The following is a 922,746-nucleotide window of genomic DNA, read 5'->3' on the forward strand; positions in this document are numbered from 1 at the left end:
GCTGCGCTTGATCGTCATCAGGCTCTCGTCATCCGGCGCGGTGACGCTCACGCCCGCCCGCCTCTGCGCCTCCTGAATGCTGGCGTCATCGTGGTAGCCCTTCTTCGCCATCAGAGTGTGGTTAAGCTTCATAAACTGCCCCGGATCCTGACGCCAGAGCGTTAACGCATCCCGCGCGGCGGTTAGCGAACTTTCCGAGCGGAAAGGTAAAAACTTAAAGACTACCGCCACGTCCGGGTGTTTTTCGACGATCTTCTCCAGGTACGGATCGAATTTTTTACAGTACGGACAGTTGTAGTCGGTAAACACCACCAGGGTGAGTTTGGGGTTTTTCGCGCCGATGCGCGGAGAGTTTGGATCGTTAAACAGGAAATCAGCGATGATCTTCTGCGCCCGCTGCTCCTGGTCCGGCGTCAGCGGCTGGGCAGCGAACACCTGAACCGGCGCCAGCAGGAGCAGAAGCGTAATAAGGAATTTTTTCATAACACAGTTAGCCTTTTGCGTTGTTCAGGGTGGTGATGAGGGTGCGCTTGTCCAGCAGCGGCGAGAGGATTTCGCCCTCAGGCAGGCCGGGGCCATACGCCGCGTTAAACGGAATGGCGTAACGGTTTCGCTTCGCCAGAAAATCCGCGATAAACGCGGACGGCTGGCTCCAGTCTCCGCGCAGGGCCACCACGTCCGGCTGGCGCAGCGCGGCAATAACGTCCGGCTGATTCAGCACCCGATGCTCGTTAACTTTGCAGGTCACGCACCAGTCCGCCGAGATATCCACGAACACGCGTTTTCCCTGCGCCAGCGCCTGCTGGATGGCCTCCTCGCTGAGCGGTTGCCACGGGATGGTCTGAGCAGCATTTTGTGCCGGAGCGGCAGGCGGCGCGTTAAGCAGCCCGCGCGCCTGATACCCACCAAACGCCGACAGCGCGATCACCACGAGCCAGAACAGCGGTGAGGATTTTTGCCCCTTCAGCGCGAACAGCGCCAGCGCGACGGCGATAAGCACCAGCATCACAATCTGGCTGACCGCCTCGCCCAGATGCACGCTCAACAATGTTGCCAGCCAGAGGCTGGAGGCGAGCATCATCAGGCCCAGAACGACTTTTAGCGTGTTCATCCAGCGGCCGGGTTTCGGCAGCAGCATGGCCGTTTTCGGCACCAGGGCGACAAACAGCCACGGCAGGCTCATGCCCACGCCGAGCATCAGGAAGATCAGCCACAGAGAGTGCAGCGGCGCGCCAAGGGCAAAGGCGACCGCCGTACCGAGGAACGGCGCGGAGCACGGCGTCGCCAGCAGCGTGGCGAACATCCCTTCGCAGAAGCTGCCGCCAATCCCGGATCCTCCTGCCGTCGCCAGCCGTCCCGTGGCGGCGGAAGGCAGCAGCATCTCAAACGCGCCAAACAGGTTCAGCGCAAACAGGAAGGTGACGGCGACCATCAGGCCAATAAACCACGGGTTCTGGAACTGAATGCCCCACCCCAGCGACGCCCCGGCCAGCTTCAGCGCCGTCACCATCCCCGCCAGCAGCATAAAGGAGGTGAGGATCCCGGCGCTGGTAGCGAGGAAGCGCAGCCTGATAGCGCGCCTGTCCGATCCCGCCTGCAGGATGCTGTTAAGCTTCATGCCCATGACCGGCAGCACGCAGGGCATCAGGTTGAGGATAAGCCCGCCCAGCAGCGCAAAGAGCACCATTTTGCCAATACCTTCAGACGAGGAGGGCGCTGCGGGCGTCGCGCCAACGGTCATGGTGGTTTGCTGCGCGTGACCGCCATTGGTCAGCACAAACGACAGCCTCTTGCCCTTCAGCGAGGCGGGCTTGTCTCCCCATTCGTCGGTCACGGGTACCGTCACCCGAAGCGTATTGCCGTCGTGTTTGATGACCGGCTCGCCGGGAAGAATGTCACCTTCCAGCGGGTCAAAGTAGATCCCCGGATTATCCCACTTCCCGTCCGACGTGCCGGTAATCACCAGCTTGTCGCCAGCGAGCCACGCGGAGAGATCCCTGGATACGCCTGACGTACCGGGCACGGCGCGCATCGCCTGCTCGAACTCGCTACGGAAGCCCTCATCCACCGGCTGGGTAAAATCGAGGCGTAGCGGGTAGTCCGTCAGCAGGCAGACGTTACTGCACGTCGAGAGCGTGAGCGTCCCGTCGAGCGTGTCGCCCTTCACTCCGTTGAGCGTAATCGGGATCGTGACCTTATCGTGATAGCCCTGCGTGGTCATGCCGGAGATATCGAAGCGCGACGGGACCGGCCAGGACCAGCTATCCGTTACGCCTTCCGGCCAGCCGATTTTTGGCGCGACGCCGCCCTCGCCCGGCGATCGCCAGTAGGTTTTCCAGCCGTGCTTTAGCTCAACGGTGAGCAGGCCTTTAACGTGCGTTTGTTCCCTTTCCGCCTGAAAGCGGATGCGGGCGTGATCGTTTTGTTGGGAAACCTGCCAGCCGGTGTCTGCCGCATGGACAATGCCGATGCAGGACAGCCACAGGAAGACGAATCCCCTGAAGAGGTTAACCATGTTTTACTCCGTGAACAGTGAAAATTATCGTGAGAGGACGATGATTTTCATTCACGGAAAACGCAGTTTTTAAGGTGTATTCGGGGAGGCGGTGCCTGAACGGGCTGTTCTGCGGGAGCCAATGCCCGCCCTTGCATAAACAGCTGCAGCAGCGCGAAGAAGATAATAATGGCCGGCAGCGCGCCGTCGAAGAACAGCGGCTGGGCGCAAAGCAGCGAGTGTGCGCCCAGCTGACAGGGCGACGGGCCGGGCTGTTCAGTATTGCCGCTTTGAGCCGGGGCATCTGCACTCAGTGAAATCTGCGGATCCAGTCCCTGTAAAAAATGGTTAAGCATCACCGTACGCTGCACGAGGCAAAGCGCCATCGCGAGACAGGTGACGATCAAAAGCCATTTTCCGAGGAGCTGACGGTTGCGCATAACGTTCCAGAGTGACGAGACGCCCCGATCATAAACGATAGTGATGAATCTACAAGTGCCGGAAGTGTAAGGTTTTGTCTGTCGCCGCTATTCGCCCGTCAGCGCGTCATAGACGTCCCGCAGCCGCGTGCGCAGAAACAGCACCGCCTTGTGCTTGCGGGATAACAGCGCCTGCTCGCTGGCGCCCGTCTCCTCTGCCAGCATTTTAATGCTGTAGCCGTGGAGTTCGGTCTTTTCAAACACCTCGCGCTGCGGCGGCGGCAGTTCAGACAGCGCCTGCCCCAGTTCTTCCCACAGCAGCGTTTTGAGATACTCCTCTTCCGGCGTGTGCGGTACGCCGAACAGGGTTTCGGCCAGCTCGTCCTCCGGGAACCCCTCTTCGTCTTCTCCCGTAAAATAGCCAGAGAGCGACACCTCGCGCTTTTTACGCGCCCGGTCGGTCATCTCGTTACGCGCCGCGCGGAACAGCCAGGCGGCGACGTTTTCGACCGGCTGCTCCACTTTCATCAGCTGATAGGTGACTTCCTGCAAAATGTCGTCGGCATCATCGCGAACGGAGGTCCGTCCGCGAATGAAGGCTGTCAGCCGGGCGCGGCAGGCATTGAGCGCCGACATCAGCATGGATCCGCCCGCCTCCCCGGCTTTCATTTCGCTCACTCTGCTTCCGGCGCTTTTGGCGTGGCGTCTTCGCGCTTATCGTCACGATGACCGTGCCAGCCGCAGTGGCCGCGACCGTGGCGACCAAACCCTTCGCGACGCTGCTGAATAAACGCCTCGCGCTGTTCGGGCGTCATGTTCATCCAGCGCTCGTGCATCCGGCGGTGCGCGCCAAACATCCCCGGACGGAAACCCAGCCCGCCAAACAGAATGCGGCTCAGCACCAGAATGCCCAGCGCCTGCCAGAAGCCAATGGCCTTCACGCCGAGGATGGCCGGGAGCAAGGCGTTCCACAGGGTCATCACCAGCAGGCCGAGCACGATGAAAATCACCGCGCCGATGACTAAGCCCTTGCCCATACGGTGGCGACCGAATCCGCGCCCATGACCTCTGTCGTGCATATCAAAATCTCTCATGGTGTTTACCTCGTTTACAGTAACTGATTATGGCTTGTGATGAGGTAGACGGATGAGGGAGGGAAATATTGCTGGGGGAATAAAAATTTTTGGGCTGACGATTTTGGACTCATAGCGATAACGGCTGGCGGGCGCTATGAGTCGCTTGCAGGCAAATCATCTCGTACGAAGAATTCGCTTAGCCAGTGCGATAGCAATAACGGCCAGTATGATTGACACCAGTGCCAGGAAGATGAGCAAGGATAATAGTGGATTTAACAAGCCACCTAAACTGGTGAAGTCGCTGATACGGCCAAGTTGCTCGGACGTGCATACACGCAAAATGATCTCAGGAATAATAAGCAAAAATATAATGATGGTCAGGACATAAACCAAAGCACTCTTGCGCTTTCCCATTTTCGATGTTGCCCCTTTCTCAAACATGATCAATGATAATAAGATAATGATACTGCAAGGTTATATAAAATGGCACAAAACTATTTGCAACTAAAAATGCAGTCGAATAAACGGTTAGCTATTGCACTAACAAACTCGCTTCGAGACATGCATGAAGACCATATGGCAACTCTGGAAAAGGTGAAACAGGGAACGCAGCGCCTGGTTAGCTACGGTGCATGCCTGATGCCAGACGAGTATTATCGTAACGCTTGCCGTGATACGTGGCGCGAAGATAAACGCTTAGTCCTTGCCTTAGGTGAAATTTACAACAGAAAAGATGTCACTTTGGACATGGTTGAAATTTATTTTAGGAAAACTCTTAATAGGCTGGGCGAACAAAAGAGTAAAGACCTGATTACTAATATCCATAACTTATTGGGTAAAGCTGCCGAGCATGCCTCTGCTAAAGCCAGCAAGTTAGCCCTCTCCTTTACCCTTGCGAATCTGATCATCAACAGCAGGGATTTTAAGCAAAATCATATCAGGCTTGTGAACTCATTCTCGACTTGGTTCGTTAATGGTGCAACACTTTACTCAAAGGCTCAGGTAGCGGCATCTGCGGCTAATCGACTCAAATTCCAGGATCCTCAGTACTACCAGGCACTTTATAAAGAAAATATTGAGATGTTATATTTCTTAATCGAGCCGCAAATGTCTGAAATTATCTACCAGGTAAACTCCGGAGATAATAACGAGCAAGTGATAGGTGACGCTTTGTACGAGATACTGCGAAAATGAAGCAAGCAATCTTATGGCTTTTGAAGTCGTTTTTTTACCTGGTGCCAGCGTTACTTATTGTACTTGGGATATATTTTTTTATCCGGTTTATACCGGACTATGCTGCTTTACTCAGCGTCGTTTGGGTGATTGCTATTTCTTTTATTTATGTGAAATATAATAAATGGTATTAAAACAGTCCTATTAGGTCTACAGGCTGACCTCATGGGAAAGCAACTTGGAAAGTTTCGCACATTAAGTAGATAAAAGGCTCCCTGCGGAGCCCCCCTCATACAATCAAGCCTGCACCGGCAAACTAAAACTCGAAATACTCCGCGAAAGCTGCTGCGCCTGCTCTTCCAGCGAGGCCGCTGCCGCAGCGGACTGCTGCACCAGCGCGGCGTTCTGCTGGGTCACGCCATCCATCTCGGTCACCGCCTGGCCGACCTGGCTGATCCCGCGGCTCTGCTCTTCGGAGGCGACGGAGATCTGCTCCATCAGCGTATTCACTTTATTCACCGACGAAATAATCGAGTCAATCACCTCGCCCGAGCGGCTCACCAGCTCAGCACCGTTTTTCACGCTGGAGACCGACTGCGCAATCAGGCTTTCGATGTCCTTAGCCGCCACCGCGCTTTTCTGCGCCAGGGTGCGCACTTCGCTGGCCACGACCGCAAAGCCGCGGCCCTGCGTTCCCGCGCGCGCCGCTTCTACCGCCGCGTTCAGCGCCAGGATGTTGGTCTGGAAGGCGATGCTGTTAATCACGCTGGTAATGTCTTCGATACGCTTCGAGTTCGCCGCGATGGTGTTCATCGTGTCGATCACTTCACGGGTCACCGCTTCACCGGTGTGGGCATTTTTCACCGCGTCCTGCACCAGTTTCCCGGCCTGGTAAACGTTGTCGGTATTGTTCGCCACCGTCGCGCTCAGCTCTTCCATGCTCGCTGCCGTCTGGGTTAACGCCGAAGCCTGCTGCTCGGTACGTGACGCCAGGTCGATATTCCCGGAGGCAATCTCCTGCGCCGCGTGCGTTACGGTATGGCTCGCATCGCGCACCTGGGCGATGGTCGCCAGCAGCGCCTGACGCATCTGCTCCATTGAGCTCATGAGATGATCGATTTCGTTATGTGCGCTCCCCTTGACCGGTACCGGAACGTCCAGCTTGCCCGCCGCAATCTGGCTGCAGTGCTCGCGCGCCAGGTTAACCGGCGCAAAGACAAAGCGCTTCATCAGCATGCTGACGGCGACAATCACCACCACAAACAGGCTGGCAATAGCGGCAATGATCGCCAGGCCAGAGACGAAATTGCTGCTCGCATTCTCGTTCAGGCTTTTGGCATATTTCTGGTGGACGGAAAGGACCTGGTCGAGAACGATCTCGTACTGGCGGTCGAGGCGGGAGACTTCCGGGATCAGGGCGTTAAATTTGGCCACATCGTGCGCCTCGGCGGCATCGATCAGCGGCGCCAGCCCCTGGTTGCGGTAGTTTTGCCAGGCATCCTGATAGGCAGTCACCAGCGGCGCTTCATCCGTCAGACGCGGCGAAGCCATAAAGGCCGCAAAGGCGTGGTCCGCTTTGGTCAGCGCCTCCTTCACGGCGGTTAGCTTTGCAGCTCCGTCTGCCGAGTTGCCCGCTTCCACCATCTTCACATACTCCATCACCCGCACGCGCAGCGTACGGCTATGGTTGATGGGGTCAATAATGGACAGCACAACCTGGATCTCTTTGTTGACGTTATCCAGGGAATTATTACTTTTAATGATGAGGCCAACGCTGGTCACAGTGCTGACAACAAAGAAGAAAAGCAGCGAGAACAGGACGATCAGGGACGACTTTTTCAACGACATAAACCAATACCTCAAGGAGAATTATTCCTTATGGTTATCGGCCATTCCAAAACTTAAATTAATTAAAGTTATTGAAGTATCGAACCGGGCTATTTCGCTGGCTTATAGCGTCGCTGCAGGGTGGCATTGAGCTTGCGCTGCAACGGCTGCGGCGTCTCCCCTTCGATCAATTTGCTAATCAAATCAAAGCAGTGCCACGCCAGCTGGCGGTTATCCTGACGAATGGTATCCACCGGGATCGTCAGCGAATCGTAGAGATAATGATCGTCAAAACTGGCTAACCTGATATCACTTTGCAACAGGTTGTGCTGGCCCATATAGCGCAGCACCCCTTCCAGCAGCCCGCAGGCGGCGGCGAACAGCGCTTTCGGCGGACGCCCCAGACGGGCGCAGAGTTCAGCAAACATCTCGTAACCGGAGCTCGGGTGATAGTTGCCGTGAATGATCCACTCGGGGCGCAGCTCCACGCCGGCCTCTCGCAGACCTTGCTTAAACCCTTCCAGGCGGTCGCGCGTCGGAGAAAGGCGCGGCTGGCCGCCGAGGAAGTAGAATTCATCAGGATGCTGGCGCGCAATGTCGGCCACCAGTTCCGCCGTCGGGGTAATGGAATCGGTGATCACCAGCGGCAGCGCGCTGTCGTTGATGTGGCGGTCAAACAGGACAACGGGCAGCTGTTCGCTCAGCTTGTGGTAGTCCGCATCGTTAAGCATGCTGGAGGCCACAATCAGCCCGTCAACCTGACGCGCCACCATGTTGTTCACCACCACCGTCTCCTGGCCCGGGTTTTCATCGCTGCAGGAGATCAGCAGCTGAACGCCCGCCTCGCGGCATAGCGTTTCCAGCTCGTGAGAAAACACGGCAAAACCGTAGTTTGTGATCTCCGGAACCACCAGACCAATGGTGTGGCTGCGGTTATCGCGCAGCGACCGGGCGTGAATGCTGGGCTGATAGTGGTGCTCTTTTGCAATCGCCAGCACGCGCTCGCGCGTCTCTTCCGCCACGCGAAGCTCTTTGCTGCGCCCGTTCAGGACCAGGCTGGCGGTGGCTTTTGACACACCCGCCAGCTCCGCGATGTCTTTAATGGTGACGCGTTTTGTTTTTCTCACAACGACTTAGATCCGGCTGCCAAAACCCTCATTCTATCATGCAGGCGCGCAGCGACCAGTAGCGTAATGTGATATCGGACGCACCTTCGAATCGCACCCGGGCCGGATGGTCAGGAAAATAGCGGCTGCTCATCACCCCTTCACCGTGATTGATGAAGATTTCAACGCTGGAGCGGTCGCAGAGAACGCGTAAATGAGTGACGTCGCCCTGCCAGTAGCGGGTCAGCGTTTCACCGGTTTTCAGGCTCGCGCGTTCAAGACGTATGCCCTGCTCATCGACCGTAAGACGCAGCGCGCCGCCAAAATCGACATTCACCTGCGATGCGCCCAGCTCAAACTCCAGGCGCGTCGCGTCCAGGTCCGGCGCCTCGCTGGCGCGCCCCTGCCAGCGCTGCTCATCTTCACGCAGCGCCGCCAGCTCGCGCGCCGGGGTCTGCCAGAGCCTGCCGTCGCGATAGCGTAATTCGCGCGGGCAGGTCATCTGATGCATCCAGCCGTGCGCCCGGGTTGGCTGAAGCATCTCTTCCCCGTCCGGTACGCCCATCCAGCCGATCAGAATGCGTCGGCCGTCTTCCGCCAGCGTCGTTTGCGGAGCGTAAAACTCAAAGCCCGCGTCCAGCTCGTGCAGGTCGCCGTGATCGAACGCGGCGTTTGCATAGTCAAACGCCCCGCTCATCCAGGTCGCCGGATAGGTGTTGAGATAGCGATGCGGCTCGCGCGCCAGCCCCTGCGGACAGCTGATTAAGATGTGCGTTCCGTCGAGCGCGAACAGGTCCGGACACTCCCACATATAACCCGCGTCCGTCAGGCCGTTAACCCCGTGACCGGCGATCTCACCGCAGGACGCCCAGGCGTGCAAATCGGCTGACTTAAACAGCAGCACCTTGCCGCGCTTTTGCAGATCCTGCGCGCCGAGCACCATGTACCACATCCCGTCGTGCTGCCACACCTTCGGGTCGCGCACGTGGCCGGTATAGCCTTCCGGCAGCGCCAGCACCGGCCCCAGCTTCGTAAAGGTCCCGTCCGGCTGTTCCACTGCGAGGCACTGCCAGGCGGTGCGGCTGCCGTCATCGAACTTGACGTTGCCGGTATAGCACAGTGTTAAAACGCCATCGTTATCCACGGCGCTACCGGAGTAGCAGCCGTTGCGGTCATACTCTTCATCCGGCATCAGCGCCAGCGGCTCGTGCTGCCAGTGCACCAGGTCCGCAGAGCTCCAGTGCCCCCAGCATTTAAACCGATGCTCGCAGTCCAGCGGGTTCCACTGATAGAACAGGTGGTAGCGGCCGGCAAACCAGATAAACCCGTTGGGATCGTTCATCAGCCCCGTCACCGGCGCGGGGTGCCACTGCGGATAGTGGCTATCCGCAAGCGCCCGCGGCTGACCTTTCATAACGGCCTGCAGGATCGCAGGCCAGCGGGAAGGTAACGTCATTATTCAGAGTCCGTTTTATATTTCAGCAGCAGTGAGACGGTAAACGCCACGCCGAAGGCAATCACCATACCGATAATATAGTTGAGCAGCGAGCTGGCCTGCACGATGGCCATGCCCGGAATAGCGGTCAAACCAACGGCGGTCATGTACACATGGACTGAGACTACCCAGGCCCCGCCCACCGCGCCGCCAATCAGCGCGGCGATAAACGGCTTAACAAAGCGCAGGTTGATACCAAAAATGGCCGCTTCGGTGATGCCCAGCATCGCAGAGAACGCCGACGGTAAGGTAATGGCTTTGATTTTGGCATCTTTGGTTTTGAACCACACCGCCAGACAGGCGCCGCCCTGCGCCACGTTCGCCATGGCCCAGATCGGCAGCAGGAAGTTCACGCCAATCGACGGGTTGCCCAGCAGCCCGGCTTCAATCGCGTGGAAGCTGTGGTGAATACCGGTGATCACAATCACCGAGTAAAGCCCGCCGAACAGCAGCCCGGCCAGCCAGCCCGCGTGTTCAATTAACGTGCTCAGGATAAAGGAGATGCCGTCGCCCAGCGCGCGCCCCGCCGGGCCGATAATCAGCAAGGCGATAAAGCCGGAGATAACGACGGTGAGGAACGGCGTCAGGATCAGGTCTAACGCGTCCGGGATAGCGCGGCGCAGGTTTTTCTCCACGATGCTCATAAACCAGACGGCCAGCAGCACCGGGAACACCGTGCCCTGATAGCCAATCATCGCAATCTCAAGGCCGAAGAAGTTCATGGTGTGGAAGCCGGACGCCACGCCCCAGGCGTTGGTCAGCGCCGGGTGGGTCAGAATGCCGCCCAGCGTCGCGCCGAGATACGGGTTACCGCCAAATTCCCGCGCGGCGGTAAAGCCGATCAGAATAGGCAGAATGATAAACGCCGCGGAGCTGCACATGTCCAGCATGATGTAGATGGCGTTATCCGCATTGACCCAGCCGTAGGTTTTCACCATGCCGAGCAGGCCCATCAGCAGGCCGGATGCCACAATCGCGGGAATGATCGGCACAAAGATATTTGAGAGCAGACGGGCAATGCGCTGGAACGGGTTCAGCTTGCGCGCCGCCAGGTCCGCGGCCTCAGACTTGCTGGATTCGCTAATCCCCGCCGCCTGAATAAACGCGGCGTAGACCTTGTTGACCACGCCCGTGCCAAAAATCACCTGCATCTGTCCGGCGTTACGAAAACAGCCTTTTACGCCGTCGACCTTGCCGATCGCCTGCTGATCGGCAAGCGCGTCATCAACCAGCACCAGACGAAGACGCGTTGCGCAGTGCGCCGCGCTGGCGATATTTTCCTTGCCACCGAGCAGCGGAATAAGCTCGCGGGCGATTTGATTAAAATCCATAGATACCTCTGCCTGACTTCTTTTTATGATGTGCGAAACGCTCCCGCCGGGCGGGAGCGTGATGGGTTAAAACCAGGTTTCCATCTGGACCCCAAAGTTCCATTCCCCGCCGGCGTTGAAGCCGCTGCTGCCAAAGGCATCATCGCTGGCGTAATGATCCAGTTTGCTGCTCCAGTCCATCCAGGTGGCAAACAGGCGCAGCTCCGGACGGCTGAAGAAATCGCCGATTTTGCTCGCTTTTAACGTCGGCGCAAAGGTCAGCTTGTAGAAACTGCCGTTGACGGCGTTGCGGTCCTTATAGCCTTCCGGATTTAAATCCATGTACTGATAGCTTCCCTCAAACGCCAGGGCGAAGTTCTGCGTCACTTCTTTAATCAGGCGGGTGTTAAGCGTCACCCACTCATAGCTATCGCCCCTGACGTAGCGATCTTTACTGCTCTGCGCCAGTACGGCGGGCGCAACGCTCCAGCCGCCGCCGACTGGCGTGACACCGTAACTTGCGAAGCGCCAGGTATCCGCCTCAGACAGCAGCGCGCCGTCGGAACCGATGCTTTTCACTTCCGCACCCAGCCCGTGACCGTACAGCAGCGCCGTTTTGGCTGTCCCTTCCCGCAGGCCGTAGAAGCTCTCGTTGTGCAACCCGACCAGTGCATGAACGCCGGTATTGGCGGCGTCGGTTTTGATGAGATCGCCGTTGGTGTCTTTACGGTCGTCGTTATCCTTCGCCCGCAGGCCGCTCACCATCAGCTGGAACGGTCCGGCGAAGTGGTTCATGCTGAGGATATAGTTCTGAACGTTATTGTCGGTCTGCTCCACGCTGCCGAAGTTGCGGCCGTAGATGGAGAAGTTGCTGCGCAGCGACTCGTTCCATTTCACGTCGTAGACGCCGCCGCCGGTACCGGCCAGGAACACCACGTCGGAGTCCAGCCAGTGAATATCAAAGTTGTCGCGGTCGAAGCGTTTACCCGCCCAGAAGGTGCTGCCCTTCAGCGCGCCGGTAAAATCAGGCAGGTTGCCCAGCTCCGCGAAGGCCTGGCGAATATTAAGATCGCTGGTATCGGCTGACCAGTCGTTATAGGTCCGCTGACCGTCGGCCAGCATCGCTTTAAAGCGCGTGGTGGCGCCATTATCCAGAGTTTGCTTGTGCTCCAGGTTCAGCTCGACGTAGGTGTCGGCTTCGTTACCCAGACGCCCTACCGCGCCGCCGGTTTCTCCGGCCGGGGTCAGATAAGGACCGCTTTTGCTGCTGGAGGCCGCATCGTTCATCAGCAGACCCGAACGGGCGTAGCCGTGGAACTCAAATCCGCTGCTTTGATCCGCCTTCTTCTCCAGTGCGGTGGTGCGCTGCGCCACCGCCTGGGCTGTCGTTTGCGTCTGCTGCTGCGCGGCCACCAGCTGCTGCGTTTTTTGTTCCGCATCCGTGGCGCGTTTCTCAGCCACCTGCGCACGCGTTTCCGCAGCCTGGAGGCGCTGCTCCATCGCGGCAAGACGCGCTTCGATACTTGTCATATCCGACTGGGCAAAAACAGAGGTACTTCCGGCCAGCATGCCTATCATCACGGCAAGTCTGCGTTTTTTATACATTTTGTCGCATCCCTAAAAGAAGTCATTAAACGTGCTAAATTGCTAAACCGGTTTAGGCTGCTGATACTAAACCTCTGAATTTTGGATCGGCAATCTTTTTTGCTAAACCGTTTTAGTAAGTGTGATCGAGGCGACAATTCAGGCCGCCGGATGGCGGCCAGTGAAGGAAGGAATTACAAATCGTGCTGCCACGGCAATGCGGTCATTGCCCCTTTGGCCGTGGTGGCTAATGCGCCGCAGCGCTGGGCTAAGGCGATGACCGGCGTCAGGTCCTGCCCGGCGGCCAGTCCGAAGAGCAGTCCGGCGACGAAGGCATCGCCCGCGCCGGTGGTATCGACACACTCGACGGGCGTTGCCGGATAGTGCTTCACGGTGCCATCATGCCAGGCGATCACCCCCTCTTTTCCCTGGGTGACCAGCACCAGACGCGCCGGACAGCGCGCCATCAGCGCGTCCAGACCGACGTTTACCTCGACATTTCCGGTTAAAAACGCCAGCTCTTCGACGGAGAGTTTCACCACGTCGGCGCTCTGCAGGGCCTGTTCCAGGCAGCGACGCAGCGCGTTCTCATCCGGCCAGAGATCCGGGCGAATATTGGGGTCGAAGCTGACGTAACCGCCCGCCTCGCGGATGGTGGCCATCGCCTCAAACGTCGCAGAACGGCTCGGCTCTGCGCTTAATGCGATGGAACAGACGTGCAGCCACTCCCCGGCGCTGAACGTCGGCAGATCGGCGGATTCGAGAAACAGATCGGCGCTCGGGCGCACCATAAAGGTAAACGAGCGTTCGCCCTGGTCATCCAGATCGACCACCACCGTTGAGGTGCGGTGCGCCGGATCAAGGCGCATAGACTTCACGTCAACCTTTTCGTCAGCGAGAGTTTTCGCCATAAAGCGCCCGAAGGGATCGTCGCCAACCCTGCCGATAAAGGCGCTCTGGCCGCCCAGCCGGGCAATACCGACCGCAACGTTTGCCGGTGCGCCGCCGGGACACTGCAGCAATCTGCCTTCTCCATCGGGCAGCAAATCCACCACCGCATCGCCAAGTACCCAGATTTTTTTCATGTGATCCTCGTAGCTAAACCATGTTAAACCGTTTTAGCTATTTAAGCACAGGCAGGGCGAAGGGGAAATAACGCGGGAGGAAAATTGGCTAACGCACCAGATGCGGCCAGTAAATATCACCGACGCCATTAAGCTGCGGGCGGGCAAACAGAAAGCCCTGGAAGCGGCGGATCCCGGCAGACTCGAGCCAGCACCACTCCTCTATCTTCTCGATTCCTTCGGCCACCAGGGTAATTTCGAGATCGGAGCAACAGCTGACGATGGAGCGCACAATCGCCTGGTTCGGGCCGCTGAGGTGGATATCGCTGACTATCTCCCGGTCAATCTTAATTTTATCCGGCTGGAAGCGGGTCAGCAGCGAAAGACCAGCATAGCCGGAACCGAAATCATCGATCGCCAGGCCAATCCCCTCACCGCGAAGCTGCTTGATGGCGCTATTAAACTGGTTGAAGCCGGAGATCATCTCGTTTTCCGTCACTTCAATGACTACCTGCTCCGGCTGAAGGCCATGTTTTTTTATCTCGCTGACCAGAAATTCCACGGCGTTGGGGACATTCACCAGCGACATCGGCAGCAGGTTTACCGCAATCTTATGGCTGCCAATGCCCAGCTTTTCCGCGAGAGCAAAGGCATACGCTTTCGTCTGGAGATCGACTTCGTAGATTTTGTCCGGGTCGAGGGCGCTGAAGAAATGCTCCGGGCTGCCGCCTTCGTTGCCGCGAATAAGGGCTTCAAGCGAACTGATCTTCCCTTCCGAGGGCTCAACAATGGGCTGGAGCGCAAACTGACAGGTTTGGTTGGCCATCAGCCCCAGGTGTTCGCCAAAGGGCAACACCTCGGGTGAAAGCGTCCATTTTTCAGGTACGTAGCGTGCACCCGACAGGGCCGGACGTTTACCCGTGATAAACGTCTGGATAAATTTGAACACCCGGTCATCGGATGTGAGATAGCTGTCCAGCTTGCTGTAATTCAGAACCGACTGCAGCACCTCTTTCGGTGACTGCGTCTGCAGATCGAACAGCAGCATACCGACGTTTTCAAAGCGCCTGCGCGGGCCATAGTCCCGCATCAGCTCTACCACTCCACTGTGCCGCTTGTCGTCACGGATTTTATGGAACAGCTTAAGCACGCTCTCTTCCGACCCTTCGAGTATTTGCAGCACGTCGCTGCCTTTTGCGAGCAGAACCCCGGTGATATTCAGACTGGCATTGCGGATCCGGGCGCGCTCCACCAGTTCCCGCAGCTCGGTGGAGGGGCGGGATAAATTCAACTGGCTTCGGTAAATCAGAGTCGTCAGCACAAAAATGGGTTCCGATGAGAAAGAGAGGTGCCTTGAAGCTACTATTTAACATACTTAATCAATGCGACCTAACATATTCACACCGCAGGGGAACGTTACTTTTCCCCGCTGCCAATTCGGCTGTCTATCCGCCCCTGCATGTAGTCGTAAAACGGATTCGAGGTGACCCGCATAAGCGCCTCTTTCCCGACGCTCAACACGGAGGTTTCGCCCCAGAGCGCAATCGTCCCCAGGCTGATACCGTAGCGGTTTTTCACCCGAGGCTCACGGCCATAGAGATCGTCATCCGGCGGGAACGGCACCGCAACGTGCGACAGGGAATAGACATCCTGCGGCCAGGACTGCGCAAGCGGCACGACCGTCTCCCGGGTGCTGCCTGCCGGAGTGATTTTCGCCACCGTCGAGAAGCTGTGTGCGTCCGCATTGGTAATAATGGTGACACCGTAACGCCTCTTCGCAACCTGCAGCAGCGCCGAGGTTGCCGTCCACGACGACGGTTTGAACAGCGGGCGGAAGCTCGCCGCCTGGTTGATGTCAAACACCACCAGCTCGCTGCCGTTTGCCGAAAGCTGGTCAAACAGGCCGGTCACCACCGCGCGGGTGCTGACCGTGGAATCCATGACCGACTGGAACGCCAGGATCGGCGGCAAATTTGCCAGCCTGTTCTCCCGCGCCTCGCGGCCGATTTGCTCCTGCAGGGCCTTCGTCAAAAGCCATGACTGGCGGGCGGCGTTCACCGGGAACGAGTTATATTTGTACGGGTTATATTCCGGAGAGATATTCAGCCACGCCGCTTTGGCAAACGCCGGCAGCAGCGCCGGTAACCCGGCGAAACCGGCAAAGCGCGCAAAGGCCGTCACGCCGATCATCGGTGAGAGCAGTATCACCTGCTGCGGTTTACGCAGCGCAGGCGCGTCCAGCGCATCGAGGGCATATTTCATCGCCAGCGCCCCGCCGTTGGAGTAACCCACCAGATGCAAAGGCGCAGCCTCGCCCGCCAGACGCGTGGCTTCCCGCACCGCAAGACGCGTCGCCGCGAGCCACATCTCCCAGTCAACGTCCGTCAGCGCGCCGGGCGCGGTACCGTGCCCGGGCAGGCGCGGGACCACGGCCACAAAGCCGTGCTGTTGATAGTTCACGGCAAGCCGCCGGACGCTGTAAGGCGAGTCCGTCAGACCGTGCAGCAGCACCACCGCGCCGCGCGGCTTTCCGGCAGGCATCAGCACAAAGGAGCGGTTGGCATCGGGCGTAAACTGTCCCGGCCATACCAGGCTCTGGCGATAATAGCGGTTTAACGGCGTGCGTTCCTCGCCCTCTGTTTTCGCCGTCACCGCATTATCAAGATCGGCGAAAATGGCGTTTTCCCGGGCGATATACCGGGCAAAATCGGCGTTATCCATCTCGCGCACGGACATCTCATCGGCCCGCCAGGTATGCCACAGGTGCAGTTCCGGTCCCTTCTGCGAGAGATAGACCCGAACCGCCAGCAGGACGACCAGCACGATCCCTACGACCATCCCTATTTTCTTTGCAAGCGCCATCAGGCGCACGCTGACTCGCCAGGGCAGATTTGCCATGCCGGGATCCCTTTTATATTCACAGTACATCTATCTTATCAAAAATGTGAACGGACTGACGTATTCACCAAATTCATACCTGCCGCGTCAGACAGTGCACCAAAAGTGAACTACGCTGCACAAATGTTGATCATTGGTTAAGCGAATATTGCATGAAGTTTACTGCACAGCGGGTTTCACCCGCCCTGTGAACATGGCACGCGTCATGCATTGTTAACCAGGTAACAAAAATTTGGCCATTGACAGCCTGTTAACAGCGAGGCGGTATGACGACGAAACCCGAGATGTTGAGCCGTATCGAAGCGACGTTCAGCCAGCTCACGCCCAGCGAAAAGCGGGTCGGAAGCTGGCTGCTGGCGCACGCTGCGCAAATCCCGTTTGAAACGGCAGAGAGCATCGGTCAGGCGAGCGGGACCAGCGGAATTACCGTCGGACGCTTCCTGCGCAAGCTGGGGTATCGCAACCTGGAAGATGCCAAAAAGAGCCTGCGCGATCCGTATCAGCCCTGGGGTATGAACGAGCGGCTGGACTCCTGGCAGCAGCAGCGCCCCCTTTCCAGCCGCCTTCAGCATGCCCTGTCGCTGGAAGTGGATGCCATCACGCAGGTGTACCAACTGGCGCAAACGGACGCCTTCCGTCAGGTGGTGCACAACCTCGCCCACGCCGACGCGGTGTTCGTGCTGGGGATCCAGTCCACGCGCGGGATTGCCAACGCCTTCTTCAGCCACCTCGAGTACCTCCGCCCGCGCGTGAGCTATTCGGAGGGCGCTTCCGGCAGCTGGGTGGAATCCCTCAACTCGGGGTTTTCGCACCCGTACGTCGTGCTGACCGACACGCGCACCTACTCCGCGATGGCCCGCCAGTACTGCCGCGTCGCCAGCGAAAAAGGCATTCCGCTGGCCTTGATCACCGACATCTGGTGCCCGTGGGCGCGGGATTACCCGATGGATTTACTGCAGGTGAAAACCGATACCGGTCACTTCTGGGATTCACTTGCCCCCGTGAGCTGTCTGTTCAACCTGCTGCTGTCGGGCGTGGTGGAGGCGCTGGGTGAGGCGCTCCCGGCGCGTCTGGCGGTAAACCGGCAATTACAACAAGAGTTTGGTCAATTCGAACGCTAAAGGAGCGGAGCTATGCCCGAAGAGAGTGAACTGATTGATGTGGCGAAGACGTTTCCCACGCTGCATATCGATCTGAAATACGCCACCGCCGACAATATCACCGGCCGTCCGATCTATCAGGAGGCGCTGTGCCTGCTGCATACCGACGCGGCCACCGCGCTGGCAAAAGCCATCAGCATTGCCTCGCTGGCCGGGCTGAAGCTGGTGGTGTACGACGCCTATCGGCCGCAGCAGGCACAGGCCCAGCTGTGGGATGCCTGCCCGAATCCGGAATACGTGGTCGACGTGGCGATTGGCTCCAATCACAGCCGCGGTACGGCCATCGACGTCACCCTGATGGATGAACATAACGCCGTGCTGGATATGGGGGCCGGTTTTGACGAAATGCACGACCGCTCGCATCCGTATCACCCCTCCGTGCCGCCGCACGCCCAGCGCAACCGTCTGCTGTTGAACGCCATCATGTTCGGCGGTGGTTTTGTGGGTATCAGCAGCGAATGGTGGCACTTCGAACTGCCGAACGCCGCCAGCTATCCGCTGCTTGACGACCGTTTTGCCTGTTTTCCCCTGACGCACACTTCTCTCTAAACCTGGAGCACTGCCATGAAAACATCGCTTCTCTCGACGCTGATCGCCGCCACGCTGGCCCTGAGCGCACCGCTGGCGCTGGGTGCCGTCCCGAAAGATATGCTGGCGATCGGTAAAGCCGCCGACCCGCAAACGCTCGATCCTGCCATCACCATTGATAACAACGACTGGACCGTCACCTATCCGTCCTACCAGCGTCTGGTCAAGTACAAGCCAGGCTCTACCGAGGTGGAAGGCGATCTGTCGACGGGCTGGAAGGCGTCTGACGACCAGAAAGAGTGGACCTTTACCCTGGCGGATAACGCGAAATTCTCCGACGGCACGCCGGTCACCGCCGAGGCGGTAAAACTCTCCTTTGAGCGCCTGCTGAAGCTCGGCCAGGGGCCGTCTGAAGCCTTCCCGAAAGACCTGAAAATTGATGCCGTCGATGACCATACGGTGAAGTTCACCCTCAGCCAGCCCTTCGCGCCTTTCCTCTACACGCTGGCAAACGACGGGGCGTCCATCATTAACCCGGCGGTGCTGAAGGCCAACGCGGCGGACGATGCGCGCGGTTTTCTGGCGCAAAACACCGCCGGTTCCGGGCCGTTTATGCTGAAAAGCTGGCAGAAAGGCCAGCAGCTGATCCTGGTGCCTAACCCCCACTGGCAGGGTGAAAAGCCGCACTTTAAGCGCGTATCGGTGAAAATTATCGGTGAGAGCGCCTCGCGCCGACTGCAGCTTTCCCGCGGCGATCTGGACATTGCCGACTCCCTGCCGGTCGATCAGCTTGCGGCCCTGAAGCAGGAAGGTAAAGTCGCCGTCGCAGAATACCCGTCCCTGCGCGTGACTTACCTCTATCTCAACAACAGCAAAGCGCCGCTCAATCAGGTGGATTTACGCCGGGCCATCTCCTGGGCTACGGATTACCAGGGGATGGTGAAAGGTATTCTGAGCGGCAACGGCAAGCAGATGCGCGGCCCGATCCCGGAAGGCATGTGGGGCTTTGACGCCACGGCAATGCAGTACAGCTTTGACGAGGCCAAAGCTAAAGCCGCGCTGGAGAAGGTCAAAGACAAACCCGCCAGCCTGACCTTCCTCTATTCGGACAACGATCCGAACTGGGAGCCTATCGCCCTCTCCACTCAGGCCAGCCTCGGCAAGATCGGCATTAGCGTAAAGCTGGAAAAACTGGCCAACGCCACCATGCGCGACCGCGTCTGAAAAGGCGATTACGACATTGCCATCGGCAACTGGAGCCCGGACTTTGCCGACCCGTACATGTTCATGAACTACTGGTTCGAATCGGACAAAAAAGGGCTACCGGGCAACCGCTCGTTCTATGAGAACAAAGAGGTTGATTCGCTCCTGCAGGCCGCGCTGAAAACCACCGACCAGGCGGAACGCACCAAAGATTACCAGCAGGCGCAAAAGGTGGTTATCGACGAGGCGGCCTACGTTTATCTGTTCCAGAAAAATTACCAGCTGGCGATGAACAAAGAGGTCAAAGGCTTCACCTTTAATCCGATGCTCGAGCAGGTGTTCAACATCGCCACCATGAGCAAATAACGGTTCTCGCCGGGGGAAAGCGTATGACGTTCTGGAGCATAGTGCGCCAGCGCTGCTGGGGGTTAATCCTGGTGGTGGCCGGTGTCTGTATTATCACCTTTATTATTTCACACCTGATCCCCGGCGATCCGGCCCGTCTGCTGGCCGGCGACCGCGCCAGCGACGAAATCGTGCAGAACATTCGCCAGCAGCTAGGGCTGGACCAGCCCCTGTATGTGCAGTTTGGCCGCTACGTGGACGCTCTGGCCCACGGTGATTTAGGCACGTCCATCCGCACCGGACGCCCGGTCGCGGAAGACCTGAAGGCCTTTTTCCCCGCCACGCTGGAGCTGGCCTTTTGTTCTCTGCTGCTGGCGCTGGTCATCGGCGTGCCGCTGGGTATTTTGTCGGCGGTGTACCGCAACCGCTGGCTGGATCAACTGGTGCGTTTAATGGCGATGACCGGGATCTCCACGCCGGCCTTCTGGCTTGGGCTGGGCGTCATCGTGCTGTTCTACGGGCGCCTGCAGATCCTGCCGGGCGGCGGCAGGCTGGACGACTGGCTCGATCCCCCGACGCACGTCACCGGATTTTATCTGCTGGACGCGCTGCTGGAGGGCAACGGTGAGGTGTTCTTCAACGCGCTTCAGCACCTGATTTTACCCTCGCTGACGCTGGCGTTTGTTCACCTGGGGATCGTGGCGCGCCAGGTTCGCTCGGCGATGCTGGAGCAGCTTAGCGAGGATTACATCCGCACCGCGCGCGCCAGCGGCCTGCCCGGCTGGTACATCGTCCTGCGCTACGCCCTGCCCAATGCGATGATCCCGTCCATTACCGTGCTCGGGCTAGCGCTGGGCGATCTGCTTTACGGCGCCGTGCTGACCGAAACCGTCTTTGCCTGGCCGGGCATGGGCGCCTGGGTGGTGACATCCATTCAGGCGCTCGATTTCCCTGCCGTAATGGGGTTTGCCGTCGTCGTTTCGCTGGCCTACGTGCTGGTTAATCTGGTGGTCGATCTGCTTTACCTGTGGATTGACCCGCGAATCGGGCGCGGAGGTGCCGAATGATGTTAACGCAGGAAACGCCCGTCCCGGCTAAAACCGCCGGACAACGCATCAACTGGGCAAAGCTGTTCTGGATGCTGCGTCAAAGCCCGCTCACGATCGTTGGCGGCGTCATTATGATTGCGATGCTCTTCCTGATGGTGGCTTCGCCGTGGATCGTTCCGCATGACCCGAACGCGCTGGATTTGACCGCCCGCCTGCAGGCGCCGTCTGCGCAACACTGGTTTGGTACCGATGAGGTGGGACGCGACCTGTTTAGCCGCGTGCTGACGGGCAGCCAGCAGTCGATTACCGCCGGGCTGGCGGTCGTGGTGATTGCGGGCGGTATTGGCTCGCTGCTGGGCTGTTTGTCCGGCGTGCTGGGCGGGCGCGGCGACGCCATCATCATGCGGGTGATGGACATTATGCTCTCCATTCCCTCCCTGGTGCTGACTATGGCGCTGGCCGCCGCGCTCGGTCCGAGCCTGTTTAACGCCATGCTGGCGATTGCGATTGTCCGCATCCCGTTTTACGTCCGCCTGGCGCGCGGGCAAACCCTGGTGGTGCGCCAGTTTACCTACGTCCAGGCCGCCCGCACCTTTGGCGCGTCCCGCTGGCATTTGATCCGCTGGCATATCCTGCGCAACGCCCTGCCGCCGCTGATTGTGCAGGCTTCGCTGGATATCGGCAGCGCCATTCTGATGGCCGCCACGCTGGGGTTTATTGGCCTGGGCGCGCAGCAGCCCACCGCCGAATGGGGGGCGATGGTGGCCGTTGGCCGTAACTACGTCCTGGACCAGTGGTGGTACTGCGCCTTTCCCGGTGCGGCGATTTTAATTACCGCCGTGGGCTTTAACCTGTTTGGCGACGGTATCCGCGATCTGCTGGATCCGAAGTCGGGAGGAAAACAGTAATGACCGAACCGGTATTACGTATTGAGGACCTGCATCTGAGCTTCCCGGTTTTTCGCGGTGAGGTCCACGCGCTGAACCACGTCTCGCTGGAGATCGGCAGGGGCGAAATTGTCGGCGTGGTGGGTGAGTCGGGGTCGGGTAAATCCGTGACCGCCATGCTCGCCATGCGGCTGCTGCCGGAAGGGAGCTACCGCATTCATCACGGTCAGGTGAAGTTACTCGGCGAAAACGTCCTGACGGCGTCCGAGAAGCAGCTTCGCCAGTGGCGCGGTGCACGAGTGGCGATGATTTTTCAGGAGCCCATGACCGCCCTCAACCCGACGCGGCGGATTGGCAAACAGATGGTGGAGGTGATCCGCCAGCATCAGCCGCTTTCGCGGCGCGAGGCGCAGCAGAAGGCGATTACCCTGCTGGAAGAGATGCAAATCCCGGACGCGAAGCAGGTCATGGAGCGTTATCCGTTTGAACTCTCCGGCGGCATGCGCCAGCGGGTGATGATCGCCCTTGCCTTCTCCTGCGAGCCGGAGCTGATCATTGCCGACGAACCGACCACCGCGCTGGACGTTACCGTCCAGCTCCAGGTGCTGCGCCTGCTGAAGCATAAGGCGCGGGCCAGCGGGACCTCGGTGCTGTTTATCAGCCATGATATGGCCGTGGTGTCGCAGCTTTGCGACAGAATGTACGTGATGTATGCCGGGAGCGTGATCGAGAGCGGTGCCACGCAAACGCTGATCCACCGACCCGTGCATCCCTACTCCATCGGCCTGCTGCGGTGCGCCCCGGAAAACGGCCAGCCGCGCGACCTGCTTCCCGCCATCCCCGGCACGGTGCCCAACCTCAGCAAGCTTCCGCAGGGTTGCGCCTTCCGCGAGCGCTGCTTTGCCGCCGGGGCGAAATGCAGCGAAACGCCGCGCTTACAGCTCAATGGCGCAGAAGGCCAACAGGCCGCCTGCTGGTATCCGCAACGGGAGAAACACCATGTCTGATGTACTGCTGGAACTGGATAGCGTGCACGTGAACTTTGCGGCGCGCAAAAACTGGCTGGGCCGCGTGACGGAACAGGTCCATGCCCTCAACGGGCTCGATCTGCAGATCCGTCGCGGGGAAACGCTGGGCATTGTCGGTGAGTCCGGCTGCGGAAAAAGCACGCTGGCCCAGCTGCTGATGGGCATGCTTAAGCCCAGCACCGGCGCGTGTCAGCGGGCGCACCACGCGGGCGGCATGCAGATGGTGTTTCAGGATCCGCTCTCCTCCCTCGACCCGCGATTGCCGGTCTGGCGCATCATCACCGAGCCGGTGTGGGTGCAAAAACGCAGCAGCGAGCGCGAGCGCCGCCAGCTGGCAGAAAACCTGGCGCTGCAGGTGGGCATTCGCCCGGAATATCTCGACAGGCTTCCGCACGCCTTCTCCGGCGGGCAGCGCCAGCGCATCGCCATCGCAAGGGCGCTCTCATCCGACCCCGATATTATCGTGCTTGATGAACCCACCAGCGCGCTGGATATCTCCGTGCAGGCGCAAATCCTCAACCTGCTGGTGAACCTGCAACAGCAGCGTAATCTGACCTACGTGTTAATCACGCATAACGTCTCGGTGGTCAGACACATGAGCGACCGCGTGGCGGTGATGTACCTCGGGCAGATTGTGGAGCTGGGCAGCGCCGCGCAGGTGCTTGGCGAGCCGCGCCATCCCTACACCCGTCTGCTGCTCGACTCAGTTCCCCGCACCGGTGAACCGCTGGATGAAAATCTGGCGTTACGCAAAACGGAGCTTCCCGGCAATCGTCATCTGCCCGAAGGCTGTTTTTTCCGTGACCGTTGTCCGATGGCAGCGCAGGGGTGCGAACGTCCCCAGCCGCTACAGCCGTCACGCGAGGGCCGTAACGTGCGCTGCTGGCGCAGTCTGGGTTAGATTTGCGCCATCCCGCCGTCCACAAACAGCTCGGTGGCGTTAATAAAGCTGGCCGCGTCGGAGGCCAGAAACGCCACCGCTTTCCCCACCTCACCCGGCGCGCCTAAGCGGCCGAGCGGTACCTGAGCGGCCAGCGCGTCGTACAGCCCCTGACGATGTTCTTCCGGCACCAGATCGCCGAGACCTGGCGTTTTGATCGGGCCCGGGCTCACCACGTTGACGCGGATCCCGCGGCCCTGCAAATCCAGCGCCCAGGAGCGGGCAAAGTTGCGCACGGCGGCCTTGCTGGCGCTGTAGACGCTGAAGTTGGCCGTCCCTTTAATGGACACCGTCGATCCGGTCAGAATAATCGACGATCCGGCGGACAGCAGCGGCAGCGCCTTCTGCACCGTGAACAGCACTCCGCGCACGTTGGTGCCAAAAATCCGGTCAAACTGCTCTTCGGTGATCGCGCCCAGCGGCAGCATATCGCCGCCACCGGCATTGGCGAACAGGATATCAAGACGGCCTTCTTCTTTGGCTATCCGGGCATAAACCTCATCCAGATCGGCAAGCTTTGAGGCGTCCGCGCGAATGCCCACTGCGGTTGAAGCAATTTCCGCCACCGCCGCGTCCAGCTCGGCCTGACGACGACCGGTGATGTAGACCTTCGCGCCCTGCGCCGCCAGCTCCTGCGCTGTGGCAAGACCAATGCCGGTGCTGCCGCCGGTGACCAGTGCAATTTTTCCTGAAAGAGTCGTGTTCATGTCATTTACCTTTTGTTGGGTTTGCGTTGGACAAACTTTAGCCCTTGCGGCATTAGTGAAAAACGGGCAAAAATGAAAATGACTATTCACAAACAGAAATAATCCGAGGTCATCATGGACCAGCTCATGGCGATGCGCGCCTTTACGCGGGTCGTGGAGTCCGGCAGCTTTACCCGCGCGGCGGACTCGCTGAATATGCCGATCGCCACGCTGAGCAAGCTGGTCAAATCGCTTGAGTCGCACCTGGAGATACGCCTTCTGCACCGGACCACTCGCCGGGTGGTCGCGACGCCTGAAGGGATGGAATACTATGAAAAAGCGCTCAGGGTGCTGATTGATATCGAAGATATCGACACCTCGTTTCGCGTTTCCCGCGCGACGCCAAAAGGGCATTTGCGGGTTGACGTGGGCGGCTCCACCGCCCGGGACGTGCTCATCCCTCTGCTTCCGGAATTTATGCAGCGCTACCCTGAGATCCGCATCGACCTTGGCGTGGCCGACCGGCCGGTCGATCTCATCAGCGGTAACGTAGACTGCGTGATCCGCGGCGGGCCGCTGGACGACTCAACCCTCATCGCCCGTCATCTCGGTAACGCCGAAATGGTCACCTGCGCGACGCCGGGTTACCTGAAAAATCACGGCGTCCCGGCCTATCCGCAGGAGCTGCGCAACGGCCACAAGCTGATTAGCTATCTCTCGCCCGTCACCGGACGGCCCTTTCCGTTTCGCTTCCGGCAGAACGGCGAGGCGCTGGAAATCAACATTCCGCACTATCTCGGCGTCAATGAAAGTAATGCCCATCTGGCGGCTGCCGCGGCGGGGCTGGGGATCGTTCAGACCTTTGAGTATTCGGCAAAGGCGTATTTGCAGACGGGCACGCTGGCGGCGATCCTGGGCGACTGGCGCCCTGCCGCGTATCCGTTTCATGTGGTTTACCCGCAGAACCGGCATTTGACGCACAGACTGAAGGTGTTTATTGCCTGGCTGGCGGAGGTGTTCCCCGCCGCGCTGAAGGGATAGCCGGGCGCAAACCCGGCTGTGGCTTAATTGAGCTTATAGTCCAGCGTAATCTCAGCTTTCAGGAGCTGCGAGACCGGACATCCCGCTTTTGCTTTCTGAATAATGCCGTCGAACTGCTGTGGAGCGATGCCGGGAACGGTCACCTTGCTTTTCAGGGCAACTTTAGTGATGGCAAAGCCGCCGTCGGTTTTATCCAGAGAGACGTCCGCGGTGGTATCAATGGAATCGGCGGTATAGCCCGCTTCGCCGAGCATCAGCGACAGCGCCATTGAGAAGCAGGCCGCATGTGCCGCGCCAATCAGCTCTTCGGGGTTGGTCCCCTTTTCGCCCTCAAAGCGGGTATTGAAACCATAAGGCTGCTGATTGAGAACGCCGCTCTCGGTGGAAACCGTTCCTTTTCCGCGCTTAATGTCGCCAGACCAGTGTGCCGAACCGTGCTTATGAATAGTCATTCTTGCTCTCCTTTTGGCTTACAAAGGGTTAAGTATAGACTACGCATCTGACCCACCCTGGAACACAGACAATTCCAGGACTTTCACCTGCTGTACCGACAAAAAGGATAAAGATTATGGCCCTAAAAATCAGGATGGCCGTTGCCGTCACCACGCTGGCTCTGTCGCTCTCTTCACTGGCGAAAACGCCGGAGAACTTTATCTATACCAGCTCGGGCGATCTCGACGCGGCGTTTCCGCTTGTTGCGCGAAGCGATATCGGCGGCGTGCAGATCGTTTACAACTGGCGCCTGCTGGAACCCGAGAAGGACAGCTATGACTTCTCGCGGATTGAGCAGGATCTGGCGCGCGTTAAGGCCGCCGGAAAAAAACTCTTTATTCAAATCCAGGATCGTTTCTTTGAGCCGGACGCCCGCTACGTTCCGGACTATCTGATGCGCGACACGCAGTACGGTGGCGGGATTGCGCCGCAGTTCGATAACCCCGGCGAAGGCAAGCCGGTCGGTTCAGGATGGGTGGCGCGTCAGTGGGATCCCGCCGTGCGCCAGCGCTACCAGGCACTGCTGGCCGCCCTCGCGAAACGCTTTGATGGCGAGGTGTATGGGGTAAACCTGCCCGAAACCGCCATTGATCTCGACGAAAAAAATCCGCCCGTCGGGTTTACCTGCGACGGCTATTTCGCGGGTGAAATGGAAAACCTGGCCTTTGCGCGAAAGGCTTTTCAGAAATCTCACGTGGTGCAGTACGTGAACTTCTGGCCGTGCGAATGGGATAACGACCACAACTACATGGGGCGTCTGTTTGCGTATGCCAGCGCCAACAACATCGGCCTGGGTGGGCCGGACATTGTTCCCAACAGCAAGGCACACATGAAGAATGCCTATCCCTTCTTCCATAAAAATAAACAGACGCTGCCGCTCATCGCCATGGCGGTTCAGGAGCCGACCCTGACCTATAAGGATCCTCAGACCGGAAAACCGTTCACCAAAGCGGAATTTGTCCGCTTCGGCGAAAGTTATCTCGGTGCCGATATTATTTTCTGGAGCACGACGTCTCCCTGGCTAAAGGCGAAGTAATCCTTTCTTATGCCAGGTAGCGCGACAGTTCGTCAAGGAACACGCGCAGCGCGGCAGGCTGGTATTCCCGGGACTGATAAATGCCATGGATGGCAAGCGGTTTCGGCTCAAGCGCCTCCAGTACCGGCACCAGCAATCCCTGTTCCAGCGCGGCAGACGCTTCGCGCTCCGGCAGCATGGCGATACCGCAGTGCTTAATCGCCGCGTCCATCAACAGCGAAGAGATGCTGGCGCTCAGGTTGCCGCTGACGGCCACGCTCAGGCTTTCCCCTTCCGGCGTTAGAAAGTGCCAGGACTGCCCGGCAAAAAAGCTGTAGTGCAGACAGTTGTGCTGCGCTAATTCTTCAGGGCTGACGGGGATACCGTGCTGTGCCAGATACGCCGGCGAGGCGCAAAGCACCGAGCGACACTCCCCCAGCCGGCGGGCAATCATGCCGGGTTCGGGGTTGTCGGTAATGCGCACGGCGACATCAATGCGCTCTCCCACCAGGCTGACCGGGTGGTTATTCACGTCCAGCTCGATGCGCAGCTGCGGGTAGCTCAAGAGCAGCTCAGGCAGGACCGGCGCAATCAGGTGCATGGCGGTAAAATGGGCGCAGGCCACCCGCAGCGTGCCGGACGGCAGATCTTTCTCAGACTGGCCCTCGATTTCCTGCGAAATCTGCGAGAGCGTCCGCGTTTTTTGCAGCACCTTTTCCCCTGCCGCGGTCAGCGTCAGCTTGCGCGTGGAGCGGTTTACCAGCCGCGTTCCCGCCCACTTCTCCATTTGTTCAAGGTAGCGGCTCACCATCGGTCGGGAAATGCCCAACGCGCGGGCCGCCGCGCTCAAACTGCCCAGCTCGCATATCCGGTTGTAGACCTGAGCGGCGATAACGCGATCCATATAAGCTCCATTTGCTCGATTTATGAAACTAAGCATGTCTTGTTTCAGGAATTCTGGCAAATGCGAATATCCGTACAATAGAGACATTCCTGAACAACAGAGACAACAGCATGAAATTCACTCACCTTGCCCTGCTTTCCACCCTTTTCACTCCTGCGGTTTTTGCCGCGCCGTTGACCATTGATACCTATAACCCGCAGGAAAAAGGCATTTTCCCGGTCTCCTCCACGCTGGTTTCCGGCCCGAAAGAGGCGGTGCTGTTTGACGCGCAGTTCAGCGTGAAGGATGGCGAAGCGCTGGTAGAGAAAATTCGCCGCAGCGGTAAAACCCTGAATAAGATTGTGATCACCTCCGGCGATCCGGATTTCTATTTTGGCCTGCAGCCGCTGGTCAAAGCCTTCCCGAACGCTAAAGTAGTGGCCACGCAGCATGTGGTTGACCATATTAAAGCCACCAAAGACGCCAAGCTCGCTTTCTGGGGGCCGCAGATGAAGGACGGCGCGCCAACGGAGCTGGTCCTCCCGCAGGTGCTTGCCTCCACCACGTTCATGGTTGACGGGGAAAAGGTCGACATCGAACAGCCAGACAGCTATGCGGCCTATGTGTGGATCCCGTCGGCAAAAACGATCCTCGGCGGCACCGGGGTAGCTTGGGGTATTCACGTCTGGACGGCAGACACCCAGACGCCGGAAAGCCGCAAGCAGTGGCAGGAAACGCTTGAGAATATGGCCGCGCACAAACCTGAGCGCGTGATCCCGGGCCACTATCTGGGCACCCCACCAGCGGGCACTGGCGCGATTGAGTTTACCCGCGACTATCTGCAGCGCTTTGAAAAGGCTTTAGCCGCGCATAAAGATTCCGCAGGCGTTATCAATACCCTGAAAAAACAATATCCGGGCCTGGCTGATGAAAGCTCGCTGGAATTAAGCGCCAAAGTGAATACTGGCGAAATGAAGTGGTAATTTAAAAACGGATCCTGCTATATTTCCGCGATAGCAGGAGCCCCGCCAAAATATCCCCGCCGTTACCCGTCGATATAGCCACACCTTTTAAAAGTGCATAAAAGCATGCACTTATGTCATTTTTATTTCTAAGATGAATCTGAACCACAACCGGGAAAATATTTGCCATTCTGTTTATGAATTAAATTTTTTGCGAGCCGTACCATTAAACAGACAACGACACGGAGGCAGCATGTTTACTTATTACCCGGCTAATACTGCAGCAGCACAACCTGAACTCGTTAACGCGATTGCGCAGGGTCTTCACGCCGAGCACGGTGCTGTGACTGAAGATGACATTTTGATGGAACTGACCAAGTGGGTGGAATCCACGGATAATGACATCCTCAGTGACATCTACCAGCAGACTATTAACTACGTCGTCAGCGGGCAAAACGCACCCTTGTAAAAACCTGCTAAGCTGGATCTGCAACCTAAGGGGTTACATTTCGTTTGCGTGAGCAAACTGGTCCTTAAAACTATCAACAGGATTGAGGAGTTAACATGAAATCGAACCGTCAGGCACGCCATATTCTGGGACTGAATTACAAGCTTTCAAATCAGCGTAAAGTGGTGATTGAAGGCGACCACGAAACGCAGGTCACTCACGCCACCGGCAGAAAACGCCACGCCGGCAAGTAAGTTCCAGACTGAGATCCAGAACACCATCGGTAATCCCGATGGTGTTTTTGTTTATGTGTTGCGGTAATTAATATTTAGCTCCTTTATAATACCGCCTGACCGCACCCCATCGCACAGGCCAGAAAGATGACAAACAGCAGTGTCAGGGACGGATCTTCATAAAAAGAGTGAGTGACATGGACAACAAACTGAAAAAACATCGTTCCTTATACATCCCATACGCCGGACCGGTTTTACTCGAATTCCCCCTGCTCAACAAAGGCAGCGCCTTCAGCATGGAAGAGCGCAGCAGCTTTAATCTGCTGGGTTTACTGCCCGAAGTGGTTGAAACCATTGAAGAACAGGCGGAGCGCGCGTGGATCCAGTATCAGGGTTTCAAAACCGAAATCGACAAGCACATCTACCTGCGCAACATTCAGGACACCAATGAAACCCTCTTCTATCGCCTGGTGCAGAACCATCTCGAAGAGATGATGCCGGTGATCTACACCCCGACGGTGGGTGCGGCCTGCGAGCGTTTCTCAGAGATCTACCGTCGTTCACGCGGGGTTTTCATCTCCTATCAGAACCGCCACAACATGGACGATATTCTGCAGAACGTGCCGAACCACAATATCAAAGTGATTGTGGTGACCGACGGCGAACGTATTCTCGGCCTCGGCGACCAGGGCATTGGCGGGATGGGGATCCCTATCGGTAAACTCTCTCTCTACACCGCCTGCGGCGGCATCAGCCCGGCGTATACCCTGCCGGTGGTGCTGGACGTCGGGACCAACAACCAGCAGTTGCTCAACGATCCGCTCTATATGGGCTGGCGCCATCCGCGCATTACCGACGACGAGTACTATCAGTTTGTCGACGATTTCATTCAGGCCGTGAAGCACCGCTGGCCGGACGTTCTGCTGCAGTTTGAAGACTTCGCGCAGAAAAACGCGATGCCGCTGCTGAACCGCTATCGCGATGAGATCTGCTCCTTTAACGACGACATCCAGGGCACCGCGGCCGTGACCGTGGGTACGCTTATCGCTGCCAGCCGCGCAGCCGGCAGCCAGCTGAGCTACCAGAAAATCGTCTTCCTGGGCGCTGGCTCTGCGGGCTGTGGTATCGCCGAGCAGATCATCGCCCAGACGCAGCGCGAAGGCTTAAGCGAAGAGCTGGCCCGCTCCCGCGTCTTTATGGTTGACCGTTTCGGCCTGCTGACCGACGCTATGCCGAACCTGCTGCCGTTCCAGAACAAGCTGGTGCAGAAGCGCGAGAACCTGAAAAACTGGGATACCGACAACGAAGTCCTTTCCCTGCTGGACGTGGTGCGCAACGTGAAGCCGGATATTCTGATCGGCGTTTCCGGGCAAACCGGTCTCTTCACCGAAGAGATCATTCGCGAGATGCACAAGCACTGCGAACGCCCTATCGTAATGCCGCTTTCCAACCCGACCTCCCGAGTGGAAGCGACCCCGCAGGACATCATCGCCTGGACCGAAGGTAACGCGCTGGTCGCGACCGGCAGCCCGTTCGACCCGGTGGTGTGGAAGGATAAAACCTATCCGATCGCCCAGTGCAACAACTCTTACATCTTCCCGGGCATTGGGCTGGGCGTGATCGCGTCCGGCGCGTCCCGCATTACCGACGAAATGCTGATGTCGGCGAGCGAAACCCTCGCGGGCTACTCGCCGCTGGTCAACAACGGTGAAGGGCTGGTGCTGCCGGAGCTGAAAGACATTCACAAGGTGTCGCGCGCTATCGCGTTTGCGGTAGGTAAAATGGCGCAGCAGCAGGGCGTGGCGGTGAAAACCTCTGCCGACGCGCTGCAGCAGGCCATCGACGACAACTTCTGGAAACCTGAATACCGCAGCTATCGTCGTACCTCGATTTAATCCGCTCAGACCGGTCCCTCTCCCTTCGGGAGAGGGACTTTCAATAAATTCATTAACCAGTAGCGATTCAGATTCTCGAAGCGAAATGATTAACTTGCAGCCACGCCCTGGTCCGGCTGTAAATCGCCGAGGCGTTTCCTGCAGGCCGGGGCGAGGCGCAGGGATGCGCCGAGAGGGCGGGCTTTACAGGGATGTTACCTCCGCCCATCCCCGATAAGCCGGAAGGAATAAGCCGAGGGCACCGCGAAGCGGCGATTTACCGCCGGGAGCCCGGGTCGCCAGGGTGGTGGCGACTGAGCCACCCTGGCACGTTCACAGGTCATGTCGTTACAGAGTAGCAAGGAACATAAAGTGAACGGAATGACCACTACAGCCGTATGTTCCCCTCACCCTAACCCTCTCCCAAAGGGAGAGGGAATTAGATTCGCCCCCCACTAGCCAAACTCCTTTTCCCCCGCTACACTCCCTTCATCCATTAACCTACTGAATATATAAGGAGGCCAATTATGCTGTACTGTGAAATTTTCAATGTTTCACATACATTTGGTGATCGCACCAGCTCAAGCGTTATCGGTATCGTGCTGCGATAACTTCTGCTTGAGCGAAGACACCAACCCCTGAAATCCCTTCTCTCGGGCTTACTGAGTTATCGTCAGCGATGTTTGACGAGGCATAAACATGCCTGTAACTCTTGGGTAAGCAACAATGAGCACTTTACTCACTGCACAATCTTTACGCGTTGATACGGCGTTTGGCACGCTCTTCGACTCACTCTCCTTTACGCTGAAAAAAGGCGACCGCATTGGCCTGCTGGGCGACAACGGCTGCGGCAAAAGCACGCTGCTGAAGGTGCTGGACGGCACTGACTCCCCCGCCGCCGGAACGGTCGCGCTGGCCGGGCACTGCCTGATGGCGCGCGTGGAGCAACATCTCCCGGACGCCATTTTCCCGTTGACCATGCTGGATGCCGTACTCGCACAGCTGCCTTTAGCCGAGCGCGATAGCCTGCGCTGGAAAGCCGAAACGCTGCTGGCAGGCATGGGCTTCACGCCGCAGGATATGGCGCTGCAATCCGCCACGCTGAGCGGCGGGCAGCACACGCGCCTGCTGCTGGCGCGGGCCCTGATTCACGAGCCGGATCTGCTCCTGCTCGATGAACCCAGCAACCACCTTGATTTGCCGACCATGCTCTGGCTGGAACACTTCCTACAGAACTGGTCAGGCAGCTTCGTGCTGGTCTCGCACGACCGACAGCTGCTGGATGCCGTCACTAACGGCAGCTGGATCCTGCGCGATAAAACGCTGCACTACTTCGCCCTTCCCTGCACGGCAGCCCGCAAGGCGCTTGAAGCAAAGGATGAAAGCGACGCGCAGCGCCACAAGGCGGAGCAAAAGGAGATCGACCGCGTGACCGCCAGCGCGAAGCGGCTGGCGACCTGGGGCAAGGTTTACGACAACGAAGATCTTGCCCGCAAAGCCAAACAGATGGAAAAACAGGTCGAACGGCTGAAGGAGAGCCAGACGGCGCTCACGGCAGGCAGCCCGTGGACGTTAACCCTGCGCGGCGACGCGCTGCGGGCCGACCGTTTGCTGGAAATGGAGAATCACGACGTTCCTCCTGCACCTGGCCTGCCGGCGTTATTCAGCATCGAAATGGCGCGGCTAAAAAGCGGCGATCGCGTGGCGATTGTCGGTCGTAACGGCTGCGGCAAATCGTCGCTGATGAGGCTTATCTGGCAACAGTTTGCCGATGAGTCCGCAAACAGCGGGTTGAAAATCCATCCGCGCGTGTCGCCAGGCTATTACGACCAGACGCTTCACCAGCTTGCGGACAACGCCACGCTGCTCGACGCGCTGGAGCCTTTCGCACCGGATCCGCAGAACCGCAAAATGGCGCTGATAAGCGCGGGTTTCCCGTGGTCGCGTCACGGGCAAACGGTCAGCACGCTCAGCGGCGGCGAGCGCTCGCGCCTGCTGTTCGTTGGCCTGACGCTTGCCCGCTACAGCCTGCTGATGCTGGATGAGCCGACCAACCACCTCGACATGGAAGGCAAAGAGGCGCTGGCGCAAACCCTTCAGCAGTTTGAAGGCGGCGTCCTGCTGGTCAGCCATGATCGTCAGCTAATTAGCCAAAGCTGCAACCGTTTCTGGCTGATTGAAGAGGGAAAGCTGAGCGAGTGGCACGATGCAGAAGCGGTGTTTGAGCGCCTGCGTGAAAGCGCGGGGCTGGCGACATCCACCGCGCCCGCCATCGACGCTGCGACGGTTCAACCCTCGCCGTATGACGATCTGCTCGAACGGCTGGTCGCGCTGGAAGCGCTGCTGGAAGACGATCTGGCGCGTAAGCCGAAGCATCAAAAGCCGCAGCTGCAGGCGCAATGGCGTAAAGAGATTGAGGAGATAGAGGCACAGCTGTAAGTCTGCGCCCGGCGAGTCTCTCGTCGGGCCAGTATTTTCCCCCTAAATTATTAGAGGAACGCCGTATTCTTATTCTGAAAATGGATTAAATAATGACATTATGTTGCCGTTGCCTTGCATTACAGCGCCAAACCACTAATCCTTGAGGAGTATTACACCTGCTATGCAGATACTCATCATGAACAAGGAGATACACATGAAGGCTGCTGTTGTCACTCAGGATCATCAGGTCAATATCACCGAAAAAACCTTACGCCCGCTAAAGCACGGGGAAGCCCTGCTGAAGATGGAATGCTGTGGCGTATGCCATACCGATCTCCACGTGAAGAACGGTGATTTCGGCGATAAAACCGGGGTTATCCTGGGCCACGAAGGGATTGGTATCGTAAAAGAAGTCGGCCCCGGCGTGAAGTCGCTGAAAGTCGGCGACCGCGCAAGCGTGGCCTGGTTTTTTGAAGGCTGTGGCCACTGCGAATACTGTAATACCGGCAACGAAACCCTGTGCCGCGACGTGAAAAATGCCGGTTACTCCGTTGACGGCGGCATGGCGGAAGAGTGCATCGTCACCGCGGATTACGCGGTAAAAGTGCCGGACGGTCTGGAATCCGCTGCGGCCAGCAGCATCACCTGCGCTGGCGTCACTACCTACAAAGCGGTGAAGGTCTCGGGTATCAAACCGGGCCAGTGGATTGCAATTTATGGTCTGGGCGGTCTGGGCAACCTTGCGCTGCAGTACGCCAAAAACGTCTTTAACGCCAAAGTCATCGCTCTCGACGTTAACGACGAACAGCTGAAGCTGGCGGCCAGCATGGGTGCGGATTTAACCATCAACTCCCGCAGCGAAGACGCCGCGAAAATTGTGCAGGAGAAAACCGGCGGCGCGCATGCCGCAGTCGTTACTGCCGTCGCAAAAGCCGCATTCAACTCAGCCGTTGACGCCGTGCGTGCCGGTGGCCGCGTGGTCGCGGTTGGCCTGCCGCCGGAAGCGATGAGCCTCGACATTCCGCGTCTGGTGCTGGACGGCATCCAGGTGGTGGGTTCGCTGGTCGGCACCCGTCAGGATCTGCAGGAAGCCTTCCAGTTCGCCGCTGAAGGTAAGGTGGTGCCGAAAGTCACGATGCGTCCAATCGAGGACATCAACGCCATCTTTAAAGAGATGGAACAGGGCCAGATCCGCGGCCGTATGGTGATCGACCTACGTTCATAATCGTTCATCTTTCATTACCGCTCCTCGCTGGGGCGGTTTTTTTATAGCCATTTTCCGGCAATCCTTATCTTAATTCCTTTGTTCCCTTGTTTTCCCCCGCGCCCGATGATGAATCCGACGCTAACAAGAAGATAACAAAGGAATTCACCATGCAAACCCCATTTCGTCTGCCGCTGCTGACGGCGCTGATTCTGGCGACAACCGCAGCCTGGGCCGCAGATGCGCCCGTCAAAGGCGGCACGCTGATTTATCTGGAGCAACAGGCGCACACCAACCTCTATCCGCCTGCCGGTGGCTTTTACCCGAACGGCGGCATTCTGAATCAAATCACCGACAAACTGACGTGGCAGAACCCAAAAACGCTGCAGGTGGAACCCTGGGTGGCCGAAAGCTGGACCACCAACGCCGATAAAACCGAATACACCTTTAAGCTTCGTCCCGGCATCACCTTCTCCGACGGCACGCCGCTGGACGCCAACGCCGTGGCGAAAAACTTTGATACCTACGGTTTAGGCAATAAGGCGCAGCGCCTGCCGGTGTCAGAAGTGATCAATAACTACGATCGCAGCGAAGTCATCGACCCGCTGACCGTGAAGTTCTACTTCAAAAAACCGTCGCCGGGGTTCCTGCAGGGCACCGCCACCATTGGCTCGGGTCTGGTCTCGCTCAGCACGCTGAAGCGCAACTTCGAAGAGCTGGGAGATGCCCGCCACATCATTGGTTCCGGCCCGTTTGTGGTGAAGGACGAGAAGCTGGGTCGTGAAGTGACGCTCGAAGCCCGCAAAGACTACCAGTGGGGACCGAAAAACCTGGCGCAACAGGGGCCAGCCAATCTCGATGGCATCAAGTTTATCGTGACCCAGGAAGACAGCGTGCGCGTGGGCGCCCTGCTGGCCGGTCAGGCCGACTTTATTCGCCAGGTGCAGGCGTATGACGAAAAGCAGGCGACCGATCAGGGCTATAAGATCTACGCCGCCCCGACGCGCGGGGTGAACGACAGCATCAGCTTCCGCCCGGATAACCCGCTGGTCTCCGATATTCGCGTTCGCCAGGCGCTGCTGCATGCCACCAATGCAAAACAGGTGGTCGAGACCCTCTTCTCGGCCAACTATCCGCAGGCGAAATCCGTGATTGCCGGTTCCGCCGCAGGCTTTGTCGATCTCAGCGACAAATTGACCTTTGACCCGGCAAAAGCCAACCAGCTGCTGGACGAGGCGGGCTGGAAAGCAGGCGGCGACGGGATCCGCGCCAAAGACGGCCAACGTCTGGCGCTGACGGTGTATGAATCCCTGCCGCAGCCGCAAAACAAAGAGGTGCTGCAGCTGGTTGCCCAGCAGTGGCGCCAGGTGGGCGTGGCGCTGAGCGTCAAAGCCGGAGACGCAGGCAGCCGCACGCTGGATAACCTTGACCCGCTGAAAACCCCGTTAACCGTCTCCGAAGTGGGCCGCGCCGATCCGGACGTGGTGAAAAGCATGTTCTACCCGGCTAACCGCGACGCGCTGCTGCAAAAAGGCGGATCCAGCGACAAGGTCAAAAACTTCCGTGACGACAGGCTGAATGCGCTGCTGGTGAACATTTCGGCTGAGGTCGACCCGCAAAAACGCCTGCAGTTGGCGGGGGACGCCCAGCGCTACCTGCTGGATAACGCCTACGTCATTCCGATTTTCGAAGAGCCGCAGGTCTTTGCCGGTGCGCCGTGGCTGAAAGGCGTCAATTTTGAAGCGGTAGGCCGCCCGTCGTTCTACGGCGCGTGGATTGAGAAACACTGAGGAGCTGACGATGCGCCACGCACTTCTTCAACGCTTTGGGCACGGGCTGCTGGTACTGTGGGCCGCCTTTACCCTCTCGTTCGTGTTGCTCCAGGTGCTGCCGGGCGACGCGGTGCTGATTAAATTTCAGAACCCGGACCTGGGCTTAAGCCCGGCGCAAATCGAGGAGATGCGCGTGGCCTACGGCGCGGACAGCCCGCTGTGGCAGCAATACGGCCACACGCTGCTGGCAATGCTGCGCGGGGATTTCGGCTATTCGCTACAGGCAGGCGTGCCGGTCAGCGAGCTGATTGCCAGCAATCTGCCGGATACCCTGAGCCTCGCCCTGCCCGCGTTTGTACTCGCGGTCCTGCTGGCCTTTGCGCTGGCCTTTGCATCGCGTCTGCCGGGTCTGCGCTGGCTGAGCAATACCCTTCAGTCTCTGCCGGTCCTGTTTATCTCCTTACCGACGTTCTGGCTGGGGATTGCCCTCATCCAGCTCTTTTCTTTTCAACTGCGGCTGATCCCGGTGATTAACCCGACGCCGCTGCAGGGGCTGATCCTGCCGATCGTGACCGTCGCGATCCCGATCTCCGCCCCGCTGGCGCAAATTCTGATGCGCAGTCTGGACCAGGTGGCGACGCAGCCGTTTGTCGCCGTCGCCCGTGCCAAAGGGCTGAGTGAAACCGCCGTCCTGTGGCGTCACGTGACCGGCAACGCCCTGCTGCCGGTCCTGAACATTGCCGGGCTGCTGCTGGGCGAGCTGATTGCCGGGGCGCTGATCACCGAAACCGTTTTTGGCCGCAGCGGGCTCGGGCAGCTGACCCAGCAGGCGGTGAATAATCAGGATATCGCCGTGCTTCAGGCGGTAGTGATGATTTCCGCCCTCGGTTTTGTCCTGATCAATCTGCTGGTGGATCTGCTGATGCCGCTGCTGGATCCCCGTCTGCAAACCGTTACCGGAGGTGCATCATGAGTCTGGTCGATTACGCGGCCGCCGCGCGAAAACGCGTTCCTGCCTGGCAGGGAGTGGAATGGCAGCCGGGACTGTGGCTGGCATGGGGGGTGATTATTCTCGCCGCTTTTGCCGCCGTAGCGCCCGGCCTGTTAACCCACTACAGCCCGATTGAGGGCATCGCCGGGGCACAGCGCCTGGCACCGCAGGCCGGTCAGTGGCTCGGGACCGATCAGCTTGGCCGCGATGTTTACACGCGTATCGTTTATGGCGCGTCACACTCCCTGAGCGCGGCGCTGGCCGCCGTGACGATGGGTCTGGTGGTCGGTACCGGCTTAGGGGTGATTGCCGGAGCGTTCGCCGGACGCGTCGAGTCTCTGCTGATGCGCTTCGTCGACGTGTTGCTCTCCATCCCGTCTCTGCTGCTCTCGCTGACGGTGATTATTCTGCTCGGATTTGGCACCGTTAACGCCGCGATTGCCGTCGGCGTTGCCTCCATTGCCAGCTTCGCCCGCCTCGCGCGCGGTGAAGTCGTGCGTATCCGCCATACGGATTATGTCGAAGCGGCGTTTGGCAGCGGCGGGACGTTTTTCGCCGTGCTGTGGCGACACATCCTGCCCAACGCGTTAACCGCCGTCCTCGCCTTTGCCACGCTGCAGTTTGGTCAGGCCATCCTGGCGCTCTCCACGCTGAGCTTTCTCGGCTACGGCACCCCGCCGCCGGTGCCGGAATGGGGCTTACTGATTGCCGAAGGTCGTAACTATCTCTCTACCGCCTGGTGGCTCACCACCTTCCCCGGCGTGGTCGTCATCGCCGTGGTGCTGGCCACCAACCGTATCAGCCAACAGTTCAGCGGAGGTCGCTAATGACCGTTCTCTCAGTGGAAAATTTGACGATTAGCTACCGTTCCGCTCGCCAGTGGCGAGAGGTGGTGCATAACGTCAGCTTCACGCTCGGACGAGGGGAAATGCTGGCGTTCGTCGGCGAATCCGGATCCGGCAAGACGACCACGGCGCAGGCGATCATTGGCCTGCTGGCCGATAACGCCCGGCGCGATGCGGGAAAAATATCGCTCAACGGCGAGGAGATTAGCCGATGGTCCGCGAAGCGCCTCGATACCCTTCGCGGCGCGCGAATTAGCCTGGTACCGCAGGATCCGGGTAATTCGCTCAACCCGGTGAAGACCATCGGGGCGCAGGTCGGAGAGATCGTTCAGCTCCACCAGAAGGTGACCCGCGCCGAGCGCGACGAGCAGGTGCTCGCCCTGCTGACAAAGGTCGGCCTGAGCCACCCCGAACAGCGCATGACGCAGTATCCCCATCAGCTCTCCGGCGGGATGAAACAGCGCGTGCTGATTGCCATCGCGATAGCGCTGCGCCCGGACGTGATCGTTGCCGATGAGCCCACCAGCGCGCTGGATGTGACGGTGCAAAAACGTATTCTCGATCTGCTGGATATCCTGCGCCGGGAGTCGGGTACCGCCGTTCTGTTTGTCACCCACGATCTGGCGCTGGCCGCACAGCGCGCGGACAGGCTGCTGGTGTTTCGCGATGGCGAGGTTCAGGAACAGGGGAACACCGGCGATATCGTCCGCACGCCGCAGCACGCCTATACCCGCCAGCTGTTGAGCGATCTCCAGGGACAGCGCCTGACCATCGCCCCGGTGGCCGGTCGGCCGCTCGCGTCCCCGGCCATTCGCGCCCGCGCCATCAGCAAGCAATTCTCCCTGGGCAAAGGTCATCAGCTTCAGGCGCTGGATCGGGTAACGTTTGACGTCAGGCGCGGCAGCACGCATGCGCTGGTCGGTGAATCCGGCTCCGGGAAAACCACCCTCGCCCGTATTTTGCTGGGGTTTGAACAGGCCGACAGCGGACAGGTCATCATTGATGATATTGATGCCACCGCGCTCAGCCGCGAGGCCCGTCGTCAGCTGCGCCAGAAGATCCAGTTCGTCTACCAGAACCCGTTTGCCTCTCTCGACCCGCGACAGACGCTGTTCGAGATCATCGAGGAGCCCCTGAAGAACTTTTCTCGACTCAGTAAGGCGCAGCGAAAGCTCCGGGTGGAGACGGTGGCGCAGCGGGTTGCCCTGCCCGTCGAACTCCTGACCCGCACCGCCCGGGAGCTTTCGGGCGGACAGCGCCAGCGCGTTGCCATTGCCCGGGCGCTGATCCTGGAGCCGACCATTCTGGTGCTGGACGAAGCCACCTCCGCGCTGGACGTCACCGTGCAGGCGCAGATCCTGGCTCTGCTTCAGCAGCTGCAGCAGCAGCTGGGATTGACCTACCTCTTTATCACGCACGATCTGTCAACCGTCCGCCGGATCGCCCACAGCGTCACGGTGCTTCGCGGCGGTCAGGTGGTCGAACAGGGCGACGTCGGAACCTTATTCGCGTCGCCGCAGAACGACTATACCCGCGAGCTGATTGACGCCATTCCCCATTTTTCACCCGCTACGGAGGAGTTCGCATGACGCGAAAACGCCTGGGATTTTTCACCCGCCTGCTCGACGACGCTGCGCCGAAGGAGCGCTATCGTCTGGCAACTGAACAGATCCGCCACGCCGAACGCCACGGTTTTGACAGCGCCTGGATTGCCCAGCACCACTTCCACGAAAGTGAAGGCGGCCTGCCGTCGCCGCTGCTGTTTCTGGCGCACGTAGCCGCGCATACCGAAACCATCCGGCTGGGCACGGCCATCATCACCCTGCCGATGGAAAACCCGCTGCGCGTCGCCGAAGATGCCGCCGTGCTCGATTTACTCGCCGATGGTCGTCTTGAGGTCGGTTTTGGTTCGGGCGGCACACCGACCTCATTTCTGCCGTTCGGCCTGACGTTCGAGGAGCGCGGCGCGGCGTTTGCTGACCATTTGCATGTTATCCAAAGCGCCTGGCGCGGGGATTCGCTGACCCATCCGGATAACCACCTTTACCCGCCTGCGCCACAGCTTGCCGACCGTATCTGGATTGCCACCTTCTCTGTTGACGGAGCCGTTCGCGCCGCCCGGGCCGGACACGGTTTAATGCTCTCCCGCACGCAGCCGCGCCCGGCAGATCGGCTGGATTTAACGCTCGACGAGATCCAGAACCCGATTGTGGATGCCTACCTTGAGGCGCTGCCTGCGGGCATCGCACCGCGCATTCTGGCCTCCCGTACGGCGTTCGTCGCCGACAGCGACGACTATGCGCTCAGGGTCGCAACGCCGGGCCTCACGAAACAGGCCCAGCAGCATCGCGCTGCCGGGCACGTGGTTAAAGGTGACAACGTCACCGATTATCGCCGCCAGTTTGACGCCCATATTGGTTCGCCCGATACGGTGCTGCATTCGCTGAATGCCGACTCCATTCTCAGGCGCGCCACGGATATCTCATTCCAGGTCCATTCGGTCGAACCCTCGCATCGCGACACGCTGCGGTCCATCGAACTGATCGCCGAACGTATTGCCCCCCACATTCTTTGAGGAGACACCTATGTCGTTAAGTCAGGACATTCTCGCCGAGCTGGCGGAAATTAAACCCGGTTCCCCTCTGGCAGAGGCGCGCGCCACGCGTGATGCCGCCACGCGCCACGCGCAGGGCAGCTACGAAATTCTCTTTAGCCAGCAGAATGCTGATTTTGCACTCGACGAGCGCTTCGCCGTGGCGGCAAAAGTCGCCAGGTGGCACAGCGCGGAGGCGCTGGCCGCGCACTATGCGGGGTTTGGCCTGGCCGATCCCACCTCAGAACGCCTGACCCCGGCGCTGAACTTCGCGCGCCTGCTGACGTTCTCCCCCGTCGAAGCCACGCCCGCAGCGTTAAAGGCGCTGACCCAGGCGGGATGGAGCAAGGAAGGCATTGTTACCCTGGCGCAGCTTATTGCGTTTGTGAGCTTCCAGAGCCGACTCATCACCGGGCTGCGGCTGCTGAATGACAGGCCCGTCGCCAAAAGCGATGCGCCGGTGGCGGCAGGCATCTGGCACACGACCGCAACAACGGTCACCGGAAAGGCGGCCCCCGTCGCGTTCACCCAGCAGGAGCTGGGATGGGAACCGTGGATAGCGGCCAAACCGCTGGCGGATTTCAGTGACGATGAGGTTGCCATCCTGGCGAAATTTGGCCATACCGATTCCGAGTACTTCCGCCTGCTGGCGCGCAACCTGCCGGTGCTTGAACAGCGCACGTTAACGGATAAAGGCATTTTTTATACATCGGGGGGATTGCCGCGCGCCGAGCGCGAGCTGGCCGCAACGGTAGCCAGTAAAATCAACGGCTGCATTTACTGCGCATCTGTCCATGCGCGTAAAGCCAGCCAGCTGTCAAAGGATGACGCGGCGGTAGAAGCCCTGCTGGCCGTGAGGCCGGGGCAGTCCCTGAGCGAGGGGCAATCCGCACGCTGGCAGGCGGAAATCGATTTTGCGGCGGCGCTGTCGGTCACGCCGCCTGCCGCCACGCCGCTGCACCTTGCCGCGCTGGAAAAAGAGGGGCTGGATACCTTAGCGCAGCTCGATCTGGTGCAATCCGCCGCGTTCTTCGCCTGGGCCAACCGCCTGATGCTGACCCTGGGTGAGCCCTGGCTTGCCTGAAGCCTGTCAGGCTAGCGCGCGAGCGTTAGCCTGAGCCCGTCTGGCCCGCAGGTGACCGTAGATCAGCAGTGCACTCATGGCTGAGAAAGAGAGTATTGCCGCCGGCAGCGTGACGTAACGCCAGCTAAAGCCGAGGACAATCATCATTCCGCCAAAGTACGCGCCAATCGCACTGCCGAGATTAAACGCCATCTGTCCCCCTGCCGCCCCCAGCATCTCACCGCCCTTCGCATTTTGCAGAAGCAGAATTTGTAGCGGCGCAGAGAGCGCGAACAGCCCGGCACAGCAGATAAAGCCCATGATCAGCGAGGCCGTTTTCAGTTCACCAAAGGCGAAAAGCAGCAGCAGCGAGGCGACAATCACCATGTCGGTGGTGGCCGCAATGCGCAGCGGGCTAAAACGCCCCGAGAGCTTACCGCTCAACAGATTGCCCAACACCATGCCAAGCCCCATCAGCATCATGATGGCCGTCATCATCCCTTCTGAATAACCGGAGACGTTGACCATAAACGGCTTAACGAAGCTGAACCACGCGAACACCCCGGCGTTGCCAAACATGGTGGCGGCAAAGATCAGCCAGGGTTCTGGTTTTTTCAGAAAGTGGAACTGCTCGGTTAATTTGATTTCTGATGTGTCGCGGATGTCCGGCACCCAGAGCAGAACCGAAAGGATCACCAGCGCATCGAACACGGCAATCAGAAAAAAGGTATAGCGCCAGCTAAACTGGTGCCCGAGCCAGGTCCCCAGCGGAACGCCCATCAGGTTGGCCACGGTCATACCGGCGATCATCCCAGCCACCGCGACCGTCACCTTACCCGGAGGCGCAATTTTAGACAGGATAATCGCCCCGACGCCAAAAATAGCCCCGTGCGGAAAGCCGGAAATCAGCCGCCCCACCGCCAGCCAGAAATAGGACGTGGAAAACGTAAACAGGGCATTGCCGACAGCGGACATCGCCACCAGAAACAGCAGCGTGGTCTTTAACGAAAACTTGCCTGAGAACAGCGCCACAATCGGGGCGCCAATCACCACGCCGAACGCATAAAACGAGATCATATTCCCGGCGGAGGGAATCGAAATACCGGTGTCATGTGCCAGCTCGGTTAACACGCCCATAATGCCAAATTCGGCCATTCCCAGGCCAAATGTGCCAAGCGCCAACGAAAAAATTGTCTTTTTCATACTTCAACCACTGGTTAATCACACGCGACGGACATTATTGAATAATCTTGTATGGTGAGCCAGTTCAAATCCGTTGGCTGGCAGGTTAATCCATTAATTCAGGTGGATTACACTTCATAGTGCGGCCTCGCTTTTTTCCGCGCCGGACAATCTGAGGATGACCATCATGGGAAGCAAAAAGAAAACCAGTGTCGCTGTTGATGTCGTAAAGAATGCTCCGTTAAAGACCAAAGAGTATGAACAAGAGCTACGTCGCCTCCACGTTGAACTGGTTAAGCTCCAGCAGTGGGTCGTCGCCAAAGGGCTAAAGGTGTGTATTGTTTTTGAAGGACGCGACGGAGCGGGTAAAGGCGGCACCATTAAAGCGATCACCGAGCGCGTCAGCCCTCGCGTGTTTCGCGTTGTTGCCCTCCCTGCACCCACCGAGAAAGAGAAAACCCAGCTCTATTTTCAGCGTTATGTTCCCCATCTACCTGCCGCCGGGGAGATCGTCATTTTCGACCGCAGCTGGTACAACCGCGCGGGCGTCGAGCGGGTAATGGGATTCTGCACCCCCGAGCAGGTTGAAAAGTTTCTAGATGGTGCGCCGGTGATGGAAAAAGCGATGGTGGATGCCGGGATTATCCTGCTGAAGTACTGGCTGGAGGTCACGCCTAAAGAGCAGGAGCGCCGCCTGCGCGACCGTATTAACGATGGTCGTAAAATCTGGAAGCTATCGCCGATGGATATTCAATCCTTTAACCTGTGGGACGAGTATACCCTCGCGCGCGACGCCATGTTTGAAGCGACAGATACCGCCTGGGCGCCGTGGTTTGTAGCGCGTTCAGAAGATAAAAAACGCGTGCGTCTGAATATTATTTCTCACCTGCTCACCCAAATTCCCTATAAAGAAATTCACGTCGAAAAGGTGGATTTACCGAAACGTAAAATCGGCAAAGTCAAACCCACAAAATATCCGTTCCGGTATGTGGAGGAGCGGTTCTGAAATTACTGGAATACGCCTCGCAGAATGTAGATTACCAGGGGATACGGTATTGTTTTTTGTTGGCTGCGGTTGATAATGACCGCACCAACAAAGGAGATACTGATGACATACCCAGCAGAGCACACCCCCACCCAACGCATAAAATCGGCAAAACCGTCGAGCAACACCGCACCAGACTCCGCTGACCCGCGTCAGCCATCAGAAGCGGATCGTTCATTTATTCGCTCTATGAATGAGTTTGTCGAAAAACATGGAACCATTACTGATGATGAGTTTTTCAGGGTGCTTTAATGCTGAGACAATTTAATGTTTTCCGAAATACATCTGCGGCCACCCGGGATAAGCTTCCCTATTATATGCTCATTCAGGATGATTGTTATGATGATCTTGCCACGCGCGTCATTGTGCCGCTCGCGAGAAATAATAAATTACCGTTATGGCAGAGCCATCTGGCTCCAGGCGTAAATATCGATTTTGAAACATTTCTGATTTATTCGCCAATGATAACCAACCTTAACAATAACAAAATAAATCCTAAAGACTTTGTTTGTAACTTACGCAACGCACGTCATGACGTTATAGCGGCAGTTGATCGTTTATTGACTAATACATGACGCCAGCCGGTCAGGCATTTGCCCTGTCTGCGCAAGCGCAGCGCCGCCGGGCAAAGCCGACGGCGCAGGTCTTACTTCATTCCTTCCGTGCTTTCCTGTTTCGCTTCCAGTCGTTCCACATCACGATACCAGCGCGGGTGGTGTTTCTGCGCCCAGCGGCGGCTCACCTTCCCTTCAATCATCCCTTTAATCGATCCCTTTACCCAGAACGCCATATACATATGGATCAGGATGGCGTGGATCAGAATGATGGCCGAGGTGGCGTGGATCAGCAGCGCGTAGCGAATCACCTGAATCGGGAAATAGTGCGCAAAATACGGACGCCAGATAATCACGCCGGTCACCAGCAGCACAAAAATCATGCTCATGATGGTCCAGAACATCATCTTCTGCCCGGCGTTGTATTTCCCCACCTTCGCGACCTTATGCTCGTTGCCCTTCAGGACTTCGACGATCCCTTTCACCCACGGGATATCCTGCCTGTCCGGGATGTTGTGGTGGACAAAGCGCACGAACATAAACATCAGCACCACGAAAATCAGCACGCCAAAGAACGGATGCAGAATGCGCCCCATCTGCGGCGTGCCGAAGGTTTCGGTCAGCCACTGCAGCGTCGGGAAGAAGAACGAAATCCCCGATACCGCCACCAGGAAGAAGCAAATCACGACCGTCCAGTGACAGGCGCGGTCAACAAACTTCGTGCGCACGATCGTTTTCGACTTACTCATGATGCTCCTCCTCGTCCTCATCCACCTCTTTGTTTGGCCCGATACCGATGTAGTGATAAATCAGCCCGGCAAAGGTGGCGATAAAGCCCGCCGCCGAGAGCGGCTTAAGCGCCCCTTTCCACAGGTTGATGGAGGTATCGATCGCCGGATCCTTCGGCAGGTTGTGGTACAGCTCCGGCTGGTCGTTATGGTGCAGCACATACATCACGTGCGTACCGCCCACGCCCTGCGGGTTATAAATGCCCGCATTCTCGTAGCCGCGCGCTTTCAGCTTGTCCACGCGTTGTTGCGCCACGTCCAGCATCTCTTTTTTGGTGCCGAAGTGGATCGCCCCGGTCGGACAGGTTTTCACGCACGCAGGCTCCTGCCCGACGCTGACGCGGTCCACGCACAGGGTGCATTTATATACCCGGTTATCCTCTTTATTGAGGCGCGGGATATTAAACGGACAGCCCGCGATGCAGTATCCGCAGCCGATACAGTTGTCCTGCTGGAAGTCGACGATCCCGTTGGCGTACTGGATAATTGCGCCGGCAGACGGGCACGCCTTCAGGCAGCCCGGATCTTCACAGTGCATACAGCCGTCTTTACGGATGAGCCATTCCAGCCTGCCGTTCTGCTCGGTTTCGCTAAAGCGCATCACCGTCCAGGATTTGGCGCTCAGATCCGCCGGATTGTCGTAGACCCCCACGCAGTGCCCCACCTCGTCGCGGATATCGTTCCACTCCGAGCAGGCCACCTGGCAGGCCTTACAGCCCACGCAGGAGGAGACGTCAATAAGCTTGGCGACCTCTGCCTTGTAGTCCCGCGCGCGGGGCGCGGGGGTAATCGGGTTGGTCGCGGAGCGTTTGATAACGTCTTGTGTTTCCATCGCCATTGAATCGCTCCTTACGCTTTCTCGATGTTGACCAGAAACGCCTTGTACTCCGGCGTTTGCGAGTTGGAATCGCCGACGTTTGGCGTCAGGGTATTGGCGATGTAGCCTTTCTGCGCCACGCCCTCAAAGCCCCAGTGCAGTGGGATCCCGACGGTTTCCACCTGCTGGCCGTGCACGTTCAGGCATTGAAGACGACGGGTCACCACCGCCACCGCGCGAATAAAGCCGCGCTTACTGCTTACCTTCACGCGGTCGCCGTTGGCGATGCCTTTCGCCTTCGCCAGCGTCTCGCTGATCTCCACAAACTGTTCCGGCTGCGCGATGGCGTTAAGCCGCGCGTGCTTGGTCCAGGTGTGGAAATGCTCGGTCAGGCGATAGGTCGTCCCTACGTACGGGAACTTGTCCTTTTTGCCTAAGCGCAGGACGTCGTCTTCGTAAATACGCACTACCGGGCTGGAGATCACGTTTGGATGCAGCGGGTTGGTGCCCAGCGGCGTTTCCATCGGCTCGTAGTGTTCCGGGAACGGCCCTTCCGCCAGCTTGTTGAGGGCAAACAGGCGTCCCAGCCCTTCCGGCTGCATGATGAATGGCCCGGTGTTGCTGCCCGGCGCGGCGGTGTTGTAGTCCGGGATATCGTTCCCCGCCCACTTCGCCCCGTTCCACTGGATCAGCATGCGTTTCGGATCCCACGGCCTGCCGTTTACGTCTGCAGACGCGCGGTTGTACAGCACGCGACGGTTCAGCGGCCACGCCCATGCCCAGCCCAGCGTATTGCCCAGCCCGGACGGGTCGGCGTTGTCGCGGTTGGCCATCTGGTTGCCCTGCTCCGTCCAGCTACCGGTGTAGATCCAGCATGACGACGCCGTCGTGCCGTCATCGCGCAGCAGCGCGAAGCTGTTCAGCAGCTGGCCTTTCTTCGCCACCAGGTTGCCGCTGGCGTCATAGAGATCCGCCAGCGCCACGCCGTTGTTCTCTTTGGCGACTTCCTCTGACTCAGGATGGTCAGGCTGCCTGTAGCTCCAGCCCATCTTCAGCAGCGGCTCAGCGCCCTTGCCGCCTTCGATGCGGTACATTTCGCGCAGGCGATGGTAAATCCCGGCCAGGATCTCGCCGTCGTTACGCGCTTCGCCCGGCGCATCCTGGCCTTTCCAGTGCCACTGCAGCCAGCGGCCGGAGTTGGCAATAGAACCGTCCTCTTCCGCAAAGCAGGTGGACGGCAGGCGGAACACTTCGGTCTGAATCGACGCCGGATCGACATCGTTCGATTCCCCATGGTTCTGCCAGAAGGTGGACGTTTCGGTCACCAGCGGATCGATAACCACCATGTACTTCAGCTTGCTCAGGCTGCGAACGACTTTATTTTTGTCCGGGAAGGAGGCCACCGGGTTAAAGCCCTGGCAGATATACCCCGTGACGTCGCCCTTATCCATCATGTTGAAATACTTGATGACGTCGTAAGCCTGGTCCCACTTCGGCAGCCACTCAAAGCCCCAGTCGTTCTCCTTCTGCGCCGCGTCGCCGTAGAAGGATTTCATCAGGCTGACGTAGAACTTCGGATAGTTGCTCCAGTAGTTCACCTGGTCCGGCAGCGTCGCTTTCGGCGTATTGGCCTCAAGATACGTTTGCAGGTCGGCCTGCTTTTCCGACGGCAGCGTCAGGTAGCCCGGCAGGCTGGTGGAGAGCAGACCGAGGTCGGTCAGCCCCTGAATGTTGGAGTGCCCGCGCAGCGCGTTTACGCCGCCCCCCGCCATGCCCATGTTGCCGAGCAGCAGCTGGATCATCGCCATGGTGCGGATGTTCTGCGCGCCGACGGTGTGCTGCGTCCAGCCCAGCGCGTACAGGAACGTCGTGGTTCTGTCGGCGGCGCTGGTGGAGGCCAGCACTTCACACACCTTCAGGAAGTCCGCTTTCGGCGTGCCGCAGATGTTTTCCACCACCTCCGGCGTATAGCGAGAAACGTGCTGTTTCAGCAGGTTCCACACGCAGCGCGGGTGCGTCAGGGTTTCATCACGCAGCGCATAGCCGTTTTCATCGAACTGATAGTTCCAGGACGTTTTATCGTACTGGCGTTTTTCGGCGTCATAGCCGCTAAACAGCCCGTCATCGAAGGCAAAATCATCCCGCACCAGCAGGTTCGCGTTGGTGTAGTGCTTAACGTATTCCGCGTTAATTTTGTTGTTTTCGATCAGGTACAGCAGCACGCCGGACAGGAACGTAATGTCCGTACCGGAGCGGATTGGCGCATAGATATCGGCCACCGATGCCGTACGCGTAAAGCGCGGATCGACGACGATAAGCGTCGCATCGTTGTTGTTTTTCGCTTCCATCGCCCAGCGGAACCCCACCGGATGGGCTTCCGCGGCGTTACCGCCCATCACCACCACGACGTTAGCGTTTTTGATATCAACCCAGTGGTTGGTCATCGCACCGCGACCAAATGTTGGAGCAAGACTTGCTACCGTTGGTCCGTGTCAGACGCGCGCCTGGTTGTCTACCGCCAGCATGCCGAGAGAGCGCACAAATTTTTGCGTCAGCATGCCGGTTTCATTACTCGCCGCAGACGCGCACAGCATCCCGGTGGAAAGCCAGCGGTTAACCGTTACGCCCTGGGCGTTCTTTTCAATAAAGTTGGCGTCGCGGTCGGCTTTCATTAATTTGGCAATACGGGAGAAGGCCTCATCCCAGGAAATACGCTGCCACTTGTCGGAACCCGGCGCGCGGTATTCCGGGTAGCGCAGGCGGTTTTCGCTGTGAACGTAGTCCAGCAGCCCCGCCCCTTTCGGGCAAAGCGCTCCGCGGCTCACCGGATGATCCGGATCCCCTTCAATATGGTAAATCGCTTCTCTGGCGTTCTTCGCGCCATCGCCCAGGCTATACATTAAAAGCCCACAACCTACGGAGCAGTATGTGCAGGTGTTACGGATCTCTTTTGCGCGCAGCAGCTTATAGTTGCGTGCCTGAGCCAGCGCCATTTTGGGAGCAAATCCCAGCATGGCTGCCGTTGTTCCGGCCATACCGCCCGCGCAGATTTTAAAAAATTGTCTGCGGCTGACGTCCATTGTTGTCCTCGTTTTCATATAAGACTTCGCGCCGCAAACTAACAGCAAAGCCCCTGTTTTTTTTGCGTCAAATCAAGGTCATCTGCCTTCACCCCTTAATAGTCACCCCCGGAACCTTTAAATACTCCTTTTTGATTAACGGTTTAAGAGAATAATTGGCGACAGCGTCAGGATGAATGCGATACATTTTTCCTCTGATTTTTATTGCAATGGCGAAGTAATGGACAGAAAGAGAGCAACGCTTATTGGGCTGGCGGCAATACTGTTATGGAGCACCATGGTCGGCCTTATTCGCAGCGTGAGTGAGGGACTCGGCCCGGTAGGCGGTGCGGCAATGATCTACACGCTGAGCGGATTACTGTGTCTGGTGACGGTAGGATTTCCTGATATCAGGCGGTTTTCACCCCGCTATCTTATTGCCGGCAGCGTTTTATTTGTCAGCTACGAAATATGCCTGGCGCTGTCGCTGGGTTATGCCGCCACGCGATCGCAGGCTATTGAAGTGGGCATGGTCAATTACCTTTGGCCAAGCCTGACCATTGTGTTTGCCATCTTGTTCAACGGGCAGAAATCGACCCTGTGGGTGATCCCCGGCTTAGCCGTCTCATTGCTGGGCGTATGCTGGGTATTGGGCGGTGAACAGGGTTTACATCTCGATGAAATAACCCGCAATATCGTCTCCAGCCCGCTGAGCTACGCGCTGGCGTTTGCCGGGGCATTTATCTGGGCCGCCTACTGCACGGTCACCAGCAAATTTGCGAAAGGACAAAACGGCATTACCCTGTTTGTTTTACTGACCGCGCTGAGCCTGTGGGTGAAATATTTCCTGAGCGATCAGCCCGAGATGGTGTTCACGCTTCCGGTGGTCGTGAAACTGGTCATGTGCGGTATTGCGCTTGGATTTGGTTACGCCGCATGGAATATTGGCATCCTTCACGGTAACGTCACGGTACTCGCTGCCGTATCCTATTTTACCCCTGTCCTCTCCGCCGCGCTTGCCGCCGCAGTGCTGAGTTCGCCCCTCTCATTCTCGTTCTGGCAAGGCGCGCTGATGGTCTGCGCCGGGTCGTTGCTCTGCTGGTACGCAACAAGAAAATAATGCTTCTCTAACGGCCGGGCGAATTTCAGCCCGGCAACATAATTAACATAAATTTAAAGTGTGATCGCTCCTCGCAATATTTATCATAATTATCGCATTTCCGTTTAAATTCGGTTTATATTTACCGTCTTCTGTAAACGGCCGAAAAGATAATTGACACAAACTGACAACACCATGAAATTAATTAACTGCGAATATTAACGTCATGGATAGCATTAAATGCAATAATTCATTTCTGACGTGTTCATGGCAATATTCGCAATATACGTCGTGATTTACCCCTAACCTACTGTTCTTAAGTCAAAACAATAATAATAACCCCCTCAAAGCATCGACAATACCGAAATCTAACGCAATAGACTAAAACACGCAGAAATTATAGCGATAGCAATAGTCCCGCAGAATACACAATTATCAATCGTATGAAATTCGGTCGCATTGTTTGAATAATCGCCTTTTTGCACGATCGAGATCACACTAATTGAAATTATCTCTAATATTTTGAAACTTATTATTGAAATAAGACTACGAGATTTTTAAAAATAGCATGCCATTGACGAACAGCCTCGTTTAGAAATCGTTTACAGTGGTTCAGGAAATACTCAAAAAAAATTATAAGGAACATTTAAGATGAAACTTAAATTAGTTGCAGTGGCAGTCACTTCCATGCTGGCAGCAGGCGTTGTTAACGCTGCCGAAATTTACAACAAAGACGGTAACAAGCTGGATCTGTACGGTAAAGTAACAGGTCTGCACTATTTCTCTGATGACGCTGGCGCAGATGGCGATAAAACCTACATGCGTATCGGCTTCAAGGGCGAAACCCAGGTTAACGACCAGCTGTCCGGCTACGGCCAGTGGGAATACCAGATTCAGGGTAACAAAGACGAAGGCGACAACCAGTCCTGGACCCGTGTGGCGTTTGCAGGTCTGAAGTTTGCTGAAGCAGGCTCCTTTGATTACGGTCGTAACTACGGCGTAATTTACGACGTGACCTCCTGGACCGACGTCCTGCCAGAATTCGGCGGCGACACCTACGGTGCCGACAACTTCCTGCAGTCTCGTGCAAACGGCGTTGCGACCTACCGTAACCAGGACTTCTTTGGTCTGGTTGACGGCCTGAACTTTGCTCTGCAGTATCAGGGCAAAAACGGCAGCGTAAGCGGTGAAAACACCAGCGGTCGCAGCCTGCTGAACCAGAACGGCGACGGCTACGGCGCGTCCCTGACTTACGATCTGGGTGAAGGCTTCAGCGTGGGTGGCGCAATGTCCTCTTCACGTCGTACCGCTGACCAGAATGCGGCTGGCGTATACGGTGAAGGCGACCGCGCTGAAGTGTACAGCGGTGGTGTGAAATACGACGCAAACAACATTTACCTTGCTGCACAGTACTCTCAGACCTATAACGCAACCCGCTTCGGTACCTCTAACGGTAATCGCAGCGACATCTACGGTTTTGCAAACAAGGCGCAAAACTTCGAAGTTGTGGCTCAGTATCAGTTCGACTTTGGCCTGCGCCCATCCATCGCTTACCTGCAGTCCAAAGGTAAAGACATCGAAAACTTCGGCGACCAGGATCTGGTTAAATACATCGATGTTGGCACGACCTACTATTTTAACAAAAACATGTCCACCTATGTGGATTACAAAATCAACCTGCTCGACGACAACCAGTTCACTCGCCAGGCAGGCATCGGTACCGACAACATCGTTGCGCTGGGTCTGACCTACCAGTTCTAAATCTTGTCTGTACAAAAGCCAGCTGAATAAGCTGGCTTTTTTTTATCCGTCACTTTTACCCGGCTGACGGCTCCCCGCTCGCCGCCCGGCGCAGCCAGTTTTGCAGCAGCTTACCGTCCTCGGTCATCTCCGAATCCGAACGCACGCAGAGGTGATAGTCGCGCCCGTCATCGATGGGTAAGTCAAATATCTTCACCAGCTCGCCGCTCTCAAGATAAGGCGCGATCAGCGCGCAGCCCAGCCCGGCCTGCACGCCCGCCAGCGTTAACAGCCCGTCTTCAAACAGGGGGCCGCTGCGCCGCAGAGCTCGTTTTACCCCCTGCAGCAGAAACCACTGCGGCCACGTGGTGCGCTCCTCATCATGCAGCAGCGGCATTTGCAGCAGTTGCTCAGGCGTGTCGATATGGCCATGAATGCGCAAAAACGCGCGGCTGCACACCGGCACCATCTGTCCGGAAATCAGCTTTTCGCTCTGATAGCCCGCCCACTGGCCGTTACCAAAACGAATCGACATATCCGACGCATCGCTCAGATAGTTACGGTGGTTGGCATACACTACGTTGATCTCGGTCTGCGGATTAGCACGCATAAAATCAGGCAGACGCGGGATAAACCACCCCATGCCAAAAAGCGGGATCAGGCTGATGGTGACCTGACGCGTTTGCGCCTGCCCGGCCAGATGCTCCGTTGCCTGGCGCAGCACGTTAAATGCCGCACGGATCGAACGGTAATATTCCCGTCCGTGCTGGCTCAGCACCAGCCTGCGCCCCTGACGTTCCGTCAGCGGCATTTGCAGATACCCTTCGAGAACCTTGAGCTGATGGCTGACCGCCGACGGTGAAATATCCAGCTCCTGCGCGGCAAGCGTGACGCTGCCCAGCCGGGCGATGGCCTCAAAGGCACGGACGGCCCGAAGCGGCGGATCGTTTGCCAGGCGACTGTCTGCATACGCAGGCAAACCCGCCGATTGTTCTGTTTTATTCATATGTTGATTTCTTTAGGCTTTTCACCAGAGAACGCGATTACATTATCTTTATATAAATCATTAAGATAAAACAATAGCGGTTTATCATAAGAAATAATATATGTGTATTTTACAATTAAATTCATTTATCGGATGGTAGCCGCAGAAAGAAGACTTTGCGGGAACAGACGTTGGATACACTCATACAACAACTGATCAACGGTGTGATGCTGGGCAGCATTTACGCGCTGATCGCGCTGGGCTATACCATGGTGTATGGCATCTTGCGCATTATTAACTTTGCTCACGGCGATATTCTGATGGTCGGTGCGCTCACCACCCTTTCCGCCATTAACGCCCTGAACGCCACCTTTCCTCACATGCCGCTGCTGTTGCAGCTTGGCGTTGCCCTGGCGATTGCCATGGCCGTTTGCGCCCTGCTGGCAATGGCCGTGGAGCGCTTTGCCTACCGTCGACTGCGCAACGCCCCGCGCCTGGCACCGCTTATCTCAGGTATCGGCGTCTCGGTCCTGCTGCAAACCGTGGCGATGATTATCTGGACGCGCAATCCGCTGATGTTCCCGCAGATCCTGCCCATGGAACCGATCGCCGTAACGTCGGGAAGTGAAATGCATCCCCCCGCCATTGTGACCGTCACCGGCATTGTTACCGTAGCGCTGGCGCTTGCGGTGATGACGGGGCTATGGCTGCTGGTGGAATACACCCGCCTGGGGCGCGGCATGCGCGCCGTGGCGGAAAACCCGCGCGTTGCCACGCTGATGGGGGTTAACCCCAATGCCATTATTACCCTGACGTTCGCCATTGGCGGCGTGTTCGCCGCGCTGGCAGGCGTCATGATGGCCAGCAACTACGGCAACGCCAGCTTCTCGATGGGCTTTTTGCCCGGGATAAAAGCCTTTACCGCCGCCGTGCTAGGGGGCATTGGCAACATTCGTGGCGCAATGATTGGCGGGATCCTGCTCGGCATTATCGAAGCGCTGGGCGCAGGTTACCTGGGTGAACTGACCCACGGCGTCTTTGGCAGCAACTATCAGGACGTTTTTGCCTTCATGGTCCTGATTCTGGTGCTGGTCTTCCGTCCGGCAGGCCTGCTGGGCGAGCGCGTAGCGCACAGGGCGTGAGGGAAACAATGACAACGCTTCAACTACAAACCCCGGCGGCGACGCGCAAATTCTGGTCAGGCATGGTCCTGTTCTGCCTCGCGCTGCTGATTGCGCCCGTGGTGGCCACGCAGCTTGGCGGCAACTACTGGGTGCGCGTTATCGACTTCGCCCTGCTCTACATCATGCTGGCGCTGGGGCTCAATATTGTGGTCGGCTATACCGGCCTGCTGGATATGGGGTTTATCGCCTTTTACGCGGTCGGCGCCTATCTCGCCGCGCTGATGGCCTCGCCACACCTGCTGGAGGTTTTCCCGATCCTCAACGTCTGGTTCCCGGACGGGCTGCACACCTCATATCTGCTGATTATTCCGCTGGCGGCGCTCGTCGCTGCGGTCTGCGGCATTTTACTGGGTGCTCCCACGCTGAAGCTGCGCGGGGACTACCTGGCGATAGTGACCCTCGGCTTTGGCGAAATCATCCGCATCCTGATGCGCAACCTTGACCGTCCGGTGAACATCACCAACGGTGCGAAGGGCATTACCGGGGTGGATACGCTGAATCTGTTCGGCCTGAAGTTTAGCGGCGTATACCACTGGTTAGGTTTCAAAGTGCCCCCGCTGTGGCTGTGGTACTACCTGCTGATGCTGGTGATTGTGGCGATTATTTTTGTCTGCCTGCGCCTGCAGCATTCCCGTATTGGCCGCGCCTGGCACGCCATCCGTGAAGATGAGGATGTGGCCCGCGCGATGGGCATCAACGTGCGTAACTATAAGCTGCTGGCCTTTGCGATGGGTGCCTCTTTTGGCGGCGTGGCGGGTGCCCTGTTCGGCGCGTTCCAGGGCTTTGTCTCCCCGGAATCCTTCACGTTACAGGAATCCATTGCCGTGCTGGCGATGGTGGTGCTGGGCGGGATGGGACACATTCCGGGCGTGATCCTCGGCGCGATACTGCTCACCGCCCTGCCGGAACTGCTGCGCAGTCAGGCAGCTCCGGTTCAGCAGGCGCTGTTCGGTACGGTACTGATTGACCCGGAAGTGCTGCGTCAGCTGTTCTACGGCCTGGCGCTGGTGCTGGTCATGCTGGTGCGTCCTGCCGGGATCTGGCCGGTACGCCACAAGGAGGTGAATACATGAGTCTGTTAACCGTACGCAACATGTCCAAACGCTTCGGCGGGCTTACCGCCGTGGATGACGTTTCGATCGCCGTGAACAAGGGCGAGATCTACGGCCTGATTGGTCCTAACGGGGCGGGAAAAACCACCTGTTTTAACCTGATCACCGGGCTTTATCCGGCGGACAGCGGTGAATTTTCCATTGCCGATAAGCCCTATTTCCCAAAGCACATTGAGAAAGTCACCGCCGCCGGGATCGCGCGTACCTTCCAGAACGTGCGCCTCTTTAACGACATGTCGGTGCTGGAAAACGTGATGGTGGGCCGCCACGTGCGCACCCGCAACGGCCTGTGGGCCGCGCTGAGCCGCCACAAACGCGCTCGCGAAGAAGAGAAACAGACCCGGGAACTGGCCTGGCACTGGCTGGAGTACACCGGCATTGCGAAGTTCGCCCACTACCGCGCCTGCGATCTGGCGTATGGCCATCAGCGACGTCTGGAGATTGCCCGCGCGCTGGCAACGGATCCGCTGCTGCTGGCGCTGGACGAACCCGCCGCCGGGATGAACGCTGCTGAAAAAGTGGCGCTCGGCGAGCTGCTTATCCGCCTTCGCGATGACGGCAAAACCCTGCTGATGATTGAACATGACGTCAAGCTGGTGATGGGCATCTGCGATCGCCTGACGGTGCTTGATTACGGCAAAACGCTCGCCAGCGGCACGCCGGAGAGCGTGCGTCGCGACCCGGCGGTGATCGCCGCCTGGCTTGGAGGCAACGCCCATGTCTGAATTACTGAAGGTGGAACGCGTGGACGTGCATTACGGCGGCATTCAGGCCGTACGCGATGTCTCTTTTACCCTGCACGAGGGCGAACAGGCTACGCTGATCGGTGCTAACGGCGCGGGGAAAAGCTCCACGGTGCGCGCGATTACCGGGCTGGAAAGCTTTAGCGGCCGTATTGAATTCAACGGTAAAGCGGTGCGTAAGAACAGGCCCGAAATCCTGCTCCGTGACGGTCTGGTGATGGTCCCGGAAGGCCGGGGGATCTTCTCCCGAATGACGGTGCTGGAAAACCTGCAGATGGGCGCCTGGCTCAGGCGTGACACTGTCACCGTTAAGCGCGAGATGAACGAGATCTTCGAGCGCTTCCCGCGCCTGGGCGAACGCCAGCATCAGCTCGCCGGCCTGCTGTCCGGCGGAGAACAACAGCTGCTGGCCCTTAACCGCGCCCTGCTCAGCCACCCGCGCCTGCTGATCCTCGACGAACCCTCGATGGGCCTCGCCCCGAAGATGGTAGAAAACATTTTTGCCGTCATTGCCGGCCTGCGCGAGCGCGGCGTTGCCCTGCTGCTCATCGAACAAAACGCCCGTCTCGCGCTGGAGGTGACCGACAGCGCGTGGGTGATGGACAGCGGCAGCATTGTTCATCATGGCGAATCGAAAGCGCTGCTCAATGACGACCAGATTGCACAGATTTATTTGGGCGAAATGCCCGTTTAACAACACCAGCCAACATCAGGGAAATACAATGAAAACAGTAAAAATCAGTGCGCTTAGCGCCGCTATCCTCCTCGGCAGCTTTGCCTCTACCGGAGCCTGGGCCGCCGACGGCGAAACCGTGGTTATCGGTCTGGCAGGCCCGCTCACCGGCCCGTCTGCCCGTATCGGTAAGGATCTGGAGAACGGCGCGCAGCTGGCCATTGACGACATTAACAAGCAGCACCCGACCATCGGTGGCAAAGCGGTGACCTTCAAACTGCAGTCCGAAGACGATCAGTCCGACCCGCGCACCGCCGTGGCCGTGGCGCAGCGTCTGGTGGATAGCGGCGTGGCGGGCGTTGTCGGTCACTGGAACACCGGTACTAGCATTCCTGCCGCACGTATCTATCACGATGCGGGCATCGCACAGGTGGCACCGGTCGCGACCGGTCACGCCTATACCAGGCAGGGTTTTGATACCAGCTTCCGCGTGATGGGCCACGACGACGACGGCGGTCAGCTAGCCGGTCAGTACGCGGTCAATACGCTGAAAGCCAAACGCATTGCGGTGATCGACGACCGTACCGCCTTTGGTCAGGGACTGGCGGACCAGTTTATTAAATCCCTTGAAGCGCAGGGCGTGAAGGTTGTCGATCGTCAGTACGTTGATGACAAAACGGTGGATTTCAGCGCTGTGCTGACCGCCATCCGGAGTAAAAACGCCGATCTGATCTTCTTCGGCGGCGTCGACAGCCAGGCCGCACCGCTGGCGCGTCGTATCAAACAGCTGGGCATGAACGCCACCCTGATGGGCGCAGGCGGATTTGTCAGCCAGACGTTCCTGCAGCTGGCGCAGAAAGAAGGCGAAGGCGTGGTGGCGCTGGAGCCGGGTCTGCCCGTTGACCAGATGCCGGGTGGAAAGGCATTCGAACAGGCCTATCAGTCCCGCTACCACACCCATATCGAACTGCACGCCCCGTTCGCCTATGACGCCACCCGCGTGCTGATTGCGGCGATGGAAAAAGCAGACTCCGTTGAGCCATCCGACTATCTGCCCGCCCTGCGCGCCATCAGCTACTCCGGCGTCACCGGCCAGATCGCGTTTGATAAAGAAGGTAACCTGAAATCGCCGTCCTTCACCGTTTACAAAGTTGTCGACGGCAAATGGCAGCCGCAGACCGTGCTGGGTGGCGCAAAAGCGAAGCAACGCAGCGAGGGCAATGTGATGAGTGATAATAACGAGCTGGGCATTCTCGCCCGCCGCAAAATTGAAGCAGAAATTATAAAGCCAATTTATGAAATCCTGGTGCGCGAGATAGGGAAAACCCGCGCCCAGGCGGTCATTGGCGAGGCCATTGAGCAGGCCGCGATTGACGCTGGCAAAGCGTTTGCCAGCAAAGAACCCAACGGCGCGGACGTAAAGAGCTTCATCGCCCTGCAGTATCTGTGGGAGAAAGATAACGCCCTGGACGTGAAGGTGATTGACGCCGACGACCAGCAGTACAACTACAACGTGACCCGCTGTCGTTACGCGGAGATGTATCACGAAATGGGGCTGGGCGAGATTGGTCATCTGCTCTCCTGCGCGCGCGATGAAAAATTCATCGTTGGCTATGCGCCTGACGTGAAGCTGACCCGCACGACCACCATCATGCAGGGCGGTTCGTGCTGTGATTTCCGCTACCGCAGCAGTAAGGACAAAACATGATCCGCGTCAACGCCGCACGGCTGTGGTCAACGCTTGAGATGATGGCGCAGATCGGCGGCACGCCCGCCGGAGGCGTGACCCGTCTGGCGCTGAGCGAGGAAGATCGTATTGCGCGTAACCTGCTGCGCGACTGGGCGCTGGACGCAGGTTTCACCTGCGACGTCGACAGCATGGGCAATATGTTTATCCGTCGCGCGGGGAAAAACCCGCAGCTTGCCCCGGTCATGACGGGTTCACATGTGGATACCCAGCCGCTGGGCGGTAACTACGACGGTGTTTACGGCGTGCTGGCCGGGCTGGAGCTGCTGCGCACCCTTAACGATCATAACGTTGAGACCGAGCGTGACGTTGTGCTGGTGAACTGGACTAACGAAGAGGGCGCGCGCTTTGCGCCGGCCATGCTCTCTTCAGGGGTCTGGACGGGACAGTTTAGCGAAGCGTACGCCCATGCCCGCGCGGATAACGATGGTATCACCGTGGGCGAAGCGCTGGATAGCATTGGCTACCGGGGTGAAGCCCCTGCCCGCGCGTTTCAGGTTCACGCCTGCTACGAACTGCACATCGAACAGGGCCCGATCCTGGAAGATGAAGCCATTGATATCGGGTTAGTCCGCGCGGCAATGGGCCAGCGCTGGTTTACCCTGACGCTGAACGGATTCGCCGCCCACGCGGGCACGACGCCGATGCACAGCCGCCGCGACGCGCTGACCGCCTTCGCAGAGCTGGCGCTGAAGGTGGAAGAGATTGGCTACCGGCATGCGCCGGACGGACGCGCGACGATCGGTATGGCGAAGGTTACGCCAAACTCGCGCAACGTTGTGCCGTCTCGCGTGGAATGCAGCGTTGAGTTTCGCCATCCTATGCAGCAGGCGCTGGAAGCCATGGAAGCGGCGCTGCATAAGGTGGCTGAAAGCCTCAGCCTGCGCGGCGTCGCGGCTGCCGTTGAGCGTATTTTTGACTACGCGCCCATCGCGTTTGACGCCGAATGCCTGGCGCGTTCGGAGAAGGCCGTGGCGGAATTGGGTTATTCGTCGAAACCGATGGTCTCCGGTGCGGGACATGACGCCTGCTATGTCAGCAAAATGGCGCCCGCCAGCATGATCTTTATCCCCTGCGTGAAAGGCATCAGCCATAACGAAGCGGAAAGGATCCTGCCAGAGTGGGCGGAGAAAGGGGCGAACGTGTTATTGCATAGCGTCCTGTCCGCGTCCCTTGAGAGATAGAACGGTGCGAAAGCAGAGGACCTCTGCTTTCGCCAGAATCTACACGGCAACGCGTCGGCTGATTTCGACAACCCGATCGCTGGGAAGGTGATAGTGGTTGATGACGTGCGTGCAGTTGCGCTTCATGAACGCAAAGATGTGCCGTTGCCAGGCCGCCATCCCTGCCTCACCCTCGCCTGCCACAATGGTTTCATGCCCGACATACCAGGTAACGTCATCCGTGGCGAAAAGCGCGTTAATCTCGCTGACACCCTGCAGCAAACGCGGGATGTCCGGATGTTCCATAAAGCCATACTGGGCCACGCCGTGCCAGTAGCCCGGCGCGCGCTGCTCTACCCTGATGCGTTGTTCTTCCCCCACGTAGGGCACATTCAGAATATCAATGGTAAGCGACAACACATCCTGCTGGAGCGCCCGGTTTCGCGCGACGTGCCAGCGCATGACCGGCGGGATATTGTTCTGTGTCCGGGTCAAAAAGACGGCGGAGCCCGCCACTCTGGGCACCGTTTTTTGCTGAAGCTGGGCAAAGAACGCATCCACGCTGACGCCCTTCTCGCCCACCGATGCGGATACCGCCTTAACGCCGCGGTGCCAGATCAGCATCACCGTACAAATAGCGGCGGCCATCAGCAGCGGAATATAGCCGCCCTCCAGGACCTTAATCAGATTGGCAAACAAGAAGGTGGCATCAATCACCAGAAAACAGAGGGCAATCACCGCGCTGCTGGCGAGGCTCCAGCGCCACACTTCGCGCATTGCCACAAACAGCAGCCCCGTGGTCATCAGCATGGTTAACGACACGGCAATGCCGTACGCGGCGGCGAGCTTATCGGAGGATTTAAAGAACACCACCAGCCCGATGGTCACCCCCATCAGCAGCCAGTTGATTATCCCGATATAAATCTGGCCGTAGCTTTCCGCCGCCGTCTGCTTGATGCGCAATCGGGGTAACCAGCCAAGCTGTATGGCCTGGCGCGTCATGGAAAAAGCGCCGGTAATAATCGCCTGACTGGCGATGACCGTCGCCAGCGCGGCAAGAATGATGAGCGGAACCTGCAGCACCGGCGGACAGAGCGTATAGAAAAGGTTTTGTTTGCTGTCGGCACCGGCCAGAATCAGCGCTGACTGGCCGGCATAGTTGAGCAGCAGCGAAGGAAAGACGATGCCGTACCAGGCAAGCCAGATGGGCTTTTTGCCAAAATGCCCCATGTCTGCATACAGGGCCTCGGCCCCCGTCACGCAGAGAAAAACGCCGCCCAGGACCAGGAAACTGGTGTACCCGTTCGAAAACAAAAACGCGATGCCGTACGCAGGGTTGAGGGCCAGCAATACCGAGGGGTGTTGTACGATCCCCCGCACGCCCAGGGCAGCAATCGCCAAAAACCAAACCGCCATGACCGGGCCAAATATTTTCCCTATTCGCGCAGTGCCAAAAGGCTGAAGAAGAAACAGCCCCAGCAGAACCGCCACCGTCAGGGGTAATATGTACGGCTGAGATTCAGGAATGACCATCTCCAGCCCTTCAAGGGCAGAAAGCACGGAGATAGCCGGGGTTATCGCGCCGTCACCGTAAATTAAAGCGGCGCCGATAAGGGCGGAAAAAATAACCCAGCGCCCGCCTTTGCCTTTCTCCACCAGAAGCGACATTAAGGCCATGATGCCCCCCTCGCCATGATTATCAATTCGCATGGCAAAGGCGGCATATTTTATGGACGTTACCAGGATGAGTGTCCAGGTAATCAGGGAGAGCAGGCCCAGTATGACGCCGGGCGTAGGGTCATGCTCAGAGAGCGAAAGCACCGTGCGGAAGGTATAGAGCGGGCTGGTGCCGATATCACCAAAAACGACGCCCAGCGCGCCCCCTGCAAGCAGGGTTAACCGGGAGAGCGGTTGGGACGGTTCACTGCTGTGGCGAGGGCTCATATTTTCCAGCAAGAGTCAGATAATCCTTTAAAAAACATAGCCCATCTGCCCCACCCGCGCCAACCGCGCGCCCTGTATTACTGCGGCCTGGCCTTCGCCAGGCTGAACCAGATCCCCACTGCCAGCAACAGCAGCATTCCGCCCGCGCTGCCCAGCGCCACGCTGTGCGAGGTGATAAACGCGCTTTTCGCCGCCTCAATCACCGACTCCGCCAGCGTCGGGGTCAGATCCTGCGCCACCTTCATCGCCTCACCAATGGATGACGAGGCTTTATCTGCGAGCGAGGCGTTCAGCCCCTGCGGCAGGTCAATCGACGCCGAGAAGCTGCGGGTCAACAGCAGACCAAAGATGGCGATCCCCAGCCCGGCGCCCAGTTCATAGGACATGGTTTCAATGGCCCCCGCGGCGGCGGCTTTCTCTTTCGGCGCAGCGGCCATAATCGCCGAGGTCGAGGCCAGCAGCGCGCTGGCAGCGCTAAAGCCGAGCAGAACCATCAGGGCAGAAGCCAGCAGCTGCTGCGTGCTGAAATCAAGCATCGACAGGCCGATAAAGCTAACGGCGCTGAGCCCCATTCCGCCAGCCGCGACGATGCGTAGCCCTAATCGCCCCACCAGCACACCCGCGATCGGGCCGCTAAACCCGCTCGCCACCATCAGCGGCAGCATGAACATTCCCGCTTCAAACGGCGTAAAGCCATGAACAAACTGCAGCTCCTGGGCCATCAGCAGCTCAAACCCGACCAGGGCAATCATGGCGGTCATCGCCATCACCACGCCGCTCAAAATGATGCGATGGCAGAACAGACGCATGTCGATCATCGGCACGCGGGCGCGGAGCTGAATACGCACGAAGATAAACAGCAGCACCGAGCCGGTAACCAGCGCGGACGCGACCACCCACGGCGACAGTGCGCCTTTGAGGGCTGTTTTTGCGCTGTAGACCAGCAGCAAAATCGCCACTATCAGCATAATGGCATGGCTGATATTCAGCGGCTGCTCCGGGCGTCCCTGCTGAGGAGGCACAAAACGCGCGGCCAGCGAAACCACCACCAGCACGATCGGTACGTTGATTAAAAACACCGAGCCCCAGTAGAAATGCTCGAGCAGCATACCGCCAATCAGCGGGCCAAACGCCGCGCCACCGGACCCCACCGCGGCCCAGACGCCGAGCGCAATATTACGATCCCGCGCGTCGATAAACAGCGTACGGATCCCAGCCAGCGTGGCCGGAATAATCATCGCCGCGCCGATTGCCAGCGAGGCGCGCGCCGCAATCAGCCACCCTGCTGACGGGGCAAACGCTGCCGCCAGCGACGACAGGCCAAACAGCGTGCTGCCGATCATGAGCAGTCGTTTAAAGCCAATGCGGTCACCCAGGGCGCCCATCGGCAGCACCATTCCCGCCATCACCAGCGAGTAAATATCGATGATCCACAGCAATTCATTGCCGCTGGCGCCCAGCGTCATGCTCAATGTCGGCGCCGCCACGTGCAGCACCGTCGCGTCGATCGCCACCGGGATATACACCAGCACGATAATCACTAACGCTAACCACTGACGAAACATAAATTTCCTTTTCTTTTAAAACATGGACACATGTCCAGGATGCGATCCTACGTAAAGTTGAACGCATGTCCAGCTTTTTGTTACACTCGTTTCATTCCCATTGAGAGTGAGTAAACATGCGATATCTGAGCAAGGATGAACGGCGGGAAGCCATCTTACAGGCCGCCATGCGCGTGGCGCTGGCTGAAGGACTGGCGGCAATGACGGTACGCCGTATTGCTGCCGAGGCCGGAGTCGCCACCGGCCAGGTGCATCATCATTTTACGTCCGGCGGCGAGCTAAAATCGCTGGCCTTCGTACGGCTAATTCGCGAGCTGCTGGATGCGGATGTCGCGGGTAGACAGGCCGGCTGGCGGGAACAGCTTCATGCCATGCTCGGCAGCGATGACGGGAGGTTTGAGCCCTATATTCGCCTGTGGCGTGAGGCGCAGATCCTCGCCAGCCGCGATGCCGATATCAAGGGCGCGTATGTGATGACCATGGAGATGTGGCACCAGGAAACGGTGGCGCTTATCAAAGCGGGAACGGAGGCCGGGGCATTAAAACCGGGCGATCGAGCGGAAAATATTGCCTGGCGCTTGATTGGTCTGGTGTGCGGTCTTGACGGAATGTATATCTTAAACATGCCCGAAATGGACGAAGCCGCCTTTAATAACCATCTTGATAAATTAATCACGCTCGAGTTGTTTAATACGCCGTCTAAGCAGTGATGTTGCCGGGTAGCGGCGACGCCTTACCCGGCCTGCGTATTATTTCCCGGCCTGAGGATGTGTATCAAAGCCCGCCATTACCGCCGTCAGCTCCGCCAGTGTAAAGCCGTGCTTCGGATCGTCAACCCCCAGCCCAAAGCGTTCCTGCATCAGCTGGTAAAGCGCCTCAGCATCCGGCAGATGGATCTGCTCTTCTACGTGACCGTTCTGCCAGTGGGTAAAGTTGAAGTTGGTTAGCGTCAGCTTGCCGCCGTCCGGCAGATGGCGACACATCAACAGATGATGACGGAAATGCGACTGCGGCCAGTGCGCCGACCAGAAATTCCCCATCACGTAATCGCTGAAATACTGCGTCGTCAGGTCAAACTGGTACATCGACTGCCAGTGCTCGTGGTGACGGAACTGCAGCACCCAGTCGTTCCCCTCGCTCAGCAGACGATACAGCCCGTGCGGCGTCTCCTGTTCTTCATTAGCGAGCAGTCGAATCGGCGCCGTCAGCGTCTGGCCGCCAAACCCCACATCGGCAATCCAGCGCTCACCGTTAAGCTCAACCAGCAGCAGACGGTGCGTGCGCGGAGGCATTTGCGGCGGATTCGCTAATACCACGCGCCCCAGCACGCTACGCACCGTAAACCCGACTTCACGCAATACGCGCTCGAACAGGCCGTTTTGCTCAAAGCAGTACCCTCCTCGATGTGCGGTGACCAGCTTGTCGACCAGACACCGATCGTCAAGCTGGATTTCGCGCGGTAGAACAACATCAATATTCTCAAAAGGGATCGCACAGTTGTGATGTAAATGCAGCGCGCGCAGGGTATCGATATCCACCCGCGTCGGTTGCGCCCAGCCGATGCGGGCAAAATAGGCGGTCAGAAATGGGGACATGCATCAGTTTCCTTTGATTGAGATGTTCTGTTTATAAACTAATTTTACGCACCCACTTTGATTTACGTGCTTTTTCGTCATACTCATCGGTGTAGATGAGGAGATCCTATGAGCCACTTTCGCCCCGTTGAATTACGTCATGCCAGCCGTCTGCTGAACCACGGCCCTACTGTGCTTATCACCAGTCGGGATGAAAGCCTCGACAGACGCAACGTGATGGCCGCCGCATGGTCAATGCCCGTTGAGTTTGAACCGCCGCGCATCGCGATAGTCGTGGATAAAAGTACCTGGTCACGCGAGCTGATTGAGCGCAGCGGGAAGTTTGGCATCGTCATCCCCGGCGTGGCGGCCGCCAACTGGACATACGCGGTCGGTAGCGTCAGCGGGCGCGATGAGGACAAATTTAACTGCTACGGGATCCCGGTCGTGAACGGTCCTGAACTTGGCCTGCCGGTGATAGAAGAAAAATGTCTGGCGTGGATGGAGTGTCGGTTATTACCCGTCACCTCAGCGGCAGAAAAATACGATACGCTGTTTGGTGAAGTGGTTTCAGCGGCAGCCGATGAACGCGCGTTTGTCGCCGGACGCTGGCAGTTTGACGGGGATAAGCTGAATACCCTGCATCATCTTGGGGCCGGAACGTTTGTCGCGAGCGGGAAGATGGTGAAGGCGCTGGATTGAGAAAACCCTCCCCCTATTGGGAGAGGGTGACCTTACTACTTCGCACGTCGTGAAATAATCTCATCCGCAACATTCCGCGGGGCTTCCGCAAAATGATGGAACTCCATCGTATACGTCGCGCGTCCCTGGGACATCGAGCGCAATGTCGTGGCATAACCAAACATCTCTGCCAGCGGCACGTCAGCGCGAATAATCTGGCTTCCGTACTGCTCTGCCATCCCCTGCACCATGCCGCGGCGGGAGGAGAGATCGCCCATAATGTTACCGGCGTACTCTTCCGGCGTTTCCACCTCCACGTGCATGATCGGCTCGAGAATCACCGGATCCGCCCTGCGGGCGCCCTCTTTGAAGCCGAGGATCGCCGCCATGCGGAACGCCATCTCAGACGAGTCGACGTCGTGATACGAGCCAAACGTCAGCGTCGCTTTGACATCAACGACCGGATAGCCCGCCAGCACGCCGCTGTTCATCGCTTCCCGCAGCCCTTTCTCAACGGACGGGATATACTCGCGCGGCACCACGCCGCCCTTGGTGGCATCTTCAAATTTAAAGCCACTCCCGGGCTCCAGCGGCTCCAGGCTCAGCACCACATGGCCGTACTGCCCTTTACCGCCGGACTGACGAACAAATTTGCCTTCGATATCCTTCACCGTTTTACGCAGTGTTTCACGGTAGGTTACCTGTGGGCGGCCAATGTTCGCCTCGACGCCAAACTCGCGCTTCATGCGGTCGACGATGATCTCAAGGTGTAGTTCACCCATCCCGGAGATAATGGTCTGGCCGGACTCTTCGTCAGTATGCAGGCGGAAAGACGGATCTTCCGCCGCGAGACGCTGCAGCGCGATCCCCATTTTCTCCTGATCGCCTTTGGTTTTCGGCTCGATCGCCAGCGAGATAACCGGATCCGGGAACTCCATGCGTTCAAGCGTGATCACGGCGTTCGGATCGGTGAGCGTGTCGCCGGTGGTCACATCCTTCAGACCCACGCAGGCCGCGATGTCTCCGGCGCGCAGTTCGTCCACCTCGTGGCGATCGTTGGCATGCATCAGCACGATACGCCCGATGCGCTCTTTCTTCCCTTTCACCGGGTTGTACACCGCGTCGCCTTTGCGCAGCACGCCAGAGTACACGCGGATAAAGGTCAGTTGACCGACGTACGGGTCGCTCATCAGCTTGAACGCCAGGGCCGAGAACGGCTCATCATCGCTTGGATGACGCTCCGCGTGCTGCCCTTTTTCATCCACGCCATCAATGGCAGGCACGTCCAGCGGCGATGGCATGAGCTCAATGACCGCATCGAGCATGCGCTGCACGCCTTTATTTTTGAACGCGCTGCCGCACAGCATCGGCTGAATTTCACCCGAGATGGTGCGAATACGCAGCCCTTTGATAATTTCCGCTTCCGTCAGGTCGCCGGTTTCCAGGTATTTGTCCATCAGCTCGTCGCTGGCTTCCGCCGCCGCAGAGACCATTTTTTCCCGCCATTCCTGGGCGGTACTGACCAAATCGTCCGGCACGGGCGCATAGGTGAACACCATGCCCTGCGTCGCGTCGTCCCACAGAATGGTGCGCATCTTGATGAGATCCACCACGCCGGTGAAATGATCTTCTGCACCCACCGGGATGACAATCGGCACCGGATTGGCCTTCAGGCGCTCCTGCATCATCCGTACGACGCGGAAGAAATCGGCACCCGGACGGTCCATTTTGTTGACGAAGGCCAGACGCGGAACGTGATATTTATTGGCCTGACGCCAGACGGTTTCCGACTGCGGCTGCACGCCGCCCACGGAGTCATACACCATCACGGCGCCGTCGAGCACGCGCATAGAACGTTCCACCTCAATGGTGAAATCCACGTGCCCCGGGGTGTCAATGATGTTGATCCGGTGCGGCTCATAGCCTCTGTCCATACCCGGCCAGAAGCAGCTGACGGCCGCGGAGGTAATCGTGATCCCGCGCTCTTGCTCCTGCGCCATCCAGTCAGTGGTTGCCGCGCCATCGTGTACTTCACCCAGCTTGTGGCTCATCCCGGTGTAAAACAGGATGCGCTCAGTGGTGGTGGTTTTACCGGCATCGATATGCGCGGAGATACCGATGTTGCGATAACGTTCGAGAGGGATGGGTCGGGGCATGATATTTCCTTAGTCACTATGACTTGTCTGTGACGACCAGGATGGTCGTGCATTCGTTCGTTTGCTATAATAGTCCTATTGTACGAGTATTATCGAACTATTTTTTAACGGTTGACCTATTGTTGATATAGCTCAATCTGACGCCAAACGCAGGAAAACGATGATCCCAAACCACCCTGAAACTGAACAAATACTGCTGGAAAATGTGCTGTTTGCCCTCGGCAACCCGCTCCGGCTTGCGATAATTCGCCGTCTGGCCGATGGCAGCGAACTCAGCTGTAACGCGCTGCGCCCGGAGGATGTGGTGAAATCGACAATGACCCACCACTGGCGCGTACTGCGCGACAGCGGCGTTATCTGGCAGCGCCCGCAGGGGCGGGAGAACATGATTTCGTTGCGAAGAGAGGATCTGGATGCCCGTTTTCCAGGGCTGATGGAGATACTTTTACAGGCTAAATCATAAGGATATACCTGTTATCCCCTGAAAAATGCCCCGTAAAGATGTAAGGGGCATAATTTCAGCAGAGGGGTTTATCTTACGTGCATACGATATTCAATCATTCCACTTTTCTTCGCAATCCAGTCGTACAATCGTTGCCCGCGATAGTTGGCTTCATGCGTATGCCAGTAAAGGTGACTGGCATGATGTTTTCTCGCTTCTCTCTGAACATATTCTATTAACTGTTTGCCAATGTGTTTGCCCCTTACGGCTTCGCAGACGTATAAATCTTCGAGGTAGCAGTAATCGCTCTCAGCCCATGTCGAACGGTGAAAAAGATAATGCGCAAAACCCACTACGTCTCCATTACATCGTGCCACCACGCAGAATAGCGGCTCAACGGGGCTGAAAAATCGTTGCCAGGTTCGTTCAGTAATTGCCCCGGACAGATCGACGTTGTAAAACGCCTGATATTTTCCCCATAGCGGCATCCAGCTTTCAAAATCACGTTCTTTAACTGCCTCAATTATCACGCTCGTATTATTCATATTGCCTCTTTGCTTATCCGTTTATTCGTTTCAGGAAGAGTGTATTCGCTGAATGGCACGTTTTGCCCCGCCAATTCTCGCCATCAAGGCAGACCAATTTTTCATCCTGCTGCGTGCACTATTGCTTTAGAATCAAGAGATACAGAGGGAAAGTGGACAACGTAATGTTTAAGCACGCGCAGCTAGAAACGGTTAAGACATGGATTATCGACCCCGCTAACGGATCGCTACCGCTTCATGAAAGGATCCAGAGAGCAATACGGACGCTGATACTGGAAGGAGTGCTATCTCACGGTAAGGCCCTTCCTGCTTCACGCGCGCTGGCGGCTTCTCTCTGCGTTTCACGGGACACAATTGAAGCGGCCTACTCCAGCCTGCATGCCGAAGGTTTTATTGAGAGACAAACAGGCAGAGGGAGCTTCGTCTCTTCCAGCGCGCGTTTTTTAAAACCCCGTCCTCGACAGCATCAGCCAACCGCTGAGATACGAAAAGCAAAACTCAGCGTCCGGGGAAAGACCGTTTATGAAAGCGGCGGGATCCGCGAGTTTTCTTCACCTCGCCCCCTTGCGCCCGGCATTCCTGAAACCCGCATGTTTCCCCTTCCGATCTGGGAGCGTCTTCAGCGACAGGTACTGAAGGAGTTTCAGCACCAGGCGTTAGAGCAAAGTCCACCCCAGGGTATAGAACGCCTGCGACGGGCAATTGCGGAATATGTCAACCTTGAGCGCGGAACGCGTGCGAGGGCAGAACAGGTCATCGTTCTGACAAGTTCTCAACAGGCGCTTGCGCTCTGTTCCCACGTGCTGATGGACGCCGGGGATGGCATTGTCATTGAAGATCCCTCCTATCAAGGGGCACACAAAGCGTTCAACGCTGCAGGGCTTCGCTGTATTCCGGTTCCTCTTGATGAAAAAGGCATCTCGGTTGACGGGCTTAATTCTCTGACCGAGCCTGCCAGGGCGATCTACCTTACGCCTTCTCATCAGTACCCCACCGGGGTGACGCTCTCTCTTGACCGACGACTGGCAGTTGTTAAATGGGCAAACCGTTACGGAGCCTGGATTATTGAGGATGACTATGACAGCGAGTTTCACTACGAAGGTAAGCCTATGGCCAGTCTTCAGGGGCTTGATACGTATAACCGGACAATTTATATCGGCACGTTCACCAAGTCTCTGTTCCCTGGGCTACGTATTGCCTACATGATCGTTCCCTCAGAATTGACAGAGCCCTTTACCATGGCGAGGACGTTAATGGATGGTCACACCGCCTCAATAACCCAGCTGACGCTGGCTAAATTTCTGGAGGGAGGCCATTTTGGCGCCTATGTTCGTAAGATGCGGAGTATTTATGTTGCTCGTCGCGACACGCTGGCAAGCATGATGGACGAATATCTCTCCGAATATGTTACCTGTGAAACGCCTGCGGGGGGAATGCAAATGCCTTGTCACCTGAAGCACGGCATATCCGAGAAAGAAATAGCCACCGCCGCCCGACGCGCGGGTGTTGATATACTTGGTCTTACCAATTTATATGCAGGTCCCCACGCGTCCACCGGTTTTTTGATGGGATTTGCTGCTTACACGGAAAGGGAAATAGAAGACGCTGTAAAAAAACTGGCCGCAATTTTCCGTCATGTTTGATGCCGTCGACCGGTCAGCGGCGAATACTCATTCCGGGCGAGCAAGGCTATAAACAGGGATCCGCCGGGTTGTTTTGGTGAGCGTATCAAACACCTCGGCGTCGGACGTCACGATCCTCATCCCCGTTTTGCGTAATCTCTGCACATCGGCCGCGATGCGCTGAATGCCAAACCAGAAAAGCCCGTCGAGTGCCGTCACCGACAGCCCGTTTTCCAGCGCCAGCCTGAGGCGTTCCTTCGGGGCTTTAACCTGCTGGGCAATTTGCCGGTAAGGCAGTTCATTGCATCCTGTCGCGTCACTGCGCTGGATACGCGTTTTCAGCTGATAGGTAAATTCGTCAGGTATTCCGTCGAGATCTCTTTTAAGGCTATAGACGCAGCCAAAGCGCTTGCCGTTAAACAGAACATTTTTCTGACTGAGCTGAAGCTCTTTTCTGACAACGTCTATCAGCTGGGGCGCACGGGTAAGGAGCAGCCTGAAGGGCAGCTCGAAGCTGGTGACGTAATCCACATTAAGCAACGCGAGGCGCAGCCGCTCCTCTGCACCGGACTGTTGCTCACGACACTCCTCCATCACCTCTGCCCACTGGCGCGTCAGGCGCTCCGGCTCGGCGGCTTCGGTAAGGAGATATTTTTCAATCTGATAATCAACTCTTCCGGTCATCGTGTGGTATCCCGTCGCTGTGGGTGCGGTAATTCTATACAGCGCGGTGAGTTTTATAAAGGACTGAACCGCAGCGGCACCCTGAAAATGTCGTTGCGATTCAGCATCCTGACGTTTCGGATCAGTGCGCCATAATCCAGCCCATCAGCAGCGTGGCGAAAATCACCGTCGACGCGCCGCCGATGCGGGTGGCGATCTGCGCGAACGGCATGAGCGACATCCGGTTAGACGCGGACAAAATGGCCACGTCCCCCGTTCCGCCCAGCCCGCTGTGGCAGCAGGTCACAATGGCCGCTTCCACAGGATACATATTCAGACGCGACGCGATAAAGTAGCCGCTCAGCGCCATCGCAATCACGACCGAACCGCATACCACCACGTATCCCACCGAGAAGACCGACACCACGCTTTCAAGCGGCACGTATAACATCCCGAGGCCGATCATCAGCGGCCAGACCAGCGCAGCAGAGACGAATTTATAGCAACTGTGCGCGCCCTGCTCCATTGAGGCCGGGATAACCCTGAAGTATTTACACAGGACGGCAATCAGGATCATCAGCACCGGGCCGGGAATGTGTACCAGTTTTTCAAACAATCCGCCGACGATGAAAAACGCGCACACCATCAGCAATCCACCCCCCATCAGATGAAAATCCGTCTGCTGTGTGCTTTGCGCCCCGGCAAACAGGCTGGCGTCGTCTTTACTCCGCGTAAGCATGCCATTTCCCGAAAGCGCAGGACGTTTCGCGCCGAGACGCGCCAGCGATCCCGCACAAATAATGGCGAAGATATTCCCGACGACTGCAGCGGGTGCCAGCTGCGCAACGTAGATGTCCGGCGTCTGCCCCAGTATTGCCGAATAGGCCAGGGACAGCGGCAAAATCCCCTCGCCAATCCCGCCGCCGATGATGGGCACAATGATGAAGAAGAAGGTGTGGTAAGGCGTATAACCAAACAGTGAGCCCACAATGAGGCCGCTCAGCACGGCCATGCATGTTCCGGCCACCAGCGGAACAAACATGCGCATCATCCCCTGGATCAGCAGCACCCGGTTCATCCCCAGAATGCTGCCGACCACCAGGCAGGCGATGACGAAATAGAGCAGATTCGCCTCTTTCATCAGCAGATGCACGGTATCAAGGGTATGTTTCCCGAATACGCCAAAATAGACCAGCACGGAGGGGACCATCAGGCACAGGATCGCCGGGCCGCCGATATCTTTCAGCACCGGGATTTGACGCCCTACTTTGGCAAACGCGAAGCCGAGGGTCATGATGACCGCGAGTCCACCAATCATATTTTTTGGCAGCAGCCCTGCCCAGGCGGACGTCGCCACAATCGCGGCAATCCCGACGAACAGCATCAACGGGACCGTGCCCACCTCGGTATTGTTGAGCCCAAAGGCAAAACGCGAGGTCGACAGTTCAGAAGTCGGTACAGGATTATCTTTCATATAATCACCTGAATTTGTGTTCGGATAAACAGAGAAAGGAATAACTGAAACTATTCCTGATACGAATAAATGTTCTTAAATATAAATAAAGACTTAGATGGCCTTTTCTAAAAACAGGCTCAACATGAAATTAGCACGGGCCTGCCGGGAGAAATGTGAACAGTTCGGCTCTTTGCTTTTAAATAACTTAATTCAGTATTAAGTAACTAAAGTTATTTATGGCGGCCATTGTCGCTTTCTTGCGTCTTATCAATATTTGACGAAAGTATTAGTTATCCAACTAATGCAATCTTTTTGAAATTAATAAAACCAGAGAGAGTGTGACCCTTGTCACTCCTGCCCTGCTTTCTAAGCGCTAGATTAGCGCTGCAATAAAACACATAAAATACCCTACAGGAAATACTATGCCTTCATTACTATTACAGTCACTGTTTCCGCTCGTCTTTATAATGTTACTTGGATGGCTAAGTGGAAAGCTGGGATATTCCCGGCGAGAAGATGCAAACGTCATGGCAACCGTGGTGATTCGTTTCGCCCTTCCTTTCCATCTTTTTATCGGTGCACTGCATACCGACCCGAATAAAATTAAGAACCTGACCTTTATGGCCGTTTTAGTTGTCGGTTTAATGGGGTCGTATTTACTGACGCTATTTATTTCGCGCTACGTTTTCCGCCACGATATCAAAACCAGCGCCATTCAGTCTCTGGTTTGCGCCTTTCCTGATATGGCCTACTTTGGCGCACCGGTCCTGGCGGTCTTGATTGGGCCGGAAGGATTTATCGGCGTGCTGATTGGCAATATTATTACCAGCGTTATCATGATCCCTCTGACTATCGTCCTGATTCGTATGGGTGATAAAAACGGTCAAGATGGCCTGGAGGCGCTGCACCCGGGCGCGATGATCGTACAAAACCTCATCAAGGCGGCGCGCAATCCTATCGTCTGGATCCCGGTCTCCGGCGTATTGCTCAGTCTGGCAGGCGTGCAAATTCCTTCTATTCTCAGCATGCCTATTGAGATGGTTGGAAAGGTTTCAGGCGGGCTGTCCCTGTTTGCCCTCGGCCTGTTGTTTTACGGTGAACGTCCAAAACTGAACGTGCAGACGTTTACCAACATCAGTATTAAAAACCTTATTCAGCCGGCAATGATGGCCGCCGCGGGGATCGCCTTTGGCCTGAGCCATACCTTACTGCAGCAGGTCGTCATTATTGGCGCAACGCCTTCCGCGATTGCCGCGGGGATGTTTGCCTTACGCAGCGATACCTATATTGATACCGCATCCTCTTCCATATTAATTGGCACCGCCGTCGGGGTCGTGACCGAAGGCATTATGATCTATTTTATTTCTTAATCTGCTTTATATAAAAAATTCAGGAGTTAACCATGTCCCGGAAAGAAGTTCTGTACACCCCCTATAACGGGGCCGTATTGCTGGAAAATCCGCTGCTAAATAAAGGACTCGCATTCATTAAAGAAGAGCGTGACAATTTTAATCTGCACGGGTTATTGCCGCACAACGTTGAAACCATTGAAGAACAAACCGAGCGCGCCTGGGTGCAATTTTGTCATTTTAAAAGCGATATTTCGCGTCATGTTTACCTGCGAAATATTCAGGACACCAATGAAACGCTCTTTTATAACCTCCTGCGTTCGCATCTCAAAGAGACGTTACCGATTATCTATACCCCGACGGTCGGTGAAGCCTGCGAGCATTTCTCCACGATTTATCGACGCGCGCGCGGCCTGTTTATTTCATGGCCGAATCGCCATCGTATTGATGAGATGCTGCAAAGCTTTTCGCGCAACGACGTTCGCGTGATTGTGGTGACGGACGGGGAACGTATTTTAGGGCTTGGCGATCAGGGTATCGGCGGAATGGGTATCCCAATTGGTAAGCTGTCGCTGTATACCGCCTGCGGAGGGATCCATCCGGCTTCTACCCTGCCGATTATGCTGGATGTCGGCACCAATAATCAGCAGCACCTCGACGACCCGATGTACATGGGCTGGCGCCACCCGCGCATCAGCGACGACCAGTACGCTGAGTTTATGGATATGTTTGTCAGCACCGTTAAAGCGCGCTGGCCCAATGTGCTCCTGCAGTTTGAAGACTTTGCGCAGAAAAACGCCACCAGGCTGCTCCAGCGCTACCGCGACCAGCTGTGCTGCTTCAATGATGATATCCAGGGCACGGCCGCCGTCACCGCCGGTACGCTGATGGCGGCGGCCCATGCCGCGGGCACGCGCATTCGCGACCAGCGCGTGGTCTTCCTGGGCAGCGGCTCTGCCGGATGCGGAATAGCTGAAAAAATTGTGGCGCTGATGGTGGATGACGGCCTGACCGAGCCGGAAGCGCGCAGCCGGATCTTTATGGTCGATCGCTTCGGCCTGCTGACCGACGACATGACCAACCTGCTCGATTTCCAGAAAAACCTGCTTACCGCGCGCGACGCCGTTTGCAGCTGGCAGGTAGACTCGCAAAATATTTCCCTGCTGGACGTGGTGAAAAACGCGCATCCCACGGTGATGATCGGCGTTTCGGGCCAGCCGGGGCTGTTCAGCGAAGAGATTGTCAAAGAGATGCATCGCCACTGTCCGCGCCCGATCATCATGCCGCTCTCGAACCCGACCTCGCGGGCGGAAGCCCAGCCGCAGGATCTTATCGCCTGGACCCAGGGTGCCGCGCTGGTGGCCACCGGCAGCCCGTTCGCCCCGGTATTCTGGGAGAATGAACACTACGAGATCGCCCAGTGTAACAACGCCTATATTTTCCCGGGCCTGGGGCTGGGCGTACTGGCCTGCAACGCGCGCCGGGTGACGGAAGAGATGCTGATGGCAGCAAGCCGCAGCCTGGCCGCGCAGTCTCCGCTGGTCACCACGGAAAAAGGCGGATTGCTGCCGCCGGTAGATCAGATTGAAACGGTTTCACGCCAGATTGCCGTTGCCGTCGCCCGGGCCGCGATTGAACAGGGCGTGGCTCCGGCGATAGATGATGAGACGCTGATGGCGCGTATTGAGAAGACCTGGTGGCAGGCGGACTATGCGCCATACCGCAGGTCTGCGCTGTAAGCCTCGATCCTGCCCTCACTGCACGGTGAGGGCAGAATCGCTGCCTCAGTGCTGGACGCCCGACCGGTCGGAAAGATCGGCAGCGGACAGGATATCAGCCCGTGGTGCCACGCTCTTGCGGCGGGCATACCGGTCAGGCTGACCTTCAGGACGCGTTTTGAAGCGCCGGTGCAGCCACATATACTGTTCTGGCGCCATCCGTACCGCCTGCTCAATCGCCCTGTTCATCTGCGTCGCAACAGATTCTTTATCGCCCCCCTGCAGCGCCTCGCTGATATCCTCCAGAATAATCAGTTCGTAGCCGGTACCGTCCGCCCGGCGGCGCGGCACAAAGGGAATGACGGCAGGCTTAGCGCTTTTGACCAGCATATAGCTTCCAGCGGTCGTGGCGGCATCCGCAACCGCAAAGAACGGCACAAAGACGCTATTGGTTTTGCCATAGTCATGGTCCGGGGCGTACCACAAAATTTCATTCTGCTTCAGCGAGCGGATCATGCCCTTTAAATCATGACGATCGAGCATGGTTTTATTGGAGCGCAGGCGCCCGCGCGTCTGAAGCCAGTCCAGCAGCGCGTTATTATTCGGACGATACACCCCAATGCCGGGGTTGAGCATGCCAAAGATCCGCGCGCCCAGCTCAAGGGTGAGAAAATGCATGCCAACGAGCACCACGCCATTTCCCTTTGCCCGCGCCTTTTCCATGTGCTCATAACCCGTCACGGTAAAGCATTTCTTCACCCGCCACGCAGGCCAGAACCATGCCATCCCGGTTTCGATTACCCCCATTCCTACCGATTCAAAATTACGCTGCAGCAGTGACTCTCGCTCCGCCTTTTTCATCTCCGGAAAACAGAGTTCCAGGTTGCGGCGGGCAATCTCAACCCGGCGCGGAAGCAGGCGCATCGCCAGCCGTCCAAGACTGTGGCCGATTCGGAACAGCAGCGGATAAGGGAGCAGCATGATGAGCCACAGCGCGGCGATGCCAGCCCAGCTTAGCCAGTAACGAGGGTGAAGAAAGGCGAGTGAAAAACGGGGTAATTTTGTCATGAGAAAATTATCCTTTAGCGTGTCTGTCCTTAACTGATTCTGTTTGAGATCTTTCCTAAGGATTGATGGGCTGTCAGCCAGAAACGTAAAGTGTAACGGATAAGATAAAACGCATTTTTATCGATTTTTGCGAAAAAGCGGGAAGACGAGGCGGGGAAAAACCGGGGAGAAGAGTTCCCCCCGGCAATTGCGCTTACATTGAATAGCCTGGCTTTTTGATTAATTCGTCCAGCTTCGGTCCTATTTCGGTATCCCAGACCTGCGCTTTCCAGTCCTCCTGGTTCACCTGATTCAACGCAACGGACACCGAGCTGTCTTTGCTGTTGAAATGGCGAATAATGACCTCAGCAATATCCTCGGCCAGTGCGGTTTTTTGTTCGTCGTTCAAATCGCGGGGAAAACATTTGATATCTACGTGTGGCATATGCAGGCTTCCAGTTGTGAGTCAGGGCTCCACGTTATCAGATAATACCGTTGGCCTTTAACACCTTGTGCAGTTCCGGCAGCTGACATACGGTATCTGCGATGGCCGTCAGTTTCGGCGTATTGGCCGCAAACCAGTCATGGCGTGGCCCCCAGGTTCGCGCCACCGCGATATACACATCCAGCAGCGTCAGCCGTTCACCCAGCGCAAACGGGGCGGCCTTGAGCTGAGTTTCGAACCACAAATAGAGGGACTTCCGGTATTCGATGCAGTTTTTCTGCAGCTGTTCAGGCGCATCCGGCGCCCAGCGTTCGGGATAGTCCGCATACGTAAACGTGGGATAGACGTTGGCCACAAACCAGATCAGCAAGCGCTGAAACTGCTGGCGTTCGGCCTGCCCCACGGGCGGCGCAAGATCGGGACATCTGTCGAGCACCATCAGGGCAATCGCCGCCGTTTCGGTCATGATGGCGCCATTTTCCAGCTCCAGCGTGGGCACCTGACACAGCGGGTTGAGCTTTTGCAGCAGCTCGCGCTGCGGGCCGGGCTGGTCAAACCCGTCCACGTTGATAAATTGATAAGGGATATCGGCCAGGGTTAGCATCACTTCACCGATCGCCGAGCCCCAGCCGGGTACGCCATAGAGTTTAATCATGTTGCCTCCGCAGGGATGAAAACCCTAAGTGTATACCCGTCATACTTCAAGTTGCAGGTGCGTTGGCTGCACTCACTCACCCCAGTCACGTACTTGTGTACGCTCCCGGGGATTCGTTCCCTTGCCGCCTTCCTGCAACTCGAATTATTTTGGGTATAGAGCACCATTAGTAGGTTATCCCAGGTGGGTTGACCTCCGACTGCGCCACCGCTTCGCCCTGCTCGCCCCAGCGCGCCAGCACCTTCTGGTAATCTCCGCGCTTAATCGCGCCGTCCAGCGCGGCCTGCAGCGCGTACACCAGCTCATTGCCCTTTTTGGTGGTGGTCGCGACATAGGCTTTTTTCGGCCCTAAACCGACCACGCGGGTTTTGCCCGTGAGCGCAGCCTTATAAGCCGATACCGACTGCGGGCCGAAGAACACGTCAGCCCTGCCGGACTGAATATAGAGATTGCCCGAGGCATCGTCGTGGAGATAGACCGGCAGCGCAGGCGCCCTTCCCGCCTTTTTGTTCTCTTCGTTCCAGCCCAGCAGGATGCGTTCCTGATTCGTACCAGAGCCGACGATCACCTTTTTCCCGGCCAGATCTTCCGCGCTTTTGATTGACTGAATCTCGCTGGTGGATTTCACCGAAAACGCCAGCGAATCGACGCGGTAGGTCGCAAAATCAAATTTCTCTTTACGCTGTTCGGTCACCGCAATGTTCACCAGCGCCACGTCGTAGCGCCCGGAGGCGATCCCGAGCGGCCAGTCTTCCCACGCCGTCGGCACCAGCTTCAGCTTTAGCCCCAGGCTGCCCGCCAGCAGGCGGGCGATATCCGGGTCGCTGCCAATGCGCGTGCGGTTATCGCTGGCCAGCAGCGCCAGCGGCGGAGAATTCAGCGCCGAAACGGCGACCGTCAGCGTACCCGGCTCAACGAATTTGTAATTGGCGGGGATCTTCGCCACGGCCTGCCTATCCACCGTCACCGGCAGCGGCTGCTCGTTGGCTTTCAAATCAATGCTGGCGTGGCTCGCCGTCGTGAAGACCAGCCCCGCCAGAAGTCCATATTTCATTGACACTCCTTACAAGACTTTGGAGAGAAACTGGCGCGTTCGCGCATGTGACGGACGGTTTAATACCTCGTCACTGCTTCCCTGCTCGATGATTTTTCCGTCGACCATAAACACCACCTGATCCGCCACCTCCCGGGCAAAGCCGATCTCGTGGGTCACTACCACCAGCGTGGTGCCGGACCGGGCCAGCTTTTTGATCACGTCTAACACTTCCCCCACCAGCTCCGGATCGAGCGCCGAGGTGGGCTCATCAAACAGCATCACGCGAGGACGCAGCGCCAGCGCGCGGGCAATGGCAATACGCTGCTGCTGCCCGCCGGAGAGATGACGAGACCAGGCATCGGCTTTATCCCGCAGCCCGACCACGTCCAGCAGGCTGTACGCCCTTTCCACCGCCTCTTTTTTGCTGAGCTTTTTATGCGCGATGGGCGCCTCAATCAGGTTTTCCAGCACCGTGAGGTGCGGAAAGAGATTGAAGTTCTGAAACACGTAGCCCACGTTGACGCGCTGCTTGAGGATCTCCTTCTCCTTCAGCTCATACAGCCTGTCGCCCTGACGACGGTAGCCAATGTAGTCTCCGTCGATCTGAATAAAACCTTCATCGACGCGCTCCAGGTGATTAATGGTGCGCAGCAGCGTCGATTTGCCGGAGCCGGACGGCCCGAGGATCACCGTCACGGACCAGGGCGGGATCTCCAGCGAAACGTTGTCGAGCGCCTTATGGCGACCGAAATACTTGCTGACGCCGGTAATCGAAATATGTCCTTCAGGAGAGGCTTGCATGGACGGGCTCCTGTGCTGGCGTGGTGGTGACAGAACGGGTGCGACGACCGGCACGGTTCTGGTTAACGGCAGAGCGGCGTTCGCTGCGGGCAAGCGCGCGCTCGACGCCATACTGGATAGCGGACAGGACGGTGGTGATCGCCAGATACCAGGCGGCACCGACTATCAGCAGCGGGATCACCTCCTGCGTGCGGTTGTAGATCATCTGGATGGTATAGAACAGCTCCGGCATCGCCAGGACGTATACCATCGCCGTACCCTTGGCGAGGCTGATGATTTCATTGAACCCCGACGGCAGAATGGTGCGCAGCGCCTGAGGCAAAATGATGCGCACCGTGCGTCGCCAGGCCGGCAGACCGAGCGCGGCGGCGGCCTCATACTGGCCGTGATCGACCCCGAGGAATCCGCCGCGAACGATCTCGGCGGTATAGGCGCTCTGCACCAGGGTGAGCCCCACCACGGCGGTAGAAAACTGACCCAGCACGTTGATGGTTTCAAAGCTGCCCCAGGTGATGCCGGTGAACGGCACGCCGAGCGAAAGCGTGTCGTAGAGATAGGAAAAGTTGTAGAGAATGATCAGCACCACGATCAGCGGCAGCGACCGAAACAGCCAGATGTAGGCCCACGCCAGGCTGCTCAGCAGCCAGGATGAAGAGAGTCGCGCCAGCGCCAGCATGCCGCCAAGCACCACGCTCAGCGCGGTGCCGATCAGCGTCAGCAGCAGGGTCTGCCCGACGCCTTCGAGGATCACCGGGTCAAAGAACCAGCGGGCAAACACCGCCCACTCCCAGCGCGGGTTAAAGGCCACGGACTGAATCACGACCGCCAGGACAAACAGCGCCACCGCGGCGCCGACGGCCCGCAGCGGATAACGCGCCGGGACCACCTTAATGGTTTCAACGTTGCTCATCGTCGTTCCTCATGCGGTTTTACTGAACGCTTCGCGTACCAGCGTTTTGGTGAAGCGCAGCCGGCCGTCAAACGGCGGCTGGCTGTACTCTTCCGGATCGCGGTTCAGATCGAACTGCGCCTGATAGCCCTGGCTGAGATAGAGCCGTACCGCTTCCGGCTGGCGAAAGCCGGTTGTCAGGTAAATTTGGCTGTATCCTGCCAGCACCGCCCTGCGCTCAAGCTCCTGCACCACGCGCCCGGCAAGCCCCTGCTGACGCAGGGTTTTGTCCGTCCAGATGCGTTTGATTTCTGCGGTGCGTTCGTCGAAAGGTTTGTACGCGCCGGTGGCGATAATCTTCCCGTCGCGCTCCAGTACGATAAACAGCCCCTGCGGCGCTAAATACCACTCGGTGAGCTCAACCTCCGCGTCTTTGGAGAAGTAGTCCCCGTAGCGGGCGGCATATTCACCGAACAGCCCCTCGATAATGGGCTGAAGCTCGGCGTCTTCCGGTGAAACATCACGAAATCGTTCGCTCATCACGCCTCCTTAATCACCCAGGCCAGCCGGGTTCACTTCTGACTGAGGAATACGCTCAACGCCTTCCCCCCAGCGGTTCAGCACTTTGTCGTAGTCGCCGTTGTTGATCACGCCGTTCAGCGCGGTTTGCACCGGCTCAACCAGCCCGCTGCCTTTCTTCAGCGTAACCGCAATGTGCGCCGCCTTCGGCCAGCCGCCGTCGACGCTACCCACCAGTTTGGTTTTCCCGTTCAGCGCCGCTTTCCAGGCGCCAATCACGTTCGGGCCAAAGTAGGCATCCGCGCGCCCGGACTGCAGGGCCAGCGTTTGTGCCGCATCGTCTTTGGTGTAGATCGGGGTAAAGGGCTTCAGCCCCTTCTTGAGGTTTTCGGCATTCCAGGCCAGCAGGATGGCCTCCTGGTTGGTGCCGGAGCCGACGATAATCCGCAGCCCGGCGATGTCCTCAGCCTTTTGCAACGACTTGATCGGGCTGGTTGATTTCACGTAGAACCCGAGGGAATCTTTGCGGTAGGTGGCAAAGTCAAACTTCTCTTTACGCTCTTTGGTGACGGTGATGTTGCTGATAGCGGCATCATATTTCCCGGAAGCCACGCCCAGCGGCCAGTCTTCCCAGGAGGTTGGCACCACGTTTAGCTCCAGCCCGAGGCTGTCAGCGACCAGACGGGCGACGTCAACCTCGCTTCCCAGCAGCGTTTTGTTGTCGTCGGAAAACACCGTCAGCGGCGGTTGATTGAGGCCCGCCACCGCCACGGTAAATTTCCCCGGCACGGCAAAGCGATAGTCTTTCGGCAGCTGTGCCACCGCCTCGCTGTTTTTGACGGTATTAACCGGCGTTTTATTGGCCTCGATGCTCACGCCGGTGCCGTTAATATTCACATTCTCTGCCCAGACGGCAGGGGTAAAGGCCAGCGCGAGCGCCAGAATAAGCGTTGTTTTCTGCATAGCGGGGTTCTCTTTTATTGTTGTGTGTATTGGTTTTTAGGTTCGTCTAAGCCGAGGCTTTCGCGCAGCGTGGTGCCCGGGTAGTCGGTACGGAACAGGCCGCGCGCCTGTAAAACAGGCACCACCTGGTCAACAAAGCGCGGGAAGGTGTCCGGCGTGCCGCCCTGAATGATGAAGCCGTCTGCGGCATAGCCTTCAAACCAGGCCTGCAGACCGTCGGCCACCTCTTCCGGCGTACCGGAAAAGCGCGGTCGCGGCGAGGCGGCTTCCAGCGCCACCTGACGCAGGGTTAAGCTGCGCTCGCGGGCGTTACGCTTGATTTCATCGGTGGTGCTGCGGAAGCTGTTTTTGCCTAAGTCGCCGATATCCGGGAACGGTTCGTCGAGCGGGTACTGGCTGAAATCGTGATGTTCGAAATAGCGTCCGAGGTAGTTGAGGGCATCGTTAATCGACACTAGCGCCGCCGTGGTTTGATACTGGTTTTCCACGTCGTCGGCGTCTTTACCCACAATCACGCTGACGCCCTGGAAAATATGTAAATCTGACGCGCGGCGTCCGTTACTTTCCAGCTGCTGCTTCACGTCGCGATAAAACGCTTTTGCCTCATCGAGGGTCTCTTGATGGGTAAAAATGGCGTCGGCATGTTTCGCCGCCAGCTTTTTCCCGTCGTCCGACGCGCCCGCCTGAAAGACAATCGGCCGCCCCTGCGGCGTTCGACCAATATTCAGCGGCCCGGCGATCTGGAAGAAATCACCGTGGTGGTCCAGGGTATGCAATTTGGCCGGGTCAAAAAACTGACCGCTCTCTTTGTTGCGCACAAAGGCATCACCTTCCCAGGAATCCCATAGCCCTTTCACCACGTCGAGATATTCATCCGCAATGCGATAGCGCAGCGCGTGCTCGGGATGTTTTTCACGGGAAAAGTTCTTCGCTGACCCTTCCAGCGGCGAAGTCACCACGTTCCAGCCCGCGCGACCGTTGCTGAGGTGGTCGAGGCTGGCGAACTGGCGCGCCGTGGTGAAGGGCTCGCTGTAGGAGGTGGATAAGGTTCCCACCAGCCCCAGGCGCGAGGTGATGCTGGCGAGAGCGGATAACACCGTCAGCGGTTCAAAGCGATTTAAAAAATGCGGGATCGATTTCTCGTTGATATAGAGACCGTCGGCAACGAATAAAAAATCGAGTTTGCCCTCCTCCGCCTTTAACGCCGTCGCTTTGACGAAATCAAAATTGATGCTTGCATCGGCGACGGCCTCAGGGTGACGCCAGGCGGACATATTTCCCGATGCACCATGCAAAATGGTCCCGAGCCGCAGTTGACGATGTGCAGACATATTCACCTCTTCAGAATTAAACGTGTTGCAGGGCTTTTTCCGCAAGCTTTGCAAAATAGCGGGCAGCGGGCTCAATTAATGCCTCATCCGGGTTGAATGCCGGATGATGTAAACCATACGGGCTGTTGCTGCCGATGCTGACAAACGCCCCCGGGATCTGCTGCAGATAGACCGCGAAATCTTCCCCGCCCATATGCAGCTCGGCGTGCCGGGTTTCGTAGCCTGCTTCTCTGGCGACCGAGGTGGCGAAATCGGCCCAGCGCTCGTCGTTCACCAGCGCGGTGGGCCCGGCATACCAGGTGATATCAATCTGCGCGCTAAAGGCGCTGGCAAACCCGGCGGCAATTTCGCCCACGCGGGCTTTCACGTTCTGCTGCACTTCCGTGCGGTGGGTGCGCAGCGTGCCTTCCAGCTCGACGCTTTCCGGCAGCACGTTCCAGGTGTTACCGCCTGCAATGCGCGTCACGCTCAGCACCACCGAATCCAGCGTATTGACGTTGCGGCTGGCGACGCTTTGCAGCGCCGTCACCAGCTGGCTCGCCAGCACGATGGCGTCATTACCTTCGTGCGGACGTGCGGCGTGCGCGCCCTTACCGGTAATGCGGATCACGAAGCGATCGACGTTGGCATAAAACGGCCCGCCGCGGGTAGCGAACTCACCGACCGGCAGGCCGGGCTCGTTGTGCATGCCGAAGATGGCGCTGACGTCGCGCAGGGCACCGGCCCGCACCATGCTCTTCGCACCGCCAAAGTTCTCTTCGGCAGGCTGAAACAGGATCCGCACCCGGCCGTTAAGCGACGCTTCCCGCTCTTTCAGCTTTAACGCGGCGCCGAGGATCACGCTGGTGTGGATATCGTGTCCGCAGGCATGCATTACGCCTGCACGCTGGGAGCTAAACGGCACGCCGCTGCGCTCTTCAATCGGCAGGGCATCAATATCTGCGCGCAGCGCAATCAGTTTGTTGCCCGAGCCGATTTCCGCCACCAGCCCGGTCGACAGGTCGTAAGGCTGCGGGGTGATCCCGGCATTCGTCAGCCACTGGCGCAGACGCGTTGTGGTTTCCACTTCCTGGCCGGAGAGCTCCGGGTTCTGGTGCAGCTCGCGACGCCAGGCAATCAGCTGTTCGCCAAAGCTCATACGGTGACCTCCTTGTTAAGACGCGCCTCGGCAAGCAGGCGCAGCGACGCGACGCGCGTTGCCCCCTCCGCTACCGGCGTGTCGATGATAAATTCGTCAATGCCCCACTTTTCATGCAGGGCGTTAAGCTGTTCGAGCACCGACTCAGCCGTACCCGCCAGCAGCGACTGCGCCCGACGTGCAATGCGCACCGGCTCGCTGCCCGCCTGGCGCGCAAAGGCGTAGGCCTGCTCTTCGCTGGCCACGGTGACACGCTGGCCGTTTGCCAGCTCAACGCCCCACACTTCGACCTTCTGCGCCAGGGCTTCCGCTTCGGCCTGCGTCGGCGCAACAATCGCCTGTACCGCCACAATCACGTCCCGCGCGCTGTTCTTACGCCAGGTCGAAACCACCTCGCGCAGCAGGTCCGGGTCACCGTTCAGATGCGCGGCAAAGACAAAGTGCCAGCCGAGCCCGGCGGCCAGCAGCGCGCTATCGATACTCGCGCCCAGCAGGAAACCCTCAGCAGGCAGCGGCGGCAGCGGCGTGGCGCGAACGGCCTCTTCATGAGACTGATGCTCAGGACGGATCCAGCGATCGAGCTGGGCCAGTTGTTCGGCGAAGCTGCCCTTTTCCTCTTGATTCAGACCCTGCTGCAGCGCGCGGGTTGAGAGCGGCAGCCCGCCGGGGGCTTTTCCGACGCCGAGATCCACGCGGCCGGGCGCCAGCGCGGCCAGCACGTTGAAATTCTCGGCGACTTTATAAGGGCTGTAGTGCTGAAGCATCACGCCGCCGGATCCGACGCGGATGCGCGTGGTTTGCCCGAGGATCCAGGCAATCAGCAGCTCCGGCGAAGGGCTGGCAAGGTGGGGAGTATTGTGGTGTTCGGCAATCCAGAAGCGGTGATAGCCCAGATTTTCTGCCTGCTGCGCCAGCGCCAGGGTCCGCGCCAGCGCATCGGCAGCCGTTTCGTTTTCAGCGACGGGGCTTTTATCCAGAATGCTGATTCGCCATGACATGTTGCGTTCTCGTTTGACTTAACATGTCGACATTATTAAAGGCGCATTTCACCACTGAGAAACAATTAATTTACATTTAGTTTGCCGGAAATCAGATATATAAAACCATACTAAGAATAAGACTTTAAGTCGGCAATCAGCATTTCCACCTGCCCGCGCCGGGTAATGCGGACGAAGCGAATATGCCCATACTGCGGGTTTTGCAGATCGGCTTCATAACGCGTGCGGTTGTTACGCCAGGTTTTCATCGTCCAGATGAGAATGGACTCTCTGCTGAAGAACGCGCGCCGGAAACTCTCTTTGTTCCCGGTGCCGGGCCAGAGCTCGTGCTTATGCCAGGCGCGTTTGACTGCCCTGATGACGGCCTGCCAGAGGGTGCGGGCAAAGCCATAATCCACCCACACCACAACGTCAACATTACGCCATTTCACCGGCCGCGTGCGGTTATAGTTGCCGTCAAGCACCCAGTCTGGCGAAGCCTGTAGCGCCTGCTCCAGCTTTTCCTGAAACACATCGTCCGGCGTTCCCTGCCAGTCAGGTCGCCAGTAGAGTCTGTCCATCTCGATATAGGGAATAGCCAGTTCGGTCGCAATCTGCTTCGCCAGCGTGCTTTTTCCGCTCCCGCTGGTCCCGATGACGTTAATTTTCACCTCAGCCTCACTGTGTTATCGAAAAATGACCAAATGATAGCGTTTTCATCCTGTTAACGAAACGCTATTTCAGCATGGCAATTTTTCCAGAGAGACGATCTCCCTCTTTCAGTTTGGGTTATGTCATTTATTTGCAGCGACTCCAGAATATGCCCCTGAAAATATTTTCATTTTTATTACATTCGAGAACATTAGCAGATTAAAAATAATGAACAATGGGTATTTCAGGCAGTCATAATTTCAGAGAGAATATGCAGCAGAGCGTTATATAAAAATAAACACATTAATCTTGCCGGAGCATTTTCCGGGCATTTTTTATTCTTGCACATCATCATGGAGTTACTCATGAGGCGTAACAGTCCCGTTACACAAAACGAGTATTTACTTAACGATGGTTCGACGTTAATGTCGACCACCGATACCAAAAGCCATATTACCTATGCTAATTCCGCTTTTATTGAAGCCAGCGGATATAAAGAAGAACATCTTCTGGGTGAGCCGCATAACCTCATCCGCCATCCCGACATGCCTGCCGAAGCGTTTGGCGACATGTGGTATACCCTGCAGCAGGGTGAGACCTGGACGGGGCTGGTGAAGAACCGTCGTCATAATGGCGACCACTACTGGGTGCGGGCAAACGTAACGCCTGTCTGGCAGGGTGGATCCCTGACGGGGTATATTTCCGTGCGAAATATACCCGCACGGGAAGAGATTGCGGCCAGTGAAAAACTGTATGCAAAAGTGCGTAATAACGAATTAAAACATCACCGCTTTTATAAAGGGTTACTGGTTCGGCGCGGTTTATTTTCGTTTATGTCGCTCTTTAAATGTCTCAGCACCAGTAAACGTATCCATCTGGGTATTGCGACGACGGCGTTACTCTCCTGCCTGGCGGTGTATTTATTCCCTGATAAACTTGTGCAGTCCGGAAGTCTGGCACTGCTGTTTATTGCCCTGACCTATTATCTTCATGCGCAGATCGCCCGCCCGGTAAAATCTATTGTGCAACAGATGCAGCGCGTGGTTTCAGGACGTAAAACAGACTATTACCATTTTGACAGGATCGACGACATCGGGCTAATGATGCGTCTGGTAAATCAATCAGGCTTGAACCTCAATTCGCTGGTTGACGACGTCGGGGCGCAAATCAGCGGGATTGGCACCATCAGCCAGCAGGTCGCGAAAGAAGGTGCGGCGCTGCAGACGCGTTCAGAAGAGACCGCAGACTTCCTGCAGCAAACCGCGTCCGCGGTGGAAGAGATCGCCAGCGCGGTGGAGCAGACGGCAGAAACAGCGAAAGAAGCCACGGAGATGGCGGATCGCACCCGCGACAGCGCCCACCGCGGTGAAGCGATGATGAAAGAGACCATCGGTATGATGCAATCCGTGTCGCAGGATAACAGCCAGATCGTCGATATTATCAGCGTTATCGATCGTATCGCCTTCCAGACCAATATTCTTGCGCTGAATGCTGCCGTGGAAGCGGCGCGTGCAGGTGAAGCCGGGCGCGGTTTTGCCGTGGTGGCGGCCGAGGTGCGCAATCTTGCGCAGCACTCCGCGACGGCGGCGAAAGAGATCAAAGCGCTGATTGAGAAAAACGTCGCCAGCGTCAACGCTGGCGTGGAGAAGGTAGAACAAACCGAAACGCAGCTGACGGTTATGATCGACAACGTGCTGCGGGTCTCCTCCCTGATTAAGGAGATCGGCCACGCCACGCAGGAGCAAACCCAGGCGCTGACGCTCATCAACGCCTCCATCTCCCGTATCGGCGCAATGACCCACAACAATACGGGGATGGTGGATAACGTCACTCACGCGGCGAATCACCTGACGCAGCGCACCACGCGCCTGCAGCAGGCGATTGCCGTTTTTGGCGGTTAGCCGCTGGGGTTTTGAAGTCTGAGGCCATTTTTGTGCGTTATCGCAGAGCCGTCGTCAGCCTGTTACCGCTTTCAGGTTACAGGCGGATGCTCTGCAACAGTTAAAATCTTTACCACCTGGTAATAATTAAGAGATTCTGATGATTAAATAATCAACCCGCCAAATGTTTTGTCTAAAAACTCATCACGATTCAGCGTGTTGTGATCGCCGTCTGCTCTGACCACACGATTTCCTTCGACGCGCATCACTTTCGGCACGGTTATATTTTGCGTCGCTTATGAATTGCAGGTAGGATGCCTCGCCATGTTTCGCCTTATCCATACGCAGAATGACTGGGAAGGCGACATGTGTTTGCGCAGAAGCAATCGTTTGTATTGCGCTCTGCCAGGCAGGACTATCACGATAATGGTTCAGACAGGCAAACAGGTAACTCAATGAAAACAAGCAATAAAAGCGCAGCCGATCATCATGCTGCTAAACGTCGCTGGTTGAACTCCCACGAAGAGGGCTACCACAAAGCGATGGGCAACCGTCAGGTTCAAATGATCGCCATCGGCGGCGCTATCGGAACGGGTCTGTTTTTAGGTGCGGGTGCGCGTCTGCAAATGGCTGGCCCGGCTCTCGCCCTGGTCTATCTGGTGTGCGGGATCTTCTCTTTCTTCATTCTACGTGCGCTGGGCGAACTGGTACTGCATCGCCCTTCCAGCGGAAGCTTCGTCTCTTACGCCCGTGAATTCCTCGGTGAAAAAGCGGCCTACGTTGCGGGCTGGATGTACTTCGTCAACTGGGCGATGACCGGTATTGTCGATATCACCGCCGTTGCGCTGTATATGCACTACTGGGGCGCGTTTGGCGATGTGCCGCAGTGGGTCTTTGCGCTTGGCGCGCTGGCGATTGTCGGCACCATGAACATGATCGGCGTGAAGTGGTTCGCGGAGATGGAGTTCTGGTTTGCGCTGGTAAAAGTGCTGGCCATCGTGGTGTTCCTGGTCGTGGGTACCGTCTTCCTCGGCAGCGGCAAGCCGCTGGACGGCAATGCCACCGGCTTCCATCTGATAACCGATAACGGCGGATTCTTCCCGCACGGTCTGCTGCCTGCGCTGGTCCTGGTTCAGGGCGTGGTGTTCGCCTTCGCCTCCATCGAACTGGTGGGTACCGCAGCAGGTGAATGTAAAGATCCGCAGACCATGGTGCCAAAAGCCATTAACAGCGTGATCTGGCGTATCGGTCTGTTCTACGTCGGTTCCGTGGTGCTGCTGGTTCTGCTGCTCCCGTGGACTGCCTATCAGGCAGGTCAGAGTCCGTTTGTGACCTTCTTCTCTAAGCTCGGCGTGCCTTACGTTGGCAGCATCATGAACATCGTGGTCCTGACGGCGGCGCTCTCCAGCCTGAACTCCGGTCTTTACTCTACCGGTCGTATCCTGCGCTCCATGTCGATGGGCGGTTCTGCGCCGAAGTTCATGTCGAAGATGAGCAAGCAGCAGGTTCCCTATGCGGGGATTCTGGCAACGCTGGTGGTTTACGTTTTTGGCGTGTTCCTGAACTATCTTGTGCCGTCCCGCGTATTTGAGATCGTTCTGAACGTGGCTGCACTGGGGATTATCGCCTCCTGGGCCTTTATTGTGGTCTGCCAGATGCGTCTGCGCAAAGCGATCAAAGAAGGCAAAGCGGCTGATGTGAGCTTCAAGATGCCGGGCGCACCGGTGACCTCCTGGCTCACCCTGCTGTTCCTGTTCAGCGTGCTGGTGCTGATGGCGTTTGACTACCCGAACGGTACTTACACCATTGCGACCATTCCGCTGCTGGCGGTACTGCTGATTGCCGGCTGGTTTGGCGTGCGTAAGCGCGTACACGAAATTCACAGCACCGCGCCGGTTCATCACGACGATGAAAAACACGACGCACCGCTGGTAGAAGAAACCTCGCGTTAAGCGTCCGTAAGCATCAAAAAGGGAAGGCAAATGCCTTCCCTTTTTTATTTACAGCGCGATACGAATGACGTCGTCAGGCTGGGTGGCTTCCTGCTGGCGAGTCGATTTTTGTTTCACCGTCACGTACAGGGTTTTGCCATCCGCAGAGAGCGCCAGGCTGTTCGGGTAGACCGGCGTGTCGAAGGTTTTTGTGACCTTATACGTTTTCGCGTCAATCACGCTCACCTTACCGGCTTCGCGGTGCGTCACATAGGCTTCATTGCTGGCCGGGTTAAACAGGACGGCCAGTGATTCAGGTGCGGCGATTTTCTCGATCACGCTGCCGTCTTTCAGGTTCACCACCAGCACTTCCGGCTGTTTTGAATCGGTCAGGAACGCGCGCTGGCCGGCGGTATCGAGGCTGAGGTTCAGGTAGAAGTGCTCTTTACCGTCATCCTGCACCTTTTTGCGGCTCAGGATTGTATTGGTGGCCGTATCAATGGTTACCAGCTCGCCGTCCGCATTCGTGGTGTACAGACGTTTTGCCTGCGCATCCAGCGCCAGACCGGTGCTGTACGTACCGGTATTGGCAATGGTCTCTTTCAGCTTCAGCGTGGCGCCATCCACCACCCAAATCACGCTCTCTTTGCCGACACCGGTGATGTAAATCGTGTTGCTCGCATCATCCGCCACCAGCTGGCGCGGCTGCAACGGTTTCACGGTTTCACTGCGCTGGCGATTATCAAGCACCAGACGCCCTTTCACGTCGCCCGTTTTCGCATCGATGGCCGTCACAGCGCCGTTGATGGTGTTGCCAAACCACAGGGTTTGCGTCGCGCCGTCGAGCGTGGCGCCAAAGGGTTTGAGATCGCTGTGAATCGCCTGCGTCACGTCCAGCGTGACCGGATCAAGGCGATAGATAACTCCGCCCTTATCGGTTTTGCGGCTTTGCGAGGTCGCCACCCACAGCGCATTCTCCTGCTGGCTAACCGCCATTTCATACGCCCCTTTGCCCACCGCTTTACGCAGCACCTCTTCGGCGGCATGCACCTGGAACGTCCCGGCAAGCAGTAAAGTGGCAGACAGCAGTGACAGGCTCAGGCGCGGCGAGCACAGATGACGTAAAGACATAACAATTCCTTTTCTGAAAAGAGGGGTTTCCGCTGACATCACTTCCGGCAGACAACGTCATGGCATTGTCTTTTGATAATGAGAATAGTAATCATTAATGGTCTGAATGTGGAGTTTTTCTTTCGCGTTTCGCCTTTCATTAACGCAATGTGCGGTTATAGTTTTCAAAACATTTACAAAACCTTTAACATGTATGGACATGTTCCATTTGGTTCGTTTATACACCACAACCGGTTTTATTCATGAAAATCATTTCTGCCCGTAAGGCTTCTCTCCCGCTGCTGCTGGTTCCCGTTATTTTCGCGCCGCTAACCGCAATGAGCGCGGAGGAACAGACCATGATCGTCAGCGCCACGCCGCAAACCGTATCGGAACTGGATACCCCGGCCGCGGTCAGCGTCGTCAATGGCGATGACATGCGCCACGCCGCGCCGCGCATCAACCTGTCTGAATCTCTTGGCAGCGTCCCGGGACTGCAAATTCAGAACCGCCAGAACTATGCCCAGGATCTCCAGCTTTCAATGCGTGGGTTTGGTGCCCGCTCAACGTTTGGCGTGCGCGGTATCCGTATGTATGTCGACGGTATCCCTGCCACCATGCCGGACGGACAGGGCCAGACCTCTAACATCGATCTCTCCAGCGTGGAGAGCGTTGAAGTGCTGCGCGGCCCCTTCTCTGCCCTTTACGGCAACGCCTCCGGCGGCGTGATTAACATCAACACCCAGACCGGGCAGCAGCCGCCGACCATTGAAGCCAGCAGCTATTACGGCAGCTACGGTACCTGGCGCTACGGCATGAAAGCCACCGGCGCGATGGGTGACGGCACCCACGCGGGCGATGTGGATTACACCGTTTCCACCACCCGCTTCACCACCAAAGGCTACCGCGACCACAGCGGCGCGCGCAAAAACCTCGCTAACGCCAAACTGGGCGTGCGCATTGATGACGTCAGTAAGCTGACGCTGATTTTTAACAGCGTGGACATGAAGGCCAACGATCCGGGCGGGCTGAGCTATCAGGAATGGCAGAACAATCCGCGTCAGTCTCCGCGCGGCGATCAGTACAACACCCGCAAGACCATCAAGCAGACCCAGGCCGGTCTGCGCTACGATCGTCAGCTTAGCACCCAGGACGATCTCAGCGTGATGATGTACGCCGGCGAGCGTGAAATGACGCAGTACCAGTCGATTCCGTATCAGCCGCAGCTGAAAGCCTCCCACTCCGGCGGCGTGATCGATATGCAGCGACACTATCAGGGCGTGGATACCCGCTGGACGCACCGCGGCGAGCTGCTGGTGCCGGTAACATTTACCACCGGCCTGAACTACGAAAACCTGAGCGAAGATCGTCGCGGATACGAGAACTTCGTGATGAACAACGGCGTGCCGGATTACGGCGTGAAGGGTGATAAGCGTCGAAACGAACGTAACCTGATGTGGAACGTTGACCCTTACCTGCAAACCAGCTGGCAGCTGACGAAGAAACTCTCGGTGGATGCGGGAGTGCGCTACAGCTCGGTCTGGTTTGATTCCAACGACCATTACGTTACGCCGGGCAACGGCGATGACAGCGGTGACGCGAGCTATCACAAGTGGCTTCCGGCCGGTTCCGTGAAGTATGCGGTGACGGACGCATGGAACCTCTACGCTGCCGCAGGGCGTGGATTCGAAACGCCAACCATCAACGAGCTTTCCTATCGTGCCGATAACCAGGGCGGCCTGAACATCGACCTGCAGCCGTCCACCAACAACACGTATGAAGTGGGCAGCAAAACCCGCATCGGCAATGGCCTGCTGACCGCGGCGCTGTTCCGCACCGATACGGATGATGAGATCGTGGTGGATGCCAGCTCTGGCGGGCGTACCAGCTATAAAAATGCCGGTAAAACCCGTCGTCAGGGGGTGGAAGTCTCCCTCGACCAGCAGTTTGCCGAGAACTGGAAGCTGAAGATGGCATGGACTTACCTGGATGCCACCTACCGGACTAACGTCTGCAGCGATGCAGACTGTAACGGTAACCGTATGCCGGGCATTGCCCGCAACATGGGTTACGCCTCGTTTGGCTGGCAGCCGGAGGAAGGCTGGTACGCGGGTTCAGACGTGCGCTACATGAGCGATATCATGGCCGACGACGAGAATACGGCGAAAGCGCCGTCGTATACGGTGGTCGGGCTGAACACCGGGTATAAATTCAACTACGGCAGCTGGGGCATGGACGTCTTTGGCCGCGTCGATAACCTGTTCGATAAAGAGTACGCGGGCTCGGTTATTGTCAACGAGTCTAACGGTCGTTATTACGAGCCTGCACCAGGCCGTAACTACGGGGTCGGGCTGTCGGTCTCTTATCGCTTCGAGTAAGCGATAAGAAAAGTTTATTTAATTAATGAAATAACGCTCCTGATGGCAATAAACCATCAGGAGTTATTCACCAGATAAATAATTAGGGGCGAAATATAGTCGCTCTGCTAAATAATCTCTTAGTTAAAATATTGTCGCTGTAAAAGCAAATTCGCTTCATCAATCACCTTATCAATCGCCTTCTGGCAGGCAACAACATCTCTTCGCTCCAGGGCGGAAAGCAGTTCGTCATAGTGATACGTCGAGGCTTTGATGTCGTTAAGCTCCTGATGCAGATAGTTCATACAGGGCCCGATGCGCACCCACAGCTGCTCAATTAATGCATTAAGCGTAGGCATTTCCGCATACTGATAAAGCGTAAACCGGAAGACGCGATTCGCATGCAATGCCTGCTGGACGTTCCCGTTGCGCATGGCCTCATGAAAGGCATCCGACAATTTGCGCAACGCCTCCAGTTTGCTATCAGACATATTCTGACAGGCCGCGGCGACCGCCATCGGCTCAAGCTGCTTGCGGATAGCGTTAATCTCGTTATAGCGCTCCAGCGTGACCTCCGGAACCAGAAATGCCTGCGCCGGCGTGGCGTGTAACGCCCCTGATGACACCAGGCGCAAAAGCGCCTCGCGAACAGGGGTAATACTGGTTCCTAATTTATCGGCAATCTCTTTCGTAATCAGTCGTGCCCCAGGTTTGAGTGAGCCTGTAATTAACGCTCCTTTCAAACTGTGTTCAACTTGCATGGTAAGACTGACCCTTTGGGCTTTTTCTAAGTGGTCCAAATCAAGCATGTTCAATTCCTGTAGCTAAAACTTAATGCTATTTTTAAACGCCAGTTTTAATAAAACGACGCTGGTCCGATATATCCTGTATCGTCATGCCTGGTGGTGGGAAGTACGTAAAAACATCAAAAAAGCAAAGTTTGTTTTTTTTATTGGTTTCGGGCCCGTCCGGGATGCGGGCGCGAAATGCCATGTCCATTAATTAAAGACAATATATCGTATCTTCACAAATAAATATGGCGGGAAACCCCGCCATAGTGCTGTTTATTTATTGTCACTCGCGACGCGAATCACGACTTTGCCGAAGTTACGCCCTTCGAGCAGGCCAATCAGCGCCTCGGGCGCGTTCTCCAGCCCGTCCGTTATCTGTTCACGATAGTGAATTTTGCCCTCCTGCACCCAGCGTCCCATTGCTTCCTGGAACTCCTTAATGCGGTGACCGTAATCCTGGCCGATGATAAAGCCCTGCATACGAATGCGTTTCTTCAGGATGGTCGCCATCAGGAGCGGCAGGCGATCCGGCCCCTCGGGCAGGCCCGTCGCATTGTAGCCGCTCACCAGGCCGCACACCGGCACGCGCGCGGAGGTATTCAGTAACGGCAGCACGGCGTCAAATACTTTCCCGCCGACGTTTTCATAATAGACGTCAATCCCGTTCGGGCAGGCGCGTTTCAGCTGTTCGGCAAAGTCGGCCGCGTGATGATCCAGACACAGGTCAAACCCGAGGACCTCAACGGCATGGCGGCATTTTTCAGCCCCGCCGGCGACGCCGACCACCCGGCAACCTTTGATTTTACCGATCTGCCCGACGGTCGCGCCAACCGGGCCTGTCGCCGCGGCGACCACCAGCGTTTCGCCCGCTTTTGGCTGCCCGATATCCAGCAATCCCATATAGGCGGTAAAGCCCGGCATACCCAGAATACCCAGCGCCCAGGAAGGATGTGACGGATTTTCGCCCAGCTTCACCAGGCCGCTGCCGTCCGAGAGTTCATATTCCTGCCAGCCGCTGTAGCCCAGCACCCACTCCCCGGCTTTGAAGTCGGGATGATTCGACTGCTCAACGCGGCTGACCGTTCCCCCCACCATCACCGCGCCCAGCTCAACCGGTGGTGAATAGGATGGTGCATCGCTCATGCGCCCCCGCATGTACGGGTCCAGCGACAGCCAGACGGTGCGCAGCAAAAGCTGTCCCTCAGCCGGGGCGGGAACAGGCTGCGCTTCGAGACGAAAATTTTCCGCCACCGGCGCACCCTGAGGACGGGAGGCCAGTACCCAGCGGCGATTTTGCGAAACAGGTTGATTCATCGGGATCTCCTTCTGGTACAAATGTCATTACAGCCTGGCTCACGATCGGCGTTATCGCATTAGCATTACGAGGCAGACTGGTTAAGCCGTACGACCAGATAGATGCAGGTTTCATTCGTTTCGTTGATGAACCGGCAGTCATTTGGCGGCCCCAGCTCGAGACAGTCTCCGGCGTGCATTTCGTGGCGCGTATCGCCCTCCTGAAACACCAGCTCGCCGGACTGAAGCCAGATAAGCTGACGTGCCAGCGCGTAAGAAGAGGCAGGCATCGGAACATCGCTGCCCGCGGGCAATTCAACCTGAACAAGGTCGATGGGCAGATCGGTGCGGGGAGAAACATGGCGGCGGAGGTAGTGCGTCTGTGGGTCGCGCCAGACGGGCTGGTTGGCAAGGCGCAGCAGCTTGCCCTCCTGCATTTCGGCCCGGGCAATGAGCGTGGACATGCTGATACCAAACGCGCCGGACAGACGGGCCAGCAAGGTGGCTGTCGGGCTGCTGTCTCCGCGTTCTATCTTGTGGATCATCGCGCGCGAGACCCCGGCCCGGTCAGCAAGCTCGCTCAGGGACCATCCGCGAGACTCGCGTTCAAGGCGAATTCTTGCGCTAATCCGTTGATTCATTGTGTCTGTTATGGTGTTCATGACGTCATACTATAGTGTATGAACGGCATTTCAATGGGCTTTTGATAACAAAAAAATATGGCTTATGCCGTAGCGATCGGGAGATACGATTGTGTAATATCGTAGGAATAACGTAATACTATAGTAAACAACACACAGAGGGTTAATCATGATCGTTCGTCATGCCTGCAAGGAAGACTGCGTCGCGATAGGAAAAATCTACAACCACGCGGTGCTGCATACTGCCGCGATCTGGAACGATAAAACCGTCGATACCGATAACCGAATCGCCTGGTTTGAGGCGCGCACGCTCGCGGGTTACCCGGTTCTGGTGAGTGAGGAAGACGGCGTTATCACCGGTTACGCCTCTTTCGGTGACTGGCGCGCCTTCGACGGTTTCCGTCATACGGTTGAGCATTCGGTCTACGTCCACCCGGACCATCAGGGAAAAGGCATTGGCCGCACGCTGATGATCGCGCTGATTAACGAGGCCCGCGCCATCGGCAAACACGTGATGGTGGCCGGTATTGAAGCGCAAAACCATGCCTCGATTCATCTCCACGAAACGCTTGGTTTTGTCACCACGGGGCAGATGCCGCAGGTGGGAACCAAGTTTGGCCGCTGGCTGGACTTAACCTTTATGCAGCTGCAGCTGGACGAGCGCAGCGATCCGGACGCCATCCCATGAATCAATCACTGACGCTGGCGTTTCTGGTGGCGGCGGGAATTGGTCTGGTGGTGCAAAATACCTTAATGGTGCGTATCACCCAGTCCTCCTCCACGATCCTTATCGCGATGCTGCTGAACTCCCTGGTCGGCATTGTGCTGTTTGTCAGCATTCTGCTGCTGAAACAGGGCGTCGCCGGATTCAGCGAGCTGGCCGCAACGGTACGCTGGTGGACGCTTATCCCGGGACTGCTGGGGTCGTTTTTCGTGTTTGCCAGCATCAGCGGGTATCAGAACGTTGGCGCGGCGACGACTATCGCCGTGCTGGTAGCAAGCCAGCTGATTGGCGGACTGGTGATGGACGTGCTGAGGAGCAACGGCATTCCGCTGCGCGCCCTGATTGGCCCGGTGTGCGGCGCGGTGATGCTGGTCGTCGGGGCCTGGCTGGTGGCGCGACGCCAGTTTTGAACGTTACAGTATGGTGCCGCCTTTGGTCAGCTGTTCCTCACGCGCGTCCAACTCCTCTTTATGCTGCTTACCGTGGTGCGAAATCGCGGTACGCAGACGCTGCTGCTGGGTGTAACGTTCTTCACGGCTGAGCTCTGCATCATCGCTTAATTCGATCAGCAGTTCATTCATATGGGTGATGACGCCCTCTTCAATGGCGGCATCCACTCGGGCGGTAACTTCGCTTAAATGTGACATTGTCACTCCTTGTTATGTGCCCGGTGGCGGCTACGCCTTACCGGGCAATAAAACGCTTAGTTCAGCTTCGCCTTAGAGAAATCGCTGCCCATCAGGCTCACGCTGTATCCGGTCACGTTGCTGCGGGTCGCATAGAACGTTTTCCCGTTTGCCAGTGCGATCCACGGCGCCTGCTGGTAGAAGATCTCCTGCGCCTGGCCGTAGAGTTTCGCGCGCTCCGCCGGGCTGCTGGTCAGCTTCGCTTTTTGCACCAGATCATCATAACTCTTATCACACCAGCGCGCGGCGTTTGATCCGGTTTTAATGCTGTTGCAGCCCAGCAGCACGTCGGCAAAGTTGTCCGGGTCGCCGTTATCGGACATCCAGCCAAACAGCGCGGAGTCATGTTCGCCTTTACGCATTCCGGAGAGATATTCGCCCCACTCGTAAGAGACAATTTTGGCCTTCACGCCGACTTTCGCCCAGTCGCTCTGGATCATCTCCGCGATACGGCGCGAGTTCGGGTTATACGGACGCTGAACCGGCATTGACCACAGCGTGACTTCCGCCCCCTTCTCCAGCCCCGCCTGCTTCAGCAGCGCTTTCGCTTTTTCAGGATCGTAGCTGTAGTCCTTCAGGTCTTTATTAAAGCCCAGCATATTTGGCGGGATCGGCGATTTTGCCACCGTACCGGAACCCATAAAGACCGCATTGACGATAGCCTTCTTGTCGGTCGCGTAGTTAAGCGCCTGGCGCACCAGCACGTTATCAAACGGTTTTTTCTCGGTGTTAAACGCCAGATAGCCGACGTTTAGCGCATCGACCGAGTGCAGCGTCAGTTCTTTGTTGTTCTTGATGGCGTCAAACTGAACCGGGGACGGTGCAGGAATGATCTGGCACTCGTTGGTCTGCAGCTTCGCCAGGCGGGTTTCCACGTTTGGCGTGATGGAGAAGATGAGATGTTTCGTCGGTACGTTGCCTTCCCAGTAGTTCGGGTTAGCAACATAGCGGATCAGCGAATCCACCTTGTACTGCTGCAGGACATAAGGCCCGGTACCAATCGGCCAGGTGTCTACGTTTTCAGGCGTGCCTTTTTTCAGCATCGCGTCGGCGTATTCGGCGGAGAGAATCGAGGCGAAATCCATCCCCCAGTCGGCCAGAAACGCGGCGTTAGGCTCGCTGAGGGTGAACTGAACGTGATAGTCGTCGACCTTTTTCACGTCCTGAATCAGCTTATCGAGCCCGACGTCGTTAAAATATTCGTAGTTGCCCTGCGACACGTTGTGATACGCGTGTTTAGGGTCTTTCTGACGCAGAACCGAGAAAATAACGTCATCGGCGTTAAAGTCGCGCGTCGGTTTGAAGTATTTATTGCTGTTGAACTTCACCCCTTTGCGCAGGGCAAAGGTATAGGTCTTGCCGTCCGGCGAAATCGTCCAGGACTCCGCCAGCGACGGGACCGGGGTGTTTTTCACCGGGTCAAAATTGATCAGGCGATTGTACAGTACCTGAGAGCTGGCCACAAAAGACGGGCCAGAGCTGGCGATTTGCGGGTTGAAGGACTCGGGGGACGCTTCAGAGCAGTAAATAAGGGTGTCGTTGTTCGCCGCCCATGCGGCACCGGCTGGTAACAGCGCGCTCAGCGCAAGAGCGAGCAGTGTTTTCCCTGTAGACATGGTTATAACCCTGACAGTTTTATTATATAAGACAGTAATAACAGCACAGGCGATATGACCTGGCAAATAACGAAACACTATCAGGTTATTCTAAAGCCGCGTTTTTTGCTGTTTTAACAGCCAGCGCCCGAAAAGGTGATTTGCCTTAAGGGCCATTATTCGTCAAGCACAACCGTCACTTTCTATGCCGCAAGAAATCGGTCCTTTTAGCGTCTCTTCCCCCGTTTGGTTGCTTCCTCGTTTCGTTAAAGTAACGGTGTGAAGAAGTATATGGGATCAAATCGTGGCAAAAACTCTTTTACGCAGCGGTAACCTGGATGACTTTCAGGCCGTTGGCGGCGGCGGACAAGCCGTTTTTGAATCAGCGTTACAAATCCGGGAAGCGCTCCGGTTGCGCAAACAACAGGCCATCGTCGACTGTCTGGCTATTCCGCAGGTCAACGACAGCGGTGACCGCGTGGACTGGTATTCCCCCGTTGAAGGGAGCGTAACCAGCTGGAAAGCGGCCGATGAAGATGACCGTTATCGCGCCCTGCGCTATCTGGAAAACACGCTAGCCAGCGTTGAGTCGTTAAGCAAGAAATGCCTCCAGTCGCCCAAAACCGCGCAGCAGCTTTTTGGGTCTCTGCTGTCAAAGGCGTTTCAGTTCCCGGGTGAAAACTTCCTCTTCCTGGTGGACGAAAAGCCGGTCATCAGCTTCTGGGGGTTCGTCAACCTGAACGAAAATGCGCGCGACGATGTTCTCGACTGCCTGCGTGAATCGCTGGTCCCTGAGCCCGCCCCCGTTGTGATTGAAGATCCTGAACCCGAGCCTGAGCCAGAACCGGTGGTGGCCTTTGAACACGCCGACGAGCCGCTGATCGCCCCTTCCACGGTGGTGCGCATCACGCCGGAAGATCTGTATGAGCCTGAGCCGGCCCCGGCCGCTGCGCAACCCGTTCAGGAACCGGCTGTGCCGATCGTCGCGAAAAAGCGCCGCGTTCCCCTGTGGACGCTGCCGGTTGCCGTCGCGATCGTTGCCGCCATTGCCGCACCGCTGCTGTGGCCAAAACAGTCGCCTTCCGCTGAACCCGCCCCGGTGCCCGCACCCCAGCCCGTAGAGATTGCGCCAAAGCCGATCAAAGCGGTTGAGCCGCTGGCCATGAAATTACCGCTGCATCAGGCAGAGGTCCTGGCAAGCAAAGAAAAAGAGCCTGCTCTGGCGCCTGCGCCACAGCCTGCCCCGGTGGTGATTGTCGCCATCCCGAAAGATGCCATGGTGATGGAAGCGAATCAGGTGAAAGCGGGATCGACGCGTTTCCTGAACGGCACCTGGCGTGCGGTTCTGGACGTGAAAGATCCAGTCACCGGCAAGCCGCCGTCAATGCGCTATCAGATCCAGAACAATAAGGGCTTCGCCCGGGTTGTCCATGGCGACAACGTTGTCTGCCGCGCGGAAGTGTTCTCCGGCCTGCACAGCAACGGCGAGCTGATGATTAAAAGTCGCGGTACTGCCCGCTGCACCGACGGCTCCCGCTACCCGATGCCGGAGGTTGCCTGTAAAGCAGGCGCCAGCGATATCGCAGAATGTCGCGCCCGTTATGATGCCAATACCGTCGTTCCCCTGACGTTCAAGAAAGCAGGTGCCTGATCCTATGCTGGTTAATCTTTGCGACTATAAACAAAGCGTCACGCTTATTGCCAACAGCGGCGTGCAGTTCCTTGATTTCGGTCTGACGCCGCAGGACACCGCCAGCAACGGGCGCTTCGTACGTAAAACCGCGAACGGCCCGCTTCTGCGGCTCGATTTCGACCTGGTTAACGGGCGCTATACCGTGCCGGGAACGAACGGCGGGCAGCCTGAAGTGGTTAAGCCGGAAACCACCATCCCGCTGCATCAGTCCCTGGCGGTGCTGGACGGCGTCTGGCTTCCGGTTCCGTTCCTGCGCTTCAACCCGCCGCGAACCTTTGTTGAGGGGCCGGATAACTGGGCCCGCGTTCAGGTGCGCAGGCTGGATACACCCGATACGGCAGGCAATACGCACCGCGTCACGCTCGCCCTTGACAGCCAGATTGCAGAACACGCCACGTCCGCCCTGTCCCCGGTTGAAAACGATATTCTGAACGGGACCCGATTCGCGCTGGCCTGGCGAGACAATGAGGTAGAAAGTTTCCTCGACCAGACCTGGATTGACGGCTGGCTGCGCGAGGCCTTTACCCAGTATGCCGACGGCGTTGAAAACCGCTCAGAACGCGATCTCCAGCAGGCGATGCGCGGGTTTGAATATCAGGCCCACTGGCTTAACCTGCTGACCATGCTCGGTGAACAGCTTACCGTGCCGGAAGTGAAATTTGTTACCCATACGCTCAGCACGCCTGCCATTCCGGTCGACCTGATCCTCGACGTGGGCAATACCCACACCTGCGGCGTCATTATCGAAGACCACGGCGATGCGAACGATGGCCTGCGCCAGACCGCCGAGCTGCAGGTACGCTCATTAAGCGAGCCGCAATTCCTGAATGCGCCGCTGTTCACCAGCCGTCTCGAGTTTTCGGAAGCGCGCTTTGGCAAACAGCACTTCTCGGTAGAGAGCGGTCGCGAAGATGCCTTTGTCTGGCCGTCGATTGTTCGCGTGGGCGATGAAGCCCGCAAGCTGGCGATGCAGCGTCTGGGGACCGAAGGCAACAGCGGCATCTCCAGCCCGCGTCGCTACCTGTGGGATGAAACGCCGGTCGTGCAGGACTGGCGCTTTAGCCAGATGAACAGCAAAACCCAGCGTGAGCCGCTTGCCACCGCGTTTCCGCTGATGAACCTGATGAACGATGACGGCGAACCGCTCTTCACGCTGCCGCAGGACGAGCGGCTGCCGGTCTTCTCGCCGCAGTACAGCCGCAGCACGCTGATGACGCACATGCTGTGCGAGCTGCTGGCGCAGGCGCTGGGGCAGATCAACAGCGTCGCCACGCGCCTGCGTCTGGGCTTCCCGGCATCGCCGCGCCAGCTGCGCACCCTGATCCTGACCCTGCCCTCGGCCATGCCAAAGCAGGAGCGCGAGATTTTCCGTCGCCGCATGTTTGAAGCCATCGCCATCGTCTGGAAAGCGATGGGCTGGCACCCGCAGGATGAGGATTTTGTCACCCGCAAACAGCAGGATAAAAGCGTGGTGCCGGTTCCTGAAATCCAGATGGAGTGGGATGAAGCCAGCTGCGGTCAGCTGGTCTGGCTGTATAACGAAGCGATCTCCCGCTTTGGCGGTCAGACCGAAGCCTTCTTCGCCTCCCTGGCCCGCCCGGACCGTGAGCCTGAGCCGGGTAGCCAGCCGGGCCGCGCGCTGCGCGTCGCGTCAATCGACATCGGCGGCGGCACAACGGATATGGCGATCACCCATTATCAGCTGGATGACGGTTCCGGCAATAACGTCAAAATCACCCCGCAGCTGCTGTTCCGTGAAGGCTTTAAGGTCGCGGGCGACGATACGCTTCTGGACGTGATTCAGCGCTACGTGTTGCCCGCGCTGCAAACGCAGCTGCAGAAATCCGGTATCGCGGACGCCTCGCTGCTGATGGCGTCGCTGTTCGGCGACTCCGGGCGCATCGATACCCAGGCGGTACTCCGTCAGCAAACGGCACTTCAGCTCTTTATGCCGATTGGCCACGCCATTCTTGCCGCGTGGGAATCGAGCGACGTTGACGATCCGCTGGCCGGTCTGCATGCCACCTTTGGCGATCTCCTGCCGCAGAAACCGACCCGCAACGTCATGAATTATCTGCAGCAGGCGATCGACCATGCCCTGCCTGCGGGTTCAGACGCTTTTGACCTGTTCGCGGTGCCGCTGCACGTGAATTTCCGCGAAATGCAGGATGCGATGCTGGCCGGGCAGTTTACGCTGGCCTCGCCGCTTCACGCGGTGTGCGAGGCGATATCCCATTACAGCTGCGATATTCTGCTGATCACCGGACGCCCCGGCTGCCTGCCTGGCGTTCAGGCGCTGATTCGTCATCTGCAGCCGGTGCCGGTCAACCGCATCGTCTGGCTGGATAAATACCAGGTGCACGAGTGGTATCCGTTCAGCCAGCAGGGGCGCATTGGCAACCCTAAATCGACAGCCGCGGTGGGAGCCATGCTCTGCAGCCTGGCGCTCGACCTGCGTCTGCCGCGCTTCAACTTTAAAGCCGCGGACATTGGCGCGTATTCAACCGTGCGGTATCTCGGCGTGCTGGATAACACCGTCAATACCCTGCGCGAGGAGAACGTCTGGTATCAGGATATCGATCTTGATAAACCCGGCGCGAAGCTCGACGCGCGTCTGCACTTCCCGCTGCGCGGTAACGTTACCCTCGGCTTCCGCCAGCTGGCGAACGCGCGCTGGCCCGCCACGCCGCTCTACACGCTCAGCATCAACTCGGCTGAACTGGCGAAAGCAATCGCCGGTGACGGCGTGCTGAACGTGCGGCTGAAGCTCTGCGGCGGCAGCAAGCAGGAAGGCCCTGAGGCCTTCGAGCTGAGCGATGCCTGGCTGCAGGACGGCACGCCGGTTGCCCCTGACGCATTAACCTTCAAACTGAATACCTTGGCCGATCGCCGACACAGCGGTAGCCACTACTGGATCGACAGCGGGAGCGTATACCTGAAATGACAGCGACGACGACCACCACTCAGGCCTTAATCGGGTGGATTAATGAGACGCGCCTGAACGCCCCTGTGCTGGATAACGATGCTGACGCCCTGCTTGCTCGCATCAACGCGGCGCAGGCGCGGGAGCAGGCCATTGAACGCGCCATGACCCGCCAGAGCAGCATTGGGCTTTACGGTCATTCGCAGAGCGCGAAAGCCCATCTGCTGTTATCCCTGTGCGGCAGCGGTAATGGACGCCTGAACGTGACGCCGGGCCAGCGCACCTTTGACTATTTTTCGCATATCAATCCGGGACATGCCCTCACCAACATGGCCGTCCGCTTCACGCCGGAAAGCCCGGAGGTGGCGGATGAGGCGTTCCCGCTGCGTCTGAGCCTGGTCACCGAGGCCGAGCTGGTACAGCTGTTTATTGCCCGCACGACGCTGCATCCGCAGATGCGCGCGGTGGATAAGGCGGTCATTGAGAAACGTCTGGAGAAATGGCGCGGGCTGCGCCAGCCGCAGGGCGTGCCCGGCATAACGGCTCAGGAAGTGGGTGCGATTGCCCGCTTCTGGCAAAGCACCGTACCCGCCGCTAAGCAGCAAATTGATGATGCCCTGTGGCATGAGTTCGCCCGGCTGGTGCCTTCTCTCGATCTCAGCACGCGGGCCAGCGTCTGGTCGCTGCTGTGGGGCGAGCAGCAGGAGTTGACCCAGCAGTGGTTAAAACTGGCCCATGTGCTGCACCAGACCAGCCATGCCGGCGAGCTTGCTGCCCCGCTTAGCCTGCTGGTGGACAGCTTTGGCCTGCCGGGTGAAGGGTTCCTGACGCACGACGGCACGTTAGATCTTCAGGACGCGCAGGAGACGCTGCTTCATCCGCTAAATAGCGGTGAAATGCTTAACGCCATCAGCATCCCCGTCGACGTGCTGGCCTTCCTGACCCGCGAGCTGGTGCTGCCGGTTGAGAACGGCGCGCTGGATAACGTCGATATTATTGATATTCCTGTTTTTGAAGATAACCGTGCCGACCCGCTACGCCAGGCGAAGTCCCAGTGGCTGCTCGAGCATTACCGTCAACAGCTTCAGCCGGATGTGCTGGTGATTTGCAATGCGACGGCGCAGCACGAACAGACGGCCAAAAAAGCAAAAGTGCTGATGAACTGGGTCAAGGAGACGCAGCCTGCTGAAGAATCTGCCCTGCCGGGGCTGGTATGGGCGATTACGCCACACGACGCCCGCTTTACCACCCGACAGAATCTCGATGAAGCCGTACAGCATCTGCTCGGAAAGCCGGGTTTACGCTGGGGCACGCTGCAGGCGCTGGACAGCCACAGCATGCAGCGCGTCATCGAATGGCTGTCTCAGGCCACGCTGCCCGCCCAGCGACAGAAGCGTCTCGGCACGCTGAAAGGCTTGCTGCGACAGGAGCTCTCATCGCTGATGCAGAGCTATCTGGCACCGCTGGTTGAAGAGCCGGGGACAAGACGCGCTCAGGCCGAAAGCATGGTGCGCACGCTGCAAAGCAGCGCTGCCCGCCACGGCGAACTGCTTGAAGGCCTCCTGCCGCCGCTGAAAGCCTATGAAACGCTGCTCGCCGTTCAGCAGCCGCGCGAGGAGCAGGTGAACGGGCTGTTTACGGACACTATTGACCTGTTTGCCGAGAACGCGCAGGAAAGCACCGGTCTGTTCCAGACAAAAGACAAAGCGCGTCTGGCGCACAGAGTCTGGATAAATCATCTGCGTCAGTGGAGCCGCAATGAGGCCACGGCCGCGCGCCTCGGGCTGGAGCCTGCGGTATTACAGCAAATCGCGGATGTGCTGGTGGTCACCAGCTACCGGCTTAATCTGCCTCAACAGCTTCAGCGTATCGTCGAAGCGGATAAAAGCAGCGCGGCACAGCTGCATGCCGTGATGGGCAATTTCATTGGCTGGCTGGGTTATGACCAGACGCCCGTGGCTACACGTCCGGCAAGCCGCATCCGCAAGGGGCAGGCAATCTTCGTTACGCCGGTGGTCAGCAGCGCGGAGCCTCGATTGACGCGCCTGGGGGAACAGCCTGTGCATGCGGCCACCGCATACGTTTACGACTGGCTGGTCGCCCTCTATAGCCGCGCGATAGAGAACATTGATTACCAGCATCCGCATGATGTTCAGCCTGACGCACGTCAGGCACTACGGGCTTTGATAAAGTAGCCGCCTTTGTTGCCGGGTGGCGCTGCGCTTACCCGGCCTACATTTCGCAACGATGATAAATTGCACAATAATCACATCGTCATACACCCGGCTAACGTCTGTGCCAGCGCAGACGGATTCTCCCACGACATCGAATGCCCCGCCGCAGGGATAATTTTTACCTCAACGCCCTTTTGCTTCAGATTGTCCACATCGTCATCCGGCAGAGACAGCTCGCCGAAAATCAACGTTACCGGGCAAGGAAGTGACAGGAACTGCGCTTCCCATTCGGGCTCAACGCCCGCCACCAGGCTCGATGCGCCCCGCCAGACGGCATACGGCGCATTACTCTGCAGACACCCTGCCCACGCCGTTTTTTCCGCACTGAGCATGGCGTCATAGCCCTGCGTCAGAAACTGCTGCTCGGTTTGCGCTGCAATAGACCGGCTGAACATCCCCCCACCCGAATGAAAATTGGGCTCTGACACCATCAGCCCCTTCACGCGCGTTGCAAGCAGCCCCGCCGTTTCGATAGCAATGCTGCCGCCCATACTGTGGCCGTATAACCAGAAGGCATCCAGCTTAAGGTGGTCAATCAGCTCCGCCACAACGTGGGCCTGGTCGGTGGTTTTATAGCTGTAGCGTTCAGGCTTGTCGCTGTAGCCGCTGCCGGGCAAATCGATGAGGATCGCTCTGCGCGCGCCAAACAGCGGGTCATGAACGACACGGGGATATTCATAGGAAGAGGCGCAGCCCAGCCCGTGAATGAACACCACGGGATCGCCGGTGCCGGACAGGTCATGCCAGCGCACCGTACAGCCGGCCTGCTGCGAGTAAAAACTGTTCATAAGCACTCCTTTTACGATGAACTGTGTATTTATACAGTTACCGTATCGAGAATGCCATATTCATCTTTTAAAAATGGAAGCGTGCTTCAGAAAAGCGAGACCAGCAGCGCAACGGGAAAGCTCATTGGCCAGGTTGACCCCACCAGAAAAGCGCTGAGCAGGCGGATACGTTTGCGGTCTTTAGAGAGGAACCAGGTAATTAATGCGCAGATGGAAGCCATGATTGCGTAAAAAACCAACATCTTTTGATACAACGTCATTCTGTATACCAGAGCCGAAAAAATAACCGCACGCAATATGCGTCATATGTTGATACAGATCAAGTTTTTTCGTTACAGAATAACCACTTAAAGATTACGGATAATAACAACTGAGTATCTTGCGTAACACTCATGGCGGGCGCGGGAAACGCCTGGCCGCGCATGCGGCCAGGCAGGGCGGACTTAGTGTTTGATCATGACATGCCGCACAACCGTATAATCCTCAAGCCCGTAGACCGACATATCTTTGCCGTAGCCGGATAATTTCATGCCCCCGTGCGGCATTTCGCTCACCAGCATAAAATGGGTATTCACCCAGGTGCAGCCGTACTGCAGGCGCGCGCTCAGGCGATGGGCGCGGCCCACGTCTTTGGTCCAGACCGATGACGCCAGGCCATACTGCGAATCGTTCGCCCAGGCCAGCACCTGCGCCTCGTCATCAAACTCGGTGACGCTCACCACCGGGCCAAACACCTCGCGCTGAACGATGGCGTCGTCCTGCTTTGCCCCCGCCAGCAGGGTTGGCTGGAAGTAGTAGCCCGCCCCCTCTTTTTTGCTCCCGCCGGTGACAACGCGGATATGACCGAGCGCTTTCGCCTCATCGACGGCCTGACAGACGCGTGAAAGATGGGCCGCCGAGCTGAGCGGGCCCAGTTCGGTCGAGGCATCCTCCGGCGCACCCATATTAAGGCTGGCGACCGCTGCGCCCAGCTTTTCCACCAGCGCGGCATAAATGCCCTTCTGGGCATAAATCCGGCAGGCCGCCGTACAGTCCTGTCCGGCATTGTAGAAACCAAACGTCCGCACCCCTTCGACAACCGCATCCAGGTCGGCATCATCAAAGACGATAACCGGCGCTTTACCGCCCAGCTCCATGTGGGTGCGTTTAATGGATGACGCGGTATGGCCGATGATATGTTCCCCGGTAGCAATCGAACCGGTCAGCGAGACCATACGGACCTTTTCATGCCCGGTAAGCGGGTCACCGACCGTTTTACCCCGGCCAAACAGGACGTTCAGAACGCCTGCCGGGAAGATATCTTTTGCCAGCTCCCCCAGCTTCAGCGCGGTCAGGGGCGTGATCTCTGAGGGCTTAATCACCACGCAGTTCCCAGCCGCCAGCGCGGGTGCCAGCTTCCAGGCCGCCATCATCAGCGGATAGTTCCAGGGGGCAATAGAGGCAACCACGCCCACCGGATCGCGGCGGATCATCGACGTGTGACCGTCAAGGTACTCCCCGGCGGCCAGCCCGTTCAGACAGCGGGCGGCCCCGGCAAAGAAACGGAAAACGTCGACCACCGCCGGAATTTCATCGCCCAGAGCACAGTGCAGCGGCTTGCCGCAGTTGAGGGATTCGAGCCGGGCAAAGTCCTCCCCATGCGCTTCAATCGCATCCGCCAGCTTCAGCAGGCACTCGGCGCGCGTCTTCGGCGTGGTTTGCCCCCACTCCGCAAAAGCACGGTCGGCCGCCTGAACCGCCGCGTCGACCTGAGCCGCTGACGCCTCGGCAATCTCCAGCAGGAGTTCTCCAGTGGCCGGGTTATAGACCGGCTGTTTTTCTCCCTCTCCGGTTACCAGTTTTCCCTCTATCAGCAGTTGTGTTTGCATAGCATTTTCCTGTTGAATTCACTGTTATTTCCCGCTGCCGGCGATGTTCTCGCCGTCGCGGGTTAGCCACCAGGCTCCCAGAATGGGGATAGTTGTCACCAGCATCACCAGCAGTGCAACGACGTTGGTGACCGGCACGTCGCGCGGACGGCCGAGCTGATTGAGCAACCACAGCGGTAACGTGCGCTCGTGTCCCGCCGTAAACGTTGTGACGATTATCTCGTCAAACGACAGGGCAAACGCCAGCATTCCCCCGGCCAGCAGCGCGGAACCCAGATTGGGCAGCACCACATAGCGGAAGGTTTGCCATCCGTCGGCCCCGAGATCCATCGACGCTTCCACCAGGCTCCAGGAGGTGCGTCTGAACCGGGCAATCACGTTGTTAAACACCACCACCACGCAAAAGGTGGCGTGTCCCACCACGATGGTGAAAAAACCCGGCTCAAGGTCAATCGTTTTGAATGCCGTCAGCAGCGCCAGACCGGTGATGATCCCCGGTAACGCAATCGGCAACAGCAGCAACAGCGAGATCGCATTCTTGCCAAAAAACTCGCTTCGCCACAGCGCCGCTGCAGCAAGCGTGCCAAGCACAAGGGCAATCGCGGTGGAGAGCGCGGCAATCTGAAGTGACAACGTCACGGATTCAATAATATCGCCGCGCCCCGCCGCCACGCTGAACCACTTCAGCGTCAGCCCCTGCGGCGGAAAGCTGAAGGCCGCGTCTTCGGTATTAAAGGCATAGGTCGCGATAATCAGCAGCGGGAAGTGCAGGAAGATGACGCCTCCCCAGGCTGCCACTTTCAGGAACAGCGGTGCGCGTTCAGAGTGCATCGAATGCTCCCAGACGTTTCACGAACGCCAGATAGAGTGAAATCAGCACGATGGGCACCAGCGTGAACGCGGCGGCCATAGGCATATTGCCAATGGCACCCTGCTGCGAGTAGACCATGTTACCGATGAAGTAACCCGGCGGCCCCACCAGCTGTGGAACGATGAAATCCCCCAGCGTCAGGGAAAAGGTGAATATTGAGCCCGCGGCAATACCCGGGATCGCCAGCGGCAGAACGACGTAGCGAAAGGTCTGACGAGGGCGCGCGCCGAGGTCGGCTGAGGCCTGCAGTAGCGAGGCAGGCAGGCGTTCCAGCGCCGCCTGGACGGGCAGGATCATAAACGGCAGCCAGATGTAGACGAAGACCAGAAACCGTCCCAGCCCGGAGGTGGACAAGGTGTTGCCGCCAATCGCCGGGAGCGTAAGGAGTGAGGTCAGGATCGGCTCCAGCCCCATGTGGTTGAGAAACCACTGCGCCACCCCGTCCTTCGCCAGCAGCAGCGTCCAGGCGTAGGCTTTGACGATGTAGCTCGCCCACATTGGCAGCATCACAGCAATATAGAAAAATGCTTTCCACTTGCCTCGGGTGTATCGCGCCATGTACCAGGCCATCGGGAATGCCAGGATGGCGCTGGCTATCGTCACCGCAATCGCCATGGTTAACGTGCGCAGGATGATGTCGTAGTTTGCCGGGTTGAAAAGCGCCCGAATGTTCGCCAGGGTCAGATCCGGCGTGACGGCCATAGTGAAATCGTCAAAGGTGTAAAAACCTTGCCACAGCAGGGTCAGAAGCGATCCTAAATAGACGATGCCAAACCACATGAGCGGCGCGAGCAGAAGCAGGAACAGGCCGAGCGACGGTTTACGCCAGAACAGCGCCGTCATGCGGCTTAAGCGCCCATGCGAGGCGGGAGGATGCGCGACACTCATAGACATTTCACCTCTCCTCGTGCAGGCGAATCATCGCCTCGCGTGACCACGACGCCATCACCGCCTGCCCCGGCGCAATGCCGCTCAGCGACGAGGTTTCACTGAGATTGGCCTGGCTCACCAGCAGTTTGGCGCCATCGGCGAGCTTCAGCTCCAGCCGCGTGGCCGCTCCCTGATACTGAACGGCCTGCACGATGCCCTGAACCTGAACGTCTCCGCCCTCATTAAGGCGAATATGTTCCGGGCGCAGGGAATAGCTGCCTTCCATACCGCAAATTTTCTGCGCAAGGCCCGCATCAAAGACGTTGGACGTGCCGACAAAACCGGCGACAAACGGCGTGCGCGGACGCATGTAGAGATCGCGCGGGGTATCCACCTGCTCGATGCGCCCGTTATTGAACACCGCCACCCGGTCTGACATGGAAAGGGCCTCGCCCTGATCGTGGGTGACAAAAATAAAGGTGATGCCGAGTTCCTGCTGAAGCTTCTTCAGCTCGAACTGCATCTGTTCACGCAGTTTGAGATCGAGCGCACCTAAGGGCTCATCCAGCAGCAGGACGCGCGGCTCATTGACCAGCGCCCGGGCGATGGCGACACGCTGTCGCTGGCCGCCGGAAAGTTGCGAGGGTTTGCGGGCAACGGCAAAGCTCAGGCCCACTTTTTCCAGGGCATCACGGGCCTGCGCATGGCGTTTTTTCTTGTCGATGCCTTTGACCATCAGCCCGTAGGCAATATTGTCGAGAATCGACATATGCGGGAACAGCGCGTAGTCCTGAAAGACGGTGTTCACATCCCGCTCCCAGGGAGGCAGTTCGCTCGCCTCTTTGCCGAAGATAGAAATCGTGCCGCCTGACAGCTGCTCAAAACCCGCGATCAGACGCAGGCAGGTGGTTTTGCCGGAGCCCGAAGGCCCCAGCATGGAGAAAAACTCTCCGTCACGAATAGCAATGGTGACCCCATCCACCGCCCGTACGTCGCCGTACAGACGGGAAACGTTGTTAAACTCTACCGCGTACGTCATGTTCTGCTCCCGGGCAATTAACGACCGCCCATGATGGCGATGTAATCCTGCGTCCAGCGGCTGTAAGGGACAAATTTGCCGCCTTCGGCGATGGGGGTTTTCCAGAACATGATTTTGTCGAACTCGTTATAACCGTTTGTTTCGCAGCCTTTATCACCCAGCAGCGTGCTGGCCTTACACCCTTCTGCAACCACGGGCAGGGAGCCAAACCAGGCCGCTAGATCGCCCTGCACTTTAGGCGTCAGCGACCAGTTCATCCACTTATAGGCACACATCGGGTGTTTTGCCTGCGCATGCAGCATGGTGGTATCCGCCCAGCCGGTCACCCCCTCTTTCGGGAAGACGGTGGCAACGGGCTGGTTCTCAGCCTTCAGGGCATTCGCCTGATACGGCCAGGCGCTGGATGCCACGACGCCTTCATTTTTAAAGTCGCTCATCTGAACGGTGGTGTCATGCCAGTAACGGTGGATCAGCGCGTGCTGGTCGCGAAGCACCTTGAGCACGGCGGCATACTGTTTTTCGGTGAGCTGGTACGGGTCCTGGATACCCAGCTGCGGCTGAGTGGCTTTGACGAACAGCGCGGCATCGGCGATATAAATCGGGCCGTCATACGCCTGCACGCGTCCCTGATTGGTTTTACCGTCCGGCAGATCCTGTTTGGTAAAGACCACGCTCCAGCTGTCCGGCGGCGTCGGGAAGGTTTTGGTGTTGTACATCAGCAGGTTTGGCCCCCACTGATATGGCGTGCCGTAGACTTTCCCGCCGACGTTAAACCATTCCCCTTTTACAATCCGCGCGTCGAGCGTTTTCCAGTTGGGGATGAGGTCCGGGTTAATGGGCTGAACGCGTTTACCCATGATCAGGCGCAGGGAGGCGTCACCCGAGGCGGTGACCAGGTCATAGCCCCCTTTCGCCATCAGGCTGACCATTTCATCCGACGTGGCCGCCGTTTTGACGTTGACCGCACACCCGGTCTCTTTTTCAAACTGGGTGACCCAGTCATAATTTTTATCCGTCTGTCCGCGTTCGATGTATCCCGGCCAGGCGATAATATCCAGCCGACCTTCCCCGTCGCCGATGGCCTTTGGTGGTTCTGCGGCTTGCGCTGTCATGATTGTCATGCCGAGCGCGCACAGGCTGCTGCGGGCAAAATGTTTGCTCATAAGAGTTACTCCTGTCGCAATGAAATTTAGCGGCAGCCGTGCCGTAAAAATATCTCCCTTATTAAACGTAGACCGCACAAATGCGCCGCACCGTACGGCTTCAGGAAATTTCATCAAGGTGTGACCGAGGGCGCATTCCCCGTTAACTGGATTATAGACAAGGAGTTAGCCGCGAGAGACGGTATGCAGATTTCCTATGACAGGGCACCGCGAAATATTCGCAGCGCCGTCATCAGGATAAGAATTGATTATTTAAATAACGGAGAAAAGTTTATTCCAGCATCGTGCTAATTAATTTTCCTAACTGAATGACCGCCTGCTCTTCTCGCTCTCCCCAGGCCCAGGAGGTATTAAACCGGAAGAACGGTGTCCACGCGTCGGAGGTGGAAAACATCTTTCCGGGCGCAATGCTGATGTGGTGCGTTAAGGCTTTTTCGCTGAGCAGACCCGCATCCAGCTGCGCCGGAAGCTCCAGCCATAAAAAGTAGCCGCTGTCGTTATGGTGAATTTTGACGCCGGCAGGCATATGGCGCAAAAGAGACTGCCAGGCCTGCTGTTTTCGCTCGGCGAGGGTACGCCGCAGGCGGCGCAGATGGGCGTCGTAGCGTTTCGTCGCCAGGTAATCCACCAGCGCCAGCTGCACGGGTGAGCTGGTTGAGAGCGTGCTCATCAGCTGCAGCTGCTGAATGCGTCTCGCGTGTTTTCCTGCCGCAACCCAGCCGATGCGAAAACCGGCCACCAGGCATTTTGAAAAGGACGAGCAGTGCAGCGTCATGTCCTGGCGATCCCATGCTTTCGCCGGGAGCGGCTTTTCGCGGCCAAAATAGAGCTCGCTGTAGACATCGTCTTCAATCAGGGGGACGTTGTGCTGCGTTAACAGCGCGACAAGCTGCGCTTTTTTCTCCGCGCTCAGCGTGAAGCCAAGCGGGTTTTGACTGTTGGTCATGATCCAGCAGGCTTTAACCGGGTACTCCTTCAGCGCCTGTTCAAGGGCATTCAGATCAATCCCCTCGCGGACATCCGTCGCAATCGACAACGCTTTGAGCTTCAGGCGTTCCAGCGCCTGCAGCGCGCCGTAGAAACACGGGTTTTCGACTATCACCCAGTCGCCCGGCTCGGTTACCGCCTGCAGGCTGAGATTGAGCGCTTCAAGCGCGCCTGCGGTGATCACAATCTCTTCCGGGGAGATGTTCATCCCCTGCTGCGCGTAGCGACGGGCAATGGCGTGGCGGAGATCGACGTTACCCGGCGGCAGGTTCTCAATCACGCTCATCGCCGTCGCGGTTTTGCTGACGTTCGCCAGCGAGCGGTTGAGCTGCTGCAGCGGGAAAAGTCGGGGATCGGGAAACGCGGAGGCAAAAGGAACAACGGACGGGTCGCGGCTGGCCTGTAAGACGTCGAAGATGTAGGTATTAATATCCACCACTTCGTCACGCATCACCTGGGCAGGTGGAGCAGGCTGATGTGCGGTCGGGCGCGAGGCAACGTAATAGCCCGACTGCGGTCTGGCGACAATGCGCCCCTGACTTTCCAGCATCTGATACGCGTGGCCAACGGTCATAAAACTCATGCCGCTGCTCGCCACCTGCTCTCGCAGCGAAGGCAGCTTATCGCCCGGCAGCCATACGCCAAGCTCAATCTGCGAGATAATTTGTTGCGCCAGACGCTGGTATTTTTTCATCAAATTCTCCTTGTGACCGACAGTGTATATCAGCAGGAGAAAAAGAGAAGATTTAGCTAACTGTTATAGTTCGTGAAACGAATTACTTACGGTACTCGGTAACGTGGCTTTGCGCCTGACGCGCGGCGGCCAGGTGATCGAGCGTAATCATCGACGATTTGCAAAAGATGCATTTCGCGCCGAGTGGGTTTTTCTCAGACATATCAAAGACTGAGGTACGGTACTGCGAGCCATGACAGCATGGGCAGCGGAAATGAATATAAGAAGTCATAGGATTCTCCTGTGAACGTAAAAACGTAAATTACTAATGGGCCGATTGGGCAATAATGGTTTTAAACAAAACGAATCGGAAAGTAGATAAAGACCCAAGAGAGGCTGCGGAGAGGCACAACGTGATGAGAACTGCTTTATAAAACTACGTCAGATATTTATTTGGACTCAAAACCAGAGGGTCATTAACGCACGGCGCAGACGACAAGGCAAGCAGTTTTATGCGTAAAATTCATAAAAAGACGGTTTTTATTCCTCATGCGAGGTATATCAGATGACTAAAGCATGAGTTTTAAGTCAACTGTTATGGTTAAAAATCACTTTTCTGCGTCTGATAGTCCGAACCTTGCCCCTATACCATAACAGCACACCGTTTGACATTGAGGCTGTGCATGTTTGGTTTAGATGCTTTTCACCTTGCACGGATACAGTTTGCCTTTACCGTATCCTTTCACATTATTTTCCCGGCGATCACCATCGGCCTGGCAAGCTATCTTGCCGTACTCGAAGGGCTGTGGCTGAAAACCAAAAATCCGGTCTGGCGCTCGCTGTACCATTTCTGGTCGAAGATTTTTGCCGTCAACTTTGGCATGGGCGTGGTCTCCGGGCTGGTGATGGCCTACCAGTTCGGCACCAACTGGAGCGGATTTTCACAGTTTGCGGGCAGCATTACCGGCCCGCTGCTGACCTATGAAGTGCTGACCGCCTTCTTCCTCGAAGCCGGGTTCCTCGGCGTGATGCTGTTCGGCTGGAACAAAGTCGGGCCGGGTCTGCACTTCTTCTCCACCTGCATGGTGGCGTTGGGCACTATTATTTCTACCTTCTGGATCCTCTCGTCGAACAGTTGGATGCAGACCCCGCAGGGCTATGAGATCGTCAACGGTCAGGTCGTGCCGGTGGACTGGTTCGCCGTGGTGTTTAACCCCTCCTTCCCTTACCGCCTGCTGCATATGTCGATAGCCGCATTCCTGAGCAGCGCCCTGTTTGTGGCCGCATCCGCGGCATGGCATCTGCTGCGCGGCAATAATACCCCTGCCATACGGGCAATGTTTTCGATGGCGCTGTGGATGACGCTGATTGTCGCCCCCATCCAGGCCATGGTTGGCGATATGCACGGTCTGAACACCTTAAAGCACCAGCCCGCCAAGATTGCCGCCATTGAAGGCCACTGGGAAAATCCACCGGGTGAGCCTACCCCGCTGCTGCTGTTTGGCTGGCCGGATATGGAACAGGAGCGCACCCGCTTTGGGCTGGAGATCCCAGCGCTGGGGAGTCTTATCCTGACGCACAGTCTGGATAAACAGGTTCCGGCTCTCAAAGAGTTCCCGAAGGAAGACCGTCCGAATTCCACCATCGTGTTCTGGTCATTCCGCATCATGGCGGGCCTGGGCATGCTGATGCTGCTGCTCGGGGTGATGGCTCTCTGGCTGCGCTACAAAAAACGCGTGTATTCGTCTCGCCCCTTCCTGTGGTTTGCGCTGCTGATGGGGCCAACCGGGCTGATTGCCATCCTGGCCGGGTGGATCACCACCGAAGTGGGCCGCCAGCCGTGGGTGGTCTACGGACTCCAGCGAACGAAGGATGCGGTTTCTGCCCACGGTGACCTGCATATGAGCGTAAGCCTGCTGGCCTTCTTCGTCGTCTATACCTCGGTATTCGGCGTGGGTTACAGCTATATGGTGCGCCTCATCCGAAAAGGCCCGCAGCCGCATGAAACTTTCGCCACCGAGTCCGACGGACGTCCGGCGCGCCCGCTTTCTGCCGTCACAACTGAACATAAGGAGCAGCCATAATGGGTATCGACCTTTCCATTATTTGGTTTGTGATCATCGTCTTCGCCACGCTGATGTATATTGTGATGGACGGTTTTGATCTGGGGATTGGCATTCTGTTCCCGGCCACGCAGAACGCCGACGATCGCGACGTGATGGTCAACAGCGTCGCGCCGGTCTGGGACGGAAATGAAACCTGGCTGGTGCTTGGCGGTGCCGCCCTGTTCGGCGCATTCCCGCTGGCCTATGCGGTGATCGTTGATGCCCTGACCATTCCGCTAACATTAATGCTGATCGGACTTATTTTCCGTGGAGTGGCATTTGAGTTTCGCTTTAAAGCCACGCCGGCCCACCGCCCCTTCTGGGATAAGGCGTTTATTGGCGGTTCAATTCTGGCAACGTTCACCCAGGGCGTGACGGTAGGCGCCGTCATTAACGGCTTTACCGTCACCGGCCGGGCCTATACCGGCGGCCCCTTTGACTGGTTTACCGCGTTTAACCTGTTTTGCGGCGCGGGGCTGGTGGTGGCTTATGCGCTGTTAGGCTCTACCTGGCTGGTGATGAAAAGCGAAAACGCGCTGCAGGAGCGGATGCGTGAGGTGTCGAAAACGCTGTTAATCGTGCTGCTGGCGTTTATTGCGGCGATCAGCCTCTGGACGCCGCTGGCGCAACCGGCCATCGCTGCGCGCTGGTTCACGCTACCGAATCTGTTTTATCTGCTGCCGGTCCCTGCTCTGGTGGTGATTTTTAGCCTGTACCAGTGGCGCTGCCTGAATAATCCCGCCAGCCATAGCCGTCCGTTTATTCTGACGCTGGGGCTGATATTCCTCGGCTTTAGCGGGCTTGGGATCAGCATCTGGCCGCATATTATTCCACCGTCGATCACCCTGTGGCAGGCCGCCGCCCCGACGCAAAGCCAGGGCTTTATGCTGGTGGGCGCGCTGTTGATCATTCCCGTTATTCTGGTCTACACCTTCTGGAGCTACTACGTGTTTCGCGGCAAAGTTCAGCATGGGGAGGGTTATCACTGATGCAACAACCGGTCTGGAAAAGATTACTGTGGCTGGCCATTATCTGGGGCGGCAGCGTACTGGCGCTGGCTGCTGTCAGTATGCTCTTCCGTATGCTGATGACGGCGGCAGGGTTTAAATCGCATTAACGTCATTCCGGGCAACCGCTGCGTTGCCCGGCTCCTCCCAGCACTTTCAGATAAACCCCATTAACGCACGGCAGAGTATCGTTACACTGGAAAAAGATTCACGGTATTTATAGTTTGAGAAGAAAAATGAAAAAGCTCATTGCGTTAAGCGTTATTAGTCTTGTCCTTTCCGGCTGCGTTAATCCGGGCAAAGCCTCCGTACAGCCGGAGCAACTTAAAAACCACCGCTTTGTGCTGGAAAACGTCAACGGTAAGGCCGTGAAGACCGCGACAACGCAACCTGAGCTCAGCTTTGGCGCGCTGCCAGATATCAGCCTGGTGAATAACATCAGCGTTTCTGGTCAGATGTGTAACCGCTTCAACGGACAGGGGAAATTGTCCGAAGGCGAGCTGAAGGTTAAAACGCTGGCCATGACCCGTAAGCTCTGTACTGAGCCGCAGCTGAATGAGCTGGATCAGACCATCGGCGACATGCTGCGCAAAGGGGCGCAGGTCGACCTGACTGAGGACCAGTTAACGCTGGCGACAGCCGATAAAACGCTGATGTTTAAGCGTGTAGAATAATCAGTAGTTACCGCAGCTTCCAACGGCAAGCGACTGTTCGCTACAGCGTTTGCCGTTTGGCAAGGCGCACATCCCAATAGCAGAACCATCAAGCTGGCGGGCGACAGACAGCGAACCGCCAATCATCGCGCAGTTGGCCTGACCTGAACTTGACATCGCCGCTTTCATTCCCGGCGCCACGTGGGCTGCCGTTGCCTGCTGGACTGGCTCACTGCTACATGCCGACAACAATAACGCGGCACACCCTACCCAAAATGCTGAACGCATGCTCTCTCCCCCATGAATAATGCGAAACCTATGCATAATAGGCATCACATCCCGTGTCGTCGAGAGCGGAAGTGCGTATTTATGCGCTTCAGAAACAATTTCTCGCAATTTTTTCGCCAAAAGTTTGATCTACTCATTGATGGCAGGAATACCAAGGACACAAAAGCGAAAATCGTAAAATCCCCCGTTTGCTAGAATACACAGATAATATTCAGGGTTTGTTGCCGTAATACAGACCCCTATTTTTTGCGCAATGTAAGGGTGTTGTCCTATGCAAACTATTGACGGTAATGGTGCAGTTGCCTCAGTCGCGTTTCGCACCAGTGAAGTTATCGCCATCTACCCGATTACGCCAAGTTCTACCATGGCCGAGCAGGCGGACGCATGGGCGGGTAACGGGTTAAAAAACGTCTGGGGCGATGTCCCGAGAGTGGTTGAGATGCAGTCTGAAGCCGGTGCGATTGCCACGGTACACGGTGCGCTTCAGACCGGCGCGCTTTCCACGTCGTTTACCTCCTCACAGGGATTGCTGTTAATGATCCCTACGCTTTACAAACTCGCCGGTCAGCTGACCCCCTTCGTTCTGCACGTTGCCGCGCGTACCGTTGCCACCCACGCGCTCTCTATCTTTGGCGACCACTCCGACGTGATGGCCGTGCGCCAGACCGGCTGCGCGATGCTATGCGCCAGCAGCGTTCACGAAGCGCAGGACTTTGCCTTAATTTCGCATATCGCCACGCTCAAAAGCCGCGTGCCGTTTATTCACTTCTTTGATGGTTTCCGCACCTCTCACGAAATCAACAAAATCGTCCCGCTGGCCGACGACACTATCCTGAATCTGCTGCCGCAGGCGGAAATCGACGCGCATCGCGCCCGGGCTCTTAATCCTGAACACCCGGTTATTCGCGGAACATCGGCGAACCCGGATACCTATTTCCAGTCCCGCGAGGCCACGAACCCCTGGTACAACGCGGTTTACGACCATGTTGAACAGGCAATGAATGACTTTGCCGCCGCAACCGGCCGGCAGTACAAACCGTTTGAGTACTACGGCCATCCGCAGGCGGAACGGGTAATTGTGCTGATGGGGTCAGCCATTGGGACCTGTGAAGAGGTGGTTGACGAGCTGCTGACGCGCGGTGAAAAAGTTGGCGTGCTTAAGGTGCGTCTCTATCGCCCGTTCTCGGCCAAACATCTGCTTTCGGCTCTGCCTGAAAGCGCGCGCGCTGTGGCGGTGCTCGACCGTACCAAAGAGCCGGGCGCGCAGGCGGAACCCCTCTATCTGGATGTGATGACCGCCCTGGCAGAAGCCTTTAATCAGGGCGAACGTGAAACGCTGCCGCGCGTGATTGGCGGTCGCTATGGCTTGTCCTCCAAGGAGTTTGGGCCGGACTGCGTGCTGGCGGTATTCAACGAGTTAAGCGAAGCGAAACCCAAACCGCGCTTTACCGTCGGCATTTATGATGATGTGACGAATCTTTCCCTGTCGTTGCCGGAAAACACCCTGCCCTCGACCGCCAAACTTGAGGCGCTGTTCTACGGTCTGGGCAGCGACGGCAGCGTCTCCGCGACCAAAAACAACATCAAAATCATCGGTAACTCCACGCCGTGGTACGCCCAGGGGTACTTCGTCTACGACTCCAAAAAAGCAGGCGGCCTGACCGTTTCCCACCTGCGCGTGAGCGAGCAGCCCATCCGCTCCGCGTATCTTATTTCTCAGGCCGATTTTGTTGGCTGCCACCAGCTGCAGTTTATCGATAAATACCAGATGGCCGAGCGCCTGAAGCCCGGCGGCATTTTCCTCCTCAATACGCCGTACAGCGCGGACGAAGTCTGGGCGCGGCTGCCGCAGGAAGTTCAGGCGGTGCTGAACCAGAAAAAAGCCCGTTTCTACGTGGTCAACGCCGCAAAAATTGCCCGCGAATGTGGCCTGGCTGCGCGTATTAATACCGTTATGCAGATGGCCTTCTTCCATCTGACCAATATTCTCCCGGGCGACAGCGCGCTGGTGGAACTGCAGGGTGCGATTGCCAAAAGCTACAGCAGCAAGGGTCAGGAACTGGTCGAACGAAACTGGCAGGCGCTGGCGCTGGCACGCGAATCGCTGTTTGAGGTACCGCTGCAGCCGGTGAATGCCGCAAGCCCGAACCGCCCTCCGGTGGTGTCCGATGCGGCACCCGATTTCGTGAAGACCGTGACGGCGGCGATGCTGGCCGGCCTGGGCGATGCCCTTCCCGTCTCCGCGCTACCGCCGGATGGCACCTGGCCGATGGGCACCACGCGCTGGGAAAAACGTAACATTGCCGAAGCGATCCCCATCTGGAAAGAAGAGCTGTGTACCCAGTGCAACCACTGCGTTGCGGCCTGCCCGCACTCTGCTATTCGTGCCAAAGTGGTTTCACCGGAAGATATGGAAGCCGCGCCTGCCAGCCTGCATTCGCTGGATGTGAAATCTCGCGATATGCGCGGACAGAAATACGTTCTGCAGGTCGCGCCGGAAGATTGCACCGGCTGTAACCTGTGCGTCGAGGTCTGTCCGGCGAAAGACAGGCAGGATCCGGAGATCAAAGCCATCAATATGATGTCGCGTCTGGAGCACGTTGAAGAGGAGAAGGTCAACTATGACTTCTTCCTGAATCTGCCGGAAATCGATCGCAGCAAACTGGAACGTATTGATATTCGTACCTCACAGCTGATTACGCCGCTGTTTGAGTACTCTGGCGCCTGCTCCGGCTGCGGTGAGACGCCGTATATCAAGCTGCTTACCCAGCTGTACGGTGACCGGATGTTGATTGCCAACGCAACCGGCTGTTCATCCATCTACGGGGGCAATTTGCCTTCTACGCCGTACACCACCGACGCGAATGGGCGCGGTCCGGCGTGGGCAAACTCGCTATTCGAGGACAACGCCGAATTCGGCCTGGGCTTCCGCCTGACCGTCGACCAGCACCGCGCGCGCGTGATGCGCCTGCTGGAGCAGTTTGCCGGGCAGATCCCCGCTGAGCTCAATGACGCGCTTCATGCGGACGCGACGCCAGAAGAACGTCGTGAGCAGGTTGCTGAGCTGCGCCGCGCGCTACAGGGCGTTGCGGGGGCTGAACAGCTGCTGACCGACGCTGACGCTCTGGTCGAAAAATCAATCTGGCTGATTGGCGGTGACGGCTGGGCTTACGATATCGGCTTTGGCGGGCTGGATCACGTGTTGAGCCTGACCGAAAACGTCAACATCCTGGTTCTGGATACGCAGTGTTATTCCAATACCGGCGGCCAGGCGTCGAAAGCCACGCCGTTAGGCGCGGTAACGAAATTCGGCGAACACGGTAAACGCAAGGCGCGCAAAGATCTCGGGGTGAGCATGATGATGTACGGTCATGTTTACGTCGCGCAAATCTCGCTGGGAGCCCAGCTTAACCAGACGGTGAAAGCGATTCAGGAAGCGGAAGCGTATCCTGGCCCGTCGCTGATCATTGCCTACAGCCCTTGCGAAGAGCATGGCTACGATCTGGCCCTCAGCCACGACCAGATGCGTCAGCTGACAGCGACCGGCTTCTGGCCGCTGTACCGGTTCGACCCGCGTCGTGCTGACGAGGGTAAATTACCGCTGGCGCTGGATTCGCGTCCGCCGTCGGATGCCCTGGCCGAGACGTTAATGCAGGAACAGCGCTTCCGTCGCCTTAACGCCCAGCAGCCGGAAGTGGCCGGGCAGCTCTGGAAAGATGCCGCTGCTGACCTGCAAAAACGCTATGACTTCCTGGCGCAGATGGCGGGTAAAGCCGAAAAACCAACCAGCGACTAGTTCCCCTGCCCGGCTTGTCCGGGCATTTTTTTGCCATAAAAAAAGCCCGGCGTATTCACACCGGGCGAATCCAGATAATCATTGAATATCTATTTAGTTTCCTTAATAGCATTCACGTTAATTATGGATGAATCATCTTACAGGCATATAACGCCGGCCAGATTACCTTAATTAACGCCTGATTAATAATTTCAATTTAATATAGTTACTTTTAAATCATTCATCAAACCAATGATCATTTCCGCCGATTTATTCGGTTTAGATTTTACTTAGTTCGTAACAATTATATTTTATTACTCTTACGCGGGAGTGATTTAGCATGAGACAACTTTCTCATTCTGAAAGTTCAACAGGTAATTAAATAAAAACAACTGCAAAGGAATATCACAATGCAAAGAAAAATACTGGCTCTGATCATTCCGGCTCTGTTAATAGCTGGTTCTGCTCAAGCAGCAGAAATTTATAATAAAGACGGTAACAAATTAGATCTGTACGGAAAAGTAGATGGTCTGCACTACTTTTCCGATAACAAAGGTGCTGACGGCGATCAAACCTATATGCGTCTGGGTTTCAAGGGTGAAACGCAGATCAACAACACGATGACCGGCTATGCGCAGTGGGAATACAACATTCAGGCCAATAACACGGAAGGGTCTGATAATCAGTCCTGGACGCGTCTGGCCTTCGCCGGTGTAAAAGTGGGTGACTACGGCTCCTTCGATTACGGTCGTAACTACGGTGTCCTGTACGACGTGGAAGGCTGGACCGATATGCTGCCTGAGTTCGGTGGCGACTCCTACACCAAAGCCGACAACTTCATGACCGGCCGCGCAAACGGCGTGGCAACCTACCGTAACACCGACTTCTACGGTCTGGTGCAGGGCCTGAACTTTGCGCTGCAGTATCAGGGCAAAAATGAAGACGCCAGCAACAACCAGGAAGGTACCAACAACGGTCGCGACACGCGTCACGAGAACGGTGACGGCTTCGGTATCTCTACCACCTATGACTTCGGCATGGGGATTACTGCGGGTGCCGCGTATACCTCTTCTGACCGAACCAACGAGCAGGTCATGAACACCACTGCGGGTGGAGACAAAGCGGATGCCTGGACGGCGGGCCTGAAGTATGACGCCAATAACATCTATCTGGCGGCGATGTATTCTGAAACCCGCAATATGACACCGTATGGTGATAACACCGACGCCGTGGCGAACAAAACCCAGAACTTCGAAGTGACCGCGCAGTACCAGTTTGAGTTCGGCCTGCGTCCGTCCCTTTCCTACCTGCAGTCGAAAGGTAAGGATCTGGGCAACGGCCAGGGCGACCAGGATCTGGTTAAATACGCTGACGTAGGGGTCACCTATTACTTCAACAAAAACATGTCCACCTACGTTGATTACAAAATCAACCTGCTGGATGAAGATGACAGCTTCTACAAAGACAACGGCATCAGCACCGATGATGTTGTAGCGTTAGGCCTGGTTTACCAGTTCTGATTGTCAGGGCCCGCATAATCATGCGGGCTCGCTTGTTTTTTGAAGTTCGTCACATAAGACAGTTTAAGAAAGGGGTTGGTTGAGGGAAAGTTGAAAGTAAGCTGGTTAAACTGCGGTGATAGCCCTTTCTTCACTAAGGATAACAGCGTTGTTTGGTCGTGTATCCCTTGCCTTACTTACCCTTTTAGCATTGCTGTGGATGGCGTTAATTTTTGATTTTGGTGATATCGTCGGGCATCTCGGGGCGCTATTAAACCATCTGGATGGCAGTTAACTATTGTCCCTGGAAATAAAAAGCCACCAGCAGTGCCGGTGGCGGGTAAACGCGTATGTCGCGTTATTTTTTCACAGGTTGAGGCTTTTTATCACCTGATTCAGGGGCCTCACGCGGATCGTCTTTTTCAACACAGAGCATAGTTTCTCCTGTTTCAGTTACCCACTGCCTACTATAGCCGGAGGAGTAAAAGAGTGGCCAGGCGGCAATCATGCCTGATCTTCCCCTTTCTCGCGAAAAGAGAGATAACCTAATACCCCACTATCCCCATCCATGGGATGGTTAACGCCGTCCATCACCTTCACCTCTGGAAAATCAAAAGGTGAAACGTTTTCAAAACAGGCGACATTAACGCCATATTCGTTTGGGTTAGAACGCCGCTGATGGAACGTGTAGATCCCGCATACCGAGCAGAAGAAATGCCGTGCCGTTCCCGTGTTAAAGCGGTACTCGGTGAGCTTATCTTCACCTTTGGTCACCTTAATGCCTGACAACGGCGCTGAAACGACGACCGCGCCCCGCATACGACAAAAGGAACAGCTGCAGCGCCGCGCGGTGTTCAGGCCATCGGTAAGCTCAACGGTGAACGACACCGCGCCGCAATGGCACTTCGCATTACGTCTTTCAGCCATGAGCTATACCCCTTTTCTCACCAGCTCGGCGGCCTTCACGAAAACCTCATCTTCTACGCCATCGCCTTTTTGCCTGCCGAGCCTGACCAGTTCATCAACAATGCTGTTGCGATGGATCGGTTTCTGCGCTGAAACTAGCCCAATAACGGCGGCCCCAATCGCCAGCCCCACTAATCCGGTTTGTTCATCTTTGTTCATCATGCTTACGCTCCTGGTCCAACCAACAAGCTTAGCAGGAATACGGTAAAACGGAATGACGGACAAGTTCAGACAGGTATGACTTCTAAAATCGACAGATAGGAACCGGTATCTATTATTTTGTTCAGCTTCAAATTGGTCTGTTCAAACAAGACCTGATACTCAGGCTCTGTTCTTGCCCGCCCGCCATCAAAGCTTGTTAACAGAAGAAGGTCAATTTCAAATCGTCCCTGCTGATTATTTTCTTTTTTAATAAGCGGTTCAAAAATTAATAATCGGGAGTTATCTTTCATTGCATTTCTGCAGCACTGAAGTATCTGAATCGCCTTCTCATCAGGCCAGTCCATCAAAATATATTTAAGTAAAAAAATGTCCGCTGCAGGACAGGCTTCAAAAAAGCTGCCCTCTACGGTCTTCCATCGGCGATTATCATTCAATAGTGAAAGTCTGTTCCGCTCAAGCACGTCTTTTTGATCAAACAAGATCCCTGTCAAGGTCGGATTTCGACGTAAAATTGCCAGCAATAAATTACCCAGCCCACCGGCGATATCGGCAACGACAGCGTTTTCAGGGAATGAATAGCTACCAGTAATAGTTTCATTTTCTACGGATGACATAGAGGCCATACCAGCATGAAAAATGTTGCTTCCCGTCACCGTGTCATCATGCTGCCAGTAATCGTAAAAAGGCTTGCCAAACAATGAATTAAAAACAGGTTTGCCTTGCAATATTTCATCCATTCTAGCCGCTGGCTGCCAGAATGTTTGGTCTGTCAACATAAGAACTGCCGCCCGTAAGGAAAATTCATGATCGGAACGCAGGAATTGAGCTGAATGGCTAAGACCGTATTCCGTTTCGGATAATTCGTTGAACACCCCACGCGAAGACAATAAGCGCATGATTCGATGAAGATAGTCGCCATCGACATTAAGCTCCTTCGCCAGCTGCTTAACGGATTTCTTTCCTTCAACCAGAAGATCTGCAACGCCTAATACCGCGACAGCCCGAAGTGCTGCCTGCCAGACAAAACCCATGCTTTGCTCTAACAAACACATTCCTTCTTTACGGCTTAGCAAATCCAGACTATTACGTTGTGACATTTTCTGCTCCTTACCAGTAAAGATGCGCTGAACAACTTAAATTCGCTAGCAAGCGTAAGTCTGGTAGTGAGCTTTATCCATAATTTCAGAAAGGATTATTTATGCGGTTTCGTACCGTTTAGCATACAATCTCTTTAAATATGTAAAAAAACAGGGCCACTTACTCTTTATTTTGATTAGTAACATAGTGACACTATTATTGTGTAAATAATTGCTTTGATGAGAAAAATGCCTGCCATGAGAAATGACATTTCATATTTAAAATCTCGGCGTCAGTCCAAACTTTGGCGTTTTGATGTTTGCAGCCCAAATCTTGATATCGTTTTGCAGGAGGATCGTGAAATCGGATTTTAAATGCGTCACCATGCTATTGACGCTGTCCGCATCAACCACTGAAAAATGTTCAATTCTGTTTTGTCCTACCTGAACACAATAATATTTGGCGGGCAGTACTTTACCATTCACATTTAGCGGCAGGTTTTTCTCACCGCAACGGCCTTCAGTAATATAGGACACCAGTAAATTAGCGGATTTTCTTCCTGGCTGGGAGACACTCACCATGACCGGGAAACCTTCCGAGGTCTGTGTCATATCATAAAGAACCGCATTTTTTATATACCAGGTATTATATTCCCGCTCCTGAAAAGCAGACCAGGAAGGCGCAGAAAAGAGCACCAGCACTGCCAGAATAAGAGATTCTATTTTCATGGGATGTTGTCGTCCGTGTTGTTGCACGTATTATTCAGATTGTGCAAAAAACAGCAACCACTTAAGAATAGTCCTACTACTATTGGCAGTGACGGAGGAGTAAATTAAAGATATGCCTTACCGTCAGCAGTCCCTGCCAACGCTCATAAAAGAGAATAAGAAGAAAAATGATAAACGGCCGCCATCATGGCGATGCTGACGACGACGCTGATGAAAAAGTAGCTTTTGAAGGGCTGCTTTTGGGTTTTATGGCGAAAGAGTTGTTGGCCGACAATGGCGCCAGGCCAGCCACCTGTCACGCCAAATACCAGCAATGTCGCTTCCGGAACCCTGCGCATCCCCTTCCGCGCCGCCATTTTATCGGCGCCATACATGAACAACGTCATCACGTTGATCGCCAGAAACCACATGACCAGAGGATGGGTAGTAAGAAGGCTGCCGATCGCAGCGATAATCAGGAGTAAATAACAAAAGCGATTAAGGGTCATAGCACGAGCCACGGAGTGTTTAGCGGTTTTGGATGACGCATTATACGCTAACTGACGAAAATCTCAGAGTGAGACGTCTATTCTAAAAACAAACTCAGCCCCTGGCCTTTACTGGTTAATATTTAAACTGCGGTAATAAGTAAGCATTATTTCATTATGCTATGGCAGCGAGCATTTTTTCTTAAAAAATTAACCTGAAACAACTTACGTCGAAAACACAGCGTAAGCGCATTGTTTTAACAAAACAATAATCATTACATCCATCAATCTAAAGAGGGCGCGACAATGTTGATTAAAGTCAAATTAACCGTTAGGCAGCTAATATTCCAAATCACCCATTTGCTTAAGAATCCCAAAGAGAATGTTGAAAACAATTAATTTGACCATCCGGTCAATACATAACAAAATATTACCGTGGTTAAAGCAATAATGGTCTGCATTTTTGGGGGATGATGTCCCCCCTTTTTATTTTCTCAGAAACAACCGAATAAACATTATTCCACCCTGATCTTAACTTTTGGCTTCGACAAGAGAACTTTGACCAGTTCCTTGAAAGGAAGAGGTTTGTAAAAGAAAAAACCCTGTAAAAACCGGATATGATTGCGTGTGAGGTAATCGAGCTGCTCTTCAGTTTCAACGCCTTCCGCCACGATGCTAATTGAGAGTTTTTTGGCCAACTCCAGTACCGAATCAAGGATTAGCGTTGAGTCCTCATTCGCGTTAACCCTGGCAACAAAGCTCTGGTCGATTTTAATGTAATCAATATGCAGATCCTGCAGATAGGACAGACCGGAATAACCCGTACCAAAGTCATCCAGCGCAATGGCAAATCCGTTGTTATGTAGCTCATTCAATGTATTAACAAGATGTTCATCAATGTCGAGCGGTTCACGCTCCGTCACCTCAACGACGAGGTTAAGATCCTGTTGAGTGAAGCTGCGCTTGTAGTGGAGACACTCTTCAACAAAGGTGGGCGCAACGATATGAGAAGCGCTGAAGTTAATCCCTACGTGAAACCCTTCCGGCAGCAATGTCGCAATAGCATTCATGTGTATTGCAACCTGCCTCATTAAGCTCTGAGTCAAAGGAATAATTAAACCGGATTTCTCCGCAAGAGGAATGAAGGACGCGGGGGAAATAAATCCTGATTGAGGATGCTTCCATCTGGCCAGCACCTCCACACCCCGTAAGGTTCCCTCTTTGCCGCTCACAACGGGTTGGTAATACGGAATAATTTCATTTTTGTAAATGGCGATGCGCAGCGACTCTTCGGGTGAAACATCCTTAGAAATATAGCGTTGAAGAATATAAGCAGAGAGAGACGATATTATCAGCAGGAATAACACCACGCCTCCGGCTCGATTGAATAATCTCTTAAGGCTAAAAAGAGGTGGAGAGGTGAATTGTACCGAGAATGGATAAGTAGAGGCTTTTACCGTTAATACCTCTTTATTCGTAGGGTCTGCCGTCGTCACATCGCCTGTCAGACCTAAAAGCGTATTGCCTACTCTCAGGGAATATTCAACGCCATTTAATGGCATATCCAGTGCATCACGGATATGGCTATCGCTGATGCTAACGATGATTCGGCTTCCGGCATGAATTGTCTGATATAAGAGAACCGGAAGACCGTTGACGGTACTGGCCGAAGGGACGAGGAGCAATGATGACTCAGGCAGCACTGAGCTGTTGACCAACAATACGCGGTTTCCCGGTAACGAGGAGCACCAGACCGCATCATTTTTCAGAATAACGATCGTTCTCAGGTGAGGCTGTAATGCCGCCTCGGTGCCCAGCCGATATTGCCCTTCAGCATCACACTCATTCTCGGCAAGTTGCATTGCCATCTCAGTCGCATGACGAGCTTCTTTAAGAATAACATTCATGTTCCGCACGACGTAATGCGCCTCTGCCAGGCTATCGGCCCGTGCAGAATACCAAACCTGTAAATTAATGATAAAAACGCCTAGCAAAAACATTGTCGTGGCTGCAGCTACGGGGATAGATGCATGGCGCATTTAGGGTTCTCGATTTAAGTGAAGTAGCCGCTTCAACGACGGTGAAGTGATTGAATTGTCATTGTCTTAAGCATGGTCGATAACGTAATAAATGCCAGGCGTCAGAAAAGTTCTCGTAAACCAGATTCAGGGGAAACAAAAGGCCGCCGAACGGCAGCCCTGGTGGATAAGTGTCTATTAATATCGCTTTATTGTATTGATCGGGGTTCTTTCTGACCAGTCTGGCCGCTCGCCGGCCATGATTGCACGCTGTTGCGTTGGCGTCACAGACTGAGTTATTTCAGGCATTGACTTGTATTCGGGTTGTTTAGGTGGACTGAGAACCAGATCGGAGCTACAGCCTGACAGCAGGAAAATGGCCAGTAGAGATGAAATAAGCTTGAACACGTTAAACCCTTCCAATGGGATAAAATTTTAAGAAAAAGCGTGGTGCTGGTTGCATCCAGGTGACTCGTTACTGATATTCAAAGCCACGCGCCTGGCTGCAGACAGCAGATTCACCACACAGATAACCTCGTAAGGATATATTTACCAGGGCAATACGCGCAACGCTTTGTTTTCCTTCCCACCCGAACTAAAAATGCAAGGAAAGGCGACTATGCTTCTACAGTCGAGGGGGTTTATGCTAAAACCGCTATTCCGATTCTTTTGGTTAAGAGTTAAGAAGGGATTTGAATGGTTCAGGTTGAAGAATTAAAAATGAAGTACCCAGACGCAGTGGCCTGGCAAATGGGTGACGGCCCGGAACTGGCGAGCGTGCTTGCGGACCTGATTAAAAAAGGAATCAAAACGGCCACCTGCGGATCTTTTGCCTCGTACGCGCAGGATGTGTCTGCTCCGCGGATGGGGAGCTACAACATAATTCTTGATGGCCAGAATGTCCCGGTCTGTGTGATCCGGCTGGTTTCAATGCGGCTGGTGCGTTTTTGCGATGTAAATGAAGAATTCGCTCGCAAAGAGGGTGAAGGCGATTTAAGCCTTGAATACTGGCAGAAAGAGCATCAGCGATTTTTCTTCCGCGAAGGCCATTTTTCTGAAGATATGGAACTGATCGCGGAAGAATTTGAATTGGTTGAGGTGCTGTAAGCTGAGATAAAAGTGATACTTATCCCAGCGAGCCTGCACCCTTCTGATGCCCTCCCAGGTTTGTCAGGCTTTTTAAAGCTACCCTTGTCGATATAACGCATCACCCCGGCATCACTAGCCATTACCCTTAAGCCTGCATGATGTGAATCATTATAGGGCTCCAGATTTAACGCAGCTGTAAAACGTGCTGGTATTCGCCGCCGGAATCCGTACCATACGCGGCATACAATGTTTGCCCCTGCTGGCTCCGAAGGTAGTACTAAATGCAAGAGAATCAAGAGATTAACAAAAAAGAGCAATACAACCTGAATAAACTGCAAAAGCGACTGCGCCGTAACGTGGGCGAAGCCATTGCAGACTTCAACATGATTGAAGAAGGTGACCGCATCATGGTCTGCCTGTCAGGGGGTAAAGACAGCTATACCATGCTGGAGATCCTGCGTAATCTTCAGCAAAGCGCACCGGTGAAATTTTCCCTGGTAGCGGTCAACCTTGATCAGAAACAGCCGGGCTTCCCGGAGCACATTCTGCCGGAATACCTCGAGAAGCTGGGCGTTGAGTACAAAATCGTCGAAGAAAACACCTACGGCATTGTGAAAGAGAAAATCCCGGAGGGGAAAACCACCTGCTCACTCTGCTCTCGCCTGCGCCGCGGCATTCTGTATCGTACCGCGACGGAGCTGGGCGCGACCAAAATTGCGCTGGGCCATCACCGCGACGATATCCTGCAAACGCTGTTCCTCAATATGTTCTACGGCGGCAAGATGAAAGGCATGCCGCCTAAGCTGATGAGCGATGACGGCAAGCACATTGTGATCCGCCCTCTCGCCTACTGCCGCGAAAAAGACATTGAGCGTTTTTCTCAGGCTAAAGGTTTCCCGATCATTCCATGTAACCTGTGCGGCTCTCAGCCGAACCTGCAGCGTCAGGTAATTGGCGACATGCTGCGCGACTGGGATAAGCGTTATCCAGGGCGTATCGAAACCATGTTCAGCGCGATGCAGAACGTCGTCCCTTCCCATCTCGCGGACGTGGAGCTGTTCGACTTTAAAGGCATAAACCACGAGTCAGAAGTTGTGAACGGCGGAGACCTGGCGTTTGATCGGGAAGATATTCCCATGCAGCCAGCGGGCTGGCAGCCGGAAGAAGATGACAATCAGTTTGAAGAGCTGCGTCTCAACGTGCTTGAAGTGAAGTAAGCGATTAGCGTCTCAGAAACACCTTCTGAGACGCTTCATTCTTTATTTCAGCAGACGTACGCGACAGGTTTTACCCTTAATTTTCCCGTTTTGCAGCTGCTTCCATGCCTTATGGGCAACCGCCTGGCGAACCGCTACGTAGACATGCGCCGGATGGACCGCAATCTTGCCGATATCCGCCCCGTCCAGACCCACATCCCCGGTCAGCGCCCCTAATACGTCACCTGGACGCATCTTGGCTTTTTTACCGCCATCAATGCACAGCGTCGCCATTTCAGCCTCCAGCGGCACAATGCTGGCGCTGGCCGGTGCATTCATCCAGTTCAGCTTAATCTGCAGCATCTCAGAGAGAATGTTGGCGCGCTGCGCCTCTTCCGGCGCGCAGAAGCTGATCGCCAGACCGCTGTTTCCCGCGCGCGCGGTACGGCCAATACGGTGCACGTGCACTTCAGGATCCCACGCCAGCTCAAAGTTCACCACCAGCTCCAGGGATTTAATATCCAGACCGCGCGCAGCAACGTCGGTTGCAACAAGAACGCGGGCGCTGCCGTTAGCGAAGCGGACCAGCGTCTGATCGCGATCGCGCTGTTCCAGATCGCCATGCAGCGACAATGCGCTCTGGCCGGCGGCATTCAGGGCATCACAGACCGACTGACAGTCTTTTTTGGTATTACAGAACACCACGCAGGACGCAGGCTGATGCTGGCTCAGCAATTTCTGCAGGAGCGAAATTTTCCCCTGCTGCGAAGTTTCAAAGAACTGCTGCTCGATGGCGGGCAGCGCATCTACGCTGTCGATTTCAATTGTGAGCGGATTTTTCTGCACGCGCCCGCTGATGGCGGCGATGGCCTCCGGCCAGGTCGCGGAGAACAGCAGCGTCTGACGATCGGCCGGGGCGAAACGGATCACCTCGTCAATCGCATCGCTGAAGCCCATATCCAGCATCCTGTCTGCCTCATCCATTACCAGCGTTTGTAACGCATCCAGCGAGACGGTGCCTTTTTGCAGGTGATCCAGCAGGCGACCGGGCGTTGCGACAATGATGTGCGGCGCATGCTGGAGTGAATCACGCTGCGCCCCGAACGGCTGTCCGCCGCAGAGGGTTAAAATCTTGGTGTTTGGCAGGAAACGCGCCAGGCGACGCAGTTCACCCGCGACCTGGTCTGCCAGTTCGCGGGTTGGGCACAGCACCAGAGACTGGGTCTGAAAAAGCGCCGCATCGATGTGCTGCAACAGGCCAATGCCAAATGCCGCCGTTTTCCCGCTGCCCGTTTTCGCCTGCACGCGCACGTCACGGCCCTCAAGGATGGCGGGCAACGCGGCCGCCTGAACAGGCGTCATCGTGAGGTAACCCAACTCGTTGAGGTTATCGAGCTGGGCGGCGGGCAGAACATTCAGGGTAGAAAAAGCGGTCACAGTAGTCTCTCGTGGTCATCTTTGCGGTCAGATGGCGCGTATCCTCGCAGATCTCGCGGTTCGATGCGACAATTTAATCGGTTCTTGATCTGGCGGCGGGTCGGGCATCGGCTGCGGACGCGGGATGGGATCGGGCATTGGCACCGGATCGGTGGGGACGGGATCGGATTGACGCGATTGTTGCAGTAGCAGAGCGTTCAGGATGCTCATCATTCCCTCCAGAATTTGCTGTCGTCCCTTTTAGGGTAGACGCTGAGAATCAGGAGGCAAAAAAAAGCCGACTATGAAGTCGGCGTCGTACGAATCAATTGTGCTATGCAGTAATTCAAAAAAGGAAGTAAGACAATATGGAGCGCAACGCCCATCGCTTGACGTTGCATTCACCTGCGGGAGTAATATTGCACCTTACGGGGTAGATGTTTATTGACTTCGCTCAATTAAAAGAGCGTTTTGATCCCGTTGAAAGCTGAAAAAAGCGTAAATTTACAGCCATTTACTACGATGCAACCACCATGCAACACCACCAATCAAAACAACTAACATCACGCAAAAGGCGGTAAAGCCGTAGCGATAGGCGCCACCCGGAATTCCACCCAGATTCACGCCAAACAGCCCGGTAAGAAACGTGCTGGGTAAAAACACCATCGCCATCAGGGACATCGTATAGGTTCTTCTCGACAGCGACTCCTGCATCACCTGCGCGATTTCGTCCGCCATCACCGCCGTTCTGGCAATACAGGAATCAATCTCGTCCAGCCCGCGCCCCAGCCTGTCGGCAATATCCTGCATTCTGCGTCGCTGATCGTCATTCATCCAGGCGAGCCTTTCGCTGGCAAGACGCGCATACACGTCGCGCTGCGGCGTCATGTAGCGGCGCATCACAATCAACTGCTTACGCAATAAGGCCAGAAAACCGCGCGGCGGGATCTGCTGATCGAGCAGGTTATCTTCCAGGTCGATGATTTTGTCGTGCAGCTCTTCAATAAATTCACTCGCATGATCGGTAAGGGCGTCGCAGACGTCCACCAGCCAGCTGCCGCAGTCGACCGGCCCGGTGCCCTCTTTCAGATCGTTGACGATGTCATCCAGCGCCAGAACTTTTCGCTGGCGGGTCGACACAATGAGCCCATCGTCCATGTAGACACGCATCGCAACCAGCTGATCCGGGCGTTCATCCGTGCTGCCGTTAATGCAGCGCAGGGTGATCAGCGTCCCGTCACCCATTCGACTCACGCGGGGCCGCAGGCTTTCACCCGCCAGCGCATCGCGCACGTTATTGGGCAAGAGCGGCGTCGAGGCCAGCCAGTCAGCGCTGTCCGGGTGGGTGTAGTTCAGATGTAGCCAGCAGGGATGCGCACTATCGATCACATCATTATCTTCCAGCGGTCGCGCACCGCCGCGACCATCCAGCACCCACGCAAAAACTGCGTCTGGAACGTTAAGTTCAGATCCTTTAATGCTTTCCACAGCGCCTCCACCTTTTTAGCTCTTCGGTGTCAGTCTAGCTTTCATCAGGGGTTAAGCAACAAGTATGTATCCCATCGCGCTGAAATCGCTCAGGAATTATACATTCTGGCCAGAGGCGTAAAAAAAAGCCTGGCATGCCAGGCTTTGAGGAGCTGTCAGAGAGAGTGCTCTGGCCGCTGGAGGAAGGATGGCGAACCGCCAGGTGATGAGGACAAGGATGACTGATCGAGCCTGAAATTACGCGTTCGGGTCTGCAGCTCAATCACCTGATTACGCAGTACATCAGACGAACCGTTGAGTTCCTCTGCCATTGCCACGTTACTTTGCGTAACCCGCTCCAGCTCCGATAGCGCCAGGGTAATCTGAGAAATGCCTTTCTCCTGCTCTGAGGTTGACGCGGAAATGTCGTCCATTAAGCGGCTGACATTCCCCGAGCCGGTCACGATTTCATGCATGTTTTTCTCTGCCTGTGACACAACGCTGGCTCCCTGCGTGACGTTACTGCTGGTGACTTCAATCAGCGTTTTGATATTCTTCGCGGCCTCCGCGCTGCGGTGTGCCAGGTTTCTTACCTCTTCCGCGACGACAGAAAAACCCTTGCCATGATCGCCCGCCCTTGCCGCCTCAACGGCCGCGTTGAGCGCCAGGATGTTCGTCTGGAACGCAATACCGTCAATGAGCGAAATAATCTCCGTCATCTGCTGCGCGCATTCGGTAATGGACTGCATATTGCTGGCGACCTGCCCCATCAGCTCGCCGCCCTTGCGCGCCTGTAACGTCGCCACATTTGCCTGCTCGCTCGCCAGGCGGGTGTTATCGGCATTGTTTTTGGTGCTCGCGGCCATTTGCTCCATGCTGGCTGCGGTTTGCACCAAAGACGCGGACTGCTGCTCGGTTTTCACCGATAGCTGAGCGCTACGTGCCGAGAGTTGATCCGATAAGGTCATGGCGGTTTGCGATGACGCTCTGATCTCACGCACCAGCGTCGCAATATTGCCGGAAAGGCTGTTTATGCCTGGGATGAGTCGGCCCGCACAGTTATTGCCAAATTCAGGGATAGATACGCCGGTAATGACTCCAACTTATTGATAGTGTTTTATGTTCAGATAATGCCCGATGACTTTGTCATGCAGCTCCACCGATTTTGAGAACGACAGCGACTTCCGTCCCAGCCGTGCCAGGTGCTGCCTCAGATTCAGGTTATGCCGCTCAATTCGCTGCGTATATCGCTTGCTGATTACGTGCAGCTTTCCCTTCAGGCGGGATTCATACAGCGGCCAGCCATCCGTCATCCATATCACCACGTCAAAGGGTGACAGCAGGCTCATAAGACGCCCCAGCGTCGCCATAGTGCGTTCACCGAATACGTGCGCAACAACCGTCTTCCGGAGCCTGTCATACGCGTAAAACAGCCAGCGCTGGCGCGATTTAGCCCCGACGTATCCCCACTGTTCGTCCATTTCCGCGCAGACGATGACGTCACTGCCCGGCTGTATGCGCGAGGTTACCAACTGCGGCCTGAGTTTTTTAAATGGCGGAAAATCGTGTTGAGGCCAACGCCCATAATGCGGGCGGTTGCCCGGCATCCAACGCCATTCATGGCCATATCAATGATTTTCTGGTGCGTACCGGGTTGAGAAGCGGTGTAAGTGAACTGCAGTTGCCATGTTTTACGGCAGTGAGAGCAGAGATAGCGCTGATGTCCGGCAGTGCTTTTGCCGTTACGCACCACCCCGTCAGTAGCTGAACAGGAGGGACAGCTGATAGAAACAGAAGCCACTGGAGCACCTCAAAAACACCATCATACACTAAATCAGTAAGTTGGCAGCATCACCGACCTCTGGTTAACCCTTGCGTCACTGGGCGTCGCGGTGGTTGCATCGGCCACGGCACTTAATATTGCCGTCGCGGGCAAAAAACTTTCTCCCTTTCGACTGATCTTTGCCACGGCGATCCTGAGCGCTGGCGTGGTGTCGATGCACTACATCGGTATGGCGGCCCTGATGCTGGATGGCAGCATCATCTGGGATCGCCGCCTCGTGGGGTTGTCCGTGGTTATTGCGGTTGTTGCCTCCGGCACGGCGCTGTGGCTGGCTTTCCGCCTGCGGGATAAACACAAAGGCGTCTTTATCAATCGCATTCTCGCGGCCTTCATCATGGGTGCCGCCATTTGTGCGATGCACTATACCGGCATGAGTGCCGCGCAGTTTCAGGAAATGGCGCATACCCTCCCGGGCGGGATCGGCGAGCTGGGGTTATCCATCTGGGTTTCGGTCACCACGCTCTGCCTGCTCGGCGTGATGTTAATCATTTCACTGATCGATTCCCACCGGCGCACCAGCAGACTGACGGATAATCTGCATCAGCTCAACCGCCAGCTTGAGCTACAGGCGCGTTTTGACGCGCTCACCGGGCTCGCAAACCGCCACCAGATGGATCTCCGCATGCAGGATTGTCTGCGCAGCGCGCTGCTGAGCAAGAAGCCATTTGCGGTTATTTTCCTGAACGTCGATCACTTCAAACGCGTTAACGATACGTGGGGTCACAGCGTCGGTGATGAGCTATTGATCGCGGTCGCGCAGCGCATCACGGCCCGGCTCACGCGCGAGATGACCCTGGCAAGGCTGGGAGGCGACGCCTTTATCCTGCTGGTGCCGGAATGTGACGACGACAGGCTCAACGCGCTGGTCACCGCGCTGCTTGAAGATGTGCGACGCCCTCTGTCCGTCTGCGGACATACGTTACGCACAACGATCAGCGCGGGCGTAAGCCTCTATCCTCAGGATGGCGAAACGCTGCACGAGCTAAAGCTCAAGGCGGATGCAGCCCTACATCGCGTCAAGGAAGATGGCCGCAACGGCTGGGCGATTTATCGGGCCGAGATGTCAACGGCGATCCCGGCAAAACCCGGTTTCCTGCAGGAGCTTTCGCAGGCGCTTGAGCGCGATCAGTTTGAACTGTGGTACCAGCCAACCTGGCATGCGGGAGAGAAAACCATTCACGGTTTTGAAGCCCTTCTGCGCTGGCGGCATCCTGAGCAAGGGGTTGTGCTGCCTAATCTGTTTATCCCTTCTCTGGAGCAAACGGGCTTAATTATTCCGGTAGGTAACTGGGCCATTGAAGCGGCATGCCGACAGCTTCATTTCTGGACTGAGCAAGGTTTCAGCCAGTGGACGCTGTCTCTCAACCTATCCCCCATCCAGTTTGAACAGCCGGATATTTTCCAGATCGTCTCGTCGATGCTGGAAAAATATAACTTGTCTCCGTCCCGGCTGATTCTGGAGGTAACGGAAAGCACCGCGCTTAAAAATCTGGACCGCAGCATTGAGTTGCTCAATGCGTTTAATCACGCGGGGATCGTTGTCTCGATTGATGATTTTGGGACGGGCTATTCCAACCTTCTGATGCTGAGCGTGCTTCCGGCCAAAGAACTCAAGATCGACAGAAGCTTTGTCACGTCGATGCTGGAAAATGAAAAAAGCTACAAGCTGGTTGAAACCATTATCAGTATCGCCCGGACCATGGAGATGAATGTGGTGGCAGAAGGGATCGAGACGGAAGAACAGCAGGCTGTTCTCACCCGACTCGGCTGCGATTACCTGCAGGGATATCTTTTCTCCCGCCCCTTACCTGCCGAACAGGTACCGTGGCTACTGCTGCAGATAAACTCAGACAAACAGATTATACCCATTAATAAAATTCAAACGGACCCCGCATTTATTTCTCAAAAAAATCATGCCTGACGGGGTTAAGTGGAGTATGTTTCAAGGGAGTACACGCGAGTCAATTCTGTCATGATTGTCAGGCACATGTTGTCGATGAACAGGAAACGCCTATGTCGCAACCTTGTTTTGATGCGTTGAATGTAATTAAAACACCCGTGTGGCTCGTTTCACCCGTGTTGGAAAAGATCATTTTTGCGAATGTGGCCGCAACGCAGATCATGGGAGATAAAACACTTGATGACCTGCGCAAAGGGATCTATTCAGCCAGTGCGCAAACCGTCCTGTCGATGTATGTATCTGAACTGAAAACAGAGCAGGAGATCGTCGAAATCTGGACAACGAACCGGGATGGACAGGATACGCCGTTAAGCTGTCGCCTCTCGCTTGCCCACTACGCGCCCTGGGGCGATGTGATTGTTTTCGAGGGCATCTCCCAACAAATACTCTCAGGATTGAAGGCCAGCCGTTCCGCTACCTACCGGCGGAAAAAACAGGGTTTTTATGCGCGCTTTTTTCTGACCAACAGCGCCCCGATGCTGTTAATCGATCCGGCCCGCGACGGCCAAATCGTCGATGCAAATCTGGCCGCACTCAATTTTTATGGTTATTCACATGATGACATGTGCAGTAAGCATACCTGGGAAATCAATACGCTGGGGCGAGATGTGATGCCCATTATGACTGCGATTGCCGCGCTGCCCGGTGGTCACAAGCCGCTCAATTTTGTTCACCGCCTTGCCGATGGATCCACCCGCCACGTTCAGACGTATGCCGGGCCCATTGAGATCTACGGTGACAAGCTGATGCTGTGCATCATCCACGATATCACCGAGCAAAAAAGGCTGGAGCAGGAGCTGGAACATGCGGCGTTACGTGACTCCATGACGGGGTTACTCAACCGGCGCCAGTTCTACGCGATTACCGATCAAAGCAATCTGAATAAACTTCCCTCGCAGCAGCAATTTAGCCTGCTGCTGGTGGATACCGACCATTTCAAAAACATTAATGACCTGTTCGGCCATCTGATGGCGATGAGGTGCTTATCGCCCTTTCCCGGACGCTGGAAGACTGTAGTCGGGAGGGCGATATGGTGTTCCGCTGGGGTGGCGAAGAGTTCGTTATCCTGCTGCCGCGCACCTCTCTCGACACTGCGATGCAGATTGCCGAGTCAGTCCGTGCAGCCGTTGCCCGCATTACGATTCCAGGCTTGCCGCGGTTTACCGTCAGCATCGGCGTAGCGCGGCACAATCAGGGAGAGAGTATTGACGAGCTGTTTAAGCGTGTGGACGATGCGCTGTATCGCGCTAAAAATGACGGACGCAATAAAGTCCTTGCGGCATGAAACTGGAGTATCCGGAAAAGCCCCGCTACAATGCCCACCTCGAAACAATTAGCGTCAGGTGGGTAAAAGCCGCAATGGGAAAAACAGAAATAATACTCACCTTAATTATTTTACTCCTTATTATATTTGGCTTCTGGTTTATTTTTAGCGGTGAGATCTGGTATCTCGTCGAGTTTCTGGAAAATAGCCTTTACCCGACCTTCGACGCACCGTAACGCACGTTTAATCACTTGTTTCACCTACCGAATATGTCAGGTATCTGCTTCCCTTACAGCCGCGTAAAATACGCGGCGTTATCCTCCAACAACGTTGATAACGAATCACTTATTCATTTGCTTATGTTGCCCGTGCTCTGACGGGCTTTTTTATTTCCGGCAATTCAGCCACTCCAGGCTATATCTTAATCATCTTTATTGATAGAGGTGAGGAAAGATGAGCAAGAAGATCCTGATGCTGGTTGGCGATTACGCCGAAGATTACGAAACCATGGTGCCTTTTCAGGCGTTGCAGATGATTGGTCATCAGGTGGATGCGGTCTGCCCCGACAAACCGAAGGGCGACTACATCATGACGGCAATCCATGACTTTGACGGCGCCCAGACCTACAGCGAAAAGCCCGGTCACCGCTTTACCCTCAACGCCGATTTTTCAGCCGTAAAGGAGCAGGACTACGACGCGCTGCTCATCCCCGGCGGGAGAGCGCCCGAGTATCTGCGGTTAAATGAGGACGTCTTAAAGCTGGTACAGGCATTTGACGCCGCGCGTAAGCCGATTGCCGCAGTGTGCCACGGCCCACAGCTGCTTGCTGCCGCGGGCATTCTGAAAGGACGAACCTGTAGCGCCTACCCGGCCTGCGCGCCTGAAGTCCGTCTCAGCGGCGGACACTACGCCGCTATCGGCATCGATCAGGCCCATGTAGACGGTAACCTGGTGACGGCTCCCGCCTGGCCCGCGCATCCGCAGTGGCTGGCGAAGTTTAATGCGCTGTTAGAATAACAGAGACCCGGTATCGGGCCACGCATAGCGAATGAAGCGGTACCGCGAATTGCAGGCCTGGCGCGAGAATGCGCCAGGCCTCATAAAACATCAGTGCTTCTCGATATACATCGTCCGGCTATACGCCACGTCTTCCGGGTTATTGATGGGGTAGCCTTTCACCCAGGGCTTAATCAGGCGACCATTGGTGTACTGGTAAATGGGCGCGATGGGCGCTTTCTCCAGGAGGATTTTCTCCGCCATGTTGTAGTCCGTATTACGCGCTTTCGCCGTGGTTTCCAGCGTCGCCTGGTGGATAATTTTATCGTAGGCCGGCTCATTGAAACGCGAGATATTGCCGCTGTGGGTGGAGGTCAGCAGGGACAGGAAGGTCGACGGCTCATTGTAATCGCCTACCCATGACGCGCGGATCACATCAAAATTGCCGGTATTACGGCTGTCGATATAGGTTTTCCACTCCTGGTTTTGCAGTTTGACGTCCACACCGAGATTTTTCTTCCACATGGACGCCACCGCAATGGCGATTTTCTGGTGGTTTTCCGAGGTGTTGTACAGCAGGGTCAACTTCAGCGGACGCTGCGGGCCGTAACCTGCGGCCTGGAGCAAGGTTTTCGCCTGAGCGTTCAGCTCCTGCTGGGACATCTGCTCGAACGGTGAAGGCTCAGGGGTGAACCCCGCCGTCACGTCAGGGGTGAAATGCCAGGCCGGCTTCTCGCCTGTACCTAATACCTTTTCCGCCATAATGCGGCGATCGATAGTCATGCTCAGCGCAAGACGCACCCGGGCATCGGCCGTCGGGCCCTTTTGCGTGTTAAATGCGTAGTAATAGGTCCCGAGCTGAGGCGGCGTATACACCTGTCCCGGAATGTCCTTCAGGAGCTTCTGATACATGTTTTTCGGGAACGATTCAGTGATATCAATATCCCCCGCCAGATAGCGCTTAGTGGCGGAGGATTCCTGATTAATCGGAATGAAGGTCACTTTTTGCAGGACAGTTTTCGCGTTGTCCCAGTAGTGCGTATTCGGCACGACAACCAGTTTTTCATTCACCACCCGGTCGTTCAGGACGTACGCGCCGTTACCCACCAGAGCGCCCGGACGCGTCCACTCTTTCCCGCTTTCAACGTTCGCTTTTTGCACCGGATAGAAGGCAAAGTTCGCCGTCAGGTTGCTAAACCACGGGAGCGGTTTGTCCAGCTGGACGCGTAAGGTTCTGGCATCCACCGCCGTCACGCCCAGGGTATCTGGCGCCGCTTTGCCATCGATAATGGCCTGCGCGTTGTTGATGCCTGCCAGCGCCGCAAACCAGGCAAACGGAGACGTGGTTTTCGGGTCAACCAGACGCTGCCAGCTGTAGACAAAATCCTGCGCGGTAACGGGCGTACCGTCAGACCATTTCGCGTTATCGCGCAGGATGAACGTCCAGATACGGTTATCGTTGCTCTGCCAGCGCGTCGCCACGCCGGGGGTCAGCTCCCCTTTCTCGTTCTGATTCACCAGCCCTTCGAAAAGATCGCGAATTACCTGAATCTCGGGTAATCCCACCGCTTTTGCCGGATCGAGCGAAGCCGGCTCGTCTTTAATATGCCTGACCAGCTCCTGTTTTTGCGCCAGTACCGTGCCCTGGGGCACATCAGCAGCGTACGAGAGTGTAGAGAGTCCGCACAGGTACAGTGCAGCGCAGAGACGCGAAACAGGATGCTTCATAAGATCCCCTTTGATGAATTCAGGTAACAAGCAGATGCGTAATTATTTGTTTCGAAACAGAGAAATGCAAATACCTTACGCCTGAATAGTGATTTAAGGCAATTCTCAAGCGTTACGGAAACTATTTGATTAACAGCGGGTTTTGCACAACACTGCCAGTAGAGACTTCTTTATCAGGATTTCGTATGGCAATCACCCGACCACGAGCGGAGCGCGGGGCCTTTCCGCCGGGCGCTGAGCAATATGGCCGCTCATTTTTAGGCGCATCGCTGATCTGGTTCCCGGCGCCCGATGCCGATCGCAGCAGCGGTTTGATCATTGCCGGCACGCACGGAGACGAGAACTCGTCCATCGTCACGCTTTCCTGCGCGCTGCGGACGCTGACGCCTTCATTGCGCCGTCACCACGTGATTCTTGCCGTCAATCCGGACGGCTGTCAGCTTGGATTACGGGCGAATGCGAGGGGCGTTGACCTGAACCGTAATTTCCCGGCGGCAAACTGGCGCGCCGGAGAAACGGTTTATCGCTGGAACAGCTCCGCCGAGGAGCGGGACGTGGTGCTGCTGACGGGAGACAAGCCCGGCTCGGAGCCGGAAACGCAGGCGCTGTGCCAGCTTATCCATAAGATCCACCCCGCCTGGGTTGTCTCCTTCCACGATCCGCTGGCCTGCATTGAAGATCCGCGTCACTCCGACCTGGGCGCGTGGCTGGCGCAGGCTTTCGCCCTGCCGCTCGTCACCAGCGTGGGCTATGAAACACCCGGATCGTTCGGTAGCTGGTGCGCCGATTTGAGCCTGCCCTGCATCACCGCTGAATTCCCGCCAATTTCCTCCGACGAAGCCAGCGAAAAATACTTAAACGCGATGATGGAGCTACTGCGCTGGCAGCCTCAAAGATGAAGCACGCCGCTGGTAAAATTAAGCGCCGGTGAAACGTCAACCGCCAGCCACGTCGGGCCGTCCAGATCGGCGAAACGGACCTGATTGACCAGCGGCAGCGCCGCGCCGATCGCCCGGGATGTGCAGAGCATGCACCCCAGCATCAGGGAAAAGCCCTGCGCCTGCGCTTCCGCCGCCAGGGCCAGCGCTTCTGTCAGCCCGCCGGTCTTGTCGAGCTTGATATTGACCATCTCATAGCTGCCCTTAAGCGCGCTCAAATTCTCGCGGGTATGACAGCTTTCATCCGCACAGACGGGCAGCGGATGGATAAAATTCTTCAGCGCCGCATCATCCTTCGCTGGCAGAGGCTGTTCCAGCATCGCTACGCCCAGGTCAGCCAGCAGCTGGCATCGCGCGGCAAGCCCCTCGGGATGCCACGACTCGTTGGCGTCAACAATCAGCGTGGCCGAGGGAACCGCCGAGCGAATGGCGACCATCCGCTCGCTGATCAGGCGATCGTCGAGCTTCACTTTTAACAGCGTGGCCCCGGCGTCAAAGAGCGCTTTTGCGCTGGCAGCCATCTGCTCCGGCTCACCAATCACGACCGTTTGCGCCGTCACGACGGACTCCGGCAGCGATACCCCCAGCAAGGACGTCAGCGATTGTTCCTGCCTGGCGGCCTCAAGGCTCCAGAGCGCACAGTCGATGGCGTTGCGCGCTGCCCCGGCGGGTAAACGCTGCTGTAACGCCTCGCGCGTGAGCCCTTTTTGCAGGTCAGGCACCAGGGTCATAATATGCGCCATCACCAACGCAGGACTTTCTCCATAGCGCGGGTAAGGCGTACATTCCCCAACGCCTTTAACCCCCTCTTCTTCAATTTCAACCACGACCACGCTGGCTTCACTTCGACTGCCGCGGGAGATCACAAACGGGGTATGCAATGGCCAGGCTTCTTCATAGACCTTAACGCTTCTCATCACTGACTCCTTGCGGTCCGGAAAGGCGAAAAATTTGGTTTGCCGTGTTATCCGCTGATGGCATACACTAGCCCCGACGTTAACTATATGTAAACAGGAAGATATCTATGTCACAACTCGTTCATTTCCAGGGCAACCCGGTTGCTGTTGCAGGTTCCATTCCGCAGGCTGGCAGCAAAGCGCAGGCTTTTACTCTGGTGGCTAAAGATCTGTCTGACGTCACACTGGCTCAGTTTGCGGGTAAACGCAAAGTACTGAACATTTTCCCAAGCATTGATACCGGCGTTTGTGCCGCGTCCGTGCGTAAATTCAACCAGCTGGCGACTGAAATGGACAACACCGTTGTGCTGTGCATTTCCGCTGACCTGCCGTTTGCCCAGTCCCGTTTCTGCGGTGCCGAAGGCCTGAGCAACGTTATTACCCTCTCCACCCTGCGCAGCGCAGATTTCCTCGAGAAATACGGCGTCAGCATCGCGGAAGGCCCACTGAAAGGTCTGGCAGCACGTGCCGTACTGGTTCTGGATGAAAACGACACCGTTGTCTTCAGCGAACTGGTTAACGAAATCACCACCGAGCCGGACTACACTGCCGCGCTGGACGTGCTGAAAGCATAATAAGTACTTAGCATTCTATACAACTTATTCTCAACCTCGCCGCGGCGAGGTTTTTTATTATATTAAAGCTGAATCGTTAAAGCACAAATGTTCACAAATCACATTAATCATGCAATAAAAACGTCGACGAGTAACATTAACGTGATCGATAACGCATAATAATCGTTAAAATTCCTTATTTTCATCCCCAGTGAAGCACATCACATTTCCCTTTTTGCCTAAACATTAGATTTGCTTACGAAAGAAAATAATCGTTTCAGCAAAAAGGATAAAATATGAAGATTAAATTCGCTTTTACGCTCCTTGCGGTACTGATTTCTGGCCATGCAGCGGCCAAAACCTGGGTGCTGACAAGCGCTGAAAGCAGCGTAGAGAAAGGAAACTGGAAGATTTCCAGCGATGAGCTGAAAGTTAAAGACCGGACGTTCAGCATTGAGCAAAAAGTCTTACACGGTGGTAAACAGGAAGGCAGCAAAGTCATCATAATCAGCAGTAAAGACGGCCTGACGATTACCCTGAGCCCGACCCGCGGGATGAATCTTCTGCACGTAGAAGGGTTTGGCACCCGACTGGGGTGGAATTCGCCCGTTAAAGAGGTCGTTAATCCGGCATATATCAATCTTGAGAGCCGCAACGGTCTCGGCTGGCTGGATGGTTTCAACGAGATGATGGTGCGCTGTGGCTATGAGTGGACAGGACATCCGGTCACCGCTGACGGGCAAATTTACACCCTGCACGGCAGGGCCGGTAATACCCCCGTTTCGCAGGTCGAGGTTGAAATCGCCGATGCCGCCCCGCATGAGATCCGCGTTCGGGGTTTGATCAAAGAGAGCACGTTTAAAAAATCGGATCTGCAAACCATGACCGAACTGCGCTACGTTCCCGGAACCAACCAGTTCAGTCTGCATGATGTTCTGACCAACCATGCGGATTACCCTCATGATTACCAAATCATCTATCACAGCAACTTCGGCACGCCGATCCTCGAAGAAGGCGCCCGTTTCCTTGCGCCGGCGGCGAGCGTGAGCCCGTTCAATGACTACGCCAAGGCGGGCGTTAACGACTGGCAAACCTATGCCGGGCCGACAAAAGGCTTTGATGAGATGGTCTTTAACATTAAACCGCTCTCGGACAATAACCACGAAACGCTTGCGGCGGTGGTCAATAAAGCCGGAGATAAAGGCGCGTCAATCCAGTTTGATACCCGCCAGCTGCCCGTGCTGACCTTATGGAAGAACACCGATACCCTGAAACAGGGCTACGTCACGGGCATTGAGCCGGGCACCAGCTACGCCTACCCCGTTACGATTGAACGCGAGCAGAAGCGGGTTAAGCAGCTGCAGCCCGGTGCCAGCGCGCAGTTTGACCTGACCTATACCCTGCTGCACAGCCCGCAGCAGGTGAAAGAGGTCGAAAACAGGATTGCATCGATTCAGGGAGAGACAAAAACAGACATCGTTAACACGCCGATGGCGAAGGAATAAACGCAAAGTAAAAAGCCTCTTTACAGAGGCTTTTTGTTATTCGTCGCCTTTCTTATGATTCAACCCATACTCACGCAGCTTGTTCGCGATCGCGGTATGCGAGACGCCAAGGCGTTTTGCCAGCTTGCGGGTGCTGGGATAGCTGCGGTACAGCTGCGTCAGCACTGAACGCTCAAAACGGCTGGTAATATCGTCCAGCGAACCTTCCATCGCCTCTTCGCCAACCGATACCGTCCCCGCGTCGTAATCAGGCAACAGAATATCCTGCGGACGCAGTTCATAGCCTTCCAGCTGGGTCAGCGCACGATAAACGGCGTTTTTAAGCTGGCGAATGTTGCCCGGCCAGCCGTAGCGCATGAGCACCGTGCCGAGATCGGCAGACAGCTTCGGACGCGGCACCCCCTGCTCGTCGGCAAAGCGGGCGACGAACAGCTCCGTGAGCGGCATGATGTCCTGCGGGCAATCGCGCAGCGGGGGAATATTCAGCGTCAGGACGTTGAGGCGGTAATAGAGATCCTCGCGGAAGATCCCCTTTTGCACCAGTTCCACCAGGTTTTTCTGGGTGGCGCAAATGACGCGCACGTCCACATGCACTTCGTGATCCTCACCGACGCGGCGGAAGGTTCCGTCGTTCAGGAAACGCAGCAGCTTAGCCTGCATGCGCGGCGACATTTCGCCGATTTCGTCCAGCAGCACGGAGCCGCCGTTAGCCTGCTCGAAGAACCCTTTCTTGCCTTCCGGCGCGTGGCCAAACAGCTCGCTTTCAACGGCGTCTTCCGGAATAGAGGCGCAGTTAAGTGCCAGATAAGGCTTAGCCGCACGCGGGCTCGCCAGATGCACGGCGTGAGCCAGCAGGTCTTTCCCGGTGCCGGTATCCCCGGTAATCAGCAGCGGCGCGGTCAGGCTTGCAAGCTTGCGCGCCTGGTCAACCACATGGCGCATTTTCGGGCTGACGGCAATAATCTGGCTGAACGCGCCAACATCCTGGCTGGAAATGTTCTGAAGCTGGCGACCCATGCGTAACGTCGAGCGCAGCATGATCACCGCCCCGGTCAACACGCGGGTATTCCCTTCCCCTTTCAGATAGACCGGCGTGATCTCCATCAGGAAATTCTGCCCGTTAATCACCACATGCTCGCTAAGCGTGTTCTGCGGATTGCTGTCCAGCCAGCGCTGGAAGTTAAAGCCGGGGATCAGCTGCGCGGCGTTATGATTGCTGAGCTTCTCCTGGCTCTGCGCGAAAAGCTGGCAGCTCGCGTGGTTAACGCGCTCAACTTTGCTTTTCAAATCCAGGGAGAGGAACGGCTCAGGCATCGCTTCCAGCAGCGCGCTCAGCGCCAGGTGCTCACGCTCAGAGGGCATCCAGGGAATGGTGCGTACATCCGTAACGCCAGCGATACGGCGGATTTCCGCCATCAGGCTGCTGAAGGTATTAAATTCAATTTCGGCAAAATTGAGGTAAATTCGCCCGACAGGATCGATCTCAATGCCACGTAAATCAATGCTACGTAAAACAAGAAGATCGAGTAACTCGCGGGTCAGACCGAGACGGTCTTCACAGAAGACTTCAAGACGCATGGGAAATTCACCGTTTTAAGCCAATAACAATAAAATGATATGCCAGAACACGGTGATCGGGAAGATGGCTGTCAACAAATATTGACAGCCAGCACGATAAGTGAACAAAACCTCACGGAGCCGGTTTTTTATTGAGCGTCTCTTTGAGCTGGCCGATCAGCTCGCGCCTGAAATCCCCCAGCCGGGGCTTATCGCCATCAATCCACGGCAGCGGACGGCAGACTTCCATCGCTTTAATCCCCAAACGCGCGGTCAATAATCCCGCGCCGATACCCTGCGCGGCACGAGCGGAAAGACGCGCCGCCAGATCCTGCGACATCCAGTCCATTCCGACTTCGCGCACCAGTTCACTCGCCCCGGCAAACGCGATATTGAGCAGGACCAGCTTGAACAGCCGGAGTCGACTGTAGTAACCCAGCTCTATGCCGTAAAGGTTCGCGATACGGTTGATCAGGCGCAGGTTACGCCAGGCGATAAAGGCCATATCGACCAGCGCCAGCGGGCTGACGGCAATCATCAGGGTGGATTCCGCCGCAGAACGGCTGATCTCGCGTCGCGCCTGGGCATCCAGCACCGGCTGAACCATATGGGAGTAGAGCGTCACCACTTCCCGGTCATTCTGGGTTTCATGGATGGCGGCATACCAGCGCTGAAGCGCCGGATGCGACTGATCGATTCCGGCCTGGCTGGCCAGCTTTTCACAGAACGCGCGGCCTTTGCCGGTGCCGTGGCTGTGGAGCAGATCCCGCGCCTCATCACGCTCGTGCGCGCGCTGGCGCAAACGCCAGAGCCGCCGCCACTCGGTGGCAACCGACCCGATACCCGCTCCCACAATCAGCGCGCCCGCGGCACATCCGCCCAGCGCGACCCAGTCCTGAGTTTGCCAGGCATTCATCGTCCACTGCGCGCCCTGCCCAACCACGCTTACGCCAAACAGCGCCAGACCGGCGGTGACCATCCTGCGCCACAGGCTGCGTTTTGGACGCAGGGCGGCTTCCACAACGGCCTCAGCAGGACCTTCCTCGACGCCGGGCTCCTCGGTCAGGGCCGGGGCAAAGTTATCAGCCTGCGTGCCGCTGAACGTCTGCGCGGTTTTAAACGCCTCCTGAGGATCCTGCTCAAGCGTTCCGGTAAAGTCTATGCGCGGTTTTAACGGTTCCGTCATCGCAATTTATCTCCAATCAAAAACTCCAGCGCCGCATCCAGACGGATGTGTGGTAATGGCCGATCGACGCTCATTGCCTGCGGGCGGAAGGCTTCAAACTGGAAGCCCTGATTCTGCCAGAAGGCCTGGCCCGGCAGCCGCGCAGGCACTTCGCCCGGATACACGGTAAGCGGTTCACCGTCGCTGAGCCGGTTCCCGCGTAATGCCGGTATTTTCTCGCCGTTAAGATCAATCAGCCCGCTTTGCGTTGCCTGTACGGACGCAAGCCCAAGGCAATCCATGCCGATCCCTTCGAAGGCGGCGTTTTGCCAGGCGTCCTGCACCAGCTGCTGCAGAAGCGATACCATATTGGCATGCTGGTCGACCGTGACGTGATCGGCCTTGGTGGCCGCAAAGAGCAGTTTATCGATCACCGGTGAGAACAGACGGCGAAACAGCGTCCGCTGCCCGTAGTGAAAACTTTGCATCAGCTGCGTCAGCGCCAGGCGCATATCGTTGAAGGCCTGCGGCCCGCTGTTGAGCGGCTGCAGACAATCCACCAGCACAATCTGGCGGTCAAATCGCAAGAAATGGTTTTTATAGAATCCCTTGACCACTTTTTCACAGTAGTAATTGTAACGCTCGCGCAGCATCCCGGCGTTAGTGTGCCTGTCGGCCTGCGCCAGCTTCGACTCGCCCACCCCGTCCACGTCCGGCCAGGGGAAGAACTGAAGCGCAGGCGCGCCCGCTAAATCACCCGGCAGGACAAAGCGACCCGGCTGAATGAAGTGCAACCCTTCCTGCTTGCACTGGTGCAGATACGCCGTCCAGGCTTCGGCAATGGCCGCCAGACGGTTTTCATCGGCCGGCGCAAGCGGGTCCAGGCCTTCGCACAGCTGTCGCCATTTGGCCGACCACCCGGCGCGCTGCCCCTGCAACAAGCCCGTCATCTGGCGGGACCAGCTGAGGTAATCCTGCGCCAGCATCGGCAGGTCGAGCAACCATTCACCGGGGTAATCGACGATTTCAAGGTACAGCGTAGAAGTATCCTTGAAGTGGCGCATCAGGGATTCATTCGAGCGAAAGCGGAGCGCGAGGCGAATTTCACTCACCCCTCGCGTCGGCGTCGGCCACGTGGGCGGATCGCCATAGAGCTGCGCCAGCCCTTCGTCATAGGTAAAACGTGGAATCCCAAAATCACGCTGAGGAACGCGCTTCACGCCCAGCAGGCGTTCTTCCCGCACCGCGCTGAGCAGCGGAAGACGCGCCCCGGCGTGCAGGTTCAGGAGCTGGTTTACCATCGCGGTGATAAACGCCGTCTTACCGCTGCGGCTCAGCCCCGTCACGGCCAGACGCAGATGACGGTCAACGCCGCGGTTCACCAGTGAATTAATTTCGTTTTTAAGTCGCTTCATCGCCGTCCTTCGTTGCCTGGAAGCCTTGAATGCATGGCTTCAGAATACAATAAATGGGGGCAGATCGTTGATTATCAATTCTTATTTATTGCTATTGCCGTTTTCTCTCCAGTAAGATGAACGGCATTGCTGTCAGTCCGGAGTGAGTAAGGTGTATGTCACCCACCATCTATGATATCGCACGGGTTGCGGGCGTATCGAAATCAACCGTTTCCCGCGTTCTGAATAAACAAACGAATATTTCTCCCGAAGCGCGTGAAAAAGTGCTGAAGGCGATTGACGAATTAAATTATCAGCCCAACAAACTGGCCCGTGCCCTGACCTCTTCAGGCTTCGATGCCATTATGGTTATTTCAACCCGATCAACCAAAACCACTGCCGGAAATCCTTTTTTCTCCGATGTCCTTCATGCCATTACGGCAAAAGCGGAAGAAGAAGGATTTGACGTTATTTTACAAACGTCAAAAAGCAGCGAAGACGATCTGCTGAAATGCGTGAGTAAAATAAAACAGAAGATGATCAAAGGGATCATTATGCTGAGCTCACCGGCAAATGAATCCTTTTTCACCACGCTGGATGCGTATGGCGTACCGGTGGTGGTTATCGGTAAAGTGGAAGGTGAGTATCAAAATATCTATTCCGTCGACACGGATAATTTCCATGACAGCGCCACGCTGACCGAAACCTTTATTAAAAACGGACGCCGTAAAATTGCCTGTCTGCATGCCCCGCTTGATTATCATGTTTCGATCGATCGCCTTGCGGGCTATAAAGCCAGTCTGGAAAAACACCATATTGCCCTTAACCCGGTCTGGATCAGGGATGGCGGTTATACTCATGAGAGTGCGCTTACGGCAGCGCTGGAATTGTTGTCTTCACCCACGCCGCCTGATGCAGTATTCGCTACCGACAGCATGAAGTTACTTAGCCTCTATCGCGCGGCGGATGAGTTGAACCTGATGCTCCCGGAGCAGGTGGTGATAGCCGGATACAGTGACCCGATGCTGTCTCTCATTTTAACGCCCGCACCTGGCGGCTTTGATATCCCCACCCGAAAGCTGGGGGAAGAGAGCTGCGATCTTCTTTTCAGGCGTATTGCGGGTCAGCCCGCCCCGCAAAAAGTGCTGGTTGATACCCACTTTTTGTTGGCTGCTTCCCTTCGCTAAAACCAGGGGCGTATTGCCCCTGGCGTGCAGTCGGTCAGAACGCGTAGTTTACGCCAACCCCCGCATAGTGGAAGCGGTCGCTCTCGCCTTCATCGTGGTTTTCCCACTCATAGGCGTATTCCAGCGTCATGGATAAACCATTATTGAAATCGTAAGCGTAGAGGAGACCGAGTCGGTTGAAATCGTGTCCTTCACGCTCAGGATCGTCCTGCCAGTCCCAGTTCGACCAGCGATCGAGCCCCAGGCGGGTATAAGGCGTTAAGGTGGTCTGGCCTAACGAAATGGGCAGATAGGCACGAATTTCCTGAGTAGAAAACTCGCCGTTATTACGGGAACTGTCCATATTGAAGCCGCGCTCTAAATAATAATTCACTTTAGCCGCAAAGGTTTCGTTAATGGTCCAGGTAAAGCCCGTTTCGGTTTCAACGCGGCTGTCAGCATAGCCGGTTTTTTGCAGATCGTTAGCAAACTGATACATGGCAAACCAGCCGCCAAAACGCCAGTCGTCGGTTAATTTAATATCCCAGTCAGGCTGAACTTTGTAGCGCTGCATATTAGCGCTGCCGTCTTTGGCACCGTGCTCATCTTTAAAGTGATAACCATAATTACGGAAACCGCCGGTCAGACCGAAGGTGAAATTATCGGTTCCGATAAAGCGATAGCGTAATTGAAATTCAGGACGATCGAAATAGGTTCCACGGGTCATACTGCTGTAATCAACCGGCCCCTCCTGATACATTGCCAGCGAAATAGTCCACGCATCCCAGGTTGCATTAAACCATACGGAAGCTTCATATAATCCATCTTTATCGTCGCCCTGCCCCTCAACGTTTTCGATTTCATACATTGCGCCAATATTAAATTCCCACTGTTTAGCTGCTTCTGATGCTTGTGCACAGCTAACTCCTGCGCACAGAACGAGCGCAGCACTTCTTAGTAGAGTACTCATTTAATTTTCCCTTTATAAGTAACAAACAAAAAAACCGGAAATTTTCATTTCCGGCGAACACCTTTCTTATCTAATAGCCGCTTCGGTTTCAGCGTCGAAGAAATGGCACTTATTCATATCGAACTGGATATTGATATTATCCCCTGCGGCATAATCATTCGCCGCGCCAGCGCGAACCACCAGCTCATGACCGCCAACGGTGGCGTAAAGCATGAATTCCGCGCCGGTCAGTTCGGCTACGCTGACTTTCGCCGCGATATTATTACCACTGCTCTGCAAAGTGAGAATATCTTCCGGGCGGATCCCAAATACCACCGCTTTGCGCTGATACCCTGCGGCATTCAGTGAAGCGAGTTTGTCTTCCGGGATCGCCAGACGCAGCGTTTCCGTGACGAAATAGCGATCGTCGATAGCGCCGCGAATAAAGTTCATGGCTGGCGATCCAATAAACCCAGCAACAAACATGTTTGCCGGTTCGTTGTATACCTGCTTCGGAGCGCCGACCTGCTGAATAATGCCGTCTTTTAAGATCACGATGCGGGTCGCCATCGTCATGGCTTCCGTCTGGTCGTGGGTCACGTAAATCATCGTGGTGTTGAGCTTCTGGTGCAGCTTGCTGATTTCAGCCCGCATCTGCACGCGAAGCTTGGCATCAAGGTTGGAGAGCGGTTCATCCATCAGGAACACACCCGCTTCGCGCACGATCGCCCTGCCCAACGCCACGCGCTGTCGCTGACCGCCGGACAGCGCGCCCGGTTTACGCTTGAGGTACTCGCGTAATCCGAGGATCTGTGCCGCCCAGTTAACGCGCTCGTCGATAACCACAGGCGCAATTTTTTGCATCTTGAGGCCGAACGCCATGTTGTCGTAGACCGTCATATGCGGATAAAGCGCATAGTTCTGGAACACCATCGCGATATCGCGAGACTTGGCGGGCACGTCATTCATGCACACCCCGTCAATAATCAGTTCACCCGCGCTGATCTCCTCCAGACCGGCAATCATGCGCAGCGTCGTGGATTTCCCGCAGCCCGAAGGCCCGACGAAGACGATGAACTCCTTGTCTTCGATTTCGAGACTGAAATCCTTAACCACGTGGACCTGGTTATCATAGATTTTCTGAATGTGTTTCAGGGACAGTTGAGCCATTGTTAATTCCTTATCAATACGTCCGGGATGCCCAAAACTCGGTCAGGCATTTCCAGGTCAGTTCCCGCGTTGAATGAAGTTGTAAACCCGCATGGTTCAGGCCAGATCCAATCCCAACCGATAGCATTCCCGCCGCGTTGATCGCCTCAACGCCTGCAGGTGCATCTTCGATACCTATAGCCGCGTCAGGACGCACATTCAGGCCTGCACAGGCAGCAAGGAAGATCTCCGGGTCTGGCTTTGAACGGCGAATACGGGAAGCATCGGCACAAAAATCGAAGGCCTGATGAATGCCCAGCGCGTGCAGGATCCCCGGGGCATTCAGGGAAACGGAGGCGAGCCCAATTTTGACCTTCGCCGCACGGATATCCGCCAGCACGTCGCGAATACCGGGAAGCAGTGAATCCTCCGTCAGCGACGCCAGAGACTGGACATAGAGCGCGTTCTTTTTCGTCGCCAGCGCGAGGCACTGCTCATGGCTGAACATCTCCTCTTTCCCGCCATGCTTCAGGATGCGCTGCAGGGAATCCATGCGGCTAATGCCCTTCAGCTGTTCGTTAAATACTTCGTCGAAGGTGATGCCGATTTCATCCGCCACTGCACGCCAGGCCAGAAAATGGAGGTGTGCGGTATCGGTGATCACACCGTCCAGATCGAATACAACCGCCTTAAGCGTCATGGCGCCTCTCCTTGGTAGCGGTCCCATTAACAGGTGCAAGAAAATCCTTATAAGCGCAAACTGTCCGCCCCGATACGTGTAGCGTCTTGTCTCACAGCGTCAGCATGGAAGGTGCCGAAGCTTCAATGGTTAACACCTCGTTTTCACAGGTGAAGTGCAGCGTTGCATTTCGCCAGCGCAGCGGGAATGCCAGTCTTCGCCAGTGGGCCGGCAACCTGGGGGAAAGATGCAGCTCCCCATCCACTATCTGCATACCGGCAAAGCCCTGAATGACGCCGGACCAGATAGCGCCGGTCGCAGCGGCGTGAATTCCGTCATCGCAGCTGTGCGGGTCGTCCCCAAGATCGATGGCGACGCCATCGCGCCAGAAGGCGTAGGCACCTTCGACGTCACCACAGCGGGCAGTCACAATGCCGTGAATGGCCTTGCTCAGCGAAGAGTCATGGATCGTGCGGGGCTCATAGAACGCCAGATTGGCGGCACACTGCTGCGGGGTAAACCGCTCCGGCAACAGGTAGGTAAGCATCACCACATCAGCCTGCTTAAGGATCTGCATGTCGTTGACTTCCGCGCGGGAATAATCGAGCAGAATGGTCTGCTTACCCGCTTTGGCTTTGTAGCAGCTGAGATCGATGGCCGGTTTGGCCATGAAGGTATCATCCTGCGGGATCACACCGTCTGAATTGGCCTCCGGCAGCCATAAGCACGTCAGGAACCGTGTCGCTTTCTGCGTAAAACCTTCATCCTCGCGCCCAAACATCGCCATAAACTGGCGAGCGCAGGCGACGTTGTGCCAGGCCAGATAGTTGGTATACGCGTTGTTGTTCACATGCTCGGTGTATTCGTCCGGTCCGATAACGTCATGGATTTCGAGACGACCATTAATTTCCGTCGCGCGGCCCATCCAGAACGCGGCGGTTTCCATCAGCAGCGTCAGACCTTCGTTTCGCATAAAGGCATCATCGTGCGTCGCCTGCCAGTAAGCGACGACGGCCCAGGCAATGTCCGCCACGATGTGGTGTTCCGCCAGCGCGGAGGCCACCTTCTGGCGCGTACCGGTTCGGATGTTGATAGCCGCGAACTCCGGCGTCTCTTCCAGCCCGCTGGCGGCGCTTTCCCATGGGAACAACGCGCCGGGCCAGCCGTTGCGACGGGCTTTTTCCCGCGCCCCGGCCAGGTTGAGCCAACGATAGCGCAGCAGGCTACGGGCGATTTGGGGCCGGGTGAAGAGATGGAAAGGCAGCAGGAAAATTTCGGTATCCCAGAAGACGTGGCCTTTATACCCCTCACCCGTCAGCCCTTTGGCGGCGATACTGCTTCGCTCATCATGGGCTGGCGTCATGGTCGTCAAATGCCAGACGGCGTAATCCAGCGCCATCTGATCCTGATGTTCCGTAGAGTCCACCTCCACCCGAGCGTTACGCCAGACCTCTTGCCAGGCACACGCCGAACTCTCAAGCAACGCGTCGTAGCCTCTTGCCGCACAGACCTTAAGATCGGCCAGCGCGTTGCGGGCAAAAGACGCCTGCGACAGTGCTTTATCGCTGCGATGTGCCACCCAGACGATTTTTTCAAGCGTGACAGTGTCACCCTTAGCGATCGTCAGCGAATGATGAACGCTGAGACGACGATTTTTGGCGGTGAAACAGCTGTCGCTCTTCGCTGAGAGCTGACAATACGCTGAAACAACAATCTCAGACGCGCGGTCCTGCGTTTCATATACGCCCTGCATATATTGCTGGTCGAACACTCTGACCGACACTTCATCCAGATGCTGTCTGCCGCTGTTCGTTTGCGTTGCGTCAATGCCGGTTTGCACCACGGCCTGCGTGGCGGCATCGAGCGGTGTAATCGAAAGCTGCATGGCCACTAAGGGCAACTGGTCTAGCGACACAAAGCGACGGCTCTCCAGACGATAGCGTTTCCCGTCAGGCGAGCGCCAGACGACGCTGCGACGAAGCTCGCCATTAGCAAACGCCAGCTCGCGCCGCCACTCGAGGATTTCGCCTGACAGGAGCGTGAAATTGACGCTATCCAGCTCAACATCAATACCGATGATATCCGGCAGATTGATTAGCTCAGTGGTCTCGTTGCGACCAGCACGATGATAGAGGCCCGCAAGATACATGCCTCTGGTTTGCTGGGTGTAATCTTCTTCGTGCGCAGCCCGGATCCCCATGTAGCCATTACCGCAGGCCATGATGGAGGCGTATTTATTCAGGCTGTGTGGACAAAAGTCCGGGTCGGTTAATACAGACACGTTTAGCATAACGTCACGCTTTCCCCTGTTTCTGCTGATTCATACAGCGCGGCGACGAGCTGCTGGATAACCAGCCCCTGCTCCGCATCAGCGATCATGACGGGTTCTCCCTGCACATGCCGTACGAAGGCATCCATACTGCGCATATGACGCCGATCGTCAGCCTCTTCACGCTGCGTGAGGGTGACTAAAGTACCGGCTTCGTCGTTGTAGATGTGCGCCGGGAACAGCATGGCGCCAGCCTTTTCGCCGCAGAATGCGACGTTCATGATGGATTGTTCACGGATATTGAGCGCAAACGACGTGTCCAGACGCAGAATGCCGCCGTTGCAAAATTCAATGGTGCCAAACAGGGCATCTTCAACGGTAAACTGCGTGGGATCCCACTCGCCAAACTGGCCGCTGCTTTTACGATTTCCCAGCCTCTGGAAGCTGTGTGCCGTCACCTTTTTTACCGCCGGGAACCCCAGCACGTACATCGCGGCATCGAGCATATGGATGCCGATATCAATCAGCGGCCCACCGCCCTGAAGCGTTTTGTTGGTAAAGACGCCCCAGCCGGGAACCCCGCAGCGGCGTAACGCCTGCGCCGTGGTGTAATAAATTTCTCCCAGCGCCCCCTTCATCACAGCTTCACGCAGCAGTTGCGTATCGAGAGCAAAACGATGGTGAAAATCATACGCCAGCACTTTTCCCGCCTTGCGCGCGGCCATGCGCATCCGATCGGCTTCCTGCGGCGTCATAGCTGGCGGTTTTTCACACATCACGTGGCAGCCTGCTTCCAGCGCGGCCATGACGTGCCCGAAATGGAACCGGTTAGGCGAACAGACGCTTACCACATCCGGCTTAACCGCCTCGAGCATCTCTCGCGCATCCTGCCATACCGAGGGAATACCATGACGTTCCGCAAACGCCCGAGCCTGTTCAGGATGGCTGTCCATGACAGCCACCATCTGAACATCACTGCGCGTGGCGTAATACGAGGCATGCACTTTATCCGCGACCTGTCCGGCACCAATGATGGCGACGCGCAGAGGCGAAGGTGTAGAAGCACTCATCACGCTCGACATCCTTAGCATTTACGCAAGTAAGTGAGCGAGTCCCGGTATGCCTGAGCCGGATCCTCGGCGCGAACACGGCACTCATACACCACGTAACCCCGGTAGTTATCCGCACGCAGCTGAGCGAACAGGCTGGCAAAATCGAGGCTGCCGCTGCCCGGCTGGTAGCGGTGGTTATCTGCGATGTGCACATGGCCCAGCAGATCGCGGTGCTGATGCAGCGCATCCGTCAGCGAGTCTTCTTCGATGTTCATATGATAGAAATCGCCGATGATCTGCACGTGCTTCAGGCCGTTCTCTTCGATATAGCGGCGCGCGTCAGCCAGGGTGTTGATCATGTGATCCTGATAGCGGTTCAGCGGCTCCAGATAGACGGTCGTTCCGGTGCGCGCCGCCACCTCATCCAGACAGCGCAGGGAGGCGCTTACGGCTTTGCGGTCACCGTCCAGGCTGCGTGGGGAGGTCATTGGCGGCAGACGGAAGGTAAACATCCCCCAGGCAGCAGGCACGATAATGCCCTTGCCGCCCACTTCCGCCAGCGCTTCCAGGATACGTTCAATCTGCTTTAACCCGTTCAGACGACGTTCTTCGATGAAGTCGCCAATCCAGCCATCGTATCCGCCGCAGGCCGTCGTCACCGGCAGACCGGTGGCCTTAATCGCCGCTTTTACCTCGGCGAGGTTTTCCACCAGCAGCTTGCCGTCAATTTCGTAGCCATCAAAACCCATCGCTTTGATGTACTGAAATTTCTCCATGATACTGACCGGGAAAAAGGCCTGATTTTGTGTTGCGATTTTCATGTTTTGCTTTCCTTAGCTTAAAAAGTGACGCCCATTTTGATGCTCAGTTCCGGGTGCTGATCGACATACTTCATGTAGCTTTCCGGGCTGGTGGTGAAGGTGACGACCGGGTCGATGAGATCTTCACAATTTAGATAGCCGTTCATCAGCAGTTCCCAGCAGGTCTCTTCAATACGTTTACGGTTCCAGCGCGGGTAATCCGGGTTGGGTTCGCTACAGGCGCGGGAGAAGACAATCTTCGCGTTATTGAAATGCGCTTCGCGGCCGAGGTTAAAGCCTTCCGCGAACGGTTTCGCGAAGGCTACGTAGGAGATAGTGCCGCCATAGGCGAGCCCGCGCAGCGCGGACTGCAGCGCATCTGCAAAGCCGCTGGTTTCGATGATCGCGTCCGCGCCCTGCTTCCCGGTCAGCTTTTTGATTTCCAGACCGACATCGGTGCCGATTGGGTTCAGACAGTGGTCTGCCCCATGACGGCGGGCAATCTCACAGCGGTGTTCGATAGGGTCGACGCCGATGACGATTGACGCACCGGCTTTTTTCGCCAGCTGGATCGCAATTTGCCCAATGGCTCCCAGACCGACCACGACAACAAAGTCGCCCACGCGGACGTTGGCATCACGCACGCCGCTCATGGCGAACTGCGCCGGATCGTAGCAAACGGCGTTTTTCCAGGAGGCGCCCTGCGGCATTTTGCGCAGCTTATAGTTATTCACCGCGTTAACGATCACCGTTTCCTGCAGCGGTGCGTAGCAGCAGACGCTGTCGCCGATCTGGTATTCCGTGACGTCAGCACCGCATTCGATAATCTCGCCAACAATCATATTGCCCAGCTGGAACTTACCGAATTCGATCCCGCGGGCCGCCCCCTCTTCACGCGGGGTAAACATCTGCCACTCCGCATTGAACTCTTCATCGATAAACGGACTGGCGGCGCGGAAATCCACCACTTCGGTACCGTGTTTCGGCGCGCCAAAGCGGGCGCGAATTTTCACTTCATGGACGGCAACCGGACGATCTTCATATTCCACCAGCGCCGCTACACGAGGCGCTGTCGCAACTAATTTTTTCATGACTGACTCCTTGTTAAAATTGGCCGCCTCAGCCCTTCACGCCACCGGCGGTCAAACCACTTTTAATAAAACGTTCAGACAGGGCGTACATGATGACAACCGGAAGCGCCGTCACCAGCGATGCCGCCATCATGCGACCCCAGATATAATCTGGCGTGCTAAAGAGCGTGTTCAGCCCAACCGGCAAGGTGAAATGGCTGGCGCTGGACAGGAAAATGGACGCAAACAGATAGTCGTTCCACGCCACCATGAAGCAGTAGACAAACACCGACACGAGCCCGGAAATCGCCAGCGGCACGGTGATGCGAAAGATGATTTGCAGGCGGTTAAGGCCGTCCATCATCGCGGCTTCTTCGATTTCGTCCGGGATGGTGTCGAAATAGCTGCGCAGCATGAACACCGCTGTCGGTAACGTTTGGGTCACCATGGTGATAATCAGCGCCAGCTCGGTGTCGTAGATCCCAAGGGCAGTGATGATTTTGAACAGCGGCACCACCAGCAATATCCCGGAGAACATGTAGACGGTGTAGAAACTCGCATTGATCGTCGTGCGGCCCTTAAAACGCAGTTTGGACAAGGCGTAAGCCCCCAGCGTGCCGAGAAATACGGCAATCACCGAGGAGGTCAGCGACACCATCATGCTGTTTTTGAAATAGTCCACGAACGGGAAAATCAGCGGATTAAAGATGTCGACGTAATGCTGCAGCGTCCACGCCTGCGGCAAAATGGTCGGGTTAAGCGATATCGCCTCTTTCGCACTCTTAAACGACGTCATCAGCATCACGAAGAACGGGAATAGCGTGATGACCAGAAACACCGCCAGCCCGAGATAAAAACCAATACGGCTCAGTGCGCGTTTATTTGTTGCCATTGAGGTTTACCCTTTTTCTGGTCAGCAGAATCACCGCGAAGATGATCACGAACAGCACGACAGAGATCGCCGCTGCCTTACCCAAATCATTGAAAGCGAATGCGGTTTTGTAGAGATAGACGCCCAAAATATCGACCTTGGTCGTCAACAGGTAGACATCCGCAAACATGTAGAACATCCAGATAGTGCGAAGCGTCACCACCGTTGCCAGCACCGGCATAATCGCGGGCAGCGTAACGATTCGAAAACGCTGCCAGGCATTCGCGCCGTCCATTTCCGCCGCTTCATACAGCGACTTATCAATGGTCTGCAAAATCGCGAGGAACGAAATGAACGCGTACGGGAAGTAGCGCCAGATGGCGAACAGCACCACCAGCACAAAGCTGCTGCCAGGATTGTCGAACCACAGGGGTGCCTGGTCATACAGATGCAGCAGGTCAACGCCCAGATAGTTCACAATGCCGTAGCCGTTGTTGAACATGTATTTCCATGCAAACACCAGCGAAATGGACGGGGTGACGTAGGACAAAATCACCAGTGAACGTGCCGTTTTCCGCAGACGGAATTCACGGTTAAAGAAGATCGCCACCGCCAGCCCCAACCCCGTGCTGCCGATCACCACCAGCGCGGTATACCAGAACGTCATCCACAGCGAGTGCCAGAATGCTGCATCACTGAGAATGCGAATGTAATTATCCAGCCCGACAAACACAGCGCTAATGCGCGGGTTAAGCGGCAGACGTAAGAAACTGATTTCAATATTGGAAATCATTGGCCAGGCCACCAGGCCCCCCAGCAAAATCAGGCTGGGGGCCAACAGCAGCATGGCGAAAGGCATATCTGAACGACCAGAAAACAACGTCTTCATAATTTCCTTCCGCAGAGCGCTCCTATCGTTGTGAAATCAGATCGGTCAGACGCTTCTGGCTGTTACTAAGCGTGTTGCTGAGATCTTTTTTCCCCACCGTGACGTTATGCACCATGGAACTGATGATGCCGGACCCGGTAACATCGCCCATGCGTGTGAAGTTTTTGTCCCCCACCGCGCCAAACACCTGCACATTCGGGAACTGCGCAATCAGTTCGTAAGGCAGTTGTCCAAACGCTTTGATCACATCGTTGTTTTTCCAGGTATCGGTACCCACCACCAGCTTGTTCACCGGCAGTGCCGCGCCGGGCGACATCATGACCCAGTCGGTTGCGTTTTGAGCCTGCTCCATCCAGGTCACAAACTTTTCAGCCGCCTGAGTCTCATCTTCGGTTTGACCGGTGGTGATCGTCAGCGACGTGACCATGCCGTAAACGGCAGAAGAGGTTTCTGTTGGGACGACGAAGCCCAGGTTGGCAGGGTTTCCGTCCTGGAATACCGCCGGAAGGATGTAGGTGGAGTAAACCGCCATCGGCGCAGAACCGTTCATGAAGGCATCTTTGATCTCCATGACGTCGTTTGAACCCGGCATGGTGGTCGCGGCCAGATCTTTATAAAACTCCAGGGCTTTTGCCATTTCAGGGGTATCGATGTTGACGTTCCCTTTGGCATCAAAAACGTTCGCGCCGCCGGAAAGCGCAAACTGGGAGAATGCCTGCTCCGTCATCACGCTTTCGGCGGTGGGCAGCGCAATGCCGTAATGTTTTTTGGCCGGGTCGTTAAGGCTCTGGCTGGCTTTCAGCAGCTGCGCCCAGTTATGCGGCTCCTGGATACCCGCCGCAGCCAGTGCATCTTTGTGATACCAGACGCCGGATAGCCAGGCACTGACTGGCACACCCGTCCAGGCAGAACCGTCTTCCGTACGAACAACACGCAAGATGCCGTCATAGAAGGTGTCCTCGCCTACCGCTTTAATGGCTTCGCCGATAGCTTTGCGATCCAGCAGCTGTTCCTTGTCCATGACTTTCGCGTAGTCATGGCTGACTTCAATCACCTCTGGCAGCGCGCCCGTTCTGGCGAGCGTAATAACCTTGGTGTTGTAGGCATCCTCTTCGACCGGCACCTGTTTCACCGTGATGCCGGGGTTCTCTTTCTCGAACTTTTCGATAAGCTTCGTGATAACCGCCTGGCGCTCCTGCTCGACTGACGAGTGCATAAACTCAATGGTGACAGCAGACTTTTTGTCGTCCTTGCATCCTGATAACAAGGCGCACGAAACCAGTGCTGAAATCAGCACAATTCTGGGCATTTTCATTTTTAAGGTCCTTTTTAGTTTTCTTTAATCCACAACACCTGCCATGGATATAGGGTCAGCGTTTTATCTGTAATATCTTTCCCGGAAATCAACTCCGTTCCGGAATGAATATCGGATTCCACCGTTTGAATGCCATCACTGAAATTAAACAGCGCCGTTACTTTCTCACCACAATCCGCCACGCGAACGATTTTTAAAACATGTTTACCTGACGCACTGAAATAAGCTTCACTGTCAGGATGGAATGCTTTCTCCGCCCGACGCAGCGTGATTAACTGGCTTAACGAGCAATAGACCTGAGAACGCAGGCTATTTTTATCTTCAAGCAGGCTATCAATTTGCCCTGCCGTGTATTTCTCACGATTAATCGCACGGTTGTATCCCAGGCGTTCAACACCTGCATAATCATTACGGGAACCGAGAATGCTCTGGATATAAACCGCAGGCACGCCGGGGAAGCTTAAAAGGACGGCATGCGCCAGAATAAACCGGGCAATCCGTTGGCTATCAAGACTGTCACGCGTACTTAAAGCATCCAGATAGGTCACATTAATTTCATAAGGACTGCGTGTACCATCCGGGTTATTTTTCCAGTTAACCAACGCCCCTTCAGCCTGAAGTTTTTCCACAAGCGAGAGGATTTCCGACTCGGGTAAAATTCCGCGTAACGGATTCAGACCAATCCCGTCATGCGAGGCCAGGAAGTTAAACCAGGTGGTTTTCGTGGAAGGCAACGTCAGCGACGCTGCCCACTGGCTCAGCGTCCCGACGTCCTGAGAATGCACCGCATGCAGCACCAGCGGGGGCAAAGAGAACTGATAAACCATCTGCGCTTCATTTTCGCCGTCACCGAAGTAAGCAACGTTATCTTTATGCGGAACGTTCGTCTCGGTAATAATCACCGTTCCAGGGGCGACAGCCTCGGTAATCGCGCGGAAAAGCTGGATGAGCTGGTGGGTTTGCTCAAGGTGGATGCAGTTTGTTCCGGGTATTTTCCACATGAATCCCACCGCATCCAGACGAATGTATCGCGCCCCTTCAATCAGGTAATGCAGCAGCACGTCGACCATCGCGATCAGCACCTGCGGAGAGGCGAAATTGAGATCGACCTGGTCCTCGCTGAAGGTGGTCCACAGGTGTCGCACGCTGCCGTCATGCAGCGTGAAAGGTGTAAGAAGCGGTAAGGCACGCGGACGCGTCACCGCGGATAAGTCTGTTTCAGGATCGACAGAAATAAAGAAATCTTCATATCCTGGCATTTTCTTCAGGTAATTAGCGAACCATTTGCTTTTGGCTGACATATGGTTGCATACGAAATCGAACATTAAACTGGCTGACTGTTTTAATTCAGCAACGTCTCGCCACGTTCCGGTTTCCAGTGCAACCTCGTGATAATCGATAACAGAAAAACCGTCGTCCGAAGACCATGGATAAAAAGGCAAGAGATGAACATGAGAAAAAGAACGAGAAAGCCACCTGTTATAAAAACGTGTAAACACCGGTAGCGCCTTCTCCCCTTTCGCTGAAAACTGATCGGCATAGGTAATCAGGACAACGTCTTTTTCATCCCAACCCGTTTTACGTTTTTCCGTAATAACAGAAGCGGCATTTCCAATATTTTCCAGCAGCACATTAAGATGGGCATCAGAAAACGTTTCCCCGTAAACAAGATTAATGAGTTCTTTAATTTTTGTATTCATTTCATTTTCCATGGTAGCGGTCCCACGGAGTGGCAATCTACTCCCATGAAAAATATCTGTCAACGGACCAGAAAGGAGAAAAAGGTGATTGCAAAGCAGCTCAGCGCAATATTGTGAGCTGCCGCAAAGAAAGAACCCGGAAAAGAGGAAATGCGGTTAACCGTCGCCAGTCCCTCCCCCGTCAGGGAAAGGGCTAACGCCAGCAGGAATTATTGGGATAAGTAACGGCGAGAAAGCCGTTTTGCCACCTTTTGCAGCAGTGGTTCGAGCGCCACGGCCAGCACCATTCTGACCGGTTTGCGGGCAACGGATTTGATCGCCCAACCCGCCACGCCTGCCGGGCCGAACCGTAACGCGGTCAGCAGGACCAGTTTACCTGCGATTTTCAGGCCGGGTTTTACCTTCTGACCGGCCTGTTGCCAGTGTTGTTTCATCTCATCTCTCTCTTAAAGCTGACGAAAGCGACTTCTCAGCGTAAAGGTATCCGACGTGACATAGCGTTCCATTTCCCGTAGCCGCTTCTCACCGGCGGCGAGTTGCTCATCAACGGCATTGAGAAGATCGCTGCTGGTCGGGGCTCCCTCCGCAGCCAGTTCTACTTCCGGCATCGGGTCAAGAACAAACGACAGGACGATGTATGCCACCAGGGTAATAAACGCCAGGCCAAAGAAGATCGATAGCACCGCGACCACGCGGACCAGCTTGACCGGGACATCAAGATAGTGAGCCAGCCCGGCACAAACGCCGCGCACCATGCCCTGCTGTGGAATACGCCACAGCTTTTTGTTCAGATTCAGTCCAGACATTAACGGTCCCTCCAGTTTGGATGCTCAGCATCCAGGATGGCTTCCAGCGCCTGAATGCGTTCGCGCATTTTGTTCGCCTCGTCGGAGAGCTGTACCAGACGCTGTTGTTCACTCTGGGAGAGTTCGCCCCGAGAAGAACGGTTGCTGTAGTGCAGCCATAGCCAAATCGGCAAAACGAACAGCACGAAAATTGTCAGGGGAATGGCCAGAAAAAGCGCGCTCATGTGTACTCCTTGTCTTATGAGGCGGCACGCTCAGGTGCCGCAGGAATTATTATTGGTTGTCTTGCTTCATTTTGGCTTTAAGTGCCGCCAGCTGCTCGCTGATTTCATCATCAGCCTTCAGATCGGCGAACTGTTGATCCAGCGACTTCTGCTTGCCGATGCCGTGGCTTTCGGCTTCCGCTTCCATGTGGTCGATACGACGTTCAAACGATTCAAAACGCGCCATCGCTTCATCAAGCTTACCGCTGTCCAGCTGACGACGCACGTCGCGGGAAGAGCTTGCCGCCTGGTGACGCAGGGTCAGCGCCTGCTGACGCGCGCGGGTTTCGCTCAGTTTGTTTTCAAGCTCACCAATCTCTTTCTTCATACGGGTGAGCGTGTCGTCCACCAGCGTGACTTCATGCTCGAGCGTCGCGACCATATCAGCCAGCTTCTGTTTTTCGATCAGCGCCGCACGGGCCAGATCCTCTTTGTCTTTACGCAGCGCCAGCTCCGCTTTTTCCTGCCATTCGTTCAGCTGAGCGGTTGCCTGATCAATACGACGCGTAAGCTGTTTTTTCTCCGCCAGCGCGCGGGCAGAGGTTGAACGCACTTCAACCAGCGTGTCTTCCATCTCCTGAATCATCAGACGTACCAGCTTCTGCGGATCTTCCGCTTTCTCAAGCAGTGAGTTGATGTTGGCGTTCACGATGTCGGCAAAACGAGAAAAAATACCCATAATCAAATCCTCATAGTTCTGTTATCGGGCGATGCCCTGCTGTACGGATAATACAAACATCATGCCAGGTTTTTATCTTATTGATTTTTCAGAGTCTGATTGATTTTTGCGCAGCAACAGACTATTCTTCCCTGGTGAATATCGCTAAGGAGTGGTTAATTTCATCATGCCCGGATACAAAGACAATTTACTCGGCGAAGCAAACAGCTTTCTCGAAGTGCTGGAACAGGTCTCTCGCCTGGCGCCGCTCAATAAACCGGTGCTGATCGTCGGTGAACGCGGAACGGGGAAAGAGCTGATAGCCAACCGTCTGCATTACCTCTCCGGGCGCTGGGATGGCCCCTTCATTTCCCTTAACTGCGCGGCGCTGAATGAAAACCTGCTCGACACCGAGCTCTTCGGCCATGAAGCGGGGGCGTTTACCGGCGCCCAGAAACGCCATCCCGGACGCTTTGAGCGCGCCGACGGCGGTACGCTGTTTCTGGATGAGCTGGCCACCGCGCCCATGCTGGTGCAGGAAAAACTGCTGCGCGTGATTGAGTACGGCGAGCTGGAGCGCGTCGGCGGCAGCCAGCCGCTGCAGGTTAACGTACGCCTGGTGTGCGCCACGAACGCCAACCTGCCGGAGATGGTGGCGGAGGAGAAATTCCGTGCCGACCTGCTTGACCGCCTGGCCTTTGACGTCGTTCAGCTTCCACCCCTGCGCGAGCGCAGAAGCGACATCATGCTGCTGGCAGACCAGTTTGCGATTCAGATGTGCCGAGAGCTCGGACTGCCGCTGTTCCCCGGCTTCAGCGATTATGCGCAAGAGACGCTGCTGGCTTACCACTGGCCGGGAAATATCCGTGAACTGAAAAACGTCGTGGAGCGCTCCGTCTATCGTCACGGCAGCAGCGAGACGGAGCTGGACAATATCATTATCGATCCTTTTCAGCGCAGCGCAGCGCCGCTACCCACACCAGCGTCTTCAGGCGGTCTCCCTACTCTCCCCCTTGATTTACGCCAGTTCCAGAACGATCAGGAGAAACAGCTGCTGGAGCAAAGCCTGAAGACGGCGAAATATAACCAGAAACGGGCGGCTGAACTGCTGGGTCTGACCTACCATCAGTTAAGGGCATTGCTCAAAAAGCATCAAATGCGCTGACAATATCAGCACTTACCTGCAGACATTTTTACGAAGCAGGCGTAAGTGCGATACACTTTGCAGATCGAACCTAAAAACCTTAAAAATTATGCGTCTGGTTTTATCGTCCTTTTTAGCACTCGGTCTGTTTAGCAGCCTGGCCTTTGCCGCGCCCGGGCAAACTCCCCAGCCTGACATTCGTGACAGCGGCTTTGTCTATTGCGTAAGCGGCCAGGTGGATACCTTCAACCCGCAAAAAGCGGGCAGCGGCCTGATCGTGGATACCCTGGCCGCGCAGCTTTACGACCGTCTGCTTGATGTTGACCCATACACCTACCGTCTGGTGCCTGAGCTGGCGGAAAGCTGGGAAGTGCTGGATAACGGCGCAACCTACCGTTTTCACCTGCGCGATGACGTCGCGTTTCAGCGCACGCCTTGGTTTACCCCCACGCGCAGGCTGAACGCAGATGACGTGGTCTTCACCTTCCAGCGTATCTTTAACCGCAACCACCCGTGGCATAACGTTAACGGGGATAATTTCCCCTATTTCGACAGCCTGCAGTTTGCTGACACCGTCAAAAGCGTGCGCAAGCTGGACAATCGGACGGTTGAATTTACGCTGACGCGCCCGGATGCCTCCTTCCTCTGGCATCTGGCGACCCACTATGCGTCAGTCATGTCTGCTGAATACGCGGCGACCCTGACGAAAAAAGATCGTCAGGAGTTACTCGATCGTCAGCCGGTCGGCACCGGTCCGTTCCAGCTCGCTGAATACCGCGCCGGGCAGTATATTCGTCTGCAGCGTCATGAGCATTTCTGGCGCGGCACCCCGCTGATGCCGCAGGTGGTGGTCGATCTCGGTTCAGGTGGAACGGGACGTCTGTCGAAACTGCTCACCGGGGAGTGCGACGTGCTCGCCTGGCCCGCGGCCAGCCAGCTCACGATTTTGCGTGACGATCCGCGCCTGCGCCTGACGTTACGCCCCGGCATGAATATCGCTTATCTGGCCTTTAACACGGATAAGCCGCCGTTGAATAACCCTGCCGTACGCCACGCTCTGGCGCTGGCGATTAACAACCAGCGTTTGATGCAGTCGATCTACTACGGCACGGCGGAAACCGCCGCCTCAATTTTACCGCGCGCCTCGTGGGCCTATGACGGTGAAGCTAAAATTACGGAATACAATCCGGCAAAAGCGCGTGAACAGCTGAAGGCGCTGGGGGCGGAAAACCTCACTTTGCAGCTTTGGGTGCCAACCAGCTCCCAGGCGTGGAACCCGAGCCCGCTCAAGACCGCCGAACTGCTGCAGGCAGATATGGCGCAGGTGGGCGTTAAGGTGATCATCGTACCGGTTGAGGGCCGTTTCCAGGAGGCGCGCCTGATGGACATGAATCATGATTTAACCCTGACCGGCTGGGCGACCGACAGTAACGATCCGGACAGTTTCTTCCGGCCGCTGCTGAGCTGTGCGGCGATAAATTCGCAGACCAACTACGCCCACTGGTGTAACCGGGAGTTTGACGCCGTGCTGCAAAAAGCGCTGGCTTCCCAGCAGCTGGCCTCACGCATCGACGCCTATGATGAAGCGCAGAAGATCCTTGCCCAGGAGCTGCCGGTGCTGCCGCTGGCCTCTTCCCTGCGTCTTCAGGCCTATCGTTACGATATTAAAGGCCTGGTGCTGAGTCCGTTCGGCAACGCCTCGTTCGCCGGCGTGTCGCGTGAAAAAGAACAAGAGGTGAAAAAACCATGATTATTTTTACCTTACGTCGGCTCCTTTTGCTGCTGGTGACGCTCTTTTTCCTGAACTTTGTCGGCTTCAGCCTGAGCTATTTCACGCCCCACGCCCCGCTCCAGGGGTCGTCGCTGTGGGATGCCTGGCTGTTCTGGTTTAACGGGCTGCTGCACTGGGATTTCGGCGTGTCCAGCATTAACGGACAGCTGATTTCCCAGCAGTTGAAAGAGGTTTTCCCGGCCACGATGGAGCTGTGCATTCTGGCCTTCGGCTTTGCCCTGATGGTCGGGATCCCCGTGGGTATGCTGGCCGGGATCTATCGCAACAAATGGCAGGATAAGTTTATCAGCGCCCTCGCCCTGTTCGGCTTTTCCATCCCGGTATTCTGGCTGGCGCTGCTGCTGACGCTGTTCTTCTCGCTGACGATGGGCTGGCTGCCGGTTTCGGGTCGTTTTGACCTACTCTATACGGTGAAAACGGTGACGGGTTTTGCCATCATTGACGCATGGCTGTCCGATTCGGTGTGGCGCCATGAGATGATCGTCAGCGCCGTGCGCCATATGGTATTGCCGGTGCTGACGCTGGCGGTTGCGCCAACAACCGAAGTGATCCGCCTGATGCGCCTGAGCACTATCGAGGTGTTTGACCAGAACTACGTCAAAGCCGCGGCCACGCGCGGGTTGTCACGCCTGACCATACTGCGCCGCAACGTCCTGCACAACGCGCTGCCGCCGGTAATTCCGCGTCTGGGATTACAGTTTTCCACCATGCTAACGCTGGCGATGATTACCGAGATGGTCTTTAGCTGGCCAGGCCTGGGGCGATGGCTGATTAACGCCATCCGCCAGCAGGACTATGCCGCTATTTCTGCGGGCGTGATGGTGATTGGTTCGCTGGTGATTATTGTTAACGTGTTGTCCGATATTCTGGGTGCCATGGCTAACCCATTGAAGCATAAGGAATGGTATGCCTTACGATAGCGTATACAGTGAAAAGCGCACGCCCGGCGTGCTGCGTACCGTGTGGCGTAAATTCTATGGTGACACCACGGCGATGATCGGCCTTTACGGCTGCGCCGGCCTGGTGTTGCTTTGCGTCTTTGGCTCGTGGTTTGCGCCGTACGGCATCGACCAGCAGTTCCTTGGCTATCAGCTGCTGCCACCGTCCTGGTCGCGCTACGGTGAAGTCTCTTTCTTCCTGGGAACGGACGACCTCGGACGTGACGTGTTGAGCCGCCTGTTGAGCGGTGCAGCCCCGACGGTCGGCGGCGCATTTGTGGTGACGCTCGCGGCTACGATCTGCGGGCTGGCGCTCGGTATTTTTGCGGGATCCACCCATGGCCTGCGTTCGGCGGTCCTTAACCACATTCTGGATACGCTGCTGTCGATTCCATCCCTGCTGCTGGCAATCATTGTTGTTGCCTTTGCCGGTCCGCATCTGTCGCATGCCATGTTCGCCGTCTGGCTGGCTATCCTGCCCCGCATCGTGCGCTCGGTTTACAGCATGGTGCATGATGAGCTGGAAAAAGAGTACGTCGTCGCCGCGCGTCTGGACGGCGCGACGACCTTCAACATTCTGTGGTTTGCCGTGCTGCCCAACATCGCCGCCGGGCTGGTCACTGAGATCACCCGCGCCCTGTCGATGGCGATCCTGGACATCGCGGCGCTCGGCTTTCTCGACCTCGGTGCACAGCTGCCGTCGCCCGAATGGGGTGCGATGCTCGGCGACGCGCTGGAGTTGATCTACGTGGCACCGTGGACGGTCATGCTGCCGGGTGCGGCCATTATGGTGAGCGTGCTGCTTATCAACCTGCTGGGCGACGGTATTCGCCGTGCCATTAACGCGGGGGTGCAATAATGCCGCTTCTTGATATTCGCAACCTCACTATCGAATTCAAAACCGGTGAAGGCTGGGTTAAAGCCGTCGATCGCATCAGCATCACCCTTGCGGAGGGTGAAATTCGCGGGCTGGTGGGGGAATCCGGCTCGGGAAAAAGCCTGATTGCCAAGGCTATCTGCGGCGTGGCGAAAGACAACTGGCGCGTGACGGCAGACCGTATGCGTTTTGACGATATCGATCTGCTGCGTCTCTCCCCCCGCGAGCGGAGAAAGCTTGTCGGGCATAACGTCTCGATGATTTTCCAGGAGCCGCAGTCCTGTCTCGACCCGTCCGAACGCGTGGGTAAACAGCTCATGCAGAACATTCCCGGCTGGACCTATAAAGGCCGCTGGTGGCAACGCGTTGGCTGGCGCAAGCGCCGCGCCATCGAGCTTTTACACCGCGTTGGGATCAAAGATCACAAAGATGCGATGCGCAGCTTCCCCTATGAGCTGACCGACGGCGAATGTCAGAAAGTGATGATTGCCATCGCGCTGGCAAATCAGCCGCGTTTGCTGATTGCGGATGAGCCCACCAACGCGATGGAACCCACCACGCAGGCGCAAATTTTCCGCCTGCTGTCGCGTCTCAACCAGAATAACAACACCACCATTTTGCTGATCAGCCATGACCTGCAAATGCTCAGCAAATGGGCGGATAAAATTGACGTCATGTACTGCGGGCAAACGGTCGAAACCGCGCCGAGTGAAGATCTGATCGGCGCGCCGCATCATCCGTATACGCAGGCGCTTATCCGCGCCATTCCGGATTTTGGCAGCGCGATGCCGCATAAGAGCCGCCTAAATACCCTGCCGGGGGCGATTCCGCTGCTGGAATCCCTGCCGATAGGCTGTCGTCTGGGGCCAAGGTGCCCCTATGCTCAGCGTAAATGTATCGAGACGCCACGCCTGACCGGGGCCAAGAATCATCTGTACGCCTGTCATTTCCCGCTGAACATGGAGAGAGAGTGAAATGGTCGAAACCTTACTGGAAGTTCGCAACCTGAGTAAGACCTTTCGCTACCGTACGGGGCTGTTTCATCGTCAAACTGTCGACGCGGTGAAGCCGCTGAGCTTTACGCTGCGTGAAAAACAGACCCTGGCGATCATCGGCGAGAACGGTTCCGGGAAATCCACCCTGGCGAAAATGCTCGCCGGCATGGTTGAACCCACTGCAGGCGAAGTGTTGATTGACGATCATCCTCTGACGTTCGGCGATTACTCTTTTCGCAGCCAGCGCATCCGCATGATTTTCCAGGATCCCTCAACCTCGCTTAACCCGCGCCAGCGCATCTCTCAGATCCTCGATTTTCCGCTGCGCCTGAACACCGACCTGGAGCCAGAGGCGCGCCGTAAGCGCGTATTTGAAACCCTGCGTATGGTTGGGCTGTTGCCGGATCACGAAAGCTACTACCCGCATATGCTGGCCCCCGGCCAGAAACAGCGCCTGGGCCTGGCGCGTGCGTTGATTTTGCGGCCAAAAGTGATCATTGCGGATGAAGCGCTTGCCTCGCTGGATATGTCGATGCGCTCGCAGCTGATTAACCTGATGCTGGAATTGCAGGAAAAACAGGGGATCTCGTATATCTACGTCACCCAGCATCTGGGAATGATGAAGCACATCAGCGATCAGGTGATGGTCATGCACCAGGGGGAAGTCGTCGAGCGCGGCAGCACGGCGGATGTGATGGCCTCCCCGCTTCATGAGCTGACAAAACGGCTGATTGCCGGTCATTTTGGTGAAGCATTAACCGCCGATGCGTGGAGAAAGGACCGCTAAGCGCGACGCTCAACACAAATTGCCCCACTAAATTAAGGATTAAATAGCCTGCGTGCGCTATTTAATCCTTTAATTTTTCGTCTCCATCCCTGCTCCATATTTTAAGCAATATCAATCAACAGTTCTTCTCCAGAATATCCGGACATTACGGAGGAGAAGAAATGAACACCGCCACTTACATTTTAAAATACACAGAGTATCTCATCAGAAAATGCCGCTCATTTTTAATGACGGACCTGCATTTTCATACCGTGAGGCTTAAGAAAACAACCGGGGAAACCCCTGACATTAACTCGCCCACGACGTTGAGTGAAAAAATATGTCATCGTCTGGTCTATGACCATAATAACTTCTACACGATGCTTGCCGATAAACTCGCCGTTCGGGCATACGTTTCCTCCAGAACAACGCGCGTGAAAACGGTGCCATTAATCGGCGTTTATACCAGGCCGTCGCAGATTGATTTTTCAGTTCTTCCTGACAAATTCGTCCTTAAGTGCAACCATGACAGCGGCAGCACAATAATATGTACAAACAAAGCGCAATTTAATGAAAAAGAAGCGTGTAAAAAGCTGAGCCTCGCGTTAAAGAAAAATCTTTACTACACCACGCGCGAATGGCAGTACAAAAACATTACGCCGAGTATACTTTGCGAGCCGTTTGTCGATCTCTTCGACGATGCTGACAGGAACACAACGCCCGAAATGCTGAGGATCCATTGTTTTCACGGCGTTGCCCACTATGTAGAAGCGGATTTTACGGATGATAACGGCAAAGGGTTTATCAACGTTTATGACAGGTACTGGAACTTACAACCCTTCCGGATGGAATATCCAAATACTTCAGCAGAACCAGGCGAACCGCTCTTATTCCGCCAGGCTTTGTTGGCCTCCCAGGAGCTGGCGGATGGAATTGACTACTGCCGCGTTGACCTTATGCTAAAAAAAGATGAAATCTATTTCAGCGAAATAACCTTAAGCCCGAGACGCGGTAAGCTGACGATTACCCCGCAGGAGTGGGATGCTAAGTTAGGAAAAATATGGCATTTATCGCCGGCAGGCACATTTGACCTGCCGCTGAAGCTCACGAGTCGGGCCAGGTGAGTTTAAATATCGAGTGGTTTTGCGTCGATAAGGTATAGGTAACATCGCCACCATGAGCCAGCATGATGGCTTTTACCACCGACAAGCCCAAACCACAGCCTTCCGGGTTCACATGTCTGGCGCCATTATCGCGCTGAAAGGGCTGAAACAGGAAATCATGAAACTCTCTGGGGATGCCCGGTCCCCCGTCCTGAATAAGGATAAAATTGCCTTTATCAGAAACGCCATTTTTCACGATGAGCGTGCGCGAGGTTGAATAGTGTAAGGCATTATCAAATAAAACGGTCAAACACTGATTGATGCGTAATGGATCGAATACGCACTGCTGCTCCCTCAGGTCTGTATTGACGGTAAACGCCTTACGGCTGAACTCGGGCATGAACGTATCGAGTGCGTTCTGTATTGTCCCTTTTAGATCCGTTCTTGACTGGCATAACGTGTATCCCGCCCCGCCATCCGAACTGATAACCCGGAGATCTTCAATCAGGCGGGTTAACCCTTCCGTCTGTTTGAGAAGATTATTAAACAGCACCGGATCCGGGGTAAAAACGCCGTCAACCAACCCCTGAAGCCGTCCGCGTAAGATCGTGACAGGGGTTCTCAGCTCATGCGCAATAGCGGCATTCCAGGATTTCCTCTGAATATCCAGCGTCTGTAGTTTTTCCGCCATTTCATTGAAATCCGTCACCAGGTGATTGATCTCACCCAGCCGGGAACTGGCGCAGAATGCCCGGGCGTCCAGATCGCCCTGAGAAATCTTTTTCAGGCTGGACGCTACCGCGTTTAGCGGGGTGAGGATCCGCGATGACAGTTTGACCGTGAAAAAGAGGGCAATAATCATACTGATCGTAGTCGCGGTCCCAATCCATACCCAGTCCCACATCGTCATCTGCTCGTCATCGCCCGCAGCAGGGCCGCCCGGGAGGTGATCCAGAATAAAGGAGTAAAAAAACCAGGAGCCGAGTATGGCGATGGCAATGATCGTAAACGTCAGCAACAGCATATACGTTAAGATCTGACGGCTCAGAACAGACTCTTTGTTCATTTCTTTTCCCCAAGCCGGTAGCCCATGCCTCTGATGCTCTCGGGAACACCATAGAGGCCGGCAAGCTCCAGTTTTTTACGCAACTTGCTCATATGGCTGTCGACCGTTCTGTCGAGCGTATCCCCTTCCGGCAGACACGCGTTGAGCAGCTCTTCGCGGGAGCAGACCTTTCGCGGATATCTCACCAGGTATGTGAGCAATTTAAATTCGGTCGTCGTTAATACCGGGGAGACAACCTCTGCGCCCACGGTGACTTCCACGTAGAAGTCATCCGGATAGACCGTAATAAATGGCGTTCTGAGCGGCTGGGAACCCGCCTGCTGAAGCGCGGGTTTTGTCCTGCGCAGCACCGCCTCAACCCGGGCGACAACTTCAGAAGGGTTGAAGGGTTTGATCACGTAATCATCCGCGCCCAGCCTCAGCCCCATGAGCTTATCGACATCCTGATCGAGAGCGGAAACCATAATGACGGGGACAGCGCTTTCCTGACGAAGCGTGGTAAGTACGCTCCAGCCGTCACATACGGGCAGGTGAATGTCCAGCAATATGAGATCCGGTTTATGGAGGCGATTGAGCGCTATGGCCTGTTCGCCCTGCCTGGCTCGGAGCGTTTTCATTCCCGAACGATCCAGGTAGCTCATCAGTATATCGGCAATTTCGTCTTCATCTTCAACAACAAGGATCAGCGTATTTTTGTGCATTTTATCTCCGCGGGTGAAATCCCTTTGAGCTCGCTATCAGATATCTTTAGCACAATAAGACACAGCCTACGGGAAAAAGTGCCGTAGCTAAGAAAATTTCCCGGCTGATTTACCTGCCCGGTTATTTCTCCATACAGCCTACACATTCCGTCAATAATGACTCGACAATGCCCGTTCAAAATCGCTATTGAGACAAAACTCTTTTTACATTTAGCGTTGCACATTATCCCTGTTACTTAAAGACTTTATGAAGTTGGCTGAAATAATGAACATGGAACTTTCTAAATATTTCTCCCCTAAAAAGCTGGGCATATATTCCCTGTTCCTGCTGCTGTCCTGGGGATTACTTTATACCTGGCTGATGCTGGTACACAAAATGGATGAAAAAGTCGCCTCTACGCTGCTCTCTTCACCCATTATCTATGGCTTCATCGCATTATCGGTTGTCTCTCTGATAATCCAGAATAAAGCCGGCGCGTTGACTGAGCTACTCGTCGTCGCCTTCTGGCTGTTGGTGATTTTTGTTTATCTCATTATTACGTTCACCGTGCTGTTAAACGCGATGCCCGATATCGAGGATCTGGTCTTTTACTACGAGTGTTATTTGATCATTTTTTTTGGTGGAGCCCCGCTGTACCTTATTATGAGAATGATTTGAGCCGTTGCTCCACATAGCCTCCACAAACCGCCCATTTCCGCTAAACAGGCGCGCGGTAGACTCTCCCTCACGCTATTTTGCACAAAAATAACTCACCTAAGAATCTGATAAAACTTATCCATAATGATGAACCGTAATAATCTTCGTTCTTCTGAACCTGCCGGAGTGATGCACTCGCTAAAAAAACTCGCGATACGGCACCGGAAAAAACTGGTTGTCACTTTTTTCCTGGTGGTGGCCGAAAACGTGACGTTTTTACTTTATCCCGTTCTGGCTGGCATCGCGATAAATGCCATCCTCGCCGGTGAAACGCTTAACGCCGCGCTGTATGGCCTGATGGTGCTTTGCATGTGGTTCATCGGTGCGGCCAGACGAAGCGTAGACACGCGCACGTTTGCACGCATTTATGCCGGACTCGCGGTTTCCGTCGTCCTGGCACAGCGCAAATATCAGCTTAACCATTCGGCGATCGCCGCCAGGGTAACGCTCTCGCGCGAATATGTGGATTTCTTTGAAATGCACCTTCCCCTGCTTATTACCTCGCTGAGCTCACTTTTTGGTGCCGCAATCATGTTGCTGTTTATTGAATTTTGGGCCGGCGTCATGTGCTTTGCGATTGTATTTATCCTGCTCGGATTTGTCTCAGGATATGCCCGTAAAAATGAATGGCTGTTCATGCGCCTGAATAATCGGCTGGAAAAAGAAGTGGATTATGTCCATAAGGCGGGCACGGCTACCCTTCACCGCCATTACTCCACGCTGGCGCGTTTGCGTATCGCATTATCTGACCGCGAGGCGTGGGGTTATTTGTGGGTCGGCGTGCTTGTTGCCGCGCTTTTTACGCTGACCATCGTCTGGATGACGCGCTCAACCGGCATCACCGCCGGACATATTTACTCGGTGATGACCTACATGTGGATGTTCGCGACGAGCCTCGATGACGCGCCGCAGCTTCTTGAGAAATTTTCACAGCTCAGGGATATCGGCAAGCGCGTATCCACTGATGATGAAATTCACGTAACCGGACGTTAATTTAATGCCGCATTTTTTTATCGAACGCCCCGTTTTCGCCTGGGTAGTGGCGCTTTTTATCGTTCTGGCAGGGCTCCTGTCTATTCCCCGTTTGCCGGTTGCGCAGTATCCGGCGGTGGCGCCGCCTGGAATCATTATTTCCGTCAGTTACCCGGGGGCCAGCCCCGATATCATGAACACGTCGGTGGTATCGTTAATCGAGCGCGAAATCTCCGGCGTAGATAATTTGCTCTACTTTGAATCATCCAGTGACACAACCGGTTCGGCATCGATTACCGTCACCTTTAAACCGGGCACGGACATCAAGCTGGCGCAGATGGATCTGCAGAATCAGATTAAGATCGTCGAGCCTCGTCTGCCTCAGGCGGTAAGGCAAAACGGCATCAACGTCGAGGCCGCTAACTCTGGCTTTTTAATGATGGTGGGGCTGAAGTCGGCGACGGGTCAATTTGAGGAAGCCGATTTAAGCGACTATTTTGCCAGAAACGTCAGTGACGAGCTTCGTCGCGTGCCCGGCGTAGGGAAAGTTCAGCTGTTTGGCGGCGAAAAAGCGCTGCGCATCTGGCTGGATCCCATGAAGCTCCACGGCTACGGGCTTTCGGTAAGCGATGTTCTTACCGCCGTTGGCCAGCAAAATGCCCTGGTTTCGCCCGGCAAAACGGGAGATGAGCCAGCCTCTGCAGGACAAGGGGTGACGTATCCCATCACCGTGAAGGGACAGCTCTCCTCGGTTGAGGCGTTCAGGAATATCACCCTGAAATCTGACGCATCCGGTGCCCGCCTGAAACTGTCCGACATTGCGCGGATTGAATCTGGCCTGCAAAGCTACGCCTTTGGTATCCGTGAAAATGGCGTGCCCGCAACGGCGGCAGCAATCCAGCTCTCGCCTGGCGCGAATGCGATGAGCACGGCTTCCGGCGTACGGGCGCGCATCGACGAACTTTCCCGGGTGTTACCCGAAGGAATGGCGTTTACGATCCCCTTCGACACCGCGCCGTTCGTGAAACTTTCTATCATGAAGGTTGTTCAGACATTTGTAGAAGCGATGGTCCTCGTCTTCCTGGTTATGCTGCTGTTTCTGCACAAGATACGCTGTACGCTTATCCCGGCGATTGTTGCTCCCGTCGCACTTCTTGGCACATTCACCGTGATGCTATTGAGCGGCTACTCCATCAATATTCTGACGATGTTCGGCATGGTGCTGGCGATAGGGATTATCGTTGATGATGCCATCGTGGTCGTGGAGAACGTTGAACGACTGATGGAGGAAAAAAGCCTGTCCCCGCGTGACGCCACGCGGCAAGCCATGAAGGAAATCACCCCGGCGATTATTGGCATCACGCTGGTGCTGACCGCCGTCTTTATCCCCATGGGGTTTGCGGAAGGATCCGTCGGGATTATCTACCGACAATTTTGTATTTCCATGGCGGTTTCCATACTGCTGTCCGCGTTTCTTGCCCTGACGCTGACGCCTGCCCTGTGCGCAACGTTACTCAAGCCGCATAAGCCAGGAAAGAGAGGCGGAAGGTTCGCGGTCGGGTTTAACGCGCGCTTTCGTTCGCTCACCGCCAGTTACGAAGCCGGGCTGGGTGCCGTTCTGAAGCGAACCGGGCGAATGCTGCTCCTGTACGCTGCGCTTTGTGCTGCGCTGTTTCTGGGATTGTCTTCGCTACCGTCGTCCTTTCTGCCGGATGAAGATCAGGGCTACTTTATGTCCTCAATCCAGCTGCCTTCTGATGCCACGATGCAGCGTACCCTCAACGTGGTTAAAAAATTTGAAGAGGAAATCGCGGCCCGGCCGGATATTGAAAGCAACATTATGATCCTGGGGTTTGGATTTTCAGGTTCAGGACCAAACTCGGCTATGGCCTTCACCACGCTGAAGGACTGGAAAAATCGGCAGGGTTCGACGGCTCAGGGTGAAGCCGACCATATACAGGCCAGCATGGCAAACGTCTCTGATGCCGTCACGATGAGCCTGCTCCCGCCGGCCATTTCGGATATGGGCACCTCGTCGGGCTTCACCTGGTACGTACAGGACAGAGCGGGACTGGGCTACGAGGCGTTAAAGCGCGCTGCCGACGCGCTAGTCCTGCAGGCCAACCAGCGCCCTGAACTGAGTGACGTGTATATAGACGGTCTGCCGGAAGGAACAAGCCTCGCGCTCCAGGTGGACAGAGAAAAGGCGGAAGCGATGGGCGTCGCATTTGATGAAATCAACCAGACGCTCTCCGTCACCCTGGGCTCAAATTACGTCAATGACTATACGAACAACGGCCGCGTCCAGCAGGTGATTATTCAGGCCGATGCGCCCTACCGAATGCAGCCTGAGCAGATACTGACATTATCAGTGAAAAACCGGATGGGGCAGATGGTGCCGGTATCGACGTTTGCCACGCTTTCCTGGAACGTTGCGCCCCAGCAGTTGACGCGTTATCAGGGATATTCGGCTATTCGCATTACCGGAAATGCGGCGCCGGGAGAGTCCAGCGGCACCGCAATGAAGGTTATGGAGAGTTTGTCCAGAGATTTACCTCAGGGCATGGCTGGCGAGTGGGCAGGCAGTTCATTGCAGGAGAGAAAATCGGAATCTCAGCTTCCGGGCCTTATCGTCCTGTCGATACTGGTCGTGTTTATAGTTCTGGCCGCCCTGTATGAGAGCTGGTCTATTCCATTTGCGGTCATGCTGGTCGTTCCGCTGGGTCTTATCGGCGCGGTGATCGCGGTGTCCGTTGCCGGCATGACGAATGACGTTTTCTTCAAGGTCGGCCTGATTACGCTTATCGGCCTGTCGGCCAAGAACGCCATTCTGATTGTTGAATTTGCGAGGCAGCTCCATCGCCAGGGGCAGCCCCTGCTGGCGGCAACCATTCATGCCGCCGGCCAGCGTCTGCGCCCTATTCTGATGACGTCGTTAGCCTTCACCTTAGGGGTTGTTCCGTTGATGCTGGCCAATGGTGCGAGCGACAGTACGCAGCATGCCATCGGTACCGGCGTATTTGGCGGCATGATTAGCGGTACGCTTCTCGCCATTTTCTTCGTACCGGTTTTCTTTATCGTCATCGCGCGCTTCATCGACAATCTCAGGAAAGCGTGAATACCCTCGCGGGATCGCGCTTCCTCGCTGGTTGGATGAGGTGAACCTGTTGCCGGGTGATATACTGGACGAATGCTGAAATTTTGAGCCCCCGCGAGTCCGCGGCGCATTCTTCGGGACAGGCGTCTTCGGAGAACAGCGAGAAATATCGTGACACAAGGGGCTGTGAGTGGGCTATAATTTCGAGCTAATTTCGAATGATTTTGAAATACTGCCTGTAACGCTATGAATTACAAGGCAAAATTAGCAATGAATATAAGGATTAAAGCTATGGGTTTTCTTTCCGGTAAGCGCATTCTGGTGACTGGCGTTGCCAGCAAACTGTCCATCGCATACGGCATCGCACAGGCAATGCATCGCGAAGGCGCTGAGCTGGCGTTCACCTACCAGAACGACAAGCTGAAAGGCCGTGTTGAAGAGTTTGCCGCGCAGCTGGGTTCCAGCATCGTTCTGGAATGTGACGTTGCACAAGACGAAAGCATCGACGGCATGTTTGCTGAACTGGCAAAAGCATGGCCGAAATTCGACGGTTTCGTTCACTCCATTGGCTTCGCTCCTGGCGACCAGCTGGACGGCGACTACGTGAACGCGGTTACCCGTGATGGCTTCAAAATCGCTCATGACATCAGCTCCTACAGCTTCGTTGCGATGGCGAAATCCTGCCGCGCGATGCTGAACCCGGGCGCAGCCCTGCTGACCCTGTCCTATCTGGGCGCTGAGCGTGCTATCCCTAACTACAACGTTATGGGCCTGGCGAAAGCCTCTCTGGAAGCCAACGTACGCTACATGGCGAACGCAATGGGTCCTGAAGGCGTGCGCGTTAACGCCATCTCTGCAGGTCCTATCCGCACCCTGGCAGCTTCCGGTATTAAAGATTTCCGTAAAATGCTGGCACACTGCGAAGCGGTTACCCCGATTCGTCGTACCGTTACCATTGAAGATGTGGGTAACTCTGCAGCATTCCTGTGCTCTGACCTTTCCGCTGGTATCTCCGGCGAAGTGGTTCACGTTGACGGCGGCTTCAACATCGCTGCAATGAACGAGCTGGAAATTAAATAAGCTGTGACTCTCTTCCCTCCCGGGAAGAGAGTTTTCCCCCCGCATCACCCCTTCGTTATTCCGTTCTGCTATTTGTTATCACCTAACAATATTTTTCCCTTTATCTGCCTTACGCCAGGATATTGATCGCCATTTTGAGATCAAGGAACGCACATGGAACAACGCCGTTTTTCCGGCAAAGGCCACTGGTATCACGAGACCCAGTCGAACCACGCGCAGACAGATGTTCTGCCTCTGGTGCCCGAAGCCGCTAACGTCGACGATCGTTTTTTGCTCGATTTAGCCCTGCCTGATGAGATTGTCACCGCCTGTTCAGGCTGGCTTACCCCTGCCAGAGCCTTGTGCCACCAGCTGTTTCCGCTCTCGATTCCCGTGAACCGCCTGCATACGCTCAGCGCCTACGATCGGCTCAGCACCGCGCTAACGGTCGCCCAGGCCTGTGGGGTTCAGCGGCTTTGTAACCATTACGCCGCCCTCCTCGCCCCGCTTCCCGGCCCGGACTCCTCGCGCGAAAGCAACCGACGTCTGGCGCAAATTACGCAGTACGCCCGCCAGCTCGCCAGCTCTCCTGATGTGATTGATGATAAAGCGCAAAACCAGCTTGATGAGGTTGGCCTGTCAATATATGACATTGTGGTGATTAACCAGATTATCGGGTTTATCGGTTTTCAGGCGCGCGTGGTCGCGGTTTTTCAGGCGCTGTTAGGACACCCCGTTCGCTGGTTGCCAGGCCATCATATTCAGCCGCACACGCTGCCCGCGAGCCACGCCGCCTGGGTGCCGCTATTGCCCGTCGTCGAGCTGCGCTATGCGAGTGCGCATCAGCTTGAGTCGCTGTCCCGCTGGCAGGCAGAACCCGCGCTGGAGGCGCTGACGCCGGTCCTTTGCCATGAGCCTTCGCTGCTCGACCTGACCGGAGAAATCCTGTTAAACACCCGCGAAGCGATCCCGCTGACGTCCCCCGCACTTTCGGCGGCGGTCGAACTGCTGACGCGCTCTCCGGACCGCTTCAGCGCCGCGCAGTTTACCCCGCTCACGGATCAGGGACTCCCCGGCGAACATGCCATCACGCTGCTTACCCGCAGCGCGTTTGATGGCTGGCTCAATCGTCTGAAAGTCGCGTTTGGTAAAGAGGAATAACCATACTAATTACCCAAAGAGCGCTTGCTGAGACAGTGAGAATCGCGTAAAACTGTCAGCCGCTCAATGGCTACGAAAATAGAACATTATGTTTCAGGACAACCCGCTGCTAGCGCAGCTTAAACAGCAACTGCATTCCCAGACGCCGCGTGCAGAAGGGGTCGTAAAAGCCACGGAAAAGGGCTTTGGCTTCCTTGAGGTTGACGCGCAGAAAAGCTACTTCATTCCGCCTCCGCAGATGAAGAAAGTGATGCATGGCGATCGCGTCATGGCCGTCATTCATACCGAGAAGGACCGCGAGTCTGCCGAGCCGGAAGAACTGATCGAACCGTTCCTGACCCGTTTTGTGGGCAAGGTGCAGAGAAAAGACGATCGTCTTGCTATCGTGCCGGATCATCCCCTGCTGAAAGATGCCATTCCCTGCCGCGCCGCCCGTGGCGTTGAGCATGATTTTAAAGATGGTGACTGGGCCGTAGCAGAAATGCGCCGTCATCCTCTGAAAGGCGATCGCGGTTTTTATGCTGAGCTGACCCAGTTCATCACCTTTGGCGCCGACCATTTCGTGCCATGGTGGGTCACGCTGGCACGCCACAATCTTGAAAAAGAAGCGCCGAACGGCGTAGCGACCGAGATGCAGGACGAAGGTCTGACGCGCCGCGATCTCACCGCGCTGGAGTTTGTCACCATCGACAGCGCCAGCACGGAAGATATGGATGACGCGCTGTACGCTGAAGAGAGCGCCGATGGCAAACTGCATCTGACCGTCGCCATTGCCGATCCAACCGCCTGGATTTCCGAAGGCAGCAAGCTGGATGACGCGGCGAAAATCCGTGCGTTCACCAACTACCTGCCGGGCTTCAATATTCCGATGCTGCCGCGCGAATTGTCAGACGATCTCTGCTCGCTGCGTCCAAATGAAGTGCGCCCGGTCCTTGCCTGCCGCATGACTATCGCCGCAGATGGCGCGATTGAAGACGATATCGAGTTCTTTGCCGCCACCATCGAATCGAAAGCCAAGCTGGCCTACGATAACGTCTCCGACTGGCTTGAAAATACCGGTAGCTGGAAACCTGAATCAGACGCCATTGCCGCGCAAATCCGTCTGCTGCATCGCATCTGCCTGAACCGCGGCGAGTGGCGTAAAACCCACGCGCTGGTGTTCAAAGACCGCCCGGATTATCGCTTTGTTCTGGGCGAGAAAGGCGAAGTGCTGGACATCGTGGCCGAACCGCGACGCATTGCGAACCGCATCGTTGAAGAGGCGATGATTTCCGCCAACATCTGTGCCGCACGCGTGCTGCGCGACAGGCTGGGCTTTGGCATTTACAACGTCCACACTGGGTTTGATCCGGCGAATACCGAAGCGCTGGCGGCCCTGCTGAAAAATCACGATGTGCACGTTGATCCGGAAGAAGTGCTGACGCTGCCGGGCTTCTGCAAGCTTCGCCGCGAGCTGGACGCGCAGCCGTCGGGCTTCCTGGACAGCCGCATTCGTCGCTTCCAGTCCTTCGCTGAAATCAGCACCGAGCCTGGCCCGCACTTTGGCCTTGGCCTCGAAGCTTACGCCACCTGGACATCGCCGATCCGTAAGTATGGCGATATGGTTAACCACCGCCTGCTGAAAGCGATTATCAAAGGTGAAACCATTGCCCGTCCTCAGGAGGACACCACGCTGCAGATGGCCGATCGTCGCCGTCTGAACCGCATGGCCGAGCGTGACGTTGGTGACTGGCTGTACGCACGCTTCCTGCAGGATAAAGCCGGTACGGATACCCGTTTCGCCGCAGAGATCATCGATATCAGCCGCGGGGGCATGCGCGTCCGTCTGGTCGATAACGGTGCTGTCGCGTTTATTCCTGCGCCGTTCCTGCATGCGGTTCGTGACGAAATGGTCTGTAGCCAGGAAAACGGTACCGTGCAAATTAAAGGTGAAACAGTTTACAAAGTCACCGACGTGATTGACGTTACTATCGCCGAAGTTCGCATGGAAACCCGCAGTATTATCGCGCGCCCTGTCGCCTGATAACCGGTTCAATTGTCGGCCGTTTCCTTTCCGGAAGGGCCGACAATTTTTCTTTTTATCCCCGCCACAAAATCATTATTTTTCCTTACTATTTTCAGTATCCCTTCGCCCAAAACCGCCATAATTATCTACAGTAAAAGAGTGTTGTTATATTCGGTTACGTGAATTTCTATACGCTCAGTATCCTTTTTAACCTGACTCGTTTTATTATAATAAAGCAGGGAAAAACAACAGGTTAACTTCGGTTTTGCCGCTGTTTCTCAACGGAAAAGTCGACAGCAAATGAATAATTTGTGCGCTAATGAACAGCTGCGGGAGAAAACATGATGGACGATCTGGAGCAGAATTTGCTGTTTCGCTACATGGGGACTCACAGCCCGTGGTGGCGCCTGTCAGCTGACAGCAACGCTCTGCACCTTTCCACCAGCGAAAATGCCGATGTCACTCAGGTCGTGGCGCTGGACGATGAACAGGCCGATCTCATCCGTCATTTAACCGTTATTACCTCCAGCATTTCCATGTCGCTCTCCCTGTACGGGGAAGATGTCCCGGTTCATCTTGTGGGACGTAAAATTACCCGCAACGAGTGGGCAGGCACCGCTTCCGCCTGGAACGATACGCCCTCCGTGGCGCGCGATCTGGCTCAGGGGCTCTCTTTCGCGGAGCAGGTTGTCTCTGAGGCCAACTCCGTCATTGTTATTCTCGATCAGCACGGCAATATTCAGCGTTTTAACCGGCTTAGCGAAGAGTACACCGGCCTGAAAGAGCAAGAAGTCATTGGTCAGAACGTATTTAAGCTGTTTATGAGCCGCAGCGAAGCGGCAGCCTCAAAGCGCAATATTACCGGTTTTTTTCGCAACGGCAGTTCCTACGAAGTCGAACGCTGGATCAAAACGCGTAAAGGGCAGCGCCTGTTTCTGTTCAGAAACAAATTCGTGCACAGCGGCAGCGGTAAAAATGAAATTTTCCTTATCTGTTCCGGGACAGATATTACCGAGGAGCGCCGCGCTCAGGAGCGGCTGCGCGTGCTGGCCAATACCGATACCATCACCGGCCTGCCAAACCGCAATGCGATCCACGATCTGATTTCTGACGCCATCGATAACCGCGGCGACACGCAAGTGGGCGTGGTGTATCTCGATCTGGATAACTTTAAAAAGGTCAACGACGCTTACGGGCATATGTTTGGCGATCAGCTGTTGCAGGCTGTCGCCCTCGCCATTTTGAGCTGTCTGGATGAAGAACAGGTGCTGGCGCGTCTTGGCGGCGATGAGTTTATCGTCATGGCTACCAATACCTCTCAGGGCTCTCTGGAGGCGATGGCGTCGCGCATTTTAACCCGCCTGCGCCAGCCGTTCCGAATCGGTCTGATTGAGATTTATACCGGCTGCTCTCTGGGTATTGCCCTCGCCCCGCAGCACGGAAACGACCGGGAAAGCGTTATTCGCAACGCCGATACCGCCATGTACACTGCCAAAGAGAACGGCCGGGGCAAGTTCTGCGTCTTCTCACCCGAGATGAACCAGCGCGTGTTTGAGTATCTCTGGCTGGATACCAACCTGCGCAAGGCACTGGATAACGATCAGCTTCTGATCCACTATCAGCCGAAAATAACCTGGCGTGGAGAAGTCAGAAGCCTTGAAGCGCTGGTCCGCTGGCAATCGCCAGAACGCGGCCTGATCCCGCCGCTGGAGTTTATCTCTTATGCCGAAGAGTCGGGGTTGATTGTGCCGCTGGGCCGTTGGGTGATGCTCGATGTGGTTCGCCAGGTGGCAAAATGGCGCGATAAGGGAATAAACCTGCGCGTGGCGGTGAACGTCTCTGCACGCCAGCTGGCCGACCAGACCATCTTCAGCGACTTAAAGCAGGCGCTGAAGGATCTGAATTTTGAATACTGCCCGGTCGACGTTGAGTTGACCGAAAGCTGTCTTATCGAAAATGAAGAGCTGGCGCTGTCCGTGATCCAGCAGTTCAGCCGACTCGGGGCGCAAATTCATCTGGATGATTTTGGCACCGGCTACTCTTCCCTTTCTCAGCTGGCCCGCTTCCCTATCGACGCCATTAAGCTCGATCAATCTTTCGTCAGGGATATTCATAAGCAGTCTATTTCCCAGTCACTGGTGCGCGCTATCGTCGCGGTGGCGCAGGCGTTAAATCTGCAGGTGATTGCCGAGGGTGTGGAGAATGCAAAAGAAGACGCCTTTCTGACCAAGAACGGCGTCAACGAACGGCAGGGTTTTCTGTTTGCTAAGCCGATGCCCGCTGCCGCATTCGAGCGATGGCTAAAACGATATCAAGCGCGAAATCAACGTTAACTGGCTTTACGCAGGCCCGCCGCGTGATGGCGGTTTTGCAGCGTGACCAGACGCTCCATGTAGGCGATATCTTTCGGCTCCAGGCAGAAAGCGGCATCAACCCAGTCTTCCGTGATGTCCATCAGTTCACTGCGAGGCAATTGCAGAACGCGCGTACGGGCGCGCAGCATCGCCCTTACGCCATTCAGTTTTGGCCGCAGCGTGTCGATGAAGGTTCGGGTAGAGACATAGCTTTGTGCCGGTTCAAACAGGACATCCACCAGCCCGTGCTGTTCGTACCATTCAGCCGTATGGGATTCCCCTTTGTAGATAAGTTCCTCCGCCAGCTTCATGCCTGCACGGCGTGCAACGAGGGAATATCCACCCATACCCGGAAACAGGTTGAAGGCTATCTCCGGGAAACCTAAACGGGCATCGCGCTGAGCCAGGACGAAATGGTGCGCCAGAGCGGCCTCAAACCCGCCCCCTAACGCACTGCCTTCTACCATTGCCAGAGTGATGGCTCCCGTATCAAACCCCCGTGAGGCCGCATGGACGCAATCAACGCAGGCGCGAGCGTACGCCCGTAACGCTTCCCGACGTCCGTTCTGAATGCACCCGACGAAGAACTGTAAATCACCGCCCGTATTGTACATCTCGGGAACCAGCGATCCGGTTACCCAAAAATCAACCGCAAACCCAGACTGGCGAACCAGCCATGAAAAGTTCATGATCTCCTCTATTAACGCATGGTTAAAGCAAGGACGTGGCTGAGCCCGCAGCATCATCCAGACCGTGTGACGCTCCGCCTCGTAATACCCTGACAGCTGCGTGAACCGTTCAGTATCGGTAAACAGTGTGCAGGTAGGCTGATTGATAACTGTCATAGTCTAATTCCTCTTATAAAAAAGCGCCTTGCGCGCAGTTTTAGACTAATCCAGTCATTAAGCCTGCTGCATGAGGGGGAATAAATTTATCACTTACGTTTATGTAATTTAGTTATTGCATTTTTTCCCTTCTCTTTTGAACCTATTTTCTGCATCATTGAAAATATTAACTTTTCGCGCCTGGGGTGAGATTATGTCGACTATTGACGCACAAGCTGTAGCACAACGAATTGATACCGTGCTGGATATCCTGGTGGCGGGCGATTATCACTCTGCTATCCGTAATCTCGAGATCCTGAAGTCTGAACTTCTTGCTCAGAATGGTGCTGACAACGCGCCTGAAAACAGACAGCCAAAAGCGCCGTGGGAAGTTTAATCCCACCGTCTCCGACCTCGTTTCGCTTTATTAAATGGATGCTATGAATTCCCGACAACAACTCATTTTGCAGATGGTCATCGATCAGGGACGCGTAAGCGTAGTCGATCTCGCTAAAACCACCGGCGTTTCTGAAGTCACCATCCGTCAGGATCTTAATCTGCTGGAAAAACAGAGCTACCTGCGTCGCGCTCACGGATATGCTGTCCCGCTGGACAGTGATGACGTCGAGACGCGCATGATGAATAACTACGCGCTCAAACGTGAACTGGCGGAATTTGCCGCGTCCCTGGTGAACAACGGCGAGACCGTCTTTATTGAAAACGGCAGCAGCAATGCCCTTCTGGCGCGCACGCTTGCCGATCAAAAAGACGTTACCATCATCACCGTCAGCAGCTATATCGCGCACTTGCTCAAAGAGACGCGCTGTGAGGTGATTCTGCTCGGCGGTATTTACCAGAAAAAAAGTGAAAGCATGGTAGGCCCGCTGACCCGTCAGTATGTCCAGCAGGTACATTTCAGCAAGGCCTTTATCGGGATTGACGGCTGGCAACCGGAGACAGGTTTTACCGGCCGGGATATGATGCGCTCCGACGTGGTGAATGCCGTGCTGGAAAAAGAGTGTGAAGCCATTGTGCTGACCGACAGTTCTAAATTTGGCGCCGTTCACCCTTACACGATGGGCCCCGTGTTACGCTTTAGCCGCGTGATTACCGATGAACGGTTGAGCGATGCGCACCGTAATAAACTGGAAGATGACGGGCTGATCGTCAATATTATTAAAACGACCGCCTGAGTTTCCCTCCGCGCCCGAATTTCGGGCGCATACGCCCCTTCTTTCTCTGAGATGATTCCTGGTACTTCTTTAAGAGTTTTTACCTGTTTAACCTGCATTAAAGTCGTAAAATTAATGTAGCGATATAACAGGAAGTGACTATCACCTGCGTGATTACGTAACGCCTGCGCGACCAGCTTTCACGGAGAACAGAATTAAGTATTCGATTCGTCTATACTTAACGTGTACATCTTTCCGTGAATCGATAATTCAGGAGAAAGTATTATGACCTTAACCAGCAAAAAATTAGCCGCCGCTGTTCTGGCAATCACTGTAGCAATGTCCCTGAGCGCGTGCTCTAACTGGTCTAAACGTGACCGTAACACCGCTATTGGTGCCGGTGCCGGTGCTCTCGGTGGTGCAGTATTAACGGATGGTAGTACGCTGGGTACATTAGGTGGCGCTGCTGTCGGTGGTATTATCGGTCACCAGGTTGGCAAATAATTATTATCTAAGCCTTCCCCGGTATTGCGATATTTGAACGCATTTCAGGTCTGACATACGCACGTATATAACACGAGCCACGGCATTTACCGTGGCTCATTTATTTTAACCGCCTGCCAGTTTGACTTTCATACCTTTGGCTTCCAGCAGAGATTTTATTAAATCGCGCTTATCTCCCTGGATTTCAATAATGCCGTCTTTCACGGCGCCGCCGCAGCCACATTTTTTTTTCAACTCGGCCGCCAGCTTTGCCAGTTCAGCATCATCCAGGTCAATGCCGGAGATTAGGCAAACCCCTTTCCCTTTTCGTCCACTGGTCTGGCGCTGGATCCGAACGATGCCGTCCCCCTTTGGACGTTCCACTTTCGCTTTCGGCTCGTCTATACGCCCGCTATCGGTTGAATAGACCAGACGGCTGTTGGAATCGGTCATTAGGCCCCCTTTTTCAGCGATGCGTTGATAGCCTTAAGCGTCTCAGCCGGGTTGGCAGACTGCGTTACCGGACGCCCGATGACCATGTAGTCAACGCCAGCAGCCAGCGCCTGCTCAGGCGTCATAATGCGGCGCTGATCGCCCACTTCGCTGCCTGCAGGACGGATACCCGGCGTTACCAGTTTAAAATCCTGGCCCAGCGCTGATTTGAAACGTACCGCTTCCTGCGCGGAGCAGACGACGCCATCCAGGCCGCAATGCTGCGTCAGACGCGCGAGACGTTCGGCATGCTCGGCGGGTGACAACGTCACGCCCAGGTCGCGAAGATCGTTTTCGTCCATACTGGTCAGCACCGTGACCGCAATCAGCAACGGTGCATCTTTACCGAACGGCAGGAGCGCCTCACGGGCGGCCGTCATCATTCTTGCCCCACCCGATGCGTGGACGTTGACCATCCATACGCCCAGCTCTGCGGCTGCGGCAACGGCATGCGCCGTGGTATTCGGGATATCGTGGAATTTCAGATCGAGGAAAACGTCAAAGCCGCGCTGCTGCAGATCGCGAACGATTTGCGGTCCAAACAGCGTGAACATCTCTTTGCCAACTTTCAGACGGCAGTCGCGAGGGTCGATGCCGTCGACAAACGCCAGTGCAGCGTCACGCTTATTGTAATCAAGCGCAACAACAACAGGAGAATCCGTAATTACGCGGGAAGTGGAGGATGTAACAGACGTCATGACCAGCCCTTTTCGTCTATGGGCGCGCAGCGGCGCGGAACAGATAAACGGCCAGCATTCTACCTGCCGACGCCGCAAATTGACAGGATCCATTTACGCGCCTGCCTGGCCGGCAAACCGCACGGAGTTCAGGACAGGGGAAAAACCATCAGTATGTTGTAACTAAAATACGGCGTTTTAAAAAATTACTGCCCGTCCAGGCCGCGGATTGGCTTGATGGTGGACCAGGCGCGGCAGGAAGGACAGTGCCAGTAGAGCGTATACGCGGTAAAACCACACTTCTGGCAGCGATAGCGCGGCTTGCTGCGCACCTGTTCGCCAACCATGTCGCGCAGCACCATCAGGCTCTCTTTGGCGCGCCCTTCTTCTGCGTCGTTCAGGTGGTAATCCATCAGCTTATGGAATACCCGCATGGTCGGATGACGCTGCAGCTGACGCGTAATATAAACCTGCGCGGTGTCGCTTCCCTCATACTGCTCAACAACGTCAGAGAGCATCAGTTCAGCGGTGGCGCCGGTATTTTCTTCCACGCAGCGACGCAGGAAAGCTACCCACTCTTCCTGCTTGTCGAGCTGTTGATAGCAGGTTTGCAGCATTTCCAGCGTTTCACTGACCAGTTCTTTGTCCTGGTCGATAACCCGCAGCAGGCTTTCAACGGCTTTGGCGTAGTCGCCATTCGCCATAAAGACGCGCCCCATCATGATGGAGATGCGCGCGCTGTTGCGGTCCGCGGCGGCGCCTTTCTTCAGCAGCGCCATGGCTTTATCCATGTCGTCGTTGCCCATCTGCTGAAGAGCGAGCTCACAGTAGAAATGGGCGATCTCAACGCGCTGCTTATCTTTACCCAGCTTCACCAGACGTTCAGCGGTATCAATGGCTTTCTGCCAGTCGCTGGTGGCCTGATAAATCTGCAGGAGTTGCTGCAACGCGCCGATGCGGAAATCTGTTTCATCCACCAGCTGCACGAACATATCTTCAGCGCGATCGTACAACCCCGCGGCCATGTAATCCCGCCCCAGCTGTTGCACCGCAAGGAGACGTTGATCGTAGGTCAGCGAGGCGCTTTCCATCAGGGTCTGGTGAATACGAATGGCGCGATCGACCTCGCCGCGCGAGCGGAACAGGTTGCCCAGGGTGAGATGCGCTTCAACCGTCCCCGTATCCTCTTTCAGCATATCGAGGAACAGATCTACCGCTTTGTCCTGCTGATTGCTCAGGAGGAAGTTCACCCCCGCAACGTAGTCGCGGGAGAGCCGGTTGGCCTCATCCTGTTTTGTTTGTTGCGCACTTCTGCGGCCCATATACCAGCCATAGGCTGCGGCTACAGGCAAAAGCAGAAACAACAACTCCAGCATAGTCGATTATTCCTTCACGACCGGCACACCAGAGCTTTCCGGGATGTCAGACGCAGGGGCAATGTTATTTTCGAGTCGCTTAATTTTACGTTCAGCGCGCGCAAGAGAAACACGGACTTTCAGCCAGAACAGACCGCAAACCAGCCAGCCAATGGCAAAGCCGGCAGCAAATAAGACCGCCAGCAGGCTCGAGACGCGATACTCACCCTGAGCCAGCAGATAGTTAAACGTCACCTGCTGATCGTTTTGTGCACCCAACGTGACTGAAATGACAAAAATCGCCAATACCAGTAAGAAAATGAGTAAATATTTCACATTACTTCCCGTTATGTGGTTCAAGCGAATAAAGTGTGTTCAATTCACCGCAATCAGCCTTATAAACTACCATTTTAGCGACGAGCGCGAAACGGAAAAAGTGACGCGCAGGTCATGGATCTATGGGCAAAATGCGGAATATCAACCGTCAGGCGTCTGTCTGGTCCCTTTCGGCTATTTCTTCTTTCTCTTCTGGCGGTGGCGTCAGCGGGCCGCAGAATCGTTCAGTGAGCCAGGTCGCCAGCACGATCAGCATCCATGAGATGAGCGTGGCGACGACCAGGTCGCGCGGCCAGTGCATCCCCAGCAGCAGGCGGCTTCCCATAACCCCCGTCGCCCAGACCAGTAAAATCACGATAGTAATCGTTCGACGCCTTGGCCAAAGCAGCCCAACCCCCAGCAACGCCCAGCTGGCCGCAAACATGGTGTGACCGGAAGGAAACGCGAACCCGGTCTCTTTCTGCCAGTGTTTACGCAAGAATTTAGGGATATCCTGCTGTTCCGCAAGCTGTTCTTTCACCAGCGCGCCGCGATCTTTACGCTTTAAATTGTAGAACTCATCTACCGGAACATGATGCGTTTTTTCCAGCCAGACGACAAAAGGACGCGGCTCCTGAACGCGATCTTTAACCCAGGACTTCACGCCCTGACCGACAAGGATAGCGCCCCCGAGGATCGCAAAGAGCACCAGCGCCGCGCGCAAACGAAAGCGCAGGCACCACAGAAACCAGACGCAGAGGAGTACGTGGGTAATAATCCCCCACGGCTGGGTGACCGTTTCCGTTATCCAGTATAACGTTTTCAGCCACGTGGCGTTCTGCCCGGGCTGCCACATCCAGCCTGAAAGCCATACGGCCAGAGGCATAATCAGTAAAATGGCCGCACCTGCTGCCGTACGTCTGGCGATTGAAAGCATGTCTTCTCCTTTTTCGCTAAGCGTCACAATCATAACTGAAATTAATCATCCTGGTGGATATGTCGGATCGTGCGTTTAACGTTCATATAGCATGGTGCCCATTAGGCGAACCTGCTGAGCTTGTGGCAAAATGAACTGATACAGAAAGCAAAACAGGGCAAAGGCACGAAACGTGTCAGCCTACTCTGGAGAATCACATGCAGCTTAAACGTGTGGCAGAAGCCAAACTGCCAACCCCATGGGGCGATTTCCTGATGGTGGGTTTTGAAGAACTGGCAACCGGACAGGATCATGTCGCGCTGGTGTATGGCGACATTTCAGGGCAGACGCCGGTTCTGTCCCGCGTCCATTCAGAGTGTCTTACCGGCGACGCGCTGTTCAGCCTGCGCTGTGATTGTGGTTTCCAGCTGGAAGCCGCCCTGTCTCATATTGCAGAAGAAGGTCGCGGTGTGTTGCTTTATCACCGTCAGGAAGGTCGTAATATTGGTCTGCTGAATAAAATCCGCGCTTACGCACTTCAGGACCAGGGCTACGATACGGTTGAAGCAAACCATCAGCTCGGCTTTGCCGCTGACGAACGCGACTTCACCTTGTGCGCCGATATGTTCAAGCTGCTGGGTGTGGACGAAGTTCGCCTGCTGACCAATAATCCGAAAAAAGTGGAGATCCTGACCGAAGCGGGGATCAACATCGTCGAGCGCGTACCGCTGATTGTCGGCCGAAACCCGAAAAACGCCCACTACCTGGATACCAAAGCCGCCAAAATGGGCCATCTGCTGAAAGAGTGATGCTAAAAAGCCCGGCACGGGTGCCGGGCTCGTTTCATCAGTCCAGCATCTTACGAATCACATAATGTAAAATGCCGTCGTTCTGGTAATAGGTCAGCTCGGTTGCCGTATCAATACGGCACCGGCAATCCAGCACCTCGGTTTTCCCGTCTGCCCGCGTTAACTTCACCGGCACCGTTTTCCCCGGCTGCAGGTTTTGCAGACCGCTAATCTCAATCTGCTCTTCCCCGGTCAGCCCCAGCGTTTTACGCGTCACGCCCTGCGGGAACTCAAGCGGCAGGATCCCCATACCGATCAGATTCGAACGGTGAATACGTTCGAACGATTCAGCGATGACCACTCGAACGCCAAGCAGACGCGGACCTTTCGCCGCCCAGTCGCGGCTGGAGCCGGAACCGTACTCTTTCCCGGCGATCACCGCCAGCGGCGTACCTTCCTGTTGATATTTGACCGCCGCATCATAAATCGAAACCACTTCCGTCCCCGGCAGATGGCGCGTCATGCCCCCTTCCACGCCCGGGACCATTTCGTTACGAATGCGGATGTTGGCAAACGTTCCGCGCATCATGACTTCATGGTTGCCGCGACGCGAACCGTAGGAGTTAAAATCGCGGCGTTCGACGCCCCGGCTCTGCAGATAACGGCCTGCCGGGCTATCGGCTTTGATACTCCCCGCCGGAGAGATATGGTCGGTCGTGACGGAATCTCCCAGCATCGCCAGTATGCGCGCGCCGTGGATATCCTTAAGCGGTGCCGGCTCGGCCAGCATCTCATCAAAGAACGGCGACAGACGAATATAGGTCGAGTCATCCTGCCAGTCGTAGGTATCTGAGCCCACGACGTTGATGGTTTTCCACTCCGGCGTGCCTTCAAAGACCTCCGCATACTCTTTGCGGAACATCTCGGTTGAGACCTTTTCAACGGCCAGCGCGATTTCACGCGAAGATGGCCAGATATCTTTCAGGTAGACAGGATCGTTCTTGCGATCGTGACCAATCGGATCGGTCGCCAGGTTGATATTCATGTTCCCTGCAAGGGCATACGCCACAACCAGCGGCGGTGAGGCGAGCCAGTTGGTTTTCACCAGCGGGTGAATACGCCCTTCAAAGTTTCGGTTACCGGACAGGACCGCGCCTACCGTCAGGTCACCCTGCTTGATCGCCGTTTCAATGGGTTCAGGCAGCGGGCCGGAGTTACCAATACAGGTCGTACAGCCGTAGCCCACGAGGTTGAAGCCCAGTTCGTCAAGGTACGGCGTCAGTTTGGCCTGCGCCAGGTAATCCGATACCACTTTGGAACCCGGTGCCAGCGAGGCCTTGACCCATGGCTGAGGTTTTAGCCCAAGCTCTACCGCCTTTTTCGCCAGCAGACCGGCCGCCATTAATACGCTGGGGTTCGAGGTGTTGGTGCAGGAGGTAATGGCCGCAATCACAACCGCGCCATCCGGGAGCTGATACTGATGTCCGTTCAGAACATAGTCGACCGGACGGTGATCTTTCTGCGCCACGTTCACTTCAAGGGCATTGCTGGCGGCAAAGGCTTTTGGCACGTCACTCAACGCAACCCGATCCTGCGGACGTTTCGGTCCGGCGAGGCTCGCCTCAACGCTTCCCATATCGAGTTCAAGCGTGCTGGTGAAGACCGGTTCATCGCCCGGGTTTCGCCACATGCCCTGCGCTTTGGTATAGGCCTCCACCAGCGCGACCTGCTCTTCGCTGCGCCCGCTAAGGCGCATGTATTCCAGCGTGACGTCATCGATGGGGAAAAAGCCGCAGGTTGCACCGTATTCCGGCGCCATATTGGCAATTGTGGCGCGGTCGGCCAGCGGCAGCGAATCCAGACCATCCCCGTAGAATTCTACAAACTTGCCCACCACACCATGCTTACGTAGCATCTGGGTGACGGTGAGCACCAGATCGGTGGCGGTAATGCCTTCAGACAGCTTGCCGGTGAGCTTGAAGCCCACCACGTCAGGGATAAGCATGGACACCGGCTGGCCGAGCATGGCCGCTTCCGCTTCGATACCCCCGACGCCCCAGCCCAGCACGCCCAGACCGTTGATCATGGTGGTATGGGAGTCCGTGCCCACCAGCGTGTCCGGATAGGCGACCCACTCTTTATCCTGCAATTCACTCCAGACGGCTTTACCCAGATATTCAAGGTTAACCTGGTGACAAATACCGGTACCCGGCGGGACCACGCTAAACCGGCTGAACGCCTGCTGCCCCCACTTCAGGAATACGTAGCGCTCGTGGTTGCGCTCCATCTCCAGACGCACGTTCTCGCCAAAGGCGTCGTCATCACCAAAGCGGTCAACGGTTACGGAGTGGTCAATGACGAGGTCAACGGGGGAAAGCGGATTCACTTTTGCCGTATCTCCGCCGAGACGCTTAACGGCCTCGCGCATCGCGGCTAAATCAACGACGGCAGGAACACCGGTAAAGTCCTGCATCAGCACCCTGGCGGGGCGGTAGGCGATTTCTCTGTCGGCATGGGCATTTTCCAGCCACCCTGCCAGCGCCTGGATATCATCGAGGGTGACAGAGTCACCGTCCTGCCAGCGCAATAGATTTTCCAGTAAAACTTTCAATGACTTGGGTAAACGCGAAATGTCCCCAAGCGTTCTGGCAGCCAGCGGCAGGCTGTAGTAATGCCAGGTTTTATTTTCTGCCTGTAACGTATCCTTACTGGCTTCGCGTAGGGTTAACGACATAAGCTCCTCCTTAATCACAGAGATGCCCCGACAATCATCAGGGCCGTAATTAAAGATAACACAAAGATGTCGTAACGTTTTGATAACAACCCAAATTGATAAATTTAGGATTGGTCCAGAAAGGGAAAACAAAAAACCCCGCCGTAGCGAGGTTTTACAATTTAGTGGAGGGCCAACCAGATGAGCTGACTCCAGAACAGAATCGACACGGTAAAAACGCCGATCCATGACCAGTATTTGTGAGACGTCATGTTATTCATCATAGGGACACCAGGCATTATTTATTAAAAGTTCCGAGGTAAGTCCTCAGTGCTATATTGCTGATGTGTATTTATTAAAGAGTACGAAAGTGCAGAGTCGATATTCAGACTATTTGCATCATTACGCAATTAACTAAATTATTGTTTTTTGGGTTCGTCTTCTGCGAACACATCAATAAACGCTTGCTGCTGCGGCGTCAGTTTCCAGGACGCGGGTACAACAGTCGCAGGTGCTTTACGCCCTCTGTGGCCGTTGTCACGATGCTGACACATCTGTTTTACCGTTTCTGTACGTACCGTCACTGCCATATTTAACCCCAATATTTCCAGGCCAGGAGAGCAACCACCACCCAAAACAGGGTAGAGACGAGAAAGACCGCCAGCCAGGCTTTACGCTTGAGCGCAGGATCCCTTTGCGGTTCTTCACTTCCTGAAGGCATTGCTAACCTCATACAATCGACATCGCTTATCATTTAGGACCAAACAATTGGTACAATTAATCATCTGTTGAGATAAATCCTAAAGAAACTTTAGCCGAAAAGCCAGTGAATTTACGCACCGGAAGGTATGAAATATTCAATCTTTTGACCAGAAATAAATAATTGAAAAGAAAAATTTGCGAAGGCGTAAATTAGTTTCTACTTTTGTCGCCAATTCACGACATTATAACCTTACGAATTAAATGGATAATGACATTATATGACAGGGGATACGCAGATGATGATAATTCTAATTTAGCTTTGAGGCGTTATTTCGGTATCTTTCCCTTAGGGAAGGTGCGAATAAGCAGGTCATTTCTTCCCAAGCTGACTCGCTGATTAAAATTTCGCGGATCTGGGCCGATTTTTTTCCCGCAAACACATCGAATCAGCCTATTTAGGCTATTTTTTCCACCATTTCTGGCGTTATTTCCGGTTTTTACTGAGATCTCTCCCACTGACGTATCATTTGGTCCACCCGAAACAGGTTGGCCAGGGTGAATAACATCGCCAGTTGGTTATCGTTTTTCAGCAGCCCCTTGTATCTGGCTTTCACGAAGCCGAACTGCCGCTTGATGATGCGAAACGGGTGCTCCACCCTGGCACGGATGCTGGCTTTCATGTATTCGATGTTGATGGCCGTTTTGTTCTTGCGCGGATGCTGCTTCAAGGTTTTTACCCTGCCGGGACGCTCGGCGATCAGCCAGTCCACATCCACCTCGGCCAGCTCCTCGCGCTGTGGCGCTCCCTGGTAGCCGGCATCGGCTGAGACAAATTGCTCCTCTCCATGAAGCAGATTACCCAGCTGATTGAGGTCATGCTCGTTGGCCGCGGTGGTGACCAGGCTGTGGGTCAGGCCACTCTTGGCATCGACACCAATGTGGGCCTTCATGCCAAAGTGCCACTGATTGCCTTTCTTGGTCTGATGCATCTCCGGATCGCGTTGCTGCTCTTTGTTCCTGGTCGAGCTGGGTGCCTCAATGATGGTGGCATCCACCAAAGTGCCTTGGGTCATCATGACGCCTGCTTCGGCCAGCCAGCGATTGATGGTCTTGAACAATTGACGGGCCAGTTGATGCTGCTCGAGCAGGTGGCGGAAATTCATGATGGTGGTGCGATCCGGCAGGGCGCTATCCAGGGATAATCGGGCAAACAGGCGCATGGAGGCGATTTCGTACAGGGCATCTTCCATGGCACCGTCGCTCAGGTTGTACCAATGCTGCATGCAGTGAATACGCAGCATGGTCTCCAGCGGATAGGGCCGTCGGCCATTGCCCGCCTTGGGATAAAACGGCTCGATGACAGCGGTCATATTCTGCCATGGCAGAATCTGCTCCATGCGGGAGAGGAAAATCTCTTTTCGGGTCTGACGGCGCTTAGTGCTGAATTCACTATCGGCGAAGGTGAGTTGATGGCTCATGATGTCCCTCTGGGATGCGCTCCGGATGAATATGATGATCTCATATCAGGAACTTGTTCGCACCTTCCTTAGGGAAAGATACCGGGTGTGATTATTTTTCGGGGAGTTTGATGTCTTTAAACATCTCTTCAATATCTTCATTTGAGCGTAATGCAACGGCGGTATCAACCACGTCACGCGTTAAATGAGGTGCAAAGCGCTGAATAAAATCATACATATAGCTGCGCAGGAAGGTGCTGCGACGGAAGCCAATCTTTGTGGTGCTATGACTGAAAACATCATGCGCATCAAGACGCACCAGGTCAGGGTCTGACACCGGATCCACCGCCATGCTGGCAATAACGCCCACCCCCAGACCAAGCCGCACATAGGTTTTAATCACGTCGGCGTCCGTCGCGGTGAAGACAATGCGCGGCGTTAACCCTGCCCGGTTAAAGGCCGTATCAAGCTCGGACCGTCCGGTAAAGCCAAACGTATACGTTACCAGCGGATATTGCGCCAGCTCTTCGATAGAGACCGACCCTTTGCCCGCCAGGGGGTGATCGGGGGTCACCACGATAGAACGGTTCCAGTGATAGCATGGAAGCATCACCAGATCGTCATACAGGTGAAGCGCTTCGGTGGCGATGGCAAAATCTGCATTCCCCTTGGAAACGGCTTCAGCAATTTGCGTTGGCGAGCCCTGATGCATATGCAAAGAGACGCGAGGATAACGCTCGATAAAGCCTTTGATAACGCCGGGTAGCGCATAGCGCGCCTGGGTATGCGTCGTGGCAATATACAGCGAACCTTTATCCGGCCAGGTGTGTTCTCCCGCCACAGACTTAATCGCATCGACTTTGGAGAGGACTTCACGCGCAATGCGGATGATTTCCTGCCCCGCAGGCGTCACCTGGGTGAGATGCTTACCGCTGCGGGCAAATATCTGGATACCTAACTCGTCCTCCAGCATACGAACTTGTTTGCTGATGCCCGGTTGCGAGGTATACAACCCCTCGGCGGTAGAAGAGACGTTAAGGTTATGATTCACCACCTCAACGATATAACGAAGCTGCTGTAATTTCATGCCAGACCATCCGATTTAGCGCATGCGGTCAATCGCTTAAGACGATTTAATAATAAGAAACAGGTTAACTATAACCACTATATCATTTATAGCCTGACTGTATAGTACGGAACAAAAAATAATAACAAGGCAATAAAAAAGGGCCGGAAATCCGGCCCTTTTACAGGTAAGTTACGGTAAGGGAAGATTATTTCTTGCCTTCAACCCATTTGCCATCGACAAAGAAGGCAGACCATCCGGTCGCTTTACCCTCTTTCTCGGCCGCAACATACTGCTGCTTAGTTTTACGGCTAAACCGTACCACGGTTTTGTTGCCTTCCGGATCCTGCTGTGGCGCATCGGCCAGATAACGCAGTTTCTCAGGCAGACGATCGCGGAAGCGATGCAACTCTTCCACCAGCGGCGCGCGCGTTTCACGCGATTTCGGGAAGGTGTTGGCGGCCAGGAAGACACCTGCGGCACCATCACGCAGCACGAAGTACGCGTCGGATTTCTCGCACGGCAGTTCTGGCAGCGGAACCGGATCTTCCTTCGGAGGAGCCACTTCGCCGTTACGCAGAATTTTGCGCGTGTTTTTACACTCGTCGTTGGTACAGGCCATGTACTTACCGAAACGCCCCATTTTCAGGTGCATTTCAGAGCCGCACTTCTCGCATTCCACAATCGGGCCGTCATAGCCTTTAATGCGGAACTCGCCCTCTTCGATCTCATACCCGTCACACGTTGGGTTATTACCGCAGACGTGCAGCTTACGTTTTGGATCGATCAGGTAGCTGTCCATTGCCGTGCCGCATTTCTTGCAGCGGCGTTTGGCACGCAGAGCGTTAGTTTCCGCATCGTCACCCTCCAGCACGTTGAGAACTTCGTTCTCAGGCACCAGGTTGATGGTGGTTTTGCAGCGCTCTTTTGGTGACAGCGCATAGCCGGAGCAGCCAAGGAATACGCCCGTGGTTGCGGTGCGGATCCCCATCTTGCGGCCGCAGGTTGGACAGTCGATGCTGGTCAGAACCATCTGGTTAGGCAGCATGCCGCCCTCTTCAGGATCTTTCTCCGCTTTTTCAAGCTGGTCGGTAAAGTCGCTGAAGAAGCTGTCGAGTACCTTTTTCCATTCCGCCTGATGGCTGGCAACCTGGTCGAGGCTGTCTTCCATTTGCGCGGTGAAATCGTAGTTCATCAACTCGCGGAAGTTTGCCTCCAGACGGTCAGTGACGATCTCACCCATTTTTTCCGCATAGAAACGGCGGTTTTCAACGCGTACGTAGCCACGGTCCTGGATCGTCGAGATGATGGACGCGTAGGTCGACGGACGACCAATACCGCGTTTTTCCAGCTCTTTCACCAGGGACGCTTCACTGAAGCGCGCAGGCGGCTTGGTGAAGTGCTGGGCTGGCACGAGGTCAACCAGCGAGAGCTCATCCCCTTTATTTACCGCCGGTAGCGTTCGGTCTTCATCACCTTTACGCAGCGCTGGCATCACCTTCGTCCAGCCGTCGAAACGCAGGATACGACCGCGCGCTTTGAGACGGAACTCACCCGCGCCAACGGTCAGCGTGGTGGAGTCGTACTGCGCTGGCGTCATCTGGCACGCCACGAACTGGCGCCAGATCAGCTGATACAGCTTCTGCGCGTCGGCTTCCATATCTTTCAGTGATTCCGCTAACACCGAGACGTCAGAAGGACGAATCGCTTCGTGCGCTTCCTGAGAGTTCTCTTTGCTGGCGAACTGGTTAGCGCTTTCCGGCAGGTATTTCTTACCGAAATTGTCACTGATGTAGCCGCGGACCATGCTGACCGCGTCCTGGCTCAGGTTGGTTGAGTCGGTACGCATGTAGGTGATGTAGCCCGCTTCATACAGGCGCTGCGCCATCATCATGGTCTTCTTCACGCCATAACCCAGACGCGTGCTTGCAGCCTGTTGCAGCGTGGAGGTAATAAACGGTGCCCCCGGCTTGCTGCTGGTCGGTTTGTCTTCACGTTCCAGCACCTGATAGCGTGCTTTTTCCAGCAGCGCTACGGCGGCCATGGTCTGGTCGCGGTTTTCTGGACGGAAAGGCTTGTCGTTGTGATGGCTCACCTGCAGCGGCAGAGCGTCACCGCCCGGCGTGGTCACATTGGCATCGACTTCCCAGAACTCTTCCGGCACGAAGGCTTTAATTTCGCGCTCACGCTCAACGACCAGACGCACGGCGACGGATTGCACACGCCCTGCGGACAGGCCACGGGCAATCTTCTTCCACAGCAGTGGAGAGACCATGTAGCCCACAACGCGGTCCATAAAGCGACGAGCCTGCTGTGCGTTTACGCGGTCGATATTCAGTTCGCCCGGCTTCTCAAACGCCTGACGAATCGCATTCTTCGTAATTTCGTTAAACACTACACGGCTGTAGCGTTTGTCATCACCACCGATCACTTCCCGCAGGTGCCACGCAATGGCTTCCCCTTCGCGGTCAAGGTCGGTTGCGAGATAGATGTGGTCTGCTTTTTCAGCAAGCTGCTTCAGCTCGTTAACGACTTTTTCTTTCCCGGGCAGCACTTCATATTGTGCATCCCAGTTATGCCATGGGTTAACACCCATGCGGTTGACAAGCGCGCTACGTTCATCCTTTTTAGGCTTTTTAGCCCCTTTGGTGGAGGTAGAGTCTGCGCTCTTTTTGCTGGCTGAGCCACTGGTCGGCAAATCGCGGATATGACCGACGCTGGACTTAACCACGTAGTCATTACCCAGATACTTATTGATCGTTTTGGCTTTTGCCGGGGACTCAACGATGACGAGAGCTTTACCCATATTCACCTTTACCTAATTTAATTCTTCCAGGAATACGCCGCACGTTGATTTCCCTTCCGCTGACGACGAGCCAATGATATTGCGACTGCGTCAGGAGATATCAACCCCTTTGACTTACCGGACGTTAATGAGAAGACGCCCAGGTGATTGAGTTTTCGGGTATTTTTCTCACATCTCGTGTAATTCGTGACGAATTCCCGGTTGAATGTCAAGCAATTCTGTTGCCAGAATGACGAAAGCGCACACTCTACCTGATAAAATTCGTTACGCAACTTTATTAGCATGCAAAAGCAGATCCCGCCAGCCAGGACCCTGCACCTTATCCCCTCACATTACAGGGAAAATTTGCCCCCAAAGCGCCCTCGGCGTAGACTATTGTCACTGTTTAAGGAGTGGATTATGCAGAATACGACCCAACCTATTGACCGAGCCTCTCTGCTTATCGAAGCAAACAAGCTTATCCGTGACCATGAAGATACGCTGGCGGGCATTGAAGCCACCGGCGTAGAGCAGCGTAATGGCGTGCTGATTTTCAGCGGCGAATACTTCCTTGACGAACAGGGTTTACCGACCCCGAAAAGCACCGCCGTTTTTAACATGTTCAAATACCTGGCGCATACGCTTTCAGAGAAATATCACCTGGTCGATTAACGCAAAACGCGAGGCATATGCCTCGCGTTTTTGTTTACAGCAGCGGTTTTTGTCCGCGCTGTAGCCAGCGCAGCAGCAGACGGTCCGCGCTTTCTGCCGCACTGTTGGTAAAGCGGTCAAGGAGTCGCTTACGCTGGGTAAAGCGCACGCCCACCAGTTCCCGGCCTTCCATCAGATTGAGCAGCAGATCGTCGCTGGTTCCGACTTCATCCACCAGCCCTTTCTCCTGCGCCTGGACGCCGTACCAGTGCTCGCCCGTCGCGACCTGTTCAATATCGAGCGTTGGGCGCATACGGTGTACAAAATCTTTAAAGAGATGATGCGTTTCGTTGAGATCTTCGCGGAATTTTTGACGCCCTTCTTCCGTGTTTTCCCCCAGCAGCGTCAGGGTACGTTTGTATTGACCCGCCGTGTGAAGTTCGATATCAATCTCTTTATTTTTCAGGAAGCGGTTAAAGTTCGGAATTTGCGCGACCACGCCGATCGAGCCAATAATGGAGAACGGCGCGGCAACAATTTTGTCCGCCACGCAGGCCATCATGTAGCCACCGCTCGCGGCCACTTTATCCACGGCAACGGTCAGCGGGATCTGTTTTTCACGCAGGCGCTGCAGCTGTGAGGCGGCCAGTCCGTAACCGTGAACCACCCCGCCCGGGCTTTCAAGACGCACGACAACCTGATCCTGCGGTGTCGCCACGGCCAGAACGGCAGTCACTTCTTCCCGCAGAGAAGACACTTCATGCGCATCCATACTGCCTTTAAAATCGAGCACATAGACGCGCGGCGTGGCCTTATCCTGCGGCGCATTGAGCTTTGCTTTTGCCTTTGCCGCTTTGGCTTCCTGTTTATGCTTTTTCTTCTGCGCTTTCAGCCAGAGTTTCTGTTGATGACTATCAAGCAGCGCCAGAGACATCTCTTCCTGCATCTCTTTATACTGCTCGCTCAGGCGGGTGATGCGTAACTCCCCACGCTGACGCTTGCGCTGCGTCAGGTTGGCAATCAGAACGGCTACCACCGCAATGGCAACCACCACCGTCGCGATTTTGGCCAAAAACAACCCATATTGAGAAAGTAATTCCACGCGTTCCACCTTGATTTAACCACGAATCTTTCACGGCAGTGTACAACAGCCCTGCCCATGCGTCTCGCTCGTGACATTACCTCTGCGAGCCGCCTTCAGGAATCCCCGGACTGGAGTTTAAATATTTGCAAATTGTTAATTTTACAGTAATGCGTCCTGTAGACTGATTGAATTATTAGGCTAATTCGGGCATAAAGCCGAAAAGTCATTATAAAGGCGCCATTGCATCACCGGTCGCCTGAGGAGTCACCGTGCATTATCAACCGCAAAAAAATCTGCTGCAAAACCGGATTATTCTTGTCACCGGTGCCAGCGACGGGATTGGCCGCGAGGCAGCCCTGACATACGCCGAATATGGCGCCAACGTCATTCTGATCGGGCGCAACGAAGAAAAACTGAAAAACGTCGCCCAGGAGATTGAGGCCGTATGCGGCACGCCGGCCCCGTGGTATACGCTCGATTTACTGACCTGCACGCCTGCGGTGTGCCGGGAATTAGCCCAGCGCATCAGCGCTCATTATCCGAGACTCGACGGCGTGCTGCATAACGCCGGTTTGCTAGGTGAAGTGCGTCCGATGGATGAACAGGATCCAGATATCTGGCAGCAGGTGATGCAGGTCAACGTCAACGGCACGTTTTTCCTCACACAGGCATTGCTTCCTTTATTACTCAAATCCGAGTCCGGGTCCCTGGTCTTTACCTCGTCCAGCGTTGGCCGTGAAGGACGCGCAAACTGGGGAGCCTATGCCGTATCAAAATTCGCGACCGAAGGCATGATGCAGGTGCTGGCGGAGGAGTACCAGAACCGCCATCTGCGCGTAAACTGCATTAACCCGGGCGGTACGCGCACCAAAATGCGCGCCAGCGCGTTCCCGAGCGAAGATCCGCAGAAGCTGAAAACCCCGGCAGACATTATGCCGCTCTATCTCTGGCTGATGGGCGACGACAGCCGCCGCAAAACCGGGATGACCTTTGACGCCCAGCCGGGACGTAAACCAGGAATTTCGCAATGAGTGAAGAACGTCATCAGCAGCGCCAGCAGCGTCTGAAAGAACAGGTCGATGCGCGCGTCGCGGCAGCCCAGGACGAACGTGGGATCGTCATCGTTTTTACCGGCAACGGAAAAGGGAAAACCACCGCCGCATTCGGCACGGCGACACGCGCCGTCGGACACGGGCAAAAAGTGGGCGTGATCCAGTTTATCAAAGGCGAATGGCCCAACGGTGAGCGGAATTTACTTGAGCCTCACGGCGTTGAGTTTCAGGTGATGGCGACCGGGTTTACGTGGGATACCCAGAACCGGGAAACCGACACCGCCGCCTGTCTCGCCGTCTGGGAGCATGCAAAGAGAATGCTGGCCGATCCCTCGCTGAATATGGTTCTGCTGGATGAGATCACCTATATGGTCGCCTACGACTACCTGCCGCTGGAAGACGTGCTGGATGCTCTGAAGAATCGTCCTGTACACCAGACGGTTATCGTCACGGGGCGCGGATGTCATCGGGATATTCTGGAGATGGCCGATACCGTCAGCGAGCTGCGTCCGGTCAAACATGCGTTTGATGCAGGCATCAAAGCGCAAATTGGAATTGATTACTAAAGAAAAAAGCCCGGTTCGTTGACCGGGCTTTTATATTAACCGTTGTTGTTACGGCTGCCGGAGCGGCGGCTGCTGCTCACCTGGCTGTGTCGCTTCACTGCGCGACGGATCTGATTCGCCTTCATGCGACGACGATCTTTTTCCACCGCCACTTTTGAGGTGGTTTCCGGCGTCAGGCCGACCAGCTCGCGCAGGTAGTTGGTTTGGGTCAGATCCAGTTCGGTATACCCACCGCGCGGCAGACCTTTCGGCAGCAGAATGTCGCCGTAACGGACGCGGATCAGGCGGCTAACCTGCACGCCTACCGCTTCCCAGAGACGACGCACCTCGCGGTTACGGCCTTCGGTCAGGGTCACGTTGTACCACTGGTTAATGCCTTCACCACCGGTAAACTTGATGGTTTTGAACGCCGCAGGACCGTCTTCCAGCTGAACACCACGCGACAGATCGCGCAGTTTATTTTCATCAACCTGGCCAAATACGCGCACCGCGTATTCACGTTCCACTTCACGGCTTGGGTGCATCAGACGGTTTGCCAGTTCACCATCGGTGGTAAACAGCAGCAGACCGCAGGTGTTCACGTCCAGACGGCCGACGGCAATCCAGCGAGCGCCACGCAGTTTAGGCAGACGGTCAAACACCGTCGGACGACCTTCCGGGTCGTTGCGGGTGCACAGCTCGCCTTCCGGCTTGTAGTAAGCCAGTACGCGGCAGATCTGTTCAGCGGACTCTTTAACGGAGATAAGATGACCGTCGATGCGGATCTTCAGCCCCGGTACGATTTCTACGCGGTCACCCAGCGTGGCGATTTTACCGTCCACACTCACGCGGCCCGCTTCAATAATGGCTTCGATTTCACGGCGTGAACCGTGGCCGGCACGCGCCAGCACTTTCTGTAACTTCTCGCTCATTGAGCTTCCTCAGGTGTCGCCTTCACAGGCGTCGAATCAGGTCAAAAGAGGGCTGAGCCCTGCTTTGATGGCCGCGTAGTATATCTGCTTATACCTTTACAAGAAAGGCTTTACGTCACCCACGCCTTCACGAATCACTTCCGGTGCATCTTCGGTTAAGTCGACCACGGTGGTCGGCTGCTGGCCGAGATAGCCGCCGTGAATAATCAGCTCGACCACCTTCTCCAGACGATCTTTGATCTCTTCCGGATCGGACTCGGTAAACTCGCTTCCGGGCAGCATCAGCGAGGTTGAGAGCATCGGTTCACCGAGGGTTTCCAGCAGCGCCTGCGCAATCGGGTTCGACGGCACGCGCATGCCGATGGTTTTGCGTTTCTCCTGCAGCAGACGACGCGGTACTTCCTTCGTGCCCTTCAGGATGAAGGTGTAGTTGCCCGGCGTGTTGTTCTTAATCAGGCGAAACGCCACGTTATCAACATACGCATAGGTCGACAGCTCAGAGAGATCGCGGCACATCAGGGTAAAGTTATGGCCGTCCGGCAGCTGGCGAATACGGCAAATGCGCTCCATTGCCCCTTTATCTTCGATTTTGCAGCCCAGCGCGTAGCCTGAATCGGTCGGGTAGACAATCACGCCGCCTTTGCGGACGATCTCCACGGCCTGGTTGATCAGACGTGGCTGCGGGTTATCCGGATGGATATAGAAAAACTGACTCATACTTCCCTCTCTTCAATTTGCTGCGGCTGTTCCCAGAGCTGCCAGACCGGCTCAACGCCAGCGGGCAACCAGAGCTTGCGCCCCAGTTCGATCCACGCGCAGGGCTGATGGAAATCAGAGCCCTGTGACCCAAGCAGGCCGAACTGGCGGGCATAGGTCGCGAGCTGCGCGCGCTCGTTGGGCGCCTGCTGACACTGGGCGACTTCCATCGCCTCGCCACCGCATTCGGCAAAGTGTGCCAGCAGCCTTTTCAGCCATTTAGCAGAAAGATTATACCGCCCAGGATGGGCCAGCACGGCCTTACCGCCAGAATGATGAATCACATCAATAGCTTGTTTTATTGTACACCACTGTGGCGGAACGTATCCGGTTTTACCGCGCGCCAGATACTTTTTAAAGACGTCCGCCATAGTCGTCGCTTTGCCCGCGTCGACCAGAAAACGGGCGAAATGACCGCGGGTGACCGCCCCGCCGTTCGCCATCTTTTGCGCGCCTTCCAGCGCGCCCGGAATATGCGCCTTTTCCAGACGCTCGCCGATCATCTCTGCGCGCTGATTGCGGCGCGTTTTTTGTTCTTGCAAAAATGCCGTAAGTGCCGGATGGTCTATATCGATATTCAGGCCAACAATATGAATCTCATGGTTTTCCCAGACGGTCGAGATCTCGACGCCGGACACCAGATTCAGCGCCAGCCCGCTGCGGGCGATCTCGGCGCGCGCCGCCGGAATGGCATCTGTCGTATCGTGATCGGTTATCGCCAGCGTGCCGACACGCATTTCAACGGCGCGATGAACCAGGGCTTCGGGTGTCAGCAGGCCATCAGAGGCCTGAGTATGGCTGTGTAAATCATAAATAATGGCGTAGGTGGTATCGCTCAAAGCACTTCCCATAACAGGTTGGAGACATCCGAAAACACCATGATACCGACTTAACGTGAAATTCTGAAATCAAGGGTTGACAACTCGCCATCGAACTAGTTAACTAGTACGCAAGTTCACACGAGAAAGGTATCTGAAAATGACAGCACATTTCACTCTGCACGGCTGGTGGCGCACTTCCTGATCTTCGGGCAGTGTCACGCGTCTGCGAAATGCAAACAGATACCCGCCCGCTACCCAGCGGGCTTTTTTTTGAACAAAATATGAGAACAACAACATGCAAACAGCCAAACCTCATCTCGAACTGCTGACCTGCGAGGCGGCCTATCGCCACAACCCGACCGCGCTGTTTCATCAGGTGTGCGGGGCACGTCCGGCAACGCTGCTGCTGGAATCGGCGGATATCGACAGCAAGGACGATCTCAAAAGCCTGCTGCTGGTCGATAGCGCGCTGCGCATTACCGCTTTAGGTGACACTGTCACCATCAAGGCATTATCAGACAATGGCGCATCGCTGCTGCCGCTGCTGGATGCCGCCCTGCCTTCAGGCATTGAAAACGAACATCATCCAGAAATGCGCATTCTGCATTTCCCGCCGGTGAGCCAGCTGCTGGACGAAGACGCGCGCCTCTGCTCCCTGTCCGTTTTCGATGCCTTCCGCCTGCTGCAGAATCTGGTCACCGTGCCGGAAGACGAGCGTGAAGCGATGTTCTTCGGCGGGCTGTTTGCTTACGACCTGGTTGCCGGTTTTGAAGATTTGCCGGAAACCGAGCAGGGTAATCGCTGCCCGGATTATTGCTTCTATCTGGCTGAAACTCTGCTGGTGATCGATCACCAGAAGCAATACACCCGCATCCAGGCAAGCCTGTTCACGCCGTCTGCCGCTGAGAAAAAACGTCTCGAATACCGCATCGCTCAGCTGCAGCAGCAGATGACGGAAGCACCGCCCGCGCTGCCGGTGCAGCGCGTGGAAAAAATGACCTGCGACGTTAACCAGACTGACGATCAGTACGGCGCCGTGGTTCGCCAGATGCAAAAGGCGATTCGCGCCGGGGAAATTTTCCAGGTCGTGCCGTCCCGTCGCTTCTCGCTGCCCTGCCCGTCGCCGCTCGCAGCCTACGACGTGCTGAAAAAGAGTAACCCAAGCCCGTACATGTTCTTCATGCAGGACAACGAATTCACGCTGTTCGGCGCCTCGCCGGAAAGCTCGCTGAAATACGACGCCACCAGCCGTCAGATTGAGATCTACCCGATTGCCGGTACCCGTCCACGCGGGCGTCGCGCCGATGGCTCGCTGGACCGCGATCTGGACAGCCGCATCGAACTCGAAATGCGTACCGACCACAAAGAACTCTCCGAGCACCTGATGCTGGTTGACCTAGCGCGTAACGATCTGGCTCGCATTTGCACCCCAGGCAGCCGCTACGTGGCGGACCTGACCAAAGTCGACCGCTATTCGTTCGTGATGCACCTGGTCTCCCGCGTGGTCGGCGAGCTGCGCCACGATCTCGACGTGCTGCACGCCTACCGCGCCTGCATGAACATGGGCACCCTGAGCGGCGCGCCGAAAGTCCGCGCCATGCAGCTGATTGCCGCCGCCGAAGGACGCCGTCGCGGCAGCTACGGCGGCGCGGTGGGTTACTTCACCGCGCACGGCGATCTCGACACCTGCATCGTAATCCGCTCCGCCTATGTCGAAGACGGTATCGCCACCGTCCAGGCGGGTGCCGGGATTGTTCTTGATTCTGTTCCGCAGTCTGAAGCTGACGAAACGCGCAGTAAAGCCCGTGCGGTCCTTCGCGCCATTGCTACCGCACACCATGCACAGGAGATTTTCTGATGGCTGACATTCTGCTGCTCGATAATATCGACTCCTTTACCTATAACCTGGCAGATCAGCTGCGTGCGAATGGCCACAACGTCGTTATCTACCGCAACCACGTTCCGGCCCAGACCCTGATTGACCGTCTGGCCACCATGCAAAACCCGGTGCTGATGCTCTCCCCGGGGCCAGGCGCACCGAGCGAAGCCGGCTGTATGCCGGAGCTGCTGACCCGTATGCGCGGCAAACTGCCGATCGTCGGCATCTGCCTCGGCCATCAGGCGATTGTTGAAGCCTATGGCGGCTACGTCGGCCAGGCGGGTGAGATCCTGCACGGTAAAGCGTCCAGCATTGAACATGACGGCCAGGCGATGTTTGCCGGGCTGCCGAACCCGCTCCCGGTCGCGCGCTATCACTCGCTGGTTGGCAGCAATATTCCCGCCGGGCTGACGATCAACGCCTCGTTTGAAGGCATGGTGATGGCGGTGCGCCACGATGCGGACCGCGTCTGCGGCCTGCAGTTCCACCCGGAATCGATCCTGACCTCCCACGGCGCCCGCCTGCTGGAGCAGACGCTGGACTGGGCGTTACAGAAGCTGGAGCAGACCAATACCCTGCAGCCGATTCTGGAAAAACTGTATCAGGCGCAGACCCTGAGCCAGCAGGAGAGCCATCAGCTTTTCTCCGCCGTGGTTCGCGGCGAGCTGAAGCCTGAACAGCTGGCAGCCGCGCTGGTGAGCATGAAGGTGCGCGGCGAAAGCCCGCAGGAGATCGCCGGTGCCGCTACGGCCCTGCTGGAAAATGCCGCCCCGTTCCCGCGCCCGGACTATCAGTTTGCGGATATCGTCGGTACCGGCGGTGACGGCAGTAACAGCATCAATATCTCCACCGCCAGCGCCTTCGTGGCGGCGGCGTGCGGTTTGAAGGTCGCGAAGCACGGTAACCGCAGCGTTTCCAGCCGGTCAGGTTCTTCCGATCTGCTCGCCGCATTCGGTATTAACCTCGATATGAACGCCGAGCGTTCCCGTGAAGCGCTGGATGACCTGGGCGTCTGCTTCCTGTTTGCGCCGAAGTACCACACCGGTTTCCGCCACGCGATGCCGGTTCGTCAGCAGCTCAAAACCCGCACGCTGTTTAACGTGCTCGGCCCGCTGATCAACCCGGCCCACCCGCCGCTGGCGCTGATTGGCGTTTACAGCCCTGAGCTGGTTCTGCCGATTGCCGAGACGCTGCGCGTGCTGGGCTATCAGCGTGCCGCCGTGGTGCACAGCGGCGGTATGGATGAGGTTTCTCTTCATGCGCCAACGCTGGTGGCCGAACTGCGCGACGGCGAAATCCTGAGCTATCAGCTGGACGCTGCCGACTTCGGCCTTGCGCCATACCATCAGGAAGCGCTGGCAGGCGGTACGCCGGAAGAAAACCGTGACATTCTCACGCGCTTATTACAAGGTAAAGGAGAGGTTGCCCATGAGGCCGCCGTTGCTGCCAACGTCGCCATGCTGATGCGTTTGCACGGTGAGGAAGACCTGAAGGCCAACGTTCAAAAAGTTCTGGATGTACTGCGCTCCGGTGCAGCTTACGATCGCGTTACCGCACTTGCGGCAAGAGGGTAAAGAATGCAGACCGTTTTAGCGAAAATCGTTGCCGATAAGGCCATCTGGGTGGAAGCCCGCAAGCAACAGCAGCCGCTTGCCAGTTTCCAGAATGACGTCGTCCCGAGCAGCCGTCGTTTCTATGACGCCCTGCGGGGGACGCGCACCGCGTTTATTCTTGAGTGCAAAAAAGCGTCCCCGTCCAAAGGCGTTATTCGTGACGATTTCGACCCGGCGCGTATTGCCGGCATTTATAAGCATCACGCGTCAGCCATCTCCGTGCTGACGGATGAGAAATATTTTCAGGGCAGCTTCGATTTTCTGCCGATCGTCAGCGGCATCGCGCCGCAGCCGATCCTGTGCAAAGACTTTATTATCGACCCGTATCAGATCTGGCTGGCGCGTTTTTACCAGGCCGACGCCTGCCTGCTGATGCTCTCAGTGCTCGACGACGAGCAGTATCGCCAGCTTTCCGCCGTGGCGCACAGCCTGAACATGGGCGTGCTGACCGAAGTGAGCAATGAAGAGGAGCTGGAGCGCGCGATTGCGCTGGAAGCCAAAGTGGTCGGCATTAACAACCGCGATCTGCGCGACCTGTCCATTGACCTTAACCGTACGCGTCAGCTGGCGCCGCGTCTGGGGTCTGGCGTCACGGTGATCAGCGAATCCGGCATTAACAGCTACGCCCAGGTGCGCGAGCTGAGCCACTTCGCCAACGGATTCCTGATTGGCTCCGCCATGATGGAACATGACGATCTCAATGCGGCGGTACGTCGCGTGCTGCTGGGTGAAAACAAAGTCTGCGGCTTAACCCGCGAACAGGATGCCCAGGCCGCGTATGAAGCCGGAGCGATTTATGGCGGGCTGATCTTTGTGGACTCCTCTCCTCGCGCGGTCAGTGAAGAGCAGGCGCGTAAGGTCATCGCAGCGGCTCCGCTCGGCTACGTGGGCGTTTTCCGCAACGCAGATATTGCAGACGTTGCGGCAAAAGCCGACGCGCTATCCCTGAGCGCGGTGCAGCTCCACGGCAGTGAAGACCAGCGCTACATTGATACCCTGCGCGCCGCGCTGCCACCACAGGTGCAGATCTGGAAAGCACAAAGCGTTGGCGATACGTTGCCCTCGCGTAACCTGAACCATGTGGACAGATACGTCCTCGATAACGGCCAGGGCGGCACCGGCCAGCGTTTTGACTGGTCGCTGCTGAACGGCGAAAAGCTAGACAACGTCCTGCTGGCGGGCGGATTAAGCACGGATAACTGCGTAGAAGCCGCTAAAACCGGCTGCGCAGGCCTCGATTTCAATTCAGGCGTAGAGTCCCAACCGGGTATCAAAGATGCCAGCAAGCTGGCCTCGGTATTTAAAACTCTGCGTGCATATTAAGGAAGAGAAGATGACGACATTACTTAACCCGTATTTTGGTGAGTTCGGCGGGATGTACGTCCCGCAAATCCTGATGCCCGCGCTGCGCCAGCTGGAAGAAGCGTTTGTCAGCGCGCAGAAAGATCCGGCGTTTCAGGCGGAATTTACCGACCTGCTGAAAAATTACGCCGGTCGTCCGACCGCGCTGACCAAATGCCGCAACCTGACGGAAGGCACCAAAACCACGCTGTATCTGAAGCGTGAAGACCTGCTGCACGGCGGCGCGCATAAAACTAACCAGGTGCTGGGCCAGGCGCTGCTCGCGAAACGTATGGGCAAAACCGAAATCATCGCCGAAACCGGTGCAGGTCAGCACGGCGTGGCCTCTGCGCTTGCCAGCGCCCTGCTCGGCCTGAAATGCCGCATCTATATGGGAGCGAAAGACGTTGAGCGTCAGTCTCCGAACGTCTTCCGTATGCGTCTGATGGGAGCGGAAGTGATCCCGGTGCACAGCGGCTCCGCGACGCTGAAAGACGCCTGTAACGAAGCGCTTCGCGACTGGTCTGGCAGCTATGAAACCGCGCACTATATGCTCGGTACCGCGGCGGGCCCGCACCCGTTCCCGACTATCGTGCGCGAATTCCAGCGCATGATCGGTGAAGAGACCAAAGCGCAGATCCTCGAAAAAGAGGGGCGTCTGCCGGATGCGGTGATCGCCTGCGTTGGCGGCGGATCTAACGCCATCGGCATGTTCGCAGACTTTATCGACGACACCAGCGTGGGTCTGATTGGCGTAGAGCCTGCCGGGCACGGCATTGAATCGGGTGAACACGGCGCGCCGCTGAAGCATGGCCGTGTGGGGATCTACTTCGGGATGAAATCCCCGATGATGCAAACCGATGAGGGCCAGATTGAAGAGTCTTACTCTATTTCTGCCGGCCTCGACTTCCCGTCCGTCGGGCCGCAGCATGCGTTCCTGAACAGTACCGGCCGCGCGGACTATGTCTCCATTACCGATGACGAAGCGCTGGAAGCCTTTAAAACGCTGTGCCGCAGCGAAGGGATCATCCCGGCGCTGGAGTCTTCACACGCCCTGGCGCACGCGCTGAAAATGATGAAAGAAAACCCGGAAAAAGAACAGCTGCTGGTGGTAAACCTTTCCGGCCGCGGTGACAAAGATATCTTCACCGTTCACGATATTCTGAAAGCACGAGGGGAAATCTGATGGAACGCTACGATAACGTATTTGCAGAGCTGAAATCCCGCCAGGAAGGCGCTTTCGTTCCCTTCGTCACCCTGGGCGATCCGGGCCCGGAACAGTCGCTGAAGATCATCGACACCCTGATTGAGGCCGGTGCCGACGCGCTGGAGCTGGGTATTCCGTTCTCCGATCCGCTGGCGGATGGCCCGACCATCCAGAATGCGACGCTGCGCGCATTCGCCTCCGGGGTGACGCCGACCCAGTGCTTCGAGATGCTGGCGGCGATTCGCCAGAAGCACCCGACCATTCCGATCGGCCTGCTGATGTACGCCAACCTGGTGTTCAACCGCGGTATCGATGAGTTTTACGCCGAGTGCGCACGCGTGGGCGTCGACTCCGTTCTGGTGGCAGACGTGCCGGTCGAGGAATCTGCGCCATTCCGTCAGGCGGCCATGCGCCATAACGTCGCCCCGATTTTCATCTGCCCGCCGAACGCCGATGACGCCCTGCTGCGCCAGATTGCCTCTTACGGACGCGGCTATACCTACCTGCTCTCCCGCGCGGGCGTGACCGGTGCCGAGAATAAAGCCGCACTGCCGCTGCATCATCTGGTGGAGAAGCTGGCCGAGTACCATGCCGCGCCTCCGCTGCAGGGGTTCGGGATTTCCTCCCCGGATCAGGTCAGCGCAGCGATTGACGCGAAGGCGGCAGGTGCCATCTCCGGCTCCGCAATTGTGAAGATCATCGAGAAGAACGTGGACAAGCCAGAGCAGATGCTGGCCGAGCTGAAAGCGTTTGTGACCGCAATGAAAGCGGCGACGCGTAAAGCATAACCCTTCCACCGTCTGGCTTCCTGCCAGACGGTTACCCTTCCTTCCCCACCTTCTACAACGGATTACCTCAAAATTGATCCCGTCGATATTTTCGGCGTGAATGGCTTTCCATTCTGGCGTGCAAGCGTATGATCTGGACTCTTTTTTATCTTTAATCCTTCTGAGTTCAGAGGCTTATTCATGTCATGGCACGCCTTCAAACAGACTTACCTGGTTAAGTTCTGGTCACCTGTCCCGGCCGTTATCGCGGCAGGCATTCTCTCTACCTACTATTTCGGCATCACCGGCACCTTCTGGGCCGTGACCGGCGAGTTCACCCGCTGGGGTGGTCAGTTGCTACAGCTCGCTGGCGTGCATGCCGAAGAGTGGGGGTACTTTAAACTCATTCATCTGGACGGCACGCCGCTTACCCGCATCGACGGGATGATGATCGTCGGCATGTTCGGCGGCTGTTTCGCGGCGGCGCTGTGGGCAAACAACGTTAAGTTGCGGATGCCCAAAAGCCGTATTCGCATAATGCAGGCGGTGGTCGGCGGTATCATTGCCGGGTTTGGCGCCCGTCTGGCGATGGGCTGTAACCTGGCCGCTTTCTTTACGGGTATTCCTCAGTTTTCGCTTCACGCCTGGTTCTTTGCAGTCGCCACGGCCATCGGCTCTTACTTCGGTGCCAAATTTACCCTGCTGCCGCTGTTCCGCATTCCGGTGAAAATGACAAAAGTCAGCGCAGCGTCTCCGTTAACCCAGAAGCCGGACCAGGCGCGTCGCCGTTTCCGCCTCGGTATGCTGGTCTTTTTGGCTATGGTCGCCTGGGCGCTTTGCACTGCGATGAATCAGCCCAAACTCGGCCTGGCGATGCTGTTCGGCGTGGGTTTTGGTCTGCTCATTGAACGCGCGCAGATCTGCTTTACCTCCGCGTTTCGCGATATGTGGATCACCGGCCGCACGATGATGGCAAAGGCGATTATCGCCGGGATGGCGGTCAGCGCCATCGGTATCTTCAGCTATGTTCAGCTGGGCGTTGAACCGAAAATCATGTGGGCCGGTCCTAACGCGGTCATTGGCGGCCTGCTGTTTGGCTTCGGGATCGTGCTGGCTGGCGGATGCGAAACCGGCTGGATGTACCGCGCCGTTGAAGGTCAGGTGCATTACTGGTGGGTGGGCCTGGGAAATGTTATCGGCTCGACGATCCTGGCGTACTTCTGGGACGATCTGTCCCCGGCGCTTGCCACGAGCTGGGACAAGGTCAATCTGCTGAGCACCTTCGGCCCTCTCGGCGGCCTGCTGGTCACCTATGCCCTGCTGCTGGTCGCTTTTTTACTGGTTGTCGCGCAGGAGAAACGCTTCTTCCGTCGCGCGAGTGTTAAAACAGAAACCCAGGAGAATGCTGCATGAAAGAGATCGTGCCCGATTACCGTCTGGATATGGTCGGTGAACCCTGCCCTTATCCGGCTGTTGCCACGCTTGAAGCCCTACCGCAGCTCAAAAAAGGGGAAATTCTGGAAGTGGTCAGCGACTGTCCGCAGTCCATCAACAACATTCCGCTGGATGCGAAAAACCACGGCTACACGGTGCTGGATATCCAGCAGGATGGCCCGACCATTCGCTATTTGATTCAAAAATGATCGCTAAGGGCCTCGCGAGGGGCCTTTATAGCATTGAATTATAAGACATCTTGATCCACGGCAAAAACGCGATCTTTGACTTAAGTAAAATCTCACTTCCCTTTTGAAGGAGGTTTTCGCGGTTTGATGTATTTACGAGCTTTACTGGTTTTCGCCTTATTAATTCCCTTCCATGCGCTGCCCCTGAATTTCTCTTCTACCTTCCTGCGCCTTAATTGTCCGCAAAGAGGACTTGTCGAGGTCATTCTGCACGTTTATGACCATACCCAGGAGCGATGGCACGGTCATTTTGAAACCGGTGCGGGACATAAACGTGCGGGAGATACCGAAATCATCCCGTTTGCCAACGGCGATATTCTTTTTCATTCCCTGTCCAGCGACGCTTTCAGCTATTTATATGATGGGGAAAATATCCTGAGGCACTGCGTAAAGCTTGATGAGCGGCCGGTTTATCCGTCGTTTTGAAGTGAGCAAAGCAAACTGGCCACCCTGTGGCCAGTTTGACGGGGGATCAGAAACGATAACCCGCAGAGAACATAAACACCCATGGATCCAGGCGAGTATTGATACTTTGCTGCTGACCGCCCGCCTTGAAGCGTACGTCCGTATCAATATCCATGTACCAGACCGAGGCGTTAATCAACCAGTCGCGGTTAATCAGATAGTCCAGACCGACCTGCCCCGCCATGCCCCAGGAATCTTTCAGGCTGAGGTCAGTCAGACCGGCCTCTTTACCGGTATCGTTAAACTTCTCGTCAAAGAAGGTGGTGTAGTTCACACCGGCGCCAATATAAGGACGCACCTTGCTGCTGGCATCGCCAAAGTACCATTGCGCCATCAGCGTTGGCGGTAAATGGTGAACCGTAGCGATATCACCGGTTGCGCCCAGACCCACGCGATGACGGAACGGCGTTGCAGCCAGAAGCTCAACACCAACGTTTTCCGTCGCCATATAGGTGAACGTTAACCCTAACTGGGTGTTATTACTGACGTTAAAACCGCCCATACCCAGCACGTTATCCGATCCTTCAGTTGGGCGAACCGTAGCCGAACCGGCACGAATAAAGAATTCGCCTGCTTCATGCGCATACGCGCCGCCAGAGAGACTGCTTAATACAAGGGCTGCCACCGCTAATTTTTTCATATCCGCTCCATCGTTGTGGTTTTAATCGCGGATGAGAATATACTCACAAATGAGTAATAAGTGATCTGCTACAGATCACATTAAAACCAGTAACTTAACATTCATTGATCTGGATTAATTTTTTGTTACACATCCAAAAGCGATAAGTTGTTTCCATGTCAATTTTTGGCATTTCACGGTTACAAAATTTTCCCTTTTCCCCCTCTTGCTCTTCCTCTGACGGCTGGATAATTTATCGCTCTCACAAGTTGATTTGATGCGTTCTTCTTTTGCAGGTGTGCCATGAGTGACATTAACCCGTGCATGACGTGCGGAGCCTGTTGTGCGTATTTTCGAGTCTCTTTCTACTGGGCCGAAGCCAGCGATGGCGGCGGTACCGTTCCGGTTCATCTTACTGAGCCGTTAACGCCCTTTCTGCGCTGCATGAGCGGCACAAACCAAAAGCAGGCCCGCTGCGTAGCGCTACAGGGTGAGCCAGGGGTCTCTACCCGATGTTCCATTTATGAGGATCGGCCCAGCCCGTGCCGGGAATTTGCCATGTCGAGGGAAGATGGGCAGGTCAACGAAGCCTGCAATCGCGCCCGGGCGCGCGTTGGATTACCGCCGCTTTACAAAGATATGCTTTTCCATACAAGCCTTGATGCTGCCACAGCAGGTGCATCCGGTGTACAATTGCCGGCTAATTAACACCTGCAATACTCAAGGAGAGTGCATGTCTATCACGGCGAAGTCTGTCTACCGTGACACGGGAAACTTTTTCCGCAATCAGTTCATAACCTTTTTACTGATCGCGTTGCTATGTGCCTTTATCACGGTGGTGCTGGGCCATGCCTTCTCACCGAGTGATGAACAGATTGCCAGCCTGAGCCAGGGCGACCATCTTGCCGGAAGCGTGGGGCTATTTGAACTGGTGCAAAACATGACGCCGGAACAGCAGCAAATTCTGCTGCGGGCGTCTGCCGCGTCCACGTTCTCAGGCCTGATTGGTAATGCGGTTCTGGCGGGCGGCGTTTTGCTGATGATTCAGCTGGTATCGGCGGGTCACCGGGTCAGCGCCTTACGGGCGATTGGTGCCAGTGCGCCAGTCTTACCTAAGCTGTTTATCCTGATCTTTTTAACCACCCTGCTGGTGCAAATGGGGATTATGCTGGTCGTGGTGCCGGGCGTATTACTGGCTATCGTGCTCTCATTTGCGCCTGTGATGGTCGTGCAAGATAAGATGGGGATTTTTACCGCGATGCGCAGCAGCATCAGACTGGCATGGGCGAATATGCGTCTGGTGGCTCCCGCCGTGATCGGCTGGCTGCTCGCCAAAACGCTCCTGCTGTTGTTTGCACCGAATTTTGCGGTATTAACGCCGAACGTTGGCGCGGTAGTGGCGAATACGCTGAGCAACCTGATTTCAGCGGTACTGCTGGTCTATCTGTTCCGCCTGTATATGTTAATTCGTCAGTAATCCTGAGGCGGGCGGCATCGCTGCCTCCCGCCCCGCTCAGAAGATGGAATCACAGAATGAAGCAGTTTCTTGATTTTTTACCGCTCGTGGTCTTTTTTGCTTTTTATAAGCTGTACGATATTTATGCCGCGACCACTGCGCTGATCGTTGCGACCGCTGTTGTACTCATCTACAGCTGGGTTCGCTATCGTAAAGTCGAAAAAATGGCGCTGGTTACCTTCGTCCTGGTCGCCGTATTCGGCGGGCTGACTCTGTTCTTCCACAATGATGAATTTATTAAGTGGAAAGTGACCGTTATTTACGCGCTGTTTGCGGGCGCATTGTTAATTAGCCAGTGGGTCATGAAAAAGCCGCTGATCCAGCGCATGCTGGGCAAAGAGCTGACGCTGCCTCAGGAAGTCTGGTCCCGTCTAAATATCGCCTGGGCGGTCTTCTTTATTCTCTGTGGTCTTGCCAATATCTATATTGCCTTCTGGCTGCCGCAGAATATCTGGGTCAACTTTAAGGTCTTCGGCCTGACCGCGCTGACGCTTATCTTCACGCTGTTAAGCGGCGTATACATCTATCGCCACATGCCGCAGGACGACAAGCACTGATTAATGACTGACCAGAACGTCTACGACAGGCGTTCTGGTCTATTCTCTCCGCTGTGAAATCATAGTAGCATCCCGCCTGAAGTCTTCCGTTACGAGTTAAAACAATGACAACAACTAACGCCCCGCAGGGCGAACTGGTTTTACGCACACTGGCAATGCCCGCTGACACCAATGCCAATGGCGATATTTTTGGCGGCTGGCTGATGTCGCAGATGGATATGGGCGGCGCAATTCTGGCTAAAGAGATTGCCCACGGGCGCGTGGTGACTGTGCGAGTGGACGGCATGACCTTCCTGCGCCCGGTTGCGGTGGGAGATGTGGTTTGCTGCTACGCGCGCTGCGTCAAACGCGGCAACACCTCTATTTCAATCAACATCGAAGTGTGGGTTAAGAAAGTCTCTTCTGAACCCATTGGACAGCGTTATAAGGCCACTGAAGCGCTGTTTATTTATGTTGCAGTCGATAGCGAGGGAAAACCTCGTCAACTTCCGCAGGCCTGATCGACAGGCAAAAAAAAGCCTCCATCAGGAGGCTTTTTTTATTCCATCTGCGCCCCGCCGTTCAGGCGGAAAACAATATTCACAATCAGTCCGCTGCCCGGTTTTCCGGCTTCATAGCGCCATCTGCGCATCGCCGATTTCACTTCGCGCTCAAACATATTGGAAGGCTGAGCGGACAAGATTTCCACGTTATCCACGCGGCCATCGGCAGTGACGTCAAATTTAACCCGTACGCGGCCTTCAATACGTAAGGCCTGCGCCCGCGCCGGATACTGAGGCTGGTTGCGACTCAGTGCGCGCGGGCCCGCGGGGGCACTGACTGTCGGCTTAGGCGCGGTTGCGGTGTTATTCATCACCGGACGCGAAGGCGCCGCATTCTCGACCGTCTGGGTCGCACGTGGTTCAACCGGACGTTCCTCGCGTTTCGGACGCTCCTCGACCTTCTTCACCGGTTTTGGCTTCGGCTTAGGTTTTGGCTTCGGTTCAGGCTTGTGGATCACCACCGGCGCTTCCTTCGGTGGCGGCGGAACAGGCTCGGGCTCTGGCTCAGGTTCAGCCACCGGCTGCGGTGGCGGAGGTGCAGCCTGCGGCGGTTCGAGATCCGCTGGCGATACCATCGTCACCGAAATCGGCTGCGCGGGCGCGGGCATTTCAATAACCTGATGAACCGAGGTATACAGCAAACCCGCCACAACAGCACCGTGAATCACGACAGAAAGCAGCGTCGGCCAGGGGAAGCGGCGAGGTAAATCAAGGGTCATCGAAGTCATAATCATCAACGTTAAAAAACCGAACACTGATTTTAAATGCAAATAGCAATCATATTCAATAAGACACTTTGTTCTGGCGCAACTTTAGCGCATGAGAGGCCAAAAAAGGCGCATTCAGATCAGGGTATTAACATTGTTTTTATTTTACATTGCAGTCGTTTGCCCTTTCACATAACGTAACTGACACTTTTACCGGTTAAGGAGCTTCGCCGTGTTTTACGTGATTTACTCTGAAGATGTTGCTGATTCGCTCGAAAAACGCCAGGCTGTGCGCCCTGCGCATCTGGCACGTTTGCAGCTGCTCCAGGATGAAGGCCGTTTACTGACCGCCGGCCCAATGCCTGCAGTAGACAGCAACGATCCGGGCGCCGCCGGTTTTGCCGGTTCCACAGTGATTGCTGAGTTTGAATCTCAGGAAAGCGCTCAGGCATGGGCTGACGCAGATCCGTATGTTGCCGCAGGTGTGTATGCGAAAGTGACGGTTCGACCGTATAAGAAAGTGTTCTGAAACCAAAGCGGCTCCGAAAGGAGCCTTTTTTATGGTGGAAGTTACGCGTCTCTGCGCCGGGTAAACTGCTGCTCCGTTATAAGGGTTCCCCACTGATCGCCCTCCCACTCTTTAACGAGCGTAAATCCAAACGATTCGTATAAACGTCGTGCGGCGGTCAGCTTATTGAATGTCCAGAGATGCACGGCAGAGAAACCTACGCTGTCGCAAAAGCGCATCGCTTCGGTCAGCAGTTTTTTCCCCACCCCGTGTCCCCGGCAGCCATCGTCGAGAATAAACCAGCGCAGATGGGCTTCACCCGGGGCTAAATCCTCGCCATCTATCGCCACTGACCCCACTATCCTGCCGTTCATCACCGCCAGCCAGATCTGGTTGCATGGCTTATCCAGGCGGTCACTAAATTCCGCAACTCCCGTAGCCACTTTGGCCTCAAAAAAACGGCCAAAATGATGCTCGCGCGCGTAATAGACCCCGTGTATCTCCGCGACACGGCCAATCATGCCGGGAATATATCCCTGCACTATCGTGAGCTCGTCGGGGCGCGTGTCGCTGCCTGTCTCACGGCACGCCAGCAGCGCGTTGGCATAAAGGGAGAGTCCTTCAGAAATGGTCTGCTGCTGCGCAGGAGCCAGACTCTTTATTGCTGAGACCACGCGATCATTGCTAAAGGTATTAATTTTACTGACCGTCTCATGGCCTTTCGCGGTCAGCCTGAGGCTCTTCGCTCTCGCATCTTCAGGTGAAGTCACTTCCTCGAGTTCGCCCGCAGCAATCAGGCGAGCCAGCATCCGGCTGACGCTGGATTTATCCAGGCCCAGCAGCTGCACCAGCTGACTCGCCGTCATCTCTTTGCGTAGGGCTATTTCGACCAGGGTATGGACGGTGGACGGTGAGTAATTCGTTGAGGCCAGGGTCGAGGCCATAAAACCTAACTCTCGCACCATCAGGCGCGAGGAACGTCGAATAACACTGACTACCGGGGTTTCGCTGTGCATGTTGTGCCCTCATCATTTAGTTGCACTATACAACTAACCAATGAGGGGCTGTCAAACATAATAAAAAAGCTCCCTCAGGAGCCTTTCAAACCATCAATGCAGCGACGCTAGCCTCGCCGCAAACCCGACAAACAGCAGCCCTATCAGCCCGTTCCCCAGCTTTGCCAGTTTCTTTTTCGTTTTCAGATAACGCGTGACAAACGCGCCTGAGAAGATCAGGAAGCTCATGTACATAAAGCTTATCAACTCCAGCGTCGTCGCGAGGATCATGAAAGAAGTTCCAGTGCTCTGTGCATTCACGTCAATGAACTGAACGAAGAACGATACGTAGAACAGAATCGCTTTGGGATTGGTCAGGCTTAATACCAGCGAACGTTTCATGATCATACTGGCCGGTTCGGGGCCGCTCTCATTCGCGTTTTTCTGGCGGTTCACCACCGACCAGAGCATTTTGCCGCCCAGCCAGAGCAGATAGAAAGCCCCGAGATAGCGCACGATATTAAACAATACCGGCGTGGTCTGGATTAATGCCGCGACGCCCGCCCAGGCCAGAAACATCAGCACCGCATCGCCGATAAATACGCCCGTGGCGGCAAGATACCCTTTTTTAACGCCGTGACCGATCCCGGTTTTGAGCACAAACAGGGTATTCGGCCCTGGCACCAGCACGATAAAAAACGCGCCGACAACATACGTCCAGAAATTCAGTACGCCAAACTCCGCAAACACTTCTCCCTCCTTTTGCTAAACACAACAGGAATATCGCTGCAAATACGCTATTCCTAAAAAATCAGACGCTATAAAATCAGCGGGCACCCGTTACGGTGCCCTCATGGTTTCAGATATCCTGGACTGCGAACAGCAACGCATTGCGGTGTCTGGTCAATCCACATTTTCTGATGGCGTGAATACGCATATTGCGGCGGGATTGTGCTTCCAGCCAACGAGCCTTGCGACGACTCACCTGTCGCAACATGCGCCAGCGCCCTACTTCTGTTCTACTGCGCTTCATGTCTACAACTCTTTAACTTACAGAGTCGCCATTATAAACCCAACCCGGCAGCAAACCAGCGCTTTTACCTGGCGTTTTTATTTGCCAGATGAATCCTGATGCGTACACTCATAACAATACGCTTTCAAAAGGATTTTTTTACCTATGACAACCTTCTACACCGTGGTGAGTTGGCTGGTCATTTTGGGATACTGGCTGTTAATCGCGGGTGTGACATTACGCATCCTGATGAAGCGCAGAGCCGTACCCTCTGCCATGGCCTGGCTTCTGATCATTTATATCCTCCCGCTGGTGGGAATTATTGCCTATCTCTCTTTCGGTGAGCTTCATCTGGGTAAACGCCGCGCCGAGCGCGCCCGTGCCATGTGGCCCTCCACCGCGAAGTGGCTTAACGACCTTAAAGCCTGCAAACATATCTTTGCCGAGGAGAACAGCAGCGTCGCCTCCTCACTGTTTAAGCTGTGCGAGCGCCGTCAGGGGATTGGCGGCGTTAAGGGCAATCAACTGCAGCTGCTGACCTCGTCCGACGACGTCATGCAGGCGTTAATCCGCGATATTCAGCTGGCTCGTCATAATATCGAGATGGTTTTTTATATCTGGCAGCCCGGCGGGATGGCTGACCAGGTCGCTGAATCGCTGATGGCCGCCGCGCGGCGCGGCATTCACTGCCGCCTGATGCTTGACTCCGCGGGTAGCGTGGCATTTTTCCGTAGCCCCTGGGCGGGCATGATGCGTAATGCCGGGATCGAAGTGGTTGAAGCGCTGAAGGTAAATCTCCTGCGCGTGTTTCTGCGCAGGATGGATCTCCGTCAGCATCGCAAAATGATCATGATCGATAACTATATTGCCTACACCGGCAGCATGAATATGGTTGACCCGCGCTTCTTCAAACAGGACTCGGGCGTAGGTCAATGGGTTGATTTGATGGCGCGAATGGAGGGGCCGATTGCCACCTCGATGGGCATCGTTTATTCCTGCGACTGGGAAATAGAAACCGGCAAGCGTATCCTGCCGCCACCGCCGGACGGCAATATTATGCCGTTTGAAGAGGCGAGCGGTCACACTATTCATACCATTGCTTCCGGGCCAGGCTTCCCGGAGGACTTAATCCATCAGGCACTGCTGACGGCAACCTACTCGGCGCGTGAATATCTGATCATGACGACGCCCTACTTTGTCCCCAGCGACGACCTCCTGCACGCGATCTGTACCGCCGCGCAGCGCGGTGTCGATGTGAGCATCATTTTGCCACGCAAAAATGACTCCCTACTGGTGGGCTGGGCCAGCCGGGCATTCTTCAGCGAACTGCTGGCCGCAGGGGTAAAAATTTATCAGTTTGAAGGCGGATTGCTCCACACCAAGAGCGTTCTTGTCGACGGTGAGCTGAGCCTGGTGGGCACGGTCAACCTGGATATGCGCAGCCTGTGGCTTAACTTTGAAATCACGCTGGTCATTGATGATGCCGGCTTTGGCGGCGACCTTGCGGCGGTGCAGGATGATTATATCTCCCGCTCGCGGCTGCTGGATGCCAGACTGTGGGTAAAACGTCCGATGTGGCAGAGAATTGCCGAACGACTGTTTTACTTCTTTAGTCCGTTGCTGTAAAACGTGCCCAACGATGTTAAACAGGTAGTCATCATGGAAATGGATCTGAACAATCGCCTGACCGAAGACGAAACGCTCGAGCAGGCCTATGACATTTTTCTCGAACTGGCGGTTGATAATCTCGATCCCGCAGACGTGATCCTCTTCAATCTGCAGTTCGAAGAGCGCGGCGGCGCTGAATTGTTCGACCCTTCAGAAGACTGGGCTGAGCATGTGGATTTCGACCTGAATCCTGACTTCTTTGCCGAAGTGGTGATTGGGCTGGCCGATGAAGACGGCGGCGAAATTAACGATATTTTCGCCCGCGTCCTGCTCTGTCGCGAGAAAGACCACAAGCTGTGCCATATTCTCTGGCGCGAATAATAAAAAAGGCTGCGATTGCAGCCTTTTTTATTTACTCCGGCAATTCACTGCCGCAGCGGTAACAAAACCGCGCGCTGTGTTCATGTTCGCCCTGCTGGCAATGAGGACACTTACGCTGCTGCTTGCGGCTCTGAAACGCGCTGCTCATGTGTGTGGTAATAAGTCCCGTCGGGATCGCAATCACTGAATAGCCAATCAAAATCAGCACGGACGCCACGATGCGCCCAAGTGGTGTATGGGGCGTAATATCTCCGTAGCCCACGGTGGTGACGGTCACAATGGCCCAGTAGACGGACGCATTGAGCGTCGTAAAGCCATATTTAGGCCCTTCTATTAAATACATCAGCGCGCCAAAAACAATCATGACGATGGCAATAAACGAGTAGAACAAAATAAGCTGATGCCGGGCGCTGACGATCGCACTCCAGAACACGCGTAATGACGGCATAAAACGCAGCAATTTCAGAATACGTAATACCCGAATCACGCGCATCGCTCGCCAGGCAAAGACATAACTCAGGCTGATCTCCGGCCACAGCCACATGACATAGAGCGGCAGGATGGTGGCTAAATCGATAAATCCCCAGAAGCTGAAAACATATCTGGCCGGATTGGGCCAGGCTATTACCCGGAGGAGATATTCAGCGGTAAAAACCAGGGTAATCGCCAGCTCAAGCCAGACAAAGATATGCCATTCGTCAAACGTCAGGTGGTATTGCGTCCCGGCACCCGATTCAATAAAGATGACAACCACGCTGAGGAGCGCAAATAAACCGCACAGACCTTCGAAGCGTCGCCCGGAAACCGTTTCAGGATCGAATAAAAAATGATATAGCCGCCGACGGGCTGACGTGAATAAACGCGACACAGTTACCTCGCAAAAAATAAGGGCTGACATGATGTCAGCCCTTGCGATTATAACGGGTCTACTTTCAGGCAGGAAACCGCATGTCGGAAACTGCCTTCCAGAACCGGTCGCGTTTTAGCACATTCCGGCCCGGCCATCGGGCAGCGCGTGCGGAAGACGCAGCCTGACGGTGGGTTAATCGGCGAGGGTAATTCCCCTTCCAGAAGCTGGATGGTTTTATTCTTTTCCAGATCCGGATCGGGGATCGGCACCGCGGACATTAGCGCTCTGGTGTAAGGATGCAATGGATTGTGGTACACCTCGTCATAGGTGCCCAGCTCCACGGCATGCCCCAGATACATCACCAGCACGCGGTCAGAGATGTGTTTCACCACGGCCAGGTCATGCGCGATGAAGATCAGCGACAGCCCCATTTCGCGCTGCAGCTTCTGCAGCAGGTTAACCACCTGCGCCTGAATGGACACGTCCAGCGCGGAAACCGGCTCATCGCAGATAATCAGCTTCGGTTCGAGGATCAGCGCACGGGCAATACCAATACGCTGGCACTGACCGCCGGAGAACTCATGCGGATAGCGGTTGATGAGGTTTGGCAACAGGCCGACTTTCATCATCATCGCCTTCACGCGGTCGCGCACTTCCTGACGAGACATCTTCGGATGATAGGTGCGCAGCGGCTCGGCAATAATCTCACCGATGGTCATGCGCGGGTTTAATGATGCCAGCGGATCCTGGAAAATCATCTGGATATCGCTGCGCACCTCGCGCCACTCGTCGGGCTTCATGCCCAGCAGATCTTTACCCAGCCAGGCCACTTTACCGTCGGTGGCTTTGACCAGACCGATAATGGCTCGCGCAAAGGTCGATTTACCGCAGCCGGACTCTCCCACCACGCCCAGGGTTTCCCCTTCGTACAGGCGCAGCGTGACGCCGTCCACCGCTTTCAGGGTCTTCGGCGGCTGCCAGAACCACTGTTTGCCGTCTTTGATGTCGAAATGCACTTTAAGATCGGCAATTTCGAGCAGCACGTTGCGTTTTTCATCTAATGCATTCATACCAGCTCCTCCTGCGGCTTAAAGCAGGCGCGCAGACGGCCTGGTGCAAACTCTTCCAGCGGCGGAGCGCTGTTGCAGATTTCCATCGCGTGCGGGCAGCGCGGCTGGAACGGACAGCCTTTCGGCAGACGCAGCAGGTTTGGCGGGTTGCCCGGAATGGTGAGCAGGGATTCCCCTTCCGCATCAAGACGCGGCACCGCGTTCAGCAGACCAATCGAGTACGGATGGGCTGGCTGATAGAAGACATCGCGCGCTTTGCCGTATTCCATGGTACGACCGGCGTACATCACCAGCACTTTGTCACAGATGCCCGCCACTACGCCCAGGTCGTGGGTGATCATGATAATCGCCGTGTTGAACTCGCGCTTCAGCTCGTTTAACAGGGTCATGATCTGCGCCTGTACGGTAACGTCCAGCGCGGTGGTAGGTTCATCGGCAATCAGCAGCTTTGGCCGGCACAGCAGCGCCATCGCGATCATCACGCGCTGACGCATACCGCCAGAAAACTCGTGCGGGAACATGCGCATACGCTTGCGCGCTTCCGGCATTTTCACCGCATCCAGCATTTTGACCGACTCTTCAAAGGCCTCCGCTTTGCCCAGGCCTTTGTGCAGCATCAGGACTTCCATCAGCTGCTCGCCTACGCGCATATACGGATTCAGCGAGGTCATGGGATCCTGGAAAATCATCGAGATCTGCTCAGCGCGCAGCTTGTTCAGCTCGTGTTCCGGCAGGTTGAGGATTTCACGACCGTTGAATTTAGCGGAGCCGCCAATCACGCCGTTAGCAGCCAGCAGGCCCATCAGCGCAAAAGCGGTCTGGGATTTTCCGGAACCGGATTCCCCCACGATCCCCAGCGTTTCACCCGCGCGCAGGTTGAAGTTGAGATCGTTGACGGCGGTAACATCCCCGTCCGGCGTTTTAAAGGTCACGCGGAGATCTTTCACATCCAGCAGAAGGTTATTCTGCTGTTGCGCCTGTGGCGCAGTGGCCGTTTCAATAATTGTCATGACGGCGCTCCTTAACGGTCTTTCGGGTCGAGGGCATCACGCAGGCCATCGCCGATAAAGTTAAAACAAAACAGGGTAACGACCAGGAAACCCGCCGGATAAAGCAGCAGCCACGGTGAAACTTCCATCGAGTTTGCGCCATCGCTCAGCAGCGCGCCCCAGCTGCTCAGTGGCTCTTGTGTACCCAGACCCAGGAAGCTCAGGAAAGATTCGAACAGAATCATGCTCGGTACCAGCAGCGACGCGTAGACCACGACCACGCCCAACACGTTAGGAACGATATGGCGAACCACGATATTCCCGGTGGACACACCGCCTACCTGCGCCGCTTCAATAAACTCTTTGCGTTTGAGGCTCAGCGTCTGGCCGCGAACAATACGCGCCATATCCAGCCAGGACACCATCCCGATGGCCACGAAGATCAGCAGGATATTCTGGCCGAAGAAGGTCACCAGCAGGATGACGAAGAACATAAACGGGAAGGAGTTCAGGATTTCCAGCAGACGCATCATTACCGAGTCTATTTTGCCGCCGAGGTAGCCGGAAAGTGAACCGTAGAGCGTACCCACGATCACCGCCACCAGCGCGGCAGCAATACCGACCATCAGCGAGATACGGCCACCGATAGCGACACGCACCAGCAGATCGCGTCCCGAGGAGTCCGTGCCAAAATAGTGGCCTGATTCCATATCCGGCGCGCTGGACATCATGCCCCAGTCGGTGTCGAAATAGGTAAATTGCGACAACATCGGCGCCAGGGTCACAAACAGCGCGATGATCACCAGAACAACCAGACTGGCAACCGCTGCACGGTTGTGCATAAAGCGACGGCGCGCGTCCTGCCAGAGGCTACGACCTTCTACTTCCAGTTTTTCACTGAAGTTTTCCAGCGCCTCGCTGTTTTTCTTACTCAACATCATGGCGTGCTCCAGCGTTAGTAACGAATTTTCGGATCGATGACGGCATACAGCACATCGACGATAGCGTTAAAGAGAATGGTCAGCGCACCGACGAGAATGGTCAGGCTCAGCACCAGCGAATAGTCGCGGTTGAGCGCGCCGTTAACGAACAGCTGACCAATGCCGGGCAGGCCGTAGATTGTTTCGATAACCATAGAGCCAGTGATGATCCCGACGAATGCCGGTCCCATGTAGGAAAGCACGGGCAACAGCGCCGGTTTGAGCGCGTGGCGGAAGATAATCCGACGCATCGGCAGCCCTTTAGCGCGCGCGGTACGAATGAAGTTCGAGTGCAGCACTTCGATCATTGAACCACGGGTGATACGCGCGATACTGGCGATGTACGCCAGAGATAATGCCACCATCGGCAAAATCATGAACTTCAGTGCCCCGCCGTTCCAGCCGCCTCCAGGCAGCCACTTCAGCGTGATGGCAAATATCATCACCAGTAATGGCGCGACAACGAAGCTGGGTATCACTACCCCGGTCATTGCCACCCCCATTACGGCATAATCCCATTTGGTATTTTGTCTGAGCGCGGCGATGACGCCCGCGGTGACCCCGAAAACGATGGCCAGAATGAATGCCGCAGCACCCAACTTAGCCGAAACCGGGAAGCTGGACGCGACCAGGTCGTTAACGGAATAGTCTTTATATTTAAATGACGGTCCAAAATCGCCGTGGGCCAGCTGCTTCAGGTAATTGAAGTACTGGGTGGAGATAGGATCGTTCAAGTGGTATTTCGCTTCGATATTCGCCATAACTTCAGGCGGTAGCGTACGCTCACCGGTAAATGGACTGCCCGGCGCAAGACGCATCATGAAGAAGGAAATCGTGATGAGAATAAATAGCGTTGGAATCGCTTCAAGACAGCGACGTAGGATAAATTTCAACATTGCCCGTACCTTCTGGCGTGTGCCTATATTATGTGACGTTGGTTAGACACCGTGGGGCGAGCATGCCCGCCCCACTCATTGCCATTAATGCTTGATAATATACAAGTTTTTAACGTAGATATTATCCATCGGGTCTTTACCGGTATATCCACCTACCCACGGTTTCACCAGACGGGCGTTAACGTAGTAGTAAACCGGAACGATCGCGGAATCTTTATCCAGCTGCTGCTCGGCTTTAGAGTACAGTTCTGTACGCTGCGCTTCGTCAGTGGTTTTCAGCGTGTCGCCAATCAGCTTGTCGAACGCCGGGCTCTTATAGTGCGCGGTGTTGTTCGAGCTGTCGCTCAGCATGGTGTTCAGGAAGGAGGTCGGTTCGTTATAGTCCGCACACCAGCCAGCACGAGCCACATCAAAGGTGCCCTGATGACGGCTGTCGAGGAAGGTTTTCCACTCCTGGTTTTCCAGCTTCACGTTCGCGCCCAGGTTCTTTTTCCAGATTGAGGCAACGGCGATAGCCAGTTTTTTGTGCAGATCGGAAGTGTTGTAAAGCAGGCTGAAGGTCAGCGGCTTATCTGCGGTGTAACCCGCTTCGGCCAGCAGTTTCTTCGCTTCTGCGTTACGCTGTTCCTGAGTCTGTTTGAACCACTCTGGCTCGGTCAGTTTTGCGCCATCGGTGTATGGAGGGGTATAGCTGTACGCCGGCAGATCGCCCTGGTTTTTCACTTTGTTCACGATGATATCGCGATCCAGTGCCAGCTTCAGAGCGGTACGAACACGTACGTCGGTAAACGGTGCTTTCTGGTTGTTAATTTCGTAGTAATAGGTGCACAGGTACGGATCGACGTGAACTTCTTTAGGGATCTCTTTTTTCAGTTTCTGGAACAGTTCAATCGGCATGTTGTTATAGGTCATGTCGATTTCACCGCTGCGATAGCGGTTAACGTCAGTCACTTCGGACGAAATTGGCAGGTAGGTCACCTGGTCAATAACGGTTTTCGCGTTATCCCAATACTGCGGGTTACGGTCAAGCACCATACGTTCGTTGACCACCCAGTCTTTCAGCTTATAGGCACCGTTGGTCACGATATTGGCAGGCTGCGTCCATTTCTCACCAAATTTTTCCACGGCAGATTTTGGTACCGGAGAAACGGACGGGTGAACCAGCAGCTTATAGAAGTACGGAACAGGTTCGCTCAACGTCACTTCAAAGGTATTTGCATCGATCGCTTTTACGCCCAGGTCGGTAACAGGTTTTTTGCCCGCGATGATGTCATCAATATTGGCGATGTGGCCATATTGCAGGTAGCTCGCATACGGAGAGGCGGTGGTTGGATTCGCCAGACGCTGCCAGCTATAAACGAAATCTTCGGCCGTGACCGGTGTACCGTCGGACCATTTCGCATCTTTACGCAGATGGAAGGTCCAGACTTTGAAATCTTTGTTTTCCCATTTTTCTGCAACACCCGGCGCCGGGTGGCCGTCTACGTCTGTCACCAGCAGGCCTTCGAACAGGTCGCGGTTAACGTTAGACTCAGGAACACCTTCAATTTTGTGCGGGTCAAGAGACTGAACTTCCGCACCGTTGTTACGCACAAGCGTCTGTTTCTCCGCCAGTTGAACACCTGCAGGAACGTCCGCAGCCATTGCAGCGTTGCCCGCGATTAGCGCAGTTAAAATCCCCGCCGCTACCAGATTTTTTTTTGTGATGATGGACATTGTGTTGGTACTCCACTCATTATAATGACTGGCCTTCGCCAGCTGTGTAATCCCCTTTTGGGGCCTGTACAGCGCAGGAGTTTTTTTTGCTGCTGTCAGGTTCTTCTTTTACTGCTTGCTATCACCGACTTTTTTATTACTGACCGCTCGTATGGCCGTCTTGCGTCGATTCTTTACAGGCCTCCCCTGTTTGAGAACTGCGCTGGATATCTGAGAAGAGAACTATATGAAAATAATTCTCATCTGCTTGTTTTATGCTGCAAAATATTAGGCCGGAAAGTATCAAATGGCGTAAACGCGCGCCAATACATTTTGCAAATTTGTTAAGCAATTCTCTTTTACGGTGAGTACCGCATCGTTGAGGGCAGCCCTGCCGGACATCGAACACCACTTAAAAATCATGATATTCAATAAGATAGAGAAAACCTTCTCTACACGCGCGTCTCTGCGCTATCATCGAGTGATTTTGTACAAAAATTTAACAACTGGTTATTATTTAGCACATTCATCTAGGGGAATGTTGAATTTACTAATATCATTTCGGTTATCTCTCAGCAAGCCCCAGAGTATCATGTGAGTAAAATAACAGATCGATCGAAGGTTTTCTGCGCAGGCGAGTTTGGCGGGAATTAATAACTCATTGAAATACAAGCAATGAACATTATTAGTAGAATTTATTATGATATGTGAGCATTTCAACTTTAGTTATAGGATTTACTGATAATGACGTAAAAAAACGGAGCCGTGGCTCCGTTCTTTCATACGAAATATCAGTGCAGCAAACCGGGGAAAATGCTTTTAATTCCTGTAACGATGAATTCTATCCCTAACGCCATCAACAGCAGCCCCATAATACGCGTTATGACGTTAATGCCCGTCTGCCCCAGCAGGCGCACCAGCCAGGGCGCCATGCGGAATACTCCCCAACAGCAGAGTGCGAAAAGCGCAATGGCAACGGAAAAGCCAATCAGGTGCATCAGGCTATGGTAACGCGTGCCCCAGACAATGGTTGAACTGATGGCGCCAGGGCCAGCCATGAGCGGTAAGGCCAGCGGCACCACGCCAATACTCTCGCGGATAGCTGTTTCTGACTTCTCCTGCTTGTTCTGTTTATCCTCGCCCAGCTTACCGCTGATCATGGACATGGCGATGGTCACGACCAGAATCCCACCCGCTATGCGGAAAGAGTCAATCGAAATGCCGAAGAGCTGGAGAATGGCGTCCCCAAGAAAAAGGGAGGTGAGCAATATGATAGCCACTGACAGGTTAGCGGTGAGGTTGGTCTTATTCCTCGCCGCCGCCGTCTGGTAACTCGTCATACTAATAAAGACAGGAATGATCCCCACCGGGTTGACCAGGGCAAACAAACCAATAAAAAATTTAAAATACGTTGGAAAATCAAAGAGCGTTTGGATCACGTTTTGCTCCGCTTATACACATGCCCGGGACTGACACTTTGTCATGAGAAATCGCGCTGAAGATACCCTTTTTATTAGCATACTTCACTCGAAATCTGTGGCAAAACGTTATCATTTCAGGATGTTAAACATATGTATAATCAGTGATAGCGCCGCTTCCATTACTTACGTAATTATTTAACACTTGAAAAATCTCAACGAAATAACCCTGCTGAAAGGTATCAGCTTGGGGGAAAATTGACGCAGATCATGATTTCCGTACTCAGAAGTGAGTAATCTTGGTTACGCCCCCAGGGAGATCACCTGACAAAAAGGGATGATGCTAAGGTAAGGCTCTTTTAGTAAATTAGTGTGCTGACGCAGAAAGTAACTCTTTGTTTTACTTTGTGTTACGCAAGTCGTATCGGCTCTGTCTATACTGTGTGACGTATCGAGCGCTGGTTTACTAAAAGAGTTTAAACATTATCAGGAGAGCATTATGGCTGTTACTAATATCGCTGAACTGAACGCCCTCGTCGAGCGCGTTAAAAAAGCCCAGCGTGAATATGCCAATTTCACCCAAGAACAGGTTGATAAAATCTTCCGCGCGGCCGCACTGGCTGCTGCAGATGCTCGAATCCCTCTCGCTAAAATGGCCGTTGCCGAATCCGGCATGGGTATCGTGGAAGATAAAGTGATCAAAAACCACTTTGCTTCCGAGTATATCTACAACGCCTATAAAGATGAGAAAACCTGTGGCGTGCTGTCCGAAGACGACACCTTCGGTACCATCACCATCGCTGAACCTATCGGCATCATCTGCGGTATTGTTCCGACAACTAACCCGACGTCTACAGCTATCTTCAAATCACTGATTAGCCTGAAGACCCGTAACGCAATCATCTTCTCTCCACACCCACGTGCAAAAGACGCGACTAACAAAGCGGCAGATATTGTCCTGCAGGCGGCGATCGCTGCTGGCGCACCAAAAGATCTGATTGGCTGGATCGACCAACCTTCCGTTGAGCTCTCCAATGCGCTGATGCATCACCCGGACATTAACCTGATCCTGGCGACCGGTGGTCCTGGCATGGTTAAAGCCGCATACAGCTCCGGTAAACCAGCGATCGGTGTGGGCGCCGGTAACACCCCTGTTGTTATCGACGAAACTGCTGACATCAAACGTGCCGTTGCGTCTGTACTGATGTCTAAAACCTTCGATAACGGCGTGATCTGCGCATCTGAACAGTCTGTTGTTGTTGTTGATTCCGTGTACGACGCTGTTCGTGAACGTTTCGCCAGCCACGGCGGCTACCTGCTGCAGGGCAAAGAGCTGAAAGCCGTTCAGGACATTATCCTGAAAAATGGCGCACTGAACGCCGCTATCGTGGGTCAGCCAGCGTACAAAATTGCTGAACTCGCAGGCTTTACCGTTCCGGCAACAACCAAAATCCTGATCGGTGAAGTGAAAGTTGTCGACGAAAGCGAGCCGTTTGCACATGAAAAACTGTCTCCAACGCTTGCCATGTACCGTGCGAAAGATTTCGAAGACGCGGTAGAGAAAGCCGAGAAACTGGTTGCTATGGGCGGTATCGGTCACACGTCTTGTCTGTACACCGACCAGGACAACCAGCCAGAACGCGTTGCCCACTTCGGTCAGATGATGAAAACTGCACGTATCCTGATTAACACCCCTGCTTCTCAGGGTGGTATCGGTGACCTATACAACTTTAAACTCGCACCTTCCCTGACTCTGGGTTGTGGTTCCTGGGGTGGTAACTCCATCTCTGAAAACGTTGGTCCAAAACACCTGATCAACAAGAAAACCGTTGCTAAGCGAGCTGAAAACATGTTGTGGCACAAACTTCCGAAATCTATCTACTTCCGCCGTGGCTCTCTGCCAATCGCGCTGGATGAAGTGATTACTGATGGCCACAAACGTGCGCTCATCGTGACTGACCGTTTCCTGTTCAACAACGGCTACGCTGACCAGATCACCTCTGTACTGAAAGCGGCTGGCGTTGAAACTGAAGTGTTCTTTGAAGTTGAAGCTGACCCTACCCTGAGCGTTGTGCGTAAAGGTGCTGAACTGGCTAACTCCTTCAAACCAGATGTGATTATCGCTCTGGGCGGCGGTTCCCCAATGGACGCCGCGAAAATCATGTGGGTCATGTACGAGCATCCTGAAACCCACTTCGAAGAACTGGCGCTGCGCTTTATGGACATCCGTAAACGTATCTACAAGTTCCCGAAAATGGGCGTAAAAGCGAAAATGATCGCAGTAACCACCACTTCCGGTACCGGTTCAGAAGTTACGCCATTCGCAGTAGTAACGGACGATGCAACAGGTCAGAAATACCCACTGGCTGACTATGCACTGACCCCAGATATGGCTATCGTTGATGCGAACCTGGTCATGGAGATGCCGAAATCACTGTGTGCGTTCGGTGGTCTGGATGCGGTAACTCACGCCCTGGAAGCTTACGTTTCTGTGCTGGCATCTGAGTTCTCTGACGGTCAGGCTCTGCAGGCGCTGAAACTGCTGAAGGAAAACCTGCCAGCGTCCTACAACGAAGGGTCTAAAAACCCGGTAGCACGTGAACGCGTTCACAGTGCAGCAACCATCGCCGGTATCGCGTTTGCGAACGCCTTCCTGGGTGTTTGTCACTCTATGGCGCACAAGCTGGGCTCTCAGTTCCACATTCCTCACGGTCTGGCGAACGCCCTGTTGATCAGCAACGTTATCCGTTATAACGCTAACGACAACCCAACCAAGCAGACTGCTTTCAGCCAGTACGACCGTCCGCAAGCGCGCCGTCGTTACGCTGAAATCGCAGACCACCTTGGTCTGAGCGCACCGGGTGACCGCACTGCTGCGAAGATTGAGAAACTGCTGGCATGGCTGGAAAGCCTGAAAGCTGAGCTGGGTATTCCAAAATCTATCCGTGAAGCAGGCGTTCAGGAAGCTGACTTCCTCGCTCACGTAGATAAGCTGTCTGAAGATGCATTCGATGACCAGTGTACTGGTGCTAACCCGCGCTACCCACTGATCTCCGAGCTGAAACAGATTCTGCTGGATACCTTCTACGGTCGTGAGTTCAAAGAAGGTGACGTTGCCGCTGTGAAAACAGAAGTTCCTGTCATCAAAGCTGACAAGAAAGCGAAGAAAAGCGCTTAATTGAAAGCAGAAGAAAAAACCCGCCTTTATGGCGGGTTTTTTTATGTCTGTATAACAAGGCTGGCGTTATTTCCTGTTGTCGTGTTGAATCGCCGTCAGCGAGCCTACAGACAACGCTTCTTTATAATGCTTACGACAGACTGAAACATAGCGTTCATTACCGCCTATAACCACCTGCTCGCCATCTGCATAAGGCTTCCCGGCCTGGTCAAGACGAAGCACCATGCTGGCTTTGCGACCGCAGAAGCAGATTGTTTTCAATTCGACAAGCTTATCCGACCAGGCAAGCAAATACTGGCTACCGGCAAAGAGCTCACCGCGGAAATCCGTACGCAGGCCGTAACACAGCACGGGAATATCGAGCTCATCGACCACCTCTGAAAGGGCATGAACCTGTTCACGCGTCAGAAACTGGCTCTCATCTACCAGAACACAGTGAATGGGCTGCAAAGCATGTTCTGTACGAATGTCCTCAAACAGATCGGTTTTCGGGTTAAACAGTCTGGCAGGCGACGAGAGCCCTATTCTGGAACTCACCTTCCCTGCGCCAAAGCGATCGTCAATTTCAGCCGTATAAACAACGGTACGCATCCCGCGCTCCTGGTAATTGTACGAGGATTGCAGCAACGCGGTGGATTTCCCGGCATTCATTGCCGAATAGTAGAAATAAAGTTGTGCCATTGGCTGTAAAACCCTAATCAATGTGTAATATTCCCGATGATTCATTGTACCATAATTTGTCTGGTCATCAGCGATGTAGCACACAGAGGAAGCGTTTCAGCACGGAGTTCACAACCTTCTTTTCATGAAAATAACCCGCTAAAACATGAAGTAAACGCCTTCAGCCTGGCCAATATGTTATATGTTTAGCCAAACATAACACTGCATTTTATAGTGGAATCGCCGTTCATTAAAATTCACTATTTATTAACTATTTCAGTCTTAACATCACGGAGGGGAACTAATACAAAAGGCTGATATTTCTCCGCCGCAACTATAATTCCTGCAGTAAATGTCACAAAAAAAAGAGGCAATCGACCGGGTCCAGCCGGGTTAGCTGATAACAAACGAGACTGTTGGGTGATGAAATTTAAGTTAGCGTAATTAATAATAGCGGCATTATTTAGTATTTTTTGAATTCCTTACATTCCTGGCTATTGCACAACTGAATTTATGGCTCTATTATTAGGTCAACAAACCACCCCCCATTATAAGTTTGAGATTACTACAATGAGCGAAGCACTTAAAATTCTGAACAACATCCGTACTCTTCGTGCGCAGGCAAGAGAATGCACCCTCGAAACGCTTGAAGAAATGCTGGAAAAATTAGAAGTTGTAGTTAATGAACGTCGTGAAGAAGAAAGCGCAGCTGCTGCTGAAATCGAAGAACGTACTCGTAAACTGCAGCAATATCGTGAAATGCTGATTGCTGATGGTATCGATCCAAATGAATTGCTGAACAGCATGGCTGCAGCTAAAACTGGTACTAAAGCCAAGCGTGCTGCTCGTCCTGCTAAATATAGCTACGTTGACGAGAACGGCGAAACTAAAACCTGGACTGGCCAGGGCCGCACTCCTGCTGTTATCAAGAAAGCCATGGACGAACAAGGTAAACAGCTGGACGACTTCCTGATCAAGGATTAATCCAGCCGTATTCAGAAAAATCCCGCGTAATGCGGGATTTTTTTTAACCTAAATTTGTCGCAAACATCCCCTTACACTCTGTCATAAAGCATTATTTGGCAATTTTAATAACTGTACTTTGAGACAGGTTTTGGAAGTGTTTAGGGCATAAAAAAACCGGTGGGCAGCGCCTCACCGGTTTCGGACATATCTAACCGTGGCTTATTTCTTAATACCTACGCTCTCTTTGAGCCAGGTTTTAAATTCTTCACCAAGAGTATTGTGGCGAATACCATATTCTACGAACGCCTGCATATAACCAAGCTTATTACCGCAGTCATGGCTCTTACCTTTCATATGGTAAGCCTCAACGGTCTCTTTCTCGATCAGCATATCAATGGCATCCGTCAGCTGAATCTCATCACCCGCTCCTGGAGGCGTTTTCGCCAGCAGAGGCCAGATTTCAGCGCTCAGGACATAGCGACCTACAACGGCCAGGTTTGAAGGCGCTACGTCGGCTTTAGGCTTCTCTACCACGCCAACCATTGGCACGCTTTCGCCCGGCTCAAGGTTAACGCCTTTGCAGTCAACCACACCGTATGCCGTCACGTCGTCAACAGGCTCAACCATAATCTGGCTGCTACCGGTTTCGTCGAAACGTTTGATCATCTCTGCCAGGTTATCCTGAGAAAGATCGGATTCGTATTCGTCCAGAATTACGTCAGGCAGAATTACCGCTACAGGCTCATCACCTACAACAGGATGTGCACACATCACAGCGTGGCCCAGACCTTTAGCCAGGCCCTGACGAACCTGCATAATGGTAACGTGTGGCGGGCAAATAGACTGAACTTCTTCTAACAGCTGACGCTTAACACGTTTTTCCAGCATGGCTTCAAGTTCAAAGCTTGTATCGAAATGGTTTTCGATAGAGTTTTTTGATGAATGCGTAACCAGCACAATTTCAGTGATGCCGGCTGCGATACATTCATTAACGACATACTGGATTAATGGCTTATCAACCAGAGGCAGCATCTCTTTAGGAATTGCCTTAGTTGCTGGTAACATCCTGGTCCCCAATCCCGCTACCGGGATGACGGCCTTTCTGACTTTCGAATTTAGGGCAGCCATTCAAATTCTCCTGAGCTGTTCAAGTTTTGAACTTTTATGCAATAAATAACGCGTTGAGTATATCAGCCTCGCCCCGCAGTCCGGGTCTGAAAAGAACGCGTTGCCGATCAATTAGGACAAATACGCATGAATCTGGGCAGCGATAGTAGCACTCCCCGTAAAACACAGGTAAAGCAATCTTAAAATTAAGATCCAATTGCTTATTCCGTGGACAACATTAAGCGTAGCCGTCCCCCGGCGCCCCAAATTTGGCACTGCCATGAGGAACAGCGGTGGCTAATTTGATTAAGATATGCCGTACCCAATGTCCCAAGCGGAACACCGTTACTCACCTGAATATGATGTTCACCGGTATTCAGTGAAGCGTTGAGACCTGCTGAAACGAGGATCAGATTCTTTAAACCGCTGTGGTAATAGCCGACCAGCAGCGGGAACTGTCCAGGCAAATTAGCCTGGCGAAAAAGCTGGTTTACCTGTTTGAGCAAACTGCCTAACTCCGGCAGCCGTTGTCCCTGATGCGATAACTGTTCCTGCAGCAAACCATTAAAAAGCGCGCGAAGAAGTAACGCGGCTAATACGCCATTATCCCCCGCACGGGTGACATCCAGAGAATAAAACGCAAGGTCGGAATCAGATAAAGGTGCGATATCCAGTACCAGTCCCGGCTGATCAGCCGCCACCAGCTGACGATAATTTACGCGGCAGTGTGAAATAGTTTGCTGTACGGGCGGCTGAAGTTCTTGCAACAGTTTCGCCGCAGCAGGAGGATCGCTCACCAGGGCATCCCAGTCCTGGAAAAGACGCTCCTCTTCCTCTACCCGGGAATTAAACATATTCGGATACAGGCACGCTAAGACCGTTTCTCGCAGCCGGTTCAGATCCTTGACCGGTTTAAGCAGAATATCCTGGACACCGAGCCGCAATGCTTTGGCGATATCCGCCATATTCTCTGTGGCAGAGATCACCAGAATCGGCGTCTGGTTGCCTTCGTTACGCAGATGTTCAACCAGCTTCAGCCCATTCATGCGCGGCATCTCAATGTCGCAAATCATTAAATCGGGCGTAATGCTGATCATTTTTTCCAGGGCGTCGATACCATCTTCAGCCAGTGAAGTGATTGCTCCCAGCGAGGATAACCACGAATCCAGTAGCGATCGGAAAACGGGCTCGTCTTCAACAATCAAAATGTGTTTTCCGGCCAATGGCTGCGTCATGGTTCCTCCCCTGGCTGACAGTAACTAAATAGTGGCATGCGATCGGCACTATCGCCTGTCAGATTTTGCTGAAGTAGTCAAAAAAAGGTGCTTAACGTGCTGTTTGCACAAAAGGCAACAATTCGTCCATTTTCTTTTCGACGGCTAACGAGCCCGCTGCGATGGCGGCCTCAGCCCGATGGAAATCAAGAGTAGAGATTTGCGGACAGTAAGGCTGAATAAGAATATCTGGCGGGTCGCCTGCCATACGATTGCGCTTAAGGCGATTCTCCAGTACCTGGATTGACGTGGTCATGATTTCTATCGCCGTCGGCGCGGCAACCGAGCGTCGCGCGGCCATGCGCCCGATTCTGCCGCGCAGGCGCTCATGCCAGGCCAGTTTCTCGCCCTCGGCATCTTCGCTCTGGAGATTGACCGGCATGAGGTCCTGTTGCATCAGGTGGGCGTCGTGCTGCAGGTCGACGGCAATCACGATATCCGCCCCCATTGCACGGGTCAGAGAGATGGGAACCGGGTTTACAACGCCACCGTCGACAAGCCAGTAACCGTTGTGTGGGACAGGCGCCATAAGCCCCGGCATGCTGCAGGAGGCGCGCACGGCAAGATGGATATCCCCTTCGGTTAACCAGAGTTCGCGTCCCGTGCTGAGGTTCGTCGCGACGGCGCCAAAGGGCATCTGACAATCAGTGAAGTCTTCGAGAGGCATAACCTGGCGGAACTGGTTAAAGACGCGTTCGCCGCGCAACAGCCCACCACGCTGCCACGAGAGGTCCATCAGACGCAGGACGTCCCAGTAACTGAAGGAACGCACCCAGGTCTCGAGTTCCGGAAGCTTCCCGCACGCGTAGGCGGAGCCGACAAGCGATCCTATTGAACAACCTGCGACAATATCTACGTTAATGCCCATCTTGTTTAAGGCATTAATCACGCCGATGTGTGACCATCCCCGGGCTGCACCTGAGCCCAGCGCCAGTCCAATTTTAACCTTTCTCATTAGCCCTGTTTTACTTCCCCTGGATTCCTGACATAGCGTCAACGCAACAGCTCAGTTAACATAGTGCTACCCGAAGCGTTTTACGCCTTTATTATTTGTTCCAGGAAGAGAATCGTGTCTCAACTCTGCCCTTGTGGTAGCGCTCTGGAGTATAGCCTATGTTGCCAGCGATATCTGTCTGGCGATCAGGTTGCACCAGACCCGTCACACCTCATGCGTTCACGTTACACTGCTTTTGTGATCAAAGACGCAGACTACCTGATTAAAACCTGGCATCCCTCCTGCCACGCTGCCGAATTCAGACAGGACATCGAAGCCGGCTTCGCGAACACGCAGTGGCTCGGCCTTACCGTCTATGAATCCTCAACGGGCAGTCATGTGGATGAAGGTTACGTCAGCTTTGTCGCTCGTTTTACCGAGAATAATAAACCTGGTGCCATTATCGAGCGTTCCCGGTTCTTAAAGGAAAGCGGGCAGTGGTATTATATTGACGGAACGCGCCCACAGTTTGGTCGTAACGATCCCTGCCCGTGTGGTTCAGGTAAAAAATTTAAAAAGTGTTGCGGGCAGTAATGCCTGACAACCCAGACTTCGCAAATACAAACAGGATTTCCCGGCGATGCAATCATTACAACGAAAAGTTCTGCGCACCATCTGTCCCGATCAAAAAGGACTGATCGCACGAATTACCAACATTTGCTACAAACATGAACTGAATATCGTGCAGAACAACGAGTTCGTTGACCACCGTACCGGCCGCTTCTTTATGCGTACCGAACTCGAAGGTATTTTCAACGACACCACCCTGCTTGCCGATCTCGACAGCGCGCTTCCGGAAGGTTCCGTGCGCGAACTAACCCCAGCCGGTCGACGCCGCATCGTGATCCTGGTGACCAAAGAAGCACACTGTCTGGGCGACCTGCTGATGAAAGCAAACTACGGCGGTCTGGACGTGGAAATAGCTGCCGTTATTGGCAACCATGAGACGCTGCGCACGCTGGTCGAGCGTTTTGATATTCCGTTCGAGCTGGTGAGCCACGAAGGCCATACCCGTGAAGAACACGACGATCTGATGGCGCAGGCCATTGAAGCGCATAACCCGGACTACGTGGTGCTGGCGAAATACATGCGCGTGTTAACGCCATCCTTCGTGGCGCGTTTCCCGAACAAGATCATCAACATTCACCACTCGTTCCTGCCGGCCTTTATTGGCGCGCGTCCCTACCACCAGGCCTACGAGCGCGGCGTGAAGATCATCGGTGCGACCGCGCACTATGTGAATGACAACCTGGACGAAGGTCCAATCATCATGCAGGACGTGATTCACGTGGACCACACCTACACGGCCGAGGACATGATGCGTGCAGGGCGTGACGTTGAGAAGAACGTGCTCAGTCGTGCGCTGTATCAGGTGCTGGCGCAGCGTGTCTTTGTCTACGGCAACAGAACCATCATTCTTTAATCTTTCGGAAAATGAATTGATTAGCTTTGCACCTTTACGGATAAAAAGCAGGCAAACAGCTTCATTTACCTAAAGGAATGCTTTACAGGGGCGCCTCATTTGATATGATGCGCCCCGCTTCCAGCAGAAGCAGGTAAGTCAAAAAGCATTACCCCGTGGTGGGGTTCCCGAGCGGCCAAAGGGAGCAGACTGTAAATCTGCCGTCATCGACTTCGAAGGTTCGAATCCTTCCCCCACCACCATCTCTCAGCACGACATCAAAATTTGAATTACCCCTGGTGGGGTTCCCGAGCGGCCAAAGGGAGCAGACTGTAAATCTGCCGTCATCGACTTCGAAGGTTCGAATCCTTCCCCCACCACCATCACTTCCAAATAACTCTGAATCTCCTTTTTGCACCAGGCATCATGCATTTCCGTAACGGGGAAGGATGAGAAGCTTCGACTAAGGTTCGATTCGAGCGTAGCGAGAAAGCGTTGCCGCAGGCAACGACCCGAAGGGCGAGGCGCAACGCGCCGAGTAATCCTTCCCCCACCACCATCACTTTCAAATAACTCCAAACCTCCTTTTTGCACCAGGCATCATGCATTTCCGTAACGGGGAAGCCTTCGCAGGCGCAGCCGCCACCTGGCGACAGAAGCCAGAAGCCTACATCGGCGGCAAACGACGCGTCACCGGCGAACTCTTCACAATCGACGTATTGCACTGGGCATGCTCCGCCAGGCCGTCCAGCAGCACATCCAGCTGCTCTATCGATCGCACCACCAGCCTAATCACAAAGCAATCTTCCCCGGTGACTTTGTCGCTCTCTATACACTCCGGCATCGCCTGAATGTATTTATCCACCTTATGCAACAACCCCGGCAAAGGACGCACGCGCACCAGCGCCTGCAGCGTATACCCCAGCGCCGCCAGATTCACCCGTGCGCCATACCCCTGAATCACACCGCGCTCTTCCAGCCTCTTCAGGCGTTCTGCCGTGCTGGGGGAAGTCAGACCGATGCGTCCGCTGAGCACCTTCAAAGACATGCGCGCATCTTCGACCAGACAGGCTAAAATTTGACGGTCGATATCATCGAGAAGGTATTCCATCGTTTTCACCTAATTTTAAAAAGCCATCACTGCATTTCACCTTATCTCATCCCTGTAAAACCCGACAGCGATTTTCGACAATAGTGACATACAATCAGGAGGTGGATGATGCGTGATTTCCATAAAGGCGTCTGGCAAATGAGCCTGGCGATGTTAATTTCCGGCTCTATCGGTGCGTTTGTATTACTCAGCGGTCTGCCGGTGACGGAAGTGGTGTTCTGGCGCTGTCTTATCGGGGCAATAGCGCTTTTTATTTTTATCCGGGCAAGTCAAAAGCCCTTCAGTCCCCTCACCCGCACCACGCTGCTGCTGGCCATTCTCGGCGGCGTAGCGCTCGTGGTGAACTGGCTGCTGCTCTTCGCGGCCTATGAACGGATCTCGATTGGTCTTTCTACCGTGGTCTATAACACCCAGCCGTTTATGCTGGTCTTAATGGGGATGTTTTTAGGTGAGCGCGTTAGCCTGGTGAAATGGGGCTGGCTGTTCCTCGCCTTCGGCGGCGTGGTGATCTTGCTCTCCAGCGAGCTGACCGGCGCGCACGGCAGTGAATGGCTCGCCGGAATCGGCCTGGCGATGGCCGCGGCTTTCTTCTATGCGGTCACGGCCATTATTGCCCGCAAGCTCAGATCCGTTGCGCCGCAGCATATTGCCTTTATCCAGGTGCTGACGGGCGTCGTGATGCTTTTGCCGTTTGCCAGCATGCCGTCATTTTCCGGTGATTTTCCCTGGCCGATCCTGCTGACGCTGGGCATCGTCCATACCGGCATTATGTACCAGCTGCTCTACAGCGCGATCCAGAAGCTGCCTACGCCCATTACCGGCTCCCTGTCGTTTATCTATCCGGTGGTGGCGATCGTTGTCGATAATCTGGTGTTCGGACACTCGCTGAACCTGACGCAGCTGGCGGGCGGCGCGCTGATCCTGTTTGCTGCCGCGGGCAATAACCTGGGCTGGGGCGAAAAAAAACCCCGCGAATGCGGGGTTGGTATCAAAACGGCGAATTAGCGACGGGCACGCACAATCTGGTATTTGCGCGTCAGGTACTCCACCGGCGCGCTCCAGATATGCACCAGACGTGAGAACGGGAACAGCACAAACAGCGTCATCCCCAGCACCAGGTGAACGCGGAAGATAAACGCTACGCCGTCCAGGTGCGCGGAGGCTCCGCCGTGGAAGGTCACCACGGACTGCGCCCAGCCGACGAGCTTCATCATTTCGCTCCCGTCCATATGCTGCGCCGAGAACGGAATGGTCAGCAGGCCCAGCGCGCACTGCACCATCAGCAGGGAGAGGATCAGAATATCCGCTGCGGTCGTGGTCGCACGCACGCGCGGGCTGAACAGACGACGTTTCAGCAGCAGCAGGCCCCCCACCAGAGTCATCACGCCGCAGGCACCGCCGGCGATCATCGCCATCTTCTGCTTCACCTCGATCGGTAGCCACGCTTCATACATCCAGTGCGGCGTCAGCATCCCCAGGAAGTGACCGGCAAAAATCCCCAGAATACCGATGTGAAACAGGTTAGAGCCCACATGCATCCCTTTACGATCCAGCATCTGGCTGGAGGCGGCACGCCAGGTGTACTGGCCGTAGTCGTAACGCAGCCAGCTTCCCACCAGGAACACGGTGCCCGCGATATACGGGTAAATGTCAAAGAAGAACATATTCAGGAAGTGCATTAGTGCCGTCCTCCGTTAGAGATATTCAAATATTGCGGGGCAACCGCGCCGGCAAAGCGACGCTGGTGAGCGGAGATTTCAGACTCGCCGCAGTTCTGGTCAGCAAAGAATTTCACCTGCTCTTCTTCCCAGACGGCATCCAGCGCCTGTGGGGTATCGTCGCGGGCTTCATCCGCAATTTTCTCCGCCACTTTTTCACTGTCGACCGAGGCGTTGGCCAGCTTCACCAGCAGATCGAACAGAACAGCATAGCGGCTCTCGCGCTGCTGAAGACGCGCGCCGAGCAGCGCCAGGATCGGCGCGATATCCTGCAGACCGCCCAGCGCCTCCTCTTTCGGCAGCTGCGCCAGGTACTCCAGATACAGCGGGAGATGATCCGGCAGCTCGCGGCTGTCGAGCTGCAGGCCGTGCTGTTCGTACTGGGCCATCAGGTCCACCATCGCCTGACCGCGGTCACGGGACTCACCGTGAACGTGTTCAAACAGCAGCAGCGAGGTCGCACGACCACGGTCAAACAGCTGGCTGTAGTCCGACTGGGCATCCAGAAGGTCGCGCGCCAGCAGATCGCGGAGGAAAACACCCAGCGTCTGGGCATCGTCTTTATCCAGGTTTTCAGATGACGCGAGTGCATCAAAGAGTTCCTGCTGATGCTGCGCAAGCGCAGCATCCGGGTACTCGAGCAGACGCGAAACAATGACGAGTTCAATCATTGGTGCGGCTCCGTTTTGCTGGTCACATCCATGGCATCGATGCGGCGGCTGTTGAACAGGTTGAATTTGCTGTCTGACCCGTGGCAACCGTCGCCAAAGGTAAAGCCACAGCCATTTTTTTCCGGGAAGGCTTCACGCGCCAGCTCGCGGTGGCTGCTCGGCACCACGAAACGGTCTTCGTAGTTGGCAATCGCCAGATAGCGGTACATCTCCTGCGCCTGCGCTTCGGTCAGACCGACTTCTTCCAGCGCGCGGGTATCGGTCACACCGTCTACGGTTTCCGCGCGTTTGAAGTGACGCATCGCCAGCATACGCTTCAGCGCGAGCAGAACCGGCTGGGTATCCCCGGCGGTCAACAGGTTCGCCAGGTACTGAACCGGAATACGCAGGCTTTCTACGTCCGGCAGGATGCCGTTACTGCCCAGTTCGCCCGCGTCAGCCGCGGACTGAATCGGCGACAGCGGCGGCACGTACCAGACCATCGGCAGGGTGCGGTATTCCGGGTGCAGCGGCAGCGCGAGCTTCCAGTCCATTGCCATTTTGTACACCGGTGACTGCTGCGCCGCGTCAATCACGCTCTGCGGCACGCCGTCCTTCAGCGCCTGCTCAATCACCTTCGGATCGTTCGGATCGAGGAAGACGTCCAGCTGACGCTGATACAGATCTTTCTCGTGCTCGGTGCTCGCGGCATTTTCAATCGCGTCCGCGTCATACAGCAGCACGCCGAGGTAGCGAATACGGCCTACGCAGCTTTCTGAGCAGACGGTCGGCATTCCGGCTTCGATACGCGGATAGCAGAAGATGCACTTCTCAGATTTACCGCTCTTCCAGTTGAAGTAGATTTTTTTGTACGGGCAGCCGGTGATGCACATACGCCAGCCGCGGCACTTGTCCTGGTCGATCAGCACGATGCCATCTTCTTCACGCTTGTAGATAGCGCCGCTCGGGCAGGTCGCCACGCACGCCGGGTTGAGGCAGTGCTCGCACAGGCGCGGCAGATACATCATGAAGGTATTTTCGAACTGGCCGTACATCGCCTTCTGCATGTTCTCGAAGTTCTGGTCTTTGGCGCGCTTCTCGAACTCGCCGCCCAGAATCTCCTCCCAGTTTGGACCGCTGGTGATCTTGTCCATGCGCTGACCGGTGATCAGCGAGCGCGGACGGGCGATCGGCTGGTGCTTGCTTTCCGGCGCGTTGTGCAGGTTCTGGTAGTCGTAGTCAAACGGCTCGTAGTAATCGTCGATGCCCGGCAGGTGCGGGTTAGCGAAGATTTTACCCAGCAGCATCGCGCGGTTACCCATGCGCGGCTGCAGCTTGCCGTTGATTTTACGGATCCAGCCGCCCTTCCACTTCTCCTGGTTTTCCCAGTCGGTCGGGAAGCCGGTGCCCGGCTTGCTTTCCACGTTGTTGAACCAGGCGTACTCCATACCTTCACGGCTGGTCCAGACGTTTTTACAGGTGACCGAGCAGGTATGACAGCCGATGCATTTATCCAGATTCAGCACCATGCCGACTTGTGAACGAATTTTCATTTTACGCTCTCCTGTACCTGGTCATTACCTTCGCCGTCTAACCAGTTAATATTCTTCATCTTACGTACCACCACGAACTCATCGCGGTTCGATCCTACGGTGCCGTAGTAGTTAAAGCCGTAGGCCAACTGCGCATAGCCACCGATCATGTGGGTCGGCTTCGGCGTAATACGGGTCACGGAGTTGTGGATCCCGCCGCGCTGCTCGGTAATTTCTGACCCCGGCAGGTTAACGATACGTTCCTGCGCGTGGTACATCATGGTCATCCCGGCCGGTACGCGCTGGCTCACCACCGCACGCGCCGTCAGGGCACCGTTGCTGTTGAACACTTCGATCCAGTCGTTATCTTCGATACCCAGATCTTTGGCGTCCGTTTCGCTCATCCAGACAATCGGACCGCCGCGCGACAGGGTCAGCATCAGCAGGTTGTCGCTGTAGGTGGAGTGGATACCCCACTTCTGGTGCGGCGTCAGGAAGTTCAGCGCCTTCTCAGGGTTACCGTTCGATTTCGCGCCCATCACCGCTTTCACGGAGCGGGTGTCGATTGGCGGACGGTAGACCAGCAGGCTTTCACCGAAGTCGCGCATCCACTGGTGATCCTGATACAGCGACTGACGGCCTGACAGGGTGCGCCATGGGATCAGCTCGTGAACGTTGGTGTAGCCCGCGTTATAGGACACGTGCTCATCTTCCAGGCCAGACCAGGTCGGGCTGGAGATAATCTTGCGCGGCTGCGCCTGAATATCGCGGAAGCGGATTTTCTCTTCCTCTTTATTCGTCGCCAGGTGCGTATGGTCGCGACCGGTGAACTCGCTCAGCGCCGCCCAGGCTTTGACGGCAACGTGGCCGTTGGTTTCCGGGGCCAGGGTCAGGATCATCTCTGCCGCATCAATCGCCGTGTTCAGCATAGGCTGGCCTTTCGCCGGGCCGTCCGCTTTGGTGTAGTTGAGCTTGCGCAGCAGATCCATTTCGCTCTGGGTATTCCAGGCGATCCCCTTCCCGCCGTTACCGATTTTCTCCATCAGCGGGCCGATAGAGGTAAAGCGCTCGTAGGTTGCCGGATAGTCGCGCTCAACCGGAATAATGTGCGGCGCGGTCACGCCCGGGATCAGGTCGCATTCGCCTTTTTTCCAGTCCTTCACGTCCAGCGGCTGCGCCAGTTCGGCGGCGGAGTCGTGCTGGATTGGCAGCGTCACCACGTCGGTCTCTTTGCCGAGGTGCCCAACGCAGACTTCGGAGAATTTCTTGGCGATGTCTTTGTAGATATCCCAGTCGCTTTTCGATTCCCACGCCGGGTCAACGGCCGCAGACAGCGGATGAATAAACGGATGCATATCCGAGGTATTCATGTCGTCTTTTTCGTACCAGGTCGCGGTTGGCAGCACGATGTCGGAGTACAGGCAGGTGCTGGACAGACGGAAGTCAAGCGTCACCACCAGATCCAGTTTGCCGTCGAGGCCATTATCTTTCCACTCCACCTCTTCCGGCTTGACGCCGCCCTGCTTGCCGAGATCTTTCCCCTGAATACCGTTTTCGGTACCGAGCAGGTATTTCAGCATGTACTCGTGGCCTTTACCGGACGAGCCCAGCAGGTTGGAGCGCCAGATGAACAGGTTGCGCGGGTGGTTTTTACCGTTCTCCGGCTGTTCCGCCGCGAAGCGGATTGAGCCATCCTTCAGGGATTTCACGGTGTAATCCACCGGTGACATGCCCGCCTTCTTCGCCGCTTCCGCAATGCGCAGCGGGTTAGTGCCCAGCTGCGGCGCCGACGGCAGCCAGCCCATGCGTTCAGCACGCACGTTGAAGTCAATCAGGTGGCCGCTGTAGCGGGATTTATCCGCCATCGGCGACAGCAGCTCCTGCGCGGTGACCGTCTCGTAGCGCCACTGGCTGGAGTGGTTATAGAAGTAGGAGGTGCTGTTCATATGGCGTGCCGGACGCTGCCAGTCGAGGGCAAACGCCAGCGGCTGCCAGCCGGTCTGCGGACGCAGTTTTTCCTGGCCGACGTAGTGTGCCCAGCCGCCGCCGCTCTGACCGACGCAGCCGCAGAAGATCAGCATGTTGATCAGACCGCGATAGTTCATATCGAGGTGATACCAGTGGTTCAGACCCGCGCCGACGATGATCATCGAACGGCCGTGCGTTTTGTCCGCGTTTTCTGCAAACTCACGTGCGATACGGGTAATGTGCGCGCGAGGCACGCCGGTAATCTGTTCCGCCCAGGCCGGGGTGTAGGCCTTCATGTCGTCATAGCCGGTTGCGCAGTTTTCATCGCCCAGACCGCGCTCCAGACCGTAGTTCGCCATGGTCAGGTCATAAACGGTGGTGACCAGCGCGGTAGAACCGTCGGCCAGCTGCAGGCGCTTAACCGGCAGTTTGTGCATCAGAACGTTTTTCAGTTCAACCTTGTTGAAGTGCTCTGAACCTTCACCGCCGAAGTACGGGAACCCGACTTCAGCGATCTCGTCCTGGCTGCCCAGCATGCTCAGGCGCAGCTCCGTCTCTTCACCGGTCGTACCGTTGCGTTGCTCAAGGTTCCACTTGCCCTTCTCGCCCCAGCGGAAGCCGATTGAGCCGTTTGGCGCCACCAGCTCGCCGTTGCTGTTATACGCAACGGTTTTCCACTCAGGGTTGTTTTCCTGGCCCAGCGAATCCACCAGATCGGCGGCGCGCAGCGTGCGGCCAGCGGCATAATAGCCCTCACGCTCTTCCAGCATGACCAGCATCGGCATGTCGGTGTAGCGGCGAACGTAGTCGGTGAAGTACTGGCTTGGCTTATCAAGATGGAATTCACGCAGCATGACGTGGCCCATCGCCATCGCCATCGCCGCGTCGGTACCCTGTTTCGGCGCCAGCCACAGATCGCAAAGTTTGGCGATTTCCGCGTAGTCAGGGGTAACCGCCACGGTTTTGGTGCCTTTGTAACGGACTTCGGTAAAGAAGTGCGCGTCCGGCGTACGGGTCTGAGGAACGTTAGAGCCCCAGGCGATGATGTAGCTGGAGTTGTACCAGTCCGCGGACTCCGGCACGTCGGTCTGCTCGCCCCAGGTCTGCGGAGACGCAGGCGGCAGGTCGCAGTACCAGTCGTAGAAGCTCAGGCAGGTACCGCCGATCAGCGACAGATAGCGCGCGCCGGAGGCGTAAGAGACCATCGACATCGCCGGAATTGGCGAGAAGCCCGCCACGCGGTCAGGACCGTAGGTTTTAACGGTGTAGACGTTGGAGGCGGCAATCAGCTCGTTTACCTCTTTCCATGAGGAGCGAACGAAACCGCCGCGACCGCGAGCCTGCTTGAAGCTTTTTGCTTTGTCAGCGTCTTCGATGATGGACGCCCAGGCATCCACCGGATCGCTGTGCTGTACTTTCGCCTCACGCCACATTTTCATCAGGCGCTTGCGCATCAGCGGATATTTCAGACGGTTGGCGCTGTAGAGATACCAGGAGTAGCTGGCACCGCGCGGGCAGCCGCGCGGTTCGTGGTTTGGCATATCCGGGCGGGTGCGCGGATAGTCGGTCTGCTGCATTTCCCAGGTCACCAGACCGTTTTTAACGAAAATCTTCCAGCTGCATGAGCCGGTACAGTTCACGCCGTGGGTCGAACGGACGACTTTGTCATGCTGCCAGCGCTGGCGGTAACCGTCTTCCCAGTCCCGGTTGGTATCCAGAACCTGGCCGTGCCCATCGGCAAAAGTTTCACCCTTCTGTTTGAAGTAGCGAAACCGGTCCAAAAATTTGCTCATCGGGTATCTCCTGTGTGGAGCCTGTGGCTCTCTAAATCGACATTGCTGATTTGCAGCGAAGGTAACGCCCTGAAAGAGGGGGAGAATTGATAACGATCAAGACGAGGAGGGACTTTCAGGCGAGGGGTTACACCAAATACCACCAAAGCGGTATCTTCAAAAATTTCATATCATCATGAAATATAGAGTTATTTTTATTTTATCGTACAAAAAGCCAGTCAACATTTAACATCTCAGGTATTAAGGGGTAGAGCCACCTGCGAAGCGATGGCGATCACAGTGTCACCGCAGGCGTCTGCCGTAAAAGCCGTAAGTATGTTGTAACTATTATGCTGGCAAAAAAAACGCGGCCCGAAGGCCGCGTAAACGGATAATCACACTTACTTATTTTTCTTGGTATTTCGGCCATATACCAGCCACGTAATCACAACGCAGGCGATATAGAAGACGAGGAAGACTTTCATGGCACCGACCGGAGAGCCGGTCAGGTCCAGAGAGATACCGAACGCTTTCGGGATAAAGAAGCCGCCAATCGCGCCGATGGCAGAGATAAAGCCCAGCGCCGCAGCCGTATCCGTCGCCGCTTCGCGCATGGCCTGCTCTTCGCTCCCGCCCTGCGCCTTCACCCGATCCATCGTCAGCTTACGGAAGATCACGGAGATCATCTGGAAGGTAGACGCGCTCCCCAGCCCGGCCGTCAGGAACAGCACCATAAACACGCCGAAGAAGGCGATGAAGTTACCGCCCTGCCCGTCGACGGGTAGAGTGAGGAACAGCAGCGCGCAGAAGACCGCCATCACGACGAAGTTCACCAGCGTCACGCGGGTACCGCCGAGACGGTCAGAGACCATGCCGCCCAGCGAACGCGCCAGGGCACCGATAAACGGTCCGAAGAAGGCAAAGTGCAGGATCTGAATCTCCGGGAACTGCGTTTTCGACAGCATCGCGAAGCCCGCAGAGAAGCCGATAAACGAACCGAAGGTGGCCAGATACAGCAGCGCCATCACCCAGAGGTGTCCACGCTTCAGCACCGGCAGCTGTTCGCTCAGCGACGCCTTCGACGCGGACAGGTCATTCATAAAGAACCAGGCTGCGAGGGTGAAGACCACCAGGAAAGGCACCCAGATCCACGCGGCGTTCTGCAGATAGAGGGAAGAACCATCCGCCTGCTCAACGCCACCGCCGCCAAAGGCCGCGAAAATAGAAACAGAGATCGCCAGCGGGGCAATCAGCTGCATCACGCTGACGCCCATATTCCCCAGGCCGCCGTTAATGCCCAGCGCACCGCCCTGCTTCGCTTTCGGGAAGAAGAAGCTGATGTTCGCCATGCTGGAGGCGAAGTTCGCACCCGCAAAACCGCACAGCAGGGAAATAATCACGAACACGCTGAACGGCGTAGAGGTATCCTGCACCGCGAAGCCGAGCCAGACGCAGGGGACGATCATGATGCCCGTACTGAACGCCGTCCAGCGACGACCGCCAAACACCGGCACCATAAACGCGTAAGGCACACGCAGCAGCGCGCCTGACAGCGACGGCAGCGCGGTCAGCATAAACAGCTGATCGGTCGTAAACGTAAACCCGACTTTGGGCAGGTTGACCGCCACCGCGCTAAACAACATCCATACGCAAAACGCTAATAACAAACACGGCACGGAAATCCACAGATTCCGGCTGGCTACACGATGGCCGCGCTGTTGCCAGAACGCCGGATCCTCTGGACGCCAGTCTGTAATAACGGCACCATTTTCCCTTTCGGGAGCGGATGAGTGACTCATAGACACCTCTGATTCTCGAATGATGCTGCAAACATTAGGGTTTTAGGGCGGCGGTAAGTTGATATAAATCAAAGGAAAAGTGGGAGGATTTGCGGCGTAAAATAAGGCCTCACCCTTAGTGAGTAGGCTAATTCGGTAAAAAAGACGTGGTTTTTCACGGCACTGACGGTTCCAGACTACCCCCACCTCCTTCCCCCTACTCCGTTGGCAATTTAGGGGTAATCCTTTATTGGTATGGGTATACTCCAGGGTATGCACCAGAATAGCGCCATTCCTGCAAGCAGGCCACGTCAGGAGCACGCCACCTCTATGTTAAAAAGATGTTTATCTCCGCTGACGCTCGTGAATCAGCTCGCTCTGATTGTTTTGCTGTCCACCGCCATCGGCGTGACCGGCATGGCGATCTCCGGCTGGCTGGTACAGGGCGTACAGGGTAATGCGCATGCCATCAACGAGGCAGGCTCGCTACGCATGCAGAGTTATCGCCTGCTGGCGTCGGTTCCCCTGACGCAGGACGATCGGCCCCTGATTGATGAAATGGAGCGCACGGTCTTCAGCCCCGAACTGGAAAACGCCGCCATCCGCGCCGGTCAGCAATATCAGCTTAAAGCCCTTCAGGGCTACTGGCACACCCAGCTGGAGCCCGGGCTGAAACAGGCGCGCAGCACCGAAACCGTTGCGCAGGACGTGGCCGGGTTCGTCTCACGCATTGATGCGCTGGTCTCCTCTTTCGACCAAACCACCGAATTACGCATCGACCGGGTGGTGATGGTGCACCGCGCCATGGCGCTGTTTATGGGGCTGCTGCTGATCTTCACCATCGTCTGGCTCCGCGCGCGGCTGCTGAACCCGTGGAAACAGCTGCTGGCAATGGCCCGCGCGGTGACCGCACGCGATTTTACCCAGCGCACGCACATCAGCGGGCGCAACGAGATGGCCATGCTCGGCCAGGCGCTCAACACCATGTCGGCAGAGCTCTCCGAGAGCTACGCGGTGCTGGAACAGCGCGTTCAGGAAAAAACGGCCGGACTGGAGCAGAAAAACGAGATCCTCTCCTTCCTGTGGCAGGCCAACCGTCGCCTGCACATGCAGGTACCGCTATGCGAACGCCTCTCGCCGGTGCTGAACGGCCTGCAAAATCTGACCCTCCTTCACGACCTTGAGCTGCGCGTCTACGACGTGGAAGACGAAGATAACCATCAGGAATTTACCTGTCAGTCGGATATGTCCTGCGATGACAAAGGCTGCCATCTTTGCCCTCGCGGCCTGCCGCCGCTGACGTCCGGCGGCACCACCCTGAAGTGGCGCCTGACCGACAGCCACACCCAGTACGGTATTCTGCTGGCAACGCTGCCAGCCGGGCGTCACCTGAGCCACGACCAGCAGCAGCTGGTCGATACGCTGGTCGAACAGCTAACGGCCACGCTGGCGCTCGACAGGCATCAGGAAAAGCAGCAGCAGCTGATCGTCATGGAAGAGCGCGCGACCATCGCCCGCGAGCTTCACGACTCTATCGCCCAGTCGCTTTCCTGTATGAAAATGCAGGTGAGCTGCCTGCAGATGCAGGATGCGGAGATGCCCGAAAGCAACAAGCAGCTGCTCAGCCAGATCCGCAACGAGCTGAACACCTCCTGGATACAGCTTCGCGAGCTGCTGACTACCTTCCGTCTGCAGCTGACCGAGCCGGGCCTGCGTCCGGCGCTGGAGGCCAGCTGTCACGAATTTAGCGCCCGGCTGGGGTTCCCGGTGAAGCTGGACTACCAGCTGCCGCCGCGGTTTGTCCCCTCCCACCAGGCCATACATGTACTGCAAATCGCCCGTGAAGCACTGAGCAACGTGCTCAAGCATTCCGGCGCGACGGCGGTAACGGTCACCGTCAGCCAGCACAGCAATCAGGTGAAGCTCACGGTTCACGACAACGGCCGCGGCGTGCCGGAAAATGCCGAACGCACTAACCACTATGGTTTAATTATTATGCGAGACCGCGCCCAAAGCCTGCGCGGTGATTGCCAGGTTCGCCGGAGAGAGACGGGTGGCACGGAAGTCGTGGTCACCTTTATTCCCGAGAAACCGCTTACAACTGCTCAAGGAGAAACCCATGACTAATCAGGAACCGGCATCCATCCTGTTGATCGACGACCATCCGATGCTGCGTACTGGCGTGAAACAGCTGGTCAGCATGGCGCCCGATATCACCGTGGTTGGCGAAGCCAGCAACGGTGAACAGGGCATTGAGCTTGCCGAATCCCTCGATCCCGATCTGATCCTGCTCGATCTGAATATGCCCGGCATGAACGGTCTGGAAACCCTCGACAAGCTGCGGGAAAAATCGCTTTCCGGGCGCATCGTCGTCTTTAGCGTGTCGAACCATGAAGAGGATGTGGTCACGGCGCTGAAGCGCGGGGCGGATGGTTATCTGCTCAAGGATATGGAGCCGGAAGACTTGCTTAAGGCGCTGCAGCAGGCCGCGGCGGGCGAGATGGTTCTCAGCGAAGCCTTAACGCCGGTGCTGGCTGCCAGCCTGCGCGCCAATCGCGCCACCTCTGACCGTGACGTCAGCCAGTTAACCCCGCGCGAGCGCGATATTCTCAAACTCATTGCCCAGGGGCTGCCGAACAAAATGATCGCCCGCCGCCTGGACATCACCGAAAGCACGGTCAAGGTGCACGTGAAGCATATGCTGAAGAAAATGAAGCTCAAATCCCGCGTTGAAGCCGCGGTGTGGGTGCATCAGGAACGCATTTTTTAAGGATTACTCCTCCGGCAGAAGCTTCCAGCGCGGGTCGTTGTCCGGCAATGCGACCAGCGGCTGCACGACGGTCAGCACGATCTCATTGGACGAGACGCGCTGGCCTTTCTCATCTTCCACCACCGCCGACAGGTGCCAGCGGTTTGTCGCCCCTTCACTGTCATCCCAGGCAGGCATAATTACACTCCAGCCGTCGCTGCTGTTGCTTTTGGACGGCGACGTCAGGCTCAGCGCCTGCGTATCCCCCTGCCAGTGGATCTCACGAATGCCGTGCGCGCTGCGAACCTGAAGCTTCAGCATAACGGTCTCGCCCCCTTTCAGATCCCACGGCGGCGTCGCCAGCCAGACGGACAGCGTTTTACGTTGGCGGAACTCCATCACCGGCAGGCTATTGCGCTCCGGCGAGTCGTAGCGGCTTCCGCGCAGGGAGCGCGTGGCGGCGACTTCACCGGCGGAAAGCTGCTTCACCAGCGGCACGCCAAAGCGATAGTTGAGCTTCAGCCCGAGGTTATTCTGGCTCGCGCCACTTTCGCCCTGCTTGTGCGCGGCGGTCAGGGTGACCAGCGGAACGGGGGTATAGTTAAGCCCCAGATTCACCGCTACGGGATTGTGATAGCCGGTTCCGCTGTTGAAGAGGTCGACGTTATCGCCGAAGTATTGCTCGAAGCTCACGCTGGTATTGAGATGATGGAACCACGGCAGCCAGGCTTTAGCGGTGACGTCATAGCCGCGCGCCATGCGCTGCTCCTGGACGTCAGAGCGATCGCGCCAGCCAGCAAAGGGCTGATAATAGTTGGCTGACAGGCGCAGATTTTCCCCCCACGCTTCCGCGCCCAGCCCGGCACGCTGCAGGTTTTCGTCCAGCAGGTTATCGTAAAATGTGTTGTAACCCAGCAGCCATTTCCCGGCGACCCAGCGCTGGCCTATTCCGGCGTTACTGACCAGGCCATCCGCCTGCTGGGTCAGGCCAAGCTGGCTCCAGCTCAGGTAACGGTTATTATCGTTCCAGGGGATAAACCAGCTCCCGCTGCTGCCGTTAAATTTGCCGTCGTTATCCACCAGCAAGTTCACGCTGGCGTTCCCCCAGGGCAAAAGCCAGGATTCAATCTGCTGGTTCACTTCGCCGCTCACCGCGTCGCGCACCTGGCCAAACGCAAACTGACGCGCCTGCTCGCCCGTTGTCAGGCCGTTGTCGGTCATGCTGGCTTCACCGAAGGCTTTCGCCATTTCGGCCAGGTGTTTTTCCCCCTCGCCCGTTGGCGCCGCCATGCCGAGGTCGGGCAAACTATCCCCGTTATTATCAAAGGGATTTTGCGCCTGCTGGATAAAGGAATTCGGCGCACCGTGAACGGCTCCGACCGTAACAAGGGAGAGTAATAACAGCAAACGAATGCGGGACGATACAGCCATCAACGTCGTAAATAAGAACCTGTGTTTATGAATAAACTCCTATTATGTTAACGCGATAAGCCTTGAAATGCAGTTCTGGCGGACATTTCAGGATTATCCTGAAACAGCCCTTTCAGCTCCGGCACGCAGGAGCCACAGTTCGTACCGCAGCGCAGCGTCGCCCCCAGCGCGGTGACGGAATCACACCCGCCGACGATCGCCTCCCGTATCGCATTCTCCCCGACGCTGAAACAGCTGCAGATGATGCGTCCCGGATCCGCCGCCTCCCCGACGCTCTGCCCGTTCAACAAGGCGTGGCGTTCTGCGAGAAGCACGGGTGGGGATTGAAAAGCGGCTTCAATCACCGCATGCGCCAGCGCCGGTAACGCGGTGCCCTCCCAGAAGCCCAGCATCAGCTGGCCTTCATGCCAGGCCAGCACGCTGCTGCGTTCGCCGGTTTGCGCAACCTGCAGCTGCCAGCCACGAGCGCTGGCGTATTCCATTACCCACGGCAGCAGCGGTTGATCGCCCGCCACCGTCAGGCGTGAGGCTTTACGCCACCAGTAAGCCGAAGAGGGCATTTCCGGCCATTCCCGGGCATAGAGTTCCCCCTGCCAGACGGGCTGCCAGGGCAGGATCCTGACGGCGGTTTGTTTACTCTCCGGCTGGCCCGAAACCGGATCGCAGCGCCCTTCCACCAGCGCATTCACCTTTCCCTGGCGGGCAAACCCGGCGTTCCAGTGCATCGGGGCAAACGCCTCGCCTTCCCGTATCCCGTCGCTGATTCGCACTCTTGCCACCATCACGCCGCGCGGCGAGCTGATGCGCGCCAGTTGGCCGTCGCACAGGGAAAACCGAACGGCGTCTGCCGGGCCAACCTCAACAAACGGTTCGGCGATATGCTGCATCAGCCTCGCCACGTATCCCGTTCGGGTCATGGTATGCCACTGATCGCGGATGCGCCCCGAGTTGAGAATCAGCGGGTATAACGCGCTGACCGTCGCGCCGTGCGACAGAGGGTTAACGGGAACGATGTTTCGGCGCGGAAAACTCCCCGTCGGCCACTGATAAGGCTCAAGCTGATCCCACTCCTCGCGGGTTAGCGCAGCCAGTTCATGAAGACTCAATGCCCGCGCGCCGTCATTTTCAAAGGCCGTCAGCGCCGCATGTTCGCAAAAAATCTCTTGCGGATGTTGCCAGGCAAAGGCCTCGCCGTAGCCCAGCCGTTTCGCCATCTGCGCGACGATCCACCAGTCCGGCTTCGCCTCGCCCGGCGCGGGCAGAAACGCGCGCTGGCGCGAAATGCGGCGTTCCGAGTTTGTCACCGTCCCGTCCTTCTCCCCCCAGCCCAGCGCCGGAAAACGGATATGGGCGAACCGGCTGGTATCGGTATCCTTCATCACCTCAGAGATCATCACCAGCGGGCAGTTCGCCAGCGCCTGACACACCGCGTGGCTGTCCGGAAGCGACACGGCGGGGTTAGTGCCCATGATCCACACCGCCTTCACCTCGCCGCGGGCAATGGCGTCAAACAGCTCCACCGCCATCAGGCCCGGGGTTTGCGCCAGCCGTTCCGTTCCCCAGAAACGCGCCACCCGCGAGAGATCGTCCGGCTCAAAGTTCATGTGCGCCGCCAGCTGGTTCGCCAGCCCGCCCACTTCCCTTCCCCCCATCGCGTTTGGCTGTCCGGTCAGCGAAAACGGGCCGCAGCCCGGACGGTTGAACTTCCCGCTGGCAAGATGAACGTTAATGATGGCGTTACACTTGTCGCTGCCGCTGGCGGACTGGTTGATCCCCATGGTGTAGAGCGTGATGGCCCGGGGCGCCGTCATAAACCAGTCATAAAAGGTGCCTATATCCTGCGGCGAGAGGCCGCAAAACGCCGCCACGCGCTCAACGGGCCACTCATCCGTTCCCTGAATCACATTAAGCAGACCGACAAACAGCCCGGCGTCGCTGCCGGGGGCGAGCGCCAGATGCAGATCGGCAATATCACAGGTGGCGGTTCTGCGGGGATCGATCACCACCACCTTCATCCGCGGGTTGTCGTGCTTCGCCTGCACCAGCCGCTGGTAGAGCACCGGATGCGTCCAGGCAGCGTTCGAGCCAGCCAGCACCACCAGATCGCTGTTTTCCACATCCTCGTAGCCGCACGGCACCACGTCTTCGCCAAAGGCGCGCTTGTAGCCCACCACCGCCGAGGACATGCAGAGCCGGGAGTTGGTATCGATGTTTGCCGCGCCGATAAATCCTTTCATCAGCTTGTTGGCGGCATAGTAATCCTCGGTCAACAGCTGGCCGGAGGCGTAAAACGCCACCGCCTGCGGCCCCCATTTATCGATAATCTCCCGCAGGCGCTCTCCTGCCGCGCTCAGCGCCTGCGCCCAGTCCACCTCAAGGCCGTCAACGACCGGGCGCAAAAGCCGCCCCTGTAAGCCCGTGGTCTCCCCCAGAGCCGATCCTTTCACGCACAGGCGCCCCAGGTTCGCAGGATGGGTTTCATCTCCCCGAACGCTGACCGCTTCACCTTGCACGCGGACGATCACGCCGCAGCCCACCCCGCAGTAGGGGCACGTTGTCCGGGTTTCCGTCATGAGGCCTCCGCACGCATTACCAGGGCGTCGCTGCCAACCCACACCTTGCCGTTTTCAATTTTCACCGGCCAGGCGCGCACCGCGGGTTCGCCGCTCTCCACCTGACAGCCGTCGCGCAGGCGAATGCGCTGCTTGTAGAGCGGTGAAATTACTACCGGCTCGCCCGCCGCATCGCCAAGAATGCCGCGTGAAAGCACGTTCGCATCGCCGCCCGGCTCCCGATCGTCGAGGGCGTAAACGGTTTTGCCAAAGCGGAACAGCGCAATCGGCTTACGTCCAAGCCGCGCGCCGATGCCCGCCTGCTCGGGGATATCGTCGATGCCGCAAATTTCCTGCCAGCGCTTGCTTTCATCCGGCGCAGTCTCGTTCACCGTCGTGCGGAACAGCGCCAGGCGGCTGGGATCACTGAGCGTGGTTTGCCATTCGCACTGGTAGGCTTCCACCACCCGGGCCATCTCCTGCTCCAGCTCGTGGGCGATGCCGAGGCTGTCGGTGATGATCACCTCCCGCAGATAGTCGAGGCCGCCTTCCAGGTTGTCCATCCAGGTGCTGGTGCGCTGCAGGCGATCCGCCGTGCGGATGTAAAACATCAGGAAACGGTCGACGGTGCGGATCAGCGTTTCGTCGTCCAGATCGCTGGCGAAGAGATCCGCGTGGCGCGGCTTCATCCCGCCGTTGCCGCACAGATAGAGGTTCCAGCCCTTATCGGTGGCAATCACCCCTACGTCTTTGCTCTGCGCCTCCGCGCACTCGCGGGTGCAGCCTGAGACCGCCATTTTGATTTTGTGCGGCGCGCGCAGGCCCTTGTAGCGGTGCTCCAGCCGGACCGCGAGGCCGGTGGAGTCCTGCACGCCGTAGCGGCACCAGGTCGAGCCGACGCAGGATTTCACCGTGCGCAGGGATTTACCGTAGGCGTGTCCGGTTTCAAACCCAGCTTCCACCAGCGCCTGCCAGATCGCCGGCAGCTGTTCCAGGGTGGCGCCGAAAAGATCGATACGCTGTCCGCCGGTGATTTTGCTGTACAGGCTGTAGCGTTTCGCAATCTGCCCGATGGCAATCAGCCCGTCGGCGGTCACTTCCCCTGCGGGCATGCGCGGCACGATGGAGTATGTGCCGTCCTTCTGGATGTTGGCGAAGTAGCGGTCGTTGGTATCCTGCAGCGGCAGGTGCGCCGGTTTCAGCAGATACTCGTTCCAGCAGGAGGCGAGCACCGATCCCACCAGCGGCTTGCAGATCTCGCATCCGTGCCCCTGTCCGTAGCGGCTGATAAGCTGGTCAAAGGTGCGGATATGGTTGACGCGCACGAGGTGGTAAATCTCCTGGCGCGAGTACGGGAAGTGCTCGCAGATGTCCTTTTTCACCTCCACGCCCTGCTCCGCCAGCTGGAACTCCATCACCTGCTTCACCAGTGCACTACATCCGCCGCAGCCGGTCGCCGCTTTGGTGCACTGCTTAACGGCGCCGATATCCGCCGCGCCCGCGCTCACCGCCCGGCAAATATCGCCTTTACTGACGTTATGACACGAACAGATCTGCGCGCTTTCCGGCAGCGCCGCCACGCCGAGCGCTTTTGGCGCGCTGCCTGACGACGCGGGTAAAATGAGCGTTTCCGGCTCTTTCGGCAGGCTGATGCCGTTAAGCATCATCTGCACCAGCGTGGCGTATTCGCTGGCATCGCCCACCAGCACGCCGCCGAGCAGCGTTTTGCCGTCGTGGCTGACCACGATTTTCTTGTAGATTTGCTGTGGGCCGTGCGTCCACTGGTAGCTCAGCGCCCCCGGGGTGCGCCCGTGGGCGTCGCCGAACGAGGCCACGTCCACGCCGAGCAGCTTGAGCTTAGTGCTCATATCCGCGCCGGTGAAGGTTTTATCCTCTCCCGCCAGCGCGGCGGCGGCCACGCGCGCCATCTGATAGCCGGGCGCGACCAGACCGAAGATTTTCCCCTCCCACAGGGCGCATTCGCCGATGGCCAGCACGTCCGGATCGGAGGTCTGGCAGCCGTCGTCAATGCAGATCCCGCCGCGTTCGCCGATAGCCAGCCCGCTGCTGCGCGCCAGTGCGTCCTGCGGACGGATGCCCGCCGAAAAGACCACCATGTCCGTTTCCAGCTGTTCGCCATCGGCAAAGCGCAGCACCAGCCCGCCGTCCGCGGTGGCGATCTCCGTCGTGGCTTTACTGGTGTGAACGCCGACGCCCAGCGCCTCGATTTTCTTGCGCAGCATCGCTGCGCCGTCGTTGTCGAGCTGGACCGCCATCAGGTTGGGCGCAAACTCCACCACGTGGGTTTCCAGCCCGAGCTGCTTCAGGGCATTCGCCGCCTCCAGTCCGAGCAGGCCGCCGCCAATCACCACGCCGCGGCGCGAGCCAGCCGCATGTGCAGCAATGTTGTCCAGGTCGTCAAGGGTGCGGTAGACAAAACAGCCCGGCAAATCGTTGCCCGGCACGGGCGGAACGAACGGGTATGAGCCGGTCGCCAGCACCAGCTTGTCCCAGTGGGTCTCATGCCCGCTGGCGGTACGCACCACGCGCGCGTCGCGGTCGATGCCGACGATCTGCTGCGACAGGCGCAGCTCAATGCCGCTGTCGGCAAAGAAATCCCCCTCCACCAGCGAGAGCGACGCCGCGCTGCGGCCGCCAAAATATTCCGACAAATGCACGCGGTCGTAGGCGGCATAGCGCTCCTCGCCAAAGACGACGATCTGATACTGCTGATGCAGATTGCGCTTAACGCAGTCTTCGAGGAAATGATGGCCGACCATACCGTGCCCAACCACCACCAGAGTAGGTTTTGTCATAGCATTCTGTCCTGCAACCTGCGGTTGCGTAGTGAAACGATCGAACAGCCAGTCCGCGTGGGCGGGCGTGGCCGTTGCCAGTAAATCGGTAAACGTTGCCGCGCTGCGGCAGTCGCCCATCAGCAGCGCGCCAGCCAGCGCCCCCTGATGGATCAATAAACGACGATAGTGACGGGTCAGCGGATCCCATGCGCTCCAGACCACGTCGCCCTCCTGCTCCGCCGCACGGCCGAGGCTGAACAGCTCCACGCCCGTCACCTTGAGACGCATCCCGCTGTCGGTCAGGGTAAACGGCGCGGTAGCGTCCCCGGCCAGCCGCGCGGCCAGGATTTCCGCCTGCGCCAGGCAGGGGGCGACCAGGCCAAACGTCTGCCCGTCAATTTCGCAGCACTCGCCGATGGCGTAGACGTTCGGTTCGGAGGTTTGCATCTGGTGATCCACCACGATGCCGCGCACGCAGCGAATGCCGCTGGCCTGCGCCAGCGCGACGCTGGGCTGCACGCCGGTCGCCAGCACCACGCGTGAGGCGGCGACGCGGCGCCCGTTGAGCAGCGTCACGCTATTTCCGCCCACCGCTGCGATGCCCGAGGCGAGCTCACAGCGCACGCCCCGCGCCGCCAGCGCCTCTTCCAGCAGCATTCCCGCCTGCCGATCCAGCTGCTGCTCCATCAGCCACGGGCCGCGATGAACCAGCGTGACGTTGTCACCTGAGCGTGCCAGCGCTGCCGCCGTCTCAACCCCGAGCACGCCGCCGCCCAGCACCACCGCCGGACCGGCGATCGTCCGAATGGCCCGCGTATCCTCCAGGGTGCGGAACGTGAACACATGCGGCGCATCGCAGCCGGGGATTGGCGGAATAAAGGGCGTTGATCCGGTGGCAAACACCAGCGCATCCCAGCCCAGCGTGCGGGCGGTGGTTTGCACTTCCCGCGCGTCCACGTTCACGGCGATCGCCTTTTCGCCCCGCAGCACCGTCACGCAGCGCGACTGGTACCAGTCGTCATCCTGCAGACAGATGTCTGCAGCCTGCTTTTCACCGCCCAGCACCGGCGAAAGCTGGATGCGGTTATAGGCATGCTCCGGCTCGTCACCGATGACGGTGATAGCGAAACGACCGGCAGCACGCCCGGTGAGCGAGGCAATCAGCCGCGTGGCCGCCATGCCATTTCCGATAATGACCAGTCGCATCAAAGCCCCCTCGTTACGCCGCTTTCGGCTGCTTTTCATAGAGGAAATGGAGGATCTGCTGGCGCATGTGGTGATAGCGGCTGTCGTCGGCCAGCTGCACCCGGTTGCGCGGGCGCGGCAGGTCCACGCGCAGGATCTCCCCGACGGTGGCCGCCGGGCCGTTGGTCATCATCAGCACGCGATCGGAGAGCAGCACCGCCTCGTCCACGTCGTGGGTAATGAGCACGATGGTGGTGTTCAGCGCCTGCTGGATCTGCATCACCGAGTCCTGCAGATGCGCGCGCGTCAGCGCATCGAGGGCGCCGAAGGGTTCATCCATCAGCAGGACTTTCGGCTTCATCGCCAGCGCGCGGGCAATACCGACGCGCTGCTTCATGCCGCCGGAGATCTCCCCCGGTCGTTTGTGCAGGGCGTGCCCCATCTGCACGCGGTCGAGGTTGTGCTCGATCCACTCCCTGCGCTCCGCCTTGCTCATGCTGTGGCGAAACACGTGATCGACCGCCAGGGCCACGTTGTCGAAGCAGGTGAGCCACGGCAGCAGCGAATGGTTCTGGAAGACCACCGCACGTTCCGGACCCGGCCCGGCGATTTCACGGTTGTCGCAGATCAGCCCGCCTTCCGTCGGCAGGGTAATACCGGCGATGAGGTTCAGCAGCGTCGATTTGCCGCAGCCGGAGTGCCCGATCAGGCTGACGGTTTCGCCCTCGTGGATATCAAAAGAGACGTTTTGCAGCGCCACAAACTCGCCGCTGGCGGTGGAAAAACGCTGGCTCACGGCCTGGACCTGAATTAATGGTTTCATGTTCGCTCCTTATTTTTCCTGCCAGCTAAAGCGACGGGCGATCAGCATCAGCCCCTGCTCCAGCAGCAGCCCGACCACGCCAATGATGACGATGGCGATGAGAATGTTTTCAACGTTGAGGTTGTTCCACTCGTTCCAGATCCAGAAGCCGATCCCTAAACCTCCGGTGAGCATCTCGGCGGCGACGATCACCAGCCAGGCGATGCCGATGGAGAGACGCACCCCGGTCAGCACCGCGGGCAGCACCGCCGGGAAGAGAATGCGGCGCATGATGGTCCACTCGGAAAGCTGCAGCACCCGGGCCACGTTGAGGTAGTCCTGCGGAATGCGGCGTACGCCTTCGGCGGTGTTGATCACCATCGGCCAGATGGAGCAGATGAAAATGGTCCAGCTCGACGCGGGCTCCGCTTTCTGGAACAGCAGCAGGCCGATGGGCAGCCAGGCCAGCGGGCTAACCGGGCGTAACAGCGAGATCAGCGGGCCGAACATGCGAGAGAAAAAGGTGAAGCGACCAATCAGGAAGCCGAGCGGGATCCCGGTGAGCGCGGCCAGGCCAAAGCCCACCGCCACGCGCTGTAATGAGGCGAGCACGTTCCAGCCGATGCCCATATCGTTAGGCCCGTCGCGATAGAACGGATCGGCAAACAGGGTGATGGCGGAATCGAGCGTGCTGAGCGGCGTCGGGAAACCTTTGCTGTTAATCGCCGCCAGCTGCCAGAGCACCACCAGCAGTCCCAGACCGAGTAACGCCGGGATGATGCGCTGGAGGATCGCGTTAATCCGACGCGCAAACGTCGGTGTACGGCGGCGAACCTGCACCGGAGGCAGGACAATCACCTCCCCACTCTCCGGCGTCTCGTGTGAATTCGTCTTTTGCAGATGCTGCATAATCAGGCCCCTTTACGGTGAATGGCGAAACGGCTGGCGTATCCTTCCGGATCGGTACCGTTCCAGACGGTGCCGTCCATCAATGTGCTGCTGCGTAATGGTGAAGTCGGTGTGCTGATGCCCCCCACCGCCGTGGCGGCATCCTGCCAGACCGCGGTCTGGTTAATGCGCTGCGCGATGCCCGCGTAGTCCGGCGCGGATTTGAGCAAGCCCCAGCGGCGGAACTGGGTTAAGAACCACATGCCGTCGGAGAGATACGGGTAGCTGACGGCCCCCTCGTTGAAGAAGCGGATCGGGTGCGCGTCCTGCCAGCGCTGGCCCAGGCCGTTGTCGTACTCGCCGAGCATGCGTCCGGTGAGATACTGTTCTTTGCAGTTGAGCCACGCCCGGCGGGAGAGGATCTGCGCGGTCTCGCGTTTGTTTTCCGGGGAGGCTTCGATCCAGCGCGCCGCCTCCAGTACCGCGCTCACCAGCGCCCGCGCGGTGTGCGGGTTTTTCTCCACCCAGTCGCGGCGCGTACCGAGGATTTTTTCCGGATGATCGGCCCAGATAGACTGCGACGTGGCGGCGGTAAAACCGATGCGGTCGTTGATGGCCCGGGCGTTCCACGGCTCGCCGACGCAAAAGCCGACCATGTTGCCAATGCGCATGTTCATCACCATCTGCGGCGGCGGCACCACCACCGTGCGCACGTCGTCAAAGGGGTTAATGCCCGCGCTGGCCAGCCAGTAGTAGAGCCACATGGCGTGCGTCCCGGTCGGGAAGGTGTGCGCGAAGGTGTAGGTGCCGGGCGCCTGCTGCCCAATGAGCTTTTTCAGCCCGTCAAGGTCTCGTACGCCCTTCTCCGCCAGATCGCTGGAAAGCGTAATCGCCTGGCCGTTCTGATTGAGCGTCATTAGGTTCGCCATCTGCTGCGGCTTGCCGGCGATGCCCAGCTCCAGGCCGTACAGCAGGCCGTAGAGAATGTGCGCGGCATCGAGTTCGCCCGCCACTAGCTTGTCGCGCACCGCCGCCCAGCTCGCCTCTTTGGTGGGCACGATGGTAATACCGTATTTTTTATCAAAGCCTTTCAGCGCCGCGATAACCACCGGGGCGCAGTCGGTCAGCGGGATAAACCCGATGCGCACCGTTTCCTGCTCCGGTTTATCCGAGCCTGCCGCCCATGCGGCCTGCATGATACCCGGTAACAGCATTGCGCCACTCGCCAGCACGCTGGCCTGCAAAAAACGCCGTCTCGACAAATCCGCCATGACCACTCCTGAAAAAAAACCAAAAAAAAGCGCCCACGATGCCGAAGCACCAGTGGACGCCTTTATCCCGAAGACGCATGCGCCGCCGTTGGCGCATCGTCAAAAATGGTTAATCCGATAATGCAAAGTGAATGCCAGGTTTTAACCCGCAGTTTCCAGGGCGCTAACCGAACTCCCCTCGCCTGCACGCACCTTAATCAGGCAAAAAATGCCCGCTGACCGTGCAGCTACTCCTTTGGTGTTACCTGCCATAAATTCTTCACCATCAGCAGCGCGCGGGCGATATCCACCATCCTTTGGTTCTTGTCCATCGCCATTTTGCGCAGCGCCGTCCAGGCCTGTTCCTCACTCATATTCTGGTGGGTCATCAGCACGCTTTTCGCTTTATCAATGACTTTGCGCTCTTCAAGCGTATCGCGCAGCGATGCTAGCTGGCGCGAGAGCTGTTCTATCTCGCGTGCCTGCTGGCGCACCAGGGTGAGCAACGGTTTTTCCGGATACTGTATCAGCGGGTCGTCCTGCTCATCGGCGGGAGGCACGTACTCATCGTTACGGTAAATACGCTCGTCCACCGCCGTCATCAGATCGGCGATGAGCGTCTCCTCCAGCGTGCGCAAATGCTCAAGGCGCGCGGTTTGCAGAGCAAACCAGGCCAGAGCGGTAAGGCCATCATCTGCGGCAGGCTGGCGGGTACAGGCCACGCGCCGGAGTTGCTCCGTTTCACGATCGGGCTGGCAGTGCAGGGAAAAGGTGGTCTGGACGTCAGCGGAGCTGTGCGAGAGAAAGATCTCAAAGCAGGCCTGCTGACCGTCGATGCGGTCAACCAGCCTCTGGCGAGTCACATCATCGAAAAAACCCTGCGTGAAGCCAATCGCCCCCAGGGCCCGTTCCTGTCCCGCCAGCTCTTTCCCCTGCATCAGGCTATAAAGGGCAACAAAACGCCCGGCGATTTGCGGATCGTCAATGCTGTCATTGAGCTGCGGCACGATACTGAGCAGATGGCGAAGCATGCGGGAGTAGTGTTCCATCGCCTGCGGCGCCGTTACCGTTTGCTGAATAACACCGTCGCGCAGCGCGGGAAGCATATCAAGGCTCTGAAGCGCGCCGCCGATGCGTTCACAGACCGTACTTCCCGGGATCGGCGACTGTTTTTCAAGAATGTCATAAAGTGCAGCGAGGTTTTCATCCACCATCGCCCGGCTGGCTTTGCATTCGAGGGCGTAAAGTTTGCCCTGTGAACAGAGCCAGACGTTGGACGCCCCACGCTCGCACTGTAACATGTGCACCAGTTGGCTAATGCCGTGCACAAGCACGCCAAGCTGTGCCAGCTTGCTGAACTGTTCCCGACGCATCATCCTTGCGCGCTCGAGCCATTCGGCAGCGCCTGGCGAAATGCCAGCCATTAATGTCATGCTTACTCTCCAGAACAGCGAAACTCGGGAAAGCTAAGCAATATTCGTGCCTTTATAAGAACAGGAGTCAACATGCAGAAGATTGTGATCGTCGCCAACGGTGCGGCTTACGGCAGCGAATCCCTTTTCAACAGCCTGCGCCTGGCGATTGCGCTGCGTGAAAAAGAGAGCGACCTGGCGTTACGACTCTTTTTAATGTCGGACGCGGTCACCGCGGGGCTGAAGGGTCAAAAACCGGCAGAAGGCTATAACATTCAGCAGATGCTGGAGATCCTCACCGCGCAAAACGTGCCGGTGAAGCTGTGCAAGACCTGCACCGACGGCCGCGGCATTACCGGTCTGCCGCTGATTGATGGCGTAGAGATTGGTACGCTGGTGGAGCTGGCCGAGTGGACGCTGTCCGCCGATAAAGTATTAACTTTTTAATAATAAACCCGTAAAAATATTATTTTCTTATGGACGCGGTTTCAGCATCAAGTTTACCTGCGGGGTTGCCGATAGGCATGGAAACAACACAGCAGGTATTTCACTTATGTTCAGATCGATTCGTGCACGCATCATCGTGGCGACGGCAGGCTGTCTGGTCGTCGCCCTTCTCCTTAATACCGTCATTAACTTCCAGGTCACGCGCCAGGATAACCAGCAGTCCCAGCGCGATATCCTGACCAGCACCAGCGCCAGCCATAACATGGCGATTGCCGACTGGGTAAAAAGCAAGATGACGGTGATCGCCTCCGCGCAGACCGTTGCGCTGAATGACGACCCGGTTCCGGTGTTTAAACAGCTTGCGCAGGCGGGTGGATTCACCAACGTCTATGTTGGCTACGCCAGCAAAACGGCGAAATTCTCTGAACCGGCGGGCGTTCCGGCGGACTATGACCCGACTATTCGCCCGTGGTATCAGCAGGTGATCAGCACGGACGGTCCGGTTGTCACCGCGCCCTACGTTGACGCGGGGACCGGTAAACTGGTGGTAACCTTTGCGGTGCCGGTGAAAGAAAATGGCACGCTCAAAGCGGTCGTGGCGGGCGATGTGGCCATGGATAGCGTGGTGGCAAACGTGCGCGGGATCCATCCAACTCCGGCCAGCAGCGGGTTGCTTCTGAACAGCGACGGCAGCGTGATTGCCGCTAACGATCCGGCTCTGACGCTGAAACCGTTTGGTGAGACGATCAAGGGCATTGATTTTGCTGCGCTGAAAAGCGGTAACCCCGTCGACGGAACGCTGAACGACGCGGAAAAAACCTTCGTGGCGACAGCCGTGCCGGGCACAAACTGGCTGTTAGTCATCGCGCTCGACAGCGGTGACGCCACCTCCGGCATGCGTTCCCTGCTTAAAGCCTCGGGGATTTCGCTGGTGATCCTCGCACTCCTGAGCGCGGCGATTGTGCATTTCCTGATTGCCCGCCTGCTCAAGCGCTTGTCCGACATTCGCGACGCGATGCACAACATTGCTAACGGCACTAACGATCTGTCCCAGCGCCTGCCGGATAACGGCGAGGACGAGGTCGCGCAGATTGCCCAGGCCTTTAACGCCTTCAGCGATAAGCTGTCGGTGGTGATGGTGCAGCTCCGTGACGCCAGCGAATCGGTGAAAAACGCCGCGCAGGAGATTGCCGCAGGAAACCAGGATCTTTCCGGACGTACCGAGCAGGCGGCATCCAGCCTGCGCGAGACGGCCAGCGCCGTGGAGCAGATCACCGCCTCCGTGACGCAGTCGAATGAATCGGCGGCAGAAGCGAACGACCAGGCGAGCAAGGCCTCAGCGGCCGCGGCGCGCGGCGGCGAGGTGGTATCGCAGGCGATCAGCACCATGCAGTCCATTGAAGTCGCGTCGGCAAAAATTGGCGATATCACCAGCGTGATTGACGGCATTGCTTTCCAGACCAACATTCTGGCGCTGAACGCCTCCGTCGAGGCGGCGCGTGCGGGTGAGCAGGGACGCGGGTTTGCCGTCGTAGCAGGTGAAGTGCGTAACCTGGCAAGTCGTAGCGCTCAGGCGGCGAAAGAGATCAAATCTCTGATTGACTCCACCACCGACAGCGTGGCAACCGGCTCCCGCTACGTGCATCTGGCGGGGGAAAGCATGGATGAGATCCGCTCCAGCATCGGCAGCGTCTCTGGCATCATGCGCGAAATCTCCATCGCCACCAGCGAGCAGATGAAAGGGATTCATGAGATCAACCACGCGGTGACCCATCTCGACAGAATGGTTCAGCAGAACGCCGAGCTGGTGGTGGAATCCGCCGCCGCCGCGGGAGCCCTGCAGAGCCAGGCGGGCGACCTTGCTGAAACAGCCGGGCATTTCCGCATTTAATCTTCTTCCGGCGCGCGTTTAGCGGGTAAAACGCGCGCTAGCCTAAATTTTGAGGAATTTTGTCATTTTTGTTTAATCGTTATGCCATTTTTTGATCAAAATCAGCATCCCGCCCCCTCCCCTTTGGTGTTATGCCATGAGTGAATTGTGAACAACATCACGCTCGGATATGGCAGCAGGGAGAGCGTTGTTTAAGACTACGGGGTAAAAAATGGCACTGGTAAAAACAAGTTTGAAACTGTTTGGTGGGGATACGGTAGTGGTGCGTTGCTCAGAACGCTGTCGTATTCATCTGATGAGTTCGAAAGCACAAAAACAGTCCCAGGCGGATATTCTCACCGTACAGGACGATAAGGCCTGGCTTACCGTGCCGTATACCGGCACGTGGGATGTGCTGATTGATAGCCACAGCCAGTCGCTGGAGCATTCCGTCAGCTACGTGGCAGCATAAGTTTAAACGCCCGGCAAGCCGGGCGTATTGTCAGGCAAAACCCGGTCGCAGCGCGCTGTTGAGCGGGTTCCCTTCCAGCAGCGCCTTCACCTTCACCACCAGCTCATTCAGACAATCGTCCTTCATGCCGAGGCGGGTCAGCTCCTGATCGAGGGAGAACAGATACTGCGCGTTGGTGCCCAGAGGCCCGCTCGCGGCGGCAATCAACGGGGCAATCACCTGCGTGCGGGTATCCGCTTCATACAGCGGATGGCGCGGATCCATAATAAACACCAGCGCATTGACGGTGCGTCCGTCGTCCAGTTCCAGCTTGCACCAGCTCGGCATATAGCAGCCGGTGATCATCTCGCGCTTCCAGAGCAGCGTGAGCTCCTCTTCCAGCGTGGCATCCGGCAGGCGATACGCCACGCCCGTGGTGCGTCCGCCCTCTTTCAGTGCAAGCATGCGCCCGGGCTGGCACGCGCTGCCGCGTCCGGCCGTCAGGCGCAGGCAAAATGCGCGATGCCAGCCAGGCAGCGTTCCCGTTGCCGATTCGACAAATTCCAGAGCCGGGTTCCACATCAGGGAGCCGTAGCCAAAAATCCATACCGGGCCATCATCCGGGCGGCAGACAAGCGTGGCAGCGAGTGACGCCGCACGTTGTTCAGCTGACCAGAGAAGCGATTCCTCAATAGCACCAAATGCCGTCTTACAATCTGCCTTCATTAAGAAATCACGCGTTAACACTTTCCACCTCCGCCACTGCATGCTTCCTTGCGACATCTGTAATTCGCCTTCCCGGCATTTTATGCTGGTCATTTTGCCAGCAGTCGAATAACGATAAGCAATTAGCGGACCAGTTGCAATACAACGGAAGTTCAACCGCCTGAAAAGTCAAAATGAAGGCAGCGAATCATTTCATGGCTATTTCTTTTTATGCCATTTATCGTCGTCTCCTTTCTCATATTCATGTTTTACTGCGGCCCAGGCGACTTTGTGGGCCGTCTCTTCACGACTGGCATCATCCCGGCGATCGTCCTTGTCTTTGTACTGATCCCAGGCGCTGTTAAACGCCTCTTTGTAGATATCCTGCGCGTGAGCGGGCAGCACGTTTTGTACGTTATCCGGTAATTCGCGTTTCGCTTTATAGGGCATCACTAACCTCTCTTTTGGTTAAAGAGATAAGTGTGGACGACGATACGCCATGGTGCCACTCGGCAATAATTTATGAATAAATTACATTTTTAATTAATTGTTATTTAATGAGTAATCAACAAAGAATCTGCATTATACCCATCATCAATGAAAATAATAACAAAGTGTAAAATTAAGTAAAAAATAAAGGGTATTTAACAGAGATCTGTTAATTTAATGACCTCAAAAATCTATCTATAATTACAAGCACCTGCATTGATGGAGAAGCACATGACAGCAACACACGAGGCGGTAAAGACCCGCCACAAGGAGACGTCACTCATTTTCCCGGTTCTGGCACTGGCTGTGCTGCTCTTCTGGGGAAGCAGTCAGTCACTGCCAGTGGTGGTTGGTATCAATATTCTTGCCCTGGTCGGCATCTTAACCAGCGCATTTAGCGTTGTTCGCCATGCGGACGTCCTGGCCCACCGTCTGGGCGAGCCGTACGGATCGTTAATTCTCAGCCTTTCCGTTGTTATTCTCGAAGTCAGCCTGATTTCCGCGCTTATGGCGACCGGCGATGCCGCGCCGACGCTGATGCGCGACACGCTCTATTCGATCATTATGATTGTGACGGGCGGCCTGGTAGGCTTCTCTCTGCTGCTGGGCGGGCGCAAATTTGCGACCCAGTATATGAACCTGTTCGGCATTAAACAGTATCTTATCGCCCTCTTCCCGCTGGCGATTATCGTGCTGGTCTTCCCGATGGCGCTGCCGGGTGCAAACTTTTCCACCGGGCAGGCGCTGCTGGTCGCACTGATTTCCGCCGCCATGTACGGCGTGTTTCTGTTGATTCAGACCAAAACGCACCAGAGTCTTTTTGTGTACGAGCATGAAGACGACGGCGACGATGATGACCCGCACCACGGCAAGCCGTCGGCCCACAGCAGCGCGTGGCATACGGTTTGGCTGATCGTGCATCTGATTGCGGTGATTGCCGTCACCAAGATGAACGCTAACCCGCTGGAGACGCTGTTAACCGAGCTGAACGCGCCGGTGGCGTTTACCGGCTTCCTGGTGGCGCTGCTGATCCTGTCCCCTGAAGGGCTAGGCGCGCTGAAAGCGGTGTTGAATAATCAGGTACAGCGCGCAATGAACCTGTTCTTCGGTTCCGTACTGGCGACGATTTCACTTACCGTACCGGTGGTGACGCTGATTGCCTTTATGACGGGCAACGAGCTGCAGTTTGCGCTGGGCGCGCCGGAGATGATTGTGATGGTCGCCTCGTTGCTGCTGTGCCAGATTTCGTTCTCAACCGGGCGCACCAACGTGCTGAACGGCGCGGCGCATATGGCCTTGTTTATTGCGTATCTGATGACGATATTTGCGTAATTTTATGCGGCGCGGGCTGATGCCCTCATCCGAACCCTCTCCCACAGGGAGAGGGAGAACAAAAAACCCGCCGAAGCGGGTTTTTTTATTAGTTGCTGGTGTCCAGCTCGTCGAAGCTCTTCACCAGATCGTCAATCGCTTTGATCTGCTTCAGGAACGGCTCCAGCTTGTCCAGCGGCAGCGCGGATGGGCCGTCGCATTTCGCGTTAGCCGGATCCGGGTGCGCTTCAATGAACAGGCCGGCCAGACCGGTCGCCATGCCGGCGCGCGCCAGCTCGGTCACCTGAGCGCGACGGCCGCCGGACGCGGCGCCAAACGGGTCGCGGCACTGCAGGGCGTGGGTCACGTCGAAAATCACCGGAGACTGACCGGAGACATTTTTCATTACGCTGAAGCCCAGCATGTCGACAACCAGGTTGTCGTAGCCGAAGTTTGCGCCACGGTCGCACAGGATGACCTGATCGTTGCCGCCTTCGATAAATTTATCGACGATGTTGCCCATCTGACCAGGGCTGACGAACTGTGGTTTCTTCACGTTGATAACGGCACCGGTTTTCGCCATCGCCGCAACCAGGTCAGTCTGACGCGCCAGGAACGCCGGAAGCTGAATCACGTCCACCACGTCTGCCACCGGCTGCGCCTGTGAGGCTTCATGCACGTCGGTGATCACTTTCACGCCAAAGGTCTGCTTCAGCTCCTGGAAAATTTTCATTCCCTCTTCCAGGCCCGGGCCACGGTAAGAGTTGATAGAGGAGCGGTTGGCTTTGTCAAAAGAGGCCTTAAACACGTACGGGATGCCCAGCTTCTGGGTCACGGTCACGTAGTGTTCGCAGATACGCATGGCGAGATCGCGGGATTCCAGCACGTTCATGCCGCCAAACAGTACGAACGGCAGGTCGTTTGCTACCTTGATATCACCAATGCTAACCACTTTTTGTTTCATAGGATCGCCTTATTCAGGTGTGAATCGGAATTAAGATTAATGCAGTGTAATTTGTTTGTGCGAGATCGCGTTGATCTGCGCACGAATCATTTCGCTAATGGGATCTTCCGGACACTGCTCAACGAAATAATTCAAATCATTCAGCGCCACGTGCTCACAGTCGAGCTGCGCGTAGATCAGCCCACGATCGCGAATTTCGTACGGGTCTTCCGGGTTGAACTGCAGCAGCACTTCGCTGGCGCGCAACGCCAGCTCCATCTGACGCTCTTCCATTAACGCAGACTTCAGCGTATCCAGCAGCTTGCGAATGACCTCGGCGTTATCTGCCTCGTCGAGATCTTCGTTGAAGAGCTCAGCCACCGGGCTGATATTGCCTTTCAGCCACACGTCCAGCGTATGTTCATCCAGCGTGTCGCCGTTGAAAGGATTAATGAGCCACATTTCGCCGTCCAGCCACTCAGCACGCAGGATCATCTGCGTCGGGAAAATGACCGGGACCAGCGGAATATCCAGACGGTGCGCGACCCACAGCAAAATAGAGCCCAGCGCCACGGCGCTGCCCTGACGATTTTTTAAGACCTGGTCCAGCCATAACGCGTCAGACAGGCGATACACGCCCCGCGTGTCGCAGAAACCCCATTCGCCGTAGAAAAGCTCCAGCAGCTTCTCTAATTGCCAGTCTTGCGGGCGAGCCTGATTAATCTCTTCACGCGCCAGGCTGACCAGATTCTCCAGCTCATCGTAGACAAACTGCGACGTAAAATCGTCGCGAATCATCTCGGAAATCAGGATCATGCCATCGCAAAGCGGCACTTTATTAAATTCGAAATCGGCTAAGGACCTCATGACTTACCCCAGTAACGGTATTCTTGTGGTGGCGAGTTTAATGATGATGTACAGCACCACCAGACCCAGCAGAAAGGCGATAAACCCGACCTGCTGGCTGCGCGGACGACGACGCCCAAGCGCGATAAAACCCAAAACGATGTAGATGATAACGCCAAACAGCTTTTCAGTCAGCCATGCACCTTTATCAGTAAATGGCAGATAGCCGGTCTTCCACATGAGCCCGGCACCGGAAAGGAGCAATAGCGTGTCGATGCAGTGCGGTGCGATACGCACCCAGCGGGCATCCATCAGCGGATTGTTGCTGTAGCGCCACCAGTAACGGACGATGAAAAAGCTGATGGTCAGCGCAACGGAAATGAGGTGGACAGTAATGAGCACGGTAAACAGGCTCATAGCCACTGCCCCAGCGTCAGGCGTTCGTTGCCGCCGTAGTCGCGGCAGGTTTCGACAGCGGCGTAGCCAGCTTGCGTAAACAGTGCCCGAACGGCTTCTCCCTGCGTCCAGCCATGCTCCACCAGCAGCCAGCCGCCGGGAAGCAAATGTTCCCGTGACGTTGTCACAATGTGTTCGAGATCGGCTAATCCCGCGTTGGCGGCCACGAGCGCCGTCAGCGGTTCGAAGCGCACGTCTCCCTGCGAAAGGTGCGGGTCATGTTCGTCGATGTAGGGAGGATTGCTGACAATCATCGCAAATGAGCGATTCTCCAGCGCGGCAAACCAGCTGCTTTGCAGCACCGTCACGTTGCGAAGCCCGAGACGTTCCACGTTACGCTGCGCCAGCGCCACCGCGTCGGGCATCACATCCACCGCCGTCACCGCGCAGTCGGGCCGCTCGGTAGCGAGCGCCAGCGCGATAGCCCCGGTGCCGGTACCGAGATCGAGAATGCTGCAGGCCGCCGCAGGTAAACGCGCCAGCGCCTGCTCCACCAGACACTCGGTGTCCGGACGCGGGATCAGCGTCGCCGCCGAGACGTACAGCGGTAACGACCAGAACTCACGCTCACCGACAAGGTGCGCCACCGGCTCGCCGGTTTTACGGCGGGCAAGCAGCGCGCCGAGCTGCGCTTCCTGTTCCGCGGTCAGTTCGGTTTCGCCAAAAGCCAGCAGATACGTGCGGGCTTTACCCGTCACATGCTCAAGCAAAATTTCGGCGTCGCGTTTCGGGCTTTCGCTTTCTGAAAGCTCACCGGCCGCCTCACGTAACCAGCGCTGAAAATCCATTATTCCTGCTCGGACAGCGCCGCCAGCTGGTCGGCCTGGTATTCCTGCACGATAGGCTCGATCAGCATATCCAGCTTCCCTTCCATCACCTCGTCCAGACGGTACAGCGTCAGGTTGATGCGGTGATCGGTTACGCGCCCCTGCGGGAAGTTGTAGGTGCGGTTACGGTCGCTGCGATCGCCGCTGCCCAGCAGGTTACGGCGCGTAGACGCTTCCGCCTGCTGGCGTTTCGCCATTTCAGCTGCGTGGATACGCGCGCCCAGCACGGACAACGCTTTGGCTTTGTTTTTGTGCTGCGAACGCTCGTCCTGACATTCAACGACGATGCCGGTCGGCAGGTGGGTAATACGGATAGCGGAATCGGTGGTGTTAACGTGCTGACCGCCCGCGCCAGAGGAGCGGAACGTATCAATACGCAGGTCTGCAGGATTGATGTCCGGCAGTTCAGCTTCCGGCAGCTCCGGCATCACCGCAACCGTACAGGCGGAGGTGTGAATGCGGCCCTGAGATTCGGTGGCCGGCACGCGCTGCACGCGGTGACCGCCGGATTCAAACTTGAGACGACCGTACACGCCGTCGCCGCTGATCTTGGCGATAACCTCTTTGTAGCCACCATGTTCGCCTTCGTTGGCGCTCATGATCTCCACGCGCCAGCGACGCGATTCGGCATAGCGGCTGTACATGCGGAACAGATCCCCGGCAAACAGCGCCGCTTCGTCACCGCCGGTACCGGCACGCACTTCCACAAACGCGTTACGCTCGTCGTCCGGATCTTTCGGCAGCAGAAGCACCTGAAGCTGCTGCTCCATCTCTTCAGAACGCGCTTTCGCATCCTGCAACTCTTCCTGCGCCATCTCGCGCATTTCAGGATCGTCGAGCATCATCTGCGCGGTTTCGATATCTTCCTGAACCTGTCGCCAGTCGGTAAAGCATTTAGAAACATCACTTAACTGCGCGTATTCACGCGAGAGCGCGCGAAAACGTTCCTGGTCCGCAATGGTCCCGGCATCCCCGAGCAGCGCCTGTACTTCTTCATGGCGCTCGTGCAGAGCTTCCAGTTTAGCGACGATAGAAGGCTTCATAGGCGTAAGTGCACCTTGTCTTAGAAAATGGGTATAGGGCGCTATTCCAGCCCGAGGCTGTTGCGCAGAATAGTCAGGCGTTCATCATCCCCGTCACGGGCAGCCTGCTGAAGAGATTTGGTTGGTGCATGGATCAGGCGGTTGGTCAGTTTCCACGCCAGATCCTGCATAATCGCATTTGCGTCGCCGCCCTGTTCAAGGGCTGCTAACGCTTTGGCAGTCAGGTCATCACGCACCTGCTCCGCCTGCCCGCGGTACTCGCGGATGGTCTCGCTGACGCTTTGCGCGCGCAGCCAGGCCATAAACTCACTGGTTTCCTGCTCAACGATGGTTTCCGCCTGAACCGCCGCCGCTTTACGCTGGGCAAGGTTGTGCGAAATGATGCTTTGCAGGTCATCCACGCTGTAGAGATAGGCGTTAGGCAGCTTGCCCACTTCCGGCTCAACATCGCGCGGGACGGCGATATCCACCAGCAGCATCGGCTGATTACGGCGGGACTTCAGCGCACGCTCCACCATCCCTTTTCCGATAATCGGCAGCGGGCTGGCGGTTGAGCTGATAATAATGTCAGCCTCTTTCAGGCGTTCATCGATGTCGCTCAGGGCAACCACCTCTGCACCCACTTCATCCGCCAGCACCTGCGCGCGTTCGCGGGTGCGGTTAGCGATAATCATCTTTTTCACTTTATGCTCGCGCAGATGGCGCGCCACAAGTTCGATGGTTTCGCCCGCCCCCACCAGCATCACGGTGACGGTAGAAAGGGATTCAAAGATTTGGCGTGCAAGGGTGCAGGCCGCGAAAGCAACAGAAACCGCACTGGCACCAATGTCGGTTTCTGTTCGCACACGCTTCGCCACGGAGAACGACTTCTGGAACATGCGCTCCAGCTCGCTGGCCTTCAGATGCCCTTTTTGCGAATCCGCAAAGGCTTTTTTCACCTGACCCAGAATTTGCGGCTCGCCCAGCACCAGCGAATCCAGCCCGCTGGCGACGCGCATCAGATGGCTGACGGCATCGTTGTCCTGATGCCAGTACAGGCTGTTGCGCAGCTCGTCTTCATTGAGGTTGTGGTAGTCGCATAGCCAGCGGATCAGCGCTTCGTGCAGGTTGTCCTGCTCTTCCACGCTTAAATACAGCTCGGTACGGTTGCACGTCGAGAGCACCACGCCACCCTGCACCATAGGCTGTGCAAGCAGGCTGTCAAGCGCCAGGTCAAGCGTATCCGGCGAAAACGTCACGCGTTCTCGCAGCGAAACCGGAGCCGTTTTGTGGTTGATGCCGAGTGCTAATAGGGTCATGTTGAGCGGGAGTAGTACCAGCGTTAATAAGGTTAGCAGAACGCATCATACAGGATGCGCGAGATCAATAAAAGGGACTGCCCCCTTTCGGAGTAATAGGTTACACAACCCTTTGAGATAATTTGAACGTAGACGGTAGCCCCCTTCGACGCTAGCATTAACAGTTATAACTGCAACGTATCTCAAGGATTTGTCCTCATTATGACCCGACTGATTCGCCTGCTGCCGCTGGCAGCACTGGTTCTGACCGCGTGTACCGTCACCCAACCAAAAGGCCCGGGCAAAAGCCCTGATTCACCGCAGTGGCGTCAGCACCAGCAGGACGTCCGTAATTTGAACCAGTACCAGACCCGCGGCGCTTTCGCTTATCTCTCTGACGAGCAAAAGGTTTATGCCCGCTTCTTCTGGCAGCAGACGGGGCAGGACAACTACCGCCTGCTGCTGCTGAACCCGCTGGGCAGCACCGAGCTGGAGCTTATCGCCAAACCGGGCGAAGCGCAGATCACCGATAACAAAGGCCAGCACTATACCGCGACCGATGCCGAAGAGATGATTGGCAAGCTGACCGGGATGCCTATCCCGCTCAACAGCCTGCGCCAGTGGATCCTTGGCCTGCCGGGTGAGGCAACGGACTACACCCTTGACGACCAGTACCGTCTGAGCCAGGTGAACTACACCCAGAACGGCAAAACCTGGAAAGTGGTGTACAGCGCCTATGACAGCAAGAGTAAACCGTCGCTGCCATCAAACATGGAGCTGACCCAGGGCAGCCAGCGTATCAAGCTGAAAATGGACAACTGGATCGTTAAATGATGACCCACTGGCCCTCTCCGGCAAAGCTGAACCTATTTTTATACATTACCGGCCAGCGTGCTGACGGTTATCACACCCTCCAGACGCTGTTTCAGTTTATTGACTATGGCGACACGATCTCTATTGAACTGCGCCAGGACGGGCAGATTTGCCTGCTAACGCCGGTCGAAGGCGTGGCGCATGAGGACAACCTGATCGTGCGCGCCGCGCGTCTGCTGATGAAAGCCGCGGCGGAATCGGGCCGTCTGACCGCGGGAAGCGGTGCGGATATCCGTATCGAGAAACGCCTGCCGATGGGCGGCGGTCTGGGCGGTGGATCATCCAACGCCGCCACCGTGCTGGTTGCGCTGAACCACCTCTGGGGCTGCGGGCTGTCGAAGGACGAACTGGCAGCCCTGGGCCTGACGCTGGGGGCGGATGTCCCGGTGTTTGTGCGCGGTCATGCGGCCTTTGCTGAAGGCGTGGGTGAGATCCTCTCCCCGGCTGAACCGCTGGAGAAGTGGTATCTGGTTGCCCATCCTGGCGTGAGCATTCCGACCCCGGTCATCTTTAAAGATCCTGACCTGAAAAGGAATACCCCGGTTCGGTCAATAGAAACGTTATTAAATTGTGAATTCAGCAACGATTGCGAGGATATCGCAAGAAAACGTTTTCGCGAGGTTGATGCGGTGCTTTCCTGGCTGTTAGAATACGCGCCGTCGCGCCTGACTGGTACAGGAGCCTGTGTCTTTGCTGAATTTGACACCGAATCCGCCGCTCGTCAGGTGCTTGAGCAAGCGCCGGTTTGGCTGCATGGTTTTGTAGCTCGCGGGATGAACACCTCCCCCCTACAGCAGACCATTCTGGCGCAGACTGAGTTTCGGTGACAACGTCACCCTGTTCCAGACGTTGCATCGCGCTCTTTAATACACCGCCTGGATAGCCTTCGCCTGGCCCGCACAGTTTGCGGCGAACGCTATCCACCACTGGACGCATGCCTGAGGTTCTTCTCGTGCCTGATATGAAGCTTTTTGCTGGTAACGCCACCCCGGAACTAGCACAACGTATTGCCAACCGCCTGTACACTTCCCTCGGCGACGCCGCCGTAGGTCGCTTTAGCGACGGCGAAGTCAGCGTACAAATTAACGAAAATGTACGCGGTGGTGATATTTTCATCATCCAGTCCACCTGTGCTCCAACAAACGACAACCTGATGGAATTGGTTGTTATGGTCGACGCCCTGCGTCGCGCTTCCGCAGGCCGTATCACTGCTGTAATCCCTTACTTCGGCTATGCCCGTCAGGACCGTCGCGTCCGTTCCGCACGTGTGCCAATCACCGCTAAAGTTGTCGCTGACTTCCTGTCCAGCGTCGGCGTTGACCGCGTACTGACCGTTGACCTGCACGCAGAGCAGATCCAGGGCTTCTTCGACGTCCCGGTTGATAACGTATTCGGCAGCCCAATCCTGCTGGAAGACATGCTGCAGCTGAACCTGGATAACCCAATCGTGGTTTCTCCGGACATCGGCGGCGTGGTACGTGCCCGTGCTATCGCTAAGCTGCTGAACGATACCGACATGGCGATCATCGACAAACGCCGTCCGCGCGCTAACGTTTCTCAGGTGATGCACATCATCGGTGATGTTGCTGGCCGTGACTGCGTGCTGGTTGACGACATGATCGATACCGGCGGCACGCTGTGTAAAGCAGCTGAAGCGCTGAAAGAGCGTGGTGCCAAGCGCGTATTCGCTTACGCGACTCACCCGATCTTCTCCGGTAACGCAGTAAACAACCTGCGCAACTCCGTCATTGACGAAGTTGTGGTATGCGATACCATCCCACTGAGCGACGAGATCAAAGCACTGCCAAACGTGCGTACGTTGACCCTGTCCGGGATGCTGGCCGAAGCGATTCGTCGTATCAGCAACGAAGAATCCATCTCAGCAATGTTCGAACACTAATCGAACACGGCCGAAAAACCCGCTGCGGCGGGTTTTTTTGTCTCCGGGTTTTATTTGTATGATTAATGCCTCCTTCACCTGCCATTCATATGACAGATGATGCGCATACGGATGATAGATAATTGTGAAAAACGTAGCCTCCTCACATGTTCTGCCCTTTCGCGCCCTCATCGACGCCTGCTGGAAAGAGAAGTACACCTTGTCACGCTTTGTCCGTGACCTGATTGCCGGGATCACCGTCGGCATTATCGCCATCCCGCTGGCGATGGCGCTGGCGATTGGCAGCGGCGTTGCGCCGCAGTACGGTCTGTACACCTCGGCCGTTGCCGGGATCGTCATTGCCCTGACGGGCGGCTCGCGCTTTAGCGTTTCCGGCCCGACCGCCGCCTTCGTGGTGATCCTCTACCCGGTTTCACAGCAGTTTGGTCTGGCAGGCCTGCTGGTCGCCACCCTGATGTCCGGCGTCTTTTTGATTCTGTTTGGTCTGGCCCGCTTTGGTCGCCTGATTGAATATATTCCCCTTTCCGTAACGCTGGGATTCACATCGGGGATTGGTATCACCATCGGAACCATGCAGATCAAGGATTTCCTCGGCCTGCAGATGCCCCACGTACCGGAGCACTACCTGCAAAAAGTGGGGGCGCTGTTTATGGCGCTGCCGACGGCCAACCTGGGCGACGCCGCCATCGGGATTGTGACGCTGGGCACGCTGATCGTCTGGCCTCGCCTCGGTATTCGTCTGCCGGGCCATCTGCCCGCGCTGCTGCTGGGCTGCGCGGTGATGGCGATCGTCAATATGTTCGGTGGTCACGTCGCGACTATCGGCTCGCAGTTCCACTATGTTCTGGCGGACGGTTCACAGGGTAGCGGCATTCCGCAACTGCTACCGCAGCTGGTGCTGCCGTGGGACATGCCCGGCTCCAGCTTCACCCTAAGCTGGGATTCCCTGCGAGCCCTGCTTCCCGCCGCGTTCTCTATGGCAATGCTGGGGGCGATTGAATCCCTGCTCTGTGCCGTCGTTCTGGACGGGATGACCGGCACCAAGCACAAAGCCAACAGCGAACTGGTCGGTCAGGGATTAGGCAACCTCGTCGCGCCGTTCTTCGGCGGTATTACCGCAACGGCAGCCATCGCCCGTTCTGCGGCCAACGTGCGCGCGGGTGCAACCTCACCGGTTTCGGCGGTTATCCACTCCGTGCTGGTGATCCTCGCCCTGCTGATCCTCGCCCCGCTGCTCTCCTGGCTACCGCTTTCCGCCATGGCCGCCCTGCTGCTGATGGTGGCCTGGAACATGAGCGAGGCGCACAAGGTGGTGAACCTGCTTCGTCGCGCGCCGAAAGACGACATCATCGTGATGCTGATCTGCATGTCGCTGACCGTGCTGTTCGATATGGTTATCGCCATCAGCGTCGGGATCGTGCTGGCTTCCCTGCTGTTTATGCGCCGTATCGCGCAGATGACGCGCCTTTCCCCGGTTAACGTCGAGGTGCCTGACGATGTGCTGGTGCTGCGCGTGATTGGTCCGCTGTTCTTCGCCGCGGCGGAAGGTCTGTTCAGCGATCTGGAGTCCCGCATCGCGGGCAAACGAGTTGTGGTGCTGAAATGGGATGCCGTACCGGTGCTCGATGCAGGCGGCCTGGATGCCTTCCAGCGCTTTGTGAAACGTCTGCCGGAAGGCTGCGAGCTGCGGGTGAGTAACCTGGAGTTTCAGCCGCTGCGCACCATGGCGCGCGCGGGTGTACAGCCGATCCCTGGCCGACTCTCCTTCTACCCTAACCGTGAAACCGCGTTAGCGGATCTGTGAGTTACCTGATGCAGAGAAACGTCTCTGCATCATCACCCCGATCGCCTGCTGGAGCCATGCAAGCACGGCAGGCGTCATCCAGGTTCCTTTCATCAGGTGCGGCTCCTGCTGCATGGCAGTACGAAACTTTTGCTGAGTTTCCGGGTTCTTGCCCGCGTAAGACTGGAACAATGCCAGCCAGTTTTCAGCCAGCTTTTGCGCCTCCTCACAGGCAGGATCGATATTTTCCCGCTGCGCCTGATGCAGTTTCGCCACCAGCGGCGGCCACTCCATCATGCGGTCAAAGTAGTGTGCCCGGGTAAAGGCCATCTCTTCGGCAGTGAGATACTTCTCCCATATGAAGAGCTTAGACTCAGCAAACGCGCGCGTGATGTAATCCGTCATCTCCGGCGTGATGCCGGTCTGCGCCTGCATCTGCGGTTCAACGCTGTGCATCTCGTTCAGCCGGGTGAGAAACTCCGGCTTGCCCGCCGTGTCCTGCTCAAGGCGCTCCATCCAGCGCGTCGCCAGATCCATCGCCCGGGCGTCAGTAGCGGGTATATGGTGCTCCAGCAGCGTGTTGGCCTCTGCAACCAGCCCTGACCAGATAGCCGCCAGCGCATCCTTCTGCACCGCAAACGGCAGCTGCTGTAACTCTTCTTTGCTAAACCAGCGATCGTACATATTCATTAACTCCAGAGTCTGTAGCCAGGATTCCAGATCCGGCGTCGCATCGTCGAGAAGCCCGGTTCGCAGCTCCACCAGCCGGTCGCGCAGCGTATGTATGCTGCGCAGCTGTTTATCCAGCAGCGTGATTTGCGCATCGAGTAACTCGGTTAACGACAGCGACTCCTGTTCCAGGAAATCCCTGATTTCAGCAAGTTCCAGCCCCGCTTTTGCCAGCGCCTGGATCATATGCAGACGCTGGACATCCGCCAGGTTGTAAAGCCGGTAACCTGCCGCGCTTCTGGCAGAAGGCAGCAACAACCCTGTTTGCTCATAGTGGTGCAATGTCCGCACGGTGATACCGGCGCGTTTCGCCAGTTCACCCACCTGAATCAACATAACTGCTCCTTTTTCTTTGCCAGTGGCGCCACTCTGGAGCCTTACGTTACGTGAGGGTCAACCCTTGATGCAAAAAAAAACGACTCCCGCGGGAGCCGTTTCGGCGTTCTTTATCGTAGCACTAGCTGTGCTTATGCTGATCGCGACGACAGCGTTTGTCGTAGTGGCGCACCCACCAGTATTTATCGCAGACTTCCTCATGGCCGCTCACGCGCGCCCCTGCAAGCCACAATACCGCACCAACGAAGATGCTCAATATCGCGCCGTGCGCGAAGTATTGCGGGAGGTCAATCTGAGGTAACTGGTTTAAAATGGAATAACCCACGCCGGCTACCATCACGAACAGCCCCAATCCCATCAGTACGTTACCGAGTAACGAAGCGTTTTTGCGTTTCATGTGTCACCTCCGGAACTTTGGGTTGTCAGGGGAAAAGCCCCTAATCCTTGTGTGTAAAGTATAGACAACGCCCCTTTTATGAGTTGCGTGAATGATCACAATTACAGATAAGTCCCAAACAAAAGTTTACAAATAAGGCTTTGAACAGCTTGAAATTCTAATGGTTCAAATCAGAAATTATTCGTATTTCGCTGGGAAGATCGCAGAATTTTGTCAAGCGGCGCGCCAGACAGTAAACTACGCGCCAGATCTGGAACCCATTAGGAATTGAATCGTGACGATTAAACTGATTGTCGGCCTCGCCAACCCCGGCGCAGAGTATGCGGCCACCCGCCACAACGCCGGGGCATGGTACGTCGATCTGCTGGCCGAGCGGTTACGTGCTCCCCTGCGTGAAGAACCTAAATTCTTCGGGTATACCTCACGTATCATCCTTGCTGGCGCGGATGTTCGTTTACTGGTGCCCACCACCTTTATGAACCTGAGTGGTAAAGCGGTGGCGGCAATGGCAACGTTTTATCGCATCAATCCGGATGAAATCCTGGTCGCACACGATGAGCTGGATCTCCCGCCCGGCGTGGCAAAATTCAAGCTGGGCGGCGGGCACGGCGGCCACAACGGCCTCAAAGACATCATCAGCAAGCTGGGCAATAACCCGAATTTCCACCGTTTGCGCGTTGGAATCGGCCATCCGGGCGATAAAAACAAAGTTGTCGGTTTCGTACTCGGTAAGCCCCCGGTTTCTGAGCAGAAACTGATTGACGAGGCGGTAGACGAAGCGGCGCGCTGCACTGAAATCTGGCTGAAAGATGGGTTAACCAAAGCGACAAACCGCTTACACGCTTTCAAAGCGCAATAATCCGCCCGATTCGGCTTTTTTACCGCGCGTCATGCGGGTTACGTGTATAATAGGCGTAGTTATTTACTTTTCATCAATCGGTTATCGTTAACGGATTGATTATCAAGATATTAAGGTGATTTAGAAATGGGATTCAAATGCGGTATCGTCGGTCTGCCAAACGTGGGCAAATCCACCCTGTTTAACGCGCTTACCAAAGCGGGTATCGAAGCGGCGAACTTCCCGTTCTGTACCATCGAACCTAACACCGGCGTTGTGCCAATGCCGGACCCGCGTCTGGACCAGCTCGCGGAAATCGTTAAGCCGCAGCGCATTCTGCCAACCACCATGGAATTCGTGGACATCGCGGGCCTGGTAAAAGGCGCGTCCAAAGGTGAAGGCCTGGGTAACCAGTTCCTGACCAACATTCGTGAAACCGAAGCGATCGGCCACGTTGTGCGCTGCTTCGAGAACGACAACATCATCCACGTTAACAACAAAGTGGATCCGGCTGACGACATCGACGTCATCAACACCGAGCTGGCGCTCTCTGACCTCGACACCTGCGAACGCGCTATTCACCGCGTGCAGAAGAAAGCCAAAGGCGGCGACAAGGACGCGAAAGCGGAACTGGCTGCGCTGGAAAAATGTCTGCCACAGCTTGAAAACGCGGGCATGCTGCGCGCGCTGAAAAACCTGACTGAAGAAGACAAGGCGGCGATCAAATACCTGAGCTTCCTGACCCTGAAGCCAACCATGTACATCGCCAACGTTAACGAAGACGGTTTTGAGAACAACCCGTACCTCGACAAAGTGCGTGAAATCGCGGCGGCTGAAGGTTCTGTGGTTGTGGCGGTTTGCGCTGCAGTTGAATCCGACATCGCTGAGCTGGACGACGCCGACCGTGAAGAGTTCATGGCCGAGCTGGGTCTGGAAGAGCCGGGCCTGAACCGCGTGATCCGCGCGGGCTATGAGCTGCTGAACCTTCAGACCTACTTCACCGCTGGCGTGAAAGAAGTGCGTGCGTGGACGATCCCTGTGGGTGCGACAGCTCCTCAGGCGGCCGGTAAGATCCACACCGACTTCGAGAAAGGCTTTATTCGTGCGCAGACTATCGCGTTTGAAGACTTCATCACCTACAAGGGTGAGCAAGGCGCGAAAGAAGCAGGCAAGATGCGTGCGGAAGGGAAAGACTACATCGTTAAAGATGGCGATGTGATGAACTTCTTGTTTAACGTTTGAGTTGTTTTGAATGAAAAAAATCCACGCTTTGGCGTGGATTTTTATTCCGAGATAAATTCCCCGGTTAATACTAAATTTAAAAAATCCCTTCTTTGAGAGGATAATCTTTTATTCCTCCCCAAGGGTCATCTAGCAAAAACTTAGCAGCAATAGCTTCTTTTGCCGGCACAAGAGTGAAATTATAATAAATTTCATCTCCTTCACAAATCTCATAAAAGAGTGAATAAACTTCATCGTTCACATCTATATTTAAATCGAATTTCTCAGTTGCAGAAGCGATTTGCAGCTTATCTTTATCCGTAATGAAAAATGGCACAACAATACAGCGCTGAGCATTTTCATCCGATTTGAAAGCATTCTCTATTTTGATATTGACGTTTGCTCCAAACGCGTCCTCTGGTAATGGATCGAATATAACATAATCCTTGTGTAGAACAGCCCCTTGAGAAACATTGCCTTTTCCCCACTGACTCAGCTTTTCGTCATAGTCTCGGGATCGTAACAATATTTGATTATGCGAAATTAGTAGATCTACTTTTTGCATGCTCTTATCACTCATAATATTACATCGTATTTTATTTTTGTTGTATCTGGCAGTTCTGAAAAAATAATCTATATTTGAACTATTTTTTTAAAAAAATGCACGATTTGGCGTGGGTTTTCCAAAATACTGAACTAAGCGTTTAATAAAAGCAAAACTATAACATAAATATACTATTACTTTCTTTATCAATTTCCAGGCTTCCTAATGCTCCAAGATCTAAAGAATAAATATCATCAGTACCCTTGCACAGATTCAAAAAATACCCAAGATCACCATCTTGACCAATCAATAAAAGGTCAGGCTCAACCTCTTGGATTGCATATGCATTATTTCTTTCAAGCAAATCAAAACAATTGAAAACATAAAGCTGGTCACCATTTGCTCGTTGAATTTCATAAAAGTCAGCGTACTTGACATTCTCAATTATAAAGCATTTATATTCAGATGGTAAAGAAATGTGCATAAGCTTTTCAATTTCATTTAGCTGATCAATTAAATTTTGTTTTTCCATACCAACTTGCCTTTAAGCTAATAAGTCATATATAAAATAAACATTATTACTATTAAACTATTTCTATTGGTCAAAATATTTATACGAATCCCTAAGCGATTTTCTTCCCTGCTGTTTTAGAACACATGCATCAATCATTTCTTTGTAACTGATATGAAACTATTGTTTCAACGTTGCATACTAATCTCCAGGCTAAGCTCTACGGGTTCGTTGAGTAGAACCTATATTAGCATATAGACTGCCTGATGCGGATTTAAGTAACTTGATTGTTGCGAACCCGCGGCTGTCTGATGACTTCCGTCAGGCGGTTGTACGTGACCTTCTCTGCAGATCCTTCGAGCAGGCAACCGTCCCGCTCTTCCCTTACCAGGTTGCGGTAGTCGTAATCCCAGCGGCGCGGCGACGATGGGCATTGCCGGTAAAGAAGACCCGACGATGCAGTCGACCAAGGTGGTAGTACTCGCGGCGGGTGGTAAGCAGCTACGGGGGACTATTCTCAGGGTGGAGTTGTTCGTTGCGAGTATAACGACCGCTTATTAAGGGTAACGGTAAGCAAGGCGCGAAAAAAAAATAAGCAAGACACCTGCAAAAGGAAAAAAGACTATTGTTATAAATGGCTACATAATGAACTAATTGTTTAACATTTTTTGGGATGAAAAAATCCACGCCAGGGCGTGGATTTGCATTCAGAGATAAACTCCCTCTTCTAATGAGTTTCCAGTAATCGTTGCTTTTGTAAAGGAAACTAGAACATCTGAACCTTGCTTTTTATATTTAACTTCGTAACTACCAGGGTCTAAAGAAATGAACTCACCTGAAATAGCATCTGAGTCATCAGGCTCAAGATCTCCGCCTGTGACATCTTCTCCCGCCCCAATGAAAACCTTTCCAGAAGGTACGCTTAAAAATAGTGACCCGGTATATTCATCAACATCATTTTTAATATGAACTTTATAGGCACCATCATCTCCAAGATTGAGAAATAATAGATTCCCTTTATTTATTTCTTCAACTTCATCTTCTGGAAGACTCCACCAATCTGCATCATCATTAATTCTATGCTTTAATGACATCAAATCATAAATAACTAATGTGGCAGTATCTGTTTGTATGCTTATGATTTTTCTCATGCCGTAAGTAAAAGGCCGGAAATATCTCCCCGGCCTAGTCTATTAGTTAACAAAGCTTTCTATAGATTTTATAACGCTTTTATAGAATTGAATCGACTCTTCACCGATTGGTATATTCTCAGTTGGTGAGTCAATTGTTACGCCATGCTCATCATATATTTTATTTCTGACAGGGTTTTTAAAATAATGTTGTGGTAAGATATCCACTTCGCTCGTTTCGATAGTTTTAAATGTTACGAAGTAACCGTTTTTCCAGCATGAATTATCAGTAATGATTGGCGGCAATAGCAAATTATCTTTTGCCAATACAGCATCTTCTTGAAGCGAAGATGTAAAATAGTCATATATATATATAACTATAGCATTTTTGAATGGACCGACATCTATTTTACCCAAGGAGACCATACCATAGCCTAATCGACCATCATTTAACTGAAAGTAAAAAAAATCACCTTGTTTAGGCCATTTTTTTTGCCTTTCATTTCCTGACACTACTGTTAATCTGTCGGCCATTTTACATTAATCCCATTATTTTTAAGCCAATTTTCGCCCCACGAAACAGCATCTGAGTATAACTTCCTTGTCGGACTTATGCTATTTATAGAGTTCTCAAAATGAGGGTTGTTGTGAATAACTGCTTGTTCTATGCTCCGCGCATGACCGCGATTTAACGGTTCTTCAGTAATTCTAACTAATTTGTCGAACCTTTCACCATGCTGCACAGCACGGATATCTACATCCTTACTGATACCTACATAGACAGGTTTACCGTCTCTATATCCTAAATAAACATGGGTGTTATTCCCACCTTTTGCCTTTCTTTTAATCCAGTCAGCAAAAGACATGTTTCTCACTGACCGTTTAGGACTCCCATTTTTGCAAGCGGTTAAACCTATAGGATCCACCCACCCCAGCGCATTCGGCGCATACTGGTAAAGGTTTATCCCCCCCGCCAGCCCTATCGGGTCCTGCTGCGTAAACCGCCCGCAGTCCGGGTCATAATACCGGAACAGATTGTAGTGCAGCCCTGTCTCACGGTCCAGGTATTGCCCCTGCATGCGCAGGTTCTGAGAATATCCTGATACCTGCGTCTCGCTTTCCCGCAGCAGCTTGCCCCAGGCGCTGTTCACCCCTTCCCAGCGCACCTGCCCTTCGATATCCGTCATCCGCTCCGGCGTGCCGTTGGGCTGGCAGTGGAACCAGAAGATCTCCGGAGCATTAACGCCATCAATACGCGCCAGCGGATCGTAGCTGTCCTGATCGCTGTAGACGTAGGTGAGCGGCACATCCCCGTGCACCTCCTGCAGCAGGCGGAACCCTTCCCAGACAAACCGGGTTGTGACCGGCTTGCCGGTTGGCTGTCCGCCCAGTATCTGGCGTCGCGTTTTGCTGATGCGTCGCCCGAGCGGATCGTAGCGGAAGCTGACCTGCGTCTGCGGCTTGTTGCGGTCCCGCGGCTGGCTGATGACTTCCGTCAGACGATGCTCACCGTCGTAGCGGTAGTGCCAGCGGGTCTGGCCGTTATCTTTTTCCACGGTGCGGCCGTGGATGTCATAGCGCCAGCGAATGCCGTTCAGCTGCGTCAGGCGGTTGTGCGTGACCTTCTCAGCGGAACCTTCGAGCGGGTTACCGGCAGCGTCCCAGCGCCACTGCTCCTGTCCGGGCAGCGTGCCGTCCTGAACTAGCAGGCGCCCGGCGCTGTCGTACTGCCAGCGGTACCAGCTGAACGGGTTATCGTCCCGCTCTTCACGCACCAGGTTATTTCGGTAGTCGTAATCCCAGCGTCGGGACCAGCGGCGCGGCGACGGGCGCTGCGCATTGCCGGTAAAGACGTCCCGGCGATGCAGTCGCCCAAGACGATCGTATTCGCTGCGGGTGGTCAGCAGCCCCTGAGTGCGGCTGGTCTCCCGGTGGAGTTCGTCGCGGGTAAAGTCGGAGACCGACAGCTTATCGAGAGCAATGCTCAACAGATGCCCGCTGCCGTAGTAAAACTGCTTCAGCTCGCGACCATCGGGCAGCGTGACGGAGGTGCGGTTGCCCAGCGCGTCATATTCCCACGCCAGCTCGCCGTGCTCGCCCGCCTCGCGCGTCACGCGACCAAGCGCGTCATACTCAAAGGCCAGCTCCTGCTCTGCCGCGGTGGTCCACGCGTCGGCTGCAAGCGCAGGATGCAGCCCAATCCGGCTTAACAGCCCGGACGACGTGTAGTGATAGCGTGTCTGCCCCTCCGGCGTGGTGCGGGCGACCAGCTGGCCGCTCGCGCTCCAGGCGAAGGCATGGGTGATGGCCTCAGGATGACCGGCGGCAAACGTGCGTGCTATCGTGCGTCCGCAGGCGTCATAGCGATACTGCGAGGCTACGCCATCGAGCCCCACCTCTTCCAGCAGCAGCGAGTCCGCGCCCCAGCGGAACTGATACGCTTCGCCGTTTTCGTTTTCCAGGGCAATCAGACGCCCGCGGCTGTCCCAGCGGCGACGGACCTCTTCACCCTGGGTATTACGCGTTGCGGTTAAGCGCCCTGCCTCATCGTATCTGAACTCACTTTCCTTACCGTCGGCGCCCGCATGCTTCACCGGCAGGCCACGTTCGTTCCATTTGAGCGATTCCGTCCAGCCTTCCGGGCGATCGAGCTGCACCGGACGCCCTGCGGCGTCGTAGCGATATCGCGTCTCTTCCCCGTCGGCGCCAGTCTCGGCCACCAGCCAGCCCAGCGGGTGATAGCGGTAGCGGGTAATACGCCCGGAACAGTCCGTCGAACGAACGATCTGCCCGGCCTCGTTGTACTCCTGGTAGCGGCTGTTTCCGGCGGCATCAACCTCTTCAATGACCTGGCCGAACTCGTCCCGGCGCAGCTGCGTGGTCTGCCCCATCGGGTCCACCACGCGCTTAAGCCCGTGATGTTCGTCGTACCAGAACCGGGTGGCGCTGCCGTCGGCTTCAATAATGGCCGCAGGAAGCGCGCGGTGTTCCAGCCAGGCGGTGGTGCGGGTATTGCCGTCGGCGTCGATCTCCTGAACCCGGTTGCCCATTTCGTCGTAGACGAAGGTAACGGCATTGCCGAGCGGATCGATGCGTCGCGTCAGAAGCTCGTTCTCGTTCCACTCGTAGCGCCAGTTTTCACCGCGCTCGTCAACGTAGCGGACAATCAGATTCTGCGCGTTCCAGTAGTGGCGGCGCGTCTGGCCGTCGTAGTGCTCGACGGTCGTCAGCCCGACGGCTAAATCGTAGCTAAAGCGGCAGCCGTCGCCGGTGCTGGTGCGGTTTTCCACCACGCGCCAGTGATCGAATTTTTTCCAGCGGTATTCGCTCTCCAGACCGCCCGGCATCCGGTGCCAGACCATCAGCCCGTGCTCGTTATAGCGGTACTCACGCGTCACCACGCCGGAGGCATCCGTCGCGCTCGCCAGCTGGCCGCGCGCGTCGTAGCCCCACTGCATCAGCGGCCAGGCCTGGCTGCCGTCAAAATGGCTGGCAGCGGTAACGCGCTGCGGGAAACGTTCATCGTCATAGCGCAGGGTGACGTCTATCGCCCGCGGCTCGTCGTGAAGGCCGACCAGCCTGCCGTGCTCGTCCCACTCCGTCAGCAGCGCGTTGCCGTATTCGTCGCTGAGGGAGGCCAGACGCAGGATAGATGGATTCGCCCGGGTCGGTTTATACAGACGCCACACCGCGCCGTCATCGTCGGCAATCGCCACGTCGCCGCTCTCATTGCGGCGGATAATGATGCCTTCGCTGATGCTGTAAAACGCGCGGTCGACAGGCGGCAGCTCGAAGCTCAGCTCGCGCCCGGTTTCGTCGAACCAGGTGGCGTTGTTGTCTTCCAGCGCCAGATAGCTGTCAAAGGTGGTTGCCCAGCCCAGACCGAACAGCCCTTCCCGGGTGGTCAGGCTGTTGTAGCTGCGCTGCCAGCGAAGCGGAAAGCGCCCCGGCAGCGAGAAGTCGAGCTCGTCGTCGTCATTCAGCACCTTCACGCCGGTGGCGGCGTGAACCGGGTGCGAGGAGCCAAACACCGCATTCACCGCCATATCGGCCAGCATCCCGCCGCCGGCCGCCGCCAGCGCGCAGGGCATGTTTTTCAGGATCTTACCCGGACGCCCGCGCAGCAGCGAGAGCGCAATCATCCCCAGCGCCAGACCCGGCGTTTTACCGCTTTTGATATCGCGGACCGTGAGCGTGTCGCCGCCGATGATCACGTTCGGGGAGACGTCGTCGGAAACGGTGCCTTCGCAGGTGGTGCGATCTTTGGCACGCACCGCGGGCTGCCCGTTGATGAAGACGCTTTTAGAGCCTTCCGCCAGATACTGCGGCCCGGAGTGCTTTTCGCACGCCACCTTGTCCTCTTCCAGCGGCGAGGTTCCCGCGGCGGCAGAGGCCACGCTCGGCTGCCACATTTCGCTGCCAAACTGACCGGCGGCGGATAGCAGCATGCCCGCGTAATCGGCAAAGCTGCCCGGCGACTGCGGCTCGGGGGACGGTGTATCGGCGGGCGTCAGCGTGCCTGCCGCGCGCGCGGCGGGGATTGCGTTGGTGAGAACGTTACTGGAACCGGTAGTGATTTTACCCGCAGGCGACGGCGGGAAAAGCGCATTACCTAACCCCTCAGCGGCGTTGCTGATATCGTCGGTGATCCCCGCGACGTTCGCCAGCACGCCACCGATAATTCCGCTTAACAGACAGCTGGATCCAATTGCCGCCACGCCCGCTGCGGCCGCCCCTGCGCCCAGCAATGGCGCCGCTACGGTTGCAGCTGCGCCTACCGCCGCGCCGATCACCGCATAGGCGGCACCCTCCGCCACAATGCTGGTGATGTCAGCAAAAATGCTGGAGTGAATAATCTCGTCGCCCTTACGGGCCGCCTTGTTATCGCTCATGCCTTACACATTCCGGTTGTCGTTTAGCGTCAGACTCTGCTTAAGCGCGCTCCAGCGCACCTCGTCCTCTTCGGTGAATGCCCTGAGTGCCGAGAGGGTAAAAATCATCAATACCGGTTTGCCCGGCGTCTGCACGGCCAGCTGTTTTTGCCACAGGCGCTGCCCGTTACGGTCAAAGGTGGTCTCAACTTCCAGCCCGTTAATTTTTCCGTCAGGCCCGGCTTTTACGTTCCGGAATTCGCTCTGGGCAATTTCGCCCATCTGCGGACGCAGCACATCCCACTGGCGATGGAACTCGTGTTCATAGTCGCTGCCATCGGGGATAACGCCGCGGCTGACCACCACGGACAGCCCGCTTTCGTCATCGCGAATAATGTTCATGCTGTTATCCTGCCAGGCAGCAGGAAAAAGGGAAAACGAACCTTCCTGGAGGGTGTATTTCATAAGTGAACTCGGGATGATTAATATTGTGAAAAACAAAAAGGCCAATCCATGCTGGCCCTCTGGCTGGCTGTTTTATTATTTACGCCATTGACCTGACTGTTCGACTAAAACATGGCCGCCTTTGCTGACAACCAATTTCGCAGGTGCATAATCTTGATTAGTTGTTCGTTGCAAAATGCATCGCATCAAATCTGGCAGCCCACTGCTGAATATCGGCATTAATAACCGGGCTATTATCTGAAGACTGGTAATGAATAACGTCCGACTCCGGAACCACCCAGGCCGCAAAGATTTTGCCGTCAGGATCGATAACCAGCGCTGACGCGTTCTCCAGATAGAGATCTTTTAGCCAGCCTTCAACAAACAATCCGCCACCTGCGGTGGTATGCGGTTCACCGAAGACATCAAAGTTATCAATAAAGGTCTGGTAATGATTTCCAAGCAACGTCCTGAGACTGTCTGTTACTTCTCTGTCGTTAACGATGCGGCTAACCGTATCGAGCTTATTGTATTGCGATAATTCAAGCGCCGATGACGTTTCAACAACGCCAGCCAATAAAGCCGTGAACAATACGGCTGCCAGATATTTTTTGGTCATAAATCACTCTGAAGAACCATTTTCGTAATTCATGGTTATTTTCACAACCTTACTGTCTTTAACCTCAAAAGAGAGCAATTTCTTACCCAATTCATAGGAAATCCACTGCTCCCCGGAATCATTTTCAACCTGGCCATCGCCGTATGCATTGTTCAGTGCTCTGATTGTTGAACCCACATGAACTCCACGCGGCGTTAAAATATCTGAGGCAGTCAGCGTAATCTGGGAGACGATATAATCATCAACGCTTCTTTCTGCTTTATCCCACCAGAGATTGGAAGTGAATATTTCTAAACCAGCCTTTTGATGCTGGAAGAACTTATATTGGGTTCCGTCAAAAGGAACCTCACCGACAAAATGGCCTTCAAGCGGCACGTCAATTTTACGGGCAATATCAGGAGTCCATCTGTCGCCTAATGCGACAGGCTGGCCTTTGACCTTGACGGAAAGATCCTGTTTTGTCAGAACGGGCGGCATAGCTTCTGCCAAAACCGCATTGCTGCTCAGACAGGTAAACATCAGGGCAGAACAAAGAAATGTCGGAGTGTGTTTTTTCACATTAGTTATCATTCAATGAATATTTATTGCGCTTCTCACCACTGGAAACATCGCCAGGACATGGAAGCAGCGTTTCTTATTCGGCGCTTATGACGACTGAACCCAGACAGTCAGGATTTTTCACGGTGAAACTGAAGCTCACCTTTTGTCCATTCATATCTTTTGGCGCTGTATAGCTGGTCACTTCGTTCTCAGAGCGGCCTCGTGGATAATCAGTTAGCGTCAGCTGCGGATAATGCTTTTTAACGGTATCGAGAGTGATGCACTGGCCGGACGGTGAAAAATTCAGTAACGGTGCCATACCGTCACTTTCTTTACTTAAACGTAAATCAATTGCAGTAATGTTCGTTCCATCCGCCAGTTTGATATCGTCGGCATTGTAGAAATTGATATATTCATTCTGTTTTGTCAGCCTGAATGACAACGGAGCGTTATCCAGACTGTTAACGGACAACGTTTTGAGTGATGCGCTCATTTGTGCAATGAACTGCCAAAGATCCTGTTTCTGCATGTTACCTCCTGCCATTCCCGTCGTTAATAAAGCCGCAAGCACCGCACCCGTTTTTAGACTATGGATAATTTTTATCATACCAACCGCCATAATAATCTTCGTAATATTGCCCTGTGGTAGACGTTTGTTCGCCTTTGCCAAAGATACGGCCTATCTGCGTACGCGCTTCACTTTCCTTTATAGCCCCCCGTTCGAGGGAATCATAAATACGATTATATTGTGTCTGATTTGCCGGATTGCCCGCAATACCGATATCCCCACCCTTGTTGGCTATGATTTCGCGCTGGACCCGGATATTGTTCAACGTTGCAGCGCCTTCATCACTGAGTGTGCTGTTGAGATAGGCGTCGCGCGAAGAAAAATCAATGTTGGGTTCATATAAAGCGTGGCCACTTTCATGTGACAAAGACTGAACAACCGCATTCGGATTACCGAGCTCGTTTTTATCAACGGTAATAACTCGCTTTTGACGATTGGCAAACGTCCCCTTACCTGCCTCACCTTCTTCAAATGTCCAGCCTCGTTTCTTTAACGTAGCTATGTCATTTTTCATGGTCGGTGATTTATCGACAAGACTATCTACATCCTTGCCATATCCGCTTGAAGGCACACCTGATGATGGGGGTGTTGCAGTTTTAGAGGTTTCGGCAGGCGCGCTTGCAGCCGCACCTGCCTTATTCTCCTTTCCCGGCGTAAATTTCGCCTGCACCGCCGCATCAATATCCCCTTTATGCCCCGATCCCGGTGCCGTTGTGCCCGGCTTGGTGCCAGAGGTATTCAGATGCAGCTTACCGCCCGTGGTGATATACCCATCCCCTTCCACGAAGAAGTTAAACTCTTTGCCGATCAGGTTAATCTTGCCGTTAGCGTTCAGCTCAATGGCGCTCTCACCGGAGACCAGCCGCAGCTTCGTCCCGGAAGCAATAACGTACTCTTCCACCGCAGCATCCAGCTTGCCTTTCCCCGTCAGGATCTCGGTTCCGCCCTTCACGGCCTGGGTTTGGTTCGCTTCCACGCGATGTAGTTCATTTTTCTTCACGTAATGGCTGCGCGCCCCGCCGACGCTGTGCGTTTCATCGTTTTTAACGCTGGTGTCCATGTTGCGCTCGGCCTGGATCCACACCTGCTCTGCGCCCGCCTTGTCCTCAAACCGCAGGGCGTTGGCATTGTCGACGGAACCGTCTTTCGTGCGGCTCATAAAGCCCATCTGCGTCGCCGCGGCAGGCAGCGCCCACGGCGGCATGCTCGCGTCGTTGTACACGCGCCCGGTAATAATCGGACGATCCGGATCGCCGTTGATAAAGTCCACCACCACCTCATCGCCGACGCGCGGAATTTGCACCCCGCCGTAGCCCTGGCCCGCCCACGCGCTCGACACGCGCACCCAGCAGGAGCTGGTGTCATCGCCCTTCGCCAGGCGGTCCCAGTGGAACTTCACCTTCACGCGACCGTATTTGTCCGTCCAGATACTCTCGCCCTTCGGCCCCACAACCTTCGCGGTCTGCGGGCCGTAGGTGCGCGGCCACGCCGTGTTCTGCGCCGGACGGTACACCACCGCCGACGGGATGACCGTAAAATCGGTGCGGTGAATGGTTTCACCCTCGCCGCTCGCGTAGCGGTTCTCTTCGAAGTGGTAACCCGCCGCCGTCACCAGATACTCGCCGTTGTCGCTGAAGAACGGCGCGTTGGTTAACGTGAAGGTGTGGCCCGGCGCAATCCCCGCCGCCGTGGCGGTGGCCTGAATCTGCTGATGCTCAACCTGCCAGCGTTCCTGACGAATACGGGCATAAAACTCCCCGTGGCCTTTGTCCACAAAGCGACCCGGCCAGTCGTACACGTCGATGCTGCCCGGCTTCGGCGACGCCGGGTTCTGCTGGGCCTGGAACAGCCACGCGTTCGGCTTGCGGAAGTCATAGTCGTCAAGGCTGTAAATCCCCGGCGTCACGCTGTCCTCCAGCGCCCACTGGCTGATGCCCTCTTCGTCCGTACTGCCGCCGGACGGCGTCTGGTGGTAAGGAATGACCTCATAGCCGCTGAACGGCTGATGCTGCGTGGCGGCGTCGGTGAGCACCAGGGTGTGTTTGTCCGCCTCGTGGCTGAAGTGATAGGCAATCCCCTCCAGCTCCATCAGGCGGCTGATGAAGTCCAGGCTCGACTCCTGATACTGCACGCAGTAGTCCCACACCCGGTAGCTGCCGGTGAGCTTATCCTCAACGTTGACCTGATGCTCGCCAAGCAGGGTTTTGACAATCTGCGGCACCGTCTGCCCCTGGAAGATACGCAGGTTACGGTCGCGCTTCATCGGCCACAGGTCCGGCTCAACCGTCAGCTGGTACACCGCATAGCGGGTGCCCGTCAGTTCGACGGCGCTGACCGCCACGCGGGTAATCTTGCCGTTAACATAGCGGGACGTCAGCAGGTTCTGCGTCGGGATGGTCACCGTGACCGGCTGGCCCAGCAGCTTGCTGCGGTCAATGCGCGCGTCCGTGCCGAGTACGGTCAGCGTCAGCGCGAACGACTCGGACATCGCCTCGCGGCCCGTCAGTTTCCAGAACAGAAGCCCCTCCACCGGGAGCTGAACGGTAATTCGGTTGAGCATAATCTTTATTCCATCTAGCTTATGCGATTCAGAAAAGAGGTTCGCATCTGTGACTGAGCGTAATTCTAAGGGTTCACCAGCCAGGTGCCCGGCTTGGTGATATCCAGCGTCTGGCCACGCGTTCTTCCGTTGCCCTGGAGTTCAATCTTCACCTCACCGGCCGGCAGCTTGAGCGATGCATAGCCGTTGGTCGCCGGACGCAGCGCTTTTGGCTCGCCGTTCACTTTCAGCGTTTCGCCGTCGAGGATGCGGATATAGACCAGCGCAACCGGGCTCTCCACAGGCGGCGGCGTCTGCTGTGGCGTCGCCTGCTCGTTAACCTTCGCCGTTTCCGGCTTCACGTCTGGGACGTTCGCGGCGGTTTCGGTTGGACGCGTCTCTGCGGGTGCCTGTGCAGCCTGCCCGGGAGCATCGTTACCGCCGCTGAACAGCATCGCCCCGGCGACAATACCCACCAGCACGCCTGCGGCAACCATGCCCGGGATCTTGTAGCGGCGCCAGTCGAGCAGCGAAGCCGGTTTTTCGTCTTCGACCGGAACCAGCATCGTGCCGGGCTTTTTCGCCGTCAGCACGTCGTTGATCCCTGCGACTGGCATCTCAATCAGCGCGGCGAACTCGTCGATGGACTGCGGACGGTCCTCCATGTGCAGCGCCAGCGCCCGGTCGATGGCCTGCAGCAGCGGAATGGAATAGCCCTGCGGCATGATCTCCACCAGCGGTTTGCAGGTATCCTGAATCGAGCGCACCACGCTGACCGGCGGCGGAGACCCCACAATCAGGGTACGCAGCACCGCGCCGAGGGCGTAAATATCCGTCCACGGGCCCTGCTCGCTTTCGTTGTCGTCGGTGTACTGCTCGATCGGCGCAAAGCCCGGGCGCAGCATGGTTTCCGTTTCATCGGAAAGGTTACCGATGGTGCGGCGCGCGGAGCCGAAATCAAGCAGCACCGGCAGGCCGTTATCCTGGATCTGAATGTTATCCAGCGAGATGTCGCGGTGCAGATAGCCTTCGTTGTGGATGGTCTTGATCGCACCGAACAGCATCGGCAGCGTGCGGCGGATCCAGGCCTCGTTGATCAGCTCCGGCTTTTCCTCGCGCAGGCGCGAAAGCGTGGTGCCGCTGTAAAACAGCGTCCCCATGTAGGCCGTGTCGTTTTGCACCCAGAAACGCAGAACGTGCAGCAGGTTCGGGTGGTTAAAGCGCGCCAGCAGACGCGCCTCCTGAATAAAGCTGTTCAGGCCTGCGGAAAACGCTTTGCCAAAGCGCTCGCTGCGCAGCACCAGGGTCATGTCGTCGCCGCGCACGGCGAGCGAGGAAGGCATAAATTCTTTGATAGCGATAGTGCGTTCGAGCTGGTGATCCCACGCGCGATAGACGATGCCAAAACCGCCGCCGCCGATCACCTCTTTGATTTCAAACTCGTTGAAGCGGTACCCGACCGGGAGCGCGTTTGGGACAGTCCGATTGTTATCATTATCCGTCATCTTTTACAGTTCTCTTGATGATTATTACGCGGCAAACTGACAGTGAAACTCGCCCTGCTCGCAGGTGACGTGCAGACGTCGGTACTGCTCGTCGCTGCGGCTGGCGGTAAGTAAGATCTGGCTCATCTGAGGCAGCAAGGTGTTGGTCAGAATAGCATCCACCATGCGGCCACCGGACTCCACCTCGGTACAGCGCTGAACAATCTGTTCCACCACGCTGTCGTCAAACTCAGAAATAATGCTGTGATTCTCTTCCAGACGACGCTCAATGCGCTTGAGCTGCAGGCGAACAATCTGCCCCAGCATCTCGTCGCTGAGCGGGTAGTACGGCACCACCAGCAGGCGGCCCAGCAGCGCCGGTGGGAAGACCTCCAGCAGCGGCTGGCGCAGGGCGCCGCTTAACGCGTCAGGCTCCGGCATCAGCTCCGGATCGGCGCACATGGCGCTAATCAGATCGGTGCCGACGTTGGAGGTCAGAATAATGATGGTGTTACGGAAATCGATGTGGCGCCCCTCGCCGTCTTCCATCCAGCCTTTATCAAAGACCTGGAAGAAGATCTCGTGGACGTCCGGGTGCGCTTTTTCAATTTCGTCCAGCAGCACCACGCTGTACGGGCGGCGGCGCACGGCCTCGGTCAACACGCCGCCTTCACCATACCCTACGTACCCCGGAGGCGCACCTTTTAAGGTGGAAACGGTATGCGCTTCCTGGAACTCACTCATGTTGATGGTGATAACGTTCTGCTCGCCGCCGTACAGGGATTCCGCGAGCGCCAGCGCGGTTTCGGTTTTACCGACCCCGGACGGACCGCACAGCATAAAGACGCCCACCGGTTTGTTGGGATCGTCCAGCTTCGCCCGCGAGGTTTTCACGCGGCGGGCAATGAGATCAAGGCCGTGACGCTGGCCGATAACGCGCTGGTTCAGCGTGTCGGCGAGGTTGAGCACCGCGTCGATCTCGTTTTTCACCATCCGGCCCAGCGGGATCCCGGTCCAGTCAGAGACCACCGCGGCAACCACGTTTTCATCCACCGCCGCAAACAGCAGCGGTTCATCACCCTGTAGGGCGTTCAGCGCCTGCTGCTGTTCCGCCAGCTGGCCGCGCAGCTCGGCGCTATCGTCATCGCCCGCCGCGAACAGCGCCGCGCGCAGGCGGATAATCTCCTGCACCAGGCCGCGTTCTTCTTCCCAGCGCCGGGCCAGGGCTTCGCGTTTTGTTTCATACGCGTCGCGTTCGGCGAGTAAAGCGGTCACGCGATCGGCGTCGCCGGCTCCCACGCGCGCTTCGCGCTCAGCAATCTCAATCTCCACGTCCAGCGCGGCAAGGTGGCGCAGGCAGTCTTCCAGCTGCGCGGGCGGCGCGCTCTGGCTGACCGCAACGCGGGCGCAGGCGGTGTCGAGCAGCGCAACGGCTTTATCCGGCAGCTGACGCGCCGGGATGTAACGATGCGACAGCTTCACCGCCGCGCTGACCGCTTCGTCGAGCAGCAGCACCTGGTGGTGCGTCTCCAGCGGCGACACGGTGCTGCGCAGCATCAGAATGGCTTTCGCTTCGTCCGGCTCGTGGACCTGCACCGTCTGGAAACGGCGGGTCAGCGCCGGGTCTTTCTCGATGTATTTTTTGTATTCCGCCCAGGTGGTGGCGCCGATGGTGCGCAGCTGACCGCGCGCCAGGGCAGGCTTCAGCAGGTTCGCCGCATCGCCGGTCCCCTGCTGGCCGCCAGCGCCAATCAGGGTGTGGATCTCATCGATAAACAGAATGATTGGCGTGGCGCTGGACTGGACTTCGTTAATGAGCGCCTGCAGACGAGCTTCAAACTCGCCTTTCATGCCTGCGCCAGCCTGCAGCATGCCGATATCCAGCAGCCACAGCTGAATATTTTGCAGCGGCTCCGGGACGTCGCCGTCGGCGATACGCAGCGCCAGCCCTTCCACTACCGCCGTTTTCCCGACCCCGGCTTCCCCGGTCAGCAGCGGGTTGTTCTGGCGGCGACGCATCAGGATATCCACCATCTGGCGGATCTCCTCGTCGCGCCCGACAACCGGATCAATCTTCCCTTCGCGGGCGCGGGCGGTCAGATCCTGGCCGTACTGGGCCAGCGTCCCCTGCGCCGCCGGTACCGTACCCGCCGGTGCGTCTGCGGCGGCAGCGGCCTGCTGCGTCTCTTTGCTGTTTGCGCAAATCGCGTCGAACTGCTCAATCAGCACCTCGACGTTAAGGCGGGTGAACTGCGACGAAATGCTTTTCAGCACGTTAGCCAGGTTCCAGGTTTTAAGCATGCCGATCAGCAAATGGCCGCCGCGAATACGGCTGACGCCAAACTTCAGCGAGCCGAAGACCCAGGCGCGCTCCACGGCGCTGTCAATGTGTTCGGAGAGATCGGAAACGGAACTGGCGCCACGCGGAAGGACATCCAGCGCGGCCACGATATCGCGCGTCAGCTGCTGTTCATCGAGGGCAAAGTGGCGGATGACCTGCTGCAGATCGCCATCCTGCTGCTGCATCAGCTGATGCAGCCAGTGCACCAGCTCAACGTACGGGTTGCCGCGCAGCTTGCAGAACGCAGTGGCGCTTTCCAGAGAGGTAAATAACAGCGTATCCAGTTTGCCGAAAAGCACGGCACGGCTAATTTCTGACATGTTAGTTTCCATTAACAATGATTCGGTATACGGAAGGATTACCGCTCTGCGCGATACAGCAGATCGCCACGCGGGACAGGCTGCGGCTGAAGGCCCAGCCAGGTGTTATAGCCTAATCGCCCATTGCTGCCGAGCGTGGTGCCCTGCACCGCGTCTTCACGCAGGATCACCCGCGTTTCCCATTCAAACTCCACCCCGGCGTACTGACGCACCCAGTCGCGCAGCTCGGTGACCCAAGCTTCACCCGGCAGAAAACGGTTGTACTCCTCCGCGCTCAGCGGGCCAATTTCGATGCGAAACTTGTGCTGCACGTCGCGGACGGCAACGCCGAGAAAGGCGGATTCCCCCATGCGCGGCATGCGGCGCCCTGCGCCAAGCTGCGCCTGCTCGCGCGTGGAAAGCGGCATCCACTGCGGCACGTTGCTGACCAGCTTAACCGGCGCGTTAAAATAGTTGCGCAGGATCTTCTCCAGCCCCTCCGGATCCCGCCCGTGACGGGTCAGGTGCCCGGCGTGGGTAAAGCGAGCATGCGAGCTCAGGCTGCCTTTGTTCATCTGTCCCGGCTGGCCCATGCCAATCAGCGACGCCAGGTAGCCCTCAAAGCGCCTGTTATCAGCGCGATCGAGGGAGACGGTGGGTTGCGCATCCGCCCAGGCGCGGTAAAACAGCAGCGCCAGGCGATGATGGAACAGGTCGGCAAACGCGCTGAGGCTGGTGTCCTGATGATGATAAATTCGCTCGCGGGCGTATTCGGTCATATGGACCGGCAGCGGGCCGTTCGGGCCAAACAGGCCGAAACTGAGGATAGACACCTCGTGCAGCCCGCTTTCCTCCCGCTGGCGGACCTGAGCCAGCGTCGACGGCGCAAAACTCATCGACGGCTGCTGGCCGATGCGCAGCGGCTCAAACTTCGGCAGCGGCGCGCGTCCCAGCGGGTAGCGCTCGCCGCCCTGGGCATCAATGCGCCTTAACAGCTGAAACAGGTCGTAGCGCCAGGGCGTCTCGCGAACCCCTTGCCAGAACGCGTCCGGCAGACGGGTCAGGCGATGCACGCGCAGCGGTGCAGTGGCAGCGTCACTCATATCAGCGCCCTTTTACCCATGCGCGGCGCCCAGTAGCCAATCTCGCCGCGCTGCTGACTTTTCAGGGTGAACTCCGTAAAGCTGTTGATGGACACCAGGCGGGCAAAGAGACGTTCCATCACGCTGCCAAAGAGCCACGGGCTGGCGCCGGAAAAGGCACGCTCATCGACCGTCAGGGTAATGCCGATCCCGCGGGCGAAAACGACCGGGCCGGGTTCAGGCACGCGGCGGTGAACCGGCTCCAGCACGCAGTGGCGTACCCCCTCCACCTGACGCGCAACGGGCGTTTCTGCCAGGTTGGCGTACAGCCCTAACAGCTGGCGCAGCGCGGCCGCGCCGTCTTCGTTTTCGCTGTCCATCAGGCTGAGGTAGTTCATCTGCAGCTGGCTGATGAGCCGCCAGGTGCTGAACCCTTCCGCCAGCGCCGGACGCGGCGGCGTTGGGCCTTTGCGCAGGGTCAGGGATTTCACCGGCATGGAGTCGGCCATAATGAACTGCCCGAGCTCCTGCTGCAGCATCAGCGGCAGATCGCGGCTGGTGCAGAGCACCTCGGCAGAGATATAGCGCAGGTTTTCCTGCCACGGCGCGTGCTGTTCATCCACCAGCGAAACAAACACCTCCGAGCCGATATAGCCGGTGCGCGTGCCGTAGCGCAGGGCGTGCTCGGACAGCACGCGCTGTTCGCGGCGCAGGGAAAAATAGGCCCCGTAGTTGCCCGCATCGCCGCTCCAGGTGCTCCAGAATGGACGAAACGTCTGGTCATCGCGCTGGCCGTCCGCGCTGCCATAGATTTTTTTGACCGCGTAAATTTCATAATCCAGCGGACGAATGTTATCCACCACCAGATGGTATTCATGCTGGCCTTCATTCAGCTTCTGACGCGCCGCGACCTTTGGGAAAAGGTTGATGACCGGGGTACAGTGCAGCGCCAGATGGCTGGCATCAACCACGCGCTCCAGCTGTTCATCCGATTTATCCAGCAGAATGAAGATGTCGAAGGCTTTTTCGCCTTCACAGCGCTCGATAAGCTTGCCCAGACCGCTCAGGCTAATGAAGCGGAAACGGGCCGGAAACGCGAAATACTCCTGCAGCAGGCGATAGCCGTCAAAGTTGCGCAGATCGTCCGGAAGCAGGGCCTGGTCAGGCTCAAAGCCTTCCTGGCGCAGCGCGTCAGACGCCAGCAGCTGCCGCTGCGGCTGCGGGCTGACCGTCTGACAGACGATCCCGGCGTGATGCTCCATCACCAGCTCCAGCAGCTTCAGCGCTTCAATGTCCGGACCGCCGAGGAAAAATTCCAGACGGTCGAAATCCAGGTGCCCGAGGTTTTGCGGGCCGTCGCAGGCGATGCGGATCCGCAAGGCGCTGCCGATCCCCCGCTGGCTCAGCCCCAGCTGCGCGAGCGGCAGATCGGCGGGCACGCCGCCCAGCTCGACCTTGTCGATTTTCAGCGGCAGCAGGTTGACCTCGTGCGCCGTGGTATAGCTGCAGGTCACGCCGGTTTTTTTTAGCGCCAGGCTGTCCATCATGGTACCGCGCGGCACGATAAAGCCCTTGCTCAGGTCGCCCCGGCTGCTGTCGGGCTCAATCTCCGCAATCGCCATCGACGGCGTGGGCGCGAGATAGTTAGGCGCAATCATCTCCAGCAGACGCTGGGAGAAGCGCGGAAACTCCGCGTCCATTTTCATCTGCACGCGGGAGGTCAGGAAGGCGAAGCCCTCCATCAGACGTTCGGTATACGGGTCCGCCACTTCGATGCCGCGCATGCCCAGCCGTCCGGCGACCTTAGGATAGCGTTCGGCAAACTCGGCCCCCATTTCGCGCAGGTAGGCCAGCTCGCGGTTGTAATATTCGAGCAGTTTACTTTCCATGATTACCCCGCATCTTTCAGTTCAAAATGGCCGTTTTCCAGATCGACATCGGTACGAAACAGAAACTCCAGCGGGTACGGCACACACCATAAACGCCCTTTGATCTCGATGGAGAGCACGTTGTGCAGATCCAGCGAGGAGGTATCCGACACGCAGCGGACCTGCAGCCCCTGCGGCAAAATGCGCGGTTCAAAATTGATGATGGCCTCGGTGAGCTTGCGCTGAATGTCGTGCCATTCGATATCCGACATTCTTTTCCCGGCCAGCGGCGCGACGCCGAAATTGACCACCGATCGCTTCACGTGCGGCAAGGCGCTCAAATCGCCGGAGGCATCGTGGTTGATGGTGTTAAACAGCCACTGCAGATCGCGCAGGACGTTGCGGCGCAGGGCGGCGTGGGTGATCAGATTGCTGTTGGCCGACTCGCGTTTTTTTTCCGGCTCATTATCGGTGAGACGATCCAGCAGCGAGGGCTGCATTTTGTCGCGCGCCCCCACCTTCTCCTGCTTGCTGCGGGCTTGCCAGCCGCTGCGCAGCAGATCGCCTTCGCCAGCGGGATTACTCATCGGCTCCATCCGTCGCAAACGTCACGAGGCTTAAGGAGAGCAGCGGGTATTCGCTTTGATCGCTCAGCCAGGCCTTCTGGCCCCTGCCTTCGTAAAGAGTGCCGTCTTCGTCGAGCGGCTGCCATTCGGTGGTGCGGCCCAGCCTGACCGCATCGGTGGCATCGGCAGCAAACGGGTAACGCGCCGGGATCTGACACACCTGCTCCGTACCGTCGGTCAGGCGCACCAGCGCGTGACGCCAGACCAGATCGGTCACGCTGGCGGGCGCCTGGAAACGGATCTCCGCGATGGCGCTGAACGGCAGCCAGAAATAACGGCCGTTCACGATGGTTTCGCAGACCGGGCCGAGACGGGCATCGCCGTCCATCAGCCAGTCAAACGCCTGCGTCTCCTCGTTTTCGAGGATAATCTGGCCGGGGATGGCTTCAGCCCGATCGAGGCCGTCAAGACGCAGCGCCCGGGCGCGCTCGCCCTCCTCGCTCAGCGCCGCGGCCAGGATCGTCAGCCACGGCCACTGGGTTTCAGGCATAGCCGGACGCGCCTGTCCCGCCATCACCTGCGCGCGCTGCAGCTCACCCTGAATGGATTGCTCCAGCAGCGTGACGGTGGGCTTCGCCTGAGGCTTCAGCGCCAGCCAGCTTTTCAGCTGGGTCAGCGCGCGCGTCCAGTTGCCGCTGAGGGTTAAAAACTGCACGAACGCGGCGCGGAGGTCGGCATCCGCCGGACGGGCTTTGATTTCAGCTTCAAGGCGCGCCAGCGCGTCGCTGAGCGACTCGCCCGCCAGGTGTTGATAGAGCGTATTCATAGCCACTCCTTAATTCGCCGCGCGCCATGCGCCGACCGCCGGATCGCGCAGCTGAGGACGCAGGGTGTCAATCAGGACGATATTCAGCGGCGTGCCGGGTGCGACCCAGGCGCTCCAGGTTTTTTTCACCGCCGCAATACGCGCCTGCAGTTTTGCATCGTCGCTGGCGATTTCACGGGAAATCTCCACCGCTACGGTGCCGTTGCTTTTCCAGCTGTTCAGGGCGCTATCGTAAGGCAGGATCATCCAGCTCTGGTCGCTGTTTGGGGTGCTGAATACCATGCGCTCTTTGTTGACGGAGGTGATCAGCGCGTTTTCAGGATCGGCGCTTTGATTCAGACCCGTCACCGGGAAGCCGTGGATATACGTCACCGCCATCTCTTTCTGTCCGCCGTTGCGGGACTGTGAAACCACGGTGTGTCCACTCAGCCAGCTGCCGTTACCGCAGCGGGTGGTGTCAGAATCCGGAATAAAGAGCGCCGGAGCGGAAGCGCCCCCTTCCCAGAAGGTGCGCAGGTGGCAGCCGTCCTGCAGGGTGAATTCCTGCCACGGCGTACGGTCAGCCGCGACGGTGCGGGAAGCCACGTTCTGGTCCGGCGGCAGCAGCGCGCCGCTGGTTGGGGTTGCGGTCACGGTCGCAGCAGGCGCGGCCTGGTCCTGTTTCACCACCAGCGCCCAGTCCTGCGCTTTGCCTGCCGTACCCTGCGCCAGCGTGGTACCCGCCGGATCGTTGAGCGTCCAGCTAAGCTTATTCACTTTGCTGCACTGGTGTTCCAGCAGGGAGCCAAGGCGCGGCACAAAGTTCTCCAGCACGGAGACGTCCTTCTTGCCGTTCGCCACAATGCGCAGCGCCACCTCAGGCTTACACCAGCTCTGCGGCGTGTTGTCTTTAATGTTGTCGATCCAGATATCCAGCTTCTGCGCAGGAGACTGCACGATGCGGAAATTCTCAGCCTGCGCGGTGGAGGTGACCGCCAGAAGTGCCAAACCCGATAGCCAAAGTTTCATATCGTTCCTTGTGTGTCTAATCAGTTCCGCAGGGAAGAAATTGTGCTGCGTCAGAGAGGGTGTGCAGCAAAGTGGTGTCCTGAGGGTTGCCCATCCATACCGCCAGGGCAGTATAGTTATCCTGAGCATTCCCCTCCTGTTCGCCATTCTTTTGAATGATTTGGTTCATTAAGGTCAGCCACTCCTGCGGCGTATTGACCATATGCAGCGACTGCTTCATTTGCTCTTCGCTAACGCCGTGCCAGAACCCGTCGGTGCAGAGTAAGAATGCATCGCCGTCTTCAACCTGCACCACGTCGCTGTAGCTCGCTTCCGGCCCGCCGTTTTCAATTCCCAGCGCCAGATAGAGCAGGTTGCTGTTCAGGTTGTCGGTCTGGTGCCCGGCGTCTTTCATCTGCTGCACCAGGCTGTGGTCGGTGGTCACATGCCACAGCCATCCCCGGCGAAACAGGTACAGGCGGCTGTCTCCGGCGTGCGCCCAGTAGGCCAGGCCGTAATCGCGGTCAATGAACAGGCTGACCAGCGTCGTGCCCATCCGGCGATAGTCCTGAACGGCCTGCTGTTCGCTGAGGATGGTGCGGTTAGCCGTCTGCACGTAGTCGCGGATATGCTGCGCATTAAGATGTTTGTCGCCATCGAAGCGGGAGATAATGCTGTTGCGGGCCAGCTCTGCAGCCACTTCACCGCCCGGCAGGCCCGCGATGCCGTCGCAGACGACAAAGCAGGCTGAACGTTCCCCTATGGTTTCTCCCGTCTGATCCTGGTTGCTGGCGCGCGTCCCCTGGCGGGAGAGAGAAGCCGTTGCGATATTCATTTGTCTTCCGATCCGCTCTGTGAGTCTTTGTACTGATTCACCTCCATGTCGTACGCATGAAGGAAGGCCTCGCCGAACAGGGTGTGGAAATCATCCTCAATCTCGCCAGCCGTTTCGCCATAGCTGCGCACAAAATAGTCCCACAGGGCGGCTTTGCGGCTGCCCGGCAGCGCCAGACGCGAGGTCATCCCGTTCTGCTTCGCCTGCTCTTCCAGCTGTTCCGGGTTAAAGGACTGCAGCATCGCGGCAATGATGGCGCGGATACCGGAGATCATGCCCAGCTGGTGCGCCTGCAGGTCGATCAGCGCGTCGCGCACGGATTTGGTCGGCGGCATAAAGCCCGGCATCGGGGTGCCGAACATCTGGATCAGCACGGTTTTGCCGGTCGGCAACAGCTTGAACGGGTTGTTGGCATCGTCCAGCACCATGGTCATATCGGCCTTCACGCCACGCTTGAGGATGGAGCGCGAGGAGAGCAGCGCCACGGTTCCCTGAGAGAACATGCCGAGGATCTGCCCCAGCTGACGCATATTTTCCCGATCAAACTGCGGGACGGGCTGCATTTCGCTCAGCCCCATTCCCTCCAGCAGCGCCTCCAGCAGCTCGCCCTGCAGCACTTCGCCCTTCTCACCGCTGTTTGCCGTGGCGGTTGGGGCGGCAGCGTTATTGACCGGGTCAATGCGCAGACGGCCCTTCGGCGCCTGAGCGCTGCTGCGCGCAACGGCCTGCGGCGTTGGCATGGTGAAGCCCGCGTAATCCGGCCGCGCGGGCTCTTCTTCAGCACGCGGTTCTTCCTGCGGCTCAGGGGCGAATAGCGGAGAATCGGCCAGCACGTCCTCTTCCTGCTCGGGTTCCGGCACTGGCGCAGGCTTTTCGGCAATAATGTCATCCGGATGGGTCAATGGCGCGCCGCCCATCAGTCCGAGCGGGTCGTCATTACGCGCGGCTGGCGCGCTGGCCTTACCGCCAAACAGGGCCAGCGGATCGAGCTCATCCGTCGCCTCGTCTTCTGGCTTCACGGGGCTATTCTCGCCCGGCGGCACCAGCGTTGACGGGGTGACGTCGTCAAAAATACTCTCTTTTTTGAACAACGCTTCGTCGCTGAACAGCGTGTCCGGGTCGACATTCTTACGCTCGAGCTTTGGATCGCTGTCGTTAAACATCGCCAGCGGATCTTCCGCGTTACGCACCGGGGCCGCAGGCTGGGAGAACGGATCGTGCGATGCAGCAGGCTGCGGTTTTGTACGGTTGCTGGAGATGCTGTCGGAAATGGAGAACTCCTGCATCAGGCTATCCCAGATCTCCGTTGGCACGGCGGTTGGCTCGGCCTTCCCGCGCGGTGCGGCACTCGCCGGCATCGGTTGCGCAGCGGGCGCGGGTGCGGCTGCCGGACGCGCCTGCTGATGCATACTGGCCGCCATACGGCTTACGGGTTGCGTATCGTGGATCAGTTCGGTCACTTCGATACGGTAGTCATCAATACCGAGAATGTCGCCATCCTGCAGCTCAACCTGACGCCCTCGCTCCAGCGGAATGTCATTTAATACCACGCGGGTGACGCTGCCACGGTTGGTCACGCGGCATTCGCCCTGGGCGTCAACGTGAACAATGGCCTGCAGACGAGAGATGGTGCGGTCATTATCCGGCAACACCAGATTGTTATCCGTACCGCGCCCAATGGTGCCGCCCGGGGCGTAAAAATCACAGCTGCTTTGCGGCGGCTGATGACCGGGTTTCGTAGAAATAATCGTGAATCGCATGACGTATTCCTGCTGGTATGATTAGCGCTCAAACGCTGCCGCTCTCGGGGCGAGAACGGCGGCGTTTGAGAAATTGAATATCAAAAACTATTTAATGAAGGTGATAAAATATAATCCAACAATGAGCCATAGAGTGAATATTAACGCCTGTAACTTATAACGGCGATGTAATTTTAGCATCCAACCAATTCTTTCTTCAGGTAACGACTGTACATATTTATAAGCATCTTCCTGAACAAGCCTTTCACGCGTGAATTTCATTTCAACGCCTTTATAAAGGCGAACAAACCAGATTATTTTTTGATAATTGGCCAGCGAACAAAAAAAGAAGCATAGTTGGTTACAAGATCCAGATCATATCCCTTGCGCCGATAGTCTGAAAGTAACCGATTATAATCAGCCTCGTGTTTTTTGAAATAACGAGAACTGAACAAATCCATCATTACAACAACCATTAACAAAACCACAACAAAAAACAAAAACAAGTCATCCATATTTACCTTAACTAGCACCAGGCAGATAACATTACATATATCCGGAGCGTCAGCGCGAGCACTAGCCCAAAAAAATATTTAAATCTTCAATGTATAATTAAATTTCATTAACGCCCGCAAGTATTAAAAGCAGTACAAACAAAGCCGTGGCAACTTTAACTTTTCTGTTATATGAATTAATCCAGGATAATTCGAAGCCAGATAAAACATTGTTGCAAGATTGAGGCTCAAGCCAACGTGATTCCGTCAACTTTATACGCTTGCCCTTCACAAGCCTTGATAAAATTGTAGTGCGAAAACCAAACCCCCAAAAACCAAGATTTTTCCAAGTTTGATAATCCTCTTCCTTGAGAAAATTCTTTTGAATTAGCAACTCATAGATTTTATCAACCTGACCGGAATGTTTCCGGTAATCAACATAGAACGTTAGCATAAGGATTATAAAAATGGCAAAAACACAGATAATAAAAGCAGAGTACATGTTATCAATAATCACGCTATTCTCCGCTAAATATTAAATTATCATTTGTTCTCCTACAAATCCTCACGTGAATTACCAAACAGTTGTCTTGCCTTGAAATCCAGCGTACCCGGTTGCTGTACCACACAGTAACCCGGAGCAACGTTTGACTGATTTGCCATGGAAAACTCCTTATGTCTAACGCATAAATAAAGGGTGAAATGCTATTTTAGGGCATTCAGCGGACGAATCGCATCGCTATTGGCGATTAAGCTGCACTTCAAAACCTGATAATGCCCCGGCTGAGTGCCACCCACTTTCTCTTTCAGTAGAGAAGCAATCACCTTGTCTGCTTTTTCAAAATTTTCAGCAGGCAAATTGCTAGCTTCGAGCCATGCGGCGGCACTAGCCTCGGCATCAGCTTTCAGGGCTTTGCTGTCCGCAATCTTACCGATACACCGGTTTTGCACCCAGTTTTCAAAGATTTGTTGCTGAGAAAAAGCGCTGATATCAGGCAGCGTTTGGGCATAAACAGCAGAGGCATTTAATGCCAACACGAGCAGCAGTAAACGTTTCATTTCATGCTCCAGAACGTTGCGTTGGTAGGTGCCCGGTAAACAGTAGTCATCAATATCGATAATATCGGCATCCGCCCGGGCGTGAGCCGCGGCGTTTGGGGTTAACACATTCTATTCAGTCTGCGTAAGCTTAAACTGGCCCGAAGGACTTTCCTGTAAGGTGAAACGAGCAGCATAGCGAATAGAATCGTTTTTCCCTGACACTTTCAGAGCAACATCATATTCTCCGGCTTGCCACGCTATCCCCTTCCACTGGTGACACTGTTGGGTCGTTAACGTCACCTCAGGGCTAAACGTTGACGGCGGCGATACCGCTTTCCATTCATTTCCCGCGCGTTTCATTATGGTGGGCGAATGGCTGGTGACAGGCGCGTCTAACCCGGAGTTAGCGGGAATAGCAAAGCAGGGTTCGTTGTCCTTTAGCGTAACCGAAAGCGACTTATATTGTGCAGGATGAGATACACAGGCACTCACCGTTAATGCGATTGCTACAACACTGAGTAACTGTTTCATAACCATACCCGCCGGTCTTTAGGATTTTGAATAAACAACGATAATACCTGCAGATATTTATCCTTCAGGTCGGGTCCGATAATTCCCTCAAAACCGGCAATGTTTCGGAAATCACCCAGACCGTAATTTACCAAATAATAAAAATCTGAAATGATAGAAGCCTGCTGCTCCATACCAAAGTCCGATAATTTTTTATCGGGGGGCAGAGAATAATTATAACTTGCTGCCCAACTGAATGCGCCTCGGGTTCGAACATTCATTCCAATCTGATGCTGCAATACATGCACCATTTCGTGAATAAACCAGTGTTTATATCGCGGAACCTCTATCGAGAAGTCATCCCTATAATGCGGCTCGCGAAAATAGAGCTCACCATTGGGAGTCATCGCGACATCTGTCGACTGCATATTAAATGGCAAATAGCTTTTATTATGGACTTTCACTTCTGAGTACTTTATTGCGTCACCAAAAACCGAGCGCGCCAGTGCTATTTCGCCAATGGTGAGAGGACGGGCGCCTCCTTCCTGCAAACTTGCCATGCTATCTTCCTTCCCGGTTGATAATGACCGGGGAAAACTCCCCGGCCACATACGCAATTACGCTTCTTTGTTTTCTTTGATGTTCCAGCCAGCGCTGCTTTCAGCACCTTTACCACCAGACGTGGTCTGCTCCCAGTACTGCTGTTTCACTTTCGCAGCCTGGAATGCATAGGTCACACCAACGGTATCGCCGTTGTCAGCACCGGTGTACTGAACAGAGGTGACCAGCACATCTTCCAGCGTGATGCGGGAGTATTCCACCTGCTGGCCACCGGCTTTACAGACGGACAGCTCAACTTTGGTCAGGTGTTTGCCGCTGGCGCAGTGTTTCAGGATAGCGGTGGTGGATTTGTCGATCAGCGCGTTAACGTGCAGGTCGTTGAAGTTAACTTTACCGGCACCGCCGCCACCGCCAACGCTCATATTACCTGGCTGGGAAGCGCCCCAGGAGAAGGAGGTAATATCAGTCCAGCCGGTGTGGTTAGAATCTTTAGATTCGCCCGTAACACCCTCGACCTTCAGAAACATATCAATAGCCATAATATCTACTCTTCGTGGATGAACAATATTGCTTTCGAAAAAGCACTTATATGGCAAACAGGAAAGCATGGGGCTGAATAAAACCGTCCATATTTTACCTCTGCCTCATATCAAATGACCCGTGTCATTTGACAGTCTTACATTCCCCCTGAATGAACGGAAAGAATGTGAAGCCTTTACTACCGGGCGTTATTCTGGAACCGAATAAGCCCGGCATTACCGGGGATTAATTTTTTTGAATTCTTACGGACCGTGACGTTTGAGGAAAAATGAATAACCACCGCAGCGGTATTTTCCCCTTACCCCCGCCCTCTCCCTCAAGGGAGAGGGGGCGTCCGTGTCTTCATCACGCGTCTTTCGTCTTCAGCGACGGCAGTTTAGAAACCAGACGCAGGGAAACGGTCAGACCTTCCAGCTGGTAGTGTGGACGCAGGAAGAACTTCGCGGCGTAGTAGCCCGGGTTGTCTTCAATCTCCTGCACCTGCACTTCCGCAGCCGCCAGCGGTTTACGGGACTTGGTCTCCTGAGAGGAGTTCGCCGGGTCACCGTCGACGTAGTTCATGACCCAGTCGTTCAGCCAGCGCTCCATCTCTTCGCGCTCGCGGAAGGAGCCGATTTTGTCGCGCACGATGCACTTCAGGTAGTGCGCAAAGCGGCAGCAGGCGAACAGGTACGGCAGACGAGAGGCCAGACGCGCGTTGGCGGTGGCATCCGGGTCATGGTACTCGGCCGGTTTCTGCAGCGACTGCGCGCCGATGAAGGCGGCAAAGTCAGAGTTTTTGCGGTGAACCAGCGGCATAAAGCCGTTTTTCGCCAGCTCAGCTTCACGACGATCGCTGATGGCGATCTCGGTTGGGCACTTCATGTCCACGCCGCCGTCATCGCTCGGGAAGGTATGGCACGGCAGGTTTTCCACCGCCCCGCCGGACTCCACGCCGCGAATCGAGGTGCACCAGCCGTACTCTTTGAAGGAGCGGTTGATGTTGGCGGCCATCGCATACGCGGCGTTCGCCCACGAGTAGCTGTTGTGGTTCGCGCCGTCGGTCTGCTCTTCAAAGTCAAAGCTGTCGACCGGGTTGGTGCGAATGCCGTACGGCAGGCGCGACAGGAAGCGCGGCATCACCAGGCCCAGATAGCGGGCATCTTCGGATTCACGCAGCGAACGCCAGGCCGCGTATTCGGTGTTCTGGAAGATCTTGGTCAGGTCGCGCGGATTAGCCAGCTCCTGCCAGGACTCCATCTGCATCACGCCCGGCGCGGTACCGGTAATAAACGGACAGTGCGCCGCAGAGCCGATGCGCGCCATTTCGCCCAGCAGCTCAACGTCCTGCGGGCTGTGGTCGAAGTAGTAGTCGCCCACGATGCAGCCAAACGGCTCGCCGCCGAACTGACCGTACTCCTGCTCGTAGATTTTCTTGAAGATCGGGCTCTGGTCCCAGCCCACGCCCTTGAAGCGCTTCAGGGTGCGGCCCAGCTCCTGCTTGGAGATGCTCATAAAGCGGATCTTCAGCATCTCGTCAGTTTCAGTGTTGTTCACCAGGTAGCTCAGACCGCGCCAGGCGCTCTCCAGCTTCTGAAACTCTTCGTGGTGAATGATCTGGTTTACCTGCTGCGACAGCTGCTCGTCGATACCGGCGATCAGGTTCTGAATGGTGCGGTAGGTGTCGTTGGAGAAAGTGACGGTATTTTCCAGCGCCTGCTGCGCCAGCGTTTTGACCGCGCTTTCGACGGCTGAACGGGCCTGATCGGTTTTCGGGCGGAACTCTTTGTTCAGCAGCGCGCTGAATTCATCCTGGCTGAACGCCTGACCCGCCTGCTGCTCGTGTTGTTGAGTCTGGTTGCTCATCGATTATTCCTCGCTACCTTTCGCGCTTTCGTCATTTTTCGGCAACTGGCTCAGGGATTTGAGCAGCGTCGGATCCTGCAGAATTTTAGCGATCAGCTCTTCCGCACCGTTTTTGCCGTCCATATAGGTCAGCAGGTTGGAGAGCTGGGTACGCGCTTCCAGCAGCTTGTTCAGCGGCTCGACCTTGCGGGCCACCGCATCCGGCAGGAAGTCGTCCATGCTGTCGAAGGTCAGATCCACGTTGAGCTTGCCTTCGCCGGTCAGGGTGTTATCCACCTGGAACGCCACGCGCGGCTTCAGCGCCTTCATGCGTTCGTCAAAGTTGTCGATGTCGATTTCGAGGAATTTACGCTCGTCGACGGCCGGCAGATTTTCAACCGGTTTGCCGACCAGATCGGCCATGACGCCCATCACAAACGGCAGCTGAATCTTACGTTCTGCACCGTAGATCTCTACGTCATACTCGATCTGCACGCGGGGGGCACGGTTACGTGCGATGAATTTCTGCCCACTGTTACTCATTGCCATGATGTTCTCCATCAAAGATGCGCGGTGAAGGTGAAACGGCAGGCTCCATGCCTGTCGTCATAATGCCTGGACGCGTTATTCGCGGCGCCCAAAGATGTTTTCAAGTTGGTTAACGCCGTCTGGCGCAAGGTCGCGAATAATGTCCATAAAGTTAAGTTCTGACAGCCGCTGCACCCGTTCAATCATCAGCGGTGCGGGGTGGCTCGGTTCGTACTGCGCAAAATACTGCTTCGCTTTTTCCAGCATCAGCTGCGCGTCGGCGCGGCTGGTGATCTGCACGCTGCGCCAGTCGGTGACCGGCTGAACGGGCTGCGCTGCCGTCGACTGCTGCTCGGCCTGGGGTTCTGCCTGCGCCTCACGGTTCGGCAGCAGCTTGCTGATGTCGGTTACCTGACACGCGCTGGCGACCAGTCCGACAGTTTTCAGCAGCTGTTCCATCTCGGGCACGCCGCTTTCACCGAGATGCCCGGTGAGAAGCTCGCGAATCGCCAGCAGACGTTCGTTAATGACGATAACCGCGGCGGTGCCGGTCTGGTCGCCGCGGGCCAGCTCGTCAATCAGCCGTGGACGGCCGCCGGGATAGTCCGGGCATTCCGTCTTGCTGCCGTCCAGCAGGGCCTGGGCATCCCGGAGCGAAATTTCATCGCCGTTTGAACGCAGAAGCGAGGCGTTTCGCACGGCGACGGTGAGGTCGGATTTATCGCTCAGCCCTGCCAGGGCGTTAATGCGATAGAACGGATCGGTTTCGCCATACTCTTCCAGCAGCGGATAGAGCGTCTCCCAGTAACGGGCGATCGCCTCCTGCACCAGCAATAATCCGTCCGCGTAGCCCGCTAGCCCGCGGCGGCGCGTCCAGGCATGGGTTAACGCCAGCAGTACGCGAAGATCTTTGGTGCGAGTCAGCAGGCTGGTGGCGTATTTTTCCACCGTGTTCCAGTCAGCGGGCTCTGCCGGGATAATGGTGTCGCCAAACTGCTGTTCCGCTTTTCCAAGACTTGCCTGATTCATGATCTGGAAGTCGGCGTCGTACTCCAGGTTTTCGCCGCAGGGTTTTTCGGGACTGATTGGCGCGAGAAATTCTTCGATATTCATGAGATCCCTGCTTATTCAAACATGGGCGGATAGAGACCGTGGCGCCCCGGACGGGCGCCCCCTGCCGGGTCGAACAGCAGGGTGAAAAGCTGCCCGGTAAAGTTACCGCTGTGCACGTGGGTGTACAGCGGGTAGCCGTCGCAGCGGTTGGTCCACCAGTAGCTGGTCTGACGCAGCGGATCAAAACACTCGGCCGCCTGAGGCCAGCCCAGCGTGCTCTGCCCGTCCTCGTCATAGCCAATCACATCAAGGATGTCGGAACGCTTTTGCGGCTCGACGGGCTGCGGCGCCGGAATGGTCATCAGCATCTCATCCAGCTGTGAGGCGGAAAAACTGTTGCGCACCGCGTGCAGCCCCAGGCGCCCAATCTGCTGGTACCAGCTTTCGGCCTGGCTGAGCAGGCTGGTCGACCACTCTGACGGGGCGAAGCTCAGCTGCAGGCAAACCGGATACTGTCGGCCAACGCTGTCGCGGCCGGGCAGCAGACAGCCCATCTGGATCATCTGGCTGCCCAGCATGGGCGGTACCACAAAATTCCAGACTGGCGCTTTGTGAAACTGGCGCTCGCCGCTGCGCTGCTCTTCCTGCTGCCAGGCCAGCAGGCCGACCTGGAACCAGTGTGACCACTGGCGCTGTAAAGTGTCAGGAAAGCGACGCTGCAAAAAATCTCCGGCGCTGGGTAATTTGCCATACCAGCTGTAGCGGTTCATCGCAGGGGTATTCGTCATACGGCTGTCCTTGCGGTTATGGGCATGAGAAACGGGGAAGCTGGAACGGGTTACGAATGCTGTTTGGCGCAAACTCCAGCGTGACCTGATGTCCGTCGACGTTGAAGGTGGCCTGACGGCTCAGGCTACCCGCGCCCGGGCTGGTGCTCGCTTTATCGAAGAAGCGGTTGAGCGCCCAGGCACCGTTGGTGACCAGCGTCGCCGTGCTGCCGTTCGCCAGCCCCAGCTGCATGCGTACCTGGTTAGTGCCGCCCGGCCCCGGCCAGTTCATGATCTGTACGGCCTGCGGACCGTGGCTGTAGCGCAGCAGCTGGCCGTCGACGTCCAGCGTCAGGTTCAGAATGGAGTTATCCATTCGCACGGTGCGAACCGTCACCTTGAAGGACGGCGTCGTGGCGCCATTAGCAAAGAAGGCGTCGCGAATCGACTGGGCCTGCTGGAACGGTCTCAGCAGCCCTTCGCTTCCCGGCAGCGTTTTCCCGTCGATGCCCGGCATAAAGCGCCAGTTTGCCTGCGTGGTATCCACTTTATTGGTCAGATTGTCGCGGAAGAAAGCGTCCATCAGCCCGGTTCCCGGCGCAAACATGCGCGCGAGATCGTCAGGGGTGACCTCGGTGCTGGCGCTGCGCACCAGCGGGTAACGGCCGGCGATTGCCTGACGGCAGAATCCGCCCACCTCAACGTTAATCCGCTTCCGCACGTTTTCGAGGTCGCGGCGCTGGGTATCGCTGCTGGCGCCCACCGCCATATTGCTGAACATGGTTTGCAGCCCGCCCGGCAGGCGACCGGCGCTGGCCTGCAGGCGGCTGATCGCCTCGCCGCCCGGTGCCGGCATACCGCTGTTGGCCGCGTCCTGGACGGCGGTCAGGTAGCGATAGAGCTCATCCACCTGCTTGAGAAAATCATCAAACACGATGGTCTTCCCGCCCTTTTCCAGCGGCTGCGCCAGCTCAATCATCGGCGCGTAGTGGTCGGTGACCAGCTGTTCCGGCGCCTGGGTGACCACGGCGGCCTGGGTCGGCGCAGCGTCATTGTTGCTGAACAGCGCTTCCAGCGTGCGGGTGGCGCGGCTGCTCTGCGCCTGCGCTTTATCCGCATTTTCCGGCGCTGGCGCATTGCGTGACAGCGTCAGGACCTGGCTCAGGTTCTGCACCAGACGGCGCAGAGGCGAGTTTGCGCCGGAGAGCAGGCGCGCGGTGTTGATGCGCTGGGAGAGATCGGCGCTGTTATTGAGCTGAATGTCGGCGAGGAAGCGATCCCAGTTCGCGATAAAGTCGCGCATGTAGAGCTGGCGCACGGCGTTATCGATCTGCTGTTTATCCTCCTGCGCCGTCGCGGCCCCCAGCACCCAGGCGTCGTCCTCGTGCAGGGCGGTGGTGACGCTGTCAATCTGACCGTTAAAGCTTTTCCAGTAACCGTCCGGCGTATAAAGACCCGGCACGCCTTCGCTCACCGGCTTGCCGCTTTTGCGTGAAAACACCAGCTCGCTCTGCGGTCCGCCCAGGTCGGAAAGGGAGACCGGCTTGAGGTTGTCGTCATGTTCAAGCAGGCGTTTAAGACGACCGTATACGCGCGTGGAGAGCGGCTGCTGATTGATCATCGCTCTTTCGCGGGCCACCAGAGATTCATCCTGCGCGTACGGCGAGGCCTGGATTTTCGGTTCCAGCAGCTGCGTCAGGTGCCATTCAAGCTGCTGCAGCTGCGCCTTCGTGACGTTCTGCGGCAGATTTCGCTGCAGGTTGAGCATCACCCACGAATGCAGGAATTTACCGTCGTAGTGCTTCGGCTGATACAGCATCTGATAGGCTTTCAGCGCTTCATAGCTGTATTCCACGTCGCTGCCGTTGTCGTTGCGCAGCCAGGTGGTGATGTGCATAGCGACGGCAGGCAACAGCATCTGATCCAGCGCTTTCTGGTACAGAGACTGCGAGGCATCGCTGACGTCATCTCCGCGGTAGAGCCCCATACGGCGGGATAGGGGCGGATCGTTTACATCAAACGCGTCGCTTTTCGGCAGGTCAACCAGACCGTTAAGCAGCGGCAGCAGATCGAACAGGTCACGCTGGGTCTGGTTCTGCAGCGCTTTGCTCTGCTGGTCCAGCAGCGGCACCTTCGCATCCACCTCTTCCAGATAGGCCTTGTTTTTGGCATAGCTGGTCAGCCACAGACCGCCGAGGATGACCAGCAGGGCCAGCAGCGCCGCGTAGCCAGACCAGATCACCGCCCGGTTGCGCAGCTCCCACCAGCGGTTTTCGCCCGCGATCCCGGCTTCCTGGAAGATGACGTTTTGCAGCAGGTTCTTAATGAAGAAACTCTGACCTTTTGCCCCCGGGATAGGCGCTTCTTTGCTGACCGAATCCCAGTTATCCGCCTCTCCCCCTTCCGGCAGCGACAGCGCGCGGTTCAGTTCGCCCATCACGCGGTCGAACGGCATACCTTCCTGCGTCCCGCTGGCGAAGTAGATCCCGCGCGGGGAGAACTCGGTTTCGAAGTTGGAGCGGGCGAAGACCGTGCTCAGGTAGTCCGCCAGCAGCGGACGCAGCGCGGCGAACTCCTGCGGGAAGAGATACGCTTCAGCGCGGGTTTTCGCGTCATGCTCTTTCAGCATGGTTTCCGGCAGCCCGGCATCAAGGCGCTGCTGGAGCAGAGAAAACTCCTGCTGGAAGTTGCCCATCAGGTCGTAATCGGCGTGTTTGGTTTGCTCCCACGGCAGCGTAAAGCCCCAGATCTGGTCGCGCTGCGCTTTGTCGTAGTCGGCAAACCAGGCGCGGAAGCCTTTAAGCAGGTCGGCCTTGGTCACCATCACGTACACCGGGAAGCGAATACCCAGCTGTTCATGCAGCTCGGACAGACGCTGGCGCAGGTTCACCGCCTGCTGGCGGGACGCCTCGGCGGACTGGGTGAGCAGGTCAGAAATGCTGATGGTGATGATAACGCCGTTGATCGGCTGGCGGCGGCGATACTTGCGCAGTAACCCCATGAACTCCAGCCATTCGCCGGCATCCTGCACCTGCTCGCTCTCCTGGGTGGTGTAGCGGCCCGCCGTGTCCAGCAGCACCGCTTCATTGGTAAACCACCAGTCGCAGTTACGCGTGCCGCCAATGCCCCGCAGCGCGGTTTTACCGAAGCGATCGGCCAGCGGGAACTGCAGCCCGGAGTTAACCAGCGCCGTGGTTTTACCGGAACCCGGCGCGCCGATAATGACGTACCATGGCAGCTGATAGAGATATTGCGTGCTGAAGCGCTGCGTCCACTGGGCGCCCTGGCCCGCTTTGCTGAAGTGCGCTTTTTTAAGCATCTGCGCGGCTTCATCAAAGCGGCTGGCGAGGATCTGCTCCTCGCTGTTCAGCCGCTTCTGCGGATCCGCCGCTTCCGGGCTGGCGGTGTTCTCCTTGAGCTTGTCCATCAGCTTGCGGTTCAGCCAGGCATTGTACAGGCGCGGCAAAATGTGGCCCTGCGCCCAGAGCAGATAGACCACGGCAATGCTGATAATGCGGTTCTGCTCAGACTCAAGCGGTCGGGTGTCCACGATGGACAACAGGGGACCAATCATCCAGATCACCGCCGCAAGCGCCGTTACGCCGAGGAAGCTCCACAGAATGCGGTTGGTCAAAATGGAAAGAAGTGTAGTCAGCATCCTTAGTTTCCTTGCGGCAATCCGTTCAGCTCAGCCTGAGTGTTTTCAGGCGACACCAGCAGAGTAATTTCCACACGGCGGTTACGGGCGCGGTTTTCAGGCGTCGTGTTCGGCGCCACCGGGTTAATCTCGCCCCGCCCTTCCGCTTTCACGCGGCCAGGCTGAGAGAGGCTTCCCTGCAGCATTTTCTGTACCGAGCGGGCGCGTTCCAGAGAGAGTTCATAGTTCGAGGCAAAGCGCGCGCTGCGGATCGGCACGTTGTCGCTGTAGCCCACCACCAGAATTTTGCCGCTGACGTTATTCATCGCCTGCGCAATGCGGTTGATGACCGGTTCATAGCGGTCACGCACGACGGTAGAGGCAGAGGCAAACAGCCCGTCGCCCTTCAGGATAACGACGCTGCGATCCGCTTCGTCTTTCACCGCGACCAGGCCCGCCTCGATTTCAGGCTTCAGGAAGCCTCGCAGGTTCAGCACCGCCGGAAGCTGACGGGCCGGTTGCTGAATAGTGGTTTCCGGCAGCTGGGACTGGTAAATCTTCGCCAGCACCGGGTTGGTGTTATCGCCAAGGCGCCAGTTAAGCACGATATAAAACAGGCAGGCGATAAACCCGGCCAGCGCCACGCAGGCCCACAGAGGAACCATCGGCCGCCAGAGCTTGCGCAGTACCGGACGATCTTCCGGATGGGGAGAAAGCGGCGGCGGATAGCTGCCGCGCACGCCGCGGATCATCTGCCACAGCCGCTGCTTGATGGTTTCAAGCTGCGTGCGGCCATTATCCAGCACCCGATAGCGTCCTTCGAAGCCCAGCAGCAGGCAGTAGTTGATCATCTCCAGCAGCAGGATATGCTCGCGCGGGTTCTGCGACAGGCGCGCCAGCAGCTGGAAGAACTTCTCGCCGCCCCAGGTTTCGTTGTGGAAGGTCACCAGCAGACCGTTGCTTGACCAGACGCCGCTGCTGCCCCAGGGGGTGAGCGCGGCGGCCTCATCGAGCGCCGTACACAGGCAGTAACGTGCCCCGACGATCACTTCGTAGGGCAGCCCCGCCTGCTGACAGCGGACTTCGAAACGGCGAATCTCATCGATCAGACGCTGGCGTAACGCCACCTGATCGTCATGGGAGACCGAATGACGGATCTGCGGAATCGCGTTGAGCAGCGGATTGGCGGCCGCCACCAGCTGGTTGTTGCTACTGGCTCCGGTAAACCCGGCATTACTGCCGGTGTCCTGTCGTTCCTGCATATTAAGCGCTCGCTTTATTATTCTGTCGGGCTACGGATGGCCCAAAACTCCATATCCAGCCCCGGGAACTCCCCTGCAAGATGCAGGGCGAATGCGCCGGACTTATCCATCTCGTGCCACAGCTCGCTGCCCTTCTCCAGTTCAAAGTAGCTGTAGCCGGCATGCCACGGGATCTGCGGCGGCGCGACCGGCATGGCGCGCAGCATAATGCCCGGCAGCTGAAGCTGAACCAGATCGCGGATTTTCGAGACCGGCGCAACCTTCATCTGCGCCGGGAAATGGGTTTGCAGGTGTTCGCCTGGCACATTGGCTTTAACCGCTAGCACGAAGCCGAACTCGCGCACCATGCTGGTTTCAGGCACCGTGGCGATGTTCAGGCCGTGAGAGCGTTCGTTAAGCGGCAGCTGAATTGCGTGGTCTTCCATCACCAGCGACAGCCCCTGACGCAGCATCAGCATCAGTTTGCTGAAGCAGTTAGCCAGATCGTCATGATCGTAAATCGGCAGCACGCTTTCGGCGGTACGCTGCGACGTCCAGGTGGCGAGCTCGGTCGCAAACGGCAGCCAGCTGCGCCAGAGCGTTTCCGGATGCAGCAGCGGGAGGGTTTTTAAATGAGAAACCTCGCCCAGATGACGGTTAACCAGCGACAGCAGCGTGAACTCAATCAGTTCGGAGGTGTTAAAGCGGCCAGGCTGGCGCAGACGACCGCCAATTTGCTGGCTGCGCTGCACCAGCAGACCGTGCAGATCGTTGATCATGCTGTAGATCTGCGGGCTGTTGTTGGCGTTGAGCATCGGCGGGATGTAGCTGTTATCGAGCCGCACGTGGTTGTCGTTACGTTTCTCCGTCACAAACGCCACGCCGATGGCGGTCCATTCCGCCGTGAGGTCTTTTTCCAGCATCAGGGTCAGACGCAGACGGCCAAACTGGACGGTGGCATCCCCCACCGACATGGCGTTGTCGTCTTCCACCTCTTGCTCGAAAGCGATGAAGCGCGCCAGCGAGGCCGGCTCTTCGCTAAAAATCACCTCTTCTCTCTCGCCACGACGAACCGGCAGCGCGAGCACCACCTTTTCGTTGGTGAGATTGTCAGGAATTTTCAGCGGCGCAGGGCCGTTGCGCCCGTTACGCACCTGGAAAAAGGTGCCGTCCGGCAGCAAGCCGCTGCAGTAGCTCAGGGCAATGCATCCCTGACGAAGCATCGCTTCATCCAGTTCCACGTCAAGAAAGCCCCAGAGATACGATCGCTGTAGCGCGCCCCATTCACGAACATGGTTGAGCAGATAGCTTTCAGTCCGCTGAAAATGGTGTGGACGCAGGAACATGCCTTCGGTCCAGACGACCTTTTCTGCTTTCGTCATGATGATGTGTTTCCTGTGTTGAAGCGCGTTACTGGCTGATGACCCGAATGCCGTTCACGTCGAGAAAAACGTTGGCCTGAAGTTCATCCGCGGACCATTTCCAGAACTGGTAGATATGATTTTCGCCAGGCACAGGCAGAGGGAGTGAAACGCGCCATTTTTTGCCATCCAGCATCTGATACTCCGCCATCACGCCGATGTAGCGGGCCTCCGGAGAGCTTTGCCCGCTGAGGGTTTTGGACAGCTGTCCCGGCATCAGGAAGAACACGTCGCTGTTCAGCTGATTCGCGCCAAGCGTGGCTGACGCGTTGTTCTGCAGGGAGTAGAAGTCGCTGGACATGAAATCCGCATCGGATTTCAGCAACAACACCCGGACCTTAAGCGGCGCAGATTCGTTGATTTGTGGATGAGCCTGAAACTGCAGATTGTAGCGGGAGGGGTCGCTGTGTGAAGACGACGTACAACCACTGACCAGGGCGAAAATCACCGCGTAAAAGAATAACCACAGCTTATGAAAATTTTTATTATTCATAAAAATGCGCTCATGCAAGCCGTTTAGTTTAGGATCCAGGTACCGTTAGCGCTGTCTTTGCAGGCTTTGCTGTTGCCATCGACGTCGACACAGGTCGCTTTTTTACGCGCCTTCGGACGAATGGCCTGTTTACGCACGGCGGCGTCGTACAGGTCGGCCTTGATCACGGCGCGCATCGGGACGTAACCAATCAGCTGATCGTTGCCTTCATCGGCAAGCGCCATCCAGTAATGTTCAACCTGACCCAGCACCACGTAGGTTTTTCCGGTGTCGAGAGTGCGGATAACTTTGCCGCCGAAGTCAGGACGGCTCATCAGGGAGGCTGGATACATGGCGCGATACGGTTCGTTGACCGGGTTGAACTCCGCCGGCGGCGTCACAGCGTGACGGTGGGTTAAGGTCACGCCGTTGACCTGGCTGGTCTCGATCGTATCGTCGTTGATCACAGGTTTCTGCGGCGCTTTACAGCCCGCCACCGCCATTACAAACAGAAGTGAAAACAGTACGCGCATTTTCATATGCTTTTCCGTAGCGATATTTCGATGATGAAGATAAGGGAGTGAAGTTTGACTTAGGTGCTATTGTTAAAATAGCCAGGATATTTTCGGGGCGTTACTATTTTAAGGGCATAGCTACCGCACGAGCCCTTCAGAATAAGGCCCAGTGTCTTCCTGACATATTTTGACAAACGGTAAACAAGTTTACATGAGCTTCGTCTCAATTCAATATTTACCGGTACGTAACTGTTGGTAAATGAAGCAGTCGGAAAATTATAGGATTAATCCTATGAAAAAAACCGATATGACCTACGCCCTTTTATTTCTTAGCCACACAACATTGCAATCATTTGTTTTATATACAAAAAATACAAAAGATGACCACTTTCATTAACGCAATATGGCTATTATCACCACTACCATAATTAGTAGAATTCGCGTATTGGTGAGGTCAGCAGAATATATGAAAGATGAATTATTTGTTGCACTAACAGGGTAACTTTAATATTGAATGCACGCGTTAACGTGAATGTGACTATTTCACTTATGTTGCACGACGTTAATTTTACGCCTCAAAATAACTTTATATTTCGCGTTGCGACAATTATCCGGCCAGGCCTGAATTTTATCCTTTAATCATTAAGCCTGAGTTAACCATCCTGACATTATCGCCGCCAAAAAATGCTCGCAATGGCCCGCCAGCTGCGACCCGTGTTTATTGCTGCCGCCCGCAGCCTTCATTCGAAATTTTATTGTTGCTACATCCTCTCCTGCTCGCCCCATCTATCTTGCCTACCGTGTGATAGATAAGATTTATTATTAAAATGATAAAATTTCGTTATAATTTCTTTAAATATTTAAACATCAGATCTGATAAATCGCTGTAATAAAACGAATTTAAGATAAAGCATTTTTCTACACCGCATGCGCATAGCCATCCGGTCGTCATTGCTTTCACTTATTGTCCTTTGCAGCGTTTTTATGGGTTCAGACGTTGTGTGACCGAAGAAATCAGGAGTGGGTATGAATAAGAAAAGACGCTCGGTGCCGGGTATCAGACACTATGACGGTCCTGCCGGAGGATGGGGCGCGTTAAAAGCGACGGCCATCGCGGTACGTACCCAAATGGATACCCTGGATGCTCCCGCCACGCTGCTGCGCACCAACCAGCCTGACGGTTTCGACTGCCCGGGCTGCGCGTGGCCGGATAAAGAACACAAGTCGACGTTCCAGTTCTGCGAGAACGGCGCCAAAGCCGTGACCTGGGAAGCGACCAGCAAACGCGTTACCCCCGCGTTTCTGGCCGAAAACAGCGTCTCCTCGCTGCTGGCAAAATCGGACTTTGAACTGGAAGGCTACGGTCGACTGACGCATCCCCTGCGCTATGACCGGGCAAGCGATACCTTCCGGCCCGTCGACTGGGACGAGGCGTTTCAACGCATCGGCGAAGTATTGCGCGGGCTCGAACCGGACCAGGTCGAGTTCTATACCTCCGGACGCGCCTCTAACGAAGCGGCGTATCTGTTCCAGCTGTTCGCTCGCGAATACGGCACCAATAACTTCCCCGACTGCTCGAATATGTGCCACGAGGCCACCAGCGTCGGTTTGCCGCGTTCGATTGGCATCGGGAAAGGCACCGTCTCGCTGGACGACTTCGATAAGACCGAGCTGGTGATCTCCATCGGCCACAACCCCGGCACCAACCATCCGCGAATGATGGGGACTCTCCACGAGCTGGCACGGCGCAACGTGCCGATTATCGTCTTTAACCCGCTGCGCGAGCGCGCCCTCGAACGCTTCGCCGACCCGCAAAGCGTGATTGAAATGGCGACCTACGGCTCAACGGATATCGCCTCGACCTATTTCCAGGTGAAGGCCGGGGGCGATGCCGCCGCGCTGAAAGGCATTGCCAAACATCTACTGGAAATGGAGGCCGAACGCGGTGACGTGCTGGATCATGCGTTTATTGCCGAACACACCCAGGGCATTGAGGACTTCGCCGCCGATATCGCGCAAACCCGCTGGGACGAGATCGAGCGCGAGTCTGGGCTGAGCCAGGCGGCGCTCAAAAAGGTGGCCGACGCCTATGCGAAATCAAATGCCACCATCATTACCTACGGAATGGGCATTACCCAGCACAATAAAGGTACGGCGAACGTCCGCCTGATCGCCGACCTGCTGCTGCTGCGCGGGAATATCGGCAAGCCCGGCGCGGGTATCTGCCCCCTGCGCGGCCACTCTAACGTTCAGGGGAACCGCACCGTCGGGATCAGCGAGAAGCCTACCCCGGCCTTCCTGAACCGTCTGAAGGACGTTTTCGGCTTTGAGCCGCCGTCTCACCACGGACACGATGCGGTGCAGGCCACGCAGGCGATGATCGACGGCCGCGCGAAGGCGCTCATCTGCCTCGGGGGTAATTTTGCCGTCGCGATGCCCGATCACGAGCGGGGTTTTCCGGCGATGGGTAACCTGGATTTGAGCGTGCACGTCGGGACCAAGCTCAACCGTACCCATCTGCTGGTGGGCAAAGAGACCTTTATCTTTCCGTGCCTCGGCCGCACCGAGCTGGATCTCCAGGCCACCGGCCGTCAGTCCATTACCGTCGAAGACTCCATGTCGATGGTGCATGCCTCATCCGGCAAGCTGAAGCCCGCCTCGCCGTTGCTCCGTTCGGAACCCGCTATCGTCGCCGGCATGGCGAAAGCCACGCTGCCGGAAACCCGCGTTGACTGGCTGACGCTGGTAGAAGATTACGACCGGATCCGCGATCTGATCGAGCAGACCATTCCGGGCTTTGAGAATTACAACGCGCGGATCCGCGTTCCCGGCGGCTTCCGCATGCCGCTGCCGCCGACGCAACGCATCTGGCCAACGGCGACGGGGAAAGCGATGTTCTCGGTGTTCGACGGCGTTCACGAGAACGCCAGCGGCGAAGGTGAGCACGTTCTGCGCCTGATCACGCTGCGCAGCCACGACCAGTACAACACCACCATTTACGCGCTGGACGACCGCTACCGCGGCGTGTTTGGCCGCCGCGACGTGCTGTTTATGAACGAAGACGATATGGCGCAGTCAGGCCTGGAACACGGCGACCGCGTGGATATCGAAACCGCCCTCCCCGGCAGCGTTCAGCGTCTGAAAGACATTACCGTGGTGGCGTACAACATCGCGCCGGGCACCGTCGGCGCCTATTACCCGGAGGCCAACGTGCTGGTGCCGCTTGATTATCTGGATAAGGACAGCGGTACGCCGTCGTATAAATCCGTTCCGGTTCGCATCACCCTGCGCTCGAAAGAGATCCGCATGCTGTAAGGCTGCCCGCGCAGAGAGAATGATGGATATTAAACAGTTAAAATATTTAATCGCGCTCGACGAAACCCGCCACTTTGGTAAAGCGGCCTCGCAGTGCAACGTCACCCAGCCGACCCTTTCCATGCGCATCCGCAGCCTGGAAGAGGAGCTGGGGCTGGTGCTGATCGTGCGCGGGCAGCGCTTTGAAGGGTTTACGCCTGAGGGGGAACGCATCCTCGCCTGGGCCCGCGCCCTGCTTGCCGCGCACGACGGGCTACAGGCGGAAGCCGCGCTGTGTAAAGGCCAGGTGGTGGGCGAATTACGTCTGGGGATGGTGCCGCTGGCGAGCGTGGATCCGATGATCTTTATTCGCCAGCTAACGCAAAAATACCCGGAGCTGACCTACAGCCTCTATTCCATGTCCTCAGCGCAGATCGCCGACGGCGTCAGCCGCAATCAGCTTGAGCTGGGAATTTGCTACCTCAACAGCATCGACACCAGCCTGTTTGACGTTATCCAGCTGCCAAAAACGAAGATGGGCCTGCTGCACGACACTCGCCATTTCCAGCTCGGCCAGGCAGCGCTGACGTGGCACGACCTGACGGATTTTCCGCTGGGGTTCCTGACTAAAGGGATGCACTACCGGGCGCATATGGAGGCCAGCTTTAAATCTGCAGGCATCGAACCGACGTCCGTTTTCGAAAGCGACTCGACGTTCCAGATCATTCAGGCGGTTCAGAGCGGCGTGTGCTGCGCCGTCATGCCGCTGAACAACGGGCTGGAGGCACTGAACAGCAACTTCAGGATTGTCCCCATCGCCGACGCGAACATTGAGGCTCCCGTCGGCCTGATTATGCGCAGGCAGAAGCCGGTCTCCTCGCTGGCGCTGCGCTGCTTTACCGACGCGCAGGAGATTTATCACGCGGACAATGAGGCGTAGGCCTCGCGCGTCACCACGCTAAAACCGCCGAACAGCACCGCGTCGCGCACCTCCCGGTATTCCGGCGCATCCACCAGCTCGTGAAGTGCATCACGAATGGCGTTAAGCGTTTCAGGCGAGGTGTCATGCGAGGTGATCAGCGGCAGGCCCGGCGTCAGCGGGGTGCGGCCAATGACCGCCAGCCCCGCAAGGCGTTCCGGCTCATGGCGCTGCAGCAGTGCCCAGGTCACGCAGTCGATGGCTGCAATATCCCCCGCCCCGCGTTTCACATCAATCAGCGACTGGCGATGGCTGCCGCTGAAGGACGTTTGCGCGAAAAAGGGACCGCCGCTCGCCAGGGGAGCCACTATTTTTCGCAGCGCATTGTAGCCGGACTGGGAATCCGGGGCATTACAGACCGCCCGACGTCCGCGAAAACCCGCCAGCGTCAGGTGCCGATCCTCTTCGCGCACCGCCAGAAAGCTGCGGTACTGGATCCCTTCGCAGCCCGGTGCCGCGTAGTGAAAACAGCCGACCACCTGCACGTCCGGGAGCTGCGTGACCAGCGGATAACCGCAGGTCTGGCTGAGGATAAGCGCTGGCTGTTGCCAGTGGGTCAGAAGGTCAGACTCCGGCCAGCCGGGGTCACGATCGACGGACACACCGCGCGCGGCCAGCAGCCTCTTTACCGCCAGCCAGAGCGCGCGGGTGTCGGCGCGATCCACGGCATACATGGGAAACGCCAGCAGGTTACTCATACCCTTCCCCCTGTTGTTTTGCGGGATGAACGGTGACGTCGACGGGCCTGGCCCAGAACTGACGCAACCATTCACCATAGCCCCTGACGAGAAAACCGTGGTTTCGCTGCTGGTACGCCTCCCGGTTTTGCTGGTAGATCGCCTTCAGCCCGTACCAGGGAACGCCCGGCAGATCGTGATGCACTGAATGGTAGTTGAGATTCAAAAACAGTACCCGCCAGAATAACCCGGCCTCGTTAATGACGGAGCGCGCCAGCGGGTCGTCCGCCGCGCGATGTTCGAAAAACGATCTGACCGTGGTCAGCGCCAGCGCCGGATAGCTGACGGCCAGCACGAACCAGACGGGTGAAAAACCGGTATGCGTCATCCAGGCGAAGAGCGCCACCAGCAGCAAAACGTGAACCAGCCACATCGCCATAGCCCGCAGCTGAAGGTGACGAAACGCCGCCGCGGCGCTGCCCAGCGTCTGCAGGATATCCAGCAGCGGCGCCAGCATCAGCCGCCCGGCGAAGGTATTCCGGGCGCGGATCGCGCGTTTCTGCCACGGAGAAAAGCGCGCCCAGCTCTCGTCGGTAAAATAGTACGACTCCGGATCATCCACCGGATGGGTCAGGCTATGGTGCCGATGATGGGCAAGATGGGAGTCCCGGTACAGGCCATACGGATACCAGACCGCCAGCGGGAGCGTGCCAAACAGCTGGTTGAGCCAGGCAAAACGCGTGGGGTGTCCGTGGATCAGCTCATGCTGAAGGGACATGTACCAGGCGGTAAACCCGATGAGCAGCAGCGTGGCGGGCAGCAGGCCGAGCGTTTGCCAGAACGCCAGCGTGGCAAACCAGCCTGCATAAATCGTGATAATCAACAGCCACGTGGGCAGTTCGCTGCGCCATAAAAAACCCGATGCAAGGTGGCTGATTTGTTCGCGTTGTTGCGGATGTAAATAGAGGGAGCTTCGTTGACTCATTCCTTCAGACGCCGTTTCGCCAGAGATAATTCTCTGACGATCGGGGATAACGCCTGAAATAACAAAGAACTTAAATCGCATTGCTTTGCCAGAAACGTGGGGCGCACGCGCTGCTTGACTTATTCTGTGATAAAGGTACTTTTCAGGACATGAAGAAGATCCTGATCATTGTTCCCGACGGCGGCATGCTGTTTGAAGCCGCCGGTATCGCCGACATTCTGATGCAGGCCAACCGGCTGCATCCGGAAGGTCTTGCGCAGCCCCGCTACCGGATTATCATCGCCACCACTCAGCCTCACCAGGTGATCCACGGCCAGTCCGGCCTGAATCTGCTGGCGGACTATCGCCTGCCGGAGCTGGACCCGCGTGAACCGCTGGACACGATTATCATCACCGGACGCGGCATGAACGAGCAGGAGAGCACGGCGGTGGTGGACTGGCTGCACCTCGCTGCGCCGCACGCCCGGCGGGTGGCCTCTATCTGCGGCGGCGCGATGCTGCTGGCCCAGACCGGCCTGCTGGACGGTCGCCGCGCGACCACCCACTGGCGGCTGCTGGAGACGATGCAAGCCCAGTATCCGGCTATCCACGTCGAAGGCGGTCCGCTGTATATTCAGGATGGCCCCATCTGGACCTCCGGCGGCGTGAGTTCCGGGTTCGATCTGACCCTGGCGCTGGTGGAAGACGACTACGGATTTACCCTCGCCCGCGACGTGGCGCAGGACATGGTGATGTACCTGCGCCGTCCCGGCGGCCAGCTGCAGTTCAGCCGTTACAGCCTGCAGCAGCCCGGCACATCGGGCCCGATAAGCGAACTGCAAGCCTGGATCCTGCAGAACCTCACCGCCGACCTGTGCGTGGAAAATCTGGCCGAGAAAGCGGCGATGAGCCCGCGTAATTTCACCCGCGTGTTTACCCGCGACGCGGGAGTTTCTCCGGCCCGCTACGTAACCGAAGCGCGTCTGGCCGCGGCCCGCCAGCTGCTTGAGCAGACCCATGACTCCCTTGAGCGCGTTGCCGAGCAAAGCGGGTTTGGCACCAGCATTAACCTGCGCCGCATCTTTGAGAAACAGCTCCACCTCACGCCCGGCGAGTACCGCCAGCGCTTCCACTGCCGCAAAATGGCGTAATCTGATCCTTTTTTGTCATTTACGCCAACCGGCCCGACGCCTACAGTGACTCCAGACAACAGAGATAAGGAGTGCACCATGGTTAAGGTCGGTATTAACGGTTTCGGCCGTATCGGACGTAATTTCCTGCGCGCGGCGCTGGGTAACCCGGATCTGCAGATTGTGGCCATTAACGATCTGACGGACAGTAAAACCCTCGCCCACCTGCTGAAACATGATTCCCTTCTGGGCACGCTTCCCGCCCCGGTTGAAGCGGCAGACGGCGCGCTGCAGGTAGACGGGCAGCGGATCGCCGTATTTAGCGAACGCGATCCGGCGAATATCCCGTGGCGTGACGTCAGCGTTGACGTGGTGATTGAGGCCACCGGCTTCTTTACCGAGCGGGAAAAAGCGGCGGTGCATATCACTCACGGCGGCGCTAAGCGCGTCATCATTTCCGCCCCCGGGAAGAACGACGACCTGACGATTGTGATGGGGGTTAATCACGAGCAGTACGATCCCGCCCGTCACGCGGTGGTGAGTAACGGGAGCTGCACCACGAACGGCCTGGCGCCGGCCGCTCAGGTTCTGCATCAGCAGTTCGGGATTGAGCATGGCCTGATGAATACCACGCATGCCTACACCAACAGCCAGGCGCTGCACGATCAGCCGGAGAAAGATCTGCGCGGCGCGCGCGCGGCGGCGCTGTCGATTGTGCCTTACTCCAGCGGCGCGGCAAAAGCGCTGGGGAAAGTGATCCCCTCCCTGGACGGCAAACTGACCGGGTACTCCCTGCGCGTGCCGGTGCCGGTGGTGTCGATTGTAGATTTAACGGTAACGCTGAGCCGAAACGTGACCGCCGAAGAGGTGAATGACGCGTTCCGCAACGCGGCCGCCAGCGGGCCTCTGAAAGGCATTCTGGGCTATAGCGATGAACCGCTGGTCTCCAGCGATTACCAGGGCGACCCACGCTCCTCGATTATCGACGGGCTTTCCACGCTGGTGATTGGCGGGAACATGGTGAAGATCCTGGCGTGGTACGACAACGAGTGGGGCTTCTCAAACCGTCTGGTGGATCTGGCGGTGTGGATGGATAAGAAAGGGCTGTAAGTCTTACCGTAATGCCGGGTGGCGCATGCGCTTACCCGGCAAATAATTCACTCCGCCTTCACCTTTACTCCCATAAACACAATCACCATCGCCGTTACCAGCAAAAGACCGCTGCCCGCGAATACACCGCTGGCGCCGTTGAGGTCAAATACCGCACCGCCCCCGGCCGCACCGGCACTTATCGCCAGTTGAATTGAGGCCACCAGCAGCCCGCCTGCACTTTCGGCTTCATCCGGAACGGTAGTGGCAAGCCAGGTTGACCAGCCCACCGGAACCAGACCAAATGCAAAGCCCCACAGCGCGACCAGGAACCCGTCCAGCATCGCCAGATGACCAAACGCCACCATCGTGAGCGCAAGAACGCCCATTGCGAACGGCACCAGCGCCAGCGTCAGGCGCAGATTACGCGCCAGCAGATGCCCGGCAACCGAGGTGCCGACAAAGTTGGCCAGCCCAAAGCCCAGCAGGATCAGCGAAATGGTCTCCACGCTCGCCTGCCCCACCGTTTCCAGGAACGGGCGCAGGTAGGTAAAGAAGGCGAAATGACCGCTGAAAATCAGGATGGTCGCCAGCATGCCGCCGATCATCCCCGGACGACGCAGCACGCGGAACAGCGTACTCAGGCTGCCGCTGCTCTCCGGCTTCATGGACGGCAGGACCCAGAGCTGCCACAGCAGCGCCAGCATGCTCGGTAGAATGCAGAGCACAAAGACGTTGCGCCAGCCGATCAGGCTGCCCAGATAGCTGCCGAGCGGCGCCGCGACCACCGTGGCTATCGATACACTGGAGAAGATCACCGCCAGCGCCTTCGGCACTTTATCTGCCGGAACCAGACGCATCGTGGTCGCCGTCGACATCGCCCAGAATCCCCCGATGGCGATCCCCAGCAGCAGGCGCCCCATCAGCAGGACGTGCAGGTTGGGCGCAAAGGCCACCAGCAGGCTGGAGATAATTTGCAGCACCGAGAAAAACATCAGCACCCAGCGGCGGTCAATGCTTTTGGTCGCCGGCGTAATCAGCAGTCCGGTTACCAGCGCCACCAGCGCGGTGGCGGTGACGGCCTGTCCGGCCATTCCTTCACTCACGCCCAGGCTCGCGGCCATCGGCGTTAACAGACTGGCGGGCAGAAATTCTGCCGTAATCAAACCAAACACCCCCAGCCCCAGTGAATAGACGGCCCGCCAGGCGGGTTTTGCAGGCGCTACCGCCTCGCTCGCCGCGACACATGAATTCATCTGTTTTTCTCCCGTTATAAAAATGTGACAACTGTCGCAAAAGCATAGAAGGTTCACCCTGGACGATCTATGACATATAATCTCCACTTATTGATTATTCGTCCGGAGTTGCGCCATGACCGTACAGTCACCCGATCTGATCAGCGAACTTTTACGCGGCATGCGTCTGTCAGGTGTGAAATACCGGCGGATCCAGGCCAGCGCGCCGTTTGGCGTCGCCTTCCATCAGGCGCCCGGTAGGGCGCAGTTTCATTTTGTGAGCCACGGTAGCGCCCTGCTGCGAATGGAAAGCGGTGCGACGTTCGAACTGAGCAGCGGCGATGCCCTCTTTATTCCTTGCGGTAATTCTCATGCCCTGCTCTCTGACGAGCGGGCAACCATTACGCCCGTCAATGCCTTTCCCAGCGAGCCCATCTGCAGCTCGGTGTGTGCCATCACCTGCGAACCCTGCCCGGAAAGCGAGAACACCATCATCTTTAGCGGGTGCATGGATTTTGAGCTGGGCGGGATGCAGCCGCTGATCAAGGCGATGCCGGAAGTGATGATGGTCAGCCGGCTGATGTCCACCTGGCCGGAGATCCACCCGCTGCTGGCGGCGATGGAGCGGGAATCCGTTTCGCGTCAGGCCGGGTACGCCGGGATCCTTGCGCGTCTGGCCGACGTGGTGGCCGCGTTAATCGTGCGTGGCTGGGTTGAAGGCGGATGTGGTAAAGCCACCGGCTGGGTGCAGGTTCTGCGCGACCCGCGCCTGAGCCGGGCCATTTACGCCATGCACCAGCAGCCCGGCCTGAACTGGAGCGTGGCGGATCTGGCAAAAGAAGCGGGCACGTCCCGTTCCGTGTTCGCCGAACGATTCCTGGCCGCGACGGGAACCACCCCGGCAAAATATCTCAGCGAGCTGAGGATGCGGCTGGCCATCCAGTACATTCGCCACGAAAATCAGCCGATTGAAACCGTCGCGCTGCGGCTGGGATACGGCTCTCTGGCGGCATTTAGCCGGGCATTTAAGCGCATCATTGGACATGCGCCGGGCACGCTGCGGGAAGCCAGCCAGACGCCGGAAGAGGTCTGACGGGCAGGCAATTATTAACGCGAAGCGGGCAATATTCGTCTAAGGTTTTCAGGTGATTGACAACAGCGGTCACGCTGTTTAGTGAAGACAGGAGACGAACTGATGATAAGACCTCGTACACTACGCCCCGCGTTCTTGCCCCTTGCGTTAGGAGGCGCGCTGCTCGGCGTCACGACTTGCGGTTATGCCGATGATAGCCCCGCAGCCCAGACAACCTCACCCGATATTTTGCTGGGCCCTCTGTTTAACGATGTGCAAAGCGCCAAACTGTTTCCCGATCAGAAAACCTTCGCGGATGCCGTCCCCAAAAGCGACCCGCTGATGATTCTGGCGGATTACCGGATGCAGCACGCGCAGTCCAGCTTTGACTTACGCCACTTTGTCGAGATGAACTTTACGCTCCCTGCGGAAGGGGAAAAATATGTTCCGCCTGCTGGACAAAGTTTACGTGAGCACATCGACGATCTCTGGCCCGTGCTGACGCGCACCACGGATAAAGCCAGCAACAAATGGGATTCCCTGCTGCCGTTACCCAAACCTTACGTTGTGCCCGGCGGACGTTTCCGCGAGGTCTACTACTGGGACAGCTATTTCACCATGCTGGGCCTGGCAGAGAGCGATCACTGGGACAAAATCAGAGACATGGTGGATAACTTTGCGTATGAGATTGATACCTTCGGCCACATTCCCAACGGCAACCGCAGCTATTACCTGAGCCGCTCCCAGCCGCCGTTTTTCTCAATGATGGTTGAACTGCTGGCGACCCACGACAGCGATGCGCTGAAGAAGTACCGTCCGCAGATGGAGAAAGAGTATGCCTACTGGATGGACGGCGTCGACGCCCTTCAGCCGGGGCAGGCTAACAAACGCGTGGTGAAGCTGGACGACGGCGTTATCCTCAACCGCTACTGGGACGACCGCGATACCCCGCGCCCGGAGTCCTGGCTTGACGACGTGAATACCGCCAAAAGTAACCCTAACCGGCCTGCGACCGAGATCTACCGTGATTTGCGTTCCGCTGCGGCCTCGGGCTGGGACTTTAGCTCCCGCTGGATGGACGATCCGCAAAAGCTCGGCACCATCCGGACCACCAGCATTGTCCCCGTGGACCTGAACGCCCTGATGTTCAAGATGGAAAAACTGCTGGCGCGGGCAAGCCAGGAGAGTGGCGACGCCGCCAGCGCAAGTAAATACGAGGCGCTGGCAACGGCGCGTCAGAAAGCCATCGAGAGCCACCTGTGGAATGATAAAGAGGGCTGGTACGCGGATTACGATCTCAAGAGCAAGAAGGTACGCAATCAGCTCACGGCGGCAGCCCTGTTCCCGCTTTACGTGAAGGCGGCGGCGCAGGACCGGGCCGATAAAGTCGCCGCGGCAACCTCGGCGCGCCTGTTGAAACCGGGCGGTATTGCGACCACCACCGTCAATAGCGGCCAGCAGTGGGATGCGCCAAACGGCTGGGCCCCGCTGCAGTGGGTGGCCGCGGAAGGGCTGCAGAATTACGGACAGGAGAAGGTCTCTATGGACGTGACCTGGCGCTTCCTGAAGAACGTTCAGCATACTTACGACCGCGAAAAGAAACTGGTCGAGAAGTATGACGTGTCGACAACCGGTACGGGTGGCGGCGGCGGCGAGTATCCGCTGCAGGACGGCTTCGGCTGGAGTAACGGCGTAACGCTGAAAATGCTGGATCGGGTCTGCCCGAAAGCAAAACCGTGCGACAGCGTGCCGGAGAATCAGCCTGCGGCAAATGAGGAGGCTGAGCCGGTGAAAGCTGCGGCGCAGTAAGGGTATTGCCGGGTGGCGGCTACGCCTTACCCGGCCTGCGCGTGCTGGCTCTAATCCTCACAAATTAATGCGAGTAGCGAACAATCCCCTCGCCCCTTTGGGGAGAGGGTTAGGGTGAGGGGAACATACGGCTGCGGTGGTCATTCCGTTCACTTTATGTTCCTTGCTATTCTGTAACGACATGGCCTGTGAACGTGCCAGGGTGGCTCAATCGCCACCACCCTGGCGACCCGGGCTCCCGGCGGTAAATCGCCGCTTCGCGGTGCCCTCGTCTTATTCCTTCCGGCTTATCGGGGACGGGCGGAGGTAACGTCCCTGTAAAGCCCGCCCTCTCGGCGCATCCATGCGCCTCGCCCCGGCCTTCAGGAAACGCCTCAGCGATTTACAGCCGGACCATGGCATCGCTGCGAATAAATCGTTTCACTTTAAAAACCAGAATCGCTACTGGTTAAAAATTTACTGGAGATCCCTCAGCACCGGGAATGGGAAACGATCGTCAGAAACTATAACTCGCCCCTAGCTGATACGTCCTGTCACGCCCAATCCAGCAGTTGGTCGCGTCGTAGCAGGTCAGCGTCTCTTTATTAGTGATATTCTGCGCGCTGGCTTTAAGCGTTAGCCCTGCCAGCGAGGGCAGGATTTCACCCATCCGGTAGGAAGCCGCCAGATCGTACTGCGTGGTGCCGCCCAGCTTACCCGCATCGTTTGCCGGAGAGATTTCCATCGGCCCGGTGTAGCGTGCGCCAGCCCCCAGCATCAGTCCTTTCAACGGCGTGTTGTCAAAGGTGTAATCCCCCCAGAGGTTGAAGGCATTCTCCGGTACCTGCGTTGGACGTTTGCCTTTGTACTTGTCATCTTCCCGGTTGATCGCGTGGGTGTACGCATAGTTGGCAATCAGCGTCAGGTTGTCCGTCGGACGGCTGATGGCGGAGAGCTCTGCCCCTTTGGATTCCACTTCCCCGGTCTGACGATAGTTCAGGAAGCCCGGATCGGAGGTGACGACATTTTTCTGCCGGATGTTAAACACCGAGGCGGTAAAGGTGGTGGCGTAGTCGGCCAGCAGATATTTCACCCCGCCTTCCACCTGCTTGCTGGTAGTCGGTTTGACGTCTTTCGCCACGAGCGTACCCTGCGGTGACACCGGCGCGAAACCTTCTGAATAGCTGATAAACGGCGAAATCCCGTTATCGAAGGCGTAAAGCGCGCCCAGGCGTTTGGTGACGCGATCCTGCGATACCCAGGCTTTATCACCGTTTTGCAGGTAGTTGGTGGTAACGGAGCGGTAATCGTCGTAGCGCAGGCTGCCCAGCAGGTTGAGGCCGCCAAACTCTACCTGATCCTGTAAGTAATAGCCGTTCTGCTGATAGCTGAGACGGTTTTTCTGGGCGGTATAGAGCCCCAGCGCGCTTTCCTGGATCTGCGAATAGTCAGGATGCCGCATATCGATGCCCGGCGTGGCCGACGCGTAGCGATAATGGAAATGGGAATTCAGCTTCTGATAGTCAAACCCGGCCAGCAGGTGGTGTTTCCAGTCGCCAAGGGCAACGGTTTTGGTCACCTGGTTGTCGATGTTGAAGCTCTTAAGGTCTTCATCGGTGGTGTAGGCAAAGCGGTTGAGCTGATACGCCTCGCTTCCCGTCCCTGTCGCGTAGACGCTGCGCTGGTGGGTATCGACGTCGAAATAGCGCGCTTTCTGATTAAAGCCCCAGCCGCTGTCAAACTCATGTTCAAAGCTGTAGCCCAGCATCCACTGACGCTGCTTAAACCCGCTCCACTCATCTCCGGCGTAATCGCGCTTGCCCGCATATTTCGAGCGCAGGTAGGCGAGCGGCAGCGGATTAGACGGCGTCAGGCTCGGGGTGTTTTGCGCCAGCGCGTCCAGGGTGAGGCGGGTTTTGCTGTCGGGCTGCCAGGTGACGGACGGCGCAACCAGGTAGTTTTCATACCGGGTAGTGTGCGGCTGATCGTCGTTTTCCGTGGCTTTGCCCAGCAGACGGTAGTTCCAGTCGCTGTCGGCAATCTGCCCGGTTGAATCGAGGTATCCCTCTTTCAGATTACGGTTTCCGGTGTTAACGCCGATTTCGGTTCGGGCTTCCCGCTGCGGTTTTTTACTTTGAATATTCACCAGCCCGCCCGGCGAACCGCCGCCGTAAAGGACCGATGAGGGGCCTTTCAGGATATCAACGCTGTCGATCAGCAGCGGATCGATGCGCGCTTTGGTATTGCCGGTGACGTTATAGGGCAGCTGCAGCCCGTTGTAGAACTCCTGGTCGACGGTAAAGCCACGAATTTTATATTCGCTCATGTAGGAGGTATTCCCCCGCACCTCGGTTGAGACGCCCGGGGCATAGCGCAGGATTTCATTCACCGAATTCGCATGACGCTTTTCAATTTCCGGCGCAGAGAGGGTCGTGATGACCTGCGGCGTTTTACTTTCGGCAACGGCCGATTTCGTGGCGCTGTTCGTCCAGGCCGGCAGCGCGCTGCCCTGCTCTGAGCCCGTGACGACGATGGTGGATTCTTCGGCAAACGCCGGGACCTGCAATGCCAGCGTGACGGCCCCTGCCAGAGCGCAAAGCGTAAAACGTGAGGTATTCATAATGTCGTCTTGTTGTTAGATGCAATACGGAACGACAATTATTATCATTTAGATTAACAAATCAATACTCAGGCAAAAAAAACGGCCCTCCGCAGAGAGCCGTTTACGTCAATTTATGCTCGTCGCAGTAACCTGAATATGCCCAGCACCACAATGGCACCCACGACAGCGACCAGAAAACTGTGCAGGTCGAAACCACTTATGTTGCCTCCAAAGCCAAACATCGTCGCCAGCCAGCCGCCCACAACCGCACCAACGACCCCGAGTACACAGGTCAAAATAAAGCCGCCGCCATCGTTTCCCGGCATGATCAGTTTAGCGATAGCGCCAGCAATAAGACCAAAGATAATCCAGGCGATGATACCCATAGCGATGCCCTCTTGCAGGTTTAACGCGTGCGCAGAAAACCTTCTGCACAGCTAACTTAAGTATAGGTCATCGCCGGAAAACCATTTTCATCTCACCGACTTATCTTTGGTTAAACAGGCAAAAAAAACTCACCGGTTTGTATTAAGTTTCATTGCAGATTGCCGATAACGCTAAGACAGTCTGTCATCTATCAAGGAGCCATCCGGCGTGAGTCATTACAGTGAGCAGTTCCTCAAGCAAAATCCGCTGGCTGTATTAGGGGTATTACGCGACCTGCAAAAAGGTGAAGTGCCGCTGCGCATCAGCTGGTCGAATAATCAGTTCATCAGCAAGATCCTTGACGCCTCGCAGGATCGGCTGGTGATTGATTTAGGCAGTCAGGAGTATGAAAACCGCGCGGCGCTGAAAGCGGAGAATATCGCGGTGATGGCCGAAACGCAGGGCGCCAAAGTGGAGTTTGTCCTGTCGCGGCTGGAACTGAGCGAATACCAGGGACTGCCGGCTTTTGTTACCCCGCTTCCGACCAATCTCTGGTTTGTTCAGCGTCGTGAATATTTCCGCATCAGCGCCCCGCTTCACCCCGCCTATTTTTGTAAGGCCAAAATGCCGGACAAAAAAGAGATCCGCTTCCGCCTCTTCGATCTGTCGCTGGGCGGCATGGGCGCGCTGATGGACACGCCGAAACCGGACGGGCTGGTAGAGGGCATGCGGTTTACGCAAATCGAACTGGATATGGGGGGCTGGGGTCGCTTTTATTTCGATGCACAGCTGATTGCCATCAGCGACCGCACCGTCGTGGACAGCAAAAATGAAACCATTACCACGCCGCGTCTGAGCTTTCGTTTCCTCAACGTCGGGCCTGGAGCAGAGCGTGAGCTTCAGCGTATTATCTATTCCCTGGAGCGAGAGGCGCGGGAACGCGCAAATAAGGTTCTGTGAATAAATCGGGCAGCGTGACCGCCGCCCGTCTGCGGCATTACATGGCATCCATCGCTTTCTGTACTTTCCAGATATAACGAGGCGCCTGTGGTGCCGGGTGATTTTTCGCCACATGTTCAAAGAACTCGTCTTTGTCCATGTCGTTAATCTCTTCTATCGCCTCTTTGCGGTCAGAGGAGAAGGTTCTGAGCAACGCGCCGGCACCGTTAACGTAAGACACCACCAGCGCGTACTGCATCACCTCTGGATCCTTAATCCCCTTCAGCACGCCATGCTCCATAATGCTCAGATAGGCCGTGCCCATTGAAATGTTACGTTCCGGGTTCTTCAGCTCGCTGGTCGACGGCTGGCCGTTCCAGCCCATGTAGCGGTAAACCTCTCTCCCGGCCGTTGACGCTTTAAGCTGCATCAGCCCCACCGCGTTGGATTTGCTGACAAGCGTGGGATTACCGCCGGACTCCACCGCAATGATCGCCGTGATGAGACGCGGGCTGACGCCCCAGGCCTTCCCGGCTTGCTCACTGATCGGCATCCACTGCATGGCCCGTTTCACCGGCACTTCCGGGTTCCAGGGCGGGTTTTGATAATCATGTTTTGAACTACAGCCAGCGAGCAACACAATCAAAAAAGCAAACCATCTCAATTTCACGTCATCTATCCTTATAGCCGGTCATCGCGGTGCGCCGCCTCTTGAAGCAGGCAGCGTATAAGCGGCATGATATAGACAATTAGTTTCTCATTCAGCAAGGAATTGCCATGTCTCAGTTTCATCTCATCGCGCCGTCGGGCTACTGCATTAATCAGGACGCGGCGCAGCGGGGCGTTCAGCGTTTGCTGGAATCTGGCCATCAGGTAGAAAATCAGACGATTATCCCCCGCCGCCAGCAGCGTTTTGCCGGTACCGAAGCGCAGAGGCTGAATGATATCAATAGTCTGGTGAACCTGACGGGCGAAAACCGGATTGTGCTTGCAGTGCGCGGCGGATATGGCGCGAGCCGGCTGCTGGAGAGCATTGACTGGCAGGGGCTGGCACTGCGCCAGCAGCAGGATCCGCTGCTGATCTGCGGCCACAGCGATTTCACCGTCATCCAGCTTGGGCTGCTGGCCCTGCATAACGTCATCACCTTCAGCGGTCCGATGCTGGCCGGTAACTTCGGCGCACCGGAGCTGGATGCGTTTACCGTGGAACATTTCTGGCGCGCGCTGCGCAATTCTACCTACAGCGTGGAGTGGCAAGGCAATGGACCGCACTGGGAATGTGAAGGCCAGCTCTGGGGCGGCAACCTGGCGATGCTGGTCTCGCTCATCGGCACGCCGTGGATGCCGCAAATCGAGGACGGCATTCTGGTGCTGGAAGATATCAACGAACATCCGTTCCGCGTCGAACGCATGCTATTGCAGCTTTATCATGCCGGTATTCTTGAACGCCAGTCCGCGATTGTGCTGGGCAGCTTCAGCGGCTCTGCTCCGAATGACTATGACGCGGGTTACTCCCTGGAGACCATGGTCGACTTCGTTCGCTCGCGGCTGGATATTCCGGTCATCACCGGTCTGGGTTTCGGCCATGAGCAGCAAACCGTCACCCTGGCGCTGGGGGCGCATGCCTCCCTGATCCACAACGATTCCGGCACTCGGCTGACCATCAGCGGCCATCCTGTCATAAAGGCATAAAAAAGCCGTTATACCCCCTTAATAAAACGCTGTTGCCGTTGTTAATATGTTAGGGTTTTAGTAACAGCGTTAACATTGAGGTGGGAGTAAGAGAACATTGGATGCCGCAGCGATAATCAGCCTTTTCATTTTGGGTTCCGTCCTTGTAACCAGCAGTATTTTATTAAGTTCATTTTCATCGCGTCTCGGCATACCTATTCTTGTCATTTTCCTCGCCATCGGCATGCTGGCCGGCATTGATGGCATTGGCGGTATCCCATTCGATAACTACCCCTTCGCCTATATGGTGAGTAACCTCGCGCTGGCGGTGATCCTGCTGGACGGCGGGATGCGCACCCAGGCGAGCTCCTTCCGCGTGGCCTTAGGGCCTGCGCTGTCGCTCGCCACGGTCGGCGTGTTGATTACCTCTGGCCTCACCGGGATGATGGCCGCGTGGCTTTTCCATCTCAATATCATGGAAGGTTTGCTGATTGGCGCCATCGTGGGCTCAACCGATGCGGCAGCCGTGTTTTCCCTGCTCGGCGGAAAAGGGCTTAACGAACGCGTTGGCTCCACGCTTGAGATTGAATCCGGCAGTAACGATCCGATGGCGGTATTTCTCACCATTACGCTTATCGAGATGATTCAGCAGCATGAAAGCGGGCTGAGCTGGATGTTTGCGTTACATATCCTGCAGCAGTTCGGTCTGGGGATTGTTATCGGACTGGCGGGGGGCTATCTGCTACAGCAGACGATCAACCGCATCTCGCTGCCCGCGGGGCTTTACCCCCTGCTGGCGCTGAGCGGCGGCATTCTTATTTTTGCCGTCACCACCGCAGTGGACGGCAGCGGTATTCTCGCGGTCTATCTCTGCGGGTTCCTGATGGGCAACCGCCCTATTCGCAACCGGCATGCCATTTTGCAGAACTTTGACGGCCTGGCGTGGCTGGCGCAAATCGGCATGTTCCTGGTGCTGGGCCTGCTGGTTACGCCATCGGACCTGCTGCCGATCGCCGTTCCGGCGCTGCTGCTTTCCGCGTGGATGATCTTCTTCGCCCGTCCGCTGTCGGTATTTGCAGGCCTGCTGCCGTTTCGCGGCTTCAACCTGCGCGAGCGGGTCTTTATCAGCTGGGTGGGGCTGCGCGGCGCGGTGCCGATTATCCTTGCGGTGTTCCCGATGATGGCCGGTCTGGATAACGCGCGGCTGTTCTTTAACGTGGCGTTCTTCGTGGTGCTGATTTCCCTGCTGTTCCAGGGAACCTCGCTCGGGTGGGCGGCGAAAAAAGCCAAAGTGGTGGTCCCGCCCGTGGGCTGGCCGGTCTCCCGCGTGGGGCTCGATATTCATCCGGAGAACCCGTGGGAACAGTTCGTCTATCAGCTAAGCGCCGACAAATGGTGCGTGGGGGCCTCGCTGCGCGATTTGCACATGCCGACCGAAACGCGCATTGCCGCCCTGTTCCGCGATAATGTCCTGCTGCACCCTACCGGCAGCACCCGCCTGCGCGAGGGGGATATTCTCTGCGTGATTGGTCGCGAGCGCGACCTGCCCGCGCTGGGCAAGCTGTTCAGCCAGTCGCCTCCGGTGGCCCTGGACCAGCGCTTCTTCGGCGATTTTATTCTGGAAGCCAGCGCTAAATTTGCGGATGTGGCGCTGATTTACGGTCTGGATGAAGGTGCTGAAGACGGTGATAACCCGCAAACGCTGGGCGAAATCATCCAGCAGCGGCTTGGCGCTGCCCCGGTCGTGGGGGATCAGGTAGAGTTTGCCGGGATGATCTGGACCGTTGCCGAAAAAGAAGATAACGCGGTGCGGAAAGTCGGTTTAAGGCCGATGGAAGAGGAAGCGGAGTAGTTTTTTGCCGGGTGGCGGTTTCGCCTTACCCGGCCTACAAAACCCTCTAACGTAGGCCGGGTAAGCGTTAGCGCCACCCGGCGAACGTAGGTTACACCGTCACAACCGGCACTCGAGGGGCCAGCGCGCACATCAATTCATACCCCACCGTGCCCGCCGCGGCAGCAACGTCATCAATCTTAACTTCGTTACCCCACAGTTCGACGGGTGAGCCAATGCCCGCCTGCGGGCATGGCGTCAGATCAACGGCCAGCATATCCATAGATACGGTGCCCACCGTTCCCGTGCGAACCCCATCGACCCAGACCGGCGTGCCGGTCGGCGCGATGCGCGGGTAGCCGTCGGCATAACCGCCCGCCACGATGCCAATCCGCTGCTCGCCCTTTGCCCGGTAGCGGCTGCCGTAGCCCACCGTGTCCCCGGCCTTCAGCGTCTGCACGCCAATGATTTCACTGCGCAGGGTCATGACCGGCTTAAGGCCGCTGTTGGCGATATCCTGCCACTCACCGGAGGGAGACGCGCCGTAGAGAACGATCCCCGGGCGCACCCAGTTATAGTGCGCCTCGGGATGCCACAGCGTGGCCGCCGAGTTCGACAGCGAGCGCGGGCAATCCAGCCCTTCTGCCGCCTGCTCAATGCGGACCATGGCATCGGCAATACCGTCGGGTTTTTCCGCGTCGGCAAAATGCGCCATCAGCGTCATTTCGCCCACGTTTTTCATGGCGCGCAGCTGCTGCCAGACCGTATGCACCCGCTCAGGCTGAAAGCCCAGGCGGTTCATGCCGCTGTTCACCTTGAGATAGATATCCAGCGGAGCATGGAGCTTCGCATCCTGGATCGCCTTAATCTGCCAGTTGCTGTGAACGCTGGTGGTCAGCCGGTACTTATCCAGCAGCGGCAGATCGTCCGCATGGAAGAACCCTTCCAGCAGTAGAATCGGCCCTTTCCAGCCGCGCTCGCGCAGCAGAATGGCCTCTTCCAGATTCAGTAGCGCAAAACCGTCGGTCGCGCTCAGCGCGCTCCAGATACGATCGATACCGTGGCCGTAGGCATTCGCTTTCACCACCGACCAGACGCGCGAACCCGGTGCCGCCCGACGAACAATTTGCAGATTATCCTTCAGGGCCTGCAGGTTCAGCTGGGCCAGAACAGGACGGGACATGACAACTCCTTAGCTATGCGCGCCGTGCAGGTGCTGTGGACGCGAAGGCGTAAACCCCGATTGATAGCGCGCGGCGCTTAAATCGTCAAACGGAATTGCCGGCGTGCGCCCGGAAATCAGGTCGCTCAGCAGCTGGCCCGATCCGCAGGCCATTGTCCAGCCGAGCGTGCCGTGTCCGGTATTGGTCCACAGGTTTTTAAACGGCGTGCGCCCTACGATCGGCGTGCCGTCAGGGGTCATCGGACGCAGGCCGGTCCAGAACGTCGCCTGCTCAACAAAACCGCCGCGCGGGAAGAGATCGCCCACGACCATCTCCAGCGTTTCACGACGCGGCTGCAGCAGTTCGGTGTTGAAGCCAACAATTTCCGCCATGCCGCCCACACGAATGCGGTTGTCGAAGCGGGTAATGGCGATTTTGTAGGTTTCGTCCAGAATGGTCGACACCGGGGCGCCGCTCTCTTCTTTCACCGGAATGGTCAGCGAGTAGCCCTTCAGCGGATAGACCGGAATGTCGAGAATGCCTTTCAGCATGGCGGTGGAGTACGAACCAAACGCCATCACGTAGGCATCGGCTTTGATTACCTCGTCGCCGCACTTCACGCCGTAAATTTTTTCGCCTTCCGACAGCAGCTTGTCGACGGAGGTGTTAAAGCGGAACTTCACCCCCGCCTGCTCGCACATTTGCGCAAGACGTTGCGTAAAGAGCTGGCAGTCGCCGGTTTCGTCATTTGGCAGGCGCAGGCCGCCGGTCAGCTTGTGCGCCACTTCCGCCAGCGCCGGTTCAACCTGGCCAAGCTGGCTGGCTTCCAGCAGCTGGTACGGTACGCCGGCATCTTCCAGCACGGCGATATCGCGAGTGGCATTTTCGTACTGTTGCTCGGTGCGGAACAGCTGCAGCGTGCCGCCCTGGCGGCCTTCATACTCAATCCCCGTCGACGCGCGCAGCGCTTTCAGACAGTCGCGGCTGTATTCCGCCAGGCGCACCATGCGCCCTTTGTTCTCCATGTAGTGGCGGGTGTCGCAGTTGCGCAGCATCTGCCACATCCACTTCAGCTGGAACTGCGTGCCGTCAAGGCTGATGGCCAGCGGCGCATGGCGCTGGAACATCCATTTAATCGCTTTCAGCGGAACGCCCGGCGCAGCCCACGGCGCCGCATACCCCGGAGAGATTTGCCCGGCGTTCGCCGCGCTGGTTTCAAGCGCCGGACCGGATTCACGATCGATAACGGTTACGTCATGTCCCGCCTGACTTAAATACCAGGCGCTGGTTACCCCAACGACACCACTTCCCAGTATGACAACACGCATAGCCACTCCATTATGTGCAAAAGAACAATCTTCTAATTACAGATTGATAACCTAGTTGAAAATATTATTCAACATACGACTTTTTTATGGTGACTTACCTCACACATCCCCCAGCATCAGGGGATAGTGCTAATTTGGGATCTCCTGCTGCGCGTTATTTTTAACCAGCATAATATTCTGAGACATGCCGTTTTTTTGCCGTATCAAAAACGCGAAATCGCAAAGAAAAAATTTCTGCCCCAGCACGCTTTTTAACACGTTGATCTATGCTTGAAAGGAGGCTCTCCAGACAGAGAGAGCACCCACAACGAGGGCGCGCTAATGGCTACTATTGATTCCCTGAACAAGGACAACACACGTCTGAGCGATGGACCCGACTGGACCTTCGAGCTGCTGGATGTTTACCTCGCCGAAATCGACCGGGTCGCAAAGCTGTATCGCCTGGATACCTATCCCCATCAGATTGAAGTCATTACGTCCGAACAGATGATGGACGCCTACTCCAGCGTCGGGATGCCGATTAACTATCCGCACTGGTCGTTTGGTAAAAAATTTATTGAAACGGAACGGCTGTATAAGCACGGCCAGCAGGGGCTGGCGTATGAGATTGTGATTAACTCCAATCCGTGTATTGCCTATTTAATGGAAGAGAACACCATTACCATGCAGGCGCTGGTGATGGCGCACGCCTGCTACGGGCACAACTCCTTTTTCAAGAATAACTATCTGTTCCGCAGCTGGACGGACGCCAGTTCCATCGTCGATTACCTGATCTTCGCCCGTAAATACATTACCGACTGCGAAGAGCGCTACGGCGTGGACGAAGTGGAAAAACTGCTCGACTCCTGCCACGCGCTGATGAACTACGGCGTGGACCGCTACAAACGTCCGCAGAAAATCTCCCTGCAGGAGGAGAAAGCCCGGCAGAAGAGCCGCGAAGAGTACCTGCAAAGCCAGGTGAACATGCTGTGGCGTACCCTGCCGAAGCGTGAGGAGGAAAAAACGATCGCCGAAGCGCGTCGCTATCCGTCCGAGCCGCAGGAAAACCTGCTCTATTTTATGGAGAAGAACGCCCCGCTGCTGGAGCCGTGGCAGCGTGAGATCCTGCGCATCGTGCGCAAGGTGAGCCAGTATTTTTACCCGCAAAAGCAGACGCAGGTCATGAACGAAGGCTGGGCGACCTTCTGGCACTACACCATTCTTAACCATCTGTACGACGAGGGAAAAGTGACCGAGCGGTTCATGATGGAATTCCTCCATAGCCATACCAACGTGGTGTTCCAGCCGCCCTACAACAGCCCGTGGTACAGCGGAATAAACCCGTATGCGCTTGGCTTCGCCATGTTCCAGGACATTAAGCGTATCTGCCAGTCGCCGACGGAAGAAGACAAGTACTGGTTCCCGGATATCGCCGGTTCTGACTGGCTGGAAACGCTGCACTTTGCGATGCGCGACTTTAAGGACGAGAGCTTCATCAGCCAGTTTATGTCGCCGAAGATCATGCGTGATTTCCGCTTCTTCACCGTGCTGGACGATGACCGCAACAACTATCTGGAGATCTCCGCAATCCATAACGAAGAGGGATACCGTGAGATCCGCTCTCGCCTCTCTTCCCAGTACAACCTGAGCAACCTTGAGCCGAATATTCAGGTATGGAACGTCGATTTGCGCGGTGACCGCTCCCTGACGCTGCGCTATATCCCGCACAATCGCGCGCCGCTGGATAAAGGGCGTAAAGAAGTGCTGAAGCACGTTCATCGCCTGTGGGGCTTTGACGTGCAGCTGGAGCAGCAGAATGAAGACGGGAGCGTCGAGCTGCTGGAACGTTGCCCGGCGCGGTTGAATACGCTGTAGTGACGCTTTTGCCCGGTGGCGCTACGCTTACCGGGCCTATAAACCCCGTAGGTCGGGTAAGGCGTAGCCGCCACCCGACGAAAAAAAACCTCTCATACGAGAGGTTTTTTCTTTTAGCGGGTCTGAATCGCTAAATCACCCGGCAGCGTTTTCTGCATACGGTGCCAGATTTCACCGGAATCGTGACCGTAGCGGCGCACCGTCTCATAAACCTGATCGTGCAGACCTTCGGTACAGAGCTTGCTCAGCTTGTGGTAGAAGCCCAGCGCCAGGCTACGCGCTTCCGGATTGGCAAAGTAGTGGCGGCCAATGCGGGTGTAAAGCCCTTTCATACCGTTGAGGATCAGGCCATACACCGGGTTGCCGGAGGCAAACGCCAGGCCGCGGAACACGTTGTAATCGAGGGTGGCAAAAGCATCGGCGTGATCTTCCACCTCGTTCGCGCTGGCCAGCACCGCAAGGGCGTCTTCCGGATGCTGACGGAAAGCGGTACGAATAAAGATCGTCGCGATGTTGGTGCGAACGGAGAGCAGATTATCAATAAGCTGCGGCACGCTTTCATGGTCAAGACGCGCCAGCGTTTCAAGAATGTTCAGCCCGGACGTTTCCCAGAAATTGTTCACTTTCGTAGGCTTACCGTGCTGGATCGTCAACCAGCCATCGCGCGCCAGCCGCTGAAGCACTTCACGCAGCGTGGTGCGAGTGACGCCAATCAGTTCAGAGAGTTCGCGTTCAGCCGGAAGAATGGACCCCGCAGGGAAACGATTATTCCAGATGCTTTCAATGATGTACTCTTCCGCGAAACCCGCCGGGCTCTGCGCCTTAATGACCATAGTGAGATTTCCATTACACAGCTTTAGCAAATTGGACTCATCATACCAGAGGCACGCAGTGGCAGGTAGCGCGGCAAAGAGAGAAAAGAGGGATCGCCGTTTCATTTTTGTGAAATTTACAATGCAGCCTTATCCGCCTCCAGGCCGCGATTTTTGCGTATACTGATGTTTTGTCTTACTTGACGGGAAGGACGTCTGTTGTGGAAATTTCTTTTGGGCGCGCGCTATGGCGCAATTTTTTAGGCCAGTCTCCTGACTGGTATAAACTGATACTGCTGGTTTTCCTGGTCGTTAATCCCATCATTTTTAGCGTGAATCCCTTTATCGCCGGCTGGCTGCTGGTGGCGGAGTTTATCTTCACCCTGGCCATGGCGCTGAAATGTTATCCCCTTCTGCCGGGCGGATTGCTGGCGTTTGAAGCCGTCGTCGTCGGTATGACCAGCGCCGGGCATGTCAAAGCAGAGCTGGCGTCTAATCTCGAAGTGCTTCTGCTGCTGATCTTTATGGTGGCCGGCATCTACTTTATGAAACAGCTGCTGCTGTTCATCTTCACGCGCCTGCTGCTCAGCATTCCGTCGAAAATGTTCCTCTCGCTGGCGTTTTGCCTTGCCGCCGCCTTCCTGTCGGCGTTCCTGGATGCGCTGACGGTCGTTGCGGTAGTGATCAGCGTCGCGGTTGGGTTTTACGGAATTTATCAACGCGTGGCCTCCTCTCGCCCAAATGAGGACCTGCAGGATGACAGCCACGTTGAGGCGCATAACCGTGACGTGCTGGAACAATTCCGCGCGTTTCTGCGCAGCCTGATGATGCATGCCGGCGTGGGTACCGCGCTGGGCGGCGTGATGACCATGGTCGGCGAGCCGCAAAACCTGATCATTGCCAAAGCGGCGGGCTGGCACTTCGGTGATTTCTTCCTGAGAATGGCCCCGGTGAGCGTACCGGTGCTGATCTGCGGGCTGGCGACCTGTCTGCTGGTGGAGAAGTTTCGCCTCTTTGGGTACGGGGCGCAGCTCCCGGAGCCGGTTCGTCAGGAGCTGCATAAATTCGATGTGCAGAGCCGAAGCCAGCGGACGCGCCAGGAGACGCTACGACTGATTGCTCAGGGGATCATCGGCGTCTGGCTTATCGCGGCGCTGGCGTTCCATCTTGCCGAAGTGGGGCTGATTGGCCTGTCAGTCATTATTCTCGCCACCACCTTTACCGGCGTGACGGACGAACATGCCATCGGCAAGGCGTTTACCGAAGCCCTGCCGTTTACCGCACTGCTGGCGGTGTTCTTTGCCGTCGTGGCGGTGATTATCGACCAGCACCTGTTCGCGCCGATTATTGCCTTTGTATTACAGGCCTCACCGGATGCTCAGCTCTCGCTGTTTTACCTTTTTAACGGCCTGCTCTCGTCGATCTCAGATAACGTCTTCGTCGGGACGGTCTACATCAACGAGGCTAAAGCGGCCATGGAGCAAGGCGTTATCAGCGCCGGACAGTTTGAGCTGCTGGCCGTGGCGATCAACACCGGTACCAACCTGCCTTCGGTAGCGACGCCAAATGGCCAGGCCGCCTTCCTGTTCCTGCTGACCTCCGCCCTCGCGCCGCTCATACGTCTTTCTTATGGCAGGATGGTATGGATGGCGCTGCCCTATACGCTGGTGCTCACGATCGTGGGATTGCTTTGCGTCAAAATTACCCTCATTCCCTGTACGCAATGGCTGGTACAAGCGGGTATACTTGCGGCGCAGTAAACTATGCATCTCGGGCAGTTCGCTGCCCGTTTGCCTTTTCGCACGATAAACATCCAATTACGTTTTATTTCGCCAGGTACAGGTGGCGCGAAAAACGAATTCGTTTACACTGCGCTTTCTAAGCATGTTCCAGGGAAATGATTATGTTGAGATTTTTAAACCAGTGCTCCCGCGGTCGCGGAGCGTGGTTGTTAATGGCCCTGACCGCCTTCGCGCTGGAAATGGTCGCGCTGTGGTTCCAGCATGTAATGGGACTGAAACCTTGCGTACTGTGTATTTACGAACGCAGCGCGCTGTTCGGCATTATGGGTGCGGGCCTGGTGGGTGCGATTGCCCCAAAATCGCCGCTTCGCTATGCCGGTATTGCCATCTGGATCTACAGCGCCTGGAAAGGAATTGAACTCTCCTGGCAGCACACCATGATGCAATTGCATCCGTCACCGTTTATGACCTGTGATTTTGCCGCCCGCTTCCCGAGCTGGCTGCCGCTGGACAAATGGCTGCCGCAGGTGTTTGTCGCATCCGGTGACTGCTCCGTTCGCCAGTGGGAATTCCTGACGCTGGAGATGCCGCAGTGGCTGGTGGGCATTTTTGCCGCCTACTTCGTCGTGGCGCTGCTGGTGCTGATTGCCCAGCCTTTCAAACCGAAGAAACGCGATTTGTTCGGAAGGTAAACGCAAAACGGCAACCAAGGTTGCCGTTTTTAGCGTTTGCGCCCTCTCCCGTGGACGAGGGTTGGGGTGAGGGCATCAGGGCGCACAAGCACAAAAAAACCCGCCTCGGCGGGTTTTTTAATCTCAACGGGTCGGGTGGTTCATGATGTGGTCTTCCCAGTCCTGCACCTCGGACTCTTTCACCGCAATGTGGCGCACAGAAATACGTTCACCGTGCATCGCCGCTTTTGAACCGGTTAACAGCGGATGCCAGTCAGGCAGACCTTTCCCTTCCGCCAGCAGGCGATACGCGCAGGTATGCGGCAGCCATTCAAATGTCGGCAGATTATCCCGGGTTAACTTGATGCAGTCAGGCTCAAATTCAAACCGGCGCTCATAGTTGCGGCACTGGCAGGTTTTAATGTTTAACTGCTTGCAGGCAACGTTGGTGAAGTAGATTTCATCCGTATCTTCATCCATCAGCTTGTGCAGGCAGCACTGCCCGCAGCCGTCGCACAATGATTCCCATTCCGCGTCAGTCATGTCGTCGAGAGTTTTGCTTTGCCAGAAAGGGATGTCGTTCATCAGGATGTCCACACGTCAAAAGAAAGCGCACCTTATAACGAGTCTGGCACGTTGTTGCAAGTTTTGCCGCCCTCTTCAGGCGGCAAGATGGGGTTACAGCACGCGGGTTTTCAGCGACAGGCCGTTGAAACCGACCTCAAGCTCGTCACCGCTGAGTAGCGGGCCAACGCCTTCTGGGGTTCCGGTCAGGATCACATCGCCCGGCTTCAGGGTAAAGAAGCGACTCATGTAGGCGATCAGCGGCACAATCTTATGGATCATGTCTGCCGTGGTGCCCTGCTGGCGGATCTCACCGTTAACCTTGAGGCTGAGCGGCGTGTCCTGCGGATCGCCGGTAAATTCGCTCACCGGCACAAACGCCGAAATTGGGCAGGAATTATCAAACCCTTTGGCTTTTTCCCACGGCTGCCCTGCTTTCTTCATTTTGCCTTGAACGTCACGCAGGGTCAGATCCAGCGCCACGCCGTATCCGGCAATCGCTTTTTTAACATGTTCTTCTGAGGCCTGGCGCAGCGTCGCGCCGATCAGCACGGCAAGTTCAACTTCGTGATGCACCGAGCCCAGCCCCTGCGGCAGCGCCAGCGGCTGGCGGATATCGCACAGCGCCGTTTCAGGCTTAATAAACAGGACCGGTTCTTCTGGCGTCGCGCTGCCCATCTCCTGAATATGTTTTGCGTAGTTGCTGCCCACGCAAACCACTTTGCTGACGGGATAATCCAGTAATGCACCTTGCCAGTTATGATGTTGATACATGGTCGACCCCTAAACGGTTGATGTGTTGTACCCAAAAACAGTTGAGACTATTTTTTACCGTTCGCCTCAAGATGCTGTTTTAATAAATTCTCGGGTTGCGGTGGAAGCTGTAAATAATAGCCTTGCTCGGCTAAGGCCGTTTTCACTTTATCCAGATCGGCGTTAATCAGTTTCTTACGACCATCGAGCGGCAGCAGCATCGCCAGCTGTGGTCGGCCAAAGTTCTTCATTAATTCTTCAGGCACGCGTGAAAAATCGTCTTTCTTTTCGACATAAAGATAGGTCTGGTCACGGCTTGTACTTCTGTAGATCACACAAAACATGTTTTTACTCTGAATTAATGGGTGGTTGCTTGCCTCAATATACTCCTGACTATAACATGCCTGATACTCTTCGGAATATCGCAGCGAGTGGTTGCGGTTAATAGCAAATTGAGTAAGGCCAGGATGTCAAACACGCCCATCGAGCTTAAAGGCAGTAGCTTCACCTTATCAGTGGTACATTTGCATGATGCAAAACCCGAGGTTATTCGTCAGGCGTTAGAAGACAAAATCGCCCAGGCTCCCGCCTTTCTGAAGCACGCCCCTGTTGTTATCAACGTCAGCGGTCTTGAGGCTCCGGTTAACTGGAAACTTCTCCAGCAGGCCGTCTCCTCGACCGGACTACGTATCGTGGGCATCAGCGGCTGCAAAGATACTGAGCTGAAAGCGGAAATTGAGCGTGCGGGGCTGCCCCTTCTGAATGAGGGCAAAGAAAAAGCCTCGCGAGCGGCACCCGTTGCCGTGCAAACGCCCCCTCCTGCGGTGCAAAACGTTACTACCGTCACAAAAACGCGAATGATTGATGTGCCGGTTCGTTCCGGTCAGCGCATTTATGCACCAAACTGTGATCTGATTGTTACAAGCCACGTCAGTGCTGGCGCTGAGCTGATTGCAGATGGCAATATTCACGTATACGGTATGATGCGTGGACGTGCGCTCGCAGGTGCAAGTGGCGATCGAGATGCGCAAATATTTTGTACTCACCTGACGGCGGAACTTGTGTCCATCGCAGGTGAATATTGGCTGAGCGACAAGATCCCAGCCGAATTTTATGGCAAAGCGGCTCGCCTGCTTCTGGCAGACGACGCGTTGACCGTTCAACCGTTGAATTGATCCCTTTTTAACAAGGAATTTCTATGGCACGCATTATTGTTGTTACTTCGGGTAAAGGAGGCGTTGGCAAGACCACCTCCAGCGCGGCCATCGCTACTGGTTTGGCCCAGAAGGGAAAGAAAACCATCGTTATCGACTTCGATATCGGTCTGCGTAACCTCGACCTCATCATGGGATGTGAGCGTCGCGTCGTGTATGACTTCGTAAACGTCATTCAGGGCGATGCCACGCTTAACCAGGCGATGATCAAAGACAAGCGCACCGAGAACCTCTACATTCTCCCGGCTTCTCAGACGCGTGACAAAGACGCCCTGACCCGTGAAGGCGTGGAAAAGGTGCTCGACGATCTGAAAAAAATGGATTTCGACTTCATTGTCTGCGACTCCCCTGCCGGCATCGAAACCGGTGCCCTGATGGCGCTCTACTTCGCTGATGAAGCGATCATCACCACTAACCCTGAAGTTTCATCCGTGCGTGACTCAGACCGCATTCTGGGCATCCTCGCCTCTAAATCCCGTCGTGCGGAAAATGGCGAAGACCCGATTAAAGAACACCTGCTGCTCACTCGCTACAATCCGGGCCGCGTGAACAAAGGTGACATGCTGAGCATGGAAGACGTGCTGGAGATCCTGCGCATTAAGCTGGTGGGCGTTATCCCGGAAGATCAGTCCGTGTTACGCGCCTCTAACCAGGGCGAGCCAGTGATCCTTGATACATTGGCAGATGCAGGTAAAGCTTACGCCGATACCGTTGACCGTCTGCTGGGAGAAGAACGTCCTTTCCGCTTCATTGAAGAAGAGAAGAAAGGTTTCCTCAAACGCCTGTTCGGAGGATAAGTTATGGCATTACTGGACTTTTTTCTCTCGCGGAAAAAGAACACCGCCAACATCGCAAAAGAACGTCTGCAAATTATCGTTGCGGAGCGTCGTCGTAGCGACGCCGAGCCTCACTACCTGCCGCAGCTGCGCAAGGACATTCTGGAAGTGATCTGTAAGTATGTGCAGATTGACCCGGAGATGGTCACGGTGCAGCTGGAACAAAAAGACGGGGATATTTCGATTCTGGAGCTGAACGTTACGCTCCCGGAAGCGGAAGAGTCGCGTCCGTAGGTTTGTGTTTTCGCCGCCCCGGTAAGCGCAGCGCCACCGGGGAAATATGCCGGGTATATCGCCCGGCATATTTTTTTATCGCGGGTAACCGTCCAGCAGCGTATTCAGGCGATCGGCCATCAATTCCCCGCGCCATCCCGCCATCATCTCCGGCACGCCATTCTGCGGCTTCAGCTTCCAGTGCCAGTTCAGCAGCTGGTTAATCTGACGACGTGAGGCGAGCAGTTCCGCGCTCAGCTTGCTTTCCGTTGCAACCGCCTGCACCAGCGCTTTGATATCCTTAAACGCTTTGCGATAGCCCGGCATGTCCATCAGGTTCAGCAGCGGTTCCGGCAGCGCATCTTCCGGCAGCTCCTGCGCTTTGGCGACCAGCGCCAGCAGGGTTTTACCATGGAAGCGGATCTCGCTGCCCGAAAGCCCAATGCTGTCCAGCTCGCCCAGGCTGCCAGGCATATAGCGCGCGACTGCCCAGAGATGCTCTTCGCGAACAACAAAGTTAACGGCCAGATCGCGCTCCCGCGCTTTACGCAAGCGCCAGTCTGCCAGCAGCTGCAGGCATGCCAGCTGACGCGTGCGCAACTGCCAGGCGTTACTGATATCGCGCCAGGCCTCTTTCGGGTCAACCACTTCCTGACGACGCTGCTGGGTCATACGGCACTCGTCCAGCGCAGCAGCGAGCCAACCGGAGGCTTCCGCCTCTTTCATCAGCTGTCCCGCAATCGGCAGCAGGTAAAACACGTCTGCCGCCGCATACTCCAGCTGACGCTCTGTAAGCGGGCGCGCCAGCCAGTCGGTACGGGATTCGCTTTTATCCAGCGTCAGGCCCGTATACTCCTCCACCATGGCAGCAAAGCCCCAGGAGAGCGGACGATTGCTGAATGCCGCGAGGATCTGCGTGTCAATCAGCGGCTGGGGCATGATGCCAAAGGTGTTCAGAAAGACTTCCAGATCCTCACTGCCTGCGTGCAGGTATTTCGTCACGGCGGTATCGAGCAGCAAGTTACGCATCGGCGTCCAGTCGGTAATGCCGAGAGGGTCAATCAGCGACACGTGTTTACCGTCGTACATCTGAATCAAACCCAGCTGCGGATAATAGGTCCGGGTACGGACAAACTCGGTATCCAGGGCAATGGCAGGAAAGTCGCGCGTCACTTCGCACAGCGAAGCCAGCTCGTCGTTGGTCGTGATCATCTGGTAATTCAAAACGGGTTCTCTTTTGTTTGCGCCCATAAAAAACGCCGGCTTAACCGGCGTCTGGGCGATTAGCGTGAAGCTCAGGCCTTATTGTCTACTTTGCCACGGGCTTCGTCACGTAATTCTCGTCGTAATATCTTTCCGACGTTGGATTTCGGCAGCTCATCGCGGAATTCAACCAGCTTCGGCACCTTGTAGCCCGTCAGCTGACGACGGCAAAACGTTACCAGCGCCTCCTCCGTCAGGGAAGGATCTTTTTTGACCACAAATATCTTCACCGCTTCACCGCTGCTGCCGGAAGGGACGCCGACCGCCGCCACCTCGAGTACGCCGCTGTGCTGCATAACCACGTCTTCGATCTCATTCGGATAGACGTTGAAGCCGGAGACCAGGATCATGTCTTTCTTGCGATCGACGATGCGCAGGAAGCCCTCGTCATCCATTACCGCAATATCACCGGTGTGCAGCCAGCCGTCTTTGATGATTTCGTCGGTCGCATCGGGACGCTGCCAGTAACCCAGCATCACCTGCGGACCTCTGACGCAAAGCTCACCCGGCTCGCCCGGCGCGACTTCGTTATCGTTATCATCGACCAGTTTGGCCTCGGTGGAAGGAACCGGCAGACCAATGCTTCCACTGTGATAGTCGATATCGTGTGGGTTCACGCTGACCAGCGGAGCACATTCCGTCAGCCCATAGCCTTCCAGCAAATACTGACCGGTGAGCTTCACCCAGCGCTCGGCGACCGCCTGTTGAACCGGCATGCCGCCGCCCGCAGAGAGATGCAGCGTGGAGAAATCCAGCTGCTGGAACTCTTTGTTATTAAGCAGCGCGTTAAACAGGGTGTTCACCCCCGTCATGGCGGTGAACGGGTATTTCGCCAGCTCTTTCACCAGACCCGGGATATCGCGCGGGTTGGTGATGAGGATGTTCTGACCACCCAGTTCAATAAACAGCAGGCAGTTCATGGTCAGCGCAAAGATGTGATACAGCGGAAGCGCGGTGATCACCACTTCTTTGCCCGGATGCAGAAGCGGCCCGTAGGTGGCGTTCACCTGTTCAAGGTTTGCCAGCATATTGCGGTGGGTAAGCATGGCCCCTTTGGCGACGCCGGTGGTCCCGCCCGTGTATTGCAGAAACGCAAGATCTTCCGCGACCACTTCGGGTTTCACATACTGCATACGGTAGCCCGCATGCAGCGCGCGGCGGAAGGAGATGGCGTCCGGCAGGTGGTATTTTGGCACCAGGCGCTTGACGTATTTAACGACAAAGTTAACCAGCGTGCCTTTGGCGGTCGAGAGTTGATCCCCCATGCGCGTCAGGATGACGTGTTTAACCTGGGTTTTGTCGACCACTTTTTCCAGCGTATGGGCGAAGTTGGACACAATGACAATCGCGGCCGCGCCGCTGTCGTTCAGCTGATGCTCCAGCTCGCGCGGGGTATACAAGGGGTTAACGTTGACGACAATCATCCCGGCTCGCAGGATACCGAACAACGCCACCGGGTATTGCAGCAGGTTCGGCATCATCAGCGCGACGCGGTCCCCTTTTTGCAGCCCCAGCCCTTCCTGCAGATACGCCGCAAACGCGCGGCTACGCTCCTCAAGCTTACGGAACGTCATGACCTCGCCCATATTCACGAATGCGGGCTGGTCCGCGTAGCGCCTTACCGAGTGTTCAAATAATTCCACCAGGGATTGATAACGGTCAGGATTGATCTCAGCAGGAACATCTGCGGGATAACGGTTAAGCCAAACCTTCTTCAATGCATCACCTCTGAAATGAGTGTTCGTCGTCATCACAACCCCGATAATAAACAGTTTGTTAACATTATATTAACTCAGCGTACCAGTTTATTAATTGTTCAGATTTAAGGTTGCGAAGCGCGTCACTCTTTTTTTTCGTTTTATCCGTAAAAAAACAGAGACAGCGGCTGAGCCGCTGTCTCTTTTCTAACAATAACAGTAAGTTACTCAGTAACGATCGTCTGAACCTGTGCAGGACCCGGGTTATACCAGCCCCAGCCCGGGTAGCCGTAACGATAAGGATGTGGACCCCACATCCACGGATCCATCGGCTGAGGCGGCATGATCACCTGCTGTGCCAGCCGCCAGCGTTTATACCCGTTGACCTGCATGGTCATAAATTTATACGGCGTGCTGCCGATTTTGCCCTGCACGGCGCCGGTAATCGGCCCGACGACGGTCACCAGCTGCCCGCGAAAATCGACCGGATCGAGGAAACCGCTGACGTCCGCATAGATACGTCCGCGAGAGGCCTCACCCAGTACCGGCCGCGCGCCGCTGTCCAGCGGAACGGTCGCGATCTCGAGGCGGGTTTTCCCCTGCTGGTTTTGTACGTCTATGACCTTACCGCCAAAGCGCGCTTCCTGGCCGACGTAAAGCTCAGGCGCATTCATCACCCGAACCAGATCCTGCTGTGGCGTCGGGCTGCTGCCCTTAATCGCATCAGGAACGGAAACGCATCCGCTCAGTGCTATGGCAACTGCGCCTGCCATAATAAGGCGTACTACTTTAGTTCGAACCGCCATGATGCGACTCCTTTTTCTCAGTTCCTGTTACTGAGATTCACTCGCGGCCCGGAAGTTTCTTCCACGCAACGGTGTTTCGCAAATAAACCGGCTCCGCGTGTTCAACGGCAACGGTTTTTCCTGCCGCGAGCAGCTGGCAGGCAATCGGAAGCATATCTTCCGCAGCCGGCAGCAGCATGTTGCCGTCCACCAGCGTCACCCCGGTGTCGTTTGCCATGTCAGGCCACGCCGGCCAGCCGGTGCCGACGGTTGCCCACTCGCCGGAGAGCTGCTGCAGCCGCTCAGTGACCGCTTCCGGCTTGAGCACGGCTTCCGTCTCTTCGCCGTGCCACACGCCCTGCTCGTCGCGGGTGTATTCGGCCCAGTAAACCTCGCCCATGCGGGCATCAATCGCGGCCAGCACGCACGTTGCCCCGGTCATGCGCCATGCGCCCTGGGCCATAGTGGCGAGGGTAGAGACGCCGATCATCGGCAGTTCGGCGCCCAGCGCCAGCCCCTGCGCAATACCAATCCCGATACGTACGCCCGTAAAGCTGCCGGGGCCACGGCCAAAGGCCAGCGCGTCGAGGTCGGTTAAGGAGGTGTTGCCCTGGGTTAAAATGGCTTTTACCAGGGGCAGAATGCGTTGGGTGTGTTCCCGTGGGCACTCTTCGAAATGAGCAGAAACAGCACCGTCGTTCAACAGAGCGACAGAGCAAGCCTCTGTCGCGGTATCAATAGCCAGAATTCGCATCAGTCGTCGCGCTCTCGCAAGGGTCAGTCACAAAATGGCGCGCATCTTAGCACACTCCGGGGTAAATTACTCCGCCGTTGGGTTTGCCAGGAAACGCACCGCGCGTTTTATGTCCCGCGTCCGCGGCGCGGGCGGCAGGCTTGCAAGGAAGGTCGCTCCGTAAGGGCGCATCACCAGCCGGTTATCGCAAATGACCAGCACTCCGCGATCGGTGACGTCGCGGATTAATCGCCCTACCCCCTGCTTGAGGGTAATCACCGCATCCGGCAGCTGTACCTCATCGAAAGGATCGCCCCCGCGCAGACGGCAGTCTTCCATCCGCGCCTTCAGCAGCGGGTCGTCCGGAGAGGTAAACGGCAGCTTATCAATAATTACCAGCGAGAGCGTATCGCCGCGCACGTCCACCCCTTCCCAGAAGCTGCTGGTTGCTACCAGCAGGGCATTTCCGGCGCTGACAAACTGCTGTAACAGCTGGCCTTTACTGGTTTCACCCTGCAGCAGCACCGGCAGCGTCATGGTGGCGCGGAACTGCTCGGCGAGGTCACGCATCATGGCGTGAGAGGTACAGAGCATAAAGCAGCGGCCGTTGTTGGCCTCGATCATCGGTTTTAACATCGCGGCCAGATGGCGCGCCGCACCCGGCTGGTTCGGCAGCGGCAGATTACGAGGCACGCAGAGCAGCGCCTGTTTTTCGTAATCGAACGGGCTCGGCAGGAGCAGCGATTCCGCATCCTCAATGCCAAGACGTTCCGTGAAGTGATGCAGATCGTCATTCACCGACAGGGTTGCCGAGGTGAAGATCCAGCTTCCCGGTTTTTGCGCCATCACCTCTTTAAATTTATCCGCTACCGTCAGCGGCGTGAGCGCCAGGGTGAAATGCCGCGAGGTGCACTCATACCAGTAGCTGAACCCCGGCTGGTTAATCTCTTTCAGCCGTTTGAGCCGCCCGCGATAGAGCGTGGCGCGTTCGAAGGCCGCGTCCAGCAGCGCGGAACGGCCAAGCGACAGTTTTGCCACGTCGTAGCAGAGTTCGAGGGCATCATCGAGCAGCAACAGCGCGCGCTGGATGTTTTTGTCCGCCAGCAGCTCGCGCAGGTTACCGCGATAGCCCGGCTCGCCAAGCTGTAAGCGGAAATCCTGCGCGCTTTGGGCCAGACGGTCGGCGCACTTCTGCAGCTGCTGGGTATCTTTGAGTTCGGTCCGGTAAGCAATGGTGAAATCTTTCGCCAGATCCTGAAGCTGGCGGCTGGAAAGCGACTGGCCGAAATACTGGCTGGCGATGTCCGGAAGCTGGTGGGCTTCGTCGAAGATCATCACGTCCGCCTCCGGGATCAGCTCGCCGAAACCGCTGTCCTTGACGACCATATCCGCGAGGAACAGATGGTGGTTCACCACCACCACATCCGCGTCCATCGCCGTTTTGCGCGCTTTCACCACAAAGCAGTCTTTATACAGCGGGCAGTCGCTGCCGAGGCAGTTGTCGTTGGTGCTGGTCACCAGCGGCCAGGCAGGCGAGTCTTCCGGCACGCTCGCGCAGGTGCTGATATCACCCTCTTCGGTCTGGTTCGCCCAGGCGCGAAGGATAATGACGTCGCTGAGGGTTTGCACCGGCAGGTCGCCGCCCGCCAGCGCCTGCTGCTCAAGACGTTCCAGGCAGAGATAGTTGGAGCGTCCCTTCAGCAGGGCCAGACGCCCCTTGTATTTCAGCGCTTTCGCCACCGTGGGCAAATCGCGGCTGTAGAGCTGATCCTGCAGCGCCTTCGAACCGGTGGAAATAATCACCTTCTTCTTCGCGCGCAGCGCCGGAGCAAGGTAAGCATACGTTTTACCCGTACCGGTTCCGGCCTCGACCACCAGCGGCTGAGCCTTATCGATGGCGCGTGCAACGGCGTGCGCCATCTGGCGCTGAGGCTCACGGGGCTTGAAGCCGGGAATAGCCTGCGCTAATTGACCTTCAGGGGAAAAATCGTCTGCCACGGTGCTCTCTCACTGTATTTTTGCACAGGGATTATGTCAGCCCATCCTCTCCTGTGCCACCCCAAATAGTGACGACACGAGAACAATATGGCAGTCTTGCCGCCTGACGACGAAAAATAACGAGGAAACGTTTATGACAATTGTGCGCATTGATGCCGAAGCCCGCTGGTCTGATGTGGTGATCCATAACCAGACGCTCTACTACACCGGCGTACCGGCTAACCTGGACGCGGATGCGTTCGAGCAGACGGCTAATACCCTGGCGCAGATTGATGCGGTGCTGGAAAAACAGGGCAGCGACAAATCCCGCATTCTGGATGCGACGATTTTCCTGGCAAACAAAGACGATTTCGCGGCGATGAACAAAGCCTGGGATGCATGGGTGGTGGCGGGTCACGCGCCTGAACGCTGTACCGTACAGGCCACGCTGATGAAGCCGGAATATAAGGTAGAGATTAAGATTATCGCGGCGGTGTAAGCCCGATTACTCTTCTGGATCTTCCTCTTCGAATCGCGCCACGATCCGCTCGCCGGAATGACTGGCGCGAATCTCCTCGGCGACAACCGTAATCGCCTGTCCGCTGCTCATCCCCTGGGACATCAGTTCCTGAATTCGCTCAACCGCTTTCTGCTGCTGTTCATGGCTCAGAGAAGGTAAACCTGCAAACATCGTCAACTCCTGCTAAATTATTCGCGCTAATTATTTCACGCTGCCCGGTAGTATGCCACACATGAACATGCGCTTCCCCACTGTTATTACCTTGCCCTGGCGTGCAGACGCCGCTGAATTCTGGTTTGCCCGCCTGAGCCATCTTCCGTTTGCGATGCTGCTGCATTCTGGCCATGCGGACCATCCCTATAGCCGCTTCGATATTCTGGTGGCCGATCCGCTAAAGACGCTGACAACCGATGACCTGTCGTTAACGGACGATCCCCTGAAGCAGCTGCAGCAGGCCATTAACGCGCTGGGCTTATCTGCCGCGCCGAACCCGGACCTCCCTTTTCAGGGGGGCGCGCTGGGTCTGTTTGGCTACGATCTGGGTCGCCGTTTCGAAACGCTGCCGGAGCATGCGCAGGCTGATATTTCCCTGCCAGACATGGCCGTGGGGCTGTATGACTGGGCGTTAATTGTCGATCATCAGAAAAAAACGGTTTCCCTGCTGAGCCATCATGACGTGCAGGCGCGTCTGGCGTGGCTGGAGGCGCAACGGCCTGCCCCGGCAGAGACGTTTACCCTTACCTCTGGCTGGCGCTCGAACATGACCGCAGCGGAGTATGCCGAAAAATTCGCGCGCGTTCAGGCGTACCTGCAAAGCGGTGACTGCTACCAGGTTAACCTCGCCCAGCGCTTCCAGTCGACATACCGGGGAGATGAGTGGCAGGCGTTTACCCGTCTTAACGCCAGCAACAAGGCGCCGTTCAGCGCGTTTGTCCGTCTGGAACAGGGGGCCATACTCAGCCTGTCACCCGAGCGCTTTATCCATCTGGCCGAGGGTACGATTCAAACCCGTCCGATTAAAGGCACGTTACCGCGTCTTGCGGACCCCGATGCCGATCGCCAGCAGGCGGAAAAGCTCGCCGCCTCGCCGAAAGACCACGCCGAGAACCTGATGATTGTCGATCTGATGCGTAACGACATTGGCCGCGTCGCTGAACCTGGCAGCGTGCGCGTGCCGGAACTGTTTGTCGTCGAGCCTTTCCCGGCGGTACATCATCTGGTCAGTACCATTACCGCGCGTCTACCCGCCTCTCGCACCGCCTGCGATCTGCTCCGCGCCGCGTTTCCGGGCGGCTCCATCACCGGCGCGCCAAAGGTACGGGCGATGGAGATCATTGACGAGCTGGAGCCGCACCGCCGCAACGCCTGGTGCGGCAGCATCGGCTATATCAGCCTGTGCGGCACCATGGATACCAGCATTACCATTCGCACGCTGACGGCCTGCGACGGAAACCTTTACTGCTCGGCCGGGGGCGGCATTGTTGCCGATAGCCAGGTCGATGCGGAATATCAGGAAACCTTTGATAAAGTTAACCGTATCCTGAAACAACTGGAGTAATCACGGGTGGAAAAAGAGAACCTGACGCTGGACGATTTTTTATCTCGTTTTCAGCTTTTACGACCGCAGGTCAACCGCGAAGCGCTCAATCAGCGTCAGGCGGCCGTGCTGATCCCGGTCGTGCGTCGCGCGCAGCCGGGCCTGCTGCTCACCCAGCGTTCTCCCCATTTACGTAAGCACGCGGGTCAGGTCGCCTTTCCGGGTGGCGCAGTGGACAGCTCCGACGCCTCGCTGATTGCCGCCGCGCTGCGGGAAGCGCAGGAAGAGGTTGCCATTCCGCCGGAGGCCGTTGAGATCATTGGCGTGCTGCCGCCCGTCGACAGCGTTACCGGTTTTCAGGTCACGCCGGTGGTCGGCATTATCCCGCCTGGCCTGCAGTATCATGCCAGCGTCGATGAAGTTTCAGCGGTGTTTGAAATGCCGCTCGAAGAGGCGCTCCGGCTCAGCCGCTATCATCCGCTCGATATCCATCGACGGGGGCATGACCATCGGGTCTGGTTGTCCTGGTATCAGCATTATTTTGTCTGGGGCATGACGGCGGGCATCATTCGTGAACTGGCGCTGCAAATCGGCCTGAAACCTTGACTATACTTTACATTCCACCCTTTTTCGCAGGTTTGCGATCCGCGTCGCGCTATTAGCAAAACCCATCGTTAACCATTAGTTTAATTCATGTGAATAGTTAAGCCGAGGTCGGTGTTCCCTCTTACACTATGCGCAGTTATAACATCGTTACTGGAACCCCGGTAACCCTGTCAGGAGTGTGAAAGTGATTAGTATATTCGACATGTTCAAAGTGGGAATTGGCCCTTCGTCTTCCCATACTGTTGGCCCGATGAAGGCCGGTAAACAGTTCGTCGATGATCTGGTCGAAAAAGGATTACTGGAAAGCGTTACCCGTGTCGCCGTGGATGTTTACGGCTCGCTGTCATTAACGGGTAAAGGCCACCACACCGATATCGCCATTATTATGGGTCTGGCAGGCAATATGCCGGATACCGTAGATATTGATGCCATCCCGGCATTCATCCGCGACGTGGAAACACGCGGCCGCCTGCTGCTGGCAAACGGTCAGCAGGAAGTCGATTTCCCGCAGGATGACGGCATGCGTTTCCGTAGCGACAACCTGCCGCTGCATGAAAACGGCATGACCATTCACGCTTACAGCGGTGAAAAAGAGATTTACAGCAAAACGTACTACTCCATCGGCGGTGGCTTCATCGTGGATGAAGAGCATTTTGGCAAAGACAGCGTCGGCGACGTCAGCGTACCGTACCCGTTCAAATCGGCTACAGAAATGCTGGGCTACTGCAAAGAGACCGGTCTTTCACTGTCCGGCATGGTGATGCAGAACGAACTGGCCCTGCACAGCAAAAAAGAGATTGAAGACTATTTTGCGAACGTCTGGCAAACCATGCGCGCCTGTATCGACCGCGGGATGAACACCGAAGGCGTTCTGCCGGGTCCACTGCGCGTACCGCGTCGTGCCTCTGCCCTGCGCCGTATGCTGGTGACCACGGACAAGTTCTCCAACGACCCGATGAACGTGGTCGACTGGGTAAACATGTTTGCCCTGGCGGTTAACGAAGAGAACGCCGCAGGTGGACGCGTCGTGACGGCGCCAACCAACGGCGCCTGCGGTATCGTTCCGGCAGTGCTGGCGTATTACGATCACTTTATTGAGCCCGTAACGCCGGACATCTACATCCGCTATTTCCTGGCGGCAGGTGCCATCGGTGCGCTGTACAAAATGAACGCCTCCATCTCCGGTGCGGAAGTGGGCTGTCAGGGTGAAGTGGGCGTTGCCTGCTCCATGGCGGCGGCAGGTCTGGCAGAGCTGCTGGGCGCAAGCCCTGAGCAGGTCTGCGTGGCGGCGGAAATCGGTATGGAACATAACCTCGGTCTGACCTGTGACCCGGTCGCGGGCCAGGTGCAGGTGCCGTGCATCGAGCGTAACGCGATTGCCTCTGTGAAAGCCATCAACGCCTCACGTATGGCGATGCGCCGTACCAGCGAACCTCGCGTATCGCTGGATAAGGTGATTGAAACCATGTACGAAACCGGCAAGGACATGAACGCGAAATACCGCGAGACGTCCCGCGGTGGCCTGGCCATTAAGGTGCAGTGCGACTAATACTGCCTTTCGCCCATCTGCAACGGATGGGCGAATTTCCCTCTTCTTTCTCGTCTCCTTCTGCTTTCCCCACTACACTTTTACTGTTGCGTCCGGCTTTTGTGGCTGGTGGCTTATCAGGCGACCGTTCATGCAAACTGCACAAACGATCATTAAAAACTATCGCCGAAAACGCGTTATCGTCTGTGTCACGGTTGCGCTCCTCACGCTCATCCTGACGTTAGGCATTCGCTTTATTTCACAGCGCAATGTTAACCAACAGCGGATCCTCGATTTTACCAGCCATACCGTTCGCGCCCTTGATAACGTCCTGCTTTCTTTAGAGAACCGCCGCAGCGTGCTGCAGCCCCTGGTAGGGCAGCCCTGCCCGCAGGCGCACCTGGCGCTGCGAAAGCAGGCCGCCATTTTGCAGACGGTACGCTCCATCGCCCTGATTAACGAGGGTATCCTGTATTGCTCAAGTATTTTCGGGAGCCGCAATGTGCCCGTTCGCGACTTCCTGAAAGAACTCCCAGCCAGCACGGCGAAGCTGATTTTATCGAGCGACCAGTGGCTGCTTAAGGGTAGCCCGATATTGATCCAGTGGTATCCCGTCTCACAGGACGGTGAAGCTGGCGTTATCGAAATCATCAATATCGATCTGATCGCCAAAATGATCCTCGAGCCCCAGCGCCCGCTCATCACTGACGTGGCGCTGACCGTAGGCGATCGCTTTTTGCGCTATGGACAACGCGTCAGCGACAGCCTGACGTTTGATGAGGAGGGCTCTCTTTTCCGGCAATCATCAACCCGAAATCCTTTCACCATTACGGTCAGCGGGCCAGGCCCTGGAGAGTTAGCCTTAAAAAGCCTGCCAGCCCAGCTGCCGCTGGGGGTGATGCTCAGCCTGCTGCTGGGCTATCTCGCCTGGCTGGCAACGGCAAACCGGATGAGCTTTACGTGGGAGATCGATATGGGCATTGCGGCGCGGGAATTTGAGCTTTTCTGCCAGCCGCTGGTGAATGCCCGTACCCAGGCGTGCACCGGCGTGGAGATCCTGCTGCGCTGGAATAATCCCCGTCAGGGTTGGATCACCCCGGAGGTGTTTATCCCTCTGGCAGAAGAGCATAACCAGATTGTCCCCCTGACCCGCTATGTCATCGCCGAAACGGTGCGCCAGATAGGCTACTTCCCTTCCAGCGCCGGTTTTCACATTGGTATTAACGTCGCCGCCAGCCATTTTCGTCACGCGGCATTGATACAGGACCTGAACCGCCTCTGGTTCAGCGCCGGTCCGCGCCAGCAGCTGGTGATTGAACTCACGGAACGGGATGCGCTGCTGGATGCGGATTATCGCATCGTGCGCGAACTGCATCGCAAAGGGGTGAAGCTCGCCATCGACGATTTTGGTACCGGGAACAGCTCCCTCTCCTGGCTTGAAAAGCTGCACCCGGACGTGCTGAAAATCGACCAGTCGTTTACCACCGCCATCGGTACCGACGCCGTGAACTCGACGGTGACGGATATGATTATTGCGCTGGGACAGCGGTTGAATATTGAACTGGTGGCTGAAGGGGTCGAGACGGAGGAGCAGGCGCGCTACTTGCGCCGCCATGGCGTGCCTGTCCTGCAGGGTTTTTTCTATGCGCGGCCCATGCCGCTACGGGATTTTCCGAAGTGGCTGGCGGGAAGTTCATCCCCGCCAGCGCATCATAACGGGCACATCGTGCCCTTAATGCCGCTGCGCTAAGCCGGCTTACTCATCTTCGTCGTGGGCAGATTGTTCTTTAACAATGCGAACCATATCAACGCGATAGTCGTTGGCTTCAACGATCGTAATGTGCAGCGGCGCCAGCTCGATCACATCGCCGACGCGCGGGATCTGTCCATTAACGGCGATAACCAGACCGGCAACGGTCGCGATGTCTTCTTCATCGTTGATCACGTTTTCCAGCCCCAGCGTGTGCGAGAGCGCGTGCAGGTCGGTGGTACCTTTAACCAGCCAGCCTTCACCGTCGGCAACGATCTCTGGCGTTTCGTCGGCATCCGGGAATTCACCGGCAATCGCTTCCAGCACGTCCAGCGGCGTAACCAGCCCCTGCACCACGCCAAACTCGTTGGTGACGATAACAAAGCTACCGCGAGCGCGGCGCAGCACTCCGAGCAGGTTGATAGGATCCAGCGTTTCCGGCACGACAATCGCAGGCGACGCAGCGGCAACGGCTTCCACGTTGACGCCCTCTTCCAGGGCCACCAGCATCTCTTTTGCCCGCACCACGCCGATGATCTCATCCAGCTCTCCGCGACACACCGGGAACAGGCTGTGCGGAGAAGAGAGCAGCTGCTGGCGAATTTCATCGACGCTCAGGTTAGCATCAACCCAGCTGATCTCCCCGCGCGGCGTCATGATGCCGCGCAGCGAACGGGAGGCCAGGGAGAGCACGCCGTTAATCATGTAGCGCTCTTGTTCCACAAACGCCCCTTCCGGGACCGGAACCGGGTTATGGTTTTCGGAATCAGACTGGACGTTCACCTGACGACGACCGCCCATCAGGCGCAGAATCGCGTCTGCGGTACGGGCGCGCAGCGGCTGATTCGACTGCTGCTTAATAAAGTTACGGCGCGCAATCTGGTTGAACAGCTCGATCAGAATCGAGAAGCCAATCGCGGCGTACAGGTAGCCTTTCGGAATATGGAAGCCAAAACCTTCCGCCACCAGGCTCAGACCAATCATCAGCAGGAAGCTCAGACACAGCACGACCACCGTCGGATGCTGGTTGACGAAGCGCGTCAGCGGCTTCGAGGCCAGCAGCATGACCGCCATCGCAATGACAACAGCCGCCATCATTACCGGCAGATGATTCACCATGCCGACCGCCGTGATCACCGCATCCAGCGAGAAGACTGCATCAAGCACCACAATCTGCAGCACCACCACCCAGAAGCTGGCATAGCCTTTACCGTGCCCATCATCGTGCTGACGGTTTTCCAGCCGCTCGTGTAGCTCCGTCGTCGCTTTGAAAAGCAGGAATATTCCCCCGATCAGCATGATTAAATCACGCCCGGAGAAGGTGTAATCCATGACGGAGAACAGCGGTTTGGTCAGTGTGACCATCCAGGAGATGACGGAGAGCAGCCCCAGTCGCATAACCAGCGCCAGCGAGAGACCAATCAGACGCGCTTTATCACGCTGTTTTGGCGGCAGTTTGTCCGCAAGGATGGCGATAAACACCAGGTTATCAATGCCGAGAACAATCTCCAGCACCACCAGCGTGAGCAATCCCACCCAGATTGACGGGTCCATTAAGAATTCCATGACAAGCTCCTGCTAAAGGAATGACGAAACGGTGCCCCACTCAACGTGGGCAAAACAGAGGTAAACAGAGTCGATACGTGGCGAGGATCGCCGGTGAATAAGGCGCGAAATGGCCTGGTTGATGACTGACGTCGGTGACGGTCCATATAGTGGGCTGTAACCCTATACTCCTGAACGATTAAACGGAGGCTAAACATATCAGAGACACTGTGTTTTTAGCAAAGATTTACGTTCCTTTGCAAAGTTCTGTAACACAGCGGCTTTACGCTACAGATAAATCTGTAACGCGTGGCTAAATTACGGATCTTCATCACATAAATTATTTTTTCACTATCTAAAATAATTCGCGGAAGTCTTAGTTTTTTTGAACTCTAACCCTTATCTGAATCGATTCGGTTCGCCAATACGATTCTCAGTACGGCTGCCTGGCAGGCGTATTAATGATAATAAAAGGAGGTAGCAAGTGACCATTGCTATTGTCATAGGCACACATGGTTGGGCTGCTGAGCAGCTACTCAAAACGGCAGAGATGCTGTTGGGCGAGCAGGAAAACGTCGGCTGGATCGATTTCGTTCCCGGTGAAAACGCCGAGACGCTGATAGAGAAGTACAACGCTCAACTCGCGAAGCTGGATACCAGCAAAGGCGTGCTGTTTCTCGTTGATACATGGGGCGGCAGCCCGTTCAATGCCGCCAGCCGCATTGTCGTCGATAAAGAGCACTATGAAGTTGTCGCCGGGGTTAATATTCCCATGCTGGTGGAAACCTTCATGGCGCGCGACGACAATCCGGCGTTCGATGAGCTGGTGGCGCTGGCCGTTGAAACCGGTCGCGAAGGGGTAAAAGCCCTGAAAGCGCAGCCGGTTGAAAAACCTGCCCCTGCACCTGCAGCGGCACCAAAAGCGGCAGCACCTGCAAAACCGATGGGTCCGAACGATTACATGGTCATCGGCCTTGCGCGTATTGATGACCGCTTAATCCACGGCCAGGTCGCCACGCGCTGGACCAAAGAGACCAACGTTCGACGCATTATCGTGGTCAGCGACGAAGTGGCCGCCGATACCGTACGTAAAACCCTTCTGACTCAGGTTGCTCCTCCTGGCGTTACCGCGCACGTCGTGGATGTCGCCAAGATGATCCGCGTTTACAACAACCCGAAATACGCGGGTGAACGCGTAATGCTCCTGTTCACTAACCCGACAGACGTTGAGCGCATTGTTGAAGGCGGCGTGAAAATCACCTCCGTGAACATCGGTGGTATGGCATTCCGTCAGGGCAAAACGCAGGTCAACAACGCCATTTCAGTCGATGCGAAAGATATCGAGGCATTCAACAAGCTGAATGCGCGCGGTATTGAACTGGAAGCCCGTAAGGTTTCTACGGATCAAAAACTGAAAATGATGGATTTGATCGGCAAAGTTGGGAAATAAGCCCGCGCCGGTTCTCATATAAAGTTTATGTAATAGGAGAAGTGCAATGGAGATTACCACTCTTCAGATTGTGCTGGTGTTCGTCGTCGCATGTATTGCGGGTATGGAATCCGTACTTGATGAATTTCAGTTCCACCGCCCTCTGGTGGCCTGTACGCTGATTGGGGCCGTTCTGGGTGACATGAAAACCGGTATCATCATCGGTGGTACCCTGGAAATGATCGCCCTGGGCTGGATGAACATCGGCGCAGCGGTTGCGCCCGATGCGGCGCTGGCCTCTATCATTTCGACCGTTCTGGTTATTGCTGGTCACCAGAGTATTGGTGCCGGTATCGCCCTGGCGATCCCGCTGGCTGCAGCAGGCCAGGTTCTGACCATCATCGTTCGTACTATCACCGTTGCCTTCCAGCACGCGGCGGATAAGGCGGCCGAAAACGGCAACCTCACGGCACTGTCGTGGATCCACGTTTCATCCCTGTTCCTGCAGGCGATGCGTATCGCGATCCCGGCGGTTATCGTGGCGATCTCTGTTGGTACCAGTGAAGTGCAGAGCATGCTGAACGCCATTCCAGAAGTGGTCACCGGCGGTCTGAACATCGCGGGCGGCATGATCGTGGTCGTCGGTTATGCGATGGTCATCAACATGATGCGCGCAGGCTATCTGATGCCGTTCTTCTACCTCGGCTTCGTGACCGCTGCCTTCACCAACTTCAACCTGGTTGCACTGGGTGTGATTGGTGCGGTAATGGCGATTCTCTACATCCAGCTCAGCCCGAAATATAACCGCGTCGCGGGTGCCCCAGCGCAGGCTGCTGGTAACAACGATCTCGATAACGAACTGGACTAGCAGGTGAGCGAAATGGTTGATATGACAAAAACTACCACCGAGAAAAAACTCACTCCGGGTGATATTCGTGGCGTGTTCATCCGTTCTAACCTGTTTCAGGGTTCATGGAACTTCGAACGTATGCAGGCGCTGGGCTTCTGCTTCTCCATGGTGCCGGCGATCAAGCGCCTGTACCCGGAAAACAACGAAGCACGCCGTCAGGCGATCAAGCGTCACCTGGAATTCTTTAACACCCATCCTTACGTAGCGGCTCCGGTTCTGGGCGTAACGCTGGCGATGGAAGAACAGCGTGCGAACGGCGCAGAGATTGACGACGGTGCTATCAACGGTATCAAAGTCGGCCTGATGGGTCCGCTGGCCGGTGTCGGTGACCCAATCTTCTGGGGTACCGTGCGTCCGGTCTTCGCGGCGCTGGGTGCCGGTATCGCGATGAGCGGCAGCCTGCTTGGCCCGCTGCTGTTCTTCATCCTGTTCAACGCCGTGCGCCTGCTGACCCGTTACTACGGTGTGGCCTACGGCTACCGTAAAGGGGTGGACATCGTTAAGGACATGGGCGGCGGCTTCCTGCAGAAACTGACTGAGGGGGCGTCAATCCTCGGCCTGTTTGTCATGGGGGCGCTGGTTAACAAGTGGACGCACGTGAACATCCCGCTGGTGGTATCGACCATCACCGGGCAGGATGGTCAGACGCGCGTCACCACTGTACAAACGATTCTGGACCAGCTGATGCCGGGCCTGGTACCGCTGCTGTTGACCTTCGCCTGCATGTGGCTGCTGCGTAAGAAAGTAAACCCGCTGTGGATTATCGTTGGCTTCTTCGTCATCGGTATCGCGGGCTACGCAGTCGGCCTGCTGGGTCTGTAAGTTTCAATGCTATAGGCCGGGGGCTTGCCCCCGGTTTTTTTATCTGGAGGATGAATGGCTGTCACGGACATCGTACTGGTTTTATTTATTGCTGCCCTTCTGGCTTACGCGATCTATGACGAGTTCATCATGCCCCGCCGTCACGGCGAGACGCTGCTCTCCCTTCCCCTTCTGCGACGCGGGCGCGTAGATGCGTTTATCTTCGCGGGTCTCATCGTTATTCTTATTTACAATAACGTCACCAGTCATGGTGCAATATTAACCACATGGTTATTATGTGCGCTGGCATTAATGGCGGTTTATCTGTTCTGGATCCGCACGCCGAAAATCATTTTTAAATCCCGCGGATTTTTCTTCGCCAATGTGTGGATAGAATATAACCGTATTAAAGAGATGAATTTATCCGAAGACGGTGTGCTGGTGATGCAATTAGAACAACGCCGCCTGCTTATTCGGGTGAAGAATATTGACGACCTGGAAAAAATATACAACTTACTTCTTAAAACTCAATGATTTGCATATATAGCAATGGCTATATTCTGTGTTTATCTTGCGCAAGAAATATAGCCTAAGCTATATCCTTTTCGTTAATTTTCTCTCTATTTTTTAACGATAACTTCACGCTTAAAGACAAATGAAAATCGTTATCAACAAGCATTTTAAATAATGCTTCTCCATTGTTGTTTTATATTCTCAAAATATGTTAAGGTTGCGCCCGTCGTTGGGGAGTAGCCGATTTCCTGCTCGCAGGAAATGTACGTGTCAACATACTCGTTGAAAAACGTGGCGCGTACGGATCGCTGACAGCACATCTTATGTGCGGTGCGATCAGGCGAGACCATAGATACATCAACTGCTGTTCACTGGGGGCAGTGATGTGTCATATGGATATCCCCGGTCTGGACGCTGTTATGAATATCTCCGCTACGATCCTCCTCGCTTTTGGCATGTCCATGGACGCTTTTGCGGCTTCCATCGGAAAAGGCGCCACGCTCCACAAACCTAAGTTCTCAGAAGCCCTGCGTACCGGCCTCATTTTTGGCGCTATCGAAACGCTGACGCCGCTTATCGGCTGGGGTCTTGGCATGCTCGCCAGCCAGTTCGTGCTGGAGTGGAACCACTGGATTGCCTTCGTACTGCTGGTGTTTCTCGGTGGCCGAATGGTGATTGAAGGTTTTCGCGGCGGTGATGATGAAGACGAAGAGCCGCAGCACCGTCACGGGTTCTGGCTGCTGGTCACCACGGCAATTGCCACCAGCCTTGATGCGATGGCCGTCGGTGTCGGTCTGGCATTCCTGCAGGTCAATATTATCGCCACCGCGCTGGCCATCGGCTGCGCAACGCTGATTATGTCCACGCTGGGCATGATGGTTGGACGGTTTATCGGCCCGCTGCTGGGTAAACGCGCCGAGATCCTGGGTGGAATTGTGCTGATTGGCATTGGTGCCCAGATCCTCTGGGCACACTTCGCCGGTTAATCTTCGCGCTGCCAGACGTGGATACTGAAATCCGTCTGGCAGTTAAATATTGATTGTACAGCTAACGCTTCCCACACTTCCGGTTTTGCCCGCCACGCGAACGGCGTCATCTGCAGCAACGCGGTTGCTTCTTCCCCTTTCAGCGTCATTTCATACGCTACGGTTTGCTCCTGCTTCAGGGTAAAACCGGCCAGCTGTTCAGAATGAGGTGCATGCAGTCGCACTTCGTCGTAGATCAGCCCTTTCAGCTCCATCAGATGACGCGGGCCCGGCGTTACGGTGACTACCCATCCGCCCGGTTTCACCACGCGAGCCAGCTCTTCCGCCTTGCAGGGCGCGTAAATGCGGATAACCGCATCCATGCTGGCATCGTCAAACGGCAGCCGGTGGCTGGATGCCACGCAGAACGTCACGTCAGCGTAACGCTTTGCCGCCGCGCGAATGGCCACTTTCGACACGTCCAGACCGAATGTCAACGCGCCCTTCTCACGTGCGATCTGGGCAAACCGTGCGGTGTAGTAGCCTTCCCCGCAGCCGACATCGAGCATGGCGGTGGCTGAACCCGGCAGGATGTCATTCAGCATCTGCGCGACGGTCTCCCGCAGCGGCAGATAGTGCCCGGCATCCAGAAACGCACGACGCGCCTGCATCATCTCTGCACTGTCGCCTGGATCGCGGGAGCGCTTATGCTGCACGGGCAGAAGATTCACGTAGCCTTCTTTTGCCATATCAAACTGATGCCCCTGCGGACAGGTATAGCTTTTATCTGAGTGCGTCAGGGGGGCGTGGCAAAGGGGACAGCTGAAGGACATGGTGACTCCGGAGCATAATCAAAGGGCGAAGTGTACCGCTATTCGCCCTGGTTATAAACGCCCGGTTAACGCATAACGATAAGGTGATCGGAACCCGCCGGTAACCCGTCAGGTTTCACATTCTCCAGACGCAGCACGTTACCCATAATCTCGCTGAATACAGGTGCGGAAACGGCACCGCCGTAGTAGGCGCCATTTTGCGGATCGTTAATGACCACCACCAGAGCAAAGCGCGGATCGCTGGCAGGCGCAACGCCGGCCGTATAGGCGACGTATTTATCGACGTACTTCCCGCTGTCGTCAATTTTCTTCGCCGTACCGGTTTTCACCGCCACCCGGTAATCACGAACGGCGGCCTTAACGCCCCCGCCGCCGGGCAGCGCAACGCTCTCCATCATGTGTTCCACCTCGTGTGCGATCTCTTCCGGCATGACGCGGTGCCCGATAACGGGTGGATCGATACGCGTAATCGAGAGAGGTCGCTCGAGCCCGAAGCCGCCGATCGTGGCGTAGACGTGCGCCAGCTGGAGCGGCGTCACCATCAGCCCGTAGCCGAAGGCAAAGGTCGCACGATCGAGCTGGCTCCAGTATTTACGATTTGGCAACAGCCCCGCGCTCTCGCCCGTTAAGCCAAGCCCCGTATTCGTGCCAAACCCAAAGTTTCGATAGGTATCAATAAGATGCTGGACAGGCATTGCCAGGGACAGTCGGGACACGCCGGTGTCGCTCGATTTTTGCAGGATCCCGGTCATCGTCAGTTCAGGATAATAGCCCACGTCGCGGATACGATGCCCGTCAAGGGTATACGGGTGAGTATCAATCACGCTGTCTGGCTGGACCAGGCCCTGCTGCAGGGCCGTCATCAGCACCAGCGGCTTGACTGTCGAACCGGGCTCGAACGTATCGCTGATGGCGCGATTGCGGAAATCGTTTATCGTCGCGCCTTCCCGATTATTGGGGTTGAAATCCGGATAGCTCGCCATGGCGAGTATTTCCCCGGTTGGAATATTAATTAGCACCGATGCACCAGACTCGGCCTTGTTCCAGGCCACGGCATTATCGAGCGCATCTTCGGTGATGGTTTGCAGCCGCTCGTCGATACTTAACTGGATGTTATGCGCCGGTGCAGGCGCCATTTCCGTCAGGTTTTCAACCACGCGACCGTATCGGTCTTCCCTTACCTGCCGCACACCCGGCTTACCGGTCAGCTGAGCGTTAAAGCTTTTTTCCACGCCTTCAATGCCCTGCCCGTCAATATTGGTGAAGCCAATCAGGTTCGCTGCCACATGGCCGGCAGGATAAAAACGGCGTGACTCGTCGCGTAAATTGATGCCGGGCAGATTCAGCCTATCGATCCACTTCGCCTGTGCGGGATCGACCTGACGGGCAAGATAAATAAAACGCCCCTGCGGGTTGGCGTTGATTCGCGCCGAAAGTGTGCCCAGGGAGAGATGCAGCGCATTTGCCAACGCCTGCCAGCGTTCATCAACGCCAACGCCCCCTTTTGCCAGCACCGTTTTAGGGTCGGCCCAGACGGCCCGGACGGGCACGCTCACCGCCAGGGGGCGACCTTCGCGATCCATTATCATGCCCCGTGGCGCATCAATCGCCAGCTGGCGGAGGGAACGCATATCTTCCTGCTTCACCAGGTTGTCAGGCTTGATGATTTGCAGCCAGGCAACGCGGCCCAGCAAAAAAGCCAGACTACAAAAAATAGCTAAACAGAGCAGCACAAAACGCGCCGGCGTGAAATTGCCAGCGGTCGTTATCAATTTCTTCTTCACCTGAACCCCAGGACTGTTAAACAACGCCCTGATTTAACGGGAAAAGATGGGGTTAAGGTGGCAAAACAGTGCTACTAACCTCGCAGCTTTGCAACAAGTTACTAACAAGACCGCAAATGGTAATATTTTGAAAGATAAAGGACATAAAAAAGCCCCGCGTTATGCGAGGCTTTATGTCTGAGATTGAAGTGCTAAGCGCTTCAGTCAGCAGCGGTTCGATCAGATAGCAGTTACGTTAACTGCAGCTGGGCCTTTCTGGCCGTCCTGAATTTCGAACTCAACGTTCTGGCCTTCAGCCAGAGTTTTGAAGCCGTTACCCTGGATTGCAGAGAAGTGTACGAACACGTCTTTGCTGCCGTCAGCAGGAGTAATGAAACCAAAACCTTTAGACTCGTTGAACCACTTAACTTGACCTTTAATCTTTGCCATTTTGCAAAATTCCTTAGAGTGTTTTCTTAGCCCGCAGGCATTAACTGAGATAAAACTGAGACATTACTGCATGAGGCACTAATATAAGGTTCGGCAGAGAAGCGGTATTCAACGACAACGTGTTTACTCAGGACTTCTTTACTGAAAATGCCACACATAAACAGAACTGTACCTCGTTTGACCCAAAACGTGTTATCACACACTATGTTTAATATGGCAAGCCATTTTTAAACATGTCTCGATCCGCCGCACAAATTCGAACAGTGCCTGTCAGGTTTTGCACAATTATGCGCATCACTTACAGACAGCTCGGCTGCGTAACAAAGACCCAGCGTTGCTTTCACAAGCGCTGTAATCTAAGACTTTTTTAACATAGCTCAATCATTACGAAGCGTCCAGCAACCGGGAAAAGAAATCTTACGTCCTGATTGAGTTAGAACAATTTGTGAAAACTTATGCTTAAATCATTGTAACGCGACCAAATTGTTTCAGAGAAAAAACACTGTTAATAACCCGCGCCGACCTGTATTAAAATGCACCAACTAATAAACAGTGTTATGCACCAAAATAATGAAATTTTTATGACTCTGCATCAAAAGAAGGCAAGCAAAACGTTTCGATAAAAATAAAACATTCCTGAACGCTTTTACAGACAGAATATATGCACTACGTTATCGCTTCGTTTATAAGGATAAATATTCACCAACTTTCAGTATCCTGAAAGAATGATTAACTGGTGCTAAATTATCTAGCGCGTCAGTTAACTCCCGCACAGGTTCATCCAGGGATTCATCTGCCAGTTCAAACACGCCCCAGTGAATGGGAAACGCCAGAGGGCAGCCCAGCTGCTGCCACAATGCCACCGCAGATTGCGGATCCATATGATGGACAGCCATGAACCAGCGTGGGGCATAGGCTCCAATCGGTAACGCGGCAGCATCTATATGGCCCAGACGTTCAGGTATCAACAGCAGCTCGGGCGAATACCCCGTATCTCCGCTGAACCAGAAACGATGATGTCGACCTTCCATAACCCAGCCGCACCATAATGAGCGATTGCGGTTCCATGGCGTGCGCATACTCCAGTGCTGTGCCGGTACGGCGGTTAGCGTCATCCCCTGCCAGGTGAAGCTCTGCCACCAGTCGAGCTCAACCACGCGTTTTCCCCCCCGGCGGCGAAACCAGCCGGCCAGGCCCAGCGGAACAAAAAAACTGACCTCGGGGAAGCGTTTGAGAATACGGCGAATGGTCGCGTCATCAAGATGATCGTAATGATTATGGGAGATGACGACCGCATCAAGCTGATGGAGTTGATCGACTGACAGAGCGGGAGGCGTTTTGCGCTGTGGTCCCAGGAAAGGGAGTGGAGAAGCGCGCCGTGAAAAAACCGGATCGGTAAGGATGATATTGCCGTCCAGCTGCAGCATCACGCTGGCGTGTCCCAGCCACCATACCCCATCTTCATGAGGTTGCGTAAGCTCAACCGGTTGCCACCACTGTTGGATAAAGTCTTCATAACCCAGCGCGGGTGGCTTCGGTAAACCGGCCTCTTTACGCGCTTTGCGCCAACGGTCAAGGTCGCCGGGTTGATGTCCGACAGGATCGGTATTACGAAAACCGTTCGGAGTGTGATGTTTCAGGGAGGGGTCATACCAGGGATTTTTCCAGACCACAGCCACCTCCCGGACAAAAGATTAACGCTCAGCCACCAGGCGGATAAAGTCGTCTTCGTCTTTGTTATCTTCAGCGACCGCGTCTTTCGGCGCGTCTTTCTCTTCCGGTTCGTTAGCCTCACACAGACGGCGCAGCAGCGCATTCTGACGTTTTTGCTGATCGAGCAGCGCTTCCAGCAGTTCAATCTGCTCGTTAGTACGGGAACTGGCGCGGTTCACGAAAAACCAGATGACCAGGCCCACAAGCAGAACAACCAAATAAATCATCAGGGATGCCATATTCAGCAGCCCTGAATTCAGTAACTCACCCATTTCACCACCTCAATAAAAACGTCTATTTTACCACTGGCGCGAAGGAAGGAAATCACCTTGAGAAAAAATGCGTATTACCACGGAATAAACTTATTGATTGCGCAAACGCCGCTAAAAAACTGTACATCCTGATCGCACATCACATTGATCGTCTGCGTCCATAACACCACGCACGCTATCAGCACGATAATCAGAATTACCCAGCGTATTTTTTTCACTCCACACTCCGTCTAAAAACCTGATGTAACGAGGTTATCACGCTTATCTTAAACAAGGACTAACTGTACCGCCATCGCGCTTTTTTTCAGAATCCTGCACTTGTTTCATCGTGTAAACCGTTTACGCTAGCTTTATGATAACAACGACAAAAGAGGTTAATGATGCGCTTCATCATTCGAACAATTATTGCGCTGGCCATCGTCTGGATTGGCCTTCTGCTCACGGGTTACGGTGTGCTCGTGGGAAGCACCGAGAACGCAGCCGGGTTAGGGATTCAATGTAAATATTTAACAGCACAGGGCGTGAGCACTGCGCAGTATCTTCATACGGACAGCGGGATCGTTGGCTTGACCCACTGTCCGGTCCTGCGTAAGACATCCTGACCTGCTCCCCGTTGATTAGTACACCCCGATGTTAGTAATGTCTTCATAAGCCACATGAGGACATCCCCATGAAGAAGCGTTTTTCCGACGAACAGATCATCAGTATTCTCCGCGAAGCCGAAGCTGGGGTACCCGCCCGTGAACTCTGCCGCAAGCATGCCATTTCCGATGCCACGTTTTACACCTGGCGTAAGAAGTATGGCGGTATGGAGGTGCCTGAAGTTAAGCGCCTGAAGTCGCTTGAGGAAGAGAACGCCAGACTCAAGAAGCTGCTTGCCGAAGCCATGCTGGATAAAGAGGCGCTTCAGGTGGCTCTTGGGCGAAAGTACTGACGACAGACCAGAAGCGGGAAGCCGTGATGTTGATGTGTGATGCGACCGGTCTGTCGCAACGTCGTGCCTGCAGGCTTACAGGTTTATCCCTGTCGACCTGCCGCTATGAGGCTCACCGTCCGGCTGCTGATGCGCATTTATCAGGGCGCATCACTGAGCTGGCACTGGAGCGCAGGCGTTTTGGCTACCGTCGTATTTGGCAGTTGCTGCGCCGTGAAGGGCTTCATGTTAATCATAAGCGCGTGTACCGGCTTTATCACCTCAGTGGCCTGGGCGTAAAACGCAGAAGACGTCGTAAAGGGCTGGCAACAGAACGTCTGCCGCTGCTCCGTCCGGCGGCGCCCAATCTGACCTGGTCGATGGATTTCGTCATGGACGCACTTTCCACCGGTCGCAGGATCAAGTGTCTTACCTGCGTCGATGATTTCACAAAGGAATGCCTGACGGTCACTGTTGCCTTTGGGATTTCAGGCGTTCAGGTCACGCGTATTCTGGACAGCATTGCACTGTTTCGAGGCTATCCGGCGACGATAAGAACTGACCAGGGGCCGGAGTTCACTTGCCGTGCACTGGATCAATGGGCCTTTGAGCATGGTGTTGAGTTGCGCTTAATCCAGCCGGGCAAGCCAACGCAGAACGGATTTATTGAGAGCTTTAACGGACGATTTCGCGATGAATGTTTGAATGAGCACTGGTTCAGCGATATCGTTCATGCCAGGAAAATTATTAATGACTGGCGGCAGGATTATAACGAATGCCGCCCGCACTCCACGCTGAATTATCAGACACCGTCTGAATTTGCAGCGGGCTGGAGAAAGGGTCATTCTGAGAATGAAGATTCCGACGTTACTAACTGAGTGTTGTATCTAATCGTGGGGGCAGGTCAGATTGATAATGGCTAATCGGCCGGTGAAATGACTGGCAAAAAAAACGCCGCAACAGAGCGGCGTTTTTTTATACGAGCAGAGGTTAAAACGGGTAGTCGTGGTAACCCATCTGTTCAGAAATCTTACGTGCGGCAGTGTGCAGAATAGCCACATATTCATGCAGGCGCTCTTCGGAGAAGCGTAAGGTCGGGAAGGAGATACTCAAGCCCGCGATTACTACGCCAAAGCGGTCAAACACCGGAACGCCGATGCAGCGCAGCCCTTCTTCCTGCTCTTCGTTATCTTCGCCATAGCCCTGCTCGCGTACGCGATCGAGCACCGTTAACAGCGCGTCCGTGCTGGTAATGGTTCGGGAAGTACTTTGCTTGTATTCCACGCCTTCGAGGATCTGCTTCACTTCCTCACGATCGCGCCACGCCAGCAGAACCTTACCAATCGCGGTACTGTAGAGCGGGTTGCGACGACCAATGCGCGAATACATGCGCAGATTGTACATGGAGTCGATTTTATGGATGTAAACAATGCTGTCTTCATCCAGCGCGCCGAGATGGATGGTCTCTTTGGTCAGGCGAGAGATTTCACGCATCTGGATATCAGCGCTGCGGATCAGGTCAACATTTTGTAGCGCACGGGCGCCCAGCTCAAACAGCTTCAGCGTCAGAGAGTATTTTTCAGATTCACCTTCCTGGGCTACGTAGCCCAGCGACTTCATGGTTTGCAAAAAGCGATATACGGTGCTTTTAGACATCATCACGCGCTGCGACAACTCTGTAATACCTATTTCACGCTCTTCCCCCAGCGCCTGTAAGATGCCAAAAACCTTCAGCACGGAAGAAACAGAATCTGGCTGTTTATCCAAATCCGCAATAGCCATTTACCACCTCATAGAGAGTGTTTTATAAAAATCAGAACCGGTTTTTATTATAAGTTCCCGTCATGTCACCTGCAATCAATCCGCGTTTACTTCGTTACAAATCTGCGACATATCGCGGCTGTAACAATGCTAAAATAGTTACCCTGAGAATAATTTCACGCTGAGCTTTTTTAATCCTAATGGAAAAGACCCTTTCCGATGGCCTGCCTTTACCCCAGCGGTATGGCGCTATAGCGACCATCATTATTGGTATCTCAATGGCCGTCCTTGACGGCGCAATCGCGAACGTTGCCCTGCCAACCATCGCCAGCGACCTGCACGCCTCTCCCGCCAGTTCGATATGGATCGTTAACGCCTATCAGATTGCGATTGTGGTTTCCCTGCTCTCGTTCTCTTTCCTGGGCGATATGTTCGGTTATCGTCGGGTGTATCAGTGCGGTCTGGTGGTCTTCACCTTCACGTCGTTGTTATGCGCCCTTTCAGATTCACTGCATACCCTGACGCTTGCCCGCATTGCGCAGGGTTTTGGCGGCGCGGCGCTCATGAGCGTAAACACGGCGTTAATCCGCTTAATTTATCCGCAGCGTCATCTGGGGCGCGGCATGGGGATAAACTCGTTTATTGTCGCCGTCTCTTCCGCCGCCGGGCCAACCATAGCGGCGGCGATCCTTTCCGTTGCGTCATGGCAATGGCTGTTTGCTATTAACGTGCCGCTGGGCATTGTCGCTATATTCTTTGCCCTGCGCTTTCTTCCCGCTAACGGTCCCAAAAGCACCATGCCGCGCTTCGATGTGGCGAGTGCGGTGATGAATGCCCTGACCTTTGGCCTGCTGATTACGGCGCTGAGCGGCTTTGCGCAGGGACAGTCCCTGATGCTTACCGGCGCGGAGCTCATCGCCCTGCTGGCGATCGGCTTCTTCTTTGTTCGCCGCCAGCTCACTCTCCCCGTGCCTTTGCTGCCGGTCGATCTGCTGCGTATTCCCCTCTTTTCCCTCTCCATTTGCACGTCCGTCTGCTCGTTCTGCGCCCAGATGCTGGCCCTGGTTTCTCTGCCCTTCTTTCTGCAGAGCGTGGTCGGCCGTTCAGAAGTGGAGACCGGCCTACTGTTAACGCCCTGGCCGCTGGCGACCATGGTGATGGCGCCGCTGGCAGGTTACTTAATTGAACGCGTCCATGCCGGTTTATTGGGAGCGTTGGGGCTGGCGGTGATGGCGACAGGCCTATTCGCGCTGGCTCTGCTACCGTCATCGCCAACCGATCTGGACATCATCTGGCGCATGATTCTGTGCGGCGCAGGGTTTGGCCTGTTCCAGTCCCCTAACAATCACACCATTATCACCTCCGCGCCGCGCCATCGCAGCGGTGGTGCCAGCGGCATGCTGGGGACCGCGCGCCTTCTGGGGCAAAGCACAGGTGCGGCACTGCTTGCCCTGATGTTTAACCTCGCCGGGCAAAACGGCAACCATGTCGCGCTTCTCACCGCGGGAGCCCTTGCTTCCCTCGCGGCGGTCGTCAGCGGCCTGCGGGTGACCCAGCCCAAAGTTCAGGCATAAAAAAAGCCGGGCGGAGTGTTCTCCTGCCCGGCTTATTAGGGTTCTAAGCGTTACTTCAGATATTCCCCACTGCGCAGCGCTTCGATACGTTTATCCAGCGGTGGGTGAGACATAAACAGCTCGCTCAGCGATTTGGACTTACCGTTAATGCAGAAGGCCATCATGCTGTTCGCTTCCTGCGGCTCGTAGCTGGTTTTCAGACGCTGCAGCGCGGCAATCATCTTCTCACGACCAACCAGCTTCGCCGAGCCGGCATCCGCGTGGAATTCACGGTGGCGGGAGAACCACATGGTGATGATGCTGGCCAGAATACCGAATACCAGTTCCAGAACCATCGAAACGGCGAAGTAGATCAGCGGGTTGCCGTTGCTCTCTTCACCTTCGTCACGGTTGCCGCCCATAAAGCCTGCCGCGATCTGCGCCAGAATACGGGAGATGAAGATCACGAAGGTGTTCACCACGCCCTGAATCAGGGTCATGGTCACCATGTCACCGTTGGCGATATGGCTGATTTCGTGGGCAATAACCGCTTCGGCTTCGTCACGGCTCATGTTCTGCAGCAATCCGGTGCTGACGGCAACCAGTGACGCATCGCGACGGGCGCCCGTGGCGAAAGCGTTGATGTCCGGGGCATGGTAAATCGCCACCTGCGGCATGGCGATCCCGGCCTGACGGGATTGCTGAGCCACCGTATTCATCAGCCACTGTTCCATATCGTTACGCGGCTGTTCAATAACCTCACCACCTACCGATTTCAGTGCCATCCACTTCGACATCAGCAGGGAGATGAACGAGCCACCAAAACCAAACAGCAGCGCCATAATCAACAGACCCTGAACGCTGCTCGACTGAATTCCTGTCAGGCTTAGCACGAGCCCGAAAACCACCATGACCGCCAGGTTGGTGAGCAGGAAGAGCGCGATTCGCATCATAATTTTCTTTTTACCTCAGTTTAACAAAACGCACTATGCGATTACCCACATCGTATGGGTATTGCGGCTATTTTCAAGCATCCGGCGGGCGTAAGTCACCAGAAAGACACAACTTTACACAATTGGAAATCTGGCTGACGGAAGGATGAAGAACAAAAAGAAACAGGCACAATTTCTTGTGCCTGTTGGGTGATTATTTTGCCGGAGCGGGCTGTACGGCAGGTTTCTCTTTTTCCTGATTCGCCAGGTCGAGAGCGATATGCACCGTCTCGTCCAGATACGGATCCGGCTCCTGGTAATCTTTTGGCAGATCGTCCAGTTTTTTGAGCAGAGGCTTACCTTCGCGCTTGAAGCGATCGTTGATACGCGCCAGGCGGGTTGCATCGTCTTCGTTATTCTCTTTCTCACGCTGTGCGTAGTTCAGAGAAACGATATTCCGCTTATCTTTCAGGGCATTGAATCGTGCAATGTCCTTCATGATGTACTGGAACTCCGGATCTTTCGCGATGCGGTCGTTATGCGCTTTCAGCAGTTCAGGGCCAAATTGCGTCATATCACCCGCTTTCACGTAGGTCGCGGCATTGATGCTGTCCCACGGCAAGGCGTTATCTTCAAACTTCTCGCCGGTTTCCGTCTCTTCCGTGCCTGTCGGCATCATGATGTCCGGCGTTACGCCCTTACGCTGCGTACTGCCGCCGTTCACGCGGTAGAATTTCTGAATGGTGTACTGAACCGAGCCCAGCGCAGGCCATTCCGGACGCAGCATCTGATCGTAAATACGATTCAGAGAGCGATACTGCTGAACGGTGCCTTTCCCGAAGGTTGGCTCACCGACGATCAGCGCGCGGCCATAGTCCTGCATTGCAGCGGCAAAGATTTCAGACGCGGAAGCACTGAAGCGGTCAACCAGGACCACCAGCGGGCCTTTGTAGTAGACCACACCGTCGTTGTCGGCATCTTCACGCACTTTACCGTTGTTATCGCGCACCTGAACCACCGGACCAGATGGAATGAACAGACCGGAGAGTGAAACCGCTTCCGTCAGCGCCCCGCCGCCGTTACTGCGCAGGTCGATGATAATGCTGCTGACGTTCTGCTTTTCAAGCTTCTGCAGCTGAACCTTCACATCGTCAGTCAGGCCCACGTAGAAGCCAGGAATATCCAGAACACCCACCTTCTCTTTACCCACAGTTTTCACCGACATTTTCACCGCGCGGTCTTCCAGACGGATACGCTCGCGGGTCAGGGTAACGATACGGGTTTTGGTGCCTTTACCGGCAGGCAGAATTTCCAGACGAACCTTGCTGCCTTTCGGACCTTTGATCAGCGCAACCACGTCATCGAGACGCCAGCCGATCACGTCGACCATGTTCTGGCCTGTTTGTCCTACACCCACAATGCGATCGCCTACGCTAATCGCTTTGCTTTTGGATGCCGGGCCACCCGCGACCATGGAATTGATCACCGTGTAATCATCATCCATCTGCAGCACCGCGCCGATACCTTCCAGAGACAGGCTCATCTCGGTATTGAACTGTTCGGTGTTGCGTGGAGAGAGATAGTTGGTGTGCGGATCGATTTCGTGCGCAAAGGCGGTCATCGCGAGTGAGAAAACATCCTCACTGTTGGTCTGCGCCAGACGACGAATGGCGAATTTGTAACGACGCGTCAGCGTGTCACGGATCTCTTTTTCGTCTTTGCCGGTCAGCTTAAGACTCAGTTCGTCGTATTTAACTTTACCGTCCCACAGCGCATTCAACTCGGCTTCATCTTTCGGCCAGGGTGCTTTACTGCGATCCAGATTAAAGGTGTCAGTACCGGTAAAGTCCATCGGACGTTCCAGCACTTTCAGCGCGTACTGATAGCGTTCAAAGCGGCGCTTTTGCGACAGGTTGTAGAGATCGTAGAACAGATCCAGCTTGCCAGAACGCAACTCGTCACCCACCTCGGATTTGCGCTTAGCGAACTGCTCGACATCGCTGGCGAGCAAAACGTTATGGCTGTAATCCAGCAAGTTCAGATAGCGGTCAAAGATTTTGGCCGAAAAGGCCTGATCGAGATCGAACTGACGATAGTGCGAGCGGGTAAAACGTGAGGTCACGCGCTCGCTCACCGTCGCGTGCTGCGTCTCTTCCTTGAGAACCGGAATTTGATCAACACGCGTGATATCGTCCACTGCAAAAGCGTGACCTGTTATGGCAAACAGGCCCGCCAGCGCGGTGAGCTTAAAAAAAGTGTTCATGCCAGGCTTGGCCTCCGTTTCAGAACAACAAGTGTTCTGCGCGTACAATCATTGACATACCAGAAGTCAGCTGTACACGAACGCCATCTTTGGTGATTTCCAGTACGGTGGCGTCCATAGCATTGTTACCCGCTTTTACCTTCAGCGCCTGACCTACGCTCAGGGCGTTAATGTCAGAAACCGGCGTATGGCGCGGCTCTTCACGAGGGGCACGCGGGGCTTTTGCTGCTGGTTTGTCTGCACGCGGTTTGCGATCGTTATTATCGTGACGGCGCGGCGCAGGGCGTGGTTTACGCTCACGACGAGGCGCTTCTTCCTGGCCGTTTGCCGCTGCGGCTTCACGTTTTTTCGCCTGCTGTTCTGCACGTTGTGCCTGAACGCGTGCTTTGGCTTCTTCAAGCTGCTTACGCGCGTGCTCAACGTGCTGCTCGTCCAGTTCACCACACGGGTTGCCGTCGAGATCCACGCGGGTCGCGCCAGGTTTGATACCGTACAGGTAGCGCCAGCTCGAAGTATAAAGACGTAAGGCGGAACGCAGCTGAGTTTTGCTGAGGTTCATTTCCCCTTCAACACGCGCCACCAGATCCTGAAAAATACCGACTTTCAGGGGACGAGCTTCACCTTCCGCGCTGAAGCACTGCGGGAAACGCTCGGCCAGAAATGCGATAACTTCTTTACTGCTATTCAACTTAGGTTGATTTTCCATGAAATTTCCTGATTACAACGGACGTTGCCAACAAGCGCAGGCATGAACAGGCGTCATTATAATGACGCTATCAGTAAATGCTACGTTATCCGTTGATTATCCTGCGACGCTCGCAAAGAATTTTTGATAATCGGTTGCGGCGAGTACGTTTTCCAGATTCGCCACCAGCTCGCGCAGCCCCTGTTCGTCCTCGGTTGTAAAGCGACTGAAGACCGTACTGTCGATATCCAGAACGCCAATAATCTGATTTTTGACCACCAGCGGCAGAACGATTTCAGAATTACTGGCGGCGTCACAGGCAATGTGCCCGTCAAACGCATGAACGTCTTCCACACGCTGGACCTGATTTTCGGCCACCGCCGTGCCGCATACGCCACGCCCTACCGGAATACGCACGCAGGCCAGTTTGCCCTGGAACGGACCGAGCACCAGCGTTTCACCTTCCAGGAGGTAAAAGCCGGCCCAGTTCACGTCAGAGAGACGTTCAAACAGCAATGCGCTAGTATTTGCCAGAGTGGCTAAGAAGCTGGTCTCACCCGCCATCAATGCCTTAAAATCGCGGTTCAGATCCGCGTAGAATTCTGTTTTGTTCATTATTCAATCACTTAGTTGTCTTACAAATTTACCGCATAGCCTATTAAAATAAGCATTAAATGCGCTCATGCTCAAGATGAATCCGTTCATGAGTTATTATAACTTTCAACAATACTTATTTGTGCGCAGCTGATGGCCTTAAAAACAACCAAAATTACGCCGACAAGAAAGATAACTGTCCATACGGTGAGCGAAGCTTTGCCACGTGCACATTATCAGCGTTGCCCCCAGTGCGATACGCTTTTTATGTTGCCGAAGATGAAATCGCACCAAAGTGCCTTTTGTCCCCGCTGCGACGCCAAAATTCGCGACGGCCGCGACTGGTCGCTCACCCGCCTCGCCGCCATGGCCGTCACCATGCTGCTGCTAATGCCCTTCGCCTGGAGCGAACCGCTGCTGAAACTCTACCTGCTTGGCGTGCGCATTGACGCCAACGTGCTGCAGGGTATCTGGCAGATGACCCGTCAGGGGGATCCCATCACCGCTGCCATGGTGCTGTTCTGCACCGTTGGTGCGCCGCTGGTGCTGGTCGCCGCCATTGCCTATCTGTGGTTTGGCAATATTCTCGGCATGAACCTTCGCCCGGTGCTGCTGATGCTGGATAAGCTCAAAGAGTGGGTGATGCTGGATATTTATCTGGTGGGCGTGGGCGTTGCGTCAATAAAGGTACAGGACTACGCCTTTTTGCAGCCCGGCATCGGACTCTTTGCTTTCATCAGCCTGGTATTGCTGAGCATCCTGACGCTGATCCACCTGAACGTTGAACAGCTCTGGGAGCGATTTTATCCTCAGCGCCCCGCCACGCGTCCTGATGAAAATCTGCGCGTCTGTCTGGGATGCCACTATACCGGCTTGCCCGACGCGCGTGGGCGCTGCCCGCGGTGTCACATTCCGTTGAGACTGCGGCGCAACAACAGCCTGCAAAAATGCTGGGCCGCGCTGATCGCCTCCCTGGTGTTTCTGATCCCAGCCAATATGCTGCCGATTTCCATCATTTACGTGAATGGCGGGCGTCAGGAGGATACTATCCTCTCCGGGATTATCTCCCTTGCGCACAGCAACGTCGGGGTGGCGGCGATCGTTTTTATTGCCAGTATCCTGGTTCCCTTTACCAAAGTGGTGGTGATGTTTACCCTGCTCATCAGCATTCACTTTAAATGTGAACAAGGCTTACGGCCCCGCATTCTGCTGCTGCGGTTCGTCACCTGGATTGGCCGCTGGTCAATGTTAGATCTGTTCGTGATTTCGCTGATGATGTCGCTCATCAATCGCGACCAGCTACTTGCTTTTACAATGGGACCCGCGGCTTTTTATTTCGGCTCTGCGGTGATATTGACTATTCTTGCTGTGGAATGGCTGGATAGCCGCTTACTTTGGGATGCACATGAGTCAGGAAACCCCCGCTTCGCCGACTGAAGCGAGAATTAAAACAAAACGCCGCATTTCGCCATTCTGGTTGCTGCCCGTCATCGCCCTGATGATTGCAGGCTGGCTGATCTGGACGAGCTATGAAGATCGCGGGAGTACCGTCACCATTGATTTCCAGACCGCCGACGGCATCGTCGCCGGGCGAACGCCCGTTCGCTTCCAGGGGGTTGAAGTGGGTACGGTTCAGGACATCTCCCTTGGAAAAGGGCTGAACAAGATTCAGGTGCGGGTCAGTATTAAATCTGACATGCAGGATGCCCTGCGCAGCGAAACGCAGTTCTGGCTGGTCACGCCAAAAGCGTCTCTGGCGGGCGTGTCAGGGCTGGATGCGCTCGTGGGCGGTAACTATATCGGCATGATGCCGGGTAAAGGAGAGCCGCAGGATCACTTTGTTGCCCTGGATACACAGCCCAAGTACCGCCTTAACAACGGCGATTTAATGATTCATCTGCAGGCGCCGGATCTCGGTTCTCTGAACAGCGGTTCGCTGGTCTATTTCCGCAAAATCCCGGTTGGCCGCGTGTACGATTACGCGATCAACCCGAATAAACAGGGCGTCACCATCGACGTGCTGATCGAGCGTCGCTTCACCAATCTGGTGAAAAAAGGCAGCCGCTTCTGGAACGTCTCCGGCGTGGATGCGGACCTCAGCCTGAGCGGTGCGAAAGTGAAGCTGGAGAGTCTGGCCGCGCTGGTGAATGGTGCCATTGCCTTTGACTCCCCGGAAAACTCAAGCCCTGCCACCGCGGATGACTCGTTTGGATTGTACGCTGACCTGGCGCACAGCCAGCGCGGCGTGATCGTCAAACTCGCCCTGCCCGATGCTAAGGGGCTAAAAGCGGGTTCAACGCCGCTGATGTATCAGGGGTTGCAGGTTGGTCAGCTCACCAAAATGACGCTCAACCCGGGCGGCTCGGTCACAGGAGAAATGACTGTCGATCCGAGCGTGGTCGACCTCCTGCGCGAGAAAACGCGTATCGAAATGCGCAGTCCAAAGCTCTCCCTGAACGATGCCAGCCTCAGCACGCTGTTGACCGGCAATACGTTTGAGCTCATCCCCGGTGAAGGTGAGCCCAGCAATAGCTTCGTGATTGCCCCGGCGGATAAATCCCTGCTGCAAAAGCCGGGCGTAGTGACCGTCACGCTGAATGCGCCAGAAAGTTACGGAATCGAAGCCGGCCAGCCGTTAATTTTACACGGCGTGCAGGTCGGCCAGGTGCTGGAGCGTAAGCTCTCCGCGAATGGCGTGACCTTCTCGGTCGCCATCGATCCGCAGTACAGCGACCTGGTGCACGGTGACAGCAAATTCGTGGTGAACAGTCGCGTCGATGTGAAGGTGGGACTGGACGGCGTGGAATTCCTCGGCGCCAGCGCCAGCGAATGGGTTAACGGCGGCATCCGCATTCTGCCCGGTGATAAAGGCCCCGTTCGCGACAGCTATCCGCTGTATGCCAACCTGGAGAAAGCGGTTGAAAACAGCCTGAGCGATCTCCCTACCACCACGCTGACATTAAGCGCCGAGACGCTGCCGGACGTACAGGCAGGATCCGTGGTGCTGTATCGCAAGTTTGAAGTTGGGGAAGTGATCGCCGTTCGCCCGCGTGCGGACGCGTTTGATATCGAACTGCATATCAAGCCGGAGTACCGCAAGCTGCTGACGCCAAACAGCGTCTTCTGGGCCGAAGGCGGCGCGAAAGTTCAGCTTAACGGTAACGGGCTGACCGTGCAGGCCTCCCCGCTCTCACGCGCGCTGCGCGGCGCGATAAGCTTCGATAATCTCAGCGGCGCGGGGGCGAATCTGCGTAAAGGCGATAAGCGTATTCTCTTCCCGTCCGAAACCGCCGCGCGCGCCGTGGGTGGACAGATTACCCTGCACGCGTTTGATGCCGGTAAGCTGGCGGAAGGCATGCCAATCCGCTATCTGGGCATTGATATTGGACAAATCCAGAAGCTGACGCTGATTACCTCGCGCAACGAGGTGCAGGCCACCGCCGTGCTGTACCCGGAATATGTGCAGACCTTCGCCCGCACGGGTTCGCGCTTCTCGGTGGTGACGCCGCAGATCTCGGCCGCGGGCGTTGAGCATCTCGACACCATTTTGCAGCCGTACATCAACGTTGAGCCGGGCCAGGGCAATGCCCGTCGTGATTTCGAGCTTCAGGAAGCCACGATCACCGACTCGCGCTATCTTGGCGGCCTGAGCATCGTGGTGGAAGTGCCGGAAGCGGGCTCGCTGAGCATCGGCACCCCGGTTCTGTTCCGCGGCATTGAAGTGGGTACGGTCACGGGCCTGACGCTCGGTACGCTCTCCGACCGCGTGATGGTGGCGTTACGCATCAGCGAACGCTACCAGCACCTGGTCCGTAATAACTCGGTATTCTGGCTGGCATCCGGCTATTCGCTGGACTTTGGCCTGACGGGAGGCGTGGTGAAAACCGGCACCTTCAACCAGTTCATTCGCGGCGGTATCGCGTTTGCCACGCCGCCGGGCACGCCGCTGGCGCCGAAAGCGCAGCCGGGTAAACACTTCCTGCTGCTCGAAAGCGAACCGAAAGAATGGCGCGAATGGGGAACCGCCCTGCCGCGTTAATCTGAAAGGCTCCGGTGTCAACGCACCGGAGCCTTTATGTTACACTGCGCGCCTGAACTTTTCCCTGTGGTGTGCCCGTGGCTCAAAACTCCGTATTTCTTCCTGAACAATTCCTGGCGCAGATGCGCGAGGCGCTTCCTTCTCACCTGTCGTTAGATGATTTTATCGCCGCCTGCCAGCGTCCGTTACGCCGAAGTATTCGCGTCAACACGCTGAAAATCAGCGTCGAGGATTTTCTGGCGCTGGTCTCGCCGTACGGCTGGCAGCTTACGCCGGTACCTTGGTGCGCCGAGGGGTTCTGGATCGAACGCGATGACGAAGCCTCGCTGCCGCTGGGCAGTACCGCTGAACATCTGAGCGGCCTGTTCTATATTCAGGAAGCCAGCTCGATGCTGCCGGTGGCCGCCCTGTTCGCCGATGGCAATGCGCCTGAACGCGTGATGGATGTTGCCGCCGCTCCTGGCTCAAAAACCACGCAAATTGCCGCCCGAATGGGTAACCACGGGGCGATCCTCGCCAACGAGTTTTCCGCCAGCCGCGTGAAGGTGCTGCATGCCAACATCAGCCGCTGCGGTATTCATAATGTTGCCCTGACGCACTTTGACGGACGCGTGTTTGGCGCCGCTTTACCGGAAGCCTTCGATGCCATTCTGCTGGACGCGCCCTGCTCCGGCGAAGGGGTGGTGCGTAAAGATCCCGACGCGTTAAAGAACTGGTCAGTTGAGAGCAACCTTGAGATCGCCGCCACGCAGCGCGAGCTGATCGAGAGCGCATTCCATGCCCTGCGTCCAGGCGGCACGCTGGTCTATTCAACGTGCACCTTAAACCGCGATGAAAACGAAAACGTCTGCCTGTGGCTGAAAGCGAACTACCCGGATGCCGTGGAGTTTCTGCCGCTTAACGATCTGTTCGCCTCGGCACAGGAGGCGGTCACGCCGGAGGGTTTCCTTCACGTGTTCCCGCAGATTTACGACTGCGAAGGGTTCTTTGTGGCGCGTCTGCGTAAAACGCAGGCGGTTGCTCCCCTGCCCGCGCCTAAATTTAAGGTCGGCAACTTCCCGTTTTCCCCTCTTAAAGGCCGCGATGCAGCACAGCTTGAAGCCGCCGCCAAAAAGGTCGGACTGGTCTGGGATGAGAGCCTGCACCCCTGGATGCGTGATAAAGAGATATGGCTGTTCCCGGCACAGATCGAGCCGCTCATCGGAAAGGTCCGTTTTTCGCGAATCGGGATCCGCCTGGCGGAAGTGCATAATAAAGGGTATCGCTGGCAGCATGAGGCCGTTATCGCCCTTGCCGGACGCGAGAATACCTTTGCCCTGACGCATCAGGAAGCCGAAGAGTGGTACCGTGGCCGCGATGTCTATCCGGACAGCACGCCATCAGGCGATGAAGTGATAGTGACGTATCAGGGATATCCGCTGGGGCTGGCAAAAAAGGTCGGCTCAAGGCTGAAAAACAGCTATCCGCGCGAGCTGGTTCGGGACGGCCGTCTGTTTACCGGTAACGATCGCACAGCCTGAAAAAAAGCGCATTTTTTTACTGGCGATTTTGCTCTCCTTGTCTACGATCAAAAATGGGTGATCGCACTGGTCATACCAGATTTTGACAACCGACCCGGAGAGCACTATGACGAAAACCAGCGTGCGTATTGGCGCTTTTGAGATCGACGACGCAGAGCTGCGCGGCGAAGCACAAGGCGATCGAACGTTAAGTATTCCCTGCAAATCCGACCCGGATTTGTGCATGCAGCTTGATGCATGGGATGCAGACACCAGCGTCCCGGCAATACTTGATGGCGAACATTCTGTTCTTTACCGCGAGCATTACGATAGTAAAACCGATGCCTGGGTCATGCGTCTTGCCTGACCTAAAGAGAACCCGCCCGAAGGCGGGTTATTTATTACTGCAGCTGCGCCAGCGTGAAGTAACCGTCGAAAACAGCCCCCGTATCAATGTAGTGAAGATTATTAAAATCATACCTTCTGTCGAGAGGCGTATGTCCAAACCAGAAATGATCCGCGCCGCTGATGCCCTCTCCTTTGCCCACCATAAATCCCATCAGCCTGTCGCGGTTCCATAAGACGCGCTGGGCGCTAACCGGTTTTTGCCATCGGTATTCCGCGGCCGGATAATCCGCATGGGCAATCACATTCAGACCGTTCGCACAGGTTATCTCGATGATATGCGGTAAATCGCGACAGGCATCGAGCAACGACAGGGCCAGCTGTTGCTGGTCGCGTTCAAGATGCGAAAACCATATTCCGCCATTCATCGTCCAGAGTGAAAAATCGTTATTATCCAGACTGTCGAGAGCCATTTGCTCATGGTTTCCCCGCACGGCACGAAACCATTTTTCATGAATTAACTGCAGGCATTTAACACTATCAGGGCCACGATCGATCACATCCCCGACCGAAATAAGTAAATCCTCATACGGGTTAAAGTGACGGAGTTTAAGCTCATCCATAAGCCACTGGTAACAACCGTGTATATCGCTGACAACCCAGACGTGACGCCACATCCCACCTTCAATTCGCTGATACATAGAACCTCCTTTAAACAGTATAGCCGCCGCAGAAAAGGCGACAGACCGGCGCGGTCGTCACGAAGTGAAACAAACGGTAAACCAAACAGAAATAAAGATCCTCGCGCTATTAATCCCTTTTTATTGGCTCTTTAGAATAAGGGTATAAAAAAAGAGGGGTCTTCACGTGTCTAATACGCACCTGCATAACGATGTTTTCTATCCGCATCGCACAAACATTATTTCCGAGCTGGTGAACGGCAAACGCGTGCCGGGCCCAATCTGGCGTAAACGCGAATATCGCCTGAAGTTCCTTTTACGCTCGCTTCTGTTCTGGTCTTCTACCCATCGCATGCTGGAAGCCCTTTCGGGTCGCGACGATTTCGACAGGCTGCTGGCCTCTCAAATTACGTTGCCCAGCAAGACCCACCGACAGTATCTGATGCGCGGCCTGACGGCTAACGATCGCGCCGACGCTATCGTCAACCATTACTACTGGATTGATAGCCTGAAAGAGAGCGGTCTCGCTCAGGCCCTGAGCAGCCCGCAGGAGCAAACCGTTGTGCAGTTCCACGCCAAAGACGGCGTAACCTATACGGTCAATGCCTCCTCTGCGGGGAAAGCCGAGCGCGAAGGCGAAAGCACGCTGTGGCTACGCGACAACGAGGATACGCTGCTGGCCAGCCTGACCTTTAGCGTCGCGCGCAGTAACGGCCAGCAAGTCATGGTCATCGGCGGGCTTCAGGGGCCCCGCCGCAGCGTATCGCGAGATGTCATTAAGCAGGCCACCCGCGCCTGTCACGGCCTGTTCCCTAAGCGCGTGTTAATGGAAGTTCTTTTTCAGCTGGCTGCACAGTCATCTGTCCGGGCGATTTTTGCCGTCAGCGATGAAGGGCACGTTTTCCGCGCGTTGCGATATCGCCTGAGCAAAGGCCGCCATTTCCACGCCAGCTACGATGAATTTTGGGCGTCTCTGGACGGTAAAAAACTTTCAAGCTTCTGCTGGCAACTGCCGCTGCAGATGGAGCGTAAATCCCTTGAAGAAATTGCCAGTAAAAAACGCGCCGAATACCGCCGTCGCTTTGAGCTGCTCGATGAAATAGAGGCATCCGTTAAGTCCCACTTTTAAGCCTGGCTGGCGTCTTCGCTCACTGCATAGCGGATGCATTCCGTTTAAAAAAGAATGATAAAGCAGCGCACTATTGCACAGGGCGAGGGCGCTCAGTTAGCATTGCGCGAAATGAAACCGGCGAATGCGTTGGGAAGAGCGCAATGTGGGCGCAAAAATGAGGGACTTCGGTAATGATCTATGACTGCTTCTTATATTACGATGAAGATATGCTTCTCGAAATCAGGCTAAACACGCTCGCGGGCGTTGTCGATCGCTTCGTTATCGTTGAGTCAACGTATACCTTTACCGGTAAAAAGAGGCCGCTGCATTTTGACATTAATAAATACAGCCAGTTTAAAGATAAAATTATCTACGTTGTTCATGATAAAGAGCCGATTACGAAAGCCGCTGAAGAATCACACCCTGCTCGGGAGGTGATTCCGGGTCTGCCAGAGGGGATGGTGGTGGATGCGTGGGCAAATGAAGCCGCGCAGAGGAATGCCATCATGCAGGGTTTGACGCATGCCAACGATAATGATTTGATTTTAGTTTCCGATGTCGATGAGATATTTTCACCACAGGTGGTGGCATCGATAAATCCCAAAAAGCTCTGCACCACTATTTATCAGAATTTCTATAATTATCAGTTCAACCTGCAGATTTTTAATACTGACAACACGCCAAGAAAATGTAAATTACCGCGAGCCACACAATATAAAAATCTCGTTAGTTTCTTTGGCGGCGAACCTGAATCATTCAGGAATCTTAAACGCACCCGAAGCGTTAAAAACTGGTCCTGGCTAAAGTGGAACTGGTTCAAGATTAACAACAGCATTATTGACAATGGTGGCTGGCACTTCTCGTGGGTAATGACACCCGAGCGCATCTCAGAAAAAATGTCGACCATATCCCATACTGAATACGATCTTCCTGAGTTTAACAACCCGGAACACATCATGAAGGTCATTAAAAATGCGGAAGATATCTGGGGGCGCGACAGGACGTTAATCAAGCAAGAGCTAACGGTTGAAAACTTCCCGGAGTACATTGTCCGCCACAAAGACAAATTCAGCGCGTTCATTATTTAACTTAGGGCTGCCCTTTTGCTCGCCAGAGGGCGTTTGCTCAGCGGTCGCTCGGCCACAAAATTTTAACAAAGATCCCAAAAAACCCTGGACGCACGCGGTCCGGAGTATGTTATGGTTTAGACAGGATATGGAATGTTCGAGAAAGTTTCGGGTGATTTAGAGTCAACACCGAACAATGCTTTGAAAAACATACAGATAAAAAGAGACCGAATACGATTCCTGTATTCGGTCCAGGGAAATGGCTCTTGGGAGAGAGCCGTGCGCTAAAAGTTGGCATTAATGCAGGCTAAGTCGCCTTGCCTTTTAAGAATAGATGACGACGCCAGGTTTTCCAGTCCACAGCAAAAGCGGTCGGAAAAAAAGCGCCAGAGCATCATTAAAAGTGAAAAACCGCAGTGCTTTCGCAAGCATCTGCGGTTTTTTATTGGAAACCCGAACGTTAGCAGAGCTTGTCGGCGCGCTCGATAAACGGCGCCAGACTCATTTTTTGTCCCGGATGCGCCGGGTCATCGATCTGAATAATGCTAATCGGCTGGCCGCTGCTCTTGCCGCTGGCTACCTGCTGCTCTGCGGTATCATTCAGCGGGTATTGCACCAGCGTACTCGGGTTGATCGCATACAGCGCATGGCCTGGACGGCAGGTCAGCATCACCTCTTCGCGATTGAACGCCCATTTGTCCTTACCCACTTCAAAACGACTCACGGTGATAACCTGCGGTGCGGCAAGGGCGCTCCCCGTACAGGCCAGCAATAAGAGAGAAAGTACTGTCTTTTTCATATGATATTTAACCTTGTCAGAAGGGTTCCCAGGTGGCGAACAGACTGACCGTTGCCAGCACCAGCGCTCCCAGCACCACTTCTGCCTGTGTCATCCTGATAAAAATCTGTTGTGCTCGCCCGCTCTCCGGACGAAACCGTGGCACCAGAAAATACCGATTTGCCAGCGCAATTACCACCATCAACGCCACCAGCGCACATTTGAACAACAAAAACCGCACGTAGCCAGCCTGCCAGGGAATATCGAGGCCCAGTATCATGAGCGCATTTATCACCCCGGAGAGCAGGACGCCCGCAACGGCGTAATGCCCCACGCGCGAGAAGCGCATCATGGTAAAGATGGCGGCATTCTGCCAGCGCCCTTTCGCCAGACGCATGCAGAACAGCAGGGGCAGTAATCCGCCAAGCCAGGTGGCGGCACATATCAGGTGAAAAGCATAATTAAGACGCTGCAGCGCCCCCGTCGGACCGTCGTTCATCGCCGCATGCCCTACCCCAGCCAGCAGGATAAGCTGGCCCATTGCGAGCAGCAGCAGCCGCGAACCTTTCAGCGGCGCAAGCCATGCCGCACCGACCGTCAGCGCAGCGAGGATTATTTGCCACAGCCAGACACCGCCAAACCGGGTTCCCATCACGCTGAACCAGATCTGTGGCGCAAACACATCTCCCCAGCCGTTGCCCATCAATCCGCCCTGCAGCATAAACATCAGGACCGCTGCCGCAAGGCTCACTAAGGCCGCCACTTTCTGCTGCGACTGGAATCGCCGGGACAGCAGACGGTGGAGAGAGGAAGGCGTAAACCAGACGCTGTAAAGCGCATTGCCAAACACCAGCATCAGCGCCCCAAAATGGATAAAGCGTAGCCCGATATAACACAGCGCCAGCATGCTATTTCACGCTAAAGTGATAGCTGCCTTTGGTTTTATGGCCATCCACGGAGACCACATGCCAGTCCACCTGGTAAGTCCCTGACGCCAGCGTTTGTTCCAGCGGCACGGTAAGCTGAGCTTTGTTCTTTTCGTCGCGCGTAGCGGTTCCCGTTTTGATGACCTGCTTTTGCGCATCCGTTACCACCACACCGCTAAATCCAGGTTCGATACCTTCTGAAAAATTCAGCTTAAGTGCCTGCGGTGCGGTCACGACGCTGTCTGCTGCCGGGATCTGCTGTTTAAGATGTGCATGTGCCAGCACGGAAGGCGTCATCATTGTCGAGGCCACAAAAACCAGTGCGCAGAACGCGCGGGAAGCGGAGAAACCCATCCTATCATTCCTTTTTGTTATGTCTGTATGCTAAAGAATAACGCTGTATAATAAACGAGTCGAGGATCATCCTGCCTCCGCTTGTCATCGTCGTGCAATCGCGGTAACGTTGCCGCCGCATAAAAAGGAGAAGGTAATGAAGATCAATCTGGCCGCCCTTCCGCAGGACGAGATGGATAAAGTGAATGTCGATCTCGCTGCCGCTGGCGTCGCGTTCAAAGAGCGTTACAACATGCCCATCGTGGCTGAAGTCGTGGAACGGGAACAGCCCGCCCATCTGCGCGACTGGTTTCGCGAAAGACTCATCGCCCACCGCCTCGCCTCGGTCAACCTCTCCCGTTTACCGTACGAGCCTAAAGTTAAATAAGCTTAACGAGTCGTTACATTTCCTTACGCGGAATCTGGCAGGATAAGAAAACCCTGATTATTTTAGGTGTATTCTTAAATCTCTGCGACTCAGTGTATAAGGAAGTCACGATGTCACATTGGAATATAGCGGCAGCCCAGTATGGCGGGCTGCATCAGACTGTAGATGACCATGTTACGCACCACCTGCGCTTCATCGCCGAAGCAGCACGGCAGCGGTGCGATCTGCTGGTTTTCCCTGAACTCTCATTAACGGGCTCTGGCTCGCCGACGTTACCTCCCCCGCCCGATGACGCGCAGCTGGAGCCGCTGCTCAACGCGGCACATCAACACCAGATCACCGTTATTGCCGGGCTCCCCCTGGAACAGAATGGCCAGCGCCAGAAAGGCCTTGTGCTGTTTTCGCCCGCTCGCCATCGCATTTTGCGCTATCCGCAAGGGGGCGGTGCCAGCCTCGTGCCGGGGGATAAACACCTTACCATCCTTGATGCACATCCCGATTCGCCCAATCTCGATCCCCGGGCAACGCTTGTTACCAGCTGCCAGTCGGTGGGGGATAATCGCTGGCGGCAGTCCATCAGTAACCTGCAGCGCTTCGCGCATAAATATGCCATTGCGGTGCTGATGGCGAACGCCTGCGGCGGCAGCGCGCTGTGGGATGAAAAAGGCCAGCTGATCGTGCGCGCGGATAAGGGCGAGCTTCTGGTGACCGGCACGCTCGGCGGAGAGGGTTGGCAAGGCGATATCATTCCTTTAGGCTAGGCGTTTTAAGCTCAGGAGTTTTCAATGCTGCGCGTCATCGATACCGAAACTTGCGATCTTCAGGGCGGAATAGTGGAAGTGGCCTCTGTCGACGTGGTTGATGGTAAAATCGTCAACCCAATGAGCCATCTGGTGCGTCCCGATCGCCCCATCAGCCCTCAGGCGATGGCTATCCATCGCATTACCGAATCGATGGTGGCGGATAAGCCGTGGATCGAAGAGATTATTCCGCACTACTACGGTAGCCCGTGGTACGTCGCGCATAACGCCAGCTTTGACCGCCGGGTGTTGCCTGAAATGCCGGGGGAATGGATTTGCACCATGAAGCTGGCGCGTCGCCTCTGGCCGGGGATTAAATACAGCAACATGGCGCTGTACAAGTCCCGCAAGCTGAGCGTCCGTACCCCTGAGGGGCTTCACCATCACCGCGCCCTGTATGACTGCTATATCACCGCCGCGTTGCTGATTGATATTATGAATATCTCTGGCTGGACGCCGGATGACATGGCGACGATCACAGGACGTCCCGCGCTGCTGACCACGTTTACCTTTGGTAAATATCGCGGGAAGCCGGTGTCCGAGGTGGCGGATAAAGACCCGGGCTATTTGCGCTGGCTGTATAACAACCTCGACAGAATGAGCCCGGAGCTGCGCTTAACGCTGAAACATTATCTGGGCGACGCTTAACGCTCCGCACGGCCTGGCAGCGTGTCCTGCGCCAGGCCTATTAAAAAGGCATATTCCAGCGCAACCCCTTCGTACGATTTAAATCGCCCCGATTTCCCCCCGTGTCCGGAATCCATATCGGTACACAGCAGCAGCAGATTGTCATCGGTTTTCAGCTCACGCAGTTTTGCCACCCATTTTGCCGGCTCCCAGTATTGCACCTGAGAATCATGCAAACCGGTGGTGACCAGCATATGCGGGTAGGCTTTCGCCTCCACGTTATCGTACGGGCTGTACTCTTTCATATAGCGGTAGTACATCTCATCCTGCGGATTCCCCCACTCCTCAAATTCCCCGGTAGTAAGGGGAATGGATTCATCGAGCATGGTCGTGACCACATCGACAAACGGAACCTGCGCGACAATCCCCTTAAAGCGGTCGGGACGCTGGTTGATCGCTGCCCCCATCAGCATACCGCCCGCGCTGCCCCCCATCCCAAAGCAGAGCTGCGGATCGCCGTAGCCCTGCTCAATCAGCGCATCGCAGACGTCGAGATAGTCATTGAAGGTGTTTTTCTTCTTCAGGAATTTCCCGTCTTCATACCAGTGCTGGCCCAGCTCACCGCCGCCGCGAATATGGGCGATGGCGAAAACAAAACCGCGATCGAGCAGGCTTAACCGGCTGCTGCTGAAATCGGCGTCCATGCTTGAGCCATACGAGCCGTAGCCGTACACCAGGATAGGGTTTTTGCCTTTCTGGAAATGCGCCCGATGGTAAACAAGAGAGACCGGCACCTCCACGCCATCACGGGCGATGACCCACAGGTGCTCGCTGCGGTAGTTTTCGGACTCAAACCCTTTTACCTCGGTCTGTTTAATCACCTGGCGCTGCCCGGTATCCATATCCAGCTCAAACAGGGTGTCCGGCGTGGTCATGGAGGAGTAGCCGTAGCGCAACCGCGACGATTCGGGTTCAGGGTTGAACCCAATCCACGTCACGTAGGCCGGGTCATCGAACGCAATCCCCACCACTTCCCGGGTTTTTCGGTTGATTTGTCGGATACTGGTCAGCCCGCGCTGACGCTCTTCCACCACCAGCCAGTCGGTAAAGAGGGTGAACCCTTCCAGCATCACCTGATCCCGCGCGGGGATAAGCACCTCCCACTTGCGCTCATCGCGCACTTTGGTTTTATAGAGACCAAAGTTTTTGCCCTCGCGATTGGAGCGCAAATAAAAGCTGTGCTGGAAGTGGTCCAGGCTGTACTCGTGATCCTTGCGGCGCGGCAGGAAACAGAGCGGCTGGGCGTCCGGCAGTTCGGCATCCAGCAGCAGGACTTCCGACGTCGTCGCGCTGGCAAGGAAGATAATCACATAGTGGCGTGAGGAGGTTTTATGCAGGCTGACATAGAAGGTTTCGTCTTTCTCTTCATAAACCAGCTCGTCGTCAGCGGAGTCCGTTCCCACGGTATGTCGCCACACCTGGTAAGGCAGCAGCGTCGACGCGTGCTTTTTGACGTAGTAAACCGTCTCGGAATCATTCGCCCAGACAAAATCCGGGGAGACGTTTTCCAGCATTTCCGGATACCAGTTGCCGGTGTCCAGATTGCGAAACCGCAGGCCGTACTGGCGGCGGGAGAGATAATCCTCCGCCAGCGCCATCACCGCGTTGTCAGGGGAAATGGACATGCCGCCCAGGGTATAAAACTCGCTGTGGGCGGCGCGCTGGTTGGCATCCAGCAGAATATCCCACTCATCCCATTCGGCGCTTAACACCGACTGACGCTGGTAGATGGGATACTCATTGCCGGGCTCGTAAATATGGCGATAGCGATAGCCGTTTTTGGTCCAGGGCGCGGAGATATCGCGCTGAGGAATACGCTGCACCATTTCATTCAGGAGCTGGTCCTGAAGCGTCTGCTGGCTGGACATGACCTTGCGGCCATAGTCGTTTTCCTCGTGCAGGTAGTCGAGTACCTCTGGCCGGGAGCGAGAATCGTCCCGCAGCCAGTAATAGTTGTCTATACGCGTATCGCCATGCGTGGTGATCGCATAAGGAGTACGTCGGGCTTTCGGTGGCATGTCATCATTCTTTTAAGTTTTACACCCTATAAGGTTGGCAAAACCCACGCATGATGCAAGCGAAACAGCGTCGCGACGGCGACGACTATCCCTGTAACGCCTGTTTTTGCTCCCGGATATCCCGCTCAATGCCCTCGCGCACGTCCTGAGGGATCTTTAACGCATCGCCCAGGGCGTTAAGGTAGCTCCGCTCCATAAAATGATCGATATCGATGGCTGCGCAGCTGAGGAAATAGAGCTCCAGCGCCTCTTCCTCATTTTTCACACTTTGCGCAAGACGCTGCGGCTCGAGCGGCTGTTCTATCGCCTGCGCCACCAGCACTCTTCCCTTCTCTTCAACACCGGCTTCGCGCAGCTGCTGCTCGATCGCCGCTCGTTCCTTATCGTCAATATGCCCGTCGCTTTTCGCGGCAAAAACCAGCGCAAGAATGAGCCGTTCGGTACGCAGATCCAGCGGCGAGGTGTGCTCGCCGTAATGCGGTTCATCGCTGTGCGCGGTCCGTATTCTGTCCTTGTATTTATTCCACAGCACGGAGCCCGCGATGGCGCCGCCGCCGGCCAGCAGCGCGCCTGTACCATACTTTGCCAGCAGCTTGCGTGAGGATTTATTCGCGACCAGCAGGCCTGCCAGCCCGCCGAGCGCTCCGGGTACCAGCAATTTGCTGAGGTCCCGCTCGCCAGACGATGTTTTCTGCCCTAACAGGGATTGCAATTGATTTAACCAGCCAGACATGGTTTACCTCACTTAACGGTGAACATGTTTCACAGCGTAAGCGAGCAGGCGTCAGGAAATGTCTGGTCGGGCTAAAGAAGCGCAAATTTCTGTCCCCTCGTTTAGCCGTGCACAAGACAGACGCAAACGTTTTCGTTTATACTGCGCGCAACTTTTTCAGGGGGATTGTTATGATTCGTTTAGGAACTGCGCTGCGGCCTGCGGCGACGCGAGTGATGCTGTTGGGATCGGGCGAGCTGGGGAAAGAGGTCGCCATTGAGTGCCAGCGTTTAGGTGTGGAAGTCATTGCCGTAGACCGTTACGCCGACGCACCCGCCATGCACGTCGCCCATCGTTCTTATGTGATTAACATGCTGGATGGCGATGCCCTTCGCGAGCTGATTACGCGCGAAAAACCCGATTTTGTCGTGCCGGAAATTGAGGCCATCGCCACCGATACGCTGATCGCCCTGGAGCAGGAAGGCCAGCGCGTGGTGCCCTGTGCGAAAGCCGCAAAGCTGACCATGAACCGCGAAGGCATTCGTCGCCTGGCGGCGGAAGAGCTGGGATTGCCCACCTCGAGCTACCGTTTTGCTGGCGATAAGGCCGCGTTCCTGCAGGCCGTCGAGGAAATTGGTTACCCGTGCATCGTTAAGCCGGTGATGAGCTCCTCCGGAAAAGGACAGAGCTTTATTCGCGACAGCGGTACCCTGGATAACGCGTGGGATTATGCCCAGCAGGGCGGTCGTGCCGGAGCCGGTCGCGTAATCGTCGAAGGCGTCGTGAAGTTTGATTTCGAAATCACCCTGCTGACCGTCAGCGCCGTTGACGGCGTCCATTTCTGCGACCCGATTGGTCACCGTCAGGAAGATGGCGATTACCGCGAATCCTGGCAGCCGCAGCAGATGAGCGCCCTGGCGCTGGAGCGTGCTCAGGAGATCGCCCGTAAAACCGTCCTGGCGCTGGGCGGCTATGGCCTGTTCGGCGTGGAGCTGTTTGTATGCGGTGATGAGGTGATTTTCAGCGAAGTCTCCCCTCGCCCGCATGACACCGGCATGGTCACGCTGATTTCGCAGGATCTCTCCGAGTTCGCCCTGCACGTGCGCGCCTTCCTCGGCCTGCCCGTCGGCGGTGTTCGTCAGTATGGCCCTGCCGCCTCGGCGGTGATCCTGCCGCAGTTAACCAGCCAGAACGTCACGTTTGATAACGTCGACGGGGCGGTGGGCGCAGGATTGCAGGTACGCCTGTTCGGCAAGCCGGAGATCGACGGAACCCGCCGTCTTGGCGTGGCGTTAGCCACCGGGGATAACGTTGACGACGCCGTGGCGAGAGCGAAAGCGGCCGCTGCGAGCGTCAAGGTAGCAGGATAAAAAAACGGGCCAGAAGGCCCGTTTTTCATATGGCGAATGGCTTACTGCTTCGCGCCTTCAACCGCTTCACGAGCCAGTTTGGTGATGCGATCCCAGTCGCCCGCTTCCAGCGCATCCGCCGGAACCAGCCATGAACCGCCGATGCACAGCACGCTTTTCAGCGCCAGGTAGTCACGGTAGTTGGCAGGAGAGATACCGCCCGTCGGACAGAAGCGTACCTGAGAGAAAGGACCCGCAATCGCCTGCAGCGCTTTGGTGCCGCCGTTCGCTTCAGCCGGGAAGAATTTGAATTCTTTCAGACCGTAGTCCATGCCCAGCATCAGTTCAGAGACGGTGCTGATGCCAGGGATCAGCGGAATAGTACCTTCGGTGGCTGCTTTCAGCAGCGGCTCGGTCAGGCCAGGGCTGATGGCGAACTGCGCGCCCGCTTCGGTCACTTCCGCCAGCTGCTGCGCGTTGAGAACGGTACCCGCACCGATGATGGCGTCCGGCACTTCTTTGGCGATAGCGCGGATAGCGTCCATCGCGCAGGCGGTGCGCAGGGTCACTTCCAGAACGCGAACGCCGCCCGCAACCAGCGCTTTCGCCATCGGTACAGCGTGCTCCAGCTTGTTTACCACGATAACCGGCACGACAGGGCCAGTGGTCAGGATTGCTTCTGCACTTGTTTTCCAGTTTTTCATCAGAGTTTTCTCTCGCCAGATCGTTAAAATCAAGTCGTCTTAAAACGTAATACAGGTTGCGCCCTGCTCCGCACCGGAGAGTTTCTCACGCAGCGCGCTGAACATTTCGCGTCCGGTTCCCACGCGCGATGCGCTCAGGTCAGGAATATGAGGCTGACGTGCCGCCAGCTCGGCTTCATCCACCAGCAGGGTTAACTCGCCCGTCTGGCCGTTCACGCGGATCATGTCACCGTCGCGTACTTTCGCCAGTAAACCGCCGTCGTAGGCTTCCGGCGTCACGTGGATGGCTGAAGGCACTTTACCGGATGCCCCGGAGAGGCGTCCATCGGTGACTAGCGCAATTTTGAAACGGCGGTCCAATAATACACCAAGTGGTGGCATAAGTTTATGTAATTCTGGCATCCCGTTGGCTTTAGGCCCCTGGTGACGCACCACCACCACGCAGTCTTTATCGAGCAGACCGGCGTCAAAGGCGGGTAACACGTCATGCTGGCTTTCAAATACCACCGCCGGCGCTTCGATAACCTGGTTCTCTTCCGGTACGGCAGAGGTCTTCATTACCGCACGACCAAGGTTGCCGCTCAGCACTTTGGTGCCGCCGTGAGGAGAGAACGGTTTGTCGATAGTGGCAATCACCTGCGCATCAAGAGACGCGCTCGCCCCTTCACGCCAGTCCAGCTCGCCGTTGTTCAGCCACGGCTCCTGGGTGTAGCGCTGAAGGCCAAAGCCCGCCACGGTATTCACGTCTTCATGCAGCAGTCCGCCTTTCAGCAGCTCGCGCATCAGCAGCGGTACGCCGCCTGCGGCCTGGAAGTGGTTGATATCCGCCGGACCGTTCGGGTACAGACGCGCCATCAGCGGCACCACGGAAGAGATCTCGGAGAAGTCATCCCAGTTAATCAGAACGCCCGCCGCACGCGCCATGGCCACCAGGTGCATGGTGTGGTTGGTTGACCCCCCGGTTGCCAGCAGCGCGACAATCCCGTTGACGATGACTTTTTCGTCGACCATTTTGCCCATCGGCATCCATTCGTTGCCGTTGCCGGTCAGACGCGTGACCTGACGGGCCGCGGCCTCGGTCAGCGCCTTGCGCAGCGGCGCATCTGGCTGGATAAAGGACGAGCCCGGAAGCTGCATTCCCATAAATTCCACGACCATCTGGTTAGTGTTAGCCGTACCGTAGAACGTACAGGTCCCCGGCGCATGATAGGACGCGGCTTCCGCCTCCAGCAGCGCCTGACGGTCTGCTTTCCCTTCCGCGTACAGCTGGCGGATACGCACTTTTTCTTTGTTCGGCAGACCGCTCGCCATTGGGCCGGACGGGACGAAGATCGCAGGCAGATGCCCAAACGACAGCGCCGCCATCACCAGGCCTGGGACAATCTTGTCGCACACGCCGAGGTACAGCGCGCCATCAAACATGTTGTGTGACAGGCCCACCGCGGCAGACATCGCAATCACTTCGCGGCTCAGCAGGGACAGCTCCATACCGTCCTGCCCCTGCGTCACGCCGTCGCACATGGCAGGTACGCCGCCCGCCACCTGGCCCACCGCATTTACGCTGTGCAGCGCGTTGCGGATGATAGTGGGATAGACCTCATACGGCTGGTGGGCGGAAAGCATATCGTTATAGGAGGTAATGATAGCGATATTGTTACGCAACATGCTTTTCAGCGACGCTTTATCATCAGGCTGGCAGGCGGCGAAGCCGTGCGCCAGGTTCCCGCAGGCCAGCTGAGATCGGTGGACGGTGCTGCTCTTTGCCTGTTCAATCCGGGCGAGGTAGGCCGAACGGGTCTCTTTCGAGCGCTCGATAATGCGTTGTGTTACGCGTAACAATGTCGGATTCATAAAAGCTCCTCTAAATTATCTGTCCGGCTCGGGAGTTTACAAAGTCGCTGGCAGTTGTTAACAACGCTGAAACGCTTGCTGTCCGGAGCTCAGGGGCAAAATCACTTCCGGCAGTGTAATAAAAAAAGCTCCGCGGGTGAATCCACGCGGAGCTTAAAAGTTGAAAATTGTGCCACTAGCTGTGTTAGATCATGTTACCGGTAAAATAACACTTTCGAGCTAGAGGATTATCTTACTCAAACTCGTTCCAGGAGCGGCCATCGCGGGTGATCATCGCCACCGACGCGACAGGTCCCCATGTACCCGCCTGATACGGTTTTGGCGCATCCTGATCGGCCGCCCAGGCTTCGGTGATGGAGTCGACCCATTTCCACGCCTCTTCCACTTCATCGCGGCGCACGAACAGCGCCTGGATACCGCGCATGGTTTCCAGCAGCAGACGCTCGTAAGCATCGGCCAGGTGCGTCTGGTTGAAGGTTTCGGAGTAGCTCAGATCCAGCTTGGTGGTCTGCAGGTTGTGTTTATGATCCAGCCCCGGCACTTTGTTCAGGATCTGGATATCCACGCCCTCGTCCGGCTGCAGACGAATAGTCAGCTTGTTCTGCGGCAGTTCCTGCCAGGACTCTTTGAACAGGTTCAGTTCCGGGTTTTTGAAGTAAACCACCACTTCGGAACATTTGGCTGGCAGACGTTTACCGGTGCGCAGGTAGAACGGAACGCCCGCCCAACGCCAGTCGTCGATATCCACGCGGATCGCCACGAACGTCTCGGTGTTGCTGGACTTGTTCGCGCCCTCTTCTTCCAGGTAGCCCGGCACTTTTTTGCCTTGCGCAAACCCGGCGGTGTACTGGCCGCGGACGGTCTTCTCACGCACGTTGGAGCGATCGATGCGGCGCAGTGACTTCAGCACTTTCACTTTTGCATCACGGATGCTGTCAGCCGTCAGGTCAGACGGTGGAGACATGGCAATCATGCACAGAATTTGCAGCAGGTGGTTCTGGATCATGTCGCGCATCTGACCGGCCTGGTCAAAGTAGCCCCAGCGACCTTCAATCCCCACCTCTTCCGCCACGGTGATTTCAACGTGGTCGATAGTGCGGTTGTCCCAGTTATTCACAAACAGGGAGTTAGCGAAACGCAGCGCCAGCAGGTTCAGTACCGTCTCTTTACCGAGATAGTGGTCGATACGGTAGACCTGGCACTCTTCAAAGAACTCGCCCACCTGGTCGTTGATTTCACGCGAGGTTGCCAGCGACGTCCCCAGCGGCTTTTCCATCACGACGCGAGCCGGTTTGGCGTTCAGTTTGGCTTCGCCCAGACCTTTGCAGATGGCGCCGAAGGTGCTTGGCGGCATGGCGAAATAGTTAATGGTGACACGGTTTTTCTGATCCAGCATCGCGCCTAAGCGGGTAAACGCGCTGACGTCGTTGACGTCCAGGTTGCAGAAATCGAGGCGTCCACTCAGGGTATCCCACAAACTTTCATCAATTTTTTCCTTCATGAAAGTTTCGAGCGCCTCGCGGACGACTTTGGTATAAGCGTCCTTATCCCAGTCGGCGCGCCCGACACCCAGGATACGGGTATCCGGATGAATTTGGCCCGCTTTCTCCAGTTGATACAGGGAAGGCAGCAATTTTCGGCGTGCAAGATCGCCTTTCGCGCCGAAAATGACCAGGTCACATGCCTGGGCTGTTTGCGTTACCGCCATGTCATTCTCCTCAGTTGGATCACCTGGTACTTCTGCCAGGTATCGTTGTAATTTTATTACAATGCACTGTACTGCTTTTACGTCATTCCCGAAACCATTAGCGCTTATCGTCGCGTGCGATAACGCGATTTTTCCCCCTTTGGAGGATTACGACGGCGCAATGACGCAACAACCGTCGTTTCTTTGCGCAACGGGGTCACAGCAAAACCCGACACCGATCAAGTAATGAAAAAAAACAACAACATTATCTTGTCGATTGTTACCCTTAATGGAAGCCACAAGGGTAATATCGGTTAAATCGAATCACGATTTCATCAATTTATGAAATCGTTTACACCCATGAGCGTCCTGTTAACATGAACATGCTGGAAAAAATCCAGTTTCAACTGGAACACCTTAGCAAATCCGAGCGAAAAGTGGCCGAGGTCATTCTCGCCTCCCCCGCTCAGGCGATTCATTCAAGCATCGCCGCTCTGGCACAGGAAGCGGGTGTTAGCGAACCGACGGTCAATCGCTTTTGCCGCAGCCTCGAAACGCGCGGCTTCCCTGATTTTAAACTGCATCTGGCACAAAGTCTGGCTAACGGCACCCCATATGTTAATCGTAATGTGGATGAAGACGACAGCGTTGATGCCTATACCGCGAAAATTTTTGAATCGGCTATGGCTTCGCTTGACCACGTCCGCCAGTCTCTGGACATGAGTTCCGTGAATCGCGCGGTGGATTTGCTCACCCAGGCCAAGCGGATTGCGTTCTTTGGTCTCGGGTCGTCTGCCGCAGTGGCGCATGACGCCATGAACAAATTTTTCCGCTTTAACGTCCCGGTTATTTATTCCGATGACATTGTGCTGCAACGCATGAGCTGTATGAATTGCAGTGAAGATGACGTCGTGGTACTGATTTCGCACACCGGGCGCACCAAGAGTCAGGTAGAGCTGGCGCAGCTGGCCCGTGAAAACGATGCCATGGTGATTGCCCTCACCACGGCAGGCACGCCGCTGGCGCGTGAAGCGACGCTGGCGATCACCCTCGACGTGCCGGAAGACACCGACATTTATATGCCGATGGTTTCCCGACTGGCGCAGCTCACCGTGATTGACGTGCTGGCAACCGGTTTTACCTTACGTCGGGGCGCAAAATTCCGGGATAACTTGAAGCGGGTCAAGGAAGCGCTGAAGGAATCGCGTTTTGATAAAGAATTGCTTATAAAGAGCGATGTTCCCTGATAGTTGATAACGAAGACGTAACCAATAATTACGATGTAACGATTTACGGCATTCGGTCCACTCTCCGCTGCCTTGCAGCAGATGAAGGCCGATTCAATGTTCACGCAACACCAAAGTTGTTTCAGTCAACGGAGTATTACATGTCCAGAAGGCTTCGCAGAACCAAGATCGTAACCACCTTAGGCCCGGCCACCGATCGCGATAATAATCTTGAGAAAATTATCGCCGCCGGCGCCAACGTGGTGCGTATGAACTTCTCTCACGGTACGCCAGAAGACCATAAATTACGTGCCGATAAAGTGCGTGAAATCGCAGCCAAACTGGGCCGCCACGTTGCTATCCTCGGCGATTTGCAGGGTCCAAAAATTCGTGTATCGACCTTTAAAGAGGGTAAGGTTTTCCTCAATATCGGCGACAAATTCCTGCTTGATGCCAACCTGGGCAAAGGCGAAGGCGATAAAGAGAAAGTCGGTATCGACTATAAAGGCCTGCCGGCTGACGTGGTGCCAGGCGATATCCTGCTGCTCGACGACGGTCGCGTACAGCTGAAGGTGCTGGAAGTTCAGGGCATGAAAGTGTTCACCGAAGTCACCGTCGGCGGCCCGCTCTCCAACAATAAAGGCATCAACAAACTGGGCGGCGGCCTCTCTGCAGAAGCGCTTACCGATAAAGACAAAGCGGACATCGTGACGGCTGCGCTGATCGGCGTTGACTACCTGGCGGTCTCCTTCCCGCGCTGCGGTGAAGATCTGAACTATGCGCGTCGTCTGGCGCGTGATGCAGGCTGCGATGCTAAAATCGTCGCGAAAGTTGAACGCGCGGAAGCCGTTTGCGATCAGGATGCCATGGACGATGTGATCCTCGCGTCTGACGTGGTGATGGTTGCGCGTGGTGACCTGGGCGTGGAGATTGGCGACCCTGAGCTGGTAGGGATCCAGAAAGCGCTGATTCGTCGCGCACGTCAGCTGAACCGCGCGGTGATCACCGCCACTCAGATGATGGAATCGATGATCACCAACCCAATGCCAACCCGTGCAGAAGTCATGGACGTGGCGAACGCCGTGCTGGATGGTACCGATGCGGTGATGCTCTCTGCGGAAACCGCTGCGGGCCAGTATCCGGCAGAAACCGTGGCCGCTATGGCGCGCGTCTGCCTGGGCGCTGAAAAGATCCCAAGCATCAACGTTTCTAAACACCGTCTGGACGTGCAGTTTGACAACGTGGAAGAAGCGATTGCGATGTCTGCGATGTATGCGGCAAACCATCTGAAGGGCGTTACCGCGATCATCACCATGACCGAATCTGGCCGCACCGCGCTGATGACCTCTCGTATCAGCTCTGGTCTGCCGATCTTCGCCATGTCCCGTCACGAACGTACCCTGAACCTGACGGCGCTGTACCGCGGCGTGACGCCAGTTCACTTCGACAGCACCAATGACGGCGTAGCTGCGGCGCACGATGCCGTAAACCTGCTGCGCGACAAAGGCTATCTGGTGTCCGGTGATATCGTCATTGTGACCCAGGGCGACGTGATGAGCACCATCGGCTCAACCAACACCACGCGCGTTATGACCGTCGAGTAATAATGTCTGTGTTAAAAAGCCCTCTCCAGATGGAGAGGGCTTTTTTTATTTCCGCGGATAAAGCTCTTTGCGTTTATAGGGCTCAGTTTCACCCGGCTTACGCGTTTTAAGCAGCTTCAGGATCCACGTGTACTGTTCGGCATGCGGCCCCACCAGAATTTCCACCTCTTCGTTCATTCGACGCGCAATGGTGTGGTCGTCCGCGGTCAGCAGATCATCCATCGGCGGACGGACCTCAATACTCAGGCGATGCGTTTTGCCGTCATAGACCGGGAACAGCGGGATCACGCGGGCACGACAGACTTTCATCAGGCGACCAATCGCGGGGAGCGTCGCTTTATAGGTCGCAAAGAAATCGACAAACTCGCTGTGCTCTGGGCCGTGGTCCTGATCCGGCAGATAGTAGCCCCAGTACCCCTGACGCACCGACTGAATGAAGGGCTTAATGCCATCGTTACGCGCATGCAAACGTCCGCCAAAACGACGACGCACCGTATTCCAGACAAAATCGTAGATTTTATTTCCCTGGTTATGGAACATCGCCGCCATTTTCTGGCCCTGAGACGCCATCAGCATCGCCGGAATATCAACGCCCCAGCCGTGGGGAACAAGGAAAATGACTTTCTCGTCATTGCGGCGCATCTCCTCGATGATGTCCAGCCCTTTCCAGTCAACGCGATCGACGATTTTATCCGGCCCTTTCAGCGCCAGTTCCGCCATCATCGCCATTGCCTGCGGCGCGGTGGTATACATCTCATCAATGATTGCCTCGCGCTCGGCGTCGCTTTTCTCAGGAAAACAGTAGTAGAGGTTGATCTGCGCGCGGCGGCGGGCGCTCTTGCCTAAACGCCCGGCCAGACGGCCAATTTTCCCCAGAACGGGATCGCGTACGGAAGCAGGCAGCATCGCCATCCCCGCAAAAGTGTAAACACCAAGCCAGGCGCCCCAGTTGCGCGGATGGCGGAAGGATTTTTCAAACTCAGGAATGTATTCAATATTGTTTTTTTTGGTTTCCATGCTGGATCCAGGGTCTGATGACGCAAAATTTTATTCAGATAGTGTAGCGAGGCAGTCGTCCACGCACAAAAGAAAAAGCCGGCGTCAGTGTGCGCCGGCTTTTTTAACAAAAACAGAGGGCTTAGTTTAAGCTCAGCTGCGGCATCACCTCTTTCACCTGCGCCAGATAATCAGTACGATCTTTACCTGTCAGGCCTTCGGTGCGCGGCAGTTTCGCCGTCAGCGGGTTCACGGCCTGCTGGTTGATCCACACTTCATAGTGCAGGTGCGGGCCGGTAGAGCGTCCGGTATTGCCGGAGATCGCGATACGGTCACCACGCTTCACCTTCTGGCCCGGCTTCACCAGCAGCTTACGCAGGTGCATATAGCGGGTCGTATAAGTACGACCATGACGTACCGCGACATAATATCCGGCGGCACCGCTACGCTTGGCCACCACCACTTCACCATCGCCAACCGCCAGTACCGGCGTGCCCTGCGGCATGGCAAAGTCAACGCCACGGTGCGGCGCCACGCGCCCGGTTACCGGGTTCAGACGACGCGGGTTAAAGTTAGAGGAGACGCGGAACTGTTTTGCCGTCGGGAAGCGCAGGAAGCCTTTCGCAAGGCCCGTACCGGTGCGGTCATAGAACTTACCGTCTTCGGCACGAATCGCGTAGTAATCTTTGCCCTCGGAGCGCAGACGTACGCCCAGCAGCTGGCTTTGCTCACGCTTACCGTCCAGCATTTCGCGGGACATCAGGACGGAGAACTCATCGCCCTTCTTCAGCTTGCGAAAATCCATCTGCCACTGCATGGCTTTGATCACCGAGCTGATTTCAGCGCTGGTCAGGCCTGCATCTCGCGCGCTGGAGACAAAGCTCGCGCCCACGGTACCTTTCAGAACGCTGTTAACCCAGTCGCCCTTCTGCATTTCGCTGGTCATTTTGAAACCGTTTGCAGTGCGATCGTAGGTGCGGGTTTCGCGGCGGGACATTTCCCAGGTCAGACGCTGGAGATCGCCATCCGCCGTTAAAGTCCAGGAGAGCTGTTGTCCGATTTTCAGGTTACGAAGATCTTTATCCGCAGCCGCCAGCTGGCTGATATTGCCCATGTCGATGCCGTACTGGTTCAGCACGCTGCTCAGCGTATCCCCGGTAGAGACAACATATTCGTGGATACCCGCCTCGTTCTCGGTTTTATCGTCCAGCTCATCCTGCGGGATAGCTTCATCTTCCTGAGCCGCCTGGTCGATAGGCTCACTGGCTTCAGGCAGCAAAGAACGGATTTCGCTCTTTTCAAGCTCAATGGTTTTAATGATAGGGGCAGAACTCGGGTGGTAAACATAGGGCCGCCAGACGGCGACCGCTAAGGTGAGAACTGTAAGCGACCCCAGCATAACGCGGTGGGGTCGTGGCAGATTGTTAAATGCCAGGGCGACAGAGCGGGCTATCTGTTGCACGTATTCACTTCCTCGTTAATCTCCTTTCAGGCAGCTCGCATACTGGTTCGCCAGTTGGCTGAGGAACTGCGTATAGCTCGCTTTGCTCAACTGGATATTCGTACCTAGCGGGTCAAGGGTTCCCATGCGCACGGATGTTCCCCTGGCCACGGCTTCTACGACCGCTGGCCTGAACTGTGGCTCAGCAAAAACGCATGTCGCTTTTTGCTCAACCAACTGTGTTCTGATTTCATGTAAACGCTGCGCACCAGGCTGAATTTCAGGGTTGACGGTGAAGTGGCCCAGTGGGGTCAAACCGTAGTGTTTTTCGTAATAGCCGTAGGCGTCATGAAAAACGAAATACCCTTTACCTTTCAACGGTGCGAGCTCATTACCAACCTGCTTATCGGTTGCGGCTAATTGTGCCTCAAAATCCTTCAGGTTGGCGTCTAGTTTGGCTCGACTTTGCGGCATAAGTTCCACTAATTTGTCGTGGATTGCAACCGCTGAAAGCCGCGCTATCTCTGGGGATAACCAAAGATGCATGTTGTACTCGCCGTGATGGTGATCTCCATCACCTTTTTCGCCGTCTGCGGCATGATGGTCATGTGCGTCGCCGTCGTCATCCGCCCCTTTCATGAGCAACGGTTTCACGCCGGAGAGTTCGGCAATCGCGACCTGTTTTTCACCAGCAATCTGTTTTGCTGACTTTTGCATAAACGCTTCCATTTCAGGACCAATCCAGACGACTAAGTCCGCGTTTTGTAAGCGTTTTACATCTGACGGGCGCAGGGAATAGTCATGCTCAGATGCACCATCAGGGAGCAGAGCCTGGGTTTCCGTTACCCCGTCTGCAATGGCAGACGCGATGAATCCGAGTGGTTTAAGCGAAGCGACAACCGCAGCGTTAACATCTTGTGCGGTTGTACCCCAAAGGGCAGCGGATAATGCTGCGAAAAGAAGCGTATTTTTATGTAACATAATGCGACTAATCATCGTAGTGAATGCGTGGAATGTGATATTATAACATTCGTTGACTTCTTCAAGCTTAAAATGACATGACGACATTGGTTTCTCTTGAAAATATTTCGGTCTCATTCGGGCAGCGCCGCGTCCTCTCTGACGTGTCGCTCGATCTGAAGCCCGGCAAAATTCTGACGCTGCTCGGCCCCAATGGCGCAGGCAAATCCACCCTGGTGCGCGTGGTGCTGGGTCTGGTCGCACCCGATGAAGGCGTGATTAAGCGCGAGGAAAAATTGCGTATTGGCTATGTGCCGCAAAAACTTCACCTCGACGCCACGCTGCCGCTGACGGTCAGCCGTTTCCTGCGTCTGCGCCCCGGCACCCGAAAAGCCGATATTCTCCCGGCGCTGAAACGCGTGCAGGCGGGCCATCTTGTCGATGCGCCGCTGCAAAAACTGTCCGGCGGTGAAACTCAGCGTGTTTTACTTGCCCGCGCGCTGCTGAGCAGCCCGCAGCTGCTGGTACTGGATGAGCCAACTCAGGGTGTGGATGTGAATGGTCAGGTTGCGCTTTATGATTTGATCGACCAGCTACGTCGGGAGCTTGATTGCGCCGTGCTGATGGTGTCTCACGACCTGCATCTGGTAATGGCAAAAACCGACGAAGTGCTGTGTCTTAACCACCATATCTGCTGCTCCGGTACGCCTGAAGTGGTGTCAATGCACCCGGAGTTTATCTCCATGTTCGGCCCACGCGGCGCGGAACAGCTGGGTATTTACCGTCATCATCATAATCATCGCCATGATTTACAGGGACGAATCGTACTGCGTCGGGGAAATGGACACTCATGATTGAACTGTTACTGCCCGGCTGGCTGGCCGGGATTATGCTTGCCTGCGCCGCGGGCCCGCTCGGCTCGTTTGTTGTCTGGCGCAGAATGTCCTATTTTGGCGATACCCTGGCGCATGCGTCTCTGCTGGGCGTTGCCTTTGGTCTGCTGCTGGATGTGAACCCCTTCTACGCGGTGATTGTGGTCACGCTGCTGCTGGCCGCCGGTCTGGTCTGGCTGGAAAAACGCCCTCACCTCGCCATTGATACGCTGCTTGGCATTATGGCGCACAGTGCCCTGTCTCTGGGACTGGTGGTGGTCAGCCTGATGTCGAACATCCGCGTGGATCTGATGGCCTACCTCTTCGGCGACCTGCTGGCCGTGACGCCGGAAGATCTCATCGCTATCGCCGTTGGCGTGGTGGTGGTGCTCGCTATTCTGCTCTGGCAGTGGCGGAATTTACTGGCCATGACCGTCAGTCCGGATCTGGCATTTGTCGACGGCGTGAAGCTGCAGCGCGTGAAACTGCTGCTGATGCTGGTGACGGCGTTAACGATTGGTGTCGCAATGAAGTTTGTCGGCGCGCTGATTATTACGTCGCTGCTGATCATCCCGGCCGCCACGGCGCGTCGTTTTGCCCGTACGCCGGAGCAGATGGCTGGCGTAGCCGTGATTATCGGGATGATTGCGGTAACGGGTGGGTTAACGTTCTCGGCGTTCTATGACACGCCTGCGGGGCCGTCAGTGGTGCTAAGTGCGGCGGTGATGTTTATCTTCAGTATGATGAAAAAGACCGCGAATTAACATGGAGGGCGCTGAAGTCCTCACCTGGCCCTCTCCCTGAGGGAGAGGGAACACAACATTACGGCATTGCCGGTGGCGTAATGCCGAAATGATTCCACGCCCGCACCGTTGCCATACGTCCACGCGGGGTGCGTTGCAGGAAGCCCTGCTGGATCAGATACGGCTCCAGCACATCTTCAATCGTCTCACGCTCTTCACCGATTGCCGCCGCCAGGTTATCCAGCCCGACAGGGCCGCCAAAGAACTTATCCAGCACCGCCAGCAGCAGTTTACGGTCCATGTAGTCAAAGCCTTCGGCATCGACGTTCAGCATATCCAGCGCCTGAGCGGCGATCTCGGCGGAAATCGAGCCATCGTGCTTCACCTCGGCAAAGTCACGCACGCGGCGCAGCAGGCGGTTGGCGATACGCGGCGTACCGCGGGAACGTTTCGCCACTTCAAACGCGCCCTCTTCGCTCATTTCAAGCCCCATATAGCGGGCGCTACGGCCAACGATGTGCTGGAGATCCGCCACCTGGTAAAACTCGAGACGCTGCACGATGCCGAAACGGTCGCGCAGCGGAGAGGTCAACGACCCGGCGCGGGTGGTGGCGCCAATCAGGGTAAACGGCGGCAGATCGATTTTGATGGAGCGCGCGGCCGGGCCTTCACCGATCATGATATCCAGCTGGTAATCTTCCATCGCCGGATAGAGCACTTCCTCCACCACCGGCGACAGGCGGTGGATCTCATCGATAAACAGCACGTCATGCGGTTCGAGGTTGGTCAACATCGCCGCGAGATCGCCCGCCTTCTCCAGCACAGGACCGGAGGTGGTGCGCAGGTTGACGCCCATTTCATTGGCAACGATATTCGCCAGCGTGGTTTTGCCTAAACCCGGAGGGCCAAAAATAAGCAGGTGATCGAGCGCATCGCCGCGCAGCTTTGCCGCCTGGATGAAAATCTCCATCTGGGAACGAACCTGCGGCTGGCCGATATACTCATCAAGCAGTTTTGGGCGGATCGCGCGATCCACCACGTCATCTGCCTGAATAGTGCCTGCCGACACCAGGCGGTCTGCTTCAATCATCCTTTACCTCACAATGCAGCGCGCAGCGCTTCACGAATCAGGGTTTCACTGCTGGCGTCCGGTTTGGCAATTTTGCTCACCATTCGGCTGGCCTCCTGAGGTTTATAGCCCAGCGCCACCAGCGCGGCAACCGCTTCCTGCTCGGCATCATCATCCGTTGCAGGGCCGCCAGGAGAGGTCAGTACCAAATCGGCAGCCGGAGTGAACAGATCGCCATGCAGACCTTTAAAGCGGTCTTTCATTTCGACAATCAGGCGCTCGGCGGTTTTCTTACCAATGCCCGGGAGCTTAATCAGCGCCGCAGGATCTTCGCGCTCAACGGCATTCACGAACTGTGGTGCCGACATGCCGGACAAAATCGCCAGCGCCAGCTTCGGACCGACGCCGTTGGTTTTAATCAGCTCGCGGAACAGGGTGCGTTCCTGCTTGTTATTGAATCCGTACAGCAGCTGGGCATCTTCACGCACCACAAACTGGGTAAAGACAATCGCCTCTTTGCCCGCGTCCGGCAGCTCGTAGAAGCAGGTCATCGGCATATGGACTTCATAGCCCACGCCACCTACTTCCAGCAGCACTAACGGGGGTTGTTTTTCAATGATGATGCCTCTGAGTCTGCCTATCACGTGACGCTCCTGCGTTCTGGGAGAAATTAACTGCCGACATAATAAAAAAAGGCTGGATGTTTATCCAGCCTGATTTCTGATTATCGTAACCTGCCTCGCGCCAGATTGAGCCGCGACTCGCTCATTTGCATCGCGTTCTGGCTGACGTGACAGTGGGTAATCGCAATCGCCAGCGCATCCGCGGCGTCGGCCTGCGGGTTCGCGGGAAGCTTCAGCAGGGTACGCACCATATGCTGCACCTGGCTTTTCTCCGCGCTCCCAATGCCCACCACCGTCTGCTTGACCTGACGCGCCGCATATTCGAATACCGGCAAATCCTGGTTCACGGCAGCGACGATGGCAACACCGCGCGCCTGACCGAGCTTTAGCGCCGAATCGGCGTTTTTCGCCATAAAGACCTGCTCGATGGCGAAATAGTCCGGCTGAAACTGGGTGATGATCTCCGACACGCCCGCATAAATGAGCTTCAGGCGCGAAGGAAGATCGTCCACTTTGGTGCGAATACAGCCGCTGCCCAGGTAGGTTAACTGGCGTCCCACCTGACGGATAACGCCATAACCGGTGACGCGTGAGCCTGGGTCAATCCCGAGAATAATCGACATCACGCGTCTCCTGTAACGGGTTTAAACGCTCTCATCAGAGAGTCGCTGCAACCTCATCAGAGATTTCACCGTTGTGGTACACTTCCTGCACGTCGTCGCAGTCTTCGAGCATGTCGATCAGACGCAGCAGTTTCGGTGCCGTTTCCGCATCCATGTCCGCTTTAGTGGACGGGATCATGGACACTTCAGCGTTGTCCGCTTTCAGGCCAGCCGCTTCCAGCGCGTCGCGCACGGCACCCATCTCTTCCCACGCGGTATAAACGTCGATAGCACCGTCATCGAAGGTCACCACGTCTTCCGCACCGGCTTCCAGCGCCGCTTCCATGATCGCATCTTCGTCGCCTTTCTCGAAGGAGATGACGCCTTTTTTGCTGAACAGGTAAGCAACGGAACCGTCAGTGCCCAGGTTGCCACCGGTTTTGGTGAACGCGTGGCGCACTTCCGCAACGGTACGGTTACGGTTGTCGGACAGACACTCAACCATCACCGCAGTACCGCCGGGGCCGTAACCTTCATAAATGATGGTTTCCATGTTCGCGTCTTCATCACCGCCCACGCCACGTGCGATTGCACGGTTCAGGGTGTCACGCGTCATGTTGTTTGACAGCGCTTTATCTACCGCCGCGCGCAGACGCGGGTTAGATGCCGGGTCGCCGCCGCCCAGACGCGCTGCTGTCACCAGCTCGCGAATGATTTTGGTAAAGATCTTACCGCGCTTGGCATCCTGTGCCGCTTTGCGGTGTTTGGTGTTGGCCCACTTACTATGACCTGCCATAAAAAGTTCTCCAAAAATCGCGCCTTCTCAGGCTGCGTTAATTACAAATTCTTCAATCGCCTGCCGGTTGCTCCACGACTTGGTCAGTGCGGCGGCATCCGCCGCATTCACCCAGCGGTAGGTCAGGTGTTCGGTAAACACGATCTCCCGTTCATGGGGGAGCGCGAGACAGAACCACGACTCCGTATTGCGCTCGGTACCCGGCGCGTAGCGATGACGTAAATGGCTAAAAATTTCAAACTCCACCGTGCGCTGGCAGTCCTTCAGGGTCAGTTGCTCGCGGGCAACGTCAATGGTGACCTCTTCCTTTACTTCGCGCGCGGCGGCCTGCGACGCGGTTTCCCCCTCTTCCAGACTGCCGGTAACCGACTGCCAGAAATCAGGGTCATCGCGCCGCTGCAACATCAGCACCCGCTTCGTGTCTTCTGCATAAATGACCACCAGGACCGAAACGGGAAGCTTATATGCCATATCAGTTTTTCTCTTCCTTCTTCACCACTTCAATGCCCAGCTCGGCCAGAGAGGCCGGGTTGGCAAAGCTTGGCGCTTCGGTCATCAGACACGCTGCGGCAGTGGTTTTCGGGAAGGCAATAACATCACGAATGTTATCGGTGCCGGTCAGCAGCATGGTCAGTCGGTCAAGACCGAAGGCCAGGCCCGCGTGCGGGGGCGTACCGTATTTCAGGGCGTCCAGCAGGAAGCCAAACTTCTCGCGCTGCTCCTGCTCGTTGATGCCCAGAATGCCGAACACGGTCTGCTGCATTTCACCGCTGTGAATACGCACGGAACCGCCGCCCACTTCGTAGCCGTTGATCACCATGTCATAAGCGTTCGCGACCGCATCTTCCGGTGCCGCTTTCAGCTCTGCCGCCGTCATGTCTTTTGGCGAGGTGAACGGGTGGTGCATTGCGGTCAGGCCGCCTTCACCGTCGTCTTCAAACATTGGGAAGTCGATAACCCACAGCGGCGCCCATTTGTTTTCGTCGGTCAGGCTCAGGTCTTTGCCAAGCTTCAGACGCAGCGCGCCCATCGCATCCGCCACGACTTTCTTGTTGTCTGCGCCGAAGAAGATCATGTCGCCGTCCTGCGCGCCGGTGCGCTCAAGGATCGCTTCCACGATGTCCGCGTTCAGGAATTTCGCTACCGGGCTGGTGATGCCTTCCAGACCTTTCGCACGCTCGGTCACTTTAATATAGGCCAGACCTTTCGCGCCGTAGATCTTGATGAAGTTGCCGTAGTCGTCGATCTGCTTGCGGCTCAGTGCCGCACCGCCCGGTACACGCAGCGCTGCTACGCGGCCTTTAGGATCGTTAGCCGGGCCAGCGAAGACGGCAAACTCAACGCCTTTCACCAGGTCTGCTACGTCCACCAGCTCCATCGGGTTACGCAGGTCTGGTTTGTCAGAGCCGTAACGACGCTCGGCTTCAGCGAAGGTCATGATAGGGAAATCGCCCAGCTCAACGCCTTTCACGTCGTTCCACAGGCTACGCACCAGGGCTTCCATAACTTCACGCACCTGCTCGGCGGTCATGAAGGAGGTTTCCACATCGATCTGGGTAAATTCTGGCTGGCGGTCAGCGCGCAGGTCTTCGTCACGGAAGCATTTCACGATCTGATAGTAGCGATCGAAGCCGGACATCATCAGCAGCTGTTTGAACAGCTGTGGAGACTGCGGCAGCGCGTAGAATTTGCCTTTATGAACGCGGGATGGGACCAGGTAATCGCGCGCGCCTTCCGGCGTGGCTTTGGTCAGCATTGGGGTTTCGATGTCGAGGAAACCGTGGTCATCCATAAAGCGACGCACCAGGCTGGTGATTTTCGCACGGGTTTTCAGGCGCTGAGCCATTTCCGGACGACGCAGATCCAGGTAGCGGTATTTCAGACGCGCTTCTTCAGTGTTGACGTGGTTGGAGTCCAGCGGCAGCGCTTCTGCACGGTTGATGATCACCAGATCGGACGCCAGCACTTCGATGGCGCCCGTTGCCATGTCGACGTTGACGTTTTTCTCGTCACGCGCGCGCACGGTGCCGGTAACCTGAATGCAGAACTCATTACGCAGCTCAGAGGCCAGCTTCAACGCATCTGCGCGATCCGGGTCGAAGAACACCTGGACGATACCTTCGCGGTCGCGCATATCGATGAAGATAAGGCTACCAAGATCACGACGACGATTGACCCAACCACACAGGGTGACCTGCTGTCCGACGTGGGACTGACGCAGCTGCCCGCAATATTCTGTACGCATGAGATATCCCTTAATTAGCCGCAGGCTAAATGTCGCCTGGTATGCAGGCTACTATGTCGCAGCTTTCTGTATGTCACAACTGGATGAAAAAAGGCGGCTATTATACTGGAAATTCCGCCGGACGATAAGAGCGAACCACGGCCAGGCGGTCGTTTGCTGCACTCTTATTGCGCATTCTCACAAAAATTAACAAAATTATCCGCCCAGGAACAGGCCATCACGTCGTATGGTGTCTGGAAGTGATTCATTTAACGGGAGTAACGATGTTAACACTTGATGCCAGTAAAACCGCACTTGTCGTGATTGATTTACAGGAAGGCATTCTGCCCTTCGCCGGTGGCCCGCATACCGCGGATGATGTGGTCAGCCGCGCAGCTCGCCTGGCGGAAACATGTCGTGCCAGCGGTGCGCCTGTTGTCATGGTGCGCGTCGGCTGGTCTGCGGATTACGCTGAAGCGTTAAAACAGCCCGTTGATGCAAAGGCTTCAGCACGCGCCCTGCCTGAAAACTGGTGGACGTACCCGGCCGCACTCGGCAAACGCGACAGCGACATCGAAGTGACCAAACGCCAGTGGGGCGCATTTTACGGTACCGATCTCGAGCTGCAGCTCCGCCGTCGCGGCATCGACACCATCATCCTGTGCGGCATTTCCACCAACATCGGCGTGGAGTCTACCGCCCGCAACGCGTGGGAGCTGGGCTTTAACCTGGTGATTGCCGAAGATGCCTGCAGCGCGGCCTCCGCTGAACAGCACCAGGGCAGCATGACCCATATCTTCCCGCGCATCGGCCGCGTGCGCAGCACGGATGAGATTGTCAGCGCGCTATGATGTACGTGGGCCTGCCCCAGTGGTCGCACCCGAAATGGGTGCGCCTTGGCATCACCAGCCTTGAGGAATATGCCCGGCACTTCAACTGCGTCGAGGGTAACACCACCCTGTATGCGCTCCCTAAAGCCGAGATTGTTACGCGCTGGCGGGAACAAACGACCGACGACTTCCGCTTCTGCTTTAAGTTTCCGGCCACCATTTCCCACCAGGCCGCGCTGCGCAACTGCGGGGATTTGACCGAAGAGTTTTTTACGCGCATGTCGCCGCTGGCGAACCGCATCGGTCAGTACTGGATCCAGCTGCCCGCCACGTTTGGCCCGCGCGATTTACCTGCGCTCTGGCAGTTCCTGGATGCCCTGCCCCGTGAATTCGCCTACGGCGTTGAAGTCAGGCATCCTGAATTTTTTGCGAAGGGCGAAGCAGAAAAAGCGCTCAATCGCGGCCTGCTTGAGCGTTCCGTTAACCGGGTGATCCTCGATAGCCGGCCGGTGCACAGCGCTGTCCCCCATAGCGAAGCCATCGTTGAAGCTCAGCGTAAAAAACCGAAAGTGCCGGTCCATGCCATCGTGACCGCGCATAACCCAATGGTCAGGTATATCGGCAGCGATAACATGCAGCAAAATCAGGCGATGTTCGCCGTCTGGCTGCAAACGTTAGCGAAGTGGGAACACACCACCACGCCGTATCTCTTTTTGCACACGCCGGATATCGCCCAGGCGCCCGAACTGGTCGATGCTCTGTGGCAGGCCTTGCAGGCTGCGGTGCCGTCCGTGGGCAGAGCCCCTTCCATCCCACAACAATCTTCTCTTTTCTGATATCACCCCCTATCATAGTGAAGTGCCATCTGCCAAAAACAGGGAGTTTGTATGGTCAGCGCGCTGTATGCGGTGTTAGGTGCATTACTGCTGATTAAGTTTTCATTTGATGTTGTGCGCCTCAGAACGCTGTACCGCGTCTCTTACGGTGACGGCGGGTTTTCCGAGCTACAAAGCGCTATCCGCATTCATGGCAACGCGGTCGAATACATCCCCGCAGCCTTAATCCTGCTGCTTTTTATGGAGATGAATGGCGCAGAAACCTGGATGGTGCACATCTGTGGCCTGCTTCTTATTGCTGGCCGCCTGATGCACTATTACGGTTTTCACCACCGCTTGATCCGCTGGCGTCGTTCCGGCATGAGTGCGACCTGGTGTTCGCTTTTGCTGATGGTGCTGGCTAACCTGTGGTATATGCCGTGGGAGTTGGTTTTCTCCCTCCATTAGCGCACAATACGCCACTTTATTTTTCCCGGATTTTTACGTTATGTCAGATCGCGACACGCTTTTTTCCGCGCCTATCGCCAGCCTGGGCGACTGGACCTTCGATGAACGGGTAGCCGAAGTCTTCCCGGATATGATCCAGCGCTCTGTTCCCGGTTATTCCAATATTATCTCTATGATCGGCATGCTGGCTGAGCGCTTCGTTCAACCCGGCACGCAGGTCTATGACCTGGGCTGCTCGCTCGGCGCGGCAACGCTGTCGGTTCGTCGTAACATTCACCACGAAGGCTGCCGAATCATTGCCGTCGATAACTCCCCGGCGATGGTTGAGCGCTGCCGTCGCCACATTGACGCGTATAAAGCCCCTGTTCCGGTAGACGTGGTGGAAGGCGATATCCGCGAGATCGAGATCCATAACGCGTCGATGGTGGTGCTGAATTTCACCCTGCAGTTCCTGGTTCCAGAAGACCGCCAGCTGCTGCTGGACAAAATTTATCAGGGGCTGAATCCCGGCGGCGCGCTGGTGCTCTCGGAGAAATTCAGCTTCGAAGATGCCGAGGTTGGCGAACTGCTGTTCAATATGCACCACGATTTCAAACGGGCGAACGGCTACAGCGAGCTGGAGATCAGCCAGAAGCGCAGCATGCTCGAAAACGTGATGCTGACGGATTCCGTAGAAACCCACAAAGCGCGCCTGCGCAAAGCCGGATTTGAGCACAGCGAACTGTGGTTCCAGTGCTTTAACTTCGGCTCTCTGGTGGCGTTGAAAGCGGGAGAATCCGCATGATCGAATTCAGCAACTTCTATCAGCTGATTGCCAAAAACCAGCTCTCCCACTGGCTGGAAACCTTGCCCGCGCAGATTGCCGCCTGGCAGCGCGATCAGCAGCACGGCCTGTTAAAGCAGTGGTCAAATGCGGTGGAGTTTCTGCCCGAACTGACCCCGCATCGTCTGGATCTTCTCCACAGCGTAACCGCCGAGAGCGAAGAGCAGCTTCCGGCCGGACAGATCAACCGCATCGAAACGCTGATGCGTAACCTGATGCCGTGGCGCAAAGGGCCGTTTTCACTTTACGGCGTGAACATCAATACCGAATGGCGCTCGGACTGGAAATGGGATCGCGTTCTGCCCCACCTTTCCGACCTGACCGGACGTACCATACTGGACGTGGGCTGCGGCAGTGGTTACCACATGTGGCGCATGATTGGCGCGGGGGCGCATCTGGCGGTCGGTATTGACCCGATGCAGCTGTTCCTGTGCCAGTTTGAAGCGGTGCGCAAGCTGCTGGGTAACGACCAGCGCGCGCACCTGCTGCCGTTGGGCATTGAACAGCTCCCTGCCCTGAAAGCCTTTGATACCGTCTTCTCCATGGGCGTGCTGTACCACCGTCGTTCCCCGCTTGAACACCTGTGGCAGCTGAAGGATCAGCTGGTCAGCGGCGGCGAGCTGGTGCTGGAAACGCTGGTGATTGAAGGCGATGAACATGCCGTTCTGGTGCCGGGCGATCGCTACGCGCAGATGCGCAACGTTTACTTCATCCCTTCCGCGCTGGCGCTGAAGAACTGGCTGGAGAAGTGCGGGTTTGTGGATGTGCGAATTGCCGACGTCAGCTTGACCTCAATTGAGGAACAGCGCCGCACCGACTGGATGATCACCGAATCGCTGGAGCAGTTCCTCGACCCGGCCGACCACAGCAAAACCATCGAAGGCTATCCAGCCCCGATGCGTGCGGTGTTGATTGCGACCAAGCCGTAGTTTTCCCCTCACCCCGGCCCTCTCCCCATAGGGGCGAGGGAGAAAAACCGCACCGAGCCGTCCCCTCTCCCCTATGGGGAGAGGGTTAGGGTGAGGGGATAAAAAAAGGCCCCTGTTGAAATTGCAGGGGCCTGGTACAAGCAAGCATCATATTGGGCGACATGATGCGCGGTAAAAATCGGTACGTTGCTACACGTGATGGCGCTCAATCAGCGACTTCATTTCCGCAACCGACTCTCCCTCTACGCCATAGCGTGAATACTCATCCGCTTCAGCATCCGTCGACATTGACAATCCTGTATTGCGATAACGCATGGGCGAAGGTATCCATTTACCCGCGGAGCTGTGCAGCTCTTCTACCCCTGCGTTTAAAAACCGTTCCAGATTGCTGGCGCGGACTCCCGCACCCGCCATTATTATTGGAACACCGGAATGTGCTTTTAGTTCCGTAATTAATTGCAGTCCTTTTTCAGCTGACGCCTGCTGACCCGATGTCAGGATGCGCGCCACGCCAAGTTCTCCAAGCGTTTCAAAGGCCTGAAGCGGATCTTTACACATATCAAATGCGCGATGAAAAGTGACGGCCAGCCCCTGCGCGGCGCTCATAATCTGACGCATGCGCGGTATATCGATGTTGCCGTCTTCATTCAGCAGGCCGGTCACCAGCCCCGGAAACCCCAGGTCCCGAACGAGTGCGATATCATCAAGCATGGCACTGAACTCGCCCGCCGTGTAACAAAAATCACCGCCGCGCGGACGAATAATCGGGTGAACGGGAATGGTGACGGCCTGACGGGCAGACCTCAACACGCCATAAGACGGCGTCAGCCCGCCCTCTTTGGGTGCCGCACACAGTTCAATGCGGTCAGCCCCGTGCTTTTGCGCGGTCACGGCACACTCCACGCTGTAACAACAAATCTCCAGCAGCGCCATTTAATCCTCCTGAAATTCCACTAAACGAAACATCATGACACACCGTCCGTTTTCAGTCCCGGCGTGAATTCACATCTCTTACGCTTCGCTGGCAACGATCTGCTCAATGGTCCACGGATGAAACTTCACCGTGACCTGTCCGTCAGTGACGGCCAGCGTCGGGTTAGGTAACCGCTCGCGCTCGCCTTTGGGTGAACTCGTCTTCACAAAAATCCCCGGCTTGCTTAAGCCTTCGTCGGAAAGGAGGGCCAGCGCGCGCGCGTTCAACGTTTCCGGCTCACCCGGCAGGACTATTTCGATATGCTCCCAGCCTTCGTGCGGATAGCGTTTCTCGCCCGGCCACGGCAGCTCAACCACGCTGAATTGCCAGTGCGCCACGTTCACCGGTTCATGCAGTTTGAACAGGCAAATGGGGCGACCATTGATGATGTTCTCGGAGAGCAACTCGCCGCACCGTTCGAACCCGCGACGCCAGCGCTCGGCCGTGGCATTCTGATGACAGCGCAAAGAGATGTGATCGGCCTCAAGCGGCGCGATATCCAGACCAAGACGGGTGGCAAGTTCTGTGAACGCCTGGGTGAAGCGCGGTAAATCTGCGGAAATATCATGCAGTTCGTCAATGGATTGCCAGTTCGCCATAAGTCACTCTCTTTTCATGTCGCAAAGCCGCTAATTTACTCTGTTGCCCTGTTTTGACCAACCGCAGAATCCGGCTTTTTGCGACTGCATGATTATGCACACCTTCACCGCCTGGATTCTGAGCAATCTTCAGGCCCCGCAATGCTGACGCCAGAGGGCATTTGCAGTATACTCCCGCCCTAAATTCTTTAACTGGCGCGGGCGGTTGTAAGCCCGCATCAAAAACGTAAGGTATCCAGGTGAATATTCAGGCTCTTCTCTCCGAAAAAGTCAGTCAGGCACTGATTGCCGCAGGCGCACCTGCGGATTGCGAACCGCAGGTTCGTCAGTCAGCAAAAGTACAGTTTGGCGACTATCAGGCTAATGGCGTGATGGCAGTGGCTAAAAAACTGGGCATGCCGCCGCGACAGCTCGCTGAGCAGGTACTGACGCATCTGGATCTTTCCGGCATTGCCAGCAAAACCGAAATCGCCGGTCCGGGCTTTATCAACATCTTCCTTGAGCCTGCATTCCTGGCAAGCCACGTTGACGCGGCGCTGAAATCTGACCGTCTGGGCGTTTCCCAGCCGGAGGCGCAGACCGTCGTGATCGACTACTCTGCGCCGAACGTGGCGAAAGAGATGCACGTTGGCCACCTGCGCTCCACTATCATCGGTGATGCCGCGGTGCGCACGCTCGAGTTCCTCGGTCACAAGGTGATCCGCGCGAACCACGTGGGCGACTGGGGTACCCAGTTCGGCATGCTGATTGCTTACCTGGAAAAACAGCAGCAGGAAAATGCGGGTGAAATGGCGCTGGCGGACCTGGAAGGGTTCTACCGCGAAGCCAAAAAACACTACGACGAAGACGAAGCCTTTGCCGAGCGCGCGCGCAGCTATGTGGTAAAACTGCAGGGCGGCGACCAATACTTCCTCGAGATGTGGCGCAAGCTGGTCGACATCACCATGTCTCAGAACCAGCTGACCTATAACCGTCTGAACGTCACCCTGACCCGTGACGACGTGATGGGTGAAAGCCTCTATAACCCAATGCTGCCCGGCATTGTGGCTGACCTGAAAGCCAAAAACCTGGCGGTAGAGAGCGAAGGCGCAACGGTGGTGTTCCTTGATGAGTATAAAAACAAGGAAGGCGAACCGATGGGCGTGATCATCCAGAAAAAGGATGGCGGCTACCTCTACACCACCACTGACATCGCCTGTGCGAAATACCGTTACGAGACGCTGCATGCTGACCGCGTGCTGTACTACATCGACTCCCGTCAGCACCAGCACCTGATGCAGGCGTGGACCATCGTGCGTAAAGCCGGTTACGTGCCGGATTGCGTGCCGCTGGAACACCACATGTTCGGCATGATGCTGGGTAAAGACGGCAAGCCGTTCAAAACCCGTGCGGGCGGTACCGTGAAGCTGTCCGACCTGCTGGACGAAGCGCTGGAACGCGCCCGCCGTCTGGTGGCCGAAAAGAACCCGGACATGTCTGCCGATGAGCTGGAAAAACTGGCCAACGCCGTGGGTATCGGTGCGGTGAAATACGCGGATCTCTCCAAGAACCGTACCACCGACTATATCTTCGACTGGGATAACATGCTGGCGTTTGAAGGCAACACGGCGCCTTACATGCAGTATGCCTACACCCGCGTGCTCTCGGTGTTCCGTAAGGCGAACATTGATGAAAACGTACTGGCGAATGCGACAGTGACCATCACGGAAGATCGTGAAGCACAGCTGGCGGCGCGCCTGCTGCAGTTTGAAGAGACGCTGACGGTTGTCGCGCGTGACGGCACGCCTCACGTGATGTGTGCTTACCTGTACGATCTGGCGGGTCTTTTCTCCGGCTTCTACGAACACTGCCCTATTCTGTCTGCGGAAAACGAATCGGTCCGCAACAGCCGCCTGAAGCTGGCGCAGCTCACGGCGAAGACCCTGAAGCTGGGTCTGGATACCCTGGGTATCGAAACCGTAGAACGCATGTAATACAAAAAACCCGGCAAGCGCCGGGTTTTTTCTTATCAGAAATACTTCCGCAAATATTCCGTTAAACAGAGAATCGCCATCGCCTGTCCGTACGGCATTGACGTCAGCGGGATCTGGCGATAAAACTCAAGATCGCTGCCCATGCCCGTGCCGAACGACGTTTGCAACAGCTCGCCTTCCGGCGAAATATTTTTGACGATACCGCGAATCGCTTTTTCTGCCACTCCGGCATACTCCGCGCCAACGTAGCGCTTGCGCACGGCTTTCAGAATGCCGTAGGCAAACCCTGCCGTCGCGGACGCCTCAAGATAAGAATGTGGATCGTCGAGCAGCGTATGCCATAGCCCGCTGTCGTCCTGATATTTCGCCAGCGCGGCAATCTGCGCATTCAATACCTGCACCAGGTAGCGGCGCACGGCGCTGTTTTCCGGCAGATCCACAAGCTCAAGGAAGTCCGGGATCGCGATGGTGAGCCAGCTGTTGCCGCGCGCCCAGCGGGCACGGGCGAAGTTATGGTTGCCGTCGTAGCTCCAGCCGTGGAACCACAGCCCGGTCTCCCGGTCCATCAGGTTCTGCACGTGCAGCAGGAACTGATACACCGTCTCTTCAACGTATTCCGGTTTGTTGAGCAGCTTGCCGATTTTCGCCAGCGGCAGCACCGTCATCATCAGCGTGTCATCCCACATCTGTTGATGGTTTTCTTCCGCCAGAGTGATGTGCTGCATCCCGCCGTGTTCCGTACGCGGCATCTCGGCCATCGCCCATTCCGCCCAGCTTTCCAGCCACGGCCGCCAGGCCTGATTTTTGGTCTCTTCGTAGCGATAAGCCAGCGTCAGGAACGGCGACATGGTATTCACGTTTTTGGTGGTCGCGCCTTCCGCAAAGCGGTCGGCAAACCAGCTGTCGATGATGTCTCGCATACCTTCATCGCCGGTCTGGCAGTAATATTGCCAGATACCGTACAGGCCAACGCCGTGCGTCCACTCCCATCCGGCCCAGCCTTTAGTGTCGATCACGCGCCCGTCGTCCAGCCGCAGCAAAAATTCACCCGTTTTGTCGTGGATATTGACCAGGCTATGCGTCACCTTTTGAATCAGCGATTTCAGTTCGTCCCGGGCGATAAAGCGCTCGGGCTGACGTAATAACGGGCTATGTTTGACAGGCCAAACTTTCATCATCTTAACCTCTGTTGTATGTCGAATTCAGTACCGCGCGATCCTTCAGCGAGGGTGCCGCTGGCTTATTGCGATTCAGATAACCGATGTTGTTATTGCCCCACAGTGACTCATAAGGCATACCGGCCAGCATCTCGACGGTGGCGCGGGCGTGTGGCGTCGCTGACTCAGGCATCGCATGACCACACTCACGCATTTTCGCGGTCTCCTCGCGCAGCGTGCTGTGGGTCTGCAAATTGAGCCTGAAGCGCAGGGAAACGAGGAAGCCGCAGAACAGCACCAGGATCGTGCCCACGCTCAGGATCGTCAAAATGGTGTGGCTCACTTCCGCAGGCTGTACTTTCTGACCGCTGACAAAGCCGGACATCTGCATCACGATACCCACCAGCATCACCGCACCGGCCTGTGACGCCTTACGGGTCAGGGTCATGATGCCCGCGAAGATCCCTTCGCGGCGCTGGCCGGTGATCGCTTCATCCACGTCAGCAATGTAGGTATAGGTGTTCCACGGCACGTAGTTGATACCGCCGCGACCGAGACCGGCAACCGCTGAGATCAGCAACAGCAGAGCGTAGACGTCACTCAGGCCCGCGTAATAGAGCATGGCGTAAGAGAGAGACGCCAGACCAAACAGCACCACGACCATGCGGTAGGACGGTGCAGGCCCGAAACGGATGCACAGCGGGATCATGGCGATAACCGCAAAGAACTGGAAAATAGCCATCGTGCCCAGCAGATTGGACGCCATTGACGCTTCCTGCATCAGCACAAACACCACGTAGTAGGTGAATACCGCATTAAACACGTCCTGCGCGATATAGCCGCCAAGGTACATGCCCAGATGCTGACGGAAAATCTTGATGCGCAGCGTGGAGCTTAACTCAACGATCAGGCGGTTGAGGCTCTGCCCCAGCGTCAGCTTCTTCTTCTCTTCTTCAGCACGCAGCGCCGCTTCTGACCACTCTTCGCGCGGGCGTTCCCAGGTAAAGAACCAGACGAAGGTTAGCATCAGGGCGCAGAGCAAGGAGAAGACCAGGCTTGCGTAGAAGAAGGAGATCGCGTTTTCTTTCCCGAAGTGGGTTAACAGGATCCCCGGCAGGAAGGAGGCCAGAATGGCGGACATCTGCGCCATTGAGATACGCGCCCCGGAGAACTTGGTTTTCTGTTTAAAGTCATCGGTCATTTCCGGTACCAGCGTTTCGTACGGCACCAGAATCATGGTGTAGACAATATCAAACACCAGATAGGTCAGCAGGTAGTACCAGAAGCTCATGTCCCCAACCCACATCAGCGAGTAGCTGAACACGCACGGAATCCCCAGCAGGATAAAAAACTTACGACGGCCGAAGCGCTTACCGAGCCAGGTTGTCCCAAAGTTATCGGTTAAAAAGCCCATTAACGGGCTAACGACGGCATCCAGCACCCTTGCAGCGGCAAAGATAAACGTTGCTTCGATCGGTGAGAGCCCGCAGAAGGTGGTATAAAAATATAAAAGCCAGGCCGCCGTCAGGGCGGTGGTACCCGCCCCGAGGAAATCGCCTGACCCGTAAGCGAGATAATTTGCGAGCCCAATTTTACGTGTTCTCATTGCCGTCACCCCTAATCAGTTTTGGGAGACTCCCTGCAAGCAAGCATCTTCCGGGAGCTTTTAGACGGCTACAGTAAATGCATCGACCGGTTGATACCTTTCTGTTTCTGCCATCCCTAAGAGGGTCAATGGCAATAATGCAAAGAGTACCGTCACGCGCGTCACTGATTTATAAAACAGCGTTTCTATTTGATCAAAAGGTGAGGTCAGTTTTGAGAGCCAGCCATCAAAATTGCTGATGGCTGGTGAAAGGCAGGGTGTTAGCGGTAGTTCACGATGACAGAATTACTCTGTACTTTCAGCGCCGGGATTAAACGTCCCCCGCCCGGCACTTCCCAGATGAAACGCAAAGGTTCAATGGCCGGTACGCCGTTGAACGCCTGTGTCGTGCCATTTTCGCCATCGATTTCCGTGCAGCGCGTCTGAGAACAGAGGCGCACCCGCAGCCCTGCGGGCGTTGGGCCAATCAGCCGGTAATTCCAGACCACAAGGCCCATCTGACCGGAAACGCCTTCAGAAGGCGACAGCGGGTTAGATGACATAGCAACGCCCCGGTTGCTGAGGGTCACTCCCATGCTGCTTGCCTGCCAGGTGCCTTCCCCGGCAGCGTGCGCCGCCAGCGGGAAGAACAAAATCCAGAGCCATTTACGCATTATTTTCCTCCGATCGTCGCGGTCATGCGGATGTGACGGTTATCCGACAGCTCCATATTCGACAGCACGACCAGCTGGTTCAGGCTACGACGCAGGAAGCGCGACAGCAGCGGACGCAGCGCATGGTTCACCAGCAGCACCGGCGGCGCGCCCAGCATCTCCTGGCGCGCCAGCGCCTCCTGCGTTTGCGCCAGCAGACGGTCCGCCAGGCCCGGCTCCAGGCCGCCCCCGCCCTGCAGGGCCTGCAGCAGCAGGCGTTCAAGCGGCGTATCGAGGCCAATGACCTGCACCTCTCCGGTTCCCGGGAACCACTGCTGGGTGATCGCACGACCCAGCGCCACGCGTACCACCGCCGTCAGCTCGTGCGGATCGCTTTGTATCGGCGCATGCTCGGCAAGGGTTTCGAGAATGGTGCGCATATCGCGGATCGGCACTTTCTCTTCGAGCAGGTTTTGCAGCACCTTGTGCAGCGTGGTTAAAGTCACCACGCCCGGGACCAGATCTTCCGTCAGCTTCGGCATCTCCTGCGTGACGCGGTCAAGCAGCTGCTGCGCTTCCTGACGGCCAAACAGCTCTGCCGAAAATTGCCCGATCAGATGATTAAGATGGGTCGCCACCACGGTACTGGCTTCAACAACCGTATAGCCCTGGATTTGCGCCTGCTCTTTCAGGGCACTTTCAATCCAGATAGCGGCCAGGCCAAAGGCCGGATCGATGGTTTGCTCGCCCGGCAGCGTGCCTGCGGCGGTGCCCGGGTTAATCGCCAGCCAGCGGCCCGGATAGGCATCACCGCTGCCAATTTCGACCCCTTTCATCAGAATGCGGTAGCGCGCGGGCGGCAGGTCCATATTGTCGCGGATGTGTACAACCGGCGGCAGGAAGCCCATATCCTGCGCGAATTTTTTACGGATACTGCGGATACGGCCAAGCAGCTCGCCATCCTGCTGGAAATCGACCATCGGAATCAGGCGATAGCCCACTTCCATTCCCAGGGTATCTTCCAGCTGAACGTCGTTCCAGGTCGCTTCGACGGCCTGGGTATTCTCCGGCATTTTTACCTGAACAGGTTCCGCTGCCGGTTTGATTTCACGGCCACGCATCCACCAGGCAAGCCCCAGCAGACCCGCCGTAAACAGCAGGAAGACGAGGTTTGGCATCCCCGGCACCAGGCCGAGCAAACCCAGAACGGCAGCGGCCAGCAGCATAACGCGCGGGTTGCTGAAGAGCTGGCCCACCATCTGCTCGCCAACGTCCTGATCGGTACTCACGCGGGTCACAATCACGCCCGCCGCCGTGGAGATAACCAGCGCCGGGATCTGCGCAACCAGACCGTCACCAATGGTCAGCAGCGTATAGCTTTCCGCCGCGTGCCCCATGTCCATCCCGTGCTGCAATACCCCCACCAGCAGGCCGCCGACCACGTTAATCACCATGATCAGAATGCCCGCGATGGCGTCACCGCGCACAAACTTGCTCGCACCGTCCATGGAGCCGTAGAAGTCCGCCTCCTGCGTCACTTCCGAACGGCGTTTTTTGGCTTCATCTTCGGCGATAAGGCCGGCGTTCAGGTCGGCGTCGATCGCCATCTGCTTGCCCGGCATCCCGTCCAGCACAAAACGCGCGCCCACTTCCGCGATACGCCCTGCACCTTTGGTAATAACCATAAAGTTGATGATAACGAGGATAACGAACACCACGATACCGATAGCGAAATTGCCGCCCACCAGGAAGTGGCCGAATGCCTCCACCACTTTACCTGCCGCTGCAGCACCGGTGTGACCTTCCATCAGAATGATACGCGTGGACGCCACGTTCAACGCCAGTCGGAGCAAGGTGGTAAACAGCAGAATGGTCGGGAACGCGGCAAACTCCAGGGTACGCTGGGTGAACATCGCCACCAGCAGCACCATAATGGACAGCGCAATATTGAAAGTGAAAAGCAGATCGAGGATGAATGCCGGGAGCGGCAGTACCATCATCGACAGAATTAGCAGGATCAGAATCGGCCCGGCAAGGATTTGCCATTGGGTCGATTTCAGGTTGCCGGGCAGGCGCAACATTGCCACCAGATTAGCCATCAGTGTCCTTCTCGTTCATAAAATCCAGCGCGGCAGGCACCGGAAGGTTTTCAGGTTTCACAGGCCGCTGACCGCCAGCCAGACGCCAGCGCTTCAACTGCCACACCCAGGCCAGCACTTCCGCCACGGCGGTGTAGAGTTGTCCCGGGATCTGTTGTCCGATATCCGCATGGCGGTACAGCGCACGCGCCAGCGGAGGGGCTTCCAGGATCGGCACGCGGTTTTCAGTACCAATTTCCCGGATACGCAGTGCGATCAGCCCCGCCCCTTTCGCAACGACTTTCGGCGCGCTCATTTTGTTTTCGTCATAGCGCAGCGCAACGGAATAGTGTGTCGGGTTGGTGACGATGACGTCGGCCTTCGGCACATCGTCCATCATCCGGCGACGGGCGGCGGCACGCTGCATCTGGCGGATGCGCCCTTTCACGTGCGGGTCACCTTCCATCTGCTTATATTCGTCACGGATATCCTGACGCGACATGCGCAGCTTTTTGAAGTGGGTATAAAGCTGGAAGATCACGTCAAAACCCACCATCGGGATAATGCTGAGCACCACCAGCAGCGCGCAGAGCCCGACCAGATTCAGCGCGTTGCTCATCGCGGTGAGCGGCGATTCGCTGATAAGACGCATCATTTCCGGCCAGTGGTACCAGAGGTAAAACCCCGCGGAACTGCCCATCAGCACCGATTTGAGAACGGCTTTGAGCAGCTCAGCCCCGGTCTGCGCAGAGAACATTTTCGCGATACCCGGCAGCGGGTTCAGTTTGGAAAATTTCGGTTGCAGCGATTTGGCACTAAAAACCAGGCCGCCGAGCATCACCGGAGAGACCAGCGCGACCAGCACGACCCCGGTTATCAGGGGCAGCAGCGCGACCATGGCCCCTTTAATAAGCTGAATAATCTGGCTGAGGATCAGATTCGGATCGTTGACCATGCTGTGGTCAAAACGTAACCCGGTGGACAACATTCCCGCCAGCTTGCGGGCGAGCGACTCCCCGCCCCACCAGATAATGCACACCCCTACGATAAGGATCAGCAGGGAGGTCAATTCTCGGGATCGGGGGATCTGCCCTTCCTCACGCGCTTTTTCTAGTCGGTGGGGTGTGGGGGCTTCCGTTTTGTCGTCGTTCTCTTCTGCCACAGTGCATGCTCAGCCCATTACGTCACGGGTATCATGCCAGCACCGCCTTTCATCAATGGGCAGAAAAAACCCTATAACCGGGTCTTTTTATCCAGTTTAAGCCCCCCTCTGCAATTCGGGTGAGTGAAAAGAGGGCAAGGAATGTTCGAACGAACATTCTCCAGCTTTTGTGATGTGTTTCATATTACAAAATGAATTAAGCGCAGTTTTAAAGAACATTTGCTCTAAAATATCCCGAAAAAAAATTAACATAACCGTCGATTTTAACTACCTAGTATTGCAGGAATGATATAACTATGTAAATTCAATAATTCAGAGCCATTAAAATTATATAAATCATTACCCCACAAAATCCAAAAATGGATAAATCTGTATAACATTAATCCTGAGACTCCCTTACCCGCAGAAAATTAAATGTTATAATTTCACGCGACATAATTTACTTTCCACCAGAAAGCAAAATGCATGCCAGATAATTATTTTTACTTAAAGGAACATTTAAGATGGATTTAAAAAAGAATATTATTGCGGGCTTAGCCCTTGCAACACTGTCGATGAATGGTTTCGCCGCAGAAATGAATGCTGGCACTATTCACTTCACGGGTGAAATTATCGAATCAAGCTGCACCATTCAGGGTGACGACGGCACGGACAGTACTATACCACTGGGTACCTATCCTACATCATTGTTTAATACCGTTGGGAAGGAGACCGCACTTACGGAGTTCTCCATTACGCTGGCGAACTGCCCGTTAACAAGCGCTGGGCTTCCGGCTGTTCAGCTGACCTTTAACGGCCCAACGACCCTGACCAAGACCAAGACGCTGCTGGACGTCAGTAAAATTACCACCACGGGCGAAACCGCGGCCACCGGTATCGGCATTGCCGTCAGCCCGGCGGGTAAAGATGATAAGCTCATCACGATGGATGGCGCTGAAGGGCAGATCTATATCGAACTGGCGACAAAATCCGAAGATACGATTAAAGCTGATTTTAATGCCCGCTATAAATCATTTGCAGATGCGGTTACCGCCGGTCCGGCAGATGCTGATATGACGGTAAATATTCTTTACCGTTAATAATCGTATTACTGATATTCATAATATATATATTTAGGCGTCATGACATTTAAGGAGTCATGATCTGATAATAGTCCGGACTCGGACTATTATCATTTCCCTTCAACCTCCTTTATTAAAGGTTTCACTATGCGCATTTTACTCCAGGTCTTATTATGCATCCCTGTTATTGCAAGCACCTTTTGTCACGCAGCAGGTATTCAGATCGGTCGCACACGCATAATCTACGATGCCGCGAAAAAGGAAGTTGCCCTGCCCTTACAAAATAATGATAAAGAGCTTCCATGGTTAATACAGTCATGGACGGATACAGGTGATGGCAAAACGCACGGACCGTTTATCGTGACACCGCCTCTCTTTCGGCTCGATCCGCAAAAAGAGCAAAGCCTGCGTATTACCTGGAACGGGACAACCTTAGCAGGCGATATAGAATCTCTGTTCTATATGAACGTACGAACCGTTCCTGCCACGGCTACGGATGAGGGAGACAAAAACGTCCTGCGGTTAATCTATAAAACGCGTCTGAAACTGTTCTGGCGCCCAGTCGGACTGAGCGGTACGCCCTATGAATCCTGCAAAAACCTGCGCTTCGCGCGTCATGGTCAGCAGCTCACTGTCATCAACGAGGGGGCATTCTACAGCGTCTTTGATTCACTTGCGCTGGGAGCGCGCAAAGTGGAGAAAGCCGACATGGTTGCCCCTAAATCCCGCGCTGACATTCCTCTTCCTGACAATGCTCAGGGAACGAGCGTCACCTGGCGCTGCATAACCGATTACGGCAATGCTTCCGAAAAATACACCGCCACCCTGGCGCAGGATTAAAAAACCGCGATGATGACAGGACGTAATGATATGTCATACGAGCGGCTCTTTAGACCGAATCCGCTACTTCGCTGCCTTGGCGGTGTCTTGCTCATCGCGAGCTTCTCGACGCTGGCCCGTGAGTATCGTTTCTCACCCTCATCGCTTGAAGGAGACATGCTGGCCCAGCAGGATATCGACCTTTCACTCTTTTCAAAGTCGAATGCTCAGCTACCCGGCACCTATTCTTCACGAGTGCAGGTGAACGAACACCGCCTGAGCACCACCAGTATCGCTTACGTCAGCTCCCCGGAAGGGTCACTGATACCGCAGCTCACACCGGATATGCTGCGGGCATGGGGGGTTGCTATCGACCAGTATCCCGACTTGCTTGCATTACCCGCCAATAAGGCTTTGCCTAAAGATATCAGCAACTATATCCCCCAGTCCTCCGCGCGGCTTGATTTTTCAACCATGACATTAGCGTTGAGTATTCCTCAGGCCGCGTTAAGAAGTGCCGGTCGCGATTACATCGATCCCTCGCGCTGGGACGACGGTGTTCCCGTGTTGTTCAGTGACTACGCTTTATCAGGATCAAAAAATAAGGAGAGCGGCGACAACAGCGCCACCAGTCAGTATCTGAATTTGCGCACCGGCGCCAACATGGGTGGCTGGCGAGTGCGCAACTATTCAACGTGGAGCAATTCAGAGAATGAAAACCTGTGGGAAAACATCAATACCTTCCTCCAGCATGACGTTGACGCCCTCAAGGCACAGTTCACGGCCGGAGAAAGCAACACGCGGGGCGAGGTATTTGATAGCTTACAGTACCGGGGCGTTAACCTTGCGTCGGATGAAGAGATGCTTCCCTACAGCCAACGCGGCTATGCCCCTGTCATACGCGGCATCGCCAGTTCAAATGCGGAAGTCTCGGTGCGCCAGAATGGCTACCTCATCTATCAGCAAAATGTCGCGCCGGGCGCGTTCGAAATCGACGATCTCTACTCCACGACCAAAAGCGGCGATCTGGACGTTACGGTGAAAGAAGCTGACGGCACCGAGCATCGCTTTACGCAGCCCTACTCCAGTATCGCGGTTATGCTGCGGCCTGGGCGTATAAAGTACGAAATGACAGCAGGCCGTTATCGTGCTGAAAGCGGGAGCGACCAAAAGGAACCCGACTTTTTCCAGGGCAGCATGATTTACGGTTTAAATAACCTTCTCACCTGGTTTGGAGGGCTGACGCTCTCGAAAGACTATAACGCAGCCAATACCGGTGCCGGTCTGGCGCTCGGGCCGCTGGGCTCGCTGTCCGCTGACGTTACCATGGCCGACACCCGGCTAGACGATAACAGCCAGCATACCGGCCAGTCATGGCGTTTGCTTTATACCGGTAAGCTGGATTCGACCGATACCAACTTCAGCCTCGGCAGCTACCGATACTCCAGCCGCGGGTATTACAGCTTTGCCGACGCCAACCAAAAGCATGACGGCCACGAAGACGATCTGCAGTTTCGTTACAATAAACGCAACCGCATTCAGGCCAGCGTTAGCCAAACCGTTGCTGGGGTAAGTCTGTATCTTAACGGCTATCAGCAGGATTACTGGGGCACCTCTAAAAAAGAGCGCAACCTGTCTCTGGGATTCAATACCGTTGTTTCCGGCACGAGCTATCACATTGCCTATACGTACAGCAAAACCAACGGCGACGAGTCTGACAGGATGGTTTCTTTGGGATTTAGCATTCCTCTCGCCAGATGGCTGCCACGCGCCTGGAGTAGCTATAACATCAGCAACACTAAAAATGGCTATACGCGGCAAAACGTGGGCCTCAGCGGCACGCTTCTGGAGGATGAGCGTCTGAGCTACTCGTTGCAGCAGAGCCACTCCAACCACAACGGGGAAGATATCAGCAGCGTCTATGGCAGCTACCGCTCGCAGTACGCCAATCTGACCGCCGGATATTACGCTTCCACCGATCACTCTCAGCAGCTTAACTACGGCATTAGCGGCGGTATTGTTGCCCATCCTCAGGGCATCACGCTGGCTCAACCTTTAGGAAGCCAGTTTGCTATCGTCAACGCCAACGATGCTTCCGGCGTCCGTTTCCTGAACCAGCGGGGTATTCAGACCGACTGGCAGGGTAACGCAGTCATTCCATCGCTCACGCCGTACCAGGAGAATAATATTCGTATTGATACCTCGAGCCTGCCGGAAAATGTGGACAGCAGCGATACCGCCATCACCGTCATTCCCTCGCGCAACGCGGCGGTGCTGGCCAGATTTGACGCCCACACAGGCTACCGGATGCTGATCACCCTGAAGCGTCCAAACGGTCTCCCCGTTCCGTTCGGCGCCATCGCGACCAGTAGCGACCCGGTGATGAGCGGCATTGTCGATGAAACCGGCACCGTCTATCTGGCAGGCATTGGAGAGACCGCGCAGCTCACCGTGAAATGGGGCAACGGCATGGGCCAACAGTGCCGCGCCAGCATTACGCAACAGTCAGCCAACCAAACCGAAAGCCCTAACGGTATTCGCTCGGTTAGCGAGCTTTGTCAGCAGGAATAAGCACATGACAACTATATTCAAGAAACGGGCCGTCTGGGCTTCATTGGCCACGGCATTGAGCCTGGCCGCAACCAGCCCGTGCAGGGCCGCGACTTTACTTCATAACTGCTTCAGTGCGCCGCAAGCCTACACCACGTCGTTCGATCATGAGTTTTCGTCCAGCGAAAATATTGCCAATCATGACTATGATGTGCCAAATCATCTGGTCGGCAATGGCCCGGTGATAGTGGCCAACTGCAGCTGTCCCGGAAATATGTTTTCTTCGAGCATGGTCTATGAAAAAACGTTTGCCGGAAGCCCGCTGAATCCTGGAACAAACGGATACGGCTTTTTGACAGAAAAGATCGATGCCGATATCACCGCCTATGCGGATGCAATCAACTCTCCGGACGGCACTTCTTTGACCCCGTTACCTGTCAATGAATACCCGACGTCCAGAGGTAATATGCGTAGCACTACCGAGAATGCACTCGCCAAAACGGAGGGAAATGCCAACGTTTGCAATAGCAGCACCCAGCCGAGCAACGCCGCTGTCATAAAGCGTAATTTCCGCTGGAACGTCGTTGCGATCCTGCTTCACGTTAAAAAACCCATCCTGGGTCAAGAGGTGATCCCTTCGACGATCGTCGCGCAAAACTATGCCTGCCTCTATTTCGGCACGGGGACAAGCTGCGATCCCGGGCAGGCAGAACAGGTCTCTGATATCTGGTTTAGCGGCACGTTATCTGCGCCGCTAAGCTGCACCATCAACGCAGGCAGCACCATTGAGGTTGAGTTCGGCAGCATCGTCAGCAAGCAATTCGTCATTAAGGGGCAACCGCCGAAACGTTATGCTATCAAAAACGTTGATATTGCCTACCACTGTGATGATAACGCAGTGGGAAACACGGACCGGATAAAGCTCACGCTGACCGCAGATCAGGGGGTCGCGGACAGCAGTACGCCGTACATTGCAAAACTTCTGGACAGAGACGACCTCGGGGTGCGTGTATATGATGAACACAGTCAGAACGTCGCGCTGGACGGGACCTATGAGTTTCCGGTGACGATGGACGCGCAGGGAAACGGTGTGGTCAAAATTCAGGCTGTACCGGTCAGCACGACCAATGCCTCTCCGGCCCCGGGCCGCTTTGAAGGTAACGTGACGGTGAAGATGGATCTTCGCTAACCGAACTACCCTCAGGTTGACGCCGCAGCCTGAGGGTAATCAGAACTATCAGAAGCCGAGGCTGTCCAGCAGATCGTCTACCTGATCCTGGCTTGCCACAACGCCCGCCTTGCTGGCGTCGAGCTGTGGACCATTGAGCAGGCTTTCGTTCTCGCGTTTTGGACGGGCTGCCGGTTCAGGGATGTTCTCCAGCAGAACCATCAGCAGCTGACGCTCAATCTCCTGGATAACATCCATCATGCGCTTGATCACCTGACCGGTCAGGTCCTGGAAATCCTGCGCCATCATGATGTCCAGCAGCTGGGCGTTGGTGAAGCTGGTGTGCCCCGGCACATCCCCCAGGTACTGACGGGTATCCGTCACCAGCTCGCGGGCATCCGCCAGCTCGATAGGGTTCTCAAACCACTCGTCCCAGCGTTTGCTCAGCGCTTTCGCCCCCTTTTCCATCGCATCCTGGTGCGGCTGTGACGCTTCAACGCTGTTCAGCGCACGTTCCGCGGCCTGAGCGGTCATCTGCACAACATAGTCCAGACGATCGCGGGCATCAGGAATGGCTTCCGCCGCTTCGGCAATCGCCTGATCCAGACCCAGCTCACGCAGGCTGTCACGCAGCATCCGCGTCAGGCTGCCGATGCGGACGATAATATCGCTCGGCGAGTGTTCTTCAACGGGTTTCATAGCAGGTTGCAACATTTCCATCACCTCACATGCCGAGTTTCTCGAAGATCTTACCGAGCTTCTCTTCCAGGGTTGCCGCGGTGAATGGCTTCACCACATAGCCGCTTGCGCCCGCCTGTGCAGCGGCAATGATGTTCTCTTTTTTCGCTTCTGCAGTAACCATCAGAACCGGCATAGACGCCATTCCGGCATCGGCACGAATGGTTTTCAGCAGTTCCAGACCGTCCATGTTTGGCATGTTCCAGTCGGAGATAACAAAACCAAACCCGCCAGCCTGCAGTTTGTTCAGCGCATCAACGCCGTCTTCTGCTTCTTCAACGTTGTTGAAGCCCAGCTCTTTCAGCAGGTTGCGCACGATGCGACGCATGGTGGAAAAGTCATCCACAACCAAAAACTTAAGCTCTTTATCCGCCATAAAATAATACTCCTGAGTCAAATACGTATTGCCTGTCCGGCACTGATTTTCGCCAGCATCTGCTGGCTTACCTGGCTAAGATCGACCACTTCGCTCACGCCACCCATATTGATGGCCTCGCGCGGCATGCCGAACACCACACAACTTGCTTCATTCTGCGCAATCGTCCAGGCGCCAGCCTGGTGCATTGCAAGCATTCCGGCGGCACCATCGTTGCCCATCCCCGTCAGGATCACCCCAACGGCGTTGCGCCCCGCATGTTTCGCCACCGAATGAAACAGCACATCCACCGACGGACGGTGCCGGTTGACCGGCGGTCCGTCATGAATTTTGATTTGATAGTTAGCGCCGCTGCGCGACAGCTCCATATGCTTGTCGCCCGGGGCGATATAGGCATGTCCCGGGAGCACGCGCTCGCCGTCTTCCGCCTCCTTCACGCTGATCTGGCACAGCTTGTTCAGGCGTTCGGCAAACGAACGGGTAAAGCCTGGCGGCATATGCTGAGTGATCAGAATACCCGGACTTGAAAGCGGCAATGGCTGGAGTACATGACGAATTGCCTCTGTTCCTCCGGTTGACGCTCCAATAACCAGCAGTTTTTCCGAGCTGAGTAAGGGACCGGCCTTCAGGGTCGCAGGCGCGGCCAATGGCGTATGGGCAGCAAGCTTCGCCCGCGACGCGGTGCGGATCTTCTCCGCAATCATTTCGCTGTAGGCCAGCATCCCTTCGCGAATGCCAAGCTGCGGTTTGGTGACAAAATCCACCGCCCCCAGCTCCAGCGCGCGCAGGGTGATTTCCGATCCTTTTCCGGTCAGGGAGGAGACCATCACCACCGGCATGGGCCGAAGCCGCATTAATTTTTCGAGGAAATCTATGCCATCCATGCGCGGCATCTCGACATCCAGCGTTAGCACGTCGGGGTTATATTTTTTAATTAAATCCCGCGCTACCAGAGGATCGGGCGCAGTCGCCACCATCTCCATGTCGCTGTGGCTATTGATAATTTCAGTCATGATCTGACGCATCAGCGCTGAATCATCGACAGACAACACCCTGATTTTACTCATGCTTTTTCCTTACTCAGCGCATATACCGTTTGCCCACGCAGGCTAAACTCACGCGCGAGGTTGCTGAAGTTTTCCGAGTGCCCGGCAAACAGTAAACCGTCAGGCTTGAGCAACGGAACAAACCGACGCAAAATGTCCTGTTGCGTCGTTTTATCAAAATAGATCATGACGTTACGGCAAAAAATGGCATCGAACGGCCCCGGCACGTTGTACTGCTTATCCAGCAGGTTAACGGGCGCGAATTCGACGCAGTTCGCCAGCTCCTGGCGTACGCGCACCAGGCCTTCATGCGGGCCCGTGCCGCGCATGAAATAACGCTGCAGCTGCTGCGGCGACAGCGTTTTCAGTTCATCCTGGCGATACACGCCGTTACGCGCCTTCTCCAGCACCTCGGTATCGATATCGCTGGCGTAGACTTTCCAGCGTCCGGGCGTCATGCCCAGGGTGTCAGCAAGGGTTATCGCCAGCGAGTACGGCTCTTCACCCGTCGAGGCGGCCGCGCTCCATACGCGATACTCCCCGGTGCGACGGCGGGCGTGCTCGGCCAGGACCGGGAAGTGGTGAGCTTCACGGAAAAACGCCGTCAGGTTGGTGGTTAACGAGTTAATAAAAGCCTGCCACTCTGCGCTGTTCTGGTTCGCCTCGAGCATGCTCAGATAGCGGCCAAAATCATCCAGCCCCAGCGTACGCAAGCGCCGCACCAGACGGTTGTAGACCATGTCCCGCTTATGATCCGCAAGCACGATCCCCGCACGCTGGTAGATTAACTGACATATCCGACGAAAATGCGCGTCGGACAGCGCGAGGCGCTGTGTCATCTGCAACAATAATGACGTTTGCCCAGGGGGCATTGGTGATGTCATAGCGCCTTCTTAATTACATTCAGGATACAACTGGCACGGCCTGCGACCGCCCGACTTCTGTTACTGCTTCAACGTGCTCTTTCACATTAAATACCGCGACCAGTCCGGTCAGACGATCCGCCTGGCTTGCCAGCTGATCGGTTGCCGCTGCCGCCTCCTCAACTAACGAGGCGTTCTGTTGCGTGACCTGATCCATCTGGCTGACGGCCTGGGCAACCTGCTCAATCCCGCGGCGCTGTTCGTCCGACGCAGAGGCAATCTCGCCCATGATGTCGTTCACCCGCGTCACGGAGGTGACGATCTCGTGCATGGTTTTCGCCGCCGTATCCACCAGCGTTGAGCCCTGCTGAACGCGCGAAACCGACTCTTCGATCAGCACCTTAATTTCTTTCGCCGCGTTGGCGCTGCGGCTCGCCAGGTTACGCACTTCCCCCGCCACCACCGCAAATCCACGCCCTTGCTCACCGGCGCGCGCCGCTTCCACGGCGGCATTCAGCGCCAGAATGTTGGTCTGGAACGCGATACCGTCAATCACGCTGATGATGTCACCAATTTTCTGCGAGCTGGTGGCAATCTCCTGCATGGTGCTGGCGACATGGGACGCCTGGTCGCCGCCTTTCTTCGCCGTCATCGCCGCCTGTTTTGACAGGTCAGACGCCTGACGCGCGTTATCGGCGTTCTGGCCTACCGTCGCGGTTAACTGCTCCATGCTGGCCGCCGTCTGCGCCAGCGAGGCCGCCTGCTGCTCGGTGCGGGACGAGAGATCGTTGTTCCCCGCCGCAATCTCAGAGATCCCGGTGTGCATGGCATAGCTGCCCTGCCGCACGTCGCTCACCGTTTCCCGCAGCGATCCCTGCATCGCCTTCAGGCTCGCAAAGATCGCCGAAATTTCGTTTTTGCCGAACACCGCGACCGGACGCGCCAGGTCCCCTTTCGCAATGCTGTCGAAGTGGCTGCTGATAATCGCCAGCGGCTGCACAATCATTCTGCGCGACCAGAGCAGCGCCCCGCCGGTTAGCAGCCCTGCCAGGATCACCACCACGGCAAAGATGACGCCCGACATGTGATAGCTTTGACGGCTCTGGTCACCGGCACGCTGAACAGACTGGTTAATATCCTGCTGCCACGCGTTAAAGCTGCCGTCAAACGCCGCCTGAGACGCCTGAACCGGTGCGGTCATAAAGTCCGAAAGCTGGTTGTTCTCAAGCCACGTCGCCTGGTGGTCCAGATCGCTGTACCACTGCTCAAAGTTCGTCTTCATGGCGGCCTTCAGCGCTTTCTCTTTCTCGCTGTCGGCGGCCTGCGCCGTAAAGGCTTTAAACTGTGCGTCAGCCTGCTTCAGGCTGTCGCGCGCGGTCGCCATCAGCGCTTTAATGTCATCCGGCGGATAACTCAGCGCGGTTAAGGTTCCCGCCTTGTTCAGCGCAGTGCTTGCCTGCAACAGCACGGCACGCGTTTGTGCCAGTGCGGAGCGCTGCTGATTACTCGCCTCAACTTCCTGCAAATTCTGATAGCCATCGCGAAACGCCCAAAAAGACAACCCGTTACTGCCAACCTGCAACACACCGCAAAGGATCAGAATCAAAAACAGTGTGGTCGAGATACGAATACGATTTAACATCCACGCTCCCATCAAGCGGCAAGCAGCCGCGGTTTAATTGTCAGTCAAAATGTTTCCCAGTTTTCATCTTGTCCGGTCGTCGCGGTGCGCGTACGTTTTACAGCCGATTCAACGGCTGGCGCGCGATACGTCGCCTGCGGGGTGACCGTGTTTCCAGCGAGTGAAGCGAGACGAAACGCCGAGACGGCCATCTTCAGACGGCTCGCCTGGTCTTCCAGAGCAACGGCCGCCGCAGCGGACTCCTGCACCAGCGCGGCGTTTTGCTGTGTCACGCGATCCATTTCCGATACCGCCAGGGCAACCTGGTCGATACCACGACTCTGCTCATCGGACGCAGAGGCGATTTCACCCATGATGTCCGTCACGCGGGTGACGGCATTCACGATGTCATTCATGGTCTCCCCGGCGCTTTCCACCAGCACGGAGCCGGTATCCACGCGGGAGACGGAATCTTCAATCAGGGACTTGATCTCTTTGGCCGCGTTGGCGCTGCGGCTGGCCAGGTTGCGTACTTCCCCGGCCACTACGGCAAACCCGCGCCCCTGTTCACCCGCGCGCGCCGCTTCCACGGCGGCGTTCAGCGCCAGAATATTGGTCTGGAAGGCAATGCCGTCGATAACGCTGATGATGTCGGCGATTTTCTTCGAGCTGTCGGCGATTTCGTGCATGGTTTTCACCACGCCATCCACCACGCGGCCGCCGCGCTGCGCCGTCTCGGAGGCGCTTTCTGCCAGCTGAGACGCCTGGCGGGCGTTATCGGCGTTCTGCTTCACGGTCGCGGTGAGCTGCTCCATGCTGGCGGCCGTCTCTTCCAGGGCGGACGCCTGCTGCTCGGTACGGGATGAGAGATCGTTATTCCCCATCGCAATTTCACTGGTGCCGGTGTAGATAGCCTCCGACCCGTTACGTACGTTGGCAACGGTTTCGATTAACGAACGCTGCATATGGTCAACGCTGTTTGCCAGCTCGGTGATCTCATTGCGCCCGGAAACGGTCAGCGTTTTGGTCAGGTCACCGCCGGCAATTTCACGAATGTGGGCAATGACGCGGCCGAGAGGGTTCAGCAGGATATGGCGAATGCCGTACCAGACCGCGACCAGCACAATGACCAGCGCCAGCGCCATCACGGCCATCTGCCATTTTGCAAAGCGGTAGTCATTCTGGCTTGCCGTAAAGGCCGAGTGATAGAGATCGCCACTGACCTTCGCGTATTCCCCCAGCGCCGCGCCGAGTGCGTTTTGCATCCCCTGCGTTGGCTGCGCGAAGTAGGCATCCATATTGCCGCTCTCCAGGAACTGAATCAGCTCTGTCAGGCCGGTATGGTAGGCATTGTATTTTTCATCGATATTCTGGCTCACCTGCTCCATAGCAGGCTGCGGGGCGATCTTTTTGAAGGCGTCGTAGTGTTTCGCGGCGTCAGCGAGGGTGGCACGGGCATTTTTCAACAGATCGTTTTTCGCGCTGCTCTGCTGATTGTTGGGGTCCATCATCATGCGCGCGGACGAGCGGCTCAGGTTGATACGCGTTTGCAGCATCAGATCCCACGTCGACGTGAGTTCACTCTGCTGCAGGCGGAGATCGTTCGAGGCCGCGAAGCTGTCCTGGTTCTGTTTTAATGACGAGAAAAAAAGCCCGCCGGAGATGAGCTGAAGAAGTGCGAAAATGACCAGCACCATCATGAGCATTGTGACAACGCGGATACGGTTCAACATACAACACCTTCTCATAGATTTATTAACGGTGTTATCGGCACAGCCCACAGGAACTTTACATTTGCGAAAGGGAAAAGCGCGGGGTTAAAACGCCACGTCAACAATCAGCGTGTCGGTGTAGGTTCCGGCGGGCGGCGTGGTCTGATTGGTCAGGACTTTCGCGGTGTAGTTGTAGGTGCGCAGTAAACCGTCGGTACTGACCTGGGACGATACCGCGCTTGACCAGCGCTCGCTGCCGCTGCCGCCCCAGCGGTTACCGGTGGCTTCCTTATAGATGTCGTAGCTCATGGCGTTGCTGCCGCTCACCATCCGCCGCACGTTGTTCAGCGCGTTGGCACCGTTATTAATGCCGATGGTATACGAACTTCCTTTGGTACAGGTGACGGCAATCGCCTGCGAGACGGTGGGGAAACTTTGCACCAGCGGCGCGCTGTTGAAGTTCACATCTGGCGTGGTCATGGCGCTGCAGTCGTTGGTGACGGTCATATCCAGCAGGATGGTGGTTGTCGCGGTTCCCGTCTGATTGATTGTGCAAATGCCGAGCGCGCCGACGGAGCACACGCTGTAGTTAATGCTGAAGGTTAACTGCACCTGATATGGTCCGGCAGTGACGTTTTGCCCGGCGACGGTGCGGAAATAGAGCGGAATGTTGTACTGCTTTGACCCCAGCAACCCCAGCAGGGTACTCCCGCTCCAGGTATACGATTTACTTATCTGTACCTCGCTGCTGCTCGCGCATCCCGATAACCCGCACAGCCGGGTGGGGATCACGTCGGTGATGGCCGCATTATCCGTGCGTTTCATCGTGGCCCGGCTGCTGCCCGAAACCGATGCCGCGGTGTAGGTCAGCGTTACCGAGTCGCTGGTCAGCAGATTCAGTACGGCATCGCAGGCCACCACCAGCGTGCCGGTGGTTTGAACTTCTCCGGTTCCGCTAAGCGCGAACGAGGTGACGCTGCCAAACGACGCATTAACCGTACTGACGGTACACGCCGCCCAGCCGCCGCCGGAGAACAGCAGCAGGATGAATAGCAGCAGGCGCGTCATGGCTCCTCCCGGCAAACCAGCGGCCCGTAGGTTTTCAGCTTGTGCTCCGGATTGGCCCCCACGGTCAGGGTAGTCTTACAGCGCCTCCCGTCAGGTGCGATCACCTCCAGCGGGTTCACATCGCTGAGATTTTCCAGCCAGGCGATGCCGTCATACCCCACCACCGCATTGCTGCGCGAGGCGCGTCGAACCTGGCTTCCCACCGGCAACGCCTTCCCGCGCGCGTCATGCAGAATAACGCTTGCCACCCGTTCCTGCTCCATCGGGAAATCGACCAGATAGCCGCTGTGGCGCCGAATCGCGATCCGCCGCTCGGTCTCTTTCAGACGGGTATCCGCCGGCAGATTCAAAGTATCAATCCGGTAGCTTGCCGGGTAATACGCCGACACCCCGCTGACCAGCAGGTAGCCGTTGTTATTGGTTTTACCGACGGGCTGGTTCTCATAGCTGACGGGCACATCCGGGTGGCCATCGGTACTGATGACCACAAACGCATCGTTGATCTTATTCGCCGCGAACAGCTCGCCGTCCATCAGCACAACGGCGCCCATCGCCTCGCCCCACCAGGTCATGGTATCCCTTTCGCCATAGCCGCCGCCCTGCAGCTCGATGTTGTTATTGCGCCAGCCCAGCGTACCCTGCTGATAATCACTGGATCTTGACTGGTTGGCCCAGGCCATGTTCCAGCTGAACCCACCGTCAGAAGGCATGGAGTGGTTGTAGTTAATGCGCTGGGTACTGCCTGCATCCGGGGTGTTTTCAACGGTGACGGCAGCGCTGTCGCGCGCCCCCAGCGGCACCTGCAGCGACAGCGCGACCGTCCAGTCTCCCCGCTGCCGATCCCGGCTGCCGGCCAGGTAAATACTGCTCGCTCCCCACAGGTTTCGGCTCCAGGAGAGATTGAGCAGCTCGGTTTTTTGGCTGTCAAAACTCTCCACGCCTATCCAGGCCGCACCGATATTGCCGTACCGTCCCAGATTGAAGGTCAGCGAATACTGGTCCGTATTACGGCTAAAGCTGGCGATGGGCTTATCGTTTTCGTCATACACCGTCGGCTGATCGTAAAGGGCCAAATTGCCAAAGCCTCGGTCGCGACGCGTGTGCTGGGTGGCGACGCTAAACTCGCTGGTACTGTACTGGTAACCCCAGTTGATTTGCCCGCCCGCATCACCGCGCATGCGGCTTTGCGAGTAAGAGGTATTCACCACGCCAAACTGGCCGAGTTTTATCACTGTCCCCGCGCCGCCCAGCGCCAGCTCCTGCGCCCCTTCCACGTGGCCCTCGAGTGTTAGCCAGTCCGTCATCCCGTAGCGATACGAGCCGCTGCCGGCTGCCGGACCGTAGTCAAAATTCTTGATACCGTAATTACGCCGTAGGCTGCCGAGCGTCACGGCGCCGTCGCTCAGCCCTTGCTTGAGCAGGTCGCTGGTGACGTAAAACGGTAGCGTGGTGCTTACCTGGCGCCCCAGCGCATCCGTCGTGACCAGCACCGCATCCCCGGCGCCGTTGATATAGGGCAGATTAGTCAGGGTGAAGGGGCCCGGCTGAAGCTGGGTTGAACCGGAGCGATAGCCGTTGATAAAAAGATCGACCGAGGTGGGTACCGCGGCTTCCCCCGCGAACTCGGGCAGCGGCCATGTCACCAGGTCAGGACGCAGGGAAAAATCCCGCCCGACGCTTATCCCCCCCATCCGCACGCTGGAGCTCCAGCTCAGGGCATCGCTGATCACGTCCCCGGCGCTCCAGCTCATCGCGTCATCTTCGTTGGTGAACAGCAGGGTCGTGTCATAGCGGACATACCCTTCCTGCTGTCCGTCGTTACCGGTGAAATTTTCCCGCGCGTAACCGGTCGAGGAAAACGAGCCGTTTTCGTTGAAGTAGCGGAACTCATGCCAGATCGACGCCTGACCGCCGATATGTTCCGTGTGGTTGGTGTAGAGATCGTAATTCAGCAGCGCCCCGCGCCCGTAGTGCGGTTTGGCCTGCGCCGCTTGCGCGCTGAAAGGCGTCACGCGGGCCGTCACCCAGTCGCGGGGAACGTTAAGCAGCAGGCGCTGCGCTGCGCTGTCGTACTCCACCCGAACCTGAGCAAGCGAGGAGAGATTTACCTCGCCGGTGGGAACGTGCGCCGGGGGCAGCCCCGCGCGCAGCAAATCGGCGCTGGAGATAAAGAAAGCACCTTTACGCTGCGTCACGGGCACGACCAGGCCGGTATCGTAGTGATTGACCACGATGGCCAGCTGGAAAACCGCTTCATCATTTATCGCCTGTGCCTGGGGAGGCGGCGGTAAACTGTCGTCGCCGGGCCCGGCCAGAGTCGCGGAACTGACGCATAGCAGTATCATCATCGCCGGCTTCAGTTGACGGGCATCGACTGCCATTGTTCGTCCCTGGCATTAATCTGCGCGCTCATCCGCTCTGGCTGACGAACGCCAGCGGGTATAGGCCAGCTGCGGGTGCTGCCCGGCAGGACGTAACCCAGCAATCCCTCCGCCACCGTGCGTTTCTGACCGCCCTGCTCCAGCGCCACCTGGCTCAGCCTGACGTGGACATCACCCCGATTTTTGACCTCCAGCGCAGGCTTCCCCTCCGCCTGCGTCACCCGCCAGCTCAGGTTTTGGGTCTCCGCCAGCGCGTGATGCGCGCCCTCTTTGATGGTCGGGATCCCCTGTCCATATACGAACAGAGGGATGGAGTAACGCATCTGCAATTTGAGGCCGATGGCGGGTTCAGCTTTGGCATCTGGCTGGGGAATTTCATCGACGATAATGCGATAGGCCTGTTCGACCCCTGCGGGAACTGAAGCCTGTTTGATAAGGCGAATAAGCTGCTTGCTGCCTGTGCCAATCGTGACGATGGGCGGGCTGGCGACCACGTCCTGCTGCGCGGTATAGCGCTCGTGTCCGTCCTCCTGCTTCCAGCGCACAATGCGGACCTGCATCGTCGTGGCACTATTTCCCTGGTTCTGGATCCACAGTTCCGTGGCGTTGGCGTCTGCAGCAAGCCAGGGATCGATGGGCCAGAGCAGGATGGTGGCCGCCGCCTGCGCCTGGCCAGCAACCGCCATTCCCAACGCGCCCGCCAGACAAACCGGTCTGAAAAATGGCTTCATCAACATTCTCCCTTTATTACCATGACAAGGTCACGGTGAGCTGATCGGAATAGGTTCCCGCCGGGCTAAACCCGGTCAATAGCGCCACGCCAAAAAGCGGCAGCGCGATGTTATTGCTGTTGGTATAGGTCACCGCTATCGCCTGGTTGACGCCAATTTCGCTGTTTGCGGCCAGCGAGCTGCTGCTGTAGAGCCGGTATGGCACCACGTCGGCGCCGTTCGCGCGCTTCATGCGGCGAACGGATGAATAATTTTGACCGCCATTAATGCTCATGCTCAGCGCCACGCCTGGCGTACAGGCAATAGACAACGCCCCGTTTGGCACAAAGCTGGTGCTGACCGGCGCGCTCTCGACGCCGTTATGGCTGCCAAAATCCAGCGTACCGAGAAGCCCTCCGCTACCGGTAGCCACCGCGCATCCCGGGACAATCGTCGCGCTGACCTTAAACGACTGGGATGTCACCGCATCCGCCGTGGGCATCGTGAGCAATCCGACGATCAGCGCGAAAAAAGGCTGCACGCGTCCCTCTGCGCGTTTGCGCAGACCTGTGAGAGATGCCTTCATGGCGGTTCGGGACTAGTAGGTGACGCTGACGTTAATCGTGTCGGTGTAGGTTCCCGGAACGACCGTCACGCTGTTACCGCCGCCGGTAATCCGTCCGTAGAGGGTGTAACTGTCCACCCCTCCGGCCGTAGACGCGATCGGCAGCGCGGCGTTATTGGCAATCACGGTGTTAAACCCGCTGTCGCTGTACAGGCTGTAAGCCACGCCCTGTGCCGCGTTGGCCGTATTCACCAGATAGCGTTCAGGCGTGCCCGGCGAACCGACAACCGAGCCGGGCGCGGTGGAGTGGGTATTACCGGTGATCGCGACCGTATAGCTGGCGGTCGTACATTGAATGGTGAAGGTGTTTCCGCCGCTGGCGCCGCTCAGCTGCGTCGTAAGCGTGGAAAAGGTTGCCGGATGGGTACCGAAATCGAGCGTACCGAAGTTAATACCACTCTGCGCGGGCGAGCCGTTTATCAGACACCCGTTTGTCAGCGTCAGCGTTGCACCGATGGTGCCGCTGCTGGTGACGGCCAGCGCCTGATGGGCCGTTGTCGCAGCCAGTAAGGTGCCTGCGCAGATCAAAAGAAGTTTTCTTTTCATTTACCACCCTCCAGAAGACGTCTCCGTTCCCTTGCCACATTTTATTTTTGTCGTTCAAGATGTTAGCCCCGCTTAACGTTCCTCTGAGGGGGTTATTGAGAATTTAGTTTACGGATATCGCTTCGACCACCCGACCCTTAACGCATAAGGCATATGTCTTATTGACACTAGTTTCTTATAAATAACAGCAAGTTAAATTAATTCAGGCAGCAATTTTATTCTATACGGGGAGAATATATCCATTAAAGTGTGACGGCGATCACAATATATCGTCGACGCATTAACAACAAAATTAATAAAAATTAAAAAGGAGTTGTATCCCCCTACACTTTGCGTCAATTTATGTGCCGAATAATTTCCCGCATCGTAATAAAAAATTTATATGTATCGACGCGGGCTACATCTGAAGCGCATAGAGGGTCTTTTTTCGTGGCAAGTGCAAACAAACTCACACTCTTCATCGTGATATTCATGCTGGCGGGTATTCTTTCAGGGGCAGCAATTCATGAGTACGCATCTGCGGATGCCATCAAAGCCTGGTCGGATAATATTACCCTTCTGACCGATATTTTCCTCCGCCTGATCAAAATGGTCATTGCACCGTTGGTCTTCAGCACGCTCACCGTCGGCATTATGAAGCTGGGCGAAACCTCCACCATTGGCCGCGTTGGCGGCAAAGCGATGGTGTGGTTTATCAGCTCATCCGTACTCTCTATCCTGGTTGGCCTGTTTATCGTCACGCTGGAGCATCCGGGAAGCGGTCTGAACCTGACGGTCCCGACCGAAGCGGTGGATACCGGCCTGGCCGTTGGCGGCATGACGCTGAAAGCGTTCCTGTCACACACCATTCCGACCAGTATCGCGGGGGCGATGTCGAACAATGAGATCCTGCAGATTGTGGTGTTCTCAATGTTCTTCGGCATCGGCGGCGCGTCGCTGGGGCAGAAATTCAACGCGCCGCTGGTGGCCGCGCTGGATGTGGTTTCCCATATCATGCTGAAGGTAACGGGTTACGTGATGTACGTTGCTCCGCTGGCCATTTTCGCGGCGATTTCATCCGTCATTGCCACGCAGGGTCTCGGCATTCTGCTGAACTACGCCTCCTTTATTGGCGGCTACTATGTTGCCATTCTTCTTACCTGCATGGTGCTGCTGGCCGTGGGCTACATGGTGCTGAAAAAAGAGGTGTTTCGCCTGGTCAGCATGCTGAAAGATCCGGTCCTGGTGGCGTTTACCACCAGCAGCTCTGAAGCCGCCTACCCGAAAACGCTGGAACAGCTGGAGCGTTTTGGCTGCTCGCGCAACATCGCCTCTTTCGTTCTGCCGATTGGCTACTCCTTCAACCTGGTGGGTTCGATGGTGTACTGCTCTTTCGCCTCGATGTTTATCGCTCAGGCGTACAACATTCACCTGAGCTTCTCTGAAGTGACGGTGCTGATGCTGACCCTGATGCTGGCGTCGAAAGGGATTGCCGGCGTACCGCGTTCTTCACTGGTGGTGCTGGCAGCAACCATTCCGAGCTTTAATATTCCGGTGGCGGGTATTCTGCTGCTGATGGGGATCGACCACTTCCTGGACATGGGCCGTTCCGCAATTAACGTGCTGGGGAATGGGATCGCGACCGCGATGCTGTCGCAGAATGAAGGCGCGCGGGAAGCGGAAGCTGAAGCCGAGCTGGTAAAGCAGGAAGCGTAAGGTGAAAAAAAGGGTGAGGCCTGATGCCCTCACCCCTGCCCTCTCCCACAGGGTGAGGAAGCAAACACAAAAAACGGCAACCTGGGTTGCCGTTTTGCATTTACCTACGCTACGTGACTCGCGGCGATATCCAGCAGCGCCATCTCATCGCTGTTCAGCAGCTTCTCGATGTTCACCAGAATCAGCATACGCTCGCCGAGCGCGCCCAGGCCGGTCAGGTATTCGGTCGACAGCGTGACCGCAAACTCCGGCGCAGGACGAATTTGGTCAGAGGTCAGGGAAAGCACATCAGATACGCCGTCCACCACGATACCTACCACGCGCTGCCCCAGATTCAGAACGATCACCACGGTGTTGTCGTCGTAGTCAACGTCGCCCTGGCTGAACTTCACGCGCAGGTCCACGATTGGCACAATGACGCCACGCAGGTTGGTGACACCTTTAATAAAAGCAGGCGTGTTAGCGATGCGGGTAACCTGGTCGTAACCACGAATTTCCTGCACTTTCAGGATATCGATGCCGTACTCCTCATCGCCTAAAGTGAATACCAGGAATTCCTGCCCTGATGGCTCGCCCGCCAGTTTCGTTACATTACTCATACCGGTCATGTTATTACCTTCTACTTAATCAGGCGGCTGTGTACGCCACACGTTGTTCACGATTTAATCCCTGAAGCGCCGACACATCGACGATCAGCGCCACGCTACCATCACCCAGAATGGTGGCGGCAGAAATACCCGGCACTTTGCGGTAGTTGCTTTCGAGGTTCTTCACTACCACCTGGTGCTGACCAATCAGCTGATCGACCAGCAGCGCGTAGCGACGGCCCGCGCTTTGCAGGATCACAACGATGCCCTGCGTGGCCTCTGTCTTCGCCCCGTCCACTTCGAACACTTTCCACAGTTCCACCAGCGGCAGGTACTCACCGCGCACTTCGAGGACGCGCTCGCCACCCGCCAGCGGATGCAGATCTTCTTCACGCGGCTGCAGGGATTCCATTACGGCGTTCAGCGGCAGGATAAAGACTTCGTCCGCCACTTTGACTGACATGCCGTCGAGGATCGCCAGCGTCAGCGGCAGCAGGATGCGAATAGTGGTGCCGGAACCCTGTTTAGACTGGATCTCAACGTGGCCGCCCATCTCCTGGATGTTACGTTTCACCACGTCCATGCCCACACCGCGTCCGGACACGTCGGTCACCTGCTCCGCGGTAGAGAAGCCCGGCGCAAAGATCAGCATGCCCACTTCTTCATCGGTCATGTTTTCATTGACCGCCATCCCCTGCGAAATCGCTTTTGCCAGGATGCGCTCGCGGTTAAGACCCGCGCCGTCATCGGTCACTTCGATGCAGATATTCCCGCCCTGGTGTTCCGCAGAGAGGATCAGATTGCCGACCGGCGATTTCCCGGCGGCAATGCGGTTTTCCGGCAGTTCAATACCGTGGTCGAGGCTGTTACGCACCAGGTGCGTTAACGGGTCGATAATGCGCTCGATCAGGCTCTTATCCAGTTCGGTTGAGCTGCCCATCAGGGTCAGTTCAATCTGTTTATTCAGCTTGCTGGCAAGGTCGCGAACCAGACGCGGGAAGCGGCTGAAGACATATTCCATCGGCATCATACGGATGGACATGACCGATTCCTGCAGGTCGCGGGCGTTACGCTGCAGCTGACCCATGCTGGTGATCAGATCGCCGTGCGTGACCGGGTCCAGTTCGTTAGAACGCTGAGCCAGCATCGACTGGGTGATCACCAGTTCGCCCACCAGGTTAATCAGCTGGTCGACCTTCTCAACCGCAACGCGGATGCTGGTTGACTCGCTGGAGCGCGCGGCAGGTTTCTCACCGCGGCCAGGTGCCGCGGCCTCTTTTGGCACGGCCTTCAGCGCCGGAGCCGCAGGAGCCACAGCCGGTGCGGCGGCCTGAGCGACAACGGCCACCTCTTCCGCAGCGGCAGGGGCGTCAACCGCGGGCGTTTCGGTTTCGAAGGCGATCTGGTCAGCTTCAATCACAAAGCACAGTACCGCCACGATATCGTCCTGGCCAATACCGTCATCAAGCGTCGCGGCAAGGCTGTCTTTGCCTTTTACCACGTTGCTTAACTTCGCCAGGTTACCCAGCTCTTCTTCCAGCAGGTTAACTTCATTCTCTTTGAGACGTGACAGCACAACGCGCAGTTTGCCCGCTTGTGCAGCGGCTGGCGCGGCCTCGTCGGCAGCAACCGCATCGACAACGCTCAGTTTCGCCGCAGGGACAACGGCTGCAGCGACCTCACCTTTTGCTTCCAGGGCGAGCTGGCGCAGCGCATTGCAGATGTATTCAAAGCTGGCGGCATCAGGCTCTGCCGAACTTTTATAGGCGTCGAGCTGTTCCTGCATAATATCTTTGGTTTCCAAAAACAGGTTGATAATGTCGGTATTGAGCTGCATCTCACCGCGTCGTGCTTCATCAAGCAGGTTTTCCATTAAATGGGTCGTTTCCTGCAGGATGGTAAATCCAAACGTTCCGGCTCCGCCTTTAATAGAGTGCGCCGCACGGAAGATGGCATTGAGCTGCTCGGAGTCCGGTGCTTCGGGCACCAAATCGAGCAAGTGTTGCTCCATATCGGCCAACAATTCGTCGGCTTCATCAAAGAATGTCTGGTAAAAATCGCTAATATCCATGCTCACGCTATCACCTCGGATTGGCTGGTGGCGATGTTGGAACGGCAGCCGAAGGAACGGCCCCAGGCTGTTTTAAATCGTCCAGTGACTCATTCTGACTTTCGGCGTTTTCATGCAGGATGGCCTGCTCCGCCTGCTGGTTCAGCACTAAAAGACTGATACGACGGTTGATGGCATCATCCGGCCCGCGGTCGGAAACGCGCATGGTTGCGGCCATGCCGACTACGCGCAGTACCTTGCCATCATCAAGCCCACCTACCACCAGCTCGCGACGCGAGGCGTTGGCACGATCGGCAGAAAGCTCCCAGTTGCTGTATCCCTTCTCCCCACTGGCGTACGGGAAATCATCCGTGTGTCCTGACAGGCTGATTCGGTTAGGAATGCCGTTCAGCACCGGTGCAATGGCACGCAGAATGTCGCGCATGTACGGTTCGACTTCCGCACTCCCGGTTTTAAACATTGGGCGGTTCTGGCTGTCGATAATCTGAATACGCAGCCCTTCCTGCACCAGGTCGATCTTCAGATGCGGGCGCAGCGCGCGCAGCTTTGGATCCGCTTCAATCAGCTGATCGAGATCGCCCCGCAATTTCTTCAGACGCGCCTGCTCCATCTTTCTTTTCAGCTCGTCGATGTTCGGCTCTTTTTTCACCTCACCCTTCTGCTGGGTGTAATCATCGCCGCCGCCCGGGATCGGGCTTTCGCTGTTAGAGATACGCGGCCCACCGGCCACCGCCGTTGCCAGCGGCGTACGGAAATATTCGGCAATCTGGATCAGTTCTTTTGGGCTGGAGATGGAGATCAGCCACATCACCAGAAAGAACGCCATCATTGCGGTCATAAAGTCGGCGTACGCAATTTTCCACGAGCCGTGTGCGCCATGCCCGCCGCCCTTGTGCTTGCGTTTTTTTACGATGACGATCGGATGGGACTGGTTTTTCATGCGTCCTCAGTTGTCGTCTGTTGGTTTGGGTTTTTCACCGCACGCACGTGTTCTTCAAGCTCGATAAACGACGGACGCTCGCTGGAGTAAAGCGTTTTACGGCCAAACTCAACCGCGATCGGTGGCGCGTAACCGTTGAGGTTAGAGAGCAGCGTGATCTTCACGCACTGCATCATTTTGGTGGTTTCCGCGCTCTTCTGGCGCAGAACGCTCGCCAGCGGAGAGATGAAGCCGTACGCCAGCAAAATACCGAGGAAAGTCCCCACCATCGCGTGGGCAATCAGCGCGCCCAGCTCGGCTGCCGGACGGTCTGCCGAGGCCAGGGCGTGAACCACGCCCATTACCGCGGCAACGATACCGAATGCCGGAAGCGAGTCGCCGACCAGCGCCAGGCTGTTGGCCGGCACTTCAGATTCGCTTTCGTGGGTTTCGATCTCTTCGTCCATCAGCGCTTCGATTTCGAAAGTATTCATGTTGCCGCTGATGATGAGTCGCAGATAGTCGACGATGAAATCCAGCATCATGGCGTCAGCAATAATTCGCGGATAGCTGGCAAAAATTTCGCTCTCTTTCGGGTTTTCAATATCCCGTTCAAGCGAGAACATGCCCTGCTGACGCGACTTCGCCATCAGGCGATAGAGCAGTGCCAGCAGATCCATATACATGCTTTTGGTGTATTTCGAGCGACGGAACAGCAACGGAATCGCTTTCAGCGTGCCCTTGATCGATTTACCGTTGTTACCAACGATAAAAGCCCCTACCCCTGCACCGCCGATGATAATAAGTTCAGCCGGTTGATAGAGTGCTCCAAGGTGCCCGCCGGTCATCATGTAACCGCCGAAAACTGTACCGAGAACTACCAGGTAACCTAATAAGATAAGCACGACATCATCCTTCCGCTAGTGACTATGGCAAGGACGTCCAGCTCGCAGCGTTTACCGTTTGCGGGGTAAAAAAAAGCAGCGGTAATTGCTTACCGCTGCTGGAATCTTTCCCACACGTTCGGGTTAAACAGCTTGTTCGATCTGTTCATCCAGCAGTTGTGGAATAATATCGGCAGCATCCCGGGAAAGTTTACGTCTTTTTACTGCGCGGGATGGAGGCTGACATAAACTACAGGCGAAGCTGCCTGCAGGTTGATGAGCATGGGTAATAAAATTGCCGTCGCAGCAGTTGCAGCGCGACAGTTCAAGCATTCCGCTCTCAACAAAACGCACCAGCGTCCATGCGCGGGTCAGCGCCAGCAGAGGGCCTTCTTCCTGCTGTGGGCATTGTTCAAGGTAAAGTTTGTACGCTTTGATCACGGCGTCAACGCCGCTACACAAACCGGTTTTGAGAAGATACTGCCAGGCATTACAGAACATGGAAGCATGAATATTCTGCTCCCACGTCATAAACCAGTCGGTAGAAAACGGCAGCATGCCTTTCGGCGGGGGACTACCACGTAACTCTTTGTACAGTTTGATGAGACGACCACGGCTCAGCTGAGTCTCGCTTTCCAGCATTTGTAAACGAGCACCCAGTGTAATCAGCTCCATGGCCAACTGTATGTCACGCGCTTCCTGAACAATGCTTTTCTCGCTCATTGCTAGGCCCTTTTCTTACGGGCTACGTCATCAGGCTGGCTGATTTCGTTAAGCAAGCGAGTGGAAAGAAGAATACCGGTATGGATCTGTTGAAGATCGTCCACACGGGATTCCTGCGTCAGACGCGTTATTGTCTGTGAATCATCGAAACGGAACTGGCAAACCAGTTGATTCGTTTCAGCCAGTTTAACCATCTGCGGGAGGGTTAAGCCGCCCAGCATGGTTGCCATTTCTTCGTTAATACCCAGACGAAACATCGCGGACGCCTTGTCCTGACTAATCAAACGCTGCGCGAGCAGTAAATACGACAAATTGATGTCATAGATATGTTTTAGCAACTCGGATGTATGCATTGTTCCCATCCCGAATAACCAACTATTATTTTTATGCGGAAAGACCGCACCCCGTGATGTCGCCGGGAAATCACCCGGTATAAAAAAGAAAAGGCTAAATGCATAGTTGAATTTAGGTTTGTATTCACTGAAACCGTAAGAGAGAAACCGCGAATGCGTCTCTTACATGATTTATCATTTCTTACAAATAACTAAGATTTTTCCTAATTCGACGCAAACTCTACTCGTCAGTTTTGACACATACAATCCAGCCACCCTCAAATTTAAAAAAAATGTGATCCACGTCACACAATTTAAGTGAATATGACCCATAAATCCATCAGTATGACTTGTAATTTGTTCAATATTTAGCCAATCGGTACTGTTTTGTATTCTTAATTGACGAATACTCATGCAGAAGGGTGATCCGAACTGGCATGCAACGTGCTTTTCATACCGTAAGCGCCGCGCGGAAACATTTACATCAGGCCCCTCTCCTGGAAACATTTTTCTTACCGTGAAAAAACATATAGTTATGCAGGTAGCACAAAAAAGATGTTTCAGGACGTGATCATTCGAAATGAGTTTGTAACGGGTCAGAACGATTTAACAGTCAAGGCGTGAATTTGTGTGATTTACATTAAGTTGTTAATTTTTTTCATTTAGGCGCGTTTTTCAGTTATTCTTCTTATAAGAATAATTAATGAATAATTATGATAAGCTTCACACTAATGTCGTAATCTGCTCTTGCAGAACCGGAGATTTCGCGGTAAAGGTGGTTAAACGCTGTCTTTCAGACATCTAAGGAGTGCGCCATGAGTTACTCCCATCTTCTTGTTTCCGTAGCAGTTTCCCCCGAAAGCCATCAGCTTGTCGCCCGGGCAGTTTCCATTGCCAGACCCCACAATGCCCGCATCAGCCTCATCACGCTCGCCGCTGAGCCGGAGATGTATAATCAGCTGGCCGCACCCATGCTGGAGGATATTCGCGAGGTTCTGCAGGAAGAAACGCAGCAATTTCTGCGCGAATTAGTGGAAAAGGCACAATATCCTGTTTATGAAACTGTTATTGCGACCGGGGAACTTAACGCCCATATTCTCGATATGTGTCGCAGACAGAATATAGATTTAGTGATTTGCGGGAACCATAACCACAGCTTTTTATCGCGGGCAGCCTGCGCGGCGAAATCTATTGTCGCGTCGAGCCAGGTGGATGTGCTGTTAGTGCCGCTTGGGGGGCATTAGCCCCCCAGCAGTAAATCAGGCGAGTTTAGGGAAGGTCGCGATCTTTTTTTGCAGATCGCCTTCATGGCTTTGCGGAGCGATATCCCGGAGATCCTGAATAAAACGCGCCTGCCAGTGGTTAATATCGTTCTTTCGGATTGTCTCCATCATGTCAGCATGGCGGGAAATACGTTCCGTGAGCGGCATTGTCAGGGCGCGATTCAGCGCGTTCGCCACGTCATCCCTGTCATAAGGGTTAACGATGAGCGCCGACGTGAGCTCATTTGCGGCTCCGGCAAACTGGGAAAGCACCAGAACCCCCGGGTCGGCAGGATCTTGGGCCGCCACATACTCTTTCGCTACCAGATTCATCCCGTCGCGCAGCGGCGTGACCAGCCCAACGTCAGCATAGCGGAAGACCTTCATCAGGATCTTACGGTCAAAGTGTTGATTCAGGTAAAACAGCGGCGTCCAGCCCAGCTGGCCGTAGCGGCCATTAATGCGCCCTGCTTCTGTCTCCAGCTGATGACGAATATCCTGATAGGCCTGAACCTCACCGCGCGACGTCGGCGCAATCTGGGTATAGCGAATTTTCCCGTGATGCTGCGGGTATTTATCCAGCAGCGTTTCATACGCCAGGAAGCGTTCCGGCAGCCCTTTGGAATAATCAAGACGCTCAACCGAGAAGATATTTTTCACGTGCTTGAGTTCATTCTTAAGCTGCGCCAGCTTCGGCGGCAGCGGGCCGGAAGCCTGCTCCGCGATTTCGTCAGGTTCAATCCCTATTGGATAGACCTCAGTGTGGAAGGTTTTCCCCCACGCCGTATGGGTTTTCCCGCCTTTGGTTACCAGACGCGCTTTGCCAGACACGGAGTCAAGGAACGCGAGGCGGTCATTTTCGGTCTGGAAGCCCAGCAAATCGTAATCACACAGCGCCTCCAGCAGCTCTTCATGCGGCGGCAGCGCGGTAAAAATTTCCGGCGTCGGGAAAGGAATGTGCAGGAAGAAGCCAATCCGATTATTCACCCCCCTCTTTCGCAGCTCTCTCGCGAAGGGCAACAGGTGATAATCGTGGATCCATAAAATATCGTCTTCCTCTATTAATGGCAGCAGTTTATCCGCCAGCAGCGCATTTACGCGCGAGTAGCCTTCGAAGGATTCACGCTGGAATTTGACCAGGTCAAGACGATAGTGGAACGCAGGCCACAGGACGGCATTTGAGAACTGCGAGTAATACTCGTCATAGTCTTTCTCTTTCAATGCAAATGAAGCCCACGTAATGTTTCCGCGCGTCACCTTGTTGAGCGGTTTCTCCTCTTCACTAATTTCTCCACTCCAGCCAAACCACAGCCCGCCAGCGGCTTTTAAGGCACCTAACACCCCTACCGCCAGGCCACCCGCGCTGGCTTTTTTATCATCCGGCGGTGCGATTCGGTTAGAGACGACGACTAAGCGACCCATAATGGTTTCCCCCTTTGCTTTGCGCTATTTGTTGTTGTTGCTGGTTAGCGATGTCAGATATCCACTGCCAGACGCTGGCGACATCCGCCAGCCGCCATTCGGCAACCGTGTCACCAGGCCCCACCTTGACGGCGATCCCTCCGGCCTGATTCACCACGCGAAACCCGGCCTCGTCGGTCAGGTCATCCCCAATGAAAACGGGCGTTCGCCCTTTGAAAGGCGGCGACGCCATAAACGCGGCGATGGCCGCGCCTTTATTAATGCCTTTCGGTTTTAACTCCACGACGCATTTGCCGGGCTGCAACGCCAGCTGTGGATGGGCATCCGCAACCGTTTGAGCCAGCGCCAGTACGGCCTCCTCATGCTGCGGCGCCTGACGATAATGCAGGGCAAAGGCCATGCCTTTGGCTTCCAGCTCGGTGCCAGGCAGCGCTTCCAGCGCAGCAGAAAGCTGCTTCTGGAGCGTTTGCGTGAGTGCGTCAGGGAGTGAAACGATATGCGTGTGATCATGGATGTCGCGGCGCTCCGCTCCGTGTACACCGGCCAGCGGAAAGTGGTAAGGACTGGCGAGCGTATCCAGCTCGGCCATTGAGCGCCCTGATATCAATGCCAGTGCTCCCTCGTTCATGAGCGAGAGCTGATGCAAATCCTGTAACACCGCATCCGGAATAGACACCTGGTCAGGGTGCGGTTTTATCCAGGCGAGCGTGCCGTCGAGATCGAAAAAGAAAGCATAGTGTCCGGGCAGTACAGGCGGTGCGGTTAACATGTCAGCCACCCTTTTCCTCCTTACGGTTTACGAGAGGTAAACGCCTTTACCTCTTTCATAGCCATGTAAGTATAGACAGTGTGACGTCGCTCGCCATTTGACAACCGCCCCGTCAGTAAAACTGGCGGGGCGGTTAAGGGGTCAACTATGGTTATAAGTTGAGCAATAAAAGACGGGAAAACGGGTTACAGGGTACGCTTCGCTTTTTGCTTGTAACGGTCGAAAATCACCGCTGCCAGCAGGATCAGACCACGAACCACGTACTGCGAGAACGGCGAAATGTTCAGCAGGTTCATGGCGTTCTCCACCGTGCCTAAAATCAGGATACCGGCCACCACATATGAGATTTTTCCGATGCCGCCCTTGAGGGAAACGCCCCCTAAAACGCAGGCCGAAATGACGATCAGCTCGTAGCCAATAGAGGTCATCGGCTGGCCGCTGGTCATACGCGAAGCCAGGATAATCCCCGCGGCGGCAGAAACCAGCCCTGAGAGCACGAAGATAATAATCTTGGTTCGCACCACCGGCACCCCGGCCAGACGGGCGGCCTCTTCGTTACCGCCAATCGCCAGGGTATTGCGGCCAAAGGTGGTCCGGTTGAGCAGGAAGCCGAACAGGATCAGGCAGGCCACGGTCAGCCAGATTGGCGCAGGCAGCCCCAGCCAGTTGGCGTAACCCAGGGTAAAGAAGCGCTCGTCTTCAATCCCCACCGCTTTACCGTCGGAGATGATATAGGCCAGCCCGCGGACAATTTGCATCGTCGCAAGCGTGGTGATCAGGGCGTTAATCTTCAGGCGTGCGATAACAAAACCGTTCACCAGACCGCTGATGACGCCGAGTAGCAGACCGGCGAGAACGCCAATCCACAGGCTCTCCGTCATGTTGATCACCACTGCCGTCGTGACGCCCGCACAGGCAATCACCGACGCCACCGACAGGTCAAAATCGCCGGAGGCCAGGCAGAACAGCATCCCGCAGGCCACCATCCCGGACATGGAAATGGCCAGCCCCAGCCCCTTCATATTAATGAAGGTGGCAAAGTTAGGAACAAAGATCGCGCAGGCGAGGAACAGCGCGGCAAAGACCACCAGCATGCCGTACTGATCCCAGATACGTCCAAAACTCAGCGCCGACTTCGACTTCGGCGCTCCGGATGTAGTAACAGAGGACATCATTAACTCCTTACTCAGGCGACAGCCTGGCTGACTTTAGGCATGGCGAGGTTCAACGCCTGTTGTTCATTCGCCTGTTCATGAAGCAATTCACCGGCAATTTCGCCTTCACGCATCACCACAATGCGGTCGGCCACGCCAAGCACCTCCGGCAGATCGCTGGAGGCGAAGAGCACCGCCACGCCGCGTTTTGCCAGCTCATAGATCACGTTATAAATCTCGTGTTTTGCCCCCACATCGATACCGCGCGTCGGCTCGTCGAGCAAAATGACCTTCATATCTTCCGACAGCCAGCGGCCTAAAATCGCCTTCTGCTGGTTTCCGCCTGACAGATTCATGATCAGCTGTTCCGGACCCGGCGTTTTAATATTCAGCGAGCGAATATGGTGGTCGGCGTTGCTCGACTCCCAGCCATCGTTTATCAGGCAGCCTGCGCGAATAAACTTGCGGCGAGCGGAAATATTGATGTTTTCGCGTACCGAATGTACCGGAATAATCCCCTCGGCTTTACGGTCTTCCGGGCAGAGCATCATGCCCGCCCTGATTGCGTGGGCCGGTTTCTGGATATCGACCCGTTCACCATCAATAGAAACCAGCCCATCGGTAATGCGGGTACCGCCGAACAGGCCTTTCATTAATTCACTGCGCCCCGCCCCCACCAGACCAAACAAGCCGACAATTTCGCCGCTGCGAACGGATAACGAAATCGGCGTGCGCACGCCCGGCGCTTTGACGCTGTCCAGACGCAGGCGTTCAGGGCCGTACTGACGCGGCTGCCAGTGATAAATATCACCCAGCTCGCGTCCAACCATCGCCTGAACAAGCTGGTCATGGTTAACCTGCTGCATGTCGGTAAAGGTGCGCACATAGCGCCCGTCTTTAAAGACGGTGATGGCGTCGCTCAGGGCAAATATCTCTTCCATGCGGTGCGAGACATACAAAATCGTACGGCCTTCCTGACGCAATTCGCGGATCACGCGGAACAGATTTTCAATTTCACGCGCAGAGAGCGAACTGGTGGGCTCATCGAAGGCGATAATTCTGGCGTTACGCGCCAGCGCCTTGGCAATTTCAACCATCTGCCACTGGCCGATGGAGAGATATTTCAGCGGCGTCTGGGGATCGACATCCAGACCCAGGTGTTTAAGCTGCAGCCCCGCTTCATAATTAAGTAGCGAACGATTTACCACACCGCCTTTGTGCGGGAGCTGTCCTAAATAGATGTTTTCCGCCACGGTCATCTCAGGAATGAGGTGCAGCTCCTGATAGATGATCGCCACCCCGGCATTGAGCGCCGCCGTGGTATCGGCAAACGCCACCTCTTCGCCGCGAATGGCCAGCGTGCCGGTCGTAGGCGCGTAGTTGCCGCTGAGGATCTTCAACAGCGTGGATTTCCCCGCGCCGTTTTCCCCCATCAGGGCGTGAACCTGGCCGGCATAGCAGTCGAAGCTGATATCGGTCAGCGCGTTAACACCGGGAAAAGTTTTCCCGATGCCGCGAAAAGAGAGATACGGATCAGACTGTCGCATAACGTCTCCGTGATTCCTGTAGTGTGTACGTCTGGCCCCTCACGATGCATGAGGGGCACAATCACAGCGTATTACTTACCGCCCAGCCCTTTTTTCGCCAGCTCCTCTTTGAAGTTGTCGCGGGTAATCAGCACCACGTCGGTCACTTCGGTAAATTTCGGCGGTTCGGCCCCTTTGGTTACCCAGTTGTAGAGCATCTCACTGGATTTGTAGCCGTGAACGTCCGGGCTCGGCAGAAGAGAACCGTAGAAGCCGGTAGCCTGCGCTTTGGACAGCTCGCTGACGGCGTCAACGCCGTTGATGCCAATCCCGATAACGTCAGGCGCTTTGAAGCCCTGGCCTTCCGTCGCGCGCACCCCGCCCAGCACGGTGTTGTCGTTCATGCCGACCACCAGCCAGTGTTTGACCTCCGGATGCTGGACCAGCATAGAGTTCGCGGCGTCGAAAGCGCCCGGGATATCGTTGGATTTGGTTGGGACTTTATAGATCTGTTTTTCCGGGAAGCCAGCCGCTTTCAGCGCATCCATTGAGCCGGTAGTACGACGACGGGCGGTGTCCAGCTCGTCAGCGGTGATAGCCATTACCGCGGTCTCTTTGACATCCCAGCCGCGCTTTTGCATCTCTTTATAGAGTTCCTGGCCCTGGCGTTCGCCGATTTTGGTCGCCGCCATCATGACCAGCGGGACGGTGTCCATCGGCTTGCCTTTGGCGTTAACGAACTGATCGTCAACCGCGATGACCTTCATATCGTAACCGCGCGCTTTCGCCGCGATTGCCGACCCCAGCTTTGGATCCGGAGTACAGATAACGAAACCTTTTGCACCGCTGGCCGCCAGGCTATCGATGGCGTTCAGGGTTTTTTCGCCGTCAGGCACGGCGATTTTAATGACTTCAAAACCTAAATCTTTCCCGGCTTTATCTGCGAATTTCCACTCAGTCTGGAACCAGGGCTCTTCGGGCTGTTTTACCAAAAAACCGAGTTTTAAATTCTCAGCGATAGCGGATTGTGACATAACGGCAGCCAGACCGATGGCCGCCAGCGCTTTAGTAAATTTGTGCATGGTAAACTCCAGCTTTAGCAATCTTTTCTGTAGGGAATAAGTGCGTGCTTCTTATTTAATCGGACTTAAAACAAGGCATTAGCGCTTACCTCGTCATAAGCGTTATTGCTGGTGATAGTTTTAGCGGGAAATTAATCATCCATAAGAGAGCCCCATCACACCGCAGAATTACAGTAATTGCGTACATAAATTCAGCGAAAAATGACATAAAAAAGGCAGGATTTGTCAGACAAATAGAAGAGGGTTAAGCAGAATTATCCATAAGATTAGCCAAGATATCCCTGATGCCTCTCAGCGGACAAAACGGCACCTGGCGTTAAGGGGTTCAACATGTTTTTCATCACGAATGTACAACGCACCTGAAAAAACGTTATTCCGCAGAATTTGATTTAGCGCAATTTTATTGACACATCATATATTCGAAATGATTAATCCGTATTTTTCCTTTTCCCGGAGTAATATTCCAACTTAATATTTTCGAAAGAGTAACAGTGTGCCCTCAAGATAAAAACCGTTAATTATTAGGCCATTAAGTCACATTCAATTCATGGCGAGCTAATTGTATTTCTGTACTATATTAAACTTTGTAATGTATGGTAAATATAGTCTGATTAAGAGTTTTCTTAGACCCAATACAAGGGTATGCTTATTTATATCGAACACAGGAAGTGAATTTCGGTCGACTTCGGTCACGGCAGAATGTCTATTTCTGCTCTTCTCTTCGTATTTGCCTGGCGCTCAGGTTACGCAACGGACATCACGTCCCACAGTCAATAAGGATATGAGTATGGCTACCCAAACGATGATGCAAAAACTTAACGCGCAGATGAACCTTGAGTTCTACGCCTCGAATCTGCACCTTCACTTAAGCGCGTGGTGTGCCGAGAATAGTCTTACGGGGTCTGCCACATTCTTTCGCTCTCAGGCGCAAAGTAACGTCACTCACATGATGCGTGTCTTTAACTTTCTGAAAGCCGCAGGGGCAAATCCTGTCGTTAAAGCCCTTGATGGGATCAACGAAAACTACTCCTGCCTGGAAGAACTGTTTCAGAAAACGCTTGAAGAGTACGAGCAACGCTGCAGCACGCTCAGCAAACTTGCCGATGAAGCCAAAGCGCAGCAGGATATTACGACGCTCAAATTCTTACGCGATATGGACAAAGAGCAGCAGCAGGATGGAATGCTGCTGAAGACGCTGGCGGATGAGATCCATAATGCGCAGCAGGCGGGTTTATGTCCTGAGCAAACCGACCGTCATCTGCTCGACATTGTGGCGGTGCAGCACCACTGAATTTTTGGCCTGCTTCCGTCCCAGGGAGCAGGCCCCCCTCCCATCTCCAACCTTCTGCTTTTGCTGAAATTTAACAAATCAGATCTGGCTCCCAATGATTAACCACACAACGTGTGATGATTTATTTAGTTACATAATCATTGACGAGGGAGCATCATGATCACCATTGAGTTTGTTGTCATTCTCCTCTGCCTGCTGACGGGTACGCGTTTCGGCGGTATGGGGCTTGGGTTAATCAGCGGTATTGGTCTTTTTATTTTATGTTTTGTCTTTGGTCTGCAACCGGGTAAACCGCCGGTTGACGTTATGCTGACCATCCTTGCGGTGATTGGCTGTGCGGCTACGCTGCAGACTGCGGGCGGCCTCAACGTCATGATGCAGTTTGCCGAACGTCTGCTGCGCAAACACCCGCAGCACATCACCCTGCTCGCCCCTTTCACCACCTGGATGCTGACCTTTCTGTGCGGCACCGGCCATGTGGTCTACACCATGTTCCCCATCATCGCGGATATCGCCCTCAAAAAAGGGATCCGCCCCGAGCGCCCCATGGCCGTGGCCTCGGTGGCATCACAGATGGCGATTACGGCTTCCCCCGTTTCCGTTGCCGTTGTGTCGCTGGTGTCTATCCTGGCGGCACAGCATGGGATCGGCCACGCGTGGGGGATTCTGGAAATTCTCGCCGTGTCGGTTCCCGCTTCGCTCTTCGGCGTAGCCATTGCGGCCCTGTGGAGTTTACGCCGTGGGAAAGATTTGGCTGACGACATAGAGTTTCAGGAAAAGCTGAAAGATCCTAAGCAGCGCGAATTTATCTATGGCGGGACCGAGACGTTAATGAATCAGCGTTTCCCTAAACAGGCCTACTGGTCCACGTGGATTTTCTTTGCCGGTATTGCCGTGGTCGTTTTGCTGGGGGCATTCCCGGAACTGCGCCCCGCTTTTGAAGTGAAAGGCAAAATGACGGCGCTGTCGATGAACCTTGTCATTCAGATGATGATGTTAATTGCGGGCGCCGTGATGCTGATGGCCTGTAAGGTCAATGCGTCGGCCATTTCCAACGGCGCGGTGTTTAAGGCCGGTATGGTCGCGATCTTCTCGGTGTTCGGCGTGGCGTGGATGAGCGATACCTTTTTCCAGGCGCATCTCGACGAGTTAAAGCTGGCGCTGGAAGGCGTGGTGAAGAGCCACCCGTGGACGTATGCCATTGTGCTGTTTCTGGTATCAAAACTGGTGAACAGCCAGGCGGCTGCGCTGACGGCCGTTGCGCCTATGGGCCTCATGCTCGGCATCGACCCGAAAATGCTGATCGCCTTTTTCCCGGCGTCCTACGGCTATTTTGTCCTGCCGACCTATCCCAGTGATTTGGCCTGCATCGGCTTTGACCGTTCAGGCACCACCCGCATCGGCAAATTTATCATCAACCACAGCTTTATTCTGCCAGGGCTGATTGGGGTAAGCTGCGCGTGCGCGGCGAGCTACCTGCTGGTCCAGACGTTCTTTTAACAGCATCAAAGGGCGACACGTGCCGTCGCCCCTTTCCCTGCTTTAGTGGGACTCACCCTGCGGCGTGAATCGCAGCTCAATCAGCGCGATGGCTTTCTGGATCGCACGAAGCGTAACCGGGTCAGCGGCAGCAGGATGGCTGGCGAAATCGATGTTTTTCAGCTGCGTAGACATCTTCTCGCGCACTTCAACCGGCGCAATCACGTCAAGAACATCAAGGATTTGTTTGATAACCAGCTGACAGGCGACAACGTCAGAGACCAGTTCCTGATCGGCGCTCAGGTTTTGTGACATGGGCTTTCTCCTTATTTAAAGGCCGCCATAGTAGCAAAACACGCCCCCTGACATCTTCCCTTCATCACCTGCAGGTACAAAAAAACCCGCCGAAGCAGGTTTTTTTATCAGAACATGGCGCCTGGCGGCACGTCTTTGAACGTGCGGCAGTAATTGGCCCACATGCTTTTCAGGATTTTGCGCAGTTTCACGATGATGCTCCATTAACTTGTTATACAACTTTATTGCCAACGTGCTTATAATATGACCATTATCACAAAAATCAATCATTTTGTGATACTCATCACATTTTTATGAGGAATTAGCCTGATAGCACTCCCCTCTGACCCGTTGCGAAGAGTGAGGGCAGATTGTCCGGCTATTCCAGGCATTGCAGCGGGCATCTGCGGGTACGATAAGATATTTCCATCCACTCAGAGCGAACCATGAAAAGAGTCATTGTAGCCGGCACAATCCTGCTGCTCGCGGGGTGTAGTATCAACCGCCAGGCTGAAGTCAGCAGCCTCGACGCGCCGAACGGCATCGTCCGCCTCGATTACGGCCAGGCAGCGCTGCAAAATGCGTATTCCGATGAGTATGTGAATAACGGCACGGCGGCAAAAGCGTGTCAGAGCATGGGGTATGCCACCGCCTCAGCCTATGGTCAGCCCATCAAAACCTGCACCCTGACGAGCGGCTCTTTGTGCCTGAACGAGAGCGTGACTATCCAGTATAAATGTATGGGTTACGCCGTTAACCCTAAGTCAAATAACCCCTAGTATTAATCAACCCTGCCAGCGTTTGCTGGCAGTATATTTCATTACGAACAAAAACAACTCTCATTAATAAATTATAAAAATCGCCAATGCGTTTTATTCCCATTCGTATTTTAAATAAATAAAATAAAAATTTTACGTTTTGCAAATAATTAAATAACAAATTATAGTGTCGCTCATTGTGAACCAGAAATAATAATCCGGAGCGTCACCATGCTGAAAACTGAAATGATCGACAAGCTCAACGCACAAATGAACCTTGAGCTTTTTTCATCCCTGCTCTACCAGCAGATGAGCGCCTGGTGCAGCTACCACAGCTTCGAAGGTGCGGCCGCGTTTCTGCGTCGTCACGCTCAGGAAGAGATGACCCACATGCAGCGTCTGTTTGATTATCTTACGGATACGGGCAGCCTGCCGCGCATTGAAACCGTGACATCACCTTTCGCTGAGTATAATTCTCTCGATGAACTGTTCCGCGCCACCTACGAGCACGAGCAGCTGATCACGCAGAAAATTAACGAACTGGTTCATGCGGCGATGACCAGCCAGGATTACCCAACCTTTAATTTCCTGCAGTGGTACGTCGCTGAGCAACACGAAGAAGAGAAGCTGTTTAAATCCGTTCTGGACAAATTATCTCTGGTGGGGAAATCCGGCGAAGGTCTTTACTTTATTGATAAAGAACTTTCCACTCTTGATACGCAGAATTAATTTCAGCGCGGTGCCGGTTTCCGGCACCGCGTTAATTTACATACAGCCCGCACAGCTGGTGCAGCGCCAGTCATGGGGATTCACGGCCTGGTAAAAATAGCGGTAGCTGGAGGTCTCCAGCGGAATCCCCACCTCGAAGAACATATCCGTTAACCAGTCGACATTCTCAACGATCCACTCATCTTCCTGTAAGCCTTGCGCAAAGGTTTCATCTTCAGGATCGATAATCGAATAGATTGCCCAGGTGCCCATATCCTTTTCGCGGCGGGACTCGGGAAGTATCAGGGGCTGGTTCTGCCAGCTAATTATCCAGTGGCCATGGCACAACAGGTTGCCTCCCCGGCTCCATGCCGCGGTAAAGGGATTCTCCCCTGCCATAAAACCCTCACTTAATTTGATAATTTATATTTATTGTTTACGTTACGCCGGAATGTCGCCTGGCAACATTGCCCTTATGAAGTAGGCCTGCGCCTAAAAAGGGTCAGAGCGCCAGCAGTTCGTAAATAATTCATTACACTACTTGTAACGGTGATTTGACGAGTTACGGCTTTTCCCTTACTCTGCGCCGCAGATTTTGTCGCGGTTAAGCATCGTTGTAGAGGAAAGCGTGAAAAACAGAACCCTGGGAAGTATTTTTATCGTCGCCGGAACGACGATTGGCGCAGGAATGCTGGCAATGCCCCTGGCAGCCGCGGGCGTGGGATTTGGCATGACCCTGCTGCTGCTGGGTACGCTCTGGGCGCTGATGTGCTACACCGCCCTGCTTCTGCTTGAAGTTTACCAGCACGTGCCCGCCGACACCGGTCTGGGTTCGCTTGCGGCGCGCTATCTGGGACGCTACGGCCAGTGGATAACCGGCTTTAGCATGATGTTCCTGATGTACGCTCTGACCGCCGCCTATATCAGCGGCGCCGGGGAACTCATCGCCTCAAGCGTCAACGACTGGTTTGGCTCTGACATCACCCCGGCGACGGGGGCTATCTTCTTTGCGCTCATCGGCGGCGGCGTGGTCTGCGTGGGGACATCGCTGGTCGATCTTTTTAACCGCTTTCTGTTCAGCGCCAAAATTCTCTTCCTGATCGTCATGCTGGTGCTGCTGGCGCCGCACGTGCACAAGGTCAACCTGCTGACGCTGCCGCTGGAAAAAGGGCTGGCGCTCTCCGCGATCCCGGTCATTTTCACCTCGTTTGGCTTCCACGGCAGCGTGCCGAGCATCGTCAGCTATATGAACGGCGATATCCGCAAGCTGCGTCGCGTCTTTGTAATCGGCAGCGCGATCCCGCTGATCGCCTATATTTTCTGGCAGCTGGTGACGCTGGGCAGCATTGACTCTTCGACCTTTATTGGGCTGATGGCGCAACACGCTGGCCTGAACGGTTTTCTGCTGGCACTGCGCGAGGTTGTTACCTCCCCGCACGTGGAGCTGGCGGTACACCTGTTTGCCGACCTGGCGCTGGCAACCTCGTTCCTGGGCGTGGCGCTCGGCCTGTTTGATTATCTGGCCGACCTGTTCCAGCGTCGCAATACCGCGGCCGGACGGTTGCAGACGGGGGCCATCACCTTCCTGCCGCCGCTCGCTTTTGCGCTGTTTTACCCACGCGGGTTTGTGATGGCGCTGGGCTACGCAGGGGTGGCGCTCTCTATCCTGGCCCTGCTGCTCCCTTCCCTGCTGGCGTGGAAGAGCCGCCAGCAGCATCCTCAGCAGGGATATCGCGTGGCGGGAGGAAAACCGCTGCTGTGCGTTGTGTTTGGCTGTGGGGTGGTGATTATTCTGGTGCAGGTATTGATTGCAGCCGGGATGCTGCCGGAAGTGGGTTAAATAAAAAAGGGGCAATCATCAGCCCCTTTTTTATTAGTGCAAACAGCAGCTCTTAAACTTCTTCCCGCTGCCGCAAGGACACGGATCGTTACGCCCGACCTTCGTGCCGTTCACCGTCGGCTTCTTCACTTCCGGCTGCTGCGGGTTGTTTACCCAGTATTGATATAGACGCAGTGCCGCAGGCTGGATGCTTTCGATGCTGGCGATATACTCCTCTTCGGACAGTTCATCCAGCTTTTCGCTGTTCTCTTCCGTCCCGTGCAGGGCAATCACGTCAAGATCGGCCTTCAGGGCTTCCGGCAGGGCTGACCAGTCCGTCAGCGCCACGCCGCGCATATAGCCATAGCACCACTCTTCCACCACGGTATAGCTCTCACCATCCACGTCGTTATAACCAAACATCGGTTCAAACTGATCCGGGTACTCGCTCAGGCGCTCGGCAATATCGTTCATATGCTTAAAGCAGAGATCGATAAAACGATTCATCTCACGATCGTTTTTCCAGCGCGGAATGTACTTCTCGCCACCCCACACCGCCACCAGCCAGGCATCTGGCTCAACGACAACAGGACCGGAAAGCACTGCGGTAAGCATGCCGTCCAGTTCGGACACGTCAATCACGGACGCGTCATCATGACCGTAAGACATTAACGTCTCTTCAAGCCACGCCATTTCGCTTTCATTCAATGGGCCTTCAGTCATCGCTGATACTCCTGCAAAAGGAAACGATCCTAACACATATCTCACGCCTCTCCGGGCTGAAGTTTAGGTCTTTATTGCTGCAAAAACGTGCAAATCGTGACCTTTGCACAACTTATGGGCTTTATTGTTAACGATATGTGATCTCCGCTGTAATTTCTTCTCCTCCCGCAAGGCGGCATAACGCGGCGCTCTATACTCAAACATGTCGCATGCCCGTCAATGGGTTAACCATTCTGGCAACGTTTTTGCTTAACGTTCTTCGCGCGCCTCTGCGCAGGGAAATCTCGCCGTAATATGCAGGATGCCGTCTGTATCTTGTTCGTTTAGTGCATTTTGTTCTTGCTCGTGTTTCGGATTGGCTGCGCCGTCGGGCGTTCGGGTTTACGCCGTGGTGCAAAAACCTCTTTGCTAAGGAACATAATAATGTCGCTGAAATTAATCAGAACTCCTCTTTCTCTTGTGTTGGCCGGTTGCCTGGTGACGGCGTTTTCCGCCCGGGCAGATATTGTGATTGGCGTGGCCGGGCCGTTCACGGGTCCGAATGCCACCTATGGCGATCAGTACTGGCACGGCGCAACGCAGGCCGCTGAAGACATTAATGCCGCAGGCGGCATTAACGGCGAGAAGATCAAACTGGTTCAGGGGGATGATGCCTGCGAGCCTAAGCAGGCCGTGGCCGTCGCCAACCGTTTAGTTGACCAGGATAAAGTCAACGCCGTGGTCGGCCATTTCTGCTCCTCTTCCACAATGCCCGCCTCCGAGGTGTATAGCGACGCGGGCATTATTGCGATTACCCCCGGCTCAACTAACCCGCTGATCACCGAACGCGGCATGAGCGATATGTTCCGCATGTGCGGACGCGATGACCAGCAGGGTCAGGTTGCCAGCGACTTCATCATCGACAAGCTGAAAGCCAAACGCGTGGTGATTATTCACGATAAAGACACCTATGGTCAGGGTCTGGCTGACGCCACCAAAGCGGCGCTGGCGAAACGCGGGGTTCAGGATGTGATGTATGAGGGGTTATCTCGCGGTGAGAAAGACTTTAACGCGCTGGTGACCAAGATCGGCGCGCAAAAACCGGACGTCGTGTTCTTCGGTGGCTGTCACCCGGAAGCCGGTCCGCTGGTTCGCCAGATGCGTGAACAGGGCGTGCAGGCGAAATTCTTCTCCGGCGACTGCATTGTCAACGAAGAGATGGTGACCGCCGCGGGTGGCCCGCAATACACCAACGGCATTTACATGACCTTCGGTAAAGATCCGCGCCTTATCCCGGACGGTAAAGCGGTTATCGAGAAATTCCGCGCCGGTAAATTCGAGCCGGAAGGTTACACCCTTTACTCCTATGCCTCCGTACAGGCCATTGCCGCAGCCTTCAAGGCCACCGGCGGCAAGGACTCCGCCAAAGCCAGCGAGTGGCTTAAAGCCAATTCCGTCGACACGGTGATGGGCAAAAAAGCCTGGGACAGCAAGGGCGATCTGAAAGTGTCTGACTACGTGGTTTATCAGTGGGACGACAAAGGCAAATATAAGGAAGTGCAGTAACGGGACGGAGTCACGCTCAACGTCGGCGGGCCTGCCCGTCGGCGCGTAATAAACATCAGGCTGCGCGCATCGCGCAGCCTATAAAACGAGCGCGCTAAGATGAGTACATTCTTCCTGCAACAGTTAATCAATGGCTTAACGCTGGGCTCCGTCTACGGTTTAATCGCCATCGGCTACACCATGGTGTACGGCATTATCGGGATGATCAATTTCGCCCACGGCGAAGTGTATATGATTTCCGCCTATCTCTGCGCCATCGGCCTGGCGCTGCTCTCGTTCTTCGGTCTGCAGTCGTTCCCGCTGCTGATCCTCGGGACGCTGGTGTTCACCATCGTGGTAACCGGGGTGTACGGCTGGACCATCGAGCGTATCGCCTACAAGCCGCTGCGCAACTCGACGCGCCTGGCGCCGCTGATCTCCGCCATTGGGATGTCTCTTATTCTGCAAAACTACGCGCAGCTGAGCCAGGGTCCGCGCCAGCAAGGGGTGCCGACCATGCTGGACGGCGTGATTCGCCTGCATCTGGGCGACGGGTTCGTACAGATAACCTACACCAAAGTGTTTATTCTGGTTGCCTCGTTTGCCGGCATGCTGGTGCTCACCTGGATTATCAACCATACCCGGCTGGGCCGGATGTGCCGCGCGGTACAACAGGATCGTAAGATGGCCTCCATTCTGGGCATTAACACCGACCGGATTATTTCACTGGTCTTCGTCATCGGCGCGGCGATGGCCGGTCTGGCGGGCGTGCTGATCACCATGAATTACGGCACCTTTGATTTCTACGTCGGGTTCGTGATCGGCATTAAAGCCTTTACTGCGGCGGTACTCGGCGGCATCGGCTCCCTCCCCGGCGCCATGCTCGGTGGCCTTATCCTGGGCGTGGCGGAAGCCCAGTTCTCGGGCATGGTGAACTCAGACTATAAAGATGTCTTTTCGTTCGGCCTGCTGGTCATGATCCTTATTTTCCGTCCCCAGGGGCTGCTTGGGCGCCCGATTGTGGCCAAAGTGTGAGGGAGAGAATGATGACGTCACACGGTTTTTCACTTAAACGCTGCATGCTGGACGCGATTTTTTCCGGGCTGATTGCGCTGATTATTTTCGGCCCCATTGCGGGCGTGGTGCTGGACGGTTACAGCTTTAACTTCGCCGGGCAGCGGCTGGCCTGGATGGTCGGCATCGTCATGCTCGGGCGTTTTCTGTTGAGCGCCTTTTTAGGTACCGCCGCGGGCGCCCGTTTCCAGTCACGCTTCGAAGCCGATAGCGCGGGCGTATATGTCCGGCCACCGGAATACAAAAGCCGCATGCGCTGGATTATTCCTCTGGTGATTACCCTTGCGATTTGCTTTCCGTTTGTCGCCACGAAATATGTGCTGACCGTCGCCATTCTCGGGCTGATCTACGTGCTTCTCGGTCTGGGGCTGAATATCGTCGTGGGTCTGGCCGGTCTGCTGGATCTGGGATATGTCGCGTTCTACGCAATTGGTGCGTACGGTCTGGCGCTGGGATACCAGTATCTCGGCTTAGGCTTCTGGAGCATGCTGCCGCTGGCGGCAATTATGGCCGCCGCCGCAGGCGCCCTGCTCGGTTTCCCGGTACTGCGCATGCACGGTGACTATCTGGCCATCGTCACACTCGGGTTCGGGGAGATCATTCGCCTGATACTGAACAACTGGCTGACCTTCACCGGCGGACCAAACGGCGTCTCGGCCCCTCCCCCCACCTTTTTCGGTCTGGAATTTGGACGACGCGCGAAAGAAGGCGGCGTGCCCTTCCACGAGTTTTTCCACCTGACCTACAACCCGAACATGAAGTTTATTTTTATCTACGCGGTGCTGTTCCTGGTGGTGATGCTGGTGCTCTATATCAAGCACCGCCTGACGCGGATGCCGATTGGTCGGGCGTGGGAAGCCCTGCGTGAAGACGAAATAGCGTGCCGCTCAATGGGGTTAAATCATGTTCTGGTTAAGCTGTCGGCCTTTACGCTGGGCGCATCGACCGCGGGCATTGCCGGGGTGTTCTTCGCCACCTATCAGGGGTTCGTGAACCCGACCTCCTTTACCTTCTTTGAATCGGCGCTGATCCTCGCCATCGTGGTGCTGGGCGGGATGGGCTCGACGCTTGGCGTAGTGCTGGCCGCTTTTGTGCTCACCGTAACGCCGGAACTGCTGCGCAGTTTTGCCGAGTACCGCGTCCTGCTGTTTGGCATGCTCATGGTGGTGATGATGATCTGGCGTCCGCGCGGTTTGATCCGCATTAACCGCAGCGGGTTCGCCGTGCGTAAGGGTGTCGCACCATGAACGGAACGATATTACGCGTTGAACATCTTATGATGCACTTCGGCGGGATTAAGGCGCTAAACGACGTCAACCTGGACGTACAGCGTGGCTCAATTACCGCCCTGATTGGGCCAAACGGGGCGGGAAAAACAACCGTGTTTAACTGCCTGACGGGCTTCTACAGGGCCTCCGGAGGCAACATTTTATTTAATACCCGCCATAAAACGACCAACGTTATTCAGGTGCTCGGACAAAAATTCCAGCCGGGAGACTGGATTAACCCCGCGCAGTTCGGGCAGCGTCTTTTCTACAAAATGTTCGGCGGAACGCATCTGGTCAACCGCGCAGGGCTGGCGCGCACGTTTCAAAATATCCGTCTTTTTCGCGAGATGTCGGTCGTGGAAAACCTGCTGGTTGCGCAGCATATGCGCGTTAACCGCAATCTGCTCGCCGGGATCTTAAATACGCCGGCATACCGGCGCGCGGAAAGCGACGCCCTGGACAGGGCCTTCTACTGGCTGGAAGTGGTGGATCTGGTGGAGTGCGCCAATCGTCTGGCGGGAGAGATGTCGTACGGCCAGCAGCGGCGTCTGGAAATTGCGCGAGCAATGTGCACCGGCCCGGAAATGATCTGTCTGGATGAACCCGCCGCCGGGCTTAACCCGGTTGAAACGCATAAGCTCAGCAGCATTATTCGTTTTCTGCGGGATCATCATGACATCACGGTATTACTGATTGAGCATGATATGGGGATGGTGATGGAGATTTCGGACGACATTATCGTGCTCGACCACGGGGATGTTATTGCCAGGGGAAAACCCGAGCAGATCCAGCATGATGAAAAGGTCATTGCCGCCTACCTGGGTACGGATGAAAGCGAGGTCAACCTATGAGCGAACCGCTGCTGGCATTTCGCGAGGTGGATGTGTTTTATGGCGCCATTCAGGCGCTTAAACAGGTTTCCCTCGAAGTCAATAAAGGTGAAACCGTGGCGCTGATTGGCGCAAACGGCGCGGGTAAATCGACATTGCTGATGTCCATCTTTGGCCAGCCCCGCATTCGCAGCGGACAGATCCTTTTCGGCGGTGAAGATATCAGCCATAAATCCACCCACTACGTCGCGTCCGGCGGCATTGCGCAGGCGCCGGAAGGCAGACGAATTTTCCCGGATATGACCGTTGAAGAGAACCTGCTGATGGGGACCATCCCCATCGGCAGCCAGTTTGCCGCTGAGGATATGCAAACCATGTTCGACCTCTTCCCTCGCCTCAAGGAGCGACGCAAGCAGCGCGCGATGACCATGTCCGGCGGAGAGCAGCAGATGCTGGCGATCGCCCGGGCGCTGATGAGCCGTCCGAAGCTGCTGCTGCTGGATGAACCGAGCCTCGGTCTGGCGCCGATTGTGGTGAAACAGATCTTCCAGACGCTGCGCGAGCTGGCCCGCAACGGCATGACCATCTTTCTGGTGGAGCAGAATGCGCATCACGCGCTGAAGCTTTCCGACCGCGGGTATGTGATGGTTAACGGGCAGATCCGGCTGAGCGGCAGCGGCGAGGAGCTGCTGGGAAATCAGGAGGTGAGGAAGGCGTATTTGGGTGGGGTGTGACTGGCGGATTTCAGGCACAAAAAAACCACCTTTCGGTGGTTTCACGACACTGCTTATTGTTTTGATTATTCTTTGTTTATCATGGAACCCGGATGGGACTTGCACCCATATAGCGCGAACGATGAGGATTGTGAATAACGCGTTTTATCACAAAGTTAAGCTATAAGGACTCATTATTGCTGCGTACAGGTAAAACCGCCGTTTATAGTCGGATTACAATTAGTTTCCAGGGTAGGTTTAGGTTGAATACTTTGATTATATGCAGCGCTAGCTGCATTCAGGTTAGCCGCCTTTTGTTGCCATCCTGCTGCCGTACTTTGTGCAATAGCCGCACAATCTGCCGCACTGACCGTAGAAGTGCCCGCCTGTATTCTGGCTTGCATCATTTGAGCCGCTTCCGACCCGCTGGTGAACGTGTCACCGCTCATAGCCTGACATAATTCATAGTCAGAGGCGTTAGGATTATTAGCACATCCCGTCATCACTACTGATAAAAAAGCAGCTATCATTATTTTTTTCATTTTTAATTATCCAATTCTTTTAAAATCTAGAGTCTTTCCCGATAGGGATACGGCTTCTTGTTATTGTAAAATATACATTTTGTTAACTGAGATAGGTGTGTTTCTGGTAAAGACATTCCTTGCCAGGACTTAACCCCGTGAACATAAGACTGACGGTTTGATCCGACAATATAGCGAATCGCCACCAGCAATTATCAAATTAAACGTCTTCTCGCTACGGCTAAGATACATCACTATTATTTTTTTGCGCGAATTAATTAATATTAGAAATGCATTAACTTAAATCAGTTTGATTTGCATCAATTTATGCGAACCGTGTTTCATTCGAAACTTGAAGATACTCGACTAAAACACAACCGTCTTTAAACATGACTATCTATTTAATAAAAAAGGAAAAATGGTTGATGTAGAGTGTACGGGACAGGATTGTCCTTTTCCTGTGGCGAGTCAAGCTGACGAAAAAAGTGAACAGAAATTACAGGCACAAAAAAACCACCTTTCGGTGGTTTCACGACACTGCTTATTGCTTTGATTATTCTTTGTTTCCCATGGTACCCGGAGTGGGACTTGAACCCACACAGCGCGAACGCCGAGGGATTTTAAATCCCTTGTGTCTACCGATTCCACCATCCGGGCTCGGGAAGAAAGTGGAGGCGCGTTCCGGAGTCGAACCGGACTAGACGGATTTGCAATCCGCTACATAACCGCTTTGCTAACGCGCCGTAAAACTTTTCAAACTGACACCCGCTACTGCGCATGTCTTTAATCTGGAGCGGGAAACGAGACTCGAACTCGCGACCCCGACCTTGGCAAGGTCGTGCTCTACCAACTGAGCTATTCCCGCATGTCATCAAGTAAACATCTAACCACTTGATTTCATTATCGTCCGGCTTACTGTGCCGCCGTTCGATGCGTTGCATTCTACTGATATGACGTTATGAGTCAACGTTATTTTTTGCATCCCTGGATCGTTTGCTGAAAATTACGGCGAAACGATCACTGATCAAGCAAATCCCCGCGCGCAGCGTTCAAATATTGCAGCATGGACCACAGCGTCAGCACTGCCGCTACCCACAGCAGACCAATTCCCGCCCACTCAACCCAGGCGTTCGGACGCCAGAGCATCCAGACCAGCGCCGCCATCTGCGCCGTCGTTTTGACTTTACCAATCCACGAGACCGCCACGCTGCTGCGTTTCCCCAGTTCCGCCATCCATTCGCGCAGTGCAGAGATAATGATCTCGCGGCCGATCATGGTTGCCGCGGGCAGGGTTACCCACCAGGTATGATAGTGCTCGGCTACCAGCACCATGGCGATAGCGACCATCACTTTGTCTGCCACCGGATCGAGGAAGGCACCGAAACGGGTGCTTTGATTCCAGCGACGGGCCAGATAGCCATCAAACCAGTCGGTGACCGCTGCGATCAGGAAGATCAATGCGCAGGCGAAAGGTGCCCAGACGACCGGCAGGTAAAACGCCAGTACAAAGAACGGGATGAGTACGACACGGAAGAGAGTGAGCAACGTAGGGATATTAAATTGCATAATGACGGTAACTGTTTGTTGTCAGTAAAATTTAGCTCTATGTTGCTACAGAGCCCTCAATGTTTCAACGAGTAGTAGATCTTTTCTGCCAGCCCTTGCGAAATACCCGGCACTTTTGCAATTTCCTCCATGCTGGCGTTGAGTAATCCTTGCAATCCGCCCATATATTTCAGCAGCATCTGGCGACGTTTTGGCCCCACGCCTTCGATCGTTTCCAGGCTACTGGTATTTTTCACCTTCGCCCGTTTTTTGCGGTGACCGCTGATGGCATGATCGTGTGATTCATCGCGAATATGCTGGATGACGTGCAGCGCCGGGGAGTCCGGCGGCAGGCTGAAGCCCTCGCCTTCCGGCTCGAAGAACAATGTCTCCAGACCGGCCTTACGATCGGCCCCTTTTGCAACACCCAGCAGCAGCGGATGGTTTTTATCCCAGCTGACATCAAGCGATTCAAATACCGCTTTCGCCTGGCCGAGCTGCCCTTTCCCGCCGTCAATCAGGATCACATCCGGAATTTTGCTCTCTTCTATGGCTTTACCATAGCGACGACGCAGCACCTGATTCATGGCCGCATAGTCATCGCCCGGCGTGATCCCGGTGATGTTGTAGCGGCGATACTCGGCGCGCAGTGGGCCATTCGCATCAAACACCACGCACGACGCCACCGTCTGTTCCCCCATCGTGTGACTGATGTCGAAACACTCCATCCGTTTCACTTCCGGAAGCTTCAGCAGCGTCGCCAGGGCCGTTAAGCGCTGGTTGACCGTCGACTGCTGCGAAAGCTTCGTGGTGAGTGCCGTCGCCGCGTTGGTTCGCGCCAGCTTCAGATAACGCGCACGATCGCCGCGCGGTTTGGTTTGTACATTGACCCGGCGACCCGCCAGTTCAGAGAGCGAATCGGCCAGCAGGGTTTTATCGTCAAGATTAAAATCGAGCAGGATCTCAGAAGGCAGCGTGCGCATCTGGCTTCCCTGCAGATAGAACTGGCCGACAAAGGTTTCTACCACTTCACCCAGTTCGGTACCGCCGGGCACTTTCGGGAAATAGCTGCGGCTGCCGAGCACTTTGCCCTGGCGAATAAACAGCACGTGCACGCAGGCCATCCCGGCGTCAAAGGCTACGCCGATGACGTCGAGATCGTCACCGGTATTCGAGACAAACTGTTTCTCAGTGACTCTGCGCACCGCCTGGATTTGGTCGCGGATACGCGCGGCCTCTTCGAACTCGAGTGCGGCGCTGGCTTTTTCCATCCGCGCGATCAGCTGCGTTAAGACCTGATCGTCTTTTCCGGCTAAGAACAGGCGCACATAATCCACCTGCTGGGCATACTCTTCTTCACTTACCAGCCCTTCCACGCAAGGCCCCAGGCAGCGTCCAATCTGGTACTGCAGGCACGGGCGCGAGCGGTTACGGTAAACGCTGTTTTCACACTGGCGGATAGGGAAGATTTTTTGCAGCAGCGCCAGCGTTTCACGCACGGCATAGCCGTTAGGGAACGGCCCGAAGTATTCGCCCTTGGCGTGTTTTGCACCGCGGTGCATCGCGAGGCGCGGATGGGTATCGCCGCTCAGAAAAATAAACGGGTAGGACTTATCATCACGCAACAGAACGTTATAGCGCGGCTGGTAGAGCTTTATATAGTTGTGCTCAAGCAGCAGCGCTTCTGTCTCGGTGTGCGTGACGGTGACATCAATATTCTGAATGAGTGAGACCAGCGCTTCGGTCTTACGGGAGGCCAGGTTGCTGCGAAAATAGCTGGAGAGGCGTTTTTTAAGATCTTTTGCCTTCCCCACGTAGATAACCGTACCGCCAGCGTCATACATGCGATAGACGCCAGGCTGGCTGGTTACGGTTTTCAGAAATGCTTTTGAATCGAACACATCACTCACTGACTTAACAACGTCTCCGCATTACACAAACCGTGCCGGATGGCCAGGTGCGTCAGTTCGACGTCGCCATGAATGTTCAGTTTACTGAACATCCGGTAACGATAGCTGTTCACCGTTTTCGGGCTGAGATTCAGCTGTTCCGAGATCTCATTCACCTTCTGACCTTTGGTGATCATCAGCATAATCTGCAATTCACGCTCGGACAAACTGGCAAACGGTGATTCGGTTTTCTCGGGCTCGATCTGACTCAGCGCCATCTGCTGAGCAATGTCGGAAGCAATGTAGCGCTGTCCGGCAAACACGGAACGGATTGCATTGACGACTTCCTGCGGCGCAGCACCTTTACTCAGGTAGCCCGCTGCGCCCGCCTGCATCACTTTCGCGGGCAGTGGGTTTTCGGTATGCACGGTCAGCATGATGACTTTGGTATCAACAAAGGTACGCGCGATTTTGCGTGTTGCTTCAAGGCCACCGATACCGGGCATGTTCATATCCATCAGTACCACATCGGCCGAGTTTGTGCGGCACCATTTTACCGCATCTTCGCCGCAGCACGCCTCACCGGCAACTTTAATACCTTTAATATCTTCAAGAATGCGTCGTATCCCTGCGCGCACCAGTTCGTGGTCATCAACAAGAAGGACGTTGATCAAAGGAAATGTCTCCAGAATAGGGATAACGCTACTGAGTGATAATTTGGTTTATATTAACGGTTTTCCTCGCAAGATTAAAACGTTAAAAAACCGGCTATTCGATTTTGCTCTCGTTTTTGGAAATTAGGCTGTACAGTCCGTGGAATGAGAGACCATGCATTCAGGGCTTTTGCAGCTTTTTTTAAGCATCTGTATTCAAAAAGTTACAAAAAACTTGCAGGCTTTTCCTGCAAAAAAACAGATCTCAAATTTTTGTAACAATAATTAACGGCAAGCGAACCGGGCATAAACAATTAATAGACTTTCACGGCGGTTTAGTTTACCGGTACGTTCTGTTTACGCAATTAAACATCAACGTAAAAGTACGAAAAACAACCGCTGCATTTTTTGCTGCAGCTTGTGGTATACTCCGCCGCCTTGACTTTCGTCGTCGCGCTTTAGCGCCGTTAAATAATGAGGAAAATAAATGAGCACACCTGAATTTGCCACTGCGGAGAATAACCAGGAACTGGCACAGGAAGTAAACTGCCTGAAAGCACTGCTGACGCTGATGCTGCAGGCGATGGGCCAGGCGGATGCCGGTCGTGTGATCATTAAAATGGAAAAACAAATCGCGGAGATGGAAGACCAGGCTGAATCTGCGGTATTTGCTAACACCGTTAAGCAAATCAAACAAGCCTACCGCCAGTAACAAAAAACGGCTGGATGCAGTGCATTCAGCCGTTTGCTCGTCTGTCACGCAGAACGTATTATCCCTTCAGATCAGTCCCGTTGCCGCCGCGTAGCACGCAATCTGGGTTTTGTTAGGCGCGTTGAATTTCTTCTGCATATTTTTCTGATGGAAGTTAACGGTATTCTCTGAGATAGAGAGAATGATCGCTATTTCCGCTGACGTCTTCCCTTCCGCAGTCCATTTCAGAATTTCGCGCTCGCGTTTGCTGAATTTCATTTCGGGTGGCATGACCATCTCATCTTCAAAACGCACCAGAGAAGTTAAGGCCATTTGCACCAGCATTTGCAGCCGCAGTTCTATTTCCTCACGGGCAAACGGCCCTTCCAGTACACTAGTACGGGAAACAGACAGGAAGCCAAGCGCATGATTAGGCAGCATCAGGCACTGCGTTATTCCCGCGCGTAAACCGTGGTCCTGCGCGCTGTGCCATAATTCCTGCGCGTCAGCGAATAATGCGTCTGTCCAGGGTAAATGACCCTGAATGAAATTCTCCGGTTTTAAGACCGGATCAATAGCGAAATAGTTCGCGGATTGATATTGCGCCATCCACTGCTTTGGGTAAGTGGTATGCACAGAGATCTTAGGCCGGGTAAACGGCACGGGATGGCGCACGCAGAGCGAGTAACAATGGAATTCAAGCGTCTGAGTTTGTCGCTGTAATTCCTGATATACCTCGTCGACACAGGTCAATTCCTGAAACCGGAGGGAGCAATCCCGTCGCCAGGTGAAAAAGTCTGAATCCTTCATACTTACTAAATGAAGCCTCTGAAAAGATAATCATTATTATGGTGAATATAACCTAACACATAAAACTTTTTTCTAACTACAAAATATCGGCATTAGCACAATTAACTTTACTATTGATAAGGTTTATCCGGGCCGGATGGAATAAAAAAACAAACGACTGCCCCCGAAGGGAGAATAATTTGCTCCAGCCTAAATTTCTGGAGCAAATTAGTGCAAAAATGCTACTGCATAAGGAATTTTTCAAGGAACTGACGGGTTCGCGGCTGCTGAGGGTTAGCAAACAGGTTTTTCGCTGGCCCCTGCTCCACAATCCGTCCCTGATCCATGAAGATGGCTCTGTCAGCCACATCGCGTGCAAAGCTCATTTCATGCGTCACGATCACCATCGTCCGTTTTTCCTGCGCCAGCTGGCGAATGGTGTTCAGCACCTCACCCACCAGTTCCGGATCGAGCGCAGAGGTCGGTTCATCAAACAGGATCACGTCAGGACGCATCGCCAGCGCGCGCGCTATCGCCACGCGCTGCTGTTGGCCGCCCGACAGACGGCGCGGATAGCTGGTCTCTTTCCCCGCCAGCCCGACTTTAGCGAGCAGTTCGCGCGCGCGCGCCGTCGCGTCCTCTTTCGATTCACCTTTTACAATGACCGGCCCTTCAATAATGTTCTCCAGCACCGTACGGTGCGGGAAGAGATTAAAGTTCTGGAAAACGAAGCCGACATGCTGGCGCAGGCGGCGAATTAACCCTTTCTGGTGGCTAATGGATTTCCCGGTATCAATCGTTATCTCCCCTACCCGAATAGTGCCGCCTTCCGGCTGTTCAAGCAGGTTAATACTGCGCAGCAGCGTCGTCTTTCCCGAACCGCTTGGTCCGATAATCGCCACCACTTCACCCTGCTCTACTTCAAGATCGATCCCGTGGAGCACCGTTTGACCGTGGAATTTTTTCACCAGGTTTTTGACGTCGATAGCACTCATTTTGGATCACGCTCCTGGCGGTTAAGCTGGTTTTCGAAGTAGTTTTGCAGAGCAGACAGCACCGTCGCCATCACCCAGTAAATCAGCGAGGCGGCCAGATACATGGTAAAGACTTCAAGCGTGCGCGAGGTAATGAGCTGTGCCTGACGGAACAGTTCCGGTACCTGAATCGTTGCCGCCAGGGACGTATCTTTTACCAGGCTAATGAAGCTGTTGCTCAGCGGTGGAAGCGCCACGCGCGCCGCCTGCGGCAGAATGGCCCGACGCAGCGTCTGCCAAGGCGTCATCCCGATACTGGCCGCCGCCTCCCACTGCCCTTTGTCAATGGAAGAGATCGCCGCTCGCAGGGTTTCTGACGTGTACGCCGCGGTATTGAGCGACAGACCAATCATCGCTGCGGGGATCGGATCCAGCTCGATACCAAACTGCGGTAAGCCGTAGTAGATCATAAAGAGCTGGGCGATGAGCGGCGTACCGCGAAAGACGGAGATATAAAAGCGCGCCAGCCAGCGTACCGGCAGGACGGGTGACATGCGCATTAATGCCAGCACAAATCCCAGCACCAGCCCGAAGAACATCCCGCCGATACTGAGCTGTAACGTAAATACCGCACCTTTCAGCAGAAAGGGCAGAGAATCAATAACCAGTTGAATACTTTCTTGCATTATTATTTTTCGACCTGATTTTTAGACATGAGGATGGTAGGCAAACAGCGCAGGCGCCCCGCCGGTATGGACAAATAAAATCGGCCCTTCATCCTTAAAGCGTTTCTGCGCAATGCCGTCAATCAGTCCGGCCATCGCTTTGCCGGTATAGACCGGATCGAGCAGTATCCCCTCGAGGCGCGCCAGCAGCTTCACCGCTTCCATGCCCTCTTCGTTAGGCGTGCCGTAACCCGGCGCAAAATAGTCATCCCAGAGCAGAATGTCGGCCCTGGCCTTCAGCTCCAGCTGCGCGGCTACCGCCTGCTGTAAAGTGACCACTTTCGGCTTCTGATCCGCGACGCTGCGGGACACCGTTACGCCAATCAGCTCGACGTCCGGCAGCAGTTGTTCCAGCCCCACCGCCAGCCCGGCATGCGTGCCCGCACTGCCGGACGCGACAACCACGGAGGAGAGGCTCACCGCGCCCTCGCACTGCTGCGCGATTTCCAGCGCACTTTCCACATACCCCAGCGCGCCCAGCGCGTTCGACCCGCCGACGGGAATAACGTAGGGGCGGAAGCCCTGTGCTTCCAGGCGCGTCGCCAGCTCGTCGAGCTGGGCGACCGGGTCGGTCAACGCATCCACCATTTCGACCTGCACGTTAAACAGGTCCAGCAGCAGGCGGTTACCGTTGGTCAGATAGTTTTCTGCCCGCGTGCCAATCGGGTTTTCCAGCAATGCCACGCAGTGGAGCCCGAGCTTTGCCGCCACTGCCGCCGTCTGACGAACGTGGTTGGACTGGATAGCCCCGGCGGTAATGAGCGTATCCGCGCCTTCGCGCAGTGCATCAGCCGCCAGAAACTCCAGCTTGCGCAGCTTATTGCCCCCCATCGCCATCGGCGTCACGTCGTCGCGCTTGATAAAAATATCGCGCCCTAAATAATCAGAAAATCGCGGCAGATACTCCAGCGGCGTCGGCGCGCCGATGAACTCCAGGCGGGGAAAGCGCGTTAAATTCTGTAGTGACATGGGTTCTCCGGTAACTCTGACAAAATGTGATATTTTTCATTATGCACGCAGACGCGAAAGAAATAAAAAAGGCGCTTTTAAAAGCGCCTTTTTTTACGGCAGAAATTTATTTCGTGACGTCTGCACCGAACCACTTCTCGGAGAGCGCCTTCAGGCTGCCGTCTTTTTGCATGTCAGAGATCGCGGAATCAATCGCTTTGACCAGGTCTTCATTACCTTTACGAACGGCAACGCCTGATTCCTGACGAGAGAACGCATCACCCGCTACCGCCAGGGTATTGTTGGTTTTCTTCACCAGATCCAGCGCGGCCAGGCGGTCAACCAGAATGGCGTCGATACGGCCCACGCGCAGATCCTGGTATTTCGTTGGGTCATCATCATAGGTGCGGATATCCACGCCCTGCACGTTCTGGCGCAGCCACTCTTCGTAGTTGGTACCCAGACCGACACCGACTTTCTTCCCTTTCAGGTCCGCGGCAGTTTTAATTCCACCTTCGTTGCCTTTCTTCACCAGCGCCTGAATACCGGACACGGTGTACGGCGTAGAGAAGTCATATTTCTTCTTACGCTCGTCAGAAATGGTCACCTGATTAATCACCACATCAATACGTTTGGAGTCCAGCGACGCCAGCATACCGTCCCATTTGGTCGGTTTCAGCGACGCTTTAACGCCGAGGTGCTTCGCCAGCTCTTCAGCAAACTCCACTTCAAAACCGGTCAGCTTACCGTCATCGCCCTGGAAGCTGAACGGAGGATAGGTTCCTTCCAGCCCGACCAGCAGCGTACCGCGCTCTTTTACTTTATTCAGCAGGTTTTCTGCGGCGAACGTTTTCACGCTCATACCCGCAACCAGCGCAACGGCCATAACACCCATCAGCGCCTGACGACCCAGAAGTGCAAATTTCATAAATACCCCGATATAGTGGAATTTTTACGTAGTGTAGAGAAATCGCCTGCAACGTCAAAGGCGACTGCGCTACATCTTATTCTTTTTTAATATATATCAGAAGTTGTTCCGGCGTGGGCTTTCTGCTTTATGGCACCGGGCATTTGTACCTTGTATTGCGCATACTTGCGCAGCGCAATTCGGTAGTTGTTGGTGCTGGTCGCAGGCAGCCACGGCTCCAGATTTTCATCCAGATAACCGGTTTTCAGCAGATCGCGAGAAATATTGTTTACGGTCAGATGTTGTCCAAGGCGGCGCAGGCGAACCACATATTCGCGAACGGTGCCGTGGCTCATCTCCGTTTGTTCAAACAGGAACTGTTTGAAGCCGATAATATCGAAGAAGTCGCTTTGCTCTTTGCAGTGGAGATCCCCACAGAAACGGCAAAGCGCCACCCACTCTTTTTGCTCTTCGAGCCATGCTGCTTCGTCCATCAACGTGTCGAGACGCGAAATCGCAATCTTATTGACGATTTCGCCCCGGCGAACCAGCGTGATACGATCGAGTAACTTGTTACAGTGGGCGCAATGCGTCTGGCTGTGTTTAAAGTCTTTCAGGTAGCGGCTTAAAGGCCGTCTTTTAGATTGCTGCACCGTCATGATAACTCCTGGTTGTCAATACGTTGTGCGGCATTTTTAAGGTGAATCAATCACCTATAACTTACCCAGCTTGGTTCGTAAGCGTTTAATGGCCTGGCTGTGCAGCTGGCTCACCCGCGACTCTCCCACCTCCAGAACAGCGCCAATCTCTTTGAGGTTAAGCTCTTCCTGGTAATAAAGGGTCAATACCAGCTGTTCGCGTTCAGGCAGAGCTTCAATAGCCTCCATGACGCGCTGGCGTAAATTCCCTTCCATTAAATGGTGTAACGGGTTTTCCTGCTGGTGCTCGTCCGTCACCAGCTCGATGCTATCGCCATGCTCTTCTCGCCACTCGTCATATGAGAAGAGTTGGCTATTATTGGTATCGAGCAACATCTGACGATACTCTTCAACAGCAATGCCAAGACGTTCCGCCACTTCGGTTTCCGTTGCGTTACGTCCCAGTTCCTGTTCCAGCTGCCCCATCGCATGCGCCACTTCGCGCGCGTTGCGGCGAACACTGCGCGGCACCCAGTCGCGGCTGCGCAGCTCGTCCAGCATCGCACCACGAATACGCTGAACTGCGTAAGTCGTAAATGCCGTTCCTTGCAGAGCGTCGTATCGGTCAACTGCATTCAATAACCCGATACCGCCCGCCTGTAGCAGATCGTCGAGTTCCACGCTCGCCGGCAAGCGCACCTGGAGGCGCAATGCTTCGTGACGCACCAGCGGGACATAACGCTGCCACAGCGAGTGTTTATCCATTACACCTTCAGCGGTATAGAGTGAATTCACGATAAACAGCCCTGCGTTAGTTGAGTTATCGGCATGATTATCCGATTCTGCAGGGCGTTCAATTGGATGAAAAAGGGGGATAAAGTGAGGTTATTCTGAGGTTGCCCACAACAGGGGCTACTTTTCTGCCTAAATTAACAGTTGTAACAATGAAAGATCGTCGCCCAGTTTCACGCTATCTATATGTTGATGAAAGAGCTTTCCCGCTTCCTGATTATGCTGACTAAGGGAGTGGAAGCTGTAAATAACATCAATGATATTATCTTGTTCAATTTTTCCCGCCACGAGAGCCTGACCGGCAAGTAACGTTTTAAGGAAATAGAACTCCGCAACGATTAAATAAAGGTTATTCAACATGCTGCGGCCATTGTTCTGCGGGAAGCCCTGCTCCCACAGTTTGTATTTAAAAAAGTTCTTAAATAAATGATCGTTGGTCGCCAGGTAACTGCCCGCCACATCGCGCCAGACGGACTCGATGTTCTCCATGACCTTATCTGCCGGCACGGTGTCACCAGCAGACTCAAACTGTTGATAAAGCTGAGTGAAATAACGGTTTAATACCGCACCGCCGCGGGCTGTCGCTTTCTTCGTAAAGTAGCTCTGAATGAGCGAAATTAACGCGAATTTCAGGCTGTAGTTCTGATTAAACCCGCCTAATTCCGTTTTGATTTTACCGCTCACCAGTTCGTTAACCAGCGAGAAATAGACCGTTTCGAGCGTGCCGATATTCTCTTCAAGATTATCGAGCTTTTCAGCCACCATGAGGAATTTCACCACGGCGTAAACCTGTTCTTCAACGCTAACCGCCTCAACGCTGAAAATATTCTGGCAGAAGAGATTGATGACCTTTGCCTTCAAATCAATCATCGGCGCATTATTGACGTCCTGCTGGACGCTGATGGATTCCATCATCGACATAGACTCCCGATCGTTCAACAGAAGTCGGGTCACTTCCGGACACGAGAGGTTCAGCGATTTTTCGATTTCATTTTTATAGACCCGGTTTGTCCGTGGAAAGGACGAACAGGTTGGGCTCAAGGCCTGGGCGCCCATGGCGCTATGAATAGAACAGAGTTTTTCCGTATCCATAAACGGACAGTTTTTACTTTCCGTGTGGAAAATCACTTCGCCCCAGTGACCATACTGCTTTTTGGTGACTTTTATCGCCGTTTTCGCCGTCTGACGAATGCCGGCATTTTTACTGTTCAGGTAGCGGTTAACGGATGATTTATCAAATGCGATGGTCCAGCCCTGACAACAATGTTCACGGCATTCCCCACCGACACAGGAGAAATCTGCGACCAGTTTAGGCTGGGTAATAACGATCTGTTTCACAGGCGGGTCCTCAAAATTCAGAGATAAAAAAACCCCGCCGAAGCGGGGTTTCACGCGTAATATTAACGCAGCAGAGACAGAACGGTCTGTGGAACCTGGTTTGCCTGAGACAGAACAGAAGTACCAGCCTGCTGCAGGATCTGCGCGCGGGACATGTTGGAAACTTCAGTTGCGTAGTCAGCGTCCTGGATACGGGACTGAGCAGCAGACAGGTTGTTAGAGGTGTTGTTCAGGTTGTTGATTGCAGAAGTGAAGCGGTTCTGCACAGCACCCAGGCCTGAACGTGCTTTATCAACGATTGCAATTGCATCGTCGATAGTTTTCAGTTCGCCGCCAGCCAGCGCTGTCAGGTCAATAGTTTTCACACCCAGCTTAGTAGTGTCAGCTTGTGCGCCTTTCAGGTCCAGATCGATGGTGTCCCCGTCGTTTACGCCAACCTGAATTTTAACTTTACCAGTACCACCACCAGCAGAACCGTCTAACAGTTTGATGCCGTTGAAGTCAGTTTTGCTCGCAACGCGGTCAATTTCATCCAAACGCGCTTTAACTTCATCCTGCAGAGAAGACAGGTCAGTTCCGCTGTTAGTCCCGTTTGTTGCCTGAACAGCCAGTTCACGAACACGCTGCAAGTTGCTGTTGATTTCGTTCAGGGAACCTTCAGCAGTCTGCGCCATGGAGATACCGTCGTTGGCGTTACGTGCTGCCTGATTCATCCCTTTGATCTGAGAGGTCATGCGGTTTGCAATCGCCTGACCAGCAGCATCGTCTTTCGCGCTGTTAATACGCAGACCTGAAGACAGACGCTCGATAGCAGTGCCCAGAGAAGACTGAGATTTGTTCAGGTTGTTCTGAGTGCTCAGGGACAACAGGTTAGTATTGATAACTGCCATAATTTTGTTTCCTTCAAAAATTGGGTTTTAGGTCCGGTGCCTAACACTCACAGCGTCTCTCACCGTCAACAAGGTTATCGACGGGTCCCCAAAAGACTTTAGAATCAATTTCTAAAAAATTACAACACATTGATTATTAATAATTTTATTTTTAAAAAATCAATTAAGGTCAACGAGAGGTTTATTATTTACGCTTTTTTAACGCACAATAGAGATGACAAAAAAGGCACACACTTATTCGTGTTTTTAATGCACTGATAATGGCCCTAAAGTGCAATCCTTTCATTTACCCCGCCAGGACGCGTCTATTCTTTGGATTATTTTTTTCTCACCGTCGTAAACTTTTACGCTGAGAGGCCGATAAGAGTCCTGAACTACTTTCGTATTTTAAGGAAAATATGCATGGCTACTATCAGTAACCTCGGGATAGGTTCTGCAGGACTCGGGGATTTATATAATCAGTTGGAAGCGGCAGAAAAAACCAAGCTGACGACGATTACTTCCCAGCAATCAACGTATAACGCACAGTTAAGCGCTTACGGCAAGCTGCAGAGCGCCATGACATCGCTGCAGACTGCGACCGCTGCGCTGGGTAAAGCAACCACATGGAACTCAACGTCCGTTAGCAGCACCAACACGGCCTTTACCGCCACGACAACGGCTGACGCGTCAGTAGGTTCCTTTGTTGTCAACGTCAACCAGGTTGCAAAGGCACAGGCGCTCACCACCGGCTCCTATGCTAACAACACGGATCAGCTGGGCGATACGACAGGTACAACGCGTAAAATCACCATCACCCAGCCGGGCACGAAAACGCCTTTAGAGGTGAACCTGGCAGATGGCGATACGTCGCTGGCCGGGATCGCGAGCGCGATTAATAAAGCCAACGGCAACGTCACAGCCAGCGTCATTAAAGCGAAAGACGGTGATTACCGCCTGATGCTGTCATCTAAAACCACCGGTACGGATGGTGCGATGACGGTAAGCGTTACCGGCGACGCCAAGCTGCAAAGCGCCATTGGCTACGACTCAACCACCAAAACGGGCGCGCTGACGGTAAACACCGACGCGCAGAACGCGATTGTGGTGGTGAACAACATCTCCATCGAGCGTCAGTCGAATACCATTACCGACGCGCTGCCTGGAGTCACCTTCTCGGTGAAAGCCGAAAGCAAAGCCGATGAAACCCTTGAGGTCTCACGCGCAACGGATGCGAACCAGAAAGCGGTGACGGACTGGGTGACGGCATACAACTCGCTGCAGTCCACGATTAACAGCCTGACGAAGTATGTTCCGGTTGATGCAGGCGCTGGCGGCCAGTCCACCAGCAACGGCGCGCTGGTCGGTGATGCGAACGTGCGTGGGGTTCAGTCCCAGCTGCGCGGCCTGCTGACCGAAGTGCAGACCGGCTCCATTCAGATTATGGCCCAGTTGGGGATTACCCAGGACCCGGTGAAAGGAGCGGACGGCACGGTCGGTAACCTGAAAGTCGATACCGATAAGCTGAAAAAAGCGCTGACCGACAACCCGAACGCCGTACAGCAGTATTTTGTCGGTGACGGAAAGAAAACCGGTATGGCGACCCAGATGAACAACACGCTGACCAACATGCTCAGCACCAGTACCGGCAGCGCCGGGGTGATCCAGAACGCGAAAGACGGGATCAACAAAACGCTGAAAACCCTGGGTGAACGTTACGATGCCATGGATGCCCAAATTGAAGCCACCATGGCGCGTTACAAAACCCAGTTTACCAGTCTGGACGTATTAGTCACCAAAATGACCAGCACGGCCAACTACCTGACCCAACAGTTCTCACAAAAGTAGTCGTAGCCTTCAGGAGTGGATATGTATAAGACCTCTGGTGTTCAATCCTATCAGCAGATAGGAGTAGAAAGCGCAGTCATGAATGCCAGTCCACACCAGCTGATTGTCATGTTGTTCGACGGGGCGCATAGCGCCCTTGTTCGCGCGCGTTTGTTCATGGAAGCCGGACAAATTCGTGAGAAAGGCGAAGCGTTAACGAAAGCCATCAATATCATCGACAACGGTTTAAAAGCAGGACTGAACATGGAGGTTGAGAGCGAGTTGTCCGGTAATCTTGCCTCCTTGTACGAATATATGGTTCGACGTTTGTTGCTGGCGAATGTCAGTAACGACGTAGACGCAATTGTTGAAGTCGAGGGTTTATTAAACAACATTGCGGATGCGTGGAAGCAAATCGGCCCCAATGCGTCCTCTATTTCAGGATAATTTTGATGAATAATCCCAGCGCAGCGCTTAGCCACTGGCAGGCGTTACATGCTCAGAGCATTGCTATGCTAAATCTCGCACATTCTGGTCAATGGGATGCGCTTATCGAGCAGGAAATGCATTATGTTCAACTGGTGGAAAAGATTTCTCAAACGCCCATCATGTCATGCCCTCCGGCTCAGGTTGAGCAAGCGCGTGCGCTGCTGGAAATGATCCTTGAAAATGAGAATGCGCTAAAGGCACTGCTGAAGGTCCGCATGGACGAACTGCGCAATCTGATTGATCAAACCGGTAAACAGCAATCCATCACGTCTACCTATGGAAAGCTGTCAGGGAATATTCTTTATCCAGAAAGTTTTACCCGCGACACACAACTATGATTTCTTCATCCATACTCCAGAAGTCTGCCAATGGCTTCTGGAGCAAGGATGATGAAAAACCCCACCCTGTTACAATGTTTTCACTGGTACTACTCTGCTGGCGGTGAATTGTGGCGAGAGGTCACGGCGTTAGCTCCCAATCTTAACGAAATCGGCATCAACATGATCTGGCTGCCGCCCGCCTGTAAAGGGGCATCCGGCGGGTATTCTGTCGGCTATGACACCTATGACCTGTTCGATCTTGGCGAGTTTGACCAGAAAGGCAGTATCGCCACGAAATACGGCGACAAGGCGCAGCTGCTGGAGGCCATTGATGCCCTCAAAAGTAACGACATTGCCGTACTGCTGGACGTGGTGGTCAACCACAAAATGGGCGCCGATGAAAAAGAGCCCGTGCGCGTTCAGCGCGTGAACGAACAGGACCGCACGCAAATCGATGACGAGGTCATTGAATGCGAAGCCTGGACTCGCTACACCTTCCCCGTCCGGGCCGGGCAGTACTCACAGTTTATCTGGGACTACAAATGCTTCAGCGGCGTCGACCACATTGAAAACCCCGATGAAGACGGCATCTTTAAAATCGTCAACGACTATACCGGCGAAGGCTGGAACGATCAGGTTGATGATGAGATGGGCAACTTCGACTACCTGATGGGCGAAAATATCGACTTTCGCAATCACGCCGTGACCGAGGAGATCAAATACTGGGCCCGCTGGGTCATGGAACAGACGCGCTGCGATGGTTTTCGTCTGGACGCCGTCAAGCATATTCCCGCCTGGTTTTACAAAGAGTGGATTGAGCACGTCCAGGAAGTCGCCGACCAGCCGCTGTTTATCGTGGCGGAATACTGGTCCCATGAGGTGGATAAACTTCAGGCCTATATTGACCAGGTGGAAGGCAAAACCATGCTGTTTGATGCCCCTCTGCAGATGAAATTCCACGAGGCGTCACGTCAGGGCCGTGATTACGACATGAGCCAAATCTTCACCGGCACCCTGGTAGAAGCCGATCCGTTTCATGCGGTCACCCTCGTTGCGAACCATGACACGCAGCCTTTGCAGGCGCTTGAAGCACCGGTCGAAGCCTGGTTTAAACCGCTGGCCTACGCGCTGATCCTGCTGCGGGAAAATGGCGTGCCGAGCGTCTTTTATCCGGATCTCTTCGGCGCCAGCTATGACGACGCGGGAGGAGACGGTGAAACGTACCATATTGATATGCCGGTCATTGAGCAGCTTCACGAGCTGATCCTCGCGCGCCAGCGTTTTGCCCACGGCGTGCAGACGCTGTTTTTCGACCATCCTAACTGCATTGCCTTCAGCCGCAGCGGCACCGATGACGATCCCGGCTGCGTAGTGGTGATGTCGAACGGGGATGATGGTGAAAAAGTGATTTATCTTGGGGAAAACTACGGCAACAAAACGTGGCGGGATTTTCTCGGCAATCGCGAAGAAACCATCACCACGGCGGCGGATGGCGAAGGGACGTTTACCTGTAATGGGGGAAGCGTCAGCCTTTGGGTGATAGAGGATGCGCTGTAGAAACAATACCGGGTGGCGCTGACGCTTACCCGGCCTACGGGACGGTACTTTTGTAGGCCGGGTCAGGCAAGCCGCCACCCGGCAAAAAAACGGCTACGGTAGTTTACTCTCGAGCGGATTCTTGCTCAGGTAATCCGCACACTCAACCGTTGGACGGTCGACCTTCTGCAGCTCCAGCCCGTCATACTCCAGCGTCGAGCCATCGCGCTCCAGCGGATAGATATCAAGCTTACGCGTCACGTTGTAATAACTGTCTGAACGCAGCATGATTTTACCCGGCACGGCAATCACGCGCTGCCACTGACGGCAGTCCAGCGTATCGCCCTCTTCCGTCACCACCAGCGTGGCAATCGCCTTCGGGCTAACCATGTTGCTTTGCGGCCCTTTCGACTGCCAGTATCCCGCCAGATGCGCCGGGACAGTATGCTTGATCACGTCGTTATAATTATCGACCTGAACGCACCCGGTCAGTGCCAGCAGCGCGCCAGCAATTGCTACTTTTTTCATCATCTTTCCTGCATTCGAAGAAAAAAATATTGTGGCATTAAAGCGCTGCGGCTGCCAGCGAAGATCTTCAGGTCCTAAACCTGCATCCCCTACATGAGCATACAATTTTCCTAATTGACGAAGCTGAATAGATAGCTGCCGACAGGACAATCCCAGCCGACAGGTTTATATGGCACGCCCTCACGCGCGCCGTGAGTAATTTGAAGAACCAGGGCCGGAATTAATCTCGTCAATTACCTGACAACAAGCAGATCTAGGTTTCTCGGCGTATATTGCGGCGACAGCATTTCTCACTTCATCTGCCACTGCCGCTGCACACTCAGCCCGGCAAAATAGAGCGTTCTCATCGAACAGTTTTAGCTGTATATAAATACAGAATCGTTAGATTTGAGGGTCGATCAAGTGATCATCTGGTGCTAAACTTCAGACCTTTCAGAATTGACTAATCTATATAATGTTAAAGCTCTTTGCTAAGTACACATCAATCGGTGTAATCAACACGCTCATCCACTGGGTTGTGTTTGCTGTTTGCATATATGCGTTGCACACAGATCAAACTCTCGGCAACTTCGCCGGGTTTGTCGTGGCGGTGTCATTCAGCTTCTTTGCCAACGCCAGATTCACGTTCAAGTCATCCACAACAACCATGCGCTACATGCTTTATGTGGCTTTCCTGGGCTCATTAAGTGCAGCAGTCGGTTGGGCGGCGGATAAAACAGATCTAGCACCTCTTATTACTTTAACCGTGTTCTCCGCCATCAGTCTGGTGTGCGGTTTTATTTATTCAAAGTTTATTGTCTTTAGGGATGCGAAATGAAAATTTCTTTGGTCGTTCCGGTGTTTAATGAAGAGGAAGCTATTCCTATCTTCTATAAAACCGTGCGGGAGTTTGAAGAGCTTCAACAACATGACATTGAGATAGTCTTCATCAATGATGGAAGCAAAGACGCGACAGAATCAATTATTAACGCGCTTGCCATTGCTGATCCGCTTGTTGTGCCACTGACATTCACGCGTAATTTTGGAAAGGAGCCAGCTCTGTTCGCCGGGCTTGATCACGCAACTGGTGAGGCTATTATCCCAATTGACGTTGATCTGCAGGATCCGATTGAGGTCATTCCTCACCTGATTGAGAAGTGGCAAGCAGGTGCAGATATGGTTCTTGCGAAGCGCACCGACCGTTCAACCGACGGTCGGTTGAAACGAAAAACTGCTGAATGGTTTTATAAACTCCATAACAAGATCAGTAATCCCAAAATTGAAGAGAATGTTGGTGATTTTCGCTTGATGTCACGTGAGATAGTTGAAAACATTAAAAAGATGCCTGAACGTAATCTTTTCATGAAGGGGATATTAAGCTGGGTGGGTGGAAATACAGATATTATTGAATATGCTCGCGCAGAGCGCGTTGCTGGCAACTCAAAGTTTAATGGTTGGAAATTATGGAATTTAGCTCTTGAAGGCATCACAGGCTTTTCAACGTTTCCACTTCGCATATGGTCATATATCGGTTTCTTTATAGCATTTCTTTCATTAAGTTATGGATTTTGGATGGTTGTAGATACCCTGTTTTTTGACAACCCAGTAAGAGGGTACCCATCTATTATAGTATCGATACTTTTTCTGGGGGGGGTTCAGCTTATCGGTATTGGTGTACTCGGTGAATATATTGGTAGAATTTATGTTGAATCAAAAAACAGACCGCGTTACTTTATTAAATCAAAGGGATTGAAATGAGCCGTAAAATTTATTGCTTACTTGCATCTTTAGTAATATTCGCACTGGTACTAATACCATCCTTGCACACACCAATGTTATCTGATGATTATTACTATATATCGATTGCAAATTTGCATGATCAGATTGCTCACTATAGAGAATGGAGTGGTAGAATTTTAACCAATATGCTCAGTTCATACATGATGTATTATGTTCCACATGCATTGTATGAAACCTTAACTGCAATTGCGTTAACTGCTACTATTTGTTTCATAGCATGCATTCCGAATGCATTGATGAAAAATGAACTAAATTTCCATCCGTTATCTGCTTTAGGTTTGTTTGCATTATACTGGATAGCAAATCCTTCATTAGGGGAGACAACATTTTGGTTTGTTGGAGCCGCAAACTATCTTTGGACAACATTTTATGTTTCATTTTTCATCCTAACAATAGCATTGCAAAAACCTAAAATAACATGGTGGAAATTGCCATTTGCATTATTATTAGGTTTTGCGGCAGGTTGTTCAAATGAAAACACCAGCATTGTGACGCTACTACTGACAATTTCTTTTATTATATACAAGAAGAATCTTTCAGCTATTTACCCTTATCTGATAGGCTTAATAATCGGTATTGGTGTGTTACTGCTTGGTCCTGGGACGGCTAACCGTTCACTGTATTTTACTGACTGGCACAATTTAACAATGTTAGGGAAGATTGAATTACAACTTTTCACTCGAATGCCAGATTCAATGTCTATATTTTGGCAGATCTACATTGTCATTGTGATTTTAGCTTTTTTGATAGGTTTAAATGGTTCATATAGTAAAAAACATATTGCTTTCAGTGCTATTTTTTTCGTTTCAGCAATTCTGTGCAATGCAGCATTTATTGCCTCTCCGTTCATGCCGCCACGCGCATATAGCGGAGCATTGTTCATGATTTTATTATCTGTATCATTTTTGACAAGTGCTGTTTTAGATAATAAGAAAACAATTTATGAATACACTGGATTATCCATTGCTGGAATATTCATTCTTTTATATTTCATACCATCATATTACATAATGACTAACGCCATCCTAGGCTCATGGAACCAGGAAAAAATTAGATTATCTATGATCCATGAGCAAGTAAGTCGTGGAATAAAAGAAATCACTATACCAGATCTCTATATGCCAAAACTTATTAAATCCACCGATGGTTATCCTGTATATAAACATCCTGCAAGAAACGATTTTTTCCATGTAAACTCAATAAATGAAGAGCAAACGCAATTCGATTATTCATCATTGAATAAACAAAAAACGTTTGTTGTTAATAGTTCTATTTATAAAGAGATAATGCTTGATAAAGTTACTTTTTATACTGAGCATTTATATGGATCAGAAAAAATCATCCTAAAACTATCTGGGGATATTAATAGAGAACTAAATGATGGAAAGGTAATATACGTTCATTTATTTATGGATAATGGTAAATTCGTGAATAAAGATACAGCAATGAAAGCCATTTTTATAGATGGTAGTTATTATACATACACTAACACAACAGATATTGATTTTAGCAAAATAAAACAAATAGAACTGGGGATGTATGATGCTAAAACCGGAGCACCATTCTCAAAATTAGTAATTAATATATAGCCATCCGTTGCAATGGGTTTTCTGTTTACAACCCATTGACTGTATATAAAAAAATTCAAATGCACTATAATCTTCTATAGTGCATTTATACAACATCATAAAAATATAATTTTATTTAGTTAGTTAAAGTCATTCCATTAAATGATATCTGAGTTAAAGAAGTATTGTTATGCACAATTACAGCACCATCCATGTTGAAATGAATGTGAGCAGGACAGGTATTCCTCCACGTAATTAAGTATCGTGTAACGCTCTTATGTAAAAATTCAGTCAATGTCATAACTAAACCGATCAGTGCGATCTGAACCATCCAGGCGCCCCTTAGCTCAACACCATTCATTGTGTATCGATATTGTGTTTTATTATTTAAGCCTGAGGTCACACCAGGTCATGCCATGCCATCCAATCCGACGGCTATTTAACTACCAGGCATATTTGGGCTGCACTTTCTTTGCAATCTCGTGGCCGTAAAACGGTATGCGTATGCAATAGGGTGAGGTTATACGCAATATACTTAAGGCGCAGCGAGTGCTGAGAAATGACAGTTCTCCAGAGGAAAGCAGCAAGGTCATATATAACCACAAAGCTATCGACCAGTCGGGTTGAAAGCCTCAAAAAGAAACAGCCGGGTGTGAGAAAACCTCGACGTGCCCGATACATCAAATAATAGTTTGGTCTCTGGCGTGCACCACGTGTTAGCGTGCATTGCTATACAGACCGACAATTTCAACTATACCTCAGCTCCCTGACTCTCCTTACCTGAAGAAATTCGGGGTGGAGAATAGTTTGTTCGCAGCGAAGCATATTTGTGCACAATCGTGTTTAACCCCAAAAAGGGATTGCGCAATCGCCCTGCAGGAAATCATTACGCTGTGGGGTCGATCAACCAGTCAAGGGAGGCAGCAATGCGGCTCACCGGGATTCGATATCGCAGAGCATACCAGTCCCGACACACGTATGCATGCTGGTCGTTAGCTGCCGGTGCTAACCCTAACTTCATCGTGAAGCAAATGGGCCACACCGACACGCAAATGGTTTACCGGCTGTACGGTGCCTGGATGGCTGAAAATAACCAGGACCAGGTACTCATCCTCAATCAGAAATTGAGTGAGTTTGCCCCATCCATGCCCCAGACTGTGGGATCCGATGGTTATTAATTATAAATAGCATCAGGTTAGATAACCTAAACCTGCATGCCCATCACTTCCTGATACGCAGACACCAGCTTGTTACGCACCTGGATCCCCATCTGCAGGGAAACCGAGGCTTTTTGCAAATCGGTCATCACATCATTCAGCGCCACGCCCGGCTCACCGAGGGTGAACTTTTCGGCCTGAGTGCGCGCGGCGGTCTGGGTATCACTGATACGGTCAAGAGCGGCATGCAGTTGCCCTGCGAAGCTGATGCTCGGCTGCTGATCTGCCACATTCTGATTACGGGCCGTCATCGCCGTTGCCTGCAACTGACTGATTACCCCTTCAATACCCTGTATAGCCATGACTCTCCCCTGGATGGTTTTTTACGCGGTCAAGACTAACAGCTTGTCAATAAGATAATGGCGGTAAATAGCATGAAAAAACCAGGTTATTTGACGCATAGAAAATCACGAATCATCAAATAATGGCAGGGCCATCAATATGGAACTTTTGTCGTGTTTGCCGACCCGGGAGTCAGTTTTGTTTCTCTACACGAATAACGTAAACCACCAGGATTTAAGAGGTGCGCAATGAGTGCAACAGCATCGACAGCGCCGCAGAATAAATCACTCGAGTGGATGAACCGCCTTCGCGCGAATCCTAAAATCCCGTTGATCGTGGCAGGCGCTGCCGCAATTGCGATCCTTGTAGCGATGGTCCTGTGGGCGAAAAGCCCTGATTACCGGACGCTCTACAGCAACCTTTCCGATCAGGATGGCGGCGCCATCGTCACCCAACTGACCCAGATGAACATCCCTTATCGCTTTGCCGATAATGGCGGTGCGCTTGAGGTACCGGCAGATAAGGTGCACGAACTGCGTCTGCGTCTGGCTCAGCAGGGGCTGCCGAAGGGTGGTGCCGTTGGCTTTGAGCTGCTGGATCAGGAAAAATTCGGTATCAGCCAGTTCAGCGAGCAGGTGAACTACCAGCGTGCGCTGGAAGGTGAACTGGCCCGCACTATTGAAACGTTAGGCCCGGTGAAGAGTGCCCGCGTGCACCTGGCGATGCCTAAACCTTCTTTATTTGTCCGTGAACAGAAATCACCTTCAGCTTCCGTTACCGTGAACCTTGAACCCGGCCGCGCGCTGGACGAAGGGCAAATCAGCGCGGTGACGCATCTCGTCTCCAGCGCCGTCGCCGGTCTGCCGCCGGGTAACGTGACGCTGGTCGACCAAAGCGGTCACCTGCTTACGCAATCCAATACCGCCGGTCGCGATCTGAATGATGCGCAGCTGAAGTATGCCGCCGATGTCGAAAACCGTCTCCAGCGCCGTATTGAAGCCATCCTCGGCCCGGTGGTGGGTAACAGCAACGTGCATGCGCAGGTAACCGCGCAGATCGACTTCGCGAACAAAGAACAAACTGAAGAGCAGTACAGCCCGAACGGCGATGCGGCTCAGGCGGTGATGCGTTCACGCCAGATCAATTCGAACGAGCAGGTCGGCGGTGCCTACCCAGGCGGCGTGCCGGGCGCGCTCTCTAACCAACCTGCCCCGGCTAACGCGGCACCGATCTCAACGCCGCCGGCCAATCAGCAGAACGGTCAGCAAAATAATCAGCAGACCACCTCAACGACCAATAACACCGGTCCGCGCACCAGCAGTCGTAACGAAACCACGAACTACGAAGTGGATCGGACGATTCGCCACACTAAACTGAACGTGGGCGATATTCAGCGTCTTTCCGTTGCGGTAGTGGTGAACTACAAAACGCTGGCGGACGGCAAACCGCTGCCGTTGACTGCCGAACAGATGAAGCAGATTGAAAACCTGACCCGTGAAGCGATGGGTTACTCCGAGAAGCGCGGCGATACCCTCAACGTGGTGAACTCACCGTTCAACTCGGTTGATGAGACCGGCGGTGAACTGCCGTTCTGGCAACAGCAGGCGTTTATCGACCAGCTGATGTCCGCAGGACGCTGGCTGCTGGTGCTGATTGTCGCGTGGCTGCTGTGGCGTAAGGGCGTTCGTCCGCAGCTCCAGCGCCGTGCTGAAGCCGAAAAAGCGGCTCGCGAACAGATGAACACGCGTCAGGAAACGGAAGAAGCGGTTGAAGTGCGCCTCAGCAAAGATGAACAGATACAGCAGCGTCGTGCTAACCAGCGCATGGGCGCTGAGGTCATGAGCCAGCGCATTCGCGAAATGTCAGATAACGATCCGCGCGTCGTGGCGCTGGTCATCCGCCAGTGGATGGGTAACGAACATGAGTAATACGCTTACGGGCACCGATAAAAGCGTCATCCTGCTGATGACCATTGGCGAAGATCGTGCGGCAGAGGTGTTTAAACACCTCTCCCAGCGAGAAGTGCAAATTCTCAGTGCGGCCATGGCCAACGTGCGTCAGATCTCCAACAAGCAGCTGACCGAAGTGCTGGCAGAGTTTGAACAGGAAGCTGAACAGTTTGCCGCGCTCAACATCAACGCCAACGACTACCTGCGCTCCGTGCTGGTCAAGGCGCTGGGCGAAGAGCGTGCCTCCAGCCTGCTGGAAGACATTCTGGAAACGCGCGATACCGCCAGCGGTATCGAAACGCTCAACTTTATGGAGCCGCAGAGTGCCGCCGACCTTATCCGCGACGAGCACCCGCAGATTATTGCCACCATCCTTGTCCACCTCAAACGTGGTCAGGCGGCCGATATTCTGGCGCTGTTCGAAGAACGTCTGCGTCACGATGTGATGCTGCGTATCGCGACCTTCGGCGGCGTCCAGCCGGCCGCGCTGGCGGAGCTGACCGAAGTACTGAACAACCTGCTCGACGGTCAGAACCTCAAGCGCAGCAAAATGGGCGGCGTGAGAACGGCGGCGGAAATCATCAACCTGATGAAAACGCAGCAGGAAGAAGCCGTCATTACGGCGGTTCGCGAATTCGACGGCGAGCTGGCACAGAAAATCATCGACGAGATGTTCCTGTTCGAAAACCTCGTCGAAGTGGACGACCGCAGCATCCAGCGCCTGCTTCAGGAAGTGGACTCCGAGTCGCTGCTTATCGCCCTCAAAGGCGCCGAGCAGCCGCTGCGCGAGAAGTTCCTGCGCAACATGTCTCAGCGTGCGGCCGATATCCTGCGCGACGACCTTGCCAACCGCGGCCCGGTTCGTCTGTCTCAGGTGGAAAACGAACAGAAAGCCATTCTGCTTATTGTTCGTCGTCTGGCGGAAACCGGCGAGATGGTGATTGGCAGCGGAGACGACACCTATGTCTAATGAGCTGCTCTGGAAGCGCTGGACGCCGGACGATCTGGCGCCTCCCCTCTCCGAGTTCACGCCGGCCGTCATCGTAACCGAAGAGCTTGACCCGGACGTCGAGCAGCCCGAGCTGACCGAAGAGGAGCAGCAGGCCCAGATGCTGGCGCAGCTGCAAATGCAGGCGCACGAGCAGGGCTATAACGCCGGTCTGAACGAAGGCCGCCAGAAAGGCCACGAGCAGGGGTATCAGGAAGGTCTGGCGAAAGGGTTAGAGCACGGTATCGATCAGGCGCGCCAGCAGCAGGCGCCGATCCATGCCCGCATGCAGCAGCTGGTCAGCGAGTTCCAGCACACCCTGGACGCGCTGGACAGCGTGATTGCCTCGCGACTGATGCAGATGGCGCTGGAAGCCGCGCGTCAGGTCATCGGCCAGACGCCCGTGGTGGATAACACCGCGCTGATCAAACAAATTCAGGGGCTACTTCAGCAGGAGCCGCTGTTCAGCGGGAAACCTCAGCTGCGCGTCCATCCGGACGACCTGCAGCGCGTTGAAGAGAGCCTGGGCGCGACGCTTAACCTGCACGGCTGGCGTCTGCGCGGCGACCCGTCGCTGCATCACGGCGGCTGCAAAGTCTCTGCCGATGAAGGCGATCTGGATGCCAGCGTCGCCACCCGCTGGCAGGAACTGTGCCGCCTGGCGGCACCGGGAGTCGTCTGATGACCGCGCGCCTCACCCGCTGGCTCACCACGCTCGACAACTTTGAGACGAAGATGGCGCTACTGCCATCTGTTCGTCGTTATGGCCGACTGACGCGCGCCACCGGCCTGGTTCTCGAAGCCACCGGCCTGCAGCTTCCGCTGGGCGCGACCTGCGTCATTGAGCGTCAGGATGGTCTGGAAACGCGTGAAGTTGAAAGCGAAGTGGTCGGATTTAACGGCCAGCGTCTGTTCCTGATGCCGCTTGAAGAGGTGGAAGGCATTCTGCCCGGCGCGCGCGTGTATGCCAAAAATATTTCTGGCGACGGGCTGCAAAGCGGGAAACAGCTGCCGCTTGGCCCTGCCCTGCTGGGCCGCGTGCTGGACGGCAGCGGGAAACCGCTCGACGGACTGCCCTCCCCGGACACCACCGAAACCGGCGCGCTGATCACCCAGCCGTTCAACCCCCTGCAGCGTACCCCTATCGAGCATGTGTTGGACACCGGCGTGCGCCCGATTAACGCCCTGCTGACCGTAGGTCGCGGGCAGCGTATGGGCCTGTTCGCTGGCTCAGGCGTAGGTAAATCCGTCCTGCTCGGCATGATGGCGCGCTATACCCAGGCCGACGTGATCGTCGTGGGGCTGATCGGCGAACGTGGCCGTGAGGTAAAAGACTTTATTGAAAACATTCTGGGTGCAGAAGGCCGCGCCCGCTCGGTGGTCATCGCCGCACCGGCAGACGTATCGCCGCTGCTGCGCATGCAGGGTGCCGCGTATGCCACCCGTATCGCCGAAGATTTTCGTGACCGCGGCAAGCACGTGCTGCTGATCATGGATTCCCTGACCCGTTACGCGATGGCGCAGCGTGAAATCGCGCTGGCCATCGGTGAGCCACCGGCGACCAAAGGCTACCCGCCTTCGGTCTTCGCCAAACTCCCTGCGCTGGTGGAACGCGCGGGGAACGGCATCAGCGGCGGCGGCTCCATCACCGCGTTCTATACGGTACTGACGGAAGGCGATGACCAGCAGGACCCGATTGCCGACTCCGCGCGCGCGATCCTTGACGGTCATATTGTGCTGTCGCGTCGTCTGGCCGAAGCCGGGCACTACCCGGCCATCGATATTGAAGCCTCTATCAGCCGCGCAATGACGGCGCTGATAACCGAGAAGCACTACGCCCGCGTGCGTAACTTCAAACAACTGCTTTCCAGCTTCCAGCGCAACCGCGATCTGGTCAGCGTGGGGGCGTATGCCAAAGGCAGCGACCCGATGCTCGACAAGGCGATTAGCCTGTGGCCGCAGCTGGAGGCTTTTTTGCAACAAGGCATTTTTGAACGCGCCGACTGGGAAGATTCAATTCAGGCACTGGAGCTGATTTTCCCGCAGGTGTAACACAGGTGGAGGGCGAAGGTCATGGCGCAAAACAGCGCGTTATCAACGCTGAAAGATCTGGCTGAAAAAGAAGTTGATGATGCCGCATTGCAGCTAGGCGCAATGCGACGCGGGTGCCAGCAGGCTGAAGAACAGTTGAAGATGTTGATCGACTATCAGCATGAATATCGCACCAACCTCAATACCGATATGACACAGGGCATTGGAAGCCAGCGCTGGATTAACTATCAGCAATTTATCCAGACGCTGGAGAAGGCGATAGATCAGCATCGCCAGCAGCTTAACCAGTGGACCCAGAAAGTCGATACCGCGCTCAATTTCTGGCGCGAGAAGAAGCAGCGACTGCAGGCCTGGCAGACTTTACAGGACAGACAGATCGCGGCAACGACCCTGGCGGAAAACCGTCTGGATCAGAAGAAAATGGATGAGTTTGCCCAGCGCGCATCAATGAGGAAACCGGAATGATCACACTGCAACAACTGCTGATGAGCGACAGCGACCTGTCAGGCGGCACGCAAACGGGGAAAGGCACCGACGGTGCACAGGACTTTCTCTCTCTGCTGGCAGGCGCCCTCTCGGACGCAACGGGCAAGGGCAAAGATGCGCCGCTGACACTGGCTGACCTGAAAGCCGCCGGCAGTAAATTGTCAAAAGTAGCTCAGGACGCCAAAGGGGATACCACCCTGCAGGCCAAAATCGCCGACCTGCTCTCGCGCCAGACCGCGCTGAACGGCGATGAAACGTCGCCCGTCACGTCGCTTGATACGCTGGTTTCCGGGCTGGTGCCGCTATCTAAGGGCGACGCGCTGAAGACGCTCAATGCGGCGAACACCAAAGATGACGGTAAAAGCGAGCTGAGCGAAGAAGAGTTGGCCGGATTAAGCGCGCTGATGGCGATGCTGCCGCACCAGCAAACAACCGCCTCTCGCGCGGCAGGCAGCGAGGGCGTTTCCGCCACCTCAACGCTGAATTCCGCGACGCTTTCAAACGGCGCGGGCCAACCGTCCCTGAATGCGTCTGCGGGAAGCCACGATAAAGCGCAGAGTTCTACGTCTTATCAGAACCAGGTGAAAAATAACGAGCCGGCCCTGCAGGGCAACGCGCCTGCTACACCGGCCGCGGCCGCGGCGGCAGAGAAGCAGGAGCTCGCCAGTTCGTCCTCTTCATCATCACCAACGGCCACCCTGGCACCGATTATGTCCAGCCATGCGACCAGTCAAACGGCCGCCACCGTCGCCACCGCGCCGGTGTTAAGCCAGCCTCTGGGGACCCACGAATGGCAGCAGTCCCTGAGCCAGCACATCACCCTGTTCACTAAGCAGGGCCAGCAGACAGCAGAGCTGCGCCTGCACCCGGAAGATCTGGGTCAGGTGCAAATTTCGCTTAAGCTGGATGACAATCAGGCGCAGCTGCAGATGGTCTCTGCGCACAGCCATGTTCGTGCGGCACTGGAAGCCGCGCTGCCGGTACTGAAGACCTCACTGGCGGAAAACGGCATTCAGCTTGCGCAGAGCAGCGTCAGCAGCGAGAGCTTCGCCGGGCAGCAGCAGTCCTCGTCCCAGCAGCAGCACCAGGCTTCGCGTTCCGGCAACACCGGCGGTTTTAATGAAGAGAGCGATGAGCTACTGCCTGTTCCTGCCGCCCTGCAGTCCGCAGCGCGCGGTAACAGTGCCGTAGACATCTTCGCCTAAACGCCAGAGGTAGCGTGATTATCCCCGTCTTTTCCACGCTTTGACGACAGCAGGACACGGGATAATCACCTTAATAAGCTGTACCGAAACAGGAAGCTCGTATCAGATGACTGACTCCGCTATCACCAAAAAAAGTAAGCGTTCCATCTGGATCCCGCTGCTGGTGTTGATCACGCTCGCCGCCTGCGCTACCGCGGGCTATAGTTACTGGCGTATGCAGCAGGAACCTACCACCGCTGCAGCCAAAGCTGAAGCACCGCCTCCGCCGGCTCCAGTCTTCTTCCCGCTGGATACCTTCACCGTCAATCTGGGTGATGCGGATCGCGTGCTTTACGTTGGCATTACGCTGCGCCTGAAAGATGAAGCCACCCGTTCGCGTCTGAACGATTACCTTCCAGAAGTGCGCAGCAGACTTCTGCTGCTGTTCTCTCGTCAGGACGCTTCGGCGCTGGCCACCGATGTGGGTAAGCAAAAGCTGGTCGACGCGATTAAACAAACGCTGGCGACCCCGCTGGTAAACGGCCAACCTAAGCAGGAAGTCACTGACGTTCTGTATACAGCATTCATTCTGCGGTAACGACATGGGCGACAGTATTCTTTCTCAGGCAGAAATCGATGCGCTGCTCAACGGCGACAGCGATAACAATGATGATCCTAAACCGGGTATTGGCGGCGATAGCGATATTCGTCCCTATGACCCGAATACCCAGCGTCGCGTGGTACGTGAACGTCTGCAGGCGCTGGAGATCATTAACGAACGTTTTGCACGTCAGTTCCGTATGGGGCTGTTTAACCTGCTGCGTCGTAGCCCGGATATTACGGTCGGTGCGATCCGCATTCAGCCGTATCATGAGTTTGCCCGCAACCTGCCGGTGCCAACCAACCTTAACCTAATTCACCTTAAGCCGCTGCGCGGCACCGGCCTGGTGGTGTTTTCGCCAAGCCTGGTGTTCATCGCGGTGGATAACCTGTTCGGCGGCGACGGGCGTTTCCCGACCAAAGTAGAAGGTCGTGAATTCACCCACACCGAACAACGCGTCATTAACCGCATGCTGAAGCTGGCGCTGGAATCTTACAGCGACGCGTGGAAAGCGATTAACCCGCTGGAAGTGGAGTACGTCCGTTCTGAGATGCAGGTGAAATTTACCAATATCACCACCTCCCCGAACGATATCGTCGTTAACACCCCGTTCCACGTGGAGATCGGTAACCTGACCGGCGAGTTCAACATCTGCCTGCCGTTCAGCATGATCGAACCGCTGCGCGAGCTGCTGGTGAACCCGCCGTTGGAGAACTCCCGCAACGAAGACCAGAACTGGCGTGAAAACCTGGTCCGCCAGGTCCAGCATTCGCAGCTTGAGCTGGTGGCGAGCTTCGCCGATATCCCGCTGCGGTTATCTCAGATCCTGAAATTACAACCCGGTGATGTTTTGCCGATAGAAAAACCCGACCGCATTATTGCCCATGTGGATGGTGTCCCCGTGCTGACAAGCCAGTACGGCACGATTAACGGTCAGTATGCGTTACGCGTTGAGCACTTGATCAACCCGATTTTGAATTCGCTGAATGAGGAACAGCCCAAATGAGTGACATGAACAATCCGTCCGATGAAAACAGCGGAGCACTGGACGATCTGTGGGCTGACGCGTTAAACGAGCAAAAAGCACCCCCGGCCAAAAGTGCTGCGGATGCCGTATTCCAGCAGCTCGGCGGCGGTGACGTCAGCGGTACGCTGCAGGACATCGACCTGATTATGGATATCCCGGTTAAGCTGACCGTTGAGCTGGGACGCACCCGCATGACCATTAAAGAGCTGCTGCGCCTGACGCAGGGTTCCGTGGTGGCCCTTGACGGTCTGGCCGGCGAGCCGCTGGATATTCTGATCAACGGTTATCTGATTGCCCAGGGTGAAGTGGTGGTGGTTGCCGATAAATACGGCGTACGTATCACCGACATCATTACCCCGTCTGAACGTATGCGTCGTCTGAGCCGTTAAGCATGAAAACCCAGGCAACAATATCACAGCCTTCTGCCGTTCCCGGCTCGCCTCTGCTCCAGGTGAGCGGGGCATTGTTCGGTATTATTGCCTTTATTCTTATCGCCGCCTGGCTGGCGAAGCGCTTTGGCCTGGCGGGTAAAACCGCCGGTGCCCGCGGCCTGAAGGTCAGCGCCAGCACCACGCTGGGTCCACGCGAGCGCGTGGTCATCGTCGAGGTGGACGACGCGCGTCTGGTCCTGGGCGTCACGGCCTCAAACATCAGCGTATTACATAAGCTGCCGCCCGCCCCTGTTGTGGTGGACGAGCGCGCAGACGCCCCTGCGGATTTCCAGTCCGTCATGAAGAGTTTGCTTAAGCGTTCCGGGAGATCCTGATGCGCCGTTTGTTATCCCTGACGCTTGCGGGCGTTGGCCTGTTTGCTCCCGCGGTTTATGCACAGCTGCCCGGTCTGGTCTCCACCCCTCTCGCGGGCGGCGGACAAAGCTGGTCGCTTCCGGTGCAGACGCTGGTGTTCATCACCTCACTGACGTTTATTCCGGCCATCCTGCTGATGATGACCAGCTTCACCCGCATCATCATCGTCTTTGGTCTGCTGCGAAACGCGCTGGGAACCCCTTCCGCGCCGCCAAACCAGGTTCTGCTGGGGCTGGCGCTGTTTTTGACTTTTTTCATTATGTCGCCGGTGATCGACAAGATTTATACCGACGCCTACCAGCCGTTCAGCGAAGACAAAATCTCCATGCAGGAGGCGCTGGATAAAGGCGCGCAGCCGCTGCGGGAATTTATGCTGCGCCAGACGCGCGAAGCCGACCTGGCCCTCTTTGCCCGCCTGTCTAACACCGGCGAGATGCAGGGACCGGAAGCGGTGCCAATGCGTATTCTTCTGCCTGCCTATGTCACCAGCGAGCTGAAAACCGCGTTCCAGATTGGCTTTACCATCTTTATTCCGTTCCTGATTATCGACCTGGTGATCGCCAGCGTCCTGATGGCGCTCGGGATGATGATGGTGCCGCCCGCGACCATTGCCCTGCCCTTTAAGATCATGCTCTTTGTACTGGTCGACGGCTGGCAGCTGCTGGTCAGTTCGCTGGCGCAGAGTTTCTACAGTTAAGGAACGGCAATGACACCCGAATCGGTCATGATGATGGGCACGGAAGCGATGAAAATCGCGATTGCCGTTGCCGCGCCGCTGCTGCTTGTCGCGCTGGTTACCGGTCTGATTATCAGTATCCTGCAGGCCGCCACGCAGATTAACGAAATGACGCTGTCGTTCATCCCGAAAATCATCGCCGTGTTCGTGGCGATTATCGTGGCCGGGCCGTGGATGCTGAACCTGTTGCTGGACTATATGCGCAACCTGTTTACCAATCTGCCGTACATCATCGGCTGACCTGACGATGCTCCACTTCACCAGCGACCAGTGGGTTCAGTGGCTCGGCGTCTATTTCTGGCCGATGCTGCGCATCATGGCGCTGATATCCACCGCTCCCATTCTCAGTGAGAAATCGATACCCAAGCGCGTCAAGGTTGGGCTGGGCATTATCATCTCCATTATCGTCGCACCCTCTCTTCCCCCCGTGGATATTCCGATCTTCTCGGCGAATGCGGTGTGGGTGGCCCTGCAGCAGGTGATGATTGGCGTCGCCGTCGGCTTTACCATGCAGCTCGCCTTTGCCGCGGTGCGTACTGCAGGGGAACTGATCGGCTTGCAGATGGGGCTATCGTTCGCCACGTTTGTCGATCCCGGTAGTCATCTCAACATGCCCGTGCTGGCGCGCATTATCGACCTGCTCGCTATGCTGCTGTTCCTGTCGTTCAACGGCCATCTCTGGCTTATCTCCATGCTTGTGGATACCTTCCATACGCTGCCGATTGGCGAAAATCCGGTGAACAGCAACGCTTTCCTCGCGCTTACCCGCGCTGCGGGGCTGATTTTCCTCAACGGGCTGATGCTGGCGCTGCCGATCATCACCCTGCTGCTGACCGTCAACCTGGCGTTAGGTTTACTCAACCGAATGGCGCCGCAGCTTTCAGTGTTTGTCATTGGTTTTCCGCTGACGCTGACGGTTGGGATTTTATTAATGTCATTACTGATGCCACTTATCGCTCCCTTCTGTGAACATTTATTCGGCGAGATATTCAACCTGTTAGCGGATATTGTCAGCGAGCTGCCACGCAAATAATAACCCTCACTGTTGCCATTGTCTTTCTGAGGATATTCCTAAAATAAAATGCGTAAAACATCTTCCAGGATATATCTGACGCGGTTTAATTGTTTCTAACCATCTCACAATACTTAATATTTACTTTACTTTAAGAAGATTCCTGGCAAATTATACGTAACTTTACGGGATAGTGAGTCCGCCTGAAAGTCTTTGTCATGCTCACAGGTTTATTATTTTTTTCCATCCCGTATGGCTGTTTTGAGCTCTCAGGCAGATGGTGAATTATCGTTACGCATTGAGTGAGGGTATGCCATGTCAACGATCATTATGGATTTATGCAGCTACACCCGGCTAGGGTTAACCGGGTACCTGGCAAGCAGAGGGGTAAGAAAGAGAGACATCAACGATGCACACACCGTTGACGAACTCGCAGCCGCTTGTGACGAACTAAAACCAGGCGTGGTGTTTATTAATGAGGACTGTTTCATTCACGATCCAGCCAACAGTCAGCACATTAAGCAAATCATTAATCAGCATCCAAAAACCCTGTTTATTGTTTTTATGGCGATCGCGAATATCCATTTCGATGAGTATTTGTTGGTCCGTAAAAATTTATTGATCAGTTCTAAATCGATTAAACCCGAGTCGCTGGATGACATTCTGGGTGATTATTTGAATAAAGAAGTTAAAAATGTAGGAGCGGTTAACTTACCCACCCTATCATTAAGCAGGACTGAATCAAGTATGCTGCGAATGTGGATGGCGGGACAAGGAACTATTCAGATCTCTGACCAGATGAATATTAAAGCGAAAACCGTTTCATCACACAAAGGAAATATTAAAAGGAAAATTAAAACGCATAATAAGCAAGTGATCTACCACGTGGTACGCCTGACCGATAATGTGACGAACGGGATTTTCGTCAACATGCGTTAGTCGCTTAAGACCTGTGCACCCTACCTTTGATCTCTGGCCTGGCCAGAGATTTTTGCTTCTGGAGAGGTTGTCGGGCACGCGATGTGCTACCCGACGCCGTGCTACTCCGCCTTCTCGACAAAAATACCGTCCGGATGCCCCAGTTCGTTAAAAAACCAGATGCCGAGCGGGTAGTCTTCAAGCGATACCAGGTACATTGTGCCTTCGCTAAACTCTTCAATTGCCAGCACCACACCCGGGCGGCGCGGCCCACCGTCCGTTTTAACGGTTACCCGATCGTTGACCTTCATACATTCCTCCTCTGGTTTTGAGCCAGTGTAGAACAAAACGCAAAAACGCACATCGCCGCCCGGCGTGATTGGCGTTTTTATACACAGTCTATACTTACCGTTGGACACGGCTGAAAGAGGAACCCCGTAATGAAGACCGATAAAGAGTACAGCGACACCATCAAGCGCGAAGTCGAGGTGGATGTCGATGCCCTGCTGGCCGCCATCAATGAGATCAGTGAGTCAGAAGTCCGCCGGTCGGACGACAATTCGGACCGCGTCATTGTCAACGGAAGGGATTATCACACCTATCGCGAGCTGGCGGAGGCCTTCGAGCTTGATATTCACGACTTTAGCGTGTCTGAAGCCAATCGATAGGGCGAAAAAAATCCCGGTCATGGGGATGACCGGGATCAAAACTTGCTTATGCAAGAAGCACTTGAAAATTCGTTACACCAGGAAATCTGATGTACATACCACACTATCCCCAACGAATTTGGCTGACAAGCATATATTCTTACGATGAATATAATATTTTTAACATAATGCTTTTTGTTATGAGCGATAACACACGCCGAATGCGGGTTTGCCAGGGGCATCCCTCTAATCTCCGGTTTTCGCCTCAATCATTTTTTAGGAATTTTCTTAGATCGAAACGCATCTGTTACCAGGAGTCGCTATGCCTTCGCTGCGGGATACATTGCTGATTTTTTCGGACCTGGATGGCTCGTTGCTGGATATTCATACCTATGAGTGGCAACACGCCATGCCCTGGCTGGACAGGCTGCTGGATAATCAGGTTCCGGTCATTCTTTGCAGCAGCAAGACCGCGGCAGAGATGCTGGATCTCCAGCTGGATCTGGGGCTAGAAGGCTTGCCTTTTATTGCCGAGAACGGCGCGGTGATTCAGCCTGACGTGCGCTGGGATAAGGTTCAGCGCCAGATCAGGGGGATGACGCACCGGGATATTCGCCCGCGAATCGAGCAAATTCGCCTGCAGACGGGCTATAAATTCACTACCTTTGACGACGTGGATGAGCATGTTATTAGCGAGTGGACCGGACTGTCGCGCTACCGTTCGGCACTTGCCCGCAAGCATGAAGCGTCCGTCACGCTCATCTGGCGGGATACCGACGAGAAAATGGTTCAGTTTGAAGAGGAGCTGGCGAATGTCGGCCTGAAATGCCTGCAGGGCGCGCGCTTCTGGCATATTCTGGACGCCCGCTGCGGCAAAGACGTTGCGGTGAACTGGCTGATTGAGCAATACCGCGAGCTGGAAGAGATTGAACCCACCACGCTGGGGCTCGGCGACGGTCCCAATGATGCGCCGCTGCTCGACAGCGTTGACTTCGCGGTAGTGATTAAGGGCATTAACCGTGAGGGCATCACGCTACGGGACGATAACCCCGCCCGGGTTTATCACACCCGACAGCCCGGCCCGGAGGGCTGGCAGGAGGGGCTGGATCACTTTCTCTCTTAATCGCGCCAGACGACCCGGTTACGCCCGCTCTGTTTGGCCTGATACAGCCGGACGTCCGCCACGGACTGCAGCTGTTCAAACTCGTAGTTACCCGCTTCATCCGCGCTGCTGACCCCCAGCGACGCGCTGATGCGCAGAGTCGTGCTCTTCTTCACCAGGATCTCCTTACTGTTGATGCGGCAGCGAATACGATCCGCGACGCTTCTCGCCTCCTCCAGACCGATCCCCGGCAGGACGACGCAAAACTCTTCCCCGCCTACGCGCCCTGCCACATCATTCTTGCGTAACGTGCTGGCAATCAGTCCTGCCGTGTGGGAGAGCACCTTATCCCCGGCCTGATGGCCGAAGCGGTCGTTGATGTTTTTAAAATGGTCGAGATCGATCTGAATCACCGAGAACGGCAGCGACTGCTGGCGACAGGTTTCCGCCAGCAATTTTGCGCGGTCGAACAGCGCGCCGCGGTTATTCAGCCGGGTAAGCGGGTCATGCCAGGCCTGCCACTGGAGCGAGTGCTGAAGCGTGTACATGTTACTCACCATCCGACGGATCACCAGCCACGAGATCAACAGCATGGCGGTAAAGAGCGCCCACAGCAGCGCCAGCACAATGCTGATGCTGCCGAAGTCGTCCTGTACCCCTTCATGCAGGGTGTGGATCCGCAGGACAACGCCGTCGAAGTGATCGAGCCGCTCCCAGCTCACAAAACGGCTTCCGAGGCGGATCCCGCCGCCGGTAGCGTGCTCAATCGCCTGCGCAATCTGCGCCGTTTCGCGTTCGTCAAAATGGTTAACCGCGTTTCCCGTATGGGCAGAGGTGGCAATCATATTGAGCCGGGTATCGTACAGCTGATACTCCCCTTCCGTTCGGTCTTCCGTTGCATCGGCCAGCAGACGCTGCATGGTGCCCAACGTAAAATCCATCGCCACGACGCCATACCAGTAATGATCGAAATAGATGGGGACGCTGGCGGTGATCATTCGTTCATCATTGGTCCAGGATGAGGGGGTGGAGATGAACCAGCGCACCGCGCGAGCGCGATTGTTCCGCTCTGACTGCTGGGTAAACCAGGACTGCGTGACAAGATGGTAATAGCGGGAGGTAATGTCGCCCGCCTGGTCCGGCGTATCGGTGGAAATGAAAAACCCGGCGCGGGAGACGTAGATCACGCGCGCTTCCGTTTGTGCTCTCGACGACGCCAGCCTGAGCAGATACCCCACTTCGAGCGTGGCAGAAATCTCGTGGCTGAGGCGTTCGGCGTCACGATTCAGAAACGTGGTTTTCTCGACGAATGCATCCGAGACACCGTTAATGGGAAGGGTACGTTTTTTATCAACGGCAAGCTGCCAGGTGGGGAGCATGCGGACAGTATCGAAGCGTGACACCGCGTTCTGGAGTACATCAAATGCCAGCGGCGTCTGGATTGCATCGCGCATGCCCTGACGGAACAGCAGCATCCTGTCCACGCTGTTCTGCAGCTGCCTGTCCAGCGAACTGGCCACCGTATCCAGATGGTTACGCTGGCTGGAGATGTACGCTTCTTCCAGTACCACCACTTCACGCCAGGTCAGTAGAGTCGAAAATACCAGAACAACCAGAAAACAGAGATTAACAATCAACCCCGGATTGCTACGCTTATGCAGCCATTGCAAAAAGGATTCTCTTACAACAAAGGTATCGCGCTGCACACACACTCCCTGATCGCTGCCTTACACCCGGTACTTGAGATAAAAACGCCCGGCAAAGCCGGGCGTTATGTGATTAAGCCTTGTCCCGCTGGTGCTGCCCGTCCCCCGGCTGAAGCTCATCTTCACGAAATGCTTCCCGCTTGATGCCATAGCCATCGTGCCACCGACATTCCACCATTCCGCTGGAATACCCGGTGACAATCATACGTGGGCCGCCCTTCTTAGGCTTAACTTCATCACTGACCAAAAAGACCATACCTGCCTCCTGTATCAGGGTGAAACTGTTTCAATTTAGACGAGGAATGGTCTTTTTGCATCCCACAGCGGGTAACAATTAGTGCGAAGTGCCGCGTATTTTTTCAACCAGCTTCACCGCCGCAACCACGATAGCGCCAATGATGAAGCCCAGCACCAGATTTAGCAGCGTGGGCAGAATCGCCGCGACAACGGCCCCCTGCGCCGAGGAAAAATGTTCGATAGCATGGTGCAGCGGCGCGATACCGTGAACCACGATCCCGCCGCCCACGAGGAACATCGCCAGCGTGCCCACCACCGACAAACTCTTCATCAGCCACGGGGCCAGCACCAGCAGGCTTTTGCCGATGCCTCTTGCCAACGCGCTCGATTTCTCTTCCAGCCAGTAGCCGATATCATCCAGCTTGACGATCAGCCCCACCAGGCCGTAGACGCCGACGGTGACCAGAATGGCGATGCCGGAGAGGATCAGGACCTGATTCAGGAGCGGCGCGTCAGACACGATGCCCAGCGTAATGGCGACAATCTCCGCGGACAGGATAAAGTCGGTCCGAATGGCGCCTTTGACCTTATCGCGCTCGAAGGTTTTCGGATCCTGAGCGGCCAGCGCCTCAAGACGCTGCTGGCGCATCTCCGGCGTATCGCTCTGCTTGCGCGCGCTAAAGGAGTGCAGGACCTTCTCTACGCCCTCGAAGCAGAGAAATGCCCCGCCAATCATCAGCAGCGGCGTGATGGCCCAGGGAATAAACGCGCTGATCAGCAGCGCCAGCGGCACCAGAATCACCTTATTCAGGAAGGAGCCTTTTGCCACGCCCCACACCACCGGCAGTTCACGGTTAGCCCTTACCCCACTCACCTGTTGGGCGTTAAGCGATAAATCATCTCCCAGCACGCCTGCGGTTTTTTTCGCCGCCAGTTTCCCCATCACTGAAATGTCATCCAGTAAGGTGGCAATATCATCCAGCAATGTTAATAAGCTACTTCCTGCCAAAATCTTAATCCTTCATTTTTTGGTAATTAGGTGAATAGTATGGAGCAAAAGCGCAAACCCGGAAACACCCACCTCGCGTCAACAAAAAATTCACACCAGCTACACAATTAAAGGGCTCGCCAGCACGATAGTTTTCGCGTTTACTATCAGCGACCTTTTTATTTCGTCGTGAGGGATTATGCGTTTCCGGCAATTGCTACCGCTCATTGGGGCACTCTTTTCGCTGTACATCATCTGGGGCTCAACCTACTTTGTCATTCGCATCGGCGTGGAAAGCTGGCCGCCACTGATGATGGCGGGCATCCGCTTTCTCTCGGCTGGCGTGCTGCTGCTGGCCTTCCTGCTGCTGCGCGGGCATAAGCTTCCCCCGCTGCGCCCGATGCTGAATGCCGCCCTGATCGGCCTGCTGCTGCTGGCGGTGGGAAATGGGTTTGTAACGATTGCCGAGCACCAGAACGTACCGTCCGGGATCGCCGCCGTGGTCGTTGCCACCGTACCGCTGTTTACCCTCTGCTTTAGCCGCCTTTTTGGTATCCGCACCCGCAAGCTGGAATGGCTGGGGATTGGTATTGGCCTTGCCGGCATCGTTCTGCTGAACAGCGGCGGTAACCTGAGCGGGAATCCGTGGGGCGCAATCATCATTCTGATTGGCTCGATGAGCTGGGCGTTTGGTTCCGTCTACGGTTCGCGTATCGAACTGCCGACCGGCATGATGGCGGGCGCGATTGAGATGCTCGCCGCCGGAATTGTGCTGCTGCTCGCCTCCACGCTGACGGGAGAAAAGCTGACGACCCTGCCGCCGCTGTCGGGCTTTCTGGCGGTAGGCTACCTGGCGCTGTTTGGTTCCATCATCGCCATTAACGCCTATATGTTCCTGATCCGCAACGTCTCCCCGGCGGTCGCGACCAGCTATGCCTACGTCAACCCGGTCGTGGCCGTGCTGCTCGGAACGGGGTTGGGGGGAGAAACGCTCTCACCTGTGGAATGGATTGCTTTAGGGATCATCGTGTTTGCCGTCGTGCTGGTCACCCTGGGCAAATATTTACTACCTGCAAAACCGGTGGTCACGCCTTGCGAGGTGGAGAAACCTTAAGCAGGTGAATTCCCTGCGTGTCGATCTGCGCGGTCTGGCCGCCGCCGCAGATCCACTCTTCCAGCCGCTCGGTCAGATCGGTATCGTTCAGTTTTAATCTGCCCCTCAGAGCACACTCCCAGACGATCAGCACCCGCCAGCCCTGCGCAATCAGCGCGCTGAGATCCCGTCTGTCGCGCTCGACGTTCTTGCCAATTTTATCCAGCCAGAAATCGGTGCGCGTCGCGGGGACTTTGAACAGGTAGCAATCGTGGTGATGCCAGAAACAGCCGTGGGTAAAGATGATGCACTGCCAGGCGTCGATGACGAAATCGGGGCGACCCGCCAGGGCGGGATCCTGCACGCGGAAATCAAACCCCGCCTGCGTCAGCAGCCCGGCCAGGCGCTTTTCGATGGCGGTGTCACGCGTACCGATGGCACGCATGTTTTTACTGCGCGTCGCCTTATCGTGAACATCCGTCATTGACGGCCTCACCCTGACGGAGCGCCACCGCCTGTCTGATGCGCGAGGCCAGCAGTTTTGCCACGGCCGCGAACGCGGGAACCACCACCGAGTTACCAAACTGGCGGTACGCCTGGGTATCCGAAACCGGAATGCGGAAGCGGTAACCCTGCGGGGATTCAAAGCCCATCAGCCGGGCGCATTCCCGCGGCGTTAAGCGTCGCGGGCGGTGGCGCTGGTTATGCGGATCGTCGAAATCTTTTTCACCCAGCGCCTTGTCCCAGCCCCTGTCGATCAGGATTTCCGCGCCGTCTTTGTAGTAGCGAGCAGACAGCGTGCGGGTCACGCTGTGCGGATTGTTGGGGTTTACCATTCCAAAACCGAAGCCGTTGCCCTTCGCCTGATGTTTCTTGGCGTAGCGGTAGAGGTATTTCCACAGCACCGGGGTGAGGATAAATTTCGCGTCAACGACAGGTTCCAGCAGGTCGGCCACGGTAGGACGACGCTCGGGATACAGAGACGGGATATCCCGCAGGGTGAAATTCCCCTTGAGATTGAGGTCGCGGCGGAAACCCACCAGCACGATACGTTCGCGATGCTGGGGCAGAAAATGTTTTCCATCAATGATTTTGGGATCGTCCGCGCCCATGTCCTGCGAGTCGGCCACGTCATAACCCAGCTCATCCAGGGTCTGCATGATAATGCGGAAGGTTTTTCCGCCGTCGTGGCTCTTTAAATTTTTAACGTTTTCCAGCACAAAGATGGCCGGGCGACGGGCATCGATGATGCGCGCCACATCAAAAAACAGCGTTCCCTGGGTATCGCAGGCAAAGCCGTGGGCGCGTCCAAGGGCATTCTTTTTGGAGACACCGGCCAGCGAGAAGGGTTGACACGGGAAGCCGGCCAGCAGCACATCATGAGCCGGGATAGTCTGGCGAATGTGCTCGGCGGCGTGTTCATCGCTCACGCCGCTTTTATTGCTCAGGGTGACATCGCGGATATCCGCGTTGAAATGATGCTCGTGCGGATCGCAGTACCAGTTGGCCTTGTAGGTCCGGACAGCATGTTTGTTCCACTCGCTGGTAAACACGCACTGTCCGCCGATAGCTTCAAAACCGTGTCGGATACCGCCGATACCGGCGAACAGATCGATAAAGCGGAAGGCGTAGTTCGGGTGCGCGGCAGGAGGACGCGGAAGCAGATTTTGCAGATAACGAAACTCGCCTTCGCTCAGGCGACGCCCTGCGCGTTCGCTGGTCAGCAGACGCTTAAGGATCGCCGGGCTCCAGTGGCTCTCGCCGTGCGCCACCAGCATATTGGCCAGCGTTTTAGCATCATAGATATCCAACAGCTGGCGCAGCAACGCCTGCACCGTTGCCGTTGATTTCTCAGCCTGCTCGGGCGCGGGCTCTGTCACTGATCGATTTTCCTGCATTCTTTTAACCGGAGAGTAAAGACTGGAAACAGATTACCACAGTTCAGTTGCGCAAACTGCGACGGAAGCGGCTCAATACCTGGCTATCCAGCCCGATGCAGTCACCGTGTAATTCGGCACTGAGTTTCGCCATAAACTGGATCAGGAAATCGGCATTGTGACGTGCCAGCTCGCAGCCCATTTCCGTTTGCATTGTATCAGGCAATCGCAGCAGCTTGGTCTGAAAATGGTCTAGGGCAAACGCACGATCGTCAAGGATACGCGCATCGGCAAAGGGATCGTCAGCATCAAAAAGCGGCACGCCCAGCGCGCCCGAGACGGCAAAGACGCGCGCCAGACCGATAGCGCCTAACGCTTCCAGCCGGTCTGCGTCCTGCACAATTTTGGCTTCCATGCTCTGCGGCGCAATCCCGGCGCTGAAGCTGTGCGCCTCAATCGCGTGTGCGACGCTGGCTGCGTGCTCTGGCGGAAAATCAGGGAAGTCACTGCGCAGAATGTCACACGTCCTGCGCGCTGCCATCTGGGATGACCGCCCGCGTTCGGGATGGTTTTTCGGCAGGCTGACAATATCGTGGAAATAGCATGCGGTCAGGATCACCAGCGGCTCCACCGCCTGGTCAGCCATGATTTTTTGCGCCGTCATCCAGACCCGACGAAAATGCGAAATATCATGTGCGGTATCGTCGGTGCTGTGGTTTTCCTCGAGCCAGCGCTCAAATCGCTGCTGCCACCGGGCAAGTTCCATCGTCATATCCTGTTGTTTAAAAGAGAATCAATTATAACATAGCCGAATTAAATCAATTTAAAAATAGAACCACGAAATACTTAATAATAATTACACCATATAAATTCAATGAATTAATTCATCAGAAAAATAAAGAGATTAATAGAAATATTTAGCAATATTTCATAGGATTTAATTACATTTATTTTTGAAACTAAATAACACTTCCTGGAATAGTATCAAGCCTGTAATTGCGGAGGGTGATTACATATATTCATATAAATTATGTTTGAAGGGAATATATAATGAAAAGAAAAGTTCTGGCAATTGTGGTACCCGCGTTATTAATGGCAGGCGCAGCCAATGCGGCTGAAATGTACAACAAAAACGGCAACAAAGTTGACCTGTACGGCAAAGTCGACGCGCGTCATACCTTCTCTGACAACCCTGGCGACGACGGCGACGAAACCTATGTACAGATTGGTTTCAAAGGCGAAACCCAGATCGCTAACGATCTGATCGGTTACGGCCAGTGGGAATATAAAACCTTCGCTAATAATACCGAGCGCGCGGGTGACAAATCGTTTAACCGACTGGCATATGCTGGCCTGAAATATGGCGAATACGGTTCATTTGATTATGGCCGTAATTACGGCGTCGTGTATGACGTAGAAGCCTGGACCGATATGCTGCCTGTATTTGGCGGTGACTCTTACACCTGGACCGATAACTTCATGAACGGTCGTGCGAACGGTCTGGCAACTTACCGCAACACCGATTTCTTTGGTCTGGTTGAGGGTCTGAACTTCGCGCTGCAATATCAGGGTGCGAACGAAGGCGCCAACATGGAAGAAGATCAGGAAGGCACCAAAAACGGCCATGAAAACGTACGCTTCCAGAACGGCGACGGCTTCGGTATGTCTACTACCTATGACTTCTCTGGCGATCTCTCCGGCCTGAGCCTGGGTGCAGCATACTCTTCATCTGACCGTACCAACGAGCAGGTGGCATACGGTAAAAACTATGAAGGTTTCGGCTATGCGGCTGGCGATAAAGCGGAAGCCTGGACCGTGGGCGCGAAATACGATGCTCACAGCGTCTACCTGGCGATGATGTATGCGGAAACCCGCAACATGACGCCAATCGGCAACGTTGGTATCGCCAACCAGACTCAGAACTTTGAAGCGGTTGCCCAGTACCAGTTCGACTTCGGTCTGCGTCCTTCCCTGGCATGGGTTTACTCAAAAGGTAAAGACCTGGACGGTAAAGGATTCGATCAGGACCTGGTTAACTACATCGACCTGGGCATGACCTACAGCTTCAACAAAAACTTCTCCACCTATGTTGATTACAAAATCAACATGCTGGATCAGGACGAAGCGCTGTATGACGCATACGGTATTTCCACCGATGACATCGTTGGCATCGGCATGACCTACCAGTTCTAATCCCCAAAATACCAAAGGCCGCAATTGCGGCCTTTTTTACGTCTTAACGGTGTGTATTACGGCGCTTCCTGCAGCGCCACGCGGATAAACCCGTTATTCTGCGCCAGCAGCTCATGGGCTTTCCACGCATCCAGCCCTGTCAGCACCATCAATACCGCCGTTTTACAGTTATGGTTACAGCTCTCCAGCGCGGCTTTTGCCTCGGCCCGTGTGCATCCCCCCGCTTCCATCACAATGGCGATTTGCCGTTCAGCCCATTTGGTCGCGCTTGCCTCAAGATCCACGCGCAGGTTGCTGTAAACCCGTCCGGTTCGGACGGCCAGCCCGGTGGCAATCATCGAGAGGATCATTTTTTGCGCGATCCCCGCTTTGGTGTTGATATAGCCTGCGACGACGTCGGCCCCCAGCTCCGGAGCGATAACCATGCTCGCCAGCTGCGCGGCTTCGCTTTCCGCATCATCGGTAACAATGGCGACCGGTGAACCCAGCGACCACGCATGGCGCATTGCCCCCCAAACCCACGGCGTTTTTCCGCTGACGGTCACGGCCAGCATCATATCGTGTTCACCAAACTTGATGGCCTGCAGATCGGCAACGCCGCGCTCGTAGCTCCCTTCCCCTTCTTGTGCCGTAACGGCCATCACAGGGGTTTTGCCCGGCGCATATTCATCGGCAACCTGTTGCGCTACGCGCCCTGACGGCCCCGCGCCAACGACGATCAGGCGACCACCGTGGCTGAGCGTCGCGGCGGCGTTGTCCACCACGCGGGCAATAGTATTTAAACAGGGGGTAATCGCAGCAGAAATGAGTGCATCATCCTGGTGAATGACTTTCAGCATGTCCAGCGTGGACAATCTATCAATATTCATCGTGCTGGCGTGCCGTCTTTCCTTGACCGAACCGGTAAGCATAACGCTCATAAACAGCCTCCTTATTATGAGTACCCACACACTATAAAGTGTTTTATATAGATGACCTGCGAGGAGGGTCACGAAAAGAGGACCAAATCCACGCCTTTACATGGCTTTAAGAAAAGCGCGTCATCGGCGATAATTACCCCTTTATTAATCATCGCGGAGTGTTGATGAGCGATTTGCAGCCTTTCCTTCCGACGCGCAAGCGCCCCATGAAGCTAAACACCCTTGTCACGCTGATGGTGTGCGCGATTATTGCCTCTGTGCTGCTGGTGGTCTTTGCGCTCTACTCCGTGCAAATCACCCGGGCGACCCGCGATGATGTAAAAGATACGGCTCTGGGTATTGCCAGAACGCTGGCCAACAGCCCGGAGATCCAGCGCGGCCTGATGCAGGCACCGCAGGAGAATATTATTCAGCCCATCGCCCAGGCGGTGACGAAACGAAACGATCTGCTGTTCACCGTGGTCACCGATATGCGCGGGATCCGCTACTCTCACCCGAACGAGGCGCTGCTGGGGCTGCATTTTATCGGTGACGATTTAACTCCCGCGCTTGAAGGCAAAGAGAACGTATCGGTAAACCGGGGTGCGCTCGCCGAAGCGTTGCGCGTTTTTACCCCCGTCTACGACCGCCAGCACGAGCAGATCGGCGTGGTGGCGGTAGGTATCTCCCTGAAAAAGGTTGAAGAGCAGATCGCTCGCGGGCGGCTAAACGCCGTCTGGACCATTTTATTCAGTATTTTTATGAGCTCCATGGCGATTTGGGGTCTGGTGCGGGTCCTGAAACGCATCCTGTTCGGGCTCGAACCTTACGAAATTTCCGCCTTGTTCGAACAGCGTCAGGCGATGCTGCAGTCGCTTCGCGAGGGGGTGCTGGCCGTCGATATTCACGGGCGCGTGACGATGATCAACCAGACCGCCAGAGAAATATTGCTTCTCCCTTCAGGCAAGCAGACCGAAAACGCCAGCGCCCCCCTGCTGGCCAGCCTGCGCGAAGTCTCAAAGACGGGCGTCGCGCGCCAGGATCAGGAGATCAGCTGTAACGGGCGTCTATTGCTGTGCAACATGGTGCCCGTTAAAAGTCAGGATCGGGTAATCGGCGCCATCACCACCTTCCGTGATAAAACGGAAATCAGCCAGCTGATGCAGCGTATTGATGGCATGGTTAATTACGTCGACGCCCTGCGCAGCCACACGCACGAGTTTATGAATAAACTGCATGTGATCCTGGGCCTGCTGCACATGAAGCGCTACGACAAGCTGGAAGAGTACATCATCCAGACGGCACATAATTACCAGACAGATATCGGTACGATACAGAGCAAGGTAAAATCCCCGGTTATTGCCGGGTTCCTGCTGGGTAAAATCAATCGGGCGAAAGAAGCGGGCGTCACCCTGACGCTGGCGGATGAATGCCAGATACCGGATACCGCGAGCGAAGAGCAGGTCGCGGTGCTGATCACCGTGCTGGGTAACCTCATTGAAAACGCGCTCGACGCGATGGAAGGACAGCAGGAAGGTGAGATCGGCCTGCTGCTGCATTATCAGAATGGCTGGCTCAGCTGCGAAGTCAGCGACGATGGCCCCGGCATTGATCCCGCTCAGCTGGAGGCTATTTTTACCAAGGGCTTCTCAACAAAAGGTGAAAACCGCGGCGTTGGGCTGTTTCTTGCTCGCCAGCAAATCCAGAACCTCGGCGGCGATATCGCCGTCGAGTCTGAGCCAGGCGTATTTACCCAATTTTTTGTTCACATCCCCTGGGATAGCGAGAGGAATATCGCGTGATAAATGTATTAATTGTCGATGATGACGCCATGGTAGCCGACCTCAACCGTCTGTATGTCAACCGTGTTGAAGGTTTTAGCTGCTGCGGCGTCGCCTCCACGCTAAACCAGGCCGAGGCCATCATTAATAACCCCGGGCAGCCTGTCGACCTGGTACTGCTGGATGTCTATATGCAGCAGGATAACGGGCTGGATCTGCTGCCCGTTATTCGCGCATCCGGTCGCCCAATCGATGTGATTATGATCTCGTCGGCTGCCGACGCCGCCACGATCCAGACCTCTATCCATTACGGCGTGGTGGATTATCTGATAAAGCCGTTCCAGTTCCCGCGCTTTGAAGAGGCGCTGAACGGCTGGAAGGCAAAGCATAGCCTGATGGGTTCGCACCAGTATTATGAGCAGGCCGACGTCGACCGGCTGATCCACGGCGGGGCGCCGGAACTGGCGGACAGTAAAAAGCTGCCGAAGGGGTTAACGCCGCAAACGCTGCGCACGATTTGCCAGTGGATTGACGCTCACCCGGAGACGGAATTTTCTACCGATGACCTGGCAAGCGCGGTCAATATCTCGCGCGTGTCCTGCCGCAAGTACCTGATTTGGCTCGCGCAAATCAACATTCTGTTCACCAGCATTCACTACGGCGCCACCGGCCGTCCGGTGTATCGCTACCGTCTCCAGCCGGAGCAGACCGGCCTTCTCAAGCAATACTGTCAGTAACGCGGTAGTCGTTATCCAGCAGGGTAAAGCGGAAGTGGTGTGCTGAAGAGAACACCACTTCTTTTGTTTTGGTCACAAAGATAGCTTCAATATCGGGGCGCGCGCGCAGGGCGTCACAGCCCTTCTCTACGCCCATGCCGTACATCAGCGTGGTCCAGATATCACCGTCGATGGAGTCCTTCGAAACAATCGTTACGCTGTCCAGCTCGTTGTCCAGCGGATACCCGGTACGCGGATCGAGAATATGGTGATAGCGCTTGCCGTTTTGCTCAAAGTAGCGCTCGTACGTTCCCGACGTCACGACGGAGAGGTTCTCTACGGTCATCGTGCCGATCAGCGCGTCACCGGCGAACGGTTTTTTCAGCCCCACGCTCCAGCCTCCTTCCGGCGAGCCTAACGTCTGAATGTTTCCGCCGAGGTTGATCAGCCCCAGCTCAGCGCCCTCTTTATGCAGGTAATCACGCACCCTGTCGGCGATATAGCCTTTGGCGATGGCCCCCAGATCGATCTCCATCCCCGCCTTGGTCAGAAACACGCTGCTGCTGGCCTCATCAAGAAGGACATCTTCAGGACGGGTTATCGCCAGCAACGACGCAATTTCCTCCGCAGGCGGAACGCTGTCCCCCTGAAAGCCAATTTTCCAGCGCTTCACCAGCGGACCTATCGCCAGGTTAAAGGCGCTGTCCCTGAACAGGCTTGCCGCTTTTGCACAGCGGATCAGCTCAAACACCGCTCGGCTGACGGTAACCGGATGCTGGCCAGCCGCATGGTTGATGTCCATCACCTGCGAGTGCGCGCGGTTGACGGTAAGCAGATCTTCGTACTGTTTGATCAGGCGAAACACGCGGGACGCGAGGGCTTCGTCATGGGAAAAGAGTTTGAGGAGGATGGGCGATCCCATCAGGACGGCGGAATAACTGTAAACGCGATGGCTATCAGGCATGGCTGGAGTCCTCAGATGTTGCCCCGGCAGGCACCGCGCCGCCGGGGAAAATGCCGGATAGCGCTGGGCGTATCCGGCCTACAACACAGGGGTCTTACTGCTTTTTCGAACGCATAGCCGCCTGATGTCCTGCAAGCGTACCAAAAATAATGATATCTGCCACTGCGTTACCGCCGATACGGTTACCGCCGTGGATCCCGCCGACCACTTCACCGGCCGCAAACGCGCCTGGCAGCACGTTGTGGTTGCTGTCCAGCACGCAGGTTTCGGTGTTGATGGTCACGCCGCCCATGGTGTGGTGCACGCCAGGCGCAATCTGAATGGCGTAGAACGGCCCTTCGTTGATAGGCGCGCGCAGCGCGGTGGTACGACCAAAATCGTCATCGTGCTGTTTTTCAACGAAGCCGTTGTAACGTTCCAGCGTCGCGAGGAAAGCGTGGTAATCCATCCCCAGCGCCTCAGCCAGGGCTTTTGGCGAGCTGGCGCTGGTCACGAAACCTTTCGCGATGTACTCATCCGCGGCTTTGTTTTTGGCACGTACGTGCTCGTCAAAGACGATATATGCGTATTTCTCCGGCAGCGCGATGATTGACGCCGAGACCTTATCGCGGGTCGACATTTCGTTGTAGAAGCGTTCCCCTTTCTGATTGACCAGAATCGCCCCGCCGCCGCGAATGGATTCGGAAATCAGGTACGAGGTGTTTTGCTCAACGGTTGGGTGAATTTGAATTTCGCCCATATCCACGGTACCCGCCCCGATGCGCTCCAGCAGCGCGATGCCGCCGCCGGTTGCCCCTTTGTGGTTGGTGGTGACGAACCCTTCCAGATCCGGACGGTATTTCACCACCATCTGGCTGTTGGCGCTGAAACCACCGGTGGCGACAATCACGCTTTTGGTTGCCACGGTGACGGTTTCGTTCTCTTCGGTGGTCAGACGTACGCCGGTCACTTGGCCGTTCTCGAAGATGATGTCGCTGACGGAGGTATCCAGCATCACCTCGATGTTGCGTTTGTTGACGTTCCGCACCAGGCCGCTGATCAGGTAGCCCCCCACCGCAGAACCGTCTTTTGGACGGTGAGTACGGTCGATGCTCATCCCGCCGGTGGTGGTGATGTCGTTCAGCATGATGCCGCGCGTGGCCAGCCACTCAATTGCCTGCGGCGCGTTCTCGACAAAGCGACGCAGCAGTTCCGGGTTGTTCTTGTTGCCGCCGCCTTTCAGGCTTTCCTGATAGAACAGCTCTTTGCTGTCCTGAATGCCCTTCACGCGCTGGAAGCGGGTTTCGGCGGCGTTCATACCGGCAGAGGCTTTAATGGTGTTCCCGCCGATGGTCGGCATTTTCTCAACAATCAGCACGCTCGCGCCTTCGTCGTGAGCCTGTATCGCCGCCGCCAGACCGGCGCCGCCGCTGCCGACAACGACCACGTCCACGCTGCGGGTTTCGTTCGGATCAACGCCCTCTTCCGCGGCCAGCGCTTTACTGGACTTCAGCATCGCTTTCGAGACCGCTTTCTTCACCGCTTCACTCTGGCTGGTTGCGCCGGTGATGGCATCCACGTGCGGGGTGTTGGCATCCAGAATGCGGGTACGGATCTCTTCAAAGCTGGTTACAAACTCAACGTCTTCGCTCGGGCCGGAGGCCAGCTCGATGTCCGCAATGCGGTCGGTTTCCAGGCTGACATTAATCACCAGTTCGTTAGCGTCATCCTGCACTTTCTCAGCAAAGGTACCCGGTTTGAATTTGGATTCGCCCATGCTCATGTCGCGGATCATCGCTTCTACCAGCGAGAAGCGCCACAGCGGTTCAGGAATGCTGAGCTCTTCGCGTTTGGTGCTGTCCATAAACAGCTCCAGGCTTTCCCCGGCCGCAATGCGGTCTGTCCAGTCCGGATAAGCGATGGTGGCGCGGCCAACGGCAATCAGGTCGTAACCGTGATCCAGCGCTTCATTCACATCAGAAGCATTCACCACGCCGCCCACGCCCATGACCGGAACCTGCGCCAGCGTTTCAGAACGCATCGCGCAGTATTTTTCGATAAGCGGGGTTGGATCCTGGGTGTCGACAATGGAAGGACGCAGGGTCGCGCCGACGGAGAAGTGCAGATAGTCCACGCCGCGCGCCGCCAGTTTTTCCAGCAGGTACATGGTGTCGTCAAAGCGGATGCCCGGGACTTCCATCTCTTCAGGGGAGAAGCGGTAGCCAATAATAAACGCGTCGTCCGCGTACTGGCGCACCATTTTGTGGGTAATGTCCAGCACGGCCAGCGGGAACTTCGCGCGGTTATCGCGGCTGCCGCCCCACTCGTCATCGCGCTGGTTTGAATTCGGTGAGTAGAACTGCTGAATCAGATAGGTGTTCGCCCCGTGGATTTCCACGCCGTCGAAACCGGCCTGGATGGCGCGACGCACCGCCTCACCAAACTTGCCGATCATGCCTTCCACTTCTTCTGCGGTCAGGGCAACCGGCGTTGCGGCACCTTCACGCGGCGCGGCTACGGCGCTCGGACCAACCGGGGTACGGCCACCAATCAGTTTTGGGTCGACCATGCGGCCGCCGTGGTAGATTTGCAGCAGCGCCTTGGATCCTTTGGATTTAATGGCCTCTGCGATTTTCGCCAGCCCGGCAATTTTCTCATCATTATCAATACCGATGGCACCCGGGAAGGCGAGACCGAGATCGTCGACGAAGCAACATTCCACAATGATGGTACCAATGCTGCCGGAACGGGCCCGATAGTACTCCACCAGCTCGCTGGTGACGGTGCCGTCAAAATAGCCGGTACAGGTTGTCATAGGGGCCATTAACAAACGGTTTTTCAGTTCAGTACCATTCGGTAATGTGAAGGGGCTAAGAATGCGTTCGTTAGTGCTCATAATAGAAACTCCAAACTTTTAAAAATTAAGAATTCGTTATCGGATTGATTTTTTATTTCGTCGTTATTTGCCGATGTCATGATATTAATATAATGATTTTTTTAGTTTCTAAAGTTATTACGTTAGTTAAAAAACTATTTAATCCCTGCGATAACACAAATAACACATTGGTGTTAGCGATTGTAATTCAGCCATTCACAATAATTTAAAATTCGTTAAATGATTAATGGTAAAACCAATTCACCAAAACAAACACAAAATTAATAAAAACAACTAATTACAAACAAACCGAAATCTACCTTGTTAATAAAATGATAAAAAATACGAGAAAAACTGGCAATACCCACATACGCCAGAGTGGTTATTAATAAAAGCATAAAAATAACGCCGCAATTCTATTTTTTTGATCTCGATCAATAGTTATGGCATTCAAAAGCGCAATATAAAAACATCATCAATTTTTAATTTAGCGCACACGAAAACGCGTTAAATCGCTATTACTGAAAAAACACGAAAGCACCTTTAATAACTAAAAAAAGCAAAGAAACTTAAGAAAGTGCTTTTCCAGTGCGACCGAATTTTTGACAACTTAAGACGTGAAACTATGAATACAAAAACTGCTGTAACGCCCCCTGTGGCGAACCAGGCATCAAATGGAAACGCAAAACGATTGCTGATGATGGCGCTACCCGTCATCGTCGCCGTACTGCTGCTGTTTGTTCCCGTTCCTGAAGGCTTGCCGCCTTACGCATGGCACTACTTCGCCATCTTTGTCGGCGTGATCGTCGGTCTGATCTTCGAACCGCTGCCGGGTGCGGTGATCGGCCTGACCGGCGTGGTCGCCATCGCCCTGTGCAGCCAGTGGGTGCTGTTCAGCCCCGATCAGCTGGCTGACCCGAAATTCAAGCTGGCGGGTGCCTCCTTTAAGTGGGCGGTGAGCGGGTTTGGTAACTCTACCGTCTGGCTGATTTTCGGTGCCTTTATGTTCGCCGCTGGCTATGACAAAACCCGCTTCGGCCGCCGTCTGGCGCTGATTCTGGTGAAGTACCTCGGCCGTCGCAGCCTCACGCTCGGTTACGCGATTACGTTTGCGGACCTGCTGCTGGCACCGTTCACCCCGTCCAACACCGCGCGCAGCGGCGGGACCATCTACCCGATTATCGCTAACCTGCCGCCGCTGTACGGTTCAAAACCTAATGACCCAAGCGCGCGTAAGATTGGTTCATACCTGATGTGGGTGGCGATCACCGCGGCCTGTATCACCAGCTCAATGTTCCTCTCCGCCCTCGCGCCAAACCTGCTGGCCCTGGCGCTGGTGAAAAGTACGGTTGGGATTGATATCTCCTGGGGCACCTGGTTCCTCGCATTCCTGCCGCTGGGTATCCTGCTGATTCTGACCATGCCGCTGCTGGCCTACTGGTTCTACCCACCTGAAGTCAAAGTGAATAATGAAGTGCCGCTGTGGGCGACCCGCGAGCTGGAAAAACTCGGCAAACTGTCCCGCAACGAAATTCTGCTGCTGGTTTTCGTATGCTGTGCGCTGCTGATGTGGATCTTCGCCGCCGCGTGGATTGAGCCTGCCATGGCGGCCCTGCTCATCGTCGGTCTGATGCTGTGGACCGGCGTGCTGGAGTGGAACGATATCACCGGTAACAAGGCCGCATGGAACACCTTCGTCTGGTTCGCTACCCTGGTGGCACTGGCGGATGGCCTCTCCTCCACCGGCTTTATCAGCTGGTTAGGTAAAGAAGGCGGTCTGTTGATGAGCGGTATCTCTCCGGGCGTGGCGACCGTCGTCCTGCTGCTGGCGTTCTACCTGCTGCACTACCTGTTTGCCAGCACCACCGCGCACACCACGGCGCTGCTGCCAGCGATGCTGACCATCGCCTCCACCATTCCGGGCATGAATATGGAAGTGTTTGTCCTGCTGATGGTGACCTCGCTGGGCGTGATGGGGATCATCACCCCGTACGGTACTGGCCCAAGCCCGATTTACTACGGTAGCGGCTACCTGCCAACCAAAGACTACTGGCGCCTCGGCACCATCTTCGGTGCCATCTTCCTGGCGGCCCTGCTGCTGATTGGTTATCCGTGGATGTCCATGATGTTCTGATTCCTGACCGCCGGACTTCTCCTCCGGCGGTTTTATTTTTGTGGAGCAATACGCTATGTCAAACAAACCATTTATCTACCAGAACCCCTTCCCTCTTTCCCATGACGACACTGAATACTACCTGCTGACCAAAGAGCATGTCTCCGTTACCGAATTCGACGGCCAGGAAGTGCTGAAAGTTGAGCCGGAAGCGCTGACCCTGCTGGCGCAGCAGGCCTTCCACGATGCCGCGTTTATGCTGCGTCCTTCCCATCAGAAGCAGGTTGCCGCGATCCTGAATGACCCGGAAGCCAGCCAGAACGACAAATACGTTGCCCTGCAGTTCCTGCGCAACTCTGAAATTGCCGCAAAAGGCGTGCTGCCAACCTGCCAGGATACCGGCACCGCGATCGTCATGGGCAAAAAAGGCCAGCGCGTCTGGACCGGCGGCGGTGACGAAGCGGCGCTGAGCCAGGGCGTGTATAACACCTACATTGAAGATAACCTGCGCTACTCGCAGAATGCGGCGCTGGACATGTATAAAGAGGTGAACACCGGCACCAACCTGCCCGCGCAGATCGATCTCTACAGCGTGGACGGGGACGAATACAAATTCCTGTGCATGGCAAAAGGCGGCGGTTCTGCCAACAAAACCTACCTCTATCAGGAAACCAAAGCGCTGATCACCCCGGCGAAGCTGAAAAACTACCTGGTTGAGAAGATGCGCACCCTGGGCACTGCGGCCTGCCCGCCTTACCATATCGCATTTGTGATTGGCGGTACGTCAGCAGAAGCCACGCTGAAAACCGTGAAGCTCGCTTCCACGCGCTACTACGACGCGCTGCCGACGGAAGGTAATGAACACGGCCAGGCGTTCCGCGACGTTCAGCTCGAACAGGAACTGCTCCAGGAAGCGCAGAACCTCGGCCTCGGCGCGCAGTTCGGCGGTAAATACTTCGCCCACGATATCCGCGTGATCCGCCTGCCGCGCCACGGCGCCTCCTGCCCAATCGGCATGGGCGTCTCCTGCTCCGCGAACCGCAACATCAAAGCAAAAATCAACCGCGACGGGATCTGGATTGAGAAACTGGAGCACAACCCGGGCCAGTACATTCCGGAGTCACTGCGCCAGCAGGGCGAAGGCGACGTGGTGAGTATCAATCTGGACAAGCCGATGAATGAGATCCTGGCGCAGCTTTCCGCGCACCCGGTCTCTACCCGCCTGTCGCTGAACGGTACCATCATCGTGGCGCGCGATATTGCCCACGCGAAGCTGAAAGAGTTGCTCGACAACGGTGAAGAACTGCCGCAGTACGTCAAAGATCATCCGATTTACTACGCGGGCCCGGCCAAAACGCCGGAAGGCTACGCGTCTGGCTCACTCGGCCCGACCACGGCGGGACGTATGGACTCGTATGTGGACCTACTGCAATCCCACGGCGCGAGCATGATCATGCTGGCGAAAGGCAACCGCAGCCAGCAGGTAACCGACGCCTGCCATAAGCACGGCGGCTTCTACCTGGGCAGCATTGGCGGCCCGGCAGCGGTGCTGGCGCAAAACAGCATTAAGAGCCTGGAATGCGTCGCGTATCCGGAGCTGGGAATGGAAGCCATCTGGAAAATTGAAGTCGAGAACTTCCCGGCGTTTATCCTGGTGGATTACAAAGGCAACGATTTCTTCCAGCAGATCCAGAACAAACAGTGCGCGGGTTGTTCACAGCGCTAGGTTGAGACAGGCCGGGTGGCGCAACGCTGCCCGGCAGTCGCAGTCAGACTTGCGCCTGCGTCATGTCACAAAACCGTAATATCAGCTACTTAGCAAAAAGTGGTGAATAAAAAATCAATTAATTGTTAAGTTATTGTTGTAATTAATTGTATTGATCCCGCGAAGGCGATTCATGCAAAAAGTGCATCAGCCGATGCGGCATTTGCGCTTATCTATTTCCTCATCCTGATCCAGTTTTCAAAAACAGACGCGTAAAACGTCAACAATAAACTGGAGATAACCATGTTTTCCTCAACCTCACCTGCAACCGTACGCTCGAAAGCGGGCGCCATACTTCGCGTGACGTCCGGCAACTTTCTTGAGCAGTTCGATTTCTTTCTTTTCGGCTTCTATGCCACCTACATCGCCCACACGTTCTTCCCCGCGAGCAGTGAATTTGCGTCGCTGATGATGACCTTCGCCGTCTTCGGCGCGGGCTTTTTGATGCGCCCCATCGGGGCCATTGTGCTTGGCGCCTATATCGACAAGGTAGGTCGCAGAAAGGGGCTAATCGTCACGCTTTCCATCATGGCGGCGGGGACGTTTCTGATCGTGCTTATCCCTTCTTATCAAAGCATCGGTCTGTGGGCGCCGCTGCTGGTGCTGATGGGCCGTCTGCTACAGGGCTTTTCCGCCGGTGCAGAGCTTGGAGGCGTCTCGGTTTATCTGGCTGAAATCGCCACGCCGGGCCGCAAAGGGTTTTACACCAGCTGGCAGTCCGGCAGTCAGCAGGTCGCCATTATGGTCGCCGCGGCGATGGGCTTTGCCCTGAATGCCCTGATGGAGGAGAGCGCCATTCGCGAATGGGGTTGGCGCATCCCGTTCCTGTTCGGCTGTTTAATCGTGCCGTTTATCTTCTTCCTGCGCCGCAAGCTGGAGGAAACAGAAGAGTTCAGCGCGCGCCGCCATCATCTGGAGATGCGTCAGGTCTTTAAAACGCTGCTTGGCAACTGGCAGGTGGTGGTCGCGGGCATGCTGATGGTGGCGATGACCACCACCGCGTTCTACCTGATCACCGTCTACGCCCCCACCTTTGGCAAAAAGGTGCTGATGCTCAGCGCCTCGGACAGCCTGCTGGTCACGCTGCTGGTGGCGATTTCTAACTTCATCTGGCTGCCGGTCGGCGGCGCGCTGTCGGATCGCTTCGGGCGCAAGCCGGTGCTGATTGCCATGGCCCTGCTGGCGCTGGCAACCAGCTACCCTGCCCTGACGCTGCTGGCGAGCGCGCCCAGCTTCTCCATGATGCTGATCGTGCTGCTGTGGCTCTCCTTCCTCTACGGCCTGTACAACGGCGCGATGATCCCGGCCCTGACGGAGATTATGCCTGCTGAAGTGCGCGTGGCGGGGTTCTCTCTGGCTTACAGCCTGGCAACGGCGGTCTTTGGCGGCTTTACCCCGGTCATGTCCACTGCGCTGATTGAATACACCGGTGACAAAGCCTCGCCTGGCTACTGGATGAGTTTTGCCGCCGTGTGTGCCCTGCTGGCCACGCTCTACCTCTACCGCCGCCGCGCGGTATCGCTGCAAAACACCGTCAAGTCACAGGGGGCAGTATGAAACGCACTTATCGCTATATCGCCAGCGCGCTGGTGCTGACGCTCCTGAGCGTTAATGCCTGTGCCCAGGACGTGAAAGTCATGATTTCAGGCGGCTTCAAAGCCGCCCTGGAAAAGCTGGCCCCGGACTATGAACGCCGGACCGGGGATAAAATCGTGATCATCCCCGGCCCCTCAATGGGCGCTACGCCGCAGGCGATCCCAAACCGACTGGCGCGCGGCGAGAAAGCCGACGTGGTGATTATGGTCGGCGATGCGCTGGAGAAGCTCGAAAAAGCCGGCCAGACCCAGACGGGTTCGCGAACCGAACTTGCGGACTCCCCCGTTGGCATGGTGGTGAAAAAAGGTGCGGATGTCCCTGATATCAGCAGCGAGGCGGCTCTGCGTAAAACGCTGCTGCAGGCCAGCTCCATCGCCTACTCTGACAGCGCCAGCGGCAGGTACGTCAGCCAGGCGTTGTTCAAAAAGCTGGGGGTTGAAAAGGAAGTGGCGGATAAAGCGACAATGGTCGAGCGTATCCCGGTCGCCTCAGAAGTGGCGAAAGGAAAATACGCCGTGGGCTTCCAGCAGGTCAGCGAGCTGCTGCCGGTTCAGGGCGTCACCTTTATCGGGAAAATCCCGGATAATCTGCAGTACATCACGCGCTTCGCGGGTGCGGTCACCCACCATGCAGAACATCCCGCGGAGGGGAAAGCGCTGCTGACCTATCTCGCCTCACCGCCCTCCAGGGCCGTCATCCAGGATACGGGGATGATCCCCGTTACGTCCGGCGATACTGCTCGGTAATCTGCTTTTCCAGTTCAGCCGCAATGTAGGACTGGATGCGCCCCCGGCGCCGGATAAGCCCCACGGTGCGTTTCACTTCCGGCGCCACCAGCGGCAGATGCGTCAGCAGCGTGTGCTCTGACGTCGGCATCGACATGGCGGGAACGGCAGCGATGCCGATCCCCGCCTCTACCATGCCGAGCATCGTGGTAACGTGGCGCGTTTCGCAGACGCTTGGGCGTTCGGGAACGATATCCCCCAGCATCCGATCGAGCAGGTTACGGTTACCTGACGTTTTATCGAGGGAGATATAATCCTGCTGATAAAAGGCCTGCCACGTCAGATGACTCTTCTGCGCCAGGGGGTGATCCTTTCGGCACGCCGCAACATAGACATCCTCCACCAGCGGGAAAAATTCGATGTCAGACGGCAGGTTTCCTGCGAAGCTGATGCCGAAATCCGCCTGGCTTCGGGCCACGGCGTCAATCACATTCCCCGCGCTGCTGTCGATGAGCTTAATACGAACCCGCGGATAGCGAGACTGAAAACGACGGATCACATCGGGCATAAAATAACAGGCGGCGGAAGGAACCGTGGCAACTGTGATCAGCCCCGTCCGCTCTTCGCTGACCTTATCAACGTCCGCCAGCATTGACTCAACGTTGTCGAGCAGCTGCGCGGAGCGTTCAGCAAAGTTTTGCCCGTATAACGTTAAGGCCACGCGGCGGGTGGTACGGTCAAACAGCCGGTTTCCCAGCGCGGCTTCCAGCTTTTCAATCCTGCGGCTCAGCGCCGACTGGGATAAGCAGATAGATTCAGCAGCGACACGGAAGTTACCGTATTCCACTAACGCTCTGAAAGCATAAAGATCGTTAAGGTCAAAATTCACGGGCATAGCGTCTGGATGTCCTGTCAGGGAAAACGCAGCAAAATCAAAAATAATAGCGTCTTATTGACCCACCGCAACCGGCGCGGTGTTAAAATACGTCAGAGTTCGTTGAGATGCAGGCGAACATACCCGGCGCGATCGGCAATGGCCTGCCGCTCCTCTTCCTTCATGTCCGCCAGCTGTTTAAAGACAATGCTCAGGCGGGGACTGTTACCCAGACGCGCCTGGTTGCGCGCAAAGAAATCCCAGTAAAGGGCATTGAAGGGGCAGGCCAGCTCTCCGGTACGCTGGCTGTGTTGATACCGGCACCCCTGACAGTAGTTACTCATCTTATGAATATATGACGCGCTCGAGACGTAGGGCTTGCTGGCCAGCAGCCCGCCATCGCCAAACTGGCTCATGCCGAGGGTATTGGGCAGCTCCACCCATTCAAAGGCATCAATGTAGACCCCCAGATACCATTCATGAACCGCCTGCGGCGACAGGCCGCTGAGCAGGCTAAAGTTCCCGATGACCATCAGGCGCTGGATATGGTGGGCGTAAGCCTCGGTGAGCGACTGCCCAACGGCATGCGCCAGGCAGCGCATCTGCGTCTTGCCGGTCCAGAACCAGTCCGGCAGCGGGGCGTGCTGGTCTAAGGCATTCAGCTCCCGGTAGCCCGGCATCTGCGACCAGTAGATCCCACGCACGTACTCCCGCCAGCCGAGAATTTGTCGAATAAACCCTTCAACGGCAGGCAGCGGCGCATGGCCCGAACGCCATGCCTGCTGGGCGGCAGCCACCACTTCCTGCGGATTAAGCATTTTGGTGTTCAGCGCGAATGAAATTAACGAGTGGAAAAGAAAAGGCTCCTCCGCGTGCATCGCATCCTGCCAGGCGCCAAACTGCGGGAGCACGTGAGTGATAAATTCATCCAGCCTGGCTTTGGCTTCCGAACGGTTGAGCGGCCAGCGAAAATTCCCGGCCTGCGGTTCGCCGAAGGTGTTTACGCCACAGCGTTGGATCTCCGCCCATAAGGCTGAATAATCGTGGCGCGGGCGCGAGTCCCCCGGCGCGGGCGGCTCGCCGGACCAGCGTTTACGATTTTCAGCATCAAAATTCCATTTTCCCCCTTCCGGCTCGCCTTCTGAGGTTAACAGTATGCCGTGCTGACGACGCATTTCCCGGTAAAAGTACTCCATTCGCCAGCTTTTACGCGTCGCAAAGAACGCGCTCACCTGTTCACGGGTGGTGAAGAAATGCTCGCTGCTGACGCAGGCCGTTTCGACGGACGCCGCTTTTGCCCACGCCTGCAGCTGCGTATCCAGGCGCCATTCGTCGGGCTCCTGCCACAGCACCCTGTCCGCGCCGTAATGCGCGACAAGCGCGTTGAGATTGTCTTCCAGCGCGCCGCGGTTAGAGCTGTCAGAGAGCCGGACATACCTCACCCGATGCCCCTTTTCCTTTAACGCAGAGGCAAACGCGCGCATGGCCGCAAAGATGGCGATCACTTTCTGGGCGTGATGAAGCACGTACGCGGTTTCCGCCCGCAGCTCCAGCATCACGTAAATGACATTTGGATTACAAGCATCAAACCAGCTGTGGTGCGGATTAAGCTGATCGCCCAGGATCAGGCGCAGCTCGGTCAACGGTGGCTCCTGCGACAGCGCTCGGAACAGTATTTGACCTCATCCCAGCATTTCGCCCATTTCTTGCGCCACGTCATAGGCCGCTGGCAGTGCGCGCACGCACGGCTGGGCAGGTCCTGCTTGTTACCTTTGAAATCGCTCATTTTTCAATACCGTACTGATTTCTTCACTGAACCTGTGGGTTAAGGCTACGACAGACTTCACAAAATGAAGGTGATGCCCGCAAACCGCTACCCACCGCTACGTACGAATGATAGTTTATTCAGGCTGGAATTGTCGCAGTGAGCGATTTTCTGGCATCTTAACCAAACCTGACTTTCCCATTTTTGTTCAAGTGACGAGTTTGCGAGCAAAGCGATGATAAAGTGGCCCTGGAAAACGAATGAGGCTGGCCGGGATATGGCGCTGCCATGGGATGACGCGCTGACGATCCCTGTTCTGGCAAATCTTAAGCCGGATGAACAAGCGAAACTGGTTCAGCTGGCGGATCGTTTTTTACAGCAAAAACGCCTGGTTCCACTGCAGGGTTTCGAACTCGATCCCCTGAAAAACGCGCGCATCGCCCTGCTTTTCTGTCTGCCGGTGCTTGAGCTCGGCATTGAGTGGCTGGACGGTTTCCACGAGGTGCTTATCTATCCCGCGCCGTTCGTGGTGGATGACGAATGGCAGGACGATATCGGGCTGGTGCACAACCAGCGCGTGGTGCAGTCCGGACAAAGCTGGCAGCAAGGGCCGATTATCCTCAACTGGCTCGACATTCAGGACTCGTTCGATGCGTCCGGTTTTAATCTGGTTATCCATGAAGTGGCGCACAAGCTCGATACCCGCAACGGCGATCGCGCCAGCGGAGTACCGCTGATCCCGCTTCGCGAAGTGGCGGGCTGGGAGCACGATCTGCACGCGGCGATGGATAACATCCAGGATGAAATAGACCTGGTCGGCGAAAGCGCGGCCAGCATTGACGCCTATGCGGCAACCGACCCGGCCGAGTGTTTTGCGGTGCTTTCGGAGTATTTCTTCAGCGCGCCCGAGCTCTTCGCGCCCCGCTTCCCGGCGCTGTGGCAGCGTTTCTGCCAGTTTTATCAGCAGGATCCGCTCCAGCGTCTGCGGCAAAATGAGGAGTCTGGCGGCCATTCCTCCCGCCAGATCCATTAAGGCTTTTCAGCAGGGGTCCGCTCGGTTGACCGCACCCCTATGCTCAACGCTAAAAACAGCACTGCCATTCCCCACGCGGCCACCGTCAAAGACTGCTCGCCGTAAAAGCGCGTCACCACGGGCACCAGCAGCGCGCTGACGCCGTAGCCTAACGTGTGGCTGGTGGCGATGACGCCCGCCCCTTTCCCGGTGGTCAGCCTGTCGTTCAGCAGCAGCTGGTAGCCCGGCGTGGCCATCGCCGCCCCGAGTGAAGTGATAACAATCCCCACGTAGAACAGCGTTAAACCCGCGACGGTCATCAGCCCAAGCCCGGCCACCATCAGCACCGCCGCGATGCAGAGTAACGTCACCGGGGTGAAATGCTGCGGGCGGACCACCAGAAACTGCGCCGCGAGCGTGGCCAGCGCGGCCAGGCTCAGCAGAAGCGCAACATGATGGCTGATCTCCCGGGCGTTGCCCTCCAGCAGGGGGCTAAGATGCGGTGACAGGCCAAGCTGCATCAGGCTCACCAGCGCCGCCAGCAGCAGCGCCAGCAGAAGGAACGGCAGCATGGATGCCTGCAGCCGGGTCGCCTGGTGCGCCACCGGCGGCAGCGGCGGGTCTGCGGCTTCGCGAAGCACCAGCAGCAGCGCGATTAACGGCGCGATCGCCATCAGCCAGAGCGGCGCCACCTGGCTGACGCTAAGCATCAGCGCCGCCAGCGGCGGGCCGAGCAAACGTCCGCAGCTGAGGCCGGAGCTTATCGTCGCCAGCGCCGCCATTCTCTTCTCCAGCCCCGCACGCTGAATAGCCCACGTCTGGGCCGCAGGCACCAGCCCCGAGACCGTCAGTCCGTAGAGCAGGCGCGAGAGGATTAGCCCCGCCAGTCCCCAGACGGTATCCAGCCTTCCGGCCGCCATCGCCCAGACCACCAGCGCCATGACGGCGAAACTGGCCAGATAGCCGCTCAGCGAGGCCACCATCACGGCCTTACATCCCCGCCTCTCGCTCTGGCGTCCCCACCAGGGCGAGGCCGGTAAAAAGAGCATGGATCCGAACATCAGCAGACCGGCCCAGACCGAGAGCGACAGCCCGGTCAGAGTCACCAGCTGCGGGAGCATCACCAGCAGGCCGTTTTGCCCGATACCTAATAAACCCGCACATAACGCCAGGGGCCAGTTGGCTTTTGAGGTGACGTTTTCTGTCAATGTTTCTGAGTCAGCGCGCATGAGAATGTGAACATAGTGTCAATAAATGTGTGGAAATCATGAAGTTTATGAAAACAAATATTGCAAAAATGGTTGCGACTGTAAACAGAATGAATATCATAACGAGAATTATTATCAATCATGGAATGAGGTACATCTATGCGTGCTCTGCCCCGCTCTGCCGGTACAGACGTTGCAGCCCAGTGTTTTTTAAACGCCCTGTTGCGCGAAACGAAGGACTGGCGCTATCTCCCCGCTACCGCTGCGGATGCGTTACCGGACATTCATATCCCGCTGTCACAGACCCAGGCTCTTCGGGTTCCGGTACGCTATTTCTCTCCTACCCAGCATCATCAGTACCGTTTCCCGGCAACGCTTATTCAAAGCAACAGTGATGACGGTGACGCCGTCACATTTGATCAACTGGTTGATTTAATTCTTGAAAAACCGTCAGTAAAAGGCTCGCTGGATGCCGATACGCTGGCGCGTTTTAAGCAGCGCGTTCTGGAAAGCCATGCGCACACCTGGCAGGCTATCGATTTGCGCCACGGCTGGGCAAACCTGCGCGATAGGCCTTTGACGTTTGCCGAGGCGGAACAGGCGCTGCTGGTCGGCCACGCGTTTCACCCGGCACCGAAGTCGCACGAGCCGTTCAACGAAACCGAGGCGCGTCGCTATCTGCCCGATTTCGCCTCCCGCTTCCCGCTGCGCTGGTTTGCCGTTGAGAGCACGCTCGTTGCTGGCGACAGCCTGAACGTCTCCCTGCGCGAGCGTCTGCTGCGCTTCGCGGCCCAGAGCGCGCCTGAGCTGCTCGGCCACTTCACCGACACACGCTGGCTGCTGCCGATGCATCCGTGGCAGGCCGACTATCTGCTTGAGCAGGACTGGTGCCAGCGTCTGGCGGCAAACGGTTCATTGCAGGATCTGGGTGAAGCGGGCGCGCAGTGGCTGCCCACCAGCTCGTCCCGCTCGCTGTACAGCGAAACCAACGGCGACATGATTAAGTTCTCCCTCAGCGTGCGCCTGACCAACTCCGTGCGCACGCTGTCGGTCAAAGAGGTTAAGCGCGGAATGCGCCTGGCGCGCCTGGCGAAAACGGAACGCTGGCAAGATTTGCAGGCTCGCTACCCGACCATGCGCGTGATGCAGGAAGACGGCTGGGCGGGGCTGCGTGACGAAAACGGCATCGTTCAGGAAGAGAGCCTGATGGCCCTGCGCGTCAACCTGCTGTTCGATACCCCTGAAACACAAACCAACGTGCTGGTGAGCCTGACCCAGGCCGCGCCGGACGGCGGTGATAGCCTGCTGGCCTCCGCGGTGCGCCGTCTGAGCCAGCGTCTGGAATTACCGCTCGCCCAGGCCGCCCGCTGCTGGCTGGACGCCTATTGCGACCGCGTATTACTTCCGCTGTTCAGCGCCGAGGCGGACTACGGTCTGGTCCTGCTGGCGCACCAGCAAAATATCCTCGTTGAGATGCAGCAGGATTTCCCCGTCGGGCTGATCTACCGCGACTGCCAGGGCAGCGCGTGGACCGAAGGGGCCGACGCGTGGCTGAAAGAGGCGGGCGAAACGGAGGTGGAAAACCGCTTCGGTGAGAACCAGCTGCTGCGCTACTTCCCTTATTATCTGCTGCTGAACTCTACCCTTGCCGTCACCGCCGCCCTCGCCGCCGCAGGTTTCGACAGCGAGGAAAGCCTGATGTCCCGGGTGCGCGACGCGCTGACGGAACTTCGCCGCACGGCAAAGCAGACCCGCTGCCTCGACTACGTGCTGGACAGCCCGACCTGGAACTGCAAAGGCAACTTCTTCTGCTACCTGCACGATCGCAATGAAAACACCATCGCCGATCCGGCGGTGATCTATTTCGACTTTAGCAACCCGTTTTACAAGGAGAAGGCGTAATGGCCATCGCGAATATCGTCCATTCCGGCTACGGCTTTCGCTGCACCGCCACGGAAAAGAACCTGCCGCTGACGCTGGGTCTTGACGGCAGCGCGGTGCTGGAGCGTCTGAATGGGATCCCGGACGGCTGGCTGGTCGAAGCCCTGGATCAGCTGTTTGTTGCCGCACCCGCGCTAACCGGCATTACCCTGCCCTGGGCGACCTGGCAGGATGAACCCCAGGCGCAGGCGCTGTTTAGCCTGGCCCACGGGGACTATCTGGCACGCGAAACCTTCTGGCAGCTGCCGCTGTGGCTGAAAGGCGAACAATCACGGGCCAGCGGCGGGATGCAGTTTGATGAGAGCCGTCAGCTGTATTTCCCGCTGCGTCCTCATCGCCCGCAGGGCGAAGTGTACCGTCGTTACGATCCGCCAATTAAGCGCACCCTCAGCTTCCGCGTGGCCGACGTGGCGCTGGACGGCGAACGCTTTACCCAATGGATGAACAACACGCGCGTGAACGCCTTCTGGGAGATGGCTGGCCCGCAGGCCGAACAGGAAAGCTACCTGCGTCGTCAGCTTGACTCGACCTACTGCTACCCGGTTATCGGCTGCTTCGACGACCAGCCGTTCGGCTATTTTGAGCTCTACTGGGCGGCGGAAGACCGCATTGGCCGCCACTACCGCTGGCAGCCGTTTGACCGCGGCCTGCACATGCTGGTGGGCGAAGAGAACTGGCGCGGCGCGCAGTACATCCGCAGCTGGCTGCGCGGGTTAAGCCACTATCTGTATCTCGATGAACCGCGCACCGCGCGCATTGTCGCCGAGCCGCGCTTCGACAACCAGCGCCTGTTCCGCCATCTGGCCTCCGCCGGTTTTGAGACGATGAAAGAGTTCGACTTCCCGCACAAGCGCTCGCGCCTGATCGTGAGCCAGCGTCACCGCTTCTTCAGCGAGGTGGAACTGTGAACGCGCTCTGGCAGAAAGTGAACCGCGAGATGGTGGCGAAGATCCTCGCCGAGCTGGAGTACGAACGCACCCTGCGCGCTGAGCCGGTTTCGTCGGACGGCTGGCGCATCACTATGGGCACCGAGTCCTGGCAGTTTCGCGCCGCGCGCGGGATCTGGGGCTGGCTGCATATCGACCCGGACAGCCTGATCGCCGCCAGCGGCGAAGCCGTCGAAGCGGAACGCGCGCTGCTGCAGCTGGCGACGGTGCTGGAGATGAGCGACGCGCAAACGGCAGAGCATATGGAAGATCTCTACGCCACGCTGCGCGGCGACATGCAGCTGCTGCAGGCGCGTGAAGCGCTGGACGCGGACGCGCTGATCCACCTCGACCCGGACGAATTACAGTGTCTGATGAGCGGTCATCCGAAGTTTATTTTCAACAAAGGCCGCCGCGGCTGGGGGCTGGACGCGCTGCGTCAGTACGCGCCGGAGTATCGCGGGCGTTTTCGCCTGCACTGGGTTGCCGTTCAGCGCGAGCATCTGGTCTGGAGCAGCGACGCCGATTGCGATATCAACGCTCTGCTGGCGAGCGCCATGGACAACGCCGAGCGCACCCGCTTTGACGCCCGCTGGCAGGCGCTGGGTCTCAACGACGGCTGGCTGCCGGTGCCGCTGCACCCGTGGCAATGGCAGCAGAAGATCGCCATTCATTTCCTGGCGCAGCTGGCGCGCGGTGAGATGGTTGAACTGGGCGAATTTGGCGACGAGTATCTGGCGCAGCAGTCCCTGCGCACGCTCACCAACGCCAGCCGTCGCGCGCCGTATGACATCAAGCTTCCGCTGACCATCTACAACACCTCCTGCTATCGCGGCATCCCGGGCAAATACATTGCTGCCGGGCCGCTGGCTTCGCGCTGGCTGCAGCAGCAGTTCGCTACCGACGCCACGCTGATCCGCTCCGGAGCGCAGGTGCTTGGCGAACCCGCCGCCGGATATCTGTCGCATCCGGGTTACGCCGCATTGCCGAAAGCGCCCTACCGCTATCAGGAGATGCTGGGGGTGATCTGGCGCGAGAATCCGTCCTGTTATTTAGAAGACGGTGAACAGGCGGTGCTGATGGCGGCGCTGATGGAAACCGACAATGCCGGGCGCCCGCTGATCGACGCGTGGATTAAACGCTCGGGGCTAAGCGCCGACGCGTGGCTTGAAAAGCTGTTTGAGGCAACGGTGATCCCGTTCTATCACCTGCTCTGCCGCTACGGCGTGGCGCTGATCGCCCACGGCCAGAACGTGACGCTGGTGATGAAGGATTACGTCCCGCAGCGCATCCTGCTGAAAGATTTCCAGGGCGATATGCGCCTGGTGGATGAGGATTTCCCACAGGCCCAGAGCCTGCCGGATCAGGTGAAGGCCGTCACGGCGCGTCTGAACGCGGATTACATTATTCACGACCTGCAAACCGGCAACTTTGTGACGGTGCTGCGCTTTATCTCGCGCCTCACCCTGCAATGCGGCGTGAGCGAAACGCGCTTCTACCAGATTCTGGCCGGGGTATTACGGGGTTATATGGCGGCGCACCCGGATCTGGCAGAACGCTTCGCCAAATTCGATCTCTTCAAGCCGCAGATTATTCGCGTGATCCTCAACCCGGTCAAACTGACCTTCTCCGAACACGACGGCGGCAGCCGCATGCTGCCGAACTATGTCACCGACCTTGATAACCCTCTTTTTCTCGCCTCCCGGGAGTCAGCGCAATGAAAACCTATGATTTCATCGGCATTGGTATTGGCCCGTTTAACCTCAGCATCGCCGCTCTGGCCGAAGGGCTGGACGGCTTTAGCTCGCTGTTCCTTGAGCGTAAACCGCATTTCTCCTGGCACCCGGGGATGATGGTGCCGGACTGCCACATGCAGACCAGCTTCCTGAAGGATCTGGTCAGCGCCGTGGAGCCAACCAACCGCCACAGCTTCCTGAACTACCTGGTGCAGCGCAAAAAGTTCTACCGCTTCCTGACCACCGAGCAGCGCACCGTCTCCCGCGAAGAGTTTGCGGACTACCTGTGCTGGGCGGCGGAAAACCTCACCAATCTGTCCTTCAGCCAGCAGGTGCAGCAGGTGAGCTTTGATGAGAAAAGCGGCCTGTTTGAGGTGGTGACCCAGCGCGACCGTTTCCTGGCGCGCCACGTCTGCGTGGGGATTGGCAAACAGATCAACCTGCCTGACTGCGTCACGACGCAGGACGAAACCTGCTTCCACGCCAGCGAGATGATGCTGCGCACGCCGGATCTCACGGGCAAGCGCGTCACCGTCGTCGGCGGCGGACAGAGCGGGGCCGACCTGTTTTTGAATATCTTCCGCGGCGAATGGGGCCAGCCGCTGAGCCTGAACTGGGTATCGCGCCGCAATAACTACAACGCGCTGGATGAAGCCGCCTTTGCGAACGAGTATTTCACGCCGGAGTATGTGGACAGCTTCTCCACGCTGGATGAAGAGGCCCGTCGTCAGATGTTGCACGAGCAGAAAATGACGTCCGACGGGATCACCACCGAGTCCCTGCTGGCGATTTACCGCGCCATGTACCACCGCTTTGAAGTGCTGCGTGAAAAACCCTGGGCACACCTGATGCCGTCCCGCTCGGTGACGGCGCTGACGCGCCAGGAAAACGGCCATCGCCTGAGCATTCAGCATCACCTCGACGGCGGCCGCGAGCAGCTGGAGAGCGACGTGGTGATTTTCGCCACCGGCTACCGCGCCGTGCAGCCCGCGTTCCTCGCGCCGCTGTCTCACCGCCTGCATCTGGACACGGACGAAGCCTTCTGCATTAACAATGATTTCACCCTCGAATGGGACGGCCCGCAGAGCAACCGCCTGTTCGCCGTGAACGCCGGGATGCACCGTCTCGGCATTGCCGAACCCCAGCTCAGCCTGATGGCCTGGCGCGCAGCGCGAATTCTTAATCGCGCGCACGCGGACGAGCCGTTTGAGCTGGCCACCACACCCGGCGTTATCCACTGGCGCACCACCGCCAGCCCGGACAGCAGCCCGGTTTTTAAATCATTAGCAAAAACCACCGAGTACTGACACACACAATCAGGATCAACATAACAATGAAACGTTCTCATCTTTGGGTTTTAAATCCTTGCTTGCTTGCAATGCTTTCTACCTCTGCGTGGGCGGAAGAACAAAAGGAAGAAAATATCGTTGTCTCCGCCAGCCGCGCGCACCGCAGCGTGGCGGAGATGGCGCAGACCACCTGGGTCATTGAGCGGGCTGAAATTGAGCAGCAGGTTCAGGGCGGGAAAGAGATTAAAGAGGTGCTGGCGCAGCTGATCCCGGGCATGGACGTCAGCAGCCAGGGCCGTACCAACTACGGCATGAACCTGCGCGGCCGCTCCATGATGGTGATGGTGGACGGCGTTCGCCTGAACTCGTCCCGCAGCGACAGCCGCCAGCTGGACTCAATCGATCCGTTCAACATTGACCGTATCGAAGTGATCTCCGGCGCCACCTCGCTCTACGGCGGCGGCAGCACCGGCGGCCTGGTGAACATCGTCACCAAAAAAGGCCAGCCGGAAACCGAAGTTGAGTTCCAGACCGGGGCAAAAAGCGGGTTTAACAGCCATAACGATCACGATGAGAACGTGTCGGCAGCCGTAAGCGGCGGCAACGACAACGCCTCCGGTCGTCTGTCGGTGTCATATCAGCGCTACGGCGGTTGGTATGACGGCAAAGGCAACGAGGTGATTATCGATAACACCCAGACCGGCCTCCAGTATTCCGACCGTATTGATGTGATGGGAACAGGCACCATCAACATTGACGATCGTCAGCAGCTGCAGCTGACGACCCAGTACTACAAGAGCGAGTCCGACGGCAAGCATGGGCTGTATCTCGGGAAGAACTTCTCGGCGGTAACGGGCGATGCGACCGCGTACAACAAAGATAATCTCGATTCTGACCGCGTACCGGGCACCGAGCGCCATCTGATTAACCTTCAGTACTCCAATACCGATTTTTGGGGCCAGGATCTGGTCGCGCAGATTTACTATCGCGACGAGAGCCTGACCTATTATCCGTTCCCGACCCTGACCAAAGGCGTGGTGAGCAGCATCGGCGCATCCCAGCAGAAAACCGATTTTTACGGCGGCAAGCTGACGCTGAACAGCAAGCCGGTGGACGATTTAACGCTGGCCTGGGGTGTGGATGCCGACCACGAAACTTTCGATGCCAACCAGCAGTTCTTCAACCTGAGCAAGGCTGCGGCGAGCGGCGGCATGGAGCTGGATAACGCCTACAACGTGGGCCGTTACCCGGGCTACAGCATCACCAACCTCGCCCCGTTCCTGCAGGCCAGCTACGACATTGACGCCATCACCCTGAGCGGCGGCGTGCGTTATCAGTACACCGAAAACAAGGTGGACGACTTTGTCGGTTATACCCAGCAGCAGGCCATCGCCACCGGGAAAGCCACCTCCGCCGACGCGGTGCCGGGCGGGAAAACCGATTACAACAACTTCCTGTTTAACGCCGGGATCCTCGGTCGCCTGACCGAACAGCAGCAGCTGTGGTTTAACTTCTCCCAGGGCTTCGAAATTCCGGACCTGGCGAAGTACTACGGCTCCGGCACCTATCAGCTCAGCAACGGTCACTATCGCCTGCTGAACAGCGTCAATGTGAACGACTCGACGCTGGACGGTATCAAGGTCAACGCTTATGAACTGGGCTGGCGCTACACCGGCGATAACCTGCGCACGCAGGTTGCAGCGTATTACTCGCTCTCGGATAAAACCATCACCATCAACAAGACGGATATGACCATCAATCTGGAAGACGACAAGCGTCGTATCTACGGGGTGGAAGGTCAGGTGGACTATTTCTTCACCGACAGCGACTGGAGCACCGGTGCGAACTTTAACGCTATCAAGTCTGAAACGCGCGAAAACGGCAAATGGGAGAAGCTGACGGTTGACAGCGCCAGCCCGTCGAAAGCCAGCGCTTGGGTCAACTGGGCGCCGGGCGACTGGACCCTGCGCGTACAGAGCACGCAGACCTTTGACGTGTCAGATTCCGACGGCAAGAAGATCGATGGCTATAACACGGTCGACTTCCTGGGCAGCTACGCCCTGCCGGTGGGTAAGGTCAGCTTCAGCGTGGAAAACCTGCTGGACAAAGACTACACCACCGCCTGGGGCCAGCGCGCGCCGGGGCTGTATAGCCCAACCTACGGCGCACCGGGGCTGTATACCTACAAAGGCCGCGGACGAACGTTTGGTCTGAACTACTCCGTACTGTTCTGATCCTGCGCGCCGCCTGCGGGCGGCGCATTTTGCTGTGTGATTTCAACGCGAATTTGCTATAAAATCAGCGATTTGCTGAAATTGTCGGCAAACGAACGAAAAGTTTAATTTCCCCCTTTGACAAGGTGAACGCAGGTCGATAATATTCGCCCCGTTCACACGATTCCTCTGTAGTTCAGTCGGTAGAACGGCGGACTGTTAATCCGTATGTCACTGGTTCGAGTCCAGTCAGAGGAGCCATTTTCAAGAAAGCAGACGTTCACTAACGTCTGCTTTCTGCATTTCTATCAATTGGTTATCCCCTCTCAGTCGTTCACCCTCGTTCATTAAAAACCACTCGAAGCCATATCATTTTGATGGTAAAAATGCTGGTAATGCTGGTTCGATTTCCCTTTTACCAACAAATGAGGGGGTGTTTTCATGTCACTGACTGATATTAAAGCAAAAAATGCAAAACCCCTTGAGAAGGAATACAAGCTTACTGATGGCTTTGGTATGTTCCTTCGTGTTACCCCTAAAGGTTCGAAATACTGGCAAATGGCTTACCGCTTCGAAGGGAAACAAAAACTCTTCTCTATTGGTGTTTACCCTGCAGTTTCTCTTTCTGACGCAAGACAACGCCGTGACGAGGCCAGAAGGCTTCTGGCTCAGGGTATTGACCCTAATGCAAAGAAACAGGCAGAGGTTAAAGAGCTTAAAGCCAAACGTGATAATACACGCTCCTTCAGAACAGTAGCCAAAGCGTGGTTCTCCACGAAAACAAAATGGTCTGATGATTATGGTGATGCCGTATGGAAGCGCCTTGAAACTTATGTCTTCCCGGTAATCGGTGACAAAGATGTTGCCGAACTGGATACGGGTGATCTGCTGGTTCCGGTGAAAAAAGTTGAGGCTCTTGGTTATCTTGAAGTTGCCATGCGCATTCAACAATACATTACGGCAATCCTGCGTCATGCCGTCCAGCAAAAGCTGATACGCCATAACCCAGCCTATGATATGGAAGGTGCAGTTCAGAAACCACAAACTGAACACCGCCCTGCACTTGAGCTGGAAGAAATACCCCAGCTACTGAACAAAATTGCCGAATACAAAGGCCGCAGGTTAACCATACTGGCAATACAGCTCAATCTGATGATTTTCATTCGTTCCAGTGAGTTGCGTTTCGCTCGCTGGTCAGAAATTGATTTCAAAAGTAAGTTATGGGTGATACCCGAACAGCGTGAAGCAATTGAAAACGTCAAACATTCGACTCGTGGGGCTAAAATGAAGCGTAAGCACTTCGTTCCCCTTTGTAAGCAGGCCATGAAGATACTCAAAGAGATCCGACAACTGACTTATGAAGAAGGTCAAGATGATGGGTTAATCTTTACTGGCTGTTATGACTCGTTTAAACCCATGAGTGAAAACACCATCAACAAAGCCCTGCGTAATATGGGATATAACACGAAGCAGGACATCTGTGGACACGGTTTCCGCACTCTGGCCTGTAGTGCCTTAATTGAGTCCGGGCTATGGTCAGAAGACGCTGTAGAGCTTCAAATGAGCCATAAGGAAAGCAACAGCGTCCGTGCTGCTTATACCCACAAGGCAAAACATCTTGATCAGCGTCGTCTGATGTTGCAGTGGTGGGCTGATTTCCTTGATGCTAACAGCAACGATATGGTCAGGCCGTTTGAGTTTGCTTCAAATAAATAAAGGGAAAGGCCGTTCGCGGCCTTTCAACTTCATGCTTAATTACAGTCTATGCTGAATATGATACTGAATCTTTCTCTATCGCTAAACCAGCGATTTTTTCCAGCATTATTTCCCAGAGTGCGTATTTTCTTTTGTGCTCAATAAACAGGGATTTTAAATACTCTTCTGTAGAAGGGATTTTTTTAGTCCATGTAATATCTTTACTGTAATCAATGCTTTTTTTCATATCAGATGCTGCATAGGTGTAGTATTTACTCTGAGAACGGCTGATACTGTCCTCTGCCAGCACTCTACGGAGCAGAGTTGCAGAACATGCATAGCCATGCCTGTAAAGCTCACTCGATAAGGTACGAACAAAAGAACCGCGTAATAAAGACATCATCTCTGCGATTTCATTTTCACTCGCATTCATGACTTCAGAATCAAGTTTTCCATAACTATCTGTCCCGGACAAGAAAAGAATAACAAACGGAAAGCCTTTTTTCTTTGCTATGCCAGAGAACAAATCCAGTGAGTCATTATTTTTCTCTACCCGATTATAGATATTATAAAAAATAACATCACACCTGTTCTTAAATCCGTCTATACAAATTGTTTTTGCCTGCTGAATCTCGCCTTCTTCAATCAACGCCAGAGCCAACACCTCAGTCCATTTATCACGAAGCCCTGCCTGATCAACTGATTTATCTTCTTTGATTTTATTGAGAACCTGAATGGCCTCCTCAGTACACAGTTCATCAACCAGCAACTCAGCAAACTTAATGATGTATTCTGGCTGGTTCAGTTTTCTTTTCTCAAAGCATTGCCTGATGAAATCAACATCCCTGATATACAGACTTAACTCAACAGCATAATTAACATCACCTGTCTTAAGAAGACTTTCCCTTAAAGCACGAATAACATTGTATCCCAGCTCTTTTTTATACTTATCAAAAATATCAAAGTTAAAATATACATCACCTTTAAGCACGGAAAGTATTTTATCCGCTATAACATCAATGCTTTTGTCTTTTTGTAGGGACAGGGATTTTAACCATGTTTCGACAGCACCATTATAATAGTCCATCCATGATCCATCTGATGTATCAGCAATTTCGCTGATTTTATCAAATGAGAGCAGTAAATCATGGCAAAACGCCTCGGTTTTTTCAGGCAGCGTTGATACCGTCTTTTCAAGTGGAAATATGACATTCCTGTATAGCCCCTCAAAAAAAACCGCTGCTTCATAATAATCATAAAAGCGTTTTGTTTTAATTACCCTTTTGTATTCAGCCTCAGCCTTTTTCAGTGATTCTTCTGGAGTTAACAGATATTTATTAATAATAAAGGATTTTGCCTGACCATTACTCTCTGCAATATCACAAATTATTTGCATGAGTTGATCGGCAGGCATTTCCTTGAGTAAAGCAAGTTGTTTCTTGTTCAGTTTAGCCATCATCACATCCTGATAATGTTTGGTAGACGCATAAAAGCTAATTGTACTAACACAAGGACAGGACATTCAATAAATGCATTAACATAATGATTTAAAAAGAAATCTGTAGCACACTGTTCATTGATGAAATGCACTATTTACCGTAAAATATCCCCCATCACACAGTAACCTGATACAGATACGTGGAATGGTCAATGAACAAACTTTCGCCTGAAATGCCCGAACTGCAATCAATGAATATCACTGCCGATAACATCACCAAACTTAAATCATTGTTTCCTGAAGCTTTTAATGAAGACAGTGTTGATTTTGAGGTTTTAAAGCAGCTTTTGGGTGAAAATGTAGACGACAAAGAAGAACGCTATGGCCTGAACTGGCATGGTAAACGTCAGGCTCGTCAGCTTGCGCTTACCCCTTCTCGTGGCACCTTACGCCCATGTAAAGATGAAAGTGTTGATTGGGATAACACCAAAAATCTCATGATCGAAGGTGATAACCTTGAAGTGTTAAAACTTCTTCAAAAAAGTTATGCCGGAAAAGTTAAGCTTATTTATATCGATCCTCCTTACAACACCGGGAAAGATTTTGTTTATTCTGATAACTTCCAAGATAACATGAAAAATTATCTTGAAATGACAGGACAAACAGAAGATGGGGTACGAATCACCACAAACGCAGAAACCAGTGGGCGTTATCATACTGACTGGTTAAATATGATTTACCCCAGATTAAAACTTGCTAAAAATTTACTTAGGAATGATGGTATATTTATTGCCAGTATCGATGATGCGGAACTGAGCAATTTTAAAATCGTGCTAAATGAAATTTTCGGAGAAGAAAACCACCTCGGCACTCTGGTTTGGGATAGAAATAGAAAAAATGATGCCAAGTTTATTTCTGTAGGCCATGAGTATATGTTGGTTTACGCTAAAGATATTCAGTCATTAATAAATAACAACATAGTCTTAAGAGAAGAGAGAGAAGGATTAGAAGAAGCCAAGGTAATATATAAAAGATTAGTTAAGGAATATGGCGACGATTGGGATAAAATAAAATCCGGATGGATTAAATGGTTTGATAACATTCCATTATCAGATCCCAAGAGACGCATGATGCGTTTTGTAAAAGTTGGTTCTCGGGGACCATATCGAGACGATGGAAATATAAGCTGGCCCGGCGGAAATGGACCAAGATACGAAGTTTTGCATCCTATAACAAAAAAACCAGTTCCAGTTCCTTCAAGAGGATGGGTTTATCCAAATGAATTGAGATTCTGGGAGGAGTACAATAAAGGGAAAGTCGTATTTGGGCCTGATCATACAACATCAGCTAGAATTGCATCATATCTTTTTGAGAGTGAAGGACAAGTTTTACCTAGTGTTTTTTATAGTTATGCACAAACTTCTACTCAGGATTTTTTATCATTAATGGGTGAGAAAGTTTTCGATAACCCCAAAAGCAGAAAAGATATAGCACGCTTGATTAATTACTTTACAAAAGAAGACGATCTTATCTTGGACTTTTTTGCTGGTTCTGGAACCACGGGACATTCTGTTTATGACATTAATGCGCAAAAGAGTGCCAACAGACGCTTTATCCTTGTTCAGTTGCCAGAGCGTTTACATACAAGTGTGAAAGAACAAAAAATCGCTTACGAATTCTGTAATAAAAATGGAAAAAAAGTAAATATCACTGAAATAACTAAAGAACGTCTGCGCCGAGCAGGTAAAAAGGTTCGTGAAGATAATCCAGACTGGAATGGTGACGTTGGTTTTCGTGTTTTCAAACTCGATACATCTAATATCCGTCCGTGGGAAGCCACAGCAGAAACCCTTTCAGAACAGATAGATGCCTATGTAAGCCCAATCCTTGAAGGCCGTAGTGAAGAAGATTTGCTCACAGAGTTAATGCTAAAGCGTGGCATTGACTTGAGTGTTAACATTGAAACCCGTCAGTTTGATGGATTAACCGTTTCTTGTGTTGACGGTGGAAAATTGTTTACCTGCTTTGCTAAACAAATCCCTGCATCTTCAGTAGAAGAACTGACCAAGGGGATCATCGACTGGCATAAGAGTTTGAAAGCTGGCAAAGATACTGTCTGCTATTTCCTTGATGACGCATTTGAAAATAACGTTGCTAAAACAAATCTTTGCGCCATTCTGGAACAGCATGGCCTGACTAACCTGCACAGCCTGTAAGGGAATGAGATGAAACTACATTTTGAATCTGACCTTACCTATCAGCAAAACGCCATAACTTCGGTCTGTGATTTGTTTGAAGGGCAAGAGAAATGGGAAAGCGAAATGACTGTGCTGGCCCCAGCTCAGGGTGCACTCTCATTTGAAGGCGCAACAGGTTCAATGCCTGTTAACCCACAAATACCCGAAGATGATGTACTGCTTAAAAATCTGAACAATGTTCAGTTAAAAAACCAGCTTCCACCTTCACCTGTGCTCGACAGCCATGATTTTACTGTCGAAATGGAAACAGGGACAGGTAAAACGTATGTTTATCTTCGCACCATGCTGGAGCTGAATAAACGCTATGGCATGAGTAAATTTATTATTGTTGTTCCTTCCGTTGCTATCAAGGAAGGCGTTTATAAAACACTACAAATAACTGAAGAACATTTCAAAAGCCTGTATGCGGGAGTTCCATACGAATACTATCTGTATGATTCGGCAAAACCTGCGGATGTTCGAAATTTTGCAACCAGTTCTGTTATGCAGATCATGGTAATGACTGTGGGTGCGATTAACAAAAAAGATGTTAACAAGCTCTATCAGTCCAGTGAAAAAACAACTGTGGACGATCTGGATAAGCCCATTGATTTAATCCGTGCTACACGTCCAATTATTATTGTCGATGAACCGCAAAGTGTTGATGGTGGCTTGAACGGTGCGGGTAAAACCGCACTTGATGCTATGCACCCTATGTTCACCTTACGCTATTCAGCAACGCATGTGCATAAACATCATATGGTGTACCGCCTTGATGCCATTGATGCTTACAACCAAAAACTGGTCAAACAGATCGAGGTTGCCGGGCTTGAAGTCCAGAATGCAAGCAACAGCCCTTATGTGAAACTGGTCAGTATTAATAGTAAGAAAAATGTTATCAGTGGTACTGTTCTTGTTGATATAGCCGATAAAAAAGGGAACGTAAATCGTTCAGAGATTACCGTATATGACGGTATGACACTCGATGACGAAACAGGACGTGATATTTATCAGGGTTACCGGATAAGCGAGATCCGAACTGGCAAAGAGGGTTATCTTACACTGGAAACACCTTCTGATACCTACTATATGAAAGTCGGTGATGTCGTGGGGGATATTGACCCTATGCTCATCCAGCGTCATATGATCAGACGTACAATCCGTGAACATCTGGATAAAGAACTTCGCCTGAATACTCAGCAAATCAAGGTTCTTACCCTGTTTTTCATCGATAAGGTTGATTTCTACCGTCAGTTCACTGAAGAAGGACAACGTGAGCCGGGAGAATATGCCCGTATCTTTGAGGAAGAATACCTTAAAGCCATCAAAAGCCCTGCATATAAAGATTTACTCCCTTCTCATCCAGAACATGCTAAAGACGTTCATGATGGTTATTTCTCCATTGATAAAAAAGGTGCGTGGGCTGAAACAAGCGAAAGCAATAATACAGGCCGTGAAAATGCTGAACGTGGTTATAACCTCATCATGAAAAATAAAGAGAAGCTTTTGAGTTTCTCGAATCCAGTGAGGTTTATTTTTTCACACTCTGCTTTGAAAGAAGGCTGGGATAATCCAAATGTATTCCAGATCTGTAGCCTTCGTGAGATGGGGAGTGAACGCGAACGCCGTCAGACATTAGGCCGTGGGCTTCGCCTGTGTGTTAACCAAGATGGTGAGCGTGTCCGGGATGACAGCATTAACATTCTGACTGTAGTTGCCAGTGAAAATTATCAAGCCTACGCCGAGCGCTTACAGTCTGAAATTGAGAACGAAACAGGCATCCGTTTTGGCATCGTCGAAAAAGATGCGTTTGCCCATCTGATATACTCTGATTCCTCACAAGTTGTAGGTATCATCGCTTCACAGGAGATATGGTCTGAACTACATGCTGAAGGTTATCTGGAAAAAACCGGGAAAATCACCAAAACACTGAAAGAGACTCTTTTCGATGGCACTTTTACTGTTAGCGAAAAGTTCCTTACCCTTCAGGAGCAAATTGAATCTATCCTGCGTAAATCAGCAGGACGACTCAATATAAATAATGCTGATGAGCGTAAAGTAATCAAATACCGGAAAGAGGTCTTAAACAGCCCGGAATTTGAAGCATTATGGCAGCGCATTAGTCAAAAAACATTGTATCGTCTGGCATTTGATGAAGATTTATTGATTAAATCCTGTACGAAATCACTTTCTGAAATGCAGCCTGTAGCAAAAGCAATGGTCAGTTTCAGTAAAGCCACAATAAAACAAAGCCAGTCAGGTCTTGGTGTTGAAGCTCAGTCAAATGGAACGACAAGCTCTGTTATTGATGTTGAAGAACAGCCACTGCCAGATGTTCTTGGTGTTCTACAGGAAAAAACAGGCCTGACAAGACGCAGTTTATGCACCATCCTTAAAGAGAGTGAAAAACTTGCTGATTTTGCTAAAAATCCACAGCAGTTCATCAGTGAAGCTATAGGCCGAATCAACTACTGTAAACGCCTGTCAATTGTTGATGGTATTAAATATTATCCACTAAAAGGAGAGGTGTATGCGCAAAGCCTCTTTATGGATAAGGAGCTAACAGGATATGCCCGCAATCTTTTCGAAACCTCGTCTAAGTCAGTTTACGAATATGTTCCTAAAGATTCTGAAGTCGAAAGTCGTTTCGCTCAAGAACTCGAAGAACAGGATGAAGTTAAGCTTTATGTGAAGCTTCCCGGCTGGTTTAAAATCCCGACACCATTAGGGACTTACAATCCTGACTGGGCCTTAGTTATTGAAGACAATGGTGAAGAACATATTTACTTTGTTGTAGAGACAAAAAGTAAACACATTGGTCTTGGTAATGAAGAAGATGCGAAGATAGCCTGTGGAACAGCGCATTTTAGTACTTTAAAAGCAGAAAAAATCAATGCGGCAAAATATGTTCGAGCCACAGTTCTTACAGAAATAATGAGCAGCCTTTAAATTATATAAATTGGCCTTTTAGGAGGCCAGTTTATAATTTACAAAATTAAAATATAAAAAAACACATCTGATTTGGATTTTGTCTTCCGTTGCTAGCTACAGCTATAGTAACCCTATACTCCTAAAATTTCTTATGAAAATTCGATATAATATTATAACCTTATATTTCAATCAAAACAAGACGCTCTTGCCCATGTAACAACACCTGCTTTCCAACCAGTAACCCTCATTTCTAAAATCCATGTGTCGCCTGAACGATAAACAACAGAGTGTTTAGTTGCCATATCAGTAGACTGATCTCCTGAAAAAACACACAGAAGGTGTTTGCCAAGATTTAATGTTTTATAAACATCACCACTTCCAGTGGTGGAAGATTCAAATACAACACTATATATCTTTTCATTAAATTTAAATTTTACCCATAACCCATTAACACAACTTAATGCCGAACCTTCGGCATCTCTTCCTTGTAAACCATTATTTAAGCATGGTTGTCCGCTTGTAGCCAATCCATTAACCTGAAGATATTCCCCAACTGTAGCTCTTCCAGTAGAATCTAATGTTGAACCAGTAATGTTCCCAGAAGCATATATATTGCCTGCACTGTTGATATAAGCGTTAACGTTACCTCCTATTCCCGCACCAATTGTACCAGAACCATAAACATCCTGAGTTCTCAAGCCACCTTCCCATCCTGATGGTATATCGTTAGGATTCAACGAATTTGTAGCTAACTTTGTTTGTATTCGCGTGTTTCCGTCAATATCTAATATCACATCTTGACCACGATTAGAATTTGGGGAATGAATAGTTAATGGCCTATTTGCGCCAAGTAGTAATTCATAATCTGGCCCCAACCCCCCCGGAAAAGCATCTCCACCAAACCCTATTGAATCACCATAGCCATTTTTTGCCCATACCCAATTCCCAGCATTAACATTACCTGTTGCATTGATATTATTATTGACCTGTAATGATCCTGTCATGGTGGAATTTCCTGTAACAGTAAGATTACCACCCACATTAGTATCCCCCATTGATTTTAATGTTCCAGAGGTTGTGGCACCAGACGCAGTAATATTTTGAGCATTATTAATATTCTTACCACCCATATCCAAATCTCCCGTCATAGGTAATGTCCCATCACGACGAAGATAAACAGAATACATAGCTGAATCATATCCAACCCTATACCCTAACAATCCCGCTTGAGTAATATTATTAAAATCAGTAGCATTATTAGACCAAGCACCTGAATAACCTGATACTGAGGATGAGGATTGCGTCATACCACTGTCAATACCCGCTGTTTGCATGGCTTTCCCTAATAAATCATAACGTGTTTTTCCGCCTTCAATCCATGCCGTCGATGTCGTTATAAGACCATTAATAACATAGTTAGGTGAAGTTCCATCTCGTTTTAATATGATTTTATACGAGGATTTATTAGCATTAGTGCCTGTGTAGGTTGAAGGTAGCAAACCTTCGTTAATCAATGTCTGGTAAGTAATTTTACATACTGAACCTGAACAGGTTCTTGGACCCGGATCGGTTCCTGTTCCGGCAGCATTGGATAAGGTTGACAACTTATCATAACGGATATTTATATAGCCATTGACTGCTTCACCGATCTGTTTCATTTGTTGACCGACAGCAGAAGCCATTATACTCTCCTGTTCATTTTTCATATCCTGAAACTTCATAAAAGCCACCATCGTCCCAACACCTAAAACAAGAGTTAATTCTAGTAAAGAGAATCCTTTTTTAATTTTCATTTTCATCGCCATTTTTATATTCACGTATTAATTAATTATCAAATAACAAACAAAAATCAAGATGGAAGAAGAACTATATAGAAGAATAAAAACCAATAGATGATTAAAAAGGCTCCTTTAAATAAGGAGCCAAAAAAAATAATTTATTAAAACATTGTTGTTAAATAGAAGTGAAGATCAATGTATTATCATTTCCACCATTTTGACACTGTGTAGCCGTTCCTGCGACATCCAGCACACCGCCAGCAGGTTTAACATTACCGACCGTGCCTACTCCTGCCGTATAGAAATTGCCTGCCGCTGCTGTAATAATTTTTGTACATTCTGCTGCAGGGACATTCTTATATGTTATGGTGAATGAGGAACCTGCAGCCGCAGAAGGTCCTGTATCTGCTGATTCAACCACAACATTTCCTTTGAATGCATTTATTGGTGTTGCTGAAGAACCAGAACCACTTAACATGTTATCTGGGAATATTTTTGCCTGAACAGCTACAGAGTTTGTAAGACCAGTAAAGCTTGAAGCTGAAGTATAAAGCGCTTTAACACCAGCTTGGATTGTTGCTATGTTATTGCTTTCAGCCTGTGCACGTTGAGACGCTTGCACTTTAGGATATACGATAAATGCTGCTACCACTAACGCTGCGATAATACCAAGAACAAGTAATAGTTCTAAAAGTGAGAAACCTTTTTTACTTTTTATGTTTTTAATTAATACTGTATTTTTCATTTCCTTTATATCTCCATTGTTTAATAAAATGATATAAAGAAAATAATAAATTTAAAAATAAACGCAACCACTTAAAAAATATTATATACAAAGTAGCCGATAAGCGGATTACCTAACAGAAAATAAAAAGACCGTGTTCACTTACGGTCGCTTTATCGGGAGGATACCCCCATGACTTTATTAAATACCACCACAGCTTACAAGATTTGAATATGGAGTTATCCATCTGTGATGATAAAATAAAAAATACAATTAATATAAAATAATGTCAAATTTAATTCAATGAAAGTTGAATACATATAACATTTTATACTTATACAATGACTTCTATATTCCATTAAGTTTTTCGGCCTTTCATACTAGCCAGAAATAACATTCCGCTTCTTTTAAACCTTTCTTTATCATCTGGATGTAGGTGAGGTATCTCTAGTAGCATACCTAAAACAAGATCCTTATCCACTGTAAAAACATCACAATCGAGAGCCTTGGCAACTTCCGCACCTAAAATTATTTTCTGGCGTGTTTCTATCTGTTTAGACTCTTTCTTAGACTTATGTTGTAAACGATTTAAACGCATCTGAGCAGATGCTAATTGCTGTTCCAGTGTCTTTTTTATTCGTGGTTTCTTTCTGGTTTGTTCTTTATCTGAAATATCACTCATTTTCTATCCTCTTATAGTTCCATGATACATATATATTTCTTATAAATATGTTAGTCAATGAGGATATTTGAATAATTGGATTATTATTTCTTTTTATACGATGGGAACTTTTCTTTTAAAATGTTAAAGCAGTTGATAACATTTTCATGCTCTACTGAAAAATGATCTACACTCCTTTTCAGAAGATCATTGGCAATATCAACGATAAATTGACTTTTTTCACTATGATTATAGACAGTAAATACATCAGCTATCCAGTGGTAGCAGCAAAGCGTCAACAAAATACAATAGTCTTGATATTCTTTAATTCCTGATAAAAAAGTATATCCGTTATAATCTACTTGCCTTGTTCTTCTATAATATTGTCTAAGCGTGGGTTTCATTATTATTAAATTGTTTTTAACTATATCATAGTGAATGTCATCCTGAACGTAGTCGTTTTTAAGAAAGAAGTTATTGCTATGAACATATAAAGCATAGGCAATTGTTTCAGTAGAGATTCCATATTTCTCGCATAGAGCCGTTGAGACAACAGGATTGTTTTCTATATGTCTTATAAACTCACTTTCCTTCAAGTTTTTTGTTTTCAATTTTTTCATGTATTACCTCTTATAAAAAATTATAATATCATCATTAATGAATGCTTTAACGACGAAATGGCACTGGTTTTCTCCATTCAAACTCTGCCTCAAACCTTTCTTTATTTCTTTCATTTTTGATCTGACAAGATATACGATTGTTGAGGATCTTTTTTCGAGCAATTTTTAAAACTTCTTTCATTTCACATTTTACAAGCTTTCTACCTTTAATTTTCATTTCTTCATATATGGCATTATTGATAAAATCTCTTTCTTTAGCTGATAGTATCTTTAATCTTCCTTGCTCATACGCATTATTTGAAATGGTATTAATTGTTTCATCTTCTTTTTCTTCCATATCAACTCTACTCTTCTTTTGTTTTTTTGATTTTTGCTCTTTTCTAATCGAGCGGACTTGATCACGAGCAATAAATTTGACAGTTTGTTTTTCTTTTTTATTTAGTGCTTTACCTTTTAACTTAGCGGCTTCTTCCAGAAAATCATCTATTATCTTTTTTTCATTCTCAGTAAGATTTTGTATCCATCCCATTCTTAGCTTTTTTGTTTTACTTTCCATATCATTACCTTTTTATTTATATTTTTTAATTAATACAATTAAAAAACAAGAAACTCAAATTAATCCATGCACCATATTTAATTTATAAGCCTACTTATCTTTCGTTAGTGCCTTGATGAAATGGCACCTACCTACTGATATTTTTAAAATTATTTTTTTGTACTAGTAGTACTAGAATTTTATTAGATTAGGTTCTGGGGTTTTAGATAGCGACTTTCAGTCGTAGTAGTTTTCCGTCAGGAAAACTTAGTTTTTCTGCAAGCTTCACCCCCCTAACCCCCCGTAAAAAAATACTATTGTAATATTTTTTTTAGGTTCGCAGGTTGGCGATTCTCACCGTAGCTATTGAGTTCCAGCACGTTTCCATTACTGGGACACCCCATCGGACTCCTACGGATACATCATGATCATTTAAAGCATTTTCTCGTTTTACTAAATAAAATTATACTACCGCTTTATAGATTTTAGATGAACGCTTCAAGTTGGTGGCTACCGACTTCCCCCCGTTTATATGCCACCTACAATAACCTAAGAACAAAACAGTTTTTAACACATGATGTCCAAAGATTCTTAGACCTGATACACAGGTTTAACGTTATTGCTTTTGAAGACTAAAATGTTTTTGGAAATGGTATTTGAAAGGCTTGTAAAAAGTTGAGATTTAGATTTGACAAATATGAAAAGATTATTTAATACTTTATTATATTTGTAATCACGTTATTCCTCTAACTGATTACAAGGCTTCAAAAGTCGGCAAAACTTTTTTAGTCCTTAAAAAGTCAACTTTGAAAGTTGGCTTTTTTTGTATCTTTATTTTATTTACAACACAACATTTTACTTGTCAAATAAAACAACCTAACTTTATTAAAAATAAAAAAGACCAGACAAACTTAAATATATTTCGTCAAAAAACACATTTAACATATGATCTCATGGATTTTTATTTGATTTTTACTGTTTAATCAGCAATAACTAAAATGGTTATGATACAAAAGGTGATAAATGAAAAGGCAGATTATAAAAATATCATGGGCTAAAGATTCAGAGGGAAAGGTTATCCATGTAAACGATGCTATAAAGGATAATAACTATTATTGCCCATGCTGTGATGAAAAATTAATATTGAGAGCAGGAACTATAAAAAGAAAACACTTTTCACACAGAAATGATTCTAAATGCGATCCAGAATCGGTTTATCACAAACTCGCAAAATTTCTTATTTGTTATGCTATTGATGAAAACTCAAATGGTCATAAACAAATAGAGTTGGTCAGCAAATGTCATGGTTGTGATAAAGAACATAAAAAAATAATAACGCCTTGTATTTTCTCAAATGCTAAAGAAGAGGTTCCTATCGATAAATATCGTTGTGATATTGTCGCTTACTTGAGTAATGGTAATAAAGTAGCAATAGAGGTATTTCATACACATGAGATAGATGAAGAAAAAAAGAAAAACCTTTCAATACCGTGGATAGAGTTAAAATCAGAAACAGTAATTGAAGATCCTTTTTTGTGGATTTGTGATGACTTTAAATTTAAATTAAGTTTCTGTTGTGATTGCATAAAACACTTCAAAGAAATCATTTCTGTATGTGATAAGTACAAAATAGACAGAAAACTCTATACACCATTGAACATACCTAATGATGAGGAATATAATTATATTGCCGACTTAATTACATGTTATCGTTGTAAAGCTATCACGCCAGTATTCTTTCATAATAATGGAACCGAATATGATGCCCCACATACATTAAAATTTATCAAGACACCTAAAGTTCCAAAAGGCTATCTCACTAATACTTGCGCTAAATGTGGTACAATAATAGGCATGAAATATGTATTTTGGGAAGCATCACACATAAATAAACTGCAAGATTTCGAAATTTTTAGAAGCCTAGAATTAGAGTCCTTATTCTACGAGAAACAACAGTGGTTTGGAAATATAAGTTCTAAGCAAAAAGAGTTAAACCTGATAAGATGTAAATTAATGGAGAATTGAAAAGCTACTGTACTACCACGTTCAGGCAGCACTTAGTGATTATCGGAAATAATCACTGAGCTGATAACAGGCTCGTCCTGTTATAGATTGGATTTATCCAAAAATGGTGTTTACAAGAGTCTGCACAAAAATGCAACAAGCTCTATATGTAATCATGCAACATATACAATCAAAATCATTAACCTAAATCATCTAATATTCCCCACGTTACTTGACTCTCTTTCCTTATGGTTTATTTTTCACCCTTTGCTTTTTCACTCATATTTTAAGTCCGAACCTACACCATCCATTTTTTTAAAAAAACTGTCGTTATAAGTCTGTTTTAGTGCATTTGGCTTTTCCCGCCTTACGGCGGGAGGGAAATTAACTCTTTTGCCCTTACGGGCGCTCTCTAAAACCATAGTCATTAAGATTCGTGTAATACCTCAGCCGTTCATCCGATTCTAGCCCTGTAAATTTCACAGCCCGTAAAACTAGAGTTATTATTTAACTATAGAAAAACTTTTTTACATTGTCGTTATTTTTAGCTCCGTTAGGAGATATAAAAATAAAGCAATGCCCACCTATACACTGCTACGCAGTGTGTGGGGTCTACCGACGGTTGCCTGCCGCAGGCTAAAAGCAAAACCAAGGTCAACGTCAACACCAGAGTTTTTCTTACGAAAAACTAAAACCAGCATAGTCGCATTTGAGATTTATATTTTGGTTTGATATTTAAATTTATATTGAGGTTGTTTTTATTGTATGGCTATTTTTCATCTTGATTTTAAAATTGTGAAACGTTCAGAAGGCAGGTCTTCCGTTGCGAAGGCTGCCTATCATGCTCGTACACGTATAACAGATGAAAGAACAGGTGATACGTATGATTACAGTCGCCGTACTGATTTATATGGGCACTTCATATTAGCTCCAGCTAATGCACCAGAACACATCGTAAAAGATTCTACAGCATTGTGGAATGAAGTGGAAAAAGTTGAGCGCCAGAACAATGGTCAAACAGCCCGTTATTTCGATGTTTCCATTCCTACCGAGTTAAATAATGATGAAAAGAAAAAACTTGTCCTTGAGTATTGTCAGAAAAATTTCGTTGATAAAGGTATGATTGCTGATATCGCTTTCCATGATCTCGATAGCGACAACCCACATGCTCACGTTATGTTGACGTTAAAAACCATTGGCCCGGAAGGGTTTGGTAAAAAAGAAAGAAGCTGGAATGACAGAAAAATGTCTGTGTTGTGGCGTGAATCATGGGCATCTATGGCGAACAGCTACCTCGCTGCTGCTGGTTCGCCAGAACGTATTGATCATCGTTCCCTTCAAGCCCAGCACGAAGAGGCATTAGAAAAAGCGGCGGCTGCTCTGGACAATAAAGAACAAGCACTATGGCTTGCTAAAGCCGCTGAAACAAATCGTCCTGCAATGAAACGTATCCACAGCGCGAAATGGCGTAGTAAGGCTGCTCAGGAACAAAGAGCCGCAGAACAGGCTGTTCGTGACGCTGCTAAACAAGAAGCTGTTGAAGTCTACAAAACATTCAGTGAACTTGACCTTGAAATCGTCGTTGATGTCAGAAGCTTTACGATTACACATCTTGCTGAACCAGAAGAAATCGTATTACCTGAAACACACTCCGGCTCTTCTACTGATGAGAATCAAAGACCTGTTTTGGTTGCACCAGCTCCTCATACTCGTATGCGTGGCGTTAAATCTTACCGTGATAAAACAAAAGTCAGTAAGGTTGTTGCTTGTATTCCGCCATCAATCAGTATTTCTGATTCTGGTACAAATACTATTCTGAAAACATCCACCTCTCAAAACCCAAACAGGGCATCCAGAAGCGCCCCTGACCGTGCAAGAAAGCATAAGACTACTCCACGTCAGGATAATATTTTTAAACGCTTCACAACTCTTGTCATAGATTTTTTTAAGCAGAAGTTTGTATGGGCTAAAGCAAACAAATCCCAAAATGATCTTATCAGTGAAGAACATGATAAACGTATTGCTGAAAACTATGTCTTTGATGAGGTATTAGGCCGTCATGTTCTACGCCCTGAATATGAGAAACGAGCTAAGTTTAACCAAGATGACTACAAGCCAACGACTGACGAGATCACCCGTTTCCCAAGCCGTCTTAAGCAGGATCAGGCAGAACACAATCAAAGTGAGAATCTCACCCCGTCTGTACCACTTGAGCAGATGGGAAAGGATAGCTATCCAAAGTTCAGGCCACCGGGATTACGAAGTAGAGATTCGTAGAGCTATAACAGAATGAAACTATAATATCATTTATCAGTTATAGCTTTGATTAGTTTACCAAAGCTGATAAGCCCACCCCGAGAAGTCAAATGATTAGGCAACTCTCTGGTTTTGGGAAATTTACGGTGTTTCGGACCAAAAGATAGTATTATTAGCTTTTTCTTAGTTGTAGGGTCATACCATCTGTAATGAATAACTGCTGCAGATGTTGCCCCAGATATATTTAAATCACGGATCTTGGCTTGGGTAGATGTTGAGTTAGGATCATATGGTCCAATATGATAATGCCAATGACCGCCTGCTTTATATCCTATAAGGATTGATATTTCATCACCATTAGTATCAGTCCAAGACGGCTTATTTTTCCCTCGAAGAAGTTTTCCATCTTCTACATCAAGAACAAATAGTGTTAAAAGACCAGCTTCGCAATTAGAAGTAAGATCATTAGTCAAGAGTGAGAAATCACAAAATTTATCTCCTCTATAATTACCACTAATAAAATCAGGATGATAATAAACGATAGCAGGCATAGTAAATTAACGTATAATAGATTATTTATAAAAAAGGTGAGGGGTAGCCTCTTGCTCTTCACCAAGAACTGTTTTTGCAACCTGACGTTGCCACTCTAGAAGAGACTGTAAACGCTCTTCTCTTGTGCCATCACAAACAGGTGCTTTGATCAGGTCCGATTCGTCAATGTGCTCACCACGCTTGAGAAGCATTTCATGTTCTTTAGGCTTTAAACTCAACATAATAACCTCCTATCACTCTTAAATAAATTTAAGCCAAAAATCTCTTTTTGTCAATTATTTATACAGTTTCCTACTAAGAGCCTATCCATTAGGCTAGGCGTAATTGTTGCAGGCAGTTTAAGCACAAACAACGCTTCAATCCCGGAGCGTACAGGTAGTACGTAAGGATTTTGAGCACCACCTCGCTTCAAAATGACCAATTAAATAGGCTAATAGGATAGGCTCTTAGTCTTTACACATAGATACTGTAAAAATCATCAGTTCACTTCTTGATTTACCCCCTAATTTTAGGTATAAAATCAGGAAGTGACGAGTGATGCGAGAACCGTATGAACAATCAAATGCAGCGTAAGGTAGTTTTTGGTGATGAGGCAATTGCCAATGTTTCTAAATATGGGATTAGCGAGTATGCACTTCAAGCAGCTATAGAAGATGGTCTTCTGGAGATCAGACAAAGTACTGATCTAGATGCTAAAACAGATCCGGGGTCTCGTGCTTGGGGAGCGGTTATTCGTGGCTTGCGCCGTGAATTGCTTACTGATAGTGAAGAATGGAGCTTTTCATTTGTTAGCGGGTTAAACCTGACTCATAACAAGGATAAAGGGTTAAATATTCTCGTTATGAGTGGCGACAAGTACACTGGTCTTTTAGATGGGAATCCCAAGAGCAAAAACCCTAAAGGGGCTGCTACTGAAGTTCTGGTCGGTGAAAACTTTGAATTGTTTAATCCTGAAAAAGGGATTTCTCCCATTGTCGCATCAGAACCTGTTGATTCGATGATCAACTTTGTTCTCCTTTACTTTTTCGATTATGGTAATAAAGAAGTGCGCTATGAATTATCCATTCCCGATGGAATGAGCAATTCTGCTGGTAAAACGCGAATAGCTTCATGGAAGGAACGATACATTTTCGAAGCGATTCCGTTTGTTAATAAAGTTATCCCTCTTAAAGAAGAGTTTAACGAAACCCCTGCGTTCACAGTTATTAGAAACGAGTAGTTCGGATATCACATGGCAAAATTTAACCCTTCGCGCCTTAAACTTGCAAGGACAAGAAGAGGATTAACAATGACAGCCTTAGCAAAAAAAGCAGGGCTTTCTTTGAGAATGATCGTTGATTATGAGAAAGATTATTGCCTATATGAGCCATCTGAGCAAACTATAGCTTCATTTGTAGATGTTTTAAAATATCCTGCCGATTTTTTCTTCGGTGAAGATATTGAATCAATTGATCCTTCTACAGTATCTTTTCGTTCTCTGAAGAAAATGACATCTGCACAGGAAGGTGCAGCAATTGGTGCAGGTCAACTCGGATTGATTGTTAGTGACTATTTTGAACAGTATTTTAAATTACCAGAACTCAACCTAATTGATTTAAGAGGCGAAACACCTGAATCAGCTGCACGAGCACTTCGTGATTACTGGAAACTTGGCAGTAAAAGCATTTTTAACATGGTTCATTTGTTAGAAATGAATGGGATTAAAGTATTTTCATTATCAGAAAATACAGCGGAAGTTGATGCTTATTCGTTTTGGAAAGCAGGAAAGGCATATGTATTTCTGAACAACCAAAAAACTGCTGAACGAAGTAGATTTGATGCAGCTCATGAACTGGGGCATTTGGTTCTGCATAAACATGGAACACCTCAAGGCAAGGATATTGAAATTGAGGCTAATGAATTTGCTTCAGCGTTTTTAATGCCAAAAGAGAATATTCTAGCTGCAAAAATGCGCAATCCATCTTTAGATGCCGTGCTTCAACTTCGTCATAACTGGAAAGTATCTACCTTTGCTCTTATTTACCGTATGAGGCAAGCGGGAGCATTAACTACTTGGCAATATAATAATCTTGTAAGAGAAGCTTCTGCACGTGGGTTTAGATTGAGAGAGGATCAAGTAATGGAGCGAGAAAGATCTATGATCATTGACTCATTACTCGACGCCCTAGCTGATGATGGTATAACCTTACCGGTGATTTCTCGCCAGCTAAATATCCCTGTAGGGGAGCTTTCTAATCTGTTGTTCAGATTTGGTTTGATTCAAAGTATCTGAATGTTCAAATGAAGTGAGGCTAACAGATTAGCATTTCAAGATGTTAGCATTGTCCACTTATGGCACAGATCAGTCTGTCTGTAATTGTTTGTTGTATCAGTTTCAACTTTTTACATACAAAAAAACCATACCTAGATAAGTCAATGGTATGGTTTCCTGTATTAAGTCTGATTACATCCTTCTTCTAAACACAACATTATCAGAGAATATCGCCTTACCAGCTATAAACCCAACAGCAGCAATGATTGGTAGGCTGATAGTAGCTCCCGCCATACCTGTAGACATTCCGATCAGTATAGACAGGCCGAAGGCCAATAATATAACCACGAAAGCATACCAGCCGGGGAAGGTTCCATACAGAACCGTCGCCATGCAGCCGGTGCAGACATGGACACCCCTTTGGCTTTCTTTCAGGCAAAATGGACACTTGATGGTATTGTTTTCCATGATAGCCCCTTAGATCGCTTTCCAGCCATTGCTGGTTTTAACAAGATTAATCATGCCGTCTTCAGGTTCATTCATACCCTTGACGCTGGAGAACGCTTTTTTGTCCACCCATGCAGGAACATCCGCCAACTTCCATGTATAAGACACGCGAACAATTTTCTGATTACCGTTTCCCGGTTCAGTCCATTCCTTTATCTCAGCAACCGCACGATGACCAATACAGGCACCATTTTTACGATCCCAAAACTCAACCGCTTGGCCTTTGTCTGTTACTTCCAGAACATCGACACTGCTAAACCCATTTGCCTGTTGTGAAACAGTGAGCAGCCCTTGTTCAGCAAGTCCTTTCAGGATTTCATCACTGGCACTGTATCCGGCAGAACGGTAGCCACGGTTAACCTTAATCGGAAAACCTTTGTTGAATACAATATCGTTGTCCTGCAGGGAGTAGCACAGCTTTGATTGTGATATTTTTGCGTTGATCGCTTTCTCAAAGTCGCCTTTTTCACCGCATCCCGATACAAGAGCAGCAAGACCCGCCACGAGTAAAAATTTACGCATAGTGTTATCCCAGAGTTAATGGTTGATTGTGCCGTTTCTCAGAACAACGAGACGAACTGGCATATCGGCATTGTTGACGGTAGCGAATCCACGGACTTCGAAATTGTTTACCGTTCCGGTGACGCTGATTTTCTGGCCTTTCTTATAGGTAAGAACTGCATCATCAATACCAGAGTAGTAATCCAGCCATACCATGCCACCGCAGTAGCTTGTATCGGCTGTTTTAAAGAGCAGGTAATAGTTAGGGGCTGTTTTGGGCATTCCCGTCATCATATCGCTGGCACTTCTGCCCTTCGTAACTTCCAGAACAGTGGCATTGGTGATAGAGATCCTTTTGCCAGTCCACTGTTTCTCTGCCGCCATTGCGTTTTCTTCATAGTCTTTGCAGACAGCACCAAGGCCAGATACAGACGATACCGGGCCAAGGCTTTGAGTGGTGGCGGTGCCCCCCAGCGCTTTACCTACTGAAGACAACGAAGAACTGATTGCTCCATTAACTGTATTCACACCATCGTTGAGCTGCTGGCATCCTGTCAGTGCGGCAGCAGACAGCAGTAGAGGCATCACTATCCGTAATTTCATATCTATCCCCAATGTGTGGAAACTTTATGTCAAAGACAGCCCTACCCATAGGTTGGTCTCTCTGGGCTGTAAAAAAGCATTAATCAATTGATAGGATTCAATTTATTTTTCTGTTCGTCATATCGTTTGTATCGATCGAATTCAAATCATTTGATAGATCAGAACTATCATATATCTATAATCGATCGATATAAACAATTAAAACACCGATCAATTGACGCTAATTTGATAGTTAAAATCTATCAAATGCAGTTTATTGATCTTTTATATCGATCAATAAGAGGTGTAATGTACACGAAGAGCCATGTCAGTAGCTGTTTGCACATGGATGGAGATAGAAAGGTATAGGTCGGAACAGATAATACCCTGTCGACCATTACGCAGACAGGTATTGTTAGATCTCAGGTAATGTAGCTATCTTCAGATATGGTGTTGTAAAAACCTGTATGCAACGCATGTTTTAATATACTGTTTCATATGGAATGGTAGCTACCATTCAGACTTTTCAATCATCTTCCAAAGCACTCACACCACTTGCCGGGAAATTGGTTTTCATATTATTCGATATCTTCGGAACTAAGGACTCTATTGTTTCTTCGCTAACTTGGCTGAGTTCAGAAATCAATCTTCTGTATGTATTAATCATTCGTTCCTGATCAAACTCATTTGCTGATTCTGATAAGAAGAAATAGCCATAATCTTTGACATGGATATTATCACCACTTTCCAAAGTGAGTTTTATTCCTTGTTCATTTTCTTCAACATCTTTAACAATACAAGTCATAAATGGTATTTTTTTATTTGTATGAAAGAGCGTATTAATCTTAATGTTGTTCATCCTTTATTTTCCTTCTTTTTTTATTATTTAATACCATATCGAATCGGTAAAAATCAAATTTAACTCATTTAATAAACGTTCTACCTGTTTTTATTATTCTTTTGAAAAGATATTTATCTTATGAGCTAACGCTCATGTGCTGACGCACGGCTACGCCCTAACGCTGTAAAATATATTTAACGATTTGACAATGGTATTTGCTATGTTTGAGGGAAAAGCCAAAAGGATCAATTTTTGTTCTTTTAATCATAATAAGATATATATGATCTTATATACCATAATAGTATTAGCACTAAAACATATAGCATTTGCTCTTAAACGCATAGGAAAACTATATTCATAGAAGCAGCACTTAGTGATTGTCTTGAACAATCACATTGCTGAAACAGGGTTCATCCCTGTTAATGATGGATTTATCCATAAAGAATTGCGGCGTAGCCGCCAGATTAAGTGAAAGAAAAATTAATTAAGTTCGTATAATAAAAGCAGCGGTTCGTGATTGTAGAAAAAAATCACTTCGCTGAGATATAAATTGAAGAGAGGAAACCAATGCAATAAATAGTTAAACTATACCCTTGAAATGCCTCTGCATAGTTGTTCTCAACTTCACTAATTGAATAATGAAGAAGGAAAATGCTCTCAGGGCAGCTATAGCTCAAAACCAAGTACCGACATCCGGGAGTTAAAGTCCCGAATCCCGGTACTTAAGTTGATAAGTATTCTCAAATAAAAATGATAAAGTGTTATTTATATATATTATGTAGCACTACAAGTTTCATAAGTAAAAACATCAAGTGTTAGTTATTTTAAAAAATATAAACTTTAAGTATTGACTTGCACGCAAAATATTGTATTTACTTAAATGTATAACTAAAAAAATAAAGGAGTAAATACCATGATAGAAAATAAGATACAAACTGAAGTAAAGAAATCAAGAAGAGGTCTCCCACGTCATACTAAAAACCCATTTCTTAATGATACAAGTCTACATACAAAAACTGGAGTCAGACGTATTACTACAGGAAAAGATCGATTAGCATTAATTAATGAAAATACTGGAGAGCAAGTTGGTAATGGCGGTTTCTATCAGGCTATGGAGGTTGATAAGACACAGTTCGTGAAACTTTATGTTGACGGAGTATCTGCTATTGAAGGACTGTCTTCATCGGGTAAAAAAGTTTTCAAGATCCTTTATCTTGCTATCAGAGATAATAAGGATACTGATACTATTTTGATGTCATACGATATTGTTGATCAAGATGTCGTAAAAATATCCAGAACAACATATTTCAAAGGCATGAAAGAACTTGCTGACAAGAAGTTTATTGCAGAGACCATGATACAGAACTATTACTTCATTAATCCAGACTATATGTTTAATGGCGACCGTTTAACATTTATGAAAACATATTATCTTTCCAGCAGTAACTCTAATAAACCCAGTAATAATAAGGTGAAGAAATGAAATACTTACCCGGATCACTTGAAATAAAACTTTATGAAAGATTATCGAAAACCGATATACTTGACATCTTAGCGGAACAAATGACTATGCTTGAGGAAACATTTGGTATCGAAGAGTTTAGTCTAAATTACTATCTTGGATGTTATATTGATAGTAAGAAACAATCCTTCTATCATGAAGAACATAACGCTATTGTAGAGTCATTTAATTTAAAAAATGATACGAAGCTTGAGAACACGTCTAAACTCATCTCAAAAAATGGTAATGCCCGAATTGTTTCCTTTGATAAAAATATTAATGTAGATAAAATTCGCTCAACCGTAGAAAGCATTCAGATGCATAATCCATATCGATATTGGTCTAATAATATCAAAGTTATTCCATCATCCGTAGTTAAAAACATCATTCAAGATAAAGAGAGAAAATTACAACTAGAAAGAGATAAAATTAACTTACTCAACCAACTAAGACGTAAACAACAAGAGGAGCAAAAGAGTAAGGAGCGTGAAGAATTTGATCGTCCGTTAAAATCACTCATTGCAAGAAAGATCATGGAAAGCGGTCTAACTGATGTAGAGTTCAAAAGAACAATATGTTCCAGCTTCGACTATATAAAAAGCGGCGCTGTAATAGCAAAATACCTAGCCAATAAACCTGATTTATTAGAAAAATATCATGATTCCCGATTAATAAGAATGTCCATCAAAAATGATGAAGGTAAAGTCGGCAAGGTTGAACTCTATGATCTTTCTGGAGCACTAATTTTTGAAAGCTATAAAAACAAATAAGAGAGGTATGATATGCAATGTTCATGTGGTAGAGAAATGACAGAGAGGTTTTCTGTTTCTAAGAAATGCAACTTGAGATGGGAATACTCTTTTTGTAAGTCTTGTGGAAGAATCGATGCAGATTATCTTTATAGCTACGATAAAACACAGTTTATTGAACGAGGTTATTCAGCAAGGCTAAATTATAGAGACATGACAAGAAAAATAGATAATTAAATTAAAACCATGCCTCTCCATTAAATTTGACACTTTGAACCAATCCCTTAAAATAAAATATATACACAATCCACTAAAAATAAGAGGAGTCAACATGACAGACCATATAAAAAAAGAACCAGAAGATGAAACAATTATTGATAGTGCTAAAATTTACGATGCGCTTAGAAAAAATTATTTTGATAGATGCTTCCTTTCTTCTTACTTAGATGAAAAAACAGATGATGATTTTAATCCTTTCAGTGACGAAGCATATAATAAAATGAAGTCCTTGCATGATGAAAGAGATAATCTTAATTTTAAAAACAAAATGAAAGAGATTAAAAGGAATTTATCTACATCACAAAAAAAAGAAGTCGAAAAAATAATGAAAAACAAAATAAAATAATTTTTTAAATATCCAGCCATGAAAAACACTTTCTCCGATGAGATAAAGATCATGACTACTTCCTTTATCTGAATATATAGAAGCCTACATTGACTTCTATATCCCATTAAACCTATTAAATATTTTTAACTTCCAATATTCAGAACCTTCCTCTTTCTCTCGAAGATTGGCCTCAAGATTCTTCATGATTAGCGCTTTTACTCCTTGGTTATGTGCTGCCATTACTTTGTTAAAGAGTTCTTTTTCATCTATATCTTCCCGTTTTTCTTTTCCTGTCCCATTCACTTTTTTGTAGTAATCGAAATCATCGAATAGATTGTTTATTTGTATTTTAAGTGCCTGTCCCGCACACTTTTCATTTTCAATGATCATTACCGCTTCATTATGAAATCCATATGCTATTTCGTATATGAAATCGCAATATAATGATAAGACCGTGCAAATGGCAAAAAACATTGATTCATTTTTTTCGTATAATACCACATCATTCATATCATATTCCTCTTGTAATCGATGTACAGCCCCATTACGGGGCCACATAATCTAAATCAGTGAGTAGATAACAACTCTGCCCATGATTTCTTAATCTATTTTTATTTTGATATTATTTACAAAACTCCCATGAATGCCGGACCAGACGTTCCGCTACCTCTTCAAAGTTTACTTCTTCAAGCTTTCCTTCCAGACATTCACATTGGATAATGATGTAAAAATTTTTACTGATATGCTCAATAACATTGCCGATGAAAACACACATAAAATCCGCATCATATACCAAGTATGAGACATTATCAGAGGCCATATCCTGCATAACCTTCCAACTAGCCTCAAACGAACGCTCTGCAATATTATAAAACGTTTCTGTAGATACACTTTTAATTTCAAAAATTTTACTCATGGTTACGCCTCACTATTAAATGATATTTGTTTTCTTTTTTATTTTTTCGCCCCATGAATGAGGCTAAAAATGATTTATTAAATAACCTTTTTATCTTCGTTTGTGATTAACACGTAATGTTATCAACACCACCTCCTTATCAACCATTTTTACTGAATGCCCTTGTTCAAAGTACTCCCATCTGACTACCTTTTTAAAAGATGCGCTTGCATTTTTGATACAATCCTTATAAATACTATCCATGAATGCATCATCCTCCATTAACATCTCTGCTTCATTAGGCCGTGTTTCCTTCAGCGTATTTATTCTCATTTCATAAAATAACTCAGCAAGGTGCAGGAATACTTTTCTTGATTCTTTTATCAGTTTTTCACTCATCTCATCACCTCTTATTTTACATCACAGACTGTTTATTTGCGCTGATTTCTACTTTTTTGTAATAACGAACATAATCATCACCATTAAAGCATTTAATCAAAAACTCATGATAGCTACTTAGTATAGTTTTAACCTCCGGGACTGATATGTGTTTAATCTTTATCTCTTCAGGACTTTCAAACCATTCCTGTAACGTGAGATTAATAATATCCATTATGAATATCTCCCTGTAAAATCCATCCTTCATTTTTTTCAGAAATGCATCCTCCCTTAGATTGTAATATAAGTAATGTATAAACTCATTGTAGACATTTACAACATCAGTAGCAAAGTTTGCTGTCTCAGCATTACTTGCGGATATTTTAACGGGTATTTCATTCCAGCCTAAACATTTTTCGTTCATATTCACCTCTCTCATTAATAGTTAGTACGATACGCAGAATAAATAACTCTCAGATTCCTTCTCACCTCATCCAAGAACAGATAATATTCTTTCCCTTTATTATCTTTCATTGATTCAGCAAACTCTTGTTTTGTTCGTTCGATCACTTTTCCAATCACTTCTTCAATATAAAGTCGGTCTTTAAAATGACGCTCATAATCATTTCCCATACAATCAATCATGACCTGAAGATGTTTTCTAAAGTTATTTATTGCCATTTCCATAAATACTTCTGTCTCATCATTCGTAACAGTCACCACACAAGGCAGTACGTTTTTACTTTTCATCTTAACCTCTCATTATTTAATAAACTTTTTTAGATATGATTGCGAGAATCAGAAATGATTTTGTAAATCCATTCATCAATCTCACTTTCAATAAATGCTATAGAGCGCAATCCGGTTTTTACTTGCTTAGGAAATTTACCCGCTCTTATTAAGGTATATATCCACGTTTTACCAAACCCTGTTCTTCTTTTTACTTCTGGCAAACGAATCAGTTTCGGATGTTTATCTGTTTTGTTTTGAACCATATTATCTCCTGTTTTTTTTACGTAATATCTTGGATATTTCGTTTTTTAGTATGTTGTTCGATGGAGATAATTCTAGGATTTTGGCTAGTTCTAAACTAGGGATGTTCACCAACCGTGAGTTTCGCGGAAATTTTTGGAGGGATACACTTTTTAGGGATGTTCGCAGGTTGTGAACATCCCTTGTGTTTACTTTTTGTTTTTATCCGAGGATTTATCGTTAACTGTTATCACATCAACGATACCCCAATCCTTCAACATATTATTTTTAATGTAAAAATCATTTAAAACCTTGAAGTACTCATCGTTATCAAGATAACTTTTCGCGTAATCATAATCAGTATCTTTGATGTTCTCACTACTTCTGACCCCATTATTACCATGCAGGATGTCAGCTAAAATGGTGAAAGGTATATTCTTACCTTCGTTGTAGAGCTGTTCCCATGAGATCAAATCCATCAAAGGGATGACTTTGTAATCAAGTATTCTTTCAAAGGTCTTATGACCAAACCTAAATTTTCGTTTCGGGGGTTTAGGCGTTTTCAGGTGCTTTTGCCATAGAGCAATCAGTACTTTCAGATGTTCTGCGAGATCGTCACTGCTGGCTTCTTCCAAGTCAATTTCAATCAGCATCTTGTTAGCAGGGTTCATGCCTCCTTGTTTCAGATACTCAGAGATGTAGTCGGAACTCACTGCAACAGGGTCTGTTTGCTCTGAAGTCTCCAGCCGATACATAGCCCGCCCATAGTTGAACAATTGAACTCTGGTCATTGGTCTTACAGCATAGCTATGCGACAGTCTGTGATTGTCTGAAATCCAGTCTGATTTAAGTATCACATCACCACATCGGATTGTGGCATCATGGTATATCGCTTGCATTTGATTATCTTTGCCTGCTGTTTCCCATTGTTGTCTTGTTTTGTAAGCCAACATCCGTCTTTCAAGCTCTGCATAGATTTGTTCTAAGGTGAGGTCTTTCAGGCCATCATATCGGCGTACATCAAACCAAGATAACGCTGCCCTGATTTCTTCCATTTCCTTTTGTGTAGTCATTGTTCTACCGATTGCTTTTGTGTTTCCTAAACGTTAGCCCATTCAACATGATAGAGAAAGTGGAAAAGAGGAGCGGGTTTTCAAAATGGTGTGAGCACAGTAAGTGACCTTGAAGGTCAGTGCTTTCACCTTGACTAAACATGATTTATTTAATAAAAAATAACCAATTGTTTTTCATCATTTATTTTAACAAAAATAACGACAACATCCTGTTGATAATGAAAGCAAATTTAGATACGTATAGTCAGATGATTATGACAACAACCAATTGTTTTTAATTGACATTTTTACCACAAGAAAACAATAATGATGGTAAATATGTTGGTAAAAATATGGCTATATTTAACAAAGTCAGTAATAACAGGAGATGTAGATGAAGTTCGAGTCCAGTCAGAGGAGCCAAATTTGAAAAGCCTGCTTTTGAAGCAGGCTTTTTGCTTTTCTGCGTCTCGACAATTTTCTGGTGGTGCTGCGCTTACCCGACCTACGGAACTGTATGCCCGGTCAGCGCATCACCACTGGCGCAGTAAACCGCTGCTTTCAGCATTTTTCCTCTGTCTTATTCTCGACTAGCGGAAAGACCCGTAACGCTTAGGGCAGCCTGGCAATCACCTTAATCTCAAACTGGAATCCGTATAGCCACGTCACGCCGATCCCGGTCAACGTAGGGTAAGGCGCTTCCCCCCAATATTCTGGCAGTATACTCCAGATAGCGTCGAGGTTTGACTCGGGATCGACGACAAAGAGGGTAACGTCAACCACGTCCCCGAACGTGCAGCCCGCAGCTGCGAGAACAGCATTAAGGTTTTCGAATGCCAGCCGGATCTGCGCGTTGAGATCCTCTTCAGGCGAACCATCCTCCCGGCTACCTACCTGTCCCGAAACAAACAGGAAGCCGTTAGATTTGATGGCGGGTGAATACCGGTTGCGCTCGTAGAGCGCCTGCCGATTGAAGGGAAAAACGGCTTCGCGTGTTGTCATGTTTGTGCCTCTGTAATGGGGCGAAATCTGCCCGGTGAACATAAAGACACTGTACAGGTGCCAGCTCGGGCGGATAAACAAGCGACTTTGTCCCTCATTGTTTGTAATATCCAAACAATCGGCGAAAGAAGAGGACTTGGGATGGATCGTTTCGATGCGATGCGCGCCTTTGCTCGCGTGGTGGAAGCAGGCAGTTTCACCAGGGCTGCCCAAACGCTTCATATGAGCAAAACCACGGTGACGCAGCTTATTCAACAGCTGGAAGCGCGCCTGCGCGTCAAGCTGCTCCATCGCACCACCCGCAGGCTCGGTGTGACTCCTGATGGCGCGGTCTACTACGAGCGCGTCATCCGCCTGCTGGCGGACATGGAAGATGCTGAAAACAGCCTGTCCAGTGCGACGATGGCGCCCCGGGGCCGACTACGGGTAGACGTGCCCACTCCGCTTGCACGCCTGGTGCTGGTGCCCGCGTTACCGGCTTTTCACGCGCGCTACCCTGATATCCAGTTCGACCTGGGCGTGAGTGACCGGGTGGTGGATCTGATCGGCGACAACGTGGATTGCGTCGTGCGCGGCGGGGAAATCAACGACCAGTCCCTGATCGCACGCCATGTTGGCGATTTGCAAATCGGTGTTTACGTCGCACCGAGCTATGTGGAACGCCTCGGCGCACCTGCGCATCCGCGAGAGCTGGAAAACACGGACCATCGCATAGTGGGATTCTTCTCCTCACGCACCGGTAAGGTTGATCCTCTGGTACTGCACGGTGAGAGCGAACATATTGAAATCACGGGCAGCTACGTGCTTGCAGTGGATGATGGCAATTCCTACCTCGAAGCCGGGCTCGCGGGATTAGGCGTGATTGCGCTACCCGTCTATATGGCGACAGCACATCAGGCTTGTGGCTCCTTGATTCCGCTATTTGAAGACTGGCGTATCAACCCAATGCCCCTGTACCTGGCCTTTCCGCCGAACCGCCACGTTAACGCCAAACTGCGCGTTTTTATTGATTGGATCGTTGAATTGATGCAGCAGCATGTCCCCACTTCTACCCATAAGTAACTGCATCTATTCGTTCATCACCGCGAGTGACGGTCATGCTGGCGGTTTTGAAGCAGGTTTTTTGCTTTTCTGCCCTACAGCACAAACTCATAGTGCGAGCCATCCGGCAGCTCCACATCAAGCCGCAGCTTTCCGCCCGCAGCCTCAACGTAGCGCTTGAGAGAAGAGAGTTTCAAATCGCGCCCGGGCTTTTCCATTACCGCAACGGTAGGTTGCCTGATACCCAACGCCTGCGCCATTTCTACCTGCGTTTTTTGTACTTTCTCGCGTAACTCAGCAAGATGAATGTTGAGCAAAATATCCGTTGCTAGCGCCTGAGCGCTGGCGACAACCTCCGGCTTTTCATCCGCTATAAGCTGCTCAAGGGTTCTTCCCATCGCGCTATTCCCTCTCTTTTAATATATTCAGCCAGTGAGTGAATTCCCGGTCAGCAACGAGAAGCATCTCATCGTAGAATCGCCTTTCATTGCCGACCTTATTGCCCGCACAAAGTATGATGCCAGTACGGTTTGGGTCAAAGGCGAAAAACGCCCGTAATGGATCGCCCTTACTCTGAATACGTAGCTCTTTCATGTTGCTGTGACGGGAGCCTTTAAGCGTATCAGCGTAGGGTCTCGATAAACCCGGCCCCTTCTCTCGCAAAACAAGCAGTGCTGCAAGTACGCTGGCGCGATCGGTATCGTCAAGCGATGTGAACCAGCGATCAAACCTGTCCGTCGTGTTAATTGCCCACACAAGACCCCCATCCAATATAGATCAAAAGCTATATATGTGCAAAGCTATAGCAGTGATTATGCAGAGATGGAAAAGCAGAATCTTGTGGGGTTACGGAAATTCTGAATGCGTGCCGGAGTAATTCTATGTATCCCTTGTTGGATATTCATTTTGTTACGAGCAGCATCGGAAAAAGTTCAGCAGCCCACCAACTGCCGCCAGGCCGCCACTTCCTCATCCAGCCACGCGACAAAAAGAGCCACCTCCGGCTTCGTCTCCGTTGACCGCGCTGTCACCAGCCAGTAAGGCCAGGGATACGGCGCGGTGATGGAGGTTAGCTGGACCAGTTCCCCCCGGGTGATGGCATCCTGAACCAGAGAGCGGCGCTCCAGCGCGATCCCTTTCCCGAGCCGAACAGCTTCGATAATGATATTGGAGTCGTTAATGCATAAACCGCCAGGCACGATCTCTTTCTCCAGCCCCGCATTCACGCACCACGTTTTCCATGACTCCATGGAAAAAATAATATGACTCTTTGCAATCTCAGCCGGCGTAGCGGGCAGCTCGCCGCCGTTATAGCCGGGTGCGGCCACAACAATAAGCTCATCGGAAAAAAGGTAATGGCTTTCGCTCCCTTCCCAGTTTCCTTTCCCCATCCGTATCGCGATATCTGTTCCTTCCTGCTGCAGGCTGGTGACCGTCAGGCTGGCCTGGATCCGAAGGGTGATAAGCGGATATTTCGCCCGAAAGTGTTCCAGGCGCGGCAACAGCCAGTGGCATCCAAAAGACGGCACCATTGCCAGCGTCAGCTCCTGCTTTCTCGGCTTCACCTGCACGAGCCGGGTGGCATCTGCGATATGGTTCAGCGCCTCGCGTACCTGAAGGGCATAGAGCCGCCCTTCTTCGTTAATCTGCACCCCACTTCCCTGACGGATAAAGAGCTTAACGCCCACCATCTCCTCCAGCAGTTTGATCTGCTGGCTGATAGCGGAATGGGTAACGTGGAGTTCTTTCGCCGCCAGCGTCACGCTGCCAAGACGGGCGACGGCTTCAAAGCTTCGCAAACTGGCAATGGGTGGAAAATCCGACATGAAAGCACTCCCTTATCCGCGCTGGATGTATAACGGCAACTTGCCCACATGTCAGTAATACTAACCTTTACGGTAAGATACTGAAGATATTCGCCAGGAAGTTTGTATTGTACTGTCTGTTCATCCTCTTCAATGACGCGTTATTTCACAGAGACAGGAAAACGGGAACGATGATTAAGCTTGTTGGCATGATGGATTCACCTTATGTTCGGCGCGTGGCGATTTCCCTTGAGCTTTATGGCGTTGAGTTTGAAAGTCAGCCGCTGTCGGTATTCAGCACTTTCGAAGCGTTCTCCCGAATCAACCCCGCGGTAAAAGCGCCGACGCTGATTCTGGATAACGGAATACGGCTGATGGACTCGTCGCTGATACTTAACTATTTTGAGGCTCAGGCCCCCCTCGAGCGGAGACTTCTGCCCGTCGAGCCGGATGCGCTGGCAAACGATCTTCAGACGCTGGGCTTTATCCTCGCCGCCGCTGAGAAAGCCGTGCAAAATGTGTATGAGCACAACCAGCGCCCGGTGGAAAAGCAGCACGCTTTATGGGTCGAGCGCATTACAACTCAGCTGCTGGCGGCCTGCCGGGAATGGAATATCTTGCTGGAGATTCGTCCGGCCTCCGCCGTTCCCGATCAGGTTGCCGTCACGAGCACGGTTGTCTGGACGTTTATTCAGTCGATGATCCCGCACGTCGTTAACGCAGCGGATTTTAGAGAGATTCAGGCGTTTGCCGAATCATTTGAATCACAGGCGGTCTTTAAAAAATATCCGTTCAACTAAGCGATGAGCCCGGTCAGCGCAGCGCTACCGGGCAAATCAGCGCCTAAATCTGATAATCAATCGCCACTTCTTCCGGCTCCATCACCTGGCGTTTAATCTCATCCACCGACAGCCCGGCGTTGCAGAGTTCGATAAAGCGCCACACATAGTTTCGCTGCAGCTGCCCGCGCTTCAGGCCAAGCCATACGGTATTGGCGTCGAACAGATGACGCGTATCAAGACGCACCAGGTTCCCGTCCTCGCGTTCTCCGCTGGACTGTTCCGCCACCAGACCAATGCCGAGACCCAGCTCGACGTAGGTTTTGATCACGTCAGAATCCTGCGCGCTCAGCACCACGTCCGGCGTTAGCCCTTTGCGGTTGAAGGCCTCGTCTATGCGCGAGCGTCCGGTGATCCCCTGGCGGTAAGTAATCAGCGGCCATTTCGCGACGTCTTCCAGCGTCAGAGGGGAAACCTGATTCAGCGGATGATCGACCGGGAGTAATAAGCTGTGGTACCAGCGGAACCAGGGGAACGCCACCAGCAGCGGGTCGTTGCTCAGGCGTTCGCTGGCAATGCCGATATCCGCCCCACCGTTTTGCAGCAGCACTTCAATTTCCTGCGGCGTGCCCTGGATGAGCTCCAGACGGACGTCGGGAAAAAGTTCGCGGAACGCTTTAATCACTGGCGGCAGGCTGTAGCGCGCCTGGGTGTGGGTGGTGGCGATGGTGAGTACGCCCGAGGCGTCATTGGTGAAGAGATCCGCCAGACGACGCACGTTACTGGCCTCGTTGAGGATCCGCTCAGCGATGGTGAGCAAAGCCTTACCCGGCTCCGTCATGCCGAGCAGCCGCTTGCCGCGACGGATAAAGATCTCTATACCCAGCTCCTCTTCCAGCTCGCGGATGTGGCGGCTGACGCCGGACTGAGAGGTATAAAGCATATTGGCGACCTCGGTCAGGTTGTAGTCCCGCCTGGCCGCCTCACGGATAATTTTAAGTTGCTGGAAATTCACGATTCACTCCGGCGCTTCTGACATAGCTCTATTGTTAGAGTCAGCCGCGCTGCAGAACAAATAATAAAAACCAGCATCTTATGCTTTTATGGAATATCAGCTCACAAGCTGGAGTTCACGGTTCTCAAGCGACGGCTTGCTGACCAGCGACATCAAAATCTCTTTTACCGCCTGCGCCTGCGGTGACAGCGAACCGCGTGCAGACATATTCAGCGACAGCGGCAGGCTCATCGAAGGCGTGGTGATGCGCGCCATCCAGCCGTTCGCCGCGCTGCACAGCGAGCGTGCTGCGGATTCCGGCAGAACCGTCACACCCATGCCGCTGGCAATGGCCGCGGTGAGCGTGGAGATTGAGTCAATTTCGCCGATGATTTTGGCCGTCAGGCGGCGCAGGGAGAACGCTTCGTCCACGCGCACGCGCACGGCGCTGTAGTCGCGCGGCAGATAAAGGTTCATCTCTGCCACGGCGGTAAGATCTACGCTCTGGCCCGGACAGTCGCGTGTCCCCACGAGGTAGAGATCTTCTTTCAGCAGCGGCTGGCTGGTGATGCCGGCGACCGGGGAGCGATCGTAAAGGACCGCCATATCCAGCTGGCCGTTGAGCAGTTTGTCATTCAGCACGGAACCGCTGTTTTCGTGCAGATACACCAGCACTTCTGGCAGCTCAGCGCGAACAGCCTGCAGCAGCGGCATGGTAATAGAGGACGCGGCCGTTCCTGGCGCCAGGCCGATAGAAACGTGCCCGCTCAGGGTCTGGCCCACGTTATTCACCGCCAGCTGCGCCTGTTCACACTGGCGAAGGATGGTGCGCGCATGGGTATACAGGATCTTGCCTGCTTCCGTTGGCGTGACGCCGCGTTTGGTGCGGATCAACAGCTGCTGATCCATCTCGCCTTCCAGAGTAGCCACCTGCTGGCTCAGCGCAGGCTGCGCGATATGCAGCACTTCTGCCGCTTGAGTCAGGCTGCCGATATCGACGATTTTTACGAAGTATTTCAGTCGTCTTAAGTTCATTTTGCCCCCTGTTCGAAATGCTGTGCCGGAACCGGCTGTCGTTGTTGAACAGGTTTTGCAATATGAATGCCACTTTTACCAGGCGGTCTAAATTGTTCGCTAAGCGCCTGAAAATAAGGAAACCTAATTACAGAGGGGGGTTTTATTACCGAAACAGCAGTTTATGATCTGCCCCATTAGGGGTATACCCGCACCATGACGGTGCATTCCGCTGTCAAAAACATCACTTTGCCGATTTTGTCAGCAAACGATCAAAAGGCGTTGATCCACCCTTTGACAAGGCGAACGCAGGTCGATAATATGCGCCCCGTTCACACGATTCCTCTGTAGTTCAGTCGGTAGAACGGCGGACTGTTAATCCGTATGTCACTGGTTCGAGTCCAGTCAGAGGAGCCAAATTTGAAAAGCCTGCTTTTAAAGCAGGCTTTTTGCTTTTCTGTATCTGGTAAAATTGTCGGGTGGCGAAAATCACCTCACATGCCGATCTTAACCGGCATCCCCGACCGCCGTTCCAGCTCAGCGCCCGCACCCTCGTTTATCAGCTGCGTTCGCTGCGCGGCTGAAATAGGCAGCGGCACTTTACTGGTCGATTCAAACTCCGCGCGGTTACGTGATAATGGCTCGTGAACTTCCACCCAGCGGCTGCCGTCCGGCTCGGTGGTGACTTTAACCGGCCTGTCGATAAGCTGCACGCGAGTTCCTACGGGAACATTATCGAAAAGATACTTGATGTCGTTATTACGCAGACGAATACAGCCCTGACTTACCCGCAGCCCGATGCCGAAATTCGAGTTTGTGCCGTGAATGGCATACAGCCTGCCAATGTAAATCGCATACAGCCCCATCGGGTTATCCGGCCCGGCGGGCACGAATGCCGGCAGCGTTTTCCCTTCTGCCGCATAGGCGCGGCGCGTATTCGGCGTCGGAGACCAGGTTGGCCCCTCCTGCTTACGCTCAACGGCCGTCACCCAGTTACGCGGGGTTTCGCGCCCGGCCTGACCGATGCCGATGGGCAGCACTTCAACGGTGTTACCGCCTGGCGGGTAATAGTAAAGGCGCATTTCTGCCGCGTTAACGATAATGCCCTCTCGTACGGTGTCAGGCAAAATGAGCTGCTGGGGTATCACCAGCCGGGTGCCAGGTTTGGGCAAAAAAGGATCCACCCCCGGGTTGGCTTCCAGCAGGTTGCTCAGCCCCTGCCCGTACTGCGCGGCAAAGGCTTCCAGAGGCAGCGTGTTGCCTTCGGGAACGGTGATGATAATCGGGTTTCCCACCAGACGACTGCCTTCCGGCGGAAGCGTATAGGTTACGGCAAACGCACCGGGTACAGCGGCACACAGCGTAAGGACGAACCAGGTAAGTCGAATCATAGTTTTCTGCGCTCAAAAAAGAGAAAGCCCGAACTCAGGCAGGCTTTCTCAGTTTACGCTATCACGCCTCGGTTTTGCGCCACCTGCGCGTCAGCACTTTCTCCGCCTCGACAATAAGGAACATCACAAAACCAATGAGGAAGGTGATGACCCAGTAGCGGAACGGCAGCGCTTCGGTGCCAAACAGCATCTGCATGAACGGTGCGTAAATGATAAGAAGCTGTAACGCCAGCAGTACGCCGCTCACGATCCAAATCCCTTTGTTCGCCAGCAGGCCTTTGCTCAGCGAGAAGCCGTCATTAACGCGGCAGTTGAGCATGTAGAACCACTGCGCAGTGACCAGGGTTTGCAGCAGCACGGTGCGGATAAATTCTGCCGAGTAGCCGCGCGGCTGTAGCCAGGCCTCCAGCACGAAGGCGCTGATGGCAATCATCAGACCGACAAACACCACGCGCCAGATGGCATAGCCGTCCATCACATGGAGATTCGCCTTGCGCGGTGGCCGGTTCATGATGTCCTTCTCACCCGCTTCAAACGCCAGGCCAAACGACAGCGTTGCCGACGTCGCCATGTTCATCCACAGGATCAGGACCGGCGTCAGCGGGATCAGGTTCCCCGCCAGCAGCGCGATGATGATCAGCAGAGCCTGCGCGATGTTGCTGGGGATAACGAACAGAATGGTCTTTTTCAGGTTGTCGTAAACCCGGCGTCCCTCGTGCACCGCGCTGGCAATGGTGGCAAAGTTGTCATCCGTTAACACCATGTCGGCGGCTTCCTTGGTGACTTCCGTCCCCTTAATCCCCATGGCGATACCCACATCCGCCCGCTTGAGCGCTGGGGCATCATTTACGCCATCCCCGGTCATGCCCACGACTTCCTGCTTACTTTGCAGGGCCTGCACAAGGCGGAACTTATCCTCCGGGCTGGTTCGGGCGAAAATATCGTACTGCTGTGCGGCGTCGCTCAGCTGACGATCGTCCATCGCCTCCAGCTCACGTCCGGTGATAGCGCTTGCGGCGTTACCAATCCCCAACATTTGCCCAATGCTCATTGCCGTTTGCGGGTGGTCACCAGTGATCATTTTCACGCGGATCCCGGCCTGCAGACAGTCGGCAATGGCGGTAATCGCCTCCGGACGCGGCGGATCCATCATGCCTGCAATACCCAGCAGGATCACGCCATCATGCAGGTCCGGGTGATCCAGCTCGCGCTGTCCCTCGCGGGCAGGTTTCCATGCCGCAGCCACCATGCGCAGACCTTCCCGGGCATACTCTTCAATCTTCCCTTCCCAGTAGGGCTGATCGAACGGCTGCAGTCCGTCATTCGTCTGCTGGTACTGGCAGAGGCGGAACAGGACGTCCGGCGCGCCGGTGATTAAAATCACCTCTTCATCGCCCAGCCGGTACAGCGTGGACATGTATTTATACTGTGAATCAAACGGGATTTTGCTGCGCATTTCGGTATCGAGCGGTGGGAGCGGAATTTTCACCGCCAGCACCTTCAGCGCGCCCTCGGTTGGGCCCCCGGTGATTTTCCACAGCCCCTGCTCGTCTTTGATCAGCTGGCTGTCATTACAAAGGTCAATGGTGCGCAGGTAGCGTTCCAGCAGGGAACCCTGCGTTACGCTAACGGGCGTTGGGTCATCTACGGGGTGAATATTCCCCACCGGTTCGTAGCTGTCGCCCTCCACGCGATAGGTCGTGTCAGCGGTAATCACCGCTTTGACCGTCATTTCATTCATCGTCAGGGTGCCGGTTTTATCCGAGCAGATGACCGTCATCGCCCCAAGCGTTTCCACCGTAGGCAGCTTGCGAATGATGGCCTTGCGACGCGCCATGGCCTGTACGCCAAGCGAAAGGATGATGGAAATGATGGCCGGCAGGCCTTCCGGCACGGCGGCAACGGCGAGGCTGATAAGCGACAGCACCAGTTCAGAAACCGGCATATCCCGGAACAGGAGGCTAAAGACAAACAGCGCCACCATCATCACCAGGATAGTGATGAAGATGGTCTTACCGAGCTTGTCCATCTGCACCATCAGCGGCGTGCGGTGCTTTTCAATGTCGGACATCATCTGATTGATGTGGCCCAGCTCGGTCTCACCCCCGGTTGCCACCACCACGCCTTTACCGCCGCCGGAGCTGACGGTGGTGCCTGAATAGAGCAGATTATACCGGTCACCTAAGGGCAGTTCCCCGCTTAACGCGTCGCTGTTTTTCTCAACAACGGTGGATTCGCCGGTCAGAATGGCCTCCTCCACGCGCAGGTTATGCGCCTCAATCACGCGCAGGTCCGCAGGGATACGATCCCCGGCGCGGATCACCACGATATCTCCCGGAACCAGCGCCGCGGTGGGGATCGTTTCATGATTCCCCTGTCGTACCACCACGGCTTCGCTGGAGAGCATATTGCGAATACTCTGCAACGACTTTTCAGCATTGCTCTCCTGAATATGGCCAATCAGCGCGTTAATGATGGCAACCCCAAGGATCACAAACATGTCTACCCAGTGGCCCATAAAGAGCTTAAGCAACGCGGCCACCAGCAGAACGTAAATCAATACGTCGTTAAAATGCGCCAGGAAGCGCAGCCAGGCGGGTTTGCCCTTTTTTTGCGGTAGCGCATTCTCACCATGCTGCTGAAGTCGGGCTGATGCCTCTGTGCCGCTAAGGCCTTCCAGGGTGGAGTGGATATTCGACAGGGTTTCGTCAACGGTTTGTTGATAATACGGACGTTCAGGTTTTCCTGTTTTCATCGTTCCTTCCTCAGGTTCTATTCAGAAATCACCTTGCTTCTCTGTAATTAACGAATAACGAAAACAGGAACATGAGCGTAACGAACAATACTTGCCGCCTCCGATCCTAACAAATGGGTTTGAATATTTGGATTTCGCGAGCCGACAATAATCGCGCCAGCAGCAAGTTCATCCGCCAGCTTAATAACCTCATCACGAACATTTCCGCTACGGACGTGGAGATGAACACGCTCTTCAGGCAGATTCAATTTTTTGACCAGGTCAGACAGCTTTTCTTTCGAATTATTAATCATATATTCATCCATTTTGCGCGCATCTGAAATAAAACCACGCGTCAGCTCGGCTGAAAATTTGGGCATGACGTGCAGCAAATGAATGTCACCCGATGCGCTTTGCGCCAGAAACTGTGCATGCTGCAACGCTTTATCCGCCAGGCTTGTCTCGTAGACATCCACCGGAACGAGAATGTTTTTATACATATCGAGCATCCTTTTTATAACCAACACGAGAGTGAGTGAAGCAAAAAAACGCATTAAATGCAGGGGGTTGCCCTTAATGCCTGTTACGGTAAAAAAAGATGAGTAATATTAAACGTAGCACAGGAATATCAGGTTTAGCGCTTCCCCACTGATAATGGTTATTTAACATTTATCTTTTCGCCGACTATGCTCATAGTCAGCTACTGCTTCCGGCTCATGGAGGAATCTATGTATGGTTTAAGCCTGATCCGTCTGGGTATGTTTATTGCGCTTGCCATTATCGCCAGCACGGCGATTGGTTTATTTACCTATATGGTCGTCACTGTTCTGGCAGAATAGTGTCACCCCTGTCCAGGTTATGGAATAAATAAAACAGTTATTTATTAGGGGAATACAGTGAACCGCTATCTCTCTCTTTTACCGTTCGTTTTGTTAACGCTCACGGCATGCGACCCGAAGCCCAAGCAAGCCGCCCCCCTGCCCAGGATGGTAAAAGTGGCGGAGGTGACGGTTCCCGGTCACGCCCAGCAGCGCGTTTTTCCCGCCCGCATTGAATCGGGCGATGCCACAGACCTTTCCTTCAAGCGCGCAGGTCAAATTGAAGCGCTCGATGTTCGTCAGGGCGCAGCCATCAAACAGGGGCAACAGCTTGCCAGACTGAACGCCCGTGAAGCCCAGCAGCGGGTTAACGACAGACAAACGGCGGCGACGCTGGCCCAGAGGCAGTTCGATCGCTTCCAGACGCTGGCGGGCCGCCAGGCGATTTCGAAAGCAGAAATGGACGTGCAGCGCGCGAACCGCGATTCGGCGAATGCGGCGCTACAGATTGCCCGGGAAGAGCTGAATCAGATGACGCTCGTCGCCCCCTTCAGTGGGACGGCGGCCAGCGTACACGTACGGAACCATCAGGTGGTGTCCCCCGGTCAGCCCATCGCGACGTTAACCCGCACCGACCTGCTGGACGTGGTGTTCAGCATTCCTGAAAACCTGTTTAAGACCTTCGATATCCGCAACGCGCAGTATCGCCCCGTGGTGAGAATTAACGCCATGCCGGATCGGGAATTTACCGCCGTCTACAAAGAGCACTCCGGCAGCAGTGACAGCAATACCCTGACCTGGCAGGTGATACTCACCATGCCGCGGCCAGATGATTTTCCCGCCGTCGGCGGCGTAAGCGGTACGGTGACCATCAATTTAACCAACCTCCCGGCGGGCGCGGACGCTCAGGCGCTGGTCGTACCGATTGAGGCAGTCTTTAACCCGGACAACAGCCCGCGCAACGAGCCGCACGTCTGGGTCGTAACGGGCGAAGGCGATGCGCTGCATCTGGAAGACCGCAAGGTCAGCGTGGGGCAAGTGAGCACCGAAGGGGTGGTGATTACCAGCGGGCTTAAGGCGGGCGAGCGCGTGGTGGCCGCAGGCGTTGGCGAGCTCCATGCTAACCAGCCGGTGCGTATCTGGACGCGTGAACGGGGACTGTAATGGATATCTCTCGTCAATTTATCAATAACCCTGTTCGCGTCTGGCTAACGATCCTGCTGCTGGGCATCGGGGGTATTTTCGCCCTGTTGAATATCGGCAGGCTGGAAGATCCCGCCTTTACCATCAAAACCGCAGTGGTGGTCACCCACTACCCCGGCGCATCCGCTCAGCAGGTTGAAGAAGAGGTGACGCTTCCGCTGGAGAATGCCCTTCAGCAGCTGCCTTATCTGGACAACGTGAGCTCCATCTCTTCAAACGGTCTGTCGCAAATCACCGTTAACATCGCTTCACGCTATCACTCGAACGAGCTGCCGCAGATTTGGGATGAACTGCGACGCCGCGTGGGCGATGCCTCGCGTCAGTTCCCGCCCGGCGTCGTTACGCCCTTTGTGAATGACGATTTCGGCGACGTGTTCGGCTTCTTCTTCGCCATTTCCGGAGATGAATTCAGTAATCCTGAGCTGGTGAGATATGCGGAGCAGCTGCGCCGGGAGTTAATTCTGATACCCGGCGTCGCGAAGGTCGCCATCGGCGGGGCCATTAGCCAGCAGGTCAACATCGATATCTCCCTGACCAAAATGGCCGCGCGCGGCATTACGCTGAACCAGCTTTCCGCCCTGCTCAGCAGACTTAACGTCGTTTCCAGCGCCGGAGAAATCACCTCCGGCACCGAATCCATTCGCCTGCACCCGACCGGTGAATTCGAGAATCTTGATGAACTGGCGGATATCATCATCACGCCTTCCGGCACCGGGGCGGCGACGCGTCTGCGGGATATCGCCACGCTGTCGCGCGGGCTGAACGAATCGCCGGCCAGTATCTACCATGCCAACGGTAAAAAAGCCGTCACCATGGGCGTCTCGTTTATTCCCGGCGTGAACGTTATCGACGTGGGCCACGCGCTGGAGGCAAAGCTAAGCCAGATGTCGGCGGAAAAACCGGCCGGCATACGGATAGACCTGTTTTACGATCAGGCAGCCGAAGTGGGCCACTCCGTTAACGGTTTTATTATTAACTTCCTGATGGCGCTGGCGATTGTCATCGGCGTGCTGCTGATCTTTATGGGCGTACGCAGCGGGATCATCATCTCGTTTTCTCTCGCGCTTAACGTGCTGGGCACGCTGCTGATTATGTATCTGTGGGGCATTGAGCTGCAGCGCATCTCGCTCGGGGCGCTGATTATCGCCCTCAGCATGCTGGTGGATAACGCCATAGTGATTGTCGAAGGGGTGTTGATTGCCCGACAGCAGGGCTCCCCGCTGCTAACCGCCGTGAACTACATCATCCGCCGCTCCGCCCTGCCGCTGCTGGGGGCGACGGTGATTGCCATCCTGGCGTTTGCCCCTATCGGGCTGTCGCAGGATTCCACCGGAGAATACTGTAAATCCCTGTTCCAGGTGCTGCTGATTTCCCTGATGCTGAGCTGGTTTTCGGCGCTCACCCTCACCCCGGTGCTGATTAAGTGGTGGTTGTTTAAAAACAACAGCGCGCCCGATAAAACCGACGAGTCAGATCCTTACGACAAACGTCTCTACCGCGCCTACCAGCGCCTGCTTAACACGCTGCTGCACCATAAGGCACCGACGCTCATTGTGATGGCTGCGCTGCTGGCAGCGTCTGTCTGGGGTTTTAGCGCCGTACGGCAAAACTTTTTCCCGTCGTCTAATACGCCGATTTTCTTTGTGGACCTGTGGTTACCCTACGGTACCGATATCAAGTGGACTGAGAAAATGACCGGCGATATTGAAAAGACGATCAATGGCCAGCCTGGCGTGGAGACCACCGTCTCAACCATTGGTCAGGGAAGTATGCGCTTCATTCTGACCTACAGCGGGCAGCGGCAGTACGGCAACTATGCGCAAATCATGGTAAGAATGGACGACCAGCGCAACATCTCCGTCCTGACGCGCCACGTGGATGAGTACATCGCGCGAAACTATCCGCAGGTCAACGCCAGCACTAAACGCGTGATGTTTGGCCCCTCCGGCGACAGCGCCATTGAGGTGCGCATTAAAGGCCCGGACCCTGACAGGCTGCGTCTGATAGCCAGCCAGGTGGACGATATTCTCACGCGCGACCCTGCCACGGGCAGCGTCAGGAACGACTGGCAAAACCGCAGCAAGGTTATCCGCCCACAGTACGTTGCCGCCCTGGGCCGCGAGCTTGGCGTAGATAAGCAGGACGTCAATAACGCGCTGGAGATGAACTTCTCCGGCAGCCGGGCGGGGCTGTATCGGGAAGGCAGCGACCTGCTCCCGGTCGTGGTGCGCCCGCCTGAGAGCGAACGGCTGGACGCCAATCACCTGAACAACGTGCTGGTGTGGAGCCAGACGCGGCAGCAGTATATCCCGCTGAGTAACGTCGTCAGCCGCTTCTCGCTGGAGTGGGAAGATCCGCTCATCCTTCGCCGCGACCGCTCGCGGGTGCTGACGGTGCAGACGGACCCGGACCCGCTGAGCCAGCAAACCTCCGGGGACATTCTCGCCCGCGTGAAGCCGCAGATTGATGCCCTTAGCCTGCCACACGGCTACAGCATTGAATGGGGGGGCGACGCGGAAAACTCCAGCGAAGCGCAGCAGGGGCTATTCACTACGCTACCTCTCGGGTATCTGGTGATGTTTGTCATTACGGTGCTGATGTTCAGCTCGGTGAAAAATGCGGTCGCCATCTGGCTGACCGTACCGCTGGCGTTGATTGGCGTCACGCCGGGATTTTTACTTACCGGCATTCCCTTTGGCTTTATGGCGCTGATTGGTCTGCTGAGCCTGAGCGGCATGCTGATCCGCAACGGCATCGTGCTGGTGGAAGAGATCGAGCAGCAGAAAACGCAAAAGGATCAGCACAGTGCGATCGTTTATGCCGCCACCTCGCGCCTGCGCCCCATTCTGCTCACCGCGTTTACGACCGTGCTTGGCCTGGCTCCGCTGCTGCTGGACGTTTTCTTCCAGAGCATGGCCGTTGTGATTATGTTTGGACTGGGGTTTGCTACAATCCTGACGCTGCTGGTACTCCCCGTTATCTATGCGTGTTTCCATCGTAAGGACGAAGCCAAACCACAATGAATGCGACAGGGCTGAACATTATCAAGACGCTGGGCTGTATGACGGCGGTGACCTTCTTTACCATCTACAACACCTGGGATCGTTATGATTATGACTATCACTGGATCCTGGGGTTTTTAACCTTTATCTCGACGATTGCCACGCCGCTGTTTTTTGTGGTTGCGGGCTATCTCGACGGACAATCACGGCACGGCACCCGCTGGCAGCTGGGTAAAATTAAAAGTCTGGTGACTGTTTTTCTGTTCTGGATAACGATCTACTACCTGTGGGAGCCCTATCAGCGCGGGTATTTAATCCAGCCCTGGTTCGTGTTCGCCTTTGTAGTGATTTACACCTTCCACCCGGCGGTGGAGTGGCTCAGCCAGCGGCGAGCGCTGTTCTGCGGCGCGATTGCCGCCCTGCTGCTCTTTTCTTACGGATACGATCTGCTATCGGCGCTCTATCCTGAGGCGCACGCCCTTTCTCTTTCACCGCAGTATCGGCTGTGGACGTGGCTGCTGTTCTATCTGACGGGGCAACTCTTCTGCGACCCGAAAATTGCCGAGTGGATAAGCCGCAAAAATGTGGTCAGGGCGGCGGTTGTCGCTATCCCGTTTATCTATCTATTCACCTGGTTTTACGAGCGCCACTTCTTCTTCGCGCTGTTCAAGGCGGACAGAAACGCCTTTATTCTCACCGGCTCGCAGATCTACATCCTGATTATTGCCCTGGTGATTGCGGCGAACGGCGTGCGCTTTCGCCGCAATGCTGAATTTAAGGAGTCCATTCTGGCCGCCATCAGCAAAACGATGACCGGCGTGTACATTGTGCACTACTCGGTGTTTCATCTGCTGACGGCGCTGATACCGGTGACCTCTCTCGGTATGAAGCTGGCGCTGATTGTGCTCACTTTCATTACCTCTGTTCTCTTCTCCATGCTGGTATTGTCTAACGCCGTGGCAAAAAAGGTGATCACCCTTTAGAAGCCTAAGCGCAGCCAGGCAAAGAGCACGTTGCCGTTGTTATAGGTTCCGGGAATATAGGTGAACTGGACGGTAACGCGCTTATACCCGGCCGAAAACAGCGGGAAGATGAACGGTAGCGGGACATAGTTTGCAAAATCATCTCGCGCCGTGATGCCCGCCGCAGCGCCGAGCCCAAGGCGGAAATCTTTGGCATTATCCAGATACCAGCCCTTCTCCCAGCCATAGCCCATCGCGGGCTGCCATTCGTTGTGCGAGTCCTTGAACATCATCGCGAACAGCGCGCTCCAGTTGCCCTCTTCGTTATAGCGGGAAACGCCCAGCCCGCCGCCCCACGGCATTTCATTGTAATTGTCCGTTTTTTCTTTGTCGTACATAAAGCGGGCGTGCCAGCTCAGAAACGGCAGGTACAGATCGTAACGTTGGGGCTCTTCCCAGGTTTGCGAAATATCATCCGTAAGCGCATTCCACCAGCCGCTGATGCGCTGTTCACCATAGACGTTGGGCTCCGCATGAAGCGGTGCGACGAATAAAAACAGGACCATCCAGAATGCCGAAAAGGTGCGTTGCATCGTTATTCCCTCAGCTTAACTCGCGCAGCAGTCACTATTACTGTAAACCATTCAGCACTTAACGGAGCCGGGAAGACATAATTATATGGCGCAGGTGTAGATGAAATTTATTTATTCAGCACCATCCGGAAAGATAAAAACGTTTTCTCAGGCGTTTTGTCGCGGTAGTCTCATAGGTTCCGTTTATATGACGGCCGCAACGTGAGTGACCTTTTCTTATACCAATAATTAAAAAATCAGTACGGACAGGACAACTATGGACTCCACCCTCATCTCCGATCGTCCCAACGAGGAGACACCTTCGCTCAATCGTGCCCGCCGCGCAGCCTTAGGCAGCTTCGCGGGTGCCGTCGTCGACTGGTATGATTTTCTGCTTTACGGCATCACTGCCGCCCTGGTCTTTAACCGCGAATTCTTCCCGCAGGTCAGCCCTGCGATGGGCACGCTCGCCGCGTTTGCCACCTTCGGCGTCGGCTTTCTGTTTCGCCCGCTGGGCGGGGTGATATTCGGCCACTTCGGCGACCGCCTCGGCCGCAAGCGCATGCTGATGCTCACCGTCTGGATGATGGGGATCGCCACCGCGCTTATCGGTATTCTCCCCTCGTTTGCCTCTATCGGCTGGTGGGCGCCGGTACTGCTGGTCACGCTGCGCGCCATCCAGGGTTTTGCCGTGGGCGGCGAATGGGGCGGCGCGGCGCTGTTATCCGTAGAGAGCGCGCCGAAAAATAAGAAAGCGTTTTACAGCAGCGGCGTACAGGTCGGGTACGGCGTGGGCCTTCTGCTTTCCACCGGGCTGGTATCGCTAATCAGCCAGCTCACCACCGACGAGCAGTTCCTGAGCTGGGGCTGGCGTATTCCGTTTATCTTCAGCATCGTGCTGGTCATCGCCGCGCTGTGGATCCGTAACGGGATGGAGGAGTCGGCTGAGTTCGAAAAGCAGCAGGAAAAACCGGCCACGAACACACGTCTTCCTGTTATGGAAGCCCTCGTCCGGCATCCTGGCGCTTTTCTGAAAATTATCGCCCTGCGCCTCTGTGAACTGCTGACGATGTATATCGTCACCGCGTTTGCGCTGAACTACTCGACGCAAAACCTTGGTCTGCCCCGCGAGCTGTTCCTGAATATTGGCCTGCTGGTCGGCGGGATCAGCTGTCTGACAATCCCCTGCTTCGCCTGGCTGGCGGACCGGTTTGGCCGCCGTCGCGTTTACATCACCGGGGCGCTGATTGGCACCCTCAGCACCTGGCCATTCTTTATGGCGCTCGAGGCGCAGTCGATCTTCTGGATTGTCTTCTTCGCCATCATGCTCGCCAACATCGCTCACGATATGGTGGTCTGCGTCCAGCAGCCGATGTTCACCGAGCTGTTCGGCGCAAGCTACCGCTACAGCGGCGCGGGCGTGGGCTACCAGGTGGCAAGCGTGGTCGGCGGCGGATTTACGCCGTTTATTGCCGCCGCGCTGGTGACCTTCTCCGGCGGCAACTGGCACAGCGTGGCGATTTATCTGCTGGCCGGCTGCCTGCTGTCGGCGGCGACGGCGCTGCTGATGAAAGAGAAGAGCCACGGCTGATCTCCCTTTTGTTTCACGGGCGTGTGACATACTATCGGGTAGAGTCGCACACCTGTGGAACAAGGAGACAGAGATGAATAATAAGGGCTCCAGCCTGACCCCGGCTCAGGCGCTGGAAAAACTCGACGCGCTGTACGAACAGTCCGTCAACGCGCTGCGCGGCGCCATCAGCGAATATATCGAAACAGGGAAACTTCCCGACCAAAAGGCCAGAACCGAGGGCCTTTTTGTTTATCCATCGCTCTCTGTGACCTGGGACGGCAGCGCCAGCAGTAATCCCAAAACCCGCGCCTACGCGCGCTTTACCCACTCCGGCTGCTACAGCACCACCGTCACCCGCCCTGCGCTGTTCCGCCCGTATCTTGAAGAACAACTCACGCTGCTGTACCAGGATTACGGCGCGCACATTGCCGTTGAGCCCTCGCAGCATGAGATCCCGTATCCGTACGTGATTGACGGTTCGGCGTTAACCCTTGACCGCTCCATGAGCGCGGGGCTGACCCGCCACTTCCCGACGACGGAACTTTCACAGATTGGCGATGAGACGGCTGACGGGATTTATCACCCGGCAGAATTTTCTCCCTTGTCGCACTTTGACGCCCGACGGGTCGATTTCTCCCTGGCGCGCCTGCGCCACTACACCGGTACGCCAGTCGAACATTTCCAGCCGTTCGTGCTCTTTACCAACTACACCCGTTACGTTGACGAGTTTGTCCGCTGGGGCTGCAGCCAGATCCTCGACCCGGAAAGCCCGTACATCGCGCTGTCCTGCGCGGGCGGGATCTGGATCACCGCGGAGACCGAAGCGCCCGAGCAGGCCATTTCCGACCTGGCGTGGAAAAAGCACCAGATGCCCGCCTGGCACCTGATCACCGCCGACGGTCAGGGCATCACCCTGATCAACATCGGCGTTGGCCCGTCAAATGCCAAGACCATCTGCGACCATCTGGCGGTACTGCGCCCGGACGTGTGGCTGATGATTGGCCACTGCGGCGGCCTGCGCGAAAGCCAGCTGATTGGCGACTACGTGCTGGCCCACGCCTATCTGCGCGATGATCACGTGCTTGATGCGGTCCTGCCGCCGGATATCCCAATCCCGAGCATCGCCGAAGTACAGCGCGCGCTGTATGACGCCACCAAAGAGGTCAGCGGTATGCCGGGTGAAGAGGTTAAGCAGCGCCTGCGTACCGGCACCGTCGTCACAACGGATGACCGCAACTGGGAGCTGCGCTACTCCGCCTCCGCGCTGCGGTTCAACCTGAGCCGCGCGGTGGCGATCGATATGGAGAGCGCCACCATTGCCGCGCAGGGATATCGCTTCCGCGTCCCTTACGGCACTCTGCTGTGCGTCTCCGATAAGCCGCTGCACGGTGAAATTAAGCTACCGGGCCAGGCCAACCGTTTCTACGAAGGGGCTATCTCTGAGCATCTGCAGATTGGTATTCGTGCGATTGATTTACTTCGCGCGGAGGGCGACAAGCTGCATTCGCGCAAGCTGCGCACCTTCAACGAGCCGCCGTTCCGCTAATCACGATAAGGAAAAACAATGTCCAGCACATCTCCGCTCTCTGCCCTGCGCCACTGGCTTGAGGCCAGCCATCTCGACGGGGTGATCGTCCCGCGGGCGGATGCCTGGCAGAGCGAATACTGCGCGCCCTGTGACGAAAAGCTGGCCTGGCTGACGGGCTTTGACGGTTCGGCCGGCGTGGCGCTGGTGCTGAAAAACAAAGCGCTGCTGTTCGTCGACGGGCGCTATCAGGTTCAGGCGCGCGTTCAGGTCAACACGGATGAGGTTGAGATCCACCATCTGCACAACGAGCCGCTGGCAGAATGGCTGGCAGAAAACGTTGAGGCAGGAACGCGCATCGGTTTTGACGCGCTGCTGATGACCAACGCGGAGTTTGAGCAACTGTCTGCCACGCCGTGCGAGCTGGTGCCTCTGAAGGTCTCGCCGTTTGACACGCTATGGACCGATCGCCCTGCCGCACCGGCGGGGCTTATCCGTGAAATGCCGGTTGAACACAGCGGCGAACGCAGCGCGGACAAACGTCAGCGCGTTGCCGCCGTACTGGCCGCAAACAATGCGGATTATCTCGCCGTTACCCTGCCGGATAACATCGCCTGGCTGCTAAACGTGCGCGGTGCGGATATTCCCTACAGCCCGGTACCGCTCTCCTTTGCCCTTCTTGGTCGTGACGGTCACGTTGAGTGGTTTGTTAACGACAATAAGCTCAGCGCCCTGCCTGATAATCTGCGCAATGCGTTTACCGTTGCCCCGCAGGATACCTTTATTGAACGCTGCCAGCAGAGTGCTGTAGGCAAACGGGTGATGGTTGATGCCGATTCCGCGCCGGTGGCCCTGCGCTTCGCCATTGAGCCACGGGGAGAAATTGTCTGGCGGACCGACCCCATCACTCTGATGAAAGCGACTAAAAACCCGGTCGAGCTGGCAGGTTATCGCGAGTGCCATCACCGGGACGGGGCCGCGTGGGTCAACTTCCTCGCCTGGCTGAGCCGCGAAGTGCCGCTGCGCGAGGCGGCAGGACAACCGCTCACCGAGCTGGACGCGCAGGCGCAGCAGCTTGCGTTCCGTCAACAGCAGCCCGGGTTCATCGAGCAGAGTTTTGCGACCATCTCCGCCTCTTCGAGCAATGCGGCGATGTGCCACTATCATTCGAGCGAGGCCAGCAATAAGCCCATCGGCCATGACCATTTTTACCTGAACGATTCCGGCGGTCAGTACGCTAACGGCACCACCGACGCCACGCGCACGCTGGCATGGGGGAAAGTCGATCCGCAGCCGCGCCTGCACTACACAGCCGTGCTGAGAGGCTTCCTGTCGCTTATTACCCTGCAGTTTCCTTCCGGGACTCAGGGGCATCAGCTGGATGCGTTTGCGCGTCGCCCGCTGTGGGAGATGGGGCTGGATTACGATCACGGCACGGGGCACGGCGTGGGGCACCAGCTGCTGATCCATGAGAACCCGCATCGCATCGCCAAAAAGGTCAATCCGTGGCCGCTGGTGGCAGGCAACATCATGACTATCGAGCCGGGCTACTATCTGGGCGATAGTCACGGTATTCGTATTGAAAACCAGGTGGAGGTTGTGGAGAGCCGTCCGGGGTTCTGCAAATTCGCCTCGCTGACGCTGATCCCGATCGACTTAAGTCAGGTTGAGCTGCATCTGCTGAGCGAGCAGGAAAAGCAGTGGCTGGATGAATATCATCAGCAGGTACGCGAGGCGCTTTTACCTCTGGTGAATAGCGATGCGCATGAGTGGCTGGTTGAGGCGACGGCACCGATTGGTTTGTAATTTCGTGCGGTCTGGAGCCCTCACCCCAACCCTCTCCCACGGGAGAGGGTGCACACACTAAAAACGGCAACAAGGTTGCCGTTTTGCATTTACCTTGCGCAGAAAAGCAAAAAGCCTGCTTAAAAGCAGGCTTTTTAAATTTGGCTCCTCTGACTGGACTCGAACCAGTGACATACGGATTAACAGTCCGCCGTTCTACCGACTGAACTACAGAGGAATCGTGTGAACGGGGCGCATATTATCGATGCTCCCCCGGGATGTCAAAGGCAGAATGCACATTTCCGATCGTTTGCCGAATTATTCTCCACTTCGCGCAATAGTCAGGCATTTTTTCGCGGATATTTCCACAGCCAGCGTCCGCTGACCATCCGCCAGTAGAACAGCGCGCCCCGCACGGCCCAGTCGAGGAACATCCCCAGCCAGACGCCGACCACACCCCATCCGAGCATCACCCCGAGCGTATACCCCGCGACAACGCGACATCCCCACATGCCGAGCATCGATACCCACATCGCAAAGCGGGCATCGCGCGCCCCTTTCAGCCCGGCGGGCAATACCCATGAGGCCGCCCAGATGGGCATAAAGGCCGCGTTGAGCCAGATAAGGATCTTAACGACCTCTTTAACGTCGTCTTCGTGGGTATAGAACGAGGCCATCAGCCCGGCAAACGGCGCGGTTCCCCAGGCGATCAGCGTCAGCCCAATGGTTGACAGCCAGAACACGTGCCGCAGCTGCCGCTCCGCCTGGCCTATCTGCCCTTTCCCGAGCCGTTTACCCGTGATGATGGTCGATGCCGAACCCAGCGCGTTACCCGGCAGGTTAATCAGCGAGGCAATAGAGAAGGCGATAAAGTTACCGGCGATAACGTTGGTCCCCATCCCGGCGACAAACATCTGCGTGAGCAGCTTCCCGCCGTTGAACAACACCGATTCTATGCTGGCGGGGATGCCGATCCCCATCACTTCCCAGATAATGGCGAAATTAAAGGGGCGGAAATAGCTTTTTAGCGTCAGACGCAGCGAGGGGGTAATCCCCGCCATCAGCACCCCGATGATGGCAGCCGCACCGATATAGCGTGAAATGGTTAATCCCAGTCCGGCACCGACGAACCCCAGCCCCTCCCACGAGAACACGCCGTAAATCAGCACGCTGCTGATAATGATATTCAGGATATTCATCCCGCCGTTGATCAGCAGCGGAATTTTGGTATTGCCCGCCCCGCGCAGCGCGCCGCTGCCAATCAGCGCAATGGCCGCCGCCGGATAGCTTAAGACGGTCATTTCCAGGTAGGTCAGCGCAAGGTCTTTAACCTCGTTCGTGGCCTCCCCGGCGACAAAATCGATAATCTCTTTACCGAAATAGTGGATCACCGCCGCCAGAACGATCGAAAAAATGGTCATGATCATCAGCGACTGGCGGGCCGCCTCGCGTGCACGTTTGGGATCAAGCTTGCCGAGGCTAAAGGCCACCACCACCGTCGTCCCGAGATCTATGGCGGCAAAGAACGAGATCACCACCATGTTAAAGCTGTCCGCCAGCCCAACCCCAGCCATCGCCTCTTTTCCCAGCCAGCTTACCAGGAAGGTGCTCAAAACCCCCATCAGCAGAACGCAGGTATTTTCCAGGAAGATAGGCACGGCAAGAGGGGTGATTTCACGCCAGAACAGGACACGATAGCTTTTACGTTTTGCATACCATGGCGTGCGAGTTATCGCCTGGCGTAAGGAGGCAGTGACGTTCAAAATGGACCTTAGCGAGAAAAGTTGAAACTCCATTTCAAATGATGGGGGACAAATGCTAATCCTGCAAAGTATTTTCCAGAAAAAGATGTGTGGATTTACAACAAACTGACGACAGAATCAGCAATCAGTCGATTTTCCCTAAGATCAGGTTTGACAAAACTTTTTTCGCCGCTAAGATAAGCCTCCACAACGATTCCTCTGTAGTTCAGTCGGTAGAACGGCGGACTGTTAATCCGTATGTCACTGGTTCGAGTCCAGTCAGAGGAGCCAAATTTAAAAAGCCTGCTTTTATAGCAGGCTTTTTGCTTTGCGGATGAGGGAAAATGAACGCTCTGTTTGTCTACGGCACGCTGCGCCCGGGCCACTCTAATACGCATATTCTTGAAAACATCGGCGGCGAATGGCTGGCCGGTTCCGTATCCGGCACGTTTTACGAACGCGGCTGGGGCGCCGCGGCGGACTTCCCGGGAATTGTGCTTCACCCTGACGGCTCCCGCGTCGAAGGCTATCTGTTTATCTCGGATAACCTTGCCGCGCACTGGCAAATGCTGGACGAATTTGAAGACGGCTACGATCGGGTTGAGGTCACGGTGACCACCCTTGAAGGCAAGCAGGTTCAGGCCTGGATTTATCAGCTACAGCCGCGTTCTGAGTCATAAAAAAAGGCTCTCTGTCACCAGAGAGCCTTTTTCACCATTCGCTGCGATTACTCGCTTTTTGCTTCGCCGTTTTTGATTTCGCCCATCACTTTCAGCTTTTTAGAGATGTCGCGACGCTCTTTGGACAGCTCAGCGTTTTTGATGATGTAGTCATCAACGCGGTCTTCATAGTCGCTCTTCATGCTGGCGATGATGCCCTGAATAGCTTCAACGCTCATACCTGGCTTGATGTAGTCGCTCAGGTTGTCGAGGAGCAGAACACGTTTCTGGTTGTCACGGATCTTCTTCTCAACGTCCTGGATTTCACGCTGCAGCTTGTTTTTGCGGCGGAACAGGCGGACGAATTCCAGAACATCCTGGAACGAAGGCTTGGTAGTTTCCATTTTTACACCCCTGATAATGTGAGATTCGGATTCGTTAAGGCAACCGCTGTAACAATAACCTTACTGACAGCGGCTGCGAATGACAATGAGTATATCGTTTAAAGCTATCATAACCCCAATTGCTGCTGAATCGAAGCAGCAGGCGTCACATAAGCCTTTTATTTGCGCAGCGCCCGGCAAATAAGGTGCGATAACAGCTCAAGCTGCCGCGCCAGTTCCATGCTCAGCCAGACGTAGCCATGAATAGGCGTTTCCGCCACGTTATCGCTCTGGCGCTCATTGATTAACTGCTTCAGCTCCACGACGATCTCATTCAGCCGCTCACTGTTGGCCAGTATCGGCTGCGGGTTCCCTTCATAGAGCGCATGAGCGATGGTCAACAGCGTTTGCTGCGTCATCTGCTGGGTCTCTTTGAGGGTCTGCGCGTTAAGCATCAACAGATGGCTGGGACGCGAGGCCCAGTGCGCGTTGATCTGCAGTTCAAGCATGCAGACCAGATTGCGGCTTACCGTCTGGATGGCTTCGAAAATCGATTTCTGAATATGGGTTTCTTTGCTGGCGGGCGTGATCAGGCCGCGCATTTTGACCACGTCGTTGAGGATCGTTTGCAGATGCTTTTCCAGCCGGGGACGTTCGACCAGATTCGGGGAAAAACCGGCCTGATAGACGCGGTTAAAGGCGGTGACGTAGTTCGCCATCTGAATACGCCAGTGCAGAAAAGCCCGCTGCGGCCAGATACCGGTGAAGAGCATGGCCAGCAGTGACCCAAGGATGACATCCCCGCTTCGCCACAGCGCCGTGGTCATATCCCCGGCGGGCGCACCGACAACCACCGCGAGAGTAATCCCAATCAGCAAGGCCTGATACGGTCTTTTGCCCAACGCCAGCCAGCCGCACAGGAACATGGCGGCCCCGCACCATGCCAGCATCACGGGAAACGAGATAAGCTCCAGCTTCAGGGCAATAAGCCCAAGGGCCGAGCCTAAAACCGTCCCGCCAATTCGCTCAAAGGCGCGCGGAACAACGTTCCCCCAAAACGAGATGGGCCCCATAACCACCACCAGGGTGATCAGCGGCCACGTCCCTTCCGGAACATCAAGCAAACGGACCAGTACAAACGTCAATACGAACGCCAGCGCGATGCGACACCCATGCACCACGCGGTAATGTTTGTACAAGCGAATTTCAAAAGGGGTTAATGATTTGTCGGGACGCACACCCGCTCTCCAGCTACACGGCAAATCACAATTGTACTGTGTTTTCAGCCGGGCGGCTCGCTCCCGGCTGAAAAACCCTTCATTTAGCAGGCTTAAGCCGTTTTATGCTCTACCGCGATATACATTTCGATATCCCAGTAGCCGTCTGCATTACCGTCATTGAGATAGCGCTCAAAGCAGGGTTTGAGCGCCATCTGGTACTTATTGTCCTGCAGCAGGGAATTAAAGAACTGATACCACGGCGTGGCGAAGTCGTAGTTTTCCACGCGCGCCGTCGCCACGGCATAATCCCCGGCCGCGATTTCCGTCATCATGACGCCTTCGCTGTTTTCCGGGATAACGAAATCGTCAGGTACCGTAACGGCCGTATCGCAGCGCAGTTTTTCTGCCGGGACCTCGTCGGGGTTATCGTAGTAGACCGCAACCCACTCCAGCGGCTCAATGTGGCGCCCGTCCACCCACATCACCAGCTGTTCAAAGCCCTGTTTTACCGTTTGTTCCCACGGTCCGACCAAATGAAAACCGGCAATCTTACGTTTCTGTTGCTGCTTGATGCTGTAGTCCATGCTGCCTCCATTTATTACTGTATATACATACACTATAAAGCGAATTCTGAGGGTTCAGCAAACGTGAAGTGTTTATTATGTGAGCAGACTCGCAACCCCGCCAGTCTGCTCATCAACCGCTAGAGCGTGTGGTGCAGATAATCGCTCATGCGAGAGAACAGTCCGCCTTTATCAACGGCTTCCAGCGTCACCAGCGGCCAGTGCGCCACCACTTTGTCGCGGTCATAGAGCTGGATCTCCCCTACCCGCTGATGCGCAGCAATCGGCGCTTCCAGCTCTTTTTTATCCAGCACGTATTTGGCCTTGATGTTCGGCACTTCCGCTTTCGGCAAGGCCAGCCAGAAGTCCTGGTCGGTGCCCAGTTTCACCTGCTCCTTATCACCGTACCAGATACGCTCTGTCCCCACTTTTTTACCGCTATGCAGGATTTGCACCGTATCGAAATTCTGCTGCCCCCAGTGCAGCAGTTTTCGGGCCTGGTCCTCACGCCCCTTCGGGCTGTCCGCCCCCATGACCACCGCGATTAAACGACGCTGCCCGTCAACGGCGGAGGCAATCAGGTTAAAGCCCGCCCCCGAGGTATGTCCCGTTTTAAGGCCGTCCACGTTCATGGTTTTATCCCACAGCAGGCCGTTACGGTTCTGCTGGGTGATCCCGTTCCAGGTCAGGCTCTTTTCGCTGTACATATGATAAAACTCAGGCTCGCCGTGGATGATGGCCCGGGAGAGTACGGCCAGGTCATAGGCCGAGCTGTGCTGGCCCGGCGCGTCCAGCCCGTGGACGGTTTCAAAGTGCGTATCGCGCAGGCTCAGCTTCTGCACGTAGTCGTTCATCATCTTCACAAACTGCGGCTGACCGCCCGCCACGTGATCGGCCAGCGCCACGCAGGCGTCGTTGCCGGAATCGACAATCAGACCGCGGCTTAAGTCACGCACGGAGACGCGATCGCCCTCTTTCAGGAACATCAGCGACGAGCCGTCAAAAACCGGGTTGCCTTTTGCCCATGCGTCACGCCCGACGGTGACAATGTCGTCCGGCGTAATGCGATGGCTATCAATGGCCCGGTCAACCACATATCCCGTCATCAGCTTGGTCAGGCTCGCCGGATTACGTTGTTGATGTTCGTTACCCGCCGTTAAGATCTGACCAGTCGTGTAGTCCATCAACACCCAGGAGCCAGCTTGAATGGCCGGAGGCTGCGGCGAAAAATCCAGTGGTTCGGCCGCAAAAGCAGATGAGACACTCGAAGCGAGTAAAGAAACAGCAATAAACAGACGGCGTTTCAACGGTATATCCTCAGGTCATTAAAAATCGATGACCTTTTTACGGGAGTTCTGATGTCGTTACCTGGCTTAATTGCAAAAAAATGTGACAGCGCACAGGTTTTTCTCTGAAGCTGGCGCGCAAATTTGCTCGACGGCGGTGCTTTTTATTCGGTCTGAACCGCACGATCGTTTACCATAGTGACGTCATTTTTTAACAGGATGGTATTACTGGTGTCTGACTCTGCCGCTCGCCCGACTTTTTTATTCCATGACTACGAAACCTTTGGCACGCACCCGGCGCTGGACCGACCGGCGCAGTTTGCCGCCATCCGTACCGACGACGAATTCAACATTATTGGCGAGCCTGAGGTCTTTTACTGCAAACCGGCTGATGACTACCTGCCGCAACCCGGGGCGGTCATGGTCACCGGGATCACTCCTCAGGAAGCGCGCGAGAAAGGCGTTAACGAGGCAGAATTCGCCCGACGCATCCACGATCTGTTTACCGTCCCCAATACCTGCGTGGTCGGTTACAACAACATCCGCTTCGATGACGAAGTAACGCGCAACATCTTCTATCGCAACTTCTACGATCCCTATGCCTGGAGCTGGCAGAACCGCAATTCACGCTGGGATTTGCTCGACATCATGCGCGCCTGTTATGCCCTGCGTCCTGAGGGCATTAACTGGCCGGAAAATGAGGAAGGGCTGACCAGCTTCCGGCTGGAACACCTGACGCGCGCCAACGGCATCGAGCACAGCAATGCCCACGACGCGATGGCGGACGTCTATGCCACCATTGCCATGGCGAAGCTGGTGAAAAGCGCGCAGCCCCGGCTGTTTGAGTATCTGCTGAGCCACCGCAGTAAACAGAAGTTAACCACGCTGATTGATGTCCCACAGATGAAGCCGCTGGTGCATATCTCCGGCATGTTTGGCGCCTGGCGCGGGAATACCAGCTGGGTCGCCCCGCTGGCCTGGCATCCGGACAACCGTAATGCGGTCATCATGGTGGATTTAGCTGGCGATATTTCGCCGCTGCTTGAGCTCGACAGCGATACCCTGCGCGAACGGCTTTATACTCCGAAAAATGAACTCGGCGATCTGCCTGCGGTGCCGGTCAAACTGGTGCATATCAATAAATGTCCGGTACTCGCGCAGGCGAATACGCTGCGCCCGGAAGATGCGGACAGACTGGGCATTAACCGTCAGCACTGCCTCGATAACCTGAAAGTGCTGCGCGATAACCCGCAGGTGCGCGAGAAAGTGGTTGCTATCTTTGCCGAGGCGGAGCCGTTCGTGCCGTCTGAAAACGTTGATGCCCAGCTCTACAACGGCTTCTTCAGCGATGCCGACCGCGCGGCGATGAATATCGTTCTGCAAACCGAGCCGCGTAACTTACCGGCGCTGGATATTACTTTCGCCGATAAACGCATCGAAAAGCTGATGTTTAACTACCGCGCGCGTAACTTCCCCGGCACGCTGGACGAGGCAGAGCAGGATCGCTGGCTGCAGCATCGTCGCAATGTCTTTACCCAGGAGTTCCTTAATAGCTATGCTCAGGAGCTGGAAATGCTTTATGGCCAGTATGAAGGGAATGCTGAGAAACAGGCGCTGTTGAAATCCCTGTTCCAGTACGCTCAAGAGATTGTCTGAGCGAGGGGTATAAAAAAAAGCCGGAGGCGATGTCTCCGGCTTTTTTTTGCCCGATGGCGCAGGCCTACGGGCTTTGTAGGTCGGGTAAGGCGTAGCCGCCACCCGACACGGAATTACGCGACGTCTTCGTACTGTGGAACCGGGTTACGGAAGCTCTTCGTGACGCAGGCCAGGTAAACCAAACCGATAGCACCCCAGATCAAACCCAGAACCATAGAGCTCTCTTCCAGGTTAATCCACAGCGCGCCCACGGTCAGGGCACCACACACTGGCAGCACCAGATAGTTGAAGTGGTCTTTCAGCGTTTTGTTGCGCTTCTCACGGATCCAGAACTGGGAGATGACGGAGAGGTTAACGAAGGTAAACGCCACCAGCGCACCGAAGTTAATCAGCGCGGTCGCCGTCACCAGGTCGAATTTAATCGCCAGCAGGGCAATAGCGCCAACCAGCAGCACGTTCCACGCCGGAGTACGCCATTTCGGATGAACGTAGCCGAAGAAACGGGTCGGGAATACGCCGTCACGGCCCATCACGTACATCAGACGAGAAACGCCTGCGTGTGCCGCCATGCCGGACGCCAGTACGGTCACGCTGGAGAAGATCAGCACGCCCCACTGGAAGGTTTTACCCGCAACATACAGCATGATTTCAGGCTGTGACGCATCCGGATCTTTAAAGCGAGAGATATCCGGGAAGTACAGCTGCAGGAAGTAGGAAGCTCCGATAAAGATCAGGCCGCCAATCAGCGCTGTCAGGAAAATCGCTTTCGGGATCACGCGCTCAGCATCTTTGGTCTCTTCGGACAGAGAAGAGATACCGTCAAAGCCCAGGAACGAGAAGCACAGAATTGTCGCACCGGTAATCATCGGCACAACGTGCGCACCTTCAGACCAGAATGGACGCGTGCTGGTCAGCGTACCTGCACCTTCACCGTGAGAAACACCGTAGATGATCAGGCCAACGATAACCGCCACAATGCCCATCTGCAGAATAACAATCAGGGTATTGAAGTTCGCCACGGTCTTGATGCTGCGCAGGTTAGAGATGGTCATAAAGGCCACCAGCGCGACAACGAAGATCCACGATGGAACAGAAGGCACCAGCGCTTCGAAGTAAATTTTTGCCAGCAGAATGTTGATCATCGGCATGAACAGATAGTCCAGCAGAGATGACCAGCCCACCATAAAGCCAACCGCCGGGCTGATGGATTTTTGGGCATAGGTGTAGGCAGAGCCTGCAGACGGGAAACGGCGAACCAGTTTACCGTAGCTCAGCGCAGTAAAGAGAATAGCGACCAGCGCAAAGGCGTAAGCCGTTGCCACGTGACCGTCTGTGAGGCCCGATACGATACCGAATGTATCGAACAGCGTCATCGGTTGCATATAGGCAAGGCCCATCATAACAACCGGAATCAACGTAAGCGTTTTACGTAATTCCACGCGAGAGGTGTTTGGAGTTGCGTTATGCGACATAGTTATTCTCCTTTACGGTGATAACCGCCACGTAAGCGAAAAATTGCCCCATTTCTTTCTTCCTCAGCGACAACAACTGTCGGATTTTAGTAAATATCTATCCGGTACGAAGCCCGGCCTCTTGGTTTTTAGTTTCGTTTCGTACATGCAAAAAAAAATAACCGACGCCTTTTATATCGTCGATTATTCATTTGGTTGCAGCGGCGGCATTTTGCCCCACATCGGATACAAAAGGCAATACTTTACAAAGCACGGGACAATTTTCTTTTTGCTAACTGGCTGATTTCTGGACGCCGGGCTGAGAGTAAACGGCGGCGATAGCACTATTTGCTAAAATCTCGTCTCGCCACCAGGCGCTTGCAAGCCCGGCAGTTTGTTCATTCCAGCCTACCCACACCGATTCATTACTGCTTTGAGCAAGTACCTGTTTTTCAACAAGCGCACCGCTGTCTATAAACCGCTGCGCCAGATAGCGGGGCAAATAGCCGCAGCCCAGGCCGCTTATTTGCAGTTCCAGCTTGGTTTTAAAATCGAAAACGGTAATGGCCTCCTGCTCATCAAGCAGCTGCGAGGAGACCGAACATTCCGGACGCGAGCTGTCCCCGACCACGATGGCTCGGTAGCCTTTAATTACGCGACGGTTAAGCGGCTCGGGTTCCTGAGCCAGCGGATGATGGGGCGCTACGGCAAACACCTGCTCGAGCACGCCGAGGCGGGCAAAACCAAAATCACTCAGTTGGGGAGGCTCATGGAGTGCACCGACAAAAATATCCGCCCTGCCCTGCGTCAAGGCTTCCCAGGAGCCACCCAGCACGCCGTTGATAAAGATAAGCCGGGTCACGCTGTGGTGTTGATAGAAGGCTTCGATCAGCGGCGTCAGGAGAGAAAACGGAAAGGTATCATCCACGCCAATAACCAGCTCGTTTTCCCACCCCTGATGGAGTTTAACGGCCTGTTTTTCGAGTTCACGAACGGTATGGAGGACTTCGCGGCCTTTTTCCAGCAGCATCTGTCCGGTACGGGTAAAACGTGCGCGGTGCCCGGAGCGATCGAGGATCTGGATATTGAGATCGCTTTCCAGTTTTTGAACGGTATAGCTCAGCGCAGATGGGGTTTTGTAGAGCTTTGCTGACGCAGCGGCAAAGCTCCCCTCTTTTTCCAGAGCATCCAGAATAATAAGAACATCCAGCAGCGGTTTCATGCTCGCCCCCCTTCTGGTGCGCGATCGTCTCCGCTGCGGGTCTTATTCCATGGGCATCACCAGCGGATCGGGATACTGATACTCAAACCCCAGCTCATGACAAATGCGATTGCCATCAACAATTTTGCCTTTACTGTCATCCTTTGCCTCACCAAAAACCGGCGGAGCCAGACCCAGCTGACGTGCCATCAGCGGGTAAAACGTGCTGCGCGCCGGATGAGAAGGTGCACATATATTATAGATGTGTCCACCTTTCGGAGCCTGTAAGAGTAGCTCAATCGCTGCAACAACATCGTCAAGATGCACAAGATTGACGACATGCTGGCCGTCTGGCGCAGACTTACCGGCAAAAAAGCGTCCCGGATGGCGGCCAGGGCCCACCAGCCCCGCCAGACGTACAATATCGACCTGCGTGCCGGGAAGATGATGCAGCCAGTCTTCCAGCTCTTTCAGAACCTGACCGCTCGCCGTCACGGGACGGCGCTCGGAACTCTCTTTCACCACGCCCTCAACTTCGCCATACACCGACGTCGAGCTGGTAAAAATGATGCGCGGAACATGGTGCGCCAGCGCGCTGTCGACGATCTCCTGTATCGCCTGCAGATAAAACGACTCTCCCGGGCCACTGCGCCGCGCGGGGAGCGTGATCACCAGCGCATCGACGTTCATCAGCGTGTCCAGATCGTCAGCATCACACACCAGCTCCGGTTCAAGGCGCAGCTCAACGCCATCAATACCGCACATGCGCGCTGCCTCTACCCCATCCGCCGTGGTTTTGCTCCCGGTCACCTGCCAGCCTTTCGCGGCTAATGACATCGCCAGCGGCATTCCCAGCCATCCTAAACCGACAATCGCGACCTTTTTCATGCGAATTCTCCTGACTCTCACTCGTCTTTTATAAGGCTACGCCAGCCCGGCAGAACACACAATTCATAGCATCAATATGAAATGAATTAATGATCAAAAAAAGCCCTTGCAATATGTCGTACAACTGGTTTAGGTTAAAAGACATCAAATGAATAAGCATTCATCGAGAATTTATATGACACGCGTTCAATTTAAACACCACCATCATCACCATCATCCTGACTAGTCTTTCAGGCGATGTGTGCTGGAAGACGTTTGGATCTTCCAGTGGTGCATGAACGCATGAAAAAGCCCCCGGAAGATCTTCTTCCGGGGGCTTTTTTTTGGACCGAATTCAGACAGGTTAAAACAGGTTAACGAGGAATAAAGAATGTTAGATAACTCACGCTTACGCATAGCTATTCAAAAATCAGGCCGTTTGAGCGACGACTCGCGCGAACTGCTGGCCCGCTGCGGGATTAAAATTAACCTGCACACCCAGCGCCTGATTGCTCTGGCTGAAAACATGCCCATCGACATTCTGCGCGTACGTGATGACGATATTCCCGGCCTGGTCATGGATGGCGTCGTTGACCTCGGCATTATAGGGGAAAACGTGCTGGAAGAAGAGCTGCTGACCCGCCGCGCGCAGGGCGAAGATCCGCGTTACTTCACCCTGCGTCGTCTGGACTTCGGCGGCTGCCGCCTGTCCCTGGCTACGCCGGTTGACGAAGCGTGGGACGGCCCGGCCGCGCTGAACGGCAAACGTATTGCCACCTCTTACCCTCACCTGTTAAAGCGTTATCTCGACCAGAAAGGCGTGCAGTTTAAATCCTGCCTGCTGAACGGCTCCGTTGAAGTGGCGCCGCGTGCGGGTCTGGCTGACGCCATCTGTGACCTCGTCTCTACCGGCGCGACGCTAGAAGCCAACGGTCTGCGCGAAGTGGAAGTGATCTACCGCTCTAAAGCGTGCCTGATTCAGCGCGACGGCGACATGGCCGACGCCAAGCAGCAGCTGATCGACAAGCTGCTGACCCGCATTCAGGGCGTGATTCAGGCGCGTGAGTCTAAATACATCATGATGCACGCCCCAACCGAGCGTCTGGATGAAGTGATTGCCCTGCTGCCGGGAGCTGAGCGTCCAACCATCCTGCCGCTGGCGGGCGATCAGCAGCGCGTGGCGATGCACATGGTGAGCAGCGAAACCCTGTTCTGGGAAACCATGGAAAAACTGAAGGCGCTGGGTGCAAGCTCCATCCTGGTGCTGCCTATTGAGAAGATGATGGAGTAATGGCCATGAGCTTTAACACAATCATCGACTGGAATACCTGTAGCGACGCACAGCAGCGCGAGCTGCTGATGCGCCCGGCGATTTCCGCCTCTGAGAGCATCTCACGCACCGTGGCGGAGATCCTGGATAATGTCAAAGCCCGCGGCGATGACGCGCTGCGTGAATACAGCGCAAAATTTGATAAGACGGAAGTCGGCGCATTACGGGTAACCGAGCAGGAAATCATTGACGCCAGCAATCGTCTGGGTGACGACATCAAACAGGCGATGGCCGTCGCGGTGAAAAACATTGATACCTTCCACACCGCGCAAAAGCTGCAGACCGTGGATGTCGAAACCCTGCCCGGCGTGCGTTGCCAGCAGGTCACGCGCCCGGTTGCCTCCGTCGGCCTCTATATTCCAGGCGGCTCTGCCCCGCTTTTCTCCACCGTGCTGATGCTGGCGACTCCCGCACGCATTGCAGGGTGTCAAAAAGTGGTGCTTTGCTCACCGCCACCGATTGCCGACGAGATCCTTTATGCGGCGAAGCTGTGCGGCGTGCAGGCGGTATATAAAGTGGGCGGCGCGCAGGCGATTTCAGCCCTGGCGTTTGGCACAGAATCCATTCCGAAGGTCGACAAAATCTTTGGCCCGGGCAATGCGTACGTGACCGAAGCCAAGCGCCAGGTCAGCCAGCGTCTGGACGGCGCGGCCATCGATATGCCTGCCGGCCCGTCTGAAGTGCTGGTGATTGCCGACAGCGGCGCAACGCCGGACTTCGTGGCGTCCGACCTGCTTTCTCAGGCGGAACACGGCCCGGACTCGCAGGTCATCCTGCTGACGCCGGATGCCGATATGGCGAAACGCGTGGGCGAAGCCGTTGAGCGTCAGCTTGCCGACCTGCCCCGCGCCGACACGGCACGCCAGGCGCTAGCGGCCAGTCGCCTGATTGTGGCGCGCGACCTGGACCAGTGTATTGCCATCTCCAACCAGTACGGCCCGGAGCACCTGATCATTCAGACCCGCAACGCGCGCGATCTGGTTGAAAGCATTACCAGCGCGGGCTCGGTGTTCCTCGGCGACTGGTCACCGGAGTCCGCGGGCGATTACGCCTCCGGCACCAACCACGTTCTGCCGACGTATGGCTATACCTCTACCTGCTCCAGCCTGGGCCTGGCGGATTTCCAGAAACGCATGACCGTGCAGGAACTCTCCCGCGAAGGGTTTGCGTCACTGGCTTCGACTATTGAAACCCTGGCTGCCGCCGAGCGGCTGACCGCCCACAAAAATGCCGTTACGCTGCGCGTTGCAGCCCTGAAGGAGCATGCATGAACATTGAAGAGTTAGCCCGCAAAAATGTCCGTCGCCTGACGCCTTATCAGTCGGCGCGTCGTCTGGGCGGTAAAGGGGATGTCTGGCTGAACGCCAACGAATTCCCGACGGCGGTGCAGTTCGAACTGTCGCAGCAAACGCTGAACCGCTATCCGGAGTGTCAGCCAAAGGCCGTTATTGAAAACTACGCGCAGTACGCGGGCGTGAAGCCGGAGCAGGTGCTGGTCAGCCGCGGCGCGGATGAGGGTATTGAACTGCTGATCCGCGCCTTCTGCGAGCCGGGCAAAGACGAGGTGATGTACTGCCAGCCGACCTACGGTATGTACAGCGTCAGCGCGGAAACCTTCGGCGTGGCGTGCCGCAACGTGCAGGCGCTCGAGAACTGGCAGCTGGATCTGCAGGGCATCGCCGACAATCTCGATGGCGTAAAAGTGGTGTTTGTCTGTAGCCCGAACAACCCGACCGGACAGATTATCAACCCGCAGGATATCCGCACCCTGCTGGAGATGACGCGCGGTAAAGCGCTGGTGGTTGCCGACGAAGCCTACATCGAGTTCTGCCCACAGGCGACGCTGGCAGGCTGGCTGGAAGAGTATCCGCACCTGGTGGTGTTGCGTACGCTGTCGAAAGCCTTTGCCCTTGCGGGCCTGCGCTGCGGCTTTACCCTGGCGAATAAAGAGGTCATCGACCTGCTGCTGAAAGTGATCGCCCCGTACCCGCTCTCGACGCCGGTTGCCGATATTGCGGCACAGGCGCTGACGCCACAGGGGATCAACGCGATGCGCGAGCGCGTGGCGCAAATCCTGGAGGAACGTCAGTATCTGGTGACCGCCCTGAAGGATATCCCTTGCGTGGAGCAGGTATTCGACTCGGAAACTAACTACATCCTGGTGCGCTTCACCGCATCGAGTGCCGTATTTAAATCTTTATGGGATCAGGGCATTATCTTACGAGACCAGAATAAACAACCTTCTCTGAGCGGATGCCTGCGCATTACCGTAGGCACCCGTGCAGAGAGCCAGCGCGTGATTGACGCCCTGAAAGCGGAGAAAGTATGACCCAGAAGATCCTTTTCATCGATCGTGACGGCACCCTTATTTCGGAGCCACCAGCCGATTTTCAGGTCGATCGATTCGACAAGCTGGCTTTTGAACCGGACGTGATCCCGGTGCTGCTTAATCTGCAAAAAGCAGGCTTTAAGCTGGTGATGATCACCAACCAGGACGGTCTGGGTACCGACAGCTTCCCGCAGGCGGACTTTGACGGCCCGCATAATCTGATGATGCAGGTGCTGACCTCTCAGGGCGTGGTATTTGATGAAGTGCTGATTTGCCCGCACATGCCGGCCGACGAGTGCAACTGCCGTAAGCCCAAGGTGAAGCTGGTAGAGCGCTACCTGGCTGAAGATGTGCTGGATAAAACCAACAGCTATGTCATCGGCGATCGCATCACCGATATCACGCTGGCGGAAAATATGGGCATCGCGGGGCTGCGCTACGACCGCAACAACCTGAACTGGGCGAAGATTGGCGAGCAGCTGACAAAACGCGACCGCTATTCCCACGTTGAGCGTAACACCAAAGAGACGCAGATTGATGTGAAGGTCTGGCTGGACCGTGAAGGCGGCAGCAAGATCCACACCGGCGTCGGTTTCTTCGATCACATGCTGGACCAGATTGCTACCCACGGCGGTTTCCGCATGGAAATTACGGTAAAAGGCGATCTCTACATAGACGATCACCACACCGTGGAAGATACCGGCCTGGCGCTGGGTGAAGCCCTGAAGCTGGCGCTCGGTGATAAACGCGGTATTAACCGTTTCGGCTTTGTCCTGCCGATGGACGAGTGTCTGGCGCGCTGCGCAATGGACATCTCCGGTCGTCCGCACCTGGAGTATAAAGCCGATTTCACCTACCAGCGCGTGGGCGATCTGAGCACCGAAATGGTGGAGCACTTCTTCCGCTCCTTGTCCTACACCATGGGCCTGACGCTGCACCTGAAGACCAAGGGCAAGAACGACCACCACCGCGTGGAGAGTCTCTTTAAAGCCTTTGGCCGTACCCTGCGCCAGGCAATTCGTGTGGAAGGTGACGCCCTGCCTTCATCGAAAGGAGTGCTGTAATGAACGTGGTCATTCTGGATACCGGATGCGCCAACCTGAACTCCGTGAAATCGGCCATTGCGCGCCACGGCTATGAGCCGGTGGTAAGCCGTGACCCGGACGTGGTGCTGCGCGCCGACAAACTCTTTTTACCGGGCGTGGGGACCGCGCAGGCGGCGATGGATCAAATTCGCGAACGCGAGCTGGTCGACCTGATCAAAGCCTGTACCCAGCCGGTGCTGGGCATTTGTCTGGGCATGCAGATCCTGGGCCGCCGCAGCGAAGAGAGCAACGGCGTCGACCTGCTGGGCATTATTGATGAAGACGTGCCGAAAATGACCGATCGCGGCCTGCCTCTGCCGCATATGGGCTGGAACCGCGTTTACGCCAAAGCGGGCGACCGGCTGTTTCGCGGCATCGAAGACGGCGCGTATTTTTACTTCGTGCACAGCTACGCCATGCCGGTGAACGCGAATACGATCGCCCAGTGCACCTACGGCGAGGCGTTTACGGCGGCCGTACAGAAAGACAACTTCTTCGGCGTGCAGTTTCACCCGGAGCGCTCTGGCGCCGTAGGCGCGCAGCTGCTGAAAAACTTCCTGGAGATGTGATGATTATTCCCGCGTTAGATTTAATTGACGGTACGGTTGTCCGTCTGCATCAGGGCGATTATGGACAGCAGCGCGATTACGGAAACGACCCGCTGCCGCGTCTGCAGGATTATGCCGCTCAGGGTGCGCAGGTACTGCACCTGGTGGATTTGACGGGCGCGAAAGATCCGGCGAAACGCCAGATCCCGCTGCTTAAACAACTTGTTGCGGGTGTTGATGTGCCCGTCCAGGTAGGCGGCGGCGTGCGTACGGAAGATGACGTCGCGGCGCTGCTGGACGCTGGCGTGGCCCGCGTGGTGGTGGGTTCAACCGCCGTGAAAGATCCTGAGACGGTGAAAGGCTGGTTCCGCCGCTTTGGTGCCGATGCCCTGGTGCTGGCGCTGGACGTGCGTATTGACGAACAGGGTAACAAGCAGGTTGCCGTTAGCGGCTGGCAGGAAAACTCCGGCGTGACGCTGGAAGAGCTGGTCGATATCTATCTGCCCGTTGGTCTGAAGCACGTGTTGTGTACGGACATCTCCCGCGACGGAACGCTGGCGGGCTCTAACGTCTCGCTGTATGAAGAGGTCTGTGCACGTTATCCGCAGGTGGCGTTCCAGTCTTCGGGCGGTATCGGTGATATCGGCGACGTGGCCGCGCTGCGTGGTACCGGTGTGCAGGGCGTGATTGTGGGCCGGGCCCTACTGGAAGGTAAATTTACAGTGACGGAGGCGATTCAATGCTGGCAAAACGGATAATCCCCTGCTTGGACGTACGCGATGGTCAGGTCGTGAAAGGCGTGCAGTTTCGCAACCACGAGATCATTGGAGACATCGTCCCGCTGGCAAAACGCTATGCCGATGAAGGCGCCGACGAGCTGGTCTTTTACGACATCACCGCCTCCAGCGATGGCCGCGTGGTCGATAAAAGCTGGGTGGCACGCGTGGCGGAAGTGATCGACATTCCGTTCTGCGTGGCGGGCGGTATTAAGTCCGCTGACGACGCCGCCAAAATTCTCTCCTTTGGCGCCGACAAGATTTCGATTAACTCCCCTGCCCTGGCCGACCCGGAGCTGATCACCCGCCTCGCCGATCGTTTTGGCGTGCAGTGTATTGTGGTTGGGATCGACACCTGGTATGACGCCGCAACGGGCAAGTACCACGTAAACCAGTACACCGGGGATGAAAGCCGCACGCGCGTGACGCAGTGGGAAACGCTCGACTGGGTGCAGGAAGTGCAGAAGCGTGGCGCGGGCGAAATTGTCCTCAACATGATGAACCAGGACGGCGTGCGTAACGGGTATGACCTCGAGCAGCTGAAAAAAGTCCGTGCGGTCTGCCACGTTCCGCTGATCGCCTCCGGCGGTGCGGGCACCATGGAACACTTCCTCGAAGCCTTCCGCGATGCGAACGTGGACGGCGCGCTGGCCGCGTCCGTGTTCCACAAACAGATTATTAATATTGGTGAGTTAAAAACGTACCTGGCCGACCAGGGCGTGGAGATCAGGGTATGTTAACAGAGCAACAACAGGCGCAGCTGGACTGGGAAAAAAATGACGGATTACTGCCGGTGGTTGTCCAGCATGCCGTCTCAGGCGAAGTGCTGATGCTGGGGTATATGAACCAGGACGCGCTGGCGAAAACAATCGACAGCGGCAAAGTGACCTTCCACTCGCGCACGAAACAGCGCCTGTGGACCAAAGGCGAGACCTCGGGTCATTTCCTGAATGTTGTGAGCATTACGCCAGACTGCGATAACGACACCCTGCTAGTGCTGGCAAACCCAATCGGCCCAACCTGCCATAAGGGCACCAGCAGCTGCTTCGGCGAGGCGAGCCACCAGTGGTTGTTCCTGTATCAACTGGAACAGCTGCTGGCAGAGCGTAAAACGGCGGATCCTGAAAGTTCCTACACCGCGAAGCTGTACGCCAGCGGTACCAAGCGCATCGCACAGAAGGTGGGAGAAGAAGGCGTTGAGACCGCGCTGGCCGCGACCGTACATGACCGCGAGGAGCTGACGAATGAAGCGTCTGATTTGATGTATCACCTGCTGGTGCTGCTGCAGGATCAGGAGCTGAATTTGACGGCGGTGATTGAGAATTTACGCAAACGTCACAAATAAAAAAACCGGGGAATATCCCCGGTTTTTTTAATCTGCAAATCAGGCTTTTGGTTTGTAGTTGCGCAATGCGTTGCGGCCAAGCACCACCCCAGAACCAATCATTCCGCCCAGCAGCACGGCAAGAATCAGAACAATCACTTTTTTCGGGCTGTCACGACGCACAGGGAGTTCAGGTTTCATAACATAACGATAAACGTGGATCGTGTCCGGGTTTACGTTCAGATTCTGGATGTCCAGTAGATTTCGCCTGGTCTGATAATAGGCTCTTGGAAAGACCAACGGAAGAGAAGCTTCGTTGTCAATCATGGATTTCAGCCCCTCACTTCCCAGCAGGAACATCGTTTCCTGAGTCACTTCCTGGGTTTGCTGGAGTCGCGGCGAGGTAATATTCGCTGCTTCAGCGTTCTTCAGTGCCTCAGCAATCTGTTTGATACGCAGATCTTTCTGTTCCTGAGCGACCTTCTCCTGGTTTTGCAGGGAAGCATTCAAGGTCTTTATTTGCTCTTTGATATTGTCATTAAGGTCAACGGCAAGCTCTTTCGCCGTTTGCTCATCAACCAGCTGAATGTACTGCGCCAACTGCTTTTGAGCTGCTTCTGCGGATGTACTGGTATAGGAGACGTTTAGTGGCAACGCTTGCCCTTTAACAGCAGGCTCGATGGTGAGTTTTTCAGGCTCTGCCTGATTGTCCAGCGCCTGCGATAACGCTGAGAAAGAAGCACTAAAACGATCAATAGCGCGCGTTTGGTTGTCAATCATTGTAGGTGCGGCGGTACCATACAGGATATTCAACGCATTAGAATAGGTGGCAATCTGAGCTGCGTCAGGTTGTGCAATGATTGCACTAGAAGTCCACTTTTCTTTTGCAACGGATAAATATCCAATTGCCAGGGCGATAGAAACAACAACGAAGGCTGCTATCACCCACTTCCCACGCCACAGCTGGAACACTAAATCAAGTAAATCAATTTGCTCAGGCTCGTTACCTGGAGCGACCTGGCCATTGTTATTTTGCGTCATACAATCCCTAACTGATAAAAAAGGGCAAACATAATTTTGTTTGTATAGTTTATCCATTACTGGCGATTTTTCTATAAGAATCCGATGAGTAATATCGGAAAGATGGGTTATGTAACTTACACCCTTCGCGCTATCATAGACGTCATCTGATGCGTTACGGTATCTATAGAATAGGGTTTATGAGGGAAGTTATGAAATTTTTAGTCACGGGTGCAGCAGGTTTTATCGGTGCGAATGTCAGTAAACGCCTCCTTGAGGCGGGTCATAAGGTTGTTGGTATCGATAACCTCAATGAATACTACGATGTCAACCTGAAGCTGGCACGCCTGGAACTGTTAAAATCTGAGAGTTTCACCTTCCACAAGCTGGAATTAGCTGACCGGGAAGGTATGGCCACGCTTTTCGCGGCTGAGAAGTTTGATCGTGTGATTCATCTGGCCGCGCAGGCGGGTGTACGTTACTCTCTTGAAAACCCTCACGCGTATGCCGATGCCAACCTTATCGGCCATCTCAACGTGCTCGAAGGCTGCCGCCATAATAACGTGCAGCATCTGCTTTATGCCTCGTCCAGCTCCGTATACGGCCTCAACCGCAAGATGCCCTTCTCCACTGACGATTCCGTGGATCACCCGGTCTCACTCTATGCTGCGACCAAAAAAGCCAATGAACTGATGTCGCATACCTATTCGCATCTGTACAACTTGCCGACCACCGGCCTGCGCTTCTTCACCGTGTACGGTCCGTGGGGACGCCCAGACATGGCGTTATTTAAGTTTACTAAGGCGATCATTGAAGGCAAAAGCATCGATGTCTATAACTACGGTAAGATGAAGCGCGACTTCACGTACATTGATGACATCGCTGAAGCAATTATTCGTCTGCAGAATGTTATTCCTCAGTCAGACACAAACTGGACCGTTGAGACCGGCTCCCCGGCAACTAGCTCAGCACCCTACAGGGTTTACAACATCGGTAACAGTTCGCCAGTCGAGCTTATGGATTACATTACCGCGCTGGAAGACGCGCTGGGTAAAAAAGCAGAAAAAAACATGCTGCCTCTCCAGCCTGGCGATGTTCTGGAAACCAGTGCCGATACCCAGGCGCTTTATGAGGTGATCGGATTTAAACCGCAAACCTCGGTTAAAGATGGGGTGAAGAACTTTGTAGACTGGTACAAACGTTTCTACAAAATTTGAATGCATTCATTATGTCTACGCCAAAAGGAACTGCTATGTCTATTCCAGTAATTCACCAGACAGATCTTATCGTGGGTCGCTCTGTTAAACTTCGAAATGTAAAAACCGATGATGCAGCTTTCATTGTCGCGCTAAGAACGAATGAGAAAAAGGGGCGATTTATAAGCACCACCTCTGATGATATTAAATCTCAAGAAAAATGGATAGCAGGTTATCTGAAAAGCGAGGGCCAAGCCTACTTCATCATTACCGACCTTGATGATATACCTTTTGGAACGGTAAGAATTTATGATCAGCAGCAAGATTCTTTCTGCTGGGGATCATGGGTCATTCATGAAGATGCACCTTCACACTTTGCAATTGAGTCGGCACTTCTAGTTTATTACTACGCTTTGAAATTAGGGTTTACCAGCGCCCACTTCGACGTACGTAAAGGTAATCATTCTGTCATCAGATTCCATGAGCGTTTCGGTGCTGTTCGTCAAAAAGAAACTGAGGATGATGTTCTTTTCACCATTTCGAAAGATAGCATTCAGCACTCAATGAACAAATTCAAAAAATATCTTCCTGAGCGTATTTTAATCAAATAAGAAACGTTTAACTACTCTAAGATTAGAGATTAAAAAGGACAGCCCATAACAGGCTGTCCTTTTAAGCTAAATTATTCTCTTAATCACTACCAAACAGATCGCGGGTATAAACCTTATCCGCCACGTCAGCCAGCTCTTCCGCCATGCGGTTTGAAATGATGACATCGGCTTCTTTCTTAAAGGCATCCAGATCGCGGATCACCCGGGAATTGAAGAACTGATCGTCCGGCATGGCAGGCTCATAGATAACAACCTCAACCCCTTTCGCCTTAATGCGCTTCATGATCCCCTGAATGGAAGAGGCGCGGAAGTTATCGGAGCCGCTTTTCATGATCAAACGGTAAACGCCGACCACTTTCGGTTGACGCGCAAGGATGGAATCGGAGATGAAATCTTTACGTGTACGGTTAGCGTCAACAATCGCCGATATCAGATTGTTCGGCACAGCCTGATAGTTTGCCAGCAGTTGTTTAGTATCTTTTGGCAGGCAATAGCCACCGTAGCCAAATGACGGGTTGTTGTAGTGGTTGCCAATACGCGGGTCGAGACACACACCTTCAATAATCTGGCGGGTATTCAGGCCAAGACTCTCTGCGTAGCTGTCGAGCTCATTGAAATAAGCTACTCGCATTGCCAGGTAGGTATTCGCGAAGAGCTTAATTGCCTCAGCCTCAGTGGAATCGGTAAACAAGACCTGAATATCTTTCTTCACTGCGCCTTCCTGAAGCAGCGCAGCAAAGCGTTCAGCGCGCTCTGAACGTTCGCCAATGACGATACGCGAAGGATGCAGGTTATCGTAAAGAGCTCTCCCCTCACGCAGGAATTCAGGCGAGAAGAAGATATTATCAATACCGAACTTTTCTTTAATAGATTTGGTAAACCCAACAGGAATGGTCGATTTAATAACCATCACCGCGTCAGGGTTAATCGCGATAACGTCTTTGATAACCGCTTCTACAGTTGAGGTGTTGAAGTAGTTGGTTTTAGGATCGTAGTCAGTAGGCGTCGCAATGATGACGTAATCCGCATCGCGGTATGCATCTTCTTTATCTGTCGTGGCGCGGAAATTCAGCGATTTATTGCTGAGATAGTCCTGGATTTCTTTATCCACAATCGGCGATTTTTTCTGATTGAGCATATCCACTTTGGCCTGCACGATATCCAGCGCAACCACTTCATGATTCTGGGCAATCAGAATGCCGTTAGAAAGACCGACATACCCTGTTCCGGAGATTGTTATTTTCATTCGCTAATGACTTCTGTGAGTTAACTGTACTGATGGCCGCCAGACCATCGCGATAAACATAACTGTTGGGCTTTGTACCTCCTGGCAAACTGAACTGTCAAGGCAAACCAGGAGTAATCACTACGAGCGGGGCGAGATTCAGACTACTTCGAATAACAGACGACATTTTTTGCATAAAAAAACCCGGAGACAGGCTCCGGGTTTTGATTACAGCGAGTGAGTTAACTTATTCCATCCATTCGGTATGGAACACGCCTTCTTTATCGGTACGTTTGTAAGTATGCGCACCGAAGTAGTCACGCTGTGCCTGAATCAGGTTAGCTGGCAGCACAGCAGCACGGTAGCTGTCGTAGTAGGCCACTGCAGCAGAGAAGGTCGGAACCGGGATACCGTTCTGGACAGCGTAGGCAACCACGTCACGCAGCGCCTGCTGATATTCGTCCGCAATCTTCTTGAAGTACGGTGCCAGCAGCAGGTTGGCGATACCGGCGTTTTCAGCATAAGCATCGGTGATTTTCTGCAGGAACTGCGCACGAATAATACAGCCAGCGCGGAAGATCTTCGCGATCTCACCGTAGTTCAGATCCCAGTTGTTCTCGTCTGACGCCGCACGCAGCTGAGAGAAGCCCTGCGCGTAAGAAACGATTTTACCCAGGTACAGTGCACGGCGCACTTTCTCAACGAATTCGGCTTTATCACCCGCTGGTTTAGCCTGCGGGCCAGACAGCACTTTAGATGCCGCGACGCGCTGCTCTTTCAGAGAAGAAATGTAACGCGCAAAGACGGATTCGGTGATCAGAGACAGCGGTTCGCCCAAATCCAGAGAGCTCTGGCTGGTCCATTTACCGGTACCTTTGTTCGCAGCTTCATCCAGAATCACATCAACCAGGTATTTACCCTCTTCATCTTTCTTCGTGAAGATATCTTTGGTGATGTCGATCAGGTAGCTGTTAAGCTCGCCTTTGTTCCACTCGGTAAAGGTTTCAGCCAACTCTTCGTTAGAGAGGTTCAGACCGCCTTTCAGCAGGGAATAAGCTTCAGCAATCAGCTGCATGTCGCCGTATTCGATGCCGTTGTGCACCATTTTGACATAGTGACCAGCACCGTCCGGACCGATATAAGTCACACACGGCTCACCATCTTCGGCAACGGCAGCGATTTTAGTCAGAATAGGAGCAACCAGTTCGTATGCTTCTTTCTGGCCACCAGGCATGATGGATGGACCCTTCAGTGCGCCCTCTTCACCACCAGATACACCGGTACCGATGAAGTTAAAGCCTTCAGCAGACAGCTCACGGTTACGACGAATGGTGTCCTGGAAGAAGGTATTGCCGCCATCAATGATGATGTCACCTTTTTCAAGGTAAGGTTTCAGGGAGTCGATAGCTGCATCGGTACCTGCGCCCGCTTTTACCATTAACAGGATACGACGAGGCGTTTCCAGAGATTCAACGAACTCTTTCACCGTATAGAAAGGAACCAGTTTCTTGCCTGGGTTCTCGACAACCACTTCTTCGGTCTTATCACGGGAGCGGTTGAAAACGGAGACGGTATAACCACGGCTTTCGATGTTGAGCGCCAGGTTGCGCCCCATCACTGCCATACCGACGACGCCGATCTGTTGTTTGGACATTACATACTCCTGTCAGGTGTGGTCCCGCGATTTATACGCGGTTTGAATGTATTGTTAATGTTAACCTAAGTAAGGTGGAAGGGACCAGAGTTTACTTAACTGTTTCAGTTATAATTCGTACAAAAAGTGAAATAACACAAAGTTTAAAAAGGGCAATATATTCCTAATTTAAACACAAGATAAATACACTAACTATCGACAAGTTCATTTCGTACCCGCCCAATATAAAGCGAACGATCATACAGGAATAAACTAATGAAAACCAAAATAAACAAACCACCACTAAAAATCATTGCTGAGAGAGAATTAAACAAAAGAAAAACCAAAGGCACAAATGTGCATGCTTTAACAACAAATATATCACTTTGTATAGCACACCTAATAATAAAAACTATAATCAAATTATAGATTAGCACCCCAAAAACGCCCCAGCCAATATATGAATCTACAAAATATGACGTATTAGCAGAACCTGTTCCACTCTCGTTTTGCCCCCATTGAAATTCAAAAACCTCTCTTTCAATATTTAATTTTTCCTCACCCTGCATTGAGGCTATGATAGAGATGTTACGCCCCATCAATTCATTTCCATTTAATCTCGAATCTCGATACTTTAGCCAGTCAACGCTAGTAGCATAAGGTATAAAAAATATTCTATTGATTACATAAAAAAACTGACTATCAGATTTAAAAATATTATATTTATCCGGAACGGAACTTAAATCACTCGTGCTTGATTCTGATGATATACCACCACGCGCCAAAAATGATGTCGCCGCAACTAATATTATTGTTACATATAATATCCTGCGTGCCACTTTAGGTCTTATTTGGAAAAACAAAAAGAAAAGTGGAATTAAGGCAATTACACAGACGCTTTTCTCCAAAGTTAATAGCAAGGTAAATAAAAATACAATTACGGAGAAATAGCGCCAGCTATTTTTAGCATAAAATAACCAACATACTGCAAATGGCATTAAGACCGACCGATACATGGCGAAAAAATAATTCAATATTACTTCCCAACCGGTCCGCGTACGCAGAAATGTTTCACGACCATTTGAAATTACATCAATACCACTTCCTCTTAATGCATCAAGTAATGGAATTGTCGGAGCAGTCAACGCCGTATATAACATCAGCAGGCTGTAACTTATAACGATCCCCTTAGATAGGGATGTAAGGTTTAAATTAAATTTTGCTGTTTTGAAGGGGAATAGTAATTTATCAAAGTTAGAAATCAGCACTAGCGTATAAAATAAAATAGATACACTAGATATTGTCATCATTTCAAAAGAATAAACATCACTATTTATAAAGTAGCTAATTATTGCTGGTATGATGTAAAAAAAAAGCGTGCCCAATGGGAGGACGCTTATTAGAAAAAATGTAGACATGGAAATTCCACGATTAACTTGAGACATATAAACTCCACAACCAATTTAAATAGCAAGCAATTTTTCCGCCCAAGAATCGATACTATAATTACTTGTAAATGAAATATCTGATTGCACAAAATCACTGGCAATAAAAGATTGCTCAATCACTGGTTCATCTCGTTTAATAATACAAATATTATTGACATTATAAAACGGATAAGACGTTATCGAATCGTTTGTAGTAATAATTTTTCTTTCCAGAGGTAACAATTCTATCACCCTCATCGTCAAACCGTTTTGGTATGGATGGTGGACATCAATCACGGCAATAGAATTATTGTACTCTTTTGCGATGGTTTCACCTGAAATAGACTTAAGTGTAATCTTAATATGCTTCAGAGCAGATAATGATTTTATATTTTTGATTATAAAAGATGATAGAAGAATAATCGATGGGAAATATAGCGTGAAATTCAAATCATAATCAGCACTATATTTTTCACAAATTTTCTTTAACACATAAAATCTGTCACTATGATAAGAACCAATAAATGATATCTTGTTTGCTTTTGGTTTTATTGACGATTTATTGTAATGGGGCGAATAAAATAAAGGTAAATGCTGTAGATGTTCATATTCTAGTGCATCATTTTTATCAAATGAATAACTTTTATTAAAATGATGTAATAAATGTTCTACATGGGGGTAGTTTTTAATCGAATCCCATGCATAAAAAACAAATTTGCTTTCTTTATACTTTTCCTTTAACCACATCATAAATTCACCGGATATACATTCCGCCTTGATAATTATAATATAATCAAAAGAATCGATCTTTAAATCATTCACTTTCTTTTTCAAGCTTGCTAAAAGAAATTTTTGAACAATTTTTCTCTGCCCAAACAACCTTATAACGATTTTAGCGAGCGCCATATTTGAAGGTTTTTCATCCAAACGCACACACTGCAATCCTTGTCTCTCAATAGCTTTTTCAATCTGTACAGCATAATCAAAAAAATCAGGACAAATCAAAAGGGCATTCATGCAATAACATCCTTTATTTTCAGCACTTTAGCAGGAACCCCGCCTAAAACACAAGAATCTTCGCAGGTATTAATAACAACACTGTTAGCAGCTATAGTCACATTGTTGCCAACAGTAATCCCTCCCAAAACTTTGGCACCCGAGGCAATAGTCACATTATCACCAATTATAGGCCTATTGACATGCGAAAATGGCACGTCCAAGTTTTTTGCACCAATTGTAACACCTTGATAAATTATGGCATTTTTACCGATTTTTGAAGCGCCAATCACAATCCCAAAAGAGTGAGGAATAAACATACCACCAGCAATATCCGTCTCCATACTTATCTCTACATTAAAGACAAGTGTATTTAATAATTGCAACAAACGTGATAAAAACCTCATTCTTTTCATGTGTAAATATTTACTGGCTCTATATAGTGCGATGCATGAAAAGCGTGGATGAAAAGTGTACTTAACAATATTAAGCCTGGTTGTTTTTTTACCAATTTTGTAAATTTTAAAAAAATGAGATAAGTCTTCTTTAATCATGATCAGTTACCTTACGCTATATTGCGCTTAATGAATGATTTAAGTTTTGGTAACATTCTTGATAAACATAACACGACAAAATTATTCGATAATACCCAACCAAGAATCTTCGCTACATACCTGCCTTTGTTTGTAGAAGTAGACTCTAGTAGTGAAAAAAGATATTTCATGTTACTTGTCTTATTAGAAATAATCTGACGATAAACCTCTCCCAGGATGTATCGGCGCTTACCTTTAGCACAAACGTCAACAAGGTGAGCATCACTTTTTCCATATCGATCAATAACAACATCAAGCGTCAGTAAAGATTCAGACATTAGCTCTAAGGTGCGCTCACTAGCACCTTTTCCATGTTTACGATAACGCCCGAGCATTTCATCAAGAAACGCAACTTTCCCCTTCAGGGCGACCTCGATGTAGAAAATCCAATCTGAGACAACAGGGAATAGCGGATCAAAACCATGTTCAGGACACGCTGAACGCCTGACCATTACCGATGAAGCTCCAGGAATACCCCCCTTAGAAATAATATCATAAACGTTTCCAATGAACTCATGGTGCGTAGTATTAGTCAAAAATAAAGTTTCACCAGTTTGATGCAAGAAAATGTCTACAGGATGATAAGAAAGAACGACTTCTGGATCCTCAAATTGTCTAACTTGTTTCTCAATTTTACCAGGTAAAAAAATATCATCACCTCCGAGAATAGCAACAAATTCTCCAGTACAATTGAAAAAAGCAGAATTAGAATTTCCTGTAATGCCTAGATTTACTGGGTTGAGGACAGGTTTTATAATTCCGGGGAATCGCATTTCATATTCATGAATAATTTTAGGAGTATTGTCTGTCGAAGCATCATCAGCCACAACAATTTCCAGGTTTGGGTAATCCTGCGATAAAACACTATCTAATGTCTCCCGAATTAAATCCTCTTGATTGTAGGTAACAATCATGACTGAAACTTTAGGAGAAAAAATGTCATTCATATTTTTTATACCAATAGAAAAAAACAGAAATTGCGAGAAGCAAATATAAAAAATAACTTACAGAATAAGCTATAATCGACCCTTTGAGCCCATATAACGGAACGGAAAAATATATCAAGCTTAGGTACACACAAAAATAAGCCAATTCAAGAAGTATTAATGTTTTAACTTTACCTAATCCCAGCAGAGAAAAAGTCAAAATTAATGCAAAAATTTTAAATACGTCGCCGGGCAACTGATAGATGAAAAGTTCTTTCATCGGTAAAAACTCACGACTAAAAAGGATAATTATAATATATTCTTTTAATATATAGACTAATCCAACACCAATAAAAATAACAGGCGTTAATAATAAAAACAAAGGTAGAATACAATCTTTAATATGAGCTTTAGTTTTCGCGGGTGATATCTTCGGTAGAATATAAATACTTAGAATAGAAGAGATCAGTACTAAATAAACCTCCGAAAAACGAGTCAGACCTTGCCAAATGCCTGAATCGTAAAGCCCATTATGATTTGCGATAAAATCCCTAGCGATGATTTGCGCTGAAGGCAAACAAATCGAAGAAACCAACCCGGCAAATGAATAATGAAGAAGATAATTGAGATTTCTTTCAGGTTCTATATTTTCAGTTAATACATAATCATTATTCGCTTTAAAGTACTCATACATATATTTGAATGCTGGCCCCAGACACATACAAATCGCGAAAACTCGCCAATCAGTTGTAAATAAATATGCGGCACAAGCAATCACAACAGTGAGCAAACTCGCATAAATACTTTTCCTTGCTAATAGATTAACTTTCTTTAATCCGTTTAATATTGCCAGGTAAAAATTAAATCTAGTCTGTAATAATATAAATGGCAAAGATATTAAAAGAAGGATAATTAGATCATAGCTGTCATTTTCTACTGAAAAATAAACTACGCCAATACAGAGTGGTAATATAACCAAAACAGAAAAAAGGCATAACGAGTTAAGAAATGAATTTACTCCTAAATAAAATGCTGTGAATTCGTTATCATCTTTTGTTCTTGCGATCTTAGATGTTACTCCTGCAAAAACAACACCACCACTCATCATTAATAATACAGTTACCAGATTTTGATATAAACCAAAACTAGAGAGGGCATTAGGCCCTCCTACTTTTGCAATTAATTTGATGATAATAAAACCTGCCATTAACTTAACCAAGGTTTGAGACATAGCCCAAAAAGCAGTTTTAATAATCATCATTGCCCCTCTTTACGAAAGCGTTTTATAAATTCATCAATCATAAAGGATAAACTATCGGTAACTGAGATGGGACAGTACTGCATGATACTTTTAATCTTAGCGAGATCAATTACAGGGAAAGTTTCATTTGTTGAGTTTGGATGCCAGACAATCTCACAGTTGATTTTTGACTGTATAATTTCTGCGATCTCAATAGCTGTTGTATTTTTCCCTGACGCAATGTTGAATATTTTTTCCTCACCCTCATAGGCTAAAGCAAGGTATTTTATTGCTTCCGAAACATCAGCTACTGAAACATAATCCTTGCTATATTCCCTGTTGACATACATATTGATCTTTTTATTCAAAATTGCATGTTTAACAATCATGGGTAGAAATAACTTGCTTTCAAATGCATTACCATAAACATTACTTGGTCGTACGATTAAAACATTTTTACCAGATTTTAAGCAGCACTCTTCAGCAGTTAGTTTAGTTAAATTAAAAAGTCGCCTGTTATCATCATATTGTATCGTTATCCCAGTATTCTCTGCTGAATGTTCTGAGTTAAGATAAAGACGCGTGGATGATAGATAAATAAGTTTTTTGAAATTACAATTCGCAAGTATTTGTTGTAAATATATTATATTAGACTCTACTACCTGCTCAGGTCGGGAACAATCACCATTGCCAGCACAATAAATAATAATGTCACTTCCAGCATTAGTCGTAAATAACTCGTTGCGAGTAGGCACAATTACTTCTACTGCTGATGACTGGAAAGTTTTTACGACTTCGCTGCCAATAAAACCATTGCCGCCAACAACGAAAACTTTCATTTTATTCATTCTGAAACCTTGGACTTGAATTCAGCAAACGATATTAATTTTTCATCTTTTGGTGATACGATCGGATTTTCAATTGGCCATGCAATATTGATCTCATCATCACTCCAAATGATTCCCCCCTCATCTTTTGGATCATAAAAACTTGTACATTTGTACTGAAAATCGGCCATCTCTGATAACACACAAAAGCCATGAGCAAATCCAGGGGGAATGTAAAGCTGGTTATTCATTTCAGAGCTAAGAATTACAGAATAATATTTACCAAATGTGCTCGAATTTGGACGCAAATCAAGAGCAACATCAAATACTTCACCAGCAGTTACGGTAACAAGTTTTCCCTGTGGTTTTGTTATTTGAAAATGCAGTCCCCGCAAGACATTACGTACCGATCGCGAACGATTATCCTGAACAAACTTTTCTGTAATACCAATTTCGGCATATTTTTTTTCGTGATAAGACTCAAGGAAAAAACCACGAGCATCCTTAAATACATTTGGTTTTATGAGAAGACAACCATCAAGCCCTGTTTCAATAACGTTCATGTGAATAATACCTTTTCAAAGTACATATAATTAAAAAGAGTTAATTACGCTTACAACTTTCATTATTTCTTCGTTTGTCATTGTAGTATCAATTGGTAAGCTAAGTACTGACTCATGAATCATTTCGGTGACGGGCAAATTCAGATTGTTATATATCGAATAAGCTTGTTGCTTGTGTGGTGGAATAGGATAATGGATAAGCGTTTCAACACCATTCTCTTTTAGGTATTTTTGTAACTCATTACGATGTTCTGATTGAATAACAAAAAGATGCCAAACATGCTCACACTCATTATTGACCTTTGGGAGCTTTATTTTATTGTTATTAATGTGTGTCCTGTAATACGACGCGATATCTCTTCTAATATTATTTTCTCTATCAAGATGTGCAAGTTTGATATTCAAAACAGCAGCCTGAAGTTCATCAAGGCGACTGTTTACTCCAACATATGTATTTTCATATTTTTTGAATGAACCATAATTACGCAATGCGGTTAAAACATCAGCTAAATCAGGATCATTTGTTGTAATCATCCCGGCGTCACCTAATGCACCAAGATTTTTACCAGGATAAAAGCTGAAACCACTTGCATCACCCCAGTTGCCGGTTTTAATTCCATTAAGTTCAGCACCATGCGCTTGTGCTGAATCCTCAAGAATCAAAATACTATGCTTATCAGCAATTTCTTTTAGTTTGTCCATAGGGCATATTTGCCCGTATAGATGGACAGCAAGAATACATTTAACATTTGCATCAAGGTGTTTTTCAACATTTTCTACTGATAAATTAAAAGTATCAGCATCAGGTTCAACGAAAACAGGCTGTAGCTTATTTTCAGTGATAGAAAGTACTGAAGCGATATAAGTATTAGCAGGCACAATTACTTTATCGCCATCCTTTAATTTACCCATCAATTTCCAGGCACGAAGTGTTAAGGTTAACGCATCTAGTCCATTAGCAACGCCAAGCGCAAATTTCACACCGCAATAGTCTGCAAATGCTTTTTCAAATTTCTTTAATTCTGCACCACCAATATACCAACCTGAATCTAATACTCGCGCAAATGCTTCTGTTATTTCTTCTTTATACTGATTATTAATTTTTGCCAAATTGAGGAAACTAATCATTTTGTTCGCCTTGCAAGTTAATCTATAGGGAAATTATTTAGCTTGATAAATCACAATTGTTTTTTACTAATTCCTGGAACTGCTTGTAATCTCTAATATAATCAGTTTCTTCATAGAATGAGTCGGCAAGAACCATTAAAACGCAATCTTCCGAAAAATCATGCATTTCTCGCCACATAGTGGAGTCAATAAGTAACCCTTGGGCGGGATTGTTAAGAATAATATCAACGCGTTCTGAGCCATTATCTAAAATAAAGCGACAAGAACCTTTGACTGCTATAGCAACCTGTTTCAGTTTGATATGCGCATGATAACCACGGCTCACACCCTGCTTTGTATCAAACATGTAATATACCCTTTTTACAGTAAAAGGGATGTTTTTTGACTCTTCGAGAGACACAAGGCAACCGCGTTCATCGCCATGAGTTTGTAATGGAATAAGTTTAATATCCATATAATTAGTGCGCCCCATCTAATAATCTTAACAAGTAGCTACCATAATCATTTTTACTTTGCTCTTTAGCCCTGTTTTCTAAAGTTTCTGTTGAGATCCACCCATTTCGCCACCCGATCTCTTCAAGACATGCAATCATCATACCTTGACGTTTTTGAACCGTTTCAACGAAATTTCCCGCTTCGATCAAACTTTCATGTGTTCCAGTATCCAACCAAGCGAAACCTCGACCCAGGAGTTCTACTTTTAGTTTACCCTGTTTAAGGTATTTTTGGTTAATTGATGTAATCTCAAGTTCACCTCGTTCTGAAGGGGTGATACCTTTGGCTATCGAAATCACCTCATTATCGTAGAAATAAAGCCCAGTGACAGCCCAATTAGATTTTGGAACTTTCGGTTTCTCTTCAATTGAGATGACATTATTATTTGAGTCAAACTCAACCACTCCAAAGCTTTTCGGGTTCATTACTTGATAGCCAAATACAGTTGCACCATCTTTATTCTCCGCAGCTTCCCGTAATTTTTTACTAAAACTCTGACCAAAAAATATGTTATCGCCTAATACAAGGCATACGCTATCATCACCAATAAAATCCTCGGCAATAATAAAAGCTTGAGCCAGCCCTTCAGGTTTAGGCTGAACAGCATAAGATAAATTCACTCCGAAATCAGAACCATCACCGAGTAAACGCTTAAAACTTTCGTTATCTTCAGGTGTTGTGATGATCATAATATCCTTAATCCCCGCAAGCATTAATACGGAAAGCGGATAATAAATCATAGGTTTATCATAAACCGGTAAAAGTTGTTTTGAAACGCCTTTAGTTATTGGATATAAGCGTGTACCAGAACCACCAGCCAATATAATTCCTTTCATACTGTCACCTCTTAAGGGTAAATTTAATATTTTTTATTTTCTTGACAACGAACGTATCTAACTCAGTTTCTGTCATTATAATTCTTAGCAACCCAAGATTGATAACTCCCTGTTTTCACATTATCAATCCATTGTTGATTACACAGATACCATTCCACCGTTTTGCGGATCCCACTTTCAAAGGTCTCGAGCGGCTTCCAACCCAACGTCTGGCTAATCTTCTCAGCATCAATGGCATAACGGCGGTCATGACCCGGACGGTCAGTCACATAGGTGATTTGATCGCGGTAAGACCCCACCTTCGGCACAATCTCATCAAGCAGGTCGCAAATCGTTTGTACCACTTCCAGGTTCTGCTTCTCGTTATGGCCACCAATGTTGTACGTTTCACCCGGTTTCCCTTGAGTGACAACGGTGTAGAGTGCGCGCGCGTGATCTTCTACATATAGCCAGTCACGGATTTGATCGCCCTTGCCGTAAATAGGCAGAGCTTTACCGTCCAGCGCATTCAAAATAACGAGCGGGATCAACTTTTCCGGGAAATGGTACGGGCCGTAGTTATTTGAACAGTTGGTGACAATGGTCGGGAAACCGTAAGTACGCAGCCAGGCACGAACCAAATGGTCGCTGGAGGCTTTCGACGCCGAATACGGGCTGCTAGGAGCATACGCGGTAGTTTCAGTGAAGAGTGGCAGCTCAGTTGATGCCGGATGCTCATCAGGATGCGGCAAATCACCATACACTTCGTCGGTTGAGATGTGGTGAAAACGAAACGCTTTCTTCGCCTGCTCATCCAACGTTGACCAGTATGCTCGTGCGGCTTCCAGCAGCACATAAGTGCCGACGATATTGGTTTCGATAAACGCAGCCGGGCCGGTAATAGAACGATCGACGTGACTTTCAGCAGCCAGGTGCATAACCGCATCAGGCTTATGTTCTGCGAAGATACGATCCATTGCATTTTTGTCGCAAATGTCCGCATGCTCAAAAACATATCGATCGCTGTCGCTGACTTCACTAAGCGACTCAAGGTTGCCGGCATAGGTCAGCTTATCCACATTGACGACGTCGTCCTGGGTATTTTTAATAATATGTCGTACAACCGCTGAGCCGATAAAGCCGGCCCCGCCCGTCACAAGAATTTTCACGTTATCTGTTCCGTCTGTTGGAAATGTCTGGATATTTACGCTCTGAATCCGATCGGTTTTGACGGTTTCAGAAATTGAGCACGCTACCGCCCCTGGCTTAACAGCTACCAGTGCACTGAGCGATGTCTGATTAAATGATTTTTCTTGTCTGGATCCAGACAAAAAACTGGCGTTAATTGTCGTCCTAAACGACCTCAGAAACAAGCACAAATCGCTACAAAGAGATCCCGATTTAAACCCTGTAACCCTATGTAATCATAGGATTAATAATAAAAAACGGCAGTCATCATTTTGGCTATATTTCAATACACCAAAATAATGACTGCCGCTTGTTCAAGACGTTGCAGGAATATCAGTCGTTTGCGAGCAACTTCTCAATACGGGTTCTGAACTTCGCCCCTTCCTTCAGGTTACGCAGCCCATAGTTCACGAACGCCTGCATATAACCCATTTTCTTACCACAGTCATAGCTGTCGCCGGTCATCAGCATCGCGTCAACAGACTGCTTCTTCGCCAACTCGGCAATCGCGTCGGTCAGCTGAATACGATCCCAGGCGCCTGGCTCAGTTTTTTCCAGCTCGGTCCAGATATCCGCGTTAAGAACATAACGACCCACTGCCATCAGGTCCGAATCCAGCGTCTGTGGCTGATCCGGTTTTTCGATGAACTCAACGATACGGCTCACCTGCCCTTCCGTTTCCAGCGGTTCTTTAGTCTGGATAACAGAATACTCAGAGAGATCGCCTTTCATGCGTTTCGCCAGCACCTGGCTACGGCCCGTTTCATTGAAACGTGCCACCATTGCCGCCAGGTTGTAACGCAGCGGATCGGCAGAAGCGGTATCGATGATAATGTCAGGAAGAACAACAATGAATGGGTTATCACCCACAACCGGGCGAGCACATAGGATAGAATGCCCCAGACCCAGCGGCTGCGCCTGGCGCACGTTCATTATAGTCACGCCCGGCGGACAAATAGACTGCACTTCCGCCAGCAGCTGGCGTTTGACGCGCTGCTCAAGCAGCGCTTCGAGTTCGTAAGATGTGTCGAAGTGGTTTTCTACCGCATTCTTGGAGGAGTGCGTAACCAGGACGATTTCTTTGATCCCTGCAGCAACAATCTCATCGACAATGTACTGAATCATTGGTTTGTCGACGATCGGCAGCATCTCTTTAGGAATGGCTTTTGTGGCTGGCAGCATATGCATGCCCAGGCCTGCTACCGGAATGACTGCTTTCAAATTGATCATTATCTCTTCCACCTTAATATGGTTGACGAAGTATAAACTGTGTCAGGAAAAATGCCTGAAGAAGAAAGTCTACTCCGTCGAATGCAAATCACGTTTGGCTCAGAACTCTGATTACTTAAGCTCATTACGCTATAAGTGTGACCCAGAATCGTCGGAAACCCTACCAATAAAAAAGAGGATAAACGTGTTTCCGACAAATCCCAGATCGTCGGTTGCTACTCAGAAATAAACGTGATGTCATCTTTCTTCTCATGCACGAATTCGTACTTCAACGTACGGTCCAGTCCTTGAGATAGGGTATAAGGTGCTTTAAAACCAGAGGTGTGCACTTTAGTGGCATCAAACTGAGTGGTGGCACAGAATTTTTTTACACGTACGGAACTAATCGCATACTTCTTGCCGGTAACTTTGCTAAGGATATCAAAGCAAAAACCGCCTAGCATTCCTAAAGGATAAGGGAGGTGAACTGAAGGGATTTTTTTGCTGAGGCTCTTTTCAACCTCAGCAACTAATTGATTCATATTCAGATCGGGTTTGTCGACATAGTTGTAGACGTCGTAGCCAGGGTTGGCGTTGCTCAATCTGAATTTGATAAACTCAACAATATTACCCACATAAGCCATAGACTTAAAGTTGGTTCCGGCGCCCACCATTGCGAATTTTCCACCCGCGATTTGCTTCAGAAGATTGTAGACATTGCCACGATTGCGTTCACCAAAAATGACCGTTGGACGAATAATAGTCAGAGATCGTTCTTCAGGCGCTTTGTTGAACCATTCTCTCAGAACCTCTTCCGCCTGCCACTTACTTTTACCGTAGTGGTTGAAAGGATCATGCGGGTGAGATTCGTCAGGATTGACTTTATTAAGACCATAAACGGCAACTGAACTGGTAAAAATAATATTCTTAACATTATTTTTTTCCATAGCTGCCAGTACATTACGTGTACCCTGAACGTTGACATCATAGTAGAGCGACGTTGGGCTGACATCATCACGATGCTCAGCGGCGAGCAATACCACCGTGTCGAAACCTGCAAGAGCGTGATCGAGTTGCTCCTGATTGCGCACATCTCCGGAAACAGTAATGTCAGGGTAGAAATGACTTTGCTGTTTGTCGAAGTTGGTTACATTAAACTCAGCCTTAGAAATCTCGATCAAACGAGTCCCAACGAAACCGGACGCGCCAATAAACAAAACTTTATCGTTCATAAACCACTCAGTGCGTTATGTGTGTTTGGCAAACCTCCGGTAATCTCTGTATTCCCTGAGGTATCGCTAATGATAAGACAGAACTGACAAAAAGATGGCACGGATTATAAACCCTAAAATCGCTGAGTTCAGTAACAAATTTTAGGGATTACCGCGCACTCAATGAGAAGTGACCTCACGACTTACTTTCTGAAGGAAGGAAGCGCAAAGTTAAGCCTTTCCACATTCACCACCTGCTGGTCGACCCGGTCAATATCGACCGAGCTTTGCCCCTTCTCATTCACAGCTTTTATGTTCGCCAGCGACAGCAACGTCTCGTCTTTCGCCATGAATTTACCCCGCACATCCTTGCGCAGGTCGAAGTTGATCTTCAGGGCGGGCCCCACAGCGGCTTCTTGCATCACATTGATATTGCGTAAAAAAAGATGCTGCGGCTTGTTGTGCAGCTCAAGCGTCGCCCGCTGCATTTCCACGTTGGTTATCGCCACAAACGAGGTGGCGTTACCGGATGAAATCTGTATTCCGCGCAATTTATAGGCAAGCTGGCGGTTATCGAGATGAATATTGTTGAGCTTGAAGTTCTGCGGGATGGACAAATAATCGCCTTTTATCACCCCATAGCCGATTAACATTCCGGCGCTGTTAACCATATCGACATTATCAATAATGAAATTATCACAGCCATAAATGGCCACCGTGGCGTTGTCTATTCCCGCCTTTTTACTGAAGTCGGGAGTAATATTTTTGGCTTTGATATTACGGATAACAAAATGCTTTCCGTTTTCAACGTGCACCAGCTGACGACAGTTGCTGCCGGTGATGTTTGCCACCACGAAGTTCTTGACGGTTTGCTTCTCCGGATAGTCGTTATCGTAGGTGCTGCCGGCGAGGCCAATGCCGATGCCCCAGTTGATCTTGCCGTTGGTGCAGTTGATGTTGTCAATGACATGATCGGAGATCAGGATATTGCGATCGTTGATGGCGACGTTCCACTCGATCGCATCCCCCTGCAGATGGCTAAATTTGCTGTTGGTGATGCGGGCGCCATCCACCTGATTGTGGAAACCCTGGCGCAGGATGGCGTAGTTGGCCTGGCTTACGCTGATGTTATCAATCAGCAAATTGCGCATCACGCTCGGTTTCTTGCCGCCGATGTAGATCTGCGCCACCGGGCCAAAACCGCTCATGGCCAGCCCTTTGATGACGCAGTCAGAGCCGCGAACGTCGAGCGTAATGTTCTCCGTGCGACCAGCGCCTTCGCCTATTACTTTGCTGCCTTCCTGCAGAACAAAGCGGCCGCGCCCGTTGCCGGTTAACGCCCCGCGGATCAGCAGCGTTTTACCGTCGGGAATGAAAATGCCCGTATTGATGTTTTCGCAGGTGAGCCCGGCAGGGACCATGACGGTGTCGCCGTCATTAAACGCCTGCTTAAAGGCGGCGATCCAGTCGTTATTATTGTACTGATTAACAGAGACCGTTCTTCCGGCTGCCGCCCGCGCAATGCGTGACGACAGCAGCGGCGTGGCCGCCAGAACGGACAGAGAAGAAACAAAGGTGCGTCGGGTAATCTTTTTCAGCATACATCCTCGGCGTTACAACGTTTGCAGCAGGCTCGCTAACTGGCGGTTAATCACCTGCTGGTTAAAATCGGTTTCCACTTTTTGTCGGGCGTTCTGGAGCACGGGCTCCAGCGCCTGCTGGTCAATATCGCTGAAGGCTGCTAATCGGTCCGCAAGGGCCATCGCGTTATTCTCCGGCACCAGCCAGCCGGAATGGTCAGACTTAATCAACTCCGGGATCCCACTGTGCAGGGTTGATACCACCGGAATACCTACGGCCATCGCCTCCATCAGCGCCACCGGAATGCCTTCCATATCGCCATCGGCGCCCGTTACGGAAGGCAGCAGAAAGACATCCGCCTCGTCGAGCATGGCCTTGACCTCGTGGCTCGGCTTGAAGCCCGGCATCTCTACGACATCTTCCAGCTGATACTGTTCGATAAGCGTGCGCAGACGACGCTCCCACGGCCCAATGCCGAGAATGCGATAGTGGAAATCCACCCCGCGAGCTTTCAGCTGGCGGCAGGCTTCAATGGCCACATGGAGGCCTTTCTTCTCGGTCAGGCGAGCAACGGAGATGATCTGTAGCGGCTTTTCCGGCACCTTTACAGGACGGCGTGTGAAGCGCGTTAAATCCACGCCCATACGCGAAACGGCAATTTTCTCTCCCGGGCAGCCCATGTTTTTCAGGCGTCCGGCCCACAGGTCGCTGATAGGCAGCATCATGTCGCCACGCCTGAACAGCTGCTGATACTCCGGCGTGTAGTGGTTAAGCACTTCGCGGCTGGAGATGTCGATGCCGTGGAAGATCGTCGCAATTTTGCCGTCAATCACGCCCAGTTCGCGCAGCTTCGCGGCGGTGACGCCCGCCGGGCCAAAGTGGGCGATAAACACGTCGGCACGATACGGCTGCGCGGTTTGCCCGCAGATGGCCGACAGGATCAGATTCCGGGATTCGGACCCATAGCGGGAAACATTCAGCGCCCGCCAGGTCGACGCGCGGTGGATCCCGCGCAAGGTCTGGCTGGCCCGGTGGCGCAGCTTGCTCAGCCTCCCGGACGGCTCATCCTGCAGCCAGCGGGTTTTCGCCTCCAGCCCATACTGGGTATACGCCGCATGGGTATTTTTGGTATCGCCCTTTTGCAGGGCGATAATCTCCACGTCATATCCCATATCGATAAACGCGGTGATTTGGTTCAGGACAAACGTTTCAGACGACAGCGGAAATTTCAGTAAGAAGAAACCAACCTTCATTTCCCCTCCCGTACGCGGTCAAGTACCGATTTAACCATCCCAATGCCCTTCTCGCGCTCGGCTTTCACCGCCACCGACAGGCGTTCATTGATAGCAGGCAGTTGACCCAGGGTGTCCCCCACCATCGCACCCAGCGAACCATCCAGCAGATGACGGATATCCACGGCCATTTCAGGCATGCCAAGCTGCTGCATGATGCCTGCTGATTTGTGTTCGTAGTTGATGGCAATGGCCGGCGTGCCAAAGTTCATTGAGATAATGGCCGAGTGCAGGCGCGTGCCGACGGTCAGGTCGCAGGCGGAGAGCAGCTTGCCCATCTCCAGGTCGTTCAGTTCGTCCATCACAACGTGATAGCGGGACGGATCGTTCACCAGGCTGCGCAAGTTCAGCGCCACCATGCGGTCGTCTTTGTTGTAGCTGTCGATGCCGGTGCAGGTTGAGAGCGCCAGCACCTGGTACCCGCTGTCCAGCACGCGGTTCACCACGTCGGCGAAGGCTTTCTCATACGCCTCCTGGGTCGTACCTAAACGCTTATCAAAAGGCGCCAGCTCGCGAAGGGTTATGGCGACAGTTTTCTGTTTCGCCGCCACGTCGAGCCAGTGCTGCACCGCGTAGCTCGGCTGGAAGCTGTCGTCCTGATGATCCACCAGCCACGCGGTGTCCACGCCGTGCTCAACTTTTGAGGTGTCAATTTCGCTGCGCTTCATCATGTCGAGGCTGACCGACTCGCGCAGGATCAGCGCGTCGCAGTGGCCGAAGACGTAGTTTGCGAGCTGGTTAAACTGCGGATCCTGGAATGGCCCGACGCTGTGGCCAATCATAAACAGCGGCTTTTTCGCCATAAAGGTACAGAGCGCATGCTCAAACTGCGGCACGCCGTAGAGATCGACGAAGAACGAACCGCCGACCTGAATAATGGCGTCGTAGCCGGACAGCAGACGGACAAAATCGGTAAAGCCCTGCGCGATCGCGATGTTGCGCAGCTTGCCGGTATCGGTCACGCGGGAAAGCAGCACCTGGTGCTGGTAGCGACGGCGCAGCACTTTCTTCACGCGGCCCATCACGCCCGCGGCGTTGTTATGCTGTTTCATCTGGCTGTAGAGCGGGTCACCCATCACCGGGCGGTTCAGTAACCAGGATGAGCTGACCGGATAACGGCTCATCACGTCCACTTCGGTCTCAGGCTTAAGGGTGTTAATTGCATCCAGTAAACCGCGCAGGATGGCGCTGTCGCCACGGTTGCCGCAGGTATGGTTGCCAAGAATTAATAATTTCATAATGGCCTCTTAAATAACTAGCCTGCGCGAAGCAGCGTTTTCATTTTTTCGTTACGGCAAAACTGGCGCTTCATCTCCACCACCAGCGCATTGCGTGACAGCACAATCATCACGACGAATGCCAGCGCGCCCGCGGCAACCTGTACCGCCAGCAGCGCGGCCAGCGGCAGGTTGCCGCTGAGGATGATGCCCAGGCCGTAGCTCACCGCCAGGGTCGGCAATGAGAGATAGAACGGCAGCCACAGGCTCAGGATGTACTGACGGTAGCTGGAGCCCAGCACCGGCTTGATCATGATGAAGTAGCTCAGAACGGTATTGACTACCTGCACCAGCAGGAAGCCCAGCGTGACGCCGATGGCGCCCGCCATATGCCCGCCGACGATAATCGCCGGAATAAACAGGAAGGTTTTGAACACGTTGAACTTAAAGCTGATATCCACACGCGCTTTTGCCATCAGCAGGGAACCAATCGGATTCCCCACGGAGCGCAGGAGCCCCACCACGCACAGCAGCTGCAGGATCGGGATGATGCCGTTCCACTTCTCGCCAAACACCAGCGGCACGAAGTTGCTGGAAACCACCATCAGCCCCAGCAGCACCGGGAAGTTAATGATCCCCACCACGGAAAGCAGCTTGTAGAAGTTAACGCGCAGCTTCTCGGTGTCGTCCTGGATCTTGGCGAAGGCCGGGAACAGCACGCGGGTGATTATCGGGTTCAGCTTCATCGGCGGCACCACCGCGACGTTGTAGGCCAGGTTGTAGCCCCCCGCCACGCTCGCGCCAAGAATACGCGCCAGCACCAGCGTCGACAGGTTGGTATTCACATAGTTGATGATGCTGTCCGCCGTCAGCCACGCGCCAAAGCGCAGGTTGGACGAGACGGACGCGAGAGAGAAATGCAGCCCCGGACGGTAGATCTTGCGGCCAAAGTAGCCGAACAGCAGCGTGCGCACGGAAGAGTTAACCAGGTATCCCAGAATGGCCGTCATCGCCAGCGGCCAGAAATGGGCGCTCACCACGGTGAAGGTAAAGCCCGCCAGAACGGCACTGGTCTCGATCATGCCGATCTTGTTGAACTCCAGCTCTTTCTGCATCAGCGCGCGGAACTGCTGCCCGTGCGGGATCACCACGAAAGCAAACGACAGCGTGCGCATCAGCGGAGCCAGATCCGGGTTATGCAGCACGCTGGCGATAGTGTCGCTCAGCAGGAACACCAGCACGAACACGAAAATCCCCAGCCCCACGTTCAGCCAGTAGAGGGTGGTCAACTCAAGATGGCTGATCTCTTTGCGCTGGATAATCGAGTTGGCAATACCAAAATCAGACAGCGTATCGGCCAGCGCGATAATCACCAGCGAGACGGTCAGCAGACCGAACTGGTGATTATCAATAATGCGCGCCAGCACGGTCATCTGCACCAGACCGAGGCCAATGATGACGATGGTCGCCATCGCTGACCACTTCGCCCCGCTGATGGTTTTTTCACGTAAGCTCATCTTAGTACGCCGCTTTGTTCACGAAACCTTTGAAGATGGTCAGAAAAACAATCTTGATATCGAACCAGATACTCCATTCGCGGATGTACTCCAGATCGAATTCGATACGTTTTTCCATTTTTTCCAGCGTGTCGGTTTCGCCGCGCCAGCCGTTGATCTGCGCCCAGCCGGTGATGCCCGGCTTCACCTTATGGCGCAGCATGTAGCCTTCAATCAGCGAGCGGTACTGCTCGTTATGCGCCACCGCGTGCGGACGCGGGCCAACAATCGACATGCCGCCGGTGAAGACGTTGATAAACTGCGGGAGTTCATCCAGCGAGGTGCGGCGCAGGAAGTTCCCCACGCGGGTGACGCGCGGATCGTTCTGCGTTGCCTGGGTCACCACCTTGTCGTTTTCCATCACCTTCATGGAGCGGAATTTCCACACCATAATCGGCTTACCGTCCATACCGTAGCGGGTCTGGCGGAAGATAACCGGGCCAGGAGAGCTCAGCTTCACCGCGAGGGCAATGCAGCACAGCACCGGGGAGATGAGCAGTAAAATCAGCGAAGAGAGCACAATATCTTCCGCGCGCTTCAGCACGCGGTTAATGCCCGACAGCGGGGTGTCGTACAGCGGTACCACCGGCACGCCGTTCACTTCTTCAATGCGAGAATGGAGGATGTTAAAGGTAAAGACGTCCGGGATCAGGATCACCGAACAGGTGGTGTCCGCCAGCTCGCGCATCAGCTGCTTAATTCGGGATTCGTCTCTCATCTGCATGGCGATGTAGACGTTGTGAATTTTACCGGCTTTCGCGTCTTCAATAAGCTGTTCGTAATTGCCCGCCCAGTCCGACGGCACGCCGCCCGGCTTCGCGTCGTGATAAATTCCGACCACTTCAAACCCTAACCACGGCTCTTTGCGGAAGCTGTCGAGCAGAACCTTACCAACCGGCAGATCGCCCGCTACCGCAACGAAGCGACGGTTATAACCGCGGTTACGCAGCCAGCCCGCGCCGAAGCGGATAAGGGAACGGCAGACCACCATGCCGACGCTGGTGATCAAATACCAGCAGAGATAGGTGACGAGGCGATTATCAAAATCATGGCTGAAGGCCACCAGGCCTGCGCTGAAGATCAGGCTCAGGGTCCAGTTTTGCAGCAGCAGCATCAGTTCGGTGGTCATTTTCACGCCGCGCCACGAGCGGTAGAAATCGGTCATCCCGCCGATCATCTGAAACACGACCAGCGCAATGAGTGCCATCAGCAGATGCATATATAAGAACGGCAGCCCGCCGATCCGACACACCGCCCACAATCCACCGACCATGATGGTGATATCAGAAAAACGCTGCACCATAGAGATTAACGATGCATTCGTTCTCGCTCGTTCGCGTTTTTTTAGATTCGTCATCGTTGTTCCTGTATTCGGTTCCCCCTCCCGCAGGAGGGGCAATTGTTACTGATTCAACAGCGCCAGAATGTCCTTCGTTCGGGCTTCCATCAGCGCCGTATCAGCACGGGATTCCACGTTCAGGCGCACCACCGGCTCTGTGTTGGACGAGCGCAGGTTAAAGCGCCACTGCGGGAACGCCATGCTGATGCCGTCCGTACGGTCAATTTCCAGCGCGTGGATCGCAAAGTGCTGCTCCACGCGGGCAATGGCCTCGGCCGGCTGCGCCAGCTTGCTGTTGATCTCCCCGCTCGCCGGGAACGCCGCCATACGGTCGCGCACCAGCTCGCCCAGCGTCTGCCCCTTCAGGCACAGCAGCTCGGTCACCAGCAGCCACGGGATCATCCCGCTGTCGCAGTAGGCAAAATCACGGAAGTAGTGGTGGGCGCTCATCTCGCCGCCGTAAATGGCGTCTTCTTCGCGCATACGCTCTTTGATGAAGGCGTGGCCGGTTTTGGACATCACCGGCGTGCCGCCCGCCGCTGACACCACATCGACGGTGTTCCAGGAAAGGCGCGGGTCATGAATGATTTTAGCGCCCGGGTTTTTCTCAAGGAACGCTTCCGCCAGCAGGCCGACAATGTAGTAGCCCTCGATGAACTGCCCTTTCTCGTCGAACAGGAAGCAGCGGTCGAAGTCACCGTCAAAGGCGATGCCCATGTCCGCGCCGTGCTCAATCACCGCGTTGCGGGTGTCGTCGCGGCACTCCGGCAGCAGCGGGTTAGGAATACCGTTCGGGAAGTTGCCGTCCGGGGTGTTGTGCACCTTGACGAAGGTTACCGGCACGTTCAGCGCCTTAAAGCGGGCTTCCAGCGCATCCACCACCGGGCCGGCCGCGCCGTTACCGGAGTTAATCACCAGCTTCAGCGGCTTGAGGTTCGCCACGTTGATGTAGCCCAGCAGGTGGTCGATGTACTCTTTCTGCAGGTTGATTTTTTTGTAGCTGCCGCGCTTCGCCTCGTTCACCGGCGGGAAGTCGTTGGCTTCCGCCAGGCGCTGCACGTCGCGCAGACCGGTGTCGCCGCTGATAGGACGGGCGCCCTTGCGCACCAGCTTCATGCCGTTGTAGTCCATCGGGTTATGGCTGGCCGTCACTTCGATACCGCCGTCCACGCCCAGGTGGAAGGTGGCGAAATAAATCTCTTCGGTCCCGGAAAGGCCGATATCCAGCACGTCCACGCCCGCATCCTGCAGCCCTTTCGCCAGAGCCAGCTTCAGGGATTCACTGGTCAGACGCACGTCACCGCCCAGCACGATGGTCTGCGGTTTTAAATATTCGCCGTACGCGCGGCCAATGCGCCACGCGATGTCTTCATTCAGCTCTTCGCCCAGCTTGCCGCGAATATCGTAGGCTTTAAAACAGGTTAATTTTTCCATGATGACCCCTTTTTCAGGCAACAGTCGGCCCTGACCACTAAATGGCCAAATTGATTTTTTTGTCATTCGTAGGCCCGGTAAGCGCAGCGCCACCGGGCATAATGCAGAGTGCTACACCCGCCCGTAGCGGTCCTGGAAGCGCACGATATCGTCCTCTTCCAGATACGAGCCGGAGCGCACCTCAATTAAGTCGAGAGGAATTTTCCCCGGGTTCTCCAGACAGTGCGTCGCCCCCAGCGGAATATAAATGGACTCGTTTTCGCCCAGCAGTTTGACTTCACCGTCGATAGTGACTTTAGCGGTACCCGCAACCACCACCCAGTGCTCGGCGCGGTGGTGGTGCATCTGCACCGACAGCCCCTCGCCCGGCTTCACGGTGATGCGTTTCACCTGATAGCGGTCACCGGAGTCAATGGAGTCATATTTCCCCCACGGACGGTAGACTTCGCGGTGAATATGGTGCTCGTGACGACCATCGGCCTTGATCTGCTCCACCACTTTTTTAACGTCCTGCACGGCGTTACGGTCGGCAATCAGCACGGCGTCCTTGGTCTGGACAACCACCAGATCCTTCACCCCGACCGTGGTCACCAGGCCGGATTCGGCGTAGACGTAGCTGTTTTCCGTTTTGTGGCTAATAACATCGCCGTGGTGGACGTTACCCTCCGGGGTATGGGCGCTGATCTCCCACAGGGAGGACCAGGAGCCTACATCGCTCCAGCCCGCATCCATCGGTACCACGACGGCGTCCGCCGTGCGTTCCATCACCGCATAGTCAATGGACTCTTCCGGACAGGCGAGGAACGCCTCTTCATCCACGCGGATGAAGTCGAGATCCGGGTCCACCACCGCCATCGCTTTCTCGCAGGCGTCCAGAATATCCGGGCGGTATTTGCGCAGCTCTTCCAGATAGCGTCCGGCGCGGAACAGGAACATCCCGCTGTTCCAGTAATACTCACCGCTGGCGACGTACGCCTGCGCGGTTTCCAGATTCGGTTTTTCAACAAACTGCGCCACGTCAAACGCCACGCTGTCGCCTTCACCCGGCGTCACGTTGCCGCGACGAATATAGCCATAGCCGGTTTCCGGCAGATCCGGCACGATGCCGAAGGTCACCAGCTTGCCGCTCTCGGCGTAAGGGATCGCCGCACGCACCGCGTCGCGGAAGGCGTCTTCCTGCTGGATAACATGGTCTGCCGCCAGGACCAGCATCAGCGGGTCACAGTCCGGGCTGCTGCGTTTTGCCGCCAGCGCCGCCAGGGCGATCGCAGGCGCGGTATTGCGCCCGGCAGGCTCCAGGATGATGTTTTCGGTGAGCTTATTCAGCTGGCGCAGCTGCTCGGCAACAATAAAGCGGTGCTGTTCGTTACAAATCACCACCGGGCTTTCACACTCCACGCCGTGCAGACGGTTTACCGTCGTCTGCAGCATAGTGAGATCCCCTTTCAGGCAGAGGAACTGTTTTGGATAGAGCACGCGGGACAGCGGCCACAACCGGCTACCAGAGCCACCAGCCATCACAACCGGATACAAAGTGGTTTGACTCATGATTTATCCCCGTATATCTGCAATAAATTGGCTCAGCACGTTCTCTTTCTCGAGCGTGCGTTCGGCATATTCACGTGCCACCGTGTTCACTTTTGGCATGGCAAGCGCTTGCTCAATTCCGGTTACCAGCGCCGGGACCGATTCCGGCTCCACGCACACGGCAATCCCCGGATAGCTGTCACACAGCTGTCCTAATTCTGTTTCGGCTTCTGCCGTGATCACCGCGTTACCGCCCACTGCCAGAATGTTGGTCAGCTTGGACGGCAGCACCGCGTCCGCGGCGCCGCGTTTTTGCACCACCAGATGGCAGTCGCCCATCTTCAGCAGCGCAGGCAATGCCTCGTAAGACTGAAGCGGGAAAAATTTCACGTTGGTCAGGCCGCGTTCCCCGGCCATTTTTTCCAGCCGCGCCTTTCCACCGCCCTGCCCGACAATCACAAACGTCCACGGATGTTCACTCAGCAGCTGGGCCGCTTCAATCACGCTCTCCAGCCCCTGTTTTTCGCCGATGTTGCCTGAGTAAAGAATGATTTTTTGATCTTCAGGCAAACCGAGCTGCGCGCGCAGGGCCTGAGCGTCCTGCTCAGTCACATCGCGAAAACGCGCCACTTCGGACCAGTTCGGGAAGAAGATCACCTTCTCTGCCGGGACGCCCTTCTCCTGCGCCTTGTTCATCATCGAGCGCGAGATAGTCGAGACATAATCCACGTTATGCAGGCCGCTGCGCTCAAACGCGCTGGCGAGCTTCGCCACCTTGCCGCCTTTACTTTTGCCTGCCATCCCCAGGCCCAGCATGGCGTCAACTTCATAATCCTGAATGTGCAGCAGGGTGCGCGCGCCAGAGAGTTTGCCCAGCAGGCGCATGCCCGGCGTGCAAAACAGCGTCGGCACCACGCCGATGATGCGATCCGGCTTCCAGCGACGCTGCGCCATCAGCGGGAAGAAACTGCTCAGCGCAAAGCTGCCCAGATGAAGTAACCGCTTCAGCGTTGAGGGCTGCTTGGGCACATACAGCGGGCAGCGCCAGACGGTCGCTGCGCCCTCTTCGCGACGGTAGCGCCAGCTTGAGTAGCGCTCCCCGACTTTCCACTCCGGGTAGTACGGCGGCGCGGTAATGACCCGCACGTCATGTCCCTGGCTCGCCATCCACTCGACCATCTCGCCGGTGTATTTCCCGATGCCGGTTAATTCCGGCGAGTAGTTGATTCCGTATACGAGGATCTTCATATGCCCGGCACCTCGGCCTGACGTTCAGCCAGGAAATAGGCACGACTGTTGTCATGCACATTGTCGCTGGCAAGCAGTGCCTCTGGCGTCTGCCAGCGGTAGTCGTCATGCTGAGAATCTGGCAGACGCAGGTCTGCCTCACTCACCTTCAGGCGGAATCCCAGCACGATGTAGTGCGTGGTGAACCCGGTGCCTGAAAAGTTATCGTCATAGAAGTGCTGCCAGACCCCGTAAAACTGGCCCGCTGCCATCGGCAGCTGCAGGCCCAGTTCCGCCAGAGTGAGACGCTCAAACGCATCGCTCAGCGTCTCATCCTTCTGCACGCGCCCGCCGGGCACGAACCAGAATCCCTGTGCAGGACGGTTGGTTCGTTTCCCCAGCAAGAACTCGCCGCGTTCGTTCTCCACGATCAAATCAATTGAGATGAGCGGAGTGGAACGCACTACCGTGGCAAAATCTTCCTGACTTAAAAACATCGTTACCCCCGGAAGCGGTGCTGGTTTTCCAGGAACCACTGGTAGGTACTGGCCAGCCCCTGCTCCAGTGACACCTCGTGATACCAGCCCAGCTGATGCAGACGGGTCACGTCCAGCAGCTTGCGCGGCGTGCCGTCCGGTTTCGTCGCGTCAAACACCACGCGGCCTTTGTAGCCCACCACCTGCGCGATGGTTTGCGCCAGCTCGCGAATGGTGCAGTCCACGCCGGTACCGACGTTGATGTGCGACAGCATCGGCTCGGTGTTCTCCTGCCACACTTCGCGATCCAGCTCCATCACGTGAATGCTGGCGGCAGCCATGTCGTCCACGTGCAGGAATTCGCGCATCGGCGTACCGCTGCCCCACACCACCACGTCCGGCGCGTTCTCGGCTGTCGCCTCGTGGAAACGGCGCAGCAGCGCCGGGATCACGTGCGAGTTGCTCGGGTGGAAGTTGTCGTGCGGTCCGTACAGGTTGGTCGGCATCACCGAACGATAGTCGCGGTTGTACTGACGGTTGTAGGACTCGCACAGCTTGATCCCGGCAATCTTGGCAATCGCGTACGGCTCGTTGGTCGCTTCCAGCGTGCCCTGCAGCAGTTCGCTCTCGGCGATCGGCTGTTTCGCCATTTTCGGGTAAATACAGGACGACCCGAGGAACAGCAGCTTATTCACGTTGTGCAGATGCGCCGCGTGAATGATGTTGCTCTCGATCATCATGTTTTCGTAGATGAAATCCGCCGGGTAGGTGTTGTTAGCGACAATACCGCCCACCTTCGCCGCCGCCAGATACACCTGGTCAATGCGTTCGCTAGCAAAGAAGTCCTGTACCGCGCGGCTGTCGAGCAGGTTCAGCTCGTCGCGCGTGCGGACAACCACTTCCACGTCACCGCGCTGTTCGAGCTGGCGAACAATCGCGGAACCCACCATTCCGCGATGACCGGCGACAAAAATACGTTGTTTTGTCATTCTCAGGACTCCAGCGCGATGGCAACCTCGTAGCCATGAGACTTGAGCAGGGAGTGTTTTTTCGCTGCTTCAAGATCTTTGGCTACCATCTCGGAAACCATCTCCTGCAGAGTGATTTCTGGTTTCCAGCCCAGCTTCTCGTGCGCTTTGGTTGGGTCGCCCAGCAGGGTTTCCACTTCAGCAGGACGGAAGTAGCGTGGGTCAACCTGCACAATCACGTCGCCCGGCTTCACGCCCGGTGCATCGTGGCCGGTCACGGAAACAACGACACCTTTCTCTTCCACGCCGGTACCTTCGAAGCGCAGTTTGATGCCCAGCTGTGCCGCGGCCATTTCAACGAACTGACGTACGGAGTACTGCACGCCGGTCGCAATCACGAAGTCTTCTGGCTGTTCCTGCTGCAGCATCATCCACTGCATTTTCACGTAGTCTTTGGCATGGCCCCAGTCACGCAGGGAATCCATGTTGCCGAGGTGCAGGCAAGACTCCAGACCCTGCGCGATGTTGGCGATAGCGCGGGTGATTTTGCGGGTCACGAAGGTTTCGCCGCGACGCGGAGATTCGTGGTTGAACAGGATGCCGTTACAGGCGTACATGCCGTAGGATTCACGGTAGTTCACGGTGATCCAGTAGGCGTAAAGTTTTGCTACCGCATACGGAGAGCGCGGGTAGAACGGCGTGGTCTCTTTCTGTGGGATTTCCTGCACCAGGCCGTACAGCTCGGAGGTGGACGCCTGGTAGAAGCGAGTTTTCTTCTCAAGGGCGAGGAAGCGGATCGCTTCCAGCAGACGCAGCGTACCCATGGCATCAACGTCGGCGGTGTATTCCGGGGATTCGAAGGAGACCGCTACGTGGCTCATCGCGCCCAGGTTGTAGACTTCATCCGGCTGTACTTCCTGCAGGATACGGGTCAGGTTGGAGGTATCGGTCAGGTCGCCGTAGTGCAGGTGGAATTTCGGGTTCGCCGCATGAGGATCCTGATAGATATGATCCACACGTTCGGTGTTGAAAGAAGACGCACGACGTTTAATACCGTGTACTTCATACCCTTTTTCCAGCAGGAACTCTGCCAGGTAAGAACCATCCTGCCCGGTAACGCCGGTGATGAGAGCGACTTTAGACATGTTTATATTCCTCTACTTATGAATTTAATCAGTTTCAACGCGTTCGCGTATCACCACTGCGGGGTTGCCACGGCAAACTTTATTTGCCGGTAGCGATTTAAAAACGCTGCTGCGGGCACCGACTACCGTGCCATCGCCAACAGAAACACCCGGTGCAACAAAAACATCCGTTGCCAGCCAGCATTTTTCACCAATCACAACAGGCGAAGCGGTAATATCAAAATGCTGACTCATAAAGTCGTGGCTGCCGGTGCACAAATAACATTTCTGTGAAACCACCGAATTTGCGCCAATCGTAATATCGCCCAGGGTATATAACACCGCGTCATCCCCAACCCATGCGTAATCCCCCAGCGTTAATTTCCACGGATAGGTAATTTTCACAGAAGGTCGGATGACTACGTTTTTTCCGATTTTTGCGCCAAACAGGCGCAATAAAAAAGCTCGCCAGCGGTACATTATTTGCGGCGACCAGGCAAATAATGTTGCCTGAACGGCCCACCACAGCTGTACCTTAATACCGTTCCCGCCCCGAAAGCCTTTGGGCACGGAGAAACCTTTTAAATCCTGCATTGCGTTTCCTTATATTCAGGCTTTGTTATATAAGGTTTTCGTTTTGCCTGTAGTACGCAGGCGTAATAAATAAGACAATTCCGCCCAGAACCCCGGCACGCGTAATATTTTACGCTGTACGTTTTTGGCATCCTGGCACAATTCCAGATTATTCGAGGTTGACACGCCGCCCATTGAGAATTCAGATACCAGGCCTTTAATTCGGCGGAACGGGTAACCTGACTTATACAGGCTGGCCGCCAGTGCATAATCTGAAGACACTTTATACTGCAAATCGTAAGGCTGTTTTTTCAGACCTTTTACCGGGAAGAAAATGGCCTGATGGCTGGCCGGCAAGCTGTGATAGATATACCAGCCTGGCTTCGCGCTGCGGCACACTTTATGTCCTTCGCCAAAATCGAGCAGCGCATCGCCAATATACATGGCATCTTCTTTCTGCCGAGCCAGCTGGCGGGCAAACAGCGCCACGTCTTCATGGAAAATATCGCCCGAGTTCAGGAAGATGGCATAGCGGCCTTGCGCCATGTTGATGCCTTTATTCATCGCATCGTAGATGCCTTTATCTTTCTCGCTGATGTAGCGTAAGTTGAACTCACCGTTGAGTTTTTCCAGAAACTCCGCCGTGCCATCGTTCGAGCCGCCGTCGACCACAATCCACTCAAAGGTGAGGCTTGGATCGCGCGCCAGGTTGCGCAGCGAGCGCCAGGTTTTTACCACCCCTTCGTAATTACGAAAAGCGACAGTAATGACGCTAAGAAACATAAATCACCTCATTTCGTCATACGTTCGTAATATTAAGCGCCTTGCGCAGAATAAACGGACAGACAATCAAGAAAGCATATTCCGGGCTAAATATTGACCCGGTAAAAAACAGCGACACCGGAGTAAACAGATAAAGCTGAACGCGAAAGTTCTGGTTATCACCAAACGCGTTAACCATCATTTTAAAAACTTTAAACAGATACCACAGGGTCAACAGTACGGCGAACCACGAAAAATAAATAATTAACAGATACAGACCATTGTCTATGGTTTTACCGACATCCGCACCGTTAAAGATTCCGAATGATGCAACATATTCGTAAAGTGAGCCGAATCTTACTACCCCATCGATATGGGTTAAGGAATAACCCACCATCACCAGTGGCCCAATGATGCGATAATAGGACGAAGACCCTTCCGTTCCCAAATCTCCCAGACGTTCTGAGATGTACGGGAAGGCAAATATCACGCCTACCATAAATACCGTCAGGGAGATAATCGCCAGCGGCAGTTTTTTCTTAATCGCATCTTTGTTCAGGTACTGGAACGCCCACTCCAGCAGGTAAAACAGGATAAATGTCATTACCCCTGAGAACGATCCAGACAGAACAATTCCTGCAAGAATCATAGCATCGGTCTTAGGCGTTTTGATACCAAACTGTTTGATGCTGAGCCAAATTGAGATTAACGCCAGAGCGAAAAACGCCGGTTCAAAATAGAGGGCCGTAGTACGCTTCCCGCCAAACTTGATGAAGTTCAATACATAGCTGTTACTGTAAATGAGATATTTCGAAATTATCTCCATCAGGCTGCTGCCACCGGTCAGAATAATTTGCGCCATCTCCAGTGCGGCAAGCATAACAATTAACGCAACGGCAATATAAAAGAACCTAAGGATTTTCCGATAATTGTGCGGAGAAATAGTTTTAAACCGAATACTCCAGACCATTCCGATAATAATAACAATATAAACAAACAGCATGGTCGACGTGACGTATTTACTGGCATCCAGCGACTGGCCAAAGATGTAGTTAAACAGCGTCAGGCCCGTGCCCAGCCCTAAGGCAATCATCAGCTTCTTCAGGTTAATTTTATCGACATACAGCAGAAGCAGAACGGGCAAGAAGGTCACGATGGTTATCGGGAAGCTTTCGCCGAGCTGGGCAATTTTGACGTTGACCAGCAGGTAGATCAGCGGCAGCAGCAGATAACTACAGATTCTGATAGAACGAGACATACTCCTCCAGCATCTGTTGTCCACTGTAGGCCTTGCGGCTGCGGTTGCGGAACGATTCCAGGTCAGTGCCAAAAACGATCTCAGCAATCTGCGCCTTCGGCAGCTGCACCAGGGGCAGGACCTCCTGCTCCGTGAAGGTTTTCCCGCCGGACTTTTCCAGCACTTCACGCGCCGCATCGCTGTGGGTGGCAATCACCGGCACGCCGATTGAGAGCGCTTCGCAGAGGATCAGCGGGTAGTTATCCACTCGGGAGCTGAACACGAGCGCGTCCATTTCATTCAGCGCGCTCATCAGCTTGCGCTTGTCGGTCTCAAACCCGTGGTTCACCACGTTGGCCCCTTCGAACGGTGAAAACTTGCCGAAGGTGTGAAGCTCTATCTTGTCACCCAGCGCCATCATGTCGCGCACCAGCTGCTGGTTGGTTTTACCGTCGTAACGCAGGTCATGCGCAACGATAGCGATTTTCGGTTTGCCCGCGGTTTCCGCCACCGGGGTCAGCTCGGCAAGAATGGCTTCCGTCGCCACGTCGATGCCGTTGTTGATGATCTGACAGCGCCCTGCCCCGTACAGGTTGTTGAAGGCGTCGGCCACGTGCTGGCTCGGGGAGATAAACGTACAGCCGAGCGAGAGCATCTCGCGGAACAGCTGACGCTTTCCGGCGACCAGCTGATGCGCGCGATCCACCTTCACCGGCGGGTAGTTGCTTAACGTCGGGCACTTCTGGCAGTTATCTTTCCAGCCTTCGCAGCCGTCGGTAAACGCGCAGCGGCCCGTCACGCTCCAGTGATCGTGCAGCGTCCAGACAAAGCGGGTATCGGGCTTGTGGGCCTGCACCTTCTGGCAAAACGCCACCACCTCTTCCAGATTCAGCCAGTAGCTGTGCAGCACGTGAAAATGCAGCACAACCGGGCCCGTGGTGCGGGTAACCGTACGGTAAAGCGTGTTCAGGTTGCCAAACAGATCGCGGTTAAACAGGCGGAACAGCGCAATGTTGGCAATCGAGGTCAGGCGCGGCGTGTGCTTGTGCACCTGCGGGAAGTTATCGTGGCTGACGCTTTTCTTTCCGCCTTTGCCGTAGCCGTAAATAAAACGAGACTGAAGTCCTTTTTGCAGCGCGCGCTGGTGCAGATCCAGGGCCACGCCTGCCGCTCCGCCTTCTGCGAGGCGTACGTTAAATTGCAGAATGTTCATTTAATCACCTTCACGCGGGCTTTTTCTCCCACCACCAGCGCGTTATCCGGAATGCTGTCCAGCACCACGCTGCCAGCACCAATCGTGACGTTATTACCAATCGTAATGTCACCGATGATCACCACGTTCGCCCCCAGCTCGACGTTATTGCCGATGACCGGGCAGGCCAGGCTGTCAGGCCCACGGTTGCCAATGGTGACCGCATGACGAATGGTGAAATCATCCCCGGCGACCACGAACTTGTTGATCACCACCGCATAGCCGTGATGGATGGTAAAGCGGCGGCCAATGGTGGCAGCGGCCTGAATTTCATAGCCAAAAAAGCATTCGGTAATGATGCGGTACAGCACCAGCACGGGCGCCGCCCAGATATTGTTCAGCACGTTTTTCTTACGCCACACCGAGCAAAAGTGCGCGATGCGGTACGCCAGAACCATGCAGCACGGACGCAGGCTCCAGCTGTTAGCGCGGCAATCTTCCAGAAACATTATTTCCCCCGAAGCCCGTCAGCCAGGCGCTTGCCGTTACGCACGGACAGCAGCGTCAGCAGCGTGCGCCAGTTCATGCGCTTATTGCGGATCTGATAGAGGGTAAAGAGCTGATATTTACGGCTGGCACGGTCAAACTTGTCCTTGTGCTTGCGGTAAAAATGGAAGTAGCCCGAGAACTTCTTCGGCGAGGAGGTGATTTGCATCTCCCCGTGGTTGATATGCAGGATCTGCGTGGCCTCTTCCACTTTCCACGGCTCGCCGTATTCCACCACCATGCGCAGGAAGATATCGTAATCCTGCGCTGCCTTGAGTTCGGTATCGAACAGGCACTCTTTGAAACGCCACGCCCAGGTGAAGACCTGGTTACCAATAATGTTGCGCTTGTAGAACAGGCGGCGAGAGTACGGTGATTTCGGATACAGCGGCAGACTCGCGGGCTGCGAGTAAACCTCGCCCTGGCAGACATAGTCGTTGGCATACAGGAAAGCGTGCGTGACCAGCTGTTCTTTATGCGACAGGAAGATAGACAGGCGGTTCGGCGTCCATTCGTCATCGTCGTCGATCCCGGTCAGATACTGCCCTTTGGCCTGCATAATCGCCTGATTACGCACCGCACATGCGCCGGAGTTAATGGCGTTATGCGTATAGACCACCCGCGGGTCGTTGAGGTCAGTCACAAACTTTTGCAGCTGTTCATACGAGGAAGAGCAGTCATCAACGATGATCAGCTCCCAGTTATCGTAATCCTGTCGCAGGACGGATTTGATTGCGCGGATCGCCAGCTGCTGACGATTCCATGTCGGCATATAGATTGAAACTAAAGGGCGTTGTGTGGTCATCTTTTCCCCTCACCCCGGCCCTCTCCCCAAAAGGGAGAGGGTGAAAGGCAGCCAGTGGTTATCATTACGTTCGTCCCCCAAATCCCGCACCGAACAGTCCCCTCTCCCCTTTGGGGAGAGGGTTAGGGTGAGGGGAATGGGGTGTGTTTAGTTATTTACTGTCAGATTTATATTCGTACTCGTAATAGCCGTAATCCTGGTACCCGGTCGCGCGGCGGAAGATGGAGTTCAGGATCACCCCTTTCACCTCAATGCCGTTCTGCTCGAAGCGGCTCAGGCTGGTTTCCACCTCTTTCAGGGTGTTCACCGCGTAACGCGCCACCATCAGCGTGGTGCCAGCGTGGCGGCCAACAACGGCTGCGTCGGTCACGGCCAGAATTGGCGGCGTATCGATCAGCACCAGGTCGTAATTTTTGCTCGCCCACTCCACCAGCTCGGTAAAGCGTTCGCTCATCAGCAGCTCGGACGGGTTAGGCGGCACCTGACCCCGCGGGATCAGGTCAAATTTCGGCACCGTTGTGGGTTTCGCGCTCTGGCTGATTTCCCCTTTGCCGAGCAGGATTTCCGACAGACCGTTCACGTTGTTGGTGCCCAGCAGTTCGTGGGTGTAGCCCTTACGCATATCGCAGTCGATCAGCAGCACGCGCTTGTTGGTCTGGCTGACCACCGCCGCCAGGTTGGCGCAGACGAAAGTTTTACCGATCGACGGGCTGACGCCGGTTAACATCAGGACGTTGTTCTTGGCCTGCATCATGGCGAAGTGCAGACTGGTACGCAGGCTACGGATCGCTTCGATGGCGAGGTCGGTCGGGTTACCCACCGCCAGAAGCTGGCTCTGTTTATAACGCTTGACGCCCTTGATGGTTTTGACGCTATCACGGGATTTTTGCCACTCAGACAGCGGAATGCTGGCATAGACGTTGATACCGCTCTCTTCCAGCACCTGCGGGCTTTCGATACCGCGGTTGAACAGCGAACGCAGCAGCACACCCACGATGGAGAGCATCAGGCCGAGAATAATGCTGCCGAGAATAATCAGCGCTTTCTTCGGCTTCAGCACGCCAGGCTGGGTAATGGCCGGGTCGACGATGCGCACGTCACCGACGGTACTGGCTTCGGTGATTTTCAGCTCCTGCTGCTTGTTCAGCAGCTGCATGTAAACCTGCTGTCCGGACTCCACGTCGCGGGTCAGACGCACGATCTCCTGCTGCGTTTTCGGCATCGCGGTCACGCGGTCATTGAGCTTCGCCTTCTCTTCTTCCAGGGTACGGCGTTTCTCCAGAAGCGTGCGGTAGGCCGGGTGACGTTTGGTATAAAGCTTGGAAATCTCCGCCTCTTTGAAGGTCAGCTCGTTCAGCTGCGCATCAATGTTGACCATCGAATCGAGGACCGATTTCGCCTCCAGCGGCAGGTCAACGGAGTCTTTATCCTGACGATAGGCGTTCAGCTTGTTCTCGGCATCATCCAGATGGGCGCGCACTTCCGGGAGCTGTTTCGCGAGGAAGGCCAGGCTTTTCGCCGCTTCCGCCGACTTACGCTCAACGTTCTGCTCAAGATAGTTGCGGGTAATGCTGTTCAGGATGTCGCGGATTTGATCCTTATCTTCACCGGTAAAGGTCATGCTCAGCACGCCGGTGTCCTTACCGTTTTCGGTGACGGTCAGGTTGTTTTGCAGATTGTTGATCATCCCCAGGGTGGAGAATTTGGTGACGGTAAATTCGCCGCCCTCCTGAGCGTTAATCGCGCTGACCATCATGCTGACGCCGTCTTTGGTCAGCATTTGCCCCACTTCGCCGCGGGCGCTAAAGCCTGCGTCGCTGGTTAGCTGGTACTGTTTCGGTCCAAGCACCGTCAGGGTAAACGTCTGATCGGCAGCCCCTTTCGGCAGCACGAAGTCAGTGACTTTCACCGTGTCGTTGTTGCGCCCCATCAGACGATCCCATCCGGCACCAAAGACTGGGAAGGTATTCTTGGTGACGGAGATATCGAGCCCGAGGTCGTGAACCGTTTTACCCAGCACCAGGCGTGACTGGATGAGCTGAATTTCGGCGTCGGATGCCGGCGGCTTGTTCGCCAGCGCGGAACCAATGTCCTGCACCAGCGAGTTGCCGGTATTCTGCTCGATCTGCACCAGCGCATCGGCGCTGTAGATAGGGGTGGCGAACAGCGTATAGACGACGGCCGCCGCGGCGAACACGGCGGTAATGCCAAGCACCCACCACTTTGCCTCTACAACAGTGCCGACCAGGCGCCCAATATCAATTTCATCACTGCCCGAAGTCGGGGCGGCAGAAGGTCTTGTTTTTTCTGTCATTGTTATCCCTGCTGAACTTTCAGTGCCTGCGCCCACTGTTGGGCAGACTGGTCAAGTAAGGTGTAAACCGCCTCAAAGGCTTCATGGCTTTTGCGATACGGATCGGGGATTTCACGTTCATTGTCCCAGTGACCAAACAGCATCACCTTGCCGCGCATCTCCGGAGCGATATCGCACAGCGCATGAATATGGCGTTTTTCCATCGTCAGGATCAGGTCATACTCCCGGCACATGCGGCCAGTGACCTGGCGGGCCACGTGGCCGTCGAGAGAGAGGTGATGATCCCGCGCCACGCTCGTTGCGCGCTCATCGGCACCTTTACCGACCAGTGCACCCAGCCCTGCCGAATCAACGGTCAGTTCGGGCTGGTAGTGTTTCAACAACCGTTCAGCCGTGGGGGAACGGCAGATGTTCCCCACGCATACCACCAGAATTTTGTTAAACATCGCGGATTACCAGGTATGAATGTCGCGCGCCGTATCCGTCATGTAGCGAACGCCACTGATGGTTGGCAGCAACTGGTTGATCAGACGGTTCCAGCGGGCAACCGGCGCGGTGGTGACATACACCACATCGTATGGCTGGAGACGGAACTCCGTTGCCATCACCAGAGAGGTCGCATCGGACATATCCAGCTGGTAGATGTTGGCAATCTTGCCTTTCGCACTGCCCTCACCTTTCAGCGGACGGATAACGAAGATACCGGTCGCGTTAGAGGTCGTCAGATCGATACCTTCAGCATTGCCCAGCGCTTCGGTCAGCGTCATACCGCTGAAGTCCATTTTGAGGGTGCTCTGTTTCTTCACTTCACCCATCACGAAGACTTTCAGATCGTCATTGCGCGGCACGTAGAGAATGTCGCCCGGATAGAGCAGGCGGTTCTGGGTCAGATCGCCGTTTTGCATCAGCGCCTGCAGCGAAATGCGCTGCTCCTTCCCGTTGTGGGTGAGCACGACGTTGCGCCAGTCGGCGCCGTCGGTTAACCCGCCCGCGGCGTTGATGGCATCCAGGACGGTCAGAGGAACGTTGGTGATGGCCTGCTGCCCGGATTTGTTCACCTGGCCGGAGATATAGGCTTTTTGCGAGCGGAATGCGGCGATATTAACGTCCACCTGCGGATCGGCGATGTACTGCGCTAAGCGGCCGGTAATATCACTACGGATCTCGGCAAGCGTTTTGCCTGCAACATGGACTTTGCCAATGTAGGGATAGAACATGGTGCCATCTGACTGCACCCAGTTACCGGTGTCGCTTGAGCTGCGGTACTGTCCCGCTGGCGTGGTCAGTTCGGGGTGGTCCCAGACGGTCACGTTGATCACGTCACCCGGCCCCACGCGGTACTGGTAGGAGGCAATTTCCTGGTCCAGCGACATATTCGGCTGGGCAACATTCGGACGTGGACGTAATTGTTCGACCAGACGAGGCGTAAGTGGATAAACATTCACCATTTTGTCGAGATCAAAATCGGCATCCTGTTGCTTGATCACATCCTTACCCATTGTTGACATATTGCTGCCGGGAAAGACCGTGCAACCACTCATCAAGGTCACAGACACCAATAATGGCATCAATTTCATTTTGGATTTCATCATTGATTATTTATCACTTTGGCAGAGTAATTATCCTGTGCAATTTAAATAAGCTCGAGTCGTATTGGGTTTCAGCATGCAGTTAATCAAATAGAAATATAACTGGCATCAGTCCTAAAAAAAGCTTATTCATCCATTGGCTATTGACAGAATAATCGAGGCTGATTCACACGCTTTCAGGCACGCTACCGCCCTTGGCTTTCAGTTACCAATACACTGACTAAACAATGTGTTATGGATAGACACCCTCTTGAGCAAGGTCTTCTGGAAATATATCAGCCGCTTGAAAAAACCGACGGATAATGAATAACCATCCCTGAAGACCGAACATTAATAGCAACACCGAGATTTAACATTTGATGCTGGGAGAATTGTTGCAGCTAACCTAATAGCAGGCAAGGAGACAACTGTCCTAATATCTGTTTTTAAGATTAATATTAAGAGCAAATTTTTGACCTTTTAGGAATTTCTTTATATTGACAAAGTGAGAGTGAAAATCATCACCTGCGATATATCCTAAAATGCATTCCTTGTAATTAAATATACGTATTTCGCTTATTTACACCCTATTGAGAAAGCTCTCTTTTTTATCCGTCGTATTAAGAGAAATCTCAGCCCGGCATTGCAATTTCCCCCAGCTTTATCCATGATCGAAGTGTGACATTCGTCATATAACAGAAGGTATTGCTATTACTATGGAATGGATTGCCGATCCCTCAATCTGGGCCGGGCTGGTTACGCTGGTCGTCATCGAGCTGGTGCTCGGGATTGATAATCTGGTCTTTATCGCCATCCTCGCTGAAAAACTGCCCCCTTCCCAGCGCGACCGCGCGCGCGTGACGGGTCTGCTGCTGGCGATGGTGATGCGTTTACTGCTGCTGGCCTCTATCTCCTGGCTGGTCACGCTCACTCAGCCTCTGTTCTCCATTCACGGCCTGAGTTTTAGCGCCCGCGATCTGATCATGCTCTTCGGCGGGTTGTTCCTGCTGTTCAAAGCCACGGTGGAGCTCAACGAGCGGCTGGAGGGCAAAGACAGCGAGAATCCAACCCAGCGCCGCGGAGCTAAATTCTGGCCGGTAGTGGCGCAAATCGTGGTGTTGGATGCGGTCTTCTCCCTGGACTCGGTGATTACCGCCGTCGGGATGGTGGACCACCTTGCGGTGATGATGGCCGCGGTGATTATTGCCATCACGCTGATGGTCATGGCCAGCAAGGCGCTGACCCGCTTTGTAAACAGTCACCCGACCATCGTGATCCTCTGTCTGAGCTTCCTGCTGATGATTGGCTTTAGCCTGGTGGCCGACGGTTTTGGCTTCCATATTCCGAAAGGCTACCTGTATGCCGCCATCGGCTTCTCCGTCATGATTGAAGCGCTTAACCAACTGGCGATATTTAACCGCCGCCGCTTCCTGTCCGCGAATCAGACCCTGCGTCAGCGCACGGCCGACACGGTGATGCGCCTGTTAAGCGGTAAGAAAGAGGATGCGGAGCTGGACGCCGAATCCTCCGCCATGCTGGCCGATCACAGCGACGGGCTGATCTTCGACCCACAGGAACGACGGATGATCGAGCGGGTGCTCAATCTGAACCAGCGGACGGTCAGCAGCATCATGACCTCGCGGCATGACATTGAACATATCGACCTGACGGCACCGGAAGAGCACATTCGCGCCCTGCTGGATAAAAACCAGCACACCCGCGTGGTGGTGACCGGCGGTGAAGAGGAAGAGGAACTGCTGGGCGTGGTGCACGTTATTGACCTGCTCCAGCAGCAGCTGCACGGCGAGGCGCTCAATCTGCGCGTCCTGGTCCGCCAGCCGCTGGTTTTCCCGGAGGGACTACCGCTGCTCTCCGCCCTTGAGCAATTCCGTAACGCGCGCACGCACTTTGCCTTTGTGGTGGATGAGTTTGGATCGGTGGAAGGGCTGGTCACGCTCAGCGACGTAATGGAAACCATCGCCGGTAATTTGCCTAACGAAGTGGATGAGATTGACGCCCGCCATGACATTCAGAAAAACGCAGACGGTTCGTGGACGGCTAACGGCCATATGCCGCTGGAAGACCTGGTGCAATACGTGCCGCTGCCGCTGGATGAAAAACGGGAGTATCACACTATTGCCGGCCTGCTGATGGAGTATTTGCAGCGTATCCCGCAGCCGGGAGAAGAGGTTCAGGTGGGCGACTATCTGCTCAAAACGCTGCAGATTGAAAACCATCGCGTGCAGAAGGTTCAGCTCATTCCGCTGCGGGATGAGGAAGAACTGGATTTTGAGGTGTAAAAAAGCCTGGTGGCGCTGCGCTTACCCGGCCTACGACGTCAGGCTTTTGTAGGCCGGGTAAGGCGAAGCCGCCACCCGGCGCAACGGACATCAAAGCTTATCCAGCAGCTTCTTCACGTCCTTACCGTCTTGTGAATCTTTATTACGGTCCGCCCAGCCGCTAAGCCGACGCTTCGCTTCATCCTGCAGATGCTTACGCAGGATCTGATCCACCTGGAGGCTGTAATTCAGGGCCTGCCATTTGCCATATACGGTCAGCGGGACCGGCGTCTCTTTCAGGAAGTCGATGAGCTTGCTTTCACCCTGCCAGCCGGAGAGTACCCGCACGTTAAATCGCGTGTCCGCGGTTTCTTTCACCAGATCCAGCTTACCTTCACCGGTCATTGATAAGAGTGAAGAAGTGCCCTGCATACCGTCGAGAGTAAGTTGTCCGTTGTCCAGCGTCAGGTCCGTGGTGAAGCTGTCGAGGCGCGTGGCACTGTCGTAGTTATCCTGGGCTTTTACATCGCTGCTGCGCTCGACCGCCTGCTGCACCAGCTGCTGGAAGTTAAGCCCATCCATACGGGAATTCTTCAGATCAAGATGCGCCTGCCCCTGCCACTCGCGGCGGAAAGCATCGGCATCAATTTTCGTGCCTGAGAAGTCACCCGCGAGCGTCAGCTGCCCCGTCAGGGATATCGGGTAGTTAAACGCTTTCAGGATGGTGCCTATCTCAACGTTGTCGAGACGCGGCTGGAATGCGGCGCTGGCAACGTCTTTACGGACATCCAGCGTGCCCGGCAGCGAGAGGTTCCCGGCGCCCATCTTACCGCTCAGTTCGAAGATCACCAGCAAACCGTTATGGTTAAACATCTGGCTGCTCACGTCGGTAAAATCAATGCCGCGCCAGCGCAGGCTATTGGCTTTCAGCAGAATATCCGCCGTGAAGCCGCGCAGAGCGTTATAGTCAGGCTGATCGAGATTAGACGAGATAACCGGACGTGATGCCGGTACCTGGCTTTGCCCCGTCTGGGTGGCATCGTTGTCCGTGGCGCTGGCCGGCAGAGGCGGCAGCAGGTTTTCCAGATTGAGCTTGTCAAACTGCAGATTCAGCACCCACTTCGGCTTCTCTTCGAGCGTGACGCTCGCCTGCCCCTTCAGGCTACTGTCATTTGCCTGCAAGTTGAGATTATCCAGCTCCAGCTGCTTTTGCTCTTCGCGCCAAACGGCCTGCAGCGTTCCCTGCCCGGTTATCCCCTGGGTGGGGAGATCGGCACCCGTCAGCTGCCAGTTCAGCTGCTGGATGTCGGCCATGAGCTGATGCGGGTAGTCCGAGGCGTTCACATTAGCATTCAGCGACAGGGTCAAATCGCGCTGATCGCGGTTCACGCGCCCGCTAAATTCCAGCGACGCAAGATGGTGAGCATCCTGTTCCATCTGCAGGTTGATGTTGCGAATGGTCACCTGCTCCTGGTGCTCATGCTGGAAAACCAACACGCTGTCGGCAACTTTCAGCTTGCCGATATCAAAGGACCAGCCGGTATCGGACGGTTCATCAGGCAGGGTATTTTCGCGCGGCGCAACCGGCGCACTGGCATCACGCACGGCTTCGGTTTGCGGGGTGAGCTGAATCACTGCGCCTTTCAGCATCACCTGCTTAACCTGCAGCTGATGGGAAATGAGCGGGATCAGCGCCACATCAAGGCGCATGTTGTCTGCGGACACCAGCGGCTGGGACGCCCCCGGCGCCGTGAGCGACATGCGGCCAGAGAGAATGCTGAGCTGCGGCCAGACGTGCCAGCGCAGCGGCCCGTCAAGCTTCAGTTGATAACCACTGCGTGCCTCGACCTGCCGCACCATGTAAGCGCGGAAATCGTTGGGGTTAACCAGCAGAACCAACGCCGAAAGGCCGGCCACCAGCACCACCAGCAAAATCATCAGCGTTGTCAGAACTCTTCTCATGGCATCCTCAATGGGCTAACGATCAGTCTTTATCAATGCGGCTGGCAACCGCGCCCTGCTGGTCGCGATATTTTGCGTCCTGCCGACGGTTATAAGGACGATCTGCCGGGCCTGACAGCGGTTCAAAGCTTAACGCGCCGATCATCATGCCCGGACGCAGCGCCAGCGGCAATTTACCGGCGTTGAAGAACTCCAGCACGATACGCCCCGACCAGCCTGGATCGATACGGTGCGCGGTCACGTGAACCATCAGCCCCAGTCGCGCCAGCGAAGAACGGCCATCAAGCCAGCCGACCAGGTCCGAAGGCAGAGTGACGGATTCAAACGTCACCGCCAGGGCCAGTTCACCCGGATGCAGATAAAAAGCTTCGCCTTCGTCGATTACGATTTCGTCACTCATCACGCGATCGAGCGCGGCGCTGACTTCGTCCTTCGGCCCGCTGAGGTCAATGAACGGCGCAGTGTGGCCACTAAAGGTGCGGAATTTATTCCCCAAGCGGACATCAACGGTCACGCCATTGATACGCTCAACAGGCGGGCGCGGGGTAATAGACAAACGGCCTTCATCCAGCCAGGCTTCTATATCGCGATCACAAAGACGCATGCCACTTTCTCCTTTCATGCATCGTACCCTGAGGCGGTAAGCGCTCAGGGTAAAACCAGGTTATCTCTGAACGGTACACAATTCACGCGGCTTATTCAAAAAACTGGCTGATTTTCGCTTTTAAGATATCAATAGCAATGCGGTTTTTACCCCCGCGCGGCACGATGATATCGGCGTATTGTTTGGATGGCTCAATAAACTGCAGGAACATCGGGCGGACCGTTTTCTGATATTGCGCCATGACGGAGTCCATCGAACGGCCGCGTTCATTCACGTCACGCTTGATGCGGCGCATCAGGCAGATGTCCAGCGGGGTATCGACGAAAATCGAGAAGTTCATGGATTCACGCAGGCGGGCGTCGGTCAGCAGCAGGATCCCTTCGAGGATAATGACCTTTTTCGGCTCGATGCGGATGGTTTCCCGGGTGCGGGTGTGTTCTACGTAACTGTAAACGGGCAGCTCAATCGCCTGGCCGCTCTTAAGCGCTTCTAAATGCTGGAACAGCAAGCTGTGATCCATTGCATTCGGGTGGTCATAGTTGGTTTTGACGCGCTCTTCCATCGACAGATGGGATTGATCTTTGTAATAGCTGTCTTCGGGAATGACGCCGATATGCTCATCACCTACTTGTTCACGCAGTTCGCGATAAAGCGTACTGGCAATTAGACTTTTACCTGAAGCCGATGCGCCGGCGATGCCTATAATGACGCATTGATGAGACTTATCAGTCATAAATTTAGCGACCTGATTAACCTGGATGTTAAGGAAGGACGACGCCGGAGCGTCAAACGCGGCAATTATAGGGATTTCACGGGCGTGATACCAGTCGAAAGCACAGGTTCTGCGAGACTGGCCGAAAAGTGACGTCTTATTCCCTGAGTGAAATTTAAATGAGCGTTTTTTCAGCGTTTAACCGTTTTTTTTCACGGAGCCTCTATTTAATAAGTCTGTGGTGTCAAATTCTGAGCGGTCACCATATGAATTGTAAATTGTTTGTACTAGCATAAACCAAATTATCAAATTCACGCGTTCGGACATCTTCCCTGACGGCATGGCGTCTCTGGATAAAGCGGTAATGAATAAACAATACCAGCGGGTTTTGGTTACCACCCCACATCCTTTAATACGACTTGTCTGTCTGGGCCTGGTCACCTTTATCTTTACCTTATTTTCCCTGGAGCTTACCCGGTTCGGCACCCTGCTAGCCCCGCTCTGGTTCCCCACCGCCATTATGATGGTGGCGTTTTACCGCCATGCAGGAAAAATGTGGCCGGGAATCGCCCTGGCCTGTTCGTTTGGCAATATTCTGGCCACCTGGATGCTGTTTTCGTGGGGATCGATAAGCCTCACCTACACCTCGATTAACGTGGTTGAAGCCTTTACCGGTGCGTTATTGCTGCGCAAATTGCTCCCGTGGTACAACCCGCTGCAGAATCTGAATGACTGGATCCGCGTGGCCATCGGCAGCGCAGTGATCCCGCCGCTGGTGGGCGGCTTGCTGGTGTCCCTGCTGGCTCCCGGCCCTGAACCCCTGCGTAATTTCTTCGTCTGGGTGTTGTCCGAAGCCATCGGCGCGCTGGCGGTGGTACCGTTGGGACTGTTGTTTAAACCGCATTATCTGCTGCGCCACCGTGACCCGAGACTGCTGCTGGAAACCCTGACCACGCTGGCCGTGACGCTGGCCCTCAGCTGGGCAGCCATCACCTGGCTGCCGTGGCCTTTCACCTGCGTTATCGTTTTGCTTATGTGGAGCGCCGTGCGCTTGCCGCGAATGGAAGCGTTCCTGGTGTTTCTGGTCACAGTGATGGTTGTGTCGCTGATGATTGCCCGAAATCCTGTGGCGCTGACAACCCAGCACGTCGGGGCGATGCTGAACGCCCCCTGGCTGCCGTTCCTGATGCTGCTCCTGCCTGCCAACGTGATGACCATGGTGATGTATGCCTTCCGCGCCGAGCGCAAACACATCACCGAAAGCGAGGAGCGTTTCCGCAATGCGATGGAGTATTCCGCTATCGGTATGGCGCTGGTCAGCATTGAGGGCAAATGGCTGCAGGCTAACAAGGCGCTGTGCAATTTCCTCGGTTACAGCCAGACGGAGCTCCAGTCGCTGACCTTCCAGCAGCTCACCTGGCCGGAAGATCTGCACACCGACCTGGAACAGCTCGAACAGCTGGTCAACGGCGACATCAATACCTATACCCTTGAGAAGCGCTATTACACCCGCGACGGGGAAGTGGTCTGGGCGCTCCTTGCCGTCTCCGTCGTGCGCCATGCCGACGGCTCGCCGCTCTATTTTATCGCCCAGATTGAAGACATTAATGATCTAAAGCAGACCGAGTGGGTCAACAAACGCCTGATGGAGCGCATTACGCTAGCTAACGAAGCGGGCGGCATCGGCATCTGGGAGTGGGATCTGGAGCCAGACATTATCAGCTGGGACAAGCGGATGTTTGAGCTGTATGAAATCCCGCCGCACATCAAGCCTACCTGGCAGCTCTGGCATGACACGATGCTGCCGGAAGATCGTGCCCACGCTGAGCAGGTGCTGCGGGACTCGCTGATTTCCCGCCTGCCGTTTAAGCTGGAATTCCGCATTCGCGTTAAGGAAGGCGTGCGCCATATTCGCTCCCTGGCGAACCGGGTGCTCAATAAGCAGGGTGAAGTCGAACGGCTGCTCGGTATCAACATGGACATGACCGAGGTTAAGCAGCTCAACGAGGCCCTCTTCCAGGAAAAAGAGCGTCTGCACATCACCCTCGATTCCATCGGTGAAGCGGTGCTGTGTACCGATATCAACATGAACGTCACCTTCATGAACCCGGTGGCCGAGAAAATGAGCGGCTGGCTGCAGACCGAGGCTATCGGCCAGCCGATCCTCAAGGTGTTGCACATTACCTTTGGTGAAAAAGGGCCGCTGATGGAGAATATTCACAGCGGCGATATGTCCCGTTCCGATATCGATCAGGACGTGGTGCTGAACTGCCGTACCGGCGGTAATTTTGATATTCACTACAGCATTACGCCGCTCAGCACGCTGGACGGGCAGAATATTGGCTCGGTTATCGTGATTCAGGACGTGACCGAGTCGCGCAAAATGCTGCGTCAGCTGAGTTACAGCGCCTCCCACGATGCCCTGACCCACCTGGCAAACCGGGTCAGCTTCGAAAATCATCTTAAACGCCTCCTGCAGACCGTTCGCGAAACGCGCCAGCGTCACGCTCTGGTCTTTATCGATCTCGATCGCTTTAAAGCCGTCAACGATACGGCAGGCCACGCGGCGGGAGATGCCCTGCTGCGGGAACTCTCTTCCCTGATGTTGACCATGCTCCGCTCCAGCGACGTGCTGGCGCGTCTGGGCGGGGATGAGTTCGGGTTACTGTTACCGGACTGCAATATTGAAAGCGCGCGCTATATCGCCGGGCGCCTGATCCAGGCGATCAATGACTATCACTTTATGTGGGAAGGCCGCCTGCACCGGATCGGCGCCAGCGCAGGTATCACGCTGATTGATGAAAATAACCATCAGGCGTCGGAGATCATGTCGCAGGCGGATATAGCCTGTTATGCCTCGAAAAACAGCGGGCGCGGCATGGTGACGGTTTACGAACCCCAGCAGGAGCGGGATCACAACACGCGCAGCATGATGTCGCTTGATGAACAGTGGCACATGATAAAAGACAATCACCTGATGATGATTGCCCGCAGCGTCGCCTCTCCGCGCATTCCGGAAAGCAGTAATTTCTGGCTGCTGTCGTTACGCCTGTGGACCAGCCAGGGCGAAGTCCAGGAGGAGCATGCGTTCCGCTCGGGCCTGGCGGAGCCTGAGCTTTTTCACGCCCTCGACAGACGTATTTTTAATGAGTTTTTCCGCGCCTCTGCCGCACAGGTCGCCAGTAAAGGCATGGGGGTGGCACTGCCGCTTTCTGAGGCCGGTTTAGCCAGCGTAACGCTGGTTGATGAACTTCTCGACCTGCTGGATAAAAGCCCCATGCCGGGCCGTCTCCTGCATCTGGTTATCTCTGCCGACGTGGTGTGCAGCCCGGATAAAAACCTGCAGCGGAGTCTGCAAAAGCTTCGCCAGGCGGGCTGCCGCGTGATCTTCAGCCAGGTGGGCCGCGACATGAACGTCTTTACCCATCTGACCGCCAATATGGCCGACTATCTGATGCTGGACGCAGAGGTGGTAAGCAACGTGTATGGCAATCTGATGGATGAGATGATGGTGACCATTGTGCAGGGCCACGCCCAGCGTCTGGGAATGAAAACTATCGCGGGCCCCTGCAACCAGCCCATCATGATGGATACGCTCTCCGGCATCGGCATTGATTTTATCTTTGGTGACACCATCGCCGAGCCGCAGCCGCTGGATCTACTGCTCAACACCAGCTATTTCGCCATCAACTGACGGCGCCCAGCCGTCGGTATACCAGATGTGCAGCAGCGCGTAAGAGCGCCACGGCTGCCAGCGCTCGGCATAACGACGAATCTGCGCGGGCGTCATCCCGGCAAAGCGTTGCTTAATCAGATAATCATCAGGCAGAAAGACATCTTTCGCCTGCCAGCCGCGCAGGGCCAGGTAGTTTGCCGTCCAGGACCCTATCCCCGGCCGCTGCTGTAGCGCCTTCATCCCGGCCTCAATATTCTCAGGTGGGAAAAGCGGAAACGTCCCGTCAATGACCGACTGCGCCAGGTGAATTAACGACTCCGCGCGTTTTACCGGCATGCCCAACGCTTTCAGCGCCAGCGGGTCCGCTGCCGCCAGCGCGTCCGGCGTGGGGAAGCAGAGATAGCCCGGACAATCCGCCACCGGCTCGCCGCACAGCGCCACCACGCGCGACGTCAGCTTCGCCGCCATCGCCACGCTCACCAGCTGCCCGAGGATCGCCCGCACGCCCTGCTCGTACGCATCCATCGCCCCCGGCAAACGCAAGCCTGGCCGGGCAGCACTCAGATCGCCCAGCGTATCCGCGATGTGCTGCGGGTTGCAGGCGAGATCGAACAGGCGCTCGATGCGTTCAAGGCACGTCTGCACAACCGGGATTAACCCCGGACTGAGCGTGACGTTCAGCGTATGGGTGGCGATATCCGGCGTGACGCGAAATATCCCCTGATGCCCTTCGCAGGCAAAACTGCGCTCGTAGTAGTCGTGCGTGACGGTTTCAATGCCCGTCACCGCACGCGCGCCGAGAAAGCCAAACATCCACTGCCAGTCATAAGGGGGTTGCCAGTTCAGGGTGTACATCGTTGCTCCTTTTTCATTCTTATACCCTAAATAATTCGAGTTGCAGGAAGGCGGCAAGAGAGCGAATCCCCAGGAGCATAGATAACTATGTGACTGGGGTGAGCGAGCGCAGCCAACACACCTGCAACTTGAAGTATGACGGGTATATCAGCATAAACGGAAAGACCTTGTATTGCCTTGCTTTCATATTCCTGTTGTCGCCATGCAGACATTTCGTTAAAGTCTCGCCCCTTCTCACTGGCATGGGGATTCATCGTGTTTATTGGATTTGACTACGGTACGGCAAACTGCTCGGTTGCGATTATGCAAAACGGGCAGCCGCGGCTCCTGAAAATGGAAAAAGAGAGCACGCTGCTGCCGTCTATGCTCTGCGCACCGACGCGTGAAGCGGTGAGCGAATGGCTGTTTCGTCACCATCAGGTTCCGGCCACGGCGGCGGAGACCCAGGCGCTGCTGCGCCGGGCGGTCAGCTTTAACCGCGAGGAAGACATCGACGTTACGCCGTCCAGCGTGCAGTTCGGTCTCTCTTCGCTCGGGCATTACATTGAAGATCCTGAAGAGGTTTACTTCGTTAAGTCGCCAAAATCCTTCCTCGGCGCCAGCGGCCTGAAGCCGCAGCAGGTCGCGATGTTCGAAGACCTGGTGTGCGCGATGATGCTGCATATTCGCAATCAGGCGCAGACGCAGGTCTCCGATGCGATTACCCAGGCGGTCATTGGCCGCCCGATCAACTTCCAGGGGCTGGGCGGCGACGAGGCCAACCAGCAGGCGCAGGGGATCCTGGAACGCGCGGCGCACCGTGCAGGCTTCCGCGACGTAGTGTTCCAGTACGAGCCGGTCGCGGCGGGGCTGGATTTTGAAGCCACGCTGACGGAAGAGAAGCGCGTGTTAGTCGTGGATATCGGCGGGGGCACCACGGACTGCTCGCTGCTGCTGATGGGACCGCAGTGGCATAACCGACGCGATCGTGAAAATAGCCTGCTCGGGCACAGCGGCTGCCGCGTAGGCGGTAACGATCTCGATATCGCGCTGGCATTCAAGAGCCTGATGCCGCTGCTCGGCATGGGCGGTCAGACGGAAAAAGGTATCGCCCTGCCGATCCTGCCATGGTGGAACGCGATTGCCATCAACGACGTGCCTGCGCAGAGTGATTTTTACAGCACCGCGAACGGCCGCTTCCTTAACGATCTGGTGCGCGACGCGCAGGACGCCGAAAAAGTCGCGCTGCTGTATAAAGTGTGGCGTCAGCGCCTGAGCTACCGCGTGGTGCGTACGGCCGAAGAGAGCAAAATTGCCCTTTCCGACCGCGCTGAGCATGCGGTCTCCTTGCCGTTTATCAGCGACGATCTGGCCACCGCGATTTCGCAGGACGGGCTGGAGACGGCGCTCGCGCAGCCGCTGCAGCGTATTCTGGAGCAGGTACAGCTGGCGCTGGAGAACGGTAAAGAGAAGCCGGACGTTATCTACCTGACCGGGGGGAGCGCCCGTTCGCCGCTGATCAAGAAAGCGCTGGCGGAACAGCTGCCTGGCATTCCGATTGCCGGTGGCGATGACTTTGGCTCCGTTACCGCAGGGCTGGCGCGCTGGGCGCAGGTGATGTTTAGCTAGTGCGGTTGCGGTGCGGTCTGGTGCCCTCACCCCGGCCCTCTCCCACAGGGAGAGGGAGAAAACACCAAAAACGGCAAGGGATGTTGCCGTTTTGCTTTTACCTCCATTCAGACCATTCCTGACAGTCTTCCATATTTCCTCCATTTTTCCGCTGTGTTAGCTGACTAAACTAGTATCATTCCCCGAAGTCTTCAGGATGAGAACGTATAACGATGAAAGGCAGTAACAAATCCCGCTGGGCAATCGCCGCAGGCATCATTGTGGTGGTCCTTGCCGCCGCCTGGTACTGGCACAGTCAATCCGCGAACTCCGCCGCCCCCGCTGGTGCCAGTAGTCAGGCGCAGCGCCCTGCAGGCGGAGGACGTCACGGCATGCGCGGCGGCGCGCTGGCGCCGGTACAGGCGGCGACGGCAGTGAATAAAGCCGTTCCTCGCTATCTAACGGGCCTTGGGACCATTACCGCCGCCAACACCGTGACGGTGCGCAGCCGCGTCGACGGCCAGCTGATGGCCATTCACTTCCAGGAAGGTCAGCAGGTTAAAGCAGGCGATCTGCTGGCGGAAATCGACCCGAGCCAGTTTAAGGTCGCCCTCGCCCAGGCGCAGGGGCAGCTCGCGAAAGACAAAGCCACGCTCGCCAACGCGCGCCGCGATCTGGCGCGCTACCAGCAACTGGTGAAAACCAACCTCGTATCTCGTCAGGAGCTGGACACCCAGCAGTCGCTGGTCAGCGAAACGCAGGGCACCATCAAAGCTGACGAGGCCGCCGTGGCCAGCGCACAGCTGCAGCTGGACTGGAGCCGCATCACCGCGCCGATTGACGGGCGCGTGGGCCTGAAGCAGGTCGATATCGGCAACCAGATCTCCAGCGGCGACACCACGGGCATCGTGGTGATCACCCAGACCCACCCGATTGATTTAGTCTTTACCCTGCCGGAAAGCGAAATCGCGACCGTGGTGCAGGCGCAAAAAGCCGGTAAAGGGCTGGTGGTGGAAGCCTGGGACCGCAGCAACAAGCAGAAGCTGAGCGAAGGCTCTCTGCTCAGCCTGGATAACCAGATCGACACCACCACCGGCACCATCAAGCTGAAGGCGCGCTTTAACAACCAGGACGATGCCCTCTTCCCGAACCAGTTCGTCAACGCGCGCATGCTGGTCGCGACCGAAGAGAACGCGGTGGTGATCCCTACCGCAGCGCTGCAGATGGGTAACGAAGGTAACTTCGTCTGGGTACTTAACAGCGACAATAAGGTCAGCAAGCACCTGGTGAAAACCGGTATCCAGGACAGCCAGACGGTGGTCATCGCCGCAGGCCTTTCCGCAGGCGACCGCGTGGTCACCGACGGCATTGACCGTCTGACCGAAGGGGCCAAAGTGGAAGTGGTTGAACCTGCGAAACAGGGAGAGAAATCCTGATGCAGGTGATGCCCCCAGGCTCTACAGGCGGGCCGTCACGCCTGTTTATCCTCCGTCCTGTCGCCACCACGCTGCTGATGGTGGCGATCCTGCTCGCCGGGATTATCGGCTATCGCTTCCTGCCCGTGTCGGCGCTGCCGGAGGTGGATTACCCAACGATTCAGGTTGTCACACTCTATCCAGGCGCCAGCCCGGACGTGGTGACGTCCGCTATTACCGCCCCACTGGAGCGCCAGTTCGGCCAGATGTCGGGGCTAAAACAGATGTCATCCCAGAGTTCCGGCGGGGCATCCGTCGTGACGCTGCAGTTCCAGCTGACGCTGTCGCTGGACGTCGCCGAGCAGGAGGTGCAGGCCGCCATCAACGCCGCCACCAACCTGCTGCCGTCCGACCTGCCTAACCCGCCGGTCTACAGCAAGGTGAACCCGGCGGATCCGCCGATCATGACGCTTGCCGTCACCTCCTCCGCCATGCCGATGACCCAGGTCGAAGACATGGTCGAAACGCGCGTGGCGCAGAAAATTTCACAGGTCTCCGGCGTCGGCCTCGTCACCCTCGCGGGCGGCCAGCGCCCCGCCGTGCGCGTGAAGCTGAACGCGCAGGCGATTGCCGCGCTGGGTCTGACCAGCGAAACCATCCGCACCGCCATCAGCAGTGCCAACGTTAACTCGGCAAAAGGCTCGCTGGACGGCCCCACCCGCGCCGTGACGCTCTCTGCCAACGATCAGATGCAGTCCGCCGATGAATACCGCCAGCTGATTATTGCTTACCAGAACGGCGCTCCGGTGCGTCTGGGCGACGTGGCGACCGTGGAGCAAGGCGCGGAAAACAGCTGGCTCGGCGCCTGGGCCAACAGGCAGCAGGCGATCGTGATGAACGTGCAGCGCCAGCCGGGCGCTAACATCATCGAAACCGCCGACAGCATCCGCACCATGCTGCCGCAGCTGATCGAAAGCCTGCCGAAATCGGTCAGCGTGAAGGTGCTTTCCGACCGCACCACGAACATTCGCGCGTCGGTTACCGACACCCAGTTCGAGCTGATGCTGGCGATTGCGCTGGTGGTCATGATCATCTATCTGTTCCTGCGCAACGTTCCGGCCACCATTATTCCCGCCGTCGCCGTGCCGCTCTCGCTGGTCGGGACCTTTGCGGTGATGGTGTTCCTCGATTTTTCGATTAACAACCTGACGCTGATGGCGCTCACCATCGCCACCGGGTTCGTGGTGGATGACGCCATCGTCGTTATCGAGAACATTTCGCGCTATATCGAAAAGGGTGAAAAACCGCTGCCGGCCGCGCTGAAGGGCGCGGGCGAAATCGGCTTTACCATTATCTCGCTGACCTTCTCGCTGATTGCGGTGCTGATCCCGCTGCTGTTTATGGGCGATATCGTCGGGCGGCTGTTCCGCGAGTTTGCCGTCACGCTGGCGGTCGCCATTTTGATCTCCGCCGTGGTGTCGCTGACCCTGACGCCGATGATGTGCGCCCGCATGCTGAGCCACGAGTCCCTGCGCAAGCAAAACCGCTTCTCGCGCGCCTCCGAGCGGATGTTCGAGCGGATTATTGCCGCCTACGGTCGCGTGCTGGCGAAAGTTCTGAACCATCCGTGGGCCACGCTCGGCGTGGCGCTGGGAACCCTGGCGCTCAGCGTGATGCTGTGGATTTTCATTCCGAAAGGCTTCTTCCCGATTCAGGACAACGGCATTATTCAGGGCACGCTTCAGGCCCCGCAGTCGGTCTCCTTCGCGAACATGGCCCAGCGCCAGCAGCAGGTGTCTGAGATCGTTATGAAAGATCCGGCGGTGGAGAGCCTGACCTCCTACGTGGGCGTCGACGGCACTAACCCGTCGCTCAACAGCGCGCGTCTGCAGATCAACCTTAAGCCGCTGGACGAGCGCGACGATCGCGTCAACACCGTCATTGAGCGTCTGCAAAACGCCGTCGCGCGCGTGCCGGGCGTTGAGCTTTACCTGCAGCCGATCCAGGATTTGACCATTGATACCCAGGTCAGCCGCACGCAGTACCAGTTCACGCTGCAGGCCACCTCGCTGGACGCGCTCAGCACCTGGGTGCCGCAGCTGGTGAATAAGCTTAACACCCTGCCGCAGCTCGCCGACGTCAGCAGCGACTGGCAGGACAAAGGGCTGGCGGCGTACGTGAACGTCAACCGCGATACCGCCAGCCGTCTGGGCATTACTATGTCCGACGTGGACAACGCACTGTACAACGCCTTCGGTCAGCGCCTGATCTCTACCATCTACACCCAGGCCAACCAGTATCGCGTGGTGCTGGAGCACAATACGGAGAATACGCCCGGGCTGGCGGGGCTGGACTCGGTGCGCCTGACCAGCAAAGACGGCGGCATTGTGCCGCTGAGCGCTATCGCCACGGTGGAAGAACGCTATACTCCGCTGTCGATTAACCATCTGGATCAGTTCCCGTCCACCACCATCTCCTTCAACGTGCCGGACAATTATTCTCTCGGCGAAGCGGTGGAGGCCATTCAGGCTGCTGAAAAAGAGCTCAGCTTCCCGTCCGATATTCAGACCCAGTTCCAGGGCAGCACGCTGGCGTTTCAGGCCGCGCTGGGTAACACCATCTGGCTGATCGTCGCGGCGGTCGTGGCGATGTACATCGTGCTCGGGGTCCTGTACGAAAGCTTTATCCACCCGATCACCATCCTCTCTACCCTGCCGACGGCGGGCGTGGGGGCGCTGCTGGCATTGATGCTGGCGGGCAGCGAGCTGGACGTCATTGCCATCATCGGCATTATCCTGCTTATCGGGATCGTGAAGAAAAACGCCATCATGATGATCGACTTCGCCCTGGCCGCCGAGCGCGAGCAGGGCATGTCGCCGCGCGACGCCATCTTCCAGGCCTGTCTGCTGCGTTTTCGTCCAATCCTGATGACGACGCTGGCCGCCCTGCTGGGCGCGCTGCCGCTGATGCTCAGCACCGGCGTCGGCGCGGAGCTGCGCCGTCCGCTGGGTATCGGCATGGTCGGCGGTCTGCTGGTGAGCCAGGTGCTAACGCTCTTCACCACGCCGGTGATTTACCTGCTGTTTGACCGCCTGGCGCTGTGGGCCAAAAGCCGCTTCCCGAAACGTGAAGAGGAGGCATAAGTGAAGTTTTTCGCCCTCTTCATTTATCGCCCGGTGGCGACGATTTTAATCTCGCTCGCCATTACCCTCTGCGGCGTGCTGGGCTTCCGGCTGCTGCCGGTGGCGCCGCTGCCGCAGGTGGATTTCCCGGTGATCATGGTCAGCGCCTCGCTGCCGGGTGCGTCACCGGAGACCATGGCCTCGTCGGTTGCCACACCGCTGGAGCGTTCCCTTGGGCGGATTGCAGGGGTCAACGAGATGACCTCCAGCAGCTCGCTGGGCAGCACGCGCATCATTCTGGAGTTCAGCTTCGACCGGGATATTAACGGTGCGGCGCGCGACGTGCAGGCGGCCATCAACGCCGCACAAAGCCTGCTGCCGAGCGGAATGCCGAGCCGCCCAACCTACCGCAAGGCCAACCCGTCCGATGCGCCGATCATGATCCTGACGCTGACCTCGGATACGTACTCGCAGGGGCAGCTTTACGACTTTGCGTCTACCCAGCTGGCGCAGACAATCTCACAAATTAACGGCGTGGGTGACGTGAGCGTCGGCGGGAGTTCCCTGCCCGCCGTGCGCGTGGGCCTAAACCCGCAAGCGCTGTTCAACCAGGGCGTGTCGCTGGATGACGTGCGCTCCGCCATCAGCACGGCCAACGTCCGCAAGCCGCAGGGGGCGATTGAGGACGGCAGCCACCGCTGGCAGATCCACACCAACGACGAGCTGAAAACCGCCGCCGAATATCAGCCGCTCATTATTCACTACAATAACGGCGCGGCGGTGCGCTTGAGCGACGTTGCCAGCGTCACCGACTCGGTGCAGGACGTGCGTAACGCTGGGATGACCAACGCTAAGCCGGCCATTCTGCTGATGATCCGCAAGCTGCCGGAAGCGAACATTATTGAGACGGTAAACAGCATTCGCGCTCGCCTTCCGGACCTGCAGGAGACCATCCCGGCAGCAATCGATCTGCAAATTGCGCAGGATCGCTCCCCGACCATTCGAGCCTCGCTTGAGGAGGTGGAGCAAACGCTGATTATCTCCGTCGCGCTGGTGATCCTGGTGGTCTTCCTGTTCCTGCGATCCGGTCGCGCGACGCTTATTCCGGCGGTGGCCGTGCCGGTGTCGCTGATCGGTACCTTTGCCGCCATGTACCTGTGCGGGTTTAGCCTCAACAACCTGTCGCTGATGGCCCTGACGATAGCGACGGGCTTCGTGGTAGATGACGCCATCGTGGTGCTGGAAAACATTTCCCGCCACCTGGAAGCGGGCGTGAAGCCGCTTCAGGCTGCGCTGCAGGGCACGCGCGAGGTGGGCTTTACGGTGCTCTCCATGAGCCTGTCGCTGGTGGCGGTATTCCTGCCGCTGCTGCTGATGGGCGGGCTGCCGGGCCGGCTGCTGCGCGAGTTCGCCGTCACCCTCTCCGTCGCCATCGGCATTTCGCTGGCGATCTCCTTAACGCTGACGCCGATGATGTGCGGCTGGATGCTCAAGCGCAGCAAACCCCATTCGCAGCCGCGACGCAAAGGCTTTGGTCGCTTCCTGATGGCGATGCAGGAAGGCTACGGCAAATCGCTGAAGTGGGTGCTGAACCATACCCGGCTGGTCGGCCTGGTGCTGATCGGCACCATCGTGCTCAACGTCTGGATGTACATCACTATCCCGAAAACCTTCTTCCCCGAGCAGGACACCGGCGTGCTGATGGGGGGGATTCAGGCGGACCAGAGCATTTCGTTCCAGGCGATGCGCGGCAAGCTGCAGGACTTTATGAAGATCATTCGTGAAGACAAAGCCGTGGATAACGTCACCGGCTTTACCGGTGGGTCACGCGTTAACAGCGGGATGATGTTTATTACCCTGAAACCGCGCGGCGAACGCAACGAAACCGCCCAGCAGGTGATTGACCGCCTGCGGGTGAAGCTCGCCAAAGAGCCGGGGGCAAACCTGTTTTTGATGGCCGTTCAGGATATCCGCGTTGGCGGCCGTCAGGCGAACGCCAGCTATCAGTACACGTTGCTCTCGGACGATTTAGCCGCCCTGCGCGAGTGGGAGCCGAAGATCCGCAAGGCGCTGGCCGCCCTGCCGGAGCTGGCGGACGTCAACTCCGATCAGCAGGACAACGGCGCCGAGATGGCCCTGACCTACGACCGCGAAACCATGTCGCGGCTGGGCATTAACGTTGAAGCCGCCAACAGCCTGCTGAACAACGCCTTCGGCCAGCGCGAGATCTCCACCATCTACCAGCCGATGAACCAGTACAAGGTGGTGATGGAAGTCGATCCGCGCTATACCCAGGACATCAGCGCGCTGGACAAAATGTTTGTGATTAACAACGACGGCAAGGCGATTCCACTCTCCTACTTTGCCAGCTGGCAGCCTGCCAACGCGCCGCTGTCGGTGAACCATCAGGGGCTTTCGGCGGCGTCGACCATCTCCTTTAACCTGCCCGCCGGTTCGTCGCTTTCTGAGGCCAGCGACGCAATCAACCGCGCAATGACGCAGCTTGGCGTGCCGTCCACCGTGCGCGGCAGCTTTGCCGGGACCGCGCAGGTGTTCCAGGAGACGATGAACTCGCAGGTGATTTTGATTCTGGCCGCCATCGCCACGGTTTATATTGTGCTGGGCGTGCTGTATGAGAGCTACGTTCACCCGCTGACCATTCTCTCAACGCTGCCGTCGGCGGGCGTGGGGGCGCTGCTGGCGCTGGAGCTTTTCGGCGCGCCGTTCAGCCTGATCGCGCTCATTGGGATCATGCTGTTGATCGGCATCGTGAAGAAAAACGCGATCATGATGGTGGATTTCGCCCTGGACGCCCAGCGCAACGGCAATCTGTCGCCGGAAGAGGCCATCTTCCAGGCCTGCCTGCTGCGTTTTCGGCCGATCATGATGACTACCCTGGCGGCGCTGTTTGGCGCGCTGCCGCTGGTTATCTCGGGCGGCGACGGCTCAGAGCTGCGCCAGCCGCTGGGGATCACCATTGTCGGCGGCCTGGTCATGAGCCAGCTGCTGACGCTGTACACCACGCCGGTGGTCTATCTGTTCTTCGACCGCCTGCGGCTGCGCTTCTCGCGTAAAAACAGAACCACGGTGACCGAGTAAATGACCGATCTCCCCGCTAACGTTCGCTGGCAGCTATGGATAGTCGCTTTCGGCTTCTTTATGCAGTCGCTGGATACGACCATCGTCAACACCGCCCTCCCCTCCATGGCGAAAAGCCTGGGGGAGAGCCCGCTGCATATGCATATGGTGATTGTCTCCTACGTGCTGACGGTTGCCGTAATGCTGCCTGCCAGCGGCTGGCTGGCCGATAAAGTGGGGGTGCGAAATATCTTCTTTACCGCCATCGTGCTGTTTACCACCGGCTCGCTGTTTTGCGCGCAGGCCAACACCCTCGACCAGCTGGTAATGGCGCGCGTGCTGCAGGGCGTTGGCGGGGCGATGATGGTCCCCGTCGGGCGGCTAACGGTGATGAAGATTGTGCCGCGCGAGCAGTACATGGCGGCGATGACCTTTGTGACGTTGCCCGGCCAGGTGGGGCCGCTGCTAGGCCCGGCGCTCGGCGGCATTCTGGTGGAGTACGCCTCCTGGCACTGGATCTTCTTAATCAATCTTCCTGTTGGCATCATCGGCGCCATCGCCACCCTGACGCTGATGCCGAACTACAAAATGCAGACGCGGCGCTTTGATTTCTTTGGCTTTATCCTGCTGGCGGCGGGCATGGCCATGCTGACCCTGGCGCTCGACGGGCAAAAGGGGCTGGGCATTTCGTCCCTGACGCTGGGGATGCTGGTCGTTATCGGCATCACCGCCATACTGTGGTATCTGCGGCATGCCAGAGGTAACGATAAAGCGCTGTTCAGCCTGAACTTGTTTAAAAACCCTACCTATCGCCTTGGCCTGCTCGGCAGCTTCGCCGGGCGTATCGGCAGCGGCATGCTGCCGTTTATGACGCCCGTTTTCCTGCAAATCGGAATGGGATTTTCGCCGTTCCACGCGGGCCTGATGATGATCCCGATGGTGCTCGGCAGCATGGGAATGAAGCGCATCGTGGTGCAGGTCGTGAACCGTTTTGGCTACCGTCACGTGCTGGCCACCGCCACGCTGGGGCTGGCGCTGGTGAGTCTGCTGTTTATGGCCGTGGCGCTGATGGGCTGGTACTACGTTCTGCCGCTGGTGCTGTTCTGTCAGGGGATCGTCAACTCCATGCGCTTCTCGTCGATGAATACCCTGACGCTAAAGGACCTGCCGGACGATCTGGCGAGCAGCGGCAACAGCCTGCTGTCGATGATCATGCAGCTCTCGATGAGCGTCGGGGTGACCATCGCGGGTTTACTGCTCGGCATGTACGGCCAGCACCACCTCAGCGTCGACACGCCGGTGGCGCATCAGGTCTTTTTGTATACCTATCTCAGCATGGCGGTCATCATCGCCCTGCCCGCTTTCATCTTCGCCAGAGTGCCGGATGATACCAGCAAGAACGTCGTGATTAGGCGCGGCAAAAGGAGTGGCTCATGAAATTCTGGCGTCCGGGCATTACCGGCAAGCTCTTCGTGGCGATCTTTGCCACCTGTATCGTCCTGCTGGTCACCATGCACTGGGCGGTACGGATCAGCTTTGAGCGCGGTTTTATTGATTATATCAAGCATGGCAATGAACAGCGTTTACAGGGCTTAAGCGATGCGCTGAGTGAACAGTACGCCCAGCATGGCAACTGGCGTTTTCTGCGCAATAACGACCGCTTTATTTTCCAGATCCTGCGCTCGCTGGAGCACGATACCGGTGACGATCGCCCGGGGCCAAGCATGCCGCCGCACGGCTGGCGCACCCAGTTCTGGGTGATTGATCAGGACATGCGCACGCTGGTGGGGCCGCGCGCGCCGATACCGCCGGACGGCACCCGCCGGGCGATCAAAGTCAATAATGCGACAGTCGGCTGGGTTATCGCCTCCCCGGTGGAGCGCCTGACGCGCAACACCGACATCAACTTTGACCGCCAGCAGCGTCGGACAAGCTGGCTGATTGTTGCCCTCTCCACCCTGCTCGCCGCGCTCGCCACCTTCCCGCTGGCGCGCGGTCTGCTCGCCCCGGTGAAAAGGCTGGTGGAAGGCACGCACAAGCTGGCCGCCGGGGATTTCACCACCCGCGTCGATACCCGCAGCCAGGACGAACTGGGCAAGCTGGCGCAGGATTTTAACCAGCTCGCCAGCACGCTGGAGAAGAACCAGCAGATGCGCCGCGACTTTATGGCCGATATCTCCCACGAGCTGCGCACGCCGCTGGCGGTGCTGCGCGGCGAGCTGGAGGCCATTCAGGACGGCGTGCGCCAGTTTACGCCCGAATCGGTGGCCTCTCTGCAGGCAGAGGTGGGCACGCTCACCAAACTGGTGGATGACCTCCACCAGCTCTCTATGTCCGACGAAGGCGCGCTGGCCTACCAGAAAGCGCCGGTGGACGTGATTAATATTCTGGAAGTGATCAGCGGCGCGTTCCGCGAGCGGTTTGCCAGCCGCAACCTGAAAATCGACCTCTCCCTGCCGGACAGCGCGGTGGTGTTTGGCGACAAAGACCGCCTGATGCAGCTGTTCAATAACCTGCTGGAAAACAGCCTGCGCTACACCGACAGCGGCGGCGGGCTGCACATCTCCGGCAGGCAGGAAAACGGGCGCTTTGCCCTCACCTTCGCGGATTCCGCCCCCGGCGTGCAGGACGCGCAGCTGGAAAAACTGTTTGAACGTTTCTACCGTACCGAAGGCTCCCGCAACCGCGCCAGCGGCGGTTCCGGCCTGGGGCTGGCGATTTGCGTTAACATCGTTGAGGCGCATAATGGCACGATCCGCGCCGCCCATTCGCCTTTTGGCGGGGTTAGCATTACAGTAGAGTTACCTCTGGAACGGGATTTATCGAGAGAAGTATGACCGAGTTACCGATTGACGAAAACACGCCGCGCATTTTGATTGTGGAAGACGAGCCGAAGCTTGGGCAGCTGCTGATCGACTATTTACGCGCGGCCAGCTACGCCCCGTCGCTAATCAGCCACGGCGACCAGGTGCTGCCATACGTGCGCCAGACCCCGCCGGATCTGATCCTGCTTGATTTGATGCTGCCAGGCGTTGACGGTCTGACCCTGTGCCGGGAAATTCGTCGCTTCTCCGACGTGCCGATCGTCATGGTCACAGCCAAAATCGAAGAGATCGACCGCCTGCTGGGGCTCGAAATTGGCGCAGACGATTATATCTGCAAGCCCTACAGCCCGCGTGAAGTGGTCGCCCGCGTGAAAACCATTCTGCGCCGCTGCAGGCCGCAGCGCGAGCTTCAGGTGCTGGACGCCGAAAGCCCGCTGATTGTCGACGAAAGCCGCTTCCAGGCGAGCTGGCGCAGCAAGCTGCTGGACCTGACCCCTGCGGAGTTCCGTCTGCTGAAAACCCTCTCCCACGAGCCGGGGAAAGTCTTTTCCCGCGAACAGCTGCTGAACCACCTGTATGACGATTACCGCGTCGTGACCGACCGCACCATCGACAGCCATATCAAAAACCTGCGCCGCAAGCTGGAGGCGCTGGACGCCGAGCAGTCGTTTATTCGCGCGGTGTATGGCGTGGGGTATCGCTGGGAAGCAGATGCGTGCAGGATAATGTGATTAACGATGCTTTACAGCTATGTATAGTACAGTCAGACATTTTTAAACAATACAGAAAAGAAGTCTGGTTCTATTTTTTTCTTTAAGGAAATATCATGGCAGATAATCTTTTGGAAATGATCGTCTTTGGCCGACCAGCCACGGTTAACAGGAAAGGCCCTAAATCTTTGAAGGAAATCTGGCAATCGAAAGTTTTTAATTCTGCAAGAGCAGGATATACTGGCATGCCGGTTAAGTATAAGACAACTTTTAAAATTTTTTATTTCCCACATAACAATTCCTATTCAGACGTAGACAACGGACTTAAATTTACCATTGATGCCCTGGCTCCGGTAGTCATGGAGAATGACAGGCAAATAACGCGCATTATTGCTGAGCGATTCGTGAAGGAACCTGGAAAATCCCTTGTCGTTCCATTATCCCTAGCTCCCTCAATTGCTAAAATATTAGAAATGAGAGAAAACAACTCGCCTGCAGAATACATGACCTTAATTAAACTTGAAGAATATAAATGCAATGGGGGCAAACTATGGTAAACTATTATGATTATTACCATTACCAACTTGAATTAATTAAAACAGAATATATTTTAAAAGAGTATGCTGTTTATGAAGACTTACCAAGAAGACCTTTATATAAAAACTTTCTATTTGATTTAGTTGCAATTAGCAAAGACAAAAAAGAAATTATAATCATAGAAATAGTAAATAAGCGTCACGGCGACCATTACCATAAGCGTATAAGAATGATGGAAGAATTAACCACCCATCCTTTTTTACATCACTATTTTAATGTTGATAAAGATGCTCAAATATTAGTTGACTTTAGATATATTGATAATCGAGAGAGTGAGCAATCGGAAATAAATGCTAAGATCCAAGAAAAATTTTCTGATGATAATATAGCTATTATTCTTTCCGAAAGAATACCACCACTTTATCTTAATAACGAAAGCACTGCAACCAATTCATTTATTAGAGACTGGATTTATATAGCAAGAATGATTCGTTCCATGTTCTCTTTTCACAGAGCACAAAATAATAATCATCAAAACAAGAATTCAACCCTTGATTATTTCAACCTGATACTTTACGAATTTGACATACATCCTCTGGAACAAATTAATGCAGAAGTGAGAGACCTTTACACGCTATATTCAATCGTGCTAAGTGTTATCGAAGGAAATAAAGTATCAGAACTTGAAGCCAAAGAAATGAGATGGCATCTAAAATACCTACAACAGCAATTCAAAATAAAAATTACATCAGAAAGAAATAAATAACAATGCAAATTTAGCCGTAATTAACTTTACGGCTAAAATAAATAATAATTCAATCTTTACCTCCCTGCCCCGCAGCGCTACAATGCCCGCCCTTAAAGTGGGGGATCTCCCCTTACCGCTGCACCTGGTGCACGCGGATCTGACCTGTCATCAGAACGAGAACAAACATGTTTAAACCGGAACTCCTTTCCCCGGCGGGAACGCTGCAAAATATGCGTTACGCTTTCGCCTATGGTGCCGACGCCGTTTATGCGGGCCAGCCGCGCTACTCGCTGCGCGTGCGCAACAACGAATTCAACCACGAGAACCTGCAGCTCGGCATCAACGAAGCGCATGCCCTGGGCAAGAAATTCTACGTGGTCGTGAACATCGCGCCGCACAACGCCAAGCTGAAAACGTTCATCCGCGACCTGAAGCCGGTGGTGGATATGGGGCCGGACGCGCTGATCATGTCGGACCCGGGTTTAATCATGCTGGTTCGGGAGAATTTCCCGGAGATGGATATTCACCTCTCCGTACAGGCTAACGCCGTCAACTGGGCGACAGTCAAGTTCTGGAAACAGATGGGGCTGACCCGCGTCATTCTTTCCCGCGAGCTTTCGCTGGAAGAGATCGAAGAGATCCGCACCCAGGTGCCGGATATGGAAATCGAAATCTTCGTTCACGGCGCGCTGTGCATGGCCTACTCCGGCCGCTGCCTGCTCTCCGGCTATATCAACAAGCGCGACCCGAACCAGGGCACCTGCACCAACGCCTGCCGCTGGGAATATAACGTCCAGGAAGGCAAAGAGGATGACGTCGGCAACATCGTCCACAAGCACGAGCCTATCCCGGTGACTAACGTTGAGCCTACGCTGGGCATCGGCGCGCCAACCGACAGCGTGTTTATGATTGAAGAAGCCAAACGTCCGGGCGAGTACATGACCGCCTTTGAAGACGAGCACGGCACCTACATCATGAACTCGAAAGATCTGCGCGCCATCGCCCACGTTGAGCGTCTGACCCAGATGGGCGTGCACTCCCTGAAGATCGAAGGCCGCACCAAATCCTATTACTACTGCGCGCGTACCGCGCAGGTGTACCGCAAAGCCATCGACGATGCGGCGGCCGGTAAACCGTTCGATACCAGCCTGCTGGAAACCCTGGAAGGCCTGGCGCACCGCGGCTATACCGAAGGCTTCCTGCGCCGTCATACCCATGACGACTACCAGAACTACGAGCACGGCTACTCCGTTTCCGAGCGCCAGCAGTTTGTCGGCGACTTTACCGGCGAGCGTAAAGGCGCGCTGGCGGCCGTCGCGGTGAAAAACAAATTCACCAAAGGCGACAGCCTGGAGCTGATGACCCCGCAGGGCAACATGAACTTTACGCTGGAGCATCTGGAAAACGGCAAAGGCGAGGCGATTGACGTGGCGCCGGGCGACGGCCATACCGTCTGGCTGCCGGTTCCGGAAGAGGTGGAGCTGAAGTTCGCGCTGCTGATGCGTAACTTCAACGGTGAAAGCACCCGAAACCCACACGGCAAATAGTTAATCAGGGAAATTTTTTCGCGCTGGGATAATTCTTAGAATCGGATCACATACCGCTTCGTTCAATACGGGTATTATCCCCCCGCTGAAAAACATAACCCATAAATGCTAGCTGTACCAGGAACCACCTCCTTAGCCTGCGTAATCTCCCTTACGCGGGCTTATTTTTTGCCTTCTCTCTCCTCAACCCAGGCAATCAGTTCGTCGATTTGCCCCTCCGAGAACACGGCTATCCCATGCTCTGCGAGCAACGATGCAGCAACACCCCTCCCCGCTTTATGGATCCCGCGAAAAGATCCGTCATAGATAAACTGACTGCCGCACGTTGGGCTGCCATCGGTTAATAGTGCTGCGCTACACCCCGACTCCTGAGCAGCGCGTAGCGCGAGCCAGGCTGCAAGCTGATACTGCTCAGTCACATCCTGCCCTGTATTTTCACTAATTCTGGCTTGCCCGCGCATTACGTCTTTGCCATCAGCGGACATAATCTCTGCCGGAGGACGAGGTACAGGCATCCCGGCCGCAAGTTCAGGGCAGTGGATAACCAGACGCTGTTCCTGCTGCCAGCGCTTGAGCTGCTCGTTCATTCGCGCTTTTACACTTCCGTTATAACGAATCTTGAAGCCCATCAGGCACGCGCTTACCAAAATTTTATTCATCATCACTTTCCTGTGATTACGTTACTATCATCGCTGGAGTGTAACGCGCTTTCGGGCATATTTTGTTCCTTTCATCCTGTTCTTACCCGCTTTTTTCCTCTCTGCTATACACTCTTACTAACGCTAAAAAAGGGAGCAGCGCGGATGGCAACCTATTCAGACAGTTTATTGATTCTCAATGGCAAAAGCGCGGGCAACGATCCGTTGCGTCAGGCAATTCAGAGTTTGCGTGACGACGGCGCGCGCATTCACGTCAGGGTGACGTGGGAAAAAGGCGACGCGGCACGCTATATCAATGAAGCCCTCGGGCTTGGCGTCAACACCATCATTTCCGGCGGCGGCGACGGCACCATCAATGAGATTGCGTCAGCGCTTATCGACCTGCCCCCGGCAGACCGGCCGGTGATGGGCATTTTACCGCTCGGTACCGCCAATGATTTTGCCACCAGCGCCGGGATCCCTGAGGAGTTAGAGAAGGCGCTTCAGCTGGCAATCCTCGGCAAGGCCACCGCTGTGGATATTGCGCAGGTGAATGATAAAACCTGTTTTATCAATATGGCGACGGGCGGGTTTGGCACACGCATCACCAGCGAAACGCCGGAAAAGCTGAAGGCGGCGCTGGGCGGCGTATCGTACCTGATCCACGGCCTGATGCGCATGGACACCCTCAAGCCTGACCGCTGCGAAATTCGCGGCGAGGATTTTCAGTGGCAGGGTGACGCGCTGGTAATTGGGATTGGCAACGGGCGTCAGGCGGGCGGCGGGCAGCAGCTGTGCCCGGAGGCGCTGATCAATGACGGTCAGCTACAGCTGCGTATTTTCACGGGCGACGGCCTGCTGCCCGCGCTGTTTACCACGCTGACGCAGCCGGAAGAGAGTCCAAATATCATCGCCGGGAAATCGGCGTGGTTTGAAGTGAATGCTCCGCACGGGATGACCTTTAACCTCGACGGAGAGCCGCTGAGCGGAACGCAGTTCCGCATTGAGGTGTTGCCCGGCGCGCTGCAGTGCAGGCTGCCGCCGGACTGCGTGCTTTTGCGCTGATTGTATTGCCGGGTGGCGGCTACGCCTTACCCGGCCTACGTTTCACCCTCAGGTCAGGCAATCGTGACTTTGCTGTCCAGATAGACGTCCTGAACCGCATTGATCAGCTTCACGCCGTCAGCCATCGATTTCTTAAACGCCTTGCGACCAAGGATCAGCCCCATGCCGCCCGCGCGTTTGTTGATCACAGCCGTACGCACCGCGTCTGACAGGTCGGTATCACCGCCCGCCGCGCCGCCTGAGTTAATCAGCCCCGCGCGGCCCATGTAGCAGTTCGCCAGCTGGTAGCGCACCAGGTCGATCGGGTTATCGCTGGTCAGCTTGCTGTAAACGCGATCGTCGGTATAGCCAAAGTTCACCGCTTTATAGCCGCCGTTATTCTCGGCCATTTTCTGCTTCACAATATCTGCGCCGATGGTCGCCGCCAGGTGGTTCGCCTGCCCGGTCAGGTCGGCCGACACGTGGTAATCCACGCCGTCTTTCTTGAACGCGTTATTGCGCAGATATGCCCACAGTACGGTCACCATGCCCAGCTCGTGCGCGCGCTCAAACGCCGCGGAGATCTCTTCAATCTGACGGCGAGACTGCTCAGAGCCGAAATAGATGGTCGCCCCTACCGCCACCGCCCCCATGTTGAACGCCTGCTCGACGCTGGCGTAGAGGGTCTGGTCATATTCGGTTGGGTAGCTAAGAGTTTCGTTATGGTTCAGCTTCACAAGGAACGGAATGCGGTGGGCATAGCGGCGCGAAACCGAAGCCAGCACGCCGTAAGTAGAGGCCACGCAGTTACAGCCCGCCTCAATCGCCAGCTCAACAATGTTCTTCGGATCGAAGTAGAGCGGGTTCGCCGCGAAAGACGCGCCCGCCGAGTGCTCAACGCCCTGGTCCACAGGCAGAATAGAGAGATACCCGGTGCCGCCGAGCCGCCCGGTGTTGTATAGCGTCTGCATATTTCGCAGGACCGCAGGCGGACGATTGTTGTCGATCATCACGCGGTCAACGTAGTCATGACCAGGCAGATACAGCTGGTCGGCTGGAATGGTCATACAACGATGCTGTAAAAGGCTGTCGGCGTCTTTGCCAAGCAACTGCGCAATATCAGTCATGTGATACTCCCGTAAGTCCGACGTCGTGTCGGTGTGTGTTTATCCAGTCCCATCTTTTATGGGCAGACTAAGCCTGGTACCGACTTAACAGATTTTCCACCCTTTGCATTTTTTTTCAGCACAATCTGCTGGCTCGATTCGTGTACAACAAAACTGTTACATTGATCAAACAATCGCCACAAAGGTATTTAAAAGGTATTATTGAGTGGTATGTTAAAGGCGTACCCTCTCTGACATGCAGGATTAAAAAATGAAAACGAAAGTCCAACTGTCATTCATGATGTTTGTTGAATGGTTTATCTGGGGCGCGTGGTTTGTGCCGCTGTGGCTGTGGCTGAGCAAAAGCGGTTTTACAGCCGGGGAAATCGGCTGGTCTTACGCCTGTACCGCCATTGCCGCTATCCTCTCCCCGATTCTGGTCGGCTCGCTGACGGACCGCTTCTTTGCCGCGCAGAAAGTGCTGGCGGTGCTGATGTTCGCCGGTGCGATTCTGATGTACTTCGCCGCACAGCAAACCCAGTTCAGCACCTTCTTCCCGCTGCTGCTGGTTTACTCCCTGACCTATATGCCGACCATCGCGCTGACCAACAGTATCGCCTTTGCCAACGTGGACGACGTCGAGGCCGATTTCCCGCGCATCCGCGTGATGGGCACCATCGGCTGGATCGCCTCCGGGCTGGCGTGCGGATTCCTGCCGCAGATGCTGGGCTACAGCGATATTTCCGATACCAATATCCCGCTGCTGATGACGGCAGCCAGCTCCGCCCTGCTCGGCGTCTTTGCCCTGTTCCTGCCGAATACGCCGCCGAAAAGTACCGGCAAGCTGGACTTCAAAGTGATGCTCGGGCTGGACGCGCTGATCCTGCTGCGCGACAGAAACTTCCTGGTGTTCTTCTTCTGCTCGTTCCTGTTCGCCATGCCGCTGGCCTTCTATTACATCTTCGCCAACGGCTATCTCACCGAAGTGGGGATGAAAAACGCCACCGGCTGGATGACGCTCGGCCAGTTCTCCGAAATCTTCTTTATGCTGGCGCTGCCGTTCTTTACCAAACGCTTTGGTATTAAGAAGGTCTTACTGCTGGGTCTGATCACCGCCGCCATCCGCTACGGGTTCTTCGTTTACGGCGGAGCGGAACAGTACTTCACCTACGCCCTGCTGTTCCTCGGCATTCTGCTGCACGGCGTGAGCTACGACTTCTACTACGTCACCGCGTACATCTACGTGGATAAAAAAGCGCCGGTGCACATGCGCACCGCCGCGCAGGGCCTGATTACGCTGTGCTGCCAGGGCTTTGGGAGCCTGCTGGGCTACCGCCTGGGCGGCGTGATGATGGAAAAAATGTTCGCATACAAAGAGCCGGTGAATGGGCTGACCTTCAACTGGGCCGGAATGTGGGCGTTTGGTGCAATCATGATTGCCGTGATTGCCGTGCTGTTTATGCTGTTTTTCCGCGAATCGGATAAAGAGATCGCCGCAATTGAGGTGGTTGATGGCGATGCCGCGCTGACACAGGGGGAAGTTAAATGAAACAAGAACGTGTTCTCGGTGCTCTTTACGGGCAGGCGTTAGGGGATGCGATGGGCATGCCGTCGGAGCTGTGGCCGAGAAAGCGCGTCAAAGCGCACTTCGGCTGGATCGACCGCTTTTTACCCGGCCCGGCAGAGAATAATGCGGCCTGCTATTTCAAACAGGCAGAGTTCACCGACGATACCTCAATGGCGCTGTGCCTGGCGGACGCGATTATTGAGTGTGAGGGAGACATTAACGCGGACGTTATCGGCAAGCATATTCTTCGCTGGGCGCTCGATTTCGATGCGTTTAATAAGAACGTGCTCGGCCCGACCTCCAAAATCGCGCTTAACGCGATTCGCGACGGGAAACCGGTCAGCGAACTGGACAACAACGGCGTGACCAACGGGGCGGCGATGCGCGCCTCCCCGCTGGGCTGCCTGCTTCCGGCCACGCGTCTGGAACACTTTGTTGAGCAGGTGGCGCTGGCCTCCAGCCCAACCCATAAATCGGACCTCGCCATTGCCGGCGCGGTGGTGATTGCCTGGGCGATTTCGCGCGCCGTCGACGGTGAAAGCTGGCAGAACATCGTCGATGCGCTGCCGGGTATCGCCCGCTATGCGCAGGAGGCGAAAACCACCACCTTCAGCGCGTCGCTGGCGGCACGTATTGAGCTGGCGCTTAAGACCGTGCGGGAAGCCAACGGGGTTGAGTCCGCCAGCGAGCAGGTGTACCAGCTCGTGGGGGCCGGAACCAGCACCATTGAGTCCGTTCCGGCGGCCATTGCGATGGTCGAACTGGCGGGAACCGACCCGAACCGCTGCGCCATTTTATGCGCCAACCTGGGCGGCGACACCGACACCATTGGCGCGATGGCAACGGCCATCTGCGGCGCGCTCCACGGCGTGCAGGCGATTGACCCGGCGCTGAAGGCCGAGCTCGACGCCGTTAACCGGCTCGATTTCGGCCACTATTGCGAGAAACTGCTGCACTACCGGGAGCAAAGGGAGGGCGTATGAATGCATTTGCCCAACGTCTCGACACCCTGCACGCCACGCGCCCGGTGACGGTGCTGGGCGCGGCGGTGATAGACGTCATCGCCGACGCCTACGCCCTGCCCTGGCGCGGGTGCGATATCGAACTTAAGCAGCAGGGCGTGAATATCGGCGGCTGCGCGCTGAATATCGCCATCGCCCTGAAGCGGCTCGGCATTACGGCGCAAAACGCTCTGCCCGTCGGTCACGGCGTCTGGGCGGATATTATCCGCAACGCCATGGCGAAGCAGGATCTGCACAGCGCCGTGGAGGCCGATACGGGCGACAACGGCTGGTGCCTGGCGCTGGTTGAGCCTGACGGCGAGCGCACCTTTATGTCCTTTAGCGGTGTGGAGAACCAGTGGCAGCAGAGCTGGCTTGATGTGCTTAACATCCCGTCGAACAGCCTGGTTTATTTATCCGGCTATCAGCTGGCCTCGCCGTGCGGCGAGCTGCTGACACGCTGGCTGGAGGGGTTGCAGGACGTGACGGCCTTTATCGATTTCGGTCCCCGCATCGCGGATATCCCCGACGCGCTGATGGCGCGGATAATGGCCTGCAGGCCAATTGTGTCACTCAATCGTCAGGAGGCGGAACTTGCCGCAGAAAGACTGGGCGTTGAAGTGGAAACCCTCGGCACGCAGTGGCAGCAGCGTTTCGGTGCGGCGCTGATTGTGCGCCATGATAAAGACGGTGCCGCGTGGTATGACGGTGACGTCTCGGGCGTCGTTTCGGCGTTCCCGGCTACGGTTGTGGACACCATTGGCGCTGGCGACAGCCACGCGGGCGGCACGCTTGCCGGGCTGGCGGCGGGATGGTCACTGGCAGACGCCGTTCTGCTGGGGAATGCCGTGGCGTCCTGGGTAGTCAGCCACCGCGGCGGGGACTGCGCCCCGACTCGCGACGAATTATTCCTCGCACACAAAGACGTATAGATCGCTGCGGCAGTAGCTGATGCTGTACTCAATCGGCCGGTGCTGTTGGTCAAGCGCAACCTGCTTGATCACCAGCACCGGTATTTTTTCGTCCATCTTAATGTGCGCCTGAAACTCGCTGTCCGGCATACGGGCGCTGACCCGTGAACGGGTGCGCTGCGGGAAAATATTCTGCGTGCGGAAGTAATCGTACAGCGAAATGCCAATCGCATCCGGATCGGGAATGAGCCCGACCGGCACCCAGGACTCTTCAATCGATACCGCATCGTCATCCACATAGCGAATACGCTTGAGCAAAAAGACCTCGCTGTCCGGAGGGACCGACAGATGGTTTGCGACCTCTTCCGGGCACTTCACCACCCGCTTGTTGACCCACAGCGTATTCGGCTTTTGACCGCGCAGCACCACCTGCTGGGAAAAGCCGCGCGCCTCTTTCAGCGAATATTCAAAGATATTGTTGATTTGCGTGCCATAGCCACGGGAGCGGGTGACAACGCCCTCTTCCTCCAGCGCCTGCATCGCCTTTCGCACGGTGATGCGCGACACGCCGGTTAACTGGCTCAGATCGCGCTCGCCGGGCAAAATATTCCCGTGCTCCAGCACCCCGCTGCGCACCGCGTTTTTTACCGTTTCGGCAAATTTCAGGTACAGCGGCGTGTTGTCTGCTGCTGAGATCCGTTCATTCAGTTGAGCGATTAACCGGGTATGCGCTTGTTCCATCTCTGTTTTCTCAGGCGTGGTGTTTCCTGCCAGTATACTGGGTTACCACCATGCATGAAAATGATGAACCGGTCCAATACCGTGACCCACTTCCAGAGTATCGGCTTTTGCCAGCGCCGCAGAGAGCCAGGTTTTCGCTTCGCGCACCGTATCGGCCCAGCCGTCATGCCGCGGGCGCAGCGCCGCCAGCGCGGCGGAGAGCGTACAGCCCGTGCCGTGGGTGTTTTTGGTCTGCACGCGCGGCGCGGTAAAGCGTACTTCGCCGTCGCGGGTAAAGAGCCAGTCCGGGCTTTCAGCGTCATCCAGATGACCGCCCTTCATCAGCACCGCCCCGCAGCCCATCGCCAGCAGCGCGTTTCCCTGCGCTTTCATCTCGCATTCAGTTTGCGCATGCGATGTGCCTAAGAGCGCGGCAGCTTCTGGCAGATTGGGCGTGATAAGCGCCACCTGCGGCAGTAGCTTTGTACGCAGCGTCTCCACGGCGGAGGCGGAAAGCAGCGGGTCGCCGCTTTTCGCCAGCATGACGGTATCCAGCACCACGTTTTGCACCTGATAGCGCTTAAGCCGCTCGGCCACCGCTTCCACAATATCCGTCTCGGCCAGCATGCCGGTCTTGGTGGTATCGATGCGCACATCGCTGAATACAGAATCCAGCTGCGCGGCAACAAAATCCGGCTCGATACGGTAGACCGACTGCACGCCGCGCGTGTTTTGCGCCACCAGCGCGGTAATGACCGAGCAGCCGTACGCGCCAAGGGCCGAGAAGGTTTTGAGATCGGCCTGGATACCCGCGCCGCCGCTGGGATCGGTACCGGCAATGGTCAGGGCGTTAATCCGTTTCATGCCTGCTCCTCCAGCGTATAGAGCGCATCCAGGAACGCGCTGGCAAAACTGCCTGACCCACGTGACTGCGCAACGGCCACCGTTCCGGCCCGCTTCATCCATCCGCAGGCGGCAGCGACGTTATCCATCCGGTCGCCGGGCAGCGAGCAGCTCGCCGCCACAACGGCAGAAAGCGCGCATCCGGTTCCCACTACGCGCGTCATCAACGGATCGCCGCCCGTTACCTTGCGTGTACGTTGCCCGTCAGTGATGTAATCCACCTCACCGGTGACGACCACAACGGCATTGGTCTGGCGAGCCAGCGCCTGTGCAGCGGGCACCGCGCTGGCTGCGGTATCGGTCGTATCGACGCCGCGCCCGCCCGCGCTCATTCCGGCAAGGGCCAGAATCTCGGAAGCATTGCCGCGAATGGCGGCCGGTTTCAGGGCAAGGATTTGATGGCAAAAACGGGTGCGGAACGTCAGGGCACCCGCGGCAACCGGGTCCAGCGTCCAGGGCTTGCCTGCCGCCACCGCGCTTTCTATTGCCCGACGCATCGACTGGGCGCGCGGCGAGGTCAGCGTGCCAACGTTAATCAGCAGTGCATCGGCGATGCCGGCAAACTGTTCAGCCTCTTCGGCCTCAATCACCATCGCGGGTGATGCGCCAAGCGCCAGTAAAACGTTGGCCGTAAAGGTCTGTACGACATCGTTGGTCATACAGTGGGTCAGCGGAGAACGGGTTCGGAAGTGGTGTAAAACGTGTAAATCGAGCAGGTCAGGCTGCATGGGTTCGCTCCTGCCTTGCGTGAAGAAGCGATGACCGGGAAGGCATCTGACTTCCCTACGCTGGCATTATCCAGATCAGGTAATACGGGTATTTCTCAGCCTTCACAAAGAAGGGCACCCCGAGTCAAAATACTTTTAAAACAGTTAGTTATGAAACTCATTAACGTTATGTAGTGTAACCGCGGCCCTAGGCCAGGCGCAAGGAGTTTCGATTTATCACACCGTTTGTCACAGCGGAAATCTCCAGGCACTCTTTCCCGTCATTTGCCTACATTTATTACGCTTAAGTTAATTCTGGTTCAGTAATTGTTAATACGTTATTGAAAAACCTTATTACGTACTTTTACTGAGACTATTATTTTTATTTTTTATTACGTGCTCATTCTGTTTTTATAAGATAGGGAAACTTCTTTCGCATGAAAGAATAAGACAATATTAATTTATTTAACTCTATTAAACATTTGTACTTTCATCAATAGCTTAACGCTTCCCTTGATTTATCACACAATCCATAAGTTAATGTATACATTAAATAAACCTCCTCGATGCCGCACCCAGCCCTTTCATTTATTCATATCATTTATGATTTAGATCAAAATCATAAATTTGGGTTTAATCGATAGTTTATTCACACCACTAAAAAAGTTCCGGGCATTGAATATCCAGTGTTGACATACGGAAATACAGATATCCATATGCCACTGAAGCCAAAACTGTTCTGCTTAATTTTGTTTTTTAATACGTTAATGATGTGAGTCCTTCGAATGAAACTTTTTAATAAATCTGTTATTCCTTTTTTTGTATTTGGGGTGGTCGCTGGTAGCGCCGTGAATATTACCAACGCTGCTGCTGCAGTTTGGGATGACGCATCAATCACAGATATTGTGAATGACCATCAAGACCAAATTACGCAAAACAGGGTCGATAGTATTGCTCGCGATCTCTCAACTGAAAATCGCTTAACGCAGGTGGATAGCGACCTTCAATCCACTAAATTAGGTGTTTTGGTTATTGAGCAAGCCACAAATGACGCTTACCAAAAAGCCTTGCTTGCTGGTGCGCTTGCAGATACCGCCAATCAAAAAAGCGATGCGGCTTTACAGGGCGTTATGACGAACGGCACAGAAATTATCAATATGGAAAACGTTAACAAAGTGCAAGATAACCGTCTTGACAGCCTGTAAAATGCCCCTAAACCCACTAACGGCAAAGATGGCAAAGATGGCGTGACGACCACCGTGACGCACATGCAGGTAGACGCAGCAACACAAACTAAAGTGGCTAATAATACCCAGGCAGTTACCGCCACCGCTCAGGATCTGCTGGCAACGAAACAGACGTTACAGGCAATGAATAATAATACCAACCAGCAATTTAAATCACTGCACGATGAAGTAGATAATAATAAGAAGCAAGCCAACGCCGGTATCTCGGGCGCCATGGCGATGGCAGGGTTACCGCAGGTACAAACGAATCAGCATGTTATGTTCTCTGCTGGCGGAGCCACATACAATAGTGAAAGCGCCCTTGCCGTTGGGGCATCCGTTAACTTTAGTTCACATGTGATCGCGAAAGTCAGCTTCTCTGATGATACCGCCAATAATATGGGAGCGTCAGTTGGCGTCGGAATGGGCTTTTAACGAAATACAACTTAAGCATTATTAACTGACGCCATTAAGTTAATAACCCGCTTGCCTCCGGCAAGAATAGCGATGACAGAAAAAACATGCTCAGACATATCATTATTTCAGCGACCCTGTATCTGATGCTCATTGGTGTCGGTATGTGGATAGGCATGATGTACGTCTCCTATTATCTGTGCGTTTTATAAGGTGGACAAAAGTTTAGCCATGAAAACTCAATTAATATGGATTGCACTGATGTTGACGGTAGCGACAACACCGGCTCATGCGATTAACGCGCACTATCGTGCTCAATTAGAACGTTCAGGATGCACTGAGATGAACGCGAATGACGGCTCTTGTGATATCCACAAAACAAAAGCCCAAAATGCGGCGCAGCACGCGACAGCTGCGGGCCACGACCCTTTGCGTGAAGCCACTTTTACTTCGGATGCGGTTAACGCCACGATTTCAAATGGCTTTTTTAACGCCACCATTAACGGCAAAAAGGCCACCGTTAAGCGTCTGAATGCTCATTTCTATGAGATTCACGGTAATGGTTTTGTTATATCGCTAAGCCTTGATGAGAACGGCATTACGGCGGCTTCCTGGAATAAGACGACGGGGCGTAACCACGGCATTTTGCAGGTGTCGCAGAAATAAAGCGAACAAGGAGGCAGTCTGCCTCCTTTTCGGTCAGCGAATGGCACGATTTGTCACACTCTTTTTTATGAATTTACAGTCAGGGCAGAACACACGTAACAGTCTGTTTTTCTTTACCATAAAGTGCAATTTTCTTTCTTAAAAAGGGGATATCCCCTCCCCTGAGCACCATGTCACAAAACAGTAAACAAATTAACCATTGAGCCCCGTGGCAAAAGGCTCTATATTGGCGGCGTTTTTTTCAGGCCCCCATCTGTTTTTTAACTTTTTATTCAATCGTGGCTCATAACGAAGCGGCGGTTGTAGGAGTGATATGATGACGGATAAAGTCCGTATTGACACCGTAGATGCCCACAAAAGCAACGAAACCTATCTGGCCCGTCAGGCCGAGTTTGAATCTAACGTCAGGAGTTATCCGCGCAAACTGCCTTTAGCCATTACTAAAGCAGAAGGCGTGTGGATCACCGATGCAGATAATAAAGAATACCTTGACTGTTTAGCAGGCGCGGGGACCCTTGCGCTTGGCCATAACCATCCTGATGTGCTGAAAAGCATCCAAAATGTCATTACCAGCGGCTTGCCGTTACATACCCTGGATCTGACTACGCCTCTGAAAGACGCGTTTTCTGAATACCTGCTCTCTCTGCTGCCTGGTCAGGGCAAAGAGTACTGCCTGCAGTTCACCGGTCCATCCGGTGCTGACGCCGTTGAAGCGGCGCTGAAGCTGGCGAAAAAAGTGACCGGTCGTAGCGGTATCATCAGCTTCTCTGGTGGTTACCACGGTATGACCCACGGCGCGCTGTCCGTTACCGGCAACCTGTCTCCGAAAGAAGCGGTTGACGGTATGATGCCAGAAGTGCAGTTCATGCCTTACCCGCACGAGTACCGTTGCCCGCTGGGTATCGGTGGTGAAGCGGGCGTGAAAGCGCTGACGTACTACTTCGATAACCTGATCAACGACGTTGAAAGCGGCGTGCGTAAACCTGCTGCGGTGATTCTGGAAGCCGTTCAGGGCGAAGGCGGCGTGAACCCGGCTCCGGCTGAGTGGCTGCAGCGCATCCGTAAAGTGACTCAGGAACACGGCATTCTGCTGATCCTCGACGAAGTTCAGGCTGGCTTTGCCCGTACCGGTAAATTTTTCGCCTTCGAACACGCAGGCATTGAGCCAGACATCATCGTGATGTCTAAAGCCGTAGGTGGCGGTCTGCCGCTGGCCGTTCTCGGTATCAAAAAGCAGTTTGACGCATGGGCACCAGGTCACCACACCGGTACCTTCCGCGGCAACCAGCTGGCGATGGCGACCGGCCTGACCACGCTGAAAATCCTGAAAGATCAGAACATCGCGGGCAAAGTTGCCGCTCAGGGCGAATGGCTGAAAGGCCAGCTGAAAGAGATGGCGAAACGCTATCCTGTTATCGGCCACGTGCGCGGTCTGGGCATGATGATCGGTATTGAGATCGTTAAGCCACACGAAGCCGCTGACCACATGGGCTGCTTCCCGGGCGACGGCGAGCTGTCTGCACTGATTCAGAAGAAGTGCTTCGAAGCCGGTCTGATTCTGGAGCGCGGTGGCCGTAACGGTATCGTTCTGCGTCTGCTGCCGTCTCTGCTGATCAGCGACGAAGAGCTGAAAATCTTCCTGGATAAATTTGAGCAGGCACTGCTTGCTGCGGGCGTTCGCCCGGCGTAACCGGAGTTATTGATTACGATGTCTGATTCAAACCCAATTTTGTTCTCCTCTGCGCAGAGCATTGAAGCTTACCAGCAGGCGATTGAACAAAGCACTCAGGCTGTGATGCAGTGGCTGAAACAGCCTGAGATGTACCAGGGCAAAACGGTCGCGGAACTGCGCGACCGTATTAAGCTGGATTTCAACCCGAAGGGGCTGGGCAACGAAGCGGCGATTGAACGCGCCGTGGAGTTCTTCCTGAAAGACAGCTTGTCCGTTCATCACCCGCAGTGTGTGGCACACCTGCACTGCCCAAGCCTGGTCGTAAGCCAGGCGGCGGAAGTGCTGATCAACGCCACTAACCAGAGTATGGACTCCTGGGATCAAAGCCCGTCCGCAACCATTATCGAGATCAAACTGATCGAGTGGCTGCGTACCCGCGTGGGTTATCAGGCCGGCGACGCAGGTGTCTTCACCAGCGGCGGCACTCAGAGCAACCTGATGGGCCTGATGCTGGCTCGCGATGCGTTCTTCGCGCGTCTGGGTCACTCCGTTCAGCAGGAAGGGCTGGTCGGCGATCTGCGCAAAATTCGCGTGCTGTGCTCCGAAAACGCACACTTCTCCGTGCAGAAAAACATGGCGCTGATGGGTCTGGGCTACCAGTCCGTCGTGCAGGTGAAAACGGACGAATTCTCCCGCATGGATCTGACCGATCTGGCGGCGAAAATCGAACAGTGCAACGCGAACGGCGAGCAGATTCTTGCGATCGTCGCGACGGCAGGTACCACCGATGCCGGTGCTATCGACCCGCTGCGTGCGATTGCAGAGCTGGCCGCGAAGCAGAACATCTGGGTACACGTTGATGCGGCCTGGGGCGGCGCGCTGCTGATGTCTGAGCACTATCGTCACTACCTGGACGGCATCGAGCTGGTGGATTCCGTCACTCTGGACTTCCACAAGCAGTTCTTCCAGACCATCAGCTGCGGCGCGTTCCTGCTAAAAGAAGCGCGTCACTATGAGCTGATGCGCTATCAGGCGGCCTACCTGAACTCTGAGTTCGACGAAGAAGCGGGCGTGCCTAACCTGGTGTCCAAATCTCTGCAGACCACCCGTCGTTTTGACGCGCTGAAGCTGTGGATGAGCCTGGAAGCGCTGGGGCAGGAGCAATACGCGGCGATCATCGATCACGGCGTGACCCTGGCGCAGCAGGTTGCGGCCTACGTGGAAGAGCAGCCTGCTCTGGAACTGGTTATGCAGCCACAGCTGGCAAGCGTTCTGTTCCGCTTCCGCGGACAGGTTCAGATGGATGACGCGGGCATCGCCCTGCTAAACCAGAAAATTGGTGATGCGCTGCTGGAATCTGGCCGTGCGAACGTTGGTGTGACCGAGCACAACGGCGTCACCTGCCTGAAGCTGACGCTGCTGAACCCAACCGTGACGCTGGAAGATATTAAAATCCTGCTGTCTCTGGTTGAGCGCACCGCGCAGGAAGTTCTGGCTAAGTAATACGACACCCCTCTTCCGCCGGGAGAGGGGTTATTTTTATACGCCTGCCCACCACATTCTTAATTTTAAACCCCAGTAACTCGTCCAGCCCGTCGTGGTGCTGACCACATTACCCTTCGACACAATGACCAGCGTCGGCGTGACGCTCACCTGCCACTGCTGCGACAACGCACCATTTTCATCGTTAATCACCGGCATTTTCAGCTGTTTCTTTTCAACCCAGCGCGCAAGTTTTGCATCATCGCCGGAACGCATGGCAATGCTTACGACGTTGCCCCCCTCTTTCGCCAGTTTATTGACCGAAGGCGTCGTGTAACGGCATATGCTGCACCAGGTCGCCCAGACGTAAATCAGCAGCGGCCGTTCATGGCTAAGCGCCGCGATATCGTGAATATTGCCATCGATGCTCTGCATAGGTGTTGCACTAAAACTGGCGGGGAGTGTCGGTTTTCGATACCGATCAACACCCCACACTACGGCCAGCGTCAGCAGAACGAGTATGATCCCTTCCCGCACCCAGCGGCGCAGTCGACTGATTTTGCGGTTATCCATTGTGACCTCATGTTTCAACGAAGGTCATCTTAACGAGCAATACGCCATCACGCTGTAAAGAATTGTCGCGTCTGTATGATGGTAATGATCATGTCATCGATTAGGCATACCAAATGCAAAACGATTATCAGATAGGTTCATTTTTGTTACATTTTTTATCGAACAAGCCATAGTCTGATATTTAAAATAGGCAGGTTGCCGTATTGTTGACAGGCAAAAACAAACTTAAAAACCGTTCAACTGGAGAAAAAATGGCTAAGTGTAAATGGCTGCTTCTTGGTGTCGCGATGTCTCTGGGAAGCGCGGCGAATGCAGCGCCACAAGCAGCATCCGGCATCAAGGCCTATGAAGAACAAGAGTTCATCGCGGACTTTACGAAATTCAAGATTGGCGACACGGCGCCGGCGCAGTATCAAACGCCGGAATACACCATCAAACAGTACCAGCTGCGTAACCTGCCGGCTCCGGATGCCGGAACCCACTGGACCTACATGGGTGAGAACTACGTGCTGATTGGCGATGCTGATGGCAAGATCTACAAAGCCTACAATGGAGATATTTTCTATCACCGCTAACGCAATTCTGATTCGCCCCTGGCAGGAAAGCGATCGTCCTTTCCTGCGCACGCTCTACCTCCACGCCCGGCGCGAAGCCTGGCCATGGCTGGACAGTGCAGACTGGCAGCTTGAAGACTTTGACGCGGCAACCCGCGACGAAGTGATTTGGGTTGCTGTTCAGAACGGTCATCGCCTGGGTTTTGCCTCCGTCTGGACGAACGATAATTTCCTGCACAACCTGTTTGTCGATCCGCAGTATCAGAGCCTGGGCGTCGGGCATGAGTTGCTTGAACACGTACAGAAGACGTTTACCAGTAAGGGTTCACTTAAGTGTCTGGTGAAGAATGCGCGGGCTATTGCGTTTTACCAGCGACACGGCTGGCACATAGAGGCGACGGGTGATTCTCCGGACGGAGAGTATTATTTGATGCACTATCGGTTGGGTTAAAGTCGGGTGGCGGCTTCGCCTTACCCGACCTACGTGATGGTGCCGTTTGTAGGCCGGGTAAGCGAAGCGCCACCCGGCAATTCAGAGCAGAGGAATTACACCGCGCGGAACGCGATTTCCCCCGGAATGATTTCACCCTGCCAGTAGAGCTGCGCCGCAACGCGTCCCGCCAGCTGGCGATACATTTCTGCAAATTCGCTGTCCGGGCGGCTGACCACCGTCGGCTTTCCGCTGTCCAGATCTTCACGGAGGGTAATGTGCAGCGGCATCTGCCCCAGCAGCTGAGTGTGGTACTTCGCGGCCAGTTTTTCTGCGCCACCCGTACCGAAGATAGGTTCGTGGTGACCGCAGTTGCTGCAGATGTGCATGCTCATGTTCTCGACGATACCGAGCACCGGCACTTCCACCTTCTCGAACATCACGATGCCTTTTTTGGCGTCGATCAGCGCGATATCCTGCGGCGTAGTCACGACGACCGCCCCCGTGACCGGAATGTTCTGCGCCAGCGTCAGCTGAATGTCACCGGTGCCCGGCGGCATGTCCAGCACCAGATAATCCAGATCCGGCCACATTGTCTCCTGCAGCATCTGCAGCAGCGCTTTGCTGGCCATCGGGCCGCGCCAGACCATGGCGTTATCGTCAGTCACCAGGTAACCGATGGAGTTGGTCGCCAGACCGTGCGCCATAATTGGCGCCATGTGGGTCCCGTCCGGCGAGGTGGGGCGCTGGTTTTCCGCGCCCAGCATGTTCGGAATAGACGGGCCGTAGATATCCGCATCCAGAATACCGACCTTTGCCCCTTCCGCCGCCAGCGCCAGCGCCAGGTTAACGGCGGTAGAGGATTTCCCCACACCGCCCTTGCCCGAACTGACGGCAATGATATTTTTCACGCCGTTCACGCCAGGCTGGTTTTTCACGCGCTTCAGCGTGGCAATGCTGTGGCTCAGCTTCCAGTCAATCGCCTTCGCACCGGTAATGCGCAGCAGCTCAGAGCTGGTCTGCTCTTTCAGCGCGTCAAAGGCGCTGGTCCAGACGAACGGCATCTGCAGCTCGATATGCAGCGTATCATCGAGCCAGGCAACGTGGTGTAACGCTTTCAGCGTAGTAAGATTGTGCTTCAGGGTTGGATGCTGAAAGTTAGCCAGCGTCCCGGCGACCATTGCTCGTAAGGCTTCCGGTGATTTGGCCTGGGATTGAGAACTCATCCCGACTCCTTTGTTCTTGTGAATAAGACCTTAGATGAACAAGTTTACCTGAAAGGCCGTGGTTTGTGCTTACTTAATAATGCCCCTTTTGGTAATATCAAAAACCCTTTTCACAGTTAAAAGAAGTAATGCCTACTATGACTCAAGTCGCGAAGAAAATTCTGGTAACGTGCGCACTGCCGTACGCCAACGGCTCAATCCACCTCGGCCACATGCTGGAGCATATCCAGGCTGATGTCTGGGTCCGTTACCAGCGAATGCGCGGCCACGAGGTTAACTTCATCTGTGCGGACGATGCTCACGGCACGCCGATCATGCTGAAAGCGCAGCAGCTGGGGATCTCCCCGGAGCAGATGATTGCCGAAATGAGTCAGGAGCATCAGACCGATTTCGCTGGCTTTGACATCAGCTATGACAACTATCACTCCACGCACAGCGATGAAAACCGCGAGCTGTCGGAGCTGATCTACAACCGTCTGAAAGAGAACGGTTTTATCAAAAACCGCACCATCTCTCAGCTGTACGATCCGGAAAAAGGCATGTTCCTGCCGGACCGTTTCGTCAAAGGCACCTGTCCGAAATGTAAATCCCCGGACCAGTACGGCGATAACTGCGAAGTGTGCGGCGCGACCTACAGCCCGACCGAGCTTATCGAGCCGAAATCCGTGGTTTCTGGCGCCCCCCCTGTCATGCGTGACTCCGAGCACTTCTTCTTCGACCTGCCGTCCTTCAGCGAAATGCTGCAGGCGTGGACCCGCAGCGGCGCGCTGCAGGAGCAGGTGGCGAACAAAATGCAGGAGTGGTTCGAATCCGGCCTGCAGCAGTGGGATATCTCCCGCGATGCGCCGTACTTCGGCTTTGAAATCCCGAACGCGCCGGGCAAATACTTTTACGTCTGGCTGGACGCGCCAATCGGCTACATGGGCTCCTTCAAGAACCTGTGCGACAAGCGCGGCGATACCGTCAGCTTCGACGAATACTGGAAGAAAGATTCCACTGCCGAGCTGTATCACTTCATCGGTAAAGACATCGTTTACTTCCACAGCCTGTTCTGGCCGGCGATGCTGGAAGGCAGCAACTTCCGCAAGCCAACCAACCTGTTCGTACACGGCTACGTGACGGTGAACGGCGCGAAGATGTCCAAGTCTCGCGGGACGTTCATCAAAGCCAGCACCTGGCTGAACCACTTCGACGCGGACAGCCTGCGCTACTACTACACCGCGAAGCTCTCATCCCGCATCGACGATATCGACCTGAACCTGGAAGATTTCGTGCAGCGCGTGAACGCGGACATCGTCAACAAGGTGGTAAACCTGGCCTCCCGTAACGCGGGCTTTATCGCCAAACGCTTTGACGGCGTAATGGCGGCTGAACTGGCTGACCCTGCCCTCTACAAAACCTTTACCGACGCGGCAGCCACCATTGGCGACGCGTGGGAAACCCGTGAGTTCGGTAAAGCGGTGCGCGAAATCATGGCCCTGGCTGACCTGGCGAACCGCTATGTGGACGAGCAGGCACCGTGGGTTGTCGCGAAACAGGAAGGTCGCGATGCCGATCTGCAGGCCATCTGCTCCATGGGCATCAACCTGTTCCGCGTGCTGATGACCTACCTGAAGCCGGTTCTGCCACAGCTGGCTGCCCGCGCTGAAGCGTTCCTGAACACCGAACTGACCTGGGATGCCATGGCGCAGCCGCTGCTCGGCCACAAGGTGAACACCTTTAAAGCGCTGTATAACCGCATCGAGATGAAGCAGGTTGAAGCCCTGGTGGAAGCGTCTAAAGAAGAGGTGAAGGCGGCTGCGGCACCAGTTACCGGCCCGCTGGCGGACGATCCGATTCAGGAAACCATTACCTTTGATGATTTCGCCAAAGTTGACCTGCGCGTGGCGCTGATCGAAAACGCGGAATTCGTGGAAGGTTCTGACAAGCTGCTGCGCCTGACGCTGGATCTGGGCGGCGAGAAGCGTAACGTCTTCTCAGGCATCCGTTCTGCGTATCCGGACCCGCAGGTGCTGATCGGTCGTCAAACCGTGATGGTGGCGAACCTGGCCCCACGCAAAATGCGCTTCGGCATCTCTGAAGGGATGGTGATGGCCGCAGGCCCTGGCGGGAAAGATATCTTCCTGTTAAGCCCTGACGAAGGCGCGAAGCCTGGCCAGCAGGTGAAATAACAAAAAAGCCGGAGATAATCTCCGGCTTTTTTTATGGCATTTTGTTTTCTCCCTCTCCCCGTGGGAGAGGGTCGGGGTGAGGGCATCATGCCGCATCCATTCCGCAATCACGCTTTCGGGTGATGCACCCGGTGGGTCAGCCCGCGCAGGAAATTACGCAGAAACTGGTCGCCGCACTCGCGGTAGTTTTTATGATCCGGCGCGCGCATCATGGCGGTCACTTCCGGGACGGATACGCGGTATTTTTGCTCAGTCATGATCGCCACGATATCGTCCGTTTTCAGCGAGAACGCGATGCGCAGCTTTTTCAGCACCGTGTTGTTGTTCACGCGGCGCTCCAGCGCCAGCTCCGGCGCGGCGGGATCTTTGCCACGCTTATCGTAAATCAGGCCGTTCAGGAAACCCGACAGAATAATGTCCGGGCAGCGAACAAACCCCTCTTCATCCTCTTTGGTCATCCAGGTATCGAAACCGGCAGACGTGGATTCCATGTCCGACAGCGCAAGAATGCGCACCATGTCGTTATTGTTTGCTTTCAGGGTGTAGCGCAGGCTACGAAGAATGTCGTTACTTAGCATAGAGCCTTCGAATGTCGATGATGCAATGGCGCGCAGTGTACCAGTTTTACAGGCCAATCGCCTCTTTCAAACTCTTGAGATAGCGACGGCTGACGGGTACCGTTTGCCCGGCACGCAGCACCAGCTCGGCCTGGCCGTTATCTTCCAGGCGGATCTCCTTCAGGTGCGCCATGTTCACCAGATACTGGCGGTGGCAGCGGATCAGCGGCGTGCGGCTCTCCAGCGTGCGCAGGGTCAGCTCGGTGAACCCTTCGTTCCCTTCCGCGCTGGTGACAAACACCCCGCTCAGGCGGCTGCTGACAAACGCCACGTCATCCATCTGCAGAAGGTAGATTCGGCTGTGCCCGGTGCAGGGGATAAACTTCAGCGGCTGCTGGTTTTCCGGCAGCAGCGTGACGTCCTGTACGGTTCGCTCCTGGCGTAAACGGGTGAGCGTTTTTTCCAGACGCTTCTCTTCAATCGGCTTGAGTAGATAGTCAAACGCGTGCTCCTCAAAGGCCTTAACGGCATATTCGTCGAACGCCGTCAGAAACACGATATAGGGGCGATGCGCCGGGTCGAGCATGCCGACCATCTCCAGCCCGCTGATGCGGGGCATCTGAATATCGAGGAACAGCACGTCCGGGCGCAGCTTGTGCACCGCGCCGATAGCCTCAATGGCGTTCGCGCACTCCCCCACAATCTCAATATCAGGCTGCTCCTGCAGCAGAACGCGCAGGTTTTCCCGTGCCAGCGGCTCGTCATCCACAATCAGCACTCTTAACATGCGTTTTCCTCCAGCGGCAGTCGTACGGTAATACGGGTAAATCGGTCTGGCTCACAGGCGACGGTAATGCCGCAGTCGTCGCCAAAATGAGCGCGCAGGCGTTTATCCACCAGGCTCATTCCCAAACCGCCGGAGGCGGAAGGCTGGTAAAGCCCGGCATTATCTTCAATGTCCAGCACCAGATGGTGGTTGAAACGGCTGGCGGCAATGGTTATCTCCCCTGTCCCCAGAAGCTGTGACGTGCCGTGTTTAATGGCGTTTTCGACAATAGGCTGCAGGGTAAAGGCCGGGAGATGCTGATACGCCAGCTCGTCCGGAACGGAGAGCGTCACCTGCAGGCGCGACTGGAAACGCGCCTGCTCAATCTGCAGATAGGCATTCACGTGCTCAATCTCATCGGCGAGAGTCACAATCTCAGACGGCCGTTTCAGGTTCTTGCGGAAAAAGGTCGACAGAAACTGCACCAGCTGCGCGGCCTGATCGCTGTCACGGCGGATAACCGCTTTGAGCGTGTTGAGGGCATTAAACAGGAAATGCGGGTTGACCTGGGCATGCAGCAGCTTAATTTCGGACTGCGTCAGCAGGGCTTTCTGCCGTTCATACTGCCCGGCCAGAATTTGCGCGGACAGCAGCTGGGCAATCCCCTCCCCCAGCGTGCGGTTGATGGAGCTGAACAGACGGTTTTTTGCCTCATACAGCTTGATAGTGCCCATCACCCTCTGATTTTCCCCGCGCAGCGGAATTACCAGCGTGGAGCCCAGCTTGCACTGCGGATGCAGCGAACAGCGGTAAGGCACTTCGTTACCGTCGGCATACACCACCTCACCGGTTTCAATGGCGCGCAGCGTGTAGGCTGAGGAGATCGGTTTACCCGGCAGATGGTGATCGTCCCCGGTGCCGGTAAAGGCCAGCAGCCGCTCGCGGTCGGTTATGGCCACCGCGCCGATATCCAGCTCCTTGTAGAGCACCTGCGCGACCTTCATGCTGTTCTCTTCGTTAAACCCCTGGCGCAGGATCCCTTCGGTCGAGGCGGCGACCTTCAGCGCCGTGGCGGAAAACGCCGAGGTGTACTTCTCAAACATGGCGCGCTTGTCGAGCAGAATGCGCATAAACAGCGCCGCACCCACGGTGTTGGTGACCATCATCGGGGCGGCAATACTGCTGACCAGGTGCAGCGCATCTTCAAACGGACGGGCAATGAGCAGAATGATCGCCATCTGCGCCACTTCGGCCACAAAGGTAATGGCACCAGCGGTAAGTGGGCTAAAGACTTTATCCGGGCGGCCGCGTTTGATCATGTAGCTGTGCACCAGCCCACCGAGCAGCCCTTCCACGATCGTGGAGATCATGCAGCTGAGCGCCGTCATCCCGCCCATAGAATAGCGATGCAGCCCCCCGGTTAAGCCGACAAGGCCACCGACGACGGGACCGCCCAGCAGCCCGCCCATCACCGCGCCGATAGCGCGCGTGTTGGCAATAGAGTCTTCGATATGGAGACCAAAATAGGTCCCCATGATGCAGAAAATAGAGAAGGTGACGTAGCAGAGCAGCTTATGCGGCAGACGTACGGTAACCTGCATCAGCGGGATAAACAGGCGCGTTTTGCTCATCAGCCAGGCAATGACCAGAAACACGCACATCTGCTGAAGCAACAGCAGCACCAGATTAAACTCGTACATACTCAAAACCGCACACGCTAAAAACGCGTAACATACACTGATGCGGGTTTACTTTCTTTGAAGCATCCCAAAAAAGCGCAAAATCGTGTCCGTTATCACACCTTTTTCTGAATATCGCGCATGCTTCGCATTGTTTGTTCAAAAATCAATCAATCCTTCCTGGTTCGCCAAAGTGGGTCTACAGTTAAGCTGGGAACGCGTAAGCCAGGGGGCGAATATGGCGCTTTACACGATAGGTGAAGTGGCACTCCTTTGTGATATCAATCCCGTTACGCTACGGGCGTGGCAGCGACGGTATGGATTGCTTAAACCGCAAAGGACCGACGGTGGGCATCGCCTTTTCAATGAGGCCGATATCGACCGCATCCGCGAAATTAAAAGCTGGATCGACAACGGAGTGCAGGTCGGCAAGGTGAAGTCCCTGCTGAGCCATGATGACCCGGACACGCAACACCTCTGGCGCGAACAGCAGGAAACCCTGCTGCGGCTTCTGCAGGCGGGGAATCTTCAGCGCCTGCGCGCATGGATAAAAGAGCAGGGCCGCGACTATCCGGCACAGACGCTGATCAGCCATCTTTTCATTCCGCTCCGTCGACGTCTGCAGTGCCAGCAGTCCACCCTGCAGGCGCTGCTCAGCATGCTCGACGGGGTGCTGATCAACTACATTGCCGTCTGTCTGGCCTCGGCGAAGAACAAGGCCGGAAAAGATGCGCTGGTGGTCGGCTGGAACGTGCACGATACCACCCGCCTGTGGCTGGAAGCGTGGATTGCGACCCAGAAGGGCTGGCGCGTGGATGTTCTGGCGCACTCGCTGGCGCAGCTTAAGCCCGAATTTTTCGACGGTCAGACCCTGCTGGTCTGGTGTGGCGAAGTGCCCTCCGCCACGCAGCAACAGCTGCTGACGGAATGGCGAGAGAATGGTTACCCGGTTTATTCCCTTGGCCCGGATGAGCCATAACGGCATTTAATGGTTCATTAACAGCTGCGCTTCACCGTATAATTGTTCCGTTAACAACAGGAGCACATGATGAAGGCAACCAAACTGGCCATTATTACCCTTTTTGTCCTGATGGCCGTGAGCGGTATCGGCGGCGTGATGCTGGCAGGATACTCGTTTATTGTTCGCGGCGGTGTCGGCTGAGGTACAGCGCCAGCCGCTCAAAAAGGCGATCGACGACGATTGCCGCCAGCGCGACCAGCACAGCCCCCTGCACAATGTAAGCCGTATTAAACCCGCTCAGGCCGATAATAATCGGCGTTCCCAGCGTATTGGCACCGACCGTAGACGCAATGGTCGCCGTCCCGATGTTAATAATCACCGACGTGCGGATCCCGGCAATAATCACCGGTGCCGCAAGCGGCAGTTCTACCTTGCGCAGCCGCTGACCGCGACTCATCCCCATCCCTTCTGCCACGCTCAGCACCGACGCCGGTACCGCCGCGAGGCCCGCCAGCGTGCCCTGCAGCACCGGCAATACGCCGTATAAAATCAGCGCAATAATGGCGGGCTGCTGGCCAAAGCCCATCACCGGAACCGCTATCGCCAGCACCGCCACCGGGGGAAACGTCTGACCAATGGCCGCTATCGTCTCCACCAGCGGACGAAACTCCTTGCCCGCGGGCCGCGTGACCGCGATGCCTGCCCCTACCCCCAACACAACCGCAATGACGCTTGAGAGCGCCACCAGCCAGAAATGCGCCAGGGCGAGATTAATAAAGCTCTCCTGCTGATAGACCGGCCGCGGCAGCCCGGGAAAAAGGGCGTTAAACAGCGCCGCGCTGTGGGGCATCAGAAACAGTAAGGCGACAAAGATCGCTACCAGCCAGAGGAGCGGATCACGCAGTGCCTTCACGCGTCACCTCCCCGGCCAGCAGATCGCGAAAATGTAAGGTTCCGCACGGCGCCCCGCGTGAGTCCGAGACGGGCAATACCTCGCACTGTCGCGCGACAAACGCCGAGAGGGCATCCCGCAGGCTCATCTGCGCCTGCAGCGGTTCGCCGCTCACCGGGAGCTCCTCCCGACGCATATAGTCGCTGACCGTCCGCAGGGAGAGCAGCCTCACGCCCAGCTCGCTGCGGCCAAAAAACTCGCGCACGAAGTCGTTCTTCGGCCATGTTAATAGCTCAAGCGGCGAGCCCTGCTGCACCACTTCGCCATGATCCATCAGCACCAGATGGTCGGCCAGGCGCAGAGCTTCATCAATATCGTGCGTCACGAGAACGATCGTGCGCCCGAGAATGCGGTGAATGCGGGTCATCTCCGCCTGCAGCGCCCCGCGCGTGACCGGATCCAGCGCGCCGAAGGGTTCATCCATCAGCAGCACCTGCGGGTTAGCCGCCAGCGCGCGCGCCACGCCCACGCGCTGCTGCTGGCCTCCGGAAAGCTGGTGCGGATAGCGATCGCGCAGCGCGGGCTCTAACCCCAACAGCGACATCAGCTCATCCACCCGGTCAGCGATTTTTGCCCGCGACCATTTCTCCAGCTGCAGCACGGTGGCGATGTTCTGCGCCACCGTCCAGTGCGGAAACAGGCCGATAGACTGAATGGCATAGCCCATCCGGCGGCGCAGCTCCAGCACCGGGAGGCTGCGGATCTCTTCTCCTGCAAAGCGGATCAGCCCGCTGTCATGCTCCACCAGGCGGTTGATCATCTTCAGGGTGGTGGATTTTCCCGAGCCCGAGGTGCCAATCAGCACGGAAAACGCCCCCTCGGCAAAGTTGAGGTTCAGGTGGCTCGCCGCCGGGCGACCGGCAAAGGTTTTACTGACATCGTGAAATTCAATCATTGGCTCTTCTCCTGAGCAGCGCGAGCCATAAGGCAAACAGCGCGTCGACGACAACCGCCAGCGCAATCGTGGGAACCACGCCCAGCAACACCAGATCGAGGGCACTGCTGAGCAGCCCCTGGAACACCAGCGCGCCAAAGCCGCCCGCACCAATCAGCGCCGCAATCACCGCCATGCCGACGGTTTGTACTGCCACCACCCGCAGGCTGCGCAGCAGCAGGGGCAGCGCCAGCGGCAGCTGAATTTTCCAGAAACACTGCCGTGCGCTCATGCCCATCGCATGGGCGCTTTCCAGCACATCCGGCGCGACCTGACTCAGCCCCGCGACCACACCGCGCACCAACGGCAGCAGCGCATACAGCACCAGCGCGATAAGCGCGGGCGTTAACCCCGTTCCGGCTATGCCAAGCGTTCCCAGCACCGGAAACGACTTCACCAGCCCCGCCAGCGGGGCAATCAGCAGGCCAAACAGCGCGACGGAAGGTATGGTCTGGATCACGTTGAGCACGGCAAAGATCCCCCCCTGACGTGAAGGATGACGATAGCACCACATGCCGAGCGGTATCCCGATCAGCAGAGCCGGGATTAGCGTGCCAAAAAGGATCGTCAGGTGTTGCGCCAGGGCATCATCAAACACCTCCTGACGGTTGGCGTACTCTTTCAGCAGCGAGAGATTATTCAGCTCACCGCTGAACAGCAGGAACAAGGGAATGCACCATATCTGCGCGTTGAGCACCCAGCGCCAGACGGCGCTGGAGATGAGTCGACGAATGGCGTCGCTGCTGGCCAGCAGACACAGCGCCAGCCACAGCCAGAGGCCGCTGCCTATTGTGGTTCTCGCCAGCGGGCTTTCCGCCGACGCCATATGCGTCGCCGCCAGCCCGGCGCTCCAGAACAGCACGATGAAGAGCCCTTCGGAGAGGAGCAGCGTCAGCCACTGCGCCGTGCGCCCTTGCCAGAGCGAAAGCGCAACCCACGCGGCCAGCGCCGCCGCCAGCCACCACGGCGTGAACGCCCACACATCCCAGAGAGAGCGCCCCTCCCCTGACATCAGGCGGTTAGGGGCGACATTTACAAACGGCAGCGCGACCGCCGCGATGGCCACGCAGGCCAACAGCAGCAGTACGCGGTTATGACATTTTATTGGCACAGCCCTTTCCCGTTACTTCACAAGCCCTTGTTGTTTCAGGAAGTCGGCGGCCACTTTTTTGGCATCCAGCCCCTCGACGGCAATGCTGGCATTCAGCTGCTGCAGCGTTTTTTCATCCAGTTTTTCGAAGACCGGTTTGAGCCAGTCGGCAATCTCCGGATAGGCTTTCAGCACCGCCTCACGCACGACCGGGGTCGGGGCGTAAATCGGCTGTACACCTTTAGGATCGGTCAGGGTTTGCAGGCCGAGCGCCGCCACCGGACCGTCGGTGCCGTAGGCCATGGCCGCGTTAACGCCGGAAGTTTGCTGTGCCGCCGCCTTGATGGTTACCGCCGTATCCCCGCCCGCCAGCGAGAGCAGCTGCGCCTGGTCGAGCTTGAAGTCGTAGGCTTTTTCGAACGCCGGGAGCGCGTCAGGACGCTCGATAAACTCCGCGGATGCTGCCAGCTTAAAATCGCCCTTCTCTTTTAGATAGCGGCTGAGATCCGCCAGAGACGTCAGCTTACCTTTCTCCGCCACGTCCTTACGCACCGCGATAGTCCAGGTGTTGTTGGCCGGGGCTGGGGTCAGCCAGACCAGCTTGTTCTGTTCCGCGTCGAGTTTTTTGACTTTCTCATACCCGGCTTTAGCGTTTTTCCATGCCGGATCGTTTTCATCTTTGAAGAAGAATGCCCCGTTGCCGGTGTACTCCGGATAGATATCCAGCTCGCCGGAGGTGATCGCCCCGCGCACAACGGGCGTGGTGCCGAGCTGGACTTTATTGACGGTTTTCACGCCGTGGCTTTCCAGCACCTGCAAAATAATATTGCCGAGCAGCGCGCCTTCGGTATCGATCTTTGAGCCCACTTTTACCGGCTCCGCCGCCTGTAACGGCAGACTCAGCGCCGCCAGCAGCACCGCAGATCCCAACATCCCCTTTGCAATCGTCATTCCGCTATCCTCATTTTTTTATCGCCTTTTTCAGAGGCTTGAGAGAAAAGCGTAGCTTAAAACAGCGGATTTACCCGGCAAAATGCCTTTTTAGCATAAGGTAAGACGCATCCCCCGGAAGCCGGGGGATGCAAAGGAAGGAAGGTTACAGCAGCTCGAACTCGCCTTTATTCACACGGGCGGAATCCACCCCGATAAAGACGTTAAACTTGCCCGGCTCCGCATCGTATTTCATCTGCTGGTTCCAGAACTTCAGCGCGTCCACGTCAATCGGGAAGCTGATGGTTTGGGTTTCGCCAGGCTTCAGGTTGACCTTCTCGAAGCCGCGCAGCTGCTTAACAGGACGGCTCATCGAGGCGGTGACATCCTGCACGTACATCTGAATCACCGTTGCCCCTTCGCGCTTGCCGGTGTTGGTCACCTCGACGCTGGCGGTAACTTTGCCGTCACGCTTCAGGCTCGGTGCCGACATTTTCACGTCAGAAACCTTGAAGGTTGTGTAGCTCAGGCCGTAACCAAACGGATACAGCGGGCCGTTAGCTTCGTCGAAGTAACGGGAGGTGTACTTGTTCGGCTTGTCGGCGTTGTACGGGCGACCGGTGTTCAGGTGGCTGTAGTAGACCGGGATCTGCCCGACGGAGCGCGGGAAGGACATCGGCAGCTTGCCCGACGGGTTGTAATCACCAAACAGCACGTCGGCGATGGCGTTACCGCCTTCGGTACCGGCGAACCAGGTTTCCAGAATGGCGTCAGCCTGCTGGTCCTCTTTCACCAGCGCCAGCGGACGACCGTTCATCAGCACCAGCACCAATGGCTTGCCGGTGGCTTTCAGGGCAGCGATCAGATCGCGCTGGCTCTGCGGGATGGTGATGTCAGTACGGCTGGAGGCCTCGTGCGCCATACCCTGCGCTTCGCCCACGACCGCGACAACCACGTCAGACTGTTTCGCGGTATTTACCGCCTCGTCGATCATCTCCTTCGGCGTGCGCGGATCGACCTTCACCGCTTCCTCGTACTGGTTGAGGAAGGTGACGATGTCTTTATCGTTGGTGACGTTCGCCCCTTTGGCGTACACCACTTTCGCGTTTTCACCCACGGCACTCTTGATCCCGGTCAGCACGGTCACGGACTGATCGGCTACGCCTGCCGCAGACCAGCTGCCCATCACGTCGCGCTTGCTGTCGGCCAGCGGGCCCACCACGGCAATAGTGCCGGATTTTTTCAGCGGCAGCGTGTCGAGGCGGTTTTTCAGCAGCACCAGACTTTCGCGCGCCACGTCACGCGCTTCTTTGCGGTGCAGACGGCTTTCTGCATTGGTATCTGCCGGGTCGGAATCCTTCGGCCCAAGATGACTGTACGGATCGTTAAACAGCCCCATGTCGTATTTCACGTTCAGCACGTGGCGCGCGGCATCGTCCAGCTCCGCCATCGTTACCTTGCCGCTCTTCACCAGCCCCGGCAGGTATTTGCTGTAGTATTCGTCGCTCATGCTCATGTTGATGCCGGACTTGAGCGCCACGCGCACGGCGTCTTCCGGATCGGAGGCGGTACCGTGTTTAATCAACTCTTTAATCGCGCCGTGGTCGGAAACGGTGATGCCCTTAAAGCCCCACTGGTCGCGCAGCACGTCTTTCAGCAGCCAGGAATCGGAGGTCGCAGGCGTGCCGTTCAGCGAGTTCAGCGCCACCATTACCGCGCCGCTGCCCGCATCCAGCCCTGCTTTGTACGGCGGCATGTAGTCGTTGAACAGGCGCTGCGGGCTCATGTCGACGGTGTTGTACTCTTTCCCGCCCTCCACTGCGCCATAGGCCGCGAAGTGTTTGACGCTGGTCATCACCGAGTAGCGATCCGCCGGGCTTTTGCCCTGCATCGCTTCCACCATGGTTTTCCCCATCGTGGAGGTTAAATAGGTGTCTTCACCAAAGCCTTCCGAGCCGCGGCCCCAGCGCGGATCGCGCGAGACGTCCACCATTGGCGCCCAGGTCATGTTCAGGCCGTCGTCCGCCGCTTCATAAGCCGACACGCGCCCAACGGTTTTCACCGCGTCGAGGTTAAAGGAGGAGGCTAAACCGAGGCTAATCGGGAAAACGGTACGCTGGCCGTGCACCACGTCATAGGCGAAGAACAGCGGAATTTTCAGGCGGCTGAGATCCATCACCTGATCCTGCATCTTGCGGATATCCTGTCGGGTGACGGTATTAAAGATGGCCCCTACCTGCCCGTCTTTGATCATCTCGCGGATGGCCTCTTTCGGGTTATCCGGGCCGACGCTGATAAGGCGCAGCTGGCCGATTTTCTCATCGACCGTCATTTTTTTGAGCAATTCCGTGACAAACGCGTCCCGTGCTTCAGGCGTGAGCGGGTGATTACCAAACAAATCCTCTGCCAGCGCAGGTTGCAGCGCCAGGCTGACGGCGACACCTACAGAACATAGCCATTTCATGTCGTTTTACTCTCTCATCAATAACCGCCGGACGATCTCGGCCATACCGTGCGAAAAGCGCAGTGTGCCACAAACCCTCGAAACGTTGCAGGGTTATTCTCTGATTTTTCTCGTGAATACTCGACCGCTTAACAGTTAATCGCGCTATGCTTTACAGCGAGAAATTTGCCCCACCACAAGGAGTGGAAGATGACTTCTGTTCGAACAAACGATAACACGGCTTTTATTAACGAACTGTCGCGCCTGGTTGGCTCCTCTCACCTGCTTACCGACCCGGCCAAAACCGCCCGCTACCGTAAGGGTTTCCGCTCCGGTCAGGGCGAGGCGCTGGCGGTGGTCTTCCCCGGCACGCTGCTGGAGCTGTGGCGCGTCCTGAGCGCCTGCGTCGCCGCCGACAAGATTATTTTAATGCAGGCCGCCAATACTGGCCTGACCGAAGGCTCCACGCCGAACGGCAACGATTACGATCGCGACATCGTGATTATCAGCACCCTGCGCCTCGACAAGCTGCACCTGCTGGATAAAGGCGAGCAGGTGCTCGCGTTCCCCGGCACGACGCTCTACTCCCTGGAAAAAGCGCTTAAGCCGCTGGGCCGCGAGCCGCACTCGGTGATTGGCTCCTCCTGTATTGGCGCCTCAGTGGTCGGAGGGATTTGCAACAACTCCGGCGGCTCGCTGGTGCAGCGCGGCCCGGCCTACACCGAGATGTCCCTGTTTGCCCGTATTGACGAGAACGGCAAGCTGACGCTGGTGAACCATCTGGGCATCGATCTCGGCGCGACGCCGGAACAGATCCTCAGCAAGCTTGACGACGATCGCGTGAAGGACGAAGACGTGCAGCACGACGGTCGTCATGCGCACGATCACGACTACGTGACCCGCGTGCGGGATATCGACGCCGATACGCCAGCGCGCTACAACGCCGACCCGGACCGCCTGTTTGAATCCTCCGGCTGCGCCGGGAAGCTGGCCGTGTTTGCCGTGCGTCTGGATACCTTCCCGGCGGAGAAAAAGCAGCAGGTGTTTTACATCGGCACCAATCAGCCTGAGGTGTTGACCGAAATCCGTCGCCATATTCTGGGCGAATTCACCCATCTGCCGGTAGCGGGCGAGTACATGCACCGGGACATTTACGACATCGCCGAGCGTTACGGCAAAGATACGTTCCTGATGATCGACAAGCTCGGCACCGACAAAATGCCGTTCTTCTTCACCATGAAGGGACGCACCGATGCGATGCTGGAGAAAGTGTCGCTGTTCAAACCTCACTTCACCGACCGCTTTATGCAGAAGCTGGGCAACGTTTTCCCGGCGCATCTGCCGGAGCGAATGAAAACCTGGCGCGATAAGTACGAGCACCACCTGCTGCTGAAAATGGCCGGGGACGGAATTGCCGAAGCGCAGTCCTGGCTGACCGAATTCTTCAAAACCGCCGAAGGGGATTTCTTTGCCTGTACGCCTGAAGAGGGCAGCAAAGCGTTCCTGCACCGTTTTGCCGCCGCAGGCGCCGCTATCCGTTATCAGGCGGTGCATTCGGAAGAGGTGGAAGATATTCTGGCGCTGGATATCGCCCTGCGACGTAACGACACCGAGTGGTTTGAGCACCTCCCGCCGGAAATCGACAGCAAGCTGGTGCATAAGCTCTATTACGGCCACTTTATGTGTTATGTCTTCCATCAGGATTACATCGTCAAAAAAGGGGTCGATGCGCACGAACTGAAGGAGCAGATGCTCGCCCTGCTGCGTGAACGCGGCGCACAATATCCTGCGGAACATAACGTCGGGCATCTTTATAAAGCCCCTGACGCACTTAAGCAGTTTTATCGCGAGAATGACCCTACAAACAGCATGAATCCCGGCATTGGTAAAACAACGCGGAAGAAATACTGGAAAGAAGAGGCAGATGCGGAGCAGCGCGTAACGCAAGCGTCTGATTAATTCCTATAGCCAAATTTGAGAGATTGTTTAGCGCGCCTTAATCGTAATAGAGTAACCGTCTGACGCCGGAGGAACGTTTCTCCGGCTTTCTATAACGAGGAGCAGGCACATCATGTCGGCTGTTGATGTTTTATCCGAGACCGAACTGGAAGTGCGCGATGCCCTTCCCGATGATGTGCATGCCATCGCCGCCATCTATGCATGGCATGTGCTGCACGGGCGCGCGTCATTTGAAGAAGTCCCCCCTACCATCGACGAAATGCGTCATCGAATGAAAAGCGTGGCTGAGAGCGGTTTACCGTGGCTTATCGCGCTGTATCGCGGCATCGTGGTGGGCTACTGCTACGCCACGCCTTACCGCCCGCGACACGCCTACCGCTATACCCTGGAAGAGTCGATTTACGTGGATGCCAGCATTACCGGGCGCGGTTTTGGTTCGGCATTAATGGATGCGCTGATCGCCCGCTGCGAGCAAGGCCCGTGGCGGCAGATGATTGCCGTTGTGGGAGATGGCAACAATAATGCCGGCTCGCTGCGGCTGCATAAAAAGCACGGCTTCGAGATTGTCGGTCAGCTGCGCAGCGTGGGGTATAAGAAAGGCGACTGGCGGGATACGGTGATTATGCAGCGCTCGCTCAACGATGGGGACTGGACGCTGCCGGAATAAACGCAAAACGGTAACCTGGGTTACCGTTTTTAGTGTTTTCTCCCTCTCCCTGTGGGAGAGGGTCGGGGTGAGGGCATCAGCGCGCACAAACGACTCAATCGTTCTGCGCCGTCGCCATCTGTTCCGCTTTCTGCTTTTTATACGTCAATGCTGCGGCCGGCACGGGCTGCACTTTCCCGGTTTCAATCCAGGTACGCAGGCGGCTCGCGTCCGCGAAGTGGGTATATTTGCCGAAGGCATCCATCACCACCAGCGCCACCGGTTTACCGTTAAACACGGTGCGCATCACCAGACAGTGTCCTGCCGCGTTGGTAAAGCCGGTTTTGGTTAACTGAATATTCCAGTTATCGCGGTATACCAAATGGTTAGTGTTGCGGAACGGCAGCGTATAGGCCGGGTTCGCAAAGGTCGCCATCTCTTCACGGGTGGTGCTGAGCTGACCAATCAGCGGATATTGTTTGCTGGCAATCAGCAGTTTCGTCAGATCGCGGGCCGTGGAGACGTTGTTGATCGACAGACCCGTCGGTTCAACATAATGCGTATTGGTCATCCCCAGCGCTTTGGCTTTCGCGTTCATCGCGCGGATAAAGGCGTCGTAGCCGCCCGGATAGTGGTGCGCCAGGCTCGCCGCCGCACGGTTTTCAGACGACATCAGCGCCAGCAGCAGCATATTTTTACGGCTGATTTCACTGTTCAGCCGCACGCGAGAGTAGATCCCCTTCATCTCCGGCGTGTGGCTGATATCCACTTTCAATTTTTCGTCCAGCGGCAGATGGGCATCAAGCACCACCATCGCGGTCATTAATTTGGTTATTGAGGCGATCGGGCGCACCAGGTCCGGATGGCTGGCGTAGATCACCTTATTGGTGTTGAGATCGACAATCATCGCGCTGCCGGACGCAATTTGCGGCTGAGCAGCAGCGGCGGTCACCGCGGGCGTTTTAGCGACGGCCGGCACGGCAGCGGACGCGCCCAGCAACAGCGCCAGGCTAAGTAAAGAGACTCGGAATTTCAGCATGGTGAGACTTCTGATAATTATTCACGCACGTCATGACGTACACCGCCTGTATCAACGGATAAACACAGGCTGGCTTCGGCATCATAGCGGTCACCGGGCGTTGTCGCCAGCGGATAATCGTGAACAGATGCTGCATTGCTGGCATTTACGCCAGCAATGCAGTGAACTCAGAAGAGACGGTATCCGTAACCCCAAAGAATAACCGTCAGCGCCAGTAGCGCCTCCAGCACCAGCACCCCAATAGCGAGTGTTGAACTGGAAAAACTCAGGCCTTCTTCTTTATTGATATTCAGGAAGGTTGGAACCCCCAGATACAGCAGATACCCGGTGTAAAAGAGGGCAATGGTACCGATCAGCGCGCACAGCCAGACCAGTGGATAGAGCGCAACAATACCGCTTAAGAAGAGCGGGGTCGCGACATATCCGGCAAAGACCATACAGTGCGCCAGCGATGGACGTTGCGGATAGTTACGCGCCATCCAGTGAATGACGCGCCCCATTACCGCAACACCCGCCAGCATCAGGCCATAAAAAACGATGGCCAGATAGAGTCCGGTAAACCAGGAAAGCTGAACCACGGTGCCGTCACCGAAGTTCCAGCCGATTTGTGTTGTTCCGATAAAAGCGCATATTACCGGCACCGCAGCCATCAGCAGCACGTGGTGCGTGTAATGATGCGAGACCGTTTCGTTCTCACTTTTAATGACATGCATCTCACGATCGGGATGGGAGAAAAGTCCCCAGACATGGTTCATAGCGCCCCCTTGTTGTCGGCCCGTCAGCGATACCTTAAGTATAATGCAGGCTTTAGATTATTTTCTGTACAGTGGGAAATTTCCGTTGATTTCCCCGCTGTTGATTCATGGGGTATATGATTAAACGAGGTACGCTGAGGGAGATAACATTTACGTAATGGATATTAACGCACTCATTGAACAATATGGCTATGCCGCGCTGGTCGTCGGTAGCGTGGCAGAAGGTGAAACCATCACGCTGTTAGGCGGCGTCGCCGCGCATCAGGGATTGCTGAAATTCCCGCTGGTCGTAGCAGCGGTCGCGCTCGGTGGAATGATTGGCGATCAGCTGCTCTACTTTCTCGGGCTGCGCTTCGGGCCCACGCTGCTTAAGCGTTTCGCAAAGCATCAGAAGAAAATTCGCCGCGCTCAACGGCTCATTCAACGTCATCCCTATCTGTTCGTCATCGGCACGCGCTTTATGTATGGCTTTCGCATTATCGGGCCGATACTGATTGGCGCCAGCCATCTGCCGCCAAAAATTTTCCTGCCGCTCAATGTTCTTGGTGCGATTGCCTGGGCGCTGATCTTTACGACGCTCGGCTACGTCGGGGGCGAAGTGATTGGCCCGTGGCTGCATAATCTCGACCAGCACCTGAAGCACTGGGCGTGGTTGATTCTGGTGGTTGCGGCGGTGATTGGGGTCAGGCTGTGGCTGAAGCACCGGGATAAGACGCGGGATGAGGAGTGAGTGCGGTCTCCTCCCCTCACCCCGGCCCTCTCCCAAAGGGAGAGGGTGTTTTTAGTTCCCTCTCCCTTTGGGAGAGGGTTAGGGTGAGGGAAAACTACCCCTCCGGCTTAAACTGCGGGTTCGCCAGCATAAAGCCCCCGTCGACAATAAACGATTGCCCCGTCGTGTAGCTGGCGTCGCTGTCGCACAGCCATGCCACCAGGCTGGCAATCTCTCTGGTGTGGCCCGGTCTTGCCAGCGGGATTTCCGGCATTGAGCCCTCCTTCACTTCGCTGTCGTCCATGTCGTTCATCGGTGTGGCAATGGCGCCCGGCGCGACGGCGTTCACCAGAATGTTGTGCTTGACCAGTTCCATCGCCATGGATTTGGTTAACCCGCCAAGCGCGTGTTTTGCCGCCGTGTAGGCGCTGGCCTCCGGCAGCGGCGTGTGCTCGTGCACCGAGGTGATATTCACAATCCGCCCCCCTTCCCCCTGCTTCACCATCTGCCGGGCGGCAATCTGCGAACAGAGAAACGCGCCGTCTACGTCGACGGTGAAAATGTTCCGCCAGTCGTCAAACGGCATCTCAAGGAACGGCGCTTTGGTCATCGCTCCGGCATTGTTAACCAGCACGTCCAGCCGACCAAAACGCGCAATCAGCGTTTCAATAGCCTTTGCGCCTTCCGGCAGCGCGCTTAAATCAAGATGGATAGCCTCTGCGCGCTGCCCCTGCGCTTCAACTTCGCGGCAGGTTTCCAGCGCCCCTTTTTCATCCGAGTGCCAGGTGACGCCAATATCAAACCCGCGCTCTGCGAGCATCAGCGCCGTGGTTTTACCAATCCCGGAATCCGATGCGGTCACTATCGCTACTCTGGTCATACTCACCTCCTGAAAAACTGCAAAGAGGTAAGTATAGATAATGACCATTTTTAGCCATGATGATAGCCACCGCCCAGCGCCGACGTCAGCTGCAGCGTGGCGTCGACATACTGACCTTTCAGCAACAATCCGGCGAGGTCTTCCCTGAGGGCCGGGATCCTGGCTTCACTGACCCGCGAGCCCGCAACGATCCCCGCGCTGAAGCGCGCCTGCGCCAGCGCCACAACCCGCGCCGCATCTTTTTCAACCTGCTGCTGATGGTGGTTCTTCGCCGTCAGCGTTTCGACTTCACTGGCCGTGCGCGCCACCTGATTGACCGCTTCGACCACCGCTTTGTTGTAGTTTGCCACCGAGAGATTATTTTGCGCCTGAGCGATATCCAGGCTGGCGTTCAGCCTGCCGCTGTCGAAGATCGGCAGCGTAAGCCCGGCGGTCACGCCCATCTGCTGCGCTGAAGCGCGAAACAGATCGCTCAGATGGAGGGCATCCTGCTGTAAGAACGCCATCAGGTTCACGTCAGGATAGAAAGCCGCTCTGGCGGCCTCCACCTCGCTCATGGAGGCTTCGATATACCAGTGCGCCTCCTGAAGATCCGGACGGCGTGCCAGCAGCTCATAACCGAGCGTCGGCGGTAACGCGGCGTCAACCGTCGGCAGCGCATGCTGCGTAAGCGTTACGGAGGAAGAATTCGTCAGCGCGACCAGACGCGCCTCAACGGCTTTCATCTTCCCGTTGACTTCTGCCAGCTGTTCTTCGGTTTTGTTGGCGTCGATATCGGTTTCCACCCCTTCAACGGAGGAGGTGATCCCGTGCTGATACAGTTCGCGATCGGCGCCGATTATGTTGTCCTGCTCATGTTTGATCTGCGCGAGAACCTCCCCTGCGGCGGCCTGAGTTTGCCACTCCCAGTAGAGCCGCGCCACGCTGCTGGCCAGCAGCTGGCGGGTCTGCTCCAGCTCCGCTTTTTGCGCATTCACTTTGCCAATCCGGGCCTCGACCCGGGCGCGATTTTTTCCCCACAGATCGAGATCCCAGCCTGCGGTCAGCCCAAAGATGCCGTTGGTGTACCACGGCCCGGTGGTGCCTGCAGCCGGGTCGGTAAGGGCGAAAGGCCCCATCAGCCCTTCGGCGGACATTTTCTGGCGTTCCGCATCGGCGGAAAAATCAATCTGCGGACCGTCAGCGGCCATTGCGGCTTTGGCCTGGGCTTCGGCAAGCGTAATGCGCTTACGGGCAATCTGCATATCCGGCGCATCGCTCAACGCTTTCGCAATCAGCCCGTTAAGCTGGGGATCGTTATACGCTTTCCACCACTCATTCTTCGGCCAGTCCTGATGATTCAGAACCGTATTCACCGACGCCGCAGCGGTTTGCGTTTTAATGGGAGACACCGTGGCATGTTCAGGCGCACAGGCTGCCAGAATAAAAGCGAAGGGTGCACTCAGAGATAAAATAAGAGAACGTTTCATGACGCCATACACTCAAAAAATAAAGGCGCACGTTACGCTCGATATCGTTCATTTTTTTAGTAACGCGTGGCAATCCGCAAATTGTCATACATTTTAATACCCGGAAATTTATTCCCAAAGAGAATGATTAAATTCAATACATTCACGCCAAATATAAATACGCTGCTAAACTTATTCAGGACATACATGAGCGGGAGAAAGGAATGAAAATATTACTGTGGGTTATTTTAATTATATTTCTGATAGGGCTCTTAGTGGTTACCGGCGTATTCAAGATGATTTTCTGATCTATTTGCCCGGCTCAGAGCCGGGCAACGTCATTAATATCAGGCTTTCAGCGAAGCCCCTTTCGTGGCAATCACCTCTTTATACCAGTAGAAACTTTTCTTACGGCTGCGCGCCAGCGTGCCGTTACCGCTGTCATCGCGATCGACGTAAATAAAGCCGTAGCGCTTGGAGAGTTCAGCTTTAGACGCGCTCACCAGGTCGATTGGCCCCCAGCTGGTATACCCCATCACCTCAACGCCGTCGTCAATGGCTTCACGCACCTGCACCAGGTGGTCGTTAAGGTAGCTGATGCGATAGTCATCCTGCACCACGCCGTCCGCATCCGGTTTATCCTTCGCCCCCAGGCCATTTTCCACGATAAACAACGGCTTCTGATAGCGATCCCAGAGCACGTTCAACAGGGTACGCAGGCCGATGGGGTCAATCTGCCAGCCCCATTCGGAACTTGCCAGATGCGGGTTTGGCACCATGCTCAGGATATTGCCGCGCGCCTGCTGGTTGAGGGCCTCATCCGCGGTGACGCAGCCCGTCATGTAGTAGCTGAACGAGATAAAATCGACGGTCGATTTCAGCGCCTCGCGGTCGTCATCCGTTACCTCAAGCTGAATCCCGCTGTCGCGGAAGAAGCGCTGCATATAGCCCGGGTAGGCGCCACGGCACTGCACGTCGCCAAAGAATTGCCACGCGCGGTTTTCCTGCAGCGTCTCCAGAACATCTTCCGGCTTGCAGGTCAGCGGATACATCAGGCCGCCCAGCAGCATGTTGCCGATTCTGGCATCCGGGATAATCTCGTGGCAGGCCTTCACGGCCAGCGCGCTGGCCACCAGCTGGTGGTGGATCGCCTGGTACACCTCCCCTTTGCTGCTGGTTTCCGGCAGGCCCACGCCGGTCATCGGCGCGTGCAGAGACATATTGATCTCGTTGAAGGTCAGCCAGAGCTTCACCTTCTCCTTGTAGCGCGCAAACACGGTACGGGCGTAGCGCTCGAAGAACCCAATGGTCTGGCGGCTGCCCCACCCGCCGTACTGCTTCACCAGCCCCCACGGCATTTCGTAATGCGAGAGCGTTACCAGCGGGGTAATGCTGTGCGCGGCCAGCTCGTCAAACAGCCGGTCGTAAAACGCCAGCCCCGCTTCGTTAGGCTGCAGCTCGTCGCCGTTCGGAAAAATGCGGGTCCAGGCAATGGAGACGCGCAGGCAGTTAAAGCCCATCTCAGCGAACAGTTTGATGTCTTCCGGGTAGCGGTGATAGAAGTCGATGGCGACGTCCTTGATGCCGCTGTCGCCCGCCACGCGCTCAACCACCGGGCCGAAGACACCCTGCGGCTGAACGTCCGAGGTGGACAGCCCTTTCCCCTCCTCCAGATACGCGCCTTCTACCTGATTCGCGGCAACCGCGCCGCCCCATAAAAAATCGTCCGGGAAAGTTTTCATCACGTTCTCCTGTTATTGATGGCTTACGCTGAGTAACGGCGCACCGGCATTGACGGACGTTGCCGCCACGGTCACCACATCGCGATACTCATCGCTGTTACTGATAATGATCGGGGTCGCCAGGTCGTATCCGGCATCGATAATCGCCTGTCGGTCAAACTCCAGCAGCAGATCGCCGGGCTGTACCCTGTCGCCCACCTTCACGTGGGCGGTAAACGGCCTGCCGTCTAGCTTCACGGTATCGATACCCACGTGGATTAACACTTCAATCCCGCTGTTGCTGAGCAGGCCGATGGCGTGTTTGGTCTGAAACAGCGAGGCCACCACGCCGGCAAACGGGGCCACCACTTTGTTATCGGAGGGAATAATGGCGGCACCGCTGCCCAGCAGGCCGCTGGCAAACGTGGTATCCGGCACCTGGTCGAGCGCCAGAACGGTCCCGGTCATCGGGGATAAGACATCGTTTTCCCCTGCCATAACCGCAGCTTCCGCCTCTGCGCGTCCCGGCATGCCCGCCGCCAGCGTCAGGCCACAGCTCAGCACCAGCGCTACCGCGGTGCCGATCACGCCGCCCCACAGCGTGGCGTTTACCCCACCCGGCGGAATCATCTGGGCGATGGTAAAGATATTGGCGAAGCCGAAGGAGTAAACGTGGGTATCGCTGAAGCCGACAATCGCGCCGCCGATAGCCCCCGCCACGCAGCCAAAGATAAACGGACGACGCAGCGGCAGGTTTACGCCATACACAGCGGGTTCGGTGATACCGAAAATCCCTGCCGTAACGGACGACCCGGCCAGCATCTTCTGACGGGCATCGCGGGTACGCAGGAAGATCCCCAGCGCCGCCCCCACCTGGCCAAACACCGCGGGCAATAGCATTGGCAGCATGGAGTCATGCCCCAGCACCGCCAGGTTGTTAATCATCAGCGGCACCAGCCCCCAGTGCAGGCCAAAAATAACGCAGACCTGCCACAGCGCGCCCATCGCCGCGCCCGCCAGCCACGGTGCCAGAACGTAAATGCTCTGATAGCCGTTCGCCAGCATCTGGCTCAGCCAGGTCGCCAGCGGGCCAATCACCAGGAAAGTCAGCGGCACGGTCGTGCCCAGACAGATCAGCGGCGCGAAGAAGTTTTTCATCGAGGAAGGCAGCAGCCTGGTGCTCTGTTTTTCCAGCCAGCAGCTGACCCACGCGGCGAGAATAATCGGGATCACCGACGAGCTGTAGTTAAACCAGGTGACGGGAATGCCCAAAAAGGCGTCCGATACCGCGCCCGGCTGCTGACTGGCGTTAAACGCCGCAATCATCATCGGATGGGTGAGCGCCCCGCCGATGACCATGGTAATAAACGGGTTGCCGCCGAATTTTTTCCCGGCGGTATAGCCCAGCACCAGCGGGAAGAAGAAGAACAGCGCGTCGCTGGCAGCGAACCAGATTTTATAGGTGCCGCTCTCGGTGCTGAGCCAGCCGCACACAACGGCCAGCGCCAGCAGCCCTTTCAGAATACCGGACGCGGCCAGAATGCCGATAAACGGAGTGAAAATCCCGGAGACGATGTCAATCAGGCGGCCCAGCAGATTCCCTTTTTCGCCCCTCTCTTCTACGACGGGCGCGTCATCGGTAAGGCCTGCCTCATTGCGCACCGCCTGCCAGACGTCGTGGACGTGGTTGCCAATCACTACCTGAAACTGGCCGCCGCTTTCGACCACCATGATCACGCCCGGGTTTTTCTTCAGCCCTTCCGCATCCGCCCGTTGATTCTCTTTCAGTTTGAAGCGAAGCCGGGTCGCGCAGTGTACAAGACTGACGATGTTCTCTTTTCCGCCAACGTGGCCGAGAATATCCTTCGCTAAAGCCTGGTATTCCATCTCGATTTCCTTACATCCGATGCCCGCAGACACCTGTTGACTGAGTACAAAAAATAAAAAAACCCGAGAACGACCTTCTGACGAAGGCCGCGCTCAGGTTTTGCCTGCGTGATGCAGTAACAATCCTGTTTTGAGGCTTAACGCCCCTCTTTTCTCACCCGCTCGATATGAATAGCGAGGAACATAATTTCTTCGGTCGTCAGCTCGCGCTGATAGCTTTTGTTCAGGTGCTGGGCGATTTTCTCGGCGCATTTCCACGCTTTCGCGTAGTTGTCTTTTACTGCCGTATGCAGCGAAACGTCGTCATCTTCCACCACGGTGCGGGTCAGCATCCGCTGGGCAAAAAACTTCAGGTGGGTGACGAAACGCTGATAGCTGAGCGACTCTTCATCGTACTCAAGCTGCAGCTGATACTTCACCAGCTGCAGGATCTCCTGCATCACCCGCGTCACGTGCATCACTTCCGGCATTTCGCTGTTCAGCTGCGCGGTGACCAGATGCAGCGCGATAAACCCGGCCTCATCCTCTTCCAGCTCGACGTTCAGGCGTCTGGCAATAATGGCCCGCGCCTCCTGCCCTAATTCGAACTCCTTCGGATACAGCCGTTTAATATCCCACAGCAGCACGTTTTTGATGGCCAGCCCGTTCTTCTGCCGCTCAATCGCAAAGTAGCAGTGGTCGGTGAGGGTTATATACAAACTCTCCTGCAGCTTGCCCAGCCGCTGCGCCGCCAGCCCGATGATGCGGTCGCAGGTGGTCATCACTTCCAGCGGAATTTGACTCAGCAGCTCGCCAAGTCGACGCACCAGTTCATCGCTTTGTAACGCAAACACCTTTTCAACCAACGCGGTATCCAGCGCTTCGCCGACGCGCTTCTGAAAGGCCAGCCCACGGCCCATCACCACCTGTTCGCGCCCGCGCTCATCCTGAACAACCACCACGTTATTATTGAGTATCTTGGCGATTTTCATCTGAACCCCAGAAACAAAAAAACCTGACCTCCGGCAGATGCCAGAAAATCAGGTTTTGCCTGCCTAAGCAGTAACAATCCAGTTCTGGCACTCTATCAGTTTCATTCATAGCCTCAATGCATCACGCATCAGAAACGTGACGCGGATCGAACTTGCTACGGTGATATCAGAAGCTCACCACCGTTTTCAGCTCGGTAACCCAGCCATCCTGGGTGCGACTGACCCCGCCGGGATGGTGCCAGTACTGAATGCCCGGCTGCAGCTCCAGCCACGACACCGGACGGAAGCGATAATAAAACTCACCGTTCAGGGAGTGGCCTGGCTCCGGGTGATACGCCGGATCGTTATAGTCCGACACGCCGCTCAGGCTGTTCATATAGCGCTGGTTGCGGGCGTACTGGCTACTCATATCAATCCAGGTTAGCCCGAAGCCAATCCAGTCTTCCGGCCGCGCGTCAAAAAGCCCGCGGTAGCGCAGCGAGGCGGCGTAAACCTGGTGCATGTAGTTGGTACTCTGATCCGCAAGGCTCATGCTGAAAGAGGTGCTCAACCCGCGATTCGGGTCATCCTGATGCTGCGTAAGCTGCTGGTTCAGCCCGGCGTACATGAACCAGGTCCGGCTGTGGGTATCAAAGCCGTTCGGGTCCGTCGCGCCCGCACCGCCGGATTTGCCGCGATAAAGATCGGTTTGCGGCGCGTTGGTAAACACCACGCCCAGGTTATACGCGCCCGGCAGGCCGTTAATCAGCGGACGCGCTTCGATTTCAACCGGCAGTAAGACCCCTTTGCTGCCCTTCGTCGACCAGCTCCACGCGTGGCTGCGGCTGGAGGCCTCGGGATTTTGCTCCATCACGCCGCCCTTCAGGGTCAGCGTCGGCGTTAATTTATACGCAAGCGTGGTGCCCCAGGTGTGAACGTTCCAGTTGTTCCACGTCAGCGAGTTGGCTGACTTCCCGCCGCACTGCGAAAGCAGCTGGAAATCACAGGGGATGATTTGATCGAAGGTCTGCACCTTGTTCATCATCCCGATGCGCCAGGTCAGACGCCGGTCGTCAAAGCTGCGGGCAAAGGTCAGCCAGCCCAGGCGGGTAATGGACTGTCCGCCCCAGCTCTCTTGGGTCAGGTCGTTAAAGTTGACGCGAGGGTCCTGCACGCGTTTGGTGGTGAGGTCGTCATTGTGGTTACGGTTGACGATGTTCCCTTCGATACGCGCATCCGGGATACCGGTCCAGCGCTCAAGATCCTGGCTGAAGGTCAGCGCAAACTGGTCGATATAGGCCACGTGGGAGTCGTGGTTATAGCCACCGCCTCCGTTCCAGCCAATTTCATTCAGATATCCGAGGTTCCAGGTAAAACCGTTATGGTTGAGGATTTTACGTATGCCGAGCATTTCGCCCAGAACAGGCTCCGGCGGAGCTTCAAAGCCTAATACCGTTCCGTTCCAGTCCTGCGCCACCGACAGCGGGGATATCGTCAATAAGGCGAGCGCATAGAGTTTATTTTTATATGCCATGATAACAACCTGTGATTGAGTATTTTGTGCGTAACCGGTCGCAGGAAATTTTTCTATTTCCTGTCGATATTTCATTTTTTTAAAATCAGTAAAAAGCGCTAAGCCAAATTTCTCTCCTGCGTAAACGAGAGGCAAAAAAAAACCTAAGCGCTCCACAGCGAAAATGCTGTGAAACGCTTAGGTTTTGCCTGTTAACCAGTAACAATCCTGCGTTGAAAACAGTGGCACCTTAACACCGTCGCGCCACGTTGAAAACCAGAACTGTTTTCTGGTTTAAAAAAGTGTGAGCAATTTAACGCTTATTATTTTGACTGAATCACCCGGGCAATTTCAGACGAAGTCTGTAATGTCCGAATCTCCTGAAATAATCCCAGCGCTTCATCGTACTCTTTGCGTAAATAGCTCAGCCACTGTTTAATTCGCGCGACGTGATACAAACCGGTATCGCCCTGCTTTTCCAGTCGGCTGTATTTTTGCAGCAGCGTGACGACGTCTTCCCACGGCATTCGCGGCTCGTTATATTTCACCACCCGGCTAAGGTTGGGCACATTCAGGGCACCGCGACCGATCATCACCGCATCGCAGCCGGTGGCGTTCAGACAGGCCTGCGCGCTCTCGTAATCCCAGATTTCACCGTTGGCGATGACCGGAATGGTGAGGCGCTTGCGGATCTCGCCGATCGCCTGCCAGTTAATGCGCTCGGCCTTGTAGCCATCTTCTTTGGTGCGGCCATGCACCACCAGCTCGGTGGCCCCGGCCTGCTGCACCGCATCGGCGATTTCAAACTGCCGCGCGTCGCTGTCCCAGCCCAGGCGCACCTTCACCGTCACCGGCAAATGCGAAGGCACGGCCTCACGCATGGCCTTCGCGCCGCGGTAAATCAGCTCAGGATCTTTCAGCAAGGTCGCCCCACCGCCGCTGCCGTTGACCAGCTTCGACGGGCAGCCGCAGTTGAGATCCACCCCGTAAGAGCCCAGCTCAACCGCGCGGGCGGCGTTTTCCGCCAGCCATTCGGGGTACTGGCCGAGCAGCTGAATACGCACCAGCGTGCCGGAAGAGGTCCGGCTCTGGTTGTGCAGCTCGGGGCACAGGCGGAAGAAAGATTTTACCGGCAACAGCATATCGACAACGCGCAGAAACTCCGTCACGCAGAGATCGTAATCGTTCACCTCGGTCAGAAGCTCGCGCACGAGGGAGTCGAGCACGCCTTCCATTGGGGCCAGTAAAACACGCATAGCAGTACCTGTGAAAAAAGACGCGCTATAGTAGCCGCTCTCTATATCGCTGGGAAGCGCTTCTGTTCAGGGAGAAAGTCAGCCGGCGTTGCCCCCACAATGGCGCGAAACGCCGCCGCAAATGCCGCCTGCCCGGAAAACCCCAGCATCCAGGCCACCTGTTTAACCGGGTATCCATTGGCGAGCAGGTCCAGCGAGGCACAAATCCTTGCGCGCTGTCGCCAGGCCCGGAAGCTAAAGCCGGTATCTTTGATAAACGCGCGTGAGAATGTGCGTTCAGACATCGCGGCCTGTTCCGCCAGCCTTTCCATCGAAACGTCCCAGAGATTGTTGGCAATGATGTCACAGGCAACGCGATGTAACCGCTCATCTACGGGCATAGGTAATTCCGCCGAAATCTGCTGCGCCTCGCTGAGGATTTCGAGCAGCAAAACGGCCATGCTGCGCTGACTGGCTGGCCGGTATTGCGCACTGAACAGCCCGGCAATCAGCTCTTTGAACAGCGCTGTCGCCATAATCACGTGAACCTCTTCTTTCCGTTTAAAAGATCGGCATTGCGATATCAGCGCGGGGCTAAACCAGACCGCGCGGAGCTCCGTTGCGGATAACACGCTGTAGGTGTGTTCCTGAAAGGGAGGGATCCAGAGCGCGCGCTGTGGCGGTATGACCCAACGCTTATTGCCGGTTTCGACCAGCATCACCCCTTTGATGGCAAACAAGAGCTGCCCCTGTGGATGCCGGTGAGGGGGATCCACTTCGCCGCGCGTATAGCTAATTGCCCCTCTGGACCATCCGATGGCATCGTCGTGAATTGGCGTTTTATCGATAACGGTTGGCATTTCACATTCCTCCCTTCCTCTTATGATGCTACTTGTACACGTAACCGGAGAGAGACGCAATGCACATTCATTTTATCATTCATGAACATTTCGAAGCGCCAGGCGCATATGAAATCTGGGGGAAAAATCGCGGCTGTAGTATGAGCTACTCCAGAGTTTATCAGGGCGATCCGTTACCCGAGGATCTGCAGAGCACAGACTTGCTTATCATCATGGGAGGCCCGCAGTCACCTGCCACCACGCTTCAGGAGTGCCCCTGGTTTGACGCGCAGGCGGAAATACGGCTCATCGGCCGCGCAATAGAGGCAGGTAAAACGGTGATTGGCGTTTGTCTGGGCTCGCAGCTTATCGGTGAAGCGCTGGGCGCAGCGTTTTGTCCTAGCCCGGAAAAAGAGATCGGCAAATTTCCCGTCAGGCTCACAGATGCAGGCAAGGCGAACCCGCTGTTTGAGGATTTTGGCCACGAGCTAAACGTCGGTCACTGGCATAACGACATGCCAGGGTTGACGCCGCAGGCTAACGTGCTGGCTTACAGCGAGGGCTGCCCCCGTCAGATCGTGCAATATGGAGAACGGGTTTACGGTTTTCAGTGTCATATGGAACTGACGCCGGAGGTGGTTGAGCTGCTGATTGAACATTCGCAGAACGATCTCCGCCGCGCGGCTGAATTTCGTTTTGTCGAAACGGCGGAAAAACTTCGCTCGCATGATTATCGCGAAATGAATCAGGTGCTGTTTTCTTTTCTGGATAAACTCGCCGCCCAACGCGAGGCCTGACTCAGAGGCATTTCTCTGGCTCGTCACTTCGCCACCGCACGCCCTTTCCTCTAAACTGTAGCCTGCCCCTGTGCGGTGATACCAGACGTTCCATTCTGGAATGTCTGGTATGCTCAAATTTCATGATGTGATCCGTGGCACATTTTTAGGTTTAATTGTATGATGAATGCGTTTCAGCAAGGACTATCACCATGAGCAAATCATTGAATATTATCTGGCAATATCTGCGCGCATTCGTCCTGATTTACGCCTGCCTGTACGCCGGGATTTTCATCGCGTCGCTGCTGCCGATTGTTATTCCCGGCAGCATTATCGGTATGCTGATCCTCTTCGTTTTGCTGGCGCTGCAAATCCTGCCCGCAAAATGGGTCAACCCCGGCTGCTTCGTCCTCATTCGCTACATGGCGCTGCTTTTCGTGCCCATCGGCGTCGGGGTCATGCAGTATTTTGATTTGCTCAAGGCCCAGTTCGGCCCGATTGTGGTCTCCTGCGCGGTCAGTACGCTGGTGGTTTTCCTTGTGGTGAGCTGGAGTTCGCATCTGGTGCATGGCGAACGTAACGTGGTCGGGGAGAAAACAAAAAAATGATGGCCAATATCTGGTGGTCGCTGCCGTTAACCCTGGCGGTGTTCTTCGCCGCGCGCAAGCTTGCCGCACGTTTTAAAATGCCGTTGCTGAACCCGCTGCTGGTGGCGATGGTGGTAATTATTCCGTTCCTGCTGCTCACCGGCATTCCCTACGAACGCTACTTTGCCGGCAGCAAAATTTTAAACGACCTGCTGCAGCCTGCCGTTGTGGCGCTCGCCTTTCCTTTATACGAGCAGCTCCATCAGATCCGCGCCCGCTGGAAATCCATCATTACCATCTGTTTTGTGGGCAGCCTGGTGGCGATGATCACCGGCACGTCGGTGGCGCTGTTGATGGGGGCCTCCCCGCAAATTGCCGCCTCTATCCTGCCTAAATCGGTGACCACGCCTATCGCGATGGCGGTCGGCGGCAGCCTCGGCGGGATCCCGGCCATCAGCGCGATGTGCGTCATTTTCGTCGGTATTCTGGGTGCGGTGTTTGGTCACACCCTGCTGAACGGGATGCGTATTCACACTAAAGCGGCACGGGGGCTGTCGATGGGAACAGCTTCCCACGCCCTGGGCACCGCCCGCTGCGCGGAGCTGGATTATCAGGAAGGGGCGTTTAGCTCCCTGGCGCTGGTGATCTGCGGGATTATCACCTCCCTGCTGGCCCCGTTCATTTTCCCGCTGATTCTGGCGGTGATGGGCTAAAATTTGCGATGCGTCGCGCAAATTTCATTTTGATTTCATAAGTTGCATACATAATGAGAAGTGGATCACATATAAAGCCCTGACGGCTCCGTAAACTACCGATCCATTAACCTTTATGAGGCAAACGCCATGCACCCACGTTTTCAAGCTGCTTTCGCCCAGCTTGCAGAGAATTTGCAGTCAGCCCTGGCTCCCGTTCTGGCAGATGCACACTTCCCCGCCCTGCTGACCGCGGAGCAGGTCACGATGCTGAAACAGGCAACGGGACTGGAAGAAGACGCGCTGGCTTTCGCACTGCTTCCTCTGGCTGCCGCCTGCGCGCGGGCCGATCTCTCCCACTTTAACGTCGGGGCCATTGCGCGCGGCGTCAGCGGAACCTGGTACTTCGGTGGCAATATGGAGTTCCTGGGCGCGACCATGCAGCAAACGGTTCACGCCGAGCAGAGCGCCATCAGCCACGCCTGGCTGCGCGGTGAAAAAGCCCTGAGCGCCATTACCGTTAACTACACCCCCTGCGGCCACTGCCGTCAGTTTATGAACGAGCTGAACAGCGGGCTGCAGCTGCGCATCAACCTGCCGGGCCGCGCGCCGCACACGCTGGGGGATTATCTGCCTGACGCGTTTGGCCCGAAAGATCTGGAGATCAAAACGCTGCTGATGGACGAGCAGGACCACGGTTACGCCCTGTCCGACGATGACCTGAGCCAGGCGGCCATTCGCGCGGCCAACAAAAGCCACACGCCGTACAGCAAGTCCCCGAGCGGCGTGGCGCTGCAGTGCCGCGATGGCCGGATCTTTAGCGGCAGCTACGCGGAAAACGCCGCGTTTAACCCAACCCTGCCACCGCTGCAGGGCGCGCTTAACCTGCTGAGCCTGAACGGCTATGACTATCCGGACATTCAGCGCGCTATTCTGGCAGAAATTGCCGATGCGCCGTTGATTCAGTGGGATGCGACCGCCGCGACGCTTAAAGCGCTGGGCTGCACGACGATTGACCGCGTACTGCTTGCGTAATCCTTCCGGCGGGCAGAAATGCCCGCCAGTTTGCTGAAAAACCCCTCAGTTAAGTCGCTGTTTCTTGCGCTAACCAGGCGGGTAAAGTAGCCTGAGTTAAATTTCATCCACGAACGAGCCATCTCCATGTTAAAGCGCGTTTTTTACAGCCTGTCTGTCCTGGTCGGCATACTGCTGTTGATCGTGCTGGGTCTCGATCGCTGGATGAGCTGGAAAACCGCCCCCTACATCTTTGACGACCTGCAGGACCTGCCCTATCGTCAGGTTGGCGTGGTGCTCGGCACCGCCAAGTATTACCGCACCGGCGTGATCAACCAGTATTACCGTTACCGCATTCAGGGCGCGCTGAACGCCTACAACAGCGGCAAGGTGAACTACCTGCTGCTGAGCGGCGATAACGCGCTGCAAAGCTACAATGAACCGGTGACGATGCGTAAGGACCTGATTGCCGCGGGCGTGGACCCTGCCGATATCGTGCTCGACTACGCCGGATTCCGCACCCTGGACTCCATCGTGCGCACGCGTAAAGTCTTCGATACCAACGACTTCATCATCATTACCCAGCGCTTCCACTGCGAGCGCGCGCTGTTTATCGCGCTGCATATGGGCATTCAGGCGCAGTGTTACGCGGTGCCGTCGCCAAAAGATATGCTGAGCGTGCGCGTGCGCGAGTTCGGCGCGCGTTTTGGCGCCCTGGCCGATCTGTATATCTTCAAACGCGAACCGCGCTTTTTAGGCCCGCTGGTTCCGATTCCGGCGATGCACGAAGTGCCGGAAGACGCGCAGGGTTACCCGGCCGTCACGCCCGAGCAGCTGCTGGATATGCAGAAAAAGGAAAAATAACAGGGCCGCCTTTATACTTTCTTTACGCCGGGCCTGACGCTTTTTATCCCCCCTTTACGTCGGCTCTTTTAAGCTGAGTTCACTGCCGCTACGGCTTCATTGAAGAATGACTATGAACTCAATAATGAATGCGTTTTTCCTCAAAAGTCTCCGCCCGTATTTTAACTTTCCCGGTTTATCACTTCCTGGCGCACTCAATTCCGGTCTCTGGCTTGATGAAAAAATTGACGCCCTGCAGCACAACATTTCAGTGGAAGTGGCAGATTATCTGGAACGCTACCCCCAGACGAAACACATTGACGTTTACCTGAACGATATCAACGGCACGATGCGCGGCAAGCGTCTGTCGGTGGAGAGCATGCTGAGCCTGGAAAAAGGCTGTTATTTTCCCCTTTCGGTCTACTCGATGGATCAGAAAGGAAAAATCGCCGCCCCGCTTCATGATGAACCGGACCGACTCTGCGTGCCGGTCGCCGGCTCCCTGCGCCCCTGCCCGCAGGATCCGCAGCACAATGCGCAGATCCTGCTGACGATGAAAGACAGTGACGATACCCCCTGCCCGCTTGAGCCGCGCGTGATACTGCAGAACGTTCTGGCCCGCTTCCACCAGCACGGCCTCTTCCCGGTGATTTCCCCGGAAATCGAGTTCTATCTGACGGGACATGACAATCGGGATCCGCAAAATCAGGGCTGTTTTCATATGGATACTACGACGGCCCATGCGGCACTGTTTGACGAGCTGGAACAGCTGGCGCACCTGCAGCGCATCCCGCTGTCCGGGATCGTGGCGGAAGCCGAGTCTGGTCAGTACGAATTAAACCTGAAGCACAGCCATCGCGTCGTTGAGGTCTGCGATAACGTGCTGGCGCTTCGTCGCCTGACCCGTTACGTTGCCGAAAAGCACGGCCTGCAGGCCAACTTTATGGCGAAGCCTTTCAGCCAGCTGTCCGGCAGCGGTTTGCACTTCCATTTCAGCCTAAACAATCGTCACGGCGAAAACGTTTTTGCTTCCCCGGTGAACGCGCTTAACAGCATGATGCGTTTGTGCATCGCGGGGCAGCTGGCGCTGATGCCCGCCTCTGTCGCCATTCTTGCGCCGGGCGTTAACGCGTTTCGTCGCCTGCGTAAAAACCTGACGGAGCCCGTATTTAACTCCTGGGGCTATAACACCCGCTCCGCCGCCCTGCGTATTCCCTGCTCGGATGACCACAACCGTCGTATCGAGTACCGGCTGGCCGGGGCCGATGCCAATCCCTATCTGGTGGCAGCCACTATCCTGACCGGCATGCTGTACGGGCTGGAAAACACCGACGACGAGGATTTGCCCGAACCGCAGCACGATCGTCCCGAGCTGCCGCTGTTTCAGCAGGAGGCGATTGAGACCTTTGCCCGCTGTCAGTACCTCACCGACAGCCTGGGAGACGCCTTTTCCGAACAGTGGGTCGCCTGCAAGCTCTCTGAACTCGACTGGTTTGAGCGCATCGTGACCCGAGAGGAGTCACAGCTGGCATAAGGCATAAAAAAGCCCGCTCGATGAGCGGGCCGGATAACGCGAGGAGGAATTACTTCTTACGCGCGTACTTCAGTGAATCCAGCGCAACCGCGAAGATAATGATGGCGCCTTTGATGATGTACTGCCAGTACGGGTTCACGCCGATATAGGTCAACCCGTAGTTGATGACGGTGAAGATGATCACACCGGTCACCACGCCCAGTACCGTACCCACACCGCCGCTGAAGGAGACGCCGCCCACCACGCAGGCTGCGATCGCATCCAGCTCGTACATGAAACCAAGGTTGTTAGTTGCAGAGCCGATACGGCCCGCTTCCAGCATCCCGCCGAAGGCGTAGAACACGCCGGACAGGGCATAAATGATGAGCAGGTTCAGGGCAACGTTCACGCCGGACACTTTCGCCGCTTCCGGGTTACCGCCGATAGCGAAGATGTTTTTACCAAAGCGCGTTTTGTTCCACAGGATCCAGACGAAGGCCACCGCAATCAGCGCATAGAAGGTGATATACGACAGGCGGAAGCTGCCCAGCGCGATGAACCCTTGCGTAAAGGTCGAGAAGCCGCTGTCAAAACCCGAGATGGGGGAAGCACCGACAAAGTCGTAGTACAGGGAGTTGATACCGTAAACGATGATCATCGTACCCAGCGTGGTGATAAACGGCGTCACATTCAGGTAGGCGATAATGATACCGTTGATCAGACCAATCACCGCACCGATGGCGCAGACAATCAGGATCACCACGAAAATCGGCATGGTGGCCATTTCCGGGAAGACCTTGTTGGCGTTTTCCATCGACTGCAGCAGGGTTGCCGCGATAACCGCCGCCAGCCCCACCTGACGACCGGCAGAAAGGTCCGTCCCCTGGGTCACGATCAGACCCGCCACGCCCAGCGCAATAATAATACGCACGGAGGACTGGGTCAGAATGTTACTCAGGTTCAGCAGGCTTAAGAACGTAGGGTCCTGGAAAATGATGATAGCCAGCAGTACTAAAAGAACAACGTAAATACCGCCTTCTTTCAGGTAAGTGAGAAAACTTTTTTTATTTAACGCACTCATGAGGAGCCCCTGATCTTAAAGGTGCAAAGACGCAAGACGCAAAATTTCGTTTTGCGTTGTCGTTTTGGTGTCAACAATACCGGCAACGAGACCATTGCTCATAACCAGAATACGATCCGTGATCCCTAACAATTCCGGCATTTCGGAAGAAATAATAATGATCCCTTTATTCTTTTTCGCCAGTTCGGCAATCAGCTGATAAATTTCAAACTTCGCGCCGACGTCAATACCGCGGGTCGGTTCATCCAGCATCAGAATTTCTGGCTGGGTTAATAACCAACGTCCGATAATGACTTTCTGCTGGTTACCACCTGACAGCGAACCAATTTGGGTGCGGTGTCCTGGCGTTTTCACGCGCATGGAGTCAATAACCCATTGGGTATCGCTCTTCATGCGGGAGTTATCCAGCAGTCCGACTTTGTTTTTGTAATTGCGAATGTTAGAAATTAACGAGTTAAAGTTAATATCCAGATAGGCATAAATACCGGTCGAACGACGCTCTTCCGTCACCAGCGCAAAACCATTATTAATGGCTTCGTTGGCGTTGTGGTTGTTAATTTTCTTACCGTGCAGCGTAATAGTGCCTTCGGCTTTCTCACGGATACCGAACAGAGTTTCCACGATATCGGTACGTTTTGCCCCGACCAGACCGGCAATCCCCAGGATTTCGCCCTTGTGCAGGTCGAAGGAGACATCGCGAATAGACGGCTGACGTAACGAGGTCAGATTGCGCACTTCCAGGATCACTTCGCCCGGCTTGTTTTCTTTGTCCGGGAAGCGCTGGTTTAGGGAACGGCCGACCATCATAGCGATGATCTTGTCCATGTCCAGCCCTTCCAGCGGCTGCGTGGCAATCCACTGACCGTCGCGCAGAATGGTAATCTCATCGCACAGCTGGAAGATCTCTTCCATTTTGTGGGAGATATACACAATGCCGCAGCCGCGATCTTTTAGCTTACGAATAATGGTAAAAAGGTGATTAACCTCTTTTTCCGTTAATGACGATGTCGGTTCGTCCATGATGACGATTTTCGCATCATAGGAGAACGCTTTGGCGATTTCGATCATCTGCATCTGGGAGACGGATAATGTTCCCACGCGGGCGCGCGGATCGATATCAATATCCAGCTCATCAAAAATCGCTTTGGTGTCGCGATACATTTTGTCCTGATCGACAAAGACACCCTTGGTTGGATAACGCCCCAACCACATGTTATCCATGACTGAACGCTGCAGCACCAGGTTTAATTCCTGGTGAACCATCGAGATACCGTTTTCCAGTGCTTCTTTCGCTGAATGGAAATCGATCTCTTTCCCCTGAAAAAGAATGCTGCCAGAATCTTTTTGATAGATCCCAAAAAGACATTTTAATAATGTTGATTTACCCGCACCGTTCTCCCCCATCAGGGCATGAATAGAGTGAGGACGAACTTTTAAATTAACATTATCGAGTGCCTTAACGCCGGGAAATGACTTGTTGATACCGCTCATTTCCAACAGGTATTCACCGGATGACTGAGTATTTGTGCTGACCATAATTATACCTTGTTGGCCTCGCATATCGCGTTATAAAAGGGCGCAACGAATTGCGCCCAGTGGAGACAGTACCGCTAACTTATTTACCGATAAACTCAGCCAGGTTGGACTGGTCTACGCCCACGTAAGGTACGCGAACGATTTTGTTTTCAATTTTCCAGCTGGTGCCATCAGCCGCGCCTTTGCCATCGGCCAGGTTTTTCGCCAGATCGAAGGTCGCTTTCGCCTGGTTGTTGGCATCGTTCAGAACGGTACCGGCCATCGCACCGGATTTAACCAGCGCCAGCGCTTCTGGCAGTGCATCTACGCCGAATACAGGGATGGAGGATTTGTTGTGTGCTTTCAGCGCTTCTACCGCACCCATTGCCATCGCATCGTTGTTGGCGATAACCACTTCGATTTTGTTCGCATTAGGGCCGGACAGCCACGCGTCCATCTTATCTTTCGCCTGAGCGGTATCCCACATCGCGGTATCTAACGCCAGCTGCTGGGTTTTCAGACCCTTGTCGTTCAGCTCTTTGATAACGTAGGTGGTACGGGCTTCAGCATCCGGGTGGCCGGGTTCGCCTTTCAGCAGCACGAACTGAATCTGACCGTCTTTGTTCAGGTCCCAGTTCGGGTTCGCCGCCCAGTGTTTTGCGATCAGATCGCCCTGAATAATACCGGACTCTTTGGAGTCGGTACCGACGTAATACGCTTTGTCGTAGCTATCCAGCGCATTACGGGAAGGTTCTTTGTTGAAGAAGACGATTGGCACGTTCTGGCCGCGCGCTTTTTCAATAACCGTGCCTGCTGCAGCCGGGTCAACCAGGTTGATGGCCAGGGCTTTCACGCCTTTCGCCAGCAGAACGTCGATCTGGTCGTTCTGTTTGGACTGGTCGTTCTGGGAGTCGTTCATCAGCAGCTGAACGTCTGGCGCTGCTTTCGCATCTTTCTCAATCGCTTTACGTACAACAGACATGAAGTTGTCGTCGTATTTATAGATGGTCACACCAATACGGGTATCCGCAGCGTGCGCTGCTGCACCAAAAAGCATGCTTGCCATTACGGCAGACAGGGTCAACACCTTCTTATTCATGGTATCTCCGGTTTTTTTTATGCAGGGTAGTTCTTGTGAATAACGATCGGCGGGCAGGTGTTAATAAAACGTTACTGACAGCCGAAGTTCACTTATAAAATTTCTATCTTCCGTGTTCGGTAACGCTCCAGAAATGCGTTTTATTCGTTGTTTGCGGCACATTGGCTATAGTGAAAGTGAATAATCACCGTTACATAGCGTTTCAGCCCCTAAAACGCTGACATCATAGTCAGCGCCTTGTTAAGATACTGTGAATTTACTCACAGATTGAAAACGGTTACATCACCTCAAGTAATCAGTTAGTGATCGGAACCACAATTTGCCGGGCCGCGACGGAGTGCCGACGCACCAAAGTCGGCATGAAACAGTGCGTTGCGCCCGGATCCAGCAGCCCTGCCGCCCCCTGTAACGCCAGCTCAGTCGCCAGTTTCGCCATAGAAGCAATGGGGTAACGCACCGTTGTCAGCTGCGGGTCGGTGTAACGGGCAATCGGAATATCATCAAAACCAATGAGTGATAAATGATGTGGCACCGCAATGCCGTTATCCTTCAGCGCCGTCAGGGCTCCTGCCGCCATGCTGTCGTTATAGGCAAACACCGCAGTAAGCTGCAGGTTGCGGCCCAGCAGCTCCACCATCGCCGCCTCACCGCCCTGCATGTCCGGTGTACCTGTGCCTGTCCAGCTTTCTGACGGCGTAATGCCGTGCTCTTTCAGGGCGTTTTGCCACCCCTCGCGCCGCAGGTCGTCATCTTCAATATGATGGCTGGAGGCCAGATAGCCGATCCGCTGATGCCCGTTGTTGATGAGCATTTTCGTCGCCATCATGGCCCCGCTGACGTTATCCAGCCCGACGCAGCGATGGGCATAGCTGGGGACGATGCGGTTGATCAGCACCATGCCCGGGATCTGATCCATAAAGCCGGTTAGCTCTTCATCGCTCAAGGCTTTTGAGTGGACAATCAAGGCGTTACAGCGCTGGCGGATCAGCACTTCGATGGCATGGCGCTCCTTTTCCGCCTCATGATAGCTATTGCCGATCAGGACATATTTCTGATGCTGCTGGGCGACCACGTCGACCGCTTTGACCAGCGCGCCGAAAAAGGCATCCGATACATCCATCACCACCACGCCGATGGTGTCGCTGACCTGCGTCGCAAGCGCCTGGGCATTGGCATTTGGCCGGTACCCGAGCTGGGTCACGGCTTTCATTACGGTTTCACGGGTTTCAGGGCTGACCAGCGCGCTATTGTTCAGCACGCGTGAGACGGTAGCCACAGAAACGCCCGCCTGACGGGCGACGTCACGAATGGTGATCATATTCACCATCCTTCAAAGGATTGCAGCAACTCACAGACACCCCCTGTGTTTAGCAAGGTGGCTATTTTGGCAGCGAGAGAAAGGGGACTACGTGAAGAAGCTCACACTCATGAAAACGCTTACATCCGTTTTGTTAATGATTGTGATCCAGATCGTTATCTGGATGTGTTCCTCAATGATACCCCTGAAGCATGTGAGGTTAACTGACGCCACACCCACTCCAGCGGTCCCTGGCGGAAATAGCGTAGCCAGAGAACAGAAAACGCCAGGTTAATCACCCAGACCGGAATAACAAACGCCAGCAGCGTGAGGCGGTCGAATTTCATAAACAGGCCAAAGCGATAGAAAAGCGTGGTGCATATCAGCGTTTGCAGGAGGTAATTGCTCAACGCCATGCGGCCCACGCAGGCGATAGCGCTGACGATCCACAGGCGGGAAAGCGTTGGCCAGTAGCCATAGATCAGCGCCGCGTAGCCGATGGTCTGGAACGGCGCGCTCAGTTCGCGCGGCACCTGGAGCAGGAACGCGCACCAGCGGTAATCCCAGTGGATATGCCACTGCGTGATTACCGCCGGGAGGTTAATCAGCACGCCGATCAGCACCAGCCCGACACCCGTTCGCCGATAGTGACGCAGGCTGAACTCTCCTTTCAGCCAGCCGGTGCGCATCAGTGACGCGCCCATCAGCATCATGCCCGCCAGCTGCCAGCCGTATTGCGCGCCCAGCGCAAGGAGGTTATCCCCCAGCATATCCGCGCGGTTGCTTATCGCTTCCGTACCGCCCTTCAGCTTCCAGTACTGTTCGTACTGCAGGTTAGCGGCATCCGGTATCCAGGAACGGTTCGTCGCCTCGCCGGAGATCATCCCCAGCAGCAGCAGGACCCCAAGCCCCATGACATAGAGCATCACGCCGGTGTTAAACAGGCTTTTTACGCTGTGCGCATCGCGAATCAGACGCCAGCAGATGAGCCCGACTAACCCATACGCGAGAAGAATATCGCCGTCCCAAAAGAACAGCCCGTGGATAAAGCCGAGGAGAACCAGCAGCGTCAGGCGCGACTGGATCCAGCGCGTACCGCGTTTGAGGAGGAGTTGCAGACCTGCACCAAACAGCAGGGCAAACAGCGTGAGGAATTTAACCTGCGCGAAGAGATCGAGGACAGCCCAGGTCCAGGCATCACTGCGCGTGATGTCGCCATACCAGGCAGGATTGAGATAAGCCGCCTTCGGCAGGCCGAAGGCGCTGATATTAAGCAGCAGGATACCGAGAATGGCGACGCCGCGAACAAAATCGAGCGTGACGTTTCGCTCCATGGTTCCTGCCCTGTAAGACTTAGTTGTGGTGACGTACGGCGCGCAGGAACTCCTGGCGGGTATTCTGGCTCGATTTAAACAGGCCGCCCAGCGACGTGGTGGTCGTTGCACTGGTCGCATCACGCACGCCGCGCGCCTTCACGCAGTAGTGAACCGCGTCGATAGAGACGGCCACGTTATTGGTGCCCAGCAGCGTTTGCAGCGCGGTCAGGATCTGCTGCGTCAGACGCTCCTGCACCTGCGGACGCTGAGCAAAGAACTGCACGATGCGGTTGATTTTCGACAGGCCAATCACCGTATCTTTTGGGATATACGCCACGGTCGCTTTACCGTCGATGGTCACGAAGTGGTGTTCGCAGGTGCTGGTCAGCGTGATATCGCGTACCGTCACCATTTCATCCACTTTCATCTTGTTTTCAATGACGGTGATTTTCGGGAAGTTGGCGTAATCCAGCCCGGAAAAAATTTCGTCGACGTACATTTTCGCGATGCGGTGCGGCGTCTCCATCAGACTGTCGTCACTCAGATCGAGATTCAGCAGCTCCATGATCTCGGTCATATGACCGGCAATCAGACGCTTGCGGGTTTCATTGTCCAAATCCTGTACGGGCGGACGCAGTGGCGTTTCAAGACCGCGTGCAACCAGGGCTTCGTGGACCAGGGCAGCTTCTTTACTGAGTGATGACATTTTGTTCTCCTGCAGGTGTGGCGTCTTTTGCCCTCGTTGTGGCAAAAGTATGCGCTCATTGTGCGTGAGGCGGCGCACATAATCCAGTATTCACGACGATAATTATTGCAATTGCTGTTGCCTTTCAGCGTGACGATTCCAGACCAGCGCTCCGCCGACGAACAGCGCAACGCCCGCCAGCCCCAGCGCGGGCTCCAGCCGGTGGGTAAGCCAGGTTGATAACGCCGAGGTCATCGGGCCAATCAATTGACCAATCGCATACCCGGTGGTGAGCAGGCCTGCCATATAGCGCGTATGGTTTGGCGCCAGTTCGCGACCGTATAAAAGAGAGAGCTGCACGGCACACAAAAAACCGCCGCCCACCAGCAGCCCGCCCGTCAGCAAACCGCCAATCCCCGGCAGCAGCCAGGCCGCCAGCACGCCAGCCCCCTGTAACCACAGCACGATAGCCAGCCTGCGGTTCGCCGTTGAGGTGTGGCGTAAAAGAATACTGAGCGCAATGCCCACCACGGCGGCGATACCAAAAATCGGCCAGACAAACTGGGCGAACAGGCTGCCGGGAAAACGCACCGCAGCCATTTGCGACAGAAATGTCGCCGGGAGGATATAGCCAAACCCGGCCAGGCTGTAGCTCCAGACCAGGCGCTTTAAATCCGCCGTCAGCACCAGCGGCTCCGGCGCGGTGCCGGGGCGATGGAGCTGCCCGGATCGCGGCAGGTAGCGCGCCACCAGCGCAATCAGCACCAGCGCCAGCACGCCGTAGATTTGCCATGCCGCCCCGGCCGAAAGGGATTTCGCCTGGATATAGACGGCGAGCAGCCCGCTCAGGGCAATGCCCGCCCCTGGCCCGGCAAACACGGCGGCGCTCAGGCCCGGTTTACCCAGCTGCCCCAGCCGTTCGTTGGTCCAGGCGGCAATGAGTACCATCGACCAGCCGCTCATGCAGCCAATCACGAAGCGCAGCAGGCCGTGCACGACGGCGTTATCCGCCGCCGCGGAGAGCAGCGTCAGCGCAACCGCGCCGGTGATGCCAAGCCAGAGGCGCGTTTCCACAAAGCGGTGCGCGCGCATGGCATCCCATGCGCCCACCAGATAGCCCAGATAATTCATCGCCGCCACCAGACCCGCGCTGGTCAGCGTAAGCTGCCCGGCAGCAATCATGAGCGGCACCTGAGGCGTAAAGGCAAAGCGCCCTATTCCCATCGCCACCACCAGAACGACAAATCCACTGAGCGCAATACGCAGCGCCATGACCGCTCCAATTGTTAAAGAAAAGTAAATTTATGATGCAGCATCTCGCCGTCTGGCGAAAGTGAAAGTTACTCACAGGTCAATGAAAAGGCTGTATTATGGTTTTTATGAATACGCATTCTCATTAAGGAGCCCTGCATGGAACTGCTCGAAGAGCACCGTTGTTTTGAAGGTCGACAGCAGCGCTGGCGGCATGACTCCACCGTCCTGAACTGTGCGATGACGTTCAGCATTTTCCTGCCGCCGACGGAAAATCCGCCGGTTCTGTTCTGGCTTTCAGGCCTGACCTGCAACGACGAAAACTTCACCACCAAAGCGGGCGCGCAGCGACTTGCCGCCGAGCTGGGTATTGCGCTGGTGATGCCTGATACCAGCCCGCGTGGCGATGATGTGGCCGACGATGCAGGATACGACCTGGGTAAAGGCGCCGGGTTTTATCTCAATGCGACCGAGCAGCCGTGGGCAGGCCACTACCGCATGTATGACTACATTCGCGACGAGCTGCCCGCGCTGATTCAGTCCGGGTTTGCGGTAAGCGACCGCTGCGCCATCAGCGGACATTCTATGGGCGGTCACGGGGCGCTGATCATGGCGTTAAAAAATCCGGGAAAATACGTCAGCGTGTCGGCATTTGCGCCAATTGTGAACCCAACGCAGGTGCCGTGGGGGCAAAAAGCCTTCACGAACTATCTGGGTGAAGATGAAGCAAAATGGCAGGAATGGGACAGCTGTGCGCTGATGCTGGCCAGCAGCTCGGCAAATGCGATCCCGATGCTTGTCGATCAGGGCGATGCGGATCAGTTCCTCGCCGGACAGCTACAGCCTGCGGTGCTCGCAGAAGCGGCACGCCAGAAGGACTGGCCGCTGACGCTGCGCATCCAGCCGGGGTATGACCACAGCTATTACTTCATCGCATCCTTTATTGAGGATCATCTCCGCTTCCATGCGGAGCATTTGTTTGGGTAAGTGCGGCTACGTGCGCTCTGATGCCCTCACCCTGGCCCTCTCCCACAGGGAGAGGGAACAAATACTAAAAACGGCAACTTACGTTGCCGTTTTGCTTTTACCCTGGCCGCATCAGAACTTGTAATCCACACCGACAAAGTAGCGACGGCCATCTTCCGTATAGCTGTAATCGTCGCGGCTCAGATCTTTATCCAGCAGGTTCTGCACGCCCGCGCGCAGCTTCACGCTTTTCGTCGCCTGCCACGCGGCGCCGGTATTCCAGATGACATAGCCACCCGGCGTTGCTGCACTGCTGGTCAGCGCGCGTTTCTCACCGGTGTAGTTGCCCTGAACGTAGAACGACCAGTCCTGCGTCGCCTTCCAGTCAACGGTACCGTTGGCGGTGTGGAACGGCAGATCGGACAGCGGCTTGTTGCCGCCGTTGCTGATATCGCGACCATCGTTGTAGGTGTAGTTCAGGGTCAGTTTCCAGTCGTCCGCCAGCGGGAGTTTCAGCTCGGTCTCCACCCCGCGGATACGCGCCTTGTTAACGTTGTAGTAGCGGAAAATTGGTTCACCGTCCGCATTCAGGCCAACGTAGTTAGGGTAGCCCTGCGCCTGTTTCGCATTGGCCGTACGGCTGATGCTGATGCGATCATCCACGTTATTCTGGAAGGTGGTAACGCTGGCCTGCACGCCCTCTAACCAGCCCTCTTCCCCGCTGTAGTACAGACCGAATTCGAAGCTCTCGCTGGTTTCCGGTTTCAGATCCGGGTTACCGACAATCTCACAGGCACCGCGGCACGAGCCGGTGACCCAGTCCGGGCTCAGCTGGAGCAGTGACGGCGCTTTAAACGCGGTAGCCCAGCCCCCTTTCACCGTTACGGTATCGGTCGCGTTGTAAACCAGATAGGCTCGCGGGCTCCAGTGGTCACCGTAGGTATCATGGTCATCCATACGGATGCCGGTGGTCAGCGCCAGAGGTTCAAAGATACGCCACTCATCTTCAAGGAACAGGGCATACTGGCTTGTCGAGGTACTGCTGCTGGAACCGCCCGTCAGGTTGACCGGATCCTTCAGCTTATCGTGACGCCATTCCCCGCCGAAGGTCAGCAGCTGGTTGATTTCGCCCAGAGGCAGCACGTATTTCCCGTCCACCGCGTTGCTCTCGGAGGTGATCGGATTGCTGTTGCCCGGGTTTTTGTTATCCACCTTTTCGCCGTAAACCTTCAGCTCGCTGTTGCCGACGCCCCAACGGCCGTTGTGGCTGAGAGAATAGTTCTGACGCTCAAGGCGGTTTTTGTCGAGGGAATCCGAGTCGCGATCCTGACGGTCGAAACCGTAGCCCGCCGTAAAGTCGTGCTTTTCAGACGGTGTCCAGGCGAACTCCACATTCGCATCGCGGCTGGTGAAGCCCTCAATGCGCGGCGTTTCACCGCTCGCCGTGGTAGAGGACTTCTGCTGACCGTCTTTCTCACGCTTCGCGAGGCTACCGTAGGCTTTCAGCCCCAGCAGGCCGTCCACCAGCGGACCGCTGGTATAGAACTGACCGTTGTAGGTGTCTCCACGGTCGCGGTGCTCCTGAATCGTGGAATCGGCGCTCAGGGTGCCCGTCCATTTCTGGCCGATTTTTTTGGTGATAATGTTCACCACGCCGCCCAGCGCATCGGAACCGTACAGAGAAGACATCGGTCCGCGCACCACTTCGATTCGTTCGATGGCGTCAACCGGCACCCAGTTGAGGTCGAAATCATTATGGCGGAATACCGCGTTACGCGAGTTGACGCGCTTGCCGTCGATCAGGATCAGTGTGTAACTGCTGTCCAGTCCACGAATACTTACCCCTTTACGGTTGTCCCCTTCGCTCGTGAGCTGAACGCCCGGCACCTCCCGTAACACATCTTTCAGATTCTGAACGGGTTTGCGCTGCAAATCTTCCTGGGTAATCACGCTGATGCTTGCCGGGGCGTCTTTCAGGTTTTGCTCGGTCGCGGAGGCCGTTACAACCATTGTGTCGCCGGATTCCGCTGCGATAACAGGCAGGGCCAGGGACATTGCGGACGCACAAAGTCCTCCCCTGACGAAGGGATTCAACCTAAACATTCCATATCTCCATGAGGTAAATACAACTAAATCAAATCATCATTGCTCACAGCGTCTTCCCTGCCGCCCACATCTGCGGTGGGTCGGTGACACGCTTATTTTTGATAACGATAAAGCAAACGATAATTATTATCAATTAAATTGTTAAGAAATATATCTTTGTATCAGAATGCGGGAATAAAAAAACCCGCTCGATTGAGCGGGTTAAAAGAGAGGAAGTGCGGTTATTGTTTAAATCGTTCCGGGAATTCCATTTCACTGTAGCGAACGAATTTTGTTCCTTTCGTCAGCTTGTAGCCAAACCAGATGACGAGGAACAGCGGAATACCAATGTAGGTCGCCGTCACGGCGCCCCAGTCAATGGTGTCCGCCAGGAACGCTTCATAGTTCTGTCCCAGCGTAATGATCAGGCACAGTATGAAGGCGAAAATGGGACCCAGCGGGAAGAAGCCGGAGCGATACGGCAGCGAGTTAATATCGTGCCCCTGCTTGACGAAACCGCGGCGGAAACGGTAGTGGCTAATAGCAATCCCCAGCCAGGCAATAAAGCCCGTCATCCCGGACGTGTTAAGCAGCCACAGGTACACCGTCTGGTTGCCAAACATGGAGGTCAGGAAGCACAGACCGGCAATCACCGTTGTGGCGTACAGTGCGTTACGCGGTACGCCGCCACGGGACAGCTTCGCGAAGATACGCGGCGCTTTACCGTCGCATGCCAGCGTGTAGAGCATACGGGTGGACGCGTACATCCCGGAGTTACCGGCTGAAAGCACTGCGGTCAGGATAACGGCGTTCATCACCGCCGCGGCCGAAAGCAGACCGGCGTGCTGGAAGACCAGCGTGAACGGGCTGACGCTAATGTCTTTTACGTCATTACGCAGCAGGCTTGGATCGGTGTACGGGATGATCAGACTGATAATCAGGATCGCGAACACATAGAACAGCAGGATACGCCAGAAGACCTGACGGACCGCACGCGGAATATTTTTCTCCGGGTTCTCTGACTCACCGGCGGCGATACCAATCAGCTCGGTCCCCTGGAAGGAGAAGCCGACAATCATCGCCACGCCAATCATCGCCGAAAGGCCACCGGCAAACGGCGCATCGCCTATCGCCCAGTTACTCCAGCCCGCAGGTTCTGCGCCTTTGAAAATACCAACGATCATCGCCACACCGACGACGATAAAGATGATGACGGTTGCCACTTTGATCAAAGAGAACCAGTATTCCGCTTCGCCGAAACCGCGCACGGAGATGTAGTTCAGCAGGAAGATGACGGCCAGGAACAGGGCGCTCCAGATCCAGCCCGGCGTATCCGGGAACCACCAGTTCATCACCAGCTGTGCGGCGACAAGGTCAACGGCGATAGTGACCGCCCAGTTGTACCAGTAGTTCCAGCCCAGCGCGAAGCCGAAGCCTTCTTCAACGTATTTTTGACCGTAGGTCGAGAACGAACCGGATACCGGCATGTACGCGGCCAGTTCGCCGAGACTGGTCATCAGGAAGTACACCATCAGGCCAATCAGGATATAAGAGAAGAGTGCCCCACCCGGGCCGGCTGCCGAAATCGTTGCGCCAGAGGCAACGAAAAGACCTGTACCGATTGAGCCGCCAATGGCGATCATCGTCAGGTGACGCGCCTTGAGTTCACGACGTAGCGTGGGCGCTTCTGTGGTTTTAATTTCTGAAACCATATGAAAATGCTGTCCATTTAATAAATGAGGCGCGATTGTAGCAGACGATCCGCGTTCCTTCCGGCAGAAATACTCAGTTATAAGAGAGCTTCATGACTCGGCCAGGATTATAAGTAAAGCATAAAAACGTGGGGTGACAGGCGCGCGTAGCCCCGGTAAGCGAAGCGCCACCGGGAAACGTTAAATGGCGCAGTAGCGCAGAAAACGCTGCAGAGAGCTGGAAAGGTGTTTCTGACGATGATGGATGCACCATAGCGTGCGCACCAGTTTCGGCAACGGAACCGGGATTTCAACCAGCGACCCCGTCTCAAGCTGTTCGGCAATGACGCGCCGGGAAAGACAGCTGATCCCCAGGCCATGACGCACCGCGTGCTTGATAGCCTCAGAGTTCCCAAGCTCCATCCCTAACTGGAAATGCGGCAGATGGGAAAGCAGCAGATAATCGACAATTTCACGCGTGCCGGAGCCCTGCTCGCGCAGGATCCACTGCGCCTGCGCCAGGCGCTCCAGCGTCACCTCGCCCTGCAATAACGACGAGGCCGGGGACGCAAACACCACCAGTTCATCTTCCAGCCAGGGCTCGGCAACGATATCGACGTTATGGCAGGGCCCTTCGATGAGGCCGATATCCACGCGGAAGTCAATCACCGCGTTGATAACGTCCTGGCTATTGCCCACGCTCATTTCCAGCGGCAGGGTCGGGAAATCCCGGCGGTAGCGGGCAATCACTTCCGGCAGAATGTAGTTCCCAATGGTGCTGCTGGCGTAGACGCGGATCGCACCGTTGTCTTCGCGGAACAGCTGTTCGATTTCGATAGCCTGCTCCAGAAGCGCCAGCGCGCGTGGATAAAGAAGACGACCGTGCTCGTTGACCACCAGACGCTTCCCTACCCGGTCGAACAGCTGAACGCCCAGCTGTCCTTCAAGATCGGTCAACGCCGCGCTGACCGCAGACTGCGAGAGCGCCAGCATTTGTGACGCCTGGGTCGTCGAGCCGCTTTTCAGCACCTCGGCAAACACTTCCAGCTGACGCAATGTAATGTGCATGGTTGCTTACCACTTATATAGATTGATTATAAGTATATAATCAATTTTATTTTTAAGCCAGAGCGCCGTAACCTTTAGCCAGACAAAGGAGAAGGTTATGTCAGAAATCACCTTACAACATCATCGTACAGTGTGGCACTTCGTGCCGGGCCTCGCGCTTAGCGCAGCAGTGACCGCCGTAGCATTATGGGGCGGCAGCATCCCGGCTATCGCAGGCGCAGGTTTCAGCGCGTTGACGCTGGCCATTTTGCTGGGCATGGTCGTGGGAAATACCGTTTACCCGCACATCTGGAAATCCTGCGACGGCGGCGTGATCTTCGCCAAACAGCACCTGCTGCGTCTCGGGATCATCCTTTACGGCTTCCGTCTCACCTTTTCGCAGATTGCGGACGTGGGCGTGAGCGGAATTGCCATCGACGTCCTGACCCTGACCAGCACCTTTTTACTGGCCTGCTTTATCGGCCAGAAAATCTTTGGCCTGGATAAGCAAACCAGCTGGCTGATCGGTGCCGGGAGCAGCATCTGCGGGGCCGCAGCGGTGCTGGCAACAGAGCCCGTCGTTAAAGCCGAAGCCAGCAAGGTGACCGTGGCAGTGGCGACGGTGGTGATCTTCGGTACGCTGGCGATCTTCCTCTACCCGGCGATGTATCCGCTGGTAGCCCACTGGTTTAGCCCGGAAACCTACGGCATCTATATCGGTTCGACCATGCACGAAGTGGCGCAGGTAGTTGCGGCAGGACATGCCATTAACCCGGAAGCCGAAAACGCGGCGGTAATTGCCAAAATGCTGCGCGTGATGATGCTGGCACCGTTCCTGATTTTCCTCGCGGCTCGGGTTAAGCAGCTGGCTCCGGCAGGCGGCAGCGAGAAAAGCAAAATCACCATTCCGTGGTTTGCGATCCTGTTCATCGTGGTCGCTATCTTTAACTCCTTCCACCTGCTGCCGAAAGCGGTGGTGGATATGCTGGTGACGCTGGATACCGTGCTGCTGGCGATGGCCATGGCGGCGCTGGGGGTCACCACACACGTCAGCGCGCTGAAAAAAGCCGGTGCCAAACCGCTGCTGATGGCGCTGGTGCTCTTCATCTGGCTGATTGTCGGGGGCGGTGCGATTAACCTCGCGGTCCATAGCCTGATGGCATAAACCATCTCGTCCTTCTCCTGCTAACCCGCTATCATAAGCGTTTCGGGTTAGCAGGAGTTTTTTTATGAAATATGTTGGAGCGCACGTCAGCGCTGCAGGTGGCCTTGCGAATGCCGCCATTCGCGCCGCCGAAATCGAGGCGACCGCTTTCGCCCTGTTCACCAAAAACCAGCGCCAGTGGCGCGCCGCGCCGCTCACCGCTGACGTGATTGATGATTTCAAAGCCGCCTGTGAGAAGTACCACTACGGGCCAGGCCAGATCCTTCCCCACGACAGCTACCTGATCAACCTCGGTCACCCGGTTGAAGAGGCGCTGGAAAAATCTCGCGAGGCGTTTCTTGATGAAGTACAGCGCTGCGAACAGCTAGGGCTGACGCTGCTGAACTTCCATCCGGGCAGCCATCTGATGCAAATCGATGAAGATGCCTGCCTGGCGCGCATTGCCGAATCCATTAACATCACGCTGGACAAGACCAAAGGCGTCACCGCGGTAATAGAGAATACCGCCGGTCAGGGCAGCAATCTCGGCTTTAGGTTTGAACATCTGGCGGCGATCATCGACGGCGTGGAGGATAAATCCCGCGTTGGCGTGTGCATTGATACCTGCCACGCGTTTGCCGCCGGCTATGACCTGCGTACAACCGAGGCAACGAAAAACACGTTCGATGAGTTCGAGCGCATTGTTGGCTTTAAGTACCTGCGCGGAATGCACTTAAACGATGCGAAAAGCGCCTTTGGCAGCCGCGTTGACCGCCACCACAGCCTGGGTGAAGGCAACATTGGCCACGATGCGTTCCGCTTCATTATGCAGGACGCCCGCTTCGACGGTATTCCGATGGTGCTGGAAACCATTAATCCGGACATCTGGGCAGAAGAGATTGCCTGGCTGAAGGCACAGCAAACCGCTGAACAGGCGGCATAAAAAAAGCCGGGTGCATAATGCAACCCGGCTTTTTTGTGGTTTATCGCTTACGCTGCTTTCGCCACGACTTCCGCTTCAGGACGTTTCAGCACCGCGTATGACAGACCCGCCACCAGCGTACCGGCAACGATGGCCAGCAGGTAGCCCAGCACCGGCGTGATGGCGCCAGGGATAAGCAGCACGAACAGACCGCCGTGTGGTGCCATCAGCTTCGCGCCAATCGCCATGGAGATCGCCCCGGTCACAGCCCCACCCGCGATACAGCACGGCAGTACACGCATTGGGTCACGTGCTGCGAACGGAATCGCCCCTTCGGTGATGAAGCACAAGCCCAGAACCAGCGCCGCTTTACCGCCTTCCTGCTGTGCTTTATCGAACTTACGACGGGCAATAATCGTCGCCAGGCCGAGCGCCAGAGGAGGCACCATACCTGCCGCCATGATCGCTGCCATCGGTGCGTAGGTCTGGGTACTCAGCAGGCCAACACCAAAGGCGTACGCCGCTTTGTTCACCGGACCACCCATGTCGGTACACATCATGCCGCCGAGAATTGCGCCCAGCAGAACCGCGTTCGCGGTACCCATGGTTTGCAGCCAGTGGGTCAGACCCGCCAGGATGCCCGCAACCGGCTTACCAATTAGGTAAATCATCGCCAGACCGACCACCAGGCTGGAAATCAGCGGGATGATCAGAATCGGTTTCAGCGCTTCCATACTCTGCGGCAGCTTGAGCTTCGAGCTGATGAGCTTCGCGACGTAACCGGCCAGGAAGCCCGCAATAATACCGCCGATAAAGCCAGAACCGGTGCTCACGGCCAGCATACCGCCGATTAGGCCCGGCGTCAGGCCAGGACGGTCAGCAATGGAGAAGGCAATAAAGCCTGCCAGAACGGGGACCATCAGTGCGAACGCGGATCCGCCGCCAATCTGCATTAACGCAGCGGCCAGCGTGCCTTGCTCTTTAAACGCGGTAATACCAAATGCGAACGAGAGAGCAATACACAGACCGCCCGCAACCACCATCGGCAGCATGTAAGACACACCGGTCAACAGATGGCGATAGGCGCCTGCAGACTCTTTTTTACCTTCCGTCGCGGTCTGACGCGCGCCGGTTGCCTGATACGGCTTCGCTTCCACCAGCGCTTTATCAAACTCCTGCGCGGTCTTTTTCAGCGCCAGGCCGGTAGACGTGCGGTACATTGGCTTACCGGCAAATTTCGCCAGGTCCACTTCAATATCCGCCGCCACAATCACCAGGTCGGCCTCAGCCACTTCTTCAGGGGTGATAGCGTTGCCGGCACCGACGGAGCCGCGCGTTTCAACTTTAACCCACCAGCCGCGTTTTTTCGCTTCGGTTTCAATGGCCTCAGCTGCCATGAAGGTGTGAGCCACGCCCGTCGGGCAGGCCGTCACCGCAACAACGCGTTTCGGACCCGTGGCCGCAGCCGGTGCCGTCGCGACAGGCGCGCTGTAGACAGACGCGTGCCCTTTCGCTTCGCTCAGGAACAGTTCCGGATGTGCCACCGCGCGATTAATATCGCCCAGCCACACTTTTTTGCCGTTCAGCGCACTGTCAGCCGGGATGTTGTCGCCCAGGACAATGACCAGTTCGGCATCGCCCGGGTTATCAATGATCTCGAGATGTGCTTTGTTCGCCGCCGCTCCCAGCAAGGTCTTCGCCATATAGGCGCGAGCCTGTCCGAGACCGGAGTCAATGATCAGCAGCGTTTTCATTATTCCTCTCCTGCTGTTAGTTAAAAGGTTTTAAGTCAACGCGCGCCATCATCGCGGCTAACTGGGTACGATCGGTAATACCGACATTGCTCTGGCTTACGGCCAGGGCAGCAACGGCAGTGGCAAGACGTAAAGTATGTTCACTGGATTCACGCATCAGCAGACCATAAATCAGGCCGCCAACCATCGAATCCCCTGCGCCAACGGTGCTGACAACGTCAACCGACGGCGGTTTGGCGATCCATTCGCCAGAAGCGTTAACCCACAACGCTCCTTCTGCACCAAGCGAGATAACCACGTGAGCGATACCCTGCTCGCGCAGCGCATGGGCAGCGTCAATCACATCTTTTAATTCCGGCAGCTTACGACCCGCCCAGATCTCCAGCTCGCGGCGATTCGGCTTCACCAGCCACGGCGAGGCTTTCAGACCGGCAACCAGCGCGTCGCGGCTGCTGTCAAAAATAATGCACGGGCACTGGCTGCGCAGACGCGTCATCCAGTCGGTAAACGCTTCCGGGCTCACGCCGGACGGCAGGCTGCCGCTGACGCAGACCATGTCAAACTGACCAAGCCAGGTCAGAGAGTCGTTAACAAAACGCTCCCAGTCAGACGGCGTCACTTCGAAGCCAGAGAAGTTCAGATCGGTCACTTCACCGTCTTTCTCCGTCAGCTTGACGTTGATGCGGGTGCGGCCCTGAACAACCTGAAAACGGTTGGCAATGCCCAGCTCGCTGAACAGCTGCTGGAAACCATCCTGGTTATCTTTACCGAGGAATCCACCCACGGTGACGTCGATACCGAGATCCTTGAGCACTTTCGCGACGTTAATCCCTTTGCCCGCAGCATGCAGGCCAGTGGTACGCACGAGGTTGACTTCGCCGCGCTCAATTTCCGGGCAAAATCCTACCAGGTCATAAGCCGGGTTCAGCGTAATAGTCGCAACACGTCTGCTCATTATGCGCCCTCCCCCAGACCTGCCGCGATGGCGTCGCCAATCGCTTTCAGCGCCTGTTCAGCATCAGCACCCTGCGCGGTGAAACGCAGACGGTGGCCTTTCTTCACGCCCAGCGCGACAACTTTCATCAGACTACGGCCGTTGGCCGGTTTGCCCGTGCCATCAAGATTCGCCACGGTGATCTCACTCTCGAATTGTTTAATGGTATTCACCAGCATGGTGCCCGGACGGGCATGCAGGCCGTGCTCGTTGCGTACCACGAACTCCGCGGTCTGCACGTCTTCGGTCGGCGCATCATCACTGGTCAGCAGTGCCAGCACGGTAGAGGCATCAGCGTTCAGCAGTTTTTCAGCTTGGTTGTTCAGCAGCAGATCGCCAAGACGCTTGAGCACGGAAACCGGCTGCTCATCGTTCATCGCCACGGTCACCAGCATGGCCGCACGCTCGCCTTCCACGTCAAACGCATTAGCCGCGCGGCTCACGGCGATAGCGCTGCGCAGGTTGCCTTCAGCACTGTCGTTCAGCCAGATACCCTGACCCAGGTTCAACGGCTTATCGTTAATCACGCGCGTCACAAACGTGGCATCCGCCGCGCCGGCTTCTTTCAGACGACCCGCGTTCAGCGCCTGCAGCGTCACCAGATCGGAGGCAACCACGTCCAGCGTCAGCGTTTCGTTATCCAGCTTCAGCGCTTCGCTCTGTTTTTCGCCCATCAGCAGGGCGCGCAGCTCTTCAGCCGTGGTCGCGGACTTCAGCTGTTCAGCCACATCGTCATCGCTCAGGACATGCGTCAGCTGACGCAGCAGACCTAAGTGTTCGTCGCTGCTGGCCGCGATACCGATAGCCACATAGGCCACCTGACCGTCGCCCCAAAGCACGCCCTGCGGGAACTGATAAACCTGAACGCCGGTTTTCAGCACCTGATCGCGGGTGTCGGTTGTGCCGTGCGGAATGGCAATGCCATTGCCGAGGAAGGTTGAGGTCTGCTGCTCGCGGGCCAGCATGCCGTTTACATAGCCGTCCGCGACGTTACCCGCCTGCACAAGCGCAGCGGCAACCTGGCGAATAGCCTCTTCTTTATCCCCGGCCTGAGCGCCCGGGTGGATATCCTGAACAGATAACTGGAACATGGTTCTCCACTCCTGCTGAACTTGAATCGTTTCAGCTTTAATGAGAAAAAATGCGCTAGCCTGCTCCGTTTGTTAAAACAAGATAGCGCTGAAACGTTTCAAAAAGTCTTGCGCTTTCTGCAATGTCTTGCAAGTAAACTCGTATTTCTGATATCAGAATTTAGAGATACAGCACATTTCTTCTTCGTTCAGCTGAAATTTGCTGAAGTTCAGCAGGACAGTTTCAGCTAAGGTCAGCCGGGCGGGACGTAAGTTGAAATGCCATTTTGATTTTTCGTGGCATCATTGACCGCACCCACTGTTTATTTTTTAGCTGACGGCGTAAACTCCGCCCCTCTCTGCTACTCGCTAATTATAAAACATGCATAACACCCCTGCGGCCGTCTCGCCGAAGCCCTTTGATTTGACCTCAGAGGCATTCCTCGTTGTTGCCTTCTTCACGGGCATTGCCGGTGCGTTACAGACGCCAACATTGAGCCTATTTCTGACAAATGAGGTTCACGTCCGTCCGGCAATGGTCGGCTTCTTTTTTACCGGAAGCGCCATCATCGGCATCCTGGTCAGCCAGTTTCTGGCGGGACGATCTGACAGAAAAGGCGATCGCAAAAGCCTGATCGTTTTCTGCTGTCTGCTCGGGGTCATGGCCTGCGTTATGTTTGCATGGAACCGCAACTATTTCATTCTGCTCTTCGTCGGGGTATTCCTGAGCAGCTTTGGCTCAACGGCGAACCCTCAGCTGTTCGCCCTTGCCCGTGAACACGCCGACCATACCGGACGTGAAGCGGTGATGTTCAGCTCTGTCCTGCGTGCTCAGGTGTCGCTGGCATGGGTGATTGGCCCGCCGCTGGCCTACGCGCTGGCGATGGGTTTTGGCTTTACGGTGATGTACCTGAGCGCGGCCGTCGCGTTTGTGGTGTGCGGCGCGCTGGTGTGGTTCTTCCTGCCGTCCATGCGCAAAGAGACCAAAGTGGCAACGGGCGTGCTGGAAGCGCCGCGCCGCAACCGCCGCGATGCCCTGCTCCTGTTTGCTATCTGCACGCTGATGTGGGGCACCAACAGCCTGTATATCATCAATATGCCGCTGTTTATTATTGATGAACTGCATCTGTCGGAAAAGCTGGCGGGCATCATGATGGGCACCGCGGCCGGGCTTGAGATCCCGACGATGCTCATTGCGGGCTATTACGCAAAGCGCTTCGGAAAGCGTTTTTTAATGCGCATCGCCGCCATCGCCGGTCTGCTGTTTTATATCGGTATGCTGACGGTACATACGCCGGGGCTGTTGCTGGCTTTACAGCTGCTGAACGCCATCTATATTGGCATTCTCGCCGGGATAGGGATGCTCTATTTCCAGGATCTGATGCCGGGCCAGGCAGGCTCTGCCACCACCCTTTATACTAATACCACCCGCGTGGGCTGGATTATCGCGGGCTCAATGGCCGGTGTCGTTGCAGAAATCTGGAACTATCACACGGTGTTCCGGATTGCGCTGGTGATGTGTACCCTGACGATCGGCTGTCTGGCGAGGATTAAAGACGTTTAGGGCGCGGTGAGCGCTTCCAGCTCAAGAAGGTACGTCATCGCCTGCCCTCGCGTGCTGCCACACATTTCGGCCGTGGGCTGAAGCCCGGAGCAGACTTTCGGGCGCAGCGGTGAGCCAAAGATCATGCACAGGTTCGTTTCCGAGAGCTGAACGCAGCGGGTATTGGCAGGCTTGCCCTCCGGCATTCCTGGAATGGGGCTTGAAATGGACGGTGCAGTACAGCACGCGCCACAATCGGGACGACAATCCATAAATGCTCTCTTTCGCTGACGATCGCCCGCGCAGTCGGGCATCGCGCGCACAGTAACACCTTTTGCGTATTGATAGCAAAAGCCACGAATTCCTCTTGCCTGAAAGGCCGCGCGCGAGTAATTTGGCGCGATATTTTTTACCTCCCGTAAACAGGATTACTGCAATGCCAAGAGCGAACGAAATTAAGAAAGGTATGGTGCTGAATTACAACGGCAAACTGCTGATTGTGAAAGATATCGACATTCAGGCACCCAGCGCCCGTGGTGCAGCAACGCTGTATAAAATGCGTTTCGCCGATGTGCGTACCGGCCTGAAGGTGGAAGAGCGCTTTAAAGGTGACGATATCGTCGATACCGTGACCCTGACCCGTCGCTACGTTGATTTCTCCTACATCGACGGCAACGAATACGTGTTCATGGACAAAGAAGATTACACCCCGTACATCTTTACCAAAGATCAGATTGAGGAAGAGCTGCTGTTCATCCCTGAAGGCGGCATGCCTGACATGCAGGTTCTGACCTGGGACGGCGTGCTGCTGGCGCTGGAGCTGCCTCAGACCGTCGATCTGGAAATCGTGGAAACCGCACCCGGCATCAAAGGCGCATCCGCAAGTGCGCGCAACAAACCGGCTACCCTGACCACCGGCCTGGTTGTGCAGGTGCCGGAATACCTCTCCGCTGGCGAGAAGATCCGCATCCATATCGAAGAAAAACGCTATATGGGTCGCGCTGACTGATTGCGGCGTTTGTCGGGTGGCGGCTTCGCCTTACCCGACCGACAAAAACACAAAAACCGGCTCTCAGGCCGGTTTTTTGTAAGCCCGGTAAGCGTAGCGCCACCGGGCAACAGCGCTTACAGAAGCTCCGGATACTTCGTCATCTTCAGCGCCAGCTCAACGCCGCGCACTTCCGCCATCCCTTTAAGCCGGCCAATCGCCGAATAGCCCGGGTTGGTTTTCTTACGCAGATCGTCCAGCATCTGGTGGCCGTGATCCGGACGGAACGGGATAGGACGCACATCGCCCGCCTGCTTGCGACGCGCCTCTTCCGCCAGAATGGCGTCTACCACCGCTACCATGTTCACATCGCCGCCCAGGTGCGCCGCCTCGTGGAAGGTTTTTGGGTTCTCTTCACGGCAGGTCGCACGCAAGTGCGTAAAATGAATGCGATCGCCAAAGGTTTCAATCATCCGCACCAGGTCGTTATCCGCACGCACGCCGTAGGAGCCGGTACACATGGTGAAGCCGTTATAGATGCTGTTTACCGTCTCTTTCAGCCACTGCATATCTTCAATAGTGGAAACAATGCGCGGCAGGCCGAGTATAGGACGCGGTGGATCGTCCGGGTGCACCGCCAGACGCACACCAGCTTCTTCAGCAACCGGCACGATAGCGCGCAGGAAATACGCCATGTTTTCACGCCACTGCTGCCTATCAATATCGCCGTATTCCGCCAGGCGCGCGCGGAACTGATCCAGCGTATACCCCTCTTCCGCCCCCGGCAGGCCCGCAATGATATTACGGGTCAGCTTTTCGATGTCCGCGTCACTGGCGGCATTAAACCACGCGAGCGCCTGCTGCTGCTCTTCCGCGGTGTAATCCGCTTCGGCGCCGGGGCGTTTCAGAATGTGCAGCTCAAACGCCGCGAAGGCGATCTGGTCGAAACGCAGGGCTTTCGAGCCGTCCGGCATCTGATATTCAAGGTCAGTACGCGTCCAGTCGAGGATTGGCATAAAGTTATAGCAAACCGTATCAATGCCGCAGGCCGCCAGGTTGCGAATGCTCTGCTGATAGTTAGCAATCCAGGTCTGGTACTCCCCGGAATGGGTTTTGATGTCTTCGTGAACCGGGATGCTCTCTACTACAGACCAGGTTAACCCCTTCTCCGCCAGCAGCGCCTGACGCTGTTGAATTTCCTCTACCGGCCATACCTGACCGTTTGGAATATGATGCAGCGCCGTGACGACACCCGTTGCGCCTGCCTGGCGCACATCATCAAGAGAAACCGGATCGTTCGGCCCGTACCAACGCCAGGTTTGTTCCATTGCCTCACCCTCTTAAGTTGTTATACCAATATGCGTTACTGCAATGACGACTACCATACATGTTTACCGCTAAGGGTCAACATACCGCCACACATTGATTGATCAAACTCACAGAACGGGGATATTTACGGCTCACCAATTTTATTTGCTGTCATATAACTTTACACTGGCATTGTTAATTAATGGTTAATCAGGTGTGTATCTCATGAAGACAATTGCCTCCACCGCCCTTCCTGCCCAGGTTCAGCAGCCGCGCTACGATCGTCAGCAACTGCGCTCCCGCATCGTCCATTTTGGCTTTGGCGCGTTTCACCGTGCGCACCAGGCATTGTTAACAAACCGGGTGCTTAATGAAAAAGGCGGCGACTGGGGTATTTGTGAGATTAGCCTTTTCAGCGGCGACGTGCTGATGAGCCAGCTGCGCGCGCAGGATCACCTGTTCACCGTGCTGGAGAAAGGGGCGGAAGGCAATGAGGCGATTATCGTCGGTGCCGTCCATGAATGCCTTAACGCAAAGCTGGACTCTCTGCCCGCCATTATTGAGAAATTTTGCGAGCCTCAGGTCGCAATTGTGTCGCTCACCATCACGGAGAAAGGCTATTGCATAGATCCCGCGACCGGGAAACTCGATCTGCACAACGCCCGAATAATCCATGACCTTGAAAACCCCTCAGAGCCACATTCCGCACCCGGGATCCTGGTCGAAGCGCTTCACCGCCGCCACGAGCGCGGCTTGCCTGCGTTTACCGTGCTCTCCTGCGACAATATCCCTGATAACGGGCACGTGGTGAAAAACGCGGTGCTGGGCATGGCGCAAAAGCGTTCCGCAGCGCTGTCTGAATGGATTGACAGCCACGTGAGCTTCCCGGGGACGATGGTCGACAGAATTGTTCCCGCCGCGACGGACGCCTCGCTGGCGGAAATCACCGACGCGCTCGGCGTTGAAGATCCGTGCGCCATCAGCTGTGAACCGTTTATTCAGTGGGTGGTGGAAGATAATTTTGTTGCCGGCCGTCCGGAGTGGGAAGTCGCGGGCGTTCAGATGGTGCAGGATGTTCTGCCGTGGGAGCAGATGAAATTGCGCATGCTCAACGGCAGCCACTCTTTCCTGGCGTATCTGGGGTACCTCGCGGGCTACGCCCATATTAATGAATGCATGGAGGACGCTGCGTTCCGTGAAGCCGCCCGTCGGCTGATGCTGGACGAGCAGGCGCCCACATTACGCATTAAGGATGTCGACCTCACCGCCTACGCCGATAGCCTGCTCGAGCGCTTTGCCAACCCGGCACTTCAGCATCGGACCTGGCAAATCGCGATGGACGGTAGCCAGAAGCTTCCACAAAGAATGCTGGACGGGATCCGCGTTCATCTCGAGCGAAAAACACCGTGGTCGCTGCTGGCTCTGGGCGTGGCCGGCTGGATACGCTACGTCAGCGGTACCGACGACCGTGGCAACGCGATTGATGTTCGCGATCCCCTCAGCGATAAAATTCGCACCATGGTCAATGCCAGCAGCGACGCCGACCGCGTAAACGCCCTGCTGGGGCTGAGCGAGGTCTTTGGTCACGATCTCGCGCAAAACAGCGCGTTTGTGGAGGCTATCAGCCAGGCATACCAGCGCATCACCCGCCACGGCGCGCGTCAGGCTGTTATCGAAACGTTAAATATTTAACGATTATTGCGCTTAACGCGAACGGATGAAGCCTCCGTTCGCCCTCCCCCTTCTCACCGGTCACGTTTTTCGCCAGGATAGAGAGATTAGTGTTATAGCATCACAATCCTCATCTGGAGCGCACGTGACCAAAACCAACCTCATCACCGGTTTTCTCGGCAGCGGTAAAACCACCTCAATTCTCCACCTGCTGGCGAATAAAGATCCTGCCGAGAAATGGGCCGTGCTGGTCAATGAATTTGGCGAGGTAGGCATTGACGGCGCGTTACTGTCATCCAGCGGCGCGATGATTAAAGAGATCCCCGGCGGGTGCATGTGCTGCGTCAATGGCCTGCCGATGCAGGTCGGGCTCAATACGCTGCTGCGTCAGGGCAAACCCGACCGCCTGCTGATTGAGCCCACCGGGCTGGGCCATCCGAAGCAGATCCTCGATTTACTGACCGCCCCGGTTTACGAGCCGTGGATCGACCTGCGCGCCACCCTGTGTCTGCTCGATCCGCGTCAGCTTCTGGATGACAAAGCGGTGGCCAATGAGAACTTCCGCGATCAGCTCGCCTCGGCTGACGTTATTGTCGCGAATAAAGCAGATCGCGCCACGGCTGAAAGCCAGGCCGCGCTGGACGCGTGGTGGCAACATTTCGGCGGCAACCGCACGCGGGTGCAGACCACCCAGGGGAATATTGATAGCGCCCTGCTTGACCTTCCTCGTCTGAACCTCACCGAGTTGCCTGCCAGCGCGGATCATTCGCACAGTCATCCGGTTAAGCAGGGTTTAGCCGCTCTCAGCCTGCCGGAACATCAGCGCTGGCGTCGTAACCTGAACAGCGGCCAGGGATATCAGGCCTGCGGATGGATATTTGATGCTGAAACCGTTTTCGACACCATCGGGATCCTGGAGTGGGCCCGACTTGCTCCCGTCGATCGCGTGAAAGGGATCATGCGCACGCCAGACGGGCTGGTGCGGATCAACCGTCAGGGTGACGATTTCTTTATTGAAACGCAGAATGTGGCGCCGCCTGACAGCCGAATAGAGTTAATTAGTGCGGTTAACGCCGACTGGAATGCCCTCCAGTCCAGCCTGTTGAGGATTCGTTTAAGTTCGGGCGGCTAACGTTGCCCCAGTTTTCACTCTATGCAGAACGTTATGACAACTCGATTTCCCCTGATATTACTGCTTAATGTCGCCGGTCTGGCGCTTTTCTTCTCCTGGTATATCCCGGCGGATCATGGCTTCTGGTTCCCGCTGGATTCTGCCATTTTTCACTTCTTCAACCAGGAGCTGGTGAAGAGCAACGCGTTCCTGTGGCTGGTGGCAATTACCAACAACCGCGCCTTCGACGGCTTCTCGCTGCTGGCCATGGGCTGCCTGATGCTCTCTTTCTGGCTGAAAGAGGATAAAGCCGGGCGTCGGCGTATTCTCATTATCGGTCTGGTGATGCTGCTGTTTGCCGTTGTCATTAACCAGCTGGCAACCGCGATTATTCCGGTTAAGCGTTCAAGCCCAACGCTATTCTTCACCGATATTTATCGCGTCAGCGAACTGCTGCATATTCCAACAAAAGATGCGTCGAAGGACAGTTTCCCCGGCGATCATGGCATGATGCTGCTTATTTTTTCCGCAATTATGCTTCGCTATTTCGGCAGAAAAGCCTTTGCCATAGCCCTGATTATTTTTGTGGTTTTTGCCTTCCCGCGCGTAATGATTGGCGCTCACTGGTTTACCGATATTGCCGTCGGTTCGCTCTCCGTGGCGCTGATTGCGCTGCCGTGGTGTTTGATGACCCCACTGAGCGACAGGATAATAGCGCTGTTCGATCGCTATCTTCCCGGAAGAGCGCAACAACAATTAAACAAATAACTAACCTAAATTAACGTGAGCTATCAGGGATCGACATGATCCCTGATAGCGTTCTCGCCGCGATCTTTCCCCACTGTCATATTCTCGTCATCATATTCATGATAAAAATGAAGCAATTGCATACTGGTGCAGCGGATCCGTCGCTATTTTGAGCAATTCTATGTTTTTACTTTCTGTATCACATTTTCTTATAAAAAAAAGGCTTTTTTTTCTCGCAATACCCCAGGCAATCGGTTAATCTCGAACTCGTTTTGCCCCATAGAGATAATTATTTCACTGGCGAATAATTTTGTGCGCTGTGCCACAAATGTGACCAGAAAGAATTGTCTCAATGTGAACAGATAATTAGTCTCGTCACGTTTGGCATTTTTATAACGATATTTGTCGTTAAGGACTTCAAGGGATAATAAACAAAATGGTCAAATCTCAACCGTTTCTGAGATATATCTTACGGGGGATCCCGGCGATAGCAGTCGCGGTACTGTTGTCTGCATGTAGTACATCTAACACCGCAAAGAATATGCATCCTGAGACGCGTGTTGTGGGAATGGAAGATTCCTCGTCACTGCAAGCCTCTCAGGATGAATTTGAAAATATGGTACGTAATCTGGACGTGAAGTCCCGCATTATGGACCAGTATGCTGACTGGAAAGGCGTGCGCTATCGCCTTGGCGGCAGCACAAAAACAGGTATTGATTGTTCCGGTTTTGTACAGCGTACGTTCCGTGAGCAATTTGGGTTAGATCTTCCGCGTTCAACCTATGAACAGCAGGAGATGGGCAAGTCGATTTCACGTACCAAACTGCGCACCGGTGATTTAGTCCTGTTCCGTGCCGGTTCTACAGGTCGACATGTTGGCATCTACATTGGTAATGACCAGTTTGTACATGCCTCCACCAGCAGCGGTGTGACCATTTCCAGCATGAATGAACCGTACTGGAAGAAGCGCTACAACGAAGCACGCCGCGTACTGACCCGCAGTTAATATGACTATTGTATCGTTGGTTATCCCTTGGCTGACGATATGATGAAAAAAAGCACTGCTTCGGCAGTGTTTTTTTTTGCCCGTTACACTGAATACATCCAGCGGCATTTCAGGAATCACGACGTCTATGTTCACCCGCTATTTCTCCAGCAATCGCAAAATACTGATCCTCAGCATCATCACAGGCCTGATCGCCGCCCTGCTCCTGGGTTCGTTGCAATTTTTCTGGAGCTACCACAAGCGGGAAGTCAAATTCGACACCCTGATCCACGATGTGAGCATCTATATGGAGAGCTACTTCGATGAGTTAAAAAATTCTATCGATGTGCTCCAGCCGCTCACGTTAAACAACTGCCACGACGTCAATCAGGAACTTACCTCGCGCGCTGCCTTTAGCGTTAACGTTCGCGCATTCCTGCTGGTCAGAGACAAAATGGCGTTCTGCTCTTCTGCCACGGGGCCGATGAATGTCCCCATGGAGGAGCTGATCCCCGAGCTGCACATCGACAAACAGATTGATATGGCGTTACTTCCCGGCACCCCCATGTTGCCCAACAAGCCCGCGATTGCCATCTGGTACCGTAACCCGCTAGTGAAGGACGGCGGCGTGTTTACCTCGGTGAACCTCAATCTGACGCTTTACCTGCTCTACACCGCGCGCCAGGACGAATTTGCCGGCATTGCCATCATTATTGGCGACCATGCGCTGTCAACGCGGTCCAGCACGTTGGTCCTTGCGCATGACCTGCATGAAACGCCGGCCCGTACCGCGACGCTGAAAGACGTGCCCCTGACCATCAACCTGTATGCTGACGCATGGACCAGCGATGAAATTCTCTACGCCCTGTTCTTCGGGCTGGTATGCGGCATTTGTGCCGGATCGCTCAACTACTATATCCTCAGCATTCGCCTCAACCCGGGTAAAGAGATTTTAAGCGCGATTAAGCGCGGTCAGTTTTACGTGGTTTATCAGCCCGTCGTCGATGCTAAATCGCTCCAGATGACCGGGCTTGAAGTGCTGATGCGCTGGAAACACCCGACGATGGGGGAAATTCCGCCGGACGCGTTTATCAACTTTGCCGAAGCGCAGAAGCTGATTGTCCCGCTGACGCTGCATCTCTTCGACCTTATCATTCACGATGCCCACGTGTTACAAACTCTGTTACCTCCGGGAGCAAAGGTGGGCATCAACATTGCGCCGGGGCATCTGCATGCGGAAAGCTTCAAAGACGATATGCGCACCTTCAAAGCGCTACTGCCGCAGGATTACTTCCAGATCGTGCTGGAAATCACCGAGCGCGACATGCTCAATCATCGGGAAGCCAACAGCCTTTTCGAATGGCTGCATAACGAAGGGTTTGAGATAGCCATTGATGATTTTGGCACCGGCCACAGCGCGCTGATTTATCTTGAGCATTTCACCATGGACTATCTCAAGATCGACCGCGGCTTTGTTAATGCAATTGGCACCGAGACCGTGACGTCGCCGGTGTTGGATGCCGTCCTGACGCTGGCAAGACGACTGAATATGTCGACCGTCGCCGAAGGGGTGGAAACGCCGGAACAGGCCGCCTGGCTGCGCGAACACGGCGTTAATTTCCTGCAGGGATACTGGATTAGCCGCCCGATGCCGCTGGCGCAGTTCCGCGAATGGCGGCCTGATATTTCGCCCGAGGGTGATTAATTTCACATTGCCCGTGACGTCACTTATTATTCAGCTTAACCGAGCCGGTCTGTAAAAGAGGGAGCCGCCGCAAGATGCTTATGCGCTTCATGTTGCTGATGTTGGCACTAACGAGCCTGTCCAGCCAGGCGCAGGCCATCAAAGAAAATATCGCCTTCGCGGTGATTGGCGAGCCGAAATATGCGGTCAATTTTACGCACTTCGATTACGTTAACCCTGCCGCGCCGAAGGGCGGAAAGGGCACGCTTTCCGCCACGGGAACATTCGACAACTTCAACCGCTTCGCCCTGCGCGGCGTGGCGGCCGCGCGAACGGAATCGCTTTACGATACGCTCTTCGTCACGTCGGATGATGAGCCCGGCAGCTATTATCCGCTGATTGCCGAGAACGTGCGTTACGCCGATAACTTCGCCTGGGCGGAAATCTCGCTGAACCCGCGGGCGCGTTTTCACGACGGTACGCCGGTGAAGGCCAGCGACGTCGCGTTCACCTTTCATAAATTCATGACCGAAGGCGTCCCCCAGTTCCGCATCGTGTATAAAGGGGCTTCCGTCAGAGCCATTGCGCCGCTCACCGTGCGCATCGAGCTGAGCGAACCGAACAAAGAGAACATGCTTAGCCTGTTCTCGCTGCCGGTGATGCCTGAATCGTTCTGGAAAAATCATAAGCTAAGCGACCCGCTTTCCACGCCGCCGCTGGCAGGCGGCCCATACCGCATCACCGACTGGCGCATGGGGCAATATGTCGTTTACTCTCGCGTGAAAGACTACTGGGCGGCAGACCTGCCGGTAAACCGCGGGCGCTGGAATTTCGACACCCTTCGCTATGATTACTACCTCGACGATAACGTGGCGTTTGAAGCGTTCAAAGCCGGCGCTTTCGATTTACGCGTCGAGAGCAGCGCCAAAAACTGGGCGACCCGCTATATCGGCAAAAATTTCGCCAAAGGCTATATCGTCAAAGACGAGCACAAAAATGAGTCTGCCCAGGACACCCGCTGGCTGGCGTTTAATATTCAGCGTCCGGTATTTAATGACCGCCGGGTGCGCGAAGCCATTTCCCTGGCCTTTGATTTTGAGTGGATGAACAAAGCGCTGTTTTACGGGGCTTACAGCCGTGCGAACAGCTATTTTCAGAACACCGAATACGCCGCGCGCGATTACCCGAAAGCCGACGAGCTGGCTCTGCTGGCGCCGCTGAAAGCGGAGCTGCCGCCGCAGGTGTTCACCACCGTGTTTCAGCCGCCCGCGTCGAACGGTGACGGTTACGACCGCGACAACCTGCTGAAAGCCAGCAAACTGCTGGATGACGCGGGCTGGCACCTGAAAAATCAAAAGCGTGTGGATGCCAAAACGGGTAAGCCTCTCAGCTTTGAGCTGCTGCTCTCGTCCGGGGGCAACGATCAGTGGGTACTGCCGTTTAAGCACAACCTTGAGCGGCTGGGCGTGACCATGAACATTCGCCAGGTCGATAACGCGCAGATCACCAGCCGCATGCGCAGCCGTGATTACGACATGATGCAGCGTCTGTGGCCCGCGCAGCCGTGGCCCAGCTCCGACCTGCAAATCTCCTGGGCCTCCAGCTACATTGACTCCTCATACAATGCGCCAGGTGTAAAAAGCCCGGCGATTGACGCGCTGATTGCGAAAATAGTGGCGGCGCAGGGGGATAAAGAAAAGCTCCTGCCGCTCGGGCGCGCCCTCGACAGGGTCCTGACCTGGAACTACTACATGCTGCCGATGTGGTATATGGGCGAAGATCGCCTGGCGCGCTGGGACAAATTCTCCGTGCCTGCCGTGCGCCCTGTCTACTCCCTGGGCTTTGATACCTGGTGGTATGACGTTAACAAAGCCGCCAGACTTCCCGCTGAGCGGCGATAAGGAATCATCATGGGTGCCTATCTTCTCCGTCGTCTCCTGCTGGTCATCCCCACCCTGTGGGCCATCATCACGATTAACTTTTTTATCGTGCAAATCGCCCCCGGCGGCCCGGTCGATCAGGCGATTGCCGCCATTGAATTTGGCAACAGCGGCGGCATGCCCGGCGGCGGCGGTGAAGGGATGGGCGCGAGCCATGCGCGAACCGGCGTAGGGAATATCAGCGAAAGCCATTATCGCGGCGGACGCGGGCTGGATCCGGAAGTGATCGCCGAGATCACCCACCGCTACGGCTTTGACAAACCGATTCACGAGCGCTATTTCAAGATGCTCTGGGATTACATCCGCTTTGATTTTGGCGACAGCCTGTTTCGCAGTGCGTCAGTGTTAACGTTGATCAAGCAAAGCCTGCCGGTTTCGATAACGCTCGGGCTGTGGGGAACGCTGATTATCTATCTGGTCTCTATACCGCTTGGGATCCGCAAAGCGGTGTATAACGGCAGCCGGTTTGATATCTGGAGCAGCACGTTCATCATCATCGGCTACGCCATCCCGGCGTTTCTGTTTGCCGTCCTGCTGATTGTCTTTTTTGCCGGGGGAAGCTATTTCGACCTCTTCCCGCTGCGGGGGCTGGTCTCCGCCGATTTTAGCTCCCTGCCGTGGTATCAGAAAATCACCGACTATCTCTGGCATATCACGCTGCCGGTGCTGGCCACGGTCATCGGCGGGTTTGCGGCCCTGACCATGTTGACCAAAAACGCCTTTCTCGATGAAATTCGTAAGCAGTACGTTGTCACGGCCCGCGCCAAGGGCGTGAGCGAGAAGCAGATCATGTGGAAACACGTGTTCCGCAACGCCATGCTGCTGGTGATCGCCGGATTTCCGGCCACGTTCATCGGCATGTTTTTTACCGGCTCGCTGCTGATAGAGGTGATGTTCTCGCTCAACGGCCTGGGGCTGCTGGGCTATGAGGCTACCGTATCGCGCGATTATCCGGTGATGTTTGGCACACTCTATATTTTCACCCTGATTGGCCTGCTGCTGAATATCATCAGTGATATCAGCTATACGCTGGTCGATCCCCGAATTGATTTTGAGGGCCGCTGATGCCGCGTTTAAGCCCCGTCAACCAGGCCCGCTGGGCCCGCTTTCGCCACAACCGCCGCGGCTACTGGTCGCTGTGGATTTTTGCCGTGCTGTTTGCCTTAAGCATGTGTTCGGAGCTGATCGCCAACGACAAACCGCTGCTGGTGCATTTTAACGACCGCTGGTACGTGCCGGTTATCGCCAACTACAGCGAAAGCGACTTTGGCGGCCCGTTTGCAACACCGGCGGAGTATCAGGATCCGTGGCTTCGCGATCAAATCGACAGGCGCGGCTGGGCGCTCTGGGCACCGGTGCGCTTTGGCGCAAACAGCATTAACTTCGCCACCACGACGCCCTTTCCTTCCCCGCCCTCCGCGCAAAACTGGCTGGGAACGGATGCTAACGGCGGGGACGTGCTGGCGCGCATCCTGTATGGCACGCGAATTTCTCTTCTCTTTGGGCTGATGCTGACAATATTCTCCAGCGTAATGGGCGTCGTGGCGGGTGCCGTTCAGGGCTACTACGGCGGGAAAATCGACCTGTGGGGCCAGCGGGTTATTGAAGTGTGGTCAGGCATGCCAACGCTGTTTCTGATCATCCTGCTTTCCAGCGTGGTGCAGCCTGGCTTCTGGTGGCTGTTAGGCATCACCGTCCTGTTCGGCTGGATGGCGCTGGTGGGCGTGGTGCGCGCGGAGTTCCTGCGCACCCGCAATTTCGACTACATTCGCGCCGCGCAGGCGCTTGGCGTGAGCGACCGGGGGATCATCTTCCGCCACATGCTGCCCAACGCGGTCGTGGCAACGCTCACTTTCCTGCCGTTTATTCTGTGCAGCTCCATCACCACCCTCACCTCGCTGGATTTTCTTGGTTTCGGGCTACCGCTGGGTTCCCCGTCGCTCGGCGAACTGCTGCTGCAGGGTAAGAACAACCTGCAGGCGCCGTGGTTAGGCATCGCCGCCTTTCTTTCCGTGGCCGTGCTGCTGTCGCTGCTGATTTTTATTGGTGAAGCCGTGCGCGATGCCTTCGATCCGAACAAGGCGGTATAAAATGACCCAGCCTCTTCTCAGTATTGATAACCTGTCGATTGCTTTTTCAAAGCAGGACGAGACGCGCACCGTGGTCACCGACCTGTCGCTGCAGATCCAGCCCGGGGAAACGCTGGCCCTGGTGGGCGAGTCGGGTTCAGGCAAGAGCGTTTCGGCACTCTCCATCCTGCGGCTGTTGCCGTCTCCACCGGTGAGCTACCCGCAAGGGGATATTCTGTTTCACGGCAGCTCGCTGCTGCATGCCGACGAACATACCCTGCGCGGTATTCGCGGCAACAAAATCGCGATGATCTTCCAGGAGCCGATGGTTTCCCTCAACCCGCTGCACAGCCTGGAAAAACAGCTCTATGAAGTGCTCTCCCTGCACCGGGGGATGCGCAAAGAGGCCGCGCGGGGAGAAATTCTGGACTGTCTGGAACGAACGGGCATACGCAATGCGGCCAAACGGCTGAATGATTTTCCGCACCAGCTCTCCGGCGGCGAACGCCAGCGCGTGATGATCGCTATGGCCCTACTCACGCGCCCCGAGCTGTTGATTGCCGACGAGCCCACAACGGCGCTGGACGTGACGGTACAGGCGCAAATATTGACGCTGCTGCGGGAGCTGCGTGACGAGCTGAACATGAGCCTGCTGTTTATCACGCACAACCTGAGCATTGTGAGAAAGCTGGCCGACAGCGTCGCGGTGATGCAAAACGGACGATGCGTTGAACAGAATAGCGCGTCCACGCTGCTGAGCGCGCCGCAGCACCCCTATACGCTGCGCCTGCTCGACAGCGAACCCTCCGGCGACCCGGTTCCCGTCAAGGCGGACAGCACACCGCTGCTGCGCGTTGAGGATTTGTCCGTCTCGTTCCCGATCCGCAAAGGTATTCTGCGGCGCATCGTCGACCAGAATCCGGTGCTGAAAAACATCCGCTTCTCGCTGCGCCCGGGAGAATCCCTGGGGCTGGTGGGCGAATCCGGTTCCGGCAAAAGCACCACCGGTCTGGCGCTGCTGCGCTTAATTGCCTCGCAGGGCGAGATCTTCTTTGACGATATGCCGCTGCACCGCTGGAACCGCCGCCAGATGCTGCCCGTGCGGCCCCGCATGCAGGTGGTGTTTCAGGATCCCAACTCTTCGCTTAACCCCCGGCTCAGCGTGTTACAGATTATCGAGGAGGGTCTGCGCGTGCATCAGCCCGGCCTGAGCGCTCAGCAGCGAGAGCAGGAAGTTATGCGGGTGATGGCCGAAGTGGGCTTAGATGCCGGGACCCGCCACCGCTATCCGGCTGAATTCTCCGGCGGGCAGCGCCAGCGTATCGCCATTGCCCGCGCGCTGATCCTGAAGCCGGAGCTGATTATTCTGGATGAACCGACGTCGTCGCTGGACAGAACCGTTCAGGCGCAGATCCTGGCGCTGCTGAAAGGGCTTCAGGAAAAGCACCGGCTGGCCTATATCTTTATCAGCCACGATCTACAGGTGGTGCGGGCGCTATGCCATCAGGTGATTGTGTTGCGACAGGGAGAAGTGGTCGAGCAGGGAGAGTGCCAGCGCGTATTTAGCGCGCCAACGCAGCGCTACACGCGCCAGCTGTTGTCGGCAGACTAGCGGTCAGAACGGGTACTGGCCGGAGAAAGGCTCCGCGATGGCAACGCCAAAATTCTTCAGACGGCAGGTGGCGGCAAACTCGTCCTGGCTCTTCACGAACAGGCACGGCTCACCTTCACACTCCAGCACGGAGCTGTCCACTTCGATATCCGTCAGGGCCTGACTGAGACGCTCCATCACCCGCCATGCATTTTCGTCGCTCGGGCTCAGCAGCTTGAGTGCCACCAGGCAGTTTTCACAGCCCGCGACGCTTTGCGGAATCGGTTCAACTTTCGAACCTGCAAAACCCGCCGACCAGCGATAGCTCTGGGGCAAGCGATGGACAATGGAGAGTTGTAATGTATTCACGTTCGTTCCCCGGAAGCAAAATTTACTTCACAATTTATTTACATTTATAGTAACACATCATCGCCAGCCTGCACTATTCAGCGCTTTTTTATCGATATCCAGGCTCGCGTCGGCGCTATATGTACCCGTTTCTGCGATCTAACTCAACCTTTTTGAATACAATGATGTGACTTTTTACACAAATAGATTTTACATAAAATAAACAAACACGGAATAAACGAACGGGGGTTTGGTTGATATGCATCAACAAAAAAGGCCCTGTCGGGCCTTCTCTGTATTTTAGTGGGCCGCTTTTCGCGGTCGACTGGCGTAAAGATAGAAGAGTATCGAGCTGGTTGCGCAAAAAGACATCGCCCACAGCATGGGCCATGCCGTCGTAAAGGTAGCCATTGAAAGCAACGCCCCAACGATAGCGCCGATGCCGAAGCGGAACGTCCCCGCCAGGGAAGAGGCGGTGCCCGCCATATGCGGAAACTCATCCAGGATCACCGCCATCGCATTAGATGACACCATCGACACGCAGCCGACAAAGGCCGCTACGCCGACCACTAGCGCCCAGAAGCCCACGCCTATAAACGCGCTCACCACCAGCCAGATAGCCATCACAAACTGGATCCACAGCCCGGCGCGGAACATGTTCAGCGCCCCCACCCGCCGGACAAAACGGCTGTTGATGATGGTCATGATGAACAGGAAGACGATGTTAAGCGCGAAATAGTAGCCGAAGTGCTGCGGCGAAACGTGATTCAGTTCAATGTAGACAAACGGCCCGGCGCTCAGGAAGGAGAACATCCCGGCAAAGCTGAACCCGCTTGCCAGCATGTAGCTGAGCACGCGCTTGTGGCGAAACAGCGAGGCAAAGTTGCCGATTGTGGTTCGGATGTGGAATTTCTGACGGCGCTCGACGGGAAGCGTTTCATCAATAAAGAAGAAGATCATCGCCGAGGCCAGCAGCGCGGCCAGGGCCAGGATCCAGAAAATCACATGCCAGCTAAACCACACCAGCACCGCGCCACCGGCCATCGGGGCCACCAGCGGCGCAATCGTCGTCACCAGCATCACGAACGACATCATGCGGGAGAACTCTTCCTTCGGGTAGATATCGCGCATCAGGGCGTTAATCACCACGCTTGCCGCAGCCGCCGCCAGACCGTGGAAGAAGCGCATGATAATCAGATGATCGATGGTCTGCGCCAGCGCACAGGCCACCGCTGCGGCTGCAAAGACCAGCGTCCCGCCCAGAATAACGGGCTTGCGTCCAAGACTGTCCGCCATCGGGCCATAAAACAGCTGGCCGAGGGCAAAGCCGAGAATATAGGTGCTGAGCGTCATCTGCGCGCTGCCCGCCGGAACGCCAAACTGCGCGGAAATGACCGGCAGCGCGGGCAGGTACATATCAATAGACAGCGGCATCAGCATGGCCAGCAGGCCAAGAATGAAGACGATTTTGAACGACGAGTGTGGCCTGGTGGTCACAGAGCTCTCCTGAAATTAGTGCGAAGGCAGACCGACGCTGGCGATCTCTTCTTCCGTTAACGGGCGATATTCGCCTGGCGCCAGGTCGGGATCGAGTTCGATCGCACCAATCCGCTCACGATGCAGGCCAACAACGTGGTTCCCCACCGCGGCAAACATACGTTTCACCTGATGGTAGCGCCCTTCGCTGATGGTCAGACGGACCTCCGTCGGCGTGATCACCTCAAGCACGGCGGGTTTGGTCAGATCTTTTTCATTATGCAGCTGAACGCCTTTCGTGAATTGCTCTGCCGTGTCATCCGACACCGGCGACTCCAGCGTGACCAGATAGGTTTTCTCGCAGTGGTGACGCGGGGAAGTAATGCGATGCGACCACTGCCCGTCGTCGGTCATCAGCACCAGACCCGTGGTGTCGATGTCGAGGCGGCCTGCGGCGTGCAGCTTGTGCGCCACCGGTTCGTCGAGGAAATAGAGCACCGTCGGGTGATCGGGATCTTCCGTTGAGCAGACGTAGCCTTCCGGCTTATTGAGCATGAAGTAGCGCGGACCGTGCTGCTGGGTCAGCGGATTGCCGTCATACTCCACCTGATGGTCAGGTTGCAGTTTGAACGCGCTGTCTCTCACAATGTCGCCATCCACGGTAACGCGGCTGGCGCGAATTTCGCGCCCGGCAATAGCGCGGCTTACGCCGAGTTGCTGAGCGATAAACTTATCAAGTCGCATGAAATCTTTTTAGCCTTAATGGTGCTGGAAGTCGGACAACAGGTCCGAAAAAAGAAGCAGTCTGGAACGGTTCAGTATAATGGTCTGGTTGCGCCACTCAAGGGAAAAAGTTTCGTGGCATACTATCTATACCCTAAATAATTCGGGTTGCATGAAGGCGGCAAAGGAGTGAATCCCCGGGAGCTTACATAAGTAAGTGACCGGGGTGAACGAGTGCAGCCAACGCACAGGCAACTTGAAGTATGACGGGTATATGTGCGGAATAACGAAACCGAGACCCTATGACTTTTACACTTCGTCCCTATCAGCAGGAAGCCGTTGACGCCACCCTCGCCTGGTTCCGTAAACATCGCGAGCCGGCGGCGATTGTGCTCCCGACCGGCGCAGGCAAAAGCCTGGTCATCGCCGAACTGGCGCGTCTGGCCCGTGGTCGCGTGCTGGTGCTGGCGCACGTCAAAGAGCTCGTCGCGCAAAACCATGCCAAGTATTGTGCGCTTGGGCTGGAAGCCGATATTTTCGCCGCCGGGCTAAAGCGCAAAGAGAGCCACGGCAAAGTGGTCTTCGGCAGCGTGCAGTCGGTGGCGCGCAATCTGGAGCTATTTCGCAGCGAATTTTCGCTGCTGATTGTTGACGAGTGTCACCGCATCAGCGATGACGACGACAGCCAGTATCAGCAAATCCTGGCTCACCTGAAAGCGGTGAACCCTCACCTGCGCCTGCTGGGCCTGACGGCGACCCCGTTTCGCCTGGGGAAAGGCTGGATCTATCGCTACCATTATCACGGCATGGTGCGCGGCGATGACAAGGCCCTGTTTAGCGACTGCATTTACGAACTTCCGCTGCGCTACATGATTAAACATGGCTACCTGACGCCGCCTGAACGGCTGGATATGCCGGTGGTGCAGTACGATTTCAGCCGTCTGCAGGCGCAGAGCAACGGCTTATTCAGCGAAGCGGATCTCAACCAGGAGCTGAAAAAGCAAAAGCGTATTACGCCGCATATCATCAGCCAGATTGAGGAGTTCGCCGCGACGCGCAAGGGGGTGATGATCTTTGCCGCCACCGTTGAGCACGCGCGCGAAATTACCGGGTTACTGCCCGCCGGCGACGCGGCGTTAATCACCGGCGAAACGCCCGGTTCGGAGCGCGACGGCCTGATTGACGACTTTAAAGCCCAGCGGTTCCGCTATCTGGTAAACGTGTCGGTATTGACCACCGGCTTTGACGCCCCGCACGTCGACCTGATCGCCATTTTGCGCCCGACCGAATCGGTCAGTCTGTATCAGCAAATTGTTGGCCGCGGCCTGCGCCTGGCCCCGGGGAAAACCGACTGCCTGATTCTGGATTATGCCGGTAACCCGCACGATCTCTATACGCCTGAGGTCGGCGCGCCAAAAGGGAAAAGCGACAACGTGCCCGTACAGGTCTTTTGCCCTGCCTGCGGGTTTGCCAACACCTTCTGGGGAAAAACCACCGCCGACGGTACGCTGCTCGAACACTTTGGCCGCCGCTGTCAGGGCTGGTTTGAAGATGATGACGGGCATCGCGAGCAGTGCGATTTCCGCTTCCGGTTCAAAAACTGCCCGCAGTGCAACGCCGAAAACGATATTGCCGCCCGCCGCTGCCGGGAATGCGACACGGTGCTGGTTGACCCGGACGACATGCTGAAAGCGGCGCTAAAGCTGAAAGATGCCCTGGTGCTGCGCTGTTCCGGCATGGCACTGCAGCCCGGCGCCGATGAAAAAGGCGAGTGGCTGAAAATCACCTATTACGACGAAGACGGGGCGGACGTCAGCGAGCGCTTCCGCGTCCAGACGCCTGCCCAGCGAATGGCCTTCGAACAGCTGTTTATCCGCCCGCATACCCGCACGCCGGGCGTGCCCCTGCGCTGGATAACCGTAGCAGATATCGTGCGTCAGCAGGTGTTATTGCGCCATCCGGATTTTGTCGTCGCCCGTAAGAAAGGCCAGTTCTGGCAGGTGCGCGAGAAGCTCTTTGACTACGAAGGTCGCTTCCGTCGCGCCAACGAATTGCGCGGTTAGCGGGACTTTTCATTGATGTGAGGGGCATTTGAGTATAAAATGCCGCCCGCTTCACATCCGTGAGGCAGAACACTCACCTGCTGCTGGGTCGCCTGTAGTAGGGTTTTAAATACAGAGAGAAATCAATGTTCACTATCGAAGCAGAAGTACGTAACGTGCAGGGTAAGGGTGCGAGCCGCCGCCTGCGTAACGCTAACAAGTTCCCGGCTATCGTTTACGGTGGCGAAGCTGCTCCAGTTGCAATCGAACTGGATCACGACAAACTGTGGAACCTGCAGACCAAAGCTGAATTCTACAGCGAAGTTCTGACCATCGTTGTTGGCGGTAAAGAAGAAAAAGTGAAAGTTCAGGCTGTTCAGCGTCACGCGTTCAAGCCAAAACTGACTCACATCGACTTCGTTCGCGCGTAATCGCAAACTCGTCGAAAAAAAACCCCGCTTCTGCGGGGTTTTTTTATGGCTGTTATTTCCCACCCGAGGTGCGGCGCTGAAGCTGATCGCGCAGGTTCGGCGGCGTACCTTTAATGGTCAGCGTATCGGTGGCCGGATCCCAGAAGATGCGTTCACCCAGCAACATCGCGTCAAAGTTGATGGTTAACCCACCGCCGCTGCCGGCAAACTTGGTTAACTGACGCAGCGTACTGCGATCTGCCGGGAAGCTCTCTTCAAGCTCATAGCCTTTCTCCGCGGTGAATTCCTGGAAGCTGACTTCGCTGACGCCCGCCAGCTCTTTTGACAGGGACTCCAGCTCGATCTCCTCCCCTGCCTGCAGCTGTTCGTTGCAGTAGCTGTAAACCTGCTGGCGCACGGTCTGGCGCTCAGATTTATCGAGCTGCGCTTCAGCCGTGAAGTCGTCAACCGCCTGGAGCAGCCCTTTGTTCTGCGCTTTGGCGTTAAGACCTTCGCTGGCACCGAGGAAATCCATAAAGAAATCCGCCACTTTGCGGCCCACGCGCCCCTTCAGGAAAGTCAGGTAGCGGGTCGACTCCGGGTTGGTTTCCCACTCGGTCAAATCAATACGCGCCACGATATCCGCATGGTTGATATCCAGATAATGCGTTGAGCTGATATCCAGCTGCTCGTTGACGCGCATGCTGCTTAAGTTATTCAGCACGGTAACCAGCAGATACTCGACCGCCAGGTAGCGATAGTGGCAGAACAGCACGATCCCGCCGTCGGCGAACGGATATTTCGCCAGCTCGTCGCGCAGACGCCCGGTGGCGGCGCGGCTAAACGCCAGGAAATCCTCTTCGCCCTGACGCTGCAGGCGCAGGCTATCGGCCAGTTCACTCTCTTCGCTGAACAGGCCATAGGCTTTATTTTTGGCACTGTAGACGCGATGCAGCTCTGCCATCATCTCCACCACGGTCGCCGTGGGTTCCAGTAACGAATCGCGCAGCACCACTTCAAGGGTTTGCTCATCACGCTTGATAAGCTGGTGCAAGGCAATCTGGTTGATTTCCAGACTCATGATAAACTCTCCTTTTAGACCGGGCGGTATTCAACCACCACCAGGACATGTGTGCAACAACAGATAAAAAAGGGGAAAAAAAGCTGTTGCTACGGTAATATGTTGCCCTTTCATCAACAAACTGATTTTGATTTATGCCACAACATTCCCGCTACAGTGATGAACACGTTGAACAACTGCTCAGTGAGCTGGTCAACGTACTGGAAAAACATAAAACGCCGACCGATCTCTCCCTGATGGTTTTGGGAAATATGGTCACCAACCTGATTAACACCAGCGTTGCTCCGGCTCAGCGTCAGGCGATCGCAAAATCTTTCGCCCAGGCTTTACAGTCGTCCGTCAGCAACGACCCGGCCCATTAAGGGATACGAACAACAGTTTATGGTGACGAATCGTCAGCGCTACCGTGAAAAAGTCTCCCAGATGGTCAGCTGGGGGCACTGGTTTGCCCTGTTCAACATTCTGCTGGCGACGGTCATTGGCTGCCGTTATCTGTTTGTCGCAGACTGGCCAACAACGCTAACCGGGCGTATCTACTCCTGGATAAGCGTTGTCGGTCACTTTAGCTTTTTGGTTTTCGCCACCTATCTGCTGATCCTGTTCCCCTTGACGTTTATCGTCATGTCGCAGCGTCTGATGCGGTTCTTGTCCGCCATCCTTGCGACGGTGGGGATGACGCTGCTGCTTATCGACAGTGAAGTGTTCACCCGCTTCCACCTGCACCTCAACCCCATCGTCTGGGAACTCGTGATTAACCCCGACCAGAACGAAACGGCCCGTGACTGGCAGCTGATGTTTATCAGCGTCCCTGTGATCCTGCTGATTGAGATGCTGTTCGCCACCTGGAGCTGGCAAAAGCTCCGCAGTCTGACCCGGCGACGCCATTATGCGAAGCCCGTCGCCGCGCTCTTTTTCGTCTCCTTTATCAGTTCGCACATCATGTATATCTGGGCGGATGCGAACTTCTATCGCCCTATTACCATGCAGCGCGCGAACCTGCCGCTCTCGTACCCGATGACGGCCCGTCGCTTCCTCGAGAAACACGGTCTGCTTGATGCGCAAGAGTACCAGCGCCGTCTTATCGAGCAGGGCAACCCGGAAGCCGTCAGCGTTCAGTATCCTCTGAGCGACCTGAACTACCGCGATATGGGGCGCGGGCAAAACGTCCTGCTGATCACCGTCGATGGCCTGAACTATTCCCGTTTCGAGAAGCAGATGCCTGCGCTGGCCGCTTTCGCGAGTCAGAACGTCTCGTTTACTCAGCATATGAGCTCCGGTAACACAACCGATGCGGGCATCTTTGGCCTCTTCTATGGCATTTCAGCCGGCTATATGGACGGCGTACTGTCTACCCGCACGCCTGCGGCGCTGATCACCGGGCTGAATCAGCAAGGCTATCAGCTAGGGTTGTTCTCCTCCGATGGCTTTAACAGCCCGCTTTACCGTCAGGCGCTGCTGTCCGATTTCTCACTGCCGACGGCGCAAAATCAGTCCGACGCGCAGACCGCCGGCCAATGGATAAACTGGCTGCAGCGCTACGCCCAGGAAGATAACCGCTGGTTCTCATGGGTTGCCTTTAACGGCACAACGCTTGCCAACAGCAATAAGAGTGACTTTGCGCGCCGCTACGGTCGCGCGGCTGGCGATGTTGATGCGCAGATAGGCCGCGTACTTGACGCGCTTCGCGAGTCGGGCAAGCTGGACAATACCGTGGTGATCGTGACCGCGGGCCATGGCATCCCGCTAGGTGACGAGACGAAGAGTATGAGCTGGTCTCGCCCGAATCTGCAGGTTCCGCTGGTGATCCACTGGCCTGGCACCCCGGCGCAGCGCATCAATATGCTCACCGAGCATAAAGATGTGATGACCACCCTGATGCAACGCCTGCTGCACGTCAGCACGCCAGCAAACGAGTATTCGCAGGGGCAGGATCTCTTCAGCGCCGCGCGCCGCCACAGCTGGGTGACGGCTGCGGGGAATAATACGCTGGTGGTGACCACGCCGAAGCTGACGCTGGTGCTGAACAGCAACGGGAATTATCAGACGTATAATCTGCAGGGCGAACGGTTGAAAGACCAGAAACCGCAGCTGAGCCTGCTGCTGCAGGTCCTGACGGATGAGAAGCGCTTCATCGCTAACTGATTAATAATAAACCAGTTAGCGACAGATTCCCTTGCATTCAAAACGGAATCGAGTAGTATTCTTTTTATGCGTCGGCACGTAGCGCAGCCTGGTAGCGCACCGTCATGGGGTGTCGGGGGTCGGAGGTTCAAATCCTCTCGTGCCGACCAAAAACATATTGAAAACCAGCCTGATGGCTGGTTTTTTTATTTCGCCTCGTCCGGCGTTTTGCGCAGATACACAAGCGTAGTCAGACAAATCACCGCTCCGGCATAAAACGTATATTCCGCGCCAAACGTTTCCCATATCGCGCCGGCTCCCACGCTGGCGATTAACAATCCTACGCCGCTGACCAGACTAAAAATACCGAAAGCCGTACCGCGCAGATCGGGCGGTGCGGTTTTAGCGATCATTGCCGCCAGTAGTCCCTGGGTCATACCCATATGTATTCCCCAAAGCGCGACGCCTAAAATGACCCCCATCCAGTGGCTGCTCAGCGCCAGAACAACATCTGCACCAATCAGCACCATTAGCCCCCACTGCAGAAGCCGGGTGTGGCTCATGTCATCAGAAAGTTTGCCAAAAGGGTATGCGGAAAGGGAATAGAGTACGTTCATGACCACCATCACCAGCGGAATAAGGGCCAGAGGAACGCCCGACTGCTGCGCACGAAGGACGAGAAAAGCCTCGCTAAACCGGGCAAGCGTGAACACTGCACCAAGGCCAATCACCCACCAGCACGCTTTACCCAGCCGCCTTAAATTCTCTCGTTTAATGGGATTAGTACGTTTATGTTCGAGGGGAGTTTTCGGCTCCTGAAGGCCAAAATAGAGCAAAGCAACTGAAAGCAGACCGGGGATAAGGGCTATCCAGAAAACAGTGCGAAAGTCGTTGTCCAGCAATAGCATTAAGCTTACGGCCAGTAATGGGCCAAGAAATGCGCCTGTGGTATCCATTGACTGACGCAGACCATATGCCGCACCACGCATTTCCGGCGGCGTGACGTCTGCAACCAGTGCATCCCGCGGTGCGCCCCGTATCCCCTTCCCCGTACGATCTATCAGACGTGCGCCTAAAACCATCCCGGAAGAGGAGGCTAATGCGAAAAGAGGTTTGCTTAGCGCCCCCAGGCCATACCCTAGCAGGGCCAGCCCCTTACGTTGACCCAGGTAGTCGCTTATCGCCCCCGAAAAGACCTTAATAAAAAGCGCAGTGGCCTCCGCCAGCCCTTCAATCAGGCCGATAAACAGCACGCTCGTACCGAGGGTGGTCATCATAAAAAGTGGCAGCAGGCTGTGAATACTCTCTGACGAGATATCCATCAACATACTGACGCCTCCCACAACCCAGACGCCTTTGGGGATCTGGCTGAGCACTGGAAATCTGGAACGCATCTACTGCTCCTGCTTTAAAAACAGTTGCCTGAATGCTTACAGGATAGGATATCGCGGATTAAAAAAACCTGAGGAGAGTGGGATGAGACCATAAAAAAAGCCATCCGGCAGGATGGCGAGTCCGCGCTTAATGCTTCTCACGTCCGCCCAGGAAGAAAATGCCCAGCGGGATGGCCAGCAGAACGGTGAACACCAGGCTGTAGACGAAGATCATCGCCGACTGCAGGACATACATGCTGGTTGTCCAGGCTGAGAGGGGAATATTGTACTGTTCGATAACGCCAACAATGGTTGCCCGCCCCACGCACGCGGCGGCAATCATAAATACGACCAGCAGCGCCAGGAGGAACTTGCGGCCTTCAGGCGTTTTCAGTTTTGCACGAACCATCTCTCTTCCCTTTTACAGATGAATAACAATATATAGGGTCTAAAATAACACGAACTGGCACCCGACTCCACACCAGCACAAACAACCACTAAACAGGTAAATTAAAAGCGCATAACGCTACCTATAGTGAAAATGTAAGTAAATAACACCAATCATTCATCGTTGTTATGTTAACCTGCGCAGGATCGTTTTGACATAAAGGAATGACAATGAAAAACGCACCTAAATTTGCCATCGCCCTCATCGCCGCCGCGTGCGTCAGCAGCAGCGCTTTCGCCAGCGAAACCCCAAAACAGCAGCCGCTGGAAAAAGTGGCTCCGTACCCGCAGGCGGACAAAGGGATGAAGCGTCAGGTGATTCAGCTGCCGGTTCAGCAGGATGAAGCGAACTTCAAAGTGGAACTGTTAATTGGCAAGACGCTCGAAGTGGACTGCAACCAGCACCGCCTGGGCGGTCAGCTGGAAAGCAAAACCCTGGAAGGCTGGGGTTACGACTATTACGTCTTTGACAAAGTGACCTCTCCGGTCTCCACCATGATGGCCTGCCCGGACGGCAAGAAAGAGAAGAAATTTGTAACGGCGTATCTGGGCGACAACAGTCTGTTGCGCTACAACAGCAAGCTGCCGATCGTGGTCTATACGCCTGAAAACGTGGAAGTGAAGTATCGCATCTGGAAGGCAGATGAGAACATCGGACAAGCCGTAGTACGTTGAAATTAAGTCGGGTGGCGGCTTCGCCTTACCCGACCAGGAAAGGGTGCGCTCTGGTGCCCTCACCCCAACTCTCTCCCACCGGGAGAGGGAGAAAACACTAAAAACGGTAACGGATGTTACCGTTTTGCTTTTACCTTACAGCGCGATATCCGCAACCGGTTTGTTTTCCGGCTGAGGCTTCAGCTCCGCTTTTGGCGCAGCATCCGCAGCCTGTGGCTTGATGTACTGCAGCTGCAGTACGCGGCTGGTGTATTCCAGCTCCTGCTCCGTCGCGCTCACGTTGCCGTTCAGCTTCGTGCCGTAGGATGGAATAATGGTTTTCAGCTTCGCCTGCCATTCCGGGCTGGCGACTTTGTCTTTAAACACTTTTTCCATCAGGTGCAGCATGATTGGCGCAGCGGTAGACGCGCCCGGTGACGCACCCAGCAGCGCGGCAATGGTGCCATCCTTATCGCTTACCACTTCGGTACCCAGACGCAGCACGCCACCCTCTTTCGGATCGCGCTTGATGATCTGTACGCGCTGACCCGCCTGCCACAGACGCCAGTCTTCTTTTTTCGCCTGCGGATAGTACTCTTTCAGCGCCTCGAAACGGTCGTCGTCAGAGAGCATCACCTGGCTAATCAGGTATTTCACCAGGTCGAAGTTATCCAGACCCACGTCCATCATCGGCTTGACGTTAGAGGTGGTCGTGGCGCTGAGCAGATCCCACAGGGAGCCATTTTTCAGGAACTTGGTGGAGAAGGTCGCGAACGGCCCAAACAGCACCACGCGTTTGCCGTCAAGCATACGGGTGTCGATGTGCGGAACAGACATCGGCGGTGCGCCAACGGAAGCCTGGCCGTACACTTTTGCCAGATGACGATTCACCACTTCCGGGTTATCGGACACCAGGAACTGGCCGCCCACCGGGAAGCCCGCGTAGTCGTCAGCTTCCGGAATACCGGACTCCTGCAGCAGCTTCAGCGCCGCGCCGCCCGCACCGATAAAGACAAACTTCGCCTTGATGACGTGCTCGGCTTCGTTGTTTTTCAGATCGGCGACGGTCACGCTCCAGCTGTTATCCGCGTTGCGCTTGAAACCGCGTACTTCGGTGCTGAGCTGCAGGTTGAAGTTCTCTTTTTTCTTCAGAGACGTCACCAGCTGACGGGTAATTTCGCCGTAGTTAACGTCGGTACCAATTTCGGTACGGGTCGCCGCCACTTTCTGGTTCGGGTCACGACCTTCCATGACCAGCGGAGCCCACTCTTTAATCTGCGCGTGGTCTTCAGAGTATTTCATCCCGCGGAACAGCGTGCTCTGCTGCAGAGCGGCGTAGCGCGCGCGCAGGAAGTTAACGTTCTGCTCACCCCACACAAAGCTCATGTGCGGCACGGTGTTGATGAAGGAGTGCGGGTCGTGCATCACGCCGCTGTTGACCTGATGAGACCAGAACTGGCGAGAAACCTGGAATGCTTCGTTGATCTCTACCGCCTTCTCGATACTAATGGAACCGTCCTTTTTCTGCGGCGTATAGTTCAGTTCCATGAGTGCCGAATGTCCGGTACCGGCGTTATTCCATCCGTTCGAACTCTCCTGCGCCACGCCATCAAGGCGCTCGACCATGGTCATAGACCAGTCCGGCTGCAGTTCTTGCAGATAGGTTCCCAGCGTGGCGCTCATGATACCGCCACCAATTAAAAGGACGTCCGTTTCCTGCTCTTTTGGTGCGTCAGCTTTCGCCGCCATGGAGACGGTGTTAAGCCCCACGGCCAGAGAAAAGAGCATGGCAGTCATTTTTTTCATAATTTATGCCTTAGTGTAAAAGTGCTTGATGCGTGGAAATTGCAGGTGAAAAAAGCTGCGGGGGCACGGTAACAACTTTTAAATATTGTTTAAAGGTTACGAAATTATTGTAATTGTGAAATTTAATGATGGATTGTTTGTGAGGAATTATCGATGCGTCTGGTAAAGCGCGGTTTTACTGGATAGTATGTTGCGTTTTGCGATCGCGCGCACGGAAGCCTGCCCTAACCAGCGAACTGTTATGTCCCTACCCAATTCTGCTGTATCCCCCGAAGACCGCGTAGCCAACGTGCTGCGTTCCCCAAAGCGGCTGACGCGTGAAACGCTGGCAGGCGTGATTACCGCCCTGGCGCTGATCCCCGAGGTTATCTCATTTTCGGTGGTGGCGGGTGTTGACCCGAAGGTCAGCCTGATCGCCTCCGTGGTGCTGTGTCTTGCCCTGTCTGTACTCGGGGGCCGTCCGGCGATGGTCACGGCAGCGGCCGGGTCCGTGGCGCTGGTCATTGGCCCGATGGTGCATCAGCACGGCGTACAGTACATTCTTCCCGCCGTGCTGATGGCGGGCGTGATTCAGATTCTGTTTGGCGTGCTGGGCATGGCAAGGCTGATGCGCTTTATACCCCAGTCGGTCATGACCGGATTTGTTAACGCCCTGGGCATTTTGATCTTCTTCGCTCAGGTGCCGCATTTCTGGAGCCGAAGCCCGCTGATTGTGGGCCTGTTCGTCCTGACGCTACTGATTGTGCTGTGGGTGCCGCGCTATATCAAAAGCATCCCTTCCCCGCTGATTGCGATTGTTGTGCTTACCTTGTTCACCGTTTCAACCGGTCAAACCCTGCCGACCGTGGGCGATGAAGGCTCCATGAGCGGCGGTTTGCCGGGTCTTACCGAGCTGCTGGTCCCGCTCAATGTGCAGACGCTGAGCATTATCTGGCCGTGCGCGCTGAGCATCGCGTTTGTCGGCCTGCTGGAATCCCTGCTGACGGCAAAGCTGGTGGATGAGCTGACCTCGACACCGTCAGGTAAACGCCGCGAAAGCATTGGACTAGGCGTCGGCAATATTCTGGCCGGATTTTATGGCGGGATTGCAGGCTGCGCGATGATCGGTCAAACCATCGTCAACGTGGAGATGGGGAAAGGTCGAAGCCGCATTTCAACCTTTGCGGCGGGCATCGTGCTGCTGATCCTGGTGACGGCGCTCAGCGACATGATGGCCAACATCCCGATGGCGGTGCTGGCGGGTATTATGGCGATTGTCGCCGTCAAAACCTTCAGCTGGCACAGCCTTCAGCCAGCCACGGTGAAAACGGCCCCGATAGCAGAAACGGTCGTCATGCTGGTCACCGTTGCCGCCACGGTATCAACCGGCAATCTGGCGATTGGCGTGCTGGGCGGGATTATTCTCATGGCACTCCTCCCCGCCCCCATTAAGCGTCGGCTTAAAGCAGAAAAATCGTCGCCAGCCCAAGAAAAATAAAGAAACCGCCGGTATCAGTGATGGCGGTGATCATCACGCTCGACCCCACCGCGGGGTCGCGCCCCAGTTTGGTCATCGTCAGCGGGATAATGACCCCCATCATTGATGCCACCAGCAGGTTCAGCACCATCGCCAGCATCATCACGCCGCCCAGGGCCATATCGTCGTACAGCCACCAGGTGATGCCGCCCATAATGCCGCCCCACACCAGGCCGTTGATCAGCGCCACGCCCATCTCCCTGAAGATCAGAAAGGCAAAGTTACCGGGCTGAATGTTTTCCAGCGCCAGGGCGCGGACGATCATGGTGATGGTCTGGTTTCCGGTGTTGCCGCCGATTCCGGCCACAATCGGCATCAGCGAGGCCAGCGCCACCAGCTGAGAAATGGTGTGTTCAAAACCGTCGATCACCCGGGAGGCGATAAACGCGGTACACAGGTTAATGGCCAGCCACGCCCAGCGCGTTTTCACCGCCTTGCCGACGGAGGCATGGACGTCATCTTCGGCGCTGATCCCCCCGAGCGCGCGCAGGTCGTTGTCGGTTTCTTCGTAGACCACGTCAACGATCTCATCGATGGTCAGACGCCCCATCAGTTTGCCGACGGAATCCACGACGGCGGCACTCACCAGGTCGTCACGCTCGAAGGTACGCGCCGCTTTCTCCGCGTCGTCTTCCGGGGAGAAGACCATCGGCTCGTTTTCCATCACCTCGCTCACCTTCCGCTGGGTGCTGTTGAGCAGGATGGTTTTCAGCTCCAGCTCGCCAAGCAGGGTTTTATCCCGGGAGGTAACAAAGAGTTTATCGGTGTTGTCCGGCATTTTGCCCAGGCGACGCAGATAGCGCTGCACGGTACCGAGCGTGACGTCCGGTCGCACCGTGATAACGCCGAACTCCATGATCGCGCCGACGCTGTTTTTCTCGTAGTGCATCACCTGACGCACGCGCGCGCGTTCATCGGCAGGCAGCGACGCCAGCAGGCGACCGGTCAGGTTTCGCGGCAGGTGCTGAACGAGGTAAATCTGCTCGTCGATATCCAGGGTTTGCAGAGCGTCGAGAATATCCCGGTCGCTCATCTCGTCGATCAGGTCGTCCCAGACGTTTTCGGAGGCCTCAAGCAGCACCTGCCCGCGCTCGTGATCCTGCACCAGACGCCACAGGGCGTGGCGCTCTTCCGAGGGAAGCGCCTCAAGGGTATCCGCCAGATCCGGCGGGGGTAAATGAGCAACCAGCGCACCTACCTCAGCAATATCGTCGGCCAGGGTGCCGACATCATATTGCTCAGCCAGGGTGAGTTTGCCTAAAAGCGTAGAAGTGACCGCTTTATCGGTCGTGAGAAGCCAGATGAGTCGCGCGCGCTCCTGGTCACGCTGTCTGGCGCTGTTTTTCTTTAATACCGACATCAATCATAAATCCATTAAATGAGTTGGGGTTAAGCATAGCGCGGGGATATGTAAATAAGAATAAACAACGCGGCGGGATGGAGAAAAAAGCGGCATCGCGGCCACGATTTATCCCCTCTCCCAGTGGGAGAGGGCCAGGGTAAGGGCATCAGGCCGTGCGCGCTACCGCGTCACGCGAGGCCGCATCGCGCTCTTCACCGGTCAGCTCGCTCAGCTTGCCGTCACGCATCTCCAGCAGGCGGTCAGCATGAATGAAGTAGTGATCGTCGTGGCTGATGGCGAAAATGGTTTTGCCCATCTCCTGCATCAGCGGCAGCAGCACCTGATAAAACTCGCGGCGGAAATGCGGGTCCTGATCGGCCGCCCACTCGTCCAGCAGGATGATGTCACGCTCTTCCGCCAGCGCCAGCAGCAGCGCCACGCGCTTTTTCTGCCCTTTGGACAGCTTCAGGTTGAGGATCTTCCCGTCCTGTAACGCCAGCTTGTGCGACATCTGCAGCTGCGCCAGCCATTTTTCCACCAGCACAGGATTGGCCGGTTGCCCTTCCGGCCCCAGCAGTTGGTCAAACAGCCAGACGTCGGTGAACACCGCCGAGAAAAGCTTGCGGTAATCCTCGGGCTTCTCCGCGCTCAGCGCCCTGCCGTCCAGCAAAATCTCGCCCGACTGCGGCTGATAGAGTCCGGTCAGCAGCATCGCCAGCGTAGATTTACCGCTGCCGTTGCCGCCGATGAGGAACAGCAGTTCACCGCGGCGGATCGTCAGGTTGACCGGCCCCACGGAGAAGGCGCTGTCCTGATAGCGGAACGTGACGTTACGCAGCTCCAGCGTCTGCCAGTTCGGGAAGGCCTGCGGGCGCGGGAATTCGGCTTTAAACGGCGCGAGATCGAATTTTTTGAGCTTATTAAAGGCCACCTGCGCACTCAGCAGGGTGGGCAACGCACCGACCGCCGAGAGCAGCGGCGTGCGTAAAAACAGCAGCGTCAGCGAGTAGGTTGCCGCGACGTTGGTGTCAGCCCAGCCCAGGCCGTTCGCCATCCAGAATACCAGGCCAATGGCACCCAGCATCATGATGTTTGACCAGTTCACCGCGCTCAGGTGGAAGGTGTCGGCGCGAATAATATGATGACGGTATTCGCGCGCGTCCGGGATATAGAGATGATTAAAGATATGCTCGGCGCGTTCGCGGTTCAGGGTGAGCTCTTTGCGCCCTTCCAGCACCGTCTGGTAATCGTTATAAAGCTTATCTTCGGTTTCGCGCAGCACCGCCATGTGTTTATAGACGCGCGACACCAGCATAAAGCCGCCCCAGATTGTAATGGCAATCCACAGGGCGGTCACCGCCAGCATTTTGCTGGAGAGCCAGGCGAGATAGGCAGCCGAGCCAAAGGTCAGAACGATCCCCTGCACCAGCTCCGGCAGCCGAACGAACGCGATGGTGATGGCGCGCACGTCGCTGGTCAGCCCCGCCAGCAGGGATGCGCTGCCGAGCTGCTCAACGCGCTCAACCTGAGTATCGAGGATCCGCTTGATAAACTCACTGCGCAAACGGAAAACGAAATGGTGCCCGAGCGTGGTCAGCGCCAGCTGGGAACCGAGCGTAACCGCCATCAACAGGAGCAGCAGGCCGAGAAACTCCGGCAGAACGGAGAGCGAGGTATCGACCATTTCAATCAACCGCACGTTGATAAACGCGATCAGGCCAATACCCAGCGCGGCGCTGGCGAGGCTTAACGCCATTACTGCGATGAAAGGCCAGCGATACTGGCGCCAGACGAGGAGAAGTAGTTGCATGCAGGCAATCCGGACAATAAAAATCAGCCAGCAGTGTAAACTGCCCTGCGTGTACATCAAGAATAATTCTTATTTTAGTTTACTGTGCCCCGCCTGACGAAAGGTCAGGTTATAACGGTACTCGCCCGTGAGCGGGTGAACCCCGGGCTTCAGCGGCTGAATGCCGTGATAATACAGCCGCGACTCCCTGCCCCACACCACCACATCGCCATGTTCCAGCATGATGCGCTTGAGCGGGTCGTTGCGGCGTAATCCCCCAAACTGGAAGACGGCAGGCAAACCTAACGATACCGAGACGATAGGCGCGCGCAGATCGGGTTCATCCTTGTCCTGATGCAGCGAGAGCTTCGCGCCAACGGCGTAGCGGTTGATCAGGCAGGCATCCGGCCGGAAGTCAGGATACTGCGCTGCTACGGCGGCCTCGTGGCAGAGAGCCTGAAAAACCGCAGGCATCGGGGGCCACGGCTGGCCGGTAGCGGGATCGTTCGGGGCATACAGATAGCCCCGCTCGTTCGTCGCCCAGCCCAGTTCCCCGCAGTTGGCCATGGCTACTGACATGGTGTAGCCGCCCGGCGTCACCATATGGCGAAACGGCGAAACCGCCGTCACCTCGTCGATACCGGCCAGCAGCGCCGCCGCACGGGAGAGCGCAAAGCGACGCAGGATCACAGCTCCCGGCGCAAGCGGCTCCTGCCAGGGTTCAGCATCCGCAAAAAGATCGAGCATTATCCCTCCTGGCGTTTCGCCTCGCGTTTCAGTAATAGCGCTTTTCGCGCCGTCCCCCAACGGTAACCCGACAGCGCGCCGTCGTTACGAACCACGCGATGACAGGGGATCACAATCGCCAGCGTGTTTGCCGCACAGGCTCCGGCAACGGCGCGTACCGCACTGGGCTGGCCAATCGCCTGCGCCACCTGCCGGTAACTTGCCGTTTCGCCGCAGGGAATGTTGCGAAGGGCCTGCCAGACGCGCTGCTGGAACGCGGTTCCGCGAATATCCAGCGGCAGCGCAAGCGGTACGTCGCGATTATCGATACTGACAATCACCTGCTGGACCCGCTGCGCGAAATCCTCTTCCAGCGGCGCATGTGCTGCTTTTGGAAATTGCGCGGCAAGCTCTTCGGTTAATTCTTCATCGCTGTCACCCAGCAGGATCGCGCAGATCCCCCGCTCGCTTTCTGCCACCAGACAGCGTCCTAACGAACAGTCGCTGATGGCATAACGCACCGCCACATCCCCTTTGCGGTACTGCTTCGCCGTCATGCCCAGCGCATCGTTGGCTTTACGATAATAGCTGCTGCTGTCGGGAAACCCCGCTGCCAGCACGGCGTCGGTAATTTTGTCTCCCTGTGCAAGCGCGGTGCGCAGGCGCTGGCCTCGCGCCGCCTGCTGCCAGGCTTTTGGCGTCATGCCGGTCACGGACTTAAACAGACGGTGGAAATGGAAAGGACTCATGGCGACCTGCTGCGCCAGCCCCTCCAGGGTTAGCGTGGGATCCTGCTCCAGAAGACGGCAGGCGTGTTCCACTTTTGCCAGCTTCTGCTCCTGCGGATCGCGTTTGTCCGGCATGCAGCGCTTGCACGGGCGAAACCCTGCCTGTACGGCATGGTGGGCATCGGGATAAAAGCGGACGTTTTTACGCAGCGCGTGGCGGGCGCGGCATGACGGGCGGCAGAAAATTCCCGTCGTCTGCACGGCGAAGACAAACCGCTCGTCAGCGCGCGGATCGCGGGCCAGCACGGCCTGCCAGCGATCCTCATCGGTAATAAAGGTCGGGTTTCTCATTATCGGCTCCTCATGTAAGCATACATAGAGCGTGCCTGAGCGCCAGTGATAAAAAACCCGCAACCTTGCTTTTTAATTTTTGTCGTGCACCAGGAAACTCTTGAACTGCGGCGAGCTCCAGGTTTTGAACCCGTCGCCTTCTTTGGTGATCATATAAACGGCCAGTCCTTCCTGGCGAACCACCTCTTTGGCTTTTTCCGGGCCGAGAACCATTAATCCGGTATCCCAGGCATCCGCTTCCAGCGCGGTGGGGGCGATGACCGTCACCGAGACCAGATTATGCGTGATGGGACGCCCGGTCTGCGGATCGATAACATGCGAAATACGCTTCCCGTCAAGCTCGTAATAGTTACGATAGCTTCCGGAAGTACTGATGCCGTGACCGTTGATATCCACTATCGCCTGCACCGCATTTTGCCGATCGGTCGGCTTTTGAATCGCTACGCGCCACGGCTTATCGCTGGCGTTCATCCCCCGGCTGACTAACGCGCCGCCCACGGAGACCAGATAACGGGAAATGCCTTCCTGGGCCATCAGCGCAGCAAGATGATCCGCCGCATAGCCTTCCCCGACCGTCGACAGATCGACAAACAGATCGGGGATATCTTTTTGCAGGTACTGTTGCCCGTACTGATTGATCACCGTCAGATGCTGCAGCCCTGTCCGGGCGCGGGCGTCATCAATGGCCGCCTGTTCAGGCGTGGTCACCGGCTGTTTGTTAGGGCCAAATCCCCAGAGGTTCACCAGAGGTCCGACGGTCACATCCATCGCCCCGTTGGTTTTGTAACCCACGCGTATGGATTCGGTCACGATATCGGCCATCGCTTCGCTCACCGGCCACAGGGAGGTACTGGTGGAGAGATTAAAGCGCATCAGCGCCGAATCATTTTTATAGGTTGAGAGCAGCTGATCGTCGGCATCCAGCTGAGACTGGATTTTGCCGCGAAGTTCATCTGTGCGTGTTTTATCGAGGTTCATCACGCTGACGCGCCAGAAGGTGCCCATCGTTTTGCCTTCGAGCACCGTCGCGGCGGGTGCGTCGGTTTTCGCCACGGGTGTGGGATCGTTACACGCGGTCAGGAAAAAAAGCATAGCCAGAAAGCTGGCGCGTAAAAAAGTCATGTCCATTCATTATTATCCTCATGCCAGGGCGGCAAGAGTACACCAAAACGGGTGAGTTGTGAGAATCCGGTAAGCACAAAAAAGGGGCCATCAGGCCCCTTACGTCACACGGTGAAGCGATTAGAACTGGTAAACCAGGCCCAGCGCGACGATATCGTCAGTACCGATACCCGCCTGACGGGTGAATTCATTTTCATCAACCAGGTTGATTTTGTAATCCACGTAGGTAGACATGTTTTTGTTGAAGTAGTAAGTCGCACCAACATCAACATATTTCAGCAGATCCTGATCGCCGTAACCTTCGATGTCTTTCCCTTTAGACTGCAGGTAAGCCACGGATGGACGCAGGCCGAAGTCGAACTGGTACTGAGCAACCACTTCGAAGTTCTGCGCTTTGTTAGCGAAGCCGTAAGCGGTAGTCGGGCTGTCGCCGTTAGAGGTACCGAAACGGGTTGCGTTGTAGGTCTGGGAGTACTGCGCTGCCAGATAGATGTTGTTGGCATCGTATTTCAGGCCACCAGAATAGACTTCTGCGTTATCGCCATGACCGTAAACGCTTGCGCCGTTCTGATCGGCGGTACGTTTGGAGGAGGACATTGCGCCGCCCACGCTGAAACCTTCACCCAGGTTATAGGTCACGGATGCACCGTAGCCGTCGCCGTTCTGTTTCAGCAGGCTACGGCCACCTACGTTTTCACCGCTTACGCTGCCGTTTTTACCCTGATACTGCAGGGCAAAGTTCAGACCATCCACCAGACCGAAGAAGTCCTGGTTACGGTAGGTCGCTACGCCGTTAGCACGGGACTGCAGGAAGTTGTCTGCGCCGTAGGTATCGCCGCCAAATTCTGGCAGAACGTCAGTCCAGGAGGTTACGTCGTAGATTACGCCGTAGTTACGACCGTAATCGAAAGAACCCGCGTCACCGAATTTCAGACCCGCGAACGCCACACGCGTCCAGGCATCGTTTTCGCTTTCGGAGGTGTTGCCCTGGATCTGGTATTCCCACTGGCCGTAACCGGTCAGCTGATCGTTAACCTGAGTTTCGCCTTTGAAGCCAAGACGCATGTAGGTCTGGTCGCCGTCGGCACCCTTGTCGTCAGAGAAATAGTGCAGACCATCGACTTTGCCGTACAGATCTAATTTGTTGCCATCTTTGTTATAAATTTCGGCCGCATTTGCTGCGCCTGCCACCAGGAGTGCTGGTACCAGGAGGGACAGTACTTTAACTTTCATTTTATTAACCCTCTGTTATATGCCTTATAATTGCCACTGCTTACTGGTTAACCCTCATTAACCAGTCGGCAATTTCATTCTCCTCAAAATTACAGAATAATCCAATGCGAATATGATACGAAAACTTTGAAGATGTTTCATTTATCTATCAACATGTTTCAAAATGTAAATATCAAGGAACTTTTACAAAGCACAAATAGCTTAGAAAATTAGCACTTATAATCAAACGAAAAAATCACCCCATAAACATCAGTAAGTTACAATAAAATCCGTTACAGCACTGAATGACAAAACAAGATCGCAGCTAATCTCTAAAATAACTCTCGCTATCATCATTAACTTTATTTATTACCGTCATTCAGTTTTGAATGTCTGTTTATCCCTAATTGAACCGGATGCTTCGCATTCGGTTTTTTTTTACCTTTCTTTACGTAACTTCTCTTTTTTTGTGCTACCACACCGTAATTGTAACGACTATTAACTAAATTCTCGTCGGGTATTCTCCGAAGTCCATAAATTGGTGCAAAACTTAATTTCTTGTTAATTCGTGCTATTTATTGACGGCGTGGGTCGATTATTTGTACGCGCATGGCGAGTTTGTACATGTTTTCTGCACTCCCCGCCGCCGATATTGTCCGGAGAAAAAGTCGCCTCTTCCCGGACAGTCGCGCTGGAAATTCAGTTATTACCCTTTATACTGCCCTATCGCCACAGAGCACGACCATAACGGGTTAAAGATATCAATGAGTCAGACTGAAACTACCGCCCCGAGCAAATTCTCCCTCCTCCCAGGGAGCATCACCCGTTTCTTTCTTCTTTTGATCGTTGTGCTGTTAGTCACCATGGGGGTGATGGTACAAAGCGCGGTTAACGCCTGGCTGAAGGATAAGAGCTATCAGGTCGTTGATATCACCCACGCCGTGCACAAGCGCATAGACACCTGGCGCTACGCCACCTGGCAGATTTACGACAATATCGCGGCTGCCCCGACCTCGACATCCGGGGATGGACTTCAGGAGACGCGGCTTAAGCAGGATGTCTATTATCTCGAAAAACCGCAGCGTAAGACCGAGGCCCTTATCTTTGGCTCTCATGACAGCGCGACGCTTGAGATGACGCAGCGTATTTCGACCTATCTGGATACTCTCTGGGGTGCCGAAACGGTACCGTGGTCGATGTATTATCTGAACGGTCAGGATAACAGCATGATCCTGATCTCAACGCTGCCGTTAAAAGATCTCTCGTCCGGCTTTAAAGAGACAACCGTGGGCAGCATCGTCGATTCCCGCCGGGCAGAGATGCTGCAGCAGGCGAACGCCCTTGATGAACGTGAGAGTTTCTCTTCCCTGCGTCGTCTGGCCTGGCAAAACGGCCATTATTTTACTCTGCGCACCACGTTCAACCAGCCCGGACATCTGGCGACGGTAGTGGCCTTCGATTTACCGATTAATGATTTAATCCCGCCGGACATGCCGCTCGACAGCTTCCGCCTGGAGCCAGACACCAGCACCCAGAACATGCGTGCGGCGTCTGACAAAGAGGCCGCAGAGAGCGTATCGATCTCCTTTAACGGCTCGAAAATCGAAATTGCCTCATCGCTGAACTCGACCGGTATGCGCCTGGTGTGGCAGGTGCCGTTTGGCACGCTGTTGCTCGACACCCTGCAAAATATCCTGCTGCCTCTGCTGCTGAATATCGGTCTGCTGGCGCTGGCCCTGTTTGGCTACAGCACCTTCCGTTTCCAGACGGGTCGTCAGAGCGACGCCTCTGCGGTTCCGGCTGGCACCAGCAATGAGCTGCGCGTATTGCGTGCACTGAATGAAGAGATTGTTTCCGTGCTGCCGCTTGGGGTCCTGGTTCACGACCAGGAGGCGAATCGTACGGTGATGAGCAACAAAATTGCCGACCATCTGCTGCCGCATCTTAACCTGCAGAACATCACCACCATGGCGGATCAACACCAGGGGGTGATTCAGGCCACCATCAACAATGAACTGTACGAGATCCGTCAGTTCCGCAGCCAGGTGGCTCCCCGCACGCAAATCTTCATTATCCGCGATCAGGATCGCGAAGTGCTGGTCAATAAAAAGCTCAAGCAGGCACAAAGGCTGTATGAGAAAAACCAGCAGGGGCGCGCCGCATTTATGCAGAACATTGGCGATGCCTTCAAGCAGCCGTTAAAAACGCTGGCGACCCAGGCGGCGGCGTTAAACACCTCTGAAAGCCACCAGCTTGCCTGCCAGGCCGATTCGCTGGTCAGAATGGTTGATGAGATCCAGCTGGCGAACATGCTGGAGAATGATTTCTGGAAGGGAACGCCAGCCCTCTTCTCCATTCAGGATTTGATCGATGAAGTGGTGCCGGAAGTGCTGCCCGTCATCAAGCGCAAAGGGCTGCAGCTGCTGATCAATAACAATCTCCCTGCGAATGACGAACGCCACGGCGATCGCGAAGCGCTGCGCCGTATTCTGCTGATGATTATTCAGTACGCCGTGACCACCACGCAGATCGGCAAGATCACCCTTGAAGTCAGCACCGAGGAGTCGGCAGAAGACCGTCTGACGTTCCGCATCCTGGACACCGGGGAAGGCGTCACAACGAGCGAAATTGATAATCTGCACTTCCCGTTCCTGAATGACACGCAGAGCGATCGCTACGGCAAGGCCAATGCCCTGACCTTCTGGCTGTGCGATCAGCTGGCGCGTAAGCTCGGCGGCCACCTGAATATCAAAGCTCGTGAATCCCTCGGCACCCGCTATTCTCTGCACGTGAAAATGGCGGCCAATCCGCAGGAAGAAGATGAGGAACGTCTGCTGGATGACGTCGTGGTGATGGTCGACGTGACCTCGAACGAGATCCGCAATATTGTCGTTCGTCAGTTAGAAAACTGGGGAGCGGCCTGCATCACGCCGGATGAAAGACTTGCAAGTCAAGAATTTGATCTGTTTTTAACTGATAATCCGTCTAATCTTACTGCCTCCGGCTTGCTTTTAAGCGATGATGAGTCAGGCGTGCGGAAAATCGGCCCTGGCCAGCTGCGCGTCAACTTTAATATAAGCAATGCGATGCAGGAAGCTGTACTACAACTAATAGAAGAGCAGCTGGCGCAGGAAGAGATAACGGAGTCACCGTTAGGCGGCAATGAAAATGCCGAGCTTCACGCCAGCGGATACTATTCACTCTTTGTTGATACAGTACCAGATGATGTTAAGCGGTTGTATACTGAGTCCGCTGCGAATGATTTTGCAGCGCTGGCACAGACAGCACACCGGCTTAAAGGGGTGTTTGCCATGCTTAATCTGGTTCCCGGCAAGCAGTTATGTGAAACGCTGGAACATCTAATTCGTGAGAAAGATGCCTCTGGCATTGAAAAATACATCAGCGACATTGACGCCTACGTCAAAAGCTTGCTGTAGCAAGGTAGCCTTATACATGAACAATATGAACGTAATTATTGCCGATGACCATCCGATTGTACTGTTCGGTATTCGCAAATCACTTGAACAGATCGAGTGGGTGAATGTAGTCGGTGAATTTGAAGACTCTACAGCACTGATCAATAACCTCCCAAAGCTTGATGCACACGTGCTCATTACCGATCTCTCCATGCCTGGAGACAAATACGGTGATGGGATCACGCTCATCAAATACATTAAGCGTCACTTCCCGGATATCTCGATCATTGTTCTGACCATGAACAACAACCCGGCGATCCTCAGCGCGGTGTTGGATCTGGACATCGAAGGGATTGTGCTGAAACAGGGCGCCCCGACCGATCTGCCAAAAGCGCTCGCTGCGCTGCAGAAAGGCAAGAAGTTCACGCCTGAGAGCGTCTCTCGTCTGCTGGAAAAAATCAGCGCGGGTGGCTACGGTGACAAACGCCTGTCCCCGAAAGAGAGTGAAGTTCTGCGCCTGTTCGCAGAAGGTTTCCTGGTAACCGAGATTGCCAAGAAGCTGAACCGCAGCATTAAAACCATCAGCAGCCAGAAGAAATCAGCGATGATGAAGCTGGGCGTGGACAACGATATTGCTCTGCTGAACTATCTCTCCTCCGTTACGCTGAGCGCAACGGACAAGGATTGATCCCGGACGGGTGTGCGGCCTGATGCCCTCACCCCGTCCCTCTCCCACGGGGAGGGGGTGAAAAAACGAAAAGGCCCTTGCGGGCCTTTTTTATATTCTGGTTTTTCTCACGCGATCCGCGTAAATCGACAACGTCTGCTTCAGCACGTCCAGCGTCACCGGTTTCGACAGACAGCTGTCCATGCCTGACTCCAGACAACGCTGTTTCTCTTCCGCCAGCGCGTTCGCCGTTACGCCCACTACCGGCAGCGTTAGGCCAAGCTGTCGGATGCGCTGCGTCAGACGGTAGCCGTCCATGTTTGGCATGTTGACGTCGCTAAGCACGATATCAATATGATTTTTACTCAGCACATTCAGCGCATCCACGCCGTCATTGGCGGTTTTGCACTGGTAGCCCAGCGATCCAAGCTGGTCAGCCAGCAGGCGACGGTTAATCGGATGGTCATCCACCACCAGAATCATCATATCGTCATTCACCGACGCCAGAGACTCCGGTGACGGCAATCCGCCCGCGCCGTCGCGCTCTTCCAGCTCCACTTTGTAGATGCGCGCCAGCAGGCTCAACAGCTCGTGCGGCGTTGCAACACTGTGTACCCATTCCCCGGGCGCACGCTCGACAGGAATGCCGATGTGGCGACGGCAGAAGAGCACTGCCCCTCTCCCCTGCCACGGCTGCTCCGGCAACTCGTCGGCGATCAGCACATCGTCCACATCCGGTGTTTGACCTTCATAGAGACACACCCTGACTCCACTGTGGGCAAGCAGCGCCGTCAGGTAGTCATTCAGCGAGGCGTTATGCACCGCCAGCCAGCAGCGCTTGTCGCTCAGACCGTCCACCGTCGCTTTTGCCGGATACTGCGCCGAATAGAGCGGAATACGGATGGTGAACTGGCTGCCCATACCGGGCTCGGTATCCACAGAGATATCGCCGTCCATCATGCTGACGAGCTTCTCACAAATCGCCAGCCCCAGTCCGGTGCCCTGGAAGTTACGCTGCACGCCGGTCCCGACCTGGAAGAACGGGTCGAACAGGCGGACCACTTCCTTCGCCGGGATGCCGACGCCCGTGTCGCGCACGCGAATGCTCAGGTAATCCCCCGCCCGGCAGACGTGCAACACGATACAGCCAACGTCGGTGAATTTGATGGCGTTGCTGAGCAGGTTAGAAATGACCTGCTGCAGGCGCATCGGATCGCCGTGCAGCGTCAGCGGCACGTCAGGTTCAATAAAGCAGTAGAGCCCCAGCTGTTTACGCACCACCAGCGGCAGATAGTTGGCGCTGATGTGGTTCATCACCTCGCGCGGCGAGAACTCCCGCGGTTCGATTTTCAGCTGCTCAGACTCAATTTTAGAGAAGTCGAGAATATCGCTGATGATTTTCAGCAGCAGGCTGGAGGAGTTGTTCATTGCCGTCACCAGCCTGTCGACCCCTTTCGGCAACTCTTTGGTCTGCAGCAGGTCGAGGTTACCGATGATCCCGTACAGCGGCGTTCGCAGCTCGTGGCTGACGGTGGCAAGGAACATGGATTTCGACTGGCTGGCCTGCTCCGCGGCCTGCGCCATCTCCTGCAACGACTCTTCCATCTTCACGCGCGCGGAGACATCCACCAGCACGCAAATCGCCACGTTTTCATTGCGATAGCGGGAATGCACAAAGCTGATCTGCAGGTTGGTGTGCGTGCTGGTGAGCACGTCGACAAAGTTAACCTGCTGACCGCAGATAATTTGCGTCAGCCTCTGGCGGTCCTCGTGCGTCAGCATGTTCAGGTAGTTATGCGCCAGCTCGTTACTCAGGATGTTGGTTCCGTCCTGGGTACGCAGAATGCAGATCCCCACCGGCGCCGACGCGACAATCTTCCGGTTAAACTGCTCGTGTTCCTCCAGCCGCTGGGCGTCGCTTTCGGCCGGAATAAAGATTTTCCGCTCATACATGCGCGCCAGGGTAAACAGCGCCCCGCCCGCGATCAGGTTCAGCAGAATCGCATTCATGATGAGAATACGTATCCGCTCAAGCACCATATCCACCGGCAGCGAATAGACAATACTCAGCGACGAAGGCGGCAGGCTCTTCTTCAGCACCAGCTCGCGGAAGCCAGAGGTATAGCCAAACCACGACCGCTCCTGCATCCAGTGAGGTTCAACGTTTAACCGGTTATCCGGCCCGGCGAGTGAGATCAGCTGATGACCGTTTTCATCCAGAATGGTCACCCCCATAGGCAGGCTGCCCGGAGTGAAAAAGTTTTCCATGCGAATGGTCTGCTCAATCCCCAGCAGCGCCTGCAGGCGATTGCCCAGATACACCGGCGTCAGGGCGTAGAAATAGCCCACGCCCGGTCGCGGGCCCTGGCTAACCCAGAAGATGTTATTCCCGCGCTCGTCCTGCGGCGCATTGCGATATTTCACAATACGTTCATGCAGGCTTTTCAGCGCATCGTCACGCTCAACGGGCACGTCGCGCAGGCCAAAGTCAGCCATGCAGAGATTTTCACTGCCAATCAGGAATACGCGGTTCAGGTCATAGGCGGCGGAGAAATTGTCGCGCCAGTAGCGCATAAACCAGGCAAGGGATTCCAGCGACCCGCGCCAGGTATTGCTCATGGTGGAGCAATCGGAATCCGGGAACAGCGGCTGGAAGTCCGGGACTTCGGTTTTGTCGTTACGCCCGCGAAGCGCAAGAATGCCGTTTTCCGCCGTCAGACGATTTTCGGCAATATACTTCAGCTCCTTCATCACGTCAGACGTTCGCTGAATGTAGCGCTGGGCCTGGTCGGAGCTTAAGTTAAACTCCTGGCGGATCTCCGCTTCTTTCTGGTGTAGCGCGTTAACGATGTAAAACACCGAGAACAAGGCCACCAGCAGCCAAAGCAAGAGCGCCAGCGCCCGAAACAGATAGCGAGAAACTTTCAGCGTAGTACGAAAGGAGACGAGGTATTTCAAGGGGGCGAGGCTCCGCCGTCGGGGTCAAAAGAATGTGGTTAAGGTAGCGGTAAACGCGCCAGGTCGCAACGTTGACTTATCTGCTTGTGCAAAAGAAAAGGGCCGGAATCCGGCCCTTTTTTGCATCAGGAGACATTACTCGTCAGCGTCATCCGCTACGTCATCGTCGGTGTCGGCTTCCGGCGCGATATCATCATCGCCTTCCGCAACGCTACCGTCGATGGAATCGAGCTCTTCGTCATCCACCGGCTCAGCAACGCGCTGCAGACCCACCACGTTTTCATCTTCCGCTGTACGGATGAGGATCACGCCCTGGGTGTTACGCCCCACCACGCTGATCTCAGACACGCGGGTACGCACCAGCGTACCGGCATCGGTGATCATCATGATCTGATCGGCATCGTCTACCTGCACCGCGCCCACAACGGAACCGTTGCGCTCGGTCACTTTGATAGAGATAACGCCCTGCGTGCCGCGAGACTTGGTTGGGTATTCCCCTTCCGCCGTACGTTTACCGTAACCATTCTGCGTCACGGTCAGGATAGCCCCTTCACCGCGCGGAATAATCAGAGAAACAACGCTGTCTTCGCCAGCCAGTTTGATACCACGAACGCCCGTAGCGGTACGACCCATTGCACGAACGGCGTTCTCTTTAAAGCGCACCACTTTACCGGCCGCAGAGAACAGCATCACTTCATCAGAACCGGAGGTCAGATCCACACCGATCAGCTCGTCGCCTTCGTTCAGGTTCACCGCGATGATCCCGGCGGAACGTGGGCGGCTGAACTCGGTCAGCGCGGTTTTCTTCACGGTACCGCTGGCGGTCGCCATAAAGACGTTCACGCCCTCTTCGTACTCGCGTACCGGCAGGATGGCGGTGATACGTTCATTCGCTTCCAGCGGCAGCAGGTTAACGATTGGACGGCCACGCGCGCCACGGCTCGCTTCCGGCAGCTGATAGACTTTCATCCAGTACAGACGACCGCGGCTGGAGAAGCAGAGGATCGTGTCATGGGTGTTCGCCACCAGCAGGCGGTCAATAAAGTCTTCTTCTTTAATGCGTGCCGCAGATTTACCTTTACCGCCACGACGCTGTGCTTCGTAGTCGGTCAGCGGCTGATACTTCACATAGCCCTGGTGAGACAGGGTGACCACCACGTCTTCGCGGTTGATCAGATCTTCAATGTTGATATCAGAGCTGTTCGCGGTGATTTCGGTGCGGCGCGCATCGCCGAACTGATCGCGGACCAGCTCCAGCTCTTCACGGATCACTTCCATCAGACGCTCTGCGCTGCCCAGGATATGCAGCAGTTCAGCAATCTGTTCCAGCAGCTCTTTGTATTCGTCGAGCAGTTTCTCGTGCTCAAGGCCGGTCAGTTTCTGCAGACGCAGATCCAGAATCGCCTGAGCCTGCTGTTCAGTCAGGTAATACTGACCGTCACGCACGCCGAACTCAGGTTCCAGCCACTCAGGACGGGCTGCGTCATCGCCCGCACGTTCCAGCATCGCGGCGACGTTACCCAAATCCCACGGACGGGAAATCAGGGCGGCTTTCGCCTCCGCCGGGGTTGGCGCACGACGGATCAGTTCGATGATCGGGTCGATGTTGGCCAGCGCAACCGCCAGCGCTTCAAGGATGTGCGCACGGTCACGCGCTTTGCGCAGTTCGAAGATGGTACGACGGGTCACCACTTCACGGCGGTGACGCACGAACGCGCTCAGGATCTCTTTCAGGTTCATGATCTTCGGCTGACCATGGTGCAGCGCAACCATGTTGATACCGAAGGAAACCTGAAGCTGAGTCTGGGAGTACAGGTTGTTCAGCACAACCTCACCCACCGCGTCGCGTTTGATTTCAATCACGATGCGCATACCGTCTTTGTCAGACTCGTCACGCAGCGCGCTGATGCCTTCAACGCGTTTTTCTTTTACCAGCTCGGCGATTTTTTCAATCAGACGCGCTTTGTTCACCTGATACGGGATCTCGTGAACAATGATGGTTTCACGGCCGGTTTTAGCGTCCGCTTCCACTTCGGCGCGGGCACGGATGTAAATCTTGCCGCGGCCGGTGCGGTACGCTTCTTCAATACCGCGACGACCGTTGATAATCGCCGCCGTTGGGAAGTCCGGACCCGGGATGTGTTCCATCAGCCCTTCAATGCTGATGTCTTCATCGTCGATATAGGCCAGGCAGCCATTGATCACTTCGGTGATATTGTGCGGCGGAATGTTGGTTGCCATACCGACCGCGATACCAGACGAACCGTTAACCAGCAGGTTCGGGATCTTGGTTGGCATCACATCTGGGATGCGCTCGGTGCCGTCGTAGTTATCGACGAAATCAACGGTCTCTTTTTCCAGGTCGGCCATCAGCTCATGAGCGATTTTCGACATACGGATTTCCGTATAACGCATCGCCGCAGCGGAGTCGCCGTCGACTGAACCAAAGTTACCCTGACCATCTACCAGCATGTAACGCAAGGAGAATGGCTGCGCCATACGAACGATGGTGTCATAAACGGCGGTATCACCATGCGGGTGATATTTACCGATGACGTCACCGACGACGCGGGCAGATTTTTTATAGGCTTTATTCCAGTCATTGCCCAATACGTTCATGGCGTATAGTACGCGACGGTGTACCGGCTTAAGGCCATCGCGGACGTCCGGCAGCGCACGGCCAACAATGACCGACATCGCATAGTCCAGATAGGAGCTCTTCAGCTCTTCCTCGATGTTAACCGGTGTAATTTCTCTCGCAAGGTCGCTCATCTAACCGCTATCCCTCTACTGTATCCCGGATTCAAAGGTCGCAAATTATAACACAGCCGAGGTGATTGAGGTAAACCTATACGCTTTATTTACGGGGATTGCCTGATATACTCCTTTGTCTTGCTAAATAAGGAGTAAAAGCGCCCATGAATGCCGAAAAATCCCCGGTGGCTCACAACGTTGACCACGAAGAGATTGCCAAATTTGAAGCGGTGGCGTCCCGCTGGTGGGATCTCGAAGGTGAGTTCAAACCGCTGCATCGCATTAACCCGCTGCGTCTGGGCTATATCGCGGAGCGTTCCGGCGGTCTGTTCGGTAAGAAAGTGCTCGACGTCGGCTGCGGCGGCGGCATCCTGGCTGAGAGCATGGCGCGCGAAGGGGCGAATGTTACGGGCCTGGATATGGGCTTTGAACCGCTCCAGGTGGCCCGCCTTCACGCGCTGGAGTCCGGCATACAAGTGGAATACGTGCAGGAAACCGTGGAAGAGCACGCGGCAAAACACGCCCATCAGTACGATGTGGTGACCTGCATGGAGATGCTGGAGCACGTTCCCGATCCGCAGTCGGTGGTGCACGCCTGTGCAAAACTGGTGAAACCGGGCGGCCAGGTCTTCTTCTCAACCATCAACCGTAACGGTAAAGCCTGGCTGATGGCCGTTGTCGGCGCGGAGTATGTGCTGCGCATGGTGCCGAAAGGGACGCACGACGTGAAGAAATTCATCAAGCCTGCGGAACTGTTAGGCTGGGTTGACCAGACGTGGCTCAAAGAGCAGCACATCACCGGCCTGCACTACAATCCGCTGACCGATAAATTCAAGCTCGCACCGGGCGTAGATGTTAACTATATGTTGCATACCACCGCCAAAAACGACTAACGTCATTCGTTATTCTTATAAAGATTGCGCGACATCATGTTGCGCAATTCTGACCTCCCGTTGAAGAAATCAGCACTCGATCAAATTTTGAATTTTTTTTCTTAATTATTGACATGTCTTCCAGGCCTTACGGTACGAGGACTTAGCCTTTTTTACCCTTTCACAACCTCAATTTAACGCCAAAATCAACCCTTGTGCTGAAAAGATTCGATACTAGAATACTCACCATATAGCGTTTTTCTTATCGCAAACCCCCTACATGTAGTATTTACCCACAGAGTTAGTCACAAGACGGATCTGTGGATAAACGGGGGATATTTTTTATTTCACGGACAGGTAAAACCCACATGAATCAGAGTCTGCTGGTGACAAAGCGCGACGGTACTACCGAGCGTATCAATCTGGACAAAATCCATCGAGTTCTCGACTGGGCAGCAGAAGGACTGAACAACGTATCTATCTCCCAGGTTGAACTGCGTTCCCACATTCAGTTCTACGACGGCATCAAAACGTCTGATATCCACGAAACAATCATTAAAGCAGCGGCAGACCTCATCTCCCGCGAAGCACCGGATTATCAGTACCTCGCTGCACGTCTGGCGATTTTCCACCTGCGTAAAAAAGCCTACGGCCAGTTTGAGCCGCCGAAGCTTTACGATCACGTAGTGAAAATGGTTGAGCTGGGCAAATACGACACGCATCTGCTGGAAGACTATACGGAAGAAGAGTTCGAGCAGATGAACGGGTTTATCGATCACTGGCGCGACATGAACTTCTCCTACGCGGCGGTGAAGCAGCTCGAAGGCAAATACCTGGTTCAGAACCGCGTAACCGGTGAGATCTACGAAAGCGCCCAGTTCCTCTATATTCTGGTGGCCGCCTGCCTGTTCTCTAACTACCCGCGTGACACCCGTCTGGAATACGTGAAGCGTTTCTACGATGCGGTATCCACGTTCAAGATTTCTCTGCCGACGCCAATCATGTCTGGCGTGCGTACCCCAACCCGTCAGTTCAGCTCCTGCGTACTGATCGAGTGTGGTGACAGCCTGGATTCCATCAACGCCACCTCCAGCGCGATCGTGAAATACGTCTCCCAGCGTGCCGGTATCGGCATCAACGCCGGTCGCATCCGTGCGCTGGGCAGCCCGATTCGCGGCGGTGAAGCGTTCCACACCGGCTGTATCCCGTTCTATAAACACTTCCAGACGGCAGTAAAATCCTGCTCTCAGGGCGGCGTGCGCGGCGGTGCTGCGACCCTGTTCTACCCGATGTGGCACCTGGAAGTGGAAAGCCTGCTGGTTCTGAAAAACAACCGCGGCGTGGAAGGCAACCGCGTGCGCCATATGGACTACGGCGTGCAGATCAACAAGCTGATGTACACCCGTCTGCTGAAAGGCGAAGACATCACCCTGTTCAGCCCGTCCGACGTTCCGGGCCTGTATGACGCGTTCTTTGCCGATCAGGACGAGTTCGAGCGTCTGTACACCAAATACGAAAAAGACGACAGCATCCGCAAGCAGCGCGTGAAGGCGGTAGACCTGTTCTCCCTGATGATGCAGGAACGTGCCTCTACCGGCCGTATCTACATCCAGAACGTGGACCACTGCAACACCCACAGCCCGTTTGATCCAGTAGTTGCGCCAGTGCGCCAGTCTAACCTGTGCCTGGAGATCGCCCTGCCGACCAAACCGCTGGAAGACGTGAACGACGAAAACGGTGAAATCGCGCTGTGTACGCTTTCCGCGTTCAACCTGGGCGCAATTAAGAGCCTGGACGAGCTGGAAGAGCTGGCGGTGCTGGCGGTTCGCGCGCTCGACGCCCTGCTGGACTACCAGGATTACCCAATCCCGGCCGCTAAACGCGGTGCAATGGGCCGCCGTACCCTGGGTATCGGCGTGATCAACTTCGCCTACTGGCTGGCGAAAAACGGCAAGCGTTACTCCGACGGCAGCGCTAACAACCTGACGCACCAGACGTTCGAAGCGATTCAGTACTACCTGATGAAAGCCTCTAACGAGCTGGCGAAAGAGCAAGGCGCGTGCCCGTGGTTCAACGAAACCACCTACGCGAAAGGCATTCTGCCAATCGACACCTACAAGAAAGACCTGGATGCGATCGTCAGCGAGCCGCTGCACCTCGACTGGGAAGGCCTGCGCGAGTCCATCAAGACCCACGGCCTGCGTAACTCCACGCTCTCTGCCCTGATGCCGTCCGAGACCTCTTCGCAGATCTCTAACGCCACCAACGGTATTGAACCGCCGCGCGGCCACGTCAGCATCAAAGCGTCGAAAGACGGCGTGCTGCGTCAGGTGGTGCCGGATTACGAAACGCTGGGCAATAACTACGAGCTGTTGTGGGAAATGCCAAACAACGACGGCTACCTGCAGCTGGTGGGTATCATGCAGAAGTTTATCGACCAGTCGATCTCTGCCAATACCAACTATGACCCGACGCGCTTCCCGTCCGGCAAGGTACCGATGCAGCAGCTGCTGAAAGACCTGCTCACCGCCTACAAATTTGGCGTGAAAACGCTGTACTATCACAACACCCGTGACGGTGCGGAAGACGCGCAGGACGACATGGTACCGTCAATTCAGGACGATGGCTGCGAAAGCGGCGCATGTAAGATCTAATGAAGGGCGGGGATATCCCCGTCTTTATTTCGTAAGACAGGACACACTCATGGCATATACCACCTTTTCACAGACGAAAAACGACCAGCTCAAAGAGCCGATGTTCTTCGGCCAGCCGGTCAACGTGGCACGCTACGATCAGCAAAAATATGACATCTTCGAAAAGCTGATTGAAAAGCAACTCTCCTTCTTCTGGCGCCCGGAAGAAGTGGACGTCTCCCGCGACCGTATTGACTACCAGTCGCTGCCGGATCACGAAAAACATATCTTCATCAGCAACCTGAAGTACCAGACGCTGCTGGACTCCATTCAGGGTCGAAGCCCGAACGTGGCGCTGCTGCCGCTGATCTCCATTCCTGAGCTGGAAACCTGGGTGGAAACCTGGGCGTTCTCCGAGACGATCCACTCCCGCTCTTACACCCACATCATCCGCAACATCGTGAACGATCCGGCGGTGGTGTTTGACGATATCGTCACCAACGAGCAGATCCAGAAGCGCGCGGAAGGCATTGCCCATTACTACGACGAGCTGATCGAGATGACCAGCTACTGGCATTTGCTGGGCGAAGGTACGCACAACGTGAACGGTAAAACCATCACCGTTAACCTGCGCGCGCTGAAAAAACAGCTGTACCTGTGCCTGATGAGCGTCAACGCGCTGGAAGCGATCCGCTTCTACGTGAGCTTCGCCTGCTCCTTCGCCTTTGCAGAGCGCAAGCTGATGGAAGGCAACGCCAAAATCATTCGTCTGATCGCCCGCGATGAAGCCCTGCACCTGACCGGTACCCAGCACATGCTGAACCTGCTGCGCAGCGGGACGGACGATCCGGAGATGGCGGAAATTGCCGAAGAGTGCAAGCAGGAGTGCTACGACCTGTTCGTGCTGGCGGCTCAGCAAGAGAAAGAGTGGGCAGACTACCTGTTCCGCGACGGCTCCATGATTGGCCTGAACAAAGACATCCTGTGCCAGTACGTTGAGTACATCACCAATATCCGCATGCAGGCTGTCGGTCTTGACCTGCCGTTCCAGACGCGCTCTAACCCGATTCCGTGGATCAACACCTGGCTGGTGTCCGATAACGTGCAGGTTGCGCCGCAGGAAGTGGAAGTCAGCTCTTATCTGGTCGGTCAGATTGATTCTGAAGTCAACACCGACGACCTGAGCAACTTCCAGCTCTGATGTCACGCGTCACGCTACGTCTTTCCGGCACTGAGGTACTGTGTCGGGAGGAGCACCCTTCTCTGCTGGTGGCGCTTGAGGCGCATCAGGTAGAAGTAGAGTACCAGTGTCGTTCCGGCTACTGCGGCTCCTGCCGCTGCCGCCTGGTCGCCGGCCAGGTGGACTGGCTGACCGAGCCGCTGGCCTTTATCAACGAAGGGGAAATTTTGCCCTGCTGCTGCCGGGCAAAAGGCGATATAGAGATCGAGATGTGATGTTGTCCGTATCCCCTCTCCCGGTGGGAGAGGGTTAGGGTTAGGGTATCAGGCCGCAGAGCCTGATTGTCGGGTGGCGGCTTCGCCTTACCCGACCTGCCAAACCTACTTCCGGTGAATGAATTCGACCGCTTTATCCGGGAAATCCGTAAACAGTCCGTCCACGCCCGCCTGGTTATACAACACCTCATAAAGCTGATTCACGTCCGTGGCATACGGCGGCAGCTGGTCTGCACGCACGGTATACGGATGCACCTGCATCCTGCTGGCGTGCGCCTCTTTCACCATCGCCGTCAGCTTCACGTGGCCCGGCGCTGAGCCTTCCGCCACCAGCATGTGGTAATCCGGCCCGATGCCGTCGGCGTACTGCGCAATCTGCTTCATCGCGCCCGGCTTAAACATCCAGTCGTAGCTGTAGTTCACCCACTTGCCGTCCGGCTGCTTCTCCTGGGTTTCATTCCAGTCGGTATAGGCAATCAACTGAACCAGATTGAGGTTCATCCCCATCTTCGGCTCCAGCTCGGTTTTGATGCGCTTCAGCTCGGCGGCGTCAAAACACTGCAGGTAAACTTTGTCCTTCTTGCTGGTGTAGCCGTACTGTTTCAGCACCTCCAGCGTCTTCGCGGCAATGTCTTTGCCTTCCTGATGGTGGAACCACGGCGCTTTGATCTCCGGGTAGATGCCGATATTTTTACCGGTTGAGTGGTTCAGCCCCTGAACAAACTCAATCTCTTCCTGGAAGGTATGGATCCGGAAGTCAGACTTGCCCATCGGGAAACGTCCCGGATAGACCTGCACCTTCTTGCCGTTTTCAATCTCAAAGCCTTCGGTAAACTTCAGGGAACGGATCTCCGCCAGCGTGAAATCAATGGCGTAGTAGCGACCATCTTTGCGCGCGCGGTCCGGGAAACGCTCCGCCACGTCCGTCACGCGGTCCAGATAGTGGTCATGCAGGACGACCAGCTGGTCGTCCTTGGTCATTACCAGATCCTGCTCCAGATAATCCGCGCCCTGGGCATAGGCCATCGCTTTCGCCGGGAGCGTATGCTCCGGCAGATAGCCGCTGGCGCCGCGGTGGGCGATAACGATTTTATCCGCCGCCAGCGCGGAGCCTGTCATCAGGCCCGCCAGCAGCAGGCCGGTTGTTACGTAAGATAATTTCATCGCAATGCTCCTTATTGACGACGCGCCAGCACTTCCGCGTGGTGACGTTTCTCACCGATCATGACCACAATGAGCAGCAGTACCGCCAGCACGCTGCCGCCGATCATCACCATAAACCCGCCGTCCCAGCCGAAGAAGTCTACGGTGTAGCCCACGATGGCGCTCGCCGCGACCGAACCGCCCAGGTAGCCGAACAGACCGGTAAAGCCTGCCGCCGTGCCTGCCGCTTTTTTCGGCGCCAGTTCCAGCGCGTGCAGGCCGATCAGCATTACCGGACCATAAATCAGGAAGCCGATAACGATCATGCAGGCCATGTCTACTGATGGGTTGCCCGGCGGGTTGAGCCAGTAAACGACGGTCGCGATGGTGACCAGGGTCATAAAGAACACGCCCGTCGCGCCGCGGTTGCCTTTAAACACCTTGTCCGACATCCAGCCGCAAAGCAGCGTGCCCGGGATCCCGGCATATTCATACAGGAAATAGGCCCACGAGGATTTATCCAGCGCGAAGTGCTTCACCTCTTTCAGGTAGGTCGGGGACCAGTCCAGAATGCCGTAGCGAAGCAGGTAAACGAACACGTTAGCCACCGCGATGTACCACAGCAGCTTGTTCGGCAGAACGTACTTCATGAAGATCTGTTTTGCGGTCAGCTCTTCTTCGTGCTCCTTGCTGTAATCATCCGGATAGTCGTTTTTGTACTCTTCAATCGGCGGTAGGCCGCAGGACTGCGGCGTATCGCGCATCAGCGCGAAGGCGAAAATCGCCACGACGATAGCGCCAAAGGCAGGCATATAGAGCGCAGCGTGCCAGTCGTTGAACCAGGCCATCCCCAGCAGGAACAGCAGCGGCGGAATACCGCCACCGACGTTATGCGCGCAGTTCCAAACCGACACGATCCCGCCGCGTTCCTTCTGCGACCACCAGTGCACCATGGTACGTCCGCACGGCGGCCACCCCATCCCCTGGAACCAGCCGCAGAGGAACAGCAGCACGAACATAATCGCAATACTGGACGTCGCCCACGGCACAAAGCCCATGAACAGCATGACCGCGGCCGCCAGGATCAGGCCGGCGGGGAGGAACACGCGCGGATTCGAGCGATCCGATACGGAGCCCATGATGAATTTGGAAAAACCGTAGGCAATTGAGATCCCCGACAGCGCGAACCCCAGATCGCCGCGGGAGAAGCCCTGCTCCACCAGATACGGCATCGCGAGCGCGAAGTTTTTACGTACAAGGTAGTACGCCGCGTACCCGAAGAAGATCCCCAGGAAAATTTGCCAGCGCAGACGGCGGTATAGCGGATCAATTTCTGCCTCTGGCAGACGCGCCCTGTGCGGCGCAGGTTTGAAGATACTGAGCATAACAGCCTCCGTGGCCTTGAATTGAATGGGCAGGTGGCTCGCACCTGAATTCCAGAGGCGGGGATGTTAAGAAATCACGGTGATTGTTACTGTGAATCAACGCACAGATTGTTACAGAAATATGACAGAATGCGCAAAAAAGCGCATGAAATCACGTTCCACTTTCGAATTTCGCGCGTTTATGTTCGAAATCAAACAAACCACACTATTGGTATGGCTAAATGATAAAAAAACGAACATAGAGGGTAAACAATGACCATTCACGATCCTCGCTACAGCGATGTGATAATCATTGGCGGTGGCGCAACCGGCGCCGGGATCGCACGCGACTGCGCCCTTCGCGGCTTAAGCGTCACGCTGCTGGAGCGCCACGATATCGCCACGGGCGCAACCGGGCGTAACCATGGTTTGCTGCACAGCGGCGCGCGGTATGCGGTGACCGACGGTGAATCCGCACGCGAATGTATTGCTGAAAACCAGATCCTCAAGCGTATCGCCCGCCACTGCATTGAGCCGACCGACGGCCTCTTTATTACTCTTCCCGAAGATGACCTCGCCTTTCAGGACACCTTTATTACCGCCTGCACTGCGGCGGGCATTCAGGCTGAGGCCATGGACCCGGCGCTGGCGCGGCGGCTGGAACCGTCGGTTAACCCGGCGCTTATCGGCGCGGTAAAAGTGCCTGACGGCACCGTTGACCCCTTCCGCCTGACCGCCGCCAATATGCTGGACGCCCGCGAGCATGGCGCGCAAATCCTGACCGGGCACGAAGTGACCGGGCTTATCCGTGAAGGTCATCGTATCTGCGGCGTGCGGATCCTTGATACGCAATATAACGAACACAGCGAGCTGTATGCCGCCGTGGTGGTTAACGCGGCGGGGATCTGGGGGCAGCGCATCGCGGAATACGCGGACCTGTCGGTACGCATGTTCCCGGCAAAAGGCTCGCTGCTGATCCTCGACCACCGTATCAATAACCACGTGATCAACCGCTGCCGCAAACCGTCTGATGCCGATATCCTCGTCCCGGGCGACACCATTTCGTTAATCGGTACCACCTCAACCCACGTCGACTACAGCGAGATTGACTACAACCGCGTGATCGCCGAAGAGGTCGACATCCTGCTGCGCGAAGGGGAAAAACTGGCCCCGGTGATGGCGCAGACGCGTATTCTGCGCGCCTACGCGGGCGTGCGTCCGCTGGTTGCCAGCGACAACGACCCGAGCGGACGTAACGTCAGCCGGGGCATCGTGCTGCTCGATCACGCCGAACGCGACGGCATGGACGGGTTTATCACCATCACCGGCGGCAAGCTGATGACCTACCGCCTGATGGCCGAGTGGGCGACCGATGCCGTCTGCCGCAAGCTGGGCAATACCGAACGGTGCGTGACGGCAGAGCAGCCACTGCCCGGCTCGCGTCAGTCCACCGAAAAAACGCTGCAAAAAATTATCTCCCTGCCCGCGCCGCTGCGCGGATCCGCTATCTACCGCCACGGCGACAGAACGCCGCAGTGGCTCGGTGAAGGACGCCTGAGCCGCAGCCTGGTATGCGAGTGCGAAGCCGTCACCGCCGGTGAGGTGCAGTATGCGGTGGAGAGCCTGACGGTCACAAGCCTGCTCGATCTTCGTCGCCGCACCCGCGTGGGAATGGGTACCTGTCAGGGCGAGCTGTGCGCCTGTCGTGCCGCCGGGCTGCTGCAGCGTTTTCACACCACTACCGCCACCCAGTCGCTCGATCAGCTCAGCGCGTTTTTAAACGAGCGCTGGAAAGGCATTCAGCCTGTCGCCTGGGGCGATGCCCTGCGCGAAAGCGAATTTACCCGCTGGGTCTACCAGGGGCTTTGCGGTCTTGAGAAGGAGCAACGCGATGAAATTTGATACCGTAATCGTCGGCGGCGGGCTGGCAGGCCTGCTCTGCGGCATCAAGCTCACGAAGCAGGGGCTGCGCTGCGCCATTATCACCCGGGGCCAGAGCGCCCTGCACTTCTCGTCGGGCTCGCTGGATCTGGTGGACGACGCGTACCGCGATAAGCTCCCGCCGGAGCATCCGTATCACCTGATTGGCGCCCAGCATATTGACCGCTTTGCGCTGGAAACCGAAGCGCTGCTGGCAGACTGCGGCGCGCGTCTGAAGGGAAGCGCCCGGCTCAATCACCAGCGCGTCACGCCGCTCGGCACCCTGCGCTCTGCCTGGCTCAGCCCGGAAGAAGTGCCCGTTGCTCCCTTCAACGCCGCGCGCGTGCGGGTCGTGGGCATTAGCGGCTTTCTGGATTTTCAGCCCCATCTCGCGGCGGCGTCGCTCTGTCGCCAGGGCGTCAATGCCGAAACGGCAGAGATAGAGCTGCCTGAGCTTGATGTCCTGCGCGACAACCCGAGCGAATTTCGCGCGGTGAATATCGCCCGTTTTCTGGATAACGAGGACAAATGGCCGCTGCTGTATGACGCGCTCAGACCGCTCAGCGACAGCTGTGACGCCCTGCTGATGCCCGCCTGCTTTGGTTTACGCGACAACCGGCTCTGGCGCTGGCTCTCGGATCGTCTGCCCTGCTCGCTTGGCCTGCTGCCAACCCTGCCCCCTTCCGTCCCCGGCATTCGCCTGCATACCCAGCTCCAGCGCCAGTTTGTCGCGCAGGGCGGCGTGTGGATGGCGGGTGATGAGGTGAAAAAAATCACCCTGACCGACGGCGCGGTCAGCGAAATCTGGACGCGCAACCACGACGATATTCCGCTTCGCGCGCGCTTTACGGTTCTGGCAAGCGGCAGCTTCTTCAGCAACGGGCTACTGAGCAGCCGGGAGGGCATCCGGGAAGCCATTATGGGGCTGGATGTTCGCCAGCGTGCCTCCCGCGCGGACTGGTATCAAAGTGATTTCTTCTCGCCGCAGCCCTGGCAGCAGTTCGGCGTGATTGTCGATAACCAGCTGCATCCGCAACTTTCCGGTAAGCCCGTCAGTAATCTTTTTGCCATCGGCTCGCTGCTGGGCGGGTACGATCCCATTGCCCAGGGATGCGGTGGCGGGGTCTGCGCCGTCACGGCGCTGTATGTGGCAGAGCAGATTAGCCAGAGCACGGAGGCTGAACAATGAACGACACCCGTTTTGAAAGCTGCATTAAATGCACGGTGTGTACCACCGTCTGCCCGGTGAGCGGCGTGAACCCACGCTATCCCGGACCAAAGCAGGCCGGGCCGGACGGCGAGCGTCTGCGCCTGAAGGACGGCAAGCTGTACGACGAGGCGCTGAAATACTGCATCAACTGCAAACGCTGCGAAGTCGCCTGCCCGTCGGACGTTAAAATCGGCGATATTATCCAGCGCGCCCGGGCGCGCTACAGCACGCAAAAGCCGACGCTGCGGGACGCTATTCTGAGCCATACCGATCTGATGGGCAGCGTCTCGACGCCGTTTGCCCCGCTGGTGAATGCCGCGACCTCCCTCAAACCGGTGCGTCAGCTGCTGGATGCCACGCTGAAGATAGACCATCACCGCAGCCTGCCGAAATATTCTCACGGCACCTTCCGCCGCTGGTACAAATCCGTCGCGGCGGAGCAGGCGCAGTACGCCGACCAGGTGGCCTTTTTCCACGGCTGCTATGTGAACTACAACCACCCGCAGCTGGGCAAAGATCTGCTGAAGGTGATGAACGCCATGGGAACGGGCGTTCAGCTGCTGAACAAAGAGAAGTGCTGCGGCGTACCGCTGATCGCCAACGGGTTTACCGATAAAGCGCGCAGGCAGGCTCAGAGCAATGTCACGTCACTGCGCGAAGCGATTGTCGATAAAGGTATTCCGGTGCTGGCGACCTCGTCCACCTGTACCTTCACCCTGCGCGATGAGTACCCGCATCTGCTGGACGTGGATAATACCGGCCTGCGCGAGCACATCGAGCTGGCGACACGCTTCCTGTGGCGCAAGCTCGATAGCGGGCAGACGTTGCCGCTGGGAAAATTGCCCCTGAAAGTGGTGTATCACACGCCGTGTCATATGGAGAAAATGGGCTGGTCGCTCTATACGCTTGAGCTGCTGCGGTTAATTCCGGGCCTGGAGCTGACGGTGCTGGATTCGCGCTGCTGCGGGATTGCGGGAACCTACGGCTTTAAGCGTGAAAACTACGAAACGTCGCAGGCGATTGGCGCCCCGCTGTTCCGTCAGATTGAAGAGAGCGGCGCGGATATCGTGGTAACGGACTGCGAAACCTGCAAGTGGCAGATTGAGATGTCCACCAGCAAGCGCTGCGAACATCCAGTCACCCTGCTGGCGAAGGCGCTGGGCTGAACACGGCCGGGGCGAAACGCCCCGGCCAAGGTTTTACTCCACGAACAGCGACTCGACAACGTTAATCCAGCCGTGCTCGCTGGCAACCTCTTTGCCATTCAGCCAGCGGCGCAGCATGTTCAACGCCATCATGGCGCAAACCTCCTGACGCACCGCCAGGCTGTGGCGGGTAATGCTCATTTTTACCCGCAGGGCCCAGGTGCCTTCCGGCGTCGCCAGCGCGAAGTTAAGGTGTTCCTCATCCAGCCCCCCGACAAACAGCGCCAGACCGGCAAAATGCTTCACCCTTCTCTCGGAAGCCCAGCGGGCGGTCTGCGCCAGGGTCTCCTGCTGGAACGGCACCACTTCGCTGGCCAGCAGCGGCGCGTTGACGCGCGACAGCTGCAGCGCTAGCAGGCCACCGGTGAACTGCTCGCTTAAGGTCACGCTCAGCTGACGCGACTGCAGATGCGTCGCAATCTGCGCGGGTAGCCCTTCCGTCCCTTCAAAGATCAGGCTTTCGCCCGCCACGCGCTGCACCTCGGGCCACAGGGCCAGCATCGCCTCTTTCTGCTCGGCCGGACCTGTCAGCTTGAGCTCAATGATCGGCATGGAGGAGCGGTAGCCCATGGAGACGCCCGGCGGCAGCGGGAGAGGGTCAAGGCTCTGGGCCAGATCGCTTTCCGAGCGGCCAAAGGTGGTCAGACGCAGGCACAGCGGCGGTTCAGGCAGGGTAAAACGATCGCGAAGGCGCGGCAGGATCTGCTGCTCGACCATCACTTTAAATTCTGAGGGCACGCCCGGCGTGAAGAACATCAGGCAGCGGTTCAGCTGCATGGCAAACCCGCACGCGGTACCCACCGGGTTATCGACCAGCTCGGCGCTGGCGGGAATTTCAGCCTGTTTGCGGTTGCTGGGGGCCATGACGCGGCCGCGTTCGGAGAAAAAGCGCTCCATCTGCGAAAGCCACGCCTCGTGCAGCACCAGCCCTTCGCCTTTTGCGGTCGCGGCGGCCAGCGCGCTGAGATCGTCACCGGTGGGGCCGAGTCCGCCATTCACAATCAGCACGTCACAGTGTTCGCTGCGCTCGCGCAGAATAGCGACCAGCGACTCAAGATTGTCGCCCACCGTATTGCGGCGCGTTAACGGCAATCCTTGCTCAAAGAAAAGATCGGCAAGCCAGGCAGCATTGGTATCAATAATTTGTCCATGCAGCACTTCGTCGCCGGTGGATAACATCTCCACGTTAATCATTATGTTCTCCCGCTTATTTAGTCAAAACACTATAGCGCAAACGCGGGGTGGAGAAGAGAGAAACTGGCGCGACAGAACGCCGCGCCGGAGTGATTAGAAGCCTGCGCTGACGCCCACGTACGGGCCGTCGGCCAGCGCGTTGTCGCGGTTGCCGTCTTTGCCGGCCAGGTTCAGATAGCGATAGCCCGCTTCGATGGTAATCGGACGCATGATGGTCCAGCGCGCGCCGGCGTTGGCCTCTTCATAGCTTTCGATACCGCTTGAGAGGGAGTCCGGCGAATAGTAGTACTCACCAAACAGGCCGAAGCTGTCGCCAATTTTCCACTGCAGGCCGCCGCCCACTGCCGCCGCGTACCCTTCGTCACCGTCATTTGGGTTGGTGTAGATACCTTTACCGCCGACGGTGGCCAGAAACGGGCCAAGAGGAACGTTCAGACCCAGGCCGAGGCTCGCCGCGTCGCCGTCGTCATCGTTATGCGTCCAGCCGCCGGTCATCGCCAGACCGGAAGTCTCGGTACCCATGCCAAAGCCCAGGTGGGTATAATCCTGACCCGCCGATCCGTTAATGCTGATGGCGTTAGCCGCCGCAGATACAACCATCAGGCCGAAGCCCACGAATGCCACTTTTTTCATTGTCGTGATCCCGCACAATTATTATAAAGAAGTCCCAAAACCGCGAGATTTTAACCGGAGTCTCCCGGGGATCAAGCACTCTGCGTGCGGCAGGTCAGTAGATTGTAATTATTTGAAACGGCTATTATCCCTTCAGCGAGGCGTTCACCCACTGCTGCAACGCGCGGCGCGAGACTTTAATGCCGCCATTTTTGAGTTCGGTCGGCAACAGCAGCCAGCGGACGGGTTGTTCAAAACGCGCCACCTTATCCCTGACCCAGTCAGGTAAACAGGTGATATCCGTTCCCGGCTCGCACTCCACCACCGCCACCGGACGCTGTCCAAACTCGGCGTCGTCCAGCGGGACGATAAACACCTGGTTAATCTGCGGATGGCGGGCGATAACGCGCTCAAGGCTTTCCGGCTGGATCCCTTCTCCGCCGCTAAAAAAGAGGTTGTCCATGCGGCCCAGGATCGTCAGGCGGCCGTCATGCCATTCCCCGCGATCGCGGGTAGCGAACCATCCCTGCGCGTTGGTCAGCGGAACCAATTCGCCGTCCCGCCAGTAGCCTGAGGCCATACTCTCTGCCCGGATCCAGACTTCACCGTCAACCACCTGCACCTCTCTGCCCGGCAGCGCATAGCCTACGTCCGGCTCGCCGTCCGCCGCTTTCGCGCAGACGGTAGAGGCAAACTCGGTCAGGCCGTAGCCGCAGAAGGTGTGAATACCCTGCTCGCGCGCCTGCTGCGTCAAGTCAACAGGGATGGCGGCCCCGCCCAGCAGCACCGCTTTCAGTGCAACAGGCTGGTGGATATTAAGCAGACGCCAGAGCTGGGTCGGCACCAGCGAAGCGTGCGTACAGCCGCGCAAAGCCTGCGCCAGCGGCTGTTTCTCGCGCACGGTTAACCGCGCGCCGGCCTGCAGCCAGCGCCATAAAATTCCCTGGCCGGAAACGTGAAACAGCGGCAGCGAAAGCAGCCAGTCGTCGTCTTCGCCGTAGGGCATCAGCGCCAGCACGCCGCGCGCGCTGGCGAGATGGGCGTCGCAGGTATGCACCGCTGCTTTCGGCAGCCCGGTAGAGCCGGAGGTCAGCGTCATCGACGCCAGCCGCGCCGGCTGCCACGCAACGCGATATTCCCCCGCGCGCTCGCGCATGCTCAGGGCAGGAAGACCGTCGCAGGTACCGTCCAGCACCAGCGCAAAGCGCAGCGTCATCTGCGGGAGCAACACGTCCAGCAGCGGGCGAGGCAGCTGCGGATTAACGGGAAGAATACGCGCCCCGCACTGGAGCAACGCCAGCCACGCCAGCAGGGTTCGCGGATGATTATGGGCCAGCAGCAGCACGCCGTTGCCCTCCTCCACGCCCTGCAGGTGAAACTCTGCCGCAAGGCGGTCGACGCGGGCGCACAGCTGTTGCCAGCTGAGCACCTCGTCGTTCAGCCTGAGGGCCGGTTTATCAGCAAACTGCGCGCGCCAGTGCCGCCACGGCCAATCGGTAAAACTCATAACAACGGCTCCAGCGCCGCGACGTTGAGGCACGGCAGCGCGCTGTCCGGCCACCTGCGGATAAGCTGAGCCTGCATCAGGTTCAGCGTGTCGAGGCCAGGGATCGTATCCGGCGTTAGCCAGGCGGCAATGCGCGCCAGCTGGGTCAGCCCAAGGCTGGACTCAATCGACGAGCTGATGACCGCCGTCAGCCCTGAGGCATGCGCTGCCGCGACCTGCTCGCGCACCTTCGCCAGGCTGCCGGTCAGCGTTGGTTTAATCACTACCGCGCTGACGCCGGGCTCGGCGACAAATTCAAAATCGTCCTCGCGCAGGCTTTCATCCCAGGCGATGGCAATCCCCGTTTCGCGGGCGAACGCGCGCGAATCGTCGCGGGTTTTGCACGGTTCTTCGAGGAAGGCAATGCGGCTGCGGTACGCCGGGTTGACGTACTTTGCAAACTGCTGCGCCTTGAGCGGCGTCCAGGCGCGGTTAGCGTCAAGACGCAGATGAAGGTCGGGGATCGCCTCCAGCAGCAGGTTGGCGACCATGCCGTCGCGCACCGCTTCGTAAAGACCGACTTTAATTTTCGCTACTTTCTCGCCCGGCATGGCGGTGAGCAGCGCGAACAGCTCGTCAGGGTCGCCCGTACAGAGCGGTGCCGCACGGTAGTTAGCCTCTTCAGGCAGGCTGCCGTCAAGCTCCGCCAGCGCGCAGCTGATGCCAAAAGCCGCGGAAGGCACGTCCGGCAGCGCCGGATCCGCGCCCTCACGCCACGCGTCCGACCACGCCAGCAATACAGACTGCGCGTCATCCAGCGACTCCAGGCTAAAGCCCGGCAGCGGCGAAATCTCGCCCCAGCCTTCCCGCTCGTCCTGCTGCAGATGCACGAAGAAGCCGTCACGGGTTTTTAACCGCCGTTCACGCAGCACCACGCCCGCGTCCATCGGTATCTGCCAGCGGTAAACCTGCGCGCGACGCATTATGGGTTCCGTTTGTATTTGCTGAAGTCCGGCTGGCGTTTTTCGTTAAACGCGTTGCGCCCTTCCTGACCCTCTTCGGTCATGTAGAACAGCATGGTGGCGTTGCCAGCCAGCTCCTGCAGACCCGCCTGACCGTCACAGTCGGCGTTGAGAGCGGCTTTGAGGCAGCGCAGCGCCATCGGGCTGTTTTGCAGCATTTCGCGGCACCAGCGAACGGTCTCTTTTTCGAGATCGGCAATCGGAACCACGGTATTCACCAGGCCCATATCCAGCGCTTCCTGAGCGTTGTACTGACGGCACAGGAACCAGATTTCACGGGCTTTTTTCTGCCCGACGATGCGCGCCATGTACGAGGCGCCCCAGCCGCCGTCGAAGGATCCCACTTTCGGACCGGTCTGGCCGAAGATGGCATTTTCTGCGGCGATGGTCAGATCGCACATCATGTGCAGCACGTGACCGCCGCCGATGGAGTAGCCCGCCACCATCGCCACCACAGGTTTTGGACAGGTGCGGATCTGGCGCTGGAAATCGAGGACGTTCAGGTGGTGCGTACCCGCATCGTCCTGGTATCCGCCGTAGTCGCCGCGCACTTTCTGATCGCCGCCGGAGCAGAACGCTTTATCGCCTTCGCCGGTCAGGACAATCACGCCGATGTTATCGTCGTAGCGCGCATCCGCCAGAGCCTGAATCATCTCTTTCACGGTCAGCGGACGGAAGGCGTTACGCACCTGCGGGCGGTTGATGGTGATTTTGGCAATGCCGTCGGTGGATTTGTGGTAACGAATGTCGGTGTAGCCTTCGGAGCAGTCCTGCCATTCAACCGGGGCGTAAAGCATGTTTTCATCAGGGTAGATCATAGAGTGTCCTTTATTCGATAACGCAGTATCTGAGCCAGACTCGCGATAACCGCATCGGGGTTTTCCCGGTGGGCGTTGTGTCCGGCGTCTGGAATGGCATGGCGAACGGCGTTCACTTCCGCGGCAAGGGCCGCGAACTTCTCATCCCGTTCGCCATAGAGATAGTCAAAAGAGAAATCGCGTGCGCTAAGCGCGGCACGCAGGTCAGGCTGCACGGCCAGCGAGGTCGTCTCAAGCATCATCGCCAGCGTCGCGCCGTTGTTCTGGCTGCGCAGGGTAATAAGCGCATCGCGCTGGGCGTCCGTGAGGGAGGCGAACACGGGCTGTTGGTACCAGTCAGCGAACACCTTCTCCAGCGGTTCGGTGCGAAAACGCGTTGCCCAGCGGCGGTCGGACGCCAGCCGCGCACTTCGCGCATCGGCATCCTGCAGGCCCGGGTGTCCACCTTCAACAATCACCCCGAGCAGCCCCTTCGGCTGCTGGCAGGCATGAAACATCGCAATGCGGCCGCCGAGGGAGTACCCGATGAGCCACAATTTAAGTATGTTGTAACTAAGAAGGGTTCGGGTGAGCAACGTGCTCATCTCGTCAAACCCCGTCACGCCCAGATTCCGGGATCCACCGTGCCCCGGCAGATCCAGATACAGCCGGGGATAATCGCTGAGCCCTTCACCGACCCTCTGCCACTCGCGGCGGTCGCCGGAAAAACCGTGCAAAAAGACCAGCCAGGGATAGCCCGGTTTGCCAGCCTGCTGCACGCCAGAGAGGATCACAGCTGGCTCACCTGCGCCAGCAGGCTTTGCAGGGCCTGCGCACCGTCAGCCTCGTTCACCACCAGCTCAATCAGCGTCGCGCCCGGCTGTTTCCAGGCGCTGCTTAACGCCGCGTCCAGCTGTTCCCAGCTTTCCGGGCGATGGTATTTCAGGCTAAACATCGCCGCGGCGTGTTCGAACTGCACGTTCTGCGGCATCAGATAGAAGCGCTCGCGCTCGCTCTGCGGCGTTGGCAACAGGGAGAAAATCTGTCCGCCGTTGTTGTTGACCACAATCAGCACAAACGGGGCAGACGCCTGACGCAGCAGCGCCAGCGCGTTAAGATCGTAGAGCGCGGAGAGATCGCCCACGATCGCCAGCGTCGATTTCGCGCTGGCGCGCTGCACGCCCGCCGCCGTGGAGATCAGCCCGTCGATGCCGCTGGCACCGCGGTTGCTGTACACCGGGTAGCCCGCGGGCAGCTTCGAGAAAGCGTCAATCAGCCGCACGACGAGGCTGTTGCCGACAAACAGCTGCCCCTGTTCAGGCAGGTACTGGCGAATGCGGTGCGCCAGCCCGGCTTCGCTAAACGCTTCGCAGTGCGCTTTGGTCAGTTCCCACGCCTGGCGCGAAAGGTCCGGTATAGCCACCGCCCAGGGCTTGCGTTTCTCAGCCGGATGAAGCGTCAGCCAGGCGTCGATACTGCTGACCAGACGACGGCCGCGGTGGTGCGCCGGGTCAAGCCGCCCTTCCAGCGAATCCACCAGCCAGTACTCTTCCGGCGTGCAGGTGGCCTGCCACTGCAGTAACCGTTTGCCGGTCAAACTCGATCCAAGCTGGACCACAATCTGCGCCTGCGCCAGTTCGGTGACAGCTTTCGCGTTACCCAGCCAGAGATCGGCGCACGGCAGCGGCTGACCGGTCTGGGAAAGCACATCGCCAATCAGCGGCCAGCCAAGGGTTTGCGCCCATTCAGCGACCAGCTTGCCTTCGGCGGCGCTCATGCGCCCGGCAATCACCACGCCGCGCTTCTGCCGCCAGAAGAACCAGTCGCGCTGCTTCGCGCTCTCAAGATGCGTCTGCTCGCGCAGCCACGGTTTTTCACTCTGCCACCAGTCGCCGAGGCACTGCTGCCAGTCAAGACCGGTGTCGTCCAGCTCGCCGTAGAGCGGCTCGGCAAACGGGCAGTTGATATGCAGCGCCCCGCTGCGCAACGTCTCCATGGCGTGATCGACAGTGGAGACCAGCCAGCTTGCCGGAATATCCTGGGTGGGACGCGGTAACGAAATCGTCTGCGAAGGATGCGAAGAAAAGAGCCCCGGCTGGCGAATGGCCTGATTGGCGCCGCAGTCGATAAGCTCAGGGGGACGATCGGCCGTCAGTAAGATCAGTCTTTCACCCGTTAACCCGGCTTCTATCAGGGCCGGATAGAGGTTCGCCACGGCGGTACCGGAGGTGACGATCACCGCCACAGGTTCTTTGCTGACTTTCGCCAGACCCAGCGCCAGATGCCCGAGGCCGCGTTCATCAAAGTGGGTGTGGTGAATCAACGCCCGGTTTTCTGCGGCCGCCAGCGTCAGCGGCGTTGAGCGAGAACCCGGTGCAATACACACGTGCCTGACGCCATGGCGCGTCAGGGCTTCAAGGATCACCGCCGCCCAGCGTCGGTTAAAAGAACTTACTGACATGAGATTGTCCGGTATCAAGAATGCGACACAGTATAAATAATAGAAAAAATTGGAATTTTGATATGAATCGGGATTGCGCGAATCTGTATTAATCCCTTAGGAGCAGAGAGCGCAATCCGGCGGCTTTGTTTTCAATCTCCTGCCACTCCTGCTCCGGGTCAGATCCGCTGACAATACCGGCGCCGGCGTAGAGCCGCAGGGAGTCCTCCTGAACGCGCGCGGAGCGCAGCGCCACGCAGAACTCACTCTGTTCGGGGGATAAGTACCCGGCCGAACCGGCATACCACTCGCGGTTAAAGGGTTCAACCTTCTGGATGAACTCGCGCGCGGGCTGTCGGGGTAATCCGGCAACGGCCGCGGTCGGCTGCAACATGAGCAGACACTGCTCGTCGTCGGCCTGTTTCAGCTCGGTCCAGATACAGCGGCGCAAATGCTGCACCTTACGCAGGCGTACCACCTGGGGGGGCAGTACCTCAAGCATCCGCGTAGAGCGCTGAAGACGCTGGCAGATATCTTCCACCACCAGCATATTTTCGCGCTGGTTTTTATCATCGTTCAGCAGCCACTCGCCGAGACGCTGCGCCTGGCTATCATCGATATGGCTGGCGACGGTGCCAGCGAGCGCTTCCGTGCGCAGCAGCTTGCCGCGCCGCCGCCAGAGACGCTCGGGCGTAGAGCCGAGAAACGCGTTGCTGGCATCGAATACCATGCAGAAATGATAGCAATGTAAATTGAGGGCGCGGCTGGCGGCCATCAGCGCGACGGGGTTAACGCGCTGCGTGAACTGAAGATCGGTTGCCCTGGCGAGCACAACCTTTTCAAACTCACCGCGCGCGATGGTCTCCGTCGCCCTGCGGATAAGTTTCAGCCATTCGGCCTGCTGCGGCTGATGGGTTTCGTGCTCAACCTGCACGGAGAGCGGACGGATAGATTTGGCAGGACGAAGCCGCTGTAAAAAATCCAGCGCGGCGCGGGCATCCTCCACAAGCGAGCGGTCGCTCCAGAGCTGCAGGCGCAGCGTGGCGTTGCCGGCGGTACGTCGCCAGAGCAGTCGCGGTAAAAAGAGGCTCCCCTGTTCGGGATTAAAGGCGTTCAGGCCGCAGATGCGAGTATCTTGCGCCGCATTTTGCTCGCGCAAAAACTGCGAGGCTAATGCCAGAGAGGAAAATTGGTTGACCGCCCCCAGCGCGGCCAGCTCTTCATCGCCGTTACGCTGCTGCCAGTAAAACTGCGGATAACACTGCTGCTCGCCCAGCCAGGCGAGGGGATCGAAGGCGTCGTTTAACGGGAAAGAGACGTCGAAATGACGTATACCGGGTGCTGCGGGTAACGCTTGCGATAGCTGGGTACGCAATTGCTCCAGCGCGAGGAAAATCGAATTCACGCGAACCTCTCCCTGTTAAAACCTCATATTATACGGGGTACTGGCCATAAATAGCAGTACCCACGTATAGGGAGTGGTTAAGCGGCTTAACGACGGGCTAACAGCAGCCCCAGCACCAGCCCTACGGCAGCACCCACCCCAATGCCCTGCCACGGTTTTTCATGCACATAATCATCGGCACGATAGACCGCTTTTTTGGCACGGTAGTAGTAAGTATCTGACGCATGGCTGACGCGGTTTTTCACTTCATGCAACGCCTGCTCGGCACGGGCTTTTAGCTCAATATATTTCTGATCGGCAGGGTCGCCCGAGGAACGTAACACCTCTTCCAGCGTTTCGCTCAGCAAGGCCAGGTCGTCGTCGATACGGGTATCCCAGGATTGAAATGACATATTTTTCTCCATGTTAGTACACCAGTCCGCTAACTATAGCCAACGAGATGCCATTACGCCTGTTTCACTTCTCGCGCCATGCCGACGTGCGGAATGCCATCTTCATCGTATACCTCCGTCACTGGCGCAAAGCCAAAGTGCCCGTAAAAGGATTGAAGATGCGCCTGCGCGCCGAGGTATAACGCCTTGTCCGGCCACTGTTTCCGGCACGCCTCCAGCGTTTTTTCCATCAGCTGATAGCCCAGTTTTTCCCCTCGCGCTTTGCCGCTAATGATGACGCGGCCAATGACGACGGGCTCAAAATCGTCTTCGCTTTTCAGAATCCTCGCATACGCCACCAGCTCGTTATCCCGCCAGCCGAGGATATGGCGGTTCTCACCGACAAGGTCATCACCATCGATGTCCTGATACGGGCAGGTCTGTTCCACAACAAACACTTCACAGCGCAGCTTCAGCAGGGCGTAAAGTGAATGAACGGTGAGGTCGCTATGATGTAAATCTTGCCACTGGATCATGTCAGTCTCCTTCCTGGGGTTCATCACGTTATACTAAACCCCTCCCCGTTCGGCAAAGGGCTGATTGCGTTATGGAACTGATTTTTCTGGGTACGTCCGCTGGCGTGCCAACCCGCTCACGAAACGTGACGGCGATCCTGCTGGATCTTAAGCATCCCACCCGCGGCGGGCTGTGGCTGTTTGACTGCGGTGAAGGGACGCAGCATCAGCTGTTACACACCGCTTACCACCCCGGCAAGCTGGATAAAATTTTTATCACCCATCTGCATGGCGACCACCTGTTTGGCCTTCCCGGCCTGCTGTGCAGCCGCTCGATGGCCGGTAACGCCAACCCGCTGACGATTTACGGGCCAGCGGGTATTCGTGAATTTGTCGAAACTACGCTGCGCCTGAGCGGGTCATGGACAGATTATCCGCTGGAGGTCATTGAGATTGCCGAAGGGCTGGTATTCGACGACGGGGATTATCGGGTTACCGCTCAACCGCTCAATCATCCTGTGGAGTGCTATGGCTACCGTATTGATGCGCATGATAAACCCGGCGCGCTGGATGCCGCCGCGCTGATGGCCGACGGCGTAAAACCCGGGCCGCTGTTCCAGCGTCTGAAGCACGGAGAGACCGTCACGCTGGAGGACGGACGCGTCATAAACGGCCAGGATTATCTCGCCGCACCGCAGCCCGGCAAAAAACTGGCGATTTTTGGCGATACGGCCCCGTGCCCGGCGGCGCTCACGCTGGCCCAGGGCGTGGACGTCATGGTGCATGAAGCGACGCTTGAAACGGCGATGGAAGAGAAAGCCAACAGCCGGGGCCATAGCTCCACGCGTCAGGCGGCACAGCTTGCCCGCGACGCGGGCGTCGGGCGGCTCATCGTCACCCACGTCAGCTCGCGCTACGACGCGCGGGGCTGCGAAAAGCTGCTGGCAGAGTGCCGCGCGCTGTTCCCGGAATGTGAGCTGGCCGAAGATTTCGCTCAGGTTAGCGTTTAGTCCTTCATTTTTCCCTCAGGATGCCGATAACGATTAAAAGGTCAGCATTTCTCTCGAGGGTAGAATGGATAATTTCCAGAAAGATATTGATGACAGGGCGAATCTGACCCTGTCGAACCGTTTTGAACTGTTGCTGTTCCGTCTTGGCACCTCTCTGAACGAAAATAAATCCGAGCTGTTTGGCATTAACGTCTTTAAGCTGCGTGAAATTGTGCCGATGCCGGAGTTCACAAAACCCGCTGGGATGAAGTCACCGCTGATGGGAATGGTGAATATTCGCGATCAGGTGATCCCGGTGATTGACCTGGCCGCCGTGGCGGGCTGTAAGCCAACCACCGGGCTGAACATCCTGCTGATCACCGAGTATGCGCGCAGCGTGCAGGCGTTTGCCGTGGAATCGGTTGAGAACATCATGCGTCTGGACTGGAAGCAGGTGCATGCGGCGGAAACCGCCGTCAGCGGTCGCTACATCACCAGCATCGCGTGTCTTGACGAGAAGACCGATACCAACGATCTGGCGATGGTGCTGGACGTTGAGCAGATCCTGTATGACATCACCCCGGCCAATCACGATCTGCACGCCACGAACCTGAAGACCACCAAATTCCATATCAAACCGGGCGCTGTCGCCATCGTCGCGGAAGACTCCAAAGTGGCGCGCTCGATGCTGGAAAAAGGTCTGCAGGCCATGGAGATCCCGGCACAGCTGCATATCACCGGCAAAGACGCGTGGGAAAAAATCGGTGTGCTGGCGGCGCAGGCCCAGGCTGAAGGGGTTCCCATCACCGATAAGATCGCTCTGGTGCTGACCGACCTCGAAATGCCGGAGATGGACGGTTTTACGCTGACGCGCAAAATCAAAACCGACCCGATATTGAAGGACATTCCGGTCGTGATCCACTCTTCCCTTTCCGGCAACGCCAACGAAGACCATATTCGCAAGGTGAAGGCGGACGGGTATGTGGCGAAGTTTGAGCTGAACGAACTGTCGTCGGTGATTGAGGAAGTGCTGGACCGCTCGATGAAGAAGATTGACGGACCGTTGATTAGCCGGAAGCAGCTGGCTTAGTCGGGTGGCGCTACGCTTACCCGACCTACAAAACCCGTAGGCCCTGCAAGCGTAGCGCCGCTGGGCAAACCATAAAAAAACCCGCCGAGGCGGGTTTTTTCGTTACGTGCGGGCTGGTGCCCTCACCCCGTCCCTCTCCCACCGGGAGAGGGCGCAAACATTAAAAAAGGCAACTTTCGTTGCCTTTTTGCTTTCACCTTACATCAGCGGCATCGCGCGCTGCACGATATCAATCAGCGGCTGCGGATAGATACCGAAGATCAGCACCAGCAGTGCGGAGATAAGCACGACGATACCACCGGCGCTGTACTGCCAGTTGGTTGGGGCATCACGATTGAGCTGCTGAGGCGCGCTCAGGTACAGGCTCACGGCCACGCGCAGGTAGTAGTAGAGGCCAATCGCGGAGCCGATAACCACGCCCGCGGTCAGCCACCACAGGTGCGCCTGCACACCGACGGCCAGCACGTAGAACTTACCGATAAAGCCGAGCGTCATCGGGATACCTGCCAGAGAGAGCATCATCACGGTCATTACCGCGGACAGGATCGGACGGTGCCAGAACAGACCACGGTAGGAGAACAGTGAATCGGCATCCGGGCCACGGTACGGGCTGGACATCAGGCTCACCACGCCGAAGGCGCCGAGACTGCTGAACAGGTAACCGGCCAGATACACGCCCACGGTTTCCATCGACATCTCGCCGCTCTGCAGCGCAATCAGCGCCATCATCAGGTAGCCCAGATGAGAGATAGACGAGTAGCCCAGCAGACGCTTGATGTTGGTCTGGCTCAGCGCCATCAGGTTACCGAAGATGATGGAGACGAACGCGATAATGCCCAGCACCACGCGAACCGCTTCGCTGTCACCAACCGGCGCGTACAGGAACAGACGCATGACCACACCGAAGATAGCGATCTTGCTCGCCGTCGCCAGGAAGGTCGACACCGGAGCCGGGGCACCCTGGTATACGTCTGGCGTCCACAGGTGGAACGGCACCAGAGAGAGTTTGAAGCCGAGGCCAACGATCATCATGCCCAGACCCGCCAGCAGCAGCGGCTCATGCAGCATGCCGTCACCGAGGCTCTTGCCGAGCGCCATGAAAGAGAGGTTACCGGACTGTGCGTACAGCAGCGCAATACCAAACAGCAGGAACGAGGACGCAGCAGCAGACAGAATGGTGTACTTGATGCTTGCTTCCAGGGAACGCTTCTGACGGAAGGCGTAACCAATCAGGCCGAACAGCGGCAGAGAGATCAGCTCAATACCGAGGAACAGCGCGGCCAGGTGGTTCGCATTCGCCAGCAGAATGCCGCCCAGCGCGGCAATCAGAACCAGCAGGTAAAACTCTTCTTTGTTGTCGTTGTAGCCTTCGAGCCACGGGTACGCAAAGGTACAGGTTGCCAGGCTCGCCAGCAGCACCAGACCGGTATACAGCATGGCGTAACCGTCAACGCGCATCAGCGGGGTGACGTCCATCGCCCCACCCTGGCCAACAAACCAGAGAGAGACTAACGCGGCGTTCAGGCCGATGACCGACAGCGTGGCATTCAGGAAGTGATTGCGTCGCCACGCAATGGAGAGCATCACAACCACCACCGTCAATCCGACGATCAGCAGCGGTAGCAGCGCGATCAGTTGTTGTGGAGTTATTGTCATGGCGAATTACGGCCTTGTAGTAGAAGCAGAATTAACAAACCACTGCTGGATGTTACCCATCGCGCTATGCGAGGTATCCAGAATCGGCTGCGGGAAGAAGCCCAGCAGCACCAGCAGTACGACCAGCAGCAGGATGATGAATAGCTCACGCAGCGACATCCCCGGCAGTTCTTGTGCAGCAATTTCGCTCTTCGCTTTACCGAAGTAAGCGCGGTGCAGCATCGCCAGCGAGTACACGGAAGCGAACACCAGACCAAAGGTGGAGATCACGGTAATCACCGGTACCACTTTGAAGCTGCCGAACAGAATCATAAATTCGCCGACGAAGTTACCGGTACCCGGCATCCCCAGGGTAGCCACCGCGAAGAACATGGACAGCGCTGGCAGCCATTTAATTTTGCTCCACAGGCCGCCCATCATGCGCATGTCGCGGGTATGCAGACGTTCGTACAGCTGACCGCACAGGATGAAGAGGCCGGCTGCGGACAGACCGTGCGCAATCATCTGGATCACCGCGCCCTGGTACGCCAGCTGGCTGCCGGTGTAGATAGCAATCAGCACGAAGCCCATGTGGGAAACGGATGTGTAGGCAATCAGACGCTTGATGTCGTACTGCGTGAAGGCCATCCAGGCACCGTAGAAGATACCGATCACACCCAGCCACATGGCAATCGGTGCGAACTCAGCGGAGGCATTCGGGAACAGCGGCAGTGCGAAACGCAGCAGACCGTAGGCCGCCGTTTTCAGCAAGATGCCCGCCAGGTCAACGGAACCCGCCGTTGGTGCCTGAGAGTGCGCGTCTGGCAGCCAGCCGTGCAGCGGAACAACCGGCATTTTCACCGCGAACGCGATGAAGAAGCCCAGCATCAGCAGGTATTCAACGCCGTGGGACATTGGCGTTTTCAGCAGATCTTCGTAGTTGAAGGTCCAGGTTCCGGTCGCATTGTGGTGAACAAACACCAGCGCCAGAATGGCAATCAACATCACCAGACCACTCGCCTGGGTATAGATGAAGAACTTGGTTGCCGCCGTGATACGCGTTTTACCGTCGGACGCCTTGTGGCCCCACAGCGCGATCAGGAAGTACATCGGCACCAGCATCATCTCCCAGAAGAAGAAGAACAGGAACATGTCGATGGCAAGGAACACGCCGATCACGCCGCCCAGGATCCACATCAGGTTCAGGTGGAAGAAGCCCTGGTATTTTTCGATTTCTCGCCAGGAGCAAAGTACCGCCAGAACGCCGAGCAGACCGGTCAGCACCACCATCAGCAGCGACAGACCGTCAATCGCCAGGTGGATCGTAATGCCGAAACGCGGGATCCACGGCAGGATGAACTCAGACTGCCACTGCGGAATGCCCGCAGACTGGGTCAGTGAGTAACCGCCCTGCAACCACAGTTGCAGGCCAAGCGCGAGCGTCAATCCCATGGTGATCAGCGCGATCCAGCGCGGCATCTTCACGCCAAAGCGTTCAGTCTGCCAGCACAGGAAGCCGCCGATGAAGGGAATTAATATTAGCCAGGGTAGTAACATGGCGATTTACATTCCTTTTTAAGGCCCCCAGCAGGGGCCTGATTTTCAACGAATTCGAATAAAATTCACTTAACGATCAACGCAACACCATCAGCAGCGCCAGCACGACAACCGCACCTATGCTCATGGACGCCACATACCAGCGCAGGTAACCGTTCTCGCTGTACAGCAGGCCTTTACCTGCAAAGCGGGAAAGGATCGCCGGGATATTCATCAGGCTGTTCAGTGGGTCGCGCTTCAGCAGCCACGCAATGCCCAGGAACGGCTTAACGAAGATCATGTCGTACAGCCAGTCGAAGCCCCACGCGTTGTACCACCAGGTGCCCAGCAGACGGCCCGGCGCACTGTTGGCAACGGCAGTCACCAGCGTACGTTTGCCCAGCCACAGCCATGCTGCAATCAGGATGCCCGCGATAGCGACCACACCGGAGGTGATTTCAAGCGTCAGAACGCGACCGTGCTCAAGCTCGGTGGTGTCTGGCAGTACGCCCTTCAGCGGTGGCACAATCATCGCGCCAACGAAGGTGGACAGTACCAGCAGCACAATCAGCGGCAGGTGGTGGGTGATCCCCTTCCCTGCGTGAGCGTGAATTTGTTCTTTACCGTGGAATACGATGAAAATCATACGGAAGGTATACAGGGAGGTCATGAACGCACCGACCAGACCCGCAACCATCAGATTGATATGACCATTCGCCATGGCACCCGCAAGGATTTCGTCCTTACTGAAGAAGCCCGCGGTGATCAGCGGCAGTGCCGCCAGCGCCGCGCCGCCCACCAGGAAGCAGACATACACCAGCGGAATGGACTTACGCAGTCCGCCCATCTTGAAGATGTTCTGCTCGTGATGGCAGGCCAGGATCACGGAACCGGATGAGAGGAACAGCAGCGCTTTAAAGAACGCGTGCGTCATCAGGTGGAAAATGGCTGCGTCCCACGCCTGAACGCCCAGCGCCAGGAACATGTAACCAATCTGGCTCATTGTGGAATACGCGAGAACGCGTTTGATGTCGGTCTGCACCAGCGCGGCAAAGCCTGCCAGCACCAGCGTGACCGCACCGACGATACCCACCAGATGCAGAATTTCCGGGGTCATCAGGAACAGGCCATGGGTACGCGCAATCAGGTAGACACCGGCGGTTACCATGGTCGCGGCGTGGATCAGCGCGGAGACAGGGGTTGGACCCGCCATCGCGTCGGCCAGCCAGGTCTGCAACGGCAGCTGCGCGGATTTACCCACGGCGCCACCCAGCAGCATCAGCGTTGCCCACCACAGCATGTTGTTGCCAGCAGCGAAGTGCGCCGGTGCCAGTTCCACCATTTCGCGGAAGTTCAGCGTGCCCAGTTCGTTGTAAAGAATGAACAGCGCGAAAGCGAGGAAGACGTCACCCACGCGGGTCACGACGAACGCTTTCATGGCCGCTGCGCCATTCTTCGGATCGGTGTAGTAGAAACCGATCAGCAGGTAAGAACACAGACCTACGCCTTCCCAGCCCAGATACATCAGCAGCAGGTTATCGGCCAGCACCAGAACAACCATGCTGGCGATAAACAGGTTGGTGTAGGCGAAGAAGCGGGAGTAACCCTCTTCACCGCGCATATACCAGGAGGCGAACATGTGGATCAGGAAGCCCACGCCGGTGACCACGGAGAGCATGGTCAGCGAGAGGCCGTCCAGCACCAGGTTGAAGCCGATATTGAAATCACCGACCGACATCCAGGTCCACAGCGGCACGCTGAAAGGCTGACGCCCGTTGTTAAAGAAGTCGATACCCGCATACGCCGTCACCAGCGCAGCCAGACCGATGGAGCCAATGCCCACGGTCGCAGACAAATTCTCAGACCAGCGGCCGCGAGAAAACGCCAGCAGCACGAAGCCAATCAGCGGAAAAATAATGGTTAAGGCAAGCATGTTCATCCACGCAACTCACTTACTGAATCGATGTTCAGGTTCTGGCGGCGACGATGGAGCTGCAGCAACAGCGCCAGGCCAATACTCGCTTCGGCAGCCGCGAGGCTGATGGCGAGAATGTACATCACCTGACCATCGGTCTGGCCCCAGTAGCTTCCGGCGACCACGAAGGCCAGCGCGGAGGCGTTAATCATGATTTCCAGACCGATCAGCATAAACAGCAGATTGCGGCGGATAACCAGACCGGTCAGACCCAGAACGAATAAAATCGCAGCGAGGATCAGTCCATGTGTTAAGGGGATCATGCGCGCTCCTCCGTTTTTCTTTTCGCGCGGTCGTCAGTGCGGTTGCTCAGCACCTCGCCAGCACGCTCTTCGCGGCCAACGTGGAAAGCAACAACCAGACCTGCCAGCAGCAGCATTGAGGCCAGTTCAACCGCCAGAACGTATGGGCCAAAGAGGGTAATACCGACCTCTTTAGCGCCGATCGGCGTGCCGTCGATGCCCTGATCGTTGACGCCCAGAATGGCGTAAACAATCACCGCCAGCATGATGGCCGACAAAATTGCCGGGCCAATCCACACCTGCGGTTTTAACCACTGACGTTCCTGCTCAATTTCAGAGCCGCCCAGGTTCAGCATCATCACCACGAACACGAACAGCACCATGATGGCCCCGGCGTAGACGATGATTTCCAGCGCACCGGCGAAGTGCGCGCCCAGTGCGAAGAACACCCCGGAAATGGCCAGCAGCGAGATGATTAAGTACAGCAGCGCATGCACCGGATTGGTGTGCGTAATCACTCGCAGCGTAGCCAGGATGGCGATAAGGCCACAGATATAAAAAGCGAATTCCATTGCCCTCTCCTTACGGTAACAGGCTCTTGACGTCGATAGGCTTAGCTTCGTTCTCTGCTTCGCCCTTATCTTTGCCGTCGATTGCCATACCCGCCATCCGGTAGAAGTTATATTCCGGGTATTTGCCCGGACCGGAAATCAGCAGATCCTCTTTCTCGTACACCAGGTCCTGACGCTTGTACTCACCCAGCTCGAAGTCTGGAGTCAGCTGAATCGCCGTGGTTGGGCACGCTTCTTCACACAGACCGCAGAAGATGCAGCGTGAGAAGTTGATGCGGAAGAACTCAGGGTACCAGCGGCCGTCTACCGTCTCTGCTTTCTGCAGAGAGATACAGCCGACCGGACACGCTACCGCACACAGGTTACAGGCAACGCAGCGCTCGGAACCGTCCGGGTCGCGCGTCAGCACGATACGGCCACGGTAGCGCGGCGGCAGATATACCGGCTCTTCCGGGTACATCCGGGTTTCGCGTTTGGCAAACGCGTGCAGGCCGATCATCCAGATACTGCGTACCTGGGTACCAAAGCCTACCAGTAATTCTTTTAAGGTCATGGTCTATAGCCCCTTATGGCTGCTGCCAGAGAATGACAGCCGCCGTTACCAACAAGTTGACGAGCGTCAGCGGCAGGCACACTTTCCAGCCGAAGGACATTACCTGGTCATAACGCGGACGCGGTAACGCTGCGCGAATCAAAATGAACATCATCATGAAGAACGCGGTTTTCAGCGCGAACCAGATGAACGGCGGTAAGAACGGGCCATGCCAGCCACCGAAGAACAGCGTTACCATCAACGCGGAAATGGTGACGATACCGATGTACTCGCCCACGAAGAACAGACCGAATTTCATACCGGAATATTCGATGTGGTAACCGTCGGCCAGTTCCTGTTCGGCTTCTGGCTGGTCAAACGGGTGACGGTGACACACCGCCACGCCCGCGATAGCAAAGGTAATAAACCCAAAGAACTGCGGGATAACGTTCCAGATGTCGGCCTGGTTATTGACGATGTCGGTCATGTTGAATGAACCGGCCTGCGCCACCACGCCCATCAGGGAGAGCCCCAGGAACACTTCGTAGCTCAGCGTCTGCGCGGAAGCACGCATCGCACCCAGCAGCGAGTATTTGTTGTTACTGGACCAGCCTGCGAACAGCACCGCGTACACCGCGAGGCCTGCCATCATCAGGAAGAACAGAATGCCGATGTTCAGGTCAGCGACTACCCAGGTCGGGCTGACCGGAACGATAGCAAACGCCAGCAGCAGCGAGGTGAAGGCGATCATCGGTGCCAGAGTAAAGATCACGCGGTCCGAGAAGCGCGGGATCCAGTCCTCTTTAAAGAACATCTTGATCATGTCCGCGACCAGCTGGAGTGAACCACCCCAGCCCACGCGGTTCGGTCCGTAACGGTTCTGGAACAGACCGAGCAGACGACGTTCACCAAAGCTCATGAACGCGCCGCAGGTGACCACCACCAGCAGGATAACAATCGCTTTCAGAATGCTCAGCAGGATGTCGATAAGATCCGGCGTTAACCAACTCATGCTTTTGCCTCCTGCAGATTATCAAGACGCGCACCCGCCAGAACCGGCGCGATGCCAGGCATACCCATCGGCAGACCCACCTGCCCTGCTGTCAGACCTTCGGAGATAATCAGCGGCAGGCTGATTGTCTGGCCGTCATAGCTAAAGGCGATGTTCGCGCCCGCGTTTACGCCAAGCTTCGCGGCATCCGCCGGGTTGAGCTTGATGTAAGGCTGCGGCATACGGGTCTGGAAGACAGGCGAACGCTGAGACAGCTCGTCGCTACCGAACAGATGGTAGTACGGCGCGATACGCCAGCTGCCATCCTGCGCCTGGAAGCTTGCCGGTACGGCGGTGAAGAAGTCCAGACCGGTTTCGGAGGCTTCAATCAGACGCACGCCCGGATCGCCGTGACGCAGGGAGCCACCCACTTCAGCCTGGAACTTGTTCCATGCCTGCGGGGAGTTCCAGCCCGGCGCCCATGCGAATGGGATTTGCGAACGCGGCGCAGACGGCTGGTTGTTCCCTTCCATAGAGAAGGCGAACATGGTGTCTTTATCCTGCGGCTGGCGCGGTTCGTGCACGCTGATATTGGCGCGCATCGCGGTACGGCCGCTGTAACGGTGCGGTTCACGCGCCAGTTTCTGGCCGCGAATGCGGAAGCTTGCTTCAGGTGCGGCATCTTTAATGCCTGCCAGCTGAGGCAGTTTTTCCACTACCGCGTCGATAACGTGGTCGAGCTGCGTCCAGTCCACTTCACGGCTCTGCACGGTGCTGTGCAGGGAGTGCAGCCAGCGCCAGCTTTCCAGCATCACGGTGTTGCTGTCGTAGTACGCCGGGTCATAAACCTGGAAGAAACGCTGGGCGCGACCTTCGTTGTTGATAACGGTACCGTCGCTTTCTGCGAAGCTTGCCGCAGAGAGCACCAGGTGCGCTTTGTCCATGATCGCGGTGCGCTGATGGTCAATGACCATCACCAGCGGCGCTTTGGAGAGCGCGGCGTCAACGCGAGCGGCAGAGGCGTGGCGATGCAGATCGTTTTCCAGCACCACAACGGCGTCAGCGGCACCGGACTCCAGTTCGCTTAACGCTGCTTCCAGCGAGCCGCCGCCGATCATGCCCAGACCAATGCTGTTCACCGCACGGGCAATCATGGTCACACCGACATCCGCACCGCGGCCTTTCAGGGCTTTAGCAACGTTGGCTGCCGCCTGAATGATCTCCGCGCTGCCGGCGTTGGTACCGGAAATAATCAGCGGTTTTTTCGCACCCGCCAGGGCCTGAACAATCACGTCAACCTTGTTCTGCAGGTCACGATCCAGTTCAACGGCCGGCGAGCTGCTGTCCAGCGCGTGGGCAATGGCAAAGCCGAGGCGCGCCTGATCTTCAACCGGCGCGCAGTAGGTCCACGCCGCGATATCGTCCAGACGGGTGTTGTCGACGTTGGTCACAAACAGAGGATGCTTCGCGCGCTGGCCGATGTTGAGGATCGCCGCAATCTGCCAGTCAGCCACTTTCTGCGCCGCTGCCATTTCACGTGCTTTCCCCTTCACCGCCTGACGAACCGCCAGAGCCGCGCGTGCGCCCGTCTGCGTCAGGTCTTCACCCAGCACCAGGACCGCATCATAAGATTCGATTTCGCGCAGCGCAGGGGTATGAATACCGCCTTCACGCAGCACTTTCAGTACCAGCTGCAGACGTTCCTGCTCGCCCTGGGCGATACCGGTATAGAAGTTTTCCGCGCCAACCAGCTCGCGCAGCGCAAAGTTGCTTTCGATGCTGGCGCGCGGGGAGCCGATACCGATCACTTTCTTCGACTGGCGCAGAATATCTGCCGCGCCCTGCATCGCCTGTTCAGCGTTCAGGGTAATGAAGTCGTCGCCACGGCGCTGAACCGGCTGACGCGGACGGTCTTTCAGGTTCACATAGCCATAGCCGAAACGACCGCGGTCGCAGAGGAAGTAGTGGTTAACGGTGCCGTTGTAACGGTTTTCGATACGACGCAGCTCGCCGTAACGCTCACCCGGGCTGGTGTTACAGCCGAGGGAACACTGCTGGCAGATGCTTGGCGCAAACTGCATGTCCCATTTGCGGTTGTAACGCTCGGAGTGAGTTTTATCCGTGAATACACCGGTCGGGCAGATTTCTACCAGGTTACCGGAGAATTCGCTTTCAAGCGTACCGTCTTCCGGACGACCGAAGTAGACGTTATCGTGCGCGCCATATACGCCCAGATCCTGACCGTCTGCGTAGTCTTTGTAGTAACGCACGCAGCGGTAGCAGGCGATGCAGCGGTTCATTTCGTGAGAGATGAACGGCCCCAGGTCCTGGTTACGGTGGGTACGCTTGGTAAAGCGATAGCGACGGAAGCTGTGGCCGGTCATCACGGTCATATCCTGAAGGTGGCAGTTACCGCCCTCTTCACAGACCGGACAGTCGTGCGGGTGGTTGGTCATCAACCATTCCACAACGCTTTCGCGGAACTGTTTCGCTTCTTCGTCATCAATCGAAATAAAAGTGCCTTCGGTGGCTGGCGTCATACAGGACATCACCAGGCGACCACGCGTGTCTTCCGCGTTTTGATATTGCTTCACCGCACACTGGCGGCAAGCACCGACGCTGCCCAGCGCCGGATGCCAGCAAAAGTACGGAATATCGAGGCCAAGAGACAGACAAGCTTCCAGCAGGTTGTCCGCCCCGTTGACTTCGTATTCTTTGCCGTCTACATGAATCGTAGCCATTAGCATGCTTCCAGTTGGCTCGGTCGAAACCGAGCGTTAATCAAAATTCTTGTCGTTACCAGCGCGCTTTAAGCAGGTTCGGCTGAATCCCATTGATAGCATGGGTATTGCTGAACGGCTGCTTGATGCCTGCTTCGAACTCGTCGCGGAAATATTTGATCGCGCTCTGCAGAGGTTCGACGGCACCCGGTGCGTGGGCACAGAAGGTTTTACCCGGGCCTAAGAATCGACACAGTTGCTCAAGCGTCTCGATATCCCCAGGCTGGCCTTCGCCACGTTCGATTGCACGCAGGATCTTCACGCTCCACGGCAGACCATCACGGCACGGTGTGCACCAGCCGCAGGACTCGCGGGCGAAGAACTCTTCCAGGTTACGCACCAGCGAGACCATGCCGATCTCGTGGTCGACGGCCATCGCCAGCGCCGTACCCAGACGGCTGCCTGCTTTACCAATGCTTTCGAATTCCATTGGCAGATCAAGGTGGGCTTCGGTCAGGAAGTCTGTCCCTGCCCCACCCGGCTGCCAGGCTTTGAATTTCAGGCCATCGCGCATGCCGCCAGCGTAGTCCTCAAGAATTTCACGTGCGGTGGTACCGAACGGCAGTTCCCAGACGCCAGGATTTTTAACGCGACCAGAGAAGCCCATCAGCTTGGTACCGGCATCTTTGCTTGAGGAGATGCCCTGATACCACTCCACGCCGTTGGCGAGGATAGCCGGAACGTTACACAGGGTTTCAACGTTGTTTACGCAGGTCGGTTTACCCCATACGCCGGAACTTGCCGGGAACGGTGGCTTGGAACGCGGGTTCGCGCGGCGGCCTTCCAGGGAGTTAATCAGCGCGGTTTCTTCGCCGCAGATATAACGCCCTGCGCCGGTGTGCACGAACAGTTCAAAGTCAAAGCCGGTGCCCAGGATGTTTTTACCCAGCAGGCCCGCTTCGGTGGCTTCGGCAATCGCGCGACGCAGGTTTTCCGCTGCTTCGATGTACTCACCGCGCAGGAAGATGTAGCCACGGTACGCTTTCAGCGCAAACGCGGAGATCAGCATGCCTTCCACCAGCAGGTGCGGCAGCTGTTCCATCAGCAGGCGGTCTTTATAGGTGCCCGGCTCCATTTCATCGGCGTTACACAGCAGGTAACGGATGTTCATGGATTCGTCTTTCGGCATCAGGCTCCACTTCAGACCGGTGGAGAAGCCCGCACCGCCGCGCCCTTTCAGGCCGGAGTCTTTCACCGCGTTAACGATGTCATCCGGCGCCATGCCGCCAAGGGCTTTACGCGCGCCGGCATAGCCGTTTTTGCTCTGGTATTCGTCGAGCCATACCGGCTGTTTGTCATCGCGCAGACGCCAGGTCAGCGGATGCGTCTCAGCAGTACGAATTACAGTTTTCATTTGTACTGCTCCAGCAGGTCAGGAATCGCTTCCGGCGTCAGATGGCTGTGAGTATCCTCATCAATCATCATGGTCGGCCCCTTGTCGCAGTTACCCAGGCAGCAGGTTGGCAGCAGGGTAAAGCGTCCATCGAACGTGGTCTGGCCCGGCTTGATATTGAGCTTCTTCTCAATCGCAGCCTGAATGCCCTGATAACCGGTGATGTGGCAGACAACGCTGTCACAGTAGCGGATCACATGGCGGCCAACCGGCTGACGGAAGATCTGGCTGTAGAACGTGGCTACGCCTTCTACGTCACTTGCCGGAATACCCAGCACTTTCGCGATCTCATAGATCGCCCCATCCGGCACCCAACCACGCTGTTTCTGTACGATTTTCAGCGCTTCAATGGACGCCGCACGCGGGTCTTCGTAGTGGTGCATCTCGTGCTCAATCGCGGCACGTTCTGCTTCACTCAGCTCAAAAGCCTCGGTTTGTGGTTGTTGATTCTCGTGCATAATTAGCGGTCCACATCTGACATAACAAAATCGATACTACCCAGATACACAATCAGGTCGGAGACCAGACTGCCGCGGATGGCGGACGGGATCTGCTGCAGGTGCGCAAAGCTCGGCGTACGCACGCGGGTACGGTAGCTCATGGTGCTGCCGTCACTGGTCAGGTAGTAACTGTTAATACCCTTGGTCGCTTCAATCATCTGGAAGGATTCTTGCGCCGGCATGACCGGACCCCAGGAAACCTGCAGGAAGTGGGTGATCAGGGTTTCGATATGCTGCAGCGTGCGCTCTTTCGGTGGCGGCGTCGTCAGCGGGTGATCCGCCTTGAACGGGCCTTCCGGCATGTTGTTGAGGCACTGCTCAAGGATGCGCAGACTCTGGCGCAGCTCTTCCACTTTCAGCATCACGCGGGTGTAGCAGTCGGAAACACCGCCGCCCACCGGGACTTCAAAGTCGAAGTTCTCGTAGCCAGAGTAAGGACGGGCTTTACGCACGTCGAAATCAATACCGGTCGCACGCAGACCTGCACCTGTCGTACCCCACTCCAGCGCTTCTTTCGCGCCGTAGGCAGCAACGCCCTGGGAACGGCCTTTCAGGATGGTGTTACGCAGCGCGGCTTTCTCATAAGACGCCAGACGTTTTGGCATCCAGTCGAGGAATTCACGCAGCAGACGGTCCCAGCCGCGCGGCAGATCGTGTGCCACGCCGCCGATACGGAACCAGGCCGGGTGCATACGGAAACCGGTAATCGCTTCCACCAGATCGTAGATTTTCTGACGGTCGGTAAAGGCGAAGAAGACCGGAGTCATCGCGCCGACGTCCTGAATGAACGTGGAGATGTACAGCAGGTGGCTGTTGATACGGAACAGTTCTGACAGCATAACGCGAATCACGTTAACGCGATCCGGCGTAACGATACCCGCTAGTTTCTCAACGGCCAGCACGTATGGCATTTCGTTGACGCAGCCGCCGAGGTACTCGATACGGTCGGTATAAGGAATGTAGCTGTGCCAGGACTGACGCTCGCCCATCTTCTCAGCACCACGGTGGTGGTAGCCGATGTCCGGAACGCAGTCGACAATCTCTTCGCCATCAAGCTGAAGGATAATACGGAATGCACCGTGCGCAGACGGGTGGTTTGGACCGAGGTTGAGGAACATGAAGTCCTCGTTGTCGGTACCGCGCTTCATGCCCCAGTCTTCCGGTTTGAAGGTCAGCGCTTCCATCTCCAGATCCTGTTTGGCTTTGGTCAGCTCAAACGGGTCGAATTCGGTTGCACGCGCAGGGTAGTCTTTACGCAGCGGGTGGCCGGTCCAGGTCTGCGGCATCATGATGCGCGTCAGATGCGGGTGGCCGTCGAAGGTCATGCCGAACATTTCCCAGGTTTCACGCTCATACCAGTTCGCGTTCGGGAAAAGTTTGGTGATCGTCGGCAGATGCATGTCGTTTTCAGACAATGCCACCTTGAGCATGATATCCGTATTACGGTCTATTGAGATCAGGTGGTAGAAAACGGAAAAATCCGCAGCAGGGAGACCCTGGCGGTGGGTACGCAGACGTTCATCCATGCCGTGTAAGTCAAACAGCATGACGTACGGTTTTGGCAATTTCTTGAGGAAATCGACAACTTCCAGCAATTGCTCACGCTTCACCCAAACAACGGGTACCCCGGTGCGGGTAGCCTGAACAGTAAAGGCATCCGGCCCAAAACGGTTGCGCAGTTCGCCAATGACTGGGTCATCCAGATGATCCCGGGTCTGCCAGGCGGCTTCTTGCGCGGTTAAGTCGGTCATATTGTTCACCATTGCAAATGGTCCGTGGTGACTGTTGAGCCTGGCTTCGCGCTATTTGAGTAGTGATATGCGAAGGTGTTCTCCAGGCCTACAGGCGCAAATTAAATTTCGTCAGGCGTACGCAGATTGGTGACGGCAATACGTTCACCACGTTTACGCTCGCGCTCAGACTGCATGTTCGCGCGATACACACCCTGATCGCCAACAACCCACGACAGTGGGCGACGTTCTTTACCAATAGATTCCTGCAGCAGCATCAGCGCCTGCATGTAGGCTTCCGGACGTGGCGGACAACCCGGGATGTACACATCCACTGGGATAAATTTATCTACGCCCTGCACGACGGAATAAATGTCGTACATACCGCCAGAGTTTGCACATGCGCCCATGGAGATAACCCATTTTGGCTCCAGCATCTGGTCATACAGACGCTGAATAACAGGTGCCATCTTGGTAAAGCACGTACCGGCAACCACCATCAGGTCAGCCTGACGCGGGGAAGCACGGAGTACCTCGGCCCCAAAACGCGCAACGTCATGCACCGCAGTGAATGACGTCACCATTTCAACGTAGCAGCAAGAAAGACCAAAGTTGTAAGGCCAGATGGAGTTCTTACGACCCCAGTTGACCATATCGTGCATGGCATGTTCGAGCTTGCCCATGTACACGCTTTTATTGACTTCTTGCTCCAGGGGGTCGGTTACGATCTCCTGTTTTTGCAGGGGGTAACGGTCATTCTCACCGTTAGGATCTATGCGGGTGAGCGTATAATCCATCTTATTGCCTCGCTGTTACTGCTGACGATTAGAGATACTGTTTTCCGGGTTGATGTGTTCACGACGTGAACGCGCAGGCGTCCAGTCAAGCGCGCCAATACGCACCAGATAAACCAGACCGGCCAGTAGCACTAAAATGAAAATTGCGGCCTCGACAAAGCCCACCCAACCACTTTCGCGGATGGACGTTGACCATGCGAAAAGGTAAAGCGCTTCCACGTCGAAGATGACGAAGAACATGGCTACCAGATAGAACTTGGCAGACAGGCGTAAGCGAGCGGAACCTACTGAATCAATACCTGATTCGAAAGGTGTGTTTTTGTGCCTTGCACGGGCGCGACCGCCCAGGAACCAGCCGCCGACTAACATCAGGCAGCACAGGCCAATGGCTACAATAAGAAAGATTGCGAATGCCCAGTGATGAGCGATGACTTCTGTGGATGTTGACATACTCATTGCTTACTCATCAAAAGTGATACCAACGACACTGCTCTTGCTGGCAGATGGGCATCACATCGATTCATGGGGAGGAACAAATAACCTTACACTAACTGTCAGAAATGAGACGTAGACAGCAAAATGATGGGGTTTTTTACTCCTTTCTATAACCTATTGTCAACTTTAACAAAGGTTTCTTCACATTAAATTACATCGAGCGATTCTCATTAACATTTGGTGCCCTTTAACCCTGGTGGGTGCATGACTTTCCGTCAAATGTATGTTGTTGAATCGTGTCCGTTTCGGAAGTAAAAAAAATAACCCTCCTATTTTGACAGGATTTGCCAACGATTCCTCCCCCCAAATAGGAGTATTTTCTTGATCTGCGACACGCTTTTGTTAATTCAACATGGAAAACGGCAACATATTTCCTGTTTTTTTAACATGAGAGGGATATGGGCGAAGTTAGAACGGAAAACGGACAAGTTTTAAGCAAAAGTATTCAGCTTATTGATAAATAAGAGAGTATCCTAAAAACCCTTGCGCCATAAGCGGGTATTATTGCGTAAAAAAAGCCACTGCATGTGAAAATCACACGAGTGGCTGTTTTTTACACTTACATTTTGTTACCAGAATATTGAGCTATCGATCACTCAAAATCCCCTTCGACGATCAGGGAGTCATCCCCCCCTTCGGAGGTAACGCGCTCGAATTGCCACGGGTTATGGTAGTTTTCCATCGCCTCGAACACCACTTTGGCCAACTCGTTATGGCTGGACGAATTGTGGCAGAGCAGATACTCCGTATCCGGCAGCGCAGGAAGACCGTCGGATTTCCCCAGAACGCGCAGATCGGGGCTCATCATCTCTACCGGACGGGCCGTTACGCCCAGACCGGCCTTCACGGCGGCACGAACCGCTGGCAGCGTGGAAGCCACATACGCCAGACGCCACGGAATGTTGGCCTCATTCAGCGCCGTGAGCACCATATCGCGGAACGGGCTCGGGTCATCCAGCAAGACCAGCGGAACCGGCTCCCCTTTTTGCAGCACGTACTCGGCTGCGCAATACCAGTGTGTAGGTGATGTGCGCAGCGTCAGGCAATCAAACTGCCCGGGACGATGCGTCGTCACCACAAGGTCGACTTTGTGCTCATTTAACATCTCAACCATAAAGGCATTACGTTTTACGCTAACGTCCAGCGCAAGCTTCGGATAAACCGAACTAATACGGTTGAGAAGAAACGGCAATATAGTATCCGCTGACTCATCAGATGCACCTAACGTTAGCACCCCTTGAAGGTTGCTAAACATTAATGACATACATGCTTCATCATTAAAGCGAAGAATTTTCCTGGCATAACCCAGTAGCTGAATACCGTGTTCCGTTAAGAGCTTATTACGCCCGTGACGTGCAAAAAGCTCTTTACCAACCAGTTGCTCCAGCCGCTGCATTTGCTGGCTAACGGCGGACTGAGTTCGGCAAACGGCGGCAGCAGCTGCTGCAAAAGTGTTGAGATCGGCGACCGCAACAAACGTTCTCAGCAGATCGAGGTCGAGATTCATTATCGGACGATTTGCATTTATCATATCTATTCACTTTCAGGTTGCTCGTGCGGAGCTGCCCGGGTTGAAGCTGTGTGTAACAGTTAAGCAATTCCCTCTGAAGGTTTTCCCTCGCATCCCGGCCCGGCAGACTGCCTGACAGATAGTTATTGTGCTGCTTTATATCAACAGTCAGAAAGCACGTTTCATGACGTTATTTTTATTCTCTTAAACGTTCAGGATATTTAGATGTTCGCAGGTTTATGTAAATTACATTAAAGGTATAACACCTTTTCTGCCATCTTTATCGCAGCGCTGTCAACGTAGCAGGAGATGTGCGACACATTCCAGCCAGAGATAACTCCAACAATAACAATCAATTAATTCGAAAAGTCAGTGCCAGATATACAAAATTTTTGCATCTGTCCTCTGCTTTCCTGAAAGACATCTTAACCCAAATCCACTTTATTTATAAGTCTTATTGCAATATTGAGGATTAAAGAAGAATGTTAAGCTTCTAAACTAATTTTATTAAAATTAACTAAAGTTGCATTTTATAGGTTAATAATAAATAAATTTTAATTTAGATTAAGACCATTCATTAATGGCACTTAACATTAATTTCACATGAGTAACTTTTAGCCACATTATGCTTTTACAGGAACATTTATCAAGCATTCAGGTTTTACGAAAAGTCACGCAGGGTGATTGCTACCGTTGTCAGGTTCAACACTTATTTTTACCAGCACAATATACAGAATTCTGACAAATGAATAGCACATTTAACCTATCATCGTGCCATGCGCACAACTTTAAGACAGTAAAAAAGCTAACGCACAGCGAAAAAGATTTATCAAAATTTTGCTCCAGGCACAAAATCTTCTACTGCACACCCTTCAAAACGAAGCGAGGGGGGAGTACATTATTCCGTGCTGACTTCCACGGCAGGGAGCGGCAATAATAGCGAAAAGGTTAAAGGTTCATGTCCCCTATCGAAAAATCCAGCAAGCTAGATAACGTCTGTTATGACATCCGCGGCCCGGTTCTGAAAGAGGCAAAACGCCTTGAAGAGGAAGGCAATAAGGTTCTGAAACTCAACATTGGTAACCCTGCGCCATTTGGTTTTGAAGCGCCGGATGAAATTCTGGTTGATGTGATCCGCAACCTTCCAACTGCACAAGGCTATTGCGATTCAAAAGGACTTTACTCCGCACGTAAAGCCATCATGCAGCACTACCAGGCACGCGGTATGCGCGATGTTACCGTTGAAGATATCTATATCGGCAACGGCGTTTCCGAACTGATCGTGCAGGCGATGCAGGCGCTGCTGAACAGCGGGGACGAAATGCTGGTGCCCGCGCCGGACTATCCGCTGTGGACGGCTGCCGTATCACTGTCGAGCGGGAAAGCCGTGCACTATCTGTGCGACGAGTCCTCCGACTGGTTCCCGGACCTCGATGATATTCGCGCAAAAATCACGCCCCGCACGCGCGGCATCGTGATCATTAACCCGAACAACCCGACGGGTGCAGTGTACTCAAAAGAGCTGCTGATGGAGATCGTCGAGCTCGCCCGCCAGCACAACCTGATCATCTTTGCCGACGAAATTTACGACAAGATCCTGTACGACGCGGCACAGCACCACTCAATCGCTGCGCTGGCACCGGATCTGCTGACCGTCACCTTTAACGGCCTGTCTAAAACCTACCGCGTGGCCGGTTTCCGTCAGGGCTGGATGGTACTGAACGGCCCGAAAAAGCACGCCAAAGGCTATATCGAAGGGCTGGAGATGCTGGCCTCGATGCGTTTATGCGCCAACGTGCCGGCGCAGCACGCAATCCAGACGGCGCTGGGTGGTTATCAGAGCATTAGCGAGTTCATCGTTCCCGGTGGTCGCCTGTACGAACAGCGCAACCGCGCGTGGGAGCTGATCAACGATATCCCAGGCGTCTCCTGCGTGAAGCCGAATGGCGCGCTCTATATGTTCCCGAAAATTGACGCGAAGCGCTTTAATATTCACGACGACCAGAAAATGGTGCTCGATTTCCTGCTTCAGGAAAAAGTGCTGCTGGTTCAGGGGACGGCGTTTAACTGGCCGTGGCCGGATCACGTGCGCATCGTGACGCTGCCGCGCGAAGATGACCTCGAAATGGCCATCAGCCGCTTCGGGCGCTTCCTCTCCGGATACCATCAGTAATCTTAAAATCAGGCTACTTCGGTAGCCTGATTTGCATCTTTCCTCCCCTCCCCGCACAATGAACGCCTGTCGCAGTGAAGACAAAAGGTAACCTATGAGTCAGAGTCATTTCTTCGCCCACCTCTCCCGCCTGAAACTCATCAACCGCTGGCCGCTGATGCGCAACGTGCGCACTGAGAACGTGTCAGAGCACAGTCTGCAGGTTGCCATGGTTGCTCATGCGCTCGCCGCCATTAAAAACCGCAAATTCAACGGCCAGGTTAATCCAGAGCGCATCGCCCTGCTGGCGATGTACCACGATGCGTCAGAAGTGCTGACCGGCGACCTGCCCACGCCGGTGAAATATTTCAACTCGCAAATTGCGCAGGAATATAAGGCCATCGAGAAAATTGCCCAGCAGAAGCTGATTGACATGGTGCCGGATGAGTTGCGCGACATTTTTGAGCCGCTCATCGATGAGCATCAGTACACGGAAGATGAAAAGTCGCTGGTCAAGCAGGCCGACGCGCTCTGCGCCTATCTGAAGTGTCTGGAAGAGCTGTCTGCGGGGAATAACGAATTTTTACTGGCAAAAACGCGTCTGGAAAAAACGCTGGAATCCCGCCGCAGCGAAGAGATGGACTATTTTATGCAGGTGTTTGTGCCGAGCTTCCATCTGTCGCTGGATGAGATTAGCCAGGATTCACCGTTGTAATCTGTTTGCCCAGCGGCGCTGCGCTTGCAGGGCCTTCGGGTAGTAGGCCGGGTAAGGCGCAGCCGCCGCCCGGCAAAATTATCAGAACGGGAACAGGACCGGTATCAATACCACGCACACCACCATCACCAGCGCGGTGAACGGCACGCCCAGCTTCACGAAATCACTGAACTTATAATTCCCGGGCCCCAGCACCAGCGTATTCACTGGTGAAGAGACCGGCGTCATAAATGCCGCGGAGGCCGCCATTGCGACCATCATCGCAAAGGGATACGGCGACACGCCCATGGATTTGGCCATCGCCAGCGCAATCGGCGCCATCAGTACCGCCGTCGCGGTATTGGAGATAAACAGACCGATGGTGGCGCACATAATGAACAGACAGACCAGCATCATGTACGGCCCATACCCGCCGCCAACGTCCATTAAGCCTTTAACAATCAGATCCACCCCGCCGGTTTTTTGCAGCGCCAGGGCGAAGGGCATCATCCCGACGATCAGGATAATGCTCGGCCAGTGAATGGCTTTATAGGCGCTTTCGGCGTCAATGCAGCGGAATTTGCCCATCAACAGGCAGGCGATGATTGCCGCGACCGGATTGGGAATTTCATCGGTCAGCATCAGCGCCACCATCAGCACCAGACAAAAAATCGCGTGGGGCGCCTGGCTGTGCGCAGGCGACGCGTCGCTCTCCTCGACAGGCATGTTGAGCACCACAAAATCGCGCCCTTTTTGCCCAAGCTGGCTAATCAGCTTCCAGTTACCGACAACGAGGAAGATATCGCCCAGCAGGATCGGCTCATCCACCACCGCCCCTTCCATCGCTACGCCATCGCGCTTCAGCCCCACGACATTCAGGCCATAGCGGGTTCGGAACCCCATTTCCCGCACGGTTTTGCCCAGCAGTTCCGATTCCGGGATCAGCGATACTTCGGCCATGCCGACATCCAGCGCCTGATCCGAAAAATACTCCCCGCGCAGCACCATCGGTTCCAGCAGCTGTTCGCTGCAAAACTCGCGCAGATCCACGTCCGCGGTGGACATATCAATCAGCAGGACATCCCGCGCGCGGAATTCCGACACCCCGTTGACGTTGACAATCACCCGGCGAAAACGACGCCAGCGCTCAACGCCGATCACGTTCGCGCCATAGCGCTCACGCAGCTTCAGGTCGTCAAGACGCTGTCCCACCATCGGCGAGCCGGGGCGAATAGCCAGACGGCGCGCGCGCCCGGTAAGGCGGTACTCCTTAATCAGATCGCGGAAGGTGCGTCGCTTCCACCCTTCTTTATTTTTGTCCTGTTTTTCACCTTTCAGGGCAAACCGGGTCAGCAGCATGTAGACCACGCCCATCACCAGAATGACCAGCCCAAGCGGGGTGACGCTGAAAAAACTGAAGCCCTGGAATCCTTCCCGGATAAGCTCGCTGTTGACGACCAGGTTCGGCGGCGTTGCCACCAGCGTCATCATGCCGCTGATCAAACCGGCAAAACTCAGGGGCATCATCAGGCGCGACGGCGAGATCTGCATCCGCATGGAGACGCTCAGCACCACCGGGATAAAGATGGCGACCACGCCCGTTGAGCTCATAAACGCCCCCAGCCCGGCGACGGTCACCATCAGGTAGATCAGCATTTTGGTTTCGCTGCTGCCCGCCACCTTCACCAGCCACGACCCCATGATGGTCGCCACGCCGGTACGCACCAGCCCATCACCAATAATAAACAGGGCGGCAATCAGGATAACGTTGGGATCGCTAAACCCGGAAAACGCTTCCGGTAGCGTGAGCGTTCCACTCAGCACAAACGCGACGATGACAAACAAGGCGACGGCGTCCATGCGTACCTTGCCCGTTGCAAAAAGAAGGATGGCGATTAAAAGCAGGCTCAGGACCCAAATCAGTTCACCGTTCACAACATGTCCTTGTCAGTGGGAGATGAGAAATTGTGCCATAAAAAAGCCCCAGCAATGTGGGGCTATATCATGTGATTACATTTTTAGCGAGACGGTTACAACCCCGTCAGAGGCTTTCGAAACAGCCAGCGCCGTCAGGGAATCCAGCACAAAGTCTGCCTCCTCCAGCCGGGAGGATCCCGCCGGAACGTTAACGGCGATAACGTGGCTTCCGGCGTTCAGCCCGGCCAGTACGCCAGCGGCCGCGTCTTCCACCACCACGCACTCTTCAGGGGCGAGGCCCAGCAGTTCAGCGCCCAGTAAAAACGCGTCGGGCTCCGGTTTACCGCGCTTTACGCGCTCCGCCGTGATAAACACTTCTGGCGTCGGCAGACCTGCCGCCTTGTGACGGGCGTGGGCGACGGGAATGGAGCCTGAGGTAACGATAGCCCATGGGATCTGCGCCTCGTTCAGATGCTCAAGCAGCTCGCGCGCGCCCGGTAAGGCTGTGATGCCGTCCGTATCCGTGGCTTCAATATGTTCCAGGTATTTGAACTCCGCCTGAATTTCGTCCTCAGAGCGTCCGGCCAGGAAGTGCCGTAGCGAGGTGATGGCCTGTTTGCCATGGATAAAATTCAGCACGTCCTGATGGTCGATGCCATGTCTGTCAGCCCAATGGCACCAGGAACGCTCCACAACCGGCAGCGAATCCACCAGCGTACCGTCCAGATCAAACAGAAAACCTCTACACTGCACACGCACCTCCGTCAGGCATTAATGATTTGTTGAATTTCGTTGCTGCTTAAATGGTACTGACGCGGGCAGGCGTGCCACGCGCTCAGCATACGCTGATATTTTTCCCACATTGGGGTCTGCGCGTTGAAGCCGTGGGTGCCCGCGTCAAAGTGGGTATAGCGCCCTTCTGTATTCACCATAAAGCGAACATAGCTCAGATAACGCGCTTCCGTTGCGGCATCAAAGCCTAAGAAGGTCACGCGGCGCTCGTCGATGGACTGCTGATCTTTGAGATTCGTCCAGGACACGTGCAGGGCGTGATACATCTCCATAATGTCGATCACGATGCGACAGGTTTCTTCTTTCAGCTCGCCAAACTCGCGGTCCAGTTCACGCATTTGCAAACCAAAACCGCGTTCGACGATGGTTTGCAGGCGGCTGTAGCGCGCAGCGTTATCGGGATCAAGCATAGTCATCATCTTGTACTGGTTGGACAAAATCAGACGTTGAGCATGGGTCATTTCCATCTTTCGACTCCTGTAGCGCATTGCACTTTAAAAAAAAGACACGGTAACTGATTGTTACTGTGCCTTCTTTTCGTCGTCGTTTCGATGATCAATCACAAATCATCGAGGAATGTTTTATCCAGTTGCTTAAAAGCGCGCTTTAACGTGTCCGCCAGCGCCTGGTAGTCCGGCTTGCCTTCGACCGGGGCGAGCGCCTGTCCGGCCTCCTCCAGTTTTCCGCGCACTTCATAAAACCAGTGTAAAATAGAAGGGGGAAGCGGAGTGATGGACCGTTTACCTAACCACCACAGGCCCTGCATCGGCAGGCTTAAGGCGAAGAGCGCCGTCGCGACTGCAGGACCAAGCTGCCCGCCCAACGCAATCTGCCAGCACAGCGTAAAGACAGCGACAGGCGGCATAAAGCGAATTGCATAGCGCGTAGCGCGGATGGTGCGATTCTCAATGAACATTGGCGCAAGGCGCTTTTCCATCGGCCACGTCTTCGCGTAATGCTGTCCCCGACGAAACAGACTAAAGAAATTTACGGACGGGTTCTCTGGTGTCGACATGGCTGTACCTCAACTTCACATATAAAAATTAAAATTTTCGTGCAAAACCACAACAAGCTATGACAACGTTCAAAATATTTTGTCATCTCTACCCCGTATCGGGTATCCTGTGCCAGCCTGATAGGGCCCTAGACGAGAATCATTAACTCGTCAAATTATTGCATATTATGCCATTGGCTGAAAATTGTGCAAAATGGCATAAAATCATAGTTATTTCTTCCATCATGCCACAATGTTCGTTTGGCATGATGTTAATCATAAATGTCTGAGTCCTCATGCGTTACGCTGTTAGACTCACTGACGTTTTTTTAGCCACGTATCAATAATAGGTACTTCCATGTCGAGTAAGTTAGTACTGGTTCTGAACTGCGGTAGCTCCTCACTGAAATTCGCCATCATCGATGCGCTCAACGGTGACGAATACCTCTCTGGTTTGGCCGAATGTTTCCATCTGCCTGAAGCACGTATCAAGTGGAAGATGGACGGCAGCAAACAAGAAGCGGCTTTAGGTGCAGGCGCCGCTCACAGTGAAGCGCTGAACTTTATCGTTAACACTATTCTGGCACAAAAACCAGAACTGTCTGCTCAGCTGACTGCGATTGGTCACCGTATCGTCCACGGCGGCGAAAAATACACCAGCTCCGTCGTGATCGACGAATCTGTGATCCAGGGCATCAAGGACTCTGCGTCCTTCGCACCGCTGCACAACCCGGCTCACCTGATCGGTATCGCTGAAGCGCTGAAATCCTTCCCGAATCTGAAAGACAAAAACGTGGCCGTATTCGACACCGCGTTCCATCAGACCATGCCGGAAGAGTCTTACCTCTATGCCCTGCCATACAGCCTGTACAAAGAACACGGCGTACGTCGCTACGGCGCGCACGGCACCAGCCACTTCTATGTAACTCAGGAAGCCGCAAAAGTTCTGAACAAGCCGGTTGAAGAACTGAACATCATCACCTGCCACCTGGGCAACGGTGGTTCTGTTTCTGCTATCCGCAACGGTAAATGTGTTGATACTTCCATGGGTCTGACCCCGCTGGAAGGTCTGGTGATGGGTACCCGTTCCGGTGACATCGACCCGGCGATCATCTTCCACCTGCACGACACCCTGGGCATGAGCGTTGACCAGATCAACAAAATGCTGACCAAAGAGTCTGGCCTGCTGGGTCTGACCGAAGTCACCAGCGACTGCCGTTACGTTGAAGACAACTACGCAGAGAAAGAAGACGCTAAACGTGCAATGGACGTTTACTGCCACCGTCTGGCGAAGTACATCGGCTCTTACACTGCGCTGATGGACGGTCGTCTGGACGCGGTTATCTTCACCGGTGGTATCGGTGAGAACGCGGCAATGGTTCGTGAACTGTCCCTGGGCAAACTGGGCGTTCTGGGCTTCGACGTTGATCACGAGCGTAACCTGGCTGCCCGCTTCGGCAAGTCTGGCTTCATCAACAAAGAAGGCACCCGCCCTGCTCTCGTTATCCCAACTAACGAAGAACTGGTCATTGCGCAAGACGCGCACCGCCTGACTGCCTGATTCCACACCGCCAGCAATGCTGGCGGTGCTGTTTTGTAACCCGCCCAATTGCGGCGGTAACGAAAGAGGATAAACCGTGTCCCGTACTATTATGCTGATCCCTACCGGAACCAGCGTCGGCCTGACCAGCGTCAGCCTTGGCGTTATCCGTGCTATGGAACGCAAAGGCGTTCGTCTGAGCGTCTTTAAGCCAATCGCCCAGCCACGTGCTGGTGGCGATGCGCCAGACCAGACCACCACTATCGTTCGCAAGAACTCCAATCTGCCAGCGGCTGAACCGCTGAAGATGAGCCACGTTGAGTCTCTGCTGTCCAGCAACCAGAAAGACGTGCTGATGGAAGAGATCATCGCTAACTACCATGCTAACGCGCAAGACGCGGAAGTGGTGCTGGTTGAAGGCCTGGTCCCGACGCGCAAACACCAGTTTGCCCAGTCTCTTAACTTTGAAATCGCGAAAACCCTGAACGCAGAGATCGTTTTCGTGATGTCTCAGGGCACCGACACCCCAGAGCAGCTGAACGAGCGTATCGAACTGACGCGCAGCAGCTTCGGCGGCGCGAAAAATACCAACATCACCGGCGTGATCGTGAACAAGCTGAACGCACCGGTGGATGAGCAGGGACGTACTCGCCCTGACCTGTCCGAGATTTTCGACGACTCTTCCAAAGCGAAAGTCATCAAAGTTGACCCGGCTAAGCTGCAGGAATCCAGCCCTCTGCCAGTACTGGGCGCGGTGCCATGGAGCTTCGATCTGATTGCAACCCGTGCAATCGATATGGCGCGTCACCTGAACGCTACCATCGTTAACGAAGGCGACATCAACACCCGCCGCGTGAAGTCCGTGACCTTCTGTGCGCGCAGCATTCCGCACATGCTGGAACACTTCCGCGCAGGTTCCCTGCTGGTAACCTCCGCAGACCGTCCTGACGTGCTGGTTGCCGCCTGCCTGGCCGCGATGAACGGCGTGGAAATCGGTGCGATCCTGCTGACCGGTGCCTACGAGATGGACCCACGCGTCAGCAAGCTGTGCGAACGCGCGTTCGCTACCGGCCTGCCGGTCTTCATGGTGAACACCAACACCTGGCAGACCTCCCTGAGCCTGCAGAGCTTCAACCTGGAAGTGCCGGTTGATGACCACGAGCGTATTGAGAAAGTTCAGGAATACGTAGCGGGCTACATCAACGCAGACTGGATCGAATCCCTGACTGCGACCTCCGAGCGCAGCCGCCGCCTGTCTCCTCCAGCATTCCGTTACCAGCTGACCGAGCTGGCGCGTAAAGCGGGCAAACGCGTTGTTCTGCCAGAAGGCGACGAACCACGTACCGTTAAAGCGGCAGCTATCTGTGCAGAGCGCGGCATCGCGACCTGCGTGCTGCTGGGTAACCCGGATGAGATCACCCGCGTTGCGGCGTCTCAGGGCGTTGAGCTGGGCGCTGGCATCGAAATCGTTGACCCTGAAGTGGTTCGCGAAAGCTACGTTGCCCGTCTGGTTGAGCTGCGTAAGAGCAAGGGTATGACCGAAGCCGTTGCGCGCGAACAGCTGGAAGACAACGTGGTGCTGGGCACGCTGATGCTTGAGCAGGACGAAGTTGACGGTCTGGTTTCCGGTGCGGTTCACACCACGGCGAACACCATCCGTCCACCGCTGCAGCTGATCAAAACCGCGCCAGGCAGCTCTCTGGTTTCTTCCGTGTTCTTCATGCTGCTGCCTGAACAGGTTTACGTTTACGGCGACTGCGCGATCAACCCGGATCCAACCGCAGAGCAGCTGGCAGAAATCGCTATCCAGTCCGCGGACTCCGCGATTGCCTTCGGTATCGAACCGCGCGTAGCGATGCTCTCCTACTCCACCGGTACTTCTGGTGCAGGTAGCGACGTAGAGAAAGTGCGTGAAGCGACCCGTCTGGCGCAGGAAAAACGTCCTGACCTGATGATCGACGGCCCGCTGCAGTACGACGCCGCCGTAATGGCCGACGTTGCGAAATCCAAAGCGCCGAACTCGCCGGTTGCAGGTCGCGCTACCGTGTTCATCTTCCCGGATCTGAACACCGGTAACACCACCTATAAAGCGGTGCAGCGTTCAGCAGACCTGATCTCCATCGGGCCAATGCTGCAGGGCATGCGCAAACCTGTGAACGACCTGTCTCGTGGCGCGCTGGTTGACGATATCGTCTACACCATCGCTCTGACCGCGATCCAGTCTTCGCAGCAGCAGTAATGTTAAAAAGCCCGGTGGCGCCAGCGCTTACCGGGCAACAAAAAGGCGACCACTTAACGGGTCGCCTTTTTTATTTACAGCAGCTCTCGCGCCGCCGATACAATGTCATGTGCCGTCAGGCCATACTCCTTCTGCAGGAAATCCTGTGTCCCCACCTGGCCGTAACGCTCCTTGACGCCCACCCGCCGCATCGGTACCGGGCAGGTTTCCACCAGGACTTCCGCCACCGCCGATCCCAGCCCGTTGTGAATGCTGTGGTTTTCACAGGTGACGATGCGACCGGTTTTCTCGGCGTAGTTTTTCACCAGCATCCGGTCGATGGGCTTCAGGGTAAACATGTCGATGACCGCCGCGCTGACCCCCTCCTGCTCAAGCTGGCGCGCCGCTTCCAGCGCTTCCGCCACCATGATGCCGTTGGCAATCAGAGTTATATCGGTTCCTTCGCGCAGCACGTTGCCTTTGCCAATAGTGAAGGTTGAGCCCGGGGCATATACGCTCGGCGCCTGCTTACGGATGGTGCGTACCCAGTAGAAGCCTTCGAGGTCGATAAGCTGGCGCAGCACGTCCTCAAACATCACCGCGTCGGTCACCTCCAGCACCACCGAATGCGCCAGACCGCGTACGATGCCCATATCCTCAAACGACATATGCGTCCCGCCGTTGTGACAGGCCGTCACGCCCGCATCCGAGGCAATTACCTTCACGTTGTTGCGCTGATAGTCCAGGGACATAAACAGCTGGTCGAAGCAGCGACGGCTGGCAAACGCGGTGAAGGTATGAACGAACGGTATACGCCCGGTAAGCGACAGCCCCGCCGCAGTGCCAATGACGTTGGCCTCCATAATGCCGCAGTTAATCACGTGCTGCGGATAATCGCGCGCCACGCCGTCCATCGCCATCGAGCTCATCAGATCCGCTTCCAGGGCGATAATCTCGCTTCCCGCCTCAATCTGCTTTGCCACAAAGCCCGCGTAGACCTTACGCATCTCAACGGCGTCTTTCTCTCCTGCCGGTGCAACCTTAATCATGTGAAGCCTCCAGTTGGCGAATCGTCTCGTTGAGGGCCGCTTTGCTCTCCGCGGTCAACCGCAGGTGGTGCGAGTTGCTGAGCTGTTCCAGGTACGGCACCCCCTGCCCTTTGATGCTGTCGAGGATGACGACTAACGGACGCGCGTCGGCAGCCGGGACCCGCGACGTCACCGCCAGCAGTCCCGGGATGTCGTCGCCCTTCACCGTCGCCACGTCAAAGCCAAAGGCGCGGAATTTCCCCTCCAGGTCGAACGCGCTGATAATTTCGTCCAGCTCGCCGTCGAGCTGCTGTTTGTTCCAGTCCACGAACACCGTCAGGTTGTTAAGGCGATGATGAGCGATAAACTGGAAGGCTTCCCAGCACTGCCCCTCGTTCAGCTCGCCGTCACCGACGATGCAGAAGACGCGGTTCGGTCGCCCCGCCAGCCTGTGCGAGAGCGCCATACCGCCGGCAATTGAGATCCCCTGCCCCAGCGAACCGGTGGTGGCGTCCACGCCGCGCGTTTTCAGACGGTCCGGGTGGCTTGGCAGGCGCGTGCCGTTCTGGTTCAGGGTGATCAGCTCTTCCACCGGGAAGTAGCCCTTGATCGCCAGCGTGCTGTAGAGCGCCGGGCCCGCATGGCCTTTCGACAGGACAAAATAGTCTCGCTCCGGCCAGTCCGGATCCGCCGGGTCGATTTTCATCACCGCGCCGTACAGCACGGCCAGGGTTTCAACCACCGACATACTGCCGCCATAGTGTCCAAAGCCCAGCTGCGTCAGGGATTTCAGCGTCTCAAGACGGATCTGACGCGCGAGTTCGGTTATCTCTTTCTCATTCATGATTTGGCTCCGGTGTTTTCCTGCGCGTTACCGCCCGCAGGTTTGTTTTTCGCGAAGACGTTGTACGCCACCAGCAGCGCGAACAACGCCACAACCAGTCCGGTGATGGCAAGCGGCGACAGGAAGCGCGCCAGGTTGCCGAGCACAATCCCGACCGCGCCAAAGTCGGCGTCCGAGAAGGTGGTGTTGGCAAAGCCAATGGCGCCCAGCACCGGCAGCAGCAGGACCGGCAGGAAGGTGATCAGCAGGCCGTTAGCAAAGGCGCCAATCATTGCCCCGCGGCGTCCGCCGGTGGCGTTACCGAACACGCCCGCCGTTGCGCCGGTGAAGAAGTGCGGCACGACGCCCGGGAGAATCAGCACCCAGCTAAACTGACCGCAGATCAACAACCCTACAATCCCGCCGAGGAAGCTGAACAGGAAGCCAATCAGCACCGCGTTTGGCGCATAGGGATACACCACCGGGCAGTCCAGCGCAGGACGCGCGTTCGGCACCAGTTTTTCCGAGAAGCCGGTAAAGGCCGGAACGATTTCCGCCAGAATCAGGCGTACGCCCTGCAGGATGATGAACACGCCCGCCGCGAAGGTGATCGCCATGATGATGGCGTAGACCAGGTAATTCTGACCGCCGCTGAAGGTAGCCTCCACGTACTCACGTCCGGCGCTCACCGCCATGATCAGGTAGATAATCATCATGGTCAGGGAGATGGAGATCGAGCTGTCGCGCAGGAAGCTCAGGTTCTTCGGCAGGTTCATCTCTTCGGTTGAGCGGGAGCCTTTGCCAACCTTGCTGCCAATCCAGCCGGACAGCACGTAGCCCAGCGTGCCGAAGTGCCCGAAGGCAATCTCATCGTTGCCGGTAATGCGCTTCATGTAGCGCTGTGCAATCGCCGGGAAGAAGGCCATGATCAGGCCGAGGATCAGCGAGCCGGTAAAGACCAGACCCACGCCCTCAAAGCCTGCCACCGTCAGGATCACGCCAATCATGCACGCCATATAAAACGTGTGGTGCCCGGTCAGGAAGATGTACTTCAGGCGGGTAAAGCGCGCGACGATAATATTCGCCACCATGCCGAAGGCCATAATAAGCGCGGTCGCCGCACCGTATTTTTCCAGCGCAATTGACACAATCGCTTCATTGTTTGGAATAATGCCCTGAATCGTAAAGGCGTGCTCAAACATACCGCCCAAAGGATTTAATGACCCCACCAGCACCGTGGCACCGCCGCCCAGCACAATAAAGCCGAGAATGGTTTTAATCGTCCCTTTCACCACGTCCGAAAACGCTTTTTTCTGCGCAACCAGACCAATAAGCGCAATTAAGCCGACCAGCACCGAAGGGACTTTTAAAATATCAACAACGAAATTCAGCGTTTCAAGGATAAACATATCCACCTCGCCTTATCAGGGTTATTGTCTTTCGAACCAGGCGCACAGCTGCGCTTCAAGTTCGTTGATGTCGATGATGTTGTTAATCACCACCAGCTGGCTTTCCGGCACGCTGGCGCTGGCCGCAATGTCTTTTGCCATCACGAACAGATCGGCTGCGCCCGGCGTGGCCGAGGAGAGATCGGAATGTTCAACCTCAGCCTCAATCTCCAGTTTTTTAAGCACCTTTTTAATATTCATTTCGACCATAAAACTGCTGCCCAGGCCGGAGCCGCAAATAGCCATGATTTTCATTGTTGTCCCCTTATTTTGAGTAGAGCACGCCCCATCACGCTGTCGCGTAATGTTGTGAATAATCGGATTAAAGAATTAAATCAGAAGCGGTCAATAACCGTTTTAATTTCCTCCAGGGTATTCGCCTGATGCAGTTTCTCCATATCCTCGTCGCTGGAAAATAATTCTGCGAGTGCGGATATCATTTCGATATGGCTATGTTTATCCGGTGCCGCGAGCATAATAATCACATCGACAGGGTCAAACTCACCGGCACCAAACGAGACGCCCTGTTTTAGTTTTAATAAAGACAACCCCAGTCCTTTGGCGCCTTCCTCCGGCCGCGCGTGCGGCATCGCCAGCCCTGGTGCCAGCACATAATAGGGTCCTAACGTGTGGTGCTGCTGGATGATGGCCGTGACGTATTCAGGCTCAATCACCTGCAAATCCAGAAGCGGCTTCGCGCACAGCTCAAGCGCCTGCGGCCAGTTTTCCACGCTCTCCTGTAGCGTGATGGTTGTATCATATATCCATTTTTTGAGCATTTTTCACTCCCGCTACACGCTAAAGATGAGCAAACTTTATTCAACACATCGCTGAATGACTGCGATCGCGATCACAAAGATAGCGCTACCAACCGTTAACATGCAGAAATGTGATAGCGCTATCAAATTGCGATCACGGCGCTAAATCACAGCAAAAAAAGGGATTTAAGGCGTATACTGCCTGTCACGTGAAGCGAAGGAAATGAAGAACGCGTCTGGTCAGCAGGAAGGTGTATGTCTCTAACCCGAAAACGGCGCAGTACCGGTAAAGTGACACTCGCCGATGTCGCACAGCTTGCCGGTGTGGGCACGATGACCGTGTCCCGTGCACTCCGCACGCCCGAACAGGTTTCCGATAAACTACGAGAAAAAATTGAAGCTGCCGTGCAAGAGCTGGGCTATATGCCTAATCTTGCCGCCAGCGCGCTGGCCTCGGCGTCGTCATGGACGATAGCCATGGTGGTGCCTAACCTCTCCGAAGCCGGCTGCTCGGAGATGTTCGCCGGGCTACAGCAGGTGCTACAGCCTGCCGGGTATCAGATCATGCTGGCTGAATCCCAGCATCGCCTGGAGCAGGAGGAGAAATTGCTGGAGACGCTGCTGGCGTCGAATATTGCCGCCGCTATCCTGCTCAGCGTTGAACATACCGATACCGTTCGCCACTGGCTGAAAAACGCCTCTATTCCGGTGATGGAAATGGGTGCCATGCGCGCCGACCCGATTGATATGAATATCGGGATTGATAACGTAGCGGCCATGTATGAACTTACGGAAATGGTGATTAAGCGCGGCTACCAAAATATTGGCCTGCTTTGCGCCAACCAGGAGCAGTGGATTTTCCAGCAGCATTTGCAGGGCTGGTACAAAGCCATGCTTCGCCACCATATGTCGCCGAACCGGGTGATTAACGCGGCGATGCCGCCGAGCTTCTCGACCGGCGCGGCACAGCTGCCTGAATTCCTGCTGGCGTGGCCGGAGCTGGATGCGCTGGTGTGCGTCTCAGACGAGCTGGCCTGCGGGGCGCTGTACGAGTGTCAGCGCAGACGAATCAAGGTGCCGGACGATCTGGCGGTGGTAGGCTTTGGCGATAGCGATGTGAGCCGCGTCTGTCAGCCGCCGCTGACGACGATGGCGGTGCCGCATCGTAAGATTGGAATTGAAGCCGGGAAAGCGCTACTGGAGCGTCTGAATGACGGGGACTGGCGCGATCAAAAGCCCATCGCGTCCAGTCTTTGTCTGAGAGAGAGTTGCTGACGCTTACTCAGCTTCTTCCTCTTTCTCTGATTTGGTCGATTCGTTTTTGGCGTTGCGGGTCATCCACAGCGCCAGCGCTTTTAACGAATCCGGCGTGAACTCGTCGCAGCGCGCGGTGATCTCTTCCGGCGTCATCCAGCTGACTTCACTCACCTCTTCTTCCTGCAGAGCGAACGGGCCGTGGGAGACGCAGCTAAACAGCCCGCCCCAGACGCGGCAGTTTTCGTCTTCGAAATAGAACTGACCGTGCTCGGCAAACGGCACACCGGCGATGCCTAACTCTTCTTCTGCTTCGCGACGTGCGGAATCCAGCAGCACTTCATCTGCCTGAACAACACCGCCAGCGGTGGCATCCAGCATACCCGGGAGAAAATCTTTGGTGTCCGTACGGCGCTGAACCAGAATTTTGCCCATCCCGTCATGCACAACGATGTATGTTGCGCGGTGGCGCAGACGCTCCGCACGCATTTGTTCGCGGCTTGCCTGCGCGATCACTTCATTCTCTTCGCTGACAATGTCAACCCACTCTGTACTTGCCAAATGACTCTGCTCCACCATCGGGAAACCTTCTCTTCTAAGCGCTCTTTCGGCGCGTTTGCAGTTGAGGTGTAACTTACGGATTAATCGCTACCTGCGCAATAACTTGCTGATCATTAAGTGCGATAACGCTCAGGGTATTTCCATCCAGCATGCCATAGCTCGCAGGATAACCGCCTTTCGGTATGCTGACCGATCCCGGGTTGAAGTGATAAATCTCACCGCGTTTTTCAGCAACCGGAATATGAGTATGACCGTAAACCAGGACATCGCCAGCCGCGAGCGCCGGGAGATTATCCGGGCTAAAAAGATGCCCGTGCGTCAGGAACAGGCGGCTTTGTTCCAGCAGCACCTGTTGCCATGGCGCGGTAAGGGGAAAATGCAGCAGCATCTGGTCTACTTCGCTGTCGCAGTTGCCGCGAACGGCGATGATGCGCGAGGCGTACGGGTTGAGCTTTTCCGCGACCTGCGCCGGGGCGTAGCCCTCCGGCAGCGCGTTGCGCGGGCCGTGGTTGAGGACATCCCCCAGAATAATCAGCCACTGCGCGCCGCTTTGTGCAAACAGGGAAAGGACACGCTCGGTAGCGGGCAGCGATCCATGGATATCCGACGCAAACATCAGTTTCATCAGTCACTCCTCGGGAAAACAGACTGCCCCCATCATACCTGAAGCGTCAGGGCTTATCAGCCCGCGCGCTTAGCCGAGAGTGCCACATAGCGCTGCACGGAGGCGCGCTGCCACTGAAACGCGGCATAATCCACCAGCAGCTGCGGCACCTCATCGCCGTTGAGGATCAGGCGGTTTAGCATCAACGCCAGATCGGCGTCGGCGATGCACCACTCGCCGAACAGGTTCGGGTTGCCGTGTGCGAGGAGCGAGGTGGCGGTTTCAATGAGTTTTTGCGCGCTTTCACGGCCTTCAGCGCTGAGCGCTGGCTTTTTGACCCCGGCAAACACGACGTCCGTTGAGCGTTCCACGCGAATGGGCACCAGATCGCTTCGCAGCCACGCCTGGATCTGCCGCGCCCGCGCGCGTTTTTGCAGGTCGTGCGGATAGATCCGCTCCCACTCGGGCGGCGCGAACCGATCTTCCAGATATTCATCAATCGCCGACGATTCGCTCAGGGCAAAACCGTCGGTCTCCAGCACCGGCACGCGTCGGGTCAGGTCGTAACCCTGCCACTGTGGCTTGAGATGCTCACCGCCGTCGAGATCAACGGTCTTCAGCGTAAAAGTGAGTCCTTTTTCGGCCAGCGCAACGTATACGCTCATAACATAGGGAGAAAAGAAATTCGCATCGGACCACAACGTGATTACGGGCTGGTTCATAACATCCTCATCGGCTGATCGGTTTTTTACTCAACATATAATCTCTTTGCCCCGCTGTCACTTGATGAAAACTCACGATTTACAACAACCACCTATACTCATTTGTCATGGCACCACTCTTAGCATGGACAGGAGTTGAGAATGATCGACCTTTATTACGCCCCTACCCCAAACGGCCATAAGATCACCCTTTTTCTTGAAGAAGCCGAGCTGGATTACAGAATCATTCGCGTGGATATCAGCAAAGGCGATCAGTTCAGCCCTCTCTTTCTGGCTATCTCGCCGAATAATAAAATCCCGGCCATTATTGATAACCACCCGGCAGACGGGGGCAGGCCGCTGAGCCTGTTTGAGTCCGGTGAGATTTTGCTCTATCTGGCGGAGAAAACCGGCAAACTGCTGAGCGGCGAACTGCGCGAGCGTCACCATACCCTGCAATGGCTCTTCTGGCAGGCGAGCGGACTGGGGCCCATGCTGGGGCAAAATCATCATTTTACCGCTTACGCCCCGCAGCCCATTCCTTATGCAATAGAACGCTATCAGGTTGAGACTCAACGGCTCTATGACGTTCTGAACCGTCGGCTGGAGAAAACGCCGTGGCTCGGGGGCGATCATTACAGTATTGCCGACATCGCCTGCTGGCCGTGGGTGAATACGCATGAAAAACACCGAATTGACCTGGCCGCTTACCCGGCGGTGAACAACTGGTTTGAGCGCATACGAACCCGCCCGGCCACCGAGCGAGCGATGCAAAAAATCCAGCAGATTTAACCCTCTATGAGGCTGGGTGCCCGCGAGCCTCTCATGTATGATGAGCAGGAAATACTGACACGGAGAAGACCTGCAATGTCACAGCCAGACGCTATTATTCGCATAAAAAATTTACGCTTGCGCACCTTCATCGGCATCAAAGAGGAAGAGATCGCCAACCGTCAGGATATTGTCATTAACGTGGTAATTCACTATCCCGCAGACAAAGCGCGGGCCAGCGAAGACATCAACGACGCGCTGAACTACCGCACAATTACCAAAAACATCATTCAGTACGTGGAGAATAACCGCTTCTCTCTGCTGGAAAAATTAACTCAGGATGTGCTCGATATCGCACGCGAACATCACTGGGTCACTTATGCTGAAGTTGAGATCGATAAACTTCACGCCCTGCGCTACGCCGATTCCGTCTCCATGACGCTAAGCTGGCGACGCCAGGCGTAATCCTGGAGGTTGTATGAAGATTTTGCTGACCGGCGGCACGGGCCTTATTGGTCGTCACCTCATTGCGCGTCTGCAGGCCTTGCATCACGACATTACCGTGGTCACGCGCAGCCCGGAGAAAGCGCGCCAGGTGCTCGGGGCGGGTATCGATATCTGGAAAAATCTGGCCGAGCAGCAAAATCTGGACGGCTTCGACGCCGTCATTAACCTCGCGGGGGAACCCATCGCCGATAAGCGCTGGACGGAAGAGCAAAAACAGCTGTTATGCAGCAGCCGGTGGAACATTACCGAAAAGCTGGTCGAGCTGATCCGTAATAGCCACACGCCGCCTTCGGTGCTGATTTCAGGTTCAGCGGTAGGCTATTACGGCGATCTCGGCGAGGTGGTGGTGACCGAGGAAGAGCCGCCGCATAACGAGTTTACCCATAAGCTCTGCGCCCAGTGGGAGCGTATTGCCTGCGCGGCGCAGAGCGATCGCACCCGCGTCTGCCTGTTGCGGACCGGCGTCGTGCTTGCGCCGAAGGGCGGTATCCTGGCGAAGATGCTTCCCCCTTTCCGGCTCGGACTCGGCGGCCCTATCGGCAATGGTCGTCAGTACCTGGCGTGGATCCATATCGACGATATGGTCAACGGTATTCTCTGGCTGCTGGATAACGATCTGCGCGGGCCGTTTAACATGGTTGCGCCGTATCCGGTGCGTAACGAACAGTTCGCCCACGCGCTGGGTCATGCCCTGCACCGCCCGGCGATTTTGCGCGTGCCTGCCACGGTCATTCGCCTGATGATGGGGGAAGCCTCTGTGCTGGTATTAGGCGGACAGCGGGCGCTGCCAAAACGGCTGGAAGCGGCCGGGTTTGCGTTCCGCTGGTATGAATTAGAAGAGGCGCTGGGGGATGTGGTGCGGTGAATATGTTACAGTGACAGGCCATGTTCCGAAGATATGGCGTAACAATGGCAACGATCACCACTCCCCGGCTTCACCTCACCCCTTTCGAACCCACTGACTGGGCCTTCTTCCGCTCGCTGCGTGAAGATCGCCGCATCATGCGCTACATGGCCGCCATCGCGCCGGAAAAAGAGACCCGCCGCGTGTTTGCCGCTCGGCTCACTGCTGCCCATGTGTTTGTTATTCGCTTGCGGGATGATGATACGCCGCTTGGCGATATCGGCCTGCAAATCAGCCCTGAGAATCGTGAAGAGGCCGATATCGGCTACACGGTTGTGCCTGCCGCGCAGGGAAAAGGGATTGCCAGCGAGGCGCTGCGCGCGGTGTGCGATTACGCGTTTAACAAGACCAGCGTAAAAGCGATTAACGCATATGTGCTGGCGGATAATGGCGGTTCGGTGCGGGTGCTGGAGAAAGCCGGGTTTGTGCGCACGCAGGTGCTGGAAAAGGCGTATGAAATTGACGGCGTGCGCTATGACGACTGGGTGTATCGGTTGGAGTGCGGTGCGGCCTGATGCCCTCACCCCAACCCTCTCCCACAGGGAGAGGGAGAACACCCAGCCAGTAGGCCCGGTAAGCGAAGCGCCACCGGGCGATTGGGCTGCACTGCGGTCTGATGCCCTCACCCCGCCCCTCTCCCACAGGGAGAGGGGGAAAGGTAAAACCTACTTCAACGACCCTTTCAGGAACTGCTGCAGGCGCGGGCTTTGCGGGTTCGCCAGCACCTCGTCCGGGTGGCCCTGCTCTTCAATTTTCCCCTGATGCAGGAAGATAACGTGGTTCGAGACGTTACGGGCGAAGCCCATCTCGTGCGTCACCACCACCATCGTTTTGCCCTCTTCGGCCAGCTTCTGCATGATGCGCAGCACTTCGCCAACGAGTTCAGGGTCCAGCGCGGAAGTCGGTTCGTCAAACAGCAGCACTTCGGGCTCCATCGCCAGCGCGCGCGCGATGGAGACGCGCTGCTGCTGACCGCCGGAGAGATGTACCGGGTATTTCATCTGCTGGCGCTCGTCGATACCCACTTTCGCCAGGTATTTCACCGCGCGCTCGCGGGCTTCCTGCTTGCTCAGGCCCAGCACCTGAATCGGTGCTTCCATCACGTTCTCCAGCACCGTCATGTGGCTCCAGAGGTTGAAGTGCTGGAACACCATCGTCAGGCGCGTACGCAGCAGGCGCAGCTGGTGCTTATCCGCGACCTTCAGCTGGCCGTCTTTATCACGGACCAGGTTAATATTCTGCCCGCTCACCACAATCGAGCCTTCGCTCGGTTTTTCGAGGAAGTTAATGCAGCGCAGGAAGGTACTTTTACCCGAGCCGGATGAGCCGATAATACTGATCACGTCGCCCGCATTCGCCTGCAGCGACACCCCTTTCAGCACTTCATGTTCGCCGTAGCGTTTGTGCAAATCAATAACGTTTAATTTGTTCTCAGCCATCATCTTTCTCAGTGCGTCGAAGAAGGTTTTATATGCTGCAACCAGCGTTTTTCAGCCTTACGGAACAGGCTAATCAGAACATAAGAGATAATTAAATAGAGCACCGCCGCAATGCCAAACGCGGTAAACGGCTGATAGGTCGCGGAGTTAATATCGCGCGCGATTTTGAGCAGATCCGGCACCGTCGCGGTAAAGGCGAGCGCGGTGGAGTGCAGCATCAAAATCACTTCGTTACTGTACGCCGGTAACGCGATACGCAGTGCCGACGGCAGAATAATGCAGCGATAAAGTTTCACTGAGGAAAAGCCGTACGCGCGCGCCGCTTCAATCTCACCGTAAGGGACAGAGCGAATTGCCCCGGCGAAAATCTCGGTGGTGTAGGCGCAGGTGTTGAGCGTCAACGCCAGCACCGTACAGTTCAGACCGCTGCGGAAGAACGCATTCAGCATCTCAGTGCCTTTTACGATCTCAAGCGTATACATCCCCGAATAGAACACCAGCAGCTGCACGTACAGCGGCGTACCGCGAAACACGTAGGTAAACAGCCAGATCGGGAACTGGATAAATTTATTGTTCGACACGCGGCCAATGGCAAGAAACACCGCCAGAATGCCGCCCATCACCACGGAGGAGATCAGCAGCCAGAGCGTAATCGCCACGCCGGTAAAGCGGTAGCCATCCGTCCACAGCAGCGATTTCCAGTATTCCTGAATAATCTCAATCACAGGTCAGCCCTCTTCACACCCACGGAGTAGCGACGCTCGAGCAGAAGCAGCACACCATTGGAGGCGGTCGTAAAGACCAGATAAATCACGCCACAGACCACCGCAAAGTAGAACGGCTCCCAGGTGCTCTTGCCCGCCAGCTGAGTCGCTTTCACGACGTCTTCCAGACCGAGCAGCGAGACCAGCGCTGTAGCTTTGAGGATAACCTGCCAGTTGTTGCCGATGCCCGGCAGCGCATAGCGCATCATGGCCGGGAACATAATCCGACGAAACGTTTGTGAAGAGGTAAAACCAAATGCGGTTGCCGCCTCAATGTGGCCTTTCGGAACGGCCATGTAGGCACCGCGGAAGGTTTCGGTGAAGTAGGCACCGTAGATAAAACCGAGGGTAATAATACCGGCCACCATCGGGTCGATATCAATTTGTCCCATGCCCATCGCGTCCGTTACGCTGTTCAACGCAATCTGCAGACCGTAAAAGATCAGCAGCATCAGCACCAGATCGGGAACGCCGCGAATAAGCGTGGTGTAGCCTTCAAAAATAAGCGCCAGCGGTTTGTTAGCCGAAAGCTTCGCCCCTGCGCCCGCCAGACCTATCAGCACCGCCAGCACCACGGAGCTGATAGCCAGCTCAAGGGTGACAAGCGCGCCCTGTAAAATAACGCCAGAAAATCCGTACAGCATACCGCGAGCCCTGTCGTATCGTGAGTGGTGGAACCGTGTCTTTTCCCCTCCCACTGCGGGAGGGGCCGCACGTTATTTGACGGGGCGATTAGCCGCCGTAAACATTAAAATCAAAGTACTTTTTCGCCAGCTTGTCGTAGGTGCCGTCAGCGCGCATTTCAGCAAACGCTTTGTTCAGCGCCTCACGCAGCTCGTTGTCTTCTTTGCGCAGGCCCATGCCGGTGCCCACACCAAACAACTTCACGTCCTTAATGGACGGGCCGCCAAACTTGTAATCTTTGCCCACCGGCGTTTTCAGGAAGCCTTCGCTTGCCGCGACTTCATCCTGGAATGCCGCATCAATTCGGCCTGCCGTCAGGTCTGCGTAGATATTTTCCTGGCCCTGATAGGAGACGATTTCAATCCCCTTCGGCGCCCAGTGTTCGTTGCCGTAAGTTTCCTGCGTGGTGCCCTGCAGCACGCCGACGCGTTTGCCTTTCAGGGACTCCAGCGTTGGCTGAATGTCAGAAGCTTTAGCCACCACCAGACGAGAATCGGCCGCGTAGAGTTTGTCGGTGAAGGCAATCTCCTGCTGGCGTTTTTCGGTGATGGAGAGCGAGGACATGATTACGTCGATTTTTTTCGCTTTCAGGGACGGGATCAGCGCATCCAGCGGGTTCTCAACGTAGGTACACTGTGCTTTGATGCGTTTGCACAGCTCATTGGCCAGATCGATGTCAAAACCGACCAGTTCACCCTTTGAATTCTTCGATTCGAACGGCGCATAGGTTGGATCGGTACCAATCCGAATTTTCTGCGGAATGGCTGCGAATGCCGCGGTGGCGCTGGAAAAGGCCAGCACCAGAGATAGTGACAACACGAGTTTTTTCATATTTGTCCTCAACAAACTGTCTTCATACGGGATTTTTACGACGACGGGGTGGTGCTAATGTGCCATTAATCCCCTCTTTCAGGCAAAGACTAATGCCCTTAAGGCGGGAATTTTTGCATTATAAATGCGTAAGTATGCACAAAGCGATCCAATACGGTGCAACAAATGCACCGCATTGGGTCAACCGCTCCCGCAACGCACCTTTGCGGTGCGTTAGCGTCAGGCATTATTCACCGTATACATTGAAGTCGAAGTATTTCTTCGCCAGTTTGTCGTAAGTACCGTCTTTACGCAGCTCTGCAAAGGCTTTGTCGAAGGCGGCTTTCAGCTCGGTATCATCCTTACGCAGGCCAATACCGGTGCCGTCACCAAAGTATTTTTTGTCTTTTACCGACGGGCCCGCAAACGCATAGTCTTTACCCGCAGGCTGTTTCAGGAAGCCTTCGCTCGCGGCGACTTCATCCTGGAATGCCGCATCCAGACGGCCTGCGGCCAGGTCAGAGTAAATCAGATCCTGGTTCTGGTAAGCCACCACGTCTACGCCCTTCTCACGCCAGGTCGCGTTGGCATAACCTTCCTGCGTCGACCCCTGAAGCACGCCAACATGCTTGCCTTTCAGCGAGTCGATGGTGGGCTTAATCGGGGAGCCTTTCGGCGCAATCAGGCGAGAATCCGCGGCGTAGAGCTTGTCAGAGAAGGCAATCTCCTGCTGGCGTTTTTCGGTGATGGAAAGAGAAGAGATAATGGCGTCGATTTTCTTGGCTTTCAGCGACGGGATTAACGCGTCAAAGTCGCTGCCCACCCATGTGCATTTCACCGCAATGCGTTTGCACATTTCATTTCCCAGATCGATATCAAACCCCACGAAATCGCCTTTCGCATCCTTGGAAGAGAATGGCGCGTAGGTTGCGTCTGTACCGATACGAACCGTCTGTGGAAGCGCTGCGTAGCTACCTGCTGCCGCACTTAACCCCACGAGCAAAGACAGAGCCAGAACCGTCTTCTTCATACATTTACCCTCAAGTACCGTGATTTTATTATGTATTGTGTTGTGTGTTGTGTTGCAGGCTTCATCTTGCAGGTCTTATGCCACATTGCCGTCTGGTCAAAACTTCGACGTTAAATATGTTAATAAAACGTTGCGATATTGCCTTAATGGTGAAAGATAGCAGGTCTGCCGAACGAACCGGAAAGAGAAAAAGGGAAAAAACGAATTAAATGTCGAGGATATGATCGCCGTTGCATAATTGCCCTGAAACAGGGCAACGTCTCTTTTCATGCACTCTGTTTGTGCACAGAATCAGGCCCCTTGCCAGCGGGTGAAGAGATCTTCGGGCAGGTCGATGTCAAACTGATCCAGCACGCGGTTGACGGTCTGATTAATCACGTCGTCCAGCGAGGTCGGGCGATGATAAAACGCCGGAACCGGCGGCATGATGATGGCCCCAAGCTCGGCGGCCTGGGTCATTAAACGCAGATGGCCGAGATGCAGCGGCGTTTCCCGCACGCAGAGCACCAGAGGACGACGCTCCTTCAGCACCACATCCGCCGCGCGCGTCACCAGGGTGTCGGTATAGCTGTTCACAATGCCGGAGAGCGTTTTAATCGAACAGGGCAGGATAACCATGCCGGCCGTTTTAAACGAGCCTGAGGAGATGCTGGCGGCGATATCACGGGCATCGTGAACCACGTCCGCCAGTGCCTGAACATCGCGCAGGGAGAGATCGGTTTCCAGAGAGAGGGTCTGCCGTGCCGCCTGGCTCATCACCAGATGGGTCTCGACTTCCGCCACGTTACGCAGAACCTGTAACAGACGTACGCCGTAAATCGCGCCGCTGGCGCCGCTGAGCCCAACAATGAGTCGTTTCATGATTTTCGCCCTTACTGATTTCAGGGCAGACTGTGCAGGATTTTGCGGGGAGTTGCAAGTGAGGGCATTCGCCCTCACCTGCCGGAGCATCAACCTTCGTTGTGCATCTCTAAGCTTTCAAGATCGTTCTGCATCTGAACGGCTTTCGCATCGTCGTTGCGCAGAGAATCAAGATAGTCGAGGTACTGCTGGTCAACGTCTTTGGTCACGTAAATACCGTTGAACACGGAACATTCAAACTGCTGGATTTCCGGGTTCTCGGCACGCACCGCGTCGATGAGATCGTTTAGATCCTGGAAAATCAGGCCGTCGGCACCGATGATCTGGCGAATTTCATCCACTTCACGGCCGTGAGCGATCAGCTCGTTGGCGGTTGGCATATCGATGCCGTACACGTTCGGGAAGCGAATCTCCGGCGCGGCAGAAGCCAGGTAAACTTTCTTCGCACCCGCTTCGCGCGCCATCTCGATAATCTGCTCAGAGGTGGTGCCGCGAACGATGGAGTCATCCACCAGCAGCACGTTCTTGTCGCGGAATTCCGCGCGGTTGGCGTTCAGCTTGCGGCGCACGGACTTACGGCGCAGGTGCTGGCCCGGCATGATAAAGGTGCGGCCAACGTAGCGGTTCTTCACGAAGCCCTGACGGTATGGCTTGTCCAGAATGCGGGCGATCTCCAGCGCGATATCGCAGGAGGTTTCCGGAATAGGAATAACCACATCGATGTCGAGATCGTCCCACTCGCGGGCAATCTTCTCGCCCAGCTTGGTGCCCATGTTGACGCGCGCGCTGTAGACGGAAATCTTGTCGATGAAGGAATCCGGGCGGGCAAAGTAAACGTATTCAAACAGGCACGGGTTGCTGACCGGGTTATCGGCACACTGGCGGGTAAACAGCTGGCCCTTCTCGGTGATATAAACCGCTTCGCCCGGCGCAACGTCGCGCAGGAACTCAAAGCCCAGGGTATCCAGCGCCACGCTCTCAGAGGCAACCATATATTCGGTACGGCCATCGCCAAGGTCGCGCTTGCCGAGCACCAGGGGACGAATGCCGTTTGGATCGCGGAAGGCAACCATGCCGTGACCAATGATCATCGCTACGCAGGCGTACGCGCCGCGGATCTGGCGGTTGGTCGCGGCAATCGCAGCAAAGATGTTGTCTGCTTCCAGCGGGTAGTGACGGAAGTTATCCAGCTCGCTGGCGAACACATTGAGCAGAATTTCAGAATCAGAGGTGGTGTTAATGTGGCGACGTTTCTCTTCGAACAGCTTTTTACGCAGCTCATGCGCGTTGGTCAGGTTGCCGTTATGAGCAAGGGTGATGCCATACGGTGAGTTGACGTAGAAAGGCTGTGCCTCAGAGGCGCTGGAACTGCCAGCAGTAGGATAACGAACGTGACCGATCCCCATATTACCTTGCAGACGCTGCATATGGCGGGCTTCAAACACATCGTTTACCAGGCCATTCGCCTTGCGTAAACGGAAGCAGTTGTTTGCATCAATGGTGATGATACCCGCAGCATCCTGCCCACGGTGCTGAAGCACCGTTAACGCGTCATAAATCGACTGGTTTACCGGCATGAAACCGGCGATACCGACAATACCGCACATTCGTCTTTTCCTCGTTAAGCCACATCTCAGGGTTTATGCCCTGGGCAAAAAACTCGACGAGCTTTGCAGATAGTCAAAGAACCATCTGATGATGAAGCTGAACTCTGGAATGAGCTGCGATTTCTGCCAGTCTTCGCTTTTGGAGAACCCGGTGAAGGTATCCAGGAAGAACAGGATCGCGGCCACAATCAGCACGCCTCGTAACGCCCCGAAACAGATCCCGAGCACCCTGTCCGTTCCTGACAGACCGGTTTTCTCGACCAGCTGACCTATCACGTAATTCACGATAGCGCCGACAATCAGCGTTGCGATAAACAGCACCGCGATGGCAATTCCGTTTCGGACCAGTTCATCTTCAAAGCCCGTGAACCAGACAGACAGGTAAGTGTAGTAATGACTGGCAACAAAGAAAGCACAACCCCAGGTTACCAGCGATAACGCTTCACGAACAAAGCCACGGATCAGGCTAACCAGACAGGAAAAACCAATCACCGCAATGATGGCGTAATCAATCCAGACCATATGTGTCCCACGATTTAACGCCCTGTCATCCAGTTCGGGGCGAATTCTAACAGAAAAAGAAAACGTTTGCGTAGGGATTTCCTTCCCGCGCGTAAATAAAAAAGGCGCTGAAAAAATGTTCAACGCCGTTGGCTCATTACGTCTCTTTGGACGTCTGCCATTCCCCCTCACCCCAGCCCTCTCCCTCAAGGGAGAGTGAGCAAACCACTCCGAGGTTGGGTAAGATCTTATCAGTTCGCGCTGTAGCCCATCACCACACCGCTCAGGCCGGAGATCTGCTTCAGCTCGCCGAGCGAACCTTTAAGCTTATCTTTGGACGCTTCTGGCCCCACGAGGATGCGGGTAATTTTACCCTGCACCGGCGTGGAAGGTGAAGTGTAAACACGATATCCCGCACTGCGCAGTTTGCTCACGACCTCGTTAACTTTGTCGGCGTTTTTCAGCGCGCCGAGCTGCACAACGTACGCTTTTCCGGTCGGTGCAGCGTCTTGTTTTGCCGGCGGTAGGGTTTCTGATGCGGCAGCCAGCTGCTCTGCGGCTTTATCCCGCTGCGGTTTCGGCTGCGGCTTCTCAACCGGCTTCGGTTTTTCAACGGGTTTAGGCTGCTCTACCGGCACTGGATCGATATCGCTGCTGCTCGCTGCCGCCAGACGAGACGGATCGAGCGACGGTGCGGCGGCATCGCCTGCACGCACCTCTTCCGCCGCGCCTTCCGGCGGCTGAGCAGGCAGCGCCTGCGTCGCCGCTGGCAGCATATCCGGCTCATCGCGGTCACCCGGTTTCGGCACCAGCGGAATAGCGGCAAACTCGTCCTGATAATGCTTTTTCTGCCCGTCGAGCAGACCCGGGAGAATAATCACCCCGAGCGCGACCAGCACAATGGTTCCTGTTAAACGGTTCTGAAACTTACTCGCCACCGGTTCTCCCCGCGTCCATCACTTCCATGACATGTGCCACCGTGTGGAATGAACCACACACCAGCACGGTATCTTCTGGTTTAGCATCCGCCATCGCGGCATGCCAGGCCTGAGCCACGCTACTATAGATTGCGCCTTTGCCGAGATGTTCCATCAGCTGCTCAGCCGTCGCGCCGCGCGGCCCCTCCAGTGGAGCACAATACCAGCTATCGACCACAGTCTCCATGCAGGCCAGCGTCCCGCCGATATCTTTATCATGAAGCATACCGATAACCGCCAGCACGCGCCCGGTTTTTGGTAACGATTTGAGACGTCCCGCGAGATACGCCGCCGCATGCGGGTTATGCGCCACGTCCAGAATCAGGCGCGGTGACTCGCTGACAATCTGGAAACGCCCGGGCAGAATTGCGCTCTGAATACCGTCGCGGATCGCCTGCTCGCTGACCACAAGGCCGCTGGCGCGCAGTGCCGCCAGCGCGGTTGCCGCGTTCGGCTGCGGCACCTGCGGCAGCGGCAGGTTGTCCAGCGCGCCCTGGGCATCGCTGAAGCGCCAGCCGTTATCCTGAACCTCATACTGCCAGTCAACGCCGCGGCGCAGCAGACGCGCGCCCTTCTCGTTTGCCACGTCAGCAATGGTGTGCGGCATATCTGGCTCGCCGACCACGGCGGGCTTATTTGCGCGGAAAATACCGGCCTTCTCGCGGCCAATGCTTTCACGATCCGGTCCAAGCCAGTCGATATGGTCCAGCGCGATGCTGGTGACCACCGCCACGTCCGCATCCACGATATTGGTCGCATCAAGACGTCCGCCGAGGCCGACCTCAAGGATCACGACATCCAGCTGCGCCTGTTTGAACAGCCACAGCGCCGACAGGGTGCCGTATTCAAAATAGGTTAATGAGATCTCACCGCGTGCGGCTTCAATTTCCGCGAACGACGCCGTATGCGCCGATTCCGGCAGCTCGCTGTTCTGCACGCGAACGCGCTCGGTGTAGCGGACCAGGTGTGGAGAGCTGTACACGCCAACTTTGTAACCCGCGGCCATCAGGACAGATTCCAGCGTGCGGCAGGTCGTGCCTTTACCGTTGGTACCCGCGACGGTGAACACGAAAGGTGCCGGTTTGAGCACATCAAGACGCGCGGCGACCTGGCTTACGCGCTCAAGCCCCATATCGATGGTTTTACTGTGCAGGTTTTCCAGATAAGAAAGCCACGCGGCCAGGGGCGACGTGGCTTGGGGAATGCTTTTATTTTCCATAATGCCCGGTTGTCATTAACAGATTAGAAAGCAAAAGGGCAGCGCCAACCGGCCCTGCCCTTTTCAGTTATCAGGCCTCGGGTTCCTGATCCGGTACCACCACGCCTTCGCGCGGCTCATCCGGGTTCGGCGCTGGCAGATTCATCAGCTTCGCCAGAATGCTCGCCAGCTTCAGGCGCATTTCCGGACGGCGGACGATCATATCGATAGCGCCTTTCTCAATGAGGAACTCACTGCGCTGGAAACCCGGCGGCAGTTTTTCACGAACGGTTTGCTCGATAACGCGAGGACCCGCAAAGCCGATCAGCGCTTTTGGCTCAGCGATGTTCAGGTCGCCCAGCATCGCGAAGCTCGCGGAGACGCCGCCCATGGTTGGGTCGGTCAGCACGGAGATGTAGGGAAGACCGCGCTCCTGCATTTTCGCCAGCGCAGCAGAGGTTTTCGCCATCTGCATCAGCGACATCAGCGCTTCCTGCATACGCGCGCCGCCGGAGGCAGAGAAGCAGATCAGCGGACAGTTGTCTTCCAGCGCCTGCTCAACGGCACGCACGAAGCGCGCACCGACCACGGAGCCCATTGAGCCGCCCATAAAGGAGAACTCAAAAGCAGCGGCGACAACCGGCATCTCATGCAGGGTGCCTTTCATGACGATCAGCGCGTCTTTCTCGCCGGTCTCTTTCTGTGCAGAGGCCAGACGATCTTTGTATTTTTTAGAATCGCGGAACTTCAGCACGTCTTTTGGCTCAAGTTCGCTACCCAGCTCTACCAGAGAGCCTTCGTCCAGCAGGCTATGCAGGCGGTTGCGCGCCGACATACGCATATGGTGGTCACACTTCGGACACACCTCAAGGTTGCGCTCCAGCTCTGCGCGATACAGAACCTGACCGCAGCTATCACACTTCGTCCATACCCCTTCAGGAATGCTCGCTTTGCGCGTTGGGGTAATGTTGCTTTTAATTCGTTCAATCCAGCTCATTGATAACCTTTCTGCCTGAACCTGGTCGTATGCCAGTTTTGCTATAAGAGGCGAATAATGCCATTTTTGCCTCCAACAGACCATGAATGTTGCACATTAAAACATAACAGCCCGAAACTTTGGATAAAAAAGTGGTCGAACCGCCAGTGTGCATTTACTTCGCTTGTTTTGCCGCCGCACGTTTGTGACGAATGATTTCGATAACGCCAGGCAGTACGGAAAGCACAATAATCGCTACAATCAGTAACTTAAGGTTTTCCTGAACCACCGGGAGATCGCCAAACAGATAGCCTGCGTAGGTAAACAGCAGTACCCACAGCAGCGCGCCAACCACGTTGTATGCCGCAAAATGACGATAGGACATATGCCCCATTCCCGCCACAAACGGTGCAAATGTGCGCACAATAGGCACAAAACGCGCAAGGATAATGGTTTTCCCGCCATGGCGTTCATAAAACGCATGGGTTTTGTCTAAATAGCTGCGACGGAAAATTTTCGAATCAGGATTGCTGAAAAGCCGCTCACCGAAAACCCGTCCAATCGTATAGTTGACCGCATCACCGACAATGGCGGCAATCACCATCAACACAACCATAAGATGCACGTTCAGATCGTTAGTGGGTAACGCCGATAGCGCCCCGGCAACGAACAGCAGTGAATCCCCTGGCAGGAATGGGGTAACGACCAGACCGGTTTCACAAAACAGAATGAGGAACAGAATGGCGTAAACCCAGACGCCATACTGCGCGACCAGCTCTGCCAGGTGAACATCAATATGCAGAATGAAATCAATCAGAAAACGTATTACGTCCATATTGTCTAAGCCCTAATTGCACCTTTGTTTAGTCCGCTAAAAACAGCGGGCCCATTGGCGGTTTCGGCAGGTCAAATCGATCCGGATAGTCTACTGAGACCAGATACAATCCTTCCGCTTTCGCCGTGGCTGCCGCAAGCGTTCTGTCCTTCGCTGCCAGCAGGTCTGCAATCCAGCTCTCCGGCTGGTGTCCGGCACCCACTTCCATCAGGCTGCCCACAATATTCCGAACCATATGATGTACAAAGGCATTGGCTTTGATATCCACCACCACATACGCGCCAAAACGGCTGACGTTTATGTGCATGACGTTGCGCCACGGCGTGCGGGACTGACACTGCACCGCACGAAACGACGTAAAGTCATTTTCACCAATCAGACACTGCGCCGCGCGATGCATACGTTCTGCATCAAGCGGTTCATAAAAATGCGTGACGCCCTGGCTTAACACCGCCGGACGCAGGCGCTGGTTGTAGATGACATAACGGTAGCGACGCGCCGTGGCGCTGAAGCGCGCGTGAAAATCATCCGGCACAGCTTTTACCCAACGCACCGCAATGTCACCAGGCAAATTCGCATTTACACCCAGCGTCCAGGCGGCATCCTTACGCACGGCGGTGGTTTCAAAGTGCACCACCTGCCCCGTGCCGTGAACTCCCGCGTCCGTACGTCCCGCGCACAGGACGTTAATCGGCTCGTTTGCCACCTGAGAGAGCGCTTTCTCCAGCTTCTCCTGGACGCTGCGCACCTCGTTCTGACGCTGCCAGCCATAATATTTACTGCCGTCGTACTCAATTCCGAGGGCAATTCTATGGACCGGCTTTTGTTCCACGTCTGACATCAGTACAGGTACTCCTGCACCAGTTTTTCAGCGATTTTGACCGCCATCAGCGCGCCGCCGAAGCGAACGTTATCGGCAACGGACCAGAACTGAACCTGCTCCGGCATGCCGTAATCGTTACGCACGCAGCCAACGGAAAGATGCGCGCTACCGGTGGCATCACCTACCTGCGTCGGGAACTCGCTCTCTTCAGAGAGCACGATGTCTTCACCGCGGCCAAACGCGTCGCGCGCCTCTTCAGCCGCCAGCGGACGGAGGGCTTCAAAGCCGACCATCTGCGCGTGGCCGTAGAAGACCGGAGACTGCACGACGTTCGCGGAAACCATCAGGCCATCGTCCTGCAGAATTTTACGCACTTCATCGACGATACGACGCTCTTCGCGTACAGACCCTTCGCGATCCGGCAGCAGCGGCAGCATGTTGAACGCCAGCTGACGGCCAAAGAAATCGTCTTCGTCAATCGGGATACCGTTCAGCAGCTTCGCGCTCTGCCCGGCCAGCGCGTCAACGGCCTTTTTGCCGTTCGCGGACGCGGACAGCAGGCTGGTGACGGTAATGCGCGACAGGCCGCCATCGTCGATCAGCGGTTTCAGGGCGGTCAGCAGCTGGCTGGTGAGGCTGTTCGGCACCGCAATAACGTTACGATTGCGGTAGTCAGCCAGCACAAACGGGTTCACGTCCGGCACCACCAGCGGCACATCCGGCTCCATTGAGAACAGGCCGCTCAGGTCGATCACCAGGCAGCCTGCGTTAGTCGCCTCTTCAACGTACGCAGCCGTCGCTTCAGCGCCCGCGGCGAAAAACGCCAGCTGCGCCTGCGTCCAGTCGAACGCGGCCGCGTCCTGGACCATGACGGATTTACCGTTAAAACGCAGATGCTCACCTGCGCTGTCGGTACGGGCCAGCGCATAGATGTCGCCCACCGGGAACTGACGCTCAGCAAGGGTTTCGAGCAGGGCTTCGCCCACGGCACCCGTGGCACCTAAAATGGCAATGTTCCAGCCTTCAGACATGGTGGTTTACTCCAGAAATAAAAAAGCGTCCCTGTCGGAGTATCCGACAGGGAGCATTAAGAAGACATTAATGCGCCGGGTGATGAACGGCGTTAAATCCCAGCTTATGCAGCAGCGTCGCCGCCGGGGCGTCGTCGCATATTACATACAGGGAAGACCACTCGCGGCGCTCAACGTAGTTCTTGCGCAGCTTATCAAACTCACCCGGGATCCCCGCCACTTTACGCAGCAGCGCATCATCGCGGCGCACATCATACACCAAATGCACCAGCCTTTTCAGCGTTGCCTGATCGAGCGGGCCGTGCAGGGTAATGCGGCCAAATTCAGGCGCGGGGAGTAAGGTATCCAGCGCCACCTGCTGCGGATGGCCAATAAAGGCGCTGTAGGCTTCAAAGACCTGCGTGGTACCGCGCGCTTTGCCTTCCAGGGTATAACCAGCGATATGCGCCGTGCCCACGTCCACCTTGTTAAGCAGCTCAACGTTGAGATCCGGCTCCGGCTCCCAGACGTCCAGCACCACGCTGAGGTCTTGTCCTTCGTTCAGGCATGTCAGCAGCGCGGCGTTATCTACCACCGGACCACGGCAGGCATTTATCAGAATAGTGCCAGCCTTCAGACGACGGATCAGCGCCTCGTCAGCAAGATGCAGCGACTTATACGGCCCCTCTTTAAACAGCGGCGTGTGGAACGTCAGCACGTCACACTGTTCAACCAGCTCATCCAGCGAGCGGAAATCCTCGTCATCGCCGTTATCTTTACGCGGCGGATCGCACAGCAGCGTGCGGATCCCTAACGCTTCAAGGCGCTTTTGCAGGCGCCCGCCGACGTTACCCACGCCGACAATCCCCACGGTGCGGTCCTTCAGCGCAAACCCGTCGCGCTCGGCCAGCATCAGCAGGGAGGAGAAAACGTATTCCACAACGGCAATGGCGTTACAGCCCGGCGCGGCGGAAAAACCGATTCCGGCCTGCTTCAGCCATTTATCATCCACATGATCGGTCCCTGCCGTTGCGGTTCCGACAAACTTAATCGCTTTACCGGCGAGCAACGCCTCATTTACTTTAGTCACCGAGCGCACCATCAGCGCGTCTGCGTCATCCAGTTCGTTGACCGGGATCGGGCGACCAGGGACAGCCTTAACGTTACCCAGGCGGCTAAACAGCTCACGGGCGTAAGGCATATTTTCATCAACGAGGATTTTCACGTCTGAGTACCTGTTTGAGAGGAAGAAAACCTGCCAAGTGTGCCATAATCTCGCCGCCAGGCATATATGTATGCCTGGTTTACGCTGAGTTTTGACTTTAAGGATTTTTGACGATGCAGCCCATTTCAGGTACGCCGCCACGCCCTCCGGGTGAAGGCCCCGTCACGCCAAACGTTGCCGGTGAACAACCGCTATCCACGCAACAGCGCACCGTGCTGGAGCGACTGATCACGCGCCTGATTGCGCTGACTTCACAGCAAAATGCGGAAGTCTGGGCCGGGGTAAAGCATGATTTAGGCGTGAGGAACGACGCACCGCTGCAGTCGCGCCATTTCCCTGCGGCCGAGCAAAACCTGAACCAGCGTATCAATACCGCGCAGCAGAACCACACCACGCGCCAGATTGTTGCTCAGCTGACGGAGCTGCTGGGTCAGGGCAATAACCGGCAGGCGGTGAGCGATTTTATTCGCCAGCAGTATGGTCAGACCGCGCTGGGCCAGCTGACGCCCGACCAGCTCAAAACCGTGCTGACCCTGCTGCAGAACAACGAGCTGTCTATTCCGCAGCCTCAGGTGCGCCCGGCGACCGAGCGTCCGCTGCTGCCAGCCGAGCACAACACGCTCAAGCAGATGGTGACGAAGCTGGCTGCGGCCACCGGCGAACCGACGAAGCTTATCTGGCAATCCATGCTGGAGCTGTCCGGCGTGAAGGCGGGTGAGTTAATACCGGCCAAACAGTTTACGCATCTGGTGACCTGGCTCCAGGCGCGCCAGACGCTCAGCACCCAGAATGCCCCTACCCTGCATACCGTCCAGGCGGCACTGAAGCAGCCGCTTGAGCCGCACGAGTTTGAAGTCATCCGGGATTACGCCCAGCAAAACTGGCAGGCCACGCCGCAAACGGTTCTGACCACCGCGCAGGTGCTGGATCTGCTCAATCAAATCTTCGTTCGCCGCGCCGAGCGCGAAGGCGGCGTGCCGGAGGTGAGAAACATTCAGCCGATCTACAGCCCGCTGTTTGCGCCGGTCGTCGAGACGTTCAGAACGCTCTCTGCGCGTCCGGGGTTGATGTTTATTGCGCTACTGATTGCGCTGGCGATTTTCTGGCTGGTTGCTTAACACTGCCGGGTGGCGGCTTCGCCTTACCCGGCCTACGGCTAGTGCGGTTGTAGGCCCGGTAAGCGAAGCGCCACCGGGCAAAAACTACGATCTGCGAAACGCCACCAGCGTCACCACGATCCCAACCACCGCAGAAACCGCACCGGCCAAAAAGACGGACGGATAACCAAACGAGGTGGCTAACACCCCGGCCAGCGGCCCGGTTATCCCGTATGAGATATCCTGAAAGGCCGCATAGCCGCCCAGCGCCGTACCGCGCACCTGTGGGGCCACGCGCTTCACCACTTCAACGCCCAGCGCCGGGAAGATCAGTGAACAGCCGCAGCCGGTCAGCGCCGCGCCAAGCAGCGCAACGGAGGCCACGGGTGCATTCCACAGCAGCAGCAGACCGATGGTTTCAATCACCAGCGACGCCACCGCCACCTTCACGCCGCCAAAGCGATCCGGCATCCAGCCGAAAAGCACGCGCATCAGCACAAACGCGCCGCCAAACGCGGTGAGCGTAAAACCGGCCATCGCCCAGCCGCGGCTCATAAAATAGAGCGAGACGAAGGTACCGATCACCGCAAAACCCACTCCCTGCAGCGCCAGGCCAAGACCCGGCTGCCAGATTTGGCCGACCACGCTCCACAGGGAAGGACGCTCGCCTTTGTGCGCGGGCACCTTACGCACCGAGCCGTTAAACGCCCACGCCAGCAGGGGTAAAGCCATGGTGGTGGCAGCCAGCGCCGCAAACCCAAACTGGCTATTGATCAGCAGCCCAAGCGGTGCGCCTGCGGCCAGCGCGCCATAGATGGCCATGCCGTTCCAGGACATCACCTTGCCGGAGCGTGCCGGCCCCACCAGACCCATTCCCCAGGTCAGGGTGCCGGTGAGCAGCTGGCTTTCACCAAAGCCAAGGATTAAACGGCCCAGCACCAGCAGCGCAAATTTATACGCCGCTTCTACGGGCAGGAGAGCAGCCAGCAGCCATGCGCCGCCCGCCAGCCCACAGGCAAACATCCCCTGTAACGCCGAACGTTTTGCACCGTGCTGATCCGCCAGCCGTCCGGCGTAACCGCGGGTCAATACCGTGGCTAAAAACTGAATGCCCACGGCAATGCCGACCATGGTGTTGCCATAGCCCAGCTCCTGATGAACGAACAGCGGGATCACCGGCAGCGGCAGGCCGACGGTCATATAGGTCAGAAATACCGCAAAAGCGATACGGAACAGCGAGACGTTCGCTGAAGGGGTTGTTTCTGTTTGAGTTACTGCAGTCATGCTTTACTCCGAAATGAAGAGTAAGGCGGGGAAATGCCACGCCCCCTCTACCTGATGATCAGGATTAAGGTGCGTTGGTTGACGTTAAACGCTTACGCATTATCGTGAGGATAATGTTGAGGGGTGAAGTTTGCCTGTGAGATCAGCCGCTTGTCAATGCATAAAAAAAGGGAGCCTTATGGCTCCCTTCCGGAATCAAACGTAAAACTTATGCTTTCAGCTTACGCATAACCAGCGTGGCGTTGGTGCCACCGAAGCCGAAGCTGTTTGACATGACGGTGGTCAGCGTCGCGTCCATTGGTTTGGTCACGATGTTCAGGCCAGCAGCCTGCTCGTCCATCTCATCGATGTTGATGCTTGGCGCGATAAAGCCGTTTTCCAGCATCAGCAGAGAGTAGATCGCTTCCTGCACGCCAGCCGCCCCCAGAGAGTGACCGGTCATGGCTTTGGTCGCGGAGATTGCCGGGCTGTTGTCGCCGAAGACTTCACGGATCGCACCCAGCTCTTTCACGTCGCCTACCGGAGTAGAGGTACCGTGGGAGTTCAGGTAGTCGATTGGGGTGTCAACGCCGTGCATCGCCATCTTCATGCAGCGCACCGCGCCTTCGCCGGATGGCGCAACCATGTCGGCGCCGTCAGACGTTGCACCGTAGCCCACGATTTCAGCGTAGATGCGCGCGCCACGTGCCAGGGCATGCTCCAGCTCTTCAACCACAACCATACCGCCGCCGCCCGCGATAACGAAACCGTCACGGTGCGCATCATAGGTACGGGAGGCTTTATCCGGAGTTTCATTGTACTTGGTGGACAGTGCGCCCATCGCGTCGAATTCACAGGCCATTTCCCAGCCCAGCTCTTCGCCGCCGCCAGCAAATACGATGTCCTGTTTACCCAGCTGGATCTGCTCAACAGCATTACCGATGCAGTGCGCGGAAGTCGCACACGCGGAGCTGATGGAGTAGTTCACACCGTGGATTTTGAATGGGGTCGCCAGGCAAGCGGAAACCGCAGAGCCCATGGCTTTTGTTACCACGTACGGACCTACTGCTTTCAGACCACGCGGGCTACGCATTGCGTCAGCGCCGAATACCTGCGCTTTTGATGAGCCGCCGGAACCGGCGATCAGACCCACGCGCGGGTTGTTCTGATAAACCTCTTCGCTCAGGCCGGAATCTTTGATCGCTTCCTGCATGGAGAGATAAGCATAAATAGAGGCATCGTTCATGAAACGAACCACTTTGCGGTCAATCAAACCGGTGGTGTCCAGTTTGACGTTACCCCATACGTGGCTACGCATACCTGAATCTTTAAACTCTTCAGAGAAAGTGATCCCGGAGCGTCCTTCACGCAGAGATGCCAGGACTTCCTGCTGGTTATTACCGATGCTGGAAACAATGCCCAGGCCAGTAATCACTGCACGTTTCATTCAATACCTCTGTAAGTCGCACTATAGTAAGTTTCGAGTCGCACAATAGCGTACACTTGTACGCCGAACAAGTCCGATCAGACATTTTCTGCGGAAATTTGCACCGATGGACTCACATCGTTAAGATCGTGCCACTGCCTGTCAGACGAGTAACTTACGTGAAACAAAACGCTATACAACCCGCCAACCTCGAATTCAACGCTGAGGGTACACCTGTTTCCCGAGATTTTGATGACGTCTATTTTTCTAATGATAACGGACTCGAAGAAACTCGCTATGTTTTCCTCGACGGAAACCAGCTCAGCACCCGCTTCCCGGAGCATCCGCGGAGCCTGTTTGTGGTCGCGGAAAGCGGATTCGGTACCGGGCTCAATTTTCTGACCCTTTGGCAGGCGTTTGACCAGTTTCACGCTGCCCACCCTGAGGCTACGCTACAAAGATTACATTTCATCAGTTTTGAAAAATTCCCGCTCACCGCGCACGATCTGCGGCTCGCTCATCAGCGCTGGCCAGAGCTTGCTGCCTGGACGGAGCAGCTTCAGGCGCAGTGGCCACCCCACATCGGCGGCTGCCACCGTCTGATTCTGGACGGCGGACGCGTGACGCTGGATTTATGGCTTGGCGACATCAATGACCTGACCGATACGCTCGATGATTCGATGAATCAGACGGTGGACGCGTGGTTCCTTGACGGCTTTGCCCCCGCCAAAAACCCGGACATGTGGAGCCAGCATCTGTTTAGCGCGATGGCGCGGCTGGCGCGCCCGGGCGCAACGCTTGCCACCTTCACCTCGGCAGGCTTTGTCCGCCGCGGGCTGCAGGAGGCGGGCTTTACCATGCAGAAAACCAAAGGTTTTGGCCGCAAACGCGACATGCTGGTCGGCAGAATGGAGCAGACGCTGGATATCCCCGCAAGTGCCCCCTGGTTTGCACGCGGCGCCAGCGCATCCCGTGAGGTGGCGATAGTCGGCGGGGGGATCGCCAGCGCTCTGCTGTCTCTCGCGCTTCTCCACCGTGGCTGGCAGGTCACGCTCTACTGTGCTGACGACGCGCCAGCAAGCGGCGCATCCGGCAACCGCCAGGGTGCGCTCTATCCGCTTTTAAGCGCGCACGACCCGGCCCTGTTCCGGTTTTTCCCGGCGGCGTTTACCTTCGCTCGTCGCCTGTATGACGCCCTGCCGGTGGCGTTCGATCATGACTGGTGCGGCGTGACGCAGCTCGGCTGGGATGAAAAGAGCCAGCAAAAAATCACGCAGATGCTGTCACTGGGCCTGCCTGACGAGATTGCACGCGCGGTAAGTGCGCAAGAGGTGGCAGACACCGCTGGCGTGGAAACCGGGTGTGGGGGCATTCAGTATCCGCTCGGCGGCTGGCTGTGCCCGGCTGAACTGACCGCGGCGGTCATTGCCCTGGTGCAGTCGCGCGGGCTGACGGCGCATTATGCTCACAAGGTTGAATCGTTGAGCCGGACAGAACGCTGGAATCTGCGTTTTGCCGATGGCAAAGAGGCGAGTCATGCCAGCGTTGTGCTGGCAAACGGGCATCACATCAGCCAGTTTATCCAGACAGAATCATTGCCGGTTTATCCGGTCGGCGGCCAGGTAAGCCATATTCCTTCCGCGCCCGAACTGAGCAAACTGCGTCAGGTGCTGTGCTATGACGGCTATCTGACGCCGCAAAATCCGTCTAACGGCCACCACTGCATCGGGGCCAGCTACCATCGTGGCGAAGCGGATATGCGCTACAGCGAAGCGGATCAGGCCCAGAACCGCCAGCGCCTGATTGACTGTTTCCCGGATGCGGCGTGGGCGAGAGAGGTTGACGTCAGCGAGGGTGACGCGCGCTGCGGCGTGCGCTGCGCCACTCGCGACCATTTGCCGATGGCGGGAAATGTGGCGGACTACGACGCGACGCTTGAGGCCTATCAGGATCTTGCTGAACGCAAGGAAACGGCGGTGACCTCGCCGGTGTATCCGGAGCTGTTTATGCTGGGTGGATTAGGGTCTCGCGGGCTCTGTTCCGCGCCGCTGCTGGCGGAAGTGTTAGCCGCGCAAATGAGCGGCGAGCCGATTCCGCTGGACAGGGTTACGCTTGCGGGGCTGAATCCGAATCGATTGTGGGTACGGAAACTGCTGAAGGGGAAGAAGGTTAAGTAGGGTGCGGTCTGGTGCCCTCACCCCGTCCCTCTCCCACAGGGAGAGGGAGGTGAAACACTTACTTCGCTTTCGCCTGCTGGAACAAAGTGTCCCACATGCCTAACACCAGAGACTGGTCGCGCGGCGAGAGCTCCCCGGCCAGAATGGCTTTTTCCAGGCTGCGAGTGACTTCAGCGTGAACGGCGTCGGCAGAGTGATCGTCTCCCGCTTCCAGCTCGGCTACCGCGAGCGTCAGGTGACCACGCAGATAACCGCTGGCGAACAGCTCATCATCACTGGCGTGTTCCACCATGTCATCAATTAACGCCAGAATGCGTGATTCAAATTCTGCGATCATCTTCTTTCCTCTGTTAAAGATCTTCCGGCCAAGGGAAGCATTCCGCCGTGATAACCGGCGTGTGGTAATAATTCTGTAAGGCCTCGATCAGGCGTGCCGGACGTTCCGGGATGCCTTTCTCAAGATATTCCATCACCTGCGCGTGAACGCGGCGCTGGAAGACGATACGGTCTGGCTCGAAGTCGCCTTCGAGGTTGTCACAGCTGACGTTGAACGGGAAACCCGCCGCGACGCAGAATAGCCATTCCAGCGCCTGCGGCTTCACTTCCACATCTTCAAACTGGCCCTGAGTGGCGGCATCACGTCCGTCCGGGCAGTACCAGTAACCGAAGTCCACCAGCTCGCGCCGCGCTTTCCCCGCAATGCACCAGTGCGAAATCTCGTGCAAGCCGCTGGCATAAAAGCCGTGGGCAAAGACGATGCGGTTATACGGAACCTCCGCATCAGCAGGAAGATAGATCGGTTCGTCGTCGCCTTTAATCAGACGGGTATTAAAATCGTCAGCAAAACAGCCGTCGAAAATCTCAATCAGCTGTTCGTATTTATGCGTACTGTTCATTAGTGCATCCCCAACCAGGTGAGGATCTCCTGTCCATGGCTGTCATAAAGAAGTTTGGCGCTCATTACGGCCGAGACGATGACGATCATCGGGCGAATAAGTTTTTGTCCTTTGCTTAATACCAGACGCGAGCCCGCGCGCGCGCCCAGGAACTGCCCTGCCATCATCACAAATCCGGTTGCCCAGATAACCTTGCCGCCGATGATAAACAGCAGCAGGCCGCCGACGTTTGAGGTCGCGTTGAGCACTTTGGCATGGGCGGTGGATTTGGCGAGGTTAAACCCGGCCAGCGTCACGAACGCCAGCGCATAAAATGAACCCGCCCCCGGCCCGAAGAAACCGTCGTAAAAACCCACGCTGCCCCCGGCAATCAGGGCAAACGGCAGGCCGTACAGGCGACGCTGGCGGTCTTCTTCACCGAGCTTTGGCATCAGCAGGAAGTAAAGCCCGATGCAGATGACCAGAATCGGCAGAATCTGGCGCAAAATATCGGACTGCACGTGCTGAACCAGCAGCGCGCCCGACGTGGAGCCGATAAAGGTCATCAGGATATTGAGCTTCTGATCGGCAAGGCTCACCACCTTGCGGCGGATAAAATAGAGCGACGCCGAGAGCGAACCGCCGCAGGCCTGCAGCTTGTTGGTGGCAAGCGCCTGCGCCGGACTCATGCCCGCCGCCAGCAGCGCGGGCACGGTTAACAACCCGCCGCCGCCCGCGAGCGCGTCGATAAAACCGGCCAGCATGGCCACAAAGAACAGCACCACCAGCAGCAGCGGCGACACCATAAACAGATCGACGAAATTATCCATTAAAGTACATGCTCATCCAGTAGCGCCTGGCAGGAAGGCGGCAACGGAGGCGGTGTCTTCTTCTCAGGCTTAGAGGTTCCAGGTTTTGCCGGTTCAAACCAGCTTTGCAGTTCCGCACCGCAGCCATCGCCTGGCGGTGGTAGCGGCTGATCTTCACATTCCAGGCTATTCGCCGGGCAGCGCAGACGAACGTGCATATGCGCACGATGCTGGAACCACGGGCGCACTTTGCGCAGCCAGTCGCGATCGGTTCCGGCATCCAGGCAGAGCTGCTGCTTGATGGCCGGGTTAACGAAAATCCGCGTGACGTCGTTATCTTCTGCCGCCAGCTTGATCATGCTGGATACGTCCCGCGTCCACAGGGACGGCACAACGCGCTTACCGTCGCTCGCCACCAGATCCAGCGCCTGCGGTTTCAGCAGTTGGGCGGAGGTCCAGCGCGTTTTCGGCAGCTGCAGGAAGATATCGACATCCAGTCCGGTCTGGTGGCTGGCGTGTCCACCGTTAAAACGCCCGCCGGCAGGCATCCCCATATCGCCAATCAGCATCGTGCCCAGCCCAAGGTTATGCACCTGGTTTCCCAGACGCTGGATGAACAGCACCAGATCCGGGTGGCCGAAATAACGTCGCTGATCGGTGCGCATCACCTGATAGGTATCAGACTGGAGAGGAAGCTCCTGGGCACCGACGATACAGCCGTTGGAAAAGGCGCCAATGGACTGCGCGCTCCCCGCCACCGGGTGGGTGATTTTTTGCCATGGCGTCGCGGCCAGACTGGCTCCACTGGCAAGCAGCGCCAGCAGAGCAATTGCGGTTTTTTTCATGTTTACCAGCGTGGAATGGTGGTCGTCACATCCGCATTCTGCGCGCGCTGGCGCAGGAAGTGATCCATCAGCACGATCGCCAGCATCGCTTCTGCGATCGGCACCGCGCGGATCCCCACGCACGGATCGTGACGTCCTTTGGTGATCATCTCAACTTCTTCGCCATCGCGGTTAATCGTGTGGCCCGGCACGGTGATGCTGGAAGTTGGCTTCAGCGCGATGTTGGCAACAATCTGCTGCCCGCTGCTGATACCGCCCAGGATGCCGCCCGCATGGTTGCTCTGGAAGCCCGCTTTCGTAATCTCATCGCGGTTTTGGCTGCCGCGAAGCTGAACCACGTCAAAGCCGTCGCCAATCTCTACGCCCTTCACCGCGTTGATGCTCATCAGCGCGTGGGCAATGTCGGCGTCGAGACGGTCGAATACCGGCTCGCCCCAGCCAGCCGGGACGCCGTCTGCTACCACGGTCACTTTCGCGCCAATGGAGTCGCCCTCTTTTTTCAGGCCACGCATCAGTTCGTCCAGCGCCTCAAGCTTGTCGGCATCGGCGCAGAAGAACGGGTTTTGTTCAACCTGATCCCAGTCTTTGATCGCCAGCGGAATGTCGCCCATCTGGGTCAGACAGCCGCGGATAACGATGCCAAATTTCTGCTGCAGGTATTTCTTAGCAATCGCCCCTGCCGCCACGCGCATCGCGGTTTCACGCGCGGAAGAACGTCCGCCGCCGCGATAGTCGCGGAAGCCGTACTTTTGTTCGTAGGTGTAGTCGGCGTGGCCCGGACGGAAGACGTCTTTGATGGCGCCGTAGTCCTGGGAGCGCTGATCGGTGTTTTCGATCAGCAGGCCAATGCTGGTCCCGGTAGTGCGCCCTTCAAAGACGCCGGAGAGAATTTTGACCTGGTCCGGCTCGCGACGCTGCGTGGTGTAGCGAGAGGTGCCCGGGCGACGACGGTCGAGGTCGTGCTGTAAATCGGCTTCGGTCAGTTCGATGCCTGGCGGTACGCCATCAACGATACAGCCCAGCGCCAGCCCGTGCGACTCGCCAAAGGTGGTCACGCGGAATACCTGTCCAATACTGTTTCCTGCCATCACGGCTCCGATGTTGTAGTTTGTGTTTGAGCGTTGTGAAACGGGCCGAAGCCCGCTGGATTAATCTTTATAGATGCTGAAGTGTTCGCGCGCGTCGAGCAGCTGCGCTTTAGTCAGCATAAAGACGCCGTCACCGCCGTTGTCGAACTCAAGCCAGGTGAACGGCACATCCGGGTACTGCTCTATCAGATGTACCATGCTGTTGCCCACTTCACAAATCAGAACGCCGTCGTCGGTCAGGTAATCCGGCGCGCAGGCCAGAATGCGGCGGGTCAGCTTCAGGCCATCAGAGCCTGACGCCAGACCCAGCTCCGGCTCGTGACGGTATTCGTTCGGCAGATCGGACATGTCTTCAGCATCGACGTACGGCGGGTTGGTGACGATCAGATCGTACTGCAGCGTCGGCAGATCGCGGAACAGGTCAGAGCGAATTGGCGTAACGTGATGGATGAGCCCATGCTCTTCGATGTTGTGCTCGGTCACGGCCAGCGCGTCGGTGGAGATATCGACGGCGTCCACTTCCGCTTCCGGGAAGGCGTACGCGCAGGCAATCGCGATGCAGCCGCTGCCGGTACACATATCGAGAATGTGCTGCGGCTGATGGCCAATCAGACCGTCAAAGTGGTTGTTGATCAGCTCGCCAATCGGCGAGCGCGGCACCAGCACGCGTTCATCGACATAGAACTCGTGGCCGCAGAACCAGGCTTTGTTGGTCAGATAGGCGACCGGAATGCGCTCGTTCACGCGGCGGATCACGCGCTCAACGATGCGGTGTTTTTCGCTGGAAGTCAGGCGCGCGGTGCGCATGTCTTCCGGAATATCCAGCGGCAGGTAGAGAGACGGCAGCACCAGCTGCACGGCTTCATCCCACGGGTTATCGGTACCGTGACCGTACCAGATATTAGCGGCGCTGAAGCGGCTAACCGACCAGCGCAACATGTCCTGTATGGTATGCAGCTCGTTTACTGCTTCATCGACAAATATTTTATCCACTCTTTCCTCCAGGGCATGCTCGCATAATTTTCGGCGGCTAGTTTGCCATGAAGACGGCGATAAATCAGCAATGACGCGTCTCGCTTGAGGTTAAAAAATGCATTTAGTCGGGTACACTGTCGGAAATACGAGATGAGAATGACGAATGAAAAAGAAAACATCGCTCAGCGAGGAGGATCAGGCGCTCTTCCGTCAGCTGATGACCGGGACGCGTAAAATCACGCAGGACACCATCGTCCATCGCCCGCTGCGTAAAAAAATCAGCGAAGTACCGGTCAAGCGTCTTCTGCAGGAGCAGGCCGATAACAGCCACTATTTTTCAGATGAATTTCAGCCGCTGCTCAACACGCAAGGGGCTGTGAAGTACGTACGCGAAGACGTCAGCCATTTTGAGCTGAAAAAATTACGCCGCGGGGATTATTCGCCGGAGCTGTTTCTCGATCTGCACGGTTTAACGCAGATGCAGGCGAAACAAGAGCTGGGGGCGTTGATCGCCGCCTGTCGCCGTGAACATGTTTTTTGCGCCTGCGTGATGCACGGCCACGGTAAACATATCCTCAAGCAACAGACGCCGCTGTGGCTGGCTCAGCACCCACACGTCATGGCTTTTCATCAGGCACCGAAAGAGTACGGCGGAGATGCCGCGTTGCTGGTGTTGATTGAAGTGGAAGAGTGGCAGCCGCCAGAGTTGCCCTGACAGAATGGCGGGAAGCACATTGCACCCCGCCATATCGCACGTCACGTCAGATAGCTTTTGCCATCTTCAGGTTGCACGGACTCATTTGCCAGTTGAAGACACCTTTGCCCGTTTCGTCGAGAGAAACATTGGCAATGGCGGATGTCGTGAACATCGGCGGGGTTTCGCCCGGGCACAGCTCAGATACCAGATAGCCAACCAGTGGCAGGTGGGAAATGACCAGCGCGGAAGCGACACCTTCATTGCACAGCGCCTGAAGATAAGCGCTGACAAGGCCTACATCGCCACACGGGGTGAGTTCAGGGAGAACATCTACACTGGTCGGCAGGTTCATACACTCCCCTACCACATCCAGCGTCTGTTCTGCACGCAGGAACGGACTCACCAGAACGCGTTCGATGTCCACTTTTTGACCGTTAAGCCAGGTCGCCATCAGACGAGATTCGTCGCAGCCACAGACGGTCAAAGGACGTACTGAGTCACTGGCGGCATCGAGTGCCGCGTCGCCGTGACGCATGATAAAAACTTGCATATTGCACCGCTTTTGTTAACCAGAATCACCGGCGTTAACTACCCGCGATAAATGCTAAGAGGTAGAAAACCCGATGGCCGGGCATTGTGCCTGATCCATTCGGTGAATGAAACGCTGTTTTTTACCTCAATGGCGTAAGTATAGTCAATCTCTGTTTACAAAATCGCCAGAACAGGTCCATTCACTTCAGGATTTACCCTTCTTTGACCTCAGCTTACGAGGACAGTTTCCCTTGCAGGCCAAAATGTCTGGCCGCGTTCCGCCATCTGCAATAATTCGTCACACGGCGTAAACCGTGGACCATATTGCGAAGCCAGACGTTGCAGGATAGCAACCACTTCACCCGCGCCGAGCGTATCCATGTAACGGAACGGGCCGCCAAGGAACGGCGGGAAACCAATGCCAAATACCGCGCCGATGTCACCATCGCGTGCACTCTTAATCACCTGCTCATCAAAGCAGCGCGCCGCTTCATTGAGCATCATCATCACGCAGCGCTCAGCGCACTGAACGGCGGACAGTTTTCCCTGACCTGTGGTCGAAATGAGTCCATATACCGAAGGGTCGACCTGTTTCCTGCTTTTACGCCCTTTCGCGCCGTAAAGATAGAAACCGCGTTCATTTTTTCTGCCTTTGCGATCGTCCTTCAAAATCGCAGAAACAATGTTTGCAGGTGGGCTAAAACGATCGCCATATGCAGCTTCCAGCACTGGTATAATTTTAGTGCCGGTGTCTATTCCCACCTCATCCAAAAGTTGGATTGGGCCAACGGGGAAACCAAACTTTACCAGCGCCTCGTCGACGTGCTCAATCTTCTCCCCTTCCGTCAGCAACCGCATTGCTTCATTAATGTAGGGAGCCAGAATGCGGTTGACGTAGAAGCCAGCTTTGTCCGCTACCACAATCGGGGTTTTGCCCTGTTTTTTCGCCAGCTTCACCACGGTGGCAACAGTTTGCGGACTGGTAGTCGCGTGCGGAATAACTTCCACCAGCGGCATTTTTTCAACCGGGCTAAAGAAGTGCAGCCCAATCACCTGCTCAGGACGCGCGGCTTTCGCCGCGATATCGCCAATCGGCAATGACGACGTATTGGAGGCAAAAATGGTATGCGGGGCGCAATGTTGCTCAACGTCTGCCACCATCTGCTGCTTAAGCGCCAGATCTTCAAACACGGCTTCAATCACCAGATCGCGGTGAGCAAAACCGCTGTAATCCGTCGTACCGGAGATCATCGCCAGGGTTTTGTCGCGCTCGCTTGCCTTGATATGGCGGCGCTTGACCTTTTGATCAAGGTTCTGCCAGCTGTACTGTAGCGCGTGATTGATCCCCTTAGGATTAATGTCTTTGATTCGTACAGGCAATTTGCCTTTGCTGGCGGTAACAAAAGAAATTCCGCCACCCATGAGCCCCCCACCCAGTACGCCAATCGCACGCAGCGGAGCGGGCTGCGCCTCGCTGCCCGGATCTTTTTTCACTTCCGTGCTGGCGAAGAAGATGCTGCGCAGCGCCTGCGACTGCGGCGTCATCGCCAGTTCGCCAAAGGCTTTGGCCTCCGCGGCATAGCCGCTGCTGCTTCCCTGCGACAGCCCGGTCTCGATCACTTCGAGGATCCGCTTTGCCGCCGGGTAATTGCCTTTGGTTTTTTGTTCGGTCTTTTTGCCCACCATGTTGAACAGGAGCGTTCTTCCCAGCGGGCCGGCCAGCACGCGCTCACGTACCGGCAGAGGACGTTTTGCCTGACGCCCTTTCAGCGCAAGCTCAACGGCGGCCTCCAGCAAAATGGACTGCGGCACGACGTCATCGACCAGACCGGCTTTCAGCGCCTGGCGGGCACGCAGCTGTTTACCGGTTAAGATCATCTCCAGCGCCGTGCTTACGCCCACCAGGCGCGGCAGCCGTTGCGTTCCGCCGGAGCCAGGCAGCAGGCCCAGCTGCACTTCCGGCAGACCCAGAATCGTTTTCGCATCGTCGGTGCAAATCCGGCTGTGACAGGCCAGCGCCAGCTCAAGCCCGCCGCCCAGACAGGCACCGTGGATCGCGGCAATGACCGGGATCGGCAGACCGTTGATCTCCGCCATGACCTGCTGGCCCTGACGCGCAAGCTCTTCGGCTTCCAGAGCGCTTTGCGCCCGGGCGATCATGTTGATATCCGCGCCGGCGATAAAGTTATCCGGCTTGGCAGAGATAAAGACCAGACCACGAATCGCTTTGTTGTCGCGGATCTGCTTTAGCATCGCGCGCACCTGAACACCAAATTCGGCCTTCAGGGTATTCATCTTTTCATCAGGCACATCGATCGTGATAACGGCCACGTTATCGAGGCGAACCGTCAGATTAAATGCAGATGGCATATCCATTATTCAGCCTCCAGAACCATTGCTGCGCCAAGGCCACCCGCCGCACAGGCGGTAACGAGGCCAAACCCGCCGCCACGGCGACGGAGTTCATGTAAAGTTTGCGTGATCATCCTCGCCCCTGTGGCGGCAAATGGATGACCGTAGGCGATAGAGCCGCCCAGCACGTTGAATTTACTTTGATCCACTTCGCCTGTGGCATGGGCGCGGCCCAGCACATCGCGCGCGAAACGCTCGCTTGCCAGCAGCTGTACGTTTGCCAGGGTTTGCGCGGCAAACGCTTCGTGCATATCGATCAGGGTTAAATCAGCCAGCGTCAGCCCCGCACGCTCCAGCGCCAGCGGCGTGGACCACGCCGGACCTAACAGCATGTCCTGCCAGACATCAATTGCGGTGAAGGCATAGCTGCGTAGATAGCCCAGGGGAGTGATGCCCAGCTCCTTCGCGCGGGATTCGGTCATCAGGATCACGGCGGCGGCACCATCCGTCAGCGGCGTACTGTTCGCCGCCGTCACCGTGCCGTGTTTGCGGTCAAACGCCGGGCGCAGTTTGGCGTAATCCGCCAGCGTTGAGGTGCCGCGAATATTGTTATCTTCCGCAAGCGGTTCACGGTAGGGGGGAATATAGGCGGTCATGACCTCGTCGGCCAGCTTGCCTTCCGACCAGGCTTTTGCCGCAAGCTGATGTGAACGATGCGCCAGGGCATCCTGCTGTTCACGCGTAATGCCGTACGTTTTTGCCATCTGCTCGGCGGTATCGCCCATGCGCAGGCCGGTGGAGTATTCCGCGACGGCAGGTGGTACAGGCATGAGATCGCGCAGGCGTAAACGCGAGAAGAGTTTGAGTTTCTGACCCGTCGTGCGGGCTTTATTGGCATCCACCAGGATGCGCGCCAGCTTTTTACTGACCCCAATTGGCAGCACCGAAGAGGAGTCCGCTCCACCCGCAATCCCGGCGCGAATAGTGCCCGCCATCAGGCTTTCAGCGACGTTAGCCACAGCCTGAAAGCTGGTTGCGCAGGCGCGGCTGACGCTGTAGGCATCGGTATGCACGTTCATCCCGGTACCGAGGACGATTTCACGCGCAATATTGGGGGCTTCAGGCATCTGCACGACCTGACCGAATACCAGCTGTTCGATGACCTCAGGCGGAATTTCGCTGCGAGCCAGCATCTCCCCCACTACCATTTTCCCCAGGTCGACGGCCGGTATGCCATGAAACGCCGTTGCCTGACGCGCAAATGGCGTGCGCAATCCACTGACTATGGCAATGCGATCGCCCTGACGGGTAATAAGCGGTAATGCCTGACTCATAACACTCCCCTGTAAAAAATTTTCGCAAACATAAAGTGGTCTGACCTGATAATAGTCTTAACCATTTTTTTACATTCAGCCAATCGGGGAAACGAAAAAGTGCGAGCTAAAACACAGAGAAGAAAAAGAAAATGCCCCTGCATGGCAGAGGCATTTGTGCGGTTTGTTGCCGGGTGCGCAAGGAAAAAGCAAAACGGTAACCCACAGGTTACCGTTTTTAGTGTTTGCACCCTCTCCCGTGGGAGAGGGCTGGGGGTGAGGGCATCAGGCCGCAGAGATTAACGCAGGCCCAGCTGGAAAATCAGCGTTTCTGCTTCGCAGGCGAAGATAAAGTCGATGTCCAGCTTCACGCCGCCTTCCACTTCGGTAAAGGTAGACTTGATTTCACACGGATCGGATTCAACGTCACGCGCACGCTTGCTCAGCGCAGTCAGGGTCTCTTCCGCTTCGGCACGGTTGGTGAATACACGGCTGTAAGAGGCGGTGCAATCGGTGTTGTCCATGATGGTCCCAACATCCATACAGCAGCAAACCGGGGTTTCATCAGCACTGCATTTACTCATAGCTCAATTTCCTCTGTATTCGCGCAGCGCGCGAGATAGACACGATGCTGATATTTTACGCCCCGGCGCGGGCGCTCTCCAGCCGTTAATGGCGCAAAATCGGAGAAGTGACCAATATCACACTAAAAAATGATCTAAAACAAAAACCACCCTTTTGGGTGAGTCGTGATGGTCACAATTTTGCCAACCAGATCTCGTTTCACGAAACATGTTTGAAAATATTAATAAACAAACTTGCAACATTCCGGCTGGTCAGACCTATACTCTGGCCACTGGTCTGATTTGTCTGTCATACCTCAGACCCTACACTTCGCGCTCCTGTTACGGTATGTAACAATTATTGAATAAAAATAACTCAATGAGGTTATGGTCATGAGCCAGAAAACCCTGTTCAACAAGACTGCGCTGGCAGTCGCAGTGGCACTCGTCTCCACTTCCGCCTGGTCAGCGGGCTTTCAGTTAAACGAATTTTCTTCCTCTGGCCTTGGCCGTGCGTATTCCGGGGAAGGCGCTATCGCTGATGATGCGGGTAACGCGAGTCGTAACCCCGCGTTGATCATGATGTTCGATCGTCCGACTTTTTCTGCCGGTGCGGTTTATATCGATCCTGATGTCAACGTTTCTGGTAAGTCGCCTTACACGGGTGCGAGCCTTAAAGCAGACAATATTGCCCCAACAGCATGGATCCCAAACCTGCACTTCGTTGCACCTATCAACGAACAGTTTGGCTGGGGTGCATCGGTAACGTCTAACTACGGCCTGGCTACCGAGTTCAATAACAACTACCCGGCTGGTGAATACGGCGGTAAAACAGACCTTACTACGCTGAACCTCAACCTGAGCGGTGCGTATCGCCTGAACGATAACTGGAGTTTTGGCCTGGGCTTTGATGCCGTCTACGCCGATGCGAAGATCGAACGTTATTCCGGGGAACAGACCGCTCGCCTGCCTAAAAACAGCAATAAAATTGCCAGTCTTGAAGGTGATGAGTGGGGCTATGGCTGGAACGCCGGTATCCTGTACGAGCTGGATAAAAACAACCGTTGGGGCCTGACCTATCGTTCCGAAGTGAAAATTGACTTCGACGGCGATTACAAGAGCGGTATCCTGACGCCTGTGAACAATCTGGTTCCAGGTGCGGGCACCACCATTCCTTGGGGAACGTCCAACCAGACCGTTCCAGGTTCACTGTCACTGCATTTGCCAGAAATGTGGGAAGTCTCCGGTTACAACCGCGTTGCGCCACAGTGGGCTATTCACTATAGCCTGGCCTATACCAGCTGGAGTCAGTTCCAGGAGCTGAAAGCGACCGGTACCAATGGTCAAACGCTGTTCTATAAGGACGAAAGCTTCCACGACGCCTATCGTATAGCGTTGGGTACCACCTACTACTACGATAAGAACTGGACTTTCCGCTCCGGTATCGCATTTGACGACAGCCCGGTTCCGGCAGATAAACGTTCCATTTCCATTCCGGATCAGGACCGCTTCTGGTTAAGTGCTGGCGCGACCTATGCGTTGAACGAGAATGCATCCATCGATGCGGGCGTATCTTATATGCACGGTCAGAAAGTGACGTTCAAGGAAGGTCCGTACGAGTTTACCTCTGAAGGTAAAGCCTGGCTGTTCGGTACGAACTTCAACTACGCGTTCTAATCGCGCTGGAATCAAAAAAGGTGAGCATTGCTCACCTTTTTTATTTACTCCGAATCGATATCTTTTAGTTCGTTTTCGATCGCCTTCGCGTTTGGATTCTCTTCCGGCTTCAGCTTGCCGCCGTTGGCAATAAAGTCATGATTCTGGAAGTACGCTTCACGCACCATAATGTACGGGTCAGAAGACTGGCGCAGCAGACCATCGGAGTCGAGCAGTTGCGCGCGGGTTTCAATCCCTTCCACCGTCCATTTACCCACCGACAGCGGCCAGGTCAGCCACGACAGAACCGGATACAGCGTATCCACCATATCGCCGCCATCATCACGGAGGGTGAAACTACCGTAGAACGGTAAATGCACGTACGGACCATACCCGACGCCATAGTGTCCCATCGTGCTGCCGAAACGGTGCGGTTGTTCACGCTGCAGTTTCTGGTTAGCCATACCTGCAACATCAATAAAGCCACCCATCCCCAGAATGGAGTTCAGGAAGAAGCGGGTAAAGTGGACCATCCCCTGATACGGGTCGCCCTGCAGGAAGTAGTTCACCATTACCGCAGGCTCTTCGAGGTTGCTGGTAAAGTTACTTAACCCGTTACGCGCAGGTTGTGGAACATAATCGCGCCATGCTACTGCCACCGGACGAACCACATACGGGTCCAGTACGTTGTAGTTGAAGCTATACATTGAGCGGTTAAATCCTTCGAGAGGATCGGAGCGTCCCGTTTGCTCACCGGAGCTGGCGCAGCCCACAAGCATCGTCGCGCCAAGCGCAAGCGCCGACAGCCGAAGTTTCATAAATATCTCCCTGTTCAGTATGGCTATCGTTGATTGCCATCCGTAACGGAGCCGTTGACGCTCCGTCTGTAAACGTGCAAGCGATTGTAACAGCACGTTTACCGATGTCTATGAGCACAATTACGGGCAGTAACCACCGTGACTCTGATCTCAGCATAGCCTGGCTTTTGGAATTCGTTTCGCTGGCAATTTTATAATGACTTTGAAAGAGATGTATCACCTTTGTTGTCATTGCCGCCAATTTAAGAGCATCCCCACAGGCATCCCGATAAAAGCCGCTACGCTTAACAGAAAGATCAACCTCCGGGAGCAGATATGAAAGATGTAGGCGAAGAAAAAATTGGTGAGAGCACTGAGGAGCTTGAAATTGAAAGCGAGGAGAAAGCGCGCGGCGAGAAGATAGAAATTGATGAAGATCGCCTCCCCTCCCGCGCAATGGCCATCCACGAGCATATACGCCAGGATGGTGAAAAAGAGATGGAGCGCGACGCGATGGCCCTCTTCTGGTCAGCCATTGCTGCCGGACTCTCAATGGGCGCATCTCTGCTTGCGAAAGGGATATTTCATGTGCAGCTGGAAGGCGTACCCGGTGGATTTTTACTGGAAAACCTCGGCTATACCTTCGGCTTTATTATTGTCATCATGGCCCGCCAGCAGCTGTTTACCGAGAACACGGTGACCGCCGTTCTGCCGGTGATGCAAAACCCCACACTCGGTAATTTCGGTTTATTGATGCGGCTCTGGAGCGTGGTTCTGCTGGGTAATATCATCGGCACGGGCATCGCGGCATGGGCGTTTGAATATATGCCGATCTTTGATGAACCCACCCGGGATGCGTTTGTGAAAATCGGCATGGACGTAATGAAAAACACGCCGGTCGAGATGTTCTCAAACGCCATCATCTCAGGCTGGATTATCGCCACAATGGTCTGGATGTTTCCTTCAGCGGGAAGCGCCAAAATTGTGGTGATCATATTGATGACCTGGCTGATTGCGCTGGCGGACACCACGCATATTGTGGTCGGTACCGTTGAAATCCTCTATCTGGTCTTTAACGGTACGCTTCACTGGAGCGATTTCTTCTGGCCGTTTGCCCTTCCGACGCTGGCAGGAAACATTTGCGGCGGAACGTTTATCTTCGCGCTTTTAAGCCATGCCCAAATTCGTAACGACATGTCGAACAAACGCAAAGCTGAGCTTAAGGCACGGGAAAATGATGATAAATCGACAAAAAAATCGACCTGAATGGTGACTCTTTGAGCAGTCAGGCGGCGATGCGCTTAACGCAAAGTGTAAATAAGGCTATACTCGTGCCGCCTCGTCCCCTTAGTTAAATGGATATAACGAGCCCCTCCTAAGGGCTAGTTGCAGGTTCGATTCCTGCAGGGGACACCATTTCTTCGTTACCCGCCATTTCCTCTCATTACCAAAATCCCTGATATCACTGTCACACAAACATTTCGACGTTACCGCGCATTACTCAACATGAATTGACTACGCCAAACTTTTGCGGGCATAGTGTGGGCACACTGAAAAATGACCATGGATTTATGCCCGCATGCTTACGGTAAAGCAAATAGACGCAGCAAAGCCTGCGGAAAAATCATATCGCCTGGCAGATGCCGGAGGGCTATTCCTGTTCGTTCCCCCGTCAGGGAAAAAGGTGTGGCGTATGCGGTACCGATTCGAAGGGAAGGAAAAGACACTCGTTATCGGACCATATCCTCAAATATCTCTCACAGAGGCCAGGTCAAAACAGTCAGAAGCAAAAATGAAGTTGCTGGCAGGTGTTGATCCGGCAGAACAAAAGCAAGCCATTAAAAAGAAAGAGAAAGAAGCTGTAGCCGATTCATTCGGTGACATTTTCCGAGAATGGCATGCTCACAAATCAAAGGTGTGGTCGAAAGGATATGCTGACGAGATGATGAGTATGTTCACGGATGACATACTGCCGATCATCGGTCATTTACGCATGGAGGAAGTCGAGCCTATGACTCTGCTGAAGGTCATCAGGCTGTTCGAGGACAGAGGCGCAATGGAACGAGCTGATAAAGCGAGGCGCAGATGCGGTGAGGTTTTCAGTTATGCGATCGTAACCGGACGAGCAAAATACAATCCATCGCCAGACCTTGCAGGGGCCATGAAAGGATATCGCAAGAACAACTACCCTTTCCTTCCCATGCATCGCATACATGAATTCCAGCGGGCTCTTAATGCGTACGGTGGCTGGGTAGTAATGAAGATTGCCGCGCAGGTATTGCACTATACAGCTATGAGAACCGTCGAGATGAGATCGCTGGTATGGTCAGGAATAGATTATGAGAACAGGATTATCAGCATCGACCCGTCGGTAATGAAAGGCAGGAAGCTTCACATCGTTCCTATGTCAGATCAGGTCGTTGAGCTATTTAAAGTATTGCAGCATATAACCGGTCAGTATTCGCTTTGCTTCCCCGGCAGAAACGACAGGAAGAAGCCAATCAGCGAGAACGCTGTTCTTGGTGTGATTCGTAGCATTGGCTATGAAGGACAGACAAGCGGTCACGGTTTCAGGCACCAGTTTAGTACTGTGCTGAACGAGAAGCACTGGAACAGTGATGCTATAGAAACGCAGCTGGCACACGTCAGCGGTGGTACCAGATCTGTTTATAACCATGCCGCCTATCTCGACACGCGCCGCGAGATGATGCAGTGGTGGGCCGATTGGCTGGATGAAAAGGTGTCATAAGAAAGCAACACAAAGCCTTGCAAACCGATGCAAAGCTTGTGTGTGCCGCTTTGCGGCAAATTACCACATCATAGCCAACTTGATTTTTCAACTTAATATTCAATAAGTTAAATGTATTTTAAATACCAGTTGACGTATCTTTTGCCACGAATAGAATTACCACACTTAAAATCAGAATTTTCGCACACTATCAACTACAGTGATTTTACTCGAAGAGCTACTCTCGGGGTATTGAGTTCTCGGGTTATCAATATGCTCATTGAAAGGATGCGGATTGTATAATGGATCATAGTTCTAATGAGAGAAACCATCTATAACATCCAGGCACTAAGATTTTTTGCTGCCTTCTCAGTTGTCTTTGCTCACCTGCAAATCAGTAGATACTCAGGCATAGGAATTAAGCCGGATCTCTTTGCAATCGGAGCTTTTGGTGTTGATATCTTCTTTGCGATATCAGGATTTATCATGGCGTTTGTTTCAAACGGAATGAAAGGTAGCAACATACAAAACTCTGTTGAGTTTTTTATTAAAAGGGTTTTCAGAGTCGTCCCTCTTTATTGGATGTTTATTTTTGTGGCATACATACTTGCCTTTATGTCCATATCCTGCCCTCCTAACCTTACAGTTTGCCCTTGGTATCTGAGCGAAAATTACAATTTTGCTAAAACTTCTTTTGATTGGCTATTTCAGTCTCTGACATTCACCAACTGGACAAGGGGGCCAATATATTCAGTTGGGTGGACACTAATATACGAATTCTGGTTCTATGTTCTTTTTTCAATTTGTTTATTGTTTGGATCTAAGCCTTTAAAGTTCTTCTCCATTCTAATGGCTCTTGTAGCAGTCGCTGGCATTCCGTCATTTTCATCATCAGTGCCTCCCGGTGTAATGACAATTTTTCTTCATCCTTTCATGATTGAGTTTGTTCTTGGTGTCTATCTTTACTCAATTTTTAAATCTAATAAATTGAGCATAAAAATGATTGTCCCTTTGCTTGCTGTTTGCGCGCTATGTGGAGGTTTGTATCAGATAAACTCAGTTGTTACTTATCTTGGTTCTTTCGCCAGGCCATTACTTTGTGGAGGAGCAGCGTTTTGTGTTGTTGCTATAGCTCTCACACTTGAACGTGTAAACATAAAAGCAAATAAACTTCTAGTTACCCTTGGTGACTCAAGTTACAGTCTTTATCTTACGCATTGGCTTGTTGTTACTAACTTACCTGCAATGATTGATATATATGGATATAGTAATATGTCTTTTACCACATTCGTGGTGATTAATGTATCAGTATCACTTTTAGCATCTCAGGCTGTTTATTATTTAATCGAAAAGCCAATAAGAAAATCATCTCGGGTTATTGTTGGTGACTTGCTTTCATCATTAAGAATAGGAAGTAAAGTGTCAATTAAAGCCAGCCAAAGCAAATAGCCTATCCCACACGCAATGTCTAATATCTTGGCATTGCGTGTGGTAATATTAGATGAAAATATTATCCATTGATATTACATTACTGCTATAATTTGCAACCTTAACATTCCCATCTGAATCTATTTCTGTTCTAATTAGTTCTCTACTCCCCCATTGAACATATCTCTTAATTGAAGATGGTGATATATGTGAAGGTATAGAAGCTATTATGCCGTTGAATGGTTTTTCGCAACTAACCTCTCCAGAAAGTTCAACTCCTCCACTCACATATCTAAATTTCAAAGAACCTTTTACACCAGCCGGGAAAGAGTTTATTGGTATCCATTCTGATGGGATTTCTACAACAGGGCAAACTTCAGCAGCGATTGCCTTGGCAATTTCATAACCAAAAATACGATATGCATATGCGGTTGGATGTAAGTTATCCCGTAACATAGAGTCTGCAAAATCTGATGATACATAATCAGGATTTACTGGTCCTGTAACACAGGTCATATCAACTAACTGCAGACCATTATCTGCCGCAACCCTTCCAATTTCTGCCCGAATATCACCACCTTTATTGGAGTTATTTGTTAGTGCATAAGCCAAATTTTTTCTGTCGTCTTTTAAGTACCACATTGGTGGAATGACAATTACAATCCTTCTGTCTTGTAAAAGAAGATCATTAATAACCTTATTCATGGTTAATGAAAATGATCCCAAGTCGTTTCCTCCTTGAATGTCATTAGTGCCTATGAATATAACGACAACATTAGCATCCACAAATGGGTTACCAGCAAGATTTTCAATTTGCTTAATTAATGTCTGACCTGAAATAGCACGGTTCTCAATGCCATTTATTCTGATTCCTAGAGATCCATCAAGAGCTTCTGCACACCACGCTGGCCACGCGCCATGCACTGCACCATCAGTAATGCTATCACCAATCATGCCAATAGAAAAAGAGCGAGGGGACTTGGCAATCTTAAAGTTGTTTGTATACCATCCTGTAAAATTACTACTGCTAACCAATTTATTGCTTATCGCACCTATCCCAGCATATTGAATTGTCCCGGAAGTAATTTTCAAATCTACCGCAACAACGCCATTTATTAAAATCTGACCACGCACTGGACTTACACAACGAACAGTTAGGATATTATTGCTTGCTGAGTATGTGGCAGTTCCTCCACCATCAGGATATATTTTACGCTCGATGCTCGGCTCATCTTTATATTTTACTGTTAATAGCCAATCACCAAGAGTAGGATCGCCTCGAAGAATTGCATAACCTGTAGAAAACAAAATACCGGCTGCAATTTCACCTCCATTATTTGGAATGTTATTAACAGCTGCCTTTAACTCCAATCCTGGCCTTACCGGAACAATCCCAATATGACAATTTCCACCTACTGGAGGGGTAAGATAGAGGCTACTAACAGAACGACCAGCAGGAAGAACCGTAGTTAAATCATCACTTACTCCTATCTGAAATTGTTTTATCAAAATTGAGTCAGCATTGACAGGAGTTGCTCTGCAATCAATAACGTCACCATCATTTAACCAAAGAGACTTATTTGCCCATTTACTCCCTATGTGAAAATTCTTCCTTATGTCGACGAAGTAATTTCTTGGATCTCCACCATCGAAATAAACTCTAAAATCATTATCTGTTACGATAAGTGCATGCACCATATATGCTGAGGCAGGTCCTCTTATCACCACTCCACTTACCGGGCTCATGATAAATCCGGTAAGGTCTGTGTTGAGTGGGAAGTCGTAGACACCAGGGTTTGGAAAGATAATCCGCCCTCCAGACGCTGCTATTTTAGCCTTTGATAAAGCATTGGCATTGATAGATGGTGGCTTACCAACTCCACCTCCAAAGTCATTGATGTAGACTTCGCTAAAAATGTTTTCTTTCGTAGGGAGAGTTTTTTTGTTTCTTCTTTGGTGTGCCACACCGTTTCCGGATGCTGTTTCTGCTGCGTGGGCACCATAAGCACCAGTTAAGAGTGCTAATGGTGCTACCATCTTCAAAAGAATCCTTCGTGTGATAGCCATGTACTTATCTTCCTGGTAACGTCATTACTAAAATGTGGATTGTACAACGTTTAAAGTACATTATCTCAAAATCAGCATAGAAATTTTCTGTAGTTCACACCTGTTAAAAATGTTAATTTGTCAATATTATTCCATCTAATGAAATTTGATTTGATGATGGGTTGTTATGGACGAACGCAGTCCCGTCAGTCCTGATGGCAATAGGAATGCTACCTGTGTTTCCCCACTGAATGAAATATCTGTCAATGCTTTGCCGGATACATTCTGGAATAGTGAAAATAGTTCCGCTCAGAGTCGCTGTAGCCTCCAGTTTACCACGCAATTCAATACCTACTTTTGTATATCGATACTGCGCTGTTCCTGAAACACCAGCAGAGAACGTAGTGAATGACACCCAATCTGATGGAGTTTTCACAACTGGGCAAAGTCGAGCAGCAATAGCGCGGGCAATCTCGTATCCGTAAATGCGATATGCATAGGCAGTAGGATGCATGTTGTCGCGAAGAATAGGATCCGCAAATGTTGATGCCAAATATCCAGGATTCACAGGTCCAGTGAAGGTGGTCATGTCTACTAATTGCAATCCTCTGTCGGAGGCAATACGACCTACCGCAGCGCGTATATCTCCGCCACGATTAGAATTGGTGGTGGCTCCGCCAGGATTTCCCGGTACGTCTGATGAGAGATACCATTGCGGAGGGATAACTAGTATGCTCTGCCGACCCTGTGATTGGAGAGTGTTAAGCAAATTTATTAATGAGGTCTGAAACGCTGATAGAGAATTTCCACCTTGAATATCATTCGTGCCGATAAATACTGCCACTATTGAGGCATTAACAAACGGATTTACTACCAGATTTGCAATTTGCTGATCAAGCGTCTGGCCAGATATCGCTCTGTTCTCTATGGCATTAATACGAATACCCAGTGATCCATCTAGTGCCTCTGCTGCCCATACTGGCCACGCACCATCAACAGCGGCGTCGGATATGCTGTCACCAATAACCCCTAGCACCTGAGAGCGGGGACTAGAAGCGACTTTGAACTGCCGTGTGTACCAGCCTGTGAAATTACTTCCGCTCACTGCACTGATACTGGTCGCACCCACACCCAGCCACTGGATTGCCCCCCCTGAAGTCTGGAAGTCTGCTACTACTACACCATTAATCAGCACCTGTGCACGAACTGTGCTGATGCACCTTACGGTAATCAGATTATTACTGGCTGAATATGTCGCGGTACCTCCACCGTCTGGATTAATGACAGCATCTGTTGATGGTTGCCCTGCATACTTAGTGGATAATGACCATGATCCAGTAGAAGGATATCCTCGAACGATCGCGTATCCCGTGCTAAACAGAATGCCAATCGCTATTTCACCCGCGTTACTTGGGATATTATTCACGCCAACTTTCAACTCAGTTCCTGGCACGGCAGGAATTACGCCCAGCTGGGTTGTACCGCCCGTTGGTGGCTGTAAGAATAAAGAGCTCGCAGAACGCCCAGCCGGAGTTACGTTCGCAAACGTATCTCCCACACCAAGAGCTATTTGCTTAACGAGAATGTTATTGGCATTCACTGCTAAAGGAACGTAATTATCAATGTCACCTTCAGTTAACCACAGAGATTTATTAGCGCCTTTACTCCCTGCATGGACATTGGCTCGCATGTCAATATAGTAGTTTTTAGGGTCTCCTGCATTGAAGTACACACGGTAATCGCGAGTGGTAATAATGCCAGGATTCACTGCATTGTTCGATGCTGGGCCACGGAAAACCAAGCCTACATCAGGATTGATAACAATGCCAGTCATGTCAGGAAAGGCGGAAAAGTTATAAATTCCGGTGGAGTTTTTAGGGAAGGTGACCATACCACCATTTCCTGCTGCAGCCTTTGCAAGATTAAATGCTGCAAGGTTATCGGAGACAGACTCACCACCACCAAAATCGGTAATAAATACTGTTTTATTTAGTCTGTCGCCAACTGTCGTGCTTTTATAACCGGATAGAAAAGCGCCTGTCTCTTTCGCTAAATCTTTTCTAAGGACATCGGCAACATCAACTGGCTGCCACTTTCCTGAGCCAACGCCACCGGCCGAAGCTGGAGTTGATCCGGGAGGGACGGTTTTTGGCAAAGTTTCCAGGTCATCCCATCGGTACCATATATTAGTGCTTTCATCCTGCAACAGATCGCCGGCAGACGTAACTGTACCGCCATTCTGGAAAGAACCTTCAAGGTTCCAGCCAAGGTTATAGATTTGCTGCAGTGCCAGTTGCGTAAGACCTTCAATGGTGTAATGAGCATTACCAAAACGATCGATGTATTGCTGAGCGAATGAAGTCGCGAATTCGTCAATTTTTCCCGCGTTAAATTTCAGGTCGCGAGGAGATTCGCTTGGTACAGCATTTTGAGTAGGTTGCGTAGCCATATTGATTCCATAAAAAAACCCGGCGCGGTGGCCGGGTTGGGGTGATCGGGATGGGCCTTATTGGTAAATCAGATCGCTATACTCGGCGAGGGTTAATGCAGTGCTGCCCTTTCCGTCTGGTTGCTTAGCCGTGATAGTCCACTGCCCTGCATCGAGCTCCTGTGAGGTGGCGATGACGTACCTTGAAGGAGACTGGACGTCGAAACCATCAAACAGGTTGAGCTCAATGCCAGGGATAGCAGCGGTAAAGCCGAACGCGGTATCAGCGCGCGGAGATGCCGGGTATCGCGCGGTGGTGGCACCTGATGAGTCCGTGACCTGCACAAACATGGATCCGGAGAAGTTGATGCGTTCACTCGTCTCAAAGTCATTCCCAACCCGCGACACTATATAACCGGCCTGCTGGTTGGTGTCGTATGTGTCCGGCACCTGAACCATATCGCCAATGTTTACCCACTCTCCGTCAGCCATTGCCGTTACCTGCATGGTCATACGGGAGTAGATAAGGCGCCTGCATTCCCTGAGCGCGCGCTCCGCAGCCTGGAACCTGTTCCTGACGTACAGCATTTCGAACTTCTTCGCTTTGGCCGGCGATCCTTCAATGATGGAATTTCCGGATATCCGGTATCGGACAAAGTCCTGCTTATTGGTGTCCGGGTTGCGATACTGCACTTCAACGCCGTCATAGCCGCCAGGAAGCGTCATGTCGTAGGAGAGCGAGTAACCATCTGGCCTGGTGTTTGAGCGGTTGAATATCGTGGCCGCAGACGTCTTTTTGCCGTCTCTAGTGAATGACAGCACGCCGTTGTCGTCGTAAACCGATACGCTGGCGGCGTCACATATTGTCTCCATGCGCGAACCGAGCGACACATCCTCATCGTCAAAGGTGAAATCGAAATACCCCAGACGAGGGTCGATAGCGTCAATTTCAGCTTGGATCTGGTAAAGGCCGTAAATATCAATGCTCGACTCAGGCTGCTGCCCGACCACCAACCAGTTAAACAGCGCGATGTCAGCGAATTTACGCGATGGTCGGAGCGTGTAGTCGACCTGTTGCGTCATCATGTTATAGCTGATGACGTGGCGGGTGATCAGCGCGTTGTACTTCCTGTCGCGCCCGCTCGAGGCATTCTCGGTGGCCCGGACTTTTACCATTACCAGCGAATCTTCAGCGTGAACGACGTTTGTCCTGACGTTTACCGCATGAATCTCTTCGACCTGCAGCTTGCTCGCGTCGCTGCTGTTGTCGGTCCTCTGGAAAGTGATTGCATAACGCCCAAACCCGCCAGCCGGGGTGAGTTTGTCAGTCCGGTTAAACGTCTCCGACATGTAGTCGTGCGGAGTGGTCTGCCGGTACGTAAACGTCTGCTCCGTTCCTGGGATCAGGTTGTTGTCATTGTCCACTTTCCAGATGTTTACAACCCAGTTCGTTTCGCTGTTCCCGCCGAGCCCGGAGTTAGTATGCAGCCACAGCTGGCTTGATGGTATCGGCGAGAAGAACGGACCGACGATAAGCGCGGCGTTATCGTTCAGAATGAACTTCGTCGTGTTGATTGTTGCATCCTGAATCGGAATGGATGGTCCATTCAGGTTGTCGAAAGTGAACGTGTAGTAATATTTCGGGTTAACAACGGCGCCGTCGTTCGTCTCAGCAAAACTGATGAGACGTCCGGAAAGCGTGACGTCTTCTGTACGCGTTCCGCCGGTGATCGGATACGTCACGTTGATAGTGAACGTTACCGGATGAGGGAAAGTCAGATCAGCGAAGTAGTCGAAGTCAGCCTGTTTAAGGATTTTCATCGCAATCTGCCCACCAGCATATACGCCGCTGATGACGGTGCTTGCTGTCGCGGTCTCAATCGGGAAATCGTCGCTTTCGTTAAGGCCTGGAACTTCCTGCCCGTCGACATCGTCGAACTGATACCCCTCGTTCACCACCGGGATGACATTACCTGGCTGGTAAATGGTATAGCTGGCACCAGCCATAGAACCAAGATTCGACTCCGAGAAACGAACAGACGTTACATCGTACTTCCCCAGGCCAAACACCATCAGCTCAGTGATGTATTTCAGGTTGCTGATATATTCAAAGAGCGACTCCTGAGCCAGATCAGGGAAAGAGCGGACCTGGCCGAAATTGTCCGGCTTCGCCTCGCCATTGCGCGCGATGTTAGTCTGCCCCTTCAGGCTGTTATTAGGTGAGGTCTTACTGTTTCCGCCGCCGGCGTTCGTGTTTGGCTTCGGCATCAGCGAAGACAACACCTTTTGGGTGAACTTGATCGGGTTCAGGTGCTCGAGCGGGTTTAGCAACGTGCCGACAAGACCGCCGCTCTTCGGCTGGTCGAAAATTATTACCCGGTCGTCATCCTGAAGTGCAAACTCCAGCTCATCATCGGGTTGCAGTTCTTTGCCGTTAACGTTGATGCGAATATCGCGGTGAAAACTTTCCTGCTCAAGCCACTCGGAAAATAACGTGCCGGCTTTAACAATCGCCCGGTCCTTCGGCATCCCCGGAACGCGCTGAATCTCGATTACCGGCATAGGTGTAAAACTCCACTCTGGTGAATAGCTTCTGTATTGTCCGGATAGCGTCGAACCGGACGTGTCCATTTTCCCCGCGGCTGTGCAGCGCGCGACCGTCAACAATCAGGCCGACATGCACAGGCTGGCTGCCAACCCAGGCGACGAAGATCCCGCTCTCAGTGAACGTGGCGCCAGGCTGCCAGAACACGACATCAGCGTCATAGCACGTCATGAAGTCGCACCCGGATTCGTAATCCACCGTCTGGTGAATTTCGATCCCCAGAACGTGGCGGTAATAGAGGACCACCAGGCCCCAGCAATCAGCAGCGTCAAAGCTACAGGCGCGGTTACTCCATGGAATGCCCTCCACACGGGATATAAACTCGTCTTTAAGCATTCTGGAGCCCCGGATATTCTTCGACAGTATACAGCCGCCCGACGTTGCGATTGAGCGGGTTAACGCGCGTCAGGCTGCACGTCACGTCCTTGTCGTCCATCGAGCAGTCGCTGACGTAGAGTGTCCACGACTTGATGGCAGTCGTCATGTCAGCTGCGTCAAACTGCTGGTACGTCGCCGAGATGGGCGTTATGCGCGAGTAGGCTTTCCACTGCTTGAGCTGTTGCTTGAAGTCCTGCGCCAGCCGGCCAAATTTGACGGTACTGTCAAGGATCGGCGTGTTGCTCTGCTGGCTTTCGGTTAACTCCATTCTGCATGGTGTGTAGACCTGGCCGCCGAGCGTTTTGGGGAAAATCTGGTTATTAACGAGCCTGATATAGCCAAAGACCGGGCTGTAAAACGTGATGGTTTCGTACAGGATTCGGTTTGGCCTTCGGCTCTGAAATTCTCTGAGCGTTGGCATTATGGCACCTTCGGTAAGCTCTCCGGGTCGCGCCCGTCAGGATAGCCAGTGACAACGATATCCAGCCAGGATGCCCATGGCGGGGGCAGCTCAATGATAATGTCGTCAAACTCGTCATCTGAGTTAACCAACTCGCGCGCAACGACATCACCGCTCCACGTGAAAATGGAACCGGACTGTGACCATGACGGCCAGGAGAGGAAGTGTAATTCCTGCACCTCAACGCCAGTATCTCCAGTCCCGGTACCGAGCGGCATCGTGAACCACTGATTGCAGTTGTCGAGGTAGTTCGGGCTGCGCAACCACTGCATGAACGCCCGGTGCTGATCCTGTGTGAAGATCCACGTCAACGAGAAGGATGTCTTCAGGTCGTCGGTTAATTTCTGAAATACCGGCGCGCCGACCGTCGGCTGGTCGACGCGAAATCCGGTATCGGTGGTTGGCGATTTCCCTTTCTGGGCCAGCGGCAGCCAGTCAGGGTAAGGAATTGGCATGTTATCCCCTTGCTTTGCGTGGCGCCTGGTGATTTTGCTGGATTGCCTGACCGATGCGGCCGCCCTGGCTGATATCGGCAACAATCATATCGATCGTCACACCGCTACCGTTCTGGGTCGCCTGCGCGTCGACAGTTGCTCCGGTATAGTTCTGAATGTTGATTGTGACAGGCACAGAACTACCACCTGCACCGGCATTCATCTGCTTGTTGCTGATGACCTTCCCGTTATCTCCGGGGATCATGTATTGGCTGCCGTTCGACGCCTGGTAGATTTCAGGCATACCGCCCTCACCCACCTGATACGTACGTCCAGCCGATACCGGGCCGCCGTTCTTACGCTTGCCAGCAATACCACCAGCCATCGCCATAGCCGCGATAAGAGCAGCAATACCGATCGCCGCAGCACCACCGAATGAACCGATTGAGGCAACGGCCGCCGCAGGGGTCCAGACCGCCATCGTGGTCGTGGCCGCCGCGGTGCTTGCCGCAGTGGTTGTCGCTAAACCAGCAGTTTGCGCCGCAGTGGTGGTGGCAATCGCAGAGGTTTGTGCAGCAGCACCCATGACGGCAGATTTAACCCAGTCGACGCCCATCTGAACGAAGCCGTTAATTAGGCTATTCAGAGCGTTGCTGGCGAGAGATTGCATTGCCTCCTGCGCCGACATGCTCCCGGTGATGATGCCGGTTAAGGCATTGGATGCATTGCCTGCGAGAGAGTCAAAGCTCGCGGCCAGCAACTCATTTCCCATACTTTGGTTACGGAAGATCTCCCACTGGGCAGCGATGCGCGCCTGCTCATACTGCGTGTCAGTTGCAGCACGCAATGCCATGGCGTTCTGGTGAGTAATGAGCCCCTGCTGCTCGTATGCCTGAATAAGCGCGAGTTTCTTGGCGTTCTCGTTAGCCAGTTGCTGAACAGGGTCAACTCCGCCGACAGCCTCCTGCTGTGGCGTCACTGCCTGTTGAGCCTGGATTTTCGCGAGGTTAGCCTGGTGCGTTGCCGCCAGTCGTTCTGAGGTCTGGTTGTACTGTTCCTGGCTGATTTTCTTCGCAGCCAGCGCCGTATTCAGATCCTCAACATCCTGTTTGTAACTGGCGTTCTCAGCCGCTTCAGGAAGAAGCTTCTGAGCTGCAGCCTCTGCCTTGATAGCGTTGGCCGTATCCCATTTTTTTGCCGCATACTGTCCGGCCAGTGCGATCTGCTCTTTCGTAGCACCTTTACCAAGGGACTGCTGAGCATTCAGGATCGCCTGTTCACGGCTCAGTTTGTTTGTTGAGTCAGCCGCAAGCTCTGATTGCTGCTTCAGGTTTGCCAGTTTCTGAGCAACAGATTCAGCGGAAGACGCTGATTTTTTCCCCTGCTGCTCACTCTCTTGTTGAGCTTTTTTCCTGGCTTCTTCTGACTTCTCTAAATCATAATTTTCAGCAGCCAGCCTGCCAGCTGCAGAGATTTGATTCTGATTGTCAGTGACCTTGGCAGCCTGCATCCTGGCTTTGGCTATCGCCCGCTCTCTCTCGTCCTGAATTTTAAGTAATTCATTCTGCTCTTCCAGAGTAGCGATAACTTTATCGCCCTCCTTGGTCGCGGGAGATATCTGCAGCGCTTTGGGGTCGAAGCTTTTTCCGGCCTGATTGGCTCGGTTTATTTCATCAGCTGTCTCTCCAAAGGCTTTCGCTACCGCCCCCTGAACCTGCTCAAGAGACCAGGATTTTTCGATGAGTTGATCATGAACTCCCATCGCCGTGAGCATGTTGTTCGTGAGTGTGCGAGTCGCCTCTGACGCGGTTTCTTCTGTTCGGGATAATTTATCCTTTGCGGCCTCAAGATCTCGCGTCTTGCGAGCCAGCTCATCAGACACCTCAGCCTGTTGGCGAGCGAAGTCTGTACCTTGCCCCATAGATTCAGCAACCTTCTGGGCAGCCGGGGTAAAGTTCTGGTATCTGTCTCTCAGCGAGTCAACTTCACTTTGCAGATCCGCAACAGCCTCTTTCTGAGCTCGAATAGAATTATTGGCATCTGCAATAGCCCCACGCAGCTGCGTGTTCGACATTGCATTCATGGCGGCGTTGAGCTTATCCAGACCATCGGCGAAGGCGATAGCCTCCTCTTTTGCCTGCTGAGCTTTCTGCCAGAAATAGAAGATCGCGCCGGCAGCAAGCATAGCCGCCCCCGCTGGACCACCTATAAGAGCAAGCGCACCACGAGCCATTCCGATACCAATGGACGCTGCACGAGCAGCTGTCGCTGCACGGGCCGACGCAGCAGCCTGGGCAGTTTCAGCCTCAGCAAGGGCAAGAGATGCGGTAGTAGCCCGAGTTTTCGCGGCCACAAGAGCATCCATTGCCAGCATCTCTGCAGCGCTACCTTTTGCCACGTTATACTCAGCCTGGGCCAGCGCGAGAGAAGATAGAGCAGCCTCTTTATCAGCAAGAGCCTTACGCTGAACAGAATTAGCGGCTACCAGAGCAGCCTGTGCCGTCTGATTGTCTGCGACAACCTGCTGACGGGATGCTGCGATATCAGCAATTTTCGCTGAGGTAGCCATGGTCAACGCACCGACATATCGCGCGCCCATAACGCCAGCAACAATGGTCAGAGTAGCGCTGAGAACGTCCAGGTTTTCACTGAGTGAAATAACTGAATCACTGAATATTTTGACGCCAGTTTTTACAGTGGCATTCTCGCCAAAGAACTTCGTGATGTTGTTGTTGGCAATTTCAAGAGACTGGCTGATCGTGGCAGTGGTTTTAGCGAACTCCTGTCCAATTTTATCGCCCTGAGAAAGCAACCCATTCACGATCACATCAGTGGTTAACTTGCCCTCTGCAGCCATGTTTCTGAGCGCCCCAATGCTGACATTCATAGAGTCAGCAAGAGCAATCATGAGCCGGTTACCCTGCTCGTTCACAGAGTTAAATTCATCACCTCTTAAAGCTCCGGACGCCAGCCCCTGAGCAAGCTGAATGATTGCGTTGCTTGCCTCCTCGGCTGTTGACCCTGACACCACGAAACCCTGGTTAATAATGGTTGTCAGCCTGGTAATGTCCTCTACACTGACGCCATAACTTCTTGTTGAACGCTCCAGACGCGCATAGAGTGTGGCCGTGGCATCAAGACCTGAGCGAGTCTTTTGAGAGATGTCAAAAACACGCTCTGTGACATCAGCCAGTGTTTCAAACGGCGGTACGGACTCCCTGACGGCGTTTTCCAGTTTATTACTCAGGTCCTGCCATGCCTGGGCATATGCGCCAACCTGCTGGACAGAAAGAGCTGCTATGAGCGCTTTCGCGACGCCAGTTAAGCTGGACATAGTGCCTTCAATCGAGGACAGGGATCGCTCAGTGCGGTTTAATCCCGCTTCAAGACGACCCATGCTACCGTTAAGACCATTCAATGCGGCATCGATATCCCGGCGTCCCTGAAGGATCCCGGCGGTGTCCATGTCAACTTCATAAACAATCGTTCCAGCGCTGACAGTACCAGCCATAATCTAATCTCCGGGCAATAAAAAACCCCGCCGGTGCGAGGTTTTTTGAGTGTGATTTTATTTAGGTGGCCCGTTTCGCCCGGGCTAATCGTTTTTCTTTCTTCGCCAGATAGTCATCTGCGACTGCGTCGTACTCGTCTTTTGTGAAGCCTTTCTGGTCCGGATATTTGGCGGCAATTAAGAGCTGAAATTCCGTCATGGATAATTGCTCTGCTTCCGCCCGGCTCATGCCGAAGTGATTACGTGCCGCGCTGATGTACTCGAAGGCATTAAATTCGGTTGTGGTCTCTCCACTCTCATGGCGCTGCAACTTGCGAACCTTTGCTTTTCCGATGATACCGTGTGTAATCAAAGACTGAGCAATCACCAGCATGTCGAATTCATCCATCGATCCACGGCGAATTTTAAACGTCTTTCCTGATGCTTTTGCTGGTCGAATCTCTCCGATTAACTGCGTCACATCATGGTCGCAACAAGCCGCCAGTACCGTCATGGACGCCATAACTGCCTTCCGCCCGTAACTGGTCGATTTAATATGCTGAATCAGCCACTCAGGAATCAGTCCATACGCTTCAAATGCTGATTGCAACACATTTGAAATCTCGTCGTGATGCAGTTCGTAGAACGCCTGCACAATCTCTTTCGGTTCGCCGATGCGCGTCATATTAATGAACGATGGACGGAAGAAGTATTCTTTCTCACCGACACTGATAAGGCATTCGCCAATCTCTTTCATGGGGATCATAGCTAAATCCGGTAACAATCATTTTCGGGGCCACCAGGTGGAAGCCCCTGAAATGGCAATTACGAAGCGGTAACGGTTACAGCGGTAGTTCCGACCTTCCCGCCGTCTGTAGTGGTGAAGGTTGCGTTACCAGTGCCTGCAGCGACGCCTGTGATCAAGCCACTGGTGCTAATGGTGAACTTCGATGTGTCAGAAGATGCCCATACACCGGTTTTATCAGTCGCGTCAGCAGGTGATACGGCCGCAGAAAGCTGCCGCGTCGCGCCAACAACAACTGATGTGGTGGCTGGCGTCAGCACAACGCCGGTTACAGGCACTTCGTCAGGAGTTTCCTGCACGTCAATAGTGTCAGAATCAGACACCTTGAATTCGGTTGAGAGTGTAACGATGTCATTACTTCCGCCATCAGAGCTAAGTGCGGTAATAACCATGTATCCCTGAAATTGCACCGGGCCATAATCCATAAACACCCAAATGGTTGGCTGGCGGCCTGCTTTAACTTCATCGTTGTAGTATTTGATGAACTTGCCGACGCCAAATTGATCCAACTTGTCGCGTTTACGCACCTCACCTTCAAAACTGATGGTGAAATCCGAGTTAGTAACGATATTTTCAACGTATCCCTTCGTGTCATCAGCATCGCTGGTAACAGTGTTTGGGCTGAAGTCGAAACCCTTTGAAGTGCCAGCCATGAGAGCCTGGCGCTCGCTTTCCGGTGGGACGGCATCAGGGCAGCCCAAGGCTACCTCTAACACAACGGCACGACCAAATAGCTTACTGTTGTCAGTAGAGCAGCCTTGCATAGTTACTTACCTCTTTGAAATGAAAAAGGCCGCCGAACGGCAGCCATTTGATTGCGCTTACTCCCCGTAGAGGCAAGCGAATTGAAGTCGGAACACGATCCTTCCCTCTTCGGTTAATACTGGCGGCGGGATGCCCCCCATATTCTCGATATGGCCGACACAGCTATCACTGATGGGATTGTCCTGGACGTAATCAACGATATGCTGAACAGCATCCAGTGCGGCCTTACGCTTATCTCTCGCGCCGATGACATCAACCAGAACGTGATACTCCGATCCAAGCTCATTACGGATATTAGCCCCACCGTTGGGACGGAAAACCATAACTGCCTTCGACGGGTCGCCCGGGTCGTCATACATCAGTTGCTGAACGGTGAAGCCAGCCGTTAATCCTGCATTAACGAACAGGTTTCGGACCCGCTCGTACATCATGGGCGTCATAGCGAGAGCTCCTTACGAACAACATCATCAATAGCTCCGCGCTCTTCCTCAAAACCAGCAGTGAGGAATTCTTTTTTAGCAGTTGAGCGACGGAAAATCTGCGGGTTGGCCGGGTCATGAACATAAACGGCATAGTTGGTCGAGTAACCCACCCTGCCTGTGATTACTGCTCCGGCAGTTACGATTTCGCGAAACTGGCTATTTAAAAGTGCTGAGGTGTCGATCGGTGTGTAGAGCGCCGCTCTTGCCGCCCCCAGAATCATCGCCGACTGGAGCGCTCGAATGATTTTTCGACCCTGAATATCATTCAGAATTCGGTCAATATTGCGCTCAACACGTGCCGCGCCGCGAACCTTGATACCCATGGCTACACTCCCGTCAGGATGGCGTAATCATCCACCAGGCGCTCGAACGTGTCTGCGTACCGGATAACCTGCCGCACCTCGTCGGCGCCGGCCACAACCGGGTCAGCCTCGGTAGAAACGCCAATAAGCAGGTAATCACCAGTGGCCGCCAGCGCGAACTCCGTCCAGACAGTGTTCTTAACGACGATTTCTGCACCCAGGCTGGCTAACTTCTTGCTGAGCCCGCCCTCGTAATCACAGAGGATTTGCTCAGGTTCGGCATAGCCCTGCGGGTCGCCTATCTCATCGTTTCCGCCAACCTTGCGCCAGATGGTCGCGGTGGCGGTGTAAGACCAGCGAGCAATTTCCGACATTACACCACCCTCCGATATGAGCGGCCCTGTTTAATATGAGCAATGGCACCTTTAGATACGTTGTATCGCACTGCTAATGGCTTCAGTTCCTCTCCATTAGCAAGCGCTGCTCGTATCTCTCTAACCTGCTCATCCGTTAGCTTTGCGTGTGGAGGTGTAACTCCGTGCATAGGGTTGCCAGTACCAGAATGAAGTGCAGACATTTTCGCCCTAATTTCAGGGCGCTTGCTTGCGCCTTGGCATGGCAATTTCTTCCCATACCAATAGTTACCGCTACCTTTAACCCTTTCACTGATTTGTTTTTTGCGCTCATCTGAAAATTTCATACCCGCGCAACTACCGGCGTTTGGTGCAATGTTGAATGCTGGCTTTAGCAAATCAAAAAAGGATTGTTCAGCAGGCACTAGTCCAGCTTTGTCTTTGACAATTTCCAGAACCGAGAACTCAAAGACACCTTTGCCATGCTTATTCCATGACTCCTGAAGGTTTCTGTTTCCATGCGTGCCTTTCCGCAGCTTATAGCGATGACTCGCCCACCGTCCTGAAATGTTAACCGTAGAGCCGATATACGCCTCACCAGTGATGGTGTTGGTAATCTGATAGACGCCTGCAACGCCATTATAAGATGGCGCATTATGGTGCTGATGGCTTAAGATTTGATGAGCCATGAGTTACCTCCGCAATAGGTAATGATGGTTAGAGCCGGTGGCAATGTTGACGCATTCCCCGGCTCGTTAATTTTACCATTTGCTGGCTTTTTATACACCAATTCTCACTCCTTCCAGCGCAGCACCTTCGCGCCAGTCACCCGGATGCGAGCACAGTTGATATGCCACTCGCCGTCCGATTTAACGTAGCCTGTAGTTTCCCGCCCGGTGTCAGTCATTACCCATACGCGGGTGAATGAGCGCGGCAGGCCATGCTTAACTGATTTGTACGTCATCAGCAGCCACCCACAACTTCAAAGAAGCCAACAGTATTGCCTGCGCTAATTGGCAATTCTCCAGTGCATCCACTCGTATCAAGTTGAGACAGGGAGTTGCGTAGCCAGGTGATACTGTCGTCGCCATACTCAAACGAGCGGGAAGCGCCAGACGGCGCACCCTGCGATTTGATGCGTCGAGCACCGGATGACGTAGCCATCAACGCAGCTGCATACATCAGGATCAGCTTCGCGGTGCACTCGTCATACCCCGCACCGTCGAGGCACGGGATAATCTTGTTCACCACGCAGAGGATTGGATCCAGTAGGGCGCCCGGGATGGAGTAACCCAATTCACCGAGAAACGCCTGCACGTCTGCCGCTGTGATTGGGTCAGCCATGGTTATTTCGCCTTTTTCGATTTAGCGGAGGTGTCTGCCTGCTCTGCCTGCTCTGCCTGCTCTGCCTGCTCTGCCTGCTCTGCAGGATTATCGCCAGAAGTAGAGACCTCAAGCTTGCGATCACCACCGGATACGATTTCCACCAGACCAGCGGCTTTCCACTTTTCCGCGGTGTCTTCGCTTACTTCCACCGTTGCACCAACCTCCAGTTTCTGGAGATTGGCAAGGGAGAAAAGGTTATCGCTAATCACTTTAACCAGTGCCATATCTCACCCCTTAGCTGTGTGCGTAAATGACTGATTTTTTGCTGTTGATGTCGGTCTTAACCATCAGGCCAGCAGCGCCCCAGGTGCGCCAGATGTAATCGCTGTTGTAGAACGGACGCGGATCGGCAACGGTACCGAACGCCTGGCCCACAATCGGAGCAATCACGCCTGCAGTCAGCGGAACAATCAGGATCTGGTTGCCGGTCAGTTGAGCATCTTCTTTAATCGCGGCAATACCGGACAGTTTCAGAAGCTCTTGCAGGATGGTGTCTGACTGGTAGTTGTCACTGAAGTAGCGCTCCAGGTTGGAGATGATGGCGCTGGAAACATACCAGGTCTGCTCTGCGTACTGATTGTTGGTCAGCTTGAGAGTGTCGCGCAGCTTAATCGCCGCGTTACGGATCTGCTCTGCCGTGGCGGATGCGCTGGTGAAGTCGATATTCAGACCAGATGCACCCAAATCAACAAGAGCCACACGCTCGTCGTTCTTCAGGCCTTTCCAGGTCTTATCATCAAACTTGATGTAGTTGCCTTCTGCGTCACGATAGCCGTTGTAGATGTAATCCACATACTGGCGACGAACTTCGTTGGTGGACTCGAACTGAGCATCAGAGATGATGTCGAACGCATCCGGGTTGTTCAGGCGAGGCTCTCGCCAGTGGAACTTGAAGCCGGTATCGTGCACCGGAACCATCGTGCCGTCGTACTGGTACTGCACAGCATCCAGTGCCGCACCGATCTGGCCTGACATGGAGGTGTGAGCCCACATGCGGCCGCCGGATTTGGCGTATTCGTACACGGTCTGGTTGATGCGCACCGAACGAGACAGCGGCATCAGGTCGTTGAACAGGGTGAACTCTGTGTTCGGCTGGAATTGACGCAGCACAGTCTGGTCAAAGGCTTTGTACAGATCAGCAGGTGAGCGAACAGCGTTGATGCCATTCAGCTGATTGACTGTATTCAGGCGATCAGCCATTTCCTGCATTACGTTAATGCCCTGATGGTTCAAAGCGGCATTACGCTCCTGCGTCAGCATACCAAACTGGTACTGGTTCACGGCCAGGTTGCCGGTCTTTTCGCCCAGCGATTTAGAATAAACAAGCATTCAGTGACTCCTTACTTAATCACTACGCGAATGAGGTCGCCAGCAGCGGCGGAGATTGAGCGCTCTTCGTCGCAATAGCAGCGGTCATTTTCGCCAGTGGCCCACTTCTTCACCTGACCGTTGACGATTGAGAGAGCGTCGCCTTTTTTGTAGGTACCGGCGGCAGCGCGGACGTTCAGGAACATTCCCGGCAATGGGTGGATGCCAACCAGCAGATCATCGACAGCGAAAGTGTCATCTACCGTTTTGCAGCGCAGATAGTCAAAGTCAGCGACATAGATAATCGCTGTTTCGCTACCATCTACCGACACCTTGAAGACGCCAGCATCAAAGAAGCCCAGGGTACCAGGCTTGACCGCAGTAGCGCGGCCTTCACGGTTGAGCAGCGGATTAGGGAATACGCCACCGGCGTGAATTACATGTTTTCCGTCTTTAGCCATTTTTTACTCCGGCATTTCGCTGACTGATTGGGTGTTGGTAGCCTGTCGGAATGCACCGTTCAGGCCGAAGGAGGTCTGGCACTTGGCATACATGGCGTCGAGCGCCTTGCCGTCCAGATCTGCGACTTCTTCATCGCTCATGTTCATCGCCAGCTTCACAGCCGCGCGCTTTTCGCCTTTCTCTTTGTCGGCGTTCGCGCTCAGGCTGTTGAAAACGACGTCCACGCGATCGGCGAGTGTTTTCGCCCACGCTGGCATCTCTTCGTTATTGGTGACCTGCTCTTTTTTCTTGGGCTTGCCGGTTTCAGGGTCGATTTCTTCATCGCCTTTTTTCTTGGCGGTGGCTTCTTCGGCCTTCATCTGGTTGTATGCGTCCATCAGCTCGGCGTCGGACTTGCCTTCAGTCGGCTTACCAGCGGCTTGCAGCGCATTGATAATCAGTTCTTTCATCGGATCGTTCTCTCCGTTGGTTTTAATCTCGTACTCAGTGGGTTTGCGCACGACTTCTACAGGTTCGCCGACGAACACGGCCTTGCCGTCGTCATCGATGAGGTACTTCTGCTTCAGGTATTTGGTGTCATTGCGGTAGATGAAGCTGTCCGGCCACACCGTTTCAGGCCAAAGCCACTTATCTTCGGTGTCACCCTCGCGCAGCTTGTCGCTGATAGCGCGGGAAATGTCGTCGAAAGAGAAGTTGGAGGCATTGGTGAAGAAGAATTTGGTTTTGTTGATCAGCCCGTCGCGGGTGCAGTCGATACCATCAGCCAGGCGGGCAACTTCGATCTGTTGCTCATCACCTTCTGAGTTAACGAAGATGCCTACGCCCTCCTCCGGCGTTCCGGCGCCAGGCTCATCAAGCAGAACCGCCACATGGTCAAACATCATGTTGGTGGCGATCTCGTTGTATTTCTTACCCTTCGACTCGCCGTTGGCGGCAATACCGGAATACAGAAGGCCGGTGGAAATGTGGATAGGGTCCGAGTTGGTACCGGCCAGCATCTCATCCAGACGGTTGATCAGGCGCTTGCCCTTATCTCTCGACTCGGCGTACTGGCGGTTGACGTACATATCGCCCGTCACCTTCCCGTCTTTATGGCTGACGTTTTGCAGCCAGGCACCGACGTGGTACTCGTTCACCGCCCGGACATCGCGCGCCGAAACATGTTTGCCGTCCACTTTCGGGTGGCCCAGCGGCATCGGGTTACGCTCAAGCGTGTTGTAGGCCTTTTCGATTTCTGCTGCCGGGTACAACTTCCGGTTCATCACAATATCGTCCACGACAGGCGTGATGCCGCGAACCACGATATGTGGCTTGCCGTCGATGGTTTCAGTGGTGATGTTTGAAGCGGAGTTGACGACGGTCAGCACGTTAACGCGGTTGCGTTTCATGCTGGGTCCTCATTGGTGGAATTCAGGCAGTAAAAAAAGGCCGCCGGGGCGACCTTTTAACAATTGATGGATTTAAACTACAAGAGCTTTGAGTGTAAGACTTTCAAAAAACTCGTTTGAATTTAAGGTCACTTCTTGAAGAGTGGCATCATAGGAGTGCTCAGATTTATTGCTGATGAGAGTAAATTTCAGCTTTTCCTTACTGAGGCTTATTAGGCGACTAATTTGCTCCCTATCAAATTCAGCCTCTTTACGAGTAAATACCAGCTTAATTTGTCCGTTGCCAACTTCAGCCACGTACTCAAAGAGAGAAAGTCTTTCAAGATTTATGGATTGTTGCTTACCATTGCCTACGTGAACAACTGTATTTTGGTCAATCATAAAACCTCCATATCATAAGAGGTTAAAGATTATTCCCATTTACTTGTCGATCCAAGACTTTCTTTCCCTCGCCAGCTTATCCGCCAGCCCTTCATTGAAGATGCTGCCGTCGTCGTTGAGCAGCACCGGAATCTGGCTGCAATAGCAGTTGTACCGGTTGCCGTTTTCAGCGTAGAAGTCCCGCACCTCTTCGGTGGTGTAGACCTTGCCGTGTCGGCTGGCGTGCCAGGTGCGCGTCGTTGGCTTGAGCGCTGACAGCCACAGCAGGCCGGTATTCAGCCCCAGCCGGTCAGCAGCCCAGTCCGTTTCATTCCACTGAGCCTGACGCAGCGCGCCGACCTGTTCAGTCTGAGCGATGGTCTTTGCTTTCGACATGGACACATCAAGACGCTTGCTGATGACGCTGGCTGTCTCGCGTGGGCTCACTCCGCGCGCTACCGCATCGGTGATGATGTTGGTTAAATCGCCGCGAGCGTTGTCGCTGATGACCTTCCAGTCGCTGAACGTTGTCAGCCTGGCTGACGCTATCTGGTTCAGGTAGCCCGGACTGCTTAAAAGCTGCTGCAGCGTCGTCTGACTGGCGTACACCTGCGACTGCACCGAAAGGTTGGTGAAGGCGTTTAGAGTGCCGCGGTCATACTCCGCAATGACATAGTCCATCGCCCATAGGTTCTGGTTTCCGCCATCAAGAAGCTCATCATCCAGAATCGACTGTACAACCTGCAGCAGGTCGGCCAGTTCAGCAGCTGTCATGTCATAGATGAACTTACCGGCATTGACCTGATACAGCGACGGCTCTGCGCCATCGTTGTTGCATATCATCCAGGACTGCTCGCCATTAACCTCACGCTGCTGCCCTGTCAGTCGCAGATCAAACAGAGCCTTAAGCCTGCGCTTGATGTTCAGATACCGGTCTTCAATATCATTGAACATCCGGCTTACCTGCCGCGATGACTGCGTGGGGTCAGCTTTATTGCGCGGTACGATTGGCGTCCCGATTCTGGTTTGCGCTGTCATCATCATCTGTCAGCGGATCCTTATCGGTTTGCTTTACATCAGGGTTAGGTGGCGACACAACCTTGCGAGGCTCCAGCTCACCGACTGCGCGGATTTCGTTTTCATCCACCGCCGGTGTGCCGTATGCCTGCTGAGTATCTTTCGCCACAACAGCCATTGCCTGCATGTTGGCAATTTTCTCTTTTTCGCTCGGCGCGAGCAGATCAGACCATGCCAGCGTGACCTCTCCGGATGATGGCGGGTCAATGACGCCTACGGTCCAGAAGCGCTCAAGCACGCTCTCTACAATCGTCGACTGGAATCCCCAGCGGCGGCCGTTACAGCGCTTCGCCCAGTCTGTTTTGTCCTCATCGGAGGCAAGGCGCCCCGTCTGCTGACCAAACAGTATGGTGAACGGGCACTGGATCGAAGATGCAAACTCG

At 55.2% G+C, this 922,746-nt stretch carries 836 protein-coding genes, 11 tRNA genes, 1 other RNA gene, 13 pseudogenes, 2 riboswitches and 2 other annotated features (2 of these 865 cut by a window edge); of the genes and pseudogenes, 344 read left to right on the top strand and 517 right to left on the bottom strand.

Annotated features, from left to right (window positions below; genetic code table 11):
- The 6 genes from LBF07_RS00280 to LBF07_RS00305 all read right to left on the bottom strand — a co-directional run.
- On the bottom strand, positions 1 to 483 hold the 5' portion of the coding sequence (locus LBF07_RS00280; protein WP_094935028.1) for a DsbA family protein. It extends 129 nt beyond the left edge of the window; only the first 483 of its 612 coding nucleotides appear in the window; its start codon is at positions 481 to 483; the stop codon falls past the left edge of the window.
- A gap of 7 nt (positions 484 to 490) precedes the next feature.
- A complete protein-coding gene (locus tag LBF07_RS00285) occupies positions 491 to 2,515 on the bottom strand; it encodes a protein-disulfide reductase DsbD (RefSeq protein WP_094935027.1) in 2,025 nt (674 codons plus the stop codon).
- A 47-nt stretch (positions 2,516 to 2,562) separates the two neighbouring features.
- Positions 2,563 to 2,934 carry a hypothetical protein gene (locus tag LBF07_RS00290; protein WP_094935026.1) on the bottom strand — a complete coding sequence of 124 codons (372 nt, stop codon included), beginning with the start codon at positions 2,932 to 2,934 and terminating at the stop codon, positions 2,563 to 2,565.
- A gap of 87 nt (positions 2,935 to 3,021) precedes the next feature.
- Positions 3,022 to 3,582, bottom strand: coding sequence for an RNA polymerase sigma factor (locus LBF07_RS00295; protein ID WP_080277788.1), 561 nt, complete (start codon positions 3,580 to 3,582; stop codon positions 3,022 to 3,024).
- Between the two features lie 5 nt (positions 3,583 to 3,587).
- Positions 3,588 to 4,007 (bottom strand): hypothetical protein, encoded by a 420-nt coding sequence (locus LBF07_RS00300; protein ID WP_094935025.1) that lies wholly within the window; start codon positions 4,005 to 4,007, stop codon positions 3,588 to 3,590.
- 156 nt (positions 4,008 to 4,163) lie between these two features.
- Positions 4,164 to 4,403, bottom strand: a complete 240-nt coding sequence (locus LBF07_RS00305; protein ID WP_094935024.1) for a hypothetical protein — start codon at positions 4,401 to 4,403, stop codon at positions 4,164 to 4,166.
- A gap of 69 nt (positions 4,404 to 4,472) precedes the next feature.
- On the opposite strand from LBF07_RS00305, the gene LBF07_RS00310 reads away from it, so the two are divergent.
- Complete coding sequence (locus tag LBF07_RS00310) at positions 4,473 to 5,183, top strand: hypothetical protein (RefSeq protein WP_165356698.1); 711 nt, start codon at positions 4,473 to 4,475, stop codon at positions 5,181 to 5,183.
- A 276-nt stretch (positions 5,184 to 5,459) separates the two neighbouring features.
- Here the strand turns inward: LBF07_RS00310 and LBF07_RS00315 are convergent, their stop codons facing one another.
- The 8 genes from LBF07_RS00315 to LBF07_RS00350 all read right to left on the bottom strand — a co-directional run bounded on the left by LBF07_RS00315 (position 5,460) and on the right by LBF07_RS00350 (position 16,446).
- Positions 5,460 to 7,010, bottom strand: a complete 1,551-nt coding sequence (locus LBF07_RS00315; protein ID WP_094935022.1) for a methyl-accepting chemotaxis protein — start codon at positions 7,008 to 7,010, stop codon at positions 5,460 to 5,462.
- Between the two features lie 89 nt (positions 7,011 to 7,099).
- Entirely contained in the window at positions 7,100 to 8,116 is a 1,017-nt protein-coding gene (locus LBF07_RS00320; RefSeq protein ID WP_047174371.1) for a LacI family DNA-binding transcriptional regulator, read from the bottom strand.
- Positions 8,117 to 8,144: 28 nt separating this feature from the next.
- Positions 8,145 to 9,551, bottom strand: a complete 1,407-nt coding sequence (locus LBF07_RS00325) for a sucrose-6-phosphate hydrolase (RefSeq protein WP_094935021.1) — start codon at positions 9,549 to 9,551, stop codon at positions 8,145 to 8,147.
- Positions 9,551 to 10,921 carry a sucrose-specific PTS transporter subunit IIBC gene (locus tag LBF07_RS00330; protein WP_048974816.1) on the bottom strand — a complete coding sequence of 457 codons (1,371 nt, stop codon included), beginning with the start codon at positions 10,919 to 10,921 and terminating at the stop codon, positions 9,551 to 9,553. Before LBF07_RS00330 ends, LBF07_RS00325 begins: the two co-directional genes overlap by 1 nt.
- Positions 10,922 to 10,987: 66 nt before the next feature.
- A complete protein-coding gene (locus LBF07_RS00335) occupies positions 10,988 to 12,505 on the bottom strand; it encodes a carbohydrate porin (RefSeq protein WP_094935020.1) in 1,518 nt (505 codons plus the stop codon).
- Between the two features lie 173 nt (positions 12,506 to 12,678).
- The gene (locus LBF07_RS00340) at positions 12,679 to 13,569 is read right to left on the bottom strand and encodes an aminoimidazole riboside kinase (protein ID WP_094935019.1); all 891 of its coding nucleotides are present in this window, start codon (positions 13,567 to 13,569) and stop codon (positions 12,679 to 12,681) included.
- A gap of 88 nt (positions 13,570 to 13,657) precedes the next feature.
- A complete protein-coding gene (locus LBF07_RS00345) occupies positions 13,658 to 14,869 on the bottom strand; it encodes a diguanylate phosphodiesterase (RefSeq protein WP_094935018.1) in 1,212 nt (403 codons plus the stop codon).
- A 95-nt stretch (positions 14,870 to 14,964) separates the two neighbouring features.
- A complete protein-coding gene (locus tag LBF07_RS00350) occupies positions 14,965 to 16,446 on the bottom strand; it encodes an alpha/beta hydrolase (RefSeq protein WP_094935017.1) in 1,482 nt (493 codons plus the stop codon).
- Positions 16,447 to 16,712: 266 nt separating this feature from the next.
- On the opposite strand from LBF07_RS00350, the gene LBF07_RS00355 reads away from it, so the two are divergent.
- The 7 genes and pseudogenes from LBF07_RS00355 (at position 16,713) to LBF07_RS00385 (ending at position 23,547) form a co-directional block, all read left to right on the top strand.
- Positions 16,713 to 17,567: a MurR/RpiR family transcriptional regulator gene (locus LBF07_RS00355; RefSeq protein ID WP_033145617.1), complete on the top strand. Its 855-nt coding sequence runs from the start codon at positions 16,713 to 16,715 to the stop codon at positions 17,565 to 17,567.
- A 12-nt stretch (positions 17,568 to 17,579) separates the two neighbouring features.
- Entirely contained in the window at positions 17,580 to 18,155 is a 576-nt protein-coding gene (gene ddpX, locus LBF07_RS00360) for a D-alanyl-D-alanine dipeptidase (protein WP_023311885.1), read from the top strand.
- Between the two features lie 15 nt (positions 18,156 to 18,170).
- Positions 18,171 to 19,703 (top strand): annotated as a pseudogene (locus LBF07_RS00365) (ABC transporter substrate-binding protein).
- A gap of 23 nt (positions 19,704 to 19,726) precedes the next feature.
- A complete protein-coding gene (locus tag LBF07_RS00370; protein ID WP_094935016.1) occupies positions 19,727 to 20,749 on the top strand; it encodes an ABC transporter permease in 1,023 nt (340 codons plus the stop codon).
- A complete protein-coding gene (gene ddpC, locus LBF07_RS00375; protein ID WP_094935015.1) occupies positions 20,746 to 21,639 on the top strand; it encodes a D,D-dipeptide ABC transporter permease in 894 nt (297 codons plus the stop codon). Before LBF07_RS00370 ends, ddpC begins: the two co-directional genes overlap by 4 nt.
- Positions 21,639 to 22,625: an ABC transporter ATP-binding protein gene (locus LBF07_RS00380; RefSeq protein ID WP_094935014.1), complete on the top strand. Its 987-nt coding sequence runs from the start codon at positions 21,639 to 21,641 to the stop codon at positions 22,623 to 22,625. Before ddpC ends, LBF07_RS00380 begins: the two co-directional genes overlap by 1 nt.
- Entirely contained in the window at positions 22,618 to 23,547 is a 930-nt protein-coding gene (locus LBF07_RS00385) for an ABC transporter ATP-binding protein (protein WP_094935013.1), read from the top strand. Before LBF07_RS00380 ends, LBF07_RS00385 begins: the two co-directional genes overlap by 8 nt.
- On the opposite strand, the gene LBF07_RS00390 is transcribed toward LBF07_RS00385, so the two are convergent.
- Positions 23,544 to 24,293 carry an SDR family NAD(P)-dependent oxidoreductase gene (locus tag LBF07_RS00390; RefSeq protein WP_058840956.1) on the bottom strand — a complete coding sequence of 250 codons (750 nt, stop codon included), beginning with the start codon at positions 24,291 to 24,293 and terminating at the stop codon, positions 23,544 to 23,546. The two genes, LBF07_RS00385 and LBF07_RS00390, sit on opposite strands and share 4 nt — an antisense overlap.
- A 114-nt stretch (positions 24,294 to 24,407) precedes the next feature.
- On the opposite strand from LBF07_RS00390, the gene LBF07_RS00395 reads away from it, so the two are divergent.
- Positions 24,408 to 25,313 (top strand): LysR family transcriptional regulator, encoded by a 906-nt coding sequence (locus LBF07_RS00395; protein WP_094935012.1) that lies wholly within the window; start codon positions 24,408 to 24,410, stop codon positions 25,311 to 25,313.
- Between the two features lie 23 nt (positions 25,314 to 25,336).
- Here the strand turns inward: LBF07_RS00395 and LBF07_RS00400 are convergent, their stop codons facing one another.
- On the bottom strand, positions 25,337 to 25,765 hold the full coding sequence (locus LBF07_RS00400) for an OsmC family protein (RefSeq protein ID WP_023311893.1): 429 nt from the start codon (positions 25,763 to 25,765) through the stop codon (positions 25,337 to 25,339).
- Between the two features lie 116 nt (positions 25,766 to 25,881).
- Here LBF07_RS00400 and LBF07_RS00405 point away from each other — a divergent pair, with 116 nt between their 5' ends.
- On the top strand, positions 25,882 to 26,841 hold the full coding sequence (locus LBF07_RS00405; protein WP_094935011.1) for a hypothetical protein: 960 nt from the start codon (positions 25,882 to 25,884) through the stop codon (positions 26,839 to 26,841).
- 7 nt (positions 26,842 to 26,848) lie between these two features.
- Here the strand turns inward: LBF07_RS00405 and LBF07_RS00410 are convergent, their stop codons facing one another.
- Positions 26,849 to 27,724, bottom strand: coding sequence for a LysR family transcriptional regulator (locus LBF07_RS00410; protein WP_094935010.1), 876 nt, complete (start codon positions 27,722 to 27,724; stop codon positions 26,849 to 26,851).
- A gap of 110 nt (positions 27,725 to 27,834) precedes the next feature.
- Between LBF07_RS00410 and LBF07_RS00415 the strand changes: the two genes are divergently transcribed.
- The 12 genes from LBF07_RS00415 (at position 27,835) to LBF07_RS00470 (ending at position 42,130) form a co-directional block, all read left to right on the top strand.
- Entirely contained in the window at positions 27,835 to 28,686 is an 852-nt protein-coding gene (locus LBF07_RS00415) for a Vmh family MBL fold metallo-hydrolase (protein WP_094935009.1), read from the top strand.
- A gap of 232 nt (positions 28,687 to 28,918) precedes the next feature.
- On the top strand, positions 28,919 to 29,134 hold the full coding sequence (gene bdm, locus LBF07_RS00420) for a biofilm-dependent modulation protein (protein ID WP_013096534.1): 216 nt from the start codon (positions 28,919 to 28,921) through the stop codon (positions 29,132 to 29,134).
- Between the two features lie 95 nt (positions 29,135 to 29,229).
- Positions 29,230 to 29,367: a stationary-phase-induced ribosome-associated protein gene (gene sra, locus LBF07_RS00425; RefSeq protein ID WP_008501714.1), complete on the top strand. Its 138-nt coding sequence runs from the start codon at positions 29,230 to 29,232 to the stop codon at positions 29,365 to 29,367.
- Between the two features lie 176 nt (positions 29,368 to 29,543).
- Entirely contained in the window at positions 29,544 to 31,241 is a 1,698-nt protein-coding gene (locus LBF07_RS00430; RefSeq protein ID WP_023311897.1) for an NAD-dependent malic enzyme, read from the top strand.
- A 705-nt stretch (positions 31,242 to 31,946) separates the two neighbouring features.
- A complete protein-coding gene (locus LBF07_RS00435; protein WP_094935008.1) occupies positions 31,947 to 33,659 on the top strand; it encodes an ABC-F family ATP-binding cassette domain-containing protein in 1,713 nt (570 codons plus the stop codon).
- Between the two features lie 196 nt (positions 33,660 to 33,855).
- Positions 33,856 to 34,866, top strand: a complete 1,011-nt coding sequence (gene adhP / locus LBF07_RS00440) for an alcohol dehydrogenase AdhP (RefSeq protein WP_033145630.1) — start codon at positions 33,856 to 33,858, stop codon at positions 34,864 to 34,866.
- Between the two features lie 149 nt (positions 34,867 to 35,015).
- Positions 35,016 to 36,635, top strand: a complete 1,620-nt coding sequence (locus tag LBF07_RS00445; RefSeq protein ID WP_094935007.1) for a TIGR04028 family ABC transporter substrate-binding protein — start codon at positions 35,016 to 35,018, stop codon at positions 36,633 to 36,635.
- Positions 36,636 to 36,645: 10 nt separating this feature from the next.
- Positions 36,646 to 37,590, top strand: a complete 945-nt coding sequence (locus tag LBF07_RS00450) for an ABC transporter permease (RefSeq protein WP_024909556.1) — start codon at positions 36,646 to 36,648, stop codon at positions 37,588 to 37,590.
- Complete coding sequence (locus tag LBF07_RS00455) at positions 37,587 to 38,435, top strand: ABC transporter permease (RefSeq protein WP_094935006.1); 849 nt, start codon at positions 37,587 to 37,589, stop codon at positions 38,433 to 38,435. Before LBF07_RS00450 ends, LBF07_RS00455 begins: the two co-directional genes overlap by 4 nt.
- Positions 38,435 to 40,042: an ABC transporter ATP-binding protein gene (locus tag LBF07_RS00460; protein WP_094935005.1), complete on the top strand. Its 1,608-nt coding sequence runs from the start codon at positions 38,435 to 38,437 to the stop codon at positions 40,040 to 40,042. The genes LBF07_RS00455 and LBF07_RS00460 overlap by 1 nt, the downstream gene beginning before the upstream one ends.
- Complete coding sequence (locus LBF07_RS00465; RefSeq protein ID WP_126327653.1) at positions 40,039 to 41,028, top strand: putative FMN-dependent luciferase-like monooxygenase; 990 nt, start codon at positions 40,039 to 40,041, stop codon at positions 41,026 to 41,028. Before LBF07_RS00460 ends, LBF07_RS00465 begins: the two co-directional genes overlap by 4 nt.
- A gap of 10 nt (positions 41,029 to 41,038) precedes the next feature.
- Complete coding sequence (locus LBF07_RS00470; protein WP_094935004.1) at positions 41,039 to 42,130, top strand: alkylhydroperoxidase domain protein; 1,092 nt, start codon at positions 41,039 to 41,041, stop codon at positions 42,128 to 42,130.
- Positions 42,131 to 42,136: 6 nt separating this feature from the next.
- Here LBF07_RS00470 and araJ read toward each other — a convergent pair whose 3' ends face one another.
- On the bottom strand, positions 42,137 to 43,312 hold the full coding sequence (gene araJ / locus LBF07_RS00475) for an MFS transporter AraJ (RefSeq protein WP_033145636.1): 1,176 nt from the start codon (positions 43,310 to 43,312) through the stop codon (positions 42,137 to 42,139).
- A 166-nt stretch (positions 43,313 to 43,478) separates the two neighbouring features.
- Here araJ and ppk2 point away from each other — a divergent pair, with 166 nt between their 5' ends.
- The 3 genes from ppk2 to LBF07_RS00490 all read left to right on the top strand — a co-directional run bounded on the left by ppk2 (position 43,479) and on the right by LBF07_RS00490 (position 44,911).
- A complete protein-coding gene (gene ppk2 / locus LBF07_RS00480) occupies positions 43,479 to 44,297 on the top strand; it encodes a polyphosphate kinase 2 (RefSeq protein WP_094935003.1) in 819 nt (272 codons plus the stop codon).
- Positions 44,298 to 44,399: 102 nt separating this feature from the next.
- Positions 44,400 to 44,588, top strand: coding sequence for a hypothetical protein (locus LBF07_RS00485; RefSeq protein WP_073000601.1), 189 nt, complete (start codon positions 44,400 to 44,402; stop codon positions 44,586 to 44,588).
- A complete protein-coding gene (locus LBF07_RS00490) occupies positions 44,588 to 44,911 on the top strand; it encodes a CcdB family protein (RefSeq protein WP_048976764.1) in 324 nt (107 codons plus the stop codon). Before LBF07_RS00485 ends, LBF07_RS00490 begins: the two co-directional genes overlap by 1 nt.
- Positions 44,912 to 44,982: 71 nt before the next feature.
- Here LBF07_RS00490 and fdnI read toward each other — a convergent pair whose 3' ends face one another.
- From fdnI to fdnG, 3 genes are read right to left on the bottom strand one after another with little or no spacing between them, the layout of a single operon-like run.
- Entirely contained in the window at positions 44,983 to 45,639 is a 657-nt protein-coding gene (gene fdnI, locus LBF07_RS00495; protein ID WP_039262831.1) for a formate dehydrogenase-N subunit gamma, read from the bottom strand.
- The gene (fdxH, locus tag LBF07_RS00500; protein ID WP_094935002.1) at positions 45,632 to 46,516 is read right to left on the bottom strand and encodes a formate dehydrogenase subunit beta; all 885 of its coding nucleotides are present in this window, start codon (positions 46,514 to 46,516) and stop codon (positions 45,632 to 45,634) included. The genes fdnI and fdxH overlap by 8 nt, the downstream gene beginning before the upstream one ends.
- An 11-nt stretch (positions 46,517 to 46,527) precedes the next feature.
- A complete protein-coding gene (gene fdnG, locus LBF07_RS00505) occupies positions 46,528 to 49,575 on the bottom strand; it encodes a formate dehydrogenase-N subunit alpha (RefSeq protein ID WP_126327662.1) in 3,048 nt (1,015 codons plus the stop codon).
- Between the two features lie 220 nt (positions 49,576 to 49,795).
- Between fdnG and yddG the strand changes: the two genes are divergently transcribed.
- Both yddG and LBF07_RS00515 read left to right on the top strand, forming a co-directional pair.
- Complete coding sequence (gene yddG, locus LBF07_RS00510; protein ID WP_033145645.1) at positions 49,796 to 50,674, top strand: aromatic amino acid DMT transporter YddG; 879 nt, start codon at positions 49,796 to 49,798, stop codon at positions 50,672 to 50,674.
- A 630-nt stretch (positions 50,675 to 51,304) separates the two neighbouring features.
- Positions 51,305 to 52,414, top strand: a complete 1,110-nt coding sequence (locus tag LBF07_RS00515) for a porin OmpC (protein WP_033145646.1) — start codon at positions 51,305 to 51,307, stop codon at positions 52,412 to 52,414.
- Between the two features lie 55 nt (positions 52,415 to 52,469).
- Here LBF07_RS00515 and LBF07_RS00520 read toward each other — a convergent pair whose 3' ends face one another.
- Positions 52,470 to 53,399 carry a LysR substrate-binding domain-containing protein gene (locus tag LBF07_RS00520; protein ID WP_094935000.1) on the bottom strand — a complete coding sequence of 310 codons (930 nt, stop codon included), beginning with the start codon at positions 53,397 to 53,399 and terminating at the stop codon, positions 52,470 to 52,472.
- A 170-nt stretch (positions 53,400 to 53,569) separates the two neighbouring features.
- Between LBF07_RS00520 and LBF07_RS00525 the strand changes: the two genes are divergently transcribed.
- The 7 genes and pseudogenes from LBF07_RS00525 to LBF07_RS00555 all read left to right on the top strand — a co-directional run bounded on the left by LBF07_RS00525 (position 53,570) and on the right by LBF07_RS00555 (position 60,021).
- Positions 53,570 to 54,520 carry a branched-chain amino acid ABC transporter permease gene (locus LBF07_RS00525; protein ID WP_094934999.1) on the top strand — a complete coding sequence of 317 codons (951 nt, stop codon included), beginning with the start codon at positions 53,570 to 53,572 and terminating at the stop codon, positions 54,518 to 54,520.
- A gap of 8 nt (positions 54,521 to 54,528) precedes the next feature.
- Positions 54,529 to 55,635, top strand: coding sequence for a branched-chain amino acid ABC transporter permease (locus LBF07_RS00530; RefSeq protein WP_094934998.1), 1,107 nt, complete (start codon positions 54,529 to 54,531; stop codon positions 55,633 to 55,635).
- Positions 55,632 to 56,399 (top strand): ABC transporter ATP-binding protein, encoded by a 768-nt coding sequence (locus tag LBF07_RS00535; protein WP_039262838.1) that lies wholly within the window; start codon positions 55,632 to 55,634, stop codon positions 56,397 to 56,399. The genes LBF07_RS00530 and LBF07_RS00535 overlap by 4 nt, the downstream gene beginning before the upstream one ends.
- Entirely contained in the window at positions 56,392 to 57,111 is a 720-nt protein-coding gene (locus tag LBF07_RS00540) for an ABC transporter ATP-binding protein (protein WP_094934997.1), read from the top strand. The genes LBF07_RS00535 and LBF07_RS00540 overlap by 8 nt, the downstream gene beginning before the upstream one ends.
- Positions 57,112 to 57,139: 28 nt before the next feature.
- A pseudogene (locus LBF07_RS00545) lies at positions 57,140 to 58,294 on the top strand (branched-chain amino acid ABC transporter substrate-binding protein); the annotation flags it as partial.
- 21 nt (positions 58,295 to 58,315) lie between these two features.
- Complete coding sequence (locus tag LBF07_RS00550; RefSeq protein WP_032656897.1) at positions 58,316 to 58,798, top strand: L-2-amino-thiazoline-4-carboxylic acid hydrolase; 483 nt, start codon at positions 58,316 to 58,318, stop codon at positions 58,796 to 58,798.
- Positions 58,795 to 60,021, top strand: coding sequence for a Zn-dependent hydrolase (locus LBF07_RS00555; protein WP_094934996.1), 1,227 nt, complete (start codon positions 58,795 to 58,797; stop codon positions 60,019 to 60,021). The genes LBF07_RS00550 and LBF07_RS00555 overlap by 4 nt, the downstream gene beginning before the upstream one ends.
- Positions 60,022 to 60,060: 39 nt before the next feature.
- On the opposite strand, the gene LBF07_RS00560 is transcribed toward LBF07_RS00555, so the two are convergent.
- Together LBF07_RS00560 and LBF07_RS00565 are read right to left on the bottom strand one after the other, a co-directional pair.
- A complete protein-coding gene (locus LBF07_RS00560) occupies positions 60,061 to 61,944 on the bottom strand; it encodes a potassium transporter Kup (RefSeq protein ID WP_094935042.1) in 1,884 nt (627 codons plus the stop codon).
- Between the two features lie 77 nt (positions 61,945 to 62,021).
- Entirely contained in the window at positions 62,022 to 63,509 is a 1,488-nt protein-coding gene (locus LBF07_RS00565; protein WP_087822647.1) for an MFS transporter, read from the bottom strand.
- Positions 63,510 to 63,625: 116 nt separating this feature from the next.
- On the opposite strand from LBF07_RS00565, the gene LBF07_RS00570 reads away from it, so the two are divergent.
- A complete protein-coding gene (locus tag LBF07_RS00570) occupies positions 63,626 to 64,219 on the top strand; it encodes a TetR family transcriptional regulator (protein WP_069302880.1) in 594 nt (197 codons plus the stop codon).
- A gap of 39 nt (positions 64,220 to 64,258) precedes the next feature.
- Here the strand turns inward: LBF07_RS00570 and nhoA are convergent, their stop codons facing one another.
- Positions 64,259 to 65,104: an N-hydroxyarylamine O-acetyltransferase gene (nhoA, locus tag LBF07_RS00575; protein WP_094934995.1), complete on the bottom strand. Its 846-nt coding sequence runs from the start codon at positions 65,102 to 65,104 to the stop codon at positions 64,259 to 64,261.
- Between the two features lie 108 nt (positions 65,105 to 65,212).
- Between nhoA and LBF07_RS00580 the strand changes: the two genes are divergently transcribed.
- The gene (locus LBF07_RS00580) at positions 65,213 to 65,785 is read left to right on the top strand and encodes a flavin reductase family protein (RefSeq protein ID WP_032656883.1); all 573 of its coding nucleotides are present in this window, start codon (positions 65,213 to 65,215) and stop codon (positions 65,783 to 65,785) included.
- A 35-nt stretch (positions 65,786 to 65,820) separates the two neighbouring features.
- Here LBF07_RS00580 and fusA read toward each other — a convergent pair whose 3' ends face one another.
- Complete coding sequence (fusA, locus tag LBF07_RS00585; RefSeq protein ID WP_039262847.1) at positions 65,821 to 67,920, bottom strand: elongation factor G; 2,100 nt, start codon at positions 67,918 to 67,920, stop codon at positions 65,821 to 65,823.
- Between the two features lie 160 nt (positions 67,921 to 68,080).
- Between fusA and LBF07_RS00590 the strand changes: the two genes are divergently transcribed.
- Positions 68,081 to 68,383, top strand: coding sequence for a helix-turn-helix transcriptional regulator (locus tag LBF07_RS00590; RefSeq protein ID WP_033145659.1), 303 nt, complete (start codon positions 68,081 to 68,083; stop codon positions 68,381 to 68,383).
- Positions 68,384 to 68,451: 68 nt separating this feature from the next.
- Here the strand turns inward: LBF07_RS00590 and LBF07_RS00595 are convergent, their stop codons facing one another.
- Positions 68,452 to 68,907 carry a GNAT family N-acetyltransferase gene (locus LBF07_RS00595; protein ID WP_087822649.1) on the bottom strand — a complete coding sequence of 152 codons (456 nt, stop codon included), beginning with the start codon at positions 68,905 to 68,907 and terminating at the stop codon, positions 68,452 to 68,454.
- 164 nt (positions 68,908 to 69,071) lie between these two features.
- Here LBF07_RS00595 and LBF07_RS00600 point away from each other — a divergent pair, with 164 nt between their 5' ends.
- On the top strand, positions 69,072 to 70,550 hold the full coding sequence (locus LBF07_RS00600) for a PLP-dependent aminotransferase family protein (RefSeq protein ID WP_094934994.1): 1,479 nt from the start codon (positions 69,072 to 69,074) through the stop codon (positions 70,548 to 70,550).
- A 27-nt stretch (positions 70,551 to 70,577) separates the two neighbouring features.
- Here LBF07_RS00600 and LBF07_RS00605 read toward each other — a convergent pair whose 3' ends face one another.
- Positions 70,578 to 71,213: a helix-turn-helix domain-containing protein gene (locus tag LBF07_RS00605; RefSeq protein ID WP_058840986.1), complete on the bottom strand. Its 636-nt coding sequence runs from the start codon at positions 71,211 to 71,213 to the stop codon at positions 70,578 to 70,580.
- A gap of 121 nt (positions 71,214 to 71,334) precedes the next feature.
- Positions 71,335 to 72,666 carry a 2-hydroxycarboxylate transporter family protein gene (locus LBF07_RS00610; protein WP_094934993.1) on the bottom strand — a complete coding sequence of 444 codons (1,332 nt, stop codon included), beginning with the start codon at positions 72,664 to 72,666 and terminating at the stop codon, positions 71,335 to 71,337.
- A gap of 404 nt (positions 72,667 to 73,070) precedes the next feature.
- Between LBF07_RS00610 and LBF07_RS00615 the strand changes: the two genes are divergently transcribed.
- Both LBF07_RS00615 and LBF07_RS00620 read left to right on the top strand, forming a co-directional pair.
- Positions 73,071 to 74,018, top strand: coding sequence for an AEC family transporter (locus LBF07_RS00615; protein ID WP_023311961.1), 948 nt, complete (start codon positions 73,071 to 73,073; stop codon positions 74,016 to 74,018).
- Positions 74,019 to 74,050: 32 nt separating this feature from the next.
- A complete protein-coding gene (locus LBF07_RS00620) occupies positions 74,051 to 75,736 on the top strand; it encodes an NAD-dependent malic enzyme (RefSeq protein ID WP_094934992.1) in 1,686 nt (561 codons plus the stop codon).
- Positions 75,737 to 75,781: 45 nt separating this feature from the next.
- Here the strand turns inward: LBF07_RS00620 and LBF07_RS00625 are convergent, their stop codons facing one another.
- The 11 genes and pseudogenes from LBF07_RS00625 to LBF07_RS00675 form a co-directional block, all read right to left on the bottom strand.
- A complete protein-coding gene (locus LBF07_RS00625; RefSeq protein WP_039262853.1) occupies positions 75,782 to 76,783 on the bottom strand; it encodes a Kdo(2)-lipid IV(A) acyltransferase in 1,002 nt (333 codons plus the stop codon).
- Positions 76,784 to 76,976: 193 nt separating this feature from the next.
- Positions 76,977 to 77,207 (bottom strand): tautomerase PptA, encoded by a 231-nt coding sequence (gene pptA / locus LBF07_RS00630; RefSeq protein ID WP_023335848.1) that lies wholly within the window; start codon positions 77,205 to 77,207, stop codon positions 76,977 to 76,979.
- 37 nt (positions 77,208 to 77,244) lie between these two features.
- On the bottom strand, positions 77,245 to 77,862 hold the full coding sequence (locus tag LBF07_RS00635) for a glutathione S-transferase family protein (protein ID WP_039262854.1): 618 nt from the start codon (positions 77,860 to 77,862) through the stop codon (positions 77,245 to 77,247).
- A gap of 166 nt (positions 77,863 to 78,028) precedes the next feature.
- Complete coding sequence (locus LBF07_RS00640; protein ID WP_023311966.1) at positions 78,029 to 78,916, bottom strand: ABC transporter substrate-binding protein; 888 nt, start codon at positions 78,914 to 78,916, stop codon at positions 78,029 to 78,031.
- A 9-nt stretch (positions 78,917 to 78,925) separates the two neighbouring features.
- Complete coding sequence (locus tag LBF07_RS00645) at positions 78,926 to 79,699, bottom strand: amino acid ABC transporter ATP-binding protein (protein WP_206462009.1); 774 nt, start codon at positions 79,697 to 79,699, stop codon at positions 78,926 to 78,928.
- Complete coding sequence (locus LBF07_RS00650) at positions 79,683 to 80,609, bottom strand: amino acid ABC transporter permease (RefSeq protein WP_094934991.1); 927 nt, start codon at positions 80,607 to 80,609, stop codon at positions 79,683 to 79,685. Before LBF07_RS00650 ends, LBF07_RS00645 begins: the two co-directional genes overlap by 17 nt.
- A 9-nt stretch (positions 80,610 to 80,618) precedes the next feature.
- Complete coding sequence (locus LBF07_RS00655; RefSeq protein WP_032656866.1) at positions 80,619 to 81,128, bottom strand: GNAT family N-acetyltransferase; 510 nt, start codon at positions 81,126 to 81,128, stop codon at positions 80,619 to 80,621.
- A gap of 9 nt (positions 81,129 to 81,137) precedes the next feature.
- Positions 81,138 to 83,401: pseudogene (locus LBF07_RS00660) on the bottom strand (NtaA/DmoA family FMN-dependent monooxygenase).
- A gap of 16 nt (positions 83,402 to 83,417) precedes the next feature.
- Positions 83,418 to 84,539 (bottom strand): amidohydrolase, encoded by a 1,122-nt coding sequence (locus tag LBF07_RS00665; protein WP_094934988.1) that lies wholly within the window; start codon positions 84,537 to 84,539, stop codon positions 83,418 to 83,420.
- Entirely contained in the window at positions 84,536 to 85,537 is a 1,002-nt protein-coding gene (locus LBF07_RS00670; protein ID WP_094934987.1) for an LLM class flavin-dependent oxidoreductase, read from the bottom strand. The genes LBF07_RS00665 and LBF07_RS00670 overlap by 4 nt, the downstream gene beginning before the upstream one ends.
- 110 nt (positions 85,538 to 85,647) lie before the next feature.
- The gene (locus tag LBF07_RS00675) at positions 85,648 to 86,187 is read right to left on the bottom strand and encodes an AAA family ATPase (RefSeq protein WP_094934986.1); all 540 of its coding nucleotides are present in this window, start codon (positions 86,185 to 86,187) and stop codon (positions 85,648 to 85,650) included.
- Positions 86,188 to 86,532: 345 nt separating this feature from the next.
- Between LBF07_RS00675 and LBF07_RS00680 the strand changes: the two genes are divergently transcribed.
- Positions 86,533 to 88,068: a methyl-accepting chemotaxis protein gene (locus LBF07_RS00680; RefSeq protein WP_094934985.1), complete on the top strand. Its 1,536-nt coding sequence runs from the start codon at positions 86,533 to 86,535 to the stop codon at positions 88,066 to 88,068.
- A gap of 434 nt (positions 88,069 to 88,502) precedes the next feature.
- Positions 88,503 to 89,999, top strand: coding sequence for an L-asparagine permease (gene ansP, locus LBF07_RS00685; RefSeq protein WP_023311978.1), 1,497 nt, complete (start codon positions 88,503 to 88,505; stop codon positions 89,997 to 89,999).
- 48 nt (positions 90,000 to 90,047) lie between these two features.
- Here the strand turns inward: ansP and LBF07_RS00690 are convergent, their stop codons facing one another.
- Complete coding sequence (locus tag LBF07_RS00690; protein ID WP_094934984.1) at positions 90,048 to 91,109, bottom strand: YncE family protein; 1,062 nt, start codon at positions 91,107 to 91,109, stop codon at positions 90,048 to 90,050.
- A 242-nt stretch (positions 91,110 to 91,351) separates the two neighbouring features.
- On the opposite strand from LBF07_RS00690, the gene pqqU reads away from it, so the two are divergent.
- Positions 91,352 to 93,466, top strand: a complete 2,115-nt coding sequence (gene pqqU / locus LBF07_RS00695; protein ID WP_094934983.1) for a TonB-dependent receptor PqqU — start codon at positions 91,352 to 91,354, stop codon at positions 93,464 to 93,466.
- A 119-nt stretch (positions 93,467 to 93,585) separates the two neighbouring features.
- Here the strand turns inward: pqqU and LBF07_RS00700 are convergent, their stop codons facing one another.
- From LBF07_RS00700 to LBF07_RS00710, 3 genes are all read right to left on the bottom strand, one after another.
- On the bottom strand, positions 93,586 to 94,254 hold the full coding sequence (locus tag LBF07_RS00700) for a GntR family transcriptional regulator (protein ID WP_023311981.1): 669 nt from the start codon (positions 94,252 to 94,254) through the stop codon (positions 93,586 to 93,588).
- Positions 94,255 to 94,509: 255 nt separating this feature from the next.
- Positions 94,510 to 95,550, bottom strand: a complete 1,041-nt coding sequence (locus LBF07_RS00705; RefSeq protein WP_094934982.1) for an NADP-dependent oxidoreductase — start codon at positions 95,548 to 95,550, stop codon at positions 94,510 to 94,512.
- Positions 95,551 to 95,615: 65 nt separating this feature from the next.
- Positions 95,616 to 96,191 (bottom strand): helix-turn-helix domain-containing protein, encoded by a 576-nt coding sequence (locus LBF07_RS00710; RefSeq protein ID WP_023311983.1) that lies wholly within the window; start codon positions 96,189 to 96,191, stop codon positions 95,616 to 95,618.
- 148 nt (positions 96,192 to 96,339) lie between these two features.
- Here LBF07_RS00710 and LBF07_RS00715 point away from each other — a divergent pair, with 148 nt between their 5' ends.
- A complete protein-coding gene (locus tag LBF07_RS00715) occupies positions 96,340 to 96,858 on the top strand; it encodes a GNAT family N-acetyltransferase (RefSeq protein WP_094934981.1) in 519 nt (172 codons plus the stop codon).
- On the top strand, positions 96,855 to 97,304 hold the full coding sequence (locus LBF07_RS00720; RefSeq protein ID WP_032656841.1) for a DMT family transporter: 450 nt from the start codon (positions 96,855 to 96,857) through the stop codon (positions 97,302 to 97,304). The genes LBF07_RS00715 and LBF07_RS00720 overlap by 4 nt, the downstream gene beginning before the upstream one ends.
- 3 nt (positions 97,305 to 97,307) lie before the next feature.
- Here LBF07_RS00720 and LBF07_RS00725 read toward each other — a convergent pair whose 3' ends face one another.
- Together LBF07_RS00725 and LBF07_RS00730 are read right to left on the bottom strand one after the other, a co-directional pair.
- The gene (locus tag LBF07_RS00725) at positions 97,308 to 97,541 is read right to left on the bottom strand and encodes a YdcY family protein (protein WP_048977274.1); all 234 of its coding nucleotides are present in this window, start codon (positions 97,539 to 97,541) and stop codon (positions 97,308 to 97,310) included.
- Between the two features lie 56 nt (positions 97,542 to 97,597).
- The gene (locus LBF07_RS00730) at positions 97,598 to 99,196 is read right to left on the bottom strand and encodes an ABC transporter substrate-binding protein (RefSeq protein ID WP_094934980.1); all 1,599 of its coding nucleotides are present in this window, start codon (positions 99,194 to 99,196) and stop codon (positions 97,598 to 97,600) included.
- Positions 99,197 to 99,479: 283 nt separating this feature from the next.
- Between LBF07_RS00730 and LBF07_RS00735 the strand changes: the two genes are divergently transcribed.
- The 3 genes from LBF07_RS00735 to LBF07_RS00745 are packed head-to-tail and all read left to right on the top strand — an operon-like array spanning position 99,480 to position 105,986.
- Entirely contained in the window at positions 99,480 to 100,826 is a 1,347-nt protein-coding gene (locus LBF07_RS00735; RefSeq protein ID WP_094934979.1) for an SrfA family protein, read from the top strand.
- A 4-nt stretch (positions 100,827 to 100,830) separates the two neighbouring features.
- A complete protein-coding gene (locus tag LBF07_RS00740) occupies positions 100,831 to 103,812 on the top strand; it encodes a virulence factor SrfB (RefSeq protein ID WP_048977278.1) in 2,982 nt (993 codons plus the stop codon).
- A complete protein-coding gene (locus tag LBF07_RS00745; protein WP_094934978.1) occupies positions 103,809 to 105,986 on the top strand; it encodes a virulence factor SrfC family protein in 2,178 nt (725 codons plus the stop codon). The genes LBF07_RS00740 and LBF07_RS00745 overlap by 4 nt, the downstream gene beginning before the upstream one ends.
- 71 nt (positions 105,987 to 106,057) lie before the next feature.
- On the opposite strand, the gene LBF07_RS00750 is transcribed toward LBF07_RS00745, so the two are convergent.
- From LBF07_RS00750 to LBF07_RS00790, 9 genes are all read right to left on the bottom strand, one after another.
- Positions 106,058 to 106,813: an alpha/beta fold hydrolase gene (locus tag LBF07_RS00750; protein ID WP_094934977.1), complete on the bottom strand. Its 756-nt coding sequence runs from the start codon at positions 106,811 to 106,813 to the stop codon at positions 106,058 to 106,060.
- 86 nt (positions 106,814 to 106,899) lie between these two features.
- Positions 106,900 to 107,073 carry a GhoT/OrtT family toxin gene (locus LBF07_RS00755; protein ID WP_013096478.1) on the bottom strand — a complete coding sequence of 58 codons (174 nt, stop codon included), beginning with the start codon at positions 107,071 to 107,073 and terminating at the stop codon, positions 106,900 to 106,902.
- A gap of 183 nt (positions 107,074 to 107,256) precedes the next feature.
- Positions 107,257 to 108,681 carry an aminobutyraldehyde dehydrogenase gene (gene patD, locus LBF07_RS00760; RefSeq protein WP_094934976.1) on the bottom strand — a complete coding sequence of 475 codons (1,425 nt, stop codon included), beginning with the start codon at positions 108,679 to 108,681 and terminating at the stop codon, positions 107,257 to 107,259.
- A gap of 24 nt (positions 108,682 to 108,705) precedes the next feature.
- The gene (locus tag LBF07_RS00765; protein ID WP_029741505.1) at positions 108,706 to 109,512 is read right to left on the bottom strand and encodes an ABC transporter permease; all 807 of its coding nucleotides are present in this window, start codon (positions 109,510 to 109,512) and stop codon (positions 108,706 to 108,708) included.
- A complete protein-coding gene (locus LBF07_RS00770; RefSeq protein WP_058841008.1) occupies positions 109,502 to 110,446 on the bottom strand; it encodes an ABC transporter permease in 945 nt (314 codons plus the stop codon). Before LBF07_RS00770 ends, LBF07_RS00765 begins: the two co-directional genes overlap by 11 nt.
- 1 nt (position 110,447) lies before the next feature.
- The gene (locus tag LBF07_RS00775) at positions 110,448 to 111,461 is read right to left on the bottom strand and encodes an ABC transporter ATP-binding protein (protein WP_206462008.1); all 1,014 of its coding nucleotides are present in this window, start codon (positions 111,459 to 111,461) and stop codon (positions 110,448 to 110,450) included.
- Positions 111,462 to 111,478: 17 nt separating this feature from the next.
- Positions 111,479 to 112,624, bottom strand: a complete 1,146-nt coding sequence (ydcS, locus tag LBF07_RS00780; RefSeq protein ID WP_048977287.1) for a putative ABC transporter substrate-binding protein YdcS — start codon at positions 112,622 to 112,624, stop codon at positions 111,479 to 111,481.
- A gap of 271 nt (positions 112,625 to 112,895) precedes the next feature.
- Complete coding sequence (locus LBF07_RS00785) at positions 112,896 to 114,305, bottom strand: PLP-dependent aminotransferase family protein (RefSeq protein ID WP_033145692.1); 1,410 nt, start codon at positions 114,303 to 114,305, stop codon at positions 112,896 to 112,898.
- An 82-nt stretch (positions 114,306 to 114,387) separates the two neighbouring features.
- On the bottom strand, positions 114,388 to 114,576 hold the full coding sequence (locus LBF07_RS00790) for a hypothetical protein (RefSeq protein ID WP_023335881.1): 189 nt from the start codon (positions 114,574 to 114,576) through the stop codon (positions 114,388 to 114,390).
- Positions 114,577 to 114,967: 391 nt separating this feature from the next.
- Between LBF07_RS00790 and LBF07_RS00795 the strand changes: the two genes are divergently transcribed.
- The 4 genes from LBF07_RS00795 (at position 114,968) to hslJ (ending at position 118,070) form a co-directional block, all read left to right on the top strand.
- Positions 114,968 to 116,368, top strand: a complete 1,401-nt coding sequence (locus tag LBF07_RS00795) for a cytochrome ubiquinol oxidase subunit I (protein ID WP_087822669.1) — start codon at positions 114,968 to 114,970, stop codon at positions 116,366 to 116,368.
- Entirely contained in the window at positions 116,368 to 117,378 is a 1,011-nt protein-coding gene (cydB, locus tag LBF07_RS00800) for a cytochrome d ubiquinol oxidase subunit II (protein WP_033145694.1), read from the top strand. Before LBF07_RS00795 ends, cydB begins: the two co-directional genes overlap by 1 nt.
- Positions 117,378 to 117,506 carry a DUF2474 domain-containing protein gene (locus LBF07_RS00805; protein ID WP_008501283.1) on the top strand — a complete coding sequence of 43 codons (129 nt, stop codon included), beginning with the start codon at positions 117,378 to 117,380 and terminating at the stop codon, positions 117,504 to 117,506. Before cydB ends, LBF07_RS00805 begins: the two co-directional genes overlap by 1 nt.
- Positions 117,507 to 117,632: 126 nt before the next feature.
- On the top strand, positions 117,633 to 118,070 hold the full coding sequence (gene hslJ / locus LBF07_RS00810) for a heat shock protein HslJ (protein WP_058841012.1): 438 nt from the start codon (positions 117,633 to 117,635) through the stop codon (positions 118,068 to 118,070).
- On the opposite strand, the gene LBF07_RS00815 is transcribed toward hslJ, so the two are convergent.
- Positions 118,071 to 118,337 (bottom strand): DUF333 domain-containing protein, encoded by a 267-nt coding sequence (locus tag LBF07_RS00815; protein WP_023312003.1) that lies wholly within the window; start codon positions 118,335 to 118,337, stop codon positions 118,071 to 118,073.
- 271 nt (positions 118,338 to 118,608) lie between these two features.
- On the opposite strand from LBF07_RS00815, the gene nifJ reads away from it, so the two are divergent.
- Both nifJ and ompC (LBF07_RS00825) read left to right on the top strand, forming a co-directional pair.
- Positions 118,609 to 122,133, top strand: a complete 3,525-nt coding sequence (nifJ, locus tag LBF07_RS00820; RefSeq protein WP_112778280.1) for a pyruvate:ferredoxin (flavodoxin) oxidoreductase — start codon at positions 118,609 to 118,611, stop codon at positions 122,131 to 122,133.
- Positions 122,134 to 122,522: 389 nt separating this feature from the next.
- Positions 122,523 to 123,632, top strand: coding sequence for a porin OmpC (ompC, locus tag LBF07_RS00825; protein ID WP_206462007.1), 1,110 nt, complete (start codon positions 122,523 to 122,525; stop codon positions 123,630 to 123,632).
- Between the two features lie 337 nt (positions 123,633 to 123,969).
- Here ompC (LBF07_RS00825) and LBF07_RS00830 read toward each other — a convergent pair whose 3' ends face one another.
- The 7 genes from LBF07_RS00830 to LBF07_RS00860 form a co-directional block, all read right to left on the bottom strand.
- A complete protein-coding gene (locus LBF07_RS00830) occupies positions 123,970 to 124,047 on the bottom strand; it encodes a hypothetical protein (protein ID WP_223239581.1) in 78 nt (25 codons plus the stop codon).
- A gap of 68 nt (positions 124,048 to 124,115) precedes the next feature.
- Positions 124,116 to 124,538 (bottom strand): GFA family protein, encoded by a 423-nt coding sequence (locus LBF07_RS00835; protein WP_094934972.1) that lies wholly within the window; start codon positions 124,536 to 124,538, stop codon positions 124,116 to 124,118.
- A gap of 3 nt (positions 124,539 to 124,541) precedes the next feature.
- Entirely contained in the window at positions 124,542 to 124,739 is a 198-nt protein-coding gene (locus tag LBF07_RS00840; RefSeq protein ID WP_023616678.1) for a hypothetical protein, read from the bottom strand.
- A gap of 65 nt (positions 124,740 to 124,804) precedes the next feature.
- Positions 124,805 to 125,836 (bottom strand): methyltransferase, encoded by a 1,032-nt coding sequence (locus tag LBF07_RS00845; RefSeq protein WP_045143078.1) that lies wholly within the window; start codon positions 125,834 to 125,836, stop codon positions 124,805 to 124,807.
- A 258-nt stretch (positions 125,837 to 126,094) separates the two neighbouring features.
- Positions 126,095 to 126,544: a hypothetical protein gene (locus LBF07_RS00850; RefSeq protein WP_033145699.1), complete on the bottom strand. Its 450-nt coding sequence runs from the start codon at positions 126,542 to 126,544 to the stop codon at positions 126,095 to 126,097.
- Between the two features lie 143 nt (positions 126,545 to 126,687).
- On the bottom strand, positions 126,688 to 127,032 hold the full coding sequence (locus tag LBF07_RS00855; RefSeq protein WP_058841015.1) for a DUF1294 domain-containing protein: 345 nt from the start codon (positions 127,030 to 127,032) through the stop codon (positions 126,688 to 126,690).
- 494 nt (positions 127,033 to 127,526) lie between these two features.
- Positions 127,527 to 129,050 (bottom strand): cyclic diguanylate phosphodiesterase, encoded by a 1,524-nt coding sequence (locus LBF07_RS00860; RefSeq protein ID WP_094934971.1) that lies wholly within the window; start codon positions 129,048 to 129,050, stop codon positions 127,527 to 127,529.
- Between the two features lie 675 nt (positions 129,051 to 129,725).
- Between LBF07_RS00860 and LBF07_RS00865 the strand changes: the two genes are divergently transcribed.
- The 3 genes and pseudogenes from LBF07_RS00865 (at position 129,726) to ttcA (ending at position 131,335) form a co-directional block, all read left to right on the top strand.
- Positions 129,726 to 130,136 carry an ASCH domain-containing protein gene (locus LBF07_RS00865; RefSeq protein WP_165356699.1) on the top strand — a complete coding sequence of 137 codons (411 nt, stop codon included), beginning with the start codon at positions 129,726 to 129,728 and terminating at the stop codon, positions 130,134 to 130,136.
- A gap of 156 nt (positions 130,137 to 130,292) precedes the next feature.
- Positions 130,293 to 130,364: pseudogene (locus LBF07_RS00870) on the top strand (hypothetical protein); the annotation flags it as partial.
- A 35-nt stretch (positions 130,365 to 130,399) separates the two neighbouring features.
- The gene (ttcA, locus tag LBF07_RS00875; protein WP_023312015.1) at positions 130,400 to 131,335 is read left to right on the top strand and encodes a tRNA 2-thiocytidine(32) synthetase TtcA; all 936 of its coding nucleotides are present in this window, start codon (positions 130,400 to 130,402) and stop codon (positions 131,333 to 131,335) included.
- Positions 131,336 to 131,377: 42 nt separating this feature from the next.
- Here ttcA and dbpA read toward each other — a convergent pair whose 3' ends face one another.
- The 5 genes and pseudogenes from dbpA to LBF07_RS00895 form a co-directional block, all read right to left on the bottom strand.
- Positions 131,378 to 132,751, bottom strand: coding sequence for an ATP-dependent RNA helicase DbpA (gene dbpA, locus LBF07_RS00880; RefSeq protein ID WP_094934970.1), 1,374 nt, complete (start codon positions 132,749 to 132,751; stop codon positions 131,378 to 131,380).
- 27 nt (positions 132,752 to 132,778) lie between these two features.
- Positions 132,779 to 132,952, bottom strand: a complete 174-nt coding sequence (locus tag LBF07_RS24655; protein ID WP_305089335.1) for a hypothetical protein — start codon at positions 132,950 to 132,952, stop codon at positions 132,779 to 132,781.
- A gap of 282 nt (positions 132,953 to 133,234) precedes the next feature.
- Positions 133,235 to 134,218: a zinc transporter ZntB gene (gene zntB, locus LBF07_RS00885; protein WP_033145705.1), complete on the bottom strand. Its 984-nt coding sequence runs from the start codon at positions 134,216 to 134,218 to the stop codon at positions 133,235 to 133,237.
- Between the two features lie 155 nt (positions 134,219 to 134,373).
- Positions 134,374 to 135,285, bottom strand: a pseudogene (locus LBF07_RS00890) (methyl-accepting chemotaxis protein); the annotation flags it as partial.
- A 15-nt stretch (positions 135,286 to 135,300) separates the two neighbouring features.
- Positions 135,301 to 135,998, bottom strand: a protein-coding gene (locus tag LBF07_RS00895; protein WP_103178130.1) for an IS1-like element IS1B family transposase whose coding sequence is annotated in 2 segments (ribosomal slippage) — positions 135,301 to 135,749 and positions 135,749 to 135,998 — 699 coding nt in all. Because the reading frame shifts where the segments join, the coding sequence is not laid out codon by codon here.
- Between the two features lie 91 nt (positions 135,999 to 136,089).
- On the opposite strand from LBF07_RS00895, the gene LBF07_RS00900 reads away from it, so the two are divergent.
- From LBF07_RS00900 to LBF07_RS00915, 4 genes and pseudogenes are all read left to right on the top strand, one after another.
- Positions 136,090 to 137,961, top strand: coding sequence for a bifunctional diguanylate cyclase/phosphodiesterase (locus LBF07_RS00900; RefSeq protein WP_224435099.1), 1,872 nt, complete (start codon positions 136,090 to 136,092; stop codon positions 137,959 to 137,961).
- A 92-nt stretch (positions 137,962 to 138,053) separates the two neighbouring features.
- Positions 138,054 to 139,285, top strand: a pseudogene (locus LBF07_RS00905) (diguanylate cyclase domain-containing protein).
- 74 nt (positions 139,286 to 139,359) lie between these two features.
- Positions 139,360 to 139,500 carry an Ecr family regulatory small membrane protein gene (locus tag LBF07_RS00910; RefSeq protein WP_021240268.1) on the top strand — a complete coding sequence of 47 codons (141 nt, stop codon included), beginning with the start codon at positions 139,360 to 139,362 and terminating at the stop codon, positions 139,498 to 139,500.
- Between the two features lie 217 nt (positions 139,501 to 139,717).
- Positions 139,718 to 140,281: a DJ-1/PfpI family protein gene (locus LBF07_RS00915; protein WP_033145709.1), complete on the top strand. Its 564-nt coding sequence runs from the start codon at positions 139,718 to 139,720 to the stop codon at positions 140,279 to 140,281.
- 90 nt (positions 140,282 to 140,371) lie between these two features.
- On the opposite strand, the gene LBF07_RS00920 is transcribed toward LBF07_RS00915, so the two are convergent.
- Positions 140,372 to 141,988, bottom strand: a complete 1,617-nt coding sequence (locus LBF07_RS00920; protein ID WP_094935704.1) for an ABC transporter substrate-binding protein — start codon at positions 141,986 to 141,988, stop codon at positions 140,372 to 140,374.
- A gap of 185 nt (positions 141,989 to 142,173) precedes the next feature.
- Here LBF07_RS00920 and mpaA point away from each other — a divergent pair, with 185 nt between their 5' ends.
- A complete protein-coding gene (gene mpaA / locus LBF07_RS00925) occupies positions 142,174 to 142,887 on the top strand; it encodes a murein tripeptide amidase MpaA (RefSeq protein WP_045355868.1) in 714 nt (237 codons plus the stop codon).
- On the opposite strand, the gene ycjG is transcribed toward mpaA, so the two are convergent.
- Positions 142,878 to 143,843: an L-Ala-D/L-Glu epimerase gene (gene ycjG, locus LBF07_RS00930; protein ID WP_094935705.1), complete on the bottom strand. Its 966-nt coding sequence runs from the start codon at positions 143,841 to 143,843 to the stop codon at positions 142,878 to 142,880. The two genes, mpaA and ycjG, sit on opposite strands and share 10 nt — an antisense overlap.
- Positions 143,844 to 143,950: 107 nt before the next feature.
- Between ycjG and tpx the strand changes: the two genes are divergently transcribed.
- The gene (gene tpx / locus LBF07_RS00935) at positions 143,951 to 144,457 is read left to right on the top strand and encodes a thiol peroxidase (RefSeq protein ID WP_023335907.1); all 507 of its coding nucleotides are present in this window, start codon (positions 143,951 to 143,953) and stop codon (positions 144,455 to 144,457) included.
- A 275-nt stretch (positions 144,458 to 144,732) separates the two neighbouring features.
- Positions 144,733 to 145,941, top strand: coding sequence for an aldose 1-epimerase family protein (locus LBF07_RS00940; protein ID WP_094935706.1), 1,209 nt, complete (start codon positions 144,733 to 144,735; stop codon positions 145,939 to 145,941).
- A 36-nt stretch (positions 145,942 to 145,977) separates the two neighbouring features.
- Here the strand turns inward: LBF07_RS00940 and tyrR are convergent, their stop codons facing one another.
- The 3 genes from tyrR to LBF07_RS00955 form a co-directional block, all read right to left on the bottom strand.
- Positions 145,978 to 147,519, bottom strand: coding sequence for a transcriptional regulator TyrR (tyrR, locus tag LBF07_RS00945; protein ID WP_023335909.1), 1,542 nt, complete (start codon positions 147,517 to 147,519; stop codon positions 145,978 to 145,980).
- A 112-nt stretch (positions 147,520 to 147,631) separates the two neighbouring features.
- Complete coding sequence (locus LBF07_RS00950; RefSeq protein ID WP_058841276.1) at positions 147,632 to 148,684, bottom strand: YcjF family protein; 1,053 nt, start codon at positions 148,682 to 148,684, stop codon at positions 147,632 to 147,634.
- Positions 148,681 to 150,078, bottom strand: coding sequence for a YcjX family protein (locus LBF07_RS00955; protein ID WP_023312030.1), 1,398 nt, complete (start codon positions 150,076 to 150,078; stop codon positions 148,681 to 148,683). The genes LBF07_RS00950 and LBF07_RS00955 overlap by 4 nt, the downstream gene beginning before the upstream one ends.
- Positions 150,079 to 150,233: 155 nt before the next feature.
- Here LBF07_RS00955 and LBF07_RS00960 point away from each other — a divergent pair, with 155 nt between their 5' ends.
- Positions 150,234 to 151,244, top strand: a complete 1,011-nt coding sequence (locus LBF07_RS00960; RefSeq protein ID WP_094935708.1) for a LacI family DNA-binding transcriptional regulator — start codon at positions 150,234 to 150,236, stop codon at positions 151,242 to 151,244.
- A gap of 34 nt (positions 151,245 to 151,278) precedes the next feature.
- Here the strand turns inward: LBF07_RS00960 and LBF07_RS00965 are convergent, their stop codons facing one another.
- From LBF07_RS00965 to pspA, 15 genes and pseudogenes are all read right to left on the bottom strand, one after another.
- Positions 151,279 to 152,193 (bottom strand): OmpG family monomeric porin, encoded by a 915-nt coding sequence (locus LBF07_RS00965; protein ID WP_094935709.1) that lies wholly within the window; start codon positions 152,191 to 152,193, stop codon positions 151,279 to 151,281.
- 66 nt (positions 152,194 to 152,259) lie between these two features.
- Positions 152,260 to 153,342 carry an ABC transporter ATP-binding protein gene (locus LBF07_RS00970; protein WP_048979157.1) on the bottom strand — a complete coding sequence of 361 codons (1,083 nt, stop codon included), beginning with the start codon at positions 153,340 to 153,342 and terminating at the stop codon, positions 152,260 to 152,262.
- 13 nt (positions 153,343 to 153,355) lie between these two features.
- On the bottom strand, positions 153,356 to 154,021 hold the full coding sequence (gene pgmB, locus LBF07_RS00975; RefSeq protein ID WP_094935710.1) for a beta-phosphoglucomutase: 666 nt from the start codon (positions 154,019 to 154,021) through the stop codon (positions 153,356 to 153,358).
- Positions 154,011 to 156,290: pseudogene (locus LBF07_RS00980) on the bottom strand (glycoside hydrolase family 65 protein). Before LBF07_RS00980 ends, pgmB begins: the two are co-directional and overlap by 11 nt.
- Positions 156,284 to 157,342, bottom strand: a complete 1,059-nt coding sequence (locus LBF07_RS00985) for a Gfo/Idh/MocA family protein (protein ID WP_094935712.1) — start codon at positions 157,340 to 157,342, stop codon at positions 156,284 to 156,286. Before LBF07_RS00985 ends, LBF07_RS00980 begins: the two are co-directional and overlap by 7 nt.
- A gap of 11 nt (positions 157,343 to 157,353) precedes the next feature.
- Positions 157,354 to 158,142 carry a sugar phosphate isomerase/epimerase gene (locus LBF07_RS00990; RefSeq protein WP_094935713.1) on the bottom strand — a complete coding sequence of 263 codons (789 nt, stop codon included), beginning with the start codon at positions 158,140 to 158,142 and terminating at the stop codon, positions 157,354 to 157,356.
- A 17-nt stretch (positions 158,143 to 158,159) separates the two neighbouring features.
- Positions 158,160 to 159,212 carry a zinc-binding alcohol dehydrogenase gene (locus LBF07_RS00995; RefSeq protein ID WP_094935714.1) on the bottom strand — a complete coding sequence of 351 codons (1,053 nt, stop codon included), beginning with the start codon at positions 159,210 to 159,212 and terminating at the stop codon, positions 158,160 to 158,162.
- 28 nt (positions 159,213 to 159,240) lie between these two features.
- Complete coding sequence (locus LBF07_RS01000; protein WP_094935715.1) at positions 159,241 to 160,083, bottom strand: carbohydrate ABC transporter permease; 843 nt, start codon at positions 160,081 to 160,083, stop codon at positions 159,241 to 159,243.
- On the bottom strand, positions 160,070 to 160,951 hold the full coding sequence (locus LBF07_RS01005) for a carbohydrate ABC transporter permease (protein WP_023312040.1): 882 nt from the start codon (positions 160,949 to 160,951) through the stop codon (positions 160,070 to 160,072). The genes LBF07_RS01000 and LBF07_RS01005 overlap by 14 nt, the downstream gene beginning before the upstream one ends.
- A 22-nt stretch (positions 160,952 to 160,973) precedes the next feature.
- The gene (locus LBF07_RS01010) at positions 160,974 to 162,266 is read right to left on the bottom strand and encodes an ABC transporter substrate-binding protein (protein WP_094935716.1); all 1,293 of its coding nucleotides are present in this window, start codon (positions 162,264 to 162,266) and stop codon (positions 160,974 to 160,976) included.
- A gap of 14 nt (positions 162,267 to 162,280) precedes the next feature.
- The gene (locus tag LBF07_RS01015; RefSeq protein ID WP_112778284.1) at positions 162,281 to 163,978 is read right to left on the bottom strand and encodes a sugar phosphorylase; all 1,698 of its coding nucleotides are present in this window, start codon (positions 163,976 to 163,978) and stop codon (positions 162,281 to 162,283) included.
- Between the two features lie 197 nt (positions 163,979 to 164,175).
- Complete coding sequence (pspD, locus tag LBF07_RS01020; RefSeq protein ID WP_023312043.1) at positions 164,176 to 164,400, bottom strand: phage shock protein PspD; 225 nt, start codon at positions 164,398 to 164,400, stop codon at positions 164,176 to 164,178.
- A 12-nt stretch (positions 164,401 to 164,412) separates the two neighbouring features.
- Positions 164,413 to 164,772, bottom strand: a complete 360-nt coding sequence (gene pspC / locus LBF07_RS01025) for an envelope stress response membrane protein PspC (RefSeq protein WP_094935684.1) — start codon at positions 164,770 to 164,772, stop codon at positions 164,413 to 164,415.
- Positions 164,772 to 164,996 carry an envelope stress response membrane protein PspB gene (gene pspB, locus LBF07_RS01030; protein WP_023312045.1) on the bottom strand — a complete coding sequence of 75 codons (225 nt, stop codon included), beginning with the start codon at positions 164,994 to 164,996 and terminating at the stop codon, positions 164,772 to 164,774. The genes pspC and pspB overlap by 1 nt, the downstream gene beginning before the upstream one ends.
- Before the next feature lie 49 nt (positions 164,997 to 165,045).
- Complete coding sequence (gene pspA / locus LBF07_RS01035; RefSeq protein ID WP_048976565.1) at positions 165,046 to 165,714, bottom strand: phage shock protein PspA; 669 nt, start codon at positions 165,712 to 165,714, stop codon at positions 165,046 to 165,048.
- A 166-nt stretch (positions 165,715 to 165,880) separates the two neighbouring features.
- Here pspA and pspF point away from each other — a divergent pair, with 166 nt between their 5' ends.
- From pspF to LBF07_RS01070, 7 genes are all read left to right on the top strand, one after another.
- Positions 165,881 to 166,858: a phage shock protein operon transcriptional activator gene (pspF, locus tag LBF07_RS01040; RefSeq protein ID WP_073000632.1), complete on the top strand. Its 978-nt coding sequence runs from the start codon at positions 165,881 to 165,883 to the stop codon at positions 166,856 to 166,858.
- A gap of 88 nt (positions 166,859 to 166,946) precedes the next feature.
- A complete protein-coding gene (gene sapA, locus LBF07_RS01045) occupies positions 166,947 to 168,587 on the top strand; it encodes an ABC transporter substrate-binding protein SapA (RefSeq protein WP_094935683.1) in 1,641 nt (546 codons plus the stop codon).
- A complete protein-coding gene (gene sapB, locus LBF07_RS01050; protein WP_023312049.1) occupies positions 168,584 to 169,549 on the top strand; it encodes a putrescine export ABC transporter permease SapB in 966 nt (321 codons plus the stop codon). Before sapA ends, sapB begins: the two co-directional genes overlap by 4 nt.
- Positions 169,536 to 170,426: a putrescine export ABC transporter permease SapC gene (sapC, locus tag LBF07_RS01055; protein WP_032656751.1), complete on the top strand. Its 891-nt coding sequence runs from the start codon at positions 169,536 to 169,538 to the stop codon at positions 170,424 to 170,426. The genes sapB and sapC overlap by 14 nt, the downstream gene beginning before the upstream one ends.
- Positions 170,426 to 171,418 carry a putrescine export ABC transporter ATP-binding protein SapD gene (gene sapD / locus LBF07_RS01060; protein ID WP_033145732.1) on the top strand — a complete coding sequence of 331 codons (993 nt, stop codon included), beginning with the start codon at positions 170,426 to 170,428 and terminating at the stop codon, positions 171,416 to 171,418. The genes sapC and sapD overlap by 1 nt, the downstream gene beginning before the upstream one ends.
- 1 nt (position 171,419) lies before the next feature.
- The gene (gene sapF / locus LBF07_RS01065) at positions 171,420 to 172,226 is read left to right on the top strand and encodes a putrescine export ABC transporter ATP-binding protein SapF (protein ID WP_023312051.1); all 807 of its coding nucleotides are present in this window, start codon (positions 171,420 to 171,422) and stop codon (positions 172,224 to 172,226) included.
- Positions 172,227 to 172,387: 161 nt separating this feature from the next.
- Complete coding sequence (locus tag LBF07_RS01070; protein WP_094935682.1) at positions 172,388 to 173,329, top strand: ATP-grasp fold amidoligase family protein; 942 nt, start codon at positions 172,388 to 172,390, stop codon at positions 173,327 to 173,329.
- Here the strand turns inward: LBF07_RS01070 and LBF07_RS01075 are convergent.
- Positions 173,310 to 174,374, bottom strand: coding sequence for an ATP-binding protein (locus LBF07_RS01075; protein WP_033145734.1), 1,065 nt, complete (start codon positions 174,372 to 174,374; stop codon positions 173,310 to 173,312). The two genes, LBF07_RS01070 and LBF07_RS01075, sit on opposite strands and share 20 nt — an antisense overlap.
- Positions 174,371 to 175,075, bottom strand: coding sequence for a response regulator (locus LBF07_RS01080; protein ID WP_039262917.1), 705 nt, complete (start codon positions 175,073 to 175,075; stop codon positions 174,371 to 174,373). The genes LBF07_RS01075 and LBF07_RS01080 overlap by 4 nt, the downstream gene beginning before the upstream one ends.
- A gap of 247 nt (positions 175,076 to 175,322) precedes the next feature.
- Between LBF07_RS01080 and LBF07_RS01085 the strand changes: the two genes are divergently transcribed.
- From LBF07_RS01085 to pdeR, 7 genes are all read left to right on the top strand, one after another.
- On the top strand, positions 175,323 to 175,733 hold the full coding sequence (locus LBF07_RS01085) for a transporter (RefSeq protein ID WP_094935681.1): 411 nt from the start codon (positions 175,323 to 175,325) through the stop codon (positions 175,731 to 175,733).
- 168 nt (positions 175,734 to 175,901) lie between these two features.
- Positions 175,902 to 176,765, top strand: coding sequence for an ABC transporter six-transmembrane domain-containing protein (locus LBF07_RS01090; protein ID WP_109844029.1), 864 nt, complete (start codon positions 175,902 to 175,904; stop codon positions 176,763 to 176,765).
- Between the two features lie 4 nt (positions 176,766 to 176,769).
- Positions 176,770 to 179,862 carry a multidrug efflux RND transporter permease subunit gene (locus LBF07_RS01095; protein WP_094935680.1) on the top strand — a complete coding sequence of 1,031 codons (3,093 nt, stop codon included), beginning with the start codon at positions 176,770 to 176,772 and terminating at the stop codon, positions 179,860 to 179,862.
- Between the two features lie 270 nt (positions 179,863 to 180,132).
- Entirely contained in the window at positions 180,133 to 180,921 is a 789-nt protein-coding gene (gene fabI, locus LBF07_RS01100) for an enoyl-ACP reductase FabI (protein ID WP_003856831.1), read from the top strand.
- A gap of 153 nt (positions 180,922 to 181,074) precedes the next feature.
- Positions 181,075 to 182,061 carry a CMD domain-containing protein gene (locus LBF07_RS01105; RefSeq protein WP_094935679.1) on the top strand — a complete coding sequence of 329 codons (987 nt, stop codon included), beginning with the start codon at positions 181,075 to 181,077 and terminating at the stop codon, positions 182,059 to 182,061.
- Between the two features lie 88 nt (positions 182,062 to 182,149).
- A complete protein-coding gene (locus LBF07_RS01110) occupies positions 182,150 to 184,084 on the top strand; it encodes an exoribonuclease II (RefSeq protein ID WP_094935678.1) in 1,935 nt (644 codons plus the stop codon).
- Positions 184,085 to 184,407: 323 nt separating this feature from the next.
- Positions 184,408 to 186,399 carry a cyclic di-GMP phosphodiesterase gene (gene pdeR / locus LBF07_RS01115; protein WP_029740520.1) on the top strand — a complete coding sequence of 664 codons (1,992 nt, stop codon included), beginning with the start codon at positions 184,408 to 184,410 and terminating at the stop codon, positions 186,397 to 186,399.
- On the opposite strand, the gene LBF07_RS01120 is transcribed toward pdeR, so the two are convergent.
- Positions 186,396 to 187,265 carry a crotonase/enoyl-CoA hydratase family protein gene (locus tag LBF07_RS01120; protein ID WP_094935677.1) on the bottom strand — a complete coding sequence of 290 codons (870 nt, stop codon included), beginning with the start codon at positions 187,263 to 187,265 and terminating at the stop codon, positions 186,396 to 186,398. The two genes, pdeR and LBF07_RS01120, sit on opposite strands and share 4 nt — an antisense overlap.
- Before the next feature lie 193 nt (positions 187,266 to 187,458).
- Between LBF07_RS01120 and LBF07_RS01125 the strand changes: the two genes are divergently transcribed.
- From LBF07_RS01125 to osmB, 3 genes are all read left to right on the top strand, one after another.
- Positions 187,459 to 187,641 (top strand): hypothetical protein, encoded by a 183-nt coding sequence (locus LBF07_RS01125; RefSeq protein WP_024907126.1) that lies wholly within the window; start codon positions 187,459 to 187,461, stop codon positions 187,639 to 187,641.
- Between the two features lie 43 nt (positions 187,642 to 187,684).
- Positions 187,685 to 188,437: a DNA-binding transcriptional regulator YciT gene (locus tag LBF07_RS01130; RefSeq protein ID WP_094935676.1), complete on the top strand. Its 753-nt coding sequence runs from the start codon at positions 187,685 to 187,687 to the stop codon at positions 188,435 to 188,437.
- Between the two features lie 264 nt (positions 188,438 to 188,701).
- The gene (osmB, locus tag LBF07_RS01135) at positions 188,702 to 188,920 is read left to right on the top strand and encodes an osmotically-inducible lipoprotein OsmB (protein WP_008501216.1); all 219 of its coding nucleotides are present in this window, start codon (positions 188,702 to 188,704) and stop codon (positions 188,918 to 188,920) included.
- Between the two features lie 105 nt (positions 188,921 to 189,025).
- On the opposite strand, the gene yciH is transcribed toward osmB, so the two are convergent.
- The 5 genes from yciH to pgpB all read right to left on the bottom strand — a co-directional run bounded on the left by yciH (position 189,026) and on the right by pgpB (position 192,675).
- Positions 189,026 to 189,352 (bottom strand): stress response translation initiation inhibitor YciH, encoded by a 327-nt coding sequence (yciH, locus tag LBF07_RS01140; RefSeq protein WP_023312064.1) that lies wholly within the window; start codon positions 189,350 to 189,352, stop codon positions 189,026 to 189,028.
- On the bottom strand, positions 189,352 to 190,089 hold the full coding sequence (gene pyrF / locus LBF07_RS01145; protein WP_045355906.1) for an orotidine-5'-phosphate decarboxylase: 738 nt from the start codon (positions 190,087 to 190,089) through the stop codon (positions 189,352 to 189,354). The genes yciH and pyrF overlap by 1 nt, the downstream gene beginning before the upstream one ends.
- A 185-nt stretch (positions 190,090 to 190,274) precedes the next feature.
- Positions 190,275 to 191,444, bottom strand: a complete 1,170-nt coding sequence (gene lapB, locus LBF07_RS01150) for a lipopolysaccharide assembly protein LapB (RefSeq protein WP_094935675.1) — start codon at positions 191,442 to 191,444, stop codon at positions 190,275 to 190,277.
- Positions 191,445 to 191,450: 6 nt separating this feature from the next.
- Positions 191,451 to 191,759, bottom strand: a complete 309-nt coding sequence (locus LBF07_RS01155; protein WP_023312067.1) for a LapA family protein — start codon at positions 191,757 to 191,759, stop codon at positions 191,451 to 191,453.
- 148 nt (positions 191,760 to 191,907) lie between these two features.
- A complete protein-coding gene (gene pgpB, locus LBF07_RS01160) occupies positions 191,908 to 192,675 on the bottom strand; it encodes a phosphatidylglycerophosphatase B (RefSeq protein ID WP_112778291.1) in 768 nt (255 codons plus the stop codon).
- A 197-nt stretch (positions 192,676 to 192,872) separates the two neighbouring features.
- Between pgpB and ribA the strand changes: the two genes are divergently transcribed.
- A complete protein-coding gene (gene ribA / locus LBF07_RS01165) occupies positions 192,873 to 193,463 on the top strand; it encodes a GTP cyclohydrolase II (protein WP_008501210.1) in 591 nt (196 codons plus the stop codon).
- Between the two features lie 37 nt (positions 193,464 to 193,500).
- On the opposite strand, the gene acnA is transcribed toward ribA, so the two are convergent.
- The 7 genes from acnA to topA form a co-directional block, all read right to left on the bottom strand.
- Positions 193,501 to 196,176 carry an aconitate hydratase AcnA gene (acnA, locus tag LBF07_RS01170; protein WP_047647564.1) on the bottom strand — a complete coding sequence of 892 codons (2,676 nt, stop codon included), beginning with the start codon at positions 196,174 to 196,176 and terminating at the stop codon, positions 193,501 to 193,503.
- A gap of 161 nt (positions 196,177 to 196,337) precedes the next feature.
- The gene (gene ymiC / locus LBF07_RS01175) at positions 196,338 to 196,436 is read right to left on the bottom strand and encodes a small membrane protein YmiC (protein WP_032623144.1); all 99 of its coding nucleotides are present in this window, start codon (positions 196,434 to 196,436) and stop codon (positions 196,338 to 196,340) included.
- Between the two features lie 138 nt (positions 196,437 to 196,574).
- On the bottom strand, positions 196,575 to 196,745 hold the full coding sequence (locus LBF07_RS01180; protein WP_032656727.1) for a hypothetical protein: 171 nt from the start codon (positions 196,743 to 196,745) through the stop codon (positions 196,575 to 196,577).
- A gap of 2 nt (positions 196,746 to 196,747) precedes the next feature.
- On the bottom strand, positions 196,748 to 196,888 hold the full coding sequence (locus tag LBF07_RS01185; protein WP_213327741.1) for a YmiA family putative membrane protein: 141 nt from the start codon (positions 196,886 to 196,888) through the stop codon (positions 196,748 to 196,750).
- Between the two features lie 466 nt (positions 196,889 to 197,354).
- Entirely contained in the window at positions 197,355 to 198,335 is a 981-nt protein-coding gene (locus LBF07_RS01190) for an IS5-like element ISKpn26 family transposase (protein ID WP_016156491.1), read from the bottom strand.
- A gap of 91 nt (positions 198,336 to 198,426) precedes the next feature.
- Complete coding sequence (cysB, locus tag LBF07_RS01195) at positions 198,427 to 199,401, bottom strand: HTH-type transcriptional regulator CysB (protein ID WP_024907120.1); 975 nt, start codon at positions 199,399 to 199,401, stop codon at positions 198,427 to 198,429.
- Between the two features lie 187 nt (positions 199,402 to 199,588).
- A complete protein-coding gene (topA, locus tag LBF07_RS01200; RefSeq protein ID WP_033145741.1) occupies positions 199,589 to 202,186 on the bottom strand; it encodes a type I DNA topoisomerase in 2,598 nt (865 codons plus the stop codon).
- Between the two features lie 399 nt (positions 202,187 to 202,585).
- On the opposite strand from topA, the gene LBF07_RS01205 reads away from it, so the two are divergent.
- Positions 202,586 to 202,837, top strand: coding sequence for a YciN family protein (locus tag LBF07_RS01205; protein WP_023312072.1), 252 nt, complete (start codon positions 202,586 to 202,588; stop codon positions 202,835 to 202,837).
- A gap of 34 nt (positions 202,838 to 202,871) precedes the next feature.
- Here the strand turns inward: LBF07_RS01205 and sohB are convergent, their stop codons facing one another.
- Entirely contained in the window at positions 202,872 to 203,918 is a 1,047-nt protein-coding gene (sohB, locus tag LBF07_RS01210; RefSeq protein ID WP_047061016.1) for a protease SohB, read from the bottom strand.
- A 251-nt stretch (positions 203,919 to 204,169) separates the two neighbouring features.
- Here sohB and LBF07_RS01215 point away from each other — a divergent pair, with 251 nt between their 5' ends.
- A complete protein-coding gene (locus tag LBF07_RS01215) occupies positions 204,170 to 204,931 on the top strand; it encodes a YciK family oxidoreductase (protein WP_094934664.1) in 762 nt (253 codons plus the stop codon).
- Positions 204,928 to 205,518, top strand: a complete 591-nt coding sequence (cobO, locus tag LBF07_RS01220) for a cob(I)yrinic acid a,c-diamide adenosyltransferase (protein WP_094934665.1) — start codon at positions 204,928 to 204,930, stop codon at positions 205,516 to 205,518. Before LBF07_RS01215 ends, cobO begins: the two co-directional genes overlap by 4 nt.
- 35 nt (positions 205,519 to 205,553) lie before the next feature.
- Here the strand turns inward: cobO and rluB are convergent, their stop codons facing one another.
- The 3 genes from rluB to rnm all read right to left on the bottom strand — a co-directional run bounded on the left by rluB (position 205,554) and on the right by rnm (position 208,024).
- Positions 205,554 to 206,429, bottom strand: a complete 876-nt coding sequence (gene rluB, locus LBF07_RS01225; protein WP_023312076.1) for a 23S rRNA pseudouridine(2605) synthase RluB — start codon at positions 206,427 to 206,429, stop codon at positions 205,554 to 205,556.
- 96 nt (positions 206,430 to 206,525) lie between these two features.
- Positions 206,526 to 207,146 carry an L-threonylcarbamoyladenylate synthase gene (locus LBF07_RS01230; RefSeq protein ID WP_003856793.1) on the bottom strand — a complete coding sequence of 207 codons (621 nt, stop codon included), beginning with the start codon at positions 207,144 to 207,146 and terminating at the stop codon, positions 206,526 to 206,528.
- Positions 207,143 to 208,024, bottom strand: coding sequence for an RNase AM (gene rnm, locus LBF07_RS01235; RefSeq protein ID WP_032656720.1), 882 nt, complete (start codon positions 208,022 to 208,024; stop codon positions 207,143 to 207,145). Before rnm ends, LBF07_RS01230 begins: the two co-directional genes overlap by 4 nt.
- Before the next feature lie 139 nt (positions 208,025 to 208,163).
- Between rnm and trpL the strand changes: the two genes are divergently transcribed.
- From trpL to LBF07_RS01280, 9 genes are all read left to right on the top strand, one after another.
- On the top strand, positions 208,164 to 208,208 hold the full coding sequence (gene trpL / locus LBF07_RS24670) for a trp operon leader peptide (RefSeq protein ID WP_106993556.1): 45 nt from the start codon (positions 208,164 to 208,166) through the stop codon (positions 208,206 to 208,208).
- Positions 208,185 to 208,278: a sequence feature (Trp leader region), on the top strand. It overlaps the preceding gene by 24 nt.
- Positions 208,279 to 208,301: 23 nt before the next feature.
- Positions 208,302 to 209,864, top strand: coding sequence for an anthranilate synthase component 1 (locus LBF07_RS01245; protein ID WP_094934666.1), 1,563 nt, complete (start codon positions 208,302 to 208,304; stop codon positions 209,862 to 209,864).
- The gene (trpD, locus tag LBF07_RS01250) at positions 209,864 to 211,459 is read left to right on the top strand and encodes a bifunctional anthranilate synthase glutamate amidotransferase component TrpG/anthranilate phosphoribosyltransferase TrpD (RefSeq protein WP_058841298.1); all 1,596 of its coding nucleotides are present in this window, start codon (positions 209,864 to 209,866) and stop codon (positions 211,457 to 211,459) included. Before LBF07_RS01245 ends, trpD begins: the two co-directional genes overlap by 1 nt.
- 3 nt (positions 211,460 to 211,462) lie before the next feature.
- Positions 211,463 to 212,821 (top strand): bifunctional indole-3-glycerol-phosphate synthase TrpC/phosphoribosylanthranilate isomerase TrpF, encoded by a 1,359-nt coding sequence (gene trpCF / locus LBF07_RS01255; protein ID WP_094934667.1) that lies wholly within the window; start codon positions 211,463 to 211,465, stop codon positions 212,819 to 212,821.
- A 10-nt stretch (positions 212,822 to 212,831) separates the two neighbouring features.
- Positions 212,832 to 214,025 (top strand): tryptophan synthase subunit beta, encoded by a 1,194-nt coding sequence (gene trpB, locus LBF07_RS01260; protein WP_094934668.1) that lies wholly within the window; start codon positions 212,832 to 212,834, stop codon positions 214,023 to 214,025.
- Positions 214,025 to 214,834 (top strand): tryptophan synthase subunit alpha, encoded by an 810-nt coding sequence (gene trpA, locus LBF07_RS01265; protein WP_033145748.1) that lies wholly within the window; start codon positions 214,025 to 214,027, stop codon positions 214,832 to 214,834. Before trpB ends, trpA begins: the two co-directional genes overlap by 1 nt.
- A 180-nt stretch (positions 214,835 to 215,014) precedes the next feature.
- Positions 215,015 to 216,226, top strand: coding sequence for a selenium metabolism membrane protein YedE/FdhT (gene yedE, locus LBF07_RS01270; RefSeq protein ID WP_094934669.1), 1,212 nt, complete (start codon positions 215,015 to 215,017; stop codon positions 216,224 to 216,226).
- Positions 216,223 to 216,456 (top strand): sulfurtransferase-like selenium metabolism protein YedF, encoded by a 234-nt coding sequence (gene yedF / locus LBF07_RS01275; RefSeq protein ID WP_003856774.1) that lies wholly within the window; start codon positions 216,223 to 216,225, stop codon positions 216,454 to 216,456. The genes yedE and yedF overlap by 4 nt, the downstream gene beginning before the upstream one ends.
- Before the next feature lie 126 nt (positions 216,457 to 216,582).
- Positions 216,583 to 216,921 carry a hypothetical protein gene (locus tag LBF07_RS01280; protein WP_071891551.1) on the top strand — a complete coding sequence of 113 codons (339 nt, stop codon included), beginning with the start codon at positions 216,583 to 216,585 and terminating at the stop codon, positions 216,919 to 216,921.
- Between the two features lie 46 nt (positions 216,922 to 216,967).
- On the opposite strand, the gene ompW is transcribed toward LBF07_RS01280, so the two are convergent.
- Positions 216,968 to 217,600, bottom strand: a complete 633-nt coding sequence (gene ompW, locus LBF07_RS01285) for an outer membrane protein OmpW (RefSeq protein ID WP_023312086.1) — start codon at positions 217,598 to 217,600, stop codon at positions 216,968 to 216,970.
- A 282-nt stretch (positions 217,601 to 217,882) separates the two neighbouring features.
- Between ompW and LBF07_RS01290 the strand changes: the two genes are divergently transcribed.
- The 4 genes from LBF07_RS01290 (at position 217,883) to yciA (ending at position 220,152) form a co-directional block, all read left to right on the top strand.
- Complete coding sequence (locus LBF07_RS01290; RefSeq protein ID WP_033145751.1) at positions 217,883 to 218,287, top strand: YkgJ family cysteine cluster protein; 405 nt, start codon at positions 217,883 to 217,885, stop codon at positions 218,285 to 218,287.
- Positions 218,288 to 218,312: 25 nt separating this feature from the next.
- Entirely contained in the window at positions 218,313 to 219,056 is a 744-nt protein-coding gene (locus LBF07_RS01295; protein WP_094934670.1) for a YciC family protein, read from the top strand.
- A gap of 56 nt (positions 219,057 to 219,112) precedes the next feature.
- Positions 219,113 to 219,652 (top strand): septation protein A, encoded by a 540-nt coding sequence (locus tag LBF07_RS01300; RefSeq protein WP_025756566.1) that lies wholly within the window; start codon positions 219,113 to 219,115, stop codon positions 219,650 to 219,652.
- Positions 219,653 to 219,756: 104 nt separating this feature from the next.
- The gene (gene yciA / locus LBF07_RS01305) at positions 219,757 to 220,152 is read left to right on the top strand and encodes an acyl-CoA thioester hydrolase YciA (RefSeq protein WP_008502796.1); all 396 of its coding nucleotides are present in this window, start codon (positions 219,757 to 219,759) and stop codon (positions 220,150 to 220,152) included.
- A 38-nt stretch (positions 220,153 to 220,190) separates the two neighbouring features.
- Here yciA and tonB read toward each other — a convergent pair whose 3' ends face one another.
- Complete coding sequence (tonB, locus tag LBF07_RS01310; protein ID WP_058841307.1) at positions 220,191 to 220,913, bottom strand: TonB system transport protein TonB; 723 nt, start codon at positions 220,911 to 220,913, stop codon at positions 220,191 to 220,193.
- A 220-nt stretch (positions 220,914 to 221,133) separates the two neighbouring features.
- Between tonB and LBF07_RS01315 the strand changes: the two genes are divergently transcribed.
- Positions 221,134 to 221,430, top strand: a complete 297-nt coding sequence (locus LBF07_RS01315) for a YciI family protein (protein ID WP_029741731.1) — start codon at positions 221,134 to 221,136, stop codon at positions 221,428 to 221,430.
- Positions 221,431 to 221,471: 41 nt separating this feature from the next.
- Here the strand turns inward: LBF07_RS01315 and LBF07_RS01320 are convergent, their stop codons facing one another.
- The 3 genes from LBF07_RS01320 to LBF07_RS01330 all read right to left on the bottom strand — a co-directional run bounded on the left by LBF07_RS01320 (position 221,472) and on the right by LBF07_RS01330 (position 223,437).
- Positions 221,472 to 222,425 (bottom strand): helix-turn-helix domain-containing GNAT family N-acetyltransferase, encoded by a 954-nt coding sequence (locus tag LBF07_RS01320; RefSeq protein ID WP_094934671.1) that lies wholly within the window; start codon positions 222,423 to 222,425, stop codon positions 221,472 to 221,474.
- Between the two features lie 93 nt (positions 222,426 to 222,518).
- Positions 222,519 to 223,154, bottom strand: a complete 636-nt coding sequence (gene leuE, locus LBF07_RS01325; protein ID WP_087822735.1) for a leucine efflux protein LeuE — start codon at positions 223,152 to 223,154, stop codon at positions 222,519 to 222,521.
- A 109-nt stretch (positions 223,155 to 223,263) separates the two neighbouring features.
- Complete coding sequence (locus LBF07_RS01330; protein ID WP_086379783.1) at positions 223,264 to 223,437, bottom strand: YciY family protein; 174 nt, start codon at positions 223,435 to 223,437, stop codon at positions 223,264 to 223,266.
- Positions 223,438 to 223,581: 144 nt separating this feature from the next.
- Between LBF07_RS01330 and cls the strand changes: the two genes are divergently transcribed.
- Both cls and LBF07_RS01340 read left to right on the top strand, forming a co-directional pair.
- The gene (gene cls / locus LBF07_RS01335) at positions 223,582 to 225,042 is read left to right on the top strand and encodes a cardiolipin synthase (protein WP_029741729.1); all 1,461 of its coding nucleotides are present in this window, start codon (positions 223,582 to 223,584) and stop codon (positions 225,040 to 225,042) included.
- A gap of 33 nt (positions 225,043 to 225,075) precedes the next feature.
- The gene (locus tag LBF07_RS01340) at positions 225,076 to 225,405 is read left to right on the top strand and encodes an HI1450 family dsDNA-mimic protein (RefSeq protein ID WP_006810881.1); all 330 of its coding nucleotides are present in this window, start codon (positions 225,076 to 225,078) and stop codon (positions 225,403 to 225,405) included.
- A 31-nt stretch (positions 225,406 to 225,436) separates the two neighbouring features.
- Here LBF07_RS01340 and LBF07_RS01345 read toward each other — a convergent pair whose 3' ends face one another.
- The 7 genes from LBF07_RS01345 to LBF07_RS01375 all read right to left on the bottom strand — a co-directional run bounded on the left by LBF07_RS01345 (position 225,437) and on the right by LBF07_RS01375 (position 233,324).
- Positions 225,437 to 226,273, bottom strand: a complete 837-nt coding sequence (locus LBF07_RS01345; RefSeq protein WP_094934721.1) for an ion transporter — start codon at positions 226,271 to 226,273, stop codon at positions 225,437 to 225,439.
- 47 nt (positions 226,274 to 226,320) lie between these two features.
- Positions 226,321 to 227,325 (bottom strand): murein tripeptide/oligopeptide ABC transporter ATP-binding protein OppF, encoded by a 1,005-nt coding sequence (gene oppF / locus LBF07_RS01350; RefSeq protein WP_023312094.1) that lies wholly within the window; start codon positions 227,323 to 227,325, stop codon positions 226,321 to 226,323.
- On the bottom strand, positions 227,322 to 228,335 hold the full coding sequence (locus LBF07_RS01355) for an ABC transporter ATP-binding protein (protein WP_023312095.1): 1,014 nt from the start codon (positions 228,333 to 228,335) through the stop codon (positions 227,322 to 227,324). Before LBF07_RS01355 ends, oppF begins: the two co-directional genes overlap by 4 nt.
- A gap of 11 nt (positions 228,336 to 228,346) precedes the next feature.
- On the bottom strand, positions 228,347 to 229,255 hold the full coding sequence (oppC, locus tag LBF07_RS01360) for an oligopeptide ABC transporter permease OppC (RefSeq protein WP_023312096.1): 909 nt from the start codon (positions 229,253 to 229,255) through the stop codon (positions 228,347 to 228,349).
- Between the two features lie 14 nt (positions 229,256 to 229,269).
- The gene (oppB, locus tag LBF07_RS01365; RefSeq protein WP_008502786.1) at positions 229,270 to 230,190 is read right to left on the bottom strand and encodes an oligopeptide ABC transporter permease OppB; all 921 of its coding nucleotides are present in this window, start codon (positions 230,188 to 230,190) and stop codon (positions 229,270 to 229,272) included.
- Positions 230,191 to 230,274: 84 nt separating this feature from the next.
- Positions 230,275 to 231,906: an oligopeptide ABC transporter substrate-binding protein OppA gene (gene oppA / locus LBF07_RS01370; protein WP_033145757.1), complete on the bottom strand. Its 1,632-nt coding sequence runs from the start codon at positions 231,904 to 231,906 to the stop codon at positions 230,275 to 230,277.
- 770 nt (positions 231,907 to 232,676) lie between these two features.
- Positions 232,677 to 233,324, bottom strand: coding sequence for a YchE family NAAT transporter (locus LBF07_RS01375; protein WP_023312098.1), 648 nt, complete (start codon positions 233,322 to 233,324; stop codon positions 232,677 to 232,679).
- Between the two features lie 478 nt (positions 233,325 to 233,802).
- Here LBF07_RS01375 and adhE point away from each other — a divergent pair, with 478 nt between their 5' ends.
- A complete protein-coding gene (gene adhE / locus LBF07_RS01380) occupies positions 233,803 to 236,481 on the top strand; it encodes a bifunctional acetaldehyde-CoA/alcohol dehydrogenase (RefSeq protein ID WP_023312099.1) in 2,679 nt (892 codons plus the stop codon).
- 66 nt (positions 236,482 to 236,547) lie between these two features.
- Here adhE and tdk read toward each other — a convergent pair whose 3' ends face one another.
- Positions 236,548 to 237,162, bottom strand: a complete 615-nt coding sequence (gene tdk / locus LBF07_RS01385) for a thymidine kinase (RefSeq protein WP_045355905.1) — start codon at positions 237,160 to 237,162, stop codon at positions 236,548 to 236,550.
- A 549-nt stretch (positions 237,163 to 237,711) separates the two neighbouring features.
- Here tdk and hns point away from each other — a divergent pair.
- Positions 237,712 to 238,125 carry a histone-like nucleoid-structuring protein H-NS gene (gene hns, locus LBF07_RS01390; RefSeq protein ID WP_008502781.1) on the top strand — a complete coding sequence of 138 codons (414 nt, stop codon included), beginning with the start codon at positions 237,712 to 237,714 and terminating at the stop codon, positions 238,123 to 238,125.
- Positions 238,126 to 238,326: 201 nt separating this feature from the next.
- On the opposite strand, the gene galU is transcribed toward hns, so the two are convergent.
- The 3 genes from galU to rssA all read right to left on the bottom strand — a co-directional run bounded on the left by galU (position 238,327) and on the right by rssA (position 241,443).
- Complete coding sequence (galU, locus tag LBF07_RS01395; protein ID WP_033145759.1) at positions 238,327 to 239,235, bottom strand: UTP--glucose-1-phosphate uridylyltransferase GalU; 909 nt, start codon at positions 239,233 to 239,235, stop codon at positions 238,327 to 238,329.
- A gap of 200 nt (positions 239,236 to 239,435) precedes the next feature.
- Complete coding sequence (gene rssB / locus LBF07_RS01400) at positions 239,436 to 240,449, bottom strand: two-component system response regulator RssB (protein WP_033145760.1); 1,014 nt, start codon at positions 240,447 to 240,449, stop codon at positions 239,436 to 239,438.
- Between the two features lie 91 nt (positions 240,450 to 240,540).
- Entirely contained in the window at positions 240,541 to 241,443 is a 903-nt protein-coding gene (gene rssA / locus LBF07_RS01405) for a patatin-like phospholipase RssA (protein ID WP_023312102.1), read from the bottom strand.
- Between the two features lie 114 nt (positions 241,444 to 241,557).
- On the opposite strand from rssA, the gene LBF07_RS01410 reads away from it, so the two are divergent.
- From LBF07_RS01410 to LBF07_RS01430, 5 genes are all read left to right on the top strand, one after another.
- Positions 241,558 to 242,016: a YchJ family protein gene (locus LBF07_RS01410; RefSeq protein ID WP_045888025.1), complete on the top strand. Its 459-nt coding sequence runs from the start codon at positions 241,558 to 241,560 to the stop codon at positions 242,014 to 242,016.
- Positions 242,017 to 242,062: 46 nt separating this feature from the next.
- Positions 242,063 to 242,905 (top strand): formyltetrahydrofolate deformylase, encoded by an 843-nt coding sequence (gene purU / locus LBF07_RS01415; protein WP_023312104.1) that lies wholly within the window; start codon positions 242,063 to 242,065, stop codon positions 242,903 to 242,905.
- Positions 242,906 to 243,062: 157 nt separating this feature from the next.
- Positions 243,063 to 243,147: transfer RNA gene (locus LBF07_RS01420), tRNA-Tyr, on the top strand.
- 35 nt (positions 243,148 to 243,182) lie between these two features.
- Positions 243,183 to 243,267: transfer RNA gene (locus LBF07_RS01425), tRNA-Tyr, on the top strand.
- A gap of 45 nt (positions 243,268 to 243,312) precedes the next feature.
- A non-coding RNA gene (locus LBF07_RS01430) (RtT sRNA) lies at positions 243,313 to 243,443 on the top strand.
- Between the two features lie 108 nt (positions 243,444 to 243,551).
- Here the strand turns inward: LBF07_RS01430 and LBF07_RS01435 are convergent.
- Entirely contained in the window at positions 243,552 to 243,995 is a 444-nt protein-coding gene (locus LBF07_RS01435) for an Lrp/AsnC family transcriptional regulator (protein ID WP_063429616.1), read from the bottom strand.
- A gap of 108 nt (positions 243,996 to 244,103) precedes the next feature.
- Between LBF07_RS01435 and LBF07_RS01440 the strand changes: the two genes are divergently transcribed.
- Complete coding sequence (locus LBF07_RS01440) at positions 244,104 to 245,000, top strand: DMT family transporter (RefSeq protein ID WP_069302958.1); 897 nt, start codon at positions 244,104 to 244,106, stop codon at positions 244,998 to 245,000.
- On the opposite strand, the gene narI is transcribed toward LBF07_RS01440, so the two are convergent.
- From narI to LBF07_RS01465, 5 genes are all read right to left on the bottom strand, one after another.
- Entirely contained in the window at positions 244,997 to 245,674 is a 678-nt protein-coding gene (narI, locus tag LBF07_RS01445; RefSeq protein ID WP_023312107.1) for a respiratory nitrate reductase subunit gamma, read from the bottom strand. The genes LBF07_RS01440 and narI overlap by 4 nt on opposite strands.
- Positions 245,674 to 246,384 (bottom strand): nitrate reductase molybdenum cofactor assembly chaperone, encoded by a 711-nt coding sequence (gene narJ / locus LBF07_RS01450; RefSeq protein WP_094934672.1) that lies wholly within the window; start codon positions 246,382 to 246,384, stop codon positions 245,674 to 245,676. Before narJ ends, narI begins: the two co-directional genes overlap by 1 nt.
- A complete protein-coding gene (narH, locus tag LBF07_RS01455) occupies positions 246,381 to 247,916 on the bottom strand; it encodes a nitrate reductase subunit beta (protein WP_023312109.1) in 1,536 nt (511 codons plus the stop codon). The genes narJ and narH overlap by 4 nt, the downstream gene beginning before the upstream one ends.
- Positions 247,913 to 251,656, bottom strand: a complete 3,744-nt coding sequence (locus LBF07_RS01460; protein WP_094934673.1) for a nitrate reductase subunit alpha — start codon at positions 251,654 to 251,656, stop codon at positions 247,913 to 247,915. Before LBF07_RS01460 ends, narH begins: the two co-directional genes overlap by 4 nt.
- A 380-nt stretch (positions 251,657 to 252,036) precedes the next feature.
- The gene (locus LBF07_RS01465) at positions 252,037 to 253,434 is read right to left on the bottom strand and encodes a NarK family nitrate/nitrite MFS transporter (RefSeq protein ID WP_206461993.1); all 1,398 of its coding nucleotides are present in this window, start codon (positions 253,432 to 253,434) and stop codon (positions 252,037 to 252,039) included.
- A gap of 309 nt (positions 253,435 to 253,743) precedes the next feature.
- On the opposite strand from LBF07_RS01465, the gene narX reads away from it, so the two are divergent.
- Positions 253,744 to 255,540, top strand: a complete 1,797-nt coding sequence (gene narX, locus LBF07_RS01470) for a nitrate/nitrite two-component system sensor histidine kinase NarX (RefSeq protein WP_033145766.1) — start codon at positions 253,744 to 253,746, stop codon at positions 255,538 to 255,540.
- Positions 255,533 to 256,183, top strand: coding sequence for a two-component system response regulator NarL (gene narL, locus LBF07_RS01475; protein ID WP_008499531.1), 651 nt, complete (start codon positions 255,533 to 255,535; stop codon positions 256,181 to 256,183). The genes narX and narL overlap by 8 nt, the downstream gene beginning before the upstream one ends.
- A gap of 3 nt (positions 256,184 to 256,186) precedes the next feature.
- Here the strand turns inward: narL and LBF07_RS01480 are convergent, their stop codons facing one another.
- From LBF07_RS01480 to nasR, 7 genes are all read right to left on the bottom strand, one after another.
- The gene (locus tag LBF07_RS01480) at positions 256,187 to 257,593 is read right to left on the bottom strand and encodes a YchO/YchP family invasin (RefSeq protein WP_206461994.1); all 1,407 of its coding nucleotides are present in this window, start codon (positions 257,591 to 257,593) and stop codon (positions 256,187 to 256,189) included.
- A gap of 47 nt (positions 257,594 to 257,640) precedes the next feature.
- Positions 257,641 to 260,166 (bottom strand): nitrate reductase, encoded by a 2,526-nt coding sequence (locus LBF07_RS01485; protein WP_094934675.1) that lies wholly within the window; start codon positions 260,164 to 260,166, stop codon positions 257,641 to 257,643.
- Entirely contained in the window at positions 260,163 to 264,149 is a 3,987-nt protein-coding gene (nirB, locus tag LBF07_RS01490; protein WP_094934676.1) for a nitrite reductase large subunit NirB, read from the bottom strand. Before nirB ends, LBF07_RS01485 begins: the two co-directional genes overlap by 4 nt.
- 13 nt (positions 264,150 to 264,162) lie before the next feature.
- The gene (locus LBF07_RS01495; RefSeq protein WP_032656677.1) at positions 264,163 to 264,951 is read right to left on the bottom strand and encodes an ABC transporter ATP-binding protein; all 789 of its coding nucleotides are present in this window, start codon (positions 264,949 to 264,951) and stop codon (positions 264,163 to 264,165) included.
- Between the two features lie 9 nt (positions 264,952 to 264,960).
- Positions 264,961 to 265,839, bottom strand: a complete 879-nt coding sequence (ntrB, locus tag LBF07_RS01500) for a nitrate ABC transporter permease (protein ID WP_094934677.1) — start codon at positions 265,837 to 265,839, stop codon at positions 264,961 to 264,963.
- Positions 265,840 to 265,841: 2 nt separating this feature from the next.
- Positions 265,842 to 267,089 carry a CmpA/NrtA family ABC transporter substrate-binding protein gene (locus tag LBF07_RS01505; protein WP_058841344.1) on the bottom strand — a complete coding sequence of 416 codons (1,248 nt, stop codon included), beginning with the start codon at positions 267,087 to 267,089 and terminating at the stop codon, positions 265,842 to 265,844.
- Between the two features lie 227 nt (positions 267,090 to 267,316).
- Complete coding sequence (gene nasR / locus LBF07_RS01510) at positions 267,317 to 268,501, bottom strand: nitrate regulatory protein NasR (protein WP_094934678.1); 1,185 nt, start codon at positions 268,499 to 268,501, stop codon at positions 267,317 to 267,319.
- 72 nt (positions 268,502 to 268,573) lie between these two features.
- Between nasR and LBF07_RS01515 the strand changes: the two genes are divergently transcribed.
- From LBF07_RS01515 to LBF07_RS01525, 3 genes are all read left to right on the top strand, one after another.
- The gene (locus LBF07_RS01515; RefSeq protein ID WP_008499522.1) at positions 268,574 to 268,927 is read left to right on the top strand and encodes a DsrE/DsrF/TusD sulfur relay family protein; all 354 of its coding nucleotides are present in this window, start codon (positions 268,574 to 268,576) and stop codon (positions 268,925 to 268,927) included.
- Positions 268,928 to 269,033: 106 nt separating this feature from the next.
- Positions 269,034 to 270,818 (top strand): methyl-accepting chemotaxis protein, encoded by a 1,785-nt coding sequence (locus tag LBF07_RS01520; RefSeq protein ID WP_094934679.1) that lies wholly within the window; start codon positions 269,034 to 269,036, stop codon positions 270,816 to 270,818.
- Between the two features lie 211 nt (positions 270,819 to 271,029).
- The gene (locus LBF07_RS01525; RefSeq protein WP_010432930.1) at positions 271,030 to 271,269 is read left to right on the top strand and encodes a DUF1883 domain-containing protein; all 240 of its coding nucleotides are present in this window, start codon (positions 271,030 to 271,032) and stop codon (positions 271,267 to 271,269) included.
- A 30-nt stretch (positions 271,270 to 271,299) separates the two neighbouring features.
- Here LBF07_RS01525 and LBF07_RS01530 read toward each other — a convergent pair whose 3' ends face one another.
- Both LBF07_RS01530 and chaB read right to left on the bottom strand, forming a co-directional pair.
- Positions 271,300 to 271,995, bottom strand: coding sequence for a gamma-glutamylcyclotransferase (locus tag LBF07_RS01530; protein WP_094934722.1), 696 nt, complete (start codon positions 271,993 to 271,995; stop codon positions 271,300 to 271,302).
- Between the two features lie 177 nt (positions 271,996 to 272,172).
- The gene (gene chaB / locus LBF07_RS01535) at positions 272,173 to 272,403 is read right to left on the bottom strand and encodes a putative cation transport regulator ChaB (RefSeq protein ID WP_023312121.1); all 231 of its coding nucleotides are present in this window, start codon (positions 272,401 to 272,403) and stop codon (positions 272,173 to 272,175) included.
- 270 nt (positions 272,404 to 272,673) lie between these two features.
- Between chaB and chaA the strand changes: the two genes are divergently transcribed.
- Positions 272,674 to 273,774, top strand: coding sequence for a sodium-potassium/proton antiporter ChaA (chaA, locus tag LBF07_RS01540; protein ID WP_023312122.1), 1,101 nt, complete (start codon positions 272,674 to 272,676; stop codon positions 273,772 to 273,774).
- A gap of 88 nt (positions 273,775 to 273,862) precedes the next feature.
- Here chaA and kdsA read toward each other — a convergent pair whose 3' ends face one another.
- The 6 genes from kdsA to hemA are packed head-to-tail and all read right to left on the bottom strand — an operon-like array spanning position 273,863 to position 279,166.
- Positions 273,863 to 274,717 (bottom strand): 3-deoxy-8-phosphooctulonate synthase, encoded by an 855-nt coding sequence (kdsA, locus tag LBF07_RS01545; RefSeq protein ID WP_023335996.1) that lies wholly within the window; start codon positions 274,715 to 274,717, stop codon positions 273,863 to 273,865.
- A 36-nt stretch (positions 274,718 to 274,753) separates the two neighbouring features.
- Positions 274,754 to 275,563, bottom strand: a complete 810-nt coding sequence (sirB1, locus tag LBF07_RS01550; protein ID WP_023312124.1) for an invasion regulator SirB1 — start codon at positions 275,561 to 275,563, stop codon at positions 274,754 to 274,756.
- 3 nt (positions 275,564 to 275,566) lie between these two features.
- Positions 275,567 to 275,959, bottom strand: a complete 393-nt coding sequence (gene sirB2 / locus LBF07_RS01555; RefSeq protein ID WP_032656670.1) for an invasion regulator SirB2 — start codon at positions 275,957 to 275,959, stop codon at positions 275,567 to 275,569.
- Positions 275,956 to 276,786, bottom strand: a complete 831-nt coding sequence (gene prmC / locus LBF07_RS01560) for a peptide chain release factor N(5)-glutamine methyltransferase (protein ID WP_094934680.1) — start codon at positions 276,784 to 276,786, stop codon at positions 275,956 to 275,958. The genes sirB2 and prmC overlap by 4 nt, the downstream gene beginning before the upstream one ends.
- Positions 276,786 to 277,868 (bottom strand): peptide chain release factor 1, encoded by a 1,083-nt coding sequence (gene prfA / locus LBF07_RS01565; protein ID WP_021240360.1) that lies wholly within the window; start codon positions 277,866 to 277,868, stop codon positions 276,786 to 276,788. The genes prmC and prfA overlap by 1 nt, the downstream gene beginning before the upstream one ends.
- A 41-nt stretch (positions 277,869 to 277,909) precedes the next feature.
- On the bottom strand, positions 277,910 to 279,166 hold the full coding sequence (hemA, locus tag LBF07_RS01570) for a glutamyl-tRNA reductase (RefSeq protein ID WP_023335999.1): 1,257 nt from the start codon (positions 279,164 to 279,166) through the stop codon (positions 277,910 to 277,912).
- A 201-nt stretch (positions 279,167 to 279,367) separates the two neighbouring features.
- Between hemA and lolB the strand changes: the two genes are divergently transcribed.
- The 4 genes from lolB to dauA all read left to right on the top strand — a co-directional run bounded on the left by lolB (position 279,368) and on the right by dauA (position 283,722).
- Positions 279,368 to 279,979: a lipoprotein insertase outer membrane protein LolB gene (gene lolB, locus LBF07_RS01575; protein WP_023312128.1), complete on the top strand. Its 612-nt coding sequence runs from the start codon at positions 279,368 to 279,370 to the stop codon at positions 279,977 to 279,979.
- A complete protein-coding gene (gene ispE / locus LBF07_RS01580) occupies positions 279,976 to 280,845 on the top strand; it encodes a 4-(cytidine 5'-diphospho)-2-C-methyl-D-erythritol kinase (RefSeq protein WP_087822747.1) in 870 nt (289 codons plus the stop codon). The genes lolB and ispE overlap by 4 nt, the downstream gene beginning before the upstream one ends.
- A 125-nt stretch (positions 280,846 to 280,970) precedes the next feature.
- A complete protein-coding gene (prs, locus tag LBF07_RS01585) occupies positions 280,971 to 281,918 on the top strand; it encodes a ribose-phosphate diphosphokinase (RefSeq protein WP_003856663.1) in 948 nt (315 codons plus the stop codon).
- A gap of 124 nt (positions 281,919 to 282,042) precedes the next feature.
- Entirely contained in the window at positions 282,043 to 283,722 is a 1,680-nt protein-coding gene (dauA, locus tag LBF07_RS01590) for a C4-dicarboxylic acid transporter DauA (protein WP_094934681.1), read from the top strand.
- Here the strand turns inward: dauA and LBF07_RS01595 are convergent.
- Positions 283,708 to 284,766: a MerR family transcriptional regulator gene (locus LBF07_RS01595; protein ID WP_094934682.1), complete on the bottom strand. Its 1,059-nt coding sequence runs from the start codon at positions 284,764 to 284,766 to the stop codon at positions 283,708 to 283,710. The two genes, dauA and LBF07_RS01595, sit on opposite strands and share 15 nt — an antisense overlap.
- Positions 284,767 to 284,887: 121 nt before the next feature.
- Entirely contained in the window at positions 284,888 to 285,163 is a 276-nt protein-coding gene (gene ychH, locus LBF07_RS01600; protein WP_023312132.1) for a stress-induced protein YchH, read from the bottom strand.
- Between the two features lie 274 nt (positions 285,164 to 285,437).
- Between ychH and pth the strand changes: the two genes are divergently transcribed.
- Together pth and ychF are read left to right on the top strand one after the other, a co-directional pair.
- A complete protein-coding gene (pth, locus tag LBF07_RS01605; RefSeq protein ID WP_094934683.1) occupies positions 285,438 to 286,022 on the top strand; it encodes an aminoacyl-tRNA hydrolase in 585 nt (194 codons plus the stop codon).
- Positions 286,023 to 286,148: 126 nt separating this feature from the next.
- Positions 286,149 to 287,243, top strand: coding sequence for a redox-regulated ATPase YchF (ychF, locus tag LBF07_RS01610; protein ID WP_010432886.1), 1,095 nt, complete (start codon positions 286,149 to 286,151; stop codon positions 287,241 to 287,243).
- 76 nt (positions 287,244 to 287,319) lie between these two features.
- On the opposite strand, the gene comJ is transcribed toward ychF, so the two are convergent.
- From comJ to LBF07_RS01780, 35 genes and pseudogenes are all read right to left on the bottom strand, one after another.
- Positions 287,320 to 287,787: a competence protein ComJ gene (comJ, locus tag LBF07_RS01615; RefSeq protein ID WP_224435100.1), complete on the bottom strand. Its 468-nt coding sequence runs from the start codon at positions 287,785 to 287,787 to the stop codon at positions 287,320 to 287,322.
- Positions 287,788 to 287,941: 154 nt separating this feature from the next.
- Positions 287,942 to 288,298 (bottom strand): SMI1/KNR4 family protein, encoded by a 357-nt coding sequence (locus tag LBF07_RS01620; RefSeq protein WP_094934685.1) that lies wholly within the window; start codon positions 288,296 to 288,298, stop codon positions 287,942 to 287,944.
- Positions 288,299 to 288,361: 63 nt separating this feature from the next.
- Positions 288,362 to 288,436 carry a hypothetical protein gene (locus tag LBF07_RS24675; RefSeq protein ID WP_112778127.1) on the bottom strand — a complete coding sequence of 25 codons (75 nt, stop codon included), beginning with the start codon at positions 288,434 to 288,436 and terminating at the stop codon, positions 288,362 to 288,364.
- A gap of 154 nt (positions 288,437 to 288,590) precedes the next feature.
- Positions 288,591 to 288,778 (bottom strand): annotated as a pseudogene (locus LBF07_RS24680) (RHS repeat protein); the annotation flags it as partial.
- 206 nt (positions 288,779 to 288,984) lie between these two features.
- On the bottom strand, positions 288,985 to 289,428 hold the full coding sequence (locus LBF07_RS01630; protein ID WP_094934686.1) for a DUF6386 family protein: 444 nt from the start codon (positions 289,426 to 289,428) through the stop codon (positions 288,985 to 288,987).
- Between the two features lie 42 nt (positions 289,429 to 289,470).
- Positions 289,471 to 289,941: an Imm26 family immunity protein gene (locus LBF07_RS01635; RefSeq protein ID WP_094934687.1), complete on the bottom strand. Its 471-nt coding sequence runs from the start codon at positions 289,939 to 289,941 to the stop codon at positions 289,471 to 289,473.
- On the bottom strand, positions 289,926 to 294,299 hold the full coding sequence (locus tag LBF07_RS01640) for an RHS repeat-associated core domain-containing protein (protein ID WP_224435101.1): 4,374 nt from the start codon (positions 294,297 to 294,299) through the stop codon (positions 289,926 to 289,928). The genes LBF07_RS01635 and LBF07_RS01640 overlap by 16 nt, the downstream gene beginning before the upstream one ends.
- A 3-nt stretch (positions 294,300 to 294,302) precedes the next feature.
- Positions 294,303 to 294,743 (bottom strand): DcrB-related protein, encoded by a 441-nt coding sequence (locus LBF07_RS01645; protein WP_094934688.1) that lies wholly within the window; start codon positions 294,741 to 294,743, stop codon positions 294,303 to 294,305.
- Positions 294,744 to 294,900: 157 nt separating this feature from the next.
- Positions 294,901 to 295,341 carry a hypothetical protein gene (locus LBF07_RS01650; RefSeq protein ID WP_370642470.1) on the bottom strand — a complete coding sequence of 147 codons (441 nt, stop codon included), beginning with the start codon at positions 295,339 to 295,341 and terminating at the stop codon, positions 294,901 to 294,903.
- 3 nt (positions 295,342 to 295,344) lie between these two features.
- The gene (locus LBF07_RS01655) at positions 295,345 to 295,899 is read right to left on the bottom strand and encodes a hypothetical protein (RefSeq protein WP_224435102.1); all 555 of its coding nucleotides are present in this window, start codon (positions 295,897 to 295,899) and stop codon (positions 295,345 to 295,347) included.
- Between the two features lie 76 nt (positions 295,900 to 295,975).
- The gene (locus LBF07_RS01660) at positions 295,976 to 296,488 is read right to left on the bottom strand and encodes a hypothetical protein (RefSeq protein WP_224435103.1); all 513 of its coding nucleotides are present in this window, start codon (positions 296,486 to 296,488) and stop codon (positions 295,976 to 295,978) included.
- Positions 296,469 to 299,009, bottom strand: coding sequence for a type VI secretion system Vgr family protein (locus tag LBF07_RS01665; protein WP_094934690.1), 2,541 nt, complete (start codon positions 299,007 to 299,009; stop codon positions 296,469 to 296,471). The genes LBF07_RS01660 and LBF07_RS01665 overlap by 20 nt, the downstream gene beginning before the upstream one ends.
- 65 nt (positions 299,010 to 299,074) lie before the next feature.
- Complete coding sequence (locus LBF07_RS01670; protein ID WP_094934691.1) at positions 299,075 to 300,493, bottom strand: serine/threonine-protein kinase; 1,419 nt, start codon at positions 300,491 to 300,493, stop codon at positions 299,075 to 299,077.
- Between the two features lie 24 nt (positions 300,494 to 300,517).
- Positions 300,518 to 303,133 (bottom strand): type VI secretion system ATPase TssH, encoded by a 2,616-nt coding sequence (gene tssH, locus LBF07_RS01675; protein WP_094934692.1) that lies wholly within the window; start codon positions 303,131 to 303,133, stop codon positions 300,518 to 300,520.
- A 38-nt stretch (positions 303,134 to 303,171) separates the two neighbouring features.
- Complete coding sequence (gene tssG, locus LBF07_RS01680; RefSeq protein ID WP_094934693.1) at positions 303,172 to 304,215, bottom strand: type VI secretion system baseplate subunit TssG; 1,044 nt, start codon at positions 304,213 to 304,215, stop codon at positions 303,172 to 303,174.
- On the bottom strand, positions 304,212 to 306,083 hold the full coding sequence (gene tssF, locus LBF07_RS01685; RefSeq protein WP_039263601.1) for a type VI secretion system baseplate subunit TssF: 1,872 nt from the start codon (positions 306,081 to 306,083) through the stop codon (positions 304,212 to 304,214). The genes tssG and tssF overlap by 4 nt, the downstream gene beginning before the upstream one ends.
- 2 nt (positions 306,084 to 306,085) lie before the next feature.
- The gene (gene tssE, locus LBF07_RS01690; RefSeq protein WP_033145789.1) at positions 306,086 to 306,649 is read right to left on the bottom strand and encodes a type VI secretion system baseplate subunit TssE; all 564 of its coding nucleotides are present in this window, start codon (positions 306,647 to 306,649) and stop codon (positions 306,086 to 306,088) included.
- Positions 306,642 to 307,454, bottom strand: a complete 813-nt coding sequence (locus LBF07_RS01695) for a type VI secretion system accessory protein TagJ (RefSeq protein WP_094934694.1) — start codon at positions 307,452 to 307,454, stop codon at positions 306,642 to 306,644. Before LBF07_RS01695 ends, tssE begins: the two co-directional genes overlap by 8 nt.
- A gap of 9 nt (positions 307,455 to 307,463) precedes the next feature.
- Positions 307,464 to 308,462 carry a hypothetical protein gene (locus tag LBF07_RS01700; RefSeq protein WP_033145791.1) on the bottom strand — a complete coding sequence of 333 codons (999 nt, stop codon included), beginning with the start codon at positions 308,460 to 308,462 and terminating at the stop codon, positions 307,464 to 307,466.
- Positions 308,463 to 308,478: 16 nt separating this feature from the next.
- Complete coding sequence (locus LBF07_RS01705) at positions 308,479 to 309,276, bottom strand: PP2C family serine/threonine-protein phosphatase (protein WP_014884226.1); 798 nt, start codon at positions 309,274 to 309,276, stop codon at positions 308,479 to 308,481.
- The gene (gene tagH / locus LBF07_RS01710; protein WP_094934695.1) at positions 309,273 to 311,036 is read right to left on the bottom strand and encodes a type VI secretion system-associated FHA domain protein TagH; all 1,764 of its coding nucleotides are present in this window, start codon (positions 311,034 to 311,036) and stop codon (positions 309,273 to 309,275) included. The genes LBF07_RS01705 and tagH overlap by 4 nt, the downstream gene beginning before the upstream one ends.
- A 591-nt stretch (positions 311,037 to 311,627) precedes the next feature.
- The gene (locus tag LBF07_RS01715; RefSeq protein ID WP_094934696.1) at positions 311,628 to 312,026 is read right to left on the bottom strand and encodes a hypothetical protein; all 399 of its coding nucleotides are present in this window, start codon (positions 312,024 to 312,026) and stop codon (positions 311,628 to 311,630) included.
- 188 nt (positions 312,027 to 312,214) lie between these two features.
- Positions 312,215 to 312,568, bottom strand: coding sequence for a T6SS amidase immunity protein Tai4 family protein (locus tag LBF07_RS01720; protein ID WP_094934723.1), 354 nt, complete (start codon positions 312,566 to 312,568; stop codon positions 312,215 to 312,217).
- Between the two features lie 111 nt (positions 312,569 to 312,679).
- A complete protein-coding gene (locus LBF07_RS01725; protein WP_094934697.1) occupies positions 312,680 to 313,087 on the bottom strand; it encodes a putative T6SS immunity periplasmic lipoprotein in 408 nt (135 codons plus the stop codon).
- Entirely contained in the window at positions 313,078 to 313,620 is a 543-nt protein-coding gene (locus LBF07_RS01730; protein WP_094934698.1) for a hypothetical protein, read from the bottom strand. Before LBF07_RS01730 ends, LBF07_RS01725 begins: the two co-directional genes overlap by 10 nt.
- A 57-nt stretch (positions 313,621 to 313,677) precedes the next feature.
- A complete protein-coding gene (locus LBF07_RS01735) occupies positions 313,678 to 314,160 on the bottom strand; it encodes a type VI secretion system tube protein Hcp (RefSeq protein ID WP_008502640.1) in 483 nt (160 codons plus the stop codon).
- Positions 314,161 to 314,506: 346 nt separating this feature from the next.
- Positions 314,507 to 316,006: a type VI secretion system contractile sheath large subunit gene (tssC, locus tag LBF07_RS01740; protein ID WP_014884232.1), complete on the bottom strand. Its 1,500-nt coding sequence runs from the start codon at positions 316,004 to 316,006 to the stop codon at positions 314,507 to 314,509.
- A 3-nt stretch (positions 316,007 to 316,009) separates the two neighbouring features.
- On the bottom strand, positions 316,010 to 316,534 hold the full coding sequence (gene tssB / locus LBF07_RS01745; RefSeq protein WP_008502644.1) for a type VI secretion system contractile sheath small subunit: 525 nt from the start codon (positions 316,532 to 316,534) through the stop codon (positions 316,010 to 316,012).
- Positions 316,535 to 316,609: 75 nt separating this feature from the next.
- Positions 316,610 to 317,626 carry a type VI secretion system protein TssA gene (tssA, locus tag LBF07_RS01750; RefSeq protein ID WP_094934699.1) on the bottom strand — a complete coding sequence of 339 codons (1,017 nt, stop codon included), beginning with the start codon at positions 317,624 to 317,626 and terminating at the stop codon, positions 316,610 to 316,612.
- A gap of 11 nt (positions 317,627 to 317,637) precedes the next feature.
- Positions 317,638 to 318,354, bottom strand: coding sequence for a type VI secretion system-associated protein TagF (gene tagF / locus LBF07_RS01755; RefSeq protein ID WP_023312158.1), 717 nt, complete (start codon positions 318,352 to 318,354; stop codon positions 317,638 to 317,640).
- 16 nt (positions 318,355 to 318,370) lie between these two features.
- Positions 318,371 to 321,991 carry a type VI secretion system membrane subunit TssM gene (gene tssM / locus LBF07_RS01760; protein ID WP_094934700.1) on the bottom strand — a complete coding sequence of 1,207 codons (3,621 nt, stop codon included), beginning with the start codon at positions 321,989 to 321,991 and terminating at the stop codon, positions 318,371 to 318,373.
- 2 nt (positions 321,992 to 321,993) lie between these two features.
- Positions 321,994 to 323,232, bottom strand: a complete 1,239-nt coding sequence (locus tag LBF07_RS01765; RefSeq protein WP_069302978.1) for a DotU family type VI secretion system protein — start codon at positions 323,230 to 323,232, stop codon at positions 321,994 to 321,996.
- A gap of 17 nt (positions 323,233 to 323,249) precedes the next feature.
- Positions 323,250 to 324,593 carry a type VI secretion system baseplate subunit TssK gene (gene tssK, locus LBF07_RS01770; RefSeq protein WP_024909829.1) on the bottom strand — a complete coding sequence of 448 codons (1,344 nt, stop codon included), beginning with the start codon at positions 324,591 to 324,593 and terminating at the stop codon, positions 323,250 to 323,252.
- Positions 324,594 to 324,621: 28 nt separating this feature from the next.
- Complete coding sequence (tssJ, locus tag LBF07_RS01775) at positions 324,622 to 325,125, bottom strand: type VI secretion system lipoprotein TssJ (RefSeq protein ID WP_094934701.1); 504 nt, start codon at positions 325,123 to 325,125, stop codon at positions 324,622 to 324,624.
- A gap of 23 nt (positions 325,126 to 325,148) precedes the next feature.
- Positions 325,149 to 325,643, bottom strand: coding sequence for a hypothetical protein (locus LBF07_RS01780; RefSeq protein WP_033145802.1), 495 nt, complete (start codon positions 325,641 to 325,643; stop codon positions 325,149 to 325,151).
- 1,002 nt (positions 325,644 to 326,645) lie between these two features.
- Between LBF07_RS01780 and LBF07_RS01785 the strand changes: the two genes are divergently transcribed.
- A complete protein-coding gene (locus tag LBF07_RS01785) occupies positions 326,646 to 328,934 on the top strand; it encodes an FdhF/YdeP family oxidoreductase (RefSeq protein WP_126327598.1) in 2,289 nt (762 codons plus the stop codon).
- Positions 328,935 to 328,956: 22 nt separating this feature from the next.
- The gene (locus tag LBF07_RS01790) at positions 328,957 to 329,853 is read left to right on the top strand and encodes a LysR family transcriptional regulator (protein ID WP_094934703.1); all 897 of its coding nucleotides are present in this window, start codon (positions 328,957 to 328,959) and stop codon (positions 329,851 to 329,853) included.
- Here LBF07_RS01790 and LBF07_RS01795 read toward each other — a convergent pair.
- Both LBF07_RS01795 and LBF07_RS01800 read right to left on the bottom strand, forming a co-directional pair.
- Entirely contained in the window at positions 329,832 to 330,590 is a 759-nt protein-coding gene (locus LBF07_RS01795) for a phosphate/phosphite/phosphonate ABC transporter substrate-binding protein (RefSeq protein ID WP_094934704.1), read from the bottom strand. The two genes, LBF07_RS01790 and LBF07_RS01795, sit on opposite strands and share 22 nt — an antisense overlap.
- On the bottom strand, positions 330,583 to 331,554 hold the full coding sequence (locus LBF07_RS01800) for a fatty acid desaturase (protein WP_094934724.1): 972 nt from the start codon (positions 331,552 to 331,554) through the stop codon (positions 330,583 to 330,585). Before LBF07_RS01800 ends, LBF07_RS01795 begins: the two co-directional genes overlap by 8 nt.
- Positions 331,555 to 331,703: 149 nt before the next feature.
- Here LBF07_RS01800 and LBF07_RS01805 point away from each other — a divergent pair, with 149 nt between their 5' ends.
- Positions 331,704 to 332,684, top strand: a complete 981-nt coding sequence (locus LBF07_RS01805; protein ID WP_094934705.1) for a GlxA family transcriptional regulator — start codon at positions 331,704 to 331,706, stop codon at positions 332,682 to 332,684.
- Between the two features lie 78 nt (positions 332,685 to 332,762).
- Positions 332,763 to 333,773, top strand: coding sequence for a type I glyceraldehyde-3-phosphate dehydrogenase (gene gap / locus LBF07_RS01810; protein WP_094934706.1), 1,011 nt, complete (start codon positions 332,763 to 332,765; stop codon positions 333,771 to 333,773).
- A 47-nt stretch (positions 333,774 to 333,820) separates the two neighbouring features.
- On the opposite strand, the gene LBF07_RS01815 is transcribed toward gap, so the two are convergent.
- Positions 333,821 to 335,008: an MFS transporter gene (locus LBF07_RS01815; RefSeq protein WP_033145809.1), complete on the bottom strand. Its 1,188-nt coding sequence runs from the start codon at positions 335,006 to 335,008 to the stop codon at positions 333,821 to 333,823.
- A gap of 115 nt (positions 335,009 to 335,123) precedes the next feature.
- Here LBF07_RS01815 and LBF07_RS01820 point away from each other — a divergent pair, with 115 nt between their 5' ends.
- Both LBF07_RS01820 and LBF07_RS01825 read left to right on the top strand, forming a co-directional pair.
- Positions 335,124 to 336,080, top strand: a complete 957-nt coding sequence (locus LBF07_RS01820; RefSeq protein ID WP_087822764.1) for an AraC family transcriptional regulator — start codon at positions 335,124 to 335,126, stop codon at positions 336,078 to 336,080.
- 102 nt (positions 336,081 to 336,182) lie between these two features.
- Positions 336,183 to 337,868 carry an alpha,alpha-trehalase gene (locus LBF07_RS01825; protein ID WP_094934707.1) on the top strand — a complete coding sequence of 562 codons (1,686 nt, stop codon included), beginning with the start codon at positions 336,183 to 336,185 and terminating at the stop codon, positions 337,866 to 337,868.
- A gap of 496 nt (positions 337,869 to 338,364) precedes the next feature.
- Here LBF07_RS01825 and LBF07_RS01830 read toward each other — a convergent pair whose 3' ends face one another.
- Positions 338,365 to 340,467, bottom strand: a complete 2,103-nt coding sequence (locus LBF07_RS01830) for a TonB-dependent siderophore receptor (protein WP_094934708.1) — start codon at positions 340,465 to 340,467, stop codon at positions 338,365 to 338,367.
- Between the two features lie 113 nt (positions 340,468 to 340,580).
- Positions 340,581 to 340,835, bottom strand: a complete 255-nt coding sequence (locus tag LBF07_RS01835; RefSeq protein WP_008502662.1) for a GlsB/YeaQ/YmgE family stress response membrane protein — start codon at positions 340,833 to 340,835, stop codon at positions 340,581 to 340,583.
- 208 nt (positions 340,836 to 341,043) lie between these two features.
- Here LBF07_RS01835 and LBF07_RS01840 point away from each other — a divergent pair, with 208 nt between their 5' ends.
- Positions 341,044 to 341,775 (top strand): flagellar brake protein, encoded by a 732-nt coding sequence (locus LBF07_RS01840; protein WP_023312174.1) that lies wholly within the window; start codon positions 341,044 to 341,046, stop codon positions 341,773 to 341,775.
- A 37-nt stretch (positions 341,776 to 341,812) separates the two neighbouring features.
- Here LBF07_RS01840 and emtA read toward each other — a convergent pair whose 3' ends face one another.
- On the bottom strand, positions 341,813 to 342,424 hold the full coding sequence (gene emtA, locus LBF07_RS01845; RefSeq protein ID WP_064672703.1) for a membrane-bound lytic murein transglycosylase EmtA: 612 nt from the start codon (positions 342,422 to 342,424) through the stop codon (positions 341,813 to 341,815).
- A 107-nt stretch (positions 342,425 to 342,531) separates the two neighbouring features.
- Between emtA and ldcA the strand changes: the two genes are divergently transcribed.
- Both ldcA and LBF07_RS01855 read left to right on the top strand, forming a co-directional pair.
- Positions 342,532 to 343,446, top strand: coding sequence for a muramoyltetrapeptide carboxypeptidase (gene ldcA, locus LBF07_RS01850; protein WP_094934709.1), 915 nt, complete (start codon positions 342,532 to 342,534; stop codon positions 343,444 to 343,446).
- A gap of 97 nt (positions 343,447 to 343,543) precedes the next feature.
- Positions 343,544 to 345,277: a potassium/proton antiporter gene (locus LBF07_RS01855; RefSeq protein WP_023312177.1), complete on the top strand. Its 1,734-nt coding sequence runs from the start codon at positions 343,544 to 343,546 to the stop codon at positions 345,275 to 345,277.
- A gap of 91 nt (positions 345,278 to 345,368) precedes the next feature.
- Here the strand turns inward: LBF07_RS01855 and dadX are convergent, their stop codons facing one another.
- Complete coding sequence (dadX, locus tag LBF07_RS01860) at positions 345,369 to 346,439, bottom strand: catabolic alanine racemase DadX (protein WP_033145815.1); 1,071 nt, start codon at positions 346,437 to 346,439, stop codon at positions 345,369 to 345,371.
- Positions 346,440 to 346,448: 9 nt separating this feature from the next.
- Positions 346,449 to 347,747: a D-amino acid dehydrogenase gene (locus tag LBF07_RS01865; RefSeq protein WP_032658462.1), complete on the bottom strand. Its 1,299-nt coding sequence runs from the start codon at positions 347,745 to 347,747 to the stop codon at positions 346,449 to 346,451.
- Between the two features lie 321 nt (positions 347,748 to 348,068).
- On the opposite strand from LBF07_RS01865, the gene LBF07_RS01870 reads away from it, so the two are divergent.
- Complete coding sequence (locus LBF07_RS01870; RefSeq protein ID WP_023293929.1) at positions 348,069 to 349,601, top strand: SpoVR family protein; 1,533 nt, start codon at positions 348,069 to 348,071, stop codon at positions 349,599 to 349,601.
- A gap of 113 nt (positions 349,602 to 349,714) precedes the next feature.
- Here the strand turns inward: LBF07_RS01870 and fadR are convergent, their stop codons facing one another.
- Positions 349,715 to 350,434 (bottom strand): fatty acid metabolism transcriptional regulator FadR, encoded by a 720-nt coding sequence (gene fadR / locus LBF07_RS01875; protein WP_023336056.1) that lies wholly within the window; start codon positions 350,432 to 350,434, stop codon positions 349,715 to 349,717.
- Positions 350,435 to 350,634: 200 nt separating this feature from the next.
- Between fadR and nhaB the strand changes: the two genes are divergently transcribed.
- Complete coding sequence (gene nhaB, locus LBF07_RS01880) at positions 350,635 to 352,173, top strand: Na(+)/H(+) antiporter NhaB (protein WP_094934710.1); 1,539 nt, start codon at positions 350,635 to 350,637, stop codon at positions 352,171 to 352,173.
- Between the two features lie 143 nt (positions 352,174 to 352,316).
- The gene (gene dsbB / locus LBF07_RS01885; protein ID WP_023312182.1) at positions 352,317 to 352,847 is read left to right on the top strand and encodes a disulfide bond formation protein DsbB; all 531 of its coding nucleotides are present in this window, start codon (positions 352,317 to 352,319) and stop codon (positions 352,845 to 352,847) included.
- 123 nt (positions 352,848 to 352,970) lie between these two features.
- Here the strand turns inward: dsbB and LBF07_RS01890 are convergent, their stop codons facing one another.
- The 3 genes from LBF07_RS01890 to LBF07_RS01900 form a co-directional block, all read right to left on the bottom strand.
- Positions 352,971 to 353,411, bottom strand: a complete 441-nt coding sequence (locus LBF07_RS01890; RefSeq protein WP_033145818.1) for a YcgN family cysteine cluster protein — start codon at positions 353,409 to 353,411, stop codon at positions 352,971 to 352,973.
- Positions 353,412 to 353,504: 93 nt separating this feature from the next.
- Positions 353,505 to 354,164, bottom strand: coding sequence for a fumarylacetoacetate hydrolase family protein (locus LBF07_RS01895; RefSeq protein ID WP_029742142.1), 660 nt, complete (start codon positions 354,162 to 354,164; stop codon positions 353,505 to 353,507).
- 47 nt (positions 354,165 to 354,211) lie between these two features.
- Positions 354,212 to 354,487, bottom strand: coding sequence for a YcgL domain-containing protein (locus tag LBF07_RS01900; protein ID WP_094934711.1), 276 nt, complete (start codon positions 354,485 to 354,487; stop codon positions 354,212 to 354,214).
- A 123-nt stretch (positions 354,488 to 354,610) separates the two neighbouring features.
- On the opposite strand from LBF07_RS01900, the gene minC reads away from it, so the two are divergent.
- The 3 genes from minC to minE are packed head-to-tail and all read left to right on the top strand — an operon-like array spanning position 354,611 to position 356,427.
- The gene (gene minC, locus LBF07_RS01905) at positions 354,611 to 355,318 is read left to right on the top strand and encodes a septum site-determining protein MinC (protein ID WP_023312186.1); all 708 of its coding nucleotides are present in this window, start codon (positions 354,611 to 354,613) and stop codon (positions 355,316 to 355,318) included.
- Positions 355,319 to 355,341: 23 nt separating this feature from the next.
- A complete protein-coding gene (gene minD, locus LBF07_RS01910) occupies positions 355,342 to 356,154 on the top strand; it encodes a septum site-determining protein MinD (protein WP_029742160.1) in 813 nt (270 codons plus the stop codon).
- A 3-nt stretch (positions 356,155 to 356,157) separates the two neighbouring features.
- Entirely contained in the window at positions 356,158 to 356,427 is a 270-nt protein-coding gene (gene minE, locus LBF07_RS01915) for a cell division topological specificity factor MinE (RefSeq protein WP_008500504.1), read from the top strand.
- Between the two features lie 75 nt (positions 356,428 to 356,502).
- On the opposite strand, the gene rnd is transcribed toward minE, so the two are convergent.
- The 5 genes from rnd to LBF07_RS01940 all read right to left on the bottom strand — a co-directional run bounded on the left by rnd (position 356,503) and on the right by LBF07_RS01940 (position 362,882).
- Positions 356,503 to 357,630: a ribonuclease D gene (gene rnd, locus LBF07_RS01920; RefSeq protein ID WP_087822872.1), complete on the bottom strand. Its 1,128-nt coding sequence runs from the start codon at positions 357,628 to 357,630 to the stop codon at positions 356,503 to 356,505.
- Between the two features lie 71 nt (positions 357,631 to 357,701).
- Positions 357,702 to 359,387 carry a long-chain-fatty-acid--CoA ligase FadD gene (gene fadD / locus LBF07_RS01925; RefSeq protein ID WP_023312189.1) on the bottom strand — a complete coding sequence of 562 codons (1,686 nt, stop codon included), beginning with the start codon at positions 359,385 to 359,387 and terminating at the stop codon, positions 357,702 to 357,704.
- A gap of 203 nt (positions 359,388 to 359,590) precedes the next feature.
- Positions 359,591 to 360,172 carry a Slp family lipoprotein gene (locus tag LBF07_RS01930; protein ID WP_033145820.1) on the bottom strand — a complete coding sequence of 194 codons (582 nt, stop codon included), beginning with the start codon at positions 360,170 to 360,172 and terminating at the stop codon, positions 359,591 to 359,593.
- A gap of 37 nt (positions 360,173 to 360,209) precedes the next feature.
- On the bottom strand, positions 360,210 to 360,905 hold the full coding sequence (gene tsaB, locus LBF07_RS01935) for a tRNA (adenosine(37)-N6)-threonylcarbamoyltransferase complex dimerization subunit type 1 TsaB (protein ID WP_206461995.1): 696 nt from the start codon (positions 360,903 to 360,905) through the stop codon (positions 360,210 to 360,212).
- A 66-nt stretch (positions 360,906 to 360,971) separates the two neighbouring features.
- Entirely contained in the window at positions 360,972 to 362,882 is a 1,911-nt protein-coding gene (locus LBF07_RS01940; RefSeq protein WP_039263631.1) for an ATP-dependent DNA helicase, read from the bottom strand.
- Between the two features lie 133 nt (positions 362,883 to 363,015).
- Here LBF07_RS01940 and LBF07_RS01945 point away from each other — a divergent pair, with 133 nt between their 5' ends.
- A complete protein-coding gene (locus tag LBF07_RS01945; RefSeq protein WP_206461996.1) occupies positions 363,016 to 363,360 on the top strand; it encodes a RidA family protein in 345 nt (114 codons plus the stop codon).
- Between the two features lie 6 nt (positions 363,361 to 363,366).
- Here the strand turns inward: LBF07_RS01945 and LBF07_RS01950 are convergent, their stop codons facing one another.
- A complete protein-coding gene (locus tag LBF07_RS01950; protein ID WP_094934712.1) occupies positions 363,367 to 363,552 on the bottom strand; it encodes a YoaH family protein in 186 nt (61 codons plus the stop codon).
- Positions 363,553 to 363,613: 61 nt separating this feature from the next.
- On the opposite strand from LBF07_RS01950, the gene pabB reads away from it, so the two are divergent.
- The 4 genes from pabB (at position 363,614) to LBF07_RS01970 (ending at position 368,802) form a co-directional block, all read left to right on the top strand.
- Positions 363,614 to 364,939 (top strand): aminodeoxychorismate synthase component 1, encoded by a 1,326-nt coding sequence (pabB, locus tag LBF07_RS01955; RefSeq protein ID WP_094934713.1) that lies wholly within the window; start codon positions 363,614 to 363,616, stop codon positions 364,937 to 364,939.
- Positions 364,940 to 364,945: 6 nt separating this feature from the next.
- Positions 364,946 to 365,524, top strand: coding sequence for a CoA pyrophosphatase (locus LBF07_RS01960; RefSeq protein ID WP_058841383.1), 579 nt, complete (start codon positions 364,946 to 364,948; stop codon positions 365,522 to 365,524).
- 184 nt (positions 365,525 to 365,708) lie between these two features.
- A complete protein-coding gene (sdaA, locus tag LBF07_RS01965; RefSeq protein ID WP_023312197.1) occupies positions 365,709 to 367,073 on the top strand; it encodes an L-serine ammonia-lyase in 1,365 nt (454 codons plus the stop codon).
- A gap of 130 nt (positions 367,074 to 367,203) precedes the next feature.
- Complete coding sequence (locus tag LBF07_RS01970; protein ID WP_206461997.1) at positions 367,204 to 368,802, top strand: EAL domain-containing protein; 1,599 nt, start codon at positions 367,204 to 367,206, stop codon at positions 368,800 to 368,802.
- 6 nt (positions 368,803 to 368,808) lie between these two features.
- Here the strand turns inward: LBF07_RS01970 and yoaE are convergent, their stop codons facing one another.
- Positions 368,809 to 370,368: a CNNM family cation transport protein YoaE gene (gene yoaE, locus LBF07_RS01975; RefSeq protein WP_033145827.1), complete on the bottom strand. Its 1,560-nt coding sequence runs from the start codon at positions 370,366 to 370,368 to the stop codon at positions 368,809 to 368,811.
- 463 nt (positions 370,369 to 370,831) lie between these two features.
- Here yoaE and manX point away from each other — a divergent pair, with 463 nt between their 5' ends.
- The 5 genes from manX (at position 370,832) to mntP (ending at position 374,986) form a co-directional block, all read left to right on the top strand.
- Positions 370,832 to 371,797 carry a PTS mannose transporter subunit IIAB gene (gene manX, locus LBF07_RS01980; RefSeq protein WP_032658500.1) on the top strand — a complete coding sequence of 322 codons (966 nt, stop codon included), beginning with the start codon at positions 370,832 to 370,834 and terminating at the stop codon, positions 371,795 to 371,797.
- A 46-nt stretch (positions 371,798 to 371,843) separates the two neighbouring features.
- Positions 371,844 to 372,644, top strand: a complete 801-nt coding sequence (gene manY / locus LBF07_RS01985) for a PTS mannose transporter subunit IIC (RefSeq protein WP_008500490.1) — start codon at positions 371,844 to 371,846, stop codon at positions 372,642 to 372,644.
- Between the two features lie 12 nt (positions 372,645 to 372,656).
- Entirely contained in the window at positions 372,657 to 373,508 is an 852-nt protein-coding gene (locus LBF07_RS01990; RefSeq protein WP_006810994.1) for a PTS mannose transporter subunit IID, read from the top strand.
- Between the two features lie 54 nt (positions 373,509 to 373,562).
- Complete coding sequence (locus tag LBF07_RS01995) at positions 373,563 to 374,021, top strand: DUF986 family protein (protein ID WP_094934715.1); 459 nt, start codon at positions 373,563 to 373,565, stop codon at positions 374,019 to 374,021.
- Between the two features lie 198 nt (positions 374,022 to 374,219).
- Positions 374,220 to 374,409, top strand: a riboswitch (yybP-ykoY riboswitch).
- A 10-nt stretch (positions 374,410 to 374,419) separates the two neighbouring features.
- A complete protein-coding gene (mntP, locus tag LBF07_RS02000; protein ID WP_029741998.1) occupies positions 374,420 to 374,986 on the top strand; it encodes a manganese efflux pump MntP in 567 nt (188 codons plus the stop codon).
- Here the strand turns inward: mntP and rlmA are convergent.
- The 7 genes and pseudogenes from rlmA to mgrB all read right to left on the bottom strand — a co-directional run bounded on the left by rlmA (position 374,983) and on the right by mgrB (position 380,214).
- On the bottom strand, positions 374,983 to 375,798 hold the full coding sequence (rlmA, locus tag LBF07_RS02005) for a 23S rRNA (guanine(745)-N(1))-methyltransferase (RefSeq protein ID WP_094934716.1): 816 nt from the start codon (positions 375,796 to 375,798) through the stop codon (positions 374,983 to 374,985). The two genes, mntP and rlmA, sit on opposite strands and share 4 nt — an antisense overlap.
- 65 nt (positions 375,799 to 375,863) lie before the next feature.
- Positions 375,864 to 377,582 (bottom strand): peptidoglycan glycosyltransferase FtsI, encoded by a 1,719-nt coding sequence (ftsI, locus tag LBF07_RS02010; protein ID WP_094934717.1) that lies wholly within the window; start codon positions 377,580 to 377,582, stop codon positions 375,864 to 375,866.
- A 219-nt stretch (positions 377,583 to 377,801) separates the two neighbouring features.
- A complete protein-coding gene (cspE, locus tag LBF07_RS02015) occupies positions 377,802 to 378,011 on the bottom strand; it encodes a transcription antiterminator/RNA stability regulator CspE (RefSeq protein ID WP_001062678.1) in 210 nt (69 codons plus the stop codon).
- Positions 378,012 to 378,024: 13 nt separating this feature from the next.
- Positions 378,025 to 378,169, bottom strand: a pseudogene (locus tag LBF07_RS02020) (DUF2627 domain-containing protein).
- 525 nt (positions 378,170 to 378,694) lie between these two features.
- A complete protein-coding gene (locus LBF07_RS02025; protein ID WP_094934718.1) occupies positions 378,695 to 379,684 on the bottom strand; it encodes an MBL fold metallo-hydrolase in 990 nt (329 codons plus the stop codon).
- Positions 379,685 to 379,705: 21 nt separating this feature from the next.
- The gene (locus tag LBF07_RS02030) at positions 379,706 to 379,996 is read right to left on the bottom strand and encodes a YebO family protein (RefSeq protein ID WP_094934719.1); all 291 of its coding nucleotides are present in this window, start codon (positions 379,994 to 379,996) and stop codon (positions 379,706 to 379,708) included.
- A gap of 74 nt (positions 379,997 to 380,070) precedes the next feature.
- Positions 380,071 to 380,214: a PhoP/PhoQ regulator MgrB gene (gene mgrB / locus LBF07_RS02035; RefSeq protein ID WP_006175995.1), complete on the bottom strand. Its 144-nt coding sequence runs from the start codon at positions 380,212 to 380,214 to the stop codon at positions 380,071 to 380,073.
- 162 nt (positions 380,215 to 380,376) lie between these two features.
- On the opposite strand from mgrB, the gene LBF07_RS02040 reads away from it, so the two are divergent.
- Entirely contained in the window at positions 380,377 to 380,598 is a 222-nt protein-coding gene (locus LBF07_RS02040; RefSeq protein WP_094934720.1) for a YobH family protein, read from the top strand.
- 68 nt (positions 380,599 to 380,666) lie between these two features.
- A protein-coding gene (locus tag LBF07_RS02045; protein WP_087451024.1) for an IS3-like element ISSen4 family transposase occupies positions 380,667 to 381,787 on the top strand; the annotation gives its coding sequence in 2 pieces (ribosomal slippage) (positions 380,667 to 380,925 and positions 380,925 to 381,787; 1,122 coding nt in all).
- Positions 381,788 to 381,899: 112 nt separating this feature from the next.
- Here LBF07_RS02045 and kdgR read toward each other — a convergent pair.
- Complete coding sequence (gene kdgR, locus LBF07_RS02050; RefSeq protein ID WP_023312208.1) at positions 381,900 to 382,691, bottom strand: DNA-binding transcriptional regulator KdgR; 792 nt, start codon at positions 382,689 to 382,691, stop codon at positions 381,900 to 381,902.
- A gap of 179 nt (positions 382,692 to 382,870) precedes the next feature.
- Between kdgR and LBF07_RS02055 the strand changes: the two genes are divergently transcribed.
- Positions 382,871 to 384,244, top strand: coding sequence for an MFS transporter (locus tag LBF07_RS02055; RefSeq protein ID WP_094935586.1), 1,374 nt, complete (start codon positions 382,871 to 382,873; stop codon positions 384,242 to 384,244).
- A 50-nt stretch (positions 384,245 to 384,294) separates the two neighbouring features.
- On the opposite strand, the gene htpX is transcribed toward LBF07_RS02055, so the two are convergent.
- The 4 genes from htpX to LBF07_RS02075 form a co-directional block, all read right to left on the bottom strand.
- The gene (gene htpX, locus LBF07_RS02060; protein ID WP_014884290.1) at positions 384,295 to 385,176 is read right to left on the bottom strand and encodes a protease HtpX; all 882 of its coding nucleotides are present in this window, start codon (positions 385,174 to 385,176) and stop codon (positions 384,295 to 384,297) included.
- Positions 385,177 to 385,369: 193 nt separating this feature from the next.
- Positions 385,370 to 387,418: a carboxy terminal-processing peptidase gene (prc, locus tag LBF07_RS02065; protein WP_029741991.1), complete on the bottom strand. Its 2,049-nt coding sequence runs from the start codon at positions 387,416 to 387,418 to the stop codon at positions 385,370 to 385,372.
- 19 nt (positions 387,419 to 387,437) lie between these two features.
- Positions 387,438 to 388,124: an RNA chaperone ProQ gene (proQ, locus tag LBF07_RS02070; protein WP_014884292.1), complete on the bottom strand. Its 687-nt coding sequence runs from the start codon at positions 388,122 to 388,124 to the stop codon at positions 387,438 to 387,440.
- A gap of 96 nt (positions 388,125 to 388,220) precedes the next feature.
- Positions 388,221 to 388,718 carry a GAF domain-containing protein gene (locus tag LBF07_RS02075; protein ID WP_008500476.1) on the bottom strand — a complete coding sequence of 166 codons (498 nt, stop codon included), beginning with the start codon at positions 388,716 to 388,718 and terminating at the stop codon, positions 388,221 to 388,223.
- A 132-nt stretch (positions 388,719 to 388,850) separates the two neighbouring features.
- On the opposite strand from LBF07_RS02075, the gene yebS reads away from it, so the two are divergent.
- The 4 genes from yebS to LBF07_RS02095 all read left to right on the top strand — a co-directional run bounded on the left by yebS (position 388,851) and on the right by LBF07_RS02095 (position 394,602).
- Positions 388,851 to 390,134, top strand: coding sequence for a membrane integrity lipid transport subunit YebS (gene yebS, locus LBF07_RS02080; RefSeq protein WP_094935587.1), 1,284 nt, complete (start codon positions 388,851 to 388,853; stop codon positions 390,132 to 390,134).
- The gene (locus tag LBF07_RS02085) at positions 390,103 to 392,736 is read left to right on the top strand and encodes a PqiB family protein (RefSeq protein WP_039263642.1); all 2,634 of its coding nucleotides are present in this window, start codon (positions 390,103 to 390,105) and stop codon (positions 392,734 to 392,736) included. The genes yebS and LBF07_RS02085 overlap by 32 nt, the downstream gene beginning before the upstream one ends.
- Before the next feature lie 122 nt (positions 392,737 to 392,858).
- Entirely contained in the window at positions 392,859 to 394,256 is a 1,398-nt protein-coding gene (gene rsmF / locus LBF07_RS02090) for a 16S rRNA (cytosine(1407)-C(5))-methyltransferase RsmF (protein WP_233456331.1), read from the top strand.
- Positions 394,257 to 394,362: 106 nt separating this feature from the next.
- Positions 394,363 to 394,602 (top strand): YebV family protein, encoded by a 240-nt coding sequence (locus LBF07_RS02095; RefSeq protein ID WP_008500472.1) that lies wholly within the window; start codon positions 394,363 to 394,365, stop codon positions 394,600 to 394,602.
- Positions 394,603 to 394,636: 34 nt separating this feature from the next.
- Here the strand turns inward: LBF07_RS02095 and pphA are convergent, their stop codons facing one another.
- On the bottom strand, positions 394,637 to 395,281 hold the full coding sequence (gene pphA / locus LBF07_RS02100) for a protein-serine/threonine phosphatase (RefSeq protein WP_094935589.1): 645 nt from the start codon (positions 395,279 to 395,281) through the stop codon (positions 394,637 to 394,639).
- 166 nt (positions 395,282 to 395,447) lie between these two features.
- Here pphA and LBF07_RS02105 point away from each other — a divergent pair, with 166 nt between their 5' ends.
- Together LBF07_RS02105 and LBF07_RS02110 are read left to right on the top strand one after the other, a co-directional pair.
- Positions 395,448 to 396,389, top strand: coding sequence for a VirK/YbjX family protein (locus LBF07_RS02105; RefSeq protein WP_094935590.1), 942 nt, complete (start codon positions 395,448 to 395,450; stop codon positions 396,387 to 396,389).
- Positions 396,390 to 396,562: 173 nt separating this feature from the next.
- Entirely contained in the window at positions 396,563 to 397,459 is an 897-nt protein-coding gene (locus LBF07_RS02110; protein WP_094935591.1) for a benzoate transporter, read from the top strand.
- Positions 397,460 to 397,898: 439 nt separating this feature from the next.
- Here the strand turns inward: LBF07_RS02110 and LBF07_RS02115 are convergent, their stop codons facing one another.
- Genes LBF07_RS02115 through yobA form a run of 3 tightly spaced genes read right to left on the bottom strand, consistent with a single transcriptional unit; the run spans position 397,899 to position 399,496 of the window.
- A complete protein-coding gene (locus LBF07_RS02115; protein WP_033145840.1) occupies positions 397,899 to 398,237 on the bottom strand; it encodes a YebY family protein in 339 nt (112 codons plus the stop codon).
- 16 nt (positions 398,238 to 398,253) lie between these two features.
- The gene (copD, locus tag LBF07_RS02120) at positions 398,254 to 399,123 is read right to left on the bottom strand and encodes a copper homeostasis membrane protein CopD (RefSeq protein WP_094935592.1); all 870 of its coding nucleotides are present in this window, start codon (positions 399,121 to 399,123) and stop codon (positions 398,254 to 398,256) included.
- 1 nt (position 399,124) lies between these two features.
- Positions 399,125 to 399,496 carry a CopC domain-containing protein YobA gene (gene yobA, locus LBF07_RS02125; protein ID WP_094935593.1) on the bottom strand — a complete coding sequence of 124 codons (372 nt, stop codon included), beginning with the start codon at positions 399,494 to 399,496 and terminating at the stop codon, positions 399,125 to 399,127.
- 136 nt (positions 399,497 to 399,632) lie between these two features.
- Here yobA and LBF07_RS02130 point away from each other — a divergent pair, with 136 nt between their 5' ends.
- The 3 genes from LBF07_RS02130 (at position 399,633) to exoX (ending at position 401,311) form a co-directional block, all read left to right on the top strand.
- Positions 399,633 to 399,863 carry a DNA polymerase III subunit theta gene (locus LBF07_RS02130; protein WP_013096102.1) on the top strand — a complete coding sequence of 77 codons (231 nt, stop codon included), beginning with the start codon at positions 399,633 to 399,635 and terminating at the stop codon, positions 399,861 to 399,863.
- 110 nt (positions 399,864 to 399,973) lie between these two features.
- The gene (locus tag LBF07_RS02135) at positions 399,974 to 400,624 is read left to right on the top strand and encodes a carbon-nitrogen hydrolase family protein (RefSeq protein ID WP_033145843.1); all 651 of its coding nucleotides are present in this window, start codon (positions 399,974 to 399,976) and stop codon (positions 400,622 to 400,624) included.
- Positions 400,625 to 400,648: 24 nt separating this feature from the next.
- Positions 400,649 to 401,311 (top strand): exodeoxyribonuclease X, encoded by a 663-nt coding sequence (gene exoX, locus LBF07_RS02140; RefSeq protein WP_010432611.1) that lies wholly within the window; start codon positions 400,649 to 400,651, stop codon positions 401,309 to 401,311.
- Here the strand turns inward: exoX and ptrB are convergent.
- Together ptrB and LBF07_RS02150 are read right to left on the bottom strand one after the other, a co-directional pair.
- On the bottom strand, positions 401,308 to 403,368 hold the full coding sequence (gene ptrB / locus LBF07_RS02145; protein ID WP_094935594.1) for an oligopeptidase B: 2,061 nt from the start codon (positions 403,366 to 403,368) through the stop codon (positions 401,308 to 401,310). The two genes, exoX and ptrB, sit on opposite strands and share 4 nt — an antisense overlap.
- Positions 403,369 to 403,453: 85 nt before the next feature.
- On the bottom strand, positions 403,454 to 404,101 hold the full coding sequence (locus LBF07_RS02150) for a tellurite resistance TerB family protein (RefSeq protein ID WP_033145845.1): 648 nt from the start codon (positions 404,099 to 404,101) through the stop codon (positions 403,454 to 403,456).
- Between the two features lie 170 nt (positions 404,102 to 404,271).
- On the opposite strand from LBF07_RS02150, the gene purT reads away from it, so the two are divergent.
- Positions 404,272 to 405,450, top strand: coding sequence for a formate-dependent phosphoribosylglycinamide formyltransferase (gene purT, locus LBF07_RS02155; protein WP_045888028.1), 1,179 nt, complete (start codon positions 404,272 to 404,274; stop codon positions 405,448 to 405,450).
- Positions 405,451 to 405,491: 41 nt separating this feature from the next.
- Here the strand turns inward: purT and kdgA are convergent, their stop codons facing one another.
- The 3 genes from kdgA to zwf all read right to left on the bottom strand — a co-directional run bounded on the left by kdgA (position 405,492) and on the right by zwf (position 409,692).
- Positions 405,492 to 406,133 (bottom strand): bifunctional 4-hydroxy-2-oxoglutarate aldolase/2-dehydro-3-deoxy-phosphogluconate aldolase, encoded by a 642-nt coding sequence (gene kdgA, locus LBF07_RS02160; protein WP_014884307.1) that lies wholly within the window; start codon positions 406,131 to 406,133, stop codon positions 405,492 to 405,494.
- A gap of 39 nt (positions 406,134 to 406,172) precedes the next feature.
- Positions 406,173 to 407,984, bottom strand: a complete 1,812-nt coding sequence (gene edd / locus LBF07_RS02165; RefSeq protein WP_094935595.1) for a phosphogluconate dehydratase — start codon at positions 407,982 to 407,984, stop codon at positions 406,173 to 406,175.
- A gap of 232 nt (positions 407,985 to 408,216) precedes the next feature.
- Positions 408,217 to 409,692, bottom strand: coding sequence for a glucose-6-phosphate dehydrogenase (gene zwf / locus LBF07_RS02170; protein ID WP_023312228.1), 1,476 nt, complete (start codon positions 409,690 to 409,692; stop codon positions 408,217 to 408,219).
- 356 nt (positions 409,693 to 410,048) lie between these two features.
- Here zwf and LBF07_RS02175 point away from each other — a divergent pair, with 356 nt between their 5' ends.
- Together LBF07_RS02175 and pyk are read left to right on the top strand one after the other, a co-directional pair.
- Positions 410,049 to 410,918, top strand: a complete 870-nt coding sequence (locus tag LBF07_RS02175; RefSeq protein WP_023312229.1) for a MurR/RpiR family transcriptional regulator — start codon at positions 410,049 to 410,051, stop codon at positions 410,916 to 410,918.
- Positions 410,919 to 411,058: 140 nt separating this feature from the next.
- On the top strand, positions 411,059 to 412,501 hold the full coding sequence (pyk, locus tag LBF07_RS02180) for a pyruvate kinase (RefSeq protein WP_008500455.1): 1,443 nt from the start codon (positions 411,059 to 411,061) through the stop codon (positions 412,499 to 412,501).
- A 45-nt stretch (positions 412,502 to 412,546) separates the two neighbouring features.
- On the opposite strand, the gene lpxM is transcribed toward pyk, so the two are convergent.
- The 3 genes from lpxM to znuA form a co-directional block, all read right to left on the bottom strand.
- Positions 412,547 to 413,518 (bottom strand): lauroyl-Kdo(2)-lipid IV(A) myristoyltransferase, encoded by a 972-nt coding sequence (gene lpxM / locus LBF07_RS02185; protein ID WP_033145849.1) that lies wholly within the window; start codon positions 413,516 to 413,518, stop codon positions 412,547 to 412,549.
- 121 nt (positions 413,519 to 413,639) lie between these two features.
- Positions 413,640 to 414,959 carry a murein DD-endopeptidase MepM gene (mepM, locus tag LBF07_RS02190; RefSeq protein ID WP_023312231.1) on the bottom strand — a complete coding sequence of 440 codons (1,320 nt, stop codon included), beginning with the start codon at positions 414,957 to 414,959 and terminating at the stop codon, positions 413,640 to 413,642.
- A gap of 15 nt (positions 414,960 to 414,974) precedes the next feature.
- Positions 414,975 to 415,919 (bottom strand): zinc ABC transporter substrate-binding protein ZnuA, encoded by a 945-nt coding sequence (znuA, locus tag LBF07_RS02195; protein ID WP_126327600.1) that lies wholly within the window; start codon positions 415,917 to 415,919, stop codon positions 414,975 to 414,977.
- Positions 415,920 to 415,996: 77 nt separating this feature from the next.
- Here znuA and znuC point away from each other — a divergent pair, with 77 nt between their 5' ends.
- Both znuC and znuB read left to right on the top strand, forming a co-directional pair.
- Entirely contained in the window at positions 415,997 to 416,752 is a 756-nt protein-coding gene (gene znuC, locus LBF07_RS02200) for a zinc ABC transporter ATP-binding protein ZnuC (RefSeq protein WP_023312233.1), read from the top strand.
- Positions 416,749 to 417,534, top strand: coding sequence for a zinc ABC transporter permease subunit ZnuB (znuB, locus tag LBF07_RS02205; protein ID WP_048979928.1), 786 nt, complete (start codon positions 416,749 to 416,751; stop codon positions 417,532 to 417,534). Before znuC ends, znuB begins: the two co-directional genes overlap by 4 nt.
- Positions 417,535 to 417,592: 58 nt before the next feature.
- On the opposite strand, the gene ruvB is transcribed toward znuB, so the two are convergent.
- The 6 genes from ruvB to aspS form a co-directional block, all read right to left on the bottom strand.
- The gene (gene ruvB, locus LBF07_RS02210) at positions 417,593 to 418,603 is read right to left on the bottom strand and encodes a Holliday junction branch migration DNA helicase RuvB (RefSeq protein WP_023312235.1); all 1,011 of its coding nucleotides are present in this window, start codon (positions 418,601 to 418,603) and stop codon (positions 417,593 to 417,595) included.
- 8 nt (positions 418,604 to 418,611) lie between these two features.
- Entirely contained in the window at positions 418,612 to 419,226 is a 615-nt protein-coding gene (gene ruvA, locus LBF07_RS02215) for a Holliday junction branch migration protein RuvA (RefSeq protein WP_023312236.1), read from the bottom strand.
- An 80-nt stretch (positions 419,227 to 419,306) separates the two neighbouring features.
- A complete protein-coding gene (gene ruvC / locus LBF07_RS02220) occupies positions 419,307 to 419,828 on the bottom strand; it encodes a crossover junction endodeoxyribonuclease RuvC (protein WP_003859749.1) in 522 nt (173 codons plus the stop codon).
- Positions 419,829 to 419,862: 34 nt separating this feature from the next.
- Entirely contained in the window at positions 419,863 to 420,603 is a 741-nt protein-coding gene (locus LBF07_RS02225) for a YebC/PmpR family DNA-binding transcriptional regulator (RefSeq protein ID WP_008500447.1), read from the bottom strand.
- Positions 420,604 to 420,630: 27 nt separating this feature from the next.
- Complete coding sequence (gene nudB / locus LBF07_RS02230; protein ID WP_033145850.1) at positions 420,631 to 421,074, bottom strand: dihydroneopterin triphosphate diphosphatase; 444 nt, start codon at positions 421,072 to 421,074, stop codon at positions 420,631 to 420,633.
- 1 nt (position 421,075) lies between these two features.
- Positions 421,076 to 422,848 carry an aspartate--tRNA ligase gene (gene aspS, locus LBF07_RS02235; RefSeq protein WP_094935596.1) on the bottom strand — a complete coding sequence of 591 codons (1,773 nt, stop codon included), beginning with the start codon at positions 422,846 to 422,848 and terminating at the stop codon, positions 421,076 to 421,078.
- A gap of 263 nt (positions 422,849 to 423,111) precedes the next feature.
- On the opposite strand from aspS, the gene LBF07_RS02240 reads away from it, so the two are divergent.
- The 5 genes from LBF07_RS02240 to cmoB are packed head-to-tail and all read left to right on the top strand — an operon-like array spanning position 423,112 to position 426,692.
- The gene (locus LBF07_RS02240) at positions 423,112 to 423,678 is read left to right on the top strand and encodes a hydrolase (RefSeq protein ID WP_048979930.1); all 567 of its coding nucleotides are present in this window, start codon (positions 423,112 to 423,114) and stop codon (positions 423,676 to 423,678) included.
- On the top strand, positions 423,675 to 424,493 hold the full coding sequence (locus tag LBF07_RS02245) for a DUF72 domain-containing protein (RefSeq protein ID WP_094935597.1): 819 nt from the start codon (positions 423,675 to 423,677) through the stop codon (positions 424,491 to 424,493). Before LBF07_RS02240 ends, LBF07_RS02245 begins: the two co-directional genes overlap by 4 nt.
- Positions 424,494 to 424,544: 51 nt before the next feature.
- Entirely contained in the window at positions 424,545 to 424,940 is a 396-nt protein-coding gene (locus LBF07_RS02250; protein ID WP_021240443.1) for an MAPEG family protein, read from the top strand.
- 40 nt (positions 424,941 to 424,980) lie between these two features.
- The gene (gene cmoA / locus LBF07_RS02255; protein WP_094935598.1) at positions 424,981 to 425,724 is read left to right on the top strand and encodes a carboxy-S-adenosyl-L-methionine synthase CmoA; all 744 of its coding nucleotides are present in this window, start codon (positions 424,981 to 424,983) and stop codon (positions 425,722 to 425,724) included.
- Positions 425,721 to 426,692, top strand: coding sequence for a tRNA 5-methoxyuridine(34)/uridine 5-oxyacetic acid(34) synthase CmoB (gene cmoB / locus LBF07_RS02260; RefSeq protein WP_094935599.1), 972 nt, complete (start codon positions 425,721 to 425,723; stop codon positions 426,690 to 426,692). The genes cmoA and cmoB overlap by 4 nt, the downstream gene beginning before the upstream one ends.
- A 189-nt stretch (positions 426,693 to 426,881) precedes the next feature.
- Here cmoB and cutC read toward each other — a convergent pair whose 3' ends face one another.
- Both cutC and LBF07_RS02270 read right to left on the bottom strand, forming a co-directional pair.
- Positions 426,882 to 427,625, bottom strand: a complete 744-nt coding sequence (gene cutC / locus LBF07_RS02265; protein ID WP_094935600.1) for a copper homeostasis protein CutC — start codon at positions 427,623 to 427,625, stop codon at positions 426,882 to 426,884.
- Positions 427,626 to 427,703: 78 nt separating this feature from the next.
- Entirely contained in the window at positions 427,704 to 428,264 is a 561-nt protein-coding gene (locus LBF07_RS02270) for a VOC family protein (protein ID WP_033145857.1), read from the bottom strand.
- A gap of 239 nt (positions 428,265 to 428,503) precedes the next feature.
- On the opposite strand from LBF07_RS02270, the gene argS reads away from it, so the two are divergent.
- Positions 428,504 to 430,237, top strand: coding sequence for an arginine--tRNA ligase (gene argS / locus LBF07_RS02275; protein ID WP_033145858.1), 1,734 nt, complete (start codon positions 428,504 to 428,506; stop codon positions 430,235 to 430,237).
- Positions 430,238 to 430,272: 35 nt separating this feature from the next.
- Here the strand turns inward: argS and LBF07_RS02280 are convergent, their stop codons facing one another.
- The 5 genes from LBF07_RS02280 to flhB form a co-directional block, all read right to left on the bottom strand.
- On the bottom strand, positions 430,273 to 431,412 hold the full coding sequence (locus tag LBF07_RS02280) for a glycoside hydrolase family 105 protein (protein ID WP_094935605.1): 1,140 nt from the start codon (positions 431,410 to 431,412) through the stop codon (positions 430,273 to 430,275).
- A gap of 4 nt (positions 431,413 to 431,416) precedes the next feature.
- Entirely contained in the window at positions 431,417 to 433,000 is a 1,584-nt protein-coding gene (locus tag LBF07_RS02285) for an MFS transporter (protein ID WP_039263661.1), read from the bottom strand.
- Positions 433,001 to 433,260: 260 nt separating this feature from the next.
- A complete protein-coding gene (locus tag LBF07_RS02290) occupies positions 433,261 to 433,653 on the bottom strand; it encodes a flagellar protein FlhE (RefSeq protein WP_033145861.1) in 393 nt (130 codons plus the stop codon).
- A complete protein-coding gene (gene flhA / locus LBF07_RS02295; RefSeq protein ID WP_094935601.1) occupies positions 433,653 to 435,731 on the bottom strand; it encodes a flagellar biosynthesis protein FlhA in 2,079 nt (692 codons plus the stop codon). The genes LBF07_RS02290 and flhA overlap by 1 nt, the downstream gene beginning before the upstream one ends.
- On the bottom strand, positions 435,724 to 436,872 hold the full coding sequence (flhB, locus tag LBF07_RS02300; RefSeq protein WP_094935602.1) for a flagellar biosynthesis protein FlhB: 1,149 nt from the start codon (positions 436,870 to 436,872) through the stop codon (positions 435,724 to 435,726). The genes flhA and flhB overlap by 8 nt, the downstream gene beginning before the upstream one ends.
- A 503-nt stretch (positions 436,873 to 437,375) precedes the next feature.
- Between flhB and LBF07_RS02305 the strand changes: the two genes are divergently transcribed.
- From LBF07_RS02305 to LBF07_RS02320, 4 genes are all read left to right on the top strand, one after another.
- Positions 437,376 to 437,951, top strand: coding sequence for a fimbrial protein (locus tag LBF07_RS02305; protein ID WP_094935603.1), 576 nt, complete (start codon positions 437,376 to 437,378; stop codon positions 437,949 to 437,951).
- A gap of 129 nt (positions 437,952 to 438,080) precedes the next feature.
- A complete protein-coding gene (locus tag LBF07_RS02310) occupies positions 438,081 to 438,773 on the top strand; it encodes a molecular chaperone (protein ID WP_094935643.1) in 693 nt (230 codons plus the stop codon).
- A gap of 30 nt (positions 438,774 to 438,803) precedes the next feature.
- Positions 438,804 to 441,323, top strand: coding sequence for a fimbria/pilus outer membrane usher protein (locus tag LBF07_RS02315; protein WP_205742269.1), 2,520 nt, complete (start codon positions 438,804 to 438,806; stop codon positions 441,321 to 441,323).
- Between the two features lie 4 nt (positions 441,324 to 441,327).
- Positions 441,328 to 442,491, top strand: a complete 1,164-nt coding sequence (locus LBF07_RS02320; protein ID WP_094935641.1) for a fimbrial protein — start codon at positions 441,328 to 441,330, stop codon at positions 442,489 to 442,491.
- Positions 442,492 to 442,539: 48 nt separating this feature from the next.
- Here the strand turns inward: LBF07_RS02320 and cheZ are convergent, their stop codons facing one another.
- From cheZ to LBF07_RS02375, 11 genes are all read right to left on the bottom strand, one after another.
- Positions 442,540 to 443,184: a protein phosphatase CheZ gene (gene cheZ, locus LBF07_RS02325; RefSeq protein WP_023312251.1), complete on the bottom strand. Its 645-nt coding sequence runs from the start codon at positions 443,182 to 443,184 to the stop codon at positions 442,540 to 442,542.
- Positions 443,185 to 443,194: 10 nt separating this feature from the next.
- Complete coding sequence (cheY, locus tag LBF07_RS02330) at positions 443,195 to 443,584, bottom strand: chemotaxis response regulator CheY (protein WP_008500431.1); 390 nt, start codon at positions 443,582 to 443,584, stop codon at positions 443,195 to 443,197.
- A 17-nt stretch (positions 443,585 to 443,601) separates the two neighbouring features.
- Positions 443,602 to 444,651: a chemotaxis response regulator protein-glutamate methylesterase gene (locus LBF07_RS02335; protein WP_029741783.1), complete on the bottom strand. Its 1,050-nt coding sequence runs from the start codon at positions 444,649 to 444,651 to the stop codon at positions 443,602 to 443,604.
- Entirely contained in the window at positions 444,648 to 445,514 is an 867-nt protein-coding gene (cheR, locus tag LBF07_RS02340) for a protein-glutamate O-methyltransferase CheR (RefSeq protein WP_023312253.1), read from the bottom strand. The genes LBF07_RS02335 and cheR overlap by 4 nt, the downstream gene beginning before the upstream one ends.
- Before the next feature lie 19 nt (positions 445,515 to 445,533).
- Positions 445,534 to 447,135 carry a methyl-accepting chemotaxis protein IV gene (gene tap, locus LBF07_RS02345; protein ID WP_023312254.1) on the bottom strand — a complete coding sequence of 534 codons (1,602 nt, stop codon included), beginning with the start codon at positions 447,133 to 447,135 and terminating at the stop codon, positions 445,534 to 445,536.
- Positions 447,136 to 447,179: 44 nt separating this feature from the next.
- Positions 447,180 to 448,847 carry a methyl-accepting chemotaxis protein II gene (gene tar, locus LBF07_RS02350; RefSeq protein WP_224435105.1) on the bottom strand — a complete coding sequence of 556 codons (1,668 nt, stop codon included), beginning with the start codon at positions 448,845 to 448,847 and terminating at the stop codon, positions 447,180 to 447,182.
- An 84-nt stretch (positions 448,848 to 448,931) separates the two neighbouring features.
- Entirely contained in the window at positions 448,932 to 449,894 is a 963-nt protein-coding gene (locus tag LBF07_RS02355; protein WP_094935639.1) for a spore coat U domain-containing protein, read from the bottom strand.
- A complete protein-coding gene (locus LBF07_RS02360) occupies positions 449,891 to 452,275 on the bottom strand; it encodes a fimbria/pilus outer membrane usher protein (protein ID WP_048979942.1) in 2,385 nt (794 codons plus the stop codon). Before LBF07_RS02360 ends, LBF07_RS02355 begins: the two co-directional genes overlap by 4 nt.
- Entirely contained in the window at positions 452,251 to 453,006 is a 756-nt protein-coding gene (locus LBF07_RS02365; protein ID WP_094935638.1) for a molecular chaperone, read from the bottom strand. The genes LBF07_RS02360 and LBF07_RS02365 overlap by 25 nt, the downstream gene beginning before the upstream one ends.
- A gap of 16 nt (positions 453,007 to 453,022) precedes the next feature.
- Positions 453,023 to 453,571 carry a spore coat U domain-containing protein gene (locus LBF07_RS02370; RefSeq protein WP_047061108.1) on the bottom strand — a complete coding sequence of 183 codons (549 nt, stop codon included), beginning with the start codon at positions 453,569 to 453,571 and terminating at the stop codon, positions 453,023 to 453,025.
- A gap of 12 nt (positions 453,572 to 453,583) precedes the next feature.
- Positions 453,584 to 454,156: a spore coat protein U domain-containing protein gene (locus tag LBF07_RS02375; RefSeq protein ID WP_023312260.1), complete on the bottom strand. Its 573-nt coding sequence runs from the start codon at positions 454,154 to 454,156 to the stop codon at positions 453,584 to 453,586.
- Between the two features lie 429 nt (positions 454,157 to 454,585).
- Between LBF07_RS02375 and LBF07_RS02380 the strand changes: the two genes are divergently transcribed.
- Positions 454,586 to 455,851 carry a dicarboxylate/amino acid:cation symporter gene (locus LBF07_RS02380; protein ID WP_033145875.1) on the top strand — a complete coding sequence of 422 codons (1,266 nt, stop codon included), beginning with the start codon at positions 454,586 to 454,588 and terminating at the stop codon, positions 455,849 to 455,851.
- A gap of 104 nt (positions 455,852 to 455,955) precedes the next feature.
- Here LBF07_RS02380 and cheW read toward each other — a convergent pair whose 3' ends face one another.
- The 6 genes from cheW to flhD form a co-directional block, all read right to left on the bottom strand.
- On the bottom strand, positions 455,956 to 456,459 hold the full coding sequence (gene cheW / locus LBF07_RS02385) for a chemotaxis protein CheW (RefSeq protein ID WP_023312262.1): 504 nt from the start codon (positions 456,457 to 456,459) through the stop codon (positions 455,956 to 455,958).
- A 19-nt stretch (positions 456,460 to 456,478) separates the two neighbouring features.
- On the bottom strand, positions 456,479 to 458,515 hold the full coding sequence (gene cheA, locus LBF07_RS02390; protein ID WP_094935637.1) for a chemotaxis protein CheA: 2,037 nt from the start codon (positions 458,513 to 458,515) through the stop codon (positions 456,479 to 456,481).
- A gap of 4 nt (positions 458,516 to 458,519) precedes the next feature.
- Entirely contained in the window at positions 458,520 to 459,449 is a 930-nt protein-coding gene (gene motB / locus LBF07_RS02395) for a flagellar motor protein MotB (protein WP_032658606.1), read from the bottom strand.
- On the bottom strand, positions 459,446 to 460,333 hold the full coding sequence (motA, locus tag LBF07_RS02400) for a flagellar motor stator protein MotA (protein WP_094935636.1): 888 nt from the start codon (positions 460,331 to 460,333) through the stop codon (positions 459,446 to 459,448). The genes motB and motA overlap by 4 nt, the downstream gene beginning before the upstream one ends.
- Before the next feature lie 123 nt (positions 460,334 to 460,456).
- Entirely contained in the window at positions 460,457 to 461,035 is a 579-nt protein-coding gene (gene flhC / locus LBF07_RS02405) for a flagellar transcriptional regulator FlhC (protein ID WP_013096051.1), read from the bottom strand.
- Positions 461,036 to 461,037: 2 nt separating this feature from the next.
- A complete protein-coding gene (flhD, locus tag LBF07_RS02410) occupies positions 461,038 to 461,388 on the bottom strand; it encodes a flagellar transcriptional regulator FlhD (RefSeq protein ID WP_008500415.1) in 351 nt (116 codons plus the stop codon).
- Positions 461,389 to 462,182: 794 nt separating this feature from the next.
- Here flhD and uspC point away from each other — a divergent pair.
- Entirely contained in the window at positions 462,183 to 462,611 is a 429-nt protein-coding gene (gene uspC / locus LBF07_RS02415) for a universal stress protein UspC (protein WP_033145878.1), read from the top strand.
- Positions 462,612 to 462,626: 15 nt separating this feature from the next.
- Here uspC and otsA read toward each other — a convergent pair whose 3' ends face one another.
- The 5 genes from otsA to araF all read right to left on the bottom strand — a co-directional run bounded on the left by otsA (position 462,627) and on the right by araF (position 468,582).
- Complete coding sequence (otsA, locus tag LBF07_RS02420; RefSeq protein WP_058841409.1) at positions 462,627 to 464,051, bottom strand: alpha,alpha-trehalose-phosphate synthase; 1,425 nt, start codon at positions 464,049 to 464,051, stop codon at positions 462,627 to 462,629.
- Positions 464,026 to 464,829, bottom strand: a complete 804-nt coding sequence (gene otsB / locus LBF07_RS02425; RefSeq protein ID WP_094935635.1) for a trehalose-phosphatase — start codon at positions 464,827 to 464,829, stop codon at positions 464,026 to 464,028. The genes otsA and otsB overlap by 26 nt, the downstream gene beginning before the upstream one ends.
- Before the next feature lie 176 nt (positions 464,830 to 465,005).
- A complete protein-coding gene (araH, locus tag LBF07_RS02430) occupies positions 465,006 to 465,992 on the bottom strand; it encodes an L-arabinose ABC transporter permease AraH (RefSeq protein WP_029742191.1) in 987 nt (328 codons plus the stop codon).
- A 14-nt stretch (positions 465,993 to 466,006) separates the two neighbouring features.
- Positions 466,007 to 467,521 (bottom strand): L-arabinose ABC transporter ATP-binding protein AraG, encoded by a 1,515-nt coding sequence (araG, locus tag LBF07_RS02435; RefSeq protein WP_094935634.1) that lies wholly within the window; start codon positions 467,519 to 467,521, stop codon positions 466,007 to 466,009.
- A 71-nt stretch (positions 467,522 to 467,592) separates the two neighbouring features.
- On the bottom strand, positions 467,593 to 468,582 hold the full coding sequence (araF, locus tag LBF07_RS02440) for an arabinose ABC transporter substrate-binding protein AraF (RefSeq protein WP_003859687.1): 990 nt from the start codon (positions 468,580 to 468,582) through the stop codon (positions 467,593 to 467,595).
- 787 nt (positions 468,583 to 469,369) lie between these two features.
- Between araF and LBF07_RS02445 the strand changes: the two genes are divergently transcribed.
- Both LBF07_RS02445 and LBF07_RS02450 read left to right on the top strand, forming a co-directional pair.
- The gene (locus LBF07_RS02445; RefSeq protein ID WP_023312270.1) at positions 469,370 to 469,873 is read left to right on the top strand and encodes a non-heme ferritin-like protein; all 504 of its coding nucleotides are present in this window, start codon (positions 469,370 to 469,372) and stop codon (positions 469,871 to 469,873) included.
- 156 nt (positions 469,874 to 470,029) lie between these two features.
- Positions 470,030 to 471,373 (top strand): anaerobic C4-dicarboxylate transporter, encoded by a 1,344-nt coding sequence (locus LBF07_RS02450; protein ID WP_023312271.1) that lies wholly within the window; start codon positions 470,030 to 470,032, stop codon positions 471,371 to 471,373.
- 42 nt (positions 471,374 to 471,415) lie between these two features.
- On the opposite strand, the gene LBF07_RS02455 is transcribed toward LBF07_RS02450, so the two are convergent.
- Both LBF07_RS02455 and azuC read right to left on the bottom strand, forming a co-directional pair.
- On the bottom strand, positions 471,416 to 471,667 hold the full coding sequence (locus tag LBF07_RS02455) for a DUF2766 family protein (protein ID WP_008500405.1): 252 nt from the start codon (positions 471,665 to 471,667) through the stop codon (positions 471,416 to 471,418).
- A 107-nt stretch (positions 471,668 to 471,774) separates the two neighbouring features.
- Entirely contained in the window at positions 471,775 to 471,858 is an 84-nt protein-coding gene (gene azuC / locus LBF07_RS02460) for a stress response protein AzuC (protein WP_014884364.1), read from the bottom strand.
- A 234-nt stretch (positions 471,859 to 472,092) separates the two neighbouring features.
- On the opposite strand from azuC, the gene yecR reads away from it, so the two are divergent.
- Both yecR and ftnA read left to right on the top strand, forming a co-directional pair.
- Complete coding sequence (yecR, locus tag LBF07_RS02465) at positions 472,093 to 472,425, top strand: YecR family lipoprotein (RefSeq protein ID WP_094935632.1); 333 nt, start codon at positions 472,093 to 472,095, stop codon at positions 472,423 to 472,425.
- A 210-nt stretch (positions 472,426 to 472,635) separates the two neighbouring features.
- Positions 472,636 to 473,133, top strand: coding sequence for a non-heme ferritin (ftnA, locus tag LBF07_RS02470; protein ID WP_023336146.1), 498 nt, complete (start codon positions 472,636 to 472,638; stop codon positions 473,131 to 473,133).
- Positions 473,134 to 473,169: 36 nt separating this feature from the next.
- Here ftnA and LBF07_RS02475 read toward each other — a convergent pair whose 3' ends face one another.
- A complete protein-coding gene (locus LBF07_RS02475; RefSeq protein ID WP_039263769.1) occupies positions 473,170 to 473,511 on the bottom strand; it encodes a hypothetical protein in 342 nt (113 codons plus the stop codon).
- 229 nt (positions 473,512 to 473,740) lie between these two features.
- Between LBF07_RS02475 and tyrP the strand changes: the two genes are divergently transcribed.
- Complete coding sequence (gene tyrP / locus LBF07_RS02480) at positions 473,741 to 474,952, top strand: tyrosine transporter TyrP (RefSeq protein WP_024909783.1); 1,212 nt, start codon at positions 473,741 to 473,743, stop codon at positions 474,950 to 474,952.
- Positions 474,953 to 474,985: 33 nt separating this feature from the next.
- On the opposite strand, the gene LBF07_RS02485 is transcribed toward tyrP, so the two are convergent.
- Entirely contained in the window at positions 474,986 to 475,654 is a 669-nt protein-coding gene (locus LBF07_RS02485; protein ID WP_029741940.1) for a YecA family protein, read from the bottom strand.
- A gap of 423 nt (positions 475,655 to 476,077) precedes the next feature.
- Here LBF07_RS02485 and LBF07_RS02490 point away from each other — a divergent pair, with 423 nt between their 5' ends.
- The 5 genes from LBF07_RS02490 (at position 476,078) to LBF07_RS02510 (ending at position 481,084) form a co-directional block, all read left to right on the top strand.
- Complete coding sequence (locus tag LBF07_RS02490) at positions 476,078 to 477,199, top strand: branched-chain amino acid ABC transporter substrate-binding protein (RefSeq protein ID WP_033145885.1); 1,122 nt, start codon at positions 476,078 to 476,080, stop codon at positions 477,197 to 477,199.
- Positions 477,200 to 477,298: 99 nt separating this feature from the next.
- A complete protein-coding gene (locus tag LBF07_RS02495) occupies positions 477,299 to 478,213 on the top strand; it encodes a branched-chain amino acid ABC transporter permease (protein ID WP_023312278.1) in 915 nt (304 codons plus the stop codon).
- An 11-nt stretch (positions 478,214 to 478,224) separates the two neighbouring features.
- Complete coding sequence (livM, locus tag LBF07_RS02500; RefSeq protein WP_094935630.1) at positions 478,225 to 479,499, top strand: high-affinity branched-chain amino acid ABC transporter permease LivM; 1,275 nt, start codon at positions 478,225 to 478,227, stop codon at positions 479,497 to 479,499.
- Positions 479,496 to 480,371 carry an ATP-binding cassette domain-containing protein gene (locus LBF07_RS02505; protein ID WP_039263773.1) on the top strand — a complete coding sequence of 292 codons (876 nt, stop codon included), beginning with the start codon at positions 479,496 to 479,498 and terminating at the stop codon, positions 480,369 to 480,371. Before livM ends, LBF07_RS02505 begins: the two co-directional genes overlap by 4 nt.
- On the top strand, positions 480,368 to 481,084 hold the full coding sequence (locus LBF07_RS02510) for an ABC transporter ATP-binding protein (RefSeq protein WP_094935629.1): 717 nt from the start codon (positions 480,368 to 480,370) through the stop codon (positions 481,082 to 481,084). The genes LBF07_RS02505 and LBF07_RS02510 overlap by 4 nt, the downstream gene beginning before the upstream one ends.
- A gap of 173 nt (positions 481,085 to 481,257) precedes the next feature.
- Here the strand turns inward: LBF07_RS02510 and LBF07_RS02515 are convergent, their stop codons facing one another.
- The 7 genes from LBF07_RS02515 to uvrY all read right to left on the bottom strand — a co-directional run bounded on the left by LBF07_RS02515 (position 481,258) and on the right by uvrY (position 485,692).
- Positions 481,258 to 481,605: a hypothetical protein gene (locus LBF07_RS02515; RefSeq protein WP_126327672.1), complete on the bottom strand. Its 348-nt coding sequence runs from the start codon at positions 481,603 to 481,605 to the stop codon at positions 481,258 to 481,260.
- A 549-nt stretch (positions 481,606 to 482,154) separates the two neighbouring features.
- Positions 482,155 to 482,241 (bottom strand) — tRNA-Leu (locus LBF07_RS02520).
- A 12-nt stretch (positions 482,242 to 482,253) separates the two neighbouring features.
- Positions 482,254 to 482,327: transfer RNA gene (locus LBF07_RS02525), tRNA-Cys, on the bottom strand.
- Positions 482,328 to 482,373: 46 nt separating this feature from the next.
- A tRNA-Gly gene (locus LBF07_RS02530) sits at positions 482,374 to 482,449 on the bottom strand.
- 152 nt (positions 482,450 to 482,601) lie between these two features.
- Positions 482,602 to 483,150, bottom strand: a complete 549-nt coding sequence (gene pgsA, locus LBF07_RS02535) for a CDP-diacylglycerol--glycerol-3-phosphate 3-phosphatidyltransferase (RefSeq protein WP_028019572.1) — start codon at positions 483,148 to 483,150, stop codon at positions 482,602 to 482,604.
- A 56-nt stretch (positions 483,151 to 483,206) separates the two neighbouring features.
- On the bottom strand, positions 483,207 to 485,039 hold the full coding sequence (gene uvrC / locus LBF07_RS02540) for an excinuclease ABC subunit UvrC (protein ID WP_032658637.1): 1,833 nt from the start codon (positions 485,037 to 485,039) through the stop codon (positions 483,207 to 483,209).
- On the bottom strand, positions 485,036 to 485,692 hold the full coding sequence (uvrY, locus tag LBF07_RS02545; protein ID WP_013096026.1) for a UvrY/SirA/GacA family response regulator transcription factor: 657 nt from the start codon (positions 485,690 to 485,692) through the stop codon (positions 485,036 to 485,038). Before uvrY ends, uvrC begins: the two co-directional genes overlap by 4 nt.
- Before the next feature lie 466 nt (positions 485,693 to 486,158).
- On the opposite strand from uvrY, the gene LBF07_RS02550 reads away from it, so the two are divergent.
- Complete coding sequence (locus tag LBF07_RS02550) at positions 486,159 to 486,383, top strand: DUF2594 family protein (RefSeq protein WP_008500345.1); 225 nt, start codon at positions 486,159 to 486,161, stop codon at positions 486,381 to 486,383.
- 66 nt (positions 486,384 to 486,449) lie between these two features.
- Here the strand turns inward: LBF07_RS02550 and sdiA are convergent, their stop codons facing one another.
- The 9 genes from sdiA to LBF07_RS02595 all read right to left on the bottom strand — a co-directional run bounded on the left by sdiA (position 486,450) and on the right by LBF07_RS02595 (position 494,363).
- Positions 486,450 to 487,172, bottom strand: coding sequence for a transcriptional regulator SdiA (sdiA, locus tag LBF07_RS02555; RefSeq protein ID WP_094933961.1), 723 nt, complete (start codon positions 487,170 to 487,172; stop codon positions 486,450 to 486,452).
- A 221-nt stretch (positions 487,173 to 487,393) separates the two neighbouring features.
- Entirely contained in the window at positions 487,394 to 488,146 is a 753-nt protein-coding gene (gene tcyN, locus LBF07_RS02560) for an L-cystine ABC transporter ATP-binding protein TcyN (protein WP_094933962.1), read from the bottom strand.
- On the bottom strand, positions 488,143 to 488,811 hold the full coding sequence (gene tcyL / locus LBF07_RS02565; protein WP_063143665.1) for a cystine ABC transporter permease: 669 nt from the start codon (positions 488,809 to 488,811) through the stop codon (positions 488,143 to 488,145). The genes tcyN and tcyL overlap by 4 nt, the downstream gene beginning before the upstream one ends.
- A gap of 21 nt (positions 488,812 to 488,832) precedes the next feature.
- Positions 488,833 to 489,819, bottom strand: a complete 987-nt coding sequence (gene dcyD / locus LBF07_RS02570; protein WP_094933963.1) for a D-cysteine desulfhydrase — start codon at positions 489,817 to 489,819, stop codon at positions 488,833 to 488,835.
- Between the two features lie 106 nt (positions 489,820 to 489,925).
- Entirely contained in the window at positions 489,926 to 490,726 is an 801-nt protein-coding gene (tcyJ, locus tag LBF07_RS02575; RefSeq protein ID WP_094933964.1) for a cystine ABC transporter substrate-binding protein, read from the bottom strand.
- Between the two features lie 86 nt (positions 490,727 to 490,812).
- The gene (gene fliZ, locus LBF07_RS02580; protein ID WP_008500339.1) at positions 490,813 to 491,364 is read right to left on the bottom strand and encodes a flagella biosynthesis regulatory protein FliZ; all 552 of its coding nucleotides are present in this window, start codon (positions 491,362 to 491,364) and stop codon (positions 490,813 to 490,815) included.
- A gap of 54 nt (positions 491,365 to 491,418) precedes the next feature.
- Positions 491,419 to 492,138, bottom strand: a complete 720-nt coding sequence (locus LBF07_RS02585) for an RNA polymerase sigma factor FliA (RefSeq protein WP_014170714.1) — start codon at positions 492,136 to 492,138, stop codon at positions 491,419 to 491,421.
- Between the two features lie 129 nt (positions 492,139 to 492,267).
- Positions 492,268 to 493,473, bottom strand: a complete 1,206-nt coding sequence (gene fliB / locus LBF07_RS02590; RefSeq protein WP_094933965.1) for a flagellin lysine-N-methylase — start codon at positions 493,471 to 493,473, stop codon at positions 492,268 to 492,270.
- Between the two features lie 62 nt (positions 493,474 to 493,535).
- Positions 493,536 to 494,363: a flagellin gene (locus LBF07_RS02595; RefSeq protein WP_094933966.1), complete on the bottom strand. Its 828-nt coding sequence runs from the start codon at positions 494,361 to 494,363 to the stop codon at positions 493,536 to 493,538.
- 402 nt (positions 494,364 to 494,765) lie between these two features.
- Between LBF07_RS02595 and fliD the strand changes: the two genes are divergently transcribed.
- From fliD to amyA, 4 genes are read left to right on the top strand one after another with little or no spacing between them, the layout of a single operon-like run.
- Positions 494,766 to 496,190, top strand: a complete 1,425-nt coding sequence (gene fliD / locus LBF07_RS02600) for a flagellar filament capping protein FliD (protein ID WP_094933967.1) — start codon at positions 494,766 to 494,768, stop codon at positions 496,188 to 496,190.
- Between the two features lie 21 nt (positions 496,191 to 496,211).
- A complete protein-coding gene (gene fliS / locus LBF07_RS02605) occupies positions 496,212 to 496,616 on the top strand; it encodes a flagellar export chaperone FliS (RefSeq protein ID WP_033145898.1) in 405 nt (134 codons plus the stop codon).
- A gap of 5 nt (positions 496,617 to 496,621) precedes the next feature.
- Positions 496,622 to 496,996 (top strand): flagella biosynthesis regulatory protein FliT, encoded by a 375-nt coding sequence (gene fliT, locus LBF07_RS02610; RefSeq protein WP_023312297.1) that lies wholly within the window; start codon positions 496,622 to 496,624, stop codon positions 496,994 to 496,996.
- A 51-nt stretch (positions 496,997 to 497,047) separates the two neighbouring features.
- Positions 497,048 to 498,535, top strand: a complete 1,488-nt coding sequence (amyA, locus tag LBF07_RS02615) for an alpha-amylase (RefSeq protein WP_094934302.1) — start codon at positions 497,048 to 497,050, stop codon at positions 498,533 to 498,535.
- 93 nt (positions 498,536 to 498,628) lie between these two features.
- On the opposite strand, the gene yedD is transcribed toward amyA, so the two are convergent.
- Positions 498,629 to 499,042, bottom strand: a complete 414-nt coding sequence (gene yedD, locus LBF07_RS02620; RefSeq protein WP_094933968.1) for a lipoprotein YedD — start codon at positions 499,040 to 499,042, stop codon at positions 498,629 to 498,631.
- A gap of 131 nt (positions 499,043 to 499,173) precedes the next feature.
- Here yedD and LBF07_RS02625 point away from each other — a divergent pair.
- The 5 genes and pseudogenes from LBF07_RS02625 to LBF07_RS02645 form a co-directional block, all read left to right on the top strand.
- Positions 499,174 to 499,266 (top strand): annotated as a pseudogene (locus LBF07_RS02625) (SOS response-associated peptidase); the annotation flags it as partial.
- Positions 499,267 to 499,496: 230 nt separating this feature from the next.
- On the top strand, positions 499,497 to 499,859 hold the full coding sequence (locus LBF07_RS02630) for a GtrA family protein (RefSeq protein ID WP_094933969.1): 363 nt from the start codon (positions 499,497 to 499,499) through the stop codon (positions 499,857 to 499,859).
- Entirely contained in the window at positions 499,856 to 500,779 is a 924-nt protein-coding gene (locus LBF07_RS02635; RefSeq protein WP_094933970.1) for a glycosyltransferase family 2 protein, read from the top strand. Before LBF07_RS02630 ends, LBF07_RS02635 begins: the two co-directional genes overlap by 4 nt.
- Complete coding sequence (locus LBF07_RS02640) at positions 500,776 to 502,410, top strand: DUF6056 family protein (protein ID WP_206461971.1); 1,635 nt, start codon at positions 500,776 to 500,778, stop codon at positions 502,408 to 502,410. The genes LBF07_RS02635 and LBF07_RS02640 overlap by 4 nt, the downstream gene beginning before the upstream one ends.
- 809 nt (positions 502,411 to 503,219) lie before the next feature.
- Positions 503,220 to 503,567, top strand: a pseudogene (locus tag LBF07_RS02645) (integrase); the annotation flags it as partial.
- A gap of 26 nt (positions 503,568 to 503,593) precedes the next feature.
- Here LBF07_RS02645 and fliE read toward each other — a convergent pair.
- A complete protein-coding gene (gene fliE, locus LBF07_RS02650) occupies positions 503,594 to 503,908 on the bottom strand; it encodes a flagellar hook-basal body complex protein FliE (RefSeq protein WP_008500329.1) in 315 nt (104 codons plus the stop codon).
- 228 nt (positions 503,909 to 504,136) lie between these two features.
- On the opposite strand from fliE, the gene fliF reads away from it, so the two are divergent.
- The 14 genes and pseudogenes from fliF to rcsA all read left to right on the top strand — a co-directional run bounded on the left by fliF (position 504,137) and on the right by rcsA (position 515,668).
- A complete protein-coding gene (gene fliF, locus LBF07_RS02655) occupies positions 504,137 to 505,816 on the top strand; it encodes a flagellar basal-body MS-ring/collar protein FliF (RefSeq protein ID WP_094933972.1) in 1,680 nt (559 codons plus the stop codon).
- Positions 505,809 to 506,807 (top strand): flagellar motor switch protein FliG, encoded by a 999-nt coding sequence (gene fliG, locus LBF07_RS02660; protein WP_023312301.1) that lies wholly within the window; start codon positions 505,809 to 505,811, stop codon positions 506,805 to 506,807. Before fliF ends, fliG begins: the two co-directional genes overlap by 8 nt.
- Positions 506,800 to 507,507, top strand: coding sequence for a flagellar assembly protein FliH (gene fliH / locus LBF07_RS02665; protein ID WP_094933973.1), 708 nt, complete (start codon positions 506,800 to 506,802; stop codon positions 507,505 to 507,507). The genes fliG and fliH overlap by 8 nt, the downstream gene beginning before the upstream one ends.
- Positions 507,507 to 508,877, top strand: a complete 1,371-nt coding sequence (fliI, locus tag LBF07_RS02670) for a flagellar protein export ATPase FliI (RefSeq protein ID WP_023312303.1) — start codon at positions 507,507 to 507,509, stop codon at positions 508,875 to 508,877. The genes fliH and fliI overlap by 1 nt, the downstream gene beginning before the upstream one ends.
- A 21-nt stretch (positions 508,878 to 508,898) precedes the next feature.
- The gene (gene fliJ / locus LBF07_RS02675) at positions 508,899 to 509,342 is read left to right on the top strand and encodes a flagellar export protein FliJ (RefSeq protein ID WP_023312304.1); all 444 of its coding nucleotides are present in this window, start codon (positions 508,899 to 508,901) and stop codon (positions 509,340 to 509,342) included.
- Positions 509,339 to 510,568, top strand: a complete 1,230-nt coding sequence (gene fliK, locus LBF07_RS02680; RefSeq protein ID WP_094933974.1) for a flagellar hook length control protein FliK — start codon at positions 509,339 to 509,341, stop codon at positions 510,566 to 510,568. The genes fliJ and fliK overlap by 4 nt, the downstream gene beginning before the upstream one ends.
- A gap of 106 nt (positions 510,569 to 510,674) precedes the next feature.
- Complete coding sequence (fliL, locus tag LBF07_RS02685; RefSeq protein ID WP_023312306.1) at positions 510,675 to 511,145, top strand: flagellar basal body-associated protein FliL; 471 nt, start codon at positions 510,675 to 510,677, stop codon at positions 511,143 to 511,145.
- Positions 511,146 to 511,149: 4 nt separating this feature from the next.
- Entirely contained in the window at positions 511,150 to 512,154 is a 1,005-nt protein-coding gene (gene fliM, locus LBF07_RS02690) for a flagellar motor switch protein FliM (RefSeq protein ID WP_023336184.1), read from the top strand.
- Positions 512,151 to 512,564: a flagellar motor switch protein FliN gene (gene fliN, locus LBF07_RS02695; RefSeq protein WP_023312308.1), complete on the top strand. Its 414-nt coding sequence runs from the start codon at positions 512,151 to 512,153 to the stop codon at positions 512,562 to 512,564. The genes fliM and fliN overlap by 4 nt, the downstream gene beginning before the upstream one ends.
- 2 nt (positions 512,565 to 512,566) lie before the next feature.
- On the top strand, positions 512,567 to 512,941 hold the full coding sequence (gene fliO, locus LBF07_RS02700) for a flagellar biosynthetic protein FliO (protein ID WP_023312309.1): 375 nt from the start codon (positions 512,567 to 512,569) through the stop codon (positions 512,939 to 512,941).
- Positions 512,941 to 513,678, top strand: coding sequence for a flagellar type III secretion system pore protein FliP (gene fliP, locus LBF07_RS02705; protein WP_033145903.1), 738 nt, complete (start codon positions 512,941 to 512,943; stop codon positions 513,676 to 513,678). The genes fliO and fliP overlap by 1 nt, the downstream gene beginning before the upstream one ends.
- 9 nt (positions 513,679 to 513,687) lie before the next feature.
- A complete protein-coding gene (gene fliQ, locus LBF07_RS02710; RefSeq protein WP_008500315.1) occupies positions 513,688 to 513,957 on the top strand; it encodes a flagellar biosynthesis protein FliQ in 270 nt (89 codons plus the stop codon).
- A gap of 7 nt (positions 513,958 to 513,964) precedes the next feature.
- Positions 513,965 to 514,757, top strand: a pseudogene (gene fliR, locus LBF07_RS02715) (flagellar biosynthetic protein FliR); the annotation flags it as partial.
- 287 nt (positions 514,758 to 515,044) lie between these two features.
- Positions 515,045 to 515,668 carry a transcriptional regulator RcsA gene (gene rcsA / locus LBF07_RS02720; protein WP_008500313.1) on the top strand — a complete coding sequence of 208 codons (624 nt, stop codon included), beginning with the start codon at positions 515,045 to 515,047 and terminating at the stop codon, positions 515,666 to 515,668.
- Positions 515,669 to 515,769: 101 nt separating this feature from the next.
- Here rcsA and dsrB read toward each other — a convergent pair whose 3' ends face one another.
- Positions 515,770 to 515,958, bottom strand: a complete 189-nt coding sequence (dsrB, locus tag LBF07_RS02725) for a protein DsrB (protein ID WP_013097741.1) — start codon at positions 515,956 to 515,958, stop codon at positions 515,770 to 515,772.
- Between the two features lie 129 nt (positions 515,959 to 516,087).
- Here dsrB and yodD point away from each other — a divergent pair, with 129 nt between their 5' ends.
- Together yodD and LBF07_RS02735 are read left to right on the top strand one after the other, a co-directional pair.
- The gene (yodD, locus tag LBF07_RS02730) at positions 516,088 to 516,315 is read left to right on the top strand and encodes a YodD family peroxide/acid resistance protein (protein WP_008500310.1); all 228 of its coding nucleotides are present in this window, start codon (positions 516,088 to 516,090) and stop codon (positions 516,313 to 516,315) included.
- Between the two features lie 301 nt (positions 516,316 to 516,616).
- Complete coding sequence (locus LBF07_RS02735) at positions 516,617 to 517,417, top strand: mannosyl-3-phosphoglycerate phosphatase-related protein (RefSeq protein ID WP_094933975.1); 801 nt, start codon at positions 516,617 to 516,619, stop codon at positions 517,415 to 517,417.
- Here LBF07_RS02735 and dgcQ read toward each other — a convergent pair.
- The 3 genes from dgcQ to LBF07_RS02750 all read right to left on the bottom strand — a co-directional run bounded on the left by dgcQ (position 517,414) and on the right by LBF07_RS02750 (position 520,348).
- A complete protein-coding gene (gene dgcQ / locus LBF07_RS02740) occupies positions 517,414 to 519,102 on the bottom strand; it encodes a cellulose biosynthesis regulator diguanylate cyclase DgcQ (RefSeq protein ID WP_206461970.1) in 1,689 nt (562 codons plus the stop codon). The genes LBF07_RS02735 and dgcQ overlap by 4 nt on opposite strands.
- 73 nt (positions 519,103 to 519,175) lie before the next feature.
- The gene (locus LBF07_RS02745) at positions 519,176 to 519,358 is read right to left on the bottom strand and encodes a YodC family protein (RefSeq protein ID WP_023312315.1); all 183 of its coding nucleotides are present in this window, start codon (positions 519,356 to 519,358) and stop codon (positions 519,176 to 519,178) included.
- 78 nt (positions 519,359 to 519,436) lie between these two features.
- A complete protein-coding gene (locus LBF07_RS02750) occupies positions 519,437 to 520,348 on the bottom strand; it encodes a DUF808 domain-containing protein (protein WP_094933977.1) in 912 nt (303 codons plus the stop codon).
- Positions 520,349 to 520,526: 178 nt separating this feature from the next.
- Between LBF07_RS02750 and yedA the strand changes: the two genes are divergently transcribed.
- On the top strand, positions 520,527 to 521,441 hold the full coding sequence (gene yedA, locus LBF07_RS02755) for a drug/metabolite exporter YedA (RefSeq protein ID WP_094933978.1): 915 nt from the start codon (positions 520,527 to 520,529) through the stop codon (positions 521,439 to 521,441).
- Here the strand turns inward: yedA and LBF07_RS02760 are convergent.
- The 3 genes from LBF07_RS02760 to LBF07_RS02770 all read right to left on the bottom strand — a co-directional run bounded on the left by LBF07_RS02760 (position 521,413) and on the right by LBF07_RS02770 (position 524,063).
- A complete protein-coding gene (locus LBF07_RS02760) occupies positions 521,413 to 521,904 on the bottom strand; it encodes a very short patch repair endonuclease (RefSeq protein ID WP_047173118.1) in 492 nt (163 codons plus the stop codon). The two genes, yedA and LBF07_RS02760, sit on opposite strands and share 29 nt — an antisense overlap.
- Positions 521,885 to 523,300 (bottom strand): DNA cytosine methyltransferase, encoded by a 1,416-nt coding sequence (locus tag LBF07_RS02765; RefSeq protein ID WP_094933979.1) that lies wholly within the window; start codon positions 523,298 to 523,300, stop codon positions 521,885 to 521,887. The genes LBF07_RS02760 and LBF07_RS02765 overlap by 20 nt, the downstream gene beginning before the upstream one ends.
- A 61-nt stretch (positions 523,301 to 523,361) precedes the next feature.
- Complete coding sequence (locus tag LBF07_RS02770; protein WP_094933980.1) at positions 523,362 to 524,063, bottom strand: phosphohydrolase; 702 nt, start codon at positions 524,061 to 524,063, stop codon at positions 523,362 to 523,364.
- 284 nt (positions 524,064 to 524,347) lie between these two features.
- On the opposite strand from LBF07_RS02770, the gene ompC (LBF07_RS02775) reads away from it, so the two are divergent.
- On the top strand, positions 524,348 to 525,490 hold the full coding sequence (gene ompC / locus LBF07_RS02775) for a porin OmpC (RefSeq protein WP_094933981.1): 1,143 nt from the start codon (positions 524,348 to 524,350) through the stop codon (positions 525,488 to 525,490).
- 56 nt (positions 525,491 to 525,546) lie between these two features.
- On the opposite strand, the gene LBF07_RS02780 is transcribed toward ompC (LBF07_RS02775), so the two are convergent.
- Positions 525,547 to 526,410 carry an N-acetylmuramic acid 6-phosphate etherase gene (locus tag LBF07_RS02780; protein ID WP_094933982.1) on the bottom strand — a complete coding sequence of 288 codons (864 nt, stop codon included), beginning with the start codon at positions 526,408 to 526,410 and terminating at the stop codon, positions 525,547 to 525,549.
- A gap of 164 nt (positions 526,411 to 526,574) precedes the next feature.
- Here LBF07_RS02780 and LBF07_RS02785 point away from each other — a divergent pair, with 164 nt between their 5' ends.
- Both LBF07_RS02785 and dcuR read left to right on the top strand, forming a co-directional pair.
- Positions 526,575 to 528,191: a sensor histidine kinase gene (locus LBF07_RS02785; protein WP_094933983.1), complete on the top strand. Its 1,617-nt coding sequence runs from the start codon at positions 526,575 to 526,577 to the stop codon at positions 528,189 to 528,191.
- Positions 528,188 to 528,907 (top strand): two-component system response regulator DcuR, encoded by a 720-nt coding sequence (dcuR, locus tag LBF07_RS02790; protein ID WP_045887823.1) that lies wholly within the window; start codon positions 528,188 to 528,190, stop codon positions 528,905 to 528,907. The genes LBF07_RS02785 and dcuR overlap by 4 nt, the downstream gene beginning before the upstream one ends.
- Here the strand turns inward: dcuR and LBF07_RS02795 are convergent.
- Together LBF07_RS02795 and LBF07_RS02800 are read right to left on the bottom strand one after the other, a co-directional pair.
- Positions 528,888 to 529,850, bottom strand: coding sequence for an FAD:protein FMN transferase (locus tag LBF07_RS02795; RefSeq protein ID WP_094933984.1), 963 nt, complete (start codon positions 529,848 to 529,850; stop codon positions 528,888 to 528,890). The two genes, dcuR and LBF07_RS02795, sit on opposite strands and share 20 nt — an antisense overlap.
- Positions 529,851 to 529,944: 94 nt before the next feature.
- Positions 529,945 to 532,725: a flavocytochrome c gene (locus LBF07_RS02800; protein WP_094933985.1), complete on the bottom strand. Its 2,781-nt coding sequence runs from the start codon at positions 532,723 to 532,725 to the stop codon at positions 529,945 to 529,947.
- A gap of 604 nt (positions 532,726 to 533,329) precedes the next feature.
- Here LBF07_RS02800 and LBF07_RS02805 point away from each other — a divergent pair.
- The 4 genes from LBF07_RS02805 (at position 533,330) to LBF07_RS02820 (ending at position 538,924) form a co-directional block, all read left to right on the top strand.
- Positions 533,330 to 534,838, top strand: coding sequence for an anion permease (locus tag LBF07_RS02805; protein WP_072196639.1), 1,509 nt, complete (start codon positions 533,330 to 533,332; stop codon positions 534,836 to 534,838).
- Positions 534,839 to 534,893: 55 nt separating this feature from the next.
- Positions 534,894 to 536,543 carry a class I fumarate hydratase FumA gene (fumA, locus tag LBF07_RS02810; RefSeq protein ID WP_206461969.1) on the top strand — a complete coding sequence of 550 codons (1,650 nt, stop codon included), beginning with the start codon at positions 534,894 to 534,896 and terminating at the stop codon, positions 536,541 to 536,543.
- Positions 536,544 to 536,825: 282 nt separating this feature from the next.
- Complete coding sequence (locus LBF07_RS02815) at positions 536,826 to 538,139, top strand: MFS transporter (RefSeq protein WP_094933987.1); 1,314 nt, start codon at positions 536,826 to 536,828, stop codon at positions 538,137 to 538,139.
- Complete coding sequence (locus LBF07_RS02820; protein ID WP_094933988.1) at positions 538,136 to 538,924, top strand: substrate-binding domain-containing protein; 789 nt, start codon at positions 538,136 to 538,138, stop codon at positions 538,922 to 538,924. Before LBF07_RS02815 ends, LBF07_RS02820 begins: the two co-directional genes overlap by 4 nt.
- Here the strand turns inward: LBF07_RS02820 and LBF07_RS02825 are convergent.
- From LBF07_RS02825 to LBF07_RS02835, 3 genes are all read right to left on the bottom strand, one after another.
- Positions 538,899 to 539,798: a LysR family transcriptional regulator gene (locus LBF07_RS02825; RefSeq protein WP_023312331.1), complete on the bottom strand. Its 900-nt coding sequence runs from the start codon at positions 539,796 to 539,798 to the stop codon at positions 538,899 to 538,901. The two genes, LBF07_RS02820 and LBF07_RS02825, sit on opposite strands and share 26 nt — an antisense overlap.
- 92 nt (positions 539,799 to 539,890) lie before the next feature.
- Positions 539,891 to 541,420, bottom strand: a complete 1,530-nt coding sequence (locus LBF07_RS02830; RefSeq protein WP_094933989.1) for a cryptochrome/photolyase family protein — start codon at positions 541,418 to 541,420, stop codon at positions 539,891 to 539,893.
- A complete protein-coding gene (locus tag LBF07_RS02835) occupies positions 541,417 to 541,563 on the bottom strand; it encodes a DUF2256 domain-containing protein (RefSeq protein ID WP_071891562.1) in 147 nt (48 codons plus the stop codon). The genes LBF07_RS02830 and LBF07_RS02835 overlap by 4 nt, the downstream gene beginning before the upstream one ends.
- Before the next feature lie 214 nt (positions 541,564 to 541,777).
- Here LBF07_RS02835 and mtfA point away from each other — a divergent pair, with 214 nt between their 5' ends.
- Positions 541,778 to 542,575 (top strand): DgsA anti-repressor MtfA, encoded by a 798-nt coding sequence (gene mtfA, locus LBF07_RS02840; protein ID WP_023312333.1) that lies wholly within the window; start codon positions 541,778 to 541,780, stop codon positions 542,573 to 542,575.
- Here mtfA and LBF07_RS02845 read toward each other — a convergent pair.
- Entirely contained in the window at positions 542,572 to 543,783 is a 1,212-nt protein-coding gene (locus LBF07_RS02845) for an MFS transporter (RefSeq protein WP_094933990.1), read from the bottom strand. The two genes, mtfA and LBF07_RS02845, sit on opposite strands and share 4 nt — an antisense overlap.
- Positions 543,784 to 543,921: 138 nt before the next feature.
- Between LBF07_RS02845 and LBF07_RS02850 the strand changes: the two genes are divergently transcribed.
- From LBF07_RS02850 to LBF07_RS02880, 7 genes are all read left to right on the top strand, one after another.
- Positions 543,922 to 545,664 carry an IucA/IucC family siderophore biosynthesis protein gene (locus LBF07_RS02850; protein WP_094933991.1) on the top strand — a complete coding sequence of 581 codons (1,743 nt, stop codon included), beginning with the start codon at positions 543,922 to 543,924 and terminating at the stop codon, positions 545,662 to 545,664.
- Positions 545,664 to 546,611, top strand: a complete 948-nt coding sequence (locus tag LBF07_RS02855) for a GNAT family N-acetyltransferase (protein WP_094933992.1) — start codon at positions 545,664 to 545,666, stop codon at positions 546,609 to 546,611. Before LBF07_RS02850 ends, LBF07_RS02855 begins: the two co-directional genes overlap by 1 nt.
- Entirely contained in the window at positions 546,608 to 548,350 is a 1,743-nt protein-coding gene (iucC, locus tag LBF07_RS02860; RefSeq protein WP_094933993.1) for an IucA/IucC family siderophore biosynthesis protein, read from the top strand. Before LBF07_RS02855 ends, iucC begins: the two co-directional genes overlap by 4 nt.
- Positions 548,347 to 549,672, top strand: coding sequence for a lysine N(6)-hydroxylase/L-ornithine N(5)-oxygenase family protein (locus tag LBF07_RS02865; protein ID WP_094933994.1), 1,326 nt, complete (start codon positions 548,347 to 548,349; stop codon positions 549,670 to 549,672). The genes iucC and LBF07_RS02865 overlap by 4 nt, the downstream gene beginning before the upstream one ends.
- A 26-nt stretch (positions 549,673 to 549,698) precedes the next feature.
- Positions 549,699 to 551,888 (top strand): TonB-dependent siderophore receptor, encoded by a 2,190-nt coding sequence (locus LBF07_RS02870; protein ID WP_206461968.1) that lies wholly within the window; start codon positions 549,699 to 549,701, stop codon positions 551,886 to 551,888.
- A gap of 164 nt (positions 551,889 to 552,052) precedes the next feature.
- Positions 552,053 to 552,128: transfer RNA gene (locus LBF07_RS02875), tRNA-Asn, on the top strand.
- 180 nt (positions 552,129 to 552,308) lie between these two features.
- Positions 552,309 to 553,583 carry an integrase arm-type DNA-binding domain-containing protein gene (locus LBF07_RS02880; RefSeq protein ID WP_032104532.1) on the top strand — a complete coding sequence of 425 codons (1,275 nt, stop codon included), beginning with the start codon at positions 552,309 to 552,311 and terminating at the stop codon, positions 553,581 to 553,583.
- Positions 553,584 to 553,629: 46 nt separating this feature from the next.
- Here LBF07_RS02880 and LBF07_RS02885 read toward each other — a convergent pair whose 3' ends face one another.
- Positions 553,630 to 555,018: a hypothetical protein gene (locus LBF07_RS02885; RefSeq protein WP_049111576.1), complete on the bottom strand. Its 1,389-nt coding sequence runs from the start codon at positions 555,016 to 555,018 to the stop codon at positions 553,630 to 553,632.
- A gap of 194 nt (positions 555,019 to 555,212) precedes the next feature.
- Here LBF07_RS02885 and LBF07_RS02890 point away from each other — a divergent pair, with 194 nt between their 5' ends.
- Both LBF07_RS02890 and LBF07_RS02895 read left to right on the top strand, forming a co-directional pair.
- Entirely contained in the window at positions 555,213 to 557,216 is a 2,004-nt protein-coding gene (locus LBF07_RS02890; RefSeq protein WP_200924337.1) for a site-specific DNA-methyltransferase, read from the top strand.
- A gap of 9 nt (positions 557,217 to 557,225) precedes the next feature.
- Positions 557,226 to 560,186: a type III restriction-modification system endonuclease gene (locus LBF07_RS02895; protein WP_224435106.1), complete on the top strand. Its 2,961-nt coding sequence runs from the start codon at positions 557,226 to 557,228 to the stop codon at positions 560,184 to 560,186.
- Positions 560,187 to 560,353: 167 nt separating this feature from the next.
- On the opposite strand, the gene pilV is transcribed toward LBF07_RS02895, so the two are convergent.
- The 5 genes from pilV to LBF07_RS02920 form a co-directional block, all read right to left on the bottom strand.
- Positions 560,354 to 561,967, bottom strand: a complete 1,614-nt coding sequence (gene pilV, locus LBF07_RS02900; protein ID WP_206461972.1) for a shufflon system plasmid conjugative transfer pilus tip adhesin PilV — start codon at positions 561,965 to 561,967, stop codon at positions 560,354 to 560,356.
- A gap of 154 nt (positions 561,968 to 562,121) precedes the next feature.
- Positions 562,122 to 562,691 carry a type 4 pilus major pilin gene (locus tag LBF07_RS02905; protein ID WP_032260055.1) on the bottom strand — a complete coding sequence of 190 codons (570 nt, stop codon included), beginning with the start codon at positions 562,689 to 562,691 and terminating at the stop codon, positions 562,122 to 562,124.
- A gap of 337 nt (positions 562,692 to 563,028) precedes the next feature.
- On the bottom strand, positions 563,029 to 563,352 hold the full coding sequence (locus LBF07_RS02910) for a conjugal transfer protein TraD (protein ID WP_001280264.1): 324 nt from the start codon (positions 563,350 to 563,352) through the stop codon (positions 563,029 to 563,031).
- 83 nt (positions 563,353 to 563,435) lie between these two features.
- Positions 563,436 to 563,951 (bottom strand): hypothetical protein, encoded by a 516-nt coding sequence (locus LBF07_RS02915; protein WP_106731513.1) that lies wholly within the window; start codon positions 563,949 to 563,951, stop codon positions 563,436 to 563,438.
- Between the two features lie 46 nt (positions 563,952 to 563,997).
- Positions 563,998 to 564,507 carry a hypothetical protein gene (locus LBF07_RS02920; RefSeq protein WP_016240054.1) on the bottom strand — a complete coding sequence of 170 codons (510 nt, stop codon included), beginning with the start codon at positions 564,505 to 564,507 and terminating at the stop codon, positions 563,998 to 564,000.
- Positions 564,508 to 565,509: 1,002 nt separating this feature from the next.
- On the opposite strand from LBF07_RS02920, the gene LBF07_RS02925 reads away from it, so the two are divergent.
- Positions 565,510 to 566,511 carry a competence protein CoiA family protein gene (locus LBF07_RS02925; protein ID WP_074181516.1) on the top strand — a complete coding sequence of 334 codons (1,002 nt, stop codon included), beginning with the start codon at positions 565,510 to 565,512 and terminating at the stop codon, positions 566,509 to 566,511.
- 744 nt (positions 566,512 to 567,255) lie between these two features.
- A complete protein-coding gene (gene mobQ / locus LBF07_RS02930; RefSeq protein WP_103245491.1) occupies positions 567,256 to 568,767 on the top strand; it encodes a MobQ family relaxase in 1,512 nt (503 codons plus the stop codon).
- Positions 568,768 to 568,793: 26 nt separating this feature from the next.
- Here the strand turns inward: mobQ and LBF07_RS02935 are convergent, their stop codons facing one another.
- The gene (locus tag LBF07_RS02935) at positions 568,794 to 569,297 is read right to left on the bottom strand and encodes a hypothetical protein (protein ID WP_206461967.1); all 504 of its coding nucleotides are present in this window, start codon (positions 569,295 to 569,297) and stop codon (positions 568,794 to 568,796) included.
- Between the two features lie 21 nt (positions 569,298 to 569,318).
- Entirely contained in the window at positions 569,319 to 569,519 is a 201-nt protein-coding gene (locus LBF07_RS02940; protein WP_016240050.1) for a hypothetical protein, read from the bottom strand.
- Between the two features lie 329 nt (positions 569,520 to 569,848).
- Here LBF07_RS02940 and LBF07_RS02945 point away from each other — a divergent pair, with 329 nt between their 5' ends.
- Together LBF07_RS02945 and LBF07_RS02950 are read left to right on the top strand one after the other, a co-directional pair.
- Entirely contained in the window at positions 569,849 to 570,517 is a 669-nt protein-coding gene (locus LBF07_RS02945) for a hypothetical protein (protein WP_016240049.1), read from the top strand.
- Positions 570,518 to 570,529: 12 nt separating this feature from the next.
- Complete coding sequence (locus tag LBF07_RS02950) at positions 570,530 to 571,570, top strand: ImmA/IrrE family metallo-endopeptidase (RefSeq protein WP_063930100.1); 1,041 nt, start codon at positions 570,530 to 570,532, stop codon at positions 571,568 to 571,570.
- A gap of 171 nt (positions 571,571 to 571,741) precedes the next feature.
- Here the strand turns inward: LBF07_RS02950 and LBF07_RS02955 are convergent, their stop codons facing one another.
- The 4 genes from LBF07_RS02955 to LBF07_RS02970 form a co-directional block, all read right to left on the bottom strand.
- Positions 571,742 to 572,017, bottom strand: a complete 276-nt coding sequence (locus LBF07_RS02955) for a membrane protein (RefSeq protein ID WP_048260929.1) — start codon at positions 572,015 to 572,017, stop codon at positions 571,742 to 571,744.
- 9 nt (positions 572,018 to 572,026) lie between these two features.
- Entirely contained in the window at positions 572,027 to 572,578 is a 552-nt protein-coding gene (locus LBF07_RS02960) for a lipoprotein (protein ID WP_032730749.1), read from the bottom strand.
- Between the two features lie 15 nt (positions 572,579 to 572,593).
- Complete coding sequence (locus LBF07_RS02965; RefSeq protein ID WP_047369710.1) at positions 572,594 to 573,160, bottom strand: hypothetical protein; 567 nt, start codon at positions 573,158 to 573,160, stop codon at positions 572,594 to 572,596.
- Positions 573,161 to 573,665: 505 nt separating this feature from the next.
- Positions 573,666 to 573,998: a hypothetical protein gene (locus LBF07_RS02970; RefSeq protein ID WP_048260928.1), complete on the bottom strand. Its 333-nt coding sequence runs from the start codon at positions 573,996 to 573,998 to the stop codon at positions 573,666 to 573,668.
- Between the two features lie 895 nt (positions 573,999 to 574,893).
- Between LBF07_RS02970 and LBF07_RS02975 the strand changes: the two genes are divergently transcribed.
- From LBF07_RS02975 to LBF07_RS02985, 3 genes are all read left to right on the top strand, one after another.
- A complete protein-coding gene (locus tag LBF07_RS02975) occupies positions 574,894 to 575,463 on the top strand; it encodes a replication/maintenance protein RepL (protein WP_001548721.1) in 570 nt (189 codons plus the stop codon).
- Positions 575,460 to 576,251, top strand: coding sequence for a hypothetical protein (locus tag LBF07_RS02980; protein WP_014907313.1), 792 nt, complete (start codon positions 575,460 to 575,462; stop codon positions 576,249 to 576,251). Before LBF07_RS02975 ends, LBF07_RS02980 begins: the two co-directional genes overlap by 4 nt.
- A gap of 310 nt (positions 576,252 to 576,561) precedes the next feature.
- Positions 576,562 to 576,855, top strand: a complete 294-nt coding sequence (locus LBF07_RS02985; RefSeq protein WP_065782198.1) for a hypothetical protein — start codon at positions 576,562 to 576,564, stop codon at positions 576,853 to 576,855.
- Between the two features lie 96 nt (positions 576,856 to 576,951).
- On the opposite strand, the gene LBF07_RS02990 is transcribed toward LBF07_RS02985, so the two are convergent.
- The 8 genes from LBF07_RS02990 to LBF07_RS03025 form a co-directional block, all read right to left on the bottom strand.
- Complete coding sequence (locus tag LBF07_RS02990; protein ID WP_045910839.1) at positions 576,952 to 577,347, bottom strand: hypothetical protein; 396 nt, start codon at positions 577,345 to 577,347, stop codon at positions 576,952 to 576,954.
- 112 nt (positions 577,348 to 577,459) lie between these two features.
- The gene (locus LBF07_RS02995; RefSeq protein WP_000034418.1) at positions 577,460 to 577,753 is read right to left on the bottom strand and encodes a hypothetical protein; all 294 of its coding nucleotides are present in this window, start codon (positions 577,751 to 577,753) and stop codon (positions 577,460 to 577,462) included.
- A gap of 90 nt (positions 577,754 to 577,843) precedes the next feature.
- Positions 577,844 to 578,131: a hypothetical protein gene (locus tag LBF07_RS03000; RefSeq protein ID WP_016240042.1), complete on the bottom strand. Its 288-nt coding sequence runs from the start codon at positions 578,129 to 578,131 to the stop codon at positions 577,844 to 577,846.
- Positions 578,132 to 578,147: 16 nt separating this feature from the next.
- Positions 578,148 to 578,534, bottom strand: a complete 387-nt coding sequence (locus LBF07_RS03005; protein ID WP_016240041.1) for a hypothetical protein — start codon at positions 578,532 to 578,534, stop codon at positions 578,148 to 578,150.
- A gap of 14 nt (positions 578,535 to 578,548) precedes the next feature.
- Complete coding sequence (locus LBF07_RS03010) at positions 578,549 to 578,860, bottom strand: hypothetical protein (RefSeq protein ID WP_001515481.1); 312 nt, start codon at positions 578,858 to 578,860, stop codon at positions 578,549 to 578,551.
- A gap of 29 nt (positions 578,861 to 578,889) precedes the next feature.
- The gene (locus LBF07_RS03015; RefSeq protein WP_000250489.1) at positions 578,890 to 579,105 is read right to left on the bottom strand and encodes an AlpA family transcriptional regulator; all 216 of its coding nucleotides are present in this window, start codon (positions 579,103 to 579,105) and stop codon (positions 578,890 to 578,892) included.
- 186 nt (positions 579,106 to 579,291) lie between these two features.
- Entirely contained in the window at positions 579,292 to 580,155 is an 864-nt protein-coding gene (locus LBF07_RS03020) for a DUF6387 family protein (RefSeq protein WP_016240040.1), read from the bottom strand.
- Positions 580,156 to 580,746: 591 nt separating this feature from the next.
- Positions 580,747 to 581,136 carry a RidA family protein gene (locus LBF07_RS03025; RefSeq protein ID WP_094933995.1) on the bottom strand — a complete coding sequence of 130 codons (390 nt, stop codon included), beginning with the start codon at positions 581,134 to 581,136 and terminating at the stop codon, positions 580,747 to 580,749.
- A gap of 141 nt (positions 581,137 to 581,277) precedes the next feature.
- On the opposite strand from LBF07_RS03025, the gene LBF07_RS03030 reads away from it, so the two are divergent.
- The gene (locus LBF07_RS03030) at positions 581,278 to 582,198 is read left to right on the top strand and encodes a LysR family transcriptional regulator (RefSeq protein ID WP_094933996.1); all 921 of its coding nucleotides are present in this window, start codon (positions 581,278 to 581,280) and stop codon (positions 582,196 to 582,198) included.
- Positions 582,199 to 582,272: 74 nt separating this feature from the next.
- Here the strand turns inward: LBF07_RS03030 and LBF07_RS03035 are convergent, their stop codons facing one another.
- From LBF07_RS03035 to LBF07_RS03045, 3 genes are all read right to left on the bottom strand, one after another.
- Complete coding sequence (locus LBF07_RS03035) at positions 582,273 to 582,575, bottom strand: XRE family transcriptional regulator (RefSeq protein ID WP_094933997.1); 303 nt, start codon at positions 582,573 to 582,575, stop codon at positions 582,273 to 582,275.
- A gap of 4 nt (positions 582,576 to 582,579) precedes the next feature.
- Positions 582,580 to 582,933, bottom strand: coding sequence for a type II toxin-antitoxin system RelE/ParE family toxin (locus tag LBF07_RS03040; RefSeq protein WP_094933998.1), 354 nt, complete (start codon positions 582,931 to 582,933; stop codon positions 582,580 to 582,582).
- A 176-nt stretch (positions 582,934 to 583,109) separates the two neighbouring features.
- Complete coding sequence (locus tag LBF07_RS03045; RefSeq protein WP_094933999.1) at positions 583,110 to 584,003, bottom strand: LysR substrate-binding domain-containing protein; 894 nt, start codon at positions 584,001 to 584,003, stop codon at positions 583,110 to 583,112.
- Between the two features lie 173 nt (positions 584,004 to 584,176).
- Here LBF07_RS03045 and LBF07_RS03050 point away from each other — a divergent pair, with 173 nt between their 5' ends.
- Entirely contained in the window at positions 584,177 to 584,782 is a 606-nt protein-coding gene (locus LBF07_RS03050) for a glutathione S-transferase family protein (protein ID WP_224435145.1), read from the top strand.
- A 43-nt stretch (positions 584,783 to 584,825) separates the two neighbouring features.
- Here LBF07_RS03050 and cbl read toward each other — a convergent pair whose 3' ends face one another.
- Complete coding sequence (cbl, locus tag LBF07_RS03055) at positions 584,826 to 585,776, bottom strand: HTH-type transcriptional regulator Cbl (RefSeq protein WP_023336219.1); 951 nt, start codon at positions 585,774 to 585,776, stop codon at positions 584,826 to 584,828.
- A gap of 96 nt (positions 585,777 to 585,872) precedes the next feature.
- Complete coding sequence (gene nac / locus LBF07_RS03060; protein ID WP_008499475.1) at positions 585,873 to 586,790, bottom strand: nitrogen assimilation transcriptional regulator NAC; 918 nt, start codon at positions 586,788 to 586,790, stop codon at positions 585,873 to 585,875.
- Positions 586,791 to 587,110: 320 nt separating this feature from the next.
- Between nac and LBF07_RS03065 the strand changes: the two genes are divergently transcribed.
- Positions 587,111 to 587,186, top strand: a tRNA-Asn gene (locus LBF07_RS03065).
- 77 nt (positions 587,187 to 587,263) lie between these two features.
- On the opposite strand, the gene ldtA is transcribed toward LBF07_RS03065, so the two are convergent.
- From ldtA to LBF07_RS03080, 3 genes are all read right to left on the bottom strand, one after another.
- Complete coding sequence (gene ldtA, locus LBF07_RS03070) at positions 587,264 to 588,160, bottom strand: L,D-transpeptidase (RefSeq protein WP_094934001.1); 897 nt, start codon at positions 588,158 to 588,160, stop codon at positions 587,264 to 587,266.
- A 61-nt stretch (positions 588,161 to 588,221) separates the two neighbouring features.
- Positions 588,222 to 590,915: a cation-transporting P-type ATPase gene (locus tag LBF07_RS03075; protein WP_094934002.1), complete on the bottom strand. Its 2,694-nt coding sequence runs from the start codon at positions 590,913 to 590,915 to the stop codon at positions 588,222 to 588,224.
- A gap of 47 nt (positions 590,916 to 590,962) precedes the next feature.
- Complete coding sequence (locus LBF07_RS03080) at positions 590,963 to 591,394, bottom strand: universal stress protein (RefSeq protein WP_028019628.1); 432 nt, start codon at positions 591,392 to 591,394, stop codon at positions 590,963 to 590,965.
- A gap of 396 nt (positions 591,395 to 591,790) precedes the next feature.
- On the opposite strand from LBF07_RS03080, the gene LBF07_RS03085 reads away from it, so the two are divergent.
- Genes LBF07_RS03085 through LBF07_RS03095 form a run of 3 tightly spaced genes read left to right on the top strand, consistent with a single transcriptional unit; the run spans position 591,791 to position 596,900 of the window.
- Positions 591,791 to 592,876, top strand: coding sequence for an efflux RND transporter periplasmic adaptor subunit (locus LBF07_RS03085; RefSeq protein ID WP_205742257.1), 1,086 nt, complete (start codon positions 591,791 to 591,793; stop codon positions 592,874 to 592,876).
- A complete protein-coding gene (locus LBF07_RS03090) occupies positions 592,876 to 595,938 on the top strand; it encodes an efflux RND transporter permease subunit (protein WP_094934004.1) in 3,063 nt (1,020 codons plus the stop codon). Before LBF07_RS03085 ends, LBF07_RS03090 begins: the two co-directional genes overlap by 1 nt.
- Entirely contained in the window at positions 595,935 to 596,900 is a 966-nt protein-coding gene (locus tag LBF07_RS03095) for an acyltransferase (protein WP_094934005.1), read from the top strand. Before LBF07_RS03090 ends, LBF07_RS03095 begins: the two co-directional genes overlap by 4 nt.
- On the opposite strand, the gene pagP is transcribed toward LBF07_RS03095, so the two are convergent.
- Positions 596,897 to 597,472, bottom strand: coding sequence for a lipid IV(A) palmitoyltransferase PagP (gene pagP, locus LBF07_RS03100; protein ID WP_045887840.1), 576 nt, complete (start codon positions 597,470 to 597,472; stop codon positions 596,897 to 596,899). The two genes, LBF07_RS03095 and pagP, sit on opposite strands and share 4 nt — an antisense overlap.
- A 256-nt stretch (positions 597,473 to 597,728) precedes the next feature.
- Between pagP and shiA the strand changes: the two genes are divergently transcribed.
- The 3 genes from shiA to LBF07_RS03115 all read left to right on the top strand — a co-directional run bounded on the left by shiA (position 597,729) and on the right by LBF07_RS03115 (position 602,355).
- Complete coding sequence (gene shiA, locus LBF07_RS03105; protein ID WP_094934006.1) at positions 597,729 to 599,042, top strand: shikimate transporter; 1,314 nt, start codon at positions 597,729 to 597,731, stop codon at positions 599,040 to 599,042.
- Between the two features lie 73 nt (positions 599,043 to 599,115).
- A complete protein-coding gene (locus LBF07_RS03110; protein WP_023312354.1) occupies positions 599,116 to 600,570 on the top strand; it encodes an AMP nucleosidase in 1,455 nt (484 codons plus the stop codon).
- Positions 600,571 to 600,588: 18 nt separating this feature from the next.
- On the top strand, positions 600,589 to 602,355 hold the full coding sequence (locus LBF07_RS03115) for an aminopeptidase P family protein (RefSeq protein ID WP_094934007.1): 1,767 nt from the start codon (positions 600,589 to 600,591) through the stop codon (positions 602,353 to 602,355).
- A 141-nt stretch (positions 602,356 to 602,496) separates the two neighbouring features.
- On the opposite strand, the gene LBF07_RS03120 is transcribed toward LBF07_RS03115, so the two are convergent.
- A tRNA-Asn gene (locus tag LBF07_RS03120) sits at positions 602,497 to 602,572 on the bottom strand.
- A gap of 103 nt (positions 602,573 to 602,675) precedes the next feature.
- A complete protein-coding gene (emmdR, locus tag LBF07_RS03125) occupies positions 602,676 to 604,130 on the bottom strand; it encodes a multidrug efflux MATE transporter EmmdR (protein ID WP_127341050.1) in 1,455 nt (484 codons plus the stop codon).
- A 161-nt stretch (positions 604,131 to 604,291) separates the two neighbouring features.
- On the opposite strand from emmdR, the gene LBF07_RS03130 reads away from it, so the two are divergent.
- Positions 604,292 to 604,367: transfer RNA gene (locus LBF07_RS03130), tRNA-Asn, on the top strand.
- 53 nt (positions 604,368 to 604,420) lie between these two features.
- Positions 604,421 to 604,756: a gamma-glutamylcyclotransferase family protein gene (locus LBF07_RS03135; RefSeq protein ID WP_094934009.1), complete on the top strand. Its 336-nt coding sequence runs from the start codon at positions 604,421 to 604,423 to the stop codon at positions 604,754 to 604,756.
- Positions 604,757 to 604,803: 47 nt separating this feature from the next.
- Here the strand turns inward: LBF07_RS03135 and LBF07_RS03140 are convergent, their stop codons facing one another.
- The 4 genes from LBF07_RS03140 to dacD all read right to left on the bottom strand — a co-directional run bounded on the left by LBF07_RS03140 (position 604,804) and on the right by dacD (position 608,208).
- On the bottom strand, positions 604,804 to 605,139 hold the full coding sequence (locus tag LBF07_RS03140) for a DUF496 family protein (protein WP_008499467.1): 336 nt from the start codon (positions 605,137 to 605,139) through the stop codon (positions 604,804 to 604,806).
- 158 nt (positions 605,140 to 605,297) lie between these two features.
- Positions 605,298 to 606,356 carry an FUSC family protein gene (locus LBF07_RS03145; protein ID WP_063928009.1) on the bottom strand — a complete coding sequence of 353 codons (1,059 nt, stop codon included), beginning with the start codon at positions 606,354 to 606,356 and terminating at the stop codon, positions 605,298 to 605,300.
- A gap of 92 nt (positions 606,357 to 606,448) precedes the next feature.
- Complete coding sequence (gene sbmC, locus LBF07_RS03150; RefSeq protein ID WP_033145946.1) at positions 606,449 to 606,922, bottom strand: DNA gyrase inhibitor SbmC; 474 nt, start codon at positions 606,920 to 606,922, stop codon at positions 606,449 to 606,451.
- A gap of 119 nt (positions 606,923 to 607,041) precedes the next feature.
- On the bottom strand, positions 607,042 to 608,208 hold the full coding sequence (dacD, locus tag LBF07_RS03155; RefSeq protein ID WP_206461966.1) for a serine-type D-Ala-D-Ala carboxypeptidase DacD: 1,167 nt from the start codon (positions 608,206 to 608,208) through the stop codon (positions 607,042 to 607,044).
- A 198-nt stretch (positions 608,209 to 608,406) separates the two neighbouring features.
- On the opposite strand from dacD, the gene sbcB reads away from it, so the two are divergent.
- A complete protein-coding gene (sbcB, locus tag LBF07_RS03160; RefSeq protein ID WP_370642521.1) occupies positions 608,407 to 609,843 on the top strand; it encodes an exodeoxyribonuclease I in 1,437 nt (478 codons plus the stop codon).
- 113 nt (positions 609,844 to 609,956) lie between these two features.
- On the opposite strand, the gene LBF07_RS03165 is transcribed toward sbcB, so the two are convergent.
- The 4 genes from LBF07_RS03165 to LBF07_RS03180 all read right to left on the bottom strand — a co-directional run bounded on the left by LBF07_RS03165 (position 609,957) and on the right by LBF07_RS03180 (position 613,383).
- Positions 609,957 to 611,315, bottom strand: coding sequence for an APC family permease (locus tag LBF07_RS03165; protein WP_023336236.1), 1,359 nt, complete (start codon positions 611,313 to 611,315; stop codon positions 609,957 to 609,959).
- Positions 611,305 to 611,367, bottom strand: coding sequence for a membrane protein YoeI (gene yoeI / locus LBF07_RS03170; RefSeq protein WP_099458931.1), 63 nt, complete (start codon positions 611,365 to 611,367; stop codon positions 611,305 to 611,307). The genes LBF07_RS03165 and yoeI overlap by 11 nt, the downstream gene beginning before the upstream one ends.
- Before the next feature lie 219 nt (positions 611,368 to 611,586).
- The gene (locus LBF07_RS03175; protein ID WP_047173633.1) at positions 611,587 to 612,516 is read right to left on the bottom strand and encodes a LysR substrate-binding domain-containing protein; all 930 of its coding nucleotides are present in this window, start codon (positions 612,514 to 612,516) and stop codon (positions 611,587 to 611,589) included.
- Between the two features lie 42 nt (positions 612,517 to 612,558).
- Positions 612,559 to 613,383: an SDR family oxidoreductase gene (locus tag LBF07_RS03180; RefSeq protein WP_094934012.1), complete on the bottom strand. Its 825-nt coding sequence runs from the start codon at positions 613,381 to 613,383 to the stop codon at positions 612,559 to 612,561.
- A gap of 175 nt (positions 613,384 to 613,558) precedes the next feature.
- Between LBF07_RS03180 and hisL the strand changes: the two genes are divergently transcribed.
- The 9 genes from hisL to hisIE all read left to right on the top strand — a co-directional run bounded on the left by hisL (position 613,559) and on the right by hisIE (position 620,775).
- Positions 613,559 to 613,609 (top strand): his operon leader peptide, encoded by a 51-nt coding sequence (hisL, locus tag LBF07_RS03185; RefSeq protein ID WP_001364200.1) that lies wholly within the window; start codon positions 613,559 to 613,561, stop codon positions 613,607 to 613,609.
- Positions 613,585 to 613,708, top strand: a sequence feature (His leader region). It overlaps the preceding gene by 25 nt.
- 45 nt (positions 613,709 to 613,753) lie before the next feature.
- Complete coding sequence (hisG, locus tag LBF07_RS03190) at positions 613,754 to 614,653, top strand: ATP phosphoribosyltransferase (RefSeq protein WP_028018500.1); 900 nt, start codon at positions 613,754 to 613,756, stop codon at positions 614,651 to 614,653.
- A gap of 5 nt (positions 614,654 to 614,658) precedes the next feature.
- Positions 614,659 to 615,963, top strand: coding sequence for a histidinol dehydrogenase (gene hisD / locus LBF07_RS03195; RefSeq protein ID WP_094934303.1), 1,305 nt, complete (start codon positions 614,659 to 614,661; stop codon positions 615,961 to 615,963).
- Positions 615,960 to 617,021 carry a histidinol-phosphate transaminase gene (gene hisC, locus LBF07_RS03200; RefSeq protein WP_094934013.1) on the top strand — a complete coding sequence of 354 codons (1,062 nt, stop codon included), beginning with the start codon at positions 615,960 to 615,962 and terminating at the stop codon, positions 617,019 to 617,021. The genes hisD and hisC overlap by 4 nt, the downstream gene beginning before the upstream one ends.
- Complete coding sequence (gene hisB, locus LBF07_RS03205; protein WP_094934014.1) at positions 617,018 to 618,085, top strand: bifunctional histidinol-phosphatase/imidazoleglycerol-phosphate dehydratase HisB; 1,068 nt, start codon at positions 617,018 to 617,020, stop codon at positions 618,083 to 618,085. Before hisC ends, hisB begins: the two co-directional genes overlap by 4 nt.
- A complete protein-coding gene (hisH, locus tag LBF07_RS03210; protein WP_094934015.1) occupies positions 618,085 to 618,675 on the top strand; it encodes an imidazole glycerol phosphate synthase subunit HisH in 591 nt (196 codons plus the stop codon). Before hisB ends, hisH begins: the two co-directional genes overlap by 1 nt.
- A complete protein-coding gene (gene hisA / locus LBF07_RS03215; protein WP_094934016.1) occupies positions 618,675 to 619,412 on the top strand; it encodes a 1-(5-phosphoribosyl)-5-[(5-phosphoribosylamino)methylideneamino]imidazole-4-carboxamide isomerase in 738 nt (245 codons plus the stop codon). The genes hisH and hisA overlap by 1 nt, the downstream gene beginning before the upstream one ends.
- Positions 619,394 to 620,170, top strand: a complete 777-nt coding sequence (gene hisF / locus LBF07_RS03220) for an imidazole glycerol phosphate synthase subunit HisF (RefSeq protein ID WP_023330862.1) — start codon at positions 619,394 to 619,396, stop codon at positions 620,168 to 620,170. The genes hisA and hisF overlap by 19 nt, the downstream gene beginning before the upstream one ends.
- Positions 620,164 to 620,775 (top strand): bifunctional phosphoribosyl-AMP cyclohydrolase/phosphoribosyl-ATP diphosphatase HisIE, encoded by a 612-nt coding sequence (gene hisIE, locus LBF07_RS03225; RefSeq protein WP_094934017.1) that lies wholly within the window; start codon positions 620,164 to 620,166, stop codon positions 620,773 to 620,775. The genes hisF and hisIE overlap by 7 nt, the downstream gene beginning before the upstream one ends.
- A 39-nt stretch (positions 620,776 to 620,814) precedes the next feature.
- On the opposite strand, the gene wzzB is transcribed toward hisIE, so the two are convergent.
- Positions 620,815 to 621,795 carry an LPS O-antigen chain length determinant protein WzzB gene (gene wzzB, locus LBF07_RS03230; RefSeq protein WP_094934018.1) on the bottom strand — a complete coding sequence of 327 codons (981 nt, stop codon included), beginning with the start codon at positions 621,793 to 621,795 and terminating at the stop codon, positions 620,815 to 620,817.
- A 191-nt stretch (positions 621,796 to 621,986) separates the two neighbouring features.
- On the opposite strand from wzzB, the gene LBF07_RS03235 reads away from it, so the two are divergent.
- Both LBF07_RS03235 and LBF07_RS03240 read left to right on the top strand, forming a co-directional pair.
- On the top strand, positions 621,987 to 622,991 hold the full coding sequence (locus LBF07_RS03235; RefSeq protein WP_094934019.1) for an NAD-dependent epimerase: 1,005 nt from the start codon (positions 621,987 to 621,989) through the stop codon (positions 622,989 to 622,991).
- Between the two features lie 35 nt (positions 622,992 to 623,026).
- Positions 623,027 to 623,581, top strand: coding sequence for a GNAT family N-acetyltransferase (locus LBF07_RS03240; protein ID WP_094934020.1), 555 nt, complete (start codon positions 623,027 to 623,029; stop codon positions 623,579 to 623,581).
- 79 nt (positions 623,582 to 623,660) lie between these two features.
- On the opposite strand, the gene ugd is transcribed toward LBF07_RS03240, so the two are convergent.
- The 35 genes from ugd to LBF07_RS03415 all read right to left on the bottom strand — a co-directional run bounded on the left by ugd (position 623,661) and on the right by LBF07_RS03415 (position 661,819).
- Entirely contained in the window at positions 623,661 to 624,827 is a 1,167-nt protein-coding gene (ugd, locus tag LBF07_RS03245; protein ID WP_033145958.1) for a UDP-glucose 6-dehydrogenase, read from the bottom strand.
- Positions 624,828 to 625,053: 226 nt separating this feature from the next.
- On the bottom strand, positions 625,054 to 626,460 hold the full coding sequence (gndA, locus tag LBF07_RS03250) for an NADP-dependent phosphogluconate dehydrogenase (protein WP_094934021.1): 1,407 nt from the start codon (positions 626,458 to 626,460) through the stop codon (positions 625,054 to 625,056).
- Positions 626,461 to 626,648: 188 nt separating this feature from the next.
- Entirely contained in the window at positions 626,649 to 627,884 is a 1,236-nt protein-coding gene (locus LBF07_RS03255; protein WP_127341051.1) for a hypothetical protein, read from the bottom strand.
- Between the two features lie 18 nt (positions 627,885 to 627,902).
- Positions 627,903 to 628,883, bottom strand: a complete 981-nt coding sequence (locus LBF07_RS03260; protein ID WP_094934023.1) for a hypothetical protein — start codon at positions 628,881 to 628,883, stop codon at positions 627,903 to 627,905.
- Entirely contained in the window at positions 628,880 to 629,416 is a 537-nt protein-coding gene (locus tag LBF07_RS03265; protein WP_094934024.1) for a serine O-acetyltransferase, read from the bottom strand. The genes LBF07_RS03260 and LBF07_RS03265 overlap by 4 nt, the downstream gene beginning before the upstream one ends.
- Positions 629,417 to 629,427: 11 nt before the next feature.
- Complete coding sequence (locus tag LBF07_RS03270) at positions 629,428 to 630,402, bottom strand: glycosyltransferase (protein ID WP_094934025.1); 975 nt, start codon at positions 630,400 to 630,402, stop codon at positions 629,428 to 629,430.
- Positions 630,395 to 631,642: a hypothetical protein gene (locus LBF07_RS03275; RefSeq protein ID WP_127341052.1), complete on the bottom strand. Its 1,248-nt coding sequence runs from the start codon at positions 631,640 to 631,642 to the stop codon at positions 630,395 to 630,397. The genes LBF07_RS03270 and LBF07_RS03275 overlap by 8 nt, the downstream gene beginning before the upstream one ends.
- A complete protein-coding gene (locus LBF07_RS03280; protein ID WP_094934027.1) occupies positions 631,639 to 632,469 on the bottom strand; it encodes an NAD(P)-dependent oxidoreductase in 831 nt (276 codons plus the stop codon). The genes LBF07_RS03275 and LBF07_RS03280 overlap by 4 nt, the downstream gene beginning before the upstream one ends.
- A complete protein-coding gene (rfbC, locus tag LBF07_RS03285; RefSeq protein ID WP_094934028.1) occupies positions 632,466 to 633,011 on the bottom strand; it encodes a dTDP-4-dehydrorhamnose 3,5-epimerase in 546 nt (181 codons plus the stop codon). Before rfbC ends, LBF07_RS03280 begins: the two co-directional genes overlap by 4 nt.
- A 30-nt stretch (positions 633,012 to 633,041) precedes the next feature.
- Positions 633,042 to 634,139, bottom strand: coding sequence for a DegT/DnrJ/EryC1/StrS aminotransferase family protein (locus tag LBF07_RS03290; protein WP_094934029.1), 1,098 nt, complete (start codon positions 634,137 to 634,139; stop codon positions 633,042 to 633,044).
- A gap of 37 nt (positions 634,140 to 634,176) precedes the next feature.
- Positions 634,177 to 634,593 (bottom strand): FdtA/QdtA family cupin domain-containing protein, encoded by a 417-nt coding sequence (locus tag LBF07_RS03295; protein ID WP_094934304.1) that lies wholly within the window; start codon positions 634,591 to 634,593, stop codon positions 634,177 to 634,179.
- A gap of 4 nt (positions 634,594 to 634,597) precedes the next feature.
- On the bottom strand, positions 634,598 to 635,470 hold the full coding sequence (gene rfbA / locus LBF07_RS03300) for a glucose-1-phosphate thymidylyltransferase RfbA (RefSeq protein WP_094934030.1): 873 nt from the start codon (positions 635,468 to 635,470) through the stop codon (positions 634,598 to 634,600).
- A 62-nt stretch (positions 635,471 to 635,532) separates the two neighbouring features.
- The gene (gene rfbB, locus LBF07_RS03305) at positions 635,533 to 636,618 is read right to left on the bottom strand and encodes a dTDP-glucose 4,6-dehydratase (protein ID WP_094934031.1); all 1,086 of its coding nucleotides are present in this window, start codon (positions 636,616 to 636,618) and stop codon (positions 635,533 to 635,535) included.
- Between the two features lie 352 nt (positions 636,619 to 636,970).
- Complete coding sequence (galF, locus tag LBF07_RS03310; RefSeq protein ID WP_094934033.1) at positions 636,971 to 637,867, bottom strand: GalU regulator GalF; 897 nt, start codon at positions 637,865 to 637,867, stop codon at positions 636,971 to 636,973.
- Positions 637,868 to 638,082: 215 nt separating this feature from the next.
- The gene (locus LBF07_RS03315) at positions 638,083 to 639,078 is read right to left on the bottom strand and encodes an NAD-dependent epimerase/dehydratase family protein (RefSeq protein ID WP_094934034.1); all 996 of its coding nucleotides are present in this window, start codon (positions 639,076 to 639,078) and stop codon (positions 638,083 to 638,085) included.
- A gap of 182 nt (positions 639,079 to 639,260) precedes the next feature.
- Positions 639,261 to 640,658, bottom strand: a complete 1,398-nt coding sequence (gene wcaM, locus LBF07_RS03320; RefSeq protein WP_094934035.1) for a colanic acid biosynthesis protein WcaM — start codon at positions 640,656 to 640,658, stop codon at positions 639,261 to 639,263.
- Positions 640,659 to 640,670: 12 nt separating this feature from the next.
- Positions 640,671 to 641,891, bottom strand: a complete 1,221-nt coding sequence (gene wcaL, locus LBF07_RS03325; RefSeq protein ID WP_094934036.1) for a colanic acid biosynthesis glycosyltransferase WcaL — start codon at positions 641,889 to 641,891, stop codon at positions 640,671 to 640,673.
- Positions 641,888 to 643,168: a colanic acid biosynthesis pyruvyl transferase WcaK gene (wcaK, locus tag LBF07_RS03330; RefSeq protein ID WP_094934037.1), complete on the bottom strand. Its 1,281-nt coding sequence runs from the start codon at positions 643,166 to 643,168 to the stop codon at positions 641,888 to 641,890. Before wcaK ends, wcaL begins: the two co-directional genes overlap by 4 nt.
- A gap of 17 nt (positions 643,169 to 643,185) precedes the next feature.
- Entirely contained in the window at positions 643,186 to 644,664 is a 1,479-nt protein-coding gene (gene wzxC / locus LBF07_RS03335) for a colanic acid undecaprenyl disphosphate flippase WzxC (RefSeq protein WP_094934038.1), read from the bottom strand.
- 1 nt (position 644,665) lies between these two features.
- Entirely contained in the window at positions 644,666 to 646,060 is a 1,395-nt protein-coding gene (gene wcaJ, locus LBF07_RS03340; RefSeq protein WP_033145973.1) for an undecaprenyl-phosphate glucose phosphotransferase, read from the bottom strand.
- A gap of 45 nt (positions 646,061 to 646,105) precedes the next feature.
- Complete coding sequence (gene cpsG, locus LBF07_RS03345) at positions 646,106 to 647,476, bottom strand: colanic acid biosynthesis phosphomannomutase CpsG (protein WP_029742028.1); 1,371 nt, start codon at positions 647,474 to 647,476, stop codon at positions 646,106 to 646,108.
- A gap of 111 nt (positions 647,477 to 647,587) precedes the next feature.
- Positions 647,588 to 649,024, bottom strand: coding sequence for a mannose-1-phosphate guanyltransferase (gene cpsB, locus LBF07_RS03350; protein WP_094934039.1), 1,437 nt, complete (start codon positions 649,022 to 649,024; stop codon positions 647,588 to 647,590).
- Positions 649,025 to 649,027: 3 nt separating this feature from the next.
- Positions 649,028 to 650,251, bottom strand: a complete 1,224-nt coding sequence (gene wcaI / locus LBF07_RS03355) for a colanic acid biosynthesis fucosyltransferase WcaI (protein ID WP_047647341.1) — start codon at positions 650,249 to 650,251, stop codon at positions 649,028 to 649,030.
- Positions 650,248 to 650,727, bottom strand: a complete 480-nt coding sequence (locus LBF07_RS03360) for a GDP-mannose mannosyl hydrolase (protein ID WP_029742031.1) — start codon at positions 650,725 to 650,727, stop codon at positions 650,248 to 650,250. Before LBF07_RS03360 ends, wcaI begins: the two co-directional genes overlap by 4 nt.
- Positions 650,728 to 650,729: 2 nt before the next feature.
- A complete protein-coding gene (locus tag LBF07_RS03365; RefSeq protein ID WP_094934040.1) occupies positions 650,730 to 651,695 on the bottom strand; it encodes a GDP-L-fucose synthase in 966 nt (321 codons plus the stop codon).
- A 2-nt stretch (positions 651,696 to 651,697) separates the two neighbouring features.
- A complete protein-coding gene (gene gmd / locus LBF07_RS03370) occupies positions 651,698 to 652,819 on the bottom strand; it encodes a GDP-mannose 4,6-dehydratase (RefSeq protein ID WP_094934041.1) in 1,122 nt (373 codons plus the stop codon).
- A 24-nt stretch (positions 652,820 to 652,843) separates the two neighbouring features.
- Positions 652,844 to 653,392, bottom strand: coding sequence for a colanic acid biosynthesis acetyltransferase WcaF (gene wcaF, locus LBF07_RS03375; protein ID WP_094934042.1), 549 nt, complete (start codon positions 653,390 to 653,392; stop codon positions 652,844 to 652,846).
- A 15-nt stretch (positions 653,393 to 653,407) separates the two neighbouring features.
- Positions 653,408 to 654,154, bottom strand: a complete 747-nt coding sequence (gene wcaE / locus LBF07_RS03380) for a colanic acid biosynthesis glycosyltransferase WcaE (protein ID WP_094934043.1) — start codon at positions 654,152 to 654,154, stop codon at positions 653,408 to 653,410.
- A gap of 16 nt (positions 654,155 to 654,170) precedes the next feature.
- Positions 654,171 to 655,391, bottom strand: a complete 1,221-nt coding sequence (gene wcaD / locus LBF07_RS03385; protein WP_094934044.1) for a colanic acid polymerase WcaD — start codon at positions 655,389 to 655,391, stop codon at positions 654,171 to 654,173.
- Entirely contained in the window at positions 655,366 to 656,583 is a 1,218-nt protein-coding gene (wcaC, locus tag LBF07_RS03390) for a colanic acid biosynthesis glycosyltransferase WcaC (RefSeq protein WP_206461965.1), read from the bottom strand. Before wcaC ends, wcaD begins: the two co-directional genes overlap by 26 nt.
- A complete protein-coding gene (gene wcaB, locus LBF07_RS03395) occupies positions 656,580 to 657,071 on the bottom strand; it encodes a colanic acid biosynthesis acetyltransferase WcaB (RefSeq protein ID WP_023312402.1) in 492 nt (163 codons plus the stop codon). Before wcaB ends, wcaC begins: the two co-directional genes overlap by 4 nt.
- Positions 657,071 to 657,913 carry a colanic acid biosynthesis glycosyltransferase WcaA gene (wcaA, locus tag LBF07_RS03400; RefSeq protein ID WP_023312403.1) on the bottom strand — a complete coding sequence of 281 codons (843 nt, stop codon included), beginning with the start codon at positions 657,911 to 657,913 and terminating at the stop codon, positions 657,071 to 657,073. Before wcaA ends, wcaB begins: the two co-directional genes overlap by 1 nt.
- Before the next feature lie 151 nt (positions 657,914 to 658,064).
- Positions 658,065 to 660,227, bottom strand: a complete 2,163-nt coding sequence (wzc, locus tag LBF07_RS03405) for a tyrosine-protein kinase Wzc (protein WP_048980161.1) — start codon at positions 660,225 to 660,227, stop codon at positions 658,065 to 658,067.
- Between the two features lie 2 nt (positions 660,228 to 660,229).
- Positions 660,230 to 660,673, bottom strand: coding sequence for a low molecular weight protein-tyrosine-phosphatase Wzb (gene wzb, locus LBF07_RS03410; RefSeq protein ID WP_023312405.1), 444 nt, complete (start codon positions 660,671 to 660,673; stop codon positions 660,230 to 660,232).
- 6 nt (positions 660,674 to 660,679) lie between these two features.
- The gene (locus LBF07_RS03415) at positions 660,680 to 661,819 is read right to left on the bottom strand and encodes a polysaccharide export protein (RefSeq protein WP_014170829.1); all 1,140 of its coding nucleotides are present in this window, start codon (positions 661,817 to 661,819) and stop codon (positions 660,680 to 660,682) included.
- A gap of 692 nt (positions 661,820 to 662,511) precedes the next feature.
- On the opposite strand from LBF07_RS03415, the gene LBF07_RS03420 reads away from it, so the two are divergent.
- Entirely contained in the window at positions 662,512 to 664,095 is a 1,584-nt protein-coding gene (locus tag LBF07_RS03420) for a TerC family protein (RefSeq protein WP_023312406.1), read from the top strand.
- Between the two features lie 90 nt (positions 664,096 to 664,185).
- Here the strand turns inward: LBF07_RS03420 and asmA are convergent, their stop codons facing one another.
- From asmA to udk, 3 genes are all read right to left on the bottom strand, one after another.
- A complete protein-coding gene (gene asmA / locus LBF07_RS03425) occupies positions 664,186 to 666,036 on the bottom strand; it encodes an outer membrane assembly protein AsmA (protein ID WP_094934047.1) in 1,851 nt (616 codons plus the stop codon).
- Between the two features lie 22 nt (positions 666,037 to 666,058).
- Positions 666,059 to 666,640, bottom strand: a complete 582-nt coding sequence (dcd, locus tag LBF07_RS03430) for a dCTP deaminase (RefSeq protein WP_032646484.1) — start codon at positions 666,638 to 666,640, stop codon at positions 666,059 to 666,061.
- Positions 666,641 to 666,731: 91 nt separating this feature from the next.
- Complete coding sequence (udk, locus tag LBF07_RS03435) at positions 666,732 to 667,373, bottom strand: uridine kinase (RefSeq protein WP_033145985.1); 642 nt, start codon at positions 667,371 to 667,373, stop codon at positions 666,732 to 666,734.
- A 343-nt stretch (positions 667,374 to 667,716) separates the two neighbouring features.
- Between udk and LBF07_RS03440 the strand changes: the two genes are divergently transcribed.
- Positions 667,717 to 671,046 (top strand): diguanylate cyclase, encoded by a 3,330-nt coding sequence (locus tag LBF07_RS03440; RefSeq protein ID WP_094934048.1) that lies wholly within the window; start codon positions 667,717 to 667,719, stop codon positions 671,044 to 671,046.
- Here LBF07_RS03440 and alkA read toward each other — a convergent pair.
- The gene (alkA, locus tag LBF07_RS03445; protein ID WP_094934049.1) at positions 671,011 to 671,883 is read right to left on the bottom strand and encodes a DNA-3-methyladenine glycosylase 2; all 873 of its coding nucleotides are present in this window, start codon (positions 671,881 to 671,883) and stop codon (positions 671,011 to 671,013) included. The two genes, LBF07_RS03440 and alkA, sit on opposite strands and share 36 nt — an antisense overlap.
- 255 nt (positions 671,884 to 672,138) lie before the next feature.
- On the opposite strand from alkA, the gene yegD reads away from it, so the two are divergent.
- From yegD to yegQ, 10 genes are all read left to right on the top strand, one after another.
- The gene (gene yegD / locus LBF07_RS03450; RefSeq protein WP_094934051.1) at positions 672,139 to 673,491 is read left to right on the top strand and encodes a molecular chaperone; all 1,353 of its coding nucleotides are present in this window, start codon (positions 672,139 to 672,141) and stop codon (positions 673,489 to 673,491) included.
- A 212-nt stretch (positions 673,492 to 673,703) separates the two neighbouring features.
- On the top strand, positions 673,704 to 674,906 hold the full coding sequence (locus LBF07_RS03455) for an MdtA/MuxA family multidrug efflux RND transporter periplasmic adaptor subunit (RefSeq protein ID WP_094934053.1): 1,203 nt from the start codon (positions 673,704 to 673,706) through the stop codon (positions 674,904 to 674,906).
- Positions 674,906 to 678,028 carry an MdtB/MuxB family multidrug efflux RND transporter permease subunit gene (locus LBF07_RS03460; RefSeq protein ID WP_094934055.1) on the top strand — a complete coding sequence of 1,041 codons (3,123 nt, stop codon included), beginning with the start codon at positions 674,906 to 674,908 and terminating at the stop codon, positions 678,026 to 678,028. Before LBF07_RS03455 ends, LBF07_RS03460 begins: the two co-directional genes overlap by 1 nt.
- Positions 678,029 to 681,106 (top strand): multidrug efflux RND transporter permease subunit MdtC, encoded by a 3,078-nt coding sequence (gene mdtC / locus LBF07_RS03465; protein WP_094934056.1) that lies wholly within the window; start codon positions 678,029 to 678,031, stop codon positions 681,104 to 681,106.
- Complete coding sequence (locus tag LBF07_RS03470) at positions 681,107 to 682,522, top strand: MFS transporter (protein WP_094934057.1); 1,416 nt, start codon at positions 681,107 to 681,109, stop codon at positions 682,520 to 682,522.
- Complete coding sequence (gene baeS / locus LBF07_RS03475) at positions 682,519 to 683,922, top strand: two-component system sensor histidine kinase BaeS (RefSeq protein WP_224435107.1); 1,404 nt, start codon at positions 682,519 to 682,521, stop codon at positions 683,920 to 683,922. Before LBF07_RS03470 ends, baeS begins: the two co-directional genes overlap by 4 nt.
- Complete coding sequence (gene baeR, locus LBF07_RS03480; RefSeq protein ID WP_023312418.1) at positions 683,919 to 684,641, top strand: two-component system response regulator BaeR; 723 nt, start codon at positions 683,919 to 683,921, stop codon at positions 684,639 to 684,641. Before baeS ends, baeR begins: the two co-directional genes overlap by 4 nt.
- Positions 684,642 to 684,736: 95 nt before the next feature.
- Positions 684,737 to 685,177 carry a RusA family crossover junction endodeoxyribonuclease gene (locus tag LBF07_RS03485; RefSeq protein WP_094934060.1) on the top strand — a complete coding sequence of 147 codons (441 nt, stop codon included), beginning with the start codon at positions 684,737 to 684,739 and terminating at the stop codon, positions 685,175 to 685,177.
- The gene (locus tag LBF07_RS03490; protein ID WP_094934061.1) at positions 685,171 to 685,923 is read left to right on the top strand and encodes a hypothetical protein; all 753 of its coding nucleotides are present in this window, start codon (positions 685,171 to 685,173) and stop codon (positions 685,921 to 685,923) included. The genes LBF07_RS03485 and LBF07_RS03490 overlap by 7 nt, the downstream gene beginning before the upstream one ends.
- 167 nt (positions 685,924 to 686,090) lie before the next feature.
- Positions 686,091 to 687,452, top strand: a complete 1,362-nt coding sequence (gene yegQ, locus LBF07_RS03495; protein ID WP_023312421.1) for a tRNA 5-hydroxyuridine modification protein YegQ — start codon at positions 686,091 to 686,093, stop codon at positions 687,450 to 687,452.
- 161 nt (positions 687,453 to 687,613) lie between these two features.
- Here yegQ and LBF07_RS03500 read toward each other — a convergent pair whose 3' ends face one another.
- The gene (locus LBF07_RS03500) at positions 687,614 to 688,114 is read right to left on the bottom strand and encodes a DUF523 domain-containing protein (RefSeq protein ID WP_094934062.1); all 501 of its coding nucleotides are present in this window, start codon (positions 688,112 to 688,114) and stop codon (positions 687,614 to 687,616) included.
- A gap of 141 nt (positions 688,115 to 688,255) precedes the next feature.
- On the opposite strand from LBF07_RS03500, the gene yegS reads away from it, so the two are divergent.
- Positions 688,256 to 689,155, top strand: a complete 900-nt coding sequence (yegS, locus tag LBF07_RS03505) for a lipid kinase YegS (RefSeq protein ID WP_094934063.1) — start codon at positions 688,256 to 688,258, stop codon at positions 689,153 to 689,155.
- A gap of 53 nt (positions 689,156 to 689,208) precedes the next feature.
- Here the strand turns inward: yegS and fbaB are convergent, their stop codons facing one another.
- On the bottom strand, positions 689,209 to 690,261 hold the full coding sequence (gene fbaB / locus LBF07_RS03510; protein WP_023312424.1) for a class I fructose-bisphosphate aldolase: 1,053 nt from the start codon (positions 690,259 to 690,261) through the stop codon (positions 689,209 to 689,211).
- Between the two features lie 250 nt (positions 690,262 to 690,511).
- On the opposite strand from fbaB, the gene LBF07_RS03515 reads away from it, so the two are divergent.
- Genes LBF07_RS03515 through LBF07_RS03525 form a run of 3 tightly spaced genes read left to right on the top strand, consistent with a single transcriptional unit; the run spans position 690,512 to position 693,740 of the window.
- The gene (locus LBF07_RS03515) at positions 690,512 to 691,789 is read left to right on the top strand and encodes a nucleoside permease (protein ID WP_094934064.1); all 1,278 of its coding nucleotides are present in this window, start codon (positions 690,512 to 690,514) and stop codon (positions 691,787 to 691,789) included.
- Positions 691,786 to 692,790: an ADP-ribosylglycohydrolase family protein gene (locus LBF07_RS03520; protein ID WP_094934065.1), complete on the top strand. Its 1,005-nt coding sequence runs from the start codon at positions 691,786 to 691,788 to the stop codon at positions 692,788 to 692,790. Before LBF07_RS03515 ends, LBF07_RS03520 begins: the two co-directional genes overlap by 4 nt.
- On the top strand, positions 692,787 to 693,740 hold the full coding sequence (locus tag LBF07_RS03525; RefSeq protein ID WP_094934068.1) for a PfkB family carbohydrate kinase: 954 nt from the start codon (positions 692,787 to 692,789) through the stop codon (positions 693,738 to 693,740). Before LBF07_RS03520 ends, LBF07_RS03525 begins: the two co-directional genes overlap by 4 nt.
- Here the strand turns inward: LBF07_RS03525 and LBF07_RS03530 are convergent.
- From LBF07_RS03530 to thiM, 3 genes are read right to left on the bottom strand one after another with little or no spacing between them, the layout of a single operon-like run.
- The gene (locus tag LBF07_RS03530; RefSeq protein WP_094934070.1) at positions 693,714 to 694,460 is read right to left on the bottom strand and encodes a GntR family transcriptional regulator; all 747 of its coding nucleotides are present in this window, start codon (positions 694,458 to 694,460) and stop codon (positions 693,714 to 693,716) included. The two genes, LBF07_RS03525 and LBF07_RS03530, sit on opposite strands and share 27 nt — an antisense overlap.
- Before the next feature lie 42 nt (positions 694,461 to 694,502).
- Entirely contained in the window at positions 694,503 to 695,303 is an 801-nt protein-coding gene (gene thiD / locus LBF07_RS03535) for a bifunctional hydroxymethylpyrimidine kinase/phosphomethylpyrimidine kinase (protein ID WP_094934072.1), read from the bottom strand.
- Complete coding sequence (gene thiM / locus LBF07_RS03540; RefSeq protein WP_094934075.1) at positions 695,300 to 696,070, bottom strand: hydroxyethylthiazole kinase; 771 nt, start codon at positions 696,068 to 696,070, stop codon at positions 695,300 to 695,302. Before thiM ends, thiD begins: the two co-directional genes overlap by 4 nt.
- A 35-nt stretch (positions 696,071 to 696,105) precedes the next feature.
- Positions 696,106 to 696,202, bottom strand: a riboswitch (TPP riboswitch).
- Between the two features lie 632 nt (positions 696,203 to 696,834).
- Between thiM and LBF07_RS03545 the strand changes: the two genes are divergently transcribed.
- From LBF07_RS03545 to LBF07_RS03565, 5 genes are all read left to right on the top strand, one after another.
- Positions 696,835 to 697,254 carry a hypothetical protein gene (locus LBF07_RS03545; protein WP_094934089.1) on the top strand — a complete coding sequence of 140 codons (420 nt, stop codon included), beginning with the start codon at positions 696,835 to 696,837 and terminating at the stop codon, positions 697,252 to 697,254.
- A 42-nt stretch (positions 697,255 to 697,296) separates the two neighbouring features.
- Entirely contained in the window at positions 697,297 to 697,710 is a 414-nt protein-coding gene (locus tag LBF07_RS03550) for a YadA C-terminal domain-containing protein (protein ID WP_224435108.1), read from the top strand.
- 210 nt (positions 697,711 to 697,920) lie between these two features.
- Positions 697,921 to 698,355, top strand: a complete 435-nt coding sequence (locus LBF07_RS03555) for a hypothetical protein (RefSeq protein WP_094934092.1) — start codon at positions 697,921 to 697,923, stop codon at positions 698,353 to 698,355.
- A gap of 313 nt (positions 698,356 to 698,668) precedes the next feature.
- Positions 698,669 to 700,045: a diaminobutyrate--2-oxoglutarate transaminase gene (locus tag LBF07_RS03560; protein WP_014884533.1), complete on the top strand. Its 1,377-nt coding sequence runs from the start codon at positions 698,669 to 698,671 to the stop codon at positions 700,043 to 700,045.
- Between the two features lie 18 nt (positions 700,046 to 700,063).
- A complete protein-coding gene (locus tag LBF07_RS03565) occupies positions 700,064 to 701,530 on the top strand; it encodes an aspartate aminotransferase family protein (protein ID WP_094934094.1) in 1,467 nt (488 codons plus the stop codon).
- Between the two features lie 36 nt (positions 701,531 to 701,566).
- Here LBF07_RS03565 and LBF07_RS03570 read toward each other — a convergent pair whose 3' ends face one another.
- Positions 701,567 to 702,082 (bottom strand): protein disulfide oxidoreductase, encoded by a 516-nt coding sequence (locus tag LBF07_RS03570; RefSeq protein ID WP_094934097.1) that lies wholly within the window; start codon positions 702,080 to 702,082, stop codon positions 701,567 to 701,569.
- A gap of 251 nt (positions 702,083 to 702,333) precedes the next feature.
- Between LBF07_RS03570 and LBF07_RS03575 the strand changes: the two genes are divergently transcribed.
- Positions 702,334 to 702,657, top strand: coding sequence for an RcnB family protein (locus LBF07_RS03575; RefSeq protein ID WP_094934099.1), 324 nt, complete (start codon positions 702,334 to 702,336; stop codon positions 702,655 to 702,657).
- Positions 702,632 to 703,087, top strand: coding sequence for a GNAT family N-acetyltransferase (locus tag LBF07_RS03580; protein WP_224435109.1), 456 nt, complete (start codon positions 702,632 to 702,634; stop codon positions 703,085 to 703,087). The genes LBF07_RS03575 and LBF07_RS03580 overlap by 26 nt, the downstream gene beginning before the upstream one ends.
- Positions 703,088 to 703,182: 95 nt before the next feature.
- Here the strand turns inward: LBF07_RS03580 and apbC are convergent, their stop codons facing one another.
- Positions 703,183 to 704,292 carry an iron-sulfur cluster carrier protein ApbC gene (apbC, locus tag LBF07_RS03585; RefSeq protein ID WP_029740176.1) on the bottom strand — a complete coding sequence of 370 codons (1,110 nt, stop codon included), beginning with the start codon at positions 704,290 to 704,292 and terminating at the stop codon, positions 703,183 to 703,185.
- Positions 704,293 to 704,429: 137 nt separating this feature from the next.
- Here apbC and metG point away from each other — a divergent pair, with 137 nt between their 5' ends.
- Entirely contained in the window at positions 704,430 to 706,463 is a 2,034-nt protein-coding gene (gene metG, locus LBF07_RS03590) for a methionine--tRNA ligase (protein WP_094934101.1), read from the top strand.
- A gap of 107 nt (positions 706,464 to 706,570) precedes the next feature.
- Here the strand turns inward: metG and LBF07_RS03595 are convergent, their stop codons facing one another.
- Genes LBF07_RS03595 through LBF07_RS03605 form a run of 3 tightly spaced genes read right to left on the bottom strand, consistent with a single transcriptional unit; the run spans position 706,571 to position 709,486 of the window.
- Entirely contained in the window at positions 706,571 to 707,041 is a 471-nt protein-coding gene (locus LBF07_RS03595) for a DUF1456 family protein (RefSeq protein ID WP_023312442.1), read from the bottom strand.
- Between the two features lie 46 nt (positions 707,042 to 707,087).
- Complete coding sequence (btsR, locus tag LBF07_RS03600; protein ID WP_023312443.1) at positions 707,088 to 707,807, bottom strand: two-component system response regulator BtsR; 720 nt, start codon at positions 707,805 to 707,807, stop codon at positions 707,088 to 707,090.
- Positions 707,801 to 709,486, bottom strand: a complete 1,686-nt coding sequence (locus LBF07_RS03605) for a sensor histidine kinase (protein WP_094934104.1) — start codon at positions 709,484 to 709,486, stop codon at positions 707,801 to 707,803. The genes btsR and LBF07_RS03605 overlap by 7 nt, the downstream gene beginning before the upstream one ends.
- Positions 709,487 to 709,703: 217 nt before the next feature.
- Here LBF07_RS03605 and mlrA point away from each other — a divergent pair, with 217 nt between their 5' ends.
- On the top strand, positions 709,704 to 710,444 hold the full coding sequence (mlrA, locus tag LBF07_RS03610; RefSeq protein WP_033146010.1) for an HTH-type transcriptional regulator MlrA: 741 nt from the start codon (positions 709,704 to 709,706) through the stop codon (positions 710,442 to 710,444).
- Between the two features lie 69 nt (positions 710,445 to 710,513).
- A complete protein-coding gene (locus tag LBF07_RS03615; protein ID WP_008500895.1) occupies positions 710,514 to 710,627 on the top strand; it encodes a protein YohO in 114 nt (37 codons plus the stop codon).
- Here the strand turns inward: LBF07_RS03615 and LBF07_RS03620 are convergent.
- The 5 genes from LBF07_RS03620 to bglX form a co-directional block, all read right to left on the bottom strand.
- Positions 710,602 to 711,339 carry an ABC transporter permease gene (locus LBF07_RS03620; RefSeq protein ID WP_094934107.1) on the bottom strand — a complete coding sequence of 246 codons (738 nt, stop codon included), beginning with the start codon at positions 711,337 to 711,339 and terminating at the stop codon, positions 710,602 to 710,604. The two genes, LBF07_RS03615 and LBF07_RS03620, sit on opposite strands and share 26 nt — an antisense overlap.
- Positions 711,323 to 712,273 (bottom strand): ABC transporter ATP-binding protein, encoded by a 951-nt coding sequence (locus LBF07_RS03625; protein WP_094934109.1) that lies wholly within the window; start codon positions 712,271 to 712,273, stop codon positions 711,323 to 711,325. The genes LBF07_RS03620 and LBF07_RS03625 overlap by 17 nt, the downstream gene beginning before the upstream one ends.
- Positions 712,266 to 713,423 (bottom strand): ABC transporter permease, encoded by a 1,158-nt coding sequence (locus LBF07_RS03630; protein WP_094934112.1) that lies wholly within the window; start codon positions 713,421 to 713,423, stop codon positions 712,266 to 712,268. Before LBF07_RS03630 ends, LBF07_RS03625 begins: the two co-directional genes overlap by 8 nt.
- 12 nt (positions 713,424 to 713,435) lie before the next feature.
- A complete protein-coding gene (locus LBF07_RS03635; RefSeq protein WP_063930944.1) occupies positions 713,436 to 714,353 on the bottom strand; it encodes an ABC transporter substrate-binding protein in 918 nt (305 codons plus the stop codon).
- 145 nt (positions 714,354 to 714,498) lie between these two features.
- Positions 714,499 to 716,796 (bottom strand): beta-glucosidase BglX, encoded by a 2,298-nt coding sequence (bglX, locus tag LBF07_RS03640; RefSeq protein WP_094934115.1) that lies wholly within the window; start codon positions 716,794 to 716,796, stop codon positions 714,499 to 714,501.
- Positions 716,797 to 716,985: 189 nt separating this feature from the next.
- Here bglX and dld point away from each other — a divergent pair, with 189 nt between their 5' ends.
- Together dld and LBF07_RS03650 are read left to right on the top strand one after the other, a co-directional pair.
- Complete coding sequence (dld, locus tag LBF07_RS03645; protein WP_094934117.1) at positions 716,986 to 718,734, top strand: D-lactate dehydrogenase; 1,749 nt, start codon at positions 716,986 to 716,988, stop codon at positions 718,732 to 718,734.
- Between the two features lie 112 nt (positions 718,735 to 718,846).
- Positions 718,847 to 719,401: a GNAT family N-acetyltransferase gene (locus LBF07_RS03650; RefSeq protein ID WP_094934120.1), complete on the top strand. Its 555-nt coding sequence runs from the start codon at positions 718,847 to 718,849 to the stop codon at positions 719,399 to 719,401.
- Positions 719,402 to 719,495: 94 nt separating this feature from the next.
- On the opposite strand, the gene pbpG is transcribed toward LBF07_RS03650, so the two are convergent.
- Both pbpG and LBF07_RS03660 read right to left on the bottom strand, forming a co-directional pair.
- Entirely contained in the window at positions 719,496 to 720,419 is a 924-nt protein-coding gene (gene pbpG, locus LBF07_RS03655; protein WP_023312453.1) for a D-alanyl-D-alanine endopeptidase, read from the bottom strand.
- Positions 720,420 to 720,586: 167 nt separating this feature from the next.
- Positions 720,587 to 721,174 (bottom strand): Yip1 family protein, encoded by a 588-nt coding sequence (locus LBF07_RS03660; protein WP_023312454.1) that lies wholly within the window; start codon positions 721,172 to 721,174, stop codon positions 720,587 to 720,589.
- 157 nt (positions 721,175 to 721,331) lie between these two features.
- Here LBF07_RS03660 and LBF07_RS03665 point away from each other — a divergent pair, with 157 nt between their 5' ends.
- Positions 721,332 to 721,904, top strand: a complete 573-nt coding sequence (locus LBF07_RS03665; protein ID WP_039263154.1) for a DedA family protein — start codon at positions 721,332 to 721,334, stop codon at positions 721,902 to 721,904.
- Positions 721,905 to 721,998: 94 nt separating this feature from the next.
- Here LBF07_RS03665 and LBF07_RS03670 read toward each other — a convergent pair whose 3' ends face one another.
- The 8 genes and pseudogenes from LBF07_RS03670 to LBF07_RS03705 form a co-directional block, all read right to left on the bottom strand.
- Entirely contained in the window at positions 721,999 to 722,763 is a 765-nt protein-coding gene (locus LBF07_RS03670) for an SDR family oxidoreductase (RefSeq protein WP_075203907.1), read from the bottom strand.
- Between the two features lie 50 nt (positions 722,764 to 722,813).
- Positions 722,814 to 724,232 (bottom strand): multidrug resistance outer membrane protein MdtQ, encoded by a 1,419-nt coding sequence (gene mdtQ / locus LBF07_RS03675; protein ID WP_094934122.1) that lies wholly within the window; start codon positions 724,230 to 724,232, stop codon positions 722,814 to 722,816.
- Between the two features lie 326 nt (positions 724,233 to 724,558).
- Entirely contained in the window at positions 724,559 to 725,953 is a 1,395-nt protein-coding gene (locus LBF07_RS03680; RefSeq protein ID WP_094934125.1) for a glycoside hydrolase family 1 protein, read from the bottom strand.
- A gap of 12 nt (positions 725,954 to 725,965) precedes the next feature.
- Positions 725,966 to 727,932, bottom strand: a pseudogene (bglF, locus tag LBF07_RS03685) (PTS beta-glucoside transporter subunit IIABC).
- Positions 727,933 to 727,956: 24 nt separating this feature from the next.
- The gene (gene licT / locus LBF07_RS03690; protein WP_023616723.1) at positions 727,957 to 728,790 is read right to left on the bottom strand and encodes a BglG family transcription antiterminator LicT; all 834 of its coding nucleotides are present in this window, start codon (positions 728,788 to 728,790) and stop codon (positions 727,957 to 727,959) included.
- Positions 728,791 to 728,956: 166 nt separating this feature from the next.
- The gene (locus LBF07_RS03695) at positions 728,957 to 730,303 is read right to left on the bottom strand and encodes a carbohydrate porin (RefSeq protein WP_094934130.1); all 1,347 of its coding nucleotides are present in this window, start codon (positions 730,301 to 730,303) and stop codon (positions 728,957 to 728,959) included.
- Between the two features lie 302 nt (positions 730,304 to 730,605).
- Positions 730,606 to 731,538 (bottom strand): tRNA dihydrouridine(16) synthase DusC, encoded by a 933-nt coding sequence (gene dusC / locus LBF07_RS03700; RefSeq protein WP_112778300.1) that lies wholly within the window; start codon positions 731,536 to 731,538, stop codon positions 730,606 to 730,608.
- Positions 731,539 to 731,579: 41 nt separating this feature from the next.
- Positions 731,580 to 732,377, bottom strand: a complete 798-nt coding sequence (locus LBF07_RS03705; RefSeq protein ID WP_094934132.1) for a helix-turn-helix domain-containing protein — start codon at positions 732,375 to 732,377, stop codon at positions 731,580 to 731,582.
- 59 nt (positions 732,378 to 732,436) lie between these two features.
- Between LBF07_RS03705 and LBF07_RS03710 the strand changes: the two genes are divergently transcribed.
- The 6 genes from LBF07_RS03710 (at position 732,437) to LBF07_RS03735 (ending at position 737,802) form a co-directional block, all read left to right on the top strand.
- On the top strand, positions 732,437 to 733,153 hold the full coding sequence (locus tag LBF07_RS03710; RefSeq protein ID WP_094934134.1) for a type 1 glutamine amidotransferase: 717 nt from the start codon (positions 732,437 to 732,439) through the stop codon (positions 733,151 to 733,153).
- Between the two features lie 191 nt (positions 733,154 to 733,344).
- Positions 733,345 to 733,740 carry a CidA/LrgA family protein gene (locus LBF07_RS03715; RefSeq protein ID WP_023312463.1) on the top strand — a complete coding sequence of 132 codons (396 nt, stop codon included), beginning with the start codon at positions 733,345 to 733,347 and terminating at the stop codon, positions 733,738 to 733,740.
- A complete protein-coding gene (locus tag LBF07_RS03720; protein ID WP_029740398.1) occupies positions 733,737 to 734,432 on the top strand; it encodes a CidB/LrgB family autolysis modulator in 696 nt (231 codons plus the stop codon). Before LBF07_RS03715 ends, LBF07_RS03720 begins: the two co-directional genes overlap by 4 nt.
- Positions 734,433 to 734,561: 129 nt before the next feature.
- Complete coding sequence (gene cdd / locus LBF07_RS03725) at positions 734,562 to 735,446, top strand: cytidine deaminase (protein ID WP_094934136.1); 885 nt, start codon at positions 734,562 to 734,564, stop codon at positions 735,444 to 735,446.
- Between the two features lie 126 nt (positions 735,447 to 735,572).
- Positions 735,573 to 736,289: an outer membrane permeability protein SanA gene (gene sanA, locus LBF07_RS03730; RefSeq protein ID WP_008500918.1), complete on the top strand. Its 717-nt coding sequence runs from the start codon at positions 735,573 to 735,575 to the stop codon at positions 736,287 to 736,289.
- Positions 736,290 to 736,413: 124 nt separating this feature from the next.
- The gene (locus LBF07_RS03735; protein WP_094934139.1) at positions 736,414 to 737,802 is read left to right on the top strand and encodes a glutamine synthetase family protein; all 1,389 of its coding nucleotides are present in this window, start codon (positions 736,414 to 736,416) and stop codon (positions 737,800 to 737,802) included.
- A gap of 49 nt (positions 737,803 to 737,851) precedes the next feature.
- Here LBF07_RS03735 and mglC read toward each other — a convergent pair whose 3' ends face one another.
- From mglC to LBF07_RS03770, 7 genes are all read right to left on the bottom strand, one after another.
- The gene (gene mglC / locus LBF07_RS03740; protein WP_008500921.1) at positions 737,852 to 738,862 is read right to left on the bottom strand and encodes a galactose/methyl galactoside ABC transporter permease MglC; all 1,011 of its coding nucleotides are present in this window, start codon (positions 738,860 to 738,862) and stop codon (positions 737,852 to 737,854) included.
- Positions 738,863 to 738,877: 15 nt separating this feature from the next.
- On the bottom strand, positions 738,878 to 740,398 hold the full coding sequence (gene mglA / locus LBF07_RS03745) for a galactose/methyl galactoside ABC transporter ATP-binding protein MglA (protein ID WP_023312467.1): 1,521 nt from the start codon (positions 740,396 to 740,398) through the stop codon (positions 738,878 to 738,880).
- A 79-nt stretch (positions 740,399 to 740,477) separates the two neighbouring features.
- A complete protein-coding gene (gene mglB, locus LBF07_RS03750) occupies positions 740,478 to 741,476 on the bottom strand; it encodes a galactose/glucose ABC transporter substrate-binding protein MglB (RefSeq protein ID WP_094934142.1) in 999 nt (332 codons plus the stop codon).
- Positions 741,477 to 741,771: 295 nt separating this feature from the next.
- Positions 741,772 to 742,794 carry an HTH-type transcriptional regulator GalS gene (gene galS, locus LBF07_RS03755; protein ID WP_094934143.1) on the bottom strand — a complete coding sequence of 341 codons (1,023 nt, stop codon included), beginning with the start codon at positions 742,792 to 742,794 and terminating at the stop codon, positions 741,772 to 741,774.
- A gap of 155 nt (positions 742,795 to 742,949) precedes the next feature.
- Entirely contained in the window at positions 742,950 to 744,107 is a 1,158-nt protein-coding gene (yeiB, locus tag LBF07_RS03760) for a DUF418 domain-containing protein YeiB (protein WP_094934144.1), read from the bottom strand.
- 19 nt (positions 744,108 to 744,126) lie between these two features.
- On the bottom strand, positions 744,127 to 744,795 hold the full coding sequence (folE, locus tag LBF07_RS03765; protein ID WP_023312471.1) for a GTP cyclohydrolase I FolE: 669 nt from the start codon (positions 744,793 to 744,795) through the stop codon (positions 744,127 to 744,129).
- A gap of 102 nt (positions 744,796 to 744,897) precedes the next feature.
- Positions 744,898 to 746,046, bottom strand: coding sequence for a YbfB/YjiJ family MFS transporter (locus LBF07_RS03770; RefSeq protein ID WP_039263162.1), 1,149 nt, complete (start codon positions 746,044 to 746,046; stop codon positions 744,898 to 744,900).
- 138 nt (positions 746,047 to 746,184) lie between these two features.
- On the opposite strand from LBF07_RS03770, the gene fghA reads away from it, so the two are divergent.
- On the top strand, positions 746,185 to 747,012 hold the full coding sequence (gene fghA, locus LBF07_RS03775) for an S-formylglutathione hydrolase (RefSeq protein ID WP_033146032.1): 828 nt from the start codon (positions 746,185 to 746,187) through the stop codon (positions 747,010 to 747,012).
- 111 nt (positions 747,013 to 747,123) lie between these two features.
- On the opposite strand, the gene cirA is transcribed toward fghA, so the two are convergent.
- From cirA to yieE, 3 genes are all read right to left on the bottom strand, one after another.
- Positions 747,124 to 749,094 (bottom strand): catecholate siderophore receptor CirA, encoded by a 1,971-nt coding sequence (gene cirA, locus LBF07_RS03780; protein ID WP_094934146.1) that lies wholly within the window; start codon positions 749,092 to 749,094, stop codon positions 747,124 to 747,126.
- A 224-nt stretch (positions 749,095 to 749,318) separates the two neighbouring features.
- Positions 749,319 to 750,788, bottom strand: coding sequence for an amino acid permease (locus LBF07_RS03785; RefSeq protein WP_023336352.1), 1,470 nt, complete (start codon positions 750,786 to 750,788; stop codon positions 749,319 to 749,321).
- Positions 750,789 to 750,968: 180 nt separating this feature from the next.
- Positions 750,969 to 751,835 carry a DNA-binding transcriptional regulator YeiE gene (gene yieE / locus LBF07_RS03790; protein ID WP_033146034.1) on the bottom strand — a complete coding sequence of 289 codons (867 nt, stop codon included), beginning with the start codon at positions 751,833 to 751,835 and terminating at the stop codon, positions 750,969 to 750,971.
- A gap of 97 nt (positions 751,836 to 751,932) precedes the next feature.
- On the opposite strand from yieE, the gene LBF07_RS03795 reads away from it, so the two are divergent.
- Both LBF07_RS03795 and nfo read left to right on the top strand, forming a co-directional pair.
- Positions 751,933 to 752,979: a YeiH family protein gene (locus tag LBF07_RS03795; RefSeq protein WP_096150816.1), complete on the top strand. Its 1,047-nt coding sequence runs from the start codon at positions 751,933 to 751,935 to the stop codon at positions 752,977 to 752,979.
- Between the two features lie 64 nt (positions 752,980 to 753,043).
- Positions 753,044 to 753,901, top strand: a complete 858-nt coding sequence (gene nfo / locus LBF07_RS03800) for a deoxyribonuclease IV (RefSeq protein ID WP_045354228.1) — start codon at positions 753,044 to 753,046, stop codon at positions 753,899 to 753,901.
- A 47-nt stretch (positions 753,902 to 753,948) separates the two neighbouring features.
- On the opposite strand, the gene fruA is transcribed toward nfo, so the two are convergent.
- From fruA to fruB, 3 genes are read right to left on the bottom strand one after another with little or no spacing between them, the layout of a single operon-like run.
- On the bottom strand, positions 753,949 to 755,634 hold the full coding sequence (gene fruA / locus LBF07_RS03805; protein ID WP_087823036.1) for a PTS fructose transporter subunit IIBC: 1,686 nt from the start codon (positions 755,632 to 755,634) through the stop codon (positions 753,949 to 753,951).
- Between the two features lie 16 nt (positions 755,635 to 755,650).
- Positions 755,651 to 756,589: a 1-phosphofructokinase gene (fruK, locus tag LBF07_RS03810; protein WP_014170919.1), complete on the bottom strand. Its 939-nt coding sequence runs from the start codon at positions 756,587 to 756,589 to the stop codon at positions 755,651 to 755,653.
- On the bottom strand, positions 756,589 to 757,719 hold the full coding sequence (fruB, locus tag LBF07_RS03815) for a fused PTS fructose transporter subunit IIA/HPr protein (protein WP_112778298.1): 1,131 nt from the start codon (positions 757,717 to 757,719) through the stop codon (positions 756,589 to 756,591). The genes fruK and fruB overlap by 1 nt, the downstream gene beginning before the upstream one ends.
- 361 nt (positions 757,720 to 758,080) lie before the next feature.
- Here fruB and setB point away from each other — a divergent pair, with 361 nt between their 5' ends.
- Positions 758,081 to 759,262, top strand: coding sequence for a sugar efflux transporter SetB (gene setB, locus LBF07_RS03820; protein WP_224435110.1), 1,182 nt, complete (start codon positions 758,081 to 758,083; stop codon positions 759,260 to 759,262).
- Here setB and LBF07_RS03825 read toward each other — a convergent pair.
- A complete protein-coding gene (locus LBF07_RS03825) occupies positions 759,259 to 759,513 on the bottom strand; it encodes a YkgJ family cysteine cluster protein (RefSeq protein WP_023312483.1) in 255 nt (84 codons plus the stop codon). The two genes, setB and LBF07_RS03825, sit on opposite strands and share 4 nt — an antisense overlap.
- Positions 759,514 to 759,677: 164 nt before the next feature.
- Here LBF07_RS03825 and yeiP point away from each other — a divergent pair, with 164 nt between their 5' ends.
- The gene (gene yeiP / locus LBF07_RS03830; RefSeq protein ID WP_008500940.1) at positions 759,678 to 760,250 is read left to right on the top strand and encodes an elongation factor P-like protein YeiP; all 573 of its coding nucleotides are present in this window, start codon (positions 759,678 to 759,680) and stop codon (positions 760,248 to 760,250) included.
- 116 nt (positions 760,251 to 760,366) lie between these two features.
- Here the strand turns inward: yeiP and uxuA are convergent, their stop codons facing one another.
- On the bottom strand, positions 760,367 to 761,557 hold the full coding sequence (gene uxuA / locus LBF07_RS03835; protein WP_094934158.1) for a mannonate dehydratase: 1,191 nt from the start codon (positions 761,555 to 761,557) through the stop codon (positions 760,367 to 760,369).
- 205 nt (positions 761,558 to 761,762) lie between these two features.
- Between uxuA and LBF07_RS03840 the strand changes: the two genes are divergently transcribed.
- From LBF07_RS03840 to yejF, 9 genes are all read left to right on the top strand, one after another.
- Positions 761,763 to 763,229, top strand: coding sequence for a mannitol dehydrogenase family protein (locus LBF07_RS03840; protein ID WP_094934160.1), 1,467 nt, complete (start codon positions 761,763 to 761,765; stop codon positions 763,227 to 763,229).
- A 124-nt stretch (positions 763,230 to 763,353) separates the two neighbouring features.
- The gene (locus LBF07_RS03845; RefSeq protein WP_069303091.1) at positions 763,354 to 764,340 is read left to right on the top strand and encodes a GTP-binding protein; all 987 of its coding nucleotides are present in this window, start codon (positions 763,354 to 763,356) and stop codon (positions 764,338 to 764,340) included.
- Between the two features lie 33 nt (positions 764,341 to 764,373).
- Entirely contained in the window at positions 764,374 to 765,087 is a 714-nt protein-coding gene (locus tag LBF07_RS03850) for a phosphatase PAP2 family protein (protein WP_029740964.1), read from the top strand.
- Positions 765,088 to 765,502: 415 nt separating this feature from the next.
- Positions 765,503 to 766,072 (top strand): bifunctional murein DD-endopeptidase/murein LD-carboxypeptidase, encoded by a 570-nt coding sequence (gene mepS, locus LBF07_RS03855; RefSeq protein ID WP_008500946.1) that lies wholly within the window; start codon positions 765,503 to 765,505, stop codon positions 766,070 to 766,072.
- Positions 766,073 to 766,199: 127 nt separating this feature from the next.
- Positions 766,200 to 767,756: a cyclic di-GMP phosphodiesterase gene (locus tag LBF07_RS03860; protein ID WP_094934162.1), complete on the top strand. Its 1,557-nt coding sequence runs from the start codon at positions 766,200 to 766,202 to the stop codon at positions 767,754 to 767,756.
- 74 nt (positions 767,757 to 767,830) lie between these two features.
- Positions 767,831 to 769,636, top strand: coding sequence for an extracellular solute-binding protein (locus LBF07_RS03865; protein WP_094934165.1), 1,806 nt, complete (start codon positions 767,831 to 767,833; stop codon positions 769,634 to 769,636).
- A 9-nt stretch (positions 769,637 to 769,645) separates the two neighbouring features.
- Positions 769,646 to 770,740 carry a microcin C ABC transporter permease YejB gene (locus tag LBF07_RS03870; protein WP_024908182.1) on the top strand — a complete coding sequence of 365 codons (1,095 nt, stop codon included), beginning with the start codon at positions 769,646 to 769,648 and terminating at the stop codon, positions 770,738 to 770,740.
- A complete protein-coding gene (locus tag LBF07_RS03875) occupies positions 770,740 to 771,765 on the top strand; it encodes an ABC transporter permease (RefSeq protein WP_087823040.1) in 1,026 nt (341 codons plus the stop codon). Before LBF07_RS03870 ends, LBF07_RS03875 begins: the two co-directional genes overlap by 1 nt.
- Before the next feature lies 1 nt (position 771,766).
- Positions 771,767 to 773,356 (top strand): microcin C ABC transporter ATP-binding protein YejF, encoded by a 1,590-nt coding sequence (yejF, locus tag LBF07_RS03880; RefSeq protein WP_094934167.1) that lies wholly within the window; start codon positions 771,767 to 771,769, stop codon positions 773,354 to 773,356.
- Positions 773,357 to 773,359: 3 nt separating this feature from the next.
- Here yejF and LBF07_RS03885 read toward each other — a convergent pair whose 3' ends face one another.
- The 3 genes from LBF07_RS03885 to rsuA form a co-directional block, all read right to left on the bottom strand.
- Positions 773,360 to 773,704 (bottom strand): YejG family protein, encoded by a 345-nt coding sequence (locus tag LBF07_RS03885; protein WP_028013883.1) that lies wholly within the window; start codon positions 773,702 to 773,704, stop codon positions 773,360 to 773,362.
- A 279-nt stretch (positions 773,705 to 773,983) separates the two neighbouring features.
- On the bottom strand, positions 773,984 to 775,180 hold the full coding sequence (locus LBF07_RS03890) for a Bcr/CflA family multidrug efflux MFS transporter (protein ID WP_094934170.1): 1,197 nt from the start codon (positions 775,178 to 775,180) through the stop codon (positions 773,984 to 773,986).
- A 15-nt stretch (positions 775,181 to 775,195) separates the two neighbouring features.
- The gene (rsuA, locus tag LBF07_RS03895) at positions 775,196 to 775,903 is read right to left on the bottom strand and encodes a 16S rRNA pseudouridine(516) synthase RsuA (protein WP_058841527.1); all 708 of its coding nucleotides are present in this window, start codon (positions 775,901 to 775,903) and stop codon (positions 775,196 to 775,198) included.
- 281 nt (positions 775,904 to 776,184) lie between these two features.
- On the opposite strand from rsuA, the gene LBF07_RS03900 reads away from it, so the two are divergent.
- Together LBF07_RS03900 and rplY are read left to right on the top strand one after the other, a co-directional pair.
- Positions 776,185 to 777,945: a DEAD/DEAH box helicase gene (locus LBF07_RS03900; protein ID WP_094934172.1), complete on the top strand. Its 1,761-nt coding sequence runs from the start codon at positions 776,185 to 776,187 to the stop codon at positions 777,943 to 777,945.
- Positions 777,946 to 778,070: 125 nt separating this feature from the next.
- The gene (rplY, locus tag LBF07_RS03905) at positions 778,071 to 778,355 is read left to right on the top strand and encodes a 50S ribosomal protein L25 (protein WP_023312497.1); all 285 of its coding nucleotides are present in this window, start codon (positions 778,071 to 778,073) and stop codon (positions 778,353 to 778,355) included.
- A 52-nt stretch (positions 778,356 to 778,407) separates the two neighbouring features.
- Here rplY and yejK read toward each other — a convergent pair whose 3' ends face one another.
- Entirely contained in the window at positions 778,408 to 779,415 is a 1,008-nt protein-coding gene (gene yejK / locus LBF07_RS03910) for a nucleoid-associated protein YejK (RefSeq protein ID WP_008500957.1), read from the bottom strand.
- Between the two features lie 134 nt (positions 779,416 to 779,549).
- On the opposite strand from yejK, the gene LBF07_RS03915 reads away from it, so the two are divergent.
- From LBF07_RS03915 to LBF07_RS03925, 3 genes are all read left to right on the top strand, one after another.
- Positions 779,550 to 779,777: a YejL family protein gene (locus tag LBF07_RS03915; RefSeq protein ID WP_008500958.1), complete on the top strand. Its 228-nt coding sequence runs from the start codon at positions 779,550 to 779,552 to the stop codon at positions 779,775 to 779,777.
- A gap of 19 nt (positions 779,778 to 779,796) precedes the next feature.
- Positions 779,797 to 781,557, top strand: a complete 1,761-nt coding sequence (yejM, locus tag LBF07_RS03920) for an LPS biosynthesis-modulating metalloenzyme YejM (RefSeq protein ID WP_033146050.1) — start codon at positions 779,797 to 779,799, stop codon at positions 781,555 to 781,557.
- A gap of 72 nt (positions 781,558 to 781,629) precedes the next feature.
- Positions 781,630 to 781,706 (top strand) — tRNA-Pro (locus tag LBF07_RS03925).
- 36 nt (positions 781,707 to 781,742) lie between these two features.
- Here LBF07_RS03925 and LBF07_RS03930 read toward each other — a convergent pair.
- Together LBF07_RS03930 and LBF07_RS03935 are read right to left on the bottom strand one after the other, a co-directional pair.
- The gene (locus LBF07_RS03930) at positions 781,743 to 782,930 is read right to left on the bottom strand and encodes an MFS transporter (protein ID WP_206461962.1); all 1,188 of its coding nucleotides are present in this window, start codon (positions 782,928 to 782,930) and stop codon (positions 781,743 to 781,745) included.
- Positions 782,931 to 783,057: 127 nt separating this feature from the next.
- Complete coding sequence (locus LBF07_RS03935; RefSeq protein ID WP_008500962.1) at positions 783,058 to 783,318, bottom strand: DUF2534 family protein; 261 nt, start codon at positions 783,316 to 783,318, stop codon at positions 783,058 to 783,060.
- A gap of 209 nt (positions 783,319 to 783,527) precedes the next feature.
- Between LBF07_RS03935 and eco the strand changes: the two genes are divergently transcribed.
- Positions 783,528 to 784,031 (top strand): serine protease inhibitor ecotin, encoded by a 504-nt coding sequence (gene eco / locus LBF07_RS03940; protein WP_033146052.1) that lies wholly within the window; start codon positions 783,528 to 783,530, stop codon positions 784,029 to 784,031.
- A 135-nt stretch (positions 784,032 to 784,166) separates the two neighbouring features.
- Here the strand turns inward: eco and mqo are convergent, their stop codons facing one another.
- The gene (mqo, locus tag LBF07_RS03945; protein ID WP_032646585.1) at positions 784,167 to 785,816 is read right to left on the bottom strand and encodes a malate dehydrogenase (quinone); all 1,650 of its coding nucleotides are present in this window, start codon (positions 785,814 to 785,816) and stop codon (positions 784,167 to 784,169) included.
- Between the two features lie 187 nt (positions 785,817 to 786,003).
- Here mqo and LBF07_RS03950 point away from each other — a divergent pair, with 187 nt between their 5' ends.
- Positions 786,004 to 787,293: a SulP family inorganic anion transporter gene (locus LBF07_RS03950; protein ID WP_094934218.1), complete on the top strand. Its 1,290-nt coding sequence runs from the start codon at positions 786,004 to 786,006 to the stop codon at positions 787,291 to 787,293.
- Here the strand turns inward: LBF07_RS03950 and mgtE are convergent.
- The 6 genes from mgtE to LBF07_RS03980 form a co-directional block, all read right to left on the bottom strand.
- Positions 787,256 to 788,692 (bottom strand): magnesium transporter, encoded by a 1,437-nt coding sequence (gene mgtE, locus LBF07_RS03955; protein ID WP_021241530.1) that lies wholly within the window; start codon positions 788,690 to 788,692, stop codon positions 787,256 to 787,258. The genes LBF07_RS03950 and mgtE overlap by 38 nt on opposite strands.
- Before the next feature lie 148 nt (positions 788,693 to 788,840).
- A complete protein-coding gene (locus tag LBF07_RS03960) occupies positions 788,841 to 790,484 on the bottom strand; it encodes a multidrug ABC transporter permease/ATP-binding protein (protein WP_094934309.1) in 1,644 nt (547 codons plus the stop codon).
- A gap of 69 nt (positions 790,485 to 790,553) precedes the next feature.
- Positions 790,554 to 791,210, bottom strand: coding sequence for a DNA oxidative demethylase AlkB (alkB, locus tag LBF07_RS03965; RefSeq protein WP_094934220.1), 657 nt, complete (start codon positions 791,208 to 791,210; stop codon positions 790,554 to 790,556).
- Positions 791,210 to 792,268, bottom strand: a complete 1,059-nt coding sequence (gene ada / locus LBF07_RS03970) for a bifunctional DNA-binding transcriptional regulator/O6-methylguanine-DNA methyltransferase Ada (protein ID WP_094934222.1) — start codon at positions 792,266 to 792,268, stop codon at positions 791,210 to 791,212. Before ada ends, alkB begins: the two co-directional genes overlap by 1 nt.
- Positions 792,269 to 792,340: 72 nt before the next feature.
- The gene (gene apbE / locus LBF07_RS03975) at positions 792,341 to 793,396 is read right to left on the bottom strand and encodes an FAD:protein FMN transferase ApbE (RefSeq protein WP_047060576.1); all 1,056 of its coding nucleotides are present in this window, start codon (positions 793,394 to 793,396) and stop codon (positions 792,341 to 792,343) included.
- 114 nt (positions 793,397 to 793,510) lie between these two features.
- On the bottom strand, positions 793,511 to 794,623 hold the full coding sequence (locus tag LBF07_RS03980; RefSeq protein ID WP_033146057.1) for a porin OmpC: 1,113 nt from the start codon (positions 794,621 to 794,623) through the stop codon (positions 793,511 to 793,513).
- A gap of 743 nt (positions 794,624 to 795,366) precedes the next feature.
- Between LBF07_RS03980 and rcsD the strand changes: the two genes are divergently transcribed.
- The gene (rcsD, locus tag LBF07_RS03985; RefSeq protein ID WP_094934226.1) at positions 795,367 to 798,039 is read left to right on the top strand and encodes a phosphotransferase RcsD; all 2,673 of its coding nucleotides are present in this window, start codon (positions 795,367 to 795,369) and stop codon (positions 798,037 to 798,039) included.
- A 16-nt stretch (positions 798,040 to 798,055) separates the two neighbouring features.
- Positions 798,056 to 798,706, top strand: a complete 651-nt coding sequence (gene rcsB / locus LBF07_RS03990; RefSeq protein ID WP_003859405.1) for a response regulator transcription factor RcsB — start codon at positions 798,056 to 798,058, stop codon at positions 798,704 to 798,706.
- A 90-nt stretch (positions 798,707 to 798,796) separates the two neighbouring features.
- On the opposite strand, the gene rcsC is transcribed toward rcsB, so the two are convergent.
- Both rcsC and gyrA read right to left on the bottom strand, forming a co-directional pair.
- On the bottom strand, positions 798,797 to 801,643 hold the full coding sequence (rcsC, locus tag LBF07_RS03995; RefSeq protein WP_094934227.1) for a two-component system sensor histidine kinase RcsC: 2,847 nt from the start codon (positions 801,641 to 801,643) through the stop codon (positions 798,797 to 798,799).
- A gap of 135 nt (positions 801,644 to 801,778) precedes the next feature.
- Positions 801,779 to 804,415 carry a DNA topoisomerase (ATP-hydrolyzing) subunit A gene (gyrA, locus tag LBF07_RS04000; RefSeq protein WP_039263204.1) on the bottom strand — a complete coding sequence of 879 codons (2,637 nt, stop codon included), beginning with the start codon at positions 804,413 to 804,415 and terminating at the stop codon, positions 801,779 to 801,781.
- Positions 804,416 to 804,561: 146 nt separating this feature from the next.
- Between gyrA and ubiG the strand changes: the two genes are divergently transcribed.
- The 4 genes from ubiG (at position 804,562) to yfaE (ending at position 809,357) form a co-directional block, all read left to right on the top strand.
- Positions 804,562 to 805,290 carry a bifunctional 2-polyprenyl-6-hydroxyphenol methylase/3-demethylubiquinol 3-O-methyltransferase UbiG gene (gene ubiG, locus LBF07_RS04005; protein ID WP_029740919.1) on the top strand — a complete coding sequence of 243 codons (729 nt, stop codon included), beginning with the start codon at positions 804,562 to 804,564 and terminating at the stop codon, positions 805,288 to 805,290.
- A gap of 347 nt (positions 805,291 to 805,637) precedes the next feature.
- Entirely contained in the window at positions 805,638 to 807,923 is a 2,286-nt protein-coding gene (gene nrdA / locus LBF07_RS04010) for a class 1a ribonucleoside-diphosphate reductase subunit alpha (protein ID WP_023312513.1), read from the top strand.
- Between the two features lie 49 nt (positions 807,924 to 807,972).
- Positions 807,973 to 809,103, top strand: coding sequence for a class Ia ribonucleoside-diphosphate reductase subunit beta (nrdB, locus tag LBF07_RS04015; RefSeq protein ID WP_023312514.1), 1,131 nt, complete (start codon positions 807,973 to 807,975; stop codon positions 809,101 to 809,103).
- Entirely contained in the window at positions 809,103 to 809,357 is a 255-nt protein-coding gene (yfaE, locus tag LBF07_RS04020; RefSeq protein WP_023294104.1) for a class I ribonucleotide reductase maintenance protein YfaE, read from the top strand. The genes nrdB and yfaE overlap by 1 nt, the downstream gene beginning before the upstream one ends.
- A 105-nt stretch (positions 809,358 to 809,462) precedes the next feature.
- On the opposite strand, the gene glpQ is transcribed toward yfaE, so the two are convergent.
- Together glpQ and glpT are read right to left on the bottom strand one after the other, a co-directional pair.
- On the bottom strand, positions 809,463 to 810,521 hold the full coding sequence (gene glpQ / locus LBF07_RS04025) for a glycerophosphodiester phosphodiesterase (protein ID WP_069303104.1): 1,059 nt from the start codon (positions 810,519 to 810,521) through the stop codon (positions 809,463 to 809,465).
- Between the two features lie 11 nt (positions 810,522 to 810,532).
- Positions 810,533 to 811,885, bottom strand: coding sequence for a glycerol-3-phosphate transporter (gene glpT / locus LBF07_RS04030; protein ID WP_024908206.1), 1,353 nt, complete (start codon positions 811,883 to 811,885; stop codon positions 810,533 to 810,535).
- 252 nt (positions 811,886 to 812,137) lie between these two features.
- Between glpT and glpA the strand changes: the two genes are divergently transcribed.
- From glpA to glpC, 3 genes are read left to right on the top strand one after another with little or no spacing between them, the layout of a single operon-like run.
- Positions 812,138 to 813,766, top strand: a complete 1,629-nt coding sequence (glpA, locus tag LBF07_RS04035; RefSeq protein ID WP_094934228.1) for an anaerobic glycerol-3-phosphate dehydrogenase subunit A — start codon at positions 812,138 to 812,140, stop codon at positions 813,764 to 813,766.
- Positions 813,756 to 814,973, top strand: a complete 1,218-nt coding sequence (gene glpB / locus LBF07_RS04040) for a glycerol-3-phosphate dehydrogenase subunit GlpB (RefSeq protein WP_094934229.1) — start codon at positions 813,756 to 813,758, stop codon at positions 814,971 to 814,973. Before glpA ends, glpB begins: the two co-directional genes overlap by 11 nt.
- Positions 814,970 to 816,160 carry an anaerobic glycerol-3-phosphate dehydrogenase subunit GlpC gene (gene glpC, locus LBF07_RS04045; RefSeq protein ID WP_039263209.1) on the top strand — a complete coding sequence of 397 codons (1,191 nt, stop codon included), beginning with the start codon at positions 814,970 to 814,972 and terminating at the stop codon, positions 816,158 to 816,160. Before glpB ends, glpC begins: the two co-directional genes overlap by 4 nt.
- 33 nt (positions 816,161 to 816,193) lie before the next feature.
- Here the strand turns inward: glpC and LBF07_RS04050 are convergent, their stop codons facing one another.
- The 10 genes from LBF07_RS04050 to LBF07_RS04095 form a co-directional block, all read right to left on the bottom strand.
- Positions 816,194 to 817,393, bottom strand: coding sequence for a nicotinamide mononucleotide deamidase-related protein YfaY (locus LBF07_RS04050; RefSeq protein ID WP_094934230.1), 1,200 nt, complete (start codon positions 817,391 to 817,393; stop codon positions 816,194 to 816,196).
- A 93-nt stretch (positions 817,394 to 817,486) separates the two neighbouring features.
- Positions 817,487 to 818,026 carry a YfaZ family outer membrane protein gene (locus LBF07_RS04055; protein ID WP_045354282.1) on the bottom strand — a complete coding sequence of 180 codons (540 nt, stop codon included), beginning with the start codon at positions 818,024 to 818,026 and terminating at the stop codon, positions 817,487 to 817,489.
- A gap of 124 nt (positions 818,027 to 818,150) precedes the next feature.
- On the bottom strand, positions 818,151 to 819,512 hold the full coding sequence (gene menE / locus LBF07_RS04060) for an o-succinylbenzoate--CoA ligase (RefSeq protein ID WP_094934231.1): 1,362 nt from the start codon (positions 819,510 to 819,512) through the stop codon (positions 818,151 to 818,153).
- The gene (gene menC, locus LBF07_RS04065) at positions 819,509 to 820,474 is read right to left on the bottom strand and encodes an o-succinylbenzoate synthase (protein ID WP_094934232.1); all 966 of its coding nucleotides are present in this window, start codon (positions 820,472 to 820,474) and stop codon (positions 819,509 to 819,511) included. The genes menE and menC overlap by 4 nt, the downstream gene beginning before the upstream one ends.
- A complete protein-coding gene (gene menB, locus LBF07_RS04070; protein WP_023312524.1) occupies positions 820,474 to 821,331 on the bottom strand; it encodes a 1,4-dihydroxy-2-naphthoyl-CoA synthase in 858 nt (285 codons plus the stop codon). Before menB ends, menC begins: the two co-directional genes overlap by 1 nt.
- Complete coding sequence (gene menH, locus LBF07_RS04075; RefSeq protein ID WP_094934233.1) at positions 821,328 to 822,104, bottom strand: 2-succinyl-6-hydroxy-2,4-cyclohexadiene-1-carboxylate synthase; 777 nt, start codon at positions 822,102 to 822,104, stop codon at positions 821,328 to 821,330. Before menH ends, menB begins: the two co-directional genes overlap by 4 nt.
- A complete protein-coding gene (gene menD / locus LBF07_RS04080) occupies positions 822,101 to 823,771 on the bottom strand; it encodes a 2-succinyl-5-enolpyruvyl-6-hydroxy-3-cyclohexene-1-carboxylic-acid synthase (protein ID WP_094934234.1) in 1,671 nt (556 codons plus the stop codon). Before menD ends, menH begins: the two co-directional genes overlap by 4 nt.
- A gap of 88 nt (positions 823,772 to 823,859) precedes the next feature.
- A complete protein-coding gene (menF, locus tag LBF07_RS04085) occupies positions 823,860 to 825,155 on the bottom strand; it encodes an isochorismate synthase MenF (RefSeq protein ID WP_094934235.1) in 1,296 nt (431 codons plus the stop codon).
- 86 nt (positions 825,156 to 825,241) lie between these two features.
- Positions 825,242 to 825,547, bottom strand: a complete 306-nt coding sequence (gene elaB, locus LBF07_RS04090; RefSeq protein ID WP_008500219.1) for a stress response protein ElaB — start codon at positions 825,545 to 825,547, stop codon at positions 825,242 to 825,244.
- A 53-nt stretch (positions 825,548 to 825,600) separates the two neighbouring features.
- Entirely contained in the window at positions 825,601 to 826,062 is a 462-nt protein-coding gene (locus tag LBF07_RS04095) for a GNAT family N-acetyltransferase (protein WP_033146075.1), read from the bottom strand.
- Positions 826,063 to 826,133: 71 nt separating this feature from the next.
- Here LBF07_RS04095 and rbn point away from each other — a divergent pair, with 71 nt between their 5' ends.
- Together rbn and LBF07_RS04105 are read left to right on the top strand one after the other, a co-directional pair.
- On the top strand, positions 826,134 to 827,051 hold the full coding sequence (rbn, locus tag LBF07_RS04100) for a ribonuclease BN (RefSeq protein ID WP_045888613.1): 918 nt from the start codon (positions 826,134 to 826,136) through the stop codon (positions 827,049 to 827,051).
- A 64-nt stretch (positions 827,052 to 827,115) separates the two neighbouring features.
- On the top strand, positions 827,116 to 828,120 hold the full coding sequence (locus tag LBF07_RS04105; protein WP_033146077.1) for a chemotaxis protein: 1,005 nt from the start codon (positions 827,116 to 827,118) through the stop codon (positions 828,118 to 828,120).
- A 198-nt stretch (positions 828,121 to 828,318) separates the two neighbouring features.
- On the opposite strand, the gene nuoN is transcribed toward LBF07_RS04105, so the two are convergent.
- The 14 genes from nuoN to lrhA form a co-directional block, all read right to left on the bottom strand.
- Complete coding sequence (gene nuoN / locus LBF07_RS04110) at positions 828,319 to 829,776, bottom strand: NADH-quinone oxidoreductase subunit NuoN (RefSeq protein ID WP_224435111.1); 1,458 nt, start codon at positions 829,774 to 829,776, stop codon at positions 828,319 to 828,321.
- Positions 829,777 to 829,782: 6 nt separating this feature from the next.
- The gene (gene nuoM, locus LBF07_RS04115; protein ID WP_023312532.1) at positions 829,783 to 831,312 is read right to left on the bottom strand and encodes an NADH-quinone oxidoreductase subunit M; all 1,530 of its coding nucleotides are present in this window, start codon (positions 831,310 to 831,312) and stop codon (positions 829,783 to 829,785) included.
- Between the two features lie 76 nt (positions 831,313 to 831,388).
- Positions 831,389 to 833,230 (bottom strand): NADH-quinone oxidoreductase subunit L, encoded by a 1,842-nt coding sequence (nuoL, locus tag LBF07_RS04120; RefSeq protein WP_094934236.1) that lies wholly within the window; start codon positions 833,228 to 833,230, stop codon positions 831,389 to 831,391.
- Entirely contained in the window at positions 833,227 to 833,529 is a 303-nt protein-coding gene (gene nuoK, locus LBF07_RS04125) for an NADH-quinone oxidoreductase subunit NuoK (protein ID WP_003861496.1), read from the bottom strand. The genes nuoL and nuoK overlap by 4 nt, the downstream gene beginning before the upstream one ends.
- Positions 833,526 to 834,080, bottom strand: a complete 555-nt coding sequence (gene nuoJ, locus LBF07_RS04130) for an NADH-quinone oxidoreductase subunit J (protein ID WP_023312534.1) — start codon at positions 834,078 to 834,080, stop codon at positions 833,526 to 833,528. Before nuoJ ends, nuoK begins: the two co-directional genes overlap by 4 nt.
- 10 nt (positions 834,081 to 834,090) lie before the next feature.
- On the bottom strand, positions 834,091 to 834,633 hold the full coding sequence (gene nuoI, locus LBF07_RS04135) for an NADH-quinone oxidoreductase subunit NuoI (protein ID WP_003861491.1): 543 nt from the start codon (positions 834,631 to 834,633) through the stop codon (positions 834,091 to 834,093).
- 13 nt (positions 834,634 to 834,646) lie between these two features.
- Entirely contained in the window at positions 834,647 to 835,624 is a 978-nt protein-coding gene (gene nuoH / locus LBF07_RS04140; protein WP_008500211.1) for an NADH-quinone oxidoreductase subunit NuoH, read from the bottom strand.
- Positions 835,621 to 838,344: an NADH-quinone oxidoreductase subunit NuoG gene (gene nuoG, locus LBF07_RS04145; RefSeq protein ID WP_126327509.1), complete on the bottom strand. Its 2,724-nt coding sequence runs from the start codon at positions 838,342 to 838,344 to the stop codon at positions 835,621 to 835,623. The genes nuoH and nuoG overlap by 4 nt, the downstream gene beginning before the upstream one ends.
- A 55-nt stretch (positions 838,345 to 838,399) precedes the next feature.
- Positions 838,400 to 839,737, bottom strand: coding sequence for an NADH-quinone oxidoreductase subunit NuoF (gene nuoF, locus LBF07_RS04150; RefSeq protein ID WP_023312536.1), 1,338 nt, complete (start codon positions 839,735 to 839,737; stop codon positions 838,400 to 838,402).
- Positions 839,734 to 840,234 (bottom strand): NADH-quinone oxidoreductase subunit NuoE, encoded by a 501-nt coding sequence (gene nuoE / locus LBF07_RS04155; protein ID WP_006176513.1) that lies wholly within the window; start codon positions 840,232 to 840,234, stop codon positions 839,734 to 839,736. Before nuoE ends, nuoF begins: the two co-directional genes overlap by 4 nt.
- 2 nt (positions 840,235 to 840,236) lie before the next feature.
- Complete coding sequence (gene nuoC / locus LBF07_RS04160; protein WP_023312537.1) at positions 840,237 to 842,039, bottom strand: NADH-quinone oxidoreductase subunit C/D; 1,803 nt, start codon at positions 842,037 to 842,039, stop codon at positions 840,237 to 840,239.
- Positions 842,040 to 842,128: 89 nt separating this feature from the next.
- Positions 842,129 to 842,803 (bottom strand): NADH-quinone oxidoreductase subunit NuoB, encoded by a 675-nt coding sequence (gene nuoB / locus LBF07_RS04165; RefSeq protein ID WP_003861482.1) that lies wholly within the window; start codon positions 842,801 to 842,803, stop codon positions 842,129 to 842,131.
- Positions 842,804 to 842,818: 15 nt separating this feature from the next.
- Positions 842,819 to 843,259 carry an NADH-quinone oxidoreductase subunit NuoA gene (gene nuoA, locus LBF07_RS04170; protein WP_014171000.1) on the bottom strand — a complete coding sequence of 147 codons (441 nt, stop codon included), beginning with the start codon at positions 843,257 to 843,259 and terminating at the stop codon, positions 842,819 to 842,821.
- Positions 843,260 to 843,890: 631 nt separating this feature from the next.
- Entirely contained in the window at positions 843,891 to 844,829 is a 939-nt protein-coding gene (gene lrhA, locus LBF07_RS04175) for a transcriptional regulator LrhA (protein ID WP_029741933.1), read from the bottom strand.
- Between the two features lie 937 nt (positions 844,830 to 845,766).
- Here lrhA and alaA point away from each other — a divergent pair.
- Positions 845,767 to 846,981: an alanine transaminase AlaA gene (gene alaA, locus LBF07_RS04180; RefSeq protein WP_008500204.1), complete on the top strand. Its 1,215-nt coding sequence runs from the start codon at positions 845,767 to 845,769 to the stop codon at positions 846,979 to 846,981.
- 94 nt (positions 846,982 to 847,075) lie between these two features.
- Positions 847,076 to 847,675 (top strand): 5'-deoxynucleotidase, encoded by a 600-nt coding sequence (gene yfbR / locus LBF07_RS04185; protein ID WP_023312539.1) that lies wholly within the window; start codon positions 847,076 to 847,078, stop codon positions 847,673 to 847,675.
- A gap of 81 nt (positions 847,676 to 847,756) precedes the next feature.
- On the opposite strand, the gene LBF07_RS04190 is transcribed toward yfbR, so the two are convergent.
- The 4 genes from LBF07_RS04190 to yfbV all read right to left on the bottom strand — a co-directional run bounded on the left by LBF07_RS04190 (position 847,757) and on the right by yfbV (position 851,378).
- Positions 847,757 to 849,589 carry an SLC13 family permease gene (locus LBF07_RS04190; RefSeq protein ID WP_094934239.1) on the bottom strand — a complete coding sequence of 611 codons (1,833 nt, stop codon included), beginning with the start codon at positions 849,587 to 849,589 and terminating at the stop codon, positions 847,757 to 847,759.
- 75 nt (positions 849,590 to 849,664) lie between these two features.
- Complete coding sequence (locus LBF07_RS04195; protein WP_033146080.1) at positions 849,665 to 850,324, bottom strand: sugar phosphatase; 660 nt, start codon at positions 850,322 to 850,324, stop codon at positions 849,665 to 849,667.
- A gap of 11 nt (positions 850,325 to 850,335) precedes the next feature.
- Entirely contained in the window at positions 850,336 to 850,830 is a 495-nt protein-coding gene (locus tag LBF07_RS04200; RefSeq protein ID WP_023312542.1) for a YfbU family protein, read from the bottom strand.
- Positions 850,831 to 850,922: 92 nt separating this feature from the next.
- Positions 850,923 to 851,378, bottom strand: a complete 456-nt coding sequence (yfbV, locus tag LBF07_RS04205) for a terminus macrodomain insulation protein YfbV (RefSeq protein ID WP_023312543.1) — start codon at positions 851,376 to 851,378, stop codon at positions 850,923 to 850,925.
- 337 nt (positions 851,379 to 851,715) lie between these two features.
- On the opposite strand from yfbV, the gene ackA reads away from it, so the two are divergent.
- Positions 851,716 to 852,918 carry an acetate kinase gene (gene ackA / locus LBF07_RS04210; RefSeq protein WP_033146081.1) on the top strand — a complete coding sequence of 401 codons (1,203 nt, stop codon included), beginning with the start codon at positions 851,716 to 851,718 and terminating at the stop codon, positions 852,916 to 852,918.
- A gap of 76 nt (positions 852,919 to 852,994) precedes the next feature.
- On the top strand, positions 852,995 to 855,136 hold the full coding sequence (pta, locus tag LBF07_RS04215; protein ID WP_023312545.1) for a phosphate acetyltransferase: 2,142 nt from the start codon (positions 852,995 to 852,997) through the stop codon (positions 855,134 to 855,136).
- 74 nt (positions 855,137 to 855,210) lie between these two features.
- On the opposite strand, the gene LBF07_RS04220 is transcribed toward pta, so the two are convergent.
- The 5 genes from LBF07_RS04220 to LBF07_RS04240 all read right to left on the bottom strand — a co-directional run bounded on the left by LBF07_RS04220 (position 855,211) and on the right by LBF07_RS04240 (position 859,193).
- Entirely contained in the window at positions 855,211 to 856,164 is a 954-nt protein-coding gene (locus tag LBF07_RS04220; protein ID WP_033146082.1) for a transketolase family protein, read from the bottom strand.
- On the bottom strand, positions 856,157 to 856,987 hold the full coding sequence (locus tag LBF07_RS04225; RefSeq protein WP_094934240.1) for a transketolase: 831 nt from the start codon (positions 856,985 to 856,987) through the stop codon (positions 856,157 to 856,159). The genes LBF07_RS04220 and LBF07_RS04225 overlap by 8 nt, the downstream gene beginning before the upstream one ends.
- Positions 856,984 to 858,375, bottom strand: coding sequence for a PTS ascorbate transporter subunit IIC (locus tag LBF07_RS04230; RefSeq protein WP_047060616.1), 1,392 nt, complete (start codon positions 858,373 to 858,375; stop codon positions 856,984 to 856,986). Before LBF07_RS04230 ends, LBF07_RS04225 begins: the two co-directional genes overlap by 4 nt.
- A 21-nt stretch (positions 858,376 to 858,396) precedes the next feature.
- Complete coding sequence (locus tag LBF07_RS04235) at positions 858,397 to 858,669, bottom strand: PTS sugar transporter subunit IIB (RefSeq protein WP_094934241.1); 273 nt, start codon at positions 858,667 to 858,669, stop codon at positions 858,397 to 858,399.
- 80 nt (positions 858,670 to 858,749) lie between these two features.
- Complete coding sequence (locus tag LBF07_RS04240; protein WP_094934242.1) at positions 858,750 to 859,193, bottom strand: PTS sugar transporter subunit IIA; 444 nt, start codon at positions 859,191 to 859,193, stop codon at positions 858,750 to 858,752.
- A 234-nt stretch (positions 859,194 to 859,427) separates the two neighbouring features.
- On the opposite strand from LBF07_RS04240, the gene LBF07_RS04245 reads away from it, so the two are divergent.
- Positions 859,428 to 860,447 (top strand): LacI family DNA-binding transcriptional regulator, encoded by a 1,020-nt coding sequence (locus LBF07_RS04245; RefSeq protein WP_029741925.1) that lies wholly within the window; start codon positions 859,428 to 859,430, stop codon positions 860,445 to 860,447.
- 3 nt (positions 860,448 to 860,450) lie between these two features.
- Here the strand turns inward: LBF07_RS04245 and yfcD are convergent, their stop codons facing one another.
- Genes yfcD through yfcF form a run of 3 tightly spaced genes read right to left on the bottom strand, consistent with a single transcriptional unit; the run spans position 860,451 to position 862,313 of the window.
- Positions 860,451 to 861,005 (bottom strand): NUDIX hydrolase YfcD, encoded by a 555-nt coding sequence (yfcD, locus tag LBF07_RS04250; protein ID WP_023312551.1) that lies wholly within the window; start codon positions 861,003 to 861,005, stop codon positions 860,451 to 860,453.
- Positions 861,006 to 861,060: 55 nt separating this feature from the next.
- A complete protein-coding gene (gene yfcE / locus LBF07_RS04255) occupies positions 861,061 to 861,612 on the bottom strand; it encodes a phosphodiesterase (RefSeq protein ID WP_032659187.1) in 552 nt (183 codons plus the stop codon).
- 56 nt (positions 861,613 to 861,668) lie between these two features.
- A complete protein-coding gene (yfcF, locus tag LBF07_RS04260) occupies positions 861,669 to 862,313 on the bottom strand; it encodes a glutathione transferase (RefSeq protein WP_094934244.1) in 645 nt (214 codons plus the stop codon).
- A gap of 141 nt (positions 862,314 to 862,454) precedes the next feature.
- On the opposite strand from yfcF, the gene yfcG reads away from it, so the two are divergent.
- The 4 genes from yfcG (at position 862,455) to LBF07_RS04280 (ending at position 864,989) form a co-directional block, all read left to right on the top strand.
- Positions 862,455 to 863,084, top strand: coding sequence for a GSH-dependent disulfide bond oxidoreductase (gene yfcG / locus LBF07_RS04265; RefSeq protein WP_033146088.1), 630 nt, complete (start codon positions 862,455 to 862,457; stop codon positions 863,082 to 863,084).
- A gap of 75 nt (positions 863,085 to 863,159) precedes the next feature.
- Positions 863,160 to 863,528, top strand: coding sequence for a dihydroneopterin triphosphate 2'-epimerase (gene folX, locus LBF07_RS04270; RefSeq protein ID WP_023312555.1), 369 nt, complete (start codon positions 863,160 to 863,162; stop codon positions 863,526 to 863,528).
- 13 nt (positions 863,529 to 863,541) lie between these two features.
- Entirely contained in the window at positions 863,542 to 864,435 is an 894-nt protein-coding gene (locus LBF07_RS04275) for a TIGR01777 family oxidoreductase (protein WP_033146089.1), read from the top strand.
- 44 nt (positions 864,436 to 864,479) lie between these two features.
- Positions 864,480 to 864,989 (top strand): GNAT family N-acetyltransferase, encoded by a 510-nt coding sequence (locus LBF07_RS04280; protein WP_094934245.1) that lies wholly within the window; start codon positions 864,480 to 864,482, stop codon positions 864,987 to 864,989.
- A gap of 150 nt (positions 864,990 to 865,139) precedes the next feature.
- Here the strand turns inward: LBF07_RS04280 and hisP are convergent, their stop codons facing one another.
- From hisP to pdxB, 15 genes are all read right to left on the bottom strand, one after another.
- Entirely contained in the window at positions 865,140 to 865,913 is a 774-nt protein-coding gene (gene hisP, locus LBF07_RS04285; RefSeq protein ID WP_023312558.1) for a histidine ABC transporter ATP-binding protein HisP, read from the bottom strand.
- 8 nt (positions 865,914 to 865,921) lie between these two features.
- Complete coding sequence (locus LBF07_RS04290) at positions 865,922 to 866,638, bottom strand: ABC transporter permease (protein ID WP_008502590.1); 717 nt, start codon at positions 866,636 to 866,638, stop codon at positions 865,922 to 865,924.
- Positions 866,635 to 867,321 (bottom strand): histidine ABC transporter permease HisQ, encoded by a 687-nt coding sequence (locus LBF07_RS04295; RefSeq protein WP_023336422.1) that lies wholly within the window; start codon positions 867,319 to 867,321, stop codon positions 866,635 to 866,637. Before LBF07_RS04295 ends, LBF07_RS04290 begins: the two co-directional genes overlap by 4 nt.
- An 88-nt stretch (positions 867,322 to 867,409) precedes the next feature.
- Positions 867,410 to 868,192, bottom strand: a complete 783-nt coding sequence (gene hisJ / locus LBF07_RS04300; protein ID WP_023336423.1) for a histidine ABC transporter substrate-binding protein HisJ — start codon at positions 868,190 to 868,192, stop codon at positions 867,410 to 867,412.
- A gap of 226 nt (positions 868,193 to 868,418) precedes the next feature.
- A complete protein-coding gene (argT, locus tag LBF07_RS04305) occupies positions 868,419 to 869,201 on the bottom strand; it encodes a lysine/arginine/ornithine ABC transporter substrate-binding protein ArgT (RefSeq protein ID WP_023312560.1) in 783 nt (260 codons plus the stop codon).
- A gap of 291 nt (positions 869,202 to 869,492) precedes the next feature.
- Complete coding sequence (locus tag LBF07_RS04310) at positions 869,493 to 870,062, bottom strand: UbiX family flavin prenyltransferase (RefSeq protein WP_029740194.1); 570 nt, start codon at positions 870,060 to 870,062, stop codon at positions 869,493 to 869,495.
- 89 nt (positions 870,063 to 870,151) lie between these two features.
- Positions 870,152 to 871,669, bottom strand: coding sequence for an amidophosphoribosyltransferase (gene purF / locus LBF07_RS04315; RefSeq protein WP_024908947.1), 1,518 nt, complete (start codon positions 871,667 to 871,669; stop codon positions 870,152 to 870,154).
- 33 nt (positions 871,670 to 871,702) lie between these two features.
- On the bottom strand, positions 871,703 to 872,191 hold the full coding sequence (gene cvpA / locus LBF07_RS04320; RefSeq protein WP_000262116.1) for a colicin V production protein: 489 nt from the start codon (positions 872,189 to 872,191) through the stop codon (positions 871,703 to 871,705).
- Between the two features lie 230 nt (positions 872,192 to 872,421).
- Complete coding sequence (dedD, locus tag LBF07_RS04325) at positions 872,422 to 873,108, bottom strand: cell division protein DedD (RefSeq protein WP_064672895.1); 687 nt, start codon at positions 873,106 to 873,108, stop codon at positions 872,422 to 872,424.
- Entirely contained in the window at positions 873,098 to 874,366 is a 1,269-nt protein-coding gene (gene folC / locus LBF07_RS04330; RefSeq protein ID WP_094934246.1) for a bifunctional tetrahydrofolate synthase/dihydrofolate synthase, read from the bottom strand. Before folC ends, dedD begins: the two co-directional genes overlap by 11 nt.
- Before the next feature lie 70 nt (positions 874,367 to 874,436).
- Complete coding sequence (accD, locus tag LBF07_RS04335; protein WP_003861408.1) at positions 874,437 to 875,342, bottom strand: acetyl-CoA carboxylase, carboxyltransferase subunit beta; 906 nt, start codon at positions 875,340 to 875,342, stop codon at positions 874,437 to 874,439.
- 154 nt (positions 875,343 to 875,496) lie between these two features.
- A complete protein-coding gene (locus LBF07_RS04340) occupies positions 875,497 to 876,156 on the bottom strand; it encodes a DedA family protein (protein WP_039263236.1) in 660 nt (219 codons plus the stop codon).
- Between the two features lie 28 nt (positions 876,157 to 876,184).
- Positions 876,185 to 876,997, bottom strand: a complete 813-nt coding sequence (truA, locus tag LBF07_RS04345) for a tRNA pseudouridine(38-40) synthase TruA (RefSeq protein ID WP_023312566.1) — start codon at positions 876,995 to 876,997, stop codon at positions 876,185 to 876,187.
- Positions 876,997 to 878,010, bottom strand: a complete 1,014-nt coding sequence (locus LBF07_RS04350) for an aspartate-semialdehyde dehydrogenase (RefSeq protein WP_094934247.1) — start codon at positions 878,008 to 878,010, stop codon at positions 876,997 to 876,999. The genes truA and LBF07_RS04350 overlap by 1 nt, the downstream gene beginning before the upstream one ends.
- A gap of 67 nt (positions 878,011 to 878,077) precedes the next feature.
- Complete coding sequence (gene pdxB / locus LBF07_RS04355) at positions 878,078 to 879,214, bottom strand: 4-phosphoerythronate dehydrogenase PdxB (protein WP_048980060.1); 1,137 nt, start codon at positions 879,212 to 879,214, stop codon at positions 878,078 to 878,080.
- A 113-nt stretch (positions 879,215 to 879,327) separates the two neighbouring features.
- On the opposite strand from pdxB, the gene flk reads away from it, so the two are divergent.
- Positions 879,328 to 880,332, top strand: coding sequence for a flagella biosynthesis regulator Flk (gene flk / locus LBF07_RS04360; protein ID WP_094934248.1), 1,005 nt, complete (start codon positions 879,328 to 879,330; stop codon positions 880,330 to 880,332).
- Positions 880,333 to 880,416: 84 nt separating this feature from the next.
- Here the strand turns inward: flk and LBF07_RS04365 are convergent, their stop codons facing one another.
- Together LBF07_RS04365 and fabB are read right to left on the bottom strand one after the other, a co-directional pair.
- Complete coding sequence (locus tag LBF07_RS04365; protein ID WP_094934249.1) at positions 880,417 to 881,595, bottom strand: MFS transporter; 1,179 nt, start codon at positions 881,593 to 881,595, stop codon at positions 880,417 to 880,419.
- A 208-nt stretch (positions 881,596 to 881,803) separates the two neighbouring features.
- Entirely contained in the window at positions 881,804 to 883,021 is a 1,218-nt protein-coding gene (gene fabB, locus LBF07_RS04370; protein ID WP_094934250.1) for a beta-ketoacyl-ACP synthase I, read from the bottom strand.
- A gap of 158 nt (positions 883,022 to 883,179) precedes the next feature.
- Here fabB and mnmC point away from each other — a divergent pair, with 158 nt between their 5' ends.
- The gene (gene mnmC, locus LBF07_RS04375) at positions 883,180 to 885,177 is read left to right on the top strand and encodes a bifunctional tRNA (5-methylaminomethyl-2-thiouridine)(34)-methyltransferase MnmD/FAD-dependent 5-carboxymethylaminomethyl-2-thiouridine(34) oxidoreductase MnmC (RefSeq protein WP_094934251.1); all 1,998 of its coding nucleotides are present in this window, start codon (positions 883,180 to 883,182) and stop codon (positions 885,175 to 885,177) included.
- A 58-nt stretch (positions 885,178 to 885,235) separates the two neighbouring features.
- Here the strand turns inward: mnmC and LBF07_RS04380 are convergent, their stop codons facing one another.
- The 6 genes from LBF07_RS04380 to prmB are packed head-to-tail and all read right to left on the bottom strand — an operon-like array spanning position 885,236 to position 889,787.
- A complete protein-coding gene (locus tag LBF07_RS04380; RefSeq protein WP_029740204.1) occupies positions 885,236 to 885,514 on the bottom strand; it encodes a YfcL family protein in 279 nt (92 codons plus the stop codon).
- A gap of 13 nt (positions 885,515 to 885,527) precedes the next feature.
- On the bottom strand, positions 885,528 to 886,073 hold the full coding sequence (locus LBF07_RS04385; RefSeq protein WP_033146101.1) for an elongation factor P hydroxylase: 546 nt from the start codon (positions 886,071 to 886,073) through the stop codon (positions 885,528 to 885,530).
- Entirely contained in the window at positions 886,073 to 886,882 is an 810-nt protein-coding gene (locus tag LBF07_RS04390; protein ID WP_038417370.1) for a sulfite exporter TauE/SafE family protein, read from the bottom strand. The genes LBF07_RS04385 and LBF07_RS04390 overlap by 1 nt, the downstream gene beginning before the upstream one ends.
- Positions 886,882 to 887,706 (bottom strand): penicillin-insensitive murein endopeptidase, encoded by an 825-nt coding sequence (gene mepA, locus LBF07_RS04395; protein ID WP_024908935.1) that lies wholly within the window; start codon positions 887,704 to 887,706, stop codon positions 886,882 to 886,884. The genes LBF07_RS04390 and mepA overlap by 1 nt, the downstream gene beginning before the upstream one ends.
- Before the next feature lie 2 nt (positions 887,707 to 887,708).
- A complete protein-coding gene (gene aroC / locus LBF07_RS04400) occupies positions 887,709 to 888,794 on the bottom strand; it encodes a chorismate synthase (RefSeq protein ID WP_045888688.1) in 1,086 nt (361 codons plus the stop codon).
- Positions 888,795 to 888,854: 60 nt separating this feature from the next.
- On the bottom strand, positions 888,855 to 889,787 hold the full coding sequence (gene prmB / locus LBF07_RS04405; protein ID WP_039023972.1) for a 50S ribosomal protein L3 N(5)-glutamine methyltransferase: 933 nt from the start codon (positions 889,785 to 889,787) through the stop codon (positions 888,855 to 888,857).
- Between the two features lie 145 nt (positions 889,788 to 889,932).
- On the opposite strand from prmB, the gene smrB reads away from it, so the two are divergent.
- The gene (gene smrB / locus LBF07_RS04410; RefSeq protein ID WP_033146105.1) at positions 889,933 to 890,484 is read left to right on the top strand and encodes an endonuclease SmrB; all 552 of its coding nucleotides are present in this window, start codon (positions 889,933 to 889,935) and stop codon (positions 890,482 to 890,484) included.
- A 46-nt stretch (positions 890,485 to 890,530) separates the two neighbouring features.
- On the opposite strand, the gene sixA is transcribed toward smrB, so the two are convergent.
- The 4 genes from sixA to LBF07_RS04430 form a co-directional block, all read right to left on the bottom strand.
- Positions 890,531 to 891,016 (bottom strand): phosphohistidine phosphatase SixA, encoded by a 486-nt coding sequence (gene sixA / locus LBF07_RS04415; protein ID WP_032659231.1) that lies wholly within the window; start codon positions 891,014 to 891,016, stop codon positions 890,531 to 890,533.
- A 209-nt stretch (positions 891,017 to 891,225) separates the two neighbouring features.
- Positions 891,226 to 893,373 carry a fatty acid oxidation complex subunit alpha FadJ gene (fadJ, locus tag LBF07_RS04420; RefSeq protein ID WP_094934252.1) on the bottom strand — a complete coding sequence of 716 codons (2,148 nt, stop codon included), beginning with the start codon at positions 893,371 to 893,373 and terminating at the stop codon, positions 891,226 to 891,228.
- Complete coding sequence (gene fadI / locus LBF07_RS04425) at positions 893,373 to 894,683, bottom strand: acetyl-CoA C-acyltransferase FadI (protein WP_087823068.1); 1,311 nt, start codon at positions 894,681 to 894,683, stop codon at positions 893,373 to 893,375. The genes fadJ and fadI overlap by 1 nt, the downstream gene beginning before the upstream one ends.
- A gap of 278 nt (positions 894,684 to 894,961) precedes the next feature.
- Entirely contained in the window at positions 894,962 to 895,246 is a 285-nt protein-coding gene (locus LBF07_RS04430; RefSeq protein ID WP_045888684.1) for a YfcZ/YiiS family protein, read from the bottom strand.
- Between the two features lie 372 nt (positions 895,247 to 895,618).
- Here LBF07_RS04430 and fadL point away from each other — a divergent pair, with 372 nt between their 5' ends.
- Complete coding sequence (gene fadL / locus LBF07_RS04435; RefSeq protein WP_064672903.1) at positions 895,619 to 896,902, top strand: long-chain fatty acid transporter FadL; 1,284 nt, start codon at positions 895,619 to 895,621, stop codon at positions 896,900 to 896,902.
- 44 nt (positions 896,903 to 896,946) lie between these two features.
- Here the strand turns inward: fadL and mlaA are convergent, their stop codons facing one another.
- Positions 896,947 to 897,699, bottom strand: a complete 753-nt coding sequence (gene mlaA, locus LBF07_RS04440; RefSeq protein WP_023312585.1) for a phospholipid-binding lipoprotein MlaA — start codon at positions 897,697 to 897,699, stop codon at positions 896,947 to 896,949.
- 315 nt (positions 897,700 to 898,014) lie between these two features.
- On the opposite strand from mlaA, the gene LBF07_RS04445 reads away from it, so the two are divergent.
- From LBF07_RS04445 to LBF07_RS04460, 4 genes are all read left to right on the top strand, one after another.
- The gene (locus LBF07_RS04445; RefSeq protein WP_029740160.1) at positions 898,015 to 898,944 is read left to right on the top strand and encodes a formate/nitrite transporter family protein; all 930 of its coding nucleotides are present in this window, start codon (positions 898,015 to 898,017) and stop codon (positions 898,942 to 898,944) included.
- Between the two features lie 75 nt (positions 898,945 to 899,019).
- A tRNA-Arg gene (locus LBF07_RS04450) sits at positions 899,020 to 899,094 on the top strand.
- Between the two features lie 163 nt (positions 899,095 to 899,257).
- Complete coding sequence (locus tag LBF07_RS04455; protein WP_094934253.1) at positions 899,258 to 900,427, top strand: tyrosine-type recombinase/integrase; 1,170 nt, start codon at positions 899,258 to 899,260, stop codon at positions 900,425 to 900,427.
- Between the two features lie 297 nt (positions 900,428 to 900,724).
- Positions 900,725 to 901,855 carry an acyltransferase gene (locus LBF07_RS04460; RefSeq protein WP_206461957.1) on the top strand — a complete coding sequence of 377 codons (1,131 nt, stop codon included), beginning with the start codon at positions 900,725 to 900,727 and terminating at the stop codon, positions 901,853 to 901,855.
- A 48-nt stretch (positions 901,856 to 901,903) separates the two neighbouring features.
- On the opposite strand, the gene LBF07_RS04465 is transcribed toward LBF07_RS04460, so the two are convergent.
- The 22 genes from LBF07_RS04465 to LBF07_RS04570 form a co-directional block, all read right to left on the bottom strand.
- The gene (locus LBF07_RS04465; RefSeq protein WP_206461956.1) at positions 901,904 to 903,901 is read right to left on the bottom strand and encodes an SGNH/GDSL hydrolase family protein; all 1,998 of its coding nucleotides are present in this window, start codon (positions 903,899 to 903,901) and stop codon (positions 901,904 to 901,906) included.
- Between the two features lie 112 nt (positions 903,902 to 904,013).
- Entirely contained in the window at positions 904,014 to 906,329 is a 2,316-nt protein-coding gene (locus LBF07_RS04470; protein ID WP_224435112.1) for a GDSL-type esterase/lipase family protein, read from the bottom strand.
- Positions 906,330 to 906,386: 57 nt separating this feature from the next.
- Complete coding sequence (locus LBF07_RS04475) at positions 906,387 to 908,870, bottom strand: host specificity factor TipJ family phage tail protein (RefSeq protein WP_094934258.1); 2,484 nt, start codon at positions 908,868 to 908,870, stop codon at positions 906,387 to 906,389.
- Positions 908,812 to 909,249 (bottom strand): NlpC/P60 family protein, encoded by a 438-nt coding sequence (locus tag LBF07_RS04480; protein ID WP_094934259.1) that lies wholly within the window; start codon positions 909,247 to 909,249, stop codon positions 908,812 to 908,814. Before LBF07_RS04480 ends, LBF07_RS04475 begins: the two co-directional genes overlap by 59 nt.
- On the bottom strand, positions 909,242 to 909,712 hold the full coding sequence (locus tag LBF07_RS04485; RefSeq protein WP_045409750.1) for a hypothetical protein: 471 nt from the start codon (positions 909,710 to 909,712) through the stop codon (positions 909,242 to 909,244). Before LBF07_RS04485 ends, LBF07_RS04480 begins: the two co-directional genes overlap by 8 nt.
- Positions 909,712 to 910,206, bottom strand: coding sequence for a hypothetical protein (locus LBF07_RS04490; protein WP_094934260.1), 495 nt, complete (start codon positions 910,204 to 910,206; stop codon positions 909,712 to 909,714). Before LBF07_RS04490 ends, LBF07_RS04485 begins: the two co-directional genes overlap by 1 nt.
- A 1-nt stretch (position 910,207) precedes the next feature.
- Positions 910,208 to 913,696, bottom strand: coding sequence for a tape measure protein (locus tag LBF07_RS04495; protein ID WP_224435113.1), 3,489 nt, complete (start codon positions 913,694 to 913,696; stop codon positions 910,208 to 910,210).
- Between the two features lie 61 nt (positions 913,697 to 913,757).
- The gene (locus tag LBF07_RS04500; RefSeq protein WP_094934262.1) at positions 913,758 to 914,441 is read right to left on the bottom strand and encodes a DUF6246 family protein; all 684 of its coding nucleotides are present in this window, start codon (positions 914,439 to 914,441) and stop codon (positions 913,758 to 913,760) included.
- A gap of 59 nt (positions 914,442 to 914,500) precedes the next feature.
- Positions 914,501 to 915,244, bottom strand: a complete 744-nt coding sequence (locus tag LBF07_RS04505; protein WP_094934263.1) for an Ig-like domain-containing protein — start codon at positions 915,242 to 915,244, stop codon at positions 914,501 to 914,503.
- A 57-nt stretch (positions 915,245 to 915,301) separates the two neighbouring features.
- Complete coding sequence (locus tag LBF07_RS04510; RefSeq protein ID WP_094934264.1) at positions 915,302 to 915,685, bottom strand: hypothetical protein; 384 nt, start codon at positions 915,683 to 915,685, stop codon at positions 915,302 to 915,304.
- On the bottom strand, positions 915,682 to 916,050 hold the full coding sequence (locus LBF07_RS04515) for a hypothetical protein (RefSeq protein ID WP_094934265.1): 369 nt from the start codon (positions 916,048 to 916,050) through the stop codon (positions 915,682 to 915,684). Before LBF07_RS04515 ends, LBF07_RS04510 begins: the two co-directional genes overlap by 4 nt.
- Positions 916,051 to 916,052: 2 nt before the next feature.
- Complete coding sequence (locus LBF07_RS04520; RefSeq protein ID WP_224435114.1) at positions 916,053 to 916,403, bottom strand: hypothetical protein; 351 nt, start codon at positions 916,401 to 916,403, stop codon at positions 916,053 to 916,055.
- Entirely contained in the window at positions 916,403 to 917,071 is a 669-nt protein-coding gene (locus LBF07_RS04525; RefSeq protein ID WP_224435115.1) for a GIY-YIG nuclease family protein, read from the bottom strand. The genes LBF07_RS04520 and LBF07_RS04525 overlap by 1 nt, the downstream gene beginning before the upstream one ends.
- 104 nt (positions 917,072 to 917,175) lie before the next feature.
- Positions 917,176 to 917,346, bottom strand: coding sequence for a hypothetical protein (locus LBF07_RS04530; protein WP_224435116.1), 171 nt, complete (start codon positions 917,344 to 917,346; stop codon positions 917,176 to 917,178).
- Positions 917,346 to 917,726, bottom strand: coding sequence for a hypothetical protein (locus LBF07_RS04535; protein WP_224435117.1), 381 nt, complete (start codon positions 917,724 to 917,726; stop codon positions 917,346 to 917,348). The genes LBF07_RS04530 and LBF07_RS04535 overlap by 1 nt, the downstream gene beginning before the upstream one ends.
- A gap of 2 nt (positions 917,727 to 917,728) precedes the next feature.
- Positions 917,729 to 917,992 carry a hypothetical protein gene (locus LBF07_RS04540; RefSeq protein WP_224435118.1) on the bottom strand — a complete coding sequence of 88 codons (264 nt, stop codon included), beginning with the start codon at positions 917,990 to 917,992 and terminating at the stop codon, positions 917,729 to 917,731.
- A 10-nt stretch (positions 917,993 to 918,002) separates the two neighbouring features.
- Positions 918,003 to 919,097 carry a major capsid protein gene (locus LBF07_RS04545; protein ID WP_206461948.1) on the bottom strand — a complete coding sequence of 365 codons (1,095 nt, stop codon included), beginning with the start codon at positions 919,095 to 919,097 and terminating at the stop codon, positions 918,003 to 918,005.
- A gap of 11 nt (positions 919,098 to 919,108) precedes the next feature.
- A complete protein-coding gene (locus tag LBF07_RS04550; RefSeq protein ID WP_206461947.1) occupies positions 919,109 to 919,537 on the bottom strand; it encodes a hypothetical protein in 429 nt (142 codons plus the stop codon).
- Between the two features lie 3 nt (positions 919,538 to 919,540).
- Complete coding sequence (locus LBF07_RS04555; protein ID WP_206461946.1) at positions 919,541 to 920,926, bottom strand: DUF2213 domain-containing protein; 1,386 nt, start codon at positions 920,924 to 920,926, stop codon at positions 919,541 to 919,543.
- A 72-nt stretch (positions 920,927 to 920,998) separates the two neighbouring features.
- A complete protein-coding gene (locus LBF07_RS04560) occupies positions 920,999 to 921,307 on the bottom strand; it encodes a hypothetical protein (RefSeq protein WP_025759838.1) in 309 nt (102 codons plus the stop codon).
- Between the two features lie 39 nt (positions 921,308 to 921,346).
- Entirely contained in the window at positions 921,347 to 922,324 is a 978-nt protein-coding gene (locus LBF07_RS04565) for a phage minor head protein (protein ID WP_206461959.1), read from the bottom strand.
- On the bottom strand, positions 922,278 to 922,746 hold the end of the coding sequence (locus LBF07_RS04570; RefSeq protein ID WP_094934273.1) for a DUF1073 domain-containing protein. The gene runs 992 nt beyond the window's last position; 469 of the gene's 1,461 nt are visible here — the last part of the coding sequence; the start codon falls outside the window, past its right edge; its stop codon occupies positions 922,278 to 922,280. Before LBF07_RS04570 ends, LBF07_RS04565 begins: the two co-directional genes overlap by 47 nt.

Origin of the sequence: Enterobacter cloacae complex sp. ECL352 (assembly GCF_020149545.1) — a bacterium.
Lineage (GTDB): Bacteria > Pseudomonadota > Gammaproteobacteria > Enterobacterales > Enterobacteriaceae > Enterobacter > Enterobacter asburiae_B.

Coding starts and splice junctions, on each gene's coding strand:
- sanA (WP_008500918.1), top strand. CDS start 735,573: ATGTTAAAGCGCGTTTTTTACAGCCTGTCTGTCCTGGTCGGCATACTG.
- LBF07_RS00405 (WP_094935011.1), top strand. CDS start 25,882: ATGGCCCTAAAAATCAGGATGGCCGTTGCCGTCACCACGCTGGCTCTG.
- LBF07_RS00400 (WP_023311893.1), bottom strand. CDS start 25,765: ATGACTATTCATAAGCACGGTTCGGCACACTGGTCTGGCGACATTAAG.
- LBF07_RS02505 (WP_039263773.1), top strand. CDS start 479,496: ATGAACGGAACGATATTACGCGTTGAACATCTTATGATGCACTTCGGC.
- mgtE (WP_021241530.1), bottom strand. CDS start 788,692: ATGTCGGTATTAAAGAAAAACAGCGCCAGACAGCGTGACCAGGAGCGC.
- LBF07_RS01280 (WP_071891551.1), top strand. CDS start 216,583: ATGTATTTACGAGCTTTACTGGTTTTCGCCTTATTAATTCCCTTCCAT.
- LBF07_RS02305 (WP_094935603.1), top strand. CDS start 437,376: ATGGATTTAAAAAAGAATATTATTGCGGGCTTAGCCCTTGCAACACTG.
- nasR (WP_094934678.1), bottom strand. CDS start 268,501: ATGACATTAATGGCTGGCATTTCGCCAGGCGCTGCCGAATGGCTCGAG.
- wcaA (WP_023312403.1), bottom strand. CDS start 657,913: ATGACCACACAACGCCCTTTAGTTTCAATCTATATGCCGACATGGAAT.
- LBF07_RS03635 (WP_063930944.1), bottom strand. CDS start 714,353: ATGACGATTGCAAAGGGGATGTTGGGATCTGCGGTGCTGCTGGCGGCG.
- cydB (WP_033145694.1), top strand. CDS start 116,368: ATGGGTATCGACCTTTCCATTATTTGGTTTGTGATCATCGTCTTCGCC.
- LBF07_RS02485 (WP_029741940.1), bottom strand. CDS start 475,654: ATGACTGAAGGCCCATTGAATGAAAGCGAAATGGCGTGGCTTGAAGAG.
- fliZ (WP_008500339.1), bottom strand. CDS start 491,364: ATGACGGTGCAGCAATCTAAAAGACGGCCTTTAAGCCGCTACCTGAAA.
- tssB (WP_008502644.1), bottom strand. CDS start 316,534: ATGGCAATGAGTAACAGTGGGCAGAAATTCATCGCACGTAACCGTGCC.
- LBF07_RS04055 (WP_045354282.1), bottom strand. CDS start 818,026: ATGAAAAAAGTGGCATTCGTGGGCTTCGGCCTGATGGTTGTATCTGCG.
- LBF07_RS03090 (WP_094934004.1), top strand. CDS start 592,876: ATGGATATCTCTCGTCAATTTATCAATAACCCTGTTCGCGTCTGGCTA.
- gmd (WP_094934041.1), bottom strand. CDS start 652,819: ATGTCTAAAGTCGCTCTCATCACCGGCGTTACCGGGCAGGATGGTTCT.
- LBF07_RS04485 (WP_045409750.1), bottom strand. CDS start 909,712: ATGCCAACGCTCAGAGAATTTCAGAGCCGAAGGCCAAACCGAATCCTG.
- LBF07_RS01595 (WP_094934682.1), bottom strand. CDS start 284,766: ATGTTGATTCAGGTGGGTGAACTGGCGAAACGCGCCGGTATCACCGTG.
- LBF07_RS04500 (WP_094934262.1), bottom strand. CDS start 914,441: ATGATCCCCATGAAAGAGATTGGCGAATGCCTTATCAGTGTCGGTGAG.
- LBF07_RS04510 (WP_094934264.1), bottom strand. CDS start 915,685: ATGACGCCCATGATGTACGAGCGGGTCCGAAACCTGTTCGTTAATGCA.
- hisA (WP_094934016.1), top strand. CDS start 618,675: ATGATTATTCCCGCGTTAGATTTAATTGACGGTACGGTTGTCCGTCTG.
- LBF07_RS01815 (WP_033145809.1), bottom strand. CDS start 335,008: ATGAATTCATGTGTCGCGGCGAGCGAGGCGGTAGCGCCTGCAAAACCC.
- galU (WP_033145759.1), bottom strand. CDS start 239,235: ATGGCTGCCCTAAATTCGAAAGTCAGAAAGGCCGTCATCCCGGTAGCG.
- dcd (WP_032646484.1), bottom strand. CDS start 666,640: ATGCGTCTTTGTGATCGCGATATAGAAGCCTGGCTGGATGAAGGCCGT.
- LBF07_RS00330 (WP_048974816.1), bottom strand. CDS start 10,921: ATGGATTTTAATCAAATCGCCCGCGAGCTTATTCCGCTGCTCGGTGGC.
- argT (WP_023312560.1), bottom strand. CDS start 869,201: ATGAAGAAGACGGTTCTGGCTCTGTCTTTGCTCGTGGGGTTAAGTGCG.
- LBF07_RS00920 (WP_094935704.1), bottom strand. CDS start 141,988: ATGAAGCATCCTGTTTCGCGTCTCTGCGCTGCACTGTACCTGTGCGGA.
- ftnA (WP_023336146.1), top strand. CDS start 472,636: ATGCTGAAAACTGAAATGATCGACAAGCTCAACGCACAAATGAACCTT.
- rbn (WP_045888613.1), top strand. CDS start 826,134: ATGGAACTGATTTTTCTGGGTACGTCCGCTGGCGTGCCAACCCGCTCA.
- mlaA (WP_023312585.1), bottom strand. CDS start 897,699: ATGAAACTTCGGCTGTCGGCGCTTGCGCTTGGCGCGACGATGCTTGTG.
- ntrB (WP_094934677.1), bottom strand. CDS start 265,839: ATGCAGCATCTGCAAAAGACGAATTCACACGAGACGCCGGAGAGTGGG.
- alaA (WP_008500204.1), top strand. CDS start 845,767: ATGTCCCCTATCGAAAAATCCAGCAAGCTAGATAACGTCTGTTATGAC.
- dsrB (WP_013097741.1), bottom strand. CDS start 515,958: ATGAAGGTCAACGATCGGGTAACCGTTAAAACGGACGGTGGGCCGCGC.
- LBF07_RS03135 (WP_094934009.1), top strand. CDS start 604,421: ATGAACGCTCTGTTTGTCTACGGCACGCTGCGCCCGGGCCACTCTAAT.
- ribA (WP_008501210.1), top strand. CDS start 192,873: ATGCAGCTTAAACGTGTGGCAGAAGCCAAACTGCCAACCCCATGGGGC.
- LBF07_RS04365 (WP_094934249.1), bottom strand. CDS start 881,595: ATGACTGCAGTAACTCAAACAGAAACAACCCCTTCAGCGAACGTCTCG.
- LBF07_RS03255 (WP_127341051.1), bottom strand. CDS start 627,884: ATGTCTCAAGTTAATCGTGGAATTTCCATGTCTACATTTTTTCTAATA.
- LBF07_RS04240 (WP_094934242.1), bottom strand. CDS start 859,193: ATGCTCAAAAAATGGATATATGATACAACCATCACGCTACAGGAGAGC.
- alkB (WP_094934220.1), bottom strand. CDS start 791,210: ATGCTCGATCTTTTTGCGGATGCTGAACCCTGGCAGGAGCCGCTTGCG.
- wcaF (WP_094934042.1), bottom strand. CDS start 653,392: ATGCAGGATTTAAAAGGTTTCTCCGTGCCCAAAGGCTTTCGGGGCGGG.
- LBF07_RS01620 (WP_094934685.1), bottom strand. CDS start 288,298: ATGGAAAAACAAAATTTAATTGATCAGCTAAATGAAATTGAAAAGCTT.
- mepS (WP_008500946.1), top strand. CDS start 765,503: ATGGTCAAATCTCAACCGTTTCTGAGATATATCTTACGGGGGATCCCG.
- ompC (WP_206462007.1), top strand. CDS start 122,523: ATGCAAAGAAAAATACTGGCTCTGATCATTCCGGCTCTGTTAATAGCT.
- LBF07_RS01830 (WP_094934708.1), bottom strand. CDS start 340,467: ATGAATACCTCACGTTTTACGCTTTGCGCTCTGGCAGGGGCCGTCACG.
- oppF (WP_023312094.1), bottom strand. CDS start 227,325: ATGAATGCATTAGATGAAAAACGCAACGTGCTGCTCGAAATTGCCGAT.
- LBF07_RS00910 (WP_021240268.1), top strand. CDS start 139,360: ATGGGAAAAACAGAAATAATACTCACCTTAATTATTTTACTCCTTATT.
- yejK (WP_008500957.1), bottom strand. CDS start 779,415: ATGAGTCTGGAAATCAACCAGATTGCCTTGCACCAGCTTATCAAGCGT.
- LBF07_RS02055 (WP_094935586.1), top strand. CDS start 382,871: ATGGAAAAGACCCTTTCCGATGGCCTGCCTTTACCCCAGCGGTATGGC.
- LBF07_RS00290 (WP_094935026.1), bottom strand. CDS start 2,934: ATGCGCAACCGTCAGCTCCTCGGAAAATGGCTTTTGATCGTCACCTGT.
- minC (WP_023312186.1), top strand. CDS start 354,611: ATGTCAAACACGCCCATCGAGCTTAAAGGCAGTAGCTTCACCTTATCA.
- LBF07_RS02925 (WP_074181516.1), top strand. CDS start 565,510: ATGAAAAGGCAGATTATAAAAATATCATGGGCTAAAGATTCAGAGGGA.
- nfo (WP_045354228.1), top strand. CDS start 753,044: ATGAAATATGTTGGAGCGCACGTCAGCGCTGCAGGTGGCCTTGCGAAT.
- LBF07_RS02250 (WP_021240443.1), top strand. CDS start 424,545: ATGGTCAGCGCGCTGTATGCGGTGTTAGGTGCATTACTGCTGATTAAG.
- wzc (WP_048980161.1), bottom strand. CDS start 660,227: ATGACAGAAAAAACAAGACCTTCTGCCGCCCCGACTTCGGGCAGTGAT.
- LBF07_RS00940 (WP_094935706.1), top strand. CDS start 144,733: ATGAAGATTAAATTCGCTTTTACGCTCCTTGCGGTACTGATTTCTGGC.
- LBF07_RS03865 (WP_094934165.1), top strand. CDS start 767,831: ATGCTTATGCGCTTCATGTTGCTGATGTTGGCACTAACGAGCCTGTCC.
- yedF (WP_003856774.1), top strand. CDS start 216,223: ATGAAAGAGATCGTGCCCGATTACCGTCTGGATATGGTCGGTGAACCC.
- rplY (WP_023312497.1), top strand. CDS start 778,071: ATGTTCACTATCGAAGCAGAAGTACGTAACGTGCAGGGTAAGGGTGCG.
- nirB (WP_094934676.1), bottom strand. CDS start 264,149: ATGCGACTGGTCATTATCGGAAATGGCATGGCGGCCACGCGGCTGATT.
- LBF07_RS02315 (WP_205742269.1), top strand. CDS start 438,804: ATGTCATACGAGCGGCTCTTTAGACCGAATCCGCTACTTCGCTGCCTT.
- emmdR (WP_127341050.1), bottom strand. CDS start 604,130: ATGGAGTTTCAACTTTTCTCGCTAAGGTCCATTTTGAACGTCACTGCC.
- LBF07_RS00840 (WP_023616678.1), bottom strand. CDS start 124,739: ATGATGAACAAAGATGAACAAACCGGATTAGTGGGGCTGGCGATTGGG.
- sra (WP_008501714.1), top strand. CDS start 29,230: ATGAAATCGAACCGTCAGGCACGCCATATTCTGGGACTGAATTACAAG.
- LBF07_RS02490 (WP_033145885.1), top strand. CDS start 476,078: ATGTCGCTGAAATTAATCAGAACTCCTCTTTCTCTTGTGTTGGCCGGT.
- LBF07_RS00355 (WP_033145617.1), top strand. CDS start 16,713: ATGACGACGAAACCCGAGATGTTGAGCCGTATCGAAGCGACGTTCAGC.
- tcyJ (WP_094933964.1), bottom strand. CDS start 490,726: ATGAAATTTGCACTTCTGGGTCGTCAGGCGCTGATGGGTGTTATGGCC.
- LBF07_RS03660 (WP_023312454.1), bottom strand. CDS start 721,174: ATGAACCATGTCTGGGGACTTTTCTCCCATCCCGATCGTGAGATGCAT.
- LBF07_RS03010 (WP_001515481.1), bottom strand. CDS start 578,860: ATGAAAAGTAAAAACGTACTGCCTTGTGTGGTGACTGTTACGAATGAT.
- LBF07_RS03165 (WP_023336236.1), bottom strand. CDS start 611,315: ATGTCGCATAACGCAACTCCAAACACCTCTCGCGTGGAATTACGTAAA.
- LBF07_RS02240 (WP_048979930.1), top strand. CDS start 423,112: ATGTTAACACTTGATGCCAGTAAAACCGCACTTGTCGTGATTGATTTA.
- LBF07_RS01890 (WP_033145818.1), bottom strand. CDS start 353,411: ATGAACGACATCCCTTTCTGGCAAAGCAAAACTCTCGACGACATGACT.
- LBF07_RS02995 (WP_000034418.1), bottom strand. CDS start 577,753: ATGAGTAAAATTTTTGAAATTAAAAGTGTATCTACAGAAACGTTTTAT.
- LBF07_RS04530 (WP_224435116.1), bottom strand. CDS start 917,346: ATGACGTACAAATCAGTTAAGCATGGCCTGCCGCGCTCATTCACCCGC.
- minD (WP_029742160.1), top strand. CDS start 355,342: ATGGCACGCATTATTGTTGTTACTTCGGGTAAAGGAGGCGTTGGCAAG.
- LBF07_RS01835 (WP_008502662.1), bottom strand. CDS start 340,835: ATGGGTATCATCGCCTGGATTATCTTTGGTCTTATTGCTGGCGCTATC.
- LBF07_RS01825 (WP_094934707.1), top strand. CDS start 336,183: ATGATAAGACCTCGTACACTACGCCCCGCGTTCTTGCCCCTTGCGTTA.
- oppB (WP_008502786.1), bottom strand. CDS start 230,190: ATGTTGAAATTTATCCTACGTCGCTGTCTTGAAGCGATTCCAACGCTA.
- yegQ (WP_023312421.1), top strand. CDS start 686,091: ATGTTTAAACCGGAACTCCTTTCCCCGGCGGGAACGCTGCAAAATATG.
- fadR (WP_023336056.1), bottom strand. CDS start 350,434: ATGGTCATTAAGGCGCAGAGCCCGGCGGGTTTCGCGGAAGAGTACATC.
- LBF07_RS02595 (WP_094933966.1), bottom strand. CDS start 494,363: ATGGCAGTTATCAATACTAACCTGTTGTCCCTGAGCACTCAGAACAAC.
- ruvC (WP_003859749.1), bottom strand. CDS start 419,828: ATGTCGATTATTCTCGGGATTGACCCAGGCTCACGCGTCACCGGTTAT.
- tpx (WP_023335907.1), top strand. CDS start 143,951: ATGTCACAACTCGTTCATTTCCAGGGCAACCCGGTTGCTGTTGCAGGT.
- cirA (WP_094934146.1), bottom strand. CDS start 749,094: ATGTTTAGGTTGAATCCCTTCGTCAGGGGAGGACTTTGTGCGTCCGCA.
- LBF07_RS03235 (WP_094934019.1), top strand. CDS start 621,987: ATGAAATTTTTAGTCACGGGTGCAGCAGGTTTTATCGGTGCGAATGTC.
- LBF07_RS01800 (WP_094934724.1), bottom strand. CDS start 331,554: ATGAGTCAACGAAGCTCCCTCTATTTACATCCGCAACAACGCGAACAA.
- LBF07_RS00340 (WP_094935019.1), bottom strand. CDS start 13,569: ATGAAAAAAATCTGGGTACTTGGCGATGCGGTGGTGGATTTGCTGCCC.
- LBF07_RS01465 (WP_206461993.1), bottom strand. CDS start 253,434: ATGAGTCACTCATCCGCTCCCGAAAGGGAAAATGGTGCCGTTATTACA.
- smrB (WP_033146105.1), top strand. CDS start 889,933: ATGAAAAAGAAAACATCGCTCAGCGAGGAGGATCAGGCGCTCTTCCGT.
- LBF07_RS02445 (WP_023312270.1), top strand. CDS start 469,370: ATGGCTACCCAAACGATGATGCAAAAACTTAACGCGCAGATGAACCTT.
- LBF07_RS03045 (WP_094933999.1), bottom strand. CDS start 584,003: ATGTCGGATTTTCCACCCATTGCCAGTTTGCGAAGCTTTGAAGCCGTC.
- LBF07_RS03460 (WP_094934055.1), top strand. CDS start 674,906: ATGCAGGTGATGCCCCCAGGCTCTACAGGCGGGCCGTCACGCCTGTTT.
- cls (WP_029741729.1), top strand. CDS start 223,582: ATGACAACCTTCTACACCGTGGTGAGTTGGCTGGTCATTTTGGGATAC.
- LBF07_RS02320 (WP_094935641.1), top strand. CDS start 441,328: ATGACAACTATATTCAAGAAACGGGCCGTCTGGGCTTCATTGGCCACG.
- LBF07_RS00830 (WP_223239581.1), bottom strand. CDS start 124,047: ATGCTCTGTGTTGAAAAAGACGATCCGCGTGAGGCCCCTGAATCAGGT.
- LBF07_RS00580 (WP_032656883.1), top strand. CDS start 65,213: ATGAGCCACTTTCGCCCCGTTGAATTACGTCATGCCAGCCGTCTGCTG.
- lpxM (WP_033145849.1), bottom strand. CDS start 413,518: ATGGAAACCAAAAAAAACAATATTGAATACATTCCTGAGTTTGAAAAA.
- LBF07_RS04550 (WP_206461947.1), bottom strand. CDS start 919,537: ATGGCTAAAGACGGAAAACATGTAATTCACGCCGGTGGCGTATTCCCT.
- LBF07_RS02455 (WP_008500405.1), bottom strand. CDS start 471,667: ATGTCACAAAACCTGAGCGCCGATCAGGAACTGGTCTCTGACGTTGTC.
- LBF07_RS02770 (WP_094933980.1), bottom strand. CDS start 524,063: ATGGAACTTGCCCGGTGGCAGCAGCGATTTGAGCGCTGGCTCGAGGAA.
- LBF07_RS03035 (WP_094933997.1), bottom strand. CDS start 582,575: ATGGGAAGAACCCTTGAGCAGCTTATAGCGGATGAAAAGCCGGAGGTT.
- LBF07_RS03555 (WP_094934092.1), top strand. CDS start 697,921: ATGAAAACTCAATTAATATGGATTGCACTGATGTTGACGGTAGCGACA.
- LBF07_RS00490 (WP_048976764.1), top strand. CDS start 44,588: ATGCTGAGACAATTTAATGTTTTCCGAAATACATCTGCGGCCACCCGG.
- LBF07_RS02865 (WP_094933994.1), top strand. CDS start 548,347: ATGAAAACCTATGATTTCATCGGCATTGGTATTGGCCCGTTTAACCTC.
- shiA (WP_094934006.1), top strand. CDS start 597,729: ATGGACTCCACCCTCATCTCCGATCGTCCCAACGAGGAGACACCTTCG.
- fliF (WP_094933972.1), top strand. CDS start 504,137: ATGAGTGCAACAGCATCGACAGCGCCGCAGAATAAATCACTCGAGTGG.
- pspF (WP_073000632.1), top strand. CDS start 165,881: ATGCCCGGATACAAAGACAATTTACTCGGCGAAGCAAACAGCTTTCTC.
- LBF07_RS00325 (WP_094935021.1), bottom strand. CDS start 9,551: ATGACGTTACCTTCCCGCTGGCCTGCGATCCTGCAGGCCGTTATGAAA.
- LBF07_RS03180 (WP_094934012.1), bottom strand. CDS start 613,383: ATGAAAAAGGTCGCGATTGTCGGTTTAGGATGGCTGGGAATGCCGCTG.
- LBF07_RS00310 (WP_165356698.1), top strand. CDS start 4,473: ATGGCACAAAACTATTTGCAACTAAAAATGCAGTCGAATAAACGGTTA.
- LBF07_RS02735 (WP_094933975.1), top strand. CDS start 516,617: ATGCCTTCGCTGCGGGATACATTGCTGATTTTTTCGGACCTGGATGGC.
- pspD (WP_023312043.1), bottom strand. CDS start 164,400: ATGAAACAACACTGGCAACAGGCCGGTCAGAAGGTAAAACCCGGCCTG.
- pgsA (WP_028019572.1), bottom strand. CDS start 483,150: ATGCAATTTAATATCCCTACGTTGCTCACTCTCTTCCGTGTCGTACTC.
- mntP (WP_029741998.1), top strand. CDS start 374,420: ATGAATATCTCCGCTACGATCCTCCTCGCTTTTGGCATGTCCATGGAC.
- LBF07_RS01320 (WP_094934671.1), bottom strand. CDS start 222,425: ATGCACAGCGAAACCCCGGTAGTCAGTGTTATTCGACGTTCCTCGCGC.
- mlrA (WP_033146010.1), top strand. CDS start 709,704: ATGGCGCTTTACACGATAGGTGAAGTGGCACTCCTTTGTGATATCAAT.
- LBF07_RS00855 (WP_058841015.1), bottom strand. CDS start 127,032: ATGACCCTTAATCGCTTTTGTTATTTACTCCTGATTATCGCTGCGATC.
- LBF07_RS00765 (WP_029741505.1), bottom strand. CDS start 109,512: ATGCACTCTGAACGCGCACCGCTGTTCCTGAAAGTGGCAGCCTGGGGA.
- cdd (WP_094934136.1), top strand. CDS start 734,562: ATGCACCCACGTTTTCAAGCTGCTTTCGCCCAGCTTGCAGAGAATTTG.
- LBF07_RS03415 (WP_014170829.1), bottom strand. CDS start 661,819: ATGATGAAATCCAAAATGAAATTGATGCCATTATTGGTGTCTGTGACC.
- baeS (WP_224435107.1), top strand. CDS start 682,519: ATGAAATTCTGGCGTCCGGGCATTACCGGCAAGCTCTTCGTGGCGATC.
- LBF07_RS03420 (WP_023312406.1), top strand. CDS start 662,512: ATGGAATGGATTGCCGATCCCTCAATCTGGGCCGGGCTGGTTACGCTG.
- ppk2 (WP_094935003.1), top strand. CDS start 43,479: ATGGGAAGCAAAAAGAAAACCAGTGTCGCTGTTGATGTCGTAAAGAAT.
- LBF07_RS04475 (WP_094934258.1), bottom strand. CDS start 908,870: ATGCCGGTAATCGAGATTCAGCGCGTTCCGGGGATGCCGAAGGACCGG.
- LBF07_RS00700 (WP_023311981.1), bottom strand. CDS start 94,254: ATGCTTGATTTGGACCACTTAGAAAAAGCCCAAAGGGTCAGTCTTACC.
- LBF07_RS02915 (WP_106731513.1), bottom strand. CDS start 563,951: ATGAAAAAATTGAAAACAAAAAACTTGAAGGAAAGTGAGTTTATAAGA.
- nac (WP_008499475.1), bottom strand. CDS start 586,790: ATGAACTTAAGACGACTGAAATACTTCGTAAAAATCGTCGATATCGGC.
- lapB (WP_094935675.1), bottom strand. CDS start 191,444: ATGCTGGAGTTGTTGTTTCTGCTTTTGCCTGTAGCCGCAGCCTATGGC.
- LBF07_RS01795 (WP_094934704.1), bottom strand. CDS start 330,590: ATGAGTAACCTGCTGGCGTTTCCCATGTATGCCGTGGATCGCGCCGAC.
- LBF07_RS02515 (WP_126327672.1), bottom strand. CDS start 481,605: ATGAAAAAAATAATGATAGCTGCTTTTTTATCAGTAGTGATGACGGGA.
- LBF07_RS03870 (WP_024908182.1), top strand. CDS start 769,646: ATGGGTGCCTATCTTCTCCGTCGTCTCCTGCTGGTCATCCCCACCCTG.
- lolB (WP_023312128.1), top strand. CDS start 279,368: ATGACCCGACTGATTCGCCTGCTGCCGCTGGCAGCACTGGTTCTGACC.
- LBF07_RS01660 (WP_224435103.1), bottom strand. CDS start 296,488: ATGATAAAAATTATCCATAGTCTAAAAACGGGTGCGGTGCTTGCGGCT.
- LBF07_RS04465 (WP_206461956.1), bottom strand. CDS start 903,901: ATGGCTATCACACGAAGGATTCTTTTGAAGATGGTAGCACCATTAGCA.
- LBF07_RS04525 (WP_224435115.1), bottom strand. CDS start 917,071: ATGGCTCATCAAATCTTAAGCCATCAGCACCATAATGCGCCATCTTAT.
- oppC (WP_023312096.1), bottom strand. CDS start 229,255: ATGATGTTGAGTAAGAAAAACAGCGAGGCGCTGGAAAACTTCAGTGAA.
- kdsA (WP_023335996.1), bottom strand. CDS start 274,717: ATGAAACAAAAAGTGGTTAGCATTGGTGATATCAAGGTAGCAAACGAC.
- LBF07_RS01520 (WP_094934679.1), top strand. CDS start 269,034: ATGTTCAGATCGATTCGTGCACGCATCATCGTGGCGACGGCAGGCTGT.
- narJ (WP_094934672.1), bottom strand. CDS start 246,384: ATGATTGAACTCGTCATTGTTTCGCGTCTGCTCGAGTACCCGGATGCT.
- fruA (WP_087823036.1), bottom strand. CDS start 755,634: ATGAAAACGCTGCTGATCATTGACTCCGGTCTCGGACAGGCTCGCGCC.
- mpaA (WP_045355868.1), top strand. CDS start 142,174: ATGGCAATCACCCGACCACGAGCGGAGCGCGGGGCCTTTCCGCCGGGC.
- LBF07_RS01785 (WP_126327598.1), top strand. CDS start 326,646: ATGAATAAGAAAAGACGCTCGGTGCCGGGTATCAGACACTATGACGGT.
- LBF07_RS00805 (WP_008501283.1), top strand. CDS start 117,378: ATGCAACAACCGGTCTGGAAAAGATTACTGTGGCTGGCCATTATCTGG.
- LBF07_RS02785 (WP_094933983.1), top strand. CDS start 526,575: ATGAGCGATTTGCAGCCTTTCCTTCCGACGCGCAAGCGCCCCATGAAG.
- LBF07_RS03455 (WP_094934053.1), top strand. CDS start 673,704: ATGAAAGGCAGTAACAAATCCCGCTGGGCAATCGCCGCAGGCATCATT.
- LBF07_RS02630 (WP_094933969.1), top strand. CDS start 499,497: ATGTTAAAGCTCTTTGCTAAGTACACATCAATCGGTGTAATCAACACG.
- LBF07_RS00435 (WP_094935008.1), top strand. CDS start 31,947: ATGAGCACTTTACTCACTGCACAATCTTTACGCGTTGATACGGCGTTT.
- hisJ (WP_023336423.1), bottom strand. CDS start 868,192: ATGAAAAAACTCGTGTTGTCACTATCTCTGGTGCTGGCCTTTTCCAGC.
- wcaJ (WP_033145973.1), bottom strand. CDS start 646,060: ATGACGAATCTAAAAAAACGCGAACGAGCGAGAACGAATGCATCGTTA.
- sdiA (WP_094933961.1), bottom strand. CDS start 487,172: ATGAAGGATTCAGACTTTTTCACCTGGCGACGGGATTGCTCCCTCCGG.
- LBF07_RS01075 (WP_033145734.1), bottom strand. CDS start 174,374: ATGAACAAAGAGTCTGTTCTGAGCCGTCAGATCTTAACGTATATGCTG.
- chaB (WP_023312121.1), bottom strand. CDS start 272,403: ATGCCCTATAAAGCGAAACGCGAATTACCGGATAACGTACAAAACGTG.
- LBF07_RS01190 (WP_016156491.1), bottom strand. CDS start 198,335: ATGAGCCATCAACTCACCTTCGCCGATAGTGAATTCAGCACTAAGCGC.
- LBF07_RS00560 (WP_094935042.1), bottom strand. CDS start 61,944: ATGAGCCCTCGCCACAGCAGTGAACCGTCCCAACCGCTCTCCCGGTTA.
- LBF07_RS00600 (WP_094934994.1), top strand. CDS start 69,072: ATGTTTAAGCACGCGCAGCTAGAAACGGTTAAGACATGGATTATCGAC.
- LBF07_RS00540 (WP_094934997.1), top strand. CDS start 56,392: ATGTCTGAATTACTGAAGGTGGAACGCGTGGACGTGCATTACGGCGGC.
- bdm (WP_013096534.1), top strand. CDS start 28,919: ATGTTTACTTATTACCCGGCTAATACTGCAGCAGCACAACCTGAACTC.
- LBF07_RS03705 (WP_094934132.1), bottom strand. CDS start 732,377: ATGCCAACCGTTATCGATAAAACGCCAATTCACGACGATGCCATCGGA.
- LBF07_RS03930 (WP_206461962.1), bottom strand. CDS start 782,930: ATGCGTTCCAGATTTCCAGTGCTCAGCCAGATCCCCAAAGGCGTCTGG.
- apbC (WP_029740176.1), bottom strand. CDS start 704,292: ATGAGTTCTCAATCCCAGGCCAAATCACCGGAAGCCTTACGAGCAATG.
- LBF07_RS02075 (WP_008500476.1), bottom strand. CDS start 388,718: ATGAACAAAACAGAATTCTACGCGGATCTGAACCGCGATTTTAAGGCA.
- hisF (WP_023330862.1), top strand. CDS start 619,394: ATGCTGGCAAAACGGATAATCCCCTGCTTGGACGTACGCGATGGTCAG.
- LBF07_RS03110 (WP_023312354.1), top strand. CDS start 599,116: ATGAATAATAAGGGCTCCAGCCTGACCCCGGCTCAGGCGCTGGAAAAA.
- LBF07_RS03615 (WP_008500895.1), top strand. CDS start 710,514: ATGAAGGCAACCAAACTGGCCATTATTACCCTTTTTGTCCTGATGGCC.
- yejM (WP_033146050.1), top strand. CDS start 779,797: ATGGTGACGAATCGTCAGCGCTACCGTGAAAAAGTCTCCCAGATGGTC.
- fdxH (WP_094935002.1), bottom strand. CDS start 46,516: ATGGCGATGGAAACACAAGACGTTATCAAACGCTCCGCGACCAACCCG.
- livM (WP_094935630.1), top strand. CDS start 478,225: ATGACGTCACACGGTTTTTCACTTAAACGCTGCATGCTGGACGCGATT.
- LBF07_RS02095 (WP_008500472.1), top strand. CDS start 394,363: ATGACGAAAACCAGCGTGCGTATTGGCGCTTTTGAGATCGACGACGCA.
- LBF07_RS00750 (WP_094934977.1), bottom strand. CDS start 106,813: ATGAACAGTTTTTACTCGCAGCAGGCCGGCTGTACGGTGCGCTGGCAT.
- LBF07_RS01780 (WP_033145802.1), bottom strand. CDS start 325,643: ATGAAAATGCGCGTACTGTTTTCACTTCTGTTTGTAATGGCGGTGGCG.
- znuB (WP_048979928.1), top strand. CDS start 416,749: ATGATTGAACTGTTACTGCCCGGCTGGCTGGCCGGGATTATGCTTGCC.
- LBF07_RS04385 (WP_033146101.1), bottom strand. CDS start 886,073: ATGAACAGTACGCATAAATACGAACAGCTGATTGAGATTTTCGACGGC.
- mobQ (WP_103245491.1), top strand. CDS start 567,256: ATGGCTATTTTTCATCTTGATTTTAAAATTGTGAAACGTTCAGAAGGC.
- LBF07_RS02960 (WP_032730749.1), bottom strand. CDS start 572,578: ATGCGTAAATTTTTACTCGTGGCGGGTCTTGCTGCTCTTGTATCGGGA.
- LBF07_RS02550 (WP_008500345.1), top strand. CDS start 486,159: ATGAGCACACCTGAATTTGCCACTGCGGAGAATAACCAGGAACTGGCA.
- nrdB (WP_023312514.1), top strand. CDS start 807,973: ATGGCATATACCACCTTTTCACAGACGAAAAACGACCAGCTCAAAGAG.
- lrhA (WP_029741933.1), bottom strand. CDS start 844,829: ATGATAAATGCAAATCGTCCGATAATGAATCTCGACCTCGATCTGCTG.
- LBF07_RS02175 (WP_023312229.1), top strand. CDS start 410,049: ATGAACATGCTGGAAAAAATCCAGTTTCAACTGGAACACCTTAGCAAA.
- yedE (WP_094934669.1), top strand. CDS start 215,015: ATGTCATGGCACGCCTTCAAACAGACTTACCTGGTTAAGTTCTGGTCA.
- ackA (WP_033146081.1), top strand. CDS start 851,716: ATGTCGAGTAAGTTAGTACTGGTTCTGAACTGCGGTAGCTCCTCACTG.
- LBF07_RS01665 (WP_094934690.1), bottom strand. CDS start 299,009: ATGCTCAACCGAATTACCGTTCAGCTCCCGGTGGAGGGGCTTCTGTTC.
- oppA (WP_033145757.1), bottom strand. CDS start 231,906: ATGTCCATCATCACAAAAAAAAATCTGGTAGCGGCGGGGATTTTAACT.
- LBF07_RS03565 (WP_094934094.1), top strand. CDS start 700,064: ATGTCTGATTCAAACCCAATTTTGTTCTCCTCTGCGCAGAGCATTGAA.
- LBF07_RS00615 (WP_023311961.1), top strand. CDS start 73,071: ATGCCTTCATTACTATTACAGTCACTGTTTCCGCTCGTCTTTATAATG.
- LBF07_RS00690 (WP_094934984.1), bottom strand. CDS start 91,109: ATGTCTTTACGTCATCTGTGCTCGCCGCGCCTGAGCCTGTCACTGCTG.
- proQ (WP_014884292.1), bottom strand. CDS start 388,124: ATGGAAAATCAACCTAAGTTGAATAGCAGTAAAGAAGTTATCGCATTT.
- LBF07_RS02990 (WP_045910839.1), bottom strand. CDS start 577,347: ATGAATGATGTGGTATTATACGAAAAAAATGAATCAATGTTTTTTGCC.
- accD (WP_003861408.1), bottom strand. CDS start 875,342: ATGAGCTGGATTGAACGAATTAAAAGCAACATTACCCCAACGCGCAAA.
- licT (WP_023616723.1), bottom strand. CDS start 728,790: ATGAAAATCGCCAAGATACTCAATAATAACGTGGTGGTTGTTCAGGAT.
- metG (WP_094934101.1), top strand. CDS start 704,430: ATGACTCAAGTCGCGAAGAAAATTCTGGTAACGTGCGCACTGCCGTAC.
- fliM (WP_023336184.1), top strand. CDS start 511,150: ATGGGCGACAGTATTCTTTCTCAGGCAGAAATCGATGCGCTGCTCAAC.
- yfcE (WP_032659187.1), bottom strand. CDS start 861,612: ATGAAACTGATGTTTGCGTCGGATATCCATGGATCGCTGCCCGCTACC.
- thiM (WP_094934075.1), bottom strand. CDS start 696,070: ATGCAGCCTGACCTGCTCGATTTACACGTTTTACACCACTTCCGAACC.
- LBF07_RS01870 (WP_023293929.1), top strand. CDS start 348,069: ATGGCTACTATTGATTCCCTGAACAAGGACAACACACGTCTGAGCGAT.
- folE (WP_023312471.1), bottom strand. CDS start 744,795: ATGTCATCACTCAGTAAAGAAGCTGCCCTGGTCCACGAAGCCCTGGTT.
- LBF07_RS01130 (WP_094935676.1), top strand. CDS start 187,685: ATGAATTCCCGACAACAACTCATTTTGCAGATGGTCATCGATCAGGGA.
- LBF07_RS00285 (WP_094935027.1), bottom strand. CDS start 2,515: ATGGTTAACCTCTTCAGGGGATTCGTCTTCCTGTGGCTGTCCTGCATC.
- LBF07_RS02375 (WP_023312260.1), bottom strand. CDS start 454,156: ATGAAAAGAAAACTTCTTTTGATCTGCGCAGGCACCTTACTGGCTGCG.
- tagH (WP_094934695.1), bottom strand. CDS start 311,036: ATGCGATTCACGATTATTTCTACGAAACCCGGTCATCAGCCGCCGCAA.
- LBF07_RS02870 (WP_206461968.1), top strand. CDS start 549,699: ATGAAACGTTCTCATCTTTGGGTTTTAAATCCTTGCTTGCTTGCAATG.
- wcaI (WP_047647341.1), bottom strand. CDS start 650,251: ATGAAGATCCTCGTATACGGAATCAACTACTCGCCGGAATTAACCGGC.
- LBF07_RS02835 (WP_071891562.1), bottom strand. CDS start 541,563: ATGAGCGATTTCAAAGGTAACAAGCAGGACCTGCCCAGCCGTGCGTGC.
- LBF07_RS00950 (WP_058841276.1), bottom strand. CDS start 148,684: ATGACGGAACCGTTAAAACCGCGCATAGACTTTACCGGAACGCTTGAG.
- LBF07_RS00655 (WP_032656866.1), bottom strand. CDS start 81,128: ATGAGCGAACGATTTCGTGATGTTTCACCGGAAGACGCCGAGCTTCAG.
- ydcS (WP_048977287.1), bottom strand. CDS start 112,624: ATGAGCAAACATTTTGCCCGCAGCAGCCTGTGCGCGCTCGGCATGACA.
- LBF07_RS04545 (WP_206461948.1), bottom strand. CDS start 919,097: ATGCTTGTTTATTCTAAATCGCTGGGCGAAAAGACCGGCAACCTGGCC.
- LBF07_RS02370 (WP_047061108.1), bottom strand. CDS start 453,571: ATGAAGGCATCTCTCACAGGTCTGCGCAAACGCGCAGAGGGACGCGTG.
- fusA (WP_039262847.1), bottom strand. CDS start 67,920: ATGCCCCGACCCATCCCTCTCGAACGTTATCGCAACATCGGTATCTCC.
- rfbC (WP_094934028.1), bottom strand. CDS start 633,011: ATGAACGTTATTGAAACAGGGCTTGATGGTTGTCTTCTCATAAAACCA.
- LBF07_RS02290 (WP_033145861.1), bottom strand. CDS start 433,653: ATGCGTAAATGGCTCTGGATTTTGTTCTTCCCGCTGGCGGCGCACGCT.
- yebS (WP_094935587.1), top strand. CDS start 388,851: ATGGCCTTAAAAACAACCAAAATTACGCCGACAAGAAAGATAACTGTC.
- fabB (WP_094934250.1), bottom strand. CDS start 883,021: ATGAAACGTGCAGTGATTACTGGCCTGGGCATTGTTTCCAGCATCGGT.
- uxuA (WP_094934158.1), bottom strand. CDS start 761,557: ATGGAACAAACCTGGCGTTGGTACGGGCCGAACGATCCGGTTTCTCTT.
- yejF (WP_094934167.1), top strand. CDS start 771,767: ATGACCCAGCCTCTTCTCAGTATTGATAACCTGTCGATTGCTTTTTCA.
- LBF07_RS01695 (WP_094934694.1), bottom strand. CDS start 307,454: ATGAATACGCTCTATCAACACCTGGCGGGCGAGTCGCTCAGCGACGCG.
- ada (WP_094934222.1), bottom strand. CDS start 792,268: ATGAGAAACCCGACCTTTATTACCGATGAGGATCGCTGGCAGGCCGTG.
- narH (WP_023312109.1), bottom strand. CDS start 247,916: ATGAAAATTCGTTCACAAGTCGGCATGGTGCTGAATCTGGATAAATGC.
- fabI (WP_003856831.1), top strand. CDS start 180,133: ATGGGTTTTCTTTCCGGTAAGCGCATTCTGGTGACTGGCGTTGCCAGC.
- LBF07_RS02335 (WP_029741783.1), bottom strand. CDS start 444,651: ATGAGTAAAATCAGGGTGTTGTCTGTCGATGATTCAGCGCTGATGCGT.
- rlmA (WP_094934716.1), bottom strand. CDS start 375,798: ATGTCCTTCAGCTGTCCCCTTTGCCACGCCCCCCTGACGCACTCAGAT.
- LBF07_RS03650 (WP_094934120.1), top strand. CDS start 718,847: ATGTCGGCTGTTGATGTTTTATCCGAGACCGAACTGGAAGTGCGCGAT.
- LBF07_RS01300 (WP_025756566.1), top strand. CDS start 219,113: ATGAAGCAGTTTCTTGATTTTTTACCGCTCGTGGTCTTTTTTGCTTTT.
- pptA (WP_023335848.1), bottom strand. CDS start 77,207: ATGCCACACGTAGATATCAAATGTTTTCCCCGCGATTTGAACGACGAA.
- LBF07_RS03515 (WP_094934064.1), top strand. CDS start 690,512: ATGAAAACGAAAGTCCAACTGTCATTCATGATGTTTGTTGAATGGTTT.
- wcaD (WP_094934044.1), bottom strand. CDS start 655,391: ATGTCTCGTTCTATCAGAATCTGTAGTTATCTGCTGCTGCCGCTGATC.
- yoaE (WP_033145827.1), bottom strand. CDS start 370,368: ATGGAATTCTTAATGGACCCGTCAATCTGGGTGGGATTGCTCACGCTG.
- LBF07_RS04540 (WP_224435118.1), bottom strand. CDS start 917,992: ATGGCACTGGTTAAAGTGATTAGCGATAACCTTTTCTCCCTTGCCAAT.
- LBF07_RS03360 (WP_029742031.1), bottom strand. CDS start 650,727: ATGTTTTTAAGTCAGGAAGATTTTGCCACGGTAGTGCGTTCCACTCCG.
- rluB (WP_023312076.1), bottom strand. CDS start 206,429: ATGAGCGAGAAGTTACAGAAAGTGCTGGCGCGTGCCGGCCACGGTTCA.
- yfcG (WP_033146088.1), top strand. CDS start 862,455: ATGATCGACCTTTATTACGCCCCTACCCCAAACGGCCATAAGATCACC.
- LBF07_RS04535 (WP_224435117.1), bottom strand. CDS start 917,726: ATGGCTGACCCAATCACAGCGGCAGACGTGCAGGCGTTTCTCGGTGAA.
- LBF07_RS00590 (WP_033145659.1), top strand. CDS start 68,081: ATGATCCCAAACCACCCTGAAACTGAACAAATACTGCTGGAAAATGTG.
- LBF07_RS00555 (WP_094934996.1), top strand. CDS start 58,795: ATGATCCGCGTCAACGCCGCACGGCTGTGGTCAACGCTTGAGATGATG.
- LBF07_RS03560 (WP_014884533.1), top strand. CDS start 698,669: ATGATGACGGATAAAGTCCGTATTGACACCGTAGATGCCCACAAAAGC.
- LBF07_RS00295 (WP_080277788.1), bottom strand. CDS start 3,582: ATGAAAGCCGGGGAGGCGGGCGGATCCATGCTGATGTCGGCGCTCAAT.
- trpA (WP_033145748.1), top strand. CDS start 214,025: ATGGAACGCTACGATAACGTATTTGCAGAGCTGAAATCCCGCCAGGAA.
- ttcA (WP_023312015.1), top strand. CDS start 130,400: ATGCAAGAGAATCAAGAGATTAACAAAAAAGAGCAATACAACCTGAAT.
- sapC (WP_032656751.1), top strand. CDS start 169,536: ATGCCTTACGATAGCGTATACAGTGAAAAGCGCACGCCCGGCGTGCTG.
- cobO (WP_094934665.1), top strand. CDS start 204,928: ATGAGTGAAGAACGTCATCAGCAGCGCCAGCAGCGTCTGAAAGAACAG.
- LBF07_RS00370 (WP_094935016.1), top strand. CDS start 19,727: ATGACGTTCTGGAGCATAGTGCGCCAGCGCTGCTGGGGGTTAATCCTG.
- LBF07_RS03860 (WP_094934162.1), top strand. CDS start 766,200: ATGTTCACCCGCTATTTCTCCAGCAATCGCAAAATACTGATCCTCAGC.
- cutC (WP_094935600.1), bottom strand. CDS start 427,625: ATGGCGCTGCTGGAGATTTGTTGTTACAGCGTGGAGTGTGCCGTGACC.
- LBF07_RS04565 (WP_206461959.1), bottom strand. CDS start 922,324: ATGACAGCGCAAACCAGAATCGGGACGCCAATCGTACCGCGCAATAAA.
- tcyN (WP_094933962.1), bottom strand. CDS start 488,146: ATGAGTGCTATCGACGTCAAAAACCTGGTGAAAAAATTCCACGGTCAA.
- yciH (WP_023312064.1), bottom strand. CDS start 189,352: ATGACCGATTCCAACAGCCGTCTGGTCTATTCAACCGATAGCGGGCGT.
- LBF07_RS00410 (WP_094935010.1), bottom strand. CDS start 27,724: ATGGATCGCGTTATCGCCGCTCAGGTCTACAACCGGATATGCGAGCTG.
- LBF07_RS01125 (WP_024907126.1), top strand. CDS start 187,459: ATGTCGACTATTGACGCACAAGCTGTAGCACAACGAATTGATACCGTG.
- pgmB (WP_094935710.1), bottom strand. CDS start 154,021: ATGACGCTTAAGGCGGTTGTATTCGATCTGGACGGTGTGATCACCGAT.
- LBF07_RS00315 (WP_094935022.1), bottom strand. CDS start 7,010: ATGTCGTTGAAAAAGTCGTCCCTGATCGTCCTGTTCTCGCTGCTTTTC.
- nuoI (WP_003861491.1), bottom strand. CDS start 834,633: ATGACCTTAAAAGAATTACTGGTAGGCTTTGGTACCCAGGTACGCAGT.
- wcaL (WP_094934036.1), bottom strand. CDS start 641,891: ATGAAGGTTGGTTTCTTCTTACTGAAATTTCCGCTGTCGTCTGAAACG.
- flhA (WP_094935601.1), bottom strand. CDS start 435,731: ATGGCTAATCTGGTGGCAATGTTGCGCCTGCCCGGCAACCTGAAATCG.
- hns (WP_008502781.1), top strand. CDS start 237,712: ATGAGCGAAGCACTTAAAATTCTGAACAACATCCGTACTCTTCGTGCG.
- fliJ (WP_023312304.1), top strand. CDS start 508,899: ATGGCGCAAAACAGCGCGTTATCAACGCTGAAAGATCTGGCTGAAAAA.
- LBF07_RS02495 (WP_023312278.1), top strand. CDS start 477,299: ATGAGTACATTCTTCCTGCAACAGTTAATCAATGGCTTAACGCTGGGC.
- tsaB (WP_206461995.1), bottom strand. CDS start 360,905: ATGCGAATTCTGGCTATTGATACCGCGACAGAGGCTTGCTCTGTCGCT.
- menB (WP_023312524.1), bottom strand. CDS start 821,331: ATGATCTACCCTGATGAAAACATGCTTTACGCCCCGGTTGAATGGCAG.
- yfbV (WP_023312543.1), bottom strand. CDS start 851,378: ATGTCGACACCAGAGAACCCGTCCGTAAATTTCTTTAGTCTGTTTCGT.
- mglB (WP_094934142.1), bottom strand. CDS start 741,476: ATGAATAAGAAGGTGTTGACCCTGTCTGCCGTAATGGCAAGCATGCTT.
- ispE (WP_087822747.1), top strand. CDS start 279,976: ATGATGACCCACTGGCCCTCTCCGGCAAAGCTGAACCTATTTTTATAC.
- yobA (WP_094935593.1), bottom strand. CDS start 399,496: ATGGGTTTCTCCGCTTCCCGCGCGTTCTGCGCACTGGTTTTTGTGGCC.
- copD (WP_094935592.1), bottom strand. CDS start 399,123: ATGCTGGCGCTGTGTTATATCGGGCTACGCTTTATCCATTTTGGGGCG.
- LBF07_RS00570 (WP_069302880.1), top strand. CDS start 63,626: ATGCGATATCTGAGCAAGGATGAACGGCGGGAAGCCATCTTACAGGCC.
- setB (WP_224435110.1), top strand. CDS start 758,081: ATGCATAACACCCCTGCGGCCGTCTCGCCGAAGCCCTTTGATTTGACC.
- LBF07_RS01900 (WP_094934711.1), bottom strand. CDS start 354,487: ATGTTTTGTGTGATCTACAGAAGTACAAGCCGTGACCAGACCTATCTT.
- LBF07_RS00520 (WP_094935000.1), bottom strand. CDS start 53,399: ATGAATAAAACAGAACAATCGGCGGGTTTGCCTGCGTATGCAGACAGT.
- LBF07_RS02910 (WP_001280264.1), bottom strand. CDS start 563,352: ATGAGTGATATTTCAGATAAAGAACAAACCAGAAAGAAACCACGAATA.
- LBF07_RS01005 (WP_023312040.1), bottom strand. CDS start 160,951: ATGAAGACGTTGTTTTCTGGTCGTTCAGATATGCCTTTCGCCATGCTG.
- LBF07_RS02955 (WP_048260929.1), bottom strand. CDS start 572,017: ATGGAAAACAATACCATCAAGTGTCCATTTTGCCTGAAAGAAAGCCAA.
- LBF07_RS00460 (WP_094935005.1), top strand. CDS start 38,435: ATGACCGTTCTCTCAGTGGAAAATTTGACGATTAGCTACCGTTCCGCT.
- LBF07_RS04275 (WP_033146089.1), top strand. CDS start 863,542: ATGAAGATTTTGCTGACCGGCGGCACGGGCCTTATTGGTCGTCACCTC.
- nuoG (WP_126327509.1), bottom strand. CDS start 838,344: ATGGCTACGATTCATGTAGACGGCAAAGAATACGAAGTCAACGGGGCG.
- LBF07_RS04225 (WP_094934240.1), bottom strand. CDS start 856,987: ATGAATGAGAAAGAGATAACCGAACTCGCGCGTCAGATCCGTCTTGAG.
- araH (WP_029742191.1), bottom strand. CDS start 465,992: ATGTCCTCTGTTACTACATCCGGAGCGCCGAAGTCGAAGTCGGCGCTG.
- rcsB (WP_003859405.1), top strand. CDS start 798,056: ATGAACAATATGAACGTAATTATTGCCGATGACCATCCGATTGTACTG.
- pgpB (WP_112778291.1), bottom strand. CDS start 192,675: ATGCTTTCAATCGCCAGACGTACGGCAGCAGGTGCGGCCATTTTACTG.
- LBF07_RS03490 (WP_094934061.1), top strand. CDS start 685,171: ATGGTAAACTATTATGATTATTACCATTACCAACTTGAATTAATTAAA.
- nuoN (WP_224435111.1), bottom strand. CDS start 829,776: ATGACAATAACTCCACAACAACTGATCGCGCTGCTACCGCTGCTGATC.
- LBF07_RS04455 (WP_094934253.1), top strand. CDS start 899,258: ATGCTTACGGTAAAGCAAATAGACGCAGCAAAGCCTGCGGAAAAATCA.
- LBF07_RS00955 (WP_023312030.1), bottom strand. CDS start 150,078: ATGAAGCGACTTAAAAACGAAATTAATTCACTGGTGAACCGCGGCGTT.
- fliS (WP_033145898.1), top strand. CDS start 496,212: ATGTATAAGACCTCTGGTGTTCAATCCTATCAGCAGATAGGAGTAGAA.
- LBF07_RS04390 (WP_038417370.1), bottom strand. CDS start 886,882: ATGGATAATTTCGTCGATCTGTTTATGGTGTCGCCGCTGCTGCTGGTG.
- LBF07_RS01355 (WP_023312095.1), bottom strand. CDS start 228,335: ATGACAATTATTGAAACGGCCACTGCGCCACAGGCGCAACAGCAGAAT.
- LBF07_RS02935 (WP_206461967.1), bottom strand. CDS start 569,297: ATGCCTGCTATCGTTTATTATCATCCTGATTTTATTAGTGGTAATTAT.
- LBF07_RS00960 (WP_094935708.1), top strand. CDS start 150,234: ATGTCACCCACCATCTATGATATCGCACGGGTTGCGGGCGTATCGAAA.
- dcyD (WP_094933963.1), bottom strand. CDS start 489,819: ATGTCACTACAGAATTTAACGCGCTTTCCCCGCCTGGAGTTCATCGGC.
- tssH (WP_094934692.1), bottom strand. CDS start 303,133: ATGTCAGAAATTAGCCGTGCCGTGCTTTTCGGCAAACTGGATACGCTG.
- mqo (WP_032646585.1), bottom strand. CDS start 785,816: ATGAAAAAAATGACTGCCATGCTCTTTTCTCTGGCCGTGGGGCTTAAC.
- LBF07_RS01640 (WP_224435101.1), bottom strand. CDS start 294,299: ATGAGCGATAACAAGGCGGCCCGTAAGGGCGACGAGATTATTCACTCC.
- menE (WP_094934231.1), bottom strand. CDS start 819,512: ATGAGTTTTACCGATTGGCCGTGGCGGCACTGGCGCGCGCAGTTTGCT.
- cmoB (WP_094935599.1), top strand. CDS start 425,721: ATGATCGAATTCAGCAACTTCTATCAGCTGATTGCCAAAAACCAGCTC.
- LBF07_RS03665 (WP_039263154.1), top strand. CDS start 721,332: ATGGATATTAACGCACTCATTGAACAATATGGCTATGCCGCGCTGGTC.
- LBF07_RS00565 (WP_087822647.1), bottom strand. CDS start 63,509: ATGTTTCGTCAGTGGTTAGCGTTAGTGATTATCGTGCTGGTGTATATC.
- flk (WP_094934248.1), top strand. CDS start 879,328: ATGCAGCCCATTTCAGGTACGCCGCCACGCCCTCCGGGTGAAGGCCCC.
- LBF07_RS04310 (WP_029740194.1), bottom strand. CDS start 870,062: ATGAAACGACTCATTGTTGGGCTCAGCGGCGCCAGCGGCGCGATTTAC.
- LBF07_RS02885 (WP_049111576.1), bottom strand. CDS start 555,018: ATGGCTAAACTGAACAAGAAACAACTTGCTTTACTCAAGGAAATGCCT.
- adhE (WP_023312099.1), top strand. CDS start 233,803: ATGGCTGTTACTAATATCGCTGAACTGAACGCCCTCGTCGAGCGCGTT.
- nifJ (WP_112778280.1), top strand. CDS start 118,609: ATGCAAACTATTGACGGTAATGGTGCAGTTGCCTCAGTCGCGTTTCGC.
- LBF07_RS03115 (WP_094934007.1), top strand. CDS start 600,589: ATGTCCAGCACATCTCCGCTCTCTGCCCTGCGCCACTGGCTTGAGGCC.
- LBF07_RS02820 (WP_094933988.1), top strand. CDS start 538,136: ATGAAACGCACTTATCGCTATATCGCCAGCGCGCTGGTGCTGACGCTC.
- LBF07_RS03030 (WP_094933996.1), top strand. CDS start 581,278: ATGGATCGTTTCGATGCGATGCGCGCCTTTGCTCGCGTGGTGGAAGCA.
- LBF07_RS03875 (WP_087823040.1), top strand. CDS start 770,740: ATGCCGCGTTTAAGCCCCGTCAACCAGGCCCGCTGGGCCCGCTTTCGC.
- rssB (WP_033145760.1), bottom strand. CDS start 240,449: ATGACGCAGCCATTGGCCGGAAAACACATTTTGATTGTTGAAGACGAG.
- ugd (WP_033145958.1), bottom strand. CDS start 624,827: ATGAAAATAACAATCTCCGGAACAGGGTATGTCGGTCTTTCTAACGGC.
- LBF07_RS02760 (WP_047173118.1), bottom strand. CDS start 521,904: ATGACGGATGTTCACGATAAGGCGACGCGCAGTAAAAACATGCGTGCC.
- LBF07_RS03020 (WP_016240040.1), bottom strand. CDS start 580,155: ATGACTACACAAAAGGAAATGGAAGAAATCAGGGCAGCGTTATCTTGG.
- LBF07_RS00770 (WP_058841008.1), bottom strand. CDS start 110,446: ATGTCTATGAGTGTCGCGCATCCTCCCGCCTCGCATGGGCGCTTAAGC.
- LBF07_RS02360 (WP_048979942.1), bottom strand. CDS start 452,275: ATGGCAGTCGATGCCCGTCAACTGAAGCCGGCGATGATGATACTGCTA.
- fliI (WP_023312303.1), top strand. CDS start 507,507: ATGACCGCGCGCCTCACCCGCTGGCTCACCACGCTCGACAACTTTGAG.
- pagP (WP_045887840.1), bottom strand. CDS start 597,472: ATGCAACGCACCTTTTCGGCATTCTGGATGGTCCTGTTTTTATTCGTC.
- LBF07_RS04430 (WP_045888684.1), bottom strand. CDS start 895,246: ATGAGTAAATGCAGTGCTGATGAAACCCCGGTTTGCTGCTGTATGGAT.
- LBF07_RS01995 (WP_094934715.1), top strand. CDS start 373,563: ATGGCTGTCACGGACATCGTACTGGTTTTATTTATTGCTGCCCTTCTG.
- ychH (WP_023312132.1), bottom strand. CDS start 285,163: ATGAAACGCAAAAACGCTTCGTTACTCGGTAACGTACTGATGGGATTG.
- otsA (WP_058841409.1), bottom strand. CDS start 464,051: ATGGGTCGCTTAGTCGTCGTCTCTAACCGAATCGCACCGCCGGATGAT.
- fliQ (WP_008500315.1), top strand. CDS start 513,688: ATGACACCCGAATCGGTCATGATGATGGGCACGGAAGCGATGAAAATC.
- eco (WP_033146052.1), top strand. CDS start 783,528: ATGAAAAACGCACCTAAATTTGCCATCGCCCTCATCGCCGCCGCGTGC.
- LBF07_RS03260 (WP_094934023.1), bottom strand. CDS start 628,883: ATGAATGCCCTTTTGATTTGTCCTGATTTTTTTGATTATGCTGTACAG.
- LBF07_RS03825 (WP_023312483.1), bottom strand. CDS start 759,513: ATGGATTGTCGTCCCGATTGTGGCGCGTGCTGTACTGCACCGTCCATT.
- LBF07_RS03580 (WP_224435109.1), top strand. CDS start 702,632: ATGGAGATATTTTCTATCACCGCTAACGCAATTCTGATTCGCCCCTGG.
- tap (WP_023312254.1), bottom strand. CDS start 447,135: ATGTTAAATCGTATTCGTATCTCGACCACACTGTTTTTGATTCTGATC.
- rcsA (WP_008500313.1), top strand. CDS start 515,045: ATGTCAACGATCATTATGGATTTATGCAGCTACACCCGGCTAGGGTTA.
- LBF07_RS01765 (WP_069302978.1), bottom strand. CDS start 323,232: ATGCAGGAACGACAGGACACCGGCAGTAATGCCGGGTTTACCGGAGCC.
- LBF07_RS01670 (WP_094934691.1), bottom strand. CDS start 300,493: ATGACGGATAATGATAACAATCGGACTGTCCCAAACGCGCTCCCGGTC.
- glpA (WP_094934228.1), top strand. CDS start 812,138: ATGACCATTCACGATCCTCGCTACAGCGATGTGATAATCATTGGCGGT.
- LBF07_RS03005 (WP_016240041.1), bottom strand. CDS start 578,534: ATGAACGAAAAATGTTTAGGCTGGAATGAAATACCCGTTAAAATATCC.
- narI (WP_023312107.1), bottom strand. CDS start 245,674: ATGCACTTCCTGAATATGTTCTTCTTTGACATTTACCCGTATATCGCG.
- araF (WP_003859687.1), bottom strand. CDS start 468,582: ATGCACAAATTTACTAAAGCGCTGGCGGCCATCGGTCTGGCTGCCGTT.
- LBF07_RS03520 (WP_094934065.1), top strand. CDS start 691,786: ATGAAACAAGAACGTGTTCTCGGTGCTCTTTACGGGCAGGCGTTAGGG.
- LBF07_RS01735 (WP_008502640.1), bottom strand. CDS start 314,160: ATGGCTATTGATATGTTTCTGAAGGTCGAGGGTGTTACGGGCGAATCT.
- ddpC (WP_094935015.1), top strand. CDS start 20,746: ATGATGTTAACGCAGGAAACGCCCGTCCCGGCTAAAACCGCCGGACAA.
- LBF07_RS02815 (WP_094933987.1), top strand. CDS start 536,826: ATGTTTTCCTCAACCTCACCTGCAACCGTACGCTCGAAAGCGGGCGCC.
- wcaC (WP_206461965.1), bottom strand. CDS start 656,583: ATGAACATTCTGCAATTTAACGTACGCCTCGCAGAAGGCGGAGCGGCA.
- rsuA (WP_058841527.1), bottom strand. CDS start 775,903: ATGCGACTTGATAAGTTTATCGCTCAGCAACTCGGCGTAAGCCGCGCT.
- fadJ (WP_094934252.1), bottom strand. CDS start 893,373: ATGGATATGCCATCTGCATTTAATCTGACGGTTCGCCTCGATAACGTG.
- htpX (WP_014884290.1), bottom strand. CDS start 385,176: ATGATGCGAATCGCGCTCTTCCTGCTCACCAACCTGGCGGTCATGGTG.
- LBF07_RS02635 (WP_094933970.1), top strand. CDS start 499,856: ATGAAAATTTCTTTGGTCGTTCCGGTGTTTAATGAAGAGGAAGCTATT.
- LBF07_RS02980 (WP_014907313.1), top strand. CDS start 575,460: ATGAAATACTTACCCGGATCACTTGAAATAAAACTTTATGAAAGATTA.
- LBF07_RS04245 (WP_029741925.1), top strand. CDS start 859,428: ATGTCTCTAACCCGAAAACGGCGCAGTACCGGTAAAGTGACACTCGCC.
- LBF07_RS01295 (WP_094934670.1), top strand. CDS start 218,313: ATGTCTATCACGGCGAAGTCTGTCTACCGTGACACGGGAAACTTTTTC.
- sapA (WP_094935683.1), top strand. CDS start 166,947: ATGCGTCTGGTTTTATCGTCCTTTTTAGCACTCGGTCTGTTTAGCAGC.
- LBF07_RS01105 (WP_094935679.1), top strand. CDS start 181,075: ATGGAACAACGCCGTTTTTCCGGCAAAGGCCACTGGTATCACGAGACC.
- LBF07_RS00845 (WP_045143078.1), bottom strand. CDS start 125,836: ATGTCACAACGTAATAGTCTGGATTTGCTAAGCCGTAAAGAAGGAATG.
- LBF07_RS04350 (WP_094934247.1), bottom strand. CDS start 878,010: ATGTCTGAAGGCTGGAACATTGCCATTTTAGGTGCCACGGGTGCCGTG.
- tyrR (WP_023335909.1), bottom strand. CDS start 147,519: ATGCGTCTTGAAGTCTTCTGTGAAGACCGTCTCGGTCTGACCCGCGAG.
- LBF07_RS02115 (WP_033145840.1), bottom strand. CDS start 398,237: ATGAAAAAGACAGTACTTTCTCTCTTATTGCTGGCCTGTACGGGGAGC.
- LBF07_RS00415 (WP_094935009.1), top strand. CDS start 27,835: ATGAAATTCACTCACCTTGCCCTGCTTTCCACCCTTTTCACTCCTGCG.
- sbcB (WP_370642521.1), top strand. CDS start 608,407: ATGGTATTACTGGTGTCTGACTCTGCCGCTCGCCCGACTTTTTTATTC.
- LBF07_RS02800 (WP_094933985.1), bottom strand. CDS start 532,725: ATGAGCACTAACGAACGCATTCTTAGCCCCTTCACATTACCGAATGGT.
- LBF07_RS01080 (WP_039262917.1), bottom strand. CDS start 175,075: ATGCACAAAAATACGCTGATCCTTGTTGTTGAAGATGAAGACGAAATT.
- LBF07_RS03670 (WP_075203907.1), bottom strand. CDS start 722,763: ATGACCAGAGTAGCGATAGTGACCGCATCGGATTCCGGGATTGGTAAA.
- LBF07_RS02920 (WP_016240054.1), bottom strand. CDS start 564,507: ATGGAAAGTAAAACAAAAAAGCTAAGAATGGGATGGATACAAAATCTT.
- acnA (WP_047647564.1), bottom strand. CDS start 196,176: ATGTCGTTAACCCTACGCGAAGCCAGTAAGGATACGTTACAGGCAGAA.
- fghA (WP_033146032.1), top strand. CDS start 746,185: ATGGAACTGCTCGAAGAGCACCGTTGTTTTGAAGGTCGACAGCAGCGC.
- wcaM (WP_094934035.1), bottom strand. CDS start 640,658: ATGCTGAAAAAGATTACCCGACGCACCTTTGTTTCTTCTCTGTCCGTT.
- nrdA (WP_023312513.1), top strand. CDS start 805,638: ATGAATCAGAGTCTGCTGGTGACAAAGCGCGACGGTACTACCGAGCGT.
- pdeR (WP_029740520.1), top strand. CDS start 184,408: ATGATGGACGATCTGGAGCAGAATTTGCTGTTTCGCTACATGGGGACT.
- LBF07_RS02245 (WP_094935597.1), top strand. CDS start 423,675: ATGATGTACGTGGGCCTGCCCCAGTGGTCGCACCCGAAATGGGTGCGC.
- LBF07_RS01340 (WP_006810881.1), top strand. CDS start 225,076: ATGGAAATGGATCTGAACAATCGCCTGACCGAAGACGAAACGCTCGAG.
- ompW (WP_023312086.1), bottom strand. CDS start 217,600: ATGAAAAAATTAGCGGTGGCAGCCCTTGTATTAAGCAGTCTCTCTGGC.
- nhoA (WP_094934995.1), bottom strand. CDS start 65,104: ATGTCCCCATTTCTGACCGCCTATTTTGCCCGCATCGGCTGGGCGCAA.
- LBF07_RS03715 (WP_023312463.1), top strand. CDS start 733,345: ATGAGCAAATCATTGAATATTATCTGGCAATATCTGCGCGCATTCGTC.
- thiD (WP_094934072.1), bottom strand. CDS start 695,303: ATGAAACGGATTAACGCCCTGACCATTGCCGGTACCGATCCCAGCGGC.
- LBF07_RS03695 (WP_094934130.1), bottom strand. CDS start 730,303: ATGGCATATAAAAATAAACTCTATGCGCTCGCCTTATTGACGATATCC.
- LBF07_RS00795 (WP_087822669.1), top strand. CDS start 114,968: ATGTTTGGTTTAGATGCTTTTCACCTTGCACGGATACAGTTTGCCTTT.
- edd (WP_094935595.1), bottom strand. CDS start 407,984: ATGAATCCGACATTGTTACGCGTAACACAACGCATTATCGAGCGCTCG.
- LBF07_RS04230 (WP_047060616.1), bottom strand. CDS start 858,375: ATGTTTATCCTTGAAACGCTGAATTTCGTTGTTGATATTTTAAAAGTC.
- LBF07_RS00595 (WP_087822649.1), bottom strand. CDS start 68,907: ATGAATAATACGAGCGTGATAATTGAGGCAGTTAAAGAACGTGATTTT.
- LBF07_RS03025 (WP_094933995.1), bottom strand. CDS start 581,136: ATGACAACACGCGAAGCCGTTTTTCCCTTCAATCGGCAGGCGCTCTAC.
- flhD (WP_008500415.1), bottom strand. CDS start 461,388: ATGCATACATCCGAGTTGCTAAAACATATCTATGACATCAATTTGTCG.
- prmC (WP_094934680.1), bottom strand. CDS start 276,786: ATGGATTTTCAGCGCTGGTTACGTGAGGCGGCCGGTGAGCTTTCAGAA.
- LBF07_RS00860 (WP_094934971.1), bottom strand. CDS start 129,050: ATGCGCCATGCATCTATCCCCGTAGCTGCAGCCACGACAATGTTTTTG.
- tssA (WP_094934699.1), bottom strand. CDS start 317,626: ATGAATATCGAAGAATTTCTCGCGCCAATCAGTCCCGAAAAACCCTGC.
- yeiP (WP_008500940.1), top strand. CDS start 759,678: ATGCCAAGAGCGAACGAAATTAAGAAAGGTATGGTGCTGAATTACAAC.
- LBF07_RS00350 (WP_094935017.1), bottom strand. CDS start 16,446: ATGGCAAATCTGCCCTGGCGAGTCAGCGTGCGCCTGATGGCGCTTGCA.
- LBF07_RS01070 (WP_094935682.1), top strand. CDS start 172,388: ATGAACACCGCCACTTACATTTTAAAATACACAGAGTATCTCATCAGA.
- znuA (WP_126327600.1), bottom strand. CDS start 415,919: ATGTTACATAAAAATACGCTTCTTTTCGCAGCATTATCCGCTGCCCTT.
- LBF07_RS00710 (WP_023311983.1), bottom strand. CDS start 96,191: ATGAACACCATAACAGACACAATGAATCAACGGATTAGCGCAAGAATT.
- menC (WP_094934232.1), bottom strand. CDS start 820,474: ATGCGTCGCGCGCAGGTTTACCGCTGGCAGATACCGATGGACGCGGGC.
- yddG (WP_033145645.1), top strand. CDS start 49,796: ATGGACAGAAAGAGAGCAACGCTTATTGGGCTGGCGGCAATACTGTTA.
- LBF07_RS02795 (WP_094933984.1), bottom strand. CDS start 529,850: ATGCCTGATAGCCATCGCGTTTACAGTTATTCCGCCGTCCTGATGGGA.
- yedA (WP_094933978.1), top strand. CDS start 520,527: ATGCGTTTCCGGCAATTGCTACCGCTCATTGGGGCACTCTTTTCGCTG.
- ldcA (WP_094934709.1), top strand. CDS start 342,532: ATGTCTCAGTTTCATCTCATCGCGCCGTCGGGCTACTGCATTAATCAG.
- cheR (WP_023312253.1), bottom strand. CDS start 445,514: ATGACATCACCAATGCCCCCTGGGCAAACGTCATTATTGTTGCAGATG.
- galS (WP_094934143.1), bottom strand. CDS start 742,794: ATGATCACCATTCGTGACGTCGCCCGTCAGGCGGGCGTTTCTGTGGCT.
- LBF07_RS00790 (WP_023335881.1), bottom strand. CDS start 114,576: ATGACTTCTTATATTCATTTCCGCTGCCCATGCTGTCATGGCTCGCAG.
- LBF07_RS02085 (WP_039263642.1), top strand. CDS start 390,103: ATGAGTCAGGAAACCCCCGCTTCGCCGACTGAAGCGAGAATTAAAACA.
- purF (WP_024908947.1), bottom strand. CDS start 871,669: ATGTGCGGTATTGTCGGTATCGCCGGTTTCATGCCGGTAAACCAGTCG.
- LBF07_RS03850 (WP_029740964.1), top strand. CDS start 764,374: ATGACAACTCGATTTCCCCTGATATTACTGCTTAATGTCGCCGGTCTG.
- kdgR (WP_023312208.1), bottom strand. CDS start 382,691: ATGGCTATTGCGGATTTGGATAAACAGCCAGATTCTGTTTCTTCCGTG.
- LBF07_RS03680 (WP_094934125.1), bottom strand. CDS start 725,953: ATGAAAACTTTCCCGGACGATTTTTTATGGGGCGGCGCGGTTGCCGCG.
- LBF07_RS03280 (WP_094934027.1), bottom strand. CDS start 632,469: ATGAATAAAATGAAAGTTTTCGTTGTTGGCGGCAATGGTTTTATTGGC.
- hisH (WP_094934015.1), top strand. CDS start 618,085: ATGAACGTGGTCATTCTGGATACCGGATGCGCCAACCTGAACTCCGTG.
- LBF07_RS01180 (WP_032656727.1), bottom strand. CDS start 196,745: ATGGCAGTGACGGTACGTACAGAAACGGTAAAACAGATGTGTCAGCAT.
- LBF07_RS02940 (WP_016240050.1), bottom strand. CDS start 569,519: ATGTTGAGTTTAAAGCCTAAAGAACATGAAATGCTTCTCAAGCGTGGT.
- LBF07_RS01185 (WP_213327741.1), bottom strand. CDS start 196,888: ATGAGGTTAGCAATGCCTTCAGGAAGTGAAGAACCGCAAAGGGATCCT.
- nuoB (WP_003861482.1), bottom strand. CDS start 842,803: ATGGATTATACGCTCACCCGCATAGATCCTAACGGTGAGAATGACCGT.
- fliH (WP_094933973.1), top strand. CDS start 506,800: ATGTCTAATGAGCTGCTCTGGAAGCGCTGGACGCCGGACGATCTGGCG.
- LBF07_RS00390 (WP_058840956.1), bottom strand. CDS start 24,293: ATGAACACGACTCTTTCAGGAAAAATTGCACTGGTCACCGGCGGCAGC.
- LBF07_RS00775 (WP_206462008.1), bottom strand. CDS start 111,461: ATGACGTACGCGGTAGAGTTTAACAACGTTTCCCGTCTGTACGGCGAC.
- LBF07_RS04445 (WP_029740160.1), top strand. CDS start 898,015: ATGAAAGATGTAGGCGAAGAAAAAATTGGTGAGAGCACTGAGGAGCTT.
- LBF07_RS00995 (WP_094935714.1), bottom strand. CDS start 159,212: ATGAAAAAATTAGTTGCGACAGCGCCTCGTGTAGCGGCGCTGGTGGAA.
- LBF07_RS00665 (WP_094934988.1), bottom strand. CDS start 84,539: ATGAGCTTTGGCGAACAGCTGATTGCCTGGCGTCGCGAGCTGCACCAG.
- LBF07_RS04490 (WP_094934260.1), bottom strand. CDS start 910,206: ATGCCAATTCCTTACCCTGACTGGCTGCCGCTGGCCCAGAAAGGGAAA.
- LBF07_RS00445 (WP_094935007.1), top strand. CDS start 35,016: ATGCAAACCCCATTTCGTCTGCCGCTGCTGACGGCGCTGATTCTGGCG.
- LBF07_RS01205 (WP_023312072.1), top strand. CDS start 202,586: ATGCAGAATACGACCCAACCTATTGACCGAGCCTCTCTGCTTATCGAA.
- LBF07_RS03735 (WP_094934139.1), top strand. CDS start 736,414: ATGAATGCGTTTTTCCTCAAAAGTCTCCGCCCGTATTTTAACTTTCCC.
- LBF07_RS00395 (WP_094935012.1), top strand. CDS start 24,408: ATGGACCAGCTCATGGCGATGCGCGCCTTTACGCGGGTCGTGGAGTCC.
- LBF07_RS02805 (WP_072196639.1), top strand. CDS start 533,330: ATGAATACAAAAACTGCTGTAACGCCCCCTGTGGCGAACCAGGCATCA.
- sapF (WP_023312051.1), top strand. CDS start 171,420: ATGGTCGAAACCTTACTGGAAGTTCGCAACCTGAGTAAGACCTTTCGC.
- LBF07_RS01095 (WP_094935680.1), top strand. CDS start 176,770: ATGCCGCATTTTTTTATCGAACGCCCCGTTTTCGCCTGGGTAGTGGCG.
- cheZ (WP_023312251.1), bottom strand. CDS start 443,184: ATGTTGCAACCTGCTATGAAACCCGTTGAAGAACACTCGCCGAGCGAT.
- LBF07_RS00550 (WP_032656897.1), top strand. CDS start 58,316: ATGAGTGATAATAACGAGCTGGGCATTCTCGCCCGCCGCAAAATTGAA.
- narX (WP_033145766.1), top strand. CDS start 253,744: ATGTTAAAAAGATGTTTATCTCCGCTGACGCTCGTGAATCAGCTCGCT.
- LBF07_RS01725 (WP_094934697.1), bottom strand. CDS start 313,087: ATGGTTATGAAACAGTTACTCAGTGTTGTAGCAATCGCATTAACGGTG.
- LBF07_RS04095 (WP_033146075.1), bottom strand. CDS start 826,062: ATGATCCAGTGGCAAGATTTACATCATAGCGACCTCACCGTTCATTCA.
- tssM (WP_094934700.1), bottom strand. CDS start 321,991: ATGCTGACTACACTTCTTTCCATTTTGACCAACCGCATTCTGTGGAGC.
- yfbR (WP_023312539.1), top strand. CDS start 847,076: ATGAGTCAGAGTCATTTCTTCGCCCACCTCTCCCGCCTGAAACTCATC.
- minE (WP_008500504.1), top strand. CDS start 356,158: ATGGCATTACTGGACTTTTTTCTCTCGCGGAAAAAGAACACCGCCAAC.
- tssG (WP_094934693.1), bottom strand. CDS start 304,215: ATGAGTGACGCTGCCACTGCACCGCTGCGCGTGCATCGCCTGACCCGT.
- yegS (WP_094934063.1), top strand. CDS start 688,256: ATGGCAACCTATTCAGACAGTTTATTGATTCTCAATGGCAAAAGCGCG.
- fliN (WP_023312308.1), top strand. CDS start 512,151: ATGAGTGACATGAACAATCCGTCCGATGAAAACAGCGGAGCACTGGAC.
- LBF07_RS03980 (WP_033146057.1), bottom strand. CDS start 794,623: ATGAAAGTTAAAGTACTGTCCCTCCTGGTACCAGCACTCCTGGTGGCA.
- mepA (WP_024908935.1), bottom strand. CDS start 887,706: ATGAAAAAAACCGCAATTGCTCTGCTGGCGCTGCTTGCCAGTGGAGCC.
- pspC (WP_094935684.1), bottom strand. CDS start 164,772: ATGTCTGGACTGAATCTGAACAAAAAGCTGTGGCGTATTCCACAGCAG.
- LBF07_RS00485 (WP_073000601.1), top strand. CDS start 44,400: ATGACATACCCAGCAGAGCACACCCCCACCCAACGCATAAAATCGGCA.
- amyA (WP_094934302.1), top strand. CDS start 497,048: ATGAAAAACCCCACCCTGTTACAATGTTTTCACTGGTACTACTCTGCT.
- ompC (WP_094933981.1), top strand. CDS start 524,348: ATGAAAAGAAAAGTTCTGGCAATTGTGGTACCCGCGTTATTAATGGCA.
- LBF07_RS00385 (WP_094935013.1), top strand. CDS start 22,618: ATGTCTGATGTACTGCTGGAACTGGATAGCGTGCACGTGAACTTTGCG.
- motB (WP_032658606.1), bottom strand. CDS start 459,449: ATGAAAAACCAGTCCCATCCGATCGTCATCGTAAAAAAACGCAAGCAC.
- tagF (WP_023312158.1), bottom strand. CDS start 318,354: ATGACGAATACCCCTGCGATGAACCGCTACAGCTGGTATGGCAAATTA.
- ruvB (WP_023312235.1), bottom strand. CDS start 418,603: ATGATTGAAGCAGACCGCCTGGTGTCGGCAGGCACTATTCAGGCAGAT.
- exoX (WP_010432611.1), top strand. CDS start 400,649: ATGCTGCGCGTCATCGATACCGAAACTTGCGATCTTCAGGGCGGAATA.
- LBF07_RS02905 (WP_032260055.1), bottom strand. CDS start 562,691: ATGAAAAATACAGTATTAATTAAAAACATAAAAAGTAAAAAAGGTTTC.
- LBF07_RS01460 (WP_094934673.1), bottom strand. CDS start 251,656: ATGAGCAAATTTTTGGACCGGTTTCGCTACTTCAAACAGAAGGGTGAA.
- trpB (WP_094934668.1), top strand. CDS start 212,832: ATGACGACATTACTTAACCCGTATTTTGGTGAGTTCGGCGGGATGTAC.
- yeiB (WP_094934144.1), bottom strand. CDS start 744,107: ATGGAGCGAAACGTCACGCTCGATTTTGTTCGCGGCGTCGCCATTCTC.
- osmB (WP_008501216.1), top strand. CDS start 188,702: ATGACCTTAACCAGCAAAAAATTAGCCGCCGCTGTTCTGGCAATCACT.
- LBF07_RS00640 (WP_023311966.1), bottom strand. CDS start 78,916: ATGAAATATGGACTTCTGGCGGGGCTGGTCTTCACGACGGCGAGCCAC.
- LBF07_RS01950 (WP_094934712.1), bottom strand. CDS start 363,552: ATGTTTGCAGGTTTACCTTCTCTGAGCCATGAACAGCAGCAGAAAGCG.
- LBF07_RS03840 (WP_094934160.1), top strand. CDS start 761,763: ATGAAGACAATTGCCTCCACCGCCCTTCCTGCCCAGGTTCAGCAGCCG.
- trpD (WP_058841298.1), top strand. CDS start 209,864: ATGGCTGACATTCTGCTGCTCGATAATATCGACTCCTTTACCTATAAC.
- LBF07_RS01120 (WP_094935677.1), bottom strand. CDS start 187,265: ATGACAGTTATCAATCAGCCTACCTGCACACTGTTTACCGATACTGAA.
- LBF07_RS01015 (WP_112778284.1), bottom strand. CDS start 163,978: ATGGAAAATGAAATGAATACAAAAATTAAAGAACTCATTAATCTTGTT.
- uspC (WP_033145878.1), top strand. CDS start 462,183: ATGAGTTACTCCCATCTTCTTGTTTCCGTAGCAGTTTCCCCCGAAAGC.
- ycjG (WP_094935705.1), bottom strand. CDS start 143,843: ATGAGAAGCGTTAAGGTCTATGAAGAAGCCTGGCCATTGCATACCCCG.
- LBF07_RS04380 (WP_029740204.1), bottom strand. CDS start 885,514: ATGATCGCAGAATTTGAATCACGCATTCTGGCGTTAATTGATGACATG.
- nuoL (WP_094934236.1), bottom strand. CDS start 833,230: ATGAACATGCTTGCCTTAACCATTATTTTTCCGCTGATTGGCTTCGTG.
- hslJ (WP_058841012.1), top strand. CDS start 117,633: ATGAAAAAGCTCATTGCGTTAAGCGTTATTAGTCTTGTCCTTTCCGGC.
- comJ (WP_224435100.1), bottom strand. CDS start 287,787: ATGCAAAAAGTAGATCTACTAATTTCGCATAATCAAATATTGTTACGA.
- LBF07_RS02510 (WP_094935629.1), top strand. CDS start 480,368: ATGAGCGAACCGCTGCTGGCATTTCGCGAGGTGGATGTGTTTTATGGC.
- LBF07_RS03770 (WP_039263162.1), bottom strand. CDS start 746,046: ATGGCGCTGCGTATTGCGCTCAGTGGATTTGTCGTTCTGGTGGTGGCG.
- sirB2 (WP_032656670.1), bottom strand. CDS start 275,959: ATGAGCCTGTTTACCGTGCTCATTACTGTCCACCTCATTTCCGTTGCG.
- LBF07_RS02850 (WP_094933991.1), top strand. CDS start 543,922: ATGCGTGCTCTGCCCCGCTCTGCCGGTACAGACGTTGCAGCCCAGTGT.
- LBF07_RS02225 (WP_008500447.1), bottom strand. CDS start 420,603: ATGGCAGGTCATAGTAAGTGGGCCAACACCAAACACCGCAAAGCGGCA.
- glpQ (WP_069303104.1), bottom strand. CDS start 810,521: ATGAAATTATCTTACGTAACAACCGGCCTGCTGCTGGCGGGCCTGATG.
- yciA (WP_008502796.1), top strand. CDS start 219,757: ATGACAACAACTAACGCCCCGCAGGGCGAACTGGTTTTACGCACACTG.
- nuoJ (WP_023312534.1), bottom strand. CDS start 834,080: ATGGAATTCGCTTTTTATATCTGTGGCCTTATCGCCATCCTGGCTACG.
- ymiC (WP_032623144.1), bottom strand. CDS start 196,436: ATGAATAACATGACGTCTCACAAATACTGGTCATGGATCGGCGTTTTT.
- purT (WP_045888028.1), top strand. CDS start 404,272: ATGATTCGTTTAGGAACTGCGCTGCGGCCTGCGGCGACGCGAGTGATG.
- LBF07_RS00380 (WP_094935014.1), top strand. CDS start 21,639: ATGACCGAACCGGTATTACGTATTGAGGACCTGCATCTGAGCTTCCCG.
- glpB (WP_094934229.1), top strand. CDS start 813,756: ATGAAATTTGATACCGTAATCGTCGGCGGCGGGCTGGCAGGCCTGCTC.
- LBF07_RS02945 (WP_016240049.1), top strand. CDS start 569,849: ATGAACAATCAAATGCAGCGTAAGGTAGTTTTTGGTGATGAGGCAATT.
- LBF07_RS03275 (WP_127341052.1), bottom strand. CDS start 631,642: ATGATGATTATTAAAACTGCTTTTTGGGCTATGTCTCAAACCTTGGTT.
- LBF07_RS03545 (WP_094934089.1), top strand. CDS start 696,835: ATGAAACTTTTTAATAAATCTGTTATTCCTTTTTTTGTATTTGGGGTG.
- LBF07_RS02135 (WP_033145843.1), top strand. CDS start 399,974: ATGTCACATTGGAATATAGCGGCAGCCCAGTATGGCGGGCTGCATCAG.
- LBF07_RS00745 (WP_094934978.1), top strand. CDS start 103,809: ATGACAGCGACGACGACCACCACTCAGGCCTTAATCGGGTGGATTAAT.
- LBF07_RS03080 (WP_028019628.1), bottom strand. CDS start 591,394: ATGTATAAAAACATTCTCGTTCCGGTGGATGTCTACGAGACAAGCCTG.
- hisB (WP_094934014.1), top strand. CDS start 617,018: ATGACCCAGAAGATCCTTTTCATCGATCGTGACGGCACCCTTATTTCG.
- hisG (WP_028018500.1), top strand. CDS start 613,754: ATGTTAGATAACTCACGCTTACGCATAGCTATTCAAAAATCAGGCCGT.
- LBF07_RS02270 (WP_033145857.1), bottom strand. CDS start 428,264: ATGGCGAACTGGCAATCCATTGACGAACTGCATGATATTTCCGCAGAT.
- hisC (WP_094934013.1), top strand. CDS start 615,960: ATGAACATTGAAGAGTTAGCCCGCAAAAATGTCCGTCGCCTGACGCCT.
- LBF07_RS01000 (WP_094935715.1), bottom strand. CDS start 160,083: ATGGCAACAAATAAACGCGCACTGAGCCGTATTGGTTTTTATCTCGGG.
- LBF07_RS00815 (WP_023312003.1), bottom strand. CDS start 118,337: ATGCGTTCAGCATTTTGGGTAGGGTGTGCCGCGTTATTGTTGTCGGCA.
- LBF07_RS02285 (WP_039263661.1), bottom strand. CDS start 433,000: ATGAGAACACGTAAAATTGGGCTCGCAAATTATCTCGCTTACGGGTCA.
- LBF07_RS03440 (WP_094934048.1), top strand. CDS start 667,717: ATGAATAAACAATACCAGCGGGTTTTGGTTACCACCCCACATCCTTTA.
- LBF07_RS02030 (WP_094934719.1), bottom strand. CDS start 379,996: ATGGGTGAGTTACTGAATTCAGGGCTGCTGAATATGGCATCCCTGATG.
- LBF07_RS00720 (WP_032656841.1), top strand. CDS start 96,855: ATGAATCAATCACTGACGCTGGCGTTTCTGGTGGCGGCGGGAATTGGT.
- LBF07_RS01010 (WP_094935716.1), bottom strand. CDS start 162,266: ATGAAAATGCCCAGAATTGTGCTGATTTCAGCACTGGTTTCGTGCGCC.
- sapD (WP_033145732.1), top strand. CDS start 170,426: ATGCCGCTTCTTGATATTCGCAACCTCACTATCGAATTCAAAACCGGT.
- fbaB (WP_023312424.1), bottom strand. CDS start 690,261: ATGACTGATATTGCGCAGTTGCTTGGCAAAGACGCCGACAGCCTTTTA.
- nuoK (WP_003861496.1), bottom strand. CDS start 833,529: ATGATCCCCTTAACACATGGACTGATCCTCGCTGCGATTTTATTCGTT.
- LBF07_RS03785 (WP_023336352.1), bottom strand. CDS start 750,788: ATGGTTTCAGAAATTAAAACCACAGAAGCGCCCACGCTACGTCGTGAA.
- cvpA (WP_000262116.1), bottom strand. CDS start 872,191: ATGGTCTGGATTGATTACGCCATCATTGCGGTGATTGGTTTTTCCTGT.
- truA (WP_023312566.1), bottom strand. CDS start 876,997: ATGTCAGACGTGGAACAAAAGCCGGTCCATAGAATTGCCCTCGGAATT.
- yfcD (WP_023312551.1), bottom strand. CDS start 861,005: ATGGTGGAGCAGAGTCATTTGGCAAGTACAGAGTGGGTTGACATTGTC.
- araJ (WP_033145636.1), bottom strand. CDS start 43,312: ATGAAAAAGACAATTTTTTCGTTGGCGCTTGGCACATTTGGCCTGGGA.
- LBF07_RS04105 (WP_033146077.1), top strand. CDS start 827,116: ATGGATAATTTCCAGAAAGATATTGATGACAGGGCGAATCTGACCCTG.
- LBF07_RS00625 (WP_039262853.1), bottom strand. CDS start 76,783: ATGACAAAATTACCCCGTTTTTCACTCGCCTTTCTTCACCCTCGTTAC.
- hemA (WP_023335999.1), bottom strand. CDS start 279,166: ATGACCCTATTAGCACTCGGCATCAACCACAAAACGGCTCCGGTTTCG.
- LBF07_RS01930 (WP_033145820.1), bottom strand. CDS start 360,172: ATGGCGGTTCGAACTAAAGTAGTACGCCTTATTATGGCAGGCGCAGTT.
- fdnI (WP_039262831.1), bottom strand. CDS start 45,639: ATGAGTAAGTCGAAAACGATCGTGCGCACGAAGTTTGTTGACCGCGCC.
- tssJ (WP_094934701.1), bottom strand. CDS start 325,125: ATGAATAATAAAAATTTTCATAAGCTGTGGTTATTCTTTTACGCGGTG.
- LBF07_RS02780 (WP_094933982.1), bottom strand. CDS start 526,410: ATGAGCGTTATGCTTACCGGTTCGGTCAAGGAAAGACGGCACGCCAGC.
- LBF07_RS00915 (WP_033145709.1), top strand. CDS start 139,718: ATGAGCAAGAAGATCCTGATGCTGGTTGGCGATTACGCCGAAGATTAC.
- fliP (WP_033145903.1), top strand. CDS start 512,941: ATGCGCCGTTTGTTATCCCTGACGCTTGCGGGCGTTGGCCTGTTTGCT.
- LBF07_RS00450 (WP_024909556.1), top strand. CDS start 36,646: ATGCGCCACGCACTTCTTCAACGCTTTGGGCACGGGCTGCTGGTACTG.
- LBF07_RS00300 (WP_094935025.1), bottom strand. CDS start 4,007: ATGAGAGATTTTGATATGCACGACAGAGGTCATGGGCGCGGATTCGGT.
- LBF07_RS00970 (WP_048979157.1), bottom strand. CDS start 153,342: ATGGCTCAACTGTCCCTGAAACACATTCAGAAAATCTATGATAACCAG.
- LBF07_RS04520 (WP_224435114.1), bottom strand. CDS start 916,403: ATGTCGGAAATTGCTCGCTGGTCTTACACCGCCACCGCGACCATCTGG.
- narL (WP_008499531.1), top strand. CDS start 255,533: ATGACTAATCAGGAACCGGCATCCATCCTGTTGATCGACGACCATCCG.
- LBF07_RS04295 (WP_023336422.1), bottom strand. CDS start 867,321: ATGCTGTACGGATTTTCTGGCGTTATTTTACAGGGCGCGCTTGTCACC.
- LBF07_RS04340 (WP_039263236.1), bottom strand. CDS start 876,156: ATGGACGTAATACGTTTTCTGATTGATTTCATTCTGCATATTGATGTT.
- nudB (WP_033145850.1), bottom strand. CDS start 421,074: ATGGCATATAAGCTTCCCGTTTCGGTCCTGGTGGTCATTTATGCAGAA.
- rfbA (WP_094934030.1), bottom strand. CDS start 635,470: ATGAAAGGAATTATATTGGCTGGTGGTTCTGGTACACGCTTATATCCA.
- LBF07_RS01790 (WP_094934703.1), top strand. CDS start 328,957: ATGGATATTAAACAGTTAAAATATTTAATCGCGCTCGACGAAACCCGC.
- baeR (WP_023312418.1), top strand. CDS start 683,919: ATGACCGAGTTACCGATTGACGAAAACACGCCGCGCATTTTGATTGTG.
- fliE (WP_008500329.1), bottom strand. CDS start 503,908: ATGGCTATACAGGGTATTGAAGGGGTAATCAGTCAGTTGCAGGCAACG.
- LBF07_RS03365 (WP_094934040.1), bottom strand. CDS start 651,695: ATGACAAAACAACGTATTTTTGTCGCCGGTCATCGCGGAATGGTGGGT.
- LBF07_RS01085 (WP_094935681.1), top strand. CDS start 175,323: ATGAAGTTGGCTGAAATAATGAACATGGAACTTTCTAAATATTTCTCC.
- mdtQ (WP_094934122.1), bottom strand. CDS start 724,232: ATGAAACGTTCTCTTATTTTATCTCTGAGTGCACCCTTCGCTTTTATT.
- LBF07_RS00645 (WP_206462009.1), bottom strand. CDS start 79,699: ATGCAAGCCTCTCCTGAAGGACATATTTCGATTACCGGCGTCAGCAAG.
- LBF07_RS01865 (WP_032658462.1), bottom strand. CDS start 347,747: ATGCGTGTTGTCATACTGGGAAGTGGTGTCGTTGGGGTAACCAGCGCC.
- LBF07_RS03140 (WP_008499467.1), bottom strand. CDS start 605,139: ATGGAAACTACCAAGCCTTCGTTCCAGGATGTTCTGGAATTCGTCCGC.
- udk (WP_033145985.1), bottom strand. CDS start 667,373: ATGACTGATAAGTCTCATCAATGCGTCATTATAGGCATCGCCGGCGCA.
- fruB (WP_112778298.1), bottom strand. CDS start 757,719: ATGTTCCAGTTATCTGTTCAGGATATCCACCCGGGCGCTCAGGCCGGG.
- LBF07_RS00465 (WP_126327653.1), top strand. CDS start 40,039: ATGACGCGAAAACGCCTGGGATTTTTCACCCGCCTGCTCGACGACGCT.
- LBF07_RS03075 (WP_094934002.1), bottom strand. CDS start 590,915: ATGAAAACAGGAAAACCTGAACGTCCGTATTATCAACAAACCGTTGAC.
- wcaK (WP_094934037.1), bottom strand. CDS start 643,168: ATGAAATTATTAATTCTTGGCAACCATACCTGCGGCAACCGTGGCGAC.
- LBF07_RS01090 (WP_109844029.1), top strand. CDS start 175,902: ATGCACTCGCTAAAAAAACTCGCGATACGGCACCGGAAAAAACTGGTT.
- LBF07_RS03500 (WP_094934062.1), bottom strand. CDS start 688,114: ATGATGAATAAAATTTTGGTAAGCGCGTGCCTGATGGGCTTCAAGATT.
- dusC (WP_112778300.1), bottom strand. CDS start 731,538: ATGCGTGTTTTACTGGCCCCAATGGAAGGCGTGCTCGACTCCCTCGTG.
- LBF07_RS02745 (WP_023312315.1), bottom strand. CDS start 519,358: ATGGTCTTTTTGGTCAGTGATGAAGTTAAGCCTAAGAAGGGCGGCCCA.
- LBF07_RS02855 (WP_094933992.1), top strand. CDS start 545,664: ATGGCCATCGCGAATATCGTCCATTCCGGCTACGGCTTTCGCTGCACC.
- LBF07_RS00620 (WP_094934992.1), top strand. CDS start 74,051: ATGTCCCGGAAAGAAGTTCTGTACACCCCCTATAACGGGGCCGTATTG.
- LBF07_RS04495 (WP_224435113.1), bottom strand. CDS start 913,696: ATGGCTGGTACTGTCAGCGCTGGAACGATTGTTTATGAAGTTGACATG.
- fruK (WP_014170919.1), bottom strand. CDS start 756,589: ATGAGCAGACGTGTTGCGACTATTACGCTGAACCCGGCTTATGACCTG.
- LBF07_RS03240 (WP_094934020.1), top strand. CDS start 623,027: ATGTCTATTCCAGTAATTCACCAGACAGATCTTATCGTGGGTCGCTCT.
- LBF07_RS03935 (WP_008500962.1), bottom strand. CDS start 783,318: ATGGTTCGTGCAAAACTGAAAACGCCTGAAGGCCGCAAGTTCCTCCTG.
- gyrA (WP_039263204.1), bottom strand. CDS start 804,415: ATGAGCGACCTTGCGAGAGAAATTACACCGGTTAACATCGAGGAAGAG.
- LBF07_RS03315 (WP_094934034.1), bottom strand. CDS start 639,078: ATGAACGATAAAGTTTTGTTTATTGGCGCGTCCGGTTTCGTTGGGACT.
- LBF07_RS02970 (WP_048260928.1), bottom strand. CDS start 573,998: ATGAACAACATTAAGATTAATACGCTCTTTCATACAAATAAAAAAATA.
- LBF07_RS02365 (WP_094935638.1), bottom strand. CDS start 453,006: ATGAAGCCATTTTTCAGACCGGTTTGTCTGGCGGGCGCGTTGGGAATG.
- LBF07_RS00680 (WP_094934985.1), top strand. CDS start 86,533: ATGAGGCGTAACAGTCCCGTTACACAAAACGAGTATTTACTTAACGAT.
- btsR (WP_023312443.1), bottom strand. CDS start 707,807: ATGTTAAGAGTGCTGATTGTGGATGACGAGCCGCTGGCACGGGAAAAC.
- pphA (WP_094935589.1), bottom strand. CDS start 395,281: ATGTATCAGCGAATTGAAGGTGGGATGTGGCGTCACGTCTGGGTTGTC.
- cspE (WP_001062678.1), bottom strand. CDS start 378,011: ATGGCAAAGATTAAAGGTCAAGTTAAGTGGTTCAACGAGTCTAAAGGT.
- LBF07_RS01330 (WP_086379783.1), bottom strand. CDS start 223,437: ATGAAGCGCAGTAGAACAGAAGTAGGGCGCTGGCGCATGTTGCGACAG.
- LBF07_RS02950 (WP_063930100.1), top strand. CDS start 570,530: ATGGCAAAATTTAACCCTTCGCGCCTTAAACTTGCAAGGACAAGAAGA.
- LBF07_RS00705 (WP_094934982.1), bottom strand. CDS start 95,550: ATGAATCAACCTGTTTCGCAAAATCGCCGCTGGGTACTGGCCTCCCGT.
- LBF07_RS00740 (WP_048977278.1), top strand. CDS start 100,831: ATGCTGGTTAATCTTTGCGACTATAAACAAAGCGTCACGCTTATTGCC.
- rsmF (WP_233456331.1), top strand. CDS start 392,859: ATGCGCGAGGCGCTTCCTTCTCACCTGTCGTTAGATGATTTTATCGCC.
- cheY (WP_008500431.1), bottom strand. CDS start 443,584: ATGGCGGATAAAGAGCTTAAGTTTTTGGTTGTGGATGACTTTTCCACC.
- LBF07_RS00530 (WP_094934998.1), top strand. CDS start 54,529: ATGACAACGCTTCAACTACAAACCCCGGCGGCGACGCGCAAATTCTGG.
- fliT (WP_023312297.1), top strand. CDS start 496,622: ATGAATAATCCCAGCGCAGCGCTTAGCCACTGGCAGGCGTTACATGCT.
- nuoF (WP_023312536.1), bottom strand. CDS start 839,737: ATGAAAACTGTAATTCGTACTGCTGAGACGCATCCGCTGACCTGGCGT.
- fliG (WP_023312301.1), top strand. CDS start 505,809: ATGAGTAATACGCTTACGGGCACCGATAAAAGCGTCATCCTGCTGATG.
- LBF07_RS02965 (WP_047369710.1), bottom strand. CDS start 573,160: ATGAAATTACGGATAGTGATGCCTCTACTGCTGTCTGCTGCCGCACTG.
- hisP (WP_023312558.1), bottom strand. CDS start 865,913: ATGGCTGAGAACAAATTAAACGTTATTGATTTGCACAAACGCTACGGC.
- patD (WP_094934976.1), bottom strand. CDS start 108,681: ATGCAAACACAACTGCTGATAGAGGGAAAACTGGTAACCGGAGAGGGA.
- pspA (WP_048976565.1), bottom strand. CDS start 165,714: ATGGGTATTTTTTCTCGTTTTGCCGACATCGTGAACGCCAACATCAAC.
- LBF07_RS02845 (WP_094933990.1), bottom strand. CDS start 543,783: ATGCGCGCTGACTCAGAAACATTGACAGAAAACGTCACCTCAAAAGCC.
- zwf (WP_023312228.1), bottom strand. CDS start 409,692: ATGGCGGTAACGCAAACAGCCCAGGCATGTGACCTGGTCATTTTCGGC.
- fliL (WP_023312306.1), top strand. CDS start 510,675: ATGACTGACTCCGCTATCACCAAAAAAAGTAAGCGTTCCATCTGGATC.
- LBF07_RS04505 (WP_094934263.1), bottom strand. CDS start 915,244: ATGCAAGGCTGCTCTACTGACAACAGTAAGCTATTTGGTCGTGCCGTT.
- LBF07_RS00835 (WP_094934972.1), bottom strand. CDS start 124,538: ATGGCTGAAAGACGTAATGCGAAGTGCCATTGCGGCGCGGTGTCGTTC.
- pyk (WP_008500455.1), top strand. CDS start 411,059: ATGTCCAGAAGGCTTCGCAGAACCAAGATCGTAACCACCTTAGGCCCG.
- manY (WP_008500490.1), top strand. CDS start 371,844: ATGGAGATTACCACTCTTCAGATTGTGCTGGTGTTCGTCGTCGCATGT.
- ubiG (WP_029740919.1), top strand. CDS start 804,562: ATGAATGCCGAAAAATCCCCGGTGGCTCACAACGTTGACCACGAAGAG.
- LBF07_RS00730 (WP_094934980.1), bottom strand. CDS start 99,196: ATGTCTACAGGGAAAACACTGCTCGCTCTTGCGCTGAGCGCGCTGTTA.
- LBF07_RS04515 (WP_094934265.1), bottom strand. CDS start 916,050: ATGGGTATCAAGGTTCGCGGCGCGGCACGTGTTGAGCGCAATATTGAC.
- LBF07_RS01635 (WP_094934687.1), bottom strand. CDS start 289,941: ATGGCCGACAGATTAACAGTAGTGTCAGGAAATGAAAGGCAAAAAAAA.
- tssC (WP_014884232.1), bottom strand. CDS start 316,006: ATGAGCAACCAGACTCAACAACACGAGCAGCAGGCGGGTCAGGCGTTC.
- fliD (WP_094933967.1), top strand. CDS start 494,766: ATGGCTACTATCAGTAACCTCGGGATAGGTTCTGCAGGACTCGGGGAT.
- LBF07_RS01290 (WP_033145751.1), top strand. CDS start 217,883: ATGAGTGACATTAACCCGTGCATGACGTGCGGAGCCTGTTGTGCGTAT.
- cpsG (WP_029742028.1), bottom strand. CDS start 647,476: ATGGAAAAATTAACCTGTTTTAAAGCCTACGATATTCGCGGCAAGCTG.
- nuoE (WP_006176513.1), bottom strand. CDS start 840,234: ATGCACGAGAATCAACAACCACAAACCGAGGCTTTTGAGCTGAGTGAA.
- wzb (WP_023312405.1), bottom strand. CDS start 660,673: ATGTTTAACAAAATTCTGGTGGTATGCGTGGGGAACATCTGCCGTTCC.
- LBF07_RS04280 (WP_094934245.1), top strand. CDS start 864,480: ATGGCAACGATCACCACTCCCCGGCTTCACCTCACCCCTTTCGAACCC.
- LBF07_RS00430 (WP_023311897.1), top strand. CDS start 29,544: ATGGACAACAAACTGAAAAAACATCGTTCCTTATACATCCCATACGCC.
- LBF07_RS02475 (WP_039263769.1), bottom strand. CDS start 473,511: ATGGCAGGGGAGAATCCCTTTACCGCGGCATGGAGCCGGGGAGGCAAC.
- LBF07_RS02150 (WP_033145845.1), bottom strand. CDS start 404,101: ATGTCTGGCTGGTTAAATCAATTGCAATCCCTGTTAGGGCAGAAAACA.
- LBF07_RS03295 (WP_094934304.1), bottom strand. CDS start 634,593: ATGGATATTAAACTTATTCCATTACAAACTCATGGCGATGAACGCGGT.
- LBF07_RS01515 (WP_008499522.1), top strand. CDS start 268,574: ATGCAGAAGATTGTGATCGTCGCCAACGGTGCGGCTTACGGCAGCGAA.
- nuoH (WP_008500211.1), bottom strand. CDS start 835,624: ATGAGTTGGTTAACGCCGGATCTTATCGACATCCTGCTGAGCATTCTG.
- LBF07_RS01110 (WP_094935678.1), top strand. CDS start 182,150: ATGTTTCAGGACAACCCGCTGCTAGCGCAGCTTAAACAGCAACTGCAT.
- gap (WP_094934706.1), top strand. CDS start 332,763: ATGGTTAAGGTCGGTATTAACGGTTTCGGCCGTATCGGACGTAATTTC.
- LBF07_RS02825 (WP_023312331.1), bottom strand. CDS start 539,798: ATGCCCGTGAATTTTGACCTTAACGATCTTTATGCTTTCAGAGCGTTA.
- LBF07_RS02895 (WP_224435106.1), top strand. CDS start 557,226: ATGAAACTACATTTTGAATCTGACCTTACCTATCAGCAAAACGCCATA.
- LBF07_RS01700 (WP_033145791.1), bottom strand. CDS start 308,462: ATGAAACTTTGGCTATCGGGTTTGGCACTTCTGGCGGTCACCTCCACC.
- wcaE (WP_094934043.1), bottom strand. CDS start 654,154: ATGTTTCTTAGCGTCATTACTGTCGCTTTTCGTAATTACGAAGGGGTG.
- LBF07_RS00715 (WP_094934981.1), top strand. CDS start 96,340: ATGATCGTTCGTCATGCCTGCAAGGAAGACTGCGTCGCGATAGGAAAA.
- LBF07_RS00990 (WP_094935713.1), bottom strand. CDS start 158,142: ATGAAAATCGCAACACAAAATCAGGCCTTTTTCCCGGTCAGTATCATG.
- fadL (WP_064672903.1), top strand. CDS start 895,619: ATGAGCCAGAAAACCCTGTTCAACAAGACTGCGCTGGCAGTCGCAGTG.
- LBF07_RS00455 (WP_094935006.1), top strand. CDS start 37,587: ATGAGTCTGGTCGATTACGCGGCCGCCGCGCGAAAACGCGTTCCTGCC.
- nuoA (WP_014171000.1), bottom strand. CDS start 843,259: ATGAGTATGTCAACATCCACAGAAGTCATCGCTCATCACTGGGCATTC.
- sixA (WP_032659231.1), bottom strand. CDS start 891,016: ATGCAAGTTTTTATCATGCGTCACGGCGACGCGGCACTCGATGCCGCC.
- LBF07_RS01630 (WP_094934686.1), bottom strand. CDS start 289,428: ATGAGAAAAATCATAAGCATACAAACAGATACTGCCACATTAGTTATT.
- prfA (WP_021240360.1), bottom strand. CDS start 277,868: ATGAAGCCTTCTATCGTCGCTAAACTGGAAGCTCTGCACGAGCGCCAT.
- nuoM (WP_023312532.1), bottom strand. CDS start 831,312: ATGTTACTACCCTGGCTAATATTAATTCCCTTCATCGGCGGCTTCCTG.
- LBF07_RS02450 (WP_023312271.1), top strand. CDS start 470,030: ATGATCACCATTGAGTTTGTTGTCATTCTCCTCTGCCTGCTGACGGGT.
- LBF07_RS03710 (WP_094934134.1), top strand. CDS start 732,437: ATGCACATTCATTTTATCATTCATGAACATTTCGAAGCGCCAGGCGCA.
- LBF07_RS03605 (WP_094934104.1), bottom strand. CDS start 709,486: ATGTACGAGTTTAATCTGGTGCTGCTGTTGCTTCAGCAGATGTGCGTG.
- znuC (WP_023312233.1), top strand. CDS start 415,997: ATGACGACATTGGTTTCTCTTGAAAATATTTCGGTCTCATTCGGGCAG.
- LBF07_RS03000 (WP_016240042.1), bottom strand. CDS start 578,131: ATGAGTGAAAAACTGATAAAAGAATCAAGAAAAGTATTCCTGCACCTT.
- LBF07_RS03625 (WP_094934109.1), bottom strand. CDS start 712,273: ATGATTGAATTTCACGATGTCAGTAAAACCTTTGCCGGTCGCCCGGCG.
- LBF07_RS03960 (WP_094934309.1), bottom strand. CDS start 790,484: ATGCAACTACTTCTCCTCGTCTGGCGCCAGTATCGCTGGCCTTTCATC.
- LBF07_RS03900 (WP_094934172.1), top strand. CDS start 776,185: ATGACTTTTACACTTCGTCCCTATCAGCAGGAAGCCGTTGACGCCACC.
- LBF07_RS02640 (WP_206461971.1), top strand. CDS start 500,776: ATGAGCCGTAAAATTTATTGCTTACTTGCATCTTTAGTAATATTCGCA.
- elaB (WP_008500219.1), bottom strand. CDS start 825,547: ATGTCATTTCAATCCTGGGATACCCGTATCGACGACGACCTGGCCTTG.
- tssE (WP_033145789.1), bottom strand. CDS start 306,649: ATGAGTAATCCCGCTGGCGAAGGCGATCTGCTGCGCAGCGGCTGGCAA.
- fliO (WP_023312309.1), top strand. CDS start 512,567: ATGAAAACCCAGGCAACAATATCACAGCCTTCTGCCGTTCCCGGCTCG.
- fumA (WP_206461969.1), top strand. CDS start 534,894: ATGTCAAACAAACCATTTATCTACCAGAACCCCTTCCCTCTTTCCCAT.
- tcyL (WP_063143665.1), bottom strand. CDS start 488,811: ATGCAAGAAAGTATTCAACTGGTTATTGATTCTCTGCCCTTTCTGCTG.
- LBF07_RS00965 (WP_094935709.1), bottom strand. CDS start 152,193: ATGAGTACTCTACTAAGAAGTGCTGCGCTCGTTCTGTGCGCAGGAGTT.
- LBF07_RS00650 (WP_094934991.1), bottom strand. CDS start 80,609: ATGAGCAACGTTGAAACCATTAAGGTGGTCCCGGCGCGTTATCCGCTG.
- LBF07_RS04560 (WP_025759838.1), bottom strand. CDS start 921,307: ATGATTGACCAAAATACAGTTGTTCACGTAGGCAATGGTAAGCAACAA.
- LBF07_RS03595 (WP_023312442.1), bottom strand. CDS start 707,041: ATGCTAAGTAACGACATTCTTCGTAGCCTGCGCTACACCCTGAAAGCA.
- yfcF (WP_094934244.1), bottom strand. CDS start 862,313: ATGAACCAGCCCGTAATCACGTTGTGGTCCGATGCGAATTTCTTTTCT.
- LBF07_RS00850 (WP_033145699.1), bottom strand. CDS start 126,544: ATGAAAATAGAATCTCTTATTCTGGCAGTGCTGGTGCTCTTTTCTGCG.
- LBF07_RS03575 (WP_094934099.1), top strand. CDS start 702,334: ATGGCTAAGTGTAAATGGCTGCTTCTTGGTGTCGCGATGTCTCTGGGA.
- LBF07_RS01970 (WP_206461997.1), top strand. CDS start 367,204: ATGCAAACTGCACAAACGATCATTAAAAACTATCGCCGAAAACGCGTT.
- yedD (WP_094933968.1), bottom strand. CDS start 499,042: ATGAAAAAAGTAGCAATTGCTGGCGCGCTGCTGGCACTGACCGGGTGC.
- asmA (WP_094934047.1), bottom strand. CDS start 666,036: ATGAGAAGAGTTCTGACAACGCTGATGATTTTGCTGGTGGTGCTGGTG.
- ldtA (WP_094934001.1), bottom strand. CDS start 588,160: ATGATTCGACTTACCTGGTTCGTCCTTACGCTGTGTGCCGCTGTACCC.
- LBF07_RS02985 (WP_065782198.1), top strand. CDS start 576,562: ATGACAGACCATATAAAAAAAGAACCAGAAGATGAAACAATTATTGAT.
- LBF07_RS04050 (WP_094934230.1), bottom strand. CDS start 817,393: ATGATTAACGTGGAGATGTTATCCACCGGCGACGAAGTGCTGCATGGA.
- yodD (WP_008500310.1), top strand. CDS start 516,088: ATGAAGACCGATAAAGAGTACAGCGACACCATCAAGCGCGAAGTCGAG.
- pspB (WP_023312045.1), bottom strand. CDS start 164,996: ATGAGCGCGCTTTTTCTGGCCATTCCCCTGACAATTTTCGTGCTGTTC.
- yieE (WP_033146034.1), bottom strand. CDS start 751,835: ATGCACATTACATTGCGTCAGCTGGAAGTGTTTGCCGAGGTGCTGAAA.
- rcsD (WP_094934226.1), top strand. CDS start 795,367: ATGAGTCAGACTGAAACTACCGCCCCGAGCAAATTCTCCCTCCTCCCA.
- LBF07_RS04470 (WP_224435112.1), bottom strand. CDS start 906,329: ATGGCTACGCAACCTACTCAAAATGCTGTACCAAGCGAATCTCCTCGC.
- prc (WP_029741991.1), bottom strand. CDS start 387,418: ATGAACACTTTTTTTAAGCTCACCGCGCTGGCGGGCCTGTTTGCCATA.
- LBF07_RS00755 (WP_013096478.1), bottom strand. CDS start 107,073: ATGACGTTGTATCAAAAGATGTTGGTTTTTTACGCAATCATGGCTTCC.
- glpC (WP_039263209.1), top strand. CDS start 814,970: ATGAACGACACCCGTTTTGAAAGCTGCATTAAATGCACGGTGTGTACC.
- LBF07_RS04460 (WP_206461957.1), top strand. CDS start 900,725: ATGAGAGAAACCATCTATAACATCCAGGCACTAAGATTTTTTGCTGCC.
- LBF07_RS03795 (WP_096150816.1), top strand. CDS start 751,933: ATGTCAGAAATCACCTTACAACATCATCGTACAGTGTGGCACTTCGTG.
- menD (WP_094934234.1), bottom strand. CDS start 823,771: ATGTCAGTAAGTTCTTTTAACCGACGCTGGGCGGCGGTGATCCTTGAA.
- LBF07_RS03915 (WP_008500958.1), top strand. CDS start 779,550: ATGCCACAACATTCCCGCTACAGTGATGAACACGTTGAACAACTGCTC.
- LBF07_RS00635 (WP_039262854.1), bottom strand. CDS start 77,862: ATGATTAAACTCTATGGCGTACCCGGCTGGGGCTCGGCGATCGGTGAA.
- LBF07_RS03175 (WP_047173633.1), bottom strand. CDS start 612,516: ATGAAACCGCTGCTGGATGTTCTTATTATTCTGGATGCTCTGGAAAAA.
- LBF07_RS03525 (WP_094934068.1), top strand. CDS start 692,787: ATGAATGCATTTGCCCAACGTCTCGACACCCTGCACGCCACGCGCCCG.
- LBF07_RS01805 (WP_094934705.1), top strand. CDS start 331,704: ATGAAGAAGATCCTGATCATTGTTCCCGACGGCGGCATGCTGTTTGAA.
- sirB1 (WP_023312124.1), bottom strand. CDS start 275,563: ATGAGGTCCTTAGCCGATTTCGAATTTAATAAAGTGCCGCTTTGCGAT.
- LBF07_RS03485 (WP_094934060.1), top strand. CDS start 684,737: ATGGCAGATAATCTTTTGGAAATGATCGTCTTTGGCCGACCAGCCACG.
- tssK (WP_024909829.1), bottom strand. CDS start 324,593: ATGACGAAAGCAGAAAAGGTCGTCTGGACCGAAGGCATGTTCCTGCGT.
- tdk (WP_045355905.1), bottom strand. CDS start 237,162: ATGGCACAACTTTATTTCTACTATTCGGCAATGAATGCCGGGAAATCC.
- purU (WP_023312104.1), top strand. CDS start 242,063: ATGCAATCATTACAACGAAAAGTTCTGCGCACCATCTGTCCCGATCAA.
- araG (WP_094935634.1), bottom strand. CDS start 467,521: ATGCGACAGTCTGATCCGTATCTCTCTTTTCGCGGCATCGGGAAAACT.
- LBF07_RS00605 (WP_058840986.1), bottom strand. CDS start 71,213: ATGACCGGAAGAGTTGATTATCAGATTGAAAAATATCTCCTTACCGAA.
- LBF07_RS04555 (WP_206461946.1), bottom strand. CDS start 920,926: ATGAAACGCAACCGCGTTAACGTGCTGACCGTCGTCAACTCCGCTTCA.
- cpsB (WP_094934039.1), bottom strand. CDS start 649,024: ATGAGTCAAACCACTTTGTATCCGGTTGTGATGGCTGGTGGCTCTGGT.
- tar (WP_224435105.1), bottom strand. CDS start 448,847: ATGTTGAACCGTATCCGCGTTGTCACAATGCTCATGATGGTGCTGGTC.
- ddpX (WP_023311885.1), top strand. CDS start 17,580: ATGCCCGAAGAGAGTGAACTGATTGATGTGGCGAAGACGTTTCCCACG.
- sbmC (WP_033145946.1), bottom strand. CDS start 606,922: ATGGACTACAGCATCAAGCAGCAACAGAAACGTAAGATTGCCGGTTTT.
- fadI (WP_087823068.1), bottom strand. CDS start 894,683: ATGAGTCAGGCATTACCGCTTATTACCCGTCAGGGCGATCGCATTGCC.
- alkA (WP_094934049.1), bottom strand. CDS start 671,883: ATGTACACCCTGAACTGGCAACCCCCTTATGACTGGCAGTGGATGTTT.
- cysB (WP_024907120.1), bottom strand. CDS start 199,401: ATGAAATTACAGCAGCTTCGTTATATCGTTGAGGTGGTGAATCATAAC.
- LBF07_RS03265 (WP_094934024.1), bottom strand. CDS start 629,416: ATGATTAAAGAAGACTTATCTCATTTTTTTAAAATTTACAAAATTGGT.
- tonB (WP_058841307.1), bottom strand. CDS start 220,913: ATGACCCTTGATTTACCTCGCCGCTTCCCCTGGCCGACGCTGCTTTCT.
- LBF07_RS01650 (WP_370642470.1), bottom strand. CDS start 295,341: ATGACCAAAAAATATCTGGCAGCCGTATTGTTCACGGCTTTATTGGCT.
- LBF07_RS02880 (WP_032104532.1), top strand. CDS start 552,309: ATGTCACTGACTGATATTAAAGCAAAAAATGCAAAACCCCTTGAGAAG.
- LBF07_RS00865 (WP_165356699.1), top strand. CDS start 129,726: ATGGTTCAGGTTGAAGAATTAAAAATGAAGTACCCAGACGCAGTGGCC.
- LBF07_RS01435 (WP_063429616.1), bottom strand. CDS start 243,995: ATGGAATACCTTCTCGATGATATCGACCGTCAAATTTTAGCCTGTCTG.
- LBF07_RS01705 (WP_014884226.1), bottom strand. CDS start 309,276: ATGAATATCGCAACGGCTTCTCTCTCCCGCCAGGGGACGCGCGCCAGC.
- pabB (WP_094934713.1), top strand. CDS start 363,614: ATGAACATGCGCTTCCCCACTGTTATTACCTTGCCCTGGCGTGCAGAC.
- LBF07_RS01485 (WP_094934675.1), bottom strand. CDS start 260,166: ATGACGGAAACCCGGACAACGTGCCCCTACTGCGGGGTGGGCTGCGGC.
- wzxC (WP_094934038.1), bottom strand. CDS start 644,664: ATGAGCTTACGTGAAAAAACCATCAGCGGGGCGAAGTGGTCAGCGATG.
- LBF07_RS01820 (WP_087822764.1), top strand. CDS start 335,124: ATGACCGTACAGTCACCCGATCTGATCAGCGAACTTTTACGCGGCATG.
- LBF07_RS03270 (WP_094934025.1), bottom strand. CDS start 630,402: ATGAATGACATTTTTTCTCCTAAAGTTTCAGTCATGATTGTTACCTAC.
- LBF07_RS00335 (WP_094935020.1), bottom strand. CDS start 12,505: ATGTATAAAAAACGCAGACTTGCCGTGATGATAGGCATGCTGGCCGGA.
- rssA (WP_023312102.1), bottom strand. CDS start 241,443: ATGAGAAAGGTTAAAATTGGACTGGCGCTGGGCTCAGGTGCAGCCCGG.
- glpT (WP_024908206.1), bottom strand. CDS start 811,885: ATGCTCAGTATCTTCAAACCTGCGCCGCACAGGGCGCGTCTGCCAGAG.
- LBF07_RS03720 (WP_029740398.1), top strand. CDS start 733,737: ATGATGGCCAATATCTGGTGGTCGCTGCCGTTAACCCTGGCGGTGTTC.
- gndA (WP_094934021.1), bottom strand. CDS start 626,460: ATGTCCAAACAACAGATCGGCGTCGTCGGTATGGCAGTGATGGGGCGC.
- LBF07_RS00305 (WP_094935024.1), bottom strand. CDS start 4,403: ATGGGAAAGCGCAAGAGTGCTTTGGTTTATGTCCTGACCATCATTATA.
- LBF07_RS00470 (WP_094935004.1), top strand. CDS start 41,039: ATGTCGTTAAGTCAGGACATTCTCGCCGAGCTGGCGGAAATTAAACCC.
- LBF07_RS03530 (WP_094934070.1), bottom strand. CDS start 694,460: ATGGAACAAGCGCATACCCGGTTAATCGCTCAACTGAATGAACGGATC.
- LBF07_RS02040 (WP_094934720.1), top strand. CDS start 380,377: ATGCGCTTCATCATTCGAACAATTATTGCGCTGGCCATCGTCTGGATT.
- LBF07_RS03095 (WP_094934005.1), top strand. CDS start 595,935: ATGAATGCGACAGGGCTGAACATTATCAAGACGCTGGGCTGTATGACG.
- mglA (WP_023312467.1), bottom strand. CDS start 740,398: ATGGTCAGCACAAATACTCAGTCATCCGGTGAATACCTGTTGGAAATG.
- LBF07_RS02975 (WP_001548721.1), top strand. CDS start 574,894: ATGATAGAAAATAAGATACAAACTGAAGTAAAGAAATCAAGAAGAGGT.
- LBF07_RS01720 (WP_094934723.1), bottom strand. CDS start 312,568: ATGAAACGTTTACTGCTGCTCGTGTTGGCATTAAATGCCTCTGCTGTT.
- mglC (WP_008500921.1), bottom strand. CDS start 738,862: ATGAGTGCGTTAAATAAAAAAAGTTTTCTCACTTACCTGAAAGAAGGC.
- adhP (WP_033145630.1), top strand. CDS start 33,856: ATGAAGGCTGCTGTTGTCACTCAGGATCATCAGGTCAATATCACCGAA.
- LBF07_RS02280 (WP_094935605.1), bottom strand. CDS start 431,412: ATGAAAGTTTGGCCTGTCAAACATAGCCCGTTATTACGTCAGCCCGAG.
- wcaB (WP_023312402.1), bottom strand. CDS start 657,071: ATGTTTCTGGAAGATTGCCGCGCTAACAGCTGGAGCCTGCGTCCGTGC.
- fliK (WP_094933974.1), top strand. CDS start 509,339: ATGATCACACTGCAACAACTGCTGATGAGCGACAGCGACCTGTCAGGC.
- flhC (WP_013096051.1), bottom strand. CDS start 461,035: ATGAGCGAGAAAAGCATTGTTCAGGAAGCGCGTGACATACAGTTGGCC.
- pyrF (WP_045355906.1), bottom strand. CDS start 190,089: ATGACGTCTGTTACATCCTCCACTTCCCGCGTAATTACGGATTCTCCT.
- pbpG (WP_023312453.1), bottom strand. CDS start 720,419: ATGCTGAAATTCCGAGTCTCTTTACTTAGCCTGGCGCTGTTGCTGGGC.
- dsbB (WP_023312182.1), top strand. CDS start 352,317: ATGTTGAGATTTTTAAACCAGTGCTCCCGCGGTCGCGGAGCGTGGTTG.
- LBF07_RS04480 (WP_094934259.1), bottom strand. CDS start 909,249: ATGCTTAAAGACGAGTTTATATCCCGTGTGGAGGGCATTCCATGGAGT.
- LBF07_RS02110 (WP_094935591.1), top strand. CDS start 396,563: ATGATCTATGACTGCTTCTTATATTACGATGAAGATATGCTTCTCGAA.
- LBF07_RS00785 (WP_033145692.1), bottom strand. CDS start 114,305: ATGAAAAAATACCAGCGTCTGGCGCAACAAATTATCTCGCAGATTGAG.
- ychF (WP_010432886.1), top strand. CDS start 286,149: ATGGGATTCAAATGCGGTATCGTCGGTCTGCCAAACGTGGGCAAATCC.
- ansP (WP_023311978.1), top strand. CDS start 88,503: ATGAAAACAAGCAATAAAAGCGCAGCCGATCATCATGCTGCTAAACGT.
- LBF07_RS01525 (WP_010432930.1), top strand. CDS start 271,030: ATGGCACTGGTAAAAACAAGTTTGAAACTGTTTGGTGGGGATACGGTA.
- LBF07_RS01945 (WP_206461996.1), top strand. CDS start 363,016: ATGACAATTGTGCGCATTGATGCCGAAGCCCGCTGGTCTGATGTGGTG.
- kdgA (WP_014884307.1), bottom strand. CDS start 406,133: ATGAAAAACTGGAAAACAAGTGCAGAAGCAATCCTGACCACTGGCCCT.
- bglX (WP_094934115.1), bottom strand. CDS start 716,796: ATGAAATGGCTATGTTCTGTAGGTGTCGCCGTCAGCCTGGCGCTGCAA.
- cmoA (WP_094935598.1), top strand. CDS start 424,981: ATGTCAGATCGCGACACGCTTTTTTCCGCGCCTATCGCCAGCCTGGGC.
- LBF07_RS03290 (WP_094934029.1), bottom strand. CDS start 634,139: ATGATTAGTTTCCTCAATTTGGCAAAAATTAATAATCAGTATAAAGAA.
- LBF07_RS01730 (WP_094934698.1), bottom strand. CDS start 313,620: ATGGCAAGTTTGCAGGAAGGAGGCGCCCGTCCTCTCACCATTGGCGAA.
- LBF07_RS01245 (WP_094934666.1), top strand. CDS start 208,302: ATGCAAACAGCCAAACCTCATCTCGAACTGCTGACCTGCGAGGCGGCC.
- LBF07_RS01495 (WP_032656677.1), bottom strand. CDS start 264,951: ATGAAACCATTAATTCAGGTCCAGGCCGTGAGCCAGCGTTTTTCCACC.
- aroC (WP_045888688.1), bottom strand. CDS start 888,794: ATGGCAGGAAACAGTATTGGACAGGTATTCCGCGTGACCACCTTTGGC.
- wzzB (WP_094934018.1), bottom strand. CDS start 621,795: ATGACGCAAAATAACAATGGCCAGGTCGCTCCAGGTAACGAGCCTGAG.
- yecR (WP_094935632.1), top strand. CDS start 472,093: ATGAAAAGAGTCATTGTAGCCGGCACAATCCTGCTGCTCGCGGGGTGT.
- LBF07_RS01480 (WP_206461994.1), bottom strand. CDS start 257,593: ATGGCTGTATCGTCCCGCATTCGTTTGCTGTTATTACTCTCCCTTGTT.
- LBF07_RS03470 (WP_094934057.1), top strand. CDS start 681,107: ATGACCGATCTCCCCGCTAACGTTCGCTGGCAGCTATGGATAGTCGCT.
- LBF07_RS01645 (WP_094934688.1), bottom strand. CDS start 294,743: ATGAAATACACCCTCCAGGAAGGTTCGTTTTCCCTTTTTCCTGCTGCC.
- LBF07_RS02310 (WP_094935643.1), top strand. CDS start 438,081: ATGCGCATTTTACTCCAGGTCTTATTATGCATCCCTGTTATTGCAAGC.
- yfaE (WP_023294104.1), top strand. CDS start 809,103: ATGTCACGCGTCACGCTACGTCTTTCCGGCACTGAGGTACTGTGTCGG.
- aspS (WP_094935596.1), bottom strand. CDS start 422,848: ATGCGTACAGAATATTGCGGGCAGCTGCGTCAGTCCCACGTCGGACAG.
- hisIE (WP_094934017.1), top strand. CDS start 620,164: ATGTTAACAGAGCAACAACAGGCGCAGCTGGACTGGGAAAAAAATGAC.
- tssF (WP_039263601.1), bottom strand. CDS start 306,083: ATGGAAAGTAAACTGCTCGAATATTACAACCGCGAGCTGGCCTACCTG.
- nuoC (WP_023312537.1), bottom strand. CDS start 842,039: ATGGTGAACAATATGACCGACTTAACCGCGCAAGAAGCCGCCTGGCAG.
- LBF07_RS03950 (WP_094934218.1), top strand. CDS start 786,004: ATGTTGCGTTTTGCGATCGCGCGCACGGAAGCCTGCCCTAACCAGCGA.
- hisD (WP_094934303.1), top strand. CDS start 614,659: ATGAGCTTTAACACAATCATCGACTGGAATACCTGTAGCGACGCACAG.
- LBF07_RS02355 (WP_094935639.1), bottom strand. CDS start 449,894: ATGACGCGCCTGCTGCTATTCATCCTGCTGCTGTTCTCCGGCGGCGGC.
- dld (WP_094934117.1), top strand. CDS start 716,986: ATGACTTCTGTTCGAACAAACGATAACACGGCTTTTATTAACGAACTG.
- LBF07_RS01505 (WP_058841344.1), bottom strand. CDS start 267,089: ATGGCGGATTTGTCGAGACGGCGTTTTTTGCAGGCCAGCGTGCTGGCG.
- pqqU (WP_094934983.1), top strand. CDS start 91,352: ATGAAAATCATTTCTGCCCGTAAGGCTTCTCTCCCGCTGCTGCTGGTT.
- apbE (WP_047060576.1), bottom strand. CDS start 793,396: ATGGACATGACTTTTTTACGCGCCAGCTTTCTGGCTATGCTTTTTTTC.
- LBF07_RS00725 (WP_048977274.1), bottom strand. CDS start 97,541: ATGTCACATTTAAGCGAAGTTACCGCCCGAGTGGATGCCGCCATTGAA.
- LBF07_RS01230 (WP_003856793.1), bottom strand. CDS start 207,146: ATGAGTCAGTTTTTCTATATCCATCCGGATAACCCGCAGCCACGTCTG.
- sapB (WP_023312049.1), top strand. CDS start 168,584: ATGATTATTTTTACCTTACGTCGGCTCCTTTTGCTGCTGGTGACGCTC.
- LBF07_RS03570 (WP_094934097.1), bottom strand. CDS start 702,082: ATGGATAACCGCAAAATCAGTCGACTGCGCCGCTGGGTGCGGGAAGGG.
- folX (WP_023312555.1), top strand. CDS start 863,160: ATGTCACAGCCAGACGCTATTATTCGCATAAAAAATTTACGCTTGCGC.
- dadX (WP_033145815.1), bottom strand. CDS start 346,439: ATGTCCCGTCCTGTTCTGGCCCAGCTGAACCTGCAGGCCCTGAAGGAT.
- LBF07_RS00535 (WP_039262838.1), top strand. CDS start 55,632: ATGAGTCTGTTAACCGTACGCAACATGTCCAAACGCTTCGGCGGGCTT.
- LBF07_RS01440 (WP_069302958.1), top strand. CDS start 244,104: ATGCGTGATTTCCATAAAGGCGTCTGGCAAATGAGCCTGGCGATGTTA.
- LBF07_RS00670 (WP_094934987.1), bottom strand. CDS start 85,537: ATGTCATGGCGAATCAGCATTCTGGATAAAAGCCCCGTCGCTGAAAAC.
- LBF07_RS04200 (WP_023312542.1), bottom strand. CDS start 850,830: ATGGAAATGACCCATGCTCAACGTCTGATTTTGTCCAACCAGTACAAG.
- mtfA (WP_023312333.1), top strand. CDS start 541,778: ATGATAAAGTGGCCCTGGAAAACGAATGAGGCTGGCCGGGATATGGCG.
- LBF07_RS02130 (WP_013096102.1), top strand. CDS start 399,633: ATGAAGATCAATCTGGCCGCCCTTCCGCAGGACGAGATGGATAAAGTG.
- chaA (WP_023312122.1), top strand. CDS start 272,674: ATGACAGCAACACACGAGGCGGTAAAGACCCGCCACAAGGAGACGTCA.
- pilV (WP_206461972.1), bottom strand. CDS start 561,967: ATGAAAATGAAAATTAAAAAAGGATTCTCTTTACTAGAATTAACTCTT.
- LBF07_RS03015 (WP_000250489.1), bottom strand. CDS start 579,105: ATGGTTCAAAACAAAACAGATAAACATCCGAAACTGATTCGTTTGCCA.
- topA (WP_033145741.1), bottom strand. CDS start 202,186: ATGGGTAAAGCTCTCGTCATCGTTGAGTCCCCGGCAAAAGCCAAAACG.
- LBF07_RS02890 (WP_200924337.1), top strand. CDS start 555,213: ATGAACAAACTTTCGCCTGAAATGCCCGAACTGCAATCAATGAATATC.
- cheW (WP_023312262.1), bottom strand. CDS start 456,459: ATGACCGGTATGAGTAATGTAACGAAACTGGCGGGCGAGCCATCAGGG.
- LBF07_RS04220 (WP_033146082.1), bottom strand. CDS start 856,164: ATGATTAAGGTTGCACCGGCAGGAGAGAAAGACGCCGTTGAGATGCGT.
- LBF07_RS00515 (WP_033145646.1), top strand. CDS start 51,305: ATGAAACTTAAATTAGTTGCAGTGGCAGTCACTTCCATGCTGGCAGCA.
- LBF07_RS01990 (WP_006810994.1), top strand. CDS start 372,657: ATGGTTGATATGACAAAAACTACCACCGAGAAAAAACTCACTCCGGGT.
- LBF07_RS04235 (WP_094934241.1), bottom strand. CDS start 858,669: ATGAAAATCATGGCTATTTGCGGCTCCGGCCTGGGCAGCAGTTTTATG.
- trpCF (WP_094934667.1), top strand. CDS start 211,463: ATGCAGACCGTTTTAGCGAAAATCGTTGCCGATAAGGCCATCTGGGTG.
- LBF07_RS00610 (WP_094934993.1), bottom strand. CDS start 72,666: ATGAAAGATAATCCTGTACCGACTTCTGAACTGTCGACCTCGCGTTTT.
- folC (WP_094934246.1), bottom strand. CDS start 874,366: ATGGAAAATAAAAGCATTCCCCAAGCCACGTCGCCCCTGGCCGCGTGG.
- LBF07_RS01895 (WP_029742142.1), bottom strand. CDS start 354,164: ATGTATCAACATCATAACTGGCAAGGTGCATTACTGGATTATCCCGTC.
- ptrB (WP_094935594.1), bottom strand. CDS start 403,368: ATGCCACCGAAAGCCCGACGTACTCCTTATGCGATCACCACGCATGGC.
- galF (WP_094934033.1), bottom strand. CDS start 637,867: ATGATCAATTTGAAAGCAGTCATTCCGGTAGCAGGCCTGGGCATGCAT.